This is a genomic window from Sphingomonas sp. SphC10 (genome assembly GCF_057004845.1).
Window position 1 is genome coordinate 1516520 of the sequence record NZ_CM168044.1, and the last position, 901300, is coordinate 2417819.

The window sequence follows — 901300 nt, forward strand, 5'->3', positions numbered from 1 at the left end:
GTAGCGCGTCGTGCGGCGGCTGCCGTCGTCGCGGGGTTCCGCCTCGATCGTGATCGCCTGGGCGGGGCAGATCGCCTCGCACAGCTTGCACGCGATGCACCGCTCCTCGCCATTGGGATAGCGACGCAGCGCGTGCTCGCCCCGGAAGCGCGGAGAGATGGGGTTCTTCTCGAACGGATAGTTGATCGTCGCCTTCGGCTTGAAGAAGTAGCGAAGGGTCAGCGCATGGCCCTTCACGAACTCCCACAGCGTAAAAGCCTTGACGTACTGAGCGACGCTCATGCCGGAACTCCCACGCGCGCATACATCAGCACGCCAGACACCAAGAATACCCAGAACAGCGACACCGGCAGGAACACCTTCCAGCCCAGCCGCATCAGCTGGTCGTACCGATAACGCGGTACGGTCGCCTTCACCCAGGAAAACACGAAGAAGAAGAAGCACATCTTCAGCAGCAGCCAGACGATACCCGGCACGACATAGAGCGGCGCCCAGTCGAACGGCGGCAGATAGCCACCCCAGAACAGGATCGCGTTGAGCGCGCACATCAGGATGACGTTGGCGTACTCGCCCAGCCAGAACAGCGCGAACGACATCGAGCTGTATTCGGTCTGGTAACCCGCGACGAGCTCCGACTCCGCTTCGGTCAGATCGAACGGCGCGCGCTGCGTCTCGGCCAGTGCCGAGATGAAGAACATCACCGCCATCGGGAAGAGCAGCGGGTTGAGGAAGAAGCCGTTGACCGGAATCCCCAAAACGCTCTTCTGCGCCTCGACGATGTCGGTCAGGTTGAAGCTGCCCGACCACATCACGACCGAAATCAGGATGAAGCCGATCGCGACTTCATAGGACACCATCTGCGCGGCGGCACGAAGCGCCGAGTAGAAGGGATATTTCGAGTTCGACGCCCAGCCCGACAGGATCACGCCGTACACGCCGAGCGACGAGGCCGCGAGAACGTACAGCAGGCCGACATTGATGTTGGCGACGACCACGCCCGGCTGGAACGGCACCACTGCCCAGACGATCAGCGCGACCGTGAAGGTGATGATCGGCGCCAGCAGGAACAGCCCGCGATTGGCGGCCGAGGGAACGATGGTTTCCTGGAGGAACACCTTCAGACCGTCGGCGAAGGACTGGAGCAGACCGAAGGGGCCGACCACGTTCGGACCCCGGCGCAGCGCCATCGCCGCCCAGATCTTGCGGTCGACATAGATGACCATCGCCACGGCCAGCATCAGCGGCAGCGCGATGGCCAGAATCCCGACCAGCGTCGCGATCGTCCAGGCCCAGCCATAAGGAAGGCCGAGCGTCGTGTTGAAAAACGCGGTCACTCCGCTGCCTCCGCATAGGTCTCACCATGGACCAGTTCGGCCGAGCAGCGCTGCATCGTCGGGCTGGCGCGGCAGATCGCGTTGGTGAGGTAGAAGTCCTTGATCGGGTAACCCTCCAGCGTGCCGGACGCAGTCGCGTTCAGCGACGGCGCGGTCCAGTCGAAGGTAACGAGGCCGACCTGGCCCAGCGCCGGAACCTCTGCGGCCATGGCGGCGCGCAGCTCTTCCAGCGTGTCGAACGGCAGGGTTTGGCCCAGCACTTCGGACAGCGCACGGAAGATCGTCCAGTCGTCGCGCGCATCGCCCGGTGCGAACACCGCGCGGTCGCCGCGCTGCACCCGGCCTTCCAGATTGACCCAGGTGCCCGACTTCTCGGCAAAGGTCGCGCCCGGCAGGATGACATCGGCGTGATGCGCACCCTTGTCGCCGTGATGACCGACGAACACCTTGAAGCTGCTGCCGAACTTGGCGAAGTCGACCTCGTCAGCGCCCAGGAAGAAGGCGAGCTTCGGCGCGGCCGAAACCACGTCCGCGATGCCGCCCTTCTGCGCATAACCGAGCATCAGGCCGCCCATGCGAGCCGCCGCCATGTGAACGACATTATAGCCGTTCCAGGCCGCACCATCTTCCAGCGTCCGCACCAGATTGAACTGGTCGACCAGCTTAAGGCTCGCACCATGCGCGCCCTTCAGCGCCGCACCACCGACGATCACCATCGGACGCGCGGCCTTGCCGAACAGGTCGGTGACGGCCTCGGGCAGGTTGCCCAGCGCCGACAGATCGGCACCCAGCCACTCGACCTTGTAGGTCAGATCGGTTTCGGGGCCGATCGCGAAGACCTTGGCACCCTTCTTGATCGCCTTACGGATACGGGTGTTCACCAGCGGCGCTTCCCAGCGCAGGTTGGTGCCGATCAGCAGGATCGCATCAGCCTTCTCGACGCCCGCGATGGTCGTGTTGAAGTTGACCGCAGCCAGGCTGGACGTGTCGTAATCCATGCCGGTCTGACGACCTTCGAGCAGGCTCGAACCCATCTTGGCCAGCAGCGCCTTCGCGGCGAACATCGTCTCGCAATCGACCAGATCACCGGCGATGGCGGCGACGCTCGAACCGGCGTTCACGTCACGGATCGCGGCGAAGGCCTCGTCCCAGGTGGCGGGCACCAGCTTGCCGTCGCGGCGGATGAACGGACGGTCGAGACGACGACGGACCAGGCCGTCGATCGCGTGACGCGTCTTGTCGCTCGCCCACTCCTCGTTCACCTCGTCGTTGATGCGCGGCACGCAGCGCAGCACCTGACGACCCCGGCTGTCGAGGCGGATATTGGTGCCGACCGCATCCATCACGTCGATGGCGAGCGTCTTCTTCAGCTCCCAGGGACGCGCCTCGAACGCATAGGGCTTGGACGTCAGCGCGCCCACCGGGCACAGGTCGACGACATTGCCCGACAGCTCGCTCGACACGGCCTGTTCGAGGTACGAGGTGATCTGCATGTTCTCGCCGCGATAGATCGCGCCGATTTCTTCTACGCCCGCAACCTCTTCGGCGAAGCGGACGCAGCGGGTGCACTGGATGCAGCGGGTCATGACCGTCTTGACGATCGGACCCATGTACTTCTCGGTGACGGCCCGCTTGTTTTCGTCATAGCGGCTATGGCCTTTGCCATAGGTCATGGACTGGTCCTGCAGGTCGCACTCGCCGCCCTGATCGCAGATCGGGCAGTCCAGCGGGTGGTTGATCAGCAGGAATTCCATCACGCCTTCGCGCGCGGCCTTCACCATCGGGGTGGTGGTGAAGATTTCCTGATTGTCCGCCGCCGGAAGCGCGCAGCTCGCCTGCGGCTTGGGGGGCCCAGGCTTCACCTCGACCAGGCACATGCGGCAATTGCCCGCGATGGACAGCCGCTCATGATAGCAGAAGCGCGGGATTTCCTTGCCCGCAAGCTCGCAGGCCTGCAGCACGGTGGCGCCCTGCGGCACCTCGATCTCGACGCCGTCGACTTTGACCTTAGGCATTATTCGGCAGCTTCCATCATCGGGGCGTTGCCGCCCGTCTCGCCTTTGCGTTCGCGAATGCGGCGTTCCATCTCCGGGCGGAAGTGGCGGATCAGGCCCTGGATCGGCCAGGCCGCCGCGTCGCCGAGCGCGCAGATGGTGTGGCCCTCGACCTGCTTCGTCACCTGGAACAGCGTGTCGATCTCGGCCACATCGGCATCGCCGGTGCGCATCCGCTCCATCACGCGCCACATCCAGCCGGTGCCTTCACGGCACGGCGTGCACTGGCCGCAGCTCTCATGCTTGTAGAAATAGGACAGACGGCTGATCGCGCGGACGATGTCGGTCGACTTGTCCATGACGATCACGGCCGCCGTGCCGAGACCCGACCCGACCGCTTTCAGGCCGTCGAAATCCATCGGCGCGTCCATGATCTCGGCGGCAGGCACCAACGGCACCGACGAACCGCCCGGGATCACCGCGAGCAGATTGTCCCAGCCGCCACGGATACCGCCGCAATGCTTCTCGATCAGCTCACGGAAGCTGATCGACATGCTTTCCTCGACCACGCAGGGGCGATCGACATGGCCGGAAATCTGGAAAAGCTTAGTGCCCTTGTTGTTCTCGCGCCCGAAGGAGGAGAACCACTCGGCCCCGCGACGCAGGATCGTCGGTGCGACCGCGATCGATTCCACGTTGTTGACCGTCGTCGGGCAGCCATAGAGGCCCGCGCCCGCCGGGAAAGGCGGCTTCAGACGCGGCTGCCCCTTCTTGCCCTCCAGGCTCTCGATCATCGCGGTTTCTTCGCCGCAGATGTACGCGCCGGCGCCGCGATGGACGAACACGTCGAAGTCGTAGCCCGAGCCACAGGCATTCTTGCCCAGGAAGCCCCGATTATAAGCCTCGGCCACCGCCGCGAACAGCGTCTCCGCCTCACGGATATATTCGCCGCGAATATAGATATAGGCGGCCCGCGCGCGCATCGCGAAGCCCGCGACCAGCGCGCCCTCGATCAGCTTGTGCGGATCGTGGCGGATGATCTCGCGGTCCTTGCACGAACCCGGCTCGGATTCGTCGGCGTTGATGACCAGGAAGCTCGGCCGGTCGGGACGCGGTTCCTTGGGCATGAAGCTCCACTTCATGCCGGTCGGGAAACCCGCACCGCCGCGCCCGCGCAGACCCGACGCCTTGATGACGTCGATGATCTTGTCCTGGCCCAGCTCGAGCAGCGCCTTGGTATTGTCCCAATCGCCGCGCTTCATCGCCGCGTCGACGTTCCACGGCTGATAGCCGTAGAGATTGGTAAAAATGCGGTCCTTGTCAGCGAGCATTATGCGCCCCACTCCCCGCGATAGTCGTGATTGTCGCCGACCATGGCGGTCAGCGTGGTCGGACCGCCGATCGGCTCGACCGTGTGGCGACCCGGCTCCTGCGTGCCGGTCTTGGGGCTCTCGCCCCGCGCCAGCGCTTCCAGGATCGTGACCGTACGGTCGTAATCCAGATCCTCGTAATTGTCGTCGTTGATCTGGACCATCGGTGCCGAAGCGCAATTGCCCATGCACTCGACCTCGGTCAGCGTGAACATGCCGTCGGGCGTGGTCTTGCCCTTGATCAGGCCCTTGTTCTTGCACGCCGCCAGCACGTCGTCCGACCCGCGCAGCATGCACGGCGTCGTGCCGCACACCTGAACGTGATAGCGGCCGACCGGCGCGAGGTTGAACATCGTGTAGAAGGTCGCGACCTCATAGATGCGCATGTACGCGACACCCAGCTGGCGCGCGACGAACTCGATCACCGGCACGGGCAGCCAGCCTTGCGTCTGCGTCTCCGCGCCGACCTGGCGCTGGGCGAGATCGAGGAACGGGATCGAGCAGGACTGTTCGCGACCCTTGGGATAGCGCGCGACGATCTCGTTCGCCTTCTTCTGGTTCTCGTCGGTCCAGGCAAAATTGCCCCAGCGGGCGCGGACTTCGGCCTCGTCGGGGATGTTGGGAGCGTCAGCCATTAGCGGTCACATTCACCAAAAACGATGTCCATCGCGCCCAGGATCGCAGTCGTATCCGCCAGCATGTGCCCCTTGGACATGAATTCCATGGCCTGGAGATGGCTGAACGCGGTCGGGCGAATCTTGCAGCGGTAGGGTTTGTTCGATCCGTCGGAGACGAGATACACGCCGAATTCGCCCTTGGGGCTTTCGGTCGCGACATACACCTCCCCGGCGGGGACGTGATACCCTTCGGTATAGAGCTTGAAGTGGTGGATCAGCGCTTCCATCGAGCGCTTCATCTCACCGCGCTTGGGCGGCGTGACCTTGCGATCGGTCGCCATCACCGGACCTTCGGGCATCTGTGCCAGGCACTGCTTCATGATGCGGGCCGACTGGCGCACTTCCTCGACGCGCACCATGAACCGGTCATAGCAGTCGCCGCTCGTGCCCACCGGCACGTCGAAGTCCACCTTGTCATAGGCGTCATAGGGCTGCGACTTGCGCAGGTCCCACGGAATGCCCGAACCACGGATCATCGGGCCGGAGAAGCCCCACTTGATCGCGTCCTCGCGGTTCACCACCGCGATGTCGACATTGCGCTGCTTGAAGATGCGGTTGTTCGCCACCAGGCTGATCGCGTCCTCGAACAGGCGCGGCAGACGGGTGTCGAGCCAGTCGGCGATATCGGTCAGCAGCTTGAGCGGGACGTCCTGATGGACGCCGCCGACGCGGAAGTAATTCGCGTGCATGCGCGCGCCCGAGGCCCGCTCATAGAAGTTCATGCAGTCTTCGCGGATCTCGAACAGCCACAGGTTCGGCGTCATCGCGCCGACGTCCATGACGTGGCTGCCGATGTTGAGCATGTGGTTCGAGATACGCGTCAGCTCGGCGAAGAAGGTCCGCAGATACTGGGCGCGCAGCGGCACTTCGAGGTCGAGCAGCTTCTCGACCGCCAGCACGAAGCTATGCTCCATGCACATCGGCGAGCAATAGTCGAGCCGGTCGAAGTACGGCAGCGCCTGCGAATAGGTCTTGTATTCGATCAGCTTCTCGGTGCCGCGATGCAGCAGGCCGACGTGCGGATCGACGCGCTCGACGATCTCGCCGTCCAGCTCCATGACGAGGCGAAGCACCCCGTGCGCCGCCGGATGCTGCGGGCCGAAGTTGATCGTATAGTTCTGGATCGACACGTCGCCCGTGGTCGGGTCAACGGCGTCCGTCTTGTGGAGCAGTTCGTCGACGTAGTCGCTCACTGATTCTGTCCTCCGCCCTTGCCCGGCACGACGTCCGGGTCCTGGGGCTTACCTTCGGCCTTGTTGCCCGGATGCGGTTCGCCCGCGCCCGTCTGCTTGGGGCTTTCGGTGGTCTTCGTCTCGGGCGCGTTGGCGGCGACGGTCTTGTCCGGCGCGGCATCGGCCTTCTTCACCGCGTCCGCACTGGCAGGAGTCTGCGCGCCCTTGCCCTGCGGCTGCGAGCCCTTCTCGTCGCCCGGAAGGACATATTCGGCACCTTCCCACGGGCTCTGGAAGTCGAAGTTGCGGAAGTCCTGCGCCAGCTTCACCGGCTCATAGACGACACGCTTTTCCTCTTCTGAATAGCGCAGCTCGGTATAGCCGGTCAGCGGGAAGTCCTTGCGCAGCGGGTGGCCGCGAAAGCCATAGTCGGTCAGGATGCGACGCAGGTCGCTATTGCCCGAGAACAGCACGCCGTACAGGTCATAGACCTCACGCTCCAGCCAGCCCGCGACCGGCCACAGCCCCGTCACCGACGGCACCGGCTTGTCCTCGTCGGTCGAGACATGGACGTGCAGGCGGTGGTTGCGGGTCAGCGAGAGCAGGCAATAGACCACCTCGAAACGCTCATCGCGCTCGGGATAGTCGACGCCCGCAATCTCCATCAGCTGCTGATATTCCAGCCCCTTGGTATCGCGCAACGCGATCATCGCCGGGACCAGGTTCGCACGATCGACGACCAGAGCGACCTCGCCGACGTGCTCGCGCGCGTCGATCAGCCAGGGGCCGAGTGCGGCGCGTGCCGCATCGATCACGCCGTCATTGGCGGCATAACGGGGAGCAGGCGCCCTCACCGTTCGATGCTCCCGGCGCGGCGAATCTTCCGCTGCAGCTGCATCACGCCGTACAGCAGCGCTTCGGCGGTCGGCGGACAGCCGGGGACATAGATGTCCACGGGCACGATCCGGTCACAGCCGCGCACCACCGAATAGCTGTAATGATAGTAGCCGCCGCCATTGGCGCAGCTGCCCATCGAAATGACGTATTTCGGGTTCGACATCTGGTCGTACACACGACGCAGCGCCGGGGCCATCTTGTTGCACAGCGTGCCCGCGACGATCATCACGTCCGACTGGCGCGGCGACGCGCGCGGCGCGGCTCCGAAGCGCTCCAGATCGTAACGCGGCATGTTCACGTGGATCATCTCCACCGCGCAGCATGCCAGACCGAAGGTCATCCACCAGAGCGAGCCGGTGCGCGCCCATTGGAACAGCTCCTCGGTCGAGGTGACGAGGAAGCCCTTGTCGGTCAGTTCGCCGTTGAGCCCGTCGAAAAAGCCCTGATCGGGCTGAATGACGGCCTGGCCATCATGGGCGAGTCCGCCATGGGCCTGCGGCTTGAACTCAACCGGACCGGAGTGAAGATTTACTCCCAATCCAACGCTCCCTTCTTCCACGCATAGACGAGACCCAGCGCGAGCTCGCCGATGAAGATCATCATCGAAAACCAGGCAGTCCAGCCGAGGCTGAAGACGCTGACCGCCCAGGGATACAGAAACGCCGCTTCCAGATCGAAGATGATGAACAGGATGGCGACGAGGTAGAAACGCACGTCGAACTGGCTGCGCGGGTCTTCGAACGCGGGGAAGCCGCACTCATATTCGGACAGCTTCTGCTCGTTGGGCTTATGGGCACCGGTCAGGCGCGCCACGAGCATCGGCAGAAACACGAAAGCCGTCGACAGAACCAGGGCAACGCCCAGGAACAGGAGGATCGGCAGATATTGCGACAGATCGACCAAGTTTTTCTCTCGCAGATGCGGAACTGGATGCGATGGCTTTAGGCCGATGGGTCGGCCGGAGCAAGCCAGCGAAGGCATGAGAATGAATCGCAAGTGAACGCCGTCACCCGCTGCCATCCTCGGATTTTTACATGGTAATCCAATGGCTTGAGCACAAGGGGCAGGTCCCATTGTGCTCAAATCCCACCAAATTCTTAACGCAGCGCGTTGGCCAGCAGCTTGTGCAGCTTGGAATGCAGGCCCTCATTGGCCGCCAGATACTCGCCGCGCTCGAGCGACTTGTCGCTGCCACGGAAGTCGCTGACGAAACCGCCCGCTTCTCGCACCAGCAGCATACCCGCCGCCGCGTCCCAGGGCTTCAGGCCCGACTCCCAGAAACCGTCGTAACGGCCCGCCGCGACCCAGGCGAGGTCGAGCGCGGCCGAGCCGAAGCGGCGGATGCCGGCGACCTGCGGGGCGATCGCACCGAAAATGCGGCTCCACTGGACAAAATCGCCATGACCCAGGAACGGGATGCCGGTGGCGATGAGCGCCTCCGACAGATCGCGACGCGACGAGACGCGCAGGCGGCCGTCCTGCAACCACGCGCCCCGACCCTTTTCGGCCCAGAAGCTCTCATCGGTCAGCGGCTGATAGATCAGGCCGGTCGTGACCTCGCGCTTGCCGTTCGCCAGCGGCTCCTCGACCGCGATCGAGATGGCGAAGTGCGGGATGCCGTGCAGGAAGTTCGAGGTGCCGTCGAGCGGATCGATGATGAAGCGCGGCTTGGACGGATCGCCCTTGATCTCGCCGCCCTCCTCCATGAGGAAGTTCCAGTCGGGACGTGCCTTCTTCAGTTCCTCGAAGACAGTTTCCTCGGCGCGCTTGTCGGCCATCGACACGAAGTCGGCGGGACCCTTGCGGCTGACCTGGAGGTGCTGGACCTCGTTGAAGTCGCGGCGGAGACGCGGGGCGGCCTTGCGCGCGGCGCGTTCCATGATGGTGAGAAGCCCGGAGTGCGAGGCCATGATCGTCCTTTCGATCGCGCCGCTGCTTGCCCAGGGCGCTCCAATTGAAAAGGCCCGCCGCGAACGACGGGCCGGGACGGCGGATGACGGGGTCTCGCTCAGGTCGCGCCGGTCATCCGCCGATCGTGATTAGTCCGCGCGGCGGACGTAGGTCTGTTCGTACACGTCGACGACGATGCGCGTGCCCGACGCGATGTGCGGCGGCACCATCACGCGGACGCCATTGTCGAGGATGGCGGGCTTGTACGAGGACGAGGCGGTCTGCCCCTTCACCACGGCGTCGGCCTCGACGATGGTGGCTTCGATCTGGTCGGGAAGCTGGACCGAGATCGGCTTTTCCTCGTGCAGTTCCATCACGACGTCCATGCCGTCCTGCAGGAAAGCGGCGGCATCGCCCAGCAGGTCGCGCGGCAGCGTGATCTGCTCATAGCTTTCCTTGTCCATGAAGGTCAGGTCGTCACCCTCGGCGAACAGGAACTGGAAGTCCTTGGTATCCAGGCGGACGCGCTCGACCGTCTCGGCGGAGCGGAAGCGGACGTTCGTCTTGCGGCCATCGATGAGGTTCTTCATCTCGACCTGCATATACGCACCGCCCTTGCCGGGCTGGGTGTGCTGAATCTTCACGGCGCGCCAGATGCCGCCTTCATACTCGATGATGTTGCCGGGACGAATGTCCACGCCGCTGATCTTCATGGGTCTTCAACCTGCTGGAAAGAGCGAAGGACACCGGTGCGACAAACGCGACCCGGCATCCTGTGTCGGCCGCTTTAACGCGAAGCGGTCTTTCCGGCAAGCAGCGGATAGGGGTCGACCGGCTCGCCCTGATACCAGCGATCCCCGGCGCGCATCCAGCTGACCGCGAAATGCAGGTGGGTATTGCCCGCCCCCGCATTGCCGCTGTCGCCGACATAACCAACAAGCTGGCCCTGACGGACCTGCTGCCCTTCGGCCAGTCCCGGCGCATAGCCCTTCAGATGCGCGTAATAGAGCATCCAGCGGCGATCGGGCGAGCGGATATAAACGGTATGGCCGCCGCGATCGCTGTCGAAGAGCTTTTCGACCGTGCCGGACAGGGCGGCGACGACCGGCGTTCCGCCCGGCGCCATCAGGTCGAGTCCCTGATGCTTGCGCTGACCACCCTCGCGCGGATCGCCCCAGTCGTGACGCAGCGAGGAGACCGGATAATCGGTGATCGGCATGGCCAGCGATGCCGAGCTGCCCGCCGCCGCCTGCTTGGCCGGTGCCGCGACATCCGGCACGACGACTTCGCCGGACCCGAAGGACAACATCGACAGGAAACCGCCGACCGCAACCACGATCAGGCCCAGCATCACCCAACCGAAACGCGACAGCGGCCCCCTGCCCCCGCCACGCCTCATCGCGTCGGCACCGATGGCGCGCTGACGGCGGCCTGTCGTGACAGATTGCCGTGCAGCCCGTCCGATGCCGGATGGGTGCCGACCGCCACCAGCGCCATGGCCACGCCACCGACAAGGGCGATTGCCAGTCTCTTCACGCTCGCTCCTTAACCCGTGGATCGATCACAGGTTAAACGCGGCGCCCCGCGCTTGTTTCCTAAGCGGAACGGATAGACCGGGGAAAGGATCAGCCCAGCAGCTCGGCAAAGGCCTTGATCGCCGCCGCTTCGTCGCCGTTCCATACCGCGCCTGACACCGCCAGAAAGTCCGCCCCCGCCTTGACCAGCGGCGCGGCGTTGGCCGGCGTGATCCCGCCGATCGCGACGCAGGGCAGCTCGAACAGGGCCGACCACCAGGACAGGACGACCGGCTCGGGCCGATGCTTGGTTTCCTTGGTAGTGGTGGGGTAGAATGCACCGAACGCGACATAGTCCGCGCCCGCCTCGCCCGCTTCCATCGCCAGGTGACGGCTGTCGTGGCAGGTCACGCCGATCTGCACCGTGGGGCCGAGCACATCGCGCGCCTCGCGGGCGTCGCCGTCTTCCTGCCCTAGATGCACACCGTCCGCACCCAGCCGCTTGGCCAGGCTGATGCTGTCATTGACGATGAAGGCGACCTCGCGGTCGGCGCAGATACGCTGAAGCGGCTCGGCCAGTTTGGCGGCGGTGTGCTGATCCATGTCCTTGACGCGGAACTGGAAGGCCGCGACCGGCCCGGCATCGAGCGCACGCGCGAGACGGTCGGCGAAACCGCCGGTCACGTCGAGCGGCGAGATCAGGTAAAGCTGGCAGGGCGGGCGCCGCACGTCGCGGGTAAAGGCTGCCGCGAAATTGGGATCGAGCGGGCCGAGGGGATCGTCATCAAGCGTCATGGCCCCTCCCCTAGCGCCTGACGCGGCCTCCGTCACCTATGGCGAGCGGATAAGGAATGGGCGTCCCGGTTCCCCAACCGGAACGCCCAACCCTAGCAAGAACTTATTCTTCGTTCTTGTAGATCGCGATCAGCTTGTCGAGCATCGCCAGCGCCTCGTCGCGCGGACGCTGGAAGGTGTTGCGGCCGATGATCGAGCCGTTGCCGCCACCGTCACGAATGTCGCGCGCGTCCTGATAGACGGCATCGGCCCCCTTGGCCGCGCCGCCCGAGAAGACGACGATACGGCGGCCCGCGAAGCTGGACTGCACCACATGGCGCACCCGGTCGGCCTGGTTCGACCAATCGGTGCCCTCATAGACCTTCTTAGCTTCGGCCTGTTCGATATGGTCGCTGGGCAGCTTCACCTTGATGATGTGGGCACCGAGCAGCGCGGCCATGTGCGCGGCATAGGCGCCGACGTCGAGCGCCAGCTCACCGTCCTTGGTCAGCTTGCCGCCGCGCGGATAGCTCCAGATGACGGTGGCGAGACCCGCCTCGCGCGCTTCGGCCGACAGGATCGCAATCTGGTCCATCGCGTCGAAAATGCCGTCCGAGCCCGGATAGATGGTAAAGCCGATCGCCGCGCAGCCCAGCCGCACTGCGTCCTGCACGCTGCCCGTCACCGCCTGCGTGATCGAGGTGCCCCAGCTGTTCGAACTGTTGATCTTCAGGATGGTCGGGATCTGGCCCGCGAAGGTGTCGGCCCCGGCCTCCAGCATGCCCAGCGGCGCGGCATAGGCCGACAGCCCGGCGTCGATCGCCAGCTGGAAATGGTAATGCGGATCATAGGCGGGCGGGTTGACGGCGAAGCTGCGCGCCGGGCCGTGCTCGAACCCCTGGTCGACGGGCAGGATGATCAGCTTTCCGGTGCCGCCCAGCTTGCCCTGCATCAGGATGCGGGCCAGGTTCGCCTTCACCGCGGCGGGCGTGCCTTCATATTTGTCGAGAATGGCCTTCACGGTCGGGGTCATCATGTCTCTCCAGATTGGTGTCGGGCTATAAAGGGGTCAGAGCATCAGCCAGCGGCGCAGCGCCTGATCGACCTGCTCCATCCGGGTGGGGGAAGCATGGCCGATGACTTTGACGATATGGTTGCGGGGGATGGACAGGATCTTGTCCACCTGCACTTCGCACTCGACGGTCAGGCCGGTATGCTCGCGCGGGGAAAAGGCGACACGGAACAGCGCCTCGCCACCGACGACCGAGGTCATCGGGCAGACGGTGATGGTGTTGTGCGTCTCGTTATAAAGGTCCGACTGGACGACCAGGAACGGGCGGTGGTCTTCACCCTCGCCCGTCGTCGCAAGCACGATGGCGGCGTGCGAAATCGTCACGCCGCATCCTCCTTGGCCAGCCTGTTCCAAAAGGCAAAATCCTCGGGCGTGTCGCGCTTCGACGCGCGGGTCGACTGACGGCGCGCCTCGCGGCGATACGCCTCGTCATGCAGGTCGACATAGCGGCGTACGGCCTCGCGGGCGATGTCGCTCTTGCTGCGCCCCTGGGTGCGCGCGACAGCCGCCAGCCGCTCTTCCAATTCGGTATCGAGGCGGACGCCGAGCATTGCCACTTCCTTCGTTTAACGCGTTTAACCTAGCAAGTCCGGCGCGGCGGATCAAGCGGCTGTCTGACCAATTTCGACGCCCATGAAAAAACCCCGCCGCCCGGAAGGCGACGGGGTGATTGTCACGCCGAATGGACCGACCGTCAGGCGGTCAGCGCGGCGACGCCGGGCAGGTCCTGCCCTTCCATCCATTCCAGGAACGCGCCGCCAGCGGTCGAGACGAAGGTGAACTGCGTGCCCACGCCCGCCTGGTTAAGCGCGGCGACCGTATCGCCGCCGCCGGCGACGGAGACGAGGCTGCCGTCCTGGGTCAGCGCCGCCGCCGTCTTGGCGAGCGCGACGGTCGCCATGTCGAAGGGCGGCGTCTCGAACGCACCGAGCGGGCCGTTCCAGACCAGCGTACGACAGTTCTTCAGCACATCGCCCAGCGCCTCGACGGCATTGGGACCGAGGTCGAGGATCATCTCGTCACCGGCGACTTCGTGGACGTTGACGGTGCGCGTCTCGGGGTTTGGCTTGAACTCCTTGGCGACCACGACGTCGTACGGCAGGTGGACCGTGCAGCCCGCCTTGTCGGCGGCGTCGAGGATTTCCTCGGCGGTGCCGGTCAGGTCATGCTCGCACAGCGACTTGCCCACATCGACCCCACGCGCGGCGAGGAAAGTGTTGGCCATGCCGCCGCCGATGATGAGGTGATCGACCTTGCCGACCAGATGCTTGAGCACGGCGAGCTTGGTCGAGACCTTGGCGCCGCCGACGACGGCCGCGACCGGATGCTCCGGATTGCCGAGTGCCTTTTCCAGCGCGTCGAGTTCGGCCTCCATCGCGCGACCCGCAAAGGCCGGAAGCTGGCGTGCCAGCCCCTCGGTCGAGACGTGCGCGCGGTGCGCGGCCGAGAAGGCGTCGTTGACGTACAGGTCGCCCAGCTTGGCGATCTGTGCCGCCAGTTCCGGATCGTTCTTTTCCTCGCCCGCATGGAAGCGGGTGTTTTCCAGGATCGCGATATCGCCGGGGTTCAGCGTCGCGACGGCGGCCTCCGCCGCCTCACCTGCCACGTCGTCGATGAAACGCACCGGACGGCCCAGCACATCGCTATACGGCTGGGTCAGCATCGCCAGCGAGAATTCGGGGTTACGCTGCCCCTTGGGGCGGCCGAAATGGGCAAGGATCAGGACGATCGCGCCCTTGTCGGCCAGTTCGGTCACGGTCGCGATCGTGGCGCGCAGGCGGGTGTCGTCGGTGACGCGGCCATCGGCCATCGGCACGTTCAGATCCTCGCGGACCAGCACGCGCTTGCCCTGGACATCGCCCATATCGTCGAGCGTCTTGAAGGCCTTGGTCATGATTCCTCGATCCTGATGTTATCGCCGATACGGATCGTGCCGCCCTCGATCACGCGCGTGCATACGCCGCCGCGCCAGTCGGGGGTCAGGGCCGCCTGCAATCCGTCGGCGATCGCGTCCATGCGGTGGCATGGATCGCATTCCATGGTGATTTGGAGAAGGACAGTCCCGATACGCAGCCGGGTGCCCGGAATTTGGGGAAGGTCGAAATCCTCGACCAGCAGGTTCGCACGGCGTTCCTGCCAGGGGATGTCACGGCCGATCTCGGCCAGCGCCGCGTCCCAGTCGGCCCGCTCGATCAGCGTGACCTGCCGACGCCCACGACCGCCGGGCTTGATCCGCCCGCGCACATCGCCTTCCACGCCGCCTTCCAGGGTCACGATGGCGGTGTCGATCACCTCCATCGGCCCCTTCGGCACGGCATGGCGGGCGATGCCGGCCAGACGCCCGGTCATCGCCCGCCCGTCGCTCATCAGAGGAACTTCGACATCGCGGTCGCGGTGTCGACCATGCGGTTCGAGAAGCCCCATTCATTGTCGTACCAGGACACGACGCGCACCAGCTTGCCGTCGATCACCGCCGTCTCCAGGCTGTCGACGGTCGAGGACTGCGGCGAGTGCATCAGGTCGATCGAGACGAGCGGCTCGTCGGTATAGACCAGCACGCCCTTCAGCGCCTCGCTCTCCGACGCGGCCTTCAGGATCGCGTTGACCTCTTCCTTGGTCGTGTCGCGTGCGGGCGTGAAGGTCAGGTCGACCAGGCTGACGTCCGGGGTCGGCACGCGGATGGCCGAGCCGTCCAGCTTGCCCTTCAGCTCGGGCAGAACCTCGCCCACCGCGCGGGCGGCACCCGTGGTGGTCGGGATCATCGACATGGCGGCGGCGCGCGCACGACGCAGGTCGGGGTGGATCTGGTCGAGGATCTTCTGGTCGTTGGTATAGGCGTGGACCGTGGTCATCAGGCCACGCTCGATGCCGATCGCGTCGTTCAGCACCTTGGCGACGGGCGCCAGGCAGTTGGTGGTGCACGAGGCGTTCGACACGATGGTGTGGTCGGCGGTCAGCTTGTCGTGGTTGACGCCGTACACGACGGTCAGGTCGACATTCTTGCCCGGCGCCGAGATCAGCACCTTCTTGGCGCCCGCCGCGATATGCTTCTCGCACGATGCCTTGTCGGTGAAGAAGCCGGTGCACTCCAGGACCAGGTCGACGCCCAGTTCCTTGTGCGGCAGGTTCGCCGGATCGCGCTCGGCGGTGACGCGGATGCGCTTGCCGTCGATCACGATGTCGTTGCCCTCGGCCGACACTTCGCCCGGATAGCGGCCATGGATGCTGTCGCGGCTGAACAGCCAGGCGTTGGACTTGGCGTCGGCGAGATCGTTGATCGCGACGAGTTCCAGCGCGTCGCCGCCACGCTCGAGGATCGCGCGCGCCACCAGGCGACCGATGCGGCCGAAACCGTTGATTGCAACCTTGACCGTCATGCCAGCAAGCTCCTGTCTTCTACGGGCCGTGCCATGGACGGCACCGCCCCCGGTTGGATGGAGATCGTTTCGACGATTCCACCGTTCGCGCCACGCCTTTCGGAGCCGCGCGAGTGTCTGTCAACCGCCCGAGCGCCCCCTATCGTCCAATTCCGGGTTGCCGCATGAGACCAGCCTGCTAAGCCGCTTTCATGCCCGAACCTATTGCCGACGACGTCCTTTCCTCCGTCGAGCGGATCGACCGCGCCATCGCCCGCATCGAAGGGGCGATCCGAAACCGCGCCGCCAAGGAAGACGCGCTTGCCCGCCGTCACGCCGCGCTGAAGGCGCGCATGGCCGAGGCGGTGACCGCGCTCGACGATGTCATCACCCGGGGGAGCGTCGCCTGATGGCCGAAGTGACGATCCAGGTCGGCGACCGCCCCCACACCGTCTATTGCCAGGACGGCGGCGAAGCGCGGGTCCGCATGCTGGGCCAGATGCTCGACCAGCGCTGGTCGGCGGCGCTGCGCGCCTCGGGCGGCCATAATGGCGAACGGGCGCTGCTGTTCGTCTCGCTGATGCTGGCCGATGCGCTGGAAGAGGCCGAGCGGCGTCCGCCCGCCGGCGCGGCGGTCAGCGAGGCCGCGCTCGCCCGCATCGCCGAACGGTTGGAAGGACTGGCCGATGCGCTCGACGAGGAAAGCCGCCCTTGAGTAAAGCAGAGCCCTCGCCTACATGGGTCGGCGGCGGGCTCTGCCCGGTACGAGCCACGATAATCCCTGAGGCTATTCTTCATCCAAGGGGGCTGTCCCTGCCCGGACCCTGGTCCGACGTACATGGTCCCCACCTGACGTATTGGGCGTCAGTGGATATTACGGCAAACGGCCATGGCGGTCCCGCCACCCGCCCTTCCCCCGATCATCGTCGCGCATCATGATCGACAAGCGCGCCCTACGCGCCCGGATGCGGGCGGTGCGCGACGCGCACGGCCCCGGCCTTCTGCCGGTGGCGCGGCCCTTTCTGGACCGCCTGCTCCCCCATCAAATCATCGCAGCCTATCGCCCCCTGGGGGCGGAAGCGGACCCGGCGCTTTGGGTCGAGGCGGCGCTGCATGCCGGAGCGACGATCGCCCTGCCCCATGTCACCGACCGCGCCAGCCCGATCCGGTTCCTCACATGGGCGGACGGCGAGGACCTGAATGTCGGCGCCTTCGGACTGCATCAGCCTGCCCCCGACGCCCCCGAATGCCGCCCGAACATCATCCTGACGCCCCTTGTCGGCTTCGACCGGCGCGGAAATCGGCTGGGACAGGGCGCAGGGCATTATGACCGCGCTTTTGCGGCCAACCCCGATGCCTGGCGCGTCGGCATCGCCTGGAGCGTCCAGGAGGTCGAGGAACTGGTTCCCGACAGCTGGGACGTGCCGCTCCACGCCATCGCTACCGAATCGGAATGGATCGTCCCATGACCCCCAGTTGGCGCAAACCCGCCGGTATGCTGCTGATCGTCGCGATCATTATCGTCTGGGCGATGCTGGTCGCCAGCCTGTCCGGCGTGGTCGGGCAATGGCATTGGGTACTGCAGCTGGTTTTCTATGTCGTGGCGGGGATCGTGTGGATCACGCCGATGAAGCCCCTGCTGCGCTGGATGGAGGGCGGGCGGCGATAGGACTTCCCCGGGCCTTCGACTGCGCTCGGGCTGAACGGGGTTCAGCCATATCCCGGTTCAGGCTTCCGCACACTCCCACCCCCCGTTCGCACTGAGCGAAGTCGAAGTGCACGCCCCATGCTCGCCAATAAGGCTGGCAGCCCCGCAGAAGCCGGTCACGCATGTTGAAGCGTGGCCTTCGACTTCGCTCAGGCTGAACGGATGCGGGGATTTTTGGAGCGGGGCATTTTCGGCACGCGATCGGCAGCCGGATCAAAGCCAAGGCACGCCCGAACCGACAATGTCTGTGCTGAAAACAAAAGCGCCATCCCGAAGGATGGCGCGAGTGACGGGGCTCGAACCCGCGACCTCCGGCGTGACAGGCCGGCGCTCTAACCAACTGAGCTACACCCGCTTGAAAGCCATGTGATGCCAACCGAAACCGGCATCGGCCCCCTGTGGGGATTTCGATATTTTCAGCCATTCTCCGAAGAGGATGGCGCGAGTGACGGGGCTCGAACCCGCGACCTCCGGCGTGACAGGCCGGCGCTCTAACCAACTGAGCTACACCCGCTGAAAGCGTCGAGGCGCGCCAACTAGGCGAGCGTTCCGGACCTGTCAACGCATCATTTCATTTTTCTTGCGGAACGTCCTCGGGGTCGGTGTCGCGGTCGAGATGGGTGAGGGTTCCATGCTCGAACAGGAAGCCTGCGATGTCGGGCTTTCCGGCCGCCTTCAGGACGGTTTGTAGGATGATGAGCAACGGCACGGCCAGCAGCGCACCCGTGGTGCCCCAGACCCATCCCCAGAAGCTCAAGGAGACCAGGATCAGCACCGGGCTGATGGTCAGGCGATGCCCGACGATCAGCGGGGTGATCAGGTTCGCCTCGATCAGGTGCATCCCGTACATGATCGCGGGCGGGGCCAGCGCGACCCAGATGTCGCCGAACGTCATAAGACCGCCGACCGCCAGCAGCATCGCGCCGATCACCGGCCCAAAATAGGGGATATAGTTGAGCAGCGCGACGATACCGCCCCACATCAGCGGATAGGGCATGCCGAACAGCGACAGCGCGCCCGCCACAGCGCCGCCCAGCGCGAGGTTGATGATGGTGATGGTGCCCAGATAGGCCGAGACGTCGTCCACGACCTCCTGAATCACCCGTGCGGTCGCCATCGCGCCGTCGAAACTGGTCCGCCCGCGAATCGTCTCGCGCCGCATCCGGGTCCAGCCCGACAGCACGAAGAAGACGACGAGGACGCCGAACAGGAACTGGACGATCAGCCCCGGCGCCGAGGTCGCCGCCAGTTCCAGGATCGAGCTGGGGGGCGAGACGGCCGCGGTCTGCGGCTGACGGATCGGGGTGGAGGCGACCTGCCGCAGCGCCTTGTTCACATAGCGCTCGAGGCTGGAATAGAGATCGAGCAGCGGCGCCAGATTGTCCTGGATGCGCCCGATCCGGCTGGGCAGCAGACGGAAGAAGTCGGTCGCGGGCACGATGATTGCCGCCAAGGCGATATTGGCGACGATCAGGAACAGGAGGACGCACATCAGCGCGGCCAGCGCCGAGGGCACGCGTCGCCGCTCCAGCCATTCCAGGATCGGGACCAGCGCGATCGCGATGACCAGCGCCGTCGTCAGTGGCAGAAAGAATTCCGCCCCCTCGCGCAGCGCGAAGGGCAAGGCGAGGATGAACCCCGCCCCCGCCGTCAGGGTAAGCCCGGCCAGCAGCCGGTCGCGGCGCATCGCGATCCGCACCGCATCGCGCGGGCCCATGCCCAATGGCGTTCCCAGGATCGAATCACCGGCGGGAAAGGCCTTGTCGGCCAGCTGGTCTTGCGCGTCACTCATGACAGCCACGTTAGCGGCTTTCCGGATGCAGGAAAGCCGCTAACGCCGCGTTGGCATGACGTTTATGTCATGTCGGGAAAGACGCCGCCTTACCAGGCGCGGGGGATACCGCCGGTCCGCTCGGCCACCGCATTTTCGATCGACTGAAGCTGGGTACGGCTGAGCACTCCGGCCTCCATCAGGTGACGCATCAGCTCCTCGGTCAGCGCCGCCAGAAAGTGCAGCTCGGCACGCTCCGACGTGCCGTCTTCGTTCAAACCGTCCATCGCCTTCTCCCAGCCAGATCGTCGAGGCTATGTGTAGCGAGCACCCCTACGGCATAAAAGCCTTTTCCGGTAAGGCTACAGGACAGGCAATTGTTGACGTTTACGTCAACGTACAGCATCACTCCCGGCATGGATCGCAACCCCCGCCCCCGTTTCTTTCCCGAACAACTGGCCCAGGGCCTGGTCGCGCTGTTGGACGTCGAGGAAATCGACACCGACCTGTATCGCGGCGCACGACGGCCCGGTGGCGAGGGCCGCGTCTTCGGCGGACAGGTGATCGCCCAGGCGTTGCAGGCGGCGCAGCGATCGACCGAGGCCCCCAAGGTGGCGCACTCGCTCCACGCCTATTTCATGCGGCCGGGCGATGAGCGCTTCCCGATCACCTATCGGGTGGAGCGGGATTTCGAGGGGCGCAGCTTCGCGACGCGCCGCGTGATCGCGATGCAGAAGGGCAAGCCGATCCTGAACCTCGCCTGTTCGTTCCAGACGCCCGAGGACGGAATGCACCATCAGGATGCGATGCCCGACGTCCCCGCGCCCGATACCCTGCCCTCCGAACGCGAATTGCTGGACAGTCTGGGCGAACAGGTGCCCGCCCCCATCCGCGCCTTTCTGGAACGGCCGCGTCCCATCGAATTGCGGACGGTCGATCCCCGCCAGTTGCTCGCCCCCGAACCGCGCGAGCCCGCCCAGGCGATCTGGTTCCGGCTGGTCGCGCCCATCGGTGACGATCCCGCGCTGCATCGGGCGATCCTTGCCTATGCCAGCGACTTTGCGCTGCTCGGCACCTCCACGCTACCGCATGGGATCAACTGGCTGATCCATGACATGCAGACCGCCAGCCTCGACCATGCGCTCTGGCTGCACGAGCCGTTCCGGGCCGACGAATGGCTGCTCTACACGACCGACAGCCCTTGGGCGGGCCACGCCCGCGGGTTCAACCGAGGCCGTATCTTCGCCGCCGATGGCCGTCTGGTCGCCAGCGTCGCACAGGAGGGACTGATCCGGTTGCGCAGCGCCCCCCGTCCAGAAACCTGATCGGGCATACCGCTTTTTGGAGAGCGTCCGCCAATTTCGCCGACTTCCACCGGGAAGGCGATGAAATGACAGTGACGGTTAAGACTTTCGCTTCTAAACACCGGTGATCGCTCGCGCTGCGACCGAGGTACACGGAGGGGATGGAAGGCATGGCGGCGACGTCCGTCGGTGAAGCGCGCAATACCGACCGCTATCTGCAAAAGCGGGACGCCATCCTGGCGGCGGCGGCACAGGTGATCAACGAACAATCGGCCAAGGGCATGACCTTTGCCGATGTCGCACGGCGGGTCGGGCTGAACACCACCAGCGTCACCTATTATTTCCGTCGCAAGGAAGACCTGGCGGCGGCCGCGTTCGAGCATACGCTGGAGCGGCTGCTGGAGATGCTGGCCGAGGCCGCCGAGGAACCGACGCCGCAGGCCCGCGTCGCCCGTTATCTGTCGATCAACATGGCGCGGCTGGCGCGGATTGAGCGCGGTGAGGAGACCCCCTTCGCCGTGCTGTCCGACCTGCGCGCCATGGAGGAACCGCTACGCGGCCAGTTGATGGCCGGATGGCAGAAGGTCTTCCGTGCCACCCGCAGCCTGTGGGGCCCCGCCCCCAGCCGCGCGCATACCGACCTGTACGGTGCGCGCGCGCATGTGCTGCTGGAGAATACCTTCTGGCTGCCCATGTGGCTCGACCGTTACGAACCCGACCAATATGGCCGGGTCGAGGAACGGCTGCTCGACGTGCTGACCCATGGCATCGCCGCCCCGGGATCGGCCTGGAACCCCACCATGCTCGACATGGATGCGCCAGGTGCGCGGGACGGCGAGCCGGGGCGCGAGGCGTTCCTGCTGGCGGCGACGCGGCTCATCAACCAGCTCGGCTATCGCGGCGCCAGCGTGCAGCGCATCGCCTCCGAACTGAACGTCACCAAGGGCAGCTTCTACCACCATCTCGACGCCAAGGACGATCTGGTCGCCGCCTGTTATCGCCGCAGCTTCGACACGATCACCGCCGCGCAGCAACTGGCCGACGCCGCCGGGGGCAGCCACTGGCACCGGCTGTCGAGTGCGATCGCGACCCTGCTCGACATCCAGTTCGCCGAGCGCGGACCGCTGCTCCGCACCAGCGCGCTGTCCAGCCTGTCGGGCGAGGTGCGCGCGCAGATGGTCGACCGCTCCAACCGGATCGCGCGGCGCTATGCGGGCACCATCATGGACGGCGTCGGCGAAGGATCGATCCGCGCGGTGGACGCTCTGATCGCCGCGCAGGCGCTGATGGCGATCCAGAACGCCGCCTTCGACATGCGCAAATGGGCCGGAACGATGGAGCGTCCCCACGCCATCGCGCTCTACGCCTCGACCATCCTCTACGGCATGTTCGACGATCGTTTCCTGGGCTGACGCGCACAATTTGCGACAAAAGCGGAGCGAACCCGACATGATCGGGGGACAGCCGGGATGCAAAAGGGACATCGTTCGGCAGGGACTTGCCCCTCGCCGCCAAGAGGATGCCCAATCCATGCGAAAGACCCTGTTCGGCCTTTCCCCCGCCCTGCTGCTGGGCGCGACGCTGCTCACCGCGACCGCCGTCCAGGCGCAAAGCGATGCCCCGCCGCCGCCCAGCGGAGGTATGCGCGGCGGCCTGATGGGCGTGCAGCCCGACGCCGGCGGCAACATCACCCGCACCGCTGCGCTGGCCGCCGCCGACCAGCGCTTCGCCGCGATGGACGCCAATCACGACGGTACCGTCACGCCCGAAGAGATGCGCGCCTATCGCGACCAGCGCCGCGCCGAACACGCCGCGCGCCGCCCCGGTGGCGACCGCCCCGGCCGCACCGCGCCCCAGCCGATCACCGCCGACGCCTTCCGCGCCCGCGCCGCCGCGATGTTCGACCGTCTCGACGCCAATCATGACGGCAAGGTCAATGCCGCCGAACGCGCCGCCGCACCGCGCTGGGGCGGGCGTCATGGCGGCGGGATGAATCCCTCCGCCCCGCAGCCGTCCCAGACCGACGCCGACTGAGCCGCAAAGCGGAAGGGACGGGCCATTCTCTCCCAAGTTTCCTTCGTGCCCCGTCCCTTTTGCGGCCCGTGCCCGCCATGCTAGACCCCGAACCCATGTCCGAAACGCCGCATTTGCTGCTCGTCGATGACGAGCGTTCGATCCGCGAGCCGCTGGCCGTCTATCTGACCAAACAGGGTTTTCGCGTCACCCAGGCGGGCGATGCCGCCTCGGCGCGCACGCGGCTGGCCGCCTATGCGATCGACCTCGTCATCCTGGACATCATGATGCCCGGCGAGGACGGCCTGAGCCTGTGCCGCCATATCGCCGCGACCAGCGAGGTGCCGGTCATCCTGCTGACCGCCCGCGCCGAGGAAACCGATCGGATCGTCGGGCTGGAGATGGGCGCGGACGATTATGTCGTGAAGCCCTTTTCGCCGCGCGAACTGGCGACCCGCGCCAAGGTCGTGCTGCGCCGGACCCAGGCGGGCGGCGCGCGCCATCATGCCCCCGACAGCGGCTCCTATGCCTTTGCGGGCTGGGTGCTGAAATCGGGCGAGCGCTCGCTGGTCGACCGCGAGGGGGTGTCGGTGATGCTCTCGACCGGCGAATACAATTTGCTGCTCGCGCTCGTCAGCCGCCCGCGCCAGGTGCTGACCCGCGACCAGCTGCTCGACCTGACCCAGGGGCGCGAGGCCGCGGCCTTCGACCGGGCGATCGACAATCAAGTCAGCCGCCTGCGCCGCAAGATCGAGGCGGACCCCAAGTCGCCCGAGATCATCAAGACCGTCTGGGGCGGCGGCTATACGCTCGCCGCCGAAGTCACCCGCCTGTGAAGCCTGGGGCCGTGACGCTGTGTTTCTGGCCGCGTCGGCTGGCGGCGCAGATGGCCGTTCTGCTCGCCATCGCGCTGTTCGTGGCCCAGGCGATCAACTTCACCCTGCTCCTGCACGAACGCCGCAGCCTGATCCTGGAACAGACATCGGGCCCCGCCATCGCCCGGCTGAACGACGCGATCGAGCGGGCCGCGAGCGGCAAGCCGCTTCCCCCCGATCGCGGGCGGGTCCGCGCTTCGGCGGCCAACCCGATCCGGCCGAACCTGCCACGCGTGCCCGAAGTGGAGGCGCTCATTCGCGAAGGGCTGGTCGAGCTCGGGCATCCGGTCGCGCGGGTCGTGACCGGCGTCCGCCCGTTCCAACCCGAGGATTTCGACTGGCCGCGCCGTCGTTTCGACCGGCGTCGCCATCCGGCGATGGAGCTGCTGATCGCGGTCGAGCGGACGGGTGGCGGCTGGCTGGTCACGCGGTCCTTCTGGCCGAGCGACGAGATGACTTTGGTCTGGCGCCTGATCGCGCAGACGCTGATCCTGTACGGCATCATCCTTTTGCCGGTGCTGTGGATCGGGCGACGGATTTCACGGCCCTTGCGCGACTTGACCCGTGCGGCCGAGCGGTTCGACCCGCGGGCGCCGGCGGAGACCATTCCCGAACAGGGGCCGCTCGACGTGTCCGGACTGATCGCCGCCTTCAATGCGCTGCGTCTGCGGATCGCGGCGATGCTGGAGGAAAAGGACCGGATGCTCGGCGCGATCGGGCATGACTTGCGCACGCCGCTCGCTGCGCTGCGCGTACGCATCGAGTCCGTCGAGGACGAGCAGGACCGGCTGCGCATGGCCGACACCGTCGCCGAGATGAACAAGACGCTGGAGGATATCCTCTCACTCGCCCGCATGGGGCGGCCCAGCGAGGCGGAAACCGATGTCGACCTGAACGCGCTGGTCGATGCGGTGGTCGCCGACTTCCACGATCTGGGGCAGGATGTCAGTTTCGAGGAAGGCGGGCGACTGCGGCTGAAGCTGCGACCGTCGCTGATGCGGCGCGCGGTGCGCAACCTGATCGAGAATGCGATCAAATATGGCCACGCCGCCGATGTCCGCATCGACGCGAAGGCCGGGCATGTCGCGATCACCGTCGCCGACCAGGGACCCGGCATTGCCGAGGATCAGTTGGAGACGGTGTTCGATCCCTTCACCCGGCTGGAAACCTCGCGCAATCGCGAGACCGGCGGCGTCGGCCTGGGCCTGGCGCTCGCCCGCTCGATCGTGCGCGAGGCGGGCGGCGATATCCGTCTCGCCAATCGCCCCGAAGGCGGATTGGCGGCGACGATCACATTGCCCCGCTAATCCTCCCCGGCACGGGGAGGTGGCAGGCCGAAGGCCTGACGGAGGGGGGCTTCCGCAACGGATGTCCTTGGTGGCACGCCCCCTCCACCACCGCTGCGCGGCGGTCCCCCTCCCCGTACCGGAAAGGATCAAGCGTCCCGCGCCACCCTTAGCATCGCCATCGCGGCCAGCGTCATCACCCCGGCGGCGACCGCCATCGCCCAGACGAGGTTGCCGGGGAAGAAATGCCCGACCACCGCACCCATGATCGATGACACGATCAACTGCGGCAACACGATAAAGATGTTGAACAAGCCCATGTAAATACCAAGCTTTTCGGCAGGCAGCGCGGCCGACAGGATGGCATAGGGCATGGTCAGGATCGACGCCCAGGCGATGCCGACCAGCACCATCGACGCCATCAGCCACCATGCATCGCGGATCACCAAAAACGAGGCGAACCCGGCGGCACCGCAAAGCAGCCCCAGGATATGCGCGTTGCGCCGCCCGATCGCCTTGGCGAGTGATGGCAGCGCAAAGGCCCAGAGCGTCGCCACCCCGCTATAGACGGCAAACAGCACACCGACCCAGTTCGCCCCCTCGTTGAACGCGGCACTGTTCGCATCGCTGCTATGGAAGACCCGCTCGGCAACGATCGGTGTCGTGTAGATCCACATGATGAACAGCGCCGACCAGGTGAAGAACTGGACGAGCACCAACCGCTTCATGGTCTCCGGCATCGCCGCCAGATCGGCAAGGATCTGGCTGAGCGCATTGCCGCTGTGCCCGCCCCGCACCAGTGCGGCGCTGGCGATCTTGGCAAGGCCGAAAACGATCAGCCCGCCGCCCAGCAGATAGACCGGCTTGTCCAGACCCAGCCAGCCGACGCCCGCCACGACCAGCGCACCGGCCACGATCCAGAGCGGCGCGGCGCCGATCCGGTCGCTCGGGGCCGCATCGCTTCGCACGGCCTGTCCGTCGTCACTCTCGGCAAAGGCGGCCAGTTGCTGCGGCGAATATTCGCGCGTGGTCAGAACCGTCCACAGCACCGCGACGAACAGCGCCGCCGCGCCGATGTAAAAGCCGTAGCGCACCGACGGCGGCACCTCGCCCGGCCCCGCCACATTCGCGACATGGAACACATCGGTCAGCAGCATCGGCGCCAGCGATCCCAGCACCGCCCCGGCCCCGATGAATGCGGTCTGGAACGCATAGCCCGCCGTCCGCTGGCGGCTGGGGAGCATGTCGCCGACAAAGGCGCGGAACGGCTCCATCGAAATGTTGAGCGAAGCGTCGAGCAGCCACAACAGCATCGCCGCCGCCAGCAGCCCGCCTGCATTGGGCATCCCCACCAGCGCCAGCGTCGCCAACACGGCACCGGCCAGGAAATAGGGCCGCCGCCGCCCGAACCGACCCCAGGTCCGGTCGCTATAGTGACCGATCACCGGCTGGACGAGCAGCCCGGTCAGGGGCGCTGCGATCCAAAGGAACGCCAGATCCTTCTCGGCGGTACCCAGCGACTGGAAGATGCGGCTGACATTGGCGTTTTGCAGGGCAAAGCCGATCTGGATGCCGAAAAAGCCGAACGAGGTGTTCCACAACCCCCAAAAGCCTTGACGCGGCTTCTCCATAACCTCTCCCAAAATCTTGTTATCGCTATGATTATGGCCTGATGCTGGACCCGCGCACGACCAGCGTGGCGGGCAGCAGAGTGGGCGGCGGCGACGCCCCCCCGATCTCGGCGAGCAGCGCACGGACCAGCAACCGACCCGCCGCCGCCGCGTCCTGCACCACGGTGGTCAGCGGCGGGTGCGCGAAGCTCGCCGCCGGAATATCGTCGAACCCGACCAGCGAGACATCGGCGGGCACGCGCAGACCCGCCTCGGCCAGCACGCGCATGGCGGCCAGCGCGATCAGGTCGCTCGCCGCCATGATGCCGTCGAACGGCTTACCCCTTGCCAGCAGTTCGCGCGCGGCGCGTTCGCCTTCCTCCTCGCTGGAGATCGCACCGACCTGGAACGCGGCGTCGCAGGCCAGCCCTGCTTCGGACAGGGCGTCGCAATAACCCCGATAGCGATCGTGGAATTCGGGATAATGGTCGGTCGCATCGCCCAGGAAGGCGATGCGCTTGCGCCCCTGCGCGATCAGGTGCCGTGTCGCCGCCAGCGCGCCCGCATGATTGTCACAGCCGATGGTCAGCCCCGGCTGCCCCGGCGCGACCGAGCCCCAGCGGACGAAATGCGTGCCGCGCGCGACCAAAGTCTCCAACTGTTCGCGATAGGCGGCATAGTCGCCATAACCCAACAGGATCAGCCCGTCGGCGCGGTGGCTGTCTTCGTAATCGGCCTGCCAGTTGCTCGTCGGGTTCTGGAACGAGACGAGCAGATCGTACCCGACCTCGGCACAGCTCTCCATGATCGAGCCCAACATACCGAGGAAGAAGGGATTGATCAGCGTGCGCCCCGGCGAGGGATCGCGGAACAAGAGGAGCGCCAGCGTCCGTGTCTGCCCACTGCGCAGGTTCGACGCAGCGCGGTCGACCGTATAGTTCAGAGTCTTGGCGATCGCCTCGATCCGGGCACGCGTGGCCGCGCTGACCGAAGGGCTTCCCCGGAGCGCACGACTGACCGTCGGCTGCGATACGCCCGCCATCTGCGCGATGTCGAACGACGTGGGCTTACGCGGACCGGTCAAATCAGTGCTTCCTCCTCTCCCCTTCGCTTACCGGCTTTCATGACGCGGGTTAAGCCGAAGTGCTGTCGTAATAATGCAACAGGCCGAACCGGCCGCATTGAATACGTATGCGGCATTATTCCTTTTCATCGCGCGGCATTTCACAGGAGGGGCAACAACCATACCCGTCCTTTGAACGATGACGGGGTTTCCTGGAGGGGATTTCATGACGGTTCGCCCTGTGGCGCCGGCCGATGCCGCGCGCTCGTTCCTGAAGCTCGGGGTCAGCACGCTGGCCATGATCGTGGCCGCACCGGTCTTCGCGCAAAGCGTCGCGGTCGTGCCCGCGCCCGCCACCGAGCAGGCGCAGGCGGATTCCGAACCGGGGGATATCGTCGTCACCGGCTTCCGCGCCGCGCTGGAAAACGCCGTCGCGGAAAAGAAGAACCGCGATCTGGTCGTCGAGTCCGTCTCGGCCGAAGATATCGGCAAGCTGCCCGACGCCTCGATCGCCGAGTCCATCGCCCGCCTGCCCGGCGTCACGTCGCAGCGGGTCAACGGGCGCTCCAACGCCATCTCGATCCGCGGCTTCGCGCCTGACTTCTCGACCACGCTGCTGAACGGCCGCGAGCAGACCTCGACCGGGGACAACCGCGCCGTCGAATATGACCAGTATCCGGCCGAAGTCGTCAATCAGGTCCTGATCTACAAGACCGCCAATGCCGGGCTGATCGGCCAGGGCCTGTCGGGCACCGTCGACCTGAAGACCATCCGCCCGCTCGATTACGGTAAACGCGTGATCTCGGTCGGCGCGCGTGGCACCTATGCCGATATCGGCAAGCTGAATGCGGGTTCGAAGGACTTCGGTTACCGCGCCAGCGCGACCTATGTCGACCAGTTCGCCGACGACACGATCGGCGTCGCTCTGTCGGCCAGCTATCTGAACGAACCGTACCAGATTCAGGAAGGCAATGCCTGGGGCTATGCGCAGACGACGGTGGGCGGCCAGCCGGTCGACGTCATCGGCGGTTCGAAATCCTATGTCACCTCGACCACGCTGAAGCGGCTGGGCCTGTCGGGCACGGTGCAGTGGCGGATGAGCGACAGTTTCACCAGCACGCTGGACGGCTTCTATTCCGACTTCGACGACGACCAGATCAAGCGCGGTATCGAACTGCCGCTGCAATGGGGTTCGGGCACGTCGCTGACCAATGCGGTGGTCAATAACGGCCTCGTCACCTCGGGCACGTTCAACCGCGTCGAGGGCGTCGTCCGCAACGACTCGTTCCAGCGCAAGGCCAAGCTCTATTCGTTCGGCTATAACGGCAAGTATAAAGGCGATGACGGCTGGAGCGCGTTCATCGACCTCAGCTATTCCAAGACCGATCGCGACGAGATCACGCTCGAGACCTATAGCGGCACCGGCTATGGTCAGGGCGTCGGCGCGACCGACACGATCGGTTTCACCACCGGCCGCAACGGCACTGTCTTCCAACCGACGCTGAACTATTCCGACCCCAACCTGATCCAGCTGACCGATCCGCTGGGCTGGGGCGGCTCGACGCGGCAGACGGGCTATTTCAACGACCGCCAGATCCGCGACGAGATCAAGCAGTACCGGGTCGAGATCGAACGCCAGGTCGAGACGCCGATCGTCAGCGCGCTTCGCTTCGGCCTGAACTATACCGATCACGCCAAGTCGCTGGCGCCCAACGAGTCGTTCGTCACCTTGCCGAACGGTGCGACCATCGCCCCGCTGCCCCAGCAATATCGTCAGACGCCGACCGACCTGACCTATCTGGGTCTGGGGCCGATGCTCAGCTATGATCCGCGCGCGCTGCTCGCGGGTGGCGTGATCGTGCTGACCCCGAACACCAGCCCCGACGTGCCCGCCAAGGCGTACACCACCACCGAGCATCTGATGACCGCCTATCTGCAGGCGGACCTGAAGGCGCAGCTGGGCACGGCCGAGCTGACCGGCAATATCGGCGTGCAGGCGGTCGGCACCGAGCAGAAGTCGCGCGGGCTGATCTATAACGGCACCGGCTATACCAACATCGCGCAAGGCGACGATTATTGGGACATCCTGCCCAGCGCCAACCTGTCGCTGCGCCTGCCGACCGACTGGGTGTTCCGCGTCGCCGCCGCGCGCCAGATGATGCGGCCGCGCTTCGACGATATGCGCGTTGCCCTGTCCTATGGCTTCGATGCGCAGCAGGGCCTGATCTCGGGCAATGGCGGCAATCCGTATCTGCGCCCGATCCGCTCGAACTCGTTCGACGTGACGGTGGAGAAATATTTCGGTACGCGCGGCTATCTGGCGGCCCAGGGCTTCTACAAGGATCTCAAGAGCTTCGTTTACAATCTTGAGCAGCCTTACGACTATACCGGCCTGCCCCTGCCCGCCTCGCTGCCCGCGGGCATCCCGACGCAAGGGCGCATCACCCGCCCGATCAACGGCACCGGCGGCAAGATCTACGGCGTCGAGCTGGCGGGCACGCTGCCGCTGGGTCAGCTGGTCGGCTTCCTCGACGGCTTCGGCCTGACGGGCGGCGGCTCCTACACCAAGACCGAGATCACCCCGACGCCGGGGGGCGAGCCCGAGGACATCCCCGGCTATTCCCGCTGGGTGGCGAACGGCACCGCCTTTTTCGAGAAGTGGGGCCTGAATATCCGTGGTTCGGTCCGTTACCGCTCGACCTTCGTGGGTGAGCTGTCGGGCTTCGGCGCCAACCGTGTCCGCCGCCGCGCGATCGACGAGACCATCGTCGACGGCCAGATCGGCTATGACTTCCAGGAGGGCACGTTCAAGGGCCTGTCGATCTTCGTGCAGGGCCAGAACCTGACCGACACCCCGTTCGTCACCACCAATGCCGGTCGCCGTGACGAGGTGATCGACTATCAGAGCTATGGCCGCCGGTTCCTGGCCGGGTTTACCTATCGCTTCTGATGCCCCTACCCCCGCGCCGGTCCAACGGTCGGCGCGGGTTTCGTGAGACGCCGCATGGACGCCGCCCCTTCCGCAGACCATATCGCTCAACGGGTTGTGATCGTCGGCGGCGGCACGGCCGGCTGGATGGCGGCAGCGGCCCTCGCCCGGTTCGCACCCGCTTCCACCCGCATCACCCTGATCGAATCCGACGCGATCGGAACGGTCGGCGTGGGTGAGGCGACCATTCCCGGCATCCGCCTGTTCAACCAGATGCTGGGGCTGGACGAGGCCGAATTCCTCCGCGCGACGAACGGCAGCTTCAAGCTGGGTATCCGGTTCGAGGGCTGGTCGGGCGAAGGCAGCGGCTATCTCCATGCCTTTGGCAGCATCGGGCGTGGCTTGGGCCTCGTCCCCTTCCATCATTACTGGCTGCGCGGCGGCGGGGCGGCGAACCCGGCCTCGCTCTGGGGCCATATGCCGGGTGCGCAAGCCGCCATGGCGGGCCGCTTCGCCCCCGATCCCGGCCGCCCCGACCTGCCGAGCGGCCTGGCCTGGGCCTATCATTTCGATGCCAGCCTCTACGCCGCGCTACTCCGCTGCCATGCGGAAGGCGCTGGCGTGGTACGGGTGGAGGGCCGCATCGCCTCGGTCGCGCGCGATGCGGGCGGGCGGATCGACCATGTCGTACTCGATGGCGGTCAGGTCCATACGGGCGACCTGTTCATCGACTGCACGGGTTTCCGTGCGCTGCTGATCGGCGAGACGCTGGCCGAGCCGTTCGACGACTGGTCCGAGCTCCTTCCCTGCGACCGCGCGCTGGCGGTGGCGGGCGAGCGGACCAGCCCCCTGCCCCCCTATACCCGCGCGATCGCACATGGCGCAGGCTGGCGGTGGCGCATTCCGCTTCAGCACCGCACCGGCAATGGCCTGGTCTATGACAGCCGCCATCTGTCAGAGGACGAAGCCGCCGATCGCCTGCTGACTGCGCTGAACGGCAAGGCGATGGGCGAGCCGCGCTGCTTGCGCTTCTCCACCGGACGGCGGCGGCGCGCCTGGGTCGGGAACTGCGTCGCCCTCGGTCTGGCGGCGGGATTTCTGGAGCCGCTGGAGTCGACCAGCATCCACCTGATCCAGTCGGGTATCGCGCGGCTGCTCGACTATTGGCCGGGGACGATCCCGCCAGCGGTCGAGATCGATGCCTATAATCGCGAGACGGCGGCCGAGTGGCTGGCGATCCGCGATTTCCTGATCCTGCACTACCATGCCAATGCCCGCCCCGAGCCCTTCTGGACCGAGCGGCGGGCGGTGCCCCTGCCCGATAGCCTGGCCGCCCGCATTGCGCTGTTCCGCGCGAACGGTCGGTTCCGTCGGGAGGGCGAGGAACTCTTCGCCGAACCCGCCTGGGTGCAGGTGATGATCGGACAGGGCATCATCCCGGCCGGACATCATGCGCTCGCCGATGCGCTGTCGGCGGACGAGCTCGACGATTTCCTCGGCCTCACCCGGCGTCACGCCGCGCAGGTGGCCGCCCGGCTACCGACGCACGATGCCTTCCTCGCCGCGCATTGCGCCGCCCCTGTCCCAAAGGTTTTTGCATGAAGACGCTGCTGCTCGCGCTCCTCGCGACCGCCACGCCGCTCGCCGCACAGGATTATCGCCAGCGCCTGCCGCAGGACGAGGTGATCTATTTCGTCCTGCCCGACCGGTTCGAGAATGGCGACACCGCCAATGATCGCGCCGGGTTGAAGGGCGGGCCGCTGACCACCGGCTTCGATCCGACGCACAAGGGCTTCTACCATGGCGGCGACCTGAAGGGGCTGACCAAGCGGCTCGACTATATCCAGGGGCTGGGCGCGACCGCGATCTGGCTGGGGCCGATCTTCAAGAACAAGGCGGTGCAGGGCGCCAAGGGCCAGGAAAGCGCGGGCTATCACGGCTATTGGATCACTGACTTCACCACGGTCGACCCGCATCTGGGCAGCGAGGCGGACCTGCGCGCCTTCGTCGCAGCGGCGCATGGCCGGGGGATGAAGGTCTATATGGACATCATCGTCAACCATACGGCGGACGTGATCCAGTATCGCGAATGCGCCGAGGGCTCGCTCTGTCCGTATCGCGACCGTGCGACCTACCCCTATCAGCGGCGCGGCGGCGTGAAGGGCGCGGCGATTAATCCGGGATTTTCGGGCGACGATGTGCAGACGGCGGCGAACTTCGCGAAGCTGACCGACCCGAACTATGCCTACACCCCCTATGTGCCCGCAGCCGAGAAGAACGCCAAGACCCCCGCCTGGCTCAACGATCCCGTCTATTATCACAATCGCGGCAATACGAGCTTCGAGGATGAAAGCTCGACCACCGGCGACTTTTCGGGACTGGACGATCTCTACACCGAAAATCCGCGCGTCATTGCGGGCATGATCGACATTTACGGCAGCTGGATCGACCGGTTCGGCATCGACGGCTTTCGCATCGACACCGCCAAGCATGTGAACCCGGAGTTCTGGCGCAGTTTCGTCCCCGCCATGCTGGACCGCGCCAAGGCCAAGGGCATTCCGAATTTCCACATCTTCGGCGAGGTGACGGCGGGGATGGAGCCGGGTGCGCTGGCCCGGTGGACCAAGATCGCCGACTATCCGGCGGTCCTCGACTTCGCCTTCATGAACGCGGTGATCCAGACGGTCGCCGAGAACAAGCCGACCCGCGTCCTCTCCAACCTGTTCGAGGGCGATGTGCTGTACGCCAAGGGCGAGGCGACGGCGGACATATTGCCGACCTTTCTCGGCAATCACGACCATGGCCGTTTCGCGCGCGACGTGCGGGCCGCGAACCCCGATGCTTCGGACGAGGAAATCCTGAAGCGGGTCGAACTCGGCCACGCCATGCTGCTGACGCTGCGCGGGGTGCCGACCATCTATTCGGGCGATGAACAGGGGTTCGCGGGCGACGGCAACGACCAGGACGCGCGTGAGGACATGTTTGCCAGCAAGGTCGCCAGCTACAACGACAACCGGCTGGGCGGCACGACGAAGACGACCGCGACCGACAGCTTCATACCCTCCCATCCGCTCTACCGCGAGATCGCAGCGCTCGCCCGGCTGCGCACCGCCAATCCGGCGCTGACGCGGGGGCGGCAGGTGATCCGCGCGCGCGGCGATGCGCCGGGCCTGTTCGCGGTGTCGCGCTTCGATCCCGCCACGGGGCGCGAATATGTGATCGCCTTCAACACCTCGGCCAAGCCTCTTGCTCAGGCCGTGCAGGTTGAAACGGCATCGCAACGTTTCGCCACCATGGCCGGCACCTGTGCCCCGACCGCCGCCGCGCCGGGGAGCCTGATGTTGGAATTGCCCGCTTTCGGCTATGCCGTCTGCGCGGCGGAGAGCCGTTGATGACCGAGACTGCCCATAAGACCGCGCGCCCCTGGTGGAAGGGCGCAGTGATCTATCAAATCTACCCGCGCAGCTTCGCCGACAGCAATGGCGACGGCATCGGCGACCTGCCCGGCATTACCGCGCGGCTGGACCATGTCGCCAGCCTGGGGGTGGATGCGATCTGGCTGTCGCCCTTCTTCACCTCGCCGATGAAGGATTTCGGCTATGATGTGGCGGACTACCGCGATGTCGATCCCATCTTTGGGACGCTCGCTGATTTCGACGCGCTGGTGAAGCGGGCGCACGAACTGGGGCTGAAGGTCGTCATCGATCAGGTGTACAGCCACACCTCCGACGAGCATCCCTGGTTTACCGAAAGCCGCTCCAGCCGCACCAATGCCCGTGCCGACTGGTATGTCTGGGCCGATGCCAAGCCCGATGGTTCGCCGCCCTCCAACTGGCAGTCGGTGTTCGGCGGCCCCGCCTGGACCTGGGACGCGCGGCGCGGACAATATTATCTCCACAATTTCCTGAAGGAGCAGCCGCAGCTTCACGTCCACCACCCGGAGGTACAGGCCGAATTGCTGGCGACGGCGCGCTTCTGGCTGGACCGGGGGGTGGACGGCTTCCGGCTCGATGCGATCAACTTCATGATGCACGAGCCGACGATGCGCGATAACCCGCCCGCGCCCGACACCGGCAAGACCCGCACCCGCCCGTTCGACTTCCAGTTGAAACTCTACAATCAGAGCCACGCCGACATCGTCCCGTTCCTCGAGCGTATCCGCGCCACGCTGGACGAGTATGGCGACCGCTTCACCGTGGCCGAGGTCGGCGGCGACGAGGCCGATCGCGAGATGAAGCTGTTCACTGCCGGGGACCATCGGCTGAATACGGCTTACGGCTTCGACTTCCTCTATGCCGATCGGCTGACCCCGCGCATCGTCGCCGAGGCGGTCGCGAAATGGCCCGCCGAGCCGGGCATGGGCTGGCCGAGCTGGGCGTTCGAGAATCATGACGCGCCGCGCGCCGTGTCGCGCTGGGCGACGCCTGAACACCGCGATGCCTTTGCGCGGATGAAGATGCTGTTGCTGCTGTCGCTTCGCGGCAACGCCTTTGTCTATCAGGGTGAGGAGTTGGGGCTGACCCAGGTCGATGTCCCCTTCGAGCGGCTGGTCGACCCGGAAGCGATCGCCAATTGGCCGCTGACCCTGTCGCGCGACGGGGTGCGAACACCGATGCCGTGGAGCAGCAATGCCATTAACGGCGGCTTCTCGGACGCCGAACCCTGGCTGCCGGTCGGGCCGGATCATGCCGCGCTCGCGGTCAACCGTCAGGACGGTGACCCGGACTCGCTGCTGAACCTCACTCGTCGCCTCGTCCGCCTTCGGGCTGAAACGCCTGCGCTGGCGGTCGGCGACCTGACGCTGCTCCACGCCGACGATCAGTTGCTCGCCTTCGAGCGGCGTGAGGGCGACCAGCGCCTGCTCTGCTTGTTCAATCTGGGCGATACGCCCGTGACCCTGCCCCCTGCCCTGCCGCGTGGGCAGCGGGGGCTGGTCCAGATCAATAGCGCCGCCGACGAACGCCTGGGCGCGTTCGGAGCGGCGATCCGGGAGATGACTGCATGAAGACGACCATTGCCATCGGCCTCGGCCTCATTGCGAGCGGGGCCTTGGCCCAGAACGGCCCCGCCGATCCGGCGGTCAACGAGACGTTCAAATTCGCCAAGCCCGCGGGCCAGCCCGATGCGATCGAAACCTCGCCCGACGGCAAGATCACGGTGCAGGTCTCCACCGACAATGACGGTCGCGCGGTCTATATGATCGCGCGGAACGGCAAGGCGATCGTCGCGCCGTCGCGGCTGGGCATGATGTTCACCGACGCGCCCAAGATCGAACGCGGCATGAAGATCGAGGCGGTCACCCATGCCAAGTCCGACACCAGCTGGACCCAGCCCTGGGGCGAATGGCGTACCATCCGCGACAATCACCGCGAGATGCGCGTTCGCCTGATGGAGTCGAGCGCGCTCCACCGCCGCTATGACGTGGTGTTCCGGGTGCAGGACGACGGCGTCGGCTTCCGCTACGAATTTCCCGAGCAGCAGGCCTTGGCCAAGGCGAACATCGCCGAGGAGCTGACCGAGTTCAACATCGCGCAGAACGGGACGGCGTGGTGGAAGCCCGCCTTCCTGTGGAATCGCGAGGAATATCTCTACAACCGCACGCCGATCACGGCGGTCGGCACGGCGGCGACGCCGATCACCATGAAGCTGGACGACGGCACCCATATCGCCATCCATGAGGCGGCTTTGGTCGACTATGCCAGCATGGGGCTGATGAAGACCGAGGGGAACAGCTTCAAGGCGGTCCTCACCCCCAACTCGGGCACGCCCAAGGTGGTGAAGACCGGCGCCTGGACGACGCCGTGGCGGACCTTCCTGATCGCCCCCGACGCGGGCGGGCTGTATATGAGCCACCTGATGCTCAACCTGAACGAGCCCAACAGGCTGGGCGACGTGTCCTGGGTGAAGCCCGGCAAGTTCGTCGGCGTCTGGTGGAAGATGATCAAGGGCGAATGGAGCTGGGCACGCGGGCCGCGTCACGGTGCGACCACCGCGAACGTGAAGACCTATATCGACTTCGCCGCCAGATACGGCATTCCCGGCGTGCTGGTCGAGGGGTGGAATATCGGCTGGGACGGCGACTGGGCGGGCAATGGCTCGGCGATGCAGTTCGCGACCCCGGCGGAGGATTTCGACGCCGATGCGCTGGCGCAATACGCCAAGTCCAAGGGCGTCTCGCTGATCGGCCACCACGAGACCGGCGGCGCGGTCAGCCATTATGAGAGCCAGTTCGATCCGGCGTTCAAATTCGCTGCCGATCATGGCGAGCGGGTGGTCAAGACCGGCTATGTCGCCGATGCCGGGCAGATCGAGCGGGTGAACGCAGACGGCTCGGTGAGCCGCGAATGGCATGAAAGCCAGTGGATGGTGAACCACCATCTCCGCGTGTTGCAGGCCGCCGCCAAATACAAGGTGTCGATCGACTCCCACGAGCCGGTCAAGGACACCGGCCTGCGCCGTACCTATCCCAACTGGCTGGCGCGCGAAGGTTCGCGGGGGATGGAGTATAACGCCTGGCCCGGCAAGAACCCGCCCGAGCATGAGGTCAACCTGGCGTTCACCCGGATGCTGGAAGGCCCGATGGACTTCACCCCGGGCGTGCTCAGCCTGACCGGCAGCGACAACAGCCCGATCCAGTCGACCATCGCCAAGCAGCTGGCGCTCTACGTGGTGCTCTACTCGCCGGTGCAGATGGCGGCCGACACGCCAGAGAATTACGCGAAATACCCGCAGGCCTTCCGCTTCATCGCGGATGTGCCGGTGGACTGGGAGGATAGCCGCGTGCTGAACGGCGAGGTCGGCGATTACGTCACCTTCGCGCGGCGGGATCGCAAGAGCCGCGACTGGTATGTCGGGTCAATCACCGACGAGAATGCGCGGGAGCTGACCGTGACGCTGGATTTCCTCGATCCGGGCAAGACATACGAGGCGCAGGTCTACAAGGATGGCCCCGGCGCGACCTATGCCACCGATGCGCGCCATTCGATCGCGTTCGAGACCAGGCGGGTGAAGAAGGGCGACACGTTGACCCTCTCCCTCGCCCCCGGCGGCGGCCAGGCGATCCGGCTGAAGGCGCTGTAACCCCCAATCCTCCCCATCTACGATGGGGAGGGGGACCGCGCCCGCAGGGCGTGGTGGAGGGGCTTGGCTGGTCCGTCCTTGTCCCTCCACCATCGCTGGCGCGATGGTCCCCCTCCCCAAGCAAAGCTTGGGGAGGAATGTTTTACTTCGTCGGGAAGCCGCGTTGCTTCAGCAGCGCGTTCACATCCGGGTCGCGGCCCCGGAACGCACGATAGGCCTCGGCGCGATCGGTCTCGTTCCCCGTCGACAACAGGATCCGCGCGAAGCGGTCCGCCGTCGCCTTGTCCCATGGGCTGCCCGCTTCCTCGAACGCCGCGAAGGTGTCGGCGTCCATCGTCTCCGACCAGAGATAGCTGTAATAGCCCGCCGAATAGCTGTCCGACGAGAACAGGTGATTGAACTGCGGCAGGCGGTGCCGCATCACCAGCTCCTTCGGCATGCCGATCTCCTTCAGCGTCGCCGCCTCGAATGCCGCCGGATCGACGATCCCATCGGGGATGGTGTGCAGCTTCATGTCGACGATCGCGGAGGACAGATATTCGGTCGTCGCGAAACCCTGGTTGAAGGTTTCCGACGCCTTGATCTTGTCGAGCAGGGCCTGCGGCATGGGCTGGCCGGTCTTGTAGTGGCGGGCGTATTTATCCAGCACGTCGCGGGTCAGCAGCCAATGCTCATTCACCTGGCTGGGATATTCCACGAAGTCGCGCGGCGTGCCCGCCAGTCCCGGATAGGTGACGTTCTGGAGCATCGCGTGGATCGCATGGCCGAATTCGTGGAACAGCGTCTCGGCATCGTCCAGGCTGATCAGCACCGGCTCGCCCTTCGCGCCCTTGGCGAAGTTGTTGTTGTTCGACGACAGGACATTCTGCACCGGCGGCAGGTTGCGCTGGCCGCGATAGGTGTTCGCCCAGGCACCCGAGCGCTTGCCCGTCCGCGCGAAATCGTCGCGGTAGAACAGGCCCACTTCCTTGCCGTTGCGGGTCACATGCCAGACGCGCATGTTCGGCTCGAACACCGGGACCGTGCCGGTAATCTCCTTGAACTCCAGCCCATAGAGCCGGTTCGCGGCATAAAGCGAACCTTGGATGATGTTGTTCAGCTCGAAATAGGGTTTCAGCTCGGCCTGATCGAGGTCGTAGCGGCTCTTGCGGACCTTCTCCTGATAGAAGCGATAGTCCCAGGGCTCGATGGTGATCTTCGCCCCGTCCTTATCCGCAATGGCCTGCATGTCGCGGACTTCCTCGACGACGCGCGCCTTGGCGGCCGGCCAGACGCGCATCATTAGATCCATCGCGGCGGCCGGGGTCTTGGCCATGGTGTCCTGCATCCGCCAGTCGGCATGGGTCTTGAAGCCCAGCAGATGCGCCCGGTTGGCGCGAAGTTTCACGATGCGGGCGATGGTCGCCTTGGTGTCGTTGATATCGCCATTGTCGCCGCGCTTGGTGAAGGCGCGCCACACCTGCTCGCGAAGCGCGCGATCGGTGGCGAAGGTCAGCACCGGATCGACCGCCGACCGGGTGTTGACGATCGCCCAACCCTGCTGCCCCCGCTCGGCCGCGGCCGCCTTGGCCACCGCCTTGACGCTGTCGGGCAAGCCTGCCAGCCGCGCCTCGTCGGTGACGATGATCGCGGTGCCTTCGTCGGCGAGCAGCCGCTGCGAAAACTCGCTGAAGTTGATCGCCAGATTCTGGTTGAAGGCAGACAGTTCCGCCTTCTGCGCCGGGGTCAGCTTGGCCCCCTGCCGTACGAAGCTGTCATAGGTGCGCGTGACCAGCCGCTTCTGCTGCGCGTCCAGGCCGCTGGTGTCCCGCGCCTTGTAGATCGCCTCGATCCGCGCGAACAGCTTACGATTGAAGGTGATTTCGTCCGACGCCTTGGAGAGCTTGGGCGACCATTCGCGGTCCAGCGCCTGATAGGCCGGCGTGTTCATATTGCCCGTCATCACCCCGAACAGCGTCATCACGCGGTTCAGCGTCTGTCCGGCATTCTGCATCGGCACGAAGGTGTTGGCGAAGCTCGGCTTGGCCGGATTGTTGGCGATCCGATCATAGTCGCGTTTGCGTTCGGCGAGCGCGGCCTCGAAGGCCGCCGGGAACAGCTCGGGCTTCACCTTGTCCCAGGGCGGTACTCCGCCATAGGGGCCGGTCCATGGCGCGGTCAGGGGGTTGGTGGCGGGGGCCTGTACGGCCTGGGGCGGAGACGCCATGGCGGACGTGCTCAACAAAACCGCCAGGGCGGCGGCGAGGGACAGATGACGCAATGTGAACTCCCGGTCATGAAACGCGCATCATCACCATAAGCCCGTGTTTCGGTGGGTAAAGTCTTGTGACCTATCCCACGCCGCCCTGCGCCTCTGCCAGTCGGGCCGCCGCCATCAGCCCTTCGCCGGTGGCACGCGCCGCAGCGGGCGTCATCGCCACCGCCACGCCATTGGGCCCGTCGAGCATGACGACCCCGCATTCGGCGGTCGCCACGCCTGCATCGTCATGAACGCCGTGATAGGCGCTGCCGGACTCGCCGAGCGGGGTCATGCGCCCGGCTTGTCCAGGGTCGGGCCGCCGCCATAGAGATAGCCGGGGTCGAAATCCGCAAGCGCGGCCAGCATGTCGAGGTCGAGGATATGCGCCTCCCCACTGCGAAAGGTCATCAGGCCCCGCTCGCGCAGGGAGCGAAGGACGCGGTTGAGATGCACCGGGGTGATTCCCGCCGCCTCGGCCAGATCGATCTGGGTCACCGGGAAACGGAACACGCCGTCGCGAACCAGGTCGACCATGGCCAGCCGCGCGTGAAGCTCGCAGAAAAGATGCGCGACGCGACCATCGGCCTCCAGCCGCCCCAGCCGGAACACCCATTCCCGATGCATCGCCGCGTCAAGCAGCGTCGAGAACCATAGTAACCGCGTCAGCCGGGGATAACTGGCGACGATCCGTTCCAGCCGATCATGTCCCGCCAGTGCGACCCGCACGGGGGTCAGCGTCGCGATGTCATGGTCCAGATGGCGCATCGCAAAGCCGTGCAGATCGACGAAATCGCCGGGGACATGAAAGGCGACGATCTGGCGGTTGCCCTGTCGGTCGTCCATGTACCGGCACATCACGCCTTCCAGCAGCAGGCTGCTGTAGCGAACCCGTTCATCCTGGCGGATGACGATGGTGCGGGCGGGGATGGCTCGAACCTCCTCGACGCTGTCCTCCAGCTTCGCGACATCCTCCGCCGTCATGGTGTCGCGCCCCCGCCCCTTCAGGAACAATTCCGTCAGCAGCGGCCCGTCATTGGCGCACCTTTGCTCCCGTCGCGTATCGATTGCAGAAACCGACATGACCTGTCCCTCGCCCAGCGTTCGGAAGGGAAATCCCCCGCATGGGCAAAGTGTTCCGCAAGCGACACGATCACGGCGTCAGTCGCCGATCGGCTTCCCCGCCGCCCGTACCGGATCACCACCATGCGGCAGGTCCTGCGGCGCCTTGCGGTTGCTGCGGACCGAGGCCCAGAAGGCAAGACCGATCAGCGTCGCACCAATCAGGCCCGTGATCGTCTCCGGAATATGGAACCGCACCGACAGCAGCATGATCGTCGCCAGCGCGACGATGGCATAGAAGGCGCCGTGCTCCAGATAGCGATATTGCGCGAGCGTGCCGTGATCGACCAGCATGATCGTCATCGAACGGACGAACATAGCCCCGATGCCCAAGCCCAGCGCGATGATGAACAGATTGTTCGACAGCGCGAACGCACCGATCACCCCGTCGAACGAGAAGCTGGCGTCGAGCACCTCGAGATACAGGAACGCTGCGAAGCCCGACCGCGCCGCCGCGCCCGTCGCCGCATCGCCGTCGCTGCCCAGCAGCACGCCGATGGCATGGACCGCGATATAGGTCAGCAGGCCGAAAATCCCCGAGGTGATGAAGGTCATCGCGTCGTCTGCCGGGATGAACCGCGAAATGGCATAGAGCGCCAGCAGGACGATGCCGGTCGCCAGCCCCGAAATGTCCCGCAGCGCGGCCAATGGGCGTTCGATCACGGGCAGCCAATGCTCCTCCTTCTCGTCGTCGAGAAAGAAGTTCAGGCCGACCATGGCCAGGAAGCTGCCGCCGAAACCGGAAATACCGACATGGGCGGAGGTGATGATCTGCTCATAACGCACCGGATCGCCCGCCGCGAGTTTCACCGCCTCGATCGGCCCCAGATGCGCCGCGATCGCGACGATGGCGAGCGGGAAGACGATGCGCATCCCGAACACGGCGATGATGATGCCCCAGGTCAGGAAGCGGTGGCGCCATTTGTCGTCCATGTCGCGCAGCACGGTCGCGTTGACGACGGCGTTGTCGAAGGACAGCGACACCTCCAGCACGCCGAGCACCAGCACGATCCACAGGATGCCGAGCGTACCGGGGACCGTTCCCGTGCTCTGAAAGCCCAGCCAGGCGGCGATGGCCAGGCAGAGCAATGTGAACAGAAGCGATCCCTTATAATATTTCAACAGCAACTGACGGTCCCCTGTACCTGTCCGATCGATCGCATGGCGTGGCGCTCCGACGATCGGGACTAAAGTCCGGCTCGTCGGATTTGTTCAATCGGGCACCGACCCTATCGCCGCGAAGAGGCGCCGGGACAAGTCGGGATCAGGCCGCCGTCAGGCGCGGGCTTCAGATACGGGCGTCGTTTCCGATCAGCTGTTCGGAAATGCGCGTCGCCGTCGCTCGCAGCACCGCCAGCGCCTGGTCGACATCCACCGTCGCGTCGGTAATGCGGATGAAGGGCACGGTCAGCACGGCGACGGCACGCCCGCCGCGCATGATCGGCACGGCGAGTTCGACCATGCCGGGCAGTTCGGCGCTGTCCGTCTGCACAAAGCCTTGAGAGCGAATTGCATCCGTCGTCGCGATCAGGGCCGCACGACGCTCATCCGACAGGGGCGGGTCGAACAGGCCGTCCCATTCGGCCCGTGTCTCATCCGGCTGGAAGGCATAGAGCAGCTGCCCCGATGGGGTTTCATGGATCGGGCGGCGATAGCCTACACGCACCGAGAAGCCGACCGAGGTATTGGCCTCCATTCGCGCGATGACCGAGGATGCCGCGCCGGAGGGAATGGCGAGGTAGCAGGACTGGCCGATACGGTCAGACAGCATCCGCATTTCGGGCAGGGCCTGTTCCATCAGACTGCGCACCGGCGGACGCTTCAGCCCTAGATGGAACAGGCGAGAGGTCATGACATAACCGTCGGGCCCCTGCGAAACATAGCCGCGATGTTCCAGCACCTGGATCATCCGGAACAGCTCGCCCGTCGACCGACCGAGACGGGTGACGATCGCGCTCATCGTCAAGGGCAGGTCCTCGGCGGCCAGCAGCTCCAAGATATCGAGCCCTTTTTCCAGCGCCGGGGCGCGGTAGAGCCGCTTATCGTCCAAGACTTCTGGCGCTTCGCTGACCAAAAATTCCCTCCGTCCCGGTCACCGTCCAAACGCGACCGTCATCCATTCTCATTAGCCGATACGCGCGCCTATATAGCCTGCGCTTGAGGCGGCAATATGATTAACGTCAGGATGACAGTAATTTAATCAATCAGAATGTGGACGATGTCGGGCGCCACCGTCGCGATCGTCCTGGCCTGGCCCGGTGCGGTTCCGGCTTGACGGGCGGGATCGACAAGGACGACGCGCCAACGTCCGGCATGGTGGCTGGCCGAGACGATATTGTCTGCGCCGCCCATGGCCCGCACGAGCGTATCCGGCAGACTGGCCTGCGCCTTGGCGGCGACCTCCTGGACCGGTGCGGCCGTGACCGGTGCCGCCGCGCGGGCGGTGGCGGCGATCGGCCCGGACTCGACGGCGGCGCGCATTTCCATCGCCACGGCGTCGGCAATCGGACCCAGCACGACCTGAACGCCGCTGGCCGAGGGACGCAGGATACCGCGTGCGCCGAGCCGCTTGAGCGCAGGCTCGTCGACCTGGGCGGGATCGACCACGATCAGGCGCAGGCGGGTGGTGCAGGCCGCGATCTCGCTGAGGTTCGTGCTGCCGCCCATCGCCGCGACGAAGGATGCCCCGCGCCCGCCGGCGATCTCGGTCGCCTCGCCCTCGGCCGCCGCCTCGACCTCGCGGCCCGGCGTCTGCAGGTTCCAGCGGCGGATCGCGAAGCGGAACACCGCATAATAGATCAGCGCATAGGCCGCGCCGATCGGCAACAGCATCAGCGGCTTGGTCGCCTTGCCGAAATTGATGACGTAATCGAACAGACCGGCCGAGAAGGTATAGCCCAGCCTTACGCCCAGCGCGTTCATCAACGCTTCCGACAGACCGGTCAGAACCGCGTGGAAGGCATAGAGGACCGGCGCCAGGAACATGAAGCTGAACTCGATCGGCTCGGTTACGCCGGTCAGGAACGACATCAGCGCCAGGCTGAACAGCATGCCCCCGACCGCCTTTTTCCGCTCCGGCAGCGCTTCATGATACATGGCCAGACACGCGGCGGGCAGGCCGAACATCATGACGGGGAAGAAGCCGCTCATGAACGCGCCTGCGGTCGGATCGCCCGCGAAGAAGCGGGTCAGGTCACCCGTCTTGCCCTGATAATCGCCGACCACGAAATAGGCGACGGTGTTCAGGATGTGATGCAGGCCGGTGACGACCAGCAGGCGATTGAGCACGCCAAAGGCGAACAGCCCCAGCCCGCCCGCCTGGACGATGCCTTGGCTCATGGCGTCGATGCCCGCATTGACCGGCCCGAACGCCACGCCCAGCAGGGCGGCGAGACCCAGGCCCGCAATGCCCGAAATGATCGGCACGAAGCGACGACCACCGAAAAAGGCCAGATATTCCGGCATCTTGATGGTGGCGAAGCGGTTGTAGAAATTGCCGCCGATCAGACCGGCGACGATGCCGACCGGCACGTCGAACCGATGGACCGACTTGGTCCGCCACGCCGCCTCGACGGTCGCGGCGATGTCCTTGGCCAGTCCGGCTCCCGTCCCGGAGGGCGGCACGATCAGGGTTTCGGCACCCTTGATGGTGACCAGGTAGCAGGTGATGCCCGCCAGTGCCGCCGCGCCATTGCCGTCACGGGCAAAGGCGGTGGCGACACCGACCGCGAACAACAGGCCCAGATTGTCGAAGATCGCATTGCCCGCATTCGCCATGAAGGCGATGTTCAGCATGTCGGGCTGGCCCAAGCGCAGCAACAGGCCCGCGACCGGCAGCACCGCGATGGGCAGCATGAGCGCCCGCCCGAGCGATTGGATGGTGGCCATGGGCGAGCTCATGCGCCGATCTCCTGAAGCATAGTCGTGATGTGCGCGCGGACCGCCGCCGCCGAGGGGAGCGCCAGCGCGGCAATCGCGGCGGCGCGGCATTTCACCATGTCGAGCTTGCCGACCAGCGCCTTGATCGCCGCCACCCGCGCCGGGGGCACCGACAATTCGGTGACGCCCAGGCCCAGCAGGATCGGCACCGCCAGGCGATCGGCGGCCAACGAACCGCAGACGCCGACCGGCGTGTCGTGCCGCGCCGCGCCGTCGCAGGTCGTGCCGATCAGACGCAGCACCGCCGGATGAAGCCCGTCGACCCCCGCCGCCACGGCCGCATTGCCGCGATCCATGGCCAGCGTATATTGGGTCAGATCGTTCGTGCCGATCGAGAAGAAGTCCGCCTTACGTGCGAGAATATCGGCGGAAATCGCGGCGGCGGGCGTCTCGATCATAACACCGACCTCGGCTTTGCGACCGTGGCGCTCGACGACGGCGCGAACCGCCTCCAGTTCGGACAGGCTGGCAATCATCGGCGCCATGATCCGGCACGGCTGGCGCACCGCCAGGATCGCGCCGACCTGATCTTCCAGCAACTGCGGATCGGCGAGCGACACGCGGATGCCGCGCAAGCCCAGCGCCGGATTCTCCTCGACGGGCAAGTCCATATAGGGCGCGGGCTTGTCGCCGCCGACATCGAGCAGTCGGACGATCATCGGCCGGTCGCCCAGCGCATCGGCGATCGCCTGGTAATCGCGGGCCTGTTCGTCGCGGGTCGGCGCAGTGGCGCGTTCCAGGAACAGGAATTCGGTGCGCAACAGGCCGCAGCCCTCCGCGCCCTCGGCCACCGCCGCCTCGGCATCGGCGACCGAGCCCAGATTGGCGAACATCTCGATCCGGGTGCCGTCCGCCATGCGGCAGGGCCCCTGCGCGGCGCGCGCGGCTTCCATCTCGGCCTTGCGGCGGGCGATGGTGTCGCGCACCTGACCCTGTGCCTCCGCATCGGGTTCGGGGTCGATCAGGCCGCGATCGGCGTCGAGCACGATGACCCGGCCATCCTCCAGCGCGGCCAGCGGCTCACCGAAAGCGACCGCCATGGGCAGGCCCATGCCCGCCGCCAGGATCGCCGCATGAGAGGTCGGCCCGCCCTTGACCAGCGCGATGCCCGCCACGACGGCGGCGTCGAGCGCTGCGACCTGGCTGGGCAGCAAGTCCTCGGCGACCAGGATCGCGCCCTGCGGGACGCTGGGCCCTTCGATTGGCAGGCCTGCCAGGGCTGCGAGCACATGGCGTTCCAGATCGCGCAGATCGTCGGCGCGCTCGGCAATACGGCGGTCGCCGCTCGACAACAGGACCGCCGCCTGCGCGGAGATCGCTTCCTGCCACGCCACGCCCGCGCTCATCCCCCGGCCGATCATGGCCAAAGCGGCGTCGGTCAGCGTCGGATCGGCCAGCATCGCGCCATGCGCGGCCATCACCCCGCCGCGTGCGCCACCGGCGGCGGCCGCCCGGGCCAGACCCTCGCGCACCGTGTCGAGCGCCTCGTTCAGGCGGGTGCGCTCTTCCTCCTCGGTACCCGCCCGCGTCTCGACCGGAATGGCGGCACGGGTCAGCCGGTGGATCGGCCCGATTGCAAGGCCCGGCGCGGCGGGCACACCGCCCAGCCCCGGCCCCTCGCCGCGTACCGGCTCCGGTACATCGACCGGCGTTTCCTCCAGCGTAGCGTCGTTCAGGAAAGCGATCACCTCGGCCAGGGCAGCGGCGGCCTGTGCCCCGCTCGCCTCGATCCGCACGGTCGTGCCATGGCCCAGACCTAGCCCCAGCAGACCGACGGCGCTCAGCGCCGAGGCATGGCGGTCGCCGTGATACAGGGTGACGCGCGCATCGTGCTTGCGGACCGCCTCGACCAGCCGCGCGGCGGGACGGGCGTGCAGGCCGTGCGACAGCGCGACGACCGTTTCCTCGACCAGCATGTCGCCGCCCATGTCGGCATCGACCGTCTCGACGCCCAGCGGCACGACGCGCAGCAGCGGATCACCGACCGCGACCAGCCCCTTGGCGATGGGCTCGACGGCGTAGCGGGTGGCATCGGCCACGATGATCGGCGTGACGACAGCGGGGGCGTTCTGGACCAGATAGTCGAGGTCGAAGCGGATCAGCGGCTGGCCCGCCAGCACCTTCGCGCCCGCCTGTACCTGCGGCGTCAGCCCCTTGCCGCCCAGCGACACGGTGTCGATACCGATATGGCAGATCAGCTCATAGCCGTCGGTGCTGCGCAGCGTGACCGCATGGCCCGCCTCATGCACCGTCAGCACGGTCGCGTCGCAGGGCGCGCACAGCGCGTCGTTGACCGGATCGATCGCGACACCGTCGCCCAGCATCTTCTCGGCAAAGACCGGGTCCGGCACTTTGGCGAGCGGCGTCACCCAGCCTGCCAGCGGCGCAAAAACGGTCAGGTCACTCATCGCACGTCACTTTCGCCAAACTGCATTCCTTCCCCGTGAGCGTCCCCGCACGCCGTCAGCGCGGGCGGATCGTCACCCGGCCCAGCAGGCCGCTATCGATATTGCCCATCCCCGCGACGATCAGCGCGACGGTCCGCTTGCCTGCGCCGGACGGCAGGGTCGACGTCATCGGACCGGGCTTGGGATCGCGCTTCTCCGCGACCAGCTGCCCATCGACCCACAGGCTCGCCATGCCGCCGACCGAAGTCAGCCGCAGTTCGCCGCCGCGCGCCGCAACCGCCCGCCGGGGCGTGACGACCGCGCGATAGACGCGCCAGCCCGCCCCCTCCGCCGGGGTCGGCGTACCCGCCTGGACAAAGGCCCAGCCATTATTGTCGCTGGCGGCGGGTGCGAGGTCGGGCGACGGCCTGGTCGGCAGCAGCGACGAGCGCCGCCATTCGCGCACGTCCATATCGCCGTTCATCACCGCGATCTGCGCACGCGGCGTCACGCCCAGCCGGTCGAGCTTCAGCGTGGCAGGCTTCAGCCCGTCCGCCGTCGCGCGAATAGTGATCCGCCCGCGCCCGGTATCGGGCCGTACGATCATCTGGGCGAGGCCGTTGAACAGCGAACGCTGATTGCCCTTTTCAGGCTCATGGCTGTTGGGATCGCCATTGCCGACCCCGATGATCGCGCCGCCCTCGATGGTGAAGCGGGTCATCAGATTGGCGGTCGGGACGTGGCGGCCCCTGGCATCCACGGCATCGATGGTGATCGCCTGCGCGTCCTCGGTATCGCCCGCCATCACGGTGCGCGCCGGGGTCAGCCGAAGGGCGACCGGCACACCAACCGTCTCATGCGCGGCGCGCGCGACCTCGCGGCCGCCGCGATAGGCGATCGCCTCGATCCGACCCGGCGCATAAGGGATGGTCCACTCATTGCCCATCAGCCGGTCGACCGCCGCCTCCCCGACCGTCTTCCCGTTCAGGCGAAGGACGATGCGCTCGGCATTGGACAGGACCATGACCTTGGTCGGCTTGCCCTCGCGCCCCGGCCAGCTCCAGTGCGGTGCGATCGCGACCACCGGCTGGTCGTCGACCCAGGCGGCGCGGTGGATGTCGAAGGCGGTCTTGGGAAAGCCGCACAGATCCATGATGCCGAAGAAGCTGGCGATACTCGGCCATTCATAGGGCGTCGGCTCGCCATGATAGTCGAAGCCGGTCCACACGAAGCCACCCGCCACGAAGGCACGCTCGGCGATCTTCTTCCACGCGCCCCGATGCGTGTCGCCCCAGCTCGCCGCCTCAACGTCGTAGCTCGACGCGATGTGGCGGGCCGGATCGCTCTCGAACGCGCCGCGCGTCATGAAGGCGCTGGTATCCTCCGAGCTGGTCATCGGCTTGGCCGGGTTCAGCTGGTGATAGCGGTCGTAATCGCCCTGATAATAATTGAACCCGGTCACATCGACGACCTGCGCGACGTTGACCGGATTGAAGAAGGCGCCGTTCATCGCCGCCGTCACCGGGCGGCTGTCGTCCAGTGCGCGGACCCAGTGCGCCATGCGCTTGACCATCTCGACGCCCGCAGGCGTGCCCTGCATCGGTTCCTCGTTGAAGACCGACCACATGATGACGCTGGGGTGGTTGCGATCGCGCCGGACCAGCCATTCCAGCTGCGCGCGATATTCGGGCGCGGGATTGAACTGCCGGTTCTCGTTCATCACGAGGAAGCCGAGCCGGTCGCACCAGTCGAGCAGTTCCGGCGTCGGCGCATTGTGGCTGGACCGGATGGCGTTGCAGCCCATCGCCTTCAGCCGCTCCAGCCGCCAGCCGAGCAGCGCGTCGGGGATGGCGGTGCCGACGCCCGCATGATCCTGATGCAGGCACACGCCCTTCAGCTTGACGGGGCGGTCGTTAAGGAAAAAGCCGTTGGCCGCGTCAAAGCGCAGCGTGCGGAATCCGATCGGCACCCGCCGCTCGTCCGCCACCTGCCCGTTACGCACCAGTTTTACGTCGAGCGTGTAGAGGGTCGGCCGCTCGACCGACCAGAGCATGGGGTCGGCGACCGGCAGGTCCAGCACCGCCTTGCCCTCGTCCAGCGCGGGCACCGTTGCCTGTACCTGTCCTTGCGCAGCCATTTTGCCCTGCGGATCGAGCAGGCGCGCCTCGACCGTGACCGGGCTGTCGGTGTCGACGATGCTGGTCAGAGTCGCGGTGACCGGGACATGCCAGCCGTCCGCCCGCTTGCGCGGATCGCCATGCACGCCGTCGGTCGCGATCGAGACCGGCGCATAGTCGCCCAGCCAGACATGGCGATAGAGTCCGGCGCCCTCATACCACCAGCCTTCCATCGCCTCTGCATCCACGCGGACGGCGACGACATTGGCTTCGTCCCCGAACCGCGCGAACGGGGTCAGGTCGATGCGGACCGCGTTATAGCCCGAGAAATTGTGCGAAACGACACTGCCATTGACCCAGATCGTGGCGTTCGTCGCGATGCCACCAAATTCCAGCTCGATCCGCCGTCCGCGCAAAGCCGGGTCGAGGCGGAAGCTGCGTCGATACCAGCCGATGCCGCGCGGGCGATAGCCTTGCGCGACATTGGCGGTCTTCACGAAGGGCTGGAACGAGGCCCAGTCATGCGGCAGGTCGACCGACTGCCAGTCGCTGTCATCATAATCGACCGCCGCCGCGCCGCGCGCATTGCCCGCCTTGACCGACAGATAGGTCGCGTTGTGCGTGTCGAGCGGCGCAGGCTCGACATCGCCTTCATGGAACAGCCAGCCACGATCCATCAGGACTCGGGCCGCATCCTGCACCGGCAGCGCGGGCGGAAGCTGGTCCACGGGCTCGGGCATGGGCAGCGCGCCCGCGCCGTCCGCCGGGCGGCGACTGGCGGCGAAGGCTGGGACGGGCGCAATGCCGCCCGCCAGCCCCACCACCGCGCTGCCCAGCAGAAGGTCGCGGCGCGCGACCGTCATGCCGCGACCGGCTCCGCCGAGGCGATACGCGTCTCGACCGGCTTGAGCGCGGCGTCGAGTACCACCCAGTCAGCGCGCAAGCCCTGGGCCAGTGCCCCGCGCTCATGCGACAGACCGAGGAACGCCGCCGGATGCGTCGCGGCCATCGCCGCCGCCTGATCGACGGTGATGCGCAGCTGCTCGACCGCATTGGCGACCGCCGACCCCATATCGAGGTCCGAACCCGCCAGCGTGCCGTCGGTATAGGTGCACTTGCCGCCCGACACGTCGATATGACGGCCGTGGAGCACGAAGTCCTTCTCCACCGCACCGACCGACGACATAGCGTCCGTGACCAGCATCAGCTTGTCGAACGGCCGCGCCTTCATCGCCAGCCGGAGCATCGGCGCGGAGACGTGGAAGCCGTCGATGATCAGCCCCGCATAGGGCCGCGGATCGTCGAGCGTCGCGCCCGCCAGACCCGGCACACGCTGCTGCATGGCGGGCATCGCGTTGTACAGATGCGTGACGCCGACGACGCCCGCACCGAACGCCTCGACCGCCTGCTCATAGCTCGCCTCGCTATGGCCCGCGCTGACCAGCACGCCCGCTTCCGCCAGACGACGGATGGTGGCGACCGGCACCCGCTCGGGCGCGATGGTCAGCATGACCTTGCCCTTGCGGGGACGGGTCAGGACGGCGATCATCTCTTCGTCCAGATCGCGGAAGCGCGTCGGATCGTGGATGCCCTTGCGCGCCGGGTTCAGCACCGGGCCCTCGACATGGATTCCGACGATGCCGGGCACCTTCGCCTCGATCGCCTCGTCGATCGCGTCGAGCGCGCGGGCGATCTTGTCCGGCGTCTCGCTGACCAGGGTCGGCAGCATCGCGGTGGTGCCATAGACGGCATGCGCCGCCGCCATGGTCGCGATGCCGTCCACGTCGAGACGGTCGTTGAACAGCACGCCGCCACCGCCATTCACCTGGGTGTCGATATAGCCGGGCACGACCCAGCCGCCGTTCAGGTCGATCGTGTCAGTAGAGCCGTCCACGGCGCCGATCGAGGCGATACGGTCGCCGTCCAAAACGATCTCCACACCCGGCAGGACGCCGCCCTGGGTCGCGACATGGCCGTTGACGAAACGGAAACGGGTCATAGCGTGCGGGTCACTTTCTGCAGATGCGGCGGCGAGTCGGGGTCCATGCCACGGGCGAGCGCCAGCGCCTCGACCATGCGGTAGAAGCTGGCGAGCATCGCAATCGGCTCCAGCGCGGGATGGCCTGCGACCATCGGCAGCGCACCACCCTGCCCCGCGACGAACGGCTTGGCGCCGCGGCCCTCGAACTGGTCGGCGACCGCCTTCACATCCTCGCCCGCCACGTCGGAGGTGGCGAAGCCCAGCACCGAATAGCCAGGCTCGACGATACGCATCGGGCCGTGGCGCACTTCGGCGGCACTGAACGGCTCGGCCTGAATGGAGCAGGTTTCCTTGAGCTTCAGCGCGGCTTCCTGCGCGACGCCGTAACCGTAACCGCGCCCCAGCACGAACATCTGGCTAACCTCGCGCAGTCCCTCGACTGCCGAGGACCAGTCGAGGCCCAGCGCCTGTTCGACCTGACCGGGCAGATCGCCCAGGGCGGCCTCCAGCGTCTCGTCCCCCGCCCAGGCGGCGGCGAGCTGCGCCAGACCCGCCAACGCGGTCAGGCAGGACTTAGTGGCGGCGACGGCCTTTTCGGGACCGGCCGACAGCGGCAGGAAGGTGTCCGCGCCGGTCGCCAGCGGCGACTCCTCATCGTTCACGAGCGCCACGATATGCGCGCCGCCCGCGCGATAGGCCTCGACCGTCGCCAGCAGGTCCGGGCTACGCCCCGACTGCGAGATAGCGATGACCAGCGCACCCTGTACCTTCATCGGCGTTTCGAAGATCGATGCGACCGAAGGCGCGGCCGACGACACCGGCACGCCGGTCTTGGTCTCCAGGATATATTTGCCATAGGTCGCGGCGTGGTCCGACGAACCACGCGCGATGGTGATGATCACCGGCGGCGGGGCGGCACGCAGCCGCTCGGCCAGCGCCCGGACGGTGGGCGCGTTGCGCGCCAGCAGCCGGGCGATCGCTTCCGGTGCCTCCCCCGCTTCCGCTCCCATCAGGGTGCTGGTCCCCGCACTACCGGCGGTCATCACATCAGACATCGGTTAACTCCGCGACGAAATCATAGGCATCGCCGCGATAGAAGGACTGGGTATATTCCACCGCCCGTCCATCGCGTAGAAATCCGCGCCGTTCGATCAACAGGCCCGCATGGCCCGGATCGACATCCAGCATCTTGGCATGATCGGGCCCGAACGGCACCGCACGCAGCCGCTGCAACGCGCGCACCGGCCGGTTGCCGGTCCGCTCCAGCGCCGCATAGAGCGAGCGGTCGACCGCCTCGATCGAGGGCAGCGCAAAGCCCGCAATGGTCGACACCTCGATCGCCATCGGCACCTCGTCGGCGAAGCGCACACGCTGGAAACGATAGACCGGCGCCCCCGGCGACAGGCCCAGCGACAGCGCCTCTTCCGGCGTCACCGTGCCAGGCGCGCGGCTGACCCACTGGCTGCTCGGCGTGCGGCCGCGCGCGATCATGTCTTCGGAGAAGGAGGACAGCTTGGAGAAGCTCTTCTCCACGCGCCCCGCGACGAAGGTCCCCGCGCCGCGCCTGCGCGTCAGCAGCCCTTCCTCGACCAGGCCGCCGATCGCCTTGCGCACCGTGATCCGGGACACGTCATATTCGATCGCCAGATCGCGCTCGGCGGGGATCGCATCATCCTCGGCCAGGACATTGTTGGTGATCGCATCGCGCAGCAGCTGCTGGAGCTGGAGGTATAACGGCGCGGGGTTCCCCTTTCGGAAGGAGCCGACCTGCGCCGAGAATGTCATGGCCGCGCCATCCCCCTTTGCCCGGGCGTCGCTCATGCCACGCCCCGCTTCGTCAACAGGCTTATCGCAGCCGAACCAAGCGGGCAATAGGTATTATATTTGGCATACATTGGCTTTTATCCTTCCCCTATCTTTTGTCGGATCGCGGCGATGCGATCGGCGCTTGTCCGGCGCCTGGGCCCGACCGCAAACCCCATGCCGAGCACCCGCGAATCCCCCCAATCCTCACGCACGCTGGCCGAGGCGTGAACCGCATCGACCCCGGTCCGGGCGATCAGCGCCCCGACATTGTCCGCCGAGACACCCGATCCCGCGATGATCAACAGGCGCCCGTCCGCTGCCTCGACCATCTTCGCGATGACGTCGGCGCCCTGCTCGGCCGTCGCCGCCCCGCCTGAAGTCAGGATATGGTCATAGCCCAGCTCCGCCGCCTGTCCGACCGCCTCGACGGGATCCGCCACCAGATCGATCGCCCGGTGCAGCACGATGGCCACGCCCGCCGCCGCCTCGCGCCAGCGCGCCAGCATGTCCAAGTCGAGCCGCTGGTCGTCCGCCATCGCCCCGACCACGACCCCCGCGACGCCCATCGCCACCATGTGACGGATTTCTTTCGTGGCGAGTCCCATATCGGCACGGTCATAACGGAAGTCGCCGTCGCGCGGCCGCACCATCGCGTGCACCGGCACACCGGACTCCACCGCATGCGCCACCAGCGCCGCCGAGGGCGTCAGACCGCCCAGACCCAGCGCACCGCAAAGCTCGATCCGGTCCGCCCCCGCGGCCACGACCGCCGCCACGCCGTCCGCGTCATCGACGCAGATTTCCAGCAGCGGCGCTTCAGCGCGGACTGGTGACATGACCATCTTGAACTTCCCCCGGCCCATTTGCGCCGCGCACCGGGACCACCGCCGCGCGGGTTTTTCACAGATGAGTCATTTAAGCAGTACGCCGGACAATGCGCCAGCCCAATGGTCTCATGACAAGAACGTCATATTTTTTCCGTTTACGGACCAATGTCAGTTTGGTTACAGGTTGGTAGTTCCGGCATATCGTATAACAAGCCGGCCGGGGAGGACGCCACCAGCCATCCCCAGACAACAATAAGAGCGCGCGCGGTGGAGCGGCGAGTATTTTTTGGGGGATTTCAACATGTTGAGCTTCCGCGGCATGATCCTGACGGCGACCGCACTCGCCGGCATCCAGGGCACCGCTTTTGCGCAGACCGCGACGCCGTCTGCCGATGCACCGACCCAGACCGCACCGGGCAGCGACTCCAGTGACATCGTGGTCACCGGCATCCGCTCCAGCCTGCGCAACGCGATCAACGTCAAGCGCGAGGCCAACGCCGTCGTCGACGTCATCACCGCCGAGGACGTGGGCAAGTTCCCCGACCGCAACGTGGCGGAATCGCTTTCGCACATCCCAGGCGTCAGCATCGACCGCCGCTTCGGCGAAGGCGAAAAGGTCGCCATTCTCGGTACCGACCCGGCACTGAACCGCATGCTGCTCGACGGCCATGCGCTGGCCTCGGCCGACTGGGGCGGCAACGACAACGACCCGTCCAGCCGTACCTTCAACTATTCGCTGCTGGCCCCCGAACTGGTCGACCGCCTCGAGGTCTACAAGTCGCCGGAACCGCGCATCGAGGAAGGCAGCCTGGGCGGCACGGTCATCGTGCGCACCCGCCGTCCCCTGGACCTGGCACCCAATTCGATCTTCGCCTCGGGCGGCTATACGTACAATGACCGTTCCGAGAAGGGGAATGTCCGCGGTTCGGGTCTGTACAGCTGGCACAACGAAGCCGACAATTTCGGCTTCCTGGTCGCCGCGACCTATGACAAGCAGGCGCTGACCCGCGCGGGTGTCGAATTCTTCGGCTATCAGAGCGGCGCGGACTTCTTCCAGAAGGACGCTAACGGCAATGTCGTGCGCGACGCGTCGGGCCAGGGCGTGCTGCTCAACCCGAACGCCACCGTCACCGGCGGCACCAAGAACGACCTGATCAACGCGGTCGCGCCGTTCGGCATCAACTATGCCTATTTCCAGCAGACCCGTGAGCGCGCCAGCGTGTCGGGCACCGTGCAGTATCGCCCGGCCCCCAACCTGACGCTGACCCTGAACGGCCTGCACATCGACGGCAACTACAACAACTACAGCCAGTCGATGTACACGATCCCGGTCGCCTGGACCGGCAGCGTGCTGCAGACCGCCAATGTCGCCAACGGCGTCGTCAACTCGGCCAGCTTCGCGGCCGCGCCGAACCAGTCGGCGCAGCTCGATACGCTGGTCCGCAAGACCAAGCTGAAGACCGACAACCTGAACTTCTTCGCCGATTGGGAAGGCGATGACGGCACGAAGATCAACTTTGCGGGCGGCTGGTCGAAGGCGACCGGCGGGCGCAATCCCGAATATCTGTTCAACGTGCAGACCAAGCTGCCGTTCAACTATGCCTTCACGCCGACCTCGGCGACGGTGAACTTCACGGGCGACCTGACCAACCCGGCGAACTACTTCACCAACCCGAACAACAATCCCGCCCAGATCGAGGGCCGCCCGGTCATCGTCAACGGCCAGCAGCTGAACGGCGCGCAGATCGGTGGCCTGGACTATAGCGTCACCACCGACCGCGACATCTTCGGCGGCTATGACGCGACCATCCCGGTCGAGTTCGGTCCGTTCAAGCAGATCCTGATCGGCAGCCGCGTGACCGACCACGTCAACCGCATCGACGGTCGTGGCATCAACACCTACAAGACCAGCTCGCAGACCGCCAACCAGCTGGGCGTCACCACGCTCGTCACGCCGGGCGGCGTCTTCGACGGCAGCGGCGGCATGGGCAATGCGACCCAGTATCTGAACCTGCCTGAGCAGGCGGTGATCGACATCCTCGCCAACTCGATCAACAGCCCGCTGGTCACCAAGGTCGGCGCGTCGACCAAGGTGCGCGAGACGGTCATCGCGTCCTACGTCCAGGCCAATTTTGATGAAGGCGGCCTGCGCGGCAACATCGGCGGTCGTCTGGTCTACACCCGCGACCAGTCCAACTATGCCGTGACGCTGGCCAACACGGTCACCCCGGTGCCGGTGCCGACCACCACCACGACCGATTATCTGAAGTTCCTGCCCAGCGTGAACATCGCCTATTCGATCACGCCGGAATTCCTAGTCCGTGGCTCGGTCGCGCGGGTGATCTCGCGTCCGCGCTATCAGGATCTGGCGGCGGCGACCTCGCTCAACGACATCACGCTCGATGGCGGCGGCGGCAACCCGAACCTGAAGCCGTACGAGTCGACCAACTACGAACTGACGGCGGAATGGTATCCGCGCGCCGGCTCGCTGATCGCGGTCGAACTCTTCCGTCGCGACATCTCGAACTACATCATCAACACGCGTACCAACGCCGTGTTCTTCAACTCGCTGCAAAATCGCCTGACGACGTACAACGTCAACCAGCCGATCAATGGCGGCAAGGCGAAGGTGAACGGCGCGCTGGTGTCGGGCCAGACCGAAATCTGGGGCGGCTTCGGCATCCAGGCGAACTATTCGTACCAGGACAGCTCGACCTCGTCGGTCGACTCGTCGGGTGCGGCGCTGAACCTGCCGTATCTGTCGCGCCACACGGTCAACGTGATCCCCTATTTCGAAAGCGGGATCTTCCAGGCGCGCCTGAGCTACAACTACCGCTCGAGCTATTTCCGCACGATCGGCCGCCTGAACTCGCGCGAAATGGTCGCGCCGTACAGCCAGCTCGATTTCTCGGCGGGTGTGAACCTGACCAAGGAGATCACACTGTCGGTCAACGCGCAGAACTTGCTCGACGAGACCTATTACCAGTATAACGCGACGCGCGATCGTCCGACCGCCTTCTACAAGAACGGCCGGACCTATGCCGCCTCGGTCGCGGTGCGGTTCTAAGCCACTTCTGCATCCCCTCCCGCAGGCGGGAGGGGACCGAGGGGAGGGAAAGGAGTCTCACAGAGACCAACACCCGTGGCCTGCCCTCCCCCATCCCCTCCCGCTTGCGGGAGGGGCGTGAGAAAAACAGCCCGCCGGTCCCTGAGGATCGGCGGGTTTTTCTTGTCCTGACTTCCCCGAGTCACGAAACTGCTGCGCGCCTGTCACCGATCTGCGACGCGGGCGTAACAGATGACGCCTAAGACATGCGGAACGCCAAGCGTGGGGTTCCGACGATGCCGATGACCAGCATTCCGATCGATGGCTCGCTGCACGAAGACGCCGCCATCCTCGACTTCATCCCCCGCGCGCCGGTGACGCCGGAGCCCGAGGGCCATGAGCGCCGCCGTTACCGCACCATCTGGATCTCGGACGTGCATCTCGGCACGCGCGGCTGCAATGCCGAGATGCTGATCGACTTTCTGGACCATGTCGACAGCGAGACCATGTATCTGGTCGGCGACATGATCGACGGCTGGCGGCTGAAGAAGAAATTCTACTGGCCCGCCGCGCACAACGACGTGGTCTGGCGCCTGCTCAAGCGTGCCAAGCGCGGCACCCGCGTCGTCTATATCCCCGGCAATCACGACGAGATCTTTCGCCAGTTCACCGGCATGGATTTCGGCGGCATCGCCATCTGTCGCAAGGCGATCCACGAGACGGCGGACGGCCGCCGCCTGCTGGTCCTGCACGGTGACGAGTTCGACGCGATCACGCTGGCGCATCGCTGGCTCGCCCATGTCGGCGACTTCGCCTATACCGCGCTGATGGAGGTGAACCGCTGGGTCAACATCGTCCGGCGGTGGATGAAGCGCCCCTATTGGTCGCTGTCCAAGCACGCCAAGGCCAAGGTGAAGAACGCCGTCGCCTTCATCTCGCATTTCGAGGAAGTCGTCGCCCATGCGGCGGGCGCACGCGGCGTCGACGGGGTGGTGTGCGGCCATATCCACACCGCCGAAATCCGCGACATCAACGGCGTCACCTATTATAATGACGGCGACTGGGTGGAGGGCTGCACCGCGCTGGTCGAGCATTTCGACGGCACGATGGAAATCCTGCACTGGGGCGACGAGATGGAGGCCCGACGGAGCAAGCCGACCGTCGCCGCCATCGCCGCCTGATCGGGAAGGACAAGGCCGGATGCGGATCGCGATCGTCACCGACGCCTGGGCGCCCCAGGTCAACGGCGTGGTCCGCACTCTGCAATCGGTGACAGGCGAGCTGCGCGCGATGGGCCATGAGGTCCGCGTGGTTTCCCCCGACCTCTTCGCCTCGATCCCCTGCCCCACTTACCCCGAAATCCGTCTGGCGCTGCCCGCCCCCGGTGCGGTCGGGCGGGCGCTGAGCCGGTTTGCCCCCGACGCCGTGCACATCGCGACGGAAGGGCCGCTGGGGCTGCTCGCGCGGCGCTGGTGCCTGTCGCGCGGCCTGCCCTTCACCACCGCCTATCATACGCAATTCCCCGAATATGTGGCGGCACGGGTCAAGGCGGTCAGCCCGGAATTCGTCTGGCGCTATGTCCGCTGGTTCCACGCGCCGTCGACCGCGATCTTGGCCTCGACGCCCAGCGTGGCCGCGACGCTGGCCGCGCATGGCCTGCCGCAGAACCGGCATTGGGGACGCGGCGTCGACACCGCGCTCTTTCGGGCCGAGGGGCCGCGTAACGAAATGGTCGCGGGGCTGCCCGGCCCGGTGCAGCTCTATGCGGGTCGGGTCGCCGTCGAGAAGAACATCGCGGCGTTTCTCGAAACACGGACGCCGGGTACCAAGGTCGTGGTCGGCGACGGCCCGGCCCGCGCGGCACTGGCCGAGCAATATCCCGATGTCCGCTTCCTCGGCGCCAAGTTCGGCGAGGATCTGGCCGCCATCTACCGTACGGCGGACGTCTTCGTCTTCCCCAGCCGGACCGATACGTTCGGGCTGGTGATGATCGAGGCGCTGGCCTGCGGAACGCCCGTCGCCGCCCTGCCGGTGCAGGGGCCGCTCGACGTTCTCAGCCCCGAGACCGGGGTGATGGACGAGGCGCTGGACCGGGCCATCGCGGGAGCCCTGACGCTCGATCGCGAAGCGTGCGCGGCTTATGGGCAGGGCTTTTCCTGGCGGGCCAGCGCCGAGCAGTTCCTGGGGGCCCTCGCCCCCATAGACCGCGAGTTGAGAGCGGCCGCCTGAACTATTCCTCCCCTGGAAGGGGAGGTGGCAAGGCGCAGCCCTGACGGAGGGGTGTCACGCTATCGAGAGGGGGACACCCCTCCGACGCGCTTCGCGCGCCACCTCCCTGCCAGGGGAGGACATAAGACAGCATGGATCAACCCATAAAGCCCGTTTAACGGGTTGAACGCCCCTTGCCGCGCGTGTCATGGTTAACCCTCGCGCGATTCGTGTCGGCCTTGCCCCTCGCCTTTCGCTGATATGCCGGTCGTGCCGTCCGTCGCCATGGCCACTCCAACCGCTGCACCCGAAAGGTCCCCGATTGGACATCGTTACGCTTAGCTTGTTCCTGCTCCTCGCCGTGGTGCTGAGCGGGGTCGTTTCCCGCCTGTTGCCCTCGGCGCTTCCACGGCCACTCGTCCAGATCGCGCTCGGCGCGGTGATCGGCGGGATTGCGCAGATCCGCGTCGAACTCGACCCCGAAATCTTTTTCCTGCTCTTCGTGCCGCCTCTGCTGTTCCTCGACGGCTGGCGCATTCCGAAGGACGAGCTGTTCCGCGACGCGGGCGCGATTTTGGGGTTGGCGCTGGGGCTGGTGTTCCTGACGGTGCTGGGCATGGGGTTGTTCATCCACTGGATGATCCCCGCCATGCCCTATGCGGTCGCCTTTGCGCTGGCCGCCGTGGTATCGCCGACCGACCCGATCGCAGTGTCGGCCATCGCGCAGAAGGTGCCGATCCCCAAGCGCATGATGCACATCCTGGAGGGGGAGTCGCTGCTGAACGACGCCTCGGGCCTGGTCTGCCTGCGCTTCGCGGTCGCCGCCGCGCTGACCGGCGCCTTTTCGCTGACCCATGCCGGGCTGACCTTCGCTTGGATGGCGGTGTCGGGCGTCGGGCTGGGCGTCGCCATCGCCTGGGGCACGATCACCGCCAAGAGCCTGTTCGCGCGGCGTTTCGGCGACGACAGCGGGTCGAACATCCTAGTCAGCCTGCTGATCCCCTTCGCCGCCTATCTGGTCGCCGAACATGTCGAAAGCTCGGGCGTGCTGGCGGCGGCGGCGGCGGGCATCGCCATGTCCTTCACCAACGTCTCGTCGGGCGTGAAGGCCGCCACTCGCATCCGGCGGCAGGCGGTGTGGGACATGCTGCAATTCACACTGAACGGCATCATCTTCGTGCTGCTGGGCGAGCAATTGCCGCAAGTGTTTGCTGGCGCGCGCGACACGGTGATGCTGACCGGACATGACAGTCTGTGGTGGCTGGGCCTGTATGTGCTGGCGATCGTCGCGGGGCTGGCGGCGCTTCGTTTCGCCTGGACCTGGGTCGCGCTGCGGCTGACCCTGTTCCGGCAACGCGGCACGCCGGGCCGCACCAGCCCGCCGCGCCGGGTCATCACCGCCATGTCGGTGGCGGGCGCACGCGGTGCGATCACCCTGGCGGGTGCCCTGACCCTGCCGCTGACGCTGGGCGACGGGACGCCCTTCCCCGCGCGCGATCTGGTGATCTTCCTGGCATGCGGCGTCATCCTGTCCTCGCTGGTCATCGCCAGCCTGACCCTGCCGCTGCTGCTGCGTGGCCTTGCCCTGCCCGTCCAGGACGGCATGAGCGAACTGGACCATACCCGCGTCGCCGCCGCCAAGGCCGCCATCGCCGAGCTGGAGCGGCTCCAGCATGAAATGGCCGAGGGTCGCGACGATGCCGACCAATATGTCGAGATCGCGTCGCGCCTGATGGACGGCTATCGCAGCCGGATCGACACGCTGGAGGGTGATGTCGATCCCGATGCCGAGCGGCTGGAGGATGTCGAGAGGCGGATGCGGCTGGCCGCGATCCGGGCCGAGCGGCGGGTCGTGTTCGACTTGCTCAACGCGCGTGCCATCGGGTCGGAGACCGCGCAGCGGCTGGGGCGCGAGCTCGACCTGGTCGATACCCGCCTGTCGGCGCAAAGCTGACCGCCGCGACGATCTTTGGCCTTGCGTCGGGCGGCGAATTATCGTGTCTCGTCAATGGGGTTTGCATCGATAAGGGGATAAGATGCAGGGGGACAAGATGCTGGGAGACGAGGCGAAGGCCTGTCTGAATTGCGGCACGGCGCTGGTCGGCCATTATTGTCACGCTTGCGGCCAATCGTCGCACATCCATCGCACGCTGGGCGCATGGTGGCATGATTTCAGCCATGGCGTCCTGCATATCGAGGGACAGGTGTGGCGGACGATGGCGATGCTCGTCATCAAACCCGGCGAACTGACCCGCCGCTATATCGCGGGCGAGCGACGGCGTTTCCTGTCCCCGCTGGCGCTGTATCTGTTCAGCGTCTTCCTGCTCTATATCGCCTATTCGGCCCTTGGGGGCTTTGCGACATTCCATGCACCCGGCACGCAGGAGGCCGCGACTGAGTTGCGCGCCGAAGTCGCCAAGGTCGACCAGCGGATTGCGGTGATCGACCGCGATCGCGCCGCGGCCGTCGCCGCCAAACGTGATACCGCCCTGCTCGACAAGGAACGGGCGGAGCTGGTCGACCAAAAGCAAGGCATGGACTTCACCGCCAGTGCCATGACGCTGGGTGCTGGAGACGAAACCCATTCCAATTCCGGTGAACATCAGCAGCAGGTCATCACCGGCTGGAAATCGCTGGATGCCAAGATCGTCCATGCCATTCGCGACCCCGAGTTCCTCCTCTTCAAGATGGAGGCGAACGGCTATAAATTTTCCTGGGCGTTGATCCTGTTGTCGATGCCGTTCATGCGGCTGTTCTTCCTGTGGAAGCGCGGGCTGGCGATGTTCGATCATGCGGTGTTCGTCACCTATTCGCTCAGCTTCGTCAGCCTGCTGATGGTCGTGATGATCCTGTGGACGAAGCTGGCGCATCTGCCCGGCCTGGCGCTGCTGATGCTCGCCTTTCCCGTGCATCTGTTCCTTCAGATTCGCGGGGCCTATCGCCTGGGCCTGGTGTCGGGCCTACTGATGACGCTGGTCGTCTCGGTCATGGCGGCGGCCGTTTTGCTGATCTGGATCATCGGGCTGCTGGCGCTGGGCATGGCGCATTGAGCCGCCAATCCATTGCAGGTGCAATGGGATAGAAGATCGTACCAGAAAATGGGTGGACGCCCCCCGTTCACCTCGCCATGATACCAAAACATACCATGAGAATACCGGCGCACGACAAGCCGGTGATGACGGGGGTGACGGATGGCGAGAAAGAGCCTGGCGCGATCGGGGACCTGCCCCGCCGTCGTCGCGCGTCCGCGCCGTGCGCCCCTTTCTGGTCCAAGCCATAGTCCTGCATCCTGTACGCGGTCGGCCCGACCCGGCGCAGCGATGCCGCTTTCGGGGAAATCGCTGTGAAACATCGTCTCGGTCTGATCCTGGCCGCGCTCGCCCTGCCCCTGCCGATGGCGGCTCCAGCGCTGGCCGCGCCCAAGACGGTGGCGACGCTCGACCGGTGGCAGGTTCGGATCGACCCGAAGGACACCGCCGCCGCCGGCGCGCACCCACAGGCGGCGAATTGGCTGGCCGCGACCGTGCCCGGCAGCGTGCAGCAGGACCTGATCGCCGCGAACATCGTGCCCGATCCCTATAAGGGCGCGAACGAGGCCCCGATCCAGTGGGCGGGCCTGACCGGGTGGCAGTATCGCACCAATCTGGACGTCACCCCCGCCATGCTCGCCCGCGATCACCTGGACCTGGTGTTCGACGGGCTCGACACCTTCGCGACCGTCACGGTCAACGGGCAGCGCCTGCTGTCCGCCGACAATGCGCATCGCCGCTGGCGGGCCGATGCCAAGCCGCTGCTGAAGGCGGGCGCGAACGAGATCGTCGTCACCTTCGCCTCGCCGATCAAGACGCTCCAGCCGATGGTGCTGGCCGAGAAGCATCCGCTGCCCGGCGAATATGACTCGCCCTACGGCGACGAGCCCAAGGGTGTTCAGACCTCCCCCTATATCCGCAAGCCGAAATACCAATATGGCTGGGACTGGGCACCGCGCATCGTCAATGTCGGCATCTGGCGCCCCGCCCGTCTGGAAGCATGGGATGCCGCGCGCATCGACAATCTGCGCATCGAGCAGGAGGCGCTGACCGATGCCGAGGCACGTATCCTCGCCCGTGCCTCAGTCGTCGCCGACCGCGCGCAGACGGCGCGGATGGACGTGACCGTCACCGGCCCCGATGGCAAGCGCATCAAGGTCCGCCGCGATGTCGCGCTCCAGCCGGGTGAGAATGACGTTGTCGTCCCCGTCGCGATCACCAAACCGCAGCGCTGGCAGCCGATCGGCTTCGGCGCGCATCCGCTCTACACCGTCAATGCCGCACTGGCCGGGGCGGATGCGGTCGAGAAGCGCACCGGCCTGCGCACCGTCGAGCTGGTCCGGAAGGACGGCAGCTTCGGGCTGAAGATCAACGGCAATGTGATCTTCGCCAAGGGCACCAACGTCATTCCCTTCGACGCCTTCCCGTCGCGCGTAGCCGCCACCACCGAGCGCCAGATGCTGGAAAAAGCGGTTGCGGCGAACATGAACATCGTCCGCATCTGGGGCGGCGGCTATTATCCCGAGCACAGCTTCTACGACGCCGCCGACGAGCTGGGCCTGATGGTCTGGCAGGACTTCATGTTCGGCGGCGCGGTCACGCCCCCCGACGCCAAGTTCCGCGAGAATGTCCGTATCGAGGCCGAGGAGCAGGTCGCGCGCCTGCAATCCCATCCCTCGCTGGTCATCTGGGCGGGCAATAACGAAGTGCTGTCGGGCTGGGAAAACTGGTCGGATCGCAAGGCGTTCAAGAAGGCGGTCGGCCCGGACGAGCAGGAGCGGATCGGCACCGGCATGGCGGTGCTGTTCGATCGCGTGCTGCGCGAAGCGGTGGTCAAGAACGCGCCCGGCATCCCCTATTGGCCGGGCTCGCCCTCGACCGATTATGAGGGGCCGACGGACACCGACAAGGACGGCGACCGCCATTTCTGGGACGTGTGGTCGGGTTCCAAGCCGATCGAGCGCTATACCGATAGCTGCCCGCGCTTCATGTCGGAATATGGCTTCCAGGCCTTCCCCGACCTGTCGACCATCGCGACCTTCGCCGCGCCCGAGGACTTCCGCATCGACAGCCCGGTAATGAAGGCGCACCAGAAGTTCCTGGCGGGCGAAGGCAATGAGCGCGTCACCTTCTACCTGAAGCAGAATCTGCGCGATCCGCGCGACTTCGCCGATATGGTCTATCTGTCCCAGGCGATGCAGGCCCGCGCCATCGGCCTGGCCGCGCGGCACCACCGCGCTTGCCGCCCGGTGACTTTGGGTTCGCTCTACTGGCAGCTCAACGACAGTTGGCCCGCGATCAGCTGGTCGAGCATCGACTGGACCGGGCATGACAAGATGCTCCAGCACGAGGTCCGCCGCTTCTTCGCACCCCAGACCATCGTGGCGGAGACCAAGCCCGGTGCGACGCGGATCGCCTTGGTGTCCGACGCCACGACGCCCAAGCCGCTCGGCTGGCGCGTCACCGGCTATGGCATGGACGGCCGCAAGCTGGGCTCGCAGAGCGGCAGCGTGACCATGGCCGCCGCCTCGGCCAGCGATGTCGCGACGATCCCCGACGCGACGCTGTTTGCGGGTGCCGCGCCGGAAAGCAGCTACGGCGTCGCCGAACTGTTCGACGGCGACAAGATCGTCGCCCGCCAGATCATCGAGCGGAAGGTGCCGCGCGACATGCTCTACCCCGCGCCGGGCATCGCCGCGCGCTGGGCGGGCAAGCGACTGACGCTGACCGCGCGCAACCTCGCGCGGCAGGTGCAGGTCAATTTCGGCACCACCGCCGCCGAACCCTCGGATGACGGTTTCGACCTGTTGCCTGGCGAGAGCATCACGCTCACCATTCAAAGCGACGCGGACGCCGCCACCCTGGCGCGCGAGCTCAAAATCTACACCCTCGGTCCGAAGGACGCCCAGTGATCCCGTTCCTCCTCCTCGCCGCCGCCGGTCAGGCCGCCACCCCCGCCCTTCCCCCGGAGGCGCAGAAGCTGACCGTCGCGCAAAAGGCGGCGCAGCTGGTCAACGAAGCCCCCGCCGAGCCCGCGCTGAACCTGCCCGCCTATGACTGGTGGAGCGAGGGGCTGCACGGCATCGCCCGCAACGGGCCGTCGACCGTGTTTCCGCAGGCGATGGGCATGGCCGCGACCTGGGACCCCGCGCTGATCCAGAAGGTCGGCGATGTCGTCGCGGTCGAGGCGCGCGCCAAGTTCAATTCGCAGCCGCTGAACGCCGATCGCGGGCTGTACCAGGGGCTGACCATCTGGTCGCCCAACATCAACATCTTCCGCGATCCGCGCTGGGGCCGGGGCCAGGAAACGTACGGCGAGGACCCCTTCCTCACCAGCCGCATCGGCATCGCCTTCGTGCGCGGCCTGCAAGGCCCGGACCTGAAGCATCCCAAGGTCATCGCGACCGTCAAGCATATGGCGGTCCATTCCGGCCCCGAGGGCGGGCGCGACAGCTTCGACGTGATGGTGTCCCCGCGCGATCTGGAGGCGACCTACCTCCCCGCCTTCCGCGCGACCGTGACCGAGGGCAAGGCGCTGTCGCTGATGTGCGCCTATAACGCGATCCACGGCACGCCGGTCTGTGCCAACCCGATGCTGCTGACCCAGCGGCTGCGCACCGACTGGGGTTTCAACGGCCTCGTCGTGTCGGACTGCGATGCGGTCGGCAATATCTGGATGTTTCACCATGCTCAGCCCGATGCACCGGCGGCGGCGGCGGCGGCGCTGCGTGCGGGCACCGACCTGAATTGCGGCAAGGCCTATCTCTCGCTGCCGCAGGCGGTGGAGCGCGGCCTGATTACCGAGGGTGAGATCGACACTGCGCTGGCCCGCGCGCTGGCGGTGCGGCGGATGCTGACGGTGGATTCGCCCTGGAACCGGATCAAGGCGAGCGAAGTCGGCACCCCCGCCCACCGCGCGTTGGCGCTGGAGACGGCCCGCAAGGGCATCATCCTGCTCGACAACCCGAACGACATGCTGCCGCTCAAGGGCAAGACGCTCGCGGTGTTCGGCGCAGATGCCGACGATCTGGGCGTGCTGGAGGGCAATTATCATGGCACCGCGATCAACCCCGTCACCCCGCTCGACGGCATTCGCGCCAGGTTCGGCCGCAACGTCCGCTATGCGCAAGGCTCGGTGCTGGCCGAAGGCGCGTTCGTCGGCGTGCCCGAAACCGCGCTGTCGGCGAACGGCAAGCCCGGCCTGACGGTCGAAACCATGGGCGCGAACGGCCAATGGTCGGTCGCGGGCCAGGATCGCCGCATCGACTTCAACTATACCAAGACCGCGCCCTTCCAGCGCCGCTGGACCGGAACGCTGACCCCGCCGGGGCCGGGCCAGTACCGCTTGCGCCTCGACGGCCCCGCCTGCTGGCACGCTTGCCCCGCGCATGACGCGGTGAAGCTTTATGTCGACGACCGGCTGGTCGTGGACGATGTGATCGGCGGCAAGGCGCTGGAAACGACGATCGACGGTTCCGCGCCGCGTCGTATCCGAGTCGAGATCGACCATAAGGGCGGCGATGAGGGCCTGCGCCTGCAATGGCTGCCGCCTGCCGAGGCACTGACCGCCGAGGCACTGAAGGTCGCCGGGACCGCCGACGTGCTGATCGCCGTCGTCGGCCTGTCACCCGATCTGGAGGGTGAGGCGCTGGGCGTCTCGGTGCCCGGTTTCGCAGGCGGCGACCGGACCGAGGTCGTGCTGCCCGAGCCGCAACGCAAGCTGCTCGCCGCGCTCCAGGCGACCGGCAAGCCGGTGGTCGCGGTCGTCATGTCGGGCTCGGCGGTGTCGCTGGGCGACTTCAAGCCCGCCGCGACGCTGGCGGCCTTTTATCCGGGCACCGAGGGCGGCACCGCGCTGGCCGAGATTCTCAGCGGTGACGTGAACCCGTCGGGTCGCCTGCCCGTCACCATCTATCAGTCGACCGCCGACCTGCCTGCCTTTGCCGATTACGGCATGAAGGAGCGCACCTATCGCTACTTCACCGGCAAGCCCGCCTGGGGCTTCGGTCACGGCCTGAGCTACACCAAGTTTGACTATGGCCAGCCGACCGTTACCGCCAGCGTCGCGGTGGGCCAGCCGGTCGATGTCGCGGTGCAACTGCGCAATATCGGCCAGCGCGCCGGTGAGGAAGTGACCCAGGCCTATCTGGTCCCGCCGGCCACGGACGAGAAGCTGGTGCTGACCGACCCCGTGCTGCAACGCCAGCTGGTCGGCTTCACCCGCGTTGCACTCAAGCCCGGTCAGGCGGGCACGGCGCGCTTCACCATCGATCCGCGCCTGATGAGCCAGGTCTGGCGAGACGGCACCCGCCGCATCCTGCCGGGCACCTACAAGCTCTATATCGGCGGCGGCCAGCCGGGTGACGGCGCGGGGCAATGGACGCAGTTCACCGTGACCGGCACCGCGCAGGACCTGCCCAAATGACCCCGAACCGTCGTGAACTGATCGCCGGGGGCGCGGCGCTCGCCGCCGCCCCGGCCTTCGCCGCCGCGCCCGCCTTCCCCAGCAAGCGCCCGGCCGTCGCCGACCGCCGTTTCGTGTCGAAGGCGGTCGAGGCGGAGATCACCCGCATCTCGAAGCTGATCGCCGATCCCGAACTCCGCTGGATGTTCGGCAACTGCTATCCCAACACGCTCGACACGACCGTGTTGTCGCTGGCGCAAGTAAACGGCAAGGCGGACGCCTTCGTCATCACCGGCGACATCCCCTGCCTGTGGCTGCGGGACTCGGCGGCGCAGTTACGGCCCTATCTGCATCTGGTGAAGCGCGATCCGGCGCTGGGACGGCTGTTCCGGGGGCTGATCGGGCGGCAGGCGCGGTCGATCCTGATCGACCCTTACGCCAATGCCTTCATGCAGGACCCGACCGCCAAGACGAACCTCAGCTGGGCGTTGAAGGACGATACCGACATGAAGCCCGGCGTCGCCGAGCGGAAATGGGAGATCGACTCGCTTTGCTACGCGATCCGGCTGGCGCATGATTATTGGCGCGAGACGGGCGACACGACGCCGTTCGACGCCGAGTGGAAAGCCTCGGCGCGCCTGATCGTGAAGACCTTCCGCGAACAGCAGCGGAAGGAAGGCTCCGGCCCCTATCGCTTCCGCCGCTCCGCGCCCGAGCCGACCGAGACGCTCTATCGCGGCTATGGCCTGCCGACGCGTCCCAACGGCATGATCCATTCGGGCTTCCGCCCCTCGGACGATGCGTGTCTCTACGGCCAGTTCGTCCCCGCCAACCTGTTCGCGATGACGACGCTGCGCGAACTGGCGGCGCTGTCGAACGCGGTCGGCGAGCCCGCGCTGGCACAGGACGCCACCACGCTGGCCGCCGAGGTCGAAGCTGCGCTCAGGCAGTTCGGCACGATGACGCTGCCGAGCGGCGAGCGCGTCTGGGCCTATGAGGTCGATGGCTATGGCAATGCCGTCTTCATGGACGACGCCAATGTGCCCTCGCTGTCGGGCCTGGCCTATCTCCGCTGCGTCGATGCAGCCGATCCGCTGTGGCAGCGGACGGTTGCAGCATGCTGGAGCAAGGCCAATCCCTGGTATTTCGAGGGCAAGGCGCTGACCGGTATCGGCGGCCCGCATACCGGGCCGGGTCAGGTCTGGCCGATGTCGATCATCACCCGCGCGCTGACTTCGAGCGACCCTGCGCTGCTGCGGTCGAGCCTCGCGATGATCCGTGGGTCGCATGGCGGTACGGGCTTCATTCACGAAGGGGTCGATATCGACGATCCCGCCAAGTTCACACGCGACTGGTTCGCCTGGGCCAATGGCCTGTTCGGCGAGCTGGTCGTCCATGTCGCGGCCACCCGGCCGGAAGTATTGCGGGAGACGTTCGCATGATTTTGACCCGCCGCTCGCTCCTCGCCGGGACCGCGATCGCCAGCCTGCCGATCGGAGGCGTCAGCGCCGCCGTGCCGATGCCGGTCGCCCGTCCCAATCTGTTTGTCGGTACCGGCGGTGACGGCCATACCTATCCGGGTGCCGTGATGCCCTTCGGCATGGTGCAGTTGAGCCCCGATACCGATGTCGAGCGCTGGGACACCTGTTCGGGCTATCATCATGGCGACGGCTCGATCATGGGGTTCAGCCATACCCATCTGTCGGGCACCGGCATCGGCGACATGCTGGACGTGCTGGTCGTGCCGACGCGCGGCGAGCTGAAGCTGGTCGCGGGGCCGCTCTCCAACCCCGATGAAGGCTATCACCAGCGTTATTCGGACGAACAGGCCGAACCCGGCTATTACCGGGTGAAGCTCGAGTCCGGCGTGCTGGCCGAACTGACCGTGACCGAGCGGACGGGCTGGCATCGCTACACCTATCCCAAGGGGCCGGGCCATGTGCTGGTCGACCTGTCGCATCTCGTCCTCGACAAGAGCGACGCCAAGCCGCTGATCACCGACGCCGAGCTGACCATCGAGCCCGACGGCACGATCACCGGCACCCGCCGCGTGTTCCGCTGGGCCAAGGGGCGCCGCATCTTCTTTGCGATGCAGCTGTCGAAGAAGCCTTCGCGCATCCAGCTTTACGGCGACGGCGACACGCCTGCGAACGGCACCGCCGTCAAGGGCAACCGCCTGAAGGCCGCATTGTTCTTCGACGAACTGGGCGATGCGCCGCTGCTGATCCGCTGCGGCATCTCGGCGGTCGATGTCGCGGGCGCCAAGGCGAACCTGGCCGCAGAAGCGAAGCACTGGGACTTCGACCACGTCCGCCGCGCCGCCATGACCCGCTGGGCCGAAACAATGGGCGGCGTTCGCGTCGAGGGCGGCACCCCCGACCAGCAGACGATCATGGCCTCGGCCAATTACCACACGCTGATCGCGCCGACGCTCTTCTCGGACGTCGACGGCCGTTACGTCGGGCTGGACGGACAGGTGCACAAGGCCCCCGCCGGGCAGTTCGCCTACAGCACCTTCTCCACCTGGGACACGTACCGGGCGCTCCACCCCTGGCTGATCCTGACCCAGCCGGCCCAGGCCAAGAAGCTGGTCGACGACATCATCCGCCAGACCCAGCAAAGCGCCTATGGCCCGCCGGTCTGGACGCTGCAGGGCAAGGAGACCGGGATCATGATCGGCTGGCACGGCACGCCGATCATGGCCGAGGCGATGGTGAAGGGCATTCCCGCCGACTATGCCGCCGCCTGGCCCGGCATCGCCAAGCGCAGCTTCGACTTCACCGCGCCCGACATGGACAATAGCAAGGGCCGCGACCTGTATGACGCCAAGGGCTATGTGCCCGCGGACAAGTGGTTCGAGAGCGTCAGCCGGACCCAGGAATATGCCTATGACGACTGGGCCGCGTCGCACATCGCGCGCCGCGTCGGCAAGACTGCCGAGGCCGACCGGCTGCGCAAGCGCTCGGGCAACTGGCGCAACGTCATCGACCCCTCGATCAATTTCGCTCGCCCCCGTTTCAGCGACGGCAGCTGGTGGAAGGATTACGACCCCGTCCAGCTCGGCCACATGCCCAAGCCGTGGTGGCGCGATTATACCGAGGCGAATGGCTGGCAGGCGACCTTCCTCAACCAGCATGATGTCTATGGCCTGATCCGCCACATGGGCGGCGACGCGAAGTTCGAGGCGAAGCTGGACGAGCTGTTCAGTGCGTCCTCGACCCTGCCCAAGAATGCGCCGCCGGACATCTCGGGTCTGGTCGGCCAATATGCGCACGGCAACGAGCCGGACCAGCATGCGGCCTATCTCTATGCCTATGTCGGTGCCCCGTGGAAAACCCAGCGGATGGTCCGCCGCCTGCTGACCGAGATGTACAAGAACGCGCCCGACGGCATCATCGGCAATGACGATTGCGGCCAGATGAGCGCGTGGTTCCTCTTCTCCGCGCTCGGCTTTTATCCGGTCGATCCGGTCAGCGGCGCGTACGTCTTCGGCGGACCGCTGTTCGACCGGGCGCAACTGACGGTCGGCGGCGACAAGACGCTGGTCGTCGAGGCGAAGGGCAATGGCCCGGACACGCCCTATATCCAGTCGGTAACCTGGAACGGTCGTCCCTGGACGAAGAGCTGGATCGACCATGCCACCCTGTCCAAGGGCGGCACCTTGTCCTTCACCATGGGCGCCAAGCCGAACCCCGCCTTTGGCCGCGATCCCAAGGATCGCCCGCCGTCCTTCGACCACCTGCCCGCCTGATCCCTCCCGGAGCCGAATTGACGATGACCGATTTCTCCCGCCGCGCCGTCCTTGCCTCCGGGCTGGTCGCCTCCGCCGCGCCCGCCTTCGCGCAAAAGGGGGCGGCTGCGCCCGCTCCTTACGGCGCAGTCCCCTCGGCCCGGCAGTGGCGCTGGCACCAGCGCGAGCAATATGCCTTCATCCACTTCGCGATGAACACCTTCACCGACAAGGAATGGGGTTATGGCGACGAAGACCCCAAGATGTTCAACCCGAGCGACTTCAGCGCGGACCAGATCGTCGGGGCGGCCAAGGCGGGAAACCTGAAGGGCATCATCCTGACGGCGAAGCATCATGACGGCTTCTGCCTCTGGCCGACCAAGCTGACCGAGCATTGCATCCGCAACGCGCCGTACAAGAACGGCCAGGGCGATATCGTTCGCGAGATGTCCGACGCCTGCAAGCGCGCGGGGCTGGCCTTCGGCATCTATCTCTCGCCCTGGGATCGCAACCATCCCGAATATGGGCGGCCAGCCTATGTGGAATATTTCCGCAAGCAGGTGGTCGAACTCTGCACCGGTTATGGCGAGCTGTTCGAGTTCTGGTTCGACGGGGCCAATGGCGGCGACGGCTATTATGGCGGCGCACGCGAGACGCGGCAGATCGACGCGCCCAAATATTATAACTGGCCCTCGATCATCGCGCTGGTCCATCAGCATCAGCCCATGGCCTGCACCTTCGATCCGCTGGGCGCGGATATTCGCTGGGTCGGCAATGAGGACGGTATCGCGGGCGATCCCTGCTGGCCGACCATGCCGAACCATCCCTATGTCCAGTCGGAGGGCAATTCGGGCGTGCGTGGCGGGGCTCTCTGGTGGCCTGCCGAGACCAACACCTCGATCCGGCCCGGCTGGTTCTATCATGCCGACGAGGACTCGAAGGTCCGCTCGCCGGAAAACCTGGTCGGCTATTTCGACACCTCGGTGGCGCGCGGCACCAACATGAATCTGAACCTGCCGCCCGACCGGCGCGGGCGTATTCCCGATCAGGACGTGAAGATCCTGAAGAGCTTCGGCGACGCCATCCGCGCCAGCTTCGCGACCGACCTGGCGCAGGGCGCGGTGGCCAGCGCCAGCCATGTGCGCGGCAAGGGGTATGAAGCGGCCAAGGTGCTCGACGGCCAGCGCGACACCTATTGGTCCGCGCCGGACGGCGTGACCACGCCCAGCCTGACGCTGGACCTGCCGCCGGGTCGTCGTTTCGACCTGATCCGCATCCGCGAATATCTGCCGCTTGGGCTACGCGTCACGCGCTTCGCGGTCGATGCGGAGGTGAACGGCCGGTGGCAGCAACTGGCCGAACATGAGTGCATCAGCGCGCAGCGGATCATCCGCCTGCCCCAGCCCATTACCGCACGCCGGGTCCGCCTGCGCATCGTCGACGCCCCCGTGTGTCCCGCGATCAGCGAGGTTTCGCTGTTCCAGAGCGTCGCGCCGGTCCCCGTCCCCGCCATCGTGTCGAGCGACCCGACCGTGCTGGCGACAACCGACTGGAATATCGTCTCCGCCACCGCGCCGGGTGCCGAAAAGCTGCTCGACAACGACGCCAAGACCATCTGGGTGCAGCCCGCCCCGACACCGGGCAAGCCCGCCAGCGTCACGGTCGATATGGGCCAGGTGCGCGATGTCGCGGGCTTCAGCCTGACGCCCTCGCGTCAGGTCATGATCGACGCCGCTCCGCCGCGTGGTTACGTCGCGGAGACGAGCGTCGACGGCAAGAGCTGGACCCCGGCAGGCTCGGGCGAGTTCTCGAACATCGCCTATGCGCTCTCCACCCAGCGCCTGCCCTTCAGCAGCGTCCGGCCGGTCCGCTATCTGCGGCTGACCTTCGCCGAAATGTCCAAGCCCGCCGCCAAGCTGGCGATCGCGGGGATCGGCGGCTTTACCAAGCGGTAGGACCTGTTTCCTCCCCTGCAAGGGGAGGAACGGGGTTATCGACCCCACACCCCCATAAAAATCCACCGAAACGGGATGGCATTTGCCTTTTGTGCGTTGCAACATGACGCGACGCAGAAGGAGGTATGCCATGACCGACCGTCTCGAACCCCATGTCCCGTCGCGCCCCCGCGTCGCCCTCGCGCTGCAAGGCGGCGGCGCGCATGGCGCCTATGGCTGGGGCGTGGTGGAGCGCCTGCTGGACGAGAGGATATCGAGATCGTCGGGGTCAGCGGCGCCAGCGCCGGGGCAATCAACGGTGCGGCGGTCGTTGCGGGCTATGCGACCGAGGGCGCGGCGGGGGCAAAGGCGGCGCTGGAGCGGCTATGGGGCCATGTCGCCGATGCCTCTCCGCTCGCCCCGCTCGATGTCGGCGCAATGGGCGGTCCGTTCTTCGAGCCGCTGCTGCGCCGGTCGCTGGACATCGCGAAACTCTCCAGCCGCTATGTCGCGCCTTTCCTGCCCGGCGTGCGCGACATGCGCGCGCTGCGACAGGCGGTCGCGGAAAGCATCGACCTGGACTTCCTCGCCCGCCAGACGCGCCTGCCCTTCTATGTCGCGGCGACGCATATCGCGAGCGGATCGGCGCGGCTGTTCACCGGCGAGGATGTGACGCTCGACGCGCTGATGGCCTCGGCCTGTCTGCCCGAACTGTTCGCGGCGGTGGAGATCGAAGGCGAGCAATATTGGGACGGCGGCTTCACCGCCAACCCCGCGCTGGAGCCGCTGCTGACCGAGGCGATCGGCGCGACCGATATGATGATCGTCCAGATCACGCCCTTCACCGTCGAGGATGTCGGCGGCTCGGTCGGTGAGGTGATGCGCCGGGTCAGCGATATCAGCTTCAACGCCTGTCTGCGCCGCGACCTACGCGCCCTGTCGGAGATTCAGGACGTCGCCCGTGCCGAAACCTCTCGAGATCCGCGAATGCGGGCGATCGCGCGGGTCAATCTGCACCTACTGTCGCCGCCGCCCCAACTGGCGGGGCCATCGGGGACGAGCAAGGTCGACACGCGCTGGTCGGTGCTCCAGGATTTGCGCGAGATGGGTCGTGCGCAGGCCGAAGAGTGGCTGGCCGCCCATCGCGAAACGCTCGGCCGCGCGTCGTCCTTCAAGGGGCTGCCCGAGGACATGATGCGGCCCTGAACCGCTTTTTCCGGTCATTTCGGATTTTTGGGTGGTCCGGGCGGAACACTGATCCCAGGCACCTGTTGTCATGGACTGGAGTGGCCAAAGCGGAAACAAGAGGACGGAAACCCATCGTTTCCGAAGTGGGTGCCGGGCGGAATGGACGACGGCCTTAGCGTATCCAACGGGCAGCCGCCCCTCAGCCAATTTCACCGATATTGATATTGATCAAGAATTGGGCGAGGAAAATGACGCCCATATCAATCGAATGCAATCTTTCCGCTATCCGGCTGGGAGCCAATCAATATTTATAACGTTGTCGCTCCATAACGAAAGGGGCGAGATTGTTCATCCTGCATCTGGCACTTGGTGGGTGCCTGAAATCGCCACCTGTCCATTATGGCATCACCGCCGATACGGGCGGTCATATTGCTTATATTCTGGACGCAGCCGCCGCACAGGCGAAGAATGTTGATACACATCAAGTCTCCATCGTCACCCGGCTCTTCGAGGAACCGGGACTGCCGCTCGATCACGCCCGCGCTACCGAATGGCTTTCGCCCAAGCTGACGATCGACCGGATCGCCACCGCCAATCGACGCTATCTGGAGAAGGATGCGCTCGCTGACGATCTGGCCGCCTTCACCGAGGCGTTCTGCGCGCACCTCGCCCGATTGCCGCGCTTGCCCGACGTCATACATGCGCACTTTTCTGACGCCGCCGCCGTCGCGGCCGAGGCACGGCGGCGCTTTGCCATCCCCTTCGTCTATACCCCGCACGCACTGGGCATCGACAAGCGCCGCCATCACGGTCCGTCGCCCGCGCTGGATGGCCGTATCGCCGCCGAGCGGACGGCCATCGCCAGTGCCGACGCCCTGATCGTCTCGACCGAGGACGAGGCCGAGCGGCAGGTCCATGCCTATGGCATTCCAGCCGGCGGACGGATCCACCGCATCGCGCCCGGCGTGCCGAACCATGAGGGCGGCCGCCCACGTCGCCCGACGCTCGCCGACCGGCTGGGCGAGTGGCTCGACGAACCTGCCAAGCCCATCCTGCTCGCCATCGCCCGCCCTGTCGCCAAGAAGAATCTGGGCGCGCTCGCCCGCGCCTATGCCGCCTCGCCTGCCTTACGCGAGGCCGCCAATCTGGTCATCCTGGCGGGCCAGCATGACGGCCCCGGATCGGCCGAGGAGCGCGCGGTGCTGGCCGAGTTGCTGGCGCTCGCCGACAGGCCTGACCTTCGCGGTTGCTTCGCCCTGCCGCCACGGCATGACGGGCATGACGTCGCCGCCCTCTATGAGCGTGCAGCGGCGGGCGGCGTGTTCGTCAATGCCGCCCTTCACGAACCCTTCGGCCTGACCCTGATCGAAGCGGCGGCGGCGGGCGTGCCCGTGGTCGCCACCCGGCATGGCGGCCCCAGCGAGATCGTCGCCGCGCTGGGCCACGGCCTGCTGGTCGAGCCGCGCGACGAAGACGCCATCGCCGCCGCCTGTCTCACCATCCTGTCCGACCCCGACACCCATGCGCGGATGAGCGCGAATGGCAGGTCGGGCTCCACCCTTTATGCCTGGGACCGCTACGCCATGGAATCCACCGCGCTCTATGCCCATCTGCCGCGCACCCCCGGCCTGCTCGCCAGCGATATCGATCATACGCTGACCGGATGTCGGGTCGGCGCGCATGACTTTGCGGCATGGCGTCAGGCGAGCGACCTGCCCTTCGTCGTCGCGACCGGCCGCTCCTTCGCGATGGCGCGGATCATCCTGTCGCAATGGGGCATTCCCGAGCCGGACGCCTTCATCACCGATGTCGGCACACGCATCATGCTGAAGGGCCAGCGCGGATGGCAGGAATGCCCCGTCTTCGCCGCGCGTCTGGACGAAGGGTGGGACCGCAAGGCGGTGGTCGCCGCGCTCAAGCCGTTGCGCCTGCGCCCCCAGCCGCGCGACACGGCCGGGCCGCACAAGGTCAGCTATTTCGGCACCGCCGAGGATGCCGCGCGCGTCCGTGAGACGCTGGCCGAACAGGGACTTTCCGCCAAGACCGTCTTCTCGCATGGGCGGCTGATCGACGTGCTGGCGCCGCTGGGCGGCAAAGCGGCGGCGGTCGCCGCCTATGCCAAGCGGCTCGACCTGCCGATGGGCGCGTGCATCGCGGCCGGGGACAGCGGCAACGATGTCGACATGCTCGACGCCTGCGGCCATGCGATCGTCGTCGGCAATGCCGGGCATGAGCTGGCCGACCTGCCCGAGCGTGACGGCCTGCTGCGCGTCACCGCCCATCATGCCAATGGCGTGATGGAGGGGCTGGAGCGGCTGGGCCTGACCACGCCGATGCCGACCCAGGCGACGGCGGCGTGACGCGTCCCTTAGGTTATTTCGTCCACCATCAGGGGCGCGGCCATGCCGAACGCTGCGCCGCGATCCTGAACGCCCTGCCGCCCGAGCGCCCCGTCACCATCTTCTGTGCGCGCGACGACATTTTCCCAGCCCTGCCGCCGCAGGTCGAGATCGTCACCATCCCCTCGCTCTTCGAGCCGACCGGGCTGGAGGCGGGAACGATGGACATGGTGCCGACGCCCGAGACGTTGCACTGCGCGCCGCTCGGCTGGCCCGGCATCCGCCATGCTATGGCGGTGATCGCCAACTGGTTCGACCGCGCCGACCCCGCGCTGATGATCTGCGATGTCTCCGCCGAGATCGCGCAACTGGCGCGTATCTGTTCGGTCCCGCATGTGAAGATCCTCCAGCATGGCGACCGCAGCGATGCCGGGCACCGCGCCGCCTATGACGGCGCCGCCGGATTGCTCGCCGCCTTCGACGAGGCGCTGGCCCAGCCCGAATGGGACGCCGCCATGCGCGCCAAGACCTGCTTCGTCGGCGGACTGGGCGTCGACACCCGCATTCCCGAACGCGAGCTGGCACGCCAGCGGATCGGCGTCGGCGCGGACGAGGAAATGATCCTGGTCCTGTCGGGCGGCGGCGGCGGCGGTTTCGCCCAGGCCCCGCTCGGTGTCGGCGCGCGCAGCCGCCCCGGTGCCCGCTGGATCACCATCGGCCCGGTCGCGCGCGATTGGCATGCGACCGAGCCGGCCAATATCGAGCATCGCGGCTGGGTCGACAATCCGGCCGACCATGTCGCCGCCGCCGACCTCGTCATCGCCTCGACCGGCAACACCACCTGCCAGCAGATACTGGCCGCCGCCCGCCCCTGGCTCGCTATTCCCGAATGGCGCTATTTCGACGAGCAGCATCGCAAGGCGGAGGCGCTGGCCGCCGCCGGGGTCGCCTGCGTCCGTCCGCATTTGCCTTCCTCGGCCCAGGCCTGGACCACCGCGCTGGCCGAGACCCACAGCCAGCACCGCCCCGCCATACAGCGCGCGATGATCGCCGACGCGCCTGCGCAGACCGCCGCCGACTGGCTGGAGGCGCTGTCCGCCCGGCTCTGGCCGATCGACCTCACCCATTCCCTTCCCCAATCCACCGGAGCCTCTTCATGATCTCGGTCGTCACGCTCGCCGGGGGCCGCCCCGAACATCTGCGCAACGTCGTGATCGGCCTGACCCGCCAGACGATGCTCCCCGCCGAGCTGATCGTCGCGGTCATTCAGGACACGCCCTATGACCTGCCGGAAGCCCCCTTCCCGATCCGCCAGATGATGGTGTCCGGCCCGCGCCTGCCGCTGGCGACCGCACGCAATGCCGCGGCCGAGGCGGCGGTCGGCGACAAGCTGGTCTTCCTCGACATGGATTGCATCCCGACCCCCGAATTGCTGGCCGATTATGATCGCTATCTGGATCAGGAAGACGGGCTGCTGATGGGCGAGGTCATGTACCTGCCCGGCGGCGCGACGGCGGGCGAATGGCGATATCAGGATTTCGCCGAGGTCGCGGTGCGCCACTCCGACCGGCGCGGACCGCCGCCGGAGGGGATCGAGCGGTGCGAGGATTATCGCTGCTTCTGGTCGCTGAACTTCGCGATGCGTCGTGACACCTTCCTCGGCACCGGCGGGTTCGACGAGCGCTATGCAGGCTATGGCGGCGAGGACACCGATTTCGGCAAGGTGGTGGACAAGGCGGGCGTGCCGATCGCCTGGATCAAGGGCGGGCTCGCCTATCATCAATACCACCCACACCACATGCCGCCGGTCCACCATATCGACAGCGTGGTGCGCAATGCCGAATTGTTCGAGGCGAAATGGGGCTATCGCACCATGGGCCACTGGCTGCACGCCTTTCGCCTGATGGGCCTGATCGACGACACGCCCGGCCGCCCGATCCAGATCCTGCGCCGCCCCGATAAGGATGACCTCGCGCTGACCGGGCAGCAGAGCCACCAGCCCTATGCCAACACCGCCAGCGTCATCCGCCTGCTGGAGGAGCGCGCCGGCAAGCCCCGCGTCGCGGCATGAGGATCGCACTGCTCGCCCATGTCCGCCAGCCCATCCGCCAGCCTTTCCTGGGTGGCATGGAGGCGCATGGCTGGTATCTGGCCGAGGGACTGGCGGCGCGCGGGCATGAGGTGGTGCTGTTCGCCAGCGGCGACAGCGACCCGCGCTTCACCCTCGATCCGGTCCTGCCGGTCCATTACGAAGCCGTCTTCCCCTGGGCCGAGCATCGCGGCAAGCCCGAGCTGATCGCGCATGTCGATGCGGGCTATGCCGCCGCCTGCGACCGGATCGCACGCGGCGGGTTCGATGTGATGCACAATAACAGCCTGCACCGTTTCCCGCTGGAGCAACGCCGGACCGCGCAGGTGCCGACCGTCACCTCGCTGCATGTGCCGCCTTATGACGCGCTCCATCATTTCGTGACGATCAGCCCCAGCCCGACCCATAGACTGACCGTCACCTCCGCCAGCCAGCTAAGGGCCTGGTGGCCGAACGGCGCGCCGCCCGAAGCCTCGGTGCTGCACAATGCTATCGACCCCGACGCCTGGCCCTTTGCCGAGCAAGGCAATGGCGAGGCGGTGTGGTGCGGGCGGATCACCCCCAACAAGGGCACGCACCTCGCCATCCGCGCCGCGCGGGAAGCGGGCGTCGCGCTGACCCTATTCGGCGCGGTCGAGGACCCGGACTATTTCGCCGCCGAGGTCGAACCGTTGCTGGGCCATGGCATCCGTTATGGCGGGCATCTGGACGGCGCAGCGCTGGCGCAGGAACTGGGCCGGGCCTCGGTATTCCTCTTCACCCCCTGTTGGGACGAACCGTTCGGGCTGGTGGCCATCGAGGCAATGGCGTGCGGCCTGCCGGTCGCCGCGTTCGATGCAGGTGCGGCGCGCGAAGTCGTCGGCGAGGCCGGGTGCGTCGCCCCAGCCGGGGATGTCACCGCGCTGGCCGACGCGCTGACCCGCGCCATGGCCATCCCGCGCAGCACCGCCCGCCGCCGGGTGGAGACGCATTTCGCCCGCGACCTCTGGCTGGACCGTTGCGAGGCACTTTACGCCAGCGTCCGTACCGCCTTGCCGAGCGCCATCGCGGCGTGAGCGAGGATGTGATCGCAGGCCAGCGAAAGGTGCTGCTCGACCTCTATCGTCGTCACGTCACGTCGGGGGAGCCCTATGCGCTGGTCGATTTTCCCGATCATCCCAATGTGGGCGACAGCGCGATCTGGCTGGGGGAGATCGCGCTACTCCAAGCGGTCGGCGCGGGCGATCCGGCCTATATCTGCCGCTGGGACGATTTCGACGAAGCGGCCTTCCGCGCCGCCTGTCCGACCGGGCCGATCCTGATCCATGGCGGCGGCAATCTGGGCGACATCTGGCCGCATCATCAGCATTTCCGCGAACATCTGATCGAACGCTTTCCCGACCGCCGGATCGTCCAGCTGCCCCAGTCGATCCACTTTCGCGACGAAGCCCATCGCAACCGCTTCGCCGCACTGGTCGACAGCCACCCGGATTTCCACCTCTATGTCCGCGACACGGCGAGCCTCGACCTGGCCCGCCGGCATTTCACCTGCCCCAGCACGCTCGCCCCCGATTCCGCTTTCGGCCTGGGCAGCGTCGAGCGACCGACCTTGACGGATTGCCAAGTGCTGATGCTGCTGCGCTCAGACGCCGAACGTGCCGCGCGCGACGACGCGCCTTTGCTGGCCCTTGCGGATACGGTAGCCCTGGACTGGCTCGACGAACCGCCGGTCGCGGCGTCCGCTTCGACCGAGCGGGCACGGGAGCGCGTCGAACGCGGGCTGACGCTGCTCGCTCGCGGCGAGCGGATCGTCACCGACCGGCTGCACGGCCATATCCTGGCCCTGCTGCTCGGTATCCGCCACGTCGTGCTGGACAATGACTATGGCAAGGTCGGCGCCTATATCGCGGCCTGGACGGCGGAAAGTCCGCTCGTCCGGCAGGCGCGATCCGCGCAGGAGGCGGCGGAGCTGGTCGCGGGATGATCGATATCAGCCTGCTGATCTGCACCCGCAACCGCAGCCGCAGCCTGGCCGCCACGCTGGCCTCGATCGATACCGCCGCCCGGCATCCCGGCATCGGCGCGATCGAACTGATCCTGGTCGACAATGGCTCGACCGATGCCACGTCGGCGGTGATCCGGCACTGGGCGATCGACCGGCCCTTTACGGTGCGCCTGCTGTCGGAGCCGCTGCCCGGCCTGGCCCGCGCCCGCAACCGGGCACTTAGGGCGGCGCGGGGGCGGATCGTCGCGATGACCGACGATGACTGCGTGCTGCATCCCGATTACTTCGCGCATATGGCCCGGGCCTTTGCCGGGCAGCCCGCCCCCGTCATCATCGGCGGGCGTATCCTGCGTGGCGATCCCGCCGACCTGATGCTGACCGTCAAGCTGGAGGATCATCCGATGATCGCCGAGCCGGACAGCTTTCCCGGCGGCTTCGTCATGGGCGCCAATCTGGCCTTCACCGCCGATGTCGGCCGCATGGTCGGGCCGTTCGACGAGCGGTTCGGGGCGGGCGCGCCGTTCCGTGCCGCCGAGGACACCGATTTCCTGCTGCGAGCCCAGGCGCTGGGCATAGCGATCCGCTACGACCCCGACTTCGTCGTCGACCATTATCACGGCCGCCGCCGGGAGGACGAGGCCGTCGCGCTGCTGGCGGGATACGGCTTTGGCGACGGAGCGCTCTACGCCAAGCATGCCCTGACCGACCGCCGGGTCCGCCGCTGGATGGTGCAGGACGTCCGCAACCTGCGCGATCGCTTTGCCGGGCCGGTGCCCACGATCCGGCATTTCCACGCCTTTCGCCTGCGCCATGTGCTGGCGGGCCTGGCCGCCTACGCCCGCGTCGCGGTCAGAAATCCGCGCTTAGCCTGACCCCCACGGTGCGCGGCCGCAACGGTGTCGAGACATTGCGCCGCCCGAGCAGAAACGGATTGCCATAGGCGAAGCGATTGCCCCGCTCGTCGAACAGATTGTCGAGCGTCAGCGCCAGTGCATAGCCGCCCCGTCGGGCGGTCAGCCCCAGATTAGCGACGCCATAGCCCCCCTGCCGGACGTCGAACATGTCGCCGACACCCAGCACCGAGGGGCCGACAAAGGCCACTTCCCCCCGCGTCGACAGGATCGTGTCGCGCCCCAGGGCCAAATCGCGAACCAGCCCCAGCCGCGCCGAGACACTGGGCGTCTCCGGCAAGCGGCGATTGTTGGCGCGGCTGAGCAAGGCGGTCGAGCCTGTCGCCTCATTGTCGGTCACGAACACCGCCCCGGTCAGGTGCCAGTCACGCTGCGGCACCCACTCGACCCAGCCCTCCAGCGCATCGACACGCGCATCGCCGATATTGCTCGTCACCGGCTGCCCGGCGCGGTTGAGCAGGTCGGCCTGGATCGCCTTCCAACGGGCATGGGACAGGCTGACCGACGCCGACAGCCCCGTCGCCCCGCGCCGGACATGGCGCAGCCCCGCCTCGACCATCTGGATCGAGTCGGACTCGAAGTTCGCGACCCGCCCGACGCCCGCCGCGACCGCCAGACCACCGGTGCGAAAGCCCGACTGATACCGCCCGAACGCGGTCCAGTCGCCACCCAGCGCCCACGCGAAACCGAAGGTCGGATCGACCCGCGTGGTCGACCGGCCGCGCACGAAATTCTTGGATCGCGGCGTGATCGACGGTTCGCCATCGACCCGCGCGGCGGTCACGCGCCCGCCCAGCGTCAGCGACAGGCGGCCGGTGACGGGATGCGTCGCCTCGCCGAACACGGCACCGCTGCGGGTGACGTTGGTCACGCCGATCACCGGTCTGACCCCTTGGCGGATGGTCAGCGATCGCCCCATCACCGACTGGTCCGACACCAGATTGACGCCGACCACCCAGGATCCACCACCGGCTAGGCGTCGTGACACACGGCTTTCGTGCGAGAACAGCGTCTTGTCGCCGTTCAGCTGATAGGTTTCGTGCGGCACCACCGGGCTGGCATCGAACCGTTCGAAGGATGCGCCGCTGACGATGCCGGTGGCGGAGACGAATTGCAGGCCGCTCGCCCAGCTTTTGGACAGGAGCAGCCGCCCGAACCGCATGTCGCTCCAGGATGGCTGGGCGATCGCCGAGCGGCTGGCCAGCACATCCTCGCTCAGCACATATTGCGCGTCGCGCGATGCGATGGACTGGGTGCCGCCGCCCAGTTCTGCGCGCCAGCCGTCCCCGACCTTCCAGGTCAACGTGCCGCGCAAACCGCTGGTCACGACCCGGTTGATGTTGCGTGCCTTGGTCCGCAGATTGTCGATATAGCCGCCATCGACCGCATGATAGCCGACCAGCCGGATGCCCAGCGTATCCGCCAGCAGCACCTTGTTGGCGACCGCCGCCATATCGTTGCTCGGCGCCCCGCCCCCGGTCAGTGCGCCGCCCCATTCGATCCGCCCGCCATCGCGGGTTAGCGACACGGGGTTTGAGGTCAGGCGGATGATCCCGCCGATCGCACCCGAGCCGTGCAGCGCCCCTTGCGGCCCTTCGGCAATCTCGACCTCGCCGATGTCGTAGAGTTTCAACCCCGGATCGGGCCCGGCAAAGGCGATCTGCACCTCGTCGAGATAGAGACTGGCTGTGGACTCGGTCGCGCCGTTGAAGCTGCTGTCGGCGATGCCGCGGATGAACAGCTTGTTGCGCCCCGGTCCCAGCGCGGTGGTCTGCAGGATCGGCGTCTGCCCCGCGACACTGCTAAGGTCGATCGATCCGTTGGGCAGCGCGACGCCGCGCCCGATCACCGATACGCTCCCCGGATAACGGGCCAGTTCGGTGCCCTGTTTGCTGGCGGTCACGATGATATCGCCGGTTCGGCCAGCGGGCGGCGGGATGGCGGGCGGAGGGCGGCTGATGGATGGGCGACGCGGCGATCCTACGATACGGAAGCTGACGGAGTCGATCGCGATGGCGCGGTAGCCGGTCCCGCGCAGCAACTGCGCCAGGGCTCTGGCGGGCGGCGCGCCGGTGGTCAGGGCCTGGGCGCGAACATCACGCAGGCGGGGATCGGTGGCAACGACGGTGATGCCGCCCTGTCGCGCCAGTTCGCGCAGCGCGAAATCCAGCCTTGCGGGGGCGAGCATGATCCGGCGGGACGCCGCTACGTTGGCTGTCTGCGCTCGACCGGCGACGGGCAAGGCAAGGGCGATCGCGACCAACAGGCCGCGTTCAATAAACTCCGTCCGACGCCCGTAAAATCCAGTCCCCACCGCTCTGGCGCCACTCCGCGCCGATCAGCTTCGCAAGACGTGGAACGTCCCGGCTGGCGTCCCCCGTCACCCGGACCAGCCCGGTGACGCTGCGTTTCGCCAACGGCCCCTCCACCGCGATCCGCATGCCATAGGCGGATTGCAATCGTGCAGCAATCGTGTCGACCGTATCGCCGTCCAGATCCAGCAGGCCGCGACGCCAGCCGCCGACCATCGCCGGATCGACCTGCACGCGGCGAAGGCTGCCCCGCGCCTCGTCCAGCCGTGCCCCCTGCCCGGCGGTCAGCTGTATCGTCTGGCCCTGGGGGGCAAGCGCGACCGCCCCTTCCGCGACCGTCACGTCCAGCCGAGCCCCCTCACGCCGGACGTTGAACACGGTCCCCACGTCGCGGATGGCGACATCGCCGGAGCGGAGTTCGAAAGGAGCGGAGGCATCGTGGCGAACGCGGAACAGCGCCTGCCCGCTTTCCAGCGTCGCGATCCGCGTGTCGTTGCGGTCGAGTTGAAGCCGCGATCCCCCCGCCAGCTCGACCTGCGTGCCGTCGTTCAGGGCAATGGCTCGCGTCTCGCCGGGCCGGGTCTGTTCGACCCGGATATCGGGCCGCGCCTGCATCAGCACCGGCCCCGCGATCAGCGCGACGGCCGCCGCAACGCCGCCCATCAGCCACCAACGACCCCACCCCCTGTTGTCGTTGGCGGCCACCGGCGTTTCCACGATGACGGGTTCCGGCTCGGTCACCGGATCGGCCAGCAGGGCATCGGCCATCGCCACCGCGTCATAGGCGCGCGCATTGGCCGGGCTGTCTTCAAGCCAGGTCGCAAAGGCGTCCCATTCGGCCGCGCTCATGTCGCGCTGCCGGACGTGCCAGTCGATCGCCTGTTCCTCCCGCGTCACTCGTCCCCGCTCCTTCCACTGTCAGGACGACGCCGACACGTCCGATCCGCACCCTCGGCATCACGATTTTCTTGCAAAAATTGGTAAGCGCGGCGCAGCAGCTTTTCGACGGCACTCACCGTGATGCCCATCTGTTCGGCAATGTCACGCTGCGGCCGTTCCTCGAAGCGGAACAGGGTGAAGGCCTCGCGCATCCGGTCGGGCATCTGCGCGATCATCGCATGCGCCTGAGCCAGCTCACTGCGGCCCGACGCGATCCGTTCGGGATCGGCATATTCGGCGGATTGCGGCTGCACTTCTTCCCACGCGCCATCCCGCACGCCGCGCCGGGCGGCGGCGATACGGCGGTCGGTTGCCAAATTGGTCGCCATGCGGCAGAGAAAGGGAATGGGCTGGTCGATCAGCGTGGCGTCGAGCCCGGACACGCGCAGCCAGAGGTCCTGAAGCGCATCTTCCGCTTCGTCGGGCGAGCCGAGCCGGGCGGCCAGCAGGCGACGCAGCAGCGGGCGCGCCTCCATGAACCGGCCTTCCAGACCCTGATTACCCAAAGACCGCCCTCGTATCAGGCGGCGAAGGCCAGCCCGCGTTGCGCCGCCATGTCAGACACCGAAACGGCGCGCAAGACATCGGCTTCGTCGCGCCGCGCCGCCGCGATCACGTCGCCCGCCCGCTTGCCCGCACCGGGATGGCACATCACCAGATGCTCCGCCCCGCCATGATCCAGGAAACGCGGCAACGCCTCGGCAAAGCGGCCGTCAAAGCCGTAATGCCCGGCAAAACCCCGGTTGCAGTGCAGCCCCGCCGCCTCCGCCGCACGGGTCAGGCCGCGCGAGTGATAGGCGCTGCCGATCGCCTTGCCCCGCCATGGCCGGCCGAGCAGTCCGACCAGCCGGTCCTCGCAGGTACGTACCCAGGCTCCGGGCGCACGCCGCCGCGTGATCGCCAGCACGATCGGGCGGACACCGGGCAGCGCGTGCGAATGCTGGTGCCCGTCGACAAAGGCGGGCGGACGGCCCATCGCCGCCTCGAACCGGTCGAACTGCGCCTCGACCTCGCGGGTGATCTCGGCCGGGTCGAGCTGTCCGCGCGATGCCAACTGCGTCAACGGATCGATCCCCGGCATCACTCCGTCCTGGGTAAAGCCATTGGGGTGGATCGGCGCTTCCTCGGTCAGGGTCAGATGCAGACCGATCTGCGCCGTCTGCGGCACGGATCGCAGCATCACGCTGTCCTCCATCCAGTTCGGACGAAGGGTCATGCAGCTTGTCGCGTTCAATTTGCCCGAGCGCAGCAACTCGGCGATGACCAGACTGTCTTCGGTGGAAAAGGCGAAATCGTCAGCGCAGAGAATAAGCCGGTTCACCCACGACCCCCGCCAGTTGCTGATAGGCCCGCTCGCGCATCCGCTCGGTCGTGAGCCGCCGCGCGCGCAGTCGCTTCGCGAGGAAGTCGTAGAAGAACCAGTCCCCGGCGAACGGCGCGGCCACGCTGTAGACCAGCCGCTCGGTCAGCGTCCAGCGGATCGACTCCCGGTCGCGCTCGCGGTCGGAAGGCACACACCAGAAGCCATCGGCATAGGCCATGGTGCCGTGACGCATGACGCGGTGGATGACCTCATGATCCTCCAGCACGAAATTCCAGCGACGCGCATCGAACCCGCCCGCGGCCTTCAGCGCCTCGGTCCGGAAGGCCTGGCCCGCGCCGCCCGCATGGCACTGACGCGGCAGGAACCGCGCGGCCAGCCGGATCGCGGCGGACTCGCGACGACGCTCCGCCTCGCCGTCCTTCGGCGCGATGAAATAGGCCCCGGCGACTACGCAGCCGGGCTTTTCCAGCAGGGCTTGCGCCTGCGCCAGATAATCGGCCGGATAATAGGTGTCGGCATCGCAGGTCGCGACGAAGCGCGTGTACACATATTCGAGGCCCAGGTGCAGCGCATTGATCTTGCCCGGCAAACCCTGGTGGAGCAGGATATGGTCCAGCCCCAGCCGCTCGCAGGTATCGGTCGCCACACGCGCGCTGGCGTCGAGCGAGCCATTGTCGACCAGCACCAGCCGGAACCGCACCGTCTGCGCCGCCAGGCTTTCCAGCGTGGCAGCGAGATCGCGCTCCTCGTTGAAAAAGGGCACGACCACGGTCCAGCATGGCGCGACATAGGCGCCCGTCCGTTCCGTCTTCCCCGCCTGGGCCCAAGCCGTAGCATTCCGCCAGGCCGCGCCTTCCGCATCGAGCAGCATTACCCCACCCCGCCCTTAAAACGACCAAACCACCCGGTTGCCGAAGCCCCCGCCCGGCAGCGGCCGGAGCCACAACCAGAGGTGTTCATGGCTAAGACGAAGCAGTCCCCGCCGAACCGGACATGGTGGCTGAAAATATTTTCACTCGATCGGGAACCATGTCGATTTTCTTTGCGAAAGCCCCGGTGTCGATGACATGGGCGGCGGCGCACCGGGCCGGGTCCACAGGACTTTGCTCCGCCCGTCGCCCATCCTCCAACAGGGTTCGTGATGACGGAAATGACGCCCGCCCGCCCCGCTTTTTCGACGCCGCATGGATTCAGGCTGTTCCTGAACCGGCCGATCGGTGCCGCGCTGGTCCTGCTGGCCTTTGCGGTGCTGACCCGGATGCGCGACTTCGGCAATCCGGTCGCCCATGTCGACGAGCAATATTATCTGCTGGTCGGCGACCGCATCCTGCACGGCGCGCGGCTCTATATCGATCTGTGGGACCGCAAGCCGCCGGGTCTGTTCCTGCTGTTCTCCGGCTTTCGCCTGCTGCCCGGTGACGGTTTCCTGGCCTATCAGCTGATCGGAACGCTCTGCACCGCCGCGACCGCATGGCTGATCTGGCTGGCCGCGCGGCGCATGGGCCTCGGCTTTCCGGCGGGACTTGTCGCGGGTGCGGCCTATGTCCTGTGGTTGCCGCTGCTCAGCGGCGGAAGCGGCCAGTCGCCGGTCTTCTACAATCTGGCGATGACCGCCGCCGCCGTGCTGACGCTGGAACTGCCGCGTCTCGCCGAGCGGCGAGCAGTCGGCGCGATCGTCATCAGCGGCGCCATCGCCTGTCTACTGGCGGGTATCGCGATCCAGATCAAATATACCCCGCTGGTCGAGGGCGCGTTCTTCGGCCTGGCGCATCTCTGGTATCTCTGGCGGGCGCGGGCGAATGTCGTGGTCGTGATGCTTGCCGCGCTCGCCTGGATGCTACTCGGGCTGCTGCCGACGGGGCTGGTCGTGCTGTCGTTCTGGCTGGGCGATGCGGCGGCATTCGACGCCTTCTGGTTCGCCAATTTCACCTCGATCACGCTTCGGCGCGGCTATCCGGCGGCCAAGATCATCGGGCGGCTCGCGGGGATCGGCGGGCAGATGCTGCCGCTGATCGCCTGTGCGGCCTATAGCTGGCGCAAGGGCCCGAAGCATCTGGCGCTTACGCTGACCCGCATCTGGCTGGGCTTCGCGCTTATTGCCTTCGCGATGATCGGGGCGTTTTTCGATCATTATGCCCTGCCACTGGTCGCGCCACTGGCGCTCGCCGCCGCCCCGGCCTTCGCGCTCAGCCGAAAGGCGGTCATCGCGGTATTCGCGATCGGGGCCGGACTGTTCGTCTTCCACTCCGCCACCAACGACCCAAGTGAGGGCGACGGCATCCGCCGCATGGCGCAGGTGATGGCGGCGGTGGACGGGCGCGAATGCCCTTATGTGTTTGCGGGGGACTCCAGCCTTTACCATTTGTCGGGCGGCTGCATTCCGACCGCCTACGCTTTCCCCTCCTCGCTGGCCTATGAGGCGGAGCGCGGCGCGATCGGGATCGACGAAAGCGCCGAGGTCGCCCGCATCCTCGCCCGCCGTCCGCCCGCCATCGTGACGCTCGACGATCCCTTCTCGCCCTGGAATGCCGCGACGCAGGCTCAGGTCTCCGGCGCTCTGGCGCGCGACTATCGGCTGGTCATGGCGATCCCGCGCGAGGAGCGGCATGAGCTGCTGTACGTCCGCCGCGATCTGCCCATTCCGCCAGCGAAATAAAAGGCACGGTCGCGGTTGTTTTCGCCATCGCCCCCGCCCATCTCCCGCACCGGACAAAGCTGGAGCTACGAGCCATGAGCGACGACGCCTATACCCCGCCCGCCATCTGGACCTGGGACAAGGAAAGCGGGGGACGCTTCGCCGCCATCAATCGCCCCGTCGCAGGGGCGACGCATGACAAGGACCTGCCGGTCGGCGCGCATCCGCTGCAGCTCTATTCGATGGGCACGCCCAACGGCGTCAAGGTCACCATCCTGCTGGAGGAATTGCTCGCCGCCGGTCATGCGGGGGCGGAGTATGATGCCTGGCTGATCAGCATTTCGGAGGGCGATCAGTTCGGCAGCGGGTTCGTCGCGGTCAATCCCAATTCCAAGATCCCCGCACTGGTCGACCGGCGTGGGTCCGAGCCGCTCGCAATCTTCGAATCCGGCGCGATCATGGTCCATCTGGCCGAAAGCTTCGGCGCGTTCCTGCCGACCGATCCGGCCGCCAGGGCGCGCGTCCTGTCCTGGCTGTTCTGGCAGATGGGCAGCGCGCCGTTCCTGGGCGGCGGCTTCGGCCATTTCTATGCCTATGCGCCGGTGAAGATCGAATATGCCATCGACCGCTATGCGATGGAGGCCAAGCGCCAGCTCGACGTGCTGAACCGCCAGCTGGAGCATAACGCCTTTGTCGCAGGCGACGAGTACAGCATCGCCGACATGGCCATCTGGCCCTGGTACGGACAGCTGGTGCTGGGCCGCCTCTATGACGCTGCCGAATTTCTCCAAGTGCAGGACTATACCCATGTCCTTCGGTGGGCGCGCGAGATCGATGCCCGTCCTGCCGTGAAGCGCGGGCGCATGGTCAACCGCACCTTCGGCGAGCCGTCCGAGCAGTTGCGCGAACGACATGACGCCAGCGATTTCGAGACGAAGACAGCCGACAAGCTCGGCTGAACATTTGGTCCTCCCCTGCAAGGGGAGGTGGCAGCCCGAAGGGCTGACGGAGGGGTGTCACCAGCAGCGGTTACACCCCTCCACCAGCTTTGCTGGTCCCCGTCCCCTTGCAGGGGAGGAATGTGAAAACACAGATGACGCCCGCATGTCATCTACCGCGAATGGCTTGATCCCCGCCGCCGTCTGCGCCTTAAGTCCCCGCCATGCTCCCTCGCCTTCCCCTCCCACGCCCGCTGATGGCGCTGGCGCTCGCGGCGGCCGCTTTGGTCGAAGGCCCGCTCTGCGCCGCCGATCCGGCCCCTTTCGACCTGCCGGGGCCAGCGTTGCGCATTTCCGTCACGCGCGGCGACCGCACTTTGCCCATCGCCGAGGTGCCCAACCTTGCCACCGGCGACCGGCTGACCATCGAGGCGGACCTGCCCCGCGACCAGCGGGCGCATTACATCCTCTTCTCCGCCTTCCTGAGCGGCGCGACCAACCCGCCGCCCAAGGACTGGGTGAAGTCGGCCGAGACCTGGAAACCCAAGGACAAGGATCGCCGCCTGACCCTGACCGTGCCCAAGGGCGCCCGGCAGATGGCGCTGTTCCTGGTGCCGGAAACGGGCGGCGCATCGGGCACCATCGTCGATGCGGTGCGCGACCGGCCGGGCGAGTTCGTACGTGCGGTGCAGGATTTGAACCAAGCCTCGCTAGACCGTTCGCGGCTGAACGCCTTTGTCGCGGCGATCCGCGCACAGGAAAACAGCCACCCCGAGTTCCTGCGCACCCTCGCGCCCGCCCTGTCGAACAGCCTGGCGATCAAGCTGAACCCCGACTGCCTGGCCAAGGTGATCGAGTTGCAGGCGGCCTGTCTGCTCGAAAACCAGGAAAATCTGGTGCTGGCCGACATCCATAGCAGTTCGATGACCGACACGCTGATCGGCGCGCCGACCGATCTGGCCTTGCAGGTCAGCTATACGCGCGAGGCCGGGCTGGGCTATTACAGCCCCTATATCGCCGTGGTCCGCGACATTGCGCGGGTGTTCGGCGCGTTCGGCAATCCGCAATTCGGCTATCTGCCGACGCTGGCCACGCGGGACGGGGACCGGATGGCGCTGTTGCTCAATGCCGCCCCCTCTTTCGCCAAGCCCAAATCGGTGCTTGTCGCCGCCATGCCCGCCATCGACGCGGTCAGCCCGCCGCGCCTGCGCGTCACCGGCGATGTGCCGCTCTGCGGGGCGCGGCCGGGCCTGGTCCTGCCGGTGGAGGGTGCGCCGCTGATCTATTCGACGGCGTTTGCGCGCAACATGATGGTGTCGATCACCACCGCCGACGGCAAGCGGATCGACCTCCCCGTCCGCGCGCGGGCCGATCGCGGGGGTTATGTCCTGAGCGATCCGCTGCCTGCGGGGGCCTTGTCGGGCAAGGCGTCCGCCAAGCTGCACGGCGCCTGGGGTTTCGACAGCTTCGAGGGACCCAGCTTCACGCTGCAATTCCCGGGCAGCGGAGACTGGCGCGCGGACGATAGCGGCCAGAGCCTGGTCGTCGGCCGCGACAACAGCGTCGCGCTGACCGGCCCCGCCGCCGCCTGCGTGACCGGCGTGACGATGCGCAGCGGCTCGGGGGCGCCGCAGTCGGTGCCCTTCACCTTGCGCGGGGCGGACGGGATCAACGTCACCCTGCCGCTGAAATCGGCGCGGGCGGGTGACGTGACGCTGGAGGTGCAGCAGATCGGCGACGCCGCCCCGCGCACGGTCGCCTTGCGCGCCTTTTCGCCCGCCAGCCGGATCGACACGGTGACGCTGGCCAAGGGAGACTGGTACGCGACGCTGACCGGACAGCGGCTGGACGAGATTGCCGGGGTCGAGATCGGCGATGTCCGCCTCTCACCCGATAGCGTGACCCGCGAAGGCGATACAGACCGGCTGGTCGTCACCGCCGCCGATGGCCGCTTGCCGTCGGGCACCAGCGCGAAGATCAGGCTGACCGATGGACGCACCCTGTCGGTGCCGATCACCGCCGCGCCGCCGCGCCCCGCCGCGACGCTGATCGCGCGCAGCCTGACGCCCAAGGCGGCGGCGGGCGCGGTGACGCTGGCGACCAGGGACGAGGCGATCCTGCCCGACAATAGCCGCCTGACCTTCTCGGTCCGCGCCGCCGAGGGCACGCGATTGACCCCGACCGACGCGATCGAGGTCGGCACGGCCGATGGCAGCGCGTCGGTGATACTGGAAGGCGGGCGCGACGTCCGGCTGTCCTCGCCCGATATCGCGGTGGCGACGCTCGATCCGGCGCGGCTGGGTCCGGCGGCGGCGGGGGGCTTGCGCTATCGGATCGTGCGGGGGGGCATCAAGGGCGACTGGAGCCCGCTGGCCACGCTGGTCCGGCTGCCGGGGATCGACGCGATCACCTGTGGCGCCGATGGGTGCCAGATGGCCGGGCGCGACCTGTTCCTGATCGACCGGGTGGCGGCGAGTGCCGATATGGCCGGGGCGATCAGCGTGCCGCCGGGGTTTACGGCGTCGCGACTGGCGGTGCCTCAGGTGCAGAACGGGTTGCTGTACGTGACGCTGCGGGATGCGCCGGGTGTGGTGTTTACCTTGGCGCAGAAGTCATAGGGATTCCCTTGGCCTTCGACTTCGCTCAGGCTGAACGGAGGTTGGGGTTTTGGGGCCTTGTACCGAAAGCCGTTCACGCTGAGCGAAGTCGAAGCGCACGCCCCTAACCCGGCCACGAAAACCGGATGTTATCCTCGCGTAACCCCTCCAGCACCACCGGCACCCCGCCTGAGCGGATCATCCATTCCAATCGGTGGTCGCGATATTCGCGCCGTCGTCCGCCGCTGCGATAATGATCGGCCGCCTGTGCCATATGCGCCGCCGCCGCATCGAACTCGGCAAAGGTTTCGGCAATCGCAGGCCGCGCCGAAACCCGTTCATGCCACAGCGCCAGCGACGATCCCGCCACCGGTCCGAGCCCGTAATGGACCGAGCGGTTGACCATCGGCGCCACCGCCGCATCGGCCCGCCCAAACGTCTCGCCGCCGAACCACGGCGCGTCGCCCAATCGCTTCGTCAGCCACGCCTGAAGCACCCGCGTGTCGGTCGCCGCGACATGGCGCATATCGTCCGCCAGCGCCCCCTCGGCCCGGTGAAACCACAGGATCTCGCCATAGCCCCAGTTCACCGCCTCATATTGGCTGTCGGCAATCTCCTCGATCTCGCGCTGGCGGGCGCGGACGAGCGGGTCGCGCGGCATCAGCGGCGTTTCGGGCCAGCGTTCGTCGAGATAGTCGAGAATGATCGTGGAATCGAAGATCGGCTCCCCGCCCTCGACGATCAGCACCGGCACTTCGGTCCGGGGATTGGCGGCGGCGAAGGCGGTATCCTGCCGCCCCGTCCCGAAATCATCCGGCAGCACGCGGGTAAAGGCGATGCCCTTTTCGCGCAGCGCGATCTTCACCTTCTGCCCGTAGGAGGACAGCGGATGATCGTAGAGGATCACGCCGCCGCGCCGTCCCGCCGTTCGAGCGCCAGACGCAGGGCGTGCACCTCGGCCTTCAGGGCCTTGAGGTCATCGACCTCCATCCCCGACCGGGCGATCAGCTCCTCACCCAGGCAGCCGCACCGATCGCGCATTTCGCGCCCGGCGGGGGTCAGGCTGACCCGCACCTGCCGCTCGTCCTGCGGATCGCGTTCGCGCACCAGCAGCCCGGCGGCCTCCAGCCGCTTGACCAGCGGGGTGACCGTGCTGGACTCCAGCGACAGGCGATGCGCGATCGCACCGATCGTGCGCCCATCCTCCTCCCACAGGACATGCAGCGCCAGATATTGCGGATAGGTCAGGCCGAGCTGGTCGAGCATCGGCTTGTAGCTTCGCTGGATCGCCATGTTGGCGGCATAGACCGCAAAACACAGCTGTTCGTCGAGCGGCCATGGGGCCGACATTTGCCATCTCCCTTTAGGGTGAAATGTATATCACGATAAAAGAAGCGCTGGACAAGTCCGTTCCGCCACCCCATATATGTATCGCGATAAGGAATATCGGAGACACTATCATGACGATCGACGTGAAGTACCAGACTCAGGCGCGTGCCACGGGTGGCCGTGACGGCCAGGCGAGCACCCCAGACGGCACGCTCGACGTCAAGCTGTCGACGCCCAAGGAACTGGGCGGCGCCGGCGGCGACGGCACCAACCCGGAGCAGCTGTTCGCGGCGGGCTATTCGGCCTGCTTCATCGGCGCGCTCAAGGTGGCGGGCCAGCAGCTGAAGGTGAAGATTCCCGATGACGTCGCCGTGTCGGCCAAGGTCGGCATCGGTCCGCGCGCGGCGGGCGGGTTCGGCATCACCGCCGACCTGACCGTCGAACTGCCGGGCATCGATCGCGCCGAGGCCGAAAAGCTGGTCGAGGCCGCGCATCAGATCTGCCCCTATTCGAACGCCACGCGCGGCAATGTGGATGTCGGCCTGACGCTGGCCTGACATCCTCCGTACTCCCTGAACCTTCCCGGCGCGGTCTGATCTCCCTGAAGACCGCGCCGTTTTTTGTCAGGCGGAGTCGCGCACGATCAGGCGTGGCGGCATCTCCAGCCCCGGCGCAGCGGTTCCGTCCAGCCGCGTGAACAGCGCCTCGACCATTGCCTTGGCCCCCGCCTCCAGATCCTGTCGGATCGTGGTCAGCCGGGGGATGGCGCGCTCGGCCAGCGGCAGGTCGTCAAAGCCCGTGACCGCGACATCGCCCGGCACCGATCGCCCCCCGGCGACCAGGGCCGCCATCGTCGCCAGCGCGATCATGTCCGACGCGGCGACGATGCCGTCGATCCTCTGCCCTTCCCGCGTCATCCGTGCCAGATTGTCCTCGATCTGGTCGGGCATCAGTTCGGGCGCGAGCGCCACGTCCAATTGCTGCGGCGGCTTCAGTCCGGCATCGGCCATCGCGTCGCACAGCCCCGCATGGCGCTGCGCCAGTTCCAGCGTGCGAACCTCGCCCATGAAGGCGATATGGCGACGCCCCGTCGCGATCAGATGCTCGCCCGCCAGCCGCCCGCCCAGCCGATTGTCGACGCCGACCGCGCAGTGACGCTGGCCGGGCATGGTGCTGCCCCAGACGACGAGCGGCCGATAGGTTTCGGCCACCGCCTCGATCACCGAAAGCTGGTCCGACTGACCGATCAGCAGCACGCCGTCGACCATCCCCGAACGGGTGATCCGCGACAGCCAGTCATCGTCATCGGGTATGATCCGCGACAGCATCACGTCATGATCGCGCGACGCCAGTTCGTCGGCGAGATGACCGAGCAACGTCATGAAGAAGGGATCGGACAATCGCTGCCGCCGCTCATGGCCCAGCGGAATGGCGACGCCGATCACGCCGGTCCGCTGCGCGCGCAGGCGGCGGGCCATCTGGTTGATCTGGAAATTATGTTCGGCGGCCAGCGCCTCGATCCTCGCCCGCGTCTCGGCATTGACCACGCTCTTGCCCGCCAGCGCGCGGCTGACGGTGCCGGGCGACACGCCCGCCAGCCGGGCAATGTCCTTCAGGGTGCGGGCGGGTGGGGACGCATCGGTCATGGCCAGCCTCCTGAAACAAAAATGAGGCGGATGCCAAGTGGCACCCGCCCCAAGGGGATTGGATCAGAAGCGGTAGCGGACCGAGGCCGTCACCGTGCGCCCGTAAAGCGCGGTGTTGTTGAACACCCCTTGCGTCGAGGACAGGACCGGGAAGATGCCGCCGCCGCCACGGAAGCCGAGCTTGTCGAAGATGTTGTTGGCATTCAGGCCCAGTTCCAGCTTGTCCATCGGCCGCACGGTGATGAAGCCGTTGAAGAAGGTCGACCCCTTGATCGTGTAGAGGTTGAAGTCGTCCGACTTGGTGCTGGTCTGGCCGTTCATGCTGACGCCGAACGCGACCGGACCGGCGTCATAGGACGGCGACACCACGAACAGGAAGTCGGGCAGGCCGCCGGGCTTCTTGCCGACCAGGCCGGGCGTCGCGCTGCTTGTGATCTTCGAATTCGCATAGGTCGCGTCGACCGCTAGGTGGAATTCGCCATAGGTGACGCGGCTGGTGAACTCGATACCGTAGGAGCGATAGCCGTTCGAGATGTTCGGGTTGTTGTTCGGCGCCGGATTGTTGATCCGGGTGAAGTCGTAATTATTCTCGGTCAGGGTCGAGTGGAAACCGGTGACTTCGACCGAATAGGATGCACCGAACAGGCCGCCGCGCTGCTTCACGCCGATTTCCTGCTGGTTGAGGAAGTTGACCGAGGTCGCCTGCCCCTGCGCATTCAGCGAGCCGTCCGCGTTGAAGTTGCCCGACAGGACACGACGGTCGGCGTTGAAGCGGCCGCCGCGGCTGGCGCGGGCAAAGACGCTGGTCTTGCTGTCGAAGGCATAGAGCGCGCCGACCGACCAGCTGACATAGCCATCGGTATAGTTGATCTTCTCCACGTTCGGGCTGAGCACCAGCGACGGGATCAACGCCGAGCCCAGCGCGTCGGTCACGCGGGTCGTCGGGCCCGCGACGCCACCTTGCGCGGTGCCCTCGCCATGCACGCTGTCATAGCGGATCGAGGCGTCGAGGTTCAGCCCGCCGACCTCGTAACCGGCCTGCAGGAAGGGCGCGACATCGGTATAGGTCAGGTCGACGCGGCGGGCGCAGCAGCTGCCCCAATTGTCGTTGAACCCGGCCTGGCCCGCGGCGGTCAGCTGCGTGCCGGTGGTCGAGAACAGGTCGAGCGGCGCGGCATTCTCGCCGTTCAGCTCGCTATACTGACGGTTCACGTGCCAGTCCTGGACGATGTTCTGCCGCATCACGAACAGACCGGCGGTCAGCCGCGCCTTGCCCGGCCCGACGTCGAACTTGCCGTTCAGCGTCAGGTTGTTGGCGAAATTGTCCATGTTCTTCATGAACACGTTGATGTTGGGGTTGTTGTTCACATAGGCGCCCGTGAACAACTGGCCCGTATTCGGCCCCGCCGCATAGCGGATCGAGCCTACCGTCTGGCCGTTCACCGTCGACCCGATCAGGCCGCCGGTGCCCGTCCGCGTCTGGACATTGATGAACTGGGTCGTGAAGTTGCCGCTGATCCACTGGTAACGGATCGTGTCGTCCAGCGAGATATTGTCGGTGATGTCGTAATGCACCTGACCGCTGATGCCGGTGACGCGCGGATGGATACCCTGCACCTCAGCCGACTTCACGCCGCCATTATCATAGTCCAGATACTGGAAGTTGCGGTTGTAGATCGTATAGGCCGATCCCGAACGGCCGTCGAAATTGGGCAGCGGCGTGAAGCCCGTCACCCGGTCGCCGTCCAGCGTGGCCAGCGTCGGCGTGGTGGTGTTGGTCGGGGCCTGCTCGTCCAGCCGCTTGAAGTACAGGCGGATGAAGCCGCGATTGTCGGGCAGATCCTTGGTGATGTTCGCCTTGATCTGATAGCCGCGCAGGATGTTGAAATTCTCGTTGGTGTAGCCGCCGCCGTTGCGCGCATAACCGCCGACATGGAAACGCGTCGTCTCGTCGATCGGGCCGCCATAGTCGAAATCGACGCGATGTTCGCGGAAGCCCAGGCCGTTGGAATAGGCGATCTGGCCGCCTTCCACGTCACCGGTCTTGCTGATGAAGTTGATGACGGCACCCGGTGCCTGGCTGGCGAAGGTCGAGGCTGAACCGCCGCGCACCGCCTCGACCGTCTTGATGTTCTGGTCGAAGCGCAGCCAATAGTCGTTGTTGCCGAAGTTGATGTCGCCGAACAGCACGTCGGGCAGACCGTCTTCCTGTAGCGAGACATATTCCGAACCACCGGTCGATACCGGAATGCCGCGCACGCCGATATTGGCGTTGCCGCCCGGGCCCGCCGTGTCGCTGGGCTGAAGGCCGGGGATGTTGCGCAGGATTTCGGCGGTCGAACGCGGGGTGAAGTTCTGGATCGCCTCCTGGCTGACCTGCGACACCGAGATCGAGCTGCGGAAACGCGAGCGCTCGCCGCTGGTCGCGGTGACGACGATGTCTTCGCTGGACGCGCCGGCATCGGGGGTGGCCCCCTCCTGGGTCGCCGGGGTCGGGGCCTGGGCCGTCTGCGCGAAGGCCGGTGCGCTCACCAGCGCCATCGCCAAGGCCGCCATCGATCCGCAAGACCGCAGAACGCTCGTCGTCATAACCCTCTCCTGATTCGCCCCGCTGTCCGGGATGTCGTGCATTTTGGATAACACACGCGCAATCGTTTGCAACGGATCATTGCAAACCATTGCAAAGAAATTTACCTATCTGTGATCGAGAAAGCACAGCGGCGCCTGTCCGATCGACCGGCTAAGAGTGCGAAGGGCCGCGAGTGCCCGAAGGAGAGATGGCGATGACGACCCCTTCCCCCGATGCGATCCGATCGGTGGTGATCGTCGGCGGCGGCACGGCGGGCTGGATGACGGCGGCGGCACTGGCCCATGCTAGCCCACGCGGCCTGTCGATCACGCTCGTCGAGTCGGACGCCATTGGCACGGTAGGCGTCGGCGAAGCGACCATCCCGCCGATCCGTTTGTTCAACCAAACGCTGGGCATCGACGAAGCCGAATTCCTGCGCGAAACCAAGGGCAGCTTCAAGCTGGGCATCGAATTCGTCGGCTGGGGACGCGCGGGCCATCGCTATTTTCACCCCTTCGGCACGCACGGCAAATCCTTCGACCTGGTGGCGGTGCATCAGCACTGGCTGGCGGCGGGCGGGCCGGGCAGCGGCATCGCCTTCGACGACCTGTCCATGGCCTGGGGCGCGGGCCAGCGCGGACGCTTCGCCGCGCCGATGGCCGATCCGCGCAGCGTCGCCTCGACCTTCGACTATGCCTATCATTTCGATGCCGGGCTCTATGCGCAATTCCTGCGCCGCTATGCCGAGGCGCGCGGGGTGGTGCGGGTCGAAGGGAAAATCGCGGGCCATACGCTGGAGGCGACGCGCGGCCACGTCGCCTCGGTTACGCTCGACGACGGAAGGGTGCTGGCGGGCGACCTGTTCGTCGATTGCTCGGGCTTTCGGGGGCTACTGATCGAAGAGGCGCTCGCCACCGGCTATGAGGACTGGACGCACTGGCTGCCCTGCGACCGCGCGGTGGCGGTGCCGTGCGAAACCGGCGGCGACGGGCTGACACCATATACCCGCTCGACCGCGCGTGAGGCCGGATGGCAATGGCGCATCCCGCTCCAGCATCGGACGGGCAACGGTTATGTCTATTGCAGCCGCCATATTTCGGACGACCAGGCCGCCGCGACACTGATGGCGAAGCTCGACGGTGCGGCGCTGGGCGATCCGCGTTTCCTGCGCTTCACCACCGGGCGGCGCAAGCGGATGTGGAACCGCAACGTCGTCGCCATCGGCCTGTCGAGCGGCTTCATGGAGCCGCTCGAGTCGACCAGCATCCATCTGATCCAGGCGGGCATCGCCAAGCTGCTCGCATACTTCCCCACGCAAGCCTTCGCTCCCGCGGCGATCGAGGAATATAACCGCGTCGCGATCACCGAATATGAGCGCATCCGGGACTTCCTGATCCTGCACTATAAGCTGACCGAGCGGACCGATGCCCCGCTGTGGCACGAATGCGCGGCGATGCCGATCCCCGACACGCTGGCGATGAAGATCGCGCATTTCCGCGAGAGCGGAAGGCTGGTCGCGCGCGACATGGACCTGTTCGGCCCGGCGAGCTGGGCAGCGGTGCATATCGGGCAGTTCAACATGCCCGAGGGGCTGGACCCGCTACTGGCTTATGGCGATCCCGCGCAGAGCCGAGGTTTCGTGGCGAAACTGGCGGGCGCGATCGGGCAGATGGCGGACTCTATGCCGACCCATGCGCAATGGCTGACGAAGATCGGGGCGACTATCCAGGCCGCATCCACCCTTACCCTTCCCATCCGCTAACGCGGGCGGGCCCCTTCCCTCTCCCATCGGGAGAGGGAGGGAGGCGCGAAGCGCCGGAAGGGTGAGGGTCGGTTACAGCCCCTCGCCGCCGACCCATTGCGCATGTGCCAGCCGCCGCGCCAGTTCCCAGTTCTGCTGGCGCAGGTCCGGCACTGCCACGACCTCCCACAACCCGCCGCGCGTCATCGGGCCGATGCAGTAGAGCCGCTCGGCCGCACCGCCGTCCGCCGCCACGACATGGCTCTGCGCGTCGACCTCCAAGCCGATACGAAGCGCGTCGGGGCGGATCATCCCGGCCCCCAGCAACTGCCGGATCAGCGGCTCGCGTGACCGCAGCAGATCGCCCTGCGGCCCGGTGCAGTTGACGATCCGCGCTACCCGCAGCGCCTCCACAACCTCCGTCCCTCGCGGGCGCCAGTGCACGATCGCGCCCTCGCCATCGGGCTCGACCCGCACCAGCTTGCCGCCTGCAACCGACAAGCGCCCCACTTCGATCAACGCCTCCACCCGATCGGCGACCGATGGCGCCAAGCGATGGCGATGCACGTCCCAATAGGGCCGCAAATGCCGCAGGAAGCGCCCCCGCGTCGCACCATCCGCCGCGCCCCACATCATCTGGGTGACGGGCCGCAATGCGTCGACCGCCCCGCGCCAGCCCTGCTCTTCCGCCGCGCAACGCACATGCCGCACCAGCGCGGACAGGCTGGCGGCGGGACGTTCGCGCAGAGGAGCGACCGGCGGCGTCTCGGCATGGCGGCGCGGGGCCAGTCCGCGACGCGACATGGCGATGGTCCGCCCGCCGAACCCGCTGGCGTCCAGCAGCAGCTCCGCATCGATCGCGGTCAGCCCGCTGCCGACCAGCAGCACCCGGTCATCCTTGCCCAACCCCTCGGCGATATCGCCCGCCCAAGGATCTTCGCGATAGCATCCGTCCGCCAGTACCGCCGGATCGATCCCCGGCGGCGTGTGCGGCGGCAGGTTGCCCAGCGCCAGCACCACCGCATCGGCCGTCAGCCCAGCGCCCTCCGCCATTTCGAGGCGATAGCCCTGCCCGGCCTGCTCCAACGCCACCACCTCGCCGCTCGCCAGGGTCAGCCGCGCCGGGTCCGCCGCGATCGTCTCCATCAACAGGTCGCGCAGATAGTCGCCATAGACGCGGCGGGGCACGAAGGTCTTGGCATCCCCCGTCCCGCGCGCGACCAGCCAGCGGACGAAATGATCGGGATCGTCGCGCAGCGCGCTCATATTGCCCGCGCGCACGTTCAAGAGATGTTCGGCATGCGCCGCGCTATAGGCGACGCCGCGCGCCAGCTGATTGGCGCGCCGCTCGATCAGCGTCGCGCGCGGACCGCCATGGCGCACCAGATTGATGGCCAGCAACGTGCCCGCAAAGCCGCCGCCGATGATCGCGACATGCTCGATTCCTGCATCCATCAACCGACCCGTCCCTTCGTGATCGCCACCGCCGATGCCCTAATCCCATCGCGGCCGATCTTCACGCAGATTTCAGTATACGATTTTGAAAGCAATCGTTAGGCTCCGATGCTTCTGATCAAGCAGTGGGTGGGTCGATGCGGTCGTGCTGGCGGATGTCCGGAGTTTTGGTTTCGCTGTCGTCGGTCGCTTTGGCGGCCCCGCTTTTGGCTCAGACGCCCGTGCCCATGCCGCCGTCCGACGCCTCGTCCACGACGCCGGCCGCCGCGCCCTCCGGTGCCTTGTCGGTCGAGGGGATTTTCGGCCCGGGGGCAGTGCGCACCCAGTCCGTTCGTGCCAGCCGCTGGGGCAAGGACGGTGAGAGCTATCTCGCGCTCGAGGACGCGCCCAAGGGCGGACAGGATATCGTCCGCTATGCGATCGCCGATGGACAGCGGCAGGTCGTCGTCGCCGCCGCCGATCTGGTCCCGCAGGGGGCAAGCGCGCCGCTTGGCATCGACAGCTATGAATGGTCGGCTGACCAGCGCTGGCTGCTGATCCAGACCAATGGCAAGCGCTTCCGCCGGACCAATGCGCTGTCGGATTACTGGTTGTACGACACGACCACCAAGCGGCTGCACAAGATCGGTGGCGATGCCGCGCCCTCGACCTTGCTCTACGCGACCGTCTCACCGGACAGCCGCCGCATCGCCTATGTCCGGGGCAACAATATTTATGTCGAACCGATCGAGGGCGGCGCGGCCACCGCGTTGACCAGGGACGGCGACGATTATGTCGTCAACGGCCTGGCCGACTGGGTGTATGAGGAGGAATTCTCGGTCCACCGCGCGTTCGAGTGGAGCCCGGATTCTCGCCGCATCGCCTTCCTGCGCTTCGATACGAAGGGCGTCGGCACCTTCGACATGGTGAAGAACACCGGCGGCCAATATTCGCAGGTGATCCCGCTGCAATATCCCAAGGCGGGGACGACCAACTCTGCGGTCACGACCGGCGTGATCGATGTGGTCGACGGCGCCACCCGCTGGTTCAAGCTGACGGGCGACCCACGCCAGAATTACGTGCCGCAGATCAGCTGGGCGGGCGGTTCGGACGCACTGTTCATCCAGCAATCCAACCGCCTCCAGAATAGGTACAACGTCCTGCTCGGCGATCCCGCGACCGGCGCGGTCAAGCCGATCATGGTCGAGAAGGACGCCGCCTGGGTCGAGGCGAACGTCGCCCCCGAATGGCTGAACGGCGGGCACAGCTTTACCTGGCTGTCGGAGCGGGACGGCTGGCGCCACCTCTACACCATCGACCGCGCGAGCGGCCGCGCGACGCTGCGCACGCCGGGCAAGTTCGACGTGGTCGAGTTGCTGAACGTCGATGAAAAGGCGGGCTATGCCTGGTTCATCGCCTCGCCCGACAATCCGACCCAGCGTTACCTCTATCGCACCACCCTGTCGGGCACGCCCAAGGTCGAGCGGCTGACGCCTGCGAACCAGCCCGGCACGCACAGCTACGACATCGCGCCGGGCGAGCATTGGGCGCTGCACACCGTGTCTCGCTTCGACGCGCCGCCGGTGACGGACATGCTCGACATGACCCGCCAGCAGCCGCTTCGCACCCTGGCCGCCAATGCGCCGCTGGCCCAGGTCATCGGGAACACCGGCCTGCCCGCGACCGAGTTCTTCCGCGTCGATATCGGCGGCGGCACGCAGCTCGACGGCTGGCTGATCAAGCCGCCGGGCTTCGATCCGGCCAAGCGCTATCCGATCCTCTATTTCGTCTATGGCGAGCCCTGGGGCCAGACGGTCGCGGACCGCTGGGCCGGGGCGCAGGGGCTGTGGCACCGGATGCTGGCGCAAAAGGGCTATCTGGTCGCCAGCCTCGACCCGCGCGGCACCGCCACCCCGCGAGGGCATGACTGGCGCAAGAGCATCTATCGCCAGGTCGGCATCCTGGCCTCCGCCGACTATGCGGCGGGCGTGCGCAAGATGCTGAGCACGCGCCCCTATATCGACCCCGCCCGGATCGGCATCTGGGGCTGGAGCGGCGGCGGCGCGATGACGCAGAATGCGCTGTTCCGCTATCCGGACCTCTACAAGACCGGCATCGCGGTGGCGGGGCCGACCGACATGACGCTCTATGATACCATCTATCAGGAGCGCTATATGGGCCTGCCGCAGGACAATGCGGAAGGGTACAAGAACGGCTCGCCGATCAATTTCGCCGACCGACTGAAAGGCAATCTGCTGCTGATCCACGGCACGCTGGACGACAATGTCCATTACCAGAACCAGGATCAGCTGGTGGATCGCCTGATCCACTTCAACAAGCCGTTCACGATGATGGCCTATCCCGACCGCAGCCACGGCATCTATGAGGGGGAGAATACCAGCATCCACCTCTATTCGCTGATGACCCGCTATCTGGAGACGAACCTGCCGCCCGGTGGGCGGTGAGCGGGGGTCAGGAAACCCACATCGGCGACGGCTTGCCGTTGCGGCGCCATCCTTTGGTGGTCCGCACATAGCGATAGAGCATGCCACTGCCACACATGCCGGAGCATTCGGTCGTGACCTTAACCGTCGCGGACCGACCATCGGCGGCGATCAGTGGCACGCCGATCGTGGCGATGACGGCCGGCGGGCGCAGCGGCCCTGACGTCGGCACATGTTCGGCCGCCCGTGATCGCGCATCATCATCAGCCGCCGCATATCCCGCTGGCAGCTTATGCGCCAAATATGGACACTTCTTCATCAGCCCATCCTGTGCCGGATTGGTCTCGATGAAATAGATGCCGGGATCGGAGGGGGGCGGCATGTCCGCAACCACCACCCGACCGAGTTCGCAAATCACCCGCGACGGGGCGGCACCATGGCCCGCCGATGCGATCGTCAGCGCCAATATCCCCAAAGACATCAAACTCTTCCTCCCTCTTGAAGCACGATCCGGCAAAGCATCAAGCAAGGCAAGCGATCATCGCGAACCCACTATGCAATCGTTTGTTGCAATCTATGATCCACCACGGCATGATGGCCCCGACGCGGCAAGCCAGCGATAGACTACAGGCCCACCCCCGCGTGCGAGAGGACCCGCATGACCCCGTCCACCCCCACTGCCGGAACCGGAGTGCCGCTGAAGCCCCGCCTCTCGCTGACGCGGATTCTGGAGATGAATCTGGGTTTCCTGGGGCTGCAATTCAGCTTCGGGTTGCAACAGGGGAACATGGCGCCGATCTACAGCTATCTAGGCGCATCCGAGGCGCAGATTCCGCTGTTGCAGATGGCCGGGCCGATGACGGGCCTGCTGATCCAGCCGCTGATCGGGGCGATGAGCGATCGGACCGACAGCCGCTGGGGGCGGCGGACGCCCTATTTCCTGATCGGCGCGGTGCTGTGCGCCTTCGGCCTGTTCTTCATGCCGCTCAGTTCGTCGCTGCTGATGGCGGTGTCGCTGCTCTGGATCCTGGATGCGGGCAACAACATCACCATGGAGCCGTACCGTGCCTATGTCTCCGACCGGCTGGACGGGACGCAGCATAATATCGGCTTCCTGACGCAGAGCGCCTTTACCGGGCTGGCGCAGATGCTCGCCTTCCTCACGCCCTCGATCCTGGTCTGGGCGGGGATGAACCCGGATTGGGTAGACGGGCACAACATTCCCTATACGGCGCGCATCGTCTTCATGATCGGCGCGGTCCTGTCCTTCGTCACCATCGTCTGGTCGATCAAGCGGGTGCCCGAGCTGCCGCTGGCACCCGAGGAACGCGCGCGCATCGCCGCTGCGCCCAAAGGCATCGGCGCCACGCTCAAAGAAATCGGCGAGGCGATCCGCGACATGCCGCTGCCGATGCGCAAGCTGGCGCTGATGAGCCTGTTCCAATGGTATGCCATGATGGCCTATTGGAATTACGTCATCTACGCGATCGGCCGCTCGGTCTATGGCACGGCGGACGCGACCTCGTCGGGTTTCCATGCCGCGGTGCTGACCAATGGCGAAGTGGCCGCCTTCTATAACGGCGTCGCCTTCGTCGCGGCCTTTGCGATGGTGCCGCTCGCCAGGCGGATCGGCGCCGCGCCGCTCCATGCCGCCTGTCTCGTCATCACCGGCATCGGCATGATGGTGATGCCGCACATGACCAGCAAGGCGATGCTGTTCCTGCCCGCCATCGGCATCGGCCTGGGCTGGGCGAGCATGATGGGCAATCCCTATGTCATCCTGGCGGGCTCGATCCCGCCCGAGCGGACGGGTGTCTATATGGGCATCTTCAACATGATGATCGTCATCCCGATGCTGATCTTCGGGGTGACGCTGCCGCTCTTCTATCAAAGCTGGCTGGGCGGCGATCCGCGCAACGTGCTGACGCTGTGCGGCGTGCTGATGCTGCTGGCCGCCGTCTCCGTCTACACGGTGCGCGCCCGCAATGCGCAGGGGCTGCCGCTCGGCGCCGCCCCGCAAGCCTGATCCCCGTTTCGATCTTCCCTGAGGTATCATGACCGACACCCACGCTCCTACCCACTGGTCGGCTGACGCACTGGCCGGCATCCCGGCACAGGCCGATGCGCGCCTGCCGGTCTTCACCGCCGCCGATGTCGTGCCGATCCTGTCCGACCATGATTTCTGGGACATGTGGCAGATCGCCTATGCCGATGGCCGCACCGCCTTTTTCGGCGGGCGCAGCTGGTGGTTCTTCCTGGCGACGCCGCGTTTGGCGGACCCCGAGATGCGCCATGACGAAGCGCGCATCCGCCTGACCAGCTATGGCTCGGGCGGCTGGCGCGATCATGGCGTGACCTTTGCCGACGGCTTCACGCCGGGCAGCCGCGAATGGTCGGGCTCTGCGGTGCTGGGCGAGGACGACACGACGCTGACCATGTATTTCACCGCCTCGGGACGGCGCGGCCAATCCCGCACCTTCGAGCAGCGGCTGTTCGAGACGCAAGGCCGCTTCATCGTGGAGGGCGACGATGCCCGCACCGAAGGCTGGAGCGAGCCGGTGGAGAGCGTCGCGGCGGACGGCCATCATTACATCGTGGCCAACCAGGCCGAGCCGGAAAATGGCGGCATCAAGGGCTTTCGCGACCCGGGCTATTTCCGCGATCCGGCGGACGGCGCAGAGTATCTGCTGTTCGTCGGCTCTGCGGGCTGGGTGAAGCAGGATATCGACGGCGTGGTCGGCGTCGCCAGGCGTGAGGGCGAGCGCTGGACCATCCAGCCGCCGCTGATCGAATCGCTCGGCGTCAATGCCGAGCTGGAGCGGCCGCATATCATCGTCCGCAATGGCCTGTATTACTGCTTCTGGTCGACCCAGGCGAAGCGCTTCGCCCCCGGCCTCGGCGCGCCGACCGGGCTCTATGCGATGGTCGCGGACAGCGTTGGGGGGCCTTGGCGGCCGGTCAACGGCACCGGGCTGGTCGCGGGCAATCCGGTGGAAGAGCCGACCCAGGCCTATTGCTGGTGGGTCACGGGCGAAGGCGATGTCACCAGCTTCGTCGATTATTGGGGCATGGAAGGCTGCGACGCGAGCGAAGACGTCGCGCTTCGACGGGAGCGGTTCGGCGGGACGGCCGCCCCCTGGTTCCAACTGGCGTTCGATGGCGACCGGGTGACGATCGCGTAAGCTATTTGGCAGGCCGCGGGCCTGACGGAGGGGTGTCACTTGTTGCGAGGGTCCCTGCCCTCACAACCGCCCCTCCCCTTTCAGCCGAGGAAAGTCCTCAGGCCGTTTCGCGCAACACCAGTTCGGGGTCGAGCACCACCAATCCCGCCTCGCCCCCGCCGATCCGGGCGAACAGCGCGTCGACCATCGCCTTGGCGCCCGCCGCAATGTCCTGGCGAATGGTGGTGATGCGCGGCACCGCCTGGGCGGCGAGCGGCAGGTCGTCATAGCCGATGACGGGCAGCGTCTCGGGCACCGCAATCGCTCGGTCGGCGAGCACCCGCACCGCGGTCATCGCGATCATGTCCGACGCCGCGACGATCCCGTCGATCGCGACGGTCCCCCCGCCCTGCTCCAGCAGCGCGTCGATATGGGCGCCGATCTCCTGCTCCATCACATCGGAGGCGAGATGGGTGGAAAGCTGAACCGGACCGCCATCCAGCCCGGCCTCGGCCATGGCGCGCGCCAGGCCGTCATGGCGCTGGCGGATTTCCGGGGCACTGATATCGCCCAGAAAGGCGATACGACGGGCGCCCCGTTCGATCAGCCGCTGACCCGCCAGATAGCCGCCCTTGGCATTGTCGGTGCCGACCGCCGCATGGACCTGATCCGGCAGGTTGACGCCCCAGGCGACGAGCGGACGATAGCGGCTGGCGACGCGCTCGATCACGTCATACTGGTTCGACTGGCCGATCAGCAGCACGCCGTCGACCATGCCGCTATCGACCACACGGTCCAGCCAGTCGGGGGCGTCCGGGATGACACGCGACAGCATCACGTCATAGCCGTTCTCCGTCAGTGCATCGGCCAGATGGCCCAGCATGGTCATGAAGAACGGGTCGGACAGATGCTGACGCCGGTCATGGCCCAGCGGAACAACGATGCCGATCACGCCGGTGCGGCGGGTCCGCAGGCGGCTGGCCATCTGATTGGGGCGAAAGCCGTGCAGATCGGCGAGCGCCTGGATCCGCGTCCGCGTCTCGGCATTGACCAACGACTTGCCCGCCAGCGCGCGCGAGACGGTGCCGGGCGACACACCCGCCATTTCCGCCAGATCCGCGATCGTCCGCACGCGGCGACCGCCCCCTCCCGTGATATTGTCTGTCATATGCGAATGGTAGCCAAAGCTTCGTGGCGCTAACAAGCAGGCAACGGAATTTGCAGGCTTTTCCTCACATAGATCAGCGATATTCGCCACTCACGTCGAATTTCAGGCCATGTAGCGCTACCACATGCTTGCCCTTACATTGCGGTACGCCGACGATCCGCATCCAGCGTGAGCCACCCGGCGCCTGGATTTGCGCATCGATGGTAAAGCCACGCCGATGCCGGATCGCATAGGCGCGTAGCCGCTCGACCGCCGACAGGGATTCGGATCGGTAAAGGGGCAGGACGCCAAGCTGCTTCAGGGGGCGATCCGGTTGCCAGTCGAAGAGCCGAAAGACACCCGTCGACCAGTTCAGGCTTTGGGACTCCAGATCGCAGGACCAGCGCCCGATCCCATGCGCGGTCAGCCACGCATCATCGGTCCCCGCCGGTGTAAGGTCAGGCGAATCCGGACATCCCAGGTCGAAACGCAGTCCGCGTTCGAACAAGGGCCAGCTATGGTTCAGCGCGACGGGCTCGGCTGGTTTCATAAGGCACTCCACGAAAGCGCGGAGATGCTATGTCGCGAATCTTAATCCAGATTTAAATCTTTCACCGTTTCTGCTCTTGCAAGGGAATTGCGGGTCGTCAGGTCTGACGGAGGGGTGTCACCCTCTCGATAGCGGGACACCCCTCCACCATGCTGCGCATGGTCCCCCTCCCCTTGCAGGGCAGGAATGCTGGTTCGCGCGGAGGAGAAGGTTTTAAACCTTCTCGGTCAGCTCGGGCACCACGGTGAACAGGTCGCCGACCAGGCCGATGTCCGCGACCTGGAAGATCGGCGCATCCTCGTCCTTGTTGATCGCGACGATGATCTTGGAGTCCTTCATTCCCGCCAGATGCTGGATCGCGCCCGAAATGCCGACCGCGACATAGACTTCCGGCGCGACGATCTTGCCGGTCTGGCCTACCTGATAGTCGTTGGGGGCATAGCCCGCATCGACCGCCGCACGGCTCGCGCCGACGGCGGCGCCCAGCTTGTCGGCGAGCGGGTCGATCAGCGCATGGAACTGATCCTCCGACCCCAGTGCACGGCCGCCCGAGACGATGATCTTGGCACTGGTCAGCTCGGGCCGGGCATTCTCGGCCTTTTCCGCGCCGACGAAGCGGGACTTGGCCGCGTCGCCGGTCGCGGCGACCGCCTCGATCTCGCCCGAGCCACCTTCGGCCGCTGCCTTTTCGAACGCGGTGGTGCGGACGGTCAGAACCAGCTTGGTGTCGCTGGTCTTGACCGTAGCAATCGCGTTGCCCGCATAGATCGGCCGGGTAAAGCTGTCCGGCCCCTCGACCGACAATATGTCGCTGATCTGCATCACGTCGATCAGCGCGGCGACACGCGGCGCGATGTTCTTGCCCGTGGTGGTCGACGGCGCGAGGAAGGCGTCGTGATGGCCCATCAGCTCGGCGATCAGCGGCGCGACATTCTCGGCCAGCGCGTTGGCATAGGCCGCGTCGTCGGCGACATGGACCTTGCCCACACCAGCGATCCTGGCGGCGGCCTGCGCCACGCCGTCCACGCCCTGACCCGCGACGATCAGGTGCACCTCGCCCAGCTTGCCCGCCGCCGTGACGGTCGCCAGCGTGGCATCCTTGACGGACCCGCCGTCATGCTCGACCCATACCAGCGTCTTCACTTGGCCACTCCCAGTGCTTTCAGTTTCTCGACCAGTTCGTCGACCGAGCCGACCTTTACGCCCGCCTGGCGCTTGCCGGGCTCGGCGACATGGGTGATCGTCAGCCGCGGCGCGATATCGACGCCGTAGTCGGCGGCGGTCTTGGTCGCCATCGGCTTGGACTTGGCCTTCATGATGTTGGGGAGCGACGCATAGCGCGGCTCGTTGAGGCGCAGGTCGGTGGTGACGATGGCGGGCAACGTCAGCGCCACCGTCTCCAGCCCGCCATCGACCTCGCGGGTGACGTTCGCCGTCTCACCCTCGATCTCGACCTTCGAGGCGAACGTGCCCTGCGCCCAGCCGAGCAGCCCCGCCAGCATCTGGCCGGTCTGGTTGTTGTCGCCGTCGATCGCCTGCTTGCCCAGGATCACGAGGCCGGGCTGCTCCTCTTCGACGACCTTAGCGAGCAGCTTGGCGACGCCCAGCGGCTCGGGCGCCTGGTCGGCGGTGATCAGCACCGCCCGGTCCGCGCCCATGGCGAGTGCGGTGCGCAGCGTGTCCGCTGCCTTGGGCTCACCGATCGAGACGACGACGACCTCGGTCGCCGCCCCCTTTTCCTTCAGCCGGATCGCCTCTTCCACCGCAATCTCGTCGAACGGATTCATCGACATCTTCACGTTCGCCAGATCGACGCCCGTCCCGTCCGCCTTCACGCGCGGCTTTACGTTATAATCCAACACCCGCTTCACGGGCACGACGATCTTCATGTCCACTCTCTCAATCAGAAGCTGAAACGGCCGCCGATCGACGCCACGAACGCACGGGCATTCTGCACCTGGCCATTGGTCAGGATGGGCGTCTGAACGGCCGTCCCCGCATAGGCGGCGGTGCGGCGATCGATGCTGGCATTGGCGAAGTCGATATAGCTGCCCGCCGCATCCAGCGTGAAGCGCGGGGTCACCTGATAGGAACCACCGATCGAATAGTTCCAGCGGTTCGCATCGGGCACGCGCGCGTCGCGATTGCCGTTCTGGGTCGGCGTGATGCCACGCTGCGCGCCCGCGCGCAGGGTCAGGCGATCCGTGGCCGCGTAATCGAAGCCGCCCGCCAGCGAGAAGCTGTTCTTGTAATTTTCCGGGATGGCGGTGTTGATCGGCGCGCCCAGGCGGATCGCATCGAAATCAGCCCAGGTAAAGCGCACCGCCTGCGCATTCAGCGTCAGCTTGTCGGTGGCGCGGAAGCGACCGGCGACGATGATCTGGGCGGGCGTGTAGAAGGTCGCGGTCGCCCCATCGATCGTGCGGTTCTGCGCAGCGAGCGGGCCGAGCAGGCCGCCCACTTCCAGGCTGCCCTTCAGATTGTGCTTGATCCGCGACTTGTAGCTGATGCCGACCGTCGCCCAGTCATTGTGCAGCTGGACACCCGCGGTCCATCCCAGATCCCAGCCATCGCCCTTCAGCCGCTGAAAGCCATCGGGCAAAGCCGAGGACAGGTTGGGCAGCGCGTTGCCCAGTTCGGCCTTGGCATATTGGACGTTCAGCGCGCCGCCGACGCGCAGCCAGTCGAGCAGCGCCACGCCGACCGAGGGCTGGATATCGATGGTGCGCAATTCGGTCTTCAGCGCGCTATACCGCGCCCAGCTGGTCGCGTCATATTCGGTCGTGAAGCTGTAGGGCGACGTGACCGCCAGGCCGACCGCGACCCGGTCGTTCAGCGGAACGGCGACCGCGCCCGACGGCACGATGCCGCGATTGATGGGGTCGCTCGACACCCGGTCGCCACCGACCGGCTGGAAGGTCGTCTGGCCCGGACGACGGATCAGCGTGCCATTGTCGACGACATCGCCCTTGGGGATGATCGCCGATGCACCCAGTACCGCCTCGCCACGCTCCATCCCCGCGATCGCGGCCGGGTTCCACCAGAGCGAGGACGCGCCGGTGTCGGCACCCTCACCCGAAAAGGCGCGCCCCTGGCCACGGGTCGACTGTTCCTGAAGGTAGAAGGCCTGACCATGCGCCGCGCCTGCAAAGGCGAAGGACGAAGACAGGATGGCGGTGGCCAGAAGCGGCGCCTTGAGGGACTTGTTCATGAGCATACTCCCCGGGAATTTCTATCTGGTTGGGCAAAGATCAGCGGATGCGGGTCCAGGTCTGCGTCTTGCAGAGCGGTACGAAGACGCAGCCACGCACCTTCAGCGTGTCCGGCCCCTCGGGCGTCAGCTTGGCGCTATAGGTCTTGCCATCCTCGGCATTGTAGATCGTGCCGCCGTTCCAGGCCGCGCCATCCTGCGAAAAGCCCTGCAGGATCAGCAGGTTTTTCAGCGGACGGTTGCGCAGCTTGGGATCGCGGTTGTTCTGGTCGGTCAGCGCGGGGTTGGTGCGCAGCTTTTCCGAGGTCAGGACGCGACCGCAGACCGAAGAGCCGCATTTCTGGATTTCGACAACGCCGCCGCGCGTCTGGGTCTGCCAGCGGCCGACCACCGAGTCCGCATTCACACCGGCCGCTGCAAGGGCCATCGCCGTCAGGGTCAACAACATGCCTCTTCTCCTCTCCACACCCGCTTGTCGGGGCCGAAGCGCCGGCTTTTTCGCCGGTCGCTCCCGAATATCTTCATTACCCTATACGTCCATTATGTGACGCATAGGAGAACAACACGTCATGCCTACGATGCCGGTTAACCGCAATCAAGTGTAACCGGCATCGCGTCACCTCAAAACGCCTCCAGTTCCAGTGCCATGGTCGAGCGCTTGCCCGACTTGATCGCCAGGAACGCCGCCGTCGCCTGCGGCAGGATGCGGTCGAAGAAGAACCCGGCCGTGGCCAGCTTGGCCTTGTAGAAGCCCGCTTCGTCGGTGCCTTCGGCCAATCGCTCGGTCGCGATCCGCGCCGACTTCAGGAAGCAGTGCCCCATGCCGACCAGACCCAGCAGGCGCAGATAGTCGGTTGCTGCCGCACCCGCCTCCTCGGGGTCCTTCATACCCTTTTGCGCGATCATGCCGGTGCTGAGCTGCAAGGCGCCGAACGCCTGCTGCATCCCCGCCGCCCAAGCCGTGATCGCCTTGTCGTCATGGCGGGTCAGCGCCTCGACCTGCTCCGACACGGCATGGAAGAAGGGGCGCATGTACCGGCCCATATGCGCGGGCATCTTGCGGCCCACAAGGTCGAGCGCCTGGACGCCGTTGGTGCCCTCATAGATCTGGGCGATACGCGCATCGCGGACGAACTGCTCGATGCCATGGTCGCGGATATAGCCGTGACCGCCATGGACCTGCACCGCCATATTCGCCGCGTCGAAGGCGAGGTCGGTAAACAGCGCCTTCACGACCGGGGTCAGCAGCGCGACAAAGTCGGCCGCGCGCGACTGGTCGGCCGGGTCGATGGCATGGGCTTCGGCATCCAGACCACGCGCCGCCCATTGCCCCAGTGCACGACACCCTTCGGCATAGGCACGCATGGTCATCAGCATCCGGCGCACGTCCGGGTGGACGATGATCGGATCGGCGGGCAGGTCGGGACGCGCCGCCCCGCCCAGCGCCCGGCCCTGCAAGCGGTCCTTGGCGTAAGCGACCGCCGACTGGTACGCGACCTCGTTGATGCCCAGGCCCTGGATGCCGACCGAGACACGCTCGGTGTTCATCATGGTGAACATCGCCGCCAGGCCCTTGTTCAGCTCGCCCACGACCCAGCCCTTGGAGTCGTTGAACTCCAGCTGGCAGGTGGCGGACGCCTTCAGGCCCATCTTGTGCTCGATCGCCGCGACGCTGACGCCATTGGCCGGGCCGACCGAGCCGTCATCCCTGGGCAGATATTTCGGCACCAGGAACAGGCTGATCCCCTTCACCCCCTTGGGCGCATCGGGCGTGCGCGCGAGGACGAGGTGGATGACGTTGTCGGTCAGGTCATGGTCGCCCGCCGAGATGAAGATCTTGCCGCCGGTCAACAGATAGGAACCATCCTCCTGCGGCTCGGCACGGGTGCGCAGGAGGCCCAGATCGGTGCCGCAATGCGCCTCGGTCAGGCACATCGTCCCCGACCATTCGCCCGAGATCATCTTGGGCAGGTAGAAGCTCTTCAGGTCTTCCGAGCCATGGCCCATCAGCGCGGTGGTCGCACCGTGAGTCAGGCCGGGATAGAGGCTGAACGACAGGTTCGTCGCGCAGATCATCTCCTCGACCAGCTTGTTCACCGCCTCGGGCAGTCCCTGCCCGCCATATTCGACCGGCGAGGCGAGCGCGGCCCAGCCGCCTTCGCAGAACTGGCTATAGGCTTCCTTGAAGCCGGTCGGCGTACGGACGACGCCGTTCTCCAGCTTGCACCCTTCGATGTCACCGGTAGCGTTGAGCGGCAGCAGGACTTCCTGCGTGACGCGCGCTGCCTCTTCGAGGATGGCGTCGTACAGCTCGGGGCCGAATTCGTCCTGACCCGCGACGGGGCCGAACTCGTCTTCCTTGAACAGTTCGTGGAGGACGAAACGCATGTCGCGCAGCGGTGCGTTATAGACTTGCATGGGATTATCCTCTCCCGATCAGTTGCGCAGCGGCTTGCCGGTTTCGAGCATATGCTCGACCCGCGCCTGCGTCCGCGCATCCTTGACGCTTTCCATGAAGGCGGCGCGTTCCAGCTTGAGCAGCTGATCCTCGCTCACCTCGTCGATGATGTCGGCCTCGCCGCCGGTAACGATGTTCGCCAGACGACCCGCGACCACCACGTCGTAGGGCGTGGCGACGCCCTTCTTGGCGAAGTCGGCGACCGCGCCGTTGAACGCGACGCGTCCGGCCGCACCCGGCAGGCGGAAGACCGGCTTTTCGGGCGGCTGATAGCCCTCGACCAGCGACAGCGCCTTCTGCTTGGCATCAGCCAGCAGCCGGTCGCGGTTCATGGTGATGCCATCGTCCTTGCGAAGATAACCCAGGTCCTTGGCCAAAGCCGCCGAACGCGACACCTGCGCGGTCGAGATCGTCTCGAACGCCTTCATGGCGGCGGGCATCGGCCCCTTGGGCATCTTGGGCGACTTGGCGAGACGGTCGATCAGCTCGCCGTTTCCGCCCCAGCCGGGGACCAGACCGACGCCGGTCTCGACCAGCCCGATATAGCTCTCGGCATGGGCCTGGATCGCATCGGCGTGGAGCAGGATCTCGCACCCGCCGCCCAGCGCCATGCCCGCCGGAGCGGCGACCACCGGGAAGGGCGCATATTTCAGCGCCTTGTACGCCTGCTGCCCCGCGACGACCAGCTTGTCGACCTCGCCCCAGGCGGCGATGTTCACCGCGAACATGGCAAGGCCCAGATTGGCACCGGCCGAGAAGTTGCTGCCCTCGTTATAAATGACCAGCGCCTTGTATTGGCTCTTGACCAGCGCGATGGTCTTTTGAAGGAGCGACAGGACCTGCTCGTCGAGCGCATTCATTTTGCCGGTAAACTCGAACGCCACGACGCCGTCACCGACGTCCCATGCCGCTGCCGAACCGTTCTTGAGCAGCGGTTCGGAGCGCAGCTTGATGTCCTCCAGCAGCACCACGCCCTCGGCACGGACGACATCGGCATAGTCGCCGCCTGCGGTCAGATACTGACGCTTGCCACCGACCACGCGGTAGAAGGGCCGGTCACCCGCCATCTCCAGCAGCGCAGGCACCTTCTTGCCCTCGGCACGCAGCCGCTCGGCCAGCTTGCCCGGACCCATGCGGTCGATCAGCTCGAACGGGCCGAACTTCCAGTTATAGCCCAGCTTCATCGCGTCATCGATCGCGACCACATCGTCCGCTGCCTCGCCGACCAGCCCGGCGGCATAGGACAGGACCGGGCCCAGCACCGCCCAGGCATAGTCACCGACCTTGCCCGGCGTCGCGACCAGCGCGGCCAGATCCTTTTCGGCGCGACCCGGCAGACGTTCCGGCTTCTTTTCAGCACGATATTCGCCGGTCTTCAGGTCGATAGCCTGCTTCGCCTTGGTGCCGTCGGACTTGCGGTCGAGGCGGTAGAAGCCGCCCTTGCCCTTGCGGCCCGTAAAGCCCTCCGCGATCATCTTGTCGACCAGCGGCAGCGGACGGATCGTGTCGAAATAGGCGTCACCCTCCGGCAGCGTCGAGGACAGCGACTTGGCGAGCAGCGGCATCAGGTCGATACCGACCAGATCGATCAGCCCGAAAATGCCGGTCTTGGGCACGCCCATCGGACGGCCACCGATCTGGTCGGCCTCCTCGACAGTCAGCCCCTGGTCCATCGCCGCGTTGATCGCGACCGCCAGCCAATAGGTGCCGATACGGTTGGCGATGAAGCCAGGCGTGTCCTTGGCGCGGACGATCCGCTTGCCCATGCGGTGATCGACGAACTGCTCGACCTTTGCCGCGACACCGGCGTCGGTGTGCTCCGAGATGACGATCTCGATCAGCCGCATATAACGCGGCGGGTTGAAGAAATGGGTAATGAGGAAGTCTTGTCTGAACTGCTCCGACCGCCCCTCGACCAGATGGCCGAGCGGGATGGTCGAGGTGTTGGACGACACCGCCGTACCGGGGCGCTTCAGCTCTTCCAGCCGTGCATAAAGCGCCTGCTTGATGTCCAGCCGCTCGACCACCGCCTCGACGATCCAGTCGCATTCGGCGACGCGTGCCAGATGATCCTCGATATTGCCCGTTTCCACCAGCTTGGCGGCGGCGGGCGACATGAAGGGCGCGGGCTCGGTCTTGAGCATCTTGGCGACCGCACCCTTGGCGATGGCGTCGCGGTCGGCGCCGTCCTTGGGTACGATGTCGAGCAGCAGGACGGGCACACCGGCATTGGCGACCTGCGCCGCAATGCCTGCGCCCATCACCCCTGCGCCGATCACGCAAACCTTGTTGATCGTGTCAGCCATCATGCACGCTCCAGCACAGTCGCGATGCCCTGCCCGCCGCCGATGCACTGGGTGGCGAGGGCGTACTGACCGCCGTCACGCGCCAGCAGAGCCGCCGCCTTGCCGACGATGCGGGCGCCGGTCGCGCCCAGCGGGTGGCCGATCGCGATCGCGCCGCCGTCCTTGTTGATCGTCTCGTCCTTCAGGCCGAGGTCGCGGATGCAGGCGATCGCCTGGCTGGCAAAGGCCTCGTTAATCTCGACCACATCGAGGTCGCCCGCCGAGATACCCGCCCGCTCCAGCGCCTTCTTCGACGAACCGATCGGGCCAAGGCCCATCGTCTCGGGCTCGCAACCCGAAATGCCGACCGACTTGATGCGGGCGAGGATTTTCAGGCCGTGACGATTGGCGAACTCTTCCGAAGTCACCAGCACGGCCGCCGCACCATCGGTCAGTGGCGAAGCGGTGCCTGCGGTCACAGTGCCTTCCTTATCGAAGGCAGGCTTCAGGCCCGCCAGCACCTCTTCGGTCGTGTCGGCGCGGATCAGGCCGTCTTCGGTAACATCACCCGCCTTGGTGTGGATCGGCACGATCTCATCGGCCAGACGACCGGCGGTGCGCGCCTCGGCCGCCTTTTTCTGGCTGGCGACCGCGAACTTTTCCTGCTCGGCGCGGGTGATCTGATACTTGGTCGCGACATTCTCGGCGGTCTGACCCATACCCATATAGGCCCCCGGCCGCGCTGCGGCGAGTTCGGGGTTGGGCAGCGGGTTATAGCCGCCCATCGGCACCCGGCTCATCGACTCGATACCGGCGCAGATGAACGCCTCGCCAGCGCCGATCTGAATCTGGCCCATGGCGATATGGATGGCCGACATGGACGATCCGCAGAAGCGGTTCACCGTCATGCCGCCGACCGACAGCGGCAGGTCCGCCAGCAGGCCGATCAACCGCGCGACGTTCATGCCCTGCTCGCCCTCGGGGAAGGCGCAGCCCAGAATGATGTCCTCGATCTCCGAAGCATCGACGCCGGTCCGTTCGATCAGGCCGCGAATCACCTGCGCGGTCAGGTCATCGGGACGAACCCGTGCGAGCGCGCCCTTGCCAGCCTGGGTGAAGGGAGAGCGGGCATAGCCTGCGATCACGATGTTGGTCATCCAATCCTCTCTTTATGGGCTTGCGGCCTAACGTTAAGGTGCGTTACCTACCCTATACGTCAACACAATAAGCAACTCGACCGCAATCGACAACCGGGTATGGTCGAAAAAAGATATAGGAGAGCGACGCGATGACGGCAGGAGCCATCGGGGAAACCACGACAGGCGGTGTACCGGGTCAAGCGATGGGACGCCCTCTGGTCTTCGAGCCGCGGCTGCTGACCGACATGTTCGAGACCACGGTACGGCGGCATGGGTCTCGGCCCGCCATCGATTTCATGGGCCGAATCACCCGATATGACGAACTTGGCGCGATGGTCGACAAGGCCGCCGCCGGGCTCCAGGCGCTGGGGGTGAAGAAGGGCACTCGCGTCGCGCTCTGCCTGCCCAACATCATCTACTATCCCGTGCTCTACTTCGCGACGCTGAAGGCCGGGGGCATCGTCGTCAACGTCAACCCGCTCTATGTCGAGCGCGAGCTGTGCCACCTGCTGGAGGATTCGGGCGCGGAGATCATCGCGACCTGCGACATTCCCGACATTTACGGCCGCGTCTCCCATGTCGCCGAGAAGCTCGGCCTGCGCCATGTCATCTCCTGCCCGGTCGCGGGCGCGCTGCCGACGATCAAGGGGCTGGCCTATCGCCTGCTCAAACGTGCGATGATCGCCGCCCCCGGCCCCTCGCCCCGCCACCTGACCTTTGCGCAGATGATGAAGCGCGGCGGCGCTTTGGCGCCGATCTCGGCGAGGCCCGATGATGTGGCGGTGCTGCAATATACCGGCGGCACCACCGGCAGCCCCAAGGCGGCGATGCTGTCCCACGCCAATCTCGTCGCCAATGCCGATGCCATGGTCATCCATACCGGCGGCGAGGAGATGATCGGCGAGGAACGCATATTGGGCGTGCTTCCCCTCTTCCACGTCTTCGCGCTGACCACCGTGCTCAGCTTTGCGATCCGGGTCGGCGCGGAGATGATCCTGCTTCCCCGGTTCGAACTGGACCAGGTGCTCAAGACCATCGCGCGCAGCAAGCCGACCTATTTCCCCGCCGTCCCCACCATCTACAATGCGATTGCGGGCGTCGCAGAGGCACGCAAGGTCGACCTGTCGGCGATCAAGGCGTGCATTTCGGGCGGCGCCCCCCTGCCCGCCGAGGTGCGCGTGGCGTTCGAGAACACGACCGGCGGCAAGCTGGTCGAAGGTTACGGGCTGTCGGAGGCGTCGCCGATCATCACCTGCAACCCGCTGATCGGCGAGAATAAGGGCGGATCGGCGGGCATCCCCTTCCCCGGTACGATCATCGAGATCCGCGACCGCGACAATCCCGACCGGCTGATGCCGCCGGGCGAGGTCGGCGAAATCTGCGCGCGCGGCCCGCAGGTCATGTCCGGTTACTGGAACAAGCCGAGCGAGAGCGAACAGGTCTTCATCCACGGCGCGCTGCGTACCGGCGATGTCGGCTATCTGGACGAGGACGGCTATCTGTTCATCGTCGACCGGATCAAGGATGTGATCCTGTGCGGGGGCTATAACGTCTATCCGCGCATGATCGAGGAAGCGCTGTACGAGCATCCCGCCGTCGCCGAAGCCGTCGTCATCGGCATTCCCGACCCCTATCGCGGCCAGTCGCCCAAGGCCTTCGTCAAGCTGGCCGCCGATCACCACGCCACGCCCGAAGAGCTGCGTGCCTTTTTACAGGACAAGGTCAGCAAGATCGAACTTCCCCGCGAGGTCGAAATCCGCGAAAGCCTGCCCAAGACCTTGATCGGCAAATTGTCGAAAAAGGAATTGGTTGAAGAAGAATTGGCCAAAGCCGCCGCTGCGGCGGCGCGGCCCGTGGGGGAATAGACGGTGGGGGAAAACGAGGAGCTTCGCGGCATCCAGGATGTCGCGAACAGCTTGGGCGTGACGACGCGCACGCTGCGTTTCTATGAAGATCGCGGACTGATCGAGCCGCGCCGTGTCGGCACCGCGCGCGTCTATTCCAAACGCGAGACGGGGCGGATGCAGTTGATCCTGCGCGGCAAGCGACTGGGCTTTTCCCTTCGCGAGATCGAAGAGTTCCTGCGGCTGTACGATGCCGACCCGCAGCATGTCGAACAGATGCGCGTGCTGGCCGAACGCTGCCGCGAACGGGTCGACGAACTGCGCCAGCAAATGACCGCGCTGGTCCAGACGGTCGACGAACTGGAAACGATCGAACGCGAAGCGCGCGAGCGGATCGCGAAAGCCGGGGCCTGACCCAATCCTCCCCAAGCTATGCTTGGGGAGGGGGACCATCGCGCCAGCGATGGTGGAGGGGCGAGACGGATCGGCCATGCCCCTCCACCACGCCCTTCGGGCGCGGTCCCCCTCCCCATCTGATGATGGGGAGGATTTAGGAGGAGGGGCGCCATCCCAGGCCGAGCGCCTTTTGCAGCGCGACGTAATCATTCGTCAGCCCGGCGACCGCCTGCGACAGCGACTGCTGCGCCGCCACCCGCTGCCGTTCCGCGTCCAGCGTGTCGATCAGCGTGGCCGCCCCCGCCCGATAGCGCTGCTGCATCAGCACCGCTGAGCGATCCGCCGACGCCTTGGCCCGTGCCAGCGTCGCCACCGTGTTGCGCCGCGCCCGGAAGCGCGACAGCGAATCCTCGGCATCGCGCAGCGCCGACAGGACCGCACCGCGATAACGCGCCTCCGCCTCGTCGCGCGCGCCCTCGGCCTGGCCGACCCGGGCATTGGCGCGACCGAAGTTCAGCACATTCCACTGCAGCATCGGCGCGCCCAGCGTCACCAGATTGTCGAGATCGGTCAGCGAGTCGAGCGAGGTGCCGCCGATGCCGATGATCCCCATCAGGTTGAGGCGTGGAAACTTCGCCGCCTCCGCCACGCCGATCCTGGCAGTCTGCGCCGCCAGATTGCGCTCGGCCGCGCGGATGTCGGGGCGACGCTGGAGCAGCGCGGTCGGATCGCCGACCGCCACCTGCGCCGGTGGCAACGGCACCGGTGCCGCCTGGGCCAGGCGCTGGTCGAGCGTGCCGGGTGCCTCGCCGATCAGGATGGCGAGCGCATTGAGATAGGTCTCGACCGAGGACGATAGCGGCAGGATCTGCGCATCGGTGCTCTCCACCTGATTGCGCAACCGCTCGACCTCCAGTTGCGAGGCTGTGCCGTTATTGAACCGCTGGAGCGTCAGGTTCAGCGTGTCGCGCTGCATCTTCGACGCCTCACGCGCCAGGATCAGCCGCTGCTGCGCATCGCGAAGCCCGACATAGGCCTGGGCGACGTCGGCGCTGAGCGAGACCTGCGCGTCGGCGACACTGGCTTCCGCCGCCTCAGCACTGGCGCGCGCGGCCTCGACGGTGCGACGACGGCCGCCGAACAGATCGATCTCCCAGCTGGCATCGAAGCCCAGGTTGAAGAAGTCGACATTGGTGCCGCCGCCAGAGCCGCTCGCCGAACCGCCGGACGCGCCGCCATTGGCGCCGCCCTGCTCTCCGCCACCGCCGCCGAGGTTGAGTTCGGGCAGATTGGCGTGGAGATAGGTCGCGCTGGCATTCGCATTGGGCGCCTGATTGGCGCGCTCCAGTCGCAGCGAGGACCGCGCCTGCTTCAATCGCGCCTGCGCGACCGCGACGTTCGGATTGGACGCCAGCGCCCGCTCCTCCAGCCAGTTGAGCATCGGATCGTTCAGCGTCGTCCACCAGTCGGCCACCGCGGGTGCGGTCGTCGCCAACGTGTTGTCGGCACGCGCGAACCCGGCGGGCGGGGTCGCGGCCGAACCGATGGCCTTGGGCGGCCCGGCATAGTTCGGCCCGACGGTGCAGGCCCCCAGCAGGAGGAGCGGGATGAGGGAAAGCTGCTTGCGCATCATGGGTCTCAATGCATCGCCACGGGGCCGCCCTTGGGCAGCGGGCGGAGGAACAGGACAAGCGGCATCACCATGATGATGCCGACGCACAGGATGAAGAACAGGTCGTTATAGGTCATGACCAGCGCCTGTTGCCGGATCGTGTTGCCGATCATGCGCAGCGCGGCGTCAGGGCTGCCGAATTGCTGGGTCAGCGCATCGATCCAGCCCTGGGTCGACCCAGAATTGGCCGACAGCGATTCCTCCAGCCGACGCTCGTGCAGGAAGCTGCGCTGGTCCTGCACGGTGGCGATGCCCGCCAGCGCGAAGGAACCGCCCAGGTTGCGCGCCGCGCTGAACAGCCCGGCCGCATCGCCCGCCTGAGACGGCGGCACCGAGGAGATCGCCGCCTGGTTCAGGAACACCATGCCCAAAATCGTGCCGACGCCACGCAACAACTGGCTGTCGGTGAACGAACTGCCGGTGGAATCGGCGGTCAGCACCGTGTCGATCCCGGCGCTCAGCGCCATGATGCTCAGCCCCAGCCCGACCGCGATACGGATGTCGACTTTCTTGATCAGGATCGGGGTGAACGGCATCATCATGAGGCTGGGGATGCCGCTCAACAGCACGACCTTGCCCGCCTGGAACGCATTATAGCCTGCGATCGAGGCGAGGAACTGCGGGATCACATAGGAGGTGCCGTAGAGCACCATGCCCAGCACGATCCCCATGATGACCACGCTGCCGAACTGGCGGTCGAGCAACAGCTTCAACCGGATAACCGGACGCGACGCGACGAACTGCCCGGCGAACAACAGGCCAAAGCCGAAGATCGACAAGATGGTCAGTTCGATGATCTCACGCGACTCGAACCACTGCTCGCGCTGCCCTTCCTCAAGCACGACGGTCAGCCCGCCCAGCCCGAGCGCAAGGCCCGCAATGCCCAGCCAGTCGGCCTTGGCCAGCTCGGACAGATGCGGCTTCTGGTGCGGCAGGCCGACGAGCAGCAGCGTAACGAGCACCGCGCCGACCGGGATGTTCAGGAAAAAGGCATAGTGCCAGCTGACATTCTCGGTCAGCCAGCCGCCGATCAGCGGCCCCATAACAGGCCCCAGAATGGCGGTGACGCCGAAGAACGCCGTCCCGATCGGCTGCTGCTCGCGCGGCAGACGGGTGGCGATGATGGTCAGCGCGGTCGGGATCAGCGCGCCGCCAGTGATGCCCTGCCCCGCACGTCCGATGATCATCATCGTCAAATTGGTCGATAGGCCGCACACCACCGAAAAGCCGGTGAACAGGATCGAGGCGATCAGCAGGAAGGTGCGCAGGCCCAGCAGCCGCTCCAGCCACGCCGACAGCGGAATGATGATGATCTCGGCGACCAGATAGGAGGTCGCGATCCACGTCCCCTCGGTCCCGCTCGCGCCGATCTCGCCCTGGATGGTCGGCAGCGCGGAGTTGACGATCGAGATGTCGAGCGTCGCCATCAGTGCGCCGATGCTACCCGCCGCGACGGCGAGCCAGGCGGTCAGGTCGGCCTTCGCCGGAGGGGCGCCCCGCTGGGCGGCGGCGGCGCTCACCGGCGCTGCGCCCCCTCCCGCGCTTCGTTATGCTGGTCCTGCCGCTCGGCGATGTGCTTCAGCGCGCCCTTGGCCGAGCGGGTGTCGACGGTCACCTCGACCGACATGCCGGGCACCATCAGCGCACGGGTCTGCGCATCGGCGTCGACCGCGATGCGGACGGGCACGCGCTGGACGATCTTGGTGAAGTTGCCGGTCGCATTCTGCGGCGGCAACAGAGAGAATTGCGCGCCGGTGCCCGGTGCCACGCTCTCGACATGCCCCTTGATCTCGACACCCGGCAGCGCATCGACGTCGATCTTCACCGGCTGGCCGGGGCGCATCAGGCCCAGCTGCGTTTCCTTGAAGTTCGCGTTGATATACAGCTGGTTGACCGGCACGATCGACATGGTGCGGGTGCCCGCCTGCAGGAACTGGCCGACGCGCACCGTCTTGTTGCCGACTCGACCGCCGATCGAGGCGCGGATCGTGGTCGAGCCCAGATTGACCTCGGCGGCGTCCAGCTGCGCCTTGGCGGCCTGCCCCTGCGAACGCGCCTGCTGCACCTGCGCGTCGAGCGTGCCGATACGGCGACGCGACGCGGCCAGCGCGGCGGAAGCTGCAGCGACCTTGGCATTGGCCTGACGCGCCTGGTTCTGAAGCTGCGACAGACGCTCGCGGCTCTCGGCACCCGATGCGGCGAGCGGCGTGTAGCGCGTCACCTCGGCCTGCGCGAAGGCGGCGTCGCTCTGCGCGGCGCGGAGATCGGCCTCGGCGCGGTCGATCGCGGCCTGCTGTTCCTTGATCTGTGCCTGGACGCCCTCGGCATTGGCGCGGGCGACACCGATCTGCGCCTGAATCTGCGCGGTCTGCGCCTGATAGTCGCGGGTGTCGATCTGGAGCAGCGGCTGGCCCGCCTGGACATTCTGGTTTTCGCCGACGAACACCTTGTCGACATAGCCCGAGACCTTGGGCGCGACCGTGACCGCATCCGCCTGGATGAAGGCGTCGTTGGTCGTCTGCATATACTGGCCGACGCTCTTGTAGTTCGCATACCAAAAGACGCCGCCGATCACGGCGACCGCCGCGACGACCAGCAGGATGACACGGATGCGCCGCTTCTTGGCGGGCGATACGGGGGTCTTGTCCTCCGCCGTCTCCGCATCCTGGCGTTCGGCGTCCTGCCCCTCATTCACTTGGTTTGCGTCGGCCACACCGGCCTCCCTGTCGATGGAATCAAAAGAACTGGATGGTGCATTTGCTCGCACTTGCACAATAAGGCAAGACCATTTATTGAGCTACCTCATATTATGTGCGATTATGAAACCCTGGCGCTCCGCTACAGCCGCATCTATCTCCGTTTCCACCGGCTTCTGGACCGGCAAATGGCCGCGCAAGGCGCTTCGCTGGCGCGCACCAAGATGCTCCACTTCATTGCCAACAATGCGCCGGTTCGTGCCGCCGATGTCGCCGACTGGTTCGACCTGGCCCCCCGCACGGTGACGCAGGCGATCGACACGATGGAGCGCGACGCGCTGGTGGTCCGCGTGCCCGACCCCGACGACCGGCGGGCGAAACGGCTCGACATCACCGATCATGGGCGGCAGGTCCTGCGCCAGACCGAGCCGCTGCGTCGAACGCTGATCGCTCAGGCCTTCGGTTTGCTAAGCGATGAGGAAGTCGGGCAGTTCGCGCGAATCCTCGACAAGATGGAACAGGCGATCGAGGGTTCGCCCGAAAATCAGAACCGCGATCAGATCCTCTCGCCATAGAAACGCAGCGCGGCGGGCGGATCGCTGGGCCGCCCGCCCTGCGCCACCACATGCGCGGCACGGACGGCGGCGCCCAGACTGCCTGCGCGAAACGGCTTGGCGATGCAGCCGATGACCAGCGGATGGCCGCCTCGCTCGGGGCAGTTGCCGCTCAGGAAGATGCAGGGAATACCGCGATCGGCGAGCAGTTGTGCGGCGGTCAGCCCGCTATCGCCATCGGCCAGCTTCACGTCGCAAAGCGCAAGGTCGGGCCGCTCCTCATCAACCAACGCCATGGCGGCGGAGACGGTGTCGGCAATGCCGATCACGCGGTGACCGTGCAGCGTCAATGCGTCCTCGACCAGCATGGCGACCAGCGCCTCATCCTCAATAATCAGGAGGTTCAGCGGGGTTTCGTCGCCGCGATCGTCATCGGCCAGTTCGTTAGGACGCGAGGCGAGCCCCATATGCGCCGCCGTCATGCGGCATGACCAAGATCAGGCACCCATCATCCTCGTTCGTCAACGTCGCGCGCAGCTGATGGCAAAGCCTCGCCACCAATCGATCTCGGTCGACCACATCGGCGATACGTCCCCATCCGATCGCCTCAAACGAGATACGGAGTATTTCGTTCCCCGGCGCTCCGTTCACCGTGAAGATGATGCGTGGCACCCCTGCCCCTTGCGCCATCAGCGCATCGAGCAGCAGCGCAGCCGCCACCGCGCGTTCGATCGGCACCGAGACCGGGCTGTCGACCGTGATCGGCACATTGCCGATCTCTCCTCGTAACTGCGCGATCACGTCGCCGAACAGCGCGGGCAGGTCGACCAGCCCCGGATCGGCGGTGGCGTAGAGCGGCCGGTGCGCGCTCGCCAGCACCTGCAACCGTTCGGCCGCCCGCATCAGCGCGCGGCGCGTGCCGGTATCGGGGGCCTCCCGCCCTTCATGCGAGACGAGACCGATCGCCACTTGCAGCGCGTTGCGGACCCGGTGGTTCAGCTCGGCCAGCAACTGCGCCTGGGTATCGAGCCCGCGCCGCAGCGCCTCCTCGATCCGCAATCGGTGCTGCGCCAGCGCGGCATAATGGCAGAGTAGCAGCAACAGCCGCCGCTCCTCCTCGTCGAACGGCCGCGCCGCACGCCGCCCGAAGCCGAGCGTGCCCAACAACTCGTCCCCGTGCAGCAGCGGCATGCACAGATAGACCTGGACGCCCAGCGACCGGACGAACCCCGTCCGCTCCTCTCCGCTGGACTGGATATCGGTCAGGTGCAGCGTACGCCGCTCGCGCATCGCCTGACCGCAGGCGGACGGGCCGATGTCCAGACCGGCCGCCGCCTGCCACTCGGCCCGGGTCAGGCCGCCTGCAGTCTCCAGCCGGACGGCATCGCCGTCGCGGCGAAAATGGAAAAAGACGTCGAGATGCAGCTCGTCGCGGATCAGCGCGAACAGCGAGTCGATCATCGCACCGGGATCATCCGCCGCCATCAGCCGGTCGGTCGCCGCCGCCACGAGCGACAGATAGCGCTGCGCGTCGGCAGGGCTGGCCGCAGCCGTTCCGATCGCTTCGCCGGGCAGCGGCAAAGGCGGGAATGAAGGTGGTGGGAGAGCCACGGAGGTCAGAGTAACGCTACCGGCCCGTGGCTCCAAGGGGTGTTTCGGATAAATCCGTGGGGCGGGAGGTCATCCCGCCCCAAACGGGTCAGCGCGCCGCCACCGCCGACTGGTCGAGCGGCACGACCGGCAGCCAGACGCGGCTGGTATTGGCGCCACCGCGCTCCAGCGTGATCGTCGCCTTCCGGTAATCGCCCGCCTTGGCCGTGAAGATATTGGGCACGAAGGTCTGCGGATTGCGATCGTAGAGCGGGAACAGGCTCGACTGGACCTGGACCATGATCCGGTGCCCCGGCTGGAACACATGATTCACGGTCGGTAGGCGGAACTTATATTCCTGCACCTTGCCCGCCGGAATGGCCGAGGGGTTGGAGAAGCTGTTGCGATAGCGGCCGCGGAAGATGTCGAGGCTGATCGGCAGTTCATAGCCGCCCATCTTTTCGTCGATCGCGTTTTCGGACGGGAAGACGTCGATGATCTTCACGACGAAATCGCCGTCCGTCCCGGTCGTGCGCGCGAACAGGTCGGCGATCGGCGCGCCGGACACCCGCACCGCCTTGGTCAGAACCGGGGTCGTATAGGTCACGACATCGGTCCGCCCATCGACATGCCGCTGGTCGCTGACCAGCCAGTCGCCCCAGCGGCCGTCGTTGAAGTTTACCGGGCGCGACAGATGCGGCACCGGATTGGCCGGATCGGAGACATAGGCATCCGCCCCCGTCCCCGGCTTGTCGAAGCTGAGCCCCTTGTCCTCCGCCAGATAGAGCGGGGTCAGCGGCGCGGCGCACCCGCTCTGGCAGGCGAGCGGCCACTGGGTCAGCTTGTCCCAGTGATTCTCGCCGGTGTTGTAGATGGCGGCGCTGGGCAGGTTAGCGGGCGCGCCGTCCTTCAGATATTGGTTGAACAGCGGCAGGACCATATCCTCGCGGAACTGCTTGGCGGTGTCGCCATTCCACTGGAACGGCCCCAGGCTGGTGCCGGTGCGGTTGATCTGGCTGTGCCGCCACGGGCCCATCACCAGGAAGTTGTTGCCCAGCTTGCCCTTGGCCTTCAGCGCTTCCCAGGCGGTGATGGCGCCGTACATATCCTCCTGGTCCCACAGCCCCTGTTCCCAGATGGTCGGCACGTTGGAGGGGTTGGCCGCCAGCAGCTTGTCCAGCGCCTGACCCTGCCAGTAGAAATCATAGGCCGGATGCTGCACCACGCGCTGCCACATGGGCAGCTGGTCATAGCCCGACTTCTTCGCCCAGTCGTTCGCCGAACCGTAGCGGAAATTCTCGTAATCGTCGTAGCCGCCGCTGGACGGCGCCTTGCCCTCGCCCTTGTAGCCGGTTTGCGACCCGATCCAGCCGATATTGGCGAGGCGGAACGCGCCGTAATGGAACCAGTCGTCCCCCATCCAGCCGTCGATCATCGGACTTTCGGGCGCGGCGACCTTCAGCGCGGGGTGCGGGTTCAGCAGCGCCATGACGACGGTAAAGCCCTCATAGGACGACCCGATCATGCCGACGCGGCCATTGGATTCGGGCAGGTTCGCCTTGTTCACCAGCCAGTCGATCGTGTCATAGGCGTCGGTGACGTGATCGACCTTGGTCGCGTTCAGCGGGCCGATGACGGGGCGCGTCACGACATAATCACCCTCCGAGCCATACTTGCCGCGAATATCCTGATAGACGCGGATATAGCCCGCCTTGACGAACGCCTCGTCGGCGAGCGGCAGCGCCTCGATCATCTTCGTGCTGTCCGACCGCTTGGCCCGGCCCGCCGCATTATAGGGCGTGCGCGTCAGGACGATCGGGGCGTTCACCGCACCCTTGGGCACGACGACGACGGTGTACAGCTTGGTCCCGTCGCGCATCGGGATCATGATCTCGCGCTTGTCGTAATCCCGCTCCGCGACATTGGTCGGCGGCGTGAAGCGGGCGGGAATGTCGCCGACCGTAGAGTCGGTGACGACCTTCACCGGCGACGGGCCGGTCGCGGGCACCTGTTGCGCGGTGGCGGGCGTCAGGACGGCGAGCGCGCTGGCGGCGAGCAGAAACGGGCGAAAACGCATGGGAAAAACGGACCCCCTCATGGATCGGTGGATGCCGCATCGTGCCGCGACATGGGGTCGGGAGCAACTGGCGGCGTTCATGATACATGGTCTCATTTGGAGTGCAACCGAGGCACATGTCTCGCCTTGCGCTTCCCTTTCGGCGCATCGCCCCATAATATGGTCAGACAACAACGGGGTGCGGCCCCGCGATCCGGGGAGGACCCTACCGAGTGACGACCTTGAAGCGGCGCGGCCCCGCCCATAGTGCCTTGGCGCGGGACATCGGTGTCGCCATCGTGACCGGCCGCATCCCCACCGGATCGACCCTGCCCGGCGAAGTCGAGATCGCCGAACAACGCGGCATATCACGCTCCGTGGTGCGTGAGGCACTGCGGATGCTGTCCGCCAAGGGGCTGGTGGTCAGCAAGCCCAAGGCGGGCACGCGGGTGCGCGAGCGGCTGGAATGGAACCTGCTCGACCCCGAACTGCTCGCCTGGATGTTCGAGGGCGAGCCGCCCGCCGGTTTCGTCACCAGCCTGTTCCAGCTCCGCCTGATCGTCGAACCCGCCGCCGCCGAACTGGCCGCCCTCAAGCGCGACACGCGCCAGCTGTCGCGCATGGGGGCCGCGCTGGAGGCGATGGGCGAACATGGGCTCCATACCGAACAGGGCCGTGCCGCCGACCAGCTGTTCCACAACATCATCCTGGAGGCGACGGGGAATGAGCTGCTGATCAGCCTGTCGGGCAGCATCGGCGCGGCGGTCCGCTGGACCACGCTCTACAAGCACCGCAGCGCCAAGCTGCCCCGCGACTCCATGCCCGAACACCGCCAGCTGTTCGCCGCCATCGCCGACGCCGATGCGTCGGCGGCACGCGCCGCGACCATCGTGCTGGTCGAACAGGCTCGGGAGGATACGGAACGCGCGCTGGCGTGCTGACCCTTTTGAGACATGTCGAAGGGGTGTGGCATGTCACAAGCTGACGGCGGCGCTGGTCGTCGCCAACCCACTCCTCGCCCGGAAAGCCGTTGCTCGCTCTCGCCGGTCTTCCGGCCCGGCCCGAACTCGGTCCGCAGGCCGAAGCCGCCGCCCTTTTGAAAACCGAACGAAACGCCCGGCGCAATCTGGATACGCAAGGGGCGGGACAACATGCCGTCGGCCGGCGGTGGCGGCGGCATTGGCCCAAGGCGGAACCGCGCATCGTCCCTTCGCCCGCATACCACGACATCGTCATCGGTCGGCCCGATAGTGCAAGGGCGTCGGGTCAGGACGACCGGGCCTACCATTGCGGAGGCTTCCCGCTTCACGGGCGCGGCATCGGGAATTGACGCAACCTGCTTGACCGGGAGCATCGGCTCGCTCCTCGTCTATCCGACCTGTGAACGCGCGCAAAGCCAGGGCAGCGCCGCGACGGCCGCCCGACCGTCCGGCATCAAGAATAAACGCTGCTACTTCCGGGGTTGGACAACGGGATCCCTGACGACCAGCCCCAGATAATCGCGGCGATAGCCCTTCAGTGCTTCGGACATGCAATGAAAACTGGGCTGATCGTCGGGCGCAGCGTCACGCTCCGCCAACGGCACCAGATAGTCGCCATAAGGTAGCTTGCCGGTTCGCGAATAATGGACGCCAAGCGATCTCACATGGCATTTCGCCGCCGCACGAGCGAGCGCACGGTTGGTCAGCACCGGCTTTTCGCGGGGCGTGGTGGCACAACCCGCCACCAACAGACAGGCCACCACACTCCATCCCGTCGCGTTCATCTCGCCCCCTCCGATCAGTCGAAAGTCTTATTCGCCCGTGGGAGGCGACATGTCCCCGGACGCCTTCCGCCCCCATCGCGGACGACGCCAGCCCTGCTTGCGCGCGATACGACGCACAAGCAGCCACAGCCCACCGCCCACCGCCAACCAGGGCAGCGCGGCCACGATGACCGCGATCATCGCCGCCAGGCTGTTCGCCAGCGTGTCGCCCGCCGACCGAAGACTTTTGAGGATGACGCCCCGCGATTCCGACGGATCATTGTAAAGATAGTTGATCGTCACCGGCGACATAGCGACGCGCTGCGCCAGGCTGGCCTGTTCGTGCCGCGCCGCATCCAGCTCTTCCTGCGTGGTCGCATAGGCCCGTTCGGCCTGCACCAGTTCACCGACATTGCCCTTGGCCGAGCGGATGATCGTGAGCAATCGCTCAGCCAACGCCTGTTTGGCGCGGACCTTTGCGTTCGTGTCGATCACCTGCCGCGTCACGTCCTCCGCCGTGGATTCTCGCTCGGACAGCCGTGCGCCGCCCGCCCTCGCCAAAGCGTCAAGGCGCCGGTTGAATTGCGTCGCGAGGCGCGCATCGACCAGTAGCATCGCCTCATCGACGGTAGCGACACCGGCAGCGACCGCATCGCCACCGACGCCGGGCGCGTGCAGGGTCGAGCGCACCACCAGACAGCGGGCATTGCCGAGACGGCGACACAAAGTGAGTTGATCACCCTGCACCTTCGCAACCGTCGGCCGATCGAAAACATAGGAAACGGTATAGCTATAGGCGATCTGCGATCCGGCGGCCGCCGTCGCCGGAGCCGAGTCCGGCTCTTGGACGTCGAAGGCCTCGAGCTTCTCGGTTGTCTTGCGAATGGGCGCCTGATCGCAAGACACCAGACATGCCGCCGCCAGCACTGCCGCGATCGTTCGCCTCATGACTCACCCCCCGTTGACCCAGGTCAGGGTCACCCGGTTCCCCGCCAGCGTCAAGCCTATCCCACAGCCTCGAACACAAAGGCCGTGCCGACGAAATCCCCCTTCAGCGGCGCGCGCAAACCCCGGTTCATCCAATAGGCCCCCGATGCCCGCTCCGGCACACCCGCAGGTCGGGCCGATCCGTCGAGCATCCGCACCGTATAGACCCGCGCCGGGTCCAGCCCCTGCGCGTGGATGGCGGCGGGATTGTCGCGCCACATCGACGAATGCAGCATCTGGAACATCACCGCCTGCCTTTTGTCCTGCCCGACATACATGGTCGCCGAGGTCGCATCGTCGCCGCTGGGCGACTCCAGGCGATAGAGCGCGCCGCGCTGCACCGTCTCGCGGATGGTCTTATAGGCCGCGACCCATTTGCGCGCGGTGGCGAAGTCCGCGTCCGCCCATTTGTCGAGGTTCGCGCCGATCCCCAGCCCGCCCTGCATCGACGACAGGAAACGATAATCCAGGCTGGTCACGCGCGTGTTCGCCCAATTGGGGCTGTCCGTGACCCAGGCCATCATCACCGCCACCGGATAGGCGCGGGTAAAGCCGTCCTGGATGGTCAGCCGGTCGGCCGGATCGGTATTGTCCGAGGGCCAGACCTCATCGGTCAGCCCGATGATGCCCAGGTCCACCCGACCACCGCCGCCAGAACACGCCTCGATCTCCAGCTTTGGATGCCGCCGCCGCAGCTCGGACAGGATGAAATAGAGGTTGCGGACATAATCGACATAGACGCGCTGCTGGTCGGCGACCGGCTGTTCGGGCCAGCCCGCCTCGGTCCAGTTGCGGTTATAGTCCCATTTCAGGAAGGCGATGTCATTGTCGCTGACCAGCTTGTCGAGCACGCTCAGCAGGTGATCGCGGACATCGGTGCGCGCGAGGTTCAGGACCAGCTGGTTGCGCCCCTCGGTACGCGGCCGGTCCGGGAAGTTCAGCACCCAGTCGGGATGCGCGCGGTAGAGGTCGCTGTCGACATTCACCATCTCGGGTTCGACCCACAGGCCGAAGTCCATGCCCAGCCCCTTCACCCGGTCGATCAGGGGCTTGAGGCCATTGGGGAATTTCGTCGGGTTGACGGTCCAGTCGCCCAGTCCCGCCTTGTCGTTGTTGCGTGCGCCGAACCAGCCGTCATCGACGACGAACCGCTCGACGCCGATCTTCGCCGCCTTTTCGGCCAGCGCCATCTGCCCCGCCTCGGTCACGTCGAAGGCCGTCGCCTCCCAGCTATTGTAGAGGACCGGGCGCAGCCGCGCCTTGGTCCCGTGCGGCAGGATGTTGGCGACCTCGAACTTGTGGAAGGTGCGCGAGGCCCCGCCCAGCCCGTCGCCGGAATAGCCCGCATAGAAGACCGGCGTGTCGAGCATCTCGCCCGGCTTCAGCGTCCAGGAGAAGTCGTAAGGATTGTATCCGCCCGCGATCCGCACCCGGCCCAGATTGTCGGACGCCACGCTGATCCGGAACGAGCCCGACCAGGCCAGCGCACCATACCAGACCGGCCCATGCTCCTCACTGGTCAGGCCTTCGCGGCCGATCGCGAACCAGGGATTGTTGCCATGGCCGGTCGATCCGCGACGGCTTTCCAATATGGTCGCGGCGGCCTCGACCGGCACCGTCTTCCGGGTCCATTCGGCGGCGTGGCGGCCGGTCAGATAATGAAGCCGGTAATCGTCGCCGACCGGCAGCGAGAGGACCGCCGCCGCCAGCTGGTCGACACGCACCGGCCTGGCATCGCCGTTGCGAACCTTGGCCGAGCGCGCGATGATGCCCGTCGCGGGGTCGATCGTATAGGTCAGCGTGACGAATAGCGGCCGCCGGATATCGGCCAGCTCGACGGTCAGCGTCTCTCCGCTGGCCTTGTGGCTGCGATATTTCAGGACCAGATCGCGATTGCCGTCGGCGAACAGCGCCTTGACGCCCGGCTCGCTGACCAGCCCCTCGCCCTGCCCCGGATATTCCTGAAGCGTGACCGATCCGGCGGGGTCGAAGCCGGACAGTTCGCCCGGCGCCTTCAGGACGATCGGGTCGCCCGTCTTGACCGGATCGCCCGAGATCAGCGGATCGCCCTCCGCCAGCGCCGATCCCCAATAGAGCGGCTGGAGATAGCCCTTCTCATCCACCCCCATCGCATAGGTGACGCCACCGCCGTCGAGGCGGAACACCTTCGCGCCCGCCGGTGCCGTCACCTTCGCCGAAACCGGCGCCGCCACCGCAGCCAGACCCACCCCTGCCAGAATCGCATTCCGCCAGCGCATCACACCTCTCCTGCAAACCTTTGCATTAAGTCTGACATAGCGCGGGACCGTGATGCAAGCGCTTGTTTCAAAAGATCATTGCACGGCCAGCGGCCACAGCGTCTTGAGCGGGCGACCGGCATCGGCCAGCGCCTCGACCGGCACGGTGGCGCCACCGGCGACCAGCGCCTTGCCCTGCACGAAGTCGCGCATCGCATTGACGCAATCGAGCGCGATCACCCGGCCCTGCCGCAGATAGACGACCGAGAAGCTGCGTGAGGCCGGATCGCCACGCAAGATCGCCTGATCATGCCCGGTCGACAGGCCGACCGTTTGCAGCTTCAGGTCATATTGGTTCGACCAGAACCAGGGCACGGCATGATAGGCGACCTCGCGCCCCATGATCGTGCGCGCCGCCACCGTCGCCTGATCATGGGCGTTCTGCACCGATTCCAGCCGGATGACGGCACCGTCGGCAAAGTCGTTGGCATGGGCCGCGCAATCGCCGACCGCATAGATATGGGGCAGGCTGGTGCGCCCCTGCGCATCGACCGCCACGCCATTATCGCCCGCCGCTCCGGCCGCGATCAGCGGCTGCACCGCGGGCATGATGCCGATGCCGACAATCGCCATCTGGGCGGCCAGCACCGTGCCATCGGCCAGCCGGACGCCGCTGATCCGCTCCTCTCCCTCGATACACGCCACGCTCTCGTTGAGCCGCACCGTCACGCCCTGCGCGCGGTGTTCCGCTTCGTAGAAGCGCGACAGGGCCTCGCCCGCGACGCGCGCGAGCACCCGGTCCTGCGCCTCGACGATAGTGACGGCCTTGCCGAACTTGGTCAGCACGGCGGCGGCCTCCAGGCCGATATAGCCGCCGCCGATCACCACCACCTGCGCCACATCCGGCAGTTCGGCGATCAGCCGGTCGACATCGGCGCGGCTGCGGACTCCGTGCACGCCGGTCAGCTGGTGGCCGTCACAGCTCAGCCGCCGGGCATGGCCACCCGCCGCCCAGATCAGCGTGCCATAGTCGATCACGATGCCCGCCACCGTGGTCAGGCACCGCGCCTCGGCATCGACCGCGACGACCTGCTCGCCCAGCCGCAGCGTGATTGCGCGCTCTTCCCAAAAACGCTCGGGGCGGATCAGGATACGCTCGAACGGCTTGTCCCCGGCCAGATACTCCTTGGACAGCGGCGGGCGCTCATAGGGCGGCCAGTCCTCTTCGCCGATCATCGCGATCGTGCCCTCGAACCCTTCCTGGCGAAGCGCGATGGCAGCCTGCGCCCCCGCATGGCCGGTGCCGACGATAACGATGTCGTAAGAGGGATTGTGCATATCGGTCATGGCCTATCCCCTAGGATGGATCGGCGGCGGCTGCCAATGACCATGACCCAACGACCATGACAAAGCGTTGCAAGTGCGAAAGACCGTCTTCAATCGCGCGACGCTTGTCGCTAGGGGAAAGGGCAAATCCTCAGGAGACACCATGAGCAAGCTGCACCTCGTGTTCGGCGGCCGCGTCAGCGACCCGCAGACCCTTGATTTCGTCGATCCCGCCGGGCTGGAAGTGGTCGGCGTATTTCCCGACTATGCCAGCGCCGAAAAGGCCTGGCGCGCCGCCGCGCAGCGTACCGTCGACGATGCCGAGATGAAGTTCGTGGTGGTGCACCTGCACCGCCTGCTTGAGCCGACGCTCGACTGATTGGGATGGGGGCGGAAGCCTATTCCGCCCTACCTTCCAGAACCCCGTTCGCACTGAGCGAAGTCTAAGTGCACGGGATGGCGCCGATGCTGGGCGAGGTTCAGGCGCGGCCTTCGACTTCGCTCAGGCGGGACCGAGGGTGGGATAAAGTCCCCCCTCGCTTCAGGCGTTGCGATAGCGCCACAGCAGCAACGGCTTGGCAAAGACCAGCCCGGCGATGAACCCGCCGATATGCGCGGCGACTGCGATCGCACCCATTCCCATGCCCGCATAGCCGAGCAGCAGCTGGATACCGATCCATCCGGCCGCCAGCCACAGGACATGGGTCAATTCCGCCGACAGTCCGGCAATGCCCCGGGTCGCGCGCCGCCGTCCGAACAGCAGCGCATAGGCCCCGACAATGGCCGAGATTGCGCCGCTTGCACCGATCATCGGCATGGGCGAAGCGGGATCGGGAAAATATTGCGCCATCGCGGCGGCATAGGCACCCACGACATACAGCACCGCGATGCCTCGCGGCCCGAGCGCGCGCTCGGTCTGCGCACCACAATAGACCAGCATCACCAGATTGAAGGCGATATGCGCGAACCCGCCATGGATCAGCGTCGCGCTGAGCGGGGTCAGCAGCGTCGGCACCGCAAAGCCGAAATCGGGCGGAAGGACCGCGCCCTCGAAACGCAGGGGTATAAACCCGCCCGCCACCGCCGCATCCGGCACCATGTCGGTGACGATGAGGATCAGCGACACGGCCGCCGTGACGACCGCGATGGCCGTCGTGGCCCGTGCCGCTGCCCAGTTCATCGGGTCAGATGAACTCGATCTTGCTGACGACGTAATAACGGTCGCCCGACGGCACCGTCACCTCGACCTCTTCGTCCAGCTTGCGCCCGATCAGCGCACGGCCGAGCGGCGAGTTGTAGCTGATCCGACCGGTCTTGGCGTCAGCCTCGGTCTGGCCGACGATCTGGTACTTAACCGGCTTGTCATCCTCGTCGAGCAGCGTGACGGTCGCACCGAATACGATCTTGTCGCCCGACAGATCCTTCGGGTCGATGATCTGCGCACGGCTCAGCTTGTCCTCGATGTCGGCGATCGTCGCCTCGACCTGACCCTGCCGTTCCTTGGCCGCATGATATTCGGCGTTTTCGGACAGGTCGCCGTGTGCACGCGCTTCCTCGATCGCGTCGACGATCAGCGGCCGCTCTTCTTTCAGACGCCGCAGGTCCTGGGTGAGCTTGTCATAGCCCTCCTGGAGCATCGGCATCTTTTCGACGGTCGCCATATTCCTAGTCCCCAATTCTTACGCATTCCCGGTACGGACCGCCCTCCCAAACCGGGAGAGCGGTCCGCCAGCACATCATGTTCTCATGTCGGGATCAGTTGTGCGAACGCGAATAGTAGGATTGCAGGGGACGTACTTCAAGACCACGGGTCGCCGACGCCGCAATCGCCTTCGCCGCCTCGACGCTGGCGGGCGCCGTGGTGAAGTAGGGAATCTTCTGGCCGAGCGCGGCTTCGCGGATCGGCTTGGAGTCCTTCAGGCTCTGCCACCCCTCGGTCGTGTTGAAGATCAGGGTGATGCCGCCGTCCTTGATCCGGTCGACGATATGCGGCCGCCCTTGCGCCACCTTGTTGATCTTTTCGACCGTGACGCCTGCACGGTCGAGATAATCGGCGGTGCCACCCGTCGCGACGATCGCGAAGCCCGCTTCCGACAGCATCCGGGCGGCGGGAACGATCTGTTCCTTGTCGCCGTCCTTCACGCTGATGAAGACCGCGCCTTCGGTCGGCAGGACGGTGCCCGCCCCCAGCTGCGACTTGGCGAAGGCGGTGGTGAAGTCGGGGTCGATGCCCATGACTTCGCCCGTCGACTTCATTTCGGGCGACAGGACCGGATCGACACCGGGGAAGCGCGCGAAGGGGAAGACCGCTTCCTTGACCGCATAATAATCGATGTGGCGATCGATCTGCGGCAGGTCCGCCAGCTTCTCGCCCGCCATGACGCGTGCGGCGATCTTGGCGATGGGCGTGCCGATCGCCTTGGCGACGAAGGGCACGGTGCGGCTGGCGCGCGGATTGACCTCGATGAGGTAGACCGTGCCGTCCTTCACCGCGAACTGGATGTTCATCAGGCCGCGCACGTTCAGGCCGCGCGCCAGTGCTTCTGCCTGACGCTCGATCTCGGCGATGATTTCGGCCGACAGGCTGTAGGGCGGCAGCGAGCAGGCCGAGTCGCCCGAATGGACGCCCGCTTCCTCGATATGCTGGAGCACGCCCGCCACGACGACCTGGTCGCCGTCGCAGATCGCGTCCACGTCCACCTCGATCGCGTCACGCAGATACTGGTCGATCAACACCGGGGCGTCGCCCGACACCTGCACCGCCGTCTGGATATAATCCTCCAGCTGCTGCGGACCGTCGACGATCTCCATGGCGCGGCCGCCCAGCACGAAGCTGGGGCGCATCAGCACCGGATAGCCGACGCGCTCGGCGACGATCAGCGCTTCCTCGCGGCTGCGCGCGATGCCGTTCTTGGGCTGGTGCAGCTTCAGCTTGTCGACCAGCGCCGCGAACTGCTCGCGGTCCTCGGCCAGGTCGATCGCGTCGGGGCTGGTGCCCAGGATCGGGATACCCGCCGATTCCAGTGCGCGGGCGAGGTTCAGCGGGGTCTGGCCGCCGAACTGCACGATCACGCCGACCAGCTCGCCCTTCGACTTCTCGACATCGAGAATGGCCAGCACGTCCTCGGCGGTCAGCGGCTCGAAATAGAGCCGGTCCGAGGTGTCATAGTCGGTGCTGACCGTTTCCGGGTTGCAGTTGACCATGATCGTCTCATAGCCCGCATCCGCCAGCGCGAAGCAGGCGTGGCAGCAGCAATAGTCGAACTCGATGCCCTGCCCGATCCGGTTCGGACCGCCGCCCAGAATGACGATCTTCTTGCGGTCGCTGGGCACCGCCTCGTCCTCGGGCTCGCCGAAGGTCGGGGCTTCGTAAGTCGAGTACATATAGGGCGTCTTCGCGTCGAACTCGGCCGCGCAGGTGTCGATCCGCTTGAAGACCGGACGCACGCCCAGCTTCTGGCGATGCTCGCGCACCTCCTGTTCGGTCACGCCGCCGGTCATCATCTTGACGACCTCGTGGATCAGGCCTGACCCACGCGCGATGCCGCGATCCATGCCGCGCAGGTTCGCCGATTGCAGCGCCAGATAAGCGAGCCGCTTGTCGGAGAAGCCCATCGCCTTCAGGCGGCGCATCCCCGCCGCATCCTGCGGCAGGCCGTTCTGCATGACTTCGGCTTCGGCCGCGACGATCTCGGCGATCCGCTCCAGGAACCAGGGGTCATATTTCGCGATCGCATGGACCTCGGCGACGGTGAAGCCTTCGCGCAGCGCCTGGGCCGCGACCAGCAGCCGGTCCGGGGTCGCCTTGGCCAGCGCCGCCTCGATCTCGGCACGCGGGGCACCGACGAGATGCTCGACATCGTTGAAGCCGCTGAGACCCGTCTCCAGACCGCGCAGCGCCTTCTGCATCGATTCATGGATGTTGCGGCCGATCGCCATGACCTCGCCGACCGACTTCATCGCGGTCGACAGCACCGGCTCCGAACCCTTGAACTTCTCGAAGGCGAAGCGCGGGATCTTGGTGACGACATAGTCGATCGTCGGCTCGAACGAGGCCGGGGTCGCGCCGGTGATGTCGTTCTCGATCTCGTCCAGCGTATAGCCGACCGCCAGCTTGGCCGCGACCTTCGCGATCGGGAAGCCGGTCGCCTTCGACGCCAGCGCCGACGAACGCGACACGCGCGGGTTCATCTCGATGACGATCAGGCGGCCGTCCTTCGGATTGACCGCGAACTGCACGTTCGAGCCGCCCGTCTCCACGCCGATCTCACGCAGCACCGCCAGGCTGGCGTTGCGCATGATCTGATATTCCTTGTCGGTCAGGGTCAGCGCGGGCGCGACGGTGATCGAGTCGCCGGTATGGACGCCCATCGGATCGATATTCTCGATCGAGCAGATGATGATGGAATTGTCGTTGCGATCACGCACGACCTCCATCTCATATTCCTTCCAACCGAGAAGCGACTCCTCGATCAGCACCTCGGTCGTCGGCGAGGCGTCGAGCCCGGCGCGAACGATCGCGATGAACTCCTCGCGGTTATACGCAACGCCGCCGCCGGTACCGCCCAGCGTGAAGCTGGGGCGGATGATGGCGGGAAGGCCGACCTTCTCTAGCCCCGCCAGCGCTTCCGCCTCGCTATGCGCGATCGCCGAGCGGGCCGATTCCAGCCCGATCTTTTCCATCGCGACCTTGAACTTCTGACGGTCCTCGGCCTTGTCGATCGCCTCGGCATCGGCGCCGATCATCTGGACGCCGAATTTCTCCAGCGTGCCGTCATGGAACAGCGCCAGCGCGGTGTTCAGCGCGGTCTGGCCGCCCATGGTCGGCAGGACCGCATCAGGGCGCTCCTTCTCGATGATCTTGGCGACGACCGCGGGCGTGATCGGCTCGACATAGGTCGCGTCGGCCAGCTCGGGATCGGTCATGATCGTCGCCGGGTTCGAATTGACCAGGACGATGCGATAGCCCTCTTCCTTCAGGGCCTTGATCGCCTGCGTGCCCGAATAGTCGAACTCGCACGCCTGACCGATGACGATCGGACCAGCGCCGATGACGAGGATGGAGGAGATGTCGGTGCGTTTTGGCATTGGGCGATGACCATTTAAAAGGAATGCAGGATAGGGCTGTCGTCACAGTGCTAGGTGTCTGGAAACTGCTCACCCAGGTAATCGTATCGATAGCCGCGAAGTGCGTCCGTCAGGCAGGCTCGGCTTTTTCCGTCATCCGAGCGCACCTCCCCGGCAGGGCCGAGAATTTTATAGGACGCGTAAGGGATCCTGCCCTTCCGCCTGCGGGAAACATGGGTCGTGACGACCCCACATTTCGCAGCGGCACGGGCAAATACCTTTGGGGTAAGAAATGGCATTCCACCTGATTGCCCTGCGCACCCCGCCAGCATGGCAGATGCGATCAGGGCAACGGCGGAAGCCACGAACCTCATTTCCGAAGCGACCCCACGAACCGCTCGAACAGATAGAAGCTGTCCTGCGGCCCCGGCGAGGCTTCGGGGTGGTACTGGACCGAGAAGGCCGGGCGGTCGGTCAGTTCCAGACCCGCATTCGACCCGTCGAACAGCGACACATGCGTCTCGCGCGCGTTCGCGGGCAGCGTCTCGCGCTCGACCGCGAAGCCGTGGTTCATGCTGGTGATCTCGACCAGACCGTCGGACAGGCGCTTGACCGGGTGGTTCGCACCGCGATGCCCCTGGTGCATCTTGGTGGTCTTGGCGCCGACCGCCAGACCCAGAAGCTGGTGGCCCAGGCAGATGCCGAACAGCGGCTTGCCCGTGTCGAGCAGCTGGCGGATCACCGGCACGGTGTATTCGCCCGTCGCGGCCGGATCGCCGGGGCCGTTGGACAGGAAGATGCCGTCCGGGTTCAGCGCCATCACATCCTCGTAGGACGCCGTGGCGGGGACCACCGACACCTTCGCCCCGGCCTGAACCAGGTTGCGGAAGATGTTGTGCTTGCTGCCATAATCGATCGCGACGACGTGCGGGCGATCCTCGCCCTCGGCCCCGGCATAGCCGAAGCCCAGCCGCCACAACCCGCCTTCGCGCGTCTCGCCCCAGCCATAATGCAGCTCGGTCGACACGTCCTTGGCGAGGTCCATGCCCTCCAGCCCCGGCCAGGCCTTCGCCTTTTCGAGGAGCGCGGCGATGTCGAACTCGCCCGAAGCCGAATGCGCGATCACGCCGTTGGGCGCGCCGGCGGCGCGGATGCGGCGGGTCAGCGCGCGGGTGTCGATGCCCGCCAGGCCGATGCGGTTGTGCCGCGCCATCCATCCGGCGAGGTTCTCCATCGCGCGGAAGTTCGACGGGGCGGTCGGATCCTCGCGGACGATCATGCCCAGCGCGTGCGGCGCGTCCGCCTCGATATCGTCGGGGTTCGCGCCCACATTGCCGATATGCGGGAAGGTGAAGGTGATGATCTGCCCGGCGAAGGACGGGTCGGTCATGATCTCCTGATAACCGGTCATCGCGGTGTGGAAACACACCTCTCCGACGGCATCACCCTCGACGCCGAAACCGCGCCCCCATAACACGTCTCCGTTCGCCAGAACGAGAACGCCCGTGGCGCCTTCAGGCTTTTCGGGCATGGCGAATGGCTTGGCGTCGGCCATGATCGGCGGGCACTCCTGCTAAAATGTCTGCAATGTCGCTAAGTGGCGTCCGCTAGGGCCATCGGGCGTTCGCGTCAACCGGTTCACGGAATTGGTTCCATCGGCTAACGTCCCCGCCTTTCAGACAAGACGGAAAAAACATGATTCGCGACGACATCAAGGCCGCGCAGGTGGCCGCCATGAAAGCGGGCGACAAGGAAAGCCGCGCGGCGATCAGCCTGATCCAGGCCGCCATCAAGAACCGCGACATCGAACTCCGTACCGGCGACGCGCCCGCCGACGACGACATGGTCGTGATCGAAGTGCTGCAGAAGATGGTCAAGCAGCGCCGCGAATCGATCGCCATGTACGAACAGGGCGGCCGCCAGGAACTGGCCGACGCCGAAAAGGCCGAGGTCGCGGTAATCGAACGCTTCCTGCCGCAGACGCTAACCGAGGATGAGACCAAGGCCGCGATCGAGGCGATCAAGGCGGAGATCGGGGCGAGCGGCATGAAGGACATGGGCCGGGTGATGGCCGAGCTGAAGGCGCGACATGCGGCGGTGCTGGATATGAGCAAGGCCAGCGGATTGGTGAAGGCTTCGCTGGCGTGATGTGAGGCGGGGAGTCGGGCTGGTGGATCGGATCGATCGCGAGCGGAGTCCCCTCCCCCAGCCCCTCCCGCCTGCGGGAGGGGAGCCTGTTTCGCTTTGTGGAGCGGAATGTCCTCACCCCCAAGCGCATCCCCTCCCGCAGGCGGGAGGGGACCGAGGGGAGGGCCCCCGGCCTTTCCGAGAGAACCGGCCCACGAAACAGGCACGCGAACTGCGCCTGAACCCGACCGATGCGGAGCGACGGTTGTGGCGGGCCTTATCGAGACGCCAGATCGCAGGCGCCCGCTTCAACCGCCAAGTGCCAGTCGGTCCGTACATTGCTGACTTCGCCGCCCGGTCGGAAAAGCTGATTGTCGAGGTCGATGGCGGCCAGCATGGCACGCAAGCCGCTTACGACGAAGCCCGGACCCACTATCTCGAAGCGCAAGGCTGGCGGGTCATCCGCTTCTGGAACACCGACGTTCTGAGTAACTTGGAGGGCGTCGTTGCAACCATCGAGCGCACGCTTGCGGAAAGGCCCTTCCCCAACCCCTCCCGCCTGCGGGAGGGGAGCCCGTAGCGCTCGGGGGAGAGGACTGTCCTCCACCAAATGCGCTTCCCCTCCCGCAGGCGGGAGGGGATCGAGGGGAGGGCAAACCCGGACCATCCACCCCACCCCGCCCCTTGCCAAAAACCCCATCTCCCGCTACCAATTATAATCACGCGGACGCCATGAGCCTGACCCCGCAATTCCTTGACGAGCTACGCGCTCGGACCAGTCTGTCGGCGCTGATCGGCAAGACGGTGAAGCTGCAAAAGGCGGGCCGGGAATATAAGGGCTGCTGCCCTTTCCATAACGAAAAGACGCCCAGCTTTTACGTCAACGACGACAAGGGCTTTTACCACTGTTTCGGCTGTTCGGCGCATGGCGATGCCATTCGCTGGATGACCGACCAGCGCGGACTGCCCTTTATCGACGCGGTCAAGGAACTGGCGCAGGTCGCCGGGCTCGACATGCCAGCCCAGGACCGCCGCGCCGCGCAGAAGGCGGAGCGGGCCAAGGGCCTGCACGATGTGATGGCCGATGCCGCCGCATGGTTTTCCGAACAGCTGGGCGGGCTGTCGGGCGGTGACGCGCGCGAACTGTTGACCCGCCGCCGGGTCACACCCGACACCGCGCGCGCCTTCGGCCTGGGCTTCGCGCCCGACAGCCGGGGCAAGCTGAAGACCGCGCTCAAGGAGTATGGCGACCCGGCGCTGATCGAGTGCGGGCTGCTGATCAAGGTCGACGGCAAGGACCCATATGACCGGTTCCGCGGCCGGTTGATGATCCCGATCCGCGACGCGCGCGGCCGGGTGATCGCGTTCGGTGGCCGGATCATCGGCGACGGCGAGCCGAAATATCTGAACTCCCCTGATACGCCGCTCTTCGACAAGGGGCGCACGCTCTACAATCTCGACCGCGCGGCACCCGCCGTGCGCAAGTCCGGCCGCGTGCTGGTGGTCGAGGGTTATATGGACGTGATCGCCCTCGCCCAGGCCGGAATCGAGGAAGCCGTCGCGCCGCTGGGCACCGCGCTGACCGAGCATCAGCTGGAACGGCTGTGGCGGATGGTCGACGTGCCGACGCTCTGCTTCGACGGCGATGCGGCGGGCCAGAAGGCCGCGATCCGCGCCGCGCACCGTGCGCTGCCGCTGCTCCAGCCGGGCAAGAGCCTGTCCTTCGTCACCCTGCCGCACGGGCAGGACCCCGACGATCTGGTCCAGGAAAAGGGTGCGGCGGGGTTCGAGGCGGTGCTCACCCGCGCCACGCCGCTCAGCGACCTGCTCTGGCAGTCGGAGATCGCCCAGGCGCAGACCGACACGCCCGAGGGCCGCGCCGCGCTGAAGCAGCGACTGGAGGAACTGGCGCAGCAGATCCCGCACAAGGATCTGGCCTACGAGTACAAGCGCGCGATGATGTCGCGCTATTTCGACATCTTCGGCATCCGGCGGGTCAATGCGGCGGCGGTGCATCAGGCGGTGGCCGAAGCCAATCGCCATGTCGGGCGCGGGGTCGAATACAGCCTGAAGCGCGCGGTCCTGTTGGGTCTGATGCGCTATCCGCATGTCCTGTGCCGCTACATGGACGAGATCAGCCGGTTGGACATGGGCGACCGCTATCTCAACGACTGGCGGCATCACCTGCTCGACGCGGCGGTCAACGATCCTCATCTGTCGCGCAAGGATGCGGCGGAGGCGGAAAGCCTGATCGAACAGATCATGGCGACGACCGACGTCCACCCGATCGATGCGCGCGACTATACCCGCGACCTGGCGTTCAGCTTCTTCAGCAAGGCCAGCGACCCGGCCATTGCGGTCCGCGACCTGGAAAAGATCATCGAGGTCATGCTGGAGGAAAGCGAGACGCGCGCGAACCGCGAACGCGCGGTGCAGGCGTTCCAGACCGACATGACCGAGGATCGCTTCGCCGAGCAGACGCGGTGCCATGCGGCACATGCGCAATCGCGCGACGAACTCTATCGCTGGCTGGAGGCGGCGCACGATCTGGCCGAGAAGCAAGCCGGGGAGGCCGCTTGATACAGCACCTCTCCCGCCCCATATCCGGGGCATATTGGGCGACCTACGCCCGCACTGGAAAATTACGCATGGCCCCCTCACCCGCTTGCATCACCTGCGAGCGGTGTGACAGAGGCCGGGCACGGAACCCTGAGGGCATTTGATGGCGAAGGCGAATATGGCGGCGGATACGACCGATACCACGGAAACGGGCGATGCGCCGCTGATCGACCTGAACGAGGCGTCGATCAAGAAGCTGATCGCGCGCGCCAAGAAGCGCGGCTACATCACGTACGACCAGCTGAACGAAGCGCTGCCGCAGGACCAGATGTCCTCCGATCAGCTCGAGGATATCATGGCCGCCCTGAACGAGATGGGCGTCAATATCGTCGAGAATGAGGAACAGGGCGAGGACGGCGAGTCCGAGGAAGAGGCCGACGACGCCGAGACCACGGACGCCGAATCCGATGGCGGCCCGCAGCCCGAGGCGAAGAAGAAGGAAACCGTCGATCGCACCGACGATCCGGTCCGCATGTACCTGCGCGAGATGGGCGCGGTCGAACTGCTGAGCCGCGAGGGCGAGATCGCCATCGCCAAGCGGATCGAGGCGGGTCGCGACACGATGATCCTGGGGCTGTGCGAAAGCCCGATCACCTTCAACGCGATCATCGACTGGTCGACCGCGCTGAACGAAGGCACGATGCAGCTGCGCGAGATCCTCGACCTCGACGCCATGCTGTCCAAGGACGCCGGCCCGGAAAATCTGGGCGAGGAGGACGAGGACGACAATGGCGAGATCAGCGCCAAGAACGCCGGTCCCCAGTTCAAGGAAGAAGAAGAGCCCGAGGAACCCTCGGTCGATGACGAGGATGGCGAGGGCGGCGAACGTCGCGGGCCCCGCGCCGAGGACGAGGAAGAGGACAACACCCTGTCCCTCGCGCAGATGGAGGAAACGCTCAAGCCGCAGGCGCTGGAGAAGTTCGCCAACATCACCGCGATCTACAAGAAATTCTCGAAGATCCAGCAGCAGCGCCTGGAGTCCATGGCGCTGGGCGGCGAGCTGTCGTCGGCGGAGGAGCGCAAGTACCACAAGCTGCGCGAAGAATTGACCGCCGAGGTCGAGAGCGTCCAGTTCCACAACGCCAAGATCGAATTCCTGGTCGACCAGCTCTACGCCTATAACCGCCGCCTGACCGCGCTGGGCGGCCAGATGCTGCGTCTGGCCGAACGGCACAAGGTCAACCGCAAGGATTTCCTCGACCGCTATCTGGGTCACGAGCTGGACGAGAATTGGCTCGATACCGTGCGCGGCGTCGACAAGAAGTGGGGCAACTTCGCCACCAACGAAGCCGCCACCGTCGACCGCATCCGCAGCGAGATCGCCGACATTTCGCAGCAGACCGGCATGGCGCTGACCGAATTCCGCCGCATCGTGAACATGGTGCAGAAGGGCGAGCGCGAGGCGCGTATCGCCAAGAAGGAAATGGTCGAGGCCAATCTGCGCCTCGTCATCTCCATCGCCAAGAAATACACCAATCGCGGCCTGCAATTCCTGGACCTTATCCAGGAGGGCAATATCGGCCTGATGAAGGCGGTCGATAAGTTCGAATATCGCCGTGGTTACAAATTCTCGACCTATGCGACCTGGTGGATCCGTCAGGCGATCACCCGCTCGATCGCCGACCAGGCGCGGACCATCCGTATCCCGGTCCATATGATCGAGACGATCAACAAGCTGGTCCGTACCAGCCGCCAGTTCCTGCACGAGCAGGGCCGCGAGCCGACCCCGGAAGAGATGGCCGAGCGCCTCTCCATGCCGCTGGAGAAGGTGCGCAAGGTGATGAAGATCGCCAAGGAGCCGATCAGCCTTGAAACGCCGATCGGCGACGAGGAGGATTCGCACCTCGGCGACTTCATCGAGGACAAGAACGCGGTCATCCCGGTGGACGCGGCGATCCAGGCGAACCTCAAGGAAACGGTCACCCGCGTCCTCGCCTCGCTGACCCCGCGCGAAGAGCGCGTGCTGCGCATGCGCTTCGGCATCGGCATGAACACCGATCACACGCTGGAAGAGGTCGGCCAGCAGTTCTCGGTCACGCGCGAACGCATTCGCCAGATCGAGGCGAAGGCGCTCCGCAAGCTGAAGCATCCCAGCCGCAGCCGCAAGATGCGCAGCTTCCTCGACCAGTAAGGTCGGGTCGCGAGGATCACCAAAGGGGTCGCCGGTCGCAGGATCGGCGGCCCTTTTGCTTTTGGATTCTCATGACCCGAAAAGGACCCACCCCTCCCCTTCAGGGGAGGGGCCGGGGGTGGGGCGCTTCCGCAAGCGCGGCGTTCGTGGAAAGGCCCCACCCCAACCCCTCCCCTGAAGGGGAGGGGATCACGTCGACTCCATATAATGTCATCCTGCTCTAAGGGATCGCACGTCAGCCGGGGTTGCGCTGCCGGCGGCGATCGGGCCATCCTCCGACCAGGGGGATATGGGCCATGATGATCGCATTTTTTCTGTCCGCGGCGGCGGTCGTGCAAAGCCCTGCGCCGATCGCGCCAACTGCGCAGGCCTTTGCCGGCGAGGCGACATTCCGCCCGCTATCGCCGACCCATGCGACGGTGACGATCCGCGCATCCAATGGCGAAAGCGTGGTCGATATCGATACTATCGACGACGCCCTTGCCGTGCTGGCCGACCGTCGTCTCGCCGCCATCTGGCCACAGCTGCTGACATGGGCAGGCCCCTCGCTTACCGGCTTGCGCGAGGCCCTGGTTGCGGATGCGAGGGCCGTCTTCGCAAAGGGGCGTACCAAACAGGCGGATAGCGCCATTGCCTCGGTCGTCCGCCCGCGTCTTCGTCCGACTTTCCAATTGGCCGATGCCCTGCTGGCGGCAGGACAGGTCGCGGAGGCGACCCGGTTAATGGAAGACGCCCGCATTGCCGAACCACAACAGGGCAACTCGTTCTGGTCGATCCATTGGGCGGCGATGTCGCAATGGCTGGCCAAGGCCCGGGACGTTCGCGGCGACAGCCAGGGCACGCTGGACGTTCTGGAAGCCGCTATCCCGCCATTGGGGAACGACCGTGTGAAGCTCAACCTCGAGGTCAGCCGGGCATCGGTACTGCTCGACCTGCACCGCCCCGCCGAGGCGCTGACCGCGATCGATGCGGTCGAGGCGCGCTTCCAGGCCCCCGGCGGCATTTTCTCGGGTGACGTTCGGATCAGGGGCAGCGACCGCCAGTTCGCCTGGATACGCGCCTGTGCGCTTCAGCAACTCGGCCGGACGGCAGAGGCCAAGGCTGCCGCCGCCCCGCTCTATCCGATCACCGAGCCACAGGACCGGCGTGTCCGGATCGATCCGACCGTCAAGCTGCGAAAGCAACTGGGGCTTTGCACGCGCGACGTCGCCCTCACCGCACAAAGCTATGCCGAGATGCTGCGCGACGATCCTTATGGCGGAGAGGCGCTGGTGGAGCTGCAACCCGCATTCCGGCGCCGGGGGTATGATGCACGCTTCATGGACGAGGTTCGCGGCCATCCGCTCCTTGCCTCGATCCTCACCGCACGGCTGAGGGCCTTGCCGGACGACCTGGTGCCTGCGCTGAACGGCTGGGGGGCGATGTCGCCAGCGCCGTGATGCAGGGCTTCGGGCAAATGACATCGGCCGTGGCAGTCGCTAGGATGGGCGCCATGAAGTATGCGTTGCCGTTTCTCGCCCTGCTGATCGCAGCCGCCCCCGCCAACCAGAATGTCCCCCGCCCCGGCACCATCCGGGTGCAGCTCAACACGTCGGAAGGGCCGATCGTCGTCGCGCTCGACACGCGCCATGCGCCTGCCACGAGCAGGAACTTCCTCGCCTATGTCGATGACGGCCGGTTCGACGGCACCAGCTTCTACCGCGCGGCACGGGACAAGCGCGACCCGAAAAAGGGCTTTGTACAGGGCGGCATCCGCACCGATGCGCGGCGCATCCTGCCCCCCTTCCCGCTGGAGAAGACGAGCCAGACCGGGATCAAGCATCTCGACGCCACGATCTCGATGGCGCGGGGGACGACGCCGTCCTCGGCGGGCGGCAATTTCTTCATCACCGTCGGGCCGACGCCCGGCATGGACGCGCGACCGGGCTATGACGGCTATGCCGCGTTCGGACGCGTGGTCGCGGGGATGGACACGGTGAAGAAGATCCTCGCCAAGCCCTCGGGCGGTGGGCAGGACGCGATGAAGGGGCAGATGATCTTCAAACCCGTCACCCTGATCAACGCCAAGCGACTGGACGGCAAGCCGCAGCCGACCAAGGAGCCCAAGATGTGGCTGTACAATTTCGGGGGATAACGTCCCATCCTCCGTTCGGCCTGAGCGGAGTCGAAGGTCAAGGGATGACCTATCCAATTAGCGTCCGGCCCGCTCGCGGCTACTGCTGGGGCGTGGCCTTCGACTTCGCTCAGGCTGAACGGAGATTGGGGTAATGCATAGAAAAAGGGCGGCGGCACCGCTTGGTGCCACCGCCCCTTCCCTGTCGAACCGCTGGACGGTCCGTCGCGCCGATTACTCGGCGGCTGCGGTGCCCTTGGCCGGACGCGGATCGCGACGCTCGGCGATACGCGCCGACTTGCCGGTGCGACCACGCAGGTAATAGAGCTTCGCACGACGCACGGCGCCGCGACGAACCACTTCGATCGAGTCGACGTTCGGCGAGTAGAGCGGGAAGACGCGCTCCACGCCCTCACCGAAGGAGATCTTGCGGACCGTGAACGACGAGCCCATGCCCTTGTTCGAGCGGGCGATGCAGACGCCCTCATAGAACTGGACGCGGGTGCGCTCGCCTTCGACGACCTTCACACCGACCTTCAGCGTGTCGCCGGGGCGGAATTCCGGGATCTTCTTCGTCTCGTTGAACTTGGCGATCTGCTCAGCTTCGATCTGCTGGATCACGTTCATGACACTATTCCTCAATCGTCGCCGCGCGCCAGAGGGCGACCGACCCGAACGCCCTCATGACGTTCCCAAAGGTCCGGCCGCCTTGACCGTGTATCCTCGCAAGCCCTGGCATGACGCCATTTTGCGATTTTCGCATGATCCCCCGATCGCAGCACTTCAGGGATCGTGCGCCCTTCCCACTCAGCAGGTCGGGTATATTGCGGATATTCGAGGAGGACGCTTTCGAAGCTTTCCTCGACTCCACTGGAAGCCGCGCCCATTACGCCGGGAAGCAGCCGAACGCAAGCGTCGAGCAGCACCAGCGCCCCCATCTCGCCGCCCGACAGGATATAGTCGCCGATCGACACCTGTTCGATGCCCCGAGCCTCGAACAGGCGTTCGTCGAACCCCTCGAAACGGCCGCACAATATGGTGACGCCCGGCCCCGCCGCGATTTCGCGGACACGCGGCTGGGTGAGCGGACGCCCGCGCGGCGTCATCGCCAGCACGGGCCGGTCGTCCGCCACCGAATCCACCGCCGCCGCCAGCACATCGGCGCGCAACACCATGCCCGCGCCGCCGCCCGCCGGGGTATCGTCGACCGAGCGATGCTTGTCGGTCGCGAAGTCCCGGATCTGGACCGTCTCCAGCCCCCAGCGATCCTCGCGCAGCGCCCGCCCCGCCAGCGAATGGCCCAGCGGGCCGGGAAACATCTCGGGATAGAGCGTCAATATCGTCGCGCGAAAGGTCACAGCGTCCAGTTCTCGATAGTCAGGCCGGGGATGTCGGCGAAGTCGGCTTCGTTATTGGTGACCAGCGTGAGGCCCGTCGCCAGGGCATGGGCCCCGATCAAGCGATCGAACCGCCCCCGCCGGAATGGAATTTTCGCATAGGCCGATGCTGCGCGTCGGTCGAACGGCAATATTGGCACCCGATCGAAAAAATGATCAAAAGCCGCCACGGCCTCTGCACCGTGGTGCTCCAGTCCTCGCATGATCTCGGCATAGGTGATCGCGGAAGCCACTGCGGCGCCCGGCTCGCACGTCGCCAGCCGCCGCGCCGCGCGACCGCTCGCGTCGCGAAGGACATAGATGCAAATATTGGAATCGAGCAGATAGCGGGGCTCAATCACGACCGAGCAGCTTTCCGTCCCAATCCAGCGCGCGCGGCTCCATTTCGAAGTCTTCCCGTTCGATCGGCTTCAGCCACGGCATAGAGCCTGCGATGCCGGTCAGATCGATCGTCTTGGGCGGCGTCTGAACGGGCTCGAACACGTAACGCCCCTGCTCTTCGCGTAGCGTCATCTCCGTCCCCTCTGTCAGCCCCAGCGCAGCAGGCAAGCGCAGTGCGAGCGAATTGCCCGAGCGGAAGACCTTCGCCTGATAATCCTTGCCCATAAAGCCTCCGTATATACATCGCGTATATACATGATGCGCTGCGCGACGCCAAGGAACGTTGCGCCGATTGAGGCTTTGCCCCCGCCATGGACGATTGCATCATCATTGGGGCGGGCCCCGCCGGGCTGACGGCCGCGATCTATCTGGCGCGCTATCACCTGCGCATCCATATGTTCGACAGCGGATCGAGCCGGGCCGCGATGATTCCCTGCACGCACAATCATGCCGGTTTCCCGGAAGGGATCAGCGGCAAGGCCCTGTTGTCACGTATGCACGATCAGGCGCGTCGTTACGGCGCGCATTGCACGCCGCACCGGGTCATGGCCATCCACCCCGAAAATGATCACTTCCGCGTCGTCACCGATAAGGCCGAGTATCGCACCCGAACCGTCCTGCTCGCCACGGGCGTGGTCAATCACCGCCCCCGCAAGCTCCTGCCCGAGGTGCACGACCCTGCGTTGGAGCGTGGGCTGATCCGCTATTGCCCGGTCTGTGACGGCTATGAGGTCACCGACAAGCGGATCGGCGTCATCGGCACCAGCGACCATGGCATGCGCGAGGCGCTGTTCCTGCGCGGCTTTACCAAAGACGTAACGCTGATCGCGCCCGATGCCGCGCATGACCTCGACCCGGCATGTGCCAAAGCGCTGGACGAAGCTGGTGTGGCACGCGTGGACGGCCCCTGCGGCGGCTGGGCGATCGAGGGCGAGCAAATCGCGCTCGACACGGCGAACGGGCGGATGCGCTTCGACAGCGTCTATCCGGCGATGGGCTCGCGTATCCGGTCGGAACTGGCGGTATCGGCAGGCGCGAAGGCGGACCCGAGCGGATGCCTGGAGGTCGACGACCATCAACGGACGTCGGTCCCCGGCCTGTTCGCGGCAGGGGATGTGGTGAAGGGGCTGGATCAGATCAGCCACGCCATGGGCGAGGCCGGGGTCGCGGCCACGACGATCCGCAACCTGCTGAACGAGCAATCGCCGATCAGGCGATGAAGGCGCGTTCCACGATCAGGCGGTCCTGATCCCATTCGGGCACGGCCTGCGCGTTCATCGGCACCATGAACCGGCGGCCATCGGGACGTTCGATCTCGAGAACATCGCCCGCGCCGAAATTCTCGATCAGCGCGACATGGCCCAGTTCCTCGCCATCGCTGGCGATCGCGGGCAGTCCGATAATGTCGGCATGATAATATTCGCCCTCTTCCAGCGGAGGCAGGGCGGAGCGCGGTACCGTCAGTTCCGTGCCGCGAAGCGCCTCGGCGGCGTTGCGGTCGGTGACCTCGGCAAAGCGTGCGATGACGCCGTTCGAACCGTCACGCGCCGACTTCAACGTCAGCGCGCCGTCATTGAACGAGCGATAGTCCGACAGGTCGTTGGCAAAGACCTTGAGCCGAACCTCGCCCGTAATGCCGTGCGCGCCGATGATGACGGCCAGCGTGACGTGCGGCTCACCCGTTGGGCGAGTTGCCGTCCCCGTTGGGGGCGTCGTCTCCGCCTTCGGCGGGGTCTGGCGCGGAGACGCCTTGGTTGGTCGCGTCGTCATGGTCGTCGGGTGCGGTCCGGGGATCGGGTTCGGTCGGCGGGGTCATGCGCATATCTCCTGAAGCCATTGGCTTTGGAAACGCATGACCCCGTATCCGGTGCCTTGCCCTGCCCCGATCGCGATCGACCGAGGCAGCGCAAAGCCGAAAGCCATTAGGCCTCGGCGGTCTCTTCGGCCGGAGCGTTGGCGTCTTCCTGGGCAGCCTTCAGCTTCTCGGCACGCTCTTCGGCGCGCTCGGTGGCCTTTTCGCCCGGCTTCGCCTTGTTCGGGTTGTTGCGAGCGGCGCGCTCACGAACGCCGGCGGCGTCCAGGAAGCGGGCGACGCGGTCGGTCGGCTGCGCGCCATTGGCGAGCCAGTGCTTCGCGCGCTCGGCGTCGAGCTGCACGCGCTGGTCGTTGTCCTTGGCGAGGAGCGGGTTGTAGTTGCCGATCTTCTCGATGAACTTGCCGTCGCGCGGCGCACGGGCGTCGGCCACCACGATGCGGTAGTAAGGGCGCTTCTTGGAGCCACCACGCGACAGACGAATGCTGAGAGCCATTATATAGTCCTTGGAGTTAAACGTTCAAAATTACCGGCCATTCCGTCCGGCGCGGGGGTTATTTCTTCTTCAGAAGATTTTCGAAGCCGGGGGGCAGTTTCGGCATGCCCTCGGGCAGCTTGCCGCCGCCCGCACCCATGCCCCCGATGCCCGGCAGGCCGCTACCGCCACCTGCCTTGTTGAGCATCTCGCCCATCTGCGGACCGCCCAGTGCATTGCCCAGGCCGCCAAGGCCGCCCTTGCCGAGCATGGCCATCATGCCCTTGATGCCGCCCATCTTCTTGATCTTCTTCATCGCCGTGGCCATTTCCTGATGCATCTTCAGGAGCTTGTTCACGTCCTGCACCGTGGTGCCGGAACCCTTGGCGATGCGGATCTTGCGCTTGGCGTTGACCAGCTCGGGCTTGGCCCGCTCCTTGACCGTCATCGACGTGATGATCGCGTCCATGCGGAGCAGGATCTTGTCGCCACCGGCATCGTTGAGCGCGTTCTGCGCCTTCTTCATGCCCGGCATCATGCCCGCCAGCGCACCCAGCCCGCCCATGCGGCGCATCTGAGCCAGCTGGCCGCGCAGGTCGTTCAGATCGAACTGACCCTTGGCCATTTTCATGGCCATGCGCTCGGCATCTTCCTGCTGGATCGTCTCGGCGGCGCGCTCGACCAGCGACACGACGTCGCCCATGCCGAGGATGCGGCCCGCGACACGCTCCGGATGGAAGGCCTCCAGCGCGTCCATCTTTTCGCCGACACCGGCGAACTTGATGGGCTTGCCGGTGACCGCGCGCATCGATAGCGCCGCACCACCGCGTGCGTCGCCGTCCATACGGGTCAGCACCACGCCGGTCAGCGGCACCTGCTCCGAGAAGCTGGTCGCGACGTTCACCGCGTCCTGACCGGTCAGCGAGTCGACGACGAGCAGGATTTCCTGCGGCTGGGCGATCTCCGCCACCGCCTTCATCTCGTCCATCAGCGCCTGGTCGACGTGCAGACGACCGGCGGTGTCGAGCATCAGGACGTCATAGCCCTGCAGCTTGGCGGCCTGGAGCGCGCGGCGTGCGATCTCGACCGGCTGCTGACCCGCGATGATCGGCAGGGTCGACACCTCGACCTGTGTGCCGAGCGTCGCCAGCTGCTCCTGCGCGGCGGGGCGATTGACGTCGAGCGACGCCATCAGCACCTTCTTGCGATCGCGGCCCATCGCCCCGCTCGACAGGCGGCGGGCGATCTTGGCGGTGGTCGTGGTCTTACCCGAGCCCTGGAGACCGACCATCATCACGACGGCGGGCGGCGTGACGTCGAGCAGCAGCTCACTGGCATCGGCGCCCAGCATCGCGACCAGCGCGTCATGGACGATCTTGACGACCTGCTGGCCCGGCGTGATCGAACGAAGGACGTTCTGGCCGATCGCCTGTTCAGTGACCTTATCGACGAAGTCGCGCGCAACGGGCAGCGCCACGTCGGCTTCCAGCAATGCCACGCGCACTTCGCGCATCGCGGTGCGGACATCCGCCTCGGTCAGCGCGCCACGGCCGCGAAGGCGGTCGAATACGCCGCCAAGCCGATCGCTCAAGCTGTCGAACATCGCCTCACCTCGTCAAACCCGAGCCGGAGAGTCCGGCCCAAAAACCCGTGTCGCACCGCCAAACGCAAAAGCGCCGGCGGGCGAAACCTCGCCGGCCAGCGTGCACCCTTGGGCGCTTCACCTTCACATTCCGAAACGGAACTTGGGTGCGCTCTTATGAGAAAATGACGACGGGTGCAAGTCGAACGCAACCAGCCCCGATCCGGCACACGCGTTAACCTATTGTACACTCCTGACATGCGACCGCTATGCCATGTCCGGGTCGCGCCAGCCTGTTGCCAATATCCCTGCTTCTGCGGGCCTTACGGGCGCGGCGGTGGCGATTGGCATCGCGTTGCTGGCGGCGGCGATCGTCCTGATCCAGCTGGGCCTGACCCTTCCAGCGAAACTTTTGCTGTCCGCGACGGCTGTTGCCGCCGTCCTCGTCCATTGGCGCCTTCCCGCGTCTTCGGCCCGCTCGCCTGATGTCGAGCAGATCGACCCGCTGACCGGGCTGACGAATCGCCGCTATTTCCACGATGTCGGGCAGGCGATGATCGAGAATGTGCAGCGCCGCCAGCGCGGCATTGCGCTGATGCTCGTCGATATCGATCGTTTCCGCGCCATAGCCGGGTCGCTGGGCCATGAAGCGGGTGACCTGCTGCTCCGCCATGTCGCCAAGACCATCCGCGACGAAGCGCCGTCCGAGGCGATCGTCGCACGGTTCGAGAGCGATTGCTTCGGCTGCCTCATCCCCTTCGACCCGCGTGGCCGCGACCGGATCGAACGGCTGGCCGAACGGCTGGCGGTGCGACTCGGCCAGCCGGTGAAGCTGGTCGATCAGGAACTGACGCCGCGCGCCGCCATTGCGCTGACCCGCATCGACGACGGGGCCGCGACGGTCGACCGGCTGGTCCGCCAGGCCGATCTGGCGCTGATCGCCGCCAAGGCGCGCAGCGACGGCAAGCCGCTCTGGTTCGCCCCCGCGATGGAAGAGGCGATGGCAGAGCGTAACGCCATCATCACCGACTTGCGCGCTGCCCTGGCGAATGGCGATATCCAGCCCCGGTTCGAGGCGCAGGTCGATCTGGGCACCGCGCGCCTGACCGGGTTCGAGGTGTCGGGTTATTGGGATCATCCCAGCCTGGGCCCGATGACCGCCGAACGCTTCATGCCCGTCGCCGAAGCCTGCGGCCTGTCGGGCGAGGTTTCCTTGTCGCTGATGCGGCAGGCGATGGCCGCCGCGCGGGACTGGGACCCGTCGATCACCCTGTCGATCCCGCTCGCCGCTTCGCAATTCCAGGATGCCTGGCTGGCGCAGAAGGTCATCAAGACGCTGACCGAGTGCGGTTTCCCCGCACACCGGCTGGAGATCGAGATTACCGAAAATGCGCTGTTCGCCAATCTGGCGCTGGCGCAGTCGATCGTCATCAGTCTGAAGAACCAGGGCATCGCCCTGGCGCTCGATGCGTTCGGGCGCGGTTATTCCAGCCTGGCGCATTTGCGCGCCCTGCCCTTCGACCGGGTACGGATCGATCCGAACTTCATCCGCAACATGGCGGCCGACCCGGATTGCTGCGCCATCGTCACCGCGATCGTCCATCTGGGCGACAGCCTGCACCTGCCGATCGCCGCCAAGGGCGTGCGCGACCTGGATATCGAGATGCGGCTGCGCGACATCGGCTGCTCGCACGGGCAGGGCTCGCTCTATGGTCCGCCGCTCGATCTGGCGCAGGTGCGTCAGATGCTGGCGGAAAAGCGGCTGCTCGCGGGCATCTCGCCCTCCTCATTCACCATCCCGCGTCTGGCTGGCTGAGATAGTCGCGTTCCGCCTCGGTGGAGGCCCGACCCAGCGCCGCATTGCGACTGGGATAACGCCCGTAAAGCCGGATGACGTCGCGGTGATCGCGGGCGAAGGAGAGGTTCTCCGCACGTCCCAGTTCGGTGAACTTCGCGACGCTCAGATCCTGCATCGCACGGGACTCGGCATGCATCAGCGGCATATAGACAAAGGCCAGCCGTTCGGGCGGATAGCGATCCTCCCATCCCGCATCGATCGCGCCCAGGCACAGTTCCAGCGCCAGCGGGTCGGCGGCATAGGCCTGCGCCGATCCCCGGTGCAGGTTGCGCGAAAACTGGTCGAGCAGCAGGATAGCCGCCAGCAGCGTGTCGGGATCGTCCCGCCAGCCGATCGCCTCGGTCGCCAGCACCTGATCGCGCAGCACACCGAACCGCTCGGCGATCACCAGGTCGAGCGCATCATCCTTGGCAAAATGCTTTTCGGGTGGCAGGGCGAACCAGAAGTCGATTATGTCCCGCGCCTCCGCGTGGACACGTCGTTCATCCATCCCTAGATCAGCAGCCATGTCGTCCCCATCCGGGCCCGAGATCATCAGTCTGGGCTGTCGCCTCAACATCGCCGAGAGCGAAACGATCCGCGCGCTGGCCGCCGGGCGGGAGGACTTGGTCGTCGTCAATAGCTGCGCCGTGACCAACGAGGCGGTCAAGCAGACCCGCGTCGCCATCCGCCGCGCGGCCAAGGCGCGGCCCGATGCGCAGATCGTCGTGACGGGATGCGCCGCGCAGATCGATCCGGCCAGCTTCGCCGCCATGCCCGAGGTCGCGCGCGTGCTGGGCAATACCGACAAGCTGCGCCCCGAAAGCTGGGCCTCGGCCGAGCCGATGCTGGTCACCGATATGTCGCGCGTGGTCGAGACCGCGCCGCATCTGGTGTCGGCCTTTGCGGGCCATGCACGGGCGTTCGTCGAGGTCCAGAATGGCTGCGACCACGCTTGCACCTTCTGCATCATCCCGACCGGGCGCGGCCCCAGCCGTTCGGTGCCCGCCGGACTGGTGATCGATCGCATCGCGCGCGCGGTCGAACTGGGGCATCGGGAGGTCGTACTCACCGGCGTCGACCTGACCAGCTATGGCCATGACCTGCCGGGCCAGCCGAGTTTGGGTCTGCTGGTCGAGCGTATCCTGACCCATGTCCCTACCCTCCCCCGGCTGCGGCTGTCATCGCTCGACTCGATCGAGATCGACGATCGTTTGTTCGAGCTGGTGACGGGCGAGGCGCGGGTAATGCCGCATCTGCATCTGTCGCTCCAGGCGGGCAACGACCTGATCCTCAAGCGGATGAAGCGCCGCCACAGCCGCGCGCAATCGGTCGCCATCGTCGAGCGGCTGCTGACCGCGCGGCCCGAGATCGCGATCGGTGCGGACCTGATCGCGGGCTTCCCGACCGAGGATGAGGCGATGGCGGCGGACACGCTGGCGCTGATCGACGACGCCCATATCGTCCACGCCCATATCTTTCCCTTTTCGGCGCGCGACGGCACGCCCGCCGCCCGGATGCCGCAGGTGCCGCACCCGCTCCGTCGCGAACGCGCCGCCCGCCTGCGCGATGCCGCCGCGCGTCGCCGCCGCGACTGGCTGGCCACGCAGATCGGTGCGACCCGCGACGTGCTGGTCGAGCGGCCGGGCACGCGCGGCCACGCGCCCGACTTCGCCGACATTCATTTTTCCCCCGCCGCCGAACCGGGCAGCATCGCCCGCGTTCGGGTCACGGCGGCGACCGAAACCCATCTGATCGGACAATTGGCATGAGTTCTTCCTCCTCCTGGCACGACAAGCTGCTCGGCGGTTTCCGTCGCACCTCGGACCGGCTGGTCGGCAATCTGGCGGGCCTGGGCACCGCGCGGCTCGACGAGGGCACGCTGGACGAGATCGAGGAAGCGCTGATCGCCTCCGACCTCGGCCCCGAAACGGCGGGTCATATCCGCACCCGCCTGGCCGAGGGCAGCTTCGAGCGGAACATGGAGGATCTCGGCATCCGCCTGGTCGTCGCCGAGGAAGTCGAGAAGGCACTGGCCAAGGTCGCCACCCCGCTGGAGATCGACGCCTTTCCCCGGCCGCAGGTGATCCTGGTGATCGGTGTCAACGGGTCGGGCAAGACGACGACCATCGCCAAGCTGGCGCATCTGTTCATGGAGCAGGATTACGGCGTGATGCTGGCGGCGGGCGACACCTTCCGCGCCGCCGCCATCGGTCAGCTCGCCACCTGGGCCGAGCGGGTCGGCGTACCGATCGTCTCGGGCAAGGAAGGCGGCGACGCCGCGGGCATCGTCTATGAGGCGGTGAAGCAGGCGACCGCCACCGGCATCGACGTGCTGATCGTCGACACCGCCGGGCGCCTCCAGAACAAGCGCGAGCTGATGGACGAGCTGTCCAAGATCCGCCGCGTGCTCGGCCGCCTGAACCCCGAGGCGCCGCATGACATATTGCTGGTGCTGGACGCCACCACCGGCCAGAACGCGCTGAACCAGATCGAGGTGTTCAAGGACGTGGCGGGCGTCACCGGCCTGGTCATGACCAAGCTGGACGGCACCGCGCGCGGCGGCGTGCTGGTCGCGGCGGCGGAGAAATACGGCCTGCCCATCCACGCCATCGGCGTCGGCGAGGGCATGACCGACCTGCGCCCCTTCGACGCCAATGAAGTCAGCCGGATCATTGCGGGCATCGAGGGGGGCCGCAAATGAGCGTGCCCCAAAAGGAAGCGAGTGCCGGACTGAAGGCGGGCATCGAGTACGGTCCGCTGATCTTGTTCTTTGCGGTCAATTTCCTGGCGCCGATCGGCCCGCTGACCCGCGTGCTGGTCGCAACCGGTGTCTTCATGGCCGCGACCGTGGTGGCGATGATCGTCAGCAAGGTGAAGCTCGGCCGCATCTCCCCGATGCTGTGGCTGTCGGGCGTGCTGGTCGTCGTGTTCGGCGGTCTGACCCTGTATTTCCACGACGAGCGCTTCATCAAGATGAAGCCGACCATCGTCTATGCGATGTTCTCCGCGCTGCTGTTCTTCGGGCTGGCGACCGGGCGGCCCCTGATCCAGATGGTGCTGGGCAATGTCTATCCGGGGCTGACCGAGTTGGGCTGGCGCAAGCTGACGCGCAACTGGGCCTGTTTCTTCGCCTTCATGGCGGTGCTGAACGAAGCGGTGTGGCGCAATTCGACCTGGGATTTCTGGGTCGGCTTCAAGCTGTGGGGCGCGATGCCGCTGACCATCGCCTTTGCGATCGCAAATATCCCGATGCTGTTACGGCATGGGTTGAATGCCGAAGGCGCGAAGGTCGACGAACCACCGGTGGAGTGAACCCCAATTCCCCCCCTCCCCTTGCAGGGGAGGACTAGGAATAAGAAAAGGGCGGCTCCAGTGGAGCCGCCCTTTCCCTTATCCGAAACGGATCGGCGTAGGAATCACGCGACCGCCGCCTCGTACCGGCGACCGGCCTCGTCCCAGTTCACGACGTCCCACCAGGCCTTCAGATAGCCCGGACGGTCGTTCATGTACGTCAGGTAATAGGCGTGCTCCCACACGTCGTTACCCAGGATCGGCGTGCCCTTGTCGGCGACGACGTCCATCAGCGGGTTGTCCTGGTTCGGGGTCGAGGTGACCTTCAGCTTGCCCTCGGCATCCGCGATCACCCAGGCCCAGCCCGAACCGAACTGGCCAGCGCCCTTGGTGTTGAACTCGTCCTTCAACTTGTCGAGACCGCCGAACGCCTCGATCGCCTCGGCCAGCTTGCCCGAAGGCTGGGTCGTGCCGGGCTTGGTCATGATCTTCCAGAAGAAGTCATGGTTCCAGAAACCGCCGCCATTGTTGCGGACGGCGGCCGGGGCCGACGAGATGTTCGCCAGGATGTCCTCGATCGACTTGCCCTGAAGCGACGTGTCGGCTGCCACCGCCTCGTTCAGCTTGTTGGTGTAGGCGGCATGATGCTTGTCATGGTGGAAGGTCATCGTCTCCTTGGAGATGACCGGCTCCAGCGTGTCATAGTCGTACGGAAGGGGCGGCAGTTCGAAAGCCATCGTGATTGCTCCTTTGGGGTTTGCCTGTGGCAACGCCGGGCGCCTCAAATGGCTCCCCGAACGCGGTTACGCAACCGTTCCGATCAGATCGTGACGACGAAGCGCATGACGAAGCTGATCATAGGACAGGCCCAGCGCCTCGGCCGTGGTCCGCTGGTTGAAGCGATTGTCGGCCAGCGCCTTGGTCAGCAATTCCCGCTCGAACCGGGCGACGCGCGACTTGAAGTCGGATGGGCCGACGTCGCAGGCCGCCACCTCGTCGCCGTCGCTCACCGGCTCGGCGGAGGCGGGCGCATTCCCCTGCTCGCTCCGCGCGGCGGCAGGCGACTGGCCCTGCGGGCGATAGGGCGAGCGGAACGGATCGATCTCGATCGCATCGACCGGTCCCTCGCGGTCCCAGCGATAGACGGCACGCTCGACGACGTTGCGCAGTTCGCGGACATTGCCGGGCCAGCGATGCTCCATCAGCGCATCGGTCGCCGCCGCCCCGAAGCCGGGCCACTCGTTCCAGCCGATCTCGGCCGCCATGCGCCGCCCGAAATGATTGGCCAGCACCATGATATCGCTCTTGCGCGCGCGAAGCGGCGGCAGCGTGACCACCTCGAAGCACAGCCGGTCGAGCAGATCGGCGCGAAACTGATGCGCGGCGACCTTGTCGGGCAAATGCTCGTTGGTCGCCGCCACGATGCGCACATCGACCCGCAGGGGCCGTGACGATCCGATCCGCGTCACCTCGCCATATTCCACCGCGCGCAGCAGCCGGTCCTGCGCCGCCATCGACAACGTGCCCAGTTCGTCCAGGAACAGCGTGCCGCCGCTCGCCTCCTCGAACCGCCCCGCCCGCGCCTTGGTCGCGCCGGTGAAGGCGCCCGCCTCATGGCCGAACAGCTCGGCCTCGATCAGTGTCTCGGGAAGCGCGGCGCAGTTCATGATGACCAAAGGCTGGTCCCAGCGTCCGCTCAGCCGGTGGAGGCGCTCGGCGACCAGTTCCTTGCCGGTCCCGCGCTCGCCGATGACCAGCACGGGACGGTCGAGCGCGGCGGCGCGGCTGGCCCGTTCCAGCGCGTCCAGAAAGGCCCCCGATTGGCCGATGACCTGACTCGTTCGCTCCATTCCCAACAGGTGGCGGATTTTCCCAACGCTTGGCAAGAGTGCAATCGTTGTTTCTCCGCAACTATTGCAAAAACCCCTGGATTTCCGCCATTTTTGAAACTGGCACGCCTCCTGCAAAGCATCTGGCATCCCGCCGACGAGCGGACCGAAACAAAAGAATTCAGGGAGTTTCCACCATGTTCGCCACCACCTTCAGCCGCCAGATCGCCGCCATCGCCTGCACCGTCGTGATGAGCGCCACCTGCCTGATGGGCGCCCTCGCCCCCGCGCATGTCGCCACCAGCACGCCCCCGGTTGCGGCGATCGAGGCACCGACCGCATAATCCCCGAATAGCCGCCATCAAGGAGTATCCGATGGGCATTTTCTCCCGCACCCGCGATATCGTCGCCGCCAATTTCGCCGACCTGCTGGACAAGGCGGAAGACCCCGCGAAGATGATCCGGATGATCATCCTCGAAATGGAGGAAACGCTTGTCGAGGTGCGCGCCTCCGCCGCCCGCACGATCGCCGACCAGAAGGAAATCCGCCGCCACATCATGAAGCTGGACCAGCTTCAGGACAGCTGGACCGAAAAGGCCGAGCTGGCGCTGTCGAAGGATCGCGAGGACCTGGCCAAGGCCGCGCTGATCGAGCGTCAGAAGGCCGCCGACATGGCCGACCAGCTGAAGGCCGAAGTCCAGGTGCTCGACGATGCGCTGCGCGCGTCGGAAGAGGACATCGCCAAGCTGCAGAACAAGCTGCGCGAGGCGCGGACCAAGCAGAATGCGGTCCAGACCCGTCTGGAAAGCGCCAACAACCGCTATCGCCTGCGCGAGATGTGGAACGGCCCGAAGACGCACGACGCGTTCAGCCGCTTCGACATGCTGGAGCGCAAGGTGGACGAGGCCGAGGGCCGCGCGGAAGCGCTGGGCCTGGGCGCGAACCCCAAGACGCTCGAGGACGAGATCGCCGAATTGCGCGCCTCGGACCGGGTCGACGCCGAACTCGCCGCGCTCAAGGCGCGCCTGAACAAGGGGGAGTGAGATGGAGGATATCATCACCCCCGGCATCGCGATCACCACGATCTTCATCGCGCTGCCCTGGCTGATCCTGCACTATATGACGAAGTGGAAGCAGGCGCCCAAGATCACCCATGAGGACGAGCAGCTGCTCGACGAGCTTCACCTGCTCGCGCGCCGCCTGGAGGACCGGGTGAACACCGTCGAACGGATCGTCGCCGCCGACAATCCCAACTTCAAACCCGGTCTTCAGTCCGAATGGCGCCCCGAACCGCGCCTGGGCCAGACCGACTACAGCCTCGATCGGAGGAATTGAGATGACCGCCAGCCGCACCAATTTCTACCTCGACAAGCAGAATGCCAAGTTCAAGGGCGTCTGCTCGGGCATCGCCGACTATACCGGCGTCGATGTGATGTGGGTCCGCGTCGCCGCGGTGCTGCTCACCCTGACCGGGGTCGGCATGCCTTGGGTCCCGCTCGCCTATATGCTGATCGCCTGGATGGCGACGGCCAAGCCGATCGGCCTCTACCAGTCGGACGAGGATGCGAAGTTCTGGCAGGGCGTGCGCAGCAATCCGCGCCGCTCGACCGCCGAGGTCCGCTCGAAGTTCCGCGATCTCGACCGTCGCCTTGCCGATATCGAGCTGCACTATACCAGCCGCAACCGCCAGCTGGCCGACGAGATCGACAGCCTGCGCTGATCGCCGGGGCCACATATCAACTATCCTATGGGAGTATGGATTATGTCTTCGGGAGGACCCGGTTTCGTCTTGGCGATCATCTCGATCTCGATGATCGCATGGGTGGTCACCACCTGGATCCGTGCGAAGCACGGCTATAGCCTGGAAAATGAATGGGGCGGCATGACTCACAAGGGCGACCTTGGAGAGAGCCGCAAGGTCGAACTGCTGACCGTCGAGAACCAGAAGCTGGTCGGCCAGGTCTCTCGACTGGAAGAGCGGATCGCGGTGCTGGAGCGCATCGCCACCGACCCCGCCGAGCGGACCGCGCGCGAAATCGACGCGCTGCGCGATCGCTGAGGGAGGGGATTGATGAACAACATCGCTCTTCTGATCCCCATCATGGGCATCAGCTGCGGCCTGGTCGCCATCATCGGCGGCGTCTTTGTCCGGCCCTGGTTCAAGTATCGCGAAAAGCAGCTGGCCACCGAAGCCTCGATGGTCGCGGAAAAGGCGGCGCAATATGCCGCCCAGACCGAACGGCTCGAACAGCGGGTCCGGGTGCTGGAGCGGATCATCACCGATCGCGGCCTGGCCCTGAGCGACGAGATCGACGGCCTGCGCATACCCGGCGAAACGCCCGTCCGCATCGAACACTGACATAAGTATCTAGAGGGGAGTTACCGCTATGTCCGGCGGACAGTTCATGACCGTTCTGATCGTTGCGATCGTCATGGTCGCCAGCATCTTCAAGGCCAAGCATCGCCGTTCGCCCGGCCTCGACATGGTCGAGCATCTGCGCGGCGACGCCTCGCGCGACACCCAGGCGCTGCGTGCCGAGGTGCAGCAGCTCAAGGAGCGTATCCAGGTCCTGGAACGCGTCATCACCGACGAACGCAAGAGCATCGATCTCGACCGCGAGATCGAGCGGCTGCGCGACCGTTAAGCCACCATTGATACGGACAGGGAGCCCGGATCATGACCGACACCAATCTCTACATCGTGATCGCGACGGCCGGCCTGGCGGGCCTGGCGATGATCGTCACCGCAGGCCTGGCTGGCTGGCGCGGCTGGTTGCAGCTGAAGAACCGCGAGTTCGAACGCAGCCACGAAATGCCCTACCCGCCCGCCGCCTCCGCCGCGTCGCGGATCGAGATGGCGGACCTGAAGGAGCGTATCCGCAAGCTCGAAGCCATCGCCGCCGGGGTCGATCTCTGACCATGACGCGTTTTGCGGCCCTTCGCCGATGGACGACCCGGATCGCCTGTGGCGGCGCGGTCGTCGTCGCCGGGGTGCTCCATGTCCCCGCCGCGCTCGCCTTTCCCTATCGCGCCGATTTCGGGCGGACGACGGTCCTGTCCGAACAGCCGATCGATACGGCCGCGATGGGACAGGTGCTCGCCCGTGCCGACGGGTTGCTGGCGGCAAGCCCGCTCTATCGGCCTGGGCTGTCGCGCCAGCTGGTGCTGACCGATGGGGGCTGGCGCTGGGACATATTGTCGATCGGAGCACGGGGGGCGATCGCGTTCCGGCGGCCCTTCGCCCATGCGCTGATCTTCAACCGCCATTCGGTGGCGGCGGACCGGGTGACGAACGGCGCGCCGCTGGGCGGCGTGCGCACCCTGTCGGGCGCCATCGCGCACGAAATGACTCACCGGCTGATCGCTGACCATATCGGCGAATGGGCAGCCCTTCGCCTTCCCGCCTGGAAGCGCGAAGGCTATCCGGATTATGTCGCCCGGGAAACCAGCGTCCACCCGCAGGACGAGGCGCTGATCCGCGCGCGCGATCCGCATGCGCGGGTGCTGACCTATTATGAGGGGCGTCGCCGCGTGGCGGCCGAACTGGCGCGCAACGGCGGATCGGTGGACGCCCTGCTCCGGGACTAAGCACGCAGGGACTGAACAGTTGTCGTGACGCGCCGTTCGCGGTAGCGCGAGCGCCATGTCCGATCTTGCCGAAATCCGCGACGAATATGAGTTTCTCGACGCCGACGATCGCTATCGCCTGCTGATCGATCTCGGCCGCGCGCTGGAGCCGATGCCCGAGGCGTTGAAGACCGATGCGACGCTGGTGCGGGGATGCTCGGCCTCGGTCTGGGTCTATCCGACCAAGGGTGATGCGGAAGGGCTGCACTTTCTGGCGGATTCGAACGCGGCGATCACCAAGGGGATCATCGCCTTGGTGTTGAAGACGGTGCAGGACAAGACGCCTGCGGAAATCCTGGCGACCGATATCGAGGGCGAGTTGGCGCCGTTCGATTTGCGGAACCAGTTGAGCTCGAACCGGACGCAGGGGATTCCGAACATGATCGCGCTGATCCGGGAGACGGCGGGGCGGTATTGAGGTTCTGGGTGCGGGCTCGGTGAACCCCTTGCCCTCCCCCATCCCCTCCCGCTTGCGGGGGGGGGGCGTGCTTCTTGGCTGGCCCGAACCTACTTCAAAAACGTCTGCCCCATCCCTGACGGTCGACAAAGAGAATTGCCCGCGCCTCTAGCCGCTCCCCTCCCGCAGGCGAGTTTCAGGTCGGTCATGCCCCCGGCATGACCTAAACGATGCGGGGCATCGTTTACCTGAAACTGGGATGGGGGAGGGCCAAGGGGTCTCACTGAGACCGCCACCCCCCAAAAAGTCATTCCCGCCCCAACCGCGCCGCGATCACCTCGACATCCTCGTCCGGCGTCACCACCAGCCATTCCCCCGGCCGACGCCCATCCACCAGCGTCACCGCGTTCTTCGGACACAGGCCCAGGCACTTGGTCTCGACCACCCCGACCGACGCCTTGCGCCCCTTGCCGAAAATCCGCTTGAGGGCCTTCGCCAGCGACGTCTTGCCTTTCGGCCCGAACCCGCCGCCGACCTTTTTCGAGCATTTGCCGCAAACCAGAACCGTCGCTTCCCAGTTCGCCTTGGCGCGACGGATCATTCGGGCTTCCAGCTGCGGCGTTCCTCGGCGGCGCGCAGGACTTCATAGGCTGCCTGCACCTGCTGGAACTTGGTCGCCGCTTCCGGATCGTTGGGGCGGATATCGGGATGGTTCGCCTTGGCAAGGCCACGCCAGGTCGCGCGGATCAGGTCGAACTCGGCATCCGGCTCCAGCCCCAGCGCATCCAGCGCGCGCATCTCGTCGCGCGATCGGCTGCCGTCGCCCGGCCCGGCCCAGGCCTGGTGCTTGGACTGGGCATAGCCTGCGCTCGTCTGCCGTTCCGAGGCTTCGCGCGCGGCGGCTTCCTCGGCGCTCAGGCCCTGAAAATAGTCCCAGCCGCGATTATACTCGGCGGCATGCGCCTCGCAGAAATACCAGCGGTCGGGGCTGTTGGGGGATTTGGGGGCCGGGCAATTGCCCGGTTGGTCGCAACCATGCCGGTCACAGATACGCACCGGCTTGGCCTCCCGCGACGCGCCATAGCTGCGCCAGCGGGGGAAGCCCCAGTCGTTGGATCGGGTAGAAGAACGCGCCACGCCGGCCGATTTAAGCGACTTGCGCGCCGGTGCAAGCGTCCGCGCCGCGCTTTGCGGGACAGAGCCTTCAAATGCCCGCTGAATCGCTTGACCGACAATGGTTCCCTCGGTCATGAATTATCCGTCATCATATATTCATGTCCGTACCGGGCATATGCGGACGCCTAGTTTTGACAGGAGCCAGCGTGGCCCAAAGTCGTTCCTTCCTGGCCACCGCAAGAGCGGACATACCGGCCTCCATCGTGGTGGCGCTGGTCGCCCTGCCCCTCTGCCTCGGTGTCGCGGTCGCGTCGGGCGCCCCGCCCTTTGCGGGCATGATCGCGGGGATCGCGGGCGGTCTGGTCGTCGGCTTCCTCTCCAAATCGCCCTTGTCGGTCGCGGGCCCCGCCGCCGGTTTGACCGTCATCGTGTTCGAGGCGATCGAGCGGCTGCCCAGTTTCCAGGTCTTCCTGCTGGCCGTGATGCTGGCGGGCATCCTCCAGCTGGCTTTCTCCTTCACCCGCGCGGGCGTGCTGGCCGAGTTCGTCCCTTCTTCGGTCATCACCGGCATGCTGGCAGCGATCGGCCTGATCCTGATCCTCAAGCAGATCCCCCATGCCATCGGCTATGACGGCGATTTCGAGGGCAGCTTCGAATATGCCAGCCGGGCGGGCGGCAACACCTTCACCGACCTGTGGACCAGCGTCAGCAACGATATCGCGCCGGGCGCGGTGCTGATCGGCGCGGTTTCGCTGGCCTTCCTGTTCTGGTGGGATCACGCCAAGCCCAAGCAGGGCCCGCTGCGGCTGCTGCCCGGGCCGCTGGTCGTCGTCGTCATCGGCGTGGTGGGCAACATGATCCTGGGCGCGACGCGGCCCGACTGGCAGCTGGCGGGCGCGCATCTGGTCCGCGTGCCGGTCGCGGGAAGCGCGTCGCAGTTCCTCGGCCAGTTCCAGCTTCCCGACTTCTCGGCGATCGGCATGGGTGCGGTATGGACCACCGCGATCACACTCGCCATCGTCGCCAGCCTGGAATCGCTGCTGAGCGTCAAGGCGGTCGACGAGCTCGATCCGCGCCGCCGCACCACCGACAAGAACTGGGAGCTGATGGCACAGGGTGGCGGCAATATCGTCTCCGGCCTGCTCGGCGGCCTGCCCGTCACCTCGGTGATCGTGCGATCTTCGGCCAATGTCGATGCGGGCGCGGAGAGCAAGCTGTCGACCATGCTGCATGCCACCTGGCTGCTGATCTCGGTCGCGCTGATCCCGGTCGTGTTGAACCAGATTCCGCTGGCCGCGCTGGCGGCCGTGCTGATCGCCACCGGCTACAAGCTGTGCAAGCCCAAGCTGTTCACCGAGCGGTACAAGCAGGGGTGGAGCCAGTTCATCCCCTTCATCGTCACCATCCTGGCGATCCTGCGCACCGACCTGCTGATCGGCATCCTGGTCGGGCTGGTCGTCGGCTTCGTCTTCGTCGTGGCGCGCAATTTCCGCCCCGCGCTGACCTATGCCTATGACGATGGCGACTGCCTGATCCGGGCGCGGCGCAACCTGTACTTCATCCACAAGTACGAATTGCAGAAGTCGCTCGCCAAGGTGCCGGACGGTGCCAATCTGCTGATCGACCTGTCCTCGACCTCCTATGTCGACCTGGACAATGTCGACATCATCAACGCCTTCATCAAGGGCGCCGACTTCCGGGGCATCAGCGTGATCGTGCGCGGCGACATCGCCGAGCGGACTGCCCCGCTCATCAATGCCCCATCGACGGGAGTGCGCTACGCATGAGGGAATATAAGCAGCTCCTGCTCGCCAATAAGGCATGGGCCACCGAACTCCTCGAGGAGAAGACCGACTTCTTTCAGCGGCAGACGGTGGGTCAGAAGCCCGACTTTCTGTGGATCGGCTGTTCCGACAGCCGGGTGACGCCCGAGCAGATGACCATGACCCCGCCGGGCGGCATGTTCCTGCACCGCAACATCGCCAATCTCGTTCATGACGACGATCTGAACCTGTTGTCGGTCGTGCAATATGCGGTCGACGTGCTGAAGGTCCGCCATGTCATCCTGTGCGGCCATCATGGCTGCGGCGGCGTGCTGGCGACGCTGGAGGGCGGCACGCAGGGACCGGTCGACCAGTGGCTGGGCAATGCCCGCGACGTGCTGCACCGCCACCGGGACGAGATCGACGCCCAGCCGGATCAGGCGTCGAAGGTCAACCGGCTGGTCGAGGTGAACGTGATGGAGCAGCTGCGCCACCTCGCCCGGCTCGACACGATCCAGAAGGCGTTTGCCGAGAAGCGCGAGCTATGGCTTCACGGCTGGGTCTATGACATGCGCGACGGGCATATCAAAACCCTGCTGGAGATCGATGCGGACACCGATCTCGACAGCCTGACCCGGCCCGACAAGGTGTTGGTGTAGGGTCCAATCAATGTTCATCTCGATGCCCCCTCGCCCCTCACAGAGGGGAGAGGGTTGCGCAGACTTGGCCTTTGCGAGAGCAAAGGCTTAGTCGGAGCTGGGTGAGGGGTGAGCGCTCGAAGAGCGCGCGAGCCGAAGGCTCGCTCGACCCCTCACCCAAGCTGCGCTAGCCAGCAGGGCTGGCAAGCTCCGCTAACCCTCTCCCCTGTCCAGGGGAGAGGGATGAAGAAATTACGATCGATAACAGCTTAGCCGAACCGATCACTTCGGCACCTGGAACCGGATGCCGCTCACGCTGGCGCCGCAGCCCAGTCCGCCATCGGGGCGATAGGTCTTTTCATAACGCATCGTCGTGAAGGCCTTCTCGGCCGCCTGCGAGAAGATGAAGGGCGGATAGCTGACCAGCGTCCGGGCATTGGCGACCCGGCCATCGGCGCTGATATCGAACTGGTTGCGCACCCAGCCCTCGAACCCCCAGCGCTGCGCCTCTTGCGGGAAGGCGCTGCTGCCGGGGTAGGTCACGACCTTGGGCATCGCATCCAGCGTCGCGCATTGCGAGGCGGCCAGCCCGCTCTTCTCGAAGGTCTCGCGCGCCAAGGCTAGGTCGCCCTGCCGCTTGGCCGCCGAGGCCAGCCGGATCAGCGCACCCACGCGCAGCGGATCGCGCGGGTCCAGGCCCTTGTCATCCGCCACCTGTTGCAGATAGGGCCCCGCATATTTCTCGCCGGTCCGGTCCGCGATCCACAGACGCAGCGCGGCGCGTGCCTGCGGGTCTTCGGCAAAGGACTTTTGCGCGAGCAGCGGGCTCATGACGGCGGCATAACGCCCTGCCCCGCGCCAGTCGCGGTTGCGCCCCTCCTGTGCCGGAATGGCAAAGACCAGTTGCGCGATGGCGGGCATGTCCGATGCGGCGGCCAGCGGCTGGGCCTTCGCGATCAGGGCGGCGCGGTCATCGCTGCCCAGCGTCGGATTTTCGAGCATCTGCGAGGCGGCGGCCAGGATGGCGGGCGCCTGCCCCTTGGCCTCGGCCGCGGCAAGCGCCGCGCGCTGCCGGGTCAGGGCCTCGGCGCCAACCGAACCGGACTTTGCCGGGGCCGCCACACCTTTCTTCTCCAGCCATTCGGCAAAGCTGGCATTGACCGCATCGCCGATCGCGGGACGGCTATAGGCGGTCGAACAGCGCATTTCCAACCGGACATTGTACCGGAAGAAGGGCGGCAATTCCTTCAACTCCTCGGGCAACCAGAACCATTCCCGGACCGCGCGGGCAAAGGCCAGTCCCTTGGCACCGCCGCTGGAGGAATAGATGGGCTCGACGCCGAACACCGTTCCGTCGTCACCGACGCTGAACTGGATCACGGCGACGTCTTCGGGCTTCAGGTCGGTCTCGCCACCGCATTCGGGCGGGGCCATCATGCTGGCGGCCCTGAAGCTGCCCTTGGTCGAGCGACCCGCGCCCGTATAGGCCATATATTCGCGGGCGCTGTCCTCGTGATGGGTCAGCAGCGCGGCGATGGCGGCATCCGAACGTGCGGCGACGTCGCGGAGGTCGACCTTGTTCAGCGTCATGCCACCCAGCAGCGTCACGATCTTGGGCGCCATCCTGTTGGCTTCGTCCAGCCGCCCGGTATTCATCGCCAGACGCAGACGTGCCTGCTCCAGCGCGGCCTGGTCGCCCTTGCTGAGCGTGAGCTTCGGCGCCAGCGCATCGGCCTGGGCAAGCGTGGCCTGTGCCTCGCTCGGATCGGTGAAGGTCTGGGTGCGTACGGTCGCCAGCAGCGCGGCCATCCGCCCGATATCGTCGGGGGACTCCGCCGCCGCCTTGCGATACTCGGCCGTGGCATCGGCATAGTCGAGCGATGCGGTGGCGATGCCGCCCAGCTTCATGTGTGCGGCGAACCGGTCCTCGGCCAGCGAGGGGTCTTTGGCAGGCAGCACGGCCAGACCGGCGCGAATCGCCGCCGCCGCGTCGTCGATCTGCCCCAGCCGGAACTGCGCGCCGCCCTTGCGGACCATCGCGATCGCCCAGGTCCGGCTGCCCGGCTTGACCTGCGCGACGATGCGGTTCCATGCGGCCAGCGCCGCCGCCGGGTCCTGGCCCGCGTCCAGGGCGGTCGCGGCGTCATATTGCTGCTGCATGGTCTGGGCCGGAGCCGGAGCCGCCTGCTGCGCCGTGGCCGCGGCGCCCGTCGCGACGATCAGTCCCGCCAACGTGGCCGTTACGAAATTCGTGCTAGTCTTCATGTCCCCGCGCCCTCCCAAGCCGAGTTTGGCGGGACGCTGCCCGAATTCGCGGGCGAAAGCCAGAGGGCCTGTAAGCCGGGTTCTGTCCACCGGCCGAAGCCGGATGGGCGACCATTCTTCTAGGACGATGCTTGCACATCGCCTCAAGCAACCAACCCGGATAGCGGGCGGGAACGCGCCCCGACGCCTTGCGGCGCCATGCCATCCCTATTCGGTCTTGCTCCCGGTGGGGTTTGCCATGCCGTTTCCGTTACCGGACCCGCGGTGCGCTTTTACCGCACCCTTTCACCCTGACCTGGCCGAAGCCGTGGCCGTCTGCTCTCTGTGGCACTGTCCCTGGGGTCGCCCCCGCCGGGCGTTACCCGGCACCGTTATTCCGTGGAGCCCGGACTTTCCTCGCCCCCGGTTACCCGAGGCCGCGGCCGCCCGGCCCTCTGACTGGGGGTGCGTGTAGCGGGAATGGGCGGGAGGGCAAGGGGTTTGTGGTTAAGGTCACGGCGTGGCCTTCGACTTCGCTCAGGCGGAACGGAGGTTGGGGATTAGCCCCATTTCCCCGCCCCGTTCGGGCTGAGCGAAGTCGAAGCCCACGCCCCTCCCCCTCAATCGTCCCCCTGCGGACGCGGCAGCAGCAGCGCCAGCAGGATCATCCGGCACTCCGCATCGATCTCGCCATCGATCAACTCGGGCCGGAACCGCCGTTGGAACGCCATGATCGCCGCCATCCGGTCGGTCACGTCATAGCCGAACCGCTCCAGCGCCAGGCAGAAGCCCGCCTCGGTCCACATCGGGTCCATCAGGTTCTTGGTCGGGCGGGGCAGCGCCAGACGCCGCCGGGCCAGCGTCCCCCAGGGGAACAGCTCGCCCGGATCGCGCTTGCGGGCGGGCGCGATGTCGGAATGGCCGACGATGTTGCCGCGCGTGATGCCGTGCCGCTTCTGGATATCGGCGACCAGTTCCATCACCGCCGCGATCTGTTCATCGGGGAACGGACGATAGCCCCAGTCATGGCCGGGATTGACGATCTCGATCCCGATGCTCGCGGAATTCACATCCTCGATCGACCGCCAGTGCGAGCGGCCCGCATGCCAGGCCCGCTCCGCCTCGTCGACCATGCGCAGCACGGTGCCGTCCTCGGCGACGAGATAATGGCATGACACCTTGGCCTCCGGATCGCGCAGTCGGGCGATGGCCGACTCCGCATCCTGCATCCCCGTATAGTGCAATACGATCATGCTGATCGGCAGGCTACGCGCGTCGAAATTGGGTGACGGCGTGTCGACGATCGTCATGCAACCTCCTGAACGACCCCGGTTCGTCCGCCCCTGTTAGCGGGAAGCCCGGCTCAAGGATATGGCTTCATGCACCGATCGGCGGATCCGTTACGTCGCTTTTCTGGTAGACACCGCGCCCGACCGAGGCGAGCTGGAACAGGTCGGTCTGGCCGATCACCGTTTCACCAGCGCCCAGGACCAGCAGGCCGGTGGGCCGCATCGCGGATGCGATGGTGCGAAAGGCGCGCTTCTTCGGCTCGGCCGCGAAATAGAGCATGACGTTGCGGCACAGCACCAGGTCGAACGATCCGCAGGGCGCCGGATCGACCGTCAGGTTCATCTGGCGGAACGAGATGTGGCGCAGCAGCTCCGGCCGTACCACCCATTCGTTGTTCGGACGCCCGTCGAACCAGCGGACCATCTGGCGGATGGGCAGGCCGCGCTGCACCTCGAACTGGGTGTAGCAGCCGCTGCGCGCGCGGGCGATGGCGGCTTCGGATACGTCGGTCGCGATGATCTCGGGCACCGGCGTGCCGTGCGCCTGTTGCCGCTCGGCGAACATCATCGCCAGCGACAAGGGCTCCTGCCCGGTCGAGCAGCCCGCGCTCCAGATGCGGGCGCGGCGCCCGTCGCGCTCCACCTCGGCGACCGTTTCGAGGATATGCTCGAAGACATGCGGATCGCGGAAGAACGAGGTTTCGCCATTTACCAGCGCGTCGATCACGCGGCCCGCCAGCTGGGGATCGCGCCCGTCGAGGACGGCACAGACCAGCTGGTCCAGCGTTTCCATGCGCCGTTCGCGCATCAGGGGCAGGAGTACCGTGTCGACACGGGTCGACCGATGGCTGGCGATCTGCTGGCCGGTCCGGGCCTCCAGCAGCGCACTGAGCACGGCGAGCGACTGGCCCGACATGGGGGACTGCGCCATCGCCATGCTCCCGGGTCGGACGGGGGGCGCAGGCGTCCAGCTTGAGGCCAGGACCATCAGCAGGACCCTCCCGCCGCGATCATCGCGCCGACCGCGTCCGGGGTCATCACCAGATCGGCCAGACCGTCGGTGACGATCGCGCCGGGCATGCCCCAGACGACGGCGCTGTCCCGATCCTGCGCAACGATAGTCCCCCCTGCGGCCTTCAACATCCTGGCTCCCTCCAGTCCGTCACGCCCCATGCCCGTCAGCACGATACCCCAGGCCCGCTCGCCCCATAGCTCGGCCATCGAGGCGAACATCGGATCGACCGAAGGCAGGCAGCCGCTGCGTGCGCGCTCATGCTTCAGCCGGATCGCCGCGCTGCCATCGGTCAGCCGGACGAAGGTGACGTGTGCATCGCCGGGAGCGACGAGGATTTCGCCGGGCCGCACGCGCATCCGGTCCTGCGCCATGATGCACGGACGGTGCGCGACGGCGGTCAGCTGCGCCGCGAAAAAGGGGATGAAGGTGGCGGGCAGATGCTGCGTCACCACGATCGGCACCGTCATCGTTGCCGGAATGGGCGCCAGCAGCTTGGCGAGCGCATGGATACCGCCGGTCGAGGCACCGATGCCGATAATGTCGGGCAAGGACCGCTGGACGGCCGTGCGCGTCCGGCTGCTCAGCGGCGAGACCGGCGTGGGGGCGGCTTGCGCGGGGCGGTCCATCGATTGGGCAAGCCCGTCGAGCTTCTGCAACAGGATGTCGCCGAACTCGGCCAGTCCCTGCGGCCGGGGCTTGTCGAGCGTATCGGCCGCGCCGTGCGCCAGCGCCTGCACCGCCGCCGCACCCCCCGCCGGGGTCGACGCCGAGACGATGATGACGCGGGCGCCCCGCCCCGCCGTGATCAGTCGGGGCAGCGCGGTGATACCGTCGACGCCCGGCATCTCGACATCGAGCAGGATGATATCGGCCGCATGGTCGTTCAGAAAGGTAAGGGCCGCCTCGACATGGGTGACCGCGCCGATCACACGAAACCGCTCATGCGGCTCGATCTGGCGCGCGATCAACGCCCGGGCGACCGCCGAATCGTCGACGATCAGCACCCGCGTCGGCCCATCCTGCCCATGGGTGGACGGCGAGGCCTGAAGGGCAGTCAAGGGATTGGAGCTCATGGCGCGGTCCCAGGCGCAGGTCCTGCCGGATCAGATCATGCCGACGAGCTGGAGCTTGCTTTCCAGCGTGTCGCGGTCGAACGGCTTCATGATATATTCGTCGGCCCCGGCATCGATCGCCGCGCGGATATGGGCCATGCCGTTTTCGGTGGTGCAGAAGACGATCCGTGGCCGCCGCGCCAGATTGGCGTCGCGCAGCGCCCGCAGGAAATCCATGCCGCTCATCACCGGCATGTTCCAGTCGAGCAGGATGACATCGGGAACCTCCTCCAGACACGCCTCCAGCGCCTCGCGGCCGTCCCCCGCCTCGCGAACCTGCAGGTCCAGCGTTTCCAATATGTGACGCGCGACCTTGCGGATCACCTTGGAGTCATCGACGACGAGACAGGTTTTCATTCGGTACGCCCTATTCCTACCCGGATCCCAGCGGGACCTGCCGTCCGAAATAGCCCCGATAAGTAACGGCCGGGTTAACTGGTCAGGCGACCAGCGCGACCGGCTGCGGCACGAGCTTCGCCAGGTCGAGGACCAGCAGAGGCTCTCCGTTGCGATACACCATGCCGTTGGCGGCGCGGGACCAGCGCCCGTCCTTGGGCGCGACATGCGGCATCGGGCGCATGTCGAACGTCTCGATATCCTCCAGCGCGTCGACCAGCATGGCATAATAATGCCCGTCCTGCCGGGTGATGACGGCGCGGCGGACATGCGAAGCGGTCGGCTCCAGCCCCAGCGCCCGGCGGGTATCGACGACGGTGATGACCCGGCTGCGCAGCGCGGTCAGCCCGCGCACCGACGGCTCGGCGCGCGGCACGGCCACGACCTCGCCGATATCGACGACCGAATCGACCTGGTCGGCGTCGAAGACCACGCCCTGCCCGGCGATACAGGCGATCAGGAACAACGGCATCAGCGGCCTCCCCGACGTGCATGACCCGCCAGTGCCGCGATCAGGGCGGAGCGGTCATAACGATAGATGCTGTCGGGATCGGCCAGCCCCTCCCGGTCGCGGCGCAGGCGCACCACGGGCGCCCCCGACGGCACGGCGGCGACGGCATCCTCCTCCATCATCAGGCGGACGGACGGGGTCTCTTCGCCATTGGAACTGAGGGTGCAGCGATAGCCGTGCGCCTCCAGCACGGGGCGCAGGAACCGGTCCATCCACGCCGCGCCCGCACCGTCGAGCAGACAGAGCGGCGCGACCGGGCCGGTGTCCGCGACGCCGGAGTCGAGGAAGAAGACCAGCGGGTCGAGGATCTCCAGCGCGCGGCCTTCCCATACGGCGATGCCCAGCACCGGGCCGCTGGTGGCGGGCGCGATCTCGGCGGGCAGATGGATGATCTCCAGCGCGCCGCCGATCGCATAGGCGCATTCGGTCTCGCCATCGGTCAGGCGCAGCACCTCGACCTCGCCATGCGCCAGTGCGTCGTCGAGCGCCGCCGACTCGACATGATGAAGCGGTATGGTCGCGCCGTCGACGATCAGACGCGTGCGACCGCCCGAGCGGTGGACGGCCTCGGCCGTCGCCTTTTCGACGCGGTCGATCGCGCCCAGCGGGATGGCGCGGCGCGCACCGTCCAGATCGTCGAACAGCAGCGCGGGGTTGGCGGTTTCCTGTGCGGCGGTTTCGTCGGCGGCGATGATATCCCGCTGAAAACGAAGCCCGGCCGCCTGCGCCAGGCCGCCGCTGTCGAGCAGCAGCATCGGCAGGCCGCTGTCGGGCAGCGTCTGTCCGGCATAGAGGCCGGAACCCATCACCGCCGGTGCGGCGGGCTTGACCACCACTTCCTCGGTGTCGAGTACATCGTCGACCCCCAGGGCGTAATCCCCGTCCCGCGTGGATACGATTACCAGCGTCGACGGATCGCCCTGCCCGATCTCCAGGAACGACCCGAGCGGCAGCATCGGCAGGCGGCGGCCGCGAACGGTCGCGACCCGGATGTCACCGACCGGATCGATGCGCACCTGTTCGCCGCGCACCTTGACGATCTCTTCGATCGCCTGGCGGGCGATGGCGAAACGCTGATCCGCGACCGCGACGATCAAGGTCGACATGATCGACAGGGTCAGCGGAACCTGGATGGTGATGACAAGGCCCCGGCCCGGCCGGTTGTCCAGTGCGATGCGGCCACCGACATGCTCGATATTGGCGCGCACTACGTCCATGCCGACGCCGCGTCCCGACACCGCCGACACCGTATCGCGGCTCGACAGGCCGGGCTCGAACACCAGCTTCAGCTTTTCGGCGGGGCTCATGCCGGCGACTTCGGCGACGGAGCGGACGTCGTTCTCGATCGCCTTGGCGGCGATGCGTGCGACATCGATGCCCGCGCCGTCATCCTCGATCTCGATCAGGATCTGGTTGCCCGACTGGCGCGCCGTGACGCAGATCTGTCCGGTCGGCGGCTTGCCCAGGCTGCGGCGCCGGGCGGGTGATTCGATGCCATGGTCGATCGCGTTGCGGATGATGTGGACCAGCGGGTCGCGCATCATCTCGATCATCTCGCGGTCGAGGTCGACGTCCGATCCCTCGATGCGCAGGCTGACCGCCTTGCCCAGCTCGGCCGCCGTGTCGCGAACCATGCGGGGCAGTGCGGAGAACAGCCCGTCGATCTTCTGCATCCGCGTCCGCGTCACCGTGTCGCGCATATCGGCAACCGTCAGCGACAGCTGGTCGAGCGCGGCTTCGACACGCGGATCGAGCACATCGTCGCGCAGCCGCCGGGCCAGCTCGTTGCGGGCCAGCACCATATCGGACATGCCGCTCATCATCCGGTCGAGCAGATCGACGTTCAGCCGGATACTGCGCGGCGCGGCGCGAGGGGCGACCGCGACGCGGGCTGCCGGAGCGGGGACGACCACCTCTTCCACACGGGTCAGCGCGGCGATCAGCGCGTCGTCATCCGAATCATCGACCACGACGTCGGCTGCAATCCCCTCGACCACCGCGCCGATCCGGTCGACGATGGCCAGCACCGCATCGACGAGCGCGGTGTCGGGCATCCGCTTGCCGTCGCGCGCGGCAGCCAGCACATCCTCGGCCGCGTGGCTCAGCTTGGCGAGGCGCGGCAGGTCCAGAAAGCCGCAGCTGCCCTTGACGGTGTGAACGAAGCGAAAAATCGCATCCAGCCGCGCACGGTCGCCGGGCGCCGCTTCCCACGCGACGATCTCGCTGGACAAAGCCTCCAGCGTTTCGCGTGTCTCGGCAATGAATTCCTGTAGCAGGTCGTCCATAAATCCCCGAGGGAGCCCCCAGCTTCTCCGCTGAAGTCCGCTCCCTCTTGCCGCCACAAGATTAAAAGGGTGTTTACCCCGCGCGGATCGCCGCGCCCAGGATCATGGTGTTAGGCGCGGGCTCCGTCACCAGCGTCATGCCGCCCAGCTCGGTGGTCAGGGTGTGGATCAGGAAGGCGGGCGCGGTCCGCGACGCCAGCGGCTCGGTGCCCTGTCCCTCCATCAGGGTGCGGCGGATTTCGGGATCGAGGAGGATGCGCGGCCCCTCGATCCGGATCGCGATCTCGATCGCCTCCCGGCCCGCCTCGGCACCGATGTCGATCGTGCCGCCCCGCGCCAGTGCCTCGGTCGCGATCAGCGCCAGGTTCATCAGGATGCGCACCGCGGGCTTGGGCAGCGCGGGCGATTCGACCAGCCAGCCCAGCGTGGTGCGGCGATTGTCGACCAGCAGCCCCTCGATCGCGGCCTTCGCCTCGCTCATGTCCACCCGGTCGGCAAAGCCGCCGCCCGCGCCGAACGCCAGGCGGAAGAATTTCAGCTTGTTGGCCGAGGCGCGCGCGCTGTCCGCCAGCAATTCCATGCACCGCTCACGCATCGCCGGGTCGGTTTCGTCGGCCAGCAGCTCCAGCCCGTTATTGAGCGCCCCCACCGGCGACAGGAGATCGTGGCACAATCGCGAACACAACAGGCTCGCGAAATCCACCGGGCTGATGGTCATGAAAAATCCCTCGACAAACTAGCCCTTTCTGACGCGGGCGTGCCTTCTGTGCAAGCAAGGCGAAGCGGATCAAAGCGCCCATGACGCTCACCCGCCGCCACCGCGCGCCAGGCGGTGACCGCTCCACCCCCGACGATCAGCCAGATATTGCCGTCGGGCGCGGCGTCGGCGGCGTCGCGCAGCGAGGGTTCGGCAAGCCCCGTGGGATGCGAATGATAATGGCCGATCACCGCCGGACCGCCATTCCGCGCGGCGCGGTGCGCGGCGATCAGCGCGGCGGGATCGATCTCGAAACGATGGCTCGGTTCGGTCGCGACATTGGCGCAGGGGACCGCTTGCGCAACGTGATCGCTCTCCCCCAGCAACAATCCGCACACCTCATAATCGGGTGAAGCGGCCGCGCTTTTGCAAATCAGGTCCAGCGCATCGCTTGAAATCGTTACGGTCATGCCCAATTACCTAAGCTATGGACCGGGGGGTTTCCATCATCGATGCGCGGATCGCGCCCACAGCGGACGGCTGGCGGTTGGACCGCGCGCTGGCCGATGCGGTGCCGACTCTGTCGCGCGAACGGCTGAAGGTGTTGATCGCCAGCGGCGCGGTGACGCGCGACGGCGTGATGGCCCGCGACCCCGCCAAGCGGGCGGCGGGCGGCGATCTGTTCCAGGTTGCCGTGCCCGCCCCCCTGCCCGCCCATAACGAGCCGCAGGATATTCCGCTCGTCATCGCCTATGAGGACGAGCATCTTATCGTGCTCGACAAGCCCGCCGGGCTGGTCGTGCATCCCGCCGCTGGCAATTTCGACGGGACTTTGGTCAACGCGCTGCTCCATCATTGCGGCGGGTCGCTGTCGGGCATCGGCGGCGTCGCGCGGCCGGGGATCGTCCACCGGATCGACAAGGACACGTCGGGCCTGATGGTCGCGGCGAAGACCGACCGCACGCATGAGGGGCTGGCCAAGCAGTTCGCGGCGCACTCGATCGACCGCCGCTACCGCGCCATCACGGGCGGCATCCCGCGCCCTGCCGACGGTACGGTCGACGCGCCGCTCGCGCGCAGCCCGCAGAACCGCAAGAAGGTGGCGATCGTGCAGGGCGGCAAGCGGGCCGTGACGCATTACCGCACCATCCAAAAGTTGAACAACGCCGCCCTGGTCGAATGCCGTCTGGAGACGGGGCGCACGCACCAAGTGCGCGTGCATATGCAATCGCTGGGTCACGCCTTGCTGGGCGACCCGGTTTATGGTAGAACAAAGGGTGCTCAAAAAGCCCTGCTCGATGAACTCGATTTCCGGCGCCAAGCCCTGCACGCGGCGCATCTGGGCTTTATTCATCCCATAAGCGGCAACGCTTTGGCGTTTGAGAGCCCTATGCCGCCCGACATGCAGGAACTGTTCAGTCGGCTTCACGTATAGCAGAAGACCGCCTCGCGCCCGCGATGGGCCGGACGGAATGACGCTCCAGAAAGGGAGATAAGGATCATGGCAAAAGGCAGCAACGTCCCGGCGACGATTCCTGCACTGGGCGGGGAGCAGTCGCTCAACCGCTATCTCGCCGAGATCAAGAAATTCCCGATCCTTGCCCCGGAGCAGGAATATATGCTCGCCAAGCGCTTTCAGGAGCATGGCGACCCCGAGGCGGCGGCCCAGCTCGTCACCTCGCACCTGCGTCTCGTGGCGAAGATCGCGATGGGTTATCGCGGCTATGGCCTGCCCACCTCCGAACTGATCTCGGAGGGCAATATCGGCCTGATGCAGGGCGTGAAGAAGTTCGAGCCGGATCGCGGCTTCCGCCTGGCAACCTATGCGATGTGGTGGATCCGCGCCTCGATCCAGGAATATATCCTGCGCTCGTGGAGCCTGGTGAAGATGGGCACCACCGCGGCCCAGAAGAAGCTGTTCTTCAACCTGCGCCGGATGAAGTCGAAGCTCGACGCGTTCGAGGACGGCGACCTGCGGCCCGAGGACGTGACCAAGATCGCCACCGATCTGGGCGTCAACGAGGACGAGGTCATCAGCATGAACCGCCGCATGGCGATGGGGGGCGACACGTCGCTCAACGTCTCGATGCGCGAGGATGGCGAGGGCCAGTGGCAGGACTGGCTGGCCGACGATGCGCCGCTCCAAGACTCGGTCGTCGCCGAGCAGCAGGAGGCGGATGTCCGCCATGATATGCTGGTCAGCGCGATGGACGATCTGAACGATCGCGAGAAGCACATCCTGACCGAGCGTCGCCTGACCGACGATCCCAAGACGCTGGAAGAGCTGAGCCAGGTTTACGGTGTCAGCCGCGAACGCGTCCGCCAGATCGAGGTGCGCGCGTTCGAGAAGCTGCAAAAGGCGATGATGCGCATTGCCGGTGAAAAGCGGCTGCTGGCGGCCGCCTGAACATGACTGGCCGCACCGTCGTTATCGGCGGCGGCGCGGCCGGGATCGCGGCGGCGCGCACGCTGCATGACGCGGGGCGCGAAGTCCTGCTGATCGAGGCGGCGAACCGGCTGGGTGGGCGGGCGCATAGTGTGCGTTTGCCGACTGGCCATGTCGTCGACCATGGCTGCGGGTGGCTCCACTCGGCAAAGCGCAACCCCTGGACCCGCATCGGCGAGCAAGCGGGCTTTACCATCGATCGCCGCCGACCCAATTGGGACGGCCAATGGCGCGATCTCGGCTTTCCACCGGACGATCAAGAATCCGCCGATGCCGCCTTCGCCGGGTTCGAGACGGCGGCACTGGCGGCGGTTGACGGCCCCGACCGGCCGCTCTCCGATTTCGTGGAGGCGAACAATCACTGGCGACCGATGATCGAGGCGGTTTCCGGCTATGTAAACGGTGCAGCGCTCGACCAAGTGTCGCTGCATGACTGGGCCGCTTACGAACAGACCGCGACCGACGACAATTGGGCCGTGGTCGAGGGTTATGGCACGGTCATCGTGAACCATGCCGCCGGACTGGTCGTGCGCACCGGTATAACGGCGAACCGGATCGATCATCGCGGGGGCGTCCTTCGCATCGACACCTCGGACGGCACGATCGAGTGCGACCATGTCGTCATCGCCGTACCTACGAGTGTCTTGGCGGCGGGTAAGCTGATCTTCGATCCCCCGCTCCCCGCCAAAACGGATGCCGCCGCCGCACTACAGCTTGGTATCGCCGACAAGGTCTTCCTACTGGTCGAGGGACCAGTGCCCTGGCCCGCCCATCAGCATATGACCGGCAACCCTCACGACAGCTGCACTGCCAGCCACCGCCTCTCCCCCTTTGGCTGGCCAATCGTCGAGAGTTTCTTCGGCGGCCCCTGCGCCGAGGCGCTGGAGGAAGACGGCGCGGCGGCGGCCTTTGCCATCGACGAACTGGTGGCGCTGTTGGGCAGCGACTGGCGGCGACGCTTCACGCCACTGGACGCGACACGCTGGCGGCATGTGCCGCTGATCGGCGGCAGCTACAGTCACGCGAGGGTGGGCCACGCCGGAGCGCGGCAAACGCTGGCCGAGCCGATTGACGGCCGCTTGTTTTTCGCGGGCGAGGCGTGCTCGCATGACGATTTTTCGACCGCGCATGGCGCCTATGAAACCGGCGTGAGTGCGGCCCGATTGCTAATGGCCGATCGCTGCCACCACTAATCCCACCAGAAAAACCACCAGTCGGTCCGCATCAACTCGCTGGCGAATGCGGCCATCGATCCCAGCCCCTGATCGACGATATCGGGGCAATAGGCGTGGAGTTCGTGGGCAAGCTGCCAGGCCTGTTCTCGGTCCTTGGGACGGTTCCGGATGCGGACGTTCATGGTGTCGCCGTTGAGCCCCGCCAGTTCCGCGCCGAACCGCTCATGCCAGGATTGGAGTGCCGCGACGTGAAGCTCGGGGGGCGGGCAGGCATTCCAGCCACCCCAGTGGAGATAGGCGGGCACTTCCCAACTCTTGTCGGTCGGCAGGATCAGGATGTGCACCTTTTCCAGCGGTCGCCCCGTCTGCAGCTCTTCCGCTGCCGTCAGCCCTGGTGGGACCTCTTCCGAGGGCACCGGCCAATTGCTCGGAAGCGGTTCACTTTCCGTGGGTGGTGATGTCTCGGCCACCTTGTACAAGTCGGCAGGGAACCGGACCTTCGCCGCCGCCGCCAAAAGCTGCTCGACCGAGCGTGGCACGACCGTGCCCACGGGTGCGCCCGACACTATGGGATCGTCGAAGCTGAACTGATTGGCGATACGCTCCAGATCGGCGTCCCCACCGATCACGACGGGCCATTCCTGCTTCGCGGCCCGCAGCTTTTTCCATTCGGCCAGCGCCTTGGCCCCCGGAACCGTGACTTTCTCATGGCGAAGAAGAGACGCCATCGCCCGGGCGCGCATCGCTTGCACTGCTGCCTGCGGATCGGGATTTGGCGGTGTTGGAACGTCCTGCGGCAGAGGCTCCCCCTTCCAGGTATTTCCGGCCAGACCGACAGCGGCCAGCCCACCGATCAACAATCGCCGCGTCGGCTCCATATCGCGTCTCCTGATGCCCTCGTATCATCATGCCATTGGCTCGGTGACGGGGATATGAAAAAGGCCCCGGCTTTCGCCGAGGCCCTTTTCCATTCCGTATTCCCGCAAACTCACCGGATCGGCGAATTCGGGTCCAGGCGCATGTCCAGATACCGGTCCACCGATCCCATCAGCTCGGGCATTTCATGCTCGAAAAAGTGGTTGGCCTTGGGGATGGTGTCGTGATGGATGGTGATGTGCTTCTGGGTGCGCAGCTTGTCGACCAGCTTCTGAGTCGCCGCCGGGGTCGCGACCTCGTCGGCCTCGCCCTGGATGATGATGCCCGAGGAGGGGCATGGCGCCAGGAAGGTGAAGTCGTACATGTTGGCGGGCGGTGCGACCGAGATGAAGCCACGAATTTCCGGGCGGCGCATCAGCAGCTGCATCCCGATCCAAGCGCCGAAGCTGACGCCCGCGATCCAGGTGGTCGAGGCTTCGGGGTGGAAGCTCTGCACCCAGTCCAGCGCCGAGGCGGCGTCGGACAGTTCGCCGATGCCGTTGTCGAACACGCCCTGGCTCTTGCCCACGCCGCGGAAGTTGAAGCGCAACGTGGCGAAGCCGCGCCGCTGGAAGGTCTTGTAGAGTTCCTGCACGATCCGGTTGTTCATCGTGCCACCCGCGTTCGGGTGCGGGTGCAGGATCATGGCGACGGGCGCGCGCGGACGCGGAGCGGGAGCGAAACGGCCTTCGAGGCGGCCTTCGGGGCCAGGAAAAATGACTTCAGGCATCAAAACTCGCCGATCTGGATCGCGCTGGTGGAGCGCCGGGAACGTTGCGCTATATAGGCCGACACGCCATTTTCGCAATTGTTCGATCATTTCAGCGACGGAACAAGCCCTGCCCCCGCTTATGCAACGCCTCTATCTGGACCACGCCGCCACGACCCCGATGACCGAGGCGGCACGCGCGGCGCTGACCCAGGGTTGCGCGATCTGGGCCAACCCCTCCTCCCCGCATGCCGAGGGGCGCGCCGCCAAGCGCGCGCTGGAGGATGCCCGCACCGCCGTCGCCCGGTCGCTTGGGTGGAGCCACGAGATCCTGTTCACCAGTGGGGCCAGCGAATCGCTGTCTATCGCACTGACCCGCGCCATGGCCGAGCGACGCTTTGTCGGGGCCATCGACCATGACGCGGTGCTGCGCGCGGCACCCGATGCCATCGTCATGCCGGTCGGCCCGGACGGCGTGCTGCGCCTGCCCGATCTGAGCGGCGGCCGCGCGATCGTGACGGTGCAATGGGCTAATAGCGAAACGGGCGTGCGCCAGCCCATCGCGCAACTGGCCGAGGCCATTCATGCCGCCGGGCATATCATGCTGGTCGACGCGGCGCAGATGCCCGTCGGTGTTGACCCGGAGGTGATCGAGCATGCCGATCTGGTCGCCCTGTCGGCGCATAAGCGCGGCGGGCCGCCGGGGATCGGTGCGCTGCTCGTCCGCGATCTCGCACTGCTGGAGCCGACCGGCGGGCAGGAGCGCGGCTATCGCCCCGGTACCGAGAATATGCCGGGCGTGCTCGCCTATGCCGCCGCGCTGGCGGAACCGGAACCGGACCATGAAAAGCTTCGCGCGCATCTGGATGACGCGATCCGCCGCTCGGGCGGGACGGTGGTGGCGGACGAAAGCCGCCGCCACCCGGCCATCGCCAGCTATCACATGCCCGGCAAGCCCTCCGCCGCGCAGCTGATCCAGTTCGATCTTGCACAGATTTCGGTGTCGGCAGGCAGCGCCTGCGCCAGCGGCAGCCTGAAGCCCAGCCATGTGCTGGCCGCGCTCGGCTGGGACGTGGAGGCGGGTCGCGAGGTGGTGCGGGTCAGTTTCGGCCGGACGACGACGCGCGAGGATGTCGACCGCTTCGTCACCGCCTGGCGGGCGATCGCACGGGGGCGGCGGGTCGCATGATCTATCTCGACTATCAGGCGACGACCCCGCTCGCGCCCGAGGCGTTGAAAGCGATGCTCCCCTGGCTGGAGCAGGGCCATGCCAACCCCCATTCCCCCCACCGCGCCGGGCGACAGGCGCGCGCGGCCGTCGAAGTGGCGCGCGATCAGATTGCGGCGCTGCTGCCCTCCGGCGGGCGGGTGGTGTTCACCAGCGGCGCGACCGAAGCGCTGAACTGGGCGATCAAGGGCACCAGGGGCGGCATCGCCACGACCGCGATCGAACACGCCGCCGTGCTCGACACCGCCGCCGCGACGGGGCGACCGCTGACCCTATTGCCGGTCGACGGCGAGGGTCTGGTTGCAGCAGGCCCTGACAACATCGACAAGCCCCTCCCCTTCAGGGGAGGGGTTGGGGTGGGGCCTCGCCACGGGCCGCACGCTTGTGGAGGAGCCCCACCCCCGGCCTCTCCTTTGAAGGGGAGGGGTGAGTCTAGCTCATGTCATCCCGCTACAGATCCTCTCGCAGAAGGCACCCGCCTAATTGCCGCGATGCTGGTCAACAATGAGATCGGCACCGTCCAGCCCATCGCCGCGCTGGCCGAGCAGGCCCATCAAGCAGACGCGCTAATGCTGTGCGATGCGGTGCAGGGTTATGGCCGGCTCGGCATTCCCGATACGGTCGATCTGGTCGCCATCTCGGCCCACAAGATCCACGGCCCCAAGGGCGTGGGCGCGCTGTGGATCCGCGACGGCATCACCCTGCCACCGCTGCTGCATGGCGGCGACCAGGAGGGCGGGCGTTCGGGTACGCTCAGCCCCGCGCTATGCGCCGGGTTCGGGGCGGCGGCGCGACTGATGGCGGTGCGGGCCGAAGAGGATAGCGCGCATGTCGAACGGCTCTGGTCGCTCGCCGTCGAAAGACTGGGTAGCGGATGGTCGATCAACGGATCGGTGGAGCAGCGCTATCACGGCAATCTCAACGTCCGCCGCGAGGGGCTGGACGTCGCGCGGCTGATGTCCGACTGCCGCGACATCGCCTTCTCGGCGGGAAGCGCCTGCGCCAGCGGATCGGGGCGGCCGAGCCATGTGCTCACCGCACTGGGGCTGAGCGACCGCGAAGCCAAATTCTCGATCCGCATCGGCTTCGGCCGCTACACCACCGAGGCGGAACTGGTTGAAGCGATCGACCGGATCAACGCCGCCACCAAGGCGCAGGGCCTATGATGACGCTGACCTTTCAAGCCCCAGACGGCAGCACGACCTTGGCCGACGCACAGCCGGGCGAGACGCTGCTCCGCGTCGGGCAGCGTGCCGGGCAACCGCTGGAAGGCACGTGCGGCGGGCAGATGGCCTGTGCGACCTGCCATGTCCTGATCCCCCCGGAATATCTCGCTCATCTCCCCGCGCCATCGGCGGAAGAGGAAGACATGCTCGACCTCGTCCCCGACGCCACCCGCTCCAGCCGCCTCGCTTGCCAGATCGTCGTGACCGAACAGCTGGCCGATATGGCAGTCCGGCTTCCCTGAACCGTTGATAACAAAGGGGTTCAGGGATCGATCATCGGCGATTCGCCATTCTTCTCCCATGCTCGCCGACAGGCGGGATTACCGGGAGTAAAGCGTTATGAAACTTCTTGCTGTCTTGGGCGCCGGTCTGATCGCTGCATCGGGTGTCGCCGCTGCCGCCCCCGCCGAAGCCGCTCCGCACGATCGCTGGGGCCGGGGCCCAGGTTGGGATCGCGGGCCGGGCTGGCATCATCGCGGTCCGGGTTGGGACCGTGGTCCCGGCTGGCATCGCGGCGGTCCTCGCTGGGATCGTGGTCCCGGCTGGCGCGGTCCGCGTGGCCCCCGTTACGCCTATGGCTATGACCGTCCGCGTGTGACCTGCCGCTGGGTGCGCACTTGGAACGGGCCGCAGCGCCAGTGCTTCAACACCTATCGCTGAACGAAAAGTTCGTCACGGATGGGGCCGGTGGGATAAGGACTTGATCCCCCGGCCCCGTTTCGCCATATGCGCGGCGGGAGTCGGGCGGACGTAGTCGTCGCCAACCCGGTCAGGTCCTGACGGAAGCAGCCGTAACGATTTCGCTGCGGGTCGTTCCGGCTCCCACCCTCCGCACATTTTCGGCTATTCAAGGCACAGCTGGCATGGCCCGCATGTGTGTCGCCTATCACACGATTATACCTGACGCCGCGTGCCCGAGCCCCTATGTTGCTCCGCGATGATTTCCCTCACCCCGACCATCCAGACCCGTCATGGCTGATTCGTTCGATCTGGGCGAACCGCCCCAATCTGGTCAGACGCCCGCCAAGGCCGAAGCCTATCGCGTCCTTGCACGCAAATACCGGCCGCAGACCTTCGAGGCGCTGATCGGGCAGGACGCCATGGTCCAGACGCTGGGCAATGCGATCAAGCGCGATCGGCTGGCCCATGCGTTCCTGATGACCGGCGTGCGCGGGGTCGGCAAGACGTCGACCGCGCGGCTGATCGCCAAAGCGCTGAACTGTATCGGTCCCGACGGCAATGGCGGTCCGACCATCAGCCCGTGCGGGCAATGCGAACCCTGCCGCGCCATCGCGGAAGGCCGCCATATCGACGTGATCGAGATGGACGCCGCCAGCCATACCGGCGTCGACGACGTGCGTGAGATCATCGAGGCGTCGCGCTATGCCGCCGTCTCGGCGCGCTTCAAGATCTACATCGTCGACGAAGTGCACATGCTCTCCAAGAACGCCTTCAACGCGCTGTTGAAGACGCTGGAGGAGCCGCCCGCGCATGTGAAGTTCCTGTTCGCGACCACGGAAGTGAACAAGGTCCCGATCACCGTCCTGTCGCGCTGCCAGCGTTTCGACCTGCGGCGGATCACGGCGGACAAGCTGGCCGCCCATTTCGCCGATATCTGCGTCAAGGAAGGCGTGACCGCCGAGGACGAGGCGCTGATGCTGGTCGCCCGCGCGGCGGAAGGTTCCGCGCGCGACGGCCTTTCGATCCTGGACCAGGCGATCGCCCATGCCGATCTGGAGGGTGGCGGCGTCACCGCAGGCGCGGTGCGCGAGATGCTGGGCCTGTCGGATCGCGGCGCGGTGCGTGACCTGCTCGGCCTGATCCTGAACGGCGATGGCGCGGGGGCGCTGGCCTCGCTGCGGCAGCAATATGATTATGGCGTCGATCCGCAATCGGTGCTCCGCTCGCTCCTGGAAACGGTGCATGGCATCACCCTGACCAAGGTCGGCACGCCGCCTGACGCGGCCCAGCCGCTGGAGGAGCGCGCCGCGCGCGAGGAATGGGCGGGCGCGCTCAGCTTCCCGGCGCTGCACCGGCTGTGGCAGTTGTTTCTGAAGGGCCATGACGAGGTCGCGCGCGCCGCCTTGCCCATCGAGGCGGCCGAAATGGCGCTGCTCCGCGCGATCCATGCCTCTAGCCTGCCCGATCCGGGAGAGCTGGCACGGCAGATCCGCGACGGCGGCGTGTCGGCACCCGGCGCTCCGGCGGTGACGCATCAGGCGGCCCCCATGGCCGCCCCGGTCGCCATCGCCCCGCCCCCTCTGCCCGCCGAGCCCGAACCGCCCAAGCTGCCCGACAGCTTCGTCGCGATGATCGACCGGCTGGACGATATGGGGCAGTTGGCGCTTGCAGCGCGGATGCGCCACGGCGCGCGTCTCGTGCGTTATACCCCACCAGAAATGGTGTTCAGCGGATCGCGCCCGATCGCGGCCGATACGCTGAGCGAGTTGATCGCGGCGTTGAAGACGGCGACGGGCCAGAACTGGCGCGTCACGCTGGAAGACGTCCCCGGCCAGCCGACCCTGCACGAGCAGCAGGTCGCCGCCGAGGAAGCGATCAAGACCGCCGCGTGGGAATCGGACATGGTCCGCGCCGCGCGAGAGGCTTTCCCCGAGGCCGAATTGATGGAATGGCCCGGCAAACGCAGTGTGAACGGAGCATGATGTGAAGAATCTCGACGAAATCCTGGCGATGGCCCAGAACGTCCAGAACGAACTGGAAAAGGCGCAGGCCAATCTCGACACTATCGAGGTCGAAGGCGTCTCGGGCGGCGGCCTGGTCAAGGTGAAGGCGTCGGCTAAGGGCCGGATCATCGGCATCACCATCGACGATTCGCTGATGCAGCCGTCGGAAAAGGGCATGCTGGAAGACCTGCTGGCCGCCGCGATCAACGACGCGCGGACCAAGGCCGATGCCGCCTCGGGCAGTGAAATGTCCAAGATGACCAGCGGCCTGCCGCTGCCGCCGGGCTTCAAGTTGCCCTTCTGATCCGGTCCCGTTCGTTTCGGGAACGGTATGTCGGCTTTGGCGTTGCTTCCTCCATCAAAATAGGAGGGAATGTCATGGCCGACGAACGCGTTACCGAGACTTATGGCAATCAGCAGCCGCACACCACGGTGATCGAGCGCCGCAGCGGTGGCGGCGGCGGCATGGCCATCGCCATCGTCCTGCTGATCGCCGTGCTGGTCGGCGGCTTCTATCTCTTCAGCCGAGGTGGCGCGGAAAACCGTCGCGACGCGGCCGTGACCTCGGCCGCCAAGAGCGTCGGCGACACCGCCAAGAAGGCGGGCGACGCGATTTCCGGCGACGCCAAGTAAGGCGTTACGCTACCGGCCGGGCTGCTTTGGCTCGGCCGGTGGCATTGCTGGCGGATCGATCTCGTCATCCGGATCGGTCAGCCGCTTGAAAATCCTGGACCCAAAGGTCAGGGGGTCGCGTCCGCCGCCATAACCGGCTTCACGCGCCTCGCTATGCGAACAACGCCTCTGGCCCGCGAACATCCCGCAAGGGCCCGCGCCGCCCAGGATCTGCGTACCGCTGAGGCCCGCTCCGGCACCGCCCGTCTGCAATCTTTTTTCCCGAACAGAAGCGGGTATGCGATAATGTTCGTCGGCGTTGCGACGCCCGCGGACGACAACCTCAGTCTGATCGGGCATGCATTCCGTTCGCGGAGTGATACGCGGCAGGGACAGGGTCGATGGCGCAGCTTGCAGGAGCATCAGGAGGCCGATCACTGCGATCATTCATATGTTTCCCCAGAGGTGGACCAGGGGTGCTTTGGGATCGTGGCTTTTGCGGGGCGGTTTGCCGTCAAGTCATGGCGTGGGGCGACCGGCCCTCCCCCATCCCCTCCCGCCTGCGGGAGGGGCGTGTTCCGGGAATCCGATACGCACGACCGCATGCGTTTTTGAGTCTCCGATCCGACTAAAGCACGCCCCTCCCGCAGGCGCGAGGGAAAGGTGTCTCACCGAGACTCCCACCCTTATGAAATACAGCTATCCAGCCCCTGCCGCCGCACCACGCCCACATAACGCGCGATCACATTGCCATGTTTGCGCACGAACCCGGTCGGCGCCACCGCCGCGCGCTTCTTCGGCAGCGGCAGGACGGCGGCGATCCGTGCGGCCTCGGTCGGTGAGAGATGCGAGGCGTCATGCCCGAAATAGCGCATCGCCCCGGCATTGGCGCCGTAGGTCCCGATGCCCGTCTCGGCGATGTTGAGATACACTTCCATGATCCGCCGCTTGCCCCACAGCGTCTCGATCAGGAAGGTGAACCACGCCTCGAACGCCTTGCGGATGTACCCGCCATTCTGGAACAGGAAGGCGTTCTTCGCGGTCTGCTGGCTGATCGTCGAGCCGCCGCGGATGCGACCGCCCTTGGCGTTGCGATAGGCCGCGCTCGCCATCGCCTTGAAGTCGAAGCCGTTATGCGAGCAGAAACGCGCATCCTCGCCCGCGATCGCGGCGCGCGGCATGTCCGGGTCCATCTCGGACAGCGGCATCCAGTCCTTGGTCACGCCATGCCCGCCGATCACGTCCCCCAACATGGTGAAGGTGATCGGCGGCGGCACGAAGCGGTAGATGCCGACCCAGACGACACTGACGATCACAAAGGCGAGCACGGCCTTCAGGGCCCAGCGAGCGATGCGCAACATGGGCGGGGTCCTTAGCGGGGTTTGGCACACGCGTCACTCGCTCCGCACCCCACGCCGGTTCAGGATTTCAGAGTCTGCGCGATCCAGCGGTCGAACAGGTCGGGCCAGAGCCGGGCAGGCGCGCCTTCCGGAGCGCTCATCGCGCCGAAGCCATGGCCGCCCTTCTCGAAGAAATGCGCCTCGACCGGCACCTTGGCCGCCCGCGCCTGGGTCAGCACGTCGATCGACTGGTCGAGCGGAACCAGGCCGTCATCGACGGCGTGGACCAGGAACAGCGGCGGCGTGCTCGCATTGATCCGGCGCGGCGTGTCGTAGCGCGCCTTGGTCGCGGGATCGGGATTGGGGCCGAGCAGATTGTCGCGCGAACCCGGATGGGTGTTCGGCGTCGACAGGCTCGCCACCGGATAGACGAGGCCTGAGAAACGTGGTTTGGCCGACTGTCGATCGGCGGCATCGACCGGCGTATAGACCTTGTCGTCATATCCGACGGTCAGCGACGCGGCGAGGTGCCCGCCCGCCGAAAAGCCGACAATGCCCAGCTTGCCCGCGTCGATACCATAACGCGTGGCATTGGCACGGATCAGCCGCATCGCCCGCTGCGCATCCTGAAGCGGCACATTCGCCTGATCGTCCCACCCTTCCGACGGCAGGCGATAGGAAAGCGCAAAGACGGTGATGCCGTGCGGGTTCAACGTCTTGGCGACGTCGATCCCCTCATTCTGGATCGAGACGAAACCATAGCCGCCGCCCGGGATGGTCAGCACCGCACGGCCATCGGGGCGTTCGGGGCGGAAGACGGCGACGATCGGATTGGCGGTGCCGCGCAGCCACAATTCCTGCCGCCCGGCCGGGCCGTTCATCGACGGATTGGGCTTGGGCAGGGTCGCGCGCGCGCCGGGCGGTCGACCGGGCCAGAGCGGGAAATGCTCGGCGGGGGGCCAGGGCGTCATGGCCTGTGCGGCGGGCGCCGCCTGGGCCTGTGCGGCGGGAGCCGCCTGGGCCGCCACGCGGCTGGCCAGCGGCACGGTGGCCATGGCCCCGATCAAAGAGCGTCGGTCGATCATTGGCATCCCCTCATCCTCCGCGCCTGATAGCGCTATATGGGCATCAGGGTGCCGGGGCCGCACGCGCCGATCAAGTGAAAAGGGCGCAAAGAAAAAGGGGCGGAAAGCTTTCGCCTCCGCCCCCCTGTCTCAATCTCGTCTCAATGACCGTATTTCTTGATCCCCCGCCTGCGCAGCTTTTCGCGCTTGCGCCGACGGCTGTACGGGATCGCGAACGCCAACCCGGCAACCAGAACGATGCCGATGATCACATAGGCCAGCTGTTCGCGTTCAAGAAATTCCAGCATTAGTCGAAAATCGCCCCCCAACGACGCTTAACACGCTCCCGCCAGTGACCGCGATGATAGGCGTCCGACGCGAGCAGCGGCATGACCGAACCCGCTTCCGCGAACACCATCTGTTCGAGCGCGGTATCGACCTTGCCCCAGCTCGCCGCTTCCTTGAGCGTCGAGGACGAGCAGGCACCGTCACGAACATCGGCCACCGTGATCTGCACGGCGTACTTGTGCATTTCGACGTCTTCATGGCCCAGGATCTCGGCGCAAACAACCGTGTCCTGAATGAAATTCTTCGGAACGCCGCCGCCGATCATCAGCAGGCCGGTGGTGCCCGCCTTGATCTTAATGTCGGTCAGTTCGCGGAAGTCGGCAATGGCGTCGAGCACCATGTAGGGCTTGCCTTCCTTGGCGCGCTCGACCTGATGCTTCACCAGACCGAAACCGGCCGACGAATCCACGAACGCCGGGCAGAAGATCGGCACGTCATGCTCATAGGCGAGCTTGACGAGGCTGTTTTCCTTCTTGCCGTGCTCGACCAGATACTTGCCCATCTCGCGGATGAAGGCGCGGCTCGAATAGGGCTTGGGCTCCAGCGAGTCCGCGATCTTGCCGATCGTGTGGTCGCAGTCCTGCAGCTGCTCTTCGTCGATATAGGTGTCGTAGATGCGGTCGATGTACAGCGAACGCAGGACGTTATCGTCGGGGATTTCCAGCGCCTGATAATGCTTGTGACCCAGGCCCTCGAAGAAATCCATGTCGACGATCGACGCGCCGGTGGCGACGATGCCGTCGATCATGTTCGAGCGCAGCAGCTCGGCATAAAGGTCCATGCAGCCGCCCGCCGAGGTCGAACCGGCGATCACCAGGAAGATCGAGCAGTCCTTGTCGGCCAGCATCTGGTTGTAGATGCCGGTCGCGCGCGCCAGGTCGCGGCTGGTGAAGCTCATCTTGCCCATCGAATCGATGATCGGGCGGGCGTCGAACGAAGTGATGTCGATATGCTCGACCACGCTGGAGAGCAGCTCGGCCTTACGGTTGTCGTTGATCGTGTCGGTCATGATGGTTCCATCATCATCGAGAAGCCGTCGTCGTTATTGGGGACGCGGTAACCCGGCTGGCCCGGCTCTGCGCGGGGGCAGTGCCGGTATGCGAAGGGGCCTTATCGCGGTCGAAACCGCAATGCCACCCCATTCCCCTCCCGCCGAAGCGGAAGGGGATAAAGGAGGTGCTAAAGTCGCCGGGTTACAGCTTGACGACGTTCGCCGGACGGGCCTGCTCGACCTCGTCGCGATAGACCGAGAACATCGGCTCGTCGTCGGTCACGACGAACTCGTGACAGGTGAAGCCGTTGAACTGGGTCCGCATGGCCTGGCCGTAGGCGCCCAGCATCCCGATCTCGAAATAATCGCCGGTGTTCGTGTCCGCAGGCAGCGGGAACGGACCCTGCATGAAATCGAGATCGTCGCAGGTCGGGCCCCAGAAGCTGAAGTCCATGTCGCGCGCGTCGGAATCCGGCTCGCGCAGCAGCTGGACCGGATATTTCCAGCCAATATGCGCCGCATCGAACAGCGCGCCGTACGCGCCGTCGTTGATGTACAGCTCGTTGCCCCGGCGACGCTCGACGCGCACCACGACGGAAGAATATTCCGCGCACAGCGCCCGGCCCGGCTCGGCCCAGAGTTCGGCCGAGTAGGACACCGGCAGGCTCTCGAATGCGCGGTGGATCGTCTCGAAGAAACGCTCCAGCGGCGGCGGGGTCATGCCCGGATAGGCCGAGGGGAAGCCGCCGCCCACGTCGATCACGTCGACCGTGACGGCCGCCGCGACGATCGCCGCGCGCACCCGCTCCATCGCCGCCGAATAGGCGTCGGGGGTCATGGTCTGGCTGCCGACATGGAAGCAGATGCCCAGCGCGTCGGCGACCTGACGGGTCGCGATCAGCAGGTCCTTCGACTCCTCCAGGCTGACGCCGAACTTCGACCCCAGGCTGAGCTTGGCGTATTCGGACGACACGCGCATCCGGACGCACAGGGTCAGGTCGGTCGCGCCGTTCGTGGCACGGACGATCTTCTCCAGCTCTTCCATGCTGTCGAGCGAATAGGTGCGGACGCCGTGGGTGAAATAGGCTTCGGCAATCGCCTCTTCCGACTTCACCGGATGCATGAAGCAGCAGACGGCCTGCGGGGCGACCGACTTCACCAGACGAACTTCCGCGATCGAGGCGGTGTCGAAATGGGTGATGCCATTGTCCCACAGGATCTGGATCAGATCCGCAGACGGATTCGCCTTTACCGCGTACATCGAGCGGCCCGGAAACTTCTCGACGAAGAATCGGGCAGCGCGCGCAGCAGCGTGCGGGCGAAGCAGCGTGACCGGATCAGCCGGACGACGCTTGGCGATGTCGATGCCGCGCTCCAGATTGGAGGGGACGGCGGTCGAGTGGGCAGCTAGCCCCAGCGCGCGATGATTCTGGTGCAACTCAAGGGACCTCCAATTGCCGGACGGCATACGGTGACAAAAAGCTGCCTTGCGGTTGGAAGTCCCATGGGGCAGCGGAGGCGCGAAATAGGGTCGGCGTTTTCGAATGTAAAGCGGTAGAAAGCCCGTCGGAGATAAAAAGTGACAATCTTAAGACAACCGACAAAAGCAGGGGTGCGCGACGCCGCAGAGAAGATCGCCCGCATCCTGCCCCCTTCACCAATATTTCCCTTTATGATCAAAGGGAAGACGGTGGTTTTCAAGGCGGAAAACTTGCAACCTGTCGGCGCGTTCAAGCTGCGCGGCGCATGGCACCGGTTAACCGCGTTGGACGCGGATTCGCGGGCGCGAGGCGTCGTCGCCTTCTCGTCCGGCAACCATGCGCAGGGAATCGCCTGGGCCGCGCGGCGGCTGGGGATCGCGGCGACGATCGTGATGCCCGCCGATGCACCCGCGTCGAAGCGCGAAGGCACGTTGGCGCTGGGCGCGGAGATCGTCGATTACGACCGGGCGACCGAAAGCCGCGAGAAGATCGCCCGTCGCCTTGCAGAGGCGCGGGGCGCGACGCTGGTGCCCAGCTTCGACGATCCCTGGGTGATCGAGGGACAGGGCTCGGCGGGCATCGAGGCGGCGGCGCAGATGGCCGCGCTGGGTCTGCCCTTGCCCGTCCATGTCGTATCGCCCTGTGGCGGCGGCGGGCTGGCGGCGGGACTGACGCTGGCCCTGCCCGAGGCGCGGATCACGGTGGTCGAGCCCGAGGGCTGGGACGATATGCGGCGCTCGCTGGAGGCCGGGTGGATCGAGCCGGTCGGCGACAACCCGCCGCCGACCGCGTGCGACTCGCTCCAGACGACGCGCGTCTCGCCGCTGACCTTCGAAGTGCTGGCGCGGCGGGGCGCGGAGGGCGTCGCGGTCAGCGAGGCCGAGGTCGCGGCGGCACAACGTTTCGCGGCCGAGCGGCTAAGACTGGTGGTCGAGCCGGGCGGTGCGGTGGCGCTGGCCGCGCTGCTGGCGGGCAAGGTCGCGCCGGCGGACGGGATGCTGATCCTGCTGTCGGGCGGCAATGTGGATCGTGCGGCCTATGCGCGCGTACTGGCGGGCTGATGGAGGGCATTGCGAACGCCGCGCCGGGGCTGGCGATGATCGCCGCCTTCGCCTGTGTGGCGGGGGGTGCCGTCACCATCCGGCGCGGGGATCGGCGGAAAGGCGTGCTGATGCTGGTGATGGCGGTGGTGCTGGTCGGGAATGTGCTGATCTGGACGATGTGAAGGGCGGCAGAGAAAAGCCCCTCCCCTTCAGGGGAGGGGTTGGGGTGGGGCTTCTCCACAAGCGCGGCATTTGCGGAAGCACCCCACCCCCTGCCCCTCCCCTGAAGGGGAGAGGTGAAACCTTTAAGCGAACAGCCGCGCCAAGCTCCGCTCAAGCATCAGCATCTGCCACAGCGTCCGGCCATGTTCCGCACGCCCCGCGCGGTGATCGGCCGCCAGACGCCCCAGTTCGGCCAGGTCGAACCAGCCGGTCTCGCGCAGCAGCCCGGATTTCTCCAACCGCGCCGCCTCGTCCGCCAGCGCGCCGCGGAACCATGCACTGATCGGCGTCACGAAGCCCATTTTCGGCCGATAGAGGATGTCGCGCGGCAGATAAGGCTCCAGCACCTTCTTCATCAGCCATTTGCCCTGCCCGCCCCGCAGGCGCATCGAGACGGGCAGGCGCGCGGCATATTCGACCAGCCGGTGATCGAGCAGCGGCTCACGTGCTTCCAGTCCGACCGCCATCGACATGCGATCAGTCTTGGCCAGGATATCGCCGGGCAGCCAGATCTTCATATCGGCATATTGCACCCGGTCCATCGCGTCGCGCGCGGGCGCGTCGCGCATCGCGGCGATATAGCGATCCTCCGCCCGGTGCCCGCCAAGCGCCGCCTTCGCCTCGGCGGAGAACAGCCGCGCGCGCGCCTCCGGCCCCGTCACGCCGACCGCGCGGGCATAGGCCTCCGCTCCGTCCATCCCGAGCGCCTGCAACGTCGTCTTGGCGCGCAGGGGACGCGGTGCCCAATCGGCCTTGGGGTAGAGGCGGCCCAGCGTCCCGAACACGCTGCGACGAAATTCCGCCGGGAACAGGCCGCGCACCCGCTCCTCGCCCGCGTGGAAGATGTGGCGGCGATAGCCCATCAGGATTTCGTCCGCGCCGTCCCCCGCCAGCGCCACCGTGACATGCTGCCGCGCCATCTCGCACAGCCGATAGGTGGCCAGTGCCGAGGCATCGGCAAAGGGCTCGTCGAACTGCGCGACCAGCGTGTCGATCAGCGCGAAATCGTCCGGCTGGACGACCCGCTCGGCATGGTCGGTAGCGAAGCGCTGGGCGATGATGCGGGCATGGCTGCGCTCGTCCAGGCCCGCCTCGTCGAAGCCGATGGTGCAGGTGCGCACGGCGCGCGGGGACGCCTCCGCCATCAGCGCGACCACGCCCGAGCTATCGACGCCGCCCGACAGGAACGCGCCCAGCGGCACATCCGCGACCATGCGGCTGACCACACCCTCACGCATCCGGGCCAGCAGCCCCTCGCCCAGTTGCGCCGCCGATCCGCTTTCGCGGTTTGAGAAATCGACGTCCCACCATTGGCGCGGCCGGGGGATGGCGCGGCCACGCTCGATCAGCAGGAAATGACCGGCGGGCAGCTTGTGGACGCCTGCGACCATGCTGGCATCGTCGGGCACATAGCCAAAGGCGAGATAATCCTCGACCGCGCGGATATCGGGGCGGCGGCGGAACAGCGGATGCGCCAGCACCCCCTTCATCTCCGAGGCGAAGGCGACCGCGCCATCGGGCAGTTCGGCCCAGTGGAGCGGCTTCACCCCCAGCCGGTCGCGCGCCAGGAACAGCGCCCCCGCCTTTGCGTCGTGCACGGCAAAGGCGAACATGCCGACCAGCCGGTCGAGCATCGACGGCCCCCAGTGCCGCCAGCCGTGCAACAACACCTCGGTGTCGCCATCGGTGTGGAACACCGCGCCCTTGGCCCGCAATTCCTCGCGCAGTTCGCGGTAATTATAGATTTCGCCGTTGAAGCAGACCGCAACCTCGCCATCCACCATCGGCTGCGGCGATCCCGCCACGTCGATGATCGACAGCCGGGCATGAGCAAAGCCGACGCCGGGCGCGGTCCAGATCCCCTGCCCATCCGGCCCGCGATGCGCCTGCGCGCCGATCATTACCCGCAGACGGGCGGGATCGACCGGCTTGGGCGTGGCGGGATGAAAGAGACCGGCGATACCGCACATGGGGGTTCAGCGCCGCCCCGTCAGGCGGTCGGCAAAACCATCGACCGGGCCCAGCGCGCGGACGAACGCCTCGATCGCGTGCGGGTCGTCGCCCTCGCTCGACACATGCACTGCCACCGCTGTCTGGCGTTGCCCCAACAGCCGGGCCTTCATCGTTTCCAGTTTCACGCGCCGCATATCCGGGGTCAGCCTATCGCCGATCCGGTACCATGTCGCAACGTCGCGCTCGACCGACTGGCCGGTCGGCCCCGTCGTGGTCAGGCGCATGGCGTCGCCGCCCGCGATCCGGTCCAGATCGGCAACGCGGATCCAGCGATCATCCTCGTGCAGCACGCCCGTCCCGAACGCGCCCAGCTTGGCGCCCTCGCGCTGACGGGAAAAGACGCCGACCGCCAGATCGACCTGATGCCCCTGCCCGTCGCGATAGCTGCGCAACAGCACCGCATCGGCGCCCGGATAATGGGGGTTCCATGGTGTCCCCTGCTGCGTAGGGGTCCAGCCGGGCACGTCGGGCAAGGTCATGCTGGCGGGCAGCACCGCCGCGCGCGATCCGGCAACACCGCTCCAGCTGGGAAAGACCGCCGCGATCGCCACCGCCAGCAGCGCGGCAAGCAGCGGGTCGATACGGTGGCGGGGCATGGCCGACAGCCGCGCCGGGTCGAAGGCGGGATCATCGGGCGAACGGTCGAAGAATTGCCACCCGATCGCCAGCACCGCCGCCATGACGATCGCAAAGAACACCCAGCCGAAGATGATATGGTCGACCCCGCCCGCCACCTCGATCGAGGTCCTGTCGGCGGCGAAGATCGTCCCCCAGGCGCGCACGCCATTGGCGAGGACCGGCACGATCAGCGACACGATCATGAAGACCGCCCGCCGCCAGGGCGAGCGGAAACACAGATTGGCGACCAAAGCGGCAAAGGCGACCATGGCCAGGACGAACTTCGACCCCGAACAGGCCTCCGCCACCTCGAACCAATAGCGCCCAGCATGGATCAGCACCCCGTCGGCCGAGGCGGGAATGCCGCTCCAGTCGAGCAGCGGCATCACGATCGACACGGTGATCTGCTGGAGCGGCCTTTCCAGTTCCGCGCCGAACGGCACCAAGAACCACGCATAGGCGAGCGGGAACAGCATGCCCCGCGCGACCATCGGGCCGAGCAGCGTGAGAACCGCGCCCTCCAGCATCGCGACCAACCCCAGCTGGCGGACCAGCGCGACGGTCGCGGACTCGCCCAGCAGCCATAACAGGCCGCCGCCCGCCACCACGAACAGTCCCGGCCACCAGGCGGCCGGGGTCAGTCGCGCCAGTTCGGCGCGCCGCTGCCAGATCAGCCAGCCGACGACCGGCCCGATGAACAGGCAATGGCCATAGGTCGTGCTGGTCCACCAGATATCGACCAGATGCGCGACATCGGCGCGGAACAGCAGCAACAGGGCCAGCGCCGTCCCGGCCAGCAGCGCGAGAGGATAGGTCCAGCGCCCCGGCCTCGCCCGTTCGCCCGCTTTGGCCATGTCCCCGGCGGTCACGTGGCCATGGCCCCCAGCAATCGGTCGAGCGGCGCCAGCCGCGCCGTCCAGTCATAGCGCGCCAGCACCTGCGCGCGCGCCACCGGATTGTCGGCGGGGCCGTTCAGCGCGGCGATGACCCGCTCGGCAAAGTCGCGGTCGTCGCCCGCCACCGCCATCGTGCCGCCATGGTCGATCCCCTCCGCCGCCGCCACGGACGCGACGATCGGCCGGGCCATGGCCATCGCCTCCAGCAGCTTGTTCTGGATGCCGCGCGCCAGATCGAGCGGGGCGACGCAGACGGCGGCGCGGGCCAGCCAGATACGGGTGTCGGGCACTTCGCCGGTGACGATCACCGCCTCGCTCGCCAGCCGCCGCACTGCCGGGGTCGGCGCGCGGCCGACAATGGCGAAACGCGCCGCCGGGCAGGCCGCACGGACCAACGGCAGGATATGTTCGGCGAAACGCGTCACGGCGTCGATATTGGGGCGGTAGTCCATCTGCCCGGTGAAGACGATCAGCGGGCCGTCAGACGCCCCGGCATCGATAGCGGCGGGGTCATAATGGCTGGCGTCGATGCCGTTCTCGACCGCAACGACATTGCCCTGCCCCCCGCCGGAACGGAACAGCGCGGCTTCCGCCTCGCTGACGAACAGGGTAGCGGCGACGGATTGCGCGACTTGGCGTTCGTAGCGGCCGAGCAGACGGCCCTCGCGTTTCAGAACGGACCGCACCCCCGGCTTGGCCGACTTGGCGAGGCTGGCAAACTTGACGGAATCGACATCGACCATGTCCATGATCGTCGGCTCGGCCCCGCGATACTGGGCCATCTGACCGGAGAAGATATAGGTCGCGCCGATGGGGCGGCGCGCCCGTACGTCCGCCACCGCGCGCATCATGCCGGAATGGGTGAAGGCGGTCAGCGAGATGGGTTTGCCCGTCGCCAGCGCCTGCACCGCCGCCACCGGCATCGGCTTGGTCCGGCGCAGGATATGATGGCTGGCAAGTTCGGCGCGCAGTTCGGGCGGCAGTTCCTCTTCCCCCGCCTGCTCGGCAAAGGCGCAGAGATGGACGCGCCAGTCGCGCGCCAGATGGCGCAGCACATGATAGCTGCGGATCTTGTCGCCGCGATCGGGCGGAAAGGGCGCGCGGTGCGCGAGGAACAGCAGGTCCTTCAACCCAGACCCCGCGCGATGGGCGGCCCGACGATCTGCGCGACACGGACCGGCAGGCGCTTCCACACCGCGATCATCAGCGCATATTTGGGGTTGAGCGGGTTGATCGCGCGCGGGCCGTGGACGCTGCGGCTGGCATAGACCAGCGGTTGCCCCTCGAACCCCCAATTCTTCTTGAACGCCGCCGCCCCCGTCCCGACCTTCGACCGGCCGAAGTCGAAGCTGTGGCAGCCGCGCTGCCGGGCGTGGCGCATCAGCGCGAAATACATCAGGTCGTTGGCGCGCAGCCCCCGCGCCGCCTGCGTTCCCCCGCCCCAATAGGGATAGACGGTGCCGCCATGATAGAGGTTGAGCACGCTCGCCACCGCCCGCCCTTCATGGCGCACGGTCAGCACATCGGCGTCGAGCCGCGCCACCGCCTCGCGGAACAGCTTCGCCGGGAAGACGGGCGTGCCGAGATTGCGGACCGACTCGGCATAGACGCGGTAATGCTCGGCGAGCATCCGGGGATCACGGCCGGTGACGACCTCCAGATCCTGCGACAGCGCCTTGCGAAGCTCGGCCCGCTGCTTGCGAGGGATGGCCTTCATCTCGGCCTCGTCATCCGCCGCGATGGGGCGGACGAAACCCAGATAGCTGTCCGCATCCGCCGTCCAGCCGTTGGGCACCGAACCGCCGCGCAGTTCGACCGATTCGATGCCCTTGTCCCCCGCCAAGGCCCAAGCGGCCTCAGCCAACGCCTCGACACCCTTGCCCAGCACGCCGCCATCGACGCCGAAGCCGGTCGACACCATCGCGGCGCCAAACAAGGGCGAGCGGATTTCGCTGAGCGGCAGCACACCGACAATCGCACCGTCAGCCCCTTCGGCCACCAGATAATGCGCCGTCTGGCCGCAGCCCTTCGCCCCCGCCTTCATCCAGCCGGTCAGGTGAAAGGGCGTCCCCTCCGCCTGTGCGCCGACAAAGGCATCGATCCGCGCGCACTCCGCCTCGCTCGCCAGATCGGCGACGCGGATCGTCGGCGGAAGCCCGGTCATGCCAGCCGCGCCGCTTCCTCGGCCGCGACCTGATCGACGCGCCCCCAGTCGTGACGACCAAGCAGTCCGCGCAGCTTGCCCGCCATCGCGCCCAAACGGCTGTAATGACGCACACGCGAGCGCAGCGGCGCATGGGCGACGCGGGGCTGGTCGGGATCGACCTCCCAGGGGTGGAAATAGAAGATCGCGCCGTGGCGGTCGCGATTGACCTGCCCGACCGCGATATCGGTCAGCTTCGCGGGCAGCATCCGGAAAAAGCCGCCGCCGGTCGCCAGCCGCCTGCTGCCCCACTGCGCCACCGTCACCGGCAGCTCGATCAGCCCCGAGTCCGCCAGCGGCCGCCAGGCATAGCGCGGTGACTCCGCCCAGCCATAATGGTCGTGGCGCAGCGGCGCGACGCTGGAGGAATATAGATACCCGGCCTCGGCCAGCACGGGATGCGCCCAGGGCGTACGCGTATCGATCGAAAAGCTCGGCGCGCGATAGCCGGTCACGGCCTGCCCGCCCGCATCCTCGATCGCCGCCTTGGCGCGGGCCAGATCGGCGCGGAACTGGTCGGCGGTCATGGTGAATACGCGCTGATGGTCCCAGCCATGGCTGGCCATCTCATGCCCCGCCGCCACAATGCGGCGGATCAGCCCGGGATGGCGATGCGCCACCCAGCCGAGCGTGAAGAAGGTCGCGCGCGTGCCCGTCTCGGCGAACAGCGACAGGACGGCGTCGGTATTGGCCTCGACCCGGCTGTCCAGCCGGTCCCAGTCGCCCTTGTCGATCGTGCGCTCGAACGCACCGACCTGAAACCATTCCTCGACATCGACCGACATGCCGTTGAGCGGCAGGGATTTTGCCCCAAGCTCAGGCGGCATGGCCCCAGGCTCCCGGTCGGATCGTGGCTCCGGCTTCGCGACGGTCCTCGCCGCGATTGTCGATCTCGGACCAGTCGACCAGCAAGGTCAGGACCCGGCGCAGCGCCGCCTCCTGCTGCTCCAGCCGCGCTTCGAGTTGCGCGATGCGGCTTTCCAGCGCGGCATCGGTCGAGGGCTTGGCCGCGGGCACCGGCTCTTCCGCCGCAACGGGCGGCGGCGCGGCGGGGGTAGGCATCGGCCGCAGGGAAACCGGCTCGGGCGCCGGCGGCGGGGCGACGACGCGGTGCGTGCTGCGCGGGGCCGGCTGGCTTTCGGGCATCACGCGGGTGATCGGATCGGCTCGCGTCGGGGCGACCGTCGCATGACCGTTCAGGCCCAGCCCGGTGCGCAGCGTGCCCGCCGAGAATAGCGGATCGCCCAACCGCGCCGCGCTGTCGAAGATCGGGGCCGCCGGCTCGGGCTCGGGCGCGATCGGCATCGGGGCCTCGCGCCCTGCGCCCATATCGGCGGCCATATCGGCGGCGACGCTCTCGACCGTCTGGCGGCCGATCAGTTCGACACCCTCGATCGCGGCCTGCAGCAGGACACGGCCCGCCAGCACGTTCAACCGGCGCGGAACCCCGCCCGAGGCATCGTACAGCGCGTCGAAGGCGTCGGCGGCGAAATCGGGACGGCCCGTCCAGCCCGCGACCGCCAGGCGATGCGCGATGTAATCGGGGACTTCCTCGGGCTCCATCGGGTCGAGGTGATGGATGGCGATGACGCGCTGGCGCAGCTGCTCGACGGCGGCCGAGCCCAGCAGGCGCTCGCGAAATTCGGGCTGCCCGACCAGCAGGATCTGAAGCAGCGCATGGCCGCCCGCCTGGAAGTTGGACAGCATGCGGAGTTCTTCGAGCGAGGCGAGCGGCAGCGCCTGCGCCTCGTCGACGATCAGCAGGATGCGGCGGCCCTCACGCGCCACGCCGTTCAGCGCGCGTTCGATCGCGGCGAGCAGCGCGGCCTTGGTCAGCCCCTGCGCATCGACGCCCAGTTGCCCGGCCACGACGCGCAACAGGTCCTGCGGCTCGACGGCGGTGGACACGATGTGCAGGACGCGCAGGCGCTTGGTATCCAGCGTTTCGACCAGATGGCCGACCAACGTGGTCTTGCCCGCCCCGACATCGCCGGTGATGACGATAAAGCCCTCACCCTGCGCCAGCCCATAGCCCAGATAGGCCATCGCCTTGCCATGGGTCGCCGTCTGGAACCAGAAACGCGGGTCCGGCGTCAGTTGAAACGGGCGTTCGCCCAGACCGAAATGGGTCTCGTACATCATCGTGCCTTTCGGCCGGTCAGAATTGATACCGTGCGGCGATCAGGGCCTGTGCCGACAGGGCACTGGACAGGTCGCCGACCTGGAAGTGGTACAATCCAACCGACGCGGTTGTTCCGAGCCGACCGAAGTTGCGGTAATAGCTGGCGGTCGACCCCAGCGATACCACGTCCTCGGCCCCCGCCAACCTAGAGACGTAATAGTTAACGAAGCCATTCACGTTAAGCCCCGAATTGGGACCGAAGGCGCGGCCGAGGAAAATCTGGCCGTAATAGCTGTCGTCCTGCACGCCCGAGACGATCAGGCCCGGCGCCCCGTCCGGCGCGAACAGGCGGCGGCTGGTATAGCCGATCCCCGCCCCCAGCGTGGAGCGTCCCCGCTGATAGGACACCGCCATGTCCAGCCCACGCGCGCGATAGACGGCAGTCTGCACCGATTGCAGCGCGTCGTTCAGGCACCCGCCCGGCGACGCCCCCCCGGCCGAGAAGGTGCAGCCGTTGAACTGCTGCGCAAAGACGTCGCGCGTCTCGACGAAATTGGTCGGCAGGTTGGACAGTCCGTTGCGCAGCTGGCGGCCAAAGGTCTGGATGCCGTCATACACCGCCGCCTGGAACACGATATCGCGCGCCGCCTGATAACGCGCCATGCCGGTAACGCTGAGCGAGCCGTAACGCTCGCCGACATGCGCCTCTACCGAGGTACGGCGATCGGGTCGCCAGATCACGCCCGCGTCGTAATAGACGCCGTCCGTACGATAGGCGATCCGACGCGGACCCGTGGGATTGGTAATGAAGCGGCCCTGGCTGTCGACCAGCGGGCGTCCGGCGGCATCCACCTCGGGATCGCGCTGGCTCGACTCGATCCGCTCGTAACCGACACCGGCGGTCAGCGCGACATAGGGCGAAATCGGCTTCAGCACGTCGCCGCGCACGAACCAGCCCTCGTAACGCTGCGAAAGTTGCCCGGCATCATCACGCTCATAGGCGGCGTTCGCGGACAGGCCGACCGGCGCGATCGATCCGGGCCGCGCCGTGGCGCTGACGGTGGCGACGTGGTTCCAGCTGTCGCGGAAATAGTCGAGCCGGGACTGATCGGCCGCCACGCTGCCCAGACCCGGCGTCTCGGCACGGGTATAGCCCAGCCGGTAATTCGCGCCGATCTGCACCGGCCCCGCCCGCGTGGTCAGCGAAGGCCCGGCAAAGACCGAATAGATTTGCGAGATGTTGGCGATATTGCCGACCAGCACGCCGGGCGCCTCGCCGCGAATGTCGGCGCGCGTCCGTGTCGCCAGCGCCCCGGCCTCCAGCCGCAAATCGGGCGTGACGGCATAGGAGCCCCTCGCCAGCCCGCTATGGATATCCCCGCCCACGGTCCGGTCGCCCCAGCCGATGCGGTGTTCGTAGCGATAGCTGACCTGCCCCTGCGCCCGCGCGGTCTGCACCTCGGCATTCACGCCCGCCGCCAGTGTCGTATAGGTGACGGCATCGCCGCGTGTCAGGTCGGCAACCAGGCCCTGCCCGACCTCGACATAGGGGGCCAGCCGTGCGCGGCGACGCTGCGGCACATTGCCACGCGCCCCGCGCCCATTGTCGCCCCGATCGGTGGCGGACGGCTCGGTCAAGCGATTGCCTTGCGCGGTGGAGGCGGTGCTACCCGCGACCGGCACACCCTGAGCCTGCGCGGAAAGCGCGCTGGGCCAGGCGGCCAGCACCCAGACCAGACCGACAAGGGCGGGCCGCGTCACCGTCACGGCGCGCCGTCCTTGCCATATTTGCCGTAATAGCCGAACCGGCGGCTGCCCGGCACGAAAGCGACGCTGTTCAACACCAGCTGGATATGGTCGCACGCATCGAGTAGCGCGATGGCGGCTCCGACTTCGCTTTCGGGCGTACGGTCCGCGCGGACGACCATCATCACCTGCCCGGCCAGCATCGCCAACACCGAGGCGGGGGACGCCGCCAGCACGGGCGGCGAGTCGAAGATCACCAGACGGCGGGGATTGGCCGACAACAGCCGCTGCACGACCGCGCGGGTACGGGCCGAGGCGAGCAACTCGGTATCGTTGGCGGTCCGGGTGCCGCAGGGCAGCACCGCCAGATGCGGCACGTCGGTGCGCATCACCAGCGATTCGACATCGATGCTGCCATCGACCAGCGCATCGAGCAGCCCCGGCCCCTCGTTCAGGCCCAGCCGCCCCAGCACGTCGGGCTTGGCGACATCGGCGTCGATCAGCAACACCTCGGTATCGCGCTCCGCCGCCAGCGACAGGGCGAGGTTCACCGAGCAGAAGGTCTTGCCGTCCTGCGGCCGGGCCGAACAGACCAGCACGACCCGCGCCTTGTCCTCGTCGCCGCCCTCGACCAGCCGCTGGCTGGTGATGATCAACTGCCGCTTGACCAGCCGAAACTCCTCGGCCAGCGGGCCGATCGGCGCACCGGGCACGATCATGCCGTTCTCCGCCAGCATCGCCCGGTCGACCATCGCGACGTCGGAAAAGCCCGGACTATATTCGGTCGCCAGAAACTCGTCGTCGCCCGGCTGCGCCAGAAACTCCGCCGGAATGCCACTCAGCGAGGGATCGAACGGGGCATGATCGACGAAGGGCGGCTCGGGATCGTCATATGCCACCGGGCCGGGCGGCGCAGTGTCGGTCGGCGCGGCCTCGACCGGCGGGGCGGGCGGCGTCCGTTCCGGTTCCTCGGCCAGCGGTGTGGGCGCGGGCGCGTCGGGCACGTCACGCACCTCGGGCACACGCACATAGGACTGGAAATCATAGACGTTCGCCGCGCGTTCGAGCAGCGACGGTTCCCGGCGGGGTCTGGTGGGTTTCACGTTTTCGTTCACGCGGCCATTCCCCGCTGCAATAGCTCGATAACCAGGACCAGCCCATAGGCCGCGCCCAGCGCCGCCGTCCCGCCGAGGAACAGTTTCAGCCGCTGCGCCCGCGCCGTCGCTTGGCCGCGCGTCACGACCTCGCCGATCGCGCCGATCACTGGCATGCCCATCGTCCGCTGAAGCGATTGCGGGGTGGTGAAGGTCTGGCGCAGCTTCGACAGGGCAAAGGCCGATCCCACGCCCAGACCCAGCCCGGCGGCGAAGACCCCGGTCAGGAGCAGCAGGCGATTGGGTGCGCTCGGTGCGCGCGGATAGGTCGGCGGATCGATCACGCTGAACCGCATCGAGTCGGTCTGGTTCTGCGCCTGACCGCGCAGCGCCACCTGCTCACGCTGCCGCAGCAACTGGTCGTAACTGTCTTTCAGAACTTGATAATCGCGATCGATCGCACCTTGCGCAGCGGCCGCCTCGGGATCGGTCGCCAGGCTGGCGTTCAACCGGTCGAGGTCGTTCTGCAACTGGCTCTTGCGGATTTTCAGGCTAGCGAGCTGCGACTGCTTCTCCGCCGCCATCGACTGGAGCGACATGTAGAGCGGGTTGGGCTGCCCCCCCGCCACGCCCCCGGCGGGCTCCGCCTTGGCCGCGGCCTGTGCGGCGGCCAGCTGGTTGCGCAGCGCGATCACGTCCGGATGGTTTTCGGTATAGCCGCGCGCGCGGGCATCGGCGAGCTGGCCCTGAAGCGTCGCCAGTCGCGCCCGCGCCGGGCCGACCGCCGCGCCGCCGCCTTCGCTGACCGTGCGCGGGGTGCCGGCCAGCTGGCCCTGTACCGCCGCGAAGCTGGACTGCGCCGCCGCCAGATCGCTGTCGACCTGCGCCATTTGCGAACGGGCCAGGCCGATCCGATCGGCGACCGATCCGCTGCCCGGCAGCCCGCCCGCGAACTGGTTCAGATACTGGGCGCGCTTGGCCTCGGCGATCTGAAGCTGTTTCTGGCGTTCGCTCAACTGCTTGTCGAGGAAGGTGAGGCTCTGATTGGTGGTGTTGCGATCGCCGAGCAGGTTCGATTCGACGAAGATGTCGATCAGCTTCTGCGCGACCTGCTGCGCCAGCTTGGGGCTGGACTGGGTAACGGTCAGCTGGAAGATGGTGTCCTGCTGGTTCTCGATCTTGATCGACTGCGCCAGCTGGGCGACCCGCGCGGCGACATCGGCGTCGCTCGACACCGTGCTGGCCAGATCGGTGCCACGAACGACCTTTTGCAGGTTGATCGCCGAGATCAGCGTCTGGCGGACCCGGTCGACCGAATCCATCTGGCTGTTCGGCCCGGTCGACATGCCGTCGGGCAGGATTTGCGAATTCTGGACCGCGATGCGCGCGCGGGATTCATATTTGCTGGGAATCTGGGCGACGAACAGCCACCCCAATATGCACACCGCCCATGCCACCGCCAGCGCCAGCCAGCGGCGTATCCATATCGCATGGAGGGCGATCCGGATTTCGTCCTGAATACTCGACACGCGCCCGCTGCCTCAGAACATCGATTCGGGGATGATGATGACGTCGCCCGGCTCCAGCCGGACATTCGCCGTCGAATCCCCCTTGCGGAGCAGATCGTTGATCTGGAGCGCATATTCGCGCTGCTTGCCGGTCTCGCGGTCGGTGCGCACCAGCTTGGCCTTGTTGCCCGCCGCGAACTGGTTCAGCCCGCCCACCGCGATCATCGCGTCGAGCAGCGTCATATTGGCGCGGTAGGGGATGGAGGCGGGCCGCTCGGTCGCGCCGACGATCCGCACCTGCTGGCTGTAGGTGCCCGAGAAATTCTCGACGATCACCGACACGATCGGGTTGGAGACATATTCGGACAGCGCCTTTTTCAGGTCGTCCTGCAACATGGCGGGCGTCTTGCCGACGGCGGGCATGTCGTTGACCAGCGGCGTGGTGATGCGGCCATCGGGGCGCACCTGCACCTTGGTCGACAGGTCCGGATTGCGCCACACGAAGATGTTCAGGGTATCGAGCGGGCCGATGACATATTCCTCGCCCGGCTGTTCCTTGCGCGCGACATAACCGGCCGAGGGTAGCTCGGTCTTGGTCCCGGCCGTCGAACAGGCGGTCAGTGTCGAGGCGCAAAGGCCTGCGATCAAGAGGGGGCGGGCGAACGATGCCATGCGAATGGTACTCCTGAACCCCTCCTCTCCCAGGATACGGAGACGAAAGGCAAATTGCGCAATGTCGCTATGCCACCCAAGAGGTGAACAGAGCGTTATGCCGGTGCGCCGAGCGTCTCAGCAGCGGGGGGATGGCCCAGAAACGCCGAAGGGCTGGCGGTGGCTCCATAGGCCCCGGCCAGAAACACCGCGACGATATCGCCGACCTGCGCCACCGGCAGCGCGACCCGGTCGCCCAGCCGGTCGAGCGGGGTGCAAAGCGGCCCCACGACCGACACCGTCTCCACCGGCTCGGCCCCCATCGCATGGGCGACCGCCAGCGGATAGTTGCGCCGGACCACGGTGCCGAAATTGCCGCTGGCCGCCAGTTGGTGGTGCAGCCCGCCGTCGAGGATCAGGAAGGTCTCCCCCCCGCTGTCCTTGCGATCGATCACCCGCGCCAGATAGACGCCGGACTCGGCGACCAGCCAGCGGCCGAGTTCGATCGCGAAACGGCTGTCGCCCAGAATGGCGGGCCGTTCCGCCAGCGCCTGCTCCAGCGCCGCCCCGACCGTCTCCACCGGCAGCGGCTTGTCCCCCGCGAAATAGGGCACGCCGAACCCGCCGCCCAGATTGACCAGCGGCGGCGGCGCCCCCGCTGCGTCCGCCAGCCGCGCGGCGAGCGCGATGGTCGCCCCTTGCGTGTCGATGATCGCCTGCGGATCGAGCGCCTGGCTGCCCGCATAGATGTGGAAACCGCGCCAGTCGGCTCCCGCCGCGATCAGGTCGCGGACCAGTGGCGGCACCCGCTCGGCATCGATGCCGAAGGGCGAAGGGCGCCCGCCCATCTTCATGCCCGAACCACGCAGTTCGACATCCGGGTTGACCCGGACCGCCAGACGCGGACGCACGCCCAGCCCCTCCGAGATGGCAAGCGCACGCCGCGCCTCGCCCTCCGACTCCAGGTTGATCGTCACGCCCGCGCGGACCGCGGCGGTCAGTTCGGCATCACGCTTGCCGGGGCCTGCGAAACTGACCGGCTTACCGAGCGGCGCGACCTTGGCCAGTTCGCCCGCCGAAGCGACGTCGAAGCCGTCGACCATCGCCGCCATCGCCGCCAGCAACGGCACGAAGGGATTGGCCTTGATCGCGTAGTGAAGGTCGATCGACGGGAATGCCGCGCGAAATCGCGCGACGCGGCTGGCGACGATAGCCAGGTCATAGACGAAGACCGGCCCTTCCCTGCCCTCCATCCACGTCTCGGCGCTCCGCCCGGCGATGGTCAGCGCGCCGGTCTGGGCGGCGAATTCGGGGGGGATCGGCCCCATCGGCTTCATGACGTTCTATCCTTCTCGGCCCAGTCCCGGCGCAGCGCGGCGCGGTCGAGTTTGCCATTGGCGTTGCGGGGCAGCGCGTCGGCCCAGGCGATGTGCGACGGCTGCATGAAATTGGGAAGGTCGCGCTTCAGTCGCGCGCGCAAGCTTGGCTCGTGCACCGGATCACCGGCCAGGATCAGGACGATCGCCTGCCCCTGCGCTTCGTCGGCAATGCCGAAAGCGACCGCCTCATGCGCCTCACCACCGGCCAGCGCGGCTTCCTCCACCTCCTGCGGGCTGATCCGATTGCCGGAAACCTTGATCATCTCGTCATCGCGCCCGACGAAGCGGAGCAGGCCGTCCGCGCCCTCGACCACCGTATCGCCCGACCAGACCGCGCGCGCATGATCCGGCGTCGGGCGGAAACGCTGCGCCGTCCGCTCGGCATCGCGCCAATAGCCCTGCGCGACGAGCGGCCCGGCATGAACCAGCTCGCCTGGCTCGCCCGGTTCGGCCCGGCTGCCATCGGGGCGCAGCACCATCACCTCGGCAAAGGGAATGGCGCGGCCGATCGCATCGGGGTGCGCATCGATTAATGCGGGTTCGAGATAGGTCGAGCGAAACGCCTCAGTCAGGCCGTACATCGCATAGAGATCCGCCACCGGGAATAAGGCCCGCAGCCCCCGCACCAGTCGAGGCGTCAGTGCCCCGCCCGAATTGGTCAGCCGCCGGATCGAGGCGACCGCTTCCTCGGGCCAGTCGATGCCCAGCAACTGCGTCCAGAGCGGCGGCACCCCCGCCAGCGTCGTCGCGCCGTAACGCACGACAGCCTTCACCACGTCACGCGGGGTCAGATAGTCTAGCGGTGCCACGGCGCCCCCCGCGACCCAGGTTGAGAAAAGCTGGTTCTGGCCATAGTCGAAGCTGAAGGGCAGGACACCGAGCACCCGGTCGTTGGGCGTCAGCTTCAGATACTGGGCGACCGATATCGCGCCATACCAGAGATTGGCATGGCTCAGCATCACCCCCTTGGGTCGCCCGGTCGAGCCGGAGGTATAGAGGATCGCCGCCAGCGAATCCGTCTCCGCCGTCGAACGGGGCAGCGCGTCGCCCTGTCCGGCCTCGGTCATCACCGCCACGCCGCCGGGCACGTCGCCATCCTCCAGCGTCGCGGCGCGGGGGCCATGGGTCAGCAGCATCGCCGCCCCGCTATCGGACAGGATATGCGCGACCTGTGCGCGTTTCAGCAGCGGGTTGATCGGCACATGCACCAGGCCGGCGCGCGGTGCGGCCAGCGGCATCAGCGCGGATTGCCACGTCTTGGGCAGCCACGTCGCCACCCGTGCGCCGGGGGCGAAGCCCTGTGCCACCAGCCATCCGGCCAGACGGGCGACCGCCTCCTCCGCCTCAGCAAAGCTCAGTCCGCCCTCACGGCCGAGCAACGCCGGGGCATCGCCCGCCCCGCGCAAGGCATGGTCGATCGGATACGCGGACGGATCGATGGTCATCGCGCCATCTATCAGTGCGGACAAGGCAAAGTCGAGCGGGCGCCCCGCAGTCGAGGAAACAACCAGCGCCGAGAGCGGAAACCGAGCGCCAGCCCTCCCCCAACCCCCTCCCGCCTGCGGGAGGGGGCTTCGCCTGGCCGTGCGCTTGCCCCACCACCTCTCCCCTCCCGCAGGCGGGAGGGGCCGGGGGAGGGCATGGGTCTCATGCCCTTTCCTCAAATCCCACACCCGAACCGGCCGCAACCAACCAGCGTCAGGACAAAGAAACCGAACGTCTCCCCTCCCCCAACCCCATCCCGCCTGCGGGAGGGGGCTTTGCCTGGCCGTGCGCTTGGCCCCCACCTCTCCCCTCCCGCAGGCGGGAGGGGTTTGGGGGAGGGCATGGATCTCATGCTCTTTCCTAAAGCACCACACCCGAACCGGCCGCAACCAACCAGCGTCAGGACGGGAAACCGAGCGCCTCCCCTCCCCCAACCCCCTCCCGCCTGCGGGAGGGGGCTTTGTCTGGCCGTGCGCTTGCACCCGCCCCTCCCCTCCCGCAGGCGGGAGGGGTCGGGGGAGGGCTTGGGTCTCCGACGCTTGCTCGGACACCAAACGTCACGCCAACACCCGTTGCCCAACGCCCCCCACCGCACTAACGCTGTCGCAAACATTACAAAGAGCAGGGCGACAGGGCTTGGAACTCCAGACAAACAGGCAAGTGGAAGCGGCAGTGCGCGGCGTGCTGGCCGATGTGCTGGGTCTGTCGGCCGAGCGCGTGGACGGTTTCGACGCGGACACGCCGCTGTTCGGTGCGCTGCCCGAGCTGGACTCGATGGCGGTCGCGGGCGTGCTGACCGAGTTGGAGGATCGCCTGGGCATCCTGATCGAGGATGACGAGGTCGACGGCGAGATGCTGGAGACGTTCGGCCAGCTGGTCGCCTTCGCGCAATCCAAGGCGGGCGCTTGATCGACTATTATGACTGGCCCGGCGGGCGCGAGGTGATATTGCGCTTCGGCCCGGCGCAGGGACCGGTCGTGCTGGTTGCATTGCCCTTCTGGGAGGAAGCGAACCGGACGCGCAGCGTGGCGGTCGCGATGCTTCGGCGGCTGGCCGATCATGGCATCGGCGGCGCGCTGCCCGACTGGCCGGGCACGGGCGAGAGCCTGATCCCCACCGAGAATGCCAGCATCCTGCAATGGCGCGACGCGCATCAGGCCGCGGCGGAGTCGCTGGGCGACCGGCCCTGTTACGCCGTGTCGATCCGGGGCGGCGCGCTGGTCGACGGGTTCGCGCTGCTGGCCGGGCGCTGGCACCTGACGCCGATGACCGGCGAAGCGGTGCTGCGCGACGTGATCCGGGTACGCGCGGCGGCGGGGCTGCGCGGCGACGAACATGGCGTGTTCGGCGCGGAGTCGCCGGTCCGGGTCGCGGGCAACCGGGTTTCCCCGCATTTCCTCGCCGGGCTGGCGGGGGCCGAACTCCACGACCAGCCGGGTGTGCCGCGCCGCGTCGTGCGGCTGGGCCATGACCGTGCCCCTGCGGACCGCGTGATCGATGCCGTGCCGCCCTGGCGTCGGGCCGAGCCGCAGGAAGACCCCGCACTCGCCGCCCTGCTGGCCGAGGATATCGCGCAGTGGATCGCGTCATGCGAAGGCTGATCTCCTTCCCCTGCGAGGGGGCGACGCTGATCGGCACGCTGGACGAAGCGGACCGCGACACCGGCCTGATGATCGTCTCCGGCGGCAACGAGCCGCGCATGGGCGCACACCGGGGCCAGGCGATGCTGGCGGCACGGATCGCGGCCCATGGCTATCCGGTATTCCGCTTCGACCGGCGCGGTGTCGGCGACAGCGAGGGTGCCAATGGCGGCTGGACATCGAGCGGCCCCGATATCGCTGCCGCCGTCGACGCCTTTGCCGATGCCGCGAACCTGAGCCGGATCGTCGGCTTCGGCAATTGCGATGCCGCCGCCGCGCTGGCGATGTTCGGCGCGGAGGCCGGGTTCGCCAAGGTCCTGCTCTCCAACCCGTGGTTGTCGGAGGAACCCGACGCGCTGCCCCCCGCCGCCGCGATCCGCCGCCATTATGCGAAGAAGCTGGTCAACCCGGCCGAATGGCTGCGGCTGGCGCGCGGTGCGGTCGATCTGGGCAAGCTGCGCCAAGGGCTGACCAAGATCGCCGCCGCCCCGTCACCCCTCGACGCAACGGCCGCACCGCTGATCAGCGCGATCCATGGCTGGGCCGAGGATGCGGCGATCATCGTGGCGCAGGGCGATGCGACCGGGGTCGCTTTCCGCGCCGCCGCACGCGGGCACGGCTTTGCCATCGAGACGCTGGCAACGGACTCGCACAGCTATGCCGATGCGATGGACGCGTTGGAAAAGGCGATCCTTGCCCATCTGGCGCGGGCCGGATCGGACGGAGCGACGCCTTTGTACGACGGGGACACGGAACTCGAAAATACAGATTAACGCGTTTTAAGATCAGGATTTTTCCGGAACGCCTCCCTGCCCCGCCCATTGGATGGGGCAAGGAGAGACGGTCCATGAACGAACGCCCTACCCCACCCCAGCCCGAACAACAGCAGGACATGCCCGGCCAGACCGAGGCGATGGACCCGCGCCCCGACCATGGCGAACATAGCTATGTCGGCCATGGCAAGCTGACCGACAAGAAGGCGATCATCACGGGCGCGGACAGCGGCATCGGCCGCGCGGTCGCCATCGCCTTTGCCCGCGAGGGCGCGGACGTCGTGATCTCGTACCTTTCCGAAGACGAAGACGCCGCCGAGACCCAGCGGCTGGTCGAACAGGCGGGCCGCAAGGCGCTGCTGATCCCCGGCGATGTCAGCGATCCGGCGCATTGCCGCACCATCGTCGAGCGTGCCGTCCAGACGTTCGGCCGCGTCGACATCCTGGTGAACAATGCCGCGCACCAGGCGAGCTTTCAGGCGGTCGAGGACATCAGCGACGAGGAGTGGGAAATCACCTTCGCCACCAACATCCATGCGATGTTCTATCTGGTGAAGGCCGCGCTGCCGCACATGGGCGAAGGCGCGTCGATCATCAACACGACCTCGATCAACGCCGACAAGCCCAACCAGCAGTTGCTTGCCTATGCGACGACCAAGGGCGCGATCCACAATTTTACCGCCGGGCTGGCCCAGATGCTCGCCGAGCGCAACATCCGGGTCAATGCGGTGGCACCAGGCCCGGTCTGGACCCCGCTGATCCCCTCCACCATGCCGCCCGAGGCGGTGAAGAGCTTCGGCGAGCAGACGCCGATGGGCCGCGCCGCGCAACCCGCCGAACTCGCGCCCCCTTACGTCCTGCTGGCGAGCGGCGAGGCCAGCTACATCAGCGGCGCGACCATCCCCGTGACCGGCGGCACCCCCTTCCTCTGATCCTCAACCCAAGGAGCGATGATCCATGGCTACCCTACCCAATGACGTCGTCGCGGCAGTGTTTGTCGCCGGGCTGAAGAACGCCCATGCCGTCGAGCATCAGGCGCTGGCGCTGATCGACCGGCAACTCGATCACCTGTCCAACTATCCGGATGTCGCCGATCACCTGCGGATGCATCGGGGCGAAACCGAACAGCAGATCGTCAGGCTGGAGGATATTCTCGACGGCTTCGACGAAAGCCGCTCGATGCTGAAGGACGCGGCGCTCAGCTTCTCGGGCAATATGGCAGCGCTGGGCCACACCTTCGCGCCCGACGAGATCCTGAAGAACAGCTTTGCGAACTTCGCCTTCGAGAATTTCGAGGCGGCCAGTTACAAGTCGCTCATCACCATCGCCGATGTCGGCGGCTTCGGCAGCGCCACGCCGCTGCTCACCCAGTCGCTGAACGAAGAACTGTCGATGGCGGCCTGGGTCGACGAGAACAACGCCGCGCTGACCCGCCGCTATCTCGAACGGCGCGCGGCGGGTGAAACCGCCAGCCACTGATTTCCCCCCATCACCGACCCAGCCCCATCTCCGACAAAGCGAGGCCGATCATGTATTATCACGACAAACGCCTGCAATATCCTGTCCGCTGTGAAAGCCCCGACCCCTTGTTCGCGCGTATGCTGCAACAGGCGATCGGCGGCGTGGAGGGCGAGATCCGCGTCTGCATGCAGTATTTCTTCCAGGCCTGGGGCAACCGTGCCCCGACGCCCAAGTACCGCGACATGCTGCTACATACCGCTACCGAGGAGATCGGGCATATCGAGATGCTGGCGACCGCCGTCGCGCTCAATCTCGACAAGGCGCCCGCCTCGCTTCAGGAAGAGGGTGCGGCGGACGGCATCGTCGGCGCGGTCATGGGCGGCGGCAATGCCCGCCACGCGATCGAGGGAACGCTGCACAAGCATATCCTGTCGACCGGACTGGCGGCACATCCATCGGACTCGGACGGCGTGCCGTTCAACATGAGCCACATCTATGCCAGCGGGAACATTGCCGCCGACATGTATTGCAATGTCGCCGCCGAAAGCACCGGCCGCGTGCTGGCGACCCGCCTCTACAATGCCGCGCATGATCAGGGCATGAAGGACATGCTCCACTTCATGATCGCGCGCGACACCATGCACCAGGAGCAATGGCTGGCCGTGATCGAGGAACTGGGCGAACAGGCGTCGCTACCCATCCCCAACTCCTTCCCGCAAGCGAAGGAAAGCCAGGATCACAATTACGACTTCTTCGTCACCTCGGTCGACGGCACCTATCCCGAGGGCCGCTGGACCCAGGGACCGAGCGTCGACGGCAGGGGCGAGTTCACCGTGTTCCGCAACGAACCGATGGGCGAAGAGCCGGTGCTCGGCCCCGCCCGTCCCGACAGCGGCGCCCAGGCCGAACAGATCGGCGAGCGGCCGGTCGCGTAGGCCAGTACATTCCTCCCCTTGCAGGGGAGGAATAGAAGACCGCCCCGAACCGTCCGGTCCGGGGCGGTTTTCGCGTCAGGCCCCGACCGGTATCGTCTTGCCCGTCGTGCGGTCCAATGCCCGTGCGGTCAGCACGTCGAGCGCGGTGGCAAAGGCCACGAACCCGATCGCACCCCAGACCGCCTTCTCGCGCGGCGAACGACGCGCGGACACCGCCAGCGTCCCCAGATCGAGCAGATCGCCCATCACCCGGTTCCACACCCGCGCCGAATGGGCAGGCGCCTGGACCAGCCCGACCCCGGCGACGATCTCGCGCACGCCATAGGCTTTGACGGCTCCCGCCCCTCCCGGCACCGACAAACGCTCGGCGATGCGGCGGGAGGCAAGCAGTTCGGCGGCTCCCAAGGCGAGCGAGAAAAGGCCAAGGCCCAGGCTGACGGATTTGGCGTTCATGATGGTTCCTTCATCGCTGTCATGCGTCAAAGGCCAACGTGAACACGCCAGTGGCGGTCCATAAATCCATCCAGATCAATCAGTTGCCGACACCGATACAGCAGGGCGGAACCGCTTTGCCCGCGAAATCCGGCACTTGCCTGCGCATTGCCACTCGGCCAGTCTGGTGCGATGATCCTCCCGCTTCTGCTCGCCGCCGCCGCGACGCCCGCCGCCGCTCCCTCCCCCGCCCGGCTGAAGGCCGATGTCGAAGCCCTGGTCGGCTTCGGCACGCGCCACACCGCCTCCACCACCACCGATCCCAAGCGTGGCATCGGCGCGGCGCGCGACTGGGCGGCCAGGCAGTTCGAGACGATCGGCCAGGGCTGTAACGGCTGCATCACCGTGGAGCGGATCAATCGCCGCTTTACCGGCCCGCGCGCGCCGAACGGCGTGATGGTCGAGGATGTGCTGGGCATCCAGCGCGGGCGCGACCCGAACCGTGTGGTCATCGTCGGTGCGCATATCGACAGCCGCGTGACCGATGTGATGGACGCGACCTCGGACGCGCCGGGCGCCAATGACGACGCCTCGGGCGTGGCGCTGGTGCTGGAAGCCGCGCGCCATCTGTCCAAGCAGCAGTTCGACGCGACCATCGTCTATGCGGTCTTCTCGGGCGAGGAACAGGGGCTGTGGGGCGCAACGCTGCTCGCCGACACGGCCAAGGCGCGCAACTGGCGCGTCTCGGCGATGCTTAACAATGACATCGTCGGCAACACGCTCGGCCAGGGCGGCGTGCGCGAGGCGCGCTGGGTCCGCGTCTTTTCCGAGGGCATTCGCGCCTCCGAAGACCTGCCGCAGCAGATTCAGCGGCGCGGCAATGGCGGCGAGGATGACGGCCCCAGCCGCGCGCTGGCCAAGGCGATCGACGGGGTGGCCGACAAGCTGGGAGGCCTCGACGTGTTCCTCGACCGGCGGCCCGACCGTTTCGGGCGCGGCGGCGATCACGAACCGTTCCTGAAGCTCGGCTATCCCGCCGTCCGCTTCTCGGTCGCCAACGAGGATTGGGACGCGCAGCACCAGGACCTGCGCAAGGAAGGGGCGGTCGCGTTCGGCGACACCATCGACAAGATGGACTTCCCCTATCTGGCGAAGGTGACCGCCATCAACATCGCCACGCTGGGCCGTCTGGCTGCCGCTCCGGCCGCGCCGGACAAGGTGACGATCAGCGGCGCGCTATCCCGCGATACACAGGTCGAATGGGCGGCGGTGCCCGGCGCGGTGCGTTACCGCGTCCACTGGCGGCGCAACGATACCGCCCAGTGGAGCGAGTCGCGCGACGTGACCGAGACGAAGACGGTGCTGACCCAAGTGCCGGTCGACGACCATTTCGTCGGCGTCTCGGCAGTGGCGGCGGACGGCGCGGAGAGCCTCGTCACCTTTGGCGGCCGCTGAACGGCGATCGGCTAAAATATGAAAAGGATGCCGCCCCGCGGGAGAGTCGGAGCGGCATCCCGTTTTCCAGCCCGGCGTCTCTCGGGCTGAAATCCCCCCTGGGGGAAGGCGTCAGCGACGGACCAGCGTGCTGCGAACGCGCGCGCGTCGCGGGGCAGAACGCACCACTTCGGTCGTGGTGGTGGTCGTCGTGGTAATGACAGGAGCGCCCTGTACCACAATTGTGGTAGCCGTGGGAGCCGGATAATAATAACCGTCCGCATAATAACCCGCCTGCGGAGAGGGCAGCATACCCGTCGTGCCCACCGTGGTCGTGGTGGTGACGGTCGTGCCGTCCCGCGTCACCACGCGCCGTCCCATGGCGGGCGGCGGCGGGGGCGGCGCATACGGGTCCTGATAGCTGTAATCGTCATAGCCCGGCTCCATGCGGCGCCCATGATCCTCGGCCCGGTCGATGGCATAGCCCGCCGCCGCACCGACGCCCGCACCGATCAGCGTGCCGCCCAGGCGATTTCCGCGCCCGGCGATCAGATTGCCCGCCACGCCGCCCGCAGCCGCCCCGATCGCGGCGCCACCCAGCCCGTTATCGCGCCGAACGGGAGGCGGCGGGGGCGCATAGGGTCCGCCTGCATAGTCAGGCATCCCGTCCCAATTCACGCCATACACGCTGTCATAGACCGACCCGCGCTGGTCGATCAGGATCGCATCGTCATAATAACGCGACCAGCGATAGCCGACCGGCGGCTGCGGCAAGGTATAGACCGCCCAATCCTCCACCCCAAAGCGTCGATCGGTCCAATAGGAGGGCACGGTCATGCCACGCACCGGGCGGCGATAGGCGGGCCAGCCGCCGGGCGCGTTGGCCCCGCCCCACCAGCGTCCGCCGACCCGGCTGCCCCAGCGATTTCCCCGCGCGAGCGGTACGCCCACCGAGTCGGTCCGAACGACCGGCGCTGGCTCACGCATCGGCGCGGGCGGCCGCTCGGGGGCGAAACCGGGACGCGGGTAGCTTGCCCCCGCCTGTGCCGAGGCGGGCACGCTGGCGACCATGGAAAGGGTCAGGAGGATCAGGCGCGACGAGCTTCGCATGGCAAAAATATTCCCCTGTTCAATACGGCGACGCCCCCCTCAACGCCGAAATCGAAACAAGGTTTGATATCAGCGCCCTGCCCCCATCGATAGCGGCGCCGAAAGTCCCGAAACGGGTCAGTCTGCCATCGCCGCGAGACGCGGGGCGAGCAGCGCCATCAGCGCCTCGCACCCTGCCTGATCCTCTTCGTCGAATCGGCCGGGCTCGGGGCTGTCCAGGTCGAGCACGCCGATCACCGTGCCGTCGAGCAGGACCGGCACGACCAGCTCGGACCGGCTGGCGGCGTCACAGGCGATATGGCCGGGGAAAGCATGGACATCGGCCACGCGCTGCGTCCGCGCTTCCGCGACGGCCGTGCCGCACACGCCCTTGCCGACCGGAATGCGGATGCACGCCGCCTTGCCCTGAAACGGCCCGAGCACCAGCTCGCCACCGACCATGCGGTAGAACCCGGCCCAGTTGAGATCGGGCAGATATTGCCAGATGAGCGAAGCGGCATTGGCCATGTTGGCGACCGCATCCCCCTCCCCGGCGGTCAACGCGTCGAGCGCGGCGTGGAGGTCCCGGTAAAGCTCCGCCTTGGATCCGGCGGCGATGTCGAACTGGTACATGGTGCGGGATGTAGGACGGTCCGACCTCCGCGTCATCCCCGCGCGATCACTTTCGATTCAGGGTGAAGACAGCTCCTCTCCCCTCCCCTTCGGGGGGAGGGGAGAGGACCGATCAGAGCGCCAGATCGGGATGCCGGTTCGGGCTGACCCGCGTGGCTTCGGGGCGCGGTGCTTCCGTGGTCGAGGGTGCGCTGACCGGCGGCGGGGCGAGTGCGAGTTGCAGCGTCTCGGCGGTCGCCGCCCATTCATGCGCCAGCAGATCGCGATCCTCGTTCAGCGCGGTGCCATAGCTGGGCACGATCTCGCGGATCTTGGCCTGCCAGGCCGGGGTCGCAAGGCGATCGGGGAAGACCTTCTTGAGCAGGTTGAGCATGATCGACGGTGCCGTCGAAGCGCCCGGCGACGCGCCCAGTAGCGCCGCGATCGAGCCGTCTTTCGACGCGACGATTTCGGTGCCCAGCTTCAGCACGCCGCCCTTTTCGGGATCGCGCTTGATGATCTGCACCCGCTGCCCGGCCTGCCACAGCCGCCAGTCGCCGTCCTTGGCGTTGGGGAGATATTCCCGCAGCGCGTTCATCCGGTCTTCCTGGCTCATCATCAGCTGACCCGCCAGATATTCGACCAGCGAGAACTCGTCCCAGCCGACCGACAGCATCGGGCGGAAATTGTCGAGCGTCACCGACTTGGGCAGGTCGAAATAGGACCCTTCCTTCAGGAACTTGGTCGAGAAGGTGGCGAAGGGGCCGAACAACAGCACCTGCTTGCCGTTCAGATAGCGGGTGTCGAGATGCGGCACCGACATGGGCGGCGATCCGGTCGAGGCCTTGCCATAGACCTTCGCCATGTGGCGTTTGGTGATGGCGGGGTTCTCGGTGACCAGGAACGATCCGCCGACCGGGAAACCGGCATAGTCGTCGCCCTCGGGAATGCCCGACTTCTGGAGTATGGGGAGCGCGCCGCCGCCCGCGCCCGCAAAGACGAAGCGTGCGGTGATGATGCGCTTTTCGTCGGTCTTGCGATCGCGCGCGGTCACGCGCCAGCTGCCATCGGCATTGCGCTCGAGCGAGCGGACCTCATGGCCGGTGGTCAGCGTCACGCCCGGCTGCCCCTGAAGCGCGCGGATATATTGGCGCGTCACCTCACCCCATTCGCAATCGGTGCCCAGCACCGATCGGGTTGCCGCGATCTTCTGCCCCGCCTTGCGCCCCTCGATCATCAGCGGCACCCACTGGGCGATCTGGCGCGGATCGGTGGTGAACTCCATGCCCGAGAAAAGCGGGCTGGCGAGCAGCGCGGCATGACGCTTCTGGAGGAAGGCGACATTCTCGTCCCCCCACACCAGGTTCATGTGCGGGGTCGAGTTGATGAAGCTGCGCGGGTTCTTCAGCACGCCGGTACGCAGCTGGTGGCTGAGGAACTGGCGCGTGACCTGGAACTGCTCGTTGATCTCGATCGCCTTCTTGATCTCGACCTTGCCGTCCGCTTCGTTGACCGGCGTATAGTTCAGCTCGCAAAGCGCCGAGTGGCCGGTGCCCGCATTGTTCCAGCCGTTGGAGCTTTCCTCTGCCACCTTGTCCAGACGCTCGACCATCTCGATGGTCCAGCTAGGCTCCAGTTCGCGCAGGAGTACGCCCAGCGTCGCGCTCATGATGCCGCCGCCGATCAGCAGGACGTCGACCTTCTGCTCCGAACCTGCCGCTTCCGCCGCAAAGGGCGCAACCGCCGCCGTAGTCGCGGCCAGCGCGGAGCCCATCATCGCGCGCCGGGAAATGCCGGTCTGCGGGGCTGCTTCGGAAGCGCGCGTCCGGCCGCGCTGGTTTCGATCGTCACTCTGCATGTTCGACGCCTTCTCGATAGGGCTCATCCGTGCTGTCGGCGATCCATGGTCGCGACGAACGGCATGGCCACGATGTCCAAATTCGGGCGCCCCCTTCCGCCAGCCGCGATCGCGCGAGCGGAAAAGCGGCCGCAACCGGCCTTCCGATCCTCATCCTAACGTTCGATTTCATGTACCTGTCACACCGCATAGCCGAGTCTTGCGAGCTGTCCATGTCGGGTCATTTCCCCGCTCACCGGCTTTGTCGGCGCAATCGGAAGGACAGTCGTGGTGCATTGATACCGGTTTATCAATAATGCATCTCAATATATTCAGAGCCGTCAGGATCGTGCTGTTTTCCGCTCACCCCTTCGGACGATTGTTCCGCAAACCGCTCAAAATGCCATAAGTAGCCCGCTTGCACGGCCTGTCATATTGTCCTACAAATCTGCCCAGAAAAATTTCAGGAGAGGGCGTGCCCGCCGTGCCATCAGACGTGACGCCCGCCTATATCGCGATCGATTGGGGTACGACCAACCGGCGCTGCTATGTCATCGCTGCCGACGGCACGATGCTAGACACGGTGCGGGACGATCGCGGCGTGCTGGCGATGAAGGCGGAGGATTATCCGGCTGAGATCGCCGCGATCCGCGCGCGTTTCGGCGAACTGCCGATCATCGCGGCGGGCATGGTGGGTTCGACACGCGGCTGGCGCGAGGCGGCCTATGTCCCCGCCCCCGCCGATCTCGCCAGCCTGGCGCGGGCCGCGACTCGGATCGAGGAAGCGGATGTCACCATCGTCCCCGGCGTCTCGCTGCTGACCGAAACGCGGGCCGACGTCATGCGCGGCGAAGAGGTGCAGATTCTGGGTGCCGTCGCGGCGGGCGTCGCTCCTGCCGATGCGCTGTTCGCGCAGCCCGGCACGCACAACAAATGGGTGCATGTCGCAGGGAGCCGGATCACCGACTTCGCCACCACCATGACCGGCGAGTTGTTCGCACTGGTCAAGGGGCATGGCATCCTGGCCGGGATGCTCGACGGTCCGGTCGCGGACGGCCCGGCCTTTCGCGACGGCCTGGCGCGCGGCAGCGGTGCCTGCGACCTGACCGCGGCGCTGTTCGGCGTGCGGGCCTCGGTGCTGCTCGGCCGGATCGCGGCGGAGGACGCGGCGGCCTATGCCAGCGGGCTGCTCATCGGCAGCGACATCGGCGCGGTGCCCGATATCGAGGGCGGCATCGTCCATCTCTTGTCGAGCGGCCTGCTCGCCGACCTCTACACCATCGGGATCGAGGCGCGCGGCGGCACCGTCGTCGCGCTCGATAGCCATGCCGGTTTCCTTGCCGGACTTCACGCCATTCGGGAGCATTTGTCATGACCGACCCCGCCCAGAGTTTCGCCAAGGCCTTCGCCGCCTGCCCGCTGGTCGCCATCCTGCGCGGCCTGACGCCGGACGAGGCGATCCCGGTCGCCGACGCGCTGGTCGAGGCGGGCTTCACCCTGATCGAAGTGCCGCTCAACTCGCCCCAACCCTATGACAGTATCGCGGCGATCGCAGCGCATGTCGGCGACAAGGCGATCGTCGGCGCAGGGACCGTGCTGACCACCCAACAGGTCGACCGGGTCAAGGCGGCGGGCGGAACCCTGATCGTCTCGCCCAACACCGATGTCGAGGTGATCGCGCATAGCGTCGCGCAAGGGCTGATCTCGCTCCCCGGCTATTTCACCCCGTCCGAGGCATTCGCCGCCTTGAAGGCCGGTGCGCATGGCCTGAAGCTGTTTCCGGCCGAGGGTGCCTCGCCCACCTTCCTCAAGGCGCAGCGCGCCGTCCTGCCGCGCGACGTCGCGGTGCTGGCGGTCGGCGGCATCACCCCCGACAACATGGCCGAATGGCGCGCGCACGGCGCGGACGGGTTCGGCCTGGGCTCCAACCTTTATCGCGCGGGCAAGCCGGCGGCGGATGTCGCCGTGTCGGCGCGCGCTTATGTCGAAAAGGCACGCTGATACCGATGACCGACACGATCCGTCTCGCCCTGGTCGGCATGGGCAAGATCGCCCATGACCAGCATGTCCCCGCCATCGCCGGCAACCCGGCCTTCGAACTGGTCGCGACCGTCAGCCGCTCGCCGGGCGGCGTCGAAGGCGTGCCGCATTTCCACGACATCGCAGAACTCGCGCAAAGCGATGTGAAGGTCGATGCGGTGGCGCTGTGCACCCCGCCCCAGGTCCGCCACGCCATCGCCGCCGCCGCGCTGGCGAACAACTGGCACGTCTTCCTGGAAAAGCCGCCGGGCGCGACGCTGGCCGAAGTGGCGGTGCTGGAGGAACTGGCGGCGAAGGCCAACCTCACCCTGTTCGCCAGCTGGCACTCGCGTTACGCGCTGGGCGTCGAGCCCGCGCGCGAATGGCTGTCGGCTCGCAAGGTGACGTCGGCCGCGATCACCTGGCGCGAGGATGTCCGCCAATGGCATCCGGGCCAGGCCTGGATCTGGGAAGCGGGCGGCTTCGGCGTGTTCGATCCGGGCATCAACGCGCTGTCGATCGCGACGCATATCATGCCGCAGCCCTTCTTCATCGAGCGCGCGACGCTGGATTTCCCCGCCAATCGCGACGCGCCGATCGCCGCCGACGTCGCCTTCCGCACCACGGACGGCACGCCGGTCACGCTCGACCTCGACTGGCGGCAGGAAGGCCATCAGAGCTGGGACATCGTGGTCGAGACGACCGACGGTACGCTCAAGTTGGCCGAGGGCGGCGCGGTGCTGACCCTGCCCGACGGCTCGACCCCGCATCAGGAAGAGGGGCTGCACGGCGAATATCCGGGGCTGTACGCGCGCTTCGCCGAACTGGTGCAGGGCGGCCGCTCGGATGTGGACATCGCCCCGCTGCGCCACGTCGCCGACGCCTTCATGCGCGGCAAGCGGCGTGAGGTGGAAGACTTCGTGGAGTGACCCGGGTTTAGGCCAGTCCCTTGCACTTCGACTTCGCTCAGTGCGAACGGCGGTGGTGGATTGATCCCAACCTCCGTTCAGCCTGAGCGAAGTCGAAGGCCACATGAACGCTTTGCAAAAAATAAGGCCGGTTGTCCGTCAGGACGACCGGCCTTTTCAGTTCAGGGGTTGGCGAGGTGCCGAAACACCTCGCCGGAGGAAGGTCAGAAGGTGATCGTCGTGCCGATCGCGAGCTGGCGGCCCAGCGCGTCGTAACGCTGCGGCGCGGTGTTCGAGCGCGACAGGGCGACCTGGTACGAGTTCGGAATGATCGGCGGCGTCTTGTCGAACAGGTTGTTCGCGATGATCCGGAAAGCGAACTTGCGCGCGATGTTCCAGGTCAGCGCGAGGTCGAAGAAGCTCTGCGGTGCGATGCGGGCGAAGCTGTTCTGGAACCGCTCCGGCGTGCCGCCGATATCCGCATTGCCCGAATTGTTCGCGGTGGTCAGCGAGCCGGTATAGCGCCAGTTGAACGAGGCATTGAACGTCCGGTCCGGCGTCGTCCAGGTGGTGCGCAGCGTGTGCGCCCATTTCGGAACCAGCTGCCCGCACGAGATGCCGTTCGAGAAATAACCGGCGCAGTTATACTGGCTGCGCAGCGGCGAGTCCTGACCACCGGCCAGCGTCGACAGCGAGCCGTTGAAGCCCCAGTCCAGGCGGCCCGCGCCGTTCAGGTCCAGCGAATACTGGCCCTGGAAGTCCCAGCCATTGGCGAGCGTACGGTAATAGTTGGTCGTGCCCTGCCGCACGAAGCCGGTCGAGGGATTGCCCGCCGGTGCATTGCCGATCGAACCCGTCACCGGATCGCGGACGATGCCGTTGCAGAAGAACGGGTCGCCGTTCGACGCCAGACAGCCCTGCAGATAATAATCCGCGCCGTTATAGCCCAGCGAGTTGACGATCCGCACCTGATAGCGGTCGACCGAGAAGACCAGGCCCGGAATGAAGCTGGGCTTCACGACGAGGCCATAGGTCAGGGTATAGGCGGTTTCGGGATCGGCGGTGAATCCGCCCGAACGCGTCGTGCACCCCTCGGTCGGGCAAAGCAGCGAGGCGCTGCCATACAGATTGTCGGCCAGACCGGTCTTGCTGCACAGCTCGCGCGAGGCGAGCGGCGTGGTCGTCACGGTGCCATCGGGCAAGGTGCGCGATACGGGGGCGCAGAAGTCGGCGAGGGTCGTGTTGCGGCCGAAATTGACCTGGGTCGCCTGGCGGATCTCGATCACCGTCGGCGCGCGCTGCGCCTTGTTGTACGAGGCGCGGAAGGTGATGTCGGCAACCGGCGCGTACAGACCTTCGATCTTCCAGGTCGAGAAGCTCTTGGGATTGGAGCTGTACTTCGAGACGCGGAAGCCGCCATTGGTCTGCAACAGATGGGCGAACGGCTTGTTCTGGATCAGCGGCGCCTGAAGCTCGATATTCGACTCCCAGACGTCCTGCGACAGACGGGCGTCCTGATCGCCGAACTGGTCGACAAAGCCCGCATCGGCGGTTGAGATCAGCCGGTCCTTGCGATATTCGGTGCCCAGCGACACGGCCAGGCCATCCTCGGCCCAGGGGCTCTTGATGCCATAGGTGGTCAGGTCGCCGTTCACGACCGCGATCGCGTCGAACAGCTGGGTGATCGTCCGCCGCTGGCCGGTGGCACCGCTGGAGAACAGATAGTTGGTCAGCGCATTGCTGCCCGACCCCGCACGGAACGCGTCGAAGGGGACGCAGGACGGGTCGGTGCCGTTGACCACCGAGCGACAGGTCGGGGTGCCGTTGACGTTGACGACGTCGAGCGCCCGGTTGACCCGGTCGTTCTGCGACGTCGGGCCGAGATACCAATCCTGCTGGTTGCGGGCATAGACGCCGCCCACATCATAGGACCAGGCCTCGCCGATCTTGCCCCGGACGCCGCCGGTCGCACGGAAGCCCATATTGACGAATCGGTCCGCCTGGGCGGGCTGTCCGTCGAAGCGATAGCGCACGTCGAGCGGCACATAGCCGGTCGTGCCGGTGCAGCCCAGCGCACCCGCCTGCCCTGCCGACAGGAAGGGGTTGTCGCAATTCACCTGATAGGGCGTGGTGCCCGCCACGGTGTAGGAATAGACCCGGCGCGGCGTCGGGTTCTCGGAGGTGTCGCGGAACCAGATGCCGTCGCCATAGATCTCGACCTCGGGCGCGATCTTCAGGTTGACGAAGCCGCCCGCCGTGTAGCGCTCATTGGCACGCTGGAAGGACACGTCGTCATAGGGGTTGGCGGCATTGCCCGCCCCCGGGCCCCAGGGCACGAAGCTGCGCGTGCCATCGGGATTGTTCACATATTGCGCGTTGGCGTTGGGGCCAGAGGTGGGCGAGACGAAGCCGCTGCGTGAATAGGTGGACAACGGCGAGCAGGACAGCGCCGAGTCCTTGGTCAGCTGCGCGACCGGGCAGGCGGCGTAGGAGCGCGCGCCGTTCTGGACCAGGTCGGCCTGGCGATAGTTGAAGAAGCCCGAGACGTTCAGCCGGTCGCCGAGCAGCTTCTTGCCCGCCGTCACCGTGATGTCGGAACGCCCGCCGTCATTGGTCAGCCCGCGCGGGCTGCCGAACCCGGCCGCGCTGGCGATCGGGGTGACGATGTTGCTGGTGTTGTTGTGGTTGTAGAAATTATAGTTGCCGTCGAGGCGAAGCCCCTCGAAATCCTTGCGTAGGACGAAGTTGACGACGCCCGCGATCGCGTCCGAGCCATAGACCGACGACGCGCCGCCCGACAGCACGTCGACACGCTCCAGCAGGCTGGCCGGGATGATGCCCGTGTCCTGGCCGTTCTGGGTGCCCAGACGCTTGCCGTCGACCAGTACCAGCGTCCGCTCGAAGCCCAGGCTGCGCAGCTTGATCCGCTGACGACCGTCCGAGTCCGCATAGTTGGACTGCGCGTCGGGGGCGACCTGCGGCAGGCGGTTCAGCACTTCCTCGACGTTCAGCGGGGCCTGGGCCTGGATATCCTGGCGCGTGACCGAGGTGATCGGCGCGGCGGAGGCGAGATTGGGGCGGACGATGCGCGTGCCGGTGACGACGACCTCGCCGCCGCTCGACGCCTGCGGCGTACCGCTGATCGCGGCGGAGCGGGTCTGCGCGGCGTTGGCGCTGATCGAGGCGTCGGTATTATCGTCCTGGGTGGTGCCGTCCTGCGCGGCGGTCGATCCGACCTGCTGCGCGGCGGCGGGTGCGACGAGCATCAGGGAGGCGGCGGAAAGCGCCAACCACGATGCGGACTGCTGGATTCTCATGAGGTCTCCCCTTCATCCCGGCCGATGGGATGCCGGGTAGAAGGAAAGGACAATGTTTTTGGCCCATAGGGTCAATACCTAATGCATACCTATGCATCACCCATCGCTACATTCATGGGCCGGTGTCACCAGAAAGACACAATTTAAAACGATTTCAATGTCTTGGGTTAAGCTCCAGAAATGTTTCGACACAGTGCCGAGATATATTTGCTGAGACGGATCAACGCTCTCTACCATTGATTCGGTCAAGTGGTTCCATATCGGTTGCCCCACCCCTTGCGGCTTTGGCTTTCCCCCCGCAGTATCCGCCTCGAGAAGAGGGTCGAGACGACCCGTCGGGGATGGAGCATATCATGCAGGACGAACGACGCGCTTTTCTGGGCGGGATCGCCTCGTTGGCGGGAATCGGGGCCGGGATCGGGGCGGGGCTCGCCGCGCCGGTACGCGCGCTGGCCAAGACGACGGCGACGGCAGGCACCGGGTCCGATGCCGTCATCGTGTCGACCTGGGACTTCGGCGCCCCCGCCAATGACGCCGCCTTCGCCAAGGGGCGCAGCGGCGGATCGCTGATCGATATGGTCGAGGCAGGCGTGATGGTGCCGGAGGCCGACCCGAACAACCATTCGGTCGGCTATAGCGGCTATCCCGATCGCGACGGGCATGTCACGCTCGACGCGGTCATCATGGACGATGCAGGCGGCGTCGGCGCGGTCGCCGCGCTGGAGGATACGGTCCACGCCATCTCGGTCGCGCGCGCGGTGATGGAACATACCCCCCACACCTTCCTGGTCGGTGAAGGCGCGACGCGCTTCGCCCGCGACCGGGGCTTTCCGCGCGTCAACCTGCTGACCCCGGAAGCGGAAAAGGCGTGGCGCGACTGGCTGAAGACGCAGAATTACAAGCCCGTCGCCAATAGCGAGACCGGCACATACGGCGCGGGGCGACCCGGCACGCCGGGCGGTGCGCTGGACCATGACACGATCGGGATGCTCGCGCGCGATGCCAGTGGGCGGATGGCGGGCGCCTGCACCACGTCCGGAATGGCGTTCAAGATGCGCGGCCGCGTCGGGGACTCGCCGCAGGTCGGCTCGGGCCTCTATGTCGAGCGCGGCGTGGGCGGTGCGACCTCCACCGGGCTGGGCGAGGAAGTCACCCGCACCGTCGGCACCGCGCGCGTCGTCGCCTCGATGCGCCACGGCATGAGCCCGCAGGCGGCATGCGAGGAAGCCGCCAGGCATATCGCCTCGCTGCGCGGCGATGCGATCAAGGGCGTGCAGGTCGGCTTCCTGGCGATGGATACGCGCGGGCGGATCGGGGCCTTCTGTCTGTTGCCGGGCTTTACCTATGCGGTGACGGATGCGGCCGGAAAGACGCGGGTGGAAAAGGCCCCTTCGCTGTTCAAGGCCTGAGCAATCCTCCCCGGCACGGGGAGGTGGCAGCGCAGAGCGCTGACGGAGGGGGGCTTCCGCAAGGGATGGTCTTTGCCGCACGCCCCCTCCACCACCGCTTCGCGGTGTAGGGACGAGATTGTGCCCCCAGCACAATCTTGCCTTGCCGGGGGCAAGGCAAAGTCCCCACACCCCCTCCCCGTGCCGGGGAGGATCAGTTGGCCTCACCCCCATCGGCGATCAGCGCGTTCAGATCGCGCAGCGCCTTGACCAGCCCCAACCCGCGCGGCCCCGCGATATAGCGCGGCGCCCATTCCGGCTGGAACTTCTCCTTATAGGCCCGCAGGCCCCGGAAGCCGTAGAAGCGCTCGCCATGCCGGAACACCAAGGCCGCGATCTTCGCCCAGGTCGGTCCCAGCCGCCGCCCGTCCACACCCGATAGCGGCGCCAGACCCAACGCGAAGCGGCCATAGCCTTGCTGCCGCCCCCACAGCATCAGCTCGACGAACAGATAGTCCATCACCCCGCCGGGGGCGTCCTCGACATGGCGCATCAGGTCGACCGACAGCTCGCGCCGATCCCCGGACTTCCAGATATTGGCAAAGGCGACGATCCGCCCCTCGACCCGCACCACCGCACAATCGGTCAGGGCCAGATAGGCTGGATCGAACCGCCCCAGGCTGAACCCCTTTTCGCCATGCCCCTTTTCCAGCAGCCAGTCGTCGGACACGGCCTTCAGTTCGGGAAGGATCGTTGCCACGTCGGCGGCGGGCAGGATCGCGAAGCTGGCGTTCTCGCGCGTGCGGAACCTGTTGAGCGTCTGGCGAAGACCGCGCATCCGCCCGCCCTCCAGCGCGAAGGTCGAAAGATCGATCAGCGCCTCTTCGCCATATTTGATGATCTGCAACCCCATCTCGATCGCGATCTCCAGGCCGTCGGGGGTGATCTGATAGAGGAGCAGCCTGCCTTGCGCCGCGTCCGCCATCGTCCGCAACTGCCACAACAGATCGGCCCAGGCGGCACGCGGGCCGACGGGATCGCCCATCGCGATCCAGCTGGTGCCACGCACTTGATACATCACAAAGGCATCGCCCTCGGGCGAGAACAGGAAGCGCTTGTCGCCCAGCAGCGCCAGCGCAGCGTCGGTCCGCTCGGCCTGTTTGACCACGCTGAGCACCTGCTCCATCGCCGGATGGTCCGTCTCGCCCGGCGGGGCCGCCAGGAACAGCCGCCACAGCCCGGCTCCTGCCAGCATCACCGCCACGCCCAGCCCCGCGCGCAGGAAACGCGACGCGTCGTCCGACAGCGCGAACCGCCACCAGAGCGCTTCCTGATAATCGACATGCTTATAGGCGAAGAAGCCGATCCACCCGGTTCCGACGATCACCACCGCGACGCTGAGCAGCCAGGCGGGCGACAGCGGCCGCGCGACCAGCGACGTGCGCCGGTAAAAGGCCTTGCGGCTCATCTGGAGGAGGAGCGCGATGCTCAGGCAGACCGCCGCTTCCTCATAATCGATACCCTTGGCCAGCGAGAAGACGGCCCCCGCGACCAGCAGCGCGCGGGCCGCCAGGCTTGCCCCGTCGAGCCGCCGGTAGAGCCCCGGCGCCAGCAGCAACAGGCCGGTGCCGACCAGGCTCGCGGCGAAGTGCGATGCCTCGATAAAGGGCAGCGGTACGATATGGACGAGCTGGTGCACGCGCTGCGGAATGGCGGGCAGCGACCCCGACAGCAGCAGGATCGCCCCGCCGCCGAAACAGGCCGCGCTCAACACGGTCGGCGCGATGCCCAGCAGCACCCGGCGAAGATCGCGCAGCGCCCGGATCGGCCGCCGCCGCACTTCGTCCCAGGCCAGCAGCGCAATACCCAACGCCAGCGGGGCGAGGTAGTAAAGGACGCGATAGGCGATCAGCGCGGCGAAGAGTGCGGTCCGGTCGGCCGGCACCGTCGCCAGCACCACCGCTTCGAACACGCCGATACCACCCGGCACATGGCTGACCAGCGCGACGATGATCGCCAGCGCATAGGCGAGCAGGAAGGCGGGCAGCAGGTCGATCGACGCACCCGGCAGCAGCACGAACAGCGCCGAGCTGGCACAGGCGAGGTCCAGCGAGGCGATCCCGATCTGCGCCACGGCTTGCGCAGGCGTGGGCAGCGGCACGCTCCACGCGCGCCAGCCGATCCGCTGCCCGGGCCGCAGCGCGCACAGCAGGATCAGGCCCAGCGCCCCCGCCACCACCGCACCGCCCAGCCAGCGGACGACGCCTTGGCCCAATACGAAATGCTCGACGGTGAGCGGCCCCTCATGGAACAACAGCCCGAACCCGGTGACGGTAAACACCCCGAACCAGAAGGTCGCGCTGGCGATGGCGATGACCCGCGCGATGTCCGGCCCATCCAGCCCGGCCGCGGCATAGACGCGGTAGCGCGCCGATCCGCCGGTCAGCAGCCCCAGCCCCAGATTGTGGCTGAGCGTATAGCTGGTGAAGGACGCCACCGCCGCCGTCCGCCAGCGCAAAGGCCGCCCGATGACGCGCAGCGCGATCACGTCGTAGAAGGTCAGCGCGATATAGCTTGCGACGGTGAAGCCGACCGACACCATGATCTGGTGCGGGTCGATCGCGTAGAAAGCGGCGCGGACGTCGCTCAGCCGAACCGTCCGGGTCAAATGATGCAGCGCCGACAGGCCGAGCGCGACGAGCAGCAGGACCGCACCCGCCGCCAGATAACCGCGCCGCGCCTTGGCATAGGCAAGGACCCGGTCGACCATCGACGCCAGCTTGGAATGCGTCGTCACCGGGCCGCCCATCTCGCGATCGTCATGATCCGACCGCCTGTCATATCCGCCCCACTCGCGTCCATCTCACTTGCTTTTCGGCCCCCAGATACCCCGGCCGGACAGCGGCATAGAAGCGTTGCCGCCCCCGCCGCCTTACGGGGCCATGACAAGTTCGTCATCCACTCATCCCGCCCTTCATGACAGAAGCGTCATGCTTCGCCCACCCTTCCCTCAGGTGGTGTGGAGTAGGACGGTGACGTGAACGCATCGCCTTTCTCCGTCGCGAAAACAGGGCTGGCCCTCCCCGTGCCGGGGCGGCGCGTGCGCGATCGGGGGCCGCGATGAAAAGCCTGCGGATCGTCGGCTGGAGCGCGGGGATGGCGGCGCTGATCGGCGGAGCGGCCTTTGCGCTGCTGGTCGGGCATATGCCGCTTCATGCCGGGCCGCACCGTCCCTCGACGCTGTACGGCGCGACCTTCGCACCCGTCGCGGAGGGGCGACCCGGCCTGGTCGTTACCAGCCTGCGCAGCGATGTCGACGACGATGCCGCCGCTTTGGTCAAGCCGCCGCTGCATGTCGGCGACATGGTCCTGTCGGTCGACGGCCATCCGGCCACGTCCTTCGCCATGTTGCGCGACGAGGCCGCGCTGGCCAGCGACACGCCCATGCGTCTTCAGGTCGCGCGCGACCATGGCCTCCTCACGATCACGCTGCTAAGGAGCGGCTCGGGAGGACAGCGTGGCCAACAGGATTTTGCTGATCGAAGATGACCGCTCGACGGCGGATTACATCGCCAACGGCTTGCGGGAAGAGGGTTTTCTGATCGACCATGCGGCCAATGGCCGCGACGGCCTGTTCCATGCGACCGACGGCACCTATGACTGCATCATTCTCGACCGGATGCTGCCCGGCATGGACGGCATGTCGGTGCTGGCCGCGATCCGTGCGGCGGGGATCGTATCGCCGGTCCTGATCCTGTCGGCCCTGTCCTCGCCCGAGGACCGGGTGGCGGGCCTGACCTCCGGCTCGGACGACTACCTCACCAAGCCCTTCGTTTTCGCCGAGTTGCTGGCGCGCGTCCGCCTGCTGATCCGGCGCGGCGGGACCACCGGCAATGCGCCCCAGACCAAGCTGGTGTGCGACGACCTGGAGATGGACCTGCTTGCCCACCGCGTCCGTCGCGCGGGCAAGCCGATCGACCTGCAACCGCGCGAATATCGGCTGCTCGAATATCTGCTCCAGCATGTCGACCAGGTCGTGACCCGCACCATGTTGCTGGAGGGGGTGTGGGATTTCCATTTCGACCCCAACACCAACGTCACCGACGTGCATATCAGCCGGTTGCGCAAGAAGATCGACGAAGGCTTTGCCCGCCCGCTGCTCCATACGGTACGCGGGTCGGGCTATAAGCTGGGGGTCGAGAAATAGCACCGGCGGTCCTCCGCTCGACCACGCTGCGGTTCGCGCTGCTGGTCTTCGCGCTGCAACTGATCGGTGCGGGCGCGATGGTGGTCATGGTCCGCCACCTGACCCGCAGCGAGATCACGGCGCAGGCCGAGGATGCCGCCAGCGACCTGCGCGACGAACTGGCGGGCATGTGGCTGTCGGGCGGGCAAAAGGCCGTGCGCGCAGCGGTCGACCGGCGGCTGACCACGGACCGGCTGCCCTTGTCGGTCATCCTGCTGACCGATGCGCAGGGGCGCTTCGTGGCGGGCAACATCGCCGAATGGCCGCCCAACGTTCCTGCGCCGGGTGCCGCGACGATCGAAATCTTCCGCATCGGCCATTCGCTGCCCGAACGGATGCGGGTGATGGCGACCCGCCTGCCCGATGGTTCGCGGATGCTGGCGGGCCATGTCGTCGAGAGCGAGTTGCGCGTCGCGCTGGCGATGGAAGAGGCGATGGCGGTCGGCATGGCGGCGGCGATCGTGCTGGCCGCCCTCGCCGCCTGGATCGCCGCGCGGATGATCGAGCGGCGGCTGGAGGATACGGTCGCCACCGCCCATGCGGTCGCCGCCGGGGACCTGTCGCGCCGTGTCGCGCCCAATGGCGGCGACGATGCGTTCGACGCGCTGGCGCTGGCGGTCAATGCCATGCTCGACCGGATCGCGCTGCTGATGACCGAACTGAAGGTCGCGACCGACGGGCTGGCGCATGACTTGCGCTCGCCGCTGACCCGGTTGCGCGCGACGCTGGACCGCGCACTGGCCGAAAGCCGGGACGAGAATGCGCGGGTCGCGGTCGGTCGCGCGCTGGAGGAAGGCGACCGGCTGCTCGCCATGCTGGATACCGCACTGCGCATCAGCCGGGCCGAGGCGGGGCTGGGCCGCGACGCCTTTGTCGAGGCCGATCTGGGCGCCATGATCCGCGACGTGGCCGACATGTTCGAGCCGCTGGCCGAGGATCGCGGCATGACCATCCGGGCCGAGGGGCCGGAAATGCTGGTGGCGCGCGTGCACCGCGAACTGCTGGGTCAGGCGATCGCCAATCTGATCGACAATGCGCTGAAATATGGCGCGGGCGAGGTGGTCGTCCGGGTCGAGCCGGGGCCGGTGCTGATCGTCGCCGATGACGGCCCGGGTATCCCCGAAGACCGCCGGGACGAGGCGTTGAAGCGGTTCGGGCGGCTGGACGCGGCGCGAACCGAGAGCGGCGCGGGCCTGGGCCTGTCGCTGGCCAGTGCCGTGGCGCATCTGCATGGCGGCAGCGTGGCGCTGGAGGATAACGCGCCGGGGTTGCGGGTGAGGTTGACGCTGGGCTGACTCCATCCTCCCCAAGCTCGCTTGGGGAGGGGGACCATCGCGCCAGCGATGGTGGAGGGGCAAGCCCCCCCCGCCCCTCCACCACCGGGCTTACGCCCGGCGGTCCCCCTCCCCATCGAAGATGGGGAGGATCGAGGGGTTACGCCCCCACATTCCCCGTCCGCTCCAGCTTGCCCCAACCCACGATCCACCCGCCAATTGCCGAACTGATCGCGCGCAGCACGACCCAGTACATGATCTGGCGATAGACCAGCCGCTGCGCGACCAGCAGATGCGCGGGGTAGCGCACCCGGTTGCCGTCCAGGCGATAGGCCAGCCAGCCACACAACACGTCGATCGCGGTGAAGGCCGTCCAATAGGCCGCCATCTGGAACACGTCGGTCTGCGTCTGCGCCCAGCCATGCTGGCCGACGCGCACTGCCGTTCCGATGACCGACAGGATCAGCGCCAGGTCGATCAGCGGCGAGATGGCGGCGAACAGGATCTGGAACAGCCACGCCTGCGGCAGGCCGATCCGCGCCAGCCCGGCGGGCTTGCCGGTGCGCAACACGCTGCGGTGCTTCCACAGGCATTGCAGCGTGCCGAACGCCCAGCGGTAACGCTGCTTGGCGAGCGCGCGGAAGCTCTCGGGCGCTTCGGTCCAGGCGACGGCGCGCGGATCATAGGTCACGCGCCACCCGGCCCGCTGGATCGCGATGGTCAGGTCCTGATCCTCGGCCAGCGTATCCTCCGGATAGCCGCCCACCGCATCCAGTGCGGCGCGACGCCACGCCCCGACCGCACCCGGCACCACCGTCATCGCATCGAATCCGGCCAGCGCGCGGCGCTCCAGATTCTGCGCGGTGATATATTCGACCGCCTGCCAGCGGGTGACCAGATTGACCCGGTTGCCCACCCGCGCATCGCCCGCGACGGCGCCGAGCTTGGGATCGGCGAACCAGCGCGCCAGCTTGGCGATCGTCTCCGGCTCGAACTGGGTATCGGCGTCCAGCGCGATCAGCACTTCGCCGGTCGCGTCCAGCAGCGCCCGGTTCAGCGCCGCCGCCTTGCCGCCATTGACCAGCGTCAGCAGCCGGACGCGCGGTTCGTTCGCGAACGCCTCACGCACCACGGCGCTTGTCCCATCCTTCGACCCGTCATCGGCGACGATGATCTGAAGGCCCGGATAGTCGCTGGCCAGCACCCGCTCGACCGACCGGACGATCACCCGCTCCTCATTATAGGCGGGGATGATGACCGACACGCTGGGGGTAAATACCGGCGGCACCGGCTTGGACTTGCGCCCCTGGAACCAGGCCAGCCCCGCCATCACGACCGCACGCGCAATGCCGAGCGCAATGGCAAGATAGAACAGCCAGGCGAGCGAAGCCGACAAGAAGGCCAGCACCACGAAGATCGCGACGTCGGTGCGCACCGCCAGCAGGTCATGCCCCTCGACCAGCGGCATCGCCTGGTCGCGGCTGACCCCGACCAGCTGCGAAGCGGGGACGAAGCGATAGCCCTCGGCGCGCAGCGTATCGATGATGCGGGGCAGCGCCTCGACCGTCTGTTGGCGGTCGCCGCCGCCATCGTGGAGCAGGACGACATTGGCCGAATTGTCGGGCGTCGCGCCGTGCACCTGATCGATCGTCTGCTGGACAATCGCGTCGGTGCCGGGCCGCTGCCAGTCGTTCGGATCGACATGCAGGCCGACGACCGTATAACCCAGATTCTGCGCGATCAGGGCGGGATCGATCTCGTCCGCCGTCGTCGGCTCGGCGTCGCCGAAATAGGGCGCACGGAACAACGTGGTCGATCGGCCGGTATAGGCCTGGATCAGCCGCTTGGTGGCGTTCAGCTCCAGCTTGATCGTCCGCGCGCCCGTCGTTGCCATGTTGGGATGGGTGTAACTGTGATTGCCCAGTTCGCTGCCGCCCGCGACGATCCGGCGAAGCAGCTGCGGGTGTTGCAGCGCATTCTCGCCGATCACGAAGAAGGTGGCGGGCACATGCTCGCGCTCCAACACGTCCAGGATCTTGGGCGTCCATTCCGGATCGGGCCCGTCGTCGAAGGTCAGCGCGATCGTCTTCGGGACCGCGCCCGCCCGCTGCACGACATAGGGCGTCGGATAGGTGCGATAGACCTCGTTCCGGATCACCCCGTCCTTGTCATATTTCAGTCCGCGCTCGCCCTGGGTCGGCTGGGCGGTGATGCGCAGGATTTCGCCCGCCCCCTCGACATCGACGTTCAGCGGCGAGGCGACGGCACCCAGCCGGGGAATGACGCCCCGCGCGGTGCTGCGGAACGCGGCGAAGTCGGCCCAAAGACCGGGGTCCTCGCTGCCCAGCTGCCAGAAGGCGACATCATCGATACCCAGCCGCTTCAGCGCCTGGAGTTGGTTCCAACTGGTCGCGGCGTCGAGCATCCACACGGTGTGATGCTCGCCATTCTCGTCATAGGCGAAACCGGCATTGCCGCTCGCCTGGTCGAACGTCACCTTTGCCTGGCTGTCATGCGCGATCAGCCATGCTTCTTCGATCGACCGCGCCTCGGCCGGCCCCTTGGCGGGCCAGTCATAGCCATAGCTGCCCAGCGCCACGATCAGCTTGTCGCGCCCGACCTCGCGCAGCGCCTTTTCCGACGCCTGGAGGAACCAGGGCTGCGCCGCGATCGGCCCGGGGGTGCCGGTCTGCCAATGCTGGTCATAGGCCATCAGGATGATACGATCGACGACCTTGGCCAGACGCTGCAACTGCCACGCCTCGTCCTCGGCGGGGACGGTGACGGCCAGCACGGCGCCCTTGGGCAGGTGCGCCTTGATCCGCTGGAGCAGCCGGGGATAGCCCGCCATGGCATTGGCGGGCAAATTCTCGAAATCGACGACCAGGCCCGACTGGCGGTTGGTCGCGATCGACTGGCCGAGCTGGGTCGCCAGCTTTTCGGACGCCGCCGGGCTGGCGATGATCCGCGCGATGGTCTGGCCGTCCCACTCGTCGTCGGACAGGTTCTGCACCATCGGCAACAGGCGCGGCGGCTTGGCCGCGCGCGAAAGCAGGCTGGCGAGCTTGGCATCGTTGTCGATCGTCAGCTGCCCCTTGGGACCCGACACGTTCATCAGGCCGGGGACCAGCCAGTCGATCTGCCCCATATGCGCATGGAGCGACGCCAGCGCGGAATCATTGCCCGGGGTATAGAAGGCGACGGTCAGCGGCGTATGGTTCTGTGCCACCGACTTGCGGGGCAGCCACTCGCCACGCCGCCCCTTCAGCTGCGCGGTCGGCTCCAGCGTCATCGCCTGCCGCCGCGCGAAGGGCAGGGGCAGCACGCCCGAATTCGGCACCGCGACCAGTGTCGTGGCAAAGGCGATGGCGGCGACGATCACCGCCAGGATCGTCACCGCGACGGCGCGCCGTGCCCAGGTGCCCCGACGGCCCGTCGGGTCAAAGAAGATCGGGTTGCTCAACGGTGTCGATCCTTGGTCCAATACGCGAATGCTATGGCGGCCTATTACCCCCGACCGCTTAAGCTCGCGTTTCCATCAGCCAGCCGATGCCAGATCACTGACATAGAGCGCGTGATCACAACATTACAGATTTTTCATGACACCCCCGCTTCTCATTCATCCCATCCGTGACAAGGATTGCCGACGAACATTAGGACACGTCATGGTCGAACTTCTCGCCCGCCTGCGCTCCAGATGGCGCCTTATGCTTGGAGTCGCGCTGGGGCTGCTTGCTGTGATTGCCGCTATCCTTCTCTATTCGGGCAGTTATTTCGACAAGGATCCGTTCATCCGCTTTCCGGCGCAGGGCAGGGTCCAGCCGATCCTGGTGCTGTCGCTGTCGGGCGACATGGGCCTGCGCTATGGCATGGGCGGGGTGATCGCGCGGTCGCTGAGCGCCGACGGGATCGAGGTGATGGGCGTCAACTCGCCGGTGCTGTTCCGCGAGCGCCGCACCGCCGCACAGGTGGATGAAGTGATCGCCGACCTCGTCCGCCGGGCCGAGGCCGAAAGGGGCGAGCGAAAGCTCGTGCTACTCGGCCAATCCTATGGCTCGGACATGCTTCAGACGGGGCTGGCGCATCTGCCCGCCGATCTGCGCAAGGCAATCTCGGCGGTCGTGCTGGTGGTGCCGGGTGAGACGGCCTTTTTCCGCTCCGACCCTTCCGGCCTCGCCTATATGGGCAAGCCCGACAGCCTGGGGATCACGACCGCGCGGCAGATCGACTGGGTGCCGATGACCTGCATCTATGGCGTGCGTGAGCCCGACAGCCTGTGCCCTATGCTGAAACAGCCCAATGTCCGTGTCGTGGCGCTGCCCGGCGACCACTATCTCAACCATGACGACGCCAATCTGGTCGCCCATGTCGAAGCGGCGGTGCGCCGGGCGCCCTCCCCCGCCGATTGACGGGGGAGGAACGCCGGACGATCAGGCGGTGATCGCCTCAATCGGCGTATCCGCGTCTTTGCGTGTCCGCCACACGGCGGCGCAGCCCAGCGCATAGGGCTTGGCCAGCACCGTAGACACCGTCATGTAGCGCGCCGTCGCGGTGTCGCGGGTCAGCGTCAGGTGCAGATACCCCTTGTCGTCCTGATCGCAGAAGCGGACGACCTTCGGATTGGCCGCCGCGATCTCGCGCCCGATACCGGGCATCATGTCGCCCCAGGAGGGGCTGGTGACGGACGTACCCGCGAACTCCGCCGCGACCAGCTTGCCGCTGGCGTCATACAGGTCGTTGGCCCAGGCGGCATGGCTGTCGCCCGACACGACGACCGGCCGCGACCCCGCACGCCGGAACGCGGCGTAAAGCCGCTCGCGCGCCGCCGGATACCCGTCCCAGCTGTCGAAATTCAGCGGCAGGCCCGCGCGATACGAGGCCTGCGCCTCGCCCAGCCGCTGGCGCTCGCCCTCCGACAGGCGTTCGGTCAGCTTGGCATAACCCTGTGGCCCCATCTGCTTTTCCAGGTCGGGACCGTCGATCCGCGCCATCACCACCTGGTTGCCGATCACCTGCCACGGCGTCCCCGCCTTGACCGAGGCGGTCAGCGTCCGCTCGATCCAGCCGAGCTGCCCTGCGCCGAGCAGTTCGCGCTCGGGCCGCGCGCGTTCGGCCATCATCGCGGCATATTCCTCGGGCTGGGGCGCTTCGCCCTTGGCCGCCGCCACCTGCTTCGACCGGGCGAGCAACCGCGTCTCCACCATCACCAGCGTGGCGAGGTCGCCGAAATCGAAGCTGCGGTTGATCGCTTCCCAGGGCTGGCCGGGCCGGGGATCGCGGATCGGCATCCATTCGAAATAGGCCTGCATCGCCGCCGCCTTGCGCTTGCCCCAATCGCCTTCGGTGGCGGGCTGGTGGTTCTCCGCGCCGCCGATCCAGTCGTCATTGGCGACCTCGTGATCGTCCCAGACGCAGATGAACGCCGCGCGGGCATGTGCCGCCTGCATGTCGGGGTCGCGCTTCACCTGAGCATGGCGCTGGCGATAATCGGCGAGCGTCACGATTTCGTGCGCAGGCTCGGGCAGGCGGTTCAGTTCATGCCCGGTCTTCGTGCCGTAACCGTCCGCGCCATATTCATAGATATAGTCGCCCAGATGGACCACCGCGTCGAGCCGCTCGGTCTTCGCAATCGCGTCATAGGCGTTGAACAGGCCGCCAGGATAAAGCTGGCACGACACCACCGCCAGCGCCAGTTCCTCGACCCGCCCGCGCGGCAGGGTGCGGAAACGCCCCTCGGGCGAACGCTGGCCCCCCGCCGTCTCGAACCAATAGCGATAGTCGCGCCCCGGTTGCAGCCCCGCCACCTCGACCTTGGCGGTGAAGTCGCGCGCCGCGCGCGCCGTGACCCGGCCGGTGTGCAGGCCCACCGCATCGCTGCCACCCATCGGCGCGACGTGCCAGGTCAGGGCGATGTCGCCCCCCTGCCCTTCCGCGGGCGTCGCGCGGGTCCACAGGATCGCACCGGCCGCCGAGGGATCGCCGCTGGCCACGCCATGATCGAACCGTACCGCCGGAGCCGCCGCCTCCACCAGGGTCGTCGGCAAGGCCAGGCTGGCCCCGCTCCCCATCAGCGCCATCGCGCGGCGTCGATTCATCATCGTCATCGTATCGGTCCTTTCGGACCGGACGGCTAGGCGCGGTGCGCGACAGTCCGATGGCGGAGCCATGACGGTTTGGCGACAGACGACAACTGTCATCAATTTGCCATATCGTGGACACCGACTGGTAATTCCTCTTGCCTAAGGAACCACAAAACAGGGGCAATACCGGGGGACATCATGAATTCGACGATCGGCCGCGTCAGCGCGGCTGTGCTGCTGGCTGGCCTGTCTCAGGCGGCCTTCATCCAGGCGGCGACGGCACAGGCGATGATCCAGCCGCAGGAGGATGCGCGCGACGCGGATGGCAATCCCGACGTCATCGTCACCGCGCAGAAGCGAGAACAGCGGATCGAGGACGTGCCCGTCACCGTCACCGCCGTCACGGGGGCGCGCATGGCGGACCTGGGCGTCAACGCGCTGTCCGAAGTCGCGCAATATATCCCCGGCCTCCAGATCCAGGAGCAGAGCGCGAACAATCCCGGCTTCGTGATCCGGGGCATCACCTCGGACTCGGGCTCGGCCCAGCAGGGTGCGCGGGTCACGCTCTATTATAACGGCGTCGACATCAGCCGGACGCGCGGCGCCTATCAGGATCTGTACGATATCGAGCGGATCGAGGTGGTGAAGGGGCCGCAGGCGACGCTGTTCGGCACCGCCGCCGCCATCGGCGCGATCAACATCATCTCCGCCAAACCACGCGCCGGGACCGAGGGCGGCATCCTGGTCTCCTATGGCAATTTCGACCGGAGCCAGGTGTCGGGCTATCTGAACGCGGGCAACGACACGCTCGCCGGGCGGATCGCCTTCGCCTACAAATATCGCGACGGCTATGTCCGCAACATCGCGGGCGATCCCAAGGTCGCCAATCAGAATCAGGGCCGGGTCGATCAGGACGATCTGAACGGGCAGGATCAGCGGGGCGTTCGCGGGTCGTTGCGCTGGACGCCCAATTCGTCGCTCACCGCCGATCTGGTGCTGACCTATGACGGACAGCGCAATCCCGGCACCGCGTTCAAGAGCCGCGTCTTCGCCCCCACCGGCGGCCAGACCGGCGACTATGGCTATGCCGAGCTGTCCGGCTCGCCCTTCTCCGCCGAGGTGCTGGGACGGCGCAAGCTGGGGCTGACGCGCAACGTCTATGACGCGAACCTGACGGTCGCGGTCGATGTCGCGCCGGGCATCACCTTCACCACGGTCAACGGCTATCGCCGGTTCGACGCGCTCGAAATCTTCGACGCGGACGGCGGCCCCGCCTGGTATTTGGAGTTCGGCGAGGACGCCAAGGGCGATCAGTGGAGCCATGAAAGCCGCTTCGCCTTTGACGGCGCGCATTACCGCGCCTCCTTCGGTTGGAACGCCTTTTTCGAAAATGGGCAGCAGCGCGTGCCCTTCTCGACCGAGGAAGGCACCTATCTGGCCTGTTCGGTGGCCCGCGACTTCGCGCCGATCCGCCAGATCCTGAACGGTGCCGGACTGCCGACCAGCACCGCCTGCGTCGCGGCCAACGGCACCATCCCGGCGACGCGCGCCACCGCGATCCTGTCGCGCGGGACGGCGACCGTCGTCCCCTACAGCGCCAGCTTCGCCAATTACGGCAATACCGACACCTATTCGGTCTTTGCCGACGCCACCTGGATTCCCACGGACGCGCTGGAACTGACGGCCGGGGCCCGTGTGCTGATCGAGGATCGACAGTCGGGTTACAGCTCGGTCATGCCCGACAGCCGGTTGCTGGCGGGGGCCGGAATCTTCACCAGCCTGCTCGCCGCCGCCAATACCAAGGGGCAGAAATTCACTGCCGAGCGCAGCTATGCCGCGATCCTGCCGCGCTTCAATGCGCTATACCGCCTGAACGACGATGTGAACGTCTATGCCACGGTCAGCAAGGGCCGCCGCTCGCCGGTGGTGCAGCTCGACGCGCAGCGCATCGTGCCCCTGAGCGTCGCCAATTCGGGCGCCATCCCCCGGCTTCAGATCATTCCGGCCGAAAATGTCTGGAATTACGAGGGCGGCATCAAGGGGCGGGTCGGCGCGTTCTCGGGCGCGGCCTCGGTCTTCTACCAGCGGTACAAGGGTTTCCAGGTTTCGGTGTTCGAGAATGGCCTGACCGTGACGCGCAGCGCCGGGTCCGCCGACAACCTTGGCGTCGAGCTGGAGGCCAATGTCGCGGTCCATCGCTGGCTGAGCCTGTTCGGCACCTTCGCCTATATCGATGGCGGCATCGGCAATGATCCGTCGAACGGCGTCTTCGCGGGCAACCGTTTCCGCCTGCAGCCCGACACCACCGCGTCGGGCGGCGCGAACCTGCGCATCCCGCTGGGCACGTCGGCGACCTTCTATGCGACGCCCAGCGCCACCTACCGCTCCAAGGTGTTCTTCGAACTGCCCAACAGCGAGGCGATCTCGCAGGGCGGCTATACGCTGGTCAATCTGCGTGCGGGCGTCGAGTTCGGCGACCAGGGCCGCTTCCATGTCGGCGGCTTCGCGCGCAACCTGACGAACAAGCGCTATCTGATCGATGCGGGCAATACCGGCGGCACGTTCAGCACCCCGACCTATATCGCGGGCGAACCACGCTTCTACGGCGTGGAACTGGGCGCGCGTTTTTAGCAAGTAACGCCCCTTCCCTTCAGGGAAGGGGCTATCCTATGGGCATTTAACCGCTTCCTAACCCCGGACCGCTAGAGGCGATGGCCTGGGCCATGGGTTGGGAAGCGGATATCGTGCTGCGCTGGTTGATGTTGGTGGCGAGCCTGGCGGTTGCCACCTCCTGCACCCCCGTCCGCGAGCGGTCGGCGCATCTGACGCTGGATGTGCCGCCGCCGACCGCGCGGACGCTGCTGCGCCAGCTCGCGCTCGACGTGCCCGACACCGACCTGCCCGAGGCGATCAGCGGCAATACCCCCATCGAAATGGCCGCCGCCCCCGCCTTCAGCGGCGCCGCGCGCACCGCGACCGATGCGGCCCGCGCCGCCGAGTGCCTGACCGCCGCCATCTATTACGAGGCCCGCTCCGAGCCGGTCGACGGCCAGCGCGCGGTGGCGCAGGTCGTGCTCAACCGGGTCCGCGACCGGGCTTTCCCCAAAAGCATCTGCGGCGTCGTCTATCAGGGGTCGGAACGGTCGACCGGTTGCCAGTTCAGCTTCACCTGTGACGGATCGATGCTGCAACCCCGCGACCCCGCCGCCTGGAACCGCGCCGCCGCCGTGGCGCAGGCTGCTCTCGCCGGATTGGTCTATGCGCCGGTCGGGGCCGCGACCTTCTACCATGCCAATTACGTTCTGCCCTGGTGGGCCTCCAGCCTCAGCCGGATCGGCTCGGTCGGCACGCATATCTTCTATCGCTGGCGCGGGGCGCTGGAACGCGACCTGTCCTTCCGCCAGGATTATGCGGGGGTGGAGCCCAACATTCCCCTCCCCGTCACCGTCCAGAATCCCGCCGCCGCGCCGATGGCCGAGGCGATGTACGGCGTGACCATCCACCGTGGCGAGCAACGGGCCGAGGCCATGGCCGGGGTGCCCGATGCGAAGCCCACGCCAGTATCTACGGCGGGCGTCCGCATCCACCGCAACGGCTTTGCCCATGGCGGGGAAGCCACATCCGGCGTGATCGTCAGTGAGGAAAGCGATCCGGGCTGATCGAGGACCTATTCCTCCCCCATAGGAGGGGGACCGCCGGGCGCCAGCCCGGTGGTGGAGGGGTGTACCCGGTCGCAAGGGGGATTCCCTATCTGATGCCGACACCCCTCCGTCAGGCCTTCGGGCCGCCGCCTGCCCTTACAGGGGAGGAAAGATCAACCGATCGTGTCGATCCACGCGGGCAGGTCGCCCAATCGCTCCAGCTGGCGGAAGCGGGGATGGTCGACCGGCGCGTCGCCTGCTTCATGGCTCCATGCCAGCGGTTGCGGGATGAACGCGGCCCAGGCGCCCGCCGCCAGCGCGGGCAATATGTCGGAACGCATCGAGTCCCCGGCCATCACCGCCTGTTCGGGCGCGACACCGTGGCGGGCGAAGATACCGCGAAAGGTATCCGGCGTCTTGTCGCTGACGATCGCCACGTCGTCGAAATGCGAACCGAGCCCGGACGCCGCCAGCTTCGCTTCCTGATGCAGCAGGTCGCCCTTCGTCACCAGCACCAGCTTCCCCCGCTCGCGCAACGCCTCGATCGTGTCGGCGATACCGTCGAGCAGTTCGACCGGATGCGCCAGCAATTGCCGCCCTGCTTCCAGCACGCGCGCGATCAGGTCGGTGGGCAGGGTCGGCCCCGCCAATTCCACCGCCGTCTCGATCATCGACAGGGTGAAACCCTTGGCCCCATAGCCATAGAGCCGCAGATTGCGCGCTTCGCACGCCTCCAGCGTGGCGCGGGCGACGCGCGCCTCGGCAAAGGGGGCGAGCAGGCCGACCAGCGCCTCCTCGGTCGCCGCAAAGTGGCGCATATTGTGCCAGAGCGTGTCATCCGCATCGAGGCAGATCAGCGCGATGGTCATGCCGTGTCTCCCATTTTGCCCCTCGTTCCTGGCCCCACGTTCTTGGCAGGTTTTTTTCCATCACAGCTCGCGGATCAGGCGCAAGCCCAAACGCGGCCGGAACCGCTCGCCACGTGCCTTTTCCGCGCCGACGCCGCCCTGCACCCCCAGCTTGCCGATCGCGCGGTGGACCTGCGGCATCAGCAGCCAATAGGCACCCTGCCCATTCTGCCGGTTCATCTCCAGGCCCAGCACCGTGTCGGGATTCACGTCGTAGAAGGTCGAGTGGTTGATGATCGTCCCCGTCTCGTTGCCCTCGCGTAGGGTCACGTCGCCGACGCCGAGCATCGTCATCGTGCTCCACCGCTCGCCGAAACGATTGCCGAGCAGCCATAACAGGGTCGAGGTCCAGCCGCCCTCCTCTCGGTCGTGCAGCCCCAGATACTGGACGCCGTGCACGCTCCGCCCGCCCCGGAAGCTGCCCAGCCGCTTCTGAAGCCCCATCTTGTATTGGACCACGCGGCTATCGATGAGCGGCAGTTCGAGTTCGACCGCAAAGCCGTCCGCCACCGCCAGTTCGACTTCCGGCGCCCATTCCAGTTCGCCGCGCGGCCCGGTCAGGTCGCGCTGCGCCAGCGTGTTGACCTCGATCTCGCCCGCCTTGGCGGTCAGCGGGCGGATCATGTCGAACACCATCGGCTCCGGGATATCGGGGCCGGTCTGGGCGGCGGCGGGAACGCCGAAGAGCAGAAGGGCCAGGGTGGAAAAAGCCAGGCGGCCGGTCATGAACATCGTGAAACTCCCAGGCATTACGCAGTACCGCGGTGCCGGAGCCATCGCCGCCGGGCGTATCAGGGCGCGTGGGGTTCGTACCGCCGCGCGCCCGCGCCCATCGCCGCCTGTATTCCCGTGACCAGCGCATCCACCGTGAAGGGCTTGGTCAGCAACTGCATGCCCGGCGACAGATGCCCGCTGTTCAGCACCGCATTCTCTGCATAGCCCGTGACGAACATGACATTCAATTCATGTCGCAACTCCCGTGCCGCCTCGGCCAGCTGCCGCCCGTTCATGCCACCGGGCAGGCCGACATCGGTGACGAGCAGGTCGATGCGCTCGGCCGAGCGCAGCACGGCCATCCCCTCGACGCTGTCCGCCGCCTCGATCACCCGGTATCCCATGTCGCGCAGCACGTCGGCGATCATCATCCGCACCGTCGCCTCGTCATCGACGACCAGCACGGTCTCGCCCGCCCCCGATGCGTTGGCGGGGGCACCGGCGGCATTTTCGCCGTCCCGCTCGGCGGGGCCGTGATGGCGCGGCAGATAGAGGAACACCGTCGTGCCCTCGCCCGGCGCCGAACGGATGCGGACCTGACCGCCCGATTGCTGGGCAAAGCCATAGATCATGCTCAGCCCCAGCCCGGTCCCCTGCCCCAGCGGCTTGGTGGTGAAGAAAGGGTCGAACGCCTTTTCCATCACCTCGGGCGTCATGCCCGTGCCGGTATCGGTGACGCACAGCGCCAGATATTCGCCGTCCGGTATATCGGCGAAGCGGGCATTGTCCTGGTCCAGGCGGCGATTGACCATCTCGATCGCGATCCGCCCGCCGCCCGGCATCGCGTCGCGCGCGTTGATGCACAGGTTCAGCAGCGCATTCTCCAGCTGCGGCGCATCGACCAGCACGGTCCACAGATCGTCCGATCCTTGCGTCTCCAGCGCGATGCCCGGCCCCACCGTACGGCGGATCAGGTCGGTCATGCCCGCGACCAGCGCGGCGATATCGGTCGGCTTGGGCGCCAAGGTCTGCCGCCGGGAAAAGGCGAGCAGCCGATGGGTCAGCGCCGCCGCGCGCCGCGTCGCCCCCTGTGCGGCGTCCATATAGCGGTCGACGTCGTTCACCCGCCCCTGCGCCAGCCGGAGCGCCATCAGCTCCAGCGACCCCGAAATCCCGGCGAGCAGATTGTTGAAGTCGTGCGCCAGACCGCCGGTCAGCTGGCCTACCGCCTCCATCTTCTGGCTCTGGCGCAGCGCCTCCTCGGCCCGCATCAGTTCGGCGGTGCGGTCGGCGACACGCTGTTCCAGTTGGTCGGTCAGCGCGCGGAGTTCGGCGATGGCCGTGTCGCGCTCTACTTCCAGCGCACGGCGCAGGCCGACATCGATCAGGACGCCGGGAAACTGGATCGGCATACCCTCAGCCGAGTGATCGACCCGGCCAATGGCTTCCAGCCAATGGTAATGGCCGTCATGGCGGCGGACGCGATATTGGTGCGCATAGGCGCCACCCCGCATGATCGCCTCCTGCACCGCCTCCGACAGACCGGCGCGGTCGTCGGGATGGACCAGTTCGACCACCTGCTCCAGTTGCACCCCTTCATGACCATGGGCGGGATCCAGCCCGAAATGTCGCGCGAACGGCTCGTCGCAGGTGAAGCGGTTGGTCACCAGATCCCAGAACCAGGTGCCGATGATCGCCCCGGCCTCCTGGGCCAGTTGCACCCGCTCGGCATTCAGCCGGGCCCGCGCCTCGCTCTCGCGCAATTGCTGTTCGACGCAGACGCGGTCGGTGATGTCGAAGCTGACGCCCGGAAATCGCACGCAACGCCCATTCTCATCGGCGATGCAGCGGCCCCGCGCCGACACCCAATGAATGGTGCCATCGGCCTGGACCAGCCGATATTCGGAGGCGAAGCGGCCTGCGGCATCATCGGTGCCCGCCCCCAACCCCGCCCCCAGCCCCGCCATCGCCTCCGCGACTTCGCGCTCGACGCGCTCTCGGTCATCAGGGTGAATGCCCTTGAAGAATTCGGCGATCGGCAAGCCCGCCTTGGCCGCCGCCGGATCGACGCCGTACATGGTCGCGAAGCGCGGGTCCGTACGGATCGAATCGTTCACCACGTCCCAATCCCACATGCCAACATGCGCGCCCGAGCTGAGGGCCAGTTCCAGCCGCTCGTCCGCCTCCCGCTGGTGCCGCTCGGCCAACACCCGGGCGGTCGTCTCGCCGGTGACGCAGATCATGCCCGAAATCTGCCCCTGATCGTCAAAGACCGGCGAATAGGAAAAGGACCAATAGGCCTCTTCGGGCTTGCCCTCGCGTGCCAAGTCGAGCCGCATGTCGGTGACCTGCGCGACCTTGCCCGACAGCGCGACGTCGACGAGTGGCGCGATATCGTCCCAGATGCTGCCCCACAGGATACGGAAGGGCGTCCCCATGGCGGTGGCGGCGCGATAGCCCAGCATCGGGCGATAGGCATCGTTGTAGAAGGACACCAGATCCGGCCCCCAGACCAGATACATGGGCGCCGGGCACGCGATCATCGTCGCGATCTGGGCCTTCAGCGCGGCGGGCCATGTGTCGGGGGACCCGAGGCTGGTCGTCGTCCAGTCGAACGCGATCATCTCGTCGACGATACGGCCCGATACGCCGTTGAGAAAAGCAAAGGCGGGGGAGTGCACCATGATGCGACCCTGCAACAGACTGTGGTCCAGCGCCAGCGTTGAGAGCGGGCAAGCCAGGGCATTGTGGCGGATCCGCCTGCATGTCGGCCATTTTGTCCCTGGGTTGATCTGTCCGAGTGACAGTGGCGACCCGCTCGACTACCCCATGCGCCGTGACGGCGATCCGCAGCCTGTTCGCGCAACGCCATCTCGCCGTGCTGATCTGCGCGACGGCGCTGCTGCTCAAGCTGTTGATCCCGGCGGGCTATATGATCGGGCAGGTCGATGGTCGGGCGGCGATCATCCTGTGCCCGGGCAGCGCGCCAGTGCCAGCCCCTGCCCCGGTTCCGATGGCGCATGACGGGGCCATGGCGATGGACCGTGCCGCCATGAGCCATCATCGGAGCGACCACGGTTCGGGCCATTCGGGCCAGGATCACGGCCGCGAGATGCCCTGCGCCTTTGCCGGGCTGACCGCCCCCGGTCTGGCGGCGACCGATCCGATCCAGCTGGCCCTGCTCATCGCCTTCGTCATGGCGGTCGGCTTGGCCATGCCGGTCCTGCCCCGGCCCGCCGTCGCGCCCTATCTGCGGCCGCCCTTGCGGGGACCGCCCGCGCTTTCCTGACCCGTCTCATCCGACGTCGCTGCTTACCGCCCGCGACGTTTCCATGATGCTGCCCCCGTCCCCGGCGAGGGTTGGTCGAAAGCCTTGTCATGCCTTATAATCCTTTCGGAGCCGGACGTGCGTTTGTCCGGCCGAACGCCTCCGCCGCCTTTCACCGGACCATCTGGCGCTGGCATTTCTGGGCCGGGCTGCTCGTCGCGCCGATCCTGCTGATGCTGAGTCTGACCGGGGCCATCTATCTGTTCAACGACGAGTTGAACGATGTCTTCTACCCCGAGCTTCGCTTCGCCGCGCCGCACGACACGAACGTGCCGATGTCACGCATGATCGAGGCCGCGCTCACCGCCTATCCGGGCAGCGCGTCGCGGGTCGACATGCCCGACACCGCCGACCGCTCGGCAGTGGTCTTCGTCCAGCCGACCGAGGGGCCGCCGCGTCGCGTCGCGGTCGATCCCGGCACGGGCCACGTGCTGGGCAGCGTCGTCTATGACCGGACCCTGGTCGGCTGGGCGGATGCCATGCACCGTTCCATATTGATGGGCGTGTTCGGCGAGCGGCTGGTCGAGCTGGCCGTCAGCTGGGCGCTGGTCCTGCTCGTCACCGGCGTCATCCTGTGGTGGCCGCGCGGGCGGTTCACTGCGGCGGGGACGCTCTGGCCGCGAACGAGCGGGCGGGGACGACGCTTCTGGCGGGACCTGCATGGACCGGTCGGGGTCTGGACGGTCGCGTTGATCGGCTTCCTGATCGTCACCGGCCTGCCCTGGGCCGGGGTCAGCGGGCCGTTGATCCACCGGGTCGGCGCGGCGCTGGGCGTGGGTTATCCGCCTTCCTTCCGCCAGTACAACATACCCCATAGCGTGCCGATGAAGGCCGCATTGGGCGATGCGCCCTGGACGCTGGAGGATGCTCCCCTTCCCCGATCCAGGATGCCGCACTCGGCGATGCCCGCCATGAGCGGCGAACATGCCGATCACGGCCCGGAGATGCCCGGCGCTACCCACGACCCCGCCGTCATTCGCGGCACCGATCGGGTGACGGGCATCCTGCGCGCGCATGGCTGGTCGGGCAGCTACCGGCTGTTCCTGCCCAAGGGCGCGGACGGGGTCTATACCGTCTTCACCTATCCCGACCGGCCGGTGGGGCAGAAGACGCTCTATATCGACCGCTACAGCTTCCGGCAGATCGGGCCCGAGGTGCATTACGCCGGATATGGCATCGTCGGCCGCGCGGTGGAATCAGGTGTCCAGCTTCACATGGGCAATTATTTCGGCCGTGCAAACCAGTTGCTGATGCTGATCCCCTGCATCGCCATCTGGGTCCTGACGTTCAGCGGCGTGGCAATGTGGTGGAAACGTCGCCCGGCCGGACGGGTCGGCGCGCCGCCTGCGCTGTCAGGTGCGCGGGTCGGCGGGCTGCTTCTGTCGCTGGTGGTGGCGGGGATCGCCTTGCCGCTGTTCGGTATGTCGCTGGTCGTCATTGGCCTGCTCGACCGGGTCTTGCTGTGGAGCCGCCGCCGCATCGCGATTGAACAGGCTTGAAGGAAAGCCGTTATCCCACCGACCTTCGCAAAGGGATGACGGCCATGAAGAACAAGGGATTATCGCCATTGGTGGCGGGCGGTATCGCGGCGGGTGTGCTCGGACTGAGCGCGCTGGTCGGGCGGCGTAACGCCCCCGATCCGTCGCACCCGCGCATCCGCCGTTGGTATGCGCGGCTCGACAAGCCCGGCTTCACCCCGCCCGATGCGGTGTTCGGCGCGGTCTGGCCGGTGCTGGAGACGCTGGCGGCGGTCGGCGGCTATCGCCTGCTTCGCCAGCCTGCCTCCCCCACCCGCAACGCCTCGGTCGCACTGTGGCTGGGCAACAGCGCGATGATCGGCGGCTGGACCGAGCTGTTCTTCCGCGAACGGCGCACCGGCGCCAGCACCGCCGCCGCCGGCGCCATGGCGATCGGCACCACCGCCCTCGCCGCCACCGCCTGGAAAGTCGATCGCCCCGCTTCGGTCAGCGTGATGCCGCTGGCGGCGTGGCTGGGCTTTGCGACCCTGCTGGCGGGGGAAGTGTGGCGCCGCAACGACAATCGATAGCAGAAATGCACCGAACATGAACTTTAGATGAAGCCGGCATGAACTATTCCGCCAGGGAAACGTTCGGGGGCGATGCGGGGGAAAAGCAGCGCCATCTCGATTCTGACAGCCGGTTTCCTGGCGGGATGCAATACGCATCAATCCACGCTGGCGCCGTTCGGGGCGGATGCGGCCGATATCCGCCATCTTTTCATCATCATGCTGGTCGGCGCGGTGCTGATTGCGGGCGGTGTCGCGCTGCTGATGCGCCATGCCGTCCGGGCGCCCGAGGGATCGATCGACCACCGCAAGGGGATGCGGATCGTCCTGTGGCTGGGCGGGATCATCCCGACCGTCGTGCTGCTCGGGCTGCTCGCCTATTCGCTACCCTATATGAAGCCGCGCCCGGCCTCGCCCGCCGACCTGACCATCGCGGTGGATGGCGAGCAATTCTGGTGGCGCGTCGCCTATGCGCCGCCGGGCCGTCCCCCGATCCTCAGCGCCAATGAAATCCGCATTCCCACCGGACGCACCGTCGCCTTCCGCCTGAGCGGCGGCGATGTGGTGCACAGCTTCTGGATACCAGGGCTGGCGGGCAAAATGGACATGATCCCCGGCCGCATCAACAGCTTGGTCGTGCGCGCCAACAAGCCCGGCCGCTATCGCGGGCAATGCGCCGAATTCTGCGGGCTGTCCCATGCGCTGATGGCGTTCGACGTCATCGCCATGCCGCCCGCCGCCTTCGACGCGTGGCTGGCCGAGCAGGCCCGTCCCGCCCGGCCGGGCGACGCCGCCGGAGCGCGCCTGTTCGCCGAGAATGGATGTGGCGGCTGCCACGGCATCGCGGGCGTCAACGCGCCCAGCCGGATCGGCCCCGACCTCACCCATTTCGGATCGCGCCGGACGCTGGCGGCGGGTATCCTGCCGATGACGGAGGCGAACGTCGCCGCCTTCATCCGCCATCCCGAAAAGACCAAGCCCGGCGTCCGCATGCCATCCTTCCCCCAATTGTCGGATGACGAGGCCATTGCCCTCGCCCGCTATCTTCAGGGCCTGAAATGAGCCTCCACGCGCAGGACGATCCCCAGCTTCGCGCCGAACAGGAAGAGCGGCTGCGCGCGGTGTGGAAACCACCCAGCGGCCTGTTCCTGCGCTGGACCGACACCAACAACAACCGGGTCGGCGTCTGGTACACGCTGACCGCGTTCGGCTTCATGCTGTTCGCGGGCGTGCTGGCGCTGATCATGCGCACCCAGCTGGCGGTGCCCGACAACGACCTCGTCTCGGCGAACACCTTCAACCAGCTGTTCACGCTGCACGGCTCGATGATGATGTTCCTGTTCGCCGTCCCGATGTTCGAGGCGGTGTCGATCATCCTGCTGCCCCAGCTGCTGGGCGCACGCGACCTGCCCTTCCCGCGCCTGTCGGCCTTCGGTTACTGGAGCTTCCTGATCGGCGGCGTGTTCGTCGGCGGCTCGATCTTCTTCAACGCCGCGCCCGATGGCGGCTGGTTCATGTATCCGCCGCTGACCACCCGAACCGACCTCTCGGGACTGGGCGCCGATATCTGGATGCTGGGCCTGTCCTTCATCGAGGTATCGTCGGTGGCCGCCGCGGTCGAGCTGATCGTCGGCGTGCTGAAATGCCGCCCGCCCGGTATGCGGCTGAACCTGATGCCGCTCTATGCCTGGTATATCCTGGTCGTGGCGGTGATGATCCTGTTCGCCTTCCCGCCGCTTATCGCAGGCGACCTTTTGTTCGAGATGGAGCGGCTGCTCAACTGGCCGTTCTTCGACGCGGCGCGGGGCGGCGATCCGCTGCTGTGGCAGCACCTGTTCTGGATCTTCGGCCATCCGGAAGTCTATATCGTCTTCCTGCCCTCCATCGCGCTGTTCGCGATGATGATCCCGACCTTCGCGCAGCGCCATCTGCTCGGCTATCCATGGATCGTGCTGGCTGCCGTCGGCACCGCCTTCCTGTCGTTCGGGCTGTGGGTCCACCACATGTTTGCGACCGGCCTGCCCAAGATCAGCCTCGCCTTCTTCTCTGCCGCCTCCGAAGCCGTCGCCATCCCGACCGGCGTTCAGATCTTCGCCTTCATCGCCACGCTCTGGGCGGGCAAGGTGAAGTGGTCGACACCGCTGCTCTATGCCTCGGGCAGCCTGGCGGTGTTCGTCATCGGCGGCCTGACCGGCGTGATGGTCGCGGTGGCGCCGTTCGACTGGCAGGCGCACGACACCTATTTCGTGGTCGCGCACCTCCACTATGTGCTGATCGGCGGCACGCTGCTGCCGCTGTTCGGCGGGCTTTATTATTACTGGCCGTTGATCACCGGCAAGAAGCTGTCGGACCGGCTGGGGCGCATCGCCTTCTGGATCATGTTCGTCGGCATCAACCTGACCTTCTTCCCGATGCACCTGTCGGGGCTGGAGGGCATGCCGCGTCGTGTCTTCACCTATCCGGAAGAACTGGGCATCGGCTGGCTCAACCTCGCCTCGACCGCCGGTTCTTATATGTTCGCGGCCGGTGTCGCGGTGCTGGTCGTCGACCTCATGCTCTCGCCGACGCGCGCCAAGTCGCCGCGCAACCCATGGAATGCGGGGACGCTGGAATGGCTGGCGCATCCGGATGACGAGGATTGGGGCATCCGCTCGGTGCCGTTGGTCGAAAGCCGCTATCCGATCTGGGACCAGAAGAACTTCGTCGCCAAGGTCGATGAGGGCCGCTTCTTCCTGCCCGATGCCGAGGAAGGTCGCCGCGAGACGATCATCACCTCTGTCCTCGACGCCAAGCCCGTCTCGGTGATCCGGCTGGGCACGCCCAGCGTCAAGCCGATGATGACCGCCGTGGCACTGGGCAGCGTGTTCATCCTGACCACCTATCACCTCTACCTCATCGCCGCGCTGGGCGGTGTGGTCACGCTGGGCTGCATATTGTGGTGGCTGTGGGACACTGCCGAGATTCCGGAAAAGCCGGAAAAGCCGATCGGCCACGGCATGCGCCTGCCGCTCTATATCTCCGGCCCGGCCGCGCCCGGCTGGTGGGCTATGTTCATCACAATGATGGCGGATGCGACCGCCTTTTCGGGGCTGGTCTTCGGCTATTATTTCTACTGGACGATCCATCCCGATTTCGGCGCAGGCTTTGACGGACCGGGCAGCGGCAGGCCGCTGACGGCACTGGCGCTGTCGCTGGCCAGTTGGGCCGCGACGCTGGTCGCGCGCCAGGTTCATCACCGGGGTTCGGTCAATGCCGCACGCGGGCTGCTGGTCGCTGGCGCCGTCACCGTCATCGCCAGCCTGTTCGCCGGGATAGGGTGCCTGGACGGGCTGGACCCGGAGGCCAATGTCTATCCGGCCATCGTCTGGGTGCTGGTCGTCTGGACCGTCGTCCATGCCGCCGTCGCGGTGATCATGCAGCTCTATACGCTGGCGCGCAGCATCGCGGGCAGGATGACGCCGACCCATGACGCCGATATCCGCAACATCACCGTCTATATGCATTTCTTCGCGCTGACCGCGATCGTCACCTATCTGACCATCGGCCTGTTTCCGGAGACGGGGCTATGAAGCGCTGGCTGAAAGGCGCGCACCGGCTGCGCGTCACCCTCTGGACACTGATCGTGCCGCCGACGACGTGGGCGGTGCATTTCCTCTTCTCCTATCTCTGGGTCGCGATCTCGTGCGAGCGGATCGGGAAATGGGCACTGTTCCCTACCGCCTTCGCGATCGGGACGGTCGTCGCGCTGATCGTCATCCTCGCCTCGGGCGTGATCGCGTGGCAGCAGTCGCGCACGCCGGGCGACCCGCCGCCGCATAACGAGGGCACCGATATCGATCGGCTGCGCTTCCTGGCCTATTCGACGATGTTGCTGGCGGGATTGAGCTTCGTCGCGGTGATCTTCACCGCCATGCCCGTCCTGATGCTGGGCGATTGCCGATGAGGCGTAGCTGGTTGATGCTGGGTCTGGCGCTGTTGTCGGTCGGCTGGGCCTTCAGCACCTGGGGCATGACCGGGCATATGGTCGCGCACATGATCGCCGTGGCGGTCGCCGCGCCGCCGATCGCGCTGGGGTTGCAGGGTACACGTTTCGATCCGGCGGTCCACCTGCCCCGGCTCGCCACCCCGCTGGCCGCCGCCATGATCGAGGCGGTCGTGGTATGGGGCTGGCACGTCCCGGCGCTGCGGCGGCTGGCGGACCATGGGTTGCCCTGGCTGATCACCGAGCAGGTCAGCTTCCTGGCGGTCGGCCTGCTGCTCTGGGCCGCCGTGCTCGCGCCGCGTCACCGGGCCGCCGGCGTTGCCGCCCTGCTCGTCACCTCGATGCACATGACCTTGCTGGGCGCGCTGATCGGCCTCGCCCCGCGGCCGCTCTACAGCCATCATGACATGGGGGCGCTGGCGGATCAGCAGATGGCGGGCGTCGTGATGCTGCTGGTCGGCGGCGTCGCCTATCTATGCGGCGGGCTGGCGATGCTCGCGCGCCTGCTCCAGACCAAAGAAGAGGCGCACGCATGACGATCCGCATCACCTGGAAGCGGGCGCTGGCGACGCTGTTGGGCCTAGCGCTGCTCGGCATGGGCTTGGCCTGGTCGGGCGTCATCAACCTGGCCGCCTCCAGCGGGCATTGGGCGATCACCGACTGGTTCCTTCACTGGGCGATGCGCAATTCGGTGCGCACCCATGCCGCCTTCACCGCCCCCAAGGACCCCGCCGACGCAAGCGGGCTGGTGAGCGCGGCCGGGCATTTCGCCAATAGCTGTGCCGTCTGCCACGGAGCCCCAGGCCAGAAGCCCGCCCCCGTGATGCAGGCCGCGACCCCGCCTGCGCCCGACCTGTCGGTCAATGCGCGCGAATGGACCGACAAGCAGCTGTTCTGGATTCTCCAGCACGGCGTCAAATATACCGGTATGCCCGCTTGGGCCGTGCAGGACCGCCAAGACGAAGTGCGCCGCATGGTGGCATTCGTCCGCCGCCTGCCCGACATGACGCCCACCCAATATCGCGCGCTGGTCGCCGAGGCGTCGCCCGCTGTCGATCCCGACAATTGCACCGGATGCCATGGCACCGACGGCCGGGGTCGCGGCGCGCCCGACATTCCGGTTTTGGGCGGCCAGAGCCCCGAATATCTGCTCGCGGCACTCAAGGGCTACGCCAACGGCACCCGGTCAAGCGCGGTGATGCAGCAGGTCGCGATGCGCATGGAGCCCGCCGACATGGAGGCCGCCGCGCGCCGCTTCGCCGCGATGCCGGGGCTGGGCGCGAAGCCTGCGGGCGAACCGGCGGCGGCGCAGATCGTCGAGCGCGGACTGCCCGACAAACAGCTTCCCGCCTGTGTCAGCTGTCACACGCCCGGCAAGCCCTATCCCGTCCTCGCCGGACAGCGGGCCAGCTATATCGCCGCGCGCCTGCGCCATTGGCAGGGCGACAAGAATGTCGTCGATGCGCGCAAGAGCCACGCGACCATGCCCGTCATCGCGCGACGTATCCCGAAGGACATGATCGATCCGATCGCGCGTTATCTGGCGGGGGATGCGGGTTCGGTGCGCTGACGGCTGGCGCCTTCGAAGCGCGGTATGACAAGGCATTCCTCCCGGTAAGGAGAGGAATGCCTAAAACGCTGATGTCCGTGGCTTCAGGCGCTCACTACCCAGGCCAAGTCCTCTGGCAGATGTCCCGGCGGCAAACAGCGGAAGCCGGGTCGTGCGATCAGATAGCCCTGCATGTACCGCACGCCCAGCGCCCGGAGCGCGTCATATTCGTGGATCGTCTCAACGCCCTCGGCGATGATCGCGATGCCCATCTTCTCGGCGATCCGGATCACGCCCTCGACGATCATGCGCCGGGGCATGGTCTGATCGATGCCCCGGATCAGCGCCATGTCGAGCTTGATATAGTCTGTCCTGACCTGCCCCAGCAGGGTCAGCCCGGCATGGCCCGCACCGAAATCGTCGATCGCGGTTCCGAAGCCCATGCAATGATAGGTGTCGAGGATGGTCTTCAGATGCGCGCCGTCGCCGATCTCCGCCTGTTCGGAGAATTCGAAGATCAGCCGCTCATGAGGGACATTTAGCCGTCGCATGGTGTCCAGCGTCGGCTCCAGGCAGGCGAGCGGCGAATAGACGGTGTCGGGAAAAAAGTTGATCGACAGCCGCGCACCGCCGTCGAGCAGCCCCGCCGCCACTGCGCCCTCGATCGCGGCGACCCGGCATTGCTGGTCGAAGTCGTAGCGTTCCTCGGGCCTGATCCGCGTCAGGATATCGCCGGCGCCCTCGCCCTTGCTGCCCCGGACCAGCGCTTCATAGGCGATGGGTCGTCCCGTCTCGACATCCATGATCGGCTGGAACGCCATCGCGATGGCGAAGGCCGGATGATCGGGACAAAAGCTACGATACCCCTGCTGCATGACAGTCTCCTTTGGCCATGAGCATAAGGAGAGGCCGCTAAAGGCACGTTAAATTGTCTAGCAACCGGCATCATATTGCCGAATCTTGCCGAACGGCCGCCGAAAGGGACGGAAAGCCTGGCCGATCAGGCTGATCACCATTCCTTCCGGACCACTAAGTCATTGGAAAGAATGGTGGGCGCGACAGGGATTGAACCTGTGACCCCACCCGTGTGAAGGGTGTGCTCTACCGCTGAGCTACGCGCCCGTAACCGGGAGACGGGCCTTTAGGCGGCGAGTCGCCGCCTGTCCAGCCCAAAATTTCGGATTTAGTTGACCGAGTCCTTCAGCAGCTTGCCCGGCTTGAACTTGGGCTGCGACGAGGCCTTGATGGTCATCGGTTCGCCGGTGCGCGGGTTACGGCCGGTCGAGGCCTTGCGCTTGGAAACCGAGAAAGTGCCGAAGCCAACGAGGCGAACTTCATCACCCTTTTTCAGGGCAGCGGTGATCGATTCAAACACGGCATCGACCGCCTTGACCGCATCGCCGCGGGCCAGGCCCGAGGAGTCGGCGACGGTGGCGATCAGCTCCTGCTTGTTCATTCCATAACCCCCTATGATTTCGACGAATAACCAGACGGACTCGGTGCCGCCCAAATATTAAAGGACCGATAATGACGCGGCAGGCGGTGCTGTCAAACCCCACCCTTATCCCCCATCCTTATCCAAAGCGAAGGATGGCGCAAACAGAAGCGCGTGTCATCCTTATGACATCGTTTGAAAATGGCCGCCGATCCTTCGACCGGCGGCCTCGTCCTTGCGACGATCAGTGGTGACGTTCGCCGCCAACCGCCGGGATCGCGGCAGGCGGCAGCGCCGCCAATTCATCCGCATCGGTCCAGTCGATCGCCTCCAGCGGCTCGACCAGCGCCAGGCGAAGCACCTCGTCGACATGCGCCACCGGCACGATCTTCAGCCCATTCAGGATGTTGGCGGGAATATCCGCCAGATCCTTTTCATTCTCTTGCGGGATGAGCACGGTGGTGATGCCGCCACGCAGCGCCGCCAGCAGCTTTTCCTTCAGGCCACCGATCGGCAGCACGCGGCCGCGGAGCGTGACCTCGCCGGTCATCGCCACATCCTTGCGCACCGCAATGCCGGTCAGCGTCGACACGATCGAGGTGACGAGGCCGATGCCCGCCGACGGACCGTCCTTGGGCACCGCGCCCTCGGGCAGGTGGATATGGATGTCCTTGCGGTGGAACAGCGACGGCTTGATCCCGAAGCTGGGGCTGCGCGCCTGGACGAAGCTGAAGGCGGCCTGGACCGATTCCTTCATCACATCGCCCAGCTTGCCGGTGGTCTTCACCTGGCCCTTGCCCGGCACCGTCACCGATTCGATGGTAAGCAGTTCGCCACCCACCTCGGTCCAGGCGAGGCCCGTGACCGCACCGATCTGGTCCTCCTGTTCGGACAGGCCGTGGCGGTACTTCTGGACGCCTGCGAACTCATGCAGGTTTTCCGGCGTGATCGTCACCGACGTCGCCTTGCCCTCCAAGATCTGGCGCAGCGCCTTGCGGGCGAGGCGCGCAATCTCGCGCTCCAGCGTACGCACGCCCGCCTCGCGGGTGTAACGCTGGATCAGGGCACGCAGGCCCTCCTGGGTCAGGGTGAACTCGCCGCCCTTCAGGCCATGCGTCTCGACCTGCTTGGCGACCAGATGGCGCTCGGCGATCTCGACCTTCTCATCCTCGGTATAGCCCTCCAGACGGATGATCTCCATGCGGTCGAGCAAGGGCTGCGGCAGGTTCAGCGTGTTTGCCGTGCACACGAACATCACGTCCGACAGATCGATATCGATCTCCAGATAGTGGTCGTTGAACTTGGCGTTCTGCTCCGGATCGAGCACTTCCAGCAGCGCCGAGGCGGGATCGCCGCGGAAATCCTGGCCCAGCTTGTCGATCTCGTCGAGCAGGAACAGCGGGTTGCCGGTGCCCGCCTTTTTCAGGTTGGTCACGATCTTGCCCGGCAGCGAGCCGATGTACGTCCGGCGGTGGCCGCGAATCTCGGCCTCGTCGCGCACGCCGCCCAGCGACTGGCGGATGAACTCGCGCCCGCACGCCTTGGCGATCGACTGGCCCAGAGAGGTCTTGCCGACGCCCGGCGGGCCGACGAGGCACAGGATCGGCCCCTTCAGCTTGTTGGTGCGCGCCTGAACGCCGAGATATTCGACGATCCGGTCCTTCACCTTTTCCAGCGCATAATGGTCCTGGTCCAGGATCGCCTGCGCCGCCGCGATGTCCTTCTTCACCTTGGACTTCTTGCCCCAGGGCAGACCCAGCAGCACGTCGAGGTAATTGCGCACGACCGTCGCCTCGGCGCTCATCGGCGCCATGGTCTTCAGCTTTTTCAGTTCGGCGGTCGCCTTGGTGCGCGCTTCCTTCGACAGCTTGAGCGTCGCGATCTTCTGGGTCAGCTCGGCGATCTCGTCGCCGTCGCCGTCCTCGCTCTCATTGCCCAGCTCGCGCTGGATCGCCTTGAGCTGTTCGTTGAGATAATATTCGCGCTGCGTCTTCTCCATCTGGCGCTTGACGCGGCTTTTGATCTTCTTCTCGACCTGAAGGACGCCGAGTTCGCCTTCCATCAGGGCATAGGCCATCTCCAGCCGCTTGGCCGGATCGGTTTCCACCAGCAGCGCCTGTTTGTCGGCGACCTTGACCGAAATGTTCGCGGCGACCGCATCGGCCAGCTGCGACGCATCCTCGATCTCGGCCAGCTGCACGGCCGTTTCGGCGGGCAGCTTGCGATTGAGCTTGGCGTAATTCTCGAACTGGTCGACCACCGAACGCATCAGCGCGGCGACCTGCGCCTTGACGTCATGCTCCTGCTCTTCGAGCGCGGTTTCGTCGCTCTCGACCACGGTCGTGTCGATGGTGGAGGTCAGGTGGGTGCCCGACTCGTCCAGCTCGACCAGGCGGCCGCGCGTCTTGCCCTCTACCAGCACGCGTACCGTGCCGTCGGGCAGCTTCAGCAGTTGCAGGACGCTGGCGGTCACGCCGATCTCGTACAGATCCTCGCGTGAGGGATCGTCCTCGGCGGGATCCAACTGGGCGACCAAAAAAATTTCCTTGTCCGCCGCCATCGCCGCTTCCAGTGCCGCGACCGATTTGTCGCGGCCGACGAACAGGGGCACGATCATGTGCGGGAAGACGACGATGTCACGCAGCGGGAGGACGGGATAGGTCTGGTTCATGCAAACTCCGGTCGGCCCGATCAGGGCCTCTTCGTATCTATATATGGGGAGGGTTGCCGATCCATCAATTCCCGCTGCGACAAGACGCTGCGGCACGGCTTGCCAAGCCGCATCGCTTGGGCGAAACCAGACACCATGAATCGTATACGGAATGCCGCTATCGCGCTGCTCGCCTCCTCGTTTCTTTGCGCCGCCCCGTCCGGTGCCCAGACATCCAAGGCGCTTCCCGCCAAGGGTGAGCCGCCGCTGACCGCGCAGACCATGATCTCCGGCGGCGTCCGTCCACCCGAGCAGCTCGCCGTCCGCTTCGACCGTGCCGACCTGTCGTTCGAGATACTGCCCGATACGCAGGAGTTGAACGGCATTGCGGTGCTGGACTTTACCGCAAAGGCGCCGCTGGCGCGGCTGGTAATCGATCTCGACCGGAATTTGCCGGTCAAGGCGATCGCCATCGATGGAAAGCCCCTCAAGCCCGCCGCGTGGTCCAACCCGGAAGGGCAGCTGGTCGTCACCCTGCCCCGTGCGCTGCGTGCCGGGCAGACGGTCAGCGCGAAGATCACCTATGGCGGCACGCCGCATGTCGCGGTGCGGGCGCCCTGGGATACCGGCGTCGTCTGGGCCAAGACGCCGGACGGGCGGCCCTGGTTCGCCACGACCGATCAGGGCTATGGCTGCGACCTGCTCTGGCCGTGCCTCGACTATCCGATGGGCGAGCCGGGCCTGGTCACGCTGCACATCACGGTGCCCAAGGGGCTGAAGGCCCCATCAAACGGCGTGCTGCTGGGCGTCGATACGCTGCCCGATGGGCGGACCCGGTGGAACTGGCGGACCAAGCATCCCAACACCTATGCCATCGCGCTGAACGTCGGGCCGTACGAGGTGGTCGAGGGGAAATATAAGAGCCGCTTCGGTAACACGATCCCCATGTTCTACTGGTATCTGCCTGGCGAGAAGGAGAAGGCGGAAGGGCTCTTTGCGGAGTTCGCGCCGACGCTGGATTTCTTCGAGTCGACCGTCGGCCCCTTCCCCTTCGGCGACGAAAAGCTGGGCGTAGTCGAGACGCCGCACAAGGGCATGGAGCATCAGACGATCAACGCCTACGGCAATGAATATGCCAAGGCGCCGGAAGGGTTCGACTGGCTGTTCCAGCATGAGTTCAGCCATGAATGGTTCGGCAACCAGCTGACCAATGTCGACTGGGACGATTTCTGGCTGCACGAGGGTTATGGCAGCTATATGCAGCCCAGCTATGGACGCTGGCGTGAGGGCGAGGCGCGCTATGCGGTGATGATGGACGCGCAGCGCGGGCAGATCGCCAACAAGGCCCCCATCGTCCACGACCGAAGCATGACCGAGCAGGATGTCTATGAAGAGGCCAAGGGCGGTCCCGGCCTCGACATCTATATGAAGGGGTCGTGGATGCTGCACACGCTCCACAATCTGATCGGGGACAAGGCGTTCTGGGACGTGACGCGGCTGGCCGTCTATGGCCGGACCGATCCCAGGCCGGGGAATTTCACGCCCCGCTATGGCTCGACCAAGGAATATGAGGGCTTTGTCCGGCAGGTCACGGGCAAGGACTATGGCTGGTTCTTCAACGTCTATCTGCGCCAGGCGGCATTGCCCGAGATCGTCGAGACGCGCCGTGGCGACCAGCTCACCCTGACCTGGAAGGTGCCGGGCGGTGGGCCCTTCCCGATGCCGGTCGATGTCCAGGTCGGCGACCGGGTCGAGACGCTGCCGATGACGGACGGCACCGGCACGCTGACCGTGCCTGCCGATGCGCATGTCGTGGTCGATCCCTGGGCGAAGGTGCTGAAGCGCTCGGTCGCGATCGAGCAGTTCCGGGCGTGGAAGGCGGAACAGGCGGCGAAGAAGAAGTAGGGCCGGTCATCCCCCTGCGCTTCGACTGCGCTTAACGCGAACGGAAACGGGATAGCGCCCCCCCCTTTCGTTCAGCCCGCGCGGAGAAGGCCAAGGGCATAGTTTGAACCCAGCCTGTTCACCGGCGAAGACCGAGGTCCAGTTGCGGCGCCATTGTGGTGGCGCGGTGAATGGGCGTGGGAGGCCGTTGCCACTGATCGCCATGCCCCCCAACGCAATGCCCCTATTCTCTCTCGACTATGGAGACTGGACCCCGGCCTTCGCCGGAGAACACCAAGTGGACCACCCTTGGCCTTCGACTTCGCTCAGGCTGAACGGGCATTGGGGATCAAGGCACGACCGTCACGAACAGATACGCCGCGAAGATCACCAGATGCACCGCGCCGCCCAGCACGGTCGTCCGCCCATTGCCCAGCGTCAGCGTGATGGTGAACAGCGACAGGACCAGCAGGATCATCTGCTTGGCCCCGATCCCCAGCGCCAGCGGCAGGCCCAGCATCAGCGAGACGATCGCCACCGCCGGAATGGTCAGCCCGATGGTCGCCAGCGCCGAGCCCAACGCGAGGTTGAGGCTGGTCTGAAGCCGGTTGCGCTTGGCCGCCCGGTACGCCGCCAGGCTCTCGGGCGCCAGCACCAGCGCCGCGATCACCACACCGACGATGGCAAGCGGCAGGCCCGCTCCCAGGATCGCCGCCTCGACGATGCCCGACAGCCCCTTGGCCAGCAGGACCACCCCGACCAGCGCGACCAGCAACATGCCCAATGCCGCCCAGGCCGCCGCATTGGTCGGCGGCTCGGCATGGGCATCGGCAGGCATGTCCTCGTCGGCGGGCAGGAAATAGTCGCGGTGCCGCACCGTCTGCACCATGACGAAGGTGCCGTAGAGGATGACGCTGACGATCGCGACGAAGACCAGTTGCGAGGTCGCATAGGTCGGCCCCGGCGCGGACGAGACATAATTGGGCAGGACCAGCGACAGCACGACCATCGCAGTCAGCACGTTGAGCGACGAACTCGCGCCCCGCAGCGAAAAGCGCTGTTCGCCATGCTGAAATCCCCCGGCGAGCAGGCACAGGCCGACGATGCCGTTCAGGATGATCATGATCGCCGCGAATACCGTGTCGCGCGCCAGGCTGGACGCATCACCCGCGTCGGACAGCATCAGGCTGACGATCAGCGACACCTCGATCACCGTGACCGCAACCGCCAGGACCAAGGTGCCGAAGGGCTCGCCGACCCGGTGCGCGACGACCTCTGCCTGATGAACCGCCGACAGTACGCAGCCGAACAGGATGATCGCCGCGACGACCACTCCGACCGTCCCCATCTTGTAGAGCGACACTGCGATGGCAAGCAGGCCCAGGATCGGGAACACCAGGGTCCACCAGGGCATCAGCAGACGCTGGAGCAGCGCGCGCTTCTGTCCGGCGGTGACGATGGCGTCGGGTTCGCTCATGGCTGGTCTCTTCTCCTCAACGTGACGGGGATGATGACATCCCTGTCATGCCAATGCGCCAACCGCCCTGTTGGGTCCCGACGCCCGCAAATTCATTGCGATGTCGAAACCATATGTAGCCCCTTCTGGGGCTAAACGCGTATCAAGCTCTGTTTTGGAGCGGCAGTTCACCAGGCGTTGCAAGTCTGAGGGCAGTGGCGCCTCAACCCGCGTCATTCTCCACCCTGTAACGCAACCAGATTTCACCACCCGGCAACACCTCATGATGGGTCAGCGTCAGCCCGGTCAGCGGTGCGGGCATATCCGCATCCTCCTCACCCGAATGAAACAGGCTGGGCGCCCCCGCCGCGCCGTCGATCGCGGGGCAGAGCGCCACGCTGATCTCGTCGATCAACCCGGCGCGCAGAAATTCGCCATTGGCCGTGCCGCCACCCTCGACCAGCAGCGTCTCGACGCCCAATTCCTGGTTCAGGATATCGGGCACGGCGCGCAGGTCGATCATATCCGTTCCGGCAAAGACATAGGACACCCCGTCGCTCCGCAGCCCGGCCAGATGCGAGTCCGGCACCGCCTCGGTCAGCACGACGACGATCGGATCGCCACCAATGTCGCTCCGGCCCCAGACGATCTTGGCCTGTTCGTCCAGCACCACGCCGAACGCGTCGGCCTCACGGGTTGCGAACCAGTTTTCGCGCGGGAAGATCTCGTCCGTATCGGGATAACGGTCGCCCTTGGCGAATTCCTGCCCCGTCACCCGCCCAACGATCCAGGCGTCGCCATCGATCCGGTCGTGCAGATCCTCGAAGAGTTCACCGGGCTTGTAGCTCTCGGGCCGCCAGCGGCTTTGCAGGATGCGCCCGTCCAGGCTGCAAATCATGTGGCAGATCATATGGGGTTTCATCGCGGCATCTCCTGTTCGGAGCGGCAACGCGTGGTAAAGCAGAGGGGTTCGGCATTTGTCCCATTCCTCCCTGTAAGGGGAGGAATGTTTATAGTCCGCCGACCGGCCGGATCATCGACCAGAAGTGCGGGCCGCCCTTGGGCACCGACCATTCCCCGGTCAGTTGGAAGCCCAGCCGCGTATAAAGCCCGACATTGCTCTCGGTCGCCGTCTCCAGATAGGCGGATACGCCGTCGGCATCGCATCGGGCCAGTCCCGCCCGGATCGATGCACCGCCCAGCCCCCGTCCCTGCTGCGCCGGATCGACGCCGGCGATATGGAGATACCAAAAGGGCTCAGCCGGAAAATGCGCCTCGATCGCATCGCCCAGCCGCATAGCGCGGGGAAGCGAGGTGCCCAGCGCGTGCAGCACCGGGATCAGCCGCCGGACAAAGGCCATCGTCGACACATGCGCCTGCCCCGGCGGTCGCCAGAAGGTCGCGGCTTCCTCGCCCTGCGCGACCAGCCGCATCCCCGCCGCATCGCTGTCGAACAGCAGCGCGAACAGGCGCGGCAGGCGCTTCGCCCGTTCGGCCGGATCGGGAAAGATATAGGACATGGCCGGATCGTCGGCAAAGGCGCGGCCCAGCATAGCCGCCACCGCCGCCCGGTCGCCCGTCCCCGCGTCACGGATCGTCACCATCGCATTCCCCATAGGAAAACGGGCGCCTCCCCCAGGGGAAGCGCCCGTCATCCATTCCACTACGTCACGGCCCCGTTCAGGCCGCCGCGCCGTCCGTCTTCTTGGCCTTTTCGGCATAGACGCGGATCGGTTCCTTGCGACCCTCGACCACGTCCTTGTCGACCATCACTTCGTCGACGCCGTCCATGCCGGGCAGGTCGAACATGGTGTCGAGCAGGATGCCCTCCAGGATCGAGCGCAGCCCGCGCGCACCGGTCTTGCGCTCGATCGCCTTCTTAGCGACCGTGGTCAGCGCGTCGTCGGTGAAGTCGAGTTCGACATTCTCCATCTCGAACAGCTTCTGATACTGCTTGACCAGCGCGTTCTTCGGCTCGGACAGGATCTTGACCAGCGCCGCGATGTCGAGGTCTTCGAGCGTGGCGATGACCGGCAGACGGCCGACAAATTCGGGGATCAGGCCGAACTTCAGCAGATCCTCCGGCTCGGTCTGGCGCAGATATTCGCCGGTCCGCTTCTCCTCCGGTGCCGCGACATAGGCGCCGAAGCCGATCGACTTGCCCTGCAGACGGTCGCCGATGATCTTTTCCAGACCCGCGAACGCGCCGCCGCAGATGAACAGGATGTTCGTCGTGTCGACCTGCAGGAATTCCTGCTGCGGATGCTTGCGCCCGCCCTGCGGCGGAACGCTGGCGGTCGTGCCTTCCATCAGCTTGAGCAACGCCTGCTGAACGCCCTCGCCCGACACGTCGCGGGTGATCGAGGGATTCTCGGCCTTGCGGCTGATCTTGTCGATCTCGTCGATATAGACGATGCCGCGCTGCGCCCGCTCGACATTGTAATCCGATGCCTGGAGCAGCTTCAGGATGATGTTCTCGACATCCTCGCCGACATAACCGGCCTCGGTCAGCGTCGTCGCGTCCGCCATGGTGAACGGCACATCGAGAATGCGCGCCAGCGTCTGCGCCAGCAGCGTCTTGCCGCAACCGGTCGGGCCGACGAGCAGGATGTTCGACTTGGCCAGTTCGACATCGGCGCCCTTCGCACCGTGGTTCAGGCGCTTATAGTGGTTGTGCACCGCGACCGACAGGACACGCTTGGCCTGCTTCTGCCCGATGACATAGTCGTCGAGCACGTTGCAGATTTCCTGCGGCGTCGGGACGCCACCATCCTTCTTGGAGACCAGCGCGGACTTGGTCTCCTCACGGATGATGTCGTTGCACAGCTCCACGCACTCATCGCAAATGAAGACGGTCGGCCCCGCGATCAGCTTGCGCACCTCGTGCTGCGACTTACCGCAGAACGAGCAATAGAGGGTGCTTTTCGAGTTGCCACCGCTCACCTTGTCCATCAATCACCTCTCGCACCCATGAAGCGGTGCGCTACCGTTGCCGGGGTGCGCATCGTACCGCACCCCGATAAAGTCACAATCGAAATAAACCGTTCACGCTGAACGACCCGTCTTATGCCGCGGTCGACGCGTCGTCGGCCGGGGTCGGACGCTTGTCGAACACCTGGTCGATCAGGCCGAACTCCTTGGCCTCCTCGGCGCTCATGAACTTGTCACGGTCCATCGCGCGCTCGATCTCTTCCAGCGGCTTGCCGGTGTACTTGGCGTACAGCGTGTTCAGGAAGTGCCGCATGCGCAGGATTTCACGCGCCTGGATCTCGATATCGGCCGCCATGCCCTGCGCCCCGCCCGAAGGCTGGTGGATCATGATGCGGCTGTTCGTGGTCGCCACGCGCATGCCCGGCTCACCGGCCGACAGCAGGAAGCTGCCCATCGAGGCGGCCTGGCCGATGCACAGCGTGCCGACGCGCGGACGGATATACTGCATCGTGTCATGGATCGCCATGCCCGCCGTGACGACACCGCCCGGCGAGTTGATGTACATGTAGATGTCCTTCTTCGGATTTTCCGACTCAAGGAACAGCAGCTGCGCGCAGATCAGCGAGGCCATGCCGTCCTCGACACCGCCGGTGACGAAGATGATGCGCTCGCGGAGCAGGCGGCTGAAGATATCGAACGACCGTTCGCCGCGGTTCGACTGTTCGATGACGATCGGAACCAGCCCGGCCTGCGTCTGCCGCAGCCCGACGCCAGCATGTGCCAGCGGGCTCGCGAAATCGCCGGTCTCGAACGGATTGTGCATGGAAATCTCTCTTATGCCCAGAAGAGCCCCTATGTCGCGTGGTGGCCGCGCATATTCAAGCCCCGGCGGCATCCCGTGATGCTGCCGTGCAGCGTTTATGGCTTTCAGGGGTGAAAATCCGATTAGCGCGGGTTTCCGGGCGCGGGCAGCGCGAGATAGGCCAGCCGCCGAACCTCCTGCCGCCCACGTACCACGGTGTCGAGGATCAGCCCGGTGAAGACGTTCAGCGCGGCGAGCAGCATCAGGCCGGTCGACAGGATCGCGGTCGGGAAGCGCGGCACCTGATGCGTCTGTAGATAGGTCAGGATGATCGGCACGGCGAGCAGGATCGAAAGCGCCGCGAACAGCGCCGCGACCGCGCCGAAGAACCACAGCGGCCGCTCGATCCGGTACAGCTTCAGGATGGTGCGCAGGATGCGCCAGCCGTCCGAATAGGTGGACAGTTTCGACGCCGACCCCTCGGGCCGCGCATAATAGGGCGTGGCGATCTCGGCACAGGGCATTTTCAGCTCCAGGGCGTGAACGCTGATCTCAGTCTCGATCTCGAAGCCGACCGACAGGACCGGGAAGCTCTTGACGAAACGACGCGAGAAGACGCGATAACCCGACAGAATGTCGGTGAAGCTGCGCCCGAACAGCTTGGCGAGCATGCCCGTCAGCATCGCGTTGCCGAAGCGATGCCCGCGACGATAGGCGAGTTCCGCCTCGCTCACCCGCTGGCCGACCACCATGTCGAGCTGTTCCTCGACCATGCGCGCGACCAGGTCGGGTGCCGAAGCCGCATCATAGGTGGCGTCGCCGTCCGCCATGACATAGATGTCGGCGTCGATATCGGCGAACATGCGCCGCACGACCGCGCCCTTGCCCTGGATGCGTTCCGACCGGACCACGGCGCCCGCCGCGCGCGCGACCTCGACCGTACGGTCCTTGCTGTTGTTGTCATAGACATAGATGGTCGCGGTCGGCAGCGCCTCGCGGAAGCCCGCAATCGTCTGGGCGATCGCCGCTTCCTCGTTATAGCATGGCAACAGCACCGCAATGCTTGGCGCGGCCCCCTGATAGTCCATCATTCTTCCCTCGTGCGGCTTTACGGTCAGCCGAAGCGGTGCCCCTTATGGCGGATCGCGAGCTAAAGCGAGACGGCGCCGGTCAGGCTTGCCCCCGGATCGGGCATATCCCTAAGCTGCGCCATGAACGAGTCAAAGCCGGATCGACGGCGTTTCGGAATATCATGGCCGATGGCCGTGGCGACCCTGGCGGGGGCGGCGATCCTGTCCTGGGTCGCGGTCGCCAACGGCTTTCCGTTGGTCTTCGCCGACTCGGGCACCTATTTGCGGATACCGCTCGAACTCTTCTATCCGACCGATCGGCCGCCCGTTTATGGCCTCGCCATCGGATTGCCGCTGTGGATCACGGGGGTCTGGGGAATCGTCGCGGTCCAGGCGATCGGCAGCGTGTTGATGATCGCGATGACGCTCGCCATCGGTGGCGGCCGCCTCCAAGCGCGGGACGTGGTCGCGACCTGTGCCCTTCTGGGTCTGGGAAGCAGCCTGCCCTGGGTCGTCGGACAGATCATGCCCGACATCGCCACCGGCTTCGTTCCGCTGGTCCTGTTCGCGCTGCTCGCCCGCCCCTCCCATACGCCCCTATGGCAGCGCGCCGGGCTGGCGGTGCTGCTGGCCCTGTTGATCGCGGTGCATCTCAGCCATGTGCTGATGGCAGTTGGGCTGCTGGTGCTGGCGGCGGTCGCGATGCTGGTGAGCGGCACCGGGTGGCGGGAGACGATCCAGCGATCCCTGCCCGCCGCACTCGCTATCGCGCTGACGCTGTTGGGTCTGAGCGGCCTGAACCGCGTGGCGGGTTATGAGTTCAGGCCGGCCCTGTCGTCCGACACCTTCCTGCTCGCACGGCTGTTCGACGGGCATGTGGGGCAACCGGTGCTGGCGCGGCTGTGTCGCGAACGCACGCTTGCCCATTGTGCGCTGCGCCCCCTGGTTGACGATCCTTTGGTCGCCAAGCCGGGCCAGGCCTATCTCTGGGATCGGCGTTCGCCGCTCGGTGCGATGCTCCACCGCGACCGGCCAGGCGTGATCGCCGAGCAGCGGACGATCATCCGCGACGTGCTGCACGACGATCCCGGCGGCGTCGCGACATTGGCGTGGCAGGGCTTTGCCGAGCAACTGAGGACCGTCCGCAAGGGCGTATTGCCGCCTTATGCCGCCGATATGCAGATTGCGCGTATCCTGAAGACCCGGCTGCCGGGCGCCTACCAGGCGTTTGCGGTATCGCGGCAGCAGCGCGGGGCGCTCGATCCGCTGAAATTCGCACCCGATGTCGCGGTGGCGGTGGCGGTCGTCCTGCTGCTGCCCCTGATGCTGGTCTGGGCGGTACGCCAGCGGCGGTGGCCGTTGCTGGGACTGACGGGGCTGGTCGTCGCGACGCTGCTGCTCAACGCAGCCATCACCGGCGATCTGTCCGGCCCCGACGATCGGTATCAGAGCCGGGTGCTGTGGCTGCTGCCGCTGCTCGCCGCCTGTTTCGTCATCGGCACCCAGCGGCGCTCGGTTCTTGACCGTGCTGATATTGCCTTGAACTAACGCGAGCCCCTCCCCTTCAGGGGAGGGGTTGGGGTGGGGCTAGCCACAAGCGCGGAATTCGTGGAAGCGCCCCACCCCGGCCCCTCCCCTGAAGGGGAGGGGTGGGTCCATATTATATCGTCTCGTTTTAAAAACGCGGCGGGCCTGAACGCAAAAAGGGCGACCACTTGCGTGGCCGCCCTTTCTATCAACCGGCGGGCCGAAGCCCGCTCAGGCCGTCCTTACTCGGTCGGCGCAGCCTTCTTGGCGCGCGGCTTCTTGGCAGGCGCTTCGGCGGCTTCCGCTTCGCCTTCCGCCGGAGCAGCGGCCTTCTTCGCGCGCGGCTTCTTGGCGGGGGCTTCGTCGGTCGCCTCGGCGGCTTCCGCCTCGCCCTCGGCCGGAGCGGCCTTCTTGGCGCGGGTCGCCTTCGTCGGCGCGTCCGCGGCGTCCTCTTCGGCCGCGTCCTCGGTCACGTCGGCCTTCTTGGCCTTCGCCTTCTTGGCGCCGTGGTCATGATCATGGTCGTGATCATGATTGTGGACGTGCGTGCCGGTCGCGAAGCCGTCTTCGCTCTCGATCGCGGCTTCCAGCTCCTCACGAGTGGTTTCGCGGTCGGTGATCTCGGCCTTGCCGAACAGGAAGTCGACGACCTTGTCCTCATAGAGCGGCGCGCGCAGCTGGGCGGCGGCCATCGGCTCCTGCTGGACATACTGGATGAAACGCTGGCGATCTTCCGGGCCGTACTGCTGCGCGGCCTGCGCGATCAGGCGGTTCATTTCCTGCGCGGTCACTTCGACGCCGTTCGCCTGACCGATCTCCGAGAGGAGCAGGCCCAGACGGACGCGGCGCTCGGCGATCTTCTTATAATCGTCGCGCTCCTTCTCCATCTCGGCCTTGGCGGCCTCGGGATCTTCCTCATGAGTCGCTTCATGCTCGAGCTGCGCCCAGATCTGCGAGAACTCGGCCTCGACCATCGACGGCGGGACTTCGAAGTCATGACCATCGGCCAGCTGGTCGAGCAGCTTGCGCTTCATGTACGTGCGGGTCAGGCCGTTATGCTCCTGCTCGATCTGCCCCTTCAGCAGACCGCGCAGCTGCTCCAGGCTCTCGAGGCCCAGATTCTTGGCCATCTCGTCATCGACCTTGGCTTCGCCAGCGGTCTTCACCGACTTGATCGTCAGGTCGAAGGTCGCGGGCTGACCGGCCAGGTCTTTGGCGGGATAGTCCTCGGGGAAGGTGACCGAGATCTGCTTCTCTTCACCGGCCTTCACGCCGACCAGCTGGTCCTCGAAACCGGGGATCAGGCGACCGCCGCCGATCTCGACGGCCATGTCCTCGCCCGAGCCGCCCTCGAAGGCGACGCCGTCCATGGTCTTGCCGACGAAATCGACGGTGACCTGGTCGCCCTGCTCGGCGGCCTTGTCGCCCGCATCGTCCCAGCGCTTCTGCTGGTCGGCGAACTTCTGGAGCTGCTCGTCAATCGCTTCGTCGGCGACCGGCACGGTCAGACGCTCGAGCTTCAGCGCGTCGATCGCCGGGGTCGGGACCTGCGGCAGGACTTCGAGCGTGACGCTCAGCGTCGCGTCCTGGCCCTGCTCATACTCGCCAACCAGTTCGACCTGGGGCTGCATCGCGGGACGCAGGTTCTGCTCGGCGATCAGCGACTGTACGCCTTCCTGCAGCGCGGTGTTCAGCGCGTCCTGAAGCAGCGCCGGACCGTGCATCTTGCGAACCAGGTTCGTCGGCACCTTGCCGGGGCGGAAGCCGGGCATCTTCATCTGCGGAGCGATCCGCTTCAGCTCGGCATCGACCTTACCCTCGATGTCCTTGGCAGTGATGGTGAGCGTGTAGGCGCGCTTCAGCCCCTCGTTCAGCGTCTCGACAGTCTGCATCTAAAGGCCTTCAATCTGGAGAAATTCCGTGTGGCTGTCGCCCCGTTGTGACCGGGGACTGGTGCGGGCGAAGGGACTCGAACCCCCACATCTTACGATACTGGAACCTAAATCCAGCGCGTCTACCAGTTCCGCCACGCCCGCACGAGGACACCGCCGATGGGCGCGCGTCTATATCACCCTGGGCGGCTTCGGCAAGGGACAACAGGCAACATCGGCGTGTCCGATGCGTTTATGCCCTCCCCAGCCGGAAAAACGGCCACATTTACGGAGAGCGAGAATGGCAACCCAGCCCCCGCCCGAAAGCCCGACGCCGACCCAACCGGCCCAGCCCGATACGCCGCCGCCCGAAATCGTGCCGCCCGGTCCGGACATCGACCAGCCCGCCCCCGGCGTCGGCCCCGGCGATCCCGGTACCGTCCAGCCGCCCCAGATTTGAAAGGAGCCGATCATGGCGACCAATCCCGAAAACGATCCCGACAGCCCGCCCAGCGAGGCGCCCGAGAACAACCCCGACAGCCCGCCGCGCGAGGACCCGCGCAGCGACATCGAACAGGCCGTCGAGGCGCGTTCGGACGCGGTTGCGCGTGGCGAGGGCGGTGAAGAGCCGGTGACGTTTACCGATACCGGCGAGCATGACGGCGTCGGCGGGACCGGCGGCGTGGTGCGGAACCAGGATCTGGATGCGCAGTGATTGAGGGGGTGGGCTCGGTGAGACCCCTTTGCCCTCCCCCGGCCCCTCCCGCCTGCGGGAGGGGAGAGGCTTGCGGTGAGGCGGGAAAATTATTGCAGGCCGCCCGCAAACCCCGAAGTCCCTGACGGCGCACACCGCTCGCCCAAAGCACGCCCCTCCCGCAAGCGGGAGGGGATGGGGGAGGGAAAGCCACGGGCGATAGGCTCTGCGAGGCTCCCTACCCTCCCCCCAACCCCCTCCCGCCTGCGGGAGGGGAGAAGAAGGGGAGTGGCGCTAAAATCACCCCGCCAGCGCCTTCTTCAGCAGGTCATTCACCACCGCCGGGTTCGCCTTGCCGCCCATCGCCTTCATCGTCTGACCGACGAAGAAGCCGAACAGCGCTTCCTTGCCCGCGCGATACTGGCCCAGCTGGTTCGGATTCTTCTCCAGAACCTCGGCGATCACCGCCTCGATCGCGCCGGTGTCGCTGGTCTGCTTGAGGCCACGCTCCTCGACGATCTTGGACGGACCATCGCCCGTCTCCAGCATGATCTCGAACACCTGCTTCGACAGGCTCCCCGACAGCGTGCCGTCGGCGACCAGGGCCAGCAATTCCGCCGCCTGCGCAGGCGAAACCGGGCTCTCGGTGATGTCCTTGCCCAGCCGGTTGAGCGCACCGAACAGCTCGGCCGCGACCCAGTTGGCCGCCTGTGCGGGCTTGGCGCTCGTGCCCTCCAGCGCCTCCAGCAGCCCGTCGAACCAGCGCGCCGTCTCGACCTCGGCGGTCAGCACGCCCGCATTATACGCGGTCAGGCCCAGAGCCTCATAGCGGCGACGCTTGGCGTCGGGCAGTTCGGGCAGGCTGGCACGGCATTCCGCGAGGAATGCGTCGGTCAGTTCCAGAGGCAGCAAGTCGGGATCGGGGAAGTAGCGATAATCATGCGCATCTTCCTTCGACCGCATCGAGCGCGTGGTGCCGCTCTCGACGTTGAAGAGGCGCGTCTCCTGGACGATCTTGCCGCCATCCTCCAGTACCGCGACTTGGCGCTTGGCCTCATATTCGATCGCGGCCATCACGAAGCGGACCGAGTTGACGTTCTTCGTCTCGGTGCGCGTGCCGAACTCGTCACCGACTTTACGGACCGACACGTTCACGTCGGCGCGCATCGAGCCTTCTTCCATATTGCCGTCGCACGACCCGACATAGCGCAGGATCGCGCGCAGCTTGCGGAGATAAGCCCCTGCTTCGGCGGGCGAACGCATGTCGGGACGGCTGACGATCTCCATCAGCGCCACGCCCGAACGGTTGAGGTCGACATAGGAGCGCGTCGGATGCTGGTCGTGCATCAGCTTGCCCGCGTCCTGCTCGACATGGATACGCTCGACGCCGATCGACTTGGTCGGGCCGTCGGGGTTCTTCTCGTCCAGGCTGATCTCGATCGCGCCCTCGCCCACCAGCGGGTGGTAGAGCTGGCTGATCTGATAGCCCTGCGGCAGATCGGCGTAGAAGTAATTCTTTCGGTCGAAGCGCGACCACTTGTTGATCTGCGCATCGATCGCCATGCCGGTGCGCACCGCCTGGCGGATGCACTCCATATTGGGCACGGGCAACATGCCGGGCATCGCGGCGTCGACCAGCGAGACCTGGGTGTTGGGCTCCGCGCCGAACGCGGTCGCCGCGCCGGAGAACAGCTTGGCTTTGGTGGTGACCTGGGCATGGACTTCCAGGCCGATCACGACCTCCCATTCTCCGCTCGCGCCCTGGATGCGATATTCGCTCATGTTCGATCTCGATGATGAAGATAGTTGATCGCCGTCAGGACGGCGTTGCTGCCCAGCAGGGCGACGATCCAGCAGGTCGACAGGATGCGCAGGACGGACGTCTCGAAGCCGAGATTCCGCGCTTCCCGCAACCCAATATAGGCCGCGCCCGCGCCCAGCAGCAGGAACAGGATGCCCAGCCGCACCTCACCGCGCAGGATCACGCTGTTGCCCACGCACAGGCATAGGATGAAGACCGCCACGCCCAGAAAGAAGCGCGCGAGCGTGTGATGGTCGAAGGGCTGGCTTTCCATATGGCTCAGCGACACGCCGACATAGGCGCTGAGGATCGCCCCGAACGCGACGTTCAGGGCGCCCTGCGCCTCCCGCAACACGGCGATGTTGCGGGCCGAAAAGGCTCGGTCGCTTACCACCAAGCCTCAGGCCGCGCGGTGAAGCCCGCGCGCTGCTCGATGGCGAGGCCAGCGTTCAGCACGCCCTGCTCGTCCAGCGGCTTGCCGATGATCTGAAGGCCGAGCGGCAGTCCGTCCTTGTCCAACCCGCCCGGCACCGACATGGCAGGCAGCCCAGCCAGCGAGGCGGGCACCGTGAACACGTCGTTCAGATACATGGCCAGCGGATCGGCCTGCTTCTCGCCCAGCGCGAACGCCGCCGACGGCGCGGTCGGGGTGAGGAGCACGTCGCACTCACCGAACGCGCGCTCGAAATCGCGGGCGATCAGCGTGCGGACCTTCTGCGCCTGGGTATAATAGGCATCGTAGAAGCCCGCCGACAGCACATAGGTGCCGATCAGGATGCGGCGCTTCACCTCATCGCCGAACCCGGCGGCGCGGGTGGCGGCGTACATGTCCTGCAACCCCGCCCCTTCGGGCAGGTCGCGCAGGCCGTAGCGCACGCCGTCATAGCGCGCGAGGTTGGACGACGCCTCGGCCGGCGCGATAATGTAATAGGCGGGCAGCGCGTATTTGGTGTGCGGCAGCGAGACCTCGACGATCTCCGCGCCCGCATCACGCATCCACGCGATGCCCTGCTGCCACAGCGCCTCGATCTCGGCGGGCATACCGTCGACCCGGTATTCCTTGGGCACGCCGACCTTCTTGCCCTTCAGGTCGGTCGACAACGCGGCTTCCCAGTTGGGGACGTCGAGCTTGAGCGAGGTTGCGTCCTTGGCGTCGAAGCCCGCCATCGCCTCCAGCATGATCGCGCAGTCGCGCACGTCGCGCGCCATCGGCCCCGCCTGGTCGAGCGAGGAGGCGAAGGCGATCGTGCCCCAGCGCGAACAGCGGCCATAGGTCGGCTTGATGCCGGAAATGCCGGTAAAGGCGGCGGGCTGGCGGATCGATCCGCCGGTGTCGGTGCCGGTCGCGCCCGGCGCCAGCCCCGCCGACACCGCCGTCGACGAACCGCCCGACGACCCGCCGGGGGCGAGCGGTGCGGTGTCGTTCGGGCGGCGCCAGGGCGAGATCACGTTGCCGAACGCGCTGGTCTCGTTGGACGAGCCCATGGCGAACTGGTCGAGGTTCAGCTTGCCCAGCATCCCCGCGCCCGCATTCCACAGATTCTGCGAAACCGTCGATTCGTACGGCGGCACGAAGCCTTCCAGGATCTTGCTGGCGGCGGTGGTCGCGACGCCCTTGGTCGCGAACAGATCCTTCATGCCGATCGGCACGCCCGCGAGCGGCTTGAGCGTCTCGCCAGCGGCACGCGCCGCGTCGGCCGCATCGGCGGCGGCAAGCGCATGCTCCGGGGTCTTGACCAGGAAGGCGTTGAGCGCGTCGGCCCCCGCAACCTTTGCGTTGAACGCCTCGGCGACTTCGCGCGCCTTGAACTGGCCGTTGCGCACGCCGTCGCGGATCGCGGCGATGCCGAGTGTGGTGAGATCAGTCATTATTCGATCACCTTGGGCACCGTGAAGAAGCCATGTTCGGCCTGCGGCGCATTCTGCATGAGGAGGTCGCGGATGCCGCCGTCATTGACGACGTCGTCGCGCAGGCGAAGCTGGTTCGGGATCACCGCGGTCATCGGCTCGACCCCTTGGGTATCGACCTCGCCCAGTTGCTCGATCCAGCCCAGGATGTTCCCAAGCTCGGGGGCGAGGCGCGTCGCGTCCTCCTCGGTGATCGCGATGCGGGCGAGGCTCGCGATCTTCTTCACGGTTGCGGTATCTACGGACATGGATTTGCGGCTAGCATCGCCGCGCGGCTTCGCGCAACGCTTTTGCCGCCTCGGCGATTGCAATGGGGGCAAGTGGGGCATCATGGATAGCAATTGCGGGCCGTCCGATTTTGTTGCACCGCACAACGGAGTGATGATTTGGCGCGCAAATTCCTCTATGTCGTGGCGGCACTCATCGTGCTGACGATCGCCGCCGCCTTTGCTTACCGCCTGTTCGGCAACCAGCTGCTCCGCTGGTCGACGGTGCCGTCCGAGTCGTTCCAGACCCAAGCGGTGACGCGCGCCGAGGAATATCGCGACCGCAAGATGTGGCTGGCGCGCCCCGACCTGCCGGGCAATCCGGCGCTATGGGTGCCGACCGGCTTTACGCCCGGCCAGCCGGGTCAGGGCGCGGCAATCTTCTTCATCCACCCGACCTCCTATATCAGCAAGGCGCACTGGAACGCGCCGCTCGACGATCCCGAGACCAATGGCCGGGCCGAGCTGTTCCTGCGCGGACAGGCCAGCGCTTTCAACGGAGCCGGTGACATCTGGGCGCCGCGCTATCGCCAGGCGACCTTCGGCGCGTTCCTGACCAGCATGGCGGATGCCGAGCGCGCGCTCGACCTCGCCTATAGGGACGTGGACGCCGCTTTCACCGCCTTCCTGGCCGACGTCGATCCCAAGCGCCCGCTGATCCTGGCGGGGCATAGCCAGGGCGCGCTGCACCTGTCGCGGCTGCTGACCGACCGGGTGGCGAAGACCCCTGCCCTCAAGCGGCGGATCGTTGCGGCCTATGTCGTCGGCTGGCCGATCTCGATGACTGCCGACCTGCCCGCCATGGGATTGCCCGCCTGTGCGACGCCCGACCAGACGGGGTGCATCCTCAGTTGGCAGAGCTTCGGCGAGCCTGCCGATCCGTCGTTGATCCTCGACGTGTTCGACCAGACCAACGGCTATACCGGCGCGCCGCGCAAGGACACCCAGATGCTGTGCACCAACCCGCTGACCGGCACGCCCGGCGTCGCCGCGCCCGCCACCGCCAATCTGGGCACCCTCTATCCGTCCGCCGACCTGAAGACCGCCGCCATCGCCGCAGGCAAGGTCCCCGCCAAGTGCGAGGGGCGCGGCGTCCTGACCATCGGCGAGGGGCCGAGCGTCGGCCCCTATGTGCTGCCGGGCAACAACTACCACGTATACGACTATAGCCTGTTCTGGGCGAATGTCCGCGCCGATGCGGAGCGCCGTTTGAAAGCCTTTCGATGAGCCTGATCACCACCGACCGTAGCGAATTCCGCGCCGCCCTCCCCTCGGGCGGGCGGCTGATCGGGCTGGACGTCGGCACCAAGACGGTCGGCACCGCCTTGTGCGACGCCGGATGGAGCTTCGCCAGCCCCGCCACCCTGATCCGCCGGACCAAGTTCACCAAGGACAAGGAACAGTTGATCGCGATGATCGCCCAGCAGGGCGTGCAGGGCCTGGTCATCGGCCTGCCGCTGAACCTGGACGGCAGCGAGAGCCCGCGTTCGCAGTCGACACGCAGCTTCGCCCGCAACTGCGCCGATCTGGGCCCGATCTTGCTCTGGGACGAACGCTGGTCGACCGTGGCGGTCGAACGGACGATGATCGAACAGGATATGAGCCGCGCCAAGCGCGCCGAGCGGATCGACAACCTGGCCGCCGCGCATATCCTTCAGGCCGCGATCGACGCGTTGGTGATGGCCTGAACACCTGAGGCTGATCGAGATCCAAACTTTCTTCCCTCGCCCCTCATAGAGGGGAGAAGGTTGCGCAGACTTGGTCTTTGCGTGAGCAAAGGCTTAGTCGGAGCTGGGTGAGGGGTGAGCGCGCGGAACGCGCGCGCGAGCCGGAGGCTCGCTCAACCCCTCACCCAAGCTGCGCTAGCCAGCAAGCTGGCAAGCTCCGCTAACCCTCTCCCCTGTCCAGGGGAGAGGGAAGTGGACGTCGATCGACTGACCGCAAAACGACCGGTTTCGGCAGAAATGTCATATATTGGTCTTTAACCAGTCGTTAACCCGTCACGCGAGCCCCCTAGCTGCGCCGCTTCGTACGAAGCCTTGGGGGGCACAGCCGTGAAGCGTTTTTCCGTTCTTTCCCGTTCGATGCTGATGATCGGCGCCGCCGTCGTCGCCATGCCCGCCTGGGCGCAACAGCAGTCGGAACCGTCCTCGCCCGAAGCCGCGACAAACGGCGACCAGATCGTCGTTACCGCGACCCGCACCACCCGCTCCTCGGTGGAGTTGGGCGCGGCGGAGATTCAGAAGGTGCTGCCCGGCGCGAACCCGGTGAAGGCGATCCAGACGCTGCCCGGCGTGCAGTTCGAGACGGCCGATCCCTGGGGCAATAACGAACAGAATATCGCGTTGTTCGTCCACGGCTTCAACCAGAACCAGCTGGGCTTCACGCTCGACGGCGTGCCATTGGGCGACCAGTCCTATGGCAATTACAACGGCCTGAGCCCGCAGCGCGCGGTCATCTCCGAAAACGTCGCGCGCGTCCGCCTGACCGCCGGGGCCGCCGACCTGGGCACCGCCTCGGCCAGCAATCTGGGCGGCGGGATCGAGACCTATTCGAGCGATCCGACCGTGACCATGGGCGTCCGCTTTGCCCAGACGCTGGGCAGCTATGACGCCAGCCGCACCTTCCTGCGCATCGATAGCGGCGAGGTCGACGGGCTGGGCGGCACCAACAGCGGCTATCTCTCGGTCGTCCGGCAAAAGGCGCGCGCCTGGGAATTCAACGCCAAGCAGGGCGGGTGGCAGGGCAATGCCAAGTTCGTCCACAAGGGCGAGAACGGCACGCTGACCGGCTATTTCAATATTTCCGACAAGGCCGAGCCCAACCAGGATTCGGTCGCGCATAATGCGGGCGGCCTGGAGCCCTATTATCGCTCGCTGCTCTATCCGAACTGGCAAGCGGCCCTTGCCTATGTCGACGCAAACGGCGCGCCGCCGTCGAACAACCCGAACAACTATATGAACTATTTCGGCGACGCGCAGCGCACCGACTATCTGGGCTATATCAAATATGAGCATCGCTTCGGCGATGCGGTGACATGGACTAACCAGGTCTATTACCATCATGACGAGGGCCAGGGGCAGATCACTGGGCCGATTGCGGCGGCGGGCCTGCCGGGCCTGTTCCGCATCTATTATCCCGGGCAGAATCTGAAGGCCGTCTTCGGCGGCTCGGGCTATGCGCTGCGCACCACCGAATATGGCATCGACCGGAAAGGCGCGATCTCGACGCTGGCGATCCATGCGGGCGACCATGAGATCGAGCTGGGCGGCTGGTACGAGCATAACCGCAACACGATCTTCCGCCGCTGGTATGCCGCCCCCATCGACAACCCGCCCTCGCCCTATGAATGGGCCGATCCGGCGCTTCGCCGCCTGACCCAATATGCCGCGATCACCAAATATGACCTGATCCAGACGCATATCCAGGATCGCTGGCACGTCACCCCGACGGTGACGGTCGAGGCGGGCTTCAAGTCCAGCCTGCAATTCGCCGATGGCCGCGTTCCGACCCAGCCGCTGCCTGGCGCGCTGCCCGGCACCTCGACCGGCTATCCCGAGGGGCGGCTGAACACGAAGAAGTGGTTCCTGCCCGCGATCGGTGCGATCTGGGACATCACCACAAACGACCAGCTGTTCGGCCATATCCAGAAGAATGTCCGCCAGTTCCAGGCCTCGGTCGCGGCGGGCCTGTCGCCCTTCGCGGTCGGCAGCCAGCAGGCGTTCGACCAGATCAAGGCGAACACCTCGCCCGAGACTTCCTGGACCTATGAGGCGGGCCTGCGCTCACACCACGCGCTCGACCTCGGCCCACTGACCGCGATCGAGGCGCAGGTCAGCGCCTATCATGTCGATTTCGACAACCGCCTGCTCCAGATCAGCGCGACGCCGGTCATCGCCTCGGTCATCGGCGGCGTGTCGATCCTGCAGAATGTCGGCCGCGTGCGCACCAACGGCGTGGATGCGGCGGCGACCTTGCGCTTCGGCCCGCACCTGTCGGTCTATAACGCGCTGTCCTATAACAGCTCGAAATACCGCGACAATTATGTCAGCGGCACCACCACCATCGCGACCGCGGGCAAATATGTGCCCAACACCGCCCGCTGGCTGAACAAGACGGTCGTGTCGATCAATGACGGCCCGTTCGAGATCCAGGCGATCGGCGACTATGTCGGCCCGCGCTTTGCGACCTATACCAACGACCAGGGGATCGGCGGGCGTTACCTGCTGAACCTCCAGGCGGGGTACAGCCTGCCGCAGATGGACGGGTTCGGCGTCAAGGACCTGAAGCTGTCGGTCAACGTCACCAACGTGACCAATCGCAAGGGCATTTACGAGTTGGTCGTCGGTGCGGCGTCCAAGACCTGGAACAGCTATGCCCAGCCGCCGCGCATGGGCTTCATCACCCTCTCGGGCGCGTTCTGATCCAATCCTCCCCAAGCTCGCTTGGAGGGGGACCGCCGCGTAGCGGTGGTGGAGGGGCAAAGCCTGACCCTCTCCACCCCGCCCCTCCACCACGCCCTGCGGGCGCGGTCCCCCTCCCCATCTGACGATGGGGAGGATTGAGGGATGGGAGGATTCACTTGCCCATCGCGCCGCCGCTCGCTACCCGGCGGCTTTAATGCAGACCTCGGATCATCGCCCCGGCACGCTCATTCAGGGTGGCGCCGTTTTCCCGCACCGGCATCTGACCGGAATCGACGGCCTTCAACCGCATGAGATCATGTTCCTGCTCGACGAGGCGGAACATTGGCTCGATCGCGGCGCGACCGATACGCCCGACACGCGGCTGGCGGGCCTGACCCAGATCAACGCCTTTTTCGAGAATTCGACCCGGACGCTGTTGTCCTTCGAGATCGCGGGCAAGCGGCTGGGCGCGGACGTGGTCAACATGCACGCCGCCCAGTCGAGCGTGAAGAAGGGCGAGACGCTGATCGACACGGCGATGACGCTGAATGCGATGCGCGCCGACGTGATCGTGATCCGCCACATGGCGAGCGGTGCGGTGCGCCTGATCGCCGACAAGGTCGACTGCCCCGTCCTGAACGCGGGCGATGGGCGGCATGAGCATCCGACGCAAGCCTTGCTCGACATGCTGACCATCCGCCGCCGTCGCGGCAGCGTCGCGGGGCAGAAGGTCGTCATCTGCGGCGATATCCTGCATAGCCGCGTCGCGCGCTCGGACATTCTCGCGCTGACCGCGCTCGCCGCCGAAGTGCGGGTCTGCGCGCCCTCGACGCTGATGCCCAAGGGGATCGAGCGGATGTTCGTCACCCCCTTCACCGATTTCGACGAAGCGATCGAGGGTGCCGATGTCGTCATGATGCTGCGTGTCCAGAATGAGCGGATGGCGGGCGGATACATCCCCTCCACTCGCGAATACCGGATGCGCTATGGCCTGACCGCCGAACGCCTGAAGCGCGCCAAGCCCGGCGCGCTGGTCATGCACCCCGGCCCGATGAACCGGGGGGTAGAGATCGACTCGGAGGTGGCGGACGGTCCGCAATCGGCGATCACCGAGCAGGTGGCGATGGGCGTCGCGGTGCGCATGGCGTGCCTTGACGTGCTGACCCGCCGCGCCCGCAAGCTGGAGGGCTGGGCATGATCGTCACCGCCTTCACCAACGCCACGCTGATCTGCCCGGTCGGCGGTGAGATCAAGGGCCAGACCCTGCTGGTCGAGGACGGCATCATTACGGGCACCGGCGACGTGCCGGAGGGTGCGACGGTCATCGACTGCGGCGGCAAGATGCTCGCGCCCGGCATCGTCGATCTGGGCGTGTTCAAGGTCGACCGCGCCGCCTGTCGCGCGGGCGGCATCGTGCGCATCGGCCTGATGCCCGATCAGTCGCCGGTGCTCGACGATCCCGGCGTGGTCCAGCGCGCCGCGCTGATCGGGCGGCCCGATTTGTGGATTCACCCCATCGCGGCGGCGACCCGCTCGCTGGCGGGAACCGATCTGGCCGAGATGGCGGTCTGCGTCTCGGCTGGCGCGAAGGCGGTCGGCACCGGGCGGGGCTGGATCGCCGATACGGGCGTGATGCACCGGGTGCTCGCTTATGCGGGCGACCTGGGGCTGACCGTGATTTCCCATGCCGAAGACGGCGGCCTGGCCGCCGATGCGGTCGCGACCGAAGGCGAGACGGCCAGCCGCCTGGGCCTGCCATCGGCGCCCGCCATCGCCGAGTCGCTCGCCATCGCGCGCGACCTGATGCTGGCGGACGAGACGGGCGCGAAGCTGCACATCCGCCAGGTGACGACCGCTTCGGGCTTCGACCTGATCCGCGCGGCCAAGCGGCGCGGGGTCAAGGTGACGTGTGGCATCACGCCCGCGCATCTCCACCTGTCCGACATCGCCGTCACCGATTTCCGCACCTATGCCCGCCTCTCCCCGCCCTTGCGCGACGAGAGCGACCGGCAGGCGGCGCTGGCGGCGGTCGCGGACGGGACGGTCGACATCATCGGATCGGGCCATGACCCGCACGGACCCGAGTCCAAGCGCCTACCCTTCGTCGATGCCGAAGCGGGCATGGCGGGGGCGGAGACGCTGCTACCGCTGGCGCTGATGCTGGTCCGCGACGAGCGGATCACCCTGCCCCGGCTGTTCGCACTGCTGGCCCTCAATCCATCGAAGGTGCTGGGTCTCGACACCGGCACGCTGGAGCCGGGCAAGCCCGCCGACCTGATGCTGTTCGATGCCGACAAGCCCTGGATGGTGTCGGGCGATGCCTTCGCCTCGGCGGGGAATACGCCGTTCGACGGCTTCCCGGTCCAGGGCCGCGCGCTGCGGCTGTGGAAGGCCGGGCGGGAGATCCACTAAAAAATCCTCCCCATCTCCGATGGGGAGGGGGACCGCGCCCGCAGGGCGTGGTGGAGGGGCGGCAACCCCAGCGAGACGCCCCGCCCCTCCACCACCGGGCTGACGCCCGGCGGTCCCCCTCCCCAAGCGAGCTTGGGGAGGAATAAAAAAAGCCCTCCCCGAGACGTCTCGGGGAGGGCTTTTTGCTTACCCGTTATCCGGTTCAGCCGCGACGCGGACCGCGCGGGCCGCCCTGGGTGGGACGCGGCGAGTAGCGGCGCGGGCCGCCGGGGCCGCCGGCGGGGCGGCCGCCCATCGGACGGTTGCCGCCCGGACCGCCACGACGCGCACCGCCATGGCCCGAGCCACCGGCGGGAGGGCCATCGGCCTGCTCGATCGCGATATCGTCCTCGGCATGATCGGCCTCGGTCCGCTTCAGCGCGGCGATGAAGCGCGACGCCAGCGCCGACGGGATTTCGAACAGCGTCTCGTTCGGCTGGATGCGGATCGCACCGATCTCGTTGCGGGTGATGTGCCCGCGACGGCAGATCAGCGGCAGCAGCCAGCGCGGATCGGCATTCTGGCTGCGACCGACGCTCATGCGGAACCAGGCGGTGTCGTCGAACCCTTCGCGACGCTCGCGCGGCGCCGGAGCATCACCCTCGACCAGTTCCTCGGCCTGGGGCAGCGCGGCACGGTGTGCGCGGACCAGCGCGGCGGCGATGTCCTCGGGCGACTTTTCGGCGAGCAGGCGGGTGGCCAGCTCACGATCGCCCTCGTCCACCTCGACCGGCGCCAGAAGCGCCGCCAGCAGACGCTCGCGATCCTGTGCACGGATTTCCTCGAGCGTCGGCGCACGGCGCCATTCGGCGTCGATGCGCGCCCCGCGCAGCATACCCTCGACCCGGCGACGGCGCGGATAGGGAACGATCAGGATCGCGGTGCCCTTGCGACCGGCGCGGCCGGTGCGGCCCGAACGGTGCTGCAACGCCTCGGCATCGCGCGGGATTTCGACGTGGATGACGAGCGTCAGGCCCGGAAGGTCGATGCCGCGTGCCGCCACGTCGGTCGCGACGCAGACGCGCGCGCGGCCGTCACGCAGCGCCTGGAGCGCATGGTTGCGCTCGTTCTGCGAATGCTCGCCCGACAGCGCGACCGCCGAGAAGCCGCGCTCGACCAGGCTGGAATGGAGATGGCGGACATTGTCGCGCGTGGCGCAGAACAGGATCGCGACCTCGGCCTCGTGCAGACGCAGCAGGTTGACCACCGCCGCCTCGATATCGGCAGGCGCCACGGTCACCGCCTGATAGGCGATGTCGGCATGGCCCTTGTCCTCGCTGATCGTCTCGATCCGCTTGGCATTGGTCTGGTAACGCTTGGCGAGCTGCACGATCGGGCGCGGCATGGTCGCCGAGAAGAGGAGCGTGCGGCGCTCGGACGGCGTGCCGTCGAGAATCTGCTCCAGGTCCTCGCGGAAGCCCATGTCGAGCATCTCGTCGGCCTCGTCGAGGACGACGAACTTCAGCGACGACAGGTCGAGCGCGCCGCGCTCCAGATGGTCACGCAGGCGGCCCGGCGTGCCGACGACGATGTGGGTGCCATGGCTGAGCGCGCGACGTTCGCGCGAGGCGTCCATGCCGCCGACGCAAGTCGCAATGCGCGCACGCGCTCCGGCATAAAGCCATTCCAGCTCGCGGCTGACCTGCAGCGCCAGCTCGCGCGTCGGCGCGATGACCAGCGCCATCGGCGCGCCCGGCTGGGGCAGGTGATCGCCGCCGTTCAGCAACTCGCTCGCCATGGCGAGGCCGAAGGCGACGGTCTTGCCCGAACCGGTCTGGGCGGACACGATCAGGTCGCGGCCCTGGGCGTCATCCTCGATGACGGCGGCCTGAACGGGGGTCGGCGCGGTATAGCCACGCGCGGAAAGGGCAGCCGACAATACCGGCGGCAAGGCAGAAAAAGGCATGGGGACTCCAACAGAAAAAGGAGCGCGTACCGCCGAACCAAGGGACCCATCCCTCTCGGTTGGCGGATACACCCATGCGGCACGGGTGATTGTTTGCGTTCCGTGAAAGCGTGGCCCTTTACACCAATTGGCGAGAAACTCAAGCCGTGCTTGCGGTGAACCGAATGGCCCGCCATGGAGCCGTGCCATGACCCTGCGCGTTGATCCCCGATGAGTGTCGCCTTTCGCCGCGAATCCGATGATGAACATCTCGAACCCAAATTCGAGCTGCCCATTCCGCCCGGCCCCAATCTGGTCACGCCGCGTGGGTTGGAGCTGACCCGCGCCAAGGTGGCAGAGGTCGAGGCCGCCGTCGCCGCCGCGACCGACGACGAGGAACGCACCCGTCTCCAGCGCGAACTGCGCTATTGGAACACCCGCGCCGCCACGGCGGAGCTGGCGCCCGCTCCCGCCGAGGATGAAGTGGGAATCGGCAGCATGGTGACGATCCGGCTCAACGGCCAGACCAAGACGCTGACCATCGTCGGCCATGACGAGGCCGATCCCGCACACGACCGCATCGCCTATGCCGCGCCACTGGCGCGCGCGCTGATGGGGGCGATGGCGGGGGAAACGGTCGCGTTCGGCGGCAAGGCCGATGCGGTGGAGGTGGTGGAGGTAAGCTAGTCTCCCCGACCTTCTGTTTCTGCATCCCCTCCCGCAAGCGGGAGGGGACCGAGGGGAGGGAAAGGGGTCTCACCGAGACCATCGCCTGCGGCCCTGCCCTCCCCCATCCCCTCCCGTAAACGGGAGGGGCGTGCCAAGCGGCTACCGTAAACGCTATCTCTAGCACCCGATCCCTTCTAAACCGCCGCCATGCAACACTATGACGCGATCATCCTCGGCGCGGGGGCGGCGGGGCTTATGGCTGCCGCGACCGCCGGGCAGCGGGGGCGGCGGGTGCTGGTCGTCGACCATGCCGATGCGCCGGGCAAGAAGATCCTGATCTCGGGCGGCGGGCGGTGCAACTTCACCAATATCGGCTCCGTGCCCGACCGCTTCCTGTCGGCGAACCCGCATTTCGCCAAGTCCGCGCTGGGCCGCTACACCCCCAACGACTTTCTGGAACTGGTCGAGGCGCATGGCATCGCCTGGCATGAAAAGACGCTGGGCCAGTTGTTCTGCGACGGATCGGCGCGGCAGATCGTGGCGATGCTGCTCGACGAATGCGACCGGGCGGCGCGGTCCGGCGGCGGGGTCGACATCGCGCTCAGCCAGCCGGTCGAGGCGGTCGCGCATGACGGCACGCAGTTCCGCGTGACGCGCGGCGGCCAGACCTTCACCGCCCCCCGCCTGATCGTCGCGACCGGAGGGCCGAGCATCCCGAAGATGGGTGCGACCGGCTATGCCTATGACCTGGCCCGCCAGTTCGGGCTGAAGGTGGTCGAGCCGCGCCCTGCCCTCGTCCCCCTGACGCTGGGCGGCGAGGAGACGCTGTTCCGCTCGCTCTCGGGCGTCGCGTCGGAGGTCGTCGCGCGGGCGGGCAAGACCCGGTTCCGTGAGGCGGCACTGTTCACCCATCGCGGCCTGTCCGGCCCGGCGATCCTGCAAGTGTCGTCCTATTGGCGGCATGGCGAGGCCATAGGCATCGACTTCCTGCCCGACTGCGCGCCCGACTGGCTGGTCGCCTTGAAGCGCAGCGCCCCACGCACCAGCGTACGCCGGGCGCTCGGCCAGCATCTGCCCGACCGGCTGGCCGAGACGCTGGCGGAGCGACTGGCGCTTCCCGCGGAACTGGGCGCGGCGACCGACAAGCTGCTGGCGGCGGCACAGGGACGGCTCGCCGACTGGACCTTCCATCCCAATGGCAGCGAGGGTTATGCCAAGGCGGAGGTGACGGTCGGCGGTGTCTCCACCGCCGGGCTGTCGTCACGGACGATGGAGGCCAAGGCGGTGCCGGGGCTGCATTTCGTAGGCGAGGCGGTGGACGTCACCGGCTGGCTGGGCGGGTACAACTTCCAATGGGCCTGGGCGAGCGGCCGCGCGGCGGGCGAGGCGGTTTGATTTGGAAACTCGCTGAACGCGAGTTTCGGCGGCACCGGCCCGCTCCCCCACCCGACCTCCCATCAAGGATACTCTGTGGGAGGTCGGGTGGGGGAGCGGGCCGGTGCGGAAAAACGTGCCACTGCACGTTTTCAAAAAACGCTCAGAGCGAGGCGATGCCGATCCCCGGCCGCGCCCATTGCGCCATATGGTCGTCGGCCTGACGCCGGACGAAGCAGGCGCCCCCCGCCGCGCGATAGCGATGGCAGAGTGAGTCGGCATCGGCGCGGCTGAGGCCGCCGACCGAAAGGCGGTAAAGCTGCTCGCCCGACAGGCGCACCGTGCCGCTTTGCGGGGCATAGCCCGACAGGCCATCGAAACGGCGGGTCAGTCGATCCCATGCTTTCTGTGCGCCGTCCGCCTTGCCGAAGGCGCCGATCTGGACATTCCAGTCGCCACGACGCCGCGTGACGACGCGCCGTTCTTCGGCCCGGCGAAGCAGGGCGGGCGCGGTGACGGGGCCTGCGGCTATACGTTGAATGCTGGCTTGCGGTTCGTCATCCCGCCGGACCAGCAACAGGCTCGACGGTGCAGTTCGCGCGGTGCGCTCGGCCGTCATGGGCAGCGGCTGGACGATCTCCTGCTGCGCGGCGAAGGTGGTTTGCGCCGCCGCCGGTTCGGCGGCGGCGGGCACGGGCTCTGCGACGACCGGCTGGGGCAGCGCCTGGACCATGTCCTGCATCACCGCCGCCGAGGGAGCGGCGTTCAGCGCCAGCATGATCGGCTGGCCGGTATCGACTGACGGCTTCACGCCCAGCAGGGACGAAACCATGTCGGCCGGGCTGGCAATGGCGAAGTTCGCCCATTCGCGCATCCGCACCTCGACATCCGCCGGAGCCATGTCGGCCGACGCCGCCATGCGTGCCATATCCCACTGGCCCGACAGCGCCAGCGCCAGCGCGAGGTTCTGCCGCGCCTTGACGCTCGCCCCCGGCTCTCGCGTGGCGGCGGTCAGCAGGCGGACGCCCTCACCCGGTGCTCCGGCCAGCGCCAGCGCCAGCCCCAGATCGGCGGTCGGAATGGCGGCGGCATGCTGGTCCAGCAATGCCTTTGCGCCCGCCCCATTGCCGCCTGCGATCATCGCCAACGCCAGGTTCAGCGCGGCGCGGCCATCCGCCGGATCGAGCTGCAACGCGTCGGTAAAGGCCTGCCGCGCCGAGGCGAAACGCCCGGCCTGAAGATAGCTCTGCCCTAAAAGCGAACGATAGCCCGCATCCTTTGGTTCGGCCGCGACCAGCCGCTCGGCCAGCGCCACGGCGGCGTCGCCATCGCGCTGCGCCAGCACCCGGCGGGTCTGGTCGGCGAGCGCGGCGCTCGCCCGTGCCGGGCTGGCCTGCGCGTTCAGCCGCGCGGTGCGCGGGCCGGTCGCGGTGCAGCCCCCCAGAATCAACACGCCAACGCTGCAGGACAGAAGAGTGCGGAACGTGGTCATCTTGGTCATCCGGTTCAGCCCAGGGGGAAGGCGGTCGATACGCCCGGCGCATGACCCGTTTCCCCGATCGGCCGCCACGCTAGCCCCCCAGCCTATAAGGAACGGTTAACCCCTTCATTGAACGCTTTACCCTTGCCCGGCAGCGCGGCATGGATGGCGTGCAACAAGGGCGGAAGGACGAAGGATAATGCGCAGATTCCCGATCGGCGGCATGGTCGCGCCCGCCGCTGTTCTGGCCGCATTTCTGGTCGCCACCCCTGTGCTGGCGGTGCCGGATGTGAAGGCTGGGGTCGATGCCTGGGCACAGGGCGATTACCGCAAGGCGGTCGAGGAATGGCGCGGTCCCGCCGTGGCGGGCGATGCCGACGCGCAGTTCAACCTGGCCCAAGCCTATAAGCTGGGTCGTGGCGTGCCGCTCGATCCCACGCTTGCCGAAAGCTGGTTCCGCAAGGCCGCCGTTCAGGGCCATATCCAGGCCACCGACAATTACGGCCTCGCGCTGTTCCAGTCGGGCAAAAAAGCCGACGCCGCGCCCTGGCTGGAAAAGTCCGTCGCGCATGGCGAACCGCGCGCGCAGCTGGTGCTGGGCACGATGCTGTTCAACGGCGATGGCGTGCCGCGCGACTATCCGCGCGCCTATGCGCTGATGACGCTGGCGTCGCAGGCGGGATTGCAAGCCGCTTCGCAGACGCTGGCGCAGATGGACCAGTATATCACCCCGCCCGACCGCCAGCGCGGCGTCGAGCTGGCCCAGCAATATCGCGCCCGTCTGGCCGCCCTGCCCGCCCCCGCCGCCAGCGGGCCGAAACGGGTGACGGTCGGCTCCGAACCGACGCCGGTCAAGGCGACCGATATTTTGGCCCGTACCGCTGCGCAGACCCGCCCGACGGTACAGCCGGTGCCGGTCACGCCGTCATGCCCGGCGACGTCCGGCTATGGCGCAAGCTATCCAGCGCCCGGCACGCCCGCGAGCCACACGCCGCCGGTCCGCGAGGAGGCGGACGACCTGACCGACCGGCGCAAGCCCGTTGCACCGCCGCCCGCGCCGCGTCCCGCCAAGCCGACACCGGCTCGCGCGACCAGCGGGCCATGGCGTATCCAGCTCGGCGCCTTCCGTGATCGCGGCAATGCCGACGCGCTCTGGCAGCGGGTGCGGGGTCGCCTAAGCGGTGCGCAGCCCTATTTCGTGACGGCAGGCGGTGTCACCCGGCTTCAGGCGGGCGGCTATGCCAATCGCGTCTCCGCGCAAGCCGCGTGCAGCCGCTCGGGCCAGCCTTGCGTGGTGGTCGCGCCGTAAGGCCCAAAGGCCTCCGCGAGTTACGGGGACCTGGCTGCCGAGACCGACCACACTCTCCATCGACCCCGGCGAAGGCCGGGGTCCCGTTTCGGCCCGATCGGCCCGATCGGATGGAAGGGCTGACGCTGGGCAACTGGATCCCGGCCTCCGTCGGGACGGTGCTCGGAATGTCTCGAAGCCCGCCCCTTCCAATGGGATAGGGGAAGCCTCGCGGGACCGTTAACCGACCACCCAATCCGCGCTCGGAATGCCCTGCGCATACAGCAGCGCGGTCAGGTCGCCATGGTCGATCCGCGCCGCCGCCGCGCCCGCGACGATCGGCTTGGCGCGATAGGCGACGCCCAGGCCTGCCCGGCGGATCATCGCCAGATCGTTGGCCCCATCGCCCACCGCCATGCTCTCCGCCGCGCCGATGCCCAATTCGTCGAGCGCAGCGAGCAGCGTCTTTTCCTTGGTGTCCGATCCGACGATGGGTTTGCGCACCGTGCCGGTCAGCTTGCCGTGCGCGATCTCAAGATAATTGGCGATGGCGCGGTCGAAACCGATCTCGGCCGCGACCGGCTCGGCGAAGCGGGTGAAGCCTCCCGACACGAGGATCGCATGGCCGCCGCGTGCCTTCATCGTGCGGACCAGCGCGCGAGCCCCCGCCATCAGCGTGACCCGCTCGGCCAGACATTGTTCGATGACGCTCTCGTCCAACCCTTCGAGCAACGCGACGCGGGCATCGAGTGCCGCGGCGAAGTCCAGTTCGCCGCGCATCGCGCGCTCGGTGACTTCGGCGACCTGCTCCTTAATCCCGGCATAATCGGCCAGTTCGTCGATGCACTCGACGGTGATCATGGTGGAATCCATGTCCGCGACCAGCAGCCGCTTTTCGCGGTGCGCGGCAGGCTGCACGACCACGTCGGTCGCGTCGAACCGGCCCTCCAGCACCTCGCGCGCCACCAACGGATCGCCGGTGAAGTCGAGGTCCGCCGCGATGCCCTCATCAATCCAGCGCGTGGCGGACATGGTGCAGCCCGCCGCCGCCATTTTCTCCTGCGCAACCGACAAATCCGCATCGGCCAGTCGGCCCTTGGCTGCTATCAGCGTGGCGATGAACATGGCGAACTCCTCTGACCGACCCAAGGTCGCGCTCATTGCAGGGCCGACCGCCAGCGGCAAGTCCGCATTGGCGCTCGATCTGGCGAAGGTGACCGGCGGCACGATCATCAATGCCGATTCGGCGCAGGTGTACCGGGACCTGTCGATCCTGACCGCCCGCCCATCGCCCGACGAAGTGGCACAGGCTCCGCACCGGCTGTTCGGCCATGTCGACGGGGCGGACACCGGCTATTCGGCGGCGCGCTGGGCCGTCGAAGCACGCGGGGCGATCGACGACAGCGTGGCGGCGGGATCGCTGCCGATCCTGGTCGGCGGCACCGGCCTTTATATGCGCACCCTGCTCGACGGGATCGCGCCCGTGCCAGAGATCGCCCCCGCCATCCGCGCCGAGGTTCGCGCCCTGCCCGTCGCCGAAGCCCATGAAGTCCTGTCGCGCGAAGACCCCATCGCCGCCGCCCGGCTCAACCCCGCCGACACGACCCGCGTCGCCCGCGCGCTGGAGGTGGTGCGTTCGACCGGCCTGCCGCTACACGAATGGCAGGCCCGCAAGGAAGGCGGCATCGGCGACCGCATCGCCCTGTCCGCCGTGATTCTGCTGCCCGACCGCGACTGGCTGAACGCGCGGATCGACCGGCGTTTCGGCGAGATGCTGGATGAAGGAATGGACGAAGCCGCCGCGCTCCTCGCCCGCCCAGACCTGCCCGCAGATGCCCCCATCCGCCGCGCGATCGGCGTGCCGGAGGCCGCCGCGCTGCTGGCGGGCACCATGACCCGCGCCGAGGCGGAGGCTGCGGGCGCGCTCGCGACAAGGCGTTATGCCAAAAGGCAATTTACCTGGTTCCGCCACCAGCCCGGCCCCGGCTGGACCGTGATTTCCGACACGGCGCCCGATGTGCGTCGCAGCATAATAGAAACTTTATTGCGCAATTGACGGTTGACGCGCACTTTTTAAACTTGTAGCCGCGCCATTCCCGACACGCCCCGTCAGCGGGCACGGATGCAGAAGGACGAAGATGATGACCGAGAAAAGCGGAGCCGATATCCTGGTCGAGGCGCTGTGCGATCTCGGCGTGGAGGTCGTCTTCGGCTATCCGGGTGGTGCGGTGCTGCCGATCTATGACGCCATGTTCCGATCGAAGCGCATCCGCCACATTCTCGTCCGCCACGAACAGGCGGCGACCCATGCGGCGGAGGGCTATGCCCGCTCCACCGGTAAGCCCGGCGTGGTGCTCGTCACCTCCGGTCCCGGCGCGACCAATGCCGTCACCGGCATCACCGATGCGCTGCTCGATTCGATCCCGATGGTGGTCATCACCGGCCAGGTGCCGACCGCGCTGATCGGCACCGACGCGTTCCAGGAGGCCGATACGGTCGGCATCACGCGCCACTGCTCCAAGCACAATTATCTGGTGAAGGACCCCGCACGTCTGGGCGAAGTGGTGCATGAGGCGTTCCACATCGCGACCTCGGGTCGCCCCGGTCCGGTCGTGATCGACATCCCCAAGGACGTGCAGGTCGCCACCGCCCGCTATCAGAAGCCGGGTCCGATCCGTCACAAGACCTATCGCCCGCAGGTGAAGGCCGACCAAGCCCAAGTCGAACAGCTGGTCGACATGCTGGCGGCCGCCGAACGCCCGATCCTCTATACCGGCGGCGGCATCATCAATTCGGGTCCCGCCGCGTCGCAACTGCTGCGCGAACTGGCCCGCATCACCGGCGCGCCCGTGACCTCGACCCTGATGGGCCTGGGCGCCTTCCCGGCCAGCGATCCGCAATGGCTGGGCATGCTGGGGATGCACGGCACCTACGAAGCCAATATGGCGATGAACCAGGCCGACCTCGTGGTCGCGCTGGGCAGCCGGTTCGACGACCGCGTGACGGGCCGTCTGGACGCGTTCAGCCCGAACAGCCGCAAGGTCCATGTCGATATCGACCGGTCGAGCGTGAACAAGAATGTCCGCGTCGATCTCGCCATCATTGCCGATGTCGGCCACGCGCTGGAGGATGCGGTGCGCATCTGGAAGTCGCGCCAGCATCCCAAGCCCGACACCACCGAGTGGCAGCGCCGCATCGCGGGCTGGCGTGCGGTCGGCTGCCTGTCCTTCCCCGAGGCGGGCGACGCGATCATGCCGCAGCGCGCGATCCGCGCGCTCTACGACGCGACCAAGGCGCGCCAGCCCATCATCACCACCGAGGTCGGCCAGCACCAGATGTGGGCCGCGCAGCATTTCGGCTTCGAAAAGCCCAACAAGTGGCTGACGAGCGGTGGCCTGGGCACCATGGGTTACGGCCTGCCCGCCGCGATCGGTGCGCAGCTCGGCAATCCGGGCGCGCTGGTCATCGACATTGCCGGTGAAGCCTCGATCCAGATGAACATCCAGGAACTGGCGACGGCGACGCAATATCGCCTGCCGGTCAAGATCTTCATCCTGAACAACGAATATATGGGTATGGTCCGCCAGTGGCAGGAACTGACCTATGAGAGTCGCTATGCCGAGAGCTATTCGGACTCGCTGCCCGACTTCGTGAAGCTGGGCGAGGCCTATGGCTGGAAGGGCATATTGATCGAGCATCGGCACGAGCTGGAGGACGGCATCGCCGCGATGCTGGACCATGACGGGCCGGTGATCGTCGATTGCCGCGTGGCCAAGCTGGCCAACTGCTTCCCGATGATCCCGAGCGGAGCGGCTCATACCGACATGATCCTGCAGGCCAATGAGGTATCGGGCACCATGGACGACGAGGCCAAGGCGCTGGTTTGACCTTGAAGCTCCTCCCCGGCACGGGGAGGGGGACCGTGACGCGAAGCGGCACGGTGGAGGGGGATCGCCGCGCAGGACAGCATGAGTGGAGAGCCCCCTCCACCATGCTCCGCATGGTCCCAGTGACAGGTCGATCATGCCCCCGGCATGATCTGGATTGCCTGGGAGGCAATCCACCTGCCACTCCGTTCCGGGGAGGAAGAGATTAGAGATGCACATCAAGACCGAACAGGTGGAACGCCACACGCTGGCGGTGATCGTCGACAACGAACCGGGCATTCTCGCGCGGATCGCCGGGCTGTTCACCGCGCGCGGCTATAATATCGAGAGCCTGACCGTGTCGGAGATCACCGCCGACAAGGCCGTCAGCCGCATCACCATCGTCACCAGCGCCTCGCCGCCGGTGATGGAGCAGATCATCGCCCAGCTCGACCGGCTGGTCCCCGTCCACAAGGTCGCCGACCTGACCGTGCTGGGCGACCATGTCGAGCGCGAGCTGGCGCTGGTGAAGGTGTCGGGCACCGGCGACCGCCGGATCGAGGCGCTGCGCCTCGCCGAAGTCTACCGCGCCCGCGTGGTCGACGCGACGATCTCCAGCTTCGTGTTCGAAGTCACCGGCGGCATCGCCAAGATCGACAAGTTCGTCGAGCTGATGGGCGAAGTCGGCCTGGTCGAGGTCGCCCGCACCGGCATCGCCGCCATCTCGCGCGGCGCCGAAGCGGCCTGAGCCACCTCCTAATCTTCAAACTATCATGAGGCCGCAAGCGGCCCAGCCATTTCGAAAGGGAAGTCCAATGCGTGTGTATTACGATCGCGACGCCGATCTGAACCTGATCTCCGAGAAGAACATCGCCATCCTGGGTTACGGGTCGCAGGGCCATGCCCATGCGCAGAACCTGCGCGATTCGGGCGTCAAGAATGTCGCGATCGCGCTGCGCCCCGGTTCGGCCTCGGCCGCCAAGGCGGAAGCGGCGGGCTTCAAGGTCCTGTCGAACAAGGAAGCGGCCGGCTGGGCCGACATCCTGATGATCCTGGCCCCCGACGAGCATCAGGCCGCGATCTACGACGCCGACCTGAAGGGCAATATGAAGCCCGGCGCCGCGCTCGCCTTCGCGCACGGCCTGAACGTGCATTTCGGCCTGATCGAGCCGCCCGCGGACATCGACGTCATCATGATCGCCCCCAAGGGCCCCGGCCACACCGTGCGCAGCGAATATGTGCGCGGCGGCGGCGTGCCCTGCCTGATCGCGATCCACCAGGACGCCAGCGGCAATGCGCATGACGTGGCATTGGCCTATGCGAGCGGGGTCGGCGGCGGCCGTTCGGGCATCATCGAGACGAACTTCCGCGAAGAGTGCGAAACCGATCTGTTCGGCGAGCAGGCCGTGCTGTGCGGCGGCGCGACGGCGCTGGTCCAGGCAGGCTTCGAGACGCTGGTCGAGGCAGGCTACGCCCCCGAAATGGCCTATTTCGAGTGCCTTCACGAACTGAAGCTGATCGTCGACCTGATGTATGAGGGCGGTATCGCCAACATGCGCTACTCGATCTCGAACACCGCCGAGTACGGCGACATCAAGACCGGCCCGCGCATCATCACCGAAGAGACGAAGAAGGAAATGAAGCGCGTGCTCGCCGACATCCAGTCGGGCCGCTTCGTGAAGGACTTCGTGCTCGACAACCGCGCCGGCCAGCCCGAACTGAAGGCCAGCCGCATCGCCGCCAAGCGCCACCCGATCGAGCAGGTCGGCAGCGAACTGCGCGCGATGATGCCGTGGATCGGTGCGAACAAGCTGGTGGACAAGGCGAAGAACTGATTTGTTCTGGGGGTGGGCTCGGTGAGCCACCGTGGCCCTCCCCCACCCCAGTTTCAGGTAAACGATGCCCCGCATCGTTTAGGTCATGCCGGGGGCATGACCGACCTGAAACTCGCAAGCGGGAGGGGCGTGCCAAGCGGACGCCGCAAGCGCTTCAATGGGCCCATAGTTTGCGGAAATGGCCGAACGCCCGCCCAAAACCTCTCCCCTCCCGCAGGCGGGAGGGGCTGGGGGAGGGAAAGGGGCCTCGCAGAGACCAACCTAGAAACGCATCGTTGCGACCTTGGCCTTTGACGTGCGTTCACCGCACGGCCCAGAAAGGCCACCGTTCAACAGGGAGTCTACCCATGCGTTTCGTCCTTCCCGCCGCTCTGGCGCTCGCCACCATCGCCGCGCCCGCCATGGCCCAGACCGGCACGCCCGGTGCCGCCGTCGCCTCGCGCGTCGTCGCGGGCACCTATGCCGTCGACCCCGCGCATACCCAGGTCACCTGGTCGCTGAACCATATGGGCTTTTCGATGCTCGAGGGGCAGTTCGGCGCGTCGGAGGGCACGCTGACCCTCGATCCCGCCAAGCCGCAGGCCGCCAAGGTCGATGTGACCTTCAAGATCGACAATCTGTCGGTCACCGCCGCGCCCTTCGCCAATCACCTGAAGTCGAAGGACTTCTTCGACGCCGCGACCTATCCGACCGCGCGCTTCGTCTCGACGGGCGTGAAGGTCATGGGCAACAAGGCCGTCATCACCGGCAACCTGACCATCAAGGACCAGACCAAGCCGGTGACGCTGAACGCGACCTTCTTCGGTGCGGGCACCAACCCGATGTCGAAGAAGCTGAACATCGGCTTCCGCGCGACGGGCAAGATCAAGCGTTCGGACTTCGGCGTCGGCGCCTATGTGCCCGTCGTCGGTGACGAGGTCGACCTGACGATCAACGCCGCCTTTACCGCCCAGTAAGCGGTCGTGCCCTGCCCCGGTCGCCCGATCCCAGGGGCGGCCGGGGCCGGATCAGAATAACCGCTTCAACCCGGCGAAACTCTCGAACGTCGCGCGCACCTCCGGCGCGGCCGACGCCGCCAGCCTGGCGATCCGCTCGATCAGTGCGGCCTTGTCCTCGCCTTTGACCGCATAGCCCATCGCCCAGTCGCCGAACTCGCGCGTCTCGACATGGCGATCCGACAGAACGACCAGGGCGCGATGCCGCGGGTCCGCCGCGATATGGCGATACAGGCGTTCCACCGCCTCCGCCTCGCCCTCCAGCGCCTGTAGGAAACGTCGCCCGTCGAAATAGAGCAGGCCGGTGACGCCCGCCTGCGCATTGTTGCGGCGTGACGCGATCAGGATCGCCTCGGGATCAATGGCCGCCGCCGAACCCTTCACGCTGCTGATATAGACGAGTTGGCGCAACATCCGTGTATCCCGCTGCCCGGCCCCCCTGCCGGTCTTCGCTGCCGTCGATGGCGGGTGGCGCTTTAACAAAGCGTTCACGCGGTGCGGCGGGATATGGACAAGCCCGCCCCGACGCGGCATGAACCCCTGCATCATGATCGCCGCGCTGCTGCTCCGTTCGCTTCGACTTATCCGCCCTTAGGGGAGGATCGGCGTGGCCATGCGCGACTTCCCTAAGGGCGGAATGAAACGATAAGCCTGTCCCCGCCGCGCCCTGGCCTGACGCGGCCGAGAATGCTGGAAGACCCGATCATGTTGCGCGATCCCTCGACCAAATACCGCCCCTTCCCGACCATCGCCCTGCCCGACCGGCAATGGCCGAACCGCACGATCACGAGCGCGCCGCGCTGGCTGTCGACCGACCTGCGCGACGGCAACCAGGCGCTGATCGACCCGATGGACGCGGAGAAGAAGACGCGGATGTTCGACCTGCTGGTCAAGGTCGGGCTGAAGGAGATCGAGGTCGGCTTCCCGAGCGCCGGCGCGACCGAGTTCGATTTCATCTCCGGCCTGATCCGGGACGACCGCATCCCCGACGACGTGACGATCCAGGTCCTCACCCAGTCGCGCCGCGACCTGATCGAGCGCAGCTTCGAAAGCCTGGAGGGCGCGCGCACCGCCATCGTCCATCTCTACAACGCGGTCAGCCCGGCCTGGCGCAAGATCGTCTTCGGCATGACCCGCGACGAGGTCCGCAAGATTGCGGTCGAGGGCGCCAAGATCCTGCGCGACGAGGCGGCCAAGCGCCCCAACACCGACTGGTTCTTCGAATATAGCCCCGAGACCTTCTCGACCGCCGAGCTGGATTTCTCGGTCGAGGTGTGCGCCGCCGTCATGGACGTGCTGAAGCCGACGCCCGACCATCCGTTGATCCTGAACCTGCCCGCCACGGTCGAATGCGCGACGCCCAACGTCTATGCCGACCAGATCGAGTGGTTCGGGCGCAACATCCCGAACCGCGATTCGGTGGTCATCTCGCTCCATACGCATAACGACCGGGGCACCGGCGTCGCCGCCGCCGAGCTGGGCGTGATGGCGGGCGCGGACCGGGTCGAGGGCTGTCTGCTCGGCAATGGCGAGCGGACGGGCAATTGCGATCTCGTGACCGTCGCGCTCAACATGTACACCCAAGGCGTCGACCCGAAACTCGACCTGTCGGATATCGACGAGGTGGTGAACACGGTCAATTACTGCACCAATCTGCCCGTCCATCCGCGCACCCCCTATGCGGGCGACCTGGTCTTCACCGCCTTTTCGGGCAGCCACCAGGACGCGATCAAGAAGGGCTTTGCGGCGCAATCGGCGCGCAACGACGATCTGTGGGAAGTCCCCTATCTGCCCATCGATCCCGCCGATCTGGGTCGCAGCTACGAAGCGGTCATCCGCGTCAATTCGCAGTCGGGCAAGGGCGGTGTCGCCTGGGTGATCGAGCAGGACAAGGGGCTGAAGCTGCCCAAGCGGCTCCAGGCCGATTTCAGCCGCCATGTCCAGGCGATGGCCGACGCCACCAGCCGCGAACTCAACGCTGCCGACATCTGGGGCGGGTTCGAGGCGACCTATCTGCCGCGCGAAGGCGATCGTTTCGTGCTGCGTGACTATGAGGAAAGCGGCTCGACGGGGCAGCGGACCTTTATCGGCCGCGTGCAGGTGGACGGCGAGGAACGCTCGATCTCGGGCCGCGGCAATGGCCTGATCTCCAGTGTCATCGCGGCGCTTGCCGACACGACCGGCCCGAACCTGGAAGTCATCGACTATAACGAGCACGCCATCGGGCATGGCGCGGACGCGCAGGCGGCTGCCTATGTCGAGGCGCGTACCCCCGATGGGCGGGTCGTCTTCGGCGTCGGCCTCGACACCGACATTGCGACCGCCAGCGTCCGGGCGGTGCTCTCCGCCGCCAACCGGGCCTGATGCGCCCTGCCCTTCTCGGCTAAGACGACGCGCCATGCGGGCCATCGGAGCGTTGTCTTTTCCTCTCCTGCAAGGGGCAGTGGCAGACCAAAGGTCTGACGGAGGCGTGTCCCGGCTCCTGGTGTCTCTATCATGAGCGTCGACGCCCCTCCCTCGCGGTGGTCGTTCATTCCCGAACGCTACCGCGAGAAACTGCGCGAGCGGGGTGCGTCGATCACGCTCACCGTGCTCGCGCATCTGCTGCTGGCCTGGCTGCTGTTCCATCTGGCGCCCAAGCTGATCGACCCGGAGAAATCCTCGGTCCTCAACACCTTCTCCGTCTCGCCCGACGATCAGCAATCGGGCGCGCCGGTGCCCAAGACCCGCACGGCCACGCGCAAGCCTGCCGCGGCGGGCGGGTCCAAGGCACCGGTCACAGAGAAGCAGCCCGACACGCCCAAGCCCCCGACCGAAAAGCCCGTCGACACCTCCACCCCGACGCCGTGGCAATGGGGTGACAAGTCGCTGTTCGCGGCCGGTGATATCGGCGCGCTGCCCAAGGGCGAGGGCAAGGGCGTCGGTTCCAGCAATGGCGACGATCGGGGCGAGGACAGCGCCTCTGCCTATGGCCCGGGCGAAGGGCCGGGCGGTCGGCGGCTCTACAATGCCGAGTGGTTCCCCCGCCGCCCGAGCGATGCGGAATTGAACGGCTATCTGCGCAGCCCGCCGCCGCCGGGCGGCTGGGCACTGATCGCGTGTCGCACCATCCCCGGCTACCGCGTCGAGAATTGCCAGATCCTGGGCGAGTCGCCCGTCGGCTCCGGGCTGGCCCGCTCGATGCGCGAGGCCGCCTGGCAGTTCCGCATCCGTGCGCCGCGCGTCAATGGCAAGGAAATGATTGGCGAATGGGTCCGCATCCGGATCGACTTCACCACCAAGGGCGGTGGTTGACGCGTCGGTTGGTGATGGCGTCGCATTACATCAGAGTCTGCCCCTCCCCTTTAGGGTAGGGGTTGGGGTGGGGCCTCGCCACGAACCCGACGCTTGTGGACGCGCCCCACCCCCGGCCCCTCCCCTGAAGGGGAGGGGTGTGGATGAATTCCTCGTCCAACTCTAATACGTGAATTGCAGCTGGGTCCGGATCAGGTCGCCCGTCGCGCGGCCCGTCCGTCGCGAATCCGCCTCGCGCCGTTCCATCCGGGCATAGGCGATGGTCAATTCCAGCGCCTCGACCAGTTGGATTTCGGTGCCCAGTTCCCACTCGTCGGTTTCCAGCCGGGGCGCGTCGACATTGGCCTTCCACCCGCCGCGATAATGCTGCCACCGGACATAGGGGATGGCGCGGCCGACCGGCGTCTTGCCGACATTCGCCATCAGCTGGACATAGCCGCCACCCAGGCGGCTGGAGCGGATCGCCCCCGATGCGTTGTCATATTGCGGCCCCCAGCCCGTCGTCCATTCGGTCTGGATACCGAAGGGCTGCGGATAGAGGATGGCGTGGACGGCGACGCGATCGTCGCGATAGTCGACCGAACTGACCCCGCCGCTGCGCAGTTCGGGCCGGAAACGGTTGAACATCGCCGAGCCGCCGACCTCCAGCACCTGGTCGCGGAACAACGGCCCCAGCCCGTCGAGCGCGAAGGGCCAGGTCGCCATCGCGACCTTCATCAGATTGTCGGTCCGCTCGGTCCGGTTAGTCCCCTGCCCGTTATAGACGGCCAGACCGAAAGCGCCGTAATTGCCGAACAGCTTCTGCTTGTTTTTGGTAAGCCGGTCCCAGATCGCCTGAACGGGCGCAGGCGTGTAATAGACGTTGATCCCGACATCGCGCTCGCCGGGCACGCCGCTGTTGATCGCATCCGATCGATCGAGCGGCAGGCGGTTGGACGAGGATTGCAGATTCTCCCAGCCGAACGGCACCTTGGACTGGCCGAAGCGCAGGCGCAGGCGACGCTCGGGGTCGAGGAACCAGTCGGCATAGACATCGCGCAACTGACCGAAATTCTCGCGCCGCTCGGTGCTCGACTGGTTGTTCACCGCCGCGCCGAAGTCATGCTGGAAATAGAGTTGCAGCCGGTCGGTGATATCGCCCTGCAGCACCAGCCGGACACGGCGAAGCAGGAAGCCGCCGTCATCGTTGATCGAGGCGTCGTGCACCGAGCGCAGGCGCGAGCCGTTGGTCCCCGGCGCGTTTTCGCTGTCCAGCAGGGCGTTGTAGCGAAGCTGCGTATAGCCGCGCAGACGCATACGCTCGTACCAGGGCGTCCGTGACGATACCGGCTTGGGTGTGCTCGCCACCCGCTGCGGCACAGGGGCCGGAGTAGGCAGGGGTGCGACCGGCACCGCGGCCACGACCGGCGGGCCGGATGCGGCGACGGGGGCAGTCGGAACGGCCGCCGTCGCGCCCTTCTGCGCATCGGTCAACGCCTTGATCTGCGCCTTCAGTTCGTCGATCTGGCGCTGTAATTCCTGCACGGTCTGCGCTGCGGCGGGTGCCGGGCAAATGGCCAGCATCATCGCGGCGGCGATCCCGGTACCGGCCCGCTGGGGTGTCGAGTTGATCGCCATGCTATTCCGCCCTTTTTGCGGCGGCGACTTAGGACGGCTCCGGGCCCTTTCGCAACAGATTGATGACAGTTGCGTGATATTATCGTGACAAGACGTCCGGCGTCAGCGGCTCCGCTCTATCTCGCAGCCTATGCGGGCATCGGGATAGATGTCGGTCTTGGTCGACCGCACCGTCACCGCCGTCACGCGGGGATCGGCAAGACATAGTGCCGCCACCGCCTCGCACAGGCTTTCCTGCAATGCGAAGCCGGGGCCGCGCGCCATCGCCAATATGCCTTCGCGCAGGAAGTCATAGTCCAGCACCTCCTCGATCCGGTCGGCGCTGGGCGCGGCGGGATAGGTGACGGTCATCGCGACCGACAGGCGGACCGGTTGGGGCGCGACCTCATGCGGGTAGATGCCCAGATGCATCGCGACCGTCATTTCGTCGAGCAGGATCCGATAGGTCGCCGTCATGCCCGTCCCTCGAACATCACATCACCGTCGCGGCGGCAGAAACGCTGACCGCAATCGACATACAGGGTCTGTCCGCGAAGCCCCCGCGCACCGAGGAGGAAGGACACCGCCTCCGCCACCGCCCCCGCGCCGATCGGGCGGCCGAGCAGGTTCTTCGTCGCGGCCTCGGCGAACTCGGCATCGCTCTGGTCGCCGCTTTGCAGGGTCAGGCCGGGGGCCACCGCGTTCACCGCGATGCGGGCCCCAAGCGCCTGGGCCAGCATCGTGTTCGCACCCGCCAAGGCGAATTTGGCGCAGCTATAGGCAAAGAAGTCGGGGTTGGGGTTGGCCAGCTTCTGGTCGAGAATGTCGACCACCGCGCCGTCCGCCACGTCATTCTGCCGCGCGAGGGCGGAGGCGAGCAAGGCAGGTGCGACGGCATTAATCGCATAGAGTTTCGCCATCAGGCCCGCATCCGTCTCCGGCGGCCGGTCGAACTCGAAGGCCGAGGCGCTGTTGACCAGCCCGTCGATCGGCCCAGCCGCCGCTTCCCGCGCACGGGCGAACAGGGCATCCATCGCGTCGATCCGTGACAGGTCGCCCTGCACCATCGGTGCCTCCAGTTCCAACGCCAGCGCCGCCGCATCCTCGCCCGAGCCGTTATAATGGATCACCGGCCGATGTCCGTCCGCCGCCAGCCGCCGGGCGATGCTCGCGCCCAGCCGCCTGGCCGCGCCGGTCACCAGCACGGTACGCCTGATCATCCGGCCATGCCCATGAGCGAAAGCACTTCCTTGCGGCTGCGATCGTCGTCGCGGAACACGCCCATCATCCGGCTCGTCACCATCGACACGCCCGGCGTGCGCACCCCGCGCGAGGTCATGCAGCCATGCGTCGCCTCGATCACCACCGCGACGCCCAGCGGCTTGAGATTCTCCCAGATGCAGTCGGCGACCTCGGCGGTCAGCCGCTCCTGCACCTGCAAGCGACGCGCGAAGCCATGCAGCACGCGCGCCAGCTTGGAAATGCCGACGACATGGTTGCGCGGCAGATAGGCGATATGCGCGCGCCCGATGATCGGCGCCATGTGGTGCTCGCAGTGGGACTGGAAGGGAATGTCCTTCAGCAGCACGATCTCGTCATAGCCGCCGACCTCCTCGAACACCCGTGACAGGTGGACGGCGGGGTCGTCACCATAGCCGCCGCAATATTCACGCCACGCCCGCGCGACGCGCTTGGGCGTATCGATCAGCCCCTCGCGCGTGGGATCGTCGCCCGCCCAGGCGATCAGCGTGCGGATGGCATCGGCGACATGATCGGGGACGGCAATCTTGCCGTCCGCGCCCATCAGGTCGCCATCCTCCGGATCGCCATGCGCGCAGCTCATATTCTGTCCTTTACGTCAAAGCCGGTGCGATAGCGTATCGATTGCGCGGGTGCAAAACTCGCGGCGGTGCCCTGCGATCCCTCACACCCGTTCAGCCTGAGCGAAGTCGAAGGCCACGCGACAACGACTGAACCTAAGCGGATTCCCTTGGCCTTCGACTTCGCTCAGGCTGAACGGCGGTTGGGGGATTACCCGCGCAGCCGCTCGGCCGCCCAAGCGACATGGTCGGCCATGAAGGTGGAAATGAAGTTATAGCTGTGGTCGTACCCCGGCTGCATCCGCAGCGTCAGGGCGATCCCCGCCTTGTCACACGCCTCGGCCAGCAATTCGGGACGCAACTGCTCGGTCAGGAACTGATCCGCATCACCCTGATCGACCAGCAGGTCGGGCAGTCGCGCGCCGTCCTCGATCAGTGCGACGGCATCCGCCTGTCGCCATGCGGCGCGGTCCTGCCCCAAATAGCCACCCAGAGCCTTCTCACCCCATGGCACCTGGCCCGGCGCGACGATGGGGGCGAAGGCGGACACGCTGCGGAAGCGATCCGGGTGGCGAAGGCCGATGGTCAGCGCGCCGTGGCCGCCCATCGAGTGGCCGGTGATCGCTTGCGCGCCCATATCGGCGATCGGGAAATGCTCGGCGATCAGCGCTGGCAGTTCCTGCTCGATATAGGTTCGCATCTGGAAATGCGGTGCCCAGGGTTCCTGCGTCGCATCGACGTAGAAACCGGCGCCCTGTCCCATGTCATAGGCGTCGTCATTGGCCACACCTTCCCCACGCGGCGAGGTGTCGGGCGCGATGAAGATCACCCGGTGCTCGGCGCAAGCGGCTCGATACTCGCCCTTGTCGGTGACATTGGCATGGGTGCAGGTCAGCCCCGACAGATACCAGAGCACGGGGAGCTTCTCCCCCTCCTCATGCTCCGGCACGAAGACCGAGAAGGTCATGCGCGTGCCCGTCGCCTCGCTGTCATGCGCGTACACGCCCTGCACGCCGCCATGCGCCTTCGAGGTCGAAATCGTCTCGATCGTCATCGGAACACCACCGTCCGGTTGTCATTGAGGAACACCCGCCGCTCGCCCACCCAGGCGACCGCGCGGGCCAGCACCTGCGCCTCGATATCGCGGCCGATGCGGATCAGGTCGTCGACGCTGGCGCGGTGATCGACCCGCTCGACCGCCTGTTCGATGATCGGCCCCTCGTCCAGGTCCGCCGTCACGAAATGCGCGGTCGCGCCGATCAGCTTTACGCCGCGCGCGTGCGCCCGGTGATAGGGCTGCGCGCCCTTGAAGCCGGGCAGGAAGCTGTGATGGATGTTGATGCACCGCCCCGGAAGGGCCGCGACCAGCCGCTCGCCCAGCACCTGCATATAGCGGGCGAGGACGAGATAATCGGCGCGGCTTTCGTCCATCAGTGCCAGCATCGCCGCTTCCTGTTCGGCGCGATTGCTGTTGTCGACCGGCAGGTAATGCCAGGGCAGGCCGTGCCATTCGACCAACGGCCGCAAGCTGTCATGATTGGATACGACGCCGACGATCTCGACCGGCAGCGTATTGGTCCGCCAGCGATGCAGCAGGTCGTTCAGGCAGTGCGAGCCCTTCGATACCGCAATCAGCATCCGGGGCCGCTCGGTGGCGGGCGCGACATGCCAGTCGAAGCCGAACCGTGCGGCGGGCTCGGCCAGCGCCGCCCGCACCCCCTTGACCGAGGCCGGGAAACGCTCTCCCTGGCCGGTGAAGACGATGCGCAGGAAGAAGCGCCCCGTCTCCAGATCGGCATATTGCTGACTATCGAGGATGAAGCCGTCGATCCCCGCCAGCGCACCCGACACGGCGGCGACGATGCCGACCCGGTCCTGGCACGCCAGCGTCAGGATATAGTCGCTCATGCGGCAGGTGCAGGGGCTGGCAGGCGGCAGCCCAGGCAGAGCTTGTTGCCGTCCGGATCGCGCAGATAGCCGAGATAGGCCGGACCCATCGGTGTCAGACGCTCGCCCACCGGCGCCTCGATCGCGGTGCCGCCATTCGCCACGGCCGCCGCATGCGCGGCGTCGAGCTGTGCCGGATCGGCCGCGCCCAGCCCGATGGTCCCGCCATTGGCAAAGGTCGCGGCCTCTCCGTCGATGGGGCGCGTCACCATGAACGCCGCGCCGTTATGCCGATAGAGCAGGCGTTCGCCCATCTGCATCCCAGGCTGACCACCCAGCGCGGCGAACAACGCGTCGTAAAAGACCTTGGAACGCGCGATGTCGTTCGATCCGACCATGACATGCGTATACATCAGGCCGCCTCCACCAAATGCCGGGCGCACAGCTTGTTGCCGGTCGGATCGCGCAAGTAAGCCAGATAGACCTTGCCGACCGGCACGTTGCGGATGCCGGGCGGGTCTTCGATCGCGGTGCCGCCGTTCGCGAGCCCTGCCGCGAACCAGGCATCGGCCTGCTCCGGCGAGTCCATCGCGAAACCCAGCGTCGCGCCATTGGCATAGGTCGCAGGCTCGCCATTGATCGGCCTGGAGATCAGGAAGCGGCCGCCATTATGGCTGTAGACCAGCCGTCCCGCCGCATCGACCACACCCTCGGCCGCGCCCAGCACGCCCAACGTCGCATCGTAGAAGCGCTTGGCCGCCGCAATGTCATCGGCGCCCAGCATGACATGGCTGAACATCAGAAGATCACCACGCTGCGGATGCTCTCACCCGCGTGCATCAGGTCGAAGCCCTTATTGATCTCCTCCAGCGTCAGGCGGTGGGTGATCATCGGGTCGATCTCGATCATGCCGTTCATATACCAGTCGACGATCTTGGGCGTGTCGGTCCGCCCGCGCGCGCCGCCGAATGCCGTGCCGCGCCAGTTGCGCCCCGTCACCAGTTGGAACGGCCGCGTGCTGATCTCCTTGCCCGCCTCGGCCACACCGATGATGATCGACGTGCCCCAGCCGCGATGGCAGGACTCCAGCGCGGTACGCATCACCTCGGTATTGCCCGTCGCGTCGAAGCTGTAGTCCGCGCCGCCATCGGTCAGCTCGAGCACCTTGGCGATCGTCTCCTCGCGGCTCAGCCCCTTGGAGTTGAGGAAGTGGGTCATGCCGAAGCGGCGGCCCCATTCCTCACGGTCGGGGTTGATGTCGACGCCGATGATCCGCCCGGCGCCCGCCAGCTTCGCGCCCTGAATGACGTTCAGGCCGATGCCGCCCAGGCCGAAGACCACGATATTCTCGCCCGGCTGCACCTTGGCGGTGTTGACCACCGCGCCGACGCCCGTCGTCACGCCGCAGCCGATATAGCAGCTGGTGTCGAACGGCGCGTCCTCGCGAATCTTCGCCACCGCGATCTCGGGCAGGACGGTGAAGTTCGAGAAGGTCGAGCAGCCCATATAATGGAAGATCGGCTGCCCCTTATAGCTGAACCGCGTCGTGCCGTCGGGCATCAGGCCCTTGCCTTGCGTGGCGCGGATCGCAGTGCACAGGTTCGTCTTGCCCGACAGGCACGACTTACACTGGCGGCATTCGGGGGTGTAGAGCGGAATGACATGGTCGCCCGGTACCACGGACGTGACGCCCGCGCCCACCTCGCGCACGATGCCGCAGCCTTCATGGCCCAGCACGCTGGGGAAGATGCCCTCGCTGTCGAACCCGTCGAGCGTATAGGCGTCCGTGTGGCAGATGCCGGTCGCCATGATCTCGACCAGGACCTCACCGGCCTTGGGGCCTTCCAGATCGAGTTCGACGATTTCGAGCGGCTTCTTGGCTTCGAAGGCGACGGCTGCGCGGGTCTTCATGGGGTTCCTGTCTCCTTGGCTGGCCGCCCTGATGCCCCGTGGCGCGCGCCGGTGCAACCAACGAAAGCCTCGAGGGATTGATGCCGATCACAACCCCAGGAGAGCGACGATGACCGAGTTCAAAAAAGGCGATCATGTCGAATGGAACAGCCATGGCGGCACGGCCGAGGGCAAGGTCGTCAAGAAGCAGACCAGCGACACGACCATCAAGGGCCATACCGTCCGTGCGTCGAAGGACGAACCGCAATACATAGTAGAGAGTGACAATGGCGGAAAGGCAGCGCACAAGGCGGACGCGCTGAAGAAAGCGTGATTCACGCGCGTCCCGCCAAAGGGCTGGGACGCTGAAGGATTATAGGAAGGAACATCATGGCCACCGCAACCACGGGCACCGGCATCCACGCCCCGGTCCAGCCGTCCGAGGAACTGGGCGCGATCGTCGGCAACGAGAAGCTGCCGCGCAGCCAGGTCATCAGCAAGGTGTGGGACTATATCAAGGCCAACAACCTGCAGAACCCCGAGAACAAGCGGGAAATCCTGGCCGACGACAAGCTGAAGAAGGTGTTCGGCAAGGACAAGTGCACCATGTTCGAGATGAACAAGTTCATCTCGGCGCACCTGAAGAAGTAAGCCTTCGGCAACGCCCCGGCCACCGCGCCGGGGCGTAACCCCTCACCGCCCGCGCCGCTATCGCAGGTCCAGGACCAGCGGCTTGCGCGCGGGCGGTGGCTGGGACGGATTTTGGGCCGCCGCCGGTGCGCGACCCTGGCCACGTGTCGCTGCAGGCGTCGACGTCGCCGCCGGGGCCGGATCGTCCGCCCCCACACGCCCCGCCTCGATCTGGTTCAGCCTCTGCTCGACCAGTTGCGCATCCAGCAGCTTGCGGTCCCCCTGCATCGCCGCCACTTGCGCCTCCAGCGCCGCCACACGCTGTTCCAGCATCTTGACGCGCACCTGATCCTCGGTCTGCGCGACCATGTCCTTCGCGACCTTCTCCTGATGCGCCCGTTCCTGCGCGTCGGCGTCGGCGAGACGATCGTCGGCACGGCTATTCTGCTGGCAAGCGGCCAGCGACAGGGTGAGGATCAACAGGGGAGCGGCACGGCGCATCGGCGGTCTCGAGTCTCAAAAATCCTCCCCGGCACGGGGAGGTGGCAGGCCAAAGGCCTGACGGAGGGGGGCTTCCTTATAGGATAGACCATGTGGCAATCCCCCTCCACCATCCTTCGGATGGTCCCCCTCCCCGTACCGGGAAGGATTTCAGTCGCGCAACTTCACCCAGGTCGGGGCATGGTCGCTCGCCTTTTCCCGGCCGCGATAGCTCTTGTCGACGCCCGCATCGACCAGCCGGTCGGCGGCCTGCGGGCTGAGCAGCAAATGGTCGATACGGAACCCCGCATCACGCTGCCACGACCCGGCCTGATAGTCCCAGAAGGTCCATACCCCGCCCTTGGGCGCGCGCGTCCGTAGCGAGTCCGTCCACCCTTGCGCCAGCAACCGGCGATAGGCCTGACGGCTTTCCGGCTGCATCAGCGCGTCGCTCGCCATGGCGGGGACGGAGAAGGTGTCGTCGTCATGGGGGATGACGTTATAGTCCCCGGCTAGCACGGCGGGCACTTCCTCCGCGAGCAACGCCCGCGCGCGGCTCGCCAGCCGTTCCATCCAGCGCAGCTTGTAATCGAATTTCGGCCCCGGCTGGGGATTGCCATTGGGCAGATAGAGCGAGGCGACGACCAGACCGTTCACCTCGCATTCGAGGTAGCGGCTATGTTCGTCCTCATCCTCGCCCGCCAGCCCGCGCTGCCGCTCGACCGGCTGGGCACCGCGCGCGAGGACCGCGACGCCGTTCCAGCTCTTCTGCCCGTGCCAGACCGCCCCATATCCGGCGGCCTCTATGTCCTTGATCGGAAAGGTCTCATCGCTGGCCTTCAGTTCCTGAAGACAAACGATATCCGCATCCGCTTCGGCCAGATATTCGAGCAGGCGGGGCAGACGGGCCTTGATCCCGTTGACGTTGTAAGTGGTGATCTTCACGTCAGACCGAGAAGCTGGTGCCGCAGCCGCAGCCCGAGGCCGCGTTGGGGTTCTTCACCTGAAACGCCGCGCCGCCCAGCGATTCGACATAATCGACCTGCGCGCCGCGAACCAGATCCAGGCTGATGCTGTCAACGACCAGGGTGACGCCATCGGTCTGCGCCACCGAATCATCCTCGGCGGGCGCATCGGCTAGGCCGAATTTGTACTGGAAGCCCGAACAGCCGCCGCCTTCGACCGACAGACGCAGGATGGCGGGCTTGTTCTGCCGCTCGGCGATCGTCGCGACACGCGCCGCGGCGGCCGGGGTCAGCGCGATTTCGGAAATGCTGGTGGCCATGGAGGTGAGATAGGCGCGAGGGGCGAGTGGGGCAATCCCGATACCATCTTTCCTTCCCTGCAAGGGGAGGTGGCAGACCGAAGGTCTGACGGAGGGGGGCTTCCGCAAAGGGCGCCTTTAGCCGCCATCCCCCTCCACCGTTCTGCGAGCGGTCCCCCTCCCCTTGCAGGGGAGGAATAAACTTCAGTCCTGCGCCGCCGGGCCGTCAGTCGAGACGGGGATCTGGTGGATCGCATGATCCTGCGACGCGGTCAGATAATCGCCGGTGGTCAGGAAGGGGATCGGGTTGACGGCATGGCCGTCCATGCGAACCTCATAATGGAGGTGCGGGCCGGTCGAACGGCCGGTCGAGCCCATCAGCGCGATCAGCTGGCCGCGCGTCACGCGGGCGCCGTCGGCAACCAGTATCTTCGACAGGTGACCATAGCGGGTCGCGATGCCCTTGCCATGATTGACCTCGACCAGATTGCCATAGCCGCCCTGCCAGCCCGCATGATCGACGATGCCGTCGGCGGTGGCATAGATCGGGGTGCCGACCGGACCGGGGATGTCGACCCCGGCATGCATCGCGGCGGTGCCGCGGAACGGGTCGGAGCGGATGCCGAAATTGCTGGTGAACTGGAGCTTTTCGACAGGATGGACCGAGGGGATCGCGATGACGCCGTTCGGGCGGGCGTCCATCTTCTTCCAGGTCTGGAACAGGGTGCGGAACTGTTGGTCGGTACGAAGGTCGGCCGAGGCTTCGGCGCTGTTGGCGGGAATGAACTCGCCCCCAACGGCGGCATTGGCCTTGGCGGCCGGAGCGGCGGGCGCCGAATGAGCCATCGCCATCTGGCCGGACAGACCGCCCGAAAAACCGACGATCAGGGTAGCGAGGAAAACAGAGCGGACGCGCGATGCAATCGATTTACCCGAGAGTGCCAGTTGATTCATCGAACCCCGAACCCTTGTCGCCGAACGATCCCGCAGTCGGAAAAGCCCGGCTTCGTTCATCCTAAGCTGTGTCGCAGCCCCACCGCGTTACAGACGGTCAGCTTGTGCCTTTATGGGTTCCTCGTCCGCAAGAGGCGCATAGAAATCGCGCGTCAAACCGGCTGTATCGCGCGCCGAAACGTTGAACGGTGGCTTAACCGCCCCCCGAAAATGGCGGCGGACCAGCATTCGCCAATGCTCGGCGGGTTCGATGTCATGCCCGGCGGCCAGATAACCGAACCATTTCGCGCCGAATCCGACATGCCGAATCTCGTCGGTATAGATGCGGTTGAGGATGCGCGCCGACGCCTCGTCGCCCCCCGCGCGGAAACGCGCGACCGTCTCCGGCGTGACATCGAGGCCCCTCGCCTCCAGCACCATCGGCACGACGGCCAGCCGCGCCATGGCGTCATGCGCGGTCTCCTCCGCCGCTTCCCAGAGGCCCGCATGGGCAGGCAGTTCGCCGTAACCCGACCCCAAGGTCTTCAACCGGCGATGCAGGACTGCAAAGTGCATCGCCTCATCCGCGCCGACCGAAATCCAGTCGTCGACGAAGGTGCGCGGGAACTGCCCGCCAAACCGGCCCGCTGCGTCGAAGGCCAGGTCGATCGCCGCGAACTCGATATGCGCCAGCGCGTGGAGCAGCGCGATCCGTCCCTTTTCCGAACCACCCCGCCCGCGCTTGGGCATGCGGTTGGGCGGCAGCAATTCGGGCCGGTCGGGTCGCCCCGGCGCATCGGGCATCGCCACGTCGAAGTCGTGCGCCAGAGCGCCGCGACGCCAGCCGCGCGCCACCGCCCGCGCCAGCCGAACCTTGGCCAGCGGATCGCTTTCGCGCAGGACGGCTGCGCAGGCTTGAGCGATCGTCGTCAAAGTACGCGCGCCGCCTCCAGCACGGCCTCGGCATGGCCGGGCACCTTCACCTTGCGCCAGCTCTGGGCGAGCTTGCCGTCACGATCGAATAGGAAGGTCGCCCGCTCGATGCCCATATAGGTCTTGCCGTAGAGCTTCTTCTCGCCCCAGACGCCGAACGCCTCGCAGGCCGTGCCGTCCTCGTCGCTGACCAGTTCGACCGCCAGCGTATATTTTTCGGTGAACTTGCGGTGCTTGGCCGGGCTGTCCTTGGAAATACCGATCACCCGCACGCCCGCGCCCGCGAAATCCCCGGCCAGCGCGGTGAAGTCCTGCGCCTCGCGCGTGCAGCCGCTGGTGTCGTCCTTGGGGTAGAAATAGACGACGAGCGGCCCGGTCAGATCGCCCAGCGCCAGCTTTTCGTCATTCGCGGTGGTGACCGTCACCGCCGGAATCGCGTCACCCTGCTGCATCACCATCTCCATGCCAGACTCGGGCGACCTCCTGCCGTGTCGCCTCCAGCGTGGCAACCACCGTCGCCCAGTCGGGCAGGCCCATGGCGCGCGCGATCAGCGGGCGGGTCGGCTCGGGCGGCTCCTGCCCATCGGGCACCAACAGGCGGAAGGACACCAGCGCGCGGGTCAGCACGTCATGCGCCTGCGCCATGGACGGCGGCATCAGCCCCTGCACCACCAGCGCGCCGATGGCCCGGCCCAGATCGGGATCGAACCCGGTCCGATGGATCAGCTGCGCCCGGTGCACCGCGAACTCCAGGTCGACCAGTCCGCCGGGCAGCAGCTTGATGTCGAGCGGCCCCTGCGGCGGCTTGTGCCGCGCCATTTCGGCGCGCATGTCGCCCGCCTCGGTCGCCACGTCACGGGCGGGGCGGTTGCCGTTCAGCACATCGGCGACGATCGCCGCCACCTCCGCCCGCGCTTCCGCCGAGCCGAAGATCGGCCGGGCGCGGGTCAAGGCCATATGCTCCCAGGTCCAGGCGTCTTCGCGTTGATACCGCGCGAAACTCTCGACCGAGACCACCAGCGGCCCCTGCGTGCCCGATGGGCGCAGCCGCGTGTCGACCGGGTAGAGCGGCCCCGCCTGGGTCGGCACCGACAGCGCCGCCGTCACCCGCTGTGCCAGCCGGTTGTAATAGAGCGTCGCCCCCAGCGGCTTCGGCCCATCGGACTCGCCCGCGAAATCGCCGGTGAACAGATAGACGAGGTCGAGGTCGGAGGCGTGGGTCAGCGCCGCGCCCCCCATCCGCCCGAGCGCCAGGATCACCAATTCGCTGCCCGGCACCCGGCCATGCGCCGCAACGAATTCGTCCACCGTTGCCTGCGCCAGCACGCCGACCGCCGCTTCCGCGACGCGCGCATAGCCACCCGCCACCTCGAGCGGATCGGCCCGCCCCGCAACGATCTGCGCCCCCAACGCGAACCGCAACTCGCCCACGACGCGGCGGACATGGTCGAGGCGATCCTGATAATCCTGCCCGCTCTCGCCGCCGCGCATCGCGCGTTCGAGGAACTTCACGGCGGGCAATGGCTCGAAGGCGGAGGCATCGATCAGCCCATCGAGGAGCGCGGGCCGCCGCGCCAGCTCTGCCGCGAGCGGTGCGGCATGGCTGAGAATCGCGACGGTCAGGCTGGCCAGCCCCGGCCGCGCCTCGAGCAGGCGGAAGATGTTGATCGCGCTCGTCATCCGCTCGAACAGCGAATCGAGCTTCAGGATCGCGGCATCGGGATCGGGGGCCTCGGCGAGTGCCTCAACCAGTGTGGGCAGCACGGCGTCCAGCGCCTCGCGTGCCGCCGGGCTGCGGAGCGCGGGATAGTCGCCGCCACGCCACGCCGCGATCCGCCGCGCCGCCGCCTCGATATCGTGCAGCCCCGCCGCCGCCAGCCGCGCGTTCAGCAGGACCGGGTCATGCGGCAGTCGGGGCCGCTCATCGGCGTCGAGCGCGTCGTAGAAGCACCCGACCCGTTCGGTGACGGGCGCCAGCATGGCGATCAGCGCATCGCCATCCGCCAGTCCGTGGAGTTGCGCGACCCGGCCCAGCCCCTCCCCCAACGGCAGCTGATGGGTCTGGCGGTCGTCGATCATCTGGACCCGGTGCTCGATCGTGCGCAGCAGGACATAGGCGTCGGTCAGCGCCGCCGCCTGCCCCGCATCGATCCGCCCCGCCTCGGCCAGTGTCGCCAGCGCGTCGCGGGTGGCGGGTGCCCGTAGCACGGGGTCGCGGCCGCCATGGATCAGCTGGTGAATCTGCGCGAAGAATTCGATCTCACGGATGCCGCCGCGCCCGCGCTTCAGGTCATAACCCGGCCCCATCGCTTGCCCCTGCGCATCATGGTCGCGGATGCGCCGGGTCAGGTCGCGAATCTCGCCGACCGCGCCGAAATCGAGCGCGCGCCGCCACACGAATGGGCGGATCGCATCCAGGAAACGCTGCCCCAGCGCGAGGTCGCCCGCCGCCGCCCGCGCGCGGATGAACGCCGCCCGTTCCCAAGTCAGCGCCTGGCTTTCATAATAGGCGATCGCCCCCTCCACGGGAATCGCGATCGGCGTCGCTTCGGGCGAGGGCCGCAGCCGCAGGTCCACGCGCAGCACATAGCCCTCGCCGTCGCGCGCCTGGAGCAATTCGACGACCCGCTTGCCGATGCGCACCGCCGCATCCTCCGGTTCCTCGCGCGGGCGACGGGGCAGCGTCTGGGGATCGAAGATTAGGATGGGATCGATATCGGAGGAATAGTTGAGTTCGCGGCTGCCCTGCTTGCCCAGCGCGATGGCGGCGAAACCGACCGGCTCCGCGCCCGGCGTGCGCTCCTCGATCGCGGCGCGGATCGCACGGTCCAGGGACCGGTCGGCGAAATCGGTCAGCCGGTGCGTCACCTCGGCCAGGTCGTACAACCCGGACAGATCGCCCAGCGCGACGGTGAGCGCCAGCGCGCGCCGCTCGCGACGCAGCCGGGTGCCGACCGGCAAGTCCTCCGCCACGACGGGCGGCGGGAGTAACTCCCCCGCCAGGGCCGCCGCCTCGATTTCCGGCTCCCGGTCGAGCAGCATCGCCAGAAAGGACGAATGCCGACGGGCACGGGCCACGGCATCGGGCAAGGCGAACGAGGACATGCTGCTCATGCCCCGCTTCTACCCCGCGGGGTGTGGCGAAAGAAACACTTTCGATCCCGTTAACAAATGCGCATCAGATGATTTGCAACTTGTCAAGCCGCGATCGGTTATGTTGCCATGATGAGCACCGAATCCGGGACCAGCGACATCCGCATCGTCCGCGCGCCGCAGCGCACGGACGATATCGGCTGCGCGCTCCGCTCGGCCTATTCCCGGCCGGTGCGGTTACCGGATCACTGGGTGCGGCTATTGGCGCGGCTGGACCGGCGTTCCTGATCGGTTACGGCCGCTGGCTGGGCGGGCACGGACCATAAATCTTGTCCATTCCCGCTACATAGTCTTTTACCGGTTTCAGGCCAGCGTCCGCACGAAGACGATCGACCGCTTTTTCATCTTCGACCGGCATGGGCTTGCGTAGGCCGTTCACGCACATCGCCTGCGTCGCATAACGCTGCTTACCGGCGATCTTCAGCATCACACGGTCATAGAGATAGGCATAGTCCTTCTTCGACACTTCGCCGCCCGGAACGAGCGGTTCCATGGCACGCAGGACGGTAAGCTGAAACGCAGGATCGGCATCGGCATGCTGAACAAGCAGCCAGGCCTGACGTGCAGCATCGTCCCCGACTTCTGACCGCTTTGGCCAACCCTGCTTTGCGACTATCTGCTTGAGCCATTCGGTATTTTCCCGATCCTCCACCCTTAATGCCGTCATTAGACGCGACAGGATGATGGCCTTTACCGGCTCGGATATTGCGGGCGCGTCGGCCATGTCGCCCGACCCCCAACTGCTGGAGTAACGCAGCATCTGTTCGCCCATCGGGCGCGCCATCAGCAAATCGTGGAGCTTGGGCGTATCAAAGGCGCTGATTTGCTTGGCCGTTTTTACCGCCAGCAAATAGGTGTCCGCAATCGGTCGAGCCGTTTCGAGAGACTGCTGGAACGCGGCGAAACTCGACCAGAGCGAAGTGTCGATGAATGACCCGACCTGAGAGTACAGCAAGCCGCCGACCGGCGCCCCCTTCAATTGCGGATCGGTGACGCCAAGAGCGAGAAGTTCTGCCCGCGTATTGTCGAGGGCCGCCATGTAAGATGCCTTCAACCAATCCCGAACCTGCTTGTCCTGCGCCTTTTCCTCCGGCGTCGCATCCGGGAAGCGCCCCTTCATCCATTTATAATCGCCCGGATCGAAGCGATCGCCCTTGATATACGGTTTGAGGACGTCCGGGATCGGCGGCGTGGCCGCCGTCAGCAGAAAGGCGGAGACGATCAGGGCCAGCATGCGCATGGCCGGATCGGACAAGGTCTTGCGATCGCTGTCAAGCCGACCCGTTCCGACATAAAAAAGCCGCCCCGATCAGAACCGGGACGGCCGTCTATTAAAGCCCGAAAGTAAAGCCGCTTACCGCCCGCCGCTCAACTGGTCGACATCACCCATGATACTGTCCAGCGCGGTCTTGCTGCTGTCGGTTTCATGCAGACGACGTGAGGGCAGCGAACCTTCGGTCAGGATTGCCTCCAGCGCGACTCGCCCACGCGCCACGCGGCTCTTGATCGTGCCGACCGCGACGTTGCAGATTTCGGCCGCTTCCTCATAGGCGAAGCCACCGGCACCGACGAGGATCAGCGCCTCGCGCTGCGGCTGCGGCAGGTGCATCAGCGCACGCTGCATGTCGCCCAGTTCGACATGGCGATCCTGGCTGGCCGGAGCCGCCAGAATGCGATCGGCGACCAGATCGTCCCATTCGCCCTTGAAGCGCGCGCGACGCATCTGCGACAGATACAAGTTGCGCAGGATGATGAAGGTCCAGGCGCGCATGTTGGTGCCCGCCTGGAACCGCTTGCGCGCGGCCCATGCTTTCAACAGCGTTTCCTGCACCAGATCATCGGCCAGATCGCGGCTACCCGAGAGCGAGCGGCCGAAGGCGCGAAGATGGGGGATGACGCGCGCCAGTTCCGCCTTGAACTCAGAGTCGGGGAGCGCGACGTGCTCGACAGGCGCATCGGGTGCGTCGTCCTCGAATTCGTCCCGCGTCATTGGCTGCGTCATGAAAATCCGATCATCGGAAACGGCCGCCCTCGCGACCGTTTCGAAACATAAGGGGCCAACCCTGAAATAGCCAGCCGTCCCAAAGGGCTAATCGCGGAAGCTCGTGTCAGCGCAGCACCAGAAAGGCGAAGATCGCGATCACGAGCACCAGCGAGATGGGCAGGATGTACCGCGTCACATGCGGCGTCGACCCTGCCCTGGCATCCTCTTTGGCGACATGAATGGGTTCATTGGAATCAGCCATGTCCACCTCAACGCCTCTCAACCGTTTTGGGTCCGTAACTGTAGGTCTTTCTTATTCGGCCGGGACGGTGCTCTGGTCGAAGAACAGCGCCTGGCTGATCGCGGCCTTCACGGTCGACCGCTGGAACGGCTTGGTGATCAGGAAGGTCGGCTCCGGACGCTCGCCGGTCAGCAGGCGCTCGGGGAAGGCGGTGATGAAGATCACCGGAACCTCGAACTCGGCCAGGATGTCCTTGACCGCATCGATGCCCGAGCTGTCATCGGCCAGCTGGATGTCGGCCAGCACCAGGCCGGGGCGATCCTCCATGGCCAGCGCCACGGCCTCGTCACGGGTGACGGCGACGCCGGTGACTTCATGGCCCAGGTCGCGGACGATCGTCTCGATATCCATCGCGATGATCGGCTCGTCCTCGATGATCAGCACGCGGGCGCGGGTCTGCTTCTCGATCTCAGCCAGCGCCTCGGACACGAGGTTCTCGACCTCGCTCGGCTCCACGTCGATCAGATAGGCCGCGTCCTCCGGCGTGAAGCCCTCCATCGCGGTCAGCAGCAGCGCCTGACGCGACAGCGGGGTCATCCGGGCAAGGCGGGCGCGGGCCAGCCCTTCATTGCCGTCGGCATCGATGCCGTCATTGTCCAGCTCGTCATAATTGGCCGACGACCAAATGCCCTGGAACATGCGGTACAGGCCAAGGCGCGGATCGACATCGCGCGGAAACTGGTCCGGGGCCGCGACGATCGCCTCCAGCGTGGCGCGGACATATTTGTCGCCGTGCATCTGGCTGCCGGTCAGGGCCCGGCCATAGCGCCGCAGGAAGGGAAGATGGGGCGCAAGCTGCTGTCCAAGCGACATGGGTAATAATCACTCCCTGAGGTATTCGCGGACGCCTGATGTGCTGACCCCCGCGCATGTTTTCAATGCCGTTTCCCGAAATCCCCATCTGACACACCCTATGGACGCGCCCTTTGGTTTTTTCGTATCGCATCGGGAACCAACAAGATCGAATTTGGTTTCATCGCCACATCAACTATGGCCCAGGCATGACGCCAACCGGCAGTGCCCATGGCCGCCATTGCGTCGGTTGCCCCGCTAGTGGGTCGTGCAGGGGGATATTTTGAGTTTGGGCAACAAGACGAAGAACACGCCGTCCGACACGCCCCCGAAGGGCGGTCAGAAAGATGCGGGCTCGGCCCTTCGCCAGGCGTATCAGAAGACGGTGGACGAGCAGGTTCCTGCCGAGATGCTTGACCTTCTCAGCAAGCTGGACTGAACGTCCGGCTGAATGGCCAGCACACCTCCCCAAGACATCGAGGCTCCCGAACGCCTCCGCCCTGCCCCGCCCCGCCTCACGACGGGCGCGAAGCTCGTGCTCGTGCTGGGCGGCACCCTGTTCATCCTGGCGGCCATCGCGATCTTCGCGACGCTCCAGACGACCAGGCTTGCGGATAGCGAGGCGAGCGGCCGGTTGCGTATCGCCGCCAATGAAGACGCGCGCGCCATCGCCACCGAGCTGATGGGCGACATGACGGCGCTGCGTGTCGCCGTGCGCGCCATGGGCCAGGATCCGCTCGATATGCCGAGTTGCGCGCGCGCCCAGGGCGTGTTTGCGCAGCAGTCGATGACCGGCGCGCGTTTCCTCATCACCGACCGCGCGGGCAAGGTCCTGTGCGGCGATCCGCTGCCTGCGGCCTTGCCCACGCCCGTGGACGGTTCGCCGATCGGCGCCGACATCCTTCCCGGCAAGGGATTGGTCCTGTCGGTCGCCAGCCAGGACGGCCGTGCCCAGGCCCGCGCCTTCTTCCCCCTGCCCTTCCTCCAGTCGCTGGTCGACCAGAGCAACCCGACCAGCCCGATCGAGTCGGTGCTGGAACTGGACGGGGAGCTGCTGCCCATCAAGCAGCTTTCCCGCCAGGGTGCGCTGGAGCGGATGAAGTCGATGCGGACCGAGCTGGGCATTGCCGGGCTGGTCCTGCGCACTTCCACGCCCAGTGCGCCGATCACGTCCTCGCTGATCGTGGCGCTCGCGCTGCCGCTGCTGATGTGGCTGGCCGCCGTCGTGCTGGGCTGGTTCATCGTCGACCGACTGCTGATCCGTCCGCTGCGTCGGTTGCGCGCCATCGTCGCGACCTATCAACCGGGTGAAGTTCTCGACATTTCCGGGGTCGAGGCCGCGCCCGCGCAGGAAATCCGCGATCTGGCGGACACGTTCGAGGCGATCACCCGCACCGTCGCCACGCACGAGGCGGGCCTGGCGGAAGGGCTGGTGCGCCAGACCAAGCTGACCCGCGAGGTCCATCACCGGGTCAAGAACAACCTGCAGGTCATCTCCAGCCTCATCAACTTCCATGCGCGCGGCGCGACGGGACCGGAGGCGATGGCCGCCTATTCCTCGATTCAGCGGCGGGTCGATGCGCTGGCGGTGGTCCATCGTCACCATTTTGCCGAGCTGGAGGAAAATCGCGGCCTCAACCTGCGCACGATGATCGGTGAACTCGCCGCCAATATCCGCGCCACCGCGCCGGAAAACGCCGCCGGGATCGGCATCTCGCTCGACGTCGCGCCCCTGCTGGTCAACCAGGACGTAGCGGTCGCCGTCGCCTTCCTCGTCACCGAGACGATCGAGCTGGCGATGAACTGCGATCCGGCCGCGCAAATCCGCGTGGCGATCAAGCCCGCCGAGCAGGAGGGCCGCGCGGTCGTCCGCGTCGTCACCCGCGCGCTGGTCGAGACGGACGAGCTGCGCCACCTGATCGGCAAGCGCTATGGCCGGGTCATGGAGGGGCTGGCACGGCAGCTGCGCGCGCCCTTGCATCACGATCCGCTGGTCGGCGCCTATGAGATCGCCATCCCGATCGTCGGGCGCGACTGACTTTTCGAAAAAAGATCAGCGGTCGTCAAAAAGGCGGGAACCCCTGCCTTGGCAATGTGTTCTGCTCTTCGGATAGCGAACTTATGCCCCCCCGCTCTCGCTGTCCAAGCCATAGGCCTGGAAGCGTCCACCCTCCCCCCCCCGGTGACGCTTCCAGGCCTTAATCTTTTCAGGGCCTTCGCCCCCCTCCACCGATATCTGATGCAGCGTCCGTAACAGAGGCGGAACGATTGCACGCTTGGCGCATTGATCGGCGACGGAATTCATCGAGGAGACTGAGAATGCGTAAGCTCATGGGTCTGGCCATCGTCGCCGGTGCGCTGCTGGTCAGCGCGTGCAACACGGTCGAGGGCGTCGGTCGCGACGTGAGCTCGGCGGGCAACACCGTCGCCAAGACGGCGAACGACGCGAAATAAGCCTTCACCCGGCTGACATTGCGAAAGGGCTCCGGCGGGTTTCCGCTGGGGCCCTTTTCTTCTTGGGGCGGGAGCGGTTCCGTTATTTTCGCCATCAACCGGACGATCTGCTTTCGCCCAATTGCGGACATACAGGCCCTATGTATGGTCAGGCTATGCGGTACGCTCACCCACTACTAGCATCGCTCGCGTTTGCGGCGCTTCCAGCCTGCGGCTCGTACCGAACGACTTTATCACCGTGCTGGCGCGCTGCCGAATTGCAGAAAGGCGAGCGCTTCAGTGGCACGGTCCTGATCTTCGCTGGTTACGAGCAGCGTCCGATGATGTTTCCAGTCGCATGCGACGGCGGGGTCACGGCCGATCTGCCAGACGGTATGGTTCTCCCCGGCTATAAAGGTGCGGACTCCAGCGTGCCTCACGAGCTACTCTTCTATGAGGCTCGTGTCGATGGAGAGGTGGCAGAGACCACGTTTGGAAGGCCAAGCGTGCGCCTGAAGCACGTCACTAAAGCGAGACAAGTCGAGCCGGACTGGTTACGAAAGAATGCCCCCTAACCACACATAGCGGACGGGCCGCTAACGCCCAAAACTCGACATTCCGTTGCGATGCATGGCCGAACGCCGAGGGGGGCGAGCGATAGCTTTCAACGAATCCTTCGTTACCGCAACGTCCGTTTTCGCCGAGAACCGATCGTTCCGCTAACCTTCGCTCGCGGAACTACTCCACCAGCACGCTGACGGGCTTGCCACGTGAAAGCGGTTGCCAACCGGCCTGAATGGCAGCGGTCACGGCGCGATTGAGCAGCGGCGCATCAATCTTCGGGCGCTGACGATAAGGCACGCTGTGACTCGCGGCCTTTGGCATCGGCCACTCGACCAATGCCTCCCGCTGGCCATCGACATGACGAACGGCAAGCACCATCCCACGCCAACCATCGGCAGTGCACCATTGCGGCTCGCGATGCAGGCGCCATGCGAAGTCCTCCCCGTCGACCGAGATCCTCCCGCTTTCCGTTCGCTTGGCATTACGCATAGGGCGGCACGCTACGCCGATCGAAGGCCGGTTTCCACCCATGGCAGACATGACGATTACGGACGCTGGCGCTGCTACCCGTGGCCCTCGACCGCGCTCAAGCTGAACGCAGTGGGGAAAGGGCAAACCCCAACCGCCGTTCAGCCTGAGCGAAGTCGAAGGCCACGCCCGCTCAGCCTAATAAAAAAGGGCCTCGGCTTTCACCGAGACCCTCACACTTCCAAGCTCCAGCCGATCACGCCACCACGTCGGCATCCTCTTCCACGGCCGCCTGCTTCGACCGCGCCCGCTCGGTGAACCAGATGCCGATGATCGCCAGCTCGTAGAGAATGATGAGCGGCACCGCGAGCAGCACTTGCGACATCAGGTCGGGCGGGGTCAGCACCGCCGCCACGGCCGTCGCCGCGACGATCGCATAGCGCCGCGCACCGATCAGCTGCTTGCGGGTGACGATCCCCGCCCGCTCCAGCAGCATCAGCAGCACCGGCAACAGGAAGGCCAAGCCGAAGGCGAACAGGAACTGCATGACGAAGGACAGGTAATTGCCGATCGCAGGCAGCGCCTCGCGCTTCACCCCGCCCACCATGCCGTCGAAACCCAGCAGGAAGTGCAGCGCCATCGGGATGGCGATGTAATAGGCCATCGCCGCCCCCATCAGGAACAGCACGGGTGTCGCCAGCAGGAAGGGCAGCAGCGCCTTCTTTTCCTTGCGGTACAGACCCGGCGCGACGAATTGCCACAACTGGTTGGCGATCACCGGGAAGGAGATCATCATCGCAGCGAAGAACGACACCTTCACCTGGACGAAGAACGCCTCGAAAATCTGGGTATAGACCAGCGTGCCTTGCCCGGCGCGCAGCAGCGGCTTGGCCAGGAAACCGAAGATCGATTCCGAAAAATACATCGACACGCCAAAGGCCAAGCCCACCGCGATGATGCAGTAGAGCAACCGCCGACGCAGCTCGATCAAATGCTCCAGCAGGGGTGCGCGGCTGGCATCGATATCTTCCTGGTCGCTCACGATGCCGCCCCCTCGGTGCCGCGCGAGGGATGCTCGCTGGCGGGTGCGGGCGCGACCACGGGCTTTTCGACCATCACCGGCCGATCGCTGTGATCCGCATGGGCATCGCCATGCGTCGCATCGGGCGCCGTGTGACCGGGCGCCGTGTGATCAGGCAAGGCCGCCGCCGGGCTCGTAGCAGACGACGTCGCTTCGGCATCGACATGCGGAGGCGTGTCGGCGGCATGTTCACGCATGATCCGCTCATTCTCCGCGGCCCAGCGCTTCTCCATTTCCTCCAACTCGGCCTCCCGGACCATATTGTCGAAGCCCTGGCGGAACTGGCGCGTGACGCCGCGCGCCTTGCCCACCCAATAGCCGACGACGCGCATCGCCTTGGGCAGGTCCTTGGGACCGATCACGACGAGCGCGACGATGGCGACCAGCAGGAACTCGCTGGAATCGATGTTGAACATGAAAGTCCGCTGCTGGCTTTAACGGACCGGGATCAGCGATCGTCGCGCACGCGCTCGCCATCGCGATCGAAGGCGGGCTCGGCCGACTTCTGCGCCTCGATACGCGCCGACGGCTTGGCAGGCGTCTCGTCTTCCTCGGCCATGCCCTTCTTGAAGTTCTTCACACCCTTGGCGACATCGCCCATCAGGTTGGAAAAACGCCCGCCGCCGAGCAGAAGGATCGCGACGACTGCGAGGACGAGAAGGTGGATCGGGCTAAAGCTGCCCATGGCACGTCTCCTGGAATTTCTATCTATCTAGGCTTTGGCATCACCAGCGGCAATGGGCCAGCGGCAATGGTCGAGCGATGGCATGGCCCCCGATCGGGGATGCGAGGGCCGTGGCGGAGCATTGTGACGCGGCCATGACGCAAAGGAAAGCGCTCAATCGCGTTCCTCCTCACTCAAATCCGGGGACGCGTCGGGCATATCCTCCTCACCCATCCGCTCCAGCGCCAGATCGACCGGATCGAGCAGCCCGGCGGCACGCAGATCCTCCAGCCCCGGCAGGTCCCGCCTGCTGGTCAGCCCAAAATGTTGGAGAAAGGCGGGCGTCGTCGCATAGATGAGCGGCCGCCCCGGGACCTCGCGTCGTCCGGCGGGACGCACCCAGCCCGCCTCCATCAGCACGTCGAGCGTCCCCTTGGAGATGGCGACGCCGCGTATCGCCTCGATCTCCGCCCGACTGACGGGTTCCTGATAGGCGATGATCGCCAGCGTCTCGATGGCGGCGCGCGACAGGCGGCGGGCTTCCTCGCGGTCGCGGCGGAGCAGATGGGCGAGATCGGGCGCGGTCTGGAAATGCCAGCGGTCGCCGCGCCGGACGAGCATGATGCCGCGCCCGCGATACTGCGCCTCCAACTGCTCCAAGGCCGCACGGATATCGCCGCCGCCCTTGCCCCCACGACTGCCGACGCCGACATGCGCGCGGATCGAATCCACGCTCATCGGCTCGGGCGAGGCGAACAGTACCGCCTCGACGGCGCGCACGATCGGGTCGATCTCGGTCATGGCGCGGGCTGGCGGATCAGCAGCGGCGCGAAGGGCGCGGCCTGGCGGAGTTCGACCTTACCCTGCCGCGCCAGTTCCAACACCGCGAGGAAGCTCGACGCCAGCGCAGACCGCCGCAACCGCTCACTGCCGTCAGGCAGGAAGGTCTCGATCGCCGACCAGTCGATCCGGCTGCCGACCAGCATCGACACCCGCTCCAGCGCCGCCTCCAGCGTCATGACTTGTCGGTCGGCGACGACATGCATGACCGGGCGGGTGCGCGCGTTGATCCGGCCATAGGCGGAAATCAGGTCGTACAGCTCGGCCTGCCACATCGCCTTGCGCTGCACCGCCAGCCCTTCGGGCGCGCCGCGCGGGAAGACGTCGCGACCCAGCCGATCACGCGCCATCAGCCGCGCGCCGCATTCCCGCATCGCCGCCAGCCGCTCCAGCCGGAGTTGCAGGCGCAGCGCCATTTCCTCCGGGTCGGGCTCCTCCTCGGGCTGGCGAGGCAGCAGCAGCGAGGATTTGAGATAGGCGAGCCAGGCGGCCATCACCAGATAATCGGCCGCCAGTTCAAGCTGCATCCGCCCCGCCTTGTCGACGAAGCGCAGATATTGCTCGACCAAGGCCAGGATCGAAATCTGACGCAGGTCGACCTTTTGCGAACGGGCCAGCGACAGCAACAGATCGAGCGGCCCTTCCCACCCGTCCAGATCAAGCGTTAGCTGTTCCCCCGTCATCCCCCATTGCTTAGCGGCGATGATGCGGGATGGCGAGACGGCGCGTGGCGGGTGCCAGACCGATGGAGAGAGAAGATCGGCTCTTTCCAATTCCTCCCCATCTTCGATGGACAGGGGGACCGCGCCCGCAGGGCGTGGTGGAGGGGCTTGGCCGGTTCGTCCCGCCCCTCCACCATCGCTGGCGCGATGGTCCCCCTCCCCAAGCAAGCTTGGGGAGGATTAGGGCGTTACCTATTCCAACGCCGCAAGCGCAAGAAGCGCATCGCGGCGCGCGATCAGCTCCGCAAAGTCGCCCGCGCCCGCGCCGACGCTCGCCATCGCACGGTCCAGCCGCGCCCGCGCCGCTTCGGTGATCGGCGGCACGCGCCCGGCGATCTCGACCATCTCGTCCATCCGCGCCCAGCAGTCGAGGACGAGGTCGCATCCCGCCGCCAAGGCCCCCGCCGCCTTCTCGCCTGCCGTGCCCGACAGCGCCTTCATGTCGATGTCGTCGGTCATCAACAGGCCATCGAAACCGATCCGCCCGCGTATGATCCGCTCGATCACGGTCGGCGACAGGGTGGCGGGGCGCTCGGCGTCCCAGGCCTCGAACACGATATGGCTGGTCATGCCCATCGGCGCGCCCGACAGCGTGATGAAGGGTTCGAGATCGACCTCCAGCGCCGCCTCGTCGGCGGTGACGGTCGGCAGCAAATGGTGCGAGTCGACCAGCGCGCGGCCATGGCCGGGCATATGCTTGACCACGCCGACCACGCCCGCCGCCGCCAGCCCTTCCAGCATGGCGCGGCCCAATGCGGCCACCTGCATCGGTTCGGTGCCATAGGCGCGACAGGCGATCGCCTCGGTGGTGTCGGCTTGCGCCACGTCCAGAAGCGGCGCGCAGTCGACGGTGATCCCGACCTCGCGCAACATCACGCCCAGCGCCTGACTATTGGCGCGCATCGCCTGGATCGCCGACATCGGCGCTTTTTCGTATAGCTTCGCGAAGACCGGCCCGGCGGGGAAAGCGGGCCATTCGGGCGGCCCCATGCGCGCGACACGGCCGCCTTCCTGATCGATCAGGATCGCCAGATCATCCCGCCCCGCCAGCGCGCGCAGATCGTCGGTCAGCGCGCGGACCTGCGCCCGGTCGACGATGTTGCGCTTGAACAGGATATAGCCCGCCGGTTCGACCGAGGCGAAGAATGCCCGCTCGTCGGGGGTCAGCACCGGGCCGGACAGGCCGAAAATGACGGGGATCATGGACGAAACTCCGGCCCCTTCCCCGTACCGGCGGGAAAGGGGCATGGTCGATCAGCTGGCGACGAAGCAGCTCTCGCCCGCCACGCGCAGGCGACCGCAGATATCGGCGGCCTGGTTGGCCGACCCGGCATTCACGCGCAGGCGATACAGGGTCTTGCCGTTCGACGCGACCGGCTGGACCACCTTGCCCAGCGCGGCGACATAGGAAAAGCGCTTCGAGAAACGGTCCCAAGCAGCATTGGCCGAGGACTCGCTGGGATATGCGCCCAGCTGGACCATCGCACCGCCGCTCGGGGCCGCCGCGGGGGCACGCGCCGCCGCCACGGGTGCGGGGGCGACGAGCTTGCCACCCGATTCCGGCACCTGCGCCACGGCATTGCGGCCACCATTGGGCTCGGCAGGCTTCTGTACGACGCGCGTGCCGTTCATCGGCGCTTCGGGCACGGCGCGCAGGTCGATCGCGCCGGTGCCGCCGGGCTTGCCCGCGCTGGTGGCGATGGCGGTGTTGCCCTCGCCTTTGATCTTCAGGCCGCCCGGATCGGCCGGGCGGACCTTATAGTCGCCCTCGGGCGCGGCGATCACCGCGCCGTCGCCGTCCGTCGCTGCACGATGCGCCTGCCACTTGTAGAAGCCGAAGCCGATCGCGGCCAGAATGGCGAGGCCCAGAATGACCAGCGCGATCACCTTGCCGATGCCGACGCCCTCGGGCTCATCGGCCTCGACGGTTTCCAGCCAGGGAAGGCGATCCGCCTCGTCCAGATCCAGGGCGCGGCCGTCCGTTTCGTTCGCCATCACTTCATCTCCGACACGGCTTCGACGCCCATCAGCGCCAGACCATTGCGTATGATCTGCCCGATCCCCTCGCTGAGGAAAAGACGCGCGCGGGTCAGTTCGGCATCTTCCGCGATCAGGAAGCGACGATCGACCCGGTCGTTCCCGACATTCCAGGCCGCGTGGAAGGCGGCGGCCAGGTCATAGAGGTAGAAGGCCACGCGATGCGGCTCACGCGCGGTCGCCGCCGTCTCGACGATGCGCGGGAACTGCGCGGCCAGCTTCACCAGCGCGAGATCCTCGGCGTCGAGCAGCGCCAGGTCGGCCGTACCGTCCTCGATGCCCGCCTCAGCTGCGCGCCGCTTCAGCGAGGCGATGCGCGCATGGGCATATTGGACATAGAAAACCGGATTGTCCTTCGACGCCTCGACCACCTTGGCGAAGTCGAAGTCCATCTGCGCGTCCGCCCGGCGGGTCAGCATGGTGAAGCGCACCACGTCCTTGCCGACCTCACGCACGACATCGGCGAGGGTGACGAAATTGCCCGCGCGCTTCGACATCTTCACCGGCTCGCCGCCGCGCAACAGGCGGACCATCTGGACGAGCTTGACGTCGAACTTGGTCTTGCCGCCGGTCAGCGCCTCGACGGCCGCGACGATGCGCTTGACGGTGCCCGCATGGTCGGCGCCCCAGATGTCGATCAGCTGATCGGCGGATTGCGCTTTCTGATAGTGATAGGCCAGGTCGGCGCCGAAATAGGTCCAGGCGCCGTTCGACTTCTTGATCGGGCGATCCTGATCGTCGCCGAACTGGCTGGAGCGGAACAACGGCAGCTCGACCGGCTCCCAATCCTCGGGGGTTTCGCCCTTGGGCGCTTCCAGCACGCCGTCATAGACGAGGCCACGCGAGCGCAACTCGGCTTCGGCGGCCTCGGGCTTGCCCGCCGCCTGCAGCTCGGCCTCCGACGAGAAGATGTCGTGATGGATGCCCAGCAGTGCCAGATCCTCGCGGATCATCGCCATCATCGCCGCCACCGCACGCGTGCGGAACAGGACCAGCCATTCGCTTTCGGGCGCGTCGACATATTTATCGCCATATTCGGCCGCGAGTTCCGCGCCGATCGGCTTCAGATATTCGCCCGGATACAGCCCCTCGGGGATCTCGATGGTCGCGCCCAGCGCCTCGCGGTAGCGCAGATGCGCCGAGCGGGCGAGGACATCGACCTGGCCGCCCGCATCGTTGACATAATATTCGCGAATGACCTTGTGGCCCGCAAATTCCAGCAGCGTGGCTAGCGCATCGCCCACCACCGCGCCACGGCAATGGCCCATATGCATCGGGCCCGTAGGATTGGCCGAGACATATTCGATATTGACGGTGACGCCATTCCCGCGCGTCGACCGGCCATAATCGCCGCCCGCCGCCGGGATCGCGGCCAGCTCGTCGCGCCAGGCCGCCTCCCTCAGCCGCATGTTCAGGAAGCCCGGCCCGGCGACCGAGACGCTGTCCACCTCGTCCAGCTTGCCCAGCTCGGCCGCGATCGCCTCCGCCAGCGCGCGCGGGTTGGTGCCTGCGGGCTTGGCCAGCACCATCGCGGCGTTGGTGGCGAGGTCGCCATGGCTAGCATCGCGCGGCGGCTCGACCGTCACGTTGCGGCGATCCAGCCCGCCGGGCAGCGTGCCGGCGGCGACCAGCGTGTCCAGCGCCGCATCGATATGCGCGGCAAAGCGGGTGTAGAGGGTCATCACATCGTCCGATCGGGGTAGCAAAGCGTTGCGCTCTAGCGAAATCGAGCGCCCGCTTCAAATCATGGCGTATGCGGCAGCGGGACGATTGCACCGACTGCAATCAGGCGGAAGTCCTTTGCAGTTGCCGGTCATGCTGCATCGCAATATTTCGGCCGACGAAAGTAGAAGCGCTAACAAGGCGCGAGAGGACCTGATCCGGCTCAACGCAAATGCGGGAGTTTCGATCATGCGCAAGACCATTCTGATCCTGGCCGCCACCGTCGTCGCCGCCGTCCCCACCATCGGTGCGATCGCCGCCGAGGGCGAGCAGCGCTTCGTTCACGAGGGCAGCACCTATGTCTACACCCGTTCGAACGAGAACGGCCATGCGGTGATTCAGGGCCATCGCTATCCGGGCGGCGAGCCGTTCCGCTTCGTCGTGAAGGGCCACCGCGTGACCGGCACGACCGGCAACACCCAGGTCGCCTTCACCACCGACGAAGCCCGCGGCGCGCTGGGCGCCGGCGTTGAGACCAGCGCTCGCTAAAGCTTGCTTCATTCGAGCCAAGAAAGACCTGCCACTTAGCAAAAGTGGCAGGTCTTTTTTATTTGAAAATCAAACGAATATTTTGATACTAAGGTTTCTATGATTTGGCAGTTGCTTCCTGCTCACTGAGCAAGCGGCTGACCACCTGATAGCACTCTTCGACGTGCTGATTGCCGACATACTTCATCATTCCAAACCCCAAGGCTCCCCCGACAGCTGACCCTATGATCGGGACCCAACTTGCTGCAGCCTTCGTGGTAGCGCGAACGCCAACCGCCTTGAGAACAGAGGTTATTAATTCCTTTGTTATTGCCCTACCAATCAACTCCGAACCAATTTTGCTTGCAATAACAATAACCTGTTGACGCATTTGTTCATCCAGTTCGTCGATCTGGTCCGGATCAAGCCCAAATTTTCGGTTAATCTTCGGCAACAGTTCCAGAAGAATAGCAACATCCGCCGCAACACCTGCAACTGCATAAGGCACTGCCGAAGCCGCACCAGCTGCCAAAGCCCGCTTAGTAACCAAGTTTTTACATTCGTCTCGGACAGCCTCAAGCTGTTCGTGTGTCTTAACTCGCATATCCTATCCCCCTCACCCAATGCTGTTCATATGCACTTCTACCTGAACATCTTGAGCTTTGCCTTTTTCAGTACAAGCATGATAATTCACGAAGGAGACAGGAAGAATGTCTCCGTGAGGGATAAAAATTTTCGTCAGAAACCCTCAGGCAGGTCGATATCGCCTACAACCTCACGGTAACACCGGACCGCATAACGGTCCGTCATCCCCGCGATGAAGTCGGCAATATGCCGACTGCGCGCCGGTTCCTGCTCCGGCAACCGCTCGCGCCACTCCTGGGGCAGTTGCGCCGGGTCCGCGCGATAGGCCGCGAACAGGCCCTTCACGATGCCATGCGCCGCGTCCGCCGCCGCCAGCTGGCGCGGGTGGTGGTAGAGATTGGCGTACATGAAACGCTTCAGGTCGCGCTCCTCGATCCGCATCGCGTCCGAAAAGCCGACCAGCGCCTGGCCCGCCGCGCGAACGTCCGCCACGTCCCCCACCCCGCTCTCGGCGATACGGGTCCGGGTTTCGGCGACCAGATCGTTGACCATCACCCCGATCTGCGAGCGGATGAGTTCGCTTGCCAGCCTTTTGGGGGCGACATCGGGGAATTGCGCCCGCGCCGCGTCCCAGCCCCGCGCCACCAGCGGCACGGCCAGCAGCTGGTCGAGCGTCAGCAGCCCGGCGCGCAGGCCGTCGTCGATATCGTGATTGTCATAGGCGATGTCATCCGCCAGCGCCGCGACCTGCGCCTCCAGCGAGGCATGGCTGTCCAGATCGAGCGGAAAGCCCGCATCCGCCTCCCGCAAGGCCCAGCCGGGATGGCGCACCGGACCGTTATGCTTGGCCAGTCCCTCCAGCGTCTCCCAACTGAGGTTCAGGCCGTCCCAGCGGGGATAGGGCCGTTCGATCTCGGTCAGGGTGCGCAGCGTATGGCCGTTATGGTCGAATCCACCCTGCTCGGTCAGCGCAGCCTTCAGCGCATCCTCGCCCGCATGGCCGAAGGGCGGATGGCCGATATCATGCGCCAGGCACAGCGCCTCGGTCAGGTCCTCGTTCAGTCCCAGCGTCCGCGCGATCGTGCGGCCGATCTGCGCAACCTCCAGGCTGTGGGTCAGGCGGACGCGGAAATGGTCGCCGTCGGGCGCCATGAAGACCTGGGTCTTGTGACGCAGCCGCCGGAAGCTGATCGAATGGATGATCCGGTCGCGGTCGCGCTGGAACGCATCGCGCGGCCCGCGCGCCAGGCCCGAGGCCTCGTCGTGACGGCGGCCCCGACTGTGTTCGGGATAGGAAGCCCAGGGGGCGAAGCGGCTCACTTGGCGTCGAGCCGCGTCACCGCCTGCCCTGCATCGCTGGTCACGGGGAAGGCCGAGACCCCCTTCTTGGCGAGCTGGTTGACGAAGGCGCGCGCCTCCGCATCGGTCTTGAACGGGCCGGTCAGGACGCGGTGGGTCGCGCGAATCGGGGTCTTGTAGCCCTTGCGCGCGGCGAACAGCTCGGGCGCCTTCGCCCTGGTCGCGGCCCAGGCCTTGGGCAGGTCGTCCTCGTTCGCGCCGCCCGCCACCTGGACCCAGATACGCTCGGGATTGGCGCGCGCACGCTTCTTTTCCTCGGCCTCTTCCTTGGCGGCGAGCGCCTTCTTCTCGGCCTCGGCCTTTTTGGCGGCGAGAGCCTTCTTCTCGGCGGCGACCTTGGCGGCGGCCGCCTTGCGTTCGGCCGCGGTGGGCGCGCGCGGGGCAGCGTCCGCCACCTCGGCGGCCTTTTCGCGCGCTTCGCGATCGCGCTCGGCCTTGCTGCGCGCCTCGGCGACGACACGCTGCGCGCCGCTGCTCACCGGCGTGTTGGCCGCGATGACGGCGGGACGCTCGGGGCCTTCCACACCGAGTTCGGAGGCGGGGATGGAGAGATTGGCGACGATCCGCGCCAGAACCGAGTCTTCGCGTACCCCACGCGCCGGGGTCGGCGGCGTGCGGCGGGCCGCGACCCGCGTCGGGCGTGGCGCGGGGGCGGGCTCTTCGGCCTGGCTGGGGACCGGCTGGACCATGGCGGTGGCGACCGGCGCGGGCTTGGCGGGCACGGGGTCCGGTGCGGGGATGGCCTGCACCATCTGGAGCGGCGGCGTCGACGGCGTGGCGGTGGGCAGCGGCTGCACCATGGCGGTGGCCGTGGTCGGGCTCGACGTCACCGGGGCGGGCGTCGTTGCGGCGGGCGTCGCGGGCGCCGTGGCCGGTGCGGCGGACAACGGCTGGCTCATCGGCCGCGTGGTGTTCGATGCCATGGCCACCGGTGAACGGGTTTCGGGGGCCGTCGGCAAGGCGCTGGAGAAGCCCGGCTGGGGTTGCGGCTGGGGTTGCGGCTGGGGTTGCGGCTGGGCCTGCGTTTGCGGAACCGTCTGCGGCGTCGGCTGCGGCTGGGGCAAGGGCTGGACCATCCGCATCGGCGCGGCGGCCGCCACGACGCGGGGCGTGATCGTCGACGCCATCTGCACCGGCGCGGGCGTGACCGGCGTCGTATTGGCCGCCATCGCCACACCGCGCGCGTTGCGCCCGCCGCGCCGACGCTCCTCACGAGACGTAATCGGAGCAGGCGTCGTCACCGGCGCGGAGGCCAGCGCCACCGGCGCTTCCGGGGTCAGCGGCGGCAGGTTGGGAGCCAGCTTCGCATCGGCCAGCCGCTCGGGCGTCGGGCGGGTCTCACCGAAATGCACGGCAAAGGCGCGGTCGACGGCGGGCAGGCTGGGCAGCCGCTGAAAAAAGGGTTGCAGCCCCTGCGCCAGTTGCGGCGGCATCATGGTCGAGGCGATCCGCGTCGCCTCAGGCAGTTCACCCCCCATCGCCAGGATGAAGGCCCGTGCCCGCCATGCCGCGCGGTCGGTCTTGCGCAGCAGCGGATCGAGCTGTTCGAGCGCCTGCTCCCGCTGGCCCGAGATACCGAGCGACAGCGCATAGCGGCGGATGATCTCGTCACCCGCGCCATTGGCCAGCGCCAGCCGGTAATCGCGCTGGGCCCGTGCCTGATCGCCGATCAGATCATAGGCCAGGCCGCGATCACCCGCGAACTTCGCCGCGGGCATGCCCGCCGCCTCGGCCTGGGTGAAATAGCGCAACGCCTCGCCGGGGCGTTCCGAACGGACCAGGATCGACGCCATGCCCGCCTTGACCCGGGGATCGCGGGCATCGACCTTCTCCGCGCGCGCCAGCAGCGATGCGGCGCCCGACAGGTCGTCGAGATGGATGGACAGCTCCGCCGCCTCGACCAGCGCATCGACGTTGCGGGGGTTCTGCGCGACGCGGCGCATTACGTCCCCCAGCTTGTCGGCATCGGTGGTGCCGGGAAGCGGCTGAACCACTTCCTGTGCGAGAAGGGGCACGGGCGCGGCGGCGAGGGCCAACGCGAGCGCGAGCGAAGCGCGGGGAAAAAGTGCGAACGTCATGGGACCATCGCCCATAAAGCGTGTTTCGCGGGCGGCGGCAATGGCTAAGGCAAGCGCCACGCGCCCGATTGCTCCGCACGGTCGACCAATAGGGGGAGATGGCGGTCTTGGGATTGCCTCTGACCGCGCAGCTTGCCGCCCTGCCCTCCCCCAGCCCCCCCGCCTGCGGGAGGGGAGCTTTATCGACACTTGAAGGCCAAGTAACGCCCCCGCACCAGAGCTCCCCCTCCCGCAGGCGGGAGGGGGTCGGGGGGGCCAGCCGAGAGCGATGCAGGCAGCCGTAGCTACCCAAAACGAAAAAGGCCCGCGCGATCATCTCGCGCGGGCCCCTACCCTATCCTCGTCCCGGCAAGCCGGGCGGGAGATTACTGGTTATTCTGCCGGTGCAGGAAGCGCGGAATGTCCAGCGACGAGTCCGACCCTTGCGCATTCTCGTCACGCTGCGCACCACGGGCCGCGTTCGACATACGCTCGAACAGCGTGCCACCCAGCTTCACGCGCGGCGCGGGCTGTGCGGGGGCCTCACCGGCTTCGCTGCCCGGGGCCAGCCAGCGGCGGCGAGCCTCGTCGCTGCCCGGCGCGGGCTCGACGGCGGCGGGATGCGACGGCGTGGCGGGAGCGGGAGCCGGAACGATGGTGTCGGCACCCAGCACCAACTCGTCATCCGCCACCGGCGCGGGGGCCGGTGCGGGCGCGGGCTTGGCGACCGGTGCGGCGACGTTCGATGCGACGGGAGCGGCCACCGGGGCCGGTGCGGGAGCCGCGACCGGCTGCTCGACCGGGGCGGCCGGGGCCACGCTGGCCTGCGGCGCAGGGGCGGCGGCGGGCTCGCTCGGGCGATAGCTGGGCGTTTCGTCCGACTTGCGGGCCATGCCGCCCATGCTGAAGCCGCTGCGGTTCGCTTCCGAAGGCGACGGCGCGACCTTCAGGTCGGCATCGATGCCGGTCGCCACGACCGACACGCGGATACGGCCTTCCAGCTCGGGATTGAAGGCCGAGCCCCAGATGATGTTGGCGTCCGGATCGACCAGCTCGCGGATGTGGTTCGCGGCCTCGTCGACCTCGAGCAGGCGCATGTCGTCGCCGCCGGTGATCGAAATGATGACGCCCTTGGCGCCCTGCATCGACACACCGTCGAGCAGCGGGTTGGCGATCGCCTTCTGCGCCGCCTCGATCGCGCGATTGTCGCCGGTGGCTTCACCGGTGCCCATCATCGCCTTGCCCATCTCCTGCATCACCGAGCGGACGTCGGCGAAGTCGAGGTTGATGAGGCCCGGCATGACCATCAGGTCGGTGATGCCGCGCACGCCCTGCTGCAGCACCTCGTCCGCCATCGCGAACGCTTCCTTGAAGGTCGTGTTGGCGTTGGCGATCAGGAACAGGTTCTGGTTGGGGATGACGATGAGCGTATCGACATATTTCTGAAGCTCTTCGATGCCGCCATCGGCCGACTTGGCGCGACGATTGCCCTCAAAGGCGAAGGGCTTGGTCACGACGCCGACGGTCAGGATGCCCATGTCGCGCGCCGCCTTGGCGATGACCGGGGCCGCACCGGTGCCGGTGCCGCCGCCCATGCCGGCGGCGATGAAGCACATGTGGCTGCCCTCGAGCAGACGCGACAGGTCGTCGATCGTCTCTTCGGCGGCCGCACGACCGATCTCGGGACGGCTGCCCGCGCCCAACCCCTGCGTGATCTTCGCGCCCAGCTGGATACGCTGCGGCGCGATCGACTGCTTCAGTGCCTGCGCGTCGGTGTTGGCGACGAGGAAATCCACGCCCTGTACCTCGGCGCGCATCATGTTCGCGATCGCGTTGCCGCCGGCACCGCCGACGCCGATCACCGCGATACGCGGCGTCAGTTCGTCGACCTCGGGTGCGATGAATTCGATGCTCATCCCAATTCTACTCCGCCGTTCCCGGTCGGTACGCAAAGACCGGGCCCATGAATTAACCGTTAGTGCACCAGACCTGGGCCAAGTGCCAACCCAAAAGCGTCAGGCATAAGACGCTTTTCTCTAATAATTTGCCTTGGCCGCCTGAATCAGCCGCCGGAACAGCCCCATGCCGCTGGGCCGGTGCACCGTCTGGTTCACCGCGGGGATGCTGCGCAGGTCGATCGGGTCGGTCGCGGCATAGAAAGCCAGCCCCGCCAGCGTCGCGAAAGCGGGTCCGCCATGCGCATCGGGCAGGCCGGTCAGCCCGCGCGGTCGGCCGATCCGGACCGAGCGGCCCAGCGCCTGCTGCGCGTAGTCGGCAATGCCCTTCAGCTCCGCCCCGCCGCCGGTCAGCACGACCTGGCGCCCGACCGGCCCCTCGAACTTCAGATGCTGGAGCGCCTTGCGGATCTCGCCCATCTGATGCTCCAGCCGCTGGCGGATCACGCCGATCAGCTGCGCCTTGGTGATTTGCATCGTATCGCCGCCGTCCTCGGCCGAGATGGGCGTCACCTGGATCATGTCGTGATTGTCGCGCGGCGACGCATTGGCCGAGCCGTGGAAGCACTTCATCCGTTCCGCCATCTGGCGGCGCGTGCCGAAGGCCGAGGCCACATCATCGGTAATGTCCGCCGCACCCATCGGTAGCGAGCACAGGCCGACCAGCATCCCGCCCGCGAACAGCGAGACATTGGTGATCCCCGCCCCCATCTCGACCAGCGCGACGCCCAGTTCGCGCTCCTCATCTGACAGGCAGGCAAGGCCCGTCGCGACGGGGGCGGCGATGATCGACTTCACCTCCAGATGCGCCGAGCGGACGCACAGGTCGAGGTTGCGCACCGGCGAGCCATCGGCGGCGACGACATGGATGTGCACGCCCAGCCGGTCGGCATGCAGCCCCAGCGGCTTCTTCACCCCCGTCAGCCCATCGAGCGTGTAGAGCGCGGGCTGCGCATGCAGCACCATGCGCCCCTGCGGATCGATCGAGTTGCGCCCGGCCGCCAGCAGCGCGTCGATATCGCCCTGCTCGACCTGATGGCCGCCCAGTTCGAACTCGACCTCGGCCACGTCGGACACCAGGCCACCGGCCGAGAAACCGACCCAGACATTCTCGATGTTCAGCCCGGCGATCCGCTCGGCCTGCTCGACCGCCTCGCGCACTGCCGCCTCGGTCGCGCCCATATCGGCGATATAGCCGCGCTTGACGCCCCGGCTCTCGCGTTGGCCGGTACCCAGCACGATCAGTTCGCCGCCATCGCCCTTGCGCGCGATCAGCGCGGAGACCTTGGACGACCCGATGTCCAGCGCGGTAATCAACCCTTCGGGCGCAATCTTTGCCATGACCTTGCTACCCCTGTACTGCCCCCGGAGCCGCCGCCCCTTCGGATGCCGCCCCACCCGCGTCATTCCCGGACGCCGGATCGCTACCCACATCCCCGGCCTTGGCCGGATCGGCGAGCGCGTGATTCTGATTCAAACCGGGCTTTCGCGCAACCAGCTTTGCGGGGTCGCGCATGTCGAAGCGCAGCCAGCCGCGCCCGAGCAGCGGCCGCGAGCCGTCCATCGCGGCGAACTTCATCAGCGCCGCCCCTGCCCCATCCTCGGGCAGCGCCAGCGTCTCGCCGCTGTCGAAGGTGATGTCCCAGCGGCGATTGCCGATCCAGGTCGCCGCCTTCACGCGCGGCTTCAGCGCGGGTGCGGCGGACAGCAATGCCTGGTAAGCGGGCTCCTGCAAATTCGCGCCCGGCCCGATGATCAGCGGCAGGTCGGGCATCGCCTCAGGCCGTACCGGCTCCAGCAGTACGCCACCCGCGTCGATCAGGGTCAGCTGGCCATTGTCCTGCCAGACCGCCGCCGGGCTGCGTTCCTCGATATCGACGAGCAGCGTGTCGGGCAGACGGCGCGAGACATGCGCGTCCTTGATCCAGCCATAGCGGAGCAGCTTGGCACGCACGTCTTCCAGATTGACCAGCGGCATCGCCCGGCTCTGCTGGTCGAGCGCGACGGCATAGACGGTCATCCGGTCCATGCGCTTCAGGCCCGTCACCTCGATCTGCTGGACACGAAATCCGGCATGGCCCGCCTGTTCGGCGATGGCGGTGCCGATCATGCCGGGCACGCCGACATAGGTCGCGACCGCCAGCACCGCTGCGCCCGCACCACCCAGGATGGTCCAGGTGACGGCCTTCTTGATCGTCTCCTCGCTGACCGGCACTTTGGCCAGCAGGCGCTGCGCCAGCGTGACGCGCTTGACCGGCTGGCGGCGACGCGGCGCCGGACGGCGCGGCGGGGGGCCGCGCTTGATCGTGCGGCTCATCCCGCGCGTTCCTGCACGGTTGGACGGGCCTTGTACCACTGGACCGCCTCATCGACGATCGCCTGGACCAGCGTGTCGTAATCCATGCCGACATGGCGGCCCTGTTCGGGCACCAGGCTGAGCGGAGTCATGCCCGGCTGGGTGTTGACCTCCAGCAGGAACAGGCCGTCGACACCGCGCTCGTCATCCCAGCGGAAGTCGGAGCGCGAGGCACCGCGACAGCCCAGGATGCGATGGGCCTCGAGTGCCAGCGACTTGCACGCCTCGGCGATCTCGTCGGGAATCTGCGCGGGGCAGACATGCTCGGTCAGGCCGTCGGTGTATTTCGCGTCGAAGTCGTACCAGCCATTCTTCGGCTTCAGCTCGGTGACTCCCAGCACGCGGTTGCCCAGCACGGCGGTCGTCAGCTCACGGCCTCGGATATAGGGCTCGGCCAGCAATTCCTCGAACTCGGCCCAGGGACCGGCGGCATCGCGTGCGATGGGCTGGCCATGGTTGCTGGTGTCGGTGACGATCGCGACGCCGACCGAGGACCCCTCGTTGACGGGCTTGAGCACATAGGGGCGCGGCAGCGGATCGGCGGCGAACAGGTCTTCCGACTTCACGATGCGGCCGCCGGGCATGGGGATGCCATGGGGAACCAGTGCCTGCTTGGTCAGCACCTTGTCGATCGCGATGACCGAAGTGGCGAGGCCCGAATGGGTGTAGGGAATGCCCAGCAGGTCGAGCATCCCCTGCACCGTGCCGTCCTCGCCAGGCGAACCATGCAGCGCGTTGAAGACGATATCCGGCTTGGCTTGCGTCAGCTTGGCCGCAAGATCGCGGTCCATGTCGATCCGGGTGACGCGGTGGCCGTTCCGCTCCAGTGCGTCGGCGACGCCTGCGCCGGAAATCAGCGACACCGGCCGCTCCGCCGACCAGCCGCCCATCAGAACCGCGATATGCAGATTGTCGGTCACTTCGCGATTCCCACTCTTTGTATTTCCCATTCGAGGCAAACGCCCGACTGCGCCTTGACCCGGGCGCGTACATCCTCGCCCAGCGCCTCGATCTCCGCCGCCGTGGCGTTGCCGAGGTTGAGCAGGAAATTGCAATGTTTTTCCGACACCTGCGCATCGCCCAGCGTCAGCCCGCGACAGCCCGCCGCATCGACCAGCGCCCAGGCCTTGTGCCCGTCCGGATTCTTGAAGGTCGAGCCACCGGTCTTGGACCGCAGCGGCTGCGACGCCTCACGCGCGGCGGCGATGCGGTCCATCTCGGCCTGGATATCGGCAGGTTCGGCGGCGTGGCCCCGGAAGGTCGCCTCGACCACCACCGTGCCGTCGGTCAGGTTGGAGTGACGATAGGTGTATTCCAGATCGGCGACGCCCAGCGTCTCGACCATGCCGTCGCGACGCACGACCGTGGCGGAGACCAGAACGTCCGCCACTTCGCGGCCATAGGCGCCGCCGTTCATCCTCACGAAGCCGCCGACCGTGCCGGGGATCGAACGCAAAAACTCCAGCCCGCCGATCCCGGCATCGCGCGCGTTGGACGATACGAGAATGCCCGACGTGCCGCCACCACAGGTGATGCGGTGTCCCTCCCCGGCCCGCGCATAGCTGAACGGCTTGCCGAGCCGGATCACGACGCCCGGCACGCCGCCGTCGCGCACGATCAGATTGGAACCGAGCCCCAGCGCCATGACAGGCGTGTCGCCCCCGAGCCCCCTCAGGAAAGCCGACAGGTCGTCGGTGTCCCTGGGCTCCAGCAGATATTCAGCCGGTCCACCCGCCTTGAACCACACGAGCGGCGCCAGCGGCGCGGCGTGCGTCAATCGGCCGGCGGTATCGGGCAGGTTCATCGGCGCGCCTCGATTGCACTCGCCAGACCCGCCGCCCATTTGGTGATGTCGCCCGCGCCCAGGCAGACGATCATGTCATCGGCGCGGATCGAGCCCGCCAGTTCCTCGGCCAGCGCATCGGCGTCGGCGACCGTCGCGGTCGAGCGATGCCCGCGGCGCTTCAGCCCTTCGACCAAGGCGGAGGCGTCCACCCCCTCGATCGGCGGCTCTCCCGCCGCGAAGACCGGCGTCACCAGCACGCGATCAGCATCGTTGAAGGCGGTCTGGAACTCCTCCATCAGATTGCCGAGCCGAGTGAAGCGGTGCGGCTGCACCACCGCGATCACACGACCGCGCGCGCCTTCACGCGCGGCGGCCAGCACCGCGCGAATCTCGACCGGGTGATGGCCGTAATCGTCGATCACGGTCGCCGAGCCGCCATCGACCGCGATCTCGCCGACCTTGGTGAAGCGCCGCTTGACCCCCCCGAACTGGCTGAAGCCCTGTTGGATGGTCGCATCCTCGATGCCCAGCTCCAGCGCTACGCCGATCGCAGCCAGCGCGTTCTGGACATTGTGACGGCCGGGCATGGGCAGCTCGATGCCCTCGATCGAACGGCTGGAGCCGTCGCGGTTGCGGATGATCGCCTCGAACCGGTTGCCGCCGGGAATCGGCGTGACGTTGACGCCGCGCACGTCCGCCTGCGCCGAGAAGCCATAGGTCACGACGCGCCGGTCGCGAACGCGAGGCAGGATATTCTGCACCTCCGGGTGGTCGAGGCAGAGCAAGGCCGCGCCGTAGAAGGGCACATTCTCGACGAATTCGACGAATGCGTCCTTCACCCGGTCGAACGAGCCATAATGGTCGAGATGCTCGGGATCGATATTGGTCACGACCGCGATCGTGCCGTCCAGGCGCAGGAAACTGCCGTCACTCTCGTCCGCCTCGACGACCATCCAGTCGCTGGCGCCCAGGCGCGCGTTCGAGCCATAGCTGTTGATGATGCCGCCATTGATGACGGTCGGGTCCACGCCCCCGGCATCCAGCAGCGCCGCGACCATCGAGGTGGTCGTGGTCTTGCCATGCGTACCCGCCACCGCAACGGTCGACTTCAACCGCATCAGCTCGGCCAGCATCTCGGCGCGGCGCACCACGGGGATGCGACGTTCGAGGGCCGCTTCGACTTCGGGGTTCGACCGGGTGATCGCGGTCGAGGTCACGACCACCGCCGCATCGCCCAGATTGTCCGCCGCGTGCCCGATGGCGACCGGGATACCCTTGTCGCGCAGGCCCTGCACCACATAGCCCTCGGCCACGTCGGAGCCCTGCACCCGGTAGCCGAGATTCTTCATCACCTCGGCAATGCCCGACATGCCGATGCCGCCGATGCCGACGAAATGGATCGTGCCGATATCCGTGGCGACGCCCTTCATGCGCCTGCTCCCGCCAAATTCCGTGTCCTTTGCGATTTGCCCACCGGCAAGACCATGCGCGGCGCGTCGAGGCTTTCGACCAGATCGGCGAGATCGCTTGCCGCCTCGGGCCGTCCGCAAGCGCGGGCACGGCCCGCCGCATTTTCCAGCGCCGCCGGGTCGAGGCCTAGCTTCTGCATCTGCTTGGCGAGTTCCACGGGTGTGAAGTCACCCTGCGCGATGGTCCGCGCCCCGCCCGCCTTCGTCATCTCGCGCGCGTTCACCGTCTGGTGATCGTCGGTCGCCGAGGGCAGCGGCACCAGGATCGCCGGGCGGCCCGCAACCGTCAGCTCGGCCAGCGTCGAGGCGCCCGCCCGCGCGATCACCAGATGCGCCCAGGCGAGCTGCTCGGGCAGGTCAGGCAGATAGGTGGCGAGTTCGGCCGGAATCTCATGCTCGGCATATTTGGCGCGCACCGCGTCGATATCCTCGATCCGCGCCTGATGCGTCACCTGCAAGCGCCGCCGGAAGGTGACGGGCAGCATGGCGAGGCCATCGGGCACGACTTGGGACAGGATGCTCGCGCCCTGACTGCCGCCGGTGACGAGGACGCGGAAGATGCCGTCCTCCTCCAGCAGCGGATAGGGCCGCGCGCGAAGCGCCAGCACCTGGTCGCGCACCGGATTACCGACCAGCCGGGTCTTGTCCCCGTGCTTGGCGCTCAGCCGCTGCGTATCCTCATAGGACAAGGCGATCGCATCGACCTTGCCCGCGACCAGCCGGTTGACCCGGCCCAGCACGGCGTTCTGCTCGTGGATGGCGGTCGGGATCCCTTCCGCAAACGCCGCCAGCAGAGCGGGCATCGCCGGATAGCCGCCGAACCCGATCACCGCCGCCGGACGGAAGGTCTTGTAGAGTTCGCGCGCCATGGCCCGGCCGCGCCACATCTCGCGCAGCGCCTTGGCCCAGCCGACCGGCCCGCCCGAAAAGCGCCCGGCGGGCAGGACATGCGTCTGGATATCCTCAAACAGCCCCGGAAAACGCACGCCGCGCGCGTCGGACACCAAGGCGACGCGGTGGCCGCGCCGGGTCAGCTCCGCCGCCAGCGCGGCGGCGGGAACCATATGGCCGCCGGTACCCCCGGCGGCGAGGACGAAGTGACGGCTCATTGCCCGCTCCACCTGACTACATAGGGGCTGCGCGTCAGGAACGGATTGCGCCGGGTGAATGCCAGCAACAACCCCATCCCGATCGACAGCGCGATCATCGACGAGCCGCCATAGCTGATGAACGGCAGGGTCATCCCCTTGGACGGGGCCAGCCCCGTATTCACCGCCATCGAAATCAGCGCCTGCGCGCCGAACTGCACCGCCAGCCCGGAGGCGGCGTAGAGCTTGAACTCGTCCTGTTCGTCAAGCAGCTTCACGAACACGCGCACCACGATCGCCAGGAAGACCAGCGCGATGATCGAGCAGGCGATCAGCCCGAATTCCTCGCCGATCACCGAAAAGATATAATCGGTATGCGCCTCCGGCAGGCCGAACTTGGCGGTGCCCCCGCCCGGCCCGGTCCCGGTCCAGCCCCCTGCGGTCAGGGTGTTGTGGGCGGCATTGACCTGGAAGTGGTCGGCCGCGCCCTCGCCGTCGACATCGGGGAAGAGGAACGCGTTGATGCGGTTCCGCGCCACGCTGTAGAACATATAGGCTGCGGTCAGCCCGACCGGCACCATGGCGGCGAGCCCCAGCATGATCCGCATCGGGGTTCCGGAGATCATCAGCAACGCCGCCCAGATCACGCAGAAGACGATGGTTTGGCCGAAGTCCGGCTGCATCATCAATAGGCCCGCGACCAGCCCGGTCAGCCCCATGGTGATCAGCGTGGCGGGCAGGTCACGCTCCCGGGCCTTGAGCGACAGGAGCCAGGCGGTCGTCACCACGAACATCGGCTTCAGGAACTCGGACGGCTGGAACTGCGCAAAGCCGAAGCCGATCCAGCGCCGCGCCCCGTTGATCTCCACCCCGATAAAGGGCGTGACCGCCAGGATCGCGATCAGCACGCCTGTCCCCAGCACCGCCATGCGCCGTGCGGTGACGACGGGCAGCATTGAAACGACGAACAGCACGGGCAGCGAGACGCCGACCCACATCACCTGTCGCCAGAAATAATAGAGCGGCGCGAATTTCCTGTGCTCGCCCGAATAGCGCATCGCGGTCGCCGGGCTGGCGGCGGCGACCGCGATCAGGCCGATGGCGATCAGGAAAAGGGTGAGCAGCAGCAGCACCCGGTCGATATCCCAGAACCATGTGCCGAGCGGCGAACGGTCGCCACGCCCGCCCCGGCCCTTCATCGATCCGATCAGGCCGGGGCGCGGGGTCTTGGGTGCGCGATCACTCATGCCAGCGCCTCCACGACGGCGCGGAATGCGTCGCCGCGTGCTTCGTAGTCGCGAAACTGGTCGAAGCTGGCGCAGGCCGGGGACAACAGCACCGTGTCGCCGGGCTGCGCCGCGGCAGCCGCATGGGCGACCGCCGCCTCCAGCGTGCCGGACTGGTCGACCACAGGCACCTTGTCCTTCAACAAGTCGAAGAACAGCGGCGCGGCCTCGCCGATTGTATAGGCCGCGACGACATGACCAAGATGCGGCGTGCAGGCGTCGAGGTCGTCTCCCTTGCGCTTGCCGCCGACGATCCAATGGACGCGGGGGAAGGCCGCCAGTGCGGGCGCGGTGGACTCCGGGTTGGTCGCCTTGGAGTCGTTGACGAAGGCCACGCCGTTCCGGGTCGCGACATGCTGCATCCGGTGCGGCAGGCTGGCATAGGTGCGCAGACCCGCTTCGATAGCGTCCTCGGCTATGCCCAGCGCTCGCGCCACGGCGATGGCGGCCTGGGCGTTCTGCGCATTGTGAGGACCTTGCAGCGCGGGCCAGCGGCTCTGGTCGATACCGCTGGTGGCGATGGTGACGAGATCGTCGGTCCTCCCGGCGAGCCCTTGCGCGATATGGGCCGAGGCCTCATCGCCCGTGCCGACGACCGCGACATGCCCAGCGGACTGCATCGCGAACAGCCGTGCCTTTGACGCAGCATAGCCCGCAAAGCCGTCATAACGGTCGAGATGATCGGGCGTGATGTTCAGCAGCACCGCGACGTCGCAATCCAGGCTCTGCGTCAGGTCGATCTGATAGCTGGACAGCTCCAGCACATAGACGCCACCCTCGGGGAGAGGTGCCTGCCCCAGGATCGGTAGGCCGATATTGCCGCCCATCAGGGTCGGCACGCCCGCCGTCTTCAGGATGTGGTGGACCAGTGCGGTGGTGGTCGACTTGCCGTTGGTGCCGGTGATGCCGACGACCTTATGCGGCGGCAGATTGCGCCGCGCCTGCGCGAACAGCTCGATGTCGCCGATGACCGGCACCCCCGCCGCTCGCGCGGCGGCCGCCAGCGGATGGGTGTTGAGTGGCACGCCCGGCGACACGACCAGTGCGTCGAAGCCCGACAGATCGTCGAGCGGCGCGATGCTCAGCCGGTCATGCGCGGCAAAGGCCTCGCGCTTGGCGGGATCGCTGTCCCATGCCACCACGCTCGCCCCGCCCGCCAGCAGCGCCGAAACGGTCGCGGCGCCGGAGCGTGCGAGCCCCAGCACCGCGTAACGTTTTCCCGCCCAGTCGCGCGAAACGATCATCGCAGCTTCAACGTCGACAGGCCCGCAAGCGCCAGCACGAAGGCGATGATCCAGAAGCGGATCACGACCGTCGGCTCCGACCAGCCGAGCTGTTCGAAATGATGGTGGATCGGCGCCATGCGGAACACCCGCTTGCCGGTCCGCTTGTAGAAGAAGACCTGGATGATGACCGACATCGCCTCGACCACGAACAGGCCGCCGATGATGCCCAGCACGATCTCATGATGCGCGACGACCGCGATGGTGCCGAGCGCGCCGCCCAGCGCCAGGCTGCCGGTGTCGCCCATGAACACCGCCGCCGGAGGCGCGTTGAACCACAGGAACGCCAGCCCTGCGCCGACCACCGCGCCGCAGAAGATGGCCAGCTCGCCCGCCCCCGGCACATGCGGAATGCCCAGATAATCGGCGAACTTCACGTTGCCCGCCAGATACACGATGACCATGAACGCGACGCTGGCGATGATGACCGGCATGGTCGCAAGGCCATCCAGCCCGTCGGTCAGGTTCACCGCATTGCCGAACGCGACGATCGTGAAGGCGGCGAACAGCGGATAGAAATAGCCCAGGTCGATATACATGCGCGAGGTGAAGGGCAGGTACAGATGCGGCCCGTTCTGCCCCATGATGATCCACGCCGCGACGCCCGCAATGGCGAATTCCAGCAGCAGCCGGGTCCTGCCCGATACGCCCGCCGTCGAGGCTTTGCGCACCTTGTCGTAATCGTCGAGGAAACCGATCGCACCGAAGCCGAGCGTCACGAACAGGCACGCCCAGACGAACGGGTTGAACACGTTCATCCAGATCAGGATGGACAGCGTCATGCTGGTCAGGATCATCAGCCCGCCCATGGTCGGCGTGCCGCGCTTGGCGAGGTGGGTTTGCGGCCCGTCGGCGCGGATCGGCTGCCCCTTGCCCTGGCGGACGCGCAGCCAGCCGATGAAGCGCGGCCCGATGATCAGGCCGATGAACAGCGCGGTCGCCACCGTCGCGCCGGTTCGGAACGACTGGTAACGGATGAGGTTGAGAAGCCCCGGAAACCCGAGATGCTCCGCGATCCAGTACAGCATCTAACTCACGCCCCGCCCGTTGGGGTATCGCTGCGCAGGGCCGCCACGACACGCGACAGCCCGACGCCGTTCGACCCCTTGATCAGCACCACGTCATCGGGTGCGATGATATCGGCCAGCGCCTCGCGCGCGGCCTTCGCATCCGGCACATGGACGAAATCGACCCGCCCCTCAAGCGCGGCGGCCAGCGGCGCCATCGATTCGCCGACCAGCAGCGCCCGTTCGACGCGGGCGGCAACGATCGGCTCGGCCAGCCCGGCGTGATAATCGGCCGAGTCCTCGCCCAGCTCGCGCATCTCGCCCAGCACCGCGACATGCCGCCCCGGCTCCTCGGCCAATACGGCCAGCGTCGCGCGCATCGAGGCAGGGTTGGCGTTATAGCTCTCGTCGATGACCAGCGCGCCATTCGCCGCGCGGAACCGCGCGCCCCGCCCTGCCAGGCCACCCAGTTCGGCCAGCGCGAGGCCCGCCAACCCCAGATCGCCGCCCGCCGCATCGACGGCGGCGAGGACTGCCAGTGCATTGGATACCCAATGCCGCCCCGGCTGGGACAAAGTGAAGTTCAGTTCCTTGTCGCTCAGCTTGGCGGTGACGAAGCTGCCCCCGGTCGCGCCGCGCATCGCCTCGACCGCGCGGACATCGGCGGCCGGGTCGAAGCCGAAGGTCACGATCCGGTCGGCATAGGGCTTGGCGGCAGCGATCAGCCGGTCGCGGTGCGGGCTGTCATAGGGGATGATCGCCGTGCCGCCGGATTGAAGGCCCTGGAAAATCTCGCCCTTGGCATCGGCGATGGCGGATTCGTCGGGGAAGAATTCGGTATGCGCGGGCGCGATGGCGGTGACGATCGCGATATGCGGGCGCACCATCGCGGTCAGCGCGGACAGTTCGCCCGCATGGTTCATCCCCATCTCGAACACGCCAGAGCGAACGTCGCGCGGCATCCGCGCAAGGCTCAGCGGCACGCCGGTGTGGTTGTTGTAGCTCTTGACCGAGCGGTGCACCGCGCCGCGCCAGCCCCGTTCGAGCGCGGCATAGAGCGCCTCCTTGGCGCTGGTCTTGCCGACCGATCCGGTAACGCCGATGATCGTCGCCTGCGTCCGCGCCCGGCTGGCACGAGCCAGGTCTTCAAGTGCATGGAAGCTGTCCGCGACCCGGACATGCGGATGGTCGGTCGGGTTGCAGACCAGGGCCCCCGCTGCCCCCTGCCCGAACGCCTGATCGAGAAAGCGATGACCATCAGTCGCCTCGCCCGACATGGCGACGAACAGGTCGCCGGGGCCGACCTCACGGCTGTCGAAGGCAACGCCCGAAACGGCGAAGTCGGCGGAGGCCGTTCCGCCGGTCGCCGCCGCGATCTCCTGCGCGGTCCACAAGCTCATTTGCGCTCCTCAGCCGTCTTGGCCCCATAATGCAGCGACAGCTTGGGCCGCACCCGTGCGGGCGCGTCCGGCTGTGCGGCATCGGCCTTGTCCACCGGGGGCGTCTTGGTCGGAGCCTGCGCCGTCATGCCGCACACTCCCGCGCGACGGTGACATCGTCGAACGGCAGGACGAGATCGCCGACGATCTGGCCCTGCTCATGCCCCTTGCCCGCGATCAGCACGATATCCTGCTCGCCCGCCTCGGCGATGGCGGCGGCAATGGCCTCGCGACGGTCGCCGATCTCGATCGCACCGGTCGCACCGCGCATCACCTGAGCGCGGATCGCGGCGGGGTCTTCGGTGCGGGGATTGTCGTCGGTCACGATCACCCGGTCGGCATGCATCGAGGCGACCTGCCCCATGACCTCCCGCTTGCCCGGATCGCGGTCGCCGCCCGCGCCGATCACGACGATCAGCCGCCCGCCCGCATGGGGTTTGAGCGCGGCGATCGCCGCCTCGATCGCGTCGGGGGTATGGGCATAGTCGACATAGACCGGCGCCCCGCTCCGCGCGATGGCGGCGCGCTCCAGCCGCCCGCGTACCGGCTGCAACCGGGAGAGGTTGGCGATGGTCGTCGTCAGATCGCCGCCGGTCGCCAGCACCAGCCCCGCCGCGACCAGCGCATTGGCGGCCTGATAGGCGCCGATCAGCGGCAGTTGCACCTTGTGCGCCTGCCCATGCTCGTCCTCGATCACCAGCCCCTGGCCCAACAGGGTCGGATGCCGCTCGACCAGTTTCAGCGTCGATCCGCGCGTACCGACCGTCACCAGCTTGTTACCGCGCGCGCGGGCCAGATCGATCACCCGCCCGCTCTCGACATCGTCGGCCCACACGACCGCCGTGCCGTCGAGCGACAGGACTTCGGAAAAAAGCCGCATCTTCGCCGCGAGATAGGCGCCCATGTCGCCATGATAGTCGAGGTGATCGCGCGACAGGTTGGTGAAGGCCGCCGCCGATACCTTCAGCCCCTCGGTCCGATACTGGGTCAGGCCGTGGCTCGACGCCTCGAACGCCAAATGGGTCACGCCCTCGCGCGCGAGCCCGGCGACGTTGGACAGGAAGGTCACGACGTCCGGCGTGGTCAGCCCGGTATAGGTCCGCTCGTCGGCGGTGGTGACGCCCAGCGTCCCGATCGAGGCGGCGTGATGCCCCGCCATGCGCCAGAGCTGGCGCGTCATCTCGACCGTCGAGGTCTTGCCGTTGGTGCCGGTCACCGCCACCGCCGTCGCCGGGAACGGCGCGAAGAACGCCGCCGCCAGCCGCGCAAAGGCCGCGCGCGGTTCGTCGGAGGCGATATGGACCGCTCCCTCGACCGTCACGCCGGGCCGCGCGACGACCGCCACCGCACCGCTGCGCACCGCGTCGGCGATATAGTCCTCGCCATTCACCCGTGCGCCCTGGAACGCGCCGAAGATGGTACCGGGCGCGACCTTGCGGTGATCGATCGCGAAACCGGAGACGAGGGCGTCGCCGCCCTCGCCCTGAATATCGCCCTGCATGTCTGCGGTCAGTTGGTTCAGCTTCATGCCGCGCCCCTTATCGTCCATCCACCGGCGGCGATTTCGGATCCTGCCACAGGGTCGGCAGGATGTCCGACTCGTCGATGTCCTTGGTGGCGTCGGGCACCACGCCCAGCATCGCGCCGACCCGCGTGATCGTCCGTCCGACGACGGGCGCGGCGTTCCAGGCTGCGGTCTTCCACCCTCCGGTCTCCTTCGTCCCCTTTGGCGAATCGAGCATCGCCAGCACCACATAGCGCGGCGCATCCATCGGGAAGGCCGCCGCGAAGGTAGCGACGTTGCGCGACCGATCATAGCCGCCCGCGACCGCCGCCTCGGCGGTGCCGGTCTTGCCGCCCACGCGGTAGCCCGGTGCATCGCCCTTACGCCCCGTGCCGCGCATCACGATCAGGCGCAGCATCTGCCGCATCTTGTAGCTGGTCGTCTCGCTGATGACCCGCCGGCCCGCCGCGGCATGGCCCGGCGCGACCTTCATCAGCGTCGCAGGGCGCCAGATGCCGCCATTGACCAGCGCCGCATAGGCCGAGGCCAGATGCAGCGGCGTCACCGCGATGCCGTGACCATAAGCGGTCGTCATCGTCGTCGTGCGCGCCCAATAGGTGGGCAGCAACGGGCGTCCCTTTTCGCGAAGCTCGATATCGGGCTTGGTATCGAAGCCCAGCTTCTTGAACATGGTCTGCATCCGCTGCGGCCCGATCTCGTCGGCGATGCGCGCGGTGGCGATGTTTGACGAATAGATCAGCGTCTCGGCCATGTTGAGCCAGCGCTTCGGATCGCCCTGTTCATCATGGATGGTATAGCCGCCGACCCTCAGCGGATGGGTTGCATCGAAGCGCCGCTGCATCGAGGTGACGACGCCATTCTCCATCGCGGTCGCCATGGTGATCGGCTTGAAGGTCGAACCCAGCTCGAACACGCTCTGCGTCGTGATGTTGCGCAGTTCTTCGGTACCCGCCATGCCGACCCGGTTGGGGTTGAAGGTGGGCAGCGAGACCATCGCGATCACTTCACCGGTATGCACGTCCAGGATGATGCCGCCGCCGCCCCGCGCGGAAAAGGTGTTCATCGCCCGGCCGAGTTCGCTTTCCAGCGCGGCCTGGGCGCGGGTGTCGATCGACAGGGCGACGGGCTTGCCCGTCTGCGCCGGGTTGAGCAGCCGCTCGTCGAGCACGCGCTCCATGCCGCTCATCCCGTGCCCGTCGGTCGACAGGAAGCCCAGTGCATGGGCGGCGAGCGAGGATTGCGGATACAGACGCTGCGTCTCACGGTCGAAGACCAGGCCGGGTTCGCCGATGGCGTTGACCTGCTCGACCAGCGTGGGGCTGGCGCGACGTTGCAGATAGACGAAATTCGCCTTGCGGGTCAGCTGGCCATAGAACCAGGCCTGATCGCCGCGATCGGGCATCAGCGCGGCGAGCCGCGCGGCGATCTCCATCGGATCGCCGATCAGCTTCTTCGGATGGACCGCGATCGTCCAGCTGTCGATCGTGCGGGCCAGCGGCGCGCCGTTGCGGTCGACGATATCGCCCCGCGCCGCCAGTGTCGCGGTCCGTGCCGCCGCATCGGCGGGTCCGGCGAACACCGCCAGCAACATCAGCCGCCCGATCACGACGACCACCGCCGCGCCGAACAGCATCATCAGCATCATCAGACGCATATGCGTCGTCGCGACCAGCGCGTGGCGCTGGCCGGCGGTACGCTGCGTTCCGGCGGGACGCGCGACCAGAACGCTCAACGCCGCCGCCGCGCTTCGGTCTTGGCGCCCTTCAGAATGTCACCCAGCGTCGTGTCGGACAGCAATTGGCGGTCGAGCATCGCCACGGCTTCCGGCCGGACCTTCGCAACGGCGGCGGCGGTGCGGACGGTCGCGATCGGGGCGGGCTTGGCCTTTTTCGTCGTCACGACATGCTCGGACACGGCCTGGACGATCTGGGGCTTGGGCAGATCGACCTTGGCGAGGCGGACGACGGGGGCGGGCGCGTTGGGCTTGGCCGGGGCGGCAGGCGCGGCGGCGGCGGCTTCCGGCTGGACAACGACAGGCGCGGGTTGCGAGGGGACGAGCAGCGCGGCGGTCTGGGTCGCGCCCTCGGCGGGGCCACGGGTCACGTCGAGCGAGGCCAGCTGCGCCTCGTCACCGACGAACTGGCCCGCGACCGGCGCGGTCAGCGCCAGCGTGTCGCCATTCCACTTTTCCAGCTGGACCAGGTTGGCCCGGGTGTCGAACTCGGTCTCCAGCGCGCGGATGTCACGCTGCGCAGCGGCGATGCGGCCGTTGACGTCGTCGAGCTTCTTGCGCTCCGCCGCCACCTGCAAGGAGACGAGGTAGAATCCCAGGACGACTGCGACGCAGCTCCCGAACCACCCTATCCCCTTCAACCGATACGCCGCCGTCATACGCCAAACTCCTGACTCAACTCGCCCCCCGGCGCCCTGCCCTTATCCGCCGACCAGGCCGGGGATTCCGTACGCGTCGCAAAACGCAGCGTCGCCGAGCGCGCGCGCGGATTGCGAGCCAGTTCCGCTTCGCCCGCGCGCACCGCCTTGCCGACCTGGGCAAAGCTGGGTGCCCGCGCCGCCGCCTGTTCGGGCAGATGGCGCGATCCGCCCGGCATCTGCCCGGCGCGCTCGCGGAAGAAGCGCTTGACCATGCGGTCTTCCAGACTGTGGAAGGTGACCACCGCCAGGCGACCGCCCGGCTTCAACGCGCGTTCGGCCGCCGCCAGCCCCTCGGCCAGTTCGTCCAATTCGCGGTTCACATGGATGCGGATCGCCTGGAAGGTCCGCGTTGCCGGGTCCTTCTTGTCATGCGGGCGATAGCCCAGCGCCCGGCGGACCACGGAAGCAAGCTCACCGGTGCGGGTCAGCGGACGTGCGGCGACGATCGCCTGGGCGACGCGGCGCGAACGCGGCTCCTCGCCATAATGATAAAGGACGTCGGCGATGGCCGCTTCGTCGGCGGTGTTCAGGAAATCGGCCGCCGACTCGCCCGCCTGCGCCATGCGCATGTCGAGCGGGCCATCGCCCTGGAAGGAAAATCCGCGCTCCGCCTGGTCGAGTTGCATCGAGGATACCCCGATATCGAGCACCACGCCATCAACGCGGGCCGACAGTTCTTGATCCAGATTGGAAAATTCCCGGTGGATCAGGGTCAGCCCCGGCTCGGCGGCGACCAGCGCCTGGCCATTGGCGATGGCATCGGGATCGCGGTCGAAGGCGACGACCTTCGCCCCCCGACCCAGCATCGCGCGGGTATAGCCGCCCGCGCCGAACGTGCCGTCGACATGCGTCTCGCCGGGGGCGATGGCGAGCGCGTCGAGGACCTCGTCGAGCATGACGGGGATGTGCGGGGCGTCGGCCGTGCTCACAGCGCGATCCCCTTTTCCTGACAGTGGAAACGCGCGGCCGAGATCATCTTGGGCGGCAGGCCCGGCGTCTCGACCAGGGTCTTGGGGTCCCAGATTTCGATATAATCGAACGTGCCCCAGAAAAAGGCATGGCCGGTGATCCCGGCATGAAAACGCGGGAAGCCCGGCATGATGAAACGGCCCGACCCGTCAAAGGGCACGGCCTCGCCATTCGCCAGGTCGCGCTTGATGTTATAGTCGATGCGGCCGTCGGGCCCGCGCGACATCTCTGTCCGCGCGTCCAGCTCCCTCTTCAGCACGGCAACATAACCCGGGTCATACGCGATCAGGCAGCGCTCTGTTTCATGGACAGCGATGATGATGGTCCCGCCATCTTTTCCGTCGGGGCGCGGCGCATTCTGAGCCAGGGTGGACCGGAGGGCATTGGGGATGGCAACGCGGCCCTTGTCATCGACAAGGCCAATGCCACTACCCTGATACAAACCCCTTTCGGACACGCCAACCTCGCACATGGCGCGCACGGCCTCGCTGCTTCGAAACGCGACCATCGCCGCATTCCGACCATTTCTGGATCACAGTGAGCCTGCCCCTCTGTTGCTTTTCGGTTTACCTATAGCGGAACCGGGAGGCAACGGGATTTTTGGGGAGAAACGGGGAAATCGGGTCTGAAACCGGGGTTATGCGACCAACGGCTGGTCGTTTGGCGGGAAGGCCTCCATGCCCCCTGTTTAGAAAAATGCCGGATTTCCGCCGATCGGGCGCGTTTTCCCCGGATTTCCCCGAACCCGGTGACGCACGAAACCGATCACGGTCGACTTAACTTTTATTAAGTAAAAAGCCCGATACGGCCGTGAACGCTTCACGGCGCCGTTGATCGTCAGTCGGACAAAATCACGCCCGTCAGGCTGGGCGCAACCGGCGATCAGCGTGCCGGGTCGGCCGAAGCCTGGGTGTTCGCGGGCGCGGGCGCGACGCCCAATTCGGCCAGTGGCTCGCTGGACGACGGAGTGGCGGTGTTTGCCATCGCCATGTCGGCGACCATGTTCGACTGCGCTGCACCGGCGACGGCCGCAGGCGGCTCGTCACGATTCAGCGAGCCCAGGATCGTGCTGGCGATCGCGATCAGCAGGATGACGGCGGCCAGGCCGATCATGCCGACTTTCACGCGCTGCATGATATGATGATGGTCGGGTGACTTCATGGAACTCGGTGACACTATCTCGCGCGCCGCCTCATGTCGACCTCTGGCGCACGCCGTCGGGCGCAAAGGGGCGGCGACTATAGCCCCTTCTCAGCCCGCCACGCCGGATTGTGCAGCGTGGAGAGGTAGCGAAACCCGGTATCGCACAAAATGGTTGCGATCCGCTTATCGGGCCCCAAGGCCCTGGCCAGCGCCACCGCGCCGGCGACATTGATGCCCGACGACAGGCCCAGGCACAGCCCCTCCTCGCTCAACAACCGCTGTACCCAATACCAGCCTTCCGCATCGGAAAGACGAAACTGGGTATCGATCGGCGCGCCTTCAAGATTGGCGGTGATCCGCCCCTGCCCGATCCCCTCGGCGACCGACGAGCCTTCCGACTTCAGCTCGCCATGCGCGTAATAGTCGTACAAGGCCGCGCCATGCGGATCGCTGAGCGCGATGGTCACCGATTCGTCATGCGCCTTCAACCCCAGGCCGACACCGGCCAGCGTGCCCCCGGTTCCCGCCGCGCAGGTGAAGCCGTCGATCCGGCCATCCATCTGGTTCCAGATCTCCTCGGCGGTGCCCACGATATGCGCGCGGCGATTGGCGATATTGTCGAACTGGTTGGCCCAGACGGCATTGTCCGTCTCCTCGGCGATACGGCGCGAGGTGTGGACGAAATGACAGGGGCTGGAATAGGGGGCGGCGGGCACGAGGACGAGCTCGGCCCCCAGCGCGCGCAGCGTGTCCATCTTCTCGCGGCTCTGCGTCTCGGGCATCACGATGATCGTGCGATAGCCCTTTGCATTGGCGACCAGCGCCAGGCCGATGCCTGTATTGCCCGCCGTCCCCTCGACGATGGTGCCGCCGGGGCGCAGCAGGCCCCGCGCCTCGGCATCCTCGACGATGAACAGCGCCGCGCGGTCCTTCACGCTGGCGCCCGGATTGGCGAATTCGCACTTGCCGTAAATGTCGCAGCCCGTGGCCTCGCTCGGCCCCTTCAGGCGGACGAGCGGGGTGTTGCCGATCAGAGCCAGCATATCGGAGATCACTTCCATGCCGCCTAGATGGCCCCTGCCCCGCCATCGGGCAAGCCAAGCCTTGCTTGGCCCCCGCCAAGCATAAGGTGGGAGCGCTCACGGTCGATCGGCAAAATGTTGGTCGTTGAGGCAGGTTGACGCACAGGTCATGCTTGACGCCGGGTTGCTGCATTTGCGAAGCACCGCCCCGCTATGAAGAGCCTCCTCCCCCTCATCGTCGCCGCACCGCTGCTCGCTTTGGCCGCGTGCAATTCCAAGCCCAGCCAGCCCGAGGTCGTCGACACCAATCCCGACCCGATGGCCAACGTGCTCGCCAACCGCGCCCCGGTCGAGCTGCCGCCCGCGATCAAGGCGGACAAGACCTTCCGCTGCAAGGACAACAGCCTCGTCTACGTCACCTTCTTCCAGGGCGACAAGCAGGCCAATGTCCGTCTGAAGGAAGGCGAAACCCCCGTCGTGCTGAAGGCGCCCGCCGCCGGTGAGCCGCTGACCGCCGAAGGCGGCTGGAAGATGACCGGCGACGAAAAGGCCGTCACCCTGACCACGCCGAAGAAGGCCGCGCTGGTCTGCCACATCTGATTCGCGTTCAATCCGTCCCTGGCGTCGCTTGATCGACGATAAGGACTTGATCGAAAACCGGCCGGCGGGGATATCTCCGTCGGCCTTTTCTTTGGGCCGTGTCGGGAGGTCGGAGAGAAAAGCCGTGGCCGCGATCGCGATCTACAGCCTGAAGGGGGGCGTCGGAAAGACCAGCATGGCGGTCAATCTGGCCTGGTGCGCCGCCAACCTGTGCGCGCGTCGCACCTTGTTATGGGATCTCGACCCGCAGGCCGCCTCGACCTGGCTGCTAGGCGGCCCCGCGCGCGGCGACCGGGCTCAGGCCGTATTCTCCCGCGACATCTCCGCCGAGCGACTGGTCCGCCAGACCGACATTCCCCGGCTGTCGCTGATCGGCGCCGATGATTCGCTGCGCGGCCTGGACCATCTGTTCCATACGATCGAGAAGAAGAAGCGGCTCGGCAAGCTGATCGACGGGCTGGACGATTATGACAGCGTGATCCTGGATTGCCCGCCGGGCCTGACCGAGACGACCGAGCAGGTGCTGCGCGCCGTCGACCTGATCGTCGTGCCGGTCGTGCCCTCCGCGCTCTCTATCCGCGCGCTGGAGGTGGTGGACGGCCATGTCCGGGGCCGCGTGCCCCTGCTGCCCGTGCATGTCATGGTCGACCGCCGCCGCCGCCTTCATGCCGAGGCACTGGCTGCGCACCCCGACTGGCCGATCATCCCGATGGCCAGCCTGGTCGAGGCGATGGGCGAGCATCGCGCGCCCCTGGGGGCCTTTGCTCCGCGCAGCAGCGCCGCCCAGGCCTATGCCGATCTGTGGCGCAGCGTCGAGCGGCGACTGGCGGGGGGATGAGCCGCCGCGACGATCCCGGCCCGCCCGAACGGCTGACGCCGCATCTGGTGCTGGGGGCCTATGCAGTCGGGGTGTTCCCGATGGCGGACACGCGCGACACCGATCATGTCTATTGGGTCGAGCCGCGCAAGCGTGCCGTCCTGCCGCTCGATGGCTTTCACCTGTCGCGCTCGCTGCGCAAGACGGTGGCGAAGGACCGGTTCCGCGTCACCGCCGACACCGCCTTCGAATCGATCATCCGCCTCTGTGCCGAAAGCGTCCCGGACCGACCCGAGACCTGGATCAACTATGCGATCGAGCGGGTGTTCATCGACCTGTTCGACATGGGCTTTGCCCATTCGATCGAATGCTGGGACGGCGATGAGCTGGTCGGCGGGCTTTACGGGCTGGCGCTGGGCCGGGCTTTTTTCGGCGAGTCGATGGTCAGCCGCCGGACCGATGCGTCCAAGGTGGCGATGGTCTGGTTGGTCGCGCGGTTGCGGGCGGGGGGATACAGCCTGCTCGACTGCCAGTTCCAGACCAGCCATTTGTCGACCATGGGCGCGATCGAGATCGGGCGCGAGGATTATGTCGCGCTGCTGTCCGACGCATTGGCGGGGGTCGTGGCACCGGGCGCTTCCGCCGCCGGGGTATCGGCATCGGGCGACTTCGCGGCGCTCGACCGCTTGGGGGTGGTGCCGGGCAGCGAGGCCGGGACCGTCTCGGGCCCCGTTTCGGGCCAGGACATCGTGCAGCTCTTGGCCCAGACGTCATAGACCGGGTGAAGCACAACGTTGAGCGCAGGCCGCTCCTTGTAGAGCCAGCCTGAAAAGACACGCTGCCACCGCTGATTGGCACCACGCACGTCCAGCTGGACGAATGCGCCGGTCAGCTGCTCCGCCTCCCACGATGCCGTCTTCTCGCAGGCGCGCAGGCGCACCACGACATCGCCGACGCGCACCGCCTGGCCGGGCTTCAACGTCAGGTCTCGCGAAACGCCGTTGCGCTTGTTGAGCAGGCCGATCACCGCGACGCGCTCGGCCATCGGGGTGCCGCCGCTCGGCAGCGTCGCCTGCGCGCCGTCGACCGATTCGATCCCCGACGCGGCGCCGGGGCTGTCGGGCAGGATCTGGCTGACCGACGATTCGGCGGTGTCGCCGCCGCGATCGGTCAGCGCCTGATAGCCGAACCAACCGCCGACCCCCAGCAAGGCGACCAGCGCACCGCTGGCCAGCCAGCGCGACCTCTTCACCCCTCGGGGGTCCAGGCTTCGTAGTCGCCGGTCGCGGCCTGACGCTGACCGCCCTTTTCGAGCGCGCCCGAGGGGCGATAGGCCATGGCGGTGCCGGTCATGTTCGGGATTGCCGGCTTCTGCCACGCGCGACGCGGCGGCAGCGAGCGGTCGGGCACATCGTCGACCTGATGATGCAGCCAGCTGAACCATTCCGCCGGAACCCGGCTGGCATCGTTCGAGCCGTTATAGATCACCCAGCGGCGCGCGCGGCCGGCGGTGTCGGTGCCGCCCTCATAATAGACGTTGCCATGCGCATCCTCGCCAACCTGCGCCTTGCCGCGCAGACCGAACCAGGTGCCGATGGTGGCGCCGTTCCACCAGGTGAAGGGATTGAGGTTGATGCCCATGACGCGCCGTGTAGCCCGGCTGTCGCCGCCCTTCAACCGCGTTCGTGTCTGGTGGAGGGGAGGGCTTGGTTCATTCCTGTGCTTGAGGCCCCCGTCTTTCGGACGAAAGACGGGGGCCGGGGCGCGCATGGCGGCAAGTGACAAGCTCGGTGAGACACCTTGCCCTCCCCCAGCCCAGTTTCAGGTAAACGATGCCCCGCATCGTTTAGGTCATGCCGGGGGCATGACCGACCTGAAACTCGCCTGCGGGAGGGGAGAAGTGCGGGGCAAGGCACCGTCGCATAAGCCCCCATCTGCGAGAAGGCAGCGGCTTGGTTAAAACGATCTACCTCAGGCGATCACTTGGGCCAGGAAACCGAATCACCCTCCGAAATCCCCAATTCCGCCGAGCGCCCGCCGACCAGCTCCAATATAGCGGCAATCGGCTCGCCCGAGGGGATCTGCGCCTCGCTGAACGGCACGGTATTTTCCGCGATCCGCGCGATGGTGCCGTCGGCGCGGATGAACAGGATGTCGAGCGGCGTCGGCGTGTTCTTCATCCAGAAGCTCGCCTCACGCGCGGGCCCACCCTCTGGCGGATAGGGGGCGAACAACATGCCGCCATCGGGCTTCAGGTCGGTGCGGTACATCAGCCCCTGCGCCTGCTCGGCAGAGGTGCGCGCAGCCTCAACATGGAATCGGTGCTGGCCCTGCGCCGTCCTGATGGTGACGGGCACGGTCGCGATCTGGCGCCCCGACTGTTCCGCCGCTTCGGAAGACGATTTCTCCGCCGAACACCCCGCCAACCCGGCACCGACCAAGGCCAGCGCCATCACACTCATCCGTATCATCCGGCTCCTCTCGGCGTCACGACGACCGCCAGGGGGCCTTTCGGCCCCTCGACCACGCGCGCCGCCAGCGGCTGACCGGGTTCGACATCCAGGATCCCGCCGCGACGCAGCGTCTCCATATGGACAAATATGTCCGCCCCGTCACGATCCCGCAGCAGGAAACCATAGCCTTTCAGCCGGTTGAACCATTTGACCGCGACCTGCTCCGGATCGCCCGCCTCGTCGACCAGCGCAACCGGATCGATCCGGTCGGGCGAGCGGGGCCGCTTGGGAGCCTCCGGCACCGCATGGGTCAGGTCGATGGTCAGCACTTCGCGCGCCTGATAGCCCCGCCCGCCGCGCGCGCCCAGCAACTCGACGCGCGCGCCCTCGGGCAGGCTGCGTCGCCCATGCGCCTGCAGCACGGAGAAGTGTACCAGCACATCCCCATAGATCGGATCGTCCGCCACGACGAAGCCGAAACCCCGCGTCACGTCGAACCATTTTACGACCCCCGCCAGCCTTACGGCCGTTTCCGCCGTTTCGCTGTCGATGCCGCCCCCTTGAATTGGCGTTTCTTCCAGCATCATCGCACCCTTGTGCCCCGAGGCTAGCATCATTGTTCGCACTCGCAATGCAATGACGTTCGCTTTTTTGCTGGTCCGGAGTGGGACGACGGCGCAAAAAGTTAGGGCTAGCGGCGTATATTCTTGCGCGGGATCAGAAATCCTCGTCGTCGATGATCTCGCCGGGCGCGGCAGAAACGATACGCCGCGACAGATTTGTCCCGTGTCCGGCGCGCATCATCGCCGCAAACTGCTTCTCGCGCACCGCGCGGTCCGCCTCGCCATCGCCGAAAGGCCCGATTCGCCGCCGCCGGGCAAAGGCCAGGGCGGCCTCGCGCGCCGCCTCCGCCACTTGCGGTGCGATCGCCTCGTGATCCTCCGCCCCGACGCGTGCGGCGTGCAAGGCCTGCGCCACGCGGCGTGCGCCCATGCCCCGCCGGGCGAGCGAGGCGGCCTTGGCCTCCGCATAGGCACGATCGTCGATATAGCCGAGTTCGACCATCCGCGCCGCCAGCTTGCGCGGGTCTGGAGGTGCCTCCCCCACCCACCCCCTTTCGCGCAGCTTGCGAGTCAGGTAATCGACCAGCTTGCCTTCGGTCGTGGCAAATCGCTCGACATACCGTAGCGCGAGAGTTTCCAGCGTTTTGGGATCAAGGGGTTTGGGGGGGCGACGATCGGCGGACACGCCTTGTTTGTGCCACACTGACACCGGATTTAGAACGCGGGAAGCCGCCATTTGATGGTGGAAAAGAATCACTCGTACCCGCGCGATCACTTTGCGGGGACGCAAAAGCATAAGGAACGAAGGCAAGGCCATGACGATCGAGCACCATCAGGACGACGCGCGCGCCATCATCGCGACGCCGACCGAGGATGCGCTGCCGCGCCGCTTCGCCGACTTCGACACGCTGGGCGAAGCGCTGGACTATGCTGCCTCGGGTATGCGCGGCCTGAACTTCCACGACGCGCGCGGCGCCCTGTCGCGGCCCTATCCCTTCGCCGAACTGCGCAAGGATGCGCTGACCTGCGCCCGCCGCCTGATCGCCAGCGGCGTGAAGCCCGAGGATCGCATCGCGCTGGTCGCCGAGACGGGGCCGGAATTCGCCGCTTTGTTCTTCGGCGTGGTCTATGCGGGCGCCTGGCCGGTGCCGCTGCCGCTGCCGACCTCGTTCGGCGGCCGGGACAGCTATATCGAGCAGTTGCGCGTCCAGCTCGCCAGCTGCGACCCCAAGATGCTGATCTTCCCCCCCGAACTGGCCCAGATGGCGGGTGCCGCAGCCGAGGCCGCGGGCTGCGAAGGGATCGACTGGGACAGCTTCGCCACGCGCGCCGCCCCCGAGACCGAACTGCCCAAGGCCAATCCGGAAGCGATCGCCTATCTCCAATATTCCAGCGGCTCGACCCGCTTCCCGCATGGCGTGGCGATCACCCATCATGCGCTGCTCAACAATCTGGCGGCGCACAGCCATGGCATGAAGATTCAGGAGAGCGATCGCTGCATCTCCTGGCTGCCCTGGTATCACGACATGGGTCTGGTCGGCTGCTTCCTGTCACCCATCGCCAACCAGGTCTCGACCGATTATCTGAAGACCGAGGATTTCGCGCGGCGTCCGCTCGCGTGGCTGGACATGATCAGCCGCAATCCGGGTACGTCGGTCAGCTATTCGCCGACCTTCGGCTATGACATTTGCGCGCGCCGCATCTCGTCGCAGACCAAGGCGTCGGACCGGTTCGACCTGTCGCGCTGGCGGATCGCGGGCAATGGCGCGGACATGATCCGTCCCGACGTCATGCAGTCCTTCGTCGACGCCTTTGCCGATGCGGGCTTCCCCGCCACCGCCTTCCTGCCGTCCTATGGCCTGGCCGAAGCAACGCTGGCCGTGTCGATCATGCCGCCGGGCGAAGGCATCCGCGTCGAACTGGTCGAGGAAACCCAGCTGTCGGGCAGCGCGCAAGGCACCGACCGGCCGCAGCGTTTCCGCGCCATCGTCAATTGCGGCAAGCCCGCGCGCGACATGGTGATCGAGATTCGAGAGGAGGACGGCACCCCCCTGCCCGATGGTGCGATCGGCAAGGTCTGGTGCAAGGGCCCGTCGGTCATGGTCGGCTATTTCCGCGACCAGGCCGCGACCGATGCCTGCCTGGTCGATGGCTGGCTCGACACCGGCGACATGGGTTACATGTCGAAGGGCTATATCTACATCGTCGGCCGCGCCAAGGACATGATCATCGTCAACGGCCGCAACCACTGGCCGCAGGACATCGAATGGGCGGTCGAGCAGCTGCCGGGCTTCAAGGCAGGCGACATCGCCGCCTTCGCCATCACCACCCCGGGCGGCGAGGAAACCCCCGCCGTGCTGGTCCAGTGCCGCAGCTCGGACGATGAGGAGCGCCTGCGCCTGCGCGACGAGATCCGCGAGCGCGTGCGCGCGGTGACGGGCATGAACTGCGTGATCGAACTGATCCCGCCGCGCACCCTGCCCCGCACCAGCTCGGGCAAGCTGAGCCGCGCCAAGGCCCGCAACCTGTATCTGGCGGGTGAGATCAAGCCGTACGACGTCGCGGCCTAATTTTCCTGGGATTTGAGGAAGGGGCTCGGTCGAAAGACCGGGCCCCTTTTCCATGCCCTATTCCCCACTTCCGTTCAGCCTGAGCGAAGTCGAAGGCCACGTACCGCCCACGCCTCACCCCCCACCCCGGCGGAGGCCGGGGTCCAGTATCCACCAAGCCCGAGTCACCCTCGCTGGTCCATACCAACTGGACCCCGGCCTTCGCCGGGGTGGTACGTCTGCTGGGGCAGTCGGGTGATCTTGGCCTTCGACTTCGCTCAGGCTGAACGGTGGTCGGGGCGCAGAACGCGGGAAGAGTGGGCCTCTCAATCCTTCAATGGATCATGCCCCCAGTTCATCAGCGAATAGCGCCACGGCGAATGCTCGACATCCTTGTCCGGCCCGCCCTGCTTCAGATGCCGGTGCACATAGCCGACCACCTTCTTCATGTGTGCATAGTCCTCGTCGGTCAGATCGGCCTTCTTCTTGCGCTTGATCTCGACGATCCGGCGGCCCGACTCATGACCGACGCTTTCGCCCGATCCACCCTTCTTCTGGCCGACGTCCTGCGATTCATCGGAGTCCAGAAACTTCTCCAACTCGCCCGGGGCCATGTTCACGGCCTCCTTGAAATCGGCGTAAACCTGTTCGTGATCGTCGGCCATGCGCGGCTCCTTTCGGGGCGGTCAACGCCGCCCACGGGCTTTGGGGTTCAGATCAGCATCGCGTCATAGCTTTGCGGCGGCAGCGGCAGGGTCATGCGCGCAATCCCGCCGACGATCAGGACCGCCGCCAGCACCGCCCCCGTCGCCCACACGATCCGCCGGTCGCCCCGCCACGGCTTGGCCAAGATCATCCCCAGCGCGCACGCCACGATCGGCCAGAGATGATAGCGGAAGTCCGAAGCCACGCTGATGACCAGGAAGCTGGCCTCCAGCCCCAACGCCGAGCCGAACAGCGCCCCCGCAAAGCCGTGGCCGCGCGTCACCGCCAGTCCCCCGGCGGCAAGCACCAGCCAGACGATCGGCCACATGATCGGCACATCGACCCAGAGCCCCGCCATCTTCTGCCACGCCAGCGCGGTTCGGCCCGGCTGCCCGAGATGATAGTCGTTCGGCTCGCTCCCCTGCGGCGGGGCGGCATTGATCCAGCGCGCGGGCACCCAGAAGCGCCAGGTCGAATTGACATGCGCCAGCCGTTGCGCGGCATAGGCGAGCGGATGATGCAGGATCGCCGGCGCGAGCTTGGCGTAGATCTGTCCCGGCGAGGTCGTCTCGAACCGCTGGAGCCGGGTGCCGCAGCGGGCAGGCTCGCCCAGCGGGTCCCAGAAGAAGGGCTTCACACAGTGTTTGGCGCGGATGTCCGCCACTTCGGCGGGGGACAGGCCCAGCCGGGGATCATAAGGCACGCGCACGGCGATCCCCGCCAGATCGTACAGCGCCTGGGTCCGCGCCACGCCGCTGTCCGCCGCGCCGAGCAACCGGTGGTTGACGAAAGGCGCCGCCGCCAGGGTCGCGAGCGTCAGCGCCACGGTGATCGCGATCCGGCGCGGCCAGCGCTCCGTGACCAGCAACGCGACGAGCGGCGCGATCGCGAAGATCGCATTGGCGCGGACCAGCGCGGCATAGGCCAGCAACAGCCCCGCTACGGCCCAGGCTCCGCGCGGCACCGCCCGCCCCCGCAGCCGCCACCATCCGATGATCCCGACCGCGCCCAGCGTGGCGCCGGTCATCTGCGCATCCTTCAGGATCGCGACCTGCCAGCCGAGCCATGGCGGCACCAGCCCGACCGCCAGCACCAGAAGCGCGCCGCGCGGTCGCCGGTCGACGATCGCCGCCGCCAATGCTCCCAGCCCCAGCCACCATCCGGCCAGTTGCAGCACCAGCATTGGCGCAGCGCCCCGGGCCACAAACAACGACCAGAGCCGCGCCATGATCGGCGGGTGCCAGTCGTCATAGTCCCCGGTCAGCGCCTGGGCATATTGGCCGACACTGTCATATTGAACGAAGCCCGGCGCAAAGACGATGACGCTCAGCCCGAACAGGATCAGGGCCGCGACGACGATGCGCAGGCGGTGGCTATGGGTTCGGGTCATGACGGATATGACCGATGCGGCCAAAGCCGGATGTTTCGCAAGCGGAATGCGCCATGTCGTCGCAGTGGCACGGGGATAGGCGCATCACCTTCGCACGCGTAAGTGGGACTTGGGCATCAATCGGGGGCACGCGGATGGATAGCAAGACGGCACTGGTCATCATCGACATGCAGATGGAGATGCAGCACCGGATCGAGGCGGGGCGGCCCCATATCCATCCTGATGCGCCTGCGACGATAGCAACGCTCGCAGACGCTTTTCGGCGCAACCAGCGCCCGGTGATCCACATTCGCCATGCAGCCGCCGATCCCGCTTCACCTTTGCATCCCGATGCCCCCGGCTATCCGCCCATGGCCTGTGCAGTGGAACGGCCCGGCGAAGCGGTGTTCGTGAAGCGCAGTTCGTCGGCCTTTGCGACGACCGAACTGGAGGCCCATCTGCGCGAGCAGGGGATCACCCATATCCATGTCGTGGGGGCGGTGGCGGGGTTCTGCGTCAATTCGACGGTGCGCGCGGCGGCGGACCTGGGATTTGGCGTGACGGTGGTGCGCGACGCGGTGATCGGGTTCGACCTGGCCTCCGCCGGGTTGGAGGCGGGGGTGATCTTCGACGTCACCATGGGCTTGCTGGCGGCGGATTTCGCCGAGGTGGTGGAGAGTGAGGCGGTATTGGCTCGGTTGTGAGGGTTCACTTCGCTCAGCCTGAACGGCTGTTTGGCTGATCCCCTCACCCCGTTCGGCCTGAGCGAAGTCGAAGGCCACGCTACCCCCAACGCAAAAGGGGCCCGCCACAGCAAGCCCCTTTCCATGATCGAATCCGCAAAAATCAGATGTGGATCGCGCGCCCGTAAGCGGCGAGCACCGACTCGTGCATCGATTCCGAGATGGTCGGATGCGCGAACACCGTTTCCATCAGCTCGGCCTCGGTCGTCTCCAGCTGGCGGGCGACGACATAGCCCTGGATCATCTCGGTCACTTCCGCGCCGACCATGTGCGCACCCAGCAGTTCGCCGGTCTTGGCGTCGAACACGGTCTTCACGAAACCCTCGGCCTCGCCCAGCGCGATCGCCTTGCCGTTACCGATGAAGGGGAACTTGCCGACCTTCACCTGATAACCGGCTTCCTTGGCCTTCGCCTCGGTGAAGCCGACCGACGCGACCTGCGGACGCGAATAGGTGCAGCCCGGAATGTTGCTCTTGTCCATCGCGTGCGGGTGGACGTCCTTGTTGCCCAGCGCCTGAGCGATGGCCTCTGCCGCGATCACGCCCTCATGGCTCGCCTTGTGCGCCAGCCACGGTGCGCCGGTCACATCGCCGATCGCCCAGATGCCGTCGACATTGGTGCGGCCATAGCCGTCGGTCTTGATGTGACCGCGATCGGTGGCGATGCCAAGCTTTTCCAGACCGATATTTTCGGTGTTGGGGACGATGCCGATGGCGACGATCGCGTGGCTGAACTCGGCGGTCTCGACCTTGCCGTCCGGGCCCTTCATCGCGGCCTTCACGCCCGAGGCCGTGGCTTCCAGCTTCTCAAGGCCGGTCTTGGTCTTGATGGTCATGCCGAACTTGGTCAGCTGCTTGGTCATGAAGTCGCTGACTTCGGCGTCCTCGACCGGCATGATCCGGTCGAGCATCTCGACGATGGTCACTTCGGCGCCCATGTCGTTGTAGAAGCTGGCGAACTCGACGCCGATCGCGCCCGATCCGATGACCAGCAGCTTGGTCGGCATGGCGGGCGGCACCATCGCATGGCGATAGGTCCAGATGCGCTCGCCATCCGCCTTGGCGAAGGGCAGGTCGCGGGCGCGCGCGCCGGTGGCGACGATGATGTGCTTGGCGGTCAGCTCGGTGGTCTTGTCGCCCTGGACGACCGATAGCTTGCCCCCATTTTTATCGGCGCCGGTGATCGTGCCGACGCCCTCGACGACCGTCACCTTGTTCTTCTTCATCAGGCCCTTGACGCCCGCGTTGAGCTGGCCCGCCACCTTGCGGCTGCGATCGACCACCTTATCGAGGCTGAACGAGGGCTTCTCGACCGACAGCCCGTACTGCGCGGCATGGGTCATGTAGTGATAGACCTCCGCCGAGCGCAGCAGTGCCTTGGTCGGGATGCAGCCCCAGTTGAGGCAGATGCCGCCCAGCCGCTCGCGCTCGACGATCGCGACCTTCAGGCCAAGCTGGCTCGCGCGGATCGCCGCGACATAACCGCCGGGACCCGAGCCGAGGACGATAAGGTCGTAAGTGTCAGCCACTTTGCTCTTCCTTCTGAACACGCACCATCAGGATGCGCGGGGGACTATCCCCGAGTAGATTTCAGTCTCGCGCCGGGGCCATCGGCGGAACGGTGCGCGGCTTGCGGTCCTGGTCGGTCGCGACGAACACGAAGCGCGCCTGGGTGACCTTGGTCGCGTCCTCCATGTGGCGGGCGCGCCGCCAGGCTTCGACCTCGATGGTCATCGACGTGTTGCCGACGCGGACGAGGGTGGCATAGACCGACACCTCGTCGCCGACGAGCACGGGGGCGTGGAACTTCATGCCCTCCGCCGCGATCGTGACCGCGCGGCCGCCGGAGTGGCGCGAGGCCACCGAACCCGCCGCCAAATCCATCTGGCCCATCAGCCAGCCGCCGAAGATGTCGCCATACGGATTGGCGTCCGACGGCATGGCGGTGACGCGGATGGTGGGGTGCTGATCGGGCAGCGTGCTCATTGTTCGCTATGCCTCCGGGCCATGCGGTCGGCGATGCGGGCGCGGTGGAGCGGGCCGATGCCCATCGCCACCGTCGCAAGCGCCGCCCCCGCCCCGCACCACCAGATTTCGGTGCGCGCGAGCGGATAGGCCCAGGCGGCGGCCCAGGTCATGACGAGCGCCGCCACCAGCCCCAGGCCGATATAGAACAGCTCGATCCCGACCCGCATGGCCCCCGCCCTGTCCTATCAGGCCAGCATGGCGAGCGGGCGCTCGACCAGTTCCTTGAACACCTTCATCAGCTCGGCGCCATCGGCCCCGTCGATGGCGCGGTGATCGAAGCTGCCGGTCGCCGACATGACGGTCGCCACGCCCAGCTGGTCGTCGACGATGTATGGACGCTTCTCGCCCGCGCCGATCGCCAGGATCATGCCCTGCGGCGGGTTGATGACCGCCTCGAACTGCTTGATGCCGAACATGCCCATGTTCGAGATCGACGCCGTGCCGCCCTGGAATTCATGCGGCTGCAACTTGTTGTCGCGGGCGCGGGCCGCCAGGTCCTTCATCGTGGTCGAGATGGACGACAGCGAGCGCGTATCGGCCTCCGACACGATCGGGGTGATCAAGCCCGCCGGGGTCGACACCGCTACCGAGATGTCGGCGCGCTTGAAGCTGATCAGCTGGTCCGGGGTGAACATGACGTTGCACTTCGGCACCGCCATCAGCGAGACACCCAGCGCCTTGATCAGCATGTCGTTGACCGACAGCTTGACGCCGCGCGATTCGAGACCGGCGTTCAATTCGCCACGCAGCTTCAGCAGCGCGTCGAGACGGATGTCCACCGTCAGATAGATGTGCGGCACCTGCTGCTTCGATTCGGTCAGGCGACGCGCGATCGTCTTGCGCATGTTCGACAGCTTCGACGCTTCGTGCGGGATGTCCGGCACCTGGGCGGGCTTGGGCGCCGCGGCCGGGGTGGCAGCGGTTTCCGCCGGGGCCGAGGTCGACGCGGCGGGAGCGGCGGCCTTGGCCTGGCCCGGCTGCGCGTTCTCGACGTCGGCCTTCACGATGCGGCCGTTCGGACCCGAGCCGGTCAGCGCCGACAGGTCAAGGCCCTTTTGCGAGGCGATGCGGCGCGCCAGCGGACTGGCGATCGCGCGGCCACCGTTGCTGGCCGGCTTGCCCGAATCGGCGGGCTTGCCGTGATCCTCGGCCTGCTCGAGCGTGCGCTCGGCGGGCTTGGCTTCGCTGCCGGTCTTGTTGGGATCGGTCGGGTCGGTCGGCATGGGGTTGGCCGGAGCCGGGGTTTCCGACTTCGAAGGCGCCTGGACCGACGAGGCATCCTCGCCCTCTTCGGCCAGGATCGCGATGACGGTGCCGACCTTCACATTGTCGGAGCCCTCGGAGACGAGGATCTTGGCGATGACGCCTTCGTCCACCGCCTCGAATTCCATGGTGGCCTTGTCGGTTTCAATCTCGGCCATGATATCGCCGGACTTCACCGTGTCCCCTTCCTTCACCAGCCATTTGGCCAGCGTGCCTTCCTCCATGGTCGGCGACAGCGCGGGCATCTTAATCTCGATCGACATGGAGGTCCTCTCGGGGAAAACGAATTCCGTAGCGGCCCGTCTCTTGCGCCCGAATTGCGCTCGGTCAAGTCATGGCCTTGCACGAAATACTAAGTAACGGCATCCGTGGTACACAATTTGGGGGCCGCCATGCGTATCTATCTGGTCGTGATCGACGACAGTCCGGAATCGAAAATCGCATTGCGCTTCGCCGCCCGGCGTGCGGTGAAGACCGGCGGGGGCATCGAAATCCTGACCGTGTTGCCGCCGCAGGAGTTCATCGCGTTCGGCGGCGTCCAGGCGACGATCGAGGACGAGGCGCGCCAGCAGGCCGAGGCGCTGCTCGCCGGCGCGGCGGGAACGATCCTGGACGAATCGGGCCTGCGCCCCTCGATCACGGTGCGCGAAGGCGACGGTCCGAAGGTGATCCGCGAGATCATCGCGGCCAATCCGGACATCGCCGCGCTGGTGCTGGGCGCAGCGGCCAGCGGCGCGCCGGGCAAGCTGGTCAGCCACTTTTCCGGCACCGACGCGGGCGCGCTGCCCGTGCCGGTGATGATGATCCCGGGGTCGCTGACGCCCGAGGCGATCGACCGGTTGAGTTGAAAATAGATTCCTCCCCTGCAAGGGGAGGTGGCAGTCCGCAGGACTGACGGAGGGGTGTCCACGCTAATGGTGACACCCCTCCACCAACGCTTCGCGGCGGTCCCCAGTGGCAGGTCGATCATGCCCCCGGCATGATCTGGATTGCCTGGGAGGCAATCCACCTGCCACTCCTTGCAGGGGAGGAACGCGCGCAGTTACTCCGCCGCCTTGGCCATGTCCTCGAACTCGGCCGCCGCCAGGAAACGCTCGGCGTCCAGCGCGGCCATGCAGCCGGTACCCGCCGCCGTCACCGCCTGACGATAGACCTTGTCCGCCACGTCGCCGCACGCAAACACGCCCGGCACGCTGGTCCGGGTCGATCCCGTCTCGACCGCGATATAGCCGTCCGAATCCAGCTCGAGATGCCCCCGGAACAGCTCGGTCGCCGGGTGATGGCCGATCGCGACGAAGCCGCCCTCGACGTCCAGACGGCTATGCTCGCCGGTCACCGTGTCGAGCAGGTCGAGCGCGACCAGGCCCGCATTGCCGCCGCCGTCGACGAACTCGCGAACTTCCTTGTTCCACAGCACCTTGACGTTCGGATGCGCGAACAGCCGCTCCTGCAGGATCCGCTCGGCGCGCAAGCTGTCGCGGCGGTGGATCAGCGTCACGTCGTCGGAATGGTTGGTCAGGTACAGTGCCTCTTCGACCGCGGTATTGCCGCCGCCGATCACCGCGACCTTCTTGCCGCGATAGAAGAAGCCGTCGCAGGTCGCGCAGGCGGACACGCCCTTGCCCTTCATCGCGTCCTCGCTGTCCAGGCCCAGCCACTTGGCCTGCGCGCCGGTGGCGATGACCAGCACCTCGCCCTCATAGACATCGCCGCCGTCGCCGATCAGGCGGAACGGACGGTTGGTCAGGTCGACCTCCGTGATCGTGTCCCACATCATCCGCGCACCGACATGCTCGGCCTGCTTCTGCATCTGCTCCATCAGCCAGGGGCCCTGGATGACGTCGGCGAAACCGGGATAATTCTCGACATCGGTGGTGGTCGTCAGCTGGCCGCCCGGCTGGATGCCCTGCACCACGATCGGCTGCATCCCCGCACGCGCGCCGTAAATGGCGGCGGAAAGCCCGGCGGGGCCCGAGCCGAGGATGAGCATACGCGTGGTGTGGGTGGTCATGTCCGAATCCTGTGAAACGATTTGCCTCCAGATAGGCGCTGCTCGTCCAAAAATGAACCGCTTCTCATGCGGCCAATCCGCGCCTGCTTCGTTGCGCATTACGAGTGGAGATTTGCCCGATGCGCGACGACGACGATGTGAAGATCACCGAATACACCGCCCCCGCCGGCGGTTGGGGCTCGATGAAGGGCATGGCAAAGATCCTCCCCAAGGAAGGCCTGGGCCCGGAGACGCTCGATACGCTGCGTCGCCAGAACAAGCCCGGCGGGGTGATGTGCGTCAGCTGCGCCTGGGGCAAACCGGCCAAGCCGCACATCGCGGAGTTCTGCGAGAACGGCGCCAAGGCGACCGCGTGGGAACTCAGCAGCTTGCGCGTCACGCCGGATTTCTTCGCCAAGCATAGTGTCAAGGAACTGGAGGCCTGGCCCGACCATGACCTGGAGCAAGCGGGGCGCCTGACCCATCCGATGCGGTACGACCGCGCGTCGGACAAATATGTCGCGGTCAGCTGGGACGAGGCATTCGCCGCGATCGGCGCGAAGTTGAAGAGCTGCGATCCGACCAAGGTGGTGCTCTATGCCTCGGGCCGCGCGAGCCTCGAAACCTCGTTCATGTATTCGCTGTTCGCGCGGATGTGGGGGCAGCAGAACCTGCCCGACAGCTCGAACATGTGCCACGAGACGACCTCGGTCGGCCTGAAGTCCGCCATTGGATCGCCCGTCGCGACGATCCAGATGGAGGATTACGACAAGTGCGACGCGATCTTCTCCTTCGGGCAGAATGTCGCGACCAACGCACCGCGTATGCTCCACAACCTGCAAGCCTGCGCCAAGCGGGGCGTGGAGATCGTGACCTTCAATCCGCTGCGCGAGCGCGGTTGGGAGCGTTTCGCCTCACCGCAGAACCCCGTGCAGATGCTGACCGGCAGCTCGACCGACATCTCGACCCAATATCATCAGGTGAAGGCGGGCGGCGACATCGCCGCGCTGACCGGCATCTGCAAGCTGGTGATCGAAGAGGATGACCGCGCCATCGCCAAGGGTGGCAAGCGCATCCTCGACCATCACTTCATCGAGCAGCACACCACGCGGTTCGAGGATTTCGCCAATTACTGCCGCAATGCCGCATGGAGCGACATCGTCCGCGATTCGGGCCTGACCCGCGATGCGCTGGAACAGTCGGCGCGCGTCTATATGCGGGCCGAGCGGGTGATCGCGGTGTACGGCATGGGCATCACCCAGCATCGCTATGGCATCGACGCGCTGCACATGATCGTGAATTTGCTCCTGCTGCGCGGCAATATCGGGCGCGAGGGGGCCGGGCCGGGCCCGGTGCGTGGGCACAGCAACGTGCAGGGCCAGCGCACGGTCGGCATCACCGAGAAGACCGAACTCGCCCCCGTCGAGCGGCTGAAGGATCTGTTCGAGTTCGAGCCGCCGACCGAAAAGGGCTGGGACACGGTCGAGGCGTGCCGCCAGATCATCGCGGGGACCGCGCAAGGCTTCGTCCAGCTGGGCGGCAATTTCCTGCGCGCCACGCCCGAGCACGCCAAGATGAAAGCGGCGTGGGCGAAGCTCCCTATTACCGTCCATATCGCCACCAAGCTCAACAAGAGCCATTTGGTGCCCGGCGAAGAGAGCTATATCCTCCCCTGCCTCGGCCGGTTGGAGACGGACATGCAGAAGGGCGGTCGCCAGGCCGTATCGATGGAGGATTCGTTCAGCCATATCTATGGCTCGGTCGGCAAGGCGACGCCCGCCGCCGATACGCTGCTGTCCGAACCCGCCATCGTCGCCGGGATCGCCAAGGCGGTGCTGGAACCCAACCCGAACGTGCCGTGGGACGCGTGGGTCGGCGACTATGGCCTGGTCCGCGACGCGATCGAAAATGTCTATCCGGACAAGTTCGCCAACTTCAACGAACGCCTGTTCGAGCCGGGTGGCTTCTGGAAGGGCAATCCCGCCTCGCACCGCCAATGGGAGACGGAGAGCGGCAAGGCCGAGTTCAACGTGCCCCGCGCCATGGATGCCTCGGGCATCACCCCCGCCGAGGGTCGGATGCGGCTGATCACGCTGCGCTCCAACGACCAATTCAACACGACCATCTATGGCTATGACGATCGCTTCCGGGGGATCAGCGGCACGCGGATGGTCGCGATGATGAACAAGGCCGATATCGCGCGGCTGGGCCTGACCGACGGCCAGACCATTGCGCTGGAGGGCGATGCCGATGACGGCGAGGAGCGCGTGGTCGAAGGGCTGCGCGTGGTCGAGTACAACATCCCCGAAGGATGCATCGGCGGCTATTATCCCGAGCTCAACTATCTGATCCCGCTGGAGCATCATGCGCTGGAAAGCCATGTGCCCGCAGGCAAGTCGGTGCCGGTGAAGGTGCGCGCCCAGGCATGAGCATGACGTCATGAGTATATTGGGTGCGGTCCTGACCGGCGGGCGCTCGTCGCGCTTCGGATCGAACAAGGCGATCGCGATGCTGGGCGATCGGACGCTGGTGGCACATGCCCGTGCGACCATCGCCCCGCATTGCGCGCGGGTGGTACAGGTCGGCGGCGTGGACGGGGTGCCCGACATGCCCGCCCCCGGCCTGGGCCCGCTCGGCGGGATTGCGGGCGCGCTGGATTATGCCGCGAGCCATGGCTTTCGCTGCGTGCTGACCATCGGATGCGACATGCCGCGCCTGCCCGAGGGGCTGATCGAGGCGATCCTGCGACGCGAGCCGAGTTATTGCCAGGATGCGCCGGTGCTGGGACTGTGGCCCGCCGCGCTGGGCGCGCATCTGATGGCGCATCTCTCGCTCGGGCGGGATCGTTCGGTGCGCGGCTGGGTACGCGCGATCGGGGCGATCCCCATCGCCTCGCCCGAGCCGATCGCCAATGTGAACACCCCCGCCGATCTCGCCGCGCTGTGAGATGGAAGCGAAGATTCTTGACTGCTTTCCTCCCCTTACAGGGGAGGTGGCAGGGCGAAGCCCTGACGGAGGGGTGTCGCGGCCGGAGAGGCAGAACTTCCCTCGTCACCGGGGACACCCCTCCACCATGCTTCGCATCGTCCCCAGTGGCAGGTCGATCATGCCCCCGGCATGATCTGGATTGCCTGGGAGGCAATCCACCTGTCACTCCTTGCAGGGGAGGAATGGTGTGGAGCGCGACAGAATCGGGTCTTGTTCGTTGAACGCCAACCATGATCCTGCTCGTCCGCTGACGCTGATTCGCCTGTCCCAGGACGGCGCGATAGGTTCGATCGAGCGCGATATTGCCGTCGAATGCCCGGTCGCGATCGAGGTGGACGGCTTCGGCTATGCGGTGATGATGATGACGCCCGAGCGGCTGGAGGACTTCGCCACCGGCTTCCTCCTGACCGAAAGGCTGGTCGACGCACCCGGCGACATTCTCGGCATCGAGCCCTTCGCAGCCGAAAGCGGCTGGATCGTCCGGGTGACGCTGGCGGAGCATCTGCGCGGACGGATGCAGGACCGGGTTCGCCACCGAACCAGCGATACCAGTTGCGGGCTGTGCGGCCTGTCGGGGCTCGAACAGATCGCCCGCCCGGTCACCGGACGCCCCCCCGCGCCCGAGGTGGACGTGGAAACGCTGTTCGCCACGCTCGGCGCCCTGCGCACGCACCAGCCACTCAACGCGCAGACGGGGGCGGTCCATGCCGCCATCGCCTGTGACGCGGCGGGCAAGATTGTCGCAGCGGCGGAGGATGTCGGGCGGCACAATGCGCTCGACAAGCTGGTCGGGATATTGGCGCGCGATACGGTATGGCGCCCCGACTTCCTCCTGGTGACCTCGCGGATCAGCTATGAGATGGTCGACAAGGCGCTGGTGGCCGGGGTCGGTCTGCTGGTCGGGATATCCGCGCCGACCAGCCTGGCGATCGACCATGCCCGCGAGCATGGCCTGACGCTGATCGCGCTGGCCCGGCCCGATGCGATGCTGGTCGCGCACGATCCGCACGGCCGCTTCGCCTGACCGGTCAGCCCGCCGCGAGCCTCCGCATTTCCACCCAGCCAGGCTTAGGAGCGAGATTGGAAGTATCCTGCAAAATCCGGTCGCGCCCGGCCCGCTTGGCGCGGTAAGCCAGCAGGTCTGCTCGAGCAATCAGGCCATCCAGCGTCTCGCCCGCCTGATACCGAACGATCCCACCGCTGACCGTCAGTTCAGGTATGCCCTGCCTGGCAAAGGGCTTCAGCGCGTCGCGAATCGCATCGCCCAACTGCGTCGCCCGATTGTCCGAACCATGGGTGTCGGCATCGGGGATCAGGATGGCAAATTCCTCACCCCCCATACGCACGGTCAGCATGTCCGGCGCGGCCAGCGCCTGCAACACCTGCGCAAAGGCGACCAGCACCGTGTCGCCGGTCGCATGGCCGTGGCGGTCGTTGATCGCCTTGAAATGATCGAGGTCGAGAACCAGGGCATGGAGCCCCTCCCCACGCATCGCCGCTTCCACCAGCATGCGGGGACCGGCCCGGTACAGGCCGCGTCGGTTGGTCAGGCCGGTGAGCGGATCGGTCTCGGCATCGAGGATCGTTTCTTCCAACGCCTTCTGGATCACCAGCAGCATCAGACACAGCCCCGCCGCCACCAGCAGCACGCCGGTGGAGATTTGCGAGATCGCCGCATAGACGGTGCTCAGATAGGATTTCGGCGTAGGCCCCGAGCCGAGCGTGAGCACCAGCCAGGGCTTCAGCAGGAAATGCGCGCCGATCACACCGAAAATACCGATCAGCATGGCCCGGATCGGCCCACCCTGCCCGATCTGACGCGCTGTCAGCATGACGACGAACGACGCGATGGCGAAGGGAAGCTGGAACATCAGCTCATAGGGCAAGGTGTTGCGCGGTCCGTCCGCTATCGCCAGCCGCAGCGCCAGTCCGGCCACCCATAGCAACAGGGTCAGTCGCCATTGCGGACGATGCCCGACAAAGGCCTGTACTCCCGTCGCCATCGTCAGGATGCCGCCGAGGAACACGCCGTAACCCAAGATCGAAAACAGCGCGACCTGATCGGTGTAGAGGACCAGCAGATGGCAGATCGGCGTGAAAAAGCCGAGCAGATAGCTGACCATGAACCAGGCCGCCGCCCGCTGCCGCGAATAGGACAGCGCGATCACGCCGTAGGTCACGACGAAAAGCGCCGCCATGCAGCTATTGGCTATCAAGGCATAGACAGCGGCATTCACGACCTAAGATCCGAAGCTCCTGAAGGACATCGTGACGCAGACCTATTCGGCAGAGGAAAAGGAGAGGTTAAGGCGCACAACAGCACCTGGCCCTCGGGCCCTTTTCCTCTCCAGATGACAGCTACGATATAACAGTCGGGGGCGATATGCCATGCCAGGCAGGTCGTAAATCCGGCAAATTCCCCGATCCAGGTGAGTTATTTCCAACAAAAACGTTATCAGCCGCCGCCAACGCCAGACTTGCCGCACTGGACGGCAAACGTCCGCAAGACTGTTACAGTAGGCAGCGACATGAACCACGGGGCGTGGTCATCGTCGTGAATGCTGAGGGAAATACACCGGGTGGTAGCGAAGGAGGGACTTGAACCCCCGACACGCGGATTATGATTCCGCTGCTCTAACCAGCTGAGCTACTTCGCCATGCTAGGCGTTCCACCCGGTGGAGGCGCGCCTATAGACAGGCTGTTTTCGGGCGTCAAGCGAATAAATGACGTGAAAGCATTTCCCATGGACCGCCGCGATACCACCAGGTGCCCAGACCGATCAGTTCCACGGCACGTGGCCGGAAATCCCGCTCCATCTGCTGGAGAAGCAGCTTGGCGGTGGCGGGCGTCACCTTATTCTGGATCGTCACATGCGCGCGCCATCCGCCCGCGTCCTGCGGGGTCAGCATTCCGGCAAAGGCGTCGACCAGTTCATGGCGTATCGCAACGAGACCGGGCGAATCGATCCGAATCGCCACGCCCCGGCCCAGCGACATCAGCCCGCTCGCCCGCGCATCGGGGGCTCGCACCCCGCGCGTCAGCCCGGTCAGGCGATGCTTCAACTCCGCTTCGGCCGAGGGCGGCAAATGGTGGAACAGCGTGCAATGCGCGTCGAGGACGTTGCGCTCGGGCGGGAAATGCTGGCGGCGCAAGGCATCGAACGTCCCCTGATCGGCGCGGCCGAACAGGGCGGTGACGATAATCGGGGCTGGCGGCTGGTTCAGATTTCCACCTGACTGCCCAGCTCGACCACGCGGTTGGTCGGCAGGCGGAAAAACTCCATCGCGCTCTCGGCGTTGCGCAGCATCCAGGAGAACAGTTTTTCACGCCACATCGACATGCCCGGACGCTCGGCGGCGAGCAGGGTCTGGCGCGACAGGAAGAAGCTGGTGTCCATCATCTTGAACGCGCCGCCCTCCATCTCGACCCGCTTCAGCGCGGCGGGGACGTCGGCTTCCTCCATGAAGCCGAAACGCAGGACGAGGCGGTGGAACCCATGCCCCAGATCGTCGAGCTTCGCGCGATCGCCTTCGGCCCAATAGGGCTGGCTCATGATCTTGACGGTCAGCAGGATGATCCGTTCGTGCAGCACCTTGTTGTGCTTCAGATTGTGGAGCAGCGCATGCGGCACCCCCTCGGGCGAGGAGGTCATGAAGATCGCGGTGCCCGAGACCCGGCTGGCCGCGCCCGCCGCCGAATCGATGAAGATGTGGATCGGCATCGTGCCTTCGCGCAGCCGCTGGATCATCAGCTTGCGACCCGTCGACCAGGTGGTCAGGAAGGTGAAGATGATGAAGCCGATCAGCAACGGCACCCAGCCGCCCGAGGGCACCTTGGTCAGGTTGGCGAGGAAATAGGCGCCATCGACCAGGAAGAACAATCCCAGCAGGGGCAGAGCGGCGTAGAGCGGCCACTTCCAGAGCCGGGTCAGCGCCACGCCCAGCAGGCAGGTGTCGATCAGCATCGCCCCCGTCACCGCGATCCCGTATGCCGAGGTCAGGTTGGACGACGAGCGGAAGAACAGGACCAGCAGGATCACCATCACCATCAACATCCAGTTGATGAGCGGGATGTAGATTTGCCCGGCGGTCGCCGCCGACGTATGCTCGATGCGCAGGCGCGGCATGAAGCCCAGCTGGATGGCCTGCTGCGTGACCGAGAAAGCGCCGGTGATGACCGCCTGGCTGGCGATGACGGCAGCGGCGGTCGCCAGGATCACCAGCGGCAGCTGCAACCCCTCCGGCGCCAGCATGTAGAACGGGCTTTCCAGCGCGGCGGCGCCTTCGCGGAACAGCAGTGCGCCCTGCCCCATATAGTTCAGCATCAGCGCCGGCAGCACGAAGACAAGCCAGGACAGGCCGATCGGCCGCCGTCCGAAATGGCCCATATCGGCATAGAGCGCCTCGGCCCCCGTCACCGCCAGCACGACCGAGCCCAGCGCCAGGAAGCCACGCAGCGGATCGATGAAGAAGAAGCGGACGGCGTGGTGCGGCGACAGCGCCTGCAACACCTCGGGCGTCTGGACGAAGCTCATGACGCCCAGCACCGCGATCACGGTGAAATAGACGAGCATCACGGGGCCGAAGAACAGGCCGACCCGCTCGGTGCCCGAACGCTGGATCTTGAACAGCACGATCAGGATGGTGATCGCGATCGGCAGCACGAAGCCACCGAATGCGGGTGCGGCCACCGCCAGGCCCTCGACCGCGCTCAGGACGGTGACGGCGGGGGTGATCATGCTGTCGCCGTAGAACAGCGCCGTGGCGAACACGCCGAGCAATATGATGCCGCGCGTCCAGCGCCGCGTCTTGGTCTGCCCCGACACGAGCGCGAGCAGCGCCAGGCTGCCCCCCTCGCCCTTATTGTCGGCGCGCATGATGATCGCGACATATTTTACCGACACGACGATCATCATCGACCAGAAGATCAGGCTGATGACGCCCAGGATGTGCGCATTGTCGAGCGGCAGGGGATGGTGCGGATTGGCGAAGGTTTCGCGAAACGCATAGAGCGGACTGGTACCGATATCCCCGAACACGACACCGATCGCCCCCAGCGCGAGGCGGCCCATGCCTTGCGGCGGGTGAGGATAGCTATCCTTGTTCGCGGTGCTGGCGATCCCGGTGGGCGAGACGCTCATGACTGGAGGATCGTGCCGGTGATGGAGAGGATCATCGGCGACATCCGTGGCAACCCTGTGATCATCGCGCCGCCCTAGCATGGCCCCAAAAGGCCAGCAACGCAGGGCCTGGGCGCTTGTTGCATTCGCGCACGATTTCGCGCGGTCGGCGATGCCGCAATGCAACAGTAAGAATTTTGCGGCGGCGCACATCGGCCATCCGGAGCACGCCCCTCCCGCAGGCGGGAGGGGATGGGGAAGGAAAGCTACATGGGCCAGGCTCGGTGAGACCCTTTGCCCTCCCCCGGCCCCTCCCGCCTGCGGGAGGGGAGATAAGCAGTGCCACCCGAAACGGTTCACCTCCCGCCTCCGATCGGCTACGGCACAATCATGGTTAGTCGCACCGCCGTTCAGGCCGCTTCGGAAATCCCGTCCCCGATCGTCACCATCGACGATGTTCGTGCCGCCCATGCGCGCATTTCGGACCGGATCATCCGTACGCCGACGCTGATCAGCCGGACGCTGTCGCAACTGACCGGGGCGACCGTGTATCTGAAGTTCGAGAACCTGCAATTCACCGCCGCCTATAAGGAACGCGGCGCGCTCAACACCCTGCTGCAACTCTCCGATGAAGCCCGCGCCAAGGGCGTCATCGCCGCCTCGGCGGGCAATCATGCGCAGGGTCTCGCCTATCACGCCAACCGGCTGGGCATTCCCGCGACCATCGTGATGCCGCGCACCACGCCGATCGTGAAGGTCGTCCAGACCGAGGGTCACGGCGCGACCGTGGTGCTGGAGGGCGACAATTTCGACGCCGCCTATGCCCATGCCCGCGAGCTGGAGGCCGAGCGCGGCTATACCTTCGTCCATCCGTTCGACGATGCACGGGTGATCGCAGGCCAGGGCACGGTGGCGCTGGAAATGCTGGAGGACGCGCCCGATATCGACACGCTGATCGTGCCGATCGGCGGCGGTGGCCTGATCTCTGGCATCGCGACGGTCGCGGCGGCGGCGGACAGGCCGGTCGAGGTGGTTGGCGTCCAGGCCGAGCTGTTCCCCAGCATGTACAACAAGCTGAACGGCACCGATCTTCCTTGCGCGGGCGATACGCTGGCCGAGGGTATCGCGGTCAAGGTGCCGGGCGGCCTGACCTCGCAGATGGTGGCGCAACTGGTGCGGGAGATCGTGCTGGTCGACGAACGCCATCTGGAGGAATCGGTCAGTGCGCTGCTCCAGATCGAGAAGACCGTGGTCGAGGGCGCAGGCGCGGCGGGCCTCGCGGCGCTGATGTCGCACCCGGAACGCTTCCGGGGGAAGACGGTCGGCATCGTGCTGTGCGGCGGCAATATCGACACCCGCCTGCTCGCCAACGTCCTGCTGCGCGACCTTGCCCGCTCGGGCCGCCTGGCGCGCCTGCGCATCCGGTTGCAGGACCAGCCGGGCGCACTGTTCAACGTCGCGCGCATCTTCGACCGCGAGCGGGTGAACATCATCGAGGTCTATCACCAGCGCGTCTTCACCACCCTGCCCGCCAAGGGGCTGATCACCGATATCGAGTGCGAGACGCGCGACGCGCTTCACCTGCACCGGCTGATCGAGGCACTGCGTGCGGCGGGGTATGAGACGACCCAGGTCGAACTCGCCTGACCGACCTGACCAGGGCGCCGTTTTTTTTGCGATTCGTCCCGTTTCCGAACGATGCTGCCCCATCGCTTCGGACGGGAAGATCGTTAAAGAGGGTTATCGTCTCCCACTCGAAGGAACTGCCCGGCGGTGACCGCGCCTTTTCGTTTCCCGCGCTTCTTCGTCACCAGCCCCGCCCCCTGCCCCTATTTGCCGGGGCGCGACGAGCGCAAGGTGTTCACCGAGCTGAGCGGCGACCATGCCGATGAACTGAACGAAGCGCTGAGCCGCATCGGCTTTCGCCGCAGCCAGGGGGTCGCCTATCGCCCCTCCTGCGCGGGGTGCAGCGCCTGCGTGTCGGTGCGCGTCGTCGCGGGCGGCTTTCGCCCCAACGGGTCACAGCGCAAGCTGCTGCGCCGTCACGCCGATCTGGAAGTCACCGCCTGCCAGCCCTGGGCGACCGCCGAGCAGTTCGCGCTGCTCCGCCGCTATCTGGGCGAACGACATCCGGGCGGCGGCATGGCGGCGATGGACGAGAGCGACTATGCCGACATGGTCGAGCTGTCGCCCGTCCAGTCGGTGCTGGTCGAATATCGCGAGCCGACGGCGGCGGACGGAACGCGCGGGCGACTGGTCGGCTGCTGCCTGACCGACCGGCAGGGCGACGGCCTGTCGATGATCTACAGCTTTTTCGAGACCCAGGATGAAAGCCGACCCGGCCTCGGCAACTTCATCATCATGGATCATATCCTACGCGCCCGCGCGGCCGAGCTGCCCTTCGTCTATCTCGGCTATTGGGTGAAGGGGTCGCCGCGCATGGCGTACAAGACCCGCTATCAGCCGCTGGAGGCGCTGACCGTGCGTGGCTGGGCCCCCTTCACCGGCGACAGCCCCACCCCCATCGCGCCGCCGCCGGTCGAAACCGCGATCGAGGCCGGGGAAGCCTGACCGAGGATTGATGCTTTCCCATTCCTCCCCTGTAAGGGGAGGTGGCAGGGCGAAGCCCTGACGGAGGGGTGTCGCGCTATCGAGAGGGGTGACACCCCTCCGACGCGCTTCGCGCGCCACCTCCCCTTGCAGGGGAGGAAGGAGGGACGTCACCCATACCGGGTCTACTGCACCGCCACGTCCGCCAACGCCACATCCCGCCACGCCTCGCCCGACACCGCCGTCGCTCCGGCAGCATCCAATGCGACGGCGACCCGGACGTGGCGCTCCTGTGGGCTGAGGCCGATGCTGGGATCGAAGCCGATCCAGCCCAGCCCCTCGACATAGGCCTCCGCCCAGCAATGCGCCGTGGCGGTCGCCGCATCATGCAGCGCCGCAAAGCCCGAGACGAACCGCGCAGGGACGCCCAGCGACCGCGCCGCCACGCAGAAGATATGCGCGAGATCGCACGCGCCCACCGCCTCCGAAGCAAAAGCCGCCGCCGCGTCGGTTGCGGAGCTTCGCGCGTCACTGGCAAAACGGCGGTGGAGCGCGGCATTCACCGCATGGAGCGCCGCCAGGCTGCTGTCCGCGCCGCTTATCGCCTCTTCGGCAAAGGCCGCGATCGCCGCATCGGCGGGCGTCGCCGGGGTCGCGCGCAGGAAAAGCGCGGGCGGCAGCGTCTCGGTGGTCCCGCGCACCAGGCCATGCGCGTCGCTGGTCAGCACTTCGCCGGTCGCGGTGATCGTCACCGTCTCGGGCGCGTCCTGGATGTAGAGCATGGTGACGGCATTGCCGAACCCGTCCTGCCCGCGCCGCAGCCGCGCGTCGCAGTCCACATCGATATGCCAGTTGGCCACCGTCTGATCGTCGTAATTCTCCGGCGTCAGGCGCAGCATCTGGACCATCGTCGGCCGACCCGGCTTCGGGCGGTGGACGATCTGGTGCTCGATCGCGATGCGCATCAGGCGAACTTGAACTGACGGCCGATGGCGCCGTGCAGCTGGGCATTCTCCTGGATAAAGGCTTCGAGGAACTGGTGAAGCCCGCCTGCGATCACATCCCCCGACCGCGTCTTCGTCATCCGGTTTGCCCGCAATCTCGCCATGCGATCCGCCTCCCCATGCTGCCCCGTTCGCCGGGCAAGCTGCCCCAGCACGTCCACCGTTTCCTCGACCGACGCCGCCAGACTGCGCGGCAATTCGGTGCGCGCGATCAGCAGGTCGATGACGTTGGCGGGCTTCAGCCCGTCGGAATAAAGCCAGCGATAGGCGGTGACGGCGGACACGGTCTGGAGGATCGTCGTCCACTGGTCGCGATCGACGACGCCGCCGATCCGCTCGCCCGCTGGCAGCAGGATGTGATATTTCACGTCGAGCAGCCGCGCAGTATTGTCCGCGCGCTCGACCGCCTGGCCCAGCCGGATGAACCAGGTCGTCTGGTTGCGCAGCATCCGGTGGACGGCGCCCTCGAAACCGCGTGTCTCGTTCTTCACCGCCTCGACCAGGCCCAGGACAGCGGTCGGATCGTCGGCGGCGGGCTTGGCCTCGAAATGCAGCCAGGCGCGATTGATCGCGCTCCACGCCTCGCGGGTCAGCGCGGTGCGCACGGCACGGGCGTTGGTCCGCGCCATGTCGACACAGCGCACGATCGAGCCGGGGTGGCAGGTCTCGACCGTCAGGAAGCGCGCGACCTCGCGACGGCGCAACTCGCGCCCGCCCTCGGCAAAGGCGCTGGCGGTATCGGTGACGGCGAGAGCCGAGCCCCAAGCGGCCAGCCCCGCCGAGCGCGGCGACAGCACGTCGAGCCGAACGGTCGCCTCGACCAGCCGGGCGATGAAATCGGCCCGCTCGAAATAGCGGCCCAGCCAATAGAGCGAGGATGCGGTCCGCGAGAGCATCAGCGCACTCCCTGCGTCTGGATCTGAGACTGTTGGCCCTGCACCTGTACCCAGCTTTCGGGTTCGGGATGAAGCAGGACGAAACTGTCCTTGGTGCCGCCACCCTGGCTGGAATTGACGACCAGCGAGCCCTCACGCAGCGCGACGCGGGTCAGGCCGCCGGGGGTCACTTCCACGCCGTTGCGGCCCGTCAGAACGAAGGGGCGAAAATCGACATGGCGCGGCGCGACGCCGCTTTCGACCAGGGTCGGCACGGTGGACAGCGCCAGCGTCGGCTGAGCGATATAACGATGCGGCTCGGCGATCAGCGCGGCACGAAAATGCTCGATCTGGGCCTTGGTCGCGGTCGGGCCGACCAACATGCCATAGCCCCCCGACCCGTCGACCAGCTTGACCACCAGTTCGTCCAGATGGTCGAGTACATAGGCCAGCGCCTCGGGCTCGCGGCAGCGCCAGGTCTCGACATTCTTCAGCTTGGGTTCGGCACCCGAATAATAGCGGACGATATCGGGCATATAGCTGTAGATCGCCTTGTCGTCGGCGATGCCGTTGCCCGGCGCGTTGAGGATGGCGACATTGCCCGCCGCATAGGCCGCGATCAGGCCGGGCACGCCCAGCATCGAATCGGGGCGGAAGACCAAGGGATCGAGGAAATCGTCATCGACCCGGCGATAGATGACATCGACCTTCACCCGGCCCGCGATGGTCCGCATCCAGACGATGTCGTCGTCGACCACCAGATCGGCCGCCTCGACCAGCTCGATCCCCATCGAATCCGCCAGGAAGCTGTGTTCGTAATAGGCGGAGTTGAAATGGCCCGGCGTCAGCACGACGCAGGTCGGCTCGGCCACGCCATGCGGCGCAACCGACTTCATCGTGGCGAGCAGCCGGTCGGGATAGCTGTCGACCGCCGCCACCCGGAACTGGCGGAACAGTTCGGGGCAAAGGCGCAGCATCGCCTCGCGGTTCTCCAGCATATAGCTGACGCCCGAGGGCGTGCGGGCATTGTCCTCCAGCACGAAGAAATCGTCCGGGCCGGTGCGGACCAGATCGATGCCGCAGATATGCGCCCACACGCCATGAGGGGGTCGCATCCCGGCAATCTCGGGCCGGAACTGCGGATTGCCGAAGATCAGGTCGGGCGGCAGGATGCCGTCGCGCAGGATCTTTCGCTCACCGTAAATGTCGTCGAGAAAGGCATTGATCGCCTCGACCCGCTGCACCAGCCCTTCGGACAGGCGCGCCCACTCGTCGGGCAGGAAGACGCGCGGCACGATATCGAACGGAATGATCCGCTCGGCCGCGTCGCTTTCGCCATAGACGGCGAAGGTAATGCCCAGCTGGCGAAAGGTCGCCTCGGCCGACTGCTGGCGGCGGCGGAGTTCGCTATCGGGGGTGTGATCGAGCCAACGTTGAAGCGCGGATAATTCGGGGCGCGGCATATCCTTGCCAGCGGCCCCCATGATTTCGTCGAACGCGGCAATAGTCCCCATCCGGTCGTTACGCTCCCCCCAGTGTTCCGGTTCCATGCTGCACCGCAGGAAGGGGGTGCGCAAGGGGGAAACACGATCCTCCCCGGCACGGGGAGGGGGACCGCCGCGAAGCGGGGGTGGAGGGGGATTGCCACGCATGACTCGCTGTGTGGATAGCCCCCTCCACCAGCTTCGCTGGTCCCCCTCCCCGTGCCGGGGAGGATTTTACGCCCCCAGCTTCTCCAGCATCGACGGGGTCAGCACCTGCGGCAGGACCTGCGGCGCTTTCGCCCCCGGCGCGTAATAGAGGTATAGCGGCACCCCGGCGCGGTTATGCCGCTCGATAAAGCGTCCCAAAACCGGATCGCCATCGGTCCAGTCGCCGACCAGCACCGCCACCTTGTTGTGCGCGAACGCGTCGCGCACCGAGGACCGCTCGATCGCGGCGGCCTCATTGACCTTGCAGCTCAGGCACCAGTCGGCGGTGAAATAGGCGAAGACCGGGCGGTTCTGTTTGCGCAGATCCTCGAGCTTCGCCTCGGTGAAGGCGGTATCGGCGCTTGTCTTGGCCACCGCAGCGGCGGGCTTGACCGTCACGACGATTGCCACCGCCAGCACCAGCGCCACGACAGCGGGCCAGCCCGCCCGTCCCTTGCCGCCATGCTGGCGAAGGCCCGTCCACCAGAAGCCCAGCGAGGCGATCAGTGCGGCGGCAAGGCCCAGCGTCATGCCGGTCACCCCCGCCTCCTGCCCCAGGATCCACGCCAGCGCGAGCGCGGTCAGGAACATCGGCACCGACAGGATATGACGAAGCCACACCATCCACATGCCCGGCTTGGGCAGACGTCGCCGCAGGGCCGGCACGAAACCGATCGCGAGGAAGGGCAAGGCGATGCCGATGCCCAGTCCCGCAAACACCGCCAGCGCGGCGGCGGCGGGCAGGACCAATGCCGCCCCCAGCGCCCCGGCCATGAACGGCCCCGAACAGGGTGTCGCGACGAACGCCGCCAGCGCACCGGTCGCGAACGATCCCATCGCCCCCGAGCGTCCGGCGAAAGCAGGGGTCGGCAGCTCGAACAGCCCGGCCAGGTTAAACGCGATGCCCGCGACCAGCAGCAGAAGGATGCCGATCACGCGCGGGTCCTGAAGCTGGAATGCCCAGCCCGCGCTCTGCCCGCCCGCGCGCAACGCCAGCAGCACGACGCCCAAGCCGACGCACACCAGCACGACGCCCGCCGTATAGGCCAGCGCCTCGGTCCGGGCGTGCCGCTCGTCCCCGCCGCCCTTGGCGAGGCTCAGCGCCTTCAGGCTCAGGATCGGGAAGACACAGGGCATGATGTTGAGCAACAGCCCGCCCAGCACCGCGCCCAGAAACGCCAGCACAATTGCGCCGAAACCGCGATCCGTCCCGCCGCTTCCCGTTCCGGCGATGGCGCCCGGCTTGGCGGCAAACGACAGCCCCTGCCCCTCGCCAATGGACAGTACGCCCGACACCGGGCCCGGCGTCGGCACGGCGGCGACGGGCATGGTCAGGATCAGCTGGTCGCCGCTGCGCGTCATCACCTGCGGCGCGGCATGGTCGATGATGCCGCTGCGTTCAGGGTAGAAATAGGCGTCCTTGACCGCGACCGACGCGGGCAAGGGCACCGCGATCCGCACCTGCTTGCCTTGCGTCTCGATCACCCCGTCGCCGCCAAGCGGCTTGGGCAGGGCGGCGCGCCACCGGTCGAACTCGGTGCGCGTGGCGGGGTCGATTGCGCCGTCACCGACCGTCAGCTTCGTCGACAGCGTCTGGCTCTCGGGAACGCAGATGGTGTCGGTGCAGACCAGATAGTCGAGCTTCACCGTGATCGGCAGCGGCGTACCCTTCGCCATTCCGGCGGGGACCGACAGATCGACGAGCAGCGTGAAGGGCCGCTCATAGACATAGTTCATCAGCCCGGCGATCTTTAGTCGTCCGGGCACCGGATAGCGCAACTCCCCCGCGCCCGCGCCGCCGGGCAGCGTCCAGTGCGCCTCGGTCGGCAGGCCCGCATCGCCGCCATTCTTCCAATATCCGTGCCAGCCCTTGTCCGGCGTCGCGACGATGGCCAGCGTGGTGCGACCGCCCGCCGCCGGGGTTTCGCTTTCGGCGACCAGCCGCATCGCCAGGTGGATGGCACCGGGCGCAGGCGCGCTCTCCGCCATGCCGGGGCCTGTCGCCACCAGCATGAACAGAGCCGTCATCAGGATGTAAAACCAACCGCGCATCGACCTTGCCCTAACCCGCTTTCGCGTTCCATAGCGCCCCTGTCCCTGCTTTGCACCAAGGTTGCCCATGAACTCCCTGACTGCCGCGCTCCTGGCCTCCGCCGCCCTGATTTCCAGCTCAGCGTTCGCCGCGCCCGCCGCCCATGCCCAGACCGCCAGCCCCGCCCCCGGTGCCGCGCCTGCGCCGGTCGTCACGCTGCCGGGCACGCCGCAGCCACCCTTTCCCGCGACGCCGCCCAAGCTGATCGTGGCGATCTCGGTCGACCAGTTCTCGGCCGACCTGTTCCAGCAATATCGCAACCACTTCACCGGCGGCATGGCGCGCCTGCTGACCGGCGCGGTCTTCCCCTCGGGCTATCAGAGCCATGCCGCGACCGAGACCTGCCCCGGCCACTCGACCATCCTGACCGGCTATCGTCCCGCGCACACCGGGATCATCGCCAACAACTGGGTCGACCAGTCAGTGAACCGCCCGGACAAGATCGTCTATTGCTCGGAGGACGAAAGCGTCGCGGGCATGGACCACAACAACTATATCGTCTCGGACAAGCATCTGAAGGTCCCCACGCTGGGCGAGCGGATGAAGACCGCCGATCCCCGCGTGCGCACCGTCTCGGTCGCGGGGAAGGACCGCGCCGCCGTGATGATGGGCGGCCACAAGATGGACGAGATCTGGTGGTGGGACGGAAAGACCTATGTCTCCTATGCAGGACGCGCCGTACCGCCGGTCGTCGAACGCACCCGCAAGGCGGTGGCCGACCTGATCGCCCGGCCGCAGGACGCCATGCCGCTGCCCGGTTTCTGCAAGCCGCTCGACCGGCCGATCACCGTCGGCAGTCAGACGCTGGGCACCGGCCGGTTCCAGCGCGCGGCGGGCGACCTGAAGGCGTTCCGCGTCTCGCCCGCCGCCGATGCGGCGGTGCTGGCGATGGCGGCGGGCTTCGTCCAGGACATGAAGCTGGGCCAGGGGCCGCAGACCGACATCCTGTCGGTTGGCCTGTCGGCGACCGACTATATCGGCCACGCGCTGGGCACCCAGGGCGCCGAGATGTGCATCCAGATGGCCGAGTTGGACCGTTCGCTGGCGGGCTTCTTCGACGTGCTCGACGCGACTGGCGTGGATTATGAGGTGATGCTGACCGCCGATCACGGCGCGCACGACATGACCGAGCGCCAGCAGATCCGCGCCATGCCGATGGAAAGCCATATCGCGCCCGAGGCCAAGACCAAGGCGATGTCGGCCGCGATTGCCAAGGCGATGGGCCTGCCCAATGATCCGCCGCTCATGATGAGCGCCGAGGGCGACATCTATATCAACGCCGCCCTGCCCGCCGCGACCCGCGCCAAGGTGCTGGCGGAGGCCAAGCGCCGCTACGAAGCGCTGCCGCAGGTCGCCGCCGCGCTGACCCGCGACGAGATCGCGGCGACGCCCTGGCCGACCACACCGCCGGAGACCTGGACGCTGAAGGAAAAGGCGCGTTCCTCCTATGACCCGGCCCGCTCGGGCGACCTGCTGATCCTGCTGCGCCCCCGTGTTACCACGATCGAAGAACCGGCCCCCGGCTATGTCGAGACGCATGGCTCGCCCTGGGACTATGACCGCCGCGTGCCGATCCTGTTCTGGCGCAAGGGCATGGCCGGGTTCGAGCAGCCGCTGTCGGTGGAGACGGTCGACATCGCCCCGACGCTGGCGGCGACGATCGGATTGCCGATGCCGGGCGTGGACGGACGTTGCCTGGACCTCGATCCGGGCGCGGCGGATACGTGTAAGCGGTAAGTATCTATTCCTCCCCTTGCAGGGGAGGAATTCGTTAGGCGCGCTCGACCCTATACTCGATCGGCTTGAAGCTCCCCCCATTGGACGCGGGTGCCGAGCATGCCGTCAGCCCGATCACCAGGTCCATGTGCGCCACGAAGCGGATATGGTCCCCCGCCTTGCTCAAAGGGGGCAGCACCTCCAGCTTGCCGGTCGTCCCATCGATCGGCACGTTCATGAAGCAGTTGAAGGCCACCGGGATCCGGTCAGGCGTGACGCCATAAGGCTCCAGCGCCGCCGCCAGATTGCCGAAGCACCCGCGATGGCGCGGCAGGTCGGGATAGAAATGGTCGAACGTATCGACCGAGCAGGGCGTCAGCAGGAAGTCATGCATCCCGACCTGATCCTCGACGATCTCCAGCATCACCCGCGACCGGTTGGAATAGAGCTTGTGCCCCGTCGTCAGCCGGATCGTCTCGGCATAGTCGAGCGTGCGACCCGATGAGATCACCTCGTCCAGGTCATCGGCATTGAAGGCGAGCAGATCAGCCACCTGCCGCCCGCGCGGATCGATCACGGTCAGGCTGTCGCCCTTGGCCATGCGGAACGCGTCGCCGCTGCGCGGGGGGATTTCCACGGTCCGGCTGCTCATGGCTTGGCCTCGCTCGCACCGCCCGCATAATGGAAGGGACAGCGCCAGCCTTCCTCGACCACGCGGCCGCTATACTGGCGGGCTTCGCTCAACTCGCCATGGCGGGCGAGCATCGGATTGCGCGAACCCGCCAGTGCCTCGTCGCGCATCAGGATCTTCTCGCGCATCGTCTCGTACTTCCCCTGCGCACGCAGGATTTCGAACTGGTCGTGCAGATTGAAGATCATGGCCGGGCGCGGGAAGCGGCGCGCGGGGCGGCTGGCATTCGGGTGTAGTCCCACGACGAAAAACGCCTCGCCACCAAAGGACAGCGAGAAATGCGGATCGTCGGGATCGGCGCTGACTCGCCTGTCCCAATCCTGGCCCAGCCAGACATCCTTGTCCGACAGCGACTGGATACGCGACCAGACCGCCCGCTCGAACGCGGCTTCGTCGAGCGTTTCCGGCCCGGCAAAGACCACGGCGAGGCTGCGGAAGAGCTGCGGCTCGGCCCGGTAACGCTCGGCGAAACGGCGCAGGCAGTCGTGAATGCGCAGATCGTCCCAGGCGCTGGCGATGTCACGCGCGCCCAGGATTTCGAGCGTCCCGCGCGCCATCGCCGCCTTTGCGCCGACGCAAGGGAAATCGGCCTGCGCAATATGGGCGCGAAGCATGGCGGAGGATTCCGGCTCGCTGGGGTCTTGAGCGGGAAAGAGGCTGCTGATCGTATCTGACATGGGATGACTCAACGCCGCGCTGAAACGGGACGTTCCGAAAGGTGACGTAATCCCAATAAATTGCAGATCATTTCTCAGTGATATTGATAGGGATCAATCGTATAGTTGATCGAGGTTGCTCAACCTCTGCCAGCCACGATCCGCGCCACCGGCTCAGCCTGTTCGGTGCCGCGTCGGGCGGCGGAAGGGCGGCCGTGATAATAACCCTGCTGCCACACCGCGCCGCTGACATAGGCGAGGTCGGCCATGGTCTGGGTTTCGACACCCTCGACGATCACTGTGCCCCCCAGTTCGCGGATCAGGCCGACCAGATGCGGCAGGCTGTGACAGGGTTCGCGATCGCGCACCGCCCGTTGCAGGAACAGGCCGTCGACCTTCACCAGCGCGGGCACCAGATCCATCAACTGGCGGATCGAGGTGAAGCCCGCCCCGAAATCGTCCAGGGCCAGCGTCGCCCCCATCGCGCGCAGCGCGCGGGCGAAGGCGATCGCGTCATGGATATGCGTGATCGGCTCGGTTTCGGTGATCTCGACGACCAGCCGTGCGGCAAGGTCGGGCTGCGCGGCCAGCATGGTCAGGACACCGCGCCACCAGCCGTTCAGATGTGCCGAGTTGGCCGAAATATTGACCGCCAGCACCGCGTCGGGATGCGCCCGCAGTTCATCCAGCACATGGCGCACCATCACCCGGTCGAAGGTCGAGGCGATCCCCGTCCGCTCCAGCGCCGGAAAGAGCGTCGATGGGGACAGCCCCGCGCCGGGATCGTCGAAGCGGACCAGCCCCTCGTGATAGAGGATTCGCGACGGGTCGGCATGATGACGGACCGGCTGCCAATGCGCCGCCATCCGCCCTTCGGCCGCGCAGCGAAAGGCCCGGGCAATCAGGTGCATGTCGTTCCTGTAAAGCGACAATCCGTCGTCGCCATGATCGCGCCGCACGTCGCGCGGGCCGCGATACCGGGGCGGCTCGTCATTCTGCCAGATCATTACCGCATGGACACCCGCACCGGGTTCGCCGGTCATCGCCTCGATATCGATCGGTTCGGCGGTCAGGCGATAGGACAGATCGGCCAGGCGCTCCTCAGGCACAGGCCCGTCATGCGCTACGTCGCCCAAGACTCGAAAGCGCCGGTGCGCCGTATCCTGCTCGATCCGCAACCCGAATTCGCACAGCCGGGTCGCGATACGGTGTGCGACATGCTCCGCCACGCCCGGCCCCCAACATGCCGCAATCAACTCGAAATTGCTGATCTCGATCTCAAACGCCCTGCTCGGCACCTAACCCCCGTCCCCCGCCAACGGGAACGCCGCCTTGGCGACACTCCCGGTCAAGCGTCAAGGGTAGCGAGCATGCCTACACTTGCAAGCGTACAGAACAGTTCGATCAGTCATGAAATGGCGATTAGTTAGGAAGTTAGACGCAATAAAAGCAAAGATTATCAATCCAGATTAGGCCGTAACCAACGTGTGGCCTGCGCCACATCGACGCCGCGCCGCACGGCATAGTCCGCCACCTGATCCTCACCGATCCGCGCCACGCCAAAATATTCCGCCTGGGCGTGCCCGAAATAGAAGCCGCTGACCGCCGCCGTCGGCAGCATCGCGAAGCTGTCGGTCAGTTCCAACCCGACCGCCTGTTCCGCGCCCAGCAGGTCGAACAGCGTCCGCTTGATGCTGTGTTCGGGGCAGGCGGGATAGCCCGGCGCGGGGCGGATGCCGCGATACTGCTCGCGGATCAGCGCCTCGTTGGTCAGCTGCTCGCCCGCCGCATAGCCCCACAGGTCGGTGCGGACATGGGCGTGCAGCCGCTCGGCAAAGGCTTCGGCCAGACGGTCGGCCAGCGCCTTGAGCAGGATGTCGTTATAATCGTCATGCCCGCGGCGGAAGCGTTCGATATGCGCGTCGATGCCGTGGATGCCTACCGCAAAGCCGCCGATCCAGTCGCCCGCCGGATCGATGAAGTCGGCCAGGCACATATTGGCGCGCCCCTCGCGCTTGGCGATCTGCTGGCGGAGGAACGGGATGCGGGTTTCCTCGCCCCCGCCCGTCAGGATCACGTCGTCGCCATCGCGGCGGCACGGCCACAGCGCAGCGACGCCGCGCGCGGTCAGCCACTTTTCAGCAATGATCGTGTCGAGCATGGCCTGCGCATCGGCATACAGCCCGCTGGCGCTCTCGCCGACCACTTCATCGGTCAGGATGGCGGGGAAATTGCCCGCCAGTTCCCAGGCGCGAAAGAACGGCGTCCAGTCGATATAGTCGCGCAGGTCGGACAGGTCCCAGTCTTGATAGACATGCACGCCCGGCTGCTGGGGCTCGCCCGCCTTCAACGCCATGTCCGCGACGAAGCCGCGCGCACGGGCTTCCTCCAGCGGCAGGAGCGCATTGGCCCCCTTGCCTTCGCGCGCCTTGCGGACGGCTTCGTAATCGGCCGCGACCTGCGCGACATAAGGGTCGCGCTGGGTATCGGACACCAGCGTCGTCGCCACGCCGACCGCGCGGCTGGCGTCGAGGACGTGGACCACCGGCCCCTCATAGGCGGGCGCGATGCGCAGCGCGGTGTGAACCTTCGAGGTCGTCGCGCCGCCGATCAGCAGCGGCATGGTCATGCCCGCGCGCTGCATCTCCTCGCCCACCGTCACCATCTCGTCGAGACTGGGGGTGATCAGGCCCGACAGGCCGATCATGTCGGCATCATGCTCGACTGCCGAGGCGATGATCTTCGACCACGGCACCATGACGCCCAGATCGACCACCTCGAAGCCGTTGCACTGGAGCACGACGCCGACGATGTTCTTGCCGATATCGTGCACGTCGCCCTTCACGGTCGCGAGCACGATCTTGCCCTTGCCCTTGGCACCGGGTTCCTTCGCCGCCTCGATGAAGGGCAGCAGGTGCGCCACCGCCTTCTTCATGACGCGGGCCGACTTCACCACCTGCGGCAGGAACATCTTGCCCGAGCCGAACAGGTCGCCGACGACGTTCATGCCGTCCATCAGCGGCCCTTCGATCACCTCGATCGGGCGGGCGAAGGCCTGGCGGCACTCCTCGGTATCGTCGACGACATGCGCGTCGATACCCTTGACCAGCGCATATTCCAGCCGCTTGGTGACGGGCAGGCTGCGCCATTCGGCGGCCTGCTTCTCCGCCACCGCATCGGTGCCGCGATAGCGCTCGGCCAGCGCGACCAGGCGTTCGCCCGCTTCGGGATCGCGGTTGAGCACGACATCCTCGCAGGCCGTGCGCAGCTCGGGATCGATCGTGTCGTACACGTCGAGCTGACCCGCATTGACGATCGCCATGTCCATGCCCGCCGGGATGGCGTGGTAGAGGAATACCGAGTGCATCGCGCGGCGGACCGGCTCGTTGCCGCGGAAGCTGAACGACAGGTTCGACAGGCCGCCCGAGATATGGACGTGGGGGCAGCGCGCCTTGATCTCGCGGCACGCCTCGATGAAGTCGACGCCGTAATTGTTATGTTCTTCGATGCCGGTCGCGACCGCAAAGACATTGGGGTCGAAGATGATGTCCTCAGGGGGAAAGCCGATCCCCATCAGCAGGTCGTAGGCGCGCGCGCAAATCTCGACCTTGCGGTCCTTGGTGTCGGCCTGACCGACTTCGTCGAACGCCATGACGACCACCGCCGCGCCGTACGCCATGCAGCGGCGGGCATAATGGAGGAACGCCTCCTCGCCTTCCTTCATGCTGATCGAGTTGACGATCGGCTTGCCGGACACGCACTTCAGCCCCGCCTCGATCACGCTCCATTTCGAGCTGTCGATCATGATCGGCACGCGCGCGATGTCGGGCTCGGCGGCGATCAGCTTGAGGAAGGTGGTCATGGCATATTCGGCGTCGAGCAGCCCTTCGTCCATGTTGACGTCGACCACCTGCGCGCCATTCTCGACCTGGCTGCGCGCCACCTCCACCGCGCGGGTATAGTCGCCCGCCAGGATCATCTTCTTGAACGCCGCCGAGCCGGTGACATTGGTCCGCTCGCCGACATTGACGAAATTGGTGGAGGAGGCGGTCTGGGTCATTTTTCGATCTCTATTCCTCCCCTTGCAGGGGAGGTGGCAGGGCGGAGCCCTGACGGAGGGGTGTCACGCTATCGAGAGGGGGGACACCCCTCCACCAGCTTCGCTGGTCCCCCTCCCCTTACAGGGGAGGAATTTCATGGTCATGCCGCCATGGTGAACGGCTCCAGCCCCGCCAGGCGGGTGACGACCGGCGGGGTCGGGATGGTGCGGGGCTTCATGCCGCGCACCTTGTCGGCGATCGCCTTGATATGCGCAGGCGTCGAGCCGCAGCAGCCGCCCAGCACATTGACCTGCCCCTCGACCGCCCATTCGCCGACCAGTCCGGCGGTGGTGACGGGCGCTTCGTCATAGGCGCCCAGTTCGTTGGGCAGCCCGGCATTGGGGTAGATCATGATCAGCGTGTCGCAGATTTCGCTCAGCGTCTTCACATGCGGGCGCAGCTGCTCCGCGCCGAACGAGCAGTTCAGCCCGATCGTCACCGGCCGGGCATGGCGAACCGCGTGCCAGAAGGCCTCGACCGTATGGCCCGACAGGTTGCGGCCCGACAGATCGGTCAGCGTCATCGACAGCATGATCGGAATCTCGCGGCCCAGCGCCTCGCCCGCCTCGATCACCGCCATGATCCCGGCCTTGGCGTTCAGCGTATCGAACACCGTCTCGATCAGGATGAAGTCCGCCCCGCCCTCGACCAGCGCATCGATCTGTTCGCGGTAGACGTCCTTGAGGTAATCGAAGTCGATCTCGCGATAACCCGGATCGTTGACGTCCGGCGACAGCGACAACGTCTTGTTGGTCGGCCCGATCGCGCCCGCGACGAAGCGGGGGCGGCCATCCCTGACGTGATATTCGTCGGCCAGACGGCGAGCGAGCTTCGCGCTCTCGACATTGATCTCGCGCACCAGATGTTCGGCGCCGTAATCGGCCTGGCTGATCCGGTTGGCGGAGAAGGTATTGGTCTCGGCGATATCCGCCCCCGCCTCGAAATAGGCGCGGTGGATCGCCTCGGGCACCTCCGGCTTGGTCAACGCCAGGATGTCGTTATTGCCCTTCTGGTCATGGGTCAGGCCCAGCGTGCCCGCATAGGCCGCCTCGTCCAGCTTCCAGTTCTGGATTTCCGTACCGAACGCGCCGTCGGTGATCAGGATGCGCTTGGCGGCTTCGGCCAGGAAGGTGTCGCGGGTCGTCATCGTCTTGCTCCTGCTCTGGCGAGCGTTCTTTTCATCCGGGTGGTGAGCCTCGGGCGGTTTGCCCGTGGCCTTCCCTCCCCCATCCCCTCCCGCCTGCGGGAGGGGCGTGCCTGGATCGTGGGTTATGCGCTGTCGCAGACCCCGACCCTCGAATTCATCTCTCCCCTCCCGCAGGCGGGAGGGGCCGGGGGAGGGCGAAGCCGCATGCGACGCAGCTTGCCGAACGCCCCTCCCCCAACCCCCTCCCGCCTGCGGGAGGGGGCTAATCGTCACGCCGCCGCGACCGCCTCGGCCTTCTTCCCCCGCACGCCCAGCAAATGGCTGATCGCATAGGCGAGTTCGGCGCGGTTCAAGGTATAGAAGTGGAACCCCTTCACCCCGCCCGCATAGAGGCGGCGGCACATCTCGGCCGAGATGGTCGCGGCGACCAGCTGGCGCGCGCCGGGATGGTCGTCCAGCCCTTCGAACAGCCGGTCCATCCAGTCGGGAATGCACGCCCCGCACATGGCGGCGAACTTGCGGGTCTGGGCCACGTTCGACACCGGCAGGATGCCCGGCACGATCTCGGCCGTGATCCCCGCCGCCGCCGCCGCATCGCGGAAGCGGAAATAGGCCTCGGGCGAGAAGAAGAATTGCGTGATCGCGCGGGTCGCGCCCGCATCGATCTTGCGCTTCAGATTGTCGATATCGGCCTGCTTGTCCACCGAGTCCGGATGGCATTCGGGATAAGCCGCGACCGAAATCTCGAACGGGTGCAGCTTCTTGAGGCCCGCGACCAGATCGGCCGCATTCTCATAGCCACCCGGATGGCTGACGAAACGCGCCCCCTCGGCGGGCGGATCGCCGCGCAGCGCCACGATATGCCGCACGCCCGCCGCCCAATATTCCTGCGCGACCTGATCGATCTCCTCGCGGGTTGCCTCGACACAGGTCAGGTGCGCGGCGGCGTCCATCGTCGTCTCGCGCTGGATGCGCGCGACGGTCGCATGGGTACGTTCGCGGGTCGAGCCGCCCGCACCATAGGTCACCGAGACGAAGCGCGGGTCCAGCGGCTCCAGCGTGCGGATCGCGTCCCAGAGCTGCGCATCCATCTTCTCCGTCTTGGGCGGGAAGAATTCGAAGCTGACCGCAATATCGCCGCCGACATCGGCGAACAGCGGTTCGTCATGCGCCAGCGCCGCTTCGGCCTGGGTCAGGATCGTGTTCGTCATGCCGCCTTCACCCTATTCGTCTCGACGGGCCGAAGCCCCTTCTTCACACCCAGCCAGAGCTTGACGGTCAGTTCGCCGCCCTCCAGCGTCCTCGTCTCGGCCAGTGTCAGCCCGGCGGGGCCGAACCAGCTGGCCATCTGTTCGTCGGCAAAGCCCAGGCGGCTATGCGCCGCCTTTTGCCGCAATTCCTCGCGGTCGTGCGGCGCGAAGTCGGCGATCAGCAACCGCCCGCCCGGCCCCAGCACCCGCGCCGCCTCGGCAATCGCCGCGCCGGGCTGCTGGGCGAAGTGCAGGACATGGTGCAGGATCGCGATGTCCGCCGCGCCGTCGCCCATGGGGAGCGCATAAAGGTCCGCCTGCCGCAGCTCGGTATTGGCGCGGCCGTGCAGCTTGGCGCGGGCCAGCCGCAGCATCTCCGACGAGCGGTCGATGCCCAGCGCGCTCTCGGCCCGGTCGCCGAACAGCTCGAGCATCCGCCCGGTGCCGGTGCCGATGTCGATCAGCGCGCCCAGATCGCCCTGGCCGATCAGGCCCGCCATCGCCTCCTCGATCTCGCTGTCCGCGACATGGAGCGAACGGATCGCGTCCCACTCGCCCGCATGATCCTCGAACCAGGCCGCCGCACTCGCCGCCCGGTCGGCGCGCACCGCTGCCAGTCGCGCAATGTCCGCCACCATCCAGGGGTCGGGCGTCTCCGCCGTCCAGCGATCGAGCGCCGCGGTCATCGGCTCCACCGCCTCCCGGTCGCCCAGCGCCACGAAGACCCAACTGCCTTCCTTGCGCCGCTCGGCCAGTTCGGCATCGACCAGGATCTTCACATGGCGGCTGACGCGCGGCTGGCTCTGGCCCAGCACCTGCGCCAGTTCGCCCACCGACAGCTCCATCGAGCGGAGCAGCGCCAGGATGCGCAGCCGCGTCGGATCGCTGAGGGCGCGAAAGATTTCGAGCGCGTTGGCCATGGATCACGATATAAAGATATCTTTATATGCGGTCAACGGAGCGAATTCATGAAGAACAGCTCGGACCCGAAACGGTTGATCTGCGTTGGCACGCCGATCATATGTTCGAAACGGGAGTGTTTGCCATGAAGAAGGCCCTTATCCTCGCCCTGACCGGTGCCGCCGCGATCTCGCTGGCCGCGTGCAGCGAAAACAGCCAGCAGCAGACCAAGCAGGCCGCCGACGCGATCGGTTCGGACGTCAAGGCGACGACGCAGAACGCGTCCGACGATGTCGAGGCCGCGACCGCCAAGGCGCTGAACTCGGCCGAGAACGCCATGGACAAGGCGGGCGACAAGCTGGACCGCGCCGGAGACCGCGCCGCCGCGCAGGCCGATCGTGCGGGTGACAATATCGACCGTGGCCTGGACCGCGCCGGCGACAAGATCGAGAACGGTGCGGCCAATGCCCGCCAGGCGACCGGCAACGCGCTGGTCCGTGCGGGCGAGGACGTCCGCCGCTAAGGGCTTTATCCTTCGGGGTATGGAAGCGGGTCGGCGAGGATCGTCGACCCGTTTTTTGTTGGCGCTCGGTTTTCCCTTGGCCTTCGACTTCGCTCAGGCTGAACGGATTGAGGATCTTTTGGCCCCATATCCCAACCTCCGTTCAGCCTGAGCGTAGTCGAAGGCCACGCCCAAACGCCCCCAAAGGTCAGTCGAACCGGACCTTCCCCCGCCCCGCCTTCACCTGGGCCCGCCCCTTCTTGGCATCCACCCGCCGCGTCTGCGACGCCCGCGTCGGCTTGGTCGGTCGCCGCTTCTTCGGCACGATCGTCGCCTCGCGGATCAGCTCGATCAGCCGTTCGCGCACCTCGCGCCGGTTCATTTCCTGCGAGCGGCTGGCATCGGCGCGCAGGGTCAGCACGCCGTCCTTGCTCAGCCGCTGTCCGGCCAGCACCGCAAGGCGCATCTTCACCGCCTCGGGCAGGCTGGGCGAGCCGCCCACGTCGAAACGCAGCAGCACCGCACTGTCGGTCGTGTTGACATGCTGCCCGCCCGGCCCGGAGGCGCGGGTGAAGCTCTCGGCGATCTCGCGCTCGTCGATCGCGATGGCGCGGGTGACGGGGATCAGCGCCATCGCATGTCCGCCTAGTTCTGGAAGATGCCGAAGCGTTCCGGGACCGGCGCCTCGGCGATGATCGGATCCTTCTCGCCGCGCGGCACGGTCAGGCTGGCGGCGTGGAGCAGCATGCCCCCCGGCTCGCCCGCGCCATAGACCGGATCGCCGACGACCGGAGCACCCAGGCCGGTGGCGGCATGGACGCGAATCTGGTGCGTGCGACCGGTCTCGGGCCGGAACTCGACCAGCGTGCGGCCATCCTCATGACGCAGCGCGCGCCAGCCGGTCCGCGCGGACTTGCCCGACGGGTCGCCGACCATCCGCCAGCCTTCTTCCATGGTCGACACCTTGGCGAGCGGAAGGTCGATCATCCCTTCCCCCTCGACCAGGCCGTTCAGCACCGCGAGGTAGCGCTTCTCGACCAGCCCGCCCTCAAACGCCTGTTGGAAACGGGCATGGGCCTTGGGGTTGCGCGACAGGAGCAGGCAGCCGCTGGTGTCACGGTCCAGCCGATGGACCGCATGGGGCCAGCGCTTGAAGCCGAACTTCAGCGATTCCAGATGGTTTTCGAGGCTGATCGACCCGTTGCGGGGCCGATCCACGGGCAAGCCCGCCGGTTTGTCGATTACCAGCGCTTCGCCGTCGATGAAAAGAACGCGATCTCCGTGCATCGCGCTCCCTTGCCACCGTGCGCGCCGACATGCCAGAGCCGCGCGCGTCATGCCGACCGCTCCTGCCGCTCTCCTGCGTTTTCTGGCGCTGCTGATCTTCGCCGCGCTGCCCGTCGCGGTGCAGGCGCAATCCTGCGACGGCACGCTGCCGCCGCCGGGACCTGACGGGCGGGTTGCGGGGCATTTCCCCTATGGCGACGCATCGGCACAGGACATCGTGCCCGCCCCCGCCGGGTTCGGGCTGAAGCCCTATTGCAAGGTCCACCGTGCGATGCTGGCGGACCTGCAACGGCTGCTCGATGCGGCCAGGGCCGATCCGGCGGTCGGCGGCGAATTGCGCGGCCTGTCCTGCCACCGCGAGGTCGCCCGCCAGCGCAACGTCTTCTGCCGCGACCGCAGCGTGTCCGCCGCCGAGCGCGCCATCTCGGTCGCACCGGCGGGTTATAGCGAACATGCGACCGGCTATGCGATCGACTTCGCGGTGCGGCCAGCCCGTGGCTGCCCCGATGCAGAGGCGTGCATGGCCGCGTCTCCGGCGGCGCGCTGGCTGATCGCCAATGCGCGGCGCTTCGGCTTCGAGATGAGCTTTCCGGCGGGCAACAGGCAGCGGGTGAAGTGGGAGCCGTGGCATTGGCGCTGGGTCGGGACCAGTCCCGGTGAGCCGGGGGCGGTGCAGGCGCGGGCGGTCTTCGCCAAAGCGCGCGCGCAGTTTCCGGCCGATCCGGGGATACGCGATCCGTTGAAGGTCGTGGTGAAAAGCCAGCCGCCGGTGCCGATGGTTCCGGTAGCAGCGCCCCCTGCGCCGGTGAGGAAGAAGGGGCGGCGGCGATAGGGTTTCCCTTGGCCTTCGACTTCGCTCAGGCTGAACGGTTGTTGGGTGCGATTCCAATCCCCAAACGCCGTTCAGCCTGAGCGAAGTCGAAGGCCACGCCCGACGCTAATCAAATAGGAAAAACGGGGGCGCCCATCGGCACCCCCGTCCTCCGATCATCCGAACAGCTTGGCGGCCGTCTCGGCGATGCGCTTGCCCTGATAGCGTGCCCCGTCCAGATCGACCTGGCTCGGCTGGCGGCTGCCGTCGCCATCGGCCAGCGTCGATGCGCCATAGGGCGTACCGCCATGCACTTCCTTGACGCCCATCTGGCCCTGGAAGCCGTAATCCAGCCCGACGATGGTCATGCCGTGATGGATCAGGTTGGTCAGGACCGAGAACAGGGTGGTTTCCTGCCCGCCATGCTGGCTGGCGGTCGAGGTGAAGGCACCGCCGACCTTGCCGACCAGACCCCCCTTCATCCAGACGCCACCGGTGGTGTCCCAGAAGGCCGCCATCTGGCTCGCCATCCGGCCATAGCGGGTCGGGGTGCCGACGATGATCGCGTCATACTGGGTCAGCGCGTCGGGGCCCTCGATCTCGGGATGCGCGGTGTCGGTCTTGAAGTGCGCGGCGGCGACCACCTCGGCGGGCGCGGTTTCGGCGACGCGGCGGATGTCCACCTCGGCACCACCGGCACGCGCGCCCTCGGCGACGGCGTCGGCCATCTGCTCGATATGGCCGTAAGACGAATAATAAAGCACCAGAACCTTGGCCATGTCAGTAACTCCCTTCGAAAAAAACGAACTTATTCCGAATCGACCAGAACGATCTCGGCATCCTCGATCGCGGTGATCGTCACGGTCCGGCCACCCAAAAGGGCCGCACCGTCCCGAGCCGCGAACGGCACACCGTCGATTTCGATCCGCCCGGTGGCGGGCACGAGATAGGCGTGACGCCCCTCGCCCACGCTGTGCTCCAGGCTCTCCCCGGCGCGCAGCGTCGCGCCCAGCACGCGGGCGTCGGCCCGAATGCGCAGCGTATCGCCATCCTCGTCGTACCCGCTGGCCAGCGTCACGAACTTGCCCGAACGCTCGCCCTTCGGGAACGGCTTGGCGCCCCAGCTCGGCTGGCCGCCCCGGCTGCGCGGCTCGATCCAGATCTGGAACAGCGTCGTCGGCTCGGCCTCGAGATTATATTCGGCATGGCGCACGCCCGAGCCTGCGCTCATCACCTGCACGTCGCCCGCCGCGGTGCGGCCGACATTGCCCATCGAGTCCTGATGCGTGATCGCACCCGTGCGGACATAGGTGATGATCTCCATGTCGGCATGGGGATGCGGCGGAAAGCCCGCATTCGGCGCGATGACGTCGTCGTTCCACACCCGGATCGCGCCCCAGCCCATGCGGGCGGGATCATAGTAATTGGCGAACGAGAAATGGTGCCGGGCGTCCAGCCAGCCATGGTTCGCATGGCCCAGGCTTTCGAAGCTGCGGCGGTCGATGGCCTTTTCGGCGGTAATGGCAGTCATGGAATTTCTCCCTTGGTTGCCCACAAGATAGGGCCGATTATGATCGCGTAAACGGAAACGCTGGAAACCGATCGTTTCCACGTTCATTGTAGCGCGAAGCCGAGCCATTGCCGGGTCGCGCGAGAGGCATGAGGGGTGTCGATGCGTCTGCCGGATCTGGAAGCCTGGGCGATTTTCGCCGCCGTGGTCGAGCATCGATCGTTCAGCGCCGCCGCCGATGCGATCGGCCTGTCCAAGGCCACCGTGTCCAAGGCGATCACCCGGCTGGAGGCGCAACTCAACCAGTCGCTGTTCCACCGCACCTCGCGCCGCCTGGCCCTGACCGAGGCGGGAAAGCCGCTCGCCGAGCATGCCGCGCGCATCCTGGCCGAAGCCCGCGCCGCCGAGGAAGCCGCACGCGACGCCGCCAGCGCGCCCGCAGGCCGCATCCGGCTGGCCGCACCCATGTCGTTCGGCGTCACCAATATCGCGCCCGTCATCGCCGACTTCCTAGCCGCGCATCCCGGCATCGAAATCGAACTCAGCCTGTCCGACGCGCGGGTCGATATCGTCGCCGAAGGCTATGACATCGCGCTACGCATCGCCGACCTGCCCGACAGCTCGCTACGCGCGCGGCGGCTCTGCGGGATTTCCACCCATGTCATCGCTTCGCCCGCCTATCTGGCCGAGCATGGCACACCCAGCCATCCCAATGAACTCGGCGAGCACCGGCTGCTGGGCTATGCCAATATCACCGGCCCCTGGCGTTTCCGCCATCCCGGCGGCGCGGAAGTGTCGGTGCGGCCGCAGGGACCGCTGACCGCCAATAGCGGCGATGCACTGGTGCCCGCCGTCCTGGCGGGGCTGGGCATCGCGCGACTGCCGGGCTTCATCATCGGACCGCATCTGGCCTCGGGCCGTGCGGTCGCGATCCTGGAGGAGTGGACGCCGCCGCCGATCGGGCTCCACCTGCTCACCCCGCCCAGCCCCTTGCGCCCCGCGCGGGTCGAGGCGCTGATCGCCTGGCTGGCCGACCGGGTGCGCGATCCGTGCATCGCCGCGCAAAGCACGGAGAGTCTGCGATGAACCGGCTTCGCCCCGACGAAGGCGATGCGCGCTTCATCCGCCGCATCGTCCTGACCCTGCTGATCCTGGCGGTGACCGCCGCGCTGTTCCGCGCGGGCGACCTGTTGATCCTGGCCTTCGGGTCGATCCTGGGCGCGATCGTCATCCATGCCATTGCCGACCTCTATGCCGATCACCTGCCAATCGGACCCAAGCGTTCGCTGACCCTGTCGATCGCGACGGTGCTGGCGGTGCTGGGTTTCCTCGCCTGGCTGTTCGGCGTCGCCTTTCGCCAGCAGTTGAACACGCTGGTCACGCAATTGCCGCTGCTGATCGACCAGCTTGCCGCCTGGGCGTCGCAATCGCCGGTCGGGGCCAAGGTGGTCGACGCGGTGCGTGCCGCCTTTGCGGGCAGCCGCGTAGCGCGCGACATCGGCGGCCTCGTTTCCGGGGCGGGCGAGTTCGTGCTCAACTGCCTGTTGCTGCTGGTCGGCGCGCTGTTCTTCGCCGCCGATCCGAAAATCTATGAGCGCGGTTTCCTGCTGCTGATTCCCCGTTCGATGCGCCCCGCCATGGAGGATGCGCTGTTCGATACCGGATCGACCCTGCGGCTGTGGTTGCGTGCGCAGCTGATCCAGATGACGACGATGGGCGTACTGGTAGGCGTCGGCCTGGCGATTGCGGGCGTGCCCTCGGCTGCCGCGCTGGGGCTGTTGACGGGGCTCAGCGAGTTCGTCCCCTATGTCGGGCCGATCGCCGCGATGCTGCCCGCCCTGGGGCTGGCGGCGCAGGGCGGCAACGGCGCGATCATCGGCACGCTCATCACCTTTGCGGTCGTCCGGCTGGTCCAGACCAACGCGATCACCCCCTTCGTCACCAGCCGAGTCGTCGCGATCCCGCCCGCCGTCACCCTGTTCGCGATCATCGGCATCGGTACAATTTTCGGGCTGTTCGGGCTGTTCTTTTCCGCCGCGCTGCTGATCGTCGCCTTCACGCTGATCCGCAGCCTGTATCTGCGCGAAGTTCTGGGCGAGAATATTCCGGCCGTCGAGCATCACAGCCTGCTTGGCCCCGGAGCCCGGGTGAGACAAGATAATGATAATGCAGGTTAGGGACGAATTAACCTTTTACGTTCACATCCACGTTGGTTAATGATTGGAGCGTCAGGTCGCCGGGGCAAGGGGGGCGATCACTCGCAAATGGGGACTGTCGATGCGCGTATTGCTGATCGAAGACGAACCGACGACCGCCAAGGCGATCGAGCTGATGCTCGGCAGCGAAGGTTTCAACGTCTATACGACCGACCTGGGCGAGGAAGGCCTCGATCTCGGCAAGCTGTATGATTACGACATCATCCTGCTCGACCTGAACCTGCCCGACATGCACGGCTATGACGTGCTGAAGCGTCTGCGCGTCGCGCGCGTCTCGACGCCGGTGCTGATCCTGTCGGGCATCAACGAGATGGATTCGAAGGTGCGCAGCTTCGGCTTCGGCGCCGATGATTACGTCACCAAGCCCTTCCACCGCGAAGAACTGATCGCGCGCATCCACGCCGTGGTCCGCCGGTCCAAGGGCCATTCGCAGTCGATCATCCGCACCGGCAAGCTGGCCGTCAATCTCGACGCCAAGACGGTCGAGGTCGACAATGCCCGCGTCCACCTGACCGGCAAGGAATATGCGATGCTGGAGCTGCTCTCGCTCCGCAAGGGCACTACGCTGACTAAGGAAATGTTCCTGAACCACCTTTATGGCGGGATGGACGAGCCGGAGCTGAAGATCATCGACGTCTTCATCTGCAAGCTGCGCAAGAAGCTCAGCCTGGCCTGCGACGGCGAGAATTATATCGAGACGGTGTGGGGCCGCGGCTATGTGCTGCGCGAGCCCGACGATGTGGAGCAGGCGGAGGTCGCCTGATCTTCCTGTCCGTTATGAAGAAGGCCGGTTCGCGGGAGGCGCGGACCGGCCTTTTTATGGGGGTTTCCCACGTCCCTCCCTACCCCATCAGACTGGGGCTCGCCGCCGCCGAAGCGCCAGGACGAGCAACGCCAATCCCCCGGCCATCAACACCATGCTGGCCGGTTCCGGCACCGGCGCCGGGCTTCCTCCGCTGCTCCCGGTCCCGCCCGAACTGCTCGGCGGATTGGACGTGCCCGGCACATAGGTGCCGATATAGGTCCCCAAATGGAACTCGCCATTCTGGATCAGGCTGCCGAACACGGCCGAGCCCTCGATATAATTGCCGGTGGTCGCCGCCGCCTTGGGCGCGAGGATCGATCCCTTCCAGGCAGTGGTCAATTCCAGGCTGGTCGCGTCGGGGAAGTTCCAGATGACATGCTGACCCAGGCCGGTCGCGCCGTTCAGGAAATTGTCATCCAGCCGCACCGTGCTGCCATGCACATTGACGATGACCGTATCGGCACCGTTCGGATTGAATGCGATCTCGCCGAACCGCGTCAGGTCGGCCGCGTTCAGGTTGAACACGCCGACGCCATTCGCCCCCGCCACGATGTTGAACGTCGCGCGGTTGCCGCTGATCGATACCTGCGCCGTGGCGGACAGGGCGGCATAGCTGTTCGACAGGTCGGTCATGCTGCTGGTCAGCAGCGACTTTTGCTGGTTCAGCCCCGTGACGAAGCCGGGATCGCTCACGCCCAGACCCGACAGGACGATATTCTGATTGATGTTGGTGTTGGACAGCAGACCGCCGACCTTCACCGTCTGGATCCCACCGTTCAAGTTGAACCCGCTCGCCACGTTGCCGCCGATCAGTGCGCCCGAACCGTTGTTGAGGTTCTTCGTGCCGCCCAAGACATTCCCAACCACGGTCAGGCCGGGCACCGCATAGGTCGAACTGGGCACCGAGGCGATCTGGTAATTGGATGAGTTGCCGCTCAGATTACCGCCGACAAAGGTCCGCCCCTCCACCTCCGAACTGGAGGTCAGGTCCCCCAGCACGATGAGGTTCCATTCCTTGAGAGCATCTATGCCGACCACGGGCGACGCGACGGCCAGCGAAGGGATGGCGGCCGCGATCAGGCCGATGGCGAGGAGACGGTTATTCATGTTCCCAGATTACGGGGGCAAGTCCTGCCAAATTATTAGCTTCTCGGCCGCCGGGTCATCCGATTCGGAGGGTTTTTACGGCCGATCTGGACACTTGCGTCAGCGGCGCTCCCACACCTTCTGCCCGCCGATCCAGGTTTCCTCGACCTGGGTGGCGCGCAATTCGCTGGGGTTGATGTCCAGCGGGTTGCGGTCGACGATGATGAAGTCCGCCTGCTGCCCCTGCCCCAGTCGCCCGAACAGGTCTTCGGCAAACCCGGCATAGGCGCCGTCCATGGTGAAGGCGCGCCATGCCGCCTCGCGCCCGACGATCTCCTGCGGCTGCCACCCGCCATAGGGCTGGCCGTCCGGGCCTTGCCGGGTGATCGCCGCCGCCCAGCCCGCAAAGGGGTCGGGCCGCTCGACCGGATAGTCCGAACCGAACACCAGGGTCGCGCCGTTCTTCAGCATGGTGTTCCAGGCATAGGCGCCCGTCAGCCGCGCCGGGCCCAGCCGCGCCTCGGCCATCTGGCGGTCGCTGGTTTCGTGCACCGGCTGCATCGAGGCGACGATGCCATGCTTGCCGAAGCGCGGCAGGTCCGCCGGATCGACGATCTGCGCATGTTCGATCCGCCAGCGCCGATCGCCCTTATAGGTCTCGGCCAGTTCGTCGATCGCGTCGAGCACCTGCGCATTGGTGCGGTCGCCGATCGCGTGGACGGCGATCTGATACTTGTCCATCGCCGCGCGGCTCATCAAGTTGCGGATCACGTCATCCGACATGAATCCCAGCCCGGTCTGGCCCGGCGCATCGGCATAGGGCTGCTTCAGCCACGCGCCGCGCGAACCCAGTGCGCCGTCGCCGTACAGCTTCACGCCGACCAGCCGAAGCCTGTTGTTGTACAGCCAGGGCGTCGGCCCGGTGCCGCCGATCCGCACCGTATCGTCGACGCCGCCGCCATAGCTCATGATCCGCACGCGCAGGTTTCCGGCATCGCCCATCCGGCGATAGGTCATCCACTCGTCCAGCGTCGTGCCCATATCGGCGGTCGCGGTGATGCCGTGGCTCAGCAAGTCGTTCTGCGCCTTCAGGAAGGCGGCGTTTCGATCCTTGGCCAGCGGCTGCGGAATGGCCTTCTGGATCAACGCCATGGCGGCATCGACGAACACGCCGGAGGGCTGGCCGCCGACCTTCTCGATCCGGCCGCCAGCGGGCGAGACGGTCTTGGCGGTGATCCCCGCCGCCTTCATCGCCGCGCTGTTGGCCCAGAGCGCATGGCCATCGGCGCGCTCCATGACTACCGGACGGTCGGCGACGGCGGTGTCCATATCGGCGGCGGTGGGGAAGCGACCCAAGGCCCAGCTTTCCTGGTTCCAGCCGCCGCCCAATATCCATTTCCGCTCAGGGTTGGCGGCGACATAGGCGGCGATCCGCGCCTTCGCCTCGTCCAGCGACTTGGTGGTCGCCAGGTCCAGCTCGATCTGACGGAAGCCCAGCGCCATGACATGCCCATGCGAATCGACGAAGCCGGGCAGCATCACCCGCCCCTTCATGTCCGCCCGCCAGTCGAGTTTTTCGGGGCGCTTGTCCTTGGCGCCCAGCAGCTTCACGACCTTGCCGTCCGGGGTCAGCAACAGGCCGGTGAAGCGCACGACCTTGCCGTCCTTGTCGAGCGTCAGGCCCGTGACATTGTCGACCAGCGCATCGGCAAAGGCCGCAGCCGGGGTCAGCGCGATCGCCAGCGCGGTCAGCGTGGCGCGGAGGATGCGGGAGGGGGAAGCCTGCTTTACCATGGGCCGATCCCTATCGGGTGAAGGCGAAGGTGGGAAGCGGGGGCCGTCATCATTCCTCCCCTGCGAGGGGAGGAAGTTTCTCCATCCTTCACGACCGCCGCACCACCTCGCGAATCACGAAGTGCGAGGCCAGCCGCGTCACCCCCGGCAGGCGCGCCAGCGTTTCGCGGTGGATACGCTCGTAACTGTCGTCGCGGCGGACCTCGACCTGGATCATATAGTCCGCCTCGCCGCTCATCAGAAAGCATTCGACGATCTCGGGACAGCGCAGGATTTCGCGCTCGAACGCCGCCATGGTATCCTGCCGCTGGTCCTTCAGCGTGACGTTGACCATCACGATCGAGGGCCGCCCGCGCGCCTCATGGCTCAGGATCGCGCGATATCCGGCGATGACCCCGCTTTCGCGAAGCTGCGCCACGCGGCGATGCGCGGCACTGGCGGACAGGCCGACCTTCTCGCCCAGCGCGGCGCTGGTCAGGTCGGAATCGCGGGCCAGCTGGGCCAGGATGCGGCGGTCGATCGCGTCGGACATTTCATCCCGATACACAGGCCGAAGACGCACGAATATCCCAAATTATACGATGCCACGGGACCGCTTTGCACACCTCTCCCACCCCATCGGCGCTATTATCGGGGCAACGCTTTTTCAGGAGAGTTCATCATGCGCGTCGGTGTTCCCAAGGAAATCAAGAACCACGAATATCGCGTCGGCCTGACCCCGCCATCGGTCGCCGAGCTGGTCGCCGCCGGTCACGAGGTGATCGTCGAGACCAAGGCCGGCACCGGCATCGATTTCGAGGACCAGGACTATGTCGACGCGGGCGCGCGCATCGTTGCCAGCGCCGCCGAGGTGTTCGAGCAGGCCGAGATGATCGTGAAGGTCAAGGAGCCGCAGGCGGTCGAGGTCGCGATGCTGCGCCCGCACCATGTGCTGTTCACCTATCTCCACCTCGCCGCCGACAAGCCGCAGGCCGAGGGCCTGATGAAGTCGGGCGCGACCTGCATCGCCTATGAAACCGTCACCAGCCCCCGCGGCGGCGTGCCGCTCCTGAAGCCGATGTCGGAAGTCGCGGGCCGCATGGCGGTGCAGGTCGGCGCGCATTATCTCGAAAAGCAGCAGGGCGGCCGTGGCATCCTGCTTGGCGGCGTGCCGGGCGTGGCACCGGCCAAGGTCGCGATCCTAGGCGGCGGCGTCTCGGGCGTGAACGCGGCGCAGATGGCCGTGGGCCTGCGCGCCGACGTCACCATCTATGACATCAACAACGATCGTCTGGCCGAGCTGGACATGTTCTTCTCCAGCCAGATCAAGACCGCCTATGCGTCGAAGGCGGCGATCGCGGCAGCGGTGAAGAACGCGCACCTCGTCATCGGCGCGGTACTGGTGCCCGGCGCGGCGGCGCCGAAGCTGGTCACCCGCGACATGCTGAAGACGATGAAGCGCGGCTCGGTGATGGTCGACATCGCGATCGACCAGGGCGGCTGCTTCGAGACCAGCCATGCCACCACCCACCAGGACCCGGTGTTCGAGGTCGACGGCGTCATCCATTACTGCGTCGCCAACATGCCCGGCGCGGTCGCCCGCACCTCGACCTTCGCGCTGAACAACGCGACGCTGCCCTTCGCGGTGAAGCTGGCGAACATGGGCGCCGAGGCCGCGATGAAGGCCGACGCGCATCTGGCGAATGGCCTGAACGTCTCGGGCGGCAAGATCCGCCACGCGGCGGTCGCCGAAGCGCTCGACCTGCCGTTCGAGGCCTGGGCAGGCTAAACCGCTCCTGCCGTTCGCACTGAGCGAAGTCGATCCGGGCCATGGCCGCAAGGCTGCCCGTGGCCTTCGACTTCGCTCAGGCTGAACGGGCTTGGGGGCTAGCGACCGCTCCGTTCACGCTGAGCGAGGTCGAAGCGCACGCCCTTCCCTACGCCACGAGGGCCCGAATGAGTTCGCGCGGAGACGCGGAGGCGCGGAGATGGCGTATCCAGCCGCCAGGCTGGCCTGCCATCTCAAAGGTGTGGCAAAGCCTCCGGCGGAACGGACTCCCACCGCCGACCCCATCCCGAACCTCTCTGCGCCTCCGCGCCTCCGCGCGAACCAAACAAAGAAACAAAACTGGAACATCGCCGTTGATCCCCCCGAAAGGATCATCCGATGACAGACAACCCCAAGACCGAACCCTTCTCCAACGCCGAGAAGGACCCCGATGACTGGACCACCGGCGACGAAAAGATGACCGGCGCACAGGCCAGTTATCTGAAGACCCTGTCCGAAGAGGCGGGCGAACCGTTCGACGATACGCTGACCAAGGCCGACGCCTCGAAGCGGATCGACGCGCTTCAGGAAAAGACCGGCCGGGGCCAGTAAGTCCCTATTCCCCCATCATCCGAATGGCCTGATCGAGCAGCATCACCCGCTGCTCGATAGCCGGACGATAGGGCGCATTGGCGGGCGACAGCGCCAGGGCACGGTTCCAGAACACGCGTGCCTTACGGAAGTCGCCCGCCCGCATCCAAGCCAGCCCCTCGAAGAAGAATGGCGCGGGATCGCGAGGTCCCAGCGTCCGCGCGCGACGAAAGGCGAAGCGGGCGGCGGGCGACATCTGATAACCGTCATGCGCGAACAGGACATTGCCCAGCTCGGTCCAATAGGGAACGCTGGTCCGGTCGCCGCCCACCGCGCCCAGCATGATCTGCACCGCCGTGCGCTTGTTGCCCGAGCGCGACAGGGCATCGGCGGCGGTGAACATCGCCGCCTCGCCGCCATAACGGCCGATCAGCTGCCCGCGCAGCTCGGAAATCGCGTCATTGTCGAGCAGCGCATCGGGGCGCGGTGCGGGCGCGCTCGCCGCCAGGGTCGGCCGCCCCTGCCACGCATAGCCCACGCCCCCCAGCGCCAGCGCCGCCCCGAGCATCGTCCAGAGCGGTCTCGGAAAACGCAGCCACAGCGCCGCGCCCAAGGCTCCGGCGGCGATCAGCAGCAGGATCAGCCAGCCCATCAGCGACGCTTTCGAAAGCTGGATCGCGCGATCCATGCGCCGACCGCCAGCAACAGGATCGGCGTCGCCCAGAGCAACGCGGTGGCACCCGACAAGGGCGGATCATAGCTGACATAATCGCCGTACCGCTCAATCAGCCAGGCGCGGATCGCCTCCGGGCTTTCGCCGCGCGCGATCCGCTGGCGAACCAGGGCGCGCATATCGGCGGCCATGTCGGCATCGCTGTCCGCGATCGACTGGCCCTGGCACACGACGCAGCGCAGCTCGCCCATCAGGGCCCGCGCCTGCGCCTCGGCCTGACGGTCGGGCAGTTGGGTGTTACCGTAATCGGGCGTGGTCGTGGCGACCGCCAGCAACAGGGCGAGCGACAGGCTCATCGCGCGGCGGCCATGTCGCGGATGATCTGGTCGACCTGATCGGCGCGGATGTCGCCGATATATTGCCGCACGATCCGCCCGCGCCCGTCGATCAGGAAGGTCTCCGGCACGCCCGACGAGCCGAGCGCCATCTGCACACGGCTGCGGCTGTCATCGCCGATCGCGGCATAAGGGTCGCCGTTGCGGCGCAGGAAGGCGGCGATGGCGGGGCCCTTGTCATGGATGGCGATGGCGTCGATCGGCACGCCGCGCGCCTTCAGCGCCATCAGCTGCGGCGCTTCGGCGATGCAGGGGATGCACCAGCTGGCAAAGACGTTGAGCAGGCGCGGCTTGCCGCCCTTGAAGTCGCCGCTGGCCAGGCCCGGCTTGCCCGGCACCATCGGCTCCAGCTTGAAGACCGGCAGCGGCTTGTCGACCAGCGTCGAATGCACCGTCGTGTCGGCGGGGCGCATCAGCCCGGCCGCGACCACCGCGAAGAACACTCCGAACAGCCCCAGCGGCAACCAGATCAGCGCGCGCTTCATCCCCACAGAGCCTCCCGCCGTCGTTGCTGCCATGCCTTGAACCACCGCCCGACCAGCGCCAGCACCCCGCCCAAGGCGATCAGCGCACCGCCCAGCCAGATCAAGGTCACGAACGGCTTCCACCACAGCCGCAACTGCCAGCGGCCGGTCGCGGCATCCTGCTGCCCCAGAACGGTATAAAGCTGCCCGTCCCAGCGGGTCGCGATGGCGCTCTCGCTGGTCGTGGTGGGCGGATCGGTGAAGAAGCGCTGCTGCGGACGCAGGGTGGCCCCGTCCCCCTCGCGGGTCGCGGTCAGCCGCGCCTCCAGCGCCGACCAGTTCGCGCCGATATTGGGATAGATGCGGTTCAGCTCCACCCGCCACGGGCCGACGATGGTCGCCTGCCCCGGATAGAGCGCGACCAGCCGCTCGGCGGTGAAGGCGCTGTCGCAGGCCATGCCGATCATGCTGACGCCCAGCCCGACATGCGCGACGACCATGCCCCAGATGGGCAAGGGCGTGCGCCGCCAGTTGCGGCGGGTGACCGGCAGCACGCTGGCGACGATCAGCCCCACGCCGAAGGACAGGCCGAGCAGCGACAACACGCCCATGCCGCCGGTCAGGGTCAGCATCAGTGCAAAGGTCCCCGCCGCCGCGACCATCGGCCACAGCATCCGGATCAGCACCGCCTCCGCGTCATCGCTGCGCCAGCGCAAGGCTGGCCCGACCGCCATCACCGCGACCAGCGCCAGCGCGATCGGCCCCGCGGCGGCGTGGAAGAAAGGCGGCCCGACCGACAGCCGCACGCCGAACCCGGCGGCGACCAACGGATAGAGCGTGCCGATCAGCACGATGCCGAGAATCACCGACAGCAGCAGGTTGTTGACGACCAGCCCGCCCTCGCGGCTGACGAAGGTGAAGCTTCGCCCCGCCCGCACCTGCCCGATCCGCGCGCCGAACAGCGCCAGCGCGCCACCGATATAGATGCCCAGTAGCGCCAGGATGAACGCCCCGCGCCGGGGATCGACGGCAAAGGCATGGACGCTGGTCAAAATGCCCGACCGCACCAGGAAGGTGCCGATCATCGACATGGAGAAAGCGACCACCGCCAGCATGACGGTCCACGCCCGCAAGCCGTCCCGCGCCGCCAGCACATTGACCGAATGGAGCAGCGCCGTCGCCGCCAGCCACGGCATCAGCGAGGCATTCTCGACCGGGTCCCAGAACCACCAGCCGCCCCAGCCCAGCTCATAATAGGCCCAATAGGAGCCCGCCGTGATGCCGATGGTCAGCAGCACCCAGGCGCCCAGCACCCAAGGCCGCATCGCGCGCGCAAAGGCCGGACCGACCTGCCCCGTCACCAGCGCACCGACCGCGACGGAAAAGGCGACCGACAGCCCGACATAGCCTGCGTAAAGCGTCGGCGGGTGGAAGGCCAAACCGGGGTCCTGCAACAATGGATTGAGCCCCTGCCCTTCGATCGGCGCGGGGTTCAGCCGCGCGAACGGGTTGGAGGCAAACAGCAGGAAGGCATAGAAGCCCAGTGCGATCGCACCCTGGGCGGCCAGCGTCGCGACATGGGTCGCCCGGTCGAGCGTCCGCTCCTTCCACGCGACCAGCGCGCCGCCCGCGCCCAGGATCGTGACCCAGAGCAGCATCGAGCCTTCGTGATTGCCCCAGGCTCCGGCGAATTTGTAGATCCAGGGCTTGGCCGAATGGCTGTTCTCGGCGACCAGCTTGACCGACAGATCGGTGTTCAGGAACACCGCGATCAACGCACCCATGGCGATGGCGACCAGCGCGCCCTGTAGAATCGCGACCGGCCCGATCGCCGCCATCGCCTGCTCGCCCGCCACATCCCTGCGCCGGAGCGCGAGCACGCCGAGCAGCAGTTGCAACCCCGCCAGCATCGCGGCGAACCACAGAGCGGCCAAGCCCGCTTCGGCGATCACGGCTCCAGGCTCCGGCTCTCATGCATATTGCCCGCCATTTCGGGGGGCATATATTTCTCGTCATGCTTGGCGAGCAGGTTGGTCGCGACGAAGCGGCCATCGGGCTGGAACTGCCCCTCGGCCACCACGCCCGATTTCTCGCGGAACAGGTCGGGGGTGATCCCGGCAAAGGTCACGGGTGTCGTCGCCTTGCCGTCGGTGACGACGAAGCGCACCGTCACCCCGTCGGGCGCGCGGTGGACCGATCCGGCCTCGACCATTCCGCCCAGCCGCACCGCCTTGCCCAGCGGCAGGCCCTGCGCTCTTGCATCGGACGGCGTGTAGAAGAACGCCGCCTGGTCCTTCATCGCCGACATGGCGAGCAGGACCGCCGCGACGATCGCGGCCAGCGCCAGCAGCGCCAGCGTCAGACGTTGGGATTTGGGCGTCATTTCTCGGCGCGCTTCATCGCCAGATAGCTGATGAGGGTCAACGCGCCCGCGCCCCCCAGCATGACCGCATAGGCCGCTGCCACGAAATCCATCTGGTTCATGCGCGCGCCATCCGTCGCATCCGTGCTTCGGCCTTGGCCTGCGCCAGCAGGGTGCGCATCCGCATCAGCACGATGGCGGCGAACAGAAAGGTGAAGCCGCCCAGCGCGATGGGCAAAGGCCAGAGCAGGGATGTGTCGATGCTGGAGCCGGTCAGTCCGATCGACTGGCCCTGGTGCAGCGTGTTCCACCACACCACCGAGTAACGGATGACCGGCAGCAACGCCGTGCCCGCCAGCCCGTACAGCGCCGGGATCCGCCCGTCCCCGCCGCGATCCGCATCGGCACGGGCGAGCGCGATATAGCCCAGATAGACGAACAGCAGCAGCAGCATCGAGGTCAGCCGCCCATCCCACTGCCACCATGTCCCCCAGGTCGGCCGTCCCCAGATCGATCCGGTGGCGAGGCAGAGTGCCGTGAAGACTGCACCCGGCCACGCGATCGCGCGCCCCGCGACCTGCGCCAGCGGATGCCGCCAGACGATCAGCGACAGGCTGGCGATGGCGATGCCGCTCCATCCCCCCATGCCCAGCCAGGCGGCGGGGACATGGATATAGAGGATGCGCACCGTCTCGCCCTGAAGATAATCGGGCGGCGTCATCACCAGCCCCGCCCAGACCGCGACCGCGATCAGCACGATGCCGAGACCCAGGAAAATCCCGGTCAGCGGACGAGCGATCTTCAGGAAACGCGCGGGGTTCGCAAGGATGTGTAGACTGGCCACGATGACAGGACTGTAAGGCGGTTTTTCAGGCGCGTCATCCGCCTTCTCCCACCTTCTTTAAGCCCCTCCCGCAAGCGGGAGGGGTTTGGGGAGGGCATGGTGTCTCACCGAGACCATCGCTTGTGGCCTGCCCTCCCCCATCCCCTCCCGTTTACGGGAGGGGCGTGAAATCCATTGAGGGCGGGACCTGTTCATATCCTGATTCGTCTTACCCTCCTGACATCCCTATCAGGGGAGCAAAGGGGACCATCACATCATCATGCCTGCACTTCACCGCCTGCCTCTGCTCGCCCTCGCGCTCGCGCCAGCCACGCTTTCCGCACAAACCACCGAACCCGAAACCGTGATCGTCACCGGCCGGGGCCTGGCCGACCAGCCGGGCGACAGCGCACTGGACATCGTGACCATCGACCGCGACCGGATCACGCAGAACGCCTCGCAACGGCTGGAAAACGTCCTCGCCGATGTCGCGGGGCTCCAGCAGTTCCGCCGCTCGGACAGCCGCTCGGCGCATCCGACGTCGCAGGGAATCACCCTGCGCGGGCTGGGCGGCAATGCGTCGAGCCGCGCGCTGCTGGTGCTGGACGGCGTGCCGCAGGCCGATCCGTTCGGCGGCTGGGTCGTCTTTCCCGCCTATGCGACCGGACGGCTGGGGCGAATCCGGGTGACGCGCGGCGGCGGATCGGGTTTCTGGGGGCCGGGCGCGCTGGCGGGCACGATCGAGATGGACAGTGCGACGCCCGACCAGCTGTCCCCGCTGGACCTCGCTTTGTCCTATGGCAGCCGCGATTCGGTGGATGCGCAAGGGTCGGCGTCGCTGGTGCGGGATGGCGGCTTTCTGACGGTGTCCGGCGCCTATGCGCGCGGCGACGGCTTCATTCCGGTCGTCGAGGGCCAGCGAGGCCCCGCCGATCGGTCTGCGCCTTACGAACAATATTCGGGCGCGGCGCGCGGTGTCGTCGGGATCGCGCCCGCCACCGAGTTGCAGATGACGCTCGCCGCCTTTCACGACGCGCGCGACCGGGGGACCGACTTTACCGACAATCGCTCGGACGGCGCGGATGCGAGCGTCCGGCTGGTCGGGCGAGGAGCCTGGGGCTGGTCGGCGCTGGCCTATGTCCAGACGCGGCAATTCGCGTCGCGCTATGCCAGCGTGAATGCGGCGCGAACGGCGGCCACGCTGACGCTCGACCAGTATAATGTCCCCGCCACCGGACGGGGTGGACGGGTCGAGGTGTCGCCGCCGCTGGGCGATACGGTGAAGCTGCGGCTGGGCGGAGACATTCGCGATACCAGCGGACGGACGCAGGAACGCTATACCTATGTCGCGGGACTACCCACACGACGGCGCGAGGCGGGCGGCGCGACGCGGACCATGGGGCTGTTCGCCGATGGCAGCGTCGAGGCGGGCGCGCTGACCGTCACCGCCGCCGCGCGGGTGGATGACTGGCGCATCCGCAACGGACGGCTGGATGAGGGCGTGCTGGCGACCGGCGCCGTGCTGACCGATACCGATTTCCCCGATCGCTCGGGGCAGGAGTTTACCGGGCGCCTGGGGGCGGCGATGCGGATCGTGCAGCCCTTGACCCTGCGCGCGGCGGCCTATCGCGGGTGGCGACTGCCGACGCTCAACGAACTTTACCGGCCGTTCCGCGCCGGAGCGGACGCCACCGCCGCCAATGCCGCGCTGAACCCCGAACATGTCGGGGGTATCGAGGGCGGGTTCGACCTGACACCGGCGGCGGGCTTAAGGCTGTCGGGCACCTATTTCCTCAACCGGCTGACCGATGCGATCGCCAATGTGACCCTGGGGCGTGGACCGGGGACATTTCCGGGCGTCGGCTTCGTCGCGGCGAACGGCGTGTACCGGATGCGGCGAAATCTCGACGCGATCCGATCCCAGGGTTTCGAGCTGGAGGCGAACTGGACCTATGGTCCGCTCAGCGCGCGTGGGTCCTGGTCGCATGTCGATGCGCGGGTGGAAGCATCGGGCACTGCCGCCCCGCTCGACGGCCTGCGCCCGGCCCAGACACCACGCGACCAGTTTTCGGGGACCCTGGCGGTCGAGCGTCGCGGCGCGGTGCTGAGCGGGACGCTGCGCCATGTCGGGCGACAGTATGAGGACGACCAGAATAACCGCTCGCTGGCGCCCGCGACGACGGTCGATGCCTATGCGGCGGTGCCGGTGGTGCGCGGCTGGCTGATCGAAGCGCGGGCCGAGAACCTCGCCGATGCGCGGGTCGAGGCGGCGTATAGCGGCGCGGGGCTGATCGAGCGGGCGACGCCGCGAACTTTGTGGATCGGAGTTCGGACGCGATTATAATCCCTTGATCTTCGACTTCGCTCGGGCTGAGCGAAACTGGGTACTGGCCCCCGTTCGCACTGAGCGAAGTCGAAGGGCGCGCTACCCTCGCTTCTTCACCAACGCCGTCCTCAAGCACCGGCACACCACCTCGCCCCGCTGGTTCAGCGCCTCGTGCCGGAACGTCACCAGCCCCGCCTCCGGCCGCGATTTGCTCTCGCGCAGGCCCGTCACCTCGCTGGTCGCGCGCAGCGTGTCGCCTAGGAAGACCGGCGCAGGCATGACCAGTTCATCGTAACCGAGATTGGCGACCAGCGTCCCCAGCGTCGTCTCCCCCACCGACAGCCCGACCATCAACGAAAAGGTGAAGGTGCCGTTGACGAGGATCTGGCCGAATTCGCTCGCCTTCGCCGCCTCGGCGTCGATGTGCAGCGGCTGCGGGTTGTGGGTCATGGTCGAGAACAGGAGGTTGTCCGTCTCGGTCACGGTGCGGCGGATGGGGTGTTCGATCCGGTCGCCGATCGCCCAGTCGTCGAAGAAGCGCCCGCTCATGCCGCGTCCTCCGCAACGATACGGACCAGCGCGACGCCCTCGGCCACCTGACCGCCGGTTTCAGCCTTCAGGTCGGTAACCACGCCGTCGAACGGCGCGGTCAAGACATGCTCCATCTTCATCGCCTCCAGCGTGACGAGCGGCTGGCCTGCGCTCACTGCCTGCCCCTCGGTCACGGCGACGGCGATGATCCGGCCGGGCATGGGCGACAGGATCGCCCCGTCCCCCGCCCCGCCCGCCGCCAGCCCATCGGCGCGCCAGCGGGTGAAGGACCAGCTCTGGCCGCCCTCCGAAATCAGCACCTCGTCGGTCGGCGCCGGGGGGACGTCGCCCGCGTGCGCAAAATCGACGGTGATCGGCCGCCCATCGAGCAGGAAGCGCGCGGTGCGCCGGGGCGCTGCGTTCAGGCGGAAGCCCGACAGCGCGTCCTGCCCGATCAGCGCGGCGGCGGCCTCGGCCAGGGCCTCTTCGGACGGCTCGGTCGGCGGCATCAGCGCCTCCCCCTCGCGCGCGATCAGACCGGTATCGACTTGGCCGCTCGCGAAATCGGGATGGTCGAGCGCCTGCACCAGAAAGCCCGCATTGGTGCGCACCGGCCAGATCACCGCCTCGTCCAGCGCATCCGCCAACGCCTCGCGCGCTTCGTCGCGGGTGTCGCCATGCGCGATGACCTTGGCGATCATCGGATCGTACCAGGGCGTGATCTCGGCCCCTTCCTCGACTCCGGTATCGATGCGGATCGCGGTATCGTCGCCAAGGTCGAACACCTCCAGCGTGCCGATCGCGGGCAGGAAACCCTTGGCCGGGTCCTCGGCATAAAGCCTTGCCTCGATCGCATGGCCGTGGATCAACAGATCGGCTTGCGCCATCGGCAAGGGCTCACCCGCCGCGACGCGCAGCTGCCACTCGACCAGATCGACGCCGGTGATCGCCTCGGTCACGGGATGCTCGACCTGGAGACGGGTGTTCATCTCCATGAACCAGACGCGGTCGGCACGAAGTCCTTCGGAGGCGTCGGCGATGAACTCGATGGTCCCCGCGCCGACATAGTCCACCGCCTGCGCCGCACGGACCGCGGCACCGCAGACCGCTTCCCGCGTCGCGTCGTCCATGCCGGGTGCGGGGGCTTCCTCGATCACCTTCTGGTGGCGACGTTGCAGCGAGCAATCGCGCTCGAAGAGATGGACGACCCGCCCATGGCGGTCGCCGAAGACCTGCACCTCGATATGGCGGGGGGAGAGGATGTATTTCTCGATCAGCACCCGGTCGTCGCCGAACGACGCCGCCGCCTCGCGACGGCAGGATGCCAGCGCCTCGGCAAAGGCGGCGGGCTCGTCGACGCGGCGCATCCCCTTGCCGCCGCCGCCCGCCACCGCCTTGATCAGTACGGGATAGCCGACCGCATCCGCCTCGGCGGCAAGGCGGTCGGGCGACTGGTCCTCGCCCAGATAGCCGGGCGTGACGGGTACCCCGGCGGCGATCATCCGCGCCTTGGCGGCATCCTTCAGCCCCATGGCGCGGATACTGTCGGGGTTGGGGCCGACCCAGACCAGCCCGGCGGCGATCACGCTTTCCGCAAACTCGGCATTCTCGGAGAGGAAACCATAGCCGGGATGGATCGCCTCCGCCCCGCTTTCGCGCGCGGCCGCGAGGATGCGATTGGCGTCCAGATAGCTTTCACGTGCCGGGGCCGGGCCGATCAGCATGGCCTCGTCCGCAAGCCGCACATGCAGCGCCTGCGCATCGGCCTCGGAATAGACGGCGATAGTGCGCAGGCCCATCTCGCGCGCGGTGCGGATGATGCGGCAGGCGATCTCGCCCCGATTGGCGATGAGGAGGCTCTTCATCATCAGGATTCCAGCTTCAACGTGATGGCACCCGGTCGTTCGGCGATGGCATCGAAGATCACGGTCAGAATACGATCGAACCGCTCGCCGATCACCGTGCGCGCAGCGGCAGCATTGGTGAGGGTCAGCATGATGGGCGGCTCGACGACCGCAATCAGCAGGTCGAACAGCGCATCCAGACTACCGCCATACCATTCGACGCCAGAGGCTTCGCGGATACGGTCATGGAAATCGGCCTCGTCCGCGACGGTCGCACCGTCGATGGTCAGGTCCATCGCCATCACATGCGGAACACCCCGAACCGGGGCGCCTCCGCGATCGGCGCATTCAAACACGCATCCAGCGCCAGGCCCAACACATCGCGCGTCTGCGCCGGATCGACGATGCCGTCGTCCCACAGCCGCGCGGTCGCGTACCAGGGATTACCTTCATCCTCATAACGCTGGCGGATGGGGGCCTTGAACGCCTCCGCCTCGTCCGGCGTCCAGCTATCGGCGTCGCGGTGGACCGTCGCCAGCACGCTCGCCGCCTGTTCGCCGCCCATCACGCTGATCCGCGCATTGGGCCAGGTGAACAGGAAGCGAGGACTATAGGCGCGCCCGCACATGCCGTAATTGCCCGCGCCGAAGCTGCCGCCGATCAGCACGGTGATCTTGGGCACCTGCGCCGTCGCCACCGCCGTCACCAGCTTGGCGCCATGCTTGGCGATCCCCTCGGCCTCATAACGACCGCCGACCATGAAGCCGGAAATATTCTGCAGGAACAGCAGCGGGATACGTCGCTGACAGGCCAGCTCGATGAAATGCGCGCCCTTCTGCGCGCTCTCGGAAAACAACACGCCGTTGTTCGCCAGGATCGCGACCGGCTTGCCATGGATATGCGCGAAACCGCAGACCAGCGACGCGCCGTACAGCGCCTTGAATTCGTGGAAGCGCGATCCGTCGACCAACCGGGCGATCACCTCATGCACGTCATAGGGCGCGCGCACGTCCTGCGGGATCAGGCCATAAAGTTCTTCCGCCGGATAGAGCGGTTCGTCCGCCTCGGCGAGGTTGACATCGGGCATGGCCTGCGGCGGCAGGGTTTCCACAATGTCGCGGACGATCGACAGCGCATGATCGTCATCCTGCGCGACATGATCGACCACACCGGACTTGCGGCCATGGGTGTCCGCGCCGCCCAGTTCCTCGGCCGAGATGACCTCGCCCGTCGCGGCCTTCACCAGCGGCGGCCCGGCGAGAAAGATCGTCCCCTGCCCGCGCACGATCACCGTCTCGTCCGACATGGCGGGGACGTAAGCGCCGCCCGCCGTGCAGCTGCCCATCACGCAGGCGATCTGCGGAATGCCCGCCGCCGACATCTGCGCCTGGTTGAAGAAGATGCGGCCGAAATGATCGCGGTCGGGAAACACCTCCGCCTGATGCGGCAGGTTCGCGCCGCCGCTGTCGACCAGATAGATGCAGGGCAGCCGGTTTTCCAGCGCGATCTCCTGCGCGCGGAGGTGCTTCTTGACGGTCAGCGGGTAATAGGTGCCGCCCTTCACCGTCGCGTCATTGGCGACGATCATCACCTGGCGGCCGTGCACACGGCCGATCCCGGCGATCACCCCGGCACCCGGCACGGCATCGTCATACAGGCCGTTGGCCGCCAACTGACCGATTTCGAGGAGAGGCGAACCGGCATCGAGCAGCTGCTCCACCCGGTCACGGGGGAGCAGCTTGCCGCGCGACACATGGCGCTCGCGCGAAGCCTCGTTACCGCCGAGCCCGGCCTTTGCAACATCGGCGCGCAGCCGCTCGGCCAGCGCCCGGTTGTGATCGGCGTTGGTGCGAAACGTCGCGTCATCGCGCGCGATCCGGGAGGAAATCACCGCACCCATCACTTCACCCCGAGGCTCATTGTGCCACCTTTTCGAGCTTGCCGATCAACTCGCGGCCGATCAGCATCCGGCGAATCTCGTTGGTCCCCGCCCCGATGTCGAGCAGCTTGGCGTCGCGCGCGAAACGTTCGACCGGCCAGTCCTTCGTATAGCCCGCCCCGCCCAGCGCCTGGATCGCCTCCAGCGAGACCTTCACCGCATTCTCGCTCGCCAGCAGGATCGCGCCTGCCGCGTCGAACCGGGTCGTACGGCCTGCGTCACAGGAACGCGCCACTGCATAGACATAGGCCCGCGCCGAATTGAGCGCGACATACATGTCGGCGATCTTGGCCTGGATCAGCTGGAACTCGCCGATCGCGCGGCCGAACTGCCGCCGCTCGCGGACGTAAGGAACCACCACATCGAGGCACGCCTGCATGATCCCCAGCTGGATGCCCGCCAGCACCGCACGCTCATAATCGAGCCCGCTCATCAGCACGCCGACACCGCCATTCACCGGCCCCATCACCTGCGCGTCGCCGACGAAACAGTCGTTGAACACCAGCTCGGCGGTCGGGCTGCCGCGCATGCCCATCTTGTCGATCTTCTGGCCGACGACGAAGCCCGCCATGTCCTTCTCGATCAGGAAGGCGGTGATGCCCCGGCTCCCCTCGCCCGTCTTGGCATAGACGACGAGCGTCTCTGCATAGGCCGCATTGGTGATCCAGAATTTGGTGCCGTTCAGCACCCAACCGCCGTCCGCCTTCACCGCGCGCAGCTTCATCGACACCACGTCCGAGCCCGCCGACACCTCCGACATGGCCAGACTGCCGACATGTTCGCCGGAGATCAGTCCGGGAAGATATTTCGCCTTCTGTTCCGCATTGCCCCAACGGCTGATCTGATTGACGCAAAGATTGGAATGCGCGCCGTAGGACAGGCCCAGCGAGGCCGAAGCCCGCGACACTTCCTCGATCGCGACGACATGTTCCAGATAACCTAGCCCCAGGCCGCCATCGGCTTCGGCGACGGTGATGCCGTGCAGGCCCAGCGCGCCCATTTCGGGCCAAATGTCACGGGGAAACCAGTCTTCCGCATCCATTCGTACGGCGAGCGGCGCGATCCGGTCGGTCGCGAAACGGCGCGTCGCCTCACGGATCATGTCCGCACTTTCGCCGAGCGCGAAGTCGAAATCGTCGATCATGTCCTCTCCAAGCGGCTCTTTGAGTCCGTCGGCTCGCTTTAACCGTATATTACTCAAACGCGCAATCTTCGTTGCGTCCCCTCAAATTACCCCTTTGCCGTCGATCCCATATCGGATCGATTGCAGGGTTCAGGGATTTGCAACCCCGTATGAAACGCGCCATGTGACGGATTGAGAGGAATTTTTTGCCCGATGGCTACTCGCTCCGTCGCCACTGATCCCAACCTGGACATTACCGCTTGCGATCGGGAGCCTATCCATATTCCCGGTGCCGTTCAGCCGCATGGGCTGTTGCTGGTGGTCGACGCAACGACGCTGGAGGTGATCGCGGGCGCCGGGCCGATCGAGGAGCGATTGGCCGCCGACTGGCTAGGCCGACCCTTGACCGCCTTGCTGGGCGACGAGGTTGCGCAGATGGTCTCCGACATGCCGATCGGCCCTGGCACGACCGTCGCCGCCGTGCCGGTCGAGGGTATCTCGGAACGCTTTTCGGTTACCGCGCACCGCGTCGCGGGCGAACGTGTGCTGATCGAGCTCGAAGCCGGGAGCATCGACGCACCCTGGGGCAAGGGCAGCCCGCTCAACTGGCTGGACGCCGCCGTCACCAGTTTCGAGCGGACCGCCGACCTGCCCATGTTGTTCGAACGGGCCGCTACCACCTTCCAGATGCTGACCGGGTTCAATCGGGTCATGCTCTATCGCTTTCTGGACGAGGATGCGGGCCGCGTCGTCGCCGAGGCACGGTCGGCCGGACTGCAATCCTTCCTCCATCATCATTTCCCGGCCTCCGACATCCCGAAACAGGCGCGTGCGCTCTATGTCCGCAACCGGACGCGCAGCATCCCGGATGTCGATTACGTCCCCGCCCCGATCCGGCCCGAGGGTTTCCAGACGCTGGACCTCAGCGATGTCGGCCTGCGCAGCGTGTCGCCGATCCATGTCCGCTATCTGAAAAATATGGGCGTGGCGGCCTCGGCGTCGATCTCGATCGTCAAGGACGGCGTGCTGTGGGGCATGATCGCCTGCCACCATTATACGCCCCGTCGCCTGTCGCCCGACCTGCGCGCGGCCGCCGCCGGGCTGGCCAGCGCGCTGGCGCGGCAGATCCGGGCGAAGGAAGAGGCCGAGCTGTATCGCGAGCGCCTGCGCCTGCGCGCCGCGGAGGACAGCCTGTTGCCGCGCATCATCGGCATGGGCGATCTGGTCCCCGCCATGCGCCGCCTGATGCCCGAGATGATGGCGATGATGGGCGCGACCGGCTTCGCCGTCGTCGATCAGGGCAAGGTGTATCGCCACGGCACCTGCCCGCATGATCTCGCGATCCCCGATATCGCCGGCTGGGCCTTGATCCGGGGCGCGGGCGACGTGTTCTTCACCCATGAATTGCCCGCTCAGATGCCCGATGCCGCACCGCTGGCGACGACGGCGGCAGGTGTGCTGGCGCTGCCGCTGGTCGATGGCGGCGTCACCCTGCTCTGGTTCCGGGCCGAGCATGTCGAAGAGGTCGAATGGGCGGGCAACCCGCACAAGTCGGTCGCGCTGACGCCCGATGCGACGCTCAACCCGCGCACCTCGTTCGAAAGCTGGCGCGAGACGGTGCGCGGCCGCTCGCGCCGGTGGACGATGGAAGAGGTCGAGGCGGGGCACCGCCTGCGCCGGGCGCTGCACGATGCCGCGCAGAATTACCGGCTGCGCGGGCTGAACACCGCATTGCAGCGCACGCTCGACGACAAGGAGGCGCTGCTCCTGCAGAAGGACGTCCTGATGAAGGAGGTGGACCACCGGGTCCAGAACAGCCTCCAACTCGTCTCGTCCTTCCTGTCGCTCCAGGCCAAGGCGGCGGACGACCCCCGCGTGCGCGAGCAGTTGGCCGAGGCGCAGGCACGGCTGTCGGCCGTGGCGCTGGTCCATCGCCGCCTGTACCGCGACGATCAGATTCAGACGGTCGATCTGGCGCGCTATCTGGAGGATCTGGTCGGCGACATGAAACAATCGCTGGGTCAGGACTGGGCGGCGATGATGCGGCTGGATCTGGCGCCGGTGCTGATGCCGACCGACCGGGCGATCAATCTGGGGCTGGTGACGACGGAGTTGATCATCAACGCCACCAAATATGCCTATGGCGGCGCGGTGGGCCCGGTGACGATCACCTTGGAGCAATATGGCAACCGCCTGCGCCTGATCGTTGCGGATCAGGGTCGCGGCAAGGGCGACGAAGAGCCCGGTCAGGGTCGCGGATTCGGCAGCCGGATGATGGCGGCGATGATGCAGCGGCTGTCTGGCTCGATCGAATATGACGACAACCAGCCGGGCCTGCGCGCCATCGTGGTCGCGCCGATCGCGGATTGAGGGCTGGACTGTGACAGTCTGAAATAGCCTCACCCCTCCCCTTCAGGGGAGGGGCCGGGGGTGGGGCGCTTCCGCAAGCGTGGCGTTCGTGGAAAGGCTCCACCTCACCCCCTCCCCTGAAGGGGAGGGGCTAGGATGCCACCCTGCTCTAAGCGGCCCTACGATATAGTCCAAAGACCTGCTCAGCCGCCACAACAGCGCGGTCGACCCATGCTTCATCGCCAGCCGCAGCATCAAGGGCGTGGCGAAAATCCCGCCACTCCCCCGCCCCGAAACCGGATTCCAGATAGGCACGGGGAAGCCCCTCCCCGACCTGCCGGGCCAGCATCACGCCGCCCAGCCGCGAGCCCTCGGTCACGTAGAGCGCACCCCAGCGCGCCGCCTCGTCATCGGCCGGATCGAACGGCAAGGGCTCGGGCATCTCCCGCCCGAGAGCGGCCAGATCCGCCGCCAGCGCCGCGCGTCGCGATCGCCACGGAAAAGCGATGCTTCGCTCCGCCAGCCACACCTCTACCGCGGGCAGTGCGCGGGCATGGGCGATCAGGAACGCCGTATAGCTTTCGCGATCGTCCAGCCGATAGGCTCCATAAGCCGCGTCCACCGCCTCATGCGCGGGACCCGTACGGGCCCGCAGGGCGGCGGACGCGCTGTCGCTTACTTCAGGCAGGCGACGATCCCGGCGATGACCGCCAGCGTCTCTTCCGGATCGCGTACGCGCACCGTGTCGAGGCCCAGTTCCTTGGCGGGATAGTCGTTGCCGCCCGGGAAGATCGCGTCGCCGATGAACATCATCGCGTCGAGCGGGATGCCGCTGGCGTCGCGCAGCTTCTTCAGGCCGTATGCCTTGTCGACACCCTCACGGGTGATGTCGATCGAGGTCGCGCCGCCCATGTTGATCGATAGGCCTGGCAGGCGCTGCTTGAGATCCGCCTGGATCACCTTGCGCTTCTCGAACTTGGGGTCCCAATGTTCCTTGGCGTCGATCGGCGCCTGCTGGCCGAGCGCGGAGAAAGTGATCTGGCTGCCGCGATCCTCGATCCGCTCGCCCCAGGTCTGCTCGGGCACGAAACCAGTCGCCTCCAGCGAGGCGTCGAACGCCTCCAGGATCTTGGCCTTGGTCGCATCGTCGAACAGCTCGGCATAGACCGGGGTCCAACTGCCGTCTTTGTACGTGTAGAGCTTGGTGCCGGTGGTCGGCATCAGCCACAGCTTGGTGCGATCGGCGCGCACGGGCAGGCGGCTGGCGACCTGCTTGTCGAATTGCGGCCAGTCACCGCCCGAGATCACTGCGACATGCGCGACGTCGAGCAGGTCGGCCAGCGCCTCCCCCATCGGCTCGCCCAGGGGCTGCTTGCTTTCGGCCAGCGTACCGTCGAGGTCGAACGCAACCAGTTGCTTCATGAAGGCACTCCGATTCTGGGCAGGATGATGGTGTCGATGGCATAGGCTACGCCATCCTCGGCATTGGAACGGGTGTGTACCGAGATCTGTTCCCTAACCGCGTCCGGCGCATTCGCCATCACGATCGGCAGCCCGGCGCGGGTCAGCATGGGAAGGTCGTTGGCCTGGTCGCCCAGCACCGCCACTTCCTCCAGCGAGACGCCGAACGCCTTGGCCAAGGTCGCCACGCCATCGCCCTTGTTGGCCTTCAAAGCGGTCACGTCGAGATAATAGGTCTGCGACTGGGCGATGGTCGCCGCTTCCCCATGCGCCGCATTCGCCTTGTCATGCAGGCCGCGCAGCAGATCGGCATCGTCGCTGACCAAGGTGATCTTGTCGACCTTGTCGACCAGCGCGGCGAAGTCCTGCGTTACCACCGGCTCCTGTGCGGACGCCTTGCGCTCGTGATCGACATGGGTGCCCTTACCGCTGCTGGCGTACCAGCGATCGTCGGCGAAGACCCAGATGGCGACGGGGTTGTCCGCCGCCATCGCCAGCACGGCGTGGACGACATCGACCGGCACGCGGAATTGCGCATCGACCGAGCCGTCGCGGCGGAACACCGTCCCGCCGTTGAACGCCCCGATCGGCGCGTCGATGGACAGCTCGTCCGCCAGCCAGCCCAGCCCCGAACGCGGCCGGGCGCTGATGATGGTGAAGCCGACGCCCGCCGCCTCCAGCCGCTTGACGGCGGCGATGGTGGCGGCGCGCAGCGTCTTGTCGGGGTCGACGAGCGTGCCGTCGACGTCCGACACGACAAGCCGGATCGGCCCCGAAACCGGATCGCTCATTGCGGGATTTCGGTGTGGCCGCCAAAGCCGAAGCGCATCGCCGACAGCACCTTGTCGCCATAGGTATGCTCGACCCGGCTGCGATAGCGCGCGAACAGCGAGGCGGTCAGGACGTTGGCCGGGACCTTCTCCTCCATCGCCGCGTCGATCGTCCACTGGCCCTCGCCCGAATCGGCGACATGGCCCGAGAACTGCTCGAGCATCTCGTCCTTGGCCAGTGCGATGGCGGTCAGGTCGAGCAGCCAGGACGAGATCACGCTGCCGCGACGCCAGACTTCGGCGATGTCGGTCAGGTTCAGGTCGAAGCGTTCGTCCTCGGGCAGTTTGTCGCTGTTCTTCGACTTTAGGATATCGAAGCCCTCGGCATAGGCCTGCATCAGGCCGTACTCGATGCCGTTGTGGATCATCTTGACGAAGTGACCCGCGCCCGCGGGCCCGGCATGGATATAGCCCTTCTCGGCGCGCTGATCGACCTTGTCGGCGATGCGGCCCGGCGTCCGCTCGATCGTGCCCAGCCCCGGTGCCAGCGCGTCGAAGATTGGATCGAGATGGTCGACGGTTTCCGTATCGCCGCCGATCATCATGCAATAGCCGCGCTCCAGGCCCCAGACGCCGCCCGAGGTGCCGACATCGACATAATGGATGCCCTGTTCGGCCAGCATCTTGGCGCGGCGAATGTCGTCCTTGTAGAAGCTGTTACCGCCGTCGATGATGACGTCGCCGTCCTTGGCGAGCTTGGCGATTTCCGCGATCGTGTCCTCGGTCGGGCCGCCGGCGGGCAGCATAACCCACCAGATCGCCTTATCGGCCAGCTTCGCCGCCATGTCCGCCAGCCCGGTGGCCGCCTCCGCGCCGTCCTTGGCGAGCGTCTGCACCGCCTCGTCGCTGCGATCCCAGGCTACCACCTGATGCCCAGCCTGCATCAGGCGGCGTGCGATATTGCCACCCATGCGGCCAAGGCCGACCAGACCGATCTTCATGCGGGAACTCCATTAACTGACATGAGAAATGAAAAGGCCCCCTCCCCGCTGGGGGAGGGGGCCGCCGGGGCCTCAGGCTGCCGGCTGCTTTTGCCCGATCGCGCCGAGCAGATCGTCGAACGCCTTGACGAAGGAGGCGACCCCCTCGGCCACCAGCGTGTCGGTCACGCCGTTCAGGTCCAGGCCCAGCCGCTCGGCCTCGGCCAGGACGTGCTTGGCTTCGTCGATATCGGCGGTCAGCGTTTCGGCCACCGTGCCATGGTCGCGGAAGGCGTCCATGGTCTTGGGCGGCATGGTGTTGACCGTGTCCGGCCCGATCAGCGTGTCGATGTAGAGCGTGTCGGGGAAGGACGGGTCCTTGGTCCCCGTCGAGGCCCAGAGCAGCCGCTGCGGCTGCGCGCCCTTGGCGGCCAGCGCCTGCCAGCGGTCGGACTTTAGAAAGTCCAGATACCATTGATAGGCCATCTTGGCGTTGGCGATGGCGACCTTGCCGCGCACGGCCTTCAGCGCATCCGCCTCCGCATCACCGGCGGCGACGCGCTCGTCGATCTTCTTGTCGATCGCCGAGTCGATGCGGCTGATGAAGAAGCTGGCGACGCTGGCGATCCGGTCGATCGGCTGCCCGGCCTTCACCCGCTCTTCCAGACCCGCCGCATAAGCCTCGGCCACCTTGATATAGGCGTCGACCGAGAAGAGCAGCGTCACATTAACGTTGATCCCCTTGGCGATGGTTGCCGAGATCGCCGGGGCGCCCGCATCGGTGCCCGGAATCTTGATCATCAGGTTCGGGCGGTCGACCGCGTGCCACAGCTTTTCAGCCTCGGCGATGGTCGCGTCGGTGTCGTCGGCGATATAGGGCGACACCTCCAGGCTGACATAGCCGTCCTTGGCATCGAGCTTGTCATAGACCGGCTTCAGCGTTTCCGCCGCCGCCTTGATGTCCTGGATCGCCAGATGCTCGTAACGGTCGATGGTCGCCGCGCCGGGATTTTCCTTGTCGAAGGCGGCGAGCGTGGCGTCATAGGCGTCGCCATGCCCCATCGCCTTTTCGAAGATCGACGGATTGGAGGTGACGCCGGTCAGCCCGTCCTCGGCGACGAGCTTTTCCAGCCCCTTCGCCTCCAGGAACTTGCGATCGACGAAATCGAGCCAGGGGGCGCAGCCCTTGGCGCCCAGTTCCGACAGCTTGCTCATCACTTGGTCTCCAGCATTTCGCGGGCCACCTTCACGACATTGTCGTGGGTGAAGCCATACTTGTCCTGCAACTTGGCGAGCGGCGCGGAGGCCCCGAAGGTCGACATGGTGATCGTGCGACCATCGAAGCCGACATAGCGGTCCCATCCGATCGAACCGGCCTGCTCGACCGCCAGACGCTTGGTGACGGTCTTCGGCAGCACGCTGTCCTTGTACGCCGCATCCTGCAGTTCGAAACGATACCAGCTGGGCAGCGAGACGACGCGTGCCTTGATGCCATCGGCCTTCAACGTCTCATAGGCGTCGGTCACCAACGACAGTTCCGACCCCGTTGCAATGAGGATGATGTCGGGTGTGCCGTCGCAATCCGCAAGGACATAGCCGCCCTTCTTCACGCCCGAGGCCGGTGCGTACTTGCTGCGATCCAAGGTCGGCAGCGCCTGACGCGAGAAGATGAGCGCGGTCGGGTGGCTGGCCGACTCGACGGCGCAGCGCCAAGCCTCGGCCACTTCGTTCGCATCGCCGGGGCGGATCGTGTCGAGGCCGGGGATCGCACGCAGCGTCGCCAGATGCTCGATCGGCTGGTGGGTCGGGCCGTCCTCGCCGACGCCGATCGAGTCGTGCGTGAAGACGAAGGTCGCGCCCAGCTCCATGATCGCGGCGAGGCGGATCGGCGCGCGCATATAGTCGGAGAAGACCAGGAAGGTCGCGCCGTAGGAGCGCAGGTGCGACAGCGCCATGCCGTCGACGATCGCGCCCATCGAATGTTCACGCACGCCGAAGTGCATGTTGCGGCCTTCATAGCTGCCCGCCTGGAACGAGCCGCCGTCCTTGATCAGCGTCTTGGTCGAGGGCGCGAGGTCGGCCGAGCCGCCGATCAGCCACGGCACCTTGGCGGCGATGGCGTTCTGCACCTTGCCGCCCGAGTCGCGGCTGGCGACGCCCTTGGCATCCGCCTCGAACACCGGGATATCGGCATCCCAGCCCTCGGGCAGCTTATCCGCCAGCATCGCATCCAGCTCGGCGGCGAGTTCGGGATATTCGGCGCGGTACTTGTCGACCATCGCAACCCATTCGTCGCGCAGCGGCTTGCCGCGCGCTTCGATGGCACCCTGGAAGGCTTCGCGCACGCCGTCGGGCACCAGGAACTTGGCATCCTCGGGCCAGCCATAGGCCTTCTTGGTGGCGCGGATCGCGTCGTCGCCCAGCGGTTCGCCATGCGCCTTTTCGCTGCCCGCCTTGGGGCTGCCATAGCCGATGACCGACTTCACGACGATGAAGGTCGGCTTGTCGGTCGTCGCCTTGAAATTGTCGAGCGCGGCGGTCAGCGCGCCGATGTCATTGGCGTCGTCGACGTGCAGGACATTCCAGCCATAGGCCTCGAACCGCTTGGCGACGTCTTCGTCGAACGCGATGTCAGTGCCGCCCTCGATCGAGATCTGGTTCGAATCATAGATCCAGCACAGGTTCGACAGTTTGAGGTGTCCGGCGGTCGAGGCGGCTTCCGACGCGACGCCCTCCATCATGTCACCGTCACCGCACACGACATAGACGTCATGGTCGAAGATCGGGAAACCCTCGCGGTTGAAATGCGCGGCCAGCCAGCGCTCGGCGATCGCCATGCCGACCGAATTGCCGCACCCCGCGCCCAGCGGACCGGTCGTCGTCTCGACGCCGGTGGTGTGGCGATATTCGGGGTGGCCCGGCGTCTTGGAGTTCAGCTGGCGGAAGCCCTTCAGGTCTTCCAGGCTCAGCGCGGGGTTGCCCGACTTGTTGCCGTCCGCGTCAATCTCCTCGATGCCCGCCAGGTGGATCAGCGAGTAGAGCAGCATCGAGGCGTGGCCGACCGACAGCACGAAGCGGTCGCGATTGGGCCAATCGGCATGGGCGGGATCGTAGCGGAGGAACTTGGACCAGATGGTGTGACCGACCGGGGCGAGCGCCATGGGCGTGCCGGGGTGGCCCGAATTGGCCTGCTGCACCGCATCCATCGACAGGGTGCGGATGGTGTCGATGGTCAGGCGCTCGATCGACCCGTCCTCGTGGAGATGGCTGTCGGCCACGGCGGTGGTGGTGGCATCGGTCATGAAACTGGCCTCATCCTCTTTATGTGCGATCGAACGCCTCCGCGCTCGCTCTGGTTGCCATGCAGGGTCGCCTTAGCGCGGGTTCCGTCCCCGTTCCAGCCGGGTAACGACCCCATTGTCGGCGATATAGGCGGCGTCGATCTCGGATAGGAACAGGCCGTGCCCGACGACGCCCGGAATTGCCGCCAGCGCCTCCGCCAGCCCCGGCAGGTCGGCATCGTTCCAGCCATGGCCATCGACCACGATGTTGCCATTGTCGGTCAGATAACCGGTTCGTTCGTCAAGCCGCTCAAAAAGCCCGGAAAGCCGTTCCACCGCAAAGGCGCGGGCGAAGGGCAGGATCTCGATCGGCAGCTTGGCGCCTTGCAGCCGCTCGACCCGCTTGGAGCCGTCGGCAATGACGATCATCCGGTCGGCGGCGGCCGCGACGATCTTTTCCCGCAGCATGGCCCCGCCAGCGCCCTTCACGGCGGACAAGTCGGCGTCGATGGCGTCCGCGCCGTCGATCGCCAGGTCGACCCGCGCCACCGCGTCGAATAGCCGGACCTTCAACCCCAATCGCTCGGCCAGCTCCGCGCTGGCCCGGGAGGTGGCGACCGTCTCGATAGTCAGGCCCCGTTCGGCAAGCAGCGCGATGACATGGGCGGCCGTCGACCCGGTGCCCAGCCCGACGAGCATATTGTCGCATACCTCATCCACCGCGGCGGCGGCGGCCATGCGCTTATCGGCATCACGATCGGTCATGTACGTTGAAAATGCTTCGGAAACCCAAAGGCTCCCGCCGCCCGCGCTTTTGCCGCACCGCGACAAATTGCGACAATTAAGACGGACGGTTTAGGCCATGATCACTTGCCTTTTCGAACCCCGTTCGTGCAATTTGACACAGGTCAGCAACGTTCCGCCGTCTCGCGCATTAAGGCGCGGGCCGGCTCCGCGGCACAATTCAGGCAGGTGAACGAATTGAACTTTGCAGGTTTTCGCGGTCGCCCGGCGCTTGCCGGGACGGCCATGGCTCTCGCGCTGGTCAGTTTGTCGGCCTGTGGCGGCGGAGACAAGGGCAAGGCAAAGGGCGGAGCCGGCGGACAGCAGCAGACCCCGACCGTCGGTTACGTGACCGTCCAGCCGACCGACGCGCCGATCGTGACCGAACTCGCCGCACGCACCACCGCCTTTGAAAGCTCGGACGTGCGGCCCCAGGTGACCGGCGTGATCCGCCGCCGCTTCTTCACCGAAGGCACGCTGGTGAAGCGCGGCCAGCCGCTCTACGAAATCGATCCCCGCCTGTATCGCGCCTCGGTCAACCAGGCCGCCGCCAATCTGCAAAGCGCGCAGGCCAATGCCGAGGCGACGCGGACGCTCGCCGAACGCTATCGCCCGCTGGCGCAGATCGAGGCGATCTCGAAGCAGGACTATACCAACGCCCAGGCCAGCGCCCGCCAGGCCGCCGCGCAGGTGGCGCAGACCCGTGCCGCGCTGGAGACGGCGCGCGTGAACCTGCAATTCACCACCGTCCCCGCCCCCATTACGGGGCGCATCGGCCGATCGCTGTTCACCGTCGGCGCACTGGTCAGCGCGGGCCAGACCGATCCGCTGGCACAGATCCAGCGGCTCGACCCGATCTTCGTCGATATCCAGCAGTCGGCGACCGACCTGTTGTCGCTGCGCCGCAGCCTGTCGGCACGCGACGGCCTGATCCCCGCCAGTGCCAATGTGACGCTGCGGCTGGAGGACGGCACCGATTACGGCCAGACCGGCCGGGTGGAGTTCGCCGAAGCCGTCGTCGACCAGCAGACCGGCACCGTGACGCTGCGCGCGCGCTTCCCGAATCCGCAAGGCTTGCTGCTGCCCGGCATGTTCGTCCGTGCCCGCTTTGCCCAGGCGATCGACACCAGCGCCTTCCTGGTCCCGCAACAGGCGATCGCGCGTGATCCGAAGGGCAATGCGACGCTGTTCGTCGTCGGCCCGAATGACAAGGTGCAGCAGAAGACGGTCAAGGCCGAGCGGACGCAAGGGGCCTTCTGGGTGGTCACCGACGGCCTGAAGCCCGGTGACAAGATCGTGACCCAGGGCCTGAACAATCTGCGCCCCAACCAGAGCGTGCGCGCGGTGCCCGCCAACAGCCCGCAAAAGGTCCAGCCCCCCTCGCCCGAACAGTTGAAGAAGATGCAGGCCGCCAAGGGCAAGGCGGGCTGACCGGATCATGCTCAGCCGCGTCTTCATCGATCGTCCCATCTTCGCCTGGGTCCTTGCCATCATCGTCATGCTGGCGGGCGTCGGCGCGATCATGGGCCTGCCCATCGCGCAATATCCCGACGTCGCGCCGCCCCAGGTGTCGATCCGCGCCACCTTCCCCGGTGCCTCCGCCCAGACGCTGCAGAACTCGGTCACCCAGGTCATCGAACAGCAGCTGACCGGCATTGACGGGCTGCTTTATTTCCAGTCATCCTCGTCCAGCCGTGGCTCGGTGACGATCACCGCCACCTTCGCCAAGGGCACCGACCCCGACATCGCGCAGGTGCAGGTCCAGAACCAGGTCCAGCAATCGGTCGCGCGACTGCCGCAGCAGGTGCAGCAACAGGGTCTGGTCGTCCGCAAGTCGAACCCCGACTTCCTGTTGATCGCGGGCGTCTATGACGAGACGAACCGGATGACGAACCAGGACGTCGCCGATTACCTCGTCTCCAATCTCCAGGACCCGCTGGGCCGCATCCAGGGCGTCGGCGACACGAACGTCTTCGGTTCGCAATATGCGATGCGCATCTGGCTGAACCCGCAAAAGCTGGCCTCCTACCAGTTGATGCCCTCGGACGTGACGACCGCGATCCAGAACCAGAATACCGAGGTCGCGGCGGGCGAGGTCGGCGGTACGCCCTCGGCAACGACCCAGATGCTGAATGCCACCGTGACCTCGCAGTCGCGGCTCCAGACGCCCGAGCAGTTCCGCGAGATCATCGTCAAGACGCTGAACAACGGCGCGACCGTCAAGCTGTCCGACGTGGCGCGTATCGAGCTGGGCGCCGAAAGCTATGCCGCGGTCAGCCGGATCAACCAGCATCCGGGTGCCGGTATCGCCGTCCTGATGGCACCGGGCGCCGACGCGCTGAAGACCGCCGAGCTGGTCAAGGCCGAGATCACCCGCGTCGCCAAGGGCTTTCCGCAAGGGTTGAAGATCGCCTACGCCAACGACACGACCGCCTTCATCAAGCTGTCGATCGACGAGGTGGTCAAGACGCTGATCGAGGCGATCATCCTGGTCGTCATCGTCATGTCCGTCTTCCTGCAAAGCTGGCGTGCGACGCTGATCCCGACGATCGCGGTGCCGGTCGTGCTGCTGGGCACCTTCGCCATCTTCTATCTGGCCGGGTTCTCGATCAACACGCTGACCCTGTTCGGGCTGGTGCTGGCGATCGGCCTGCTGGTCGACGATGCGATCGTGGTCGTGGAGAATGTCGAGCGTCTGCTCGAGGAAAATCCCGACATGACTCCGCGCGAGGCGACGATCGAGTCGATGAACGAGATCACCGTCGCGCTCGTCGCCATCGCGCTCGTCCTGTCGGCGGTGTTCCTGCCGATGGCGTTCTTCGGCGGGTCGACCGGCGTCATCTATCGCCAGTTCTCGATCACCATCGTCTCGGCGATGATCCTGTCGGTCGCGGTCGCGATCATCCTGTCGCCCGCCCTCACCGCCAGCCTGCTCAAGCAAAAGGCCAAGGAGCATGAGGAAGGCGCGTGGCTGGAGCGAAAGGCGCCCCGCGTGGCGCAAGTCCTCCAGCGGGCGAAGGACGGGTTCAACACCCGCTTCGATTGGATGGTCGGCAAATATGTCTCGGGCGTGCGTACCGTCGTCGACCGCAAATGGCTGTTCCTGCTGATCTATGCGGGCGTCGTCGCGCTGCTGGCGGTGCTGTTCCTGCGCCTGCCGACCGGCTTCCTGCCGACCGAGGACCAGGGATCGGCCATCGTCCAGTTCCGCCTGCCCGCCGGTGCGACCCAGGGCCGCACCATGGAGGTGCAGCGGCAGGTCGAGCAGTATTTCGCCCAGCATGAGGGCAAGAACGTCAAGGTCCTGTTCTCGGTCGCGGGTGGCGGCGGGGGCGGCACCAGCGGCCAGAATACCGGCCAGGGCTTCATCAACTTCGTCGACTGGGCCGACCGCAAGGGCAAGGAAAACAGCGCCGACGCCATTACCGGCCGCGCCTCCGCCGCATTCCGCGGGCTTCGCGACGCGCAGGTGTTCGCCCTCGTTCCCCCCGCCATTCGCGGCCTCGGCCAGTCGGACGGCTTCACCATGGAGTTGCAGAATATCTCCGGCATGCCGCTGGAGAAGTTCGAGGCGGTGCGCGACCAGTTGCTTGCCAAGGCCAATGCCGACCCGATGCTGGCTTCGGTCCGCCTGACCGAGCTTCCCGACATCGCCACGCTGCGCGTCGATCTGGATCAGCAGAAGCTGTCCACGCTGGGCCTGACGCAGCAGCAGGTGAACTCGACCCTGTCGACCGCCTGGGGCGGGCAATATGTGAACGACTTCATCGATCGTGGCCGCGTGAAGCGCGTCTTCGTCCAGGGCGACGCGCCCTATCGCTCCGAGCCGGAGGACCTGAAGCAATGGTTCGTGCGCGGGTCGAGCGGCCAGATGGCGCCTTTCTCGTCCTTCTCGACGATCAACTGGGGCGTGGCGCCGACCACCCTGTCGCGGTTCAACGGCATTCCGTCCTATGAATTCCAGGGCTCGGCCGCGTCCGGCTATAGCTCGGGCGACGCGATGAAGCGGATGACCGAGCTGGCGGCGGAAATCCCCGGCACCTCGATCGCCTGGGCGGGCCTGTCCTATCAGGAACGGCTGTCGGGCGGACAGGCGCCGATCCTGTACGGGCTGTCGATCCTGGTCGTCTTCCTGTGCCTGGCCGCGCTCTATGAAAGCTGGTCGATCCCCTTCGCGGTGTTGCTGGTCATTCCGCTGGGCCTGATCGGCGCGGTGGCCTTCGTGACCCTGCGCGGGCTGACCAACGACGTCTATCTCCAGATCGGTCTGCTGACGACCATGGGGCTGGCGGCGAAGAACGCGATCCTGATGATCGAGTTTGCCGAGCAGGCGGAGAAACAGGGCAAGCGCGTCATCGACGCCGCGCTGGAAGCCGCCAAGATCCGTCTGCGGCCGATCCTGATGACCAGCTTCGCCTTCATCTTCGGCGTGCTGCCGCTCGCCATCTCGACCGGCGCGGGCGCGAACAGCCGTATTGCTATCGGCACCGCCGTGATCGGGGGCATGCTGACCGCGACGGTGCTGGCGATCTTCTACATCCCGTTGTTCTTCGTGCTGGTCCGCCGGTCGGTCCGCAACGGTCTGGCCCGGTTGCGGGGCAAGCCGATGAGCGAGCATGGCGCGGGGCATCGTCCCGCCCCTGAAGGCGGAGCGGAGAAGGCCTGATGCGTATCCTGTCCCCCCTCCCTGCCCTGCTGCTCGCCGCCACCGCGCTGTCGGGCTGCTCGCTGGCCCCGAAATATGAGCGGCCCGCGACGCCGGTGCCGCCCTCCTGGCCGGTCGGCGATGCCTATCTCCGCCAGTCGGAGGCCGCCCTGCCCACGGTGCGCTACAGCGACATCTTTCGTGACGCGCGGTTGCAGCAGTTGATCACCCAGGCACTGGCCAATAATCGCGACCTGCGTGTCGCGGCGGCGAACATCGCCTCGACCCGTGCACAATACCGCATCCAGCGCGGCAGCCTGTTCCCCGCCGTCAGCGCGACGGGCCGATACAGCTATACGGATCGCGGGTCGGGCGGCGCGGGATCGAGCGCGGTTGGCGGCGGCAGCACGGGTGGCGGTACCGGCAACACCGGAGGAACGGGCACCGGGACCGGCAACGGCACCGTCGATGGCGGCACGGGGGCCGGCGTCGGCAATGGCGGCGTCGATACGGGCGGGACCGGCGGCATCGTCACCGGCGCGAATGGCAGCGGTAGCGCGTGGTCGGTGAATCTGGGCGTCAACGCCTTCGAACTCGATCTGTTCGGTCGCATCCGCTCGCTGACCGGCGCCGCGCTCGACCGTTATTTCGCGACCGAGGCGGCGGCGCGCGCGACCCGGCTGACGCTGGTCGGAGACATTGCCGATGCCTGGCTGAATTACGGCGCGGACCAGAGCCTGCTCGCCATCGCGCAGCAGACCGCCGCCAGCGCCGAGCGCAGCGTCACCCTGACCCGTGCCCGGCTTCAGGGCGGCATCTCGCCACGCACCGACCTGCGCCAGGCCGAACAGGTGCTGGCGACCGCGCAGGCGGACCTTGCGCTTCAGAAGACCGCCGTGGCGCAGGACGTCAACGCGCTGCAACTGCTGGTCGGCGCGCCGATCGACACCACGCTCCTGCCCCGCTCGATCGAAGAGGCCGCGCCGACCGTCGGGACGCTGCCCGCCGGACTGGACTCGGGCATCCTGCTGCGCCGTCCGGACGTGGTGCAGGCCGAATATCTGCTGCGCGCCACCAATGGCCAGATCGGCGCGGCGCGGGCGGCCCTGTTCCCGCGCATCTCGCTGACCGGGCTGGTCGGTTTTGCCAGCACCGCGCTGACCTCGCTCTTCTCGGGCGGCAGCTTCAACTATTCGGTCGCGCCCTCGGTCAGCTACCCGATCTTCCAGGCGGGCGCCGGCGTGGCGAACGTCCAATATTCGCAGGCCCAGCGCGATGCCGCGCTCGCGACCTATGAAAAGGCGATCCAGACCGCTTTTCAGGAAACAGCCGATGCACTGGCGCGGCAGGGGACGATCGACGACCAGCTGGGCGCCAACCGCCGCTTCCTGAACGCCGCGAGCGACACCTATCGCCTGACCGAGGCGAGCTATCGCGGCGGGGTGACGCCGTTCCTGAATACGCTGGATGCACAGCGCTCGCTCTATTCGGCGCAGCGGACGGTGATCGCGACGCAGCTGACGGCGGCAAGCAATCGGGTGACGCTGTACCGGGTGCTCGGCGGGGACTCGCTGCTGGAGGCGACCGCCAATGGACCGGTGGCGCTCAGCCCCGGCAATTAAGCGACAGAGCGACCCTCACCCTTCCCACTTACCTGGAAGGGTGAGGGTTTGCGCTTCAGTCCTGCTTCGGCCCGCGCGCCGCGCCGACCGCGTCGCGACCGAACTGGACGATCATCTCGCCAATCTCACGCGCCTGCGACATGGAGCGGTTGCCCTGCTCGCGGAGGAACTCGGTCTGGATGCGCATCACATCGCCAAGATCCTTGGCCGACGCCGCCGAGCGCATCGCGGCGAAGGCCTCGCGCGTGTTCGTCTCGGCCTGTTCGAGCATCTTGAGCGTGACCTGCGAGCCGCCCTCGGCCATCTTCTGACCCGTCGCCTGCATCGCCTCGCCCGCACCCTTCATCCGGTCGGTGAAGGCGCCCGCGCCCATATCGCCACCGATCGCACCCGCGCCGCCGCCCGTTCCGATATCCTCGGCCATGTCCGTCTTCTCCTGTGGTTATGCCCGTGTCGGTTGAACCCGCAGAGGGTTCAGGAGTTGCACGGCGTTTCCGCCGTGACATGAAAGTTCACGATCGGCCCGACCGCGGCTCAAAGGCGCGTAAAATAGCCGTTCAAGATGGTGACCATCTTCTCGGTCGCGTGCAGATGGCCGTCGTCGTGCCGCTCGACCCACCCGCGCGCCAGCAGCAGCTTGATCCAGCGTTCGCCGACCTGACCGCTCGGCGACAGCCCCGCCATTTCCAGTAGCGCGGCGTCATTCTCCTGCCCTTCGGCGTGAAAGACGGCGAGCGCGATCTCCCATGCCGGATCGCCGAACATATCGGCATCGCCCCCGGCGATCACGCGGACATCGTGGCGGTGCTTCAGGATCATCGCGGCGCATTCGCGCGGCGTCGGCACGCGCGGCGGGCGCGGCACCGGAACGCCGCTCGCCTCGCCGGAAATGGCCTGGATGCGCGCCTGCACATCCGCCATCACGGCGGTGAAGCGCCCGAAGCTCGCCCGGTCCTCGGCGGGCCAGTGCAGCAGTCGCAAATCACTATTCATCGGATACCACGCCAAGGCAGCGACCAGTCGGGGTCCGTGCCGTATCGCGCCAGCCTGATCCGGTGCCGCAGCACCCCGGCCGCCAGCAATACGAGCATGGGATAGGCCAGCTTGCCGCCCGCCTGGGCATACATCCACGGCATCAGCGCGGTGTCGAACCCCTTGACCCCATGAATCCCGACCGCCAGCAGATGCAGCGCGGCCAGCCAGAGCGGCCAGAATCGATTGGCGAGCAACGCGACCGCCATCAATCCGCCCATCAGTGCCACGTCGATGACGAGTTCCAGCGTCTCGACGCTGCGGAAACTTGTGGAGGGATCGAAGGGCAGCACGATGGTCGCCACCGAGGCGCAAAGCAGGATGACCGCCGTCGCCCGCTCCGGCCAGCCGCCCAGCGTCAGCGCATAGAGGCAGACCAGCGCCTGAAGGATGTTGAAGACATAGATGTGCGTCACGGCGTGCCCCGCTGGCCAGGATGGGAGAAGGACACGCCGCGCCGCGCCGGGATCAGGCGGCCGCGCGCAACGGCAGGGCCTCGACGATGCCGGTCGTCTGGGGCGGCTTGGGACGGTTGTCGCCATATTCGTCCGCATCGAAGCCGATGGTCTGGCCGACCTTTTCCAGAATCCGGTGGCTCTGAACCGCATGGCCCCGGGCCTGGCCGATGGCCATCATCGCCTGGCCCAGCATTTCGAAGGCGTGCTGGCCGACCACCGCCGACAGCCGCGCCTCGGCGCGCGCACGGGGCAGCGCCATCGCCAGTTCGCCCGCCGTGGCGAACGCCGTGTCGAGTTCGTTTTCCAGCTTCCACAGGAGCTGGGTCACCTGAAGAGCCGCTTCATGTTCCGTCGTCATCGCCTGTGCCCCCTGATCTGGTCCATGCGCCCCTGGGCGACATGGAGGATGGTCATCCGGCAAGATGCGTCAAACGTCCGATCACCCGGGTCATCACATCGAGTCCCGTCGCCAGCATGCCGAAGCCGATGGCGAGTGCGACGGCGATCGTGGGAACCCAGAGCAGCCTTTCGGCCATGCTCATATCGTTGCGTGTCTGCCCTTGCCGCCGGACGGGAAGGGACAAGCGGGGCGATGCGTGGACATGGCCGTCCTGCACCGCCCCACCGACCGTACTCCCATCCGGTGCCATCGGAAGTGGCATGGTCGGCGGTTCGGGAACTAGCCCCGTAAAATCGGGTATGATTTTATGCGGGGTAGCTTCTTCTTGTTCTTCAATAGCTTGGTCATTCGACTGGGCGTCTGCCTGGGCCTCATATTCGTCCAGCGCCATCGCCGCCTCGCGCCGATTGCGCGCGCCGAGCAACCGCACCGCCTCGGCCAGATAGCTGTCGACGGTCGACTTTCCCAAGCCGAGTTCGGTGGCGATTTCCTTCGAGCCCTTGAGCGCCTTGACCCCGCGAAGACATTCGCGGTGGCGGCGGGTGAGCAGGGCGAAGCGTTCGGGCGTCATCTCATTTTCCGGTCGCGCCGGATAATCGGTCCAGCCATGACGCTGCCCTAGCCGGACGGACGGGGGCTCGCCAAGCGGTTCCGTCTCCGATGCGGGGGAGATGAACCATTAATAATCAAGGTTAATCGCTCTTGGCGCTTATTCCAGGTCGGTCAGTCCTTCCGATGCGGCACATGAATCGCCTCGATCGAATCGAGCGCCTGAAGCAGGTCGTCAAAGGCCGTGTCCTCCTCGACCGGAAAAGACCGGCGAAATCCCGACCCCAGAACGTCCAGATCGCGCTGGGTCAGCAGGCCGACGGCGACGATCGGATCGGGGCGGCGGACATCCTTGCGCGGCGGGTTCCCGGTCATTTCCGCCACCGCCGGCACTGAACGGCGAACGCATGCCCATCGGCCGATCCCGTGCGTCCCGCAGGACCATATAAGGTGATCGACCGATCATTCTTCAGGGCACGCATTGTCCGAACTCCATCCATGACCATCTGAACCCGCTATCGACCATGGCTGTTCCACGCATTTTCACGCTTGCGACCAGTCGTCCGCCGCGGGCCGTGCCGGGCCAGGACGCGGTTCGCTACAGGCCGAAGTTGCGAATGGCTTTCACTGCGCTGCACCCTTCCCTGTCGGGCAACCCCTTGCTAAGGCCGCTGGCGTCAACCGGAGATTTCCCCGGCGCGCCTGCTCGCGGCTGCATGCTGCCGTGTCCCACTGGGCGTGCCCGGCTCGACCATGAAGGGACGCCCATGACTGCGATAGGCCAGGACAGCCTGAACACCCGCTCGACCCTCGACGTCGACGGCAAGAGCTATGATTATTACAGCCTCGCCAAGGCTTCCGAGCAGCTCGGCGACATCAGCCGCCTGCCCTTCTCGATGAAGGTGCTGCTGGAGAACCTGCTGCGCTTCGAGGACGGCAAGACCGTCACGCGCGAGGATATCCAGGCGATCGTCGACTGGCAGAAGACCCAGCGTTCGGACCGCGAGATCCAGTATCGCCCGGCCCGCGTGTTGATGCAGGACTTCACCGGCGTACCTTGCGTGGTCGACCTCGCCGCGATGCGCGACGCGATCACCAAGCTGGGCGGCGACGCGGCCAAGATCAATCCGCAGGTCCCCGTCCACCTCGTCATCGACCACTCGGTCATGGTCGACGAGTTCGGCACGCCGCAGGCGTTCGAGGACAATGTCGACCTCGAATATCAGCGCAACATGGAACGCTATGAGTTCCTGAAGTGGGGCTCCAAGGCGCTCGACAATTTTTCGGTCGTTCCGCCGGGCACCGGCATCTGCCACCAGGTGAACCTGGAATATATCGGCCAGGCCATCTGGTCCTCGACCGAGAGCGGCGAGCATGCCAAGGGCGGCGCGACGATCGCCTATCCGGACACGCTGGTCGGCACCGACAGCCACACCACGATGATCAACGGCCTGGGCGTGCTCGGCTGGGGCGTCGGCGGGATCGAGGCGGAAGCCGCGATGCTGGGCCAGCCCGTGTCGATGCTGATCCCCGAAGTCGTCGGCTTCAAGCTGACCGGCAAGCTTCAGGAAGGCATCACCGCCACCGACCTGGTGCTGACCATCACCCAGATGCTGCGCGCCAAGGGCGTGGTCGGCCGCTTCGTCGAGTTCTACGGCCCCGGCCTGTCGTCGATGACGCTCGCCGACCGTGCGACGATCGCCAACATGGCGCCCGAGTACGGCGCGACCTGCGGCTTCTTCCCGATCGACGACAAGACGCTCGACTATATGCGCCTGACCGCGCGTTCGGACGACAATGTCGCCCTGGTCGAGGCCTATGCCAAGGCGAACGGTTTCTGGCGTCATGACGATGCCGCCGACCCCGTCTTCACCGACACGCTGGAACTCGACATGTCGACGGTCGTGCCGTCGCTGGCGGGTCCGAAGCGTCCGCAGGACAAGGTCGTCCTCACCGAAGTCGACGACGTGTTCAACGCCGACCTCGCCAAGGTGTACAAGAAGGACGCCCCCGCGCGCGTCTCGGTCGATGACCGTGGCCATGACATCGGCGACGGCGACGTCGTGATCGCCGCGATCACCAGCTGCACCAACACCTCGAACCCGAGCGTGCTGGTCGCCGCCGGCCTGGTCGCCCGCAAGGCGAACGCGCTGGGCCTGAAGCCCAAGCCCTGGGTCAAGACCTCGCTCGCCCCCGGTTCGCAGGTCGTCACCGATTACCTCGACAAGGCGGGCCTGACCGCGGATCTCGACGCGATCGGCTTCAACCTGGTCGGCTATGGTTGCACCACCTGCATCGGCAATTCGGGTCCGCTCGCCGAGCCGATCTCGAAGGCGATTAACGGGAACGACATCGTCGCGGCCTCGGTCCTGTCGGGCAACCGCAACTTCGAGGGCCGCGTGTCGCCCGACGTGCGCGCCAACTTCCTCGCCTCGCCGCCGCTCGTCGTCGCCTATGCGCTGAAGGGCACGGTCACGCAGGACATGCGTGAGACGCCGATCGGCCAGGGCAAGGAAGGCCAGGACGTCTACCTCAAGGACATCTGGCCCTCGAACGACGAAGTCCGCAGCCTGATGGATGCGAACATCGACGACGAGATGTTCCGCTCGCGCTACGGCAACGTCTATGCGGGCGACGCCAAGTGGTCGGCGATCGAAGTGACCGGCTCGGATACCTATGCTTGGCCGACCGGCTCGACCTATGTCGCCAACCCGCCCTATTTCGAGGGCATGGAGATGACGCCGAAGCCCGTCACCGACATCATCGAGGCCAAGCCGCTCGCCATCCTGGGCGACTCGATCACCACCGACCACATCAGCCCGGCCGGTTCGATCAAGGCCGACAGCCCCGCAGGCACCTTCCTGCAGGAGCATCAGGTCGCCAAGAAGGACTTCAACTCCTATGGCGCGCGTCGCGGCAACCATGACGTGATGATGCGCGGCACCTTCGCCAACATCCGCATCAAGAACGAGATGGTGCCCGGCGTCGAAGGCGGCATGACCCAGTATGACGGCGAAGTGATGCCGATCTATGATGCCGCCATGCGTCACAAGGCGGACGGCACGCCGCTCGTCATCATCGCGGGCAAGGAATATGGCACGGGTTCGTCGCGCGACTGGGCGGCGAAGGGCACCAACCTGCTCGGCGTGCGGGCGGTCATCACCGAGAGCTTCGAGCGTATCCACCGTTCGAACCTGGTCGGCATGGGCGTCCTGCCGCTTCAGTTCGCTGAGGGCGTGACCCGCGAGACGCTGAAGCTGGACGGCTCCGAGAGCTTCACCATCCAGAACGTCGCAGGCCTGCGCCCGCGTCAGGATGTCGAAGTGATCCTGGCCCGCAAGGACGGCTCGACCGAGACCTTCCTGACCAAGTGCCGCATCGATACCGTCAACGAGCTGGAATATTTCCTGAACGGCGGCATCCTGCAATACGTGCTGCGCAACCTGGCGGCGTAAGTCGCCCATGGGGGCGGGCCGAAAGGTCCGCCTTCGCGGTTACGAAAAAAGGCCCGTCCGGAGCAATCCGGGCGGGCCTTTTTTATGGATAATGGCTTGCCCCTCCACCACCCGGCTGCGCCGGGCGGTCCCCCTCCCCGTGCTTCGCAAGGGGAGGAATAAGGATGCACCAAATCCTCCCCAAGCTATGCTTGGGGAGGGGGACCGCCGCAAGCGGTGGTGGAGGGGCAAGCCCCCTCCCGTCAAATCTTGCGCTGCTGCGCCTTGCGAAGGGCCGTCTCACGCTCCAGCCGGTCGAGCATCGTCTCGATCGATTCATCCTGTCGATCGGGCAGCGGCAGGGCGGCACCCCGTTCCTCCGGCGCGGGCTCGCGCATCGGCGGGATCGGCATGGGTTCGGCCGGAGCCTGGCGCATGGGCTCGCGCGGTGTCGACAGGATCGCCTCCGGATCATAGGCCGAAAGCGGCTGGTCCAGATCGGCGGGCAGCGTCCGCTCGACAATGTCCTCCTCGAGCGGCGGCGGCGGAGCGCCCAGTTCGGCGGCGTTCAGCGGACGGCGCGGCGGTGCGTCCGGGTGGCGGTCGGAACGGCGTACGGCGGGCACATAATCCTCGTCATCGTCGTCGCGCACCGGCTTGGCACGGCGCGCGAGCAGACCGCCCGGTCCCCAGAGCAGATAGACGACCGCCCAGGTCACCGCCCCCGCCCCCAGCCCCGCGACCAGCGCGAGCAGCATCCGCGCCTTCATGCCCAGCGGGGGCCGGGCGGCGGACAGGATATCGCCGAGGCTCAGGCTCGAGACCAGCGACTCGAGCCGCCAGTCGGGCACGATCATGACGAGCAGGATCGCGAACAGTCCGACGGCCCCGCCGATCCAGGCAGGTCCGAAGCGTCGTTGAGGGGGCATGGCGGTGAAGGTCATGATCTTACGTCTTCGCCCCGTCTAACAATCGTTGGTAAACAGGTTCGTAACGCCGGATATTCGACGCCCAATTGCGTTCCCTTTCGACGAACGCCCGGCCCGCCGCGCGCCGCGCGTCCCAGCCGCCGCGATCGGCCAGCAGGGCGGCCAGCGCATCGGCGATCGCCGCCGGATCGTCGGGCGCGAACAACGTACCCGTCCGCCCATCCTCGATCAGCTCGCGATGCCCCCCGACATCGGATGCGGCGACCAGCTTGCCCTGCGCCATGGCCTCCAACGGTTTCAGCGGCGTGACGAGATCGGTCAGCCGCATCTTCTTGCGCGGATAGGCCAGGATATCGACCATGCTGTAATAACGCTCGACCTGCTGGTGCGGCACCCGTCCGACGAAGCGGATCGCCGCCGCCACGGGCGAACGGTCCGCCTGCGCCCGCAGCGCCGCCTCCATCGGCCCGCCGCCGACCAGCAGCAGCCGCGCCTTGGGTCGTGCGGCCACGAGTCGCGGCATGGCGGCGATCAGGTCGTCCAGCCCTTCATAATCATAGAAGCTGCCGATGAAGCCGATCACCTCGGCATCGGCCAGTCCCAGTTCCTCGGCCAGCGCCTCATCGCGGGCGAGCGGCTGGCCGAACAGCCCCAGATCGACGCCATTGGGCGAAACGATGATCTTGTCCCGCGGCAGCCCCCGCGCGACCAGGTCGCCGCGCAAGCCTTCGCAGATCACCGCAATCGCATCGGCGCGCCGACAGGCCCAGCTTTCCAGCGCGCGGGTCACGCGGTAGCGGGCGCTTCCGGCCGTGCCGGTGCCGTTGCCGACCGCGGCATCCTCCCAAAAGGCGCGAATCTCATAGACCAGCGGCAATCGCCGCCGCCGCGCGACAGCCAGTCCGGCCAGCGCGTCGAGGACGGGCGAATGGGCGTGAAGAATGTCGGGCTGGAAGGCCTCCACCGCCCGGTCGATCGCCCGGACATGCGCGGCCAGTCCGGCGGCCTCGCCCACCAGCCCCCCGCGCATCGCACCCGGCGTGCGATAGAAGGTCAGGCCGTCGAGCGTCTCGACGGCGGCGTCCCCCGCCCCCTGCCGAACGCCCGTCACCGCCGCGACGTCGTGCCCCGCCCCCTCCTGCGCCTTCAGAATGGCACGGGTGCGAAAGGTATAGCCACTTTGCAGCGGCAGCCCATGGTCTAGGATATGCAGGATACGCATCAGCTTACGACCTGTCATGCCAGCCCTTAACGCCGCGTCAACCGCCGGTTTATAAGCAGGTCCCGGAAGTAGCGTTAAGGGTTTGAGGAAACGGGCGATGATCGACAGCTTTGCCCTTCTCCTGACCCATGGCCTGATGCTGATCGCGGCATGGCGGCTGGTCGGACGGCGCGACCTGGACCAGGAGGGCGATACCGGCCCCGCCGCGAGCAGAAATGGCCGGAAGCCCATGGCCAAGCGGCGTCTCGACGATGCGTGACCTGTTCCTGATCGGATTTCTGTTCAGCCTCTTTGCACTGGGGCTGCGGCGGCCGTTCCTGATGGTGCTGGCCTATATCTATATCGACATCGTCTCGCCGCAGCGGCTGACCTATTATCTGCTCAACACCGTGCCCATCTCGTTGATGGCGGTGATCGCGGCGGTGGGCGGCTGGGCTATGTTCGACGACAAGCGCGACAGCCGGTTCACCGTGCGGCAGGGGGCGATCCTGCTGCTGCTGGCCTATTGCGCCCTCACCACCTTTTTCGGCGCCGACTTCCCCACCGAGGCGAAGGAGAAATGGGACTGGGTGTGGAAGGCGCTGGCCTTTGCCGTCTTCCTGCCGCTGACCCTGCGCACCCGGCTCAGGATCGAGGCGCTGCTGCTGTTCATGATGCTGTCGGTCGCGTCGATCGTGATCGTCGGGGGCATCAAGACGCTGTTTTCTGGCGGCGGCTATGGCGAGCTGAACCTGATGGTCAGCAACAATGCCGGGCTGTACGAGGGCAGCATCATCTCGACCGCCGCGATCGCGGTCATCCCGATCATCCTGTGGTTCATGCGCTACGGCACGGTCTATCCGCCCGACCTGCGGGTACGGGCGTTCGGGATCGGGCTGATCTTCGCCTGCCTGCTCATCCCGGTCGGCACCTCGGCGCGGACGGGGCTGCTCTGTATCGGGCTGCTCGCCATCCTGATGCTGCGCGATGTGAAGCGGCGGCTGCTCTATATCGGCATGCTGGCGGTGGCGGGCATGGCGGTCGTGCCGCTGCTCCCCTCTTCCTATACCGAGCGGATGAACACGATCCGCAGCTATCAGGGGGACGAGTCCGCCTCGACCCGGCTGGCGGTGTGGAAATGGACCCTGGGCTATGCCGCCTCCAACCCGTTCGGCGGCGGGTTCGACGCCTATCTTCAGAACAGCTTCCGCTACGACCTGACCGTCGTCGAGGGTTCCGCGCATGACAGCAAGGTCCAGCGAAAGGTCACGACCGACCGCGCCCGCGCCTATCACTCCAGCTATTTCGAGATGCTGGGCGAACAGGGCTGGCCGGGGCTGTTCCTGTGGCTGGGCATCAACATCGCGGGGCTGTTGCGGATGGAGGCGTTGCGGCGGCGTTATCGCAGCGCCGACGACCCGCTGCACTGGGGCGGCGAGCTGGCGGGCGCGCTCCAGCACGGGCATATGATCTATCTGCTCGGCGCGGCCTTTGTCGGGATCGCGTACAACCCCTTCCTCTATCAACTGATCGCCGCGCAGATCGGGCTGGATACCTATCTGACCCGCAAGTCCCGCGAGGCGCGGGTGAAGCAGGTGCCCGGTCGTCTCATGCCTGGCCGACCTTCAGCGGCAGCATAATCCGATTTCCCCCGAGAAGAGCGACAAACGAAGCCAGATCCCCCCCTAGGTTCGCCGACCGCCGGACCGGGGATGCATCCATATCCGACATGATTGATGTGGACATGCCTTCATGTCCGCCCTGCCCTTGGGGCAACTTTCCGTTTTTCGGATCAATCCATGGCGTCGAAGTCGGACTCTATTCCCCTTGCCGATTGACCGGCCCAGAAATGACCGTATCGTCATGATGGTTAACAGGGGAGGTAAACTTGGTTCACGACAATCTGTACGGCTATGGCTTGTTCGCAAAGGATGACTTTTACAGATTTTCGTCGACCGATGTCATGTCAGGCAACATCCTGAATAATGATCGCGAAGGTGATAATGGGGAAAAAGCGCTTCGCTTCTTCGGCGGCAGCCGCGTCAGCCTGACCGATTCCGGGACAACCGAAGTAGCGGGAAGATATGGCACATTCCGGATCAAGGCCGATGGCAGCTTTACTTATGCACTGAATGAAAGCGTCAAGACCGCCACGGCCGGCGGCACGGTCCTGACCGAGAATATTCCCTACAAGATCAGCGACAAGAAGGGGAAGACCGACTTCGCCTATCTCACCATGGACATCAATGTCGGCAAGACGAGCCAGGTCCGCGAAACCGTCTACACCTTCGACAAGAACCCGACGCTCGACATCCTGTCGTTCGGCACCACATATGACGGCGACCAGATGATGTTCGGCAGCGAAAACGGCAACGGGCACTGGCAAGCCGACCCATGGGGCCTCGGATTCTTCTCGAGCACGGGCACCGACTTCGTGCTGACCGACATGACGGTCGCAACCGGCAATTCCTCGCCCGTCACGGCAGTTGTCGTATTTCAGGGATATCGCGACGGCAGACTGGTGGGCTCCAAGACGGTCAATCTCGATGCGACCACCATCTCGGACCAACAGCATGTCTCGCTTGCGGAAATGGGCAAGATCGACCGCGTCTCCTATTATATTCCGAATGTCGTGGAGGGTGAATTCGACGGGATGCCGACCTTGTTGTTCGACGACATCCACCTGCTGATTTGACACTGTCGGGCCTGTGGCGACACGTTTGCGACAGGCCCGCGAGGAGACCGGGCGGGTCGATGGTCCTCATCGCTATCCTCTCCCGGGGCGGGGGCGCGGAAAGGGGCGTATTTGGATGTCGATCTGCCTTAGACTGCGATGACTTGAAATGCCCCCCCTTCAGGGGAGGGGCCGGGGGTGGGGCTCTTCCGCAAGCGCGGCGTTCGTGGAAAGGCCCCACCCCAACCCCTCCCCTGAAGGGGAGGGGCTCACATTGACTCGATATAACGTCGATCCGCCCTAGAACCGCCGAGCAATCGGCGTGATGCCGGCGCCCAGGATATTGCCCCGGATTACCAGCGGCTCGCCCGACCAGTTGCCGACGAAGACCGGCTTAAAATCGACGCCGGGGGCCAGGCGGGCGCGGTTGTTCTCGATCACCAAGCCCGACGAGTCGTTCTTGGCTCCCTCCGGCGCGACGGTGATCAGCGTCGAGTGATTGTCCTTGTCGCGGCCGAAGACGAACTCGTTCCCCGCGATCCGCCCCTTCGCGCCGTTGGACAGGTCGATCATATAATTGGTCGAGTGACCCTTGCTGTCGTCGAAGCTGCTGTCGAGCACCTCGACATAAGGCGCCCGGCTCTTGACGTAATGGCCTCCCTGCCCGTGCTCGAAGCGGCAGGCGGTGACGCGTAGGGACTTGTAGCGGCCCATATAGATGCCGTGCGCGCCGTTGCCGGTCGGGTCGTTGCCCAAGCCGGAAAAGGTCGAGTGGTCGACGGTGACGGTGCCATTGGGGTCCTGGGCCGACAGGATGCCCGACTGGCTGTCGAGGAACATCGCGTTGCTGACGGCCAGCGGCCCCTTTTCGATGCGGATGCCCGCGCCATTGCCGTCGCCGACCTCGATATGGCTGAAGACGATGCCCTGCACCGAAGCACCACGCCCGCGCAGGACCAGCGCCGCCTTCCCCTCGCAGGCGATGCGGGTGAAGATCACCTTGCCCGGTTCGGTCGCGACATAGCTGATCCGCCCCGCCCCCTGGATCGCGCATTCGCGGTAGGTGCCCGGCGCGATGCGGATCGTGCCCTCACCATCGCCGATCGCCGTGACCGCTGCTTGCAACGTGGCGAAGCCGCGCCCGCCGACCATGAAGGGCTGCCCGCCGCCCTGCGCAAGCGCGGCCACCGACGTCATACCGAGGATTAGGAGCGGAACCAGACGCATGGGGTCATCCTGAAAAAGCGAACGGGCGCCGCATCCTGCCACGCATGGGAACAGGATGCGACGCCCGTGATCGTCCCGCGAAGGGAACACGATCCCATTCCTCCCTGAGCTTGCTCGGGGCGGGGGACCGCGACCGCAGGGCGTGGTGGAGGGGCATGGCCGGTCCATCTTGCCCCTCCACCATCGCTGACGCGATGGCCCCCCTCCCCAAGCATAGCTTGGGGAGAATTGGGATTTATGCCTCTTCGGTTTCGTCCTCGTCGGCCAGTTCTTCCTCCAGCGCGGTCAGGATCGCCTGGTTGAAGGCGGGGATGTCGTCGGGCTTGCGGCTGGTGATCAGGTTGCCGTCGACCACGACCTCCTCGTCCACCACGTCCGCGCCCGCATTGGACAGGTCGGTGCGGATCGAGGGATAGCTGGTCAGGCGACGCCCATCGATCACGTCCGCCTCGGCCAGCAGCCAGGGGCCGTGGCAGATGGCGGCAACGATCTTGTCGTCTTCCATGAATTCGGTGACGATCTCGACCGCGCGCTCGTTGAGACGCAGCTTGTCGGGGTTGCAGGTGCCGCCCGGGATGACCAGCGCATCGTAATCATCGGTATCGACCTCATCGACGGTCAGGTCCGGCGTCGCGGTTTCGGCCTTGTTGATATCGCCTTCCATGCCCTGGATCGGATCGGACTTGAGCGAGGCGAGCGTCACCTTCGCGCCCGCTTCCTCCAGCGCCTGGCGGGGCTTGAACAGCTCGACGGTCTCGAAACCGTCGGCGGCGAGCATCAGGACGCGTGCCTGGGAAAGATCGGCCATGATGGAAAACTCCTGTCGGGGAAATGGCTTGGGGGAGCCAGCACCAGAACCCGCGACCGCATCGGCCGTTCCGGAACGAAGCGACCGGCGGCGCATTTGCAGAGATGACCCGAGAGAGAGCGATGGCCACCCGTCTAGTCTATTGCGATGACAGCAAACCCGGCATCACCCGGACCAAGGTTCGCGGCAAATGGGCCTATTGGAGCCCGAAGGGCGAACGCATCACCGATCGCGACGAAATCGACCGGCTGAACCGCATCGGCCTGCCCCCCGCCTATCAGGATGCCTGGTTCTGCCCGCGCGCCAATGGCCATATCCAGGCGATCGGCTGGGACGAGAAAGGCCGCAAGCAATATCGCTACCACCCCGATTTCCGCGAGGCGCAGGAAGCGGCCAAATATGAACGCTGCGCCGCCTTCGGCCACGCCCTCCCCACACTCCGCAAGCGCGTGGAGGCGGATTTGAAGAAGCGCGGGCTGTGCAAGGAACGCGCGGTCGCCGCCGTCATCCGGCTGCTCGACAACGGCCATATCCGCGTCGGCAACGAAGCCTATGCCGCCACCAACAAGAGTTTCGGCGCGACGACGCTACGCAAGCGCCATGGCCAGGTGAAGGGCACCACGCTGCGGCTGCGCTATCGCGGCAAGTCGGGCAAGATGCGCGACATGACCCTGACCGATCGGTCGCTCGCCAGCTTCGTCAAGCGGTGCCAGGATCTGGACGAACAGCATTTGTTCGCCTGGGTCGATGAAGAGGGCGAGGCAAATCCCGTCACCTCGTCGGACGTGAACGCCTATATCCGCGAGGCGACCGGCTGCGACTTCACCGCCAAGCATTTCCGCACCTGGGCCGCCAGCGTCGCCGCGTTCGAGGCACTGGCGCTGGCCGAAGCGGACCTCAGCCTGAAGGCGATGCTGGAGCCGGTGGTCGAAAAGCTCGGCAACACCCCCGCCATCGCGCGCAAATCCTATGTCCACCCCTCGCTGATCGCGCTGGTGAAGGAGGGGCAGGCTGCGTTCCGCCAGTCGCTCCGCCTGCCACGCGCCCGTGCCGGGCTGTCCCGCGTCGAATGCGGGCTGATCGCGTTTCTCGAAGCCGGAACCCCGGCCAGCAAGGCGGCCTGACCGCCCATCATTTCAGGAGTCCCCATGGCGACGAGCAATACCTCGCCCAAGGCGCCGATCTTCGACGGCTCACGCATACCCGATCAGGTCGAGGGCATTCTCGACGCGACCTATAACTGGGTACAGGATTATTGGCTGAAGGTGCTGATCGCGATCGGCATCGGCGCGGTCATCGTGCTGGCGCTGCTCTGGGTGCGCAAGCTGGGCGACAAATTGTGCAGCCGCCCCGGTTTCGCCGGTGGCTGGGGCGTGATCCTGGGCCATGCGATCGCGCGGACCAACATGTTCTTCATCGTCACGCTCGCCGCGCAACTCGTCGCGGGCTATTCTGGCGCGCCGGGAGAGGTCGCCAAGACGATCAGCTTCCTGTTCACCGTTGCCAGCGTGTTCCAGGCCGCGATCTGGGCGCGCGAACTGATCCTCGGCACGATCGAGCATCGTACCCAGTCCGAACATTATTCGGGCGAGGCGTTGTTGTCGGCGATGGGGCTGATCCGCCTCCTCGTGACGGTGGTGCTGTTCGCCATCGCGCTGGTCGTGGTGCTCGACAATCTGGGCGTCAACGTCACCGGCCTGGTCGCGGGTCTGGGCGTCGGCGGTATCGCCATCGGTCTGGCCGCGCAGGGGATCTTCGGCGATCTGTTCGCCGCGCTCGCCATCATCTTCGACCGGCCGTTCCGGCGCGGTGACAAGATCAGCTATGACAGTACCAATGGCGTGATCGAGTCGATCGGCCTGAAGTCGACCCGCATCCGCGCCTTCACCGGCGAACTGCGCATCATTTCCAACCGCCAGCTGCTCGACAAGGAAATCCAGAACACGACCGTGCGCGACCATGTCCGCCTGTCGTTCATGATCGGCGTCGCCTATGAAACCCCGCCCGAGACGCTGGCGCGCATCCCGGCCCTGCTGACCGAGATCGTCGAAGGCGAAGGCGGCAAGGTCGCCCGCGCCGGGTTCGAGAATTTCGGCGCGTCGAGCCTGGACTTCGCCCTGCAGTTCGACGTGCCCGGCGACGACTGGGCCACCGCGCACGACCTGCGCAACCGGGTGCTGGTGACGCTGATGAAGCGGTTCGCGGCAGAGGGGATCGTGATCCCCTACCCGACCCAGACGACCTATACCGCCGCGCCGGACGGGACGCTGGTGATGCCCTATCCCCAGGTCCAGCCGGTCGAGGTGCACCGGGCTTGAACGAACACCCTCACCCTTCCCACCCGCTATCGCGGGCGGGCCCCTTCCCTCTCCCATTGGGAGAGGGAGGGAGGCGCGAAGCGCCGGAAGGGTGAGGGTGTGGTGGCACTCAAATCCCGCCTTCGTCCAGCGACAACAGCGTGGCGTTGCCGCCTGCGGAGGTCGTGTCGACCGACACCGCCCGCTCCGCGCAGAAGCGGTACAGGTAATGCGGCCCGCCCGCCTTCGGCCCGGTGCCCGACAGGCCCTCGCCGCCGAAAGGCTGGCTGCCGACCACCGCGCCGATCATCGAGCGGTTGATGTACAGGTTGCCGACTGCTGCTTCCGCCTCGATCACCTCACCAGCGCGGGCGATGCGGCTGTGCAGGCCCATGGTCAGGCCGTAACCCTTGGCGTTCACCTTTGCGATCGTCTCGGACAGCGTGCCCGCTTCCCAGGTCGCGACGTGCAGGATCGGTCCGAACCATTCCTGGGTCAGGTCCTCGACCCGGTCGAGCCGGATCAGCGTCGGCGGGACGAACAGGCCTTCGGCGGGCGCATCGAGCGTCTTGATCGTCTGCGTCACCATCGCCGCGCGGTACGCCATCAGCTTGTCATAGGCGGCCTGGTCGATAACCGGACCGACATCGGTCGCCGGATTGCCGGTCGCGCCGAGCACCAGCGTCTCCATCGCGCCCTTGAGCATTTCGATGACATTGTCGGCGACATCCGCCTGCACCAGCAACAGCCGCAACGCCGAGCAACGCTGCCCCGCCGAGCGGAAGGACGAGGTGATGACGTCCGCCACCACCTGCTCGGGCAGCGCGGTCGAGTCGACGATCATCGCGTTGATACCGCCGGTCTCGGCGATCAGCGGCACGATCGGGCGATCGTCGTCCGCTACCAGCGTCCGCGCGATACGCTTGGCGGTGGCGGTCGAGCCGGTGAAGGCGACGCCCGCGATGCGATGATCCTCGGTCAGCGTCTGGCCCACATCCGGCCCACCGACCGCGAGCAGCAGCGCGTCGCGCGGCACGCCCGCACGGTAGGCCAGCTCAACGGCGGCCTGTGCGATGGCGGGCGTCTGCGGCGCGGGCTTGGCGACCACGGTGTTGCCGGTGACGAGCGCCGCCACCGTCTGGCCCAGGAAGATCGCCAGCGGGAAGTTCCACGGCGCGACCGTCGCCCAGACCCCGCGCCCTTCCAGGTGCAGCGTGTTGCGCTCACCCGTCGGCCCGGGCAGCTCGACCGAACCGAGCCGCGCCCGCGCCTGCTGCGCATAGTAACGACAGAAATCGGCGGCCTCGCGAACCTCGCCGATCGCGTCGGGGATCGTCTTGAACGCCTCCTGCACCAGGATCGCCATCAGCCGTTCGCGATCCTGTTCCAGCAGATCGGCCAGCTTCTCCAGCACGCTCGCGCGGGTATCGAGCGGCGTCGCGTTCCAGGTCGGGAAGGCCGCATGGGCGCGCGATACCAGCGATGCGACATCGGCGGTGGCGGCGACCGGCGTCACGGCAGGGGCGTTGACCGCCTTCATCGTGGCGTCCAGCGTTGCGATGTCGCTCAGGTCGATGCCAGTCGAGTTGCGATGGCCCGGCGCGAACAGGTCGATGGGCAGCGGGATGCTCGGGTGACGCGCGCCGCCGACGGCCGCAATCTTGGCGACCGGGTCGGCCAGGATCTCCGCCTCGGTCAGCCGCGCATCGGCGAGCTGGTGCACGAAGCTGGAATTCGCGCCATTCTCCAGCAAGCGGCGGACCAGATAGGCCAGCAGGTCGCGATGCCCGCCGACCGGCGCATAGATGCGGCACTTGTGACCATGTTCGCGCACCAGCCGCTCGTACAGACCGTCGCCCATGCCGTGCAGCCGCTGGAACTCGAAGTCGTGGCTGTTGCCCGCCCATTCGAGAATGGTCGCGACGGTCAGCGCATTGTGGCTGGCAAAGGCGGGGCGGATATTCTCGGCCGCCAGCATGTCCTTGGCGACCGCCAGATAGGAGACGTCAGTCGCCGCCTTGCGGGTGAAGAGCGGATAGTCGGCCAGCCCCTCGACCTGGGTGCGCTTGATCTCGCTGTCCCAATACGCGCCCTTGACCAGCCGTACGTTCATGACCCGATCGAGGCCGTTGGCCCAGCCGATGACCGCGCGCGCACGCTTGCCATAAGCCTGCACCGCCATGCCGAACCCGTCCCAGCCCTTGAGCGCCGGGAGCGCCGCGACGCCGCCGATGATGTCCAAGCTCATCTCCAGCCGCTCGGACTCTTCGGCATCGACAGTGAGGGCAATGCCCTTGTCCGCCGCCTGCCGCGCCAGCTGCGCCAGCATGTCGGTGAGCGCGGGGACGCACTCATAGGCGCGCGGCAGTTCGTAGCGCGGGTGGAGCGCCGACAGCTTGACCGAGATCGAATGGCCCGCCGCCGGGTCCGACCCCACCGCGTCGATCGCCTTCACATAGGCCTGGAAATAACGCTCGGCATCCTCATGCGTCCGCGCCGCCTCGCCCAGCATGTCGAAGCTGGCAGTGAACCCCTTGTTCTCGGGCTTCTTCATGCGGCGCATCGCTTCCTCGATGGTGCGGCCCATCACGAAAATCTCGCCCATCATCCGCATCGCGGCGCCGACCGCCTGACGCACGAACGGCTCGCCCGCGCGCGACAGCAAGCGCTTCAGCGGCCCCGCCTCGCCCTCACCGACCAGCGCGCGGCCGACGACCAGGCCCCAGGTGGCGGAGTTGACCAGCTTCGACGCCGACCGCCCGGTATGCGCGCGCCAGTCCGCCTCGCCCAGCTTGTCGGCGATCAACAGGTCGGCGGTCTCGGGATCGGGCACGCGCAGGAACGCCTCGGCGAGACTCAGCAGCGCCACGCCCTCGGACGAGTTGAGGCGATATTCCTGGAGGAACTGGTTTACCCAGCCGCGATTCTGCGCGGCACGCAGGTCGGCGAGCAGGCCCGAGGCATGGCCCATGATCCGCTCGCGCATCTCCGGCGTCGCGGCGGCGCGGTCGAGCAGCGGCTTCAGGACATCGGGTTCGGGCGCACGATACAGCGATTTCATGGTCTTGCGCGCATCGGCGGTAACGGCAGAGGTCATAGGTCTTCGTCCGGTCGGGCGGCCCGGCATGCGGCTGAGCGCTTGGCGGGTCGCATGGCTATGCTGTGATGGACCAGCGCTTAGCGGGAAATATGGGGATTGGGTATCGTTTGATACGAGATGAAGCGCGCTTCGCGACTGCCATCAGAATTGAAATTTTGACGTCGTTGGCGTATATGACTCGCAGGCGAGGACATCCGCCTTTCTGTAGAGCCCCGGTCGCTGCTACGGCCGGGGCTCAAATCCTTTGGGGCTCAGGCTGCTACCCGAGCCCCGCCGGGCACCTTACCTGTTGCGAACGTCGATAATCTTCACGACCAAGGTCGCGAAGGCGATGACGACGCCCAGGATCAGGCACAGATCGGCTACGGACATCCGTGGTCCTTTCTGTGATTAACGGCGGAATTGCCGTCGAGCGATCACTAACTCGAACGGCCATACAAGATCATGTCAAATCGGCGTTCGATTACGTGAGATCTTATTCGCAACCATCCCCGCCCCCGCATCGTTCTCCCGCCAAACCCCTGAAAGGAGAGCCACGATGGCCGACGACAGCCCCCAGGAAATCGCCGCCAAGTTCCTCGACAAGCTGAAGAGCAGCCCGTTCGTCATGATCGGCCTTAACGACGGCCAGCATTCCGAACCGATGACCGCACAGATCGATGACGATCAGCCGAACACGCTGTTCTTCTTCGCCGGTCGCGACAACCGCATCGCGGGCGGTGGCGAGGCGATGGCACAGTTCGTCGGCAAGGGTCATGACTTCTTCGCCTGCCTGGCGGGCCGTGTGTCGAAGGACAATGATCCGGCGCAGATCGACAAGCTGTGGAGCAATCAGGTCGAGGCTTGGTTCCCGGAAGGCAAGTCGGACCCCAACCTGACGCTGCTGCGCTTCGACATCAGCTCGGCCGAGCTGTGGAAAACCGACATCTCGCTGTCGGGCCGGGTGAAGATGCTGTTCGGCGGCACGATTCACTCGGACGAGTCGTCCAGCCATGCGGTGGTCGGCTCGGTCGCGTAATCCGCAATTGCTGGAAGGCGAAACGCCCGGAGGCCATGCTTCCGGGCGTTTTTCTATTTCCCCTATCCCCCGCCCCGTTCCGCCTGAGCGAAGTCGAAGGCCAAGGGAAACGGCTCGCCAAACGCTTCTGGTCAGTGGACCCCGTGGCCTTCGACTTCGCTCAGGCTGGACGGAAGAGGTAGTGGGCGGTCAGGCGTTGGCCTTGATCCACTCCTCGACCACCGGCGCGATGCGGTTGCGCCATTTCGAGCCGTTGAAGATGCCGTAATGGCCGACCTTCTCGGCCATGTAATAGCGCTTCTTTTCCTCCGGCAGATTGGTCGCCAGCGTCAGTGCGGCGCGCGTCTGGCCCAGCCCGGAGATATCGTCCCGCTCGCCCTCGATCGCCAATATGCCGATATCGGTGATCGCGCCCGGATCGACGCGCTTGCCATGGTGCAGCATCTCGCCCTTGGGCAGCGCGTGACGCTGGAACACCAACTCGACGGTCTGGAGATAGAATTCCGCCGTCATGTCGCAGACCGCGCGATATTCGTCATAGAATCGCTTGGTGGAGTCGGCGCTTTCGCCGTCGCCCTGGACCAGATGCTTGAACATCTCCCAATGCGAAATCATGTGGTTGCCCAGGTTCATCGACATGAATCCGGCAAGTTGCAGAAAGCCCGGATAGACCCGCCGCCCGGCACCTGGATAGGTCATGGGCACGGTGGCGATCGCATTCTGCTCGAACCAGGCGTGCGGGCGATCGGTCGCCAGCAGATTGACCGCCGTCGGCGCCTCGCGCGTGTCGACCGGCCCGCCCATCAGCGTCAGGGTGCGCGGGGTGCAGGGATGCTTGTCCGCGCTCATCACCGCCGCGGCAACATAGGACGGCACCGAAGGCTGGCACACCGCCAGCGCATGAGCGCCCGGCCCGATCTCGGTCAGGAAGTCGATGATGTAATCGACATAATCGTCGAAATCGAACCGCCCGTCCGACAGCGGCACCAGCTTCGCGTCGCGCCAGTCCGTGATGTACACCTCGCAGGTCGGCAGCATCCGCTGCACCGTGCCGCGCAGGAGCGTCGCATAATGGCCCGACATCGGCGCGACGATCAACAGCTTGGGGCTGTCCTCCACGCCTTCGCGGCGGAAGCGCTTCAGCTGGCCGAAGGGCTTGCGCAGCACGATCTCTTCGTGGACGACCACCTCGCGCCCGTCGATCTCGGTCTTGGTCAGGCCGAAAGCGGGCTTGCCGCGCGGCGCGGCGGCATGGGCGAACACCTCCAGCGCAGATCCCATGATCGCGCCGCCGCCCAGATACGCGAAGGGATTGGCAGGATTCTGGAGCAGCCCCGCACCGAAATTGGCCAGCGCGCTTGCGCCCGCCAGCATCGAGCGCTGCATTTCATAGGCGTCGTACAACATCGTCGATTCCCCTGCGCTCCGCCGGACGGAGCCGTGATTGGCATTTGTCTATCACGAAACCGTTTGCGCATGATGACCAGAATATGGCCGATCGGTCATAGTGCCGAACCGATGACAGGTTCATGATCTCCATCACATCCCCTGAACGCACCAAAGCGCCCAAACGATGCGTCGAGCCCATAGCCCGGCGTTGAGCCGATGCGCCCACGCTGCTAGGTCCCCGGCATGGCCAGATCCGCCGCGTCCCGCAAATCCGCCGAGCCCCCCGTCCCGGCCAGCCGCCGCCTGAGCAACCTGAAAATGGTCTGGCGCTATACGCTGCGCTATCCGGGGCATCTGGCCGCCGCCACCGTGTCGCTGGCGGTCGCGGCACTGGCCACGCTGTTCATCCCGCGCACCTTCCAGAAGGTGATCGACCACGGCTTCGGCAACATCGCCGACACCGGCGATATCGCGCCCTATTTCCAGGGGCTGCTGGCGGTCGTCGTGGTGCTGGCGATCGCCACCGCGTTCCGATTCTATTTCGTGTCGTGGCTGGGCGAGCGGACGGTCGCCGATATCCGCATCGCGGTGCAGGCCAACCTCCTGCACCTGGCACCCCGTTACTTCGAGGAAAACCGCCCGTCCGAGATCGCCAGCCGGTTGACCGCCGACACCGCGATCATCGAGCAGGTCGTCGGTTCGACCGTGTCGATCGCGCTGCGCAACACGGTGATCGGGATCGGGGGCACCATCTATCTGTTCGCGCTGTCGCCCAAGCTGACCCTGTCGCTGCTGGTGTGCATCCCGCTGATCGTCCTGCCCATCGTCGTACTGGGCAAGAAGGTGCGCAGCTATTCGCGCGACAGCCAGGACCGGCTGGCCGATATCGGCGCGACCGCCGTGGAGACGCTGGGCGCGATGAAGGTCGTCCAGGCGTTCGGCCAGGAACGCCGCGAGGCCGAGCGATTCGAGCTGGCGGTCAGCAACGGCTTCGCCACCTCGCGCAAGCGCTTCCTGCTGCGTGCGGTGATGACCGCGATGGTGATCGGCCTGTTCTTCGGCGGCCTGACGCTGCTGCTGTGGGAGGCGGTTGCCGATGTCGCCAGCGGGCGGCTGTCGGGCGGGTCGCTGACCGCGTTCGTCGTGACGGGCATGCTCGTCGCGGGCTCGTTCCAGGCGCTGACCGAGGTGTGGGGCGACATATTGCGCGCATCGGGCGCGGCGCAGCGTCTGGCCGAGCTGCTGGCCGAGGAACCCGAGATCGCGCCGCCCCCCGCCCCCGCCGTCCTGCCGGTCATCCCGATGGGGGCACTGCGTTTCGAGAATGTCGTGTTCCACTATCCGACCCGGCCCGAAGTCGCGGCGCTGAACGACTTCTCGCTCGACATTCGCCCCGGCGAGACGGTGGCGGTGGTCGGTCCCTCGGGCGCGGGCAAGTCTACTCTGTTCCAGCTGGCCGAGCGATTCTACGATCCGCAGGGCGGCAATATCTCGCTCGACGGCGTGTCCCTGCGTGATGCCGATCCGGCAGCGATCCGCGCGCGCATCGCGATGGTGCCACAGGAGACGGTGATCTTCGGCGCCTCGGCGCGCGACAATCTTCGCTATGGCCGGTGGGAGGCGAGCGACGACGAACTCTGGGCCGCCGCCGAGGCCGCCAATGCCGCCGACTTCCTGCGCGCGCTGCCGCAGGGGTTGGATACCTTCCTGGGCGAAGGCGGTGCCCGGCTGTCGGGCGGGCAGCGCCAGCGGATCACCATCGCCCGCGCGCTACTGCGTGATGCGCCGATCCTGTTGCTGGACGAGGCGACGAGCGCTTTGGATGCCGAGAGCGAGCAACTGGTCCAGCAGGCGCTGGAGCGGTTGATGGCCAACCGGACGACGCTGGTCATTGCGCACCGGCTGGCGACGGTCCGTGCGGCGGAGCGAATCGTGGTGATGGACGGCGGGCGGATCGTCGAACAGGGGCGGCATGGAGAGCTGATCGCGGGCGGCGGGCTCTATGCCCGGTTGGCAAGCCTGCAATTTCACGATTGATGGGGCCGGTCTAATACCACTTGGCGAGGGGATTCCCTTGGCCTTCGACCTCGCTCAGGCTGAACGGGGGTTTGGCAGGACCCTACTTCCCCGCTCCGTTCAGCCTGAGCCAAGTCGAAGGCAACGCCCCAACCCCTTGAAATCCAACCCGCAATCGCGCTTGCAGCCCGCCCCCCACTCCCCTAGGCTCCGACAATACCAGTTCAATACCGGAGATTGAGGATGACGCGGGCGGCAAACAGAGCAATGGGGGCGGCCCTGGCGGCGATCGCACTGGCGACGCTGACCCCGGCGGCTCAAGCGAGCCCCGCCACCCTGCCCGCGATCTTCCCCGCCCCCGCCGTGATGACGCTGGGCGATGGCACGGTGACGCTGGGTCGCGCGGTCACGCTGATCGTCGCACCCGGCACCGAGCCGGAGACCGCCGCGCTGGTGCGCGACCTGCTGGCAAAGGCCGGTGTCACCGAGATCGCCACGGCCACGCGCTTGCCCGCCTCACCCGACCGCCCGACCATCGTGATCGGCCCGGACAGCGCCGCCCTGGTCCGTGAGGCCCTGTCGCGCAGCGACGCCAGCCCCGACGACGCCCGCGAAGGCTATACGTTGACCGTCCTCGCCGCCGGTCGCAGCGGGCTCATCACGCTGGCCGGGCATGACGCGGACGGACTGTTCCACGCCGCCCAGACGCTGCGCCAGTTGCTGGCCCGCCAGACCATCCCGGCGCTGACCATCCGCGATCATCCCGCCATGCCGATCCGCGGCACGATCGAAGGTTTCTACGGCAAGCCCTGGTCGATGACCGACCGGACCAAGCATCTCGACTTCCTCGGTCAGATGAAGGCCAACACCTATGTCTACAGCCCAAAGGACGATCCCTTCGCGCGCGACAAGTGGCGCGATCCCTATCCCGCCGCGACGCTGAGCGCGCTGGGTACGCTCGCCGCGCGCGCCAGGGCGAACCATGTCGATTTCGTCTATGCCATCTCGCCGGGGCCAAGCATCTGCTTCTCCGACCCGGCGGACGAGCAGGCGCTGCTGCGCAAGTTCGCGGCGCTGCGCGGGATCGGCGTACACAGCTTCTATGTCGCGCTGGACGATATCGAATATCAGAAGTGGAATTGCGAGGCGGACAAGACGGCGTTCGGCCCCTCGGGCGCGCAGGCGGCGGGTGTCGCCCAGTCCAAGCTGTTGAACGCGGTCCAGGCCGATCTGCTGAAACAGGACCCCGCCTCGCGCCCGCTGATCATGGTGCCGACCGAATATTATGATGCGAAGGAAAGCCCGTACAAGGCGGCCCTCCGCGCCAATCTGAATCCGCGCATCGTCGTGCAGTGGACCGGCACCGATGTCGTGCCGCCCGCCATCTCCATCCCCGATGCAAAGGCCGCGACCAAGGCGTTCGGGCGCAAGACGCTGCTGTGGGACAATTATCCGGTCAACGACTATGCGAGTTCGGCCGGGCGCCTGCTTCTCGCGCCCTATGCAAAGCGTGAGGCCGGGCTGTCGTCCGAGCTGACCGGTATTCTCTCCAACCCGATGAACCAGGAAGCGCCAAGCCGGGTCGCGGTGACGGGGGTGCTGGCGTTCGGGTGGAACGACAGGGGCTATGAAGCCGACCGCACCTGGCATTACGCCGCGCGCGATCTGGCTGGGGGAGATGCCCGCGCAACGGCGGCACTGCTGGAGTTGTTCGACACCCAGCATCTCGCCCCCACCTTCGGCAGCCAGCCCTGGCAGGAACAGGCGCCCAAGCTGAAGGCGCTGCTCGACCATGTTCGCGAGGCGCTGGCGAACGGTGACGAGGGCGAACGCCGTGCGGCACTGGCCGAACTCCATGCCAAGGCGAATGCGCTGGCCGGTGCGCCCGACACGATCCGCGCGGGGCTGGTCGACCCGGCCTTTGCCGAACAGGCCGCCCCCTGGCTGGAGGCGATGCAGCTCTGGGGTCGCGCGCTGGGGCAGACGGCCGCCGGGCTGGACGCCGCCGAACAGGGCAATGCGGCGGCGACCCGCTACTTCGCCGATGCCAAGCGGATCGCCGCTCAGGCCGCCGCCGTGCAGAGCATCAAGGGCGCGGTGCGCTTCGACGGGCCGATCAAGATCGCCGACGGCGTGCTCGACCGCTTCATTGCCGATGCGCCCAGCCTGATCGCGGTTACGGCAAAACCGTAACCGTCCGGCTGGCGCGGCGGCCATCGGGGGTACGGGTGCGAAGCTCGACCGCCCCCGTCACCGCCACCGGCCCGTTATAGCGGGTCCAGGCCGAGCCGCCGATGCGATACTCGATCGGCGTTCCGGCGAACTCGGTGTTCGCCTCCAGCCTGCCGTTCGCGATCCGCGCGCCCGGCGGGGCAAGGCGATAGGTCACGCCCGCCCGGTCGAGCAGTCGCATCTGCGCACCCATCCGGCCCGCAAAATCCCGCCACCCGGCCAGCAGCTTCGTCCGGTCCACGCGGGGGTCGTTCGGCTGATAGCCGGTGCCAGCGACATAAGCGGGCTCCCAATCCGGCTTGCTCCACGCCCGCTCGGCCAGCGCCAGCAGGCGGGGGAAGAGCATGTAATCCACCTGGCTGTCGCGGCGCACCGTCTCGCTCCACAACTGCGCCTGGAGCCCGGCGATGCTGCGGCCCGGCTGGAGCGGCACGGTGTCGGCAATCGCCTTGGGCTGGGCCAGGATATTGGGGATCAGCGCGGCGTTGGCGGCCAGATTGCCCGGCATGAAACCGAATACCTGAAAGCTATCCACCCCGCGCGACGCCCAGTCATAGCCGGTCTCGTTCGGATCGGCGGCATAGGGCATGTCGAAATAGCCGAGATCGGGGATCGACAGCACCGTCTTCCACCCGCGATTGGCCTGGCCATGCGCCTCGGCCACACCGCCCGCGTGCAGGTTGCTCCAGATGTTGGTCTGGACCTTGGGCGGCATCTTGGCAGGGTCGGTGTGGCCCAGGCCATCGCTCCATCCGGCGGCCGCGATGCCGCGCTTTGCGAGGTCGGCAGAAATGCGTTCGATGAAATAGGCGCCCAACTGCTTGGGCTGCAGGCCCGTCTGGCCCATCATCACCTTGCAGGCAGGTGACTCGACCCAGGCCCCCGCCGTCTCGTCCGCGCCGATATGATAGGTGGTCAGCGGCACCCCCGCCGCCTTGTGCAGGGCGGCGATATCGTCGATCACCGTCTCGATGAAGCGATAGGTGCTGGAAATACAGACGTTCAGCGTATTGTCGTCATAATGCTGGACGCTGGAATAGCGGGTGGTGTCGCCCGGCTCGACCAGCCGGAAACGCTCGGCCCCGGCGCGGTCGCCCTTGGCCATCAGCCGCTGATAGCGCACCTCCATCGACCGGATCGCCGCGCGCGAATGGCCGGGCATGTCGAAGGACGGGATAACGTCGATCTGCCGCGCGGCGGCGGCACGCAGGATTTCGGCATAGTCGGCGGCAGTCAGATAGCCGTTGGTGGCCGCATCCCTGCCCGGGTCTGCCCCCAGTTGCGGCGACAGGCAGCTCTTCTCCGACAGGTCGGTGCAGCGATACGCCCCCACCTCGGTCAGTTCGGGCAGGCCTGCGATCTGCAAGCGCCAGCCCTCGTCATCGCCGAGATGCAGGTGCAGCGCGTTCAGCTTGTACACCGCCATCTGCTCGATCAGCTTCAGGATCTCGGCCTTGCTGTGGAAGTTGCGCGCCAGATCGATATGCAGCCCGCGAAAGCCGTAGCGCGGCGCATCCTCGATAATCAGCGGGCGGAGCGTCGTCCCCTCCACCGCCATCTGCTGCGCCAGCGAGCGAAGCGCATAGGACGCCCCCGCCGCATCCGCCGCCGCGACAGTGATACCGCCCTGTGCCACGGTCAGGCGATAACCCTCGGCGGCGATCCCCGCCTGCTTGCGGATGGTCAACGGCACCGTTCCCACCGGCAATCCGGCCAGCGCGGGCGCGATGGCAGCGCCGGTGAAACCTTGCGTCGTGACGCGCAATCCCTTGGACAGATCGACCGGCGCACCGGCTGGGCGCGTGACCTTCGCAGGCCTGGGCAGGATCGCGACATCGACCGGCGTCGCCGCCCCCCGCTCGGCAAAAAGAGCAAAGGCGCGCTCCGGGGTCCGCCAGACCGTCTGGTCGTCGGGGGCGCTGCGGGCGAGCGCGGCCTCATCGGTCATCGGGGCGACGAAAGGCAGGGTCTCCAGCCCCGTCTCGGCATCGGTCCCCGTCCGGGTCGCGGCGATCACACGCGGGGCAAGGCCCTCGGCCGCCAGCATCGCGTTGGGCATCATGTGATTGCGCGAGAAGAAGGCGCCCAGGCCGGTCAGCTTCACATGATAGGTCCGGCCCGGCTTCAACTGCTGGCCGGGCTTCAGCGTCAGGACGTTCAGATCGCCGTTGATCGTGCGGTTGTCGAAGGTGTCGCTGTCGATCTTCAGCACCGGGTTGACCAGGCTGTAGCGGATTTCGACCGGCAGGCTCGGCGCACCCTCGGGCACGGTGATGGCGATATCCGCCTCGAAACAGCGCGGCGTGCCGGTCGGGCAGGATGCGGGACGGTTGGTCAGGATGGTGTAGCGATAGCCGAGCGTCGCCGCCAACCGGTCCAAATCGCCCTGCGCTGCGGGAGCCGCCGCCAGGATCGCGGCCGAAGCCCATAATGTCATCATATTCGTCGGTCCCGCTACGCCATACTGGTATTACATTGGATCATGTCGTTATTAATCCTCCCCTGCAAGGGGAGGGGGACCATGCGAAGCATGGTGGAGGGGGCGTTCCAGCAAACGAACCCTATGTGGCGAACCCCCTCCACCACCGCTTCGCGGCGGTCCCCCTCCCCGTGCCGGGGAGGATCAGCTTCGGGGGTGACGCCGCCTCCCCTACCCCCTATCTCCATCTCATGAAAAAACCCCAACCGGGTCTGCCGACCCGTGAGCAAATCCTCGCCTTTATCGAACAGTCGGACCAGCCCGCTGGCAAGCGCGAGATCGCACGCGCTTTCGGTCTCTCCGCGCAGGAGAAGATCGGGCTGAAGGCATTGCTCAAGGACATGGCCGATGAAGGGCTGATCGACAGCGCGCCGGGCCGCGCCTTTCACAAGATGGGCGGACTGCCCAAGGTGACGGTGCTGCGTGTCGTCGATGTCGATGACGGCGGCAATGTCTGGGGCCAGCCCGAGCGTTGGGAAGCGGACGGCGTCCCCATTCCTCGCCTGCGCATCCGCGAGCGCAAGCGCGGGAGCCTCGGCATCGGCCAGCGGGTGCTGGCGCGTACCGAGGAAGCGGGCGGCGGCTGGATCGCGCATGTCATGAAGACGATCGCCCCCGCCTCCGAACAGGTGCTGGGCGTGCTGCGCGAGGAGGCGGGGCGCTTCTGGCTGACCAGCGTCGACAAGAAGGACCGGCGCGAGATGATGGTGTCGGACACCGGCGGCGCGGAAGCGGGCGACCTGGTGCTCGCCGAAAAGGCGGGCCGTCCGCCGCGCATCACCGCAAAGGTGGTGGAGCGGCTGGGCGATCCCTTCGCCCCGCGCAGCTTCTCGCTGATCGCGATCCACAAGTTCGAGATTCCCGACCGCTTCCAGCCCGAGACGTTGGACGAAGCCGAACGCGTTGCGCGCCAGCCGCTGGGCGACGACCGCGAGGATCTGCGCGACCTGCCTATCGTCGCGATCGATCCGGTCGATGCGCGCGACCATGACGATGCGGTCTGGGCTGCCCCCGACGACGATCCAGCGAACCCCGAGGGCTGGCGCGCCATCGTCGCGATCGCCGATGTCAGCTTCTACGTCCGTCCCGGCTCGGCGATCGACAAGGATGCACGGCGGCGGGGCAACTCGGTCTATTTCCCCGACCGGGTGGTGCCGATGCTGCCCGAGATCCTGTCGGCCGATGTCTGTTCGCTGAAGGAGGGCGAGGACCGCGCCGCGCTCGCCTGTCATCTTCAGGTGACGAAGGACGGCAAGCTCAAGGGCTTCCGCTTCACCCGCGCGGTCGTACGGCTGGCGGCGAATATCGCGTATGAGGATGCGCAGGCCGCAATCGACGGCGAACTGTCGCATCCGCTGACCGAAACGGCCCTCCGGCCGCTTTGGGACTGCTGGGCCGCGCTGGCCAAGGCGCGCGACGATCGCGAGCCGCTCGACCTCGACCTGCCCGAACGGCGCGTGGTGCTCGATCAGAATGGCCGCATCCTGTCGGTCGCGCCACGTGCGCGGCTGGACGCGCACCGGCTGATCGAGGATTACATGATCGCCGCCAACGTCGCCGCCGCCAAGGCGCTGGAGGCCAAGAGGGCCCCCGTCATGTACCGCGTGCACGAGGTGCCCAGCCGCACCAAGCTGGTCGCGCTGAAGGAGTATCTGGAAACCTTCGACATTCCATTTGCGATGGGACAGGTGATCCGCCCGGCGACCTTCAACCGGATCATCGACAAGATCGGCGACGCGGACTTCAAGCCGCAGGTGATGGAGCAGATCCTGCGCTCGCAGACCCAGGCCTATTATGCCCCGGTCAATCAGGGGCATTTCGGCCTGTCCCTAGGCTCCTACGCGCATTTCACCTCGCCGATCCGGCGCTATGCCGACCTCGTCGTGCACCGGGCGCTGGTCGGAGCGTATAAGCTGGGTGACGGCGGGTTGCTGCCGGAGGGCGAGGAGATGGAGCGGCTCGGCACCTCGATCAGCCAATATGAACGCCGCGCGATGGAGGCGGAGCGCGAGACGATCGACCGCTATGTCGCGGCCTATCTGTCCGAACATGTCGGCCAGGTGGTCGAGACGCGGATCACCGGCGTCACCAATTTCGGCTTCTTCGCCACCGTTGACGGCGTGGGCGGAGACGGGCTGATGCCGATCCGCGACCTGGGCGGCGACTATTTCCATTACGACGAGTCGTCGCAGCAGCTGCTCGGCGAGAAGAGCCGCGAAATCTACAAACTGGGCCAGCGCCTGCCGCTGCGCCTGGCCGAGGCGAACCCGGTATCGGGCGCGCTGCGCTTCGAGCTGCCCGACGGCAAGGGCGCGGCACCCGAACCGCGCCGGGTGCTGAAACGGCGTGGGCGGCCCGCCAACATCCGCCACAACGGCAAACGGCGCTAATCCTCCCCGGCACGGGGAGGGGGACCAGCGAAGCTGGTGGAGGGGGATCGCCACATGGGCCGCCCCGTGAGGAAGTCCCCCTCCACCACCGCTTCGCGGCGGTCCCCCTCCCCGTGCCGGGGAGGATTGGGATCGCTCCCCCGCCCCATGCGTACCCTTCCCAGAGGAGACACACGCATGGGCAATATGGTGGACGGCGTCTGGCACGCCGACGGACTGTTCAAATCGGACGAGAAGGGCAGCTTCAAACGCCCGGACTCCGGTTTTCGCGACTGGGTGACGGCGGACGGCCAGCCTGGCCCCGATGGCCAGACCGGCCACCGCGCGGAGGCGGGGCGCTATCACCTCTATGTCTCCTATGCCTGCCCCTGGGCGCATCGCACGATGATCGTCCGCGCGCTGAAGGGGCTGGAGAACATGATCGGCCTGTCGGTGGTCGATCCGCTGATGCGCGAAAATGGCTGGACCTTCGCCACCGAGCGCGGCGGCACCGGCGACCCGCTCCACGGCGCGGACTATCTGTGGCAGCTCTATGCCCGAGCCCGCGACGGCTACAGCGGCAAGGTCACGGTGCCGGTCCTGTGGGACAAGCAGCGCGATACGATCGTCAGCAACGAGTCGGCCGAGATCATCCGCATGTTCAACACCGCGTTCGACGGGCTGGGCGCGCGGGAGGGGAATTACTACCCCGCGGACCTTCGGGACGAGATCGATGCGGTCAACGCTACCGTCTATGACCGGGTGAACAACGGCGTCTACAAATGCGGCTTCGCCAAGACCCAAGCGGCCTATGACGAAGCGGTAGGCCCACTATTTGCCGAACTGGATTCGCTGGAAGCGCGGCTGACGGGGCGCGAATGGCTGGTCGGCGATCGGATGACCGAGGCGGACATTCGGCTGTTCACCACGCTGGTCCGCTTCGATGCGGTCTATCACGGGCATTTCAAATGCAATGTCCGGCGGGTGCAGGACTATCCGGCGCTGAAAGCTTTGCTGGAACGGATGCTGGCGATCCCGGAGATCGCGGCGACGGTGCATCTCGATCACATCAAGACGCATTATTATGCCAGCCATTTGGAGCTGAACCCGACCGGGATCGTGCCTGCGGGGCCGGACTTGCCGTGGGCGGGGTTGGTGAGCGGGTAAGCCCCCTCTTCCCCTCCCCTCCCGCAGGCGGGAGGGGCCGGGGGAGGGAAACGCCACGAGCGATGGTCTCGGTGAGACCTCCGGCCCTCCCCCCCAACCCCCTCCCGCCTGCGGGAGGGGGAGTTCCGTTAGTAAGCCCGGCCGATCAGCACGCGCTCCACCGCCTCGCGGCCGGTGAAGATGCAGGGACCGTCATCGCAACCCGTCTGGCCCATCGGCGCGTTGCGGATGGTCAGCTTCAGCCCCTTCAGCTTCTCGACCACCTGCTCCAGTTCCGCCCCCGTGGGCTTGGCCCAGCGAACATCGACCCAGCCGGGGTTCTTCACGCCGTCCGCGAAATGCGCCTCGACGCCTGCCCAGTCGTCGACGGGCACGATCTGCGCCTTCAACCGCTCGGCCGACTGGCGGTGGAGTTCGCCCTGGATGTCGGCCAGCAGATCGGCGACGCCGCTCACGAAATCGCCACGCGGCTGCACGACCGAGTCGAGCTTGCCGTCCTCGCGGTACAGCCGGTCGCGGCGGATGACCGAAACGTTGCCGCCCGCCATGTCGCGACCGCCGACCTCGATGATGACCGGCGCGCCCTTCTTGACCCAGCCCCAGCGCTTGTTGGCGGCCTTTTGCGCGCGGGCATCGACCATCGCGCGGATCGGCTCGCCCAGCGCGGACTGACCGACCAGTTCCTTTTGCAGGTCGCGGCAATAGCTCAGCAGCGCCTCGTCCTCGGGCTGGTCGCGCAGCATCGGCACGATCACCACCTGCCACGGCGCGACCTTGGGCGGCACGCGCATGCCGTCATCGTCGCCATGGACCATGATCATCGCGCCGATCGTGCGCGTGGTCATGCCCCAGCTGGTCGTCTGCGCGTAATCCAACCCGCCCTCGGCATTCTGGTAGCGGATATTCTGCGCCTTGGCGAAGTTGTCGCCCAGGAAGTGGCTCGTCGCGGTCTGCAGCGCCTTGCCGTCCTGCATCATCGCCTCGATCGAATAGGTCGAGACGGCGCCGGGGAAGCGCTCATTCTCGGGCTTCTCGCCCGCGATCACATGGACGCCCAGGCAGTCCTCAGCGAAGCTGCGATAGACTTCGAGCATCTGGAGCGTCTCGGCGCGCGCCTCGTCCACCGTGGCATGGGCGGTATGCCCTTCCTGCCACAGGAACTCGGCGGTGCGCAGGAACATGCGGGTGCGCATTTCCCAGCGGACGACATTGGCCCACTGGTTGATCAGCACCGGCAGGTCGCGCCACGACTGGACCCAGCGGGCAAAGGCGGTGCCGATCACCGTCTCCGACGTCGGCCGCACGACCAGCGGCTCTTCCAGCTTGGCCTCGGGATCGGGGACCAGCCCGCCCTTGCCATCGGCGATCAACCGGTGATGCGTGACGACCGCCATTTCCTTGGCAAAGCCGTCGACATGCTCGGCTTCCTTCTCGAAATAGCTGAGCGGGATGAACAGCGGGAAATAGCAATTCTCATGCCCCGTCGCCTTGATGCGATCGTCGAGCAGGCGCTGGATGCGCTCCCAGATGCCATAGCCCCAGGGGCGGATGACCATGCAGCCACGGACGCCCGATTCCTCGGCCAGGTCGCCCTCGGCGATGACGGACTGATACCAGGCGGAGAAATCCGCGTCGCGGGTGACGGACAGAGCATGCTTCATGCCCGCCCGATAGCGGCAAAGACCCGGTTTCGCCAAGAGGGCGGACGCTTGCGGCCTTTCGCCATAGTCGCACAGCGGCTAGGAGGCGTCCCATGTCCCCCAAGTCCGACGACCGCGTGCTGAAAGGCATCGGCCTGCGCCTGATCGCCATCTTCTTCCTGTCGACCATGTCGGCCCTTGTGAAGCTGGCCGAGTCGCGCGGGGCGACCTTGTCCGAGACCATGTTCTTTCGCCAGCTTTGTGCGCTGCCGGTCGTGCTCGCCTTCGTCCTGGCGGGGCCGGGCCTGGCGTCGCTGCGCACCGAGCGGCTCAAGGGACATGCCAAGCGGGCGATGGTCGGGCTGGTCGGTATGGTCTTCACCTTCGGCGCGGTGATGCTGTTGCCGCTGGCCGAGGCGACGACGTTCCAGTTCACCGTGCCGATCTTCGCGACATTGCTCGGCGCGCTGGTGCTGGGCGAGAAGACGGGCTTGCAGCGCTGGAGCGCGGTGCTGGTCGGTTTCGCAGGCGTGCTGCTCGTCGTGCGGCCGGGGGCGAGCGATATGTCGCCCTTCGGGGCGGGCGTCGGGCTGATGGCGGCGATGTTCGTTGCGATCGTCGCCATCGTCCTGCGCCAGCTGCGCGACGAGCCCGCGACCACGACCGTCTTCTACTTTACCGTCCTGACCCTGCCCTTCATCGCCGTGCCCTATGCCTTCCACCTGAAGATGCATGATTTGCTGACCTGGGTGGTGCTGGTCTCGATCGGACTGGCGGGCGGCCTGGGGCAGCTGGCGCTGACCGGCGCATCGCGGCTGGCGCCGGTCGCGGCCGTCGTGCCGATGGATTATTCGGGGCTGATCTGGGCGACCGTCTATGGCTGGCTGATCTTCGGGGTGCTGCCGACGGCGGGAACCTGGGCAGGCGCGCCGGTGATCATCGCCAGCGGGTTGTTCATCGTCTGGCGCGAGCAGAGGCTGGGCAAGCAGCAGACCAGTTCGGCCGCCGCGGAGGATTGATCCTCCCCCGCAAGGGGAGAAAGTTTGTTACCGCGCCTCCCAGCGGGTCGGCGCATTCTCCTGCCACCCGGCCCGGTGGAGCAGCGGCGTGTCGTCGTCCCATTCGGCATGGCCGAGACACAGATACGCCGTGAAGGCCCAGTCCTCCGGCACCGCGAAAAGCCGCTCCATCGCGCCCGGATCGAGGATCGACACCATCCCCATCCCCAGATTGGCCGCGCGCGCCGCCAGCCACAGCGTGTGGATCGCCATCGCGGTCGACTGGCGCAACGTCTCCGGCATGGTGCGACGGCCCAGGCCGTGGCCCGCCGCCGGATCGATATGGGTGAAGACCGCCAGTTGCACCGGCGCGGCATCCAGCCCGGCCAGCTTGAGCGCGCGGTACGCAGTCGCCTGTTCACCGGCATAGTCCGCCGCCGCCGCTTGGTCGCATCGCTGGAAATCGGCGCGGACGGCGGCGCGCAAACCAGGGTCCTCGGCCCGGATCACCCGCCAGGGTCGGGCATTGCCGACCGAGGGGGCCAGCGCCATCACCTCGGCCAGTTGGGCCAGCAGGGCTTCGTCGACAGGATCCCGCCGGAAGTGCCGGACATCGCGCCGCCAGCGCAGGATCGACTCCAGCGTCGCGGCCTGCATTTCGTCAAAGCGCATCGCCCTGCCCCCCGATGGCCGGAACATCCCATGCCGCTCGCGCGTCCGCTTCGGTGGAGTTCAATCGATTTACCAAAGGGGACCAACTACCTGTGAGCGAACGGAAATTGATGCTGCTCGGCTGGATCGCCACGGCGACGGCGGTGGCGATGTACCTGTCCTATATCGACCAGATACAGCTGAATCTGGCGGGACAGAAGGGTTCGGTGATTCAACCGCTGGCGACGATGGTGAACTGCTCGCTCTGGGTCGCGTACGGGTTTCTGCGCGAGAAGCGGGACTGGCCCATCGTGTTCGCCAATGCGCCCGGGGTGATCCTGGGCGGGATTTGCCTGTTCACGGCGCTTTGATCGGCAAGCCGCCCTCACCCTTCCCACCCGCTATCGCGGGCGGGCCCAGTGCCGGGTGAACAGCGCCCCGCGCTGTTTAGTCCATGCCGGGGGCATGAACGACCCGTCACTCCTCTCCCGATGGGAGAGGGAGGGAGGCGCGAAGCGCCGGAAGGGTGAGGGTGTGATCAGCTGATCAGGCCGCCTTGTCCTTCCACACCAGCACCGGCTTGCGCGCGGCCAGCGTTTCGTCGAGGCGCGCACGCGGCGCGAAGTGCGGCGCGGTCTTGAGCGAGGGATCGCCCGCCTTGGCCCGCTCCGCCACCGATGCCAGCGCACCGATGAACTGATCGAGTGCGGCCTTCGACTCGGTTTCGGTCGGCTCGACCAGCATCGCGCCGTGGACGACCAGCGGGAAATACATGGTCATCGGGTGGAAACCCTCGTCGATCAGCGCCTTGGCGACGTCGATCGTCGAGAAGCCTTCGGCCAGCCCTTCGTCCGAGAAAATGGCTTCGTGCATGCACGGGCCGCTCTTGGCGAAGGGGGCGTCCAGCGTGTTCTCCAGCGAGCGCAGGACATAGTTGGCGTTGAGCACCGCATCCTCGGCGACCTGGCGCAGGCCGTCGGCGCCGTGGCTGAGGATATAGGTCAGCGCGCGGGTGAACATGCCCATCTGGCCGTGGAAGGCGACCATGCGGCCGAAGCTGTCGGCGTGATGGTCGTCGGCATTTTCCTCCTCGACCAGGCGGAAGCCCTCGCCCGTCTTCTCGACGAAGGGCAAAGGCGCGAACGGCGTCAGTGCCTCCGAGAACACCACCGGCCCAGAACCCGGCCCGCCGCCGCCATGCGGGGTCGAGAAGGTCTTGTGCAGGTTGATGTGCATCGCATCGACGCCAAGGTCACCCGGACGCACGCGCCCGACGATGGCGTTGAAGTTCGCGCCGTCGCAATAGACATAGCCGCCCGCCGCATGGACCGCGTCGGAAATGTCCTTCAGGTCGCGCTCGAACAGGCCGCAGGTGTTCGGGTTGGTGATCATCACACCCGCCACGTCCGGCCCCAGCCGCGCCTTCAGCGCCGCCGTGTCGACACGGCCGTCCGCAGTCGCGGGGATGTCCTCGACCGAGAAGCCCGCAAACGCTGCCGTCGCCGGATTGGTGCCGTGCGCCGATTCGGGGACCAGGATCACTTTGCGATGGCCCTCGCCGCGCTTCTCCAGCGCCGCCTTGATCGCCAGGATACCGCACAGCTCGCCATGCGCGCCCGCCTTGGGGCTCATCGCGACCGAGGTCATGCCGGTCAGCGTGACCAGCCAGTGCGCCAGCTGGTGAATGACCTCCAGCGCGCCCTGCACCGTGTCGACGGGAGCCAGCGGGTGAACGTCGCTGAAGCCCGGCAGACGCGCCATCTTTTCGTTCAGGCGCGGATTGTGCTTCATCGTGCACGAACCGAGCGGGAACAGCCCCAGGTCGATCGCGTAGTTCTGCCGCGACAGACGGGTATAGTGGCGCACCGTCTCCGGCTCCGACAGACCGGGCAGGCCGATCGGGTCCTTGCGGGACAGGTCGCCCAGACGCGAGCCTGCGACATCGCCCTCGGCAAAGTCGACGCCGGTCGTCTCGCTGTCGCCGATCTCGAAGATCAGCTTTTCTTCCAGCATCAGCGCGCGATTGCCGGTGAAGGTCGCCGGGACCGACGCTTCGTTGGCTTCGGGGCTCGTCGGCTTCCAGCCGCTCTGGTTGATCGTCATGCCAGCACCTCCTCGAGAGCCTTGGCAAGCGTCTCGATATCCTCCGCCGTCACCGTCTCGGTGACCGCCACAACCAGTCCGTTCGCAAGCGCGTCCTCACCCGGATAGAGCCGCCCGAGCGACACGCCCGCCAGCACGCCGCGCTCGGCGAGCGTCCGCACGACCGGGCGCGCCTCGCGGCCCAGGTCGAGCGTGAACTCGTTGAAGAACACGTCGTTGACCAGCTTCACGCCGGGCACCTTCGCCAGACGATCCGCCGCGCGGCAGGCATTGGCGTGGTTGATCCCCGCCATGCGGCGCAGACCCGCCTCGCCCAGCAGCGTCATGTGGATCGAGAAGGCGAGCGCGCACAGACCCGAATTGGTGCAGATGTTCGACGTCGCCTTTTCACGGCGGATATGCTGCTCGCGGGTCGACAGCGTCAGCACGAAGCCGCGCTTGCCGTCCGCGTCCACCGTCTCGCCACAGAAGCGGCCCGGCATCTGGCGGATATATTTGTCCTTGCAGCCCATCAGACCGACATAGGGCCCGCCGAACTGAAGCCCGACGCCCAGCGACTGGCCTTCGCCCACGACGATATCGGCGTCCATCTCGCCCGGGCTACGGACAGCGCCGAGCGCGACCGGCTCGGTCACGACCGCGATCAGCAGCGCCTTCTTGGCGTGGCACGCCTCGGCCAGCGGAGTCAGGTCGGCGATGCGGCCGAGAATATCCGGATACTGGACGACGACGCAGGACGTGTCGGCATCGATCGCCGCGATCATCTGATCGAGGTCGGTCTCGGCGGTCAGGACGGGCGTGCCGGTCTCCAGCGTGTCGCCGGTATACTTCGCCATGGTCTTGGCGACCGAGACATAGTGCGGGTGCAGGCCAGACGACAGGATCGCCTTCGACTTCTTGGTGATGCGCCGCGCCATGCCGATCGCTTCCCAGCAGGCGGTCGAGCCGTCATACATGGAGGCGTTGGCGACATCGGTGCCGAGCAGACGCGCGACCTGCGTCTGGAACTCGAACAGCATCTGTAGCGTGCCCTGCGCGATTTCGGGCTGATAAGGCGTGTAGGCGGTCAGGAACTCGCCGCGCTGGATCAGGTGATCGACGCTGGCGGGGACATGATGGCGATACGCGCCGCAGCCCAGGAAGAAGGGCACGTCGCCCGCGACCATGTTCTTGCGCGCGAGCGCGGTCATGTGCCGCTCGACCGCCAGTTCGGACGCGTGGTTGGGCAGCCCCTCGATGGGGCCGGACAGGCGGGCGGATTCGGGCACGTCGACGAACAGGTCGTCGACCGATCCGGCACCGATGACCGAGAGCATCTCGGCCCGATCGGAAGAGGTAAGGGGCAGGTAGCGCATGCGTTCCATTTCTCCGCCCCTCACCCCGAAAACCTCGCGGATCGAGGGGTCATCGCCCTTCCCCTTCTTCTCCCCTCCCGCAGGCGGGAGGGGTCGGGGGAGGGCAGTCGGCTTCAACAAGCCTGATGGTCCGGGGGAGAACGAGTCCCCTCCCCCAGCCCCTCCCGCCTGCGGGAGGGGAGTAAGAAGATCAGAGTTTTGCGACGAACGCGGCGTAGGCGGCTTCGTCCATCAACGCGTCCAGCTCCGAGGCATCCGACAGCGTGATCTTGAAGAACCAGCCCTCGCCTTCCGGATCGCTGTTCACCAGCGCGGGCTCGTCGGCCAGCTGGGCGTTGCCCTCGACCACGGTACCCGAGACGGGCGCATAGACGTCCGAGGCGGCCTTGACCGACTCGACCACCGCAGCCTCGTCGCCCTTGCTCAGCTCGCGGCCTTCCTCGGGGACGTCGACGAACACGATGTCGCCTAGGGCTCCTTGCGCATAATCGGAGATGCCGACCGTGCCGACATCACCGTCGACGTCGATCCACTCATGATCTTCGGTGAAATAGCGGCTCATGGTCACTTGGCTCCTGAACGAACGTAACGATGGGGGACGAACGGCATCGCCGTGACGGTGGCGTCATGGGTCTTGCCGCGCTGAAGCAGTTTGAGGGCCGTGCCGGGCGTCGCCAGCGCGGTCGGGACATAGGCCATCGCGATCGGCGCGCCCATCGAGGGGGCAAAGCCGCCGCTGGTCACGCGACCGATGACCGAGCCGTCCTCGGCCACCACCGACGCGCCTTCGCGCACCGGCTGGCGACCCGCGACGGTCAGGCCGACGCGCTTGACGGCCGGACCGTTCTCGCGCTCGGAGAGAATACGCTCGGCACCCAGGAAGTCGGCCGCCTCGCGACGCTTCTTGGCGAGCGCGAAGCCCAGATCGGCCATCACCGGCGTCGTCTCGGGGTCGAGGTCATGGCCGTAGAGCGGCAACCCCGCCTCCAGACGCAGCGAGTCGCGCGCGCCCAGGCCGATCGGCTTCACTTCCGCCTGCTCGCACAGGCGGTCGGCGAAGGCAGCGGCATGCTCGGCCGGGATCGAGATTTCGTAACCGTCCTCGCCGGTATAGCCCGAGCGGCTGATCCACAGCGGCACGTCGTTCCACACGAAGTCGGCGGCGGTCATGAACACCAAGGCCTCGACGCCCGGCACGATCCGCGACAACGCGTCGACCGCCTTCGGCCCCTGGAGCGCCAGCAGCGCCTGCTCGTCGAGCAGGTTCAGCGTCGCATCGTCGGGGATGAAGTCGAGCAGATAGGCGATGTCGTCATACTTCGTCGCGCCGTTGACGACCATGTAGAGCTCTTCCGCGCCGTCGAGGGTGCGCTTGGTCACCATCAGGTCGTCGAGGATGCCGCCCTCTTCGTTGAGCAGCAGCGAATAGCGGTTCTTGGCAGAGCCCAGGCCGGTGATGTCGCCCGGCAGGACCTTTTCCAGCGCGGTGATGACCGGGGCCAGACCATTGTCGCCGGTGAAGACCACCTGGCCCATATGGCTGACGTCGAACAGGCCGGCCGACTCGCGGGTCCAGAGATGCTCGGCCATGATGCCTTCATACTGGACCGGCATTTCATAGCCCGCGAACGGGACCATCCGGCCGCCGCGCGCACGATGCCATGCGTCCAGCGGCAACGTCTGGATGACCTCCTGACCCTCGGGGGCGTCTTCTACGTTCAGGTCTGCGGTGTCGCTCACGGGGCCGGTCTCCGTCAAAAGGGTGTCGGCTAGGGACGCAAATGTCCTTACCCGATCCGATCCCCCTCTGTCACGGAACCTGAGAGCTTTCGCCGGAAATTCCGGCTTACCCCTTCGGTGGCACGACGGCGTGAGCCGAAGCGCGCTTTCCAGAGTGTCGATGGCGATCGCGCGGTCCCATTTGCCTGAGAGATTCCGGGGTGGTTGCTCCTTCGGCGGCCGGGTTTTCGTCACCTGAAAGGCGAACCCGGCGCTCTCCCGCGCGCGCCTATGTCGGACATGTCCGACATCGACGCCGCGCCCTCTGCCGACAGGGTTGTCCCAAGTCAATCGGGAACGGCGGTGGGCGCGATCAATCTTGTGGATTGTGGGGTCGAGCGGGATGCGAGATCGACGCCCTTCTTCGTTCCCCGGCGAAGGCCGGGGCCCAGGCGCAACGCGATCGAGGCGCGCTGGTCCATCGCGTAAGAGGCAGACGCCGGCGCTAGCTTGGAGCCCCGCGCCAAGGCATGGCGCGCCACAAGCCTTACAGTAACTGGGCCCCGGCCTCCGCCGGGGCACATCCAATTACCGAGTCGCGTTGTACCGCAACTGTGCGTCGGTCAGCTGGAACCCGACCAGCGCCTCGAAGCTGGCGCTGGCCACCGCCTGGCGCACCTCCGGGTTGGTCAGCGGATCGACCGCCGCATCCTCGTCCCCGGCCTTACGGCGACGGGTCAGCTTTTCGCGAACATCGTCGGGCAAGGTCGCTGCCGCCCGCGAGATGGTGGTCGAGGCCTCGCCCGCCACCTGGCCGCGCGCCTGGCCCGCATCGAAATGCACGTTCACCCGGCCGACGCGCTTGGCGACGACGTTGGTCCCGCCGCGCACGATCGCGATATAGTAAGGCAGCACCACATCCCGCGCCGCCGCCGTGTCGGTACGCCGCGCCTCGACGTCGAAATTGACCGTCGTCACGATGTCCGAACCCGCATCGGCGCAGTTGCCGCGTACGTTGGTCAGGTTGGCGATCAGGTCGATCGAGCCCTGGTCGGTCGCGCCCGGCGTCTTGAACAGCGTGATGTCGCCGGTCCCCGCCGCGACGCCGACGATCGGGCAAGCCGAGCGGACGGCGGTGATGCCGCCCGACGCATCGATCTCACCCGTACGGGCGCAACCGCCGAGAACGAGCGCAAGGGCGACGGGAGCGAGAAACGATGCTTTCACAGGTCGAAATGCCTATTCTGGATGCCGAAGCAGGATGCCGGTTTGGCCGCCAGCATAGGAACCGGGTTGGACGCGCGCAAGCAATGGCGTAGAGCCGTCCCCATGACCCCATCCATGACCGACGCCACGAAGCCGCCGCTCGACCTGTTGATCGCCGCCCCGCGCGGTTTCTGCGCCGGCGTCGACCGCGCCATCCGCATCGTCGAGCTGGCGCTCGAGAAGCATGGCGCGCCGGTCTATGTCCGGCACGAGATCGTCCACAACAAGTTCGTCGTGGACAGCCTGAAGGCCAAGGGCGCGATCTTCGTCGAGGAACTGGACGAGGTGCCGCCCAACGCACATGTCGTCTTCTCCGCGCATGGGGTGCCGAAGTCGGTGCCCGCCGATGCGGAGAACCGGGGCCTGGCCTATTTCGACGCGACCTGCCCGCTGGTGTCGAAGGTGCATCGCCAGGCCGAGCGGCTGGTCGAGATGGGCCGCCACATCGTCTTCATCGGCCATGCCGGGCACCCCGAGGTCATCGGCACCTTCGGCCAAGTGCCGCAAGGTTCGATGTCGCTGGTCGAGACGGTTGCGGATGTCGAGGCGTTCGCACCCGCCGATCCCGACAATCTCGCCTTCCTGACCCAGACCACCTTGTCGGTCGACGACACCGCCGCGACGATCGAGGCGTTGCAGCGCCGCTTCCCCACGATCCAGGGGCCGCGCGGCGAGGATATCTGCTATGCCACCTCAAACCGCCAGGCCGCCGTCAAGGCGATCGCCGCAGAGTGCGACGCAGTGCTGGTGATCGGTGCGCCCAATTCCTCCAACTCGCTGCGTCTGGTCGAAGTGGCCGAGCGGGCGGGCAAGCGTGCGATGCTGATCCAGCGTGCCGCCGATCTCGACTGGGCGTTTCTGGACGGCGTGAAGACGCTGGGCCTGACCGCCGGGGCCTCCGCGCCCGAGCTGCTGGTGCGCGAACTGGTCGATCGCCTGTCGGAACGCTTCATCGTTTCCGAGCGCGAGGAAGAGACGACGCGCGAGACCATCGCCTTCAAGCTGCCCCGCGGGCTGGAAACGGCCGCCTGAACCATGGCCGTCTATACGCAGGTTTCGGCCGAGGCGCTGTCGGCGTTTCTGGCACGCTATGACGTGGGCGACCTGATCTCCGCCAAGGGGATCGCCGAGGGCGTCGAGAACAGCAATTACCTGGTCGACACCACGACCGCGCGGTTCATCCTGACGCTGTACGAAAAGCGCGTGGCGGCGGGCGACCTGCCCTTCTTCCTGGCGCTGCTCGACCATCTGGCGGCCAAGGGCCTGCCGGTGCCGCCCGCGATCAAGGACCGGGACGGCGTGGAGATTCAGGAATTGGCGGGCCGCCCGGCGTGCCTGATCCAGTTCCTGACCGGCGTGTCGCTGTCGCACCCCACCCCGGCCCAGGCGCTGGCGGCGGCGGATGCGATGGGGGCGATGCACCGGGCGGTGCAGGACTTCCCGCAGACCCGCGCCAATTCGATGGGTCATGCCAGCTGGCGGCCGCTGTTCGCGCAATGCGGGCACGATCTCGACCGGATCGAGCCGGGTCTGCACGACGCGATGGGCGAGGCGCTCGACGCCGTGCTAGGCGGCTGGGAGGCGCAGGGCCTCGATACCTGCGTCATCCATGCCGACCTGTTCCCCGACAATGTCCTGGTGCTGGGCGACAAGGTCACCGGGCTGATCGACTTCTATTTCGCCTGCACCGATTTCCGCGTCTACGACCTGGCCGTAATGCACTCCGCCTGGAGTTTCGACGCCAGCGGTGAAGTCTACGCGCCCGATATCGGCGAGGCGCTGGTTGAGGGATATGAACGCCACTTCCCGCTGACCGAGGCGGAGCGCGCGGCGTTCGCGAAGCTGGCGATGGGGGCATGCCTGCGCTTTGCCCTGTCGCGGGCTTGGGACTGGCTCAACACCCCCGCCGACGCGCTGGTGACGCGCAAGGACCCGCTGGCCTATTGGCGGCGCTACATCGCCTATCGCGACGGAAAGGCCGGACTGTGACCCCCGTCGAGATCGCCACCGACGGCGCGTGCAAGGGAAATCCCGGCCCCGGCGGCTGGGGCGCGCTGATCCGCGCGGGCACGCATGAAAAGGAATTGTCCGGCGGCGAGGCTCTGACGACCAACAATCGCATGGAGCTGATGGCCGCGATCGAGGCGCTGAACGCGCTCAAGCGCCCCTGCGCCGTCACGCTGTCGACCGACAGCCGTTACGTGATGGACGGCCTGACCAAGTGGATCCACGGCTGGAAGCGCAATGGCTGGCGCACGGCGGACAAGAAGCCGGTCAAGAATGCCGAACTCTGGCAGGCCCTGCTCGCGGCGGCCGAACGCCACCAGATCGAGTGGAAATGGGTGAAGGGCCATGCCGGCCACCCCGACAACGAGCGCGCCGACAAGCTGGCCAGCGACGCGGCGGAGACGTTTCGGAAATAATCCAACGCCTGCCGCGTCCTTTGCCCCGAAGCGCAGATCACTCCGGTTCGTGGATCGGCGCGTTCGGTCCGTTCTTCAGGACGGATTCGATGGCGTTTCGGGCTCCGGCCTTGCTGGCATAGCCTTCGGTCCACCAGATCAGTTCGCTGTTGTAGCGGAACTTGGCGACATACTCGCCCGCCTTGTTCTTCTCGATCGCAAAGCTGTGTGCCATGATGATCTCTCCGGAAAAGAAGCGATCATCCCTTAGCAGAAAATCGGCCTGCGCCATAGCGTTGGGGTTCGATCCCCTCGGGCACAGGCCCCTCGCCCAGCAGCAACGCCGCCGCCAGCGCCGAGGCGGCGGGGGCGGTCTGGATGCCGAAGCCGCCCTGCCCCGCGCACCAGAAAAAACCCGGTATGCGTGCATCGAAGCCGTATACCGGCGCGCGGTCGGGGGCGAAACTGCGCAGCCCTGCCCAGCGGCGCTCGACCGCCTCGACGCGCCAGTCGACGACCTTTTCCAGCCGGTCGATGGCGACCGCGACGTCCCATTCCTCGGGCGCGATGTCGCAGGGCACGCTCGGCGTCTCGTCATGCGGGGTCAGCCAGAGCCGCCCGCCCACCTCAGGCTTGAAGTAGAAACGACCCGCTATGTCGACGACATGGGGGAGGCCTTCCGGCACAGGCGGATCGGTGCGCAGTTGCACCATGGTCCGGCGATAGGGGGTGATGCCGATCGGCGCGACGCCCGCAAGCTTCGCCACGTCATCGGCCCAGGCACCGGCTGCATTGACCAGCACTTTGGCCGAAAACGATCCCGCGCGGGTTTCCAGATGCCAGACGCCATCGCGCCGCTCGGCCGCCAGCAAAGCCGCGTCGGTCCGGATTTCCGTACCCGCAGCCTTCGCCGCCGCCAGACAGTCCGCGTGGAGCGCGGCGACGTCGATATAGGCGCAGCTCGGCTCCCAGACGCCGTGCACCCATTCGGGGCGAAGGCCGGGGATACGGGCCGCCGGATCGACGCGTGAGAGCGCCACCCCGCTCCCGTCGAAATCCGTGAGCAGCCGCTCGACCCGCGCCTCGTCCTCCGCGCGGCCGACATGCAGCGAACCGAGCGGCGTCAGATATCCCCCGTCGCGCAGGGCAGGGCCCGAGGCGGTGGTCAGCGGCTGCACCGCCGGGCCGCCATAGGTTTCCGACCAGAAGGCCGCCGAACGCCCCGTCGCATGGCGGCCGGGCATGTCCTCCGCCTCCAGCAGAAGGACGCGCGCGCGCGATCCGATCGCGGCGGCCAGCCCTGCCCCGGCCATGCCCGCGCCTATGATCGCGACGTCGTGGATCACGCCGCCACCCCGTCCAGAAAAGCATCGATCGCCGCTAGCGCGCGCAGCCGCACCGGATCGATCTCGCGCAGCAATTCATGCGCCGCCTCCGGCCCGAACCGCTCGACCCGCGCGCCGATCCGGGCGGCGATGGCGGTGGCTGCCTTGGGATCGACCAGACGGTCAGCTTCGGCGATCAGCATCAGCGAGCGCACGCTCACCCGGTCCAGCCGGGGATCGCGCCCCAGCGCCCGGATCGAGCGCAGCGCGGCGGCCAGCCAGCCCCAGCTTGGCGGCCCCAGCGCAAGATCGGGCTGTCGGGCGTACCAATAGCCCTCATCCTCGAACCGCTCGACATCATGGGTCAGGTTGCGCTGCCGCGTATGATGGCCGGGACCTTCCTTGGCCTCCCAGATGCCGCGCTCGGCCCGGCCCAGCGCGTTCATCAGGCGGATGATTCCCGCCCCCAGCAGCGCACCGGTCGGCAGGCGCAGGCCCAGCATCGGCGCGACGAGGATCAGGGCTTGCGGATCGACCGCCCCCTCGACCACCGCCCGCAACGCCAGATGCCCGCCCATCGAATGCCCCAGAAGCACATGCGGCAGTTCGCCTGCGGAGTCCTCGGCCCGCCATGCCCCCCAAAAGGCCCGCAAATCCTCGACCAGTATGGAGAAATTGCCGCCATGCCCGACATGGCGATCGACCAGCAACCGCCCCGATCCCCCCTGCCCGCGCCAGTCGAAGGCAGTGACGCTCCATCCCCGCCCGACCAGATGGGCGAAGACCTCCAGATATTTCTCGATCACATCGGCACGGCCGGTCTGGAACAACAGCCGTCCGCGCGGCGCGCGCGCCGCCCAGTCGAAGCGCCGATGCTCCCACCCGTCGGGCGCGTGCCAGCGCGACAGCGTGGCGGCAGCCGGGAAGCTGCGGCGAAGGGACAGGGTGTCGGTCATCCGTATCCCGGTTACGGTTTTGAAAGCCCCGCCGTCTAGGGCTTCATGCCATGGAATGGAGCATAATGCGTATCGCGCTGCTGGTGGCGCTCATCCTGCTGCTGGTGTCGGCGGGGATCGAGGATGCGCGCACCCGCGAGATCGCCGACCGCAAGAATATCGCCATCGCGCTGCTCGCCCCGCTGTGGTGGTGGGCGAGCGGCGTTTCCGTCTGGCCCGGCATGGCGGTGCAGCTCGGCGTCGGCATCGCGATGTTCCTGCTGTTCGCCCAGGCGTTTCGCATCGGCATGATGGGCGGCGGCGATGTGAAGATGATCGCGGCCGTAGCCCTGTGGCTGCCCCTGCCGTCGCTGTTCCGCATGTTGCTGGTCATGTCGCTTGCGGGCGGCGCGGTCACGATCGCGATGCTGGTCGACCACCGCCTGCGCGTCCGAAGGCTGGGCGACGCCGCTCCGGCGATCGAGGTTCCCTACGGCGTGGCCATCGCGGTGGCCGCGCTCGTCGTCCTTCAGGAACCGTTATTTAACCCCTTTCCGTCCATTTAACCAACCAATCGAACCGAGCATCGGGCTCGGCCAAGGCCGAAGAACGCAGGATGGACAGTCGAAAAGTGTTACTGCTGGTCGGGGCCCTGCTAGTGGCAGGGATCACGGCCCTATTCGCCCGGACCGTCACCGCCGGTAGCAGCGTTCCCCAGGCCCAGGCCGTCACGGTCGCCGCTCCCGTCGAACCGCAGGCCGAGGTCCTGGTGGCCACCCGCACCTTGCCGGTCGGCACGATCATCGACCCCACCGCCCTGAAGTTCCAGCCCTGGCCCAAGGACATGCTGGCCGGGGCCTATTATGTGCGCGGCAAGGCCGACATCGCCAAATTGCAGGGCACCGTGCTGCGCTACGCGATCACCGCCGGTCAGCCGCTGACCCAGGGCGCGCTCGTCAGTCCGGGCGATCGCGGCTTCCTGGCTGCCGCGCTCACGCCCGGCATGCGCGCCGTCACCGTGCCCGTGTCGGCGCAGACCGCGGTCGCGGGCTTCGTGTTTCCGGGCGACCGGATCGACATGGTCCTGACCCAGGATGTCGCAGGCGGTGGCGATGGCCCGCCGCTCAAGGTGTCGGAGACGATCCTGCGCAACATCCGCGTGTTGGCGACCGACCAGCGCACCGACAATCAGGCGGCCGAGGACGGCAAGACCCAGGTCCACACCTTCACCACCGTCACCGTCGAGACGACGCCCAAAATGGCCGAGCAATTGGCAGTCGCCCAGACGGTCGGCACGCTGTCGCTGTCGCTGCGCGCGCTGGCCGAGCGGCCTGCCGACCTGGCGGCGGGCGGCGATCCGAGTGCGGTCGCCCAGCCGATGGTCGACCGGGCGTCCTATGTCACCGGAGCGGACGTGTCGCGCTATCAGCGCCGCACCATACCCGGCCGCAACACCGACTCCACGCCCAGCCACGGCGCGATCGCCATGGCCAACGACAATTCCGCCATCAACCCTGCGGCCCCTGCCATCGGTGAGGCACGCGGCAGGTCCGAAAGCGCTGGCGTGCGTGTGGCTCGGGGCCGCTCGGTTGCCGCGTCATCCGGCGCCGCGCCGATGGGGGATGGAAATTGACCATGTCGCTTCGTTCGCTGCTCTTGCGCGCGCCGCGCACCTCGGCCTTCGTGCTGATGCTGGCTCCGCTGCTTCTCGCCCCGTCGCCCGCGCGGTCGGCGCCGTCCGGGCCGGGTGATTCGACCCCGGCCAGCGACGGTTCGGGCGCGTTGGAGATCAACACCGGCCGGGCGCGGCTGATCACCCTGCCCCGTCCGATGACCGACCTGTTCGTCGCCGACGACAGCATCGCCGATGTGCAGGTCCGCTCGCCGACCCAGCTCTATATCTTCGGCAAGAAGCCCGGCGAGACCACCGTCTCCGCCACAGGGCGCGGCGGTGCGGTCGTCTATGCGGCAACCGTCCGTATCGGCAACAATCTCGATTCGATCGGCCGGATGCTGAAGCTGGCCATGCCCGAGGCCCAGATCGTCGCCACGCCGATGAACGGCCTGATCCTGCTGACCGGCACCATCGCCGCGCCCGACGACGCCGCCGAGGCCGAGCGGCTGGTCCAGGCCTATGTCGGCAAGGACACGCGAATCATCAGCCGGTTGAAGACGGCGACCCCGCTCCAGGTCAACCTTCAGGTCCGCATCGCCGAAGTGAATCGCAGCTTCGTCAAGCAGATCGGCGTCAACCTGCTGAACCGTGACGCCAATTCCAGCGGCTTCGTGTTCGGCATCGCGTCGGGCCGCAATGCGGGCAGCATCGACAAGCTGACCGATGCGGCGGGTCTTCCGGCCGGCACCCGATATACGTTCAACCCCGGCACGCAGCGCACGACGCTGGGCCTGGGCGGACGCGTGTTGGGCATGGACCTGCTCAGCGCGATCGACCTGGGCGAGTCGCTGGGTCAGGTGGCGACGCTGGCCAACCCCAATCTGACCGCCCTGTCGGGGGAGACCGCGACCTTCCTGGCGGGTGGCGAGATTCCCATTCCGCTGGCCAGCGGCTTCGGCGCGGTGTCGGTCGAGTATAAGCAATATGGCGTCAGCCTGTCCTACACGCCGACGGTGCTGTCCGACGGGCGCATCTCGCTGCGCGTCCGGCCGGAGGTGTCGCAGCTTTCGTCGGTGGGCTCGGTCACGATCAGCGGAACCTCGATCCCCGCGCTGACCACTAGGCGGGCCGAGACCACGCTGGAGCTGGGGTCGGGCCAAAGCATGATGATCGGCGGCCTGCTGTCCAACTCGCGCGACAATTCGATCGAGAAGACGCCGTGGCTGGGCGACCTGCCGCTGATCGGTTCGCTGTTCCGCTCCAACGCGTTCAAGCGCAACGAGACCGAGCTGGTCATCATCATCACCCCCTATCTGGTGAAGCCGGTCAACTCGCCCTCCGAGATCGCGCTGCCGACCGACGGGATGCGTCCGGCCAATGACGCCGAACGCGTGCTGCTGGGCCGGATGGGCGGCGGCGGCGATACGTCGACGCCGCGCCCGGTGCCGACCATGACCCCGCCGGTTCAGGGTCGACCGATGGCAGCCGAGGTCGCGCCCGTGCCGCATGGCGCCGCAACCACACTGCCCGCGAGAAAGAAGAATATGCCGACTCCGGGCTTTTCCGAATGACCGCCTGCCCAAGGATAATGCGCCCCATGCGTCGCTCGCCCCTCCTTCTGATGCCGCTCGGCCTGGTGCTGATGACTGGCGGCTGCATGGGTGCCGGTCAGCCGGATCTGGAAACCCGGCATCAGCCGGTCGTGTCGCAGACCGACTATGCGCTCGACCTGGCGCTGTCCGGCGGACGGCTGGCGGCGGACGAGGATCGGCGGCTCGACGGCTGGGCGCGCAACCTGCATCTCGGCTATGGCGACCGCGTCGTGGTGGAGGACCCGGCGGGTGAAGGCCCCGGCGCCTATCGCGAAGTCGCGGGCGTGATCGGCCGCTATGGCCTGCTGCTCGGTCAGGCATCGCCGATCACGCGCAGCCCGGTCGCCCCCGCCACGATCCGCGTGGTCGTGACTCGCGCCCGTGCCACCGTGCCGGGCTGCCCCGACCTGCGCAGCGACACCGCGCTCGACTGGGATGGCAAGACCTCGTCCAACCATGGCTGTGCGATCAATCGCAACCTTGCCGCGATGGTCGCCAACCCTACCGACCTGGCACAGGGCGTGCCCGGTGCCGCCACCAGCGATACCGAAACCGGCACCCGCGGGGTCAAGGCCCTGCGCGCCGCGCCGCCGACGGGGCGTGGCGGCACCACGCTGCGCGATCCCAATAGCAGCCAGGGCGGCGGTGGCGGCGGCGCTTCCGCAGGAGGCGCACAGTGAACGCCCCCTGGAAACCCGCCATGCTGACCGTCCGCGACCCGTTCCTCGCCTTTGTCAGCGACGACTGGACGGTCGAGGCGATCCGCCCGCTCGTCGCCGAACAGGGATGGTCGGTCGACAAGGTCATGAAAGGCGGCCTGTCCGCGGCGATCCAGTCGCTGTCGGTATTGGCCAGCCCGCAGATCCTGCTGGTCGACCTGACCGATACCGACGATCCCGCCAGCGAGATCGGCAATCTGGCCGAAGTCTGCGAACCCGGCACGATCGTGATCGCGGTCGGATCGGTCAACGACGTCCGGCTGTACCGCTCGCTGATCGCCAGCGGTCTGCACGACTATCTGTTGAAGCCGATCAACGCCGACCAGCTGCGCGAGACGATCGCGCAGGCCCGCACCATCCTGCACGCCCCCCGCGCCATGGAGATGGCCCCCGAAAAGGCGACGTGCAGCGTCGCGGTGGTCGGCGTGCGTGGCGGCGTGGGCGCCTCGACCGTTGCCACCTCGCTCGGCTGGCTGATGGCGGAGCGGCTCGACCGGACGACGGCGCTGCTCGACCTGGACGTGCATTTCGGCACCGCCGCGCTAGCGCTGGACCTGGAGCCGGGACGCGGGCTGGTCGATGCGATCGACAATCCCAGCCGCATTGACGGGCTGTTCCTGGAACGCGCCATGGTCAAGGCATCGGAAAAGCTGGCGATCCTGTCGGCCGAAGCGCCGATCAGCGCGCCGATCCTGACCGATGGCCAGGCCTTTGCCCAGTTGCAGGACGAGATGCGCCTGAACTTCGAGACGACCATCGTCGATCTGCCGCGCGGGATGATGATCCAACAGCCGATGCTGGTCGGATCGGCGCAGACCATCGTGCTCGTCACCGAGCTGACCCTGGCCGCCGCGCGCGACACGATCCGCCTGCTGTCCTGGGCCAAGACACATGCGCCGCAGGCGACGGTGCTAACCATCGCCAACCGGGTCCAGCCGCCCGGCCAGTGCGAGATCGCGCAGAGCGATTTCGAGGGGTCGATCGAGCGCCCGATCGATTTCGTCATGCCCTATGACCCCAAGGTGGTCGTCCAGGCGGCCAAGGTCGGCAAGCCCATCGCCGAACTCGGCCGCACCTCGCGCACCATCGCGCCGCTGATCGAGCTGACCCAGCGGCTGTGCGCCTCGGCCGAGGGCATTGTCGACATGTCGGCCAAGCGCGGGCTGCTCGACCGGTTCGACCTGAAGTCGCTGCTCGGCAAGCGGGCCCGGGCCGACTGACGACCATGTCGATGACGGCGACCCTGATCCTGGCCATGGGCGTCTTCCTGACGCTGGTATTGGCCATGGCGGCCTTTGCCGCGCCTGCCCGCTCGCGCAGCCAGACGCGACGGCTGGCGGGGCTTCGCAGTCGCGTCGCGCTCGACCTCGGCAAGCCGCTGGAGGCCGTCGCCGCCTCGCGCGGGATCGCGCTGGCCGGTGACACGCGGATGGACAAGGCGTTCGGCCGCCTGCTCCCCAATCCCGCCAAGCTGGCCACCCGGCTGGACAGTACCGGACGCGACTGGACCGTCGGCCAATATGGCATGGCGAGTGCGGGACTGTCGTTCGGGATGCTGATCCTGCTGATGGTCTTCGGCCTGCCCTTCTTCGGCGCGCTGCTGCTCGGCATCACCCTCGGCCTCTGGGTGCCGCATCTGGTCGTCGGCCGCATGATCGTGAAGCGACGCAACAAGTTCGTCGTCCGCTTTCCCGACGCCATCGAACTGCTGGTCCGCGGCCTGCGTTCGGGCCTGCCGATCAGCGAGACGATGGCGGTCGTCGCGCTCGAACTGCCGGGTCCGATTGGCGAGGAGTTCCGCGCCGTCACCGACCGGATGCGCATCGGCCGCAGCATGGACGCCGCGCTTCAGGAAACCGCCGACCGGCTCGACATTCCCGAATTCCGCTTCTTCGTCATCGCCATCGCCATCCAGCGCGAAACCGGCGGCAACCTGGCCGAGACGCTGTCCAACCTGGCCGAGGTGCTGCGCAAGCGTGCGCAGATGAAGCTGAAGATCAAGGCGATGTCGTCCGAATCCAAGGCGTCGGCCTATATCATCGGTTTCCTCCCCTTTGCCGTGTTCGGCATGATCTGGATGATCAACCAGCCCTATATGGCCCGCTTCTTCATCGATCCGCGCCTGATGCTGGTCGGGGCGGCGGGCTTCGTCTGGATGGGCCTGGGCGCCTTCATCATGTCCCGCATGATCAGTTTCGAGATCTGAATGACCAGTCCCGCGCCCGCCATTCTCGGCCTCGACCCCGCATCGCTCAGCGCGCTGCTTTGGGGCGTCTGCGTCTTTGCGCTGCTGGTCGCGGGCTATGCCCTGATCGGCAGTCGCGACCCGATGACGAAGCGGGTGCGCGCCTTGAACGAACGGCGCGAGCTGCTGAAGGCCGGGATCGACAATGCTCCGAAGCGCCGTGCGCAACTGATCGACCGCGCCACGTTGCTGGAGCGGATGCGCACCGTCCTGGACGCGCTCAAGATGCTGCAGGACGAACAGGTCAAGGCGATCCAGCTGCGCCTGCTCCAAGCGGGCATCCGCTCGAAGGAGATGGCGTTCGCGGTCATCTTCGGACGGCTGGCCCTGCCGATCGTCCTGGGCGGCGGCATGGCCCTGTGGGTCTATGGCACCGAGGACTTTGCCGATTGGAGCGGCTTCAGCTGCTACATGATCGTCGCGGGCATGCTCCTGCTGGCCTATAAGGCTCCGGACCTGGCGCTCAAGAACCAGGTCGACAAGCGCACTGCCGCGATCCGCAAGGGCCTGCCCGATGCGCTCGACCTGATGGTCATCTGCGCCGAGGCAGGGCTCACCGTCGATGCCGCCTTTGCCCGCGTGTCGCGCGAGTTGCGCCGCGCCTATCCCGAACTGGGCGACGAATTTCAGCTGACCTCGGTCGAACTCGGCTTCCTGACCGACCGGCGTCAGGCGCTGGAAAACCTGGCCATGCGGGTCAATCTCGATTCGCTGCGCGGCGTCGTCACCACGATGATCCAGACCGAGAAATACGGCACGCCTCTGGCCAGCGCGCTGCGCGTCCTGTCGGCCGAATTCCGTCACGAACGCATGATGCGCGCCGAGGAAAAGGCCGCGCGCCTGCCCGCGATCATGACCGTGCCGCTGATCCTGTTCATCCTGCCGGTGCTGTTCGTCGTCATCCTCGGCCCCGCCGCCTGTTCGATCAAGGACACGCTGATCGCCGGACAATAGGGACAGCAGGGCAATAAGCCCGCCGCTCGCAACCAGCGCCCCCGCCAGTCGTTGACCGGTCGTAACAGACCAAAATCAACAGGATGGGATCGACGCGATGCTGTTCACTTCGACGACGCAGTTCGCCGTGCTGGGGCTGGTCCTCATCGCGGGTTGGCTCTTCGGGCTGGCGAGCCATCCGGGCGGCCGCAAATGGCGCACCCGCTACGCCACCGAACGGGATGCCCATGCCGCACAGGTAAAGGATACCGAGGCCAAGCTGACGGCGGCACAGGCCCGCATCGCCGAGCTGGAAAAGGAAAACCGCCGCTTGGCGAGTGCCCAGCCGGTCGCGGCTGCGCCGGTGGTGGAGCGGACCGCCCCGGCGTCGACCTATCGCCCGGTCGCGGCGAGCGCAGCGCGTCCGGCCTATCCGGCGGGTGAGCGTCGCGGGTGGTTCGACTTCGGGAACCGGGTTACGACGCGCGGGTGATTGGTTTCGTGGGGTTAGGGCTCGGTGAGACACCCGGCCCTCCCCCATCCCCTCCCGCTTGCGGGAGGGGTGTGCCCAGCGGAAACGTCCAGCGCTTCAACTAGGCTATAGCTTCTGAGATCAGCAAAACGGTTGCCCAACGGCGCACCCCTCCCGCAAGCGGGAGGGGATGGGGGAGGGAAGGTTCCGGGCGACAAACCCGCCGAAACCACCCCTCCCCAACATCACCGCGCCTTCAACGCCGCCTGTGCCGCCGCCAGCCGTGCGATCGGCACGCGGTATGGGCTGGCCGAGACATAATCCAAGCCAACCGCCTCGCAGAAAGCGATCGATGCAGGATCGCCGCCATGCTCGCCGCAAATGCCGAGCTTGATCCCCGGCCGCGTCGCGCGACCGCGCTCGGCGGCCAGGCTGACCAGTTCGCCCACACCCTCGACATCCAGGCTGACGAACGGGTCCTTGGCGTAGATGCCCTTTTCGACATAGGCGCTCAGGAAGCGCGCCGCGTCGTCGCGGCTGACGCCCAGCGTCGTTTGGGTCAGGTCGTTGGTGCCGAAGGAGAAGAACTCGCCGACCTCGGCGATCTCGCCCGCCTTCAGCGCGGCGCGCGGCAGCTCGATCATGGTGCCGACCAGATATTCGACCGTCTTGCCGCGTTCGGCGAAGACCGCCTGCGCGGCCTTGTCGACCACCGTCTTCATCAGTTCCAGCTCGCGGCGCGTGGCGACCAGCGGGATCATGACCTCGGGGATCGGGGCCTCACCCGACTTTTCCGCCACGTCCAGCGCCGCCTCGAAGATGGCCCGCGCCTGGATCTCGTAGATTTCCGGATAGGTCACGCCCAGGCGGCAGCCGCGATGGCCGAGCATCGGGTTGAACTCATGGAGTTCGGTGGCCCGGCGCTTCAGCGTATCGACGTCGACGCCCGCCGCCGTCGCGACCTCGGCGAACTCGGCCTCCTGCTGCGGCAGGAATTCGTGCAGCGGCGGGTCGAGCAGGCGCACCGTCACCGGCAGGCCCGCCATCACCTCGAAGATCGCGGTGAAGTCGGCGCGCTGTTCGGGCAGCAGCTTGGCGAGTGCGGCGCGGCGGCCCGCTTCGTCCGAGGCCAGGATCATCTGGCGCACCGCCGTGATCCGCGCGGCGTCGAAGAACATATGCTCGGTGCGGCACAACCCGACGCCCTCCGCGCCGAACTCGCGCGCGGTGCGGCAGTCGAGCGGGGTTTCCGCATTGGCGCGGACCTTCAGGCGGCGGACCTGATCGGCCCATTCCATCAGCGTGCCGAAGTCGCCCGCCAGTTCGGGCTGGACGGTCGCCACCGCGCCGACCATCACCTCGCCGGTCGAACCGTCGAGCGTCAGGATGTCGCCCTCGCGCACCTCACGCGAACCGACGCGCAGCAGCTTGGCCTTATTGTCGATCGACAGGCTGCCCGCACCCGAGACGCAAGGCCGCCCCATGCCGCGCGCCACGACCGCCGCATGGCTGGTCATGCCGCCGCGCGCGGTCAGGATGCCCTTGGCCGCGTGCATGCCGTGAATATCCTCCGGCGAGGTTTCGACACGGACGAGGATCACCGCCTCGCCCGCCGCCGCCGCACGCTCGGCGGCATCGGCGTCGAACACCACCTTGCCCGAGGCCGCACCCGGCGAGGCAGGAAGCCCCTTGGTCAGCACGTCGCGCTTGGCATCGGGATCGAGCGTCGGGTGGAGCAGCTGGTCGAGCGCCGCCGGATCGACCCGCGCGATCGCTTCCTCGCGGGTGATGAGGCCCTCATTGGCCATGTCGACCGCGATCTTCAGCGCCGCCTTGGCGGTGCGCTTGCCCGAACGGGTCTGGAGCATCCAGAGCTTGGCCTGTTCGACCGTGAACTCGATGTCCTGCATGTCGCGGTAATGCGTCTCGAGTTGGTCGAAGACGGCGGCCAGCTCGGCATAGACCTCGGGCATCGCCTCTTCCATCGAGGCGGGCTTGGCGTTCGCTTCCTCGCGCGCGGCCTTGGTCAAGTACTGCGGCGTGCGGATGCCCGCGACCACATCCTCGCCCTGCGCGTTGATCAGGAACTCGCCATAATAGGCGCGGTCGCCCTTGGACGGGTCGCGCGTGAAGGCCACGCCGGTCGCCGAGGTGTCGCCCATATTGCCGAAGACCATCGCCTGGACATTGACGGCGGTGCCCCAGTCGGCGGGAATGTCGTTCAGGCGGCGATAGACCTTCGCCCGCTCCGACTGCCACGACCCGAACACCGCGCCGACCGCGCCCCAGAGCTGGTCGTGCACGTCCTGCGGGAAAGGCTTGCCCCATTGCTCCTCGACCAGGCCCTTATAAGTGGTGACCAGCGCCTTCCAGTCCTCGGCGGACATTTCGGTGTCGAGGGTGAAGCCGTTGTCTTCCTTGGCGATCTCCAGCGCTTCCTCGAAAGCACCGTGATCCAGTTCCAGGACGACATCGGCATACATCTGGATGAAGCGGCGATAGCTGTCCCAGGCGAAACGCTCGTCGCCCGCCTTCTTGGCCAGCCCCTCGACGGTTTCGTCGTTGAGGCCCAGGTTCAGCACCGTGTCCATCATGCCCGGCATCGACACCCGCGCGCCCGAGCGGACCGAGACCAGCAGCGGGTTTTCCGGATCGCCGAAGCGCTTCTCCGTCACCGCCTCGATATGCGCGATGCCGTCGGCCACCTCGTCGCGCAGTTCCTGCGGGAACTGCTCGCCATCCTCGTAATAGCGGGTGCACATCGCGGTCGAGATGGTGAAGCCCGGCGGCACCGGCAGGCCGATCGAGGCCATCTCGGCCAGGTTCGCGCCCTTGCCGCCAAGCAGGTTCTTGTCCCCCTTACCGCCGTCCGAAACGCCGCCGCCGAAACGGTACACATAGGTCATCGGTTCGATCCTTTACTGGTCGTCACGTCCGACGCCCTGGGGACACAGGCGTCGGTGTTAATAAGGCGATATTGCCGGAGGGGAAGACAGGAACGTTTGCCCCCGTCTCCCGATCCGGCTCAACTCATCCCTCGATCCTCGAGAAATCCGCCACCGTATGCACGGCGGCCCGGACCCGCGCGAGCAACGCAAGACGCGCAGTCCGCTTGGCCGGATCGGCATCGTTGACGGTCACATCGTCGAAGAACCGGTCGATCGGCGCGCGAAGCGAGGCGAGCGCGGCCATGGCGGCCTCGAAATCCTCGGCCTGCACCGCTTGCGCAGCCTTGGGCTCGGCCGCGTCGAGCGCGGCGATCAGATCGGCCTCGGCGGGTTCGAGCGTATAGGTCGGCGCGGTCCAGGCCTGGTCGCCCTCGACGCCTTCCTTCTTCAGGATGTTCGCGGCGCGCTTATACCCGGCGAGCAGGTTGGTGCCGTCATCGGTGGTGACGAAGGCTTGCAACGCGCGGACGCGGGCGAGCAGGCGGACGAGGTCGTCCTCGCCGCCGAGTGCGAACACCGCGTCGATCAGGTCGTGACGGACGCCCGCTTCGCGTTGCTGGACCTTCAGGCGGTCGATGATGAAGTCCATCATTTCCGTCGATCCGTGGTCGACATTGCCCATGGCCCGGATGCTCGCCGCGTAGAAGGGCAAGCGCAGGCCGTTCTGCTGGATGGTGCTGGCGATACCCAACGCCGCCCGGCGCAAAGCGAACGGATCTTTCGAACCGCTGGGCTTCAACCCGACCATGAAGAACTGTGCGACGCTATCCAGCTTATCCGCCAGCGCCACGGCCACCGTCACCGGCGCGGTAGGGACATCATCGCCCTGTCCGACCGGCTTGTAGTGATCGCGAACCGCCTCGGCGACGCGCGGGTCTTCGCCCTGCGCGGCGGCGTAATAACCGCCCATCAGGCCCTGCAATTCGGGGAACTCGCCGACCATGCCGGTGACGAGATCGGCCTTCGCCAGATACGCGGCGCGCTCCGCCAGATCGGCGAGCTCGCCCCCTCCGCTTGCGAGTTTCAGGTCGGTCATGCCCCCGGCATGACCTGAACGATGCGGGGCATCGTTCACCTGAAACTGGGATGGGGGGGGGACCTCTGCACCAGCGACGTCGCTTGGGGCACTGCCCTCCCCTAGCCCCTCCCGCCTGCGGGAGGGGGATTCGGTGACGATACCCTCTTCGACCAGCCAGCGGGCGAGCTTTGCCACCCGCTCGACCTTGTCGGCGACGGTGCCGAGCTTTTCGTGGAAGACGATCTTTTCCAGCTTGGGCCGCAACTCGTCGAGCCTGGTCTTCAGGTCAGTCTCGTAGAAGAAGCGCGCGTCGGACAGGCGGGCGGCGAGCACCTTGCCATTGCCCTCGACGATCTTCGCACCGCCGTCGGTCGCCTCGATATTGGCGGTGCAGACGAACGCGTTCGCCAGCTTGCCGTCACCCGAACGGCAGACGAAATACTTCTGGTTCACCCGCGCGGTCAGCTGGATGACTTCGGGCGGCACGTCGAGATAGGCTTCGTCGAAGCGCCCTAGCAGGGGCACCGGCCATTCGGTCAGCCCGGCATTCTCGGCCACCAGCCCTTCGTCTTCGACCAGCTCCAGCCCGGCCTCGGCGGCAAGCGCGGAGGCGCGCTCACGGATGATCGCGGCGCGCTCGTCCTGGTCGACCAGCACCTTGGCGCCGCGCAGTTGCTCGACATAGGTGTCGGCGCCGGTCAGCACGATCTCGGCGGGCGCGTGGAAGCGGTGGCCTCGCGTCGTATTGCCGCTGGTGATCCCGGCGATTGCGAACGGCACCACCTCAGCCCCAAACAGCGCGACGATGGCGTGCAGCGGACGGACCCAGCGCATCGACTCGGTCGAGGCGGACTCGGCGCCCCAGCGCATCGACTTTGGCCAGGGGAAGGCGCGGACGATGGCGGGGATCGCCTCGGCCAGCACTTGCGCCGTCGCGCGGCCGGGCTTTTCGGTGATCGCGAACAGCACCCCGTCGCGCTCGGTCAGCTGCTCGCGCGACAGCCCGGTCTTGCGCAGGAAGCCCTCCAGCGCCTGCGGCGGGGCGGAGGCACGCGGCCCCTTCACTTCCTCGGACACGGCCTCGGTCGCGGCAGGCAGCCCGCGCGCGATCAGTGCGAGGCGACGCGGCCCCGCATAGGTGACGATCTCACCCGCCGACAGCCCCGCCTTGGCGAGTTCGGCGGTAAAGAGCTTGGCGAGGTTCTCCCGCGCCCCCGCCTGCATCCGGGCGGGGATTTCTTCGGAGCGGAGTTCGAGCAGAAAATCAGTCATCACGCGGCCCAGCCGTTCTTGTCCATCCAGGCGCCGCACGCGCCCTTCGCCAGATCGCGGACGCGGCCCATATAGGCCTGGCGCTCCGCCACCGAGATCACGCCGCGCGCCTGCAGCAGGTTGAAGGTGTGGCTGGCCTTGATCGCCTGTTCATAGGCGGGGATGGGCAGCTTGGCCTCCAGACAGCGCTCGCACTCGGCCGCCGCCTTTTTGAAGGCGTCGAACAGCGTGTCGGTGTCGGCGACCTCGAAATTCCAAGTCGACATCTGCTTCTCGTTTTCGAGAAACACGTCGCCGTAACTCACGCCCGCATCGTTGAAGCGCAGGTCGTACACATTGTCGACGTCCTGGATGTACATGGCCAGCCGTTCGAGCCCATAGGTCAGCTCACCCGCGACGGGCTTCATGTCGTATCCGCCCATCTGCTGGAAATAGGTGAACTGCGTCACCTCCATCCCGTCGCACCAGACTTCCCAGCCCAGGCCCCAGGCACCCAAAGTCGGGCTTTCCCAATCGTCCTCGACAAAGCGGATGTCATGCTTCGTCATGTCGACGCCGATCGCGGCCAGGCTGCCCAGATACAGGTCCTGCAGATCGGCGGGCGAAGGCTTCAGGATCACCTGATACTGGTAATAATGCTGAAGCCGGTTGGGGTTCTCGCCATAGCGGCCGTCGGTCGGGCGACGGCACGGCTGGACGAAGGCGGCGTTCCAGCTGTCCGGCCCCAGCGCGCGCAGCGTGGTCGCGGGGTGAAAGGTGCCCGCCCCCATCTCCATGTCATAGGGTTGCAGGATCACGCATCCCCGCTCGCTCCAATAGTCATGGAGGGTGAGGATCATGCGCTGGAAGGAAAGTGGTCCTTCCGGGGGGCCGTTTCGGGTCTGCATAATGGGGCAGGCTTTGGCGGATGGCCCTTGTGCGGTCAAGGCGAGCGGGCTTTTCGTAACCGCACCGGCCCGCTCTCCCACCCGACCGCCTGTTCAGAATACGCTGTGGGCGGTCGGGTGGGGGAGCGGGTCGGCGCGGGATCCGCGTGAGCGGATCAAGCACAAAGTCAGCCAGACGTGATATTTTGTCAGGTCTTATTGACAGTGTCGCGACTCACTGTCACTTTGTCACGGTCACCTGACATTACGTCATGCACGGGTGACAAAGGGAGGTTGGCCATGCAAGAGGAGGTGGACATGAAAAATCGCCTCAAGGTGCTGCGCGCCGAACGCAACTGGAGCCAGGCGGAACTCGCCGGGCGGCTGGATGTGTCGCGCCAGGCCGTCAACGCCATCGAGACGGGGAAATACGACCCCTCGCTACCGCTCGCCTTCCGCATCGGACGGCTGTTCGAGATGCCCATCGAGGAGATTTTCGATGATGAACATGACGGCGAGTGAACGCGACGCCCATTGGGGCGAGAGCCGCGAGGCGGGGCGCGTGCTAAGGAAGAAACGGCGGCGCAGAGAGTTTTTGATCGTGACGATGCTGGGCTTGATAAGCGCCCCATTGGCCATCGACGCCGCGAATAGAAACTTACCGCTTTCCTCTCCCGTCACACCTGGGCTCTTCGGCCAAGTTGCCGCTCTCGCAATCCTGGTTTTCGGAAGCCTCGTCGTGTGGCGTAATTGGCGCGAGACCGACGAAATGCACCGGCGGCTGTCTATCGAGACCTGGGCCGTGATCGGGTTGACGAACTTCGTCCTGCATCCGGTGCTGACCATTATCGGTACGCAACTGCACAAGACCGATTTCGAAGGTCATAATTGGGGCATTGCGCTCGTTATCGGCCTGACCTTCTACCTTATCCGCCGGGTGCGGTCATGAGCCGCCTTCTGACCCGCACGGCCATCGGTACCGGTATCGCGCTGTCGTTGCTCGGCTGGGGTGTCGGACGGGTGGGCAAGGTCACGCTCGATACGCTTCGCCCAACCATACGGACTGCCAGCATCGCCGACCACAAGCTCGCAATCCCAAAGTTTTCCGTCCATCTGTCCATCGAGGTGCGACCATGATCAACCTATCCAAGCGCGACACCCGTGGCCCCAGCGAGCGCGCCAATCGTCGACTGGTCGCCATTTCGGGGGCGCTGGGCGGCGTGATCGGCGCTGCGATGGCAATCATGTCCGTCGTCCAACTGCCCCACGGGGCCAAGCCCGGTCCGCTCGATATGTGGACATCCCCGCTGCCGCTATGGTTCGCGATCATCATGGCGCTGGTGTGGGGCGTCTTCCTGCCGATCATCTCCTGGCGCTGGCATCGGGTCGTCGACGAGCATGAGAGCCGCGCATATCGCGACGGCGCGCTGGCGGCCTTTTACGTCGTGGGCCTGGGCGCCCCCGTCTGGTGGTTCCTGTGGCGCGGCGGCGTGCTGCCGCCCCTTCAGGTCGAATGGGTGTACGGCGCGCTGATGGCGAGCTGCGGCATCGTCTGGATGTGGCGCAAATATGCCTGACCTCTCCCTTCTCCCATCCGGCCCCTTCCTTTTCCGAAAGTCTGATCCCATGAAGACGATCATGAAAGCCGCCCTCACCTCGCTCGCGCTGATGCTGGCGCTGCCCGCCTGCGCCCAGAGCAAGCCCGAGCCGAACCCCAATGACGCGGATCCCGCTTTGTGGGTGGTCAAGGATGCCGACACCACCATCTATCTGTTCGGCACCATCCATGTGCTGAAGCCCGGCCTGAGCTGGTTCGACGAGGCGGTGAAGACCGCCTTCGACAAGTCGGACCAGCTGATGCTGGAGATGGTGCAGCCCGATCCGGCGACGATGCAGCAGATCGTGATGAAGAACGGCTTCGTCACCACCGGCCCGACCCTGACCGAGCAGCTGCCCGCCGACAAGCGCGGCGCCTATCTGAAGGCGGTGACCGATCTGGGGGCCGATCCGCGCAACTTCGACCGGATGAAGCCGTGGCTGGTGGGAGTCACCCTGTCGCTCGCGCCGATCCAGAAGCTGGGTTACGATCCCAAGAACGGGCCGGAAACCGTGCTGGCCGACGCGGCCAAGGCGGCGAACAAGCCGGTCGCCGGGCTGGAAACCGCCGAGCAGCAGATCGGCTTTTTTAACGGCCTGTCGCAAAAGGCGCAGATCGATTTCCTGACCTCGACGGTCGACGACCTGCCCAAAGCGGGCGAGGAAATGGCCGAGATGGTCGACGAATGGGCCAAGGGCGACCCCGACGCGCTGGCCAAGACGATGAACGAAAGCCTGAAGGACTCGCCCGAGGTCGCCAAGACCTTGCTGACCGACCGCAACGCCCGCTGGGCGACGTGGATCAAGGAGCGCATGGCCAAGCCCGGCACCATCTTCATCGCGGTCGGCGCGGGGCATCTGGCGGGTAACGACAGCGTCCAGGCGCAGCTCGCCAAGCAGGGGATCAAGGCCGAACGCATCGCCTATTGATCCCCGTCACGGGGTCCGGTCCGGGCGACGGCATCGTCATCGCCCGGACGCAAAAGCCTGTTCTACCGACAGTCTGGCCCGGACGGCCGATGAAGGGGCGGGGCGACGATGCGGCGATGCTGGTTGGTGACGAATGCCGGGTCCGGCTCGACCGCTGCCGACGGCATCGCGCAGATCGAGACACGGCTGGCCGCGCAAGGCCGGACCCTGGTCGGGCGGACCGGCTTTCCCGATCAGGCCATCCCCTCCCCCATGGATCTCGATGCGGCGGGCGCGACGCTGGTCGTGCTGCTGGCGGGAGACGGCACCGTCAACGCCGCACTCACCGCACTCGATGGCTGGGCGGGATCGGTACTGATCCTGCCCGGCGGCACGATGAACCTGCTGGCCAAGCAGCTGCACGGCGATGTTTCGGCCGAAACGATCCTGGAAGGGCTGGAGCAGAGGCCGCCGCCCCGCCGGATCGCGCTTCCTTATGTCACCGGCGACGGACACCGCGCCTATGCCGGGCTGATCCTCGGCCCCGCCACCCGCTGGGTTCATGCCCGTGAAGCCGCGCGCGCCGGGCGACCCAGGCGACTGCTCCGCGCGATCGGTCAGGCATGGCGCCGGACCTTCGGCCGGGGCCTGCGGTTGCAGGATATGCCGGAACTGCCCCGTGCCTATCAGGCGGTGTTCGTCCAGCCGGGCGAGGCGGCGATGGTGCTGACGGCGGTGGATGCGCGGCACTGGCGACGGATGATGGAACTGGGCTGGGCCGCGATGCGGGGCAATTGGGCCGAGGCGAAGGGCGTGACGCGCGCCACCGCCTCGTCATTCCGACTGGCCAGCCGCAAAGCCGATCTGGCGCTGTTCGACGGCGAGCCCCGGATGCTGGGTCCTTGCTGTACGATCACCACCGGTCGGACCAGTGCCCTCGTGCTGGCGACCGATCAGGTGCCATCCTCGGCGGTCAGGTCGTCGTCGGAGGGCTCGTAACCCAATATGTCCCCCGGCTCGCAGTCGAGATAACGGCAGATGGCCGCCAGGGTGGAAAAGCGCACCCCCTTCACCTTGCCCGACTTCAGCAGCGACAGATTCGATTCGGTGATCCCGATCGCACGGGCGAGTTCGTTCGACTTCACCTTGCGGCGCACCAGCATCATATCGAGATGGACGGTCACGGGCATCAGACGATCTCGGCCAGATCGCCCCGCGCGCGCAACCCCGCCGCCAGCGCCCAGGTCGCGGCCCAGGCCGCACAGGCGAGCAGCAGTCGCTCGATAATCAGGGTAAATTCAACCGAATAGGAAAAGGCCCCGACATCCGTCATCGCCCCCAGAAAGACGGCATCCCGCAACACTTGCGCCAGGGGTTCGGCGATCGCCATGGCAATGCCGGCGGCGGTCGCCCGCTGCAACCAGCGCATTCCGCTCCAATCGCGATGCTCCTGCCGATTGCCGAAACGCCATAGCGCCATGCCGACCGAGAAGAACAATAGCGTGAAGGGCAAGGCATCCAGCATCTGGATGCCCAACAATCGCCACCACCAATAGGGTTCCGCCATGGCAGCGGTCATGCGTTCCGAGGCCTTGGGCAGATTGGCGATGACATGCCGGACCTCCGGCGACAATTGATCGAGCGGCTGGGGCTTGGCGCGGCATCCGTCGTCGCAGTCGATCATGAAGGCCTGCCACTGCGGCCCCACCAGCATCGTGGGCAGCGTCGCGACCCCCGCCCCCGCAATCAGGAAGCACAACACCGCGAACGCCCGCACCGCCCGAGCCCGCCCCCGGCTCATGAAATATCTGCCCGCCATCATCATCTTTCTGTTTTACAGAAATTCATAACTATCATACATCAATATTCATAGGGAATCGATGGGGAGCCCTATGACCGATCGAAGGACGTTCTCGATGCGCATCCTGTTCGCCGCCATACTGCTGACCTGCCTGCCCGCCACTGCCTTCGCGCAGGAAAAGCCCGTATTTGCGGGGCCTTATGCAGGGCCCGAAGCCGGGGTCGTGATCCACGGCTTAACGCTGGACAACGGCAATGGCGATAACGACATGACCTATCGAACGACCGGGCTAGCAGGCGGCGGCTTTGCCGGATGGATGGCGCCTGTGGGGAAGCGGCTGCGACTTGGCGGCGAAGTCGCGGTCCATGGCGGCGGCGGGACCGCGCGCAGCCAGCAGGTCTTCGCCTATGCCGAACAAAAGGCGACATGGGGATACAGCCTGACCGCCCGCGCGGGCTATGTCCTGGGCCGCGACACCATGATCGTCGCCGAGGCGGGCTATGGCGGCTATCGCTTCGACACGCGGCTCTCGTCGAACGTCCTGTCGAACGGCTCGCTCGATGAAACCAGCGGACTGGTCGCCGGCCTGGGTATCGAGCAACGGCTGAACCGCAACCTCTCGCTCCGCGTGCGGGGACAGGCCGGCGAGTCCCATGGCCGCATCATGGTCGGCCTGCCGATCCGGTTCTAAGCGAGAACGGGGGCGGCGTCCGTCCCCGCCTTGCCATCCTATTTCGATGCGACGTCGTAACGCGTCAGATCCTGCCGCTCGACCGAAACCTGTCCCACCGCCTGTTTGATGAAAGATCCCGTCGGCACGATCAGTCTAGCCCGCCGGGTCAACCGCTCCAGCCGATAAAGGCCGGGTCGACCGTCGGTCAGTGTGATGGGCAGGTAGCGACGGCTGGCGATCTGCGCGACATAGGGTGCCGCCCAGCCGCGATCCCCGTTTCCGCGCAGGATTTCGGCATCGGTCACGCGCCCATCGGGTTGGACCATATAGCTGACGTCCACCCACTGGATAGGCTCGCCACCGCCAGCCCCCGATCGGTTGACCGACAGATCGGCCATGCGCCGCGTCTCGTCCGGCGCATTTCGGGCGTCGTCTTTGAGCGGAGCCTCCTGCGCTACGATCGGCGGCTGCGAGACATCGGTCCGCAATGTCTCCACCAACCGATCCACCTCGCCGTCATGGCCGGATGCCTTGGCGATGCGCGCCGCCAGGACGGCACGAATCGGTGCGACGACGCTGTCCTGGCTCACCGATGCCTCGGAAATCTCGGACAAGGCTCGCCGAGCCCCCGCGACATCGTCCCGCGCCAGCATCACCGATACCCGCCGCAAGCCGGCCAGCGACGCGAGACGGGCATCCCCCGCCCGAACATATTGCCGTTGAGCATCGCTATAGAGGGTCAAAGCCTGCCGCCATTGTCCTCGATCCATCCAGCTGTCACCCAGGGTCAGGGGCAGCATCCGCCGCTGGAGGTCATTCTCGTCGACATTCTCGCGGAGCAGCCTGGTCTGCCCGATCACCGCGCTGCGATAGCCTTCCATATCGCCGATATGCCGATTGATCGTCGCGGTCGCCTCGTACAGTGCCGAAATCTGGCGGGGATAAACCGCCGTTTCGGCTTTGGTGCGCTCTATCCCCTGTGCGAGGGTTGCGCGGGCGATACGATACTGCCCCTGGCCAAATTGCGCCTCGGCAAGGGCCATGGTCAATCGAACGTCGTCGGGGACATTGCATCCCCGCTTCAGACAATTCGCCAGCGCGCGATCGGCCCGCTGGCCGCGTACGATGATGTCCGCCGTATCGCCGACGGGCTGCGCCACCTGCAGCAGCATCGCCGCCGCCATCCAACCGAACATGGCATTCTCCCTTGCCTTGATCGCTCGGGGTGCAGGATGCCTTTCGCCCGAAAGCGATGCAAGCGCCCGATATTGCCTTTTGGCCCCATTGCCGCTATGCGCCGCCGCTTCCGGTCATGGTCATCCCTGGAGGCGTGGTCGGAAGCCTATATCCATTTTGTTTCGGAGTTACTGGAATGAGCGACACCCTTACGCTCGCCGCCGAGACGCGCGATCAGGTTGGCAAGGGAGCCTCCCGTTCGCTGCGTCGTGAAGGCCGCGTCCCCGCCGTGATCTATGGCCAGAACAAGGCCGCCGCGTCGATCCATCTCGAAGAGAAGGCCCTCGTCAAGGCGCTGATGACCGGTCATTTCTTCACCTCGGTCATCATGGTGGACGGCCAGCGCACGCTGGCGAAGGACGTCGCGTTCCATCCCGTCACCGATCGCCCGCTGCACGTCGACTTCGTGCGCATCGGCGAGCATGAGACCGTCACGGTCGCCGTGCCCGTCGTGTTCACCGACGAAGACGAGAGCGGCGTGAAGCTGGGCGGCGTCCTGAACGTCACCCGCCACGAGATCGAGCTGGTCGTCGACGCCGCCAACATCCCGACCGAAATCAGCGTCTCGCTGAAGGGTGTGGCGATCGGCGACTCGATCCACATCTCGGACGTGAAGCTGCCCAAGGGCGCCGAGCCCGCCATCGACGACCGCGACTTCGCGATCGCCACCATCGTTGCCCCGACGGTCCTGACCGCCGAGGACGAGGCGATCGACGCCGACGCGCAGGCCGAAGGTTCGGAAGAGGCCTGATCCGGCCTCGCTTTCCTTTCGAGGTCAGCGAACGAAAAGAAGGGCAGGTGGCGGCGACGCCCCTGCCCTTTTTCGTACCGCGTCACATTGCTCCCCATCTTGCGATGGGAAGGATCGGGATGGCCCAACGCAAAGGGCCGCCGAACCCGAAGGTCCGACGGCCCCGCTCATCCCCGCTCGGGGAATCGTCGGAACGGAGGGGGGTGTTCCGGTCTTAGCCCTGACCCTGGCTCAGAAAGCCGGTCAGCTCGGTCTTGGACACCGTCTTGTCCTTGTCGGTATCCGCCTGGGCAAAGGCGCTGCCGACCCACTTCTTCGTCGCGGGCGCCTCGGCCTTGGTCGACGGGTCGGTCTGCGACTTCAGCGCGACCATCCACTGGGCGAATTCCGCCTTGTTCAGCTTGCCGTCACCGTCCTTGTCATAGGTCGGGAACTGCGTGTCGACGACCTGGGCGATCTGGCTGCCGTTCGCCTGCACCTGACCCTGGGTGGATACGGATACATCAGCGGTAGGTTGCGCAGTCTGCGCCGGGTCGGACGTGGTTGCCGGAGCAGCTTGCGGTGTAGCCGGAGTGGTCTGGGCCGGCGCAGGCGTGACCTGGGCCAGAACGGGGGCAGACACCATCATCGCGGCGCCAAGAAAAGCATATTTCATCATCTCGTCTCTCCCTTACGTTGGTCGATCGATGACTGTGAAGACCAGGAACGCATCTTCATCTTTAGTGATACGATCCTAAACTCCATTATACCAGATGGGGATCCGTCCTTGGGATTTGAAGGCTCGGCTCGTCCCTGCTAACGGCACGGTACGCCGTGATTCCGAAAGGGAGTGCACGGTGAGCCGTGCCGTTTCCACGACCTGAAGGTGCCCCGATGATTCCGCGCTATTCCCGTGCCCCCATGACCCGGATCTGGGACCCCCAGACCCGTTTCCGCATCTGGTTCGAGATCGAGGCCCATGCCACCGACGCGCTCGCCGAGCTGGGCGTCGTGCCCAAGGAGGCCGCCGCGCGCATCTGGGAAGCCGACAAGGCCGCGGGCGACTTCGACATCGACCGCATCGATTCGATCGAGGCCGAGACCAAGCACGACGTCATCGCCTTCCTGACCCATGTCGCCGAGCGCACCGGGCCGGAAGCGCGCTTCCTGCACCAGGGCATGACCTCGTCCGACGTGCTCGACACCTGTCTGGCGGTGCAGCTCGCCCGCGCCTCGGACATCCTGATCGAGGATCTGGACGCGCTGCTGGCCGTCATCAAGCGTCGCGCCTATGAGCATAAGCTGACCCCGACCATCGGGCGCAGCCATGGCATCCATGCCGAGCCGGTCACCTTCGGCCTGAAGCTGGCCCAGGCCTATGCCGAGTTCGACCGCAACCGCGCCCGCCTGGTCGCGGCGCGTGCCGACATCGCCACCTGCGCGATCTCGGGCGCGGTCGGCACCTTCGCCAATATCGACCCCAGCGTGGAGGCGCATGTCGCCGAGAAGATGGGCCTGACCGTCGAGCCCGTCTCGACCCAGGTCATCCCGCGCGATCGCCATGCGATGTTCTTCGCGACGCTGGGCGTCATCGCCAGCTCGATCGAGCGTCTCGCGACCGAAGTCCGCCACCTGCAGCGCACCGAGGTTCTGGAGGCCGAGGAATATTTCTCGCCCGGCCAGAAGGGTTCGTCGGCGATGCCGCACAAGCGCAACCCGGTGCTGACCGAGAACCTGACGGGTCTCGCCCGCATGGTGCGCGGTTACGTGACGCCCGCGCTGGAGAATGTCGCCTTGTGGCATGAGCGCGACATCAGCCACTCCTCGGTCGAGCGCTATATCGGCCCCGACGCGACCATCACCTTGGACTTCGCGTTGGCCCGTTTGACCGGCGTGATCGACAAGTTGGTCGTCTATCCGGCGCGGATGGAGAAGAACCTCAACAAGATGGGCGGCCTCGTCCATTCGCAGCGCGTGCTGCTGGCGCTGACCCAGGCGGGCGTGAGTCGCGAGGACAGCTATCGCCTCGTCCAGCGCAACGCGATGAAGGTCTGGGAGTCGGATGGCGAGCTGTCGCTGATGGAACTGCTCAAGGCCGATGCCGACGTGACCGCCGCGCTGTCGGTCGAGGAGATCGAGGCGCGGTTCGACCTCGATTATCACTATAAGAATGTCGACACGATCTTCGCGCGGGTGTTCGGCGAGTAACTGTCGGAGGAGTCCCATTGGCGCGGTAAATGCCGACAGGGACTCCCCTCCCCCGGCCCCTCCCGCCTGCGGGAGGGGAGTAGCTTGGGGAAATGCGAACCCTCTTTTCTCTCCCCTCCCGCAAGCGGGAGGGGCTGGGGGAGGGAACACCGTCAGCCGGAAATCAACCGGCCTATGGGTCTATCCCACCCAACCCGCCAGCCAGTCCGCCACCGCCTGCGGCGTCATCGCCCGCGCATCGGCCAGCGCGGTTTCGCGTCCTGCATTGATTAGCTTGTTGGTCTTGGGATCGACGATCAGCACTGCGGGCACGCCCTGAAGCCGTCCCTTGATCCCATAAGACGCCGGAATATCCATATTCTGGTCGAAGCGGCCGACATCGACCGTCACCACCTCGAAATGCTTCGCGACGAAGGGACGCATCTGCGGCGTTTCCATCACCCCCGCCAGCAACCGGCAGTCGAGACACCAATTGCCGCCCAGATCGATCAGCACCCGCTTATGCGCCTTCGCCGCCCGCACCCGCGCCGCCGCGATCGCCGCTTTGGCATCACCCGCATGATAGGGCAGCGGCAGCGGCTTGGGCAGCGCCTCGAAACTGGCGATCCCGACGCGCGGGGCCGATACCGGCGCAGCAGCGGGGAGCAGCGCGCACGCGGCGAGCAGGGGCAAGGCGGCTTTCCACGGCGACATGACAATCTCCCTCATTCGATGCGCCATTGGAGCGCGCCCGTCGACGCAATGCAATATGACTTTGCTTGGGGGCGATGCCGTGTCGGCTATACCCCCCGCTCGGGAATCAAGGTCGGGACGTTACGGGCCGCCAAAACCCAACGATAAAAGGCGTCTATCAGATAGACCCGCAGGGTCGTCGGCTCGATGCTGAGCTTTTTCACCCCCTCGAGGCATTCGGGCGAGTTGACGATGATCGCCTGCTCCAATCCCCGAACAAGATCGCTGCCCTGTTGTGCGTGAAACAGCCGTGTGGTCAGGACCGGCTGGGTCTGTACCAGACAGGCCGCCACGACGAAGCCGGACAGCTCGGGATTCTGCCGATACCGATTTTGCTGCGTTTCGACCTTGCGAAATCGTGCGCGGACCGCAGGGTCGAAGGTCTGCGAGGCGTCCAGCGCAACGTCAGGCACAAATTGACGCAATGTTCGCTCGATCAGGATACCACGAGCTAGAAAATCGGTGCCTATCATAGCCGGGTTCAAAGGCGGACTGTCACCTGGCGGCGGATAACAACCCCAGTTCGTCGAGATGACCATGCCCTGTGCATATTGCGTGCCGGTGAAATTCGGAGGCCCTTCCACCGCCTTGCGCAACCATTCGCGGCTGGCTTTGGCAAAAGCACATGCCAGGAACATATCAGCGCGTTCGTAGGCGATATTGATCTGCGTATTGTCGACGGGCGCCCAACCGACATTGACGGGGAGTTTATCACGCGGAAGGCTAAGCGCCTTTACGACGATCTCGTCAGACGAACCGCCGTCAGGCAAAACGCTTTGTTCAACCTTGCGTGACTTCGTGTCTTGCGCCGACGCAGGACTAGCTAGAATCACACCCAGGGCGATCAAACATCCGAATAGCTGACGCATCGCAAGACCTTCTCCCAAAAGCCGCGATGCAATCATGACTCTGATGATAGTCACGAGTCAATGCGGCCGGAGCAAATACACGCTCCGGCCTTTGACGTTCGTTATCAGAAGAAGAGAAAAAGGTCGGCTTATTCGCCCGCGAAGACACTCTTCAGCTTGGCGAAAAAGCCCTGACTTTCAGGGCATTCGTCGCCTGTTTCCGTTTCACGGAAGAGTTCGAGCAGTTCGCGCTGGCGGGTGGAGAGCTTGGTCGGCGTTTCGACTTCGATCTGGATGACCAGATCGCCGGTGCCGCGGCCTTGCAGCACGGGCATGCCCGCCCCGCGCTGGCGGAGTTGCTTGCCCGACTGGATGCCCGCCGGGATCTTGATTTCATGGCTACGGCCATCGAGGCCGGGAATGGACAGCGAGCCGCCCAGCGCCGCCGTGGTGAAGCTGATCGGCGCACGCGCGAACAGGGTCGTGCCCTCACGTTCGAACAGGGCGTGCCGCTTGACGTGAAGAAAGATGTAGAGGTCACCCGCCGGGGCCCCGCGCGCGCCCGCCTCGCCTTCGCCGGTCAGGCGGATGCGGGTGCCTTCATCGACGCCCGCCGGGATGTTGACGGCCAGCGTCTTGGTCTTTTCGACACGGCCATCGCCGCGACAATCGGGACAGGGATCGGCGATGATCTGGCCTGCGCCCTGACAGACCGGACAGGTCCGCTCGACCACGAAGAAGCCCTGCTGCGCGCGGACCTTGCCGTGGCCGCCGCACTGCTGACAGGTCTTGGCACTGGTCCCGGCCTTCGCACCCGTGCCGTCACAGGTATCGCACGCCGCCGAGACATCGACCGTGATCTCGGTCTGCTTGCCGTGGAACGCCTCTTCGAGGGAGATTTCCATGTCGTAGCGCAGGTCCGCGCCGCGACGCGGCTGTTGCCGCCCGCCGCCACGTCCGCCGCCCATGAACTCGCCGAAGACGCTTTCGAAAATGTCCGAAAAGGCGCCGAAATCCTGCGCGCCGCCGCCACCGCCGCCCATACCCTGCTGGAACGCGGCATGGCCATAGCGATCGTACGCCGCCCGTTTCTGGGGGTCCTTCAGACAGTCATAGGCTTCGCTGATCGCCTTGAACTTGGCCTCCGAGTCCTTGCACCCCGCATTGCGGTCCGGATGGTATTGCATGGCCAGCTTGCGGTAGCGCGACTTGATCGTCGCATCGTCCGCCGTGCGCTCGCATTCGAGCAGTTCATAATAGTCGATCGTCGTGCTCATGCCCGGTCTCGCCCCTGCGCTGGTGGATGGTGCGGCCGCCGACCGTGCCGTCAGGCCGGACGGAGCGACCGCCCAAGCGCTTCGCCACTTCATGCCCCGACAAATCGGTCGGGGCGGTATTCGCAAATTCTGGACCGAAGGCCCGGCCCCACCGACAGGGGGACCGGGCCGACCGTCTTACTTGGTGTCGTCGACTTCCGAGAATTCGGCGTCGACCACATCGTCCTGCTTGGCCTGACCGGCATCAGCGGCGGGCGAAGCCTCGCCCTGCTGCTGCTTTTCATAGATGGCCTGGCCCATCTTCATCGCGACCTGAGCGAGGGCCTGCGCCTTCTCGTTCATGGTGTCGGGATTGCCACCCTCGACCGCCGTCTTGGTCTCGGCGATGGCCGCCTCGATTTCCGACTTCAGCGACGCGTCGATCTTGTCGCCATTGTCGGCCAGCTGACGCTCGGTGGTGTGGATCAGCGACTCGGCGTTGTTCTTGGCCTCGGCCTCGGCACGACGCTTCTTGTCCTCTTCCGCGAACTTCTCCGCGTCACGGACCATCTGGTCGATGTCGTTGTCCGACAGACCGCCCGATGCCTGGATGCGGATCTGCTGCTCCTTGCCGGTGCCCTTGTCCTTGGCCGAAACGTTGACGATGCCGTTGGCGTCGATGTCGAACGTGACCTCGATCTGCGGCACGCCGCGCGGCGCAGGGGGAATGCCGACCAGATCGAACTGGCCCAGCATCTTGTTGTCCTGCGCCATCTCGCGCTCGCCCTGGAAGACCCGGATCGTCACCGCGTTCTGGTTGTCGTCGGCGGTCGAGTAGACCTGGCTCTTCTTGGTGGGGATCGTCGTGTTGCGGTCGATCATCTTGGTCATGATGCCGCCCAGCGTCTCGATACCCAGCGACAGCGGGGTCACGTCGAGCAGCAGCACGTCCTTGACGTCGCCCTGCAGCACGCCCGCCTGGATCGCCGCACCCATGGCGACGACTTCGTCGGGGTTCACACCGGTGTGCGGGTCCTTGCCGAAGAAGTTCTTCACGACCTCACGGACGCGCGGCATGCGGGTCATGCCGCCCACGAGCACCACGTCGGCGATCTCGTCGGCCTTCATGCCCGCATCGGCCAGCGCCTTCTTGCAGGGCTCCAGCGTGCGCTGGATCAGGTCCTCGACCAGACGCTCCAGATCGGCGCGCGTGATCGACTTGACCAGGTGCTTCGGGCCGTTCTGGTCGGCGGTGATGAAGGGCAGGTTGACCTCGGTCGACTGGGCCGAGGACAGCTCGATCTTCGCCTTTTCGGCCGCTTCCTTCAGACGCTGAAGCGCCAGCTTGTCCTTGGTGAGGTCGATGCCCTCTTCCTTCTGGAAGCCCGATGCCAGGAAATCGACGATCTTGTTGTCGAAGTCCTCGCCGCCCAGGAAGGTGTCGCCGTTGGTCGCCTTCACCTCGAACACGCCGTCGCCGATCTCGAGGATCGAGATGTCGAAGGTGCCGCCGCCAAGGTCATAGACCGCGATCGTCTTGCCGTCCTGCTTCTCCAGGCCATAGGCCAGAGCAGCCGCGGTCGGCTCGTTGATGATGCGCAGCACTTCGAGGCCGGCGATCTGGCCGGCGTCCTTGGTCGCCTGGCGCTGGGCGTCGTTGAAATAGGCGGGAACCGTGATGACCGCCTGGGTCACCGTCTCACCGAGGTAGGATTCGGCGGTTTCCTTCATCTTCTGCAGCGTGAAGGCCGAGATCTGCGACGGGCTGTAATCCTTGCCGCCCGCATTCACCCACGCATCGCCGTTCGGACCGCGCGCGATCGCGTACGGGACCAGCTCGGTGTCCTTCTTGGTGACGGGGTCGTCGAAGCGACGGCCGATCAGGCGCTTCACCGCGAAGATGGTGTTGTCGGGGTTGGTCACCGCCTGGCGCTTGGCAGGCTGGCCGATCAGGCGCTCGCCATCCTTGGCGAAGGCGACGATCGACGGCGTGGTGCGCGCGCCTTCTGCGTTTTCGATAACCTTGGGCTTGCCGCCCTCCATGACAGCGACACAGCTGTTGGTGGTGCCGAGGTCGATGCCGATCACTTTTGCCATAAGTCTCTAAATGCCCCTCAAGAACATAGTCTGGAAGTTCGATGCCGGGGCCGTCCGGTCCCGAAAGCGGCAACCGAAAACCCCGTTCACGAAGGCGGATATAGGTGGGCGATCCGTTGCCGCAAGATTGGATGGAACCTAGTGTCGCTTCGGGATTTGCCGAAACGGGAGGGTTTGTCATGCGTCGCGCCACTTTTCTGGGCCTCTGGGCCATCGCGGGGGCGGTGGGACTGGGGGCGCTTGGCGGATGTTCGACCAAGCCCGAGCTTTATGCCGAGGAAGGCTGGGTCCGCCTGGCCGCCGTGCCGGGGCGCCCCGCAGCGGCCTATTTCATCGTGCATGGCGGCCCGAAGCCGCTGAACCTGATCGGCGTCAGCAGCGACGTCGCGATCACCAGCGAGATGCACGAGGGCGGCATGGCGATGAAGAAGGTCGATTCCGTGCCCATCCCGGCCGGGGCCACCATCGCCTTCGAACCGGGCGGGCGGCATGTGATGCTTTACGACATGAACCAGGGCGTCAAGCCGGGACGCATCCTGTCGTTGCTGCTGACCTTTTCGGACGGCACCCGCCTGCGCCAGGGCGCGCGGGTAATCGCGGCGGGCGATCCTGCCCCGGGGCAATAACGGTTTTCGAACGCCAATCGACATTCGCGATGCGTCTTTCCAGCCCCCCTCGACGAAAGACGATTGGAGCGAGAGGACATGAGATGAACGCACCCCTCCCCTTCAGGGGAGGGGCTGGGGGTGGGGCGCTTCCGCAAGCGTGCCGCCTGTGGCGAGGCTCCACCCCAACCCCGCTCCTGAGGGGGGGGCTCGTGTTAGTTAAACGCAACTGCATCACGGCCTAGGAGGCAGGAATATAGCTGCCGGATAGATGACGGGATATTTTGCGCTTTTTTCACGTCAGACCAAAATCGGTAATATTTCGGTCCCTCATGTGTCAAAGTCGCGCCATACAGCGCCCCCCGCTTGCTCGATGGAGCGAAAAGTGGGGGAATTTTGACCATGTCCGATACAAACGAAACCCGGTTCACCTTGCGGCGGATCGCCGATCGGCGGCAGTTGCTGCGCGGGGCCGCGAGTCTGTCGATGCTGCCGCTGACGGGGGCGCTGGCGGCGTGCGACGACGATGCGCTGCTCAACGCCAAGCCGACGACCGCCACGGGAACGGCCGCCGCCGCGCCGGTCGGCACCACCAGCTTCTCGATCGCGGTGCTGCCCGACACGCAATTCTATTCGCGCTACGCGACCGTCGACGAGAACCGCCAGTTCCAGCGCAAATATGGCTCGGAGCCGTTCGCGGCGCAGACCCAGTGGATCGTCGACAACGCCCAGGCCTATGCGATCCCCTTCGTGATCCATCTGGGCGACGTGGTGGACCAGGTGCGCAAGCCCGCGCAATGGGCGGTGGCCGATGCCGCAATGAAGCGGCTGGAGACGGCGCGTATCCCCTATTCGATCTTGGCGGGCAATCACGACGTCCTGTACGATGTCGATTACCACGTCCCGGCCGACCAGCAGGCAGGCACCGACAGCCAGCGCACCTTGTCGTCCGAGCCCTATCTGACCTGGTTCCCGACCTCACGCGCGCAGAACCAGTCGACCTTCCGCGAGCGTGACCGCACCGGCTTCCACGAATATCACATCTTCGAGATGTACGGCGTCAAGTTCATGGTGCTATCGCTATCCTGGCGCATCTCGGACGCAGGGATTTTGTGGGCGCGGGACGCGATCCGTCGCAACCCGACCCTGCCGGTGATCTTGGCCAACCACCAGCTGCTCAACATCGATAAGGACGGCAAGAGCCCGCTGGAGACCGATTACGGCCTGATGTTGTGGAACAGTCTGATCCGCGACAACGACCAGATCTTCATGACGCTGAACGGCCATCACCATGGTGCCGCACTGCTGACCAAGACCAACGACTTCGGCAATCCGGTCCATGAGATGGTCGTCGATTACCAGATGGCCTATCAGGGCGGCAACGCGCTGATGCGGCTCTACGAGATCGATTTCTCGGCCAACAAGATCGACGTCATGAGCTTCTCGCCCTGGGTCGTGCAGAAGCCCAAGGAAACGCTGAACCAGTTCGACCGCGCGGTGCTGGAGGATGCGAACAACCGCTTCACCATCAACATCGACTTTAAGAAGCGCTTCGCCCGCTTCCTGCCGAGTTTCGCCTATACCGAGATGACGGCGGGCGTGCCGATCCTGCCGCGCGTTCGTACCGCGCTGCTGTCGGGCTATACCGAACCCGCCGCCCCGGCCGAGGTGCTGCCGCGCGACGCCGACGACTATCCCAAGATCGCCGAGACCGCCGCGCACTGGCGCGTGGCCAGCGGCATCGTCGACGGCAAGATCGTCCAGGTCGGCGAGACGCTGCCCGATGCGACCGGCCGCAACCCGATGACCCGCGTGCCGCTGTCGGGCCCGGCGATGGTCGAGGACGTGGTCTGGTCGACCGACCGCCACCGCCTGTCTTCCGCACCGGGCAGCGTGCGCTTCCGCAACACCGACAAGGTGACCGCGCGCAGCAGCGCCTTCGCGACCGCCACCAACGCGCCGATCAACGCGGCGACCTTCGGCGCAGGCTATACGGTCGAGGCGTTCATCAAGATCGACGCGAACTGGACGGTGACCAACCACCGCTGGGGCAATATCCTGACCCGCAACGGCAATCGCGGCAAGCTGCCCGGCTTTGCGGGCGGCGACAGGGAAGCGCCGCCGATCCTGTTCGCCATCTCGTCGCTGCGCGAAGTCCAGTGGGAGGTCGTGCCCGCCTCCAACACCGCCTATCCGCAGGCCAACTGGTCGGGCGAGGTGATGGTCGACACCTGGTATCATATCGCGATCGTCAACGATCCGGTGGCGAACGAAACCATCCTCTATGTCGATGGCGCGCCCGTGCTGCGCAACAGCGCGGGCCAGGTCGGCATCGCGACGCTGGCCGCCGACATGCCTTGGGTGCTGGGCGCCGCCTGGTGGGACGGCGCGCGCAAGGACGGCTATTTCGGCCATATCGGCGAGGTCCGTATCGTCTCCAAGCCGCTGGCCAACACCCAGTGGCTGACCGCCCGGCGGAGCTGATGAACGGGGGCGGGCCGTGAGACTGGCCCGCCCCTTTCCTACCCACGCCATGCGCCCCATCTGGGTGCCATGACCAAGCGCCCCCTCACCCCGGCGGAAGAAACGCTGGCCCGGTCCGTCTTCGGCGATGCGATCGACTATATGCAGGTTCGCCTGTCGCCGACCAAATGGGCGTTTTTCCAGCCGCGCGACACGGTGATGGCACCGACAGGCTGCATCCATTTCCACCCCAAGGGCGATCTGTGGCGCGAGGATTTCGGCGCCTGTCCGCTGCATGAGCAGGGACTGTTCATCCATGAGATGGTGCATATCTGGCAGCATCAGCGGGGCATATTCCTGCCGCTGAAACGCCATCCCTTTTGCCGCTATAGCTATTGCCTGAAGCCGGGGCAGCGCTTCGATCGCTATGGACTCGAGCAGCAGGCGGAGATCGTCCGCCATGCCTTTCTGCTGAAGCGCGGGGCGGTGGTCGCGGGGGCGCCGCCGTTGGCGCAGTATCGGACCTTGGTGCCGTTTCGGGGCACCGACTGAGGGGGGTTTCGTTCGGGGCAAGTGCCCTCCCCCATCCCCTCCCGCCTGCGGGAGGGGAGCGATACTGGGTGAGCTTCGGGACCAACGTCGCGGCGGCGCATGCTATCGCCCCGGGCCCGCCCCTCCCGCAGGCGGGAGGGGATGGGGGAGGGAAAGTCCCGAACCCCGGAAATCTCACGGTCACCCGCTAATATCCGGGAAAAGCCCGGATTGTTCGATCATGGTTAATTTCGTCAACCATTTTTCTCGCGCGCGGGGCCTCCCGCGCTCGTCAGGGGATGGGAGTTACCATGACGGTCATCAACACGAACGGCGCCGCGCTTCGAGCGATGGCGGCCACGCAGCGCGCCAATACCGATCTGGCCCAGTCCATGGCGCGGCTATCCTCGGGCCAGCGGATCAATTCGGCCAAAGACGATGCGGCGGGGCTGGCGATCAGCAGTTCCATGACGGCGCAGATCCGCGGCATGACGCAGGGCATCCGCAACGCCATGGACGGCGTCTCGCTGGTCCAGACCGCCGACGGTGCGCTGACCGAAGTGTCCAACATGCTGCAACGGGTCCGCGAACTGGCGGTGCAGGCGGGGTCGGGCACCTACAGCATGAGCGACCGCGCCGCACTCCAGCTGGAAGTGACCGCCGTGTCGACGCAGATCGACCAGACGCTTCGCAATGCCTCGTTCAACGGGGTGGCGTTGTTCAACAACAATCCGCCCGTGTACGACAGCAATAATCAACTGGTCGATGCCAGCGTAAAGCTGAACGTTCAGGCGGGGCCCAATATCAGCGACACGATTCCTATATCTGTACCGCCTATCCCCACAGCCTATGTTCGGAATATAGACGGCTATTGGTACAATGATTACCAAGCTCGCCTTACACAACCTCAAACTCTGAACAGCCTAGACACCACAAAATCTCATTTGGTGACGTTCGACGACTATATGGCGAAGGGAAAAATCGCAGGAGACGATATCACGCGGGACGATATCGGCCGCATCGTCTATCAGCGCGTCGGAGATCAGTGGTATGATCGCAACGGCTCGACCTACAGTGCAGGTTATAGCTATGATGAATTTATCCAGCGTCGCCAATTTTCGCTGACCGACGAACTGAACGTTACCAACCGCTATCGCACCGATAATACGCTGAAGCGCCTAGATGAACTGCTCGGCACGGTGGCGAGCGTCCAGGGACAATTGGGCGCAACGGCTAACCGACTACAATCGGCGGTCAGCACGCTGACCAGCGGCACGACCAACCTGTCGGAAGCCCGCTCGCGGATCGCCGATACCGATTATTCCGAAGAGTCGGTGAAGCTCGCCCGCGCGCAGATCCTCGCTCAGGCTTCGACCGCGATGCTCGCCCAGGCCAATCAGAGCCAGAAGGACGTGCTGAAGCTGCTCGGCCAATAACGAAAAAGGGCGGCCCCGAAGGACCGCCCTTTCCCCATCCATTCGGAAAGCCCGATCAGTCGGGCTTCTTGGCCACCGCGACCAGCGCGGGGCGCAGCAGGCGGTCCTTGATCATATAGCCCGACTGCATCTCCTGCACGATCGTGCCCGGCTCCTGGTCGGAGGGCATTTCGATCATCGCCTGATGCTTGTTGGGGTCGAGCGGCTGGCCCATCGCTTCGATCTTGGTGATGCCGTGGCGACCAAGAACGCTGTCCAGTTCCCGGCCCGTGGCGTCGAGACCGGTCACCAGCCCCTTCCACTTGTCGTCGGTGCGCAGGTCGGCCGGAATCGCCTGAAGCGCGCGCTGGAGATTGTCGGCGACCGACAGGACGTCGCGCGCGAACGCGGTCGCGGCATAGTTGCGCGCGTCGACCGCTTCCTTCTCGGCGCGGCGGCGGACATTCTGGTTCTCGGCCTGGGCATAGAGATATTGCTGCTTGGCCTCGGCCAGCTGGTTCTCCAGCTCGGCGACGCGGTCCTGCACGGCCACTTCGGGCGCGGCCTCGGCCGTCTCTTCGCGCAGGTCGTTCTGGGTCTCGTTGGTCGTGTTATCGCTCATCATAATCCCTGTTCAGCCCATCATCCGGGCGAGCGTTGCCGCCGTGAAATCCACCATGGGCACGACGCGGGCATAGTTCAACCGCGTGGGCCCGATTACGCCGACCACACCGACCACTTGGCCGTCCAGTCCGCGAAAAGGCCGGGCGATCACCGAAGATCCCGACAGCGCGAACAACTTGTTCTCCGCGCCGATGAAGATACGCGTCGAATCCCCGGCGCGCGCCGAATCGAGCAGGCTGGCGATTTCCTGCTTGCCCTCCAGATCGTCGAGCAGGTCGCGGACCCGCTCCAGATCGGCGGCGGCGGCGGCGTCGATCAACCGCCCCTGCCCGCGCACGATCAGGATCGGACGCCGCGCGCCATCCTCGCTCCAGATGATCAGCCCCTGTTCGACCAGCGCCCGCGCCGCCCCGTCCAGCGCCGCGCGCCCCGCCGCCAGTTCGCGCTCCAGCCGGTCGCGCGCCTGACCCAGCGTGAGGCCCGCCAGCGTGGCGGACAGGTAATTGCCCGCCTCGACCAGCGCCGACGGCGTCATGCCGGCGGGTAGTTCCAGTACCCGGTTCTCGACCGCGCCATCCTCCGCGACCAGCACGGCCAGCGCCTGGGTCGGCGACAGCGGCACGAAGCCGATCGAGCGCAGCTTCATCTCGCGCTTGGGCACCATGACCAGGCCCGCACAGGCCGACAGCCCCGACAGCACCGCCGTCGTCGCCGCCAGCGCCTCCTCGACCGGGCCGGAGCGGGCGGCGCGCGCCTCGATCGCGGCGCGTTCCTCGATGCTGGGCTCCATGGCATGCATCATGCCGTCGACGAACAGCCGCAAACCGATATCGGTCGGCATCCGCCCCGCGCTGGTATGCGGTGCCGCCAGCAATCCGCGCTCCTCCAGTTCCTGAAGGACGTTGCGGATCGAGGCGGGCGACAGGTTGATCCCCGAGAGCGCGATCGTCTTCGACCCCACGGGCTGGCCGCTCGTCAGATAGCTGTCGACCACCACGCGAAAAATATCGCGCGCGCGGTCGGTCAACTCGGTGATCGGTGGGGTGACCATGCCGCGAATGTAGGCATCGCCCCGCACCGGCTCAAGCGATCGGGAGACACCCCCCTTCTTCTCCGCGTCCTCTGCGCCTCTGCGCGAAATTTTCTCACGCGGAGACGCGGAGACGCGGAGATTGTTTCGCTCATCCTCCGCGTCTCCGCGCCTCCGCGTGAACCATTCTTCTTTTTTGCGCGCAGAGGCGCAGAGGACGCAGAGAGAAGAAGCGAGTGTCTTCCGATCGCCACCTTGGTCTCTGGCGCATCGCGCAGGGGCCGTTTAGGGCTGTCTTCAAGGAACAAGGAGAAGACTATGCGCCCGTCCGGCCGGATGCCCGACCAGATGCGTCCCATCACGATCGAGCCGAATTTCACCCGCCACGCCGAAGGATCGGTGCTGATCGGGTTCGGCGATACCAAGGTGCTCGTCACCGCCAGCGTCGAAGAGCGCGTGCCCCCCTTCCTGCGCGGCAAGGGCGAAGGCTGGGTCACGGCCGAGTATGGCATGCTCCCCCGTGCCACCCATACGCGCGGCAGCCGAGAGGCGGCCAAGGGCAAGCAGTCGGGCCGCACCCAGGAAATCCAGCGGCTGATCGGCCGTTCCCTGCGCGCCGTCTGCGACCTCAAGGCGCTGGGCGAGCGGCAGATCACCATCGACTGCGACGTGATCCAGGCCGATGGCGGCACCCGCACCGCCGCCATTTCAGGCGCCTGGGTCGCGCTGCGCATGGCGGTCAACAAGCTGATGGCCGAGGGCAAGCTGGCCAGCGACCCGATCCGCAACAAGGTCGCCGCCGTCTCCTGCGGCATCCATCAGGGCACGCCGGTCCTCGACCTCGACTATATCGAGGATTCGAACGCCGATGCCGACGCCAATTTCGTGCTGATCGAGAACGGCCACATCGCCGAGGTTCAGGCGACCGCCGAGCACGCCACCTATGACGAAGAGGCGCTGCTGCGTCTGCTCCGCCTGGCGCGCATGGGCTGCACCGAGATTTTCGCGGCGCAGGACCGGGCGATCCGCGCATGAGCGGCGAAGGAAACGGCCGCCAGGCGATCCGCAAGCTGACGCCGGGCAAGCTGGTCCTGGCCAGCCACAACAAGGGCAAGATCGTGGAATTCCGCGAACTCCTCGCGCCCTATGGCATGGAGGTGATCGCGGCCGGTGACCTGGACCTGCCCGAGCCCGAGGAAACCGGCACGACCTTCGTCGCCAATGCCGAATTGAAGGCGCTCGCTGCCGCCGACCTGTCGGGCCTGCCCGCCCTGTCGGACGACAGCGGACTGTGCGTCGAGGCCCTGGGCGGCGATCCGGGGCTGTTCTCGGCGCGCTGGGCGGGGCCGGAAAAGGACTTCGGCATGGCGATGCGTGCGGTCGAGGATCGGCTGAACGAGGAACCGGACATGAGCCGCGCCGCGCATTTCATCTGCGCGCTAGCGGTCGGCTGGCCCGACGGCCATGTCGAATGGTTCGAGGGCCGTGTCGACGGCACGATCGTCTGGCCGCCGCGCGGGGACAAGGGTCATGGCTATGACCCGATCTTCCAGCCAATCGGCGGCACCGAGACCTTCGCCGAGATGGACCAGGACGAAAAGAACCGCATCAGCCACCGCGCCGACGCATTCGGCCAGCTGGTGAAGGCGGTGTTCTGACCGTTTATTCCTCCCCAAGCACAGCTTGGGGAGGAATGCGCTTACCCTTTCGCCAGCCGCTTCTGGTTGGCCGTCACCGTTCGGTGCACCGGCGCCATCGCCTGGACCGGCATCGACGCGCCGATCAGCATCGCGCGCGCCATCGACTCCCAGGCATGCAGCATCCCGCCCTGCGGATTGTGCCGCGACAGTTTCGACAGGGCCGCCTGATCGCGGTTCCAGACCTTCGCCGACTGGTCGAAGGCCTTGACCTTCTCACTGACCATCAGCGTCATTTCCGCTGCCGAGGACGTACCCGTCGCCATCGCCCCCATGCGCGAGGCCATGACGCTCTGCGCGCTCAGCATCGCCTCGCCTGCCATCACCGCGAATCGAGCGGGTGCGGTCCAGAAGGTGATCCACGCCATCGGATCATAAGGGTTCGCCATCGCGTCAGTACCTTCCCGTCATGCCCGGCCGAGTCAGAAGGCCCGCTCGCCAAAGACGTTGCCGGTCGGGCTATAGCGGCAAACGAGGAAATCGTCGCGCGCATTGCTCGCCATCGCACAACCGACCGCCGTGGAACGGGCCCAGACGATCTGGGTATAGTGGCCGACATCGCCGAACTGGCCCGTGCGGCTGGACTGCGGCACGGGCAGATTCACGAAATTGCGCCGCTCGGCCAGCCAATGGCCCATCATCTCGTCATAGCGATAGGCGCCGCGCGTGCCGGTCCACAGATTTTCACCCTGCCGCGTCGGTCCCTGCGGCTGTTCGGCATGCTGGAACCGACCGGTCCGCGCCAGTTCCTGCGCATAGGCCAGCGCGCTCGCCGCCAGCCCCTCGTCCCATGTGAGCGGCGACAGGCCCACATCCGCCCGCGCGGTCTGGTGGCCGTCGAGCATCGCCTGACGCAGCAATCCTGTCCCACGCGACGCGGGCGCGTCCGAAGTCCGCTGCTCGACGATCCGGGGCGGCGGCCGTTCCATCCCGCCGGTCTGCGAAGGGATCACCGGTCCACAAGCCGCCAGCAGCAGCACGGCGGGGACGGAAGATAAGAGATAGCGAAGCGTGCGCATCGCCGCCATATCGTCGCACATCATGTCCTCCGCAATATCGCCCGCACCCAGCCCGCTCGCGCTCTACGTCCATTGGCCCTTCTGCGTCTCCAAATGTCCCTATTGCGACTTCAACAGCCATGTCCGCGAGTCGGTGGACCAGGCGGCCTGGGCCGAGGCGCTGCTCGCCGATCTGGCGCATGAAGCGGCCATGCTGCCGGGGCGGCGGCTGACCTCGATCTTTTTCGGCGGCGGTACGCCCTCGCTGATGCCGCCCGCCACGGTTGCTGCAATCCTGAACGCGGCAGAGCGCCATTGGGGCTTTGCCGAGGGTATCGAGATCACGCTGGAGGCCAACCCTTCTTCGGTCGAGGCGGCGCGCTTCGCCGACCTCGCCGCCGCCGGGGTCAATCGCGCCTCGCTGGGCGTGCAGGCGCTGGATGACGAGGCACTCCACTTCCTGGGTCGCGCGCATGGCGTGGACGAGGCGCTGCGCGCGCTCCAGACCGCGCAGGAGCAGTTCGGCCGGGTCAGCTTCGACCTGATCTACGCCCGCCCCGGCCAGCCGGCGGAGAATTGGGAAGCCGAGCTGACCCGCGCCATCGGCTTTGGCACCGAGCATCTGTCGCTCTACCAGCTGACCATCGAACCGGGTACGCGCTTCCATACCGAAGCGGCGGCCGGGCGGCTGGTCATTCCGGACGGCGATGCCGCCGCCGACCTGTTCGAGGCGACACGCGCGATCACCGCCGCCGCAGGCCTGCCCGCCTATGAAACCTCCAACCACGCCCGGATCGGCGCGGAGAGCCGCCATAACCTGACCTATTGGCGATACGGCGATTATGCCGGGATCGGCCCCGGCGCGCATGGCCGCCGTGAAGGCGTCGCCACCGCCCGTCGCAAGAAGCCGGAAAACTGGATGAGCGCCGTCGACCGCAACGGCCACGGCATCGAGCTGGAGGAAACCCTCCCCCCGACCACCCGCGCGACCGAGGCACTGGTCATGGGCCTGCGTCTGGCGGAGGGCGTCGACCTGTCCCGCGTCACCGCGCTGGCCGAGGGACGCGAGATGGTGAACCGCGCCGCCGTTACCACGCTGACCCAACAGGGTCTGGTCCGACTGGACGGCGAACGGTTGATCGTCACCGAAGCGGGAGCGCTCCTGCTCGACGCGATCCTGCGGGAAGTCGTACTTTAGCAGGCACTTCTTGGCACGACGGCACATGGACAGCTACCGACGGCTTGCAGCACGAAAAGCTCCCATTCCGCAATATCGGCATAGCCCAGGCGGCATTGTTGCAGCAATGCAACATCTGAACCGAAAATGAACGTAATTTCCGATTACATTTAGTCAATTTTGTTACCATGCTCACATAGGTTAGGTTTTTCGTTGAAAAGCAGCAACTTGACCGGTGACATAGATCAGTAATACAATAAATTATACTATATTGACCCTCGTTTTACGCTCTGCCTAAGTTGTGTCCGAGGCTGCACCAATGATTTTGGCGCCTCGCCAGATGCCACGTTCGATAGCGTGCGGGCATATGAGGGGGAATATTACCGATGAGCATGATAACAATGCGGCGTCGCCGCAAAGGCATACTCTTGTCCGCTGCGGCAGCGATCGTCGCGGCTTCTGGGATGACCATGATTGCGGCACCGGCTGCCGCCCAAGGCTATGTCAACGTCATCGCCGGAGGCTCGGTTACCGATGCCGATGGCAAGCCGATCGCGGGGGCAACGGTTACGGTGACATCGGATGCGCAGGGCTTCACCCGCAGCGCGACCACCGACAAGGACGGCAGCTACCAGATCCCCGAACTGCCGCCGGGCAGCTACAGCTTCACGATCAACGCGCCGGGCTATGCCACTTACCGCGAAGACGAAGTCTCGTTGCGCGCCGGTTCAGCGTCCAACCGCTTTGCCTTGGGTGCCGAAAGCACATCGGGTGAAATCACGGTTTCGGGCCGCCGCATCCGCACCTCTGATTTCGATAGCACGACGACGGGCGCCGTCATCGACGTGTCGGACATCGCAACCCGCCTGCCCGTCGGCCGCGACCTGCAGTCGGTTATCCTGCTGGCGCCGGGCGCCAACGCAGGTGCAGGCGCGTTCGGCGGTCTGCCGTCGATCAACGGCTCGGCGGTTTCGGAAAACGCCTTCTTCGTGAACGGCCTGAACATCACCGACTTCCGCAAGAGCCTGTATGCGGTCACGGTGCCTTTCGACTTCTATCAGACCGTCGATGTCAAGACCGGCGGGTACGCGGCCGAATTCGGCCGTTCGACCGGCGGCTTCATCAACGCGACGACCAAGTCGGGTTCGAATGAATTCCATGGCGGCATCCTGTTCAACTGGAACCCCGATTCACTCGTTACCCGCACCAAGGACACGATTTATTCGGCCAACAAGTTCACCCGCAGTGAATCCGCCAGCATGACAGCCGAATTGTCCGGACCGTTGTGGAAGGATCACCTTTTCTTCTACGGCCTGTACCAGTCGCGCAACGTTGCTTCCACCGGGGCGGGACGTCAATTCTTTCCGGCAACAAACACCTTCCTGGGCACCTCACGCAGCTTCTATCGCACGACGTCGCCGTTCTTCGGTGGCAAGATTGATGCGGTGATCACCAACGGCCAGCGCCTGGAATTCACCTATTTCAATACGTCGGGTGAGGAAACGACGCGTCGATATGGCAATACCAGTTCGCTCGCCAATCGCTTCAATCTGACGACCGGGCAGGATGGCCCCTACCAGGGCTATACCTATGGCAAGTACGGCGGCTCGAATTATGTCGGTCGCTATACCGGTGTGATGAGCAACTGGCTGACCGTCTCGGCTGCTTATGGGCGCAACGAGAACATCTCGTTCGGCCAGTCAATCAATTCCGCAAACTCGACCCTGCCGCCCGTCACCGACTCGCGCACCGATCAGTCGGTCAGCCTGACCAATCCGGGTGGTGCGATCAATTCGGCGCAAGACGTTCGCAAATTCTATCGGGGCGACGTCGACGTCTACTTCAAGCTGCTCGGCGCGCATCACGTCCGCTTTGGCTATGACCGCGAGGATTTGTCTTCGGTCGTACAGAACCTCGGCAATGGCAACGGCATCAGCTACACGGTTCTGAAGAGCCGTCCGGGTGATCAGTTCGGCGTCCCGGTCGGAACCGATTATGTCCGCCAGGGCACGTATCAGGTCGGGGGCGGCTTTTCGTCGCGCAACGATGCATTCTACGTTCAGGACAGTTGGTCGCTGATGGAGAACCGGCTGAACCTCAACGCCGGCCTGCGTCTCGACCGGTTCGAGAACAAGAACGGTGACGGCAACACCTTCTACAAGTCGGGCAATCAATGGGGTCCGCGTCTGGGCTTCACCTTTGACCCGATCGGCAACCAGACCGACAAATTCTATGGCAGCTACAGCCGTTTGTACGTTCCGGTGCCCGCAAATACCAATATCCGGCTGGCTGGCGGCGAAACCTACTACACCCGCACCAACCTGCTGGCAGGTTTCAGCGCGAACAATGTGCCGATCCTGGGTTCGCCGGTCCTCTATTCCGGAGCAGCCAACTGCCCCGATACCGGGATCGCCAATTGCGACGTGACCGGCACCGGTAAGGCACCCGATACGCGTTCCGTGGTGGCGAAGGGCCTGAAGCCGCAATCGGCGGACGAATTGATCCTCGGCTATGAAAAGCGGATCGACCGCTGGCGTTTCCAGACCTTCCTGACGGTCACGCGCCTCAACGAAGTGCTGGAGGACGCCGCGATCGACCTTGCCGTCAACAACTACTGCACGGCGCAGAAGATCGCAGGGTGCGACCAGATCTGGAACGGCTTCCACCAGTATGTCCTGATCAATCCGGGTTCTCCAGCAGCGATAACCCTTTCCGACCCGGTCAATGGGGAAACCTCGCTGCGGACCGTCAACTTCACGGCGGCCGAACTCGGCTACCCGAAGGCGCAGCGCTTCCACCGTTCGATGACCTTCCGCGCGTGGCGTGAGTTCGACGGCGTGTGGAGCATCGAAGGCTCATATGTCTACGGCAAGACCTATGGCAATTACGAAGGCGGCGTGAAGAGCGACAACGGCCAGAGTGACACCGGCCTGACCCAGGATTTCGACCAGCCGGGTCTGACGCGCGGGATGTACGGCTATTCGCCGAATGATCGCCGTCACGTCTTCAAGCTGTTCGGCAGCTATCAGCTGGGCATTTTCAACATCGGCGGCGTCTTCTCGGCCGTCGCTCCACGCAAATATGGCTGTATCGGTACGGTGCCGCGCTCGGTCGATCCCTATGCCCGCGCTTATGGGGCGGCGGGTGCCTATTGCCAGGTACGGCCGGACGGCTCGATCAACACCGATCCGACGGTGGCCTTCCCGGTCCAGCTGGTCCGGCGCGGTACGTCGTTCAACGGTCGCTGGCTCTTCACCGACGATATCGACATCTCGACGAAGATTCCGATTGGCCGTTCGACCGCCACGCTGCGCCTGTCGGTGTTCAACGTCCTGAACCTTCAGACCCCGAACAATTTCAGCGAATTCGGCACGACCGGCAATGGCACCGCGTCGATCTTCTATCGCCAGATTCAGGGCTATCAGGCCGCGCGTCGTGCTCGGATCCAGTTCCAGTACGCCTTCTGATCCTTACCCCCAAGGGTTGCCCGGACCAATCGCCCGAGCAACCCTGGACCTGGGGCCGGACCGCACAATCGGTCCGGCCCCATTTTTATTTCAGGGTCGCTTTACGGGCGTCGTCGCTCACCCCCCGAACCCGGTCGGTGCGGGGCTGACGGTCACGGCGGTGCCGTCGCGCAGTTCCTGCACCTCCAGCGCGCGTTCGGCCACGCCGTCGCGGCCGAAGCGGAAGGCGCCGTCGATGCCGGCAAAGCCGTCCGACGCACGCAGCCGTGTCTCGGGGAAGGGTGCGTTCATCTTCCAGTCGCGCGCGATCCGCACGGTCAGCAGGACCGCGTCATAGCCCAGGCTCGACAGGCGATAGGGCGCGGCGCGGAAGCGGGCGCGGTACTTGGTCGCATATTGGCGGTAGAGCGTGTTGGAAACGCTGGCGAACCACGCGCCGTTCAACCCTGCCCGCGACGCGATGCCCGATTCGGAATTCCACAATTCGGTGCCCAGCAACCGCGTATTCGCGCCCGATCCACGCTTCAGGATCGGCGCCGCCGCCGCCGCCGTCGCGCCGCCATCGGCGATCAGCACGGCGTCATATGGGGCCTTGGCGTTCAGCCGCTGCGCCGCCGCGCCGATGCCGCCCGCGACCCGGCCATAAGGCTGGAGCGAGACGACCTGCCCCCCCGCCCCTTCGACCGCGCGCAGAAAGGCGGTGGAGGCCCGTTCGCCATAGAGTCCGTTGGGCACCAGCCCCGCAAAGGTCGTGACGCCGCGCCCGCGCGCATAGGTAACGACCCGGTCGATCGACTGGGCGGGCGTATAGCCCATCAGATATGTGCCGTTCCCGGCCACGCCCACGTCGTTGGAAAAGCTGATGACCGGCACCCGCGCGGCGCGTGCCACGGGAGCGACGGCGCGAACATCCTCGGACAAGAGCGGCCCCAGGATCAGCTGCGCGCCCTCGGCAATCGCCTTATGCGCCGCTGCGGCTGCACCGGTCGTGGTGTCGTAATTGGTGATGCGGATCGTGTCGGCCTGCGCGTCGAGCAGCGCCATCATCGTCGCATTGGCGATCGACTGGCCGACCCCGGCATTGCTGCCCGACAAGGGCACCAGCAGTGCGATGCGATGGCGCGCGGTGTCGCGCGGCAGCCCTGCTTCCGGCTCGGTCGAGGGGCGCGGGGTGGTCGGCACCGGCCGCGTTTCGGGCTGGTCGACGGGGCCGCGCGGCACGATCGTCTGGCAGGCGGCCAGCGCCAGCGTCGTCGCCAGCGCAACCGCGCGGCCGATCCGCCCGGCGCCATAGGAACGGAAGCGGCCCCGAATGACGGCCCCCGGTTGTACGAACAGCCCTGCCTCTGTCATGACGATCCCCGTGACCCAAACCGAAAACACTCTCGAACCCGGCCTGTACATCGTCGCGACCCCCATCGGCAATCTCGGCGATCTGTCTCCGCGTGCGGCCAACATTCTGACAAACGCCGATATCATCGCGGTCGAGGACAGTCGCGTGACAGCCGGGCTGCTCCGCCATATCGGGGTGAAGCGGCCCATGCAGCCCTATCACGACCACAATGCCGAGCATGTCCGCCCCGGCCTGATCGCGCGTATGGCGACCCAGGCGGTGGCGCTGGTGTCCGATGCCGGGACACCCTTGATCTCGGACCCCGGCTACAAGCTGGTGCGTGACGCGCGCGCGGCGGGCCATGCGGTGGTGACGATCCCCGGCCCCTGCGCCGCGATCGCCGCGCTGACGCTGGCCGGGCTGCCGACCGATCGCTTCCTGTTCGCAGGCTTCCTGCCGCCCAAGGAAAAGGCGCGGGCCGACGCCATTGCCGAGATCGCCGGCATTCGCGCGACGTTGGTCCTCTACGAATCGGGGCCGCGCCTGGCGGCGACGCTGACCGCGCTGGCCCAGGGACTGGGCGACCGCGAGGCGGCGGTGACGCGCGAGATCACCAAGAAGTTCGAGGAGGCCGTGACCGGCACCCTCTCCACCCTCGCCGCGCGCTATGCCGAGGGCGGGCCGAAGGGCGAGATCGCGATCGTCGTCGCGCCGCCCGGCGAAGCCCCGCCCGCCACCGAACAGGATGCCGACGCCGCGCTGGCCGAAGCGCTCACCCGCCTGCCCGTCGGCCGTGCGGCGAGCGAGGTCGCCAAGGCGCTCGGGCTCGACCGCAAGACACTCTATGCCCGCGCATTGGCGATGAAGGACGGCGATTCGACCGATTAAGATCCCGCATTAGCAATTCCGCAAGGATCGACGGCGCAGGGGGGAAGCTGGGGATCACCATGTACGCCTTTCAGTTTCGCCGCGACATCAACCTGCTGGACATCCAATGGACCGGGCATTTCACGACCGAGGTCGCGAACCGCTATGCCCAGGAACTGGTCGAGGCGTTCCGGCGCAGCGGCTTTCGCCCCGGCTATCGCCTGCGGATCGACATGTCGGCGATCAACGTCCAGCCGAAGGACGCGATCATGACGGTCCATGAGGCACTGCGCGACTTCCCCCGCGCCAGCCGCATCGCGATGATCAACGGCAGCGCGATCGGGCGGCAGCAAATCCGTCGGCTGATGACCCAGCCCTATTTGCGCGTCTTCGATCCTGCCGAGGACAGCCTGGCCTGGCTGACCGCGCCGGAGTAACCGCTCGCCCGCGCCGTTATCCTTGGATAGCATGGGTCCATGCCACTGCCCTCCGCCCGCCCCCGCCGTGATCGTCGTGCCGCCGAAGAAGCAGGCCGTCGCGGCGAGCGGCTGGCCGCCTGGTGGCTTCGGCTGAAGGGCTGGACCATCCTCGACCGCCGCGTCCGCACGCCTGCTGGCGAGGTCGATCTGGTCGCGCGGCGCGGGTCGCTGGTGGCCTTTGTCGAGGTGAAGACGCGCAAGACCGCCGCCGAACTGGATTTCGCGATCGACGCGCGGCGGCTGGCGCGGGTGGCCGCCGCCGCCGAGGTGCTGATGGCGACCTATGCCGGGCCGGGCGATGACATCCGGGTCGATGTGATCCTGCTCGCGCCGGGTAGCCGTCCGCGTCACATCGAAAATGCATGGTGTGGGTGACAGGCGCGCGGGCAGCGATTACCTCCCGTCCGCAACACCCCAAGGAAGGAAGCCCCCATGTCCCAGCCGCTGACCGTCGCCGTCCAGATGGACCCGATGGACCAGATCAATGTCGCGGGGGACTCGACCTTCGCGCTGATGCTGTCGGCCCAGGCCCGTGGGCATCAGCTGTTCCACTATGACGCGGGCGATCTCAACTGGTCGGACGGGCACCTCTGGACAAGTGCGCATCCCGTCACCGTGCAGCGCGTCGCGGGCGACCATTACCGCTTCGGCGAGCCGGTCAAGCTGGATTTGGGCGACGAGGCCGATGTCGTGCTGATGCGGCAGGATCCGCCCTTCGACCTGGGCTATATCACCGCCACGCATCTGCTGGAGCGGGTCGCCGAAAAGACGCTGGTCGTGAACAATCCGCGCAGCGTGCGCAATGCGCCGGAAAAGGTCTTCGTCCTCGACTATCCGCAGTTCATGCCGCCGACGCTCGTCACCCGTTCGCTGGATGAGGCGCGGGCATTCCTGGCGCAACATGGCGAGATCGTGATCAAGCCGCTGCACGGCAATGGCGGCAAGGCGATCTTCAAGGTCGGGCGCGACGGCGCGAACCTGTCGGCGCTGATCGAGGTGTTCAACACCGCGTACCGCGAACCACATATGGTGCAGGCCTTCCTTCCGGCCGTGGCCAAGGGCGACAAGCGCATCGTGTTGATCGACGGCGAGGTCGCGGGCGCGATCAACCGCCTGCCGGGCGAGGGCGAGATCCGCTCCAACCTGGCGGTCGGCGGTTCGGCGCAGAAGACCGAATTGACGGAGCGCGAGCGCGAAATCTGCGCGGTGCTCGGACCGGAACTGAAGCGGCGTGGGCTGCTGTTCGTCGGCATCGACGTGATCGGCGGCGAGTGGCTGACCGAGATCAACGTCACCTCGCCGACGGGCATCGTCGCGATCGAGGCGTTCGACGGGACGGATGTCGCAGGCCTGATCTGGGACGCGATCGAAGCGAAGGTCGCAGGTAGGGGCTGAACTTCATCCTCCCCGGCACGGGGAGGTGGCAGGCCTGACGGAGGGGGCGTGCCGCAAGGGACATACCATGCGGCGATCCCCCTCCACCATGCTGCGCATGGTCCCCCTCCCCGTGCCGGGGAGGATTTGCCCCCCAAGGAACCCATCCCCCGTCCCATGCTTTGTTCGCCTTTAGCAACGAAAGGCATAGGCAATGGGTGCAACGACCATCGGCGCCATGGTGGGCGCCGCCATCGACGGCATGTCGGGTGACGACGGCGTCGCGGACGGCGCAGTCATCGGTGCGGTCACCGCCAATGTTCTGAAAGTCGTGCTGCCGCTCGCCATCACCTATGCGGTGGGCTGGGCGGTGCTGCGCGGCGTGGGTGAGATCAAGGACCGGGTTTTCGGAGAAGCAGCATGATCGGACGTATTATCGGCGCGCTCGTCGGGCGTGAAATTGGTCGCCGCGAAGGAAATGACGGCTTCAAGGGCGCGGCTCTGGGCGCGCTGGCCGTCGGCGGCATGCGCCGCCTGGGGCCGCTCGGCCTGCTGCTCGGCGGCGGCTATGCGGCCAAGAAAGCCTATGACCGTCGCAAGGCGGGCAAGGCCGTAGGCAACCGCTACTGAGCGACGCTCGAAAGCCAAAGCGATACCGCAGCGCGTCAAGCATCTCTTGACGCGCTGCAACCGCGTGCGTCAAAGGCGGATATGCCCAATTCGCCCGCCCATCTCGACGATCCCCACAAGCTGAAGCGCCGCGGCATGTTGTTCGTGCTGTCTTCGCCCTCGGGCGCGGGCAAGTCGACGATCGCGCGCAAGCTGCTTGCCGACGACGATGGCCTCCAAATGTCGGTGTCGGCGACGACGCGCGGCATCCGGCCGGGCGAAGAGGACGGCCGAGACTATCACTTCGTCGATCTCGAGGAATTTCGCCGCATGGTGGCGAATGACGAATTCCTCGAATGGGCGCATGTCTTCGACAACCGTTACGGCACGCCGCGCGCGCAGGTCGAGGCGATGCTGGCGGCCGGCAAGGACGTGCTGTTCGATATCGACTGGCAGGGCGCGCAGCAGCTGTTCCAGATCGCGGGCGGCGACGTGGTCCGTGTGTTCATCTTCCCCCCCTCGATGGAGGAACTCCGCCAGCGACTTGAGCGCCGCGCGACCGATTCGGTCGAGGTGATCGACGCCCGCATGGCGCGTGCGACCAACGAGGTCAGCCACTGGGACGGCTATGACTATGTTCTGGTCAATGACGATGTGGAGCAGTGTTTCCAGGGGGTGAAGACGATCCTCCAGGCCGAACGACTGAAGCGCTCGCGCCAGACGGGGTTGATCGGGTTCATCCGGAAGCTGACGACGAAGTAAGCGCGGGGCCGGGCATGCACTTCGACTTCGCTCCGTGCGAACGGAGGGTGGCGTAGCGGCAACCGAAACTGGGGACCCTGTCCACATCCCCCCTCCGTTCAGGCTGAGCGTAGTCGAAGCCCAAGGGAAAGCCTGGCCGCACGCGCATCGCGTACACTTCGACTTCGCTCAGTGTGAACGGAGTATAGGGTAGGCGGGAACCCGCGCGGGGCGACCGGCAGCGCCCCCAACCCCGTTCGGGCTGAGCGCAGTCAAAGCCTACGCCCTGCCCTCGAAACACACTTACCCCAGCGCCTTCAAGAACCGCACCGCCGCGTCGAACTCGCGCCGCTTGGCCTCCCGGGCCTCGACGGCGAGGTAATCCTCACCCCATTGCTCCGCCTGGAAATCCTCGTCGACATGTGCGGCGGTCCAGATCGTGTCGACATCCGCCGCATCCTCCAGCAACGCCAGCGCCAGCACCAACGACCCCGTGATCGTCACCACCGGCGACAGCGCGGCCAACCGGAAGGGATCGAGCGCCGCCACCGCGTGCGCCAGTCGTTCGACGGTCGCGGATGGCTGGGGCCGGTGCATGATCCCCGTCACCAGCGTGAAATGCACGTCGTAGCGGTCGCGCGCCCAGTCGAGCAGCGGGTTCCACACCGCATCTTGCCGCGCCACCAGTTCGGGCGGCGAGTCGGCGCGGTAACAAAGCAGGTCGCTCTCCGCATAGCGCGCCAGCCCTTCGGCAAAGGGCGCCGGGTCCGCGCCGATCCGATCGATCGCCGCATTGGCGAGGCCCGTCAGCGGCATGGCGCGCGGATCGACTATTTCCTCGACACCGCGCCACTCGCCCGCGACCGCCTCGGCCAGTGCAGGCGTCGGCAGCGCCAGCGGCACCCGCCCCGGCGTGCGCACCGGCCGGTCGTCCAGCCGCACCACCTGCTCGGCATCGACCGAGACGTCCTTCCAGAATCGCTTCATTCGCCTCCGCTCCGCCAGCGATGCGCCAGACCGGCGGGCACGATCGCGATCATCGCCAGCGCCGACAGGATGATGGCGACGCCCAACGCCTTGTGCGGCCATGCCACTCCGCGTGAGGCAAGCACCACGCCGAACAGCGCGCCCGCCACGCCGATCAGGCGCACCCCCATGATGATGAACCAGTGCCGCCGCGCGCGCGTGTCGCCGCTCATGGCCGCACCAGCAGGGCGGGCAGATCCGCGACCTCTTGCGCCACGACCTCGGCGCCTGCGTTCACCAACTCTTTCACGTCATGATATCCCCAGGCGACGCCGACCGCGAAGGCGCCCGCCGCCTTGCCCATCGCCATGTCGAAGCTCGTATCGCCGATCATCGCGACATCCTGTGCCGCCACGCCGGTCTCGGCCATGGCGGCGAGCACCATCGACGGGTCGGGTTTGGAGGGATGCCGGTCGGCGGTTTGCAGCGTGACGAAATGATGGGCCAGGCCATGTTCGGCCAATACCCGTGTCAGCCCGCGATCCGACTTGCCCGTCGCCACGCCCATCAGCCAGCCCTCCCCCGCCAGATGCTCGAGCAGCGCCGGGATGCCGTCGAACAGCGGCTCGGGCTCCATCGCGCCCGCCGTGCGCAGGCGGAAGAAGGCGTCCTTATAGTCGCTGGCCAACTGGTGGTGCATCGTGTCGGCTTGGTCGGGGGCGAGCACGCGCATCGCCTCGACCAGGCTCAACCCGACGATCCGGCGAATCCCAGGGGCGGGCGGCGGCGTAAGGTCCGCCATGGTGAACGCCTCGACGGCGGCGAGACAGATATTGGCCTGGCTATCGACCAGAGTGCCGTCACAATCGAACAGGGCAAGGCGCGGGCGCGTCATCGCTCCCTCCTATCGGCAAGCCCGGCGCGGGGGAAGCATGACGTTTCGGATGAACAACAGCTAACAACCGCATTCAGCATTGGAACATGGCGAATCACCCATAAGGGCTTCAACGACGACGGGAATCACCCCGCCGCCGCCGGTTTGAAGATCAAGGGAGATCGTGATGTTCAAGAAGCTTTCGCTCGCTGCCGCCGCCCTTGCCGTCGGCGCAACGGCCATGGTTCCGACCGCCGCTTCGGCACAGCGTTACTACGACCGTTATGACCGCGCCTATGGCGACGCCTATTCGGACGGTTACAATCGCGGCCCGCGCTATGATCGCGGCTATTACGACCGTGGCGGGTACAATCGCGGCTATTACAATCGTGGCCCGCAGCGCTGCAACAACGGCACCACGGGCACCATCGTCGGCGCGATCGCGGGTGGCCTGCTGGGTCGCACGATCGACACGCGGGGCGACCGTACGCTCGGCACGATCCTGGGTGGTGGCGCCGGCGCGCTGGCCGGTAACGCGATCGAAAAGTCGAACAACCCCGGCTATTGCCGTCGCTAACGGGACGGGGGCGCAAGCCCCCTCCCCTGACATCAAAGGCCCCGTCGACCCCGGTCGGCGGGGCCTTTCCGTTTGCTCGTCAAAGCACCTTGCATAGCAAGGTATGATGCATTATTTTTCTTGTATGGATATCGGAAGCTGGCAATCGCAGTTGCGCAAAGGGGCCGCAGAGCTGGTGCTGCTGTCGGTCCTGACTCGCGGCGAAGCCTATGGCCTGGAAATCCTTGGCCGCATCCGGGCGGGGGGCGATTTGGTCAGCGAGGGCAGCCTGTATCCGCTTCTCGCCCGGCTGGAGAAAGCGGGCCGCATCGCCGGCCGTTGGGAATTGCCAGCCGAGGGCGGCAACCCGCGCAAATATTACAGCCTCACCCCGGAGGGCGCGGCGCTGGCCGAAGCGATGCGCGCGGCCTGGGTCGATTTCCGAACCACCATCACCAGCCTAGTCGAGGATCAGCCATGACCGAGCCTGCCCGCCTCATCGCCGATTATGTCCGCCGTCTGCGCTGGTCGTTGCAGGTGATCCCGGCCGAGGATCGCGACGGCCTCGTCCGCGAAATAGAAAGCCATCTGACCGACAGCCTGGCGGCGGGACACGATTCGCTCGAAGCCACGATCGCGGCGATGGGACCGCCTCATGCGATGGCCGCGCGCTATATTCAGGAGTTTCGGCTGGCCGGGGCGCTGGGTGACGATCGCCCTGCCCCGCTGATCCACGCGCTGTTGATACGGTCGGGACGCAGCGTGGCGGCGTTCGGCGGGGTGCTGGCCGCCATGCTGCTCTATCTGTTCGCGCTGTGCTTCGCGGCGGTCGCGATCGTGAAGCCGCTCTTTCCCAGCCATGTCGGGCTTTGGTCACTGCCGCAAGGATCGGCCTTCGGCATTCTCACCGATCCCCCCGCAGCGCCGGAAATGATGGGGCTGTGGATTCTGCCGCTCACTCTCGCCGGGGCGCTCGCCTGCTACGCACTGGCGACGCTGGTCCTGCGCGGCACGGGCGGCATGTGTTGCGCGCATCCCACTGATCCTCCCCGGCACGGGGAGGGGGCAGGGCGACAGCCCTGACGGAGGGGGGCGTACGGCAATGCATGTCCCTTGCCGTACGCCCCCTCCACCATGCTGCGCATGGTCCCCCTCCCCTTGAAGGGGAGGAAAAGACGGATCAGCGCGCCCCTCGTCCCCGCCGTTCGCCGCGGCGTTCCTTGCGATACTGTTTGGCATGGGCCTTGGCGAGCTGCTTCAGGACTTCCTTGGGCGGCGGGCCACGATCCTCGTCCTGGGGCAGGACATCGCCGCGAATCTCGTCGAAGCCCAGCTGGTTCATCGATTCAGCGAAGTGGCTGGGCAGTTCTGCAGTCTGGTCGATGCGGCCGCCATCGGGATGGTCCACGCGGATGCGCCGGGCGTGGAGATGCATCTTGCGGCTGATCCCGCCGGTCAGGAACGCCGCCGCGCCGCCATATTTACCGTCGCCGACAATGGGATGCCCAATCGCCGCCATGTGCACGCGCAACTGGTGGGTGCGGCCGGTGAAGGGCTGCAACTCGACCCAGCAACAGCTGTTGCCCGCCCGTTCGATCACCCGGTAGCGCGAGCGCGCCGACTGGCCGTTTTCCTCGTCGACATGCATCTTCTCGCCGCCGGTGCCCGGCTGCTTGGCGATAGGCAGCTCGATCGTGCCATCGTCGATCGAGGGCACGCCGACGACCAGTGCCCAGTAGATCTTCTTGGCGGTGCGCCCCGAAAAGGCCTTGGCGAAAAACGCCGCCGCGCGAGCATTGCGCGCGACCAGCAGCGCGCCCGACGTATCCTTGTCCAACCGGTGGACCAGCTTGGGCCGCCCCTCCGCCTCGAACTGCAATGCGTCGAGCAGGCCATCGACATGGGTGGTCGTCTTGGTCCCGCCCTGCGTCGCCAGACCCGGCGGCTTGTTGAGGACCAGCGCGTCGCGATCCTTGTGGATCACCATCTCGCGCGCGAACGACTCCTCGTCTTCGGACAGGATATGGCGCGGGCGCATCGTCGGCTTGCTGCTCTCGGCCAGCGCGGGCTCGGCGGGGGGCACCCGCAGCACCTGGCCCGCCGCGATCCGGTCGCCCGGCGTCGCGCGCAGCCCGTCGACGCGCAACTGGCCGGTGCGCGCCCATTTGGCGACGGTGGTGAAGCTGGTGTCGGGCATATGCCGCTTGAACCAGCGGTCCAGCCGGATGCCGTCATCGTCATAGCCGACCGTGAATTGGCGGACAGAGTCCGTCATGCGAAAATCCTTGTTATCGAAAGTCCGGCCCAAAGCGCGGCCAGCGAACCCAGCAACGACAAGGCGACATAACCGAGCGCGACCGTGATCTGGCCGCGTTCGATCAGGGTGATGGTATCGAGCGAGAAGGAGGAGAAGGTGGTGAACCCTCCCAAAATCCCGACGCCGATGAACAGCCGCCACCCCTCCGTGCCGCCGGTCCGGGCGAGAACGCCGGCCAGCAATCCCATCAGCAGACCACCGACCCAGTTGACGGTCAGCGTGCCATAGGGAAAGTCCGGGCCGAACGCATCGAGCATCTGGCGGCCGGTCCAATACCGGGCCCCCGAACCCAATGCGCCGCCCAGCATCACGAGAAAAAGCGGTGACATGATCGCCGTCCCTTAGCGCAACCCCGTCACCCGCGCAAAGGACAAGCGTAAGGGTGCGGTTCAGCCGCCTCGGACGACCAGATCGACATCGGTGCCGCCGTCTGGGCTGGTCGTCGCATAGACCATATAGGCCGCCGCCCCTCGCGTGCCGCCCAGGACATGCTGCGCGCCGTCCAGCTTGTGTTCGGCGCTATAGCCCGCTCCGCTGGCGCGGGTGTAATAATAATCGACGACCTTGGCGGCGGGGGCTGCGGTGCGCAGGCTGACGATACGGAAGGCGCAGCCATTCGCGTCATTGCCCGCCGCCTCCGCGATACGCGAGCCCGGATAGGGGGCGAAGGCCTGCGGCATCCGGTTCGCCCATGTCGCCGAATAGCGCAGGCTCGACAGGCAGGCCGCATTGACCGCCTGCTGCCCCGCCTTGGCCGCCAGCGTGAAGGCCCCGGCCGCGGCACGGCATTCGGGGCAGTCACGTGCGGCGACCGGTGCGGACTTGAGCGTACGGGCATCGACCGGATCGGCGGGCGGCGGCATTGAGGGCAGCTGATCGCTGGCGGGCCGGTTGGGCGGGCGCACCGCGTTGGCGTTCGCGCTTTGGGTGAGGCCGGGGTCGACCATGATCTGCCCGGCCAGCGCCTCGCGCAGTTGCGGGTCGCGCGTCGGGCTGCCGTCGTTCATCGACGCCAGTTCATTGTCGAGCGCGTTCAGCTGCGCATCGTCATCGGACCGGCCGCCGCATGCCGCCAGCAACAGGCAGCCCAGCGGGATCAGGATATAGTGCGACTTCGCCATCATGGGGGACCGTCTAGCATGGGGAGGCGATGCGATCCTTAACGATCGTCACCAATGGGGCCATCCTTAACAGAACCCGCCTGCCCATCCCGGCGAAGGCCGGGATCCAGTTGGGTGAGCGCTTGTGAGTTTCTCCAATTGTCCGCAACTGGACCCCGGCCCTCGCCGGGGTGGTGCTTTGGGAAGCGCATGGCCAACTTTTTACCACCATACCCCATCATGACAGGATATGGACGGCCGCGCTTGTAGACCGGGCCCCTCCACGCCATCTTCCAACCCATGCTGAACCTGTTCTCGATCGTCATCGGCCTGGTCGCGCTTCTGCTCGGGATCGTGCCCTTCCTGCCCTTTTTCGCCTGGGGTTACTGGTTCGTGATCCCCATCGCGATCGTCGGCGCGGCCCTGGGGGCGCTGTCGTCGCGCAATACGGGGCGCAATCTGAACCTGATCCTCATCCTGATCTTCGGTCTTCGCCTGATGCTGGGCGGCGGCTTCATCTGAACGACGAACGGCCCGGCAGGTCTCCCCGCCGGGCCGTCCTTTACGCCGTCCGCCGGTTAGCGGCAGCGAACCTGGCCGCGGTCGATCTGCTGGCCGAGTAGTGCGCCGCCGCCAGCCCCGATCACCGTGCCCAGCAGGCGCGAACCGCCGCCCGCGATCACATTGCCCAGCGCGCCACCCGCCAGGCCACCGATGACCAGACCGGTCGTGCCGTCATTGCGGCGGCAGTAATAGCGACCGTTCATGCCGCGATAGATGCGGTCGTTGCGGCCGAGCGCGCGCGGCTGGTAATAGCGGCCGTCGCGATAATAGCGTTCGGGATAGTAACCGCGCTGGCCCGGCTCGAAGCGGTTATAGTCGTAGTTGCGCCAGCGGACGTTGCGCATGTCGCGGCGGTAATCCTTGCGGGCATCGCGGATATCCTCGCGATATTCACGGCGCGCTTCGCGGACGTCGCGCGGCGAATCGGCGCGGCGGACATCGCGATTATAGTCGCGGCGGGCATCGCGCACGTCTTCGCGATATTCCTGACGGGCTTCCCAGCCGTTCCGCTGCGCCTCGGCAGGGATGGCGGAAAAGGCGGTGGCGGCTATCGTCGCCGTCAACAGAGCAATACGCATACTCGAACTCCCGTTGATGATGGGAGGAAGAACCCGCACTTATCCCGCTTGTTGCGTGAACCGAAAACTACTTGGCGTTCACTATCGAGACAGAATCATCTGTTTGATTTTTCAAACAAAAAAGGGCGCCACCCGAAGGTGACGCCCCCTGTTTTCCCGCCAGGGGGAAAGCCGGTTCAGCGGCAGCGGCGGTTGCTCGTGCCGCGCTCGATCTCGCGACCGGCGAGCGCGCCGACGGCGGCACCGCCCAGCGTACCCAGCGTGCGGTCGCCGCGCGTATCGATCGTGCGGCCCAGCAGCGCACCCGCGACGCCACCGACGACCAGACCCGTCGTGCCGTCCGGCTTGCGGCAGCGGACGCGGCCACGGTCATCGCGCCATTCGCGATACTTGTAGCGGCGCTGCGCGTCGGCGGCGGTCACCGGCAGGACCAGCGTGGGGACGACCATCGCGGTGCAACCCAGGGCAAGCATCAATTTCCGCATCACAAATTTCCTTTCAAATTGATCTGACGCCGTAACGTCCCACTTCTACCGTCCGTTGCATGAACGGGAGATAACGTCACGTTCATCCTCGCGCCGCCCTTTCCCCCCGCGAAGGGCCGCTCTAGGGTCGCCCGCGATGCTGCCTCAACCCACCGCCATGCTGCCCGCCGTGATGCCCTGGCTCGACCTGGCGGGGCTGGCCGTGTTCGCCGTGTCGGGCGCGCTGGTCGCGGCCAAGCACCGCCAGACGATGGTCACGCTGGTCTTCTTTGCGCTGATCACCGGGGTCGGCGGGGGGACGCTGCGCGACCTGCTGATCGATGCGCCGGTCTTCTGGGTGCACGACGCCCGCGTGCCGCTCGTCTGCCTGATCGCGGCGGTCGCGGTCTGGGCGACACCTGCGCGCTGGTGGCGGGGCAGCGCGCTCGACTGGTTCGACGCGGTGGGGCTGGCGGCCTATGCCGTGTACGGCGCGGCCAAGGCGAGCGGCTATGGTATCACCCCCATCCCGGCGGCGATGCTGGGCGTGGTGTCGGCCTGTGTCGGCGGCATCATCCGCGACGTGATCGCGGGCGAACCGTCGATCCTGATGCGGCCGGAGCTGTACGTGACGGCGGCGGCGCTGTCCTCGACCAGCTATGTGATCCTGATGCAATTGGGAGTGCCGGGCGCCGGGCCGATCGCGGCGCTGGCGGGGTTCGTGCTGCGCGGAGCGGCGATCCGGTATCGGATCGCCTTGCCTGCCTATCCGGCCAAAGGGTGGGATCGGGGGTAGGCGCTGGGGCGTGGCCTTCGACTTCGCTCAGGCTGAACGGATGTTTATATCCCGTCCCAACCGCCGTTCAGGCTGAGCGAAGTCGAAGCCCAAGGGAATCCCTCACCGCCCCAGCATCAACTCCGGCCGCACAACCCGATCGAAGGTCGCCTCGTCGACCAGCCCCAGTTCCAGCCCGGCCTCCTTCAGCGTCTGCCCCTTCTGATGCGCGTGCTTGGCGATCTTGGCGGCATTGTCGTAACCGATCTCGGGCGCCAGCGCCGTCACCAGCATCAGCGAACGGTCGAGCAACTCGGTGATCCGGTCGCGATTGACCGTCATCCCCTCGACCGTCCGCTCGGCGAAACTCTCCATCCCGACCGACAGCAAGTGGATCGAGCGCAGCACGTTCGCCCCGATCAGCGGCTTGAAGACGTTCAGCTCCAGATGCCCCTGAAGCCCGCCGACCGTGACGGCGGCATTGTTGCCGATCACCTGCGCGGCGACCATGGTCAGCATCTCGCACTGGGTCGGATTGACCTTGCCCGGCATGATCGAGCTGCCCGGCTCGTTGGCGGGCAGTTCCAGCTCGCCCAGCCCCGAGCGCGGGCCGGAGCCTAGCAAACGGATGTCGTTGGCGATCTTGGTCAGCGCCACGGCCAGGACATTCAGCGTCCCATGCAGGTCGACCAGCCCGTCATTGCTGGCCAGCGCCTCGAACTTGTTGGGCGCGGTCACGAAGTCGAGACCGGTCACCTCGGCGATCTCCGCTGCGATCGCCTCGGCAAAGCCGTTCGGCGCGTTCAGCCCGGTGCCGACCGCCGTCCCTCCCTGCGCGAGCGGCAGGATGTTGCGGTGGAGCGTCCCCTCGATCCGGTCGCGGGCATTGGCGAGTTGCTGCACATAGCCCGAAAATTCCTGGCCCAGGGTCAGCGGGGTCGCGTCCTGCAAATGGGTGCGGCCGATCTTGACGATCGAATCCCATTCCTTCGCCTTGGCCTCCAGCGCCGCATGGAGCCGGTCGAGGGCGGGAAAAAGCTGCCTCGTCACGGCAATCGCGGCGGCGACGTGGAGTGCGGTCGGAAAAGTGTCGTTGGACGACTGGCCGCGATTCACATCGTCATTGGGGTGGACCGGCGACTTGCCGCCGCGCTTGGCCGTCAGCATCTCGTTGGCGCGGCCCGCAATCACCTCGTTTGCGTTCATGTTGGACTGGGTGCCGGAGCCGGTCTGCCAGATGACGAGCGGGAACTGCTCGTCATGGCGCCCGTCGATCACCTCCTGCGCCGCCGCCTCGATCGCATCGGCCTTGTCCGCCGCCAGGCCATGGGCGCGATTGATCCGCGCCGCCGCCTTCTTCACGATGGCGAGGGCATGGACGATACCGATCGGCATCTGCTCGCGCGCGCCGAAGGGAAAATTCTCCAGGCTGCGCTCGGTCTGCGCGCCCCAATAGGCGCTGGCGGGAACTTCGATGGGGCCGATCGAATCGGTTTCGGTGCGGGTGGTGGCGTTCTGGGTCATGCGACAGGGACTCACCGATGGGGTCAGGGGTTCCACCCATATAGTCACCGCGACGCCGACGGACGAGGGCACGACGCTTGCCACCCGGCCCCTGCCCGCCTATCGCCGCCCTCGCGACAGGTTCCTCGAAAGAGGATGAAAAGGGAATGGGGTGCGACACCCCGGCTGCCCCTGCAACTGTAAGCGGCGAGCCGCCCGCCACGACGCCATTGGGCTAATCCCCGAGAAGGCGGCGGACCGGCCCCGACCCGCGAGCCAGGAGACCTGCCCGTCGTGGTCGTCCTTCGGCTGGTCAGGGTGTACCGGACGGAACGGGGCTTTCCCCTCGCGCGGCGACAGCGCCTTTGGAGACTTGCCCGATGTACGAGCCCTTTTCATGCTGAAGCCCGCCGCGAACGGCCCCGCCGTGGTCGCCTGCAACACCTGCCGCCTGTCCGACGAGGCGCGCGAAAACGACCAGGGCCAGCGCGGCGGCGCGCTGCTGGTCGAGGCGTTGCGCCGGGTGCAGGCGTCCGACCCTGCTTATGCCGAGGTCGCGGTCGAGGAGATGCCCTGTCTCTTCGCCTGCCAGTCCTTCTGCACCGTCCATCTGCGCTGCCCCGGCAAGGTCGGATACGTCATGGGCAAGTTCACCCCCGATGACGACGCCGCGCGCGCCATATTGGACTATGCCCGCGCCTATGCCGACAGCGACTGGGGACAGGTGCCCTACAAGCAATGGCCGCAAGGGGTGAAAGGCCATTTCCTCACCCGCACGCCCCCCGAAGGATATGTCGTCGAATGACCGCTTTCCCCGACATCGCCGCGTTCGAGACGGCACTCGCCACCCTGCCCCGGCCCGACGACCAGGCCCGCGCCGCCGCAAGCGCGAGACAGGGCCAGTTGACCAAGCCGCCGGGTTCGCTGGGCCGCCTGGAGGACATCGCGATCTTCCTCGCCGGATGGCAGGGCGTCGAGCGGCCCCGGATCGAGCGCGGCCGCGTGGTCATCTTCGCGGGCAATCACGGCGTCACCGCGCGCGGGGTCAGCGCCTTTCCGGCCGAGGTGACGGAACTGATGGTCGCCAATTTCGCCGCCGGAGGGGCCGCGATCAACGCGCTGGCGGCGGCGGCAGGGCTGGAACTGGCCGTGGTACCGCTCGACCTCGACCGACCGACCGCCGACTTCACGACCGCTCCCGCGATGACCAAGGAAGAGTGCCTGAGCGCGCTGTCCGCCGGGGCCGAGGCGGTGGGCGAGGCCGACCTTCTCGTGCTGGGCGAGATGGGGATCGGCAACAGCACCGCCGCCGCCGCGCTCGCCGCCGCCAGTTTCGGGGGCGGCCCGGCCCTGTGGGTCGGGCCGGGCACGGGGGTCGATGCGCAGGGCGTTCAGCGCAAGGCGGCGGTGGTGGCCGAGGGCCTCGCACTGCACCGCGAACATCTGACCAGCGCCTTCGAAATCCTGCGCCGCCTGGGCGGGCGCGAGATCGCGGCGATGGCGGGCGCAGTGCTGGCCGCGCGGCACAAGCGGATTCCGGTCGTGCTCGACGGCTTTATCGGCACCGCCGCCGTCGCGCCGCTGGCCCATGCCAATCCGGCGATCAGCGCACATTGCCTGTCGGGCCATTGTTCGGCCGAGCCGGGCCATGTCCTGCTGCTCGCCCGGCTGGGGCTGGAGCCGATCCTGTCGCTGGGCATGCGGCTGGGCGAGGCGAGTGGCGCGGCGGTCGCGGTGCAGGTCATCCGTTCCGCGATCGCGGCGCATGACGGCATCGCGACCTTTGCCGAGGCGGGCATCGCGGGCGCGTGACCGGCTTTCGCCTGCATCTGCTCCGTCACGGCGAGCCCGAGCTGACGGGGCGGATGCTGGGCCGCACCGACAGCCCGGCCACGGCCGGGGGCATCGCGGCCTGTGTCGCGCGGGCGGATGGGCTGGACGTCACCCGCCGCATCGCCTCCGACCTGTCGCGCGCGCGCGCCTGTGCCGAGGCGATCGGTCCGGCCGAGATCGATCCGCGCTGGCGGGAACTGGATTTCGGGGACTGGGACGGGCTGGCGGCGGGGGACATCGAGCCGGAGGCGCTGGCCCGCTTCTGGGACGATCCCGATGCCGCCCCGCCACCGGGTGGCGAGCGTTGGTCCGATCTGGTCGCCCGTGTGCGAAGCGCCATCGCCGATCTGTCCCCCGAGCCGACCCTGGTCGTCACCCATGGCGGCGCGATCCGCGCAGCGCTGCATGTCCTGTGCGGGTTCAACCTGCGCGCGACATGGTCGTTCGCGCTGCCCTATGCCGCGCTGGTCACGCTGGAGGTGTGGGACGGCACGCCGCGCAGCGCGCAGGTGACGGGGCTGGCGACGGCATGAAGGCACTGATCGTCGCGCTGGGCTTCCTGACCCGCTTGCCCATGCCGCGCGTCGAGGCGGACGAAGCGGATTTCGCACGCGCCATCCGGCTCTACCCGGTGGCGGGGCTGGTCATCGGAATCATCGTCGCGGGCGCAGGCTGGCTGGGCGCGCGCATCGATCCGTGGACGGGCGCGCTGGCGGCACTGATTGCCTGGGTCTGGGCGACGGGGGCGCTGCATCTGGATGGGCTGGCCGACCTGTCCGACGGGCTGGGCGCGGCGCATGGCGATCGTTCGCGCTTGCTGGCGGTAATGGCCGATCCGCATATCGGCAGCTTCGGCGTAGTCGCGCTGGCGATGCAGTTGATCGCCAAGTTGGTGCTGCTCCACGCCCTGCCGCTCGGCGCATGGCCGATGGTCGCGCTGATCCCGGCGGCGGCGCGGGTCGGGCCGCTGGTCTGGGCGCGACTGTTGACCCCGCTTCGTCCCGGAGGGCTGGGCGCGATGGTCGCCCGCGCGGTGCGGCCGGTCGACATGATCGGCTGGATACTCGCAGGCCTAGCGCTGGGCCTGTTCTATCCGCCGCTGGCGACCGCACCGCTCGTCATCCTGGCGCTGTCGCTCTGGTTCCGGCGCAAGCTGGGCGGGGTGACGGGCGACGTACATGGCGCAGGGATAGAGCTGACCGAAACCGCGCTGCTCCTCGCCGCCGTCCTTTACGTCCTGCCCTGAGCGATCCGCAGCAGCGCGTCGCAATCGACATGCGCCTCCAGCACGGCGGCGATGGTGTCGAGCGCAGCATCAACATCGGCGCGGTGATCCGGCCCCTGCCCCGCCACGCCGATCCGCGCCAGCCACGCGGCGCGCTGCCCCGCCTGCCCAAGCAGGCCATGGACATAGCTGCCCGCCACCAGCCCATCGGCGCGGATCGCCCCCTCCACGCGGCCATCGGCGAGATGGCCGACCGGACGCGCCGTATCGGGGCCGCTGGTGCGCCCGAGATGGATTTCATAACCCGAGAAGGACGCGCCCAGCGCCTCGCCCGTGACCCGCCGCACGGTCTTCTCGCCGGTGAGCACGGTCTCCACGTCGAGCAGCCCCAGCCCTTCGACACGTCCTGCAGGCCCTTCGATCCCGTCCGGGTCGGCGACCGAGCGGCCCAGCATCTGATATCCGCCGCACAAGCCCAGCACCGGCCGCCCGCGCCGGACATGCGCGGCGATGTCGATGTCCCAGCCCTGCTCGCGGATAAAGGCCAGGTCGGCGATGGTCGCCTTCGACCCCGCCAGTACGATCATCGCGGCGTCGGGGATCGGCTCGCCGGGGCGGACCATGACCAGATCGACCTGCGGCTCCAGGCGCAGCGGATCGAGATCGTCGAAATTGGCGATGCGCGGCGTGATCGGACAGGCGATGACCACCCGTCCCCCGGCGCCCGTACGGCTCCGCTCCAGAACGACCGCATCCTCGCTGGGCAGTCGCGCGGCGTCCGCCAGCCAGGGGATCAAGCCCAGCGAGTGCCAGCCGGTATGCTCGGCGATCACGCCCATGCCATCGGCAAACAGCGCCGGATCGCCGCGAAACTTGTTGACCAGAAAGCCCCGGATCATCGCGGCATCCTCAGGCGCGATCACCGCCTTGGTCCCGACCAGGGACGCGATCACCCCGCCCCGATCGATATCGCCCGCCAGCACCACCGGCACATTCGCCGCGCGCGCAAAGCCCATATTGGCGATGTCGCCGCTGCGCAGGTTGACCTCGGCGGGCGACCCGGCGCCCTCGACGATCACGAGATCGCACTGCGCCTCCAAACGGCGATAGCAGTCGACCACCTCGGGAAGCAGCCCGATCCGCCCCTCGCGCCACTTCGATGCTGGCAGCATCCCCCGCACCTGCCCGCGCACGATCAATTGCGAGGTGCGGTCGCCCTGCGGCTTCAGCAGCACCGGGTTCATGTCGACATGGGCGAGCACCCGCGCCGCCATCGCCTGGGTCGCCTGCGCCCGCCCGATCTCGCCGCCATCGGGCGTGGCGGCGGCGTTGTTGCTCATATTCTGCGGCTTGAAGGGACGAACGCGCAGCCCGCGATTGGCGAAGGCGCGGCACAGCCCCGCTACCAGCACCGACTTGCCCACGTCCGAGCCGGTGCCCTGGATCATCACGCCAGCCATGCGACACTCCCCGCGAGCACCCAGAGCAGCAAGCAGGCGCGTGCATAGATTTGCAGGGCGGTCACGATGTCCTTCGGCGAAGCGGCCCGCCCTTCGCGTCCGATCCACGGCTTGATCTGGGTCACGCCGTCATAGGCGACGGGCCCGGCCAGCGCGACGCCCAGCGCCCCGGCCATCCCCGCCTCGGGCCAGCCCGCATTGGGCGAGGCATGGGCGCGCGCGTCGCGCTTCATCACCGCCCAGCCGCCCGCGCCCGCCAGGCAGACCAGCAACCCGGCGATCCGCGCAGGCACCCAGTTCGCCCCGTCGTCGATCCGCGCCGCCGCCCAGCCGAACGCCCGCCAGCGCGGTTCCTTGTGCCCGATGATGCTGTCGGCGGTGTTGATCGCCTTGTACATCCACACCCCCGGCAGCCCGAGCAGCAGCAGCCAGAAGAGCGGCGCGACGATGCCGTCGCAAAAGCTCTCGGCCAGCGTCTCGATCGCGGCGCGCGACACGCCCGCCTGGTCCAGCCGCCCGGTATCGCGTCCTACCACCCGCGCGACCAGTGCTCGGGCGGCCAGCAGGTCACCGCGCAGCAACGCGTCGGCCACGGGCCGGACATGCACGTACAGGCTACGCTGCGCGAGGGCGGGCCAGGCTAGCACGGCGCTGGCGATCCAGCCCCAGCGGCCGAGCAGAAGATGCGATTCCCGGTCGATCCCCCATGCTATTCCACCGGTCAGAGCGATCAGGAGGATCATGGTCACGACACCCAGGCCCCGCCGAACGCCCTCGGACCGCCTGGGCGAATTGCCCAGGCGCTCGGCCAGATTCAGGAACCGTGCAAACGCCCCCACCGGATGGCCGACACGTGCGTAAAGCCGGTCCGGCCAGCCGATCGTTGCGTCGAGCGCCAGCGCCACCAGCGCCACCGGATCAGCCATGCCGCAACGCCTCATCCAATCGTTCGAGATCCACGGCCACAGCGGGCACGCCGAAGCGCAGTCGTTCCGGCGCATCGGCAAAGGGCCGGATCAATATGCCCGCCGCTGCCAATCGCTGGAAGATGACGGCCGCCTCCGGTGTCTCGACCATGCGGAACAGCGGACAGGCTCCGCGCGCGATCAGGCCATGACGCGCCAGCACCGCATCCAACGCCGCCGCCCGTTCGACCAAAGCGATCCGGGTCGCCGCGATCCATGCGCGATCGGCATAGGCCGCGCTGCCCCAGCTGATCGCATGGGCCGATACCGGCCAGTCCCCCAGCAGGTCGCGCAGCCGCGCCAATATCTGCGGCGCGGCCATGACGAAGCCCAGCCGCACCCCGGCCAGCCCGAAGAACTTGCCGAACGACCGCAGCACCACGACCTGGTCGCCGCCGTCGAAGCCGCTTCCCGGCATCGCATCGGCAAAGGCCTCGTCCAGGATCAGCCAGCCCCCCGCCCGCGCTTGCGCCGCCGCCAGCCGGGCCAGTCGCTCGGGCGAGCGATAGACGCCATCGGGATTGTTGGGATTGGCGATCAGCAGGCTGCCCGCCTGCCCCGCCCAATCGTCCAGCGCGGACTGATCGACCCGCGCGAAAGCCACCGCGCCGTGGGTGCCATAGCTCGGGCGAACCCCGACGATCGGCTGCGGCACGCCCAGCAGCGGCAACAGGCGAAGCGCCATCTCGCTGCCCGGCACCGCCGCCACCCGCTCCGCCGCGATACCAAAATGCGCCGCCGCCTGTGCTTCCAGACGGGCCAACGCGCTGCGATCCGGCAAGGGGGCGGGATCGACCTCCAGCCCCTCGGGCGGGGTCCAGGGCACCGGGTTGATCCCTGTCGACAGATCCAGCCACGGGCCGGGCGCGTTCGGGAACAGCGCTCTGGCCGCATCGATCCGGCCGCCATGATGGGTCAGCGCCGCCATTTGGGCTTGCGTCATCGGCCCGCTCCCGCGATGCGGACCGGCATGACGAAGCCCCGCACCCTGTTGGTCCTCGGCGGCGCCCGGTCGGGCAAGAGCCGCCATGCGCAGGCACTGGCCGAAGCGATGACGCCCACCGGCTGCTTCATCGCGACCGCGCAGGCCTGGGACGACGAGATGCGCGACCGGATCGCCCGGCACCAGGCCGATCGCGACGAACGCTGGACGACCGTCGAAGCGCCCATGGCCCTGCCGGAAGCGGTCGCCCAGCATAGCCGGGCCGACCGGGTGCTGCTGGTCGACTGCCTGACGCTCTGGCTGACCAACCTGCTGCACGGCGAAGAAGACCTGGCGGCGGCGGGCGACGCGCTGGTCGCGGCGCTGGCAAACGCACCCGGCCCGGTGGTGCTGGTCAGCAACGAGGTCGGCTTCGGCATCGTCCCCGACAATGCGCTCGCCCGTCGCTTCCGCGATGCGCAAGGCACGCTCAACCAGCGGCTGGCGCGGGTGTGCGATGCGACCGATCTGGTGGTGGCGGGGCTTCCCTTGCGGCTTTCAGGAGAGAAATGATGCGAACCGACGCCGAACATGCCGAGCGCATGGCCAAGAAAAAGGCCGCGCAGGACAGCAAGGTCGCCGCCCGCGACGCCGAAAAGGGCCTGATCATCGTCCATACCGGCAAGGGCAAGGGCAAGACGACCGCCGCGCTCGGCATGGTGATGCGCGCGGTCGGCCACGGCATGCGCGTCGGCATGGTCCAGTTCGTGAAGGGCGCGATGACCACCGGCGAGGCGGCGGTGCTGGCGCGCTTTCCCGAGGTGGATTTCCACGCGATGGGCGAAGGCTTCACCTGGAACACCCAGGACCGCAGTCGCGACATCGCCACCGCGCGCACCGCGTGGGAAGAGGTCAAGCGCATGATCGCCGACCCGTCCTACGACCTGATCGTCGCGGACGAGCTGAACATCGTACTTCGCTACGACTATCTGCCGGTGGACGAGGTGCTGGAGGTGCTGAGCACCAAGGGCGCGATGACGCATGTCGTCATTACCGGGCGGAATGCGCCGGACGCGCTGATCGAGGCGGCGGATCTGGTGACGGACATGACGCAGGTGAAGCATCCCTTCCGCGAACAGGGCGTGAAGGCACAGAAAGGGATCGAGTTCTAAGCCCCTCCTCCCGGCAGGGGGGAGGGGTTTGGGGTGGGGGCTCAGCCACGGGCGACACGGCTTGGGGCGAGGCCCTCCCCCAGCCCAGTTGCGGGTGAACGATGCCCCGCATCGTTCAGGCCATGCCGGGGGCATGGCCGACCCGCAACTCGCCTGCGGGAGGGGAGCGGTGCGTGGCAGAAGGACGGGCTCTATCACGCCTCCTCCCCCACCAAATCCCCACTCCGCCGCAGCAGATACACATCCATGATCCACCCATGGACCCGCCGCAGTTCCGCCCGGCGCGCCACGATCCGATCCGCCACATCCGCCAGCAGCCCGGCCTCGACCGCCTCCTGCGCCATGCCCAGATACGCCCCCCACCAGATCACCGCATCCGGCTGGTCCAGCGTGGTGAACGCACAGCCCCCGTCGAGCATCACCGCCACGCTGTCCGCCCCCTCGGGCCAGCCGCCCTCGCGCAGGCGCCGCCCGGTCGTCACCATCACCGGCGCGCCGACCGCGTTGAACGGAATGGCGTGCGCGGCGCAGAGCAGTTGCAGGCTGGTGATCCCCGGCACCACCGTGACCCGCTCCACCGCGACCAGTCGCCGCGCGATGCGGATCGTGCTGTCGTAAAGCGACGGATCGCCCCAGACGAGCAGCGCCACCCGCCCGCCGCGCGGCAGATGCGCCGCGATCTCCGCCGCCCAGCGTTCGGCGATCGCATCATGCCAAAGCTCGACCGTATCGAGATAAGCGCCCTCGGCGGCGCGTACCGGCAGGTCGAACTCGACCACCTGCACGCTTGTACCCGCCAGCACCTGCGCACAGATGTCGCGGCGCAGGTCGATCAGCTCGGCCTTGTCTTCCTTGCGCGGCAGCAGGATCAGGTCGGCGTTCCGCATCGCCGTCTCCGCCGCGCGGATCAGGTGATCGGGATTACCCGTGCCGATGCCGATCAGGTCGAGATGGATCACAGATCCTCCATCAGCGGGCCGTAGAGGATCAGCGCGGCCTTGTCCGACACCCCTTGCGCCAACTGCGCGGCCAGCGCACCGATCGTCGCGCGGGTCAGCCGCTGGTCGGGGCAGCCGACATGCTCGGCCATCAGCGCGGGGGTTTCCGGCGACAGGCCATGCGCGACCAGCGCCTCGACCAGCGCAGGGAATGTCCGCTTCGGCATGAACACCACGGTCGTCGCGCCCGCATCCGCCAGCGCCGCCATGTTGCGGTCGGCGGGCAGCGCGCCGGTGACGTCATGGCCGGTCACGAACTGCACCCGCCGCGCCTCGGACCGCCGGGTCAGCGGCAGGCCCGCCGCCGCCGCCGCCGCGCTCGCCGTGCTGACGCCGGGGACGATCTCGAAGGGAATGGCGGCGGCCTTTAAGGCGATGATCTCTTCCTCCAGCCGCCCGAAGATACCCGGATCGCCGGACTTCAGCCGGACGACGCGCTTGCCGCTCAGCGCATGATCGACCAGCAGCCGGTCGATCTCGCCCTGCTTGGGCGAGGCACGGCCCGCACGCTTGCCGACCGCGATCAGTTCGGCGTCGGCGCGGCAATGGCTCAGCATCGGCCCGGCGGCGAGATCGTCGAACAACACGACATCGGCCGCGCCCAGACAGCGCACCGCCTTCAGCGTCAGCAGTTCCGGATCGCCCGGCCCTGCGCCGACAAGGGAGACGAACCCGCTCACCACCCCACTCACCACCCCAATCACCACCAACGCGCCACCAGATGGAAGAAAGTGCCGGTCACGCCCCCCCGCCGCGATCCGGTTTCGGGCACCGCCTCGCCTTGCGCGTCCACGACATGGGCAAGGGCTGCATCGGGCTGTTCGAGCACGGTTGAGTAATGAAATTCATGCCCGCCCAGCACCGCCCCCTCGGGCATCCCGGCCACCTCACCCAGCAGGGTCGCGCGGCGATAGCCGAGATGCATCTTGCGCTTGGCATAGCTGGTCACGAGGCCCAGCAGACCGGCCATGCGGTGGCTGACACCCTCCGCATCGATCAGCGCCTCGCCCAGCGCCATATAGCCACCGCACTCGCCATGGATCGGCTTGCTCGCGGCATGGGCGGCGAGACCGGCGCGAAACGTCTCCGCCGCCGCCAGCCGTCCGGCATGAAGCTCGGGATAGCCGCCGGGCAGCCAGACCAGATCGGCCGCGGCATCGGGGGCCTCATCGGCGAGCGGCGAGAAGGGCAATATCTCCGCCCCGCCCGCGCGCCAGCCCTCCAGCATATGCGGATAGACAAAGGAAAAGGCCGCATCCTGCGCCAGTGCGATCCGCTGCGCGGGCGGTGGCGGCAGGGTGCCGGACGCGGGCGTGACGGGCTTGGCATAGGCCGCCGCGCGGACCGCCTCCAGATCGACATGCGCTGCCAGAAACGCCGCATAGTCGCCGATCAGCCGGTCGAGTTCGGGATGTTCGACCGCCTGCACCAGCCCCAGATGCCGCTCGGGCAGGACCAGATCGCCGCGCCGGGGCAGCGCGCCGAAGACCGGCAGGCCGATTTCCTCGAAACCCAGCTTGGCCAGCCGCTCGTGACGCGGGCTCGCCACCCGGTTGAGGATGACGCCCGCCACCCGCAATTCGGGATCGTAGCGCGCGAAGCCCAGCGCGGTCGCCGCCGCCGATTGCGCCTGTCCGGATACGTCGATGACCAGGATCACCGGCCAGCCCATGCGCCTGGCCGTCTCGGCACTGCTGCCCATGCCGGTCGCACCGGGTCTGGCGACGCCGTCGAACAGGCCCATCGAACCTTCCGCCAGCACCAGCTCGGCATCCGCCCCGCGCTGTCCCAACGTATCGAGCAGCGTCGCCGGCATCGCCCAGCCGTCGAGGTTGAACGATGCCCGCCCGCAGGCCGCACGGTGGAAGGCGGGGTCGATATAGTCGGGGCCGCTCTTGAATGGCTGCACGGCCAGCCCCGCGTCACGAAACGCGCGGAGCAGGCCCAGCATCACCGTCGTCTTGCCGGTGCCCGAGGCGGGCGCGGCGATCATCAGACCCGGCGTCATTCTACGCTGTTCCCAGGACGATAGCGGCGGTCATAGCCCTCCGCATATAAGCGGCTCTCGGCAAAATCGCTCTGATCGAGCACCCGGCCGACCAGGATCAGCGCGGTCCGCTCCGGCCCATCGGCGGCGGCCTCCGCGATGGTCGATAGCGTCGCGCGGACGATACGCTGCTCGGGCCAGCTGGCGCGCCAGACGATCGCGACCGGGCAGTCGGCACCATAATGCGGGGTCAGGTCGGCGACGACCTTGTCCAGATTGTGGATCGACAAATGGATGGCCAGCGTCGCGCCGGTCGCGGCGAAGGCGGTCAGCGACTCGCCCTCCGGCATGGCGCTGGCGCGGCCGGGGGTGCGGGTCAGGATCACCGATTGCGCGATGCCGGGCAGGGTCAGTTCGCTCTCCAGCACCGCAGCCGCCGCTGCGAAGGACGGCACGCCCGGCGTCACCGAGACGGGGATGCCCAGTTCGCGCAAACGCCGCACCTGCTCACCCATCGCCGACCAGACCGACAGGTCGCCGGAATGGAGCCGGGCCACGTCCTGGCCCTTGGCATGGGCGTCCGCAATCTCGGCCATGATCTCATCGAGCGTCATCGGCGCGGTGTTCACGATTTTCGCATCCGGCGGGCAATGCGCCAGTACCGCCTCCGGCACCAGCGATCCGGCATAAAGGCAGACCGGGCAGGCGGCGATCAGATCGCGGCCCCGCAGGGTCAGCAGATCGGGAGCGCCGGGTCCGGCGCCGATGAAGTGAACGGTCATCTCAATGTCCCTGGGCGATGGCGCAGGTCGCCATGCGGTCGGAGGAAATTACACGCAGGCCGACGATCCGCGCGCCCGGCCCGGCGGCGGCCAGCGCGACGGCTTCGGCGACGCTGCCGACCCCGCGCGCGGCCAAACTGACGGTCGAGCGGGTCGGGGTGTCGATGCCTGACAGCAGATCGGCGGCGACGGGGTGGACGGCCAGCCCCTCCGCCTCGGCAAAGGGCGCGATCACCCCGGCCCGGTCAGCGGGCACGGCCAGCGCATCGGGGCGCATGCCGGTGGCGGCCAGCGCGCTGCGGAAGGACTCGGAGGTCGCCTCCGCCCGGCATCCGAACCCGGCGATCACCATGCGACCCGCCACTGCACGATGGGATAGCTCGCCTTCCACCCCCGCTTGGTGCCGAGCGGTCGTGCGCGCGCCAGTTCGATGCGCAGCAGCTCCCCGCCATAACGGGCATGGCATTCGGCCAGCAGCGCCTCGGTCTCCAGCGTGACGGCGTGCGCGACCAGGCGACAGCGCGGCAGTGCCCGCAGCGCCTCGACCAACGGTCGCGACAAACCGCCGCCGACGAACACCGCATCGGGGTGCGGACGCTCGGCCAGCTCCGAAACCGCATCGCCTTCGATCAGGTCCAGCCGGGTCAGACCCAGCCGCGCGGCATTGTCGGCGGCGCGGGCGAGGCGTGCGGGATCCCGCTCGAAACCGATGGCGCGGGTGGTCGGGTCGCTCAGCAGCCATTCGATCGCCACCGATCCCGATCCGGTGCCGATGTCCCACAGCAACTCGCCCGATCGCGGGGCGAGCGCCGAGAGCGCCAGCGCGCGGACGGGGCGCTTGGTGATCTGTCCGTCATGCGCGAACCAGTCATCGTCCAGGCCACTCGCACGCGGCAGGACACGGCCCGACCCGGCAGGCTCAATCGCCACCGCGACCGGGTGGGCGATCTCGGTCCAGTCGAGCGCGTCCGCCGTGCAGGCCCGCACCCGCTCGCGCGGACCGCCCAGCGCCTCCAGCACGGTCAGTGCGCTGTCGCCGAAGCCCTGCTCGGCCAGCCAGGCGGCCAGCCCCGTCACCGAAGCGCCGTCGCGCATCAGCGCCAGGATACGCTGCCCTGGCGTCAGAAGCGGACGCAGCGTCTCGACGGGCCGCGCGTGAAGGCCGACGCTGTGGATCGTCTCGACCGGCCAGCCCAGCCGCGCCGCCGCCAGCGACAGGGTGGACGGGGCCGGATAGGCGACCCACTCGCCGGGCTCCAGATGGCGGGTCACGACCGATCCCGCCCCGAACCAGAAGGGATCGCCCGAGGCGAGCATCACCACCCGCTCGCCCCGGCGTTCGAGCAGCATGGGAACGCCATCGGCAAAGGGGACGGGCCAGACGATCCGCTCGGCCCGGCCCTGCTCGGCCAGCAGCGACAGGTGACGGGGCGCGCCCATCACGCTATCGGCCGCCAGGATCGCGGCGCGCGCGGGGGCGGTCAGGCCGTTCCAGCCATCCTCGCCGATCCCGACGATCGTCAGCCACGCCTGGGAGTCAGCCATGCGCCACATCCTTCTGCTCGGCGGCACGACCGAGGCGAGCGCCCTGGCCACTGCGTTGGCGACGCGCGGCGAGCGCGCGGTGCTGAGCTATGCGGGTCGAACCGAGGCTCCGCGCGCCCAGGCAATCCCGACGCGGGTCGGCGGGTTCGGCGGTATCGAGGGGCTGGCCGACCATATGCGCCGCGGAGGCGTGACCCATCTGGTAGACGCCACCCATCCCTTTGCCGCGCGGATCAGTGCCAATGCGATTGCGGCGGCGGAGTTGGCGGGCGTGCCCCTTCTCGCGCTGACCCGGTCCGAATGGGTGGAGACGCCCGGCGACCGCTGGACCCACGTGGCGGATACCGAACAGGCGGTAGGCGCGCTCGGCTCCGATCCCGCGCGCGTCTTCCTGGCGCTCGGACGCCAAACCATCGGCGACTTCGCCAGCGCGGCGCAGCATTTCTACCTGCTGCGCTTCGTCGATGCCGCCGCACCGCCAGCGCTGCCCCGCCACCATCTGGTCGTGGATCGCGGTCCCTTCACGCTGGCGGGCGAACTGGCTCTGCTGCGTGAACATCGGATTCAGGTAGTCGTCGCCAAGAATGCTGGCGGCTCCGGTGCGCGGGCGAAGCTCGATGCGGCACGAGAACTCGGGTTGCCGGTCGTCATGATCGACCGGCCCTTCATTCCGCCCCGCCCGCAGGTCGGCAGCGTCGCGGCCGTGCTGGACTGGCTGGATCACGGCGTCGTCCGGGGGGTGTAGAGGATCGGGCGCCCCGCGTGCGGGATCATCCGCGTGCGGCTGGAGCCGATGATGACGATGGTGCGCATATCGGCCATCTCGCCGCGCGCTTCCGGCAGGGGTACGATGCGCAAGACTTCCTCGGACGTCGAGACGGCGCGGGCGAACAGCACCGGGCGGTCGTCCCCGCATGTCTCACGCAGCAGCGCAAAGGCCGCATCCAGCGCGTCGGGCCGCGCTTTGGACCGGGGATTGTAGAGCGCGATGGCGAAATCCGCCTCCGCCGCCAGCGCCAGCCGCCGCTCGATCAGTGCCTGCGGCTTGAGATTGTCGGAGAGGTTGATCGCGCAGAAATCATGGCCCAGCGGCGCGCCCACCCGCGCGCTCGCCGCCAGCATCGCGGTGATGCCGGGCAGCACGCGGATGTCGAGATCGTGCCAGCGCGCAGGATCTTCCTCGACCCGCTCGAAGATCGCCGCCGCCATCGCGAACACCCCCGGATCGCCCGAGGATACGACGACGACGCGGCGGCCCGCCTCCGCCATCTCCAGCGCGTGGAGCGCGCGGTCGCGCTCGACCCGGTTGTCGCTGGCATGGCGGGTCAGGCCGGGCCGCTCGGGGACGCGCGCGACATAGGGGATATAGCCGACGACATCGGTCGCCTCGGCGAGCGCCGCCGATACCTCTGGCGTGACCATCGCCTCCGCGCCCGGCCCGAGCCCGACAACGATCAGCCAGCCGCTCATGGCCGCCGCCCCTGTCCGTGGATCAGCGCGATCGAGAAATAGGGAACAGGCGCGTCCTCCACGTCCGCCAGTCGGCGGACCCGCTCCCCGGCCTGGGCGGCATGTTCGACCAGCCAAGCCTGATCCGACCGCCCCGCCGCCGCGATCGCGCGGCGCAGTTTGGGCAAGTGGCGGCCGATCTTCATGACGACCAGCGCGTCGGTCTCGGCGATGCGGCGGGTCAGTTCCGGCTCCGGCAGGGTCGCCATCGCGACGGTCAGCACATCGTCGCCCCAGGTGATCGGCGCGCCGCTGGCGGTCCAGGCGCCCGACATACCGGTGATGCCGGGCACCACCGCGACGGGCACATGATCCTTCAACCGGCTGTGCAAGTGCATGAACGATCCGTAGAAGAACGGATCGCCCTCGCACAGCACCACCACATCCTCGCCGCCCTGAACCAGCGACAGGATATGTGCGGTGCACTGCGCGTAGAAGGCCGACAGGCACTCATTATAGCGCGGGTCGGTGAACAGGATCTCGGTCGTGACCGGATAGTCCATTGGATATTCGACCACATCGTCGCGGAGCATGCCCTCGACGATGGTGCGTGCATGACCGCGCCGTCCGGCCTTGCGGAAATAGGCGACATGCCGCGCCCCGCGCACGAGGCGATCGGCGCGCACGCTCATCAGATCCGCCGCGCCCGGCCCCAAGCCCACGCCGTGAACGGTCCCCGTCATTCGGCGCGGCTCGCCAGCGCGTTGATCGCCGCCACCGTGATCGCGCTGCCGCCGGGGCGGCCCTTCACGATGGCGCACGGCACGGGCTGCGCTTCCCAGAGCGCGTCCTTCGACTCCATCGCGCCGACGAAACCGACCGGACAGCCGATGATCGCCGCCGGGCGCGGGCAGCCGGGGTCTTCCAGCATGGTCAGCAGATGGAAGAGCGCGGTCGGCGCATTGCCGATCGCCACCAGCGCACCCGCCAGATGCGGCCGCCACAGCTCTAGCGCAGCGGCGGAACGGGTCGTGCCCATTTCCGTGGCCAGCGCGGGCACGGCAGGGTCGCGCAGCGTACAGATCACCGGATTGTCGGCAGGCAGCCGGGCGCGCGTGACCCCCTCGCTGACCATATGCGCGTCGCACAGGATCGACGCGCCGTTCGCCAGCGCCTGCCGCCCCGCCACCGCGAAACCGGCCGAGAAATGGATCGACGGCGCCAGTTCGACCAGCCCGGCGGCATGGATCATGCGCACCGCGACCGGCTCTTCCTCCGCATCGAAGCGCGCCAGCTCCGCCTCGGCGCGGATGATGGCGAAGGACTGGCGATAGATCGCCGCGCCATCGGTTTCGTAAGTGTACGGCATCAACAGGCTCCGAGAAGCGCGACCGCCCGCTCGGGCGTCAATCCGGTGTGAAGGGGCGCGGCCCCGGCGCGGGCGTGTCTGGCCAGATCGAAAGCCCCCTCCCGCCCGGTCAGCACCCAGTCCGCTGTCCGTGCCCGCGCGCAGCCCTTCGCGCAACCCGAGACGTGCAGGCGGCCGTCGATCAGCGGTGCTAGCCGGACGGCCAACCCACGCGTTTCGACACTCGCCTGCGGACAGGCGGGCGCGCCGACACAGGCATCGACGCGCAGAATGGGACTGTCGGCCAGCAGCATTCCGGCGGCGGGGGTCGGTGCGATGCCTTCCGCGATCAGCAACCGCCAAGGGGTGAGGCGAAGGACGCAACCATGCGAACGAACAAACGCCGCCAGCGAGGCGGCGTCGATCCGGCCGAAGGGCAGCCCATAGACCGCACCGATCGGATGCGCGCCTGGCTGCATCGCTTTGCCGGGTGCGGGTACGGCGTCGCCTTCGGCCCAGTCGGGCAGGGCCACCTTGTGACGCGCCATTCGCCCGGCCGCGTGTCCGCCGCTTTCGCTGAACCAATGCGCCAGCCGAATCAGGGCGTCGACCGCGTTGGACCGCGTCACGGCGACACCGGTCGACCGCCCATCCCCGCGCAGCGCCAGGGTGCCAGTGGCGGTTCTCTCGATACGGAAATCCCCGGGCGCGTCCGTTACTATCGGCGACGGCCCCGCATCGATGATAAAGCCCACCTTGCCCGGCAGTTCGGGCAGTTCGGCCAGGCGCGCCCGCAACTCGCTGGCGATGGCATGGGTATCGTCACCCTCACGCCAATCAGGGTTGATAAGGATCGCCCCCCGCCCCTCCGACACCGGATCGGCATCGACCAGCCCCAACGCCTGCAACTCCGCCAGCAGCGTGGACCAGTTCGCCTCGGCCACACCCCGGATTTGCAGGTTCGCACGCACCGTCAGGTCGATCTGGCCATTGCCGTGGCGGATCGCGCCCGCGCACAACCCTTCGGCTTGTTCCGCCGTCAACCGTCCCAGCGGCGGACGAACGCGAACGAGCAGCCCGTCGCCCGCCATCATCGGCCGGAACGCGTCGGGGCACCAGCCCTTGACCACGAAACCGCTCATGCCGCGCCGTCCAGCATCGCGAGCACCGAATTGCGCCGCGTCCGCCACAACCCCGCGGCATGAAGTGCCGCAAAGCGCGCCTCCATCGCCTTCAACGCCGCCGGGTTCGCCTGCGCCATGAAGTCGCGCACCGCGTCCTGCGCCAAGGTCGCATCCCAATACAGGTCGATCAGCGCGGCGGGCACGGCCTCCGCCAGATGCGCAAAGCTGCCCAGATGGTCGAGCGTCGCGGCGATCTCCGCCGCACCCCGGAAACCATGCGCCATCATCCCCGCCACCCAGCGCGGATTGGCGGCGCGGGCATGGACGGTGCGCGCGATCTCCTCGGCCAGCGTCCGCGCCTTGGGGCTGGCGGGGTTGCGGGTGTCGAGATGATAGAGCGCCGCCGCCCCCTCCCCCAGCGCCACGCGCGCCGCCGCGAAACCCGCCTGATGCGCGGCATAATCGGCGGCGAGCAGCAAATCGCTTTCGGGCAGGTCGTGGAGATGGACGAACGCCTGCGCCGCCGCCACCCGCGCCGCGATCCCCTCCGCATCGCGCCGGTCGCCATCGTCCAGCGCGGTCGACGAGGCGGCGAGCCAGCTCTGCCCCGCCTCGATCCGTGCCGCCTCGTCATAGCCCGCATTCGGGTCCAGCCCGATGCCATAGCGTCCCGGCGCGGGGCCGTAGACGCGCGGGCTCCCCTGTCCGACGAACGAATTCCATTCGGCCGTTTCGTCCCGCTGGCCGAGCGCACGCACCGCCTGCCCGAACAGCGCGACCAGATGCGGGAAGGCGTCGCGGAACAGCCCCGAGACGCGCAACGTCACATCGACACGCGGCCGGTCGAAGCGCATCAGCGGCATCACCTCGAACCCCGTCACCCGCTCGGAACGATGGTCCCAGACCGGCTCGACCCCGATCAGGTGCAGCGCCATGGCGAATTCCTCGCCCGCCGTGCGCATCGTCGCCGAGCCCCAGAGATCGACGATCAGGGTGCGCAGGTGATCGCCCTCCTCCTGCATATGGCGGCGGATCAATTCCTCGGCGAGCTTGACGCCCTGGAGATGCGCGGCCCGGCTTGGCACCGCGCGCGGGTCGATGGCGTAAAGGTTGCGCCCCGTGGGCAGCACATCGGCGCGCCCGCGATAGGGCGAACCCGAAGGCCCCGCCGGAACGCGCTTTCCATCCAGCCCGGCGAGCAACCCGGCCCGCTCCGCCGCGCCCTGTTCACCGCGCCCGAAGACGTGAAGCCCCTCGCCGAACTGGCTGTCCTTCACATCGCAGACGAATGCGTCGATCCGGGCAAGCGGATCCTCCGCCCCCGCCAGCCCCAGCGCCTCGCCCAGGCCGACGCTGTCCGCCTCCTCGGCAATGCTGGCGCGCAGCCGGTCGCGGCGGGCGGGGTCGAGGCCATCGGCATTGGCATATTCGTCGAGCAACGCCTCCAGCCGTCCCAGCCCCGCGCCGGTCTCCGCCTGGACCAGCGCCGGGGGGACATGGCCGATCGTCACCGCGCCCAGCCGCCGCTTGGCCTGCGCCGCCTCGCCCGGATCGTTGACGATGAAGGGATAGAGGACCGGCCAGTCGCGGGTCAGCGCCTCGGGCCAACAGGCGCCGGACAGCGCGACCGCCTTGCCGGGCAGCCACTCCAGCGTGCCATGCGCGCCGACATGGACCAGCGCATCGATCCCCTGCGCACGCAGCCAGAGATAGAAGGCGACATAGGAATGGCGCGGGCAGCGCGAGAGGTCGTGATACTCGTCCGCCCGAGCCTCGCGTCGCCCGCGCTCGGGCTGGAGCGCGACGATCGCCTTGCCGAGCATGAGGGCGGGGAATTGGAACTGGTCGCCCTGGACCAGCGGATCCTCTTCCGCCGCGCCCCAGCTTTCGGCAAGGTCGGTGCGCAGACTTTCGGGCAGAGCGGCCAGCGCCTCATGATAGGCGGCGAGCGGCCAGGTGACTCGGTTGCCGAGCAGCGCGGCGGGCAGATCGGGCTGCGGTTCCACATCATGACCCGCCTCGCGCAGATCGGAGAGGATTGCCGCCGTCGAGGCGAAGCCGTCCAGTCCGACCGCGTGCGCCGCCTGCCAGTCCTTGCCCGGATAGGTCGACAGCAGGATGGCCAGCCGCCGTTCCGCCGCCGGGGTCGTCGCCAGCCTCGCCCAGCCCGCCACCTTGTCCGCCACCGCCGCGATGCGCTCGGGCTCGGCGCGGTGGAGGCGCAGCGCGATATCGAAGTCGGGGTCGCGCTCTCCCGGCTGCTTGAAGCTGACCACGCCCGCGAACAGGCGTCCGTCGATCTCGGGCAGGACGACATGCATGGCGAGGTCGGCGGGCGACAGGCCGCGCGCGGCACCCTCCCAGCCCGCCCGGTCGCTGGTGGCGAGCGCGACCTGGAACACCGGCACGCCCGCGCCGTCGAGCGGGGTGGCGTCGTCCTCACCGCGTGCCGAGAAGGCGGTGGCGTTGACGATCGCGGCGGGGGTGAGAGCCTTGACCCAGCGCGCGACCCAGGGGCCTGCGCCCTCGGCCTTCAGCGAGGGGATGAATAGGGCGACGGGGTCGAAGCCGCGTTCGGCCAGGGCTGCGTGGAGGGCGGCGATGGGTTCGAGGTCGGCGGCGGCGAGATAGGCGCGGTAGAAGGTGATGAGGATGCGGGGGCGAGTTGTGGTCAGCAGGGTGGCGGCCGGGCAGGCCGGGCCGTTCGGGGACCAACCTCCGAGGGGGGCCAGTTGAAAGCCCCTATCCCGGCAGGGGGAGGGGTTGGGGAGGGGCAAGGCCACGAGCGACGCCACTTGTGGAGACGGCCCTCCCCCATCCCCTCCCGCCTGCGGGAGGGGCGTGCTCGGGGCAGTCGTGCCGAGCAAAAGCCCCTCTCCCGGCAGGGGGAGGGGTTGGGGAGGGGTAAGGGCCGCAGGCGACAACGCTACGATTTCGCGCAAAGCCAGAGCAGCCGCATCCGCCCCGCCCGCATCGCACAGCGCGGTCAACCGCCGCACCACCGCCTCCCCCACGGTCGACGCCGCCACCAACCGCCGGTCCTCACGCCCATCCGCTGCCAGCACGGCCAGCGCGATACCCCGCTCGCGTGCCAGCCGCTCGACCTCGCGCAGGCCGTATTCCCAGTACGCCGCGCCGCCGATCAGCCGGATCAGGATCGCCTTCGCATGCGCCAAGGTCTGCTCGACATAGGTGTCGACCGACAGCGGATGGACCAAGGCCGCCAGATTGGCGAGCCGCAGCGACCAGGAAAATCCCCCCGCCCGCCAGCCCGCCGCAAAGGCGCTGAGGTCGCTGTCGGAGAAGGACAGCACGACCACGTCACCGGGGCGCTGCCCCAGATCCTGTGGAACGGCCTGTTCCTCCAGCCCATGGCTCTCGCGAAAGACGAGATGCACGTGTTCAGCCCTTCAGCACGGCCTCGATCGAAGGCCGGTCGATGCGGTCATGCTCGGCGATGACGACCAGTTGCGTGCCGCGCGGCTCGCCCGCGCCCCAGGGGCGGTCATAGCTGGTGCGCACCCGGCGACCGACCGCCTGGACCAGCAGCCGCATCGGCTTGCCCGCGACCGCCGCATAGCCCTTCACGCGCAGGATGTCCTGCTGCTCGGCCAGCGTCACGATCCGCGCGGCGATCGCCTCGGGGCTCTCCACCTCGCCCAGCATCACCGAAATGCTGTCGAAATCGTCATGCTCGTGATCGTCCGCGCCGTCATGGTGAGAGGGGCGCGCCGCGATGTCGTCCTCGGCGGCGGCTTCCAGCCCCAGCACGATCTCGGCGGAGACGATGCCGTCGACCGCCTCAACCATCGGCAGCGGGCGCGGCGCCTCGGCGGCGATGATTTCGCGCGCCTTGGCGACACCCTCCGGCCCGGCAAGGTCCGCCTTGGTCAGCAGGACGATATCGGCGCAAGCCAGCTGGTCCTCGAACACCTCCGACAGTGGCGTTTCATGATCGAGGCTGGGGTCGGCGGCGCGCTGCGCCTCGACCGCGTCGAGATCGGGGGCGAAGCGGCCCGCCGCGACGGCCTCGGCATCGGCCAGCGCCACCACGCCGTCGACGGTAATGCGCGAGCGGATGGCGGGCCAGTCAAAGGCCTTCAGCAGCGGCTTGGGGAGCGCCAGACCCGAGGTCTCGATCAGGATGTGATCGGGGCGCGGCTCCATCGCGAGCAGCTTCTCGACCGTGGGGATGAAGTCGTCGGCGACGGTGCAGCAGATGCAGCCGTTCGCCAGCTCGACGATATTCTCCGCCGGGCAATCGGGGATCGCGCAAGATTGAAGGATGTCGCCGTCGACGCCCAAAGTGCCGAATTCGTTGACCACCACCGCCAGGCGACGGCCGCCCGCATGGCGGATCAGATGGCTGATAAGCGTGGTCTTGCCCGCGCCCAGAAAGCCGGTGACGATGGTGACGGGGACCTTGGAAAGGTCACGCATGGTAATTCTCCGACGCGCCGGACGAGCGAGCGCGGACGCGGGGCCGATCGCCGGAGCGGTGACGGACGGGCGCGCGACATGCGTCCACCCCGCTGAACCGGCGACCGATGCGGCCCCGGCCGCATGGCTTCGTCGCTCCCCGACGGAGAACCGTGCCCCGACCACCCCCTGGGTCCAGGCAAGAGCGACCATGACGCCGGCAGGTCTCCTGGCTCGCGGGTCGAAGCAAAAGGATGCGCCTTCCCGGATCACTCCAGTGGCCGTGCCCTCATAGGAGCACCAGCATCGCTCGCTCACCGCTTACAGTTGCAGGGACAGCCGGGGATTTGCACCCCATTCCCGTTTAAAGCCCTTGCGGGCACCGGCGCGATCTTCGGACGGCTTATCACCCTCCGATCAGCGGCATTTATCCCGCCGCGCCGGGCTTGGCAATTCGCGCCTCCATCGCCGCGAACCCGCGCCAGCGATAGAGGAGGAAGCTCGCGCCCCAGCACAGGACGAACAGCCCGACGATGGCGAAACCCAGCACGTTGAAATGCTCGGCCAGCGCACCCGCATAACGGAACGGCCCGGCCGTCCAGCCGAACCGCTCGGCGAGCAGCGCGGTCGCCTGGATGCCGCCGATCACCAGCGCGACCAGCGCCGAGACCAGAGTGATCGTCATGTTGTAGTAGAGCTTGCGCAGCGGATGGACGAACGCCCACTCATAGGCACCCAGCATCACCAGCCCGTCGGCGGTGTCGATCAACGCCATGCCGACCGCGAACAGCACCGGGAATACCAGGATCGTCGCCAGCGACACGCCGTCCGCCGCGTGCGAACCCGACAGGCCGAGGATCGCCACCTCGGTCGCGGTGTCGAAGCCCAGCCCGAACAGGAACCCCAGCGGCGCCATGTGCCAGCTCCGCCGGATCAGCCGGAACAGCGGCCCGAACAGACGCGACAAAGGCCCCTGCCCCGAAAACATCATGTCGGCATCGGCTTCCGCCATCGGTTCGCCCCGCGCGACACGGCGGAAACGGGTCCAGACATCGCGCAGGATGATCAGGTTCATGATCGCGATGGCGAACAGGAAACTCGCCGAGACGATGGTAGCGATGGTCCCGCCGCTCTGGCCGAACGCCTCGAAGTCGGACAGGGTGCTGGCGGCCAGCGCCACGGTGGTCGCCGCGATCAGGACGATGGCGGAATGGCCGAGAGCGAACCACAGGCCGACCGCGATCGGCCGCTGGCCGTCCTGCATCAGCTTGCGCGTGACATTGTCGATGGCGGCGATGTGATCGGCATCGACCGCATGGCGCAGCCCCAGGCTATAGGCGAGCAAAGCCGTGCCGAGCATCAGGCTGTTGCCCGCAAAGACGCTCAGCGCCCAACCCCAGACGGCGATATTCACGACGATCAGCGCGCCCATCAGCAGGGTGACGCGACGCTTCAACGATGGTCGGGCGGAAACTTCGGACATGGGCGGATCATGCCTTAACGGCGCCGTTGCGACTCAGGCCGACCTTCCGCTGTCGCGGTCGTCCCCCACCTTCGACGGGCGCACGCCGGGCCGGGTTCCAATTCAGGTCGCCCTATGGCGTCGCTCGCATGATACAATATATCCTGGCCATGACCATCCCCTGGATCGCGGCAAGAGCGACTCGCATCGGCAGGTCTCCTGGCTTGCGGGTCGAAGCGTCGGCAATGCGGCCTTCCCGGATCACTCCAGTGGCTGTTCCCTGTTGCAGGAACCGGCATCACGCGCTCACCGCTTACAGTTGCAGGGACAGCTATGGATTTGCACCATATTCCCGTTTGAAGCCCCGAGGGGCACCGATGCGATAGTCCGGCGGCGTGGCTGAAAGCCGCTGCCGGTCGGCACGGGGATAGTCTGCGCCGAACGGACACGCAAACGGCTTTATACCACCGCGCCGTAAGCCTAATCGACAGGCTATGGTGGTTTGGAAAGCGATGCGCCGATGGACACCGGCGGCGGCCTGCCTGGTCGCGGCCTGTTCGGGTGGCAATTACCGGCCGGTCAGCGATTTTCCGGTGCGGATCGGCAAGCCCTATACGGTGCGGGGCATCACCTATGTCCCCGCCGAGGACACGACCTATGACATGCTCGGCTATGCCAGCTGGTATGGCGGCGAATCAGGCAAGCGCACCGCCAACGGCGAACGTTTCCGTCCCGGCTGGGCGACGGCGGCGCACACCACCCTGCCCCTGCCCAGCTATGTCGAGGTGACGGCGCTCGACACCGGGCGGCGGATCATCGTGCGGGTCAACGATCGCGGGCCGTTCGCGGGATCGTCGCGGATCATCGACCTGTCGCGCGGCGCCGCCGAACAACTCGGCCTGCGCGCGGTCGGCAAGGCGGCGGTGCGGGTACGCGTCGTCGAGCCGGACGAAAAGGACCGCGAACGCCTGCGCCACGGCAAGGCGGCGCGGCCATTGCCTCCGGTTTCGGATGCGGTACGAGCGAATTTGCTGTCGCAAATCGCGGTGGCGGGAATGGCAGTTCGGTAGAGGCGGCGGCTTTCGCCCAATAGCGGACATCGGCTGCGACGTCTGTTTCGCCTGATTGCGGAAGGTACATATCCCTCTTAGCGTACGAGCATGGACAGGCGGCTCTTCGCAGCTTCTTTAGCAATTGCCGGCTTGCTCGGCGGGTGTTCGGCATCGGCCGAGCGGCAATTAGAGGGGCGGGTCTTTGACATTCCCGAGGCAAACGCCATTTTGGAAAACGATGCGCCGTTCTTCCTTCCAGCACTCGATCCACGCGACGGGTTCTCGTTTTATCTTAATCCCGGAGCGCTCCTACCTGACCTGAACCTAGTGGGGGTGGCGAGCAAGCAGCGTATGTGTGCCCGTGCGGCGGGAACGGCGGCGCGCATCAACTCGACCGTTTGCGCAACTAGTCCGCTTTCGTGGCGTGGCCAGCCGCTGCGCAGAGTAAGTGATGGCGTTTTCTGGACGTATGATTTGCCAGCCGAGACTGGTCAGAAGCCCCCTCGGTCGCTGGCGAGTTGCTTCACGATGGAAAACTCGCAGGCGGGGCTCTGCACGGCCAGTTTGCCGTATGGTGACCTCGTGCTCACAATCCATTTTCGGGACAATCAGATCGCCTCGCTTCAGGACCTGTACGATCAATCGGCTGCAAGCTTATGGAAGTGGGAGCGCTGAAAGCGATCGGTAGGTTCTGCGTCGCCACGCTCCAAAGCTGCCGGACCGGGTTCCACCTATAGCCGCCATTTAGCTTGGATCGCTTTGATCCGCCGTGAAGCCAAACCTCCCGCGCTTCACTCCACGGTGAAAGCAGAAAACGCCAGAAACGAAAAAAGCGGGCTTTCGCCCGCTTCGTCCTCGTCCACCGATGTCAGTAGAAGATTGGTCGGGGCGACAGGATTCGAACCTGCGACCCCCACACCCCCAGTGTGATGCGCTACCAGGCTGCGCTACGCCCCGACCGAGCGGCGGCCTCTAGGCGGGTTTTCTCCGCGATGCAAGCCTTGATGTTGCGATACTGCCGACACCACATCCGCCTCTCCATTGCGCCTGTCCGCCTGCGATGGTAGCGGGCAGGCTATCCGACATGGGGGCTTGTCGATCGTCAACGGTCGGCCGGTACCCGTGCCCATTCAGCATAGACGGGTCCGAATGTTCATTCCCATCACCGCCCCAGTCGCCGCGATGGCAGCCGCATCCGGCGCCGCCGCATCGAGCGGAGCCGCCTCGTTCCTCAGCCTCGCGCCGCTGCTCCTCGTCTTCGTCGTCTTCTATTTCCTGATGATCCGCCCGCAGCAGCGCCGGATGAAGACGCTGCAGGCGTCGATCGAGGCGGTCAAGAAGGGCGATCAGGTCACCACGGCGGGCGGCATCGTCGGCAAGGTGACCCGCGTCGAGGAGCAACTGGTCGAGGTCGAGATCGCGCCCAACGTCCGCGTCCGCGTGGTCAAGGCGACGCTGACCGACGTGCTCGATCCCACCGCCAAGCCCGCGAACGACTGATCCGATGCTGGATTTCCCCCGCTGGAAGGTCGCTTCCATCGTCGCATTGCTGGCCGCTTTGTGCCTGCTGGCGATCCCGAGCTTTCTGCCTGAGAGCGTCACGAACAGCTGGGGGGCGATCCCGCATCCCCGCGTGAACAAGGGCCTCGATCTGGCGGGCGGCAGCTATCTGCTGCTGGAGGCGGACACCGGCGATCTGGCCAATACCCGGCTGGAGACGATGCGCGACCAGGTCGCGGCCGAGATGCGGCGCGGCAATCCGCGGATCGATATCGGTGACATCTCGGTGCGCGGCGGACAGCTCAGCTTCATGCTGCGCGATCCGGCCCAGGTCGACGCGGCGCGCGAGCGGCTGCTGTCGATTACCGGCGGCGGGGCGGGCATGACCGGCCAGCGCGAATGGGATATCCAGGTCGTCGACACCTCGCGCTTCGTGCTGAAGCCGACCCAGGCGGGCCTGACCCAGGCGGTCGATACCGCCATGAAGACCGCGACCGAGGTCGTCCGGCGTCGTATCGACGCGCTGGGCACCAAGGAACCGACGATCCTGCAACAGGGCAGCAACCGCATCGTGGTGCAGGTGCCCGGCCTGCAGGATCCGCAACAGCTCAAGGACCTGATCGGCAAGACCGCCAAGCTGGAATTCAAGCTGGTCGACACCACGGCCAACCCGGTCGAGGTGGCCAAGGGCAATGCGCCCGCAGGCAGCCAGGTCCTGCCCTATCCGGGCAATCCGCTGGGTGCGCCGGTGATCGCGGTCAAGCGGCCGGTCATCATCTCGGGCGACCAGCTGATCGACGCGCAGCAGGCCTTCGACCAGCAGACCAACGCGCCGCAGGTGGCGATCACCTTCGACGCACAGGGCGGCCGCAAGTTCGCGCGGATCACCCAGGAGAACACCGGCAAGCCCTTCGCCATCATCCTCGACGGTCAGGTGCTGTCGGCCCCCAACATCAACGAACCGATCCTGGGTGGTCGTGCCCAGATCATGGGCAACTTCACGGTCGAAAGCGCCAACCAGCTGGCGATCTCGCTGCGCTCGGGCAAGCTGCCGATCGACCTGAAGGTCGTCGAGGAACGCACCGTCGGTCCCGACCTGGGTGCCGATTCGATCCGCAAGGGTATCCTGGCGTCGGCGATCGCCGCAGTCGCGGTGATCGTGTTCATGGCGGTCACCTATGGCCGGTTCGGCATCTATGCGAACATCGCCGTCGTCATCAACGTGTTGGTCATCCTGGCCGTCATGGCGATGCTGAACGCGACGCTGACTCTGCCGGGTATCGCGGGCTTCATCCTGACCATCGGCACCGCCGTCGACGCCAACGTGCTGATCAACGAGCGAATCCGCGAGGAACGACGGCGCGGACGCAATGTCGTCCAGTCGGTCGAGCTGGGTTATAAGGAAGCCAGCCGCACGATCTTCGAGGCGAACGTGACCCACGCGATCTCGGGCGTCATCATGCTCGTGCTCGGCTCGGGCCCGGTGAAGGGCTTCGCGGTCGTGCTGCTGATCGGCATCGTGACCAGCGTGTTTACCGCCGTTACCTTCACGCGGATGCTCGTGGCGCTCTGGTTGCGCCGCGAAAAGCCCAAGACCATCACCATTTGAGGCAGGAGAACAGATCATGCGCCTCCTGAAACTCGTCCCCGACAATACGAACATCGACTTTGTCCGCCTGCGCGGCTGGGCGTTCGGGCTGACGCTCGCGCTCACCCTGCTGGCGGTCGGCGTGACGTTCGCCAAGGGCCTCAATCTGGGCGTCGACTTTGTCGGCGGTCTGATGATCGAGGAGAAATTCCCCTCCCCGCCTTCGGCCGACCGGGTCCGCTCGGTCGTCGACGGGCTGGGCGTGGGCGAAGCCAATATCCAGGCGGTCGGCGACGGCCGCACCATCAGCATCCGCCTGCCGGTCCCGAAATCCAATGACGAAGGCGCGACCAACGCCGTCGTCCGCAAGGTGGAAGCCGCGCTGGGCCAGCAATTCCCCGGCGCGACCTTCAGCCGTTACGACACGGTGTCGGGCAAGGTGTCGGGTGAACTGATCAAGCACGGCGTGCTGGCGGTCGTCTTGGCGATCCTGGGCATCGGCCTGTTCGCCATCTTCCGGTTCGAATGGCAGTTCGGCGTGTCGACCATCGTCGCCATCGTCCACGACCTTCTTGTCACGCTGGGCTTCTTCGCGATCACCCAGTTCGAGCTGGACCTGACCATCATCGCGGCGTTCCTGACCATCATCGGCTATTCGATCAACGACAAGATCGTCATCGACGACCGCATCCGCGAGAATATGCGCCGCTATCGCAAGATGGACATGCGCGAGATCATCAACCTGTCGGTGAACGAGACGCTGCCGCGCACGGTCATGACCTCGGTCACGATCCTGCTGGCGCTGGTCGCGCTGCTGTTGCTGGGCGGCCATGTGCTGCGCGGCTTCACTGCCGCGATGATCCTGGGCATCGTGGTCGGCACCTATTCGTCGATCTACGTCTCGTCCTCGCTGCTGATCACGCTGGGCCTGCGCGCCGAGCCGAACCGCGAAAAGCCGGGCACCACCGACAAGCGCAAGGTGACCGACGCCGAGCGCATCACCCCGCGCGAGAGCTGAGCAGGCGGGAATGAGCGATTCGATCCGCATCACGCGCGATCCGACCGCGCCCGGCCCGATCGTCCGTGGCTTTGCCGCCACGGGCTTTCGGGTGGGCGAGATCGCTTACCCTGCGCTGCTCCTCTCGCCGGACTGGCACGAGCCCTGGAGCCCGCCGCCCTTCGAAGCGCTGACGCCGGAAGCGGTCGCCGCGCTGGTCGATGAAGGGCCGGAATTCCTGTTGCTCGGCACCGGCGCGAACCTGCGCCGGGCGCCCGCCGCGTTCGTCGCCGCGCTGGAAGCGCGTGGGGTCGGCGTCGAGATCATGGACAGCCGCGCCGCCGCCCGTGCCTGGGGCGTGTTGCGCAGCGAAGGCCGCAAGATCTGCGCGGCCCTCTACCCGCTCGACGCCTGATCCCCATATATTCCTCCCCTGCAAGGGGAGGCGGCAGGGCGAAGCCCTGACGGAGGGGTGTCACGGCCAGCGGGGACACCCCTCCACCAGCTTCGCTGGTCCCCCTTCCCTTGCAGGGGAGGAATTGTTGTCCCTACCGCCCCCGCGCGACCAGCTCCGCCAGATGCGAATGCAACCCGGCGGCATTGGCGGGCCAGGTAAAGTCCCGCACCGCCGCGCGCACCGCCCAGGGGTCCGCCGCCTGCTCCAGCACGTCACGGATCGCGGCGGCGAACTCGCCCGGATCGGCCTGGGCGATCCGCCCCGCCACCCGGCTCGTCACGACATCCCCCGCCCCGCCCGCCGGCGTGATGACCACCGGCGTCCCGCAGGCCAGCGACTCGACCCAGGCATTGGCCAGCCCCTCCGACGCAGAGGCCAGCGCCATGACATCCGCTGCCCCCAGCAAGGGCGGCAGTTCGGCATGCGGTATGGCTCCGATCAACCGCACCCGGTCGGCGACCCCCGCCCGCTCGGCCCGTGCGGTCAGGGCGGCGCGCTCCGCCCCCTCCCCCACGATCATCAGCGTGACGCCGGGCAGTCGCGCCACGGCATCGATCACCACGCCATGGCCCTTTCGCGGGATCAGCGCGCCCAGCGACACGACCAGCGGCCCGGTCACGCCCCGCGCCTGTTTGGCGGCTTCACGGTCGATCGGCTGGAAGCGGCTCTGGTCGACGCCGGTATGGTGGACGCGGATCCGGTGACGCGACACGCCGAGCGTCGCCACGTCGTCGGCCATCGCATCGCTGACCGCCAGCAGGCCATCGGCGCGCATTGCCGCGCGCGCGACCTGGTGCCGCGTGGCGGGGGCGTGCCCCCAAAGGTGGATATCTGCCCCCCGCGCCTTGATCGAGACGGGCACGCCGTAACGCCGCCCCAGCGCGACCGCCGCCGGGCCATCCGGGAAGAAAAAGGACGCGTCGATCACGTCGAACCGCGCCTCGTCCCGCAGCCGGTCGAGCACCGGGGTCAGCGCGCGTACCAGGGCAGGCACATGGAAGCGTCCGGCGGTGCCGGGGATCGTCAGGAAGCGCGGGCGGCTGACATCCAGCCCGCCCCATTCCTCACGCAAGGGCAGCGCCGCCTGCGCCCGAAACCGCGCCGAGCGCGCCAGCGGCCAGACCGGCAGGCCGATCGGCGCGACCACCCGGACGGCGATACCGGGCCGCATCGCCAGCGCGGCGGTCTGGCGTTCGACGAAGATTCCGAAATTCGGCCGCGTCGCATCGGGAAACAGGCTCGACAGGGTCAGCACGTTCAGCATGAGACCTCATACTCCTGTCGAGGCAATAAGACGCCGCCTATCGGTATTTTGTCGCCGACGTCATCCGCCTGAACCACGGCTTCGGTTTACAAGATCATAAATATGACCGCCACGATACAGGCCATTCATCAACCCGACAGATCGATCCTGACACAATTGTGATGATAAGCTATCCCCTTGATAGCTTTTGCGGGTGGGGGTTACGATGAGCCGATTCGGACGTTTGGGTACGCTGCTGGCTCTGGCAGCGACCTTGGCGGGTTGTGGCGATGGCGGCGGTGGCAGCAGCAGCACGATCGGATCGAATAGCGGGGGCTCGGGCGGCGGGACGGCGACCGGCACGGTGGACAGCAGCTGTTCGCTGCGCAACCGACAGAACTGGGTCTCGGCCCAGATAAACGAATGGTATCTGTTCCCGGATACCCTGCCCGCCTCGCTCGATCCGACGCCTTATACAACGGTCAGCGACTATATCGACGCACTGACCGCGACCGCGCGGGCGCAGCGCAAGGATCGTTACTTCACCTACATCACGTCGATCAAAGAGGAGAATGCGTATTACAGCTCGGGTGCTTCGGCAGGCTTCGGCTTTCGTCTGACCGCGGACTCGACCCAGTCCAAGCTGATGATCGCCGAGTCGTTCGAAAGCGGCGCGGCCCTCGCCGCCGGGATCGATCGCGGCACCACGATCCTGGGCATCGGCACGACCGCCTCGAACATCCAGTCGATCCAAGATATCGTCCGCGTCGATCCCAATAACGGATTGTCCAACGCGCTGGGTCCCGACACTGCGGGCACGACGCGCTTCTTCAACGTGGCGGACCCGTCGGGTGCGACACGCACCGTATCGCTGACCAAGTCGGCCTATACGCTTCAGCCGGTGTCGCCCAATTACGGAACGCAGATCATCACCGACAACGGCCAGCGCTATGGCTATGTCAATCTGCGCACCTTCATCAACACCGCCGACCCGCAGCTGCGCGCCGCCTTCGCCTCGTTCAAGCAGCAGGGCATCACCCAGGTCGTCGTCGACCTGCGCTATAATGGCGGCGGCAGCATCGATATCGCCGACCTGTTCAACAATTTGCTGGGCGGCAATCGCCAGACATCCGACGTGATGGGCTATATCGCCTTCCGCCCCAGCAAGTCGTCGAACGACGAGACGACCTATTTCGCACCGCAGCCCGAATCGATCGTGCCCACCCGCCTCGCCTTTATCGGTACCGGCGGGACGGCCTCGGCCAGCGAACTCGTCCTGAACCGCACCCTGCCCTATATGGGTAGCAATACCGGGCTGATCGGTGCCAACACCTATGGCAAGCCGGTGGGCCAGATCGCGCGCGACAATGCGCAGTGCGACGACCGGCTGCGCGTCATCGCCCTGTCCATCCAGAACGCGAACCGGCAGGGCGATTATTACAACGGCCTAGCCAGCGTCGTGCCCGCCAGCTGCCGCGCCAGCGACGACCTGACCCGCAAGATGGGCGACCCGCAGGAGGCCTCGACCCGCGCCGCGCTCGACTTCCTGCAGGGCAAGAGCTGCACCCCGATCAGTGCGACCGCGAGTGCGCAAGCGGCGGGCGACGGCCCGCGCAAGCTGCTCCAGCCCGAGCGGCCCTCGGTCGCCCAGCGCGACGTGCCTGGGTTGTTTTGACGCAGTTCAGAAAGTCAGAATACCAAATTTTCCTCTCCCCTCACTGAGGGGAGAGGGTTGCGCAGACTTGGTCTTTGGAACAGCAAAGGCCTAGTCGGAGCTGGGTGAGGGGTGTTGCGCTCGCTATGCGAGCGCGCGAGCCGAAGGCTCGCTCAACCCCTAACCCAAGCTGCGCTAGCCAGCATGCTGGCAAGCTCCGCTAACCCTCTCCCCTGTCCAGGGGAGAGGGAAGGCCTTCTTACAACCGCGTCGTACCCGCATAGGCGAACAGCGCGTCGCCGTCGGCCGACAGCGTAACCGTCTCCGCGCCGGTTACGGTCAGGCACTGGCCCGCCTGGAACGCGACGCCTGCGACTTCGCCCGATCCGGTGATCGGGATCAGCCACGCGGTCCGCCCCTCGGGCAGGGCCACCGCATGCTCGCCCGCCGCCCAGCGTTCGAGCACGAATTTCGGCCCCTCGACCAGGATCTCACGCCCCTCGCCCGCCGGTCCCGGCGAGACGATCGGCTGATACGGGGTCAAGTGCGCGACATCGACACCGTCCTCCAGATGCAGTTCACGGTCGCTGCCATAGTCATAGAGGCGATAGGTGGTTTCGCTGTTCTGCTGCACCTCGATCACGGTCAGCCCGGCCCCGATCGCGTGGATGGTGCCCGAGGGAGCATAGTAGAAGTCGCCTTCCTTCACCGGCACCCAGTCCAGATCCGCCTCGACCGAGCCGTCGCGGGCGTCGGCGCGTAGCTGTTCCTTGGTCATCGGCGCCTTGGGACCCAGCGCGATGGTCGAATCGGGTTCGGCGGTCAGGATGGTCCAGCATTCGTCCTTGCCGCGCGGCAGGCCACGGGCCTGAGCCTGTTCGTCGTCCGGATGAACCTGCACCGACAGCTTCTCGCTGGTGAACAGATATTTGATGAGCAGGTCGGGCGAGGTGTCGCCCGGCTCCTGGAACCACACCTCGCCGATGGGGGCGCCATCGGCCGGAGCGTCCTCGAACCCGGGATAGAGCGTGTGGCGGCCCCAGGGCTTTTCGACGCGGTGGGTGTGGAGCATCGTGGCGGGCATGGTCGTTCGATTCCTTCCGATCGGGCGACGGCAAAACCGTCGGGGCCATGGGGGCGTTCCCTGCCGCCCGGCCCGTCAAAGCCCCATGCCGCGAGCGCTATCAGGATGGCAAGTCGTCTCTCGTTTCCGCCTATCGTCGGGCGGCGTGCGGGAGGGACTGTTCCCCGCCCCAATGCTGCGCTAAGGACATGCGCGATGCGTTACCCCCGTTCCCGTGCGCTGTCGCTGGCGCTGATCGCCGCCATGGCCCTTCCGATCGCGGGTTGCGCCCGCAACCGTGCCCGCACCGACCTGCCTTATGTCGCGCGCGACGTCGGCACGCTGTACACGGCCGCCAAGAACCGGCTGGACCAGCATCGCTACAAGGAGGCGGCGCTGCTGTTCGACGAGGTGGAGCGTCAGCACCCCTATTCGATCTGGGCCCGTCGCGCACAGTTGATGAGCGCGTTCAGCTATTATCTGGGTCGCGACTATACCCAGTCGATCCAGTCGGCGCAGCGTTTCATCTCGGTCCATCCGGGCAACCGCGATGCGCCCTATGCCTATTATCTGATCGCGCTCGGCTATTACGAGCAGATCCAGGACGTGACCCGCGACCAGAAGATCACCCGCCAGGCGCTGGACGCGCTGGGTGAGCTGATGCGCCGCTATCCCAATTCCCGCTATGCCGCCGATGCGCGGTTGAAGGTCGATCTGGTCAACGATCACCTGGCGGGCAAGGAGATGGAGATCGGCCGCTTCTACGAGGACCGCCACCAGTGGTTGGCCGCGTCGATGCGTTTCCGTACCGTCGTCGACAAGTACCAGACCACCAGCCACACGCCCGAGGCGCTGATGCGCCTGGTCGAGGCCTATCTGGCGCTGGGTGTACGCCCGGAGGCCGAGCGCTCCGCCGCCGTGCTGGGCGCCAATTATCCGGGCAGCGACTGGTATAACCGCGCCTATAAGCTGATGCGCGAATATCCGGTGCAGCCGATCGCCCCGATCCAGCCCGGCCAGCCCGTGGTGCCGACCGGCACGCCGGGTTCGGTCAATATCGGCCTGCCCGGCGGCGGCGGCAGCACCGCCACGCCGAGCGCGGCGGCGCCGGGGCGTCCGACCCCGACGGGCAACAACAGCTCGCCGACGGGGTGAGTTTTCCATGAATTTCCCCTCTCCCCTGGATAGGGGAGAGGGTTAGCGAAGCTTGCCAGCCTGCTGGCTAGCGCAGCTTGGGTGAGGGGTTGAGCGAGCCTTCGGCTCGCGCGCTCTTCGAGCGCTTCACCCCTCACCCAGCTCCGACTAGGCCTTTGCTTTCGCAAAGACCAAGTCTGCGCAACCCTCTCCCCTCGATGAGGGGCGAGGGAAGGAATGTAGACGCTCCGAACAAATCGGGATCATTTTTCCCCGCGGGGGGATAACATCCGCCCCCGTTTCGCTTTATATCGCGCGCCATGCTGACCGCGCTGTCCATTCGTGATGTCGTCCTGATCGAGGCTCTGGACCTGGATTTCGGCCGGGGCCTGGGCGTCCTGACCGGTGAGACCGGGGCGGGCAAGTCGATCCTGCTCGACGCGCTGGGCCTGGCGCTGGGCGGGCGTGGTGACAGCGGGCTGGTCCGTCATGGCGCAGGCCAGGCCATCGTCACCGCCAGCTTCGAGCCCCCTGCCCCCGACAGCCGCCTCGCCACCATTCTCGACGAGGCCGGGATCGATATCGAACCGGGCGAGCCGTTGATCGTCCGCCGTCAGGTGAAGGCCGATGGCGGCAGCCGGGGCTTCGTCAACAGCCAGCCCGCCTCGGCCGCCCTGCTCCGCGAGATCGCGCCCTATCTGGTCGAAATCCACGGCCAGCATGACGATCGCGGCCTGCTGAATCCGCGCGGCCACCGGACGATGCTCGACAGCTTCGGACGGATCGATACGAGTGCGGTCGCCGCCGCCTGGGCACGCTATCGCGAGGCCGAAGCCGCGCTGGCCGCCGCACGCGAAGAGATCGAAACGGCAGCGCGCGACCGCGAATGGCTGGAACACACGGTCGCCGAACTGACCAAGCTCGCCCCCGAACCCGGCGAGGAAGAGGCGCTGGCCGACCGTCGCCGCACCATGCAGCGGTCGGAAAAGATTGCGGGCGAACTGGGCGCGATCGACGAGCATCTGCAAGGCTCTGACGGCGCGCTGGCGGGCCTTCGTCAGGCCGCGCGCGTATTGGAGCGGATCGGCGAGGATCACCCCGCCCTCGCCGAAGCACTGGCCGCGATCGATCGTGCGGTGATCGAGGCGTCGCTGGCCGAGGAGCGGCTGATCGAGGCGCAGCGCGAACTCGCCTATGATCCGCGGGCGCTGGAAGAGGACGAGGCTCGGCTGTTCGAGTTGCGCGGCATGGCGCGCAAGCACCGCGTCCAGCCCGACGACCTCGCCGACCTGACCGAGCAGTTGCGCGGGCGGCTGGAGCGGCTGGACGCGGGCGAGGAAGGCATAGGCCGACTGGAAGCGGCGGTCGCGACCGCGCGCGCCGCTTATGACAAGGCCGCCGCCAAGGTCACGGCCGCCCGCACGGCCGCCGCCGAACGGTTGGATCAGGCTGTGAAGAGCGAGCTGGCCCCGCTGAAACTGGACGCCGCGCGGTTCCGCACCATCGTCGCGGCCCTCGAACCCTCGGGCTGGTCGGCGGCGGGCAAGGACCGGGTGGAATTCGAGATTTCGACCAACCCCGGCGCGCCCTTTGCCCCGCTCATGAAGATCGCCAGCGGCGGCGAATTGTCGCGCTTCATCCTGGCACTGAAGGTCGCACTGGCCGAGGAAGGCGGCGCGACGACGATGATCTTCGACGAAATCGATCGCGGCGTCGGCGGCGCGGTGGCGTCTGCCATTGGCGACCGGCTTCACCGGCTGGCGGGACGCACCCAGTTGCTGGTCGTCACCCACAGCCCGCAGGTGGCAGCGCGCGGTGCCGCGCATCTGCTGATCGCCAAGAGCCATGACGGCACCGTTACCCGAACCGGGGTTCGTGCCCTGAGCGACGCGGAACGCCGCGAGGAAATCGCCCGGATGCTGTCCGGCGCCACCATTACCGACGAAGCGCGCGCGCAGGCCGATCGGTTGCTGGAATCCTGACAGAATTTTCTAGGAAGTTATTTCATATCTGATATGCTCTATCACCAACGAGGATGTTGGGCTGTCCCCGGATTGTGATGGATCTATCGGATGTCGAATAATTTCGCCTCTGCCGCTCCGATTGCCGATACAAACGATATGACCGTGCTCGTCGGCCATCTTCATTCTTGTCTCGCGCTGGCGGACAAGCTCGACCTGCCGATGGTGGCGATCCACATCGAACAGGCGCGCAGCCTGATGACGGATCAGGCTCGGGGACCTGAAAACGAGCGCGCGGCGGACGCGCTTTCCTGACTTGCGTGGAACGGGTCGGCCGCTACGGCTTGATCCCGCCGTCACCGCTGGACTAGCACGGGTGGCGTGACCGCACCTCAGACCCTGCCCCAGACCGATCTCGAAGCCGCCGCCGAGCTGAACAGCCTCGCCCGCGAGATCGCCCATCACAACCACCTCTATCACACCGAGGACGCGCCCGAGATTTCGGATGCGGATTATGACGCGCTGGTCCGCCGCAACACCGCGATCGAGGCCGCCTTCCCGCATCTGATCCGCAGCGATTCGCCCAATAGCCAGGTCGGCGCCGCCCCCGCCGCGCATCTCGCCAAGGTGCCGCACGCCCGGCCGATGACCAGCCTGGACAATGCCTTTAGTGACGAGGAGGTCGAGGAATTCGTCGGTCGCGTCCGCCGCTATCTGAAGCTGCCCGAGGACGCGCCCGTCACCCTGACCGCCGAGCCCAAGATCGACGGCCTCTCCTGCTCGCTACGCTATGTCGACGGGCGGCTGGTCCAGGCGCTGACCCGCGGCGATGGCGCGATCGGCGAGGACGTGACCGAGAATGTCCGCACCATCGCCGATATTCCCCAAGCACTGCCCGACGACGCGCCGCAGGTCTTCGAGGTGCGCGGCGAGGTCTATATGAGCAAGGCCGATTTCGCCGCGCTCAACGCCCGTCTGGCGCAGGAAGCCGCCGAGACGGGCAAGGAAGCCCGCCAGTTCGCCAATCCGCGCAACGCCGCCGCCGGATCGCTGCGCCAGAAGAACCCGGCGATCACCGCCGGGCGCCCGTTGCGCTTCCTGGCGCATGGCTGGGGCGAAGCGAGCGACGTGCCGGTCGAGACCCAGTTCGACATGGTCGAGGCCTGGCGCCGCTGGGGCTTTCCCATCGCCGACGCCTTTGCCCGCGTGCCCGATGCCGGTGCCGCGCTGGCCATCTATCGCACCATCGAGGCGCAGCGCGCCGACCTGCCCTTCGACATCGACGGCGTGGTCTACAAGGTCGACCGGCTCGACTGGCAGGCGCGACTGGGGATCGTCGGGCGCACCCCGCGCTGGGCGATCGCGCACAAATTCCCGGCCGAGCGGGCCCAGACCACGCTGGAAAAGATCGATATCCAGGTCGGCCGCACCGGCGCGCTGACCCCCGTCGCACGGCTGGAGCCCGTGACGGTCGGTGGTGTCGTCGTGACCAACGCCACGCTGCACAATGCCGACGAGATCGAGCGGCTGGGCGTCCGCCCCGGCGACCGCGTGGTCCTGCAACGCGCCGGCGACGTCATTCCGCAGATCGTCGAGAACCTGACCCGCGAGACGCCGCGCGAACCCTTCATCTTTCCCGACCATTGCCCCGAATGCGGCAGCCTGGCGACGCGCGAGGAGGGCGAGGTCGTCATCCGCTGCACCGGCGGGCTGATCTGCCCGGCGCAGCGCGTGGAACGCCTGATCCACTTCGTCTCGCGTCACGCCTTCGACATCACCGGGTTGGGGCTGGTGCGCGTCGAGGAATTCTTCCGCGATGGCCTGATCGCCTCCCCCGCCGATATCTTCCGCCTCCACCAGCATCGCGAAGCGCTGATCCAACGCGAGCGTATGTCCGAACTGGTCGTCGACAAGCTGCTCGCCGCCATCGACGCGCGGCGCGACATATCGCTCGACCGCTTCCTCTTCGCGCTGGGCATCCGCCATGTCGGTGAGATCACCGCACGCGACCTGGCCCGCCGCTTCGTCTCGATGGCGGGCTTCCGCGCGATGATCGACGCCGCGCTTCAGGTGCGTGCCGAGACCGTCCCCGCGCTGGGCGAACCCGACCGCAAGTTCGAGCTTCGCCGCCAGCGCGCCATCGTGGCCGCCATCGACACACCCCAGATCGGCCCCGAAGTCGCCGACGCACTGCTCGACTTCTTTGCCGAAGCGCATAACCGCGACGTCGTCGACGACCTCCTGAGCGAGGTCACGCCCGCCGACACCGTCCACCAGACCCGCGAGTCGGAGGTCACCGGCAAGACCCTGGTCTTCACCGGCACGCTCGAAACCCTGTCGCGCGACGAGGCCAAGGCGCAGGCCGAAGCGCTGGGCGCGCGCGTATCGGGATCGGTCTCCGCCAAGACCGACCTCGTCATCGCCGGGCCGGGCGCCGGATCGAAGCTGAAAAAGGCGCAGGATCTGGGCATCCGGGTGATCGACGAAGCCGCCTGGAACGATCTGGTCGCCGCAAGCTGAGCATGGTGGAATCGTGACCGAGACGTCACGATTCCGGTCTTGCCCGATACGCTCCGGCGGGGTTCACGGTTCCGCCCGACGCCACCGAACCACGCAAGCGATGCAAGAATTTCGACGTCGAATGAAGGCTATACGGCTGTTACCGCTCCCATAACCGTTGCCAAACTGCAACGCCTGCCAACGGAGTGAAAGCCCCCCTGTCCCCGCCCCGTTCTTTGTAACATAACGGCAATGTTCGTAGCGCAGGGCACGCTCAACCGAGCCGCACAAGCGGCCGGAACGCGCCGCTTCGCGCGCGAAAAGGGGACCTTTAATTTATGCGTAATTCGCTTTTCCTGGGCGCGGCCGTCGTCGCGCTCGCCATTCCGGCGGCGGCTGCCGCACAGGAAACGACGTCGTCGATCCGCGGCAACGTGACCGCCAACGGCGCGCCGGTCGCAGGCGCGACGATCACCATCGTCAACGTTCCCTCGGGCACCACGACCTCGACGGTTTCGGGTGCGGACGGTTCGTTCTCGTCGACCGGCCTGCGCGTCGGCGGGCCTTTCACCGTCACCGTCTCGGCTCCCGGCTACCCGGAAACCCGCGTCACGGACATCTTCACCGTGACCAGCCTTCCCTATGAACTGCCGGTCGAGCTGGCCGCTGAGGGACAGACGGGCGGCGACATCGTTGTGACGGCTTCGTCGATCGCGGGTGCGGGCAGCAAGAGCCTGGGTCCGGTTACCGTGCTGACCGCCGCCGACATCGCCAAGGTGGCCAGCGTCAATCGCGACATCCGCGATCTGATGCGCCGCGATCCCTTCGCACGCCTCGACTATGCCTCGGGTTCGGGCCGCGCCGTCTCGTTCGCCGGTCAGAATGCGCGCTTCAACCGCTTCTCGGTGGACGGCGTGCCGATCACCGACAATTTCGGCCTGAACCCCGACGGCCTGCCGACCCGCCGCAGCCCCGTGCCGCTGGATGCCATCGGCCAGTTCCAGACCAAGGTCGCGCCCTATGACGTGCGCGAAGGCAATTTCCAGGGCGGCGCGATCAATGCCATCCTGAAGTCCGGTACCAACAGCTTCCACGGCACCGGCTTCTACTCCTATTCGTCGAACAAGCTGACCGGCAACGAAACCAAGGCGGGTCCTGGCGTTCCCGACGGCCGCGTCACGCTGCCCCCCTTCAAGATCCAGAATTTCGGCGCCGAACTGTCGGGTCCGATCATCAAGGACAAGCTGTTCTTCATGGTCGCCGGTGAGCGCATCCGCGCTGGCACCCCGATCGTCGAGGGCACGGCCGAGAACAATGCGGGCACGGTCATCCCGAATATCGGTGGCGCCAATGGCCTGCTGACCAATGCCGTCGTCGATCAGATTTCGGCGATCGCGAAGTCGCGCTATAACTATAACACCGGCGGCATCCTGAACAATTCGCAGGACAGCGACGACCGTCTGACCGCACGTATCGACGCCAACCTGTCCGACACGCAGCGCGCGTCGCTGACCTATCTCTACACCAAGGACTCGATCCGCTATAATCAGAACACCACGGTCACCGGGCCGGGTCTGGGCCTGGAATCGAACGGCTATACTGGCAGCAATCGCCTGCATACCGGCGTGTTCCAGCTGAACAGCGACTGGTCGGACGAATTCTCGACCGAATTCCGCGCTTTCTACAAGGACTATAAGCGCGGCCAGGATCCGGTTCTGGGTCGCGGCTTCGCCCAGTTCCAGGTTTGCGCGGCACCGGATTCGGATCGTTCCAACCCCGGATCGGCGGGGTCGAATGCGTCGACCACCTGCGCGCCCGGCTATGCCTCGATCTATTTCGGCCCGGACATCTCGCGCCAGTCGAACGCGCTGACCAGCCGCACCTATGGCGGCTTGCTCCAGGGTCGCCTGAACCGCGACAATCATGACCTGCGTATCTTTGCCGATTTCCAGGACACGAAGATCGTCAACGTCTTCCTGCAGCGTTCGGCGGGCGACTATTATTTCGACTCGATTGCCGATTTCCAGGCGGGCAATGCCCAGCGCCTGCGCTATCAGAATGCGGTTCCCAGCCTGAACCCGATCGATGCGGCAGCCCGTTTCCGTTATCAGTCCTATGCCTTTGGTATTCAGGACAATTGGCGGATCACCGACTGGTTCAGCCTGGATTACGGCATCCGCTATGACGTCTATGGCGGCCACAGCCGTCCGGCGTTCAACCAGACGTTCTTTAACCGCCTCGGCTATGCGAACACCGCCTATATCAGTGGTCGCGGCATCGCCCAACCGCGTATCGGCTTCGAACTGCGTCCTACCAAGGATCTGTCGGTTCGCGGCGGCGTCGGCATCTTCTCGGGCGGCTCGCCGGACGTCTATGTCTCGAACAGCTTCTCGAACACCGGCTTCCTGTCGAACACCATCGACATTCGTCAGAACAATGACGGCAGCTATGCGGGCACCGGCCTGCCGGCTGGGGTCGGTGCAGCGGCACTGACCAACGTCAACGGCACCCAGATCCCAGGCGTCGTGAACAACTATCTGAACGCAGGCACGATCTCGTCGACCTCGCCGACCAATGCGCTGAGCCCCAACTTCAAGCTGCCGTCGCAGTGGCGTTCGACCCTGTCGTTCGACTATGCGCCGGAAGTGCTGGGCGGGTTCAACTTCGGTGCCGACTTCTTCTACTCCAAGGTACGCAACCAGGTGTTCTTCACCGATGCGCGCGTCGTGCCGACTGCGTTGCGTACGCCCGATGGCCGCGTCCGCTATGCGTCGTTGACCTCGTTCGGCGACACCAACTCGGACATCATCCTGACCAACACCACCCGTGGCCGCAGCTACATCGCGGTGGCGCGTGTCGATAAGACCTTCGATCTGGGCCTGAACCTGGGTGCCAGCTTCACCTATCAGGACATCAAGGATCAGGCCCCGGCCACCTCGTCGACCGCCAATTCTAACTACAGCAACGGCGCGTTCCTGGATCCGAACGGTGCGGCCTATGGCATCTCGAACGAGCAGGTGAAGTACAACATCAAGTACAACCTGACCTTCGAGCGCGCCTTCTTCGGCGACTACAAGACCACCTTTGCGCTGTTCGGTGAAACCCGCATCGGCCGTCCGTACAGCTGGACCATGCAGGACGCCTCGAACCAGCGCAGCCCGGTCTTCGGGACGATCGGTTCGTCCAGCCGTTATCTGCTGTACGTACCGACCGGTCTGGACGATGCGCGCGTGTCGTATGACAGCCCTGAAACGCGTGACACTTTCAACGCGCTGGTCAATTCGACGGGTCTATCGAAGTATCGTGGCCAGATCGCGCCGCGCAACGCGTTCAATTCCAAGTGGTTCACCAAGATCGATCTGCACTTGGCGCAGGAAGTCCCGACGGGTCTGGGCGCATCGCGCATCCAGGTCTTCATGGACATCGAGAACTTCGCGAACCTGCTCAACAAGAAATGGGGTCAGCTGCGTCAGTACAGCTTCCCGTATACGCAGGCGGCGGTGCGCGTGCAGTGTCTGACCGCACCGGTCGCCACGGGCGTAACAAACAACGCAGCGGTCGCCACCAACTCGGGCCAAGCCTGCGCCCAGTATCGCTATCTGGCACCGAACACGACGCCCACCGACACCATTTCGTCGCAGGAGTCGCTCTACCAGATCCGCATCGGCGCGCGCTTCACCTTCTAAGGCGAAGCGCGGCGGCCTTCGGGCTGCGGGGCCGTCCCTCCTTCGGGAGGGGCGGCCCTTCTTTTTTGCCCTTCCCCCACAGGCCGTGTAGATGTCGCCCGGCCATGGCCAGTCATTCGCCCGCCGCGACGTCCCCCGCTTCGCCCCCCGCCTCCGATCCCCTGTCGGTGCGACCGTTTTTCGAGAACAAGGCGCGTGCCTTCTGGACGCTGCAGGCGGCCGGGTGGTCGGGCTATCTGGTGCTGCGATCGGTGGTCGGCATCTCCAACGGCTTTTCGCTGGAGAAGATCATCCCCGTGATCATCGAGGCGATCCTGGGCTATTGCATCACCCTGCTGCTCTCGACGCTGTACGGCTATTACCGGCGCATTCCCCGTATCATGGGGGTGTTCCTGACGCTGGCGACGCTGGCGGCGGCGACGTTCCTGTACGCCGCGCTCAATGCCTTTTCCTTTTCGTTCATCACCACGACCCAGCCGGGCGTCACCGTCACCCTGCTGATCGGCAATCTGTTCATCACCTTCGTGGTGCTGGCGGGATGGTCGGCGCTGTATTTCGCGATCAACTATTATCTGATCGTCGAGAGCCAGATCGACGAGATGCGCGCCTTGGAGCTCCAGGCCTCGACCGCGCAGCTGGCGATGCTGCGCTATCAGCTGAACCCGCATTTCCTGTTCAACACGCTGAACTCGATCTCGACTTTGGTGCTGCTGAAACAGACCGAGCGCGCCAATGCGATGTTAAGCCGGCTGTCAGCCTTCCTCCGCTACACCCTGGCCAATGAGCCGACCGCGCATGTCACCGTGGCGCAAGAGGTTGAAACGCTGAAACTCTATCTCGAAATCGAAAAGATGCGCTTCGAAGACCGCCTGCGTCCCAGTTTCGAGATCGACCCGCGGGCGGAGCGCGCGCGCCTGCCCTCGCTGCTGCTGCAACCGCTGGTCGAGAATGCCATCAAATACGCCGTCACGCCGCAGGAGGAGGGCGCGGAAATCCGCGTCGATGTGCGACTGGTCGGGCAACGGGTGCGGATCGCCGTATCCGACACCGGCCCCGGCTTGCACGAGATCCGTCATTCCTCAAGCGTTTCGACCGGCGTTGGACTGTCCAATATCCGCGAACGGCTGGCCCAGGCTTATGGCCCGGACCATCGTTTCGAATCCCGCTCCGCGCCGGCTGGCGGATTCTCGGTGGAGATCGAGATCCCCTTCCAGCTTGAGAATGTGAACAGAGAGGCCGCATGACCATCCGTACCATCCTCGTCGACGACGAGCCCCTGGCGATCCAGGGCATGGAGCTTCGGCTCCAGGCGCACGACGACGTCGAGATCATCGAGCGTTGCTCGAACGGGCGCGAGGCGATCCGCGCGATCAAGACGCACAAACCCGACCTCGTTTTTCTCGACATCCAAATGCCCGGTTTCGACGGCTTTTCGGTGGTCCAGGGCCTGATGGAGGTCGAGCCGCCGCTGTTCGTCTTCGTCACCGCCTATTCCGACCACGCCCTGCGTGCGTTCGAGGCGCAGGCGGTCGACTATCTGATGAAGCCGGTCGAGGAGGCGCGTCTCGCCGATACGCTCGACCGGGTTCGCCAGCGCCTGAACGAGAAGCGCGGCGCGGGTGAGGTCGAGAAGCTGAAGGAAGTGCTCGCCGAACACGCCCCCGACGCGGTGACCGACCTGAGCGAGGGCGGCGAAGTGGCGTCGAGCCGGTTCGAAAAGCTCATCAACATCAAGGATCGCGGCCAAATCTTCCGCGTCGATGTCGACACGATCGAAATGATCGAGGCGGCGGGCGACTACATGGTCATCAACACCGGCGACAATTCGCTGGTCCTGCGCGAGACGATGAAGGACCTAGAAAAGCGACTCGATCCGCGCCGTTTCCAGCGGGTGCACCGCTCGACCATCGTGAACCTGGACCTGGTGAAGCAGGTGAAGCCGCACACCAATGGCGAATGCTTCCTGCTGCTCGAATCGGGCGCGCAGGTGAAGGTGTCACGCAGCTACCGCGACGTGGTGGCGCGGTTCGTTCACTGATAACCGATTCCTCCCCTGCAAGGGGAGGTGGCAGGCCAAAGGCCTGACGGAGGGGTGTCCCGCTATCGAGGGCGGGGATACCCCTCCCCCATGCTACGCATGGTCCCCCTCCCCTTACAGGGGAGGAATGAGGATTACCGCAACCCCAGCATCTTGTGGGTTTGCAGCGTCAGCCGCCAGCGCGGCCGTTCCATCACCATCGCAATGCACGCCTCGCGATTTGCATCCGCCTGCGGATCGTCGAGCGGCTGGAGCAGGTGGTTCGCGAAGTCCCATCCCTCGACCTCGGCCGGGTCGGTTCCCGCCTGTGGCCAGACGAGCTTCAATTCCTGCCCCGAACGCTGGACGACGTCAGACCCCGCCTTGGGACTGATGCACACCCAGTCGATGCCCGGATGCGCTGCGATCGTCCCGTTGCTCTCGATCGCGATGAAGAAGCCCGCCGCGTGCAGGCTGTCGACCAACGCATCGTCGACCTGGAGCATCGGCTCGCCCCCGGTCAGCACGACGAAGCGCTCGCCCCGCGACTCGCCCCAGAAAGCCTCGACCGCTGCGACCAGCGCCGCCGCGTCCGCAAAGCGCCCGCCGCCCAGACCATCGACCCCGACGAAATCGGTGTCGCAGAAGCGGCAGATCGCGCTCGCCCGGTCCTGCTCGCGACCGGACCACAGATTGCAACCGGCAAAGCGCACGAACACCGCGCGCCGCCCGGCCTGCACGCCCTCGCCCTGGAGCGTCAGGAACATTTCCTTGACGGCATAGCTCATCGGCTCAGCCCTGCGGTTTGACCGCATAGGCGGTGGGATCGGGGATGCCCGCTTCCTCGAAACCGCGCGAACGCAGACGGCAGCTGTCGCATTCGCCGCAATGCAGCCCCTCGGGCGTCGGGTCGTAACAGGACCAGCTGATCCCCATATCGACGCCCAACCGCGTGCCTTCGCGCACGATATCCGCCTTGGTCATGTGCTGGAGCGGCGCATGGATCTTGAACGGCTGGCCCTCGACGCCGGCCTTGGTCGCGATCTCGGCCAGCCCCTCGAACGCGGCGATGAATTCGGGACGGCAATCGGGATAGCCCGAATAGTCGAGCGCGTTCACGCCGATGAACAGGTCGCGCGCGCCCGCCGCCTCGGCCCAGCCGAGTGCGAGGCTGAGGAAGATCGTATTGCGCGCAGGCACATAGGTGACGGGGATACCCGGCTGAACGCCGTCCTTGGGCACGTCGATATCGGCGGTCAGCGCAGAGCCGCCAAAAGCCGACAGATCGAGCGGCAGGACGATGTGGTGCTCGGCACCCAGCGCCTCGGCGACTCGCGCGGCGGCGGCCAGTTCGACCTTGTGGCGCTGGTTATAGTCCACCGAAAGCGCGAGCACGCGATAGCCGGCGGCCTTGGCCGAAGCAGCGGAAATCATCGAGTCCAGCCCGCCCGAAACGAGCACGACCGCCATGGGAGCAGAAGATGTCATGATGGGGCCGATCGCTACGCCCATTGGCGCGCGGTTGCAATGGTGCGTTGGGGCCGAGCTTCAGGGCGGCAAGAAAGGGCGGGACCGAAAGATCAGTCCCGCCAAGGACCTGACCGGGCATGCTGGAACCCGGGCGAGGGAGAATTCCGCTACTGAAGCAGAACCTCCGTTTAGCATCCCGATGGTTAAAAAACCGAAAAGCCGATCCGTTTCAGTTCTTCAATTTCCAGCCCTTGCGCAGCAGGACGTAGCACAGGACCGCCATTACGATGTCGATGCCGAGCACGACGAACCCGCCCAGCGTCACCGGCGAGTCGGCAAGACCCAGGAAACCATAGCGGAAGCCCGAGATGACGTAGAAGAACGGGTTGGCATGGCTGATCGCGCGGAACGCCGGGGCGAGGCCATCGACCGAATAAAAGGTGCCGGACAACAGCGACAGCGGCACGACGACGAAATTGGTCACGGCCGCCGCATGGTCGAACTTCTCCGCCCAGATCGAGGTCAGCACGCCCAGCAGCGCCAGGAAGACCGAGCCCAGCAGGCCGAACCACAGCACCGCGAACAGCGCGTGCGGCGTGACATGCACCCCCGGCCAGATCGCCATCGCGGCCCACACCGTCACCCCGACCAGCACGGCGCGCGTCACCGCGCCGCCGACCAGGGCGGCCAGCAGCTCGGCGGTGGAGAGCGGCGGCATCAGATAATCGACGATCGTGCCCTGGATCTTGCCGACCAGCAGCGAGAAGCTGGCATTGGCGAAGGCATTGTTCATCATGCCCATCACGATCAGGCCCGGCGCGATGAAATCGGCGAACGGCACCTGCATCCCCGCGACCGGCACGGCGTGGCGACCGCCCAGGGCGGTGGTGAAAATGATGAGGTAAAGCAGCGTCGTGACCGACGGCGCCCAGATCGTCTGGAGCTGCACCTTGAAGAAACGGCGCACCTCCTTGATATAGAGGGTTCTGAGGCCGCCCCAGTTGATGTTCCGAATGACGGGCTCACCGGGGGCGGCACGCACCGCCGAGTGGATTTCACCGAGGGGGGGCTGGCTGCTCATCGCCATAGCGCGTAACGGTTGCCGTGGCCGCCCGCAACCCGGTACGATGACTGGCGGTTGCGATGATGAAGTGAGGAAAGGTTTCGAATGTCGTGGACCGATGAGCGGATCGATACGCTCAGGACGATGTGGGAGGCGGGACAGACCGCCAGCCAGATCGCCGAAGCACTGGGCGGGGTCAGCCGCAACGCGGTGATCGGCAAGGCGCACCGCCTGGGCCTGCAGGCGCGCCCGTCGCCGGTGAAGGCCAATGAGCCCGCCGCGGCTCCTGCCCCCGAGCCGGTGGTCGCGGCCGCTCCGCCGCCGCCCCCGCCCGCGCCGGAACCCGAGCCCGAGCCTTCGCCCTTCGTGGCCGAGGAGGAACCGGACGCAGAGGTCGAAGCCGAACCCGCCAAGGCGCGCGAGCCGCAGCCGATCCTGCGGTCGGTCGGCCCCGGCGGCTTCGTCCGTCAGTCGCCCGGCGAGCAGCAGCCCCCGCCCTCGCCCGCGCCGCCGCGCCGTCTGGTGCCCGCCAAGCCGAGCCCCGAAATGGCGGGCAAGACCTCGCTGCTCGACCTGAACGACCGCATCTGCAAATGGCCGATCGGCCATCCGGGTGAGCCGGACTTCCACTTCTGCGGCGACAAGGTGAATCCGGGCTTCCCATATTGCGTCGCGCATTGCGGCCATGCCTATCAGGCGCAGCTGCCCCGCCGCGACCGCCGCCCGCCGCCGCCTTTGCCCTTTGGCGGCCCGCGCGTCCGCTGATTCGGGTCTGACAAGAAAAGCCCGCCGGTTTCACGACTGGCGGGCTTTTTCGTGGCTCGTGCAGTCCCGTCGGCTTCGCTCGGCCTGAATGGAATTTGGGGAAAATTCCCCTAAGCCGTTCGCACCGAGCGAAGTCGAGGTGCACGCCCCGCCACTTTCTTCAAGCGACAGAGCGCGCCCCTCACATCAGAACCGGAACGCCGCCGTCGCGCGCAGCGAGTGCCAGCGGAATTTGTCGTCCGACCGCCGGATATCCGTGCCGCTGGTGTTCGGTGCCAGCACGAACGGATTGGTCGCAGGCGCCGACCCTTGCGTCACCCGGACGCGCGTGTCGTCGTCGCGATACTGGTGGTACATATATTCCATGCCGATCGAGAAGTTGCGCCCGATCTTCTGCTCGATACCGCCGCCGCCGAGGAAGCCGAACTGGTTGCGCTTGCCGCTGAGGGCAAAGGCGTTGGATCCGTTCGAGGTCGCGAACTCGCGGTTGATCCGGGCATAGCCGCCGCCGAACGTGCCGTAGAACAGCGTGTTGTTCGCGGCATAACCCGCGCGACCGCGGACCGAGGCTTCCCAGTCGATGCTGCGCGTAAACGTGTACCAGGCCGGGGTCGTCGAGAAGGCCGAAACGCTGTCGGTGATTTCCGACTTACCGAACTCGCCGACCACGCCGTACACGATGTTGCCAACCTGATGGTCGGCACCGACGCGGCCATAATAGGCGATGCCGTCCTTGTCGTTGTCGCACCCGGTGGCGGCATTTTGCGGCGACAGAACGCTGCGCGCGCGGCCGTTGCAGAAACCCGGCGAGAAGGCATTGGCGCCGGTCGAGGTCGTCACGACATCGCCGAATCGCCCGTCCAAATTGCGGTCGAACAGGAAGCGCGAGCCGACATCATTGGGCTGCACGTCATAACCGAAGCTGCCGCCGACATAGACGCCGGAGAAGGGCGCATCGTCCTCACCCGCATAGGTGCCGTCCTGCGCCATGGCCGGCGCGGCGATCAGCGCCGAGGCCATGGCCCCCGCCATCCAGAATTTCATCATTATCACTCCCGTACCCTTGGCATAAAGGTAACGGGCTAACGGTCCGGCCCCGTGGAAATATCCCACGTTAGAATATCGGCAAAGCTTTGTTGCATTTGCGCAACGCGCCACGAAGCTGGCGCAAGCGCTCCGGAAGCCCTATAGTTCCCGTTATGTCCAATGATCTGTTCGCGGGCGGCGCCCGCTCCCAGCCCGCTTATGACGCCTCCTCGATCGAGGTGCTCGAGGGGCTGGAGCCGGTTCGTCGTCGCCCGGGCATGTATATCGGCGGCACCGACGAGCGCGCGCTGCATCACCTGGCGGCCGAAGTCCTCGACAATGCGATGGACGAGGCGGTGGCGGGCCACGCCACCCGGATCGAGGTGAAGCTGGAACCGGGCAACCGCCTGACCATCGTCGACAATGGGCGCGGCATTCCGGTCGATCCGCATCCCAAATTCCCCGACAAGTCGGCATTGGAGGTGATCCTTTCGACGCTCCACTCGGGCGGCAAGTTCACCGGCAAGGCCTATGCGACCTCGGGCGGTCTGCACGGCGTCGGCATCTCGGTGGTCAACGCCCTGTCGTCCGACACGGTGGTCGAGGTGGCACGCGAGCGTGTCCTCTATCGCCAGCGTTTTGCGAAAGGCGCGACGCTGGGTCCGCTGGAGACCGTAGGCGCCGCCCCCAACCGGCGCGGCACCAGCGTCGCCTTCACGCCGGATACCGAGATTTTCGGGCCCGAACTGCACTTCAAACCCGCGCGGCTGCACAAGCTGGTCCGGTCCAAGGCCTATCTGTTCGCGGGCGTCGAAATACGCTGGCACTGCGCGGCCGAATTGATCACCGACGACACCCCCGCCGATGCGGTCTTCCAGTTCCCCGGCGGTCTGGCCGATCATCTCAAGGAGCAGATCGGCGGACGCGAATGCGCGACGGCCGATTTCTTTTCGGGCAATCAGGACTTCCCGGCCGAACAGGGTCGCGTCGAATGGGCGGTCGCCTGGCCGCTCTGGAGCGACGGCAGCTATAGCTGGTATTGCAACACCATCCCGACCCCCGATGGCGGCACGCACGAACAGGGCCTGCGCCAGGCGCTGGTCCGGGGCCTTCGCGCGTTCGGCGAGCTGGTGAATCAGAAAAAGGCCAAGGACATCACAGCCGACGACGTGATGGTCGGCTCCGAACTGATGCTCTCGGTCTTTATCCGCGAACCGCAATTCCAGAGCCAGACCAAGGACCGCCTGACCAGCCCGGAAGCCGCCGGACTGGTCGAAAAGGCGGTGCGCGACCATTTCGACCATTATCTGTCGGCGAACATGGATCGCGGCAAGGCGCTGCTCGGCTATGTGCTCGACCGGATGGACGAGCGGCTGCGCCGCAAGGCCGAGCGCGAGGTCAAGCGCAAGACCGCGACGTCGGCCCGCAAGCTGCGCCTACCCGGCAAGCTGACCGACTGTTCGGCCGACAGCCCCGAGGGCACCGAGCTGTTCATCGTCGAGGGCGACTCGGCAGGCGGCTCGGCGAAGCAGGCGCGCGACCGCAAGACGCAGGCGATCCTGCCGATCCGTGGCAAGATCCTCAACGTCGCCAGCGCCACCTCGACCAAGATCCTGCAAAATCAGGAAATCGCCGACCTGACGCTGGCCATGGGCTGCGGCACCCGCAAGGATTGCGACCCGACCCAGCTGCGCTACGAAAAGATCGTCATCATGACCGACGCCGACGTGGACGGCGCGCATATCGCCACGCTGTTGATGACCTTCTTCTTCCAGGAAATGCCCGATCTGGTGCGGCGCGGACATCTCTACCTCGCCCAGCCGCCGCTCTATCGCCTGACGGTCGGCGCGAAGTCGCTCTACGCCCGCGACGACGCCCACCGCGCCGAGCTGGAGCGCACCGCGTTCAAGGGCAAGAAGGTCGACGTCGCGCGCTTCAAGGGCCTGGGCGAGATGAACCCCGGCCAGCTGCGCGAAACCACGATGGACCCCGCGACCCGCAGCCTGATCCGCATCACCCTGCCCCAGGAATATGAGGAACGCGCGGGCGTAAAGGACCTGGTCGACCGGCTGATGGGCAACAACCCGGCACACCGCTTCGCCTTTATCCAGGAAAATGCGGCAAGGTTGGACGAAGAGGTTATCGACGCCTGAGGATTGGTGCCCCGATCCACAATTTGTAACTTGCACGACCGGCGATATCGGTACGAATATTCTTCTCCCATCCGGCGTTTATCATTCGGCCGACCCGCGTCGGCACGCTGGGAGAAGGAATTCGTCCGATGATCCTGCTGACGCTGCTTCTGCAATCACAGTTTAGCCTGCCCATTCCGGTCGACAATGGACCGACCGTCGTCGTGACGGCGGACAGCCTGTCGGCGACCAAAAAGGCGCTCGCGGATTGCCTGGCCCAACGATGCCCGCCCAAGGAGGATATCGCCCGGTCGCTCGCCTATGCCGAGATGCAGTTTCTGACCGGTGATTATGAGGCCAGCTACCGAACGTTGCTGTCGTCGCGCGGTCGCAACAGCCGTTATGACTCGGAGCTTCCCAAGGAGGTTGCCGATCTCCACCGCGCCACCAGCCGCCTGGCCCGGCTGAACGGCGTTCCGATCAACCCCCGGGTCAACGCCGCCGACGCGGTCTATGCCCTTCGTGCAGGGCTGCCCGCGAACGACCCCGCCATCCTGGCCCAACGTCTGGAGGTGGGTGACGAACTGGCCCGCGAAGGGCGTGCGGAAGGGGCGTTCCAGCATTATGACTGGGTGGCACGCGAGGCGGAGAAGATTGGCGATTTCAATCTGGTAGGGCAGTCCTACCTCCGCTCGGCGGTACTTCAGAGCGCACTGGGTTCGCTCTATCCCGAATATCGGACGCGCGCACGGGACATGGCGGAGCGTATTCTGAACCGCCGCGAGCCCGAAATGCTGCCCTATCGCAATGCCGCTCGGGCGATCCAGATTCAGCTGGCCGATGAGAAGGATCGCGCGGCCTTGGCCGACCGGGTGATCGCGGAAATGGAACCGGGGCAGACCGGTCGTCAGATACTGGTCTTCTCTCCATCGATCCGGCAGGAAGAATTGCATGTCGGCTCCGCCCCGGGGCAGGAGAAAGCCAGCTTCATCGATTTCCGCTATCGGATCACGCCGGACGGGCATGTCGTGGACATCGCCCCCCAGAATATCAGCGACAAGCTGCCCGCTCAGTGGATCAAGGTGGTCGGCGAGAAACTGGCACTACGCCGCTATACGCCGCGCAGCGACGCCGACCCTGAAAAGGGCCAACGACTCGAGCGTTTCAGCATCGTGGCGCCCCAGGCCGCCTATAAGGGCTCCCGGATGCGCAGCCGGGCATCGACCTGGGAACTGAACACCTTCGATCTGACGGCCGACACCGCGAGCTGACGTCCCCGATGCGTTGACGCAAGGACGCAATAGCTCGTATGATCGGACTGGGCGGCCACCTGTGCCGCCCTTTGCTGTTTGAAGGAGACGTCCCGTGACCATCACCGCCCTGATGCCCGTTTACCCACGGTGCGGGGTGCGTCCGGTCCGAGGCGAGGGCGTCTATCTCTATGGCGAGGACGGCGAGCAGTATCTGGACTTCGCCGCCGGTATCGCGGTGAACGCGCTGGGCCATGGCCATCCGAAACTGGTCGACGCGATCGCCAAACAGGCCGCGACGCTGATGCATGTGTCGAACCTGTACGGCAGCCCGCAGGGTGAGCATTTCGCCCAGCGGTTGGTCGATTCGACCTTTGCCGACACGGTGTTCTTCACCAATTCGGGCGCCGAAGCCGTCGAGTGCGCGATCAAGACCGCGCGCCGCTATCACTTCGCCAATGGCAATCCGCAGCGTCATACGCTGATCACGTTCAACAACGCGTTCCATGGCCGGACGCTGGGCGCGATCTCGGCGACCAACCAGTCCAAGATGCGCGACGGGTTCGAGCCCCTGCTGCCGGGCTTTGCTTACGCGCCGTTCGACGATCTGGAAGCGGCGCTGGCGCTGATCGACGAGAACACCGCCGGTTTCCTGGTCGAGCCGATCCAGGGCGAAGGCGGCCTGCGTCCCGCCAGCATGGAGTTCCTCCAGGGCCTGCGCAAGGCGTGCGACGAGCATGGCCTGCTGCTGGTGCTGGACGAGGTGCAGTGCGGTTACGGCCGCACCGGCAAGTTCTTCGCGCATGAGCTGTACGGCGTGAAGCCTGACATCATGGCGGTCGCCAAGGGGATCGGCGGCGGCTTCCCGCTGGGTGCGTGCCTGGCGACCGAGGAAGCGGCCAAGGGCATGGTCGCGGGCACCCATGGCTCGACCTATGGCGGCAACCCGCTTGCCATGGCGGCCGGTGAAGCGGTGCTGGACGTGATCCAGGAGCCGGGCTTCCTCGAGCATGTCGAGGCGATGGGCCAGCGGCTGCGTTCGACGCTCGAGCAGATGATCCCGAACTTCGACCATCTGTTCGAGGAGGTTCGCGGTCACGGCCTGATGCAGGGTCTGAAGATGAAGAGCGACAGCCGCCGTTTCGTCGCGCATTGCCGCGACAACCACGGGCTGCTGCTGGTGGCGGCGGGCGAGAATGTCATCCGCATCCTGCCGCCGCTGGTCATCGACGAGAGCCACATCACCGAGTTCGCGACGAAGCTGTCGGACGCCGCGCGTGTCTACGTCCCCGCCGCCGACGATTGATGATCCCTGCCACCCCGGCGGCGGCAAACCGCCGGGGGACGGAGTATAGACCCATGACGATCCGCCACTTCCTGAACCTCGCTGACGCCGGTCCCGAGGGTGTGACCGCCATTCTGACCGATGCGCAGGCCCGCAAGGCCGCGCGTGCCGGTTTCACCAAGGGCCGCGTCGATGCCGATGCGCCGTTGACGGGCCATGTGCTCGCCATGGTGTTTGAGAAGAACTCGACCCGCACCCGCGTCAGCTTCGACATGGCGATCCGCCAGCTTGGCGGCACCTCGATCGTGCTCGATGCGGGCACGATGCAACTGGGGCGCGGCGAGACGATCGCCGACACCGCGCGCATCCTGTCGGGCTATACCGACGCGATCATGATCCGCACCGACGACCATGCCAAGGTCGAGGAAATGGCGCATTATGCATCCGTGCCGGTCATCAACGGCCTGACCGACCTGTCGCATCCGTGCCAGATCATGGCCGACCTGCTGACCGTGATCGAGGCGGGCAAGACTCTGTCGGGCATGAAGGTCGCCTGGCTGGGCGACGGCAACAACGTGCTGCACTCGATCGTCGAGGCGGGCGGGCTGCTCGGCTTCGACGTGGTTGCCGCCTGCCCCAACGGCTATCACCCCGAGCCCGGCACGCTAGAGCTGGGCAAGGGTCGCGCGACCTGCACCACTGATCCGCGCGCGGCGGTCGAGGGCGCGGACATCGTCGTCACCGACACCTGGATCTCGATGGGCCAGGCCCATGCCGAGGAAAAGCTGGCTGCGATGATGCCGTTCCAGGTCAATGCCGACCTCATGGCGCTGGCCAAGCCGGACGCCAAGTTCCTCCACTGCCTGCCTGCGCATCGCGACGAGGAAGTGACGTCGGACGTGATCGACGGCCCGCAGTCGTTGATCTGGCCGGAAGCGGAAAACCGACTCCATGCGCAGAAATCGGTGCTGCGCTGGTGCTTTGGTCAAGTGGGGGGCCAGATCGGTTGATCGCAGGCCGGGCCATACTATCTATGGAAAGGCCGGCGGGTTCGTCGGCCTTTTCTCTTTTCCCTGCCGCACTGGCATCATAGCGCCCGGCCTCCTCCGGAGCGTAAAGGCACGAGCATGACCGACATCACCCTGCCCGACCTCGACCGCGCGATCGGTTTCATCATTCCGGAGCATCATGCGCGCGGGCGGCTGGTACGGCTGGGCCCGGTGCTGGACGAGATTCTGGCGGCGCACGCCTATCCGCCCGCGATCGAGCGGCTGCTGGCCGAGGCGCTGACCCTGACCGCGCTGATGGGCGCGACGCTGAAGGACACCAGCGGTCAGTTGACCATCCAGACGCGCAGCGACAGCGGCGTGATCCGCCTGCTGGTGTGCGATTATCGCGGTGGCGAGCTGCGCGGCTATGTCCAGTATGACGAGGACCGGCTGGCCGAACTGCCCGCCGAACCGACGCTGTTCGCGCTGTTCGGTCAGGGTTATCTGGCGATTACCTTCGACCTGGCGATGACCGACGAACGCTATCAGGGCATCGTGCCGCTGGACGGCGATACCCTGTCGAGCGCCGCCGAGAGCTATTTCATCCAGTCGGAGCAGATCCCCAGCCTGCTGCGCGTCGGGATCAGCAAGGGGCCGGACGGGCGGACGGTCGCGGGCGGCCTGTTCCTCCAGCACCTGCCCGAGGGCGAGGAAGGGCGCGAGCGGCTGCACGTCAAGCTCGACCACCCGGAATGGGAGCATGTCCAGGCGCTGGGCCAGACGATGCAGGTCGAGGAACTGGCCGACGCCGCGCTGCCGCTGGAGACTTTGGTGTGGCGGCTGTTCAACGAGGAGCAGAATGTCCGCGTGTCGGAAAGCCCCGCCATCGTGCGCGGCTGCCGCTGCTCGGCGGAGTATATCGCCAGCGTCATCACGAAGTTCTCGGTCGAGGAACGGCGCGAGATGGCGGATGCCGATGGCCTGATCCAGGTCGACTGCGCCTTCTGCGCAAAGAAATTCCCGGTGCCCTTCGACGCCGCACCGGCGGCCTGAACCCTTATTCCTCCCCAAGCCATGCTTGGGGAGGGGGACCATGCGCAGCATGGTGGAGGGGCATTCCGTCCGGTGAAGCCCCTATATTTGCGATGGGAACCGGCCCCTCCACCACCAGCCTGCGGCTGGCGGTCCCCCTCCCCATCGGAGATGGGGAGGATTGGATCAGCCGCCCAGCGCCTCGACCAGCGCCTTGACCTTCTGCTGGCGCCATTGCGGCAGCGGGGCGACGAGCCAGTATCCCATGCGCGAGGGCACGGCCTCGCCGGTGGCGACCACCCGGCCCTCGGCCAGATCGCGTTCGGCGAGCAGTTGCGGCACGATCGCCCGCCCCAGCCCCGCCGCGACCGCGTCGATCGCCAGGCCTGCATCGGTGACGCGGACCAGCGGCGCGCCTTCTTCGGGCGCACCCGGCCAGGCGATCAGCGGCGCGTCCGCCGGACCGATGGGAATCATCCCGTCCGACTCGATCGCCTCGCCCTCCAGTCCGCCGGGTCCATCGCCCCAGCGGATGGCGAGGTCCAGATTGGCCTCGGTGAAGTCCAGCCCCTCGTCCGACGCGATCAGCGAGAAACGCAGGTCCGGGTCGCTTGCGGCAATGGCGGCGAGGCGCGGCATCAGCCACTTCTCCGTCACGTCGCGCGGGGCGGCGATGGTCAGCGACTTGGACGACTGGCCCGCCTGCATGGCGCGCACGGCATCCTCAAATTGCAGGAAACCGGCCCGCAGCGGCGCGAGGCCGGCCTCGGCTTCGGGGGTCAGTTCCAGCCCGCGTGTCGTGCGGCGGAACAGGACGACGCCCAGCGTATCCTCCAGCGCGCGGATCTGCTGCCCGACCGCCGCCGGGGTCACGGCCAGTTCGTCGGCGGCGCGGGTGAAGCTCAAATGGCGCGCGGCAGCGTCCAGCACGCGCAGGCCGTTGAGCGGCAGGTGTGTCCGCTTCATGTCTCCACCGCCGGGGCGATGAGCGCGAAATGCGGGATGGCCACGTCGAAGGTCACGCCGTCCGCACCGACCATGCGGTAACTGCCCTGCATCGCGCCGCTGGTCGTCGCGAGCGGGCAACCCGAGACATAGTCATAGGACGCGCCCGGCTGGATCACAGGCTGTTCGCCGACTACGCCCTCACCCTCGACCGAATGCCGCGCACCCCGCGCGTCGGTGATGATCCAGCGCCGGGTGAGAAGCTGCACCGGCTGGTCGCCCTCATTCTCGATGCGGACATGATAGGCCCAGAACCAGCGCCCGCGCTGCGGCTCGGACTGTTCGGGCAGATAGCTGACCGACACGCGGACCGTCACCGGCCCGGTGGTCAGCGCATGGGGGAAAAGCGCCTTCACAGACCCACGACGCGCAGCGCCTGGTCGAGATCGTCGATCAGGTCGTCCGCATCCTCCAGCCCGACATTCAGACGCAACATGCCCTCGCCGATGCCCATCTCGATCCGCTTGTCCTCGGCGACACCCGCATGGGTGGTCGAGGCGGGATGAGTCATCAGCGAGCGCGAGTCGCCGATATTGTTCGAGATGTCGATCAACTCCAGCGCGTCGAGCAGGCCATGCGCCTGTTCGCGGCCGCCATCGACTTCCAGCGCGAAGATGCTGCCGCCCGCCTTCATCTGGCGCATGGCGAGCTCGTGCTGCGGATGGCTGGGCAGCGCGGGGCACAGGACGCGCGGCACGCGGCCCTCCAGGAAGGTCGCGACCTTCAACGCCGATTCCGACTGGCGGTGGATACGCAGGTCCAGCGTCTCCAGCCCCTTCAGCACCACCCAGGCGTTGAACGCCGACAGGGTCGGGCCGGTGTTGCGGGTGAAGGGCAGCAGGGTGTTGGTGATGAAGTCCTCGGTCCCGCACACCGCGCCCGCCAGCACGCGCCCCTGCCCGTCCATCATCTTGGTGGCGGAATAGGCGGTCACGTCCGCACCGAAATCCATCGGCCGCTGGAGCGCCGGGGTCGCGAACGCATTGTCGACCACCGTGGTGATGCCGCGCTCGCGCGCGATGTCGCAGATCGCCTGAAGATCGGCCACGTCCATGGTCGGATTGGCGGGCGTCTCGAAGAAGAAGACCTTGGTCTCGGGCCGCACCGCATCCAGGAACGCCTGCGGGTCGCGCGCATCGACGACGGTGGTGGCGATGCCGAACTTCGGCAGCAGCGTGTCGGTCAGCCAGCGGCACGACCCGAACGCCGCACGCCCGCCGACCAGATGGTCGCCCGCCTGCAACTGGCAGAGCAGCACCGCGGTCATCGCCGCCATGCCCGACGCCATGGTGCGGCACGCCTCGGCACCTTCGAGCAGGGCGATGCGCTGTTCCAGCATCTCGACGGTCGGGTTCTGCAGGCGGGAATAGGTCATCCCCTCCTGCTCGCCCGCGAACCGGGCCGCCGCGTCCCCTGCCCGGTCGTAGCAATAGCCCGAGGTCAGGAAGAGCGCCTCGGAGGTTTCGCCATATTCCGACCGCGCGGTGCCGCCGCGCACGGCCTGCGTCGCGGGGCGCCATTGGGAGGTGATCGAACGGTCCTGGCCAGTCTTGCGCTTCATGCCCGTCCATTTGCCGGTCCGGGGGGCGGGGTTCAAGGATATTCGATCGCGCACCCGATATGTCAGCGTTACGCCAGCGGAACGGAAAACTGCCCGATCCGGTTGTTCCCCCCGATCCAAACAGGGAGAATGAGCATGAAGATCCGCATCGGCCTGCTGATGGCCGCCAGCCTGGTGTCGCTGTCCGCCTGCAACGGCAAAGGCACCGACAAGCTCGCCGAGAATGTCGAAAAAGCTGCCGACAACCGCGCCGACGGCATGGAAGACCAGGCCGACGCGCTGCGCAACCAGGCCAAGATGCTCGACAAGCAGGCCGAAAAGACCCGCGACTATGGCGAGGACCGCGCCGACGCGATCAAGGCCGCCGACGTCAATGCCGCCGCGATGAGCCCCGAGCAGCGCGAGGCGGTCATCGACAACCAGGCGGCTGCGGTGCGCTGAGGCGGACGGAGTCCGGCCCCTCCACCATCGCTATCGCGATGGTCCCCCTCCCCAAGCACAGCTTGGGGAGGAATGGGATGCACAAATCCTCCCCATCTTCGATGGGGAGGGGGACCGCCGGGCGTAGCCCGGTGGTGGAGGGGCAAGCCGCCGGTTACTGCGCCTCGCGGTGGTTCGTCACCTTACCGTAGATCGGCTTGGCCACCGTCGTCAGCCTGTCGCTCGCATCCCCGGTCAGATCGAAGAACAGAATCCGGTTCGCTCCCGCCTTCAGCCACGGTGCGGGCGTGTAGAGCGTGTGGACCGGCCCGATGCTCCAGAAACGACCGAGATTATGGTCGTTCAGCCACAACTGCCCCTTATGCGCGCCCCGCATGTCGAGATAGGTGTCGCCGGGCTGTGAAACGGTCATTTCCGCCTCGTAGAAGCAGGGACCGCTGCACGGCTTGGCCGACAATTTCAGCGACGCCAGATTGTCCATCGGCAGGCGGAACATCTGCCAGTCGGTGAGCGGCTGCCCCGCCAGCGTCACCGCGCCGGTCAGGCCCGCCTGCTCGGTGCGGATCGCGTGCGAATAATTCACCCGGCCGGTATTCTCGACCAGGATATCCAGCGTCGCGGGCTTGGCGCGCGCGGGCAGTTCGACCGTCTCCTGATCCAGACGCCGGTCCAGCGTGCCGACCAGCGCCTTGTTCAGATAGACCTGCGCATAGCTGTGCATGCCCTTGAGGGTCAGCGTCTGCGCAGGGCCCGCCGGGACGGCGACGCGGTAGAGGACATAGCCGAAATTCTGGTCGAGTTCCTCGAACGTCTTCGGCTGAGCGGCCCGCACCGGCGCGGGCAGATTGTCCCAAAGCGACGCGCTGCGCCGCACGGGCGATACCGGGAAGGTCGTCGCGACTGTCGGCGCAGGGGTTGGTGCGGCGGGCTTGCCCGTCACCTCGGCGATGGCCGCGGCGATCAGGCCATATTTGTAGCGCGGATTGCCAGCCTCATCGATCGGCGCGTCATAGTCATAGCTGGTGGTGTCGGGGTGATAATCCTTGCCGGTGTGCGAGTCCGCCCCGTTCATCCAGCCGAAAGTGGTGCCGCCATGCACCATGTAGAGCGAGATCGAATAGCCGCGCTTGAGCATATAGGCCATTTCCTCGGCCTCTTTCTTGCCGTCCGTCTCATGGTGCTCCTCACCCCATTTGTCGAACCAGCCCGCCCAATATTCGCCTACCATGCGCAGCCCATCGGGGCGGTACGCCTCCAGCTTCGCGACCGAGCTTTGCGCGCCGCCCGAACCGAAATTGACGACCGACGGCAGGTTGGGCAGCGACCCCTTGGCCAGATCGCCGCCCTGGTTGCTGGTGAACAGGATGCCATCGGCAAACCCCGCGCGCTTGTAGCTCGCCTCCAGCCCGCGCAAATAGGCCTGGTCGCTGCCGAACGCGCCATATTCATTCTCAAGCTGCACCGCGACGATCGGCCCGCCATTCTTAAGCAGCAGCGGCTTCACCTCCTGCCCCAGCCGCATCAGCCAGCGGTCGACGGCGGCGGTATATTGCGGATCGGTCGAACGCAGCACGAGCTTGCGGTCCTTCAGCAGCCAGGACGGATAACCGCCCAGTTCCCATTCCGCACAGACATAGGGGCCGGGACGCAGGATCACGTCCAGCCCCTCGGCCTGCGCATCGCGAATGAAGGCGACGATGTCGTTCTGGCCGCTGAAATCATAGACGCCCGGACGCGGCTCATGCGCGTTCCAGAAGGAATAGGTGGTGATGGTGTTCAGCCCCATCGCCTTGGCCTTGCGCAACCGGTCGCGCCAATAGGCGCGCGGGATGCGGGTATAGTGCATCTCGCCCGAGATCACCTGATGCGGCTGGCCGTTGCGCAGGAAGCCCTTGCCCTTCACCTCGAAGGTCTTAGCCGGGCCGTCATTCGACAGGGGGCCTTGCGCCGACATATTTTGCGCCGCCACGGGCGAAAGCGCGGTCGCCGCCAGAATTGCGCACAAGGTCGATCGAACCGCTCGTGTCACGTCACTCTCCCGTTCATTCCGTCGCATTCGCGCAGACGGGATTCGGGACATGCCGTGTCACCCGCCCGCGCTTCGGCATCCTGGGTGCCATGCGGGACAGGGGTTCGTCAAATTGTCTGACGAATTATGCCGAGTCATTCCTCCCCTGCAAGGGGAGGAATAAGGGGTTACGCCGCTTTCCACATCGGCTGCGCCATCGCGGGGGATTGGCTGCCCAGGCGGAAGCGACCGACCTGATCGGTCATCGCGCTCGCCTCGTTGACCATTTCGCGGGCGGCGGCGGAGGCTTCCTCGACCATCGCCGCATTCTGTTGCGTCACCGAGTCGAGATCACCGATCGCGATCGTGATCTGCGACGCGCTGCTCGCCTGTTGCTGGGATGCGTTGGCGATGTCGCCGATCAGGGTGGCCATCTCGCTGACCTGCGCGGCGATGCGCTGTAGCGTCGATCCGGCCGCGTCGACCTCCTGCACGCCCGAGCGAATCTGCGCGTCCGATGCGCCGATGCGGCTCTTCACATCCTTGGCGGCATCGGCCGAACGCTGCGCCAGCGCACGGACTTCGGATGCGACGACCGCAAAGCCCTTGCCCGCGTCACCCGCGCGCGCCGCCTCGACGCCCGCGTTCAGCGCCAGCAAATTGGTCTGGAACGCGATGCCGTCGATCACGCCGATGATCTCGGAGATTTCGTTCGAGGTACGCTCGATCCCGCCCATCGCGTCCATCGCGCGCTGCACCACGACGCCGCTCTGCGCCGCATTTTCCTGCGCCGAGGCGGCGACCTGCGCGGCCTTGTTGCCGAACTGCGCGGTTTCCTGGATCGCCGTCGTCACCTGGCGCATCGCCGCGGCCGTTTCCTCCAACGAGGCGGCCTGATGTTCGGTACGCCGCGACAGGTCGCCGGCCGCCTTGCCGATTTCGAGCGCCGCACTGTGCACCCGGCGCGAGGACGAGTCGATCGACTGGATCGATCCGCCCAGCATCTGCGCCGCCTCGTTGAAGTGAAGCCGGAGCGGTTCGTAATCGTCGCGGAACGGCTTGGCGATGCGGTGCGACAGATCGCCGTTGGAGATGCGCGACAGCCCGTCGCCGAGCTGGTTCACCATCTCCATGGTTTCGCCCATATCCTGGATCAGGACCAGCACATCCTGCGGCGTGACGACCTGCGCGGGGATCAGGGTAACGAGAAGGCGCTCCACCTGTCCCTTGGGGTCTTGGTTGAGCCATTCGAACCGGGCAAAGCCGTCCCGCAACGCCTGGGCGACCCGCTCCCCGATATGCATGTCTGTCGGGCGGCCATCCGCCTGGCAGGGGGCGGAGAAATCCAGCGGGTTATGGCCCAGCACCTCGGACAGGCGGCGATGATAGATCCGCTCGACGGCGGCGTTGCCTGCGATGAACTTACTGTCGGACAACAGGAGCATGGCATCGGGCGAATGCTCGAACACCGCCAGCGCCAGCCGATTCCCCAGGCTCACATCCTTCTTGCCGAACAAACCCATCGCAGCCATCCGCCCATTGTCTCTCGCGGTCCGGAGTCGAAGGCGTATCGCCCATCAATTCCGGCCATGACGTGCTGACCTAACGAACAAGTCTGAAGGATCGGTTAGGGATGTTTTGTATTGGTACCGCTTACCGAAAAAGCAATTGTCCGTCTTGGTCGGGTCGGCCATGAGCACCACATGCGTCGCCTGCTTGCTCCGCTTCGTCGTCCCGTTCCGGCGCTATTGTCACTGTTGATCGCGGCACAGGCGTTGTTCTGCTGGCGGCTGACCATGCCGCCGACGCTGGTCTTCGACGAAGTTCATTACGTTCCCGCCGCGCGCACGTTGCTGGCGCTGGAGGGGCCGGTGAATATCGAGCATCCGCTGCTCGGCAAGATGTTGATCGCGGCGGGCATGCTGATGTTCGGCGACAATGCGCTGGGCTGGCGCGCGCTGTCCACGGTGGCGGGGACGGCGATCGTCGGCGGCGTGTTCGGCATCGTCTGGCTGATGACCCGGCGGACACGCGCGGCAGCAATCGGGGCGCTGCTGACCATGTTGAACTTCATGGTGCTGGTGCAGGCGCGGATCGCGATGCTCGACGGATTCATGGCCGCGTTCGTCGTTCTCGCCGTCGCGTCAATGGCCTGGGCGATGCGCGGGAACGCCGTGCAGAGTCGTTGGCGCTGGATGCTGGGTGCGGTGCTGCTGGGCCTCGCGGTTGGGGTGAAATGGGCCGCGGTGCCCTATCTGGGCTATGCGGCGATCGGCTTTATCCTGTTGAAGCGGCAGGACCCCAGCCGCTGGCCGGGCCTGCGCTGGTGGTCCGCCTGGGGGCTTCTCGGTCTGGATGCGGGGCTGGCCTATGCGGCGACCTTTGCGCCGGCCCTTTTCTATACGCGCGAGCCGATGACGGTGGCGAACCTCCTGCCGTTTCAGTTGGAGATGTATGCACGCCAGACCCAGATCCTGCCGCCGCATCATTACCAGTCGACCTGGTGGAGTTGGCCCGTGATCGGGCGGCCCATCTGGTATTTCTACGAAATGGCCGTGGGCGCGCAGCGGGGCATCTTCCTGCTCGGCAATCCGGCGGTGATGTGGGGCGGGCTGGTCGCGGTGGCGGCGTGTGCGCTAGGATGGCTGCGGACGCGGGAGGCAAGGCTGGGCGTCGCGGCGGCGCTCTGGATCGGCGGCTTCGCGGTCTGGGCGATCATCCCCAAGTCGCTGGGATTTTACTATTACTACTTCCTGCCCGCGATCTGGCTGTCGGTCGCGCTGGCGGTGGCGATCGATCGCTGGCGGACGTGGTTGCGCGACTGGGACGAGGCCTATCTGGTCGCGGTGGCGTGTCTGTTCGTGTATTTCTACCCGATCCTGACAGCGGGGGCACTGGCGGGGCCGAAGTCCTTTGCGCGCTTTGCTTGGTTCATCGATTGGCGGTGAGGGCCACGCCCCCACCCTCAGCCCAAATTCAGTACCGCCCCCAGACGAACCGCGACGACAGCGCATAATTCCACACCGCGCCGACCAGCACCCCGATCAGCGCCGATACCGCCCACTCGTTCGCCCGCGCATCGTGCAGGAAAGCCGCCACTCCGACATTGGCGATCGCCCCCACGGCGCAGACCAGACAGAAGGACACCCAGCCGTCGAGCAGCGGCTTGAACCCGGTCAGACGCCGGTCGCGATAGGTCAGTGCATTGTTCAGGAAGAAGTTGAACGTCATCGCGGCCGCCACCGCGACAATCTGGCTGGCCAGGAAGCTCGCGCCCAGCAGGACGAAGAACAGGCTGAGCGCCGCCATATGCACGCCCACGCCCAGCACCCCGATCGCCGAGAACATCGCGAAGCGCACCGGCACCACCTTGCCGAAGCGGCGGTCGTACAGCGCGATCAGATATTCCATCGCCACGACATGATCGAGCTTCGACTCGCCCTCGGTCCGCAGCCGGAAGACATAGGGCATTTCGGCGGCGCGAAGCGGGCGCGGCGACGCGCTCATGATGTCGAGCAGGATCTTGAAGCCGATCCCCGACAGATGCGGCACGGTGTCGCGCGCCACCTGGGTGCGGACCATGAAGAAGCCGCTCATCGGGTCGGACAGGTTCACGTTTAGCACCCGCTGCGACAGCTTCGTCGCAAAGGCCGACTTGGCCACCCGGTCGCGGTCCCAGTCCCCCGTCCCGCCGCCATCGACGAAGCGCGAGCCGACGACGATGTCGAGATCGCCTTCCGCCTGCAACCGGTCGAGCATCTTTGGCAGCAGCGTTTCGTCATGCTGCAAATCGCCGTCGATCACCGCGACCACAGGCGCGGCGGTGGCGCACATCCCCTCGATACAGGCGGACGACAGCCCCCGCCGCCCGATCCGCTGGATCACCCGGACGCGGCTGTCGACGCGGCCCAGTTCCCGCGCGGCCTCGGCGGTCCCATCGGGGCTGTTGTCGTCGACGAAGATCGCCTCCCACCGCCGCCCGGCCAGCGCCTGGTCGAGCTTGGCGATGAGCACGGGCACATTGGCGCGCTCGTTGAAGGTCGGGATGACGACCGCGAGTTCGAGGAGCGCGCTCATGGGCGTCAGAGGCGTTCGAGGATCGCGTCGGCCATGGCGCGGGTCGACAGGCTGCCGCCCAGATCGCCGGTCCGCGCGCCCTGGCGGATCGCGCCCGCCACCGCCGCGTCGATCCGGTCGGCCGCCTCGGTCAGGCCCAGCGAGTGACGCAGCATCATCGCCGACGACAGGATCGCCGCGCATGGATTGGCCTTGCCCTGCCCCGCGATATCCGGTGCCGAGCCATGGATCGGCTCGTACAGCCCCTTGCCCGTCGCCCCCAGTGCGGCGGAGGGCAGCATCCCGATCGAGCCTGCGCACATCGACGCTTGATCCGACAGGATGTCGCCGAACAGATTGCCGGTCAGGATGACGTCGAACTGGCCCGGATCGCGCACCAACTGCATCGCGCAATTGTCGACATACATATGGTCGAGCGCGACGTCCGGATAGTCCTTCGCCACCTCGATCACCACGTCGCGCCACAATTGCGAGGTTTCCAGCACATTGGCCTTGTCCACCGACAGCAATCGGCGGCGGCGGCGCATCGCGGTTTCGAAGCCGACGCGGGCGATGCGCGCCACTTCCTCCTCATCATAGCGCATCAGGTCATGGCCTTCGCGCAAGCCCGCCTCGGTGGTGCCGCGGCCCTTCGCACCGAAATAGACGTCGCCGGTCAGCTCGCGCACGATCACCATGTCGATGCGCCGCGCAATGTCGGGGCGAAGCGAGCTGGCATCCTCCAGCCCCTCGAACAGCCGTGCGGGCCGCAGGTTCGCGAACAGGCCGAACGCCTTGCGCAAACCCAGGATCGCCTGTTCGGGCCGATGCGCGCGCTCCAGATTGTCGAAGCGCGGATCGCCGACCGCGCCGAACAGTAGCGCATCGGCGCGGCCCGCCACCTCCAGCGTCTCGGGCGGCAGCGGATGGCCCGCCGCCTCATAGGCCGCTCCGCCGACCTTGGCCTCCTCGAAGGTCAGGCCCAGGTCCAGCGCCTCCAGCACGCGCCGCGCTTCCGCCGTCACTTCCGGGCCGATGCCGTCACCGGCGAGGATCGCGATCAATGCCATGGCTGGCCCCTTGTCCTGTCTATGTTCGGAGCGCCCTTTGCCTTAGCGGACGGTCCTCACGCAACCGCCCTTTTGAACCGATCGAACAGCCGCACGCGGGCGGGCATCGGATCGTTGCGCAAGCCCACCAGGATATCGCGCGCCAGGAAATGCGCGGTGATCCGCCCGGCGGCGAAGATATCGGGCCAGTCCGCCGCCCCGCCCTCCCCCAGAAAGGCCGGCAAAGGAAACAGTCGCGCCTCATAGCCGAACGCCGCCCCCACCGACACGGCTGCCCCGCTCTTGGGGCTGACATAGGCCAGATCTTCGGTGACGCCGGTGACGGTGCACCGCTCCAGATCGAGCCCGAAACCCAACTGCCCCAGCAGCAGCAGTTCGTAGCGCACCAGCGCCCCCGCCCAGCCCCGCGCCGAGGGTGCCGACTCGATCGCGGTCAGCACCGCATCCAGCGCATCGTAGAGGACGGGATAAGGCTGCTCCTCGGGCAGGGTGGCAGCGGTCAGCGCGCACAGCCACTCGATCCCGGCGGCGGCCAGCGGCTCGCCATGCAGCCCCGCGCGGCTATGCCCCGGCTCGATGGTCAGCGCGGCAAGCTGCTCGGCGGTCCGCGCCCGCCACTCGCCGATAATGCCGTTCCCCGGTTGCAGGACGGGCCTGAGCGCTCGCGACCGCCCGCCCCGCACATAGCCCGGCTGCACCCCATCCTCACGGGTCAACGCCCGCACGATCGCCCCATGCTCGCCATGCGGCCGAACCGACAGGATGATGGCGGGGGCGACCCTGTGCATGGGTACGGATGTAGGGGGGAATGGGGTGGGATGCTATGCGATAGAGGGTTCTCCCCGACCACGCAAACACCCTTTCCGGCTCTCTGAAGTTCAACTTTTCCCGTAAGGGATCCGATAGCGAGACTCTTGATGCTGTCCCGAACCGATTATGGGACACTCGTTCATGACCGCTTCTATGATGCTGCCATCACGTTGGTAGCAGCGGCTTCCTGCAGGACCTCGCGAGACGAGTAAGGCAGATGGATGCGCTACAAGGTATTGGGCCGCACCGGATTGTTCCTATCGGAAAGTTGGGAGCAGTACGATCTTCTGGGACCTTGCCTTCCTCGTGTCGAGCCGCCTTTAAGGGGCGGCTATAGCTGTCGCCGACATTCGAGCGGCTAAACGAACATATTTAGGTGCGCGACAATGCAGAGAATTTGCGTATTTTCGGGATCAAGCTCGGGACGCATCAGCGAATATCGGGATAGCGCGGTCCAGCTAGGAACCCTGCTTGCCGAGCGTAATATCGGGCTAGTCTATGGCGGCGCTGCCGTTGGCCTTATGGGTGCGGTCGCCGATGCGACGATCGCTGCTGGCGGCAGTGTCACGGGTGTGATCCCGCAAGCATTGGTCGAACGGGAAGTCGCGCACACCGGTCTGTCCGACCTGCGCGTCGTTGGGTCGATGCATGAGCGAAAGGCATTGATGGCTGAATTGTCGGATGCGTTTATCGCGCTTCCCGGCGGTATAGGGACGTTCGAGGAGATCTTCGAGGTATGGACATGGACTCAGTTGGGCAATCATGCAAAGCCGTGTGCCGTGCTCAACGTGCACGGCTTCTATGACCAGCTTCTCGGATTCCTCGATCACGTCGTCGATGAAGCGTTCTTAAAACCCGTGCACCGAGGAATGCTGTTGGCGTCGGCTGATCCCGCCGCGCTTCTCGATCAGATCGCCGACTATCAAGTGCCTGCCGAAACCAAATGGATCGCTCGCGATGAGCGCTGAACCTGTTTGGCCCCGCGTCGGCTGTGGCGCCGCAATTTTGGAGGATGGTAGGCTCCTGCTCGTGCGGAGACGCCGGGACCCCGAAGCAGGATGCTGGGGATTGCCGGGCGGCAAGGTCGATCCGTTCGAACCGGTCGCCGACGCGACCGCCCGCGAAATACACGAAGAACTCGGCATCATCATCAAACCGCGAGCATTGCTTTGCCTTATTGATCAGATCGATCGGACGGCAGGTCACCACTGGATCGCGCCGGTATTCCGCGTCGAGCATTATGAGGGCACGCCGGCAATTATGGAGCCTGAAGCGCTTTCGGAGCTGGGATGGTTCAGCCTAGAAACTTTGCCTGCGGAACTGACTGAGGCGACCCGGCAGGCCGTTGTCGCTATGAAGCACACCACCAACTGACCGCTTGGGCGCTCTCACGCACGTGCTTGCCGCTGGCGTATCGATGAAGCGGAGGACCTTTGCGGAAAGGCGGTGACTGCTCGGGCAGGCAACGCCACTCTGCTATGTGGCAAACAGGGGTAGCGCTCAGAACCATGTTCCCGATCGGGAACGGCTAGCGAGAATGCCCCAAATCGACCGTGCGGCAGAACCCGAGAGGCAGAGGATTTCCCAAAATACGTTACCGATTGCTCTTTCTCGAAACGACCCTGTGTCGATGGACAAATGGGAATGACGCATCCGGTCAATGGACCATCGGAACACCGCCCCCTCACCGGCTATGATAAAAGTCGTACACCTGCTGCGCCACGGCCTGACTGACCCCCGGCGCTTTACGTAAATCCTCCAGACTCGCATTGCGCACCGCGCGCCCCGTGCCGAAGTGCATCAGCAGGGCCTTCTTCCGCGCCGGGCCGATGCCGGGCACTTCATCCAGCGGGCTCGCGCCCATCGCCTTGGCGCGCTTGTCGCGGTGGGCGCCGATCACGAAGCGGTGGACCTCGTCGCGTAGTCGCTGGAGGTAGAAAAGCAGCGGCGCGTTGACCGGCAGCATCCGTTCGCTGCCGTCCATCATGTGAAAGACCTCGCGCCCCTCGCGGCCATGATGCGGGCCCTTGGCGACGCCGACCAGGCAGACATCCTCGATGCCCAGATCCTCCAGCACCGCCTTGGCCGCGTTGAGCTGGCCGCGCCCGCCATCGATCAGCACTAGGTCCGGCCAGGTCGCATCGTCGCGATCCGGGTTCTCCTCAAGCTGGCGGACGAAGCGGCGGCGGAAGACTTCGCGCATCATGCCGAAATCGTCGTTGGTTGCCGCCTCGTTCCCCTTGATGTTGAACTTGCGATACTGGCCCTTCTGGAAACCCTCCGGCCCCGCCACGACCATCGCGCCCAGCGCGTTGGTACCCTGGATATGGCTGTTATCGTACACCTCGATCCGCTGCGGCGGTTCGGACAGGTCGAAGAAGTCGGCCACTTCGCGCAGTAGCTTGGCCTGCGTCGTCGACTCGGCCAGGCGCCGCTCAAGCGCTTCGACCGCGTTGCGCTTGGCCTGGTCGAGCAGGCGGCGGCGGTCGCCGCGCTGCGGCACGGTGAGCTGTACCTTATACCCGGCCCGCTCGCCCAGCGCCTCGGTCAGCAACTCGCCCTCGGGCAGGTCGCGGTCGAGCAGAATGGTCTTCGCGGGCGGCACTTCCTCGTAGAATTGCGTGAGGAAGCTGGTCAACACCTCCTCCTCGGGCACGTCATTGGTGTGCGCGGGGAAGAAGCTGCGATGCCCCCAATTCTGGCCGCCACGGATGAAGAAGGCCTGGATGCCCATCACCCCCTCGCGATTGGCGAGCGCGAAGATATCGGCGTCGCCCACGCCCTCGGCATTGATCGCCTGCGTGCCCTGGATGAAGGTCAGCGCCTTCAGCCGGTCGCGCAGGATCGCGGCCAGTTCGAAGTCCATCGCCTCGGCCGCCGCCTGCATCTGCGTGCCCAGCTTGGCCTGGACCTGGGTCGACTTGCCGCCAAGGAAGTTCTTCGCGTCGGCGACCAGTTCGGCATAGGCGGCCTCGTCGATCCGGCCGACGCACGGCGCCGAGCAGCGCTTGATCTGGTAGAGCAGGCACGGCCGGTCGCGCCCCTTGAAGAAGCTGTCGGTGCAGGAGCGGAGCAGGAACAGCTTTTGCAGCGCGTTCAGCGTGTTGTTGACGCTGCCCGCACTGGCAAAGGGGCCGTAGTAATTGCCGACCGCACGCCGCGCGCCGCGATGCTTCTGGATGCGCGGGAAGTCGTGGTCGTTGCGCAGCAGGATGAAGGGAAAGCTCTTATCGTCGCGCAGCAGGACGTTGAAGGCCGGGCGATAGCGCTTGATCAGCTGCGCCTCGAGCAGCAGCGCCTCGGCCTCGTTGTTGGTCGTGACGATGGTCATCGACCGGGTCTGCGCGACCATGCGTTGCAGGCGCTTCGGCAAGCGGTCGACCTGGGTATAGTTGGCGACGCGGTTCTTCAACGCGCGCGCCTTGCCGATGTACAGCACGTCACCACGCGCATCCTGCATCCGGTAGACGCCCGGCCGCAGCGGCAGCGTGGCCAGCACGTTGCGGATCGCCGCCACCCCCGCCTTCAGATCGGGCGCATCGGCACCGCGCAGGGTGAAGGTGGATTTCTCTTCGTTGAAGCGGTCGACGGGAGGTTCGGACATTGAGTGCGATTTAGGTGTGCGATCGGCAGATCGCTACCCTGTGAGGTTGCTTTGGTTCACGCGAAGCCGCGAGGACGGGAAGGTTTATTGTTCGCGCAGAGGCGCGGAGGACGCAGAGGCGTTGTAAAAGTTGGCGGGCGGAAGACCTTCTTCTTCCTCCGCGCTCTCTGCGCCTCTGCGCGAACCGATCCCTTCGCGCCTTCGCGGCTTCGTGAGACCTACTACTTACCCCTGCGCGAACAGCTTGGTGCCCATCACGCCGATGACGGTCAGCACCATGAAGCCCGCCTGGATCGGCGCGATCTTGTCGCCGAACACGATGGCCCCGCCGATCACGACGCCCACCGCGCCCAGCCCGGTCCACACCGCATAGGCGGTCCCGGCCGGAAGCCCGCGCATCGCCAGCGCCAACAGGCCCATATTCACGAAGCTGAGGAGGATCGGCACGCTCGACGCCTGCCAGGTGGCGACGGTCGCCGCCCATTTCAGGCTGAGCGCCCAGCAAATCTCGGTAATCACGGCAATGCCCAGAATGACCCATGCCATCGGAGCGTCTCCTTTGTCACGGGCTCGGGGATATGGGCATCGTCGCCGGAAACCCGAAAGAGACGGCGATGCGGCCCCGTGGGGACGGGGGTATGTGGTGTGGGGAGCTGCCCCTCCACCACCGGACTGACGCCCGGCGGTCCCCCTCCCCAAGCCGAGCTTGGGGAGGAATGCGTTTTCCCACCCTCCGTTCAGGCTGATCGAGGTCGAAGCCTAAGGGAATCCCTCTCTTCCGCGCGGGGATAGGGCAGGACGTGGGCTTCGACTTCGCTCAGCCTGAACGGAGGTGGTGGTCTTTTGGCTTTCCGAAACGACCGAACCGCGCCTCGGGCCAACCCGAAGCGCGGTCCTGTCTCCGGCCGTGAAGCCGATCAGTTCGGGCGACCGAGCCCCGAAATGGTGCGGTCGATCATCGCCCGGTCCGCATCGGCCGAGTGATGCTCGGCGATCAGCAGACCGGCAGCCTTGGCGGCAGCCTCGGCGGCGCGGGCGCGGACTTCGGCGATCGCGGTGCGCTCGGCAGCGGCGATCTTGTCCTCGGCCATCTTGGCGCGACGCTCCATCAGCGCCTCGGCATCGGCCTTGGCCTTGCTGAGCAGCTGACCCGCTTCATGCTGAGCCTGAGCGCGCATCGCCTCGGCATCGGCATGGGCGGCCTTCGCCTTGGCCTCATATTCGGCCTTCAGCGTTTCGGCTTCCTGACGCAGCTTATTGGCTTCGTCGAGCTGGGCGCGGATCCCGGCAATCTTTTGGTCGAGCGAACGACCGATCATCGACGGGACCTTCTTCACCAGCATCCCGATCAGCACGACCAGAGCAGCAAGCGCCACCCAACCGGTCGAATCGAAACCCAGCGCGGTCGGGCTGACGGCGTGATGCTCGGCTTCGGCGGGCGCGACCGTGTTGCCGGTCAGACCGTCGCCTTCGCGGATCGGCTTCTGCGTCATGCCTTCGGCGGACGCCGCATCGGCCAGGTTCTGCGCGACCAGCGCATCGCCATTGGCCAGAACGCCGTTTGCGGAATGATTAGCCATGCGCGCTCACCTTTCGCACCGCGTCGGCCGCCGCATCCTCGCCCACCTGGACGCCGGACAGCTTGGCGACGAGATCGCGCGCGGCCTCGGCCGCCACGGTCTGAAGATTGGCCATCGCCTCGACCTTGGCATTGGCGATCGCCAGGTCATGATGACCCAGACGCTCGGCCAGCTCGGCATCGGCGGCCTTCACCTGCGCCTCGAAAGCGTGGGTGGCCCGCGCCTTGGCAGCGTTGGTTTCGGCCATCGCGGCGACACGGGCGGCGTCCATTTCGGCCCGCCATGCCGCCTCGACCCGGTCGGCCTCGGCACGCGCGGCCTCCGCCGCCGCCAGATCGCCGGCGATACGGCCTTCGCGAGCGTCGACGGTCGCCTGAATCTTGGGCACCATCCCACGACCGACCACAAAATACAGCAGGCCGAACGTGATCAGGAGCCAGAAGATCTGCGACGCATAGGTCGCACTGATCTGTGCTATCTGGGGCATGGAGTCCTCGTTGCCATATCAACCGGGCGCATCGTCAGCGACACGCCCGGCCGATCCGAATGATTAGGCGACGAACACCAGGATGATCATCGTCACGAAGGCGAGCAGGCCCAGAAGCTCGGCACCGGCGAAACCGATGAAGAGGCGGCCCTGCTGGCTGTCCGCCGCACCCGGATTGCGCAGCGCGCCTTCGAGGAACTTGGCGAACACGTTGCCCACGCCGAGCGAGGCGATGCCCATGCCGATAGCGGCCAGACCGGCACCGATCAGCTTCGCGGCTTCTGCGTCCATTTCAATCACTCCAGTTCAAAAAGGGTCGTTTGGGTATTCAAGTCGGCGGCGCGCCCGCCCGCCCGATCCGGCCGTACCGGATCAGTGCAGGTTGACGGCGTCGTTCAGATAGACCGAGGTCAGCAGCGCGAAGACATAGGCCTGGATCGCGGCGACCAGCAGTTCGAGAAGCGTGATGCCGATCATCAGCAGGAAGCTCGGCAGGGTGATGAGCGCGGCGTAACCGGGGCCCATGTTGATGCCGTTGATGACGAAGGCGGCAAGAACCTTCAGCAGGATATGCCCCGCGGTCATCGCGACGAACAGTCGCAGACCCAGCGAGAAGGGGCGCACCAGGAAGCTCATCAGCTCGACCACGAAGATCAGCGGAATCATCAGCTTGGGCGTGCCGTGCGGCACGAACAGCGCGAAGAAGTGGAAGCCGTGGCGGCCGAAGCCGACGATCAGCACGATCGCGAACGAGATCAGCGCGAGCACGCCGGTCACGGTCACATGGCTGGTCACGGTGAAGGGATGGACACCCGGCACCACGCCGAAGGGCAGCAGACCCAGCACGTTGGCGAACAGGATGAACATGAACAGCGAGAAGACGTAAGGAAGGAAGCGCTTGCCTTCCGGCCCGATATTCGACGTCAGCATCGAATTCACGAAGCCGGTGAAGCCTTCGACCGCAGCCTGCCAGCGCCCGGGGACCAGATCGCGCTTCATGCCGCCGATCATGAACACCCACAGCGCGACCAGCGTCGCCACCATCCACAGAGCGGAATTGGTGAAGGAAAGGTCGTAGCCGCCGACCACCCAGTGCTGACCGAGCACCGGCTCGATCAGGAACTGGTGCATCGGATCAATCTTGCCGCCCGATTCTGCCGCCACGCTGCTTCGTTCCCACATATGACGAACGCCCGGTTACTCCGGGCGTTCGCCAGAAATCCGAATAATCTGCCTGAACGCCACGCCGATCCCCAGGAACAGCATCACGATCAGGGCCCAGGGTGCGGTGCCGAACCAGCGGTCGAATAGCCAGCCGATCAACGCACTGCCGACAAGACTTCCGATCAGCGCGGAGATCACGCGGCTGCCTTGGGAATAACCCCTGTCGGCGTCCACCTTCACCCCCTGCCGCGCTGCGCCGTCCGCTCTCGCCTTGGCCAATCGCTGATCCAGCGCGGCCAGACGCGGATCGTCCGCATCGCCAAAGTCCTGTCCGGGTTCCTTCTCCGCCACGCAGCCACCCTCACCTGATTTCGTCACCGAAGGGGAGAATGCGCGCGAACGGCGAGCGACCCCGCCAAGGCGAGGCCCGTTTAGAAAGCCCCTCCCCCCAAGTCAACCGCCTGGGGGTGGGCTTGTGACAGATGTGTTAAGCATTGTTGCCGGGGAGTGACAGGATGGTGCCCCTCCCTCTGATTCTTCTCCCCTCCCGCAGGCGGGAGGGGTCGGGGGAGGGCTGGCGCTGTCCGCGAGGGATGAAGTCGGGTTTAGACAATTCAGGCGCGCCCCAAACCCGCTCGCTCTATCACCGCCGAAGTCCCCTCCCCCAGCCCCTCCCGCCTGCGGGAGGGGAGTTAGAAGGAATTACACGCAGGCGGGCGCGCGTTCCGGTGCGGCGCCGGTGCGGGTCTTCCACACGCCCTCGGGCGTCTTGTACTTCTCGCCGCTGGCCGTCTGCGCGATCAGATTGCAGCCGCTGGTGAAGGCCATCTGCTCGACCGTCGCGCCACTGGCCTGCGCCTTTTGGGTATAGGCCGCCTTGCGCTGGATGTTGATGCTGTTGACCAACGTGCGCAGCGCGGGCGTCGCACTGCCGACGATGCCCAGATAGCCATCGGGCTGTTCGCCCACGAGACCCTCGGCGCGCGCGGCGGCATAGGCCGGGTCGCGCTGCGCCATCGCCATGCCCGATACGCCCAGCAGCGCCACCGCGCCGAGCGCCAGGATCACCGTCTTTGCCTTCATGATTAGAATATCCCCGGATTCTGCTGGATCAGCGATTTGGCCTCGCCATCCAGGCGATATACCACTTCCTGCGTCACATTGATGTTCAGATTGATCTCGATCGGCTTCTCCGGCGCGGAGATGTTAACGCATCCTCCGCCCAGCAGGGTCAGCGCGACCGGCATCCATCGTGTCGCATCCAAGATCGGCATCCTTCCCAGCATTTTCAATCCTGTTACGGTCATGGCACGGTCTCGCTTGCGGATGGCTGAATGGAGGTGGCGGCGGGATTCGCAGGCGGCGCGGCGCGCTTGTTCTGTTCTTCCAGCAGCGCGGGCAGATTGCGCTGAATCAGGCGGCGCGGATCGTAGAAGGACTGCGCCGAATCGAGCAGCCCGCGAAAGGGCGCCTTGATCCGCACGTTGAAGATGAAGGGCAGGCGCTGGAGCCGCCGGATGATGAAGTTGGACTTGGCGCCCTTGCCCTGGCTGATCCCGGCGAAGCGCACATCGGTCACCATCTCGCCCGCCAGCGGCCCATTCATGTCGATCCGCAAGGACCGATAGTTGAGCGAGCGCAGCGCCCCGAACGCCAGATTGCCCCAGACGCCCAGATCCTTCTGACTCAATTCGCCAAGATAGGCGATGCTGCCGCCGCCGGAGCGCACGGCCAGCCGACCGCCCTCGATCCGCCCGCCCCGCTCGTCGAAGATCATCGGCAGGGTGCCGTCGAAGACGCCGGTGGCGTTCAGATTCTTGAAGTCGAACTGGAGCAGGAACTGGTCCGCCGCAGCCCCCTCGACATGGAAGGTCATGCGACGTTCGACCGGCTGCGAGAAGTCGAGCAGCGTCGGGTCCAGGGTCAGCATGCCGCCCGCGAACGGCCAGCGCCCGCTCTCTACCCTCACCCGCGCGCCCGACAGGGTCTGATAGCGGATGACGCCGTTCGTCACCTGAATGCCCGGATTGATCGTCTTGACGGTCGCCACCTGTCCCGGTGCGCTCTCCAGCGCCAGCAGGTCGGTGAAGTCGATCGTGCCCGCTATGCCACTGACCGGGCCGAGCGCGGCGGCCAGGTCGATCCCGTCGGTACCGAATCGTCCGGTCGACCGCACGCCGTTCGCATCCCAGACGATGCGCCCGCGCCCGTTGATCGGCCCGCGCACATCTTCGATCACGCCTTTTGTCACCGGGGTCAGCAATTCGGGCTGGAAGTCCTTGGTGAAGGTGATGCCCGGCACGCTCAGGTCCGCCGCGCCCGCGCCCTTGTCGAGCGCATGGGTGATGGCGACGTCGGCGACCTTCACCGACTTGGTCGGCTCGAACAACGTGCCCCTGGCGTCGATCCGGCTGCCCGCCAGCGTCAGCGTGACGTCACGCGCCGCCATGGGCAGGAAGCGTGGCGAATCGGCCCGTGCGTCGCGCACCTGAAGCGCGCCGTTGAGCGTCAGCACGCCGCCCGCCAGCCGCCAGTCGCCGCCCGCCTCGCCCAGCAGCAACGGCACCTGCCCCACCTGCCCCGCGCCGCCGGTGAACTGGCCCGCAAGGCCTTCCGACGTCATCCGGCCGTTCAATTCGGCCGCGTCGATCCGGGTCGGCGATTCGGGGCGGCCGATGACGGTCTGCACGCCGGTCAGGGTGAAGCTGCGGTCGGCCAGCGCAAAGCGAGTGGTCGCCGCCGCCAGGGTCAGCGGGCTGCTGCCGATCTGCCCGACCAGCCTGGTCGCCCCCAGCTGCGCACCACCGCTCAGGCGCGTGCCGTCCAGACGCACCAGCGCGCCGTCCAGCGGACACAGCCGCGTGGCCACCTTCGCCAGCCTCAGCCCCGACAGCGCCAGCCGGCCGATCGCCAGCGGCTGGCATTCGGGATTGATCAGCAACCGCCGCGCCCCGTCCCATCGCGCGGCGATGGGCAGGACCAGCCCGTCGATCCGCCCGCCGCTGATCGGCCCGGACAGCGCGACACGGGTCGTCACCTGGGTTTCGCCATTGGCGGCGGAGCGGAACACCATCCGGTCGAAGGCCAGGGCCGCCCCGCCTGCCTCGTAACGCGCCAGTTCGGCGGTGCCGCGCATCGGCTGTTTGGGTCCATCCTGCTGCAGCGTCGCCCGCAGGCTCGGCAGACCACCGCCGCCCATCGCCGCCCGCGTATCGATCCGCAGCCCCCGCGCATCATAGGCGAGGCCATAGCCGCCCGCGAAGGCGAGCCGCCCGCCGCTGGCCGACGCGACCGTCAGGCGCGGCACACGCACCGCAAAGCCCGGCCCACGTGGCCCCCGGTCGCTGTCGATCGCCAGCGCCATATCGGCGGCGAAGCGACGCCCTGCCCGTCCGACCGCCTGGGTCATGGCGCGCAGCACCGGCCCGACCGGCGTGCCCGCCGCCGCCTCGCCCGCCTTCAAGACGGGGGCCAGCGCGGCGGCCGACGCCTGCGCACCGCCCAGTTGCGCCTGTCCATCGAAGCGGGTGGCAGCACCGATCAGATAGCGACCCGCGACCATCGCCCGCTCGGCGCGACCGACGCGGGCGACGACGTTGCGCGCGGCGACTTCCATGCGCCCTTGCGTACCCTTGGGCGTGCCGGAAAAGTCGATCTGTCCATCGATCGCCGCAGCGGCCAGAACCGGATGGCGGATCGCTCCACTGCCGAGCGAAGCCCGCCCCTGCCAGCGATCGAGCGCCGCGCCGAAGGTCACATCGACTCGCGCCGCCAGATCGGCGACCGCCACCTCACCACAACGCAGGTTGCCGAGTTGCAGCGGCCCGGTCAGCGTCGGTTGTTCTCGCACCACCCGGACACGCAGGGGGGCAGCCAGCCCGGTGGCGACGCAATCGCCCATCACGAGCCTGGGCGCGACCGCCGCCAGCCGCCCGGTAAAGCCGTCGCTCAGCACCCCCTGCCCCGAGAGGCTCAGGCCGACGACCCCGTGCGGCGTTTCGAGCCGGATGCCGCCATTCTGCACCGCCACGTCGAGCTTGGGCAGCTGGAACGGCTTGCCTGATGTGTCGGGCGGCCCCATCAGCCTGTCGAGCGTGCCCAGGCTGATCCGTCCGTCGATCAACCGCCCACGCAGGCGGACCCGCCCGGCGCGCACGCCCGTCACGACCGGCCCCGACAGGGTCATGCGGGTCCGCGTCTCCAGCCAGTCGGCGACGAGGTCGGGGCGCTGCGGGTCGCCCAGCACGACGTTGGTCAGCCGCTGGCGACCGAAACCCAGATCGGAAATCCTGTAGCGCGCCGGCACGCCGCGCCTTGCCAGTTCGCGGTCCAGCACCTGCCCCGCCAGCGGCTTGCGTTCGATCCAGAGCGCGATCAACGCGGCCAGGATGACCAGCGCGATGGCGATCAGGGTCAGCTGAAGGCGACGGAAACGGCGGGCGGGGCTCGCGACCGGGGTCACGCGCGTCTCGCTCTCCTCGCTCGCGCCCTCCACCCCGATGCCACTCCCTTAATCTTGACCCACGTCATAAACACCGGACCCCGCGCCACGCAATCGCGCGAAGCCCGGCGACAGTTCCCGCTGCCCGCCTTATGATGCCCCGCCACGGGGGACGGGACATGCGCGATACCAGCGAAATCGAGGCGAACGATCATGCCGGACACCGCGCGCGGCTGCGCGACCGATTGCTGGGCGGTGGCGGATTGCTCGATCATGAACTGATCGAATATCTCTTGATGACGGCCATTCCGCGCCGCGATACCAAGCCGATGGCCAAGGCGCTGCTGCGCGAGTTCCACGATATCGGCGGCGTCCTAACCGCCGACCCCATCGCACTCCAGCGGGTCGACGGCATAGGCGAGACGGCGGCGGCGACGATCAAGATCGCCCAGGCCTGCGCGCTGCGGCTGGTCCAGGCGGAGGCGATGAAGCGCCCGGTCCTGTCCAACTGGCAGGCGCTGCTCGATTATCTCCACGCCGACATGGCGCATCACGGGGTCGAGCGGGTACGGGTGCTGCATCTGAACACCCGCAACATGCTGATCCGCGACGAATTGATGGGACAGGGTTCGATCGACCAGGCGCCGGTCTATGTCCGCGAAGTGATCCGGCGCGCCATCGATTTCGGTTCGGCCGCGCTGATCCTGGTCCACAACCACCCCAGCGGCGACCCCTCCCCCAGCCGCGCCGATATCGACGTGACCCGCGCCATTGCAGAGGCGGGAAAGAGGCTGGGTATCACGGTGCATGACCATATCATCATCGGCACCTCGGGGCATGTCAGCCTGCGGGCACAGGGGCTGATCTGACGTCGCCGTCGAAGCGTATCATTATGACCAGGCGGGGGGCGTGACTGGCTTGTCATCGCCGGCGCGCTGCCGCATCCCCTTATGATGACGTCGTCCGCCCGTCCCCACCGGCTTTTATGCAAGGTCTTTGACCGGACTATGCGCCGGGCGCGGATGCACCTTCACCTGCATGCCGCGCGGCGGATTCTGGCGACGCCGCCGATAATACCCCGCGACGATGGTTTGATCATCCTGTCGATGATCGGCACCCGCACGCTGATCCCCTATCTGGTCGCGATCAAATCCTTCCACCAGCAACTGGCCATGGGCCGGATCGTCCTGATCGACGACGGCAGCCTGACGGAGGCGGACCGGCGCACCCTGGCACGGCATTGCGGCACGCCCCGGATCATTCCGATCGCGGGGATCGATACCGGCGCGTGTCCGCGCGGCGGCACCTGGGAAAGATTGCTGGTACTGCTCGACCTGCGCGCCGATCACTATGTCGTCCAGCTGGATTCTGACACCGTGACGCTGGGCGACGTGCCCGAGGTTCGCGCGGCGATCACCGGGAATCGGGGCTTCATGCTGTTGGGCGGCCCCGACAGCCAGGCCTTGGGCATCCAGACGCTGCCGGAGTTCGTCCGACGCAAATATCCCGACGGCCCGGTGTCGGCTCCGGCGCACATGCAGGCGCTGATCGAATCCCGTTATGCCGCCTATCCCGAGGCGGAATGCCATTCCTACGTCCGGGCGTCGTCAGGATTTGCGGGCTTCGCTCGCGGTGGACCCAGCGACCGCAAAGCAGCGGCGACCTTTTCGCGCAGGGCCGAGAATCTGGTCGGCACCACGACCTGGGCCGAATGGGGCAGCGAACAGGTGACGTCGAACTTCCTGCTCTCCAACGAGCCCGGCACCCTCACCCTGCCCTATAGCCACTATTATAACTACTGGCGCACGCCGGTCACCGGCGATGAGCGACTGGTCCATTTCGTCGGCACGCACCGCTATTCGGACGGCGTCTATCGTCACATGACCGAGCGCGCGATCGACCGGCTGACGGGGCCCGGCCCCGAATAGCGGCTTTGGCGTCCCGACACCCGATGCTAGGGGCCTCATCCGTAACGTGAATGAGGAATGGGACATGCAGGTCTGGACCGGGCTGGGCAATCCGGGCGCGCAATATGCGATGCACCGCCACAATGTCGGCTTCATGGCGATGGACGCCATTGCCGAGGTGCATGATTTCGGCCCGGTGAAGAAGCAATTCCAGGGCTGGACCCAGGAAGGCCGGATCGGCGGGCAGAAGATCCTGCTGCTGAAGCCCGCCACCTTCATGAACGAGAGCGGGCGGAGCGTCGGCGACGCGCTGCGCTTCTACAAGCTGGGCGTCGAGGCACTGACCGTCTTCCACGACGAGCTCGACATCGCGCCTTTCCGGGTCAAGGTGAAGACCGGCGGCGGCACGGCGGGGCATAACGGCCTGCGCTCGATCGACCAGCATCTAGGGCCGGACTTTCGCCGCGTGCGCCTTGGCATCGGCCATCCGGGACACAAGGACCGCGTGACCGGCCATGTGCTGGGCAATTACGCCAAGTCCGAGATCGAGCCGCTGTCCGACCTGCTAGGCGCGCTGGCGGCGGAGGCGCACTGGCTGGCGGAGGGCGACGATGTGCGCTTCGTCAACGATATCGCCCTCCGGCTGGGGGATGCGGCATGAGCGTGCGGCGCCTCTTCGCCTCGCTGCTCTATGAGGGCCAGCTGGACGATGCCGATCTGCTGGCGGACATCGAACAAAGCTGCTGGGCGCTCGCCGAGGACGACCGGGCCGGGCGGCGCTGGAGCAAGGAGCATGGCTATCGCGGCTATACCAGCTACGCCTCGCTCAACGACCTGCCGATCCGCGATCCGGTGTTTGCCGACCTCAAGAAGAAGCTCGACCGTCATGTCGCGCGCTTTGCCGAGGAATGCGCCTTCGATCTGGGCGGGCGCAAGCTGAAGCTCGACAGCCTGTGGGTCAATGTCCTGAAGCCGGGCGGCCATCACTCGGCGCATATCCACCCGCATTCGGTGGTGTCGGGCACCCTCTATGTCGCCATGCCCAAGGGCTCGGGCGCGCTGAAGCTGGAGGATCCGCGCCTGCCGATGCTGATGGCCGCGCCGCCACGTCGCCCCGATGCGCCGGACGATCTGGCCACCTTCGCCACCGCCACGCCCGAACCGGGCACGGTGCTGCTCTGGGAAAGCTGGTTGCGGCATGAGGTCGTGCCCAACGGTGCCAAGGGCGAACGGATCAGCGTCAGCTTCAATTATCGCTGATCCGACCGGAACGGGGGCGACGACATGCGCCGCACCCGCGGTCAGACGAAAAGTTCCCTCGACTCGTCGTCGATATGGGGCGGCTGATCGCGGCGATATCGTGCCGTTAACCTGTATTGGGTAAGGAGGATGGCGATCGCACCTCCTTATTTGCGGACCTGTCCTCGATGCTCGAATTCGCTGTCTTCACCTTTGGTATGTTGGCCAGCTTCGTGCTGTCGGGCCTGGGCCGGAACAAGAAGGCGCAGCGCGCCAATCCGCCGATCCTGCGCTATATGGGTCTGGTGCTGATGGGCTTTTCGGGCGCGATGGGCGTCATGCTGCTCGGCTATGCCGCCGTGCTCGCGGTCGGCGCCGCCTGACGGACCGGGCATTCCCCGCCTCCGCTCAGGCTGAACGGAGGTTGGGGCAGATGCCCCCTCGGCCGCCCGCACCCATCGGTTGAGAAATTCCCCCATCCTCGCTAGAGGGACGCTTTCCCCTTTCCTGTAGGATAAGCGACGCATGGGTTTCCGCTGCGGCATCGTCGGCCTGCCGAATGTCGGCAAGTCCACCCTTTTCAACGCGCTGACCGAAACGGCGGCGGCGCAGGCCGCCAATTATCCGTTCTGCACGATCGAGCCCAATGTCGGCAACGTCGCGGTGCCCGATCCGCGCCTGTACCAGCTCGCCGAAGTCGCCGGCTCGGCCAAGATCATCGAGACGCAGCTGGCATTCGTCGACATTGCGGGGCTGGTGCGCGGCGCATCCAAGGGCGAGGGGCTGGGCAACCAGTTCCTGGGCAACATCCGTGAAGTCGACGCGATCGTCCACGTCCTGCGCTGCTTCGAGGACGGTGACGTCACGCATGTCGAGGGCAAGGTCGATCCGATCGCCGACGCCGAGACGGTCGAGACCGAACTGATGCTCTCCGACCTGGAAAGCCTGGAAAAGCGCGTCCCCGCCTTCATCAAGAAGGGTCAGCAGGGCGACAAGGAAGCCAAGATCGCCGCCTCGGTGCTGGGCCAGACGCTGGAGCTGCTGCGCGACGGCAAGCCTGCGCGGCTGACCGTGCCCAAGGACGAGGAGGAAGCCCGCGTCTTTTCGCAGGCGCAGCTGCTGACCGCCAAGCCCGTCCTCTATGTCTGCAATGTCGAGGAATCGAACGCGGCGAACGGCAATGCCCATTCGCAGCGCGTCTTCGAAAAGGCCGCCGCCGAGGGTGCACAGGCCGTCGTCGTCTCCGCCGCCATCGAGGCCGAGATCGCGACCATGCCTGCCGAGGATCGCGGCGAGTTCCTGTCGGAGCTGGGCCTATCGGAAACCGGCCTCGCCCGTGTGATCCGTGCGGGTTATGCGCTGCTCGATCTGCTGACCTTCTTCACCGTCGGCCCGAAGGAAGCGCGCGCCTGGACCGTTCATCGCGGCGCCAAGGCCCCGAACGCGGCGGGCGAAATCCATAGCGATTTCGAGCGCGGCTTCATCCGCGCCGAGACGATCGCCTATCCCGACTATATCGCCTTCAAGGGCGAAGCGGGCGCACGCGATGCGGGCAAGCTGCGTGCGGAGGGCAAGGAATATGTCGTCCAGGACGGCGACGTGATGCTGTTCCGGTTCAACGTCTGATCCCCATTGCGCCGGTCGGGTTCGCTCGACCGGCGCCCTGACCTGCATATTGCCGCTTTGCAGAAGCGGTTCGGCCCGCTACGCACGAAATATGATCCATGTTAGTGCGTTTCGCCGTGTCATCTACACCAGCCGCGCCGTCGGCGATGACGAACGCGCCGACCACCAGGCCATTCTGTCCGCCTCGCGCCGCAACAACGGCATGGACGGCATCTCCGGCCTCTTGTGGATCGGCGACGGCGAATATCGCCAGCTGCTCGAAGGGCCTGCGGACAGCGTGCGTGAAACGCTGTCCCGCATCATGCGCGATCCCCGTCACGCGGACATCCGTATCCTCGACGACCGGATGACCGACGGCCTCGAATTCGGCGAATGGGCGATGGCCGGACTGCCCGGCGACCAACCCGCAGAAGCTGCCGAACGGCTCCGCCTGTTGCTCCGCAATGCCGACCCGACCATCCGCCAGTTTTTCCCGGTCGACTGACCCTGCACAGGGCGGCAGCTTCCACTCGCCAGTGTCATAATGCGGCGCTATCGGGCTGATCCGAAAGGACTGTCCCTCCCGTGATCCGACTCCCCCTCGCCGCCGTTGCGCTCGCCCTGCTGGGCGGTTGCGCCTATCCCTACAACCCGCCCGCCCTGCCCCCGGTGACGAACGCAGCACCCGCCGCCATGACGGGTGCTGCGCCCGCTGCCCCGATGCAGGACGAACGCGCACCGGTCACGATCCTGGTATCGATCGACGGGTTCCGTGCCGATTATCTGCAACGGGGTATCACCCCCAATCTGTCGCGGCTGGCGGCGGGCGGCGTGAGCGCACCGATGCGGCCGTCCTTTCCGTCCAAGACCTTTCCCAACCATTGGACGCTGGTGACGGGGCTGGTTCCCGATCGCCATGGCATCGTCTCCAACAGCTTCACCGATCCGACGCATCCGGGCGAACGCTTCACCATGTCGTCGGAGCAGCCCTATTGGTGGAACGCCGCCGAGCCGATCTGGGTCACGGCGGAAAAGGCGGGCATCCCCACCGCCACCATGTTCTGGCCAGGTTCCACCGTCGGCTGGGGCGGTGTTCTTCACGACGACATCCATCACACCGTTACAGGCGGCCTCCGCCCGCATGACTGGCAGGCGTACAACTCGGCCGTGTCCGACCGTCAGCGGGTCGATGCGCTCATCGACTGGCTGCGCCGCCCGGCCGCCACGCGTCCCCGCTTCCTCACCCTCTATATCGACGAGGTGGATATTGCCGGGCATGAGGTCGGCCCCGACGCGCCGGGCGTGAACGCCGCCATCGCCAAGGCCGATGTGGCGATCGGACAGCTGGTGGCGGGCCTTGCCGAATTGCACCAGCCCGCCAACCTGCTGGTCGTGGCCGATCACGGCATGGCCGCGACGTCGAGCGACCGGGTGATCGCCCTCGACCAGTTGCTGGACCCGGCCGATTACGATCTTAGCGACGACGGCCCCTTCGCCTCGATCACCGCCAAGCCGGGACGCGAAGCCGCGCTGGAGGCACGTCTGCTCGGTCGGCGCGGCCACATGACCTGCTGGCGCAAGAGCGAGATTCCGGCGCGTTTCCATTATGGCCGCAATCCCCGCATCGCGCCCTATTTCTGTCTCGCCGATGCCGGGTGGATGATCGAGCCGAAGGCGCCGGACAAGCCCTTTGTCGGGGGAATGCACGGCTATGACCATGAAGATCCGACCATGGTCGCGCTGTTCATCGCCAATGGCCCGGCCTTCCGGTCGGGGGTGCGGCTGGCACCATTCGCCAATGTCGACGTTGCACCCTTGCTGCGCGACCTGATCGGCCTGCCGCCGGGCCAGGGGCTGGACGGCAACGACGCGCCGTTCCGCCGCGCGTTCCGACGTTAAGGAGACAAGAGGATGATCTGGCTGGAGGATGTCGCGGTCGGCGACGTATCGCGGTTCGGCGCGTACAAGGTGGAGCGGGACGAGGTCATCGCCTTTGCCCAGCGTTACGATCCCCAGCCTTTTCACCTGTCCGACGAAGCCGCCGCCGCCACCCATTTCAGGCGGTTGTCGGCCAGCGGCTGGCACACCGCGTCGATGGCGATGGCGATGATCGTCGAGCATTTCCGCGACACCGGCTTCCAGAGCATCGGCTCGCCCGGTGTCGACGAGCTGCGCTGGACGAGGCCCGTCTTTCCCGGCGACACGCTCCATTGCGAAGCGGAGGTGCTGGAGACGCGGGCGTCGGCCAGCCGCCCCGAAATGGGCTTCGTCATCAGCCGCTGGACCGTGCTCAATCAGGACGATGTCCCGGTCATGACGATGCGCCCCACCGTCATGATCCGCACCCGCCCGCAGGCCGCTTAACGCGGACCGCGCCCGCCGCGTCCTCCCGGTCGGCCGCCACGCCAGCCGCCGGGACGCGGCGCGGACGGGGTCGGGCGAACGCCCTCGCCGCCGCGCCACCGGCCGGGATTGCCGCGCCAGCCGCCGGGCGCAGGAGCCACTCCGGGCATCGGTCCACGCCAGCCGCCCCGGCCCCAGCCGCGCCACTGATCCCGGATCGCCCCGCCGCGCCACGCATCGCGGCGCCCTTCCCAATAGGCGCGCTGGCCGTCATTCCAACGGAACGGACGGCGATAACGGTCGTAAACATAGACACCGGTGCCCGGATAATAGAAATCGTCATACCAGCCGAAATAGGACGGGGCGTAACCGTAACCGCCATAGCCGCCATAATAGCCCGGCGCATAACCGCCATAACCCGCGCCCACCGACACGCCGCTATAGCCATAGCCGTCGGCGCATCCGCCAAGCGCCAGCAGACCAGCCGCGAGGGCCGTGGCCCAGCCCATCTTTTTCAGGGTCATCATCCTCTCCATGCCCCTGATCCAGGCTGAGCGGGTGCGGCAGGGGTCCGTCATCCGTGGCGATCAGCGGTCAACCCCGCAGCGCGAAAGGTGGTTCCTGCGCCCTGCCGCCTGCACGGCTACTGAACGGTCGGGCGCCATCTGGCCAAAGGGGATTGGCAAAGCCGGTCAAGCAAGGCTAACCTGACGCACCGTTCATCAAGGACGGGCTTGGGACAGGCGGCGCATGACCGGGGGCAATCCGGCACGACCGTCGAAAGCGTATCGTGTCGAACGCGAGCGAAGGTGGAGGGACAGGACGAATGGCGATGACGGAGAACACCGTACCCCCCGGCGAGGCGCCGGAGCCATTCCACGAAGAGGTCCATGATCCCCGTCGCCGCGACTTCATCAATGTCGCCGCCGTATCCTTTGCGGGCGTGGGCGCGCTGGCGATCGTCCTGCCGCTCATCAACCAGATGAACCCTTCGGCCGACGTTCTCGCCCAGTCCACCACCGAGATCGACCTGTCCAAGATCGCCCCCGGACAGGCGATCAAGGCCAGCTTCCGCAAGCAGCCGCTGTTCGTCCGCAACCTGACGCCCAAGGAAATCGCCGAGGCCAACGCCGTGCCGCTGTCCGAACTGCGCGATCCGCAGACGCTGGCGGAGCGGACCAAGCCGGGCAAGACGAACTGGCTGATCACGCTGGGCGTCTGCACCCATCTGGGCTGCGTGCCGCTGGGTGCTGGCGAGGGCGAGAACAAGGGGCCTTATGGCGGCTATTTCTGCCCCTGCCACGGCTCGGCCTATGACACCGCCGCGCGCATCCGGAAGGGCCCGGCGCCGCTGAACCTGCTGGTTCCCGAATATAAATTCGACACCGACACGACCGTCACGGTCGGCGTGGCCGCATAAGGGAGACCCGAGAGATGAGCTTTCCCTGGGCCAAACATTATCAGCCGAAGCAGCCGGTCATGCGCTGGCTGGACGAGAAGCTGCCGCTGCCGCGCCTCGTCTACAACGCCGTGGGCGCGGGCTATCCGGTGCCGCGCAACCTGAATTACTTCTGGAATTTCGGCGTGCTGGCGGGTGCCGCGCTCGCCATCCAGATCATCACCGGCGTGGTGCTGGCGATGCACTATGCCGCCAATGCGGGCGTCGCCTTCGACTCGGTCGAAAGCATCATGCGCGACGTCAATGCGGGCTGGTTCCTGCGCTATGCCCACGCCAACGGCGCGTCGATGTTCTTCATCGTGGTCTACACCCATATCTTCCGCGGCCTCTATTACGGGTCCTACAAGGCCCCGCGCGAGATGGTGTGGCTGCTGGGCGTGGTCATCTTCCTCCTGATGATGGCGACCGCCTTCATGGGCTATGTGCTCCCCTGGGGGCAGATGAGCTTCTGGGGCGCGCAGGTCATCACGGGCTTCTTCTCGGCGATCCCGGTGGTTGGCGATACCATCCGCATCTGGCTGCTGGGCGGGTTCGCGCCGGACAATGCGGCGCTCAACCGCTTCTTCTCGCTCCACTATCTGCTGCCCTTCGTGATTGCGGGCGTCATCATCCTGCACATCTGGGCCCTGCACATTCCCGGCTCGAACAACCCGACCGGCGTGGACGTCAAGGGCGAGCAGGATACCGTGCCCTTCCACCCCTATTACACCGCCAAGGATGCGGTCGGGCTGGGCGTCTTCCTGCTGGTCTTCGCGGGGCTGCTGTTCTTCTTCCCCAATTATCTGGGCCATCCGGACAATTACATCCCGGCCAATCCGCTCTCGACGCCGGCGCATATCGTGCCCGAATGGTATTTCTGGCCCTTCTACGCGATCCTGCGCGCCTTCACCGCCGACTTCATCCTGCCCGCCAAGCTGTGGGGAGTGCTGGCGATGTTCGGGTCGATCCTGCTGCTGTTCTTCCTCCCCTGGCTGGACAGCTCACCGGTGCGGTCGAACAATTTCCGGCCCAAGGCGCGGGTCGCCTTCTGGGTGCTGGTGGTCGACGTGCTGCTGCTCGGCTGGTGCGGCGGTTCGCCCGCGACGCCCTTCTTCATCATCCTCAGCCAGATCACGGCGGCCTATTATTTCCTCCACTTCCTGGTGATCCTGCCCTGGATCGCCCGGACGGAGCGCCCCGCGCCGCTGCCCAACTCGATCACCGAAGCCGTGCTGTCCAAGCATGGCGGGACCGCACCCACCAAGTCGGCCCTGGCCTGACCCGAACCGAAAGAGGATAGCTGAACATGGTTCGTGGCATCGCATTCCTGGTCGGGGCGGCCTTCACCTTCGTCCTCGCCATCGCGCTGTGGGGCAGCGTCTCGGGGCTCATCTCCGAGCCGCCAGCCCCCACCGCCGAGGAGGAGTTCCACCTTCACCCCAAGCCCGCACATCTGGCGTCGGACGGCATTTTCGGCCGCTTCGACCGCCGCCAGCTCCAGCGCGGGTTTCAGGTCTATAAGGAGGTCTGCGCGGCCTGCCACTCGCTGAGGCTGGTGGCGTTCCGCGACCTGAAGGATTTGGGCTATAACGAGCCCGAACTGAAGGCGATCGCCAACCAGTGGGTGATCGAACAGCCGAGCATCAATCCGGAGACGGGCGAGGCGACGACGCGCAAGAACGTCCCCGCCGACCGTTTCCCCTCGCCCTTCGCCAACGAGGTGGCGGCGCGCGCGGCGAACAACAACGCGCTGCCGCCCGATCTGTCGCTGATGGCCAAGGCGCGGCATGACGGCGGCAACTATATCTACTCGCTGATCGGCCCCGACGCCTATCGCCCGCAGCCCGCAGAGCTGCTGCGCAAGTTCCCCGACGCCAAGACGCCGACCGGGCTGCACTACAACCCCTATTTCGCAAACCTGAACATTGCGATGCCGCCGCCGCTGACGCAGGACGGGCAGGTCCAATATGCCGATGGCACGCTGGCCAGCCGCGACCAGATGGCCAAGGACGTCGCCGCCTTCCTGACCTGGACCGCCGAGCCCAAGCTGGAATCGCGTCACGCGGCCGGAATCGGGGCGTTCGTCTTCATCCTGATCTTCTGCTTCCTCGCCTGGGGCGCGTATCAGAATGTCTGGCGCGACGTGAAACACTGAGATCGGGAAAGCCCGATGTGAGAGAACTGGGGCGGTTTCCGACGAGGGAACCGCCCGTTTTATTGGGCCTTTCCGTCCCGCCCCCCCGGCAATCTTAACCCCCGTTCGGGCTGAGCGAAGTCGAAGCCCACGCCCTGCCCTCTCCACCTCGCCTGGCAACGGGATTCCCTTGGCCTTCGACTTCGCTCAGGCTGAACGGAAGTGGTGGAGTTCGGGCATCCCCCTTTACCCCCGCGCCCCACAAGCCCATGACGCCCTCATGAGCGCCCATGACGACCTGAAATCCCTGATCCGCACCATCCCGGATTTCCCCAAGCCCGGCATCCAGTTCCGCGACATCACCACCTTGCTGCTAGACCCCAAGGGTTTCGCGCAGACGGTCGAACGGATGGCCGCCGCCACACGCGGGACCGTCGATCTGGTCGCCGGGATCGAGGCGCGCGGCTTCATCTTCGCCGCCGCGCTCGCGGTGCCGCTGAACGCGGGCGTGCTGCTGATCCGCAAAGACGGCAAGCTGCCCGGCGCGACCATCGCCGAGGATTATGCGTTGGAATACGGACAGGATCGCATCGCCATCCATGAGGATGCGCTGGTCCCCGGCGCTCGCGTGCTGCTGGTCGACGACCTGATCGCCACCGGCGGCACCGCGCGCGCCGCCGTCCGGCTGATCCGCAAGGCGGGCGGTATGGTCGAGCAGGCCCAGTTCCTGGTCGACCTGCCCGATCTCGGCGGGGCCGATGCCCTGCGCAAGGAGGACATCGCGGTCGATGCGCTGCTGTCCTTCCCCGGCCACTGATGCGCCTGGCGCTGCACGAGCCCGATATCGCGGGCAATGTCGGCACGCTGATCCGCACCGCGACCTGTTTCGGCGTCGCGGTCGACCTGATCGAGCCGATGGGCTTTCCCTATTCCGACCGCGCGCTTGCCCGGTCGGCGATGGATTATGCCGCCATGGCCGAGGTTATCCGCCATGCCGATTGGGATGCCTTCCGCGCCGCGACACGCGGGCGGATCGTGCTGGCGACGACGCTGGGTGCGATCCCGCTGCCCGAGATGGTGTTCCATCCCGACGATGTGATCCTGCTCGGCTCCGAGGGCGCGGGCGTACCGGAGGCGGTGCACGACGCCGCCGATATCCGGGTGCGCGTGCCGATGCGCAGCCGCGTCCGCTCGCTCAACGTCGCGATCACCGGCGGAATTCTGCTGGCCGAGGCGCGGCGCCAGACCGGTTGGGACCAAATGCCCGGTTGACCCTGGCCCCCGCCCCCGCCCAGAACGCCGCGCGATGAACAGCCGTACTCCCGACATCGCGCTCGACGCCGAGCAGGACGCCGCCCGCCTCTGGTTCGAATCCCTGCGGGATCGGATCTGCGCCGAGTTCGAAGCGATCGAGCGTGAGGCGGGATCGGACGCCGCCTTCCAATACACCGCCTGGGACCGTGCCGACCCGAGCGGCGAGCCCGGCGGCGGCGGCGTGCGCGGGGTGATGAAGGGCCGCGTCTTCGAAAAGGTCGGCGTCAACGTCTCCACGGTCGGCGGCACCTTCGAGGGGCCGTTCGCCAAGACCATTCACGGCGCGGGCGACGATCCGCGCTTCGTGGCGACCGGGATCAGCCTGGTCGCGCATATGGCCAATCCGCATGTGCCAGCGGTCCATATGAACACCCGGTTCCTGACCACGACCAAGCGCTGGTTCGGTGGCGGCGCAGACCTCAATCCGCCGCTGCCCATCGCGGAAGACACCGCCGACTTCCACGCCCGGTTGAAGGCCGCGTGCGACGCGCATGACCCAGAGCATTATCCCCGGTTCAAGGCCTGGGCCGACGACTATTTCTACATCCCGCATCGCCAGGTGCATCGGGGCGTGGGCGGCATCTTCTACGACCATCTGGAGGGCGATTTCGACGGTCATTTCGCCTTCACCCGCGATGTCGGCGAGGCGTTTCTGGACGTCTTCCCCCGCATCGTCCGGCGGCGCATGGGCCTGCCCTCGACCGAGGCCGACCGTGCGCAGATGCTGGCATGGCGCGGTCGCTATGCCGAGTTCAACCTCGTCTATGACCGGGGCACGTTGTTCGGGCTGAAGACCGGCGGCAATATCGATGCGATCCTGATGAGCCTGCCGCCGCTGGCGACGTGGGAGTAAGCCCATGGCGCTGATCCCCGTCGACCCCGCCGAGATCGCCACCATCGTCACCACGCTGGAGATGCACGAACGGCCAAGGCCGCGCCCCATGCCCGGCTCGCCGCTGCAACTGGTCGCCTGGGCCAGGCCCGATCCGGCCAAGTATCGCACGCTGTTCGCGCGCGTCGGCGCGCCCTGGCTGTGGTTCTCGCGGCTGGTGATGGACGATGCGACGCTGACCGCGATCATTCACGACCCCGCCGTCTCGGTCTTCGCCGTCGTCGACCGGGCGGGGATCGAGGTCGGGCTGCTCGAACTCGACCATCGCGTCGCGGGGGCGTGCGAGATCGGCTATTTCGGGCTGGTCCCCGAACTGGCGGGGCAAGGCCATGGCCGTTGGCTGATGGCGCAGGCGCTGATGCGTGCCTGGACCGCGAAGGTCGAGCGGGTATGGGTGCATACCTGCACGCTCGACCACCCGTCCGCGCTCAATTTCTATCGCAGGCAGGGCTTCGTGGCCGTGTCGCGCGCGATCGAGACGTTTATCGACCCACGGGCGCTGGGCGTCCTGCCCGAGGACGCCGCACCGCAAATCCCCCGGCTCAGCCCGCGCGATTGACCAGTCGGCGATAGGCCGCGACCGACACCAGCGCCTGGCCGAGCCCCGCCGCCATCGCCACCGCCGCCGATCCGGCCTGGAGCAGCGCGACCGCGACCGGATTGCCCGCGCCGTCGCTCTGCACCACGTCGATCAGCGCGAGGAAGGGCTGGGCCGCGATCATGCCGCCCAGATAGGTGCAGGACGCCAGCGCCGCCAGCGACAGGCCCGCACCGCGCGTCAGCGACACCGAACGGGCCAGCGCCGCCATGGCGGGCATCCGCCGCTCGGCGAACAGCACCGGGCCGACCAGCAGCAACCGCCCGGCCACATACAGCCCCGGCAAGATGTAGAGCAGCATCCCCGCCCCCACCGGCAGCGCGACCAGGATCATCGCCAACAGGAAGCGCGGCGCCATCCTGAGCGCGCGGCCCAGCGCCTCGCCGACCGTCACCGGCCCGCCGAGCGTCAGCGCCAGGATCGCCGCCGTCCCGATCATGCCGACCGCATAGCTGGCGAAATACCAGCCGCCATAATGGCCTGCCCAGGTCCCGACCGAATCGACCCAGGCCATGGCCCGCGCGGTCGCCTCTCCGCCCTCGGTCTCGGGCAGCGGGGGCGCGGGCACCAGCAGCCCCAGCGCAAAGGCAGGCCAGAACAGAAAGGGCGCGGACAGCCGGATCAGCAGCGCGCGATCGCGGCGGAACAGGGCCCAGGCATCCCGCAGGGTGGCGACGACATCCAGCTTCATCAAAAGGCTCGTTTCATCACAGGGAGGGCGAACCGACCTCTTCACGATGCGCCTGCTCGCCCGCCGTCGCGACGTACAGCCGCGCGATGAAGACATAGGCCAGCGTCATGAATCCGGCGTTGACCACCGATCCCAGCAGCGCCGCCAGCCGGACAGCCGTCAGCGCCCGATCCGCGCCCAGTGCCAGACGGAGGGCCGCGCCGGTGACGCCCTGCACCGCCAGCATCGCGACCAGCAGGACGATCCCGAACAGCAGGGACACGCCGATCAGCCGCCAGGTCATCCCCCGCGTCAACGCGATGGAGCGACGGATCGCCCCCAGCCCGCGTCGCTCGTTCAGCACCACGGCATAGATCAGCATCAACCGCGCGACGATCCACAGCGACGCCACCATGACGGTCAGACCGTAAAGAACCAGGAACAGCGCCGCGCCGCCGCTCATCGGCGGGAATTTGGACGGATCGCCATTGGCGGCCATCGCGGCGGCGAAGTCGAAATGGGACAGTCCCAGCACGACGATCATCACCAGTAGGACCAGCGCAAAGGCGAAACCGACCACCAGCGCGACGCCCAGCACTGGCCACATCCGGCGAAGGCCCGCCCGCGATGCATCGCCGCTGGTCGTGGCCGGATGGGTCGCCAGCGCCATGATCGCCAGCTGCGCCCAGATGCCCAGCAGCATGGACAAGATCATCAGCCCCAGACCCGTCGGTCCCATGGACGACTGGCCGGGCGAGGACGGCAGCAGCAGGATCTGCAACAGGCCGGGCAGGACGAAGCCGATCAGGGCGAATGGAGCCATCATCCCGGCCCTGCCCGCCAGCACCTGTTGCGTGCTGTCCCACACCGTTCCGATCCTGACGGTCATGCTACCTCCCTTGGCGGCCCACCCCGTCCGCCTGTTCGCGTCTGCCTAGACGATTGCCGGATGCAAAGCCATCGCGCCGCGCTGACCTACGACGCTTGCATCGGCGGCGGGCCGGGCGCAAGGACGGCGGATCGTGACCCATATCCCCGACATGCCCGATATCGAATGGCGGATCAGTCCGGGCCTGACCCCCTATGACCAGTCGCTCGCCGAGATGGAGGCGCGTGCCGCCGCCGTCGTGGCGGGCGAGGCGCGCGAGCTCGTCTGGCTGCTCGAACATCCGCCCGTCTATACCGCCGGGACCAGCGCCGATCCGGTCGAACTGGTCGATCCCCGTTTCCCGGTGTTCCAGACCGGGCGTGGCGGCAAATATACTTATCACGGCCCCGGACAGCGGACCGGCTATCTGGTCCTGGATCTGAACAAGCGCGGGCGCGACGTGCGGCATTTCGTCCATACGCTGGAGGATTGGTTGATCGCCGCGCTGGGGCGGCTGGGGGTCAACGCCTTCCGCGCCGAGGGGCGGGTCGGCATCTGGACCCGCGACGGCGGCTCGGAGGCCAAGGTCGGCGCGATCGGCGTCCGCGTGCGTCGCTGGGTGACGCTGCACGGCTTTGCCATCAATGTCGCGCCCGATCTTTCGCATTTCGGCGGGATCGTGCCCTGCGGCCTTCCGGAATTCCCGGTGACCAGTCTTTTTGCGTTAAACGGCGTCAAGTCGCTGGAAACCTTTGACGAGGCGCTTGCGTTCAGCTTTCCGGCTTTCCTCAACGATCTCGGTGCGGTCCGACAAAACGAGGCTTGAGGACCAGACGGTATCCGATTAATGTCCACCCCGATTTGGGTAATAGGGCCAGCAAGCCGTTCCAAATCCATAATATCAAGGGAGCTTCCAATGCGTGCAATCATCTCCAAGGTCCTGACGGGCTCGATCATCGCCGGCGCGGCGCTCGCGGTTTCGGCTTGCGGCTCGAAGACCGAGAACACCACCGACGCGAACATGACCACCGAAATGAACGCTTCGGAAGGCATGGACACCGCCACCGACAACATGACCGCCGTCGACGGCACCATGAACGGTGGCATGATGGCCAACGACACCACCATGTCGAACGACATGATGATGGCCAACGACACGATGATGACCAACGCGACCAACGCGATGTAATCATCGTTGGGGTCATCCCAACGAAAGGGGCCGTCCGGGCGACCGGGCGGCCCCTTTTTCATGGGCCCTTCCCCCAGCGTCGGCAGTGACGTAACCAGCTGTGCAAATCCCGGATTTCGCTAAGTTTCCGTAACGACCGGCCCGGCATCAACGATTGCCGTACGGGCGTAATTCCGTTTGGGAAAAAAGCCGGAAAGCGTTATGTTTCGGGACGCTCGAAGGCCCTACGGGGGAAGGATCGGAACACAATGAAAGTGGTGCGTACCGCGCTGGTTGCTGGCGTGGCGTTTTGGGGGATGGGTGCTGCCGCACCCGCATCGGCGCAATTCTTCCTGCAGCCCTATAATTTCCAGGGAAAGCCCGTCCAGGGCGACGAACCCGGCATCGGCCAGCCGTTGCCCGGTGCGACCCCGGCGGAATTGCGCGCGGGGCTGCTGTGGAACATGCGCGCCGCGCTCAACGTCGCCGCGCTGCAATGCCAGTTCGAACCGATGCTGACGACCGTCTCCAACTATAACGCGACGCTCAAGGATCACGAAGTCGAGCTGAAGGGCGCGTTCGACACGCTGGGCGCCTATTTCAAGCGGCAGAACAAGACCGTGAAGGCCGGGCAGGACGCGCTCGACCAATATGGCACGCGCACCTATGCCAGCTTCTCGTCCGTGTCGGGGCAGCTGGGTTTCTGCACCACGGCGGCGTCGATCCTGCATCAGGCGGTATTCACCCCGCGCGGCCATCTGGGCGAACTGGCGGTCGACCGGATGCGCGAGCTGCGCAACAGCCTGGTTCCGTACGGCGAACAGCGTTTCCCGCGCTATATCGGCCGCGAGCAGCATATTGCCGCCACCATGCCGCGTCTGGATGCGCTGTGCTGGAACAAGAAGGCGGAATGGGTCGTCAAGAAGTGCGGTGTCCAGAACTGGCCGCCCGCAGGCGCGACCGCGATCGCGGCACGCTGAAGCCAAATCCTCCCCGGCACGGGGAGGTGGCAGCGCGAATGCGCTGACGGGAGGGGGATTTCCGCTAGGACTGCCCTTTGCGGAAGGCCCCCTCCACCATCCTTCGGATGGTCCCCCTCCCCGTACCGGGGAGGATAAAAGCCCCCTCTCCCCATCCGCGCCGAAATTTGCTAGGCGCGCGCCATGCTCAATCTGAACAGCATCACCGTGCGCCTGGGCGGCCGCACGATCCTCGACGGTGCATCCGCCGCACTCCCCCCCGGCAGCCGGGTCGGCCTGATCGGTCGTAACGGCGCTGGCAAGTCCACGCTCGTCCGCGTGATCGCGGGCCAGTTGGAGGCCGATGACGGCGCCTGCGAGATGCCCAAGGGCGCCAAGCTCGGCTATATCGCGCAGGAAGCGCCCGACGGCACCGCCACCCCGTTCGAGACGGTGCTCGCGGCCGATGTCGAGCGCGCCGAATTGATGGAGCGTAGCGAGACCGAGAGCGATCCGGAAAAGCTGGGCGACATCTACGAACGGCTGATCGCGATCGACGCCTATACCGCGCCCGCCCGCGCCTCCAGCATCCTTCAGGGCCTGGGCTTTGACGAGGCGATGCAGGGACGCCCGCTGTCCAGCTATTCGGGCGGGTGGAAGATGCGCGTCGCGCTCGCCGCGCTGCTGTTCTCGGCGCCCGACGTGCTGCTGCTCGACGAACCGTCGAACCACCTCGACCTCGAAGCGGTGATGTGGCTGGAGGATTTCCTCAAATCCTATCGCGCGACGATCCTGCTGGTCAGCCATGAGCGCGACTTCCTGAACAATGTCGTCGACCATATCCTGCACCTTCAGGGCGGCAAGGTGACGCTTTATCCGGGCGGCTATGATTCGTTCGAGCGCCAGCGTGCCGAGCGGATGGCGCAACTCGCCGCCGCCAAGGCGAATCAGGAGGCGCAGCGCGCCAAGTTGCAGGACTATATCGCGCGCAACTCGGCCCGCGCCTCGACCGCCAAGCAGGCGCAGAGCCGCGCGAAGATGCTGTCCAAGATGCAGCCGATCGCCGAGATGGCGAACGATCCGTCGCTGTCCTTCGACTTCCCCGATCCCGACCAGCTGCGCCCGCCGCTGATCACGCTGGACCTGGCGAGCGTGGGCTATGCCGAGACGCCGATTCTGAAGCGGCTGAACCTGCGCATCGACCCGGACGATCGGATCGCGTTGCTGGGCCGCAACGGCAACGGCAAGACGACGCTGGCCCGCCTGCTCGCCGCGCAGCTTACGCCGATGGAAGGCGATATGAATTCGTCGGGCAAGATGCGGGTGGGCTATTTCACCCAGTATCAGGTCGAGGAACTCGACACCGACGATACGCCGCTGGAGCATATGACGCGTATCATGCGCGGCGCGACCCCGGCGGCGGTGCGCGGGCAGCTCGGCCGGTTCGGCTTTTCGGGCGACAAGGCGACGACCAAGGTCGGCAAGCTGTCGGGCGGCGAACGCGCGCGTCTGGCATTGGCGCTGATCACCCGCGACGCGCCGCACATGCTGATCCTCGACGAGCCGACCAACCACCTTGACGTCGACGCGCGCGAGGCGCTGGTCCAGGCGCTCAACATGTACAAGGGCACGGTCGTGCTGGTCAGCCATGATCGCCACATGCTGGAGATGACGGCGGATCGGCTGGTGCTGGTCGATAACGGGACCGCCAAGGAGTTTGACGGGTCGCTGGACGATTATATCGCCTTCGTCCTGAAGGGCGATGCGGGTCAGGGCGACGCCGCGTCCAAGGCGGACCGCGCGGCCAACAAAAAGGCCTCGGCCGAGCAGCGCGAACGCTTTAACGCGATGAAGAAGACGCTGCGCGGCATCGAGGACGAAATGGCCAAGCTGACCCGCGAGCGCGACGCGCTGGACAAGGCGATGAACGACCCGGCCGCCGCCGAACCGCGCCATGCCAAGCTGTCGATGGGCGAGTTAAACAAGCGCCGCGCGGAGGTGGTCGACAAGCTGGCCGAAGCCGAGACGCGCTGGATGGAAGCGGGCGAGGCGATGGAGGCGGCGTGATCCGCCGCCTCTGGGCGAAGTCGGAGCGGGGCGAGCTTATCCCTCAAAACCCACGTGTTCCCCGGCGAAGGCCGGGGTCCAGTTTCTATAACGCAGGCGGTGCGCTAACCACCGCGTGGCAGGCCATCGCCCGCACCCCGCACCTGGACCCCGGCCTTCGCCGGGGTACGCACGATATTTAGGCTTCGGTCTCTTCCGAACCCTCTGCGGCTTCCTCGCCATCGGCCAGCTTCTCGATCCAGGCCTCGACCTCGCCGTTCAGCTTCAGGGTCAGCGGGCGGCCATGGCGGTCGACCTTCTTGCCCAGCGCGACGCGGATCCAGCCTTCGGAAATGCAATATTCCTCGACGTCGCGGCGCTCATTGCCCTTGAAGCGGATGCCGACCCCACGCGAGAGGAGGTCCTGGTCGAAATAGGGGCTGTCCGGGTTGGTGGACAGGCGATCGGGAACGGTATCGGTCATGCTCCTGGCCTTAACGCCGACTCAGGGGCGCTGCCAAGCAGGGGCTCCAAGAAAAACGGCGCCGGGATCGCTCCCGACGCCGCCAGGGGTCTTAGTTACAGACCCGCACCTGCACATTGCGGCCCCAATACGGGTCCCAGCGCCAGTCGGTCCAGCAGCGCGGCGCATAGCTGCGATACTCATATTGATACACCGGCGGTGGGGGCGGCGGCGCGTAATAGGGGTCATAGCCCCGGTTGTAATAATAGCCGCGATCGACATAGCGCGGCTGGTTGCTGCTCGCGATGGCCGCGCCGATGCCCAGGCCGACGATGCCGCCGATCAGCGCGCCTGCGGCCGCATCGCCGCGATCGCGGTGATAATAGCCGCCATAGCCGCCACCCCAGCCACGGCCCCAACGCTGCGCCTCGGCCGGAGCCGCCGCCGTCAGTGCGGTGGCGCCCAAGGCGAGGCCCAGTCCCAGTTTCTTCCAAACTCCGTTCATACCGAACCTCCGATACTGATACGCCCGGTCCGCTGATCGCAAAACGCGCAGGCGGCGTCCGTGTTGCCTTCCCTGCCACTATCGGGCTGAATGGACACGGAATGTGGCGTTTAGGCGCGGTTCAGGAGGAAAAGCGGAGATGGCATACTGGCTGCTGAAGTCGGAGCCGGAAAGCTATGGCTGGGACGATCTGGTCCGCGACGGGCGGACCGAATGGGACGGCGTGCGCAACGCCGCCGCCGCCGGGCATTTGCGGGCGATGCGGCCGGGGGACTCGGCGCTTCTCTATCACAGCGGCAAGGACAAGGCGGCGATGGGCATCGCGACGATCTCCCGCGCCGCCAGGGCCGATGGCGATGACGGGCGCTGGGTCTCAGTCGAGATCGCCCCCGACCGTCCGCTGCCCCGCCCCGTCACACTGGCCGCGATGAAGGCCGAGGCGAGGCTCGCCGCGCTGCCGATGCTCCGCCAATCGCGGCTGTCGGTGTCGCCGGTCGGCGAAGCGGAATGGGCGGTGTTGATGGGGATGGCAGGACTCTGAAAATCCTCCCCGGTACGGGAAGGTGGCAGCGCGCAGCGCTGACGGAGGGGGGCTTCCACGAAGGACACCCCCTACGGCACGCCCCCTCCACCATCCTGCGGATGGTCCCCCTCCCCGTCCCGGGGAGGATCACCCCATGCGATAGGCGTAATCCGCCGCTTCCTGCACCTGCTCGGGCGTGGGGCGGACGCCGGTATAGAGCACGAACTGCTCGAGCGCCTGGATGGTCGCCACCTGGGTGCCGGTGATCACCCGCTTGCCCAGCCCCCGCGCGGTGGACAGGAAGCGCGTCTCGGGCGGATATTGCACCACGTCGAAGGCGATCTCCGCCTGCGCGATCATCGCCTCGGGGAAGGCGAGCTGGTCCTCATTGCCCCCGGTCATACCGATCGGCGTGACGTTGATCAGCAGCGGCGCACCCGAATCCAGTTCCGCCGACCAGCCGAACCCGTAAAGCCCCGCCAATTGGCGTCCCAGCGGTTCGTTGCGCGCGACGATGGTGCCCTTGGCAAACCCTGAATCGCGCAAGGCCGCCGCCACCGCCTTTGCCATCCCGCCCGATCCGCGCAGGACGAAGGGCGTGGCGGGGTCGATATCGGCGATCAGCTCGGCCACGGCGGCATAGTCGGTGTTGTAGCCGGTCAGCCGCCCGTCATCATTGACGATGGTGTTCACGCTGTCGATCGCCGCCGCCGATCCGGCCAGCCCGTCGAGCATCGGGATCACCGCTTCCTTGAATGGCATCGAAATGGCGCAGCCGCGAATGTTGAGCGCCCGGATACCGCCCACCGCTCCGGCCAAATCGGTCGTGCTGAACGACTTGTAAACATAGTCGAGGCCGGTCAGCTCATAGAGCCGGTTGTGGAAGCGCGAACCGAAATTACCGGGACGAGCCGACAACGACATGCACAGCCGCGTATCGCGACCGATGGGGGGCTTGGTGGTCATGGGCCATGGTTTAGCGGAGTGTGGTGGTGAACGCATCCCTTGGCCTTCGACGTCGCTCAGGCTGAACGGGGTTAGAGGATTGCGCAAAACCTCCGTTCAGGCTGAGCCAAGTCGAAGCCCACGCTCCCCCCTACCCGCGCATCTCTCCGGCAATCGTACGAACCAGTTCCCCTGCTGGCATCGAACGGGCCAGCGGGGCCCCCTGCCCCGCCCATTGGGCGCCGTAACCGCCCTCACCCCGCGCCTTCGCGGCGGCGTTCAAGGCCTTCCCCGCATCATAAGCGATCGGATAATCAGGCACCGCCGCCGTCAGACTTTCCCCCAGCGCGGTGAACCGATTGGGCAGACACCGCGCCGGACGCCCCGAAATCACGCGGGTCATCACCGTATGCGCAGCCCCCTCGCCCATCAGCGCCGCGCGGTAGGCATCGTCCGCCGTGCTCTCGGGACAGGCGACGAACGCCGTCCCCAGTTGCGCCGCCACCGCCCCCAGCGCGAGGACAGCCGACACCCCCGCCCCGTCCATCACCCCGCCCGCCGCAATCACCGGCAGCCGCGTCCGCAGCGCCAGCAATCGGGTCAGCGCCAGCGTCCCCAACCGGTCGTCCGCCGCATCCGGATCGAAAACCCCGCGATGCCCGCCCGCCTCATAGCCTTGTGCGACCAGCATATCGATCCCGGCACGCTCGGCGGCCCGAGCCTCGGCCAGCGAGGTCACGCTCGCCAGCAACAGGCATCCCGCCTGTTTCAGCGCGGCGATGCGCGGACCGTCGGGCAGGCCGAAATGAAAGCTGACCACCGCCGGTCTCGTCTCGACCAGCAGCGCCAGCATCGCATCGTCCTGCGCGAAGTTCTGATAGATGGTGCGCAGCGCGGTGGGCGGCTCCGCGTCGAACGCGGCGAAGGCGGGACGAAGCGCCTCGCACCAGGCCGCATCGCGCGCCGGATCGGGCGCGGGCGGGGCATGGACGAAGAGGTTGACGTTGAACGGCCGCTCGGTCCGCTCGCGCGTTTCGGCGATCATCCGGGCGGCCGCATCGGCGTCACCCGCACCCAGTGCGATTCCGCCCAGACCGCCGCCCGCATTCACCGCCGCCGCCATGGCGGGAGTCGACACTCCCGCCATCGGCGCCTGCAGGATCGGAACGTCGAGGGTCAGCCGATCCCGCGCATCGGCATCAGCGCGGGGCCTTGGCACCTTCCACCGCGGCTTGCGGATCGACCGAGGGCGCGCCACTGGCGGGCGTGCCGGTATTGGCGATCGATCCGGTGTCGGCGCGCGGATCCTCTTCGACCTTGTTGACCGCCGCGTCCGCGCCATTGGCCGGGGCATCGCCCGCCGCCGGTTCCGCGTTGGCGGCCGGGGCCGCCGGGAGCGGCAGGTTCGATCCCTGCTGGTTGAGGTACAGGATCACGTTCGCGCGGTCCTGCGGATTGGAAAGCCCGGCAAAGGTCATCTTGGTGCCGGGCGCGAACTTGCGCGGCGACGTCAGCCACGCGTTCATCTTGTCCCAGTCCCATTTGCCGCCGACCGCCTTCAACGCGTCGGAGAAGGCGAAGCCCGCCTTACCCTGTGCAATCGCTTCGCCCATGGTGGCATAGAGATTGGGGCCGATGCCGTTCGCGCCACCCTGGTTGATGGTGTGGCACGCGGCGCATTTCTTGAAGACTTCGGCGCCCTTGGCCGCGTCGGCGGTGGGCAGCAACGAGGCGATAGGCACCTCGGCGGCACCGCCGCCCGCGCCTTCGGCCTCCACGCCCTCGATCGCATAGCCCATTTTTTCGGGGCGCTCTTCGTGGAAGATCATGCCGCCGACGATCGAAAGGCCCAATGCCGTGCCTGCCGCACCCAGCACCCATCCCGCGATCGTATTGGTCTTTAGGTCCATCGCGTTTCGCTGCCCCGCCAATATCTCTCCTGAACGCGGACCTTAGGTGCGGCTTTCGCGAACGGCAAGTTCTGCTTCCCTTGTCGCCCGCCTTGATCGTGCCGCGTGCCCGCTCTACGCCGCTGCGCCATGGAGAATTACGCCGCCCCCGCCCGCCCCATCGTCGCGGGCATGACCGCCGCCGCCTTGGCCGAGCCGGCCCGTGCCGTCGCCTTTCAGGGCGCGCCGGGCGCCAACAGCCATGTCGCCGCGACCGAGGTGTTTCCGGACGGCCTGCCGCTCCCCTGTTTCGATTTCGCCGACGCGCTGGACGCGGTGAAGAGCGGCAAGGCCGACCGCGCGATCATTCCCATCGAGAATTCGCTGCACGGGCGGGTGGCCGACATCCATTTCCTGCTGCCCGAATCCGGGTTGGTCATCGTGGGTGAGCATTTCCTGTCGATCCGCCACGCGCTGATGGCGACGGGCGGGCGCGACGGGCTGGTCGAGGCGATGAGCCATCCGCAGGCGCTGGGCCAGTGCCGCCACTGGCTGCGCGCGCACGGTATCCGCCCGATCGCCTATGCCGATACGGCGGGCGCGGCGGCGCGGGTGGCGGAGATGAACGACCCCCGCGTCGCCGCCCTCGCCCCGCCCCGCGCCGCCGAACTCTATGGCCTGAACCTGCTGGCCGAGGATATTTCGGACGCCGACAGCAACATGACCCGCTTCGTCGTGCTCGCCCGTGGCGGCCAGCCGCCGGTCGGGGATGGGCCGTGGATGACCAGCCTGATCTTCGAGGTGAAGAATATTCCCGCTGCTTTGTACAAGGCGATGGGCGGTTTCGCGACCAACGGCGTCAACATGACCAAGCTGGAAAGCTACCAGCGCGGCGGCAGCTTTGCCGCGACGGAATTCTATTGCGACGTGGTCGGGCGGCCGGGCGAAGCCGCGTTCGACCGCGCGATCGAGGAACTGGGGTTCCACAGCAAATGGGTGCGGATGCTGGGCACCTACGCCCAGGCGCGGGAGAGGGGATGATATCCTCCCCGGCACGGGGAGGTGGCAGGCCGCAGGCCTGACGGAGGGGGGCTTCCACAAAGGGCGTCCCCTGAGGCACGCCCCCTCCACCAGCTTCGCTGGTCCCCCTCCCCGTACCGGGGAGGATTACTTTGCCCAAGCCTCCAGCAGCGTATGCGCGATCGCGTAAGACGGCGGCACGCCGAACCGCGATCCGTCCCCGGCCAGCGCCGCGCGCACCTCGTCACGCGAAACCCAGATCGCGTCCTCCAGCTCGGTCGTATCGATGGTCAGCCGGTCATCCACCGCCTCCGCGACGCAGGCGATCATCAGCGACGACGGGAACGGCCAGGGCTGGCTGGCGATATAGCGGACGTGTCGAACCCGCACGCCTGCCTCCTCGAACAACTCGCGCGCCACCGCTTCCTCGATCGATTCGCCCGGCTCCAGAAACCCCGCCAGCGCCGAATAGCGCCCCGGCGGAAAGGCCGGCTGTCGACCCAGCAGTGCACGGCCGTCATGCTCGGCGATCATGATGACGACCGGGTCGACGCGCGGGAAATGCTCGGTCCCGCATGCGGGGCAATGCCGCCCCCAGCCAGCCCGGAACGGCGCGGTCGCCGCCCCGCATTTCGCGCAAAAGCCGTGCCGCGCATGCCAGTCGAGCACCGAGCGCGCCGCCGCATAGGTCGCCGCCTCGCCCGCCTCCAGCGCATGGAGCGCCGCGATCATCTCGAACGACCGGCCGACCGCCGCTTCACCGGTCAACCGGGCGAAATGCGGCACCCCGTCCTCGATGCCGAGCAGCACATGGTCCTCGGGGGCCGCATCCGCATCGATGGCGGTCCAGCCCAGCCGTCCGCCGTCCATCACCGGCTGATAGTCGTTCAGCACCAGCAGCCGCGCCGCCGGGTCGGCCAGCGCCGCCGCGAAACCCGCCGGATCGTGGCGCAGCGGGTCGGCACGATCCAGCCGCCCGCCGGTAAATCCCAGGGTCGTCACTTCGCCATCCGCCCCAGATCCTTGTAAAGCGCCGTCGCCAGATCGCTGCGCAAAGGATAGCGGTCGGCGGGGAAGTAATTGACCATCACCGTGCCCCGCACATGCCGGGTCGGATCAACATAGGCGATGGTGCCCGCCGCCCCGCCCCAGCCATAGGTGCCCTTGCCCGGCCCGCCCGGCGTATCGGCCAGCGTCACCGATCCGCCCGCGCCATAACCCGTCGGCACCTCGCCCCCGCTGCCGCCGCTCGCGCCCGTCACCGAGCCATAGGTGACGCCTGCGGGCAGCAGGTTGGACATGGCGAGCTTCACCGTCTCGGGCTTCATCACCCGGACGCCGTCGACCTGCCCCTCATTCTGGAGCATCTGGAGGAAGCGATCATAGTCGCGCGCCGACATGACCAGCCCCGCGCCGCCATAGGGAAAGCTGGGGGCCAAGCGAAAGACCGAGGTCGCCGCCGGATCGACCGGCACCATCCGGTCGCCCAGGAAGGTATAGTTGGTGACCAGCCGGTTCGCCGCCGAAGCGGGCACCTGCCAATAGCTGCTGTTCATCTTCAAGGGCGTGAAGAGACGGGTCTGGACGAACCGCTCGAACGGCATGCCCGACACCTTCTCGACCACCGCCGCCAGCACGTCCAGGCCCATCGAATAGCTCCAGCGCGTACCCGGCTCTGCGATCAGCGGCGCGGTGGCCGCGCGCTCGGCGAATTGCTGGAGGGTCGCGGGGCGGGTCGGGCGAACCTTGGCCTCGACCTGCGCATTGGCGGCAAAGGGCACCAGACCCAGCCGTTCATATTCGCGGAGCAACGGCCCCTTGGCGGTGAAGCTGTACCCCAGCCCCGCCGTATGGGTCATCAGTTCGCGGATGGTGATCGGCTTGGTCGCCGGACGGCTGTCGAGTGAGGCCTGCGGATTGGTCAGCACCCGCATAGTCTTATAGGCCGGATAGATATCAGACAGCGGCTGGTCGAGCTTCAGTCTGCCCTCCTCGACCAGGATCATCGCGGCCATGGCGGTGATCGGCTTGGTCATCGAATAGACCCGCCACAGCGTATCGGGGGTGGCGGCGGGCGCGTTCGGCTCGATCGCGGTCCGGCCTGCCGCTACGAACATCGGCGGCCGTCCCGGCAGCCCGATCGCGGCCACGATGCCGGGCATCTTGCCCGACCGGACATAGGTGTCGAACAGTGCTTGGGTAGCGGGCAGCGCGTTCGTGGCTTGCGCCCTCGGGGTCTGCGCCACCTGCGCGGGGGCGGCGGCACCCAGCAAGGCCAGCATTGCCCCGCTTGTCATCATCACTCGACGAATCATTGATATCAGACCCTTTTCAACAGATCGGCTGCCCGCGCGAACAAGGTGGGCAGCCCTGCGGTTCCCAGATCGGCGATCAGCCACCATTCGCCCATGCTCGAATCGTCCGGCTCGCCATCGGTGCGGGCCAGCGCCAGTTCGAGTTCGAAATGGGTGAAGCCATGTACGACCGTCTCGTTCAGCATCGTCCATGGCCCCTGCCCCGGCGCATCGGCCAGCCCCGGCCGCTCATCGACCCAGAGCCCGGTCGGCAACGCGCGCATGCCGCCCAGCATCCCCTTGTCCGGGCGGCGGACCAGCCAGACGCGGCCCTCATGCTCGATCCAGAAGACGGTGCCGTGACGATAGGGCCGCGCTTTCTTCGGCGCCTTGGCGGGCAGCGTCTCGGCAATCCCTTCCGCCCTCGCCCTACAATCCACCGCGATCGGGCAGAGCAGGCATTGCGGCTTCTTCACCGTGCAGACGGAAGAACCCAGATCCATCATTGCCTGCGCGAAATCGCCCGCGCGTGCGTCGGGCGTAATCCGGTCGGTGGCCTCGCGAATCGCGGGCCGCGCGGCGGGCAGCGGGGTCGTGATGGCGAACAGCCGGGCGACGACCCGCTCGACATTGGCGTCGACGACCACCGCCCGCTCGCCGAACGCGATCGCCGCCACCGCCGCCGCCGTATAGGCGCCCAGCCCCGGCAGCGCGCGTAAGCCCGCCTCGGTCTGCGGAAAGCGCCCGCCATGCTCGGCGACCACCGCCCGCGCGGCCTTCACCAGATTGCGGGCGCGGGCATAATAGCCCAGCCCCGCCCAGGCGGCCATGATGTCCTCGTCGGACGCCGCCGCCAGGCTGGCGACATCGGGCCAGCGCGCCACCCAGGCGGTGAAGCGGGGCGTGACCGCCGCCACCGTCGTCTGTTGCAGCATCACCTCGGACAGCCAGACGCGATAGGGGTCGGGCACCTCCCCCGGACGGCTGCGCCAAGGCAGTTCGCGGGCGTACCGGTCATACCAGGCGAGCAGCCGGGCGGCGGGATTGTCGGGCGATGATGAATGCTTGGCGTCCACCCGCCCGCTATGGCATGGGGACGGATATGAGCAAGCGCGTCCGCGCCCCCCAGGAGCCGCCCCCCCGTTCCAACCGCCCCCGCGCGGTGTCCGAACTGCTGCCCGCCATCGGCGGCGCGGCCTTTCGCCGCTTCGGTTTCGTCCAGAGCGCGATCGTCAGCCGCTGGCCCGATATTGTCGGCCCGCGCCTGTCCACCGCCAGCGCCCCCGAATCGATTCGCTTTCCGCAAGGCGAGAAGCAGAACGGCGTGCTGACGCTGGTCGTGCGCGGTGCCCACGCACCGATGATGCAGCATATCGCACCCGAGATCATCGAGCGGGTGAATCGCTTCTTCGGCTATCCGGCGGTCGCCCGGCTTCAAATCCGCCAGGGCGAACTGCCCATGGCAGCCCCCCGCCGCGCCGCGCCACCCAAGCCGCAGCCGGTGCCGCCGGAGATGGGCGACGGCTTGCGCCAGATCGCCGATCCGGAGCTTCGCGCCGTGCTCGAATCGCTTGCCGCGGGCGTCGCTGCGACGCGCGGCCTTCCCAAGGTGTCGTGATGCGTCTTTTCCTGTCGCTGGCCGCGCTCGGCCTCGCTGTCTCCGCCGGTTCGGCTCAGGCCGCCCAGGCCCAGCGCAAGGGCGTGAACTGGGCGAGCCATGTCACCCAGACACCCGCCGGGGCCTATGTGATCGGCAATCTGGCGGCGCGGGTGAAGCTGGTCGAATATGTCAGCTATACCTGTCCGCATTGCGCCGTCTTCACCACCGAATCGGCGCCGGTGCTGAAAGGACAGATGGTCCGGTCCGGATCGACCAGCATCGAGATCCGCCATTTCATCCGCGACCGGCTGGACCTGGCCGCTGCCCTCATCGCGCGCTGCGGCGGGGCGGCCAGGTTCGCCGGACTGAGCGACACGATCTTTGCGCAGCAGCGCGACTGGTTGAAGCGCGGCATGGAGTTCGACCAGGCCAATGGCCAGCGGATCGCCGCCTATCCCGCCGCCGCGCAGATGCGGGCGGAAGCGGACGGATCGGGGCTGACCGCGATCGGCAAGAGCGCCGGGCTGAGCGATGCGCAGATCACCGCCTGCCTGTCGGACCGCGCCGCCACCGATCGGATCGTCGCGATGACCACCGCCGCCCCCGACTCGATCGAGGGCACGCCGGGCTTCTTCATCAACGGCAAACAGGCCATGGGCGTGTTTTCCTGGGACAAGCTGCTGCCGCTGTTGCGCGCAGGCGGCGCCCGCTAAATCCTTCTTTTCCTTCGGAGCATATGTCGATGAAGTCTCGCCTCCTCCTCCTCACCCTTCCGCTGGCGCTGGCTGCCTGCGGTGGCGGCAATGGCGACGCCAACGGCAGCGCCCCGGCCGCGTCGCCGCTGCCCGCGGTCGCTGCGCCTGCGGGCCAGGACTGGACCCAGGTCGTCAGCAAGACCGCCGAGGGTTATGTGATGGGCAACCCCAATGCGCCCATCAAGCTGGTCGAATATGGCTCGCGCCTGTGCCCGGCCTGCGGCGCGTTCGCGCGGGAGGGCTATGACCCGCTGACGAATAATTACGTCAAGTCGGGCAAGGTCAGCTGGGAATTCCGCGAGTTCCTGATCCACGGCGCGCCCGATCTTCCCCCGGCGCTGCTCGGCATCTGCGCGGGCGAGGCGACCTTCTTCCCGGTGCTGGAACAGATGTACCAGTCGCAGCAGGGCTTCAACGACAAGCTCCAGGCGATGAGCCCGGCGATGCAGCAGCAGTTGCAGACCGCCAAGCCGGTCGACGTCATCAAGGCGCTGGCCGACCAGATGGACCTGGTCAACTTCGTCAAGCAGCGCGGCATCCCCGAAGCCAAGGCGCGCCAGTGCCTGAGCGACATGACGCAGATCGACCGCCTGACCAAGCAGACCCAGGATCGCGGCGCCGACGGGACCGTGACGGGCACCCCGACCTTCATCCTGAACGGCAAGCCGCTGAAGGGCGCGGTCAGCTGGTCGGACGTGCAGGCGGCACTGAAGAACGCGGGCGCGTAAGCGGCTCGGGTTTTCGGGTTACGGGAAAGGCGGTCGGGCGAAGGTCCGGCCGCCTTTTTCTATGCCCCTGCCGTTCCCCGGCGAAGGCCGGGGCCCAGTTGCGGTGTGGCCGATGGCGCGCGCGGCGATGCGGGGAGGCAACAACGAAGCGGGTCAAACTGCCTCCCACGCGCTGTTCTACTCCCCCTCAAGAGAATTGAAACTGGACCCCGGCCTTCGCCGGGGTACGGGACCTCCCCTCATCCGTTCGCACTGAGCGAAGTCGAAGTGCATGCCCCGCCTGCAACCCCGAGCGAGTCCCATGGCCTTCGACTTCGCTCAGGCTGAAAGGGGGTGGCATGCAGGGCGCATGGAAAAAGGCCCGGGGATCGCTCCCCGGGCCTTTCTTTGGCATTGCCGCAAGGACAAGGCCGGTCCGGTTCCCGGCGGGCAAGCCCCGCCGGTCCCCGATCCGACTTAGAAGTCCATGCCGCCCATGCCGCCCATGCCGCCACCGGCGGGCATGGCGGGCTTGTCTTCGGGCAGCTCGGCCACGGTGGCTTCCGTGGTGATCAGCAGGCCCGCGACCGACGCCGCGTTCTGGAGCGCGGTGCGGACGACCTTGGTCGGGTCGATCACGCCGGCGGCCACCAGGTTCTCATAGGTGTCGGTCGACGCGTTGAAGCCGAACGAGGTGTCGTCCTGGTCGAGCAGCTTGCCCGACACGACCGCACCGTCATGACCGGCGTTCTGAGCGATCTGGCGAACCAGCGCGGTCAGCGACTTGCGAACGATGTCGATACCACGGGTCTGGTCGTCATTGACGCCCTTGACGCCGTCCAGCGCCTTGGTCGCGTACAGCAGCGCCGTACCACCGCCCGGGACGATGCCCTCTTCGACGGCCGCGCGGGTCGCGTGCAGCGCGTCGTCGACGCGGTCCTTGCGCTCCTTGACCTCGACTTCGGTCGCACCACCGACCTTGATCACGGCCACGCCGCCAGCGAGCTTGGCCAGACGCTCCTGGAGCTTCTCGCGGTCGTAATCGCTGGTGGTGTTCTCGATCTGCGCACGGATCGCCTCGGTGCGGCCCTTGATCGCGTCGGCTTCACCCGCACCATCGACGATGGTGGTGTTGTCCTTGTCGATCGTGACGCGCTTGGCGGTGCCCAGCATGCCGACGGTGACGGTCTCGAGCTTGATGCCCAGGTCTTCCGAGATCAGCTCGCCCGCGGTCAGGATGGCGATGTCTTCCAGCATCGCCTTGCGACGATCGCCGAAGCCCGGTGCCTTGACCGCTGCGACCTTCAGGCCACCGCGCAGCTTGTTGACGACGAGCGTGGCCAGAGCCTCGCCCTCGATGTCCTCGGCGATGATCAGGAGCGGACGGCCCGACTGGACGACGGCTTCCAGGATCGGGAGCATCGCCTGCAGGTTCGACAGCTTCTTCTCGTGGATCAGGATGTACGGGTCGTTCAGTTCGACCGTCATCTTTTCCGGGTTGGTGATGAAGTAGGGCGAGAGATAGCCGCGGTCGAACTGCATGCCCTCGACGACGTCGAGCTCGAAATCGAGACCCTTCGCTTCCTCGACGGTGATCACGCCTTCCTTGCCGACCTTTTCCATGGCTTCGGCGATCTTCTCGCCGACTTCACGGTCGCCATTGGCCGAGATGATGCCGACCTGCGCCACTTCCGACGAACCCGACACGGGCTTCGAACGCGACTTGATGTCCTCGGTCACCTTGGCGACGGCGATGTCGATGCCGCGCTTCAGGTCCATCGGGTTCATGCCGGCCGCAACCGACTTCATGCCCTCGCGGACGATCGCCTGGGCCAGGACGGTCGCGGTGGTGGTGCCGTCACCGGCGATGTCGTTGGTCTTCGACGCCACTTCGCGCACCATCTGGGCGCCCATGTTCTCGAACTTGTCCTTCAGTTCGATTTCCTTGGCGACCGAAACGCCGTCCTTGGTGATGCGCGGGGCACCGAACGACTTGTCGATCACGACGTTGCGGCCCTTCGGACCCAGCGTGACCTTGACGGCATCGGCGAGGATGTCGACGCCCTTCAGAATGCGCTCACGCGCGTCGCGCGAAAACTTGACTTCCTTGGCTGCCATGGTGGCTACCCTTTCAATAGAATGTCAGAAAAAACGGGAGGAAAACCGGTCGCTCAGCCGATGATGCCGAGGATATCCGATTCCTTCATGATGAGCAGGTCTTCACCGTTCACCTTGACCTCGGTGCCCGACCACTTGCCGAACAGAATGCGGTCGCCCGCCTTCACGTCGAGCGGCGTGACCTTGCCGTCTTCGGCCTTGGCACCGGTGCCGGCAGCGACGACCTCGCCCTCCTGGGGCTTTTCCTTGGCGGTATCCGGGATGATGATCCCGCCAGCCGTCTTTTCCTCGGCCTCGACGCGACGGACGAGAACGCGGTCGTGCAACGGACGAAAGTTCATTGCCATGTCCCTTTAATCTGGCGTGTTACACTTTTCTGGCACTCGAGCCATGCGAGTGCCAACGCGACCGGATATGTGAACGGGCATTCAGGCCGTCAACGCCCGCCGGCAAAAAATTTCGACGGGCCGTGGCAGGCGCGGGAACAAATTCCGGCGGCCTTGCTGCGTATTGGCCCGGTAATACGGACCATTGCCGAGCATCCCCCGCTGGGGTAGCGATAGGGGATGACCGACGCCCGCGCCGACGCAATTCCCCCCGCCTCCCCGCTCGACCAGGATTTCAGCCGACCAGGGCGCAAGCCCGGACGGCGTAGCGGCTGGCGGCTGGTACGCGGTGCCTGGCGGCTGCTGGTCGGCATCAAGGATTTCCTGGTGCTGGCCGCGATGCTGTTGTTCTTCGGCCTGATCTTCGCCGCGCTCAACGCCCGGCCGGGGACCAAGGCGATCACCGACGGCGCGCTGCTGCTGAAGCTGGACGGCCCGATCGTCGAACAGCCCGAAACGGTCGCGCCGCTCGCCATGCTGTCGGGGCGCAGCGTCCCGCACGAATATCGCCTGCGCGATCTGGTCCGCGCGATCGATACCGCCAAGGACGATGGCCGGGTCAAGGTGCTGGTCCTCGATCTGGACGCGTTCGGCGGGGCCTATCCGGCGACCCTTCAGGAGGTCGGCGACGCGATCCAGCGTTTTCGCAAGGGCGGCAAGCCGGTGCTCGCCTATGCCACCGCCTATACCGACGGCGCCTATCGCCTGGCCGCCAACGCCAGCGAGGTCTGGGTCAATCCGCTGGGCGGCACGCTGTTCACCGGGCCGGGCGGCAACCAGCTCTATTACAAGGGCCTGATCGACAAGCTGGGCGTCACCACCCATGTCTACCGCGTCGGCAAGTTCAAATCCTTCGTCGAACCCTATATCCGCAGCGACCAGAGCCCCGATGCGCGCGCCGCGTCGCAGGCGCTGTACGGCACGCTGTTCGCCCAGTGGCGCGAAGCCGTGGCCAAGGCGCGGCCCAAGGCGCAGATCGACGCCTTCCTGACCCAGCCCGACCGCGCCGTGCTGGCGTCCAACGGCAGCATCGCCGACGCCAATTTGAAGGCCGGGCTGGTCGACAAGCTGGGCGACAAGCTGGCCTTCGGCAAGCGCGTGGCCCAGATCGCAGGGGCCGAGGCGAACAAGCCCGCAGGCTCGTTCCGCACCATCTCCTACGCCTCCTGGGTGCGCGCCAATCCGTTGCCGACCAAGGGCGATGCGATCGGCGTGCTGACCATCGCGGGCAATATCGTCGATGGCGAGGCCGGTCCCGGCACCGCCGCGGGCGAGACGGTGTCCAAGGCGCTGCTCGACGGCCTGGCCAAGAAGAACCTGAAGGCGCTGGTCGTGCGCGTCGATTCGCCGGGCGGCTCGGTGCTGGCGTCCGAGCAGATTCGCCAGGCGATCCTGGAGGCCAAGCGGCAGAAGCTGCCCGTCATCGTCTCGATGGGCGGCCTGGCGGCGTCGGGCGGTTACTGGGTTTCGACCTCGGCCGACCTGATCTTCGCCGAGCCCGGCACGATCACCGGGTCGATCGGCATTTTCGGCATCATCCCGACCTTCGAGAATACGCTGGCCAAGATCGGCGTGACCACCGACGGGGTGAAGACCACGCCGCTGACCGGCCAGCCCGACGTGCTGGGCGGCACGACGCCGATGCTCGACACCATCCTGCAGGCTGGGATCGAGAATGGCTATCGCCAGTTCCTGACCCGCGTCGCTGAGGCGCGTCACATGACGCCGGAAAAGGTCGACACCATCGCGCAGGGTCGGGTGTGGGACGGCGGCACCGCGCGCCAGATCGGGCTGGTCGACCGCTTCGGCAACCTGTCCGATGCCATTGCCGAGGCCGCGCGCCGCGCCAAGCTGGACCCGGCCAAGGTCTATCCGGAATATCTGGAGAAGAAGCCGGGCTTTGCGGCGGTACTGGCCGAAGGGTTCGACAGCGACGATGACGGCCAGCAGGGCGGCGACGTCTTCGCCATCGCGGCGGCCGAGCGCCGCGCCGTCGCGGCCCGCGCACTGGGCGATGTCGCGCGGCTGGCGCGGGGCGGGTCGGTGCAGGCGAAGTGCCTGGAATGCGGCGCGCTGGGGCCCATAGGCTCAGCCAGCGACGAGCGGCTGCTCGACCTGCTGATCGCGCGCTTGGGGCTCTGAGCGGATCCCCCCCCCCGTTCAGCCTGAGCGAAGTCGAAGGCCAAGGGATTCCCCGGGGAGGATAGCACGGGACGTGCACTTCGACTTCGCTCAGTGCGAACGGAGGGGGGATTGTGTCGCGAAAGGGTGCAGGACGTTGGCCCCTTCCGAACCGCACATCCCCGCGCTACGCAGGCCCATCGCTTCAGGAGACGCTACCCCCATGATCGCCATCCGCGCCGCCCGCCCCGATGACGCCGCCGCCATCGCCGCCATCTATGCGCCGCATGTGCTGGCGGGCGTCGTCTCCTTCGAGACCCAGGCCCCCGACGCCGACACGATGCGCGCGCGGATGGAGGGGGCGGACGGCCTCTATCCCTGGATCGTCGCGACGCTGGCCGATGAAGAGGGCCGCGAAGATGCGGTGATCGGCTATGCCTATGCCGCGCGCTTCCGCGAGCGCGAGGCCTATCGTTGGGTGGTGGAGACGACCATCTATGTCGCCGACGTGTCGCAGCGGTCGGGCATCGGGCGGCTGTTGTACGAGGCGCTGGTCGACACGCTGACCGCGCAAGGCTTCACCCAGGCGATGGGTGTCATCGCGCTGCCCAATGACGGCTCGATCAAGCTGCACGAAGCCGTCGGCTTCCGCCGCGCGGGCGTCTTCCGCGAGGTCGGCCACAAGCATAGCCGCTGGATCGACGTGGGCTATTGGCAGCGCGAACTGGCCGAACCGGCGGCGCATCCCGCCGAACCGAAGCGCTTCGCCGATGTCGGCGTGGTCCGCGATCCGGTGGCGGTAAAGCATCGGTAGGGCCGACCCACGCCTGCGCGGAAGTTGACAGGATGACGGACTTTTCGCCACGTATCCCGGAATATTGGCAGGCGCAGTTCGCAGGCGATGCGCTGGGTCCGGACAGCTGTACGGTTAATCCTTCCCTGTCGCACAAGCGGCCTGCCATGATCCTGACAAGGGACGGTGCCCCCTCGCGGATGACGGTCCGCCCCGAACTCGCAGCGTGTCTTGGACAACTCACGCCGCCGTCCCCGTCGATCGAAGACCGGAGAGCAGCGCTGATTGAGTCCGGCATCGCCTTCCACGATCCCGACCATCTGTTCTACCTGCCCGAGGACGGCCCCATCCCCACGCCCGCGCGGTCGGCACGCAAGCTGACGCCGGGCGACCGCAGCGCCTTCGACATCTTTCATCATGAAGCGCCCGAGGCTGACCGCGAGGATGCGTTCGTCGAATGGGATCATTGGGCCGTCTTCGGCTGCTTCGATGGCGATCGGCTGATCAGCGCGGCCAGTGCAATGCTGTGGGAGAACAGCCCGTTTGCCGATCTGGGTGTCCTGACCCTGCCCGATGCGCGAGGCAAAGGCGCCGCCCGCGCCGTCGTTCTGGCGATGCTCGACTTTGTACGAGGTCAGGGCCTCGAACCGCAATATCGCTGCCAGATCAACAATATCGCGTCCGTCGCGCTGGCGAAGGCGTGCGGCCTGCGCCTCTATGGGCAATGGATCGTCGCCGCCGAACCGCCCTCTCCGTGCCATAGTTGAGCGGCCCGCCACACAATACCAATCTAAGGCTTGGCTTTGCGCACCCGCTTTGGCTAACGCCGTAAGGGAAGCCCCCCGGGGCATGCGCAAGGAAGGAACAGGCATCATGGCTGCCGACTGGTCGACGATCGAATCGCTCCCGCAGACCCCGCTTCTCGATCTTTTCGCGAATGATCCCAACCGGCTGGCCTCGCTCAGCCTGGATGTGGCGGGTATCCATTTCGACTGGTCCAAGACCCATCTGACCCGCGAGGCCGTCGCCGCCTTCGCCGAGCTCGCCAAGGCGAGCGGGCTGGCCGCCAAGCGTGACGCGCTGTTCGGGGGCGAGGTCGTCAACGTCACCGAAGGCCGCGCGGTCGAGCACACCGCCGAGCGTGGCGAGGGCAATCCCGAAAGCGTCGCCGTGGCGCGCCAGTCGCACGCCCGGATGCGCGCGCTGATCGACGCGATCGAGGCGGAAGCGCTGGGGCCGATCCGCCATGTCCTGCACATCGGCATCGGCGGCTCGGCGCTGGGCCCCGACCTGCTGGTCGACGCGCTGGGCCGTGACAGCGACCGTTATGACGTGGCGATCGTGTCGAACGTCGACGGCGTCGCGCTGGAGGAGGTGTTCAAGCGCTTCGACCCCGCCGCCACGCTGCTGGTCGTCGCATCCAAGACCTTCACCACCACCGAGACGATGCTGAACGCCACCTCGGCGCTTCAGTGGATGACCGAGAGCGGCGTCGAGGACCCTTATGGCAAGGTCATCGCGCTGACCGCCAATCCCGAAAAGGCGGTCGAATGGGGCGTCGACGAGACGCGCATCCTGCCGTTCGCCGAATCGGTCGGCGGCCGTTATTCGCTCTGGTCGACGATCGGCTTCCCGGCGGCGCTGGGCCTGGGCTGGGACGCGTTCGAGGAACTGCTGGAAGGCGCGGCCGAAATGGACCGCCATTTCCGCCTGACCGACCTGGCGCAGAACGCCCCCGCGCTCGCCGCCTTTGCCGACTTGTACTACACCCAGGTCCGCCATGCCGAGACGCGCGCGCCCTTCGCCTATGACGAGCGCCTGCGCCTGCTCCCCTCCTATCTCCAGCAGCTGGAGATGGAGTCGAACGGCAAGGGCGTGACCGTCGACGGCCAGCCCGTCGGACGGCCGACCGCCGCGATCACCTGGGGCGGCGTCGGCACCGATGCGCAGCATGCGGTGTTCCAGCTGCTCCACCAGGGCACGCACCTCGTCCCCGTGGAGTTCATCGCGGTCATCGAGCCGGGCGATGTGCTGAGCGACGATCATCACCGCCAGCTGCTGCTCAACGCCTTTGCGCAGGGTGCGGCACTGATGAAGGGCAAGACGGTCGATGACCCCGCGCGCAGCTATTCGGGCGATCGTCCGTCCTCGACCATCCTGCTCGACACGCTCGACCCGCGCACGCTGGGCGCGCTGATCGCCTTTTACGAGCATCGCGTGTTCGTGAACGGCGTGCTGCTGGGCATCAACAGCTTCGACCAGTTCGGCGTCGAGTTGGGCAAGGAAATGGCCAAGGCCGCCGACCAGGGCGGGCAGGATTTCGATCCCTCGACCGAGGATCTGATCAAGCGGGCGTTCGGGGAGTAACGATCCTCCCCTGCAAGGGGAGGCGGCATCGCGTAGCGATGACGGAGGGGTGTCACCGCCAGCGAGCGTTCCAGCCCCTCCACCACGCCCTGCGGGCGCGGTCCCTCTCCCCAAGCTGTGCTTGGGGAGGAATTTTGAATTTCCGATCACTGTCAGGGGGACGCTGAACTTGGCTCGGCGTCCCCCGTTGTGCTTTTAGGCGGGCTGCACACCCGCGCTTTCTGACTTCCCGGAGAAACCGATCCCATGGCTGACTATGACTATGACCTGTTCGTCATCGGGGCGGGTTCGGGCGGCACGCGCGCCTCGCGGGTCGCGGCGGCGCATGGTGCGCGCGTGGCGGTGGCCGAGGAATATCGCGTCGGCGGCACCTGCGTCATTCGCGGCTGTGTCCCGAAGAAGCTGCTCGTCTATGGCGCGCATTTCGCCGAGGATCTGAAGGACGCCCGCCGCTTCGGCTGGCAGGTGCCGAGCGACTGCGAATTTTCGTGGGAAACGCTGCGCGACAATGTCCTGTCGGAGGTCGACCGGCTGAACGGTGCGTACAAGAAGACGCTGGAAAGCCACAATGTCGAGATCATCGACCAGCGTGCCGTCGTCACCGGCCCGAACAGCGTCCGCCTGGCCGACGGGACCGAGAAGACCGCCGAGCGTATCCTGATCGCGGTCGGCGCGCATCCGGCCGTCCCCTCCTGCCCCGGCCATGAGCATGGCATCACCTCCAACGAGGCGTTCCATCTCGACGCGATTCCCAAACGCGTGCTGATCGCGGGTGCGGGCTATATCGCCAATGAATTTGCGGGCGTCTTCCACCAGTTCGGCGCGCACGTCACGCTGATCAACCGCAGCAAGGATATCCTGCGCGGCTATGACCTGACGATCCGCGACCGGCTGCTCCAGATTTCGATGATGAAGGGCATTGAGTTCCGCTTCGACGCGACGTTCGAAGGGATTGAGAAGATGGACGATGGCTGCCTGAAGGTATCCATGTCCAACCACGAGCCGATGATCGTCGACCTGGTGATGTTCGCGACCGGCCGCCTGCCCAATACCCATGGCCTGGGGCTGGAGACGGCGGGCGTCGAGCTCGACGATCATGGCGCGATCAAGGTAGACGAGGACAATTGCTCGACCTGCCCCAGCATCTATGCGGTGGGCGACGTGACCAACCGAGTCCAGCTGACCCCCGTCGCGATCCGTGAGGGACAGGCCTTTGCCGATACGGTGTTCGGCAATAAGCCGACCCGCGTCGACTATGACTGCATCCCGGCCGCCGTGTTCAGCCATCCGCCGATGGCGGGCGTCGGCATGACCGAGGCACAGGCGAAGCAGACGCTGGGATCGGTGCAGGTCTACACCTCCGACTTCCGCCCGATGAAGAATGTGCTGGCAGGCCGCGAGGAACGCGCGCTCTACAAGATGGTGTGCGACGGCGACACCGGCCGCGTGGTCGGGCTGCACATGATCGGTCCCGACGTGCCCGAAATTCTCCAGGCCGCCGCCATCGCGGTGAAGGCCGGCCTGACCAAGGCACAGTTCGACGCCACCGTCGCGCTGCATCCGACCATGTCGGAGGAACTGGTGCTGATGCGCTGAAGGCTCGGTTGCCCCCCGGTGTCCCACCGGGGGGCAGTCCAGAGGCAGACCATCCTTATTTGCATATCGCGCTAAATGTTATTGCGGTTTAGGATATGTTCACGTCGAGTCGCTAGGACGTTGGAACAGAGGCGTTGCGGTGGAAATGGAACCGAAGATGAGTGAGCATGGCGTTACTTTCGAGCAGGTCATCGCCTTCGCAAAGGCCGCGATGGACGGTGCGGATGCGTTGAACCAGCCGCTGGCGGGCAACCACATCGCCGCCGGGCTCGAAATGCTGCGCAACGCCCATCAGCAGGCGGGAGCCGCCTCTTCGGTCTGATCGTCAGGCGTCTTCCGCGCTTTTGCCATCGTCCAGCGCGGTGGCACGCCGATGCGCGGGACGATCCTGCAAGCGACCGATATAGGCCATGATCGCATCGGTCTTCGGGATCAGCCCGAACTGGGTGAACCACATCAACTGTGATCCCAGATAGACATCCGCCGCCGTGAAGCGCTCGCCGGTGATATAGGGATGCTCGGCCACCGCTGCGCCGACGACGCCCACGGCCCGTTCGAAATCGCCATAGCCCGCCATACGCTGCTGCTCGACGGTTGGCTCCACGCCCATCGCGCGATTGGTGATCGCGGCCTCCAGCGGCCCTGCTGCGAAGAACAGCCAGCGATAATAACGCGCCTGCTCCTGCGGCAAGGGCGACAGTTCGGCATCGGGATAAGCTTCCGCCAGATAGGCGCAGATCGCCGCCGTCTCCGTCACCACCTGGCCGCGATGGACGATGGCGGGAACCTTCATCATCGGATTGATCGCGCGATAGTCGGGCGCGATCATCGTCGTCCCGTAATCCAGCACGACCGTGTCATAGATCGCCCCCGTCTCCTCAAGCATCCAGCGGGCGATGCGGCCCCGCGACTGGGGGTTGGTGTACAACGTCAGGTCGGCGGTCATCAGGCTCTCCAAGGCGATGTGAGGGACAAAGTCAGGCGCGGTCGAGATGGCGGTGCAGAAAGGCGATGGTCCGCGACCAGGCCTGGGCTGCCGCCGCCGCATTATAGCGCTCGGCGGAGCTGTCGTTGTTGAAGGCATGGTCGACGCCCTGATAGGTAAAGGCCTCGACCGGCCGCCCCGCCGCCTTCAACGCCGCGACCCAAGGCTCGCCGGTCGCATTCACGCGCGCATCCTTGCCCGCATAATGCAGCATCAGCGGCGACCGGACCTTCGCCGCCTCGCCGGGAATCGGTGCGGGGCCGTAATAGGCCACGCCCGTGGACAGCGCCGGGCCTGCCGCCACCGCCAGCCGGTTGACGAACGCCCCGCCCCAGCAAAAGCCGACCGCGCCGACGCGGCCGGTGCCCGTCTTGTCGGTGGCGGCATGTCCCATCATCGCCCGCGCCTGGGCCAGCGCCAGATCATAGTCGAGCGTGCCGATCAGCGTTCGCGCGCGATCCTCATCCGCCGGTGTACCGCCCTGCGGGGCTAACAGATCGGGCGCGATCGCATGGAACCCGGCTAACGCGATGCGCCGCGCGACATCCTCGATATGCGGGGTAAGGCCGCGATTCTCATGGATGACCAGCACCGTGCCGAGCCGCTTTCTCATGCCCTTGGGGCTGGCGAGATAGGCCGCCGAGCGCGCGCCCGCCTCCATCCCCTCGCGACGGTCGATGCGCAGCCGGGTATCATGGGGGTCGGTCTGCGCGGCGGCGGCGGGACTGGCGGAGATACCCAGGATCAGCGCCTCGGCGGCGGCGGCCGATCCGGCCAGCGCGGTCATCTGGCGCAAGAGGGTGCGGCGGTCGTGATGCTCATGGGTGAAGGCGTCATAGATACGCACCGCGCGGTCGCGCACGGATTCAGTCGGGGGGATATCGGTCATGCGGGCATCCTCCACTACGGTCACAGGTCCGGCATAGGTGCCGGTATCCTCGCGATTGTGAGGAGAGCTTAGTGGTGTGGGGTGACGGGGGCCAGGGTTGATTGCGCGGGGGGCGGCTGGGCGTGGCCTTCCATTGCACTCAGGCGGAATGGAGTGGGAGGATGCGCACCCGGCGTTTCGTGAAGATAGCGCCGAGATTCTACTGGTCCGAGATGGTTCCACCCCTCCCCTTCAGGGGAGGGGCCGCGGGTGGGGCGCTTCCGCAAGCCCGGCGTTCGTGGAGAGGCCCCACCCCAACCCCTCCCCTGAAGGGGAGGGGCTCGCATCGACTTAATAGGTTGCCGCCTGCTTTCGCCTCCGTTCGGGCTGAGCGAAGTCGAAGGCCACGGGGCAACACCAAAACAAAAAGGCCGCCCCCTCATCGGGGACGGCCCTTTCGTCAGCCTAGCGGGAAGATTACGCCCCCAGCGGGCTCGGCGAACCGAACGGCCCGCTGCCGCGCCGCGTCTTCGGGATCGAGGTCCCCGCCTTGGCGATCGGCGTCGCCTTGGCCTTGGGGTCGTCGCGACCGATATCGTCGCCCGCGATCAGCTTCTTGATTTCGTCACCCGACAGCGTTTCATATTCGAGCAGCGCACCGGCCAGCAGATGGAGCTGGTCGACATGCTCGGTCAGCACGTGCTTGGCGCGATGCAGACCGCCCTCGACGATCGACTTGATCTCGTCGTCGATCAGCTGCGCGGTCTGGTTGGACATACGCACCGGCTGGCTGGACGAATAGCCCAGGAAGCTCTCGCCTTCCGGCTGGGCATATTCGACCGGGCCGACCTTGTCGGACATGCCCCACTTCGTGACCATGTCGCGGGCCAGACCCGTGGCGTACTGGATGTCGCCGCTCGCGCCGCTCGACACCTTGTCATAACCGAAGATGATCTCCTCGGCGACACGACCGCCCATGGCCACCGCCAGGTTCGCGTACATCTTGTCGCGGTGATAGCTGTACGAATCGCGTTCCGGCAGGCGCATCACCATGCCCAGCGCACGACCGCGCGGGATGATCGTCGCCTTGTGGATCGGGTCCGACGCCGGTTCATGCAGCGCGATGACCGCATGGCCCGCCTCGTGATAAGCGGTCATCCGCTTCTCGTCCTCGGTCATGACCATGGAGCGGCGTTCCGCGCCCATCATGACCTTGTCCTTGGCTTCCTCGAACTCGGCATTGGCGACCAGGCGCTTGCCCTTGCGCGCCGCCATCAGCGCGGCCTCGTTGACGAGGTTGGCCAGATCCGCGCCCGAGAAGCCCGGCGTACCGCGCGCGATGACGCGGGCGTCGACGTCGGGGGCCAGCGGCACCTTCTTCATATGGACTTCGAGGATCTTCACGCGGCCGTCGATATCCGGGCGGGGCACGACGACCTGGCGATCGAAGCGACCGGGGCGCAGCAGCGCGGGGTCGAGCACGTCGGGGCGGTTGGTCGCAGCGATGATGATGATGCCTTCATTGGCCTCGAAACCATCCATCTCGACCAGCAGCTGGTTCAGCGTCTGCTCGCGCTCGTCATTGCCATTGCCCAGGCCCGCACCGCGATGACGGCCGACCGCATCGATCTCGTCGATGAAGACGATGCACGGCGCCGACTTCTTGGCCTGTTCGAACATGTCGCGCACGCGGCTGGCACCGACGCCGACGAACATCTCGACGAAATCCGAACCCGAAATGGTGAAGAAGGGCACGCCCGCCTCACCCGCGATGGCGCGGGCGAGCAGCGTCTTGCCGGTGCCCGGCGAGCCGACCAGCAGCGCGCCCTTCGGGATCTTGCCGCCCAGACGGGCGAACTTCGACGGGTCTTTCAGGAACTCGACGATTTCCTGCAGCTCTTCGCGCGCTTCGTCGATGCCGGCCACATCGTCGAACGTTACCTTGCCTTCCTTCTGGGTCAGCATGCGGGCGCGGCTCTTGCCGAAGCCCATCGCGCCGCTGGCACCGCCGCCCTTCTGCATCTGGCGCAGAACGAAGAAGGCGATACCGATGAACAGCAGGAACGGCAGCGAATTATAGAGCATCAGCATCCAGATGGACGGCCCTTCCTCGGTCTTCGCCGTGAAGGTCACGCCCTTCTCGCGCAGACGCGGGATCAGCTGCGAGTCGGGCACCGGGGTGGTGCGGAACTTCTCGCCCGAGGACAGCGTGCCGGTGATCGACTCGCGCGAGATGGTCGCGGTCTTCACTGTGCCCTCGTCGACCTTGTCCAGGAAGGTCGAATATTCGATCTGGTTGCCGCTCTGCGCCGACGAACCCGCGCCCGACAGGCTGACGAACAGGGCGAGCGCCATCAGGATGCCCACCCAGATCAACAGGCTCTTCATCCAGGGGTTGCCGCCCCCATTGGGATCGGGGCTCTGCTGCTTGTCGTTGTCGTTCATCGGTGCCGGATACCTTTCAGTGCCAAGATAGGCATGACGAGGTTAATGGCAATGGAACAAGACCGATCAATGTGATCGGGCTGGAAGCAATCCTCCCCAAGCTCTGCTTGGGGAGGGGGACCATGCGCAGCATGGTGGAGGGGCGGAGCGACCCAGGCCCCTCCACCACCGCTTCGCGGCGGTCCCCCTCCCCGCGCTTCGCGCAGGGAGGATCGTAAAACGTCAGCCCGTCTTCCTCGGGGGAGCCGGCCGGAAGCGCCAGATGCCGGAGCGGACGCTGGCGATCACTCCGGCCTGGGTCGCGCGGCTGCCCTGCGACAGCGCTTCGAGCAGCTTTTCGATGTTGCTGCCTTCGCTCCACGCCGGGCTTTCGATCCCGGCGGCGGTGCGGACCGTGCCGATCGCGCGCCGGGCCAGACGGCGGCCCAGCTCGCGCGGCAGGTCGGCGGCCTGAATCCGGACATTGTCGCCGTCGATCTGCACCCGATCCTGCCACAGCCAGTCGACCGTCGCGCGAAGATCGGTATCCGCCTCGGCCAATTGCGCCGCCGCACGGGCCAACTGTGCCACGCCCAGCCACTCATGGCCGTCGAGCAATTGCCGAAAGCGCGTGCGGTCATGGCGCGGGTCGTGATTGGCGGGGTCGTCGACGAACGGGGCCTCGGCGCGGCGAACGATCCGGCGCAGCTCGGCACGCCGCCAATCGAGCAGCGGGCGCAGCACGACCGCATCGGCGATCACCGTCCGCGCCCGCACGCCCGACAGGCCCGACAGCCCGGCCCCGCGCGCCGCGCGCATCAGGAAGGTTTCGGCCTGGTCGTCGGCATGATGCGCGGTCAGGATGGCCGCTGCCCCGATCGCACGCGCCTGTGCGGCGAGCAGGGCATAGCGCACGTCGCGCGCCTGGGACTGGATGCTCGCCCCGGCGATCGGCGTTTCCGGGCGCAGGGCGTGATGCGGGACACCCAATTGGGCGCAATGATCGGCGACCATCCGCACCTCGTCCGCCGCTTCGGGCCGCAGTCCATGATCGACCGTCGCGACCGCGATACGCCCCGGAAAGGCCGCCGCCGCCAGCGTCAGCATCGCCATGCTGTCGGGCCCGCCGGACACCGCCAGCAACAGTGGCGCCGCATCGGCATGGGGATCGTGAAGAAGCGTCAGATCGGCGACAAAGCGCGCAATCTGATCGTCGGCCGTGGCATCGGTGGCCATGATGCTCTCAAAACTGGTCAGGGATGCGCGCGCTCTGGCCCTTCCGCCGCACCAGTGCAAGAGGTTTCGTGGCTCTGCGCATTCCTCGGCGAGAGCGGAATCATATGAGATGGACCCACCCCTCCCCTTCAGGGGAGGGGCCGGGGGTGGGGCGTATCGGCAAGCGCGGCGCTCGTGGAAAAGCCCCTCCCCTGAAGGGGAGGGGCTTGCGATGATTCAAGACAATGTCGTTCTCCCCCTCAAAAGGGGAGGAATACATTTATACTACTGGCACTTCGCCGCGCTGCGGCCGCTGGCGATTTGGCTCTTCATCGCGGCGGACAGCTTGGCGCCGTACACGTCGCTCAGTTCGTCATAAACCTTGCAGGCATCGGCCGCCTTGTTGAGCTTGGTCAGCGCCTGGCCGAGGTAAAGCAGGCTGTCGGGCGCCCGCTCGCCGTCCGGGTATTTCTTGTAATTCTCATAAAAGGCCATCGACGCCAGGCTGGGCTTGCCGGAGTCGAGATAGGTACGCCCCAACAGGTTCTGGGCGAAGCTGGCGCGGCGGCTCTTGGGATAGTCGGCGACCACCTTCTTCAGCGCGGCTTCCGCTTCCGGATAGCGCTTGGCCTGCCACAGGCGATAGCCATAGAGATAGGCGTCCTCCGCCGGATCGCCGGTCGACGGCTTGTCGACCGCCGCCGCCGGGGTCGAGGTCGCGGTATCGCCGGTGACCACCGAGGCCGCCGCCGGGGTCTTGGTCGGGCGCGTCGATCCGCTGACGGGAGCAGGCGTGTCGAGCGGGACGCTCTGCCCGGCCGGGGCGATCGGCGCAGGGCCGGATTCCAATGCCTTCAAGCGCGTTTCGGTGGCGCGCTTATAGGCGTCGAACTGATCCTGAAGCTGGCGGGTGCGATACCCGTTTTGCTCGATCTGGCCGGTCAGTCCGGCCATCTGCTCCTCCAGCGAGGTCACGCGGGAGGTCAGGTCCGACAGCGCGCTGGAGGCGGGAACGCCCGGTGCCTGGGCCTGGGTCTGCGGCGCGGTGATCTCGGGCTGGACATAGCCGCCCGCGCCGTTCGGGAATACCTTGCGCTGGACCGCACGCATCTCGCTTTCCAGCTTGCCGACCCGGCCCTCGACATTGGATTGGGCGATGGCGGCGGTCGGCAGGATCATCACGGCCGCGACCCCGGCCAGCAACAGGTTACGCATCGGTTTCACCCCCCGGTGGGCTGATTATGAAAGGGACAGGACCACCCTGCCCTGCCCCGGCTGTCTCCAGCCTGAAGATTTCCGCTTCTTACAGGTCCGCCGGTGCGGTGGTGGCGGGCGAAGGCGAGGGCGCGGGCGCCGTCAGGGCGTTGCCGCCGGTCTCGCCGCTCGCAGCACGCGTCGAACGGCGTTCCGTCCGCTCACGCAGCGGGGTCCGCACGGTCGGCGTCGGCGCGGCAGCAGCGGCCGGAGCACCCGACAGCCGCGCGCCGATCGCCTCCGGATCGAGCCGCACGTCCTTGATCGCGCGCGAGCCATCGCCCAGCGGTGGGATGGGCTTGCCGTCCAGGGTCACGCTCAACTTGTCGGGGCGACCGACATTCAGCAGCGGCCCCTTGGCGGTGGCGGGCACCTCATAGCTTTCGCCGGGCTTCAGCGTGCCGATCTTCAGCGTGACATTGTCGGCGTCGTAGACGCGCAGCCACACCTCGCCATTGGCGGTCAGCACCACCTTGCCCGTCGTCACCGGCGTCGGGCTGGGGGCTGGCGTGGGTGCGGGCGCGGACGCATTGGTCAGCGGGGTCGCGGCGGGCACCTCCTGCGCGGTGCGGTCGCGGCGGAACAGATCGGTTCCATACCACAGTCCCGCGATGACGAGCAGCGCCAGCGCCAGGCCGACACCGACGATCGCCAGCCCGCGCGACGGCACGCGCGCCGGATCGGCGATATCCTGGGGTACATATTCGGTGACGCGGCGGCCCAGCCTGTCGACATCGGCGCGCACGGCTTGCGCGATGGCGACCTCGTCCGCGCCGACCGCCCGGGCATAGGCCTTGGCGAAGCCGACCGCATAGGTGGCCGACGGCAGGCTCTGATAATCGGATGCCTCGATCGCCGCGAGATGGCGGCTGGGGATGCGCGTGCGCGCACCGATATCGCCCAGCGATAGCCCCTGCGCCTCGCGCGCTGTGCGCAGGACGTCACCGGCGCGGGCAGGTGCCGCCGGCGCGGCATCGTGGCCGGGATTGACCTCGTCCATTCTCAACTCCGAAGCGACCATGGCCCACCCCATGATCGCGGTCGTTCTTTCAGACGGCTGGGATCAAGTCAACGCGAACCCCTGACCTGGATCAGGCCAATTCCACACCGTTCGTCGCAGCCCAGGCACCAAGCGCCCCGCGCATGTCACGCACGGGATGCGCGAGCAGCCGGGCCATCTCGGCGGTGATCGCGTCCCGGTCGAGCGAGCGGATCATCGCCTTCACCGGGCCGACCGCCGCCGGGGTGATCGACAGCCGGTCGATGCCCAGTCCGATCAGCGCCATCGCCTCCAGCGGACGCCCGCCCATCTCGCCGCAGACGCCGACCGGCACGCCCGCCTCACGCGCGGGTCCGACCACCCGGCGCAGGAAGCGCAGGATCGAGGGGCTGAGCCAATCATAGCGCTCGGCCAGCTTGGGGTTCGCGCGATCGGCGGCGAACAGGAATTGGGTCAGGTCATTGGTGCCGATCGACAGGAAGTCGACATTGGGCAGGATCAGGTCGAGCTGTTCCGCCAGCGCGGGCACTTCCAGCATCGCGCCGTAACGCACGTCGAGCGGCAGACGACGCCCGCGCGAGCCGAGCCAGGCCCGCTGCGCCTCGAACAGCGCCTTGGCCTCGTCGAACTCCCAGGCTTCGGACACCATCGGGAACATGACGTTCAGGGTGCGCCCCGCCCCCGCCTCGATCAGCGCGCGGGCCTGCGCCTTCATCAGGCCGTCACGCTCCAGCGCCAGGCGCAGCGCTCGCCAGCCCATGGCCGGGTTCTCCTCGTCGCCCGGATCGGTGTTGAGATAAGGGAGCGCCTTGTCGCCGCCGATATCGATGGTGCGGAACACGACCGGCCGGTCGCCCGCCGCCTCCATCACGTCGCGGTACAGGCGCTGCTGCCGCTCGCGCTGCGGCAGGGTGGCGGAGACCAGGAACTGAAACTCGGTGCGGAACAGGCCGATGCCGTCCGCCCCCGTCGTGTCGAGCGCGGCGGCGTCGTCGCGAAGCCCGGCATTGACCATCAGGGTGACACGGTGGCCGTCCTTGGTCACCGGCGGCACGTCGCGCAGCGCCGCAAAGGCCGCGCGGCGCTTCTGCCGCAGCTCCAGCTTGGCGTCGAACGCCTCCTCCATCGCCGACGAGGGTCGGACGAGCACGCTGCCCTCCGATACGTCGAGCAGCAGCTGGTCGCCGTCCGCGATCTGGCGGCGCACGTCGCTGACCCGCCCCAGCACCGGCACGCCCATGGCGCGCGCGACGATGATGACATGCGCGGTCAGCGATCCTTCCTCCAGGATCACGCCCTTCAGCCGCCGCCGGTCATATTCCAGCAGCTCGGCCGGCCCCAGGTTGCGCGCGATCAGGATCGTGTCCTGGCGCAGGCCCAGCTGCGCCGCCGTGCCCATCTGGCCCGACACGATGCGTAGCAGCCGGTTGGACAGGTCCTCCAGATCGTGCATTCGATCGGCCAGCAACGGATCGTCGATCTGGCGCATCCGCTGGCGCGTGCGCTGCTGCACCCGTTCGATCGCCGCCTCGGCGGTCAGGCCGCTATCGATCGCCTCGTTGATGCGGCGCGCCCAGCCCTCGTCATAGGCGAACATCTTGTAGGTCTCGATGACCTCGACATGCTCGCCCGCGACGCCGAACTCGGCCTCGCGCGCCATGCGGTCGATCTGTTCGCGCATCTTGTCGAACGCGGCATAGACGCGGCGGCGCTCGGCATCGATGTCCTCGGCGACCGTGTGTTCGACGACGATGCGCGGCTGGTGATAGACGGCAAAGCCGCTGCCCATGCCCTCGACCAGCTTCTGGCCCGACAGGCGGATCGTCGCGGTCATCTGCGGCCGCGTGCCCGCCGCGCCCGCCGCGTCGATCAGCCCGGCATTGGCGATCAGCTCGGACAACACCATCGCGACGGTCTGCAGCGCCTCGATCTCGACATCGGCATATTTGCGCGGTTCGCTATGCTGGACCGCCAGCACGCCCACCGCCCGCTCGCGCCGGATGATCGGCACGCCCGCAAAGCTGTGGAAACGGTCCTCGCCGGTTTCGGGCTTGTAGGCGAAGTCGGGATGGCTCGCCGCTTCGTCCAGGTTCAGCACCTCGACATCCTCGGCGATGGTGCCGACCAGCCCCTCGCCCATCGCCAGCTTGGTGACGTGGACCGCCTCCTCGGCCAGGCCACGCGTCGCGAACAGTTCCAGTACCCCTTCGCGCAGCAGATAGATCGAGCAGACCTCGCTGCCGATCGCCTCGCCGATGATCTGGACCACCTGATTCAGCTTGGCTTGGGCGGGGGTGCGCGACGCCATCACGTCGTGCAGACGAACGAGGATCTCGCGGGCGGATGCGGCGGCCGAAACGGGCATGGGCATAGGGCTAACAGACGGAATGCGGCGGTGTCATGCGCTAATATTGCACAGGCGTGCCTTTTGGTGGCGCAAGCGCCCGGACCAACACGCTAATCTGCATTATAGATCAATTATTTATGGGGAACAGCGGACCAAATGGCAGGTTGGCTCCCACGTTCGTCACGGGAGAGCATCATGCCCAAATTCTTATCCATCGCCCTTGTCCTGGGAATGGCCGCCGCGCCGGTCGCTGCACAGACTCCGCCGCCCCCGCCTCCGGCCGCCGCCAAGGCGCAAGCGGCCGCCTATGTGAAGGCGGCAGGCATGAGCGACCTGTACGAAATCACCTCCAGCAAATTGGCGCTGCAAAAGTCGCGCAACGACGACGTCCGGCGATTCGCACAGATGATGATCGACCATCACACCCAGACGACCGCCGCCACGGTCCGTGCCGCCCGGCAGGACGGCCTGCCCCCGACCCCGCCCCGGCTCGGCGGAGCGCAAGCCTCGATCGGCGAGTTGCGCCGCGCCTCGGCCGACGCATTCGACCGGCTGTATATCGGCCAGCAGCTGCCCGCACATCAGGCCGCGCTCGATCTGCATCAGAGCTTCGCCGCGAATGGCGACCGCCCGGCGCTGAAGGCCAGCGCGCAGGCCGCGGTGCCCATCGTCCAGCAGCATATCCAGATGCTGGAACAGATGCCGCGCTAAACCGACCTGCCAGCTGGGGAAAGGTTGCGAGGCGTAGGCACTGACGGAGGGATGTCGCCATCAACACTGACGCCCCTCCGTCGAGCTGCCGCCCGCCATGGCGCATGCCGCCCCGACGACACACACCCATACCGCTATCGTTCGACCTGCAACAGCCAAGCAGTCGAGAGATCGAAGCATCGAAAATATGAGAGGATGGCGCACCCGACAGGATTCGAACCTGTGGCCTCTGCCTTCGGAGGGCAGCGCTCTATCCAGCTGAGCTACGGGTGCGTGGGCTGGCCGACTAGCATCGCGGGGCACCCCGCGCCAGCCCTTTTTATGCGGCGGCCGCTTTTCCGATCTTGGCGGCTGGCGCCGGGGTCTTGGGGCGATAGGCGCAGAGGTCCTCGACCGGGCAGCGCCAGCATTCGGGCCGCCGGGCCTTGCAGATATAACGGCCGTGCAGGATCAGCCAGTGATGCGCGTGGAGCCGGAACGGCGCGGGCGTGGCCTTGTCCAGCTTCATTTCGACCGCCAGCACCGTCTTGCCCTTGGCCAGGCCAGTGCGGTTGCAGACACGGAAGATATGGGTGTCGACCGCGAAGGTCTCGTGCCCGAAGGCGGTGTTGAGCACGACATTGGCGGTCTTGCGCCCGACACCGGGCAGCCGCTCCAGCGCCGCGCGATCCTCGGGCACCTCTCCGCCATGATCGTCGACCAGCATCCGCGACAGGGCGATGACGTTCTTCGCCTTGGTGTTGAACAGGCCGATCGTCTTGATGTGCTGCTTCAGCCCTTCCTCGCCCAGGTCGAGCATCTTCTGCGGCGTGTCGACCTCGGCGAACAGGGCACGTGTCGCCTTGTTGACGCCGATATCGGTGGCCTGCGCCGACAGGGCCACCGCGACGACCAGCGTATAGGGGTTGCGATATTCCAGCTCGGTCTCGGGATGCGGGTTCGCCTCCGCCAGCCGGTGGTAGAATTGGACGACGTCCGCCTTCTTCATGGCGCTTACAGCCCCAGCACGTCGCCCATGCGATAACGCCCCGGCGCCTGCCCCGCGAGCCACAGCGCCGCGCGCACGGCCCCGCGCGCGAAAATGGTGCGGTCCTGGGCGAAATGGCCCAGCGTCACCCGCTCGCCCTCGCCTGCGAAGATCACCTCATGGTCGCCGATCACCGAGCCGCCGCGCAAAGCCGCCAGGCCGATCGTCCCCTCGGTCCGCGCGCCGACCAGTCCGGCGCGGCCGTCGACGCGCAACTCGGACAGCGGATGCCCCCGCCCCGCCGCCGCCGCCTCGCCCAGCAGCAGCGCGGTGCCCGACGGCGCGTCGACCTTGTGCCGATGGTGCATCTCGGTGATCTCGATATCCCAGTCGCTGCCCAGCCGCGCCGCCGCCTCGCGCACCAGATTGGCGAGCAGCGTGATACCCAGCGAGGTGTTGCCGGTCTGAAGCACCGCGATCTCGGTCGCCGCGGCGTCGATCGCGGCGTGCTGCGCAGGGGAAAGGCCCGTGGTGCCGATCACGATGGGGGTGCGCGCCGCACGGGCGGCCGCCAGATGCACGTCCAGCGCCCCCGCGATCGAGAAGTCGACCAGCACATCGGCGGACTTGGCCAGCGCGTCCGGGTCGTCACGCGAATCGCAGCCACCCGCCAGCGTTGCGCCCTCGCCCTCGATCAGGTCCGCGATCGCCCGGCCCATGCGCCCGGCGCTGCCATAGATACCGATGGTGGTCATGCGGGGGCCTTGGGCGAAAGGGGGATATGGGTCGTCATGCGGCTTCCTTTGCACAGGTTGTGGCCGAGGGAAACCGGCCATGATCCGGGCCTGTCAACGACCGACGAGGGGCTCTGGGCCATCGCTGTGCTACATGCCGAGTGCTCCGCCCCTGGCAATTCCACCGCGGCCTTTGCCGCACGTCGCTATCGCCCGGAGGCTGAAGTTGTCCGACGTTGCTCCCTGGATCGGAAGCGGACATGCTGCCACCATTCCAATGTCGGGAGATGACGGATGATCGAGGTGCGAGAGGGGGATTTGTCCAATGACCAAACGCGAGAATTGCTGGCGATCCATCTCGCCGGGATGCACGCGAACTCGCCACCGGGCCATGTCTTCGCGCTCGATCTTTCCGGTTTACAGACGCCGGATGTGACCGTGTGGACGGCTTGGTCCGGGGAGCGGGTGGCAGCGATCGGTGCCTTGAAGATGGTATCGAAAGATACGGCCGAGATTAAGTCGATGCGGACGCATCCGGATTTTCTGCGGATGGGTGCCGGGTCCGCAATTCTGGAGACGATCATTGCGGCGGCGGCGGCCAGGGGCGTGCGCCGGATCAGTTTGGAAACGGGAACCGGCTCATCCTTCGAACCGGCGTTAGCGCTCTACCGACAACGGGGATTCTCCAACGGGCCTGCGTTCGGAGGGTACGAACCCAGCGACTTCAACCAATTCCTGCATTTGTCTCTCGCCTGACACGGCACCGACGCGACGGGTTTGCGGACCAGAACGACCAGTCCACATTGCGCCGATTACAGACGAAGATCACACAACCCATCTTGGCTCCATGACCGACCTCCAGAACATCGTCATCCTCACCGGCGCAGGCCTGTCCGCCGAGTCCGGCATCGCCACCTTTCGCGGGCCCGGCGGGCTGTGGGAGGGGCACCGGGTCGAGGATGTCTGCACGCCCGAGGCGCTTGCCGCCGATCCCGAGCTTGTCCACCGCTTCTACGACCTGCGGCGGGCGGGGTTGGCCAGCGTCGAGCCCAATGCAGCACATGCGGCGCTGGCCCGGCTGGATCGGGAGTGGTCGGGCGCGTTGCTGATCGTCACGCAGAATGTCGACGATCTGCACGAGCGGGCGGGGGCGAAGCGGATGCTGCATATGCATGGTGCGCTGAAGCAGTCCCTCTGTGCGGCATGTGGCGAGCGGTTCGACTGGGCGGACGACCTGCCGCCCGGCACATCCTGTCCCGCCTGTGCCGCACCGCGCCTGCGGCCCGACATCGTGTTCTTCGGCGAGATACCCTACCATATGGACCGGATCGAGGCGGCTTTGGCGCAGGCCGATCTGTTCGTGTCGATCGGCACCTCGGGCGCGGTCTATCCGGCCGCCGGGTTCGTTCGGCTGGCGAGCGCCTATGGCGCGGCCACGCTGGAGCTCAATCTCGAACGGTCGGAGGGCAGCGGCTGGTTCGAGGAAAGTCGCCTGGGGCCCGCCAGTCAGCTGGTACCCGAATGGGTGGAGCAGATGCTCAGCCGGTGACCGGCACGATGACCTCGCGGGCGCGCGGAGCCAGCTGCTCGACCGCCGGGTCTAGAAGGCCGCGCGCCGTCACCAGTACGCCAAAGGCGCGCGGGTCGGGCTTGTTGAAGAGCAGGGGCTGGCCCAGCGCATCCGCCACCCCTGCCCCCGCCTCGGAGGCAATCAGCGCGGCGGCGGCGATGTCCCACTCATTGCCCCAGCGCAGCGTCGCGACCAGATCGGCCTCGTCGGCGGCGACCATGGCGATTCGCAACGCGATCGAATTGGGCTTGAACACCGCCACCAGATCGCGGTCGGCCTTGGGCAGCGCATCGACGGGCACGCGTGCGCCGGGCATCTGGTGGCAATAGCCCGCGCTCAACGCGCTGCCGTTGCGGGTCGCGCCGTGCCCCGCCTGGGCCAGCCACAGCTCGCCGCGCGCGGGCGCAGCCAGCACGCCGATCACCGGCACGCCGTCCTCGACCAGCGCGACCGAGACCGCCCAGCCCTCGCGCCCCCGGATATAGTCGCGCGTGCCGTCGATCGGGTCGACCACCCAGACCCGCCGCGCCGCCAGCCGGTCGGGCTTGTCCGCCGTCTCCTCCGACAGCCAGCCCGCATCGGGGATCAGCGCGTGGAGCCGGGCATAGAGCATCCGGTCGACGTCCAGATCGACCTCGCACACCGGGCTGCCCGGCGTCTTCTCCCATTGGCGGAAATCGGTGCGCCAACGGGCGAGCGCCATCGCCGCCGCCTCGCGCGCCGCCGCGACGACAGCGGGGACCAGCTCAGCTGCTGGCAACCGTCATTCCATCGATGCGCAGGGTGGGCACATTGACGCCGTAGCGGAACTCCAGATCGTTGGCCGGGGTCATGCCGAGGAACATATCCTTCAGATTGCCTGCCACCGTGAACTCCGCAACCGGCTCGGCGATCCGCCCGTTCACGATGCGAAAGCCCGCCGCGCCCCGGCTATAGTCGCCGGTGACGGGGTTCACGCCGCTGCCGATCAGTTCGGTGACATAGACGCCGTCGGCGATGTCGGCGATCAGCGTGCCCACCGGCACGCGGCCCGGCACCATGAACAGGTTGCTGGTCGACACGCCCGGCCCGCCGCCGGTGCCGCGCGCGGCATGGCCGGTCGGCTCCAGCCCGAGCTGCCGGGCCGAGGCAGAATCGAGCAGCCAGGTTTCCAGCACCCCGTCCTCGACGATGGCGGTCGGCGACACCGCCAGCCCTTCGCCATCGAAGGGACGCGAGCGCAGGCCGTGCGGGCGGTGGGGATCGTCCTCGATCCGGATACCCGCCGCCATCACCCGCTCGCCCAGTCCATCGAGCAGGAAGCTGGTGCGTCGCGTGATCGCCGCCCCCGCGATCGCCGAGACGAGATGCCCGACCAATGACGATCCGACGCGCGGGTCATAGACGACCGGCATCGCGCCGCTGGCCAGCTTGCCGGGATTGAGCCGCGCCACGGTCCGCTCGCCCGCGCGGATGCCGATCGCCTCGGGGCCTTCGAGCAGGCGGCGCAGGCGCGCGCCATGATGGGCATAGTCGCGCTGCATGTTCGCGCCCTCGCCCGCCACCACGCTGACCGACAGGCCGTAACCGGTGGCGGCATAGCCCGCCGCGAAGCCGTGGCTGGTCGCCAGCGCCGAGACGACCCGCGAGGCCGACGCCCCCGCCCCTTCCGAATTGGTCACGCCCGCCACCGCGCGCGCGGCCTCCTCGGCCTCCAGCGCGGCGGCGCGCAGGGCCTCGGGCGCGACCTCGCCGCCATCGTCCAGGTCGAGCATCGGCGGCGCGCCGTGCAACAGCCGCTCTTCGGGCGCGAGCCCGGCCCAGCGATCCTCGGGCGCCTCGCGCGCCATGGCGACGGCGCGCTCGACCGCGAGAGTCATCGCATCGCCCGACAGGTCCGAGGTCGAGACGCTGGCCGAGCGCCGCCCGACGAACACGCGCAGGCCCAGTTCCTCGCTCTCCGACCGACCGACATCCTCCAGCGCGCCGAGGCGCACCGAGACTTCCAATGCGGCATCGGCGGCAAAGACCGCGTCGGCGGCGTCGGCTCCGGCGGCGCGGGCACGGGCAACGATATCGGCGGCCCGGTCGCGGGCCTGTTCGGGGGTCAGCATGGGTCAGGACTTAAGGACGCTTGATCGGGGATGCCAGTGTTTGTCGCATCGCCGTGCGAGTTCCGGGTCCTTGCCTTCGCTTCGGCCCGCCGCGAGCCTTCGCTGAACCGTCCGGCGATCGGGACGTTGATACGCCATGTCCCCGCCGCCCCATCGACGCCCCGTTTGCCAGAAGGGAACGCTGCGCCTGTCCGCCGGACGCGCGGTCGACCTGCGGCTAAAGCTGAACCTCACCAGCGGCGGACTGCTGGCCATCGGCGGGCTCGTCTCGTCGATCCTGCTGTCGACGGCCGTGCTTGTCGGGGTCGCGACACGGCATCTGCCCCGCCGCGACCGCCCATAGGCGCAATCGAGCGGGCTTACGCCTTGCTGAGCATCTTTTCGGCGCTGGTCTTCACGAATTCGCCGATCGGCCCGGCCATCATCGACAGCATCATCGGGATCGCCACCGTGCCGCGAAGCGCGGTGTCGGCGATTTCCATATCGGCCTTCACCGTCTGGCCCATGGCGATGATGGTCAGGATCAGGCGATCCTCGGCGGGCCATTCCGACGACACCTGGCCGCCACCGGGAATTTTCGCTTCCAGCTTGGGGAGCCCCTGCTCGATCCGGCGCCTTGCTTCGGCATGACCCAGAGAATGGGGGATGTCGAAATTGACCGATGCCATCGAGCAAAACTCTCTTTCATTCGTGAAATGACAATCGAGTGGCGTGGTTTGCCATGGCGGTCAAGCACTATGCGGTGAAATAATATATCACACGCACTTACCGAATATGTCGGGGATTGGAGCGGGTAACGGGAATCGAACCCGTGTATTCAGCTTGGAAGGCTGCTGCACTACCATTGTGCTATACCCGCTCAAGTCCAGCGCCACTGATCGACCCTAGCCGATTGGCGGGGATGGTGGAAGGGACTGGATTCGAACCAGTGTACGCTCACGCGGGCAGATTTACAGTCTGCTGCCTTTAACCACTCGGCCACCCTTCCGGGGCGTCACTCCATCGGAGCGAGGCGCGCCCAATGCCGAAGCTCGGCCGACCTGTCAACGCCGATTTGTACGATTTTCGTCAGCCATGCCTGATCGGGTTGCTTGCATGTCGCGCAATCGGGACATAGCCTTTGACCCATTCAAGAGACACCGGGGAAAATATCATGATGCGCCCATCCTTGCTCGCCGCCGTCGCGGCGGCCGCGCTGTTGCCCGCCGCGATGGCGGGGGCGCAGGATCGTAATGCCGCCAACCGGCTGATCGATGAGGGCATGAACCACAGCCAGGTCATGCAGACCGCACAGCATCTGACCGACGTGATCGGCCCGCGCATGACCAACAGCCCGGCGATGCGCACCGCCGAGGGCTGGACCGCAGACCAGTTCGCCAAATGGGGATTGAAGAACGTTCATAAGGAGGGCTTCGCCTTCGGGCGCGGCTGGTCGATCGAGCGGGCCAGCGTACGTATGGTGTCGCCCCGCCCGCTGCAGCTGACCGCGATCCCCATTGCCTGGACGCCCGGCACCAACGGCGCGGTGACCGCCCCCGTCATCGTCGCGCCGATGAAGCGCGAGCGCGATTTCGACAAGTGGCGCGGCCAGCTGCGCGGCAAGATCGTCATGGTGACGATGCCCGGCACCGGCGACGAGCAGACCAGCGCCCCCTTCCGTCGCCTGACCGGCGAGGACATCGCCAAGCTCGACGTATACGTCCAGCCCGAGCACGACCCCGAAACCGCCGACCGCCGGTTGAAGCGGCTGGACTTCGCACAGAAGCTCGATGCGTTCCTGAAGGCCGAGGGCGCGGTCGCCTATGTCACGCAAAGCTACCGCGACGGCAAGCTGGTGCACGGCGAAGGCTATCTGTTCGGACGCGGCGAGACGCCCGCCGTTCCCGGCATCGAACTGGCTGCCGAGGATTATCGCCGCCTCGCGCGTCTGACCAAGATCGGCCCGGCCCCGACGATCGAGGTGCTGAGCGACGTCCGCTACGACGACAGCGACGTGAACGCCTACAACATCATCGCCGAAATCCCCGGCACCGACCCCAAGGCGGGCTATGTGATGGCGGGTGCGCATCTCGACAGCTGGGTCGCTGGCGACGGCGCTTCCGACAATGCGGCGGGCAGCGCGATGATCATGGAGGCCGCGCGTATCCTGGCCGCCACCGGCCAGCGCCCGAAGCGCACCATCCGCTTCGCGCTGTGGTCGGGCGAGGAGCAGGGCATCCTCGGCTCCATGGCCTATGTCGAACAGCATCTGGCGTCGCGCGGCCGGCCCGACGATGCGCCGCAATCGGGCCTGAAGCGCTATTATGGCTGGACCAATCGCTGGCCGATCACGCCCAAGCCGGGCTACGGCGACCTGGCGGCCTATTTCAACATCGACAATGGCTCGGGCAAGCTGCGCGGCCTTTATGCCGAGAACAACCCGGCGGCGGTGCCGCTGTTGAAGGAATGGCTGTCGCCCTATGCGTCGTTGGGCGCGGGCAATGTCGTGCAGCGGACGACCGGCGGTACCGACCATGTCTTCATGCAGGCGGTCGGGGTGCAGGGCTTCCAGTTCATCCAGGACCCGCTGGATTATGGCAGCCGCACGCATCACAGCTCGGCCGATACCTTCGACCATCTGAAGGCGGATGACATGCGCCAAGCCTCGGTCGTGCTTGCCGGGGTCTTGCTCGCGGCGGCGAATGCGGACAAGGCGTTGCCGCGCCCGCCGGTGCCGACGCAACCGGCGACGACCAGACCCTTTGATTTTACGGACAACGACGACTGATGGCACGCCGAGGACATCGCCCCAGCCAGGCTTCATCCAACCGCCCCCGCTTCTGGGGACGGCATGCGGTGACGGCGGCGCTCGCCAACCCCAACCGGACGGTGCGCAAGATCTGGGGCACGCGCGAGGCGCTGGCCGCGCTCGACCTGCCGCCGGTCCTGCCGGTCACCTTTGCCGATGTCGCCGATCTGGGCCGCCTGGTCCCCGCCGACGCGCCGCATCAGGGGCTGGTGGCCGAGGTCGATCCGCTGGAGGATATCTGGCTGGGCGACCTGCTGCACGAGGCGCAGGACAATCAGCGGCCGCTCGTCGTGCTGGACCAGGTGACCGACCCGCACAATGTCGGCGCGATCCTGCGCTCGGCCGCCGCTTTCGACGCGGTGGGCATCGTGACCCAGGACCGGCACGCGCCGCCCGAATCGGGCACGGTCGCCCGTTCGGCCAGCGGCGCGCTGGAGACGGTGCCGTGGGTCCGCGTGGTGAACCTGGCGCGCGCGCTGGAGGAGATCGCGGAAGCGGGCTTCTGGCGTATCGGCCTGACCGGCCATGCGAACCAGACGCTGGCGCAGGCAATGGGCACGCAGCGCATCTGCATCGTGCTGGGCGCCGAGGGCGAAGGCATGCGCCAGAATACCGAGGCGCATTGCGACGAACTCGCCAAGCTGCCGATCAGCCCGAAGGTGGAAAGCCTGAACGTCTCCAACGCGGCGGCGATCGCCCTGTATGCGGTGGCGGCACGGTGATTTGCGGGGCGGCGGGGTTGGGCCCTGCCGCCTTTTTTTGCGCGCAGAAAGTGTGAGCGGCGAGCGCCGGACGTGCGCTTCGACTTCGCTCAGCGTGAACGGCTTTCGGTTCGCGTGGCCACCATTCCCTTCCTCCGTTCAGCCTGAGCGAAGTCGAAGGCCACGGGATTAAGGTTCGCGCGGAGGCGCGGAGACGCGGAGATGGTGTATCTGGCCGCAAGGCCCCTCCATCCTCGCCAGCCGCCGCAAAAGTCTGCCGGTCGTGATAGCGGGCTCCGCTTGCCCCGCGCCGGACATCTCCGCGCCTCCGCGTCTCCGCGCGAACACAATCTCTGGGATAGCCGGAACGCCGCCCGACAAGACGCCACCTCTGCGCCCTCCGCGCCTCTGCGCGCAAAAAAAGAGGCGGGGCCGAAACCCCGCCTCCGACGTTCCGACGCGATGCGCCGTCAGTCTTCCGCCGCGATCCTAACCCGCATCCCGTCCTGCGCCGCGCCGAAGGGCAGCTGGCACGACAGGCGCGAGGTCGCGTCCCGGTCGCTGGTCGAATCGAGCAGATCATCTTCGTCCGGGCCGAGCGCGGGCAGCGTGTCGGCAAAGGCCGGGTCGACATGCACATGGCAGGTCGCGCAGCTGCAACAGCCGCCGCACAGCGCCAGCAATTCGTCGACACCCGCATCGCGGATGACTTCCATCACCGACAGACCGGCCTCGCCGTCGATTTCGCGTTCTTCCCCGTCGCGGGTCACGACGATAAGCTTGGGCATGTCCATTCTCCTTGTCGGCCCTGATGTTAAAAGCGCCTCTGCCGGGCCTGAACGCACGGATCAAGCATCATGGGCCTGAGCGCCGAACAGATTCGCGAAAGCATGGATGCGCTCGCCGCCGCCGAGCCCGCCATCGCCGCCGCGCTGACCCGGATCGGCTACCCCGCGCCGCGCATCCGGGCGCGCGGTTACGCCACATTGGTCCGCACCATATTGGGGCAGCAGGTGTCGGTCGCCTCGGCCGATGCGCATTGGCGGCGACTGAACGAGCTGCTCGGCGATGCGAGCGATCCGACGCGGCTTCACGGCGTCACCGACAAGGAACTGCGCGGCGCTGGCATATCGCGGCAAAAGGCAGGCTATCTCCGCAGCCTGGGCGAGGAGGTGACGAGCGGTCGGCTGAACCTGTCCGCCCTGCCCGAGGATGACGAGGAAGCGATCGCCAAGCTGGTCGCGGTCAAGGGCATCGGTCGCTGGTCGGCGGAGGTCTATCTGCTGTTCGCGGAGGGGCGCACCGATATCTGGCCCGCAGGCGACCTGGCCGTGCAGATCGAGATGGGCCGCATCCTGGGCCATGACGCACGACCGTCCGAAAAGCTGGTCCGCGAACTGGCGGAGGCCTTTCGCCCGCACCGCAGCGCGCTCGCGATCTTCACCTGGCACCATTACGGCGCCGGAGCCGACGCCGCGCCGGTGTGATCCTCCCCGGTACGGGGAGGTGGCAGGCCGCAGGCCTGACGGAAGGGGGGCTTCGGCAAGATATTCGCTCCGCCGCACACCCCCTCCACCACCCTGCGGGTGGTCCACCTCCCCGTGCCGGGAAGGATCATTGTACCCCACTTCCCACTTGCCCCGCCCGGCCCGACACGCCACCATTTCCGGCGATGCCCACCCTGCCCGCCGTCGCCACCATCGCCCAGACCATTCAGCTGTCGCTGGCCCCCGTCTTCCTGCTCGCCGCGATCGGGCAGTTGCTGAACGTGCTCGCCGGAAGGCTGGCACGAGTGATCGACCGGGCGCGCGGGCTGGAGATGATGATCCACAAGATCGACGACGGCCCCGAACTGGCGCGCCACAAATGGGAGCTGCGACTGCTCGACCGCCGCATGTCGATCATCAACGCCGCTCTGTTCCTGTCGGTGTCGAGCGCGGTGATGGCCTGCATCGTCATCGCTGTGCTGTTCATCGCCAATATCGGCAAATTCCATATCGGCACCTGGATCGCGCTGGCCTTCATCCTGTCGGTCTGCCTGCTGACCGCATGCCTGATCGCCTTCATGGTCGAGGTCCGCATCTCGCTGCGCGCCATTCATGTCCGCAAGGAAATCCTGGATTGAGCGTCACCCCGATCGAGCGGCGCGCCCTGCAGGCCGTGGTCGCCATCGCCTGTCTGGTGCCGCTGACCATCGGCGGGATCAGCATCGTGCGTGGCCCCGGTTGGCTGGGCCATGCGCCCACGATCCCGACCGATCTGGACAGCCAGTTCCGCTATGTCTCGGGCATCTTCTTCGCCCTTGGGCTGGCCTTTACGACCTGCGTGCCGGGCATCGAGCGCAAGGGCGCGCGGTTTCGCCTGCTCGGCCTGTTGGTGGTGGCGGGCGGACTGGCACGACTCCTGTCCTGGGCGACGGTCGGCGCCCCCTCCCCCGGGCATCGGCTGGGGCTGGCGATGGAACTGGGAGTCGTGCCGCTTCTTATGCTCTGGCAGGCCCGCATCGCGCGCGGTCGCTGACCGTCGGGAGCTTTGCGTTGCACTTTTCGAACCGGGCTTGCTCATGACCATCGTCCGTCCGATCGCCAAGGGGCTGGCGCTGATCCTGATCCTCATCGGCCTGGCCGCGACGATCGTGCCGCACTATCTCGACCGGCTCTATTATGAAGGGCCGGAGACCGGCCATTATGACGGCGAGCGTTTCTTCAATCCCGATGGCGATGCCGACACCATGCAGATGCCGACACGCGGCGGACGTGGCGGTTTCCTGTGGCGCCAGCTGACCGGCGATGACGGCCGCCCCGCCTGGCCCGAGACGGTGGCGGTCCAGCCCTCCCGCCCCGAGGCGCGTGTCGCGGGGCAGCGCATGGTCGCGACCTGGATCGGTCATGCGACCGTACTGGTCCAGACCCAGGGGCTGAACATCCTGACCGACCCCGTCTATGCCGAGCGCGCAGGCCCCTTCGGCTTCGGCCCGAGGCGGGTGGCGCGGCCGGGCGTGGCGCTGGACGGTTTGCCCCGGATCGACCTGATCCTGATCAGCCACAATCATTACGACCATCTGGACCAAGAAACGCTGCGCAAGCTCTGGCAGCGCGATCGGCCGCTGGTCGTCACCAGCCTGGGCAATGACAGCGTGATCGGCCAGGTCGGCGTGCCCGCCACCGCGCTCGACTGGGGCCGGGAAAGGATCATCCGACCGGGCGTCTCGGTCGCCGTCACGCGCAACCATCACTGGGGCAGCCGCTGGTTCGCCGACCGCAACCGGGCGCTATGGTCCAGCTTTGTGGTAAAGCTGCCCGGCGGCAATATCTTCTTTGCGGGCGATACCGGCATGGGCGACGGGCGCTGGCCCGAGGAGGCGGCGAAACTCGGCCCGGTGCGCCTCGCGCTGCTGCCGATCGGGGCGTTCCGCTTCGCGCCCGGGCAGATGGCGTCGGGCAGCCATGTCGGCCCACCGCAAGCGGTGCAGATCTTCGAGCGGCTGGGCGCGGCGACAGCGATCCCCATCCATTGGGGCACGTTCCGCCTGTCCTATGAGGGCTATGACACGCCGCCCAAGCTGCTGGATGCCGCCATGCGGTGTTCGGGCGCGCGGGGTCGGTTTGCCCCGGTTCGACTGGGGCAGCCGGTGGAGGTCGGTCCGTTCCGGGATGGCGGTGTGGCACGAACCAGCGATGTGATGATGCGGGCCTGTCTCGACACGCCAGAGGTTCGAGCTTTGCAATAAAGCGGGCCTCCTTGGCCTTCGACTGTGCTCAGGCTGAACGGAAGTCGGGAATGGGGCTGGATACGAAAACCCGTTCAGGCTGAGCGAAGTCGAAGCCCACGCCCCGCCCTCGCCGCCCAAACATCGCAACCACTGGAACAAAAGCGCAACTGGACCCATATTCCCTTTCATGGCGATCCAGATCCGCACCACCCTAGACGAGCCCGAAACCGGGGTCAGCTTCATCCCCCACCGCCCGTCGCGTCCCGAAAAGGCGGAAGGCGGCAAGCGCTTCGAACTCGTCACCGAATATACCGCCAGCGGCGATCAGCCCGCCGCAATCCAGGAACTGACGGCGGCGGCCCGCGCGGGCGACAAGGATCAGGTGCTGCTGGGCGTCACCGGATCGGGCAAGACCTTCACCATGGCCAAGGTTATCGAGGAATTGCAGCGGCCCGCGCTCATCCTCGCGCCCAACAAGATCCTGGCGGCGCAGCTGTACGGGGAGTTCAAGAACTTCTTCCCCAACAATGCGGTCGAATATTTCGTCAGCTATTACGACTATTACCAGCCAGAGGCCTATGTGCCCCGGTCCGACACGTACATCGAGAAGGAAAGCTCGATCAACGAGTCGATCGACCGGATGCGCCACTCCGCGACGCGCGCGCTGCTGGAGCGCGACGACGTCATCATCGTCGCCTCGGTATCGTGCCTTTATGGTATCGGCTCGGTCGAAACCTATTCGGCGATGATCTTCGACCTGAAAAAGGGCCAGAGCGTCGACCAGCGCGAGATCATCCGCAAGCTCGTCGCGCTCCAGTACAAGCGCAACGACGCTGCCTTCATGCGCGGCAATTTCCGAGTGCGCGGCGACAATCTGGAAATTTTCCCGTCGCACTATGAGGACTCCGCCTGGCGCGTGTCCTTCTTCGGCGACGAGATCGAGGAGATCGTCGAGTTCGATCCGCTGACCGGCAAGAAGGTCGCCAGCCTCAACTCGGTGCGCATCTACGCCAACAGCCACTATGTGACCCCTGGCCCGACGATGAAACAGGCGGTCGAGGCGATCAAGTTCGAGCTGACCGAGCGGCTGAAGGAGTTGGAGATCGAGGGCAAGCTGCTCGAGCGACAGCGGCTGGAGCAGCGCACCAATTTCGACCTAGAGATGATCGCGGCCACCGGCAGCTGCAACGGCATCGAGAATTACAGCCGCTTCCTGACGGGCCGTCTCCCCGGCGAGCCGCCGCCCACGCTTTTCGAGTATCTGCCCGAAAACGCCGTGCTGTTCGTCGACGAGAGCCATGTCACCATCGGCCAGATCAACGGCATGTCGCGCGGCGACCATCGTCGCAAGATCACGCTGGCCGAGTACGGCTTCCGCCTGCCCTCGGCGATCGACAACCGGCCGCTGCGCTTCAACGAATGGGACGCGATGCGCCCGCAGACGGTCAGCGTCTCGGCCACGCCCGGCAATTGGGAGATGGAGCAGACCGGCGGCGTCTTCGTCGAACAGGTCATCCGCCCCACAGGCCTGATCGACCCGCCGGTCGAAATCAAGCCGGTCGAGGAGCAGGTCCAAGACCTGATCATCGAGGCACGCAAGACGACCGAGCTTGGCTACCGCACCCTCGTCACCACGCTGACCAAGCGCATGGCGGAGGACCTGACCGAATATATGCACGAGGCGGGGATCAAGGTCCGTTACATGCACTCCGACGTCGAGACGCTGGAGCGTATCGAACTGATCCGCGACCTGCGGCTAGGCGTATATGACGTGCTGATCGGCATCAACCTGCTGCGCGAGGGATTGGACATTCCCGAATGCGGGCTGGTCGCGATCCTCGACGCCGACAAGGAAGGGTTTTTGCGCTCCGAAACCTCGCTGATCCAGACGATCGGGCGGGCGGCGCGCAATGTCGACGGCCGCGTGATCCTGTACGCCGACCGGATCACCGGATCGATGGAACGCGCCATGCTGGAAACCTCGCGGCGTCGCGAGAAGCAGATGGCGTACAACACCGAACACGGCATCACGCCCCAGACGATCCGCCGCCAGATCGGCGACATCATCGCGCATGTGGCGTCGGGCGATCAGGTCACCGTGCCCATCGACGAAGACCGTCCGCACATGGTCGGCCACAATCTGCGCGCCTATATCGAGGAACTCGAGAAGAAGATGCGCAAGGCTGCGGCCGACCTCGAATTCGAGGAAGCGGGCCGGTTGCGGGATGAGATTCGCCAATTGGAGAATGAGGAACTGGGCCTGCCGGTACACGAGCAGAAGGCGCCGATCATGGGGCGCTCCAACGAGGGCAAGCCGGGCACGCGCAAGACGCGGTTCGGTAAGAGCAAGAAATTCGCCAGCGGGCGGAAGGCGAATTGATTATCGGGGGGTTCGGGCTGCTTGGCGGTGGCCCTCCCCCATCCCCTCCCGCCTGCGGGAGGGGTGCGTGACTTGGCGAGCGTCAAAGCGCTACGTCTGAGGATTTCCTATCGCTTTAACGGGCACGCCCCTCCCGCAGGCGGGAGGGGATGGGGGAGGGCATCGCCCCAAAGACCACCCCCGAAACCTCAACCCAAATCCAAATTCTCCGTCCCCACCCCATAATAGCCCGCAACCCGATCGGCATAAGCCTGATCGAACACCGGCGCATTGTTCGACCAGCTCGGCCCGCCCTCCAGCAAACGGCGATCGACCGTAATGACATACTGATCGCCCACCGGATCGAACTGGAGCAGGCTGAACGGTACGGGATAGAAGCTCTTGCCCATGCCCAGGAACCCGCCCAGCGCCAGCACGGCATGGGTCGCGCGGCCCGAGCGCTTGTGGACCATGAAGGAATAGACGCTGCCGATCGCATCGCCATCGCGGCTTTCGAGCTTCAGCGTGCCCGAGACGGTGGACTGAACCAGGATCAGGGTCGGCGTGTCGTGTTCGGCCATATTAACCTCCGTTTAGCCGGATGAACCGCCGGAGCCGGACCCGGTTCCGATCTCGGTTCCGATGCCCGCCGCATCGGCACGTCCCGTCGCAGCACGGGGTTGAGCATCCGGGGCCCCTCCCGCATAGGCTGGATGCGATGCGTCGCCTGTCCCTTGCTTCCCTCGCCCCGATTATCGGGGCCGCCGCCCTGTCGGGCTGTATCCCCGCCGCCCCGCGCCCCGAGGCCGCGCCGCCGGTGCGTCAGGCCGCCCGCCCTGCCCCGCCCGCGCCGCGCCCGGTGCTGGGGAGTGACTGGCGCGACTGGCCGCTGACGCCCGGCGACTGGCGGTATCAGCGCGCCGCGCAGGGATCGGTCGCGATATTCGGCACGGCCGGCGTCACGCGCCTGACCCTGGCCTGCGATCCGCGCACCCGCCAGATCCGCCTCGGCCGCCCCGCCTCGGTCGCGGGTGCGGTCACGATCCGCACCTCCAGCACGACGCGCAGCCTGACCGCCCATGCGGTCGCGGGCGGCGCGGAGCTGTCGCTGCCGGTCGCCGATCCGCTGCTGGATGCGATGGCGTTCAGCCGGGGCCGGTTCACCATCGAGCAGAGCGGCCAGGTGCCGCTGGTCATCCCCGCCTATGCGGAGATCGGACGCGTGATCGAGGATTGCCGGGGCTGAGTCCCGCGATTTGGCGGGCGCAGGATGCTCGGCCAAACATCATCGCATTACAAGTCTTGTTTATTGGCGTTCGCCTACGCACATTGGCGTTGCGCACTTTGAAAGGGCGCATTGGCTTTAACTAGCGAAAGGAGGTGATCCGATGTCTCATGGTTCAGCAAGGGGGTCGGTTCAGTTCGTTCGGGGGGCCGGTCTCTGATATCGATAGGCGCGGTTCGGGGGGTATTTTCCCCCAATCAACGGTCGCGCCTGATGTCTTGAGGCCCGCATGGTCTCCCGGGCTGGAGCTCTCCGGCCGCTGACCATGTTTAGGGGTTGCCGGGGCCGTCGCGATGACGTCCCGGCAGCCCTTTTCATTTGGGGGATAAGGCTGTTCGGCGCGAGTGCCAGAGGTCATAAACCCGTTCCTCCCCTGCAAGGGGAGGTGGTAGGCCATAGGCCTGACGGAGGGGTGTCACCGCCGCTACGGGGCGCCCCCTCTCCATCGGTTACCCCCTCCACCATGCTGCGCATGGTCCCCCTCCCCTGCACGGGGAAGAAAGCCGGGTCAGGGTGTGGTGGATGCCGGGTCCTGCATCGCCAGCCGCAGGGGCTTGTCGCCGGGCACCAGCAGGACGGGAACGTCCTTGCCCGCCTGGACCAGCACCTGATCGACCGGGATCGCATCGTCGCTTTCACTCGCGATGAATGCCTGCACCAGCCGTTCGCCCTTTTGCGGCACGAAGCCCGCCGGGATCGCCATCGACTTGCGCCCCATCGCCGCCAGCCAGTCGGGGCGGCCCTTCACCATGCGCGTGGTCGGATGATAGACCTGCAGATCGATCGCACCGGCATATTGGCCGACCGTCATAGGACGGTCGCCGTCGAACAGTACGACCGAGCGGCCGGATGCCTTGGCCGCCAAAACCCGGCGCGACAGGCCATTATAGCCGCTGGCGCTCTGCCCCAGCGTGACCTGGTCGATGGTCAGCGGGTCGATGCCAGTCTTGGCCTTCAGCAGAGCCGCCATCCAGCTTTGCTTGGCGTTGCCGGAGCCGTCGATCGGCTCCTCGGCGACGTGGCTGTGGCCGACATAGACGAACATCTTGGCCTTGGGATCGGCGGCCAGCACCTTGGCCAGGCTGCTGGACTGCGCCTCCTCGCGCCGGGCGATGCTCTCGGCGCGGCTCAGGCCTTCGCCGCTTTGCATCTCTTCATAGGCCACGGGGCGATAGCCCATGGCTAGCGACTGCCGGACGAAGTCACCGAACACCGGGTCCTGGGTATAATGCCCCGAGCTGTGGACTGGAAAGCCATCCTTCGCCAACCGAGCCATCGGCGCCTGATCGTCCGTGTTCCAGAAGGTTTCCGCCGCGAGCAGCGAATAGCCCAGCGGACGCAAGGCCCGCGCAACTTTCAGCGCAAAGGCGCGATCGCGCGGCAGGCCATGATTTTCGTTGAGGATCACCACGCGAGTCTTGGCCGCCCGCGCGACGATCTCCGCGATCGCATCGCGCGGCGTGGCGGCGACCATACGCTCGGCGGCCGCCTTGGCCTCGGGTCCGTCCGACGGTTGGGGCTCGGGACCTGCGGGCTCGGCCGTCATGCGCGTCTGCGCCTCTCGCCACTGGCTATAGAAGATACCGGGCTTGGGCTTGCCTGCCGCGTCAAAGGCCAGCGACCGCAATATGTCCGCCGCGTCGAGATAGCGGCCGTCCTTCAGCTGCTTCAGCGATACGTTGATCGCGTCCCAGTCCGCCTTGCTCGGCCCGTCCTGTGCCATCGCGGCGGTGGAGAGCATCATCGTCACCACCACCGCCGCGCTCCGCATCAGTCCGCCCTTTCCTCGCGATATTTCATTTCCAGAAATCGCCCGCGGGTCGACAGGCTGTCAAGATCGGCCTGGGCCAGCCGCTGGGTCATGTCGCCGATTTCCTGCTCGATCAGCTTGAGGCCGTCGACCAACTGCGCATCCGGCGTCCGTCCGTTACGTTCGACCCGGCGCAGCGGCTCGGGCACGCGTTCGTAATCGCGCAGAAAGGCGGGGAGCTGCTCGCCGATCAGGCGGCGGACCTCCATCGCCTCGGGCGTCTCGTTGTCGACACCCGCCAACTGCGGCGAGAGCGTGTCGAGCCGCCGCCCGATCCGGTCGACCAACTGCACGGCGGGCGCGGGCAGCAGCGGGCGCTGCGCCTCCAGCCAGCGTTCGGTCTGGGCGGGCAGCGCCTTGATATCGACCTGCGCCAGCTTGGCGGGCGTCGGCGCGCGCGGGGCGGGCGCGAGCGCGATGGCCAGCGTCGCCGCCAGCATCAGCATCATCGCCGCCAGCGCGCCGAAAATGCCGATCCCGCCGGGCAGGATCAGGCCCGTCACCATTGCCGCGATCAGGATGACCGCGTTGGCGATGGCGATCAGGATCAGCCGCTGCAATGCCGAGCGCGTCTTGCGCCGGGCGCGCTTGATCGTCGCTTGCGCAGACCCACGATAATCCTGCGAGATGCGCGCCATCACTTCGCGCGCACGCTCGATCTGGGCATCGACCTCGTTCGAGCGGGGGGTGGTCACGGGATTACAGCGCCTCCAGCTTGAACGACGACGCCGACGACCCGCCGGTCAGCTGCGGATTCTGCGCGCCCTCGGCGCGGGCGATATAGCCCTTCGACTTCTCGACCTCGTTGCCCAGCGTCGTGACCGTCGTCTTCATCGAATCGAGCGCCTTCAGCTTGAAGCTGTCGATCGCATCCATCGTGTCATAGATATTCTGGAAGGCGCGTTGCAGCGTCTCCAGCGGAATGGTCGAGGCCGCCGCCTGCTCGTGAATCTGCGCGGTCTGGCTGCGCAGCAACTTTCCGGTCGAATCGATGATGTTGGCGGTGGTGGTGTTGAGCGCGGTGATCTGGTCGAGCACCAGCTTCTGATTGGCCAGCGCCTGCGCCACGGTGACGGCGGTACGCAGCGCCGAGACGGTGGTGGTCGAGGCGCGGTCGACGCCCTTCACCAGCTCGACATTGTTCTTCTTGACCAGATCGAGCGCCAGATAGCCCTGCACCGTGACCGCCATCTGGGTCAGCAGGTCCTGGGTCCGCTGACGGGTATAGAACAGCGCGGTCTCACGGATCGCCTTGGCCTTGGCGGGATCGGTATGATCCAGCTCGTTGGCCGTATCTTCCAGCTTGGCGTCCATCGTCTTGGACAGATGGATCATCTGCTCCAGCCGCCCCATCGCCGACCACAGATTCGCGCGCTCGGTATCGATGGCGGCATTGTCCATCAGCAGTTCGTCGCGGCCCGAGGAAAGGCTCTTCAGGATCGCCGCGATATGCGTCTGCGACGAGCGATAGCCGTCGAAATAGTCGCGCATCTTGTTCCCGAAGGGCAGGATGCCGAGCAGCTTGCGCGGGGCGGAGAGATTGCCCTGGCGACCGGGATCGAGGCTTTCGACGACGCGGCGCAGCTCGGTCAGGTCCTTGCCCACACCCGTCTCGCCATCCATCGCCTTGACCGGGCGATCGAGGAAGCGGTTGGACTGGCTGGCCGCCTCGCGAATTTCCTTCTGCCCCATCGCCGTGATCGCATCGACGCGGCGGCCGAATTCGGGGCTGTTCACGTCCTGCGCGATCAGCTCGGCGACGAAGCCGTCGACCTTCTGCTCCAGCTGGGTGCGCGTCTTGTCGTCGACGGGCACCAGTCCGGCGGCCTGGGCGGGCGCCACCGTCGGCACGGGATCGGGCGGCGTCAGCGTCAGCCCCTTTTCCTGGGTCACGGTATCGGCGGTCGTGGCCATTCTCAAACTCTCCAAATACGCATGCATAGTGTGGAGGGGATGGTCGCCGGGTTCAAGTGTATTATCGGGGTAATACTATCAGGCCATTATCGGTCATTCCTCCCCTACAAGGGGAGGAATAGATTGGAAATTGATCGCCCTTCGCGCGCAACCGAAGCCAAAGGGGTTCGTTACCCCGGCTCGGCCTTGCCTCCCCGGACGGTTCGATCATCCCCAAAGCCCGTAGCTCAGCGCTTTTGCATGATGAGTCATAGGGTTGCGCGGTCGTGATTGCCACCGAACGAGATGCCGGGCCGAACGCAGCATAGAGAGACACCCACCTGGCCCCTATCGGTCGTTCGACCGGCGGGGGTCCGTTTTCGACGCGATACCCGTCCCCGTTTAGCCTGAGCGAAATCGAAGGCCACTGGTTCCGCGCGAGTGATGCACCGGGTTGCTTTGGCTACCGGTTCCGCTTGGCCTTCGACTTCGCTCAGGCTGAACGGAGATGGGATGCAATCTCAGCGATTTACAGCCTCCGCCCGCTCAGGCGTCGAACAGTCCGTCCTGCGATCCGACCGGCGGGTTCAGCCCCAGATGCTTCCACCCGCCCGGATTGAGGATACGCCCCCGCGCGGTGCGGGCGAGCAGGCCGAGCTGGATCAGGAACGGCTCGATCACCTCCTCGATCGTGTCGCGCGGCTCGGACAGGCCGGCGGCGAGTGTCTCGACGCCGACAGGCCCGCCGCGATAGACGTCGGCGATCATCGTTAGATAACGACGGTCCATCGCGTCGAGGCCCAGTGCGTCGACCTCCAATCGGTTGAGCGCCTGGTCGGCGGCGGCGGCGTGGACGATCTCATGCCCCGCCACGCTGGCGAAGTCGCGCACCCGGCGCAGCAGCCGCCCGGCGATACGCGGCGTCCCGCGCGAGCGGCGCGCGACCTCGACCGCGCCGTCCTCGGCGATGGGCAGGTCGAGCAGCCGCGCGGCGCGGGTGACGACGCGGGTCAGTTCCTCAACCGTGTAGAATTGCAGGCGGACCGGAATACCGAAACGATCACGCAAGGGCGTGGTCAGCAATCCCTGGCGCGTCGTCGCACCGACCAGCGTGAAGCGCGGCAGGTCGATCCGCACCGAACGCGCCGACGGTCCCTCGCCGATCATCAGGTCGAGGACCCGGTCCTCCATCGCGGGATACAGGACCTCCTCGACCGCCGGTTGCAGGCGGTGGATTTCGTCGATGAACAGGACGTCGCCGTCCTCCAAATTGGTCAGCAGCGCGGCCAAGTCGCCCGACTTGGCGATCACCGGGCCGGAGGTCGCGCGGAAACCCACGCCCATCTCACGCGCGATGATCTGCGCCAGTGTCGTCTTGCCCAGACCCGGCGGGCCGAAGAACAGCACATGGTCCAGCGCATCGCCGCGCCCCCGCGCCGCCTGGATGAAGACGCGTAAATTGTCGCGCGCCGCCTGCTGCCCGACGAATTCGTCCAGGCTTTTGGGACGTAGCGCGGCGTCGACATCCTCGGGACGGCGGCTGGCGGATAACAGGCGGTCTTGGTCGGTCACGAGGTCAGCCCTAGCGGCTGGGGGGCATGGCTGTCGAGAAGCTCCGCGAACATTGCACGAACATAGCAGGCTATGCGCGGCCGGGACAATCACCCGTGCGGTGGCTTAACCCCGGATAGCGGACTCACGGACGGAAACGCGCTACATCAGGGTCATGCCGCACGATCTCTTTTTGGCTACCGCCGTTTCGCCCGCCCTGGAGCTGCTGCTCGCCGAACGCTTCACGCTGCACCGCGATGCGCCGCCGCCGACCACCAGAGCGATCGTCGGCGGTGGGCAGATGACGGTCGACGCCGCCCTGCTGGACCGGCTGCCGGAACTGGAAATCATCGCGATCCACGGCGTCGGCCATGACGGGATCGATCATGACGCGGTCGCGGCGCGTGGTATCCGCATCGCGATCACCGCCGACATATTGACCGAGGATGTCGCCGATCAGGCAATCGCCTTGTGGCTGGCCGTCGACCGGCGGATCGCGGCGAACGACCGGGCGATGCGGATGGGCAACTGGACCGTGCCGCTGGGTCGGCGCGCCAGCGGACGGCGGATCGGGATTTTCGGCTTGGGCCGGATCGGACAGGCGATTGCCAAGAGGGCGGAGCCGTTCGGTGGCGAGATCCTCTACACCGCGCGGTCGGAGAAGCCGGTGGCCTGGCGCTTCATGCCCGATCTGGCGACGCTGGCGGCGGAAAGCGACGTGCTGTTCCTCGCTGCGCCGGGCGGGGACGAGACCCGGCGGGTGGTCGAGGCCGGTGTGCTGGATCGGCTGGGGGCGGACGGCGTGCTGGTCAATGTCGCGCGCGGCAGCCTGGTCGATGAGGATGCGCTGATCGCGGCATTGGAGTCGCATCGTATCGCGGGGGCGGGGCTGGACGTGTTCGCCGACGAACCCGACGTGCCCTATGCGCTGCGCCGGATGAACCATGTCGTCCTCGCCCCGCATCAGGGGAGCGCGACGCGGGAGGGGCGTGCGGCGATGGCGGCAATGGTGGTGGAGAACCTGGAGGCGCATTTTGCGGGGCGTGAGGTGCCGGGGCTGTTGGCGTGATGGCTTCCCTTGGCCTTTGCCTTCGACTTCGCTCAGGCTGAACGGGGTTTGGGGGTGGGTCGGATTTACAACAACCGTTCAGGCTGAGCGAAATCGAAGGCCACGGGACACCCCCCGCCCCGCGCTACTTCGCCGCCTTGCGCAAGGCCAACCGCACCAGCGCATCCAGCGACGCCCCCGCCCCCAACTCCTCTTCCGCCGCCGCCACGGCCGCATTGGCCTCGGCGGGCCGGAAGCCCAGGTTGAGCAGCGCCGACACCGCATCCGCGCCAGCCCCGGCCGACGCGGCCACCCCGCCGCCCGAACCGGGCGCGAGCACGATGCCGCCGACCTTGTCCTTCAATTCCATCACGATCCGCTGGGCGAGCTTCGGCCCCACGCCGTTTGCCCGCGCAACCATCGCCTTGTCGCCGCTGGCGATCGCCCGCATCAGGTCGGCGGGCTCCAGCGCGGACAGGATCGCCAGCGCCACGCGCGAACCCACCCCCTGCACGCCCGTCAGCAACCGGAACCAGTCACGCTCATCCGCGCTGGCGAACCCGACCAACCGAATCGAGTCCTCGGACACCAGCATCTCGGTATGCAGCATCGCCGCCTCGCCCACCGGCCCGATGGACGACAGGGTGCGCGCCGAAGCGCCGACCAGATAGCCGACCCCGCCGACATCGATCACCGCATGGTCGATGCCGGTGGAGTCCAAACGTCCCTTGAGATGCGCAATCATGCCCCTTCGTTAGAAGAACTCTCCGTCGTCGTCATCCCGTCTTGCGCGCCACCCGCGCCGGAAGGCCCTGCATTGGGCAGATAGGTCCAGGCGCGACCGGGCAGATTGTCACGGCAGACCGGCGCCTGCTGGAACAGGCTGCGATAGGTGGCGAGGTCTCCGATACCCGTGGCTACGGCCCATAGCCCGATCTGCGAGTCCAGGCGCGACAGGCCAGCCGCGTAGAGCCGATCGAAAATCGCCGAGCAAAATTGATCGGCAGCGCGAACCGTGTCGTCCGCCTGGGATTTGGCGGGCGGCGCATTCTTGTCGCTTTCGAACGTCCCTTCGGCCTGTTGCACATCCTCGTCCTTGATGAGGATGAGTTGCTTGGACAGCGCCAGGAACCACTCCTGCTCGCTCAGATACTGGCGCACATTCTTGCCGACGCCCAATCGGAAATTCAGAACCTGACTGGGACTGACGCGCTCAGCCAGTTGATCGACCGCATATTTATATTGATCGCTCTGGAAACCCGGACGGCCATGCAATTTCTTGAAGTCCGTCCGATAGATCAACGCTTTCAGATTGTCAGGGGCGGGTATTGTTTCACTTCTCGCGCCACCCTTCTGGCAGGCGTTCATCACGTCGAAGACCGACACGCGCGGGCAGGTCATGCTGATCCGAAACACCATCCGGCGGTTGCTGCCAGTCTGATTCTCCGAAAACGTCGCTATTCCCCAGCGTGAAGCACGAATTTTTTCGGGGAGATACACGATGACGGCGATCGACGCGCCAGGATACCATTCGCTCATCAACCGCCCGGCCGAGACGGTCTCGGTAATCGATGTGGAAAGCAGGCGGGAAAGGGCGACGTCATAGGCCGACGACACGCGCTGCACCTGTTCGCGATTGATGGCGGTCAACAGCGAACCTCCCGGCGCGGCGATCGCAAGCGAATCGCGAAGCGTCGACAGGACGATTCCGGTCGGCTGGATGTCCACCTCGTCGGCGATGCGCCCCGTGGCCTCGATCGTGACGCTGGAATTAGCGGACAAGCGGACATCGGGAAGCGCCATATCCGACCCGGTCAGCGTGGTGACGAAAGCCTCGCCCTGACGACCGCGCCCGTTATAATCGACCGCGACCAACGGCACGTTGAACTCGATATCGGGGTCGCGCATCCGGATGCGTACCGACATGACCACCCCGCGCGACCGTCCCATGAAGAAGCGACTGAACGCGCTGTGCCGCTCTCGCTTATAATCGCGAACATACCCGCCATCGTCGACCAGTTCGACAACCCAGCGGCCGTAAAGGTCGTTGAGGTGGTAGAAGCTCCTGTTATCGACCTTCGCCTGCCAGCATTCATGAACCCCGATCACTTCGCTCAGCCGGCGACCGTCCGGAATTTGGTCAAGCCCTTGACCTCCCTTGTCGCCGCCGCTGCAATTGAAGGGCCGGTCGTCGTCACCATCGTCTTGCTCGGTCTGTACAGCGGTTCCCGAGGTCCCGGATATGATCACCGCTTCGGCAGGCATGGGCATCGTGACGAACGCAAGAATCGCGGATGTGGTGAATAGGCGGCGCTTCATGGCTTGGCTCCCCGTCGAACAGACAAACGCAACGCCACGACAGGCCCGCCCCCTTAGGAGCGAGCGTCATCGATGATGCCGTGAGAAGATCGTCAGCGTAAGCGGGGCGCAGGCATATCCGGTCCGTTTCGGACCCACTCGCAGATCAGACCCCGCCGCTACGCCGCTGCATCGCCCGCGCGCTCGCCAGATGGTGCGCGTGGGTGATCGCTACCGCCAGCGCGTCCGCCGCATCCGGGCCGGTCAGCTTCACGCCGGGCAGCAAATGTCCGACCATGGCCTGGACCTGTTTCTTGTCCGCGCCGCCGGTGCCGACGGTCGCCTTCTTGACGATGCTGGGATGATATTCGCCGACGATCAGCCCGGCCTGCGCCGCCGACAGCAGGACGATACCACGCGCTTGGCCCAGCTTCAGCGTGGACTGCGCATTGCTGTTGCCCAGCACCTCTTCCACCGCCGCGCCGTCGGGCTGTTGCTGGCGGATCACGTCGTAGAGCGCGGCGTGCAGGTTCGCGAGGCGCCGGGGGAGCGGCATCGACGGCTCGGTCTTGATCTGGCCGTTGGCGACGTGGCGCAGCCGGTTGCCCTCCACCGCGATCACCCCCCAGCCGGTGGTGCCGAGGCCTGGGTCGAGCCCGAGGATGATGGCGGGGGGTGGGGTCATTTGGGGCTTTCCGGAGGGGTCAGTGTACGCCGTCTTTGCCCCTCCGCCACCGGGCTTCGCCCGGCGGTCCCCCTCCCCAAGCCAATCTTGGGGAGGATTTGGGATCAGGCCAGCTTTTCCATCACTTCGTCGGAGACTTCGTAATTGCCCCAGACGGTCTGGACGTCGTCGTCGTCGTCCAGCGTGTCGATCAGCTTGAACAATGTCGCCGCCGCCGCTTCGTCGACCGAAACCATGGTCTGCGGACGCCAGGCGAGCTTGGCGCCTTCGGCCTCGCCCAGCACCGGCTCCAGCGCCTTGGCGACTTCGTGCAGATCGCCCTGCGCGGTCCAGATCTCGTGGCCGTCCTCGGACGAGGTCACGTCCTCGGCACCGGCTTCCAGCGCGGCCTCGAACACCTTCTCGGCGTCACCAGCGCTGGCGGGATAGTTGATCAGGCCCATCCGGTCGAAGCCGTGGCTGACCGAGCCGCCAGCGCCCAGATTGCCGCCATTCTTCGACACCGCGGTGCGCACGTTCGTCGCGGTGCGGTTGCGATTGTCGGTCAGCGCCTCGATGATCAGGCTGACGCCGCCGGGGCCGAAGCCCTCATAGCGGACCTCTTCGTAATTCTCCCCGTCGCCGCGCGAGGCCTTGTCGATCGCGCGCGCGATATTGTCCTTGGGCATCGAGGCCGCCTTGGCCGCGTTGACGGCGGCGCGCAGACGCGGGTTCATGTCCGGGTCGGGCGTGCCCATCTTCGCCGCCACGGTGATTTCGCGGGAAAGCTTGGAAAATGCTGCCGAGCGCTTCTTATCCTGCGCGCCCTTGCGGTGCATGATGTTCTTGAATTTGCTGTGGCCTGCCATCGGTGCCTCTTGAGATGATCGGGCTCTTTACGACTGCCCAAGGGCCTTTGCCAACCCGTCGATCTTCGCCTCCAGCGTATCGAGCCGTTCGGTGACGGCGTTGTCCAGCTTGTGGTGCAGCCGCAATATGTCGATCTCGGCCCGCAAATTGGTGCGATAGTCGAGGCTGGCGGCCAGCCGGTCCTTCGCCGATTGCCGGTTCTGACTCATCATGATGACCGGCGCCTGGATCGCCGCCAGCGTCGAGAGCATCAGGTTCAGGAAGATATACGGGTACGGATCGAACGCCATGCCGAAATGGCTGAGCACGTCCGAGTTGAGCAGCATCCACCCCAGCAGGATCACCGAGAAGGCGATGATGAAGCCCCAGCTTCCCCCGACCGCCGCCACCCGGTCCGCCAGCTTCTCGCCCCAGGTCGAGGTTTCGTCCGCGACATCGGCGGCATCGCGTGCGCTGAGCTGGCCCGACTCGATGTCGGCGATGACCTGAGCTTCCTCCTCGTCCAGTTCGTGCGCAGGCTTGCCCAGCGTGCGGCGGGCGATTTCGGCAGCGGTCGACAGGGCCATGGGCTTGGCGCTCCTCGTAAGGAATCAAATGCCTTGCTCCTTGGGGCGTTGATCGGCCAAACGCCAGTCATGACGGTACGCGTGGATATGGGAACCGATGAGCGCGGCTCGTCGGTGCCGATCGATCTTGAGGAACTGCTGGCGACCCGCCTGCTGGTGCAGGGCAATTCGGGGTCGGGAAAGTCGCATCTGCTGCGCCGCCTGCTGGAAAAGTCGGCGGGTCAGGTGCAACAGGTGGTCATCGATCCCGAGGGTGATTTCGTCACCCTGTCCAAGGCTTATGGCCATGTCGTGATCGAGGCGGGCGACTATGCCGAGCGCGAGGTCGGGCGCTTCGCCTCGCGGATTCGCGAACACCGCGCCTCGGTGGTCCTCAGTCTGGAAGGGCTGGAGATCGAAGGCCAGATGCGCTGCGCCGCGACCTTCCTGAACGCCCTGTTCGATGCGCCGCGTGAGCATTGGTATCCCGCACTCGTCGTCGTCGACGAGGCGCAGCTCTTTGCCCCCACCACCGGCGGCGAAGTGACCGAGGAGGTTCGTCGCGCATCCCTGTCCGCCATGACCAACCTGATGTGTCGCGGGCGTAAGCGCGGGCTGGCGGGAGTGATCGCGACCCAGCGACTCGCCAAGCTCGCCAAGAACGTCGCGGCGGAGGCGTCCAACTTCCTGATGGGCCGCACCTTCCTCGACATCGACATGGCGCGCGCCGCCGATCTGCTCGGCATGGAGCGGCGGCAGGCCGACTCGATCCGCGATCTGGCGCGCGGCACCTTCCTGGCGCTCGGCCCCGCCGTTTCGCGGCGACCGATCACGGTGAAGATCGGCGCGGTCGAGACCTCGGCCCGTTCGGGCAGTCCCAAGCTGACCCCCCTGCCCGACGCGCCGCCGCCCGACTTGCAGGAACTGCTCTTCGCCCCGGTCGAGGAGGCGCCGACCCTGCCGATGACCTTCGACCCGCGCCCGCGCCGGGTGCCCGCCGAGGAGCTGATGGCCGATCTCGGCCGCCCGCCGCTGCCGACCACCGCCGCGCCGCCCGCGCCCGAGATGGACGAGGTCGAGGTCGAGGCGATCTACGAACAAGTGCTGCGCGCCATCGTCGAGGACCCCGAATCGACCTTCCGCCCCGCCTCTGTCCTGTTCCAGGATTTCCAGGTGCGCTGCCGCATGGCAGGGCTGGCCCGGCCGCCGCTCGACCTGAACGGCTTTGCCCGTCGTCTGTCCTGCGCGCGGGCGGGGATTTTCGACGTCAACGATCCCGACTGGCAGGAGGCGCTGGCGCTGGCCGCGATGCTGCCCGACGACATGCTGGGGGCGTTCCTGCTGGTCGCGCGCGCGGCGCGGGAGGGCCTGCCCTGCCCGCCGGATACCAAGATCGCCGAGACCTATGGCACCAGTTCGCTAGGCCGGGTGAAGCGGCTGATCGCCTATATCGAGAGCCGGGATTTGTTCGTGTGCCGGACGGATTTGACGGGCAAGCGGTCGATCACGATTCCCCGGTTGGGGTGGACGACCCAGGCGGCGGAGATGGGGTGAGGGTTTCCCTTGGCCTTCGACGTCGCTCAGGCGGAACGGAAGTTAAGGCTGAATATTTTGCCAGGCCAACCTCCCACGCTCCGTTCAGCCTGAGCGAAGTCGAAGGCTACGCCCCACCGCCCGCCACAAACAAAAAGGGCGACGGAGCCACCAGCCCCGCCGCCCTTCGCATATCCAAACCCGAAACCGGGATCAGATCATGCCCAGCGCCTTCATATACACTTCGAGGATGGCTTCCTCTTCCTGATATTCTTCGCGCTTCTTCTTGCGGATCGCCATGATCTTCTTGATCGCCTTCGGATCATAGCCGCGCGCCTTGGCTTCGGCGAAGACATCCTTGATGTCGTCCGAAATGCCCTTCTTTTCTTCTTCCAGCCGCTCGGCCCGCTCGATCAGCAGGCGCAGTTCGTCGGCCGTCACATTGCCGCTGCTGTCGAAATTCTCGTCCGCCATGGTCTTCTAACCTTCTTGAAATCCTGTCCGCTCCCAGGAATCCGCCGCCACGACACGGGCCCCGCCCATGGGCAAGGTCGGTCCGGCGCGGATGTCGGGATCGGGGGCGGTCTAGGCGCTTCCGCGCCGTCGCTCAAGCGGGGGTTAACGGTTCTTCTTCACACTCTCGGCCATGCGTGCCAGCTGCTCCGGCGTCGCCTCGGCCTGATGCTCGGCCTTCCACTGGTCATAGGGCATGCCGTAGATCGCGGCCCGCGCGGTCGCCTTGTCCACCCCGGCGGCCTCGCCCACCCAGTCGGACAGGCAGTTGCGGCAAAAGCCCGCCAGCCCCATCAGGTCGACATTCTGCGCATCGGTACGGTGGCGCAAATGCATCACCAGCCGACGAAACGCCGCCGCAGCCGCCGCGTCATCGATTGCATTCAACGCATCCAGCGTATCGCTCATATTCGTCGCTCCTAGGTTGATCGTAACGCATTAGGCTTTAGGACACTGGCCGCAAAGAAGCAGGATGTGAACATGACCAAGGCCCTCCCACCTCGTTCGCGCAAAGTCCGCGTCCTCGCCACGCTCGGCCCGGCCAGCAGCGATCCCGAGACGATCGCCACCCTGTTTCAGGCTGGCGCCGACGCCTTCCGAATCAATATGAGCCATGGCGATCAGCAGTCGAAGATCCCCCTGATCCAGGCGATCCGTGGCCTGGAGGAGCGGTTCGGCCGCCCGACCACCATCCTGGCCGATCTTCAGGGCCCGAAGCTGCGCGTCGGCAAGTTCGCCGAGGGCAAGGTCATGCTGGAGACCGGCAGCACCTTCATCCTCGATCGCGATCCGACGCCGGGCGACGCGACCCGTGTCGAGCTGCCGCACAAGGAAATCTTCGCCGCGATCGAGCCGGGTGCGCGCCTGCTGCTCGACGACGGCAAGCTGGTGCTGCGCGTCGCCTTCCATGACGCGGACAAGATCACCACGCTGGTCGAGGTCGGCGGTGCGCTGTCGAACAACAAGGGGCTGAACGTCCCCGACGTCGTGCTGCCCATGGCCGCGCTGACCGAGAAGGATCGTTCGGACCTGGCCTTTGCGGTCGAGCAGGGCGTGGACTGGATCGCCTTGTCCTTCGTGCAGCGCCCCGAGGACCTGATGGAGGCGCGCGGCCTGATCAAGGGACGCGCCGCGCTCCTCGCCAAGATCGAGAAGCCGCAGGCGATCGACCGCCTGGAGGAGATTGTCGAGCAGTGCGACGGCGTGATGGTCGCGCGCGGCGACCTGGGCGTCGAACTGCCGCCCCAGGCCGTCCCGCCGCTCCAGAAGCGCATCGTCGAGGTGTCGCGCCGCATGGGCCGCCCGGTGGTCGTGGCGACGCAGATGCTCGAATCGATGATCCAGAGCCCCTCGCCCACCCGCGCCGAAGTGTCGGACGTGGCGACCGCCATCTATGACGGCGCCGACGCGATCATGCTGTCGGCCGAGTCGGCGGCAGGGTCCTGGCCGGTCGAGTCGGTCGCGATGATGAACGCGATCGGCGTGTCGGTGGAAAACGACCCCGGCCATGGCGACCGCGTCCACTTCACCGCGATGACCCCCGATCCGACCACCGCCGACGCACTGGCCGAGGCGGCGGCCCGGATCACCGACACCGTGTCGGCCAAGGCGATCATCTGCTTCACCACCAGCGGCTCGACCGCGCGCCGCATCGCGCGCGAGCGTCCCTCGGTGCCGCTGCTGGTGCTGACGCCGCAGCTGGAGACGGCCCGTCGTCTGGGCCTGCTCTGGGGCGCCCACGCAGTCCACACCCGCGACGTCGAATCCTTCGAGGAAATGGTCGCCAAGTCCAAGCGCATGGCGCTGCGCCACGGCATCGCCGAGGCGGGCAACCAGGTCGTGCTGATGGCGGGCGTCCCGTTCCGCACGCCGGGGTCGACCAACGTGCTGCACGTCACCCGCATCATGGGCGACGAACTGGCCAATTACGGGGACCGCAGCGAGGCGTAAGCGTCTCGTCCAGAACAGGAGGGGCGGCGGCGCGAAAGCGTTGGCCGCCTTTTTTGTGTGCTGCGCCGATGCCATGAACTTTCAGTAGGCGAGATCATGATCCCCCATCTCGATAGCCGCCCCGACCTTGCCACCCCCCGCCTGTCACTGCGGCGTCCGGCCGAGCGTGATGGGGAGGCGATCGTTTCCATCGTCGGGGACTGGGACGTCGCACGCCGTCTAGCCCGCGTGCCGCACCCTTATGGGCCGGATGATGTGCGCTTCTTTCTGGAGCGGGTCGTGCCCGCCGAATGGGTATGGGCGATCACGCTGCGGGGCGAGGACCGGCTGATCGGCGCGGTCGGCGTGACCCCGGAGGAGGAGACGGCGGAGCTGGGCTATTGGCTGTCCCCGGCCCATTGGGGGCGGGGAATAGCGACCGAAGCAGCGCGGGTGGTCGTGGATTTTGGATTCGAGCATGTTGGGCTTGCTCGCCTGACCTCCGGCTATTTCGAGGACAATCCCGCGTCGGGCCGGGTGCTTGCCAAGCTCGGTTTTGTCGAGGCCGGTCGCGTCATGCGCCCCTGCGTCGCCGTCGGCGGCGAAGTTCCGTCCGTGCGGATGAGCCTGAAGCCCTTTTCCTCCCCTGCAAGGGGAGGTGGCAGGCCGAAGGCCTGACGGAGGGGTGTCGCGCTATCGATAGCGCGACACCCCTCCACCATGCTGCGCATGGTCCCCCTCCCCTTGCAGGGGAGGAATTCGAAAGGCCCATGACAAAAGGGGCGAGCACCTCGCGATGCCCGCCCCCTTCGTTCGGCCGGCGACAGCCGATCAGATGTGGATCGGCTTGCCCTGTACCGCCATGGCGGCTTCCTTGAGCGCCTCGGCATGGGTCGGGTGGGCGTGGCAGGTATAGGCGATGTCTTCCGACGTCGCGCCGAACTCCATCGCCTGCGCGGCCTGGGCGATCATCGTGCCCGCGAGCGACGAGATGATCCACACGCCCAGCACGCGGTCGGTCTTGGCGTCGGCGATGACCTTCACAAAGCCGTCGGTGTCGCGGTTGGTCTTGGCGCGGCTGTTCGCCATGAACGGGAACTTGCCGACCTTGACCTCGCCACGCTCCTTGGCGGCTTCTTCCGACAGGCCGACACCGGCGATCTCGGGCATGGTGTAGACGACGCTGGGGATGACGTCGTGGTTCACGATGCCGGTCTGGCCCGCGATATTCTCGGCCACCGCGACGCCTTCGTCCTCGGCCTTGTGCGCGAGCATCAGGCCCGGTGCCACGTCGCCGATCGCCCAGACGCCGTCGACATTGGTCGCGAAGTCATGGTCGATCTCGACCTGGCCACGGCCGTTCAGCTTCACGCCGGCGGCTTCCAGGTTCAGCCCGTCGGTGTTGGGCTTGCGGCCGATCGCGACCAGCACGGCGTCGGCCGACAGCGTTTCCGCCGCACCGCCAGCCGCCGGTTCGACCGACACGGTCGCGCGGTCGCCCTCGACGGTGACGCCGGTCACCTTGGTCGAGGTCTTCAGCTCCATGCCCTGCTTCTTGAACAGCTTGGCCGATTCCTTGCGGACCTCGCCATCGAAGCCGGGCAGGATTTGGTCGAGATATTCGACCACCGTGACCTTGGCCCCCAGACGACGCCAGACCGAGCCCAGCTCCAGCCCGATCACGCCGCCGCCGATGACGACCAGATGTTCCGGCACCTTGGGCAGCGCCAGCGCGCCGGTCGAGTCGACCACGACCTTCTGGTCGATTGCGACGCCCGGCAACGGGGTGACGACCGAGCCGGTCGCGATCACGATGTCGCGCGCGGTGACGGTCTGGTCGCCGACCTTGACCGTGCTCGAATCCTGGAACGCGGCCTTGCCCTTCAGCCAGGTGACCTTGTTCTTCTTAAACAGATATTCGATGCCGCCGGTCAGCTCGCCGACCGCCTTGGCCTTTTCGGCGTGCATCTGGTCGAGGTTGAGCTTGGCGCCCTCGATCTCGACACCGAACTTGGCGAGGGCACCGTGCGATGCTTCCTCGAACAGCTCGGACGCGTGGAGCAGCGCCTTGGACGGGATGCAGCCGACATTGAGGCAGGTGCCGCCCAGCGTCTCGCGCGCTTCGGCGCATGCGGTCTTCAGGCCCAGCTGCGCCGCGCGGATAGCCGCGACATAGCCGCCGGGGCCGGCGCCGATCACCAGGACGTCATAGTCATACTCAGCCATTTGTCTCTCCCGTTCCCCGGCTCTCGGGGTCCAGCCTGCGGGCGCACCCGCCTGTCACAGCAAGGACGGACCCTCGACCGTTCGAGGGCCCGTATAGATCACAAAGCGATCAGAGGTCGATCAGGATGCGGGTCGGATCCTGGATCGCGTTCTTCAGCGCGACGAGGAAGGTCACTGCCTCGCGACCGTCGATGATGCGGTGGTCATAGGACAGCGCCAGGTACATCATCGGGCGGATGACGATCTGGCCGTCGACGACGACCGGACGCTCCTCGATACGGTGGAGGCCCAGCACCGCCGACTGGGGCGGGTTGATGATCGGGGTCGACATCAGCGAGCCGAACACGCCGCCGTTCGAGATGGTGAAGGTACCGCCCTTCATCTCGTCCATCTTGAGCGTGCCGTCCTTGGCGCGCTTGCCGAAGTCGCCGATCGTCTTCTCGATGCCCGCGACCGTCAGGTCCTGCGCATCGCGGATGACCGGCACGACCAGGCCGTTCGGGGCCGAGACGGCGACCGAGATGTCGGCATAATCGTGATAGACGATCTCATCGCCCTCGATCGAAGCGTTGACCGACGGAATGTCCTTCAGCGCCATGGTCGCGGCCTTCACGAAGAAGCCCATGAAGCCCAGGCGGACGCCGTGCTTCTTTTCGAACAGGTCCTTATACTTGGCACGCGCCTCGATCACGGCGGTCATGTCGACGTCGTTGAACGTCGTCAGCATCGCGGCGGTGTTCTGCGCTTCCTTCAGGCGCTTGGCGATCGTCTGACGCAGGCGCGTCATCTTCACGCGCTCTTCCTTGCGCGCCGAACCGGCGGGGACAGCGGCCGGAGCAGCGGCGGCCGGAGCCGGTGCGCTCGACTTGTTGGCGGCGGCGGCGGCGACATCTTCCTTGGTAATGCGGCCGTCCTTACCGGTGCCCTTGATCGTCGCGGGGTCGAGGCCGTGCTCGAGCACCGCACGACGCACCGACGGCGACAGCGCGGCGGGCGAGTCGCTCGACTCGTCAGCGGCGGCCGGGGCTGCGGCAGGAGCCGGAGCAGCCGCCGGGGCTGCGGTCACGGCGGGGGTCGTCGCTTCGGTCTTGGCCGGGGCCGAGCCACCGGCTTCGACGGTCGCCAGCAGCGCGCCGACCTGCACCGTGTCGCCGACCTTCACGGCATGCTCGCCCATGACACCCGCCACCGGCGAGGGCACTTCGACCGAGACCTTGTCGGTCTCCAGGCTCGCGATCGGCTCGTCGACCGCCACCGCGTCACCCGGCTGCTTCAGCCATTCGCCCAGCGTCGCCTCGGAGATCGATTCGCCCAGTACCGGGACCAGAACTTCAGTCGCCATTTCCATTTCCTCCGCCCGGTCCATCGACCGGGGCTCTTACGCGGGCGGGCAAAACGCCCGCGCCAGATTTCATCCCTCCCCGGCTCGGTCACGAACCGGGGAACTCGGTAAGTCAGTCCACAGCCGCCGTGGTCGGCTTGGCGGTGGTGTTGCTGCCCTCGGCGCGCGTCCGGCGGATTTCCTCGCGGACATTATGGCCCAGCGCATCGGCGACCAGCGCGCCCTGCTCGGCGGTGTGGCGCTTCATCAGGCCGGTGGCGGGCGAAGCCGCCGCCGCACGACCCGCATAACGCGCCCGCTTCACGCTCGCACCGGCAGCCGCCAGCGACTCCTCGATCAGCGGCTCGACGAAGAACCAGTAACCGTTGTTCTTCGGCTCTTCCTGCGCCCAGACCACGTCCTGCAGGTTCGGCATGCGCGCGATCCGCTTGGCGAGCGCGTCGCTCGGGAACGGATAGAGCTGCTCGACGCGCACGATCTGGGTCGTGGTGTCGCCTGCTGCGTCGCGTGCCTCGATCAGGTCATAGGCGACCTTGCCGGTGCACAGGACCAGCCGCGTCGTGGCCTCGTCGGCGGCACCATTAGTGTCCGACAGCAGGCGACGGAAGTGGCTCTCGCCCTGGAAGTCCTCGGCCTTCGACACCGCCAGCTTGTGACGCAGCAGCGACTTGGGCGTCATCACGATCAGGGGCTTGCGGAAATTGCGGTGCATCTGGCGGCGCAACAGGTGGAAATAGTTGGCCGGGGTGGTGCAGTTCGCAACCTGGATATTATCGTTGGCGCAGGACTGGAGGAAGCGCTCGGGACGGGCCGACGAGTGCTCCGGACCCTGCCCTTCATAGCCGTGCGGCAGCAGCATCACCAGGCCGTTGGCACGCAGCCACTTGGACTCGCCCGACGTGATGAACTGGTCGATCATGATCTGCGCGCCGTTGACGAAGTCGCCGAACTGCGCCTCCCACATGACCAGCGTCTTCGGGTCGGCCAGTGCATAGCCATACTCGAAGCCGAGCACGCCATATTCGGACAGCGGGCTGTCCAGCACTTCGAAGCTGCCATGCTCGACGGTCTTCAGCGGCACATACTTATGCTCGTCGGTCTGGTCGACCCAGACCGCGTGACGCTGCGAGAAGGTGCCGCGACCCGAATCCTGGCCCGACAGGCGGACGCCGTAACCTTCCGACAGCAGCGAACCGAAGGCCAAGGCCTCGCCGGTCGCCCAGTCGAAATTCTCGCCGGTGGCGAACATCTGGCGCTTGGCGTCGAGCACGCGGTTCAGCGTCTTGTGGACCAGAAGCCCCTCGGGGATCGTGGTCAGCGTGCGGCCGATCGCGTCGAACAGCTTCTTGTCGAGACCGGTCTCCACGTTGCGGCGACCCTGATCGGTCTCCTTCGGCGCCGACAGGCCCGACCAGCGACCGGCGAACCAGTCGGCCTTGTTGGGCTTGTAGCTCTGGCCCGCCTCGAACTCGCCTTCGCAGCGCGTGGTGTACTGCTTGATGTTCTCGTCGACCCAGGCCTGATCGACCACACCCTCGGCGACAAGACGCTTCGCATAGGTCTCGGCGACACCGGGGTGCGAGCGAATCTTGTTGTACATCAGCGGCTGGGTGAAGCCCGGCTCGTCACCTTCGTTGTGACCGAAGCGGCGATAGCACCACATGTCGATCACGATGTCGCGGTGGAACTTCTGGCGGAACTCGATCGCCATCTTGGTGGCGAAGGTCACCGCCTCGGGATCGTCGCCATTGACGTGGAAGACCGGCGCCTGGACGCCCTTGGCCACGTCCGACGGATAGGGCGAGGAGCGCGCGAACTGCGGCGAGGTGGTGAAGCCCACCTGGTTGTTGATGATGAAGTGGACGCAGCCGCCGGTGTTGTAGCCACGGATGCCGGAGAAGCCGAGGCACTCCCAGACGATGCCCTGGCCCGCAAAGGCGGCGTCGCCGTGGATGAGCACCGGCACCGACGCCGAGTGATCGGTCAGGTCGTCGGCGATCGTCTGGATCGCGCGGGTCTTGCCCAGCACGACCGGGTTCACCGCCTCGAGGTGCGAGGGATTGGCGACCAGCGACATATGGACCTTGTGGCCGTCGAACTCGCGGTCGGTCGAGGTGCCGAGGTGATACTTCACGTCGCCCGAACCGCCAATATCATCGGGGTTGGCCGAACCACCGGCGAATTCGTGGAAGATCACGCGCAGCGGCTTGGCCATCACATTGGCCAGCACGTTCAGGCGGCCGCGATGCGCCATGCCGAACACGATCTCGCGCACGCCCATCTGGCCACCATATTTGATGACCGACTCGAGCGCGGGGATCATCGACTCGCCGCCGTCCAGGCCGAAGCGCTTGGTGCCGACATATTTCTTGCCGAGGAACTTTTCCCATTGCTCGGCCTCGATGACCTTGTTCAGGATCGCCCTCTTGCCATCGACAGTGAAGTCGATCGCCTTATCCTGACCTTCCATCCGGTCTTGGAGGAAGCGGCGCTCCTCCACATCCGCGATGTGCATATATTCAAGGCCGATATTGCCGCAGTAATTCTTGCGCAGCGTGTCGACCAGCTCGCGAACGGTCGCCCATTCGAAGCCCATCGTGCCGCCGAGGTAAACCTTGCGATCGATATCGGCGTCGGTGAAGCCGTGATATTCGGTCTTCAGATCTTCCGGCAACTCGCGCAGGCCTGACAGGCCCAGCGGGTCGAGGTTCGCCGCAAGGTGGCCGCGCACGCGATAGGTGCGGATCAGCAGCTGGGCGCGGATCGCGTCGCCCGCCGCCTTGACGATGTCGGCGGTCGAGGGGGCCGCTGTGGCGGCTGCCGGAGCGGGCTTGCCACCCTTGGCAGGCTTGGGGGCCGGTTCCATCTGGGTCGGGTCGAGACCCGCCGTCAGATCGTCGGTCGAGGTCAGCGGCCAGCGCTTGTTCTGCCAGCTCGGGGCGCCCACGCCCTGCTCCAGACCCTCGAAGAAGGTCCGCCAGCCCGCATCGACCGACGACTGGTCGGCCTGATACTTGGCGTAGAGCGTTTCGATGAAGGCGGGGCTGACGCCCGCCGCGATGTCGCTGAATTCCTGGCCTTCGTAGCCCATGAGACGCTTCCTCGACCGCCCGTCTTCTTCATGATCGCCACCCCGGCACATCCGCCTGGGGTCCGCAGCCGCGAGCGGCCCGCCTGCCGCCACGGACCCCGGCGGTTGTGCCGGGGTGACGCGATACGCCTTACTTGTTCAGCACCGACAGCAGCGTCGAGCCGAGCTCCGACGGGCTGGCCGCGACCTTGATCCCGGCCGCTTCCATCGCCGCGATCTTGTCCTCGGCGCCGCCCTGGCCGCCCGACACGATCGCACCGGCATGGCCCATGCGACGGCCCGGAGGCGCGGTGCGGCCCGCGATGAAGCCGGCCATCGGCTTCGAACGACCGCGCTTGGCTTCGTCACGCAGGAACTGCGCGGCTTCTTCTTCCGCCGAGCCGCCGATCTCGCCGATCATGATGATCGACTGGGTTTCGTCATCGGCCAGGAACAGCTCCAGCACGTCGATGAAGTTGGTGCCGTTGACGGGATCGCCGCCGATGCCGACCGCGGTCGTCTGACCCAGGCCGGCGTTCGAGGTCTGGAACACCGCCTCATAGGTCAGCGTGCCCGAGCGCGAGACGACGCCGACCGAGCCCTTCTTGAAGATCGAACCCGGCATGATGCCGATCTTGCACTCGCCCGGCGTCAGCACGCCCGGGCAGTTCGGACCGATCAGGCGCGACTTCGAACCCGACAGGGCGCGCTTCACCTTGACCATGTCGAGGACCGGAATGCCCTCGGTGATCGCGACGATCAGCGGGATCTCGGCGTCGATCGCTTCCAGGATCGAGTCGGCAGCGAAGGGCGGCGGCACATAGATGACCGACGCGTCGGCGCCCGTCTTCGACTTGGCTTCGGCGACGGTGTTGAAGACCGGCAGACCGATATGCTCGGTGCCGCCCTTGCCCGGCGTGACGCCGCCGACCATCTGCGTGCCGTACGCCAGCGCCTGCTGGGTGTGGAACGTGCCGGTTTCACCCGTCATGCCCTGGGTGATGACCTTGGTGTTCTTGTTGACGAGGATGCTCATCTAACTTCTCTTCCTCTTGTTCCCCGGCGAAGGCCGGGGCCCAGTTGGGGAAACGGTCATGGCAGTGCGATCCGGTCGTAAAGATCATCCCAGTCGGGATTGAGCCCTTCGATTTCCCGCAGCTTCCAGGCCCGCTTCCATTCCTTCATCCGCAGCTCGCGCTGCCGTGCTGATTCGATGCTCTCATGCGCCTCGAACCAGACGAGGCGATGACAGCGATGCTTTCGCGTGAACCCGGCGACCACCCCGTCGCGATGCTGAAGCACGCGCCGGGCGAGGTTGCTGGTCACACCGAGATAGAGCGTCCCGTTGCGATCGCTGGCCATGATATAGACATAGCCCGGTCGCTCCATCTCGAATGCCTTCCCAACTGGGCCCCGGCCTCCGCCGGGGCACAATGGAATGGATCAGGCCAGCGACTCGTCGATACCCTTGCAGGCGACGAGCAGTTCCTTGACCGCATCGACCGAGACCTGAAGGTTGGCCTTCGCCTCGTCCGACAGCTTGACCTCGACGACCTTCTCGACGCCGTTCGCGCCGATCACGACGGGCACGCCGACATAGAGGTTGTCGATGCCATATTCACCCGACAGGTGCGCCGCGGCAGGCAGGATGCGCTTCTGGTCATAGAGATACGCCTCGGCCATCGCGATGCCGCTCGTGGCGGGCGCATAGTAAGCCGAGCCGGTCTTGAGCAGCGCGACGATCTCGCCGCCGCCGCCGCGCGTGCGCTTGATGATCTCGTCGACCTTTTCCTTGGTCGAGAAGCCCATCTCGATCAGGTCGCTGACCGGGATGCCGCTGACGGTCGAATATTCCAGGACCGGGACCATCGTGTCGCCGTGGCCGCCGAGCACGAAGGTGTTCACGTCCTTCACCGACACGCCGAACTCCTCGGCGAGGAAGTGCGAGAAGCGCGCCGAGTCGAGCACGCCCGCCATGCCGACGACCTTGTTCGCGGGCAGGCCCGAGAATTCGCGCAGCGCCCAGACCATCGCGTCGAGCGGGTTGGTGATGCAGATCACGAAGGCATCGGGCGCGTTGGCGGCGATACCCTCGCCGACCGCCTTCATCACCTTCAGGTTGATGCCGAGCAGATCGTCACGGCTCATGCCGGGCTTGCGCGCGACACCGGCGGTGACGATGATCACATCGGCGCCCGCGATATCGGCGTAGTCGTTGGAACCCTTGATATTCGCGTCGAAGCCTTCGACCGGGCCGCACTGCGACAGGTCGAGCGCCTTGCCCTGCGGAACACCCTCAACGACGTCGAACAGGACGATATCGCCCAGCCCCTTGAGCGCGGCGAGGTGCGCCAGCGTGCCGCCGATATTACCGGCGCCGATCAGCGCGATCTTCTTGCGAGCCATTCCAATCCTACTCCGTAGTGGACGTACGTGATTGGTCACGCGGCCTACGCCTATTGCGGCGTCGGGGCAACCGTTATTCCACAGAGTTTAAGATTTTAAACGATAATGGTTCGCAAGTGCATTAAGGCTTAATTAAGCCCCTTCCGAGCCATGGCCCTGGGCCAGATACTCCTCGGACCGCATCTCTTCCAACCGGCTAATCGTACGCTCGAACTCGAACCGGCCATCGCCGGTTTCATAGAGTTCGGCGGGCTGGGCGTCCGCTGCGGCGAGCAGCTTGACCTTGTGTTCGTAGAGCGCGTCGATCAGCTGGACGAAGCGCGCCGCCTCGTTGCGGTTCTCCGGCCCCAGCTTGGGGATGCCGACCAGGATGACGGTGTGGAAACGACGCGCGACCGCCAGATAGTCCGCCGCCCCCCGCGCCTCGCCGCACAGCCGCTTGAACGAGAAGACCGCGACGCCCTTCAGCGCCTTGGGGACATGCAGGACGCGTCCGCCGACCTTCAGGTCTTCACTGGGCACATGCGCGGCATCCTCGACCGGATAGTCGGTCAGGCGGAAGAAGGCCGCCGACAGCGTCATCGTCGCCTTCGGCCCATTGGGCACCAGCCAGGTGTCCAGCCGCCCCAGCCGGTCGCGCCGATAGTCGGTAGGGCCATTCAGCGCCAGCACGTCCAGTCGCGCCTCGATCAGCGCGATGAAGGGCAGGAAATGCTCACGATTAAGCCCGTTCTTGTAGAGGTCCCTGGGCGGCCGGTTGGAGGTAGTGACGATCGTCACCCCGGCCTCGATCAGCGCGGTGAACAGCCGCGACAGGATCATCGCGTCGGGGCTGTTGGTCACCATCATCTCGTCGAACGCCAGCAGCCGCACTTCCTCGGCAAGGGCTGCGGCGACGGGGGCGATCGGGTCGCCCGCCTGCTTGGCGCGTTCGGTGGCGATGCGGGCGTGCACCTCCAGCATGAACTCGGCGAAATGGACGCGGCGCTTGGCCTCGACCGCGACATGGTCGAAGAACAGGTCCATCAGCATCGACTTGCCGCGCCCGACATCGCCCCAGAGATAGACGCCCTTGGGGGCAGGCGCCCCCTTGCCCGTCAGGCGGGCAAAAAGGCCGGTCTTGCGCGGAGTTTCCAGTTCGGTCGCAAGCTGTTCGAGTCGCGCGGCGGCGGCCGCCTGTTCGGGATCTGGGCGAAGCTCTTCGGCGGAGACCAGGCGGCGATAGGCGTTGAGGATGTCGGGCATGTTGGGGGGCGATGTCTGCCCTGGGGTGGCTGGCGTCAACCCCTCTCCACCCTCACCCTTCCCACCCGCTTGCAGCGGGCGGGCCGCTTCCTTCTCCCATCGGGAGAGGGAGGGAGGCGCGTCAGCGCCGGAAGGGTGAGGGTGGTTGGCGGACCAGATAGAATTGAAAAAGGGGGCCGTCTCCGACCCCCCTTTCCGTTTCCATCAAGCCAACCGGATCAGATGACCCGCTCGGCTTCCATCTTCTTGATCTCGGCGATCGCCTTGGCCGGGTTCAGACCCTTGGGGCAGACATTCGCGCAGTTCATGATCGTGTGGCAGCGATACAGGCGGAAGGGATCCTCCAGCTCGTCCAGACGCTCGCCGGTCATCTCGTCGCGGCTGTCGGCCAGCCAGCGATAGGCCTGGAGCAGGATCGCCGGGCCGAGGAACTTGTCGCTGTTCCACCAATAGCTGGGGCACGAGGTCGAGCAGCAGGCGCAGAGGATGCACTCATACAGACCGTCCAGCTTGGCGCGGTCGTCCGGCGACTGGAGCCGCTCCTTGCCCGACGGGGCAGGCGACACGGTCTGCAGCCACGGCTTGATCGAGGCGTACTGCGCATAGAAATGCGTGAAGTCGGGAACCAGATCCTTGACCACGTCCATATGCGGCAAGGGCGTGATCTGGACCGTGCCCTTCACATCCTCGATCGCGGTGGTGCAGGCCAGGCCGTTGCGCCCATCGATGTTCATCGCGCACGATCCACAAATACCCTCGCGGCACGAACGGCGGAAAGTCAGCGAGCTGTCCTGCTCGGCCTTCATCTTGATCAGCGCGTCGAGCACCATCGGGCCGCACTCGTCCAGGTCGACCTCGAACGTGTCGTAGCGCGGGTTCTGACCCGAATCGGGGTCGTAGCGATAGACCTTGAACTTTTTCAGGCGGCCGCCGGTGGTCGCCTGATGCGTTTCGCCCTTCTTGATGACGCTGTTCTTCGGCAGGGCAAATTCGGCCATGGTCTCTAACCCGCTGGATGGGCCGGTCCCGGGACCGGCAAAGGATTAGCAGAGCCGATACATGACAGGGCCGGTTGTCGCAAATGTCTTCACGCGATTTAGGCGCGGAGTCAGATCACATCAAGGACCAGCCCCAGGTCGCGCGCTTCCTCGGCGTCGATATACCAGTTGCTGGTCGCCTTTTCGCGCAACGTCTCGAACGACACCTGCGAACCGTTGACAATGGCGCGGAAGCCCTCTTCCTGGATCAGGACCGACTGCTCGATCTCATGCAGCTTGGCCTTCAGGATCGCGGGCAGGCTGGTGAGCGGGCCGGTCAGGTCGATCGAACCCGACATCTGCCGTTCGTGGAGCATCAGGCGGGTGCCGCGCGTCAGGAACCGCGTCTCGACCGGAAAGGCCGACATGAAGGTCGCCCCGGCCGAATAGACCGCGACCTTGCCCAGGAACAACGTCTCGCGCCCGGTATAGTCGCGCAGCAGCCGGATCGAGTCGCCCATGGCCCGCGCCATTTCCGGATCGCCGCCCAGCGTGGTGATCGACACGACCAGCGGTCCCTCGGTCGGTGCGGCGGCAAGCTGGTCCTTGAAACCGGCATACATCGCCTCGTCCACCGTGCCGTAAAGCTGGACATGGGGCTGGGCAAGCAACGGGTATTTCACCGCTCTGTTGGGTTCGTCGTGCATGATGGGCGAACCGGGGTTGCCGGATAAGGTTCCGAAGGTCCGGGCGTGGCCTTCGACTTCGCTCAGGCTGAACGGAAGTTTGTATCCAGCCGCTTTTCCTACCCCCCGTTCAGGCTGAGCGAAGTCGAAGCCCAAGGGAATCCCTATCCGCCCTTCGCCCGGGCATAATCCTGCGTCCCCCGCGTCATCACCTCGTCCCCGTCGACGATCGCCGCCACGGGAATATCGGGCAACGCCTTGATTGCCTCATAAAGCGGCGCGAAGTCCGTCTCCAGCGTCGTGCGCAGCAATTCCTCGTAACTCGGGATCACGAAATAATTCTGCTGGAAATCGTCGATCCGATATTCCGTCCGCATGACGCGGGCAAGGTCGAAGCCGATCCGGTTCGGGCTCGGGTCCTCCAGCGCGAAGCGGCTTTCCGAATAGCTCGACACGATCCCCGCGCCGTAGATTCGCAGGTCGCCGTCCTCGCGCACCAGCCCGAACTCGACGGTGTACCAATAGAGCCGCCCCAGATACTTCAGCGCGTCCATGCCGAGCGCCCGCTGCCCGCCGCGCCCATAGGCGGCGAGATAATCGGCGAAGACCGGGTCGGCGAGCATCGGCACATGCCCGAAAACGTCATGAAAGACGTCCGGCTCTTGCAGATAGTCGAGCTGCTCGGGCCGCCGGATGAAATTGCCCGCGACGAAGCGGCGATTGGCCATATGGTCGAAGAACACGTCGTCGGGCACAAGCCCCGGCACCGCCACGACCTGCCACCCGGTGAGCTTCATCAGCCGTTCGGACAGTTCCTCGAAATCGGGAATGCCCGGCCGCGACAGCTTGAGCACGTCGAGACCGCGCAGATAGGCCTCCGACGCACGGCCCGGCAGCAGCCTGGACTGGCGCGCAAACAGCGTGTCCCAGGTCGCATGTTCCTCTGCGGTGTAATGCTCCCACCCCTGTGGGATGGTCCAGTCTGCGGAGGCTCCCTCGGGCGGGGCGGCGAGAACATGGGTATCCTGTGCCATTCGCGGAGCCTATCATGATGATGGTGACAAATGAAACCATATCGTGGCGACGGCTGGGGCGCGTTGCAAGGGGGGCGCTGGCCGCTATCGGCCTGATCCTGCTGGCCTATCTGGGCATGGGGCTGGCGCTGGGGGCGATCCCGCGGACGACCGCGCCGATGCCCGAGGCGGGTGCGGATGCCATCACCATCTTCGTCGAGTCGAGCGCGATCCACACCGCGATCATCGTACCCAAACAGGCGGCGGGAATGGACTGGCGCGACTGGGCAAGGCCGCAGGACCTGCGCGACCCGCGCTATGCCGGTTTTCCCTTCCTGGCCATCGGCTGGGGCGAGGCGGGCTTTTTTCGCGAGACGCCGCGCTGGCGTGACGTGAAGCCGGGCACGATCCTGCACGCCGCGCTGGGCAGCGACCGGACGCTGATCCATGTCGACCATCTGCCGCTGCCCCATGCGAATGGCGACGATGTGCGGGCGATCCGCCTGTCGCCCGAGGCCTATCGCCACCTGATCGCCTTCATCCAGGCGAGTTGGCGGCGCGGTGGCCCGCACTATCCCGGCTATGACGTGTATGACGCTTTTTATGAGGCGAGCGGGCGCTACAGCGCGGTCCATACCTGCAACAGCTGGACCGGCGATGCACTGGCGGCGGCGGGGGTGCGGATGGGGTGGTGGACGCCCTTTCCCTGGACGGTGACGTGGTGGCTGTGATCCCGCCGCCGTCCAAGACGCTCTGGGCCGCCGAATTGCCGCGCGCGCTGTGGATGGGCGCGACCTGGTGGCGGCACCGCGCCTCGCTGACCGCCGCGCCGGAGGGAGACGGGCGGACGGTGATGGTGCTGCCCGGCCTGTTCAACACCGATGGATCGAATATCGTGCTGCGCCGCTACCTGGCCGCCAAGGGCTACCGCGTTCATGGCTGGGGGCTGGGCCGCAACCGTGGGGTGCGCAGCGTCGGGGCGGAGGCCGAACGGCTGATCGCCCGCATCGAGTCATTATCGGATCAGGGGCCGGTGACGCTGATCGGTATCAGCCTGGGCGGGATCATGGCGCGGATGGCGGCGCAAGCCCGCCCCGATCTGGTCGCGGGCGTCATCGCCATCGCCTCGCCCTATGCCGGGCCACCCCGCGCGACCAATGTCTGGCGGGCGTTCGAGCGGCTGACCGGCGAGCGGGTGGATGACCCGACGGTGATCGCGCGCTCGGCGGCGATTGCGGGTCCGCTGCCCTGCCCTTCCGCTGCGATCTGGAGCCGGAACGACGGGCTGGTCGCAGGCACGATCTGCCGCGACGACACGACCCCGGCGGTCGAGGTCACGTCCAGCCATTTATGGGTTCAGCACCGGCCGCAGGTGCTGGTGGCGGTGGCGACCATCCTCGCCGGATGGCCGCCGCCCGTCAGCGATCAATCGTTGGCGGCGCGATAGCCGTCATAGCCCTGCTGACCCTGCTGGCATTGCTCCGGGTGCTTGCGGCACTGCTTCTCATATTCGCGGCGTTCGCGGCCTTCGCGCGCTTCCTTCTTGCGCATCTTGCGGCCGTAATTGCGGTCGGCCTCGTCCTGGCTCGTCGTCGTCCAGTCGACCACCTGCCCCGCCGCCTGGAAGGGGGCCTTCACCACGCTGGCGACCGTCTTGACGCAGCCTCCGGTGGCCAGCGGCAGGGTTAGGACGGCGAGTTTCAGGACGAGGTTACGCATGGTCTTGGGATCTTTCAGCGGGCGCGTAGATAAGCGTTGCGGGTTTCTACCCCGATTTGCGGGAAATCGGTGAAGAAACCGTCGATGCCCTGGCCCAGCGCGGCGCGCATTTCGCCTGCGACATCGCCATGCGCCTTGGGATCGGCGCCCATGCGAAAGCCGGCCCGCACGAACTGGTTTTCCGCGCGATAGGTCCAGGGGTGGACGCGAAGGCCCGCCGCATGGGCGTCGGCGACCAGGGACGAAGGCGCATCGCCGTTCCACAGCATCGCCTTGTCCGGCCCGATCCCCCAGGCATAGGTCGCGACCTGCTTCATGCCCTCGGGCGTCATCATCGCGGCATAGCTGGGCGCGGCATTGTCCGCCGGACCGCCCTCGCCCGCGACCAGCTGGATCAGGCGGATGCCGGTCATGGTCTTGAGGTGCTTGAGGTTGTTCACCTCGAACGACTGGATGAAGACCGGCGCATCGGCCGTCTTCCAGCCCGCCTTGTCCAGCGCGGCGACCAGCCGGGCGTCGGTGCCCTTGCCGATTCCGGCGAAATAGGTCGGATGCTTGGTTTCGGGATAGATGGCGATGGTGCGACCGGTCTCCCTCGACCGGGTCTTCGCCAGCGCGATGATCTCCTCCAGCGTCGGGATCTCGAACTGCCCGTCATAGGCGGTCGAGCGCAGTTGCGGCAGGCGTTCGCGGGCGCGGAGCGTCTTCAGCTCGGCGAGCGTGAAGTCCTCGGTGAACCAGCCGGTCTCGGCCTGGCCGTCGATCGTCTTGGTCGTCTTGCGATCGGCGAACTCCGGGTGGGCGGCGACATCGGTCGTGCCCGAAATCTCGTTCTCGTGCCGCGCGACGAGATGACCGTCCTTGGTCGGCACCAGATCGGGCTCGATCACGTCCGCGCCCTCGCGGATCGCAAGATCATAAGCGGCCAGCGTATGTTCGGGGCGCTCCCCGCTGGCCCCGCGATGCGCGATGACGATCGGGGACGAAAGGCGGGGCGAGGAAAGCGGCTTGGGGGCGTCGGCGGACATGGCCTCACCCTGCCCCATGACGAGCGCGGCGGCAATGAGAGTGGTTCGCAACGGGAAACGCAGGGAAATCATGGCGTTTGTTCATCCATTCCTAATCCCAAAGGGGATGCGCCCGTGCATTTCACAATCAATGGTCAATCGCATGACATCGAGGTCGATGTCCGAACCTCCCTCCTCGATCTGTGTCGCGAGCATCTGGGCCTGACCGGCTCGAAAAAGGGCTGCGACCATGGCCAGTGCGGCGCGTGCACGATGCTGGTCAACGGACGCCGCGTGAACAGCTGCCTGACGCTGGCCGTGATGCATCAGGATGACGAGATCACCACCATCGAGGGATTGGGCCAGCCGGGCAACCTCCATCCGCTTCAGGACGCCTTTGTCCGCCACGACGGTTTCCAGTGCGGATATTGCACGCCGGGCCAGATCTGCTCGGCGGTCGGCATGATGGACGAGGTGAAGAAGGGCTGGCCCAGCCACGTCACCGAGGATTTGGGCGCGGCCGAGCTGACGGTGGAGGAAATCTCCGAGCGGATGAGCGGCAATTTGTGCCGCTGCGCTGCCTATCCCAATATCGTCGATGCGATCCGCGACGTGGCGGGTCTGGGCGACCGCAATCCCAACGAGGACGTCGGTAAGGAGGTCGCGGCATGAAGCTGTTCGACTATGCCCGCGCCGACTCGGTCGCGACCGCCACCCGTGACGGGGCGGTGCCCGGCGCACGCTTCATCGCCGGGGGCACCAACCTGCTCGACCTGATGAAATTGCAGGTCGAGACGCCCGAGACGTTGGTCGACATCAGCCGCCTGGCCCTGACGGAGATCGAGGAGCGCGAGGATGGCGGCCTGACCATCGGTGCGCTGGTGCCCAATAGCGACCTTGCCGCCGATGCCCGCGTGATCGAGCGCTATCCGGTGCTGTCGCGCGCCTTGCTGGCCGGGGCTTCGGGGCAATTGCGCAACAAGGCATCGACCGGCGGCAACCTGCTCCAGCGCACGCGCTGCTATTATTTCTACGACCCCGCCACCCCGTGCAACAAGCGCGAGCCCGGCAGCGGCTGTTCGGCGATCGGCGGCGAGAACCGCATCCTGGCGATCCTTGGCACTTCGGACCAGTGCATCGCGACGCACCCCAGCGACATGGCCGTCGCCATGCGCGCGCTGGAGGCGGTGATCGTCACGCAAAAGCCCGACGGCGACCGCCGCCGGATCGCGATCGGTGACTTTTATCGCCTGCCGGGAGCCACGCCCGAGATCGAGAATGTCCTGGAGCCGGGCGAGCTGATCACCCATGTCGAACTGCCCCCCGCGCCTGCAGGTCGTCAGACCTATCGCAAGGTGCGCGACCGGGCGTCCTATGCCTTTGCGCTGGTCTCGGTCGCCGGAATCGTCGCGGTCGAGGGCGGCCGGATCACCTCGGCGCGCCTCGCCTTTGGCGGGCTCGGCCCGATGCCGTGGCGCGACGAGGCGGTGGAGGCCGCGCTGGTTGGACAGGAGCCGACCGACGCCGCCTTCCACGCCGCCGCCGACGCGCTGCTGGCGGACGCCAGGGGCTATGGCTCGAACGACTTCAAGATTCCGCTGACGCGTCGCACCCTGATCGCGACGCTCCGTGAACTGACGCAGGAGGGCTGATCCCATGTTCGGATTCGGCAAGGACGACACGAACGCGCTGACCATGAATCAGCCGCATCCCGACAGCCTGCTCGACACGGGCGTGCAGGGGGTGATTTCCAAACCGCTCGACCGGGTGGACGGCCCGAAAAAGGTGACGGGCACCGCCACCTATGCGGCCGAGTACGCCATCGAAAATGTCGCGCATGGCGTGCTGGTCAGTGCGACCAAGGGCCATGCCAAGATCAAGGCGATCGACGCCGATGCGGTCAAGGCCATGCCCGGCGTCATCGACGTCATCACCGACTACGACACCTTCATCCGCAATTCGCAGCAGGGCGGCGAGACGAGCGCACCGACTCAAGGCGTGCGCACCATCGACTATTTCGGCGAGATCATCGCGATCGTCGTCGCCGAGAGCTTCGAAGTGGCGCGTGACGCGGCCAAGCAACTGAAGGTCGACTATGAACCGCTCGACGGCACGTTCGACTATGAGGCAAACAAGGGCGAAGCCGAGCCTGCGCCCGACGGCCTGATCAAGGGCCATTACGATCAGGGCGATTTCGACAAGGCGTTCGAGAATGCGCCCGTCAAGGTCGACGTCACCTATACCACCCCCAGCCAGAACTCGGCGGCAATGGAGCCCCATGCCTCGATCGCGGTATGGGAAGACGGCGCGCTGACGCTCTACGGCGCGTACCAGATGCCGACCTCCGACGCGCAGCAGCTGGCCAAGGCGCTGGGCGTCGCGCAGTCCAAGGTGCGGATCATCTCGCGCTATATCGGCGGCGGGTTCGGGTCGAAGCTGGGCATCGCGCCCGAAAGCGTCGCCGTCGCCATCGCCGCCAAGCAGCTTGGCCGCCCGGTCAAGGCGGTGATGCTGCGCCAGCAGGTGTTCGACGCCACCATCCGCCGTTCCAATACCGAACAGCGGATGCGGCTGGGTGCCGAGGCGGGCGGCCGGATCGTGGCGCTGGGCCATGAATCCATCACCTCCAACCTGCCCGACGAAGATTTCTTCGAACCCGTCGGGATCGGTACGCACTTCCTCTATGGCGGTGAGAATCGGCGGATCAATCATGACGTGGTCCGGCTGAACTGGACGCTGTCGGGCTCGATGCGCGCGCCCGGCGAGGCGGTCGGCATGGTCGGCATGGAATGCGCCATGGACGAGCTGGCCGAAGCCATCGGCATGGACCCCATCGCCCTGCGCAAGGTCAACGACCCCCAGCAGGACCCGGAATTGAAGGTCCCCTATTCCTCGCGCAACCTGACGCGTTCGCTGGAGGAAGGCGCGAAGCATTTCGGCTGGGACCAGCGCCAGGCACCGGGCCAGCGGCGCGAGGGCGACTGGCTGATCGGCATGGGCGTCGCCGCCGCCTGCCGCTCGAACCAGTTGCAACAGTCCGCCGCCAAGGTCGAACTGCACCCGGACGGCAGTGCGACGGTATCCTCGGCGATGACCGATATCGGTACGGGCAGCTATACCATCATGGCGCAGATCGCCGCCGAGATACTGGGCCTGCCGGTTGAGAAGGTGACCATGTCGCTGGGCGACACCAACGATCCCCCCGCCGCCGGTTCGGGCGGGTCCTGGGGTGCGGCGTCGGCTGGTTCGGCGGTGTATCTCGCGGCCGAGCGCGTGCGCGAGAGGCTGGCCAAGGCGATGGGCGTGAAGCCCGAGGACCTGACGCTCAAGGACGGCATGGCGATCGGCGACAATCGCTCGGTGCCGCTGGCCGAACTGGTCGGCAAGGACGGCCTGTCCGCCATCGGCGAGATCAAGCCGGGCCAGCAGGAAAAACAGTTCAACCAGGCGAGCTACGGAGCGCATTTCGCCGAGGTCGGCGTGAACGTCGTCACCGGCGAGGTCCGCGTCCGGCGGATGCTGGGCGTGTTCGCGGCGGGGCGCGTGCTCAACGCCAAGACGGCGCGCTCGCAATGCCTGGGCGGCATGACCTTCGGCATCGGCACCGCGCTGACCGAGGATCTGATCCACGATCCGCGCACCGGCAAGCTGGTCAACCACGACCTAGCGGAATATCATGTGCCGGTGAACGCCGATGTGCCCCAGCTGGAAGTCCATTTCCTCGACGAGCGGGACATCCATGCCAATCCGATCCATGCCAAGGGGATCGGCGAGCTGGGCATTTCCGGCGCGGCCCCGGCCGTGGTCAACGCCATCTACAACGCCACCGGCGTGCGGGTGCGTGAAATGCCGGTAACGCTCGACAAGCTGCTCGATCATCTTCCGGCGCTTTGATGAGCGACCATGACAGCGTCCTCGCCGCCGCCAGGGAATGGCGGGGCGAGCCGATGGCGATCGCGACGGTGGTGTCGACCTGGGGGTCGGCACCACGCCCGCGCGGCAGCCATATGCTGGTCCATGCCGATGGCCGGTTCGAGGGATCGGTGTCGGGCGGCTGCGTCGAGAACGACATTCTTCACACCGCCGCCGAAGTCATCGCGGGCGCGCCGTTCCAGGTGAAGCGCTACGGCGTGGCGGACGCCTCGGCCTGGGAAGTCGGCCTGCCCTGTGGCGGCGAGATCGCCGTGATGGTGCAGCCGGTGTCGGCGGACGGCTTCGACCCCGAACTCTTCGACCGGATCGCCGAGGCGCGCGAGCGGGGCCAAGCGCTGACCGTCACCACCGACCTGACCAGCGGCCATTCGGACCTGCGCCCGATCGAGACGGGGGAGGTCTTCGCCAATCGCTACGATCCGCCGCGCCGGTTGCTGATCGTCGGCGCGGTGCAGATCGCCCAGTCTCTTGCGCAACTCGCGCAGACTTTGGGCATCGCCACGGTCGTCATCGACCCGCGCGCCCGCTTCCTGACCGAGGAACGCTTTCCCGGCGTCACGCTGGACGACCGCTGGCCCGACGAGGCGGTGGCGGCCTATGCCCCCGGCCCCGCGACCGCCGTGGTGACGCTGAGCCACGATACCAAGATCGACGACCCCGCATTGGTCGCCGCGCTCGCCAGCGACACTGCCTATGTCGGTGCTTTGGGAAGTCGGCGCAGCCATGCCGCACGACGCGAGCGGCTGGCGGCGATGGGTGTCGCCGCAGAAGCGATCGACCGGATCGACGGTCCGGTCGGGCTGGATATCGGCGCGATCGGCCCTTCCGAAATTGCCTTGTCGATCGCAGCCGCCATGATCGGAGCCTTTCATGATCGCCCCTGAGAATGTCGCCCTGGTCCTGCTGGCGGCGGGCCGGTCGAGCCGGTTCGGCATGGAGAACAAGCTGGAAGCCAAGTTTCTCGGCAAGCCGGTCGGCTTTCACGTCACCACCGCGTTGGAGAGCATCCCCTTTGCCGAGCGGATCGTGGTGACGGACGGATGCCAGCTCGACTTCGCGTCACGCGGCTATCGCGTCATCCACAACGCCGAGGTCGGTCGGGGCATGTCCCACTCGCTGCATCTGGGCGTGCGCGAGGCGATGACGGCGTCGCCTCGGGCGATCCTGATCGCCCTGGCCGATATGCCGCGCGTGACGGCGGCGCACATCTATCGCCTGTTCGATGCGTTCGAGGGGCCGGAATCGGTGGTGGTGTCGAGCAATGGCGAGCACCCCACTCCGCCGGGCATCTTCGGTGCGGGCCGGTTCGACGCGTTGCTGACTCTGCAAGGCGACGAGGGCGGCCGCAGGCTGGTCGCGGGCGGACGGCATGTCGTGACCACGCCTGCCGAGCTGATCGACATCGACACGCCCGAGGATCTGGAACGCCTGCGCCAGCTCGTCCACGCCCCCGAGCGGACGATCACTCGTGGCGAAGCGCGTCGATCGGATTGAGCGCCGCCGCCCGCCGCGCCGGGAAATAGCCGAACACCACCCCGATCACCGCCGAAATGGCAAAGGCGATGATGTTGATCTGCGGATCGAAGGTCCAGGGCACCTGCATCACCGGCACCAGCAGAGCGATGATCGCCTGGGCCAGGATCAGGCCGATGATCCCGCCCAGGCAGGACAGCACCACCGCCTCGACCAGGAACTGCATCAACACCTCGCGCGCGACCGCACCGATGGCCAGGCGGATGCCTATCTCACGCGTCCGCTCGGTCACGGACACCAGCATGATGTTCATAATGCCGATGCCGCCGACGACCAGGCTGATCGCCGCCACCGCCGCGACGATGCGGGTCAGCATGGTCGTCGTGCTGGTCAGCGTATCGCTGATCTGCTTGGTGTCGAAGATGTTGAAGTCGTCGTCCTTGCCGCCGCTGATGTTGCGCCGTTCGCGAAGCAGATCGGTGAGCGACGATTGCACGGCCGAGGTCGAATAGGCCTGATCGACACCGACCAGCATCAGGCGAATGTCGCGGCTGCCGGTGAAGCGGCGCTGGACCGCCTTGATCGGCATCAGCACCACGTCGTCCTGATCGCCGAAGCCCCCCTGCCCGCGTGTCGTCAGCACGCCGATCACGTCGCAGCTGATCGCCCCGATACGGAAGCGCTTGCCGACCGCATCGGTGCTGCGGAACAGGTTCTGGCGGACGGTATTGCCGATGATGCACACCGCCTTGCCCGCTGCCTGCTCGGCCGGGGTCCAGGTGCGGCCCGAGGCCAGCGGCCAGGGCTGGACGGTGAAATAGGCCAGCGTCGTACCGGTGACGGTCGTCGACCAGTTCGCGCCTTCGTAGATGGCGGTCGCCGTCGTCTGCGCCTGCGGCGCCACCGCCGTGACGCCCGCGATCTGGTCGGCGATCGCCTCGACGTCCTCGGGCTTGAAGTCGGGCGGACGCGGGCCGCCGCCGCCGCGTCCGAAGCCCTGGCCGGGGCGGACCTGAAGGATGTTGGTGCCCAGCGACGAGATCGACTGCTGCACGGCCGCCGTCGTCGCCTTGCCCAGCGTCACCATGGTCACGACCGCGCCGACGCCGATGATGATGCCCAACGTCGTCAGGAACGAGCGCAGCACATGCCGCCGGATCGAGCGGATGGCGAGGATGAGCGTGGTGCCGAACATCAGTTCCCATTCCTGTCGAACGGGGCCATGTCCGGCACGACGCCCGGCCGGTGCTGCGCCTCGATCCGATCGACCAGCCCATCCTTGAAGTGGATGACCGTGTGCGCGAACGCCGCCATGTCCGGTTCGTGCGTGACCATCAGCACGGTGATGTTGCTGTCCCGGTTGAGCCCGGTCAGCAACTCCATGATCTCGACCGAGCGTTCGGAATCGAGATTGCCGGTCGGCTCGTCGGCGAGAAGGACGTCGGGGCTGGTGACGATGGCGCGCGCGATCGCCACGCGCTGCTGCTGCCCGCCCGACAGCTCGGCGGGCGTATGGTCCCACCATTTGTCGAGGCCGACCTTCTCCAGCGCCGCCATGCCCATCTCGCGCCGGGTCCGTTTGTCCTCACCGCGATAGAGCAGCGGCAGCTCGACATTCTCCAGCGCGGTGGTGCGCGACAACAGGTTGAAGCCCTGGAACACGAAGCCCAGATAGCGCCGCCGCAGCATCGCGCGCTGGTCGCGGTCCAGCGTCTCGACATGATGGCCGCGGAACAGGAAGTTTCCGCCGCTCGGCACGTCGAGACATCCCAATATGTTCATCGTGGTCGACTTGCCCGACCCCGAAGGCCCCATCACGGCGACGAAATCACCCGCTGCGATGTCCAGGTCGACGCCCTTCAGCGCCTGGAACTGGGTCGCTCCCATGCCATAGGTCTTGGTGACGCCGCGAAGCTGGATGAGCGGGGCGTCAGCGGCCACCACCGCCCCCGCCCTGCTGGCCGCCGCCCTGACGCCGCTGGCCACCGCCACGGGGCGCGGCGCTCTCGCCACCCGCAAGCTGCCCGGTGATGACCTGCATGCCGGGCTTCAGGCCGCCCGACAGCACCTCGGTCATCGAACCGTTGGTGTCGCCGGTGACGATCTGGATCGGCTGCGGCTTGCCGTCGTCGCCCCGGACATAGACGGTCTGGGTCGCGCCGCGCTGAACCGTGGCGGTGCGCGCGGCGCGGTCCCGGCGCGGGCGGAAGGTCAGCGAGCCCGCAATGCCGCCGCCGCCCGCTTGCGCGCCGTCGGACGGCTTGAAGCGCAGCGCCGCGTTGGGGATCAGCATGACGTTCTTCTTGTCCGACGTCACGATATCGGCGGTCGCGGTCATGCCGGGGCGCAGTTGCAGGTCGGGATTGCCGACCGTCAGGTCGGCGGCATAGCTGACCACCTGCCCCGTGGTCGAGGCGGCGCTGGTGGTCGAGGAGGCGGACGAGGTCGCCGCGCTGACCGTCAGGTTCGACCCCAGATCGACGCGGGTGATCGTCGCGGGGAAAGTCCGCCCCGGAAAGGCGTCGACGGTGAAATTGGCCTTCTGTCCGACCTTCACCTCGCCGACATCGGCCTCGTCGATCGCGACCTCCAGCTTCATCTTGGTCAAGTCTTCGGCGATGACGAACAGGGTCGGCGTGTTGAACGACGCCGCGACCGTCTGGCCCGGATCGACCTGGCGCGCCAGCACCACGCCGGACACGGGCGAGCGGATGATCGCGCGCTGGCGCTGGGTCTGCGACTGGGCCAGCTGGGCGCGGGCGGCGGTGACATTGGCCTCCGCGACGCGCAGCGCGGCGACCGCGCGCTGGGCATCGGCACGCCCCGCCTGAAGTTCGGTGGCCGAGGGCACACGGCCGTTCGACAGCTTGTACACCTGTTCCAGTCGCGCCAGCTGCGCCTGCGATTCCGACACGGTCGCGCGCGCCTGCGCCACCTGCGCGACATTGGCGGCCAGCGTCGCCTGGGCGGCGCGGATCTGGTCGTCGATCTGTTCGGGATCGATCAGCGCCAGCGCCTCGCCCGCCTTCACCCGGTCGTTCACATCGACCACGACCTTCGTCACCAGACCCGACAGCTGCGAGCCGACCGTCACCTGGTTGGTCGGCGCCAGCTTGCCGGTGGCCGAGACGGTCACGGTCAGGTCGCCGCGCGTGACCGGGGCGGTCGCGAAGCCCGCTTCCTTCGATCCGCCGAAACAGCTTTTCAGCAACAGCGCGAGCAGCACCACGCCGACGACCACCACGCCCCACTGCACCCATTTGCGCCAGCGCGGCTGTGGCTTCACGCCCAGGAAATCGTCGAGAGTCTGGTCGGCCATCAGCGGTTGTCCGGGGTTGTGGCGAGGCGCGGCGGCGCTTCGGGGGTGGTCGTGTCGTCCCATCCGCCGCCCAGCGCGGCGAACAGCGCGACTTGCGCGGTCGCGGCGTCGGACCGGGCCTGAACCAGCCCGTTCTGTGCGTTCAGGAACGCCGCCTCCTGTTGCGACAGGGTGGTGAAATCGGTGAGGCCCGAGCGATATTGGCTGCGCGCCAGGATCGCCGAGTTGCGCGCGGCGTCGAGTTGAATGGCGAATTGCCGTTCCCGCTCGCGCGCGGTGTTGAGCGCGACGATCGCGTTCTCGACATCCTCCAGCGCGAGCAGGACGGTGCCCTGATAGGCGGCATAGCTCTGATCGGCGAGCGCCTGGGCATTGCGCACTTGGCTGCGCAGTCGTCCGCCGTTGAAGATCGCCTGGGTCAGGCCTGCAAACAGGCTGCCGGTGATCGCGTCACCCAGCGAACCGATGCTGGTCGCCGCCGTATTGATGTTCCCGGAAATGGCGAGCGCCGGATAGAGCGCGGCCTGCGCCACGCCGATCCGCGCGGTGGCGGCGGCCAGATTGCGCTCGGCCGCGCGGACATCGGGGCGGCGGCGCAGGATATCGGCGGGAATGCCGGTGCCGATCACGGCGGGGCCGGTGGGGATCGGCCTCACCGCCGCCAGCCGCGCCTTGACCGCGCCGGGTGCCTGGCCGGTCAGCACGCCCAGCCGCGACACGGCGGCATTATATTGCTGTTCGATCGAGGGGATGGTCGCGGCGGTCTGGGCCCGCTGGCCACGCGCCTGTTCGGCGTCCAACGAGGAAACGAGGCCCGCCTGCACCCGGAATCCGGCAATCTCCAGATTGTCGTCCTGCAGCGACAGGCTGGCCCGCGCATTGGCCAGCTGTGCCTGATAGGCCCGCGCCAGCATGTAGTTGCGCGCCAGCTCGCTCTCGACGGTCAGCAGCGTGGCGGCATAGCTGAACCCTGCGCCCTCATAGGTCGCCTGGGTCGCCTCCACCGTGCGGCGGACTTCGCCGAACAGGCCGACCTGATAGCTGGCCGACAGTCCCACGGTGAAGCTGTTGCTGCCGCCCCCGCCGGTATCGACGACGGTACCGTCGGGCAGCGTGAAGCTGCGACCGCCGCCGCGCAGATTCTCGTTGCGCTGATAGCCGGTCGAGCCGGAGACATTGGGCAGCAGCGACGCGCGGCTCTGGATCAGGCTTTCGCGCGCCTGCCGCAGCCGGGCGATCGCCTGCACCACGTCGGTGTTGGCGACCACCGCCTGCTCGACCAGTTCAGCGAGCAGCGGATCGTCGAACGACCGCCACCACCGGGTCAGGTCCTGCGCCTGCGCATTGGCGGCGGGCACCGACCAGATGGCGGGCACCCCCAGCGCTTGCGGAGCGGCGGGGCGGTAATCGGGGCCGACCGTACAGCCGGACAAGGCGGCTGTGGCCAGGAGAAGGACGCGGGCGCGAGGCTTCATGGCCCGGAACGTGCCGTGCCGTTACGGCCCCGTCCAGTGTGTTTATGTCGCAAATTGTGACGGATGCGGCAGATTGCCGTCATCCCGTGCGACACGTTTCCGCAGAGTGAAAGTTCCGCTGAAATTCAAAAATCCTCCCCGGTACGGGGAGGTGGCAGGGCGCAAGCCCTGACGGAGGGGGGCTTCCACAAAGGTCATCCCTCGCGGCGATCCCCCTCCACCATGCTACGCACGGTCCCCCTCCCCGCTAGCGGGAAGGATCAGCTCTTACCGCCCTACCCAATCGGATATCTGCTGGGCGACCTGGTTCGCCGCCTGGTTCAGCGCCGGGCCGACACTCTCATTATCGATCTTGCCGACCGGCACCCGCGCCTCGAAGCGACGCTTTTCGATATTCGTCTGGCCGTCGCGTTGCAGCGTGGCGTCGAACACCACCGCCGCATCGCGACGGGTGGCGTCCATGCCGAACTGGCGCAGCTCACCGCCCAGACGGTCGCCCGGATCGCCGATGGAGTCGCGCGGCGACAGGACGATGCGCCCGGCCCGCGCGGTCAGCGTGTCGGCCATCAGCCGGGCGAACAGCCGCGTCGGCGGCTCGGCCCATTGCGCGTCCTTCACATAGGCGATGCTGGTCGCATTTTCCTGCACCGGCACGCGCGCGGTCGCCAGTTCCTGTGGCGAGGACGGCACCTGGATGGTGATCGACTTGCCGGGTCCGGAATCCTGCGTCTGCCCCACGCTCGGCGCCGACTGCGCCTGGAGCGTCAGCAGCGAGGGCGGCGGCTTGGCGCCGAAGCTGATGCAGCCGGCGAGCGGAAGCGATGCGAGCATCACGATCAGCGGAGTCTTCATGACGGTCCTCATCGGCATCCTCACTTGCCCTTATAGTCCGGCAGCTTCTGCTGCCCGATCAGCGACCCTGCGCCCTGCTGGTCGACCTTTTCGGCGACCGCCGATAGCGACTGGGTCATCACGCGCAGGTCCTTCACCAGACGATCCACCTCGGGCACGGTCTGCTTCGAGAAGGTCTGCAGGCCCGGCCGCGCATCGCCGATCGCCGAGTTCAGCGTGTCGGCGCTCTTCTGCGCCGAGGCGATGGTGCGGTTCAGATTGGCGATGGTCGGCTTCACATCCTCGGCCAGGATGCCGTTGGTGGTCGCCGCCAGTTGGCCGATCGACTGCGCCGCATCCCCCGCCTGCTGGATCGCCACGCGGGTCTGGGCCAGCGTCGCCGCGATCTCCGGCCCGCGATCGGCGAGCGCATCGGTCAGGCGGTTGGTATTGTCCAATATGCCCGCGATCGACGCCTGGTTGCGATCCGACAACAGGCCGGTCAGCCGCTCGGTCAGCGTCGACAGCCGCTCCAGCAGCTGCGGCGCGGAGTTCAAGATCGCGCCGATGCCGCCCTGCTTGGTCGGAATGACCGGCACGCCATAGGGGCAGATGGTCTTGTTTTCCGGCTGCGGACAGGTGATCGGCGGCGCGCCCTTACGGGCACCGTCCAGCGAGATGGTGCTGGTACCGGTGAAGCTGGCCGAGATCGACGCGGTCGTCCCCTGCAGGATCGGCGTCTGTTCGTTGACCGCGACGCGGACCCGCACGAATTGCGGATCGGGACGCCAAAGCGCGATTTCCTTCACCTGACCCGAAGGCACGCCCGAATAGGTGACCGCCGACCCCTTGGCCAGGCCGTCCACCGACTGGCGGAAGAAGATGTCATATTCCTTCTCCGACGTGCCGCCCAGACGGGCGATCCAGACGGTGAAGATGGCCAGCACTGCGAGCAGGATCAGCACGACAGAGCCGACAAGGACGTGGTTCGAACGGGTTTCCATCAGCGTGTCCCTGCTTCGCCTCTCGCATGGGCATCGGCCGCATTACCCTGGGAATGCTGTCCCGTGGCATGGGCGTCGACTTCGGTGGGGTGGCGCGCGGCGTCGGCCTCGGCCGAACGGGGGCGGATGTCCGCCACCTCGTCCTTGGCGGCGACGGCGGCGCGGCCGCGCGGTCCCTTGAAATATTCCTCGATCCAAGGATGGTCGAGCGCGATCAGCTCGTCGATCGTACCGACGGCGATCACCTTCTTGTCGGCCAGCACCGCCACCCGGTCGCAGATCGCATAAAGCGTATCGAGATCATGGGTGATGAGGAAGACGGTCAGCCCCAGCGTCTTCTGGAGCGACGCGATCAGCTGGTCGAACGCCGCCGCACCGATCGGGTCGAGACCCGCCGTCGGCTCGTCGAGAAACAGGAGTTCGGGGTCGAGCGCCAGCGCACGCGCCAGCCCTGCCCGCTTCTTCATGCCGCCCGACAGCTCGGCCGGATATTTCGGCCCGGCGTCGGCGGGCAGGCCGGTCATCACGACCTTGTAGGACGCGATCTCGTCCATCAGCGCCGGGGGCACGTCGCGGTAGAATTCGCGAAGCGGCACCGCGACATTCTCGGCCACGGTCAGCGTCGAGAACAGCGCGCCGCCCTGGAACAGCACGCCCCAGCGCTTGCGCACATCGACCGCCTCGGTCGCCTCGCGGCCGATGGTCGGCTCGCCGAACACAGTGATCTCGCCCTCATCGGGGGTCTGGAGACCGATGATCGTGCGCATCAGCACCGACTTGCCGGTGCCCGACCCGCCGACCACGCCCAGAATCTCGCCCTTGCGCACGTCGAGATCGAGGCCGTCATGGATGACCTGCTCGCCAAAGCTGTTGCGCAGGCCCCGGACCTGGATCAGATGTTCGTCCTGCTCGGCCATCAATCCCATCCGATCCAGGTGAAGAAGACCGCGAAAAAGGCGTCGAGCACGATCACCAGGAAGATCGCCTGCACCACCGCGGCGGTGGTGCGCAGGCCGACCTGCTCGGCATCCGATTTGACCTGCATCCCCTGGAAACAGCCCGCGATCGCGATGATCGCGCCGAACACCGGGGCCTTGATCAGGCCGACATACAGGTCGGTGATCGGCACGACTTCGCGGATGCGCGCGATGAAGGTGACGGGCGGAATGCCCAGCGACACCGCCGCGAGAAAACAACCGCCGATCATCGCGATCAACGACGAATAGAAACCGAGCAGCGGCATCAGCGTGACCGCCGCGATGGTGCGCGGCACGACCAGCGCCTCCATCGGCGACACACCGATGACGCGCATCGCGTCGATCTCTTCGGTCAGCTTCATCGTGCCCAGCTGTGCGGCAAAGGCCGAGCCGGAGCGACCGGCGACCATGATCGCGGTCATCAGCACGCCCAGTTCGCGAAGCGTCAGGCGGCCGACTAGGTTGATCGTGAACACTTCGGCACCGAACTGACGCAACTGCACCGCGCCCTGTTGCGCGATGACGATGCCGATCAGGAAGCTCATCAGGCCGATGATCGCCAGTGCCGAGACGCCGACCGTCTCGAACTCATGCACCACCGCGTTGAAGCGGAAGCGGCGTGGATGGCGGATCACCGCCAGCCCGGCGAGCACCGTTGCGCCCATGAAGCCGAGCAGGCCGTACAGAGTCTGGAAGGCGGCGACCACCGCATCGCCGACCTCGCCCGCCACGCGCGCGAAGGGGCTGACCGGCTTGGGGCGCATTGCGACCGGCTGATCCGCCTCGGTCACCTTGGCGAACAGGTGGCGCTGGTCGTCGTCCAGACCGTCGATGGCGGCATCGTTGCGCGCGGCGAAGCGGTGGATCAGCCAGGCACCGACCGTGTCGATCCGGTCCACCTGCGACAGGTCGATACGCCGGACCGCCGAATCCTCGCGATCCAGCCGCTCGGGCAGGTCGCCCAGGGTCGCCAGCGAAAGGCTGCCGGTGAAGCGAAGCGCTCCTCCGTCGGCCGGGTCATGTTGATAATCGGCCTTGGCGTTCATCAACTGCCTCTTTGCGGGAAAGCGGGTGTATCGACAAGGCGCTTCGTTCCCACGACGAATCGACTGGCGGCAGTAATTATACGACGGCGTGACGTTTTCATAGGAGGCGATCCAGCAGATGCAGGATCAGGCCGACACTGCCGCCCACCAATGTCCCGTTGATGCGGATATATTGCAGGTCGCGGCCCACCGCATTTTCCAGCCGTGAGGTGACGGTGTCGGCATCCCAGCCGCGCACCGTCTCCGACACCAGACGGACGATACCGTCACCATAATCGGCCGCGATGCCCGCCGTCGCACGGCGCACGAAGCGGTTGATCGTCGCCGCCAGCCGGGGATTGTCCTGCAACGTCTGGCCCAGCTGGCGCATCGCATCGCCCAGCCGCCCGGCGGTGACCGCCTGCGGATCGCGCGCCATGCGCAACAGGGCCTCGCGCGCCTGCTCCCACAAGCCGTCCAGCCAGCGCTGCATCGCCGGATTGGCGATCAGCTCGGCCTTCATCGCCTCCACCTTAGCGCGCATGTCGGGATCATATTGCAGGTCCCAGGCGAGGCGATCGAGCCCTTCCTCGATCTTCTGGCGCAGCGGATGCTCGCGATCCTCGGCGACGTCGTGGAGCAGCTTGTGCAGCCCGTCGATCAGCTTGTCGGCCAGCGTCTCGTCCAACCCGGTCCAGCGCAGGATCGCACCCGCCCGCTCATGCACCATCGCCCGGACGATCGCTTCGTTGGCGTCCAGCGCGGAGGCGGCCCAGCGCAGCACGGAATCGAGCAGAGGCAGATGCCGCCCTTCGGCGATGCTGGCCTTCAGCAACTGGCCCAGGATCGGCGCGACCTCGGTCGCGCGAAGCCGCGACCCGATCCCCGCCTTGACCATGCCGCCCAGTCGCTGCGGGTCGAAGGCGGTCAGCATTTCGGCGAACAGGCGCGACGCCCCGCGCCGGATACGCCCGCCCTCCTGCGGCGGTTGCGCCAGCCAGCGCCCCGCCGCGCCCGCAACGTCGAGCCGCACCATGCGCCGCGCGACGACGCGCGGGACCAGGAAATTGGTGCGCAGGAAATTGGCGAGCGTGTCGCCGATCCGATCCTTGTTGCGCGGCACGATCGCGGTGTGCGGGATGGGCAGGCCCAGCGGATGGCGGAACAGAGCGGTCACGGCGAACCAGTCCGCCAGCCCGCCGACCATCGCCGCTTCGGCAAAGGCGCGGACATAGCCCCAGGCGGGATGCACCGGCTGCAGCCCACGCGACACCAGATACAGCGCCGCCATGCCGACCAGCAGTCCGGTGGCCAAGACCCGCATCTTCCGCAGGGCGGCTGGAACGGTCTGGCTACCCCCCGATCGCATTGCGAGTTCCATCAATCAGGACAATTCGCGAAGCGCGGCTTTGTTCAAGAGGAATCTTTCCCGAGCGTAACGAAAGCGGGGCAAAGGCAATCCCCCCGGCACGGGGAGGTGGCAGGCCGAAGGCCTGACGGAGGGGGGGCTTCCACGCAGGGTGTCCTTTGTAGCGATCCCCCTCCACCATGCTACGCATGGTGCCCCTCCCCGTACCGGGGAGGATAATTTCACTCCGCCGGATCGTAACCGAGCTTGCCCGTCGCGGGCGGCAGCGCGGGACCGCCCGCAGGCCCTTCGATCACCGGCCCGCCGCCCAGTTCGTCGCCGGGCTTGTAGGTCAGCAGGCGTCGGCCCAGGCGCGGCCCGATCCAGCGTTCGACACCGACCGAAAGGCTGAAGGCGGCGGGGACGATCAGCAGGGTGAGGATCGTCGACAGCGCAAGGCCGCCGATCACCGTCACGCCCATCGGACTGCGCCACGATCCGTCTCCGCCCAGCGACAGCGCGGTCGGGACCATGCCCGCGACCATCGCGACCGTGGTCATCACGATCGGCTGGGCGCGCTTGTGCCCGGCATCGACCACCGCCTCATAGATGGGAACGCCCTTGGCGATCTCCTCCAGCGCGAAGTCGATCAGCAGGATCGAGTTCTTCGCGACGATGCCCAGCAGCATCAGCAGGCCGATATAGACCGGCAGCGATAGCGGATTGCCGCTGAAATACAGCGCCAGCAAGCCGCCCAGCGGGGCGAGCAGCAGCGATGCCATGTTAACGAAGGGCGGCAGGAAGCGGCGATAGAGCAGCACCAGCACGGCGAAGACCAGGAACACCGCCGAGATGATGGCGGTGAAGAAGTTGGCCATCATCTCCGCCTGCATCTTGGCCTGGCCCAGCACCATCTCGCCGACCCCCATGGGCATGTTCTTCATGATGGGCAGGTCGTGGACCTTCTTCATCGCGTCGCCGCTGATCAGGCCCTTGGCGAGGTCGGCACCGACCGTCACCTGACGCCGCTGGTTCACGCGGTCGATCTGGGTCGGCCCTGCGCCCAGACCGATATCGGCGACGACGCTCAAGGGCACCGAGCCGCCGGTCTGGGTCTGCACCGGCAGGTTCTGGATGGTCGACAGGCGCGCGCGCGCATTCTGGTCCAGCGCGACGCGGATCGGCACCTGGCGATCGGACAGCGAGAAGCGGGCCGAATTCTGGTCGATATCGCCCAAGGTCGCGATACGGATCGCGCTCGACAGCGCCTGCGTCGTCACGCCCAGATTGGCCGCGAGGTCGAGGCGCGGGCGGATGACGATTTCCGGCCGGTCGACATTGCCGACGATACGCGGCGCGACGAGGCCGGGAATGGTGCCCATCTGCTCGACGATCTTGTTCGCCGTATCGCGCAGCACGGCGGGGTCGTCGCCGCCCAGCGTGATGGTCAGGTCACGCCCGCTCGAACCCCAGCCGAATTGCGACTGGAACGACACGCGCGCATCGGGGATCGCGGCCAGTTCGGGGGCCAGCGAGCGTTCAAAGTCGGTGCTCTTCATCGAGCGATCCTCCTTCAACGTCGCGACCACGCGCCCATTGCCGACATTGGTGCGGGCATAGACCGACTCCACGTCGGGCTGCTTGCTCAGGAAGTTCGCGACCCGCTTCACCACCGCATCGGTCTGGGCCAGCGTCGTGCCGGGCACCATCTCGATCTTGGCGACCGCCCGGTCATTGTCCTGCGGCGGCTGGAAGGTCTTGGGGATGATGGCGAACATCGCGATGGTCAGCGCAAAGGCGCCGAAGCCGATGCCGATCACCCACAGGCGATGGTCGCGGAACCGCCCCAGCAGGCGACGCAGACGCCCGCGCTTCACGCCATCGGTCGGCCGGTCATAGCGAAGCGACCAGCGCAGCGTCGCCATATAGGCGTCCATCAGCCTGCCCTCGCCATGGCTGGCATGGCCGGCGGACTTGAGGAAATAGGCCGCGATCATCGGCGTAATCAGGCGCGCGACCGCGAGGCTCATCAGCACCGAGACGACGACGGTCAGGCCGAAATTCTTGAAATACTGGCCCGGAACGCCGGGCATCAGCGCGACCGGCAGGAACACCGCGACGATCGCCATGGTGGTTGCCAGCACGGCGAGGCCGATCTCGTCCGCCGCGTCGATCGACGCCTGATAGGCGGATTTGCCCATGCGCATGTGGCGGACGATATTCTCGATCTCCACGATCGCGTCGTCGACCAGCACACCCGCCACCAGGCTGAGCGCCAGCAGCGTCATCTGGTTCAGCGTGAAGCCCAGCAGGTCCATGAACCAGAAGGCCGGGATTGCCGACAGCGGAATGGCCAGCGCCGAGATCACCGTCGCGCGCCAGTCGCGCAGGAAGATGAAGACGACAATGACGGCCAGCACCGCGCCCTCGATCATCGCATGGATGGCGCTTTCATATTGCGCCTCGGTGTATTTCACGCTGTTCGAGCGGAGGACGAACTTGACCTCCGGGTTGCGCTTTTCAAGATCCTTCAGCTTCTGGACGGCGCCGTTGAAGACGCTGACGTCCGAGGCGCCCTTGGCCCGCTGGAAGTCGAAGCTGATGACCTGCCGCCCGTCGACCGCCGCCTGCGAACGCTGTTCGGCGTAAAGGTCGCGCACGGTGGCAATGTCGGCGAGGCGCACGGTGCGGCCGCCGCGCACATTGATCTGGGTCTGGCCCAGGTCATAGGCATTGCGCGCATTGCCCAGCACGCGGACCGCCTGTTCGGTGCCCGCAATCTCGGCGCGGCCACCGGCGGCGTTCAAGTTGGTCATGCGCAGCTGGGCATTGACCTCGCTGGCGGTCAGGCCCTGCGCCTGCAACTTCAATGGATCGAGGATGACGCGAATCTCGCGCGTCACACCGCCGTTGCGGATGACCTTGGAGAGGCCCGGAACCGACAACAGCTCCTTGGTGACGTTGTTGTCGATATACCAGCTGAGCTGCTCGGGCGTCATGTTGGACGCCACCGCCGAATAGCTGGCGAGGTCGTTATCGGTCGAATCGACGCGGATGACCTGCGGCTCGAGAATGCCGTCGGGCAGCATCGAGCGGATCTGGGTGATCGCATCGCGCGCATCGCTGACCGCGCGGTCGATCGGCGTGCCGATGTCGAGCTGGACCAAAGTCTGCGACGTGCCCTCGGTCACGGTCGAGGTGATCTGGTCGACGCCTTGCAGGTTCCGCAACGCCGCCTCGACCCGCTGGGTGACCTGTGTCTCCAGTTCGGTCGGTGCCGCACCCGGCTGGTTCACGACGACCACGACGATCGGGAAATCGATATCGGGATCGTTGTTCACGTCCATCCGCATGAAGCTGACGATCCCCGCCAGCGTCAGCGCGACGAACAGGACGATCGGTGGAACGGGGTTCCGGATCGCCCAGGCCGAGATGTTGCGGAAACTCATCTTACTTGGCCTCCTGGCCTGCAAGGATCGGGCGGACCAGCTGCCCGGCCGCCAGGAAGCCACCCGCCGAACGCACCACCCGCTCAGTCCCGTTCAGGCCCGAGGCGATGGTCACGCCATCGTCCGACACCTGACCGATCTTGACGTCACGGCGCGCGACCTTGTTGTCGGCTCCGACGATATACACGAAACTGCCCTTGTCGTCGCTCTGGATCGCCGAGTCCGGTAGGACCGGGGCATGGCCCGCACCGCCGCGGATCGTCGCCGCGGCGAATCCGCCGGGCCGCAGCGCCGGGTCATAGGACAAAGCGACGCGCGCGACACCCTGACGCGTCTGCGGGTCGATGACCGGAGACACCTGCCACACTTCGCCCTTGAAGCTCTTGTCGCCGCCGACCGGGGTCACGGTGGCGGGCGCGCCGACCGACAGGCCGACCAGATCCGCCTCGGCCAGCTGTGCGCGCAGCTCCATCTGCCCGCCCATCGCCATGCGGAACAGCACGCCCGAGCCCGAGCTGACGATCTGGCCCGGCTCGGCGGCGCGGGTCAGGATCAGGCCCTCGGCGGGCGCGCGGATGTCGAGGCGGCCGTTGCGCGCCTGCGCCTCGCGGAAGGTCGCCTGCGCCGCGCGGACGCGGGCGGCGGCGGCATCGCGGGTCGCGGTGCGGCGTTGGAGATCGGCCTTGGAGATGAAGCCGCGATCGACCAGCTGCTGGGCACGGTCGAGTTCGGCCTGCGCGATCTGCTGGTCCGACTGCGCGACCGACACCTGCGCGTTCAGCGCCGAGGCGGTCTGGGTCTGGACCGAGCGGTCGACGGTGGCCAGCACCTGCCCCGTACGGACCCACTGGCCCGGCTCGACCAGGACGCGGGTGATCATGCCGCCCTCGCCCGCGACGCCGACCGGCATTTCGCGGCGCGCGGCCAGCGTGCCGGTGGCCGAGATCACGCGGCTGACCGCCTGCTGACCGGGAACGACGACGGTGATGTTGGGCACCTGCGTCCCCGCACCGGCACCCTGGTCCGCCTCATGCTTCTTGGGCGCGAACAGCAACCAGCCCGCCAGCGCCAGCACGATGACCGCCACGACGATCCAGATCCAACGCCTGCGCGGCGTGGATACCGGCCCCTCCAGCTCCAAATGCCGGCCGCCACCGATCGCCCCCGTCTCGTAATTCATGTTCGTCATCGATCCCCGAACCGCATCCATCGTGCGCGCATTGCCGTGCAGGATGCGCCCATCCCCGCTGTGTTATAGAAATATAGCACACCACTCAAGTGTCTTTTGGTACGCCGGAATTGCGGCGGCTCCAAGGTGGACGCCATGCGTTCATCGCCTGTTTTGCCATGAGGCGTCAAAGCCTTGGCCCATAGTCGTGAGACGATCATCACAAGGGAGATGTCGATGAGGAAATACCTGCTTCTGGCCGCGATGGCCCCCGTCGCGCTGGCGCCTCTGGCCGCCGCCGCGCAGACCCAGTCCGCCCCCACCACGGTCGAACCGCTGGTGCCCGCCGCCGGGACGGTGCTGGACGTGTCGGCGGAGGGGCGCACGACCCGTGTGCCGGACCTGGCCACTATTCGGGCCGGAGTGGTCAGCCAGGGTGCGACCGCCGCTGCCGCCCTGTCCGACAATGCGCAGCGCATGGCGCGGGTGCTGGCCGCCGTGAAGCGCGCCGGGATCGCCGACCGCGATATCCAGACCGCGACCGTGCAGCTCCAGCCGCAATATCGTTATGGCGACAATGTGCCGCCGGCCATCACCGGCTATCAGGCGACCAACACGCTGAGCGTCCGGTTCCGCGACGTCGCCAGGTCGGGCAGCGTGCTCGATGCGCTGGTGGCGCAAGGGGCGAACCAGATCGACGGCCCCAATCTGTCGATCGACAAGCCCGACGCCGCGCTGGACGAAGCGCGGGCCGACGCGATCCAGCGTGCCCGCGCCCGCGCCGAGCTTTACGCCAAGGCGGCGGGGCTGCGCGTCGCGCGGATCGTCTCGATCACGGAAAATGGCGCGGATGCGGGCGGCCCTCAGCCGCCGATGATGCTCCGCGCTTCGGCGATGCGTTCGGACGCCATGGAAAAGACCAGCATCGCGCCGGGTGAGCGCGACGTGACCGTCAATGTCTCGGTCCGTTTCCTGCTGAACTGACCGATCACGCCCCCATCGCCTTCATGGCATGGGGGCAAACTTTCCGGCGGGCAGATAGCGGCCCGCACCATACCCGGCATACGAAAAGAGCCGCCCGGTTTCCCGGACGGCCCTTTCTGGCTCAACGAGCGAATGCGTGGTTTAACGCACCCGACCGCGACGAACAAGGTTCACGATCGCCAGCAGGACGACAGCGCCCAGCAGCGAAACGAGGAACGAGGTCAGCGTCAGACCGGCGTTGTTGATCGAACCGCCTGCGAAGATCAGGCCGCCGATGAACGCGCCGACGACACCGACGACGATATTCAGGAAGATGCCCTGCTGGGCATCGGTACGCATGATGATGCTGGCCAGCCAGCCAATGACACCACCGACGATAAGCCACAGGATAATACCCATTGTCTTTCCCTCCGTTGGGCCCGCGAGCGGGACACGGGGAAAAGACGTGCGAATGTGGCTATTGTTCCGTGGCCGTACCGGCAATTCGACGAAGCGTTTTTGAAAATGTCAACGATGCGATCGTTTTTATTCCGCCCGGGGTGTCGGGGCTCAGTATTTCTGCTGGCGCTCGTAGAGCGAGCGGTAATGCTGGATGCGCGTGACGCGCAGGCCCGGCATTCCCGAGCGATCGATGGCCCGCTGCCACCCGGCGAATTCCTCGACGGTCAGGCCATAACGGTCGCAGACCTCGTCCACCGAAAGCAGCCCGCCATTGACGGCCGCGACCACCTCCGCCTTGCGACGGACGACCCAGCGCGTGGTGCTGGGCGGCGGCAGGTTGTCGAGCGTCAGCGGTTCGCCGAGCGGCCCGATTACCTTGGCAGGGCGGATCTTCTGGTTCTCGATCATCATCAAACCTCGTCGGGGCTCCCTACCCCATGTCGTCTGCAGGGCCGCTCTACCATGTGCCCTTGAACATCGCCTAAAATCGAAAGGTTAACGGATCATTCATTCCTGTTCCATCCGACGATGGCCCGCGCCATCGGCCCGTTGAACGCCCCGTCCAGCGGGGCGAACAGCATCGGATCGGGGGACACGCGGGCGAAACCGGCCTGCACCGCCGCGGTCGGGCTGGCCGCCTGCCGCGCCGTCGCACCGACCATCAGCACGGCCAGGTCCGGCGGCAGCACCGTCAGTTCGGTATCCCGATCGAAACGGTTGAAACTCAGGTCCAAAAGCGCGGTCCAATCCCGGTGGGTGAGTGGCCTTGTTATCGACGGGATATGAAAGCCGGGTAAAGGCCCAAAACTATTCTCCCTATTTTACGACGCTTGCCCCTTCTTTAATCGGGAGGACGCTCCGCTTTTTTGCATGACGCGCGCGAAAGGCGTATGGGGGCGACCATGGAGCAGATGGTGGACTTTCAGCTTGGGGGCGATCCCCGGGCCAAGCGGATCGTGGTCGCGATGTCGGGTGGCGTCGACAGTTCGGTCGTGGCCGCGCTCGCCCATGCCACGGGGGCCGAGACGATCGGCGTCACCCTGCAACTCTACGACCATGGCGAGGCGGTGGGCCGTGCGGGCGCCTGCTGTGCAGGCCGCGATATCCGCGACGCGCGCGCGGTGTGCGATCGCCTGGGCATCGCGCATTATGTCTTCGATCACGAAGATAGTTTCCGCACCCAGGTGGTTGATCGCTTCGCCGACGAATATCTGGCCGGGCGCACGCCCATCCCCTGCGTCCAGTGCAATATGGGGCCGAAATTCACCGACCTGCTGAAGCTGGCGCGCGACCTGGGCGCGGACTGTCTGGCGACCGGTCATTATGTCCGTCGGGTCGAGGGGGTGAACGGCGCGGAGCTGCATCGTGGCGCCGATCCCGCCCGCGATCAAAGCTATTTCCTGTTTGCTACGACGCAGGATCAGCTGAACTTCCTGCGCTTCCCGCTGGGTGCGCTGCCAAAGTCGCGGGTGCGCGAGATTGCCGCCGAACTGGGGCTGGGCGTCGCGGCCAAGCCGGACAGCCAGGACATCTGCTTCGTGCCCGATGGCGACTATGCCGGACTGGTCAAGAAATTGCGTCCGGAATCGGATACACGCGGCGATATCGTCGATCTGTCGGGCGCCAAGCTCGGCGAGCATCGCGGCCTCATCCACTATACGGTCGGCCAGCGGCGCGGGCTGGAGATCGGCGGCAGCCCCGAGCCGCTCTATGTCGTCCGGCTGGAGCCGGAGACCAAGCGCGTCGTCGTCGGCCCGCGCGTCGCGCTGGCGGTGGAGGCGGCGCGGCTTACGGCCATGAACGTGCTGGGACCGCTCGACGGCCCGCTATTCGCCAAGGTCCGCTCCATGGCCAAGCCGGTGCCTGCCCGCATGGTCGACGACCGGCTGGTGTTCGATGCGCCCGAATATGGCGTGTCACCGGGCCAAGCGGCGGTGCTCTATGACGGCGACCGCGTGCTGGGCGGCGGCTGGATCGCCGAGACCGAGGCGGCACGCATCGCCGCCTGAGGCGTTGGTCCGGGCATGACCGCCCCGACCCTCGAAGAACTGCGCCGCCAGATGGAAGCGGCCGCCGAACGCCTCGACTTCGAGGAGGCACGGGCCCTGCGCGACCGGATCAACCTGTTGCGCGGCGGCGCGGAGGATGTCGCGGTCGACACTAGCGGCCTGACCCGCCAACAACCCGGCGCCATGGGCCTGGGCACCAGCCAGTCGCGCCCCGAACGCCCCGAAGGCTGGATGCCGCCGAAAAAGCCCGATCCGATGACCAAGGGACGCGGGCGGCGTCAGGGGTGATCAGTTTCCAGTGAGCCCTCGGGAACGAACCGGAGTACGCCAACGCGCCTTGCCGGTTTGAAGGTATCGCTCGGATGATTGACGCCGTCATGGACCGGCACTTCATCAAGATCGAAAGGCGATACCCCGTCCAGGCAGGCGATGTTGACGCCATACTGGTTCTGGTTCGAGCGCCGCTGGTGGTGGGTATAGATACCGCAGATCGAGCAGAAAAAATGTTGGGCTTTCCCCGTGTTGAACCGATAACTGGTCAGATGCTCCTGCCCCCGCACGATCGTTATCCCGCCCATATCGGCGGAAACCGCCACCGCGCCGCGCATCCGGCAATAGGAGCAGGTACATCGGCGCGCCGTGCTGAAACCGTCACTGAGCTTCGCCTCGAAACGAACCGCGCCACAATGGCACTGGCCCATCCAGCAATTCTTAGTGTCCGTCATGGAAGCTTTCCTGGCTCCTGATGTCACGCAGGGATCATAGAAAGCAGCAAACTCTGGACGCCAGTGATCTGGACAGAACTGCTCACCCCCGCACCGCAAACGCCCCGCGATATTCCGGCTTCACCGTCCCCAGGATCGCCTGCGTCACCGGCAGCGTGACCTCATAGGCCCCCTCGGCATAGGAGCCCGCGACATAAGGGTCGGCGATCAGCCCGATCCGGTCAATCGCGCGGCCATTGGTCGAGCCCAGCAGCATGGTCAGGTCCTTCAACGGCGGGCAGGCGTTCATCGACGATAGATCGCCTTGATTACGCTTCACCTGCTCAGCCTTGAGCCTTGCGCAATAGTCGGTGCGGATCGCAGTTTGGAGCGCGGGCAGCGACGTGAACACCGCCTTCGGGTCCAGCCGCCGCCCCACCGCCTTGTCCCAGACCAATTCATGGGAGGCGGGAGAGCCATGCGCGCCGCCGGTGAAATCATAGCTGTCCGCCGACAGGCTCAGGAAGCGCGGCGTGTCCGTCACGACCTTCCACGTCTTGTCGAATGAGTAACGGTGATAGGGATAGCCCGACTGGCGCGCGTCGCGACGACCGGCGGCCCCGTCGCGCGCCGCCTTCGCCTGGATGCGTGCGCGGTCGGCGTCGAGCCATGCCTTCAGCCCACCGATCCGCGCCGCGGCCGCCGGATAGGCATAGCTGAATTCATAGTCGGCGGTCTTGGCCTCGCGTGTCACGACCTGCGCCACGGCCGGGCTGGCGGCGCCGATCAAAGCCAGCGCGATCATCACCTTACGCATCTTTTATCTCCCCTCGACGCCACCAATCTGGATCAGACGGGCTGTACGGCCGATGACTGGCGGCGTGCCGCTTGTCCCGCCGCATGGGCGAACATATATCGAACACATGGCGCAACTCGACACCCGTGAAAAGCTGGCGATCCTGGCCGATGCCGCGAAATATGATGCGTCCTGCGCGTCGTCGGGCACGTCGAAACGCAACAGCCGCGACGGCAAGGGGATCGGTTCGACCGAGGGCATGGGCATCTGCCACGCCTATGCGCCCGATGGCCGCTGTATCTCTCTCCTGAAAATCCTGCTGACCAACAGCTGCATTTTCGACTGCCATTATTGCATCAACCGCAAGTCCTCGAACGTCCGCCGCGCGCGCTTCACCGCGCAGGAGGTGGTGAACCTGACGCTGGCCTTCTACCGGCGCAATTATATCGAGGGGCTGTTCCTCTCGTCGGGCATCATCAAGTCGTCCAACTATACGATGGAGCAGATCGTCGAGGTCGCGCGGTCCCTGCGTGAGGATCATGGCTTTCGCGGCTATATCCATCTGAAGACGATCCCGGATGCCGATCCCGAGCTGGTGCGGCTGGCCGGGGTTCATGCCGACCGCGTGTCGATCAATGTCGAGCTGCCCACGGTGGGCGGCCTCCGCCGCCTCGCGCCCGAAAAGGATGCAGGCCGGATCGAAGGCGCGATGGCCGACGTGAAGACCGCGATCGAGGATCGCACCGATGCGGCGAAGAAGTACAAATCCGCCCCCGGCTTCGCCCCCGCAGGCCAGTCGACCCAGATGATCGTCGGCGCGGATGCCGCGACCGACCGCGATATCGTCGGTCGTGCCGCGACCCTGTACGACCGCTTCTCCTTACGTCGCGTCTATTATTCGGCGTTCAGCCCGATCCCCGACGCCTCCGCCGTGCTGCCGCTGCAACGGCCGCCGCTGATGCGCGAGCATCGGCTGTACCAGTCCGACTGGCTGATGCGCTTCTACGACTATCAGCCGAACGAAGTCGCGGCGGCGGCGGACGAGGCGACGGGGATGTTGCCGCTCGACATCGATCCCAAGCTCGCCTGGGCGTTGAAATTCCGCCAGAACTTTCCCGTCGACGTGAACCGTGCTCCGCGCGAGATGCTGCTGCGCGTGCCGGGACTGGGCGTAAAGGCGGTGGACCGGATCATCGCCACCCGCAAATGGCGCAAGCTGCGGCTGGAGGATGTCGGGCGGCTGACCGTCTCGATCGCCAAGCTGCGCCCCTTCCTGATCGCCGAGGACTGGCGCCCGGTGGCGCTGGCCGAGCGGGCGGACCTGAAACCGCTGGTCAAGCCTAGCGCCAAGCAGCTTGAACTGTTCGGCTGAGTACACCTGATTCCATGAGAGTGATTCGCGGGTGAAACGCGCGTCATGTTGCGCCGTTGGGCCATGCGAAGGAGACGATCATGGCCACCGCCGAAATCTATGCCGATCTGAAGCGCGATCACGACAAGCAGCGCGAGATGCTGAAGGAACTCGCCGAGCTTAAGGGCGACGGCGCCAAGCGCAAGAAGCTGTTCGAAGCGTTCCGCATCGAGATCCAGAGCCACGCCGCCGCCGAGGAAGAGTCGCTCTACGCCACCATGCTGGGCGAGCCCGAATTGCGCGACGATGCGCGCCACTCGGTGTCCGAGCATAAGGAGATCGACGATCTGCTGGGCGAGATGATGGACCTCGACTTTGCGTCGGACGAGTGGGAATCGAAGTTCTTCCACATGCGCCATCGCTACGAGCATCATATCGACGAGGAAGAAGAAGAGATGTTCCCCGCCGCCGAGAAGGAACTCGACGACGCCACCGAGCAGAAGCTCGCCGAAATCTACGAAACCCGCAAACCCATCGAGGCGAAGGAAGCCAAGGCCAACCCGCCCGGCGGAGACGAGCGGGATTGATTTTGAAGAACGCTTTCAAAGTAGGAAGGTGTCCGCTCACTGCTCCCCTCCCCTTCAGGGGAGGGGGCGGGGGTGGGGCGCTTCCACAAAGGCGACGCTTGCGGGGACGCCCCACCCCAACCCCTCCCCTGAAGGAGAGGGGCTGAAGCGTGCGCATCATAACCCTGCCCGCCCCCGACGACTTCGACGCTTGGCGCGACGCCGCGCGGGGGTTGATCGCCGACAGCGTGCCGCCCGATCAGGTCGTGTGGCAGGTCGGCGAGCAGCCCGCCGATCTGTTCGGCGCGGTCGCCGAGGACAATCCGGCCACCACCGCCCCCCGCTTCAACGTATCGCGCGGCTTTATCGACCTTGCGCGCAGCGTCATCCTGTCCAACGACCCGGAGCGTTTCGCTCTGCTCCACACCGCGCTCGACCGATTGCGCCGCCAGCCCCGGCTGATCGAGGATCAGGCCGATCCGCTGATCCGCCGCCTCGACCGACTGGCCAAGGCGGTGCGGCGCGACATCCACAAGATGCGCGCCTTTCTGCGCTTTCGCGAGACGGAGGATGACGATGGCCCGCGCTATGTCGCCTGGTTCGAGCCCGAGCATCATATCGTGCGTGCCAATGCGGCGTTCTTCGTCAACCGTTTCACCACGATGCGCTGGTCGATCCTGACGCCCGAGGTGTCGCTCCACTGGGACGGCAAGACGCTCACCGAAGGTCCCGGCGCGAGCAGGGCGGACGCACCCGAGGGCGATCCCACCGAGGCGGTGTGGAAGACCTATTATGCCAGCATCTTTAATCCCGCCCGCGTGAAGATCGGCGCGATGCTCAAGGAGATGCCGCGCAAATACTGGAAAAACATGCCGGAAACCGCGTTGGTCTCGGAATTGATCGCGGGCGCGCAGGCGCGGGAGACGGGTATGATCGCAACGGCCAAGACGGATGTGCGGACCGGACGCGGCGGCAATGCGCAGGCGGCCTGGGCGGCGCTCAGGGACGAGGCGATGACCTGCACCCGTTGCCCGCTCCATGCACCCGCGACCCAGACGGTGTTCGGCGAGGGTCCGGTCGATGCCGCGCTGATGTTCGTCGGCGAACAGCCCGGCGACCAGGAGGATCTGGCGGGCCACCCCTTTGTCGGCCCGGCCGGACAGGTGTTCGACCGCGCGGTGGCGGAGGCCGGGATCGACCGGGCGACGGCCTATGTCACCAACGCGGTCAAGCATTTCAAATTCGAGCCGCGCGGCAAGCGCCGTATCCACAGCTCACCCAATGCCGGCGAAATCCAGGCGTGCCGCTGGTGGGTCGAACAGGAACGTCTGCTGATCCAGCCGAAAGTGACGGTGGCCTTGGGCGCGACGGCGGCGCGATCGCTGTTCGGCAAGGTCATGACGATCGGGCGTGAACGAGGCAAGGCTCTGACGCTGCCCGATGGCGGCACGGCCTTCATCACGGTGCATCCGAGTTATCTGCTCCGCCTGCCCGATCCGGCGGCGAAGGAGGTCGAATATGCGCGGTTCGTAGAGGATTTGAAGCTGGCGGCGGCGGCGCTATCGTGAAGCGGCGGCCAGCGCTTCATTGTTGATCATCAGGGGGCCGGGCGCGATCAGCACCCGGCCCTCGAAGACGATCAGCCGTGGCAGGTGCAACCGGCATGGTCGCAACCCGTGCCGCCCTCATGATGCTGGGCACAGGCGTCGCTGCAGAAGCTGCGACCTTCGGCTTCGATGGCATTGTTGACGCTGACGATGCAGACGCAATCGGCGCAGGCGCACTTCACTTGATCGACGGTGACGGCCATTCGACTTACTCCTCGTCTAGGGAATCGGGTTCGAGCACATGGTCCATCATGTTGGTCAGCATGGTGCGGATGTGACAGTCGGGCAGTTCGTAAAGGACGTTGCGCCCCTGCCGACTCTGCTTGAGCAAGCGCCCGGCGCGCAACAGCCGTAGATGTTGCGAAACCAGGCTCTGGCTCACGCCGACCTCCTGCGTCAGCTCGCTGACGGTGCGCGGCCCATCCAGACACGCGACCACCAACCGCAGCCGATTGGGCTCGCCCAAAAGGCGAAACACATCGGCCAGTAACGCGCCCTCATCCGGTGTCATGCATATACCAACATATGAACACATTCTAATATGTTCATATCGATCTTGATGTCAATCAGGATTCGTGGGTTTGCATGCCGGCGAGGCGTGATGCGACCCGTTACATCACTCTCGGGTCCGGGCCGATCCGCCCGTCCGCATCATCCAGCGCATCGATCGCCGCCATATCCTCTTCGTCCAGCGAGAGCTCGGTCGCCGCGAAATTATCCGCCATATGTGCCGCATCGGCCGCCTTGGGGATCACTGACAGCCCGTGCGCCAGATGCCAGGCCAGCACGACCTGTGCGGTCGATCGGCCATGTTTCTCCGCGATGGCCGCGATCTCGGGCGTTTTCAGCAATTCACCGCCCTGCCCCAACGGGCTCCAGCTCTGGGTCACGATACCTTTGGCTTCGTGATAGGCCCGCGCCTCGCGCTGCTGGAAGCGGGGGTGGAGTTCGATCTGGTTGACGGCGGGCACCACGCCGGTCGCGTCGATGATCCGGTCGAGATGCTCGGGCAGGAAGTTCGACACGCCGATCGAAATCGCCTTGTCCGCCTCGCGAAGCGCGATCAGGCTTTGCCATGCCTCGACATAGGCGTCCTCGGCGGGCACCGGCCAGTGGATCAGATACAGGTCGACCGCCTCGACACCCAGCAGCGCGAGGCTCTCGTCCAGAGCGGCTTCGGCATCGCGGTGACGGTCATTCCACAGCTTGGTGGTCAGGAAGGCGTCGGCGTCGCGAAGCCCGTCGCCCACGCCGCGCTCATTGCCGTATATGGCGGCGGTGTCGACCAGGCCGTATCCGGTGTCGAGGCCACGCCGCACCACCAGCGCCGCCTGCGAATCCGGGATCTGATAGGTGCCCAGCCCCAGCTGGGGCATGGAACGGCCGTCGTTCAGGGTCAGTGTCTTCATGCCGTCCCAAACCGGCCGCCCCCTCATGCGGTTCCGATTGACCCCCGCCCCCCGATCGCGCAAGTCGCTGCCCCCATGGTCGAGCATATTCTTTCCGCGCTGGCGAGCTTCGCCATCTGGGTCATTTCCACCGGTGGCTATCTGGGCATCATGCTGCTGATGGCGATCGAGAGCGCGTGCATTCCGCTGCCCTCCGAGATCATCATGCCGTTCGCGGGCTATCTGGTGTCGACCGGGCAGTTCAACCTGTACCTCGCCGCGACGGCAGGCGCGCTGGGCTGCAATCTGGGCTCGATCGTCGCCTATGAGATCGGCAAGCGCGGCGGACGGCCGGTCGCCGAGCGCTGGGGCAAGTACCTGCTGATCGGGCCGGGCGAGCTGGACGCTGCCGACCGCTTCTTTGCGCGCTATGGTTCGATCGCGGTGCTGATCGGGCGATTGCTGCCGGTGATCCGCACCTTCATCGCCTTTCCGGCGGGTGTGGCGCGGATGAAGCTCGTCCCCTTCCACCTCTACACCTTTCTGGGCAGCTGGCCCTTCTGCCTGGTGCTGGCCATCGTCGGGCGCGAGCTGGGCGAGAAGTGGGATTCGGACCCGCGCGTCAAGGCGTTCTTCCACCGCGCCGACCTGGCGATCGGGATCGTGCTGGTCGTGCTGATCGGCCTTTACATCTGGCACCGGGTACGCGGGCTGAAGCGCGCGCAACACTGAGCCAGCCACAAAGCGAGCGGGATCGCCACCGCCGCCCAGAGGTACAGGCCGTGCCAGCTCGTCCATCCCCACCATTCGGAGGGGATGGTGCGCAGGTCGCCGAACAGGAAGCGCTGCTGCATCACCGCCTGCCACCAGGCCCAGCGGAAGGTCGGCGGCGCGAAGATCTCGGCCGAAGCGATGGTCAGGTTGATCGCCATCGATCCCGTCAGCACCAGCGCGAGCAAGCCGCGCATCCAGAGCCGCCGCGCCATCGTCCAGAGCGGCGCCAGCCCCAGCGCCATCACGCCCGCCAGCGGCATGGCATGACGCGGGCCGGTGGCGTTGCCGCCATCCCAATAGACATAGGCCGCATTGACCAGCAGCGCGACCAGCGTGACCCCGGCGGCGGTCAGCGCCAGCCCGCGCGTCGCCCGATCCTCGCCCAGCCTCCACAGCCCGATCGGAGCCAGCACAAGCACCGGCGCGACCCAGATGATCCCGCGCATCGGGCCGGTCAGGATTTCGCGAAGCACCGCGATCCGGGGAAAGGTCAGCCCGAACAACCCCTGGTTCATCCCCTCGAACCCGACCACGCCCGAATAGCCGATGCGGAACGGCGTCCCGAAGGCGAAGATATTATAGGCGAACAGCGGCAGCAGCCCGACCACGCCCGCCGCCAGCAACGGTAGCAGCGGCTTCGGGTCCGCCCGGTGCCGCCATAGCGCCCAGAGCCCGATGACCGACCCGGCCAGGACCGCCTGATACTCGACCACCACCGCCCAGCCGAGCGCCAGCCCCGCCACCGCCAGCCAGCGTCCACCGCCCCGCGCCACCCCGACCAGCGCGATGACGAACAGCGCCGCCACGCTCGCATGGCCGAGCAGGGTTGTGGAATAGCCCCAGATCGGCGTCCCCAGCGCATAGCCGAGCGCGGCGAACAGCCCCGCCCCTGCGCGCCCGCTCAGGCCCAGCGCCAAGTCGAACAGCAGAACGGCCGCGATCGCGGTCAGTATCGCAGATCCCGTGGCGGCGGCGACGCGGGTGCGCAGCTTCAGATAGTCGACGAACCCCGGATCGGCCGTGGACAGGACATGATGCTCGGCCCGGTCGCCCGTGACCAGATCGGTCAGCGCCACGGCGGGCAGCGCCATCAGCGTCATGCCCGGCGCCTTGTCGAGATAGGCATGCACCCCGAACTGCGCCTTGTCGATGGTCAGCGGCGCAAACGGGTCGATGGTCGCGCTGCCGTTCTCGACCATGCGGATCGCGGCGAACAGGCGGGTCGCGTTGTTGGGATTCCACTCCCATGATCCGAACCAGGCGCAGGAGAACCAGACCAACAGGAACAGCCCCGCCCGAATGCCGCCCAAGCCCTGCCACCGCGTCATCGGATCATCCCCCGGTTCACGGGCTCCGGCGCTACCCGCCCTGCCGGTTGCGGACAAGCGCGGCTTGGCGAGGATTGAATCGCCTCCCTCTCCTTTTGTTCATCACCACCCCCTATGAAGGCCTGATGCACAGCCGTTTCGAATCCCTGCCCAACCGCCGCGCCATCGTCGATCGCCGGGCGCTCGCCGAACAGATCGCCGCCCTGGGCATCACGGGGCCGGAAGGCCGCACGCTCGTTACCCCCGTCCTGCGCGCCGCGCTCGATGCCGGGCGGCAGGAAGTGGCGCGACGGCTGTCGCTCCATCCCTCGCGCGGGTTGGAGGCGGCGGCGGCGCAGGCCTATCTGACCGATCAGGTGCTGAAGGTGCTGTTCGAGTTCACCACCGACACGCTCTACCCCTTGAGCAACCCCACGGCGGGCGAGCGGCTGACCCTGATCGCGGTCGGCGGCTATGGCCGGGGCGAGATGGCGCCCTATTCGGACGTCGATATCGGCTTCCTCACCCCCTTCAAGCAGACCCCGCATGCCGAACAGGTCATCGAATCGATGCTCTATTCGATCTGGGACCTGGGGCTGAAGGTCGGCCATTCCAGCCGCTCGATCGACGAGATGATCCGCCAGGCGAAGGGCGATGTCACCGTCCGCACCGCCCTGCTGGAGGGGCGTTTTCTGTGCGGCGACCAGGCGCTGTATGACGAGGCATCGCGCCGCTTCAAGGCCGAGATCCAGACCGATTCGCACCGTCAGTTCATCGCCGACAAGCTGGCCGAGCGCGACCTGCGCCACCGCAAGATGGGCGACACCCGCTACGTCGTCGAACCGAATGTCAAGGAAGGCAAGGGCGGCCTGCGCGACCTGCACGCACTCTTCTGGATCGGCAAGTACGTCTATGACGTCGACCGTGCGGCCGACCTGATCGACCGGGGCCTGTTCACCCGCGAGGAATATCGGCAGTTCCACCGCGCCGACAATTTCCTGTGGGCGGTGCGCTGTCACCTCCACACCATCACCGGCCGTGCCGAAGACCGGCTGACCTTCGACGTGCAGCGCCAGATCGCCGAGCGGATGCGCTTCTCCGACCGGCCCGGCAAGGCCAAGGTCGAGCGGTTCATGCAGCTCTATTTCCTGCAGGTGAAGACGGTCGGCGCGCTGACCGGTGCGTTCCTGGCGCATCTGGACGAGCGGTTCGCGGCGCGCGGCCATCGTTTCGGCCTGCCCACCATCCGCAGGCGCCCGCGCCGGTTGAACGGCTTCGTGCTCGATCGCGGGCGGCTTGCCCTGCCGCGCGACAGCTTTTTTCAGGAAGACCCGGTCCGGCTGATCGAGATCTTCCAGCTTGCCGACCGTTACGAGCTGGAGGTCCATCCGCTGGCGGTGCGTGCGGCGTCGCGCGATGCCAAGCTGGCCGACGATATCCGTAACGATCCGCGCGCCAACGCCCTGTTCCTCGACGTGCTGACCAGCCGCCACGACCCCGAACTGGTGCTGCGCTGGATGAACGAGGCGGGTGTCTTCGGCCGCTTCATGCCCGATTTCGGGCGTGTCGTGGCACAGATGCAGTTCGACATGTACCACCATTATACGGTCGACGAGCACACCATCCGCGCGCTGGGCCTGCTGGCGAAGATCGAACGGCAGGAACTGGTCGAGGAACATCCCGTCGCCTCGGCGATCATCGACCAGATCGTGTCGCGGCGCGTCCTCTATGTCGCGGTCCTCCTCCACGACATCGCCAAGGGGCGTGGCGGCGACCATTCAATCCTGGGCGCGGAAGTGGCCGAGCGGCTTTGCCCGCGCCTGGGCCTGAGCGAGGCCGAAACCGAAACGGTGGCGTGGCTGGTCCGCTGGCACCTGCTGATGTCCGCCACGGCGTTCAAGCGCGACCTGTCGGACTTCAAGACGATCCTCGACTTTTGCGAGACGGTCCAGAGCCCCGAACGGCTCCGCCTGCTCCTCCTGCTGACCATCGTAGACATTCGCGCGGTCGGGCCGGGGACATGGAACGGCTGGAAGCGCCAGCTGCTCGCCGACCTGTACGACGCCGCCGAGGAGGTGCTGCGCCTGGGTCACAAGCAGCGTGGCCGGACCGAGCGGATCGCCGCGAAGCAGGCGCGGCTGGCGGAGATACTGGGCTGGCCGGAGGCGCAGTTCGCCGCGCTGGTCCGTCGCCTGCCCGAAGCATATTGGATCGCCGAGCCCGAGGATGTTCTGGCTCATAATGCCCGCCAGATGGCGGCGGCTGGCGATGCGCAGCTGTCGATCGATGCACAGGTCTATGGCGAGCGCGGCGCGACCTTGGTGTCCATCTATGCCGCCGACCATCCAGGCCTGTTCTATCGCATAGCGGGCGCGATCCATGTCGCGGGCGGCAACATCATCGATGCGCGCATCCACACCACGCGCGACGGCATGGCGATCGACAATTTCCTGGTGCAGGACCCGCTGGGTCGCCCGTTCGACGATCCCGGCCAGCTGTCCCGCCTGCGTCGCGCGATCGAGGATGCGCTGGCCAATCGCAGCAAGCTGGCCGACCGGCTGGTCGCCAAGCCCAATGCACGGCCGCGCGCCGATGCCTTCCACATCGCGCCCAACGTCCTGATCGACAACCGCGCGTCCAACCGCTTCACGGTGGTCGAGGTCCATGCCCGCGACCGCCCCGCGCTGCTGAATCAGCTGGCCCATGCGCTGTTCCAGTCGAAGGTGACGATCCACTCCGCCCATGTCGCAACCTATGGCGAACGCGCGGTCGACGTCTTCTACCTGACCGACCTGACCGGGGATCAGATCACCAATAGCAGCCGGTTGAAGACGCTGGAGAAGAGGCTGCTCGGCGCGGCGGCGGGCGAAGCCCTGGAGATCGCGGCGTAGGGCAAGATGGCATGAGATGGACTCACCCCTCCCCTTCAGGGGAGGGGCCGGGGGTGGGGCGTCTCCGCAAGCATGAAGTGTGTGGCGAGGCCCCACCCCAACCCCTCCCCTGAAGGGGAGGGGCTCATGTTGTTTCTATGAAACGTCATCTCGATCTAAACACTCACAGATCACCGCACCTTGCAGGTGAGCAAGATTCCGATGCTTGGGTGTGTCGTCCCGGCATGATACCGCCCCCGCATGGCCGACCAAAACGACATTCCCGCCCTGATCGCCGATATGGGCCAACGCGCCCGCAGCGCCGCCGTCACGCTGGCGCAGATGCCGACCGAGGCGAAGGCCGACGCCCTGCGCGCCGCCGCCGCCGCGATCCGCGAGGCGACCCCGGCGGTGCTGGAGGCCAATGCGCGCGACGTGGCGGCGGGCGCGGCGAACGGGCTGTCCCCTGCCATGCTGGACCGGCTGACGCTGGACGAGGCGCGGATCGCGGGCATCGTCGCGGGCGTGGAGGCGGTGGCCGCTCTTCCCGATCCCGTGGGCGAGCGGATCGACGAGCGCACCCGGCCCAACGGCCTGAACCTGTCGCGCGTCCGCGTGCCGGTGGGGGTGATCGGCATCGTTTATGAAAGCCGCCCCAACGTCACGGTCGACGCCGCGGCCCTCTGCGCCATGGCGGGCAATGCCGCGATCCTGCGCGGCGGGTCGGAAGCGGTGCACAGCAACCGCGCGCTGCACGCCGCTTTCGTCCGAGGCTGGACGGCGGCGGGGGGACCTGCGGATGCGGTGCAGCTGGTGCCGACCACCGACCGCGCCGCCGTGGGCGCAATGCTGGCCGCCGACGGCCTGATCGATCTGCTGATCCCGCGCGGCGGCAAGAGCCTGGTCGCGCGGGTACAGGCCGAGGCGAAGGTGCCCGTGCTCGCGCATCTCGACGGGATCAACCATGTCTATGTCGACGGCTCGGCCGATCATGACATGGCGCGGCGGATCGTGCGCGATGCCAAGATGCGCCGCACCGGCATCTGCGGGGCGATGGAGACGCTGCTGATCGACCGCGCCTATTGCCACCCCGCCGAGCTGGTCGCCGCGCTGGTCGACGCAGGCTGCACGGTGCGCGGGGATGCCGACATCCGCGAGATCGTGCCCGGACTGGACGTCGCCACGGCCGAGGACTGGGATACCGAATATCTCGACGCCATCGCCAGCGTCGCGCTGGTCGACGGCCTGGAGGGAGCGATGGCCCATATCGCCGCGCATGGATCGCACCATACCGATGCGATCGTCGCCGAGGACACGGCTGTTGCCGAGCGCTTCCTGGCCCAGGTCGACAGCGCCATCGTGCTGTGGAACGCATCGACCCAGTTCGCGGACGGCGGCGAGTTCGGACTGGGCGCAGAGATCGGCATCGCCACCGGGCGGCTGCACGCGCGCGGCCCCGTCGCGCTGGAGGGGCTGACCACCTATAAGTGGATCGGGCGCGGTACGGGGCAGATCAGAGGGTGAGGATCGGTCTGCTCGGCGGGTCGTTCAATCCCGCCCATAAGGGGCATCGCCGCATCACACTGGACGCGATGCGCGCGCTGAACCTCGACGAAGTGTGGTGGCTGGTGTCGCCGGGCAATCCGCTGAAGGACGGTGCCAGCGACATGGCCCCCTTCGCCGCGCGGTTCGCCTCGGCCCGGAAAATGGCGCGCCGCGCGCCGATCCGGGCCAGCGCGATCGAACAGGAACTGCACACCCGCTACACGCTCGACACGGTGCGGAAAGTCCAGCGCCGCTACCCCGGCCACACGTTTATCTGGCTGATGGGCGAGGACAATCTGGAGCAATTTCATCGCTGGCGCGGGTGGCGTGATATTGCCCGCGCGATCCCGATTGCGGTTATCGGCCGTCCGGGGTACAATGCCGCCGCCCACGCGACACCCGCGCTGGGCTGGTTCAGGCGTTTCCAGAGGCGTCCGGGCCAGGCGAAGAACTGGACGATGTGGAGTTTGCCGGCCTTCGTGCTGTTGCGCTTCCGCCCCGACCCGACTTCCGCCACGGGCCTTCGGGCCCGCGATCCGGACTGGTTTCGGCATATGGGCCGGAACGTCCCCTGAACAGGAGCTCACTTGGCCACTTCCCCGCAATCGCCGCGTCCGTCCGATCCCGCCGAGGTGGAGGCGCTGCATCGCCTGATCCTCGCGTCGCTGGATGACGACCAGGCGGTGGAGACGATCTCGATCCCGCTCGCGGGCAAATCGTCGATTGCCGATTTCATGGTGATCGCCAGCGGTCGCTCGACCCGGCAGGTCGCCTCGATGGCGATGAAACTCGCCGAGAAGATCAAGGCCGAGTTCGGCCGCTCGGTCCGGATCGAGGGTCTGCCGACCGCCGACTGGGTGCTGATCGACGCGAACGACGTCATCGTCCACCTGTTCCGGCCCGAGGTCCGCAGCTTCTACAATCTGGAGCGCATGTGGGCGTTCGGCGACGCGCCGACTCCCCCGGCCAGCCCGGCCGACCGTAACCCCTGATTCACGCCAAGGTCCGCCCGTGCTGCTGCATATCGTCGCGCGCGGGCGGATCGGCCGTTCGCCCGAGGCCGAGCTGGTCGACCGCTATATCAAGCGGATCGGCTGGCCGACCAAGGTCACCGAACTCCCCGACACCGGCGGCAAGGTCCCGCCGCTGGAGGGACAGGCGCGTCTGGTCCTGATGGACGAGAAGGGCGAGAACTTGTCCTCGATGGATTTCGCGCGTCGGCTGGAGCGCTGGCGTGACGATGGCGTGCGCGAGTGCCGCTTCATGATCGGCGCGGCGGACGGGTTCGAAAATGCCGACCGGGCGCGCGCCGACCTGCTCATCTCCTATGGCCGGGCGACCTGGCCGCACATGATGGCGCGCGCGATGCTGGCCGAACAGCTGTTCCGTGCGACCAGCATCCTCGCCAATCACCCCTATCACCGCGAAGGCTGAACGCGTGAGGCGGCGGCATGGCGTGCTGGCGCTGGCGGCCCTGGCGCTGCTCGGCGCGACCGACATCGCCGCCGACCAGCGACGGCTGGCCGATGCGCGAGCGGGTGCGGCGGCGGCAAAGGCGCGTGCCCAGGCGCTGGAGCAACAGGCCGGAGCCGAACGCAACGCCGCCGCCATCGCCCAGGCGAAAGAGCGCGCGATGGCCGCCCGGGTCGCGGCGGCCGAGGCCGAGGTGACGGCGGCGCGGGCACGGGTCGATCTGGTGGCCGGGTTGCTGGAGCAGCAACAGGCGAAGCTGGCCAAGGCGCAGGCGCCGCTCGCCCATCTGTTGGCCGCGATGCAGAGCATGGCCGCGCGCCCGCCGGTGGCGGCTGTGGCGCAGCCCGGCTCGGTCGCCGATCTGGCGCATGTCCGCGCGGTCTTCGCGACCATCGCCCCCGTCATCGCCCAGCGTTCCGCGACCGTCCGCGCCGAATTGGCCGCCACCCGCCGCGTCCGTGCGCAGGTGACGGTCGCGGCACGCGCGCTGGCGGCGACCACCACCAAGCTGGAAAGCGAACGCCAGGCGCTCGCCAAGCTGGAGGCGAACCATCGCGGTCGGGCCGAGGCGCTGGGGCAGGTGGCGATCGACGAATCCAACCGCGCGCTGGCGCTGGGCGAAGCGGCGCGCGACATCGTCGACCGCATGGCCGAACGCGGCGAGGCCCAGGCCATGGCGGGCGAATTGCTCGCGCTCCCCGGCCCCGTCTCGCGCCCGCTCGGGGCAGGCATCATGGGCCCGGTGATCCCCCCGGACACCTATCGCCTGCCGGTGAAAGGACGGGTCACCGGCGGCTTCGGTGAAATTTCCGATTCGGGCGTGCGGGCGCGCGGCATCACTTTGTCGACCGTCCCTTATGCGCCGGTCCTCGCCCCCGCAGGCGGCGAGGTCCGCTATGCGGGCGCGTTCCGGGGCTATGGCGGGATCGTCATCCTGAATCACGGCACCGGCTGGACCAGCCTGGTAACCGGCCTGGGCGGCATCGCGGTCAAACCCGGCGACCATGTCGCGGCGGGGGCGGTCCTAGGCCGTGCGGGACGAGGACGAGGCGGTGTCGAGCCGCGCGTGACGGTCGAATTGCGCCGCGACGGGCGCCCGATGGATATTGCCGCGATATTGGGATGAGGCGAACGAAGGGAACGGATCAACCGCCCGTCTTGATGATCCGGTTCGGCACCGCACACATACCATAGGCCTCTTTGTAGGACTTGTCCCAGCACCGGGCAAAGCCGTCGAGTACGTTCAAGTTCATCGGCCAGGCGATGGCAATCGGCTTTCCATCGGGGCCGCGCGGATCGAAACCTTCCGGCTTGGGTAATGCCGCCAGTGCAGCATGCCATTTGTCAAACGCCGGGCGATTACGCTGAAGAAATGCGATGCTGCTGTCGACATAGAGGTTCCAACCCATGCCATGGTCGTCTTCAACGCTCTTGCGCGACCGTTCGAACAGGGTGATCGCCGCGGCGCGTTGGCCCAGATTGGCGCGTAGCTGGCCCTCGTGCCAGTAAAGAATGCTCGCATGGCGTTCGGGCTTGTTCTTCTCGCGCCAGTCTCGAATGAGATCCGCCGCCTCCGCCTCGCAACCACGCATAGACAGGCTTCGCCAACCGCCGAGCTCCTGATCGAACGCCTGTTGAGGCAAGGCCATCATGGCAGCGCGATCATAGGTGCAGTCGGGCGCGGCGGCAGCGAACAGAAGGGCGATCAGCATGGGGCTTTGTCGCTCAGGAGCAGGCCAGTTGGCAAGCGCGCTGCCCCTGCAAAGGATCAGTCGCGCTCACCCCCCGTTCAGCACGGTTGCGCTTTGATTGCGTCCGGCTTCCCGCTACACAGGCGGTCTGCTTATCTGGTCCAGGACCCTCGATGCCCCGCCCGCTTTTCAGACTTCCGCTGCCGAACCGTCCGCTTCTGACTGCTACTGCCCTTGTCGGCGCGCTGGCCATGGTGCCGATCACGACCTCCGCGATGGCGGCGGTGGACAGTTCGACCGTCCGCCAGTTCGACCGGTTCCTCGACGTCTACAACCGGATCAAGGCCGATTATGTCGACAAGGTCGACGACGACACGCTGATCAAGGGTGCGATCCAGGGGATGCTGGCGGCGCTCGATCCGCATAGCAGCTATGTCGACGCGCTCGACTTCGACAACCTCAAGATCCAGACCGAGGGCAATTATGGCGGGCTGGGCCTGACCGTCTCGATGGAGGATGGCGCGATCAAGGTCATCGCGCCGCAGGAGGATACCCCGGCGGGCCGCGCGGGCGTGAAGTCGGGCGATTACATCACCCATATCGACGGCAAGCTGATCTATGGCCAGTCGCTGGACGAGGCGATCGGCCAGATGCGGGGCAAGCCCGGCACCAAGATCAAGCTGACCGTCGTGCGCCCCGGCCGCGACAAGCCGATCGAGCTGACCCTGACCCGCGAAGTCATCGTCCAGCGTCCGGTGAAGTGGGAGGTGAAGGGCGATGTCGGCTATATCAACATCAACACCTTCTCCGAAAACACCGGCGCCGACACGCGCGCGGCGATCATGGCGATCGACAAGGCGCTGGGGCATCGGCCGCTGGGCTATGTGGTCGATCTGCGCGACAATGGCGGCGGCCTGCTGACCCAGGCGATCGCGGTCAGCGACGCGTTCCTCGACCATGGCGAGATCGTGTCGCAGCGCGGCCGCGAAAAGTCGGATATCGAGCGTTATTACGCCAAGCCCGGCGACGACGCGCATGGCCTGCCGGTGATCGTGCTGACCAACTCCGGCACCGCCTCGGCCTCCGAGATCGTCGCGGGCGCGCTGCAGGATCATCACCGCGCGCTGGTGATGGGTGAGCGCAGCTTCGGCAAGGGATCGGTCCAGACGCTGCTGCCGCTGGGGCCGGAGACGGCGCTCCGCCTGACGACCGCGCGCTACTACACCCCGTCGGGCCGCTCGGTGCAGGAGGGCGGGATCGAGCCCGACATCAAGGTGCCGCAGATTTCCGATCCCGATTACAAGACGCGCCCCGTCTTCCGCGAGGCCGATCTGCGCCGCCACCTGATCAACGAGGTGAAGGCGGACAATTCGATCTTGGAAGAAGATACCAAGGCCGATCCGCGCTTCGCCGCCACGCCCGAGGTACTGAAGAAACAGGGGATCGAGGACTTCCAGCTCTATTATGCGCTGAAGACCGTCGCGCGTCTGGGCGGCCCGACCCAGGTCGCCGCCGCCACCAAGCCGCCGGTGAAGTGATCATGGCCGTCGCCCGCACCCGCAACGAGAGACTGGCGAACATCATCGCCTTCGCCCTGCCCGCCGCGCTGCTGGCGGGAGCCTGGGGCAGCCAGCTGATCGGCGGGCTGTACCCGTGCGAGATGTGCCATTGGCAACGCTGGCCGCATTATGCCGCGCTGGTGCCCGCCTTCCTCGCCTTCTTCGTGCCCCAGCGCAGCATCCGGGGATCGCTTGTCGTGCTCGCCGCGTTGTTGATCGCGGTGTCGGGGGCGATCGGTGTCGCCCATGCCGGGGTCGAATATGGCTGGTGGCAGGGCTTTACCGCTTGCACCTCGACGGTGGATTTCACGGGCGGGAGCGCCGCCGACCGGCTGAACGCGATTTTGAAGGCGCCGGTCATCCGTTGCGATGTGGCGCAATGGACCTTGGGCGGGATTTCGCTCGCCGGGTTCAACGCGATCTTCTCGCTGGGCGGTGCGGTGGCGATCCTGCTGTTGATGAGGAAGGCGCGATGAGCCAGCTTCGCTGGATGCCGGGCGACCGGCGCGAATCGACGAAGGCGATGGTCCGGGTGGACCAGGCCGGGGAATATGGCGCGACCCGCATCTATGCCGGGCAGCTGGCGGTGCTGGGCGACCGGCATCCCTTTGCACGCGCGATCCACCACATGGCCGAGCAGGAAGAGCGCCACCGCGCCTTTTTCGACCGGATGATCGCCGAGCGCCGGGTGCGCCCGACCCTGTTTCAGCCCTTCTGGGACAAGGCCGGTTTCGCGCTGGGCGCGATCACCGCGGCGATCGGGCCCAAGGCGGCCATGGCCTGCACCGCGGCGGTCGAGACCGAAATCGACAAGCATTACCAGGAACAGCGCGACCAGCTGGGCGATAGCGACCTCGAATTGTCGGAGGCCATCGCCGATTTCCAGGCCGAGGAACTGGAGCATCGCGACCATGCACTGGGCGCGGGCGCGGAAGAGGCGATCGCCTATCCGGTGATGTACGGACTGATCCGGGCGGGGTGTAAGGTCGCGATCGCGGCGGCCAAGCGCCTCTGAACGATATTGCGGGAGAGAGAGGATGACGAACCGGTCCCGGGCCGCCGGCATGTTGGCCATGATGACGATCGCAGGCATCGGCGCTGCCCCCGCGACGGCGCAGCAGGTCGCCGCCCCCGGCGCGCTTCCGCCCAAGAAGATCGAGGCCCCCGGCGAGGTATCCCGCAATGCGCCGGTCAACGGCGTGCTGACCCTGTTCGGCAACGAACGCTGCCCGACGGACAATCAGGGCAACGAGATCGTGGTCTGCGTCCGGCGTGGCGCGGAGGAACAGTTCCGCGTGCCCAAGGAACTGCGCGACCTGCAGGTCACGCCCGAGAATGAGAGCTGGGCGGCGCGGGCGACGGGCACGCTGAACGAGGGTGCGGGCGTCAACAGCATCGGCAGCTGCTCGGCGGTCGGCGCAGGCGGCGCGACCGGCTGCTTCGTCCAGCGCGCGCGAGAGAACCGCGCGATCAACGCCCAGCGCAGGCGTGACGAGGAACCGCGGAATCCGTGATTTTCTCGTGGCGGAGTAACCCTTGCCCGCTCGTTCGCACAATTTCCGCGAAGGCCGGGATCGAGGTGGGAAAGCGCGGGCGGGGACTTCGATCGGACCGCAGCTGAACCCTGGCCTTCGCCGGGGTGGCACGCTGCAAAACGCCAGCCTTTCGCCTTGGACGAGGCTGAAGCGCGATCCGGATGTCTTGGCGATGTCGGTCCTTGGCCTTCGACTTCGCTCAGGCCGAACGGGGATGAGAAAATAGACCGATAATGGTCAGGGCAGACCTGCCCCCTCGCCCCGCCACCATTCCCAACCTCCGTTCACGCTGAGCCAAGTCGAAGCACACGCCAGACTCCGGCGGCTGGGCCGATGCCGGACCTGCCACCCATCAGACTGCAACGGATAAGCCCCATCGTCCCTCAGGCCGCCACGGCCTGCACACGCGGCACCTGCGCGATCCGTTCCAGCGCTATCGCACGCGCGGCCTCGTCCGGCGTGATGCTGTTCTGCTCGGCAAGCGCCAGCACCGCTCCCATCTTCCGCCCGACGGCCAGGACCCGCCGCCGCACCTCGGTCGTGCGCCAGCCCAGATATTCGCCCGCCACATTGATGATCCCGCCCGCATTCGCCAGGAAGTCCGGAGCATAGAGGATGTCACGCGCGGCCAGCCGTTCGGCCATGTCCTCGCTCGCCAGCTGGTTGTTGGCCGCCCCGCACACCACGCTCGCGCGCAGTTGGGCGATCGTATCAGCGTCCAGCACCGCGCCCAATGCGCAGGGCGCGAGCACGTCGACGCGCGCCGACAGCAGCGCCCGGCTGCTCATGACCATCGCGCCGAACCGGTCGGCCGCGCGCGCCGCCACCTCGCTGCGCGGTTCCGCCACGATCAGCTTGGCCCCCTGTTCGTGGAGCAGTTCGCACAGCGCATAGCCGACATGGCCCAGCCCCTGAACGCCGACCGTCACGTCGGACAGCTCCGCGCCCAGCCGCTGGCGCACCGCCACACGCATGGCCTGAACCACACCCAGCGCCGTCCAGGGTGAGGGATCGCCACCGGGCTTCTGCCCGGAAACCGGAAGCCCGGCGACATGGCGGGTGCGCGTGGCGACCTCTGCCATATCCGCCACGCTGGTCCCGACATCTTCGGCGGTAACATAGCGACCCTTCAGTTCGGCGACCTGACGCCCGAAGGCGCGGAACATCGCGGCGCGGTCGAACGGTCCCTGGGGCAGGCGGATGACCGCCTTGCCGCCGCCAAAGGGCAGATCGGCCAGCGCATTCTTCAACGCCATGCCCTCGGCCAGCCGCAGCGCATCGACCGTCGCGCTGCGATCGTCGGCATAATGCCACAACCGGCACCCGCCCGCCGCCGGGCCGAGCGTGGTCGAGTGAAGCACGATGACGCCGCTCGCGCCGCTGTCCTTGTCGTGGAACGTCACCACCTCTTCGGGCGGCAGGCTCTGGCGGTCTTGGGCTGGGTGCAGCATCGTTCGTATCCCTGAACTTTCTCTGACATGGAGATAGCCCAGCGCGAGAGGCGAAACTGATCCGATTGGTTAGGCGAATGTCGATTTATCGGTTAATATGACCCCATAATATCCAATTAGAGGATGAAATGTCTCACTATCTCGACATCTGGGAACGACGCATCCTTGCTCTGCTGCAAGAGGATGCCAGCCTGTCAACGGCCGCCATCGCCGAAGCCGTCGGCCTGTCGGCGTCGCCTTGCTGGCGGCGGATCGACCGATTGGAGCGTGACGGGATCATCAAGCGCCGGGTCGCACTGGTCGATCGCGCCAAGGTGGGGCTGAAGGCGCAGATCTTTGCGCAGGTGAAGCTCAACGCCCATGGCCGCGCCAATCTCGACGAGTTCACCGCCGCCATCCGCGAGGTGCCGGAGGTGATGGAATGCCATGTGTTGATGGGCTCGGTCGACTTCATGCTGCGCATCGTGGCGGCGGATATCGAATCCTATGAGCGGCTGTTCTTTGAAAAACTGTCGAACCTGCCCGGGGTGCAGGAAATCAACTCGACGGTGGCATTGTCGGAGATCAAATCGACCACGTCGCTGCCGATTGCCGGGTGAGGCCCTCCCCTTGTCATTGAGGCCTGTCACACGGCCCCCGCACCGTTCGCACTGAGCGTAGTCGAAGTGCACGCCCCGCGCTGGAACCGACCAACCGTCCAGGCTCTTCCGCTAACCCTGCTGGCTAGCGCAGCTTGGGTAGGGGTTGAGCGAGCCTTCGGCTCGCGCGCTCGCGGATGCGAGCGCAGCACCCCTCACCCAGCTCCGACTAAGCCTTGCTTCGCAAAGGCCAAGTCTGCGCAACCCTCTCCCCTCTATGAGGGGCGAGGGGCGAGGGGAGAAGGGCATGGCTGAATGTCGATCCGCTCTAGATCGAGACTGTTGATGCCATTTCCTGAAGCGCGAAGTTTTCAGGCATAAATTACATGAAATGCCCCCTCCCCTTCAGGGGAGGGGTCGGGGGTGGGGCGCTTCCGCAAGCGCGACGTTCGGGGAACGGCCCCACCCCAACCCCTCCCCTAAAGGGGAGGGGCTCACGTTGATTCAAGGCATTGTCGTCAGGCTCGAACCTTCGTCGCTCAGGCTGAGCGGAGGTCCAGATTCGACATTCTCCACGCACGCCCAAAACAAAAACCCCCGGCAGCCCGTCGGGCCACCGGGGGTTTTCAAAAGCATCGCGCGACCTGGGAAGCCCCCGAGTCGCCGCGCATCACTTCGGGGCCAGCACCATCAGCATCTGGCGGCCTTCCATGCGCGGATAGGCTTCGACCTTGGCGACCTCGGCCACCTGCTCGGCGACGCGCTGGAGCACGTTCATGCCCAGCTGGCCGTGGCTCAGCTCGCGACCGCGGAAGCGCATGGTGACCTTCACCTTGTCACCCTCGCCGATGAATTCGACCACCTTCTTCATCTTGGTGTCGTAATCATGGTCGTCGATGTTCGGACGCATCTTGATCTCCTTGATCTCCTGCGTCTTCTGCGACTTGCGGGCGAGGTTCGCCTTCTTCTGCGCCTCGTACTTATATTTGCCGACGTCGAGGAACTTGGCAACGGGCGGGTCAGCGTTCGGCGACACTTCGACCAGGTCGAGGCCGAGCTCCTGGGCCTGGGCCATCGCCTCGCGCGTGTACATCACGCCGAGATTCTCGCCCTCATGGTCGATCACGCGAACCTTGGGGCTTTGAATCCACTCGTTGAACCGAGGACCGTTCATCGGCGGCGCCTGCATCGGACGGCGCATCATGGGAGGACGTATGGGTATTTCTCCTGTGGCAATTACGATTTCAATATAAGCGATCGGGCCCGAATTTGAAAGGGCGAGACAAACGTCCCGCCCTTGTCGTTACTTCGCGCGGATTCAGCCGCGCAGATCGGGCGGGGTCGCCTCTTCGCGCAGCATGGCGATGGCTTCGTCCAGCGTCATGATCTCCTGCGCCTGGCTGCCCAGACGACGGACGGCGACCTTGCCTTCCTCGGCCTCGCGCTTGCCGACGACCAGCAGCACGGGGACCTTGGCGACCGAGTGCTCGCGCACCTTGTAGTTGATCTTCTCGTTGCGCAGATCCGTCTCGACGCGGATGCCCGCCGCCGCCAGCTTGGCCGCCGCGTCCTCCGCATAGCCATCGGCGTCCGACACGATGGTCGCGACCACCGCCTGCACCGGCGCCAGCCAGACGGGGAAGCGGCCCGCATAATGTTCGATCAGGATGCCGATGAACCGCTCGTACGAGCCGAAGATCGCGCGGTGGAGCATGATCGGGCGATGCCGCTCGCCATCCTCGCCGATATAGGACGCATCAAGTCGCTCGGGCAGAACCCGGTCCGACTGGATGGTGCCGACCTGCCAGGTGCGGCCGATCGCGTCGGTCAGATGCCACTCCAGCTTGGGCGCATAAAAGGCGCCCTCGCCCGGCAGCTCTTCCCAGCCATATTGCTCGGTCGCGAGCCCCGCGCGCACGACCGCGTCGCGCAGCTCGGTCTCGGCCATGTCCCACATCTCTTCGGTGCCGAAGCGCTTTTCGGGACGCAGCGCCAGCTTGATCGAATAGGTGAAGCCGAAATCCTTGTAGATCCGGTCCGCCAGTTCGCAAAAGGCGCGAACCTCCTCGACGATCTGGTCCTCGCGGCAGAAGATGTGCGCGTCGTCCTGGGTGAACTGGCGCACGCGCATCAGACCGTGCAGCGCGCCATGCGGCTCGTTGCGGTGGCAGCAGCCATTCTCATAGAAGCGCAGCGGCAGATCGCGATAGGACTTGATCCCCTGGCGGAAGATCAGGACGTGCGCCGGGCAGTTCATCGGCTTCAGCGCCATCCACTGCGCATCGTCCGACACCAGCGGGCCTTCGTCCTCGACGTTCGGCACCTCGTCGGGGATCACGAACATGTTCTCGCGATACTTGCCCCAATGGCCCGACTGCTCCCACTGGCGCGCGTCCATGACCTGCGGGGTCTTCACCTCGCGATAGCCGCCCGCGTCGATCGCGCGGCGCATATAGGCCTCCAGCTCGCGCCAGATGCGATAGCCCTTGGGGTGCCAGAAGACCGAGCCATGCGCCTCCTGCTGGAGGTGGAACAGGTCCATCTCGTTGCCCAGCTTGCGATGGTCGCGCTTGGCGGCTTCTTCCAGGCGGGTCAGATGCTCGGCGAGCTGCTTCTTGTTGAGCCAGCCGGTGCCGTAGATGCGGCTGAGCATCGCGTTCTTCTGGTCGCCGCGCCAATAGGCACCCGACACGCGGGTCAGCTTGAAGGCATTGGGGTCGAGCTTGCCGGTCGAGGCGAGGTGCGGCCCGCGGCACATATCGAGCCAGGCATCCTCGCCCTTGCCCGCACGGTAGACGGTCAGTTCCTCGTCATCGGGCAGCTCGGCGGCCCATTCGGCCTTGAAGCTCTCGCCCTGCGCCGTCCAGCGCTCGATCAGCTGCTCGCGGGTCCAGACCTCGCGGATCAGCGGCTCGTCCTTGGCGATGATCTTGCGCATCTCGGCCTCGATCGCGGGCAGGTCCTCCTCGGTGAAGGGGCGATCCTTGGGCGCGAAATCGTAGTAGAAGCCGTCATCGGTCGCGGGACCGAAGGTGATCTGCGTGCCGGGGAACAGCGCCTGCACCGCCTCGGCGAGGACATGCGCATAGTCGTGGCGGGCGAGTTCGAGCGCGTCGGCTTCGTCCTTCGCGGTCACCAGCGCCAGCGCGGAGTCGCCCTCGAACGGGCGCATGATGTCGCGCAGTTCGCCATCGACGCGCGCGGCGATCGCCGCCTTGGCCAGGCCCGGACCGATCGCGGCGGCGATGTCCGCGGGAGTAGTTCCGGGCGCGACCTCACGGACGGAACCGTCGGGCAGCGTGATACGGAACATCGCGGACATGGATACTCTCTTCGATTAGGGCTGGTGATGCGCCAGCGGAACCCGGCGCGAGGGGCTCTATAGGGAAGAATCCCGATTAGGTATATGGGCAGGTATATGGGGTGGCGCTCAGCCCTGCGCCCGGATCTCCGGCAGTACCTCCAGCGCGGGCCGGGCATACCAGTAACCCTGGTGATAGCGCACGCCAAGATCGCGCAGCGTCGCGGCCTCGGCCGCCGTCTCGATCCCCTCGGCGATCAGCAGCGTGTCGAGTTCGGCGCACATGCCGACCACCCCGCGCACGATGGCGCGGCGGCGGGGATCGGTGTCGATGTCGCGGACCAGTTCCATGTCCAGCTTCACCTCGTCGGGGGCGAAGCGCATGAACCGGTCGAGCCCCGAATGGCCCGCGCCGAAATCGTCGATCGCGACCGAAAAGCCGATCTGCTTGTAGGAATCGATGATGCTCGCGACATGTTCGGGCGATCCCATCTCCTCGTTCTCGGTGAACTCGAAGATCAGCCGATCGACGGGCAGCCCCTGCGCCCGGGCGGTGCGCAGGGTCAGCTGGATACAGGCCATTGGCGAATAGACGGCATTGGGCAGGAAGTTGATCGACAGCCGCGCATCGCCGTCCATGATTCCCGCCGCCATCGCTGTTTCGATCGCCTTCACCCGGCACGCCTGGTCGAAGGAATAGCGGTTCGCCTCGTTCACCTGCGACAGCACGCTATACGCGCCCTCGCCCCCCAGGCCCCGGATCAGCGCCTCATAGGCAAAGGGACGACCGGTCATGGTGTCGACGATCGGCTGGAATGCCATCGTGAACGGAATCTCGAAATCGACACCGTCGCGGCATCCACTGCAAATTTTGCGCATTTCCATGCCCCCCGGCTAGTTGGAATTGGTTAACGCCTTGCTTCACCGGATTTTTCCGGTGCAAGGCGCTTGCCCGGAAAAAGGGCGGCGGTGGTCCGTATCCACCGCCGCCGCAAGGTTCAGGACCTGGGCGTCAACCTTGCTGGCCGCCGCCGTGACTGGCCTGTCCGCCCTTTGCCCCGGCCTCGGCCGCGCGTTCGGGGTCGTTCTTGAAATTGCCGCCGCTTTCCTGACCACCCTTGCGTCCTGCTTCGGATGCCTTTTCGCGGTCGTTGGCGAAGTTGCCCGGATTGTTCTCGCGGCCGCCGCCGCCATTGCTATTGGCCATCTTGTCTCTCCTACTGCCCCCGCAGCGCAAAGACGAAGCGGCGGACCCTCAAGTTTCGGAAATCCGCGCAACAATTATATTCTGCATAAGTGGCAGATCATGATCTGTTTAATGGAGCGAAGCGGTACGAACTTCAACAATCCTGACCCATATCATTATCAGCCACAGGGGCGAAGCCCAAAATAACGGGGCGAACCACATCATTGTCTTCGCCAATATCGCGCGGCGCAGCCGGTCCCTATTGATCGATTGGGCAGGCCGCCATTGCCGTGACCTTGCCGCCGATGGGCACAGGTGACAGGTCGATACGAACCGGCGGTGCGGTGGCGGAGACCGGGATTCACGAGGGCGGGTTTGTCTGCGCCATCGCGGTCCGTGCGATGCATGGGCCAAGCGCCATGCCTTTATCGCCTTCCCTCACGCGATCCCGAACGGCACCAGATGATTGTCCTGCGTATGACCGATCCGCGCCCGCCCCAGATAGGGCACGCCCATCTCGGTGCACCAGCGCTGGATCATGAACTCCAGCGTCTCGCCCCATTCGGGCTCGTTGGCCTGGACGTTGCTGACCGCGCCCAGCCGGACGCCCGCCACGCCCTTCAGCTGGGTGGCGTTGGCCATGGTGAACAGCATCCGGTCGACGGCATAGAGATGCTCCGACACTTCCTCGATCATCAGAACATGGTCGGTCAGGTCGGGCAGCCAGGGCGTGCCGATCAGCGCATGGAGGATCGACAGGTTGAACGCCGCCGCCGGGCGGCCGTCGAGGCCCGGCTCCAGCCCCTGCCGGTCGCCGCTCACCAGCCAGCCGAGCGAGCGCGCCACCGTCGCGTCGCCATGCTGGCGGCGAATATCGCTTGCCATCGGACCATGGACCGGCCGTCCGATCCGCCGCGCGTAAAGCGCCGCCAGTACGAAGCCGAGGTCGGAATAGCCGATATAGGTCTTGTGCCCCGCCGCCGCGTTCAGATTCGGCATGACCCGCGACAGGATGCGGTTCGATCCATAGCCGCCGCGCAAGAACCAGATCGCGTCGATGCCGGGGTCATTGGCGAACTCCAGAAAGGCCGAGGCGCGGCGTTCGTCGGACCCGGCGAAATGGCCGTCCTGCTCATAGCATTGCGGGTGGAAGATCAGGTCGACATCCGGATAGGCGATCGCGGCGAAGGCACTGACCGGGGCTTCGGCGGCGGGGTTGCCGATGCTGGCGGGGGCGAGGATTCCGATCTTCATTCTGGCGTACCCCCTTGGCTGCCGATCCGGCGGGGCATTGCCCTGTGCCGCATTACCGCCGATAGCGTGGCGCCATGACCAACGGCAATTCCTGTTTTCTGGTGGGTATCGGCGGATCGGGCATGATGCCGCTGGCGATGATCCTGCGCGCGCGCGGCTGGACGGTGGCGGGCTCCGACCGGGGACTGGATCAGGGGCGCGTCGCCGCCAAGTTCGACGCGCTGCGCGCCGCCGGGATCGCGCTGTTCCCACAGGACGGATCGGGCGTGACCTCGGCCGACCAGCTCGTCATCGCCTCGGCCGCCGTCGAGGAGACGGTGCCCGACATCGTTGCCGCCAATCGGCTGGGCTGCGCCCGCGCCACCCGCGCGCAGATGCTCGCAAGCCTGTTCAACGAGAGCGCGCTGCCCATCGGCGTCGCGGGGACCAGCGGCAAGTCGACCGTCACCGGCATGATCGCCTTCATCCTACACGAAACGGGGCGCGATCCGACCGCGATGAACGGCGCGGTGATGAAGGATTTCGTCTCGCCCGACAGCCCCTTTGCCAGCGCGCTGGTCGGCGGCGGCGAGGCGTTCGTCAGCGAGGTGGACGAAAGCGACGGCTCGATCGCACTCTATAATCCAGCCATCGCGGTGCTGAACAATGTCAGCCTGGACCATAAGTCGCTGGAGGAATTGCGCGACCTGTTCGGCGGATTCGCGGCGCGCGCGCGCCATGTCGTGGCGAATGCGGGCGATGCCGAGACGGCGGCCTTGCTGGCCGACATCCCCAACCTCACCACCTTTGCGGTGGAGGGGGCAGCCGATCTGGTCGCCGAGGCGTTGAAGCCCGAACCCTTCGCGATTCAATTCGACCTGATCACCGGGGGGGCGGGCTATCATGTCCGGCTATCGGTGCCGGGCCGCCACAATGTCTCCAACGCGCTGGCCGCCATTGGGGCGAGCGTGGCGGCGGGGGTGCCGCTGATCGATGCGATCCGCGCGGTCGAGCGCTTCACCGGCCTGAAACGCCGGTTCGAGAAGGTCGGCGAGGCGAAGGGCGTCACCGTCATCGACGATTTCGGCCACAACCCCGACAAGATCGCCGCGACGCTCGACACGCTCCACGCCTTTGCCGGTCGGTTGCTGATCCTGTTCCAACCGCACGGTTATGGCCCGCTCAAGGTCATGCGGACCGAATTGGTCGACAGCATCGCCGCGCGGATGAAGCCCGACGACGTGCTGGCGATTCCCGATCCGGCCTATTTCGGCGGCACCGTCGCACGCGAGGTGACCAGCGCCGACATCGTCGCCGACCTGCGCGCGCATGGGCTGGATGCCCGTCACATCGCCGACCGTGCCGAGGCGGCGGCGGCGCTGGTGGCCGAAGCGCAGGAAGGCGACCGTATCGTGGTGATGGGCGCGCGTGACGACACGCTCAGCCTGCTGGCGCAGGACATGGTGGAGCAGCTGGCAGCGACGTAAAGGACGCTTGACGTAAAGCAAACTTTCCATGTAAAGCCTCCTTCACATACGAGGGAGGTTCGTGATGCGCCTGCAACCTGAAATGAAGCGATATACCCGCCGCCTGCTGGTGACGATGACGCTCTATGCCGTCGCTCTGATCGGCGCGAATATGTGGTTCCGTCATGCGCCTCCCTCAGGCCCGCTGGCCTATCTGGTCGCCATCCTGCCCGCGCTGCCGATCATGGGCGTCTTCGTCGTGATCGGCCGGTTGCTGGTGGAGATGCGCGACGAATATGTCCGGATGCTTCTCGTGCGACAGTCGCTCATCGCAACCGGCTTTGCCCTGTCCGTTTCGACGGCATGGGGGTTTCTGGAGGGCTTCGGTCTTGTGGAGCACACCCAAGGTTACTGGACGACCGTCCTTTGGTTTGGTGGCTTCGGGCTGGGCGGCTGTGTCAACGCATTGACGGAATGGCGGGCGCGCACGTGAACAACCACCTCCGCACCCTGCGCGCCGAACGCAGCTGGAGCCAGCAGGACCTGGCCGAGCGGCTGGAGGTCAGCCGCCAGAGCGTCAACGCGATCGAAACGGGGCGCTACGATCCCTCGCTCCCCCTCGCCTTCAAGATCGCCGAGCTGTTCGGTTGCGCGATCGAGGACATCTTCGTCAGCCCGTCCAAAGGCTGATTTGGCCCATTCCCATCGCCATGATAGGATCGACGCCAACGGCCATAGGAGAACGCCCGTCATGTTCCGTCGCCTGTTTACCGAACATCCCGAAAGCGTCGGCGAAAGCTATGTCGAGCATTTCGGTGTCGCAGCACGGTTCGGGGGGATCATGATCCTGGGCGGGCTGGGCGCGATCGTCCATGCGGTGGTGCCGGGACTGTGCACCACGACGGGCAGCGACACGGTTGCCCGGCTCCATGCCGAGATGGTGGCCAAGCGGCGCAAGAAACAGGCCGCGCAGGCGCAGATGAAGAGTGTCGAATATGTGATCTGAGGGGGGTGCCCCTTCACCCCTCGCTGACGCGAGCGGTCCCTCTCCCCAAGCGAGCTTGGGGAGGAATGGGGTGGGTTCAAGCCGCTTGCCGTTGGCACCAGCCAAGCCTAATTCCGTCAGGCGTCGCGTGTGACACGGTGAATCTGGCTGCCGTAGGACCGAAGACTTTCGGGATCGCTTGCGAGGGACTGGCAGTCCTCGCCGCGCGGCGCACTCCTCCACATCCGTTCGGCCTGAGCGCAGTCGAAGGCCAAGGGATGCCCTCTCTCCACGGGGTTGCTTGGCAATGCCATGGAGTGGCCTTCGACTTCGCTCAGGCTGAACGGAGGTTAGGACTGATGAGGGAGATCGAAGCGTCCGCTTTGCAATCCCTCCCTCGCATCTTAAATCCGGTGGCATGACCGACACGCCCACACCCCGCCCCAAGCTCGCCCATCACTGGACGCCGGGGACCGGCCCCGCGATCGTGTTCCTGCCCGGCTATGCCTCGGACATGCAGGGGTCGAAGGCGCTGGCGCTGGAGGCATGGGCCCAGGCGAACGGCCGGGCCTTCCTGCGCTTCGACTATGGCGGCTGCGGCGAGTCGGAGGGCGCGTTCGAGGATCAGGCGCTGGTCGACTGGCGGGACGACGTGGTCGCGATGCTCGACGATGTGGTGAAGGGACCCGCCATATTGGTCGGATCGTCGATGGGCGGCTGGTTGATGCTGCTCGCCGCCAAGGCACGCCCCGAACAAGTCCAGGCGCTGGTCGGCATCGCGCCTGCGCCCGACTTCACCGACTGGGGCTTTTCCGAAGAGGAGAAGATGACGATCCTCCAGACCGGGCGGCTGGAGCGGCCCAATCCTTACGGCCCCGCCCCCACCATCTATACCCGCCGTTTCTGGTCGTCGGGCGAGGCCAATCGCCTCACGTTCGGCTCCATCGCGTTCGACGGGCCGGTCCGCCTGCTTCAGGGCATGGCCGACTCCGATGTGCCCTGGCAGCGGACCACCCATCTGGCGCAGCTGTTCCGTTCAGCCGATGTGCAGACTGTCTTGATCAAGGACGGGGACCACCGGCTGTCGCGCGATGCCGATATCGCGCTGCTGATCCGGGCCGTCGAGGACGTGTTGCACCGCCTATGATCCTGCTCTCCCTGGCGCTGGCCGCCGCCGTACAGTCCGCCCCCGCCAAGACGCCGCCCCTGCCGACCGACCCGCGCGAGGCGCGCTATCAGCGCTGCGTGACGCTGGCCGACACCAATCCCGCGGCGGCCAAGGTCGAGGCGGGCAAATGGCGCCTGGCGGGCGGCGACTATTTTGCGCAGCAATGCCTGGGCCTTGCCTTTGCGGCCGAGCGCAGCTGGAGCGCCGCCGCCAGCGCCTTCGAACAGGCCGCCCGCGCCGCCGAGACCGCGCATGACGTGCGCGCCGCCAATTACTGGGCGCAGGCGGGCAATGCCTTTCTGGCTGCCGGGGACGCCACCCATGCCCGCGCCGCGCTGGATGCTGCACTGGCGGCAGGCGAGTTGAGCGGCTTCGCGCTGGGCGAGGCGCAGCTCGACCGGGCGCGGGCCTCGGTGGCGGGCGGGCAGATGGCCGCCGCGCGTACCGATCTGGACGCCGCGTTGACCAACGCGCCTGCCGATCCGCTCGCCTGGCTGCTCTCGGCGACGCTGGCGCGGCGGATGAAGGACCTGCCCCGTGCGCAAAAGGATATCGCCCAAGCGCTGGCCCGATCCGCCGACGATCCCAGCGTCCAGCTGGAGGCGGGCAACATCGCCGCCGTTGCGGGCGACGAGGCGGGCGCCCGCAAGGCGTGGAGCGAGGCCGCCCGCCTCGCCCCGCCCGACAGCCCGATCCGCGCCGAGACGGCCAAGGCGCTTTCGCAATTCCCGTCCCGCTAATCCCTTATCGCACGTAAAGGTCATGCTTTCCCGTTCGGGATAGCATGGCTGTCCCGCCCGAGCGGCCCCGTTGAACAGGCAGAACCACCGATGCGCTATCTCCACACCATGATCCGGGTCAGCGATCTCGACGCCAGCATCCGCTTTTTCGAGCTGCTGGGCCTGAAGGAAGTCCGCCGCGTGGACAATGAACGCGGCCGTTTCTCGCTGATCTTCCTGGCCGCGCCGGGCGACGAAGGCCGGGCCGAGGTCGAGCTGACCCACAATTGGGATCCCGAAATCTATACCGGCGGTCGCAATTTCGGGCACCTCGCCTACCGCGTCGACGATATCTACGCGACGTGCCAGCGGCTGATGGATGCCGGGATCATCATCAACCGCCCCCCGCGCGACGGGCATATGGCCTTCGTCAAGACGCCCGACGGCATCTCGATCGAACTGTTGCAGGACGGTGCGCTGCCTCCGGCCGAACCCTGGGTCTCGATGCCCAATGTCGGAAGCTGGTAAGAGGCTTTCGATGGAAATCGTTCGAGTCCCCGTCCTTTCCGACAATTATGCCTGGCTGATCCATGACGCCGGGCAGACCGTCGCGCTCGACCCCGGCGAGGCCGCGCCCGTCGCGGCGGCGGCGGCCGCGCGTGGCTGGACGATCGATCAGGTCTGGCTGACCCATTGGCATCCCGATCATGTCGGCGGTGCCGCCGCGTTGAAGGCGCAAGGGGCCCGCGTCGCGGGTCCGGCGGCGGAGGCGGCGAAGATCGACGGGCTCGACGCGTTGCTGGACGAAGGCGACACCATCGCGGTCGGTGATGCGGTGGCGACCATCTGGTCGGTGCCGGGCCATACGGCGGGCCATATCGCCTTTCACATCGCCGACCGGGCGACGATCTTCACCGGCGACACGCTGTTCGCCATGGGATGCGGGCGGCTGTTCGAGGGCACGGCGGCGCAGATGCACGCCAATATGCGCCGGTTCGCGGGGCTGCCGGGCGACACGCGCGTCTATTGCGGCCACGAATACACCCTGTCCAACGCCCGCTTCGCCGCCGCCGTCGAGCCCGACAATGACGCCATCGCCGAGCGGCTGGCCGATGTCGTCGCGATGCGCGAACAGGGCGAGCCGACCATTCCGACGACGATCGCGCTGGAGCGGGCCACCAACCCCTTTCTCCGCTCGGTCGACGCGGACGAACTGGCGCAGCGCCGTGCAGCCAAGGACGCGTTCAAGGGTTAAGCCATTGCTACAGGGGCGTTTAGACGGAGACGGAATGATGCGTATCGTGACGTTGTTACCTGTTCTGATCCCCATGGCGGGCTTGAGCGCCTGTACGCTCACCCCGGCGCAAAAGGCACAGGTCGAGCAGCGCGCCCAGACCGAGCGTGCCGATCTCGATAAAGCGCTTCGCGGCCTGACGCCGGGCGCGCCGACCCAGTGCATCAGCCAGTACCGGACGCAGCAGGTACGGTCGTATGGCCCGACCATCGTCTATACCGTGTCGCCGCGTCTGAAATATGTCAGCCGGACGGCGGGCGGGTGCAGCGATGTCGGCGGGTCGGGCAACAACATCTTCGTGACCCGCACGACCACGGGTCAGCTCTGTTCGGGCGACATCGCGCAGACGGTCGACCGCACCTCCGGCTTCTTTACCGGCAGTTGCAGTTTCAATGAGTTCATCCCCTATCGGAAGCAGGGCTGATGCGCGGCAAGGCCGCCATCGCCGCCGCGCTGGGCCTGACCTTGACCCTGTCGGCGGCCAAGTCCGACCCGTTTGCCGGGCGCGTGGCCGGGCCACCGTCGCAATGCGTCGACACCAGCACGACCATGTCGGGGCCGGTGATCGCGGAAAAGGACGTGATCGTCATCAATGCAGGGCGTCGCGTCTGGCGGGCCAAGGTCCGCGGCCAGTGCTTTGGTATTCAGCCGTTCAACACGCTGTTGATCGACCGCTGGGGATCGCAGGTCTGTCGGAACGACCGGTTCCGCGTGTTGCAGCAGGGGCTGTCGATCCCGTCGGCATGGTGTTTCTTCGACGGGTTCGTGCCGTATGATCGGGTGGAGAAATAAGCGTTTTTGCTTGGGGCCTGCCCTCCCCCATCCCCTCCCGCTTGCGGGAGGGGAGCGGCAAGACCAAATGTTGCGACTCAACGCATACGCCACGGCCTGGGCACGCCCCTCCCGCAGGCGGGAGGGGATGGGGGAGGGCTCGGTGTCTCACCGAGCCCTCCCCCGGATCACAGAACGAACCGGCTCAGATCCGTATTCCGCGCCACCGCCGACAGTTGCTTGTCGACATAGGCCGCATCCACGGTCAGCGTCGAACCCTGACGATCCTCCGCCTCGAAGCTGATCTCCTCCAACAGCTTTTCCATCACCGTCTGGAGCCGCCGCGCGCCGATATTCTCGACCTGGCCGTTCACTTCCGCCGCGATCCGCGCGATCGCGGCGATGCCGTCTTCGGTGAACGAAATCTCCACCCCCTCGGTACCGATCAGCGCCTTGTACTGGGCAGGCAGCGACGCCTTGGTGTCCGACAGGATCGCGACGAAGTCGCTCTCCGTCAGCGCCTTCAGCTCGACCCGGATCGGCAGACGGCCCTGAAGTTCGGGCAGCAGATCGGATGGTTTGGCGACATGAAAGGCGCCGGACGCGATGAACAGGATATGGTCCGTCTTCATCGGGCCATATTTGGTCGCAACCGTCGTCCCCTCGATCAGCGGCAGCAAGTCGCGCTGCACGCCCTCACGGCTGACCGATCCGCCGCGTACGTCGCTGACCGCGATCTTGTCGATCTCGTCGAGGAAGACGATCCCGTTCGCCTCGGCATCGGCTAGCGCGGCGCGGCTGACCTCGTCCTGGTCGAGGCGCTTGTCGGCCTCTTCCTCGACCAGCTTGGTCCAGGCGGCGGAGACGGTCAGCTTGCGGCGCTTGAGCGGCTGGCCGCCGAACGCCTTGCCCATCATTTCCGACAGGTTGATCATCTGCGGCGCGGCACCGGGGATCTCGAACGGCGTCGCCTGCGCCTGCTCCAATTCGATCTCGATCTCGGTCTGGTCGAGATGGCCGTCGCGGAAGCGCTGACGAAAGGCCTCGCGCGTCGCCTGACTGGAATCCTTGCCGACCAAAGCATCGAGCAGGCGGTTCATCGCCGCCTCTTCCGCCTTGTCCTTCACCGCGACGCGGCGGCGTTCCTTTTCGAGCCGGATCGCCTCCTCGACCAGGTCGCGTGCGATCTGCTCGACATCCCGGCCGACATAGCCGACCTCGGTGAACTTGGTCGCCTCGACCTTCACGAAGGGTGCATCGGCGAGCTTCGCCAGACGGCGGCTGATCTCGGTCTTGCCGCAGCCCGTCGGGCCGATCATCAGGATATTCTTGGGCGTTACCTCGTCGCGCAAATCTGCGCCCAATCGCTGGCGACGCCAGCGGTTGCGCATGGCCACGGCGACGGCGCGCTTGGCGTCGGCCTGGCCGATGATGTGCGCGTCGAGCGCGGCGACGATCGCCTTAGGGGTCAGCTGGTCGTTCATGGGAGCTTTCGGATTAGTTCGCGCCGTCGATGGCTTCGAGCGTGACGCGGTCATTGGTGTAGACGCAGACATCGGCGGCGATCGCCATCGCCTTGCGCGCGATCGTCTCTGCATCCTGTTCATAGTCGACGAGCGCGCGGGCCGCCGCGAGCGCGTAGTTGCCGCCCGATCCGATCGCACAGATGCCGTTCTCCGGCTCCAGCACGTCGCCATTGCCGGTCAGGATCAGCGTCACGTCCTTGTCGGCGACGATCATCATCGCCTCCAGGTTGCGCAGGAACTTGTCGGTCCGCCAGTCCTTGGCCAGTTCGACCGCCGCGCGCAGCAACTGGCCGTTATGCCGCTCCAGCTTGGCCTCCAGCCGCTCGAACAGGGTGAAGGCATCCGCCGTCGCGCCCGCAAAGCCGCCGATGACCGAGCCATCGCCCAGCCGCCGGACCTTGCGCGCATTGGGCTTCATGACCGTTTGGCCCATCGAAACCTGACCGTCCCCGGCCACCACCACCCGGCCGCCACGGCGCACCGAGCAAATCGTCGTGCCATGCCAGGTGGGCATGGCGTGTTCATTCCCGCTCATGCGCGGCGATATGGAGTCGGTTGGGCATGGGTTCAATATTGCCCGGCGTGTCATGCTAAGCTAACCCGTGAACCGCGTCGCGCGTGACACGGTGAATCTGCCGGCCGTAGGACGGGGAAACCCGGATCGCGTTGTGGGGGCCGGCAGTTCCCACCGCCCGACGCACCCATCCCCGTTTCGCCTGAATTAGGTCGAAGGCCATGCCCTTCTTCCCTCGCCCCTCACGGAGGGGAGAGGGTTGCGCAGACTTGGTCTTTGCGGGAGCAAAGGCCTAGTCGGAGCTGGGTGAGGGGTGAAGCGCTCGGAGAGCGCGCGAGCCTTTAGGCTCGCTCAACCCCTCACCCAAGCTGCGCTAGCCAGCACGCTGGCAAGCTCCGCTAACCCTCTCCCCTGTCCAGGGGAGAGGGAAGAAGAAGGGAGCCTGAACGGAGGCTCGGGGCTATTCCCCCAGCTTCTCGATCTTGTCCTTCAGCGCGGCGAGCTCCGCCTTCAGAGCGGCCATTTCGGCGTCCTTGCTGGCGGCGGGCGCTGCCGGGGTCGGCGCGGGCGCCGCCGCACCAGGCTTGAACCCTTGCGTCGCGGCCTCGAACATCGCGAGGTTGCGCTTGGCCATGTCGGCGAAGGGCGTGTTCGCGAACGCGCCCTCGACCGCAGACTTGAACTGTTCCTGGTTGCGGCGGAAGCTGTCCATCGACGCCTCCAGATAGCCCGGCACCATCGCCTGCATCGAATCGCCGTACATCGAGATCAGCTGGCGCAGGAAATTCACCGGCAGCATGGTTTCGCCCCGGCTTTCCTCTTCCATGATGATCTGGGTCAGGACATTATGGGTGATGTCCTCGTCGGTCTTGGCGTCGACGACCTTAAAATCGCGACCCGCGCGGATCATGCCCGCCAGATGGTCGAGCGTGATGTAGGAGGAGGTTTCGGTGTTGTAGAGCCGCCGGTTCGCGTATTTCTTGACGATCACGACGCCGTCCGATGCCTGCTTCTTCATGGACCCCCGCCTTTCATGGTTTTGTCGCAGCCTAACGCCTTGGATTTCGCATCGCAACATGGTCCGCGACCCTTGCCGCTGTTCCTGGCGATGTTGCGCAGCGAAGCTGCGGAAAATCCCGAGCTGGTACAGGCCGCGCTGGCGGGACTGCGCCGGTTTCAGGAGGCGAAGCGCGAGCGGCCGATGCGCGCTCTGCCCGTCCGGCGACGGCGCGGCCGGGTGAAATTGCGCGATGCGGGAGGCGAAGGACGGCCGGTGCTGTTCATCCCCTCGCTGATCAACCCGCCTTCCATCCTCGACATGTCCCGCGACCGCTCGCTGATCCGCTGGCTACGCGGGCGGGGTTTCCATCCCTGGCTGGTCGATTGGGGGACGCCGGGCGTGAAGGACCGCGACATCGACGTTGCGGGCCATGTCGAACGCTTCCTGCTCCCCCTGATTGCGTGCCTGCCACAGCCACCGGTCCTGGTCGGCTATTGCCTGGGCGGCACGCTCGCCATGGCCGCGGCGGCGCGCAGCAAGGTCGCCGGGCTGGCCGCGATCGCCGCACCATGGCATTTCACCGGCTATGGCGACGAAGCGCGCGCCGCGATGGCCGCGCAATGGGCCGGGATCAAGCCGACCTCCGAAGCGCTCGGCCTCGTTCCCATGGAGGCGTTGCAGGCGGGCTTCTGGCGGCTCGATCCGGCGCGCACCATCGCCAAATATGCGGCCTTCGCCGAACTCGATCCGCGCAGCGATGCCGCTCGCCGCTTCGTCCGGTTGGAGGACTGGGCCAACCAGGGTGCCCCCCTGCCCCACTCATTCGGCCGCGAGCTGTTCGAGGAACTGATCGCCGAGGATCGTCCCGGCCAGGGACGATGGCACGTCGCCGGGGCGACCGTCACGCCATCGCAATGCGACGCCCCTAGCGTCGAATTCATCGCTACCGCCGACCGGATCGTTCCCGCCGCCACCGCCATCGGCCTGTCCGACCGGCGAGCGGGGGGCACGGGCCATGTCGGCATGGTCGTCGGCGGCCGTGCGGAGCAACAGCTCTGGCAGCCGCTCGCCGACTGGATCACCGCCCTCCCAACACCTAGATAGATCCGAACCTAAAGGAGCCTTCATGACCGAGATCGTCATTACCGCCGCCAAGCGTACCCCCGTGGGCAGCTTCCTGGGCGCCTTTGCCGCCACGCCCGCGCACGAACTCGGCCGGGTGGCGATCACCGCCGCGCTGGAACAGGCGGGCATTAAGGGCGAAGACGTGTCCGAGGTGATCCTCGGCCAGGTGCTGACCGCCGCGCAGGGCCAGAACCCGGCGCGCCAGGCGTCGATGGCCGCGGGTATTCCCAAGGAGGTCCCCGCCTATGGCGTCAATCAGGTCTGCGGCTCGGGCCTGCGCGCCGTGGCGCTGGGGATGCAGGCGATCGCCAACGGCGATGCGACCATCGTGGTCGCGGGCGGTCAGGAATCGATGTCGCTCTCGCCCCATGCCCAGACGATGCGCGGCGGCACCAAGATGGGTCCGCTGACCATGGTCGACACCATGGTACATGACGGCCTGACCGACGCCTTTGCCGGTTATCACATGGGCATCACCGCCGAGAACCTCGCTGAGCAGTATCAGGTGACCCGCGACCAGCAGGACCAGTTCGCGGTCCGCTCGCAGAATCTGGCCGAGAAGGCGCGCGGCGAGGGCCGCTTCAAGGACGAGATCGCGCCCGTCACCATCAAGGGCCGCAAGGGCGATACGGTCGTCGCCGACGACGAATATATCCGCGCCGGTGCGACCATCGAGAGCGTGTCGGGCGTCCGCCCTGCCTTCAAAAAGGACGGCACGGTCACGGCCGCCAATGCCTCGGGCCTGAACGACGGCGCCGCCGCCATCGTTCTGATGAGCCGCGAGGAAGCCGAGAAGCGGGGTACGCCGATCCTCGCCACGATCAAGAGCTGGGCTTCCGCGGGCGTCGATCCGTCGGTCATGGGCATCGGCCCCGTCCCCGCCACCAAGCGCGCGTTGGAAAAGGCGGGCTGGACCATCGGCGACCTCGACCTGATCGAAGCCAATGAGGCCTTTGCCGCACAGGCTCTGTCGGTCGGCAAGGAATTGGGCCTCGATCCCGAGAAGGTCAACGTCAATGGCGGCGCGATCGCGCTGGGCCACCCGATCGGCGCCAGCGGCGCGCGTGTGCTGACGACGTTGATCTACGAAATGCAGAAGCGTGACGCCAAGAAGGGTCTGGCCACGCTGTGCATCGGCGGCGGCATGGGCATCGCCATGTGCCTCGAACGATAAACGTGTGTTGAGCGATAAACACGCCACTTTTCGAAAATTTCGCGTTTAACCGTTAGATTGCAGGGATGTGTCGAAGCTGTCACATCCCTGCAACTATGGTGACGCAATTTTCGGAAAGCGTTGCGTCAGCGCTTGTTTTCCCGTCGGAAATTTCTTTCCCTGCGATGAACGGACATGAACGATCCGTCATATTGGGGGTAAAGAATGAATATGCGTACCCTGCTGGGCGCCTCTGCGCTGGCCAGCACCCTGGTCCTGATACCGGTCGCCGCATTCGCGCAGACCGCCACCTCGGGCACCACCGCGGCGCAGCCGCAAGAGGATGCCGCGACCGATCCCAACGTCGCCGAGCGTAGCGAACAGGCTGCGGGCGACGTCATCGTCACCGGCTCGCGTCTGGCTCGTCCGAACCTAGACTCGCCGACCCCCGTCACGTCGGTCACCGCCGAACTGCTGACCTCGACCGGCAACCTGAACCTGGGTGACTCGCTCAACCAGCTGCCGGCGCTGCGTACGACCTACAGCCAGGCGAACTCGACCCGCTTCATCGGCACCTCGGGCCTGAACCTGCTCGACCTTCGTGGTCTGGGCACGCAGCGCACCCTGGTGGTCGTCAACGGTCGCCGCCACGTGACCGCGCAGCCGGGCAGCTTCGTGATCGACACGAACACCATCCCGACCGACCTGCTCGAGCGCGTCGACGTCGTGACCGGCGGCAGCTCGGCCGTATACGGCTCGGACGCCATGGCGGGCGTCGTCAACTTCGTCTTGAAGCGCGACTTCGAGGGCCTTCGCGCCACCGGCCAGAGCGGCATTTCCAGCCACGGGACGCGCGGCTCCTATTTCGGCGCACTGACCGCCGGTAAGAACTTCGCCGAGGGTCGCGGCAACATCGCCGCGTCGGCCGAATATTCCTTCTCGGACGTCGTCTATTTCACCGATCGCGACGACATCACCGGCGCCTTTTCGGGCCGTCGCCAGTTCAACGCGGTGCAGAACACCGGCCCGCAGTTGAACCCGAACGGCGGCGTGATCCGCACCGGCGGCGAGCCGTCGACCGGTGACGGCATCCCCGACACCAACTTCCTGACCGGCGTGCGCAACGGCACCATCTCGGAAGGTGGCGTGTTCGCATCCTCGTGCCCGACGGTCGCGGCCACGGGCGAGTCGGCGGCGGCCTTCGCCGCGCGTCGTGCGTTCACCTGCACGGGCATCGCCAATGTCGGCAGCGCCAATCCGCTGTCGCAATATGGCCGGAACTTCCTGTTCAACCCGGACGGTACGCTGACCGCCAACAACTGCGTCGCCGATCTGCGTCCCGCCTCGACCAACTGCGTCGGCGGCCGTGGCTCGACGCTGCGTCTGCTGGGCATGTTGCAGCCGCGCATGGAACGCGCTTCGGGCAACCTGCTGGCGCACTTCGATATCTCGGACGCCTTCAAGCCGTTCATCGAAGCCAAGTATGTCCGCATCAAGTCGTTGCAGGAAGGTCAGCCGACCTTCGCCAACAACACCTTCAGCATCAACAACCCGTATCTGACCGACCAGGCCCGCTCGACGCTGCAACAGGCGCTGGCACCGGGCGCCACGACCTTCGTGGCGCAGCGCTTCAACGTCGACTTCGGCGGTCGCGGCGAAGACCATACGCGCGAGACCTTCCGCATCGTCGGCGGCGTCGAGGGCGATTTCGGCCAGGGCTGGCATTACGAAGTGTCGGCGAACTATGGCCGCCTCGACACCTTCTACCGGACGGCAGGCAACTACGTTACGCAGAAGTACAACAATTCGATCAACGCCGTGCGCAACGCCGCCGGTCAGATCGTGTGCGGTATCAATGCCGACGCCTCGACCGCCAATGACGACGCGGCCTGCGTGCCCATCAACCTGTTCGGCCAGGGCCAGGTCAGCCAGGCCGCGCTGAACTATTTCTCGGTCACCTCGACGCGCAAGCAGAAGGCCGAGCAGTTCGACCTGCTGGGCTTCATCAACGGCAAGTTGTTCCGCCTGCCGGGCGGCGACGTCACCTTCTCGCTGGGCGGTGAATATCGTCGCGAGACGGCATACTCGAAGTATGACGATCTGACCGCCAGCGGGGCGACGTTCCTGAACGCCATCCCGACCTTCGCGCCGCCCGCCTATGACATCAAGGAAGCGTTCGGCGAACTCAGCGTGCCGTTGCTGGCCGATCGTCCGTTCTTCCACGAACTGACGCTGACCGGTGCTGCCCGCGTGTCGCACTACAATGTCGGCAATGCCGGAACGCCCTGGACGTACAATCTGAACGCGATCTGGTCGCCGATCCGCGACATCACGATCCGTGGCGGCTATGCCCGTTCGGTCCGTGCGCCGTCATTGGGCGAACTGTTCACGGCCAACAACCAGACCTTCGCCCAGCCGTCGGATCCGTGCAGCCAGAACAACATCAACAACAACCCCAACCGCGCCCGGAACTGCGCGGCAGCGGGTGTGCCGACGACCCAGACGTTCAACGGCACGACCGAACCGTTCACCAACGGCACGGCGGCCAGCATCGCGGGCGTCAATCGCGGCAACCCGAACCTGAACGCCGAAAAGAGCAACAGCTTCACCATCGGTGCGGTGTTCCAGCCGCAGGCGATCCGTGGCCTGTCGTTCACGGTCGATTACTACAACATCACGATCAAGGACGCGATCGTCTCGCTGGCGGCTCAGACGCTGATCAACCAGTGCTATGACAATCCCAGCGGCATCAACAACCAGTATTGCGCCGCGGTCATCCGCAATCCGAACGGTACGTTCGCCGGTCAGTCGAGCGTCATCCATGGCGGCACCACCGTTCCGCTGACTCCGACGGGTCCGTCGTTCTTCTCGCAGGGCTTCAACTTCGCCAAGCTGGAAACCTCGGGCATCGACTTCGACCTGTCGTACCGTACGAAGATCAGCGACACCGGCACCCTGAGCCTTCGTGTCCTGGCCAGCTATGTGGCGCAGAACAACGGCTATACCGATGTGGGCGATCCGACCTTCCGCGATCGGTACAAGAGCGAGCTGGGCTATTCCGCATGGCGCGGCCAGTTCGTCGGCAACCTGAACTTCGAAACCTTCGATCTTCAGTATCGCCTGCGTTACGAAGGCAAGTCGACCATCGGCGAATGGGAAACGCAGAACAGCTATGACGGCCGTCCGGCGCGCAATCCCGACGCCTATCCGGTCGTCTATTATCCCGAGGCGTTCTACCACTCGGTCCAGGTCGGCTTTAACGCCACCGAGCGGTTCCGCTTCTATGTCGGCGTGGACAACCTGACCGACGTGAAGCCGCCCTACGATCTGATCGGTACGGCGTCGGGCGATCCGTACGACAATATCGGCCGGTTCTTCTATGCCGGGTTCAAGGCCAACTTCTGATCCCAGCGGATCGAAGTTGATCGGGGCCTTCCTTCGGGAAGGCCCCTTTTTTATGCCCGTGCAAAACGCTGGGCGAGGCCGGTCAGCAACTCATATTGCGACACGCCCGACGCGGCGGAGGCGGCGGCGAGGTCATAGTCCATGGCCAGCCAGTCGCCTTCGGCCAGGTCGGGGCGCGTGGTCACGTCGACCGCCAGCAGGTCCATCGACACCCGGCCCAGCACGCGCAGCCTTTCCCCATCGGCCACCGCCGCCCCAAGGTCGGACAGCGCGCGGCGATAGCCGTCGGCATAGCCCAGATTGAGGATCGCCACCTCGGTATCGGCGGGCGCGGTCCAGGTGGCGTTATAGCCGACCGTCTCGCCCGCAGGCACAAGACGGCGCTGAAGGATCTGTGCTTCGGGCCAGGCGACCTGGCGGAGGTGCCCCGCCATGTCGCGGCGCGGCAGGCCGCCGTACAGGGCCAGTCCCGGCCGGGTCAGATCGAAATGATAATCCGCGCCCAGCCCGATTCCGGCCGAATTGGCGAGGCTCATGCGTCGCGCGCCGGTGCGGCCCTTCAGGCCGGCAAAGGCCTCGCGCTGCTGCCCGTTCATCGCGACATCCTCGTCGGCGCAGGCGAGATGGCTGATAAGCGTCTCGATCGTCAGTCCGTCGAGCAGGCCGTCCCGCACCGCCTGCACCGACACGCCGAGCCGGTTCATGCCGGTATCGACCATCACGTCGCACACGCCACCGCCGCTGTCGCGCCAACGGGCGATCTGATCCGGCGTGCTCAGCACCGGGCGGGCGAACCCGGCTTTCGCGGCGGGCAGGTCCTCAGCGCGCAAGCCGTGCAGGACCGACAGCGTGACGCCCAGCGAGGCCAAGCCTTGCGCCTCGGCCCAGTTGGCGACGAAGAAATCGCGGCATCCGGCCTTGGCCAGCGTTTCGGCGACCAGCCCCGCGCCCAGGCCATAACCGTTGGCCTTCACCGCCGCGCCGCACGCCGCCGTCCCGCTCAACCGGTCGAGCGCCTGCCAGTTGGAAACGAGCGCATCGCGGTCGACACGCAGGCGGAGGGGAGCGGGTATTTCCATCACCCTCCGGGCTTTAGGCCGCATTGGTCAGGGGGAAAAGGCGCGATGGGCTTTTCCTTGGCCCCAGCCCATTCAGCCTGAACGAGGATGGGGCTTAGCGGAGGGTGCGGATGATCCCCGAAAAGTCCACCGGCGGCTGCCCCTCTCCCACGAACGCTGCGTAAAGTTCTGCCGCCCGCTTGCCCATCGGCGTGGTCGCGCCCGCATCCTGGGCCGCCTGCATCGCCAAATTCAGGTCCTTCAGCATCAGCGCCGCCGCGAAGCCCCCCTGATAGTCATGATCGGCGGGCGTCTCCGGGCCGACCCCGGGGACGGGGCAATATCTGGTCATCGACCAGCTCTGCCCCGACGAGACCGAGGCGATGTCGTAAAAGGTCTGCGCCTCCAGCCCCAGCTTCTCGGCCAGCACGAACGCCTCGCAGGTCGCGATCATCGTCGCGCCGAGGAGCATGTTGTTGCAGATCTTGGCCGCCTGGCCCGCGCCGTTGCCGCCTGCATGGATCACCGCCTGGCCCATGGCGGACAGGAACGGTTCGGCGCGGGCAAAGGCCTGTTCCGAACCACCGACCATGAAGGTCAGCGTCCCCGCCTTGGCCGCCGCAATCCCGCCCGACACGGGCGCGTCGACGGCCATCATGCCCTTGCCCTGTGCCGCCTCCGCGACGCGGCGCGCGGTGGCGACGTCGATGGTCGAACAATCGATCAGGATCGCGGACGGAGGTGCGGCGGCGAAGACGGCGTCGGCATAGACGCGCTCGACATGGGTCCCGGCGGGCAGCATGGTCACGACCGCCTCGACGCCCTCCATCGCCGCGAGGGCGCTGTCGACCGGCAGGCACCCGGCCGCCCTGGCCGCCGCCAGCGCCTCCGCCGACAGGTCGAAGGCACGGACGTCATGCCCCGCCTTCGCGAGGTTCGCGGCCATCCCGCCGCCCATATTGCCCAGGCCGATAAAAGCGATCCGCGCCATGATGCTCTCCTAATTTATTATTTTTCTTCTGCTCCCCTCCCGCAGGCGGGAGGGGTTTGGGGAGGGCAAGGCCGCGAGCGATGGTCTCGGTGAGACTCCCTGCCCTCCCCCATCCCCTCCCGCCTGCGGGAGGGGCGTGAGACTCATTATTGGTTGGTCCAGTTGGGGCTGCGCTTCTCGACGAAGGCGGCCATGCCTTCCTTCTGGTCGGCCGAGCCGAACAGGCCGTGGAACAAGCGCCGTTCGAACTGCACACCCTGCGCCAGCCCCATATCGAAGGCGGCGTTGACCATTTCCTTGTTGGCCTTGACCGCGATCGGGGCCATGCCCGCGATCGTCGCGGCGGTCCTCAGCGCCTCCTCCACCAGATCGGCGGCGGGGACGATGCGCGCGACGAGGCCCGAACGCTCGGCTTCCTCGGCGTCCATCATCCGGCCCGTCAGGCACATCTCCATCGCCTTGGCCTTGCCGACCGCATGGGCCAGCCGCTGAGAGCCGCCCATGCCCGGCGTCACGCCCAGCTTGATCTCGGGCTGGCCGAACTTGGCGGTGTCGGCGGCGAGGATGAAGTCGCACATCATCGCCAGCTCGCAGCCGCCGCCCAGCGCATAGCCCGCAACCGCCGCGATGATGGGCTTGCGCGTGCGGGTGAAGTCGTCCCAGCCGGTGAAATGATTGCCGCCATACATGGCGGCGAAGTCCATCTCCTGCATCTCCTTGATGTCCGCGCCCGCCGCAAAGGCCTTGGGGCTGCCGGTGATGACGGCGCAGCGCTGCTCGGGATCGGCGTCATAGCCGCGCATCACGTCGAGCAGTTCGGACAGCAGCTCGCCATTGAGCGCGTTCAGCGCCTGCGGCCGGTTGAGCGTCACCAAGGTCACCGCCTCGCGGCGCTCGACGATCAGGGTGTTGTATTCGGTCATGCAGGCGTCCTTCTCAGCGGTCGTCGGGTGTCCAGGCCTGCCCTTCGGGCATGGGTGCGAAGATATGGTCGATCATCGTGTCGGTCACGCCCTCGGGCGTGGCGGGGTCCCAGCGCGGCGCATTGTCCTTGTCGACGATCAGCGCGCGGACGCCCTCGACGAAATCGGGGCGTTGCACCACGCGGGAGGCGATGCCGTATTCCCGGCGCATCTCGTCGGCGAAGTCGGTGGTCAGCCTCCCCTCACGCAGCAGACGGAGCGACACCTTGCAGGCTTGCGGCGATTTGGTGCGCAGCACGGCGAGCTGCTGCGCCGCCCATTCGCCGCCGTCCGCTTCCAGCGCGGCGATGATCTCTTCCAGCGTATCGGCGGCGAAGAGACGGTCTATTTCGGCGGCATGCGCCATGATCTTCGGCTCCGGCGCAGGCATCGACAGCCGGTCGAGCGTCGCGGCAATCTCCTGTGGCGCGGCGATGATCTCAGCCTTGGCCTCGTCCAGCGTGGAGGACGACAGATAATGGGTGGCCAGCCCCAAGGCGTACGCCTCCGCCCCGTCGAGCCGGTGGCCGGTCAGTGCGAGGAACTCGCCCATCCGGCCCGGCAGGCGCGAGAGATACCAGCCGCCGCCGACATCGGGGAACAGGCCGATGCCCGTCTCGGGCATGGCAAAGCGCGTATTCTCGGTCGCGACGCGGAAGCCGGCCGGCGTGGAAATGCCTACGCCGCCACCCATGGTGATGCCGTCCATGAAGGCGACGATCGGCTTGGCATAGGTGAACAGCCGGTGGTTCATCCGGTATTCGCTATGGAAGAAGCCCCGCGCCGCCTCGCCGTCGCCCGCACCGCTTTCCGCCAGCAGGCGAATGTCACCGCCCGCGCAAAAGCCGCGCCCCTCGGCATGGTCGATGATCACCGCCTCCACCGACAGATCGCCGCGCCAGTCTTCCAGCGCGGCCAGCACGCCTTCGCACATCTCGCGGGTCAGCGCGTGGATCGCCTTGGGCCGGTTGAGCCGCAGCCGCCCCACCGGGCCTTCGCGAGTGACGATCAGATCCTGGGTCATGCCCGTCCTTCTATCTTCTTCGACCCCGGCGGAGGCCGGGGCCCAGATGCCGTGCGTTACGTGGCGCGCCACCGGCCGGTTGGCAACTGGACCCCGGCCTTCGCCGGGGTGGTGCCAATGTGACGGCTCAGTCTTTCAGCAAATCCCGCCCGACGATCATCCGCATCACCTGGTTGGTGCCCTCCAGGATCGAATGCACGCGCAGGTCGCGCCAGAAGCGCTCGATCGGATAGTCCATCAGATAGCCATAGCCGCCATGCAGCTGAAGCGCCCGGTCGACCACCGACGATCCGGTATCGGTCGCCAGCCGCTTGGCCATCGCCGCAAAGCGCGTCTTGTCCGGCGCATTGTCCGTCACCTTTGCGGCGGCCAGATAGAGCAGCGCGCGCGCCGCCTCCAGCTCGGTCGCCATGTCGGCAAGGGTGAACTGGGTGTTCTGGAACTCGGCGATCGCCTTGCCGAACTGGCGGCGGTCCTTCACGTAAGCGACCGCCTCGTCCAGGCAGCGCTGCGCGCCCCCCAGCGAGCAGGCGCCGATGTTCAGCCGCCCGCCGTCCAGCCCCATCATCGCGATGCGGAAGCCCTCGCCCTCCGCGCCCAGCCGGTTGGCGACCGGCACGCGGACATTGTCGAACATCACCTGCCGCGTCGGCTGCGAATGCCAGCCCAGCTTGCGCTCGTTCGCGCCGAAGGAGACGCCGGGTGTGTCCTTGTCGATCACCAGGCAGGAAATGCCCTTCGGTCCGTCCTCTCCGGTGCGGACCATGGTGACATAGACCTCGTTCTCGCCGCCGCCCGAGATGAACTGCTTCGAGCCGGAGACGACATAATGGTCGCCGTCGCGCACCGCGCGGGTCTTCAGCGCGGCGGCGTCGGAGCCCGAACCCGGCTCGGTCAGGCAATAGCTCGCCATCCGCTCCATAGTGACGAGGTCGGTCAGGTAACGGCCCTTCACATCCGCATCGCCGAACCGATCGATCATCCACGACGCCATGTTATGGATCGAGATGAAGGCGCTGGTCGAGGGACAGCCATAGGCCATCGCCTCCATGATCAGCGCCGCCTCCAGCCGCCCGAGCGCGATGCCGCCGGACTCTTCGGACACGTAGATGGCGGCGAAGCCGAGTTCGGCGGCTTCCTTGATCGTGTCGCGGGGAAAGATGTGCTTCTCGTCCCACTCGCCCGCATACGGCGTGATGCGATCGGCGGTGAAGCGGCGCGCCAGTTCCTGGATCTCGCGCTGCTCGTCGGTGAGGTCGAATTGGGTCATTTTGCTTCCACTTCTGAAGCCCCTCCCGCAGGCGGGAGGGGTTTGGGGAGGGCAAGGAGTCTCACCGAGACCGCCGCCTGTGGCTTTCCCTCCTCCAGCCCCTCCCGTAAACGGGAGGGGCGTGCTGTTACGCCATGGTCGGGATTACGAAGGCATTGCCGCCATCGGGCGAGCCATCCGGCCAGCGCTGCGTCACCGTCTTCACCTTGGTCCAGAAGCGGACCCCCTCCATGCCGTGCTGGTTCACGTCGCCGAACGCCGAGCGCTTCCACCCGCCGAAGCTGTGATACGCCACCGGCACCGGGATCGGCACGTTGATGCCGACCATGCCCACCTCGACGCGCGCCGCGAACTCGCGCGCGGCGTGGCCGTTTCGGGTGAAGATGGCGACGCCGTTGCCGTATTGATGCTCGCTGGGCAGGCGGACCGCCGTCTCGAAATCGGGCGCGCGGACGATCTGGAGCACGGGGCCGAAGATTTCCTCCTTGTAGCTCTGCATGGCGGGCGTCACCCGGTCGAACAGTGACGGGCCGATGAAGAAGCCTTCCTCATAACCCTGCAACTGGAAGCCGCGGCCATCGACGACCAGCTCCGCACCCTCGTCGACGCCGGTCTGGATCCAGTCCTCGACACGGCGCTTGTGCGCGGCGTTCACCACCGGGCCGTAATGCGCCTGCTCATCGGTCGAGACGCCGACCCGCAAAGCGTCGATCGCCGGGATCAGCTTCTCGCGCAGTGCATCCGCCGTCTTGTCACCGACCGGCACCACGACCGGCAGCGCCATGCATCGCTCGCCCGCCGAGCCGAAGGCCGCGCCCGACAGGTCGGCGACCACCTGGTCCAGATCGGCGTCGGGCATGACGATGCCGTGGTTCTTGGCGCCGCCCATCGCCTGAACGCGCTTGCCCGCCTCGACGCCGCGCCGGTACACGTAATGCGCGATGTCGGACGAGCCCACGAAGCTGACCGCGCTGATCGCCGGATGGTCGAGGATCGCATCGACTATCGCCTTGTCGCCGTGCACGACCTGAAGGATGCCCTCGGGCGCGCCCGCTTCGCGCATCAGTTCGGCCAGGCGGACGGGGACCGAGGGATCGCGCTCGGACGGTTTCAGGATGAAGGCGTTGCCGCAGGCGATGGCGACGCCGAACATCCACATCGGGATCATCGCGGGGAAGTTGAACGGGGTGATGCCCGCCCCGATGCCCAGCGGCATGCGCATCGAATAGACGTCGATGCCCGGCCCTGCGCCTTGCGTATATTCGCCCTTCAGCGCGTGGGGGATACCGCAGGCGAACTCGATCACCTCCAGCCCGCGCTGGATGTCGCCCTTGGCGTCGGCGATCACCTTGCCATGTTCGGAGGAAAGCAGATGCGCCAGCGCATCCATATTCTGCTCGACCAGTTCCTTGAACCGGAACATCACCCGCGCCCGGCGCTGCGGATTGGTTGCGGCCCAGCCCGGCTGCGCGGCTTGCGCGGCGGCCACGGCGCGTTCGAGCAGCGCGGCATCGCCAAGCATCACGCGGGCCTGAACCTGGCCGCTATTGGGGTCGAAGACATCACCCAAACGACCCTCGGGCCGGGTTACGGTGGCGTCGGTTGCGGCTTGGCCGCCGGCAACCAGATGGTCGATCACGCGCATAAGCTCTCCTGTTTCGGGGCTGATGCCCGACTCTTACCCTTGTAATTATATTGCTCTCGCGTGAAATCCAAGATGGGTCGACCAAAAAGGCGGCGAGCCCGTTTGCGCGTGCGTCAGGCCGCCGGACAGAGCCGCCAGGCCGCTCCCGCCGCGATCAGCGCGCCCACCACCGCCGCCGCCAGCGAGGCCAGTCCCCAGAGCGGATAGGCCAGCGCCCCCAGCCCCGCCCCGACCAGAAACCCGCTCCAGAGCAGCAGATAGGGCAGCCACCCCCAACGCTCCCGCCCCGCGACGGTGTGCGCCAGATGCTGGCCGATCTTGACCAGCGTGCCGGTCATATAGGTGACGCCGATGCTGACCTCTCCGTCGCGCTCGAAGGTAGCATTGGCCGCGCCCATCGCCAGTACCATGGCGGGCGCGGTCCATCCGCCCAGTAGCGCGACGCCGCCCAGCAGCAAGGCGACCAGCAGCAGCACCGCGACCTGCCCGATGCGCGGCAGCGCCAGCCGGATCAGCGTACCGACCAGCACGCCCGCGACGAACAGCGCCAGCAGCATCGCCAATATCGCGACCGCTCCCGCCAAGGGTCCGTGCGGTGCGGCCAGTTGGACTGCCAGCATCGTGCCGTTGCCGCTCATGAAGGAAACGAAATAGCCGCCAAGCTGCTGAAATCCGATCGCATCGACATAACCGGACAGCAGGGCCAGCCAGATGGCCAGCGGCCAGGATCGGCGATCGGATCGGATCATGGCGGGCAGCTATATCGCAGCGGTCGGGGCGGGACCAAAGGATATTGCGGCGCGTGAAGGGATCGGATCGGGGGCAGGCGCGTTGGCGCGGTTCGGAGCAGGGGCAGACGGCATGGCGGGTGCGCTGGTGGAAATCTGGTTGACCGTGTCGGCGCTGTCTTCGCTGGTCATCATCATGATGGCGCTGGGTCATAGCGACATGCGTCGCGAAAAGCGTCTGCGCCCACGGGTCATTCCCCGTCGTCGCGCCCGTCATACCTCCCCCTGACGCACGCGACGCAAATCGATCAGAACATGTGAAGCAGCCGGTCGAGCAGGCCGGGCTTGCGGGTACGCATCGCCATGTACCTGGCGCGATCCTCGGCCGCACGACGATAGAGCGCGTCCAGACGCTGCTCGCGCGGCATGTCGGAAATCCGTGGCGGCGGCATGTGACTGGCCATCTTATACCCTCCCTTATGTCGAGCCGTTCGTTTTCAACGACGAACCGTGACTTTTGTTCCTGACGGGTGACAAGGCGGTCATATCGACAAGCCTCCGGCCAACATCTTGGAATCAGGCGTTTCGGGCAATTTCCGTGGATTTTCGGACGATCCGGCCGCGCCCGATCATGAACGTCTCGTAAGGAACCCGTAAGGGCCGGGTCAGGGGGCGGCCCCTATCGGCCGGGCTAATATCCGTCTTCTTGCGCCGAAAGAGCCCGATGCACGTCAACCCCGCCGACGCAACGCTACCCGAGACCCGCCGCCTGTCCTCTGCGCAGCAATGGCGCTGGGTCGGCATCGCCGCCGCCGTCCTGATCGGGGCGCTGGTCCTGTTCACGGTCATCGGCAAGCTGACGCACAAGGAAGAGACGCCCCCCGCCCCGCCGCCGCCGGGCACGCTGCGCCTGTCAAAGGACCAGCTGGCGGCGATGCCGACGATGCGCGTCGGACTGGGCGCGTCGGGCGACCAGACGACGGCGACCGGCGCGATCACCGTCGATGCGACCCGCTCGACCCCGGTGCTGATGCCCTATGCCGGTCAGGTGGTGCGCGTGCTGGCCGATGCGGGCCAGACGGTGCGCCAGGGCCAGCCGCTATTGCTGATCAAGACCAGTGATTTCGTCGATGCCCGCTCGGGCCTGTTCTCGGCGCGCGCGGCCTACCAGAATGCGCAGGCGCAACTGGTCGCGGCGCAGCGCAACGCCGACCGCCAGCAGCAAATCTATGAGACCGCCGGTGGCGCGCTGAAGGATTATCAGCAGGCCAAGGCCGACCTCGCCGCCGCGCAGGCGACCGCGCGCACCGCCGCCGCCTCGCTGGGTGCTGCGCGTGACAAGCTGGCGATCCTCGGCAAGTCGCAGGGCGAGATCAACCGGCTGGAGAATGCGGGCCAGGGCTCGGGCATTCACGACATCACCACGCTGGTCGCGCCGATCAGCGGCGTCGTCGCCTCGCGCGATGTCGCGCCGGGCCAATATGTCTCGCAGGGCGGCGACAAGCCGGTGATGACCATCACCGACCCCTCGCGCGTCTGGCTGATCGCGCAGGTGGCCGAGAGCGATGCGGAGAATGTCTGCGTCGGCGATCCGGTCGAAGTGACGACGCCCGCCGTGCCCGGCCGCGTCTTCCACGCCACCATCGATCTGGTCGGTGCCGCATTGGACCCGCAGACCCACCGCCTGCCCGTCCGCGCCTCGATCCCCAACCCGGACAAGGCGCTGAAGCCGCAGATGTTCGCCAGCTTCGCGATCAAGCATCTGAACGCGGGCGAGGCGATCCGCGTGCCCGCCGCCGCCGTCATCCATGAGGGCGACAATGCCCGTGTCTGGATCATGCGGCCCGACGGCCTGCTGGTCGCGCGCGACGTGACGACCGGCGACTCGGCGAACGGCCTGGTCACCATCACCTCCGGCCTGAAGCCGGGTGAGAAGATCGTCACCTCGGGCGCGCTGTTCGTCAACGAAGCGGGGATCGGCGAATAATGAACCGCATCGTCGACTTTGCGCTGCGTCAGCGACTGCTGATCGTCGGCCTGTTCTTCGCGATGATCGTCGCTGGCGTCACCGGCTTCATCAACCTCAACATCGAGGCCTATCCCGACCCGGTTCCACCGATGGTCGAGGTCATCACCCAGACCCAAGGCCTGTCGGCCGAGGAGATGGAGCGTAACGTCACCATCCCGATCGAGGTCCAGATGGCGGGCATCCCACATCTGACCGCGATCCGCGCGATCAGCCTGTTCGGCCTGTCGGACATCAAGATCCAGTTCACCTACGACTATACCAACGAGCAGGCGCGCCAGCAGGTCATCAACCGCCTGTCGCAGCTGCCGCCGCTGGCCGGTGGCGCGCAGCCGACGCTGTCGCCGACCTCGCCGGTGGGCGAAATCTATCGCTACCGCATCGCCGCGCCCAAGGGCTATTCGGTGATGGACCTGAAGACGCTGCAGGACTGGGTGCTCCAGCGCCGGTTCAAGCGGATTCCGGGCGTGATCGACGTGACGGGCTGGGGCGGCAAGCTGCGCGCCTATGACGTGGTGATCGACCAGAACCGGCTGAACGCCCATGGCGTCACCGTGGCGCAGGTGCTGGCGGCGCTGTCCAAGAGCGATGGCAATGTCGGCGGCCAGACGATCAACTTCGGCGAACAGGCCGCGATCGTGCGCGGCATCGGCCTGATCCAGTCGCCCGACGCGATCCAGAACGTGCTGGTCGGCGAGGCGGGCGGCGCGCCCGTGCTGATCAAGGACGTGGCGACCGTCAAGGTCGGCAACGCGCCGCGCATGGGCATCGCCGGGTACAATAACGACGACGACATCGTGCAGGGCATCGTCCTGATGCAGCGCGGCGCCCAGTCGATGCCGACGATCAAGGCCGTGCAGGCCGAGGTCGCCAACATCAACGACAGCGGCGTCCTGCCCCCCGGCGTCCATCTGGAGCGGATCTACGACCGTTCCGACCTGATCAACCTGACCATCCATACCGTCATGGAAAACATGGTGGTCGGCATCCTCCTGATCTTCGCGCTCCAGTGGCTGTTCCTCGGCAATCTGCGCTCGGCGATCATCGTGGCGGCGACCATCCCCTTCGCGCTGGCCTTCGCGATCCTGATCCTGGTGTTGCAGGGGGAAAGTGCGAACCTGCTGTCGGTGGGTGCGCTGGACTTCGGCCTCGTCGTCGATGCCTGCGTCATCATGGTGGAGAATATCTTCCGCCACATGGTCGAACGCTCCGCCGCCGTGGAGAATGGTCAGGGCCGCTACACCCTGGCCAGCCGCTTCGGCGCGGTGCTGGGTGCCTCGTCCGAGGTCAGCCGCGGCATCTTCTTTGCCGCCGCGATCATCATCGCCAGCTTCCTGCCGCTGTTCACCCTGACCGGGGTGGAAGGCCACATCTTCGGCCCGATGGCCAAGACCTATGCCTATGCGATCAGCGGCGGCCTGCTGGCGACCTTCACCGTCGCGCCGGTGCTCTCGACGCTGCTGCTGCCGGACAAGCTGGCCGAAACCGAAACCTTCATCGTCGGCAAGCTGCGTGCGGTCTACGAACCCGCCGCATCCTTCGCGCTGCGCAACAAGGTGGTGACGCTCGGTGGCGCGGCGCTGATGATGGTCCTGGCGGTCGTCGGCGTGCGCTCGCTGGGCATCGAGTTCCTGCCGCACCTCGAAGAAGGAAACATGTACATCCGCGCCACCCTCCCCTCCTCGATCAGCCTGGAGGCGGGCGAGAAGGTGACCAACGAGGTGCGCAAGATCATCGCCAGCTATCCGGAGACCACGGCGGTCCTGTCCGCCCATGGCCGCCCGGACGACGGCACCGACGCGACCGGCTTCTTCAACGTCGAGTTCTTCGTGCCGCTCAAGCCCTTCGACACCTGGCCGAGCGGCATGACCAAGGAGAAGCTGATCGACGAACTGTCGACCCGGCTCGCCAAGAAATATCCCGGCGTCGACTTCTCCTTCTCGCAGATCATCGAGGACAACGTCGAGGAAGCCGCCTCGGGCGTGAAGGGCGCCAATTCGATCAAGCTGTTCGGCCCCGATCTGGTCACGCTGGAAAAGCTGGCCAACCAGATCAAGGCGCAGATGGCCAAGGTGAAGGGCATCGAGGATCTCGGCGTGTTCGAGATTCTGGGCCAGCCGACCGTGCGGATCGACGTCGATCGCGCCAAGGCTGCCCGTTATGGCCTGACGCCCGACGACATCAACCAGACGGTGGCCGCCGCCATCGGTGGCCAGTCGTCCGCCGACCTGTACGAACCCGGCACCGACCGCCACTTCCCGATCATCGTGCGGTTGCAGCCGACCCAGCGCGACTCGCTGGAATCGGTGCGCAACATCACCATCGGCGCGCCGTCTCCCGACGGCAACGGGACCATCCAGGTGCCGCTGTCCGAGGTCGCCAACGTCAAGCTGACCAGCGGCGCCTCGTTCATCTATCGCGAGCATCAGGAGCGCTACGTGCCGATCAAATTCTCGGTGCGTGGCCGCGATCTGGGCGGCGCGGTCGAGGAAGCGCGCGCGCGGATCAACCAGAATGTCCAGCTGCCGCCGGGCTATCATCTGGAATGGGCGGGCGAGCTCGACAATCTGAAGAACGCGATCGCCCGGCTGGAGATCGTGGTGCCGATCAGCCTCGTGCTCATCCTGCTGCTGCTCTATGCGAATTTCGGCTCGATGCGCGACAGCCTGCTCGCCTTCTCGGCGATCCCGATGGCGGTCGTGGGCGGTGTGCTGGCGCTGGCCCTGACCGGCACGGCGTTCAGCATCTCGGCGGCGATCGGCTTCGTGGCCTTGTTCGGCATCGCGGTGATGGACGGCATCCTGGTCGTCACCACCTTCAACAACGCCATCGACGAGGGCGCCCCGCGTGAGAATGCGCTGGCCACCACCGTCAAGAACAGCCTGCGCCCCGTCGTCATGACCTGTCTGGTCGCCGCCATCGGCCTGCTGCCCGCCGCCCTGTCGCACGGGATCGGCAGCCAGGTGCAGAAGCCCCTCGCGCTGGTCGTGGTGGGCGGCATGACGCTGGCCCCGGTACTGATCCTGCTGGTCCTGCCGGTGCTGATCAGCCGCTATTCGACCCGCTTGCCCTTGTCGCAGCGCAAGAAGAAGCATGATCCGATGGTCGACGACCAGGACGATACCACCACTCCTGAATCCGGGGTTCCGGCATGAAGCGTTTCCTGACCCTGCCGCTGCTCGCCTGCGTCTCGGCCTGTGCAGTCGGCCCACATGATCTGGACGCCCATGCCAGCCTGCCGCCCATGGCTCCCGCGCCGGTGATTGCCCCGGCGACCGGCCCGGCGCAGACCGTGTCGGCGAGCATCGCGCCCGAATGGTGGCACGCCTTCGGCAATGCCCAGCTCGACGCGCTGGTCGCCGAGGCGCTGGCGCATAACAACGATGTGGGGGTCGCCGAAGCGTCTTTGCGGCAGGCACGGGAACAGGCGCGGGCGACGCGTGGCTCGCTGCTGTTTCCGCAGGGTAGTCTGAGCTATCAGGCGCAACGCAATCGCGTGTCGGACTCGCTGTCTTCGGCGGTCGCGGATGAGAACCAGCTTCTCTACACGCTGCATACCGCGCAGGTCAGCGTCTCCTATGACGTCGATGCGTTTGGCGGGAACCGGGCGCAGGTCCGCTCGGCCGTGGCGCGGGCCGAGGTCGAGCGGCATCAGCTGGACGCGGCGCGGATGACGGTCGCGGCGAACCTCGTCACCGCCCTGATCGAGCGGGCGAGCCTGGCCGAACAGGTCGCCGCCGCGCAGACTGCGGTCAAGGTCAACCGCGACATCCTGTCCGCGCTGCAACAGCGTCAGCGGCTGGGCGCGGTCGGTGCCTCAGACGTGGCAACGCAGCAGGCCGCGCTCGCCACCGCCGAGGGGGCCCTGCCCCCGCTGGTCCGCGCCGAAGCCGCGCAGCGCACCGTCATCGCGACCCTGATCGGCCGCCCGGCGGGTTCGGCGCTGCCGCCGCTGCCCGAGCTGTCGCAACTGACCCTGCCGACCGAACTGCCCGCGATCGTGCCGTCCGAGCTGGTCCATCGCCGCCCCGACGTGCTCGCCGCCGAAGCGCAGTTGCAGGGTGCGGGTGCCGATGTCGGCGCCGCCATCGCCGCCCGCCTGCCCAGCATTCAGCTGTCGGCCAATGCCGGTGGCTCGGCGCAGAATTTCGGCGACATGTTCAAGAGCGGCAATCCCTTCTGGGCGCTGCTTGGCGGCATTACCCAGCCGTTGTTCCACGCCAACGCGCTGCGCCACCAGCAAAAGGCGGCGGAGGCGGCGCTGGACGGCGCCAAGGCGCAATATCGCCAGGCGGTGCTCCAGGCGTTCGGCAATGTCGCGGACTCGCTGACCGGCCTGTCCACCGATGCTCAGGCGCTGGATGCGGCCCAACGGGCGAGCAATGCGGCGGGCCAGGCGCTGACCTTCGCGCGGCGGCAGCTGGCGCTTGGCGATGTGGGGACGCTGCAACTGCTGAATGCGACCGCGACGGACGCCCAGGCCCGGTCGCAGCTGATCCAGGCCAAGGCGGCGCGGATGACCGACACGGTCGCCCTGTTCCAGGCCGCCGGGGGGCCGGTTACGGGATCGTGAGGGTTGGGGGGGTGGGCTGATCGAGGCCCGCCCTCCACGTCCGTTCAGCCTCAGCCAAGTCGAAGGCCAAGGAATTTCGGTTCGCGCAGAGGCGCTGAGGACGCAGAGGTTACGCTCCCCGCACCCCATTTAAACACTCACCTGTTCCCCGGCGAAGGCCGGGGCCCAGTTGCCATGCTGTTGAAAGTGTACGGCGCGGTTGCGTGGGAGGCCATGGCGGCCCGCTCTCGACGGCGCACCGCAACTGGCCCCCGGCCTTCGCCGGGGTGGTCGTTCTGGCTTTGGGGCTGGGCCTTACCGCCGCCTTCGACTTCGCTCAGGCTGAACGAAGCAAGGTATAAGAAAAAAGGGGAGGACCTTCGCCCTCCCCTTGATCAGAATAACCGGGTCAGCAGATAGAACCCCGCCCCCATCACGGCGGAGGCCGGAATGGTGATGATCCAGGCGATCACCACATTTCCCGCCACGCCCCAGCGCACCGCCGAGGCGCGCCGCGCCACGCCCGCGCCGATGATCGAGCCGGTGATGGTGTGCGTCGTCGACACCGGAATACCCAGTGCCGATGCGCAGAAGATCACGATCGAGCCCGCCGTCGAGGCGCTGAACCCCTGATGCTGCGACAGCTTGGTGATGCGGCTGCCCATCGTCTCGATGATCTTCCAGCCGCCGGTCATCGTGCCCAGCGCCATGGCGACATAGCAGGAGATGGCGACCCAGTGCGGCACCTCGAACGGGCCGGTCAGGCGGCCGGTCGAATAGAGGAGGACGGTGATGATCCCCATCGTCTTCTGCGCATCGTTCAGGCCGTGGCTGAGCGAATAGGCGGCCGACGAGACGAGGTGCAGGGCGCGGAAGCTGCGCTCCGCCCCGCCCGCCGTCGAGCGGCGTAAGCCCCAGCTGCTCAGCAGCATGACCAGCATCGCCAGCATCATGCCGAGCAGCGGCGACAGCACGATGGCGAGCAGCGTCTTGTTGAGCCCGGCCCACTGGACCGCACCCATGCCCGCATGGGCGACGCCCGCACCGACCAGCCCACCGACCAGCGCATGGCTGCTCGACGACGGAATGCCGCGCAGCCAGGTGATGACGTTCCACGCCATCGCCCCGCCCAGCGCGCCGAAGATGACGGCGGGCGTCACCACGTCCTGGGCGATCAGGCCCTTGCCGACCGTCTCCGCCACCTTGTGCAGGCTGGGGAAGGCGACGGTCAGGAAATAGGCGGCGAAGTTGAAGAACGCCGCGAACACGACCGCCGCGACCGGCGACAACAGCCGCGTCGCCACCACGGTCGCGATCGAATTGGCCGCGTCATGCAGGCCGTTGAGATAATCGAAGGCCAGCGCGACCAGGATCAGGCCGGCCAGCAGCGGAAAGGCGAGTTCGTGCATGATCCGCGCCTCAGGCGTGATCGATGACGATGCCGTCGATCTCGTCGGCGACATCCTCGAACGCGTCGAGGATGCGCTCCAGATGCTTGTACACTTCCTTTTCGATGACGAAGCGCAGCGTGTCGCGCTCGCCGCATTCGTCCAGCGTACGCTTCAGGCCTGCCGCATGGATCTCGTCGGCGCGACCTTCCAGCCGGACCAGCTCCTCGGTCAGCGCATGGAGGCGGTCGCCGTTGCGCGCGACGTCGCGCATCAGCGGCATCGCCTCGACGGTCAGCCGGGCCGCCTCGACCGCGACCGCCGCCATCTCGCGCATCTCGGGCGCGAAGTTGGTCAGCCGGTACAGGCCGATCGCGGTGGCCGCCGCGTTCATTTCGTCGATCGTATCGTCCAGCGAGCCGATCAGCGAGGTGATCGAGGCACGGTCGAACGGCGTCAGGAAGGTCGAGCGGACCGAGGTCAGCACCTGTCGCGTGATCTCGTCGGCGTCATGCTCGCGCGCGGCGACGACGGCGATCTCGTCGGCGGTGTGGCCCTGACTGTCGAACAGCCGAACAGTGGCTTCGGCCCCCGCAAGGATAGTGGCGGCTTGCGCCTCGAACAGCTCGAAGAAATTTCCCGTCTTCGGCAGGAGGCGTTGGAACCAGGCGAACATCAGTCGGTAAACCCCGATAGTGATCCGATAACGTGCACGTCTTCAGGCCATGACCGATCGGGCCACGACGAAACGCCGGACCGTGAAAGGGTCAAGAACCGAGGATGGCACGAACGCCGCCCCCCTGACCAGACGCAGGCCCCCCGTCAAGCAAAACCGGGTTACAACTCTGTGACAACAGGGTCCAGAGCGGCCGTGCCATGGCGGTCGGGCCCTGGCCGTGGCCGATCGTAAATTCATGAGCCATTGTGGTTTTTCCGCACCACCTCTGTCACGCGAGCGCCATAATGCGCCTCTAACCGCCCGTCCTACCGGGAGAATCTAATCAGTCGGGCGGCATGAACCGCCCGCCGGAGCGTGGGGACTATATGAAATCGGTTATCAAGACCGCGGCGCTGCTGGGCGCTGCGTGGGGAACGCTGGCGGCCGCACCGGCCATCGCACAGACCGCCGCCGACCAGGGCGCCGCCACCACCGCCGCGACCGACGAGCAGCAGGGCCTGGGCGACGTCGTCGTCACCGCCGAGCGCCGTTCGGAAAGCCTGAACCGCGTGCCGGTGTCGGTCGGCGTGGTCAGCGGGTCGAACCTGCGCACCTTCCAGCAGGGCGGTGAGGACATACTGGCGCTGTCGGGCCGCGTGCCCGGCCTGTATGCCGAGACGACCACCGGCCGCATCTTCCCGCGCTTCTATATTCGCGGCCTCGGCAATATCGACTTCTATCTGGGCGCGTCGCAGCCCGTGTCGATCATCCAGGACGACGTGGTCCTGGAGCATGTCGTGCTGAAGTCGAACCCCATCTTCGACGTCGATCAGGTCGAGGTGCTGCGCGGGCCGCAGGGTTCGCTGTTCGGTCGCAACACGACCGCGGGCATCATCAAGTTCGACACGATCAAGCCGACACAGAGCTTCCAGAGCCGCGCCACCGCCTCGATCGGCAGCTACAACACGATCAGCATGGATGCCGGTGTCGGCGGCCCGCTGATCCGCGACGTGCTGGCCTTCCGCCTGTCGGCGCTGGTGCAGCACCGCGACAACTGGGTCGACAACACCTATGCGGGCACCAGCCTGGACGGCACGCTGACCCCGAAGAACAACGCCATGGGCGGCTTTACCGAGCGCGACGTGCGCCTTCAGCTGCTCCTGACGCCGACCGACACGCTGTCGTTCAACCTGTCGGGCCATGCCCGCTGGTATGACGGCACCTCGACGCTGTTCCATCGCGGTGCGTTGAAGAAGGGTTCGCGCGACGTGTCGGCCGAGCCGCGCGACCGCGTGGCCTATGACGAGGGTCAGGGCAATCCGCAGTCCTATGATACGCAAGGCGCCTCGCTGCGCGCCGCCTGGGATTTGGGGCCGGCCGAGCTGACCTCGATCACCGCCTATGAAACCACGGCCGGTTTCAGCAAGGGCGACACCGATGGCGGCGCGGCCGCGAACTTCCCGTTCAATGGCCAGCCCAACGGCTATGGCCTGAGCCAGGGGCAGGTCCGGGGTCTCGACCAGTGGACGCAGGAAGTCCGCCTGGCTTCGACCGGGACCGGCGCGTTCAAGTGGCAGGTCGGCGGCATCTATTTCGACAGCCGCGACGTCACCGATTTCTACCAGCGCCGCTTCTTCCTGCTGCCCGCCTATAATCCAGCGGCACCGGGCAATCCGAACACCAACAACCCGGACAACTGGGTCCGCCTGCACAACGTCAACACCTCCTGGGGCGTGTTCGGGCAGGTCAGCTATCAGGCGACCGACCGCCTGACCCTGACCGCCGGTGGCCGGATCAGCGAAGACACCAAGCGCACCCAGCTGCTCAAGGCGCCGGGTCGGCCCGATGGCGGCGTGGTCTATCGCGGCCGCCGCGACGTGCGCCTGTCGGACACCCAGCCCAGCTGGGACCTGTCGGCCATGTATGAAGTCAATCCGAACCTGAACGTCTATGTCCGCGCGGCACAGGGCTTCCGTGGCCCGACCATTCAGGGTCGCTCGGCGGTGTTCAATTCGGACTTCACCACCGCGAACTCGGAAACCAACCTGTCGTTCGAGACCGGTTTCAAGTCGAAGCTGTTCGACAATACGCTGCGCCTGAACGCCGCCGCCTTTGCCTACCGCGTGAAGGGCATCCAGCTGAACGGCAATGATTCGGACGGCAATGGCGTCCTCTTCAACGCCGACAAGGCGGTCGCCTACGGCATGGAAGCCGATGCGCAGTGGTTGCCGGTGCGCAACCTGGCGCTGTCGGCGGGTGTCAGCCTGCTGCACTCGGAAATCCGCGACAAGCGCGTGTTCGCCCAGACCTGCGGTCTGAATGGCGTGCAGGTCTGCACCGTGCTCGACCCATATGTCACCCGCACGGTGTTCGGCGCCCCCGCCTTCTTCGCGCAGATCGACGGCAACCCGCTGCCCAACGCGCCCGAGTATAACGTCAATCTGGCGGCCAAGTATGACATGCCGCTGGCGGATGGCGGCAAGGCGTTCATCGCGACCGACTGGAACCTGCAAGGGTACACGAACTTCGTCCTGTACCGGACCAAGGAGTTCACCTCGAACGGCAATTTCGAGGGCGGCCTGAGCATCGGCTATTCCGCGCCGAACGACGACTGGAGCCTGTCGGTCTTCGCCCGCAACATCACGAACGAGAAGAACCTCAAGGGCGTGATCGAGAATTATATGGCGGCCGTGTTCAACGAACCGCGCATCATCGGCGTGTCGTTCACCGGCAAGTATCGCTGATCGCCTCGATCATGTGATGGGAAAGGCCCGCCCCTCAGGCTGAGGGGCGGGCTTTTTCATGTGTGGCATGAGCCCAGCCGCCGGGTCCGGGCGTGCGCTTCGACTTCGCTCAGCGTGAACGGATGCTGGGCCTTGATCCCCCCTCCGTCCAGCCTGAGCGAAGTCGAAGGCCACGCCCGTCACCCGCCATGTGCATTCCTACCCCTCGCCCGCGCATGGCGTTCGGCATGGGCGAGCAGCATGTCCAAATCCTCGCGCGCGATGTCGAAGCTCTCGTGCATGTCCTCCAGCGCAGCGTCGATATCCTCCGCCCGGATGCGCGAGGCGTCGCCGACCGGCGGGACGAGCGCGGGTTCGTGCGGATAGCTGCGCCCCGTCGCCCGGTGGAAGAACATGCCGAGCGCCACCAGCGCGATCGAGTTGATCGCGACCGGCGCGAAGGCGAAGGAAAAGCCCGCCGCATGAATGCCCTGGCTCCCGATCACGGCGGTCAGCGCCGCCGCGCCGCCCGGCGGATGCAGGCAGCGCGCCAGCGACATGACCAGGATCGCACCCCCGACCGCACACCCGGCCGCCAAGGGCAGCGACGGGATCGCCTGAAACATCGCTACCCCGACCAGCGTCGACAGGACATTGCCCCCGACCACCGACCAAGGCTGGGCCAGCGGACTGGCGGGCACGGCGAAGACGAGCACCGCCGAGGCCCCCAAGGGCGCGACGATGATCGGCAGGTCGGGACCGAGCGGCGGCAGGCCGCCACAGACGATGATGGTCAGCGCGATCCCGATGACCGCCCCGACACAGGCGAGCAGACGGCCGGACAGGGTTGCTCCGGCGAGCAAGGGTTGGAAAAAGCGCATGAAATCTTCGGCTGTTTCGGATGGAAAGGTTCGGGATTAGCTGCGAGTCGCACGCCTGGCCACCGTCAACAACGTAATGCGATACCCGCGAAACCTGGCGCAAAGCCCCTCCTCCCGGCAGGGGAGTTTCAGGTCGGTCATGCCCCCGGCATGACCGACCTGAAACTGGGTTTGGGGTGGGGGCTGAGCCGCAAGCGATGGTCTCGGTGAGACACATTACCCTCCACCATCCCCTCCCGTTTACGGGAGGGGAGCGGACGGTCGTGAGGTCCAGGCGTGTCAGACCTCGGCCAGGAACACCACGCCCGGAATGGCGATGCTCCGGCCGGTCGCGGTCAGGTGGCCGTCCCGACCGATGCGGAAGGCGTTGACCGTGCCCGAACGCTCGTTCGCCACCAGCATCTCCCCCCGCCCCTCGCGCAGCAGGAAGAAGCGTGGCCAGTTCCCGCCGGTCGGGACGTGCTGCACCGGCCGGGGCTCGCCCTTCGCATCCAGCGCGAAGACGGTGATAGTGTTCGCGCCGCGATTGGACACATAGAGCGTCCGCCCCGCCCGATCGATCGCGATATGCGCGGCATAGGACGGCTCCTTCATACCATCGGGGAGCAGCGCGTGCTCGCCTGCGTCACGAAAACGCCCATCGGGCAGCGTGTCGAGGACGAACAGCTTCGGCGTCAGCTCACAGGCAAGATAGGCGCGCGGCAGGGTCGGATGGCAGACCATGTGGCGCGGGCCTGCCCCGGCGGGCGCGGACCATGCGACCACCGGCTCGGCCAGCGTTCGCGCGGCGGGGTCGAAGCGATAGGCGAAGATCGCATCCGCCCCCAGATCGACCGCATGCAGCCAGCGCCGGTCGGGGCTGAACCCCACCCAATGCGCGTGCGGCCCGGCCTGACGCTCGGTGTTGGGGCCGTGACCATGATGCTGGAAGACCTGGGCCGGGCCGGTCGCGCCGGTTCGACGGTCGAGCCGATAGAAGGCGACCGAGCCGCTGGAATAATTGGCGACGGCCAGGCAGGCCGAAGCCCGGTCGATCGCGACATGACACGGGTCCGCCCCGCCGGTCGACGCCCCGCCCCGGACCTTCCAGCCGGGGCCATAGCCGGTCACTTGCCCCTCGGCCTGTTCGCGCAGAAGATAAAAGGGACCGCCCGGCCCATTGCCGACGCCGTAAGAGGCGTTGACGATCCTCGTTACCGGCGCGCCGACCCGGCCATCGACGATCGGATAGAGCCCCTTGCCACCCTCATTGGCATAGGTGCCCGCGATCAGCCCGTCGCGCCCCGGCACCCGGGCCACGGCCGGGACAGCCGCGCCCAGCCCCATCACCGCTGCGCCAACCACCACCTCGCGCCGTGTCGTCGTCATGCCCATTCCTTTCAAGAGCAGCGTTGAACGGCAAAGGGGGCGGGAAGGCAATGACCTTCCCGCCCCCTCCGGGCTCACGATGCGACCAAGTCGCGTCGGCAATCGATCAGATCGCGACCACGCCGCCGTCATTCTTGGTGATGACGATGGTGGCCGAGCGCGGGCGGATGGTGGCCGAGGCCGAACCACCCTGGCTGTCCGGCCAGTTGCTGGTCGGCGCGGACGGGGTGCTGGCGTCCTCGCCCGGATGCTGGATGTTGACGAACACCGAGGTACCGTCCGGCGTCGAGTGGATGCCGGTGATCTCGCACTGCTTCGGGCCGACCAGGAAGCGCTTCAGCGTCACGCCGGGCGCCTTGCCGATCCGCGTGGTGACGGTCGCGCTCGATCCGCCCGCGTTGCTCGTCACCGAGCGGGTGCCGCCATCGCCGACCCGGCCGGGGATCGCGGCCAGCATCATGCAGTTGGTGACGTCGGTGAAGGCGCCGTCATCGGTCTGGATCCACATCACCGGCGTCGCTTGCCCGGCGACATTGCTCGGCAGGCTGAACCACAGGCCGTCGGGCGACGAGAAGTCGTTGGTCGCGTCCAGCCCCGACAGGTTGATGTTGGTCGGATCCAGGTCCGCCCCCGCACCGAAGGCATAGACGTCCCAGGTGAAGCTGGTCGCCTCGGTCGTGTCGTTGGCCTCGCGGATGCGGATAATATGGCCGTTGCGGTTGCCGACCGAGGTCGAAGGCGCATCGACATAGGAGCGCGGGTTGGCCGCATCGACGCCGGTCTGATTGCCCGAGGCCACCGGCTTGCGCGAGGCGTTGTTGGTCAGCGTGCAGTACATCTCGCCGGTCGCCGGATTGACGGCGGTCCATTCCGGCCGGTCCATCTTGGTGGCGCCCAGCACGTCGGCGGCCAGACGGGTGTTGATCAGGACATCGGCCTGATCCGCGAAGGGATAGACGCTGTTCGAGGCGTTCAGCCCGTTCTGGCCGAAGACCAGCGGCATCCACTGGCCGGTGCCGTCCGCGTTGAATTTCGCGACGTAGAGCGTGCCGTTGTCCAGATACTTGTCACCCACCGCCAGGCGATCGCTGGCGCTGGCATCCGAGGCATTCCACGGCGTCGTCGAGACGAACTTGTAGATATATTCGTTCTGCGCGTCGTCGCCCATGTAGAAGGCCGGACGGACACCGGCGATCATCCGGCCGCTCTGGCAGCCTTCGTGATTCATGCGGCCCAGCGCGGTGCGCTTGCGCGGGGTCGAATTCGGGTTGAACGGATCGATCTCGACCACCCAGCCGAACTGGAACGGCTCGTGCCGGAAGTCGGCGGTGCCATCGGCGGCCAGCGCGGCATTGGCGGTCGCGTTCCAACGGCGGAAGACGGTGCTCGACGCATCCGACGGCGTGACCGTGGTCCAGCCATAATTGCCCGAGCGCCCCTCGCTGATGCCATAGCGGGCCAGCGAGACATTCTGCCTGGCCGTGGTCGCGGTGCGGACCGCCGCGTCACCGGCGGTGCGGCGGAAATAACCCGCCCAATTCTCTTCGTTGGTCAGGTACGTGTTCCACGCCATCGTGCCGTTGGCGCAGTTGTTGATCGTGCCGCGACCCATGGTGCCGTCGGCCGAATAGGCGGTCTTCAGCCAGGCATTGCCCTTGACCGGGCCACTGAACGCCATCGGCGTGTTGGGCGTGATGCGGCGGTTCAGCGACGAACTCTGGACATAGGTCCAGGCGCCGTTGGCGCGGGTGACCTCGACCACCGAGACGCCGTGGCACTCGATCTCCTTGATCGCCTCGGATTCGGGACGCGGGCTGGGGGTCGGGCCGTTGGCGTGGAGATAGAGCTGGGTGATGTTCTCGTGATTCAGGACCAGCAGGCCGCGCGTGCTGCTGTTCGGGTCCGGATTGGCGCCCGACGAGGACAGGCCGAAATAGCTCATGCCGTCATGATGGTCGCCCGCGCGCTGTGCGAAATTGGTGTCGTTGCCGTTATTGGCATAGGCCGGGACGGCGCTGCTGATCGGATCGCCCAGGCGATAGAGCACGGTCACGCTATAGCCCGAGGGGACGGTCACGATATCGGCCAGGCTGTGCGGCACGGCGGTGAAGTCGAGCGTGATCGGCGTGACGGTGACCGTCACCGTGTTGTTGGTGACCAGGCCGTCGCGGCTGGTGATCTCCAGCTTGAACGCCAGCTGCGTCGCGGTCGCCACGGCGGGTGCGCGGAACGAGGCGACCAGCTGGTTGGCGTTGGTCAGCGTGACCGACGGTCCTGCCGTCTGGCTCCAGTTCACATTGGCGACCTGGCCGCTGCCGACGGTGCCGGTCAGCGTGACGGGACGGCCCGCGGCGACGCTGGCGGTGCTGCCCGCCGCCGTCGCGGTGACCGCCTGCGGATTCTCGTCGTCGCAACCGGCCAGCAGCGCGCCGCCGAACAGCGCGGTGGTCATCGCCGACACACCATGGCGCAGCGTCTGGCGGCGCGACAGGCGGGTGGCGATCAGGTCGCTCATATGCGCGTTGGCGGAGCGGTTGGTATCGATGTCGCCATCGTCATAGGCGACCATGTTGTTGATATCCGACATGGAATTTCCCCCGGTACCGCGCGGGAAGCGCTGCGGTAAGCAGGGGCGCTTTGCCGCCGAACCAAGTCATGCACGCTTCATTTCGGCGTCATGTCGGTGACCAATACATGACTATAACATGACACGGACGTCATGCGACGGGATTGCTTGACTCGCGTCTTCGATCCTCGTAGGGGCAGCCCCGCATCCGGATGGGCTTGCCCGTTCGGATTCCGTCCAAGACAGCAGGTGCCGGGGAATATGCCCTGGCTTAATCTCCTGCCGAGACGGGGAAAAGGATTTTGCCGGTCGTGCCACTCGCTGGTCCCGCCCGGTCTGCCCCGCGTTTCTCACGCGTCGGTTGCCCATTCCCCATCGCTGGACACCCCGAGGGGTGGTTTCACCCCCCGGTCAAGCAACCGGGATGACCGTTCGCGGTCGTTCCAACCATGGAGAATGGCATGGATCGCGATCAAAAGAGCCAGGCCGTCGCCGAACTGAACCGCAACTTCAACGAGGTTGGCGTGGTGGTCATCACCCGCAACCACGGCATGACCGTCGCCCAGTCGACGGCCCTGCGCACGAAGATGCGGGAAGCCGGCGCGACCTACAAGGTCTCGAAGAACCGGCTTGCCAAGATCGCAGCCCAGGGCACCGACTATGCCGGTGTCGCTGACATGCTGACGGGTCCCGTCGGCATTGCCAGCTCGATCGATCCCGTGGCCGCCGCCAAGGTGGCCGTGGACTTCGCCAAGACGACCGACAAGTTCGAGATCGTCGGCGGATCGATGGGTGCGAACGTCCTTGATGTCGCAGGCGTGCAGGCGCTGGCGACTCTGCCCTCGCTGGACGAGCTCCGGGCGAAGCTGGTTGGTCTTATCGTCGCTCCGGCGACCAAGCTGGCCACCATCACCCAGGCTCCCGCGGCGCAGATCGCCCGCGTCCTCGCGGCTTATGCCGACAAGGACAAGGAAGCCGCCTGATCTTCGGGCGAACACGATTGAACTGACACACTCGGGCCACTTCATCCGGCCCGTATTGGAGATAAGAACATGGCAGACCTGAACGCGCTGGTTGACCAGCTGAGCGAGCTGACCGTCCTCGAGGCCGCTGAGCTCTCGAAGATGCTCGAAGAGAAGTGGGGCGTCTCGGCCGCCGCTGCTGTTGCCGCGGCTCCTGCTGCCGGCGGCGCTGCTGCTCCGGCCGCTGAAGAGAAGACCGAATTCGACGTGATCCTCACCGGCGACGGTGGCAAGAAGATCAACGTCATCAAGGAAGTCCGCGCGATCACCGGCCTGGGCCTGACCGAAGCCAAGGCGCTGGTCGAAGGCGCTCCGAAGCCCGTCAAGGAAGGCATTGCCAAGGACGAGGCCGAGAAGATCAAGAAGCAGCTCGAAGAAGCCGGCGCGACCGTCGAGCTCAAGTAATCGGACTGCGAAAGGGCAACCTTTCGCACCCGTTCGCTTGGCGAGCTAAAGTTAAGGGCGGCCCCTTCGAGGGTCGCCCTTTTCTTTTGGTGCCGAACCGCAGCGCCCCTTCAACAGGATGGCGGATCGATCGTCAGCACGAGGCGACGTCCGGCATTGGCCGAAATCGGCGGCGCGCGGCGAACGATGAGCGGTGGGTCCAGCAGATCGCGGCCCTTCCATACGGCCACCGCGCCGGTCGGCACCTCCCAAATGGCATCCCGTCCATCCGCGCAGCACCATTGCTCTCCGGCACCGACATAGGTGCATGACAGACGCAGGGTGCTACAATGCGCACCGAAGCACGTGTCCGAACCGGCACCGACCACTCCCAGTCCGACCTGCAATCGATCCTCCCCGGTCAGCGCCGCATGACGCCGGACGAGCAGATCGATATCCTCCGCCAGTGGGGCCAGCACCGTTCGCGGATATCCCGCCCCGCGCAAGGCCCCCTCCAGCGAGTGACCGGCTTCGACCGTGACGGAAAGATCCTCGACGGTGGCCAGGTCGAGCTTGGCGAGAAGCGATCGAAGCGGTTCGGGAACGCCGCGCCGTATCGCACCCCCATGGGTCGCCTTCAGGATCAGGGCTGATAGGGAAGCGACGACTGATGCAGGATGATCCGCACCTTGCCGTCCGAGCATTGCTTGAACACGAAGCTCTTGTTCACGAAAATATGACTATCATCGCCGCCGATGAAATGGACGTTGCATTGCACGATCGCCAGATCGCCATGAAGGATATAGTCCAGCTTGTTATACCACACCTTCACCCAAGGCTTGAGCTTAAAACCCTTGTCGTCGGGAAACTCGTCATTCCCGCCGACGAAATAGGATAAAGCACCTTCCTTGGTGGGTCGAAAGGTCTGCGCGCCATAGGTCAGCGTCGGTTTGAAGAGGACTTGCCCCCTGTCGTAATCGTAATTGTCGGTCAGGACCTGGGTCGCAAAGGCCTGGACATCACCGCCCTCGGCATGGACCTGGCCGACCGCCACCACATTGTCGCACCAGGTCTGAAGCGCCTTGTGCACCATGTCGTCCGTAAACATTCTGCCTTCCTTTCCTGTCCGCCAAAGACGCCTCGAGCTTTGCGGCGCGGGCGCGCGGCCCGCGACACGCAGGACAGGATATAATAGACATGTTATTACATCACATATATGTTATGTAATGAAACTTTGCTGCGTACGTCACGCGCCGGATGTACCCCCAAGCCGTGCCCAGGGCCGAGCCCGTCGCACATCCAGCCCACAGACGTCGCGTAGCCCGTGCCGTCGCGCATAGGCTGCCACCCGCGCATCATAATCCGCCGCCAGTGGATCACCGAAGCGCCAGTCGGGCGGATTGAAGGTCGAGAAGCCGTTGATCGTCGGCACCCGCCACAGCTCGGCCAGGAACATGCCGTCGACATTGTGGGGATAGAGCTTGTGCAGTTCCTCGCTGATATAGAGTGGCTCGGTCACCCGCGACGCGGTGACGTAGAACACGCGGCAGTCGCGCGGCGGCCGCGGGATCGCGGACAGGGCGGCACGATGCACGGCACGGCTGAGTTGGGCGGGCGTCTCGGCGCTGAGATTCTCGGCGACCAGCAATGCGACGATCGCCGCCGCCCAGGCCGGGCGCTCCGCCCGCAACCGCGCCGCCTGCGCCCGCCAGCCCGCCACGATGATGAGCAGGAACGGCAGCGTCAGCCACAGCTGATAGCGAGAGACGGTGCGCAACCCCTTGGCACCCGGCACCAGCTCGAACACGAGCAGCCAGGGCGAGGCGTACCAGAATTGCAGGGTCAGGACCCAGGCGACCATCATGGCCAAAGTGAAGGCGCGCAACGTCACCGGCGCCTCGGCCTGGCCCACCCGTTTCCGTACGACGATCCGCCAGGCCGCGACCAGCAACAGCGCGACCATCAGCAGCGGAAACCCCGCCTCATGCTCGCCGCCCAGCACCCGGCGCGGCAGGTCGGGATCGTCAGGCAGCAGATGATGGACCAGCGCATGGAGCGGCGCGAACAGCCAGCCCCATATATAATTGCCCGGGCCCACATTCACCATGTCGATGACCGGCGTGACGAGGTAGCCGAGCATGTCCTCCAGCCCCTCGCCCCCCGTCTCGCGCATCTTGGGCAGATAGACGATCAGGAAGGGCAGGATCAGGACGGCAAAGGCCGCAACGCCGACCGTGATCGTCCCGACATGACGGCGAACCAGTCCGAAGGCGGCGGCGGGCCGTGCCTGACCGGTCATCACGCCCCAGCACAGCAGGAACAGGCAGGCCGAGAAGATGGTGAACCAGGCCATATAGTAAGAGGTCATCAGCCACGCCGCCATCAGCGCGGCCAGGCCCACCGCCCGCACCCGCGCCGCACCATGCCGCCCCGCGCCTTCCGCCCGGACGCAAGCCATCGCCAGCATCATCGCAAGGGGTAGCAGCGCGACACTCTGCAACTGGGCATGGACCGCTTGCAGATGGATGTTGCTGGCGATCGTCCAGAGCAGCGCGACTAGGACCGCCGCCCCCTGCCCCCAGCGCAGGGGGCGCGCGACCAAGGCATAGGCGGCAAAGAAGCCGATCGTCTTGAAGGTCAGGATGTTCAGCGTGTCGGCGTGAAAGGGGTCGGCGACCAGCCGCCACAGGCTGTAGACGATGCCATAGAGGAAATAGCCGTCATTATAGCCCAGCGTCCCGCCATAGGGGTGGAAGTAGAAGCCGCTGTTCCATGACGACACCCCCGACCAGACATTGCGCCAATGTTCGAGGATGGTCATCTCGATCAGCGCATCGCCGCGCTCCCCGAACCCCAGGTCGAAGCCGCTGGCGATCGGCACACGGAAAAAGATCAGCATCGCCAGCAGATAGGCCAGTGCAATGACGAAAACGTCATGCCGGGCAATCTTGCGACGACGGCGAATGGGGGCTGGACTCATGACGTCCGCCTATGTCGCCGATACGCTTCTGTCGAGCAGGGATAAGTTCACCGTGCTGGTGTATAATCTCATTTCGCCAGACAAACGAATATGTTGAAGCGGCCAAATATTTTAACGAACCGCCGCCCTATCCCAATATTGGACAGTGATCCATCGCTGCTTCAATTCGAGACTCATGGGACTGTTCGGCACCGTCGACCTTCGGCAACTATGATTGCAAGCGTCGTGAACACACCATAGCCCTCGCCCCGTCATACGGCCCACAGGGGGGTCAGGGGAGAAACGATCATGACGGACTTTACGGTTTCCAGAAACTGGTATGCCCCGCTTTTCGTCTATGGCGGCGAAACGGACACCGTCAGCGCGCGGGGCAGGCTCACGCCGGTGACCTCCACGGCCGTGTATTTCAAGCTGATTGGTTCGTCGAACGACGCGACGCTGAACAACAGGGGCGAGATTGCGGCGCGCGACGTGGCGATCGATACCTTCTGGTCCCCCGCCCATAGCTTCCTGACCAGCGCCGACCAGAATATCGTGGTCTGCAATTCGGGTACGATCACGGCCGGGGACGACATCTTCCGGGTCCGCACCACGCTGAAGGGCGGCTCGGCGACGGTCGACAATTGCGGCACGATGAGCACCACCGGTGGTCGCGGCGTGAACATCCAGGAATATTGCGACCTGTCCCAATTCACGCTGACCAATGCGCAGGGCGGCATCATCAAGAGCCAGGGCGACACCATCCGCCTGACCTCCGCGAACAGCGGCACCATCTTCACCGGCGTGATCGCGATCACCAACAATGGTCGGCTTGAAACGACCGGCACCGGCGGCCGGAACGGTCAGGCGATCGATCTGGGCGATGTGCGCGTCACCGAAGCGGGCCATGTCCAGATCACCAACGGCAAGACCGGCGTGATCCAGTCCGCCGACGCCGATGCCATCCGCACCAGCGCCTTTACACAGATCGCCAATTCCGGCGTGATCGAAGCACGCAACGGTACCAGCGGCTCCTCGGGCAATGACGGCATCGATGCCCAGTCCAACATCGGCGTGACGGTGGACAATTATGCGGGCGGCACGATCATCGGCGCGCGCCATGGCATCACCGGCACGGAGTCGATCGGCATCACCAATGACGGCACGATCCTGGGCAAGCAGGGCTCGGGCATCAATCTGGACACCGCGTCCTCGACCGTCACCAAGATCGTCAACACCGCCCATGGCGTGATTACGGGCACCGCGACCGCCACCAAGGACGGCGACGGGATCGACGTCGACGGCCTGCTCGACCTGACCAATGCGGGCACGATCCAGGCGGTCGGCAAATATCTGGGCGGCGACGGCTTCAACGAAGCACTGGCGATCGGTGGCGGCACCGTCGTCAGCAGCGGCCAGATCGTCAGCGAGCAACGCGCGATCTCCGTCGACAATGGCCATGGCGGCGCGGCCTTCGCGGCGCTGGCCCTGACCAACGAAGCCGGTGGTTCGATCGTCGCGGGCAATGGCGCAGCGGCGATCACCATCATCGGCGACAAGGCCGACACGATCACGAACAAGGGCAGCATCGTCGGCAACGTCTCGACCGACGCGGGCAATGACGTGCTGAACAACGCCGGATCGATCAAGGGCGATGTCAGCCTGGGGGCCGGTGACGATATTGCGAACTGGACCGGCGACCTGACCAGCGCCCAGCGCGTCGATGGCGGCGCGGGCACGGATGCGCTGAACTTCGATGTGGTGATGAGCGGCACGGTAAAGGCCAGCTTCGTCAATTTCGAAACCGCGTCGGGTCAGATCCTGGGCCAGGGAGGCAATGACGTCATCGACCTGTCGAGCCTGAAGGCCACCGGGTCGCTGAAGCTGGCGGGTGGCGACGGCAACGACATCATACTGGGCGGCACCACTGACGACCTGCTGATCGGCGGGCGCGGCAACGACGTGCTCAACGGCGGCGCGGGCAAGAACGTGCTGATCGGTGGCGAAGGCGCCGACACCTTCATCCTGTCGACCATCAAGCCGGACGGCGGGCACGATCAGATCAAGGATTTCGAGACCGGCATCGATACGCTGCAGATCGACACCAAGGTCTTCACCGCGCTGGCCCAATATGGCCTGGGCCGCCTGGACTTCAGCGAGCTGACCTTCGGGGCCGCCGCGACGACGGCGGACCAGCATCTGATCTACAACGCCAAGAAGGGCCATCTGCTGTACGATCCCGATGGCGTCGGCGGCCAGGAAGCCTTCGTGATTCTCGCGGCGCTGTCCAACCATGTCGATCTGGCGGCGAGCGACATCGTCCTGATCTGATCGGGACGGCCATCGTCCAAGGACGGAAAGGCGGGTCGGAAACGGCCCGCCTTTTTCGCCTGGGGTGCCGGTTCGCATGGCTGCCCGGTGCGAAGAGTTCCTCGTCATTCCTCCCCTGCAAGGGGAGGTGGCAGCGCGAAGCGCTGACGGAGGGGTGTCCCGCTGTCGATAGGGTTACACCCCTCCACCAGCTTCGCTGGTCCCCCTCCCCTTGCAGGGGAGGAATGAGACGACCTGCGTGTGGGCGTCAAAACACACGTCACACCATCCCGGAAGGCTGGGATTCAGTCCGGGAAGCGTGGGTGATTTCTTCCAGCCGTCTTGCAACTGGGCCTCGGCCTTCGCCGGGTATGAGCAGATGGGGGGGCGGAAAAGGCGTTCTCGCAAGTTCGTGAAAGGCCATGGCGCTCCCTGCGACCGTGCCAATTTCGCCAGCAAGCGGCACCTCGCCGCCCATAGCAAAACCGCCCCGACCGGGAGCGGTCGAGGCGGCTGTCATTTCCTCAAATCTCAGGTCTTACCGTCGTTGGCTTACTCCGCCGCCTCGACCGCCGCGTTCGCATCCGGCTGGCTGTAAACTCGGTCGAGATAGTGGTTGGCGATAATGTAATGCGCTCGAACCGCAGCGGGGTGGGTCGCCTTCTGGGCCAGTTCGAGTTCGGTTTCGGCACGCTGATAGAAATAGTCTTCGTCAATCTCAGGCGACGTCATTTCAGGTCTCCAGGGTCCCGGCAATGCACCAATAACCCGCGCATCTCCGGGATCTTCTCCAATATTCGTATATGGTTGGGAGGGCCTTTCGGTTCCTGCATCCGGCCTCACGCGCCCTCCATTCGGCGCAAAACCGTCGTTTTTCCTGTTACAAATTATGGCCGGGAACCGGGGGCCTGCTTCAAATTACATATCCATGTCACTGGCGGTAAAAAGCCGCCGCCCGGTTGCCCGGACAGCGGCCCTTTGTTTCCAATCCGTTAGTCGGATCAGTCGTTCAGATACTCACCGGCATCGGCGTCCGTGCCGTGGCCCGAGGGGGCAACCTCGGCCAGCGGATCGTTGCCCGTGCCGACGTCTTCCCGCGGGGAGCGGGCGTTTTCCGCCGCCCGCTGCTCGGCCGCGCTGACCGGCGCGACGATCGCCTCGGCCAGCTTGCGCTGCTGCGCCCGGAGCGCTGCGTCGCGGCTGGAGGCCGCCACGCGCAGGCGGTTCATGCCCGCACCGGTACCCGCCGGGATCAGGCGGCCGACGATGACGTTTTCCTTCAGGCCCATCAGCGTGTCCTGCTTGCCCTGGACCGCCGCCTCGGTGAGGACGCGGGTGGTCTCCTGGAACGACGCCGCCGAGATGAAGCTACGGGTCTGCAGCGACGCCTTGGTGATGCCGAGCAGGACGGGCTTGCCCTGCGCGCGGACCTGGTTGGCGTCGAGCTTGTCGTTGATCGCGTCCATTTCCTCGCGATCGACCTGCTCGCCCTTCAGCAGCGTGGTGTCGCCGCCGTCGGTGATCTCGACCTTCTGCAGCATCTGACGAACGATCGTCTCGATGTGCTTGTCGTTGATCTTCACGCCCTGGAGTCGATAGACTTCCTGGATTTCGCTGACCAGATATTCGGCCAGCGGCTCCACGCCCATCGTTTCCAGAATGTCGTGCGGATCAGGCGAACCGCCGATCAGGTTGTCGCCACGCTTGACGTAGTCGCCTTCCTGAACGTCGATCACCTTCGACTTCGGCACCAGATACTCGACGACCTCGCCGCCATCCTCGGGCTGGATGCCGATCTTGCGCTTCGCCTTGTAATCCTTGCCGAACACGACACGGCCCGAGACCTTGGCGATGATCGCCGAGTCCTTGGGAACACGCGCTTCGAACAGCTCGGCGACGCGCGGCAGACCGCCGGTGATGTCGCGGGTCTTGGCCGATTCGCGCGCGACACGGGCCAGAACGTCACCGCCCTGCACCTGCGCCCCGTCCTCGACCGAGAGCGTCGCACCCGGCGCCAGCATGTAGCGACCGGCCTCGCCCGAATTGTCGTCGAGCAGGGTCATGCGCGGACGCAGATCCTCCTTCGACTTGGTCGAGGCGCGATATTCGGTGACGACGCGCTGGGCGATACCCGTGGCTTCGTCGACCTGCTCGGTCAGGGTCTTGCCCTCGATAAGGTCCTGGAACTTCACCGTACCGGGGTTTTCCGTGATCACCGGCATGGTGAACGGATCCCACTCGGCCATGCGGTCGCCCTTCGACACGATGTGACCATCGTCGAACAGGACGTACGCACCGTAAGGGATACGGTCGACCGAGAGCTCGCGGCCGTCCATGTCCACGATCGCGATCTCACCCGAACGGCTGAGAACCACGCGGCGGCCACGCTGGTCGGTGATCAGGCGCAGGTCGCGGAACTGGACGACACCGTCCACCGCCGCTTCCAGGTTCGACTGCTCGTTCAGCTGCGCCGCACCACCGATGTGGAAGGTACGCATGGTCAGCTGCGTGCCCGGCTCACCGATCGACTGCGCCGCGATGACGCCGACCGCTTCACCGATGTTCACCGGCGTACCGCGAGCAAGGTCACGGCCATAGCATTTGCCGCAGACACCGACCTTCGATTCGCAGACCAGCGGGCTGCGGATCTTGACCGACTGGGTGTTCGCCGCCTCGATCCGTGCCACCATCGGCTCGTCGAGCAGGACGCCCGACGGGATGATGACTTCGCCGGTCTTGGCGTTGACGATGTCCTCGGCCGTGGTGCGGCCCAGGATACGCTCGCCGAGCGAGGCGATGGTCGAACCGCCCTGCACGATCGCCTTCATCTCCAGGGCGCGGGTCGTGCCGCAATCCTCTTCGATGATGACGCAGTCCTGCGACACGTCCACCAGACGGCGGGTCAGGTAACCCGAGTTCGCCGTCTTCAGTGCCGTGTCGGCCAGGCCCTTACGCGCGCCGTGGGTCGAGTTGAAGTATTCAAGAACGGTCAGACCTTCCTTGAAGTTCGAGATGATCGGCGTTTCGATGATCTCGCCCGACGGCTTGGCCATCAGGCCGCGCATGCCCGCCAGCTGCTTGATCTGGGCGGGGCTACCACGGGCACCCGAGTGGGCCATCATGTAGATCGAGTTGATCGGCTTCTCACGGCCTTCCATCGGGCCGTCCTCGTAATGCCGGACCGCCTTGATCTCGTTCATCATCGAGTTCGCGACCTGGTCGCCGCAACGGCTCCAGGCGTCGATCACCTTGTTGTACTTCTCCTGCTGCGTGATCAGGCCGTCCTGATACTGCTGCTCGAAGTCCTTCACCTGCTCGCGCGTCTCATCGACCAGACGATCCTTGTCCGGCGCGATGATCATGTCGTCCTTGCCGAACGAGATGCCCGCACGGAACGCGTGACGGAAGCCCAGCGCCATGATCGCGTCGGCGAACAGCACGGTCTCCTTCTGGCCGGTGTGACGATAGACCTCGTCGATCACCTCGCCGACGTCCTTCTTGGTCAGGACGCGGTTGACGATGTCGAAGGGCACCTTGTGGCTCTTCGGCAGCGTCTCGCCCAGCAGCATGCGGCCCGGCGTCGTCTCGAAGCGCTTGAGATACTGCTCGCCATTCTCATCGGTCTGCGGAACGCGGCTGATGATCTTGGTGTGCAGCGTGACGGCACCGGCGAAGAGGGCCTGGTGGACCTCCTCCATGTCCGCCAGCATCATGCCCTCGCCCGGTTCCTTCTGCTTTTCGAGCGACAGGTAATACAGGCCCAGCACCATGTCCTGCGACGGAACGATGATCGGCTTGCCGTTGGCGGGCGACAGGATGTTGTTGGTCGACATCATCAGGACGCGCGCTTCCAGCTGCGCTTCCAGCGACAGCGGAACGTGCACGGCCATCTGGTCGCCGTCGAAGTCGGCGTTGAACGCCGAGCAGACCAGCGGGTGAAGCTGGATCGCCTTGCCCTCGATCAACACCGGCTCGAACGCCTGGATGCCCAGACGGTGAAGCGTCGGCGCGCGGTTCAGCATGACCGGGTGCTCGCGGATCACCTCGTCCAGGATGTCCCAGACTTCCTTGCGCTCCTTCTCGACCCACTTCTTGGCCTGCTTCAGGGTCATCGACAGACCCTTGGCGTCCAGACGGGCGTAGATGAACGGCTTGAACAGCTCGAGCGCCATCTTCTTCGGCAGGCCGCACTGGTGCAGCTTCAGCTCCGGGCCGGTCACGATGACCGAACGACCCGAATAGTCGACGCGCTTACCCAGAAGGTTCTGACGGAAGCGGCCCTGCTTGCCCTTCAGCATGTCGGACAGCGACTTCAGCGGACGCTTGTTGGCGCCCGTGATCGTGCGGCCGCGACGGCCATTGTCGAACAGTGCGTCGACCGCTTCCTGCAACATGCGCTTTTCGTTGCGGACGATGATGTCCGGCGCACGCAGCTCCATCAGGCGCTTGAGGCGGTTGTTGCGGTTGATGACGCGGCGATACAGGTCGTTCAGGTCCGAGGTCGCGAAACGACCGCCGTCCAGCGGCACCAGCGGGCGCAGCTCGGGCGGGATGACCGGAATGACTTCGAGGATCATCCATTCGGGACGGTTGCCCGATTCCAGGAAGCTCTCGACGACCTTCAGGCGCTTGATGATCTTCTTGGGCTTCAGCTCCGACTTGGTCGTCGCCAGCTCTTCGAGCAGCGCGACCTTCTCGCCTTCCAGGTCGAGATTCTCGAGCATGATGCGGACCGCCTCGGCACCGATCCCGGCGGAGAAGGCGTCCTCGCCATATTCATCCTGCGCGTCGAGCAGTTCGTCCTCGGTGAGAAGCTGATACTTCTCCAGCGGGGTCAGGCCCGGCTCGATGACGATATAGGCTTCGAAGTACAGCACGCGCTCGAGCTGCTTGAGCTGCATGTCGAGCAGCAGGCCGATGCGCGACGGCAGCGACTTCAGGAACCAGATGTGCGCGACGGGGGCGGCCAGTTCGATATGGCCCATCCGCTCGCGGCGGACCTTCGACACCGTGACTTCGACACCGCACTTTTCGCAGACGATGCCCTTATACTTCATGCGCTTGTACTTGCCGCACAAGCATTCGTAATCCTTGATCGGACCGAAGATGCGCGCGCAGAACAGGCCGTCACGTTCCGGCTTGAACGTGCGGTAGTTGATCGTCTCGGGCTTCTTGATCTCGCCGAACGACCAGGAACGGATCTTGTCGGGCGACGCGATACCGATCTGAATCTGGTCGAAGGTTTCCGGCTTGGCCACCGGATTGGCGAAGTTGGTCAGTTCGTTCATCTTGCTTTCCTCACAGGGAGGGAAAATTCATCAGGCGAAATTCTGAGCAGTTGCCGGTGGCTGGGGATCGAACCCGCACCCCTTTCGGGGACCACTGAGGTGGTACGTCTACCTATTCCGTCACACCGGCTTCTGTTCGTTACTCCGCCGCCTCGGCCAGACCGTCGTCCTGAGCGTCTTCCATCGACTTGAGGTCGACGTTGAGACCCAGCGAGCGCATTTCCTTGACCAGCACGTTGAAGCTCTCCGGGATGCCCGCCTCGAAGGTATCGTCGCCCTTGACGATCGCTTCGTAGACCTTGGTGCGGCCGACCACGTCGTCCGACTTCACCGTCAGCATTTCCTGGAGCGTGTACGCCGCGCCATAAGCCTGCAGCGCCCACACTTCCATCTCACCGAAGCGCTGGCCACCGAACTGCGCCTTACCACCCAGCGGCTGCTGGGTAACGAGCGAGTACGGCCCGATCGAACGCGCGTGGATCTTGTCGTCGACCAGGTGGTGCAGCTTCAGCATGTAGATGATGCCGACGGTCACCTTGCGGTCGAACTGATCGCCGGTGCGCCCGTCGAACAGGTCCGACTGGCCCGAGGTGTGCAGACCCGCCAGCTCCAGCATCTCCGAAACGTCGCTTTCGCGCGCGCCGTCGAACACCGGGGTCCCCATCGGCACGCCGGTGCGGATGTTCTGGACCAGCTCGGCCACTTCCTCATCGTCCCGGTTCTGGATGTCGTCGGCATAGTGATCGCCGTAGATTTCCACGAGCCGCGACTTCACCGCTTCCGGCACCGCGCCCGGCTTGGCGTCGGGGTTGGCTTCACGCCAATCCTCGAGCTGCGCCGCGACCTGCATACCCAGGTTGCGCGCCGCCCAGCCCAGATGCGTCTCGAAGATCTGACCGACGTTCATGCGCGACGGCACGCCCAGCGGGTTCAGCACGAGATCGACCGGCGTACCGTCCGCGAGGAAGGGCATATCCTCCTGCGGCAGGATGCGGCTGATGACGCCCTTGTTGCCGTGACGGCCGGCCATCTTGTCGCCCGGCTGCAGCTTGCGCTTCACCGCGACGAAGACCTTGACCATCTTCAGCACGCCCGGCGGCAGCTCGTCACCACGCTCCAGCTTGTCGCGACGGTCATGGAACTTGTCCGTGATCCGCTTGGCGGCTTCGTCATACTGCGCCTTGACCGCTTCCAGATCGCTCTGGCGCGCGTCGTCGGCAACGGCGAACTTCCACCATTCGTGACGATCGACCGATTCCAGCACCTCGGCATCGATGACGATGCCCTTCTTCACGCCCTTGGGCGCAGCGGTGGCGGTCTGGTCGAGCAGCATCTCGCGCAGGCGGCTCCAGGTCGCCCGGTTGAGGATCGTGCGCTCGTCGTCGGCGTCCTTCTTCAGACGCTCGATCTCCTCGCGCTCGATCGCCATCGCGCGCTCGTCCTTGTCGATGCCGTGACGATTGAAGACGCGAACGTCGACAATCGTACCGGCCACGCCCGGCGGCAGACGCAGCGAGGTGTCGCGCACGTCGCTGGCCTTTTCACCGAAGATCGCGCGGAGGAGCTTTTCCTCCGGCGTCATCGGCGATTCGCCCTTCGGCGTGATCTTGCCGACCAGGATGTCGCCCGGCTCCACCTCGGCCCCGACATAGACGATGCCCGCCTCGTCGAGGTTGCGCAGCGCCTCTTCACCCACGTTCGGGATGTCGCGGGTGATGTCTTCCGGCCCGAGCTTGGTATCGCGCGCCATGACTTCGAACTCGTCGATATGGATCGACGTGAACACGTCGTCCTTCACGATCCGCTCGGAGATGAGGATCGAGTCCTCATAGTTGTAGCCGTTCCAGGGCATGAACGCGACGAGCGCGTTGCGGCCCAGCGCCAGCTCGCCGAACTCGGTCGAGGGGCCGTCGGCGATCACGTCGCCCGCCTTCACGACGTCGCCCACCTTCACCAGCGGACGCTGGTTGATGCAGGTCGACTGGTTCGAACGCTGGAACTTCATCAGCGTGTAGATGTCGACGCCCGACTTGCCCGCATCGACCTCACCGGTCGCGCGAACCACGATGCGGCTGGCATCGACCTGGTCGACGATACCGGCGCGCTTCGCCGCGATCGCCGCACCCGAGTCGCGGGCCACGGTCTCTTCCATGCCGGTGCCGACGAAAGGCGCTTCCGCCTTCACCAGCGGCACGGCCTGACGCTGCATGTTCGAGCCCATGAGCGCGCGGTTGGCGTCGTCGTTTTCCAGGAACGGAATGAGCGAGGCGGCGACCGAGACGAGCTGCTTTGGCGACACGTCCATCAGGGTGATCTGATCGGGCAGCGCCATCAGGAATTCACCCGCCTGACGTGCCGAGACCAGATCCTCGGTGAAGCGGTTGTCGGCATCCGTCGCGGCCGAAGCCTGGGCGACCGTGTGCTTCTGCTCTTCCATCGCCGACAGGTACACGACCTCGTCGGTAACGCGGCCGTCGATCACCTTGCGGTACGGCGTCTCGATGAAGCCGTACTTGTTGACGCGGGCGAAGGTCGACAGCGAGTTGATCAGACCGATGTTCGGGCCTTCCGGCGTTTCGATCGGGCAGATACGACCATAGTGAGTCGGGTGAACGTCGCGGACTTCGAAGCCCGCACGCTCACGCGTCAGACCGCCCGGCCCGAGCGCCGAGACGCGACGCTTGTGCGTCACTTCGGAGAGCGGATTGGTCTGGTCCATGAACTGCGACAGCTGCGACGAACCGAAGAACTCGCGCACCGCGGCGACCGCAGGCTTGGCGTTGATCAGGTCGTTCGGCATCACGGTCGACACGTCGACCGACGACATGCGCTCCTTGACCGCACGCTCCATGCGCAGCAGGCCGACGCGGTACTGGTTCTCCAGCAGCTCGCCCACCGAACGCACACGACGGTTGCCGAGATTGTCAATATCGTCGATCTCGCCCTTGCCGTCCTTCAGGTCGACCAGCGTCTTGACGACCGCCAGAATGTCCTCGGTGCGCAGCGTCGTCACCGTGTCCGGGCAGTCGAGGTCGAGGCGCATGTTCAGCTTGACGCGACCCACGGCCGACAGGTCGTAGCGATCGGGATCGAAGAACAGCCCGGCAAACAGCGACTCCGCCGTCTCCAGCGTCGGCGGCTCGCCGGGGCGCATCACGCGGTAGATGTCGGACAGCGCCTGCTCGCGCTCTTCGGCCTTGTCGGCCTTCAGCGTGTTGCGGATCCACGGGCCGGTCGCGACATGGTCGATGTCGAGCAGTTCGATCGTGTCGACGCCCGCCTTGTCCAGCGCTTCGAGATTCTCGGCGCTGATCTCGTCACCGGCTTCGACGTAGATTTCGCCGGTCTGCTCGTTGATGAGGTCATACGCCGAATAGCGACCGAAGATTTCCTCGGTCGGGATCAGCAGCTGCGACAGGCCGTCCTTGGCTGCCTTGTTGGCGGCGCGGGGCGAAATCTTCTGACCGGCCGGGAACACGACCTCGCCCGAGCTGGCGTCGACGATGTCGAACATCGGCTTGGCACCGCGCCAGTTCTCGGCCTGGAACGGGATCTTCCAGCCGCCATCGCCGCGAACGAAGGTCAGGCGGTTGTAGAAATAGTTGAGGATCTCTTCCGAGTTCATGCCCAGCGCATAGAGCAGCGCCGTCACCGGCAGCTTGCGCTTGCGGTCGATACGGACGTTGACGATGTCCTTGGCGTCGAACTCGAAGTCCAGCCACGAGCCGCGATACGGGATCACGCGCGCGGCGAAGAGATACTTGCCCGAGGCATGGGTCTTGCCGCGGTCATGGTCGAACAGCACGCCCGGCGAACGGTGCATCTGGCTGACGATGACGCGCTCGGTGCCGTTTATGAAGAAGGTGCCGTTCTCCGTCATCAGGGGCATGTCGCCCATGTAGACGTCCTGCTCCTTGATATCGATGACCGACTTGGCTTCGGTATCGGGATCGACCTCGAACGCGGTCAGGCGCAGCGTGACGCGCATCGGCGCGGCATAGGTGATGCCCCGCTGGCGGCATTCCTCGACGTCGAATTTCGGGTCCTCAAGGACGTAATCGTCGAAGTCGAGATAGGCGGTGCCGGCGAAATCCTGGATCGGGAAGACGCTGCGCAGCGTCTTTTCCAGCCCCGAGACATGGCCCGTGGACTTGTCCGAGCGCAGGAACTGCTCGTAGCTTTCGCGCTGAACCTCGATCAGGTTCGGCATCTGCACCACTTCGTGGATGTCGCCGAACACCTTGCGGATACGCCGCTTGGCGGTGCCGCCATCGCCCTTGCGCGGGGCGGAGCCGCTGTCGATCGCCTTGGTTGCCATGGGTCTGTCTGCCTCGTCAGCCGTAAATCACTGCCCGGATGCCTCCGGGCGAGACGCAACGACAGACGCCGAAAGGCCGCTCGCAAATAACTGCGGCGGCATCCGGCGTCCGTTGAACCAGCGACCTTCCATTCGACCGACACGCTGCGCGAAGGCGCGTCATTTCCCGAAGATCGTGGTGAGTGATGGCGATATAGGCGCTGCACCCCCGGGTGTCAAACCGACGCACGCGCAGGCCGGGGCAAAGTTCCCGCTGGCGCGGGGCTTGCCACATATTGGCCGCATATGCGGTTACTATATGGGGTTGCATCCGCCGGGCCTCCGGGGCACGGCTGGTGCGGCCGGGTCTGGGACCCGGACGGCGGTTGAAGATTGTAGTTACCACGAGGAATGCATTTCATGACATCGTCCGGGCCGCGCCGCGCCGCGCGCCTTCTTGCCCTGACGCTGGTGCCGGTGCTTGCCCCGCTGCCCGCCGCTGCCGTCCCGTTCCAGACCACGTCGCAGGACAATGACGCCGCGCGCCCAGGCACCGGCGGACTGGAAAGCTTCAGCCTGAGCCCGCGCCTTTCGACGCCGCAGGCCAATCCCTCGGCCGTGCCGACCCCGCCGACGCCGCGCCTGGTCCTGCCCAGCCAGACCACGCCGCAGGCCGCCCCGGCCACGACGCCGACGCCGCGCGCCACCCCGACGCCCCGGCCCACCCCGCGCGCGACACCGACGCCGACGCCCAGCCCGACCCCGGTCGAGGTGCCCGTACCGGCGCCCTCGCCCGAGCCGCCCGCCACGCGCCTGCCCGACCGCGAGGCCCAGCCGGTCGGCGGGACCGAGCCGAGCGTGGACGGCATGACCATCGCCAACGAACAGGCCCCCGCCATCGCCGCGCCGGGCACCGTCGCCCCCGAGCAACAGAATGACTCGGATCGCGGCCTGCCCTTCTGGCCGATGCTGATCGGCACGGGCCTCGCCGCGCTGGCCATCGGCATCTGGCTGGGTCGCCGCAGCCGTAAGGCTCCGGCGCTCCCGGCGCCCGCCCCGCGCGCCGCCGCCGATCCGGTCGAGCGCACACCTGCGCCGGTGCCCGACACGGCTCCGCGTGCCGAGCCGACGCCGCCTCCGCCCGCCGCTCCGGCGCTACCGCCCGAGCCCAGCTTCCTGGCGGTCGAGGCCCGTCCGGTGCGGGTCGGCCTCAACATGCTGTCGGCGACGATCGAGGCTGAGGTGACGGTGCATAACAGCGGTGCGACGCCGATCGGCCGGGTTGCGGTCGATCTGCGTCTGCTCAGCGCCCATGCCGGGCTCGACGGACAGTTGATCGAGCTGGCGCATCAGCCGCAGGGCCGCCCGATCGTTCCGCCCTTCGCGCTGGCACCGGGCGAAAGCCGCACCGTGCGCGGCGTTACCGCCCTGCCGCGCGAGGCGATCCATGTGATCGACGCGGCGGGCCGCCCGATGTTCGTGCCGATCCTCGCCGCCGCCGCGCATACCGACTGGGGCATGGCGCGCTGCGCCTATGCGGTCGGGCTGGAGCGGACGGATTCCAGCAAGCTGTCGCCGATCTGGCTCGACCAGCCGGGGCGGATGTACGATCAGGTCGCGGCGCGGCCGCATGTGATGCGGGGATGATCCGGGGTCTGAGCGTGGCCTTCGACTTCGCTCAGGCTGAACGGAGGTTGGAGACCAGTCTTACACAAACAACCGTTCAGGCTGAGCGCAGTCGAAGCCCACGCCCTGCCCCCTCCCATCACCCCGCCCGCATATCCTCAGTAATCACATGCGGCGCGGTCTCGCCGAAACTGCGGACCAGCGTCTCGAACCCCAGCCCCTCCACCCGCAGTTCGTTGAACGCGGGGGGAGTCTTGCGCGTCCGCTTGGACAGGGTGCCCGCTCCGATCATGCGGATGATCCGGCCATCGCGGTCGATCGGCACGTCGAACGGGTCGTGGACATGGCCCGACAGCACCGCATGCGCCCCCGCCGCCGCCAGCTGGGTCAGCGCTTCGTCGCCGTTGCGGGTCTTCGCCGTGCCCTTGGTCGGCCCCTCGATCAGCGGATGATGCGCGGCGACCAGGATCAGATGATCCTTCGGCGCCTGCTCGATCAGCGCCAGTGCGCGGCGGAGCGAGCTGCGGCTCACCCGCCCCTTGGACCAGTTCCACCGCCACTGCGCGCGCGCGGTGGTCTTCAGCGGCACGACGGTCACGCCGGGCAGGTCGAGCGGCTTTTCGATCATCCGCTCGATCGCGGCGTAACGCTGATAGGGGGCGAACAGCCGCCGGAACGGGTCCCAATAATAGGGGATATCGTGATTGCCGACCTCGACCGTCACCGGCACGCCCAGCGATTGCAGCCATGCGCCGCCCGCCTGGAATTCGCGCTTGGTCGCGCGCATGGTCAGGTCGCCGGTCATGATGACCGCATGCGGCTTTTCCGCCGCGACCCGTTCTGCGAACCAGGCGAGCGCGGCGGGGTCTTCGGCACCGAAATGCACGTCGCTGACATGAAACAGACGGATCATGCCGCCCATCCTAGCCGCTGCCGCCGCGTCACGGCAACTCGGCCATGGCGCGCGGCTCGTGCATCGGGCACCCATTCACCCGGCCGCGATAGTCGGCCGAAAAACGATAGGTGTCCTTGCGCGCCCGGTTGATATTGCCCAGCGGCCGGTGCGCAGCCAGCCCGTGCCAGATGCTGTAGGACAGCGCATCGTCGATCGCGTTGGTCTGACCGTCCTGCCAGCTGATCTGCGGTTCCGCCGTGAAGGTCGCGACGGTGATGTACGGGCTGTCCTCCTCGCTCCACTCGGCGGTGGCATCCTCAATCGGCATCGCGTCGAGATCGCGGTTGAGCTGGACGCGAAGCTCCCACTCGCCGCCCTGCTCGATCATCACCTCGCGCACGACTTCACGAAGGGCATCGGGGCGGTCGTGCGTATTCACCGTATCGCCGGTCAGCTGGGTCAGCGCGGGGCTGACCGGGAACAGGCCGAACTTGGCGATATGGTCGCCATAGCGGAACGGCGTCTGGCTGTAATAGGTTTCGCCCAGCGGGTGTACCTGCTTGGCCCCGCCCAGCGTCTGGAGCGTCGCGCTCTCCAGGCCGACCGTCTCCAGCGTCGCCTCGATCCCGCGCAATATGCCCGACAGCAGCTTCTTGCCGCCCTCGAACTTGTCGGTGGTGGAGGCCAGCATCTTCAAATTCTTGGCAAAGGCATCCGCCGTCGGCGCGGTGAAGACCGGCGCATTGGCCATGACGAAGTCCTGCGTGGCATCGCCCTCCGAACCCGGCAGCCGCTCACCCTCGACCCCGATGACCTTCAGCGCGAGCCCACGCGGCAGGCCGATGGCGTCATCCAATATGTCGCCCGGATTGGTCGAGATGCGCGCGACCGCCTCATACTCGCCCGGCCCGGCGAAGAGCCCCTGCGCCAGTTCGGGCGGGAGGTTGTCGCGGACCTTCAGCTTGCCCCGGATGATGCCATGCGCCTTGGCATGGACGGCGCGGACGCCGTGGCCATAATCCTTCGACGTGGTGTCGAGGATATGCTCGAACGACTGGTTCATCTGGTCGACGGTTTCGCCTTCCTTGGGGCTAACGTCTTCGACCTGGGGGGTGAATGCGACGGGGGTCTTCATCGGGGCTCTCCCTGTGGGTCCCCACCAACCCATGTTGGGTAATAGCGTTCCTTCTGGAGATAACGCCCAACCGCTGATCTGGGCACGCCCCTCCCGCAAGCGGGAGGGGATGGGGGAGGGAAAAGCCACAGGCGAAGGTCTCTGCGAGGCTCCCTGCCCTCCCCCGACCCCTCCCGTCTACGGGAGGGGAGAAGATAGGGGACAACCGCCTTCTTCCCCCTCCCACCGCAATCCGCTAACCGGGCCGACATGGCCTTTTATCACCCGCTCCTCTTCGCACTCGATGCCGAACGCGCCCATGGTCTGACGGTCGCGATGCTGTCGCGCTGGGGCGCATTGGGCGCACCGATGGGGGTCGATCCGGCGCGCTATCCCCGCCTTGCGACCAAGGTAGCGGGGATCGACTTCGCCAACCCGCTGGGGCTGGCGGCAGGCGTCGACAAGAATGGCGAGGCGATCGACGGCTTCTTCGGCCTGGGCTTCGGCATGGTCGAGATCGGGACGCTGACCCCCAAGCCCCAGCCCGGCAATCCCAAGCCCCGCCTGTTCCGGCTGGTCGAGGATCAGGGGGTGGTCAACCGCTATGGCTTCAACAATGGCGGGCTGGATGCGGGACTGGCGCGCGCGAAGGTCGCGAAGCGCAAGGGCGTGCTGGGCATCAATGTCGGCGCGAACAAGGACGCCGCCGACCGCATCGCCGATTATCGGTATGGCGTAGCCTGCGCGGCGCCGATCGCCGATTACGTCACGATCAACATCTCCAGTCCCAACACGCCGGGCCTGCGCGACCTTCAGCATGGCGCGGCACTTGCCGAACTGCTCGCCGCGTCGCGCGAGGCGGCAGGCACGGTCCCGCTGTTCCTGAAGGTCGCCCCCGATCTCGACCCCGCCCAGATCGACGAGATCGCGCGCGCCGCGATCGACAACCGGCTGGACGCGATCATCATCGGCAACACCACTATCACCCGGCCGGACGTGAAGAGCCCCAACGCCGCCGAGACCGGCGGGCTGTCGGGCCGTCCGCTCGCCCCGCTCGCCCGCGCGCGGCTCGTGGATTTCCGCAAGGCCACCGGGGCGGCGATGACGCTGATCGCAGCGGGCGGCATCGACTCCGGCGCAGAGGCCTATGCCCGCATCCGGGCTGGAGCCAGCCTGGTCCAGCTGTATTCGGCACTGGTCTATGAGGGGCCGGGGCTGGCCGCCCGCATCCTGACCGATCTCGATGCGCTGCTCGCCCGCGACGGGTTCGCCAGCGTGAGCGAGGCCGTCGGCACCTGACGTTACGGCTTGGCGTAGGGAGAGCCTTGCCGCTAGGGTTGGCCGCATGAAGCACTGGCTCCTCTCCATGGCGGCGCTGACGCTGCCGCTCGCCGCGCCCGCCGAAGCACGCCAGCCCGCCAAGGCCCCTGCCGAAGGGATGGTCAGCGCCGCCGACCCCCGCGCCGCCGCCGCCGGGGTCGAGATATTACGGGCGGGCGGCAGTGCGACCGACGCCGCCATCGCGACGATGCTGGCGTTGAACGTGGTCGAGCCGCAAAGCTCCGGCATCGGCGGCGGCAGCTATTGGGTGCGTCATGATGCGCGCGGCACCAACACCATCGACGCGCGCGAAACCGCGCCGATGGCCGCGACGCCCGACTGGTTCTACGGCACCGATGGCCGCCCGCTCAGCCATGCCGATGCCGTCCCCGGCGGACGCAGCGTCGGTGTGCCCGGCGCATTGCGCGGCATGGCGCTGGCCCATGCCCAAGGCGGCAAGCTGCCCTGGGCGCGGCTGTTCCAGCCCGCCATCCGGCTGGCGCGCGACGGGTTCCAGCTGACCCCGCGTCTCCAGACCGCGCTGACCCGCTATGGCGGCCATGTCGATGCCGCCACCCGCGCCCGGCTGACCGGCCCGGACGGACAGGTCCTCCCGCTTGGCAGCACAATCCGCAATCCCGAACAGGCCGCTCTTTTGGAGCGGATCGCCAGGCTCGGTCCTGACAGCTTCTATGTGGGGCCACAGGCGCAGAAGCTGGTGACGACGGTCAACACCGCGACTCGCAATCCGTCGAAGATGACGACCGGCGACCTGGCCAGCTACGCCGCAAAGCCGCGCCCGCCGCTCTGCGCCACCTATCGTGGGTACAGGGTGTGCAGCATGGGGCCGTCCTCGGGCGGCGGTTCGACCATGTTGTCGATCCTGAAGCTGCTCGAACGCTTCGACATGGCCAGGCTGGGCAAGGACTCGCCTGTCGCCTGGCATCTGTTCGCCGAGGCCTCGAGGCTCGCCTATGCGGACCGCGACATGTATCTGGGCGATCCCGATTATGTCCGCGTGCCGATCAAGGGCCTATTCGACACGGCCTATATAGCCAGCCGCTCGGCGCTAATCTCGCCCGACCGCACCATGGCGTCGGTGTCGCCCGGCACCCCGCCCGGCGCCCCGCCTCGTGTCCGCGCGCCGGTCAGCGAGGTGCCCGGCACCACCGATCTCGTCACGGTCGATGCCGCCGGTAACGTCGCCGAGGTGACGACCACCGTCGAGGGCTCGTTCGGCTCGGGCCTGTCGGTCGACGGGACGATGCTGAACAATGAGCTGACCGATTTCGACATCGTGCCGGTCAAGGACGGCGATCTGGTCGCCAACCGGGTTCAGGGCGGCAAGCGCCCGCGCAGTTCGATGTCGCCGACCATCGTCTATGGCCCCGACGGCAAGGTCCGCCTGGCGGTCGGCGCGGCGGGCGGATCGACCATCATCGCGCAGGTCGCCAAGGCGATCATCGGTGTCATCGACTGGAAGCTGAGCGCGCAGGATGCGATCGCGCAAGGACTGCTCTTCGCGCCGTACAAGGTCGCAACGGTCGAACAGGGCACATCGCTGGAGGCACTCGTCCCCGGCCTTCAGGCGCTGGGCGAGACGGTGGTCGTCGCGCCGATGGGGCTGAAGGCCAATGCCATCGAGCGGGTCGGCGGCCGCTGGGTCGGTGCCGCCGATCCGCGCAGCGAGGGTGCGGCGATCGACGTGACCGGTCGGACGACCGCGATCCGACGCGTCGGCGACAAGCCGGGTCGTCCGGCGGAATAAGCAAACAAAGAGCCCGATCGCGCGTTACGCCGTGCGATACGGGCCGGTGGGAGAGGCACCATGCGTACGCTCGAATTTTTCCCCAATCTGATCACCATGTTCTTCACGCGCGCCGCCGAAAAGGGTGACGCGCCGTTCCTCTGGCGCAAGGAAGCCGGGGCCTGGCAGTCGATCAGCTGGGCCGAGGCGGCGCGCCAAGTCGCCAGCCTGTCGGCGGGGTTGAAGGCCACCGGGCTGCAACGCGGCGACCGGGTGATGCTGGTATCGGAGAACCGCCCCGAATGGTGCATCGCCGACCTCGCCATCATGGCGGTGGGCGGCGTGACCGTGCCGACCTACACCACCAATACCGAGCGCGACCACGCGCATATCATCGAGAATTCGGGCGCGCGCGCGATCATCGTGTCGACGCAGAAGCTGGCGACGACGCTGATGCCCGCCGCGCTCCGCTCCAACCACATCCAGACGGTGATCGGGATCGAGCCGCTGAAGCTGGGGCCGAGCCAGATCGAGTGCCGTCAATATGACGCGATGCTCTCGGAGCATCCCGCCGACCCGGTGGTGGTGGCCGCGCAAGCCGATTTCACCCGCGAGGATCTGGCCTGTATCATCTACACCTCCGGCACCGGCGGCGCGCCGCGCGGGGTGATGCAGCATCACGGCGCGATCCTGCACAATTGCGCCGGATGCAGCGCGGTGATCGCCGAGGATTTCGGCTGGGACGACGAGGTGTTCCTGTCCTTCCTCCCCCTCTCCCACGCCTATGAGCATACCGGGGGGCAGCATTTCCCCATCTCGCTGGGCGGACAGATCTATTATGCCGAGGGTCTCGACAAGCTGGCGGCTAATATCGAGGAGGTGCGCCCGACGATCATGTTCGTCGTGCCCCGCCTGTTCGAGGTGCTGCACACCCGCATCGCCAAGGCGATCGAGAAGAAGGGCGGGCTGGGCGCACGGCTGCTCGACCAAGCGCTGGTGCTGGGGGCCAAGAGCTATGACGGCCGCTTGCGGCTGATCGATCGCCCTGCGCAGCTGGCGGTCAACACGCTGTTCAAGCCCAAGATCGCCAGGAAGTTTGGCGGCCGGTTGAAGGCGATGGTGTCGGGCGGCGCGCCGCTCAACCCCGAGATCGGGCTGTTCTTCCATTCGATCGGCCTCACCCTGCTGCAAGGCTATGGCCAGACCGAGGCCGCGCCGGTCATCGCCTGCAACCGGCCCAAGGCCGGCGTGCGCATGGACACGGTCGGCCCGCCACTCGACAAGACCGAGGTGCGGATCGCCGAGGATGGCGAGATATTGGTGCGCGGCGAACTGGTCATGCACGGATACTGGCGCAACCCGACCGAGACGGACCGCGTGCTCAAGGACGGCTGGCTCCACACGGGCGACATCGGCGAGATCGATGCGGCGGGCCGCCTGCGCATCACCGACCGCAAGAAGGACCTGATCATCAACGACAAGGGCGAGAATGTCGCCCCCCAGAAGGTCGAGGGGATGCTGACCCTGCAGCCCGAGATCGGCCAGGCGATGATCGCGGGCGATCGGCGCCCCTATATGGTCGCGCTGATCGTGCCCGATGCCGAATGGACCGCCGAATGGTGCGCCAAGTCGGGCACCGGCTGCAACCGCGCCGCGCTGGACGACGATCTCGATTTCCGGGGCGCGATTTCGGCCGCGATCGACCGGGTGAACCGCGACCTGTCGGTGACCGAGCGTATCCGCCGCTTCATCATCGCCGACGAACCCTTCGCCATCGAGAACGAGCAGCTGACCCCCTCGCTGAAGATCCGCCGCCACGTCCTGCGCGAGGTGTATGGCGACCGTCTGGACGCGCTGTACAGGAATTGACGGAGAAAATTCCTCCCCTGCAAGGGGAGGGGGACCGTGCGCAGCATGGTGGAGGGGTGTCCCGCTATCGAGAGGGCGACACCCCTCCGTCAGGCCTTCAGCCTGCCACCTCCCCTTAAAGAGGAGGAATATGACCTTGTAGGCAGCGAAAACGAATCGTTGTGTAAAGACAACAATTCATATAGCTTGCCTGTATGCACAACCGCATCGCCCTGTTCCGGAACGACCTCAACGTATCGCGGCGCGAGCTGGCGGAGGCGGTCGGTGTCAATCCGCAGACCATCGGCTATCTCGAGCGCGGCGACTATAAGCCCAGCCTCGAACTGGGCCTGAAGATTGCCGCCTATTTCGACGCGCCGGTCGAGCTGATCTTCTCCCTCACCCCCTTTCCCTCGCTGACCGACGCGCTGCGTCGGGATGGAGACGCCTGATGCGCTATGACAGCCGCCGCTGGACCGGCCGCACGACGGTCGACGAGCTAGGCGCGCGTGGCGACCGCCCCTCCCGCTACCGCGCTGTGCGATGGATGCTGGCGTTCGTGTTCGGCATGTCGCTGATCGTGGCCATCGCGCAGGTCGTAGTGCCGAGCGGCGATCGTCAGGATGCGCTGACCCATCTGGCGATATTGTTTTCCGCCTTTGGTACCGCGTCGGGCTGTTCGTCCTTCGCGCGCAGGCGGTGCCGGGACTATGACGAGTTCGAACGGACCGTCATCATGCAGGCCCATCGTCGCGCCTATCGCCTCATCGTCGCACTTGTCGCGCTCCCCTTCATCTGGTGCGCGGTGGCCACGGCGCAGGCCTGGCCGATGCCCCGCCATCCGCTCGATTGGCTGGTCTGGGCCGTCTCTCTGCTCGTCATCGCCAGCAACCTGCCGGTGATGCTCGCCGAATTCGCCATTTCCTTTCCCGAACAGGAGGACGCAGCATGAGGCTCGATCGGCCCGTCGGCGGAGTATGCCGCCATGCGCTATGACGCGCGCTTCGATGTCGTGGAGCCGCCCGCCCCGATGATCCGGCGGCGCAAATGGGTCCGCTGGGCGCTCGGGCTCGGAACGATCTGGCCGGTCGTCACCGCGCTGGCCGTGACGTTAGCGGGCGCAGAGCCGGACGACGGCCTGCTGGCGCTGAGTGCCCTTAACATCACCAACGCCTTTGGCCTGTCGCCTTTTGCCCGCACGCCATTATTCCTGCCCGGGCGCGGGCAATAGGACGAGTTCGAGATGGCATCACTGGGGGTCGCGACCGCGCGGGCGCACGCCGTGATCGCGGTCCTGTTGGTCGCACTGACCCTGGCCGCCGCCTGGGCGAGCCGGGCAGGCATGCCGGTCGCGCTCGGCGCACGGGCCTGGCTGCTCTGGGCGATGGCGATGGCGTCGTTGTTCACCACGCTGCCCGCGCTCTTCGCCGAAATCGCCATCCCCCTCCCCGATCAGGAGCGCGACGCATGAGCGGCTATCGCGACGACGGATATGACGCCAACGAATGGGCCGCCAACGCGATGAAGCACCGGCCGCGTCGCTATTGGGTGCGGTGGGGGCTGGTCGGTGGCTTGGCCTTCGTCGCCGCCATTCCCGTCTTCGAGATGCTGACGCCGGGCCACGCGGATGGCGTGTTTCCCAATGTCATGCCGTTGAGCGTGTTGCTGATCACCACCAGTGTTTCCTCGCCTTTCGCACGGCAATCCTGGCTTACGAAGCACGGTTTCGAGCGGTATGACGAATATGAGCGCGACGCCCTGCTGGCCGCCGCCCGGCGGGCCTATCTCGTCAATCTGATCGTCATTGGCCTGCTTTTCCTCTGGCTGACCTTCGCCGCGCGGGCGGGCTGGCCGATGCCGCAGACATCTCGGCAATGGGGTGCTGTCGGATATGCGACGGTCATGATGATGCTGAGCCTGCCCATCATGTTGGCCGAGTTCATGGTCCCCTTGCCCGATGCCGAGGACGAGCCCCTGTGACGAATCAACGCCTTTTCGAACGGCTCGATGCCATGGTGCGCTGGACCGGTGTTCCAGCGCTGACCGAGCAGCCGCCGCGCCGCCGCCCGATGCGCTGGCCGTCGGGGATCGCGCTGGCGCTGGCCTTTGGCGGCTATGGCGTTTCGCTTGCCCAAGACCTGAGCGGATCGGGCACCTATCTCGGTTACGGCATCGGGATGATCGGCTTCGCGGTCGGTACGTTCGTGCGAATTCTGGGACCAATCAAATCATCCGGCAGCTTAGTGGAGATGATCGACGAATGGGACCGTGCAATCCAAGTGCGGGCCTATCTGATGGCGTTCAAGGTCTTTGCGGTCACGACGATGGTCGCACTGTGCCTGCTGATGGGAGGGCTCGCCTTCGACGTTCCGAAGGCCATGATTATGCAGGGCGCCATCCAGACCATATTCCTGCTCTTCACGATCATAAACGCCGTGCCCGCCGCCTATGTCAGCTGGGCGGTGCGGTGGGAGGACGCGGAATAGGACGAAGAGTGGTGGTCTCATCGCTGGTGTTGCCTGCCCCTCCACCACCGCTGTCGCCCGGCGGTCCCCCTCCCCAAGCCAAGCTTGGGGAGGAATTGGGAGTGTTTCGCGCCGTTCGGCCTTACCCAATCCTTCTCATCCGCGATGGGGAGGATTGAGCCTTACGCCGGGGTCAGCAGGCCTTCCTTGGCGATCTTGTCGCGCCATACCAGCGGGGCCAGGGTGTGGACGTTCTGGCCTTCGGAATCGACCGCGACGGTGACGGGGAAGTTCTCCACGTCGAATTCGTAGATCGCCTCCATGCCCAGGTCTTCGAAGCCGACGACCTTGGATCCCTTGATCGCGCGGGCGACGAGATAGGCGGCGCCGCCGACCGCCATCAGATAGGCGGACTGGTGTTCGCGGATCGCGTCGGTGGCGGCCGGGCCGCGCTCGGCCTTGCCGACCATCGCCAGCAGGCCCTGGTCGAGCATCATGCGGGTGAACTTGTCCATACGGGTCGCGGTCGTCGGGCCCGCCGGGCCGACCACTTCCTCGCCGACCGGATCTACGGGTCCGACATAATAGATCACCCGGCCCTTGAACTCGACCGGCAGTTCCTCGCCGCGATCGAGCATGTCCTTGATCCGCTTGTGCGCGGCGTCGCGCCCCGTCAGCATCTTGCCGTTCAAGAGCAGCCGGTCGCCATGCTTCCAGCTCTTCACCTCTTGGGGCGTCAGCGTGTTCAGGTCGACGCGCTTGGCCGCCTGAAGGTCCGGCTTCCAGTCGACCTTGGGCCATTCCTCCAGCTTGGGGGCTTCGAGATAGACCGGGCCCGAGCCGTCCAGCGTGAAATGCGCGTGGCGGGTCGCGGCGCAATTGGGGATCATCGCGACGGGCTTGGACGCCGCATGGGTCGGCCAGTCCATGATCTTGACGTCGAGGATGGTGGACAGGCCGCCCAGCCCCTGCGCACCGATGCCCAGCGCATTGACCTTGTCGAACAGCTCGATGCGCAGCGCCTCGATATCGTTACGCGGTCCACGCTCCTTGAGCTGGCCCATGTCGATCGCGCCCATCAGCGATTCCTTGGCGAGCAGCACCGCCTTTTCCGCCGTGCCGCCGATGCCGATGCCGAGCATGCCGGGCGGGCACCAGCCCGCGCCCATTTGCGGCACCATTTCCAGCACCCAGTCGACGATCGAGTCGGACGGGTTCATCATCTTGAACTTCGACTTGTTCTCCGAGCCGCCGCCCTTGGCCGCGACATCGACGGTGACCTTGTTGCCCGGCACCATCTCGACATGGAGGACCGAGGGCGTGTTGTCCTTGGTATTGCGGCGGGTGAAGGCGGGGTCGGCGAGGATCGAGGCGCGCAGCTTGTTCTCGGGATGGAGATAGGCGCGGCGCACGCCCTCATCGACGACCTCCTGGAGCGAACGGTCGCCCGACAGGCGGCAGTCCTGGCCCCATTTCACGAAGACCGTAACGATGCCGGTGTCCTGGCAGATCGGGCGATGCCCCTCCGCGCACATCCGGCTGTTGGTCAGGATCTGCGCGATGGCATCCTTGGCCGCCGGGCTCTTCTCAGCCTCATAGGCCTTACCCAGCGCACGGATATAATCCATCGGGTGGTAATAGCTGATGAACTGGAGCGCGTCGGCCACGCTCTCGATCAGGTCGGTGTCGCGGATCAGGGTCGTCATGCATCCGTCCTTAGCGAAAGGGGCGCGGCCGGCGCAATGGAGGGCGCCGGTTTCAAGCTATCTTAACCAGCATTAGCGCAGGGTGGCGCGACATTATTGGAAACCCGCACCCCGCATGTCGCCAGCCTCCTCCAAGACCCTGTCCTTCCTCGCCCTGATGGGGCTGGCCGAGGATAATGACGAGTTGCTGGTGTCGCTCCACCTGGGGCGTCTGAAGACGCTGTGCCGTACCTGGCCGCTGGCCGTCCTGCAGAATCTGGTGGCCGTGGCAACCATCTTGGGGGTCGATTCGCTGGGCGAGCCGTCGTCCCAACGGATCGAAAGGGCAGTGGCGGGCGGCCTGATGGTGGCGGCCACGCTGGTCTTCGGTTTCGTGCTGTGGCGCGGCGTCGCTCGGCAATGGCCCTTCTACCGGCTGAAACAGTGGCTGAGCGTCATGGGCCTGCTGGTCGCGCTGGCCACCGGGCCGATGCTGCTGATCGTGGCGAATGCGCATCACGGCACCAGCGGATGGGTGGCCGTGCTGACGCTCGCCTGCACCATGTGGGCGACCGCATCGATGCTGAACGCGGTGCGCGGCGCGCTGCTGGGCTATTCCTTCGGCTTCGCGTTTCTGGCGCCGGTCACGGCGCTGGCCTGGGGCGTGTCGGTGCTGCCGGTCCTGGTAGCGGTCCTCCCGCCGCTGATCTTCCTGATCCTCAAGGCGCGCGCCGTCGGGCAGCTCGATTATGACGGCGCCCGCGACCGCGCCCAGGCCTTTGGCCAAGGGCAGCAGGCGGTGAAGATGATCGCCGAGTTCGAGGAGCATGGCACCGGCTGGTTCTGGGAAACCGATCGGCATGGGCGGCTCACCTATCTGTCGGACAAGGTCGCACGCGATCTGGCCGCCTCGGGTCTCGACAGCCGTGGGCAAGTGCTGACCGAACTGTTCCAGATGGATCCCTCCGCACCCGGCACCGAACGGACCCTGTCCTTCCACCTGTCGTCGCGCACCGGCTTTTCCGATTACACCGTCTGCGCGGTGGCCGAGGGGGGAGCGGTGTCGGAACGCTGGTGGTCGATCTCCGGCCGACCGATCCTGGACAGTATCGGCCGGTTTCGCGGCTTTATCGGTTCGGGCTCCGACCTGACCGAGAAGCGCCGGTCGGAGGCGGAGATCACCCGCCTGGCGCTGTTCGACAGCCTGACCGGGCTGGCCAATCGCCAGCGCATGACCCTGTCGCTCGACAAGACGCTGAAACAGTCGATCCACCCCTGGCGCCCCAATGCGCTGTTCCTGATGGACCTCGACCGGTTCAAGGCGGTCAACGACACGCTGGGCCATCAGGCAGGGGACCTGTTGCTGCAACAGGTCGCGCGGCGGCTGGAGGAGGTGGTCGGCGATGTCGGGCTGGTCGGACGACTGGGCGGCGACGAGTTCCAGATCCTGCTGCCCGGCATCGATGCGCGGGATCGGCTGGCCATGCTGGCGGACCGGATCATTGCCGCGCTGTCGCGCCCCTATGACATTCTGGGCAACGAGGTCACGATCGGCTGTTCGATCGGCATCGCCATCGCGCCCTATGACGGCGAGGATTCGCAGACGCTGATCCGCAACGCCGATCTGGGCCTGTACGCGGCCAAGGGCGACGGGCGCGGCGTGCACCGTTTCTATGCCGAGGCGATGCTGGAAGGCGCGCGCAGCCGCAAGCGGATGGAGGAAGACCTGCGCATCGCCGTCGCGCAGGGGCAGTTCCGCCTGGTCTATCAGCCGGTCGTATCCACCCGCGATGCCATGATCGTCGGTTATGAAGCCCTGCTGCGCTGGCACCACCCCGAACAGGGCAACATCCCGCCGTCGCAGTTCATTCCGGTCGCCGAGGATTGCGGCCTGATCGAACAGATCGGCGAATGGGTGATGCGCACCGCCTGTGCCGAGGCGGCGGGCTGGCCGCGGGAGGCGCGCGTCGCGGTCAACGTGTCGTCGATCCAGTTCGCCAAGCCGCATCTGCCCGCGCTGGTCGCGCAGGCACTGGCGCAATCGGGCCTCGCGGCGGCGCGGCTGGAGCTGGAGATCACCGAGAGCGTCTTCCTGAACGACAATCAGGAATCGCATCGCCAGTTCGCCGCGTTGAAGGCGCTGGGCATCCGGCTGGCGCTCGACGATTTCGGCACGGGCTATTCCTCGCTCGGCTATCTGCGTCACGCGCCGTTCGACAAGATCAAGATCGACCAGTCCTTCGTGCGCGGCGCGAGCAGCCAGGGCAGCCGCAATGCCGCGATCATCCGCGCGATCGTGACCATGGCCGACACGCTGGGCATGGAGACGACCGCCGAAGGCGTCGAGATCCAGGACGAGATCGAGATGATCCGCAGCCTGGGGTGTAGCCATATCCAGGGCTTCGTCTATGGCAAGCCGATGGAAGCGCCCGACGTCCCCCAGTCGATGCGCGAGCATGGCGGCCATGCCGAACCGGTCGGCCTGAAATCGCTCCGTCGCCCTCGGGTGAAGATCCTGCGCATCGCCCAGATCCTGTCGGGGGATGCGACGATCGATGTCCGCATCCGCGACCTGTCGACCACCGGCACCATGATCGAGGGGCTTCCCCCCGCCTATATCGTGGGCGGGGCGGCAGTCGGCATCCGCCTCGGCGGCGACGCCCCCGTTCGCGGCTATATCCGATGGGAGCGCGAAGGACGGGTGGGCCTAGCCTTCGCCACGCCGCTGCCCGAGGATCATCCATGGCTGGACAAGGCGCAGGAGGAGGGGGACGCGCGGCTTCGATCCGCCTGATCGGTGCCGCCCGCACGGGCGGCGGCATCGGGGCGGGATAGGAACGCCGCGCCGCACGTTCGCGCCGTCATGACCCCGACCACTCCCAATCCGGGCCTCAATCCGGCCCCCACCCCCGCCCCCACGCCGGAGGGCGCATCGCGCCGGATCCCCTTGCTCAGCCTGGTCTTCGGCTATGGTCCGGTACTGGTGCTGCCCCTCACCGCGCTGGCCGCCTGGGCGGGTATGCCGCTGGCCCTGCTCATCGGACAGATTTGGGGGGCGGCGATCCTGATCTTCCTGGCGGGCGTCGCGCGCGGCCTGAGCTTCTTCACGCCGGGCGGTACTCATGTCTCGCAGATGGCGACGATGATCCTGCGCTTCTCGCTGGGGCTGCTGGCCTTGATCGCGGGGCCGTCGACCGGCTTCGGATTGTTGATCCTGGGCTATGCGTCGATCGCGCTGACCGATCCCTGGCTGGCCAGTTGGGGCGGCGCGCCGGGGCATTTCGCGCGGCTGCGACCACCCCAGATGGCGGTGGCGATTCTCGGCCTCATCGCGCTCTTCCTGCTCGTCCCGCGCTGATCCCGGCGGCCAAAAAATATTTTTAGGGACTTGCGCTTCCCGAACCCCGCAGACATCCGTGCGTCGCGGCTTTTGGGCGGCCCGGACGCGCCCGCCATTCGTCGCAACCAACCCCCGTCCCGCGCTTTAACCTCTTGCGGTGCTGCTCGGGATTTTCCACTAAGGATTGTGGAAGAGGTCGGGAAGGGCCCCAAGCACTGGTAGGATGAGGTCATGCCGAAATGCATGGCCGGATGCGGAGAAAGCCCCGGAATCGGGGATTGTACCTCCCTTCCCATCCTGATCGCGACGCGCCTGGCGCGCGGTGCTAGGGGCTGGATGCCGACTCGAACGGAACAAGAACAAAGGAGCGGCATCGATGATGGATTTCAGGGATAGCCGGGATAGCGACATGACCACTGATATGCTTGAAAAGATGGCGGCGGATACGGCCCAGAACGCGGCACCCGCCCCCACCCCGGCGGACACCAAGTCGGTGCGCCCGCAACCCTATCCGGTCGAGGTCGACCATGCGCGCGACGCGCTGCTGACCGACTTCGGCAAGGAAACGCTGAACGACCGCTATCTCCTGCCCGGCGAAAGCTATCAGGACCTGTTCGTGCGCGTGGCCTCGGCCTATGCCGACAATGCCGAACATGCCCAGCGGCTGTACGACTATATCTCGAAGCTGTGGTTCATGCCCGCCACGCCGGTGCTGTCGAACGGCGGCACCGGTCGCGGCCTGCCGATCAGCTGCTACCTTAATTCGGTGCCCGACAGCCTGGACGGCATCGTCACTACCTGGAACGAGAATGTCTGGCTCGCCTCGCGCGGCGGCGGCATCGGCACCTATTGGGGCCAGGTGCGCGGCATCGGCGAGCCGGTTGGCCTGAACGGCAAGACCAGCGGTATCATCCCCTTCGTCCGCGTGATGGATTCGCTGACGCTCGCCATCAGCCAGGGTTCGCTGCGTCGCGGTTCGGCCGCCTGCTATCTCGATATCTCGCACCCCGAGATCGAGGAGTTCCTGGAGATCCGCAAGCCCAGCGGCGACTTCAACCGCAAGGCGCTGAACCTGCACCACGGCGTGCTGATCCCCGACGCCTTCATGGAAGCGGTGCGCGACGGCGCCGAATGGCAGCTGAAGAGCCCGAAGACCGGCGAGGTCCGCGCGACCGTCGACGCGCGCGCGCTGTTCCAGAAGCTGGTCGAGACCCGTCTGGCGACCGGCGAACCGTACATCGTGTTCGCCGATCATGTGAATAAGAACATGCCCAAGCACCATCGCGAGCTGGGGCTGAAGGTGTCGACGTCGAACCTGTGTTCGGAAATCACCCTGCCGACCGGCATCGACCATAAGGGCAAGGATCGCACCGCCGTCTGCTGCCTGTCGTCGCTCAACCTGGAAACCTGGGACGAGTGGAAGGACGATAAGCAGTTCATCGAGGACGTGATGCGTTTTCTCGACAATGTGCTTCAGGACTATATCGAGCGGCACGAGCCGGGCATGGAGCGCGCCGCCTATTCGGCCGGGCGCGAGCGCTCGGTCGGCCTGGGCGTGATGGGCTTCCACAGCTTCCTCCAGGCGCGCGGGCTTCCCTTCGAGGGCGCGATGGCCAAGTCGTGGAACCTGCGCATGTTCAAGCACATCAATGCGCAGGTGAACCAGGCGTCGATGACCCTGGCGGTCGAGCGCGGGCCGTGCCCCGACGCGGCGGATGTCGGCGTGATGGAGCGTTTCAGCTGCAAGATGGCGATCGCGCCGACCGCGTCGATCAGCATCATCTGCGGCGGCACCAGCGCGTGTATCGAGCCGATCCCCGCGAACATCTATACCCACAAGACGCTGTCCGGGTCGTTCGCGGTCAAGAACGCCTATCTGGAGAAGATCCTGATCGCGAAGTCGAAGAATTCGGACGCGGTCTGGAACTCGATCCTCGAGCATGGCGGCTCGGTCCAGCATCTCGACTTCCTGTCGCCGGAAGAGAAGGACACGTTCAAGACCTCGTTCGAGATCGACCAGCGCTGGCTGCTCGAACTGGCGGGTGATCGGACGCCCTATATCGACCAGGCGCAGTCGCTGAACCTGTTCATCCCGGCCGATGTGGAAAAGTGGGACCTGCTGATGCTCCACTTCCGCGCCTGGGAGCTGGGCATCAAGTCGCTCTATTACCTCCGCTCGAAGTCGGTGCAGCGCGCCGGTTTCGCTGGGAGCGGCGGCGTCGAGGCGGACAACACGATCAGCGCGCCCAAGTTCGAGATTGGTGAGACGACCGATTATGACGAATGCCTGGCATGTCAGTGAGGTGATGGCCTAACGGGAAGGTCGAGCCATGACCTCGCATTCCGCCAACCCTCCCTCTCCCCTTGTGGGAGAGGGAAGGGGCCCGCGGCCAAAGGCCGTGGGAAGGGTGAGGGGCAATGCCCAAGGCCTGACCAAACGCCAACTCCTTCCCGCCACCACCGTCGACCGATCGCGTGCGCTGCGCCAGAATGCCGGCGAACCCGAACGTCGGCTATGGCGAGCCCTGCGCGACGCGCTGCCGGGCATGAAGTTTCGCCGACAGGTTCCGATGGGTCCGTACCACGCCGATTTCTGCTCGCACGCAACACGGCTGATCGTCGAACTCGATGGCGACGATCACGCGTTGAAGCGGGATAGCGATGTCAACCGCACCCGCTTCCTTAAACATGAAGGCTATGACGTGATCCGCTTTGCCAACGCCGATGTCATGACCAATCTCGACGGCGTCGTAATGGCTATCGGCGCGTGGGCGGCGAATAAGCAAAAGGGCCGCCCGTGATGGATGGCCCCCTCACCCTCCCACGGCCTGCGGCCGCGGGCCCCTCCCTCTCCCACAAGGGGAGAGGGGTTAGAAGCTCACTCGGCCTCTTCGAACTGGTCGACGGCGTTCTGGCCGGTGGCCGACAGGCGGACGGTGTCGCCCTCGACCTCGGCGACCAGGCCGAGCGGCAGGTAATGGTGCTTGGCGCCCTGCCCGTCCTCGGTCTGCGGGCTGTCGTTCTTGGTCAGCTTGATGCGGTCGCCATCGACATGATCGACCGTGCCGACATGGACGCCGTCCGCGCCGACGACTTCGGCATGTTCCTTGATCTGGCTGACATCGACCATCTTACGTCTCCTGTGTTGGGTTCGGGTTCGGAACGCGCAACGCTGGAAATGGTCGCATGACGGGGGCGGCGATCATGTACGGCGTTGCCGCCCTGTTAACCGGGATCGGCGCAACGCTGTTGCTGCAACTCCGCACCCCCCGTTCGGAGCAGGGCCGTTACGCCCGGCTGATCGCGGGCACCATGTTCGCCATGGGCGGAATCATTCTCGCCGGTTTCGCCACCGCTCTGCGCTCCTGGGCGAGCAGCGGCTGAACCGGCCTTCACCTATCACCTCATTTGATTTGTATCCGGAGTAACCCCGATGCCTCTCCTCCAAGCCTCCAAGCAGTATAAGCCCTTCGAATATCCTTGGGCGTTCGAGTTCTGGAAGCGCCAGCAACAGCTCCACTGGCTGCCCGAAGAGGTGCCGCTGGGCGAGGATTGCCGCGACTGGGCGCAGAAGCTGACCGATCACGAACGCAACCTGCTGACCCAGATCTTCCGCTTCTTCACCCAGGCCGACGTCGAGGTGCAGGACTGCTATCACGAGAAATACGGCCGGGTGTTCAAGCCGACCGAGGTCAAGATGATGCTGACCGCCTTCTCCAACATGGAGACGGTGCACATCGCCGCCTACAGCCATCTGCTCGACACGATCGGCATGCCCGAAAGCGAATATGGCGCCTTCCTCGAATATGCCGAGATGAAGGACAAGCATGATTACATGCAGAATTTCGGCGTCGACAGCGACGAGGACATCGCGCGTACGCTGGCCATGTTCGGCGGCTTCACCGAGGGCGTGCAGTTGTTCGCGTCCTTCGCGATGCTGATGAACTTCCCGCGCTTCAACAAGATGAAGGGCATGGGCCAGATCGTCAGCTGGTCGGTGCGCGACGAGAGCCTGCACTGCGAAGGCATCATCCGCATGTTCCACGCCTTCTGCCAGGAGCGCCAGTGCCTGACCAAGGCGGTCAAGGACGACATCGCCGATGTGTGCCAGACGACGATCCGCCTGGAGGACAATTTCATCGACCTCGCCTTTGAAATGGGCCCGGTCGAGGGGATGAAGCCCAAGGAGATCAAGAAGTATATCCGCTACATCGCCGACTGGCGCCTCAGCCAGCTGGGCCTGAAGCCGATCTACATGATCGACGAGCATCCCCTGCCCTGGCTGACCCCGCTGCTGAACGGCGTGGAGCATGCCAACTTCTTCGAAACGCGCGCCACGGAATATTCCAAGGCGGCGACGCGCGGCCAGTGGAACGACGTCTGGGACGCGTTCGACACCCGCCAAAAGGCCAAGACCGCCAAGGCGGCGAACGAGGAGCCGAGCGAAACCGGCGACATGTTCTCGGCAGCGGGCGTCGCGGCGGAGTGATCTAAGAGAGGGCGGGCTTCGGTCCGCCCTTTTTTTCGTTCACGCGAAGGCGCGATGGCGCGAAGAAGGTTGGTTCGCGCAGAGGCGCGGAGGGCGCGGAGGAAAAAAGGCAGGAGGAGGATCTCCTCACATCCGTTCAGCCTGAGCGTAGTCGAAGGCCACGGGATAACGCCTACCACACTATGAAATTTCAAGTTTGGCCTGCGGCCGTAAGGGCTGCGGGGAGAGGGTTTCCCTTGGCCTTCGACTATGCTCAGGCTGAACGGAGATTGGGGAGCTGGCCGCGCGCCCAAATGATCTCTGAACCCTCCGCGCCTCTGCGCGAACCAACCTCCTTCGCGCCCTCGCGTCTTTGCGCGAACCCAAACTACCGCGCCGCCCGCGTCGGCGCATGAAAGTCCGCCGGTTTCCCTGCAATCCACCGTAGGAACCGCGCCATCTCGGGATGCGCCCGCAACACCGCGAAGTCCGCGAACCCCCGCGCCAGTTCCCCATTGGAAAAGGTCGCATGGATGGTGCGATGGCAGATGGGATGGACGGGCACCGTCTCGCGGCCGCCTTCGCTCTTGGGAACGGGATGGTGCCATTCCACCTTCACCCCCAGCGGCCGATCGCACAGCGCGCAGGATCGCGCCGCGGGTTGCTGCTCGATCCGTTCGGCGGCGGCCACCAGCCCCGCCTTTCGCTTCACCCGTCCGACCATGCGCCCGATATGGGAAGAGTCACCCCATAAGAAAACGGGGTCCGGCATTGCTGCCGAACCCCGTCCTTTACGCCAACTGGATCCGAGAGGGATCAGAAGTGTGCGACAACACCCGCCATCGGACGGAAGGAGTGCGCGTTGTCGAAGGTCGAAACTTCCATACGCAGACGCAGACCCGAATTGCCGGTCAGGCCGCCCAGACCGATGTCCTTCGGGCCGACTTCGGCGCCGACGCCGTACACGGTCGCGTGATAGTCCCGCTTCAGGTCGCCAGCGACGCCTGGAGCGAAGTTGTGGAAGTTGTTCCAGCGATAGCCGACCTTGCCGTAGAACAGGCCGCTCTCACCTGCGCGGAAGCCCGCGCGGCCATAGGCGCCATACTGCCAGTCGATGTCACCCGACACACCCTTGGCGACCGCGCCTTCGGCACCGACGAACACCGGGCCCAGCGGCACATTGAAGCCAACGATACCCTCGACCAGCGCGCCGTCCAGGTTGTAGCCCTTGGGCTGCGTCGGGATGCCGGCAACCGTCTGGCGATCGAACTGCTCCCAACCACCCATGATCGCGACGTACGGCTCGATACCGAAGGCACGGGTGCCGTCGGGAGCGGTCGCGGTGTCGGCCGGGGCCGGAGCCGCGGTCGTCGTGTCGGTGGTGTTCATGTCCTGAGCCATGGCAGGCACGGCAACGAACGCGGCCGCCGCAGCGGCGACGAGGGAAAGCTTACGCATGTGAGATACCCTTCTCTTATTCTATGTGGGGCGGCGGATCGAACCGCTCAGCCCAGGCCCGCTTAACCGGCTAGACGCCCATGGGTTGCACGACATTTCAGATTTTTGATCGCCTTATCGCAACCTGTGGCACCAGGGACACAGTTCCTGTCACCTAGATGAACCAAATGCGGGCGGAATGGGGCAATGGCAGATTTCCGCCACTTTTCAGCCCGGTTTCCGCCAGCCATCATCAACGCTGAGCCAAGCAGCGTACGGAATCACCGGTGGGGCGTGTCAAAACAACCTCACCCCCCTTGCCGCGCAGGTCGTGACCGAATCCGGCATAGTGGATGCCGGACGCGGCGCGCTGCCCCTCCAGCCGCATCTCCAGATCGTCGCCGAAGCGCACCAACGCGCTGTCGTCGCGATTGTCGAAGCGCACCCAGAAACGGCTGCCATTCTCGCATTGGAAGGTCGTCGAGACCATCGGCGGCAGCGTCGAGGCAGCACGCGGATCGGGCATGGTCGAACAGCCGACCAGCACGATGCCGCCCGCCGCCAGCGCGACGGGAAGCCGGTTCATGGCCGCAGGGCGGTGTCGTCGGCGTCGTCGATATCGCCGTCGGCCACCGTGTCGTCCTCGAAATCCTCCTGAAGATCGTCTTCGTCGATATCCTCGGCATCCATGTCGACCGAGGCATCGCTGGTCCCGACCTCTTCGGAGTCCATGTCGAGTTCGTCGATCGGCTCGTCCTCGACGCTGTCGTCCCCCAGATCGGGTTCGATATCGGTCAGCAGCACGCCGTCGCTGGGGCCGTCGCGCGTTACCTCCAGGATTTCGGCACGCTGGCTCTCGTCATAGCCTTCTTCGTCCCAGCCATCGTCGCCGGGTCCCTGGCTCGGAACCTGATGTCCGCCCATCACTGCCTCCTCTTGAACTGTGGAGGGGGAACACGGGGGCGGGCCGGGCGGTTCCCGCGACCCGCGTCAGACACCCGTCAGGCGGGGCGGAACATCCGCCCGCGCTCGGTCGCGAAGACGAAGGCAAAGGCCGCGCATCCAGCGATCAGGAAACCCAGGGTCAGCGGCTGCGTCGTCCCGTCATAGGCCTGGCCGATGCCTGCGCCGATCAGCGAGCCGATGGTGACGCTGGTAAAGCCCTGCACGCTCGATGCGGTCCCGGCGATCCGCCCCATATTCTCCATCGCCATGGACGAGAAGTTGGAGGTCGCCAGACCGAAACACGCCATGGTGATCGCCTGGAGCACTGCGAAGACGATCAGCGACTCACCCCCGAAATGCGCGATGGCCAAGTGAATCGCCGACACGATGATCAGGATCGTGACCGAGCTGTGGCTGATCAGCCGCGTGCCCAGCCGCATGACGATCCGCGAGTTGAGCAGGTTCGCCGCTGCCATCGTGACCGAGGTCGTTGCGAAGATCAGCGCCAGCAGCTTCTCGCGACCGAAGGTCTGCGCCATGATCGGCTGCACCGAGTTCAGATAGCCATAGAGCGCCGCCATCAGCGCGGTCGCCGCCAGCGTATAGCCCAGCGACAGCCGGTCCCCAATCGTCTCGCGCCAGCCCCCGACGATGCGCGTCAGCGAGATGGGCAGCTGCGCCTCCACCGCCAGCGTCTCGGGCATCCGAAGCGAAAACCAGGCCAGGACCAGCGTGGCGAGGCCCGCGATCGTCCAGAAGATCAGTCGCCAATTGCCGAACAGCAGCACCAGCTCACCAAAGGCCGGCGCCAGGATCGGTACGATCATGAACACCATGAAGGCGATCGACATGACCTGCGCCATCGCGCGCCCGTGATAGCAGTCGCGGACCAGCGCCACCGTCGCCACCCGCGTCGCCGCGATCGCCGCCCCGGCACAGACCCGCGCGACCAGCAACAGGGTGAAGCTGCCCGCCACCGCCGACGCGCCATTGGCGATGATGTAGATGATGAGCGCGACGATCAGCACCCGCCGCCGCCCATAACGATCGGCCAGCGGCCCATGCACCAGCTGCGCCACACCGAAGCCGATCAGAAAGGCGGTAACGACGAACGCCCGCGCCGCGGGCGACGCGCCCAGCGACTCCCCGATGGCAGGCAGTGCGGGCAGCATCGAATCGATGCCCAGCGCCGTCAGCGCCATCAGCGCCGCGATCAGCAGGACGAACTCGACAAAGCCGATGGGCGCGCCGGGAGGCTCGGCGGTGACAGGCGTCACCGGATCAGCGGAACGGGATTCGGACATGATGCTTGTCCCATAGGGTGGATGGACGGAGAGGGGAACCGGGAAAGCGGCTCCGTTACCCTGCAAGATCTTTCCGACACAGCCATTCAGCCCCTCGACAGCTTGCGGGGGTCAGACCTGCACCCCAACTGTATTGATGCAACAGGACGCGTAAGGAGTTTACCGCCATGTCCATCCTGTCCCGCTCCCCCATCGCCCTCCCGCTGCTGGCGGCATTGGCGTTGTCGGCCTGCGATCGCCCGAACCAGGGTACGTCGATCACGGTGAACGGCTCGGATGGCGAAACGCTGGCGTCCGTCGACGGCAAGTCGGGGGAGGTGAAGCTGGCGCTGCCCGGCTTTTCCGGCGCGTTCAAGCTGCCCAAGGTGTCGATGGAGGCCGATAATTTCGAGCTGAACGGCGTGCATCTCTATCCCGGCTCGACGATCCGCAACGTCGATGTCGGCAATGGCCGCGACAAGGCGTTCACGATGACCTTCGACAGTCCGGCCGATCCGGCGACCGTGCGCGACTGGTTCCGCGACAAGATGGGCGAAGCCGACTTCACCCTCACCGATCAGGGCGGCGCGCTGGTCGGCAAGACGGCGGAGGAGAAATCCTTTCGCCTGGACCTGCGCCCCTCGGGCGGCGACCGATCGACGGGGACGATCACTTTAGGCGGTTGACTTACCCTGTTCGGGGATGACGGGCGCGTTATATAGGGGCCAGCCTATTCGATTTTATGGACATTTCGCCATGACCGACACCCGCTCCGCCGAGGTTCCGACGCTCAGCCTCGCCGACCAGGACCGTGACCCGGAGGGCTTTGCCGCCGCCTTGGGCGAATCGTTCGAGCGGTTCGGTTTCGCCATCGTCGCCGATCATGGCGTGCCCCCCGAACTGATCGACCGCGCCTGGGCGCAGACCAAGGCGCTGTTCGACCTGCCCGAGGAGGAGAAGCGCGGCTATCACGTCCCCGGCGGCGGCGGCGCGCGCGGCTATACCCCGTTCAAGACCGAGATCGCCAAGGACGCCAAGGTCGTCGACCTCAAGGAATTCTGGCATGTCGGCCGCGAACTGCCCGAGGGCCATGCTTATGCCGACCGGATGCCCGCCAATATCTGGCCCGACCGCCCGGAAGGGTTCCGCGCGGATTTCGTCGAACTGTTCTCGGCCTTCGATCGCGCGGGCGACCGGCTGCTGTCGGCCATTGCGCGACATCTGGAGCTGGACCCGAACTGGTTCGATTCCGCCGTAAAGGACGGCAATTCGGTCCTGCGCCTGCTCCACTATCCGCCGATCCCCGCCGATGCCGAGGGCGTGCGGGCGGGCGCGCATGAGGACATCAACCTCATCACCCTGCTGCTCGGGGCGGAGGAAGCGGGCCTCGAACTGCTCGACCGCGATTCGGGCGAGTGGCTGGCGATCCGCCCGCCCGAGGGCGCGATGGTGGTCAATGTCGGCGATATGTTGCAGCGGCTGACCAACCATGTCCTGCCTTCGACCACGCACCGGGTGGTCAACCCGCCGGTCGAGCGGCGCGGCTTCTCTCGCTATTCGATGCCCTTCTTCCTGCACCCGGCGCCGGACTTCCTGATCAAGACGCTGCCCGGCACGATCGGCGAAGGGCATCCGGATCGCTATCCGGAGCCGATCACGGCGCATGACTATCTGTTCGAGCGGCTGGTCGAGATCGGGTTGATCAAGAGGTAATTCAGGCGGATCGCCTGGGGCTTGCCCTCCCCCATCCCCTCCTGCCTGCGGGAGGGGAGCGGCTAGAACAGCGGTTTGAATTTAAATTGCCCCCCTCCCGCAAGCGGGAGGGGTTGGGGGAGGGCAAGGTGCCTCGCAGAGACCTTAACCCCCAACAATCACCCCAGAATATGCATCAGCAACGGCTGCCCGACCAAACTCTGGCTCCCGCGCAACCGCTCCAGCGCCTGCGCCACCGCGCGCTCCGGCCCCTCATGCGTCACGATCGCGATCATCACTCCGCCATCGGCCGCCTCGCCGCGCTGGATCAGGCTTTCGATCGACACCCCCGCATCGCGCATCGCGGCGGCGATCTCGGCCAGCACGCCAACCTTGTCCTGCACCGTGAACCGCAAGTAAGCCCGGCCGCGCCGCTCGCCGCTATCGGCCTTGGGCGCCGGGATCAGCTCATGCGCGGGCATGGCGAAGGATGCGCCATATTCGCCGCGCGCGATGTCGATCAGGTCGGCGACGACCGCGCTGGCGGTCGGGCCGTCGCCCGCACCCGCGCCCTGGAACAGCAACCGGCCGACGAAATTTCCCTCGGCCACGACTGCGTTGGTCGAGCCGGTGACATGCGCCAGCGGATGGTCGAGCGGCACCAGATGCGGATGCACCCGCTGGAACAGGCCGTTCGCTCCTTCCTCCGCCACGCCGACCAGGCGGACACGATAGCCAAGCGACGCCGCCTGCGCGATATCGGCGGCCAGTACATGGCGCACGCCGCCGATCGCGACGTCGCCGAACGCAGGCTGGGTGCCGAAAGCGATGGCGGCCAAGATCGACAGCTTGTGCGCCGCATCGACGCCATCGATGTCGAAGCTGGGGTCCGCCTCGGCATAACCCAGCGCCTGCGCTTCCGCCAAAACCTCGGCGAAGTCACGGCCTTCGGCTTCCATCTTCGACAGGATGAAATTGCAGGTGCCGTTGAGGATGCCATAGACGCGCGCGATGGCGTTGGCCGCCGCGCCCTCGCGAAGCCCCTTGATGACCGGGATGCCGCCCGCCACCGCCGCCTCGAATTTTAGCGCGGCGTTGGATTCCTCCGCCTTCTGCGCCAGTTCCAGCCCGTGATGCGCCAGCATCGCCTTGTTGGCGGTGACGAAGCCGCGCCCCGCCCCCAGCGCGGTGCGCGCCAGCGTCAGCGCGGGGCCGTCCGAACCGCCTATCAGTTCCACCACCACATCGGCATCCGGATGCGAGGCCAGCGCGGCGGTATCGTCCACCCATTCGAAGCGCGACAGGTCGACGCCACGATCCTTGGTCCGGTCACGCGCGGAGACGGCGACGATCTCGATCGGGCGACCGGCGCGCCGGGTAATCAGGTCACGGTTCGCATCGAGCAGGCGAATGACGCCGCCCCCCACCGTGCCCAGTCCCGCCAAAGCCACTCGCAAAGCATCGCCCATCGTCCAAATCCTGTATCCGGAGCGTTTGTTGAGTGCAGGCGGGTAGCGGATAGAAATGGTCGCTGTCGAGCCGGTCAGCGACCTTTTATTGCTCGATTGGCACCAAGTCGCTAAAGGCCGTCCATGATTTCCCCCGATTTCGTGGTCATCGACGTCGAAACCGCCTGTTCGCGGACCAGCAGCATCTGTCAGATCGGCATCGTCGGCTATGCCGCGGGCGTCGAAGTGCTGGCCTATGAGACGCTGGTCGATCCGTGCGACGAATTCAGCGCGTTCAACATCAATATCCACGGCATCACCGCCGATCATGTGCTGGGCAAGCCGACCTTCGCCGCGCTGCATCCCGAACTGGCCGGGCATCTGGCGGGACGGGTGACGGTGGCGCATTCGGGCTTCGACAAGGGCGCGCTGGGCCGCGCCTGCGAGCGCGACGCCCTGCCCCCGATCGCGGCGCGCTGGCTGGACAGCGTGACCATCGCCCGGCGGGCCTGGCCGGAATTGCCCAATCACAAGCTCAATACGCTGGCGGCCTTCCTGGAACTGGAGCACCGGCATCACGATGCGCTCAGCGATGCGCGCGCGGCGGGGCAGGTGGTGCTGCGCGCGATGGCCGCGACGGGCATGACTCTGGCCGACTGGTTCCTCCCGCCGCCGTCCGCGCGCTCTCGGCGGCAGGTCCGGCGCTGACCGGGAGTTGGTCAAGTCCTGAAGCGGACAGCTCCCCTCACCTTCAGGGGAGGGGTTTCGAGAGGGCGTCAGGGCTCCAGATGCCCCTGAGGCCCTGGTCCATCGAGCGCTATGGGGATGCGCTGACTCTTGTCGCGCTGCTTGTCGACCAGCTTGCTGATCCCGATCCGCACCTCGTTGGCGAGCATCAGCACGGGCGTAACCAGATCGAACCCCACCTGACATCCGCCTTGCCGCGCCGGACACGGGGTGGACGAGGCGGCCAGAGCCCCTGCCCCCGTCAGTTCGGGATTGGACGGCACTGGCCCGGTCGGCGGCTCATCGCCGAGTTGCGGAGCCCGGTCATCGGCCTGACGCCGCCCGCAGACGATGATGTCGGCCGCCGTCCCGCTCGAAGCCGGACAGGGATCGCGCGCCAGGATCGAGAAACGGCCGCCCTCGGGTGGCGGCGGGGGCACGGCGGGCGTCGCCTGCAAAGCGATCAGCAGCAGCGGGATCATAGCCTGTCTCCGGCCGTCATGGCGCGGGTTTGCGCAGGGTCGTGGTGCCGCCGCTGCCCCGGGCATTGGTGTCCATCGTCACCCCGGCAAAGCCGCCGCCGACCTGGAAGGGCGACAAATCCTTGACCGGCGTGCTCCGCGCAAGCAGCCGCGTCCGCTCCTCCATCACCCCTTCATGACGGGGATCGCCGGGCTCGGGCGATATCTCGAAGGGAATGCGGAAGCGGTCGGCATTGCGGCGGCCGCAGACGGTGATGTCGGTGGCGTTGGGATCATAGACGCAGCGCGTCTCGACACTGGTCAACCGGCGGGTCTTGGCCACGATGGTGTCGACCGAAGGTGGCGGCGCGTCTTCGCCCTGTGCCGACAGTCCCGCCATCACCATGACCAACATCGTCGCAAGCATGACGCTCTCCCGGCATCGCCAGCCCCTCTGCCTAAAGGCGGGGCCGGGTGCGATCATGCCGGATTTTCCAACCGACCGCCAGCGTCAGGTCCGATCGATATTCATGACCTGCCCACTTTTCTTCCCTCTCCCCTGGATAGGGGAGAGGGTTAGCGAAGCTTGCCAGCGTGCTGGCTAGCGCAGCTTGGGTGAGGGGTCGAGCGAGCCTCCGGCTCGCGCGCTCGCTTTCGCGAGCGCACACCCCTCACCCAGCTCCGACTAAGCCTTTGCTTTCGCAAAGACCAAGTCTGCGCAACCCTCTCCCCTCTGTGAGGGGCGAGGGAGGGATAGGCATAACCGAAAGGTCGATCTGCCGTAGCAGCACCCCGCTCCAGTCAGGGTTCGAGATGCCCCTGCGGCCCCGGCCCGTCGAGCGCGATCGGCACGCGCTGGCTCTTGTCGCGCCTCTTGTCGAACAGTTTGCTGATACCGATCCGCGCCTCGTTGGCGAGCATCAGCGCGGGCGTAACGACGTCGACCGGGGCGGCGCACCCCCTTTGGCTGGCCGCACAGGGCGTACCCTCGGCGCGTAACGCTCCGATGGCGGTCATTTCGGGATTGGAGGGGATCGCATGATCGGACGGCCCGCCCCGCAGCTCGGGTGCCCGGTCGCTTCCCGGTCGACGGCCACAGACCAGGATGTCCTGCCTTGCGTCCGCAGAAGTCGGGCAATCGGGCAGGAGGATCGAGACGCGCTCCCTTCCTTCCGACGGGGCGGCGGGGACCGCCTGCAGGGCGATCAGCAACAGGGGCAGCATCGGCGATCCTCCTCGGTCCGGCGATCCTAGCGCCTGCCGCTCCGGCTAATCAATTGCGGTGCGGAACAGCGTGCGCGGCTTGCTGGTGCAATATTTGTCGCCGACCACCGCGCAATAGGTGCCGTCATTGGCGAAAGCGCGCGCCTTGGAATCGATCGGCACGACATGGCTCGGCGCCAGGCGATAGGGCGAGGGACGCTTGCCGCCATGGCAGGTGGACAGGGTACAGGTCGGGGTCAGGCGCGGCAGGGTCATCCGCTGCTCCCCTTCGGCAACCGGAGCGGCCCATAGCAACAATAGCGGCACCATCGTCTTTCTCCCCTTTTGTACGCTGTCGATATTTGCCCTTCTTCTCAGTCCTGCCCGATCGGCGCGACGCCCAGGCGCGGAAGCTCGATGGCGGGGCAACGGTTCATCACGACCTTCAGCCCGGCAGCCTCGGCGCGCGCAGCGGCGGCCTCGTTGACGACGCCCAGTTGCAGCCAGACCGCCTTGGCCCCGATCGCGATCGCCTCGTCCACCACGTCGCCCGCTGCCTCGGACCGGCGGAAGATGTCGACGATATCGATGGGGTCGCCCAGCTGGCCCAGTTCGCGAAAGACGAATTCGCCGTGGACATGCTCGCCGGTGATTTGCGGATTGACCGGGATCACGCGATAGCCATGATCCTGCAGCCGCTTCATCACGCCGTAGGAGGGGCGGTCGGGCCGGTCCGACGCGCCGACCAGCGCGATGGTCCGCGCATTCGCCAGCAGGTCGCGAATATCGTCATCGGCGGTCAACGGCATCGGCTATCCCCTATTCGCCGCCGACCTTTCGACTAACGTTCGAAAAAGCGGCGGGTTATCGCGCCTTAACGCCCCGCCATGCTGCCGGTTTCATCACTGGCCGTCCAGCCAGTCCGCCACCCGCTCGGCCAGCGGCGCGAAGACCGTATCATCCTCGCCCGCCGCCGGAGGCTGCCCCGCATCGGAGGCGGTGCGGATCGCGATGGTCAGGGGCACCCGGCCCAGGAACGGGATGCCCAGCTCGACCGCCGCCGCCTCTGCCCCGCCCGATCCGAACGGGTCGGAGATGCCGCCGCAATGGGGGCAGCAATAGCCCGCCATATTCTCGACCAGACCGATGATCGGCACCCCCGCCTTGGTGAACAGGTCGATGGCGCGCCGCGCATCGATCAGCGCCAGGTCCTGCGGCGTCGAGACGATCACCGCGCCTGCCGGGCGATGCTTCTGCACCATGGTCAGCTGCACGTCGCCGGTGCCGGGCGGGAGGTCGAGGACCAGCAATTCCGTCGCGCCCCAATCGCCATCGACCAACTGGCTGAGCGCACCCGCCGCCATCGGCCCGCGCCATGCGATCGCCTTGTCCGGCTCGACCAGCTGGCCCATCGACAGCAGCGAGACGCCATACGGGGTCGGCACGGGTTGCAGCTTGCCGTCCTGCGCCACCGGCTTCACGCCCTCGGCCGCCATCAGGCGCGGTTGCGAGGGGCCATAGATATCGGCGTCGACCAGCCCGGTCTTGCGGCCAGCCCGCGCCAGCGCGATGGCGAGATTGGCCGACAGGGTGGACTTGCCCACCCCGCCCTTGCCGCTGGCGACCGCGATGATGCGACGCTCGCGCTTCTCGGCGGTCAGGACGACGCGGACATCCTCCGCCCCCGACTGGATCGCGGCGGCCTTCACCTCTTCCTCCAGCGCCTGGCGCCCCGCTCCGTCCAGGCCGGTGGCGTCGAGCACGACGCCGGCCCGCGCACCCTCCATCCGCACATTCGCGCGCTTGCCCGCCACTGCGGCGACCGCCGCCTTTACCGTCTCGATGATGCTCATGCGCGGCAGATAGGATGCGAAGCGCGGCTTGGCACTGTTTTTGTCGGCGAACCGTTCCTATAACGATGAACATGAGAAAGCTGACGGGCCGGTTTCAACGCCCCCCCATCCTAGCCGCCAACACGCCAAAGGGCCCCTGGGGCGGGTCCGGCGACGATCCCGATGGTGGTCCCCGCAATCCCTGGGCCGTTCCGCCGGGTGGCCGCAAGGCACCGGGCAAGCCCACCGCGCTGGATGAATTCATCCGCAAGGCGCGCGGATCGGGCGGGGGCGACCCCGGCGAGGGTCCGGGCGGCGGTTTCGGCGGCCTTCCCGGTGCGCCGGGCGGTCGCACGCTCTGGGCGATCGGCGCGGCGATCCTGATCGTCATCTGGCTGCTCTACACCTCGATCCACCCGATCGGCCCGCAGCAGCGCGGCGTCGTCACCTATTTCGGTCGCTATACCGGCATCCTCGAGCCGGGTATCCAGATCACCGCCCCCGCCCCGATCGCCAGCGTCCGGGTGCTGGACGTGCAGAAGATCCGTACCGAGAATTTCCCCGAAGGCTCGGGTGAGAATCTGGTGCTGACCAGCGACCAGAACATCATCGACCTGACCTATTCGGTGCGCTGGGACATCGCCAATCCGCGCGACTATGCCTTCCGTCTGGCCCAGCCGCAGGAAACCGTGCGCGCGGCGGCCGAAAGCGCGATGCGGGCGGTGATCGCCGACACCTCGCTCGACCAGGCGCTGGGTTCAGGGCGTACCGGCATCGAACAGCGGGTGCAGGAACTGACCCAGTCGATCCTGAACGAATATCGCGCGGGCGTGCGGATCCAGGGCGTCGCCATCAAGCAGGCCGCCCCGCCGCAGCAGATCGTCGACGACTTCAACAAGGTGACGGTGGCGCAGCAGCGCGCGGTCGCCGACGTCAACCAGGCGCGTTCCTATGCGCAGCAGGTGGTGGCCCGTGCGCAGGGCGAGGCGGCGCAGTTCGACAAGGTGTACGAACAATATCGCCTGGCCCCCGAAGTGACCCGCCGCCGCATGTATTACGAGACCATGGAGGCCGTGCTGGCCAAGTCGGACAAGACCATCGTCGAGACGCCGGGCGTCGTGCCCTATCTGCCGCTGTCCAAGGGCCAGGCCAGGCCGCTGCCGCCCGAGATCACCGCGACGGCTCCGGCCACGCCGCCTGCCGCTTCTGCGCAGGCCGGTTCGGAACAGGGAGGCGGCCAGTGAACGGCCTGACCGCACGCAACCCGATCGTGCTGGGCGTCGCCCTGCTGATCGCGGTCATCATCGCCGCCTCGACCTTCTCGATCGTGCCGGAAACCCGGCAGGCGGTCGTCTATCGGTTCGAGCAGCCGCGCCGGGTGGTCAATGGCTATCGGCCCGGCGAGGAACTGGGCGACAGCGGCGCAGGCCTGATCGCGCGCATTCCCTTCGTCGACCGCATCGTCTGGGTCGACAAGCGCGTGCTCGACCTCGACCTGGAAAAGACCCAGGTGCTGTCGACCGATCAGCTGCGCATGAATGTCGATGCCTTTGCCCGCTTCCGCGTGATCGACCCGCGCCGCATGCTGGCGACGGCGGGCAGCGTCGACGGCGTCATCAACCAGCTCCGCCCGATCTTCGGCTCGGCGCTGCGCAACGAACTGGGCAAGCGGCGTTCGTCCGAGCTGCTCAGCCCCGAGCGCGGCCAGGTGATGGACGCGATCCAGGTCCGCCTCGACCGCATCGCGCGCCAATATGGCGTCCAAATCGTCGATGTGCGCATCAAGGAGGCCGAGCTGCCGCCAGGCACGCCGCTGCAAAGCGCGCTCGCCCGGATGCAGACCGCGCGCCAGCAGGAGGCGATCACCATCGCCGCGCAAGGGCAGAAGCAGGCACAGATCGTCCGCGCCGATGCCGACGCCCAGGCCGCGCAAATCTATGCCCAGGCGTTCGGCAAGGATGCCAATTTCTACGATTTCTATCGGGCCATGCAGTCCTATCGCCATACCTTCGGCGCGGACGGCTCGAACCAGGAACGTGGGGCCACGCAGATCATTCTGTCGCCCGAGAACAGCTATTTGAAGGAATTCACCGCGCCGGGCCGATAGGTGGACAATCCACCTTTCCGCTCGTTCATATTCAAGCGTCGTTCAGCCAAACCGTGGCAAATAGGTCACGGTCAAACTGAATTTTCTTTGAGAGGACCCTAGCCCAGTGCGCTACGCCTACGCCATTACCAGTGCGCTCCTCCTCGGTGGTGCGACCGCGACCCTGGCCCTTCAGCCCGGCACCGCCCAAGTCGCGCAGAACGAACCCGGCGCGATCCAGGCGGTCGCCCCGCGCGCCGGCGCGCCGATGAGCTTTGCCGACATGGTCGCCAAGCTCCAGCCCGCCGTCGTCAACATCTCGACCAAGCAGTCGATCACCGTGAAGCAACAGGCGAACCCGTTTGCCGGTACGCCGTTTGAGGGCTTTTTCGGCCAGTTCGGCGGCCAGGCCGGGCCGCAGCCGCAGAAGCGTGAAGGCGCCTCGCTGGGTTCGGGCTTCCTGATCTCGCCCGACGGCTATATCGTCACCAACAACCACGTCATCGCGCCGGGCGCACAGGGTGCGTCGGTCGATTCGATCACCGTCACGCTGAGCGACCGCAAGGAATATACCGCCAAGGTCGTCGGCCGCGACGAGACCTCCGACCTCGCGGTTCTGAAGATCGACGGCAAGAGCCTGCCCTTCGTCCGCTTCGGCGACTCGGCGCGGGCGCGGCCGGGCGACTGGGTGCTGGCCATCGGCCAGCCCTTCGGCCTGTCGAGCACCGTGACCGCGGGCATCATCTCGGCGATCCACCGCGTAACTGGCCTGGGCTCCAACGATCGCTTCATCCAGACCGATGCCGCGATCAATCAGGGCAATTCGGGCGGCCCGATGTTCGACATGAACGGCAATGTGATTGGCATCAACAGCCAGATCTATTCGCAGTCGGGCGGCAATATCGGCATCGGCTTCGCCATCCCGGCGGAGGACGCCAAGCCGATCGTCGAGCGCCTGATGAAGGGCCAGAAGATCGAGCGCGGCTATCTGGGCGTGCAGATTGGCGGGCCGGTCAATGACGACGTCGCCGCCTCGCTGGGCGTGCCCAAGGGCCAGGGCGAGATCATCGCCAAGGTCGAGCCGAACGGCCCCGCCGCCAAGGCCGGTCTGAAGGCGTTCGACGTCGTGACCAAGGTCAACGGCCAGTCGGTGACGCCCGAGCAGACCCTGTCCTATCTGATCGCGAACGTGCCGCCGGGCGGCCGCGTCCAGCTGGAAGTGCTGCGCGGCGGCAAGCCCGTATCGGTGACCGCGACCGCCGCGACCCGTCCATCGAACGACGAACTGCGCTCGACCATGGGTGACGGCTCCGACGCCTTCCCCGACGATGACGATGATGCGCAGACCACGCCGGCGGCCGGTGGCGGCCTGGGCCTGTCGGTCCAGGTGCTGACCCCCGCGATCGCGCGGGCGATCAATGTCGACCCGACGACCCAAGGCGTGGTGATCGCAGCGGTCGATCCGTCGAGCGATGCCGCCGCCAAGCTGAAGCGCGGCGATGTCATCACGGCAGTCAACGGTGCGCCGGTGCGCAGCGCCGCCGATCTCCAGCAGATCGTCGCCGCCGCCAAAGCCGCGGGCCGTCCGCAGGTGCTGGCGCAGATCACCCGCGGTAAGATCGCTGGCGCGCTGATCCCGCTGCGGATCAAGTAATCCGTCAGCCTTGACGGGCCGGTAAAAAAGGCCGTCGCATCCCAAGGATGTGGCGGCCTTTTGCTATTCCCGTCCCCGTTCACGGCGATACAATGCGTGCCATGGATGGCATCTTCATCGGCATGGGTGGCGGCAAGCCACAGGCGATCGACCTCAAGCGCGCGAACCGGCACGGCCTGATCGCGGGCGCGACCGGCACCGGCAAGACGGTGACGCTCCAGACGATGGTCGAGGGGTTCTCGCGTGCCGGGGTGCCCAGCTTCGTTGCCGATGTGAAGGGCGACCTGTCGGGCCTGGGCCTCGCCGGATCGGCGATGGGCAAGACGCACGCCGCCTTCTCCGCGCGCGCCGCCGAACTGGGCATGACCGACTGGGCCTATGACGCGGCACCCGTGCAGTTCTGGGACCTGTTCGGCACGCAGGGCCATCCCGTGCGCGCCACCGTGTCGGAGATGGGGCCGCTGCTGCTCGCCCGCATGATGGGCCTGAACGAGACTCAGGAGGGCGTGCTGACCATCGCCTTTCATGTCGCGGACAAGGAAGGGCTGCTGCTCCTCGACTTGGACGATCTCCAGGCGATGCTGGCCGAATGCGCCGCGCGAGCGGACGAGCTGACCACCACCTATGGCAATGTCTCGAAACAGTCGGTCGGCGCGATCCAGCGCGCGCTGCTCCAGTTGCGCACGCAAGGGGGCGAGCATTTCTTCGGCGAACCCGCCCTCGAACTGTCCGACCTGATCGCCACGGACGATTCGGGGCGCGGCGTCGTCAACATCCTCGCCGCCGATCAGTTGATGGCCAGCCCCAAGCTCTACGCCACCTTTCTGCTCTGGCTGTTGTCCGAACTGTTCGAGCAGCTTCCCGAGATCGGCGACCCCGACAAACCCAAGCTCGTCTTCTTCTTTGACGAGGCGCATCTGTTGTTCGACGACGCGGCGCCCGCGCTGATCGACACGATCGAGCGCGTCGTGCGGCTGATCCGGTCCAAGGGCGTGGGCGTCTATTTCATCACCCAGAACCCGATCGATGTGCCCGACAAGATCGCCGGTCAGCTGGGCAACCGCGTGCAGCACGCGCTGCGTGCCTTCACGCCGCGCGATCAGGCGGCGGTGCGCTCGGCGGCGGAGACGTTCCGCGCCAATCCCGGCGTCGATGTCGCCACCGCCATCACCGAGTTGAAGGTCGGCGAGGCGCTGGTCTCACTGCTTCAGCCCGATGGCTCCCCCTCGCCCGTCGAGCGCACGCTGATCGCCCCGCCGCGCAGCCGGGTCGGCCCCGCGGCGCCGGAGGAACGCAAGATCCTGATCGAGACCGACGCGGTCGGTGCGAAATACGACCAGGCGGTCGACCGCGAATCGGCCGAGGAACTGCTCGCCGCCAAGACCCAGGAAGCCGCCGCGGCCGCCGCCGAGGCGAAGGCGGCGACCGAGGCCGACAAGCAGGCGGCGCAACAGGCGAAGGCGGACGCGAAGGCCGCCAAGGAGGCCGAACGCGCCCGCATCGCCGAACAGCGCGCGGCGGCCAACTCCCCCTGGGCCAAGATGGCGAGCAGCGCGGCCCGCTCGGCCAGTTCCTCGATCGGGCGACAGGTGGCCAACGAGATCGGCAAGCAGGTATTCGGCGGCGGATCGCGGCGGCGATCGAGCAATGCAGGCGGCGGAATCGTCGGGGCGGTGGTGCGCGGGGTGCTGGGGAATTTGTTTCGGGGGTAACGGTTTCTAACCCCCACCCTCACCCTTCCCACCCGCTATCGCGGGTGGGCCCCTTCCCTCCCCCGGTGGGAGAGGGGGAGTGAGGGGACCTATAAAGCGCTTCTCTCCCCCTCTACTTCCAACCTCCGTTCAGCCTGAGCGCAGTCGAAGGCCACGGGAATCCACTCGCTCCAAGCGCGCACCCCGGCGAAGGCCGGGGTCCAGTTGCCATGGGCCATCGAAGGCGCGGCATCTTCGCCTCCCCGCAACGGTCTCCGCACCGCGAGCTTCGCGGGATCTGGACCCCGGCCTTCGCCGGGGTGGGGCCTTTGGCGAATTAAATCGCGTGGCCTTCGACTTCGCTCAGGCTGAACGGGGGCTGGGAGGGATATCCCCTTCTGCGCCCGCTAAGTGAAGTCCAAGCGAATCCCCCATATGAAACGCTAGGCGCACGCCTCCTACTCTGCCACATCTGCGCGCATGAGCCGTACTCCCACTGCTGCCCGCCCCGTTGCCGAACTGACCCTTCGCGGCATCGCGCTGGGCGGGATCATCACGCTGCTGTTCACGGCGGCCAATGTCTATCTGGGGCTGAAGGTCGGGCTGACCTTCGCCACCTCGATCCCGGCGGCGGTCATCTCGATGGCGATCCTGCGCTATCTGCCGAACAGCTCGGTGCTGGAGAACAACATCGTCCAGACGGTCGCCTCGGCGGCGGGGACGCTGGCGGCGATCATCTTCGTGCTGCCAGGTCTCGTCATGATCGGCTGGTGGCAGGGCTTTCCCTACCTCCTGACCGCCGGAATTACGGCCACGGGCGGCATCCTGGGCGTCATGTTCTCGGTCCCCTTGCGCCGTGCCCTCGTCGTCGACACCGACCTCCCCTACCCGGAGGGCCGCGCCGCGGCCGAAGTGCTGAAGGTCGGTGCGGGCAGCCGCGAGGGCGAAGCGGAGAGCGCGACCGGCCTGCGGCTGATCGTCGTCAACGCCGTCGCCTCGGCCGCCTTCGCCGTGCTGACCCAGACCAAGCTGGCGGTGGCCGAAGCCGCCATCTGGTTCCGCACCGGCGCGGGCGCCACGGGCATTTCGGGCGGGCTGTCCTTCGCACTGATCGGGGTCGGGCATCTGGTCGGCCTGTCGGTCGGCATTGCCATGCTGGCGGGGATCGCGATCGGATGGTGGGTGGCACTGCCCATCCTGACCGCCATGGCCCCCTCGACCGGCCCGGTCGCGGAGTGGGCGGGCGGTATTTTCAGCCGCGACGTGCGTTTCCTGGGTGCGGGCGTGATCGGGGTCGCGGCGATCTGGACACTGCTGAAGATCATCGGGCCGGTCATCGGCGGCATCCGTTCCTCGCTCGCCGCCGCCTCCGCCAAGCGCGACGGCACCGTGCTGCCCATCGGCGAGCGCGACCTGCCGATCGGGATCGTCGCGGTCGTCGCGCTGGCGACTTTGGTGCCGATCGCGGGACTTTTGTGGTCGGTGATCGCGGGCGGGCCGCTCGCCGCATCGGGCTTCGCGCTGATCGGCGGCGCGCTGCTGTTCATCTTGCTGATCGGCCTCGTGATCGCGGCCGTCTGCGGGTATATGGCGGGTCTGATCGGGGCCTCGAACAGCCCTGTGTCGGGCATCGGCATCCTGTCGGTGCTGGCCGCAGCGCTGCTCCTCGTCGGCCTGTTCGGGCGCGGCACATCCCCGGAGACCACGCAGGCGCTGGTCGCCTATGCGCTGATCGTCACCGGCGTCGTGTTCGGCGTGGCGACCATCTCCAACGACAATCTTCAGGACCTGAAGACCGGCGAGCTGGTCGGTGCGACGCCGTGGAAGCAGCAGGTGGCGCTGGTCATCGGCGTCGTCTTCGGCAGTCTGGTGATCCCGCCCGTCCTCGACCTTCTCAACGCGACGCTGGGCTTTGCGGGCACGCCGGGGGCTGGCCCCAACGCGCTGTCTGCACCGCAGGCCGCGCTGATCTCGGCCTTGGCCAAGGGGGTGCTGGGCGGTGATCTCAACTGGGGCATGATCGGAATCGGCGCGCTGGTCGGCGTCGGGGTGATCGTGGCGGACGAGGTGCTGGGCAAGCTCGGCTGGTTGCGCCTGCCGCCGCTGGGCGTGGGGCTGGGCATCTACCTGCCCATGTCGGCGACCTTGCCGGTCGTGATCGGCGCCACCATCGGCCATGCCTATGACCGCTGGGCCAAGCGCAGCGCCAACCCCGAGGCCGCCGAGCGGCTGGGCGTGCTGGCCGCGACCGGGCTGATCGTCGGTGAGAGCCTGTGGGGCGTCGGTTTTGCGGGGATCGTCTATCTGACCAACTCGGACGCGCCGCTGGCGCTTGTCGGAGAGGGTTTTGCCACCCCTGCACTGGTCGGGGGGACGATCCTGTTCCTCGGGATCGTGGCGGCGCTGTACCGCTATACGCGCCGCCAGGTTGCGTTCCTGCCTCCAGCGGGCCGCTGATCGCTCATTCCTCCCCTGTAAGGGGAGGTGGCAGGCCGTCAGGCCTGACGGAGGGGTGTCCCGTTACCAAGAAGGAGCCACCCCTCCACCATGCTTCGCATGTGTGTGGGCGAGCTGGTGCCCCCGGCACCATCTTGACGTGCCGGGGGCACGGCAAAGCTCACACACCCTCCCCTTACAAGGGAGGAATAAAGAGAACTTGGCGCAGTATGGAACCGCGCCATCTGGACATCACATCGCGGCCAGCAGCTCGCTGATCTTCACAAAGGCGAAGCCGATCGAGCTGTCCGCGATGCCATAGGGTAGGAACAGCGAGTCGCCATGCCGGATCGCGCCGCAGGAATAGACGACGTTGGGCACATAGCCCTCGCGGTCCTGATCCTTCGCCGCCAGGATCGGCTGCTTCGTCCGGCCAAGCACCTTGGACGGATCGTTCTTGTCGAGCAGCGCGGCACCGATCGAATATTTGCGCATCGCGCCGACGCCGTGGGTCAGCAGCAGCCAGCCCTCGTCCGTCTCGATGGGCGGGCCGCAATTGCCGATTTGCACCAGTTCCCACGGATAGACGGGGGTGAGGATCTTCTCGCCCTCGTCCCAATGCGTCAGCGAGTCAGACTTGAGCAGGAACAGGTTTTCGCCGTCCTGCCGCCCGATCATCATATATTGCCCGGCGACCTTGCGCGGGAACAGCGCCATGCCCTTGTTACGCGCCGCCGCGCCGGTCATCGGCACGAGGTCGAACGCGCGGAAGTCGCGGGTGCGCATCAGTTCGGACTGGATGCCCGAGCCGTCATAGGCGGTATAGGTGCCGATCCACTCGACCGCGCCGTCGTCATGCGTGAACTGGACGATCCGCATGTCCTCCAGCCCCTTGGACTGAGCCTGGGTGATCGGGAAGATGACGGTGCCCGACAGCGTCGAATCGCGGTGACGGTGGACCGTGATCGGGCCGCTCGGTACCTCATACTCGCCCCAGCCATGCACGTCCGTCGCGGTCGCGAAGGGCGGCTCGGGCGCGAGGCGCAGCTGGTTCTGGTCGTTGATGATGCCTTCGCGGAACGCGACCGACGAGATGTGCCCCTCGCCCACCGAGCGCATCGACATCAGGATACGCTGCGACCCCGGCTGGATGCCGGTCTGGTCGAAATGCGGCACCGCCGACGGGTTCATCAGCGCGGCGGCGGCATAGCTGTATTCGTGGCAGAAATAGGCCCCGATCAGCTGGCGCTTTTCGTCGCTGATCTTCGACCCGTCGAGCTTCAGCAGATCCTCGATCTGGTCGTAACGGGTCATGAAGACGCGCCGCGTCTGCCAGTGCCGTGCCTCGAAATCCTTCAGCACGGCTTCCAGCTGGTCGCGGGCTTCCTGCGGCGACATGGCCAGCACTTCGCCCACCAGCCGTTCGGTCCGGCTGGGGGGTGCGCCATTGCCACCGCCCCAAGCGATGTGAAACGGCCGCACCACGACGCGCGAAGGGTCGGCATGAAGCCGCAGCCGGTGGTTGAAAAGATCCATCGCGCTACCGTCTCGCCACTTTACCAAAAACGCTCATCACATCCCCCGAACATGACAGCATGTCAGGCAATGTGACGATCGGCTCCTGCCATGGATGAGGCGGAATGGCAAAGGCTGGCTATCGCGCAATTGGCGAGTTGCAGCGCCAGGATCGACTCGGCACCCTGGTTCCGGTTGAGGCCGGTCGGCATCAGCCCGTCGAAACAGCCGCCGTCCTGCGCCGTCGCCAGCGGCAGGTCGAGGTCGTTGGCGCCCAGGAACCAGCCATAGGCCCGCTCGCCCTCGGCAATCCAGCGCGGGTCGCGGGTGGCGGCATAGGCCGACTGGCATGCCTCGACCGTCGCCTGCGCCTCCAGCGGCTGCTGGTCGAACTGCAACGGCTCGGCATAGGGACGGCCGAAGCTCTCGCTGCCGACCGCCCGGAAACGGCCCTCGGGTGAGGTCTGCTTGCCGACGATCCACTCCAGCGTCGACAGGCCGCAATCGATCAGGTCCTGCCGCCCCAGCGCGCGCCCGGCCTCAATCAGTGCCTGCGGCACGCGGGCATTGTCATAGGCCAGCACGATCTCGAACCACTGCCATTCCGGCCGCCGCGCCTCTTCGAGCAGGGCGAGGTGCAGGGGGGGCAGCTTTTCCAGGATGGCACGCGCCAGCTGATGCCCCGGCCGCGCCTCCAGCATCGCCGCCGCGCCCAGCATCGCAAAGGCCTGCGCCCGGAGCGATCCGAGGTCGAGCGCCAGCGAGGCGGTGGCGTCGAACCACATCTGTGCCCAGTCGCGATGCTTGGCCATCTGCGCATCGCGCGCGGTCACGCCCAGCGCCCAGAGGGTGCGGCCGTTGGAATCCTCCGACCCCACTTCCTCGCACCAGCTGCGGTCGAAGCGCATGAAGTTGCGATAGCGACGCTCTTCCGGGTTCCAGGCATATTGCAGGAACGAGGCGTAGATGGTCGTCCACTTGTCGCGCGTGACCGGATCGATATCCGGCGCCTGGGTCATGAAGATCAGCGCGCGCGCATTGTCGTCGATGCAATAGCCATGACGGCGATCGGGCACCGAATAGATGGCATGCTGCAACATGCCGGTCGAGTCGCTCATCCGCTCGACGGCAGCGATGTCGGCCTTTAGCGGCTTGATGCTGGTCTGGTATGATCCGGCGATCCGACGCGGGCGGGCGGTGATCGCCGATGCCATCTGCTCCAGCGCCGCCTCGGCGAGGCGCGGCCAGATCATGGTGCGGCCACGGGCATAGGCGCGCTTCGACAGGCGGTTGCGTGCCGCCTCGTCGGTCAGCAGGCGGTCGATCTCGCGGGCAAAGGCATCCGCATCGCAGAAATCCACCAGGACGCCGTGATCGTCGGCCAGAATCTCGACCGCATGGACATAGGGCGTGGATACCACCGCCTTGCCGACACCGACCGCATAGGACAGCGTGCCGCTCGTGATCTGGGCAGGGTTGGTATAGGGCGTCGCATAGATGTCGGCGGCCTGGAGATATTCGATCAGTTCGTCATGTTCGACGAACGCATCGACGAAGGCGACATTGTCGGCCACGCCACGCGCCTCGGCCAGTGCCTTCAACCGGTCGCGATACGCCTCGCCCTCATGCGCGATCAAATTGGGATGCGTCGCGCCCAGCACGACATAGAGCAGTTCCGGATGATGCGCGGCAACGGCGGGCAACGCCTCGATGATTGTCTCGATCCCCTTGTTCGGCGCGAGCAGGCCGAAGGTGAAGACGACCTTGCGCCCTTCCCAGCCAAACTTGGCCTTCAATGAATCGGGTGAGATGAGTTCGCGGTCGGGCACGCCATGCGGGATCATCGCGATCTGGCGCGGGTCGGCGCCATAGACGCGCTGGAGAATGTCGCGACCCTTGTCGGCCATGACGATGATCCGGGCGCAGCGGCGGAGCAAACCCTCCATCACCCGGCGCTCATCGGCGGAGGGCTTTTCGAGAACGGTGTGGAGCGTCGCGATCACGGGCAGCGTGGTACGGTCGAGCAGCGCCAGCAGATGCTCGCCGGCGGCACCGCCATAGATGCCATATTCGTGCTGAACCCAGATCGCCTGCGCGCCGCTCGCCTCGATCCGGCGGGCCATGTCGATATAGGCGCCGCGCTCATGCTGCGGGATGGCGGCGGTCACGGCCGGGGGATAGGCATAGCGGCCGGGATGATCGTCCATTGCATAGACATCGACCGACAGCTCGGGAAAGCGATTGCGCAGGGCGGAATAAACGTCGGTGGTGAACGTCGCGAGCCCGCATTGACGGGGCAGGAAATTGCCGATCAGCGCCAGTCGTTCGATCACGGTTCCGTTCGCATCCACCATATCGCTTGTCCTTGCAGGCGAGAGGGAAGCGGAAAGTCCGCAATTCCCCTCGCACTAAGGTTAACCCGCGATGAGCGACGAAGGTTGCAAAGCGTATTACATATTTGCTGCACCGCACCCTTAGGCTGCGTCGAGATGACGTTACGGAACGCTGAAATGTGTGTCCGTGATAGGGATGCAGTATCATCTTGCTCACGACTTCCCTCTCCCCAGGACAGGGGAGAGGGAAGGACGTTTCTCAACGTGCGGGTACGCGGCCGGCGGCGTCGCGGACGGTCTTGCCGTCCGCCGCCGCCTTGGCGTCGGGTTTGAAGCCGGTCTCATAAGAGATGCTGGCCTTCTGGCGCTGCGCCTTGAGGGTCTGGCCCAGTGCATCGGCGATCGCCTTGCGCCGCAGGATTTCCCCCGCCAGCGCTCGCGCCGGTTCGCCGGTGACGGGGGCGGCCATGCGCTGGATGATCGCATTGGCGGTGTAGCTGCCTTGATAGGGCAGCAGGATGGGATCGCCCGATGGCTGCCTGGCCACCTGTGCTGCGATCGCGGTCGGCAGGAACGCCGAGTCGACCAGGACATGATCGCGCGTGAAGGGGGTGGCGTTGCGGGTCAGTTCGTCGGCCAGTGCGTCCAGCGTCTTGAACTGGCCGAGCGCCAGCAGCGCCTCGGTGCTGGCGGGCTGGGCGAAGCGGATCTGGTCGACATAGAATTTCTGCCGCTGCGCGAACTCATAGGGATGCGCGGCGATATAGGCGTCGACCGCCTGGACGTTGGGCACCGGCACAGTGTTGGCCAGCTTCTGCGCCAGCATCTCGACCAGCAGCTTCTGCTCCTGCCGTTCGCGCTGGGCGGCAAATTCGGGGGTCTTGTCGATCCCCATCGCCTGCGCCGCCTGGACCAGCAGGGTGCGGTCGACCAGCTGGGGCAGGATCGCCTTGCGATAGGCGAGACGATCGACGCCCGGCGGCGCATCGGCCAGCTCGGCATCCAGCGCCTGGGTCGTGATCGCCTGTCCGTCGACCTGGGCCACCCCCTTCCCCTCGGGCTTGGACTGGCATCCCGACAGGGCCAGCAGGGCAAGGGGGACGGCGCTCCAGGACCAATGTTTCACGCGAAGAACTCCATGACCACATACCGCACCCGCCCGCAGGCGGATTTCGGCTAGACTGTCGGCGTTCCTGCGTCGGAAGCGGTTGCGATATTCTTATCCCGCCTCTGGGAACGGGAAATTCCGGTGGACGATACGAAAAAACCGGCCGCCCATCGGACGACCGGTTTTCGCTATCGGACGCAGCGCATTCGGCGTGCGCCGCGATGGATGAATCAGGCGATGGCGGCGTTCGGGGTGGTGCCGCGACGGCGCACGGCATAGCCCACCAGCACCAGACCCAGCAGCATCATCGCCCAGGTCGCGGGCTCCGGCACGGCGGTCGGGGCCGAGGCCGCGCCATAGGCCTGGCCATAGGTATAGGACGACACCTTCGTCCCCAGGCCGGTGGTCGGATCGATGGTGTAGATCGCATTGTCCTTCACGCCGAACAGCGCGTCCACCGTCGAGGCCAGCCCGAACATGTCGGTCGTGCCGCCGATCAGCTGGCTGGCACCGGTCAGCGGATTGACGACCGCCAGGCCCAGATTGCTGGCGAGGTACAGCTGCCCCTTGAAGAAGGCCAGATCGCCCGCCGACTCGGGGCTGCCCATCGATCCGATCAGGCTGGCCTGCCCATTGCTGGTGTTGAGCTTGTACAGATTATTGTCGCCCGACCCGTACAGCGTGCCGTCCGCGCCGAAGACCAGGCCGTTGACGAACGAACCCATCGAACCAAGTACGGTCGTCGCGCCGCCGGTCGTCGAAAGCTTGAACAGGGTGCCCCCGTCGACGCCGAACAGATCGCCGCCATTGTTGAAGGCGATGTCGTACATCACCGTGCCGGTGTTGCCCAGGACGGTGCTCACCTTGGTGGTCGTGTCATAGGACACGAGGCCACCATTGGAATCGTTGATGATGATCGTCGGATTGGCGCTTGCCGCTCCTGCCGTGCCGAGCCCGATCAGCGTGGCAACGGCCATGGCGAAATGTTTGACGATCTTCTGCACGGCCCTGGTCCCTTTCGCATCCCGATGACGCGTTCCTTATCGCACCACATAAATTGCGAGTCGGACGGCTTCAAGGATGGACGATGTTTCACATCGGGATGAAGCAGGGGTTAAGCCGCGGGCCGATCAGCCGCGGCCGCGATAGCCCGCCACGCCCTGATCGGGCAGCCACAGATCGGCGGGCGGGGCCGAGGATTGCCAGAACACGTCGATGGGGATGCCGCCGCGCGGATACCAATATCCGCCGATGCGAAGCCATACCGGCTTCATTTCCTCGAACAATCGCTCGCCGATGCCGACGGTGCAATCCTCGTGGAAACCGGCATGGTTGCGGAAGCTGCCCAGGAACAGCTTCAGCGACTTGGATTCGACGATCGTCTCGCCGGGCACATAGTCGATAACCAGATGTGCGAAGTCGGGCTGTCCGGTCACCGGGCAGAGCGAGGTGAATTCGGGCGCGGCGAACCGGATCAGATAGGTACGCCCCGGACGGGGGTTGGGAACATAATCGAGCACCGCCTCTTCCGGGGAAGCGGGCAGCGCGCTGGTCTGGCCGAGATGCTTCATGAAAGGCCATGTAGGACAGCCATGCCCAAAGCGCCAACGCTGATCCCCATTCTCGGCGACCAATTGTCGATGAACCTGTCATCGCTGGAGGGCACCGATCCCAAACGCACCGTCCTGCTGATGATGGAGGTGGAGGACGAGACGGGTTACGTCCGCCACCACAAGGCCAAGATTGCCTATATCCTGTCCGCCATGCGCCACCATGCCGAGGCCTTGAGGAAGGCGGGCTGGCGGGTCGATTATGTCAAGCTGGACGACCCCGATAGTACGGGCAGCTTCACCGGCGAAGTCGCCCGCGCGGTCGGGCGGCACGATCCCGAGCGGATCGTCGTGACCCAGGCGGGCGAATGGCGGGTCGCCGCGATGCTGGAGGCGTGGGAGACGATGTTCGGCATCCCCGTCGACATCCGCCCCGACACCCGCTTCATCGCCAGCCAGGCCGAGTTCGAGGATTGGGCGAAGGATCGCAAGGAACTCCGCATGGAGTTCTTCTACCGGCTGATGCGCCGCAAGACCGGCCTGCTGATGAAGGGCGAAAAGCCCGAGGGCGGCAAGTGGAATTACGACGCCGACAACCGCAAGCCCGCGCCCAAGAAGGACGTACCGCCCGAACCGCTGAAGTTCGCGCCCGACACGATCACTCGCGAGGTGCTGGCACTGGTCGCCGGACGGTTCGACAATCATCCCGGCGCGCTCGACGGCTTCGCCTATGCCGTCACCGCCAAGGAGGCGCAGAAACAGGCCGAGGCCTTCATGGCGCACGGCCTGCCCAAATTCGGCGACTATCAGGACGTGATGCTGACCGGGCAGCACCAGCTTTGGCATTCGGTCCTGTCGCCCTATATCAATTCGGGGCTGCTCGACCCGCTCGACCTTTGCCGGATGGCAGAGGGGGAATATGAGGACGGCAATGCCAGCCTCAACTCGGTCGAAGGCTATATCCGCCAGATCATCGGCTGGCGCGAATATGTACGCGGGCTCTACTGGCATGTCGGGCCGGATTATGTGGAGCGCAATTTCCTGCGCGCGCATCGGAAATTGCCCGGCTTCTACTGGACCGGCGAGACCGACATGCACTGCATGGCCGAAGCGCTGGGCCAGACGCTCGACACCGCGCATGCCCATCATATCCAGCGGCTGATGGTGACGGGCAATTACGCCATCCTGATCGGCGCCGACCCGGCGGAGGTGCATCGCTGGTATCTGGAAATCTATATCGACGCCTATGAATGGGTTGAGCTGCCCAATGTCGTCGGGATGAGCCAGTTCGCCGATGGCGGCATCATCGCGTCCAAGCCCTATGTGTCGTCAGGGGCCTATATCAACCGCATGTCGGATTATTGCGGGCATTGCCGTTACGACGTGAAGCAGCGGGTGGGCGAGGACGCCTGCCCGTTCAACGCACTCTATTGGGACTTCCTCGCCCGGCATGAAGAGCGGTTCGAGCGGAATGTGCGGATGGCGATGGCGTATCGGAACTGGAACCGAATGGCGGAGGCGGACCGCAAGGCGGTGCGGGCGCAGGCGGCGAGGTATTTGGAGGGGCTGGAGTGATTCCCATGGCCTTCGACGTCGCTCAGGCGGAACGGAGTTTGGGATAAGCCTCCCTCACCTCTAGCCGCTCCCCTCCCGCAGGCGGGAGGGGATGGGGGAGGGTCGGGAGTCTCACAGAGACCAACGCCCGTGGCCCCTGCCCCTCCCCAACCCCTCCCCCTGCCGGGAGAGGGGCTTTAGCTTGGCTTGCGACCCCGCCCCCAACGCGCCTAGGTACGGACCCACCGACCGAGGAGCCCCAAGATGCCGCCACTCATCACCCCGCAGGACCTCGCCGCCATCGCAGGCGAGGCGGACGTGCGCATCCTCGACGTCACCTATTTCCTCGATGACCCGGACGGCTCCAGGGCCCGGCGCGGATTCGAGGACGGGCATATCCCCGGCGCCCGCTTCCTGCCGATGGGGATGCTCGCCGACCCCGACAGCGACCTGCCGATGACGCTGCCGCCGCCCGAGCATTTCGCCCATGCGCTGAGCGAGGCGGGGGTCGGCCATGCCGACCGGATCGTCCTCTACGACCGTTCCCCGCTGCACAGCGCCGCGCGGGTCTGGTGGTTGCTCAGCCTGTTCGGTGCCGAGTCGGTAGCGCTGCTCGACGGCGGTCTGGAGGCTTGGTGCGCCGCCGGTCACCCGGTCACGATCGGCCCGGCGGGCGCGCCCGAAGCGCCCGGCCTGTTCCTCGCGCAAACCGACTTGGCGCGCGTGCGCAGCCTTCGCGAGGTCCGCACCCATGTCGAGGCGGGCGATGCCCAGATCGTCGATGCCCGCTCCCCCGGCCGCTTCGCTGGGGCCGAGCCCGAACCGCGCCCCGGCGTCGAGCCCGGCCACATTCCCGGCGCACTGAACCTGCCCTATTCCCGGTTGTTCGAGGCCGATGGCCGATGGAAATCCCCGGACGCCATCGCCGCCGAATTCGCCGCCGCCGGGGTGGATCCCGCCAAGCCGATGGTCGCCACCTGTGGCTCCGGCGTCACCGCCTGCGTTCTCGCCTTCGGGGCGGAGCGGATCGGCGGCCTGATGCCGGTCTATGACGGTAGCTGGACCGAATGGGGCTCCGACCCCAGCACCCCCAAAGCGAAAGACGCTTGAAACGATGACCGACGACGACCTGCCCATCAAGCCCGCCACCCGTCTGGTCCAGGCGGGCCGCCGCGCCGAATGGACCAGGGGCGTGGTCAACGTCCCCGTCTGGCGCGGCTCGACGGTGCTGTACGACAACGTCGCGCATATGCGCGCCACCGGTGCGGGCGATCTGCACGAGAAGCTGTTCTATGGTCGCAAGGGCCTGCCGACCCAGTGGTCGCTCGCCGATGCGCTGACCAGCCTGGAGCCGGGGGCGGAGGCGACCTTCCTCTACCCATCGGGCGTGGCGGCGATCGCGGCGGCGTTGCTGTCGGTGCTGTCGCCGGGCGACGAATTGCTGCTGGTCGACAGCGCCTATGACCCGACGCGTGGGCTGGCCACCGGGTTGCTGGCGCGGATGGGGATCACGACGCGCTTCTACGATCCGCTGGTGGGGGCTGGCATCGCCGAGCTGATCGGCCCGGCCACACGCGCGATCTTCCTCGAAAGCCCCGGCTCGCTGACGTTCGAAGTGCAGGATATTCCCGCCATCGTCGACGTCGCCAAGGCCAGAGGCATCACCACGATCCTCGACAACACCTGGGCGACGCCGCTGTTCTTCCCGGCGATCGCAAAGGGCGTCGACCTGACGGTGCTGGCCTGCACCAAGTACATCGTCGGTCATTCGGACGCGATGCTGGGGTCGGTGACGGCCGCGCCGTCGCACTGGGCGGCGCTTCGCGACACGAGTTTTCAACTGGGTCAGGTCGCCAGCCCGGACGACGCCTATCTGGGCAGCCGGGGGCTGCGCACCATGGGCGTCCGCCTCGCCCAGCATCAGGCCAGCGCGCTGACCATCGCCAAGTGGCTCGCCGAACAGCCGGGCGTGGCGCAGGTGCTGCACCCCGCCCTGCCCTCCTGCCCCGGCCATGAGGTCTTCGCGCGCGATTTCCTGGGGTCGAGCGGACTGTTCGCTTTCGTGCTCGACGGCGGCACCGACGCCGCGCGCACCGCAATGCTCGACGGGCTCGCCCATTTCGGGCTGGGGTTCAGTTGGGGCGGTTATGAGAGTCTCGCCATCCCCGCCGATCCGCATCGTTATCGCAGCGTGACTAGCCGCGATTTCGCCGGGCCGCTGATCCGGCTCCAAATCGGGTTGGAGGATACCGACGACCTGATCGCCGATCTCGACCGGGGGCTTGCCCGCTTCCGGGCCGCGCGCGGATGACCCTGTTCGAATGGCTTCAGGCGAGCGGCATCGAACTGCCGACCCGTGCGGAGGCCATGGAGGCGGCGGCCGCCTCGGTCCTGACGCTCGCCATGCTGGCGGGCGGGGTGGTTGCGGGGCGCAAGCTCGGCCCGCCCATCGCCGCCATGGTACAGCGTTTCGCCATCGCTCAGGGCGAGACGCTGCACGCCCGCATCTGCGCGATCACCCGACACGGGGCCGCCGCCTTCCTGCTGATGACCTTGGGCGCGATCTGGCCCTGGGCGTCGCTGGCGGGTGTGCCGATCGGGCTGGCGCTGGGCGCGTCGGTGGCGCGGGCGGGGTTCCAGCTGTTGCGCGGACTGAACCTGCCGCGCTGGCTGGCCTGGGTCTTTGCCATCGTCTGTTTCGTGGCGTTGTTCAGCCGCGAGATCGGCGGGCTCGAGCCGGTCAGCCGCCTGGCCGAGCAGATCGGCTTTACCGTGGGGTCGCGGCGATTCTCGGTCATGCTGCTGGTGACGATGCTGGTCACGGTGGTCGCGATCCTCGCCGTCACCCGCGCCGTCACCCGGATCACCGAGCAGTGGATCGGCCATGCGCGCGGGCTGGACCCGACGCAGAAGCTGCTGGCGCAGAAACTCGCCAGCATTGCCATCGTCGTCATCGCCTTCTTCTTCGCGATGGACCTGCTGGAGATCGACCTGACCAGCCTGGCGCTGTTCTCGGGCGGTTTCGGCCTGGCGATCGGTTTCGGACTTCAGAAGACGATCGGCAATCTGATCGCCGGGATCATCCTGCTGATGGACCGCTCGATCAAGCCGGGCGACGTCATCGCGCTCCAGAACGAAATCGGATGGGTGAACAAGATCGGCGTGCGCGCCGTCTCGATCATCACGCGCGACGGCAAGGAGCATCTGATTCCCAATGAGAATCTGATGACGCAGGAGGTGGAAAACTGGTCCTATTCCGACCGCAACGTCCGTGTCCGCATCCCCGTCTCCATCGCCTATGACAACGACCTGAAGCTGGCCCAGGAATTGATGCTGCGCGCCGCGCGCGAATCACCGCGCGTCCTGAAAAGCCCCAAGCCGACCGTCTGGCTGATGAGCTTCGGCGATTATGCGCTTCAGCACGAAATCCTGGCGTGGATCAGCGACCCGGAAAGCGGCGTCGGCAATGTCCGTTCCGACGTGCTCAACCGCCTGTGGTTCCTGTTCAAGGAGCATGGCATCGGCCTGCCCTATCCCCAGCGCGACATCCATATCCGATCGCTGCCGACGGGGATGCGGCACGAGAATCTCGACGCTTGATCTGTGTTATTTGCGCAACATCGCGTCATCCGAGCATCAGTCTATGTTCGATTATACTTGTGCAGCGCACCACGGCCTGCCAATCTTTCACAACTCGCAAGGCAGACGGTCCGCCGGGTTTGACCCGACACATAGAGGCCGCACCGATGCGAGGTTGCAGGTGAGAACATCGAATTTCCGTTTGAAAGGGAAACGATGCGCTTCTCCACGATCCTCCTTGGCGGCCTCTCGCTGGTCGCCGCGACGCCCGCCTTTGCGCAGGACAGCGCCGGTGCGGATACCGCGCCGCCTTCGCCGATCACGGTCAGCGGCAGCGCCGCGATCCTGACCGACTATCGCCTTCGTGGCGTGTCGCAGACCAACAAGAATGCCGCCGTCCAAGCGGCACTGACCGTCGCGCATGAAAGCGGCTTCTATATTGGCACCTTCGCGTCGAACCTGGCGGGCTGGGGCACGTTCGGCGGCGCCAATATGGAGCTGGACGGCATTGCCGGGTACAAGCACACATACGGCACCGCGACCGTCGATGCGGGCGTGACCTGGTACACCTATCCGGGTGGCGCCTCGGAAACCGATGTGGTCGAGTTCTTCGGCCGCCTGTCGGGCACCGCCGGCCCCGCGACGCTGACCGCCGGTGCCTATTATGCGCCCAAGCAGACCTCGCTCGGCAACTTCTCCAACACCTCGTACAGCCGGGGCCAGCGTTGGGATAACGTCTATCTGACCGGCGACGGCGCGGCGGGCATTCCGGGTACGCCGATCACCGCCAAGGCGCATATCGGCTATTCCAAGGGCAATCCGGGCCTGGGCCCCAACGGCACCAGCCTGTCGCCGACCGGAAGCTATTGGGACTGGTCGCTGGGTGCCGATGTCGCGGCGTACAAGAACCTGACCTTCAACGTCTCGTACATCGACACCGACATCACCAAATCGAAGGCGGCCTATCTGCAGCCGAACTTCTCGCAATATCAGACGGCGGGGGGCGCCTCGATCTCGGATGCGACGGTGGTGTTCTCGCTGACGGCCGCTTTCTAAAAGATATAATGGCTTTTCGGGGGTGAAAGGGCGGTGCCGGTGACGGCGCCGCCCTTTTCCATGACCGGCCTTTTCCATGGCGGGGGCGAAAAAGCCCCCTCGCCTGGGGTCGAAGGCACACCTAAGCTGACGCCCTCTCGCCGTGGAGTGCGTTCGATGACCCGGTTCCGACACACCGCCCTGTCATTCGGCCTGTTGTCCGCGCTTGTCGTTCCGTCCGCGGCGGCCTGGTCGCTCCAAAACGCGCTCCCCATTGCGCCGGTCAAGCCCGGTGGCTCCGGTCGGGTGCTGATCCAGTGGATGCCGGGCGAGATACGCTGCAACGGCGTGGCCGTGACGGGGCAGCCGATCCGGCGGCCCTGGAACCAGTTGGGTTGGAGCGGCAACGAGACGCAGCGCGCCGTGACCATCCGCTTCACAATCGACCCGAGCGGTCGTCCGATCTCGCTGACCCGAGAGACGACCGCCTATGTGCCGCAGTCCGAGCATGTCGCACCCGCGCTCGCCGCCAGCCGCTTTGCCGCCCGGTCGCCGCAACAGGATTGCTCCGTCACCTATGTGATGCGCGGCAGCGCCCTGACCGCGGCGGACGCGCAGGAACTGATGGCCTATACGGTCCACCCGGTGTCGGGGCCGCTGCCGGACGAAGGGTGGCAGCGGATTCGCGAAGCGGCTGGCGATTGCCTGACCAACCCCCAGCCCCAGCCGCTCGAACGGCATTTCCCCGACTTCGCGACCATCGCCGCCACACCCGGCGTGCAGGACTGGTCGATGATCCGCTATGACCTTGATGCGGACGGACGGACGCGTGGCGCGGCGCTGCTGGCGGGCACCGGCAACCGGGCGCTGGATAGCGCCGCGCTGAAGGCGATCCGCGAGTCGCGCTTTACCAAGGGGGCGAAGACCGGCTGCCTCTATCCCTATTGGCGGGCCGCGGCCAAGCTGCCCGCCCCCGACATGCCCGAGACGATCCGCGCCACCAAGCTCGCGGGCAACTGCCCCGACGAGCATGGCTGGGCCGTGCCGCCACAGCTTCGCTTTCCCGAACCCTATCGCCGCCGCTCGATCGAGGGCTGGGCGGTCATCGGCTATGACGTCGCGCCCTGGGGCCAGACGGGCAATCTGAGGGTCATCCCGGCCCAACCCTCCGACGAGTTCGGGACGCAGGCGCTGGGCATGATCCGCGACGCCAAGCTGCCGAGCAGCCCGCAGGGCTATACCGGCTGTGTCGACCGGGTACGGTTCAAGATCGCCCCGGAGCCCTCGCCGAGTGCGGGCGGCGAAGGCGGCGCGCCGGTGCCCGGCTCCTGAATCTCTTCCTCCCCTGACAGGGGAGGTGGCAGGCCGAAGGCCTGACGGAGGGGTGTCACACTTTGCGAGGGCGTCCTACTTCTCGATCGGTGACACCCCTCCACCATGTTCCGCATGGTCCCCCTCCCCTTGCAGGGGAGGGATTGGGCGGCCCCAATGAAAAAGGGCCGGACAGGCGATCCGCCCCCGGCCCTTTTCCTCAATCGTCGTACGGCGTCACTTGGTGGCGGCGCGTGCGTCCTGGCCGTCGCCTTCGGGGGCGGCGACGATGTCGCGGGTCGTCGCGCCCTTGTCGACGACGTTGGTGCCGGGATCGCCCACCGACGAGCGGATGCCCGCATCGGCGCTATCGGCCCCGGCATTCTGCACCAGGCCATATTCCGACTGGCTGCGTGCCGCCTGACCGCCGAACAGCGCGTCCAGCGTCTGCTGCTGGCCGCTGCGGGTCTGGACGGGGGCGGCGCCCGGCTGCGGCGGGACCAGCGCGAAGTCGGGCGGGATCACCAGCGAGGGCTGGCGCGCGACGGCGAATTCGTCGGGGCGCGCCCGGTCCAGGCCACGCCCGGCCCCACATCCCGTCAGCAACGCGGCGCAGGACAGACCTGCGATGACGGGCACCAACTTACGCATTGCTCTTCTCCACGGGAGCGGGCCGGTCGCGCACGAGAAGCGCGCGGGCCAGCAAAACCAGAACGCCTATCGTAATCGCTGCATCGGCGACATTGAAGACCAAAAAGGGACGCCACTCGCCGAAGTGCAGATCGGCGAAGTCGACGACATAACCGAAGCGCACCCGGTCGAGGATATTGCCCAGCGCACCGCCCAGCACACAGCCGAGTGCGACCTGGTCCACCGGATTGCGCTCACGCGTCATCCAGAAGGCCACCGCCAGCGCGATCGCCCCGGTCATCGCCACCAACGCCCAGCGCGACGCATTGCTGTCGGCGGTCAGCAGACCCAGCGAGATGCCGTAATTGGGCACGAAACGCAGGTTGAAGATCGGCATGATCTCACGAACGTCACCGAGCGAGCGCAGGCCCATCGGCCCGGTCATCGCCCATTTGATGATCTGATCGACCAGGAACAGCGCCAGCGCCGTCACCAGTCCACGCTTGGGCAGATTAGCCATGCGCAACCACCTCGGCACAACGGCCGCACAGCTCGCCGTCCGCCGAAACGTCGGGCAGGTGACGCCAGCAGCGACCGCATTTGTGCTTCTCGGTACGGGTCACGCCGACGGTCTCGGCCAGGCTGACATCGGCGACGATGAACGCCTCGGCCAGCGCGTGCGGCTCCAGCGGCAGCGACGGGACCGTCACCTCCGCCTCGTTGGACGAACGCACGGTCTTTTCGCGGCGCAGCGGCTCGATCGCCTCGGTCACCTGTGCGCGAAGCCCGCGGATCTCGGTCCAGCGCGCCATCAGCGCCTCGTCCTCGCCCAGCTGCGGCAGTTCCGGCCATTCGAGCAGATGGACCGAGCCATCCTCCGACGGGAAGCGCGACTGCCACACTTCCTCGGCGGTGAAGCACAGGATCGGCGCGGCATAGCGGACCAGCGCGTGGAACAGGATATCGAGCACGGTGCGATAGCTGCGACGCTTGGGATCGGTCGCGGCATCGCAATAGAGCGAGTCCTTGCGGATATCGAAGAAGAAGGCCGACAGGTCCTCATTCGCGAAATCGGTCAACGCGCGCAGATAGCGGTTGAACTCGAAAGCCTCGGCCGCGCGGCGCAGCTCGGTATCGAGCGCGGTCAGACGTGCCAGGACATAACGCTCCAGCTCGGGCATCGCATCGAACGAGATGCGCTCTTCCTCGCTGAACCCGTCGAGCGCGCCCAGCATATAGCGGAAGGTGTTGCGCAGCTTGCGATAGCTGTCCGAGGCGGTGGCGAGAACCTCCTTGCCGATTCGGACATCCTCGAAATAATCGGTCGAGGCGGTCCAGATGCGCAGGATGTCGGCCCCCGACTCGCCGATGATCTTCAGCGGGTCGACGACATTGCCCAGCGACTTGGACATCTTGCGCCCCTGCCCGTCGAGCGCGAAGCCATGGGTCAGCACCGCGTCGTACGGCGCGCGGCCGCGCGTGCCGCACGACTCGAGCAGCGACGACTGGAACCAGCCGCGATGCTGGTCCGAGCCTTCGAGATACAGGTTCGCGCGCGTGCCCTCGCCATAGCGCGCCTCGATCACGAAGGCATGGGTCGAGCCGGAGTCGAACCACACGTCGAGGATGTCGTTGACCGGCTCGTAATCGGCAAGGTTGTAGTCCGCACCCAGCAGCGCCTGGTGATCGGCGGTGAACCACGCATCGGCCCCTCCCGCGCGGAAAGCGTCGAGGATGCGGGCATTGACCGCCTTGTCGGCGAGATACTCGCCGGTCTGGCGGTTCACATAGAGCGCGATCGGCACGCCCCAGGCGCGCTGGCGGCTGATGACCCAGTCGGGACGCCCTTCCACCATGGAACGGATGCGGTTGCGGCTGCGCTCGGGCACCCAGCGGGTGCGCTCGATCGCATCGAGTGCGGTCTGGCGCAGCGTCGCGCCATTGCCCAGCGGCACGGTGAGCAGCGGCGTCACGCCCGAGATCGGGTCGACATTGGCCATCGCCAGATCAGGGATCAGCGCGGTGTCGGCGCGGTCCATTGGGATGAACCATTGCGGCGTCGCGCGGAAGATGACCTTGGCCTTGGACCGCCAGCTATGCGGATAGCTGTGCTGGAAATCGTCCGAGGCGGACAGCAGCGCGCCGACTTCGCGCAGGTCCGCACAGATCGGGCCATCGGCGGAGACGAACTTCTTGTTGATGACGCTGCCCTGGCCGCCCAGCCATGCCCAGTCGGGGCGATAGGTGCCGTCGGCCTGCACCGCGAAGACCGGGTCGATGCCGTGCGCCTTGCACAGCAGGAAGTCGTCCTCGCCGTGATCGGGAGCCATATGGACGAGGCCGGTACCGGCGTCGGTCGTGACGAACTCGCCCGCCAGGAACGGCCGGGGCTTGGCGAAGAATCCGCCCAGCTTGTGCATCGGGTGAAGCGCGGTCGCGCCCTCCAGCACCGGCCCCTTGGCCAGCGCGATGAAGCCCTCCATCGCGATGCCGGTCCGCTTGGTGAAGGCGGGCAACAGCGGCTCGGCGACCAGATAGCGACGGCCGCCGCACTCGAAGTGCAGATAGTCGATCGCCTCGCCATAGCTCAGCGCCTGGTTGACCGGGATCGTCCAGGGGGTGGTGGTCCAGATGACCGCCAGCGCGCCGACCAGATCGGGATATTCGGGGCACGATGCGACCTCGAACCCGACATCGATCTGGGTCGAGACGATGTCTTCATATTCGACCTCGGCTTCGGCCAGCGCGGTCTTTTCGACCGGCGACCACATGACCGGCTTGGCGCCGCGATAGAGCTGGCCCGATTCGGCGAACTTCAGCAGCTCGCCCGCGATCACCGCCTCGGCGTCATAGGTCATGGTCAGGTACGGATTGGCCCAGTCGCCCATCACGCCCAGCCGCTCGAACTGCGCCTTTTGCGTGCCGACCCAGGTGTCGGCATAGGCGCGGCACTCGGCGCGGAACTGCGCGACGGGCACCTCGTCCTTGTTCAGCTTCTTGGCGCGATACGCCTCCTCGACCTTCCACTCGATCGGCAGGCCGTGACAGTCCCAGCCGGGGACATAGGGCGCGTCCTTGCCCATCAGGGTCTGCGAACGGACGATGATGTCCTTCAGCACCTTGTTGAGCGCATGGCCCATGTGAATGTCGCCATTCGCATAAGGCGGGCCGTCGTGCAGGATGAACCGCTCACGCCCGCCACGCTCACGGCGCAGGCGGTCGTACAGCCCCATCTTGGCCCAGCGATCCAGGATCGCCGGTTCCTTGGCGGCAAGTCCCGCCTTCATGGGGAAATCGGTCTTCGGCAGGAAGACGGTGTCGCGGTAATCGGGCGCGTCGCTCATAGGGGACACGCCCTTAACGACTTTAGGTTAACACGTCATGCCGGATTATGCGACGACAGTATTTCGCGCGCACGCGCGCAGTCGGCGTCCATCTGCGTGACCAGCGCATCGAGCGAATCGAACTTCGCCTCGGGCCGCAGATAGTCGATCAGCTCGACCGACAGGCGCTGCCCGTACAGGTCGCCGCCGAAATCGAAGAAATGCGGCTCCAGCAATTCCTTGGGCGGATCGAACTGGGGGCGGATGCCCAGATTGGCGGCACCGTCCAGCACCCGGCCGTCGTCCAGCCGCCCGCGCACCGCATAGATGCCGTAAGCCGGGCGCAGATATTCGCCCATGTCGAGATTGGCGGTCGGATAGCCGATGGTGCGGCCCAGCTTGTCGCCATGCTGCACCACGCCCTGGATGGTATAGGGCCGGGTCAGCAACCGCGCCGCCGTCTCGGGATCGCCCGCCGCCAGCGCGGCGCGAATCCGGCTGGACGAGATCGTCTCGCCGTCCAGCATCACCGGCGCCACCGCATCGGTCGAAAAGCCCTGCGTCCGGCCCCAGGCGCGCAGGGACGTCACATCGCCGCTGCGCGCGCGGCCGAAGGTGAAGTCCTCGCCCGTCACCACACCGCCGACCCGCAAGGCGCCCAGCAGGCGCGCTTGCACGAAATCCTCCGCCGACAGCGCCGCAAGGTCGGTGTCAAAACCGAACACCACCATCGCATCCACGCCCGCCGCCGCGAACAGCCGCTCGCGCTGGTCGAGCGTGGTCAGGCGGAAGGGCGCGGCGTCGGGCTTGAAGTAACGGATCGGATGCGGGTCGAAGGTGGCGACCAGTGCGGGCCGCCCTTCGGCGCGCGCACGAGCGACGGCGGCACCGACCACCGCCTGATGCCCCAGATGGAACCCGTCGAAATTGCCCAGCGCGACGATTCCGCCCGCCAGATGCGCCGGGATGGGCCCCGCGCCGTCAACACGCTGCATGACCGCGCGCTATAACAGGCCGCGCCGAATTGGCTAGGCGCGCGACAGGATGCGATTGCCGAGGCCCCCGCTCGCCAGATCGCGCAGCATGTCGGCGCGCGTCAGCACCTCCTCCAACGGCACGCCGACACCGACCGCGACGCCGCCCGACATGGTGACCGCCCCGATCGGCTCCCCCGACCCACGCAGGCGCAGCGTCCGTTCGCGCATGGCGACTCGCGCATCCTCCATCATGCCCGCCAGCGTGGACAAAGGGCGCCCGCGCAGCACGATCAGGAACAGATTGCCCTGCCAGCGGATAATCTCCGTCCCCTCGCACGACTGACGCAGCGTGGCGACGAAGGCGCGCAGCACATTGTCGGCGACCGAACGCCCGTAACGCTCGTTGATCCCCTCCAGATCGTCCAGGCTGCACGCTGCCAGCACATAGCCATGCGGCTCGTTGGCCAGCCGCTCGACCATCGCCTGCGCACCGGTCCGGCTGGTGACGCCGGTCAACTGGTCGATCCGATCGTCGGTTTCGCCGGGCTCCATCCGGGAGCGCAGGCCCGCGATATTGCCCGCCAGTTCCTCCAGATCGCGTTCAGTCTTGGAAATGCGGGCGATCAACTGTTCCAGCAGCATCGCGATGGCGCGAGTATCGGGGCCGACATCGTTGCTGCGATGCGCATGGGACAGCGCCGCGACCTGATGCGAGAAATCGCCGGTGATCGCCCTGGCGTCAGAGGTCAGCGCCTCCAGCGTCTCGGCCTGTTCGCCCAGGTCCCGCTCCATCTGGATCCGGCCGAGCCCGAGATCGGCGACCTCATGCTCGCGGACCAGCGGCATCAGTTCGCGGACATCGTCTTCGGTCAGGCGGATACCGCCATCGGTCCGCCGCGCGACCTCACCGCCCAGTGGGCCATAGGGGTGAAGGACCGCCTGTAACGCCAGCGCGTAGCTGGTGGTCGTCCGGTCCAGTCGATGCCGATCGAGGAACGCGACCGCCTCGTGACTGGCGTCCAGGATGCCGACCGGATCACTGTCCGCCCGACGCCCCTGCACATTCCCCCCATCGATGATCATCCGACACTGCCCGCTGCCAAGACGAATGCGGTGAATGCCGCAATTCTTTATCCGAGAATGAGTTTAGGTATGTCGGATCAACAAATGAAGACGGGCCGAAATATTTTTCGCAAAATGGCCAGCTTCAGTGAAGAATGCATCCTTCTGTCATCGCTCCAGCGTCACAAAAGAATAGGATGGACGGTCATCCGAAGCGGGATGATCCTGCCGCTCGACTTCGCGCCAATTGGAAAACGTGGCGACGACGACATCTCCCTCGGCATCGATATTGACCTCGGTCAATTCCACCCGGTCGGCGATGTCGCGGAACAGGTCGAAGATTTCCGCCCCCCCGATCACCGCCACCGGCCCCTCGCCCGCCAGTGCAAGCGCGCCCGCGACGTCGTGCGCCACCTCGGCGCCCGGTGCGCTCCAAGCGCGGTCGCGGGTCAGGACGATATGCCGCCGACCCGGCAGCGGGGCGGGAAAACTGTCGAAGGTCTTGCGGCCCATGATCATCGGCTTGCCCATGGTCAGCGCCTTGAACCGCTTGAGATCGGCGGGCAGGTGCCAGGGCAAGCCGCCATCGCGCCCGATCACCCCGTTGCGCGCGCGGGCGAGGACCAGCGTGATCATATCGCGACCGGCGCCTTGATATGGGGTTGCGCGACATAGTCGTGCAGCACGAAATCCTCGGGCTCATAACCGTCAATGGCATCCGGGCGGCGCAGGATTTCCAGGCGCGGCAGCGCGCCCGGCTCGCGACCCAGCTGGGTCTTGGCCTGCTCCAGATGATTCAAGTATAGATGGCAGTCGCCGCCGGTCCAGATGAACTCGCCGACCTCCAGATCGCATTGCTGCGCCAGCATATGGGTCAGCAGCGCATAGGAGGCGATGTTGAACGGCACGCCAAGGAAGATATCGGCCGACCGCTGATAGAGTTGCAGCGACAGGCGGCCGTTCGCGACATGGGTCTGGAACAGGCAGTGGCACGGGGCCAGCGCCATGGCGTGCAGATCGCCGGGGTTCCAGGCGGACACGATCTGGCGGCGCGAGGCGGGCTGGGTGCGGATCTGCTCCACCAGCTCGGCGATCTGGTCGATATGCCGGCCATCGGCCGTCGCCCAGTCGCGCCACTGCTTGCCATAGACGGGGCCGAGATCGCCCTGCTCGTCGGCCCATTCGTCCCAGATGCTCACCCGGCGATCCTGAAGCCAGCGGACATTGGTGTCGCCGCGCAGGAACCACAAAAGCTCGACGATGATCGAGCGCAGGTGAAGCTTCTTGGTGGTCAGGGCCGGAAAGCCCCGGGCCAGGTCGAACCGCATCTGGTGACCGAAGACCGACAGCGTGCCGGTGCCGGTCCGGTCCATCTGCTGCACGCCCTGGGTCAGGACCCGGTCCATGAGATCGAGATATTGCCGCATGCCCCGGACCTAGCGCCGTGCGCGGTCCTCGCCAAGCCGAACCGGATCGGCGCGGGATAAAGCTGTGTCGGCGCCCAGCATGATGCAGGGCTGGTCGTGTACGGCTTGCCCCGCCCTCCCCTCCGCATCGTCACGCGTCGTGACGCGCTGGGCTTGTTCGGCGGGCTGGATCGTCGCGACAAGGAGGCGATGGGGATCGCCTATCTGGGTTCGGAACGGATGCTGTTGGGCTTGCGCCATATCGCGGGCCGCCATGATTCGGTGACGGTCCCGGTCGCCCGGATCGCCCGCGATGCGATCCTGATGGAGGCAAGCGCGGTGCTGATCGCGCACAACCACCCCGATGGGGATACCCGCCCCAGCGCCGCCGACCTGTCATTGACCCGGCGGCTGGCGCAGGGGCTCGCGGCGCTGGACGTGATGCTGCTCGACCATCTGATCCTGGGAAGCGGCAGGGTGCTCAGCTTTCGAGAAGAGGGGCTGGTCTAAAAGCCCCTCCTCCCGGCAGGGGGGAGGGGTTGGGGTGGGGGCCAATGCACGGGCAATGCAGCTTGGGGCGTTACCCTCCCCCATCCCCTCCCGCCTGCGGGAGGGGAGAGGCTTGTGGACAGTGATCAACGTGCCTCTGAAACTGTTAAAAACATGGGACCTACGGCACGCTTCCGTCGAATTTCAAATTGGCCCTTAGAACCCGAAGCGCACCCGCCCGACGATCCGGTCGCCCGAATGCCGCGCATCGGCCAGCGGAAAGGCGGAGGCCGCCCGGTCCGACACGTCGGTGCCGACATAGTCCAGTCCCAGAGTCACCGGCCCGGTGACATGCTGCACCCCGACCCGCCAGTCGCTATAATCGCCACCGGGACGAAGCCGCGCGGCACGGAAGGGATTGTCGATCTTGCCGGAGGAGTGGCCGAGCCCGGCCAGCAACGTCCAGGGCGTGCCCGGTATGCCCGCCTGGGCTCCGGCATGAAGATAGAGATTGTCGCCGCCGATCGCGCTTTGCGACGGTGCATAGTCCGCGCCCGCATCGACCTGCACCGGACCCAGCGTATAGGCTGCCGACCCGCCCAGTTCGACATAATCGGCATTGAAGCCCGCCCCGCCGAACAGGTGGCCGGTCACGCGTCCGCGCACCGTCACCGGGCCCAGCAGGGTGGAGGCGCCGAGACTCAGGTCGCCGACCACCCCCGCGCCGCCATGCCGCGCCGATTCACGAAGCGCCACGATCCGGCCGCTCGCCTCGAACGGTCCGCTCGTCGCGAAAATATCGGCGGAGGGCGATACCCGCCCCCCGCTCCAGCTCAGGCCCCGGCGATTCTCGTCGCTGTTCACCTCGACGCCGATCGAAGGCCGCTCCTGCGCGAGGAGCGGCGAGGCGATGCTGGTGCCCAATACGACACCCAGGGCAATGATACGCAAGCTCATCCGGCGCGCGTCTCGGCATGCAGGCGATCCATCTCGGCGCGCAGCAGGCCATGGTCTTCCTGCGCCACGGCCTGAAGGTGGTCGCGCACCGCGTCGTGACGCCGGGCCACTTCCTGCGCGATGGCGTTGCGGTTGGTGCTGCACCAGCCGGGGCGGCTACCCTCGATCACGCGATCCTGCGCCGCGCTGCGCATCAGCGCCGTGCCGCTGGCCCCACGCGCTTCGCGGTGGACCGTGACATTGGCGCTCCACAGGCACCGCAGCGTCGAGGGACGGCCGCCGGTCGTCACCGCGCCGATCTGCTTATGGGTCACGCCGACATCGGCGCTGTAGCGGACCGCGACCGGTCCCGAATGATGGTCGAGCTGGACACGGTGTTCGAGCGCCCCGTCGGAGGCCACAACACCGCCAAGCGCGAGCCCGGCGATCAAAAGCATGTTCATCATCATCTCCTTCTGCGGGACCCCGGCTTATGCGGGCCGGTGGTCTATCGGCACCAGGCGGGGCCGATACGGGATCAATACATGACAAAGCTGTCATGTTCCAAATTTGTCGTGGCGACGGTGACGAATGATCGCGACCCGTTCCTCCCCTGCAAGGGGAGGTGGCAGGCCGTCAGGCCTGACGGAGGGGTGTCCCGCTCTCGATAGGGTGACACCCCTCCACCATGCTACGCATGGTCCCCCTCCCCTTGCAGGGGAGGAATGAGGAGCAGGACTACCCGCCCTGGTTATCCTTCATCCGGCAGGGGCGGATCGCCTTGGGATCCGGACGCGGGCCGGTCGCGCGGAAGGTCGCCAGATAGCCGCCCGCCGAGGGCATGTTCTCAATCGACACCTGGGTGAAGCCGACCGCTTCGAACTCGCATTTCAGCAGCGCGGGCGGCGTGCCATGCGCCTTGGTCCGGCGATCGGCATCGACCACCACGACCAGCCCGTCGGACTTCAGCGCGGGGAACAGCCGCCACAAGAACTCATAGGGCTGCTCGATCTCATGATACATATGGACCATGAGAACGCGGTCGAAGCTGGTGGGTGGCAGCTTGGGGTCGGCGGGTTCTCCCAGCCGGACGCTGACATTGTCCAGCCGCTCGCGCGAGACACGCTCGGCCAGCCGGTCGCGCCACGCGGCGACGATATCCTCGGCCAGTACGCGGCCGGTCTTGCCGACACGCTGCGCCAGGCGGACGGTGTAATAACCCTCGCCCGCGCCGATATCGGCCACCGTCATGCCGGGGCGGATTTTCGCCCGATCCATGACCTGATCCGCCTCGCGCAGCCGGTCGCGCGCATCCTCGCTCGACCAGCGCGACGAGACAACGTCGGCGACCGGCCGGTCCGCCGCCGGGAACGGGCCGACCTTGTCGTCGTCCCCGTCATCGCGCTGCTGGATCAGCGGCTTCGAACCGTCGCACGCCGCCACCACGCCCCCCAGCGCGATGACGAGGGCTGCCGCCGCCATCAAGGGCCCCGCCCCCCGGACACGCATCTTAGTCGACATCCTCCACCGCGACCGCCTCGCCGGTCACGCGCTGCGACAGGGCCGCCGCCATGAAGGCATCGAGATCGCCGTCGAGCACGTCGCCCGGCGCGGTCGAGGTCGTGCCGGTGCGCAGGTCCTTCACCAGCTGATAGGGCTGGAGCACGTAGGACCGGATCTGGTGGCCCCAGCCGATATCGGTCTTGGTCGCATTCTCGGCATTGGCCACGGCTTCGCGCTCGGCCAACTCACGCTCGTACAGGCGGGCGCGAAGCTGATTATAGGCCTCGGCCTTGTTCTTGTGCTGCGAACGCTGGTTCTGGCACTGCACCACGATGCCGGTCGGCAAGTGGGTGATACGCACCGCCGAGTCGGTGGTGTTGATGTGCTGACCGCCCGCACCCGATGCGCGGTAGGTGTCGATGCGCAGCTCGCTCTCGTTGATCTCGACCTCGATATTATCGTCGATCACCGGATAGACCCAAACGCTCGAAAAGCTGGTGTGACGACGCGCGGCCGAATCATACGGGCTGATCCGCACCAGCCGGTGCACGCCCGATTCGACCTTGGCATAGCCATAGGCATTCTCGCCCTTGACCAGCAGGGTCGCCGACTTGATCCCGGCCTGTTCGCCCGCATGATAGTCGATCAGCTCGACCTTCATGCCGTGCCGCTCGGCCCAGCGCGTGTACATGCGCTGGAGCATCCCGGCCCAGTCCTGGCTCTCGGTGCCGCCCGCGCCCGCGTTGATCTCGATATAGCTGTCATTGGCATCGGCTTCACCGGCCAACAGCGCCTTGATCTTGTCGGCCTCGGCCTTCTTGGCGAGTTCGCCTAGGCTGGCGACGGCTTCCTTCTCGAGGTCCTCGTCGCCCTCCATCTCGGCCAGCTCGATCAGCTCGACCGTGCCCGACAGCTCGTTCTCGATCGCGCGGGTGGCGGTAATGGCCTCGTCCAGGCGGCGACGCTCGCGCATCACCTCCTGCGCCTGCTTGGGGTCGTTCCACAGGGCCTGGTCCTCGACGCGCGCGTTCAGCTCGTCCAGGCGGCGCAGCGCGCGGTCCCAGTCGAGGAAGCGGCGCAGCAGCTCCAGGGCGTCCTTGATCTTGTCGACATGAGCCTGCGCTTCAGCGCGCATGAAAATTCTCCGAATCGGTCGTACGGCCGCCCGAACGGGGACGGCAAAACGAATATGGGAAGCGGGCTAGTAGATTCCGCCTTCTCTTTGCAAGAAATCGCTGTCGCGCGGGGGCGCTGGCCTGGTCGGGCCGGTCGGCGTCGCGGGCGCCTCGGCGGCGGCGGCACGGCGCGCGCGACGACGCGGCTCGCTCTCCGGCTTGAACGCTTCCCAGATCACGGCGGGCTTGGGATCGTCGCCGGTCGGGAAGGTACCATAGACCGGCCGCCCGCTCGCGCGGTCGATGCGGACCATGCGAATGCCGGGCGCCGCGCGGAAGGGCAGCTTCTCGAGCCCCTCATAGGCCTTTTCGGCGAACTGGCGGAAGATCGGCACCGCGATGGTCCCGCCCTGCGCATAGCCGCCCAGCGAACGCGGCGTGTCATAGCCGATATAGAGGCCACCGACGAACTGCGGCGTGCCGCCGACGAACCACACATCGGTCGGGCCGTTATTGGTGCCGGTCTTGCCGAACATCGGGCGGTTCAGGTCGCGCAGGCCGGTGGCGGTGCCGCGCTGGATCACACCCTCGGTGATGTGGACCATCTGATAGGCGGTCATCGCGTCGAGCACCTGGCGCTGGCGCGAGACCGGACGCGGCATCGGCTTGCCGTCATAATCGGCGGCGTTGCAGCGGTCGCAGGCGCGCCAGTTTTCCGGCCAGATCACCTTGCCGTGCCGGTCCTGCGCGAAGTCGATCAGCGAGGGATCGCCGCCGCGCCCGTTATTGGCGAGGATCGCATAGGCGTTGACCATCTGCCCCACCGTCGTTTCGCCCGCGCCCAGTGCATAGGCCAGATAGGGCGGGAAATCGCCGATCCCCATCTGCTTGATCGTCGCCACGACATTCTTCATGCCGACGGTCGAGGCGGTTCGCACGGTCATCAGGTTGCGCGACTGCTCGATGCCCCAGCGCATCGTGTGCGGCCCCGCCCCGGCCGAATTGCCGAAGTTGCGGAAACACTTCGTCCCCAGACCGGCCCCCTGATCGACGCAGAACGGACCGTCGACGATGATCGAGGCGGGCGTCATGCCGCTGTTCAGCGCGGCGGAATAGACGATGGGCTTGATCGTCGAGCCCGGCTGACGCTCGGCCTGGGTGGCGCGGTTAAACGCCTGGAGCCGGGCGTCGAAGCCGCCCTGCATCGCCAGCACGCGGCCGGTCGCGGGTTCCTCGACGACGAAGCCGCCCGAGATGCGCGGGATGGAGCGCAGCTGGAACTGCTCGCCCGCCGGCGACACGGCGATGATGTCACCGACCTTCAACGCGCTGAACGCGGTCGCCGCCGTGCCCCGGCGCGGCATCTGCGCGAAGCTGCGTGGCAGCGTGCCGGTGCGGCCATTGGCAAAGCCGATCGTCGCCTCGCCCGAGGTCTTGGCGGTGACGATCCCGGCGCGCCAGTCGCGATAGTCGAGGCCGATATTGGTGTTCAGCAGCACCTGCTGCCAGTTGCCGTCCTCGATATCCTCGTGCCGGATCGGCCCGGACCAGCCGCGCCCGCCCTCGAACCGGATCAGGCCGTCGCGCAACGCTTCGGCCGCCAGATCCTGCAACCGGGTATCCAGCGAGGTGCGCACCCAGAGACCGCCGTCATAGACGCTGTTCGGCCCGCTCTCCGCCTTTTCGCCATAACGCTTGATGAGCTGGCGGCGGACCTCCTCGACGAAATAGCCGCCGACCTGCGCATATTTGGGCGTGCGGCGCAGCACGGTGCCCAGCGGCTCGGCCATCGCAGCGTCATATTGCGCACGGGTGATGAAGTTGTTCGACAGCATCTCGCGCAGCACATAGGCGCGGCGCTCCAGCGCGCGGTCGGGGTGGCGGACGGGATCGTAATTGGCCGGTCCCTTGGGCAACAGCGCCAGATAGGCCATCTGCCCCAGCGTCAGTTCGTCCAGTTCCTTGTCGAAATAGGCATGGGCCGCCGCCTCGACGCCGAAGGCGTTCCGGCCGAGCGCGATCTGGTTGAGATACAGCTCCAGGATCTGCGGCTTGGTCAGCGTGTCCTCGATCTTATAGGCGAGGATCGCCTCCTTGATCTTGCGGGTCGGCGAATAGGCGTCGCCGATCAACAGGTTCTTGGCGACCTGCTGGGTGATGGTCGAGCCGCCGCGCGCGCGCCGCCCGCTGCCGAATTTCTTGGCATAGTCGATGACCGCGCCCGCCAGGCCGGGATAATCGACACCGCCATGCTCGAAGAAGCTCTTGTCCTCCGCCGCCAGGAAGGCACGGACGAGGAGCGGAGGATATTCATTGTAGGACAGCTCGACCCGGCGCTCGCGCGCATAGGATTGGATCGGGGTGCCGTCGATTCCGCGCACATGGGTCGGCAGCGGCGGCTCATAGGCCTTGAGCGCGTCGACCGAGGGCAGGTCGCGGATGAACACGAACCAGAACACGCCGCCACCGATCGCCGCGAGCAGCGCAAGGACGGCGAGCACCCGCACCCACCAGCGGCGCCAGAGCGGGCGACGCGGCGGTTCGGCGGGTTCGGAGGGGGAAAAGGTTTCGACGGCCATGGCTTTGCGGGGCTTCGTGTAGCAGGTTCGCCCCGGCTTGCCACCCGCCTGCGGATCGGTTGCGCGTTACAGGGGCTGCGGTTCGTCGCGCGCATCTTCCGCGGACGGATAGCGTGCGCCGACATGCGCCTGCCCCCGCGCCGCCGCCAGCGCTTCCTGCCGGTGCCGTTCGGCATAGGCGGCCAGCCGCTCCGCGTCGCGCGTGCCGTGACAGGCGGGGCAGCTCACCCCCTCGACATAGAGCGGCGAGGCGCGATCCTCCGGGCTGACCGGCATCCGGCAGCCATGGCACAAGCCGTGCGATCCTTGCGCCAGCCCATGCCCGACCGCGACGCGTGCATCGAAAACGAAGCATTCGCCCTTCCAGCGACTCTTCTCTTCCGGCATCGTCTCCAGATATTTCAGGATGCCGCCATCGAGGTGGAAGACGTCCGCCACCCCTTCCGCCTTCAGGAACGCGGTCGCCTTTTCGCAGCGTATGCCGCCGGTGCAGAACATCGCGACCTTGGACTTGCCCGCCATCAGTTCGTCGCGATTCTGGCGGAACCAGTCGGGGAAATCCCGGAAGCTGCGCGTCCCCGGATCGACCGCGCCGTCGAACGTGCCGATCGCGACCTCGTAATCATTGCGCGTGTCGATCAAGAGGGTGTCGGGATCGGTGATCAGCGCATTCCATTCCTCGCCCGCGACATAGGTGCCGACCTCTCGGCGCGGATCGATCCCCTCCACGCCCATCGACACGATCTCACGCTTCAGCCGCACCTTCATCCGATGGAACGGCATCGTCTCGGCGGTCGAGTCCTTATAGTCGACATCGGCACACCCCGGCAGCGTCCGGATATGCGCGAGCAGCGCCTCGATCGCGTGCGTGCTGCCCGCCACCGTGCCGTTGATCCCCTCGCTCGCCAGCAGCAGCGTGCCGCGAATCCCGTTCGCCTCGGCGACGGCGAGCAACGGCGCACGCAGCGCGGCGGGGTCGGGGAAAGCGGCGAAACGGTACAGGGCACAGACGCGGATCATGCCCGCGCCTTTACGCCGATTGGCAATACGGGACCAGACCTCAACATTCACCCGGAACGAGAATACTCGCCAGGTGATCGACTACAATACATCAAATGCCAGCATGAGTCATGTTGAACGACGTCTATTTTCCCGATACATCTTATACGTCGATCACAAATCCCGATTCGACCGTTTGCCATGAATGCTGGACATTAGGAGGCAATATGAAAATATCGAAGCTCGCCATTCTTGCTGCCATCATGATGAGCACCACGGCAGCTGCGCAATATACAGATTATGCCTATGTCAAAGTTTATTACACCGATGCCACCCGCCAGCAGGTGGCTGGCCGAGAGACAGCCTACTGTAGTGGTGACATAGAATATTCGGGCAACGCAACGCCCTATTACCGTTACTATAACGGCATGTGTCCATGACAATGATCATGCGCGGCAGATGGGGTATCTGCCGCGCATTTCGGCCCGACATCAGCTCAACAATAACTCGCTACCGCGCCGCCATCCGCCGGGCGAAGTGGACTTCGACCGCCTGCAGTACCGCCTTGGCGATCCGCTCGCGCCCCTCTTCGCTGGCGAGGAACGCCGCGTCCTGCATATTCGAGATATAGCCCGTCTCGAACAGGATGGACGGCATGTCGGGCGCCTTCAGCACCATCAGAGAGGCCATGCGGTGGAAGGTCGGCTTGACCGGGATGAGCGGCTGCGCCTCGCGGCCGAGCAGACGCGCGAAACTGGCCGAGGCGTTCATCGTCTCGCGCTGGGTCAGGTCGATCAGGATCGAGGAGACGTCGCTGTTCCCGCCCAGGTCGACGCCTGCGATCACGTCCGCCTTGTTCTCGCGCGCCGCCAGCCGTGCGGCTTCCTTGTCGGAGGCCACGTCGGACAGGGTATAGGCGGTCGCGCCGCGTGCTTCCCCTGCCCCTGCGCTGTCACAATGGATCGAGATGAACAGGTCGGCATGCAGCCGCCGCGCAATGCCGTAGCGCTCGCGGTGGAGGATGTAGCGGTCGTCCTCGCGGGTCAGCGCAGCGCGCACCCGTCCGCTGGCGACCAGCGTGTCGCGAATCTCCTTCGCGATGGCCAGCGTCACGTCCTTTTCGCGCAGGCCCGTCTGCGGGTTGATCGCACCGGGATCGACCCCGCCATGCCCCGCATCGATCACCACCAGCGGACGGTTGTCCGCCCCCTTCACGCGCGGCAGCGGCAAGGCGCGCGACGGGCTCGGCACCGGTACGGTCAGCGTGTAGGCGGGCTTGCGCTGGAAATGGAACGGGAAGAAGTCGAGCACGCCCGCAAAGCTCGCCTGGGTATAGCGGCCGACCATGGGCTTCAGCGTCAGCGACAGGGTCTTGCCGTCATCGTCGAACCCGCCATCGAAGATCGCCGCGTCCTGCGCCAGCGCGAAGGTCAGCCGGGTGACGCCGGGCTGGATCCGGGTCTGGGTCAGCCCGCGCACCACGCCGTCGTCGATCGTGGCGGGGCCGGGCGACGCGCCGGTCACGTCGATCGCGACGCGGCGCTGTTCGGTCAGCATGACGCTGCGCGCGCGTTTGACCGGCGTGTCGAACCGGATGATCAGGCGCGCGCCGCGCACCACCACTTTCTGCACCGTCGCGGCCATCGCGCTCATCGGCGCGAACAGCCCGATCAGGAATGTGAACAGCATCAGCACGACACGGCAACCATGCCGTGCCCGTGCGTCGCTGGTCCAGCGAAAAGCCATTACCGCATACCCTTTTCCACGATCCGGGGATCGAAACGCCGGGATAGCGAAACGTGCCTGTCTCCAGGCTTTCGGCCATTGGTTAACCGAAAATTCGGCATGTTTTGGCCGCTCGACCGGCAGATTTCCGCCTGTTGCGCAAACGTTCCGATGATGCTAGCACTCCTGCGGACCCCGGCCTCGATCACCTCTCCCACGATCGGGACGGGGCCATCTCTAAAAGGGCTGGGACTGCGAGGATTTCGCGCCCGGACCAACCAGGTTGACGCTCGCATGACGCATATGATCCACCCCGCTGACCGACCGGCCTTTGCCGGTGGGATCGCGGTGTCGTGGGTCCGCACCGGCCCCGTTGCCGATGCTGCGGCTGCGACCGGCACGCATTCCGTTTTTTCCAGCGGACCGGCGCCCCGCGCCGCCGCCCACCTTATTTACCGCGCGCGACGGCTGCCACCAGGCCCGGCGCGCGCGTGGAGACTTCACAATGACCACGCGTATGCTGATCGACGCACGCCACCGGGAAGAAACCCGCGTGGCCGTCGTCAAGGGTAACCGGATCGAGGAATTCGACTTCGAGTCGGCCGAGCGCAAGCAGCTCAAGGGCAATATCTACCTCGCCAAGGTGACCCGCGTCGAACCGTCGCTGCAGGCGGCCTTCGTCGATTACGGCGGCAACCGTCATGGCTTCCTGGCCTTTTCGGAAATCCACCCCGACTATTACCAGATCCCGAAGGAAGATCGCGAAGCCCTGCTCCGCGAAGAGGCCGAGCATGCCGCCGAAGAGGCCGCGCTGCGCGCCGAACTCGACGCCGAGGATGATGACGATCATGATGGCGAGGATCATGACGATCACGCCGACGACCATCATGACGATGAGGACGGCGAGGCCGCACCCCGCGCCCGCAAGTCGACCGTCAACGACGATCAGGTCGAGGCACTGCGCCAGCGTCGCCAGAATCTGCGCCGCCGCTACAAAATCCAGGACGTCATCCATCGCCGCCAGGTGCTGCTGGTCCAGATCGTCAAGGAAGAGCGCGGCAACAAGGGTGCGGCGCTGACCACCTATCTGTCGCTCGCCGGTCGTTACTGCGTACTGATGCCCAACACGTCGCACGGCGGCGGCATCAGCCGGAAGATTTCGAACGCAGCCGACCGCAAGCGCCTGAAGACCATCATGGCCGAGATGCAGCTGCCCTCGACCATGGGCTGCATCGTCCGCACCGCGGGCCTTCAGCGCACCAAGACCGAGATCAAGCGCGACTTCGATTACCTCGCGCGCCTGTGGGACGGCATTCGCGAGAAGACGCTGCATTCGTCGGCACCCGCGCTGATCTATGGCGACAGCGATCTGATCAAGCGTGCGATCCGCGACATCTATAATCGCGAGATCGAGGAAGTCATCGTCGAGGGCGAGGAAGGCTATCGCCAGGCGAAGGACTTCATGCGCCTGCTGATGCCTGCGCACGCTCGTCGGGTGAAGCAATATGCCGATGCCGTGCCGCTGTTCCAGCGCGCGCATGTCGAGGACCAGCTGGCCGCGATGTACAATCCGGTCGTCCAGCTGAAGTCGGGCGGCTATCTGGTCATCAACCCGACCGAAGCACTCGTCTCGATCGACATCAACTCCGGGCGCTCGACCCGCGAGCATAATATCGAGCAGACCGCGACCGCGACCAATCTGGAAGCCGCGCAGGAAATCGCGCGCCAGCTGCGTCTGCGCGACATGGCGGGCCTGGTCGTCATCGACTTCATCGACATGGACAACAATTCCAATGTCCGGAAGGTCGAGAAGGCGATGAAGGAGGCGCTGAAGAACGATCGCGCCCGCATCCAGGTGGGCCGCATCTCGTCCTTCGGCCTGATGGAAATGAGCCGCCAGCGCCTGCGCACCGGCGTGCTCGAAGCCTCGACCCGCCCCTGCCCGCATTGCGAGGGCACCGGCCTGGTCCGCACCGCCTCGTCCTCGGGCCTGTCGGCGCTCCGCCTGATCGAGGACGAGGCCGCGCGCGGTCGCGGCTCGATCCTGACGCTGCGCGCCAGCCAGGAAGCGGCCGTCTATGTGCTGAACCGCAAGCGCGCCGACATCGCCGAGATCGAGGATCGCTACGGCGTGACCGTCGAGATCATCCCCGACCGCGAGGAGGAGGGTGCGCGCATGACGGTCGAGGCCTCGGGCCCGCCGCCGGCCTATGCGCCCAAGATCGACATGCTCCTCCCCGTCGAGGAGGATGAGGACGATCTGGTCGACGAGATCGAAGAGGAAGAAGAGGACGAGGTCGAGGAGGAAGCGACCGAGGCGCCCCGCCCACGCGAATCGCGTGACGAGGGTGACGGCAATGGCCGCAAGCGCCGCCGCCGCCGTCGTGGTCGCCGCAACCGTGGCGAGGGTGAAGGCAGCGAACAGGCCGAGGGCGAAGAGCAGGCGGACGACGCTGAGCAGCATGAGGCCGAGCAGGACGAGACCGACGCCGAGGAATCGGCCGAGGACGACACCGCCGAGACGGTCGAAGCCACCGAGGCCGAGCCGCGCGAAGGCGGACGCCGCCGTCGTGGTCGTCGCGGTCGCCGTGGCGGTCGTCGTGGCGAGGGTGCCGCGAACGACACGGCCGAGACCGCTGCCGAAACCGTGTCGGATGACGACGCGTCGGACGCGCCGCTGCCGATCGTCGAGCCGATCGAGGCGGGCGATGCCGCACCGGTGACGACCCCACTCGCAGTGGCCGAGGCCGAAGCGAGCGACGCGCCCAAGACCCGCCGCCGTCCGCGCGCCCGCAAGGCCGCGCCGGTCGTCAGCGAAACGGTCGAGACGCCCGTCGTCGAGGAAGCCCCTGCTCCGGTCGCGCCGGTGGCGGAAGCCGAGGCGGAAGCTCCGGCCAAGCCCAAGCGTGTCCGCAAGAAGGCCGCTCCCAAGGTTGCCGCCGAGGAAGCCGCTCCGGTCGCCGAGGCGGAAGCCGAAGCCCCGGCCAAGCCCAAGCGCGTCCGCAAGAAGGCGGCCCCCAAGGTCGCCGTCGAGCCGGTCGCCGAGGAAGCCCCTGCCGCCGAGGCCACTCCGGCCGAGGAACCGGCCGCGACCGAGACCGACGCCGAAAACGCGACCGGGGAAACCCCGCGCCGCGGCTGGTGGCAGCGCACCTTCGGCGCCTGATCGCCCCGGCACCAACCGGCAAGACGCCCTCCTTCCCCAGCGGAAGGAGGGCGTTTTTCGTTTAAGCCCTTCTTTCCCATTCCTCCCCTGCAAGGGAAGGTGGCAGGCCAAAGGCCTGACGGAGGGGTGTCACCTTTTGCGGGGGCGGGGATGCCCCTCGAAGCGGGACACCCTCCCCTACAAGGGGGGATTAATGGCTGGGATCAATCGACGGGAAATGTCCGACTGCTCTTCACCACCCCATAGGCAAAGGTGGTATCCAGGCTGGTGATCCCGGCGATTGCGTGCATCTTGCGGCGGATGAAGCGCTCATAGGCCTCCAGATCGGCAACGATGACCCGAAGCAGATAATCCGCATCCCCGGTCAGCAGGTGGCAATCCATCACCTCGTCCAGCTGGCGGATCGCCTCCTCGAACTGCTGCACCAGATCGCGGGCATGGCGCTCCAGCCGCACCCGGATGAACGCGGTCACCGGCAGGCCATAGCGCTGCTGGTCGACGATCGCGCCATAACCTTGAATCACCCCCGCCTGTTCGAGCAGCCGCACCCGCCGCAGACAGGGAGACGGCGACAGGCCGACCCGTTCGGACAGTTCCTGGTTGGTGAGGCGTCCGTCCTGCTGGAGCAGGCGAACGATTTGGCGATCCTTGGTGTCCATGCCCGATCCTAGCAGATTCTGCCAATTCAGCATGCATGATTGGCAAAGAACGCAATTTCGGCGCGGGGCTTCCGCCATAGAATGGTGGCATCACGCAGAGAAAGCCTGTCCACCATGTCGACCCCCGCCCCCTTCGGTTTTTCGACCGCCGCCATCCATCATGGCTATGATCCCCAGGATCACGAGGGCGCGCTGACCCCGCCGCTTCACCTGACCTCGACCTTCGCCTTCGAAAGCGCGGAAGACGGCGCGGCGCGCTTCTCGGGCGAGGCACCGGGCCATGTCTATAGCCGCATCTCCAACCCGACGCTCGACCTGCTGGAACGGCGCGTCGCGCATCTGGAAGGCGCCGAAGCGGCGCTGGGCACGGCATCGGGCATGGGGGCGATCACCGCGACCCTGTGGACGCTGCTGCGCCCCGGTGACGAAATCCTGACCGACATGACGCTTTATGGCTGCACCTTCGCCTTCATGCAGCATGGGCTGGGCCGGTTCGGCATCCGCGTCACCCATGTCGACATGACCGACATCGCCGCGGTCGAGGCGGCGTTCGGGCCGGACACCAAGCTCGTCTATTTCGAGACGCCCGCCAATCCCAATATGCGGCTGGTCGATATCCAGGCGGTCTGCGCCCTCGCCAAGGCGCATGGCGCGTGGAGCATGGTCGACAACACCTATGCCACGCCGGTCATCACCCGCCCGATCGCGCTGGGTGCCGACTTCGTCGTGCACTCCGCCACGAAATATCTGGGCGGACATGGCGATCTGGTGGCGGGCATGGTGCTGGGCCGGGCGGCGGATATCCAGCAGGTTCGGCTGTTCGGCGTGAAGGACATGACCGGCGCGGTGCTGTCCCCGTTCAACGCCATGCTGATCCTGCGCGGCCTGAAGACGCTGGAACTCCGCGTACAGCGTCATGCCGCCTCGGCACAGGCGATTGCCGAGCGGCTTCAGGCGCATCCGGCGGTGCATGCGGTCCATTATCCGGGGCTGGAGAGCTTCCCCCAGCATGACTTGGCCCGGCGTCAGATGGCGCTGCCCGGCGGCATGATCGCCTTTCAGGTGCGCGGCGGGTTCGAGGCGGGCAAGCGCGTGATGAACCGGCTGACACTGATCCAGCGCGCCGTGTCGCTGGGCGATGCCGAGACGCTGATCCAGCATCCCGCCAGCATGACCCATTCCACCTATCCGGTCGAACAGCTCATCGCGCATGGCATCATGCCCGATCTGGTCCGGCTGTCGGTCGGGCTGGAGGATGTGCGGGATATCTGGGCCGATCTGGGTGCGGCCTTGGATGCTGAGTTAGGCACTCTGTCGCACGCGGCGTGATGCAAGCGGGGCCGGTCGCTAACGGCGTTGCCGCCACCTCGTACCCTCCGTTCAGCGTGAGCGAAGTCGAAGGCCAAGCGAGAGCGTCTCGATCCATGGTCCGATCGTGGCGGAGGTCCAGGCGTGGCCTTCGACTTCGCTCACGCTGAACGGCGTTCGGTGCCTAGTCGCGAGTCGATCAGCTTCATGTTTCAGGCTCGGCATTCCGCCCCCTTGCCGGAGAAGAGCGACGGAAAGCCGAAAACGGGTATCAGCGGATCGCCGGGATCGTCCGTGCGATCGCGTAACCGAACACGACCGAAGCGGCCAACCAGGCCACACCAATCTCGATTGCCAGCGCCATAAAACCCCTCCTGCTCCCTATGGCGCTTTCGATATCGCACGAACCCCTATCGCGCTAACGGACTTGTCCGCATTCTGTGATCGGATTTGCGATATAATCCGCGTGCCGGGGACGACTGGCAACGCCAATGGTCGCTCACACGAAAAAGGGCCGGACGTTTCCGCCCGGCCCCCTTCCTGACTGGCTAGCCCGATTACGCCGCCTTCGAGCGAGCCGCGCGCTTGCGCTCGTTCGGGTCGAGGTAGCGCTTGCGCAGACGGATCGACTTCGGGGTCACTTCGACCATCTCGTCGTCGTCGATATACGCAATGGCCTGTTCCAGCGTCATCTTCTTCGGCGGGGTCAGGCGGATGGCGTCATCCTTACCGCCCGACGCGCGGAAGTTGGTCAGCTGCTTCGCCTTCATCGGGTTGACCTCGAGGTCATCCGTCTTGGCGTTCTCGCCGATGATCATGCCCTCATAGAGTGCCTCACCGTGACCGACGAACAGGATGCCACGCTCTTCGAGCGGACCCAGGGCATAGCCCTGCGCTTCGCCCGCGCCGTTCGAGATCAGAACGCCGTTCTTGCGGCCTTCGATCTTGCCCTTGTGGGGGCCGTACTTCTCGAAAAGGCGGTTCATGATGCCGGTGCCGCGCGTGTCCGACAGGAACTCGCCGTGGTAACCGATCATGCCGCGCGACGGCGCCGAGAAGGTGATGCGGGTCTTGCCGCCGCCCGAGGGACGCATGTCGGTCATCTCGGCCTTGCGCAGGTTCATCTTCTCGACGACCGTGCCCGAATATTCCTCGTCCACGTCGATGATGACGGTCTCGTACGGCTCGGTCTTCTTGCCGTCCTCATCCTCGCCGAACAGCACGCGCGGGCGGCTGATGCCCAGCTCGAAGCCTTCGCGGCGCATCGTCTCGATCAGAACGCCCAGCTGGAGTTCGCCGCGACCGGCAACCTCGAAGCTGTCACGGTCGTCGCTCTCGGTGACCTTCACCGCGACGTTCGATTCCGCTTCGCGCATCAGGCGGTCGCGGATCATGCGGCTGGTGACCTTCGAGCCCTCACGGCCCGCCATCGGCGAGTCGTTGACGGCGAAGCGCATCGACAGCGTCGGCGGATCGATCGGCTGCGCCTTCAGCGGCTCGCTGACGCTGGTGTCGGCGATGGTGTTCGCCACGGTGGCGACCGCCAGACCCGCCAGCGAGATGATGTCGCCCGCCTTGGCTTCCTCGACCGGCACGCGGTCCAGGCCACGGAACGACATGATCTTCGACGCACGGCCGGTCTCGACGATGTTGCCGTCGGCGTCGAGTGCGTGGATCGCCTGGTTCAGCTTGACCGTGCCCGAGTTGACGCGGCCGGTCAGGATGCGGCCCAGGAAGTTGTCGCGGTCGAGCAGCGTCACCAGGAAGGTGAAGGGCACGTCCTCGACCTCGACCTTGGGAGCGGGCACGTGGTTCACGATCGTCTCGAACATCGGGATCAGCGTGCCTTCGCGCGCGTCCATGTCAGTCGAGGCATAGCCGTTACGGCCCGAGGCGTAGAGGACGGGGAAGTCCAGCTGCTCGTCATTCGCGTCGAGCGAGACGAACAGGTCGAACACTTCGTCCAGCACTTCCTGGATACGCGCGTCGGCGCGGTCGACCTTGTTGACGACGACGATGGGCTTCAGGCCCAGCGCCAGCGCCTTGCCGGTCACGAACTTCGTCTGCGGCATCGCGCCTTCCGACGAATCGACCAGCAGGACGACGCCGTCGACCATCGAGAGGATGCGCTCCACCTCGCCGCCGAAGTCGGCGTGGCCGGGGGTGTCGACGATGTTGATGCGGATCGACTCGTCGCTGCCCGGGGGAGTCCAGTCGACCGAGGTCGGCTTGGCGAGAATGGTGATCCCGCGCTCCTTTTCCAGGTCGTTGGAGTCCATCGCGCGCTCTTCGACGCGCTGGTTGTCACGGAAGGTGCCCGACTGGCGGAACAGCTGATCGACCAGGGTGGTTTTGCCATGGTCGACGTGCGCGATGATCGCCACGTTGCGGAGGCTCATGCAAATTTCTCTTGTTCGGAGGGTATGTCGCAGCGCGCCATAGCCGAAAGCCAAGCAAAGCGAAAGGGCGGCGCGGATATTGCGGCGCACAAAGGTGGATGGCCGCGAAAAACGTGCGGGAAAGCGACTGGTTCCTCCCGGCACGGGGAGGTGGCAGGCCGAAGGCCTGACGGAGGGGGACTTCCCCATAGGACGTCCCTATCGGCACACCCCCTCCACCACCGCTACGCGGCGGTCCCCCTCCCCGCCAGCGGGGAGGATCACTTGGCCCTTGGCACCACCTTCAGCGTCCAGTCGGTATCCGGGCGCAGATACCTCGCCGCGACCGCCTGCAGGTCGGCCGGACCGATCGATACGAAATCCTGCGCCAGACGCTTGGTCGCCTCGATCCGTTGCGGATCATAGGTCGCACCGCCCAGCCGCTGCATCCAGAATAGATTGCCCGAGGCCATACGCGCGAGGCGCTGCGCCATGGGTCGCTTGATGCGTTGCAGTTCGTCGGCGTCGATCGGCTTGGACGCCAGATCGGCGGCGATCGCGCGGGCGGTCGACAGGAAGAAGTCGACCTTGTCGGGGGCGACCATGCCGATGGCGATCATCCGCCCGCCGCCGGGCAGGCCGATCGGCCACTGGCTGGCGACCTGCGGACTGTAGCTGGCCCCCGCCTGCGACCGCAGCCGGTCGAACAGCCGGTCGGCAAAGACCTGCGCCAGCACGTCCAGCCGGTTGCGGATGCGATCGTCGGCCGAACCGCCGCCGGTCGGCCAGGCGATCACCGCCGCCGCCTGATCCGCCGGGCCGGTATGGGTGCGGACGACGGGCGTGGCGACATGCGCGGGGAAGCGGATCGGCGGCACCGGGCCGGTCGCGCCTTTACGCGCCGGGATCGCCCCGAAGCTGTCGGCCACCGCCTTGATCGCCTCGTCCGCCTTCACGTCGCCGAATACCGACACCTCGATCGGGCCGGAGGCGAGCAGCGGGGCCCAGAGCGCCTTGAACGACTGGGGCGTGGTTGCCACCACCGCGTCGCGCGGCGGCGTGCCCCAGCGCGGATCGCCGTCGCGCAGCAATCGCTCCAAATCATGGCCGAGCACGCCGTCGGGCGACGAGTCGAACCCATCATACCCCGCCAGCATCGCCGCCTTGGCCCGGTTGACGGGTGCCGCGTCCCAGCGCGGCGCGATCAGCTTGGCCGCCATCAGCTTGAGGTTGTCGGCATAATCACCGGGCGACGACAGGGCGTTGAAGGCAAAGGCATCGTCATCGACGTCGAAGTCCAGCCCCATGGTCCGCCCGGCGGTCAGCCGGTCGAGATCGCCCTGGTCGAACTTGCCGATGCCCCCCGCGACCAACGCGAGGTCGGCCGCCCAGGCCGGGCTTTCCCGGTTCGCGGGCAAGGCATCATAGCCACGCCCGAACCGGATCCGCAGATAGACGCGGGCCGTCTCGCCGTCATTGGCGAACAGCAGCAGCCGCGTGCCATTGGCAAAGGTCACCTTCTCCAGCCCCAGCTCGGAGACTTTCTCGCGCGATACGACCTTGCCGGGGGTGCCGAGCTTGGGCAGCTGCGCAAAGCTGACCGTGCCCTGACGGCGACGCTGTTCGGCGAGCGGGCGGACATCCGCCTTCAGCGCGGCGGTCAGCCTGGCGACCGCATCGGCTTGCACATTGCGGGTGTTGACCAGCGCGCGGGTCGCGGTGCCCTGGAAAATCTTGCGCGTCGAGGCGAGCACCGTTTCGGGCGTGAACATCTTCTTGTCGATCGCCTGACGCAGGATCTGATAGCTCGTCTCGGGTGCCGTCACCGTCTCGCGGATATCGAGTGCGCCGACCATGTCGTCGGCCTGTTTCGACCCCGCCTCGACCCGCGCGGTTTCGACCTGGTTGCGCAGGATCGCGTCGTAATCGGCAAGTTCGCGGTCGATCTCGCCTTGTGTCGGCGGGGTCGCCATCGCATCGGCGACGACCGCCCGCACGTCCTTCAGCGCGGCTTCCCAATTGTCACCGATCGGCACGACATTGACCGTGGTGAGATTGGCGGAGCGCGACACATCGTCGAGCGCGACGCTGGCCTGCAAGAAGCTGCCCCCGGCGCGCGCCCGATTTTCCAGACGGCGGCTGATCAGGCGTGCGGCGACCATGTCGACCATCCGCTTCTGGTTGAAGATCGCGGTATCGTCCTGATACTGCCACGGGCGCAGCACCGCCATGGCGACGACCGGCGGCATGGACGGCTCGACCAGCGCGCCCGCGACAGGGGCATCGGCGGTTGGCTTGCCGAAATCGGGATCGGGCGGATTGGGGCCGACGCCCTGCCAGGACCCGAAATTCTTGGTGACGAGCCTAGCCAGCAGCGCCGGATCCATGTCGCCCGAGATGATGACGACCGCGCGTTCGGGGCGATACCAGCGGTCGTGGAACGCCTTCACCGTCTGGGGCGTCGCGGCCTCCAGCGTCTTGAGCTGGCCGATCGGCGAACGTTCGGCCAGCGGCTGCCCCGCAAAGAAGGTCTCGCGCAGCTTGTCCGAATAGCGAACCTGCGGCCCCGGTTGCTCGCGGCGTTCGGCCAGCACCACCGGACGCTCGGCATTCAGCGACTGGGCGGTCAGCGAGGGCGCGGCCATCATGCCGCTCAGGATCTTCAGGCTCTCGTCCAGCCCCGCCTCGGTCGCGCCGGGCAGGTCGAGCTGATAGACGGTCTGGGTCGGCGTGGTGGACGCATTGGAGTCCGAACCGAAGGTCGCGCCCAGCCGCTGCCAGATACGCTTGGCCTCGCCGTCCGGCACATATTGCGATCCGCGGAAGGACAGATGCTCGATCAGATGGGCGAAGCCGCGCTCCGACGCCTGCTCGTTCAACGCGCCCGCATCGATGCGCACCCGCACCGCCACCTGCCCCGGCGGCACGCCGTTGCGGCGGACCGCGAAGCGCAGGCCGTTGGCCAGCCGCCCGAACTTCCACATCTTATCCTGCGGCAGGTCCGAGCCCTTGTAGAGCCAGGGCGTCTGATCGACGCCGGGGATCGGCGGCAGCGGGGCGAGCGGATCGGCCGCTGGCGTCGAAGGGGGAGGCGCCACGCTGGCGGACACCGGCATGCCCTGCGGCACCGAACGATTGTCGGTCTGGCCGGGAACCTGGCCGATGACGGGGATCGCCAGTCCGAGAAGGACCGGCAGGGCAAGGCGGCGCATAGCGCGGGACGGAAATGCCATGCCCCCCTCATAACCCGCCGCACGCCGGATCGCCAGCCGCCCCTAAATCGCCCCAATGCACCGCTTTGCGACGGCCGGACGCCATCATTTCGACCCAGTGGCGGCCTAGGACGGCCAGACTGATCCCGCGTCACAAGGGCCGTCGATGCCTGGGCGCCAAGGGTCGGGCCGGGGATGTTCGGAACGTGATGACCAAGTCGATCAAGGCCAGTGCCCAGCGTCAGGGCCCGGCCACAATATGGCACAATTCGGGCGAGGCCGAGCGGCCCGTGCGGCCCGTCCCGACCCTGGTCGCCGCGATCCCCAGCCTGCCATCGCCCCCCGCCCCGCCCCATCCCGCACTGGCGGCGCTGTGCCGGGTGTTCGACGGGGTGATTGCGGCATCCTCGCTGGTGCCCAACGACCCCGTGCTCGATATTCGCGACTTCGACTGGACGGCCGGGCTGCGGCGGCAATGGCGCGCGATCCGGGACGAGGCGGTGGCGGTATCGGGTCCGGCTTCGACCAGCCGGATCGTCCCGCTGCTGCGGGATGGCGAGACGGCGAATCGCTGTCCCGTCGCGACGGCGGCGCTGGCCGAGGTGCCGGGGCTGCACGACGCCGCCTTCGCCCTGCTCGCGCCCGGTGCGCATGTCGAAATGCGGCGCGGCGCCACCAAGGGGCTGCTGACCTGTCATCTGGGGCTGGCAGTGCCGCGCGACGGCGGCGCGCGGATGCGGGTGCGCGACCGGATCGTGCGCTGGGCCGAAGGCGAAACGCTGATCTTCGACGACAGCTATCCCCATGAATTGTGGAACGAAGCCGAGGCCGCGCGGATCGTCCTGCGGCTGCGTTTTGCCCGCCCGCTGCGCCAGCCCGGCCAAGCCGTGGCGGACGGCCTGCTGCGCCTGATCGGCAAGACGGCCTGACCGTCGGTTTCGGCCGATCCGGTACGAAAACCGGACACTCTTAACCTTTTGGTAACCCGTGACCACGACAAGCCGCGCCGCCTGCCGCCCCCGGTTTTGTCACGGAATTGTCATGTTTATCAAGAGCGTAGCAGCCCGTCTCATCGCGCCCGTGCTGGTGTCGATGCTGTTGCTGGCGATCCTGTCGGCCGTCACCCTGCAAACCGAGGGGCGGGTCGCCCGCGCCAATCAGGATGCCGCCCATGCCGAGGCGGTGATGCTGCGCCTGGCCGAACTCCGCTCGCTCAGCCGGTCGCTGCAACGCGATGCGCTCAACCTGGTGATCGAAAGCGATCCCGCCGAGCGAAAGGTGATCCAGGGCAAGTTCGACACGCGGCTGGGCAAGTTTGCCGACCAGCTGGGTACGCTGCAAGGCGATGCGGCGCGCTATGCGATCACGCCCGCCTATTTCACCTCGCAGGCCCGCGTCCGGCATGAACTGACCGAGGTCGGCCGCCTCGCAGGCACCGGGGACCGCGCCGCCGGTCTTTCCCATTTCCGCCAGCGGGTGCGCCCGGCCGAACGACTGGCCTCCAGGATCGCCGACGCGCGGATCGATGCGCTGACCGACGAGGTGAAGGCGCTGCACGTCCGCGCCGATACCGTCGCCGAACAGGGACGCTGGATCCTGATCGGTGCGACATTGCTGCTCGCCATCGCCGGGCTGGCGACCGGCCTGTACATGGCGCTGCGCACCGTCGTCCGGCCGCTGCACGAGCTGCGCCAGGCCATGGGGCTGCTGGCGGAAGGCCAGACCGGGCGCGCCATTCCTCATGCCGAACGCGAGGACGAGGTGGGGGAGATGGCACGCTCGATGGTCGCCTTTCGCGACCAGCTCGCCCGCGCCGAGGCTGAGAAGACCGCCCAGACCCAGCTGATCGTCGCCAGTATCGGCCAGGGCCTGTCGGCACTGGCGAAGGGCGACCTGACGGCGCGGATCGATGCGAGGCTGGACGAGCCCTTCGCCCGGCTGAAGAACGACTTCAACACGGCGATGGCGGCGCTGCATGCGACCATGGCGCGCGTCGTGGGCGCGACCAGCGGTGTGCGGGCGGGCGCGATGGACATACGTCAGGCCTCGGACGACCTGTCGCAACGCACCGAGCAGCAGGCCGCCAGCCTGGAGGAAACCGCCGC

Annotated in this window: 833 protein-coding genes, 10 tRNA genes, 2 other RNA genes, 2 pseudogenes and 4 riboswitches (2 of these 851 cut by a window edge); of the genes and pseudogenes, 369 read left to right on the forward strand and 478 right to left on the reverse strand. The window is 66.6% G+C overall.

Features of this window, described 5'->3' with window-relative positions; all coding sequences use genetic code 11:
* From nuoI to gap, 20 genes are all read right to left on the reverse strand, one after another.
* On the reverse strand, nucleotides 1-282 hold the 5' portion of the coding sequence (gene nuoI / locus ACWKSV_RS06765) for an NADH-quinone oxidoreductase subunit NuoI (protein ID WP_042483186.1). 204 nt of this gene lie to the left of the window's left edge; 282 of the gene's 486 nt are visible here — the first part of the coding sequence; the start codon lies at nucleotides 280-282; the stop codon falls past the left edge of the window.
* Complete coding sequence (gene nuoH, locus ACWKSV_RS06770) at nucleotides 279-1334, reverse strand: NADH-quinone oxidoreductase subunit NuoH (RefSeq protein WP_056438094.1); 1056 nt, start codon at nucleotides 1332-1334, stop codon at nucleotides 279-281. The genes nuoI and nuoH overlap by 4 nt, the downstream gene beginning before the upstream one ends.
* Nucleotides 1331-3349 (reverse strand): NADH-quinone oxidoreductase subunit NuoG, encoded by a 2019-nt coding sequence (gene nuoG, locus ACWKSV_RS06775; RefSeq protein ID WP_338468924.1) that lies wholly within the window; start codon nucleotides 3347-3349, stop codon nucleotides 1331-1333. Before nuoG ends, nuoH begins: the two co-directional genes overlap by 4 nt.
* Nucleotides 3349-4659, reverse strand: a complete 1311-nt coding sequence (gene nuoF / locus ACWKSV_RS06780; RefSeq protein ID WP_056438101.1) for an NADH-quinone oxidoreductase subunit NuoF — start codon at nucleotides 4657-4659, stop codon at nucleotides 3349-3351. Before nuoF ends, nuoG begins: the two co-directional genes overlap by 1 nt.
* Complete coding sequence (locus ACWKSV_RS06785; RefSeq protein WP_076716688.1) at nucleotides 4659-5333, reverse strand: complex I 24 kDa subunit family protein; 675 nt, start codon at nucleotides 5331-5333, stop codon at nucleotides 4659-4661. The genes nuoF and ACWKSV_RS06785 overlap by 1 nt, the downstream gene beginning before the upstream one ends.
* Nucleotides 5333-6568 (reverse strand): NADH-quinone oxidoreductase subunit D, encoded by a 1236-nt coding sequence (locus ACWKSV_RS06790; RefSeq protein ID WP_076716689.1) that lies wholly within the window; start codon nucleotides 6566-6568, stop codon nucleotides 5333-5335. The genes ACWKSV_RS06785 and ACWKSV_RS06790 overlap by 1 nt, the downstream gene beginning before the upstream one ends.
* The gene (locus tag ACWKSV_RS06795; RefSeq protein WP_076716691.1) at nucleotides 6565-7401 is read right to left on the reverse strand and encodes an NADH-quinone oxidoreductase subunit C; all 837 of its coding nucleotides are present in this window, start codon (nucleotides 7399-7401) and stop codon (nucleotides 6565-6567) included. Before ACWKSV_RS06795 ends, ACWKSV_RS06790 begins: the two co-directional genes overlap by 4 nt.
* Nucleotides 7398-7982 carry a NuoB/complex I 20 kDa subunit family protein gene (locus tag ACWKSV_RS06800; protein ID WP_206378809.1) on the reverse strand — a complete coding sequence of 195 codons (585 nt, stop codon included), beginning with the start codon at nucleotides 7980-7982 and terminating at the stop codon, nucleotides 7398-7400. Before ACWKSV_RS06800 ends, ACWKSV_RS06795 begins: the two co-directional genes overlap by 4 nt.
* A complete protein-coding gene (ndhC, locus tag ACWKSV_RS06805) occupies nucleotides 7973-8347 on the reverse strand; it encodes an NADH-quinone oxidoreductase subunit A (RefSeq protein ID WP_056438114.1) in 375 nt (124 codons plus the stop codon). The genes ACWKSV_RS06800 and ndhC overlap by 10 nt, the downstream gene beginning before the upstream one ends.
* 194 nt (nucleotides 8348-8541) lie before the next feature.
* A complete protein-coding gene (locus ACWKSV_RS06810) occupies nucleotides 8542-9354 on the reverse strand; it encodes an inositol monophosphatase family protein (RefSeq protein WP_056438117.1) in 813 nt (270 codons plus the stop codon).
* Between the two features lie 129 nt (nucleotides 9355-9483).
* Nucleotides 9484-10047 (reverse strand): elongation factor P, encoded by a 564-nt coding sequence (efp, locus tag ACWKSV_RS06815; RefSeq protein WP_007403968.1) that lies wholly within the window; start codon nucleotides 10045-10047, stop codon nucleotides 9484-9486.
* A 74-nt stretch (nucleotides 10048-10121) separates the two neighbouring features.
* Nucleotides 10122-10733, reverse strand: a complete 612-nt coding sequence (locus ACWKSV_RS06820) for a M23 family metallopeptidase (protein ID WP_076716693.1) — start codon at nucleotides 10731-10733, stop codon at nucleotides 10122-10124.
* The gene (locus ACWKSV_RS06825) at nucleotides 10730-10870 is read right to left on the reverse strand and encodes a hypothetical protein (RefSeq protein ID WP_156884299.1); all 141 of its coding nucleotides are present in this window, start codon (nucleotides 10868-10870) and stop codon (nucleotides 10730-10732) included. The genes ACWKSV_RS06820 and ACWKSV_RS06825 overlap by 4 nt, the downstream gene beginning before the upstream one ends.
* An 89-nt stretch (nucleotides 10871-10959) precedes the next feature.
* Nucleotides 10960-11643 carry a thiamine phosphate synthase gene (thiE, locus tag ACWKSV_RS06830; RefSeq protein ID WP_076716694.1) on the reverse strand — a complete coding sequence of 228 codons (684 nt, stop codon included), beginning with the start codon at nucleotides 11641-11643 and terminating at the stop codon, nucleotides 10960-10962.
* Nucleotides 11644-11746: 103 nt separating this feature from the next.
* Complete coding sequence (locus tag ACWKSV_RS06835) at nucleotides 11747-12655, reverse strand: class I fructose-bisphosphate aldolase (protein ID WP_056438469.1); 909 nt, start codon at nucleotides 12653-12655, stop codon at nucleotides 11747-11749.
* Nucleotides 12656-12691: 36 nt separating this feature from the next.
* The gene (locus tag ACWKSV_RS06840; RefSeq protein WP_082442317.1) at nucleotides 12692-13018 is read right to left on the reverse strand and encodes a type II toxin-antitoxin system PemK/MazF family toxin; all 327 of its coding nucleotides are present in this window, start codon (nucleotides 13016-13018) and stop codon (nucleotides 12692-12694) included.
* Nucleotides 13015-13245 (reverse strand): type II toxin-antitoxin system RelB family antitoxin, encoded by a 231-nt coding sequence (gene relB, locus ACWKSV_RS06845; protein ID WP_056438126.1) that lies wholly within the window; start codon nucleotides 13243-13245, stop codon nucleotides 13015-13017. Before relB ends, ACWKSV_RS06840 begins: the two co-directional genes overlap by 4 nt.
* 143 nt (nucleotides 13246-13388) lie before the next feature.
* Nucleotides 13389-14588 carry a phosphoglycerate kinase gene (locus ACWKSV_RS06850; RefSeq protein ID WP_056438128.1) on the reverse strand — a complete coding sequence of 400 codons (1200 nt, stop codon included), beginning with the start codon at nucleotides 14586-14588 and terminating at the stop codon, nucleotides 13389-13391.
* Nucleotides 14585-15061 carry an MOSC domain-containing protein gene (locus ACWKSV_RS06855; protein WP_237243382.1) on the reverse strand — a complete coding sequence of 159 codons (477 nt, stop codon included), beginning with the start codon at nucleotides 15059-15061 and terminating at the stop codon, nucleotides 14585-14587. The genes ACWKSV_RS06850 and ACWKSV_RS06855 overlap by 4 nt, the downstream gene beginning before the upstream one ends.
* Nucleotides 15061-16071: a type I glyceraldehyde-3-phosphate dehydrogenase gene (gap, locus tag ACWKSV_RS06860; RefSeq protein ID WP_076716696.1), complete on the reverse strand. Its 1011-nt coding sequence runs from the start codon at nucleotides 16069-16071 to the stop codon at nucleotides 15061-15063. The genes ACWKSV_RS06855 and gap overlap by 1 nt, the downstream gene beginning before the upstream one ends.
* A 191-nt stretch (nucleotides 16072-16262) precedes the next feature.
* On the opposite strand from gap, the gene ACWKSV_RS06865 reads away from it, so the two are divergent.
* The 4 genes from ACWKSV_RS06865 (at nucleotide 16263) to ACWKSV_RS06880 (ending at nucleotide 17719) form a co-directional block, all read left to right on the forward strand.
* A complete protein-coding gene (locus tag ACWKSV_RS06865) occupies nucleotides 16263-16460 on the forward strand; it encodes a hypothetical protein (RefSeq protein WP_056438135.1) in 198 nt (65 codons plus the stop codon).
* Nucleotides 16460-16765: a cell division protein ZapA gene (locus ACWKSV_RS06870; protein WP_056438138.1), complete on the forward strand. Its 306-nt coding sequence runs from the start codon at nucleotides 16460-16462 to the stop codon at nucleotides 16763-16765. Before ACWKSV_RS06865 ends, ACWKSV_RS06870 begins: the two co-directional genes overlap by 1 nt.
* 220 nt (nucleotides 16766-16985) lie before the next feature.
* Nucleotides 16986-17519, forward strand: a complete 534-nt coding sequence (locus tag ACWKSV_RS06875) for a 5-formyltetrahydrofolate cyclo-ligase (RefSeq protein WP_076716697.1) — start codon at nucleotides 16986-16988, stop codon at nucleotides 17517-17519.
* Nucleotides 17516-17719, forward strand: coding sequence for a DUF2842 domain-containing protein (locus tag ACWKSV_RS06880; RefSeq protein WP_076716699.1), 204 nt, complete (start codon nucleotides 17516-17518; stop codon nucleotides 17717-17719). The genes ACWKSV_RS06875 and ACWKSV_RS06880 overlap by 4 nt, the downstream gene beginning before the upstream one ends.
* Nucleotides 17720-18036: 317 nt before the next feature.
* Here the strand turns inward: ACWKSV_RS06880 and ACWKSV_RS06885 are convergent.
* From ACWKSV_RS06885 to ACWKSV_RS06900, 4 genes are all read right to left on the reverse strand, one after another.
* Nucleotides 18037-18113: transfer RNA gene (locus tag ACWKSV_RS06885), tRNA-Asp, on the reverse strand.
* An 82-nt stretch (nucleotides 18114-18195) separates the two neighbouring features.
* Nucleotides 18196-18272 (reverse strand) — tRNA-Asp (locus ACWKSV_RS06890).
* A 57-nt stretch (nucleotides 18273-18329) separates the two neighbouring features.
* Complete coding sequence (locus ACWKSV_RS06895; RefSeq protein WP_236697135.1) at nucleotides 18330-19475, reverse strand: AI-2E family transporter; 1146 nt, start codon at nucleotides 19473-19475, stop codon at nucleotides 18330-18332.
* 164 nt (nucleotides 19476-19639) lie between these two features.
* The gene (locus ACWKSV_RS06900) at nucleotides 19640-19816 is read right to left on the reverse strand and encodes a hypothetical protein (RefSeq protein ID WP_167334663.1); all 177 of its coding nucleotides are present in this window, start codon (nucleotides 19814-19816) and stop codon (nucleotides 19640-19642) included.
* Between the two features lie 129 nt (nucleotides 19817-19945).
* On the opposite strand from ACWKSV_RS06900, the gene ACWKSV_RS06905 reads away from it, so the two are divergent.
* From ACWKSV_RS06905 to ACWKSV_RS06925, 5 genes are all read left to right on the forward strand, one after another.
* A complete protein-coding gene (locus ACWKSV_RS06905; RefSeq protein WP_076716700.1) occupies nucleotides 19946-20854 on the forward strand; it encodes an acyl-CoA thioesterase in 909 nt (302 codons plus the stop codon).
* 149 nt (nucleotides 20855-21003) lie between these two features.
* Nucleotides 21004-22245: a TetR/AcrR family transcriptional regulator gene (locus ACWKSV_RS06910; protein WP_076718241.1), complete on the forward strand. Its 1242-nt coding sequence runs from the start codon at nucleotides 21004-21006 to the stop codon at nucleotides 22243-22245.
* Nucleotides 22246-22363: 118 nt separating this feature from the next.
* Nucleotides 22364-22867 carry an EF-hand domain-containing protein gene (locus ACWKSV_RS06915; RefSeq protein ID WP_083706669.1) on the forward strand — a complete coding sequence of 168 codons (504 nt, stop codon included), beginning with the start codon at nucleotides 22364-22366 and terminating at the stop codon, nucleotides 22865-22867.
* Between the two features lie 95 nt (nucleotides 22868-22962).
* Complete coding sequence (locus ACWKSV_RS06920) at nucleotides 22963-23682, forward strand: response regulator (RefSeq protein ID WP_056438153.1); 720 nt, start codon at nucleotides 22963-22965, stop codon at nucleotides 23680-23682.
* A 50-nt stretch (nucleotides 23683-23732) separates the two neighbouring features.
* Complete coding sequence (locus ACWKSV_RS06925; RefSeq protein WP_083706781.1) at nucleotides 23733-25028, forward strand: HAMP domain-containing sensor histidine kinase; 1296 nt, start codon at nucleotides 23733-23735, stop codon at nucleotides 25026-25028.
* 128 nt (nucleotides 25029-25156) lie between these two features.
* On the opposite strand, the gene ACWKSV_RS06930 is transcribed toward ACWKSV_RS06925, so the two are convergent.
* Together ACWKSV_RS06930 and ACWKSV_RS06935 are read right to left on the reverse strand one after the other, a co-directional pair.
* Nucleotides 25157-26638: an MFS transporter gene (locus tag ACWKSV_RS06930; protein ID WP_076716702.1), complete on the reverse strand. Its 1482-nt coding sequence runs from the start codon at nucleotides 26636-26638 to the stop codon at nucleotides 25157-25159.
* A gap of 31 nt (nucleotides 26639-26669) precedes the next feature.
* Nucleotides 26670-27701, reverse strand: a complete 1032-nt coding sequence (locus tag ACWKSV_RS06935) for a LacI family DNA-binding transcriptional regulator (RefSeq protein ID WP_237243383.1) — start codon at nucleotides 27699-27701, stop codon at nucleotides 26670-26672.
* Nucleotides 27702-27906: 205 nt separating this feature from the next.
* On the opposite strand from ACWKSV_RS06935, the gene ACWKSV_RS06940 reads away from it, so the two are divergent.
* From ACWKSV_RS06940 to ACWKSV_RS06960, 5 genes are read left to right on the forward strand one after another with little or no spacing between them, the layout of a single operon-like run.
* Complete coding sequence (locus ACWKSV_RS06940; protein WP_156884300.1) at nucleotides 27907-30630, forward strand: TonB-dependent receptor; 2724 nt, start codon at nucleotides 27907-27909, stop codon at nucleotides 30628-30630.
* A 54-nt stretch (nucleotides 30631-30684) separates the two neighbouring features.
* Nucleotides 30685-32211, forward strand: coding sequence for a tryptophan halogenase family protein (locus ACWKSV_RS06945; protein ID WP_076716705.1), 1527 nt, complete (start codon nucleotides 30685-30687; stop codon nucleotides 32209-32211).
* Nucleotides 32208-34001 (forward strand): alpha-amylase family glycosyl hydrolase, encoded by a 1794-nt coding sequence (locus ACWKSV_RS06950; protein WP_483666915.1) that lies wholly within the window; start codon nucleotides 32208-32210, stop codon nucleotides 33999-34001. The genes ACWKSV_RS06945 and ACWKSV_RS06950 overlap by 4 nt, the downstream gene beginning before the upstream one ends.
* Nucleotides 34001-35614, forward strand: a complete 1614-nt coding sequence (locus ACWKSV_RS06955; RefSeq protein WP_191864440.1) for an alpha-amylase family glycosyl hydrolase — start codon at nucleotides 34001-34003, stop codon at nucleotides 35612-35614. Before ACWKSV_RS06950 ends, ACWKSV_RS06955 begins: the two co-directional genes overlap by 1 nt.
* The gene (locus ACWKSV_RS06960; protein ID WP_076716708.1) at nucleotides 35611-37689 is read left to right on the forward strand and encodes a glycoside hydrolase family 97 protein; all 2079 of its coding nucleotides are present in this window, start codon (nucleotides 35611-35613) and stop codon (nucleotides 37687-37689) included. Before ACWKSV_RS06955 ends, ACWKSV_RS06960 begins: the two co-directional genes overlap by 4 nt.
* A 142-nt stretch (nucleotides 37690-37831) precedes the next feature.
* Here the strand turns inward: ACWKSV_RS06960 and ACWKSV_RS06965 are convergent, their stop codons facing one another.
* From ACWKSV_RS06965 to ACWKSV_RS07020, 12 genes are all read right to left on the reverse strand, one after another.
* On the reverse strand, nucleotides 37832-39895 hold the full coding sequence (locus ACWKSV_RS06965; RefSeq protein WP_237243384.1) for a M3 family metallopeptidase: 2064 nt from the start codon (nucleotides 39893-39895) through the stop codon (nucleotides 37832-37834).
* Nucleotides 39896-40019: 124 nt separating this feature from the next.
* Nucleotides 40020-40220: a hypothetical protein gene (locus ACWKSV_RS06970; protein ID WP_076716712.1), complete on the reverse strand. Its 201-nt coding sequence runs from the start codon at nucleotides 40218-40220 to the stop codon at nucleotides 40020-40022.
* Nucleotides 40217-41008 (reverse strand): Crp/Fnr family transcriptional regulator, encoded by a 792-nt coding sequence (locus tag ACWKSV_RS06975; protein ID WP_083706671.1) that lies wholly within the window; start codon nucleotides 41006-41008, stop codon nucleotides 40217-40219. The genes ACWKSV_RS06970 and ACWKSV_RS06975 overlap by 4 nt, the downstream gene beginning before the upstream one ends.
* 78 nt (nucleotides 41009-41086) lie before the next feature.
* Nucleotides 41087-42172 carry a DUF475 domain-containing protein gene (locus ACWKSV_RS06980; RefSeq protein ID WP_076718250.1) on the reverse strand — a complete coding sequence of 362 codons (1086 nt, stop codon included), beginning with the start codon at nucleotides 42170-42172 and terminating at the stop codon, nucleotides 41087-41089.
* A 163-nt stretch (nucleotides 42173-42335) separates the two neighbouring features.
* On the reverse strand, nucleotides 42336-43097 hold the full coding sequence (locus tag ACWKSV_RS06985) for an IclR family transcriptional regulator (protein WP_237243385.1): 762 nt from the start codon (nucleotides 43095-43097) through the stop codon (nucleotides 42336-42338).
* A 146-nt stretch (nucleotides 43098-43243) separates the two neighbouring features.
* A complete protein-coding gene (nagE, locus tag ACWKSV_RS06990) occupies nucleotides 43244-44947 on the reverse strand; it encodes an N-acetylglucosamine-specific PTS transporter subunit IIBC (RefSeq protein ID WP_172839670.1) in 1704 nt (567 codons plus the stop codon).
* The gene (gene ptsP / locus ACWKSV_RS06995; RefSeq protein WP_191864439.1) at nucleotides 44944-47394 is read right to left on the reverse strand and encodes a phosphoenolpyruvate--protein phosphotransferase; all 2451 of its coding nucleotides are present in this window, start codon (nucleotides 47392-47394) and stop codon (nucleotides 44944-44946) included. The genes nagE and ptsP (ACWKSV_RS06995) overlap by 4 nt, the downstream gene beginning before the upstream one ends.
* Before the next feature lie 55 nt (nucleotides 47395-47449).
* Entirely contained in the window at nucleotides 47450-50353 is a 2904-nt protein-coding gene (galA, locus tag ACWKSV_RS07000) for a beta-galactosidase GalA (protein WP_076716716.1), read from the reverse strand.
* Nucleotides 50350-51489 carry an N-acetylglucosamine-6-phosphate deacetylase gene (gene nagA, locus ACWKSV_RS07005; RefSeq protein ID WP_076716718.1) on the reverse strand — a complete coding sequence of 380 codons (1140 nt, stop codon included), beginning with the start codon at nucleotides 51487-51489 and terminating at the stop codon, nucleotides 50350-50352. Before nagA ends, galA begins: the two co-directional genes overlap by 4 nt.
* Nucleotides 51486-52526 (reverse strand): SIS domain-containing protein, encoded by a 1041-nt coding sequence (locus ACWKSV_RS07010; protein WP_076716720.1) that lies wholly within the window; start codon nucleotides 52524-52526, stop codon nucleotides 51486-51488. The genes nagA and ACWKSV_RS07010 overlap by 4 nt, the downstream gene beginning before the upstream one ends.
* The gene (locus tag ACWKSV_RS07015; protein ID WP_056438491.1) at nucleotides 52519-53256 is read right to left on the reverse strand and encodes a GntR family transcriptional regulator; all 738 of its coding nucleotides are present in this window, start codon (nucleotides 53254-53256) and stop codon (nucleotides 52519-52521) included. Before ACWKSV_RS07015 ends, ACWKSV_RS07010 begins: the two co-directional genes overlap by 8 nt.
* 116 nt (nucleotides 53257-53372) lie before the next feature.
* Entirely contained in the window at nucleotides 53373-54119 is a 747-nt protein-coding gene (locus ACWKSV_RS07020) for a copper homeostasis protein CutC (RefSeq protein WP_083706783.1), read from the reverse strand.
* Nucleotides 54120-54405: 286 nt separating this feature from the next.
* Between ACWKSV_RS07020 and ACWKSV_RS07025 the strand changes: the two genes are divergently transcribed.
* From ACWKSV_RS07025 to ACWKSV_RS07105, 17 genes are all read left to right on the forward strand, one after another.
* The gene (locus tag ACWKSV_RS07025) at nucleotides 54406-57171 is read left to right on the forward strand and encodes a TonB-dependent receptor (protein WP_076716722.1); all 2766 of its coding nucleotides are present in this window, start codon (nucleotides 54406-54408) and stop codon (nucleotides 57169-57171) included.
* Between the two features lie 275 nt (nucleotides 57172-57446).
* Entirely contained in the window at nucleotides 57447-58331 is an 885-nt protein-coding gene (locus tag ACWKSV_RS07030) for a UDP-2,3-diacylglucosamine diphosphatase (protein ID WP_156361293.1), read from the forward strand.
* A gap of 19 nt (nucleotides 58332-58350) precedes the next feature.
* Entirely contained in the window at nucleotides 58351-59379 is a 1029-nt protein-coding gene (locus tag ACWKSV_RS07035) for a glycosyltransferase family 4 protein (RefSeq protein ID WP_076716723.1), read from the forward strand.
* A 301-nt stretch (nucleotides 59380-59680) separates the two neighbouring features.
* Nucleotides 59681-61312 (forward strand): Na+/H+ antiporter, encoded by a 1632-nt coding sequence (locus ACWKSV_RS07040; protein ID WP_076716725.1) that lies wholly within the window; start codon nucleotides 59681-59683, stop codon nucleotides 61310-61312.
* 82 nt (nucleotides 61313-61394) lie between these two features.
* On the forward strand, nucleotides 61395-62408 hold the full coding sequence (locus ACWKSV_RS07045; RefSeq protein ID WP_076716727.1) for a DUF3667 domain-containing protein: 1014 nt from the start codon (nucleotides 61395-61397) through the stop codon (nucleotides 62406-62408).
* A 344-nt stretch (nucleotides 62409-62752) separates the two neighbouring features.
* Nucleotides 62753-65299, forward strand: coding sequence for a beta-mannosidase (locus ACWKSV_RS07050; protein ID WP_156884383.1), 2547 nt, complete (start codon nucleotides 62753-62755; stop codon nucleotides 65297-65299).
* Complete coding sequence (locus ACWKSV_RS07055) at nucleotides 65296-67812, forward strand: glycoside hydrolase family 3 C-terminal domain-containing protein (protein ID WP_076716731.1); 2517 nt, start codon at nucleotides 65296-65298, stop codon at nucleotides 67810-67812. Before ACWKSV_RS07050 ends, ACWKSV_RS07055 begins: the two co-directional genes overlap by 4 nt.
* Entirely contained in the window at nucleotides 67809-69233 is a 1425-nt protein-coding gene (locus ACWKSV_RS07060; protein ID WP_076716733.1) for a glycoside hydrolase family 125 protein, read from the forward strand. Before ACWKSV_RS07055 ends, ACWKSV_RS07060 begins: the two co-directional genes overlap by 4 nt.
* Entirely contained in the window at nucleotides 69230-71542 is a 2313-nt protein-coding gene (locus tag ACWKSV_RS07065) for a GH92 family glycosyl hydrolase (RefSeq protein ID WP_076716734.1), read from the forward strand. The genes ACWKSV_RS07060 and ACWKSV_RS07065 overlap by 4 nt, the downstream gene beginning before the upstream one ends.
* Nucleotides 71543-71565: 23 nt before the next feature.
* Nucleotides 71566-73476: an alpha-L-fucosidase gene (locus tag ACWKSV_RS07070; protein ID WP_076716736.1), complete on the forward strand. Its 1911-nt coding sequence runs from the start codon at nucleotides 71566-71568 to the stop codon at nucleotides 73474-73476.
* Nucleotides 73477-73551: 75 nt separating this feature from the next.
* Nucleotides 73552-74661 carry a patatin-like phospholipase family protein gene (locus ACWKSV_RS07075; protein WP_216637070.1) on the forward strand — a complete coding sequence of 370 codons (1110 nt, stop codon included), beginning with the start codon at nucleotides 73552-73554 and terminating at the stop codon, nucleotides 74659-74661.
* Nucleotides 74662-74987: 326 nt separating this feature from the next.
* The gene (locus ACWKSV_RS07080; protein WP_076716738.1) at nucleotides 74988-77003 is read left to right on the forward strand and encodes an HAD-IIB family hydrolase; all 2016 of its coding nucleotides are present in this window, start codon (nucleotides 74988-74990) and stop codon (nucleotides 77001-77003) included.
* On the forward strand, nucleotides 77000-78142 hold the full coding sequence (locus ACWKSV_RS07085) for a hypothetical protein (protein WP_076716739.1): 1143 nt from the start codon (nucleotides 77000-77002) through the stop codon (nucleotides 78140-78142). The genes ACWKSV_RS07080 and ACWKSV_RS07085 overlap by 4 nt, the downstream gene beginning before the upstream one ends.
* Nucleotides 78139-79053: a galactosyltransferase-related protein gene (locus ACWKSV_RS07090; protein ID WP_076716741.1), complete on the forward strand. Its 915-nt coding sequence runs from the start codon at nucleotides 78139-78141 to the stop codon at nucleotides 79051-79053. Before ACWKSV_RS07085 ends, ACWKSV_RS07090 begins: the two co-directional genes overlap by 4 nt.
* On the forward strand, nucleotides 79050-80126 hold the full coding sequence (locus ACWKSV_RS07095; protein WP_076716742.1) for a glycosyltransferase: 1077 nt from the start codon (nucleotides 79050-79052) through the stop codon (nucleotides 80124-80126). The genes ACWKSV_RS07090 and ACWKSV_RS07095 overlap by 4 nt, the downstream gene beginning before the upstream one ends.
* On the forward strand, nucleotides 80123-81034 hold the full coding sequence (locus ACWKSV_RS07100) for a polysaccharide pyruvyl transferase family protein (RefSeq protein WP_076716744.1): 912 nt from the start codon (nucleotides 80123-80125) through the stop codon (nucleotides 81032-81034). Before ACWKSV_RS07095 ends, ACWKSV_RS07100 begins: the two co-directional genes overlap by 4 nt.
* Nucleotides 81031-81927 carry a glycosyltransferase family 2 protein gene (locus ACWKSV_RS07105; RefSeq protein ID WP_076716745.1) on the forward strand — a complete coding sequence of 299 codons (897 nt, stop codon included), beginning with the start codon at nucleotides 81031-81033 and terminating at the stop codon, nucleotides 81925-81927. Before ACWKSV_RS07100 ends, ACWKSV_RS07105 begins: the two co-directional genes overlap by 4 nt.
* Here ACWKSV_RS07105 and ACWKSV_RS07110 read toward each other — a convergent pair.
* From ACWKSV_RS07110 to ACWKSV_RS07130, 5 genes are all read right to left on the reverse strand, one after another.
* Nucleotides 81905-84154, reverse strand: coding sequence for a TonB-dependent receptor domain-containing protein (locus ACWKSV_RS07110; RefSeq protein ID WP_083706673.1), 2250 nt, complete (start codon nucleotides 84152-84154; stop codon nucleotides 81905-81907). The genes ACWKSV_RS07105 and ACWKSV_RS07110 overlap by 23 nt on opposite strands.
* 85 nt (nucleotides 84155-84239) lie before the next feature.
* Nucleotides 84240-85175 (reverse strand): FecR family protein, encoded by a 936-nt coding sequence (locus tag ACWKSV_RS07115; protein ID WP_076716747.1) that lies wholly within the window; start codon nucleotides 85173-85175, stop codon nucleotides 84240-84242.
* Nucleotides 85172-85693 (reverse strand): sigma-70 family RNA polymerase sigma factor, encoded by a 522-nt coding sequence (locus ACWKSV_RS07120; RefSeq protein WP_172839736.1) that lies wholly within the window; start codon nucleotides 85691-85693, stop codon nucleotides 85172-85174. Before ACWKSV_RS07120 ends, ACWKSV_RS07115 begins: the two co-directional genes overlap by 4 nt.
* Before the next feature lie 44 nt (nucleotides 85694-85737).
* Nucleotides 85738-86538 carry a ChbG/HpnK family deacetylase gene (locus ACWKSV_RS07125; protein WP_076716750.1) on the reverse strand — a complete coding sequence of 267 codons (801 nt, stop codon included), beginning with the start codon at nucleotides 86536-86538 and terminating at the stop codon, nucleotides 85738-85740.
* The gene (locus ACWKSV_RS07130) at nucleotides 86513-87412 is read right to left on the reverse strand and encodes a glycosyltransferase family 2 protein (RefSeq protein ID WP_172839672.1); all 900 of its coding nucleotides are present in this window, start codon (nucleotides 87410-87412) and stop codon (nucleotides 86513-86515) included. Before ACWKSV_RS07130 ends, ACWKSV_RS07125 begins: the two co-directional genes overlap by 26 nt.
* A 270-nt stretch (nucleotides 87413-87682) precedes the next feature.
* Here ACWKSV_RS07130 and ACWKSV_RS07135 point away from each other — a divergent pair, with 270 nt between their 5' ends.
* The 3 genes from ACWKSV_RS07135 to ACWKSV_RS07145 all read left to right on the forward strand — a co-directional run bounded on the left by ACWKSV_RS07135 (nucleotide 87683) and on the right by ACWKSV_RS07145 (nucleotide 92732).
* Nucleotides 87683-89197, forward strand: coding sequence for an ArnT family glycosyltransferase (locus ACWKSV_RS07135; protein ID WP_237243617.1), 1515 nt, complete (start codon nucleotides 87683-87685; stop codon nucleotides 89195-89197).
* A 74-nt stretch (nucleotides 89198-89271) separates the two neighbouring features.
* Complete coding sequence (gene yghU, locus ACWKSV_RS07140; RefSeq protein ID WP_076716752.1) at nucleotides 89272-90135, forward strand: glutathione-dependent disulfide-bond oxidoreductase; 864 nt, start codon at nucleotides 89272-89274, stop codon at nucleotides 90133-90135.
* A gap of 236 nt (nucleotides 90136-90371) precedes the next feature.
* Entirely contained in the window at nucleotides 90372-92732 is a 2361-nt protein-coding gene (locus ACWKSV_RS07145; protein ID WP_237243387.1) for a hypothetical protein, read from the forward strand.
* A gap of 103 nt (nucleotides 92733-92835) precedes the next feature.
* On the opposite strand, the gene ACWKSV_RS07150 is transcribed toward ACWKSV_RS07145, so the two are convergent.
* Both ACWKSV_RS07150 and ACWKSV_RS07155 read right to left on the reverse strand, forming a co-directional pair.
* Nucleotides 92836-93618, reverse strand: a complete 783-nt coding sequence (locus tag ACWKSV_RS07150) for a glutathione S-transferase family protein (RefSeq protein WP_076716756.1) — start codon at nucleotides 93616-93618, stop codon at nucleotides 92836-92838.
* Nucleotides 93615-94061: a MarR family winged helix-turn-helix transcriptional regulator gene (locus ACWKSV_RS07155; protein ID WP_056438266.1), complete on the reverse strand. Its 447-nt coding sequence runs from the start codon at nucleotides 94059-94061 to the stop codon at nucleotides 93615-93617. The genes ACWKSV_RS07150 and ACWKSV_RS07155 overlap by 4 nt, the downstream gene beginning before the upstream one ends.
* Before the next feature lie 110 nt (nucleotides 94062-94171).
* Here ACWKSV_RS07155 and ACWKSV_RS07160 point away from each other — a divergent pair, with 110 nt between their 5' ends.
* The gene (locus ACWKSV_RS07160; protein ID WP_076716757.1) at nucleotides 94172-94597 is read left to right on the forward strand and encodes an organic hydroperoxide resistance protein; all 426 of its coding nucleotides are present in this window, start codon (nucleotides 94172-94174) and stop codon (nucleotides 94595-94597) included.
* 66 nt (nucleotides 94598-94663) lie between these two features.
* Here the strand turns inward: ACWKSV_RS07160 and ACWKSV_RS07165 are convergent, their stop codons facing one another.
* Both ACWKSV_RS07165 and ACWKSV_RS07170 read right to left on the reverse strand, forming a co-directional pair.
* Nucleotides 94664-95686 (reverse strand): LacI family DNA-binding transcriptional regulator, encoded by a 1023-nt coding sequence (locus ACWKSV_RS07165; RefSeq protein ID WP_076716759.1) that lies wholly within the window; start codon nucleotides 95684-95686, stop codon nucleotides 94664-94666.
* Between the two features lie 63 nt (nucleotides 95687-95749).
* Nucleotides 95750-98275 (reverse strand): TonB-dependent receptor domain-containing protein, encoded by a 2526-nt coding sequence (locus ACWKSV_RS07170; RefSeq protein ID WP_076718261.1) that lies wholly within the window; start codon nucleotides 98273-98275, stop codon nucleotides 95750-95752.
* Nucleotides 98276-98469: 194 nt separating this feature from the next.
* On the opposite strand from ACWKSV_RS07170, the gene ACWKSV_RS07175 reads away from it, so the two are divergent.
* Nucleotides 98470-100017 carry a tryptophan halogenase family protein gene (locus ACWKSV_RS07175; RefSeq protein WP_076718263.1) on the forward strand — a complete coding sequence of 516 codons (1548 nt, stop codon included), beginning with the start codon at nucleotides 98470-98472 and terminating at the stop codon, nucleotides 100015-100017.
* Nucleotides 100018-100089: 72 nt separating this feature from the next.
* Here ACWKSV_RS07175 and ACWKSV_RS07180 read toward each other — a convergent pair whose 3' ends face one another.
* Nucleotides 100090-101451, reverse strand: coding sequence for an FAD/NAD(P)-binding protein (locus ACWKSV_RS07180; RefSeq protein ID WP_076716761.1), 1362 nt, complete (start codon nucleotides 101449-101451; stop codon nucleotides 100090-100092).
* Nucleotides 101452-101678: 227 nt separating this feature from the next.
* Between ACWKSV_RS07180 and ACWKSV_RS07185 the strand changes: the two genes are divergently transcribed.
* The gene (locus tag ACWKSV_RS07185) at nucleotides 101679-103895 is read left to right on the forward strand and encodes a S9 family peptidase (RefSeq protein WP_237243388.1); all 2217 of its coding nucleotides are present in this window, start codon (nucleotides 101679-101681) and stop codon (nucleotides 103893-103895) included.
* A gap of 7 nt (nucleotides 103896-103902) precedes the next feature.
* On the opposite strand, the gene ACWKSV_RS07190 is transcribed toward ACWKSV_RS07185, so the two are convergent.
* Nucleotides 103903-104340 (reverse strand): hypothetical protein, encoded by a 438-nt coding sequence (locus ACWKSV_RS07190; RefSeq protein WP_076716764.1) that lies wholly within the window; start codon nucleotides 104338-104340, stop codon nucleotides 103903-103905.
* A gap of 192 nt (nucleotides 104341-104532) precedes the next feature.
* On the opposite strand from ACWKSV_RS07190, the gene ACWKSV_RS07195 reads away from it, so the two are divergent.
* Together ACWKSV_RS07195 and ACWKSV_RS07200 are read left to right on the forward strand one after the other, a co-directional pair.
* A complete protein-coding gene (locus tag ACWKSV_RS07195; RefSeq protein WP_076716765.1) occupies nucleotides 104533-105900 on the forward strand; it encodes an MFS transporter in 1368 nt (455 codons plus the stop codon).
* A gap of 28 nt (nucleotides 105901-105928) precedes the next feature.
* On the forward strand, nucleotides 105929-107056 hold the full coding sequence (locus tag ACWKSV_RS07200) for a glycoside hydrolase family 68 protein (RefSeq protein WP_076716767.1): 1128 nt from the start codon (nucleotides 105929-105931) through the stop codon (nucleotides 107054-107056).
* Between the two features lie 97 nt (nucleotides 107057-107153).
* On the opposite strand, the gene ACWKSV_RS07205 is transcribed toward ACWKSV_RS07200, so the two are convergent.
* From ACWKSV_RS07205 to ACWKSV_RS07245, 9 genes are all read right to left on the reverse strand, one after another.
* Nucleotides 107154-108203 carry a LacI family DNA-binding transcriptional regulator gene (locus ACWKSV_RS07205; protein ID WP_076716768.1) on the reverse strand — a complete coding sequence of 350 codons (1050 nt, stop codon included), beginning with the start codon at nucleotides 108201-108203 and terminating at the stop codon, nucleotides 107154-107156.
* A gap of 73 nt (nucleotides 108204-108276) precedes the next feature.
* Entirely contained in the window at nucleotides 108277-108732 is a 456-nt protein-coding gene (locus ACWKSV_RS07210; RefSeq protein WP_076716770.1) for a hypothetical protein, read from the reverse strand.
* A gap of 213 nt (nucleotides 108733-108945) precedes the next feature.
* A complete protein-coding gene (locus ACWKSV_RS07215) occupies nucleotides 108946-109875 on the reverse strand; it encodes an electron transfer flavoprotein subunit alpha/FixB family protein (protein WP_076716771.1) in 930 nt (309 codons plus the stop codon).
* On the reverse strand, nucleotides 109872-110621 hold the full coding sequence (locus ACWKSV_RS07220) for an electron transfer flavoprotein subunit beta/FixA family protein (RefSeq protein WP_338468926.1): 750 nt from the start codon (nucleotides 110619-110621) through the stop codon (nucleotides 109872-109874). Before ACWKSV_RS07220 ends, ACWKSV_RS07215 begins: the two co-directional genes overlap by 4 nt.
* Before the next feature lie 14 nt (nucleotides 110622-110635).
* Nucleotides 110636-111943, reverse strand: coding sequence for an OmpP1/FadL family transporter (locus tag ACWKSV_RS07225; protein ID WP_483666916.1), 1308 nt, complete (start codon nucleotides 111941-111943; stop codon nucleotides 110636-110638).
* A gap of 40 nt (nucleotides 111944-111983) precedes the next feature.
* Nucleotides 111984-112391 (reverse strand): DUF2147 domain-containing protein, encoded by a 408-nt coding sequence (locus ACWKSV_RS07230; protein WP_056433839.1) that lies wholly within the window; start codon nucleotides 112389-112391, stop codon nucleotides 111984-111986.
* Nucleotides 112392-112564: 173 nt separating this feature from the next.
* Entirely contained in the window at nucleotides 112565-114361 is a 1797-nt protein-coding gene (locus ACWKSV_RS07235) for an acyl-CoA dehydrogenase C-terminal domain-containing protein (protein WP_076716774.1), read from the reverse strand.
* An 18-nt stretch (nucleotides 114362-114379) separates the two neighbouring features.
* Nucleotides 114380-116707, reverse strand: a complete 2328-nt coding sequence (locus ACWKSV_RS07240) for a 3-hydroxyacyl-CoA dehydrogenase/enoyl-CoA hydratase family protein (protein ID WP_076718265.1) — start codon at nucleotides 116705-116707, stop codon at nucleotides 114380-114382.
* Nucleotides 116707-117843 (reverse strand): thiolase family protein, encoded by a 1137-nt coding sequence (locus tag ACWKSV_RS07245; RefSeq protein ID WP_076716776.1) that lies wholly within the window; start codon nucleotides 117841-117843, stop codon nucleotides 116707-116709. The genes ACWKSV_RS07240 and ACWKSV_RS07245 overlap by 1 nt, the downstream gene beginning before the upstream one ends.
* A gap of 185 nt (nucleotides 117844-118028) precedes the next feature.
* Between ACWKSV_RS07245 and ACWKSV_RS07250 the strand changes: the two genes are divergently transcribed.
* Complete coding sequence (locus ACWKSV_RS07250; protein WP_237243389.1) at nucleotides 118029-119690, forward strand: long-chain-fatty-acid--CoA ligase; 1662 nt, start codon at nucleotides 118029-118031, stop codon at nucleotides 119688-119690.
* Nucleotides 119691-119693: 3 nt separating this feature from the next.
* Nucleotides 119694-120083, forward strand: coding sequence for a MerR family transcriptional regulator (locus ACWKSV_RS07255; protein ID WP_056433848.1), 390 nt, complete (start codon nucleotides 119694-119696; stop codon nucleotides 120081-120083).
* 136 nt (nucleotides 120084-120219) lie between these two features.
* On the opposite strand, the gene ACWKSV_RS07260 is transcribed toward ACWKSV_RS07255, so the two are convergent.
* From ACWKSV_RS07260 to ACWKSV_RS07270, 3 genes are read right to left on the reverse strand one after another with little or no spacing between them, the layout of a single operon-like run.
* Nucleotides 120220-121695 carry an efflux transporter outer membrane subunit gene (locus ACWKSV_RS07260; RefSeq protein WP_076718267.1) on the reverse strand — a complete coding sequence of 492 codons (1476 nt, stop codon included), beginning with the start codon at nucleotides 121693-121695 and terminating at the stop codon, nucleotides 120220-120222.
* An 8-nt stretch (nucleotides 121696-121703) separates the two neighbouring features.
* Complete coding sequence (locus ACWKSV_RS07265; RefSeq protein ID WP_076716779.1) at nucleotides 121704-123257, reverse strand: MDR family MFS transporter; 1554 nt, start codon at nucleotides 123255-123257, stop codon at nucleotides 121704-121706.
* Nucleotides 123254-124450: an HlyD family secretion protein gene (locus ACWKSV_RS07270; RefSeq protein WP_056433855.1), complete on the reverse strand. Its 1197-nt coding sequence runs from the start codon at nucleotides 124448-124450 to the stop codon at nucleotides 123254-123256. Before ACWKSV_RS07270 ends, ACWKSV_RS07265 begins: the two co-directional genes overlap by 4 nt.
* A gap of 96 nt (nucleotides 124451-124546) precedes the next feature.
* On the opposite strand from ACWKSV_RS07270, the gene ACWKSV_RS07275 reads away from it, so the two are divergent.
* Entirely contained in the window at nucleotides 124547-125008 is a 462-nt protein-coding gene (locus tag ACWKSV_RS07275; RefSeq protein WP_076716781.1) for a MarR family winged helix-turn-helix transcriptional regulator, read from the forward strand.
* On the opposite strand, the gene ACWKSV_RS07280 is transcribed toward ACWKSV_RS07275, so the two are convergent.
* From ACWKSV_RS07280 to ACWKSV_RS07290, 3 genes are all read right to left on the reverse strand, one after another.
* Nucleotides 124990-125469 carry a response regulator gene (locus tag ACWKSV_RS07280; protein ID WP_056433861.1) on the reverse strand — a complete coding sequence of 160 codons (480 nt, stop codon included), beginning with the start codon at nucleotides 125467-125469 and terminating at the stop codon, nucleotides 124990-124992. The two genes, ACWKSV_RS07275 and ACWKSV_RS07280, sit on opposite strands and share 19 nt — an antisense overlap.
* Nucleotides 125432-126598, reverse strand: coding sequence for a GAF domain-containing protein (locus ACWKSV_RS07285; RefSeq protein ID WP_156884301.1), 1167 nt, complete (start codon nucleotides 126596-126598; stop codon nucleotides 125432-125434). Before ACWKSV_RS07285 ends, ACWKSV_RS07280 begins: the two co-directional genes overlap by 38 nt.
* A gap of 88 nt (nucleotides 126599-126686) precedes the next feature.
* Nucleotides 126687-128654: a CocE/NonD family hydrolase gene (locus ACWKSV_RS07290; RefSeq protein WP_156884302.1), complete on the reverse strand. Its 1968-nt coding sequence runs from the start codon at nucleotides 128652-128654 to the stop codon at nucleotides 126687-126689.
* A gap of 212 nt (nucleotides 128655-128866) precedes the next feature.
* Between ACWKSV_RS07290 and ACWKSV_RS07295 the strand changes: the two genes are divergently transcribed.
* Nucleotides 128867-129574 (forward strand): FadR/GntR family transcriptional regulator, encoded by a 708-nt coding sequence (locus tag ACWKSV_RS07295; RefSeq protein WP_076716784.1) that lies wholly within the window; start codon nucleotides 128867-128869, stop codon nucleotides 129572-129574.
* 509 nt (nucleotides 129575-130083) lie between these two features.
* On the opposite strand, the gene ACWKSV_RS07300 is transcribed toward ACWKSV_RS07295, so the two are convergent.
* The 4 genes from ACWKSV_RS07300 to ACWKSV_RS07315 all read right to left on the reverse strand — a co-directional run bounded on the left by ACWKSV_RS07300 (nucleotide 130084) and on the right by ACWKSV_RS07315 (nucleotide 134948).
* Complete coding sequence (locus ACWKSV_RS07300; RefSeq protein ID WP_076716786.1) at nucleotides 130084-130398, reverse strand: hypothetical protein; 315 nt, start codon at nucleotides 130396-130398, stop codon at nucleotides 130084-130086.
* 27 nt (nucleotides 130399-130425) lie between these two features.
* Entirely contained in the window at nucleotides 130426-131325 is a 900-nt protein-coding gene (locus ACWKSV_RS07305) for a DUF4349 domain-containing protein (protein ID WP_083706674.1), read from the reverse strand.
* Between the two features lie 56 nt (nucleotides 131326-131381).
* Nucleotides 131382-133622, reverse strand: coding sequence for an alpha-galactosidase (locus tag ACWKSV_RS07310; protein ID WP_083706675.1), 2241 nt, complete (start codon nucleotides 133620-133622; stop codon nucleotides 131382-131384).
* Between the two features lie 75 nt (nucleotides 133623-133697).
* The gene (locus ACWKSV_RS07315) at nucleotides 133698-134948 is read right to left on the reverse strand and encodes an NAD(P)/FAD-dependent oxidoreductase (protein WP_083706676.1); all 1251 of its coding nucleotides are present in this window, start codon (nucleotides 134946-134948) and stop codon (nucleotides 133698-133700) included.
* A gap of 142 nt (nucleotides 134949-135090) precedes the next feature.
* Between ACWKSV_RS07315 and ACWKSV_RS07320 the strand changes: the two genes are divergently transcribed.
* Nucleotides 135091-135306 (forward strand): DUF4170 domain-containing protein, encoded by a 216-nt coding sequence (locus tag ACWKSV_RS07320; RefSeq protein ID WP_056433879.1) that lies wholly within the window; start codon nucleotides 135091-135093, stop codon nucleotides 135304-135306.
* Between the two features lie 162 nt (nucleotides 135307-135468).
* Here ACWKSV_RS07320 and ACWKSV_RS07325 read toward each other — a convergent pair whose 3' ends face one another.
* The 4 genes from ACWKSV_RS07325 to carA form a co-directional block, all read right to left on the reverse strand.
* Complete coding sequence (locus tag ACWKSV_RS07325; protein ID WP_076716789.1) at nucleotides 135469-136107, reverse strand: rhomboid family intramembrane serine protease; 639 nt, start codon at nucleotides 136105-136107, stop codon at nucleotides 135469-135471.
* Nucleotides 136108-136111: 4 nt separating this feature from the next.
* Nucleotides 136112-136588 carry a transcription elongation factor GreA gene (greA, locus tag ACWKSV_RS07330; protein WP_042483476.1) on the reverse strand — a complete coding sequence of 159 codons (477 nt, stop codon included), beginning with the start codon at nucleotides 136586-136588 and terminating at the stop codon, nucleotides 136112-136114.
* 94 nt (nucleotides 136589-136682) lie between these two features.
* A complete protein-coding gene (gene carB, locus ACWKSV_RS07335; RefSeq protein ID WP_076716790.1) occupies nucleotides 136683-140015 on the reverse strand; it encodes a carbamoyl-phosphate synthase large subunit in 3333 nt (1110 codons plus the stop codon).
* A gap of 349 nt (nucleotides 140016-140364) precedes the next feature.
* On the reverse strand, nucleotides 140365-141549 hold the full coding sequence (carA, locus tag ACWKSV_RS07340; RefSeq protein ID WP_076716792.1) for a glutamine-hydrolyzing carbamoyl-phosphate synthase small subunit: 1185 nt from the start codon (nucleotides 141547-141549) through the stop codon (nucleotides 140365-140367).
* Nucleotides 141550-141689: 140 nt separating this feature from the next.
* Here carA and ACWKSV_RS07345 point away from each other — a divergent pair, with 140 nt between their 5' ends.
* The 6 genes from ACWKSV_RS07345 (at nucleotide 141690) to ACWKSV_RS07370 (ending at nucleotide 149005) form a co-directional block, all read left to right on the forward strand.
* Nucleotides 141690-142142, forward strand: a complete 453-nt coding sequence (locus tag ACWKSV_RS07345; RefSeq protein WP_007404070.1) for a GatB/YqeY domain-containing protein — start codon at nucleotides 141690-141692, stop codon at nucleotides 142140-142142.
* Nucleotides 142143-142386: 244 nt separating this feature from the next.
* Nucleotides 142387-142701, forward strand: a complete 315-nt coding sequence (locus ACWKSV_RS07350; protein ID WP_237243390.1) for an endonuclease domain-containing protein — start codon at nucleotides 142387-142389, stop codon at nucleotides 142699-142701.
* A 152-nt stretch (nucleotides 142702-142853) separates the two neighbouring features.
* On the forward strand, nucleotides 142854-144701 hold the full coding sequence (gene dnaG, locus ACWKSV_RS07355) for a DNA primase (protein WP_076716793.1): 1848 nt from the start codon (nucleotides 142854-142856) through the stop codon (nucleotides 144699-144701).
* Between the two features lie 142 nt (nucleotides 144702-144843).
* Nucleotides 144844-146871, forward strand: coding sequence for an RNA polymerase sigma factor RpoD (gene rpoD / locus ACWKSV_RS07360; RefSeq protein ID WP_056433895.1), 2028 nt, complete (start codon nucleotides 144844-144846; stop codon nucleotides 146869-146871).
* 296 nt (nucleotides 146872-147167) lie between these two features.
* Nucleotides 147168-148310, forward strand: a complete 1143-nt coding sequence (locus ACWKSV_RS07365; protein WP_076716795.1) for a hypothetical protein — start codon at nucleotides 147168-147170, stop codon at nucleotides 148308-148310.
* A gap of 53 nt (nucleotides 148311-148363) precedes the next feature.
* A complete protein-coding gene (locus tag ACWKSV_RS07370; protein ID WP_076718277.1) occupies nucleotides 148364-149005 on the forward strand; it encodes a peptidylprolyl isomerase in 642 nt (213 codons plus the stop codon).
* A 213-nt stretch (nucleotides 149006-149218) separates the two neighbouring features.
* Here ACWKSV_RS07370 and rplS read toward each other — a convergent pair whose 3' ends face one another.
* From rplS to ACWKSV_RS07390, 4 genes and pseudogenes are all read right to left on the reverse strand, one after another.
* The gene (rplS, locus tag ACWKSV_RS07375; protein ID WP_042483560.1) at nucleotides 149219-149611 is read right to left on the reverse strand and encodes a 50S ribosomal protein L19; all 393 of its coding nucleotides are present in this window, start codon (nucleotides 149609-149611) and stop codon (nucleotides 149219-149221) included.
* A 15-nt stretch (nucleotides 149612-149626) separates the two neighbouring features.
* Nucleotides 149627-150342 (reverse strand): annotated as a pseudogene (gene trmD / locus ACWKSV_RS07380) (tRNA (guanosine(37)-N1)-methyltransferase TrmD); the annotation flags it as partial.
* Nucleotides 150339-150722 (reverse strand): type II toxin-antitoxin system VapC family toxin, encoded by a 384-nt coding sequence (locus ACWKSV_RS07385; protein WP_076716797.1) that lies wholly within the window; start codon nucleotides 150720-150722, stop codon nucleotides 150339-150341. The gene ACWKSV_RS07385 and the pseudogene trmD, both read right to left, overlap by 4 nt.
* On the reverse strand, nucleotides 150715-150987 hold the full coding sequence (locus ACWKSV_RS07390) for an AbrB/MazE/SpoVT family DNA-binding domain-containing protein (protein WP_076716798.1): 273 nt from the start codon (nucleotides 150985-150987) through the stop codon (nucleotides 150715-150717). Before ACWKSV_RS07390 ends, ACWKSV_RS07385 begins: the two co-directional genes overlap by 8 nt.
* An 86-nt stretch (nucleotides 150988-151073) precedes the next feature.
* Between ACWKSV_RS07390 and ACWKSV_RS07395 the strand changes: the two genes are divergently transcribed.
* Nucleotides 151074-151982 (forward strand): NAD(P)/FAD-dependent oxidoreductase, encoded by a 909-nt coding sequence (locus tag ACWKSV_RS07395; protein ID WP_076716800.1) that lies wholly within the window; start codon nucleotides 151074-151076, stop codon nucleotides 151980-151982.
* On the opposite strand, the gene rimM is transcribed toward ACWKSV_RS07395, so the two are convergent.
* From rimM to ffh, 3 genes are all read right to left on the reverse strand, one after another.
* Nucleotides 151972-152532 (reverse strand): ribosome maturation factor RimM, encoded by a 561-nt coding sequence (rimM, locus tag ACWKSV_RS07400; RefSeq protein ID WP_237243391.1) that lies wholly within the window; start codon nucleotides 152530-152532, stop codon nucleotides 151972-151974. The genes ACWKSV_RS07395 and rimM overlap by 11 nt on opposite strands.
* 152 nt (nucleotides 152533-152684) lie before the next feature.
* Nucleotides 152685-153071, reverse strand: a complete 387-nt coding sequence (rpsP, locus tag ACWKSV_RS07405; protein ID WP_076716802.1) for a 30S ribosomal protein S16 — start codon at nucleotides 153069-153071, stop codon at nucleotides 152685-152687.
* A 58-nt stretch (nucleotides 153072-153129) separates the two neighbouring features.
* Entirely contained in the window at nucleotides 153130-154653 is a 1524-nt protein-coding gene (gene ffh, locus ACWKSV_RS07410; RefSeq protein ID WP_076716804.1) for a signal recognition particle protein, read from the reverse strand.
* Between the two features lie 253 nt (nucleotides 154654-154906).
* On the opposite strand from ffh, the gene ACWKSV_RS07415 reads away from it, so the two are divergent.
* A complete protein-coding gene (locus ACWKSV_RS07415) occupies nucleotides 154907-156448 on the forward strand; it encodes a putative bifunctional diguanylate cyclase/phosphodiesterase (protein ID WP_076716805.1) in 1542 nt (513 codons plus the stop codon).
* On the opposite strand, the gene ACWKSV_RS07420 is transcribed toward ACWKSV_RS07415, so the two are convergent.
* Complete coding sequence (locus tag ACWKSV_RS07420) at nucleotides 156423-156998, reverse strand: DUF924 family protein (RefSeq protein WP_172839674.1); 576 nt, start codon at nucleotides 156996-156998, stop codon at nucleotides 156423-156425. The two genes, ACWKSV_RS07415 and ACWKSV_RS07420, sit on opposite strands and share 26 nt — an antisense overlap.
* Between ACWKSV_RS07420 and mtaB the strand changes: the two genes are divergently transcribed.
* The 3 genes from mtaB to ACWKSV_RS07435 are packed head-to-tail and all read left to right on the forward strand — an operon-like array spanning nucleotide 156997 to nucleotide 159784.
* A complete protein-coding gene (mtaB, locus tag ACWKSV_RS07425) occupies nucleotides 156997-158241 on the forward strand; it encodes a tRNA (N(6)-L-threonylcarbamoyladenosine(37)-C(2))-methylthiotransferase MtaB (RefSeq protein WP_076716808.1) in 1245 nt (414 codons plus the stop codon). The genes ACWKSV_RS07420 and mtaB overlap by 2 nt on opposite strands.
* Nucleotides 158238-159173 carry a signal recognition particle-docking protein FtsY gene (gene ftsY, locus ACWKSV_RS07430; RefSeq protein WP_056433924.1) on the forward strand — a complete coding sequence of 312 codons (936 nt, stop codon included), beginning with the start codon at nucleotides 158238-158240 and terminating at the stop codon, nucleotides 159171-159173. The genes mtaB and ftsY overlap by 4 nt, the downstream gene beginning before the upstream one ends.
* Nucleotides 159170-159784 carry a septation protein A gene (locus tag ACWKSV_RS07435; protein WP_076716810.1) on the forward strand — a complete coding sequence of 205 codons (615 nt, stop codon included), beginning with the start codon at nucleotides 159170-159172 and terminating at the stop codon, nucleotides 159782-159784. Before ftsY ends, ACWKSV_RS07435 begins: the two co-directional genes overlap by 4 nt.
* Nucleotides 159785-159888: 104 nt before the next feature.
* Here the strand turns inward: ACWKSV_RS07435 and ACWKSV_RS07440 are convergent, their stop codons facing one another.
* Both ACWKSV_RS07440 and pspF read right to left on the reverse strand, forming a co-directional pair.
* A complete protein-coding gene (locus tag ACWKSV_RS07440; RefSeq protein ID WP_056433929.1) occupies nucleotides 159889-160500 on the reverse strand; it encodes a superoxide dismutase in 612 nt (203 codons plus the stop codon).
* Between the two features lie 66 nt (nucleotides 160501-160566).
* The gene (gene pspF / locus ACWKSV_RS07445; protein WP_056433931.1) at nucleotides 160567-161613 is read right to left on the reverse strand and encodes a phage shock protein operon transcriptional activator; all 1047 of its coding nucleotides are present in this window, start codon (nucleotides 161611-161613) and stop codon (nucleotides 160567-160569) included.
* Between the two features lie 176 nt (nucleotides 161614-161789).
* Here pspF and ACWKSV_RS07450 point away from each other — a divergent pair, with 176 nt between their 5' ends.
* Genes ACWKSV_RS07450 through ACWKSV_RS07495 form a run of 10 tightly spaced genes read left to right on the forward strand, consistent with a single transcriptional unit; the run spans nucleotide 161790 to nucleotide 165638 of the window.
* Nucleotides 161790-161936 (forward strand): hypothetical protein, encoded by a 147-nt coding sequence (locus tag ACWKSV_RS07450; RefSeq protein WP_172839675.1) that lies wholly within the window; start codon nucleotides 161790-161792, stop codon nucleotides 161934-161936.
* Nucleotides 161937-161967: 31 nt separating this feature from the next.
* Nucleotides 161968-162636: a phage shock protein PspA gene (gene pspA, locus ACWKSV_RS07455; RefSeq protein WP_056433933.1), complete on the forward strand. Its 669-nt coding sequence runs from the start codon at nucleotides 161968-161970 to the stop codon at nucleotides 162634-162636.
* Nucleotide 162637: 1 nt separating this feature from the next.
* Nucleotides 162638-162928, forward strand: coding sequence for an envelope stress response membrane protein PspB (gene pspB / locus ACWKSV_RS07460; RefSeq protein WP_056433936.1), 291 nt, complete (start codon nucleotides 162638-162640; stop codon nucleotides 162926-162928).
* Nucleotide 162929: 1 nt separating this feature from the next.
* Entirely contained in the window at nucleotides 162930-163313 is a 384-nt protein-coding gene (gene pspC / locus ACWKSV_RS07465) for an envelope stress response membrane protein PspC (protein ID WP_056433939.1), read from the forward strand.
* 42 nt (nucleotides 163314-163355) lie between these two features.
* A complete protein-coding gene (locus ACWKSV_RS07470) occupies nucleotides 163356-163652 on the forward strand; it encodes a hypothetical protein (protein ID WP_076716812.1) in 297 nt (98 codons plus the stop codon).
* A gap of 12 nt (nucleotides 163653-163664) precedes the next feature.
* Entirely contained in the window at nucleotides 163665-163952 is a 288-nt protein-coding gene (locus tag ACWKSV_RS07475) for a hypothetical protein (protein ID WP_076716813.1), read from the forward strand.
* 46 nt (nucleotides 163953-163998) lie between these two features.
* A complete protein-coding gene (locus tag ACWKSV_RS07480) occupies nucleotides 163999-164238 on the forward strand; it encodes a hypothetical protein (RefSeq protein ID WP_056434531.1) in 240 nt (79 codons plus the stop codon).
* 32 nt (nucleotides 164239-164270) lie between these two features.
* Nucleotides 164271-164510, forward strand: coding sequence for a hypothetical protein (locus ACWKSV_RS07485; RefSeq protein ID WP_076716817.1), 240 nt, complete (start codon nucleotides 164271-164273; stop codon nucleotides 164508-164510).
* A gap of 2 nt (nucleotides 164511-164512) precedes the next feature.
* On the forward strand, nucleotides 164513-165181 hold the full coding sequence (locus tag ACWKSV_RS07490; RefSeq protein ID WP_191864930.1) for a hypothetical protein: 669 nt from the start codon (nucleotides 164513-164515) through the stop codon (nucleotides 165179-165181).
* Nucleotides 165182-165236: 55 nt separating this feature from the next.
* Complete coding sequence (locus tag ACWKSV_RS07495; protein ID WP_076716820.1) at nucleotides 165237-165638, forward strand: SufE family protein; 402 nt, start codon at nucleotides 165237-165239, stop codon at nucleotides 165636-165638.
* A 286-nt stretch (nucleotides 165639-165924) separates the two neighbouring features.
* On the opposite strand, the gene ACWKSV_RS07500 is transcribed toward ACWKSV_RS07495, so the two are convergent.
* The gene (locus tag ACWKSV_RS07500) at nucleotides 165925-166218 is read right to left on the reverse strand and encodes a hypothetical protein (RefSeq protein WP_076716822.1); all 294 of its coding nucleotides are present in this window, start codon (nucleotides 166216-166218) and stop codon (nucleotides 165925-165927) included.
* Entirely contained in the window at nucleotides 166215-166754 is a 540-nt protein-coding gene (locus tag ACWKSV_RS07505; protein WP_056434533.1) for a J domain-containing protein, read from the reverse strand. Before ACWKSV_RS07505 ends, ACWKSV_RS07500 begins: the two co-directional genes overlap by 4 nt.
* 185 nt (nucleotides 166755-166939) lie before the next feature.
* On the opposite strand from ACWKSV_RS07505, the gene ACWKSV_RS07510 reads away from it, so the two are divergent.
* Both ACWKSV_RS07510 and ACWKSV_RS07515 read left to right on the forward strand, forming a co-directional pair.
* Nucleotides 166940-168520, forward strand: coding sequence for a SulP family inorganic anion transporter (locus tag ACWKSV_RS07510; RefSeq protein ID WP_076716824.1), 1581 nt, complete (start codon nucleotides 166940-166942; stop codon nucleotides 168518-168520).
* Nucleotides 168517-169155: a carbonic anhydrase gene (locus ACWKSV_RS07515; RefSeq protein ID WP_076716826.1), complete on the forward strand. Its 639-nt coding sequence runs from the start codon at nucleotides 168517-168519 to the stop codon at nucleotides 169153-169155. The genes ACWKSV_RS07510 and ACWKSV_RS07515 overlap by 4 nt, the downstream gene beginning before the upstream one ends.
* A 261-nt stretch (nucleotides 169156-169416) precedes the next feature.
* Here ACWKSV_RS07515 and ACWKSV_RS07520 read toward each other — a convergent pair whose 3' ends face one another.
* The 10 genes from ACWKSV_RS07520 to ACWKSV_RS07565 form a co-directional block, all read right to left on the reverse strand.
* Nucleotides 169417-171399, reverse strand: a complete 1983-nt coding sequence (locus tag ACWKSV_RS07520; RefSeq protein WP_076716828.1) for an energy transducer TonB — start codon at nucleotides 171397-171399, stop codon at nucleotides 169417-169419.
* 55 nt (nucleotides 171400-171454) lie between these two features.
* Nucleotides 171455-171837: RNase P RNA component class A (rnpB, locus tag ACWKSV_RS07525), an RNA gene on the reverse strand.
* Nucleotides 171838-171998: 161 nt separating this feature from the next.
* Nucleotides 171999-172688 (reverse strand): N-acetylmuramoyl-L-alanine amidase, encoded by a 690-nt coding sequence (locus ACWKSV_RS07530; RefSeq protein ID WP_056433966.1) that lies wholly within the window; start codon nucleotides 172686-172688, stop codon nucleotides 171999-172001.
* Nucleotides 172689-172755: 67 nt separating this feature from the next.
* Complete coding sequence (locus ACWKSV_RS07535; RefSeq protein ID WP_330218781.1) at nucleotides 172756-173598, reverse strand: CheR family methyltransferase; 843 nt, start codon at nucleotides 173596-173598, stop codon at nucleotides 172756-172758.
* A 56-nt stretch (nucleotides 173599-173654) separates the two neighbouring features.
* The gene (gene cheB, locus ACWKSV_RS07540) at nucleotides 173655-174755 is read right to left on the reverse strand and encodes a chemotaxis-specific protein-glutamate methyltransferase CheB (RefSeq protein ID WP_076716829.1); all 1101 of its coding nucleotides are present in this window, start codon (nucleotides 174753-174755) and stop codon (nucleotides 173655-173657) included.
* A gap of 30 nt (nucleotides 174756-174785) precedes the next feature.
* A complete protein-coding gene (locus ACWKSV_RS07545) occupies nucleotides 174786-175151 on the reverse strand; it encodes a response regulator (RefSeq protein WP_056433970.1) in 366 nt (121 codons plus the stop codon).
* An 82-nt stretch (nucleotides 175152-175233) separates the two neighbouring features.
* On the reverse strand, nucleotides 175234-175662 hold the full coding sequence (locus tag ACWKSV_RS07550; RefSeq protein WP_076716831.1) for a chemotaxis protein CheW: 429 nt from the start codon (nucleotides 175660-175662) through the stop codon (nucleotides 175234-175236).
* Nucleotides 175662-177986 carry a chemotaxis protein CheA gene (locus ACWKSV_RS07555; protein ID WP_076716833.1) on the reverse strand — a complete coding sequence of 775 codons (2325 nt, stop codon included), beginning with the start codon at nucleotides 177984-177986 and terminating at the stop codon, nucleotides 175662-175664. The genes ACWKSV_RS07550 and ACWKSV_RS07555 overlap by 1 nt, the downstream gene beginning before the upstream one ends.
* 73 nt (nucleotides 177987-178059) lie before the next feature.
* Nucleotides 178060-178704: a histidine phosphotransferase family protein gene (locus ACWKSV_RS07560; RefSeq protein ID WP_076716835.1), complete on the reverse strand. Its 645-nt coding sequence runs from the start codon at nucleotides 178702-178704 to the stop codon at nucleotides 178060-178062.
* On the reverse strand, nucleotides 178701-179153 hold the full coding sequence (locus ACWKSV_RS07565) for a M67 family metallopeptidase (protein ID WP_076716836.1): 453 nt from the start codon (nucleotides 179151-179153) through the stop codon (nucleotides 178701-178703). The genes ACWKSV_RS07560 and ACWKSV_RS07565 overlap by 4 nt, the downstream gene beginning before the upstream one ends.
* A gap of 17 nt (nucleotides 179154-179170) precedes the next feature.
* On the opposite strand from ACWKSV_RS07565, the gene ACWKSV_RS07570 reads away from it, so the two are divergent.
* The 3 genes from ACWKSV_RS07570 (at nucleotide 179171) to ACWKSV_RS07580 (ending at nucleotide 182322) form a co-directional block, all read left to right on the forward strand.
* Entirely contained in the window at nucleotides 179171-180118 is a 948-nt protein-coding gene (locus ACWKSV_RS07570; protein WP_076716838.1) for an RluA family pseudouridine synthase, read from the forward strand.
* Nucleotides 180119-180184: 66 nt separating this feature from the next.
* The gene (gene rpoH / locus ACWKSV_RS07575; RefSeq protein WP_007404166.1) at nucleotides 180185-181090 is read left to right on the forward strand and encodes an RNA polymerase sigma factor RpoH; all 906 of its coding nucleotides are present in this window, start codon (nucleotides 180185-180187) and stop codon (nucleotides 181088-181090) included.
* A 2-nt stretch (nucleotides 181091-181092) separates the two neighbouring features.
* Complete coding sequence (locus ACWKSV_RS07580) at nucleotides 181093-182322, forward strand: flavin monoamine oxidase family protein (protein ID WP_076716840.1); 1230 nt, start codon at nucleotides 181093-181095, stop codon at nucleotides 182320-182322.
* Here ACWKSV_RS07580 and ACWKSV_RS07585 read toward each other — a convergent pair.
* Entirely contained in the window at nucleotides 182319-183032 is a 714-nt protein-coding gene (locus ACWKSV_RS07585; protein ID WP_172839676.1) for a DUF4253 domain-containing protein, read from the reverse strand. The genes ACWKSV_RS07580 and ACWKSV_RS07585 overlap by 4 nt on opposite strands.
* A gap of 260 nt (nucleotides 183033-183292) precedes the next feature.
* Nucleotides 183293-183949, reverse strand: coding sequence for an alpha/beta hydrolase (locus tag ACWKSV_RS07590; RefSeq protein ID WP_042483786.1), 657 nt, complete (start codon nucleotides 183947-183949; stop codon nucleotides 183293-183295).
* Nucleotides 183950-184070: 121 nt separating this feature from the next.
* Here ACWKSV_RS07590 and ACWKSV_RS07595 point away from each other — a divergent pair, with 121 nt between their 5' ends.
* The 8 genes from ACWKSV_RS07595 (at nucleotide 184071) to ACWKSV_RS07630 (ending at nucleotide 189699) form a co-directional block, all read left to right on the forward strand.
* Entirely contained in the window at nucleotides 184071-185117 is a 1047-nt protein-coding gene (locus tag ACWKSV_RS07595; RefSeq protein WP_076716843.1) for a cysteine desulfurase family protein, read from the forward strand.
* Complete coding sequence (locus ACWKSV_RS07600) at nucleotides 185114-186322, forward strand: cysteine desulfurase family protein (RefSeq protein WP_237243392.1); 1209 nt, start codon at nucleotides 185114-185116, stop codon at nucleotides 186320-186322. Before ACWKSV_RS07595 ends, ACWKSV_RS07600 begins: the two co-directional genes overlap by 4 nt.
* A complete protein-coding gene (locus ACWKSV_RS07605) occupies nucleotides 186319-186624 on the forward strand; it encodes a 2Fe-2S iron-sulfur cluster-binding protein (protein WP_076716844.1) in 306 nt (101 codons plus the stop codon). The genes ACWKSV_RS07600 and ACWKSV_RS07605 overlap by 4 nt, the downstream gene beginning before the upstream one ends.
* 97 nt (nucleotides 186625-186721) lie before the next feature.
* The gene (locus tag ACWKSV_RS07610) at nucleotides 186722-187042 is read left to right on the forward strand and encodes a hypothetical protein (RefSeq protein ID WP_083706678.1); all 321 of its coding nucleotides are present in this window, start codon (nucleotides 186722-186724) and stop codon (nucleotides 187040-187042) included.
* Nucleotides 187043-187114: 72 nt separating this feature from the next.
* Nucleotides 187115-187212: signal recognition particle sRNA small type (ffs, locus tag ACWKSV_RS07615), an RNA gene on the forward strand.
* 141 nt (nucleotides 187213-187353) lie between these two features.
* Nucleotides 187354-189045 (forward strand): DNA polymerase III subunit gamma/tau, encoded by a 1692-nt coding sequence (locus ACWKSV_RS07620; protein ID WP_483666917.1) that lies wholly within the window; start codon nucleotides 187354-187356, stop codon nucleotides 189043-189045.
* A 1-nt stretch (nucleotide 189046) separates the two neighbouring features.
* On the forward strand, nucleotides 189047-189370 hold the full coding sequence (locus ACWKSV_RS07625) for a YbaB/EbfC family nucleoid-associated protein (protein WP_056434009.1): 324 nt from the start codon (nucleotides 189047-189049) through the stop codon (nucleotides 189368-189370).
* Nucleotides 189371-189444: 74 nt separating this feature from the next.
* Nucleotides 189445-189699 (forward strand): hypothetical protein, encoded by a 255-nt coding sequence (locus tag ACWKSV_RS07630; protein WP_076716850.1) that lies wholly within the window; start codon nucleotides 189445-189447, stop codon nucleotides 189697-189699.
* Between the two features lie 9 nt (nucleotides 189700-189708).
* Here the strand turns inward: ACWKSV_RS07630 and ACWKSV_RS07635 are convergent, their stop codons facing one another.
* The 6 genes from ACWKSV_RS07635 to ACWKSV_RS07660 form a co-directional block, all read right to left on the reverse strand.
* Complete coding sequence (locus ACWKSV_RS07635; protein WP_156884304.1) at nucleotides 189709-190125, reverse strand: hypothetical protein; 417 nt, start codon at nucleotides 190123-190125, stop codon at nucleotides 189709-189711.
* 239 nt (nucleotides 190126-190364) lie between these two features.
* Nucleotides 190365-191039: a monofunctional biosynthetic peptidoglycan transglycosylase gene (gene mtgA, locus ACWKSV_RS07640; protein ID WP_056434017.1), complete on the reverse strand. Its 675-nt coding sequence runs from the start codon at nucleotides 191037-191039 to the stop codon at nucleotides 190365-190367.
* Between the two features lie 59 nt (nucleotides 191040-191098).
* Nucleotides 191099-192073: an alpha/beta hydrolase gene (locus tag ACWKSV_RS07645; RefSeq protein WP_237243393.1), complete on the reverse strand. Its 975-nt coding sequence runs from the start codon at nucleotides 192071-192073 to the stop codon at nucleotides 191099-191101.
* 170 nt (nucleotides 192074-192243) lie between these two features.
* Complete coding sequence (locus tag ACWKSV_RS07650) at nucleotides 192244-192390, reverse strand: hypothetical protein (RefSeq protein ID WP_167345458.1); 147 nt, start codon at nucleotides 192388-192390, stop codon at nucleotides 192244-192246.
* Nucleotides 192390-193439: a 1,9-bis(guanidino)-5-aza-nonane synthase gene (locus ACWKSV_RS07655; RefSeq protein WP_076716855.1), complete on the reverse strand. Its 1050-nt coding sequence runs from the start codon at nucleotides 193437-193439 to the stop codon at nucleotides 192390-192392. The genes ACWKSV_RS07650 and ACWKSV_RS07655 overlap by 1 nt, the downstream gene beginning before the upstream one ends.
* A gap of 184 nt (nucleotides 193440-193623) precedes the next feature.
* Nucleotides 193624-194859 carry a type III PLP-dependent enzyme domain-containing protein gene (locus tag ACWKSV_RS07660; protein ID WP_082442148.1) on the reverse strand — a complete coding sequence of 412 codons (1236 nt, stop codon included), beginning with the start codon at nucleotides 194857-194859 and terminating at the stop codon, nucleotides 193624-193626.
* A gap of 234 nt (nucleotides 194860-195093) precedes the next feature.
* On the opposite strand from ACWKSV_RS07660, the gene ACWKSV_RS07665 reads away from it, so the two are divergent.
* Nucleotides 195094-195963: a threonine ammonia-lyase gene (locus ACWKSV_RS07665; RefSeq protein WP_237243394.1), complete on the forward strand. Its 870-nt coding sequence runs from the start codon at nucleotides 195094-195096 to the stop codon at nucleotides 195961-195963.
* Nucleotides 195963-196127, forward strand: coding sequence for a hypothetical protein (locus tag ACWKSV_RS07670; RefSeq protein WP_172839677.1), 165 nt, complete (start codon nucleotides 195963-195965; stop codon nucleotides 196125-196127). The genes ACWKSV_RS07665 and ACWKSV_RS07670 overlap by 1 nt, the downstream gene beginning before the upstream one ends.
* 123 nt (nucleotides 196128-196250) lie before the next feature.
* Here the strand turns inward: ACWKSV_RS07670 and ACWKSV_RS07675 are convergent, their stop codons facing one another.
* From ACWKSV_RS07675 to ACWKSV_RS07730, 12 genes are all read right to left on the reverse strand, one after another.
* The gene (locus tag ACWKSV_RS07675) at nucleotides 196251-198137 is read right to left on the reverse strand and encodes an XrtA/PEP-CTERM system amidotransferase (protein ID WP_076716861.1); all 1887 of its coding nucleotides are present in this window, start codon (nucleotides 198135-198137) and stop codon (nucleotides 196251-196253) included.
* A 6-nt stretch (nucleotides 198138-198143) separates the two neighbouring features.
* A complete protein-coding gene (gene xrtA, locus ACWKSV_RS07680; protein WP_076716862.1) occupies nucleotides 198144-199652 on the reverse strand; it encodes an exosortase A in 1509 nt (502 codons plus the stop codon).
* Nucleotides 199653-199663: 11 nt separating this feature from the next.
* The gene (locus ACWKSV_RS07685; RefSeq protein ID WP_076716864.1) at nucleotides 199664-200824 is read right to left on the reverse strand and encodes a TIGR03087 family PEP-CTERM/XrtA system glycosyltransferase; all 1161 of its coding nucleotides are present in this window, start codon (nucleotides 200822-200824) and stop codon (nucleotides 199664-199666) included.
* Nucleotides 200821-201858 (reverse strand): FemAB family XrtA/PEP-CTERM system-associated protein, encoded by a 1038-nt coding sequence (locus ACWKSV_RS07690; protein WP_076716866.1) that lies wholly within the window; start codon nucleotides 201856-201858, stop codon nucleotides 200821-200823. The genes ACWKSV_RS07685 and ACWKSV_RS07690 overlap by 4 nt, the downstream gene beginning before the upstream one ends.
* A complete protein-coding gene (locus tag ACWKSV_RS07695) occupies nucleotides 201855-202724 on the reverse strand; it encodes an XrtA system polysaccharide deacetylase (protein WP_076716868.1) in 870 nt (289 codons plus the stop codon). The genes ACWKSV_RS07690 and ACWKSV_RS07695 overlap by 4 nt, the downstream gene beginning before the upstream one ends.
* Nucleotides 202714-204036: an ExeA family protein gene (locus ACWKSV_RS07700; RefSeq protein WP_083706679.1), complete on the reverse strand. Its 1323-nt coding sequence runs from the start codon at nucleotides 204034-204036 to the stop codon at nucleotides 202714-202716. The genes ACWKSV_RS07695 and ACWKSV_RS07700 overlap by 11 nt, the downstream gene beginning before the upstream one ends.
* Nucleotides 204037-204055: 19 nt before the next feature.
* Nucleotides 204056-205786, reverse strand: coding sequence for a hypothetical protein (locus ACWKSV_RS07705; RefSeq protein ID WP_237243396.1), 1731 nt, complete (start codon nucleotides 205784-205786; stop codon nucleotides 204056-204058).
* Nucleotides 205783-206868, reverse strand: coding sequence for an AAA family ATPase (locus ACWKSV_RS07710; RefSeq protein ID WP_172839678.1), 1086 nt, complete (start codon nucleotides 206866-206868; stop codon nucleotides 205783-205785). Before ACWKSV_RS07710 ends, ACWKSV_RS07705 begins: the two co-directional genes overlap by 4 nt.
* Nucleotides 206869-206876: 8 nt before the next feature.
* Nucleotides 206877-208388, reverse strand: coding sequence for an XrtA system polysaccharide chain length determinant (locus tag ACWKSV_RS07715; RefSeq protein WP_056434043.1), 1512 nt, complete (start codon nucleotides 208386-208388; stop codon nucleotides 206877-206879).
* 12 nt (nucleotides 208389-208400) lie between these two features.
* Nucleotides 208401-209045 carry an XrtA/PEP-CTERM system exopolysaccharide export protein gene (locus tag ACWKSV_RS07720; protein WP_056434045.1) on the reverse strand — a complete coding sequence of 215 codons (645 nt, stop codon included), beginning with the start codon at nucleotides 209043-209045 and terminating at the stop codon, nucleotides 208401-208403.
* Nucleotides 209046-209134: 89 nt separating this feature from the next.
* A complete protein-coding gene (locus tag ACWKSV_RS07725) occupies nucleotides 209135-210355 on the reverse strand; it encodes a pyridoxal-dependent decarboxylase, exosortase A system-associated (protein ID WP_191864843.1) in 1221 nt (406 codons plus the stop codon).
* Nucleotides 210352-211842 carry an AMP-binding protein gene (locus ACWKSV_RS07730; protein ID WP_076716874.1) on the reverse strand — a complete coding sequence of 497 codons (1491 nt, stop codon included), beginning with the start codon at nucleotides 211840-211842 and terminating at the stop codon, nucleotides 210352-210354. Before ACWKSV_RS07730 ends, ACWKSV_RS07725 begins: the two co-directional genes overlap by 4 nt.
* Before the next feature lie 676 nt (nucleotides 211843-212518).
* Here ACWKSV_RS07730 and ACWKSV_RS07735 point away from each other — a divergent pair.
* The 6 genes from ACWKSV_RS07735 to ACWKSV_RS07760 all read left to right on the forward strand — a co-directional run bounded on the left by ACWKSV_RS07735 (nucleotide 212519) and on the right by ACWKSV_RS07760 (nucleotide 216691).
* Nucleotides 212519-212791: an acyl carrier protein gene (locus ACWKSV_RS07735; RefSeq protein WP_076716875.1), complete on the forward strand. Its 273-nt coding sequence runs from the start codon at nucleotides 212519-212521 to the stop codon at nucleotides 212789-212791.
* Complete coding sequence (locus ACWKSV_RS07740; protein WP_076716877.1) at nucleotides 212788-213483, forward strand: alpha/beta hydrolase family protein; 696 nt, start codon at nucleotides 212788-212790, stop codon at nucleotides 213481-213483. The genes ACWKSV_RS07735 and ACWKSV_RS07740 overlap by 4 nt, the downstream gene beginning before the upstream one ends.
* Entirely contained in the window at nucleotides 213471-214295 is an 825-nt protein-coding gene (locus tag ACWKSV_RS07745; RefSeq protein ID WP_076716879.1) for a hydrolase 1, exosortase A system-associated, read from the forward strand. The genes ACWKSV_RS07740 and ACWKSV_RS07745 overlap by 13 nt, the downstream gene beginning before the upstream one ends.
* Nucleotides 214296-214369: 74 nt before the next feature.
* The gene (locus ACWKSV_RS07750) at nucleotides 214370-215227 is read left to right on the forward strand and encodes an SDR family oxidoreductase (protein ID WP_076716881.1); all 858 of its coding nucleotides are present in this window, start codon (nucleotides 214370-214372) and stop codon (nucleotides 215225-215227) included.
* Between the two features lie 25 nt (nucleotides 215228-215252).
* Nucleotides 215253-215774: a ferritin-like domain-containing protein gene (locus ACWKSV_RS07755; RefSeq protein ID WP_076716882.1), complete on the forward strand. Its 522-nt coding sequence runs from the start codon at nucleotides 215253-215255 to the stop codon at nucleotides 215772-215774.
* A gap of 50 nt (nucleotides 215775-215824) precedes the next feature.
* A complete protein-coding gene (locus ACWKSV_RS07760; protein WP_056434064.1) occupies nucleotides 215825-216691 on the forward strand; it encodes a manganese catalase family protein in 867 nt (288 codons plus the stop codon).
* A 75-nt stretch (nucleotides 216692-216766) separates the two neighbouring features.
* Here the strand turns inward: ACWKSV_RS07760 and ACWKSV_RS07765 are convergent, their stop codons facing one another.
* Entirely contained in the window at nucleotides 216767-217144 is a 378-nt protein-coding gene (locus ACWKSV_RS07765; RefSeq protein WP_056434545.1) for a hypothetical protein, read from the reverse strand.
* Nucleotides 217145-217315: 171 nt separating this feature from the next.
* Here ACWKSV_RS07765 and ACWKSV_RS07770 point away from each other — a divergent pair, with 171 nt between their 5' ends.
* Entirely contained in the window at nucleotides 217316-218578 is a 1263-nt protein-coding gene (locus ACWKSV_RS07770; protein ID WP_076716884.1) for a M20/M25/M40 family metallo-hydrolase, read from the forward strand.
* Between the two features lie 111 nt (nucleotides 218579-218689).
* Here the strand turns inward: ACWKSV_RS07770 and ACWKSV_RS07775 are convergent, their stop codons facing one another.
* The 3 genes from ACWKSV_RS07775 to mqo all read right to left on the reverse strand — a co-directional run bounded on the left by ACWKSV_RS07775 (nucleotide 218690) and on the right by mqo (nucleotide 222143).
* The gene (locus tag ACWKSV_RS07775) at nucleotides 218690-219667 is read right to left on the reverse strand and encodes an RcnB family protein (protein WP_191864842.1); all 978 of its coding nucleotides are present in this window, start codon (nucleotides 219665-219667) and stop codon (nucleotides 218690-218692) included.
* 117 nt (nucleotides 219668-219784) lie between these two features.
* A complete protein-coding gene (locus ACWKSV_RS07780) occupies nucleotides 219785-220279 on the reverse strand; it encodes a GAF domain-containing protein (protein WP_056434070.1) in 495 nt (164 codons plus the stop codon).
* 112 nt (nucleotides 220280-220391) lie between these two features.
* Nucleotides 220392-222143, reverse strand: a complete 1752-nt coding sequence (mqo, locus tag ACWKSV_RS07785) for a malate dehydrogenase (quinone) (RefSeq protein WP_076716887.1) — start codon at nucleotides 222141-222143, stop codon at nucleotides 220392-220394.
* A 436-nt stretch (nucleotides 222144-222579) separates the two neighbouring features.
* On the opposite strand from mqo, the gene ACWKSV_RS07790 reads away from it, so the two are divergent.
* Genes ACWKSV_RS07790 through ACWKSV_RS07800 form a run of 3 tightly spaced genes read left to right on the forward strand, consistent with a single transcriptional unit; the run spans nucleotide 222580 to nucleotide 225043 of the window.
* Entirely contained in the window at nucleotides 222580-223470 is an 891-nt protein-coding gene (locus tag ACWKSV_RS07790; protein ID WP_076718284.1) for a 2-dehydro-3-deoxygalactonokinase, read from the forward strand.
* Nucleotides 223467-224096, forward strand: a complete 630-nt coding sequence (locus tag ACWKSV_RS07795) for a 2-dehydro-3-deoxy-6-phosphogalactonate aldolase (protein ID WP_076716888.1) — start codon at nucleotides 223467-223469, stop codon at nucleotides 224094-224096. Before ACWKSV_RS07790 ends, ACWKSV_RS07795 begins: the two co-directional genes overlap by 4 nt.
* 5 nt (nucleotides 224097-224101) lie before the next feature.
* Entirely contained in the window at nucleotides 224102-225043 is a 942-nt protein-coding gene (locus tag ACWKSV_RS07800) for a Gfo/Idh/MocA family protein (protein WP_076716890.1), read from the forward strand.
* Nucleotides 225044-225246: 203 nt separating this feature from the next.
* Here ACWKSV_RS07800 and ACWKSV_RS07805 read toward each other — a convergent pair whose 3' ends face one another.
* Complete coding sequence (locus tag ACWKSV_RS07805; protein ID WP_083706681.1) at nucleotides 225247-228339, reverse strand: TonB-dependent receptor plug domain-containing protein; 3093 nt, start codon at nucleotides 228337-228339, stop codon at nucleotides 225247-225249.
* Nucleotides 228340-228692: 353 nt separating this feature from the next.
* Here ACWKSV_RS07805 and ACWKSV_RS07810 point away from each other — a divergent pair, with 353 nt between their 5' ends.
* Nucleotides 228693-229748: a glycosylasparaginase gene (locus tag ACWKSV_RS07810; RefSeq protein ID WP_076718286.1), complete on the forward strand. Its 1056-nt coding sequence runs from the start codon at nucleotides 228693-228695 to the stop codon at nucleotides 229746-229748.
* A gap of 193 nt (nucleotides 229749-229941) precedes the next feature.
* Here the strand turns inward: ACWKSV_RS07810 and mprF are convergent, their stop codons facing one another.
* Nucleotides 229942-232497 carry a bifunctional lysylphosphatidylglycerol flippase/synthetase MprF gene (gene mprF / locus ACWKSV_RS07815; protein WP_083706789.1) on the reverse strand — a complete coding sequence of 852 codons (2556 nt, stop codon included), beginning with the start codon at nucleotides 232495-232497 and terminating at the stop codon, nucleotides 229942-229944.
* A 350-nt stretch (nucleotides 232498-232847) separates the two neighbouring features.
* Here mprF and ACWKSV_RS07820 point away from each other — a divergent pair, with 350 nt between their 5' ends.
* From ACWKSV_RS07820 to ACWKSV_RS07830, 3 genes are all read left to right on the forward strand, one after another.
* Nucleotides 232848-233276 (forward strand): PDZ domain-containing protein, encoded by a 429-nt coding sequence (locus ACWKSV_RS07820; RefSeq protein WP_056434084.1) that lies wholly within the window; start codon nucleotides 232848-232850, stop codon nucleotides 233274-233276.
* Complete coding sequence (locus ACWKSV_RS07825; protein WP_076716894.1) at nucleotides 233245-233934, forward strand: winged helix-turn-helix domain-containing protein; 690 nt, start codon at nucleotides 233245-233247, stop codon at nucleotides 233932-233934. The genes ACWKSV_RS07820 and ACWKSV_RS07825 overlap by 32 nt, the downstream gene beginning before the upstream one ends.
* 86 nt (nucleotides 233935-234020) lie before the next feature.
* Nucleotides 234021-235268 carry a sensor histidine kinase gene (locus tag ACWKSV_RS07830; RefSeq protein WP_240456406.1) on the forward strand — a complete coding sequence of 416 codons (1248 nt, stop codon included), beginning with the start codon at nucleotides 234021-234023 and terminating at the stop codon, nucleotides 235266-235268.
* Nucleotides 235269-235407: 139 nt separating this feature from the next.
* On the opposite strand, the gene ACWKSV_RS07835 is transcribed toward ACWKSV_RS07830, so the two are convergent.
* Nucleotides 235408-238710 carry a trifunctional glycoside hydrolase family 18/polysaccharide deacetylase/glycosyltransferase family 2 protein gene (locus ACWKSV_RS07835; RefSeq protein ID WP_076716897.1) on the reverse strand — a complete coding sequence of 1101 codons (3303 nt, stop codon included), beginning with the start codon at nucleotides 238708-238710 and terminating at the stop codon, nucleotides 235408-235410.
* Between the two features lie 274 nt (nucleotides 238711-238984).
* On the opposite strand from ACWKSV_RS07835, the gene ACWKSV_RS07840 reads away from it, so the two are divergent.
* Entirely contained in the window at nucleotides 238985-239656 is a 672-nt protein-coding gene (locus tag ACWKSV_RS07840) for an AcvB/VirJ family lysyl-phosphatidylglycerol hydrolase (RefSeq protein WP_338468929.1), read from the forward strand.
* A gap of 21 nt (nucleotides 239657-239677) precedes the next feature.
* On the opposite strand, the gene ACWKSV_RS07845 is transcribed toward ACWKSV_RS07840, so the two are convergent.
* Nucleotides 239678-241351: an alkaline phosphatase D family protein gene (locus ACWKSV_RS07845; RefSeq protein WP_156884305.1), complete on the reverse strand. Its 1674-nt coding sequence runs from the start codon at nucleotides 241349-241351 to the stop codon at nucleotides 239678-239680.
* Between the two features lie 174 nt (nucleotides 241352-241525).
* Between ACWKSV_RS07845 and ACWKSV_RS07850 the strand changes: the two genes are divergently transcribed.
* Entirely contained in the window at nucleotides 241526-243958 is a 2433-nt protein-coding gene (locus tag ACWKSV_RS07850; RefSeq protein WP_076716902.1) for a TonB-dependent receptor, read from the forward strand.
* 80 nt (nucleotides 243959-244038) lie between these two features.
* Nucleotides 244039-244986, forward strand: coding sequence for a cell wall hydrolase (locus ACWKSV_RS07855; RefSeq protein WP_237243403.1), 948 nt, complete (start codon nucleotides 244039-244041; stop codon nucleotides 244984-244986).
* A gap of 155 nt (nucleotides 244987-245141) precedes the next feature.
* Here ACWKSV_RS07855 and ACWKSV_RS07860 read toward each other — a convergent pair whose 3' ends face one another.
* Genes ACWKSV_RS07860 through ACWKSV_RS07870 form a run of 3 tightly spaced genes read right to left on the reverse strand, consistent with a single transcriptional unit; the run spans nucleotide 245142 to nucleotide 249274 of the window.
* Nucleotides 245142-245837 carry an HAD family hydrolase gene (locus ACWKSV_RS07860; protein ID WP_076716903.1) on the reverse strand — a complete coding sequence of 232 codons (696 nt, stop codon included), beginning with the start codon at nucleotides 245835-245837 and terminating at the stop codon, nucleotides 245142-245144.
* 60 nt (nucleotides 245838-245897) lie between these two features.
* Nucleotides 245898-246608, reverse strand: coding sequence for a hypothetical protein (locus ACWKSV_RS07865; protein WP_237243404.1), 711 nt, complete (start codon nucleotides 246606-246608; stop codon nucleotides 245898-245900).
* A gap of 59 nt (nucleotides 246609-246667) precedes the next feature.
* Nucleotides 246668-249274 carry a PAS domain-containing protein gene (locus tag ACWKSV_RS07870; protein WP_216637071.1) on the reverse strand — a complete coding sequence of 869 codons (2607 nt, stop codon included), beginning with the start codon at nucleotides 249272-249274 and terminating at the stop codon, nucleotides 246668-246670.
* A 152-nt stretch (nucleotides 249275-249426) separates the two neighbouring features.
* Between ACWKSV_RS07870 and ACWKSV_RS07875 the strand changes: the two genes are divergently transcribed.
* The 8 genes from ACWKSV_RS07875 (at nucleotide 249427) to ACWKSV_RS07910 (ending at nucleotide 257496) form a co-directional block, all read left to right on the forward strand.
* Nucleotides 249427-249879: a hypothetical protein gene (locus ACWKSV_RS07875; protein WP_076716906.1), complete on the forward strand. Its 453-nt coding sequence runs from the start codon at nucleotides 249427-249429 to the stop codon at nucleotides 249877-249879.
* A gap of 89 nt (nucleotides 249880-249968) precedes the next feature.
* A complete protein-coding gene (locus ACWKSV_RS07880) occupies nucleotides 249969-251417 on the forward strand; it encodes a PepSY-associated TM helix domain-containing protein (RefSeq protein WP_076718292.1) in 1449 nt (482 codons plus the stop codon).
* A 44-nt stretch (nucleotides 251418-251461) separates the two neighbouring features.
* Complete coding sequence (locus tag ACWKSV_RS07885) at nucleotides 251462-251965, forward strand: TspO/MBR family protein (protein WP_076718294.1); 504 nt, start codon at nucleotides 251462-251464, stop codon at nucleotides 251963-251965.
* A gap of 72 nt (nucleotides 251966-252037) precedes the next feature.
* Nucleotides 252038-253006, forward strand: a complete 969-nt coding sequence (coxB, locus tag ACWKSV_RS07890) for a cytochrome c oxidase subunit II (RefSeq protein WP_076716908.1) — start codon at nucleotides 252038-252040, stop codon at nucleotides 253004-253006.
* Nucleotides 253003-255513 carry a cytochrome c oxidase subunit I gene (ctaD, locus tag ACWKSV_RS07895; protein ID WP_076716909.1) on the forward strand — a complete coding sequence of 837 codons (2511 nt, stop codon included), beginning with the start codon at nucleotides 253003-253005 and terminating at the stop codon, nucleotides 255511-255513. The genes coxB and ctaD overlap by 4 nt, the downstream gene beginning before the upstream one ends.
* A complete protein-coding gene (locus tag ACWKSV_RS07900) occupies nucleotides 255510-255887 on the forward strand; it encodes a hypothetical protein (protein WP_056434103.1) in 378 nt (125 codons plus the stop codon). The genes ctaD and ACWKSV_RS07900 overlap by 4 nt, the downstream gene beginning before the upstream one ends.
* A complete protein-coding gene (locus ACWKSV_RS07905) occupies nucleotides 255884-256462 on the forward strand; it encodes a cytochrome c oxidase assembly protein (protein ID WP_076716911.1) in 579 nt (192 codons plus the stop codon). The genes ACWKSV_RS07900 and ACWKSV_RS07905 overlap by 4 nt, the downstream gene beginning before the upstream one ends.
* Nucleotides 256459-257496 carry a c-type cytochrome gene (locus ACWKSV_RS07910; protein WP_191864715.1) on the forward strand — a complete coding sequence of 346 codons (1038 nt, stop codon included), beginning with the start codon at nucleotides 256459-256461 and terminating at the stop codon, nucleotides 257494-257496. The genes ACWKSV_RS07905 and ACWKSV_RS07910 overlap by 4 nt, the downstream gene beginning before the upstream one ends.
* 83 nt (nucleotides 257497-257579) lie before the next feature.
* Here ACWKSV_RS07910 and ACWKSV_RS07915 read toward each other — a convergent pair whose 3' ends face one another.
* The 4 genes from ACWKSV_RS07915 to lon form a co-directional block, all read right to left on the reverse strand.
* Nucleotides 257580-258350 carry an EAL domain-containing protein gene (locus ACWKSV_RS07915; RefSeq protein WP_237243405.1) on the reverse strand — a complete coding sequence of 257 codons (771 nt, stop codon included), beginning with the start codon at nucleotides 258348-258350 and terminating at the stop codon, nucleotides 257580-257582.
* 172 nt (nucleotides 258351-258522) lie between these two features.
* Nucleotides 258523-258597, reverse strand: a tRNA-Val gene (locus ACWKSV_RS07920).
* A gap of 61 nt (nucleotides 258598-258658) precedes the next feature.
* On the reverse strand, nucleotides 258659-258931 hold the full coding sequence (locus ACWKSV_RS07925; protein WP_042489856.1) for an HU family DNA-binding protein: 273 nt from the start codon (nucleotides 258929-258931) through the stop codon (nucleotides 258659-258661).
* A gap of 223 nt (nucleotides 258932-259154) precedes the next feature.
* A complete protein-coding gene (gene lon, locus ACWKSV_RS07930; RefSeq protein ID WP_076716912.1) occupies nucleotides 259155-261581 on the reverse strand; it encodes an endopeptidase La in 2427 nt (808 codons plus the stop codon).
* Nucleotides 261582-261716: 135 nt separating this feature from the next.
* Here lon and ACWKSV_RS07935 point away from each other — a divergent pair, with 135 nt between their 5' ends.
* Nucleotides 261717-263465 carry a M1 family metallopeptidase gene (locus ACWKSV_RS07935; RefSeq protein WP_237243406.1) on the forward strand — a complete coding sequence of 583 codons (1749 nt, stop codon included), beginning with the start codon at nucleotides 261717-261719 and terminating at the stop codon, nucleotides 263463-263465.
* A gap of 328 nt (nucleotides 263466-263793) precedes the next feature.
* Here the strand turns inward: ACWKSV_RS07935 and ACWKSV_RS07940 are convergent, their stop codons facing one another.
* The 6 genes from ACWKSV_RS07940 to ACWKSV_RS07965 all read right to left on the reverse strand — a co-directional run bounded on the left by ACWKSV_RS07940 (nucleotide 263794) and on the right by ACWKSV_RS07965 (nucleotide 269724).
* Nucleotides 263794-264921 carry a calcium:cation antiporter gene (locus ACWKSV_RS07940; RefSeq protein ID WP_056434111.1) on the reverse strand — a complete coding sequence of 376 codons (1128 nt, stop codon included), beginning with the start codon at nucleotides 264919-264921 and terminating at the stop codon, nucleotides 263794-263796.
* 202 nt (nucleotides 264922-265123) lie between these two features.
* Complete coding sequence (locus tag ACWKSV_RS07945; RefSeq protein WP_076716914.1) at nucleotides 265124-265822, reverse strand: RibD family protein; 699 nt, start codon at nucleotides 265820-265822, stop codon at nucleotides 265124-265126.
* An 88-nt stretch (nucleotides 265823-265910) separates the two neighbouring features.
* Complete coding sequence (locus tag ACWKSV_RS07950) at nucleotides 265911-266504, reverse strand: GNAT family N-acetyltransferase (RefSeq protein ID WP_076718300.1); 594 nt, start codon at nucleotides 266502-266504, stop codon at nucleotides 265911-265913.
* A 76-nt stretch (nucleotides 266505-266580) separates the two neighbouring features.
* On the reverse strand, nucleotides 266581-267852 hold the full coding sequence (clpX, locus tag ACWKSV_RS07955) for an ATP-dependent Clp protease ATP-binding subunit ClpX (RefSeq protein ID WP_042489865.1): 1272 nt from the start codon (nucleotides 267850-267852) through the stop codon (nucleotides 266581-266583).
* Nucleotides 267853-267964: 112 nt separating this feature from the next.
* Nucleotides 267965-268654: an ATP-dependent Clp endopeptidase proteolytic subunit ClpP gene (gene clpP, locus ACWKSV_RS07960; RefSeq protein ID WP_056434117.1), complete on the reverse strand. Its 690-nt coding sequence runs from the start codon at nucleotides 268652-268654 to the stop codon at nucleotides 267965-267967.
* A gap of 122 nt (nucleotides 268655-268776) precedes the next feature.
* Complete coding sequence (locus ACWKSV_RS07965; RefSeq protein WP_443026365.1) at nucleotides 268777-269724, reverse strand: glycosyltransferase family 2 protein; 948 nt, start codon at nucleotides 269722-269724, stop codon at nucleotides 268777-268779.
* Nucleotides 269725-269892: 168 nt separating this feature from the next.
* Here ACWKSV_RS07965 and ACWKSV_RS07970 point away from each other — a divergent pair, with 168 nt between their 5' ends.
* A complete protein-coding gene (locus tag ACWKSV_RS07970) occupies nucleotides 269893-271251 on the forward strand; it encodes a hypothetical protein (protein ID WP_191864716.1) in 1359 nt (452 codons plus the stop codon).
* Between the two features lie 221 nt (nucleotides 271252-271472).
* Here ACWKSV_RS07970 and tig read toward each other — a convergent pair whose 3' ends face one another.
* Together tig and ACWKSV_RS07980 are read right to left on the reverse strand one after the other, a co-directional pair.
* Nucleotides 271473-273122 carry a trigger factor gene (tig, locus tag ACWKSV_RS07975; RefSeq protein WP_076716917.1) on the reverse strand — a complete coding sequence of 550 codons (1650 nt, stop codon included), beginning with the start codon at nucleotides 273120-273122 and terminating at the stop codon, nucleotides 271473-271475.
* A 59-nt stretch (nucleotides 273123-273181) separates the two neighbouring features.
* Nucleotides 273182-273266: transfer RNA gene (locus ACWKSV_RS07980), tRNA-Leu, on the reverse strand.
* Nucleotides 273267-273402: 136 nt separating this feature from the next.
* On the opposite strand from ACWKSV_RS07980, the gene ACWKSV_RS07985 reads away from it, so the two are divergent.
* Both ACWKSV_RS07985 and ACWKSV_RS07990 read left to right on the forward strand, forming a co-directional pair.
* On the forward strand, nucleotides 273403-273561 hold the full coding sequence (locus tag ACWKSV_RS07985) for a hypothetical protein (RefSeq protein ID WP_172839679.1): 159 nt from the start codon (nucleotides 273403-273405) through the stop codon (nucleotides 273559-273561).
* A 12-nt stretch (nucleotides 273562-273573) separates the two neighbouring features.
* Nucleotides 273574-273816 carry a hypothetical protein gene (locus ACWKSV_RS07990; RefSeq protein WP_076716918.1) on the forward strand — a complete coding sequence of 81 codons (243 nt, stop codon included), beginning with the start codon at nucleotides 273574-273576 and terminating at the stop codon, nucleotides 273814-273816.
* A gap of 279 nt (nucleotides 273817-274095) precedes the next feature.
* Here the strand turns inward: ACWKSV_RS07990 and gatB are convergent, their stop codons facing one another.
* From gatB to gatC, 4 genes are read right to left on the reverse strand one after another with little or no spacing between them, the layout of a single operon-like run.
* The gene (gene gatB, locus ACWKSV_RS07995; protein ID WP_076716920.1) at nucleotides 274096-275577 is read right to left on the reverse strand and encodes an Asp-tRNA(Asn)/Glu-tRNA(Gln) amidotransferase subunit GatB; all 1482 of its coding nucleotides are present in this window, start codon (nucleotides 275575-275577) and stop codon (nucleotides 274096-274098) included.
* Nucleotides 275574-275990, reverse strand: a complete 417-nt coding sequence (locus tag ACWKSV_RS08000) for a hypothetical protein (protein ID WP_172839680.1) — start codon at nucleotides 275988-275990, stop codon at nucleotides 275574-275576. The genes gatB and ACWKSV_RS08000 overlap by 4 nt, the downstream gene beginning before the upstream one ends.
* Nucleotides 275984-277465 carry an Asp-tRNA(Asn)/Glu-tRNA(Gln) amidotransferase subunit GatA gene (gatA, locus tag ACWKSV_RS08005; RefSeq protein ID WP_076716923.1) on the reverse strand — a complete coding sequence of 494 codons (1482 nt, stop codon included), beginning with the start codon at nucleotides 277463-277465 and terminating at the stop codon, nucleotides 275984-275986. The genes ACWKSV_RS08000 and gatA overlap by 7 nt, the downstream gene beginning before the upstream one ends.
* Nucleotides 277465-277752, reverse strand: a complete 288-nt coding sequence (gene gatC, locus ACWKSV_RS08010; RefSeq protein WP_037568622.1) for an Asp-tRNA(Asn)/Glu-tRNA(Gln) amidotransferase subunit GatC — start codon at nucleotides 277750-277752, stop codon at nucleotides 277465-277467. Before gatC ends, gatA begins: the two co-directional genes overlap by 1 nt.
* Nucleotides 277753-277890: 138 nt before the next feature.
* Between gatC and ACWKSV_RS08015 the strand changes: the two genes are divergently transcribed.
* The 5 genes from ACWKSV_RS08015 to ACWKSV_RS08035 all read left to right on the forward strand — a co-directional run bounded on the left by ACWKSV_RS08015 (nucleotide 277891) and on the right by ACWKSV_RS08035 (nucleotide 284588).
* Nucleotides 277891-278997, forward strand: a complete 1107-nt coding sequence (locus ACWKSV_RS08015; protein ID WP_076716925.1) for a DUF3089 domain-containing protein — start codon at nucleotides 277891-277893, stop codon at nucleotides 278995-278997.
* Nucleotides 278994-279458, forward strand: coding sequence for a Holliday junction resolvase RuvX (ruvX, locus tag ACWKSV_RS08020; protein WP_172839681.1), 465 nt, complete (start codon nucleotides 278994-278996; stop codon nucleotides 279456-279458). The genes ACWKSV_RS08015 and ruvX overlap by 4 nt, the downstream gene beginning before the upstream one ends.
* A gap of 366 nt (nucleotides 279459-279824) precedes the next feature.
* Nucleotides 279825-282194, forward strand: a complete 2370-nt coding sequence (locus ACWKSV_RS08025) for a TonB-dependent receptor (protein ID WP_237243407.1) — start codon at nucleotides 279825-279827, stop codon at nucleotides 282192-282194.
* A gap of 196 nt (nucleotides 282195-282390) precedes the next feature.
* Nucleotides 282391-283374 (forward strand): aspartate carbamoyltransferase catalytic subunit, encoded by a 984-nt coding sequence (locus ACWKSV_RS08030; protein WP_076716928.1) that lies wholly within the window; start codon nucleotides 282391-282393, stop codon nucleotides 283372-283374.
* Complete coding sequence (locus ACWKSV_RS08035; protein ID WP_076716929.1) at nucleotides 283371-284588, forward strand: dihydroorotase; 1218 nt, start codon at nucleotides 283371-283373, stop codon at nucleotides 284586-284588. Before ACWKSV_RS08030 ends, ACWKSV_RS08035 begins: the two co-directional genes overlap by 4 nt.
* A gap of 202 nt (nucleotides 284589-284790) precedes the next feature.
* On the opposite strand, the gene ACWKSV_RS08040 is transcribed toward ACWKSV_RS08035, so the two are convergent.
* Nucleotides 284791-286533 (reverse strand): DEAD/DEAH box helicase, encoded by a 1743-nt coding sequence (locus ACWKSV_RS08040; protein ID WP_056434141.1) that lies wholly within the window; start codon nucleotides 286531-286533, stop codon nucleotides 284791-284793.
* 210 nt (nucleotides 286534-286743) lie between these two features.
* Here ACWKSV_RS08040 and ACWKSV_RS08045 point away from each other — a divergent pair, with 210 nt between their 5' ends.
* Together ACWKSV_RS08045 and ACWKSV_RS08050 are read left to right on the forward strand one after the other, a co-directional pair.
* Nucleotides 286744-287199 carry a GreA/GreB family elongation factor gene (locus ACWKSV_RS08045; protein WP_076716931.1) on the forward strand — a complete coding sequence of 152 codons (456 nt, stop codon included), beginning with the start codon at nucleotides 286744-286746 and terminating at the stop codon, nucleotides 287197-287199.
* 189 nt (nucleotides 287200-287388) lie between these two features.
* Nucleotides 287389-288576, forward strand: a complete 1188-nt coding sequence (locus ACWKSV_RS08050) for a BaiN/RdsA family NAD(P)/FAD-dependent oxidoreductase (RefSeq protein WP_076716932.1) — start codon at nucleotides 287389-287391, stop codon at nucleotides 288574-288576.
* A gap of 142 nt (nucleotides 288577-288718) precedes the next feature.
* Here ACWKSV_RS08050 and ACWKSV_RS08055 read toward each other — a convergent pair whose 3' ends face one another.
* The gene (locus ACWKSV_RS08055; RefSeq protein WP_338468931.1) at nucleotides 288719-290008 is read right to left on the reverse strand and encodes an SPOR domain-containing protein; all 1290 of its coding nucleotides are present in this window, start codon (nucleotides 290006-290008) and stop codon (nucleotides 288719-288721) included.
* 226 nt (nucleotides 290009-290234) lie between these two features.
* Here ACWKSV_RS08055 and ACWKSV_RS08060 point away from each other — a divergent pair, with 226 nt between their 5' ends.
* Nucleotides 290235-291344 carry an SPOR domain-containing protein gene (locus tag ACWKSV_RS08060; RefSeq protein WP_076716934.1) on the forward strand — a complete coding sequence of 370 codons (1110 nt, stop codon included), beginning with the start codon at nucleotides 290235-290237 and terminating at the stop codon, nucleotides 291342-291344.
* Between the two features lie 219 nt (nucleotides 291345-291563).
* On the opposite strand, the gene serB is transcribed toward ACWKSV_RS08060, so the two are convergent.
* Nucleotides 291564-292448: a phosphoserine phosphatase SerB gene (serB, locus tag ACWKSV_RS08065; protein WP_076716935.1), complete on the reverse strand. Its 885-nt coding sequence runs from the start codon at nucleotides 292446-292448 to the stop codon at nucleotides 291564-291566.
* On the opposite strand from serB, the gene miaA reads away from it, so the two are divergent.
* The 5 genes from miaA to ACWKSV_RS08090 all read left to right on the forward strand — a co-directional run bounded on the left by miaA (nucleotide 292447) and on the right by ACWKSV_RS08090 (nucleotide 297980).
* On the forward strand, nucleotides 292447-293379 hold the full coding sequence (miaA, locus tag ACWKSV_RS08070; protein WP_076716937.1) for a tRNA (adenosine(37)-N6)-dimethylallyltransferase MiaA: 933 nt from the start codon (nucleotides 292447-292449) through the stop codon (nucleotides 293377-293379). The genes serB and miaA overlap by 2 nt on opposite strands.
* Nucleotides 293380-293464: 85 nt before the next feature.
* Nucleotides 293465-295210 carry an acetolactate synthase 3 large subunit gene (locus tag ACWKSV_RS08075; protein ID WP_076718306.1) on the forward strand — a complete coding sequence of 582 codons (1746 nt, stop codon included), beginning with the start codon at nucleotides 293465-293467 and terminating at the stop codon, nucleotides 295208-295210.
* A 211-nt stretch (nucleotides 295211-295421) separates the two neighbouring features.
* Nucleotides 295422-295937 carry an acetolactate synthase small subunit gene (gene ilvN, locus ACWKSV_RS08080; protein ID WP_056434153.1) on the forward strand — a complete coding sequence of 172 codons (516 nt, stop codon included), beginning with the start codon at nucleotides 295422-295424 and terminating at the stop codon, nucleotides 295935-295937.
* Between the two features lie 67 nt (nucleotides 295938-296004).
* The gene (gene ilvC / locus ACWKSV_RS08085; RefSeq protein ID WP_056434154.1) at nucleotides 296005-297024 is read left to right on the forward strand and encodes a ketol-acid reductoisomerase; all 1020 of its coding nucleotides are present in this window, start codon (nucleotides 296005-296007) and stop codon (nucleotides 297022-297024) included.
* A gap of 347 nt (nucleotides 297025-297371) precedes the next feature.
* A complete protein-coding gene (locus ACWKSV_RS08090) occupies nucleotides 297372-297980 on the forward strand; it encodes a YceI family protein (protein WP_056434156.1) in 609 nt (202 codons plus the stop codon).
* 51 nt (nucleotides 297981-298031) lie between these two features.
* Here the strand turns inward: ACWKSV_RS08090 and ACWKSV_RS08095 are convergent, their stop codons facing one another.
* Nucleotides 298032-298433 (reverse strand): BLUF domain-containing protein, encoded by a 402-nt coding sequence (locus ACWKSV_RS08095; protein ID WP_237243411.1) that lies wholly within the window; start codon nucleotides 298431-298433, stop codon nucleotides 298032-298034.
* Between the two features lie 291 nt (nucleotides 298434-298724).
* Here ACWKSV_RS08095 and leuA point away from each other — a divergent pair, with 291 nt between their 5' ends.
* Nucleotides 298725-300383 carry a 2-isopropylmalate synthase gene (gene leuA, locus ACWKSV_RS08100; protein ID WP_076716939.1) on the forward strand — a complete coding sequence of 553 codons (1659 nt, stop codon included), beginning with the start codon at nucleotides 298725-298727 and terminating at the stop codon, nucleotides 300381-300383.
* A 132-nt stretch (nucleotides 300384-300515) separates the two neighbouring features.
* Complete coding sequence (locus ACWKSV_RS08105) at nucleotides 300516-301313, forward strand: hypothetical protein (RefSeq protein WP_083706684.1); 798 nt, start codon at nucleotides 300516-300518, stop codon at nucleotides 301311-301313.
* Nucleotides 301314-301475: 162 nt separating this feature from the next.
* Here the strand turns inward: ACWKSV_RS08105 and ACWKSV_RS08110 are convergent, their stop codons facing one another.
* From ACWKSV_RS08110 to ACWKSV_RS08150, 9 genes are all read right to left on the reverse strand, one after another.
* Complete coding sequence (locus tag ACWKSV_RS08110) at nucleotides 301476-302930, reverse strand: porin (RefSeq protein WP_076716940.1); 1455 nt, start codon at nucleotides 302928-302930, stop codon at nucleotides 301476-301478.
* A 102-nt stretch (nucleotides 302931-303032) separates the two neighbouring features.
* Entirely contained in the window at nucleotides 303033-303386 is a 354-nt protein-coding gene (locus tag ACWKSV_RS08115; RefSeq protein WP_058744895.1) for a dihydroneopterin aldolase, read from the reverse strand.
* A complete protein-coding gene (locus ACWKSV_RS08120) occupies nucleotides 303383-304129 on the reverse strand; it encodes an SDR family NAD(P)-dependent oxidoreductase (protein ID WP_076716942.1) in 747 nt (248 codons plus the stop codon). Before ACWKSV_RS08120 ends, ACWKSV_RS08115 begins: the two co-directional genes overlap by 4 nt.
* Nucleotides 304126-304752 carry a GTP cyclohydrolase I FolE gene (gene folE / locus ACWKSV_RS08125; protein ID WP_056434162.1) on the reverse strand — a complete coding sequence of 209 codons (627 nt, stop codon included), beginning with the start codon at nucleotides 304750-304752 and terminating at the stop codon, nucleotides 304126-304128. The genes ACWKSV_RS08120 and folE overlap by 4 nt, the downstream gene beginning before the upstream one ends.
* 188 nt (nucleotides 304753-304940) lie before the next feature.
* Nucleotides 304941-305783, reverse strand: a complete 843-nt coding sequence (gene fghA / locus ACWKSV_RS08130; RefSeq protein WP_076716943.1) for an S-formylglutathione hydrolase — start codon at nucleotides 305781-305783, stop codon at nucleotides 304941-304943.
* Nucleotides 305780-306637: a formyltetrahydrofolate deformylase gene (purU, locus tag ACWKSV_RS08135; RefSeq protein WP_076716945.1), complete on the reverse strand. Its 858-nt coding sequence runs from the start codon at nucleotides 306635-306637 to the stop codon at nucleotides 305780-305782. The genes fghA and purU overlap by 4 nt, the downstream gene beginning before the upstream one ends.
* Nucleotides 306634-307029: a VOC family protein gene (locus tag ACWKSV_RS08140; protein WP_076716946.1), complete on the reverse strand. Its 396-nt coding sequence runs from the start codon at nucleotides 307027-307029 to the stop codon at nucleotides 306634-306636. The genes purU and ACWKSV_RS08140 overlap by 4 nt, the downstream gene beginning before the upstream one ends.
* A complete protein-coding gene (locus ACWKSV_RS08145) occupies nucleotides 307029-307415 on the reverse strand; it encodes a VOC family protein (RefSeq protein ID WP_076716948.1) in 387 nt (128 codons plus the stop codon). Before ACWKSV_RS08145 ends, ACWKSV_RS08140 begins: the two co-directional genes overlap by 1 nt.
* On the reverse strand, nucleotides 307415-308527 hold the full coding sequence (locus tag ACWKSV_RS08150; RefSeq protein WP_076716950.1) for an S-(hydroxymethyl)glutathione dehydrogenase/class III alcohol dehydrogenase: 1113 nt from the start codon (nucleotides 308525-308527) through the stop codon (nucleotides 307415-307417). Before ACWKSV_RS08150 ends, ACWKSV_RS08145 begins: the two co-directional genes overlap by 1 nt.
* Nucleotides 308528-308636: 109 nt before the next feature.
* On the opposite strand from ACWKSV_RS08150, the gene ACWKSV_RS08155 reads away from it, so the two are divergent.
* On the forward strand, nucleotides 308637-308840 hold the full coding sequence (locus ACWKSV_RS08155; protein ID WP_056434174.1) for a hypervirulence associated TUDOR domain-containing protein: 204 nt from the start codon (nucleotides 308637-308639) through the stop codon (nucleotides 308838-308840).
* A 56-nt stretch (nucleotides 308841-308896) separates the two neighbouring features.
* On the forward strand, nucleotides 308897-309157 hold the full coding sequence (locus tag ACWKSV_RS08160) for an SWIB/MDM2 domain-containing protein (protein WP_007405135.1): 261 nt from the start codon (nucleotides 308897-308899) through the stop codon (nucleotides 309155-309157).
* 57 nt (nucleotides 309158-309214) lie between these two features.
* Here the strand turns inward: ACWKSV_RS08160 and ACWKSV_RS08165 are convergent, their stop codons facing one another.
* The 7 genes from ACWKSV_RS08165 to ACWKSV_RS08195 all read right to left on the reverse strand — a co-directional run bounded on the left by ACWKSV_RS08165 (nucleotide 309215) and on the right by ACWKSV_RS08195 (nucleotide 315851).
* On the reverse strand, nucleotides 309215-309637 hold the full coding sequence (locus ACWKSV_RS08165) for a hypothetical protein (protein ID WP_076716951.1): 423 nt from the start codon (nucleotides 309635-309637) through the stop codon (nucleotides 309215-309217).
* 150 nt (nucleotides 309638-309787) lie between these two features.
* Nucleotides 309788-310561, reverse strand: coding sequence for an exodeoxyribonuclease III (gene xth / locus ACWKSV_RS08170; protein WP_076716953.1), 774 nt, complete (start codon nucleotides 310559-310561; stop codon nucleotides 309788-309790).
* A gap of 1 nt (nucleotide 310562) precedes the next feature.
* Entirely contained in the window at nucleotides 310563-310901 is a 339-nt protein-coding gene (gene erpA, locus ACWKSV_RS08175; RefSeq protein WP_056434179.1) for an iron-sulfur cluster insertion protein ErpA, read from the reverse strand.
* A gap of 183 nt (nucleotides 310902-311084) precedes the next feature.
* A complete protein-coding gene (locus ACWKSV_RS08180) occupies nucleotides 311085-311834 on the reverse strand; it encodes a M23 family metallopeptidase (RefSeq protein WP_056434181.1) in 750 nt (249 codons plus the stop codon).
* Nucleotides 311835-311921: 87 nt separating this feature from the next.
* Nucleotides 311922-312746 (reverse strand): ferritin-like domain-containing protein, encoded by an 825-nt coding sequence (locus tag ACWKSV_RS08185; protein ID WP_056434182.1) that lies wholly within the window; start codon nucleotides 312744-312746, stop codon nucleotides 311922-311924.
* The gene (locus tag ACWKSV_RS08190) at nucleotides 312743-313198 is read right to left on the reverse strand and encodes a peroxiredoxin (RefSeq protein WP_076718312.1); all 456 of its coding nucleotides are present in this window, start codon (nucleotides 313196-313198) and stop codon (nucleotides 312743-312745) included. Before ACWKSV_RS08190 ends, ACWKSV_RS08185 begins: the two co-directional genes overlap by 4 nt.
* The gene (locus tag ACWKSV_RS08195; protein WP_483666922.1) at nucleotides 313185-315851 is read right to left on the reverse strand and encodes a bifunctional [glutamine synthetase] adenylyltransferase/[glutamine synthetase]-adenylyl-L-tyrosine phosphorylase; all 2667 of its coding nucleotides are present in this window, start codon (nucleotides 315849-315851) and stop codon (nucleotides 313185-313187) included. Before ACWKSV_RS08195 ends, ACWKSV_RS08190 begins: the two co-directional genes overlap by 14 nt.
* A 117-nt stretch (nucleotides 315852-315968) precedes the next feature.
* On the opposite strand from ACWKSV_RS08195, the gene ACWKSV_RS08200 reads away from it, so the two are divergent.
* Nucleotides 315969-316127, forward strand: coding sequence for a hypothetical protein (locus tag ACWKSV_RS08200; RefSeq protein WP_156884307.1), 159 nt, complete (start codon nucleotides 315969-315971; stop codon nucleotides 316125-316127).
* A 4-nt stretch (nucleotides 316128-316131) separates the two neighbouring features.
* Here the strand turns inward: ACWKSV_RS08200 and ACWKSV_RS08205 are convergent, their stop codons facing one another.
* The 4 genes from ACWKSV_RS08205 to ACWKSV_RS08220 form a co-directional block, all read right to left on the reverse strand.
* Nucleotides 316132-317139 (reverse strand): DUF6624 domain-containing protein, encoded by a 1008-nt coding sequence (locus ACWKSV_RS08205; RefSeq protein ID WP_076716956.1) that lies wholly within the window; start codon nucleotides 317137-317139, stop codon nucleotides 316132-316134.
* Nucleotides 317140-317253: 114 nt separating this feature from the next.
* Nucleotides 317254-317901 (reverse strand): sigma-70 family RNA polymerase sigma factor, encoded by a 648-nt coding sequence (locus ACWKSV_RS08210; protein ID WP_056434188.1) that lies wholly within the window; start codon nucleotides 317899-317901, stop codon nucleotides 317254-317256.
* Nucleotides 317902-318007: 106 nt separating this feature from the next.
* A complete protein-coding gene (locus ACWKSV_RS08215) occupies nucleotides 318008-318145 on the reverse strand; it encodes a hypothetical protein (protein WP_042489965.1) in 138 nt (45 codons plus the stop codon).
* Nucleotides 318146-318196: 51 nt separating this feature from the next.
* The gene (locus ACWKSV_RS08220; RefSeq protein WP_042489968.1) at nucleotides 318197-318997 is read right to left on the reverse strand and encodes a response regulator; all 801 of its coding nucleotides are present in this window, start codon (nucleotides 318995-318997) and stop codon (nucleotides 318197-318199) included.
* Between the two features lie 247 nt (nucleotides 318998-319244).
* Between ACWKSV_RS08220 and ACWKSV_RS08225 the strand changes: the two genes are divergently transcribed.
* From ACWKSV_RS08225 to ACWKSV_RS08235, 3 genes are all read left to right on the forward strand, one after another.
* Nucleotides 319245-319415 carry a NepR family anti-sigma factor gene (locus ACWKSV_RS08225; RefSeq protein WP_156884308.1) on the forward strand — a complete coding sequence of 57 codons (171 nt, stop codon included), beginning with the start codon at nucleotides 319245-319247 and terminating at the stop codon, nucleotides 319413-319415.
* Between the two features lie 12 nt (nucleotides 319416-319427).
* Nucleotides 319428-321014 carry a sensor histidine kinase gene (locus tag ACWKSV_RS08230; RefSeq protein ID WP_076716957.1) on the forward strand — a complete coding sequence of 529 codons (1587 nt, stop codon included), beginning with the start codon at nucleotides 319428-319430 and terminating at the stop codon, nucleotides 321012-321014.
* A gap of 281 nt (nucleotides 321015-321295) precedes the next feature.
* Nucleotides 321296-321430, forward strand: coding sequence for an entericidin A/B family lipoprotein (locus ACWKSV_RS08235; RefSeq protein ID WP_056434194.1), 135 nt, complete (start codon nucleotides 321296-321298; stop codon nucleotides 321428-321430).
* A 717-nt stretch (nucleotides 321431-322147) separates the two neighbouring features.
* Here the strand turns inward: ACWKSV_RS08235 and ACWKSV_RS08240 are convergent.
* The 9 genes from ACWKSV_RS08240 to argS all read right to left on the reverse strand — a co-directional run bounded on the left by ACWKSV_RS08240 (nucleotide 322148) and on the right by argS (nucleotide 329467).
* Entirely contained in the window at nucleotides 322148-322462 is a 315-nt protein-coding gene (locus tag ACWKSV_RS08240; protein WP_076716960.1) for a hypothetical protein, read from the reverse strand.
* Between the two features lie 235 nt (nucleotides 322463-322697).
* Nucleotides 322698-323483: a twin-arginine translocase subunit TatC gene (gene tatC, locus ACWKSV_RS08245; RefSeq protein WP_076716962.1), complete on the reverse strand. Its 786-nt coding sequence runs from the start codon at nucleotides 323481-323483 to the stop codon at nucleotides 322698-322700.
* A complete protein-coding gene (gene tatB / locus ACWKSV_RS08250) occupies nucleotides 323480-323938 on the reverse strand; it encodes a Sec-independent protein translocase protein TatB (protein ID WP_076716963.1) in 459 nt (152 codons plus the stop codon). The genes tatC and tatB overlap by 4 nt, the downstream gene beginning before the upstream one ends.
* Nucleotides 323939-323970: 32 nt before the next feature.
* Nucleotides 323971-324207 carry a Sec-independent protein translocase subunit TatA gene (locus ACWKSV_RS08255; RefSeq protein WP_056434199.1) on the reverse strand — a complete coding sequence of 79 codons (237 nt, stop codon included), beginning with the start codon at nucleotides 324205-324207 and terminating at the stop codon, nucleotides 323971-323973.
* 153 nt (nucleotides 324208-324360) lie between these two features.
* Nucleotides 324361-324987 carry an SMC-Scp complex subunit ScpB gene (gene scpB, locus ACWKSV_RS08260; RefSeq protein ID WP_076716965.1) on the reverse strand — a complete coding sequence of 209 codons (627 nt, stop codon included), beginning with the start codon at nucleotides 324985-324987 and terminating at the stop codon, nucleotides 324361-324363.
* Entirely contained in the window at nucleotides 324984-325709 is a 726-nt protein-coding gene (locus ACWKSV_RS08265; protein WP_056434202.1) for a segregation and condensation protein A, read from the reverse strand. Before ACWKSV_RS08265 ends, scpB begins: the two co-directional genes overlap by 4 nt.
* A 231-nt stretch (nucleotides 325710-325940) precedes the next feature.
* A complete protein-coding gene (locus tag ACWKSV_RS08270) occupies nucleotides 325941-326951 on the reverse strand; it encodes a glycoside hydrolase family 3 N-terminal domain-containing protein (RefSeq protein ID WP_076716967.1) in 1011 nt (336 codons plus the stop codon).
* 51 nt (nucleotides 326952-327002) lie between these two features.
* Nucleotides 327003-327743 (reverse strand): SPOR domain-containing protein, encoded by a 741-nt coding sequence (locus tag ACWKSV_RS08275; RefSeq protein ID WP_076716968.1) that lies wholly within the window; start codon nucleotides 327741-327743, stop codon nucleotides 327003-327005.
* Nucleotides 327743-329467: an arginine--tRNA ligase gene (gene argS / locus ACWKSV_RS08280; protein WP_076716970.1), complete on the reverse strand. Its 1725-nt coding sequence runs from the start codon at nucleotides 329465-329467 to the stop codon at nucleotides 327743-327745. The genes ACWKSV_RS08275 and argS overlap by 1 nt, the downstream gene beginning before the upstream one ends.
* Before the next feature lie 229 nt (nucleotides 329468-329696).
* Here argS and ACWKSV_RS08285 point away from each other — a divergent pair, with 229 nt between their 5' ends.
* Entirely contained in the window at nucleotides 329697-329996 is a 300-nt protein-coding gene (locus ACWKSV_RS08285) for a hypothetical protein (protein ID WP_076718314.1), read from the forward strand.
* A gap of 97 nt (nucleotides 329997-330093) precedes the next feature.
* On the opposite strand, the gene ACWKSV_RS08290 is transcribed toward ACWKSV_RS08285, so the two are convergent.
* From ACWKSV_RS08290 to ACWKSV_RS08385, 20 genes are all read right to left on the reverse strand, one after another.
* Nucleotides 330094-330579 carry a hypothetical protein gene (locus ACWKSV_RS08290; protein ID WP_076716971.1) on the reverse strand — a complete coding sequence of 162 codons (486 nt, stop codon included), beginning with the start codon at nucleotides 330577-330579 and terminating at the stop codon, nucleotides 330094-330096.
* 134 nt (nucleotides 330580-330713) lie between these two features.
* The gene (locus ACWKSV_RS08295; protein WP_076716973.1) at nucleotides 330714-331880 is read right to left on the reverse strand and encodes a deoxyguanosinetriphosphate triphosphohydrolase; all 1167 of its coding nucleotides are present in this window, start codon (nucleotides 331878-331880) and stop codon (nucleotides 330714-330716) included.
* A complete protein-coding gene (locus tag ACWKSV_RS08300; RefSeq protein WP_076718316.1) occupies nucleotides 331877-333997 on the reverse strand; it encodes an SPOR domain-containing protein in 2121 nt (706 codons plus the stop codon). Before ACWKSV_RS08300 ends, ACWKSV_RS08295 begins: the two co-directional genes overlap by 4 nt.
* A 365-nt stretch (nucleotides 333998-334362) precedes the next feature.
* The gene (gene ftsZ, locus ACWKSV_RS08305) at nucleotides 334363-335892 is read right to left on the reverse strand and encodes a cell division protein FtsZ (protein WP_076716975.1); all 1530 of its coding nucleotides are present in this window, start codon (nucleotides 335890-335892) and stop codon (nucleotides 334363-334365) included.
* 120 nt (nucleotides 335893-336012) lie between these two features.
* Nucleotides 336013-337272 (reverse strand): cell division protein FtsA, encoded by a 1260-nt coding sequence (ftsA, locus tag ACWKSV_RS08310; RefSeq protein ID WP_056434587.1) that lies wholly within the window; start codon nucleotides 337270-337272, stop codon nucleotides 336013-336015.
* A 7-nt stretch (nucleotides 337273-337279) separates the two neighbouring features.
* Nucleotides 337280-338248 (reverse strand): cell division protein FtsQ/DivIB, encoded by a 969-nt coding sequence (locus ACWKSV_RS08315; RefSeq protein WP_076716977.1) that lies wholly within the window; start codon nucleotides 338246-338248, stop codon nucleotides 337280-337282.
* On the reverse strand, nucleotides 338245-339177 hold the full coding sequence (locus tag ACWKSV_RS08320) for a D-alanine--D-alanine ligase (protein ID WP_237243619.1): 933 nt from the start codon (nucleotides 339175-339177) through the stop codon (nucleotides 338245-338247). The genes ACWKSV_RS08315 and ACWKSV_RS08320 overlap by 4 nt, the downstream gene beginning before the upstream one ends.
* Nucleotides 339178-339203: 26 nt before the next feature.
* Nucleotides 339204-340091 carry a UDP-N-acetylmuramate dehydrogenase gene (gene murB / locus ACWKSV_RS08325; protein ID WP_172839682.1) on the reverse strand — a complete coding sequence of 296 codons (888 nt, stop codon included), beginning with the start codon at nucleotides 340089-340091 and terminating at the stop codon, nucleotides 339204-339206.
* Complete coding sequence (gene murC / locus ACWKSV_RS08330) at nucleotides 340088-341503, reverse strand: UDP-N-acetylmuramate--L-alanine ligase (RefSeq protein ID WP_338468933.1); 1416 nt, start codon at nucleotides 341501-341503, stop codon at nucleotides 340088-340090. Before murC ends, murB begins: the two co-directional genes overlap by 4 nt.
* Nucleotides 341500-342651 carry an undecaprenyldiphospho-muramoylpentapeptide beta-N-acetylglucosaminyltransferase gene (gene murG / locus ACWKSV_RS08335; RefSeq protein WP_056434222.1) on the reverse strand — a complete coding sequence of 384 codons (1152 nt, stop codon included), beginning with the start codon at nucleotides 342649-342651 and terminating at the stop codon, nucleotides 341500-341502. The genes murC and murG overlap by 4 nt, the downstream gene beginning before the upstream one ends.
* Nucleotides 342648-343877 (reverse strand): FtsW/RodA/SpoVE family cell cycle protein, encoded by a 1230-nt coding sequence (locus ACWKSV_RS08340; protein ID WP_076716980.1) that lies wholly within the window; start codon nucleotides 343875-343877, stop codon nucleotides 342648-342650. The genes murG and ACWKSV_RS08340 overlap by 4 nt, the downstream gene beginning before the upstream one ends.
* Entirely contained in the window at nucleotides 343874-345160 is a 1287-nt protein-coding gene (gene murD / locus ACWKSV_RS08345; RefSeq protein ID WP_076716982.1) for a UDP-N-acetylmuramoyl-L-alanine--D-glutamate ligase, read from the reverse strand. Before murD ends, ACWKSV_RS08340 begins: the two co-directional genes overlap by 4 nt.
* On the reverse strand, nucleotides 345157-346227 hold the full coding sequence (mraY, locus tag ACWKSV_RS08350; RefSeq protein WP_076716984.1) for a phospho-N-acetylmuramoyl-pentapeptide-transferase: 1071 nt from the start codon (nucleotides 346225-346227) through the stop codon (nucleotides 345157-345159). Before mraY ends, murD begins: the two co-directional genes overlap by 4 nt.
* Before the next feature lie 5 nt (nucleotides 346228-346232).
* Entirely contained in the window at nucleotides 346233-347606 is a 1374-nt protein-coding gene (locus ACWKSV_RS08355; RefSeq protein WP_076716986.1) for a UDP-N-acetylmuramoyl-tripeptide--D-alanyl-D-alanine ligase, read from the reverse strand.
* The gene (locus tag ACWKSV_RS08360; RefSeq protein ID WP_257575634.1) at nucleotides 347603-347734 is read right to left on the reverse strand and encodes a hypothetical protein; all 132 of its coding nucleotides are present in this window, start codon (nucleotides 347732-347734) and stop codon (nucleotides 347603-347605) included. Before ACWKSV_RS08360 ends, ACWKSV_RS08355 begins: the two co-directional genes overlap by 4 nt.
* Entirely contained in the window at nucleotides 347731-349173 is a 1443-nt protein-coding gene (locus ACWKSV_RS08365; protein ID WP_076718320.1) for a UDP-N-acetylmuramoyl-L-alanyl-D-glutamate--2,6-diaminopimelate ligase, read from the reverse strand. The genes ACWKSV_RS08360 and ACWKSV_RS08365 overlap by 4 nt, the downstream gene beginning before the upstream one ends.
* Nucleotides 349174-349183: 10 nt before the next feature.
* The gene (locus ACWKSV_RS08370) at nucleotides 349184-350902 is read right to left on the reverse strand and encodes a peptidoglycan D,D-transpeptidase FtsI family protein (RefSeq protein ID WP_076716987.1); all 1719 of its coding nucleotides are present in this window, start codon (nucleotides 350900-350902) and stop codon (nucleotides 349184-349186) included.
* A complete protein-coding gene (locus tag ACWKSV_RS08375; protein WP_076716989.1) occupies nucleotides 350899-351561 on the reverse strand; it encodes a hypothetical protein in 663 nt (220 codons plus the stop codon). The genes ACWKSV_RS08370 and ACWKSV_RS08375 overlap by 4 nt, the downstream gene beginning before the upstream one ends.
* Entirely contained in the window at nucleotides 351558-352499 is a 942-nt protein-coding gene (rsmH, locus tag ACWKSV_RS08380) for a 16S rRNA (cytosine(1402)-N(4))-methyltransferase RsmH (RefSeq protein ID WP_076718321.1), read from the reverse strand. The genes ACWKSV_RS08375 and rsmH overlap by 4 nt, the downstream gene beginning before the upstream one ends.
* 29 nt (nucleotides 352500-352528) lie before the next feature.
* Nucleotides 352529-352798 (reverse strand): MraZ C-terminal domain-containing protein, encoded by a 270-nt coding sequence (locus ACWKSV_RS08385; protein WP_236697001.1) that lies wholly within the window; start codon nucleotides 352796-352798, stop codon nucleotides 352529-352531.
* A 78-nt stretch (nucleotides 352799-352876) separates the two neighbouring features.
* On the opposite strand from ACWKSV_RS08385, the gene ACWKSV_RS08390 reads away from it, so the two are divergent.
* Complete coding sequence (locus tag ACWKSV_RS08390; RefSeq protein ID WP_237243416.1) at nucleotides 352877-353113, forward strand: hypothetical protein; 237 nt, start codon at nucleotides 352877-352879, stop codon at nucleotides 353111-353113.
* 341 nt (nucleotides 353114-353454) lie between these two features.
* Here ACWKSV_RS08390 and ACWKSV_RS08395 read toward each other — a convergent pair whose 3' ends face one another.
* Together ACWKSV_RS08395 and ACWKSV_RS08400 are read right to left on the reverse strand one after the other, a co-directional pair.
* On the reverse strand, nucleotides 353455-353733 hold the full coding sequence (locus tag ACWKSV_RS08395; RefSeq protein WP_237243417.1) for a hypothetical protein: 279 nt from the start codon (nucleotides 353731-353733) through the stop codon (nucleotides 353455-353457).
* A 77-nt stretch (nucleotides 353734-353810) separates the two neighbouring features.
* Nucleotides 353811-354776, reverse strand: a complete 966-nt coding sequence (locus ACWKSV_RS08400; protein ID WP_191864722.1) for a cysteine synthase A — start codon at nucleotides 354774-354776, stop codon at nucleotides 353811-353813.
* Between the two features lie 174 nt (nucleotides 354777-354950).
* On the opposite strand from ACWKSV_RS08400, the gene ACWKSV_RS08405 reads away from it, so the two are divergent.
* From ACWKSV_RS08405 to aat, 3 genes are all read left to right on the forward strand, one after another.
* Nucleotides 354951-355337 (forward strand): hypothetical protein, encoded by a 387-nt coding sequence (locus ACWKSV_RS08405; RefSeq protein WP_056434238.1) that lies wholly within the window; start codon nucleotides 354951-354953, stop codon nucleotides 355335-355337.
* A 124-nt stretch (nucleotides 355338-355461) separates the two neighbouring features.
* Complete coding sequence (locus ACWKSV_RS08410) at nucleotides 355462-356175, forward strand: ParA family protein (RefSeq protein WP_076716992.1); 714 nt, start codon at nucleotides 355462-355464, stop codon at nucleotides 356173-356175.
* A complete protein-coding gene (gene aat / locus ACWKSV_RS08415) occupies nucleotides 356172-356930 on the forward strand; it encodes a leucyl/phenylalanyl-tRNA--protein transferase (RefSeq protein WP_184105443.1) in 759 nt (252 codons plus the stop codon). Before ACWKSV_RS08410 ends, aat begins: the two co-directional genes overlap by 4 nt.
* A 35-nt stretch (nucleotides 356931-356965) precedes the next feature.
* On the opposite strand, the pseudogene ACWKSV_RS08420 reads toward aat, so the two are convergent.
* The 5 genes and pseudogenes from ACWKSV_RS08420 to ACWKSV_RS08440 form a co-directional block, all read right to left on the reverse strand.
* A pseudogene (locus ACWKSV_RS08420) lies at nucleotides 356966-357199 on the reverse strand (DUF2155 domain-containing protein); the annotation flags it as partial.
* A 203-nt stretch (nucleotides 357200-357402) separates the two neighbouring features.
* On the reverse strand, nucleotides 357403-357795 hold the full coding sequence (locus ACWKSV_RS08425; RefSeq protein ID WP_056434245.1) for an NADH:ubiquinone oxidoreductase subunit NDUFA12: 393 nt from the start codon (nucleotides 357793-357795) through the stop codon (nucleotides 357403-357405).
* Between the two features lie 338 nt (nucleotides 357796-358133).
* Nucleotides 358134-358625, reverse strand: coding sequence for a DUF192 domain-containing protein (locus ACWKSV_RS08430; RefSeq protein WP_076716997.1), 492 nt, complete (start codon nucleotides 358623-358625; stop codon nucleotides 358134-358136).
* Nucleotides 358622-359191 carry a cold-shock protein gene (locus ACWKSV_RS08435; protein WP_056434604.1) on the reverse strand — a complete coding sequence of 190 codons (570 nt, stop codon included), beginning with the start codon at nucleotides 359189-359191 and terminating at the stop codon, nucleotides 358622-358624. Before ACWKSV_RS08435 ends, ACWKSV_RS08430 begins: the two co-directional genes overlap by 4 nt.
* A gap of 133 nt (nucleotides 359192-359324) precedes the next feature.
* Nucleotides 359325-359906 carry a regulatory protein RecX gene (locus tag ACWKSV_RS08440; protein ID WP_083706687.1) on the reverse strand — a complete coding sequence of 194 codons (582 nt, stop codon included), beginning with the start codon at nucleotides 359904-359906 and terminating at the stop codon, nucleotides 359325-359327.
* A 79-nt stretch (nucleotides 359907-359985) separates the two neighbouring features.
* Here ACWKSV_RS08440 and ACWKSV_RS08445 point away from each other — a divergent pair, with 79 nt between their 5' ends.
* Nucleotides 359986-361740, forward strand: coding sequence for a fatty acyl-AMP ligase (locus ACWKSV_RS08445; RefSeq protein ID WP_191864556.1), 1755 nt, complete (start codon nucleotides 359986-359988; stop codon nucleotides 361738-361740).
* 305 nt (nucleotides 361741-362045) lie between these two features.
* Here the strand turns inward: ACWKSV_RS08445 and ACWKSV_RS08450 are convergent, their stop codons facing one another.
* On the reverse strand, nucleotides 362046-362384 hold the full coding sequence (locus ACWKSV_RS08450; RefSeq protein WP_076717003.1) for a DUF3140 domain-containing protein: 339 nt from the start codon (nucleotides 362382-362384) through the stop codon (nucleotides 362046-362048).
* 47 nt (nucleotides 362385-362431) lie between these two features.
* Nucleotides 362432-363814 carry a hypothetical protein gene (locus tag ACWKSV_RS08455; protein ID WP_076717005.1) on the reverse strand — a complete coding sequence of 461 codons (1383 nt, stop codon included), beginning with the start codon at nucleotides 363812-363814 and terminating at the stop codon, nucleotides 362432-362434.
* 134 nt (nucleotides 363815-363948) lie between these two features.
* On the opposite strand from ACWKSV_RS08455, the gene ACWKSV_RS08460 reads away from it, so the two are divergent.
* Entirely contained in the window at nucleotides 363949-364497 is a 549-nt protein-coding gene (locus tag ACWKSV_RS08460) for an isochorismatase family protein (protein ID WP_076717007.1), read from the forward strand.
* Nucleotides 364498-364639: 142 nt separating this feature from the next.
* On the opposite strand, the gene lpdA (ACWKSV_RS08465) is transcribed toward ACWKSV_RS08460, so the two are convergent.
* The 4 genes from lpdA (ACWKSV_RS08465) to ACWKSV_RS08480 form a co-directional block, all read right to left on the reverse strand.
* On the reverse strand, nucleotides 364640-366064 hold the full coding sequence (gene lpdA, locus ACWKSV_RS08465; RefSeq protein ID WP_076717009.1) for a dihydrolipoyl dehydrogenase: 1425 nt from the start codon (nucleotides 366062-366064) through the stop codon (nucleotides 364640-364642).
* A 61-nt stretch (nucleotides 366065-366125) separates the two neighbouring features.
* Nucleotides 366126-366521, reverse strand: coding sequence for an acyl-CoA thioesterase (locus ACWKSV_RS08470; protein ID WP_056434259.1), 396 nt, complete (start codon nucleotides 366519-366521; stop codon nucleotides 366126-366128).
* Complete coding sequence (locus tag ACWKSV_RS08475) at nucleotides 366518-366730, reverse strand: hypothetical protein (protein WP_058743830.1); 213 nt, start codon at nucleotides 366728-366730, stop codon at nucleotides 366518-366520. Before ACWKSV_RS08475 ends, ACWKSV_RS08470 begins: the two co-directional genes overlap by 4 nt.
* 18 nt (nucleotides 366731-366748) lie before the next feature.
* Entirely contained in the window at nucleotides 366749-368089 is a 1341-nt protein-coding gene (locus ACWKSV_RS08480; protein WP_191864555.1) for a pyruvate dehydrogenase complex dihydrolipoamide acetyltransferase, read from the reverse strand.
* Between the two features lie 129 nt (nucleotides 368090-368218).
* On the opposite strand from ACWKSV_RS08480, the gene ACWKSV_RS08485 reads away from it, so the two are divergent.
* The gene (locus ACWKSV_RS08485; protein ID WP_058743832.1) at nucleotides 368219-368674 is read left to right on the forward strand and encodes a universal stress protein; all 456 of its coding nucleotides are present in this window, start codon (nucleotides 368219-368221) and stop codon (nucleotides 368672-368674) included.
* A 194-nt stretch (nucleotides 368675-368868) separates the two neighbouring features.
* Here the strand turns inward: ACWKSV_RS08485 and trxB are convergent, their stop codons facing one another.
* Nucleotides 368869-369837, reverse strand: coding sequence for a thioredoxin-disulfide reductase (gene trxB, locus ACWKSV_RS08490; RefSeq protein WP_076717013.1), 969 nt, complete (start codon nucleotides 369835-369837; stop codon nucleotides 368869-368871).
* 119 nt (nucleotides 369838-369956) lie between these two features.
* Here trxB and ACWKSV_RS08495 point away from each other — a divergent pair, with 119 nt between their 5' ends.
* The 3 genes from ACWKSV_RS08495 to fdhD all read left to right on the forward strand — a co-directional run bounded on the left by ACWKSV_RS08495 (nucleotide 369957) and on the right by fdhD (nucleotide 373828).
* Complete coding sequence (locus tag ACWKSV_RS08495) at nucleotides 369957-372245, forward strand: FdhF/YdeP family oxidoreductase (protein WP_076717015.1); 2289 nt, start codon at nucleotides 369957-369959, stop codon at nucleotides 372243-372245.
* A gap of 10 nt (nucleotides 372246-372255) precedes the next feature.
* Nucleotides 372256-372762, forward strand: a complete 507-nt coding sequence (gene mobA, locus ACWKSV_RS08500; protein WP_076717016.1) for a molybdenum cofactor guanylyltransferase — start codon at nucleotides 372256-372258, stop codon at nucleotides 372760-372762.
* A 259-nt stretch (nucleotides 372763-373021) separates the two neighbouring features.
* Nucleotides 373022-373828, forward strand: a complete 807-nt coding sequence (fdhD, locus tag ACWKSV_RS08505) for a formate dehydrogenase accessory sulfurtransferase FdhD (RefSeq protein WP_076717018.1) — start codon at nucleotides 373022-373024, stop codon at nucleotides 373826-373828.
* 4 nt (nucleotides 373829-373832) lie between these two features.
* Here the strand turns inward: fdhD and ACWKSV_RS08510 are convergent, their stop codons facing one another.
* From ACWKSV_RS08510 to ACWKSV_RS08525, 4 genes are all read right to left on the reverse strand, one after another.
* The gene (locus tag ACWKSV_RS08510) at nucleotides 373833-375002 is read right to left on the reverse strand and encodes a GGDEF domain-containing protein (RefSeq protein WP_076717020.1); all 1170 of its coding nucleotides are present in this window, start codon (nucleotides 375000-375002) and stop codon (nucleotides 373833-373835) included.
* Nucleotides 375003-375384: 382 nt separating this feature from the next.
* Nucleotides 375385-375461: transfer RNA gene (locus tag ACWKSV_RS08515), tRNA-Met, on the reverse strand.
* A gap of 55 nt (nucleotides 375462-375516) precedes the next feature.
* Nucleotides 375517-375957 carry a 2'-5' RNA ligase family protein gene (locus tag ACWKSV_RS08520; protein WP_483666918.1) on the reverse strand — a complete coding sequence of 147 codons (441 nt, stop codon included), beginning with the start codon at nucleotides 375955-375957 and terminating at the stop codon, nucleotides 375517-375519.
* A gap of 68 nt (nucleotides 375958-376025) precedes the next feature.
* Nucleotides 376026-377876: a potassium transporter Kup gene (locus ACWKSV_RS08525; RefSeq protein ID WP_380773165.1), complete on the reverse strand. Its 1851-nt coding sequence runs from the start codon at nucleotides 377874-377876 to the stop codon at nucleotides 376026-376028.
* A gap of 438 nt (nucleotides 377877-378314) precedes the next feature.
* Between ACWKSV_RS08525 and ACWKSV_RS08530 the strand changes: the two genes are divergently transcribed.
* Together ACWKSV_RS08530 and ACWKSV_RS08535 are read left to right on the forward strand one after the other, a co-directional pair.
* Nucleotides 378315-379571 carry a threonine ammonia-lyase gene (locus ACWKSV_RS08530; RefSeq protein WP_056434274.1) on the forward strand — a complete coding sequence of 419 codons (1257 nt, stop codon included), beginning with the start codon at nucleotides 378315-378317 and terminating at the stop codon, nucleotides 379569-379571.
* A gap of 126 nt (nucleotides 379572-379697) precedes the next feature.
* Nucleotides 379698-380495, forward strand: a complete 798-nt coding sequence (locus tag ACWKSV_RS08535; RefSeq protein WP_056434276.1) for an arginyltransferase — start codon at nucleotides 379698-379700, stop codon at nucleotides 380493-380495.
* A 164-nt stretch (nucleotides 380496-380659) separates the two neighbouring features.
* Here the strand turns inward: ACWKSV_RS08535 and ACWKSV_RS08540 are convergent, their stop codons facing one another.
* From ACWKSV_RS08540 to ACWKSV_RS08555, 4 genes are all read right to left on the reverse strand, one after another.
* Complete coding sequence (locus ACWKSV_RS08540; RefSeq protein WP_076717024.1) at nucleotides 380660-381439, reverse strand: transglutaminase family protein; 780 nt, start codon at nucleotides 381437-381439, stop codon at nucleotides 380660-380662.
* The gene (locus ACWKSV_RS08545) at nucleotides 381439-382374 is read right to left on the reverse strand and encodes an alpha-E domain-containing protein (protein WP_056434280.1); all 936 of its coding nucleotides are present in this window, start codon (nucleotides 382372-382374) and stop codon (nucleotides 381439-381441) included. Before ACWKSV_RS08545 ends, ACWKSV_RS08540 begins: the two co-directional genes overlap by 1 nt.
* Nucleotides 382374-383867, reverse strand: a complete 1494-nt coding sequence (locus ACWKSV_RS08550; protein WP_076717025.1) for a circularly permuted type 2 ATP-grasp protein — start codon at nucleotides 383865-383867, stop codon at nucleotides 382374-382376. Before ACWKSV_RS08550 ends, ACWKSV_RS08545 begins: the two co-directional genes overlap by 1 nt.
* Nucleotides 383868-384071: 204 nt before the next feature.
* The gene (locus tag ACWKSV_RS08555; RefSeq protein WP_076717027.1) at nucleotides 384072-386096 is read right to left on the reverse strand and encodes a protein-disulfide reductase DsbD family protein; all 2025 of its coding nucleotides are present in this window, start codon (nucleotides 386094-386096) and stop codon (nucleotides 384072-384074) included.
* Nucleotides 386097-386163: 67 nt separating this feature from the next.
* Here ACWKSV_RS08555 and ACWKSV_RS08560 point away from each other — a divergent pair, with 67 nt between their 5' ends.
* Nucleotides 386164-387873, forward strand: coding sequence for an alkaline phosphatase family protein (locus ACWKSV_RS08560; protein ID WP_076717029.1), 1710 nt, complete (start codon nucleotides 386164-386166; stop codon nucleotides 387871-387873).
* Between the two features lie 34 nt (nucleotides 387874-387907).
* Here the strand turns inward: ACWKSV_RS08560 and ACWKSV_RS08565 are convergent, their stop codons facing one another.
* From ACWKSV_RS08565 to ACWKSV_RS08595, 7 genes are all read right to left on the reverse strand, one after another.
* Entirely contained in the window at nucleotides 387908-388504 is a 597-nt protein-coding gene (locus ACWKSV_RS08565; RefSeq protein ID WP_076717030.1) for a DUF1989 domain-containing protein, read from the reverse strand.
* Nucleotides 388501-389220, reverse strand: coding sequence for a guanitoxin biosynthesis heme-dependent pre-guanitoxin N-hydroxylase GntA (gntA, locus tag ACWKSV_RS08570; protein WP_056434287.1), 720 nt, complete (start codon nucleotides 389218-389220; stop codon nucleotides 388501-388503). Before gntA ends, ACWKSV_RS08565 begins: the two co-directional genes overlap by 4 nt.
* A 119-nt stretch (nucleotides 389221-389339) precedes the next feature.
* On the reverse strand, nucleotides 389340-390497 hold the full coding sequence (locus tag ACWKSV_RS08575) for an EAL domain-containing protein (protein ID WP_076717032.1): 1158 nt from the start codon (nucleotides 390495-390497) through the stop codon (nucleotides 389340-389342).
* A gap of 161 nt (nucleotides 390498-390658) precedes the next feature.
* Nucleotides 390659-393259 carry a methionine synthase gene (metH, locus tag ACWKSV_RS08580; protein WP_076717033.1) on the reverse strand — a complete coding sequence of 867 codons (2601 nt, stop codon included), beginning with the start codon at nucleotides 393257-393259 and terminating at the stop codon, nucleotides 390659-390661.
* A 140-nt stretch (nucleotides 393260-393399) separates the two neighbouring features.
* Nucleotides 393400-394446: a homocysteine S-methyltransferase family protein gene (locus ACWKSV_RS08585; RefSeq protein ID WP_076717035.1), complete on the reverse strand. Its 1047-nt coding sequence runs from the start codon at nucleotides 394444-394446 to the stop codon at nucleotides 393400-393402.
* A gap of 269 nt (nucleotides 394447-394715) precedes the next feature.
* Nucleotides 394716-395657 (reverse strand): methylenetetrahydrofolate reductase, encoded by a 942-nt coding sequence (gene metF, locus ACWKSV_RS08590; RefSeq protein WP_076717037.1) that lies wholly within the window; start codon nucleotides 395655-395657, stop codon nucleotides 394716-394718.
* Nucleotides 395654-396616 (reverse strand): ArsR/SmtB family transcription factor, encoded by a 963-nt coding sequence (locus ACWKSV_RS08595; RefSeq protein ID WP_076717039.1) that lies wholly within the window; start codon nucleotides 396614-396616, stop codon nucleotides 395654-395656. The genes metF and ACWKSV_RS08595 overlap by 4 nt, the downstream gene beginning before the upstream one ends.
* A gap of 125 nt (nucleotides 396617-396741) precedes the next feature.
* On the opposite strand from ACWKSV_RS08595, the gene ACWKSV_RS08600 reads away from it, so the two are divergent.
* Nucleotides 396742-397119 (forward strand): hypothetical protein, encoded by a 378-nt coding sequence (locus ACWKSV_RS08600; protein WP_076718327.1) that lies wholly within the window; start codon nucleotides 396742-396744, stop codon nucleotides 397117-397119.
* Nucleotides 397120-397306: 187 nt separating this feature from the next.
* Here the strand turns inward: ACWKSV_RS08600 and arfB are convergent, their stop codons facing one another.
* Both arfB and ACWKSV_RS08610 read right to left on the reverse strand, forming a co-directional pair.
* Nucleotides 397307-397732, reverse strand: a complete 426-nt coding sequence (gene arfB, locus ACWKSV_RS08605) for an alternative ribosome rescue aminoacyl-tRNA hydrolase ArfB (RefSeq protein WP_042484906.1) — start codon at nucleotides 397730-397732, stop codon at nucleotides 397307-397309.
* A gap of 11 nt (nucleotides 397733-397743) precedes the next feature.
* A complete protein-coding gene (locus ACWKSV_RS08610; RefSeq protein ID WP_076717041.1) occupies nucleotides 397744-398385 on the reverse strand; it encodes an RluA family pseudouridine synthase in 642 nt (213 codons plus the stop codon).
* A 49-nt stretch (nucleotides 398386-398434) separates the two neighbouring features.
* On the opposite strand from ACWKSV_RS08610, the gene ACWKSV_RS08615 reads away from it, so the two are divergent.
* Complete coding sequence (locus tag ACWKSV_RS08615; protein WP_076717043.1) at nucleotides 398435-399217, forward strand: M15 family metallopeptidase; 783 nt, start codon at nucleotides 398435-398437, stop codon at nucleotides 399215-399217.
* Between the two features lie 155 nt (nucleotides 399218-399372).
* On the opposite strand, the gene wrbA is transcribed toward ACWKSV_RS08615, so the two are convergent.
* Both wrbA and ACWKSV_RS08625 read right to left on the reverse strand, forming a co-directional pair.
* A complete protein-coding gene (wrbA, locus tag ACWKSV_RS08620) occupies nucleotides 399373-399975 on the reverse strand; it encodes an NAD(P)H:quinone oxidoreductase (protein ID WP_076717044.1) in 603 nt (200 codons plus the stop codon).
* A 29-nt stretch (nucleotides 399976-400004) separates the two neighbouring features.
* Entirely contained in the window at nucleotides 400005-400727 is a 723-nt protein-coding gene (locus ACWKSV_RS08625) for a pirin family protein (RefSeq protein ID WP_076718329.1), read from the reverse strand.
* 141 nt (nucleotides 400728-400868) lie between these two features.
* On the opposite strand from ACWKSV_RS08625, the gene ACWKSV_RS08630 reads away from it, so the two are divergent.
* From ACWKSV_RS08630 to ctrA, 3 genes are all read left to right on the forward strand, one after another.
* On the forward strand, nucleotides 400869-401792 hold the full coding sequence (locus tag ACWKSV_RS08630; RefSeq protein WP_076717046.1) for a LysR family transcriptional regulator: 924 nt from the start codon (nucleotides 400869-400871) through the stop codon (nucleotides 401790-401792).
* A complete protein-coding gene (locus ACWKSV_RS08635; protein ID WP_076717047.1) occupies nucleotides 401789-402883 on the forward strand; it encodes an AI-2E family transporter in 1095 nt (364 codons plus the stop codon). The genes ACWKSV_RS08630 and ACWKSV_RS08635 overlap by 4 nt, the downstream gene beginning before the upstream one ends.
* Nucleotides 402884-402983: 100 nt before the next feature.
* Nucleotides 402984-403685: a response regulator transcription factor CtrA gene (gene ctrA, locus ACWKSV_RS08640; RefSeq protein WP_042484892.1), complete on the forward strand. Its 702-nt coding sequence runs from the start codon at nucleotides 402984-402986 to the stop codon at nucleotides 403683-403685.
* An 87-nt stretch (nucleotides 403686-403772) separates the two neighbouring features.
* On the opposite strand, the gene ACWKSV_RS08645 is transcribed toward ctrA, so the two are convergent.
* The 3 genes from ACWKSV_RS08645 to ACWKSV_RS08655 form a co-directional block, all read right to left on the reverse strand.
* Complete coding sequence (locus tag ACWKSV_RS08645) at nucleotides 403773-404834, reverse strand: choice-of-anchor A family protein (RefSeq protein ID WP_076717049.1); 1062 nt, start codon at nucleotides 404832-404834, stop codon at nucleotides 403773-403775.
* Nucleotides 404835-404933: 99 nt separating this feature from the next.
* Nucleotides 404934-406607 (reverse strand): amidohydrolase, encoded by a 1674-nt coding sequence (locus tag ACWKSV_RS08650; protein WP_076717050.1) that lies wholly within the window; start codon nucleotides 406605-406607, stop codon nucleotides 404934-404936.
* Between the two features lie 88 nt (nucleotides 406608-406695).
* Nucleotides 406696-407139, reverse strand: coding sequence for an Lrp/AsnC family transcriptional regulator (locus ACWKSV_RS08655; protein ID WP_076718331.1), 444 nt, complete (start codon nucleotides 407137-407139; stop codon nucleotides 406696-406698).
* A 129-nt stretch (nucleotides 407140-407268) separates the two neighbouring features.
* Here ACWKSV_RS08655 and ald point away from each other — a divergent pair, with 129 nt between their 5' ends.
* Nucleotides 407269-408375 carry an alanine dehydrogenase gene (ald, locus tag ACWKSV_RS08660; RefSeq protein WP_076717052.1) on the forward strand — a complete coding sequence of 369 codons (1107 nt, stop codon included), beginning with the start codon at nucleotides 407269-407271 and terminating at the stop codon, nucleotides 408373-408375.
* 378 nt (nucleotides 408376-408753) lie between these two features.
* Complete coding sequence (locus tag ACWKSV_RS08665) at nucleotides 408754-408966, forward strand: DUF3072 domain-containing protein (protein WP_042484874.1); 213 nt, start codon at nucleotides 408754-408756, stop codon at nucleotides 408964-408966.
* Nucleotides 408967-408970: 4 nt separating this feature from the next.
* Here the strand turns inward: ACWKSV_RS08665 and ACWKSV_RS08670 are convergent, their stop codons facing one another.
* From ACWKSV_RS08670 to ccmC, 6 genes are all read right to left on the reverse strand, one after another.
* Complete coding sequence (locus ACWKSV_RS08670) at nucleotides 408971-409633, reverse strand: tetratricopeptide repeat protein (RefSeq protein ID WP_083706688.1); 663 nt, start codon at nucleotides 409631-409633, stop codon at nucleotides 408971-408973.
* Nucleotides 409597-409974 (reverse strand): cytochrome c-type biogenesis protein, encoded by a 378-nt coding sequence (locus ACWKSV_RS08675; protein WP_056434315.1) that lies wholly within the window; start codon nucleotides 409972-409974, stop codon nucleotides 409597-409599. The genes ACWKSV_RS08670 and ACWKSV_RS08675 overlap by 37 nt, the downstream gene beginning before the upstream one ends.
* Complete coding sequence (locus ACWKSV_RS08680) at nucleotides 409971-410498, reverse strand: redoxin family protein (protein ID WP_076717054.1); 528 nt, start codon at nucleotides 410496-410498, stop codon at nucleotides 409971-409973. Before ACWKSV_RS08680 ends, ACWKSV_RS08675 begins: the two co-directional genes overlap by 4 nt.
* Nucleotides 410495-412429: a heme lyase CcmF/NrfE family subunit gene (locus ACWKSV_RS08685; RefSeq protein ID WP_076717055.1), complete on the reverse strand. Its 1935-nt coding sequence runs from the start codon at nucleotides 412427-412429 to the stop codon at nucleotides 410495-410497. Before ACWKSV_RS08685 ends, ACWKSV_RS08680 begins: the two co-directional genes overlap by 4 nt.
* A complete protein-coding gene (gene ccmE / locus ACWKSV_RS08690; protein ID WP_076717057.1) occupies nucleotides 412426-412860 on the reverse strand; it encodes a cytochrome c maturation protein CcmE in 435 nt (144 codons plus the stop codon). Before ccmE ends, ACWKSV_RS08685 begins: the two co-directional genes overlap by 4 nt.
* Before the next feature lie 97 nt (nucleotides 412861-412957).
* Entirely contained in the window at nucleotides 412958-413683 is a 726-nt protein-coding gene (ccmC, locus tag ACWKSV_RS08695) for a heme ABC transporter permease CcmC (protein WP_076717058.1), read from the reverse strand.
* Between the two features lie 259 nt (nucleotides 413684-413942).
* Here ccmC and ACWKSV_RS08700 point away from each other — a divergent pair, with 259 nt between their 5' ends.
* A complete protein-coding gene (locus ACWKSV_RS08700) occupies nucleotides 413943-416006 on the forward strand; it encodes a TonB-dependent receptor (RefSeq protein WP_191864553.1) in 2064 nt (687 codons plus the stop codon).
* Nucleotides 416007-416087: 81 nt separating this feature from the next.
* Here the strand turns inward: ACWKSV_RS08700 and ACWKSV_RS08705 are convergent, their stop codons facing one another.
* From ACWKSV_RS08705 to ACWKSV_RS08725, 5 genes are read right to left on the reverse strand one after another with little or no spacing between them, the layout of a single operon-like run.
* Nucleotides 416088-416537 carry a MaoC family dehydratase gene (locus ACWKSV_RS08705; RefSeq protein WP_076717061.1) on the reverse strand — a complete coding sequence of 150 codons (450 nt, stop codon included), beginning with the start codon at nucleotides 416535-416537 and terminating at the stop codon, nucleotides 416088-416090.
* On the reverse strand, nucleotides 416534-418387 hold the full coding sequence (locus ACWKSV_RS08710) for an acetyl/propionyl/methylcrotonyl-CoA carboxylase subunit alpha (protein ID WP_076717065.1): 1854 nt from the start codon (nucleotides 418385-418387) through the stop codon (nucleotides 416534-416536). The genes ACWKSV_RS08705 and ACWKSV_RS08710 overlap by 4 nt, the downstream gene beginning before the upstream one ends.
* Complete coding sequence (locus tag ACWKSV_RS08715; protein ID WP_076717067.1) at nucleotides 418387-418665, reverse strand: barstar family protein; 279 nt, start codon at nucleotides 418663-418665, stop codon at nucleotides 418387-418389. The genes ACWKSV_RS08710 and ACWKSV_RS08715 overlap by 1 nt, the downstream gene beginning before the upstream one ends.
* On the reverse strand, nucleotides 418665-420263 hold the full coding sequence (locus ACWKSV_RS08720) for a carboxyl transferase domain-containing protein (RefSeq protein ID WP_076717069.1): 1599 nt from the start codon (nucleotides 420261-420263) through the stop codon (nucleotides 418665-418667). The genes ACWKSV_RS08715 and ACWKSV_RS08720 overlap by 1 nt, the downstream gene beginning before the upstream one ends.
* 16 nt (nucleotides 420264-420279) lie before the next feature.
* Nucleotides 420280-421446 (reverse strand): acyl-CoA dehydrogenase family protein, encoded by a 1167-nt coding sequence (locus ACWKSV_RS08725; protein ID WP_191864551.1) that lies wholly within the window; start codon nucleotides 421444-421446, stop codon nucleotides 420280-420282.
* Nucleotides 421447-421638: 192 nt separating this feature from the next.
* Here ACWKSV_RS08725 and ACWKSV_RS08730 point away from each other — a divergent pair, with 192 nt between their 5' ends.
* Nucleotides 421639-423795 carry a histidine kinase dimerization/phosphoacceptor domain -containing protein gene (locus ACWKSV_RS08730; RefSeq protein ID WP_076717072.1) on the forward strand — a complete coding sequence of 719 codons (2157 nt, stop codon included), beginning with the start codon at nucleotides 421639-421641 and terminating at the stop codon, nucleotides 423793-423795.
* Nucleotides 423796-423943: 148 nt separating this feature from the next.
* On the opposite strand, the gene ACWKSV_RS08735 is transcribed toward ACWKSV_RS08730, so the two are convergent.
* The 7 genes from ACWKSV_RS08735 to rpiA form a co-directional block, all read right to left on the reverse strand.
* Entirely contained in the window at nucleotides 423944-424396 is a 453-nt protein-coding gene (locus tag ACWKSV_RS08735) for a biliverdin-producing heme oxygenase (protein ID WP_237243420.1), read from the reverse strand.
* A 53-nt stretch (nucleotides 424397-424449) separates the two neighbouring features.
* On the reverse strand, nucleotides 424450-425196 hold the full coding sequence (locus ACWKSV_RS08740; RefSeq protein WP_076717075.1) for an HAD-IIB family hydrolase: 747 nt from the start codon (nucleotides 425194-425196) through the stop codon (nucleotides 424450-424452).
* On the reverse strand, nucleotides 425193-426026 hold the full coding sequence (locus tag ACWKSV_RS08745; RefSeq protein ID WP_076717077.1) for a Cof-type HAD-IIB family hydrolase: 834 nt from the start codon (nucleotides 426024-426026) through the stop codon (nucleotides 425193-425195). Before ACWKSV_RS08745 ends, ACWKSV_RS08740 begins: the two co-directional genes overlap by 4 nt.
* Nucleotides 426023-427006, reverse strand: coding sequence for a phosphogluconate dehydrogenase (NAD(+)-dependent, decarboxylating) (gene gnd / locus ACWKSV_RS08750; protein WP_056434346.1), 984 nt, complete (start codon nucleotides 427004-427006; stop codon nucleotides 426023-426025). The genes ACWKSV_RS08745 and gnd overlap by 4 nt, the downstream gene beginning before the upstream one ends.
* 72 nt (nucleotides 427007-427078) lie before the next feature.
* Nucleotides 427079-428200 carry a transaldolase gene (gene tal, locus ACWKSV_RS08755; protein ID WP_076717078.1) on the reverse strand — a complete coding sequence of 374 codons (1122 nt, stop codon included), beginning with the start codon at nucleotides 428198-428200 and terminating at the stop codon, nucleotides 427079-427081.
* Nucleotides 428200-430287 (reverse strand): transketolase, encoded by a 2088-nt coding sequence (gene tkt / locus ACWKSV_RS08760; protein WP_076717080.1) that lies wholly within the window; start codon nucleotides 430285-430287, stop codon nucleotides 428200-428202. The genes tal and tkt overlap by 1 nt, the downstream gene beginning before the upstream one ends.
* A 72-nt stretch (nucleotides 430288-430359) precedes the next feature.
* Entirely contained in the window at nucleotides 430360-431031 is a 672-nt protein-coding gene (gene rpiA / locus ACWKSV_RS08765) for a ribose-5-phosphate isomerase RpiA (protein ID WP_076717082.1), read from the reverse strand.
* 264 nt (nucleotides 431032-431295) lie between these two features.
* Between rpiA and ACWKSV_RS08770 the strand changes: the two genes are divergently transcribed.
* The 3 genes from ACWKSV_RS08770 to ACWKSV_RS08780 are packed head-to-tail and all read left to right on the forward strand — an operon-like array spanning nucleotide 431296 to nucleotide 437316.
* Nucleotides 431296-432480 carry an efflux RND transporter periplasmic adaptor subunit gene (locus ACWKSV_RS08770; RefSeq protein ID WP_056434358.1) on the forward strand — a complete coding sequence of 395 codons (1185 nt, stop codon included), beginning with the start codon at nucleotides 431296-431298 and terminating at the stop codon, nucleotides 432478-432480.
* Between the two features lie 7 nt (nucleotides 432481-432487).
* The gene (locus ACWKSV_RS08775) at nucleotides 432488-435715 is read left to right on the forward strand and encodes a multidrug efflux RND transporter permease subunit (protein ID WP_076717083.1); all 3228 of its coding nucleotides are present in this window, start codon (nucleotides 432488-432490) and stop codon (nucleotides 435713-435715) included.
* The gene (locus ACWKSV_RS08780) at nucleotides 435715-437316 is read left to right on the forward strand and encodes an efflux transporter outer membrane subunit (protein WP_083706689.1); all 1602 of its coding nucleotides are present in this window, start codon (nucleotides 435715-435717) and stop codon (nucleotides 437314-437316) included. The genes ACWKSV_RS08775 and ACWKSV_RS08780 overlap by 1 nt, the downstream gene beginning before the upstream one ends.
* 55 nt (nucleotides 437317-437371) lie before the next feature.
* Here the strand turns inward: ACWKSV_RS08780 and ACWKSV_RS08785 are convergent, their stop codons facing one another.
* From ACWKSV_RS08785 to ACWKSV_RS08810, 6 genes are all read right to left on the reverse strand, one after another.
* Nucleotides 437372-437740, reverse strand: a complete 369-nt coding sequence (locus ACWKSV_RS08785; RefSeq protein ID WP_056434363.1) for a phasin family protein — start codon at nucleotides 437738-437740, stop codon at nucleotides 437372-437374.
* A gap of 110 nt (nucleotides 437741-437850) precedes the next feature.
* Nucleotides 437851-438309 (reverse strand): hypothetical protein, encoded by a 459-nt coding sequence (locus ACWKSV_RS08790; RefSeq protein ID WP_076717087.1) that lies wholly within the window; start codon nucleotides 438307-438309, stop codon nucleotides 437851-437853.
* A complete protein-coding gene (locus ACWKSV_RS08795) occupies nucleotides 438306-438764 on the reverse strand; it encodes a hypothetical protein (RefSeq protein ID WP_076717089.1) in 459 nt (152 codons plus the stop codon). Before ACWKSV_RS08795 ends, ACWKSV_RS08790 begins: the two co-directional genes overlap by 4 nt.
* 52 nt (nucleotides 438765-438816) lie before the next feature.
* Nucleotides 438817-439164, reverse strand: a complete 348-nt coding sequence (locus ACWKSV_RS08800) for a hypothetical protein (protein ID WP_056434369.1) — start codon at nucleotides 439162-439164, stop codon at nucleotides 438817-438819.
* Between the two features lie 52 nt (nucleotides 439165-439216).
* Nucleotides 439217-439777, reverse strand: coding sequence for a helix-turn-helix domain-containing protein (locus ACWKSV_RS08805; protein WP_056434371.1), 561 nt, complete (start codon nucleotides 439775-439777; stop codon nucleotides 439217-439219).
* 152 nt (nucleotides 439778-439929) lie between these two features.
* The gene (locus ACWKSV_RS08810; RefSeq protein WP_056434373.1) at nucleotides 439930-440130 is read right to left on the reverse strand and encodes a hypothetical protein; all 201 of its coding nucleotides are present in this window, start codon (nucleotides 440128-440130) and stop codon (nucleotides 439930-439932) included.
* 392 nt (nucleotides 440131-440522) lie between these two features.
* Here ACWKSV_RS08810 and acnA point away from each other — a divergent pair, with 392 nt between their 5' ends.
* Entirely contained in the window at nucleotides 440523-443210 is a 2688-nt protein-coding gene (gene acnA / locus ACWKSV_RS08815; RefSeq protein WP_076717091.1) for an aconitate hydratase AcnA, read from the forward strand.
* Between the two features lie 242 nt (nucleotides 443211-443452).
* On the opposite strand, the gene ACWKSV_RS08820 is transcribed toward acnA, so the two are convergent.
* Nucleotides 443453-444133 carry a hypothetical protein gene (locus ACWKSV_RS08820; protein WP_156884311.1) on the reverse strand — a complete coding sequence of 227 codons (681 nt, stop codon included), beginning with the start codon at nucleotides 444131-444133 and terminating at the stop codon, nucleotides 443453-443455.
* 4 nt (nucleotides 444134-444137) lie between these two features.
* On the reverse strand, nucleotides 444138-445340 hold the full coding sequence (locus ACWKSV_RS08825; protein WP_076717093.1) for a TIGR04063 family PEP-CTERM/XrtA system glycosyltransferase: 1203 nt from the start codon (nucleotides 445338-445340) through the stop codon (nucleotides 444138-444140).
* A 97-nt stretch (nucleotides 445341-445437) separates the two neighbouring features.
* On the opposite strand from ACWKSV_RS08825, the gene ACWKSV_RS08830 reads away from it, so the two are divergent.
* From ACWKSV_RS08830 to ACWKSV_RS08840, 3 genes are all read left to right on the forward strand, one after another.
* Nucleotides 445438-445599: a hypothetical protein gene (locus ACWKSV_RS08830; RefSeq protein ID WP_172839683.1), complete on the forward strand. Its 162-nt coding sequence runs from the start codon at nucleotides 445438-445440 to the stop codon at nucleotides 445597-445599.
* Nucleotides 445592-446959, forward strand: coding sequence for a putative O-glycosylation ligase, exosortase A system-associated (locus tag ACWKSV_RS08835; protein WP_076717095.1), 1368 nt, complete (start codon nucleotides 445592-445594; stop codon nucleotides 446957-446959). The genes ACWKSV_RS08830 and ACWKSV_RS08835 overlap by 8 nt, the downstream gene beginning before the upstream one ends.
* Nucleotides 446960-447207: 248 nt before the next feature.
* Nucleotides 447208-448014 carry a VCBS domain-containing protein gene (locus tag ACWKSV_RS08840; RefSeq protein WP_076717097.1) on the forward strand — a complete coding sequence of 269 codons (807 nt, stop codon included), beginning with the start codon at nucleotides 447208-447210 and terminating at the stop codon, nucleotides 448012-448014.
* Nucleotides 448015-448293: 279 nt separating this feature from the next.
* Here ACWKSV_RS08840 and ACWKSV_RS08845 read toward each other — a convergent pair whose 3' ends face one another.
* Together ACWKSV_RS08845 and ACWKSV_RS08850 are read right to left on the reverse strand one after the other, a co-directional pair.
* Nucleotides 448294-449190 carry a right-handed parallel beta-helix repeat-containing protein gene (locus ACWKSV_RS08845; RefSeq protein ID WP_483666788.1) on the reverse strand — a complete coding sequence of 299 codons (897 nt, stop codon included), beginning with the start codon at nucleotides 449188-449190 and terminating at the stop codon, nucleotides 448294-448296.
* A 265-nt stretch (nucleotides 449191-449455) separates the two neighbouring features.
* Nucleotides 449456-450028: a type 1 glutamine amidotransferase domain-containing protein gene (locus tag ACWKSV_RS08850; protein ID WP_056434627.1), complete on the reverse strand. Its 573-nt coding sequence runs from the start codon at nucleotides 450026-450028 to the stop codon at nucleotides 449456-449458.
* A 122-nt stretch (nucleotides 450029-450150) separates the two neighbouring features.
* Between ACWKSV_RS08850 and ACWKSV_RS08855 the strand changes: the two genes are divergently transcribed.
* Together ACWKSV_RS08855 and ACWKSV_RS08860 are read left to right on the forward strand one after the other, a co-directional pair.
* Complete coding sequence (locus tag ACWKSV_RS08855) at nucleotides 450151-451152, forward strand: DNA topoisomerase IB (protein ID WP_191864550.1); 1002 nt, start codon at nucleotides 450151-450153, stop codon at nucleotides 451150-451152.
* 24 nt (nucleotides 451153-451176) lie between these two features.
* Entirely contained in the window at nucleotides 451177-452346 is a 1170-nt protein-coding gene (locus ACWKSV_RS08860) for a mechanosensitive ion channel family protein (protein ID WP_076717100.1), read from the forward strand.
* A gap of 109 nt (nucleotides 452347-452455) precedes the next feature.
* On the opposite strand, the gene ACWKSV_RS08865 is transcribed toward ACWKSV_RS08860, so the two are convergent.
* Nucleotides 452456-455386 (reverse strand): L-glutamate gamma-semialdehyde dehydrogenase, encoded by a 2931-nt coding sequence (locus ACWKSV_RS08865; RefSeq protein WP_083706795.1) that lies wholly within the window; start codon nucleotides 455384-455386, stop codon nucleotides 452456-452458.
* A gap of 577 nt (nucleotides 455387-455963) precedes the next feature.
* Between ACWKSV_RS08865 and ACWKSV_RS08870 the strand changes: the two genes are divergently transcribed.
* Nucleotides 455964-456443 carry a pyridoxamine 5'-phosphate oxidase family protein gene (locus ACWKSV_RS08870; RefSeq protein ID WP_483666789.1) on the forward strand — a complete coding sequence of 160 codons (480 nt, stop codon included), beginning with the start codon at nucleotides 455964-455966 and terminating at the stop codon, nucleotides 456441-456443.
* Nucleotides 456444-456632: 189 nt separating this feature from the next.
* Here the strand turns inward: ACWKSV_RS08870 and ACWKSV_RS08875 are convergent, their stop codons facing one another.
* Nucleotides 456633-457850 (reverse strand): polyhydroxyalkanoate depolymerase, encoded by a 1218-nt coding sequence (locus ACWKSV_RS08875; protein WP_076717105.1) that lies wholly within the window; start codon nucleotides 457848-457850, stop codon nucleotides 456633-456635.
* 225 nt (nucleotides 457851-458075) lie between these two features.
* Here ACWKSV_RS08875 and ACWKSV_RS08880 point away from each other — a divergent pair, with 225 nt between their 5' ends.
* Both ACWKSV_RS08880 and ACWKSV_RS08885 read left to right on the forward strand, forming a co-directional pair.
* Nucleotides 458076-459869 carry an ABC transporter transmembrane domain-containing protein gene (locus tag ACWKSV_RS08880; RefSeq protein ID WP_076717107.1) on the forward strand — a complete coding sequence of 598 codons (1794 nt, stop codon included), beginning with the start codon at nucleotides 458076-458078 and terminating at the stop codon, nucleotides 459867-459869.
* A gap of 246 nt (nucleotides 459870-460115) precedes the next feature.
* The gene (locus tag ACWKSV_RS08885; protein ID WP_076717108.1) at nucleotides 460116-462041 is read left to right on the forward strand and encodes a glycoside hydrolase family 84 protein; all 1926 of its coding nucleotides are present in this window, start codon (nucleotides 460116-460118) and stop codon (nucleotides 462039-462041) included.
* Here the strand turns inward: ACWKSV_RS08885 and ACWKSV_RS08890 are convergent.
* The gene (locus ACWKSV_RS08890) at nucleotides 462025-464520 is read right to left on the reverse strand and encodes a beta-N-acetylhexosaminidase (protein WP_076717110.1); all 2496 of its coding nucleotides are present in this window, start codon (nucleotides 464518-464520) and stop codon (nucleotides 462025-462027) included. The genes ACWKSV_RS08885 and ACWKSV_RS08890 overlap by 17 nt on opposite strands.
* Nucleotides 464521-464750: 230 nt before the next feature.
* Here ACWKSV_RS08890 and rnr point away from each other — a divergent pair, with 230 nt between their 5' ends.
* Nucleotides 464751-466949 carry a ribonuclease R gene (rnr, locus tag ACWKSV_RS08895; protein ID WP_076717114.1) on the forward strand — a complete coding sequence of 733 codons (2199 nt, stop codon included), beginning with the start codon at nucleotides 464751-464753 and terminating at the stop codon, nucleotides 466947-466949.
* A 177-nt stretch (nucleotides 466950-467126) separates the two neighbouring features.
* Nucleotides 467127-468095, forward strand: coding sequence for a glutathione S-transferase family protein (locus ACWKSV_RS08900; protein ID WP_076717116.1), 969 nt, complete (start codon nucleotides 467127-467129; stop codon nucleotides 468093-468095).
* A 128-nt stretch (nucleotides 468096-468223) separates the two neighbouring features.
* On the opposite strand, the gene proS is transcribed toward ACWKSV_RS08900, so the two are convergent.
* Nucleotides 468224-469756, reverse strand: a complete 1533-nt coding sequence (gene proS, locus ACWKSV_RS08905) for a proline--tRNA ligase (protein WP_076717118.1) — start codon at nucleotides 469754-469756, stop codon at nucleotides 468224-468226.
* Between the two features lie 92 nt (nucleotides 469757-469848).
* Here proS and ACWKSV_RS08910 point away from each other — a divergent pair, with 92 nt between their 5' ends.
* The gene (locus ACWKSV_RS08910) at nucleotides 469849-470754 is read left to right on the forward strand and encodes a DMT family transporter (protein ID WP_191864549.1); all 906 of its coding nucleotides are present in this window, start codon (nucleotides 469849-469851) and stop codon (nucleotides 470752-470754) included.
* A gap of 27 nt (nucleotides 470755-470781) precedes the next feature.
* On the opposite strand, the gene bluB is transcribed toward ACWKSV_RS08910, so the two are convergent.
* A complete protein-coding gene (bluB, locus tag ACWKSV_RS08915) occupies nucleotides 470782-471405 on the reverse strand; it encodes a 5,6-dimethylbenzimidazole synthase (RefSeq protein ID WP_076717122.1) in 624 nt (207 codons plus the stop codon).
* Nucleotides 471406-471515: 110 nt separating this feature from the next.
* Here bluB and ACWKSV_RS08920 point away from each other — a divergent pair, with 110 nt between their 5' ends.
* Nucleotides 471516-471755, forward strand: coding sequence for a SemiSWEET family transporter (locus tag ACWKSV_RS08920; protein WP_042484722.1), 240 nt, complete (start codon nucleotides 471516-471518; stop codon nucleotides 471753-471755).
* 175 nt (nucleotides 471756-471930) lie between these two features.
* Here the strand turns inward: ACWKSV_RS08920 and gcvPB are convergent, their stop codons facing one another.
* The 5 genes from gcvPB to ACWKSV_RS08945 all read right to left on the reverse strand — a co-directional run bounded on the left by gcvPB (nucleotide 471931) and on the right by ACWKSV_RS08945 (nucleotide 477788).
* Nucleotides 471931-473487: an aminomethyl-transferring glycine dehydrogenase subunit GcvPB gene (gene gcvPB, locus ACWKSV_RS08925; protein ID WP_076717124.1), complete on the reverse strand. Its 1557-nt coding sequence runs from the start codon at nucleotides 473485-473487 to the stop codon at nucleotides 471931-471933.
* On the reverse strand, nucleotides 473484-474842 hold the full coding sequence (gcvPA, locus tag ACWKSV_RS08930) for an aminomethyl-transferring glycine dehydrogenase subunit GcvPA (RefSeq protein ID WP_076718337.1): 1359 nt from the start codon (nucleotides 474840-474842) through the stop codon (nucleotides 473484-473486). The genes gcvPB and gcvPA overlap by 4 nt, the downstream gene beginning before the upstream one ends.
* Before the next feature lie 190 nt (nucleotides 474843-475032).
* Complete coding sequence (gene gcvH / locus ACWKSV_RS08935; protein ID WP_056434420.1) at nucleotides 475033-475404, reverse strand: glycine cleavage system protein GcvH; 372 nt, start codon at nucleotides 475402-475404, stop codon at nucleotides 475033-475035.
* Nucleotides 475405-475406: 2 nt separating this feature from the next.
* Nucleotides 475407-476582, reverse strand: coding sequence for a glycine cleavage system aminomethyltransferase GcvT (gene gcvT / locus ACWKSV_RS08940; protein ID WP_191864548.1), 1176 nt, complete (start codon nucleotides 476580-476582; stop codon nucleotides 475407-475409).
* 162 nt (nucleotides 476583-476744) lie between these two features.
* A riboswitch (glycine riboswitch) is annotated at nucleotides 476745-476853 on the reverse strand.
* 296 nt (nucleotides 476854-477149) lie between these two features.
* Nucleotides 477150-477788, reverse strand: a complete 639-nt coding sequence (locus ACWKSV_RS08945) for a hypothetical protein (RefSeq protein ID WP_076717129.1) — start codon at nucleotides 477786-477788, stop codon at nucleotides 477150-477152.
* A 114-nt stretch (nucleotides 477789-477902) separates the two neighbouring features.
* Here ACWKSV_RS08945 and ispH point away from each other — a divergent pair, with 114 nt between their 5' ends.
* Genes ispH through rnhA form a run of 3 tightly spaced genes read left to right on the forward strand, consistent with a single transcriptional unit; the run spans nucleotide 477903 to nucleotide 480250 of the window.
* Nucleotides 477903-478859 carry a 4-hydroxy-3-methylbut-2-enyl diphosphate reductase gene (gene ispH, locus ACWKSV_RS08950; RefSeq protein WP_156361108.1) on the forward strand — a complete coding sequence of 319 codons (957 nt, stop codon included), beginning with the start codon at nucleotides 477903-477905 and terminating at the stop codon, nucleotides 478857-478859.
* A 3-nt stretch (nucleotides 478860-478862) separates the two neighbouring features.
* Nucleotides 478863-479816, forward strand: a complete 954-nt coding sequence (gene thrB / locus ACWKSV_RS08955; RefSeq protein ID WP_076717131.1) for a homoserine kinase — start codon at nucleotides 478863-478865, stop codon at nucleotides 479814-479816.
* Nucleotides 479813-480250: a ribonuclease HI gene (gene rnhA / locus ACWKSV_RS08960; protein ID WP_056434428.1), complete on the forward strand. Its 438-nt coding sequence runs from the start codon at nucleotides 479813-479815 to the stop codon at nucleotides 480248-480250. The genes thrB and rnhA overlap by 4 nt, the downstream gene beginning before the upstream one ends.
* Before the next feature lie 37 nt (nucleotides 480251-480287).
* Here the strand turns inward: rnhA and ACWKSV_RS08965 are convergent, their stop codons facing one another.
* The 3 genes from ACWKSV_RS08965 to ACWKSV_RS08975 are packed head-to-tail and all read right to left on the reverse strand — an operon-like array spanning nucleotide 480288 to nucleotide 482510.
* Nucleotides 480288-480464 carry a YegP family protein gene (locus ACWKSV_RS08965; protein WP_076718339.1) on the reverse strand — a complete coding sequence of 59 codons (177 nt, stop codon included), beginning with the start codon at nucleotides 480462-480464 and terminating at the stop codon, nucleotides 480288-480290.
* Between the two features lie 25 nt (nucleotides 480465-480489).
* Nucleotides 480490-481575: an NAD(P)/FAD-dependent oxidoreductase gene (locus tag ACWKSV_RS08970; RefSeq protein ID WP_076717132.1), complete on the reverse strand. Its 1086-nt coding sequence runs from the start codon at nucleotides 481573-481575 to the stop codon at nucleotides 480490-480492.
* On the reverse strand, nucleotides 481572-482510 hold the full coding sequence (locus ACWKSV_RS08975; protein ID WP_076717134.1) for an alpha/beta fold hydrolase: 939 nt from the start codon (nucleotides 482508-482510) through the stop codon (nucleotides 481572-481574). Before ACWKSV_RS08975 ends, ACWKSV_RS08970 begins: the two co-directional genes overlap by 4 nt.
* A gap of 65 nt (nucleotides 482511-482575) precedes the next feature.
* Here ACWKSV_RS08975 and ACWKSV_RS08980 point away from each other — a divergent pair, with 65 nt between their 5' ends.
* From ACWKSV_RS08980 to ACWKSV_RS09015, 8 genes are all read left to right on the forward strand, one after another.
* A complete protein-coding gene (locus ACWKSV_RS08980) occupies nucleotides 482576-483055 on the forward strand; it encodes an A24 family peptidase (protein WP_083706692.1) in 480 nt (159 codons plus the stop codon).
* Nucleotides 483056-483105: 50 nt separating this feature from the next.
* Nucleotides 483106-484122 (forward strand): Flp pilus assembly protein CpaB, encoded by a 1017-nt coding sequence (gene cpaB / locus ACWKSV_RS08985; protein ID WP_483666790.1) that lies wholly within the window; start codon nucleotides 483106-483108, stop codon nucleotides 484120-484122.
* 2 nt (nucleotides 484123-484124) lie between these two features.
* Nucleotides 484125-485675 carry a type II and III secretion system protein family protein gene (locus ACWKSV_RS08990; protein ID WP_076717139.1) on the forward strand — a complete coding sequence of 517 codons (1551 nt, stop codon included), beginning with the start codon at nucleotides 484125-484127 and terminating at the stop codon, nucleotides 485673-485675.
* Nucleotides 485676-485701: 26 nt separating this feature from the next.
* A complete protein-coding gene (locus tag ACWKSV_RS08995) occupies nucleotides 485702-486376 on the forward strand; it encodes a CpaD family pilus assembly lipoprotein (RefSeq protein ID WP_172839684.1) in 675 nt (224 codons plus the stop codon).
* Nucleotides 486373-487635, forward strand: coding sequence for a pilus assembly protein CpaE (locus ACWKSV_RS09000; protein WP_076717143.1), 1263 nt, complete (start codon nucleotides 486373-486375; stop codon nucleotides 487633-487635). Before ACWKSV_RS08995 ends, ACWKSV_RS09000 begins: the two co-directional genes overlap by 4 nt.
* A 5-nt stretch (nucleotides 487636-487640) precedes the next feature.
* Nucleotides 487641-488621: a type II secretion system F family protein gene (locus ACWKSV_RS09005; RefSeq protein WP_076717144.1), complete on the forward strand. Its 981-nt coding sequence runs from the start codon at nucleotides 487641-487643 to the stop codon at nucleotides 488619-488621.
* The gene (locus ACWKSV_RS09010) at nucleotides 488622-489614 is read left to right on the forward strand and encodes a type II secretion system F family protein (RefSeq protein ID WP_076717146.1); all 993 of its coding nucleotides are present in this window, start codon (nucleotides 488622-488624) and stop codon (nucleotides 489612-489614) included. It abuts the gene before it with no gap.
* Nucleotides 489615-489711: 97 nt separating this feature from the next.
* Nucleotides 489712-490086, forward strand: a complete 375-nt coding sequence (locus tag ACWKSV_RS09015) for a hypothetical protein (RefSeq protein WP_076717147.1) — start codon at nucleotides 489712-489714, stop codon at nucleotides 490084-490086.
* 224 nt (nucleotides 490087-490310) lie between these two features.
* On the opposite strand, the gene ppdK is transcribed toward ACWKSV_RS09015, so the two are convergent.
* From ppdK to ACWKSV_RS09030, 3 genes are all read right to left on the reverse strand, one after another.
* Nucleotides 490311-492971 carry a pyruvate, phosphate dikinase gene (ppdK, locus tag ACWKSV_RS09020; protein ID WP_076717149.1) on the reverse strand — a complete coding sequence of 887 codons (2661 nt, stop codon included), beginning with the start codon at nucleotides 492969-492971 and terminating at the stop codon, nucleotides 490311-490313.
* Between the two features lie 124 nt (nucleotides 492972-493095).
* Nucleotides 493096-495303, reverse strand: a complete 2208-nt coding sequence (gene glyS / locus ACWKSV_RS09025) for a glycine--tRNA ligase subunit beta (protein WP_191864558.1) — start codon at nucleotides 495301-495303, stop codon at nucleotides 493096-493098.
* Nucleotides 495303-496142, reverse strand: coding sequence for a glycine--tRNA ligase subunit alpha (locus ACWKSV_RS09030; RefSeq protein WP_056434449.1), 840 nt, complete (start codon nucleotides 496140-496142; stop codon nucleotides 495303-495305). Before ACWKSV_RS09030 ends, glyS begins: the two co-directional genes overlap by 1 nt.
* Nucleotides 496143-496487: 345 nt before the next feature.
* On the opposite strand from ACWKSV_RS09030, the gene ACWKSV_RS09035 reads away from it, so the two are divergent.
* The 6 genes from ACWKSV_RS09035 to ACWKSV_RS09060 all read left to right on the forward strand — a co-directional run bounded on the left by ACWKSV_RS09035 (nucleotide 496488) and on the right by ACWKSV_RS09060 (nucleotide 499673).
* Nucleotides 496488-496691, forward strand: coding sequence for a helix-turn-helix transcriptional regulator (locus ACWKSV_RS09035; protein WP_056434642.1), 204 nt, complete (start codon nucleotides 496488-496490; stop codon nucleotides 496689-496691).
* Nucleotides 496669-497118 carry a hypothetical protein gene (locus ACWKSV_RS09040; RefSeq protein WP_156884312.1) on the forward strand — a complete coding sequence of 150 codons (450 nt, stop codon included), beginning with the start codon at nucleotides 496669-496671 and terminating at the stop codon, nucleotides 497116-497118. The genes ACWKSV_RS09035 and ACWKSV_RS09040 overlap by 23 nt, the downstream gene beginning before the upstream one ends.
* Nucleotides 497115-497306, forward strand: a complete 192-nt coding sequence (locus ACWKSV_RS09045) for a hypothetical protein (protein WP_076717152.1) — start codon at nucleotides 497115-497117, stop codon at nucleotides 497304-497306. Before ACWKSV_RS09040 ends, ACWKSV_RS09045 begins: the two co-directional genes overlap by 4 nt.
* Entirely contained in the window at nucleotides 497303-497746 is a 444-nt protein-coding gene (locus ACWKSV_RS09050) for a hypothetical protein (protein ID WP_076717154.1), read from the forward strand. The genes ACWKSV_RS09045 and ACWKSV_RS09050 overlap by 4 nt, the downstream gene beginning before the upstream one ends.
* A 49-nt stretch (nucleotides 497747-497795) precedes the next feature.
* Nucleotides 497796-498695: a TraB/GumN family protein gene (locus ACWKSV_RS09055; protein ID WP_076717155.1), complete on the forward strand. Its 900-nt coding sequence runs from the start codon at nucleotides 497796-497798 to the stop codon at nucleotides 498693-498695.
* Nucleotides 498696-498821: 126 nt separating this feature from the next.
* Nucleotides 498822-499673, forward strand: coding sequence for a diacylglycerol/lipid kinase family protein (locus ACWKSV_RS09060; RefSeq protein WP_237243421.1), 852 nt, complete (start codon nucleotides 498822-498824; stop codon nucleotides 499671-499673).
* Here the strand turns inward: ACWKSV_RS09060 and ACWKSV_RS09065 are convergent.
* Both ACWKSV_RS09065 and ACWKSV_RS09070 read right to left on the reverse strand, forming a co-directional pair.
* Nucleotides 499628-499864 carry a helix-turn-helix domain-containing protein gene (locus ACWKSV_RS09065; protein ID WP_076717158.1) on the reverse strand — a complete coding sequence of 79 codons (237 nt, stop codon included), beginning with the start codon at nucleotides 499862-499864 and terminating at the stop codon, nucleotides 499628-499630. The genes ACWKSV_RS09060 and ACWKSV_RS09065 overlap by 46 nt on opposite strands.
* Nucleotides 499864-500475 carry a hypothetical protein gene (locus ACWKSV_RS09070; protein WP_156884313.1) on the reverse strand — a complete coding sequence of 204 codons (612 nt, stop codon included), beginning with the start codon at nucleotides 500473-500475 and terminating at the stop codon, nucleotides 499864-499866. The genes ACWKSV_RS09065 and ACWKSV_RS09070 overlap by 1 nt, the downstream gene beginning before the upstream one ends.
* 115 nt (nucleotides 500476-500590) lie before the next feature.
* Between ACWKSV_RS09070 and ACWKSV_RS09075 the strand changes: the two genes are divergently transcribed.
* Nucleotides 500591-501166 (forward strand): outer membrane protein, encoded by a 576-nt coding sequence (locus tag ACWKSV_RS09075; RefSeq protein ID WP_076717161.1) that lies wholly within the window; start codon nucleotides 500591-500593, stop codon nucleotides 501164-501166.
* A 38-nt stretch (nucleotides 501167-501204) separates the two neighbouring features.
* Here ACWKSV_RS09075 and ACWKSV_RS09080 read toward each other — a convergent pair whose 3' ends face one another.
* Complete coding sequence (locus ACWKSV_RS09080) at nucleotides 501205-502344, reverse strand: hypothetical protein (RefSeq protein ID WP_076717163.1); 1140 nt, start codon at nucleotides 502342-502344, stop codon at nucleotides 501205-501207.
* Between the two features lie 176 nt (nucleotides 502345-502520).
* Here ACWKSV_RS09080 and ACWKSV_RS09085 point away from each other — a divergent pair, with 176 nt between their 5' ends.
* Entirely contained in the window at nucleotides 502521-503135 is a 615-nt protein-coding gene (locus tag ACWKSV_RS09085; protein WP_076717164.1) for a 50S ribosomal protein L25/general stress protein Ctc, read from the forward strand.
* Nucleotides 503136-503349: 214 nt separating this feature from the next.
* Here ACWKSV_RS09085 and ACWKSV_RS09090 read toward each other — a convergent pair whose 3' ends face one another.
* Nucleotides 503350-503793, reverse strand: coding sequence for an EF-hand domain-containing protein (locus ACWKSV_RS09090; RefSeq protein ID WP_076717166.1), 444 nt, complete (start codon nucleotides 503791-503793; stop codon nucleotides 503350-503352).
* 215 nt (nucleotides 503794-504008) lie between these two features.
* Between ACWKSV_RS09090 and purB the strand changes: the two genes are divergently transcribed.
* Nucleotides 504009-505322, forward strand: coding sequence for an adenylosuccinate lyase (gene purB, locus ACWKSV_RS09095; protein ID WP_056434470.1), 1314 nt, complete (start codon nucleotides 504009-504011; stop codon nucleotides 505320-505322).
* A 180-nt stretch (nucleotides 505323-505502) separates the two neighbouring features.
* Here the strand turns inward: purB and ACWKSV_RS09100 are convergent, their stop codons facing one another.
* The 4 genes from ACWKSV_RS09100 to dnaK all read right to left on the reverse strand — a co-directional run bounded on the left by ACWKSV_RS09100 (nucleotide 505503) and on the right by dnaK (nucleotide 510255).
* Nucleotides 505503-506015 carry a thioredoxin family protein gene (locus tag ACWKSV_RS09100; RefSeq protein ID WP_156884314.1) on the reverse strand — a complete coding sequence of 171 codons (513 nt, stop codon included), beginning with the start codon at nucleotides 506013-506015 and terminating at the stop codon, nucleotides 505503-505505.
* Between the two features lie 86 nt (nucleotides 506016-506101).
* Nucleotides 506102-506959: a hypothetical protein gene (locus ACWKSV_RS09105; protein ID WP_338468938.1), complete on the reverse strand. Its 858-nt coding sequence runs from the start codon at nucleotides 506957-506959 to the stop codon at nucleotides 506102-506104.
* 92 nt (nucleotides 506960-507051) lie between these two features.
* A complete protein-coding gene (dnaJ, locus tag ACWKSV_RS09110; RefSeq protein ID WP_056434479.1) occupies nucleotides 507052-508179 on the reverse strand; it encodes a molecular chaperone DnaJ in 1128 nt (375 codons plus the stop codon).
* A gap of 177 nt (nucleotides 508180-508356) precedes the next feature.
* Nucleotides 508357-510255, reverse strand: a complete 1899-nt coding sequence (gene dnaK / locus ACWKSV_RS09115; RefSeq protein WP_056434481.1) for a molecular chaperone DnaK — start codon at nucleotides 510253-510255, stop codon at nucleotides 508357-508359.
* 179 nt (nucleotides 510256-510434) lie between these two features.
* Here dnaK and ACWKSV_RS09120 point away from each other — a divergent pair, with 179 nt between their 5' ends.
* From ACWKSV_RS09120 to ACWKSV_RS09135, 4 genes are all read left to right on the forward strand, one after another.
* Nucleotides 510435-510881, forward strand: coding sequence for a copper chaperone PCu(A)C (locus ACWKSV_RS09120; RefSeq protein ID WP_076717171.1), 447 nt, complete (start codon nucleotides 510435-510437; stop codon nucleotides 510879-510881).
* A 381-nt stretch (nucleotides 510882-511262) separates the two neighbouring features.
* Complete coding sequence (locus tag ACWKSV_RS09125) at nucleotides 511263-513344, forward strand: laminin G domain-containing metallophosphoesterase family protein (protein ID WP_076717173.1); 2082 nt, start codon at nucleotides 511263-511265, stop codon at nucleotides 513342-513344.
* Nucleotides 513345-513413: 69 nt separating this feature from the next.
* Nucleotides 513414-513875, forward strand: a complete 462-nt coding sequence (locus ACWKSV_RS09130) for a vgr related protein (RefSeq protein ID WP_076717175.1) — start codon at nucleotides 513414-513416, stop codon at nucleotides 513873-513875.
* Between the two features lie 290 nt (nucleotides 513876-514165).
* Nucleotides 514166-515290: a flagellin N-terminal helical domain-containing protein gene (locus ACWKSV_RS09135; RefSeq protein WP_076717176.1), complete on the forward strand. Its 1125-nt coding sequence runs from the start codon at nucleotides 514166-514168 to the stop codon at nucleotides 515288-515290.
* 55 nt (nucleotides 515291-515345) lie between these two features.
* Here the strand turns inward: ACWKSV_RS09135 and grpE are convergent, their stop codons facing one another.
* Together grpE and hrcA are read right to left on the reverse strand one after the other, a co-directional pair.
* Nucleotides 515346-515891, reverse strand: coding sequence for a nucleotide exchange factor GrpE (grpE, locus tag ACWKSV_RS09140; protein ID WP_056433430.1), 546 nt, complete (start codon nucleotides 515889-515891; stop codon nucleotides 515346-515348).
* A 12-nt stretch (nucleotides 515892-515903) separates the two neighbouring features.
* Nucleotides 515904-516944 (reverse strand): heat-inducible transcriptional repressor HrcA, encoded by a 1041-nt coding sequence (gene hrcA, locus ACWKSV_RS09145; RefSeq protein ID WP_076718341.1) that lies wholly within the window; start codon nucleotides 516942-516944, stop codon nucleotides 515904-515906.
* Between the two features lie 297 nt (nucleotides 516945-517241).
* Between hrcA and rph the strand changes: the two genes are divergently transcribed.
* Together rph and rdgB are read left to right on the forward strand one after the other, a co-directional pair.
* On the forward strand, nucleotides 517242-517958 hold the full coding sequence (rph, locus tag ACWKSV_RS09150; RefSeq protein WP_056433287.1) for a ribonuclease PH: 717 nt from the start codon (nucleotides 517242-517244) through the stop codon (nucleotides 517956-517958).
* Entirely contained in the window at nucleotides 517955-518581 is a 627-nt protein-coding gene (gene rdgB / locus ACWKSV_RS09155) for an RdgB/HAM1 family non-canonical purine NTP pyrophosphatase (protein WP_076717178.1), read from the forward strand. The genes rph and rdgB overlap by 4 nt, the downstream gene beginning before the upstream one ends.
* A gap of 41 nt (nucleotides 518582-518622) precedes the next feature.
* Here the strand turns inward: rdgB and ACWKSV_RS09160 are convergent, their stop codons facing one another.
* Entirely contained in the window at nucleotides 518623-519009 is a 387-nt protein-coding gene (locus tag ACWKSV_RS09160; protein ID WP_056433293.1) for a hypothetical protein, read from the reverse strand.
* A 33-nt stretch (nucleotides 519010-519042) separates the two neighbouring features.
* Complete coding sequence (locus ACWKSV_RS09165) at nucleotides 519043-519639, reverse strand: CAP domain-containing protein (RefSeq protein ID WP_335695351.1); 597 nt, start codon at nucleotides 519637-519639, stop codon at nucleotides 519043-519045.
* 22 nt (nucleotides 519640-519661) lie between these two features.
* On the opposite strand from ACWKSV_RS09165, the gene hemW reads away from it, so the two are divergent.
* Together hemW and ACWKSV_RS09175 are read left to right on the forward strand one after the other, a co-directional pair.
* The gene (gene hemW, locus ACWKSV_RS09170; RefSeq protein ID WP_191864547.1) at nucleotides 519662-520816 is read left to right on the forward strand and encodes a radical SAM family heme chaperone HemW; all 1155 of its coding nucleotides are present in this window, start codon (nucleotides 519662-519664) and stop codon (nucleotides 520814-520816) included.
* Between the two features lie 443 nt (nucleotides 520817-521259).
* Nucleotides 521260-524262: a TonB-dependent receptor gene (locus ACWKSV_RS09175; RefSeq protein ID WP_191864546.1), complete on the forward strand. Its 3003-nt coding sequence runs from the start codon at nucleotides 521260-521262 to the stop codon at nucleotides 524260-524262.
* A gap of 117 nt (nucleotides 524263-524379) precedes the next feature.
* Here ACWKSV_RS09175 and ACWKSV_RS09180 read toward each other — a convergent pair whose 3' ends face one another.
* Complete coding sequence (locus ACWKSV_RS09180) at nucleotides 524380-525615, reverse strand: penicillin-binding protein activator (protein ID WP_191864545.1); 1236 nt, start codon at nucleotides 525613-525615, stop codon at nucleotides 524380-524382.
* Between ACWKSV_RS09180 and rsmI the strand changes: the two genes are divergently transcribed.
* The 7 genes from rsmI to gmk all read left to right on the forward strand — a co-directional run bounded on the left by rsmI (nucleotide 525614) and on the right by gmk (nucleotide 529686).
* Nucleotides 525614-526483: a 16S rRNA (cytidine(1402)-2'-O)-methyltransferase gene (gene rsmI, locus ACWKSV_RS09185; RefSeq protein ID WP_076717183.1), complete on the forward strand. Its 870-nt coding sequence runs from the start codon at nucleotides 525614-525616 to the stop codon at nucleotides 526481-526483. The genes ACWKSV_RS09180 and rsmI overlap by 2 nt on opposite strands.
* A gap of 59 nt (nucleotides 526484-526542) precedes the next feature.
* Entirely contained in the window at nucleotides 526543-526899 is a 357-nt protein-coding gene (locus ACWKSV_RS09190) for a hypothetical protein (protein WP_056433304.1), read from the forward strand.
* A 39-nt stretch (nucleotides 526900-526938) separates the two neighbouring features.
* The gene (locus ACWKSV_RS09195) at nucleotides 526939-527316 is read left to right on the forward strand and encodes a YraN family protein (RefSeq protein ID WP_056433307.1); all 378 of its coding nucleotides are present in this window, start codon (nucleotides 526939-526941) and stop codon (nucleotides 527314-527316) included.
* A gap of 57 nt (nucleotides 527317-527373) precedes the next feature.
* Nucleotides 527374-528336, forward strand: coding sequence for a glutathione synthase (gene gshB, locus ACWKSV_RS09200; RefSeq protein WP_076717185.1), 963 nt, complete (start codon nucleotides 527374-527376; stop codon nucleotides 528334-528336).
* Between the two features lie 193 nt (nucleotides 528337-528529).
* A complete protein-coding gene (locus ACWKSV_RS09205; protein ID WP_076717187.1) occupies nucleotides 528530-528739 on the forward strand; it encodes a hypothetical protein in 210 nt (69 codons plus the stop codon).
* A complete protein-coding gene (locus tag ACWKSV_RS09210) occupies nucleotides 528736-528945 on the forward strand; it encodes a hypothetical protein (RefSeq protein WP_056433316.1) in 210 nt (69 codons plus the stop codon). Before ACWKSV_RS09205 ends, ACWKSV_RS09210 begins: the two co-directional genes overlap by 4 nt.
* Nucleotides 528946-529026: 81 nt before the next feature.
* Nucleotides 529027-529686, forward strand: a complete 660-nt coding sequence (gmk, locus tag ACWKSV_RS09215; protein ID WP_172839685.1) for a guanylate kinase — start codon at nucleotides 529027-529029, stop codon at nucleotides 529684-529686.
* 282 nt (nucleotides 529687-529968) lie between these two features.
* Here gmk and ACWKSV_RS09220 read toward each other — a convergent pair whose 3' ends face one another.
* Genes ACWKSV_RS09220 through ACWKSV_RS09230 form a run of 3 tightly spaced genes read right to left on the reverse strand, consistent with a single transcriptional unit; the run spans nucleotide 529969 to nucleotide 531526 of the window.
* Nucleotides 529969-530652 (reverse strand): ATP12 family chaperone protein, encoded by a 684-nt coding sequence (locus tag ACWKSV_RS09220; protein ID WP_076717188.1) that lies wholly within the window; start codon nucleotides 530650-530652, stop codon nucleotides 529969-529971.
* The gene (locus tag ACWKSV_RS09225; RefSeq protein WP_056433321.1) at nucleotides 530649-530864 is read right to left on the reverse strand and encodes a hypothetical protein; all 216 of its coding nucleotides are present in this window, start codon (nucleotides 530862-530864) and stop codon (nucleotides 530649-530651) included. Before ACWKSV_RS09225 ends, ACWKSV_RS09220 begins: the two co-directional genes overlap by 4 nt.
* Nucleotides 530861-531526, reverse strand: a complete 666-nt coding sequence (locus tag ACWKSV_RS09230) for an HAD-IA family hydrolase (protein ID WP_076717190.1) — start codon at nucleotides 531524-531526, stop codon at nucleotides 530861-530863. The genes ACWKSV_RS09225 and ACWKSV_RS09230 overlap by 4 nt, the downstream gene beginning before the upstream one ends.
* A 166-nt stretch (nucleotides 531527-531692) precedes the next feature.
* On the opposite strand from ACWKSV_RS09230, the gene ACWKSV_RS09235 reads away from it, so the two are divergent.
* From ACWKSV_RS09235 to ACWKSV_RS09245, 3 genes are all read left to right on the forward strand, one after another.
* Nucleotides 531693-532082: a glycine zipper 2TM domain-containing protein gene (locus ACWKSV_RS09235; RefSeq protein ID WP_056433325.1), complete on the forward strand. Its 390-nt coding sequence runs from the start codon at nucleotides 531693-531695 to the stop codon at nucleotides 532080-532082.
* Nucleotides 532083-532206: 124 nt separating this feature from the next.
* Nucleotides 532207-532542, forward strand: a complete 336-nt coding sequence (locus ACWKSV_RS09240; RefSeq protein WP_172839686.1) for a PadR family transcriptional regulator — start codon at nucleotides 532207-532209, stop codon at nucleotides 532540-532542.
* Complete coding sequence (locus ACWKSV_RS09245; protein ID WP_076717193.1) at nucleotides 532539-533144, forward strand: HAAS signaling domain-containing protein; 606 nt, start codon at nucleotides 532539-532541, stop codon at nucleotides 533142-533144. The genes ACWKSV_RS09240 and ACWKSV_RS09245 overlap by 4 nt, the downstream gene beginning before the upstream one ends.
* A 97-nt stretch (nucleotides 533145-533241) precedes the next feature.
* On the opposite strand, the gene ACWKSV_RS09250 is transcribed toward ACWKSV_RS09245, so the two are convergent.
* From ACWKSV_RS09250 to ACWKSV_RS09260, 3 genes are read right to left on the reverse strand one after another with little or no spacing between them, the layout of a single operon-like run.
* Nucleotides 533242-534336: an RluA family pseudouridine synthase gene (locus tag ACWKSV_RS09250; RefSeq protein ID WP_076717195.1), complete on the reverse strand. Its 1095-nt coding sequence runs from the start codon at nucleotides 534334-534336 to the stop codon at nucleotides 533242-533244.
* Entirely contained in the window at nucleotides 534333-534707 is a 375-nt protein-coding gene (gene crcB / locus ACWKSV_RS09255; RefSeq protein WP_076717196.1) for a fluoride efflux transporter CrcB, read from the reverse strand. Before crcB ends, ACWKSV_RS09250 begins: the two co-directional genes overlap by 4 nt.
* Nucleotides 534708-534767: 60 nt before the next feature.
* The gene (locus ACWKSV_RS09260) at nucleotides 534768-535502 is read right to left on the reverse strand and encodes a hypothetical protein (protein ID WP_083706696.1); all 735 of its coding nucleotides are present in this window, start codon (nucleotides 535500-535502) and stop codon (nucleotides 534768-534770) included.
* A 276-nt stretch (nucleotides 535503-535778) separates the two neighbouring features.
* On the opposite strand from ACWKSV_RS09260, the gene ACWKSV_RS09265 reads away from it, so the two are divergent.
* The gene (locus ACWKSV_RS09265) at nucleotides 535779-536000 is read left to right on the forward strand and encodes a hypothetical protein (protein ID WP_076717198.1); all 222 of its coding nucleotides are present in this window, start codon (nucleotides 535779-535781) and stop codon (nucleotides 535998-536000) included.
* A 56-nt stretch (nucleotides 536001-536056) separates the two neighbouring features.
* On the opposite strand, the gene ACWKSV_RS09270 is transcribed toward ACWKSV_RS09265, so the two are convergent.
* Together ACWKSV_RS09270 and ACWKSV_RS09275 are read right to left on the reverse strand one after the other, a co-directional pair.
* Nucleotides 536057-536620: a glycine zipper 2TM domain-containing protein gene (locus ACWKSV_RS09270; RefSeq protein WP_076717199.1), complete on the reverse strand. Its 564-nt coding sequence runs from the start codon at nucleotides 536618-536620 to the stop codon at nucleotides 536057-536059.
* Nucleotides 536621-536796: 176 nt separating this feature from the next.
* Nucleotides 536797-537105 carry a glycine zipper 2TM domain-containing protein gene (locus ACWKSV_RS09275; protein ID WP_042484532.1) on the reverse strand — a complete coding sequence of 103 codons (309 nt, stop codon included), beginning with the start codon at nucleotides 537103-537105 and terminating at the stop codon, nucleotides 536797-536799.
* Between the two features lie 136 nt (nucleotides 537106-537241).
* Between ACWKSV_RS09275 and ACWKSV_RS09280 the strand changes: the two genes are divergently transcribed.
* On the forward strand, nucleotides 537242-537880 hold the full coding sequence (locus ACWKSV_RS09280; protein ID WP_076717207.1) for a trimeric intracellular cation channel family protein: 639 nt from the start codon (nucleotides 537242-537244) through the stop codon (nucleotides 537878-537880).
* 102 nt (nucleotides 537881-537982) lie between these two features.
* Here ACWKSV_RS09280 and fumC read toward each other — a convergent pair whose 3' ends face one another.
* Nucleotides 537983-539383: a class II fumarate hydratase gene (fumC, locus tag ACWKSV_RS09285; protein WP_076717208.1), complete on the reverse strand. Its 1401-nt coding sequence runs from the start codon at nucleotides 539381-539383 to the stop codon at nucleotides 537983-537985.
* 101 nt (nucleotides 539384-539484) lie between these two features.
* Nucleotides 539485-539669, forward strand: a riboswitch (cobalamin riboswitch).
* A 90-nt stretch (nucleotides 539670-539759) separates the two neighbouring features.
* On the opposite strand from fumC, the gene ACWKSV_RS09290 reads away from it, so the two are divergent.
* The 4 genes from ACWKSV_RS09290 to cobS are packed head-to-tail and all read left to right on the forward strand — an operon-like array spanning nucleotide 539760 to nucleotide 542441.
* On the forward strand, nucleotides 539760-540167 hold the full coding sequence (locus ACWKSV_RS09290; RefSeq protein ID WP_056433352.1) for a DUF1636 domain-containing protein: 408 nt from the start codon (nucleotides 539760-539762) through the stop codon (nucleotides 540165-540167).
* Nucleotides 540164-541174 (forward strand): nicotinate-nucleotide--dimethylbenzimidazole phosphoribosyltransferase, encoded by a 1011-nt coding sequence (cobT, locus tag ACWKSV_RS09295; protein ID WP_191864543.1) that lies wholly within the window; start codon nucleotides 540164-540166, stop codon nucleotides 541172-541174. The genes ACWKSV_RS09290 and cobT overlap by 4 nt, the downstream gene beginning before the upstream one ends.
* Nucleotides 541171-541728, forward strand: coding sequence for a histidine phosphatase family protein (locus ACWKSV_RS09300; RefSeq protein WP_076717211.1), 558 nt, complete (start codon nucleotides 541171-541173; stop codon nucleotides 541726-541728). The genes cobT and ACWKSV_RS09300 overlap by 4 nt, the downstream gene beginning before the upstream one ends.
* Nucleotides 541725-542441, forward strand: a complete 717-nt coding sequence (cobS, locus tag ACWKSV_RS09305) for an adenosylcobinamide-GDP ribazoletransferase (RefSeq protein ID WP_076717213.1) — start codon at nucleotides 541725-541727, stop codon at nucleotides 542439-542441. The genes ACWKSV_RS09300 and cobS overlap by 4 nt, the downstream gene beginning before the upstream one ends.
* Here cobS and ACWKSV_RS09310 read toward each other — a convergent pair.
* The 3 genes from ACWKSV_RS09310 to ACWKSV_RS09320 are packed head-to-tail and all read right to left on the reverse strand — an operon-like array spanning nucleotide 542426 to nucleotide 545788.
* On the reverse strand, nucleotides 542426-543880 hold the full coding sequence (locus ACWKSV_RS09310; protein WP_076717215.1) for a cobyric acid synthase: 1455 nt from the start codon (nucleotides 543878-543880) through the stop codon (nucleotides 542426-542428). The genes cobS and ACWKSV_RS09310 overlap by 16 nt on opposite strands.
* Nucleotides 543868-544806, reverse strand: a complete 939-nt coding sequence (gene cbiB, locus ACWKSV_RS09315; RefSeq protein ID WP_076717217.1) for an adenosylcobinamide-phosphate synthase CbiB — start codon at nucleotides 544804-544806, stop codon at nucleotides 543868-543870. The genes ACWKSV_RS09310 and cbiB overlap by 13 nt, the downstream gene beginning before the upstream one ends.
* Nucleotides 544799-545788 carry an aminotransferase class I/II-fold pyridoxal phosphate-dependent enzyme gene (locus tag ACWKSV_RS09320; protein WP_237243422.1) on the reverse strand — a complete coding sequence of 330 codons (990 nt, stop codon included), beginning with the start codon at nucleotides 545786-545788 and terminating at the stop codon, nucleotides 544799-544801. Before ACWKSV_RS09320 ends, cbiB begins: the two co-directional genes overlap by 8 nt.
* A gap of 27 nt (nucleotides 545789-545815) precedes the next feature.
* Between ACWKSV_RS09320 and cobU the strand changes: the two genes are divergently transcribed.
* Both cobU and cobO read left to right on the forward strand, forming a co-directional pair.
* Complete coding sequence (gene cobU, locus ACWKSV_RS09325) at nucleotides 545816-546340, forward strand: bifunctional adenosylcobinamide kinase/adenosylcobinamide-phosphate guanylyltransferase (protein ID WP_076718345.1); 525 nt, start codon at nucleotides 545816-545818, stop codon at nucleotides 546338-546340.
* Nucleotides 546340-546939, forward strand: a complete 600-nt coding sequence (cobO, locus tag ACWKSV_RS09330; RefSeq protein ID WP_443026367.1) for a cob(I)yrinic acid a,c-diamide adenosyltransferase — start codon at nucleotides 546340-546342, stop codon at nucleotides 546937-546939. Before cobU ends, cobO begins: the two co-directional genes overlap by 1 nt.
* A 194-nt stretch (nucleotides 546940-547133) precedes the next feature.
* Here the strand turns inward: cobO and cobF are convergent, their stop codons facing one another.
* From cobF to cbiE, 6 genes are read right to left on the reverse strand one after another with little or no spacing between them, the layout of a single operon-like run.
* Complete coding sequence (gene cobF, locus ACWKSV_RS09335) at nucleotides 547134-547898, reverse strand: precorrin-6A synthase (deacetylating) (protein ID WP_076717223.1); 765 nt, start codon at nucleotides 547896-547898, stop codon at nucleotides 547134-547136.
* Nucleotides 547895-548617, reverse strand: a complete 723-nt coding sequence (cobA, locus tag ACWKSV_RS09340) for a uroporphyrinogen-III C-methyltransferase (RefSeq protein WP_076717225.1) — start codon at nucleotides 548615-548617, stop codon at nucleotides 547895-547897. Before cobA ends, cobF begins: the two co-directional genes overlap by 4 nt.
* 20 nt (nucleotides 548618-548637) lie before the next feature.
* Nucleotides 548638-549945, reverse strand: coding sequence for a cobyrinic acid a,c-diamide synthase CobB (locus ACWKSV_RS09345; RefSeq protein ID WP_076717226.1), 1308 nt, complete (start codon nucleotides 549943-549945; stop codon nucleotides 548638-548640).
* A complete protein-coding gene (gene cobM, locus ACWKSV_RS09350) occupies nucleotides 549942-550706 on the reverse strand; it encodes a precorrin-4 C(11)-methyltransferase (RefSeq protein ID WP_076717228.1) in 765 nt (254 codons plus the stop codon). The genes ACWKSV_RS09345 and cobM overlap by 4 nt, the downstream gene beginning before the upstream one ends.
* A 1-nt stretch (nucleotide 550707) precedes the next feature.
* On the reverse strand, nucleotides 550708-551058 hold the full coding sequence (locus ACWKSV_RS09355; protein WP_076717230.1) for a cobalamin biosynthesis protein: 351 nt from the start codon (nucleotides 551056-551058) through the stop codon (nucleotides 550708-550710).
* Nucleotides 551052-552251, reverse strand: a complete 1200-nt coding sequence (gene cbiE / locus ACWKSV_RS09360; protein ID WP_076717231.1) for a precorrin-6y C5,15-methyltransferase (decarboxylating) subunit CbiE — start codon at nucleotides 552249-552251, stop codon at nucleotides 551052-551054. The genes ACWKSV_RS09355 and cbiE overlap by 7 nt, the downstream gene beginning before the upstream one ends.
* Between cbiE and ACWKSV_RS09365 the strand changes: the two genes are divergently transcribed.
* On the forward strand, nucleotides 552250-552996 hold the full coding sequence (locus tag ACWKSV_RS09365; RefSeq protein ID WP_191864542.1) for a cobalt-precorrin-6A reductase: 747 nt from the start codon (nucleotides 552250-552252) through the stop codon (nucleotides 552994-552996). The genes cbiE and ACWKSV_RS09365 overlap by 2 nt on opposite strands.
* On the opposite strand, the gene cobJ is transcribed toward ACWKSV_RS09365, so the two are convergent.
* The 7 genes from cobJ to ACWKSV_RS09400 all read right to left on the reverse strand — a co-directional run bounded on the left by cobJ (nucleotide 552972) and on the right by ACWKSV_RS09400 (nucleotide 562074).
* Nucleotides 552972-553721, reverse strand: coding sequence for a precorrin-3B C(17)-methyltransferase (gene cobJ / locus ACWKSV_RS09370; protein WP_191864541.1), 750 nt, complete (start codon nucleotides 553719-553721; stop codon nucleotides 552972-552974). The genes ACWKSV_RS09365 and cobJ overlap by 25 nt on opposite strands.
* On the reverse strand, nucleotides 553718-554443 hold the full coding sequence (gene cobI / locus ACWKSV_RS09375) for a precorrin-2 C(20)-methyltransferase (RefSeq protein ID WP_076717235.1): 726 nt from the start codon (nucleotides 554441-554443) through the stop codon (nucleotides 553718-553720). Before cobI ends, cobJ begins: the two co-directional genes overlap by 4 nt.
* On the reverse strand, nucleotides 554440-555069 hold the full coding sequence (locus ACWKSV_RS09380) for a precorrin-8X methylmutase (RefSeq protein WP_076717236.1): 630 nt from the start codon (nucleotides 555067-555069) through the stop codon (nucleotides 554440-554442). The genes cobI and ACWKSV_RS09380 overlap by 4 nt, the downstream gene beginning before the upstream one ends.
* Complete coding sequence (locus ACWKSV_RS09385; protein WP_076718347.1) at nucleotides 555069-556190, reverse strand: ferredoxin-like domain-containing protein; 1122 nt, start codon at nucleotides 556188-556190, stop codon at nucleotides 555069-555071. Before ACWKSV_RS09385 ends, ACWKSV_RS09380 begins: the two co-directional genes overlap by 1 nt.
* Nucleotides 556187-559570, reverse strand: coding sequence for a cobaltochelatase subunit CobN (gene cobN / locus ACWKSV_RS09390; protein WP_076717238.1), 3384 nt, complete (start codon nucleotides 559568-559570; stop codon nucleotides 556187-556189). The genes ACWKSV_RS09385 and cobN overlap by 4 nt, the downstream gene beginning before the upstream one ends.
* A 4-nt stretch (nucleotides 559571-559574) precedes the next feature.
* A complete protein-coding gene (cobW, locus tag ACWKSV_RS09395; RefSeq protein WP_076717240.1) occupies nucleotides 559575-560612 on the reverse strand; it encodes a cobalamin biosynthesis protein CobW in 1038 nt (345 codons plus the stop codon).
* A 181-nt stretch (nucleotides 560613-560793) separates the two neighbouring features.
* A riboswitch (cobalamin riboswitch) is annotated at nucleotides 560794-560993 on the reverse strand.
* A 25-nt stretch (nucleotides 560994-561018) separates the two neighbouring features.
* Nucleotides 561019-562074 carry a HoxN/HupN/NixA family nickel/cobalt transporter gene (locus tag ACWKSV_RS09400; RefSeq protein ID WP_076717242.1) on the reverse strand — a complete coding sequence of 352 codons (1056 nt, stop codon included), beginning with the start codon at nucleotides 562072-562074 and terminating at the stop codon, nucleotides 561019-561021.
* A 171-nt stretch (nucleotides 562075-562245) separates the two neighbouring features.
* Nucleotides 562246-562447: riboswitch (cobalamin riboswitch) on the reverse strand.
* A gap of 118 nt (nucleotides 562448-562565) precedes the next feature.
* Between ACWKSV_RS09400 and ACWKSV_RS09405 the strand changes: the two genes are divergently transcribed.
* Entirely contained in the window at nucleotides 562566-563123 is a 558-nt protein-coding gene (locus ACWKSV_RS09405) for a septal ring lytic transglycosylase RlpA family protein (RefSeq protein ID WP_076718349.1), read from the forward strand.
* 90 nt (nucleotides 563124-563213) lie between these two features.
* Nucleotides 563214-563780, forward strand: coding sequence for a hypothetical protein (locus ACWKSV_RS09410; RefSeq protein WP_076717244.1), 567 nt, complete (start codon nucleotides 563214-563216; stop codon nucleotides 563778-563780).
* 205 nt (nucleotides 563781-563985) lie between these two features.
* Here ACWKSV_RS09410 and ACWKSV_RS09415 read toward each other — a convergent pair.
* Nucleotides 563986-564062 (reverse strand) — tRNA-Pro (locus ACWKSV_RS09415).
* A 225-nt stretch (nucleotides 564063-564287) separates the two neighbouring features.
* Between ACWKSV_RS09415 and yajC the strand changes: the two genes are divergently transcribed.
* Genes yajC through ACWKSV_RS09435 form a run of 4 tightly spaced genes read left to right on the forward strand, consistent with a single transcriptional unit; the run spans nucleotide 564288 to nucleotide 567605 of the window.
* Nucleotides 564288-564605, forward strand: coding sequence for a preprotein translocase subunit YajC (gene yajC / locus ACWKSV_RS09420; protein ID WP_237243427.1), 318 nt, complete (start codon nucleotides 564288-564290; stop codon nucleotides 564603-564605).
* Between the two features lie 4 nt (nucleotides 564606-564609).
* Complete coding sequence (gene secD / locus ACWKSV_RS09425; protein WP_076717248.1) at nucleotides 564610-566214, forward strand: protein translocase subunit SecD; 1605 nt, start codon at nucleotides 564610-564612, stop codon at nucleotides 566212-566214.
* Nucleotides 566215-566230: 16 nt separating this feature from the next.
* Nucleotides 566231-567211, forward strand: coding sequence for a protein translocase subunit SecF (secF, locus tag ACWKSV_RS09430; RefSeq protein WP_056433424.1), 981 nt, complete (start codon nucleotides 566231-566233; stop codon nucleotides 567209-567211).
* A 10-nt stretch (nucleotides 567212-567221) separates the two neighbouring features.
* Nucleotides 567222-567605: an Mth938-like domain-containing protein gene (locus ACWKSV_RS09435; RefSeq protein ID WP_076717249.1), complete on the forward strand. Its 384-nt coding sequence runs from the start codon at nucleotides 567222-567224 to the stop codon at nucleotides 567603-567605.
* Nucleotides 567606-567738: 133 nt separating this feature from the next.
* On the opposite strand, the gene ACWKSV_RS09440 is transcribed toward ACWKSV_RS09435, so the two are convergent.
* Nucleotides 567739-568911, reverse strand: coding sequence for a glycosyltransferase (locus ACWKSV_RS09440; RefSeq protein WP_076717251.1), 1173 nt, complete (start codon nucleotides 568909-568911; stop codon nucleotides 567739-567741).
* A gap of 205 nt (nucleotides 568912-569116) precedes the next feature.
* Between ACWKSV_RS09440 and ACWKSV_RS09445 the strand changes: the two genes are divergently transcribed.
* Nucleotides 569117-570565 carry a S41 family peptidase gene (locus ACWKSV_RS09445; protein ID WP_083706697.1) on the forward strand — a complete coding sequence of 483 codons (1449 nt, stop codon included), beginning with the start codon at nucleotides 569117-569119 and terminating at the stop codon, nucleotides 570563-570565.
* Between the two features lie 238 nt (nucleotides 570566-570803).
* Here ACWKSV_RS09445 and ACWKSV_RS09450 read toward each other — a convergent pair whose 3' ends face one another.
* On the reverse strand, nucleotides 570804-571628 hold the full coding sequence (locus tag ACWKSV_RS09450; protein WP_076717253.1) for a pirin family protein: 825 nt from the start codon (nucleotides 571626-571628) through the stop codon (nucleotides 570804-570806).
* A gap of 195 nt (nucleotides 571629-571823) precedes the next feature.
* Here ACWKSV_RS09450 and ACWKSV_RS09455 point away from each other — a divergent pair, with 195 nt between their 5' ends.
* The 7 genes from ACWKSV_RS09455 to ACWKSV_RS09485 all read left to right on the forward strand — a co-directional run bounded on the left by ACWKSV_RS09455 (nucleotide 571824) and on the right by ACWKSV_RS09485 (nucleotide 582925).
* The gene (locus ACWKSV_RS09455; RefSeq protein WP_056431771.1) at nucleotides 571824-572762 is read left to right on the forward strand and encodes an outer membrane protein assembly factor BamD; all 939 of its coding nucleotides are present in this window, start codon (nucleotides 571824-571826) and stop codon (nucleotides 572760-572762) included.
* Nucleotides 572763-573061: 299 nt separating this feature from the next.
* Nucleotides 573062-574723 (forward strand): DNA repair protein RecN, encoded by a 1662-nt coding sequence (recN, locus tag ACWKSV_RS09460; protein ID WP_076717255.1) that lies wholly within the window; start codon nucleotides 573062-573064, stop codon nucleotides 574721-574723.
* 90 nt (nucleotides 574724-574813) lie between these two features.
* Nucleotides 574814-575017, forward strand: coding sequence for a hypothetical protein (locus tag ACWKSV_RS09465; protein WP_076717257.1), 204 nt, complete (start codon nucleotides 574814-574816; stop codon nucleotides 575015-575017).
* A 66-nt stretch (nucleotides 575018-575083) separates the two neighbouring features.
* Entirely contained in the window at nucleotides 575084-577222 is a 2139-nt protein-coding gene (gene ligA, locus ACWKSV_RS09470) for an NAD-dependent DNA ligase LigA (RefSeq protein WP_076717258.1), read from the forward strand.
* Nucleotides 577223-577539: 317 nt separating this feature from the next.
* Nucleotides 577540-580887 (forward strand): TonB-dependent receptor, encoded by a 3348-nt coding sequence (locus ACWKSV_RS09475; RefSeq protein WP_076717260.1) that lies wholly within the window; start codon nucleotides 577540-577542, stop codon nucleotides 580885-580887.
* A 104-nt stretch (nucleotides 580888-580991) separates the two neighbouring features.
* Nucleotides 580992-582131 (forward strand): sensor histidine kinase, encoded by a 1140-nt coding sequence (locus ACWKSV_RS09480; protein ID WP_172839688.1) that lies wholly within the window; start codon nucleotides 580992-580994, stop codon nucleotides 582129-582131.
* Complete coding sequence (locus tag ACWKSV_RS09485) at nucleotides 582128-582925, forward strand: LytR/AlgR family response regulator transcription factor (protein ID WP_056431755.1); 798 nt, start codon at nucleotides 582128-582130, stop codon at nucleotides 582923-582925. The genes ACWKSV_RS09480 and ACWKSV_RS09485 overlap by 4 nt, the downstream gene beginning before the upstream one ends.
* Before the next feature lie 134 nt (nucleotides 582926-583059).
* Here ACWKSV_RS09485 and queE read toward each other — a convergent pair whose 3' ends face one another.
* The 3 genes from queE to ACWKSV_RS09500 form a co-directional block, all read right to left on the reverse strand.
* Nucleotides 583060-583692, reverse strand: coding sequence for a 7-carboxy-7-deazaguanine synthase (gene queE, locus ACWKSV_RS09490; protein WP_191864540.1), 633 nt, complete (start codon nucleotides 583690-583692; stop codon nucleotides 583060-583062).
* A 4-nt stretch (nucleotides 583693-583696) separates the two neighbouring features.
* Nucleotides 583697-584392 carry a 7-cyano-7-deazaguanine synthase QueC gene (gene queC / locus ACWKSV_RS09495; RefSeq protein WP_076718353.1) on the reverse strand — a complete coding sequence of 232 codons (696 nt, stop codon included), beginning with the start codon at nucleotides 584390-584392 and terminating at the stop codon, nucleotides 583697-583699.
* A gap of 211 nt (nucleotides 584393-584603) precedes the next feature.
* Nucleotides 584604-585455 carry an ABC transporter permease gene (locus tag ACWKSV_RS09500; protein ID WP_056431909.1) on the reverse strand — a complete coding sequence of 284 codons (852 nt, stop codon included), beginning with the start codon at nucleotides 585453-585455 and terminating at the stop codon, nucleotides 584604-584606.
* An 87-nt stretch (nucleotides 585456-585542) separates the two neighbouring features.
* Between ACWKSV_RS09500 and ACWKSV_RS09505 the strand changes: the two genes are divergently transcribed.
* A complete protein-coding gene (locus ACWKSV_RS09505; RefSeq protein WP_076717264.1) occupies nucleotides 585543-586202 on the forward strand; it encodes a GcrA family cell cycle regulator in 660 nt (219 codons plus the stop codon).
* A gap of 186 nt (nucleotides 586203-586388) precedes the next feature.
* Here ACWKSV_RS09505 and ACWKSV_RS09510 read toward each other — a convergent pair whose 3' ends face one another.
* A complete protein-coding gene (locus ACWKSV_RS09510; protein ID WP_076717266.1) occupies nucleotides 586389-587249 on the reverse strand; it encodes an outer membrane protein in 861 nt (286 codons plus the stop codon).
* Nucleotides 587250-587401: 152 nt separating this feature from the next.
* On the opposite strand from ACWKSV_RS09510, the gene parE reads away from it, so the two are divergent.
* From parE to hslO, 5 genes are all read left to right on the forward strand, one after another.
* A complete protein-coding gene (gene parE, locus ACWKSV_RS09515) occupies nucleotides 587402-589381 on the forward strand; it encodes a DNA topoisomerase IV subunit B (protein WP_056431738.1) in 1980 nt (659 codons plus the stop codon).
* Nucleotides 589382-589509: 128 nt separating this feature from the next.
* Nucleotides 589510-590631 carry a hypothetical protein gene (locus ACWKSV_RS09520; protein WP_076717268.1) on the forward strand — a complete coding sequence of 374 codons (1122 nt, stop codon included), beginning with the start codon at nucleotides 589510-589512 and terminating at the stop codon, nucleotides 590629-590631.
* A 94-nt stretch (nucleotides 590632-590725) separates the two neighbouring features.
* Nucleotides 590726-591916 (forward strand): aspartate aminotransferase family protein, encoded by a 1191-nt coding sequence (locus ACWKSV_RS09525; protein ID WP_076717270.1) that lies wholly within the window; start codon nucleotides 590726-590728, stop codon nucleotides 591914-591916.
* Between the two features lie 53 nt (nucleotides 591917-591969).
* Nucleotides 591970-592905: an ornithine carbamoyltransferase gene (argF, locus tag ACWKSV_RS09530; protein WP_076717272.1), complete on the forward strand. Its 936-nt coding sequence runs from the start codon at nucleotides 591970-591972 to the stop codon at nucleotides 592903-592905.
* A gap of 117 nt (nucleotides 592906-593022) precedes the next feature.
* Nucleotides 593023-593937: an Hsp33 family molecular chaperone HslO gene (gene hslO / locus ACWKSV_RS09535; RefSeq protein ID WP_076717274.1), complete on the forward strand. Its 915-nt coding sequence runs from the start codon at nucleotides 593023-593025 to the stop codon at nucleotides 593935-593937.
* Between the two features lie 165 nt (nucleotides 593938-594102).
* On the opposite strand, the gene ACWKSV_RS09540 is transcribed toward hslO, so the two are convergent.
* Genes ACWKSV_RS09540 through ACWKSV_RS09550 form a run of 3 tightly spaced genes read right to left on the reverse strand, consistent with a single transcriptional unit; the run spans nucleotide 594103 to nucleotide 596482 of the window.
* Nucleotides 594103-594882, reverse strand: a complete 780-nt coding sequence (locus ACWKSV_RS09540) for a LysR family transcriptional regulator (protein ID WP_076717276.1) — start codon at nucleotides 594880-594882, stop codon at nucleotides 594103-594105.
* Complete coding sequence (gene apaG / locus ACWKSV_RS09545) at nucleotides 594879-595277, reverse strand: Co2+/Mg2+ efflux facilitator ApaG/CorD (protein ID WP_056431721.1); 399 nt, start codon at nucleotides 595275-595277, stop codon at nucleotides 594879-594881. The genes ACWKSV_RS09540 and apaG overlap by 4 nt, the downstream gene beginning before the upstream one ends.
* Complete coding sequence (locus ACWKSV_RS09550) at nucleotides 595274-596482, reverse strand: trans-sulfuration enzyme family protein (RefSeq protein ID WP_076718357.1); 1209 nt, start codon at nucleotides 596480-596482, stop codon at nucleotides 595274-595276. Before ACWKSV_RS09550 ends, apaG begins: the two co-directional genes overlap by 4 nt.
* 135 nt (nucleotides 596483-596617) lie before the next feature.
* Here ACWKSV_RS09550 and ACWKSV_RS09555 point away from each other — a divergent pair, with 135 nt between their 5' ends.
* Nucleotides 596618-596923, forward strand: a complete 306-nt coding sequence (locus ACWKSV_RS09555; protein ID WP_076718359.1) for a hypothetical protein — start codon at nucleotides 596618-596620, stop codon at nucleotides 596921-596923.
* 154 nt (nucleotides 596924-597077) lie between these two features.
* On the opposite strand, the gene ACWKSV_RS09560 is transcribed toward ACWKSV_RS09555, so the two are convergent.
* Together ACWKSV_RS09560 and ACWKSV_RS09565 are read right to left on the reverse strand one after the other, a co-directional pair.
* The gene (locus ACWKSV_RS09560) at nucleotides 597078-598952 is read right to left on the reverse strand and encodes a glycoside hydrolase family 35 protein (protein WP_237243429.1); all 1875 of its coding nucleotides are present in this window, start codon (nucleotides 598950-598952) and stop codon (nucleotides 597078-597080) included.
* 167 nt (nucleotides 598953-599119) lie between these two features.
* Nucleotides 599120-600463: a methyl-accepting chemotaxis protein gene (locus ACWKSV_RS09565; protein ID WP_237243430.1), complete on the reverse strand. Its 1344-nt coding sequence runs from the start codon at nucleotides 600461-600463 to the stop codon at nucleotides 599120-599122.
* 171 nt (nucleotides 600464-600634) lie between these two features.
* On the opposite strand from ACWKSV_RS09565, the gene ACWKSV_RS09570 reads away from it, so the two are divergent.
* Nucleotides 600635-601879 carry a phospholipid carrier-dependent glycosyltransferase gene (locus ACWKSV_RS09570; protein WP_076717279.1) on the forward strand — a complete coding sequence of 415 codons (1245 nt, stop codon included), beginning with the start codon at nucleotides 600635-600637 and terminating at the stop codon, nucleotides 601877-601879.
* A 28-nt stretch (nucleotides 601880-601907) separates the two neighbouring features.
* Here ACWKSV_RS09570 and ACWKSV_RS09575 read toward each other — a convergent pair whose 3' ends face one another.
* The 3 genes from ACWKSV_RS09575 to recO are packed head-to-tail and all read right to left on the reverse strand — an operon-like array spanning nucleotide 601908 to nucleotide 604845.
* Nucleotides 601908-603008 carry a glycosyltransferase family 2 protein gene (locus ACWKSV_RS09575; RefSeq protein ID WP_076717281.1) on the reverse strand — a complete coding sequence of 367 codons (1101 nt, stop codon included), beginning with the start codon at nucleotides 603006-603008 and terminating at the stop codon, nucleotides 601908-601910.
* Nucleotides 603009-603013: 5 nt separating this feature from the next.
* Complete coding sequence (gene leuB / locus ACWKSV_RS09580; protein WP_076717282.1) at nucleotides 603014-604057, reverse strand: 3-isopropylmalate dehydrogenase; 1044 nt, start codon at nucleotides 604055-604057, stop codon at nucleotides 603014-603016.
* A 56-nt stretch (nucleotides 604058-604113) separates the two neighbouring features.
* Nucleotides 604114-604845, reverse strand: a complete 732-nt coding sequence (gene recO / locus ACWKSV_RS09585) for a DNA repair protein RecO (RefSeq protein ID WP_076717284.1) — start codon at nucleotides 604843-604845, stop codon at nucleotides 604114-604116.
* A gap of 408 nt (nucleotides 604846-605253) precedes the next feature.
* Between recO and ACWKSV_RS09590 the strand changes: the two genes are divergently transcribed.
* Nucleotides 605254-605835, forward strand: coding sequence for an LOG family protein (locus ACWKSV_RS09590; RefSeq protein ID WP_056431702.1), 582 nt, complete (start codon nucleotides 605254-605256; stop codon nucleotides 605833-605835).
* Complete coding sequence (locus ACWKSV_RS09595) at nucleotides 605825-606241, forward strand: NUDIX domain-containing protein (protein WP_056431699.1); 417 nt, start codon at nucleotides 605825-605827, stop codon at nucleotides 606239-606241. Before ACWKSV_RS09590 ends, ACWKSV_RS09595 begins: the two co-directional genes overlap by 11 nt.
* A gap of 310 nt (nucleotides 606242-606551) precedes the next feature.
* On the opposite strand, the gene uvrC is transcribed toward ACWKSV_RS09595, so the two are convergent.
* From uvrC to ACWKSV_RS09645, 10 genes are all read right to left on the reverse strand, one after another.
* Entirely contained in the window at nucleotides 606552-608471 is a 1920-nt protein-coding gene (gene uvrC, locus ACWKSV_RS09600; protein WP_076717286.1) for an excinuclease ABC subunit UvrC, read from the reverse strand.
* A gap of 225 nt (nucleotides 608472-608696) precedes the next feature.
* Nucleotides 608697-609017 (reverse strand): DMT family transporter, encoded by a 321-nt coding sequence (locus ACWKSV_RS09605; RefSeq protein WP_076717288.1) that lies wholly within the window; start codon nucleotides 609015-609017, stop codon nucleotides 608697-608699.
* Between the two features lie 371 nt (nucleotides 609018-609388).
* On the reverse strand, nucleotides 609389-610051 hold the full coding sequence (locus ACWKSV_RS09610; RefSeq protein ID WP_076717290.1) for a F0F1 ATP synthase subunit B family protein: 663 nt from the start codon (nucleotides 610049-610051) through the stop codon (nucleotides 609389-609391).
* Nucleotides 610044-610538: a F0F1 ATP synthase subunit B family protein gene (locus ACWKSV_RS09615; protein ID WP_056431687.1), complete on the reverse strand. Its 495-nt coding sequence runs from the start codon at nucleotides 610536-610538 to the stop codon at nucleotides 610044-610046. The genes ACWKSV_RS09610 and ACWKSV_RS09615 overlap by 8 nt, the downstream gene beginning before the upstream one ends.
* Nucleotides 610539-610601: 63 nt before the next feature.
* A complete protein-coding gene (locus ACWKSV_RS09620; RefSeq protein ID WP_007406947.1) occupies nucleotides 610602-610829 on the reverse strand; it encodes a F0F1 ATP synthase subunit C in 228 nt (75 codons plus the stop codon).
* A gap of 81 nt (nucleotides 610830-610910) precedes the next feature.
* Nucleotides 610911-611702, reverse strand: a complete 792-nt coding sequence (locus ACWKSV_RS09625; RefSeq protein ID WP_056431901.1) for a F0F1 ATP synthase subunit A — start codon at nucleotides 611700-611702, stop codon at nucleotides 610911-610913.
* Between the two features lie 33 nt (nucleotides 611703-611735).
* Entirely contained in the window at nucleotides 611736-612053 is a 318-nt protein-coding gene (locus ACWKSV_RS09630; protein WP_056431684.1) for an AtpZ/AtpI family protein, read from the reverse strand.
* 351 nt (nucleotides 612054-612404) lie between these two features.
* On the reverse strand, nucleotides 612405-612785 hold the full coding sequence (locus tag ACWKSV_RS09635) for a YdbL family probable chaperone protein (RefSeq protein WP_076711475.1): 381 nt from the start codon (nucleotides 612783-612785) through the stop codon (nucleotides 612405-612407).
* A gap of 2 nt (nucleotides 612786-612787) precedes the next feature.
* Entirely contained in the window at nucleotides 612788-612967 is a 180-nt protein-coding gene (locus ACWKSV_RS09640; RefSeq protein ID WP_483666791.1) for a YnbE family lipoprotein, read from the reverse strand.
* Nucleotides 612968-613005: 38 nt separating this feature from the next.
* The gene (locus ACWKSV_RS09645; RefSeq protein WP_483666792.1) at nucleotides 613006-616197 is read right to left on the reverse strand and encodes an intermembrane phospholipid transport YdbH family protein; all 3192 of its coding nucleotides are present in this window, start codon (nucleotides 616195-616197) and stop codon (nucleotides 613006-613008) included.
* Between the two features lie 125 nt (nucleotides 616198-616322).
* Between ACWKSV_RS09645 and radC the strand changes: the two genes are divergently transcribed.
* From radC to ACWKSV_RS09690, 9 genes are all read left to right on the forward strand, one after another.
* Nucleotides 616323-617012 carry a RadC family protein gene (radC, locus tag ACWKSV_RS09650; RefSeq protein WP_056431675.1) on the forward strand — a complete coding sequence of 230 codons (690 nt, stop codon included), beginning with the start codon at nucleotides 616323-616325 and terminating at the stop codon, nucleotides 617010-617012.
* Nucleotides 617013-617165: 153 nt separating this feature from the next.
* On the forward strand, nucleotides 617166-618071 hold the full coding sequence (locus ACWKSV_RS09655; protein ID WP_156884317.1) for a hypothetical protein: 906 nt from the start codon (nucleotides 617166-617168) through the stop codon (nucleotides 618069-618071).
* Nucleotides 618072-618135: 64 nt separating this feature from the next.
* Nucleotides 618136-618711, forward strand: a complete 576-nt coding sequence (pth, locus tag ACWKSV_RS09660; RefSeq protein WP_056431669.1) for an aminoacyl-tRNA hydrolase — start codon at nucleotides 618136-618138, stop codon at nucleotides 618709-618711.
* The gene (locus ACWKSV_RS09665) at nucleotides 618708-619310 is read left to right on the forward strand and encodes a TIGR02466 family protein (protein ID WP_058745799.1); all 603 of its coding nucleotides are present in this window, start codon (nucleotides 618708-618710) and stop codon (nucleotides 619308-619310) included. Before pth ends, ACWKSV_RS09665 begins: the two co-directional genes overlap by 4 nt.
* A gap of 167 nt (nucleotides 619311-619477) precedes the next feature.
* Complete coding sequence (locus ACWKSV_RS09670) at nucleotides 619478-619672, forward strand: hypothetical protein (RefSeq protein WP_056431896.1); 195 nt, start codon at nucleotides 619478-619480, stop codon at nucleotides 619670-619672.
* Between the two features lie 142 nt (nucleotides 619673-619814).
* A complete protein-coding gene (gene ychF, locus ACWKSV_RS09675) occupies nucleotides 619815-620915 on the forward strand; it encodes a redox-regulated ATPase YchF (RefSeq protein WP_056431664.1) in 1101 nt (366 codons plus the stop codon).
* Nucleotides 620916-621006: 91 nt separating this feature from the next.
* Nucleotides 621007-621399, forward strand: coding sequence for a BLUF domain-containing protein (locus ACWKSV_RS09680; protein ID WP_056431661.1), 393 nt, complete (start codon nucleotides 621007-621009; stop codon nucleotides 621397-621399).
* An 80-nt stretch (nucleotides 621400-621479) separates the two neighbouring features.
* Complete coding sequence (locus ACWKSV_RS09685; protein WP_076717296.1) at nucleotides 621480-622793, forward strand: alkaline phosphatase family protein; 1314 nt, start codon at nucleotides 621480-621482, stop codon at nucleotides 622791-622793.
* Nucleotides 622794-622805: 12 nt separating this feature from the next.
* The gene (locus ACWKSV_RS09690) at nucleotides 622806-623258 is read left to right on the forward strand and encodes a MaoC family dehydratase (RefSeq protein ID WP_076717298.1); all 453 of its coding nucleotides are present in this window, start codon (nucleotides 622806-622808) and stop codon (nucleotides 623256-623258) included.
* On the opposite strand, the gene ACWKSV_RS09695 is transcribed toward ACWKSV_RS09690, so the two are convergent.
* Complete coding sequence (locus tag ACWKSV_RS09695; RefSeq protein ID WP_445265569.1) at nucleotides 623255-623764, reverse strand: hypothetical protein; 510 nt, start codon at nucleotides 623762-623764, stop codon at nucleotides 623255-623257. The two genes, ACWKSV_RS09690 and ACWKSV_RS09695, sit on opposite strands and share 4 nt — an antisense overlap.
* 299 nt (nucleotides 623765-624063) lie before the next feature.
* On the opposite strand from ACWKSV_RS09695, the gene petA reads away from it, so the two are divergent.
* From petA to ACWKSV_RS09730, 7 genes are all read left to right on the forward strand, one after another.
* Complete coding sequence (gene petA, locus ACWKSV_RS09700) at nucleotides 624064-624657, forward strand: ubiquinol-cytochrome c reductase iron-sulfur subunit (protein ID WP_056431648.1); 594 nt, start codon at nucleotides 624064-624066, stop codon at nucleotides 624655-624657.
* A 14-nt stretch (nucleotides 624658-624671) separates the two neighbouring features.
* Nucleotides 624672-625955: a cytochrome b gene (locus ACWKSV_RS09705; RefSeq protein WP_056431644.1), complete on the forward strand. Its 1284-nt coding sequence runs from the start codon at nucleotides 624672-624674 to the stop codon at nucleotides 625953-625955.
* Nucleotides 625956-625981: 26 nt separating this feature from the next.
* Nucleotides 625982-626830 carry a cytochrome c1 gene (locus ACWKSV_RS09710; RefSeq protein ID WP_056431641.1) on the forward strand — a complete coding sequence of 283 codons (849 nt, stop codon included), beginning with the start codon at nucleotides 625982-625984 and terminating at the stop codon, nucleotides 626828-626830.
* A 259-nt stretch (nucleotides 626831-627089) separates the two neighbouring features.
* Nucleotides 627090-627626 (forward strand): adenine phosphoribosyltransferase, encoded by a 537-nt coding sequence (locus tag ACWKSV_RS09715; RefSeq protein WP_076717300.1) that lies wholly within the window; start codon nucleotides 627090-627092, stop codon nucleotides 627624-627626.
* On the forward strand, nucleotides 627626-628081 hold the full coding sequence (locus ACWKSV_RS09720) for a tRNA (cytidine(34)-2'-O)-methyltransferase (RefSeq protein WP_076717301.1): 456 nt from the start codon (nucleotides 627626-627628) through the stop codon (nucleotides 628079-628081). The genes ACWKSV_RS09715 and ACWKSV_RS09720 overlap by 1 nt, the downstream gene beginning before the upstream one ends.
* A gap of 34 nt (nucleotides 628082-628115) precedes the next feature.
* On the forward strand, nucleotides 628116-628976 hold the full coding sequence (gene hemF, locus ACWKSV_RS09725; RefSeq protein WP_056431632.1) for an oxygen-dependent coproporphyrinogen oxidase: 861 nt from the start codon (nucleotides 628116-628118) through the stop codon (nucleotides 628974-628976).
* 4 nt (nucleotides 628977-628980) lie between these two features.
* Nucleotides 628981-629574 (forward strand): GNAT family N-acetyltransferase, encoded by a 594-nt coding sequence (locus ACWKSV_RS09730; protein ID WP_076717303.1) that lies wholly within the window; start codon nucleotides 628981-628983, stop codon nucleotides 629572-629574.
* Here the strand turns inward: ACWKSV_RS09730 and ACWKSV_RS09735 are convergent.
* Together ACWKSV_RS09735 and ACWKSV_RS09740 are read right to left on the reverse strand one after the other, a co-directional pair.
* Nucleotides 629558-630304 (reverse strand): hypothetical protein, encoded by a 747-nt coding sequence (locus tag ACWKSV_RS09735; protein WP_076717305.1) that lies wholly within the window; start codon nucleotides 630302-630304, stop codon nucleotides 629558-629560. The two genes, ACWKSV_RS09730 and ACWKSV_RS09735, sit on opposite strands and share 17 nt — an antisense overlap.
* A 16-nt stretch (nucleotides 630305-630320) precedes the next feature.
* A complete protein-coding gene (locus ACWKSV_RS09740; RefSeq protein WP_156884318.1) occupies nucleotides 630321-631172 on the reverse strand; it encodes a DUF7847 domain-containing protein in 852 nt (283 codons plus the stop codon).
* Between the two features lie 151 nt (nucleotides 631173-631323).
* On the opposite strand from ACWKSV_RS09740, the gene lipB reads away from it, so the two are divergent.
* The 4 genes from lipB (at nucleotide 631324) to ACWKSV_RS09760 (ending at nucleotide 635345) form a co-directional block, all read left to right on the forward strand.
* Nucleotides 631324-631977, forward strand: a complete 654-nt coding sequence (gene lipB, locus ACWKSV_RS09745; protein WP_056431893.1) for a lipoyl(octanoyl) transferase LipB — start codon at nucleotides 631324-631326, stop codon at nucleotides 631975-631977.
* A gap of 90 nt (nucleotides 631978-632067) precedes the next feature.
* The gene (locus ACWKSV_RS09750; protein ID WP_042484220.1) at nucleotides 632068-632340 is read left to right on the forward strand and encodes a peptidylprolyl isomerase PrsA family protein; all 273 of its coding nucleotides are present in this window, start codon (nucleotides 632068-632070) and stop codon (nucleotides 632338-632340) included.
* A gap of 248 nt (nucleotides 632341-632588) precedes the next feature.
* On the forward strand, nucleotides 632589-633299 hold the full coding sequence (locus tag ACWKSV_RS09755; protein WP_056431616.1) for a hypothetical protein: 711 nt from the start codon (nucleotides 632589-632591) through the stop codon (nucleotides 633297-633299).
* Between the two features lie 183 nt (nucleotides 633300-633482).
* Nucleotides 633483-635345, forward strand: a complete 1863-nt coding sequence (locus ACWKSV_RS09760; RefSeq protein WP_076717309.1) for an ABC-F family ATP-binding cassette domain-containing protein — start codon at nucleotides 633483-633485, stop codon at nucleotides 635343-635345.
* Nucleotides 635346-635523: 178 nt separating this feature from the next.
* On the opposite strand, the gene ACWKSV_RS09765 is transcribed toward ACWKSV_RS09760, so the two are convergent.
* Both ACWKSV_RS09765 and ACWKSV_RS09770 read right to left on the reverse strand, forming a co-directional pair.
* The gene (locus tag ACWKSV_RS09765) at nucleotides 635524-635808 is read right to left on the reverse strand and encodes a DUF3297 family protein (RefSeq protein WP_076717311.1); all 285 of its coding nucleotides are present in this window, start codon (nucleotides 635806-635808) and stop codon (nucleotides 635524-635526) included.
* Nucleotides 635809-635899: 91 nt separating this feature from the next.
* A complete protein-coding gene (locus tag ACWKSV_RS09770) occupies nucleotides 635900-636292 on the reverse strand; it encodes a hypothetical protein (RefSeq protein WP_056431605.1) in 393 nt (130 codons plus the stop codon).
* A gap of 139 nt (nucleotides 636293-636431) precedes the next feature.
* On the opposite strand from ACWKSV_RS09770, the gene ACWKSV_RS09775 reads away from it, so the two are divergent.
* Complete coding sequence (locus ACWKSV_RS09775; protein ID WP_076717312.1) at nucleotides 636432-636833, forward strand: EVE domain-containing protein; 402 nt, start codon at nucleotides 636432-636434, stop codon at nucleotides 636831-636833.
* Nucleotides 636834-636962: 129 nt separating this feature from the next.
* On the opposite strand, the gene ACWKSV_RS09780 is transcribed toward ACWKSV_RS09775, so the two are convergent.
* The 3 genes from ACWKSV_RS09780 to ACWKSV_RS09790 all read right to left on the reverse strand — a co-directional run bounded on the left by ACWKSV_RS09780 (nucleotide 636963) and on the right by ACWKSV_RS09790 (nucleotide 639670).
* Complete coding sequence (locus ACWKSV_RS09780) at nucleotides 636963-637781, reverse strand: shikimate 5-dehydrogenase (protein WP_076717314.1); 819 nt, start codon at nucleotides 637779-637781, stop codon at nucleotides 636963-636965.
* Nucleotides 637782-637911: 130 nt separating this feature from the next.
* Entirely contained in the window at nucleotides 637912-638907 is a 996-nt protein-coding gene (locus ACWKSV_RS09785) for an NAD(P)H-dependent flavin oxidoreductase (RefSeq protein ID WP_083706799.1), read from the reverse strand.
* A 52-nt stretch (nucleotides 638908-638959) separates the two neighbouring features.
* Entirely contained in the window at nucleotides 638960-639670 is a 711-nt protein-coding gene (locus tag ACWKSV_RS09790) for a c-type cytochrome (protein WP_056431590.1), read from the reverse strand.
* A gap of 129 nt (nucleotides 639671-639799) precedes the next feature.
* On the opposite strand from ACWKSV_RS09790, the gene ACWKSV_RS09795 reads away from it, so the two are divergent.
* Nucleotides 639800-640690, forward strand: coding sequence for a prephenate dehydratase (locus ACWKSV_RS09795; RefSeq protein ID WP_056431585.1), 891 nt, complete (start codon nucleotides 639800-639802; stop codon nucleotides 640688-640690).
* 126 nt (nucleotides 640691-640816) lie between these two features.
* Here the strand turns inward: ACWKSV_RS09795 and nudC are convergent, their stop codons facing one another.
* The 3 genes from nudC to mutY are packed head-to-tail and all read right to left on the reverse strand — an operon-like array spanning nucleotide 640817 to nucleotide 644039.
* Complete coding sequence (nudC, locus tag ACWKSV_RS09800; RefSeq protein WP_076717316.1) at nucleotides 640817-641671, reverse strand: NAD(+) diphosphatase; 855 nt, start codon at nucleotides 641669-641671, stop codon at nucleotides 640817-640819.
* Nucleotides 641668-642966, reverse strand: coding sequence for a serine hydrolase domain-containing protein (locus ACWKSV_RS09805; protein WP_443026392.1), 1299 nt, complete (start codon nucleotides 642964-642966; stop codon nucleotides 641668-641670). The genes nudC and ACWKSV_RS09805 overlap by 4 nt, the downstream gene beginning before the upstream one ends.
* A gap of 23 nt (nucleotides 642967-642989) precedes the next feature.
* Complete coding sequence (gene mutY, locus ACWKSV_RS09810; RefSeq protein ID WP_172839690.1) at nucleotides 642990-644039, reverse strand: A/G-specific adenine glycosylase; 1050 nt, start codon at nucleotides 644037-644039, stop codon at nucleotides 642990-642992.
* A gap of 26 nt (nucleotides 644040-644065) precedes the next feature.
* On the opposite strand from mutY, the gene ACWKSV_RS09815 reads away from it, so the two are divergent.
* Genes ACWKSV_RS09815 through ACWKSV_RS09825 form a run of 3 tightly spaced genes read left to right on the forward strand, consistent with a single transcriptional unit; the run spans nucleotide 644066 to nucleotide 646046 of the window.
* A complete protein-coding gene (locus ACWKSV_RS09815; RefSeq protein WP_156361024.1) occupies nucleotides 644066-644581 on the forward strand; it encodes a DUF721 domain-containing protein in 516 nt (171 codons plus the stop codon).
* Nucleotides 644581-645276, forward strand: coding sequence for a thioredoxin domain-containing protein (locus tag ACWKSV_RS09820; RefSeq protein ID WP_083706698.1), 696 nt, complete (start codon nucleotides 644581-644583; stop codon nucleotides 645274-645276). The genes ACWKSV_RS09815 and ACWKSV_RS09820 overlap by 1 nt, the downstream gene beginning before the upstream one ends.
* A 29-nt stretch (nucleotides 645277-645305) precedes the next feature.
* On the forward strand, nucleotides 645306-646046 hold the full coding sequence (locus tag ACWKSV_RS09825; RefSeq protein WP_076718371.1) for a DsbA family protein: 741 nt from the start codon (nucleotides 645306-645308) through the stop codon (nucleotides 646044-646046).
* A gap of 456 nt (nucleotides 646047-646502) precedes the next feature.
* Here ACWKSV_RS09825 and groL read toward each other — a convergent pair whose 3' ends face one another.
* Nucleotides 646503-648143, reverse strand: a complete 1641-nt coding sequence (gene groL, locus ACWKSV_RS09830) for a chaperonin GroEL (RefSeq protein ID WP_056431576.1) — start codon at nucleotides 648141-648143, stop codon at nucleotides 646503-646505.
* Between the two features lie 53 nt (nucleotides 648144-648196).
* Nucleotides 648197-648484 (reverse strand): co-chaperone GroES, encoded by a 288-nt coding sequence (gene groES, locus ACWKSV_RS09835; RefSeq protein WP_007405746.1) that lies wholly within the window; start codon nucleotides 648482-648484, stop codon nucleotides 648197-648199.
* 225 nt (nucleotides 648485-648709) lie between these two features.
* On the opposite strand from groES, the gene sppA reads away from it, so the two are divergent.
* The 6 genes from sppA (at nucleotide 648710) to ACWKSV_RS09865 (ending at nucleotide 655728) form a co-directional block, all read left to right on the forward strand.
* Entirely contained in the window at nucleotides 648710-650671 is a 1962-nt protein-coding gene (gene sppA, locus ACWKSV_RS09840) for a signal peptide peptidase SppA (RefSeq protein ID WP_083706699.1), read from the forward strand.
* A 202-nt stretch (nucleotides 650672-650873) separates the two neighbouring features.
* On the forward strand, nucleotides 650874-651464 hold the full coding sequence (locus tag ACWKSV_RS09845; protein ID WP_076717321.1) for a GNAT family N-acetyltransferase: 591 nt from the start codon (nucleotides 650874-650876) through the stop codon (nucleotides 651462-651464).
* Between the two features lie 32 nt (nucleotides 651465-651496).
* On the forward strand, nucleotides 651497-652210 hold the full coding sequence (locus ACWKSV_RS09850; RefSeq protein ID WP_076717323.1) for a GNAT family N-acetyltransferase: 714 nt from the start codon (nucleotides 651497-651499) through the stop codon (nucleotides 652208-652210).
* Nucleotides 652211-652316: 106 nt separating this feature from the next.
* Nucleotides 652317-653810, forward strand: coding sequence for a glucose-6-phosphate isomerase (gene pgi / locus ACWKSV_RS09855; protein WP_076718375.1), 1494 nt, complete (start codon nucleotides 652317-652319; stop codon nucleotides 653808-653810).
* Between the two features lie 246 nt (nucleotides 653811-654056).
* On the forward strand, nucleotides 654057-655406 hold the full coding sequence (gor, locus tag ACWKSV_RS09860; protein WP_076717325.1) for a glutathione-disulfide reductase: 1350 nt from the start codon (nucleotides 654057-654059) through the stop codon (nucleotides 655404-655406).
* A 157-nt stretch (nucleotides 655407-655563) separates the two neighbouring features.
* Nucleotides 655564-655728 (forward strand): hypothetical protein, encoded by a 165-nt coding sequence (locus ACWKSV_RS09865; RefSeq protein WP_156361023.1) that lies wholly within the window; start codon nucleotides 655564-655566, stop codon nucleotides 655726-655728.
* Between the two features lie 3 nt (nucleotides 655729-655731).
* Here ACWKSV_RS09865 and ACWKSV_RS09870 read toward each other — a convergent pair whose 3' ends face one another.
* The 7 genes from ACWKSV_RS09870 to ptsP (ACWKSV_RS09900) form a co-directional block, all read right to left on the reverse strand.
* The gene (locus ACWKSV_RS09870; protein WP_076718377.1) at nucleotides 655732-656352 is read right to left on the reverse strand and encodes a glutathione S-transferase family protein; all 621 of its coding nucleotides are present in this window, start codon (nucleotides 656350-656352) and stop codon (nucleotides 655732-655734) included.
* A gap of 31 nt (nucleotides 656353-656383) precedes the next feature.
* Entirely contained in the window at nucleotides 656384-657280 is an 897-nt protein-coding gene (locus ACWKSV_RS09875; RefSeq protein WP_076717327.1) for a dienelactone hydrolase family protein, read from the reverse strand.
* A 456-nt stretch (nucleotides 657281-657736) separates the two neighbouring features.
* Nucleotides 657737-659704, reverse strand: a complete 1968-nt coding sequence (gene ftsH / locus ACWKSV_RS09880; protein ID WP_076717328.1) for an ATP-dependent zinc metalloprotease FtsH — start codon at nucleotides 659702-659704, stop codon at nucleotides 657737-657739.
* A 222-nt stretch (nucleotides 659705-659926) separates the two neighbouring features.
* Entirely contained in the window at nucleotides 659927-660919 is a 993-nt protein-coding gene (gene tilS, locus ACWKSV_RS09885; RefSeq protein ID WP_076717330.1) for a tRNA lysidine(34) synthetase TilS, read from the reverse strand.
* 264 nt (nucleotides 660920-661183) lie between these two features.
* Nucleotides 661184-662113 (reverse strand): tetratricopeptide repeat protein, encoded by a 930-nt coding sequence (locus ACWKSV_RS09890; protein WP_076717332.1) that lies wholly within the window; start codon nucleotides 662111-662113, stop codon nucleotides 661184-661186.
* Nucleotides 662114-662201: 88 nt separating this feature from the next.
* Nucleotides 662202-663152 carry a helix-turn-helix domain-containing protein gene (locus tag ACWKSV_RS09895; protein WP_076717334.1) on the reverse strand — a complete coding sequence of 317 codons (951 nt, stop codon included), beginning with the start codon at nucleotides 663150-663152 and terminating at the stop codon, nucleotides 662202-662204.
* A gap of 91 nt (nucleotides 663153-663243) precedes the next feature.
* Nucleotides 663244-665517, reverse strand: coding sequence for a phosphoenolpyruvate--protein phosphotransferase (gene ptsP / locus ACWKSV_RS09900; protein WP_076718379.1), 2274 nt, complete (start codon nucleotides 665515-665517; stop codon nucleotides 663244-663246).
* A 177-nt stretch (nucleotides 665518-665694) separates the two neighbouring features.
* Here ptsP (ACWKSV_RS09900) and ACWKSV_RS09905 point away from each other — a divergent pair, with 177 nt between their 5' ends.
* Entirely contained in the window at nucleotides 665695-666210 is a 516-nt protein-coding gene (locus ACWKSV_RS09905) for a DUF4142 domain-containing protein (RefSeq protein ID WP_083706700.1), read from the forward strand.
* A gap of 196 nt (nucleotides 666211-666406) precedes the next feature.
* Here the strand turns inward: ACWKSV_RS09905 and ACWKSV_RS09910 are convergent.
* The 3 genes from ACWKSV_RS09910 to dapB all read right to left on the reverse strand — a co-directional run bounded on the left by ACWKSV_RS09910 (nucleotide 666407) and on the right by dapB (nucleotide 667932).
* Nucleotides 666407-666483 (reverse strand) — tRNA-Arg (locus tag ACWKSV_RS09910).
* A gap of 46 nt (nucleotides 666484-666529) precedes the next feature.
* The gene (nth, locus tag ACWKSV_RS09915; RefSeq protein WP_076717338.1) at nucleotides 666530-667198 is read right to left on the reverse strand and encodes an endonuclease III; all 669 of its coding nucleotides are present in this window, start codon (nucleotides 667196-667198) and stop codon (nucleotides 666530-666532) included.
* A 5-nt stretch (nucleotides 667199-667203) separates the two neighbouring features.
* Entirely contained in the window at nucleotides 667204-667932 is a 729-nt protein-coding gene (dapB, locus tag ACWKSV_RS09920) for a 4-hydroxy-tetrahydrodipicolinate reductase (protein WP_076717340.1), read from the reverse strand.
* Between the two features lie 273 nt (nucleotides 667933-668205).
* On the opposite strand from dapB, the gene ACWKSV_RS09925 reads away from it, so the two are divergent.
* Nucleotides 668206-668667: a GNAT family N-acetyltransferase gene (locus tag ACWKSV_RS09925; protein ID WP_076717342.1), complete on the forward strand. Its 462-nt coding sequence runs from the start codon at nucleotides 668206-668208 to the stop codon at nucleotides 668665-668667.
* A 91-nt stretch (nucleotides 668668-668758) separates the two neighbouring features.
* Nucleotides 668759-669460: an NAD-dependent deacylase gene (locus ACWKSV_RS09930; RefSeq protein ID WP_076717344.1), complete on the forward strand. Its 702-nt coding sequence runs from the start codon at nucleotides 668759-668761 to the stop codon at nucleotides 669458-669460.
* Here ACWKSV_RS09930 and ACWKSV_RS09935 read toward each other — a convergent pair.
* Together ACWKSV_RS09935 and ACWKSV_RS09940 are read right to left on the reverse strand one after the other, a co-directional pair.
* Entirely contained in the window at nucleotides 669450-670241 is a 792-nt protein-coding gene (locus tag ACWKSV_RS09935) for a 3'(2'),5'-bisphosphate nucleotidase CysQ (RefSeq protein ID WP_076717346.1), read from the reverse strand. The genes ACWKSV_RS09930 and ACWKSV_RS09935 overlap by 11 nt on opposite strands.
* The gene (locus tag ACWKSV_RS09940) at nucleotides 670228-671574 is read right to left on the reverse strand and encodes a TldD/PmbA family protein (protein WP_076717348.1); all 1347 of its coding nucleotides are present in this window, start codon (nucleotides 671572-671574) and stop codon (nucleotides 670228-670230) included. Before ACWKSV_RS09940 ends, ACWKSV_RS09935 begins: the two co-directional genes overlap by 14 nt.
* 136 nt (nucleotides 671575-671710) lie before the next feature.
* On the opposite strand from ACWKSV_RS09940, the gene ACWKSV_RS09945 reads away from it, so the two are divergent.
* The gene (locus ACWKSV_RS09945) at nucleotides 671711-671917 is read left to right on the forward strand and encodes a hypothetical protein (protein WP_076717350.1); all 207 of its coding nucleotides are present in this window, start codon (nucleotides 671711-671713) and stop codon (nucleotides 671915-671917) included.
* A 16-nt stretch (nucleotides 671918-671933) separates the two neighbouring features.
* Here the strand turns inward: ACWKSV_RS09945 and ACWKSV_RS09950 are convergent, their stop codons facing one another.
* The 3 genes from ACWKSV_RS09950 to ACWKSV_RS09960 form a co-directional block, all read right to left on the reverse strand.
* Nucleotides 671934-672242 (reverse strand): polyhydroxyalkanoic acid system family protein, encoded by a 309-nt coding sequence (locus ACWKSV_RS09950; protein ID WP_042484120.1) that lies wholly within the window; start codon nucleotides 672240-672242, stop codon nucleotides 671934-671936.
* A 117-nt stretch (nucleotides 672243-672359) separates the two neighbouring features.
* Nucleotides 672360-672433, reverse strand: a tRNA-Gly gene (locus ACWKSV_RS09955).
* 43 nt (nucleotides 672434-672476) lie between these two features.
* Nucleotides 672477-672562, reverse strand: a tRNA-Tyr gene (locus tag ACWKSV_RS09960).
* Nucleotides 672563-672730: 168 nt separating this feature from the next.
* On the opposite strand from ACWKSV_RS09960, the gene ACWKSV_RS09965 reads away from it, so the two are divergent.
* Nucleotides 672731-674341: a M20/M25/M40 family metallo-hydrolase gene (locus ACWKSV_RS09965; protein WP_076718381.1), complete on the forward strand. Its 1611-nt coding sequence runs from the start codon at nucleotides 672731-672733 to the stop codon at nucleotides 674339-674341.
* On the forward strand, nucleotides 674341-675084 hold the full coding sequence (gene rlmB / locus ACWKSV_RS09970) for a 23S rRNA (guanosine(2251)-2'-O)-methyltransferase RlmB (RefSeq protein ID WP_056437068.1): 744 nt from the start codon (nucleotides 674341-674343) through the stop codon (nucleotides 675082-675084). Before ACWKSV_RS09965 ends, rlmB begins: the two co-directional genes overlap by 1 nt.
* A gap of 449 nt (nucleotides 675085-675533) precedes the next feature.
* On the opposite strand, the gene ACWKSV_RS09975 is transcribed toward rlmB, so the two are convergent.
* Complete coding sequence (locus tag ACWKSV_RS09975) at nucleotides 675534-675851, reverse strand: 2Fe-2S iron-sulfur cluster-binding protein (protein ID WP_042484328.1); 318 nt, start codon at nucleotides 675849-675851, stop codon at nucleotides 675534-675536.
* Between the two features lie 69 nt (nucleotides 675852-675920).
* Here ACWKSV_RS09975 and ACWKSV_RS09980 point away from each other — a divergent pair, with 69 nt between their 5' ends.
* The 5 genes from ACWKSV_RS09980 (at nucleotide 675921) to uvrB (ending at nucleotide 681155) form a co-directional block, all read left to right on the forward strand.
* Nucleotides 675921-676550, forward strand: a complete 630-nt coding sequence (locus tag ACWKSV_RS09980; protein WP_076717352.1) for a DNA-3-methyladenine glycosylase family protein — start codon at nucleotides 675921-675923, stop codon at nucleotides 676548-676550.
* 185 nt (nucleotides 676551-676735) lie between these two features.
* Entirely contained in the window at nucleotides 676736-677188 is a 453-nt protein-coding gene (locus tag ACWKSV_RS09985; RefSeq protein ID WP_056437063.1) for a DUF2721 domain-containing protein, read from the forward strand.
* On the forward strand, nucleotides 677185-677583 hold the full coding sequence (locus ACWKSV_RS09990) for a DUF4345 domain-containing protein (protein ID WP_076717354.1): 399 nt from the start codon (nucleotides 677185-677187) through the stop codon (nucleotides 677581-677583). Before ACWKSV_RS09985 ends, ACWKSV_RS09990 begins: the two co-directional genes overlap by 4 nt.
* 43 nt (nucleotides 677584-677626) lie before the next feature.
* Nucleotides 677627-678793 carry an MBL fold metallo-hydrolase gene (locus ACWKSV_RS09995; RefSeq protein ID WP_076717355.1) on the forward strand — a complete coding sequence of 389 codons (1167 nt, stop codon included), beginning with the start codon at nucleotides 677627-677629 and terminating at the stop codon, nucleotides 678791-678793.
* 169 nt (nucleotides 678794-678962) lie between these two features.
* A complete protein-coding gene (uvrB, locus tag ACWKSV_RS10000; RefSeq protein WP_056437052.1) occupies nucleotides 678963-681155 on the forward strand; it encodes an excinuclease ABC subunit UvrB in 2193 nt (730 codons plus the stop codon).
* Between the two features lie 188 nt (nucleotides 681156-681343).
* On the opposite strand, the gene ACWKSV_RS10005 is transcribed toward uvrB, so the two are convergent.
* Nucleotides 681344-681715 carry a PRC-barrel domain-containing protein gene (locus ACWKSV_RS10005; RefSeq protein WP_056437049.1) on the reverse strand — a complete coding sequence of 124 codons (372 nt, stop codon included), beginning with the start codon at nucleotides 681713-681715 and terminating at the stop codon, nucleotides 681344-681346.
* A 137-nt stretch (nucleotides 681716-681852) separates the two neighbouring features.
* Here ACWKSV_RS10005 and ACWKSV_RS10010 point away from each other — a divergent pair, with 137 nt between their 5' ends.
* Nucleotides 681853-682380: a hypothetical protein gene (locus ACWKSV_RS10010; protein WP_076717357.1), complete on the forward strand. Its 528-nt coding sequence runs from the start codon at nucleotides 681853-681855 to the stop codon at nucleotides 682378-682380.
* Between the two features lie 547 nt (nucleotides 682381-682927).
* Here ACWKSV_RS10010 and ACWKSV_RS10015 read toward each other — a convergent pair.
* From ACWKSV_RS10015 to ruvB, 4 genes are all read right to left on the reverse strand, one after another.
* Nucleotides 682928-684190, reverse strand: coding sequence for a Maf family protein (locus ACWKSV_RS10015; RefSeq protein WP_076717359.1), 1263 nt, complete (start codon nucleotides 684188-684190; stop codon nucleotides 682928-682930).
* Nucleotides 684190-684924, reverse strand: a complete 735-nt coding sequence (locus ACWKSV_RS10020) for a hypothetical protein (protein WP_237243433.1) — start codon at nucleotides 684922-684924, stop codon at nucleotides 684190-684192. The genes ACWKSV_RS10015 and ACWKSV_RS10020 overlap by 1 nt, the downstream gene beginning before the upstream one ends.
* Before the next feature lie 4 nt (nucleotides 684925-684928).
* A complete protein-coding gene (locus ACWKSV_RS10025; protein WP_076717361.1) occupies nucleotides 684929-686143 on the reverse strand; it encodes a toxic anion resistance protein in 1215 nt (404 codons plus the stop codon).
* A gap of 525 nt (nucleotides 686144-686668) precedes the next feature.
* Nucleotides 686669-687694: a Holliday junction branch migration DNA helicase RuvB gene (ruvB, locus tag ACWKSV_RS10030; protein ID WP_056437034.1), complete on the reverse strand. Its 1026-nt coding sequence runs from the start codon at nucleotides 687692-687694 to the stop codon at nucleotides 686669-686671.
* A gap of 154 nt (nucleotides 687695-687848) precedes the next feature.
* Between ruvB and ACWKSV_RS10035 the strand changes: the two genes are divergently transcribed.
* The gene (locus ACWKSV_RS10035; RefSeq protein ID WP_076717363.1) at nucleotides 687849-688742 is read left to right on the forward strand and encodes a 2-hydroxyacid dehydrogenase; all 894 of its coding nucleotides are present in this window, start codon (nucleotides 687849-687851) and stop codon (nucleotides 688740-688742) included.
* Between the two features lie 124 nt (nucleotides 688743-688866).
* Here ACWKSV_RS10035 and ruvA read toward each other — a convergent pair whose 3' ends face one another.
* The 5 genes from ruvA to ACWKSV_RS10060 all read right to left on the reverse strand — a co-directional run bounded on the left by ruvA (nucleotide 688867) and on the right by ACWKSV_RS10060 (nucleotide 693119).
* Entirely contained in the window at nucleotides 688867-689466 is a 600-nt protein-coding gene (ruvA, locus tag ACWKSV_RS10040; protein ID WP_056437027.1) for a Holliday junction branch migration protein RuvA, read from the reverse strand.
* On the reverse strand, nucleotides 689463-691040 hold the full coding sequence (locus ACWKSV_RS10045; protein WP_076717364.1) for a hypothetical protein: 1578 nt from the start codon (nucleotides 691038-691040) through the stop codon (nucleotides 689463-689465). The genes ruvA and ACWKSV_RS10045 overlap by 4 nt, the downstream gene beginning before the upstream one ends.
* Nucleotides 691041-691185: 145 nt before the next feature.
* Entirely contained in the window at nucleotides 691186-691704 is a 519-nt protein-coding gene (ruvC, locus tag ACWKSV_RS10050; RefSeq protein WP_056437021.1) for a crossover junction endodeoxyribonuclease RuvC, read from the reverse strand.
* A gap of 104 nt (nucleotides 691705-691808) precedes the next feature.
* A complete protein-coding gene (locus tag ACWKSV_RS10055; RefSeq protein WP_056437018.1) occupies nucleotides 691809-692552 on the reverse strand; it encodes a YebC/PmpR family DNA-binding transcriptional regulator in 744 nt (247 codons plus the stop codon).
* Between the two features lie 27 nt (nucleotides 692553-692579).
* Nucleotides 692580-693119: a DUF1003 domain-containing protein gene (locus tag ACWKSV_RS10060; RefSeq protein WP_056437015.1), complete on the reverse strand. Its 540-nt coding sequence runs from the start codon at nucleotides 693117-693119 to the stop codon at nucleotides 692580-692582.
* Between the two features lie 69 nt (nucleotides 693120-693188).
* Between ACWKSV_RS10060 and ACWKSV_RS10065 the strand changes: the two genes are divergently transcribed.
* Entirely contained in the window at nucleotides 693189-694652 is a 1464-nt protein-coding gene (locus ACWKSV_RS10065; protein WP_076717366.1) for a helicase HerA domain-containing protein, read from the forward strand.
* A gap of 192 nt (nucleotides 694653-694844) precedes the next feature.
* On the opposite strand, the gene ACWKSV_RS10070 is transcribed toward ACWKSV_RS10065, so the two are convergent.
* Entirely contained in the window at nucleotides 694845-695105 is a 261-nt protein-coding gene (locus tag ACWKSV_RS10070) for a DUF2312 domain-containing protein (RefSeq protein WP_037570224.1), read from the reverse strand.
* Nucleotides 695106-695249: 144 nt separating this feature from the next.
* Nucleotides 695250-695552 (reverse strand): DUF1244 domain-containing protein, encoded by a 303-nt coding sequence (locus tag ACWKSV_RS10075; RefSeq protein WP_056437009.1) that lies wholly within the window; start codon nucleotides 695550-695552, stop codon nucleotides 695250-695252.
* 72 nt (nucleotides 695553-695624) lie between these two features.
* On the opposite strand from ACWKSV_RS10075, the gene pyk reads away from it, so the two are divergent.
* Complete coding sequence (pyk, locus tag ACWKSV_RS10080; protein WP_076717368.1) at nucleotides 695625-697094, forward strand: pyruvate kinase; 1470 nt, start codon at nucleotides 695625-695627, stop codon at nucleotides 697092-697094.
* 96 nt (nucleotides 697095-697190) lie between these two features.
* Nucleotides 697191-697751: a GNAT family N-acetyltransferase gene (locus tag ACWKSV_RS10085; RefSeq protein ID WP_076717370.1), complete on the forward strand. Its 561-nt coding sequence runs from the start codon at nucleotides 697191-697193 to the stop codon at nucleotides 697749-697751.
* A 153-nt stretch (nucleotides 697752-697904) separates the two neighbouring features.
* Here ACWKSV_RS10085 and lpdA (ACWKSV_RS10090) read toward each other — a convergent pair whose 3' ends face one another.
* The 10 genes from lpdA (ACWKSV_RS10090) to phhA all read right to left on the reverse strand — a co-directional run bounded on the left by lpdA (ACWKSV_RS10090) (nucleotide 697905) and on the right by phhA (nucleotide 710059).
* Nucleotides 697905-699299: a dihydrolipoyl dehydrogenase gene (gene lpdA, locus ACWKSV_RS10090; protein WP_076717372.1), complete on the reverse strand. Its 1395-nt coding sequence runs from the start codon at nucleotides 699297-699299 to the stop codon at nucleotides 697905-697907.
* Between the two features lie 109 nt (nucleotides 699300-699408).
* Nucleotides 699409-700641, reverse strand: coding sequence for a 2-oxoglutarate dehydrogenase complex dihydrolipoyllysine-residue succinyltransferase (gene odhB / locus ACWKSV_RS10095; RefSeq protein ID WP_076718382.1), 1233 nt, complete (start codon nucleotides 700639-700641; stop codon nucleotides 699409-699411).
* A gap of 112 nt (nucleotides 700642-700753) precedes the next feature.
* Nucleotides 700754-703732, reverse strand: a complete 2979-nt coding sequence (locus ACWKSV_RS10100; protein ID WP_076717373.1) for a 2-oxoglutarate dehydrogenase E1 component — start codon at nucleotides 703730-703732, stop codon at nucleotides 700754-700756.
* 130 nt (nucleotides 703733-703862) lie between these two features.
* On the reverse strand, nucleotides 703863-704747 hold the full coding sequence (gene sucD / locus ACWKSV_RS10105) for a succinate--CoA ligase subunit alpha (RefSeq protein WP_042484035.1): 885 nt from the start codon (nucleotides 704745-704747) through the stop codon (nucleotides 703863-703865).
* 56 nt (nucleotides 704748-704803) lie between these two features.
* On the reverse strand, nucleotides 704804-705100 hold the full coding sequence (locus ACWKSV_RS10110) for a GIY-YIG nuclease family protein (RefSeq protein ID WP_056436998.1): 297 nt from the start codon (nucleotides 705098-705100) through the stop codon (nucleotides 704804-704806).
* Between the two features lie 54 nt (nucleotides 705101-705154).
* Nucleotides 705155-706117: a malate dehydrogenase gene (gene mdh, locus ACWKSV_RS10115; RefSeq protein ID WP_076717375.1), complete on the reverse strand. Its 963-nt coding sequence runs from the start codon at nucleotides 706115-706117 to the stop codon at nucleotides 705155-705157.
* 132 nt (nucleotides 706118-706249) lie between these two features.
* Nucleotides 706250-707362, reverse strand: coding sequence for a cell division protein ZapE (gene zapE, locus ACWKSV_RS10120; protein ID WP_191864538.1), 1113 nt, complete (start codon nucleotides 707360-707362; stop codon nucleotides 706250-706252).
* A gap of 218 nt (nucleotides 707363-707580) precedes the next feature.
* Complete coding sequence (locus tag ACWKSV_RS10125; RefSeq protein WP_042484025.1) at nucleotides 707581-708360, reverse strand: succinate dehydrogenase iron-sulfur subunit; 780 nt, start codon at nucleotides 708358-708360, stop codon at nucleotides 707581-707583.
* Between the two features lie 110 nt (nucleotides 708361-708470).
* Nucleotides 708471-709046: an ATP-dependent Clp protease proteolytic subunit gene (locus ACWKSV_RS10130; protein WP_076717377.1), complete on the reverse strand. Its 576-nt coding sequence runs from the start codon at nucleotides 709044-709046 to the stop codon at nucleotides 708471-708473.
* Nucleotides 709047-709189: 143 nt separating this feature from the next.
* On the reverse strand, nucleotides 709190-710059 hold the full coding sequence (gene phhA, locus ACWKSV_RS10135; protein WP_076717379.1) for a phenylalanine 4-monooxygenase: 870 nt from the start codon (nucleotides 710057-710059) through the stop codon (nucleotides 709190-709192).
* A 14-nt stretch (nucleotides 710060-710073) separates the two neighbouring features.
* On the opposite strand from phhA, the gene ACWKSV_RS10140 reads away from it, so the two are divergent.
* Both ACWKSV_RS10140 and ACWKSV_RS10145 read left to right on the forward strand, forming a co-directional pair.
* Nucleotides 710074-710769, forward strand: coding sequence for a TIGR02117 family protein (locus ACWKSV_RS10140; RefSeq protein ID WP_083706702.1), 696 nt, complete (start codon nucleotides 710074-710076; stop codon nucleotides 710767-710769).
* The gene (locus ACWKSV_RS10145; protein WP_237243434.1) at nucleotides 710730-711485 is read left to right on the forward strand and encodes an esterase/lipase family protein; all 756 of its coding nucleotides are present in this window, start codon (nucleotides 710730-710732) and stop codon (nucleotides 711483-711485) included. The genes ACWKSV_RS10140 and ACWKSV_RS10145 overlap by 40 nt, the downstream gene beginning before the upstream one ends.
* On the opposite strand, the gene ACWKSV_RS10150 is transcribed toward ACWKSV_RS10145, so the two are convergent.
* Nucleotides 711464-711757 carry a hypothetical protein gene (locus ACWKSV_RS10150; protein WP_056436970.1) on the reverse strand — a complete coding sequence of 98 codons (294 nt, stop codon included), beginning with the start codon at nucleotides 711755-711757 and terminating at the stop codon, nucleotides 711464-711466. The genes ACWKSV_RS10145 and ACWKSV_RS10150 overlap by 22 nt on opposite strands.
* 14 nt (nucleotides 711758-711771) lie before the next feature.
* Nucleotides 711772-712785 carry a glycerophosphodiester phosphodiesterase gene (locus ACWKSV_RS10155; protein WP_076718388.1) on the reverse strand — a complete coding sequence of 338 codons (1014 nt, stop codon included), beginning with the start codon at nucleotides 712783-712785 and terminating at the stop codon, nucleotides 711772-711774.
* A 114-nt stretch (nucleotides 712786-712899) separates the two neighbouring features.
* On the opposite strand from ACWKSV_RS10155, the gene ACWKSV_RS10160 reads away from it, so the two are divergent.
* The 5 genes from ACWKSV_RS10160 to ACWKSV_RS10180 are packed head-to-tail and all read left to right on the forward strand — an operon-like array spanning nucleotide 712900 to nucleotide 718191.
* Nucleotides 712900-713436 carry a 2Fe-2S iron-sulfur cluster-binding protein gene (locus ACWKSV_RS10160; RefSeq protein ID WP_076717380.1) on the forward strand — a complete coding sequence of 179 codons (537 nt, stop codon included), beginning with the start codon at nucleotides 712900-712902 and terminating at the stop codon, nucleotides 713434-713436.
* Nucleotides 713433-714416 (forward strand): FAD binding domain-containing protein, encoded by a 984-nt coding sequence (locus ACWKSV_RS10165; protein ID WP_191864537.1) that lies wholly within the window; start codon nucleotides 713433-713435, stop codon nucleotides 714414-714416. The genes ACWKSV_RS10160 and ACWKSV_RS10165 overlap by 4 nt, the downstream gene beginning before the upstream one ends.
* Nucleotides 714417-714420: 4 nt before the next feature.
* Nucleotides 714421-716658 carry a xanthine dehydrogenase family protein molybdopterin-binding subunit gene (locus tag ACWKSV_RS10170; protein WP_076717382.1) on the forward strand — a complete coding sequence of 746 codons (2238 nt, stop codon included), beginning with the start codon at nucleotides 714421-714423 and terminating at the stop codon, nucleotides 716656-716658.
* A complete protein-coding gene (locus tag ACWKSV_RS10175; protein ID WP_076717384.1) occupies nucleotides 716658-717581 on the forward strand; it encodes an XdhC family protein in 924 nt (307 codons plus the stop codon). Before ACWKSV_RS10170 ends, ACWKSV_RS10175 begins: the two co-directional genes overlap by 1 nt.
* Nucleotides 717568-718191: a nucleotidyltransferase family protein gene (locus tag ACWKSV_RS10180; RefSeq protein WP_076717386.1), complete on the forward strand. Its 624-nt coding sequence runs from the start codon at nucleotides 717568-717570 to the stop codon at nucleotides 718189-718191. Before ACWKSV_RS10175 ends, ACWKSV_RS10180 begins: the two co-directional genes overlap by 14 nt.
* Here ACWKSV_RS10180 and ACWKSV_RS10185 read toward each other — a convergent pair.
* The 11 genes from ACWKSV_RS10185 to ACWKSV_RS10235 form a co-directional block, all read right to left on the reverse strand.
* Nucleotides 718160-719365: an ABC transporter permease gene (locus ACWKSV_RS10185; RefSeq protein ID WP_056436960.1), complete on the reverse strand. Its 1206-nt coding sequence runs from the start codon at nucleotides 719363-719365 to the stop codon at nucleotides 718160-718162. The genes ACWKSV_RS10180 and ACWKSV_RS10185 overlap by 32 nt on opposite strands.
* The gene (locus ACWKSV_RS10190; protein ID WP_076718390.1) at nucleotides 719365-720111 is read right to left on the reverse strand and encodes an ABC transporter ATP-binding protein; all 747 of its coding nucleotides are present in this window, start codon (nucleotides 720109-720111) and stop codon (nucleotides 719365-719367) included. The genes ACWKSV_RS10185 and ACWKSV_RS10190 overlap by 1 nt, the downstream gene beginning before the upstream one ends.
* A complete protein-coding gene (locus ACWKSV_RS10195; protein ID WP_076717387.1) occupies nucleotides 720101-721489 on the reverse strand; it encodes an efflux RND transporter periplasmic adaptor subunit in 1389 nt (462 codons plus the stop codon). The genes ACWKSV_RS10190 and ACWKSV_RS10195 overlap by 11 nt, the downstream gene beginning before the upstream one ends.
* Nucleotides 721489-722964, reverse strand: a complete 1476-nt coding sequence (locus tag ACWKSV_RS10200) for an efflux transporter outer membrane subunit (protein WP_076717389.1) — start codon at nucleotides 722962-722964, stop codon at nucleotides 721489-721491. The genes ACWKSV_RS10195 and ACWKSV_RS10200 overlap by 1 nt, the downstream gene beginning before the upstream one ends.
* 267 nt (nucleotides 722965-723231) lie before the next feature.
* Nucleotides 723232-723816 (reverse strand): ABC-type transport auxiliary lipoprotein family protein, encoded by a 585-nt coding sequence (locus ACWKSV_RS10205; protein ID WP_083706703.1) that lies wholly within the window; start codon nucleotides 723814-723816, stop codon nucleotides 723232-723234.
* A gap of 20 nt (nucleotides 723817-723836) precedes the next feature.
* A complete protein-coding gene (locus tag ACWKSV_RS10210) occupies nucleotides 723837-724799 on the reverse strand; it encodes an MlaD family protein (protein ID WP_076717391.1) in 963 nt (320 codons plus the stop codon).
* Nucleotides 724799-725716, reverse strand: coding sequence for an ABC transporter ATP-binding protein (locus tag ACWKSV_RS10215; protein WP_076717393.1), 918 nt, complete (start codon nucleotides 725714-725716; stop codon nucleotides 724799-724801). The genes ACWKSV_RS10210 and ACWKSV_RS10215 overlap by 1 nt, the downstream gene beginning before the upstream one ends.
* Complete coding sequence (locus tag ACWKSV_RS10220; protein ID WP_076717395.1) at nucleotides 725716-726822, reverse strand: ABC transporter permease; 1107 nt, start codon at nucleotides 726820-726822, stop codon at nucleotides 725716-725718. Before ACWKSV_RS10220 ends, ACWKSV_RS10215 begins: the two co-directional genes overlap by 1 nt.
* Nucleotides 726823-726919: 97 nt before the next feature.
* Nucleotides 726920-728125, reverse strand: coding sequence for a DUF445 domain-containing protein (locus tag ACWKSV_RS10225; RefSeq protein WP_076717396.1), 1206 nt, complete (start codon nucleotides 728123-728125; stop codon nucleotides 726920-726922).
* Nucleotides 728126-728391: 266 nt separating this feature from the next.
* Nucleotides 728392-731598: an efflux RND transporter permease subunit gene (locus ACWKSV_RS10230; protein ID WP_056436942.1), complete on the reverse strand. Its 3207-nt coding sequence runs from the start codon at nucleotides 731596-731598 to the stop codon at nucleotides 728392-728394.
* Nucleotide 731599: 1 nt separating this feature from the next.
* On the reverse strand, nucleotides 731600-732778 hold the full coding sequence (locus ACWKSV_RS10235) for an efflux RND transporter periplasmic adaptor subunit (protein WP_076718393.1): 1179 nt from the start codon (nucleotides 732776-732778) through the stop codon (nucleotides 731600-731602).
* 225 nt (nucleotides 732779-733003) lie between these two features.
* On the opposite strand from ACWKSV_RS10235, the gene ACWKSV_RS10240 reads away from it, so the two are divergent.
* A complete protein-coding gene (locus ACWKSV_RS10240) occupies nucleotides 733004-733750 on the forward strand; it encodes an SIMPL domain-containing protein (protein WP_443026368.1) in 747 nt (248 codons plus the stop codon).
* Between the two features lie 141 nt (nucleotides 733751-733891).
* Here ACWKSV_RS10240 and ACWKSV_RS10245 read toward each other — a convergent pair whose 3' ends face one another.
* From ACWKSV_RS10245 to ACWKSV_RS10255, 3 genes are all read right to left on the reverse strand, one after another.
* Entirely contained in the window at nucleotides 733892-734149 is a 258-nt protein-coding gene (locus tag ACWKSV_RS10245; RefSeq protein WP_042483991.1) for a GlsB/YeaQ/YmgE family stress response membrane protein, read from the reverse strand.
* Between the two features lie 150 nt (nucleotides 734150-734299).
* Nucleotides 734300-734599: a CtrA inhibitor SciP gene (gene sciP / locus ACWKSV_RS10250; protein WP_056437202.1), complete on the reverse strand. Its 300-nt coding sequence runs from the start codon at nucleotides 734597-734599 to the stop codon at nucleotides 734300-734302.
* 95 nt (nucleotides 734600-734694) lie between these two features.
* Complete coding sequence (locus ACWKSV_RS10255) at nucleotides 734695-734925, reverse strand: hypothetical protein (protein ID WP_056436937.1); 231 nt, start codon at nucleotides 734923-734925, stop codon at nucleotides 734695-734697.
* Nucleotides 734926-735102: 177 nt separating this feature from the next.
* Between ACWKSV_RS10255 and mnmA the strand changes: the two genes are divergently transcribed.
* Complete coding sequence (mnmA, locus tag ACWKSV_RS10260; RefSeq protein ID WP_156884391.1) at nucleotides 735103-736200, forward strand: tRNA 2-thiouridine(34) synthase MnmA; 1098 nt, start codon at nucleotides 735103-735105, stop codon at nucleotides 736198-736200.
* 15 nt (nucleotides 736201-736215) lie between these two features.
* Nucleotides 736216-736488 (forward strand): UvrB/UvrC motif-containing protein, encoded by a 273-nt coding sequence (locus ACWKSV_RS10265; RefSeq protein ID WP_076717400.1) that lies wholly within the window; start codon nucleotides 736216-736218, stop codon nucleotides 736486-736488.
* On the opposite strand, the gene ACWKSV_RS10270 is transcribed toward ACWKSV_RS10265, so the two are convergent.
* Nucleotides 736479-736925, reverse strand: a complete 447-nt coding sequence (locus ACWKSV_RS10270; RefSeq protein WP_076717402.1) for a GFA family protein — start codon at nucleotides 736923-736925, stop codon at nucleotides 736479-736481. The genes ACWKSV_RS10265 and ACWKSV_RS10270 overlap by 10 nt on opposite strands.
* Before the next feature lie 82 nt (nucleotides 736926-737007).
* Nucleotides 737008-737721 (reverse strand): DUF4163 domain-containing protein, encoded by a 714-nt coding sequence (locus tag ACWKSV_RS10275; RefSeq protein WP_076717404.1) that lies wholly within the window; start codon nucleotides 737719-737721, stop codon nucleotides 737008-737010.
* Between the two features lie 106 nt (nucleotides 737722-737827).
* On the opposite strand from ACWKSV_RS10275, the gene ACWKSV_RS10280 reads away from it, so the two are divergent.
* The 3 genes from ACWKSV_RS10280 (at nucleotide 737828) to ACWKSV_RS10290 (ending at nucleotide 741185) form a co-directional block, all read left to right on the forward strand.
* Nucleotides 737828-739072 (forward strand): putative DNA modification/repair radical SAM protein, encoded by a 1245-nt coding sequence (locus ACWKSV_RS10280; RefSeq protein ID WP_076717405.1) that lies wholly within the window; start codon nucleotides 737828-737830, stop codon nucleotides 739070-739072.
* A gap of 80 nt (nucleotides 739073-739152) precedes the next feature.
* A complete protein-coding gene (locus tag ACWKSV_RS10285) occupies nucleotides 739153-739638 on the forward strand; it encodes a hemerythrin domain-containing protein (protein WP_056437197.1) in 486 nt (161 codons plus the stop codon).
* Between the two features lie 149 nt (nucleotides 739639-739787).
* Nucleotides 739788-741185 carry a UdgX family uracil-DNA binding protein gene (locus tag ACWKSV_RS10290; RefSeq protein WP_076717407.1) on the forward strand — a complete coding sequence of 466 codons (1398 nt, stop codon included), beginning with the start codon at nucleotides 739788-739790 and terminating at the stop codon, nucleotides 741183-741185.
* Between the two features lie 71 nt (nucleotides 741186-741256).
* Here the strand turns inward: ACWKSV_RS10290 and ACWKSV_RS10295 are convergent, their stop codons facing one another.
* The 3 genes from ACWKSV_RS10295 to ACWKSV_RS10305 all read right to left on the reverse strand — a co-directional run bounded on the left by ACWKSV_RS10295 (nucleotide 741257) and on the right by ACWKSV_RS10305 (nucleotide 742633).
* On the reverse strand, nucleotides 741257-741427 hold the full coding sequence (locus ACWKSV_RS10295) for a metallothionein (protein ID WP_056436918.1): 171 nt from the start codon (nucleotides 741425-741427) through the stop codon (nucleotides 741257-741259).
* A gap of 5 nt (nucleotides 741428-741432) precedes the next feature.
* The gene (locus ACWKSV_RS10300) at nucleotides 741433-741735 is read right to left on the reverse strand and encodes an ArsR/SmtB family transcription factor (RefSeq protein WP_076717409.1); all 303 of its coding nucleotides are present in this window, start codon (nucleotides 741733-741735) and stop codon (nucleotides 741433-741435) included.
* 100 nt (nucleotides 741736-741835) lie between these two features.
* Nucleotides 741836-742633, reverse strand: coding sequence for an aldo/keto reductase (locus ACWKSV_RS10305; RefSeq protein ID WP_076717411.1), 798 nt, complete (start codon nucleotides 742631-742633; stop codon nucleotides 741836-741838).
* A gap of 75 nt (nucleotides 742634-742708) precedes the next feature.
* Here ACWKSV_RS10305 and ACWKSV_RS10310 point away from each other — a divergent pair, with 75 nt between their 5' ends.
* Entirely contained in the window at nucleotides 742709-743344 is a 636-nt protein-coding gene (locus ACWKSV_RS10310) for a DedA family protein (protein WP_076717413.1), read from the forward strand.
* Here ACWKSV_RS10310 and ACWKSV_RS10315 read toward each other — a convergent pair.
* On the reverse strand, nucleotides 743299-744714 hold the full coding sequence (locus ACWKSV_RS10315) for a hypothetical protein (protein WP_083706704.1): 1416 nt from the start codon (nucleotides 744712-744714) through the stop codon (nucleotides 743299-743301). The genes ACWKSV_RS10310 and ACWKSV_RS10315 overlap by 46 nt on opposite strands.
* A 125-nt stretch (nucleotides 744715-744839) precedes the next feature.
* Between ACWKSV_RS10315 and ACWKSV_RS10320 the strand changes: the two genes are divergently transcribed.
* From ACWKSV_RS10320 to ACWKSV_RS10345, 6 genes are all read left to right on the forward strand, one after another.
* Nucleotides 744840-747584: a [protein-PII] uridylyltransferase gene (locus ACWKSV_RS10320; RefSeq protein WP_076718400.1), complete on the forward strand. Its 2745-nt coding sequence runs from the start codon at nucleotides 744840-744842 to the stop codon at nucleotides 747582-747584.
* A gap of 240 nt (nucleotides 747585-747824) precedes the next feature.
* Nucleotides 747825-749087: a glutamate-5-semialdehyde dehydrogenase gene (locus tag ACWKSV_RS10325; protein WP_076717414.1), complete on the forward strand. Its 1263-nt coding sequence runs from the start codon at nucleotides 747825-747827 to the stop codon at nucleotides 749085-749087.
* Nucleotides 749084-749683 carry a nicotinate-nucleotide adenylyltransferase gene (locus ACWKSV_RS10330; RefSeq protein WP_056436904.1) on the forward strand — a complete coding sequence of 200 codons (600 nt, stop codon included), beginning with the start codon at nucleotides 749084-749086 and terminating at the stop codon, nucleotides 749681-749683. The genes ACWKSV_RS10325 and ACWKSV_RS10330 overlap by 4 nt, the downstream gene beginning before the upstream one ends.
* A 12-nt stretch (nucleotides 749684-749695) precedes the next feature.
* Complete coding sequence (gene rsfS, locus ACWKSV_RS10335) at nucleotides 749696-750100, forward strand: ribosome silencing factor (RefSeq protein ID WP_042483930.1); 405 nt, start codon at nucleotides 749696-749698, stop codon at nucleotides 750098-750100.
* 19 nt (nucleotides 750101-750119) lie between these two features.
* Nucleotides 750120-750542 (forward strand): 23S rRNA (pseudouridine(1915)-N(3))-methyltransferase RlmH, encoded by a 423-nt coding sequence (locus tag ACWKSV_RS10340; RefSeq protein ID WP_076717418.1) that lies wholly within the window; start codon nucleotides 750120-750122, stop codon nucleotides 750540-750542.
* A 4-nt stretch (nucleotides 750543-750546) separates the two neighbouring features.
* Nucleotides 750547-751707: a murein hydrolase activator EnvC family protein gene (locus ACWKSV_RS10345; protein WP_076717420.1), complete on the forward strand. Its 1161-nt coding sequence runs from the start codon at nucleotides 750547-750549 to the stop codon at nucleotides 751705-751707.
* Nucleotides 751708-751726: 19 nt separating this feature from the next.
* Here ACWKSV_RS10345 and ACWKSV_RS10350 read toward each other — a convergent pair whose 3' ends face one another.
* Nucleotides 751727-752293 carry a hypothetical protein gene (locus tag ACWKSV_RS10350; RefSeq protein WP_076717422.1) on the reverse strand — a complete coding sequence of 189 codons (567 nt, stop codon included), beginning with the start codon at nucleotides 752291-752293 and terminating at the stop codon, nucleotides 751727-751729.
* 152 nt (nucleotides 752294-752445) lie between these two features.
* Here ACWKSV_RS10350 and ACWKSV_RS10355 point away from each other — a divergent pair, with 152 nt between their 5' ends.
* The 4 genes from ACWKSV_RS10355 to ACWKSV_RS10370 are packed head-to-tail and all read left to right on the forward strand — an operon-like array spanning nucleotide 752446 to nucleotide 755345.
* Nucleotides 752446-753810, forward strand: a complete 1365-nt coding sequence (locus tag ACWKSV_RS10355) for a S41 family peptidase (RefSeq protein WP_076717423.1) — start codon at nucleotides 752446-752448, stop codon at nucleotides 753808-753810.
* A gap of 2 nt (nucleotides 753811-753812) precedes the next feature.
* The gene (locus ACWKSV_RS10360; protein WP_056436893.1) at nucleotides 753813-754307 is read left to right on the forward strand and encodes a disulfide bond formation protein B; all 495 of its coding nucleotides are present in this window, start codon (nucleotides 753813-753815) and stop codon (nucleotides 754305-754307) included.
* A complete protein-coding gene (locus ACWKSV_RS10365; protein ID WP_076717425.1) occupies nucleotides 754304-754846 on the forward strand; it encodes a demethoxyubiquinone hydroxylase family protein in 543 nt (180 codons plus the stop codon). Before ACWKSV_RS10360 ends, ACWKSV_RS10365 begins: the two co-directional genes overlap by 4 nt.
* A 58-nt stretch (nucleotides 754847-754904) precedes the next feature.
* Nucleotides 754905-755345, forward strand: a complete 441-nt coding sequence (locus tag ACWKSV_RS10370) for a hypothetical protein (protein ID WP_237243435.1) — start codon at nucleotides 754905-754907, stop codon at nucleotides 755343-755345.
* 404 nt (nucleotides 755346-755749) lie between these two features.
* Here ACWKSV_RS10370 and ACWKSV_RS10375 read toward each other — a convergent pair whose 3' ends face one another.
* A complete protein-coding gene (locus tag ACWKSV_RS10375; protein WP_076717427.1) occupies nucleotides 755750-756817 on the reverse strand; it encodes a Glu/Leu/Phe/Val family dehydrogenase in 1068 nt (355 codons plus the stop codon).
* 128 nt (nucleotides 756818-756945) lie between these two features.
* Here ACWKSV_RS10375 and ACWKSV_RS10380 point away from each other — a divergent pair, with 128 nt between their 5' ends.
* A complete protein-coding gene (locus ACWKSV_RS10380) occupies nucleotides 756946-757416 on the forward strand; it encodes an Lrp/AsnC family transcriptional regulator (protein WP_076717429.1) in 471 nt (156 codons plus the stop codon).
* Nucleotides 757417-758065: 649 nt separating this feature from the next.
* Here ACWKSV_RS10380 and infC read toward each other — a convergent pair.
* The 5 genes from infC to ACWKSV_RS10405 form a co-directional block, all read right to left on the reverse strand.
* Nucleotides 758066-758599, reverse strand: a complete 534-nt coding sequence (gene infC / locus ACWKSV_RS10385; protein ID WP_037569087.1) for a translation initiation factor IF-3 — start codon at nucleotides 758597-758599, stop codon at nucleotides 758066-758068.
* A gap of 114 nt (nucleotides 758600-758713) precedes the next feature.
* Complete coding sequence (thrS, locus tag ACWKSV_RS10390) at nucleotides 758714-760717, reverse strand: threonine--tRNA ligase (protein WP_076717431.1); 2004 nt, start codon at nucleotides 760715-760717, stop codon at nucleotides 758714-758716.
* A gap of 108 nt (nucleotides 760718-760825) precedes the next feature.
* A complete protein-coding gene (locus ACWKSV_RS10395; RefSeq protein ID WP_172839693.1) occupies nucleotides 760826-761575 on the reverse strand; it encodes an EAL domain-containing protein in 750 nt (249 codons plus the stop codon).
* A 133-nt stretch (nucleotides 761576-761708) separates the two neighbouring features.
* A complete protein-coding gene (locus ACWKSV_RS10400; protein ID WP_056436877.1) occupies nucleotides 761709-761903 on the reverse strand; it encodes a con-10 family general stress protein in 195 nt (64 codons plus the stop codon).
* 417 nt (nucleotides 761904-762320) lie between these two features.
* Entirely contained in the window at nucleotides 762321-763136 is an 816-nt protein-coding gene (locus tag ACWKSV_RS10405; protein WP_076717433.1) for an LD-carboxypeptidase, read from the reverse strand.
* A gap of 74 nt (nucleotides 763137-763210) precedes the next feature.
* On the opposite strand from ACWKSV_RS10405, the gene ACWKSV_RS10410 reads away from it, so the two are divergent.
* The 10 genes from ACWKSV_RS10410 (at nucleotide 763211) to ACWKSV_RS10455 (ending at nucleotide 769539) form a co-directional block, all read left to right on the forward strand.
* On the forward strand, nucleotides 763211-764602 hold the full coding sequence (locus tag ACWKSV_RS10410; protein WP_076717435.1) for a UDP-N-acetylmuramate--L-alanine ligase: 1392 nt from the start codon (nucleotides 763211-763213) through the stop codon (nucleotides 764600-764602).
* A 64-nt stretch (nucleotides 764603-764666) separates the two neighbouring features.
* Nucleotides 764667-765074, forward strand: coding sequence for a hypothetical protein (locus ACWKSV_RS10415; protein ID WP_076717437.1), 408 nt, complete (start codon nucleotides 764667-764669; stop codon nucleotides 765072-765074).
* Nucleotides 765056-765271 (forward strand): helix-turn-helix transcriptional regulator, encoded by a 216-nt coding sequence (locus tag ACWKSV_RS10420; RefSeq protein ID WP_443026369.1) that lies wholly within the window; start codon nucleotides 765056-765058, stop codon nucleotides 765269-765271. Before ACWKSV_RS10415 ends, ACWKSV_RS10420 begins: the two co-directional genes overlap by 19 nt.
* Nucleotides 765272-765332: 61 nt before the next feature.
* On the forward strand, nucleotides 765333-765587 hold the full coding sequence (locus ACWKSV_RS10425; RefSeq protein WP_056436864.1) for a DUF6356 family protein: 255 nt from the start codon (nucleotides 765333-765335) through the stop codon (nucleotides 765585-765587).
* 397 nt (nucleotides 765588-765984) lie between these two features.
* On the forward strand, nucleotides 765985-766713 hold the full coding sequence (locus ACWKSV_RS10430; protein ID WP_076717439.1) for an alpha/beta hydrolase: 729 nt from the start codon (nucleotides 765985-765987) through the stop codon (nucleotides 766711-766713).
* Nucleotides 766710-767474 carry a tetratricopeptide repeat protein gene (locus ACWKSV_RS10435; RefSeq protein ID WP_076717441.1) on the forward strand — a complete coding sequence of 255 codons (765 nt, stop codon included), beginning with the start codon at nucleotides 766710-766712 and terminating at the stop codon, nucleotides 767472-767474. The genes ACWKSV_RS10430 and ACWKSV_RS10435 overlap by 4 nt, the downstream gene beginning before the upstream one ends.
* A 90-nt stretch (nucleotides 767475-767564) precedes the next feature.
* On the forward strand, nucleotides 767565-767981 hold the full coding sequence (locus tag ACWKSV_RS10440; protein ID WP_076717443.1) for a VOC family protein: 417 nt from the start codon (nucleotides 767565-767567) through the stop codon (nucleotides 767979-767981).
* 10 nt (nucleotides 767982-767991) lie between these two features.
* On the forward strand, nucleotides 767992-768708 hold the full coding sequence (gene gloB / locus ACWKSV_RS10445) for a hydroxyacylglutathione hydrolase (RefSeq protein WP_083706705.1): 717 nt from the start codon (nucleotides 767992-767994) through the stop codon (nucleotides 768706-768708).
* A gap of 34 nt (nucleotides 768709-768742) precedes the next feature.
* Nucleotides 768743-769171, forward strand: a complete 429-nt coding sequence (locus ACWKSV_RS10450; protein WP_083706706.1) for a hypothetical protein — start codon at nucleotides 768743-768745, stop codon at nucleotides 769169-769171.
* Nucleotides 769171-769539, forward strand: a complete 369-nt coding sequence (locus tag ACWKSV_RS10455; RefSeq protein WP_076717447.1) for a hypothetical protein — start codon at nucleotides 769171-769173, stop codon at nucleotides 769537-769539. The genes ACWKSV_RS10450 and ACWKSV_RS10455 overlap by 1 nt, the downstream gene beginning before the upstream one ends.
* 167 nt (nucleotides 769540-769706) lie before the next feature.
* Here ACWKSV_RS10455 and hslU read toward each other — a convergent pair whose 3' ends face one another.
* The 3 genes from hslU to phaR all read right to left on the reverse strand — a co-directional run bounded on the left by hslU (nucleotide 769707) and on the right by phaR (nucleotide 772576).
* Nucleotides 769707-771002 carry an ATP-dependent protease ATPase subunit HslU gene (hslU, locus tag ACWKSV_RS10460; RefSeq protein ID WP_056436846.1) on the reverse strand — a complete coding sequence of 432 codons (1296 nt, stop codon included), beginning with the start codon at nucleotides 771000-771002 and terminating at the stop codon, nucleotides 769707-769709.
* Between the two features lie 13 nt (nucleotides 771003-771015).
* A complete protein-coding gene (gene hslV / locus ACWKSV_RS10465; RefSeq protein ID WP_056437183.1) occupies nucleotides 771016-771558 on the reverse strand; it encodes an ATP-dependent protease subunit HslV in 543 nt (180 codons plus the stop codon).
* A 460-nt stretch (nucleotides 771559-772018) separates the two neighbouring features.
* The gene (phaR, locus tag ACWKSV_RS10470; RefSeq protein ID WP_056436843.1) at nucleotides 772019-772576 is read right to left on the reverse strand and encodes a polyhydroxyalkanoate synthesis repressor PhaR; all 558 of its coding nucleotides are present in this window, start codon (nucleotides 772574-772576) and stop codon (nucleotides 772019-772021) included.
* Between the two features lie 90 nt (nucleotides 772577-772666).
* Between phaR and ACWKSV_RS10475 the strand changes: the two genes are divergently transcribed.
* The 3 genes from ACWKSV_RS10475 (at nucleotide 772667) to ACWKSV_RS10485 (ending at nucleotide 778241) form a co-directional block, all read left to right on the forward strand.
* Nucleotides 772667-773662, forward strand: a complete 996-nt coding sequence (locus ACWKSV_RS10475; protein WP_076718406.1) for an alpha/beta fold hydrolase — start codon at nucleotides 772667-772669, stop codon at nucleotides 773660-773662.
* A 22-nt stretch (nucleotides 773663-773684) separates the two neighbouring features.
* The gene (locus tag ACWKSV_RS10480) at nucleotides 773685-774857 is read left to right on the forward strand and encodes an acetyl-CoA C-acetyltransferase (protein ID WP_076717449.1); all 1173 of its coding nucleotides are present in this window, start codon (nucleotides 773685-773687) and stop codon (nucleotides 774855-774857) included.
* Between the two features lie 210 nt (nucleotides 774858-775067).
* Nucleotides 775068-778241, forward strand: a complete 3174-nt coding sequence (locus ACWKSV_RS10485; RefSeq protein WP_076718407.1) for a TonB-dependent receptor domain-containing protein — start codon at nucleotides 775068-775070, stop codon at nucleotides 778239-778241.
* A gap of 50 nt (nucleotides 778242-778291) precedes the next feature.
* On the opposite strand, the gene alr is transcribed toward ACWKSV_RS10485, so the two are convergent.
* The 7 genes from alr to ACWKSV_RS10520 all read right to left on the reverse strand — a co-directional run bounded on the left by alr (nucleotide 778292) and on the right by ACWKSV_RS10520 (nucleotide 785940).
* Entirely contained in the window at nucleotides 778292-779320 is a 1029-nt protein-coding gene (gene alr / locus ACWKSV_RS10490; RefSeq protein ID WP_076718409.1) for an alanine racemase, read from the reverse strand.
* Nucleotides 779321-779414: 94 nt separating this feature from the next.
* Nucleotides 779415-780290 carry a 3-hydroxyisobutyrate dehydrogenase gene (gene mmsB / locus ACWKSV_RS10495; RefSeq protein WP_076717451.1) on the reverse strand — a complete coding sequence of 292 codons (876 nt, stop codon included), beginning with the start codon at nucleotides 780288-780290 and terminating at the stop codon, nucleotides 779415-779417.
* Nucleotides 780291-780436: 146 nt separating this feature from the next.
* Nucleotides 780437-781213 (reverse strand): enoyl-CoA hydratase, encoded by a 777-nt coding sequence (locus ACWKSV_RS10500; RefSeq protein ID WP_076717452.1) that lies wholly within the window; start codon nucleotides 781211-781213, stop codon nucleotides 780437-780439.
* 13 nt (nucleotides 781214-781226) lie between these two features.
* A complete protein-coding gene (locus ACWKSV_RS10505) occupies nucleotides 781227-782276 on the reverse strand; it encodes an enoyl-CoA hydratase/isomerase family protein (RefSeq protein WP_076717454.1) in 1050 nt (349 codons plus the stop codon).
* A gap of 127 nt (nucleotides 782277-782403) precedes the next feature.
* On the reverse strand, nucleotides 782404-783546 hold the full coding sequence (locus ACWKSV_RS10510) for an acyl-CoA dehydrogenase family protein (protein ID WP_076717456.1): 1143 nt from the start codon (nucleotides 783544-783546) through the stop codon (nucleotides 782404-782406).
* 127 nt (nucleotides 783547-783673) lie between these two features.
* Nucleotides 783674-785191: a CoA-acylating methylmalonate-semialdehyde dehydrogenase gene (locus ACWKSV_RS10515; RefSeq protein WP_076717458.1), complete on the reverse strand. Its 1518-nt coding sequence runs from the start codon at nucleotides 785189-785191 to the stop codon at nucleotides 783674-783676.
* 113 nt (nucleotides 785192-785304) lie between these two features.
* A complete protein-coding gene (locus ACWKSV_RS10520) occupies nucleotides 785305-785940 on the reverse strand; it encodes a YoaK family protein (RefSeq protein ID WP_076717460.1) in 636 nt (211 codons plus the stop codon).
* Between ACWKSV_RS10520 and ACWKSV_RS10525 the strand changes: the two genes are divergently transcribed.
* Nucleotides 785939-786208: a hypothetical protein gene (locus tag ACWKSV_RS10525; RefSeq protein ID WP_076717462.1), complete on the forward strand. Its 270-nt coding sequence runs from the start codon at nucleotides 785939-785941 to the stop codon at nucleotides 786206-786208. The genes ACWKSV_RS10520 and ACWKSV_RS10525 overlap by 2 nt on opposite strands.
* Nucleotides 786209-786227: 19 nt before the next feature.
* Here ACWKSV_RS10525 and ACWKSV_RS10530 read toward each other — a convergent pair whose 3' ends face one another.
* Nucleotides 786228-786383, reverse strand: coding sequence for a hypothetical protein (locus ACWKSV_RS10530; protein WP_156361224.1), 156 nt, complete (start codon nucleotides 786381-786383; stop codon nucleotides 786228-786230).
* A 260-nt stretch (nucleotides 786384-786643) separates the two neighbouring features.
* Between ACWKSV_RS10530 and ACWKSV_RS10535 the strand changes: the two genes are divergently transcribed.
* The 3 genes from ACWKSV_RS10535 to ACWKSV_RS10545 are packed head-to-tail and all read left to right on the forward strand — an operon-like array spanning nucleotide 786644 to nucleotide 792518.
* On the forward strand, nucleotides 786644-787906 hold the full coding sequence (locus tag ACWKSV_RS10535; protein WP_076717464.1) for an efflux RND transporter periplasmic adaptor subunit: 1263 nt from the start codon (nucleotides 786644-786646) through the stop codon (nucleotides 787904-787906).
* Nucleotides 787906-791100, forward strand: a complete 3195-nt coding sequence (locus ACWKSV_RS10540) for an efflux RND transporter permease subunit (protein WP_076717466.1) — start codon at nucleotides 787906-787908, stop codon at nucleotides 791098-791100. The genes ACWKSV_RS10535 and ACWKSV_RS10540 overlap by 1 nt, the downstream gene beginning before the upstream one ends.
* Entirely contained in the window at nucleotides 791097-792518 is a 1422-nt protein-coding gene (locus ACWKSV_RS10545; protein WP_076717468.1) for an efflux transporter outer membrane subunit, read from the forward strand. Before ACWKSV_RS10540 ends, ACWKSV_RS10545 begins: the two co-directional genes overlap by 4 nt.
* 374 nt (nucleotides 792519-792892) lie before the next feature.
* On the opposite strand, the gene ACWKSV_RS10550 is transcribed toward ACWKSV_RS10545, so the two are convergent.
* Both ACWKSV_RS10550 and ACWKSV_RS10555 read right to left on the reverse strand, forming a co-directional pair.
* Nucleotides 792893-793906 carry an inorganic phosphate transporter gene (locus ACWKSV_RS10550; RefSeq protein WP_056436801.1) on the reverse strand — a complete coding sequence of 338 codons (1014 nt, stop codon included), beginning with the start codon at nucleotides 793904-793906 and terminating at the stop codon, nucleotides 792893-792895.
* 10 nt (nucleotides 793907-793916) lie between these two features.
* Entirely contained in the window at nucleotides 793917-794561 is a 645-nt protein-coding gene (locus ACWKSV_RS10555; RefSeq protein ID WP_042483828.1) for a DUF47 domain-containing protein, read from the reverse strand.
* Nucleotides 794562-794929: 368 nt separating this feature from the next.
* On the opposite strand from ACWKSV_RS10555, the gene ACWKSV_RS10560 reads away from it, so the two are divergent.
* A complete protein-coding gene (locus ACWKSV_RS10560) occupies nucleotides 794930-797287 on the forward strand; it encodes a TonB-dependent receptor (protein ID WP_076717470.1) in 2358 nt (785 codons plus the stop codon).
* A 179-nt stretch (nucleotides 797288-797466) separates the two neighbouring features.
* Here ACWKSV_RS10560 and ACWKSV_RS10565 read toward each other — a convergent pair whose 3' ends face one another.
* From ACWKSV_RS10565 to ACWKSV_RS10575, 3 genes are all read right to left on the reverse strand, one after another.
* A complete protein-coding gene (locus tag ACWKSV_RS10565) occupies nucleotides 797467-798147 on the reverse strand; it encodes an HPP family protein (protein WP_076717472.1) in 681 nt (226 codons plus the stop codon).
* A 279-nt stretch (nucleotides 798148-798426) separates the two neighbouring features.
* The gene (locus ACWKSV_RS10570) at nucleotides 798427-799515 is read right to left on the reverse strand and encodes a lactonase family protein (protein WP_237243436.1); all 1089 of its coding nucleotides are present in this window, start codon (nucleotides 799513-799515) and stop codon (nucleotides 798427-798429) included.
* 106 nt (nucleotides 799516-799621) lie between these two features.
* Nucleotides 799622-802102 carry a PhoX family protein gene (locus ACWKSV_RS10575; RefSeq protein ID WP_076717476.1) on the reverse strand — a complete coding sequence of 827 codons (2481 nt, stop codon included), beginning with the start codon at nucleotides 802100-802102 and terminating at the stop codon, nucleotides 799622-799624.
* A gap of 440 nt (nucleotides 802103-802542) precedes the next feature.
* Here ACWKSV_RS10575 and rplJ point away from each other — a divergent pair, with 440 nt between their 5' ends.
* Nucleotides 802543-803064 carry a 50S ribosomal protein L10 gene (gene rplJ, locus ACWKSV_RS10580; protein ID WP_056437177.1) on the forward strand — a complete coding sequence of 174 codons (522 nt, stop codon included), beginning with the start codon at nucleotides 802543-802545 and terminating at the stop codon, nucleotides 803062-803064.
* 69 nt (nucleotides 803065-803133) lie between these two features.
* Nucleotides 803134-803508 (forward strand): 50S ribosomal protein L7/L12, encoded by a 375-nt coding sequence (rplL, locus tag ACWKSV_RS10585; RefSeq protein WP_007403895.1) that lies wholly within the window; start codon nucleotides 803134-803136, stop codon nucleotides 803506-803508.
* A 110-nt stretch (nucleotides 803509-803618) separates the two neighbouring features.
* Here the strand turns inward: rplL and ACWKSV_RS10590 are convergent, their stop codons facing one another.
* From ACWKSV_RS10590 to ACWKSV_RS10600, 3 genes are all read right to left on the reverse strand, one after another.
* Nucleotides 803619-804191: a DUF1826 domain-containing protein gene (locus ACWKSV_RS10590; RefSeq protein ID WP_076717478.1), complete on the reverse strand. Its 573-nt coding sequence runs from the start codon at nucleotides 804189-804191 to the stop codon at nucleotides 803619-803621.
* Nucleotides 804131-804595 carry a metal-independent carbonic anhydrase family protein gene (locus ACWKSV_RS10595; protein WP_056436783.1) on the reverse strand — a complete coding sequence of 155 codons (465 nt, stop codon included), beginning with the start codon at nucleotides 804593-804595 and terminating at the stop codon, nucleotides 804131-804133. The genes ACWKSV_RS10590 and ACWKSV_RS10595 overlap by 61 nt, the downstream gene beginning before the upstream one ends.
* 138 nt (nucleotides 804596-804733) lie before the next feature.
* Nucleotides 804734-806467: a putative glycosyltransferase family protein gene (locus ACWKSV_RS10600; RefSeq protein ID WP_237243438.1), complete on the reverse strand. Its 1734-nt coding sequence runs from the start codon at nucleotides 806465-806467 to the stop codon at nucleotides 804734-804736.
* A gap of 288 nt (nucleotides 806468-806755) precedes the next feature.
* Between ACWKSV_RS10600 and ACWKSV_RS10605 the strand changes: the two genes are divergently transcribed.
* The gene (locus tag ACWKSV_RS10605) at nucleotides 806756-808777 is read left to right on the forward strand and encodes a calcium-binding protein (RefSeq protein WP_076717480.1); all 2022 of its coding nucleotides are present in this window, start codon (nucleotides 806756-806758) and stop codon (nucleotides 808775-808777) included.
* A 531-nt stretch (nucleotides 808778-809308) separates the two neighbouring features.
* Here ACWKSV_RS10605 and ACWKSV_RS10610 read toward each other — a convergent pair.
* The 4 genes from ACWKSV_RS10610 to rpoB all read right to left on the reverse strand — a co-directional run bounded on the left by ACWKSV_RS10610 (nucleotide 809309) and on the right by rpoB (nucleotide 818362).
* Nucleotides 809309-809488: a hypothetical protein gene (locus ACWKSV_RS10610; RefSeq protein WP_076717482.1), complete on the reverse strand. Its 180-nt coding sequence runs from the start codon at nucleotides 809486-809488 to the stop codon at nucleotides 809309-809311.
* A 269-nt stretch (nucleotides 809489-809757) separates the two neighbouring features.
* Nucleotides 809758-814044, reverse strand: coding sequence for a DNA-directed RNA polymerase subunit beta' (rpoC, locus tag ACWKSV_RS10615; RefSeq protein WP_076717484.1), 4287 nt, complete (start codon nucleotides 814042-814044; stop codon nucleotides 809758-809760).
* 51 nt (nucleotides 814045-814095) lie between these two features.
* A tRNA-OTHER gene (locus ACWKSV_RS10620) sits at nucleotides 814096-814174 on the reverse strand.
* 9 nt (nucleotides 814175-814183) lie between these two features.
* Nucleotides 814184-818362, reverse strand: coding sequence for a DNA-directed RNA polymerase subunit beta (gene rpoB, locus ACWKSV_RS10625; RefSeq protein WP_056436769.1), 4179 nt, complete (start codon nucleotides 818360-818362; stop codon nucleotides 814184-814186).
* Between the two features lie 399 nt (nucleotides 818363-818761).
* Between rpoB and ACWKSV_RS10630 the strand changes: the two genes are divergently transcribed.
* Nucleotides 818762-819988 (forward strand): hypothetical protein, encoded by a 1227-nt coding sequence (locus tag ACWKSV_RS10630; protein WP_156884324.1) that lies wholly within the window; start codon nucleotides 818762-818764, stop codon nucleotides 819986-819988.
* Nucleotides 819989-820106: 118 nt separating this feature from the next.
* Here ACWKSV_RS10630 and ACWKSV_RS10635 read toward each other — a convergent pair whose 3' ends face one another.
* Both ACWKSV_RS10635 and ACWKSV_RS10640 read right to left on the reverse strand, forming a co-directional pair.
* Entirely contained in the window at nucleotides 820107-820880 is a 774-nt protein-coding gene (locus tag ACWKSV_RS10635) for a metallophosphoesterase family protein (protein WP_076718414.1), read from the reverse strand.
* A 28-nt stretch (nucleotides 820881-820908) separates the two neighbouring features.
* Nucleotides 820909-821997, reverse strand: coding sequence for a catalase family protein (locus ACWKSV_RS10640; RefSeq protein ID WP_083706710.1), 1089 nt, complete (start codon nucleotides 821995-821997; stop codon nucleotides 820909-820911).
* Between the two features lie 249 nt (nucleotides 821998-822246).
* Here ACWKSV_RS10640 and ACWKSV_RS10645 point away from each other — a divergent pair, with 249 nt between their 5' ends.
* From ACWKSV_RS10645 to ACWKSV_RS10685, 9 genes are all read left to right on the forward strand, one after another.
* Nucleotides 822247-823275, forward strand: coding sequence for a quinone-dependent dihydroorotate dehydrogenase (locus ACWKSV_RS10645; RefSeq protein WP_076717488.1), 1029 nt, complete (start codon nucleotides 822247-822249; stop codon nucleotides 823273-823275).
* Nucleotides 823276-823342: 67 nt separating this feature from the next.
* Nucleotides 823343-825064, forward strand: coding sequence for a gamma-glutamyltransferase (ggt, locus tag ACWKSV_RS10650; RefSeq protein WP_172839743.1), 1722 nt, complete (start codon nucleotides 823343-823345; stop codon nucleotides 825062-825064).
* Nucleotides 825065-825124: 60 nt separating this feature from the next.
* Nucleotides 825125-826912: an AMP-dependent synthetase/ligase gene (locus ACWKSV_RS10655; protein WP_483666793.1), complete on the forward strand. Its 1788-nt coding sequence runs from the start codon at nucleotides 825125-825127 to the stop codon at nucleotides 826910-826912.
* A gap of 194 nt (nucleotides 826913-827106) precedes the next feature.
* Nucleotides 827107-827343, forward strand: a complete 237-nt coding sequence (locus ACWKSV_RS10660; protein WP_076717491.1) for a helix-turn-helix transcriptional regulator — start codon at nucleotides 827107-827109, stop codon at nucleotides 827341-827343.
* Entirely contained in the window at nucleotides 827343-827843 is a 501-nt protein-coding gene (locus tag ACWKSV_RS10665; RefSeq protein WP_076717493.1) for a hypothetical protein, read from the forward strand. Before ACWKSV_RS10660 ends, ACWKSV_RS10665 begins: the two co-directional genes overlap by 1 nt.
* Nucleotides 827844-827876: 33 nt before the next feature.
* Nucleotides 827877-828122 (forward strand): hypothetical protein, encoded by a 246-nt coding sequence (locus ACWKSV_RS10670; RefSeq protein ID WP_076717494.1) that lies wholly within the window; start codon nucleotides 827877-827879, stop codon nucleotides 828120-828122.
* 12 nt (nucleotides 828123-828134) lie between these two features.
* Entirely contained in the window at nucleotides 828135-828362 is a 228-nt protein-coding gene (locus tag ACWKSV_RS10675; RefSeq protein WP_076717496.1) for a hypothetical protein, read from the forward strand.
* Entirely contained in the window at nucleotides 828359-828871 is a 513-nt protein-coding gene (locus ACWKSV_RS10680) for a hypothetical protein (protein WP_076717498.1), read from the forward strand. The genes ACWKSV_RS10675 and ACWKSV_RS10680 overlap by 4 nt, the downstream gene beginning before the upstream one ends.
* A 32-nt stretch (nucleotides 828872-828903) precedes the next feature.
* The gene (locus ACWKSV_RS10685; protein ID WP_483666794.1) at nucleotides 828904-829377 is read left to right on the forward strand and encodes a hypothetical protein; all 474 of its coding nucleotides are present in this window, start codon (nucleotides 828904-828906) and stop codon (nucleotides 829375-829377) included.
* Between the two features lie 161 nt (nucleotides 829378-829538).
* Here ACWKSV_RS10685 and ACWKSV_RS10690 read toward each other — a convergent pair whose 3' ends face one another.
* The gene (locus ACWKSV_RS10690; RefSeq protein WP_076717502.1) at nucleotides 829539-831062 is read right to left on the reverse strand and encodes a fumarate hydratase; all 1524 of its coding nucleotides are present in this window, start codon (nucleotides 831060-831062) and stop codon (nucleotides 829539-829541) included.
* A gap of 115 nt (nucleotides 831063-831177) precedes the next feature.
* On the opposite strand from ACWKSV_RS10690, the gene ACWKSV_RS10695 reads away from it, so the two are divergent.
* The 4 genes from ACWKSV_RS10695 (at nucleotide 831178) to ACWKSV_RS10710 (ending at nucleotide 837182) form a co-directional block, all read left to right on the forward strand.
* Nucleotides 831178-833835: a putative bifunctional diguanylate cyclase/phosphodiesterase gene (locus ACWKSV_RS10695; RefSeq protein WP_237243441.1), complete on the forward strand. Its 2658-nt coding sequence runs from the start codon at nucleotides 831178-831180 to the stop codon at nucleotides 833833-833835.
* Nucleotides 833836-833904: 69 nt separating this feature from the next.
* Nucleotides 833905-834399 carry a DUF3429 domain-containing protein gene (locus ACWKSV_RS10700; protein ID WP_083706711.1) on the forward strand — a complete coding sequence of 165 codons (495 nt, stop codon included), beginning with the start codon at nucleotides 833905-833907 and terminating at the stop codon, nucleotides 834397-834399.
* A gap of 361 nt (nucleotides 834400-834760) precedes the next feature.
* Nucleotides 834761-836683: a ribonucleoside-diphosphate reductase subunit alpha gene (locus ACWKSV_RS10705; RefSeq protein ID WP_056436738.1), complete on the forward strand. Its 1923-nt coding sequence runs from the start codon at nucleotides 834761-834763 to the stop codon at nucleotides 836681-836683.
* A gap of 106 nt (nucleotides 836684-836789) precedes the next feature.
* Nucleotides 836790-837182, forward strand: coding sequence for an endonuclease domain-containing protein (locus ACWKSV_RS10710; protein ID WP_076718422.1), 393 nt, complete (start codon nucleotides 836790-836792; stop codon nucleotides 837180-837182).
* A gap of 77 nt (nucleotides 837183-837259) precedes the next feature.
* Here the strand turns inward: ACWKSV_RS10710 and ACWKSV_RS10715 are convergent, their stop codons facing one another.
* Nucleotides 837260-837511 (reverse strand): DUF2171 domain-containing protein, encoded by a 252-nt coding sequence (locus ACWKSV_RS10715; protein WP_076717504.1) that lies wholly within the window; start codon nucleotides 837509-837511, stop codon nucleotides 837260-837262.
* A 56-nt stretch (nucleotides 837512-837567) separates the two neighbouring features.
* Here ACWKSV_RS10715 and ACWKSV_RS10720 point away from each other — a divergent pair, with 56 nt between their 5' ends.
* Together ACWKSV_RS10720 and ACWKSV_RS10725 are read left to right on the forward strand one after the other, a co-directional pair.
* Nucleotides 837568-837765 carry a hypothetical protein gene (locus ACWKSV_RS10720; RefSeq protein WP_076717506.1) on the forward strand — a complete coding sequence of 66 codons (198 nt, stop codon included), beginning with the start codon at nucleotides 837568-837570 and terminating at the stop codon, nucleotides 837763-837765.
* Nucleotides 837766-837814: 49 nt separating this feature from the next.
* Nucleotides 837815-838870: a ribonucleotide-diphosphate reductase subunit beta gene (locus tag ACWKSV_RS10725; RefSeq protein WP_076717508.1), complete on the forward strand. Its 1056-nt coding sequence runs from the start codon at nucleotides 837815-837817 to the stop codon at nucleotides 838868-838870.
* Between the two features lie 367 nt (nucleotides 838871-839237).
* Here ACWKSV_RS10725 and ACWKSV_RS10730 read toward each other — a convergent pair whose 3' ends face one another.
* The 5 genes from ACWKSV_RS10730 to ACWKSV_RS10750 form a co-directional block, all read right to left on the reverse strand.
* Nucleotides 839238-839573 carry an HNH endonuclease gene (locus ACWKSV_RS10730; protein WP_237243444.1) on the reverse strand — a complete coding sequence of 112 codons (336 nt, stop codon included), beginning with the start codon at nucleotides 839571-839573 and terminating at the stop codon, nucleotides 839238-839240.
* A 92-nt stretch (nucleotides 839574-839665) separates the two neighbouring features.
* Entirely contained in the window at nucleotides 839666-840307 is a 642-nt protein-coding gene (locus ACWKSV_RS10735; RefSeq protein WP_076717510.1) for an opacity protein, read from the reverse strand.
* Between the two features lie 232 nt (nucleotides 840308-840539).
* Nucleotides 840540-840872, reverse strand: a complete 333-nt coding sequence (locus tag ACWKSV_RS10740; protein WP_076717512.1) for an MliC family protein — start codon at nucleotides 840870-840872, stop codon at nucleotides 840540-840542.
* Nucleotides 840869-841210, reverse strand: coding sequence for a hypothetical protein (locus ACWKSV_RS10745; protein WP_056436720.1), 342 nt, complete (start codon nucleotides 841208-841210; stop codon nucleotides 840869-840871). The genes ACWKSV_RS10740 and ACWKSV_RS10745 overlap by 4 nt, the downstream gene beginning before the upstream one ends.
* Nucleotides 841211-841287: 77 nt before the next feature.
* Complete coding sequence (locus ACWKSV_RS10750; protein WP_076717514.1) at nucleotides 841288-842535, reverse strand: multidrug effflux MFS transporter; 1248 nt, start codon at nucleotides 842533-842535, stop codon at nucleotides 841288-841290.
* A 167-nt stretch (nucleotides 842536-842702) separates the two neighbouring features.
* On the opposite strand from ACWKSV_RS10750, the gene ACWKSV_RS10755 reads away from it, so the two are divergent.
* Together ACWKSV_RS10755 and ACWKSV_RS10760 are read left to right on the forward strand one after the other, a co-directional pair.
* Complete coding sequence (locus ACWKSV_RS10755; RefSeq protein WP_076717516.1) at nucleotides 842703-843200, forward strand: hypothetical protein; 498 nt, start codon at nucleotides 842703-842705, stop codon at nucleotides 843198-843200.
* A 70-nt stretch (nucleotides 843201-843270) separates the two neighbouring features.
* A complete protein-coding gene (locus tag ACWKSV_RS10760; RefSeq protein ID WP_076717518.1) occupies nucleotides 843271-844227 on the forward strand; it encodes an isopenicillin N synthase family dioxygenase in 957 nt (318 codons plus the stop codon).
* A 158-nt stretch (nucleotides 844228-844385) separates the two neighbouring features.
* Here ACWKSV_RS10760 and ACWKSV_RS10765 read toward each other — a convergent pair whose 3' ends face one another.
* Nucleotides 844386-845675, reverse strand: a complete 1290-nt coding sequence (locus ACWKSV_RS10765) for a homoserine dehydrogenase (RefSeq protein ID WP_076717520.1) — start codon at nucleotides 845673-845675, stop codon at nucleotides 844386-844388.
* Between the two features lie 123 nt (nucleotides 845676-845798).
* Here ACWKSV_RS10765 and ACWKSV_RS10770 point away from each other — a divergent pair, with 123 nt between their 5' ends.
* Entirely contained in the window at nucleotides 845799-846362 is a 564-nt protein-coding gene (locus ACWKSV_RS10770; protein WP_076717522.1) for a 3'-5' exonuclease, read from the forward strand.
* A 68-nt stretch (nucleotides 846363-846430) separates the two neighbouring features.
* Here ACWKSV_RS10770 and ACWKSV_RS10775 read toward each other — a convergent pair whose 3' ends face one another.
* The 6 genes from ACWKSV_RS10775 to ACWKSV_RS10800 all read right to left on the reverse strand — a co-directional run bounded on the left by ACWKSV_RS10775 (nucleotide 846431) and on the right by ACWKSV_RS10800 (nucleotide 849897).
* Nucleotides 846431-846862, reverse strand: a complete 432-nt coding sequence (locus ACWKSV_RS10775; RefSeq protein WP_076717524.1) for a hypothetical protein — start codon at nucleotides 846860-846862, stop codon at nucleotides 846431-846433.
* Between the two features lie 16 nt (nucleotides 846863-846878).
* On the reverse strand, nucleotides 846879-847268 hold the full coding sequence (locus tag ACWKSV_RS10780) for a hypothetical protein (protein ID WP_076717526.1): 390 nt from the start codon (nucleotides 847266-847268) through the stop codon (nucleotides 846879-846881).
* A gap of 374 nt (nucleotides 847269-847642) precedes the next feature.
* A complete protein-coding gene (locus ACWKSV_RS10785) occupies nucleotides 847643-848065 on the reverse strand; it encodes a hypothetical protein (protein WP_076717528.1) in 423 nt (140 codons plus the stop codon).
* A 45-nt stretch (nucleotides 848066-848110) separates the two neighbouring features.
* Nucleotides 848111-848374, reverse strand: a complete 264-nt coding sequence (locus tag ACWKSV_RS10790) for a hypothetical protein (protein WP_156361221.1) — start codon at nucleotides 848372-848374, stop codon at nucleotides 848111-848113.
* Nucleotides 848375-848418: 44 nt separating this feature from the next.
* Nucleotides 848419-848853 (reverse strand): CoA-binding protein, encoded by a 435-nt coding sequence (locus ACWKSV_RS10795; protein ID WP_076717530.1) that lies wholly within the window; start codon nucleotides 848851-848853, stop codon nucleotides 848419-848421.
* A gap of 93 nt (nucleotides 848854-848946) precedes the next feature.
* Nucleotides 848947-849897: an Mrp/NBP35 family ATP-binding protein gene (locus tag ACWKSV_RS10800; RefSeq protein ID WP_076717532.1), complete on the reverse strand. Its 951-nt coding sequence runs from the start codon at nucleotides 849895-849897 to the stop codon at nucleotides 848947-848949.
* Nucleotides 849898-849968: 71 nt separating this feature from the next.
* Here ACWKSV_RS10800 and hflK point away from each other — a divergent pair, with 71 nt between their 5' ends.
* The 5 genes from hflK (at nucleotide 849969) to ACWKSV_RS10825 (ending at nucleotide 857764) form a co-directional block, all read left to right on the forward strand.
* Nucleotides 849969-851120: a protease modulator HflK gene (gene hflK, locus ACWKSV_RS10805; RefSeq protein WP_076718426.1), complete on the forward strand. Its 1152-nt coding sequence runs from the start codon at nucleotides 849969-849971 to the stop codon at nucleotides 851118-851120.
* Nucleotides 851117-851983 carry a protease modulator HflC gene (hflC, locus tag ACWKSV_RS10810; RefSeq protein ID WP_172839694.1) on the forward strand — a complete coding sequence of 289 codons (867 nt, stop codon included), beginning with the start codon at nucleotides 851117-851119 and terminating at the stop codon, nucleotides 851981-851983. The genes hflK and hflC overlap by 4 nt, the downstream gene beginning before the upstream one ends.
* A gap of 106 nt (nucleotides 851984-852089) precedes the next feature.
* Entirely contained in the window at nucleotides 852090-853616 is a 1527-nt protein-coding gene (locus ACWKSV_RS10815; RefSeq protein WP_076717534.1) for a Do family serine endopeptidase, read from the forward strand.
* A gap of 101 nt (nucleotides 853617-853717) precedes the next feature.
* Nucleotides 853718-855328 (forward strand): helicase HerA-like domain-containing protein, encoded by a 1611-nt coding sequence (locus ACWKSV_RS10820; RefSeq protein ID WP_156884393.1) that lies wholly within the window; start codon nucleotides 853718-853720, stop codon nucleotides 855326-855328.
* Between the two features lie 459 nt (nucleotides 855329-855787).
* Complete coding sequence (locus ACWKSV_RS10825) at nucleotides 855788-857764, forward strand: OPT family oligopeptide transporter (RefSeq protein WP_076717538.1); 1977 nt, start codon at nucleotides 855788-855790, stop codon at nucleotides 857762-857764.
* A 231-nt stretch (nucleotides 857765-857995) separates the two neighbouring features.
* Here the strand turns inward: ACWKSV_RS10825 and ACWKSV_RS10830 are convergent, their stop codons facing one another.
* The 5 genes from ACWKSV_RS10830 to queF all read right to left on the reverse strand — a co-directional run bounded on the left by ACWKSV_RS10830 (nucleotide 857996) and on the right by queF (nucleotide 864270).
* On the reverse strand, nucleotides 857996-859279 hold the full coding sequence (locus ACWKSV_RS10830) for a glycoside hydrolase family 130 protein (RefSeq protein WP_056436675.1): 1284 nt from the start codon (nucleotides 859277-859279) through the stop codon (nucleotides 857996-857998).
* A gap of 62 nt (nucleotides 859280-859341) precedes the next feature.
* Nucleotides 859342-861612 carry a glycosyltransferase family 4 protein gene (locus ACWKSV_RS10835; RefSeq protein ID WP_076717540.1) on the reverse strand — a complete coding sequence of 757 codons (2271 nt, stop codon included), beginning with the start codon at nucleotides 861610-861612 and terminating at the stop codon, nucleotides 859342-859344.
* Between the two features lie 238 nt (nucleotides 861613-861850).
* Nucleotides 861851-862717 carry a SurA N-terminal domain-containing protein gene (locus ACWKSV_RS10840; RefSeq protein WP_156884325.1) on the reverse strand — a complete coding sequence of 289 codons (867 nt, stop codon included), beginning with the start codon at nucleotides 862715-862717 and terminating at the stop codon, nucleotides 861851-861853.
* 212 nt (nucleotides 862718-862929) lie between these two features.
* The gene (locus ACWKSV_RS10845; protein WP_076717544.1) at nucleotides 862930-863703 is read right to left on the reverse strand and encodes a PEPxxWA-CTERM sorting domain-containing protein; all 774 of its coding nucleotides are present in this window, start codon (nucleotides 863701-863703) and stop codon (nucleotides 862930-862932) included.
* Nucleotides 863704-863829: 126 nt separating this feature from the next.
* Nucleotides 863830-864270, reverse strand: a complete 441-nt coding sequence (queF, locus tag ACWKSV_RS10850) for a preQ(1) synthase (protein WP_007403692.1) — start codon at nucleotides 864268-864270, stop codon at nucleotides 863830-863832.
* Between the two features lie 21 nt (nucleotides 864271-864291).
* Here queF and ACWKSV_RS10855 point away from each other — a divergent pair, with 21 nt between their 5' ends.
* The 6 genes from ACWKSV_RS10855 to ACWKSV_RS10880 all read left to right on the forward strand — a co-directional run bounded on the left by ACWKSV_RS10855 (nucleotide 864292) and on the right by ACWKSV_RS10880 (nucleotide 871749).
* Entirely contained in the window at nucleotides 864292-865824 is a 1533-nt protein-coding gene (locus tag ACWKSV_RS10855) for a cryptochrome/photolyase family protein (RefSeq protein ID WP_076717547.1), read from the forward strand.
* 243 nt (nucleotides 865825-866067) lie between these two features.
* A complete protein-coding gene (locus ACWKSV_RS10860) occupies nucleotides 866068-866913 on the forward strand; it encodes a sulfurtransferase (protein ID WP_076717549.1) in 846 nt (281 codons plus the stop codon).
* Nucleotides 866914-866917: 4 nt separating this feature from the next.
* Entirely contained in the window at nucleotides 866918-868114 is a 1197-nt protein-coding gene (metC, locus tag ACWKSV_RS10865) for a cystathionine beta-lyase (protein ID WP_076717551.1), read from the forward strand.
* Nucleotides 868111-869403, forward strand: a complete 1293-nt coding sequence (locus tag ACWKSV_RS10870) for a mechanosensitive ion channel family protein (RefSeq protein ID WP_076717553.1) — start codon at nucleotides 868111-868113, stop codon at nucleotides 869401-869403. The genes metC and ACWKSV_RS10870 overlap by 4 nt, the downstream gene beginning before the upstream one ends.
* 195 nt (nucleotides 869404-869598) lie before the next feature.
* Nucleotides 869599-870438, forward strand: coding sequence for a TorF family putative porin (locus ACWKSV_RS10875; protein ID WP_083706712.1), 840 nt, complete (start codon nucleotides 869599-869601; stop codon nucleotides 870436-870438).
* A gap of 156 nt (nucleotides 870439-870594) precedes the next feature.
* The gene (locus ACWKSV_RS10880; RefSeq protein WP_483666795.1) at nucleotides 870595-871749 is read left to right on the forward strand and encodes an energy transducer TonB; all 1155 of its coding nucleotides are present in this window, start codon (nucleotides 870595-870597) and stop codon (nucleotides 871747-871749) included.
* Between the two features lie 216 nt (nucleotides 871750-871965).
* Here ACWKSV_RS10880 and ACWKSV_RS10885 read toward each other — a convergent pair whose 3' ends face one another.
* The 7 genes from ACWKSV_RS10885 to ACWKSV_RS10915 form a co-directional block, all read right to left on the reverse strand.
* Nucleotides 871966-872379, reverse strand: a complete 414-nt coding sequence (locus tag ACWKSV_RS10885; protein WP_042489683.1) for a DUF3035 domain-containing protein — start codon at nucleotides 872377-872379, stop codon at nucleotides 871966-871968.
* Nucleotides 872372-872878, reverse strand: coding sequence for a signal peptidase II (gene lspA, locus ACWKSV_RS10890; protein WP_076717555.1), 507 nt, complete (start codon nucleotides 872876-872878; stop codon nucleotides 872372-872374). Before lspA ends, ACWKSV_RS10885 begins: the two co-directional genes overlap by 8 nt.
* The gene (ileS, locus tag ACWKSV_RS10895; RefSeq protein WP_076717557.1) at nucleotides 872871-875702 is read right to left on the reverse strand and encodes an isoleucine--tRNA ligase; all 2832 of its coding nucleotides are present in this window, start codon (nucleotides 875700-875702) and stop codon (nucleotides 872871-872873) included. Before ileS ends, lspA begins: the two co-directional genes overlap by 8 nt.
* A gap of 35 nt (nucleotides 875703-875737) precedes the next feature.
* Nucleotides 875738-876676 carry a bifunctional riboflavin kinase/FAD synthetase gene (locus ACWKSV_RS10900; protein ID WP_076717559.1) on the reverse strand — a complete coding sequence of 313 codons (939 nt, stop codon included), beginning with the start codon at nucleotides 876674-876676 and terminating at the stop codon, nucleotides 875738-875740.
* A 33-nt stretch (nucleotides 876677-876709) separates the two neighbouring features.
* The gene (locus ACWKSV_RS10905; RefSeq protein WP_076717561.1) at nucleotides 876710-877741 is read right to left on the reverse strand and encodes a GGDEF domain-containing protein; all 1032 of its coding nucleotides are present in this window, start codon (nucleotides 877739-877741) and stop codon (nucleotides 876710-876712) included.
* Nucleotides 877742-877888: 147 nt separating this feature from the next.
* Nucleotides 877889-878356: a dihydrofolate reductase gene (locus ACWKSV_RS10910; RefSeq protein ID WP_076717563.1), complete on the reverse strand. Its 468-nt coding sequence runs from the start codon at nucleotides 878354-878356 to the stop codon at nucleotides 877889-877891.
* Entirely contained in the window at nucleotides 878353-879147 is a 795-nt protein-coding gene (locus ACWKSV_RS10915) for a thymidylate synthase (protein WP_191864580.1), read from the reverse strand. The genes ACWKSV_RS10910 and ACWKSV_RS10915 overlap by 4 nt, the downstream gene beginning before the upstream one ends.
* Before the next feature lie 105 nt (nucleotides 879148-879252).
* Between ACWKSV_RS10915 and ACWKSV_RS10920 the strand changes: the two genes are divergently transcribed.
* On the forward strand, nucleotides 879253-879636 hold the full coding sequence (locus ACWKSV_RS10920) for a JAB domain-containing protein (RefSeq protein ID WP_156884326.1): 384 nt from the start codon (nucleotides 879253-879255) through the stop codon (nucleotides 879634-879636).
* Nucleotides 879637-879831: 195 nt separating this feature from the next.
* Here the strand turns inward: ACWKSV_RS10920 and ACWKSV_RS10925 are convergent, their stop codons facing one another.
* The 6 genes from ACWKSV_RS10925 to trhO form a co-directional block, all read right to left on the reverse strand.
* Entirely contained in the window at nucleotides 879832-880572 is a 741-nt protein-coding gene (locus ACWKSV_RS10925; protein WP_076717567.1) for a TorF family putative porin, read from the reverse strand.
* The gene (locus tag ACWKSV_RS10930) at nucleotides 880569-881015 is read right to left on the reverse strand and encodes a hypothetical protein (RefSeq protein WP_156884327.1); all 447 of its coding nucleotides are present in this window, start codon (nucleotides 881013-881015) and stop codon (nucleotides 880569-880571) included. The genes ACWKSV_RS10925 and ACWKSV_RS10930 overlap by 4 nt, the downstream gene beginning before the upstream one ends.
* Before the next feature lie 274 nt (nucleotides 881016-881289).
* Complete coding sequence (locus ACWKSV_RS10935; protein ID WP_168371542.1) at nucleotides 881290-882033, reverse strand: class I SAM-dependent methyltransferase; 744 nt, start codon at nucleotides 882031-882033, stop codon at nucleotides 881290-881292.
* A gap of 28 nt (nucleotides 882034-882061) precedes the next feature.
* Nucleotides 882062-883189, reverse strand: coding sequence for a peptide chain release factor 2 (gene prfB / locus ACWKSV_RS10940; RefSeq protein ID WP_056436615.1), 1128 nt, complete (start codon nucleotides 883187-883189; stop codon nucleotides 882062-882064).
* A gap of 66 nt (nucleotides 883190-883255) precedes the next feature.
* Nucleotides 883256-885748 (reverse strand): penicillin-binding protein 1A, encoded by a 2493-nt coding sequence (locus tag ACWKSV_RS10945; protein ID WP_076717571.1) that lies wholly within the window; start codon nucleotides 885746-885748, stop codon nucleotides 883256-883258.
* A 66-nt stretch (nucleotides 885749-885814) separates the two neighbouring features.
* A complete protein-coding gene (gene trhO / locus ACWKSV_RS10950; RefSeq protein ID WP_076717573.1) occupies nucleotides 885815-886768 on the reverse strand; it encodes an oxygen-dependent tRNA uridine(34) hydroxylase TrhO in 954 nt (317 codons plus the stop codon).
* A 110-nt stretch (nucleotides 886769-886878) separates the two neighbouring features.
* Here trhO and ACWKSV_RS10955 point away from each other — a divergent pair, with 110 nt between their 5' ends.
* Nucleotides 886879-887187 (forward strand): hypothetical protein, encoded by a 309-nt coding sequence (locus tag ACWKSV_RS10955; RefSeq protein ID WP_156884328.1) that lies wholly within the window; start codon nucleotides 886879-886881, stop codon nucleotides 887185-887187.
* A gap of 70 nt (nucleotides 887188-887257) precedes the next feature.
* On the opposite strand, the gene ACWKSV_RS10960 is transcribed toward ACWKSV_RS10955, so the two are convergent.
* Entirely contained in the window at nucleotides 887258-888493 is a 1236-nt protein-coding gene (locus ACWKSV_RS10960; RefSeq protein WP_076717575.1) for an N-acetylmuramoyl-L-alanine amidase family protein, read from the reverse strand.
* A gap of 484 nt (nucleotides 888494-888977) precedes the next feature.
* Here ACWKSV_RS10960 and ACWKSV_RS10965 point away from each other — a divergent pair, with 484 nt between their 5' ends.
* Nucleotides 888978-891638, forward strand: coding sequence for an Rne/Rng family ribonuclease (locus tag ACWKSV_RS10965; protein ID WP_216637072.1), 2661 nt, complete (start codon nucleotides 888978-888980; stop codon nucleotides 891636-891638).
* 203 nt (nucleotides 891639-891841) lie between these two features.
* Here the strand turns inward: ACWKSV_RS10965 and ACWKSV_RS10970 are convergent, their stop codons facing one another.
* A complete protein-coding gene (locus tag ACWKSV_RS10970) occupies nucleotides 891842-892297 on the reverse strand; it encodes an Lrp/AsnC family transcriptional regulator (RefSeq protein ID WP_076718432.1) in 456 nt (151 codons plus the stop codon).
* A 114-nt stretch (nucleotides 892298-892411) separates the two neighbouring features.
* On the opposite strand from ACWKSV_RS10970, the gene ACWKSV_RS10975 reads away from it, so the two are divergent.
* Nucleotides 892412-893626 (forward strand): methionine gamma-lyase, encoded by a 1215-nt coding sequence (locus tag ACWKSV_RS10975; protein WP_076717579.1) that lies wholly within the window; start codon nucleotides 892412-892414, stop codon nucleotides 893624-893626.
* Between the two features lie 536 nt (nucleotides 893627-894162).
* Here the strand turns inward: ACWKSV_RS10975 and typA are convergent.
* Entirely contained in the window at nucleotides 894163-896004 is a 1842-nt protein-coding gene (gene typA, locus ACWKSV_RS10980; protein ID WP_042489612.1) for a translational GTPase TypA, read from the reverse strand.
* Between the two features lie 260 nt (nucleotides 896005-896264).
* A complete protein-coding gene (locus ACWKSV_RS10985) occupies nucleotides 896265-899216 on the reverse strand; it encodes a M16 family metallopeptidase (protein WP_076717581.1) in 2952 nt (983 codons plus the stop codon).
* Between the two features lie 188 nt (nucleotides 899217-899404).
* Between ACWKSV_RS10985 and ACWKSV_RS10990 the strand changes: the two genes are divergently transcribed.
* Both ACWKSV_RS10990 and ACWKSV_RS10995 read left to right on the forward strand, forming a co-directional pair.
* Nucleotides 899405-900124 carry an aspartyl/asparaginyl beta-hydroxylase domain-containing protein gene (locus tag ACWKSV_RS10990; protein ID WP_076717582.1) on the forward strand — a complete coding sequence of 240 codons (720 nt, stop codon included), beginning with the start codon at nucleotides 899405-899407 and terminating at the stop codon, nucleotides 900122-900124.
* Nucleotides 900125-900236: 112 nt separating this feature from the next.
* Nucleotides 900237-901300, forward strand: the 5' portion of a protein-coding gene (locus ACWKSV_RS10995) for a methyl-accepting chemotaxis protein (protein WP_076717584.1). 733 nt of this gene lie beyond the right edge of the window; the window shows 1064 of its 1797 coding nt (coding positions 1-1064); its start codon is at nucleotides 900237-900239; its stop codon lies off the right edge, out of view.

Coding starts and splice junctions, on each gene's coding strand:
- ACWKSV_RS10425 (WP_056436864.1), top strand. CDS start 765,333: ATGTTCCGTCGCCTGTTTACCGAACATCCCGAAAGCGTCGGCGAAAGC.
- ACWKSV_RS09760 (WP_076717309.1), top strand. CDS start 633,483: ATGCTCAATCTGAACAGCATCACCGTGCGCCTGGGCGGCCGCACGATC.
- secD (WP_076717248.1), top strand. CDS start 564,610: ATGCTGGATTTCCCCCGCTGGAAGGTCGCTTCCATCGTCGCATTGCTG.
- ACWKSV_RS09270 (WP_076717199.1), bottom strand. CDS start 536,620: ATGCGTATTGCTCTGTTGACGGCGACGATAGCCGCCACCGCCTTTTCC.
- ACWKSV_RS08495 (WP_076717015.1), top strand. CDS start 369,957: ATGCGCGACGACGACGATGTGAAGATCACCGAATACACCGCCCCCGCC.
- cobS (WP_076717213.1), top strand. CDS start 541,725: ATGAAGGCACTGATCGTCGCGCTGGGCTTCCTGACCCGCTTGCCCATG.
- ACWKSV_RS08405 (WP_056434238.1), top strand. CDS start 354,951: ATGAAGAGCCTCCTCCCCCTCATCGTCGCCGCACCGCTGCTCGCTTTG.
- serB (WP_076716935.1), bottom strand. CDS start 292,448: ATGTTCATCGCCACGCTGATAGCAGCCAAGGGCCGACTGGCCGATGCG.
- ACWKSV_RS10915 (WP_191864580.1), bottom strand. CDS start 879,147: ATGCGGCAATATCTCGATCTCATGGACCGGGTCCTGACCCAGGGCGTG.
- ACWKSV_RS07845 (WP_156884305.1), bottom strand. CDS start 241,351: ATGACGATGATGAATCGACGCCGCGCGATGGCGCTGATGGGGAGCGGG.
- ACWKSV_RS06810 (WP_056438117.1), bottom strand. CDS start 9,354: ATGGCCTCGCACTCCGGGCTTCTCACCATCATGGAACGCGCCGCGCGC.
- gcvPA (WP_076718337.1), bottom strand. CDS start 474,842: ATGCGCTACCTGCCCCTTACCTCTTCCGATCGGGCCGAGATGCTCTCG.
- ACWKSV_RS10195 (WP_076717387.1), bottom strand. CDS start 721,489: ATGGCCGACCAGACTCTCGACGATTTCCTGGGCGTGAAGCCACAGCCG.
- ACWKSV_RS08030 (WP_076716928.1), top strand. CDS start 282,391: ATGCAGACCTCGGATCATCGCCCCGGCACGCTCATTCAGGGTGGCGCC.
- ACWKSV_RS09720 (WP_076717301.1), top strand. CDS start 627,626: ATGCGCCTGGCGCTGCACGAGCCCGATATCGCGGGCAATGTCGGCACG.
- ACWKSV_RS10415 (WP_076717437.1), top strand. CDS start 764,667: ATGCGCCTGCAACCTGAAATGAAGCGATATACCCGCCGCCTGCTGGTG.
- ACWKSV_RS07870 (WP_216637071.1), bottom strand. CDS start 249,274: ATGGTGCACTCCCCCGCCTTTGCTTTTCTCAACGGCGTATCGGGCCGT.
- ACWKSV_RS06970 (WP_076716712.1), bottom strand. CDS start 40,220: ATGACCCCGCTCGGCGAGTCCGGCAGCGCCTATCACGGCGTTCATGAC.
- ACWKSV_RS09635 (WP_076711475.1), bottom strand. CDS start 612,785: ATGAAGGCAAAGACGGTGATCCTGGCGCTCGGCGCGGTGGCGCTGCTG.
- folE (WP_056434162.1), bottom strand. CDS start 304,752: ATGAGCTGCGCGCATGGCGATCCGGAGGATGGCGACCTGATGGGCGCG.
- ACWKSV_RS06895 (WP_236697135.1), bottom strand. CDS start 19,475: ATGGGCCCGCGCGATGCGGTGCGGATCGCGATGCGCCGCGACCGGCTG.
- ACWKSV_RS10705 (WP_056436738.1), top strand. CDS start 834,761: ATGGATTTCAGGGATAGCCGGGATAGCGACATGACCACTGATATGCTT.
- nagE (WP_172839670.1), bottom strand. CDS start 44,947: ATGAGCTCGCCCATGGCCACCATCCAATCGCTCGGGCGGGCGCTCATG.
- ACWKSV_RS07120 (WP_172839736.1), bottom strand. CDS start 85,693: ATGGAGGCGCGCCCGCTGCTGCGTCGCCTGCTGGCCGCCCGGCTCGGC.
- ACWKSV_RS08565 (WP_076717030.1), bottom strand. CDS start 388,504: ATGAGCAGCCGGACCGTGGAAATCCCCCCGCGCAGCGGCGACGCGTTC.
- ACWKSV_RS08230 (WP_076716957.1), top strand. CDS start 319,428: ATGGCCAGCACACCTCCCCAAGACATCGAGGCTCCCGAACGCCTCCGC.
- ACWKSV_RS09235 (WP_056433325.1), top strand. CDS start 531,693: ATGTTCAAGAAGCTTTCGCTCGCTGCCGCCGCCCTTGCCGTCGGCGCA.
- ACWKSV_RS10750 (WP_076717514.1), bottom strand. CDS start 842,535: ATGTCCGAATCCCGTTCCGCTGATCCGGTGACGCCTGTCACCGCCGAG.
- acnA (WP_076717091.1), top strand. CDS start 440,523: ATGACTGCGATAGGCCAGGACAGCCTGAACACCCGCTCGACCCTCGAC.
- gcvPB (WP_076717124.1), bottom strand. CDS start 473,487: ATGACGATCAACCAGAGCGGCTGGAAGCCGACGAGCCCCGAAGCCAAC.
- ACWKSV_RS07970 (WP_191864716.1), top strand. CDS start 269,893: ATGGCCGTGGCGACCCTGGCGGGGGCGGCGATCCTGTCCTGGGTCGCG.
- ACWKSV_RS09790 (WP_056431590.1), bottom strand. CDS start 639,670: ATGGACCTAAAGACCAATACGATCGCGGGATGGGTGCTGGGTGCGGCA.
- ACWKSV_RS08990 (WP_076717139.1), top strand. CDS start 484,125: ATGTCGCTTCGTTCGCTGCTCTTGCGCGCGCCGCGCACCTCGGCCTTC.
- ACWKSV_RS09890 (WP_076717332.1), bottom strand. CDS start 662,113: ATGCGTAACCTGTTGCTGGCCGGGGTCGCGGCCGTGATGATCCTGCCG.
- nuoG (WP_338468924.1), bottom strand. CDS start 3,349: ATGCCTAAGGTCAAAGTCGACGGCGTCGAGATCGAGGTGCCGCAGGGC.
- ACWKSV_RS08210 (WP_056434188.1), bottom strand. CDS start 317,901: ATGACGCAGCCAATGACGCGGGACGAATTCGAGGACGACGCACCCGAT.
- proS (WP_076717118.1), bottom strand. CDS start 469,756: ATGAAGCATGCTCTGTCCGTCACCCGCGACGCGGATTTCTCCGCCTGG.
- ACWKSV_RS09245 (WP_076717193.1), top strand. CDS start 532,539: ATGACCGAGCCTGCCCGCCTCATCGCCGATTATGTCCGCCGTCTGCGC.
- ACWKSV_RS10910 (WP_076717563.1), bottom strand. CDS start 878,356: ATGATCACGCTGGTCCTCGCCCGCGCGCGCAACGGGGTGATCGGGCGC.
- tig (WP_076716917.1), bottom strand. CDS start 273,122: ATGCAGACTGTCGAGACGCTGAACGAGGGGCTGAAGCGCGCCTACACG.
- ACWKSV_RS10235 (WP_076718393.1), bottom strand. CDS start 732,778: ATGAATTACGAGACGGGGGCGATCGGTGGCGGCCGGCATTTGGAGCTG.
- ruvX (WP_172839681.1), top strand. CDS start 278,994: ATGAGCCTGATCACCACCGACCGTAGCGAATTCCGCGCCGCCCTCCCC.
- trxB (WP_076717013.1), bottom strand. CDS start 369,837: ATGACCACCCACACCACGCGTATGCTCATCCTCGGCTCGGGCCCCGCC.
- ACWKSV_RS10745 (WP_056436720.1), bottom strand. CDS start 841,210: ATGGGCGGACATCAGGTTCCGAGCCAGGGACCCGGCGACGATGGCTGG.
- ACWKSV_RS07675 (WP_076716861.1), bottom strand. CDS start 198,137: ATGTGCGGTATCGCCGGTCTCTTTCATCCCGCCACGCCCAAGCCGGTC.
- ACWKSV_RS09620 (WP_007406947.1), bottom strand. CDS start 610,829: ATGGACGCAGAAGCCGCGAAGCTGATCGGTGCCGGTCTGGCCGCTATC.
- ACWKSV_RS06975 (WP_083706671.1), bottom strand. CDS start 41,008: ATGTCGGTTTCTGCAATCGATACGCGACGGGAGCAAAGGTGCGCCAAT.
- ACWKSV_RS07580 (WP_076716840.1), top strand. CDS start 181,093: ATGACTGGCCGCACCGTCGTTATCGGCGGCGGCGCGGCCGGGATCGCG.
- ACWKSV_RS09610 (WP_076717290.1), bottom strand. CDS start 610,051: ATGGCTAATCATTCCGCAAACGGCGTTCTGGCCAATGGCGATGCGCTG.
- ACWKSV_RS10320 (WP_076718400.1), top strand. CDS start 744,840: ATGCACAGCCGTTTCGAATCCCTGCCCAACCGCCGCGCCATCGTCGAT.
- ACWKSV_RS09250 (WP_076717195.1), bottom strand. CDS start 534,336: ATGACGGACTCTGTCCGCCAATTCACGGTCGGCTATGACGATGACGGC.
- ACWKSV_RS07235 (WP_076716774.1), bottom strand. CDS start 114,361: ATGCAAGTCTATAACGCACCGCTGCGCGACATGCGTTTCGTCCTCCAC.
- ACWKSV_RS10550 (WP_056436801.1), bottom strand. CDS start 793,906: ATGCACGAACTCGCCTTTCCGCTGCTGGCCGGCCTGATCCTGGTCGCG.
- ACWKSV_RS08525 (WP_380773165.1), bottom strand. CDS start 377,876: ATGGGCCGCCTCGCGCTGGGGGCGATCGGTGTCGTGTTCGGGGATATC.
- ACWKSV_RS07450 (WP_172839675.1), top strand. CDS start 161,790: ATGTTCGCCACCACCTTCAGCCGCCAGATCGCCGCCATCGCCTGCACC.
- dnaG (WP_076716793.1), top strand. CDS start 142,854: ATGAGCCTGACCCCGCAATTCCTTGACGAGCTACGCGCTCGGACCAGT.
- ACWKSV_RS09615 (WP_056431687.1), bottom strand. CDS start 610,538: ATGCCCCAGATAGCACAGATCAGTGCGACCTATGCGTCGCAGATCTTC.
- ACWKSV_RS09750 (WP_042484220.1), top strand. CDS start 632,068: ATGCGTGCAATCATCTCCAAGGTCCTGACGGGCTCGATCATCGCCGGC.
- ACWKSV_RS07045 (WP_076716727.1), top strand. CDS start 61,395: ATGCAGGGGGACAAGATGCTGGGAGACGAGGCGAAGGCCTGTCTGAAT.
- ACWKSV_RS09465 (WP_076717257.1), top strand. CDS start 574,814: ATGTCGAATAATTTCGCCTCTGCCGCTCCGATTGCCGATACAAACGAT.
- ACWKSV_RS10690 (WP_076717502.1), bottom strand. CDS start 831,062: ATGACGACCCTGATCCGCGACACCGACCTGATCGAGAGCGTGGCCGAC.
- ACWKSV_RS09710 (WP_056431641.1), top strand. CDS start 625,982: ATGGTTCGTGGCATCGCATTCCTGGTCGGGGCGGCCTTCACCTTCGTC.
- ACWKSV_RS07250 (WP_237243389.1), top strand. CDS start 118,029: ATGGGACGCCCTCTGGTCTTCGAGCCGCGGCTGCTGACCGACATGTTC.
- hslU (WP_056436846.1), bottom strand. CDS start 771,002: ATGAACGACCAGCTGACCCCTAAGGCGATCGTCGCCGCGCTCGACGCG.
- ACWKSV_RS07245 (WP_076716776.1), bottom strand. CDS start 117,843: ATGACCAACATCGTGATCGCAGGCTATGCCCGCTCTCCCTTCACCCAG.
- ACWKSV_RS09575 (WP_076717281.1), bottom strand. CDS start 603,008: ATGAGCGCGCTCCTCGAACTCGCGGTCGTCATCCCGACCTTCAACGAG.
- ACWKSV_RS10140 (WP_083706702.1), top strand. CDS start 710,074: ATGATGATGGTGACAAATGAAACCATATCGTGGCGACGGCTGGGGCGC.
- gatB (WP_076716920.1), bottom strand. CDS start 275,577: ATGAGCGAATATCGCATCCAGGGCGCGAGCGGAGAATGGGAGGTCGTG.
- ACWKSV_RS07650 (WP_167345458.1), bottom strand. CDS start 192,390: ATGCTGGAATTTCTTGAACGCGAACAGCTGGCCTATGTGATCATCGGC.
- ACWKSV_RS09180 (WP_191864545.1), bottom strand. CDS start 525,615: ATGACAGAGGCAGGGCTGTTCGTACAACCGGGGGCCGTCATTCGGGGC.
- ACWKSV_RS09870 (WP_076718377.1), bottom strand. CDS start 656,352: ATGACCGCCGACCTGACGTTGTACACCAACCCCCAGTCGCGGGGCCGC.
- fghA (WP_076716943.1), bottom strand. CDS start 305,783: ATGACGATCGAGACGATTTCGACCTCGAAGGCGCATGGCGGCGTGCAG.
- rsmH (WP_076718321.1), bottom strand. CDS start 352,499: ATGCTCGACGAGGTCCTCGACGCGCTCGCCATCGCCCCCGGCGAGACG.
- ACWKSV_RS08285 (WP_076718314.1), top strand. CDS start 329,697: ATGCGCAAGACCATTCTGATCCTGGCCGCCACCGTCGTCGCCGCCGTC.
- ACWKSV_RS08720 (WP_076717069.1), bottom strand. CDS start 420,263: ATGGGTGCGGTGATTTCCTCCCGGATCGCGCGCGATGACGCGACGTTT.
- ACWKSV_RS07490 (WP_191864930.1), top strand. CDS start 164,513: ATGACGCGTTTTGCGGCCCTTCGCCGATGGACGACCCGGATCGCCTGT.
- carB (WP_076716790.1), bottom strand. CDS start 140,015: ATGCCAAAACGCACCGACATCTCCTCCATCCTCGTCATCGGCGCTGGT.
- ACWKSV_RS06950 (WP_483666915.1), top strand. CDS start 32,208: ATGAAGACGCTGCTGCTCGCGCTCCTCGCGACCGCCACGCCGCTCGCC.
- ACWKSV_RS08060 (WP_076716934.1), top strand. CDS start 290,235: ATGCGCAGATTCCCGATCGGCGGCATGGTCGCGCCCGCCGCTGTTCTG.
- ACWKSV_RS07695 (WP_076716868.1), bottom strand. CDS start 202,724: ATGCCGCCTGAGCTTGGGGCAAAATCCCTGCCGCTCAACGGCATGTCG.
- ppdK (WP_076717149.1), bottom strand. CDS start 492,971: ATGACCTATGTGTACCGTTTCGGCGGCGGCGTTTCGGACGGCGGTAAG.
- hemW (WP_191864547.1), top strand. CDS start 519,662: ATGTCCTCCGCAATATCGCCCGCACCCAGCCCGCTCGCGCTCTACGTC.
- ACWKSV_RS07635 (WP_156884304.1), bottom strand. CDS start 190,125: ATGATCGCAGTGATCGGCCTCCTGATGCTCCTGCAAGCTGCGCCATCG.
- ACWKSV_RS09280 (WP_076717207.1), top strand. CDS start 537,242: ATGCTGCCTCAACCCACCGCCATGCTGCCCGCCGTGATGCCCTGGCTC.
- ACWKSV_RS10540 (WP_076717466.1), top strand. CDS start 787,906: ATGAACCGCATCGTCGACTTTGCGCTGCGTCAGCGACTGCTGATCGTC.
- ffh (WP_076716804.1), bottom strand. CDS start 154,653: ATGTTCGACAGCTTGAGCGATCGGCTTGGCGGCGTATTCGACCGCCTT.
- ACWKSV_RS07760 (WP_056434064.1), top strand. CDS start 215,825: ATGTATTATCACGACAAACGCCTGCAATATCCTGTCCGCTGTGAAAGC.
- ACWKSV_RS10180 (WP_076717386.1), top strand. CDS start 717,568: ATGATCGCCCCTGAGAATGTCGCCCTGGTCCTGCTGGCGGCGGGCCGG.
- cobM (WP_076717228.1), bottom strand. CDS start 550,706: ATGACCGTTCACTTCATCGGCGCCGGACCCGGCGCTCCCGATCTGCTG.
- ileS (WP_076717557.1), bottom strand. CDS start 875,702: ATGAGCGACGCGCCCGATTACCGCGACACCGTCTTCCTGCCGAAGACC.
- ACWKSV_RS08435 (WP_056434604.1), bottom strand. CDS start 359,191: ATGCTGGAAGAAACGCCAATTCAAGGGGGCGGCATCGACAGCGAAACG.
- petA (WP_056431648.1), top strand. CDS start 624,064: ATGGCGATGACGGAGAACACCGTACCCCCCGGCGAGGCGCCGGAGCCA.
- greA (WP_042483476.1), bottom strand. CDS start 136,588: ATGGCGACCGTCGAAAAGATGCCGATGCTCCAGGAGGGCTATGACAAG.
- ACWKSV_RS08600 (WP_076718327.1), top strand. CDS start 396,742: ATGAAGAAGGCCCTTATCCTCGCCCTGACCGGTGCCGCCGCGATCTCG.
- ACWKSV_RS08645 (WP_076717049.1), bottom strand. CDS start 404,834: ATGAATAACCGTCTCCTCGCCATCGGCCTGATCGCGGCCGCCATCCCT.
- ACWKSV_RS08800 (WP_056434369.1), bottom strand. CDS start 439,164: ATGACGACGGAACATGAAGCGGCTCTTCAGGTGACCCAGCTCCTGTGG.
- ACWKSV_RS09565 (WP_237243430.1), bottom strand. CDS start 600,463: ATGGCTGCGATGGGTTTGTTCGGCAAGAAGGATGTGAGCCTGGGGAAT.
- ACWKSV_RS10395 (WP_172839693.1), bottom strand. CDS start 761,575: ATGCGCAAAATTTGCAGTGGATGCCGCGACGGTGTCGATTTCGAGATT.
- ACWKSV_RS09950 (WP_042484120.1), bottom strand. CDS start 672,242: ATGGCATCGGTCAATTTCGACATCCCCCATTCTCTGGGTCATGCCGAA.
- ACWKSV_RS06880 (WP_076716699.1), top strand. CDS start 17,516: ATGACCCCCAGTTGGCGCAAACCCGCCGGTATGCTGCTGATCGTCGCG.
- ACWKSV_RS09195 (WP_056433307.1), top strand. CDS start 526,939: ATGCCACTGCCCTCCGCCCGCCCCCGCCGTGATCGTCGTGCCGCCGAA.
- queF (WP_007403692.1), bottom strand. CDS start 864,270: ATGAAGCATCTCGGCCAGACCAGCGCGCTGCCCGCTTCCCCGGAAGAG.
- ACWKSV_RS08165 (WP_076716951.1), bottom strand. CDS start 309,637: ATGCGCCGTGCCGCTCCCCTGTTGATCCTCACCCTGTCGCTGGCCGCT.
- ACWKSV_RS08145 (WP_076716948.1), bottom strand. CDS start 307,415: ATGTTCAGCCATGTCATGCTGGGCGCCGATGACATTGCGGCGGCCAAG.
- ACWKSV_RS08850 (WP_056434627.1), bottom strand. CDS start 450,028: ATGGCCGATCTTTCCCAGGCACGCGTCCTGATGCTCGCCGCCGACGGT.
- queE (WP_191864540.1), bottom strand. CDS start 583,692: ATGAGCTATGCCGTCAAGGAAATGTTCCTGACGCTCCAGGGCGAGGGC.
- ACWKSV_RS07985 (WP_172839679.1), top strand. CDS start 273,403: ATGGCAACCCAGCCCCCGCCCGAAAGCCCGACGCCGACCCAACCGGCC.
- ACWKSV_RS07655 (WP_076716855.1), bottom strand. CDS start 193,439: ATGACCGACACGATCAACGACAACCGTAAGGCCGAGCTGCTCTCCAGC.
- ACWKSV_RS07950 (WP_076718300.1), bottom strand. CDS start 266,504: ATGGTGACGATCCGTGACGCGGGGACGGGCGACCGGGCGGCGGTGGCG.
- ACWKSV_RS07730 (WP_076716874.1), bottom strand. CDS start 211,842: ATGACCATCGATCCGTCCGCGTATCCGATCGACCATGCCTTGCGCGGG.
- ACWKSV_RS10515 (WP_076717458.1), bottom strand. CDS start 785,191: ATGCGCGTGATCGACCATCTGGTTGCCGGCGGCCAAGCCGCAACCGAC.
- ACWKSV_RS09555 (WP_076718359.1), top strand. CDS start 596,618: ATGAAGATCCGCATCGGCCTGCTGATGGCCGCCAGCCTGGTGTCGCTG.
- ACWKSV_RS10510 (WP_076717456.1), bottom strand. CDS start 783,546: ATGACCCAATTCGACCTCACCGACGAGCAGCGCGAGATCCAGGAACTG.
- ACWKSV_RS10530 (WP_156361224.1), bottom strand. CDS start 786,383: ATGGCCAGTCACATGCCGCCGCCACGGATTTCCGACATGCCGCGCGAG.
- ACWKSV_RS09230 (WP_076717190.1), bottom strand. CDS start 531,526: ATGACGCGCCCGCGCCTTGCCCTGTTCGATTGTGACGGCACTCTGGTC.
- ACWKSV_RS08115 (WP_058744895.1), bottom strand. CDS start 303,386: ATGACGGCGACCTATCGGATCCTGCTCGACGAAATGACGGTCGCGATG.
- ACWKSV_RS10820 (WP_156884393.1), top strand. CDS start 853,718: ATGGATGGCATCTTCATCGGCATGGGTGGCGGCAAGCCACAGGCGATC.
- ACWKSV_RS09010 (WP_076717146.1), top strand. CDS start 488,622: ATGACCAGTCCCGCGCCCGCCATTCTCGGCCTCGACCCCGCATCGCTC.
- hslO (WP_076717274.1), top strand. CDS start 593,023: ATGACCGACATCACCCTGCCCGACCTCGACCGCGCGATCGGTTTCATC.
- ACWKSV_RS09070 (WP_156884313.1), bottom strand. CDS start 500,475: ATGAGCCGGGGGCGGGCTCGGGCGGTGCGGGCGTTCGCGGTGTTGTGC.
- ACWKSV_RS09505 (WP_076717264.1), top strand. CDS start 585,543: ATGTCGTGGACCGATGAGCGGATCGATACGCTCAGGACGATGTGGGAG.
- cobJ (WP_191864541.1), bottom strand. CDS start 553,721: ATGAGCGGCTGGCTGATCGTTGTCGGGCTCGGGCCGGGCGCGGAGGCG.
- ACWKSV_RS09655 (WP_156884317.1), top strand. CDS start 617,166: ATGCACCTTCACCTGCATGCCGCGCGGCGGATTCTGGCGACGCCGCCG.
- ACWKSV_RS07240 (WP_076718265.1), bottom strand. CDS start 116,707: ATGGCTGACACGATCAACAAGGTTTGCGTGATCGGCGCAGGGGTGATG.
- hemF (WP_056431632.1), top strand. CDS start 628,116: ATGAACAGCCGTACTCCCGACATCGCGCTCGACGCCGAGCAGGACGCC.
- ACWKSV_RS09085 (WP_076717164.1), top strand. CDS start 502,521: ATGAGCGACACCCTTACGCTCGCCGCCGAGACGCGCGATCAGGTTGGC.
- ACWKSV_RS06850 (WP_056438128.1), bottom strand. CDS start 14,588: ATGACCAAGGCCTTCAAGACGCTCGACGATATGGGCGATGTCCAGGGC.
- ACWKSV_RS10055 (WP_056437018.1), bottom strand. CDS start 692,552: ATGGCAGGCCACAGCAAATTCAAGAACATCATGCACCGCAAGGGCGCG.
- ACWKSV_RS09680 (WP_056431661.1), top strand. CDS start 621,007: ATGATCCATGTTAGTGCGTTTCGCCGTGTCATCTACACCAGCCGCGCC.
- purB (WP_056434470.1), top strand. CDS start 504,009: ATGATTCCGCGCTATTCCCGTGCCCCCATGACCCGGATCTGGGACCCC.
- pspB (WP_056433936.1), top strand. CDS start 162,638: ATGGAGGATATCATCACCCCCGGCATCGCGATCACCACGATCTTCATC.
- ACWKSV_RS09065 (WP_076717158.1), bottom strand. CDS start 499,864: ATGCCCGTGACCGTCCATCTCGATATGATGCTGGTGCGCCGCAAGGTG.
- ACWKSV_RS10660 (WP_076717491.1), top strand. CDS start 827,107: ATGCACAACCGCATCGCCCTGTTCCGGAACGACCTCAACGTATCGCGG.
- ACWKSV_RS09355 (WP_076717230.1), bottom strand. CDS start 551,058: ATGGTGATCGCCGGGTTCGGATGCCGGGCGGAGGCGACCTCCGAGTCC.
- ACWKSV_RS07130 (WP_172839672.1), bottom strand. CDS start 87,412: ATGCTGCTCGATGCGGAAGGCGCGGCCTGGCGGAATGCTACGGCTTGG.
- ACWKSV_RS08745 (WP_076717077.1), bottom strand. CDS start 426,026: ATGAGCGATCCGGTTTCGGGGCCGATCCGGCTTGTCGTGTCGGACGTC.
- infC (WP_037569087.1), bottom strand. CDS start 758,599: ATGATGCGCCGTCCGATGCAGGCGCCGCCGATGAACGGTCCTCGGTTC.
- pgi (WP_076718375.1), top strand. CDS start 652,317: ATGGCTGCCGACTGGTCGACGATCGAATCGCTCCCGCAGACCCCGCTT.
- xrtA (WP_076716862.1), bottom strand. CDS start 199,652: ATGGCCAAAGCGGGCGAACGGGCGAGGCCGGGGCGCTGGACCTATCCT.
- rlmB (WP_056437068.1), top strand. CDS start 674,341: ATGGCACGCCGAGGACATCGCCCCAGCCAGGCTTCATCCAACCGCCCC.
- ACWKSV_RS08265 (WP_056434202.1), bottom strand. CDS start 325,709: ATGACGGGGGAACAGCTAACGCTTGATCTGGACGGGTGGGAAGGGCCG.
- ACWKSV_RS07515 (WP_076716826.1), top strand. CDS start 168,517: ATGAGGGAATATAAGCAGCTCCTGCTCGCCAATAAGGCATGGGCCACC.
- ACWKSV_RS10535 (WP_076717464.1), top strand. CDS start 786,644: ATGCACGTCAACCCCGCCGACGCAACGCTACCCGAGACCCGCCGCCTG.
- ACWKSV_RS10630 (WP_156884324.1), top strand. CDS start 818,762: ATGACATCGTCCGGGCCGCGCCGCGCCGCGCGCCTTCTTGCCCTGACG.
- ctaD (WP_076716909.1), top strand. CDS start 253,003: ATGAGCCTCCACGCGCAGGACGATCCCCAGCTTCGCGCCGAACAGGAA.
- ACWKSV_RS10205 (WP_083706703.1), bottom strand. CDS start 723,816: ATGAAGACTCCGCTGATCGTGATGCTCGCATCGCTTCCGCTCGCCGGC.
- clpX (WP_042489865.1), bottom strand. CDS start 267,852: ATGGACAAGGTGAGCGGTGGCAACTCGAAAAGCACCCTCTATTGCTCG.
- gnd (WP_056434346.1), bottom strand. CDS start 427,006: ATGAAGATCGGTCTGGTCGGCCTTGGCCGCATGGGTGGCAATATCGCA.
- ACWKSV_RS09290 (WP_056433352.1), top strand. CDS start 539,760: ATGCTGAAGCCCGCCGCGAACGGCCCCGCCGTGGTCGCCTGCAACACC.
- ACWKSV_RS10370 (WP_237243435.1), top strand. CDS start 754,905: ATGATGACGATCGCAGGCATCGGCGCTGCCCCCGCGACGGCGCAGCAG.
- ACWKSV_RS07225 (WP_483666916.1), bottom strand. CDS start 111,943: ATGAACAAGTCCCTCAAGGCGCCGCTTCTGGCCACCGCCATCCTGTCT.
- ACWKSV_RS06965 (WP_237243384.1), bottom strand. CDS start 39,895: ATGGCGTCTCCGCCCCAGGCCGTACAGGCCCCCGCCACCAACCCCCTG.
- ACWKSV_RS07065 (WP_076716734.1), top strand. CDS start 69,230: ATGATTTTGACCCGCCGCTCGCTCCTCGCCGGGACCGCGATCGCCAGC.
- ACWKSV_RS08665 (WP_042484874.1), top strand. CDS start 408,754: ATGACAGACAACCCCAAGACCGAACCCTTCTCCAACGCCGAGAAGGAC.
- ACWKSV_RS10860 (WP_076717549.1), top strand. CDS start 866,068: ATGCCGCCACTCATCACCCCGCAGGACCTCGCCGCCATCGCAGGCGAG.
- mobA (WP_076717016.1), top strand. CDS start 372,256: ATGAGTATATTGGGTGCGGTCCTGACCGGCGGGCGCTCGTCGCGCTTC.
- hflK (WP_076718426.1), top strand. CDS start 849,969: ATGAGAAAGCTGACGGGCCGGTTTCAACGCCCCCCCATCCTAGCCGCC.
- ACWKSV_RS10280 (WP_076717405.1), top strand. CDS start 737,828: ATGGCGCAACTCGACACCCGTGAAAAGCTGGCGATCCTGGCCGATGCC.
- ACWKSV_RS10785 (WP_076717528.1), bottom strand. CDS start 848,065: ATGCTGCCCCTGTTGCTGATCGCCCTGCAGGCGGTCCCCGCCGCCCCG.
- ACWKSV_RS07880 (WP_076718292.1), top strand. CDS start 249,969: ATGCCTTATAATCCTTTCGGAGCCGGACGTGCGTTTGTCCGGCCGAAC.
- ACWKSV_RS08530 (WP_056434274.1), top strand. CDS start 378,315: ATGGTTAGTCGCACCGCCGTTCAGGCCGCTTCGGAAATCCCGTCCCCG.
- ACWKSV_RS09550 (WP_076718357.1), bottom strand. CDS start 596,482: ATGAAGCGCAAGACTGGCCAGGACCGTTCGATCACCTCCCAATGGCGC.
- ACWKSV_RS10685 (WP_483666794.1), top strand. CDS start 828,904: ATGGTGCGCTGGACCGGTGTTCCAGCGCTGACCGAGCAGCCGCCGCGC.
- ACWKSV_RS07905 (WP_076716911.1), top strand. CDS start 255,884: ATGAGGCGTAGCTGGTTGATGCTGGGTCTGGCGCTGTTGTCGGTCGGC.
- prfB (WP_056436615.1), bottom strand. CDS start 883,189: ATGCGCGCTGAAGCGCAGGCTCATGTCGACAAGATCAAGGACGCCCTG.
- ACWKSV_RS07320 (WP_056433879.1), top strand. CDS start 135,091: ATGAGCAAGCTGCACCTCGTGTTCGGCGGCCGCGTCAGCGACCCGCAG.
- ACWKSV_RS08805 (WP_056434371.1), bottom strand. CDS start 439,777: ATGACGCCCGAACGCTTCGCCCTGCTCACCCGCCGCCACCGCGAATGT.
- ACWKSV_RS08200 (WP_156884307.1), top strand. CDS start 315,969: ATGATGAGCACCGAATCCGGGACCAGCGACATCCGCATCGTCCGCGCG.
- ACWKSV_RS07830 (WP_240456406.1), top strand. CDS start 234,021: ATGGTCCGCCACCTGACCCGCAGCGAGATCACGGCGCAGGCCGAGGAT.
- dnaJ (WP_056434479.1), bottom strand. CDS start 508,179: ATGAGCACGACGATCGACTATTATGAACTGCTCGAATGCGAGCGCACG.
- ACWKSV_RS09905 (WP_083706700.1), top strand. CDS start 665,695: ATGCCCAAATTCTTATCCATCGCCCTTGTCCTGGGAATGGCCGCCGCG.
- ACWKSV_RS07315 (WP_083706676.1), bottom strand. CDS start 134,948: ATGACCGATATGCACAATCCCTCTTACGACATCGTTATCGTCGGCACC.
- ACWKSV_RS07155 (WP_056438266.1), bottom strand. CDS start 94,061: ATGTCGGCCCCATGGCCGCTCGACGAACAGCTGTGTTTTGCGGTCTAT.
- carA (WP_076716792.1), bottom strand. CDS start 141,549: ATGGCCGACGCCAAGCCATTCGCCATGCCCGAAAAGCCTGAAGGCGCC.
- ACWKSV_RS07480 (WP_056434531.1), top strand. CDS start 163,999: ATGACCGTTCTGATCGTTGCGATCGTCATGGTCGCCAGCATCTTCAAG.
- ACWKSV_RS07810 (WP_076718286.1), top strand. CDS start 228,693: ATGCAGGACGAACGACGCGCTTTTCTGGGCGGGATCGCCTCGTTGGCG.
- ACWKSV_RS09715 (WP_076717300.1), top strand. CDS start 627,090: ATGAGCGCCCATGACGACCTGAAATCCCTGATCCGCACCATCCCGGAT.
- queC (WP_076718353.1), bottom strand. CDS start 584,392: ATGACATCTTCTGCTCCCATGGCGGTCGTGCTCGTTTCGGGCGGGCTG.
- ACWKSV_RS07370 (WP_076718277.1), top strand. CDS start 148,364: ATGAAGTATGCGTTGCCGTTTCTCGCCCTGCTGATCGCAGCCGCCCCC.
- ACWKSV_RS10975 (WP_076717579.1), top strand. CDS start 892,412: ATGTCGACCCCCGCCCCCTTCGGTTTTTCGACCGCCGCCATCCATCAT.
- efp (WP_007403968.1), bottom strand. CDS start 10,047: ATGAAGATCAGCGGCGTGGACATTCGTCCCGGCAACATCATCGAGTAT.
- ACWKSV_RS07565 (WP_076716836.1), bottom strand. CDS start 179,153: ATGACCGTAACGATTTCAAGCGATGCGCTGGACCTGATTTGCAAAAGC.
- ACWKSV_RS10440 (WP_076717443.1), top strand. CDS start 767,565: ATGCGCTATCTCCACACCATGATCCGGGTCAGCGATCTCGACGCCAGC.
- ACWKSV_RS07795 (WP_076716888.1), top strand. CDS start 223,467: ATGACCGACCCCGCCCAGAGTTTCGCCAAGGCCTTCGCCGCCTGCCCG.
- ACWKSV_RS09005 (WP_076717144.1), top strand. CDS start 487,641: ATGTCGATGACGGCGACCCTGATCCTGGCCATGGGCGTCTTCCTGACG.
- ACWKSV_RS09475 (WP_076717260.1), top strand. CDS start 577,540: ATGCGTAATTCGCTTTTCCTGGGCGCGGCCGTCGTCGCGCTCGCCATT.
- gmk (WP_172839685.1), top strand. CDS start 529,027: ATGCCCAATTCGCCCGCCCATCTCGACGATCCCCACAAGCTGAAGCGC.
- ACWKSV_RS07925 (WP_042489856.1), bottom strand. CDS start 258,931: ATGAACAAGCAGGAGCTGATCGCCACCGTCGCCGACTCCTCGGGCCTG.
- lspA (WP_076717555.1), bottom strand. CDS start 872,878: ATGGCTAATCTGCCCAAGCGTGGACTGGTGACGGCGCTGGCGCTGTTC.
- coxB (WP_076716908.1), top strand. CDS start 252,038: ATGCGGGGGAAAAGCAGCGCCATCTCGATTCTGACAGCCGGTTTCCTG.
- ACWKSV_RS07175 (WP_076718263.1), top strand. CDS start 98,470: ATGACGACCCCTTCCCCCGATGCGATCCGATCGGTGGTGATCGTCGGC.
- ACWKSV_RS10170 (WP_076717382.1), top strand. CDS start 714,421: ATGTTCGGATTCGGCAAGGACGACACGAACGCGCTGACCATGAATCAG.
- ACWKSV_RS08610 (WP_076717041.1), bottom strand. CDS start 398,385: ATGCACGGAGATCGCGTTCTTTTCATCGACGGCGAAGCGCTGGTAATC.
- ACWKSV_RS10970 (WP_076718432.1), bottom strand. CDS start 892,297: ATGGACACCAAGGATCGCCAAATCGTTCGCCTGCTCCAGCAGGACGGA.
- ACWKSV_RS09105 (WP_338468938.1), bottom strand. CDS start 506,959: ATGATTGCATCGCGGCTTTTGGGAGAAGGTCTTGCGATGCGTCAGCTA.
- ACWKSV_RS10325 (WP_076717414.1), top strand. CDS start 747,825: ATGGCCGACCAAAACGACATTCCCGCCCTGATCGCCGATATGGGCCAA.
- nagA (WP_076716718.1), bottom strand. CDS start 51,489: ATGACCCGTTTCCGTTTCGTCAACGGCCATGTCGCGACCCAGGGCGGC.
- rpoB (WP_056436769.1), bottom strand. CDS start 818,362: ATGGCAACCAAGGCGATCGACAGCGGCTCCGCCCCGCGCAAGGGCGAT.
- ACWKSV_RS07415 (WP_076716805.1), top strand. CDS start 154,907: ATGTCCGGGTCGCGCCAGCCTGTTGCCAATATCCCTGCTTCTGCGGGC.
- yghU (WP_076716752.1), top strand. CDS start 89,272: ATGAGCGACGACGCCTATACCCCGCCCGCCATCTGGACCTGGGACAAG.
- ACWKSV_RS10605 (WP_076717480.1), top strand. CDS start 806,756: ATGACGGACTTTACGGTTTCCAGAAACTGGTATGCCCCGCTTTTCGTC.
- mdh (WP_076717375.1), bottom strand. CDS start 706,117: ATGGCTCGCAAGAAGATCGCGCTGATCGGCGCCGGTAATATCGGCGGC.
- ACWKSV_RS08910 (WP_191864549.1), top strand. CDS start 469,849: ATGTCCCCCAAGTCCGACGACCGCGTGCTGAAAGGCATCGGCCTGCGC.
- ACWKSV_RS07015 (WP_056438491.1), bottom strand. CDS start 53,256: ATGACATTCTCGGCGCAGGTCGGCTCCTTCCGAAAGGGGAACCCCGCG.
- ACWKSV_RS07935 (WP_237243406.1), top strand. CDS start 261,717: ATGAATCGTATACGGAATGCCGCTATCGCGCTGCTCGCCTCCTCGTTT.
- ACWKSV_RS09480 (WP_172839688.1), top strand. CDS start 580,992: ATGGCCAGTCATTCGCCCGCCGCGACGTCCCCCGCTTCGCCCCCCGCC.
- ACWKSV_RS08360 (WP_257575634.1), bottom strand. CDS start 347,734: ATGACGGCGCAGGCTCCGACCAAGACGCCCCCGGTGGACAAGGCCGAT.
- ACWKSV_RS09405 (WP_076718349.1), top strand. CDS start 562,566: ATGCGCCGATGGACACCGGCGGCGGCCTGCCTGGTCGCGGCCTGTTCG.
- ACWKSV_RS10400 (WP_056436877.1), bottom strand. CDS start 761,903: ATGGCCAATAGCAATGGCGGCGGCGGCCGCGAGAACAATCCGGGCAAC.
- ACWKSV_RS10520 (WP_076717460.1), bottom strand. CDS start 785,940: ATGATCCGATCCGATCGCCGATCCTGGCCGCTGGCCATCTGGCTGGCC.
- ACWKSV_RS08730 (WP_076717072.1), top strand. CDS start 421,639: ATGGCTACTCGCTCCGTCGCCACTGATCCCAACCTGGACATTACCGCT.
- zapE (WP_191864538.1), bottom strand. CDS start 707,362: ATGCCCGACATCCTCAACGCCTATCGCCGCCTGGTCTCCGCCGAAGAG.
- ACWKSV_RS09815 (WP_156361024.1), top strand. CDS start 644,066: ATGAGCAAGCGCGTCCGCGCCCCCCAGGAGCCGCCCCCCCGTTCCAAC.
- ACWKSV_RS07865 (WP_237243404.1), bottom strand. CDS start 246,608: ATGTTCATGACCGGCCGCCTGGCTTTTTCCACCCTGGCCCTTCTGCTC.
- ACWKSV_RS09385 (WP_076718347.1), bottom strand. CDS start 556,190: ATGAGCGGTTTCGTGGTCAAGGGCTGGTGCCCCGACGCGTTCCGGCCG.
- ACWKSV_RS09310 (WP_076717215.1), bottom strand. CDS start 543,880: ATGGCTGGCGTGATGATCCAGGGCACCGGCTCGGACGTGGGCAAGTCG.
- groES (WP_007405746.1), bottom strand. CDS start 648,484: ATGAACTTTCGTCCGTTGCACGACCGCGTTCTCGTCCGTCGCGTCGAG.
- arfB (WP_042484906.1), bottom strand. CDS start 397,732: ATGGCGCTGATCCCCGTCACCCGCGCCATCGCGATCGACGAGCGCGAG.
- ACWKSV_RS07770 (WP_076716884.1), top strand. CDS start 217,316: ATGATCCTCCCGCTTCTGCTCGCCGCCGCCGCGACGCCCGCCGCCGCT.
- rplS (WP_042483560.1), bottom strand. CDS start 149,611: ATGAACGTGATCCAGCAGATCGAAGCTGAGCAGATCGCCAAGTTCAAC.
- ACWKSV_RS07205 (WP_076716768.1), bottom strand. CDS start 108,203: ATGACAGACAATATCACGGGAGGGGGCGGTCGCCGCGTGCGGACGATC.
- miaA (WP_076716937.1), top strand. CDS start 292,447: ATGGCGAACTCCTCTGACCGACCCAAGGTCGCGCTCATTGCAGGGCCG.
- ACWKSV_RS10965 (WP_216637072.1), top strand. CDS start 888,978: ATGACCACGCGTATGCTGATCGACGCACGCCACCGGGAAGAAACCCGC.
- rpoC (WP_076717484.1), bottom strand. CDS start 814,044: ATGAACGAACTGACCAACTTCGCCAATCCGGTGGCCAAGCCGGAAACC.
- ACWKSV_RS10070 (WP_037570224.1), bottom strand. CDS start 695,105: ATGGCGGACGAGAATTTCGACAGCAGCGGCAATGTGACGGCCGACGAA.
- ACWKSV_RS10830 (WP_056436675.1), bottom strand. CDS start 859,279: ATGGATCTTTTCAACCACCGGCTGCGGCTTCATGCCGACCCTTCGCGC.
- ACWKSV_RS09075 (WP_076717161.1), top strand. CDS start 500,591: ATGCGCATCCTGTTCGCCGCCATACTGCTGACCTGCCTGCCCGCCACT.
- ACWKSV_RS07885 (WP_076718294.1), top strand. CDS start 251,462: ATGAAGAACAAGGGATTATCGCCATTGGTGGCGGGCGGTATCGCGGCG.
- mraY (WP_076716984.1), bottom strand. CDS start 346,227: ATGCTGTACTGGATCGCGGAGCATCTCGGGTTTCCGGGGCTTCTCAAC.
- thrS (WP_076717431.1), bottom strand. CDS start 760,717: ATGTCCGCGATGTTCCGTATCACGCTGCCCGACGGTTCCGTCCGTGAG.
- ACWKSV_RS09765 (WP_076717311.1), bottom strand. CDS start 635,808: ATGACCGATACCGTTCCCGATCGCCTGTCCACCAACCCGGACAGCCCC.
- ACWKSV_RS10130 (WP_076717377.1), bottom strand. CDS start 709,046: ATGCACGACGAACCCAACAGAGCGGTGAAATACCCGTTGCTTGCCCAG.
- ACWKSV_RS08675 (WP_056434315.1), bottom strand. CDS start 409,974: ATGAGCCTGTCGCTCGCCCTGTTGCTGGCGGTCGCCACGACCACGCCC.
- ACWKSV_RS09120 (WP_076717171.1), top strand. CDS start 510,435: ATGCGTCGCGCCACTTTTCTGGGCCTCTGGGCCATCGCGGGGGCGGTG.
- ACWKSV_RS07305 (WP_083706674.1), bottom strand. CDS start 131,325: ATGAGGCGAACGATCGCGGCAGTGCTGGCGGCGGCATGTCTGGTGTCT.
- leuB (WP_076717282.1), bottom strand. CDS start 604,057: ATGGCATTGATCGCGATCCTCGCCGGTGACGGCATCGGCCCGGAAGTG.
- ACWKSV_RS08900 (WP_076717116.1), top strand. CDS start 467,127: ATGGGCAATATGGTGGACGGCGTCTGGCACGCCGACGGACTGTTCAAA.
- ACWKSV_RS07300 (WP_076716786.1), bottom strand. CDS start 130,398: ATGAACGCGACGGGATGGAGTGTGGTGGCCTGTCTGTTGGTGGCGGGT.
- uvrB (WP_056437052.1), top strand. CDS start 678,963: ATGGCGATCCAGATCCGCACCACCCTAGACGAGCCCGAAACCGGGGTC.
- ACWKSV_RS07060 (WP_076716733.1), top strand. CDS start 67,809: ATGACCCCGAACCGTCGTGAACTGATCGCCGGGGGCGCGGCGCTCGCC.
- ACWKSV_RS07725 (WP_191864843.1), bottom strand. CDS start 210,355: ATGAAGCCGATGGGGCCGATCCCCCCCGAATTCGCCGCCCAGACCGGC.
- ACWKSV_RS07940 (WP_056434111.1), bottom strand. CDS start 264,921: ATGAGCGAACCCGACGCCATCGTCACCGCCGGACAGAAGCGCGCGCTG.
- ACWKSV_RS10565 (WP_076717472.1), bottom strand. CDS start 798,147: ATGCGCTTTTTCCAACCCTTGCTCGCCGGAGCAACCCTGTCCGGCCGT.
- nth (WP_076717338.1), bottom strand. CDS start 667,198: ATGAAGAAGGCGGACGTCGTCCAATTCTACCACCGGCTGGCGGAGGCG.
- ACWKSV_RS10700 (WP_083706711.1), top strand. CDS start 833,905: ATGACCCCGACCACTCCCAATCCGGGCCTCAATCCGGCCCCCACCCCC.
- ACWKSV_RS10825 (WP_076717538.1), top strand. CDS start 855,788: ATGAGCCGTACTCCCACTGCTGCCCGCCCCGTTGCCGAACTGACCCTT.
- rnr (WP_076717114.1), top strand. CDS start 464,751: ATGAAAAAACCCCAACCGGGTCTGCCGACCCGTGAGCAAATCCTCGCC.
- ACWKSV_RS06875 (WP_076716697.1), top strand. CDS start 16,986: ATGATCGACAAGCGCGCCCTACGCGCCCGGATGCGGGCGGTGCGCGAC.
- alr (WP_076718409.1), bottom strand. CDS start 779,320: ATGGAAATACCCGCTCCCCTCCGCCTGCGTGTCGACCGCGATGCGCTC.
- ACWKSV_RS09925 (WP_076717342.1), top strand. CDS start 668,206: ATGATCGAGGTGCGAGAGGGGGATTTGTCCAATGACCAAACGCGAGAA.
- ACWKSV_RS07475 (WP_076716813.1), top strand. CDS start 163,665: ATGAACAACATCGCTCTTCTGATCCCCATCATGGGCATCAGCTGCGGC.
- ACWKSV_RS08040 (WP_056434141.1), bottom strand. CDS start 286,533: ATGCCTTTTTCTGCCTTGCCGCCGGTATTGTCGGCTGCCCTTTCCGCG.
- ACWKSV_RS07260 (WP_076718267.1), bottom strand. CDS start 121,695: ATGCGCAAGCAGCTTTCCCTCATCCCGCTCCTCCTGCTGGGGGCCTGC.
- metF (WP_076717037.1), bottom strand. CDS start 395,657: ATGACGAACACGATCCTGACCCAGGCCGAAGCGGCGCTGGCGCATGAC.
- lon (WP_076716912.1), bottom strand. CDS start 261,581: ATGAACCAGACCTATCCCGTCCTCCCGCTGCGTGACATCGTCGTCTTC.
- ACWKSV_RS10015 (WP_076717359.1), bottom strand. CDS start 684,190: ATGCGGAGCGCGGCGGTGGTGGTGACGATGATGCTCTCCACCGCCGCG.
- ACWKSV_RS06945 (WP_076716705.1), top strand. CDS start 30,685: ATGGACGCCGCCCCTTCCGCAGACCATATCGCTCAACGGGTTGTGATC.
- ACWKSV_RS09975 (WP_042484328.1), bottom strand. CDS start 675,851: ATGCCCAAGCTTATCGTCGTGACCCGCGACGGGGAAGAACGCGAAATC.
- ACWKSV_RS09320 (WP_237243422.1), bottom strand. CDS start 545,788: ATGACGCAAGCCCAAATGGCGGCGCTGACCCATCATGGCGGCCGGATC.
- ACWKSV_RS10880 (WP_483666795.1), top strand. CDS start 870,595: ATGACCCGGTTCCGACACACCGCCCTGTCATTCGGCCTGTTGTCCGCG.
- ACWKSV_RS09455 (WP_056431771.1), top strand. CDS start 571,824: ATGCGTTACCCCCGTTCCCGTGCGCTGTCGCTGGCGCTGATCGCCGCC.
- ACWKSV_RS08625 (WP_076718329.1), bottom strand. CDS start 400,727: ATGACTGCCATTACCGCCGAAAAGGCCATCGACCGCCGCAGCTTCGAA.
- ilvN (WP_056434153.1), top strand. CDS start 295,422: ATGCACATCAAGACCGAACAGGTGGAACGCCACACGCTGGCGGTGATC.
- ACWKSV_RS08865 (WP_083706795.1), bottom strand. CDS start 455,386: ATGAAATCGCTGTATCGTGCGCCCGAACCCGATGTCCTGAAGCCGCTG.
- ACWKSV_RS07075 (WP_216637070.1), top strand. CDS start 73,552: ATGGCATTTGCCTTTTGTGCGTTGCAACATGACGCGACGCAGAAGGAG.
- ACWKSV_RS08700 (WP_191864553.1), top strand. CDS start 413,943: ATGCCTGCACTTCACCGCCTGCCTCTGCTCGCCCTCGCGCTCGCGCCA.
- ACWKSV_RS08790 (WP_076717087.1), bottom strand. CDS start 438,309: ATGAATAGTGATTTGCGACTGCTGCACTGGCCCGCCGAGGACCGGGCG.
- argF (WP_076717272.1), top strand. CDS start 591,970: ATGACGATCCGCCACTTCCTGAACCTCGCTGACGCCGGTCCCGAGGGT.
- rplL (WP_007403895.1), top strand. CDS start 803,134: ATGGCAGACCTGAACGCGCTGGTTGACCAGCTGAGCGAGCTGACCGTC.
- ACWKSV_RS09240 (WP_172839686.1), top strand. CDS start 532,207: ATGGATATCGGAAGCTGGCAATCGCAGTTGCGCAAAGGGGCCGCAGAG.
- ACWKSV_RS08270 (WP_076716967.1), bottom strand. CDS start 326,951: ATGATCCCCGTCATTTTCGGCCTGTCCGGCCCGGTGCTGACCCCCGAC.
- ACWKSV_RS07820 (WP_056434084.1), top strand. CDS start 232,848: ATGAAAAGCCTGCGGATCGTCGGCTGGAGCGCGGGGATGGCGGCGCTG.
- ACWKSV_RS08510 (WP_076717020.1), bottom strand. CDS start 375,002: ATGGCGGCGCTTTTCGTCGTGACCTACGGCGTGATCGCGCTGTCCTAT.
- ACWKSV_RS07590 (WP_042483786.1), bottom strand. CDS start 183,949: ATGCCTGAAGTCATTTTTCCTGGCCCCGAAGGCCGCCTCGAAGGCCGT.
- murC (WP_338468933.1), bottom strand. CDS start 341,503: ATGAAGGGCGTCGCCACGGATATCGGCACGATCCATTTCGTCGGCATC.
- ACWKSV_RS10025 (WP_076717361.1), bottom strand. CDS start 686,143: ATGGCCACGACCGCCGATACCGTGACCCAGGAAAAGGGGCTGACGCTG.
- mtaB (WP_076716808.1), top strand. CDS start 156,997: ATGTCGTCCCCATCCGGGCCCGAGATCATCAGTCTGGGCTGTCGCCTC.
- ACWKSV_RS08255 (WP_056434199.1), bottom strand. CDS start 324,207: ATGGGCAGCTTTAGCCCGATCCACCTTCTCGTCCTCGCAGTCGTCGCG.
- ACWKSV_RS09755 (WP_056431616.1), top strand. CDS start 632,589: ATGAAAGTGGTGCGTACCGCGCTGGTTGCTGGCGTGGCGTTTTGGGGG.
- ACWKSV_RS10245 (WP_042483991.1), bottom strand. CDS start 734,149: ATGGGTATTATCCTGTGGCTTATCGTCGGTGGTGTCATTGGCTGGCTG.
- ACWKSV_RS10720 (WP_076717506.1), top strand. CDS start 837,568: ATGACGGGGGCGGCGATCATGTACGGCGTTGCCGCCCTGTTAACCGGG.
- rplJ (WP_056437177.1), top strand. CDS start 802,543: ATGGATCGCGATCAAAAGAGCCAGGCCGTCGCCGAACTGAACCGCAAC.
- ACWKSV_RS09205 (WP_076717187.1), top strand. CDS start 528,530: ATGGGTGCAACGACCATCGGCGCCATGGTGGGCGCCGCCATCGACGGC.
- mtgA (WP_056434017.1), bottom strand. CDS start 191,039: ATGTTGCGCATCGCTCGCTGGGCCCTGAAGGCCGTGCTCGCCTTTGTG.
- ACWKSV_RS08710 (WP_076717065.1), bottom strand. CDS start 418,387: ATGATGAAGAGCCTCCTCATCGCCAATCGGGGCGAGATCGCCTGCCGC.
- ACWKSV_RS09520 (WP_076717268.1), top strand. CDS start 589,510: ATGATCCTGCTGACGCTGCTTCTGCAATCACAGTTTAGCCTGCCCATT.
- ACWKSV_RS09220 (WP_076717188.1), bottom strand. CDS start 530,652: ATGAAGCGATTCTGGAAGGACGTCTCGGTCGATGCCGAGCAGGTGGTG.
- ACWKSV_RS09695 (WP_445265569.1), bottom strand. CDS start 623,764: ATGATGACCCTGAAAAAGATGGGCTGGGCCACGGCCCTCGCGGCTGGT.
- ACWKSV_RS06910 (WP_076718241.1), top strand. CDS start 21,004: ATGGCGGCGACGTCCGTCGGTGAAGCGCGCAATACCGACCGCTATCTG.
- ACWKSV_RS10450 (WP_083706706.1), top strand. CDS start 768,743: ATGATGCGTATCGTGACGTTGTTACCTGTTCTGATCCCCATGGCGGGC.
- ACWKSV_RS10885 (WP_042489683.1), bottom strand. CDS start 872,379: ATGCGTAAGTTGGTGCCCGTCATCGCAGGTCTGTCCTGCGCCGCGTTG.
- ACWKSV_RS07700 (WP_083706679.1), bottom strand. CDS start 204,036: ATGTACGAGACCCATTTCGGTCTGGGCGAACGCCCGTTTCAACTGACG.
- rph (WP_056433287.1), top strand. CDS start 517,242: ATGCGCCCGTCCGGCCGGATGCCCGACCAGATGCGTCCCATCACGATC.
- ACWKSV_RS10430 (WP_076717439.1), top strand. CDS start 765,985: ATGACCGACACGCCCACACCCCGCCCCAAGCTCGCCCATCACTGGACG.
- ACWKSV_RS09345 (WP_076717226.1), bottom strand. CDS start 549,945: ATGACGCCGGGTCTGATGATCGCCGCGCCCGCCTCGGGCACCGGCAAG.
- tal (WP_076717078.1), bottom strand. CDS start 428,200: ATGAGCAAGCTGTCGGAACTGGGCGCCAAGGGCTGCGCCCCCTGGCTC.
- ACWKSV_RS06905 (WP_076716700.1), top strand. CDS start 19,946: ATGGATCGCAACCCCCGCCCCCGTTTCTTTCCCGAACAACTGGCCCAG.
- ACWKSV_RS07025 (WP_076716722.1), top strand. CDS start 54,406: ATGTTGAGCTTCCGCGGCATGATCCTGACGGCGACCGCACTCGCCGGC.
- metC (WP_076717551.1), top strand. CDS start 866,918: ATGACCGACGACGACCTGCCCATCAAGCCCGCCACCCGTCTGGTCCAG.
- clpP (WP_056434117.1), bottom strand. CDS start 268,654: ATGCACAATCCGTTCGAGACCGGCGATTTCGCGAGCCCGCTGGCACAT.
- ACWKSV_RS08045 (WP_076716931.1), top strand. CDS start 286,744: ATGAGTGTCGCCTTTCGCCGCGAATCCGATGATGAACATCTCGAACCC.
- ACWKSV_RS08275 (WP_076716968.1), bottom strand. CDS start 327,743: ATGGCGAACGAAACGGACGGCCGCGCCCTGGATCTGGACGAGGCGGAT.
- ACWKSV_RS09805 (WP_443026392.1), bottom strand. CDS start 642,966: ATGACAAGCGGGGCAATGCTGGCCTTGCTGGGTGCCGCCGCCCCCGCG.
- mprF (WP_083706789.1), bottom strand. CDS start 232,497: ATGGTCGACCGGGTCCTTGCCTATGCCAAGGCGCGGCGCGGTTATCTG.
- ACWKSV_RS10610 (WP_076717482.1), bottom strand. CDS start 809,488: ATGACGTCGCCTGAGATTGACGAAGACTATTTCTATCAGCGTGCCGAA.
- ACWKSV_RS10875 (WP_083706712.1), top strand. CDS start 869,599: ATGCGCTTCTCCACGATCCTCCTTGGCGGCCTCTCGCTGGTCGCCGCG.
- ACWKSV_RS07780 (WP_056434070.1), bottom strand. CDS start 220,279: ATGTACCAGTTCGACATCGCCGCCGGATCCAAGGCGGAGCTTTACCGG.
- ACWKSV_RS10545 (WP_076717468.1), top strand. CDS start 791,097: ATGAAGCGTTTCCTGACCCTGCCGCTGCTCGCCTGCGTCTCGGCCTGT.
- ACWKSV_RS08440 (WP_083706687.1), bottom strand. CDS start 359,906: ATGGCGGCTTCCCGCGTTCTAAATCCGGTGTCAGTGTGGCACAAACAA.
- ACWKSV_RS07145 (WP_237243387.1), top strand. CDS start 90,372: ATGGCGCTGGCGCTCGCGGCGGCCGCTTTGGTCGAAGGCCCGCTCTGC.
- pspF (WP_056433931.1), bottom strand. CDS start 161,613: ATGGAGCGAACGAGTCAGGTCATCGGCCAATCGGGGGCCTTTCTGGAC.
- ACWKSV_RS10765 (WP_076717520.1), bottom strand. CDS start 845,675: ATGGGCGATGCTTTGCGAGTGGCTTTGGCGGGACTGGGCACGGTGGGG.
- ACWKSV_RS07290 (WP_156884302.1), bottom strand. CDS start 128,654: ATGCGTTTTCGCCCGTTTCTGCTCGCCGCCAGCGCGCTCGCCGTCCTG.
- ACWKSV_RS09795 (WP_056431585.1), top strand. CDS start 639,800: ATGGAGAATTACGCCGCCCCCGCCCGCCCCATCGTCGCGGGCATGACC.
- ACWKSV_RS08190 (WP_076718312.1), bottom strand. CDS start 313,198: ATGCAGCAGGGTGACGCGATTCCGGCGGTGACGGTCACCACCGCGAAT.
- ACWKSV_RS07095 (WP_076716742.1), top strand. CDS start 79,050: ATGAGGATCGCACTGCTCGCCCATGTCCGCCAGCCCATCCGCCAGCCT.
- sppA (WP_083706699.1), top strand. CDS start 648,710: ATGACCGACGCCCGCGCCGACGCAATTCCCCCCGCCTCCCCGCTCGAC.
- mmsB (WP_076717451.1), bottom strand. CDS start 780,290: ATGGCGCGGATCGCTTTTATCGGCCTGGGCAATATGGGCGGCGGGATG.
- ACWKSV_RS10175 (WP_076717384.1), top strand. CDS start 716,658: ATGAGCGACCATGACAGCGTCCTCGCCGCCGCCAGGGAATGGCGGGGC.
- ACWKSV_RS10075 (WP_056437009.1), bottom strand. CDS start 695,552: ATGAGCGATACGCTGGATGCGTTGAATGCAATCGATGACGCGGCGGCT.
- dapB (WP_076717340.1), bottom strand. CDS start 667,932: ATGACCACCATCGGTATCTATGGCAGCGCCGGGCGCATGGGCCGGGCG.
- ACWKSV_RS09605 (WP_076717288.1), bottom strand. CDS start 609,017: ATGGCATGGGTCATTCTGGGCATTGCCGTGATTACCGAGATTTGCTGG.
- ACWKSV_RS10725 (WP_076717508.1), top strand. CDS start 837,815: ATGCCTCTCCTCCAAGCCTCCAAGCAGTATAAGCCCTTCGAATATCCT.
- ACWKSV_RS08240 (WP_076716960.1), bottom strand. CDS start 322,462: ATGCGTAATGCCAAGCGAACGGAAAGCGGGAGGATCTCGGTCGACGGG.
- odhB (WP_076718382.1), bottom strand. CDS start 700,641: ATGGCGACTGAAGTTCTGGTCCCGGTACTGGGCGAATCGATCTCCGAG.
- ACWKSV_RS08555 (WP_076717027.1), bottom strand. CDS start 386,096: ATGCGCGGTTGGTTTTACATCCTGATGACGGCTCTGTTCATGCTGGTG.
- ACWKSV_RS07230 (WP_056433839.1), bottom strand. CDS start 112,391: ATGTTGTTGACCCTGACGGCGATGGCCCTTGCAGCGGCCGGTGTGAAT.
- ACWKSV_RS08470 (WP_056434259.1), bottom strand. CDS start 366,521: ATGAGCACGCTGCCCGATCAGCACCCCACCATCCGCGTCACCGCCATG.
- mnmA (WP_156884391.1), top strand. CDS start 735,103: ATGGTGGACTTTCAGCTTGGGGGCGATCCCCGGGCCAAGCGGATCGTG.
- ACWKSV_RS08375 (WP_076716989.1), bottom strand. CDS start 351,561: ATGACGGCGGCGTATCGGTTGAAGGGGATAGGGTGGTTCGGGAGCTGC.
- bluB (WP_076717122.1), bottom strand. CDS start 471,405: ATGCGCTTTGACGAAATGCAGGCCGCGACGCTGGAGTCGATCCTGCGC.
- ACWKSV_RS07090 (WP_076716741.1), top strand. CDS start 78,139: ATGATCTCGGTCGTCACGCTCGCCGGGGGCCGCCCCGAACATCTGCGC.
- cobU (WP_076718345.1), top strand. CDS start 545,816: ATGACGAAGCCCCGCACCCTGTTGGTCCTCGGCGGCGCCCGGTCGGGC.
- cobI (WP_076717235.1), bottom strand. CDS start 554,443: ATGACGGGGACCGTTCACGGCGTGGGCTTGGGGCCGGGCGCGGCGGAT.
- ACWKSV_RS10575 (WP_076717476.1), bottom strand. CDS start 802,102: ATGTCGGATATCAACAACATGGTCGCCTATGACGATGGCGACATCGAT.
- ACWKSV_RS09035 (WP_056434642.1), top strand. CDS start 496,488: ATGAAAAATCGCCTCAAGGTGCTGCGCGCCGAACGCAACTGGAGCCAG.
- ACWKSV_RS08540 (WP_076717024.1), bottom strand. CDS start 381,439: ATGCGCATCGCGATCGAGCACCAGATCGTCCACCGCCCGAAGCCGGGT.
- pyk (WP_076717368.1), top strand. CDS start 695,625: ATGACCAAGGCCCTCCCACCTCGTTCGCGCAAAGTCCGCGTCCTCGCC.
- ACWKSV_RS08880 (WP_076717107.1), top strand. CDS start 458,076: ATGGCCAGATCCGCCGCGTCCCGCAAATCCGCCGAGCCCCCCGTCCCG.
- ACWKSV_RS07745 (WP_076716879.1), top strand. CDS start 213,471: ATGCGAAGGCTGATCTCCTTCCCCTGCGAGGGGGCGACGCTGATCGGC.
- ACWKSV_RS08875 (WP_076717105.1), bottom strand. CDS start 457,850: ATGTTGTACGACGCCTATGAAATGCAGCGCTCGATGCTGGCGGGCGCA.
- lipB (WP_056431893.1), top strand. CDS start 631,324: ATGCCCGATATCGAATGGCGGATCAGTCCGGGCCTGACCCCCTATGAC.
- gap (WP_076716696.1), bottom strand. CDS start 16,071: ATGACGGTCAAGGTTGCAATCAACGGTTTCGGCCGCATCGGTCGCCTG.
- ACWKSV_RS06870 (WP_056438138.1), top strand. CDS start 16,460: ATGGCCGAAGTGACGATCCAGGTCGGCGACCGCCCCCACACCGTCTAT.
- ACWKSV_RS09050 (WP_076717154.1), top strand. CDS start 497,303: ATGATCAACCTATCCAAGCGCGACACCCGTGGCCCCAGCGAGCGCGCC.
- ACWKSV_RS10270 (WP_076717402.1), bottom strand. CDS start 736,925: ATGACGGACACTAAGAATTGCTGGATGGGCCAGTGCCATTGTGGCGCG.
- ACWKSV_RS08965 (WP_076718339.1), bottom strand. CDS start 480,464: ATGGCACACAGCTTTGCGATCGAGAAGAACAAGGCGGGCGAGTATGTC.
- ACWKSV_RS09995 (WP_076717355.1), top strand. CDS start 677,627: ATGACCATCGTCCGTCCGATCGCCAAGGGGCTGGCGCTGATCCTGATC.
- ACWKSV_RS08615 (WP_076717043.1), top strand. CDS start 398,435: ATGCCGACCGCTCCTGCCGCTCTCCTGCGTTTTCTGGCGCTGCTGATC.
- ACWKSV_RS08195 (WP_483666922.1), bottom strand. CDS start 315,851: ATGTCCTCGTTCGCCTTGCCCGATGCCGTGGCCCGTGCCCGTCGGCAT.
- ACWKSV_RS06820 (WP_076716693.1), bottom strand. CDS start 10,733: ATGAGGCGTGGCGGGGGCAGGGGGCCGCTGTCGCGTTTCGGTTGGGTG.
- ACWKSV_RS07325 (WP_076716789.1), bottom strand. CDS start 136,107: ATGAACTGGGCAGCGGCACGGGCCACGACGGCCATCGCGGTCGTCACG.
- hslV (WP_056437183.1), bottom strand. CDS start 771,558: ATGCCCACCTGGCATGGCACGACGATTTGCTCGGTGCGCCGTGGCGGC.
- ACWKSV_RS09500 (WP_056431909.1), bottom strand. CDS start 585,455: ATGAGCAGCCAGCCCCCCCTCGGTGAAATCCACTCGGCGGTGCGTGCC.
- ACWKSV_RS07600 (WP_237243392.1), top strand. CDS start 185,114: ATGATCTATCTCGACTATCAGGCGACGACCCCGCTCGCGCCCGAGGCG.
- nuoF (WP_056438101.1), bottom strand. CDS start 4,659: ATGCTCGCTGACAAGGACCGCATTTTTACCAATCTCTACGGCTATCAG.
- ACWKSV_RS07010 (WP_076716720.1), bottom strand. CDS start 52,526: ATGTCTGATGTGATGACCGCCGGTAGTGCGGGGACCAGCACCCTGATG.
- ACWKSV_RS09590 (WP_056431702.1), top strand. CDS start 605,254: ATGCAGAGAATTTGCGTATTTTCGGGATCAAGCTCGGGACGCATCAGC.
- ACWKSV_RS07945 (WP_076716914.1), bottom strand. CDS start 265,822: ATGAAACCCCATATGATCTGCCACATGATTTGCAGCCTGGACGGGCGC.
- rpsP (WP_076716802.1), bottom strand. CDS start 153,071: ATGGCTCTCAGCATTCGTCTGTCGCGTGGTGGCTCCAAGAAGCGCCCT.
- ACWKSV_RS07855 (WP_237243403.1), top strand. CDS start 244,039: ATGGCCTGGGCCATGGGTTGGGAAGCGGATATCGTGCTGCGCTGGTTG.
- ACWKSV_RS08780 (WP_083706689.1), top strand. CDS start 435,715: ATGCGTATCCTGTCCCCCCTCCCTGCCCTGCTGCTCGCCGCCACCGCG.
- ACWKSV_RS08550 (WP_076717025.1), bottom strand. CDS start 383,867: ATGGGGACTATTGCCGCGTTCGACGAAATCATGGGGGCCGCTGGCAAG.
- ACWKSV_RS10045 (WP_076717364.1), bottom strand. CDS start 691,040: ATGAAGCGCCGCCTATTCACCACATCCGCGATTCTTGCGTTCGTCACG.
- ACWKSV_RS10295 (WP_056436918.1), bottom strand. CDS start 741,427: ATGGCCGTCACCGTCGATCAAGTGAAGTGCGCCTGCGCCGATTGCGTC.
- tkt (WP_076717080.1), bottom strand. CDS start 430,287: ATGACCGATGCCACCACCACCGCCGTGGCCGACAGCCATCTCCACGAG.
- ACWKSV_RS07435 (WP_076716810.1), top strand. CDS start 159,170: ATGAGCGTGCCCCAAAAGGAAGCGAGTGCCGGACTGAAGGCGGGCATC.
- ACWKSV_RS10500 (WP_076717452.1), bottom strand. CDS start 781,213: ATGACCGAATACAACACCCTGATCGTCGAGCGCCGCGAGGCGGTGACC.
- ACWKSV_RS10220 (WP_076717395.1), bottom strand. CDS start 726,822: ATGAACGCCAAGGCCGATTATCAACATGACCCGGCCGACGGAGGAGCG.
- ACWKSV_RS08220 (WP_042489968.1), bottom strand. CDS start 318,997: ATGTCGCTTGGACAGCAGCTTGCGCCCCATCTTCCCTTCCTGCGGCGC.
- cbiB (WP_076717217.1), bottom strand. CDS start 544,806: ATGGCTGATCCGGTGGCGCTGGTGGCGCTGGCGCTCGACGCAACGATC.
- ACWKSV_RS07910 (WP_191864715.1), top strand. CDS start 256,459: ATGACGATCCGCATCACCTGGAAGCGGGCGCTGGCGACGCTGTTGGGC.
- groL (WP_056431576.1), bottom strand. CDS start 648,143: ATGGCAGCCAAGGAAGTCAAGTTTTCGCGCGACGCGCGTGAGCGCATT.
- ACWKSV_RS10365 (WP_076717425.1), top strand. CDS start 754,304: ATGAGCCAGCTTCGCTGGATGCCGGGCGACCGGCGCGAATCGACGAAG.
- ACWKSV_RS09570 (WP_076717279.1), top strand. CDS start 600,635: ATGCGTCGCCTGCTTGCTCCGCTTCGTCGTCCCGTTCCGGCGCTATTG.
- ACWKSV_RS07560 (WP_076716835.1), bottom strand. CDS start 178,704: ATGACCATCAGCCCGGTGGATTTCGCGAGCCTGTTGTGTTCGCGATTG.
- ACWKSV_RS07185 (WP_237243388.1), top strand. CDS start 101,679: ATGCCGCCGTCCGACGCCTCGTCCACGACGCCGGCCGCCGCGCCCTCC.
- ACWKSV_RS10410 (WP_076717435.1), top strand. CDS start 763,211: ATGACCAACGGCAATTCCTGTTTTCTGGTGGGTATCGGCGGATCGGGC.
- ACWKSV_RS10640 (WP_083706710.1), bottom strand. CDS start 821,997: ATGAAGACCCCCGTCGCATTCACCCCCCAGGTCGAAGACGTTAGCCCC.
- ACWKSV_RS10505 (WP_076717454.1), bottom strand. CDS start 782,276: ATGACCCAGGATCTGATCGTCACTCGCGAAGGCCCGGTGGGGCGGCTG.
- ACWKSV_RS08475 (WP_058743830.1), bottom strand. CDS start 366,730: ATGCGGGTCGGGATCGAGCTGTTCTATATCGGCCTGGGGCTGGTGGCG.
- ACWKSV_RS08155 (WP_056434174.1), top strand. CDS start 308,637: ATGACCGAGTTCAAAAAAGGCGATCATGTCGAATGGAACAGCCATGGC.
- ACWKSV_RS08355 (WP_076716986.1), bottom strand. CDS start 347,606: ATGAGCTTGTGGACCGCGCAGGAGATCGCGGCGGCGACCGGCGGAACG.
- ACWKSV_RS07620 (WP_483666917.1), top strand. CDS start 187,354: ATGGCTGATTCGTTCGATCTGGGCGAACCGCCCCAATCTGGTCAGACG.
- scpB (WP_076716965.1), bottom strand. CDS start 324,987: ATGACCGAGATCGACCCGATCGTGCGCGCCGTCGAGGCGGTACTGTTC.
- radC (WP_056431675.1), top strand. CDS start 616,323: ATGCGCGATACCAGCGAAATCGAGGCGAACGATCATGCCGGACACCGC.
- ACWKSV_RS10315 (WP_083706704.1), bottom strand. CDS start 744,714: ATGACGCGGTGGCAGGGCTTGGGCGGCATTCGGGCGGGGCTGTTCCTG.
- pspC (WP_056433939.1), top strand. CDS start 162,930: ATGACCGCCAGCCGCACCAATTTCTACCTCGACAAGCAGAATGCCAAG.
- ACWKSV_RS10455 (WP_076717447.1), top strand. CDS start 769,171: ATGCGCGGCAAGGCCGCCATCGCCGCCGCGCTGGGCCTGACCTTGACC.
- ACWKSV_RS09735 (WP_076717305.1), bottom strand. CDS start 630,304: ATGAAGCTGGATGTCGTCGCCACCCTGCGGGATGCCTGGGCCCTGTTC.
- rpiA (WP_076717082.1), bottom strand. CDS start 431,031: ATGACCGATCGTGATGCCGATAAGCGCATGGCCGCCGCCGCCGCGGTG.
- ACWKSV_RS10990 (WP_076717582.1), top strand. CDS start 899,405: ATGACCAAGTCGATCAAGGCCAGTGCCCAGCGTCAGGGCCCGGCCACA.
- ACWKSV_RS10665 (WP_076717493.1), top strand. CDS start 827,343: ATGCGCTATGACAGCCGCCGCTGGACCGGCCGCACGACGGTCGACGAG.
- parE (WP_056431738.1), top strand. CDS start 587,402: ATGTCCAATGATCTGTTCGCGGGCGGCGCCCGCTCCCAGCCCGCTTAT.
- ACWKSV_RS06955 (WP_191864440.1), top strand. CDS start 34,001: ATGACCGAGACTGCCCATAAGACCGCGCGCCCCTGGTGGAAGGGCGCA.
- ACWKSV_RS09865 (WP_156361023.1), top strand. CDS start 655,564: ATGAGTGAGCATGGCGTTACTTTCGAGCAGGTCATCGCCTTCGCAAAG.
- ACWKSV_RS08810 (WP_056434373.1), bottom strand. CDS start 440,130: ATGACCGGGAACCCGCCGCGCAAGGATGTCCGCCGCCCCGATCCGATC.
- ACWKSV_RS10760 (WP_076717518.1), top strand. CDS start 843,271: ATGACCGACACCCGCTCCGCCGAGGTTCCGACGCTCAGCCTCGCCGAC.
- ACWKSV_RS10480 (WP_076717449.1), top strand. CDS start 773,685: ATGACCGAGATCGTCATTACCGCCGCCAAGCGTACCCCCGTGGGCAGC.
- ACWKSV_RS09940 (WP_076717348.1), bottom strand. CDS start 671,574: ATGCTGACCCCCGAACAGGCCCGCGACCGGGCCGCCGATATCGTTGCC.
- ACWKSV_RS06865 (WP_056438135.1), top strand. CDS start 16,263: ATGCCCGAACCTATTGCCGACGACGTCCTTTCCTCCGTCGAGCGGATC.
- ACWKSV_RS09045 (WP_076717152.1), top strand. CDS start 497,115: ATGAGCCGCCTTCTGACCCGCACGGCCATCGGTACCGGTATCGCGCTG.
- ACWKSV_RS08680 (WP_076717054.1), bottom strand. CDS start 410,498: ATGAAGCGCGCGCTGATCTGGTTGCCGCTGGGGCTGTTCGGAGTGTTC.
- ACWKSV_RS09040 (WP_156884312.1), top strand. CDS start 496,669: ATGATGAACATGACGGCGAGTGAACGCGACGCCCATTGGGGCGAGAGC.
- ACWKSV_RS09365 (WP_191864542.1), top strand. CDS start 552,250: ATGCGCCACATCCTTCTGCTCGGCGGCACGACCGAGGCGAGCGCCCTG.
- ychF (WP_056431664.1), top strand. CDS start 619,815: ATGGGTTTCCGCTGCGGCATCGTCGGCCTGCCGAATGTCGGCAAGTCC.
- ACWKSV_RS08650 (WP_076717050.1), bottom strand. CDS start 406,607: ATGGTAAAGCAGGCTTCCCCCTCCCGCATCCTCCGCGCCACGCTGACC.
- ACWKSV_RS07160 (WP_076716757.1), top strand. CDS start 94,172: ATGACGATCGACGTGAAGTACCAGACTCAGGCGCGTGCCACGGGTGGC.
- erpA (WP_056434179.1), bottom strand. CDS start 310,901: ATGGCCACCAGCATTTCCGAAATCGCGCTGACCCCGGCCGCCGCGGCG.
- gshB (WP_076717185.1), top strand. CDS start 527,374: ATGTCCCAGCCGCTGACCGTCGCCGTCCAGATGGACCCGATGGACCAG.
- rimM (WP_237243391.1), bottom strand. CDS start 152,532: ATGACGACGCGACCAACCAAGGCGTCTCCGCGCCAGACCCCGCCGAAG.
- ACWKSV_RS09690 (WP_076717298.1), top strand. CDS start 622,806: ATGATCTGGCTGGAGGATGTCGCGGTCGGCGACGTATCGCGGTTCGGC.
- ACWKSV_RS09435 (WP_076717249.1), top strand. CDS start 567,222: ATGAGCGATTCGATCCGCATCACGCGCGATCCGACCGCGCCCGGCCCG.
- ACWKSV_RS08655 (WP_076718331.1), bottom strand. CDS start 407,139: ATGTCCGACGCGATCGACCGCCGCATCCTGGCCCAGCTGGCCCGCGAT.
- ACWKSV_RS06960 (WP_076716708.1), top strand. CDS start 35,611: ATGAAGACGACCATTGCCATCGGCCTCGGCCTCATTGCGAGCGGGGCC.
- ACWKSV_RS10780 (WP_076717526.1), bottom strand. CDS start 847,268: ATGCTTGCGACGATGTTGGTCATGGTGATGGCGGGACTGTCGGCACAG.
- ACWKSV_RS09100 (WP_156884314.1), bottom strand. CDS start 506,015: ATGTCGCCGTGGAAAGCCGCCTTGCCCCTGCTCGCCGCGTGCGCGCTG.
- aat (WP_184105443.1), top strand. CDS start 356,172: ATGAGCCGCCGCGACGATCCCGGCCCGCCCGAACGGCTGACGCCGCAT.
- ACWKSV_RS10005 (WP_056437049.1), bottom strand. CDS start 681,715: ATGGCCGAACACGACACGCCGACCCTGATCCTGGTTCAGTCCACCGTC.
- ACWKSV_RS10655 (WP_483666793.1), top strand. CDS start 825,125: ATGCGTACGCTCGAATTTTTCCCCAATCTGATCACCATGTTCTTCACG.
- ACWKSV_RS08635 (WP_076717047.1), top strand. CDS start 401,789: ATGAACCGGCTTCGCCCCGACGAAGGCGATGCGCGCTTCATCCGCCGC.
- ACWKSV_RS07275 (WP_076716781.1), top strand. CDS start 124,547: ATGTGCGATTATGAAACCCTGGCGCTCCGCTACAGCCGCATCTATCTC.
- ACWKSV_RS08715 (WP_076717067.1), bottom strand. CDS start 418,665: ATGGCGATGGACCTGACCATCGACGGTGCGACCGTCGCGGACGAGGCC.
- murG (WP_056434222.1), bottom strand. CDS start 342,651: ATGAGCCGTCACTTCGTCCTCGCCGCCGGGGGTACCGGCGGCCATATG.
- ACWKSV_RS07670 (WP_172839677.1), top strand. CDS start 195,963: ATGGAGGGCATTGCGAACGCCGCGCCGGGGCTGGCGATGATCGCCGCC.
- ACWKSV_RS10675 (WP_076717496.1), top strand. CDS start 828,135: ATGGCATCACTGGGGGTCGCGACCGCGCGGGCGCACGCCGTGATCGCG.
- ACWKSV_RS06835 (WP_056438469.1), bottom strand. CDS start 12,655: ATGACCCCGACCGTGAAGGCCATTCTCGACAAATATGAAGGCACGCCC.
- ACWKSV_RS10240 (WP_443026368.1), top strand. CDS start 733,004: ATGAGGAAATACCTGCTTCTGGCCGCGATGGCCCCCGTCGCGCTGGCG.
- ACWKSV_RS08460 (WP_076717007.1), top strand. CDS start 363,949: ATGGATAGCAAGACGGCACTGGTCATCATCGACATGCAGATGGAGATG.
- ACWKSV_RS07775 (WP_191864842.1), bottom strand. CDS start 219,667: ATGCGAAGCTCGTCGCGCCTGATCCTCCTGACCCTTTCCATGGTCGCC.
- ACWKSV_RS10035 (WP_076717363.1), top strand. CDS start 687,849: ATGCCGCACGATCTCTTTTTGGCTACCGCCGTTTCGCCCGCCCTGGAG.
- ACWKSV_RS09825 (WP_076718371.1), top strand. CDS start 645,306: ATGAAGTCTCGCCTCCTCCTCCTCACCCTTCCGCTGGCGCTGGCTGCC.
- ACWKSV_RS08425 (WP_056434245.1), bottom strand. CDS start 357,795: ATGGGCATCAACCTCAATCCCTTCACCTGGTGGAACGGCGCCACCATC.
- ACWKSV_RS08785 (WP_056434363.1), bottom strand. CDS start 437,740: ATGGCCGAGGATATCGGAACGGGCGGCGGCGCGGGTGCGATCGGTGGC.
- ACWKSV_RS07555 (WP_076716833.1), bottom strand. CDS start 177,986: ATGGACGACCTGCTACAGGAATTCATTGCCGAGACACGCGAAACGCTG.
- sciP (WP_056437202.1), bottom strand. CDS start 734,599: ATGATCGAGAACCAGAAGATCCGCCCTGCCAAGGTAATCGGGCCGCTC.
- ACWKSV_RS07570 (WP_076716838.1), top strand. CDS start 179,171: ATGGACCGGGGGGTTTCCATCATCGATGCGCGGATCGCGCCCACAGCG.
- galA (WP_076716716.1), bottom strand. CDS start 50,353: ATGACGGTCGCGCGCCGCGACCTTCTGCTGGGCAGCGCGGTGGTGGGG.
- ACWKSV_RS09135 (WP_076717176.1), top strand. CDS start 514,166: ATGACGGTCATCAACACGAACGGCGCCGCGCTTCGAGCGATGGCGGCC.
- ACWKSV_RS09730 (WP_076717303.1), top strand. CDS start 628,981: ATGGCGCTGATCCCCGTCGACCCCGCCGAGATCGCCACCATCGTCACC.
- ACWKSV_RS08035 (WP_076716929.1), top strand. CDS start 283,371: ATGATCGTCACCGCCTTCACCAACGCCACGCTGATCTGCCCGGTCGGC.
- ACWKSV_RS08870 (WP_483666789.1), top strand. CDS start 455,964: ATGGCCGACGACAGCCCCCAGGAAATCGCCGCCAAGTTCCTCGACAAG.
- ACWKSV_RS09945 (WP_076717350.1), top strand. CDS start 671,711: ATGTCCCCGCCGCCCCATCGACGCCCCGTTTGCCAGAAGGGAACGCTG.
- ACWKSV_RS07345 (WP_007404070.1), top strand. CDS start 141,690: ATGATTCGCGACGACATCAAGGCCGCGCAGGTGGCCGCCATGAAAGCG.
- ACWKSV_RS08725 (WP_191864551.1), bottom strand. CDS start 421,446: ATGATCGACGATTTCGACTTCGCGCTCGGCGAAAGTGCGGACATGATC.
- ACWKSV_RS08885 (WP_076717108.1), top strand. CDS start 460,116: ATGGGGGCGGCCCTGGCGGCGATCGCACTGGCGACGCTGACCCCGGCG.
- ACWKSV_RS10350 (WP_076717422.1), bottom strand. CDS start 752,293: ATGCTGATCGCCCTTCTGTTCGCTGCCGCCGCGCCCGACTGCACCTAT.
- ACWKSV_RS08400 (WP_191864722.1), bottom strand. CDS start 354,776: ATGGAAGTGATCTCCGATATGCTGGCTCTGATCGGCAACACCCCGCTC.
- ACWKSV_RS10010 (WP_076717357.1), top strand. CDS start 681,853: ATGCGTCGCCTGTCCCTTGCTTCCCTCGCCCCGATTATCGGGGCCGCC.
- ACWKSV_RS06855 (WP_237243382.1), bottom strand. CDS start 15,061: ATGAGCGACGGGCGGGCGATGACCGGGCGTCTGGCCGGCATCGCCCGC.
- glyS (WP_191864558.1), bottom strand. CDS start 495,303: ATGACTGATTTTCTGCTCGAACTCCGCTCCGAAGAAATCCCCGCCCGG.
- ACWKSV_RS08050 (WP_076716932.1), top strand. CDS start 287,389: ATGCAACACTATGACGCGATCATCCTCGGCGCGGGGGCGGCGGGGCTT.
- ACWKSV_RS08140 (WP_076716946.1), bottom strand. CDS start 307,029: ATGTATACGCATGTCATGGTCGGATCGAACGACATCGCGCGTTCCAAG.
- ACWKSV_RS07180 (WP_076716761.1), bottom strand. CDS start 101,451: ATGGATGCAGGAATCGAGCATGTCGCGATCATCGGCGGCGGCTTTGCG.
- ACWKSV_RS09445 (WP_083706697.1), top strand. CDS start 569,117: ATGAGCCGATTCGGACGTTTGGGTACGCTGCTGGCTCTGGCAGCGACC.
- yajC (WP_237243427.1), top strand. CDS start 564,288: ATGGCAGCCGCATCCGGCGCCGCCGCATCGAGCGGAGCCGCCTCGTTC.
- ACWKSV_RS07850 (WP_076716902.1), top strand. CDS start 241,526: ATGAATTCGACGATCGGCCGCGTCAGCGCGGCTGTGCTGCTGGCTGGC.
- ACWKSV_RS07550 (WP_076716831.1), bottom strand. CDS start 175,662: ATGCCGTTGTTCCTGATCGCCTGTATCGCCGGGCAGGGCGTGGTCTTC.
- ACWKSV_RS10790 (WP_156361221.1), bottom strand. CDS start 848,374: ATGGTGCCGCTATTGTTGCTATGGGCCGCTCCGGTTGCCGAAGGGGAG.
- ACWKSV_RS08835 (WP_076717095.1), top strand. CDS start 445,592: ATGCGTGACCTGTTCCTGATCGGATTTCTGTTCAGCCTCTTTGCACTG.
- cobO (WP_443026367.1), top strand. CDS start 546,340: ATGCGAACCGACGCCGAACATGCCGAGCGCATGGCCAAGAAAAAGGCC.
- ACWKSV_RS07630 (WP_076716850.1), top strand. CDS start 189,445: ATGGCCGACGAACGCGTTACCGAGACTTATGGCAATCAGCAGCCGCAC.
- cheB (WP_076716829.1), bottom strand. CDS start 174,755: ATGAGCTCCAATCCCTTGACTGCCCTTCAGGCCTCGCCGTCCACCCAT.
- ACWKSV_RS09595 (WP_056431699.1), top strand. CDS start 605,825: ATGAGCGCTGAACCTGTTTGGCCCCGCGTCGGCTGTGGCGCCGCAATT.
- purU (WP_076716945.1), bottom strand. CDS start 306,637: ATGAGCGACTATATCCTGACGCTGGCGTGCCAGGACCGGGTCGGCATC.
- ACWKSV_RS07280 (WP_056433861.1), bottom strand. CDS start 125,469: ATGACGGCGGCGCATATGGGGCTCGCCTCGCGTCCTAACGAACTGGCC.
- ACWKSV_RS10200 (WP_076717389.1), bottom strand. CDS start 722,964: ATGAAGCCTCGCGCCCGCGTCCTTCTCCTGGCCACAGCCGCCTTGTCC.
- ACWKSV_RS10570 (WP_237243436.1), bottom strand. CDS start 799,515: ATGACGACGACACGGCGCGAGGTGGTGGTTGGCGCAGCGGTGATGGGG.
- ACWKSV_RS08480 (WP_191864555.1), bottom strand. CDS start 368,089: ATGTCGATCGAGATTAAGATGCCCGCGCTGTCGCCGACCATGGAGGAA.
- secF (WP_056433424.1), top strand. CDS start 566,231: ATGCGCCTCCTGAAACTCGTCCCCGACAATACGAACATCGACTTTGTC.
- ACWKSV_RS07990 (WP_076716918.1), top strand. CDS start 273,574: ATGGCGACCAATCCCGAAAACGATCCCGACAGCCCGCCCAGCGAGGCG.
- ACWKSV_RS09930 (WP_076717344.1), top strand. CDS start 668,759: ATGACCGACCTCCAGAACATCGTCATCCTCACCGGCGCAGGCCTGTCC.
- ilvC (WP_056434154.1), top strand. CDS start 296,005: ATGCGTGTGTATTACGATCGCGACGCCGATCTGAACCTGATCTCCGAG.
- ACWKSV_RS09985 (WP_056437063.1), top strand. CDS start 676,736: ATGCCCACCCTGCCCGCCGTCGCCACCATCGCCCAGACCATTCAGCTG.
- ACWKSV_RS09775 (WP_076717312.1), top strand. CDS start 636,432: ATGGCATACTGGCTGCTGAAGTCGGAGCCGGAAAGCTATGGCTGGGAC.
- ACWKSV_RS09275 (WP_042484532.1), bottom strand. CDS start 537,105: ATGCGGAAATTGATGCTTGCCCTGGGTTGCACCGCGATGGTCGTCCCC.
- cobW (WP_076717240.1), bottom strand. CDS start 560,612: ATGCGTGACCTTTCCAAGGTCCCCGTCACCATCGTCACCGGCTTTCTG.
- ACWKSV_RS10360 (WP_056436893.1), top strand. CDS start 753,813: ATGGCCGTCGCCCGCACCCGCAACGAGAGACTGGCGAACATCATCGCC.
- ACWKSV_RS07545 (WP_056433970.1), bottom strand. CDS start 175,151: ATGAAAACCTGTCTCGTCGTCGATGACTCCAAGGTGATCCGCAAGGTC.
- ACWKSV_RS08385 (WP_236697001.1), bottom strand. CDS start 352,798: ATGTCGCGCGGGCCCGACGGCCGCATCGACTATAACATCAAGCGCGAC.
- ACWKSV_RS08545 (WP_056434280.1), bottom strand. CDS start 382,374: ATGCTCTCGCGGACCGCATCCTCGCTCTATTGGCTGGGCCGCTATTTC.
- ACWKSV_RS08560 (WP_076717029.1), top strand. CDS start 386,164: ATGAACTCCCTGACTGCCGCGCTCCTGGCCTCCGCCGCCCTGATTTCC.
- ACWKSV_RS10715 (WP_076717504.1), bottom strand. CDS start 837,511: ATGGTCGATGTCAGCCAGATCAAGGAACATGCCGAAGTCGTCGGCGCG.
- metH (WP_076717033.1), bottom strand. CDS start 393,259: ATGACCCAGACCGCCTCCTCCACCAATTTCGTCAATGTCGGCGAGCGG.
- ACWKSV_RS09780 (WP_076717314.1), bottom strand. CDS start 637,781: ATGACCACCAAGCCCCCCATCGGTCGCGATACGCGGCTGTGCATGTCG.
- ACWKSV_RS07310 (WP_083706675.1), bottom strand. CDS start 133,622: ATGCGCTGGCGGAATGCGATTCTGGCAGGGGTGGGTCTGGCTGCGGTG.
- ACWKSV_RS07135 (WP_237243617.1), top strand. CDS start 87,683: ATGACGGAAATGACGCCCGCCCGCCCCGCTTTTTCGACGCCGCATGGA.
- sucD (WP_042484035.1), bottom strand. CDS start 704,747: ATGAGCATCCTCGTCAACAAGAACACCAAGGTCATCACCCAGGGCATG.
- ftsA (WP_056434587.1), bottom strand. CDS start 337,272: ATGGCAAAGATTGCGCCCGAAGGGTTGATTACCGCGCTGGACATCGGG.
- thrB (WP_076717131.1), top strand. CDS start 478,863: ATGGCCGTCTATACGCAGGTTTCGGCCGAGGCGCTGTCGGCGTTTCTG.
- ACWKSV_RS08340 (WP_076716980.1), bottom strand. CDS start 343,877: ATGAGTGATCGCGCACCCAAGACCCCGCGCCCCGGCCTGATCGGATCG.
- ACWKSV_RS10900 (WP_076717559.1), bottom strand. CDS start 876,676: ATGCAGCGTGTTGACGGCGCGGGGCCCATCCCGGCGCATCTGGCGGGC.
- ACWKSV_RS08290 (WP_076716971.1), bottom strand. CDS start 330,579: ATGCGAGTTAAGACACACGAACAGCTTGAGGCTGTCCGAGACGAATGT.
- ACWKSV_RS10960 (WP_076717575.1), bottom strand. CDS start 888,493: ATGGCTTTTCGCTGGACCAGCGACGCACGGGCACGGCATGGTTGCCGT.
- cbiE (WP_076717231.1), bottom strand. CDS start 552,251: ATGGCTGACTCCCAGGCGTGGCTGACGATCGTCGGGATCGGCGAGGAT.
- ACWKSV_RS08775 (WP_076717083.1), top strand. CDS start 432,488: ATGCTCAGCCGCGTCTTCATCGATCGTCCCATCTTCGCCTGGGTCCTT.
- ACWKSV_RS07395 (WP_076716800.1), top strand. CDS start 151,074: ATGGACGATTGCATCATCATTGGGGCGGGCCCCGCCGGGCTGACGGCC.
- ACWKSV_RS07200 (WP_076716767.1), top strand. CDS start 105,929: ATGACCGACACCCACGCTCCTACCCACTGGTCGGCTGACGCACTGGCC.
- ACWKSV_RS07035 (WP_076716723.1), top strand. CDS start 58,351: ATGCGGATCGCGATCGTCACCGACGCCTGGGCGCCCCAGGTCAACGGC.
- ACWKSV_RS09450 (WP_076717253.1), bottom strand. CDS start 571,628: ATGCCCGCCACGATGCTCCACACCCACCGCGTCGAAAAGCCCTGGGGC.
- ACWKSV_RS08110 (WP_076716940.1), bottom strand. CDS start 302,930: ATGGCGATCAACTCGACACCCCAGCGGGCCGGTACCGGGATCGCCGCC.
- gcvH (WP_056434420.1), bottom strand. CDS start 475,404: ATGAGCCGCTATTTCACCGAAGATCATGAGTGGATCGACGTCGACGGT.
- ACWKSV_RS10210 (WP_076717391.1), bottom strand. CDS start 724,799: ATGGAAACCCGTTCGAACCACGTCCTTGTCGGCTCTGTCGTGCTGATC.
- ACWKSV_RS08445 (WP_191864556.1), top strand. CDS start 359,986: ATGACGATCGAGCACCATCAGGACGACGCGCGCGCCATCATCGCGACG.
- ACWKSV_RS09055 (WP_076717155.1), top strand. CDS start 497,796: ATGAAGACGATCATGAAAGCCGCCCTCACCTCGCTCGCGCTGATGCTG.
- ACWKSV_RS10125 (WP_042484025.1), bottom strand. CDS start 708,360: ATGGCCGAATTTGCCCTGCCGAAGAACAGCGTCATCAAGAAGGGCGAA.
- ACWKSV_RS09210 (WP_056433316.1), top strand. CDS start 528,736: ATGATCGGACGTATTATCGGCGCGCTCGTCGGGCGTGAAATTGGTCGC.
- ACWKSV_RS08630 (WP_076717046.1), top strand. CDS start 400,869: ATGCGTCTGCCGGATCTGGAAGCCTGGGCGATTTTCGCCGCCGTGGTC.
- ACWKSV_RS08105 (WP_083706684.1), top strand. CDS start 300,516: ATGAGCGTCGACGCCCCTCCCTCGCGGTGGTCGTTCATTCCCGAACGC.
- ACWKSV_RS07420 (WP_172839674.1), bottom strand. CDS start 156,998: ATGGCTGCTGATCTAGGGATGGATGAACGACGTGTCCACGCGGAGGCG.
- ACWKSV_RS08455 (WP_076717005.1), bottom strand. CDS start 363,814: ATGACCCGAACCCATAGCCACCGCCTGCGCATCGTCGTCGCGGCCCTG.
- grpE (WP_056433430.1), bottom strand. CDS start 515,891: ATGAGCGATAACACGACCAACGAGACCCAGAACGACCTGCGCGAAGAG.
- ACWKSV_RS08430 (WP_076716997.1), bottom strand. CDS start 358,625: ATGATACGGATGAGTGTGATGGCGCTGGCCTTGGTCGGTGCCGGGTTG.
- ACWKSV_RS10985 (WP_076717581.1), bottom strand. CDS start 899,216: ATGGCATTTCCGTCCCGCGCTATGCGCCGCCTTGCCCTGCCGGTCCTT.
- recO (WP_076717284.1), bottom strand. CDS start 604,845: ATGCACAGGGTCGCCCCCGCCATCATCCTGTCGGTTCGGCCGCATGGC.
- ACWKSV_RS09015 (WP_076717147.1), top strand. CDS start 489,712: ATGCTGTTCACTTCGACGACGCAGTTCGCCGTGCTGGGGCTGGTCCTC.
- ACWKSV_RS07805 (WP_083706681.1), bottom strand. CDS start 228,339: ATGAGAATCCAGCAGTCCGCATCGTGGTTGGCGCTTTCCGCCGCCTCC.
- ACWKSV_RS07965 (WP_443026365.1), bottom strand. CDS start 269,724: ATGATGGACTATCAGGGGGCCGCGCCAAGCATTGCGGTGCTGTTGCCA.
- ACWKSV_RS08820 (WP_156884311.1), bottom strand. CDS start 444,133: ATGACCTTCACCGCCATGCCCCCTCAACGACGCTTCGGACCTGCCTGG.
- ACWKSV_RS10265 (WP_076717400.1), top strand. CDS start 736,216: ATGACCGCCCCGACCCTCGAAGAACTGCGCCGCCAGATGGAAGCGGCC.
- ACWKSV_RS10525 (WP_076717462.1), top strand. CDS start 785,939: ATGGCGGGCAGCTATATCGCAGCGGTCGGGGCGGGACCAAAGGATATT.
- ACWKSV_RS06915 (WP_083706669.1), top strand. CDS start 22,364: ATGCGAAAGACCCTGTTCGGCCTTTCCCCCGCCCTGCTGCTGGGCGCG.
- ACWKSV_RS07030 (WP_156361293.1), top strand. CDS start 57,447: ATGCCGATGACCAGCATTCCGATCGATGGCTCGCTGCACGAAGACGCC.
- ACWKSV_RS07365 (WP_076716795.1), top strand. CDS start 147,168: ATGATGATCGCATTTTTTCTGTCCGCGGCGGCGGTCGTGCAAAGCCCT.
- ACWKSV_RS09785 (WP_083706799.1), bottom strand. CDS start 638,907: ATGGCGGGAGTGTCGACTCCCGCCATGGCGGCGGCGGTGAATGCGGGC.
- rpoH (WP_007404166.1), top strand. CDS start 180,185: ATGGCAAAAGGCAGCAACGTCCCGGCGACGATTCCTGCACTGGGCGGG.
- ACWKSV_RS09705 (WP_056431644.1), top strand. CDS start 624,672: ATGAGCTTTCCCTGGGCCAAACATTATCAGCCGAAGCAGCCGGTCATG.
- ACWKSV_RS07665 (WP_237243394.1), top strand. CDS start 195,094: ATGATCAAAGGGAAGACGGTGGTTTTCAAGGCGGAAAACTTGCAACCT.
- ACWKSV_RS07750 (WP_076716881.1), top strand. CDS start 214,370: ATGAACGAACGCCCTACCCCACCCCAGCCCGAACAACAGCAGGACATG.
- ACWKSV_RS07520 (WP_076716828.1), bottom strand. CDS start 171,399: ATGAAGACTAGCACGAATTTCGTAACGGCCACGTTGGCGGGACTGATC.
- ACWKSV_RS10905 (WP_076717561.1), bottom strand. CDS start 877,741: ATGATCATCGATGGGGGGAATGTGCAGGGGCGTCGGGCGGACAGTGAT.
- ACWKSV_RS08485 (WP_058743832.1), top strand. CDS start 368,219: ATGCGTATCTATCTGGTCGTGATCGACGACAGTCCGGAATCGAAAATC.
- ctrA (WP_042484892.1), top strand. CDS start 402,984: ATGCGCGTATTGCTGATCGAAGACGAACCGACGACCGCCAAGGCGATC.
- ACWKSV_RS09090 (WP_076717166.1), bottom strand. CDS start 503,793: ATGATGAAATATGCTTTTCTTGGCGCCGCGATGATGGTGTCTGCCCCC.
- ACWKSV_RS10100 (WP_076717373.1), bottom strand. CDS start 703,732: ATGGGCTACGAAGGCCAGGAATTCAGCGACATCGCGGCGGGCGTCAGC.
- ACWKSV_RS09485 (WP_056431755.1), top strand. CDS start 582,128: ATGACCATCCGTACCATCCTCGTCGACGACGAGCCCCTGGCGATCCAG.
- ACWKSV_RS10065 (WP_076717366.1), top strand. CDS start 693,189: ATGACGGTACGCGTGGATATGGGAACCGATGAGCGCGGCTCGTCGGTG.
- ACWKSV_RS08845 (WP_483666788.1), bottom strand. CDS start 449,190: ATGACGTCGGTGGCCGCGCTTGCGCAGGGCGGCGGGCAGCCCTTCATG.
- argS (WP_076716970.1), bottom strand. CDS start 329,467: ATGACCCTCTACACCCGCTTTGCCGCGCATATCGATGCGGCGCTGGAC.
- ACWKSV_RS10485 (WP_076718407.1), top strand. CDS start 775,068: ATGCGTACCCTGCTGGGCGCCTCTGCGCTGGCCAGCACCCTGGTCCTG.
- ACWKSV_RS10835 (WP_076717540.1), bottom strand. CDS start 861,612: ATGGTGGATGCGAACGGAACCGTGATCGAACGACTGGCGCTGATCGGC.
- ACWKSV_RS08390 (WP_237243416.1), top strand. CDS start 352,877: ATGGACAGCGATGATGATGGTCCCGCCATCTTTTCCGTCGGGGCGCGG.
- ACWKSV_RS09895 (WP_076717334.1), bottom strand. CDS start 663,152: ATGGACGAGGTCAATCCCGGCCACGATGCCGCGCCGGCGGCACCTGCC.
- ACWKSV_RS09510 (WP_076717266.1), bottom strand. CDS start 587,249: ATGATGAAATTCTGGATGGCGGGGGCCATGGCCTCGGCGCTGATCGCC.
- ACWKSV_RS07595 (WP_076716843.1), top strand. CDS start 184,071: ATGCAACGCCTCTATCTGGACCACGCCGCCACGACCCCGATGACCGAG.
- ACWKSV_RS08450 (WP_076717003.1), bottom strand. CDS start 362,384: ATGGCCGACGATCACGAACAGGTTTACGCCGATTTCAAGGAGGCCGTG.
- ACWKSV_RS08320 (WP_237243619.1), bottom strand. CDS start 339,177: ATGGGCGGCTGGTCGGCGGAGCGGCCGGTGTCGCTGATTTCCGGCGCA.
- ACWKSV_RS07605 (WP_076716844.1), top strand. CDS start 186,319: ATGATGACGCTGACCTTTCAAGCCCCAGACGGCAGCACGACCTTGGCC.
- ACWKSV_RS09080 (WP_076717163.1), bottom strand. CDS start 502,344: ATGTTCGGTTGGATGGCGGCGGCGATGCTGCTGCAGGTGGCGCAGCCC.
- ACWKSV_RS10435 (WP_076717441.1), top strand. CDS start 766,710: ATGATCCTGCTCTCCCTGGCGCTGGCCGCCGCCGTACAGTCCGCCCCC.
- mqo (WP_076716887.1), bottom strand. CDS start 222,143: ATGAGCCCTATCGAGAAGGCGTCGAACATGCAGAGTGACGATCGAAAC.
- murB (WP_172839682.1), bottom strand. CDS start 340,091: ATGAACCTGCCCGATACCGCCGGCCGATTGACGCACGCCGCGCCGCTG.
- ACWKSV_RS10215 (WP_076717393.1), bottom strand. CDS start 725,716: ATGGCCGAGCAGGACGAACATCTGATCCAGGTCCGGGGCCTGCGCAAC.
- dnaK (WP_056434481.1), bottom strand. CDS start 510,255: ATGGCAAAAGTGATCGGCATCGACCTCGGCACCACCAACAGCTGTGTC.
- ACWKSV_RS08855 (WP_191864550.1), top strand. CDS start 450,151: ATGGCCACCCGTCTAGTCTATTGCGATGACAGCAAACCCGGCATCACC.
- ACWKSV_RS10150 (WP_056436970.1), bottom strand. CDS start 711,757: ATGCGTAACCTCGTCCTGAAACTCGCCGTCCTAACCCTGCCGCTGGCC.
- pspA (WP_056433933.1), top strand. CDS start 161,968: ATGGGCATTTTCTCCCGCACCCGCGATATCGTCGCCGCCAATTTCGCC.
- ACWKSV_RS07530 (WP_056433966.1), bottom strand. CDS start 172,688: ATGACGATCGTCGACACGCCGTCACCCAATTTCGACGCGCGTAGCCTG.
- ACWKSV_RS08120 (WP_076716942.1), bottom strand. CDS start 304,129: ATGATCAGGCGTACCGTGCTGGTGACCGGCGCGGCCAGGCGGCTGGGC.
- ACWKSV_RS09380 (WP_076717236.1), bottom strand. CDS start 555,069: ATGCCGTACACTTACGAAACCGATGGCGCGGCGATCTATCGCCAGTCC.
- ACWKSV_RS08180 (WP_056434181.1), bottom strand. CDS start 311,834: ATGAATCAACTGGCACTCTCGGGTAAATCGATTGCATCGCGCGTCCGC.
- ACWKSV_RS07915 (WP_237243405.1), bottom strand. CDS start 258,350: ATGCAGCAGGGGTATCGTAGCTTTTGTCCCGATCATCCGGCCTTCGCC.
- ACWKSV_RS07165 (WP_076716759.1), bottom strand. CDS start 95,686: ATGACCGATGCGTCCCCACCCGCCCGCACCCTGAAGGACATTGCCCGG.
- ACWKSV_RS09030 (WP_056434449.1), bottom strand. CDS start 496,142: ATGATCCTCACCCTCCATGACTATTGGAGCGAGCGGGGATGCGTGATC.
- ACWKSV_RS07110 (WP_083706673.1), bottom strand. CDS start 84,154: ATGCTCGCCCCCGCAAGGCTGGATTTCGCGCTGCGCGAACTGGCGCGA.
- ACWKSV_RS07170 (WP_076718261.1), bottom strand. CDS start 98,275: ATGACGACGAGCGTTCTGCGGTCTTGCGGATCGATGGCGGCCTTGGCG.
- ACWKSV_RS08830 (WP_172839683.1), top strand. CDS start 445,438: ATGATCGACAGCTTTGCCCTTCTCCTGACCCATGGCCTGATGCTGATC.
- phaR (WP_056436843.1), bottom strand. CDS start 772,576: ATGAAGAAGCAGGCATCGGACGGCGTCGTGATCGTCAAGAAATACGCG.
- ACWKSV_RS10420 (WP_443026369.1), top strand. CDS start 765,056: ATGGCGGGCGCGCACGTGAACAACCACCTCCGCACCCTGCGCGCCGAA.
- ACWKSV_RS09770 (WP_056431605.1), bottom strand. CDS start 636,292: ATGAACGGAGTTTGGAAGAAACTGGGACTGGGCCTCGCCTTGGGCGCC.
- uvrC (WP_076717286.1), bottom strand. CDS start 608,471: ATGTCCGAACCTCCCGTCGACCGCTTCAACGAAGAGAAATCCACCTTC.
- ACWKSV_RS07645 (WP_237243393.1), bottom strand. CDS start 192,073: ATGGCCACCGTGCCGCTGGCCAGCCGCGTGGCGGCCCAGGCGGCTCCC.
- ACWKSV_RS09265 (WP_076717198.1), top strand. CDS start 535,779: ATGCTGAACCTGTTCTCGATCGTCATCGGCCTGGTCGCGCTTCTGCTC.
- ACWKSV_RS08585 (WP_076717035.1), bottom strand. CDS start 394,446: ATGACGACCCGCGACACCTTCCTGGCCGAAGCCGCCAAGCGCATCCTG.
- ccmE (WP_076717057.1), bottom strand. CDS start 412,860: ATGACGCCCAAATCCCAACGTCTGACGCTGGCGCTGCTGGCGCTGGCC.
- ACWKSV_RS08160 (WP_007405135.1), top strand. CDS start 308,897: ATGGCCACCGCAACCACGGGCACCGGCATCCACGCCCCGGTCCAGCCG.
- ACWKSV_RS09225 (WP_056433321.1), bottom strand. CDS start 530,864: ATGAGCGGCGACACGCGCGCGCGGCGGCACTGGTTCATCATCATGGGG.
- ACWKSV_RS07220 (WP_338468926.1), bottom strand. CDS start 110,621: ATGAAGATCGTCGTGCCCGTGAAGCGGGTGTTGGATTATAACGTAAAG.
- gatA (WP_076716923.1), bottom strand. CDS start 277,465: ATGACTGATCTCACCACACTCGGCATCGCCGCGATCCGCGACGGCGTG.
- ACWKSV_RS07765 (WP_056434545.1), bottom strand. CDS start 217,144: ATGAACGCCAAATCCGTCAGCCTGGGCCTTGGCCTTTTCTCGCTCGCC.
- ACWKSV_RS06940 (WP_156884300.1), top strand. CDS start 27,907: ATGACGGTTCGCCCTGTGGCGCCGGCCGATGCCGCGCGCTCGTTCCTG.
- ACWKSV_RS07070 (WP_076716736.1), top strand. CDS start 71,566: ATGACCGATTTCTCCCGCCGCGCCGTCCTTGCCTCCGGGCTGGTCGCC.
- ACWKSV_RS10405 (WP_076717433.1), bottom strand. CDS start 763,136: ATGAAGATCGGAATCCTCGCCCCCGCCAGCATCGGCAACCCCGCCGCC.
- ACWKSV_RS09740 (WP_156884318.1), bottom strand. CDS start 631,172: ATGACCGTCAGGATCGGAACGGTGTGGGACAGCACGCAACAGGTGCTG.
- thiE (WP_076716694.1), bottom strand. CDS start 11,643: ATGACGCTTGATGACGATCCCCTCGGCCCGCTCGATCCCAATTTCGCG.
- ACWKSV_RS10600 (WP_237243438.1), bottom strand. CDS start 806,467: ATGAGTCCAGCCCCCATTCGCCGTCGTCGCAAGATTGCCCGGCATGAC.
- ACWKSV_RS07495 (WP_076716820.1), top strand. CDS start 165,237: ATGTCCGATCTTGCCGAAATCCGCGACGAATATGAGTTTCTCGACGCC.
- ACWKSV_RS10945 (WP_076717571.1), bottom strand. CDS start 885,748: ATGGCCGTCGAAACCTTTTCCCCCTCCGAACCCGCCGAACCGCCGCGT.
- ACWKSV_RS10770 (WP_076717522.1), top strand. CDS start 845,799: ATGATTTCCCCCGATTTCGTGGTCATCGACGTCGAAACCGCCTGTTCG.
- ACWKSV_RS10645 (WP_076717488.1), top strand. CDS start 822,247: ATGGCCTTTTATCACCCGCTCCTCTTCGCACTCGATGCCGAACGCGCC.
- ACWKSV_RS08215 (WP_042489965.1), bottom strand. CDS start 318,145: ATGGCTGATTCCAATGAACCCATTCATGTCGCCAAAGAGGATGCCAGG.
- ACWKSV_RS06930 (WP_076716702.1), bottom strand. CDS start 26,638: ATGGAGAAGCCGCGTCAAGGCTTTTGGGGGTTGTGGAACACCTCGTTC.
- ACWKSV_RS07800 (WP_076716890.1), top strand. CDS start 224,102: ATGACCGACACGATCCGTCTCGCCCTGGTCGGCATGGGCAAGATCGCC.
- ACWKSV_RS09845 (WP_076717321.1), top strand. CDS start 650,874: ATGATCGCCATCCGCGCCGCCCGCCCCGATGACGCCGCCGCCATCGCC.
- ACWKSV_RS10155 (WP_076718388.1), bottom strand. CDS start 712,785: ATGTCCGCCGACGCCCCCAAGCCGCTTTCCTCGCCCCGCCTTTCGTCC.
- ACWKSV_RS08205 (WP_076716956.1), bottom strand. CDS start 317,139: ATGCGCATGCTGGCCCTGATCGTCTCCGCCTTTCTGCTGACGGCGGCC.
- ACWKSV_RS07610 (WP_083706678.1), top strand. CDS start 186,722: ATGAAACTTCTTGCTGTCTTGGGCGCCGGTCTGATCGCTGCATCGGGT.
- ACWKSV_RS10380 (WP_076717429.1), top strand. CDS start 756,946: ATGTCTCACTATCTCGACATCTGGGAACGACGCATCCTTGCTCTGCTG.
- ACWKSV_RS10560 (WP_076717470.1), top strand. CDS start 794,930: ATGAAATCGGTTATCAAGACCGCGGCGCTGCTGGGCGCTGCGTGGGGA.
- ACWKSV_RS07050 (WP_156884383.1), top strand. CDS start 62,753: ATGGCGGCTCCAGCGCTGGCCGCGCCCAAGACGGTGGCGACGCTCGAC.
- ACWKSV_RS10475 (WP_076718406.1), top strand. CDS start 772,667: ATGTTGCGCAGCGAAGCTGCGGAAAATCCCGAGCTGGTACAGGCCGCG.
- ACWKSV_RS07210 (WP_076716770.1), bottom strand. CDS start 108,732: ATGAAACCAGCCGAGCCCGTCGCGCTGAACCATAGCTGGCCCTTGTTC.
- ACWKSV_RS07535 (WP_330218781.1), bottom strand. CDS start 173,598: ATGGCGCAGTCCCCCATGTCGGGCCAGTCGCTCGCCGTGCTCAGTGCG.
- ACWKSV_RS10275 (WP_076717404.1), bottom strand. CDS start 737,721: ATGCGTAAGGTGATGATCGCGCTGGCTTTGATCGGCGCCGCCAGCCCG.
- ACWKSV_RS09670 (WP_056431896.1), top strand. CDS start 619,478: ATGCTCGAATTCGCTGTCTTCACCTTTGGTATGTTGGCCAGCTTCGTG.
- ACWKSV_RS09665 (WP_058745799.1), top strand. CDS start 618,708: ATGAGCGTGCGGCGCCTCTTCGCCTCGCTGCTCTATGAGGGCCAGCTG.
- ACWKSV_RS10695 (WP_237243441.1), top strand. CDS start 831,178: ATGTCGCCAGCCTCCTCCAAGACCCTGTCCTTCCTCGCCCTGATGGGG.
- ACWKSV_RS10230 (WP_056436942.1), bottom strand. CDS start 731,598: ATGAGTTTCCGCAACATCTCGGCCTGGGCGATCCGGAACCCCGTTCCA.
- gntA (WP_056434287.1), bottom strand. CDS start 389,220: ATGTCAGATACGATCAGCAGCCTCTTTCCCGCTCAAGACCCCAGCGAG.
- tilS (WP_076717330.1), bottom strand. CDS start 660,919: ATGGCCACCGATGCCACGGCCGACGATCAGATTGCGCGCTTTGTCGCC.
- ACWKSV_RS10955 (WP_156884328.1), top strand. CDS start 886,879: ATGTTGAACGACGTCTATTTTCCCGATACATCTTATACGTCGATCACA.
- ACWKSV_RS08595 (WP_076717039.1), bottom strand. CDS start 396,616: ATGGCCAACGCGCTCGAAATCTTTCGCGCCCTCAGCGATCCGACGCGG.
- ACWKSV_RS09165 (WP_335695351.1), bottom strand. CDS start 519,639: ATGCGCACGCTTCGCTATCTCTTATCTTCCGTCCCCGCCGTGCTGCTG.
- ACWKSV_RS10795 (WP_076717530.1), bottom strand. CDS start 848,853: ATGCCGTTGACCGCCGATGACGATATTCGCGACCTGCTGGCGAATGCG.
- recN (WP_076717255.1), top strand. CDS start 573,062: ATGCTGACCGCGCTGTCCATTCGTGATGTCGTCCTGATCGAGGCTCTG.
- ACWKSV_RS10935 (WP_168371542.1), bottom strand. CDS start 882,033: ATGGCGGCGGCAGCCCTCGTCATCGCGCTGGGGGGCGTGGTGGCGGCG.
- ACWKSV_RS09965 (WP_076718381.1), top strand. CDS start 672,731: ATGCGCCCATCCTTGCTCGCCGCCGTCGCGGCGGCCGCGCTGTTGCCC.
- ftsH (WP_076717328.1), bottom strand. CDS start 659,704: ATGAACGACAACGACAAGCAGCAGAGCCCCGATCCCAATGGGGGCGGC.
- ACWKSV_RS09440 (WP_076717251.1), bottom strand. CDS start 568,911: ATGCTGAACGTGCTGACCCTGTCGAGCCTGTTTCCCGATGCGACGCGG.
- ACWKSV_RS08315 (WP_076716977.1), bottom strand. CDS start 338,248: ATGAGCCGCACGATCAAGCGCGGCCCCCCGCCGCGCCGTCCGGCGCCG.
- ftsZ (WP_076716975.1), bottom strand. CDS start 335,892: ATGAGCATCGAATTCATCGCACCCGAGGTCGACGAACTGACGCCGCGT.
- ftsY (WP_056433924.1), top strand. CDS start 158,238: ATGAGTTCTTCCTCCTCCTGGCACGACAAGCTGCTCGGCGGTTTCCGT.
- gloB (WP_083706705.1), top strand. CDS start 767,992: ATGGAAATCGTTCGAGTCCCCGTCCTTTCCGACAATTATGCCTGGCTG.
- ACWKSV_RS10680 (WP_076717498.1), top strand. CDS start 828,359: ATGAGCGGCTATCGCGACGACGGATATGACGCCAACGAATGGGCCGCC.
- ACWKSV_RS08860 (WP_076717100.1), top strand. CDS start 451,177: ATGGCGACGAGCAATACCTCGCCCAAGGCGCCGATCTTCGACGGCTCA.
- ACWKSV_RS08395 (WP_237243417.1), bottom strand. CDS start 353,733: ATGAAGTCACCCGACCATCATCATATCATGCAGCGCGTGAAAGTCGGC.
- hrcA (WP_076718341.1), bottom strand. CDS start 516,944: ATGGTCACCCCACCGATCACCGAGTTGACCGACCGCGCGCGCGATATT.
- ACWKSV_RS08075 (WP_076718306.1), top strand. CDS start 293,465: ATGACCGAGAAAAGCGGAGCCGATATCCTGGTCGAGGCGCTGTGCGAT.
- ACWKSV_RS06920 (WP_056438153.1), top strand. CDS start 22,963: ATGTCCGAAACGCCGCATTTGCTGCTCGTCGATGACGAGCGTTCGATC.
- gatC (WP_037568622.1), bottom strand. CDS start 277,752: ATGTCCGTAGATACCGCAACCGTGAAGAAGATCGCGAGCCTCGCCCGC.
- ACWKSV_RS08740 (WP_076717075.1), bottom strand. CDS start 425,196: ATGAAGCAACTGGTTGCGTTCGACCTCGACGGTACGCTGGCCGAAAGC.
- ACWKSV_RS09400 (WP_076717242.1), bottom strand. CDS start 562,074: ATGTCCGAAGTTTCCGCCCGACCATCGTTGAAGCGTCGCGTCACCCTG.
- cpaB (WP_483666790.1), top strand. CDS start 483,106: ATGGACAGTCGAAAAGTGTTACTGCTGGTCGGGGCCCTGCTAGTGGCA.
- ACWKSV_RS10355 (WP_076717423.1), top strand. CDS start 752,446: ATGCCCCGCCCGCTTTTCAGACTTCCGCTGCCGAACCGTCCGCTTCTG.
- ACWKSV_RS10165 (WP_191864537.1), top strand. CDS start 713,433: ATGAAGCTGTTCGACTATGCCCGCGCCGACTCGGTCGCGACCGCCACC.
- ACWKSV_RS07020 (WP_083706783.1), bottom strand. CDS start 54,119: ATGGTCATGTCACCAGTCCGCGCTGAAGCGCCGCTGCTGGAAATCTGC.
- ACWKSV_RS08770 (WP_056434358.1), top strand. CDS start 431,296: ATGGCTCTCGCGCTGGTCAGTTTGTCGGCCTGTGGCGGCGGAGACAAG.
- ACWKSV_RS10110 (WP_056436998.1), bottom strand. CDS start 705,100: ATGGAGCGACCGGGCTATGTCTATATCATGGCCAGCGATCGCAACGGG.
- ACWKSV_RS08150 (WP_076716950.1), bottom strand. CDS start 308,527: ATGAAGACCCGCGCAGCCGTCGCCTTCGAAGCCAAGAAGCCGCTCGAA.
- ACWKSV_RS10060 (WP_056437015.1), bottom strand. CDS start 693,119: ATGGCCCTGTCGACCGCTGCCGAAATCGCCCGCCGCACGCTGGGCAAG.
- phhA (WP_076717379.1), bottom strand. CDS start 710,059: ATGGCACAGGATACCCATGTTCTCGCCGCCCCGCCCGAGGGAGCCTCC.
- ACWKSV_RS09190 (WP_056433304.1), top strand. CDS start 526,543: ATGTACGCCTTTCAGTTTCGCCGCGACATCAACCTGCTGGACATCCAA.
- ACWKSV_RS09820 (WP_083706698.1), top strand. CDS start 644,581: ATGCGTCTTTTCCTGTCGCTGGCCGCGCTCGGCCTCGCTGTCTCCGCC.
- cobT (WP_191864543.1), top strand. CDS start 540,164: ATGACCGCTTTCCCCGACATCGCCGCGTTCGAGACGGCACTCGCCACC.
- ACWKSV_RS10740 (WP_076717512.1), bottom strand. CDS start 840,872: ATGAACCGGCTTCCCGTCGCGCTGGCGGCGGGCGGCATCGTGCTGGTC.
- ACWKSV_RS08825 (WP_076717093.1), bottom strand. CDS start 445,340: ATGCGTATCCTGCATATCCTAGACCATGGGCTGCCGCTGCAAAGTGGC.
- ggt (WP_172839743.1), top strand. CDS start 823,343: ATGGCGGCGCTGACGCTGCCGCTCGCCGCGCCCGCCGAAGCACGCCAG.
- ACWKSV_RS09130 (WP_076717175.1), top strand. CDS start 513,414: ATGACCAAGCGCCCCCTCACCCCGGCGGAAGAAACGCTGGCCCGGTCC.
- ACWKSV_RS07390 (WP_076716798.1), bottom strand. CDS start 150,987: ATGGGCAAGGATTATCAGGCGAAGGTCTTCCGCTCGGGCAATTCGCTC.
- ACWKSV_RS07755 (WP_076716882.1), top strand. CDS start 215,253: ATGGCTACCCTACCCAATGACGTCGTCGCGGCAGTGTTTGTCGCCGGG.
- rdgB (WP_076717178.1), top strand. CDS start 517,955: ATGAGCGGCGAAGGAAACGGCCGCCAGGCGATCCGCAAGCTGACGCCG.
- ptsP (WP_076718379.1), bottom strand. CDS start 665,517: ATGCCCGTTTCGGCCGCCGCATCCGCCCGCGAGATCCTCGTTCGTCTG.
- ACWKSV_RS10800 (WP_076717532.1), bottom strand. CDS start 849,897: ATGAGCATCATCGAGACGGTAAAGGCGGCGGTCGCCGCAGTGGCGGGC.
- crcB (WP_076717196.1), bottom strand. CDS start 534,707: ATGTCACCGCTTTTTCTCGTGATGCTGGGCGGCGCATTGGGTTCGGGG.
- ACWKSV_RS09540 (WP_076717276.1), bottom strand. CDS start 594,882: ATGAAGCGGACACACCTGCCGCTCAACGGCCTGCGCGTGCTGGACGCT.
- ACWKSV_RS08980 (WP_083706692.1), top strand. CDS start 482,576: ATGCGTATCGCGCTGCTGGTGGCGCTCATCCTGCTGCTGGTGTCGGCG.
- ACWKSV_RS10305 (WP_076717411.1), bottom strand. CDS start 742,633: ATGAAGACACTGACCCTGAACGACGGCCGTTCCATGCCCCAGCTGGGG.
- ACWKSV_RS10930 (WP_156884327.1), bottom strand. CDS start 881,015: ATGAACATGCTTTTGATCGCCGGGCTCGCGCTTGGCGGTGTTGTGGCC.
- ACWKSV_RS10085 (WP_076717370.1), top strand. CDS start 697,191: ATGATCCCCCATCTCGATAGCCGCCCCGACCTTGCCACCCCCCGCCTG.
- ruvA (WP_056437027.1), bottom strand. CDS start 689,466: ATGATTGCGCATCTCAAGGGACGTTTGGACTCCACCGGCATCGACCAT.
- ACWKSV_RS08235 (WP_056434194.1), top strand. CDS start 321,296: ATGCGTAAGCTCATGGGTCTGGCCATCGTCGCCGGTGCGCTGCTGGTC.
- ACWKSV_RS06900 (WP_167334663.1), bottom strand. CDS start 19,816: ATGGACGGTTTGAACGAAGACGGCACGTCGGAGCGTGCCGAGCTGCAC.
- tatB (WP_076716963.1), bottom strand. CDS start 323,938: ATGTTCAACATCGATTCCAGCGAGTTCCTGCTGGTCGCCATCGTCGCG.
- pth (WP_056431669.1), top strand. CDS start 618,136: ATGCAGGTCTGGACCGGGCTGGGCAATCCGGGCGCGCAATATGCGATG.
- ACWKSV_RS07195 (WP_076716765.1), top strand. CDS start 104,533: ATGACCCCGTCCACCCCCACTGCCGGAACCGGAGTGCCGCTGAAGCCC.
- ACWKSV_RS08705 (WP_076717061.1), bottom strand. CDS start 416,537: ATGAGCGGGCGCTTCTTCGACGACTGGGCGATCGGCGACCGGATCGAA.
- gor (WP_076717325.1), top strand. CDS start 654,057: ATGGCTGACTATGACTATGACCTGTTCGTCATCGGGGCGGGTTCGGGC.
- ACWKSV_RS10670 (WP_076717494.1), top strand. CDS start 827,877: ATGCGCTATGACGCGCGCTTCGATGTCGTGGAGCCGCCCGCCCCGATG.
- ACWKSV_RS10285 (WP_056437197.1), top strand. CDS start 739,153: ATGGCCACCGCCGAAATCTATGCCGATCTGAAGCGCGATCACGACAAG.
- ACWKSV_RS07440 (WP_056433929.1), bottom strand. CDS start 160,500: ATGGCTTTCGAACTGCCGCCCCTTCCGTACGACTATGACACGCTGGAG.
- ACWKSV_RS08995 (WP_172839684.1), top strand. CDS start 485,702: ATGCGTCGCTCGCCCCTCCTTCTGATGCCGCTCGGCCTGGTGCTGATG.
- rsmI (WP_076717183.1), top strand. CDS start 525,614: ATGACGATCCCCGTGACCCAAACCGAAAACACTCTCGAACCCGGCCTG.
- ACWKSV_RS09175 (WP_191864546.1), top strand. CDS start 521,260: ATGACCATGATTGCGGCACCGGCTGCCGCCCAAGGCTATGTCAACGTC.
- murD (WP_076716982.1), bottom strand. CDS start 345,160: ATGATCGTTTCGCGCGACTGGGCGGGAAAACGTTACGCGGTGCTGGGG.
- ACWKSV_RS09980 (WP_076717352.1), top strand. CDS start 675,921: ATGGGCCTGAGCGCCGAACAGATTCGCGAAAGCATGGATGCGCTCGCC.
- ACWKSV_RS09875 (WP_076717327.1), bottom strand. CDS start 657,280: ATGACCGATATCCCCCCGACTGAATCCGTGCGCGACCGCGCGGTGCGT.
- ACWKSV_RS09125 (WP_076717173.1), top strand. CDS start 511,263: ATGTCCGATACAAACGAAACCCGGTTCACCTTGCGGCGGATCGCCGAT.
- ACWKSV_RS09160 (WP_056433293.1), bottom strand. CDS start 519,009: ATGGCGAACCCTTATGATCCGATGGCGTGGATCACCTTCTGGACCGCA.
- ACWKSV_RS10185 (WP_056436960.1), bottom strand. CDS start 719,365: ATGTTCGGCACCACGCTCATCCTCGCCATCCGCTCGATCCGGCGGCAT.
- lpdA (WP_076717372.1), bottom strand. CDS start 699,299: ATGGCTGAGTATGACTATGACGTCCTGGTGATCGGCGCCGGCCCCGGC.
- ACWKSV_RS08095 (WP_237243411.1), bottom strand. CDS start 298,433: ATGTTGCGCCAACTCGTCTATATCAGCAGCGTGAAGGGTTCGGCGGCG.
- ACWKSV_RS07860 (WP_076716903.1), bottom strand. CDS start 245,837: ATGACCATCGCGCTGATCTGCCTCGATGCGGATGACACGCTCTGGCAC.
- ACWKSV_RS06785 (WP_076716688.1), bottom strand. CDS start 5,333: ATGGCTGACGCTCCCAACATCCCCGACGAGGCCGAAGTCCGCGCCCGC.
- ACWKSV_RS10855 (WP_076717547.1), top strand. CDS start 864,292: ATGCCCAAAGCGCCAACGCTGATCCCCATTCTCGGCGACCAATTGTCG.
- ACWKSV_RS10590 (WP_076717478.1), bottom strand. CDS start 804,191: ATGCTCGGACGGCAAGGTGCGGATCATCCTGCATCAGTCGTCGCTTCC.
- ACWKSV_RS07690 (WP_076716866.1), bottom strand. CDS start 201,858: ATGACCGGGCTTCCGCCGACGATCCGCGTCGCCGATCTGGCGAGCGAG.
- ACWKSV_RS08920 (WP_042484722.1), top strand. CDS start 471,516: ATGCTGCTCGGCTGGATCGCCACGGCGACGGCGGTGGCGATGTACCTG.
- ACWKSV_RS09260 (WP_083706696.1), bottom strand. CDS start 535,502: ATGATGGCGAAGTCGCACTATATCCTGATCCCGCTGGGCTGCCTGTTG.
- ACWKSV_RS07105 (WP_076716745.1), top strand. CDS start 81,031: ATGATCGATATCAGCCTGCTGATCTGCACCCGCAACCGCAGCCGCAGC.
- rpoD (WP_056433895.1), top strand. CDS start 144,844: ATGGCGAAGGCGAATATGGCGGCGGATACGACCGATACCACGGAAACG.
- ACWKSV_RS06925 (WP_083706781.1), top strand. CDS start 23,733: ATGGCCGTTCTGCTCGCCATCGCGCTGTTCGTGGCCCAGGCGATCAAC.
- fumC (WP_076717208.1), bottom strand. CDS start 539,383: ATGACCCAGAACGCCACCACCCGCACCGAAACCGATTCGATCGGCCCC.
- ruvC (WP_056437021.1), bottom strand. CDS start 691,704: ATGACCCCACCCCCCGCCATCATCCTCGGGCTCGACCCAGGCCTCGGC.
- ACWKSV_RS10300 (WP_076717409.1), bottom strand. CDS start 741,735: ATGACACCGGATGAGGGCGCGTTACTGGCCGATGTGTTTCGCCTTTTG.
- relB (WP_056438126.1), bottom strand. CDS start 13,245: ATGCTCGGCGTCCGCCTCGATACCGAATTGGAAGAGCGGCTGGCGGCT.
- ACWKSV_RS10735 (WP_076717510.1), bottom strand. CDS start 840,307: ATGCGTAAGCTTTCCCTCGTCGCCGCTGCGGCGGCCGCGTTCGTTGCC.
- ACWKSV_RS10755 (WP_076717516.1), top strand. CDS start 842,703: ATGTCCATCCTGTCCCGCTCCCCCATCGCCCTCCCGCTGCTGGCGGCA.
- ACWKSV_RS08365 (WP_076718320.1), bottom strand. CDS start 349,173: ATGAAGCTGAACCAACTGACCGCAGACATGCAGGGCGATATTCAGGGC.
- ACWKSV_RS10870 (WP_076717553.1), top strand. CDS start 868,111: ATGACCCTGTTCGAATGGCTTCAGGCGAGCGGCATCGAACTGCCGACC.
- ACWKSV_RS08670 (WP_083706688.1), bottom strand. CDS start 409,633: ATGGATCGCGCGATCCAGCTTTCGAAAGCGTCGCTGATGGGCTGGCTG.
- ACWKSV_RS10730 (WP_237243444.1), bottom strand. CDS start 839,573: ATGGTCGGACGGGTGAAGCGAAAGGCGGGGCTGGTGGCCGCCGCCGAA.
- ACWKSV_RS10925 (WP_076717567.1), bottom strand. CDS start 880,572: ATGAGCTTGCGTATCATTGCCCTGGGTGTCGTATTGGGCACCAGCATC.
- ACWKSV_RS08890 (WP_076717110.1), bottom strand. CDS start 464,520: ATGATGACATTATGGGCTTCGGCCGCGATCCTGGCGGCGGCTCCCGCA.
- ACWKSV_RS07500 (WP_076716822.1), bottom strand. CDS start 166,218: ATGATCCGTCGCGCCAAGGCGAACTGGGAAGCGACGGTTCTGGTTTGC.
- ACWKSV_RS09850 (WP_076717323.1), top strand. CDS start 651,497: ATGACGGACTTTTCGCCACGTATCCCGGAATATTGGCAGGCGCAGTTC.
- ACWKSV_RS07470 (WP_076716812.1), top strand. CDS start 163,356: ATGTCTTCGGGAGGACCCGGTTTCGTCTTGGCGATCATCTCGATCTCG.
- ACWKSV_RS10635 (WP_076718414.1), bottom strand. CDS start 820,880: ATGATCCGTCTGTTTCATGTCAGCGACGTGCATTTCGGTGCCGAAGAC.
- trhO (WP_076717573.1), bottom strand. CDS start 886,768: ATGATCCGCGTCTGTGCCCTGTACCGTTTCGCCGCTTTCCCCGACCCC.
- ACWKSV_RS07585 (WP_172839676.1), bottom strand. CDS start 183,032: ATGGCGTCTCTTCTTCGCCATGAGAAAGTCACGGTTCCGGGGGCCAAG.
- ACWKSV_RS10595 (WP_056436783.1), bottom strand. CDS start 804,595: ATGTTTACGGACGACATGGTGCACAAGGCGCTTCAGACCTGGTGCGAC.
- ACWKSV_RS08090 (WP_056434156.1), top strand. CDS start 297,372: ATGCGTTTCGTCCTTCCCGCCGCTCTGGCGCTCGCCACCATCGCCGCG.
- ACWKSV_RS10310 (WP_076717413.1), top strand. CDS start 742,709: ATGGTCGAGCATATTCTTTCCGCGCTGGCGAGCTTCGCCATCTGGGTC.
- ald (WP_076717052.1), top strand. CDS start 407,269: ATGCGCGTCGGTGTTCCCAAGGAAATCAAGAACCACGAATATCGCGTC.
- ispH (WP_156361108.1), top strand. CDS start 477,903: ATGACCGACGCCACGAAGCCGCCGCTCGACCTGTTGATCGCCGCCCCG.
- ACWKSV_RS10775 (WP_076717524.1), bottom strand. CDS start 846,862: ATGATCCCGCTGCTGCTGATCGCTTTGCAGGCGACGCCCGCCGTGCCC.
- typA (WP_042489612.1), bottom strand. CDS start 896,004: ATGAGCCTCCGCAACGTGGCGATCATCGCGCACGTCGACCATGGCAAA.
- ACWKSV_RS10555 (WP_042483828.1), bottom strand. CDS start 794,561: ATGTTCGCCTGGTTCCAACGCCTCCTGCCGAAGACGGGAAATTTCTTC.
- wrbA (WP_076717044.1), bottom strand. CDS start 399,975: ATGGCCAAGGTTCTGGTGCTTTATTATTCGTCTTACGGCCATATCGAG.
- leuA (WP_076716939.1), top strand. CDS start 298,725: ATGTTGCGCGATCCCTCGACCAAATACCGCCCCTTCCCGACCATCGCC.
- ACWKSV_RS07900 (WP_056434103.1), top strand. CDS start 255,510: ATGAAGCGCTGGCTGAAAGGCGCGCACCGGCTGCGCGTCACCCTCTGG.
- ACWKSV_RS09410 (WP_076717244.1), top strand. CDS start 563,214: ATGGACAGGCGGCTCTTCGCAGCTTCTTTAGCAATTGCCGGCTTGCTC.
- ACWKSV_RS08975 (WP_076717134.1), bottom strand. CDS start 482,510: ATGACCGACACCCTGTCCCTTCGCCGCAGCTTCCCGGCTGCCGCCACG.
- ACWKSV_RS07485 (WP_076716817.1), top strand. CDS start 164,271: ATGACCGACACCAATCTCTACATCGTGATCGCGACGGCCGGCCTGGCG.
- ACWKSV_RS10225 (WP_076717396.1), bottom strand. CDS start 728,125: ATGCGGGTCTTGGCCACCGGACTGCTGGTCGGCATGGCGGCGCTGTAT.
- ACWKSV_RS10375 (WP_076717427.1), bottom strand. CDS start 756,817: ATGCTGCACCCAGCCCAAGACCGCCAGAGCCTGCCGCCCGAAGAGGTG.
- ACWKSV_RS08300 (WP_076718316.1), bottom strand. CDS start 333,997: ATGACGTTCGCACTTTTTCCCCGCGCTTCGCTCGCGCTCGCGTTGGCC.
- ptsP (WP_191864439.1), bottom strand. CDS start 47,394: ATGAGTGACCTGACCGTTTTTGCGCCGCTGGCAGGCTGGGTGACGCCG.